This window comes from Ottowia pentelensis (assembly GCF_964341695.1).
The window spans coordinates 2,938,099-3,827,912 of the sequence record NZ_OZ224513.1 but is presented as its reverse complement, the minus strand read 5'-3'; the positions used below and the strand labels follow the sequence as shown (position 1 = coordinate 3,827,912).

The 889,814-nt window shown below is 66.8% G+C and carries 850 protein-coding genes, 11 tRNA genes, 3 rRNA genes, 26 pseudogenes, 3 riboswitches and 1 other annotated feature (1 of these 894 running past the window's edge); of the genes and pseudogenes, 408 read left to right on the top strand and 482 right to left on the bottom strand.

Annotation, left to right across the window (positions count from 1 at the left end; genetic code table 11):
- The 5 genes in view from ACWHMB_RS18590 to ACWHMB_RS18570 are tightly spaced (at most 25 nt apart) and all read left to right on the top strand, a layout consistent with a single transcriptional unit that may run on beyond the window.
- Nucleotides 1–91: the final stretch of a cbb3-type cytochrome c oxidase subunit I gene (locus tag ACWHMB_RS18590; protein ID WP_377483413.1), read on the top strand. It extends 1,565 nt beyond the left edge of the window; only the last 91 of its 1,656 coding nucleotides appear in the window; its start codon lies off the left edge, out of view; its stop codon occupies nt 89–91.
- Complete coding sequence (locus ACWHMB_RS18585; protein WP_293220469.1) at nt 81–731, top strand: cbb3-type cytochrome c oxidase subunit II; 651 nt, start codon at nt 81–83, stop codon at nt 729–731. Before ACWHMB_RS18590 ends, ACWHMB_RS18585 begins: the two co-directional genes overlap by 11 nt.
- Nucleotides 732–744: 13 nt before the next feature.
- On the top strand, nt 745–1,344 hold the full coding sequence (locus ACWHMB_RS18580) for a c-type cytochrome (RefSeq protein WP_293220467.1): 600 nt from the start codon (nt 745–747) through the stop codon (nt 1,342–1,344).
- A 25-nt stretch (nt 1,345–1,369) separates the two neighbouring features.
- Complete coding sequence (locus ACWHMB_RS18575; RefSeq protein WP_377483411.1) at nt 1,370–2,020, top strand: SCO family protein; 651 nt, start codon at nt 1,370–1,372, stop codon at nt 2,018–2,020.
- The gene (locus tag ACWHMB_RS18570) at nt 2,017–2,688 is read left to right on the top strand and encodes a hypothetical protein (RefSeq protein WP_377483409.1); all 672 of its coding nucleotides are present in this window, start codon (nt 2,017–2,019) and stop codon (nt 2,686–2,688) included. The genes ACWHMB_RS18575 and ACWHMB_RS18570 overlap by 4 nt, the downstream gene beginning before the upstream one ends.
- Here the strand turns inward: ACWHMB_RS18570 and ACWHMB_RS18565 are convergent.
- Genes ACWHMB_RS18565 through ACWHMB_RS18525 form a run of 9 tightly spaced genes read right to left on the bottom strand, consistent with a single transcriptional unit; the run spans nt 2,624 to nt 10,407 of the window.
- Nucleotides 2,624–3,448: an HAD-IIB family hydrolase gene (locus ACWHMB_RS18565; protein WP_377483407.1), complete on the bottom strand. Its 825-nt coding sequence runs from the start codon at nt 3,446–3,448 to the stop codon at nt 2,624–2,626. The two genes, ACWHMB_RS18570 and ACWHMB_RS18565, sit on opposite strands and share 65 nt — an antisense overlap.
- Nucleotides 3,445–4,503, bottom strand: a complete 1,059-nt coding sequence (locus tag ACWHMB_RS18560) for an acyltransferase family protein (protein WP_377483404.1) — start codon at nt 4,501–4,503, stop codon at nt 3,445–3,447. Before ACWHMB_RS18560 ends, ACWHMB_RS18565 begins: the two co-directional genes overlap by 4 nt.
- Nucleotides 4,493–5,452 (bottom strand): glycosyltransferase family 2 protein, encoded by a 960-nt coding sequence (locus tag ACWHMB_RS18555; protein ID WP_377483402.1) that lies wholly within the window; start codon nt 5,450–5,452, stop codon nt 4,493–4,495. Before ACWHMB_RS18555 ends, ACWHMB_RS18560 begins: the two co-directional genes overlap by 11 nt.
- Before the next feature lie 12 nt (nt 5,453–5,464).
- Nucleotides 5,465–5,809, bottom strand: a complete 345-nt coding sequence (locus ACWHMB_RS18550; protein ID WP_377483400.1) for an EamA family transporter — start codon at nt 5,807–5,809, stop codon at nt 5,465–5,467.
- Entirely contained in the window at nt 5,802–7,160 is a 1,359-nt protein-coding gene (locus ACWHMB_RS18545; protein WP_377483398.1) for a hypothetical protein, read from the bottom strand. The genes ACWHMB_RS18550 and ACWHMB_RS18545 overlap by 8 nt, the downstream gene beginning before the upstream one ends.
- Complete coding sequence (locus ACWHMB_RS18540) at nt 7,157–8,173, bottom strand: acyltransferase family protein (protein ID WP_377483395.1); 1,017 nt, start codon at nt 8,171–8,173, stop codon at nt 7,157–7,159. Before ACWHMB_RS18540 ends, ACWHMB_RS18545 begins: the two co-directional genes overlap by 4 nt.
- Before the next feature lie 14 nt (nt 8,174–8,187).
- Nucleotides 8,188–9,813: a peptide chain release factor 3 gene (locus ACWHMB_RS18535; protein ID WP_377483392.1), complete on the bottom strand. Its 1,626-nt coding sequence runs from the start codon at nt 9,811–9,813 to the stop codon at nt 8,188–8,190.
- 10 nt (nt 9,814–9,823) lie between these two features.
- Nucleotides 9,824–10,138 carry a type II toxin-antitoxin system RelE/ParE family toxin gene (locus ACWHMB_RS18530; RefSeq protein WP_377483390.1) on the bottom strand — a complete coding sequence of 105 codons (315 nt, stop codon included), beginning with the start codon at nt 10,136–10,138 and terminating at the stop codon, nt 9,824–9,826.
- On the bottom strand, nt 10,135–10,407 hold the full coding sequence (locus tag ACWHMB_RS18525) for a type II toxin-antitoxin system ParD family antitoxin (protein WP_377483388.1): 273 nt from the start codon (nt 10,405–10,407) through the stop codon (nt 10,135–10,137). The genes ACWHMB_RS18530 and ACWHMB_RS18525 overlap by 4 nt, the downstream gene beginning before the upstream one ends.
- 91 nt (nt 10,408–10,498) lie before the next feature.
- A riboswitch (S-adenosyl-L-homocysteine riboswitch) is annotated at nt 10,499–10,576 on the top strand.
- Between the two features lie 66 nt (nt 10,577–10,642).
- On the opposite strand from ACWHMB_RS18525, the gene ahcY reads away from it, so the two are divergent.
- The 4 genes from ahcY to ACWHMB_RS18505 all read left to right on the top strand — a co-directional run bounded on the left by ahcY (nt 10,643) and on the right by ACWHMB_RS18505 (nt 14,791).
- Complete coding sequence (gene ahcY, locus ACWHMB_RS18520; RefSeq protein ID WP_377483385.1) at nt 10,643–12,088, top strand: adenosylhomocysteinase; 1,446 nt, start codon at nt 10,643–10,645, stop codon at nt 12,086–12,088.
- Between the two features lie 61 nt (nt 12,089–12,149).
- Nucleotides 12,150–13,013, top strand: coding sequence for a TlyA family RNA methyltransferase (locus ACWHMB_RS18515; protein WP_377483383.1), 864 nt, complete (start codon nt 12,150–12,152; stop codon nt 13,011–13,013).
- A gap of 151 nt (nt 13,014–13,164) precedes the next feature.
- Nucleotides 13,165–13,998, top strand: a complete 834-nt coding sequence (gene metF, locus ACWHMB_RS18510; RefSeq protein ID WP_377483381.1) for a methylenetetrahydrofolate reductase [NAD(P)H] — start codon at nt 13,165–13,167, stop codon at nt 13,996–13,998.
- Nucleotides 13,999–14,299: 301 nt separating this feature from the next.
- Nucleotides 14,300–14,791, top strand: coding sequence for a septal ring lytic transglycosylase RlpA family protein (locus tag ACWHMB_RS18505; RefSeq protein WP_377483379.1), 492 nt, complete (start codon nt 14,300–14,302; stop codon nt 14,789–14,791).
- Nucleotides 14,792–14,810: 19 nt separating this feature from the next.
- Here ACWHMB_RS18505 and paaE read toward each other — a convergent pair whose 3' ends face one another.
- The 5 genes from paaE to paaA all read right to left on the bottom strand — a co-directional run bounded on the left by paaE (nt 14,811) and on the right by paaA (nt 18,768).
- Entirely contained in the window at nt 14,811–15,914 is a 1,104-nt protein-coding gene (gene paaE / locus ACWHMB_RS18500; protein ID WP_377483377.1) for a 1,2-phenylacetyl-CoA epoxidase subunit PaaE, read from the bottom strand.
- Between the two features lie 5 nt (nt 15,915–15,919).
- Nucleotides 15,920–16,525, bottom strand: coding sequence for a 1,2-phenylacetyl-CoA epoxidase subunit PaaD (gene paaD, locus ACWHMB_RS18495; RefSeq protein WP_377483375.1), 606 nt, complete (start codon nt 16,523–16,525; stop codon nt 15,920–15,922).
- 70 nt (nt 16,526–16,595) lie between these two features.
- The gene (gene paaC / locus ACWHMB_RS18490) at nt 16,596–17,444 is read right to left on the bottom strand and encodes a 1,2-phenylacetyl-CoA epoxidase subunit PaaC (protein ID WP_377483373.1); all 849 of its coding nucleotides are present in this window, start codon (nt 17,442–17,444) and stop codon (nt 16,596–16,598) included.
- Nucleotides 17,444–17,743 (bottom strand): 1,2-phenylacetyl-CoA epoxidase subunit PaaB, encoded by a 300-nt coding sequence (gene paaB / locus ACWHMB_RS18485; protein WP_293221523.1) that lies wholly within the window; start codon nt 17,741–17,743, stop codon nt 17,444–17,446. Before paaB ends, paaC begins: the two co-directional genes overlap by 1 nt.
- Entirely contained in the window at nt 17,740–18,768 is a 1,029-nt protein-coding gene (gene paaA / locus ACWHMB_RS18480) for a 1,2-phenylacetyl-CoA epoxidase subunit PaaA (RefSeq protein ID WP_377483370.1), read from the bottom strand. The genes paaB and paaA overlap by 4 nt, the downstream gene beginning before the upstream one ends.
- Before the next feature lie 222 nt (nt 18,769–18,990).
- Between paaA and ACWHMB_RS18475 the strand changes: the two genes are divergently transcribed.
- From ACWHMB_RS18475 to paaX, 3 genes are read left to right on the top strand one after another with little or no spacing between them, the layout of a single operon-like run.
- Complete coding sequence (locus ACWHMB_RS18475; protein WP_377483368.1) at nt 18,991–20,019, top strand: hypothetical protein; 1,029 nt, start codon at nt 18,991–18,993, stop codon at nt 20,017–20,019.
- Between the two features lie 4 nt (nt 20,020–20,023).
- Nucleotides 20,024–21,076 carry a 2Fe-2S iron-sulfur cluster-binding protein gene (locus ACWHMB_RS18470; protein ID WP_377483366.1) on the top strand — a complete coding sequence of 351 codons (1,053 nt, stop codon included), beginning with the start codon at nt 20,024–20,026 and terminating at the stop codon, nt 21,074–21,076.
- A 58-nt stretch (nt 21,077–21,134) separates the two neighbouring features.
- On the top strand, nt 21,135–22,121 hold the full coding sequence (gene paaX, locus ACWHMB_RS18465) for a phenylacetic acid degradation operon negative regulatory protein PaaX (protein WP_377483364.1): 987 nt from the start codon (nt 21,135–21,137) through the stop codon (nt 22,119–22,121).
- Here the strand turns inward: paaX and ACWHMB_RS18460 are convergent.
- Together ACWHMB_RS18460 and ACWHMB_RS18455 are read right to left on the bottom strand one after the other, a co-directional pair.
- The gene (locus ACWHMB_RS18460) at nt 22,100–23,062 is read right to left on the bottom strand and encodes a 23S rRNA (adenine(2030)-N(6))-methyltransferase RlmJ (protein WP_377483362.1); all 963 of its coding nucleotides are present in this window, start codon (nt 23,060–23,062) and stop codon (nt 22,100–22,102) included. The two genes, paaX and ACWHMB_RS18460, sit on opposite strands and share 22 nt — an antisense overlap.
- Nucleotides 23,063–23,155: 93 nt before the next feature.
- Nucleotides 23,156–24,454, bottom strand: coding sequence for an integrase (locus tag ACWHMB_RS18455; protein ID WP_377542571.1), 1,299 nt, complete (start codon nt 24,452–24,454; stop codon nt 23,156–23,158).
- Between the two features lie 214 nt (nt 24,455–24,668).
- Between ACWHMB_RS18455 and rplM the strand changes: the two genes are divergently transcribed.
- The 4 genes from rplM to erpA all read left to right on the top strand — a co-directional run bounded on the left by rplM (nt 24,669) and on the right by erpA (nt 26,488).
- Nucleotides 24,669–25,097: a 50S ribosomal protein L13 gene (rplM, locus tag ACWHMB_RS18450; RefSeq protein ID WP_377480947.1), complete on the top strand. Its 429-nt coding sequence runs from the start codon at nt 24,669–24,671 to the stop codon at nt 25,095–25,097.
- Between the two features lie 9 nt (nt 25,098–25,106).
- The gene (gene rpsI, locus ACWHMB_RS18445; protein WP_377480944.1) at nt 25,107–25,499 is read left to right on the top strand and encodes a 30S ribosomal protein S9; all 393 of its coding nucleotides are present in this window, start codon (nt 25,107–25,109) and stop codon (nt 25,497–25,499) included.
- A gap of 119 nt (nt 25,500–25,618) precedes the next feature.
- On the top strand, nt 25,619–26,080 hold the full coding sequence (locus ACWHMB_RS18440) for a bactofilin family protein (RefSeq protein ID WP_377480941.1): 462 nt from the start codon (nt 25,619–25,621) through the stop codon (nt 26,078–26,080).
- A 39-nt stretch (nt 26,081–26,119) separates the two neighbouring features.
- The gene (gene erpA / locus ACWHMB_RS18435) at nt 26,120–26,488 is read left to right on the top strand and encodes an iron-sulfur cluster insertion protein ErpA (RefSeq protein WP_293221573.1); all 369 of its coding nucleotides are present in this window, start codon (nt 26,120–26,122) and stop codon (nt 26,486–26,488) included.
- 65 nt (nt 26,489–26,553) lie between these two features.
- Here erpA and ACWHMB_RS18430 read toward each other — a convergent pair whose 3' ends face one another.
- Nucleotides 26,554–27,915 carry a peptidoglycan DD-metalloendopeptidase family protein gene (locus tag ACWHMB_RS18430; protein WP_377480938.1) on the bottom strand — a complete coding sequence of 454 codons (1,362 nt, stop codon included), beginning with the start codon at nt 27,913–27,915 and terminating at the stop codon, nt 26,554–26,556.
- A 138-nt stretch (nt 27,916–28,053) separates the two neighbouring features.
- Between ACWHMB_RS18430 and tyrS the strand changes: the two genes are divergently transcribed.
- From tyrS to dtd, 3 genes are read left to right on the top strand one after another with little or no spacing between them, the layout of a single operon-like run.
- Nucleotides 28,054–29,289, top strand: a complete 1,236-nt coding sequence (tyrS, locus tag ACWHMB_RS18425; protein WP_377480935.1) for a tyrosine--tRNA ligase — start codon at nt 28,054–28,056, stop codon at nt 29,287–29,289.
- A 25-nt stretch (nt 29,290–29,314) separates the two neighbouring features.
- A complete protein-coding gene (locus tag ACWHMB_RS18420) occupies nt 29,315–30,262 on the top strand; it encodes a cation diffusion facilitator family transporter (protein ID WP_377480931.1) in 948 nt (315 codons plus the stop codon).
- Nucleotides 30,250–30,708 (top strand): D-aminoacyl-tRNA deacylase, encoded by a 459-nt coding sequence (gene dtd, locus ACWHMB_RS18415; RefSeq protein WP_377480928.1) that lies wholly within the window; start codon nt 30,250–30,252, stop codon nt 30,706–30,708. Before ACWHMB_RS18420 ends, dtd begins: the two co-directional genes overlap by 13 nt.
- Before the next feature lie 185 nt (nt 30,709–30,893).
- Here the strand turns inward: dtd and ybeY are convergent, their stop codons facing one another.
- Complete coding sequence (gene ybeY, locus ACWHMB_RS18410; RefSeq protein ID WP_377480925.1) at nt 30,894–31,376, bottom strand: rRNA maturation RNase YbeY; 483 nt, start codon at nt 31,374–31,376, stop codon at nt 30,894–30,896.
- Nucleotides 31,377–31,429: 53 nt separating this feature from the next.
- On the opposite strand from ybeY, the gene ttcA reads away from it, so the two are divergent.
- Both ttcA and ACWHMB_RS18400 read left to right on the top strand, forming a co-directional pair.
- Nucleotides 31,430–32,368: a tRNA 2-thiocytidine(32) synthetase TtcA gene (gene ttcA, locus ACWHMB_RS18405; protein ID WP_377480922.1), complete on the top strand. Its 939-nt coding sequence runs from the start codon at nt 31,430–31,432 to the stop codon at nt 32,366–32,368.
- A gap of 15 nt (nt 32,369–32,383) precedes the next feature.
- Nucleotides 32,384–33,028, top strand: coding sequence for a hypothetical protein (locus ACWHMB_RS18400; RefSeq protein WP_377480919.1), 645 nt, complete (start codon nt 32,384–32,386; stop codon nt 33,026–33,028).
- A gap of 88 nt (nt 33,029–33,116) precedes the next feature.
- On the opposite strand, the gene ACWHMB_RS18395 is transcribed toward ACWHMB_RS18400, so the two are convergent.
- Complete coding sequence (locus tag ACWHMB_RS18395; RefSeq protein ID WP_377480916.1) at nt 33,117–33,698, bottom strand: IPTL-CTERM sorting domain-containing protein; 582 nt, start codon at nt 33,696–33,698, stop codon at nt 33,117–33,119.
- Between the two features lie 144 nt (nt 33,699–33,842).
- On the bottom strand, nt 33,843–35,114 hold the full coding sequence (locus tag ACWHMB_RS18390; protein WP_377480913.1) for an MFS transporter: 1,272 nt from the start codon (nt 35,112–35,114) through the stop codon (nt 33,843–33,845).
- Between the two features lie 113 nt (nt 35,115–35,227).
- On the opposite strand from ACWHMB_RS18390, the gene ACWHMB_RS18385 reads away from it, so the two are divergent.
- From ACWHMB_RS18385 to ACWHMB_RS18350, 8 genes are all read left to right on the top strand, one after another.
- Nucleotides 35,228–35,875, top strand: a complete 648-nt coding sequence (locus ACWHMB_RS18385; RefSeq protein ID WP_377480910.1) for a histidine phosphatase family protein — start codon at nt 35,228–35,230, stop codon at nt 35,873–35,875.
- A complete protein-coding gene (locus tag ACWHMB_RS18380) occupies nt 35,859–37,037 on the top strand; it encodes a DSD1 family PLP-dependent enzyme (RefSeq protein ID WP_377480908.1) in 1,179 nt (392 codons plus the stop codon). Before ACWHMB_RS18385 ends, ACWHMB_RS18380 begins: the two co-directional genes overlap by 17 nt.
- A gap of 351 nt (nt 37,038–37,388) precedes the next feature.
- Nucleotides 37,389–38,765 (top strand): acyclic terpene utilization AtuA family protein, encoded by a 1,377-nt coding sequence (locus ACWHMB_RS18375; protein ID WP_377480906.1) that lies wholly within the window; start codon nt 37,389–37,391, stop codon nt 38,763–38,765.
- Between the two features lie 11 nt (nt 38,766–38,776).
- Entirely contained in the window at nt 38,777–39,088 is a 312-nt protein-coding gene (locus ACWHMB_RS18370) for an AtuA-related protein (RefSeq protein WP_377480903.1), read from the top strand.
- A 2-nt stretch (nt 39,089–39,090) separates the two neighbouring features.
- Nucleotides 39,091–40,695: a carboxyl transferase domain-containing protein gene (locus ACWHMB_RS18365; protein WP_377480899.1), complete on the top strand. Its 1,605-nt coding sequence runs from the start codon at nt 39,091–39,093 to the stop codon at nt 40,693–40,695.
- 2 nt (nt 40,696–40,697) lie between these two features.
- Complete coding sequence (locus ACWHMB_RS18360) at nt 40,698–42,671, top strand: acetyl/propionyl/methylcrotonyl-CoA carboxylase subunit alpha (RefSeq protein ID WP_377480896.1); 1,974 nt, start codon at nt 40,698–40,700, stop codon at nt 42,669–42,671.
- Nucleotides 42,672–42,774: 103 nt separating this feature from the next.
- Nucleotides 42,775–43,596 carry an IclR family transcriptional regulator gene (locus ACWHMB_RS18355; RefSeq protein ID WP_447648676.1) on the top strand — a complete coding sequence of 274 codons (822 nt, stop codon included), beginning with the start codon at nt 42,775–42,777 and terminating at the stop codon, nt 43,594–43,596.
- Nucleotides 43,596–44,411 (top strand): IclR family transcriptional regulator, encoded by an 816-nt coding sequence (locus tag ACWHMB_RS18350; RefSeq protein WP_377480890.1) that lies wholly within the window; start codon nt 43,596–43,598, stop codon nt 44,409–44,411. The genes ACWHMB_RS18355 and ACWHMB_RS18350 overlap by 1 nt, the downstream gene beginning before the upstream one ends.
- Here the strand turns inward: ACWHMB_RS18350 and ACWHMB_RS18345 are convergent.
- The 6 genes from ACWHMB_RS18345 to ACWHMB_RS18320 form a co-directional block, all read right to left on the bottom strand.
- On the bottom strand, nt 44,408–45,226 hold the full coding sequence (locus ACWHMB_RS18345) for an enoyl-CoA hydratase-related protein (protein WP_377480887.1): 819 nt from the start codon (nt 45,224–45,226) through the stop codon (nt 44,408–44,410). The genes ACWHMB_RS18350 and ACWHMB_RS18345 overlap by 4 nt on opposite strands.
- Nucleotides 45,223–46,005, bottom strand: a complete 783-nt coding sequence (locus ACWHMB_RS18340; RefSeq protein ID WP_377480953.1) for an enoyl-CoA hydratase/isomerase family protein — start codon at nt 46,003–46,005, stop codon at nt 45,223–45,225. The genes ACWHMB_RS18345 and ACWHMB_RS18340 overlap by 4 nt, the downstream gene beginning before the upstream one ends.
- A 137-nt stretch (nt 46,006–46,142) precedes the next feature.
- The gene (locus ACWHMB_RS18335) at nt 46,143–47,195 is read right to left on the bottom strand and encodes a Bug family tripartite tricarboxylate transporter substrate binding protein (RefSeq protein ID WP_377480885.1); all 1,053 of its coding nucleotides are present in this window, start codon (nt 47,193–47,195) and stop codon (nt 46,143–46,145) included.
- Nucleotides 47,196–47,203: 8 nt separating this feature from the next.
- Complete coding sequence (locus tag ACWHMB_RS18330; RefSeq protein WP_377480882.1) at nt 47,204–48,169, bottom strand: Bug family tripartite tricarboxylate transporter substrate binding protein; 966 nt, start codon at nt 48,167–48,169, stop codon at nt 47,204–47,206.
- Between the two features lie 70 nt (nt 48,170–48,239).
- A complete protein-coding gene (locus ACWHMB_RS18325) occupies nt 48,240–48,692 on the bottom strand; it encodes an FAS1-like dehydratase domain-containing protein (protein WP_377480879.1) in 453 nt (150 codons plus the stop codon).
- 91 nt (nt 48,693–48,783) lie between these two features.
- Complete coding sequence (locus ACWHMB_RS18320) at nt 48,784–50,004, bottom strand: CaiB/BaiF CoA transferase family protein (protein ID WP_377480876.1); 1,221 nt, start codon at nt 50,002–50,004, stop codon at nt 48,784–48,786.
- Nucleotides 50,005–50,228: 224 nt separating this feature from the next.
- Here ACWHMB_RS18320 and ACWHMB_RS18315 point away from each other — a divergent pair.
- A pseudogene (locus tag ACWHMB_RS18315) lies at nt 50,229–50,375 on the top strand (DSD1 family PLP-dependent enzyme); the annotation flags it as partial.
- Nucleotides 50,376–50,407: 32 nt separating this feature from the next.
- Here ACWHMB_RS18315 and ACWHMB_RS18310 read toward each other — a convergent pair.
- Both ACWHMB_RS18310 and ACWHMB_RS18305 read right to left on the bottom strand, forming a co-directional pair.
- The gene (locus ACWHMB_RS18310) at nt 50,408–52,333 is read right to left on the bottom strand and encodes an FMN-binding glutamate synthase family protein (protein WP_377480873.1); all 1,926 of its coding nucleotides are present in this window, start codon (nt 52,331–52,333) and stop codon (nt 50,408–50,410) included.
- 116 nt (nt 52,334–52,449) lie between these two features.
- Entirely contained in the window at nt 52,450–53,085 is a 636-nt protein-coding gene (locus tag ACWHMB_RS18305) for a DUF1269 domain-containing protein (RefSeq protein ID WP_377480870.1), read from the bottom strand.
- A gap of 140 nt (nt 53,086–53,225) precedes the next feature.
- Here ACWHMB_RS18305 and ACWHMB_RS18300 point away from each other — a divergent pair, with 140 nt between their 5' ends.
- Nucleotides 53,226–54,296: an AraC family transcriptional regulator gene (locus ACWHMB_RS18300; protein WP_377480867.1), complete on the top strand. Its 1,071-nt coding sequence runs from the start codon at nt 53,226–53,228 to the stop codon at nt 54,294–54,296.
- Between the two features lie 2 nt (nt 54,297–54,298).
- Here the strand turns inward: ACWHMB_RS18300 and ACWHMB_RS18295 are convergent, their stop codons facing one another.
- From ACWHMB_RS18295 to apaG, 11 genes are all read right to left on the bottom strand, one after another.
- A complete protein-coding gene (locus ACWHMB_RS18295; RefSeq protein ID WP_377480864.1) occupies nt 54,299–54,829 on the bottom strand; it encodes a CinA family protein in 531 nt (176 codons plus the stop codon).
- Nucleotides 54,826–55,461, bottom strand: a complete 636-nt coding sequence (locus ACWHMB_RS18290) for a phosphatidylglycerophosphatase A family protein (protein WP_367119015.1) — start codon at nt 55,459–55,461, stop codon at nt 54,826–54,828. Before ACWHMB_RS18290 ends, ACWHMB_RS18295 begins: the two co-directional genes overlap by 4 nt.
- A 13-nt stretch (nt 55,462–55,474) precedes the next feature.
- A complete protein-coding gene (locus ACWHMB_RS18285) occupies nt 55,475–57,055 on the bottom strand; it encodes a DUF4139 domain-containing protein (RefSeq protein WP_447648675.1) in 1,581 nt (526 codons plus the stop codon).
- A 219-nt stretch (nt 57,056–57,274) separates the two neighbouring features.
- On the bottom strand, nt 57,275–57,901 hold the full coding sequence (locus ACWHMB_RS18280; RefSeq protein WP_447648674.1) for a glutathione S-transferase family protein: 627 nt from the start codon (nt 57,899–57,901) through the stop codon (nt 57,275–57,277).
- A 62-nt stretch (nt 57,902–57,963) separates the two neighbouring features.
- Entirely contained in the window at nt 57,964–58,983 is a 1,020-nt protein-coding gene (gene thiL, locus ACWHMB_RS18275) for a thiamine-phosphate kinase (protein WP_293225410.1), read from the bottom strand.
- A gap of 192 nt (nt 58,984–59,175) precedes the next feature.
- Nucleotides 59,176–60,027, bottom strand: a complete 852-nt coding sequence (locus ACWHMB_RS18270) for a gamma-glutamyl-gamma-aminobutyrate hydrolase family protein (RefSeq protein ID WP_293225412.1) — start codon at nt 60,025–60,027, stop codon at nt 59,176–59,178.
- Between the two features lie 76 nt (nt 60,028–60,103).
- Nucleotides 60,104–61,222, bottom strand: coding sequence for a YbdK family carboxylate-amine ligase (locus ACWHMB_RS18265; RefSeq protein ID WP_377480859.1), 1,119 nt, complete (start codon nt 61,220–61,222; stop codon nt 60,104–60,106).
- A gap of 130 nt (nt 61,223–61,352) precedes the next feature.
- Nucleotides 61,353–62,615 (bottom strand): cation:proton antiporter, encoded by a 1,263-nt coding sequence (locus tag ACWHMB_RS18260; RefSeq protein WP_377480856.1) that lies wholly within the window; start codon nt 62,613–62,615, stop codon nt 61,353–61,355.
- Nucleotides 62,616–62,791: 176 nt separating this feature from the next.
- Nucleotides 62,792–65,410 (bottom strand): hypothetical protein, encoded by a 2,619-nt coding sequence (locus ACWHMB_RS18255; protein ID WP_377542702.1) that lies wholly within the window; start codon nt 65,408–65,410, stop codon nt 62,792–62,794.
- Between the two features lie 90 nt (nt 65,411–65,500).
- Nucleotides 65,501–67,531 carry a site-specific recombinase gene (locus ACWHMB_RS18250; protein ID WP_377480851.1) on the bottom strand — a complete coding sequence of 677 codons (2,031 nt, stop codon included), beginning with the start codon at nt 67,529–67,531 and terminating at the stop codon, nt 65,501–65,503.
- Between the two features lie 12 nt (nt 67,532–67,543).
- A complete protein-coding gene (gene apaG / locus ACWHMB_RS18245) occupies nt 67,544–67,939 on the bottom strand; it encodes a Co2+/Mg2+ efflux protein ApaG (RefSeq protein ID WP_377480848.1) in 396 nt (131 codons plus the stop codon).
- 36 nt (nt 67,940–67,975) lie between these two features.
- On the opposite strand from apaG, the gene rpe reads away from it, so the two are divergent.
- Entirely contained in the window at nt 67,976–68,662 is a 687-nt protein-coding gene (gene rpe / locus ACWHMB_RS18240; protein WP_377480845.1) for a ribulose-phosphate 3-epimerase, read from the top strand.
- Between the two features lie 649 nt (nt 68,663–69,311).
- On the opposite strand, the gene ACWHMB_RS18235 is transcribed toward rpe, so the two are convergent.
- On the bottom strand, nt 69,312–69,773 hold the full coding sequence (locus tag ACWHMB_RS18235; RefSeq protein ID WP_377480842.1) for a DsrE family protein: 462 nt from the start codon (nt 69,771–69,773) through the stop codon (nt 69,312–69,314).
- On the opposite strand from ACWHMB_RS18235, the gene gph reads away from it, so the two are divergent.
- From gph to ACWHMB_RS18210, 5 genes are all read left to right on the top strand, one after another.
- Nucleotides 69,772–70,503: a phosphoglycolate phosphatase gene (gene gph / locus ACWHMB_RS18230; RefSeq protein ID WP_377480839.1), complete on the top strand. Its 732-nt coding sequence runs from the start codon at nt 69,772–69,774 to the stop codon at nt 70,501–70,503. The two genes, ACWHMB_RS18235 and gph, sit on opposite strands and share 2 nt — an antisense overlap.
- 16 nt (nt 70,504–70,519) lie before the next feature.
- Nucleotides 70,520–71,485, top strand: a complete 966-nt coding sequence (locus ACWHMB_RS18225) for a succinylglutamate desuccinylase (protein WP_447648673.1) — start codon at nt 70,520–70,522, stop codon at nt 71,483–71,485.
- 219 nt (nt 71,486–71,704) lie between these two features.
- Nucleotides 71,705–73,204 (top strand): anthranilate synthase component I, encoded by a 1,500-nt coding sequence (gene trpE / locus ACWHMB_RS18220; protein WP_293222878.1) that lies wholly within the window; start codon nt 71,705–71,707, stop codon nt 73,202–73,204.
- Nucleotides 73,201–73,653, top strand: a complete 453-nt coding sequence (locus ACWHMB_RS18215) for a GxxExxY protein (RefSeq protein ID WP_293222880.1) — start codon at nt 73,201–73,203, stop codon at nt 73,651–73,653. Before trpE ends, ACWHMB_RS18215 begins: the two co-directional genes overlap by 4 nt.
- A 262-nt stretch (nt 73,654–73,915) precedes the next feature.
- Entirely contained in the window at nt 73,916–75,196 is a 1,281-nt protein-coding gene (locus ACWHMB_RS18210) for a tyrosine-type recombinase/integrase (RefSeq protein ID WP_060784731.1), read from the top strand.
- 27 nt (nt 75,197–75,223) lie between these two features.
- Here the strand turns inward: ACWHMB_RS18210 and ACWHMB_RS18205 are convergent, their stop codons facing one another.
- A complete protein-coding gene (locus ACWHMB_RS18205; RefSeq protein WP_377480950.1) occupies nt 75,224–75,559 on the bottom strand; it encodes an isochorismatase family protein in 336 nt (111 codons plus the stop codon).
- Nucleotides 75,560–75,963: 404 nt separating this feature from the next.
- Between ACWHMB_RS18205 and ACWHMB_RS18200 the strand changes: the two genes are divergently transcribed.
- Nucleotides 75,964–76,953, top strand: coding sequence for a GlxA family transcriptional regulator (locus ACWHMB_RS18200; protein WP_324549995.1), 990 nt, complete (start codon nt 75,964–75,966; stop codon nt 76,951–76,953).
- Nucleotides 76,954–76,977: 24 nt separating this feature from the next.
- On the opposite strand, the gene ACWHMB_RS18195 is transcribed toward ACWHMB_RS18200, so the two are convergent.
- A complete protein-coding gene (locus ACWHMB_RS18195) occupies nt 76,978–77,613 on the bottom strand; it encodes a substrate-binding domain-containing protein (protein WP_060784734.1) in 636 nt (211 codons plus the stop codon).
- 120 nt (nt 77,614–77,733) lie between these two features.
- Between ACWHMB_RS18195 and ACWHMB_RS18190 the strand changes: the two genes are divergently transcribed.
- Nucleotides 77,734–78,027 carry a helix-turn-helix domain-containing protein gene (locus ACWHMB_RS18190; RefSeq protein ID WP_060784735.1) on the top strand — a complete coding sequence of 98 codons (294 nt, stop codon included), beginning with the start codon at nt 77,734–77,736 and terminating at the stop codon, nt 78,025–78,027.
- Nucleotides 78,028–78,058: 31 nt separating this feature from the next.
- Here the strand turns inward: ACWHMB_RS18190 and ACWHMB_RS18185 are convergent, their stop codons facing one another.
- The 4 genes and pseudogenes from ACWHMB_RS18185 to ACWHMB_RS18170 all read right to left on the bottom strand — a co-directional run bounded on the left by ACWHMB_RS18185 (nt 78,059) and on the right by ACWHMB_RS18170 (nt 83,911).
- Nucleotides 78,059–78,949: a LysR family transcriptional regulator gene (locus ACWHMB_RS18185; RefSeq protein WP_187725756.1), complete on the bottom strand. Its 891-nt coding sequence runs from the start codon at nt 78,947–78,949 to the stop codon at nt 78,059–78,061.
- A gap of 208 nt (nt 78,950–79,157) precedes the next feature.
- Nucleotides 79,158–79,538 (bottom strand): annotated as a pseudogene (locus tag ACWHMB_RS18180) (efflux RND transporter permease subunit); the annotation flags it as partial.
- Nucleotides 79,539–79,681: 143 nt separating this feature from the next.
- Nucleotides 79,682–82,597, bottom strand: coding sequence for a Tn3-like element IS1071 family transposase (locus ACWHMB_RS18175; protein ID WP_003049965.1), 2,916 nt, complete (start codon nt 82,595–82,597; stop codon nt 79,682–79,684).
- Between the two features lie 551 nt (nt 82,598–83,148).
- A protein-coding gene (locus tag ACWHMB_RS18170) for an IS5 family transposase (RefSeq protein ID WP_150359743.1) occupies nt 83,149–83,911 on the bottom strand; the annotation gives its coding sequence in 2 pieces (ribosomal slippage) (nt 83,149–83,587 and nt 83,586–83,911; 765 coding nt in all).
- A gap of 154 nt (nt 83,912–84,065) precedes the next feature.
- On the opposite strand from ACWHMB_RS18170, the gene ACWHMB_RS18165 reads away from it, so the two are divergent.
- From ACWHMB_RS18165 to ACWHMB_RS18135, 7 genes are all read left to right on the top strand, one after another.
- On the top strand, nt 84,066–84,272 hold the full coding sequence (locus ACWHMB_RS18165) for a hypothetical protein (protein WP_012248402.1): 207 nt from the start codon (nt 84,066–84,068) through the stop codon (nt 84,270–84,272).
- Entirely contained in the window at nt 84,269–85,675 is a 1,407-nt protein-coding gene (locus tag ACWHMB_RS18160; protein ID WP_012248401.1) for an Asp-tRNA(Asn)/Glu-tRNA(Gln) amidotransferase GatCAB subunit A, read from the top strand. The genes ACWHMB_RS18165 and ACWHMB_RS18160 overlap by 4 nt, the downstream gene beginning before the upstream one ends.
- A 260-nt stretch (nt 85,676–85,935) precedes the next feature.
- Nucleotides 85,936–86,571: a nitrile hydratase subunit alpha gene (gene nthA / locus ACWHMB_RS18155; protein WP_034398515.1), complete on the top strand. Its 636-nt coding sequence runs from the start codon at nt 85,936–85,938 to the stop codon at nt 86,569–86,571.
- 10 nt (nt 86,572–86,581) lie between these two features.
- Nucleotides 86,582–87,241 carry a nitrile hydratase subunit beta gene (gene nthB, locus ACWHMB_RS18150; RefSeq protein ID WP_034398444.1) on the top strand — a complete coding sequence of 220 codons (660 nt, stop codon included), beginning with the start codon at nt 86,582–86,584 and terminating at the stop codon, nt 87,239–87,241.
- Nucleotides 87,242–87,243: 2 nt separating this feature from the next.
- On the top strand, nt 87,244–87,678 hold the full coding sequence (locus ACWHMB_RS18145; RefSeq protein ID WP_012248398.1) for a nitrile hydratase accessory protein: 435 nt from the start codon (nt 87,244–87,246) through the stop codon (nt 87,676–87,678).
- Nucleotides 87,679–87,718: 40 nt separating this feature from the next.
- Nucleotides 87,719–87,910: a CbtB domain-containing protein gene (locus tag ACWHMB_RS18140; RefSeq protein WP_012248397.1), complete on the top strand. Its 192-nt coding sequence runs from the start codon at nt 87,719–87,721 to the stop codon at nt 87,908–87,910.
- 179 nt (nt 87,911–88,089) lie between these two features.
- A complete protein-coding gene (locus ACWHMB_RS18135; protein ID WP_012248396.1) occupies nt 88,090–88,917 on the top strand; it encodes a CbtA family protein in 828 nt (275 codons plus the stop codon).
- 93 nt (nt 88,918–89,010) lie between these two features.
- On the opposite strand, the gene ACWHMB_RS18130 is transcribed toward ACWHMB_RS18135, so the two are convergent.
- The 3 genes and pseudogenes from ACWHMB_RS18130 to ACWHMB_RS18120 all read right to left on the bottom strand — a co-directional run.
- Entirely contained in the window at nt 89,011–89,877 is an 867-nt protein-coding gene (locus tag ACWHMB_RS18130) for an IS3 family transposase (protein WP_377480961.1), read from the bottom strand.
- A 214-nt stretch (nt 89,878–90,091) separates the two neighbouring features.
- Nucleotides 90,092–93,007: a Tn3-like element IS1071 family transposase gene (locus tag ACWHMB_RS18125; RefSeq protein WP_377553405.1), complete on the bottom strand. Its 2,916-nt coding sequence runs from the start codon at nt 93,005–93,007 to the stop codon at nt 90,092–90,094.
- 144 nt (nt 93,008–93,151) lie between these two features.
- Nucleotides 93,152–93,853 (bottom strand): annotated as a pseudogene (locus ACWHMB_RS18120) (transposase); the annotation flags it as partial.
- Between ACWHMB_RS18120 and ACWHMB_RS18115 the strand changes: the two are divergent.
- The gene (locus tag ACWHMB_RS18115) at nt 93,852–94,151 is read left to right on the top strand and encodes a hypothetical protein (protein ID WP_447648672.1); all 300 of its coding nucleotides are present in this window, start codon (nt 93,852–93,854) and stop codon (nt 94,149–94,151) included. The pseudogene ACWHMB_RS18120 and the gene ACWHMB_RS18115 sit on opposite strands and share 2 nt — an antisense overlap.
- On the opposite strand, the pseudogene ACWHMB_RS18110 reads toward ACWHMB_RS18115, so the two are convergent.
- The 8 genes and pseudogenes from ACWHMB_RS18110 to ACWHMB_RS18075 all read right to left on the bottom strand — a co-directional run.
- Nucleotides 94,146–94,670: pseudogene (locus ACWHMB_RS18110) on the bottom strand (ATP-binding protein); the annotation flags it as partial. The gene ACWHMB_RS18115 and the pseudogene ACWHMB_RS18110 overlap by 6 nt on opposite strands.
- Complete coding sequence (locus ACWHMB_RS18105) at nt 94,631–94,924, bottom strand: LysR family transcriptional regulator (RefSeq protein ID WP_447648671.1); 294 nt, start codon at nt 94,922–94,924, stop codon at nt 94,631–94,633. The gene ACWHMB_RS18105 and the pseudogene ACWHMB_RS18110, both read right to left, overlap by 40 nt.
- 267 nt (nt 94,925–95,191) lie before the next feature.
- On the bottom strand, nt 95,192–96,112 hold the full coding sequence (locus ACWHMB_RS18100; RefSeq protein WP_447648670.1) for a SphA family protein: 921 nt from the start codon (nt 96,110–96,112) through the stop codon (nt 95,192–95,194).
- A gap of 134 nt (nt 96,113–96,246) precedes the next feature.
- Entirely contained in the window at nt 96,247–96,372 is a 126-nt protein-coding gene (locus ACWHMB_RS18095) for a zinc ribbon domain-containing protein (RefSeq protein WP_447648669.1), read from the bottom strand.
- A gap of 37 nt (nt 96,373–96,409) precedes the next feature.
- On the bottom strand, nt 96,410–97,963 hold the full coding sequence (locus tag ACWHMB_RS18090) for an FAD-binding oxidoreductase (protein ID WP_447648668.1): 1,554 nt from the start codon (nt 97,961–97,963) through the stop codon (nt 96,410–96,412).
- Nucleotides 97,964–97,976: 13 nt separating this feature from the next.
- Nucleotides 97,977–98,513 carry a hypothetical protein gene (locus ACWHMB_RS18085; protein WP_447648667.1) on the bottom strand — a complete coding sequence of 179 codons (537 nt, stop codon included), beginning with the start codon at nt 98,511–98,513 and terminating at the stop codon, nt 97,977–97,979.
- A 14-nt stretch (nt 98,514–98,527) separates the two neighbouring features.
- Nucleotides 98,528–98,842, bottom strand: a complete 315-nt coding sequence (locus ACWHMB_RS18080; protein ID WP_447648666.1) for a c-type cytochrome — start codon at nt 98,840–98,842, stop codon at nt 98,528–98,530.
- A 37-nt stretch (nt 98,843–98,879) separates the two neighbouring features.
- Complete coding sequence (locus ACWHMB_RS18075) at nt 98,880–100,331, bottom strand: aldehyde dehydrogenase (RefSeq protein WP_447648665.1); 1,452 nt, start codon at nt 100,329–100,331, stop codon at nt 98,880–98,882.
- A 299-nt stretch (nt 100,332–100,630) separates the two neighbouring features.
- On the opposite strand from ACWHMB_RS18075, the gene ACWHMB_RS18070 reads away from it, so the two are divergent.
- Nucleotides 100,631–101,341 carry a GntR family transcriptional regulator gene (locus ACWHMB_RS18070; RefSeq protein WP_447648664.1) on the top strand — a complete coding sequence of 237 codons (711 nt, stop codon included), beginning with the start codon at nt 100,631–100,633 and terminating at the stop codon, nt 101,339–101,341.
- Here ACWHMB_RS18070 and alkB read toward each other — a convergent pair.
- Nucleotides 101,338–101,997, bottom strand: coding sequence for a DNA oxidative demethylase AlkB (alkB, locus tag ACWHMB_RS18065; RefSeq protein ID WP_447648663.1), 660 nt, complete (start codon nt 101,995–101,997; stop codon nt 101,338–101,340). The two genes, ACWHMB_RS18070 and alkB, sit on opposite strands and share 4 nt — an antisense overlap.
- Before the next feature lie 124 nt (nt 101,998–102,121).
- Here alkB and ACWHMB_RS18060 point away from each other — a divergent pair.
- From ACWHMB_RS18060 to ACWHMB_RS18045, 4 genes and pseudogenes are all read left to right on the top strand, one after another.
- A pseudogene (locus ACWHMB_RS18060) lies at nt 102,122–102,673 on the top strand (phospholipase D-like domain-containing protein); the annotation flags it as partial.
- Nucleotides 102,673–102,942 (top strand): annotated as a pseudogene (locus tag ACWHMB_RS18055) (MFS transporter); the annotation flags it as partial. The pseudogenes ACWHMB_RS18060 and ACWHMB_RS18055, both read left to right, overlap by 1 nt.
- Nucleotides 102,943–102,978: 36 nt before the next feature.
- Entirely contained in the window at nt 102,979–104,838 is a 1,860-nt protein-coding gene (gene lpdA / locus ACWHMB_RS18050) for a dihydrolipoyl dehydrogenase (RefSeq protein WP_447648662.1), read from the top strand.
- A gap of 149 nt (nt 104,839–104,987) precedes the next feature.
- Nucleotides 104,988–105,146 (top strand): annotated as a pseudogene (locus ACWHMB_RS18045) (transposase); the annotation flags it as partial.
- A gap of 144 nt (nt 105,147–105,290) precedes the next feature.
- Here the strand turns inward: ACWHMB_RS18045 and ACWHMB_RS18040 are convergent.
- Nucleotides 105,291–108,206, bottom strand: a complete 2,916-nt coding sequence (locus tag ACWHMB_RS18040; protein WP_003049965.1) for a Tn3-like element IS1071 family transposase — start codon at nt 108,204–108,206, stop codon at nt 105,291–105,293.
- 147 nt (nt 108,207–108,353) lie between these two features.
- Here ACWHMB_RS18040 and ACWHMB_RS18035 point away from each other — a divergent pair.
- Both ACWHMB_RS18035 and ACWHMB_RS18030 read left to right on the top strand, forming a co-directional pair.
- Nucleotides 108,354–109,256 (top strand): annotated as a pseudogene (locus tag ACWHMB_RS18035) (DUF3363 domain-containing protein); the annotation flags it as partial.
- A 347-nt stretch (nt 109,257–109,603) separates the two neighbouring features.
- Nucleotides 109,604–110,542 (top strand): LysR family transcriptional regulator, encoded by a 939-nt coding sequence (locus tag ACWHMB_RS18030; protein ID WP_447648661.1) that lies wholly within the window; start codon nt 109,604–109,606, stop codon nt 110,540–110,542.
- Between the two features lie 150 nt (nt 110,543–110,692).
- On the opposite strand, the gene ACWHMB_RS18025 is transcribed toward ACWHMB_RS18030, so the two are convergent.
- A complete protein-coding gene (locus ACWHMB_RS18025) occupies nt 110,693–111,601 on the bottom strand; it encodes a helix-turn-helix domain-containing protein (protein ID WP_439607038.1) in 909 nt (302 codons plus the stop codon).
- A 150-nt stretch (nt 111,602–111,751) separates the two neighbouring features.
- Here ACWHMB_RS18025 and ACWHMB_RS18020 point away from each other — a divergent pair, with 150 nt between their 5' ends.
- The 7 genes from ACWHMB_RS18020 (at nt 111,752) to ACWHMB_RS17990 (ending at nt 119,438) form a co-directional block, all read left to right on the top strand.
- The gene (locus ACWHMB_RS18020; protein WP_439607039.1) at nt 111,752–112,915 is read left to right on the top strand and encodes a cytochrome P450; all 1,164 of its coding nucleotides are present in this window, start codon (nt 111,752–111,754) and stop codon (nt 112,913–112,915) included.
- Nucleotides 112,916–112,925: 10 nt separating this feature from the next.
- On the top strand, nt 112,926–113,249 hold the full coding sequence (locus ACWHMB_RS18015; RefSeq protein ID WP_447648660.1) for a 2Fe-2S iron-sulfur cluster-binding protein: 324 nt from the start codon (nt 112,926–112,928) through the stop codon (nt 113,247–113,249).
- Nucleotides 113,246–114,430, top strand: a complete 1,185-nt coding sequence (locus ACWHMB_RS18010; RefSeq protein WP_447648659.1) for an NAD(P)/FAD-dependent oxidoreductase — start codon at nt 113,246–113,248, stop codon at nt 114,428–114,430. The genes ACWHMB_RS18015 and ACWHMB_RS18010 overlap by 4 nt, the downstream gene beginning before the upstream one ends.
- Before the next feature lie 151 nt (nt 114,431–114,581).
- Entirely contained in the window at nt 114,582–116,021 is a 1,440-nt protein-coding gene (locus ACWHMB_RS18005; RefSeq protein WP_439607041.1) for an aldehyde dehydrogenase family protein, read from the top strand.
- Between the two features lie 11 nt (nt 116,022–116,032).
- Nucleotides 116,033–116,806 carry an SDR family NAD(P)-dependent oxidoreductase gene (locus ACWHMB_RS18000; RefSeq protein ID WP_087747895.1) on the top strand — a complete coding sequence of 258 codons (774 nt, stop codon included), beginning with the start codon at nt 116,033–116,035 and terminating at the stop codon, nt 116,804–116,806.
- An 80-nt stretch (nt 116,807–116,886) separates the two neighbouring features.
- Entirely contained in the window at nt 116,887–117,813 is a 927-nt protein-coding gene (locus ACWHMB_RS17995; RefSeq protein ID WP_447648658.1) for a Bug family tripartite tricarboxylate transporter substrate binding protein, read from the top strand.
- 441 nt (nt 117,814–118,254) lie between these two features.
- Nucleotides 118,255–119,438 (top strand): IS3 family transposase gene (locus ACWHMB_RS17990; protein WP_122974452.1). Its coding sequence is split into 2 segments (ribosomal slippage): nt 118,255–118,546 and nt 118,546–119,438, totalling 1,185 coding nucleotides; the frame shifts between segments, so codons are not numbered across the junction.
- A gap of 31 nt (nt 119,439–119,469) precedes the next feature.
- Here ACWHMB_RS17990 and ACWHMB_RS17985 read toward each other — a convergent pair.
- Nucleotides 119,470–120,425 (bottom strand): annotated as a pseudogene (locus ACWHMB_RS17985) (IS3 family transposase); the annotation flags it as partial.
- Nucleotides 120,028–120,144, bottom strand: a sequence feature (AL1L pseudoknot). Its footprint overlaps the pseudogene before it by 117 nt.
- Before the next feature lie 75 nt (nt 120,426–120,500).
- Between ACWHMB_RS17985 and ACWHMB_RS17980 the strand changes: the two are divergent.
- Genes ACWHMB_RS17980 through ACWHMB_RS17965 form a run of 4 tightly spaced genes read left to right on the top strand, consistent with a single transcriptional unit; the run spans nt 120,501 to nt 123,789 of the window.
- Entirely contained in the window at nt 120,501–120,764 is a 264-nt protein-coding gene (locus ACWHMB_RS17980) for a c-type cytochrome (RefSeq protein ID WP_034382486.1), read from the top strand.
- 10 nt (nt 120,765–120,774) lie between these two features.
- Nucleotides 120,775–121,296: a hypothetical protein gene (locus ACWHMB_RS17975; protein ID WP_034382485.1), complete on the top strand. Its 522-nt coding sequence runs from the start codon at nt 120,775–120,777 to the stop codon at nt 121,294–121,296.
- Nucleotides 121,297–121,310: 14 nt separating this feature from the next.
- The gene (locus ACWHMB_RS17970; RefSeq protein WP_034382484.1) at nt 121,311–122,867 is read left to right on the top strand and encodes an FAD-binding oxidoreductase; all 1,557 of its coding nucleotides are present in this window, start codon (nt 121,311–121,313) and stop codon (nt 122,865–122,867) included.
- Nucleotides 122,868–122,883: 16 nt separating this feature from the next.
- Nucleotides 122,884–123,789: a SphA family protein gene (locus ACWHMB_RS17965; protein ID WP_447648657.1), complete on the top strand. Its 906-nt coding sequence runs from the start codon at nt 122,884–122,886 to the stop codon at nt 123,787–123,789.
- A 241-nt stretch (nt 123,790–124,030) separates the two neighbouring features.
- Here ACWHMB_RS17965 and ACWHMB_RS17960 read toward each other — a convergent pair whose 3' ends face one another.
- Nucleotides 124,031–125,032 (bottom strand): LysR family transcriptional regulator, encoded by a 1,002-nt coding sequence (locus ACWHMB_RS17960; protein ID WP_447648656.1) that lies wholly within the window; start codon nt 125,030–125,032, stop codon nt 124,031–124,033.
- Nucleotides 125,033–125,116: 84 nt separating this feature from the next.
- On the opposite strand from ACWHMB_RS17960, the gene ACWHMB_RS17955 reads away from it, so the two are divergent.
- The 3 genes and pseudogenes from ACWHMB_RS17955 to ACWHMB_RS17945 all read left to right on the top strand — a co-directional run.
- Complete coding sequence (locus ACWHMB_RS17955; RefSeq protein ID WP_034382482.1) at nt 125,117–126,751, top strand: FAD-dependent monooxygenase; 1,635 nt, start codon at nt 125,117–125,119, stop codon at nt 126,749–126,751.
- Nucleotides 126,752–126,810: 59 nt separating this feature from the next.
- Nucleotides 126,811–127,677 (top strand): LysR substrate-binding domain-containing protein, encoded by an 867-nt coding sequence (locus tag ACWHMB_RS17950; protein ID WP_439607046.1) that lies wholly within the window; start codon nt 126,811–126,813, stop codon nt 127,675–127,677.
- A gap of 293 nt (nt 127,678–127,970) precedes the next feature.
- Nucleotides 127,971–128,588 (top strand): annotated as a pseudogene (locus ACWHMB_RS17945) (type IV secretory system conjugative DNA transfer family protein); the annotation flags it as partial.
- 142 nt (nt 128,589–128,730) lie between these two features.
- On the opposite strand, the gene ACWHMB_RS17940 reads toward ACWHMB_RS17945, so the two are convergent.
- Nucleotides 128,731–131,433, bottom strand: a complete 2,703-nt coding sequence (locus ACWHMB_RS17940; RefSeq protein ID WP_377542700.1) for a Tn3 family transposase — start codon at nt 131,431–131,433, stop codon at nt 128,731–128,733.
- Nucleotides 131,434–131,578: 145 nt separating this feature from the next.
- Between ACWHMB_RS17940 and ACWHMB_RS17935 the strand changes: the two are divergent.
- Nucleotides 131,579–131,707 (top strand): annotated as a pseudogene (locus tag ACWHMB_RS17935) (IS1595 family transposase); the annotation flags it as partial.
- Between the two features lie 307 nt (nt 131,708–132,014).
- On the opposite strand, the gene ACWHMB_RS17930 reads toward ACWHMB_RS17935, so the two are convergent.
- From ACWHMB_RS17930 to ACWHMB_RS17870, 13 genes are all read right to left on the bottom strand, one after another.
- Entirely contained in the window at nt 132,015–132,809 is a 795-nt protein-coding gene (locus ACWHMB_RS17930; protein WP_008328897.1) for a 2-keto-4-pentenoate hydratase, read from the bottom strand.
- A 42-nt stretch (nt 132,810–132,851) separates the two neighbouring features.
- Entirely contained in the window at nt 132,852–134,240 is a 1,389-nt protein-coding gene (locus tag ACWHMB_RS17925; protein ID WP_008328889.1) for an amidase, read from the bottom strand.
- 43 nt (nt 134,241–134,283) lie between these two features.
- Nucleotides 134,284–134,511: a cis-(methyl)benzoate dihydrodiol dehydrogenase gene (locus ACWHMB_RS17920; RefSeq protein WP_008328886.1), complete on the bottom strand. Its 228-nt coding sequence runs from the start codon at nt 134,509–134,511 to the stop codon at nt 134,284–134,286.
- Between the two features lie 63 nt (nt 134,512–134,574).
- On the bottom strand, nt 134,575–134,787 hold the full coding sequence (locus tag ACWHMB_RS17915; protein WP_255347959.1) for a 2-hydroxymuconate tautomerase: 213 nt from the start codon (nt 134,785–134,787) through the stop codon (nt 134,575–134,577).
- A complete protein-coding gene (locus ACWHMB_RS17910; protein ID WP_008328880.1) occupies nt 134,784–135,761 on the bottom strand; it encodes a Bug family tripartite tricarboxylate transporter substrate binding protein in 978 nt (325 codons plus the stop codon). Before ACWHMB_RS17910 ends, ACWHMB_RS17915 begins: the two co-directional genes overlap by 4 nt.
- Before the next feature lie 12 nt (nt 135,762–135,773).
- On the bottom strand, nt 135,774–136,814 hold the full coding sequence (gene dmpG / locus ACWHMB_RS17905; protein ID WP_008328878.1) for a 4-hydroxy-2-oxovalerate aldolase: 1,041 nt from the start codon (nt 136,812–136,814) through the stop codon (nt 135,774–135,776).
- Between the two features lie 13 nt (nt 136,815–136,827).
- Nucleotides 136,828–137,742, bottom strand: coding sequence for an acetaldehyde dehydrogenase (acetylating) (locus tag ACWHMB_RS17900; RefSeq protein WP_008328875.1), 915 nt, complete (start codon nt 137,740–137,742; stop codon nt 136,828–136,830).
- A 32-nt stretch (nt 137,743–137,774) separates the two neighbouring features.
- The gene (locus tag ACWHMB_RS17895; protein ID WP_008328873.1) at nt 137,775–138,578 is read right to left on the bottom strand and encodes an SDR family NAD(P)-dependent oxidoreductase; all 804 of its coding nucleotides are present in this window, start codon (nt 138,576–138,578) and stop codon (nt 137,775–137,777) included.
- Complete coding sequence (locus tag ACWHMB_RS17890) at nt 138,575–139,108, bottom strand: antibiotic biosynthesis monooxygenase (protein ID WP_377484392.1); 534 nt, start codon at nt 139,106–139,108, stop codon at nt 138,575–138,577. The genes ACWHMB_RS17895 and ACWHMB_RS17890 overlap by 4 nt, the downstream gene beginning before the upstream one ends.
- A 25-nt stretch (nt 139,109–139,133) precedes the next feature.
- Complete coding sequence (gene dmpH, locus ACWHMB_RS17885; RefSeq protein WP_377484391.1) at nt 139,134–139,922, bottom strand: 2-oxo-3-hexenedioate decarboxylase; 789 nt, start codon at nt 139,920–139,922, stop codon at nt 139,134–139,136.
- 19 nt (nt 139,923–139,941) lie between these two features.
- Nucleotides 139,942–140,727 carry a 2-oxopent-4-enoate hydratase gene (gene dmpE, locus ACWHMB_RS17880; RefSeq protein ID WP_377484390.1) on the bottom strand — a complete coding sequence of 262 codons (786 nt, stop codon included), beginning with the start codon at nt 140,725–140,727 and terminating at the stop codon, nt 139,942–139,944.
- Nucleotides 140,728–140,750: 23 nt separating this feature from the next.
- Entirely contained in the window at nt 140,751–141,608 is an 858-nt protein-coding gene (locus tag ACWHMB_RS17875) for an alpha/beta fold hydrolase (RefSeq protein ID WP_377484389.1), read from the bottom strand.
- Nucleotides 141,609–141,680: 72 nt separating this feature from the next.
- Nucleotides 141,681–143,141: a 2-hydroxymuconic semialdehyde dehydrogenase gene (locus ACWHMB_RS17870; RefSeq protein ID WP_377484388.1), complete on the bottom strand. Its 1,461-nt coding sequence runs from the start codon at nt 143,139–143,141 to the stop codon at nt 141,681–141,683.
- Nucleotides 143,142–143,276: 135 nt separating this feature from the next.
- Between ACWHMB_RS17870 and ACWHMB_RS17865 the strand changes: the two are divergent.
- Together ACWHMB_RS17865 and ACWHMB_RS17860 are read left to right on the top strand one after the other, a co-directional pair.
- Nucleotides 143,277–143,387, top strand: a pseudogene (locus ACWHMB_RS17865) (LysR family transcriptional regulator); the annotation flags it as partial.
- 36 nt (nt 143,388–143,423) lie between these two features.
- Nucleotides 143,424–144,184 (top strand): annotated as a pseudogene (locus tag ACWHMB_RS17860) (LysR substrate-binding domain-containing protein).
- Nucleotides 144,185–144,227: 43 nt separating this feature from the next.
- Here ACWHMB_RS17860 and ACWHMB_RS17855 read toward each other — a convergent pair.
- From ACWHMB_RS17855 to ACWHMB_RS17810, 10 genes are read right to left on the bottom strand one after another with little or no spacing between them, the layout of a single operon-like run.
- Nucleotides 144,228–144,698 (bottom strand): GlcG/HbpS family heme-binding protein, encoded by a 471-nt coding sequence (locus ACWHMB_RS17855; RefSeq protein ID WP_080747205.1) that lies wholly within the window; start codon nt 144,696–144,698, stop codon nt 144,228–144,230.
- An 11-nt stretch (nt 144,699–144,709) separates the two neighbouring features.
- On the bottom strand, nt 144,710–145,594 hold the full coding sequence (locus tag ACWHMB_RS17850) for a SphA family protein (protein WP_034382467.1): 885 nt from the start codon (nt 145,592–145,594) through the stop codon (nt 144,710–144,712).
- Nucleotides 145,595–145,647: 53 nt separating this feature from the next.
- On the bottom strand, nt 145,648–146,592 hold the full coding sequence (locus ACWHMB_RS17845; RefSeq protein ID WP_377484385.1) for a catechol 2,3-dioxygenase: 945 nt from the start codon (nt 146,590–146,592) through the stop codon (nt 145,648–145,650).
- A gap of 1 nt (nt 146,593) precedes the next feature.
- Entirely contained in the window at nt 146,594–147,001 is a 408-nt protein-coding gene (locus tag ACWHMB_RS17840; RefSeq protein ID WP_377484382.1) for a 2Fe-2S iron-sulfur cluster-binding protein, read from the bottom strand.
- The gene (locus ACWHMB_RS17835; RefSeq protein WP_015060643.1) at nt 146,989–147,906 is read right to left on the bottom strand and encodes a LysR family transcriptional regulator; all 918 of its coding nucleotides are present in this window, start codon (nt 147,904–147,906) and stop codon (nt 146,989–146,991) included. Before ACWHMB_RS17835 ends, ACWHMB_RS17840 begins: the two co-directional genes overlap by 13 nt.
- A 32-nt stretch (nt 147,907–147,938) precedes the next feature.
- Nucleotides 147,939–148,946: a ferredoxin--NADP reductase gene (locus ACWHMB_RS17830; RefSeq protein ID WP_251710807.1), complete on the bottom strand. Its 1,008-nt coding sequence runs from the start codon at nt 148,944–148,946 to the stop codon at nt 147,939–147,941.
- A gap of 16 nt (nt 148,947–148,962) precedes the next feature.
- The gene (locus ACWHMB_RS17825) at nt 148,963–149,607 is read right to left on the bottom strand and encodes an aromatic-ring-hydroxylating dioxygenase subunit beta (RefSeq protein ID WP_014386451.1); all 645 of its coding nucleotides are present in this window, start codon (nt 149,605–149,607) and stop codon (nt 148,963–148,965) included.
- On the bottom strand, nt 149,604–150,950 hold the full coding sequence (locus ACWHMB_RS17820) for an aromatic ring-hydroxylating oxygenase subunit alpha (protein ID WP_051705517.1): 1,347 nt from the start codon (nt 150,948–150,950) through the stop codon (nt 149,604–149,606). The genes ACWHMB_RS17825 and ACWHMB_RS17820 overlap by 4 nt, the downstream gene beginning before the upstream one ends.
- A gap of 44 nt (nt 150,951–150,994) precedes the next feature.
- Nucleotides 150,995–151,759, bottom strand: coding sequence for a type 1 glutamine amidotransferase (locus ACWHMB_RS17815; protein ID WP_050980591.1), 765 nt, complete (start codon nt 151,757–151,759; stop codon nt 150,995–150,997).
- Between the two features lie 19 nt (nt 151,760–151,778).
- Nucleotides 151,779–153,260, bottom strand: coding sequence for a glutamine synthetase family protein (locus ACWHMB_RS17810; protein ID WP_015060806.1), 1,482 nt, complete (start codon nt 153,258–153,260; stop codon nt 151,779–151,781).
- A gap of 330 nt (nt 153,261–153,590) precedes the next feature.
- Between ACWHMB_RS17810 and ACWHMB_RS17805 the strand changes: the two genes are divergently transcribed.
- Nucleotides 153,591–154,916: an IS1182 family transposase gene (locus ACWHMB_RS17805; RefSeq protein ID WP_377484397.1), complete on the top strand. Its 1,326-nt coding sequence runs from the start codon at nt 153,591–153,593 to the stop codon at nt 154,914–154,916.
- Between the two features lie 369 nt (nt 154,917–155,285).
- On the opposite strand, the gene ACWHMB_RS17800 is transcribed toward ACWHMB_RS17805, so the two are convergent.
- Nucleotides 155,286–155,615 (bottom strand): helix-turn-helix domain-containing protein, encoded by a 330-nt coding sequence (locus ACWHMB_RS17800; RefSeq protein ID WP_011805135.1) that lies wholly within the window; start codon nt 155,613–155,615, stop codon nt 155,286–155,288.
- Nucleotides 155,612–155,995: a type II toxin-antitoxin system RelE/ParE family toxin gene (locus ACWHMB_RS17795; RefSeq protein WP_011805136.1), complete on the bottom strand. Its 384-nt coding sequence runs from the start codon at nt 155,993–155,995 to the stop codon at nt 155,612–155,614. The genes ACWHMB_RS17800 and ACWHMB_RS17795 overlap by 4 nt, the downstream gene beginning before the upstream one ends.
- Nucleotides 155,996–156,071: 76 nt before the next feature.
- Here ACWHMB_RS17795 and ACWHMB_RS17790 point away from each other — a divergent pair, with 76 nt between their 5' ends.
- The gene (locus ACWHMB_RS17790; RefSeq protein WP_083766746.1) at nt 156,072–156,383 is read left to right on the top strand and encodes a DUF3703 domain-containing protein; all 312 of its coding nucleotides are present in this window, start codon (nt 156,072–156,074) and stop codon (nt 156,381–156,383) included.
- 400 nt (nt 156,384–156,783) lie between these two features.
- On the opposite strand, the gene ACWHMB_RS17785 is transcribed toward ACWHMB_RS17790, so the two are convergent.
- Nucleotides 156,784–157,980 carry a tyrosine-type recombinase/integrase gene (locus ACWHMB_RS17785; RefSeq protein ID WP_049756472.1) on the bottom strand — a complete coding sequence of 399 codons (1,197 nt, stop codon included), beginning with the start codon at nt 157,978–157,980 and terminating at the stop codon, nt 156,784–156,786.
- Between the two features lie 225 nt (nt 157,981–158,205).
- Here ACWHMB_RS17785 and ACWHMB_RS17780 point away from each other — a divergent pair, with 225 nt between their 5' ends.
- From ACWHMB_RS17780 to ACWHMB_RS17765, 4 genes are all read left to right on the top strand, one after another.
- Nucleotides 158,206–158,529 (top strand): tetratricopeptide repeat protein, encoded by a 324-nt coding sequence (locus ACWHMB_RS17780; protein ID WP_058160808.1) that lies wholly within the window; start codon nt 158,206–158,208, stop codon nt 158,527–158,529.
- Nucleotides 158,530–158,663: 134 nt separating this feature from the next.
- A complete protein-coding gene (locus tag ACWHMB_RS17775) occupies nt 158,664–158,984 on the top strand; it encodes a DoxX family protein (protein ID WP_079986182.1) in 321 nt (106 codons plus the stop codon).
- A 73-nt stretch (nt 158,985–159,057) separates the two neighbouring features.
- The gene (locus ACWHMB_RS17770; protein WP_162267776.1) at nt 159,058–159,969 is read left to right on the top strand and encodes an NAD(P)H-binding protein; all 912 of its coding nucleotides are present in this window, start codon (nt 159,058–159,060) and stop codon (nt 159,967–159,969) included.
- Between the two features lie 52 nt (nt 159,970–160,021).
- Complete coding sequence (locus ACWHMB_RS17765) at nt 160,022–160,264, top strand: MerR family DNA-binding transcriptional regulator (protein WP_073674113.1); 243 nt, start codon at nt 160,022–160,024, stop codon at nt 160,262–160,264.
- Here ACWHMB_RS17765 and mobH (ACWHMB_RS17760) read toward each other — a convergent pair.
- Complete coding sequence (mobH, locus tag ACWHMB_RS17760; protein ID WP_060784756.1) at nt 160,246–162,060, bottom strand: MobH family relaxase; 1,815 nt, start codon at nt 162,058–162,060, stop codon at nt 160,246–160,248. The two genes, ACWHMB_RS17765 and mobH (ACWHMB_RS17760), sit on opposite strands and share 19 nt — an antisense overlap.
- Before the next feature lie 315 nt (nt 162,061–162,375).
- Here mobH (ACWHMB_RS17760) and ACWHMB_RS17755 point away from each other — a divergent pair, with 315 nt between their 5' ends.
- The 3 genes from ACWHMB_RS17755 (at nt 162,376) to ACWHMB_RS17745 (ending at nt 164,097) form a co-directional block, all read left to right on the top strand.
- Complete coding sequence (locus ACWHMB_RS17755) at nt 162,376–163,002, top strand: hypothetical protein (protein WP_003109769.1); 627 nt, start codon at nt 162,376–162,378, stop codon at nt 163,000–163,002.
- Nucleotides 163,003–163,014: 12 nt separating this feature from the next.
- On the top strand, nt 163,015–163,647 hold the full coding sequence (locus tag ACWHMB_RS17750; RefSeq protein ID WP_003090219.1) for an RES family NAD+ phosphorylase: 633 nt from the start codon (nt 163,015–163,017) through the stop codon (nt 163,645–163,647).
- Nucleotides 163,648–163,731: 84 nt separating this feature from the next.
- Entirely contained in the window at nt 163,732–164,097 is a 366-nt protein-coding gene (locus ACWHMB_RS17745) for a DUF3742 family protein (RefSeq protein ID WP_003090216.1), read from the top strand.
- A gap of 11 nt (nt 164,098–164,108) precedes the next feature.
- Here ACWHMB_RS17745 and ACWHMB_RS17740 read toward each other — a convergent pair whose 3' ends face one another.
- The 6 genes and pseudogenes from ACWHMB_RS17740 to ACWHMB_RS17715 form a co-directional block, all read right to left on the bottom strand.
- Nucleotides 164,109–165,629, bottom strand: coding sequence for a conjugal transfer protein TraG N-terminal domain-containing protein (locus ACWHMB_RS17740; protein WP_293596259.1), 1,521 nt, complete (start codon nt 165,627–165,629; stop codon nt 164,109–164,111).
- Nucleotides 165,630–165,641: 12 nt separating this feature from the next.
- Complete coding sequence (locus ACWHMB_RS17735) at nt 165,642–166,013, bottom strand: hypothetical protein (protein ID WP_014596088.1); 372 nt, start codon at nt 166,011–166,013, stop codon at nt 165,642–165,644.
- Nucleotides 166,010–167,416 (bottom strand): integrating conjugative element protein, encoded by a 1,407-nt coding sequence (locus ACWHMB_RS17730; RefSeq protein WP_008266424.1) that lies wholly within the window; start codon nt 167,414–167,416, stop codon nt 166,010–166,012. Before ACWHMB_RS17730 ends, ACWHMB_RS17735 begins: the two co-directional genes overlap by 4 nt.
- 10 nt (nt 167,417–167,426) lie before the next feature.
- Complete coding sequence (locus ACWHMB_RS17725; RefSeq protein ID WP_012205991.1) at nt 167,427–168,374, bottom strand: TIGR03756 family integrating conjugative element protein; 948 nt, start codon at nt 168,372–168,374, stop codon at nt 167,427–167,429.
- Entirely contained in the window at nt 168,371–168,817 is a 447-nt protein-coding gene (locus ACWHMB_RS17720; protein ID WP_008266034.1) for a TIGR03757 family integrating conjugative element protein, read from the bottom strand. Before ACWHMB_RS17720 ends, ACWHMB_RS17725 begins: the two co-directional genes overlap by 4 nt.
- Nucleotides 168,818–168,979: 162 nt before the next feature.
- A pseudogene (locus ACWHMB_RS17715) lies at nt 168,980–169,141 on the bottom strand (JAB domain-containing protein); the annotation flags it as partial.
- A 139-nt stretch (nt 169,142–169,280) separates the two neighbouring features.
- Here ACWHMB_RS17715 and ACWHMB_RS17710 point away from each other — a divergent pair.
- Genes ACWHMB_RS17710 through ACWHMB_RS17700 form a run of 3 tightly spaced genes read left to right on the top strand, consistent with a single transcriptional unit; the run spans nt 169,281 to nt 172,536 of the window.
- On the top strand, nt 169,281–170,540 hold the full coding sequence (locus tag ACWHMB_RS17710; RefSeq protein WP_012248433.1) for a tyrosine-type recombinase/integrase: 1,260 nt from the start codon (nt 169,281–169,283) through the stop codon (nt 170,538–170,540).
- On the top strand, nt 170,537–171,529 hold the full coding sequence (locus tag ACWHMB_RS17705; RefSeq protein ID WP_175202443.1) for a tyrosine-type recombinase/integrase: 993 nt from the start codon (nt 170,537–170,539) through the stop codon (nt 171,527–171,529). Before ACWHMB_RS17710 ends, ACWHMB_RS17705 begins: the two co-directional genes overlap by 4 nt.
- Entirely contained in the window at nt 171,526–172,536 is a 1,011-nt protein-coding gene (locus tag ACWHMB_RS17700; protein ID WP_012248435.1) for a tyrosine-type recombinase/integrase, read from the top strand. Before ACWHMB_RS17705 ends, ACWHMB_RS17700 begins: the two co-directional genes overlap by 4 nt.
- 203 nt (nt 172,537–172,739) lie before the next feature.
- Here the strand turns inward: ACWHMB_RS17700 and ACWHMB_RS17695 are convergent.
- The 11 genes and pseudogenes from ACWHMB_RS17695 to ACWHMB_RS17645 all read right to left on the bottom strand — a co-directional run.
- Nucleotides 172,740–173,078, bottom strand: a pseudogene (locus ACWHMB_RS17695) (JAB domain-containing protein); the annotation flags it as partial.
- Nucleotides 173,079–173,253: 175 nt separating this feature from the next.
- Nucleotides 173,254–174,018 carry a DsbA family protein gene (locus ACWHMB_RS17690; RefSeq protein WP_023098544.1) on the bottom strand — a complete coding sequence of 255 codons (765 nt, stop codon included), beginning with the start codon at nt 174,016–174,018 and terminating at the stop codon, nt 173,254–173,256.
- Between the two features lie 24 nt (nt 174,019–174,042).
- On the bottom strand, nt 174,043–176,934 hold the full coding sequence (locus ACWHMB_RS17685) for a conjugative transfer ATPase (protein WP_058133676.1): 2,892 nt from the start codon (nt 176,932–176,934) through the stop codon (nt 174,043–174,045).
- Nucleotides 176,934–177,389 carry a TIGR03751 family conjugal transfer lipoprotein gene (locus ACWHMB_RS17680; protein ID WP_003090198.1) on the bottom strand — a complete coding sequence of 152 codons (456 nt, stop codon included), beginning with the start codon at nt 177,387–177,389 and terminating at the stop codon, nt 176,934–176,936. The genes ACWHMB_RS17685 and ACWHMB_RS17680 overlap by 1 nt, the downstream gene beginning before the upstream one ends.
- Nucleotides 177,370–178,800, bottom strand: coding sequence for a TIGR03752 family integrating conjugative element protein (locus ACWHMB_RS17675; protein WP_377483502.1), 1,431 nt, complete (start codon nt 178,798–178,800; stop codon nt 177,370–177,372). The genes ACWHMB_RS17680 and ACWHMB_RS17675 overlap by 20 nt, the downstream gene beginning before the upstream one ends.
- Nucleotides 178,790–179,701, bottom strand: a complete 912-nt coding sequence (locus tag ACWHMB_RS17670) for a TIGR03749 family integrating conjugative element protein (protein WP_049271523.1) — start codon at nt 179,699–179,701, stop codon at nt 178,790–178,792. The genes ACWHMB_RS17675 and ACWHMB_RS17670 overlap by 11 nt, the downstream gene beginning before the upstream one ends.
- Nucleotides 179,698–180,390: a PFL_4703 family integrating conjugative element protein gene (locus ACWHMB_RS17665; RefSeq protein ID WP_003090182.1), complete on the bottom strand. Its 693-nt coding sequence runs from the start codon at nt 180,388–180,390 to the stop codon at nt 179,698–179,700. The genes ACWHMB_RS17670 and ACWHMB_RS17665 overlap by 4 nt, the downstream gene beginning before the upstream one ends.
- Complete coding sequence (locus ACWHMB_RS17660; protein ID WP_003050133.1) at nt 180,387–180,785, bottom strand: TIGR03750 family conjugal transfer protein; 399 nt, start codon at nt 180,783–180,785, stop codon at nt 180,387–180,389. Before ACWHMB_RS17660 ends, ACWHMB_RS17665 begins: the two co-directional genes overlap by 4 nt.
- Nucleotides 180,786–180,796: 11 nt before the next feature.
- Nucleotides 180,797–181,156 carry a TIGR03745 family integrating conjugative element membrane protein gene (locus ACWHMB_RS17655; RefSeq protein ID WP_003090173.1) on the bottom strand — a complete coding sequence of 120 codons (360 nt, stop codon included), beginning with the start codon at nt 181,154–181,156 and terminating at the stop codon, nt 180,797–180,799.
- Between the two features lie 16 nt (nt 181,157–181,172).
- Nucleotides 181,173–181,406: a TIGR03758 family integrating conjugative element protein gene (locus ACWHMB_RS17650; protein WP_003090170.1), complete on the bottom strand. Its 234-nt coding sequence runs from the start codon at nt 181,404–181,406 to the stop codon at nt 181,173–181,175.
- Nucleotides 181,403–181,786 carry an integrative conjugative element protein, RAQPRD family gene (locus ACWHMB_RS17645; RefSeq protein WP_003090167.1) on the bottom strand — a complete coding sequence of 128 codons (384 nt, stop codon included), beginning with the start codon at nt 181,784–181,786 and terminating at the stop codon, nt 181,403–181,405. Before ACWHMB_RS17645 ends, ACWHMB_RS17650 begins: the two co-directional genes overlap by 4 nt.
- Nucleotides 181,787–181,989: 203 nt before the next feature.
- Here ACWHMB_RS17645 and ACWHMB_RS17640 point away from each other — a divergent pair, with 203 nt between their 5' ends.
- The 8 genes from ACWHMB_RS17640 to ACWHMB_RS17605 are packed head-to-tail and all read left to right on the top strand — an operon-like array spanning nt 181,990 to nt 189,228.
- Nucleotides 181,990–182,460 carry a helix-turn-helix domain-containing protein gene (locus ACWHMB_RS17640; protein ID WP_003050245.1) on the top strand — a complete coding sequence of 157 codons (471 nt, stop codon included), beginning with the start codon at nt 181,990–181,992 and terminating at the stop codon, nt 182,458–182,460.
- Nucleotides 182,457–183,032 carry a PIN domain-containing protein gene (locus tag ACWHMB_RS17635; RefSeq protein ID WP_003153636.1) on the top strand — a complete coding sequence of 192 codons (576 nt, stop codon included), beginning with the start codon at nt 182,457–182,459 and terminating at the stop codon, nt 183,030–183,032. The genes ACWHMB_RS17640 and ACWHMB_RS17635 overlap by 4 nt, the downstream gene beginning before the upstream one ends.
- A 17-nt stretch (nt 183,033–183,049) precedes the next feature.
- A complete protein-coding gene (gene cap6 / locus ACWHMB_RS17630; RefSeq protein ID WP_016852809.1) occupies nt 183,050–183,964 on the top strand; it encodes a CBASS system CD-NTase-associated protein Cap6 in 915 nt (304 codons plus the stop codon).
- Nucleotides 183,961–184,431, top strand: coding sequence for a type III CBASS phage resistance system CD-NTase-associated protein Cap8 (gene cap8 / locus ACWHMB_RS17625; protein ID WP_003090160.1), 471 nt, complete (start codon nt 183,961–183,963; stop codon nt 184,429–184,431). Before cap6 ends, cap8 begins: the two co-directional genes overlap by 4 nt.
- Nucleotides 184,428–184,928, top strand: coding sequence for a type III CBASS phage resistance system CD-NTase-associated protein Cap7 (gene cap7, locus ACWHMB_RS17620; RefSeq protein WP_003090159.1), 501 nt, complete (start codon nt 184,428–184,430; stop codon nt 184,926–184,928). Before cap8 ends, cap7 begins: the two co-directional genes overlap by 4 nt.
- A complete protein-coding gene (locus ACWHMB_RS17615) occupies nt 184,928–185,830 on the top strand; it encodes a CBASS oligonucleotide cyclase (protein ID WP_003090158.1) in 903 nt (300 codons plus the stop codon). The genes cap7 and ACWHMB_RS17615 overlap by 1 nt, the downstream gene beginning before the upstream one ends.
- A 38-nt stretch (nt 185,831–185,868) precedes the next feature.
- Nucleotides 185,869–186,594 carry a CBASS effector endonuclease NucC gene (nucC, locus tag ACWHMB_RS17610; protein WP_003050273.1) on the top strand — a complete coding sequence of 242 codons (726 nt, stop codon included), beginning with the start codon at nt 185,869–185,871 and terminating at the stop codon, nt 186,592–186,594.
- 9 nt (nt 186,595–186,603) lie between these two features.
- The gene (locus tag ACWHMB_RS17605) at nt 186,604–189,228 is read left to right on the top strand and encodes an AAA family ATPase (protein WP_447648655.1); all 2,625 of its coding nucleotides are present in this window, start codon (nt 186,604–186,606) and stop codon (nt 189,226–189,228) included.
- Between the two features lie 40 nt (nt 189,229–189,268).
- On the opposite strand, the gene ACWHMB_RS17600 is transcribed toward ACWHMB_RS17605, so the two are convergent.
- The 39 genes and pseudogenes from ACWHMB_RS17600 to ACWHMB_RS17410 all read right to left on the bottom strand — a co-directional run bounded on the left by ACWHMB_RS17600 (nt 189,269) and on the right by ACWHMB_RS17410 (nt 223,980).
- Nucleotides 189,269–190,018, bottom strand: coding sequence for a TIGR03747 family integrating conjugative element membrane protein (locus ACWHMB_RS17600; protein WP_023108453.1), 750 nt, complete (start codon nt 190,016–190,018; stop codon nt 189,269–189,271).
- Nucleotides 190,015–192,207 (bottom strand): type IV conjugative transfer system coupling protein TraD, encoded by a 2,193-nt coding sequence (gene traD, locus ACWHMB_RS17595; protein WP_377483516.1) that lies wholly within the window; start codon nt 192,205–192,207, stop codon nt 190,015–190,017. The genes ACWHMB_RS17600 and traD (ACWHMB_RS17595) overlap by 4 nt, the downstream gene beginning before the upstream one ends.
- Before the next feature lie 4 nt (nt 192,208–192,211).
- Nucleotides 192,212–192,760, bottom strand: coding sequence for an integrating conjugative element protein (locus tag ACWHMB_RS17590; protein ID WP_023114007.1), 549 nt, complete (start codon nt 192,758–192,760; stop codon nt 192,212–192,214).
- Nucleotides 192,757–193,347, bottom strand: coding sequence for a transglycosylase SLT domain-containing protein (locus tag ACWHMB_RS17585; protein WP_377483518.1), 591 nt, complete (start codon nt 193,345–193,347; stop codon nt 192,757–192,759). The genes ACWHMB_RS17590 and ACWHMB_RS17585 overlap by 4 nt, the downstream gene beginning before the upstream one ends.
- Entirely contained in the window at nt 193,329–194,069 is a 741-nt protein-coding gene (locus ACWHMB_RS17580; protein WP_003090146.1) for a TIGR03759 family integrating conjugative element protein, read from the bottom strand. Before ACWHMB_RS17580 ends, ACWHMB_RS17585 begins: the two co-directional genes overlap by 19 nt.
- Nucleotides 194,070–194,081: 12 nt before the next feature.
- Nucleotides 194,082–194,726, bottom strand: a complete 645-nt coding sequence (locus ACWHMB_RS17575; protein WP_043496221.1) for a hypothetical protein — start codon at nt 194,724–194,726, stop codon at nt 194,082–194,084.
- A complete protein-coding gene (pilL2, locus tag ACWHMB_RS17570) occupies nt 194,723–195,322 on the bottom strand; it encodes a PFGI-1 class ICE element type IV pilus protein PilL2 (RefSeq protein WP_042113999.1) in 600 nt (199 codons plus the stop codon). The genes ACWHMB_RS17575 and pilL2 (ACWHMB_RS17570) overlap by 4 nt, the downstream gene beginning before the upstream one ends.
- A gap of 136 nt (nt 195,323–195,458) precedes the next feature.
- Nucleotides 195,459–195,692, bottom strand: a pseudogene (locus ACWHMB_RS17565) (DEAD/DEAH box helicase); the annotation flags it as partial.
- A gap of 82 nt (nt 195,693–195,774) precedes the next feature.
- Nucleotides 195,775–197,484, bottom strand: coding sequence for a group II intron reverse transcriptase/maturase (ltrA, locus tag ACWHMB_RS17560; RefSeq protein ID WP_377483522.1), 1,710 nt, complete (start codon nt 197,482–197,484; stop codon nt 195,775–195,777).
- A gap of 600 nt (nt 197,485–198,084) precedes the next feature.
- Nucleotides 198,085–200,148: pseudogene (locus tag ACWHMB_RS17555) on the bottom strand (DEAD/DEAH box helicase); the annotation flags it as partial.
- A 136-nt stretch (nt 200,149–200,284) separates the two neighbouring features.
- Nucleotides 200,285–200,590, bottom strand: coding sequence for a hypothetical protein (locus ACWHMB_RS17550; protein ID WP_377483524.1), 306 nt, complete (start codon nt 200,588–200,590; stop codon nt 200,285–200,287).
- A gap of 90 nt (nt 200,591–200,680) precedes the next feature.
- Nucleotides 200,681–201,001: a hypothetical protein gene (locus tag ACWHMB_RS17545; RefSeq protein ID WP_060784102.1), complete on the bottom strand. Its 321-nt coding sequence runs from the start codon at nt 200,999–201,001 to the stop codon at nt 200,681–200,683.
- 50 nt (nt 201,002–201,051) lie between these two features.
- Nucleotides 201,052–202,185: a DUF6094 domain-containing protein gene (locus ACWHMB_RS17540; RefSeq protein WP_377483562.1), complete on the bottom strand. Its 1,134-nt coding sequence runs from the start codon at nt 202,183–202,185 to the stop codon at nt 201,052–201,054.
- Nucleotides 202,186–202,225: 40 nt separating this feature from the next.
- Nucleotides 202,226–202,873, bottom strand: coding sequence for a hypothetical protein (locus ACWHMB_RS17535; RefSeq protein WP_003098901.1), 648 nt, complete (start codon nt 202,871–202,873; stop codon nt 202,226–202,228).
- A 76-nt stretch (nt 202,874–202,949) separates the two neighbouring features.
- Nucleotides 202,950–203,210 (bottom strand): hypothetical protein, encoded by a 261-nt coding sequence (locus ACWHMB_RS17530; protein ID WP_003098905.1) that lies wholly within the window; start codon nt 203,208–203,210, stop codon nt 202,950–202,952.
- Between the two features lie 16 nt (nt 203,211–203,226).
- Nucleotides 203,227–203,634: a hypothetical protein gene (locus tag ACWHMB_RS17525; protein ID WP_011804742.1), complete on the bottom strand. Its 408-nt coding sequence runs from the start codon at nt 203,632–203,634 to the stop codon at nt 203,227–203,229.
- A gap of 106 nt (nt 203,635–203,740) precedes the next feature.
- On the bottom strand, nt 203,741–204,082 hold the full coding sequence (locus tag ACWHMB_RS17520; protein WP_377483528.1) for a hypothetical protein: 342 nt from the start codon (nt 204,080–204,082) through the stop codon (nt 203,741–203,743).
- 92 nt (nt 204,083–204,174) lie between these two features.
- On the bottom strand, nt 204,175–204,864 hold the full coding sequence (locus tag ACWHMB_RS17515) for a DUF3275 family protein (RefSeq protein ID WP_377483530.1): 690 nt from the start codon (nt 204,862–204,864) through the stop codon (nt 204,175–204,177).
- A 56-nt stretch (nt 204,865–204,920) separates the two neighbouring features.
- Nucleotides 204,921–205,850 (bottom strand): DUF3577 domain-containing protein, encoded by a 930-nt coding sequence (locus ACWHMB_RS17510; RefSeq protein WP_060784109.1) that lies wholly within the window; start codon nt 205,848–205,850, stop codon nt 204,921–204,923.
- A 362-nt stretch (nt 205,851–206,212) separates the two neighbouring features.
- On the bottom strand, nt 206,213–206,566 hold the full coding sequence (locus tag ACWHMB_RS17505; protein ID WP_059371674.1) for a DUF3085 domain-containing protein: 354 nt from the start codon (nt 206,564–206,566) through the stop codon (nt 206,213–206,215).
- 120 nt (nt 206,567–206,686) lie between these two features.
- Nucleotides 206,687–207,499, bottom strand: a complete 813-nt coding sequence (locus ACWHMB_RS17500; protein WP_060784110.1) for a hypothetical protein — start codon at nt 207,497–207,499, stop codon at nt 206,687–206,689.
- A 284-nt stretch (nt 207,500–207,783) separates the two neighbouring features.
- On the bottom strand, nt 207,784–208,062 hold the full coding sequence (locus tag ACWHMB_RS17495; protein WP_060784111.1) for a hypothetical protein: 279 nt from the start codon (nt 208,060–208,062) through the stop codon (nt 207,784–207,786).
- 97 nt (nt 208,063–208,159) lie between these two features.
- On the bottom strand, nt 208,160–208,897 hold the full coding sequence (locus ACWHMB_RS17490) for a DUF5983 family protein (RefSeq protein ID WP_060784112.1): 738 nt from the start codon (nt 208,895–208,897) through the stop codon (nt 208,160–208,162).
- 83 nt (nt 208,898–208,980) lie between these two features.
- Nucleotides 208,981–209,667, bottom strand: coding sequence for a hypothetical protein (locus tag ACWHMB_RS17485; protein ID WP_060784113.1), 687 nt, complete (start codon nt 209,665–209,667; stop codon nt 208,981–208,983).
- Nucleotides 209,668–209,848: 181 nt separating this feature from the next.
- A complete protein-coding gene (locus ACWHMB_RS17480; protein ID WP_377483533.1) occupies nt 209,849–210,241 on the bottom strand; it encodes a hypothetical protein in 393 nt (130 codons plus the stop codon).
- A gap of 21 nt (nt 210,242–210,262) precedes the next feature.
- Nucleotides 210,263–210,484, bottom strand: a complete 222-nt coding sequence (locus ACWHMB_RS17475; protein WP_003120032.1) for a hypothetical protein — start codon at nt 210,482–210,484, stop codon at nt 210,263–210,265.
- Nucleotides 210,485–210,818: 334 nt separating this feature from the next.
- Complete coding sequence (locus ACWHMB_RS17470) at nt 210,819–211,376, bottom strand: hypothetical protein (protein ID WP_058064719.1); 558 nt, start codon at nt 211,374–211,376, stop codon at nt 210,819–210,821.
- Between the two features lie 243 nt (nt 211,377–211,619).
- On the bottom strand, nt 211,620–213,230 hold the full coding sequence (locus ACWHMB_RS17465) for a DNA cytosine methyltransferase (protein WP_377483535.1): 1,611 nt from the start codon (nt 213,228–213,230) through the stop codon (nt 211,620–211,622).
- A gap of 531 nt (nt 213,231–213,761) precedes the next feature.
- A complete protein-coding gene (locus tag ACWHMB_RS17460) occupies nt 213,762–215,786 on the bottom strand; it encodes a DNA topoisomerase III (RefSeq protein WP_447648654.1) in 2,025 nt (674 codons plus the stop codon).
- 276 nt (nt 215,787–216,062) lie between these two features.
- Complete coding sequence (locus ACWHMB_RS17455) at nt 216,063–216,515, bottom strand: single-stranded DNA-binding protein (RefSeq protein WP_003120036.1); 453 nt, start codon at nt 216,513–216,515, stop codon at nt 216,063–216,065.
- A 73-nt stretch (nt 216,516–216,588) separates the two neighbouring features.
- Entirely contained in the window at nt 216,589–217,116 is a 528-nt protein-coding gene (locus tag ACWHMB_RS17450; protein ID WP_377483541.1) for a DUF3158 family protein, read from the bottom strand.
- A complete protein-coding gene (locus tag ACWHMB_RS17445) occupies nt 217,113–217,907 on the bottom strand; it encodes a PFL_4669 family integrating conjugative element protein (protein WP_187725685.1) in 795 nt (264 codons plus the stop codon). The genes ACWHMB_RS17450 and ACWHMB_RS17445 overlap by 4 nt, the downstream gene beginning before the upstream one ends.
- A gap of 325 nt (nt 217,908–218,232) precedes the next feature.
- Nucleotides 218,233–219,480, bottom strand: a complete 1,248-nt coding sequence (locus ACWHMB_RS17440; protein WP_279820353.1) for an STY4528 family pathogenicity island replication protein — start codon at nt 219,478–219,480, stop codon at nt 218,233–218,235.
- A 3-nt stretch (nt 219,481–219,483) separates the two neighbouring features.
- Nucleotides 219,484–220,044: a DUF2857 domain-containing protein gene (locus tag ACWHMB_RS17435; RefSeq protein ID WP_377483544.1), complete on the bottom strand. Its 561-nt coding sequence runs from the start codon at nt 220,042–220,044 to the stop codon at nt 219,484–219,486.
- A gap of 15 nt (nt 220,045–220,059) precedes the next feature.
- Entirely contained in the window at nt 220,060–221,721 is a 1,662-nt protein-coding gene (locus ACWHMB_RS17430; protein ID WP_060784121.1) for a ParB family protein, read from the bottom strand.
- Nucleotides 221,714–221,983, bottom strand: a complete 270-nt coding sequence (locus ACWHMB_RS17425) for a hypothetical protein (RefSeq protein ID WP_060784122.1) — start codon at nt 221,981–221,983, stop codon at nt 221,714–221,716. Before ACWHMB_RS17425 ends, ACWHMB_RS17430 begins: the two co-directional genes overlap by 8 nt.
- Entirely contained in the window at nt 221,967–222,860 is an 894-nt protein-coding gene (locus ACWHMB_RS17420) for a ParA family protein (RefSeq protein ID WP_377483546.1), read from the bottom strand. The genes ACWHMB_RS17425 and ACWHMB_RS17420 overlap by 17 nt, the downstream gene beginning before the upstream one ends.
- Nucleotides 222,861–222,902: 42 nt before the next feature.
- Complete coding sequence (locus tag ACWHMB_RS17415) at nt 222,903–223,115, bottom strand: AlpA family transcriptional regulator (protein ID WP_003090093.1); 213 nt, start codon at nt 223,113–223,115, stop codon at nt 222,903–222,905.
- Between the two features lie 118 nt (nt 223,116–223,233).
- Nucleotides 223,234–223,980: a hypothetical protein gene (locus tag ACWHMB_RS17410; protein ID WP_279820361.1), complete on the bottom strand. Its 747-nt coding sequence runs from the start codon at nt 223,978–223,980 to the stop codon at nt 223,234–223,236.
- Between the two features lie 1,265 nt (nt 223,981–225,245).
- Between ACWHMB_RS17410 and ACWHMB_RS17405 the strand changes: the two genes are divergently transcribed.
- From ACWHMB_RS17405 to ACWHMB_RS17385, 5 genes are all read left to right on the top strand, one after another.
- Nucleotides 225,246–225,827 (top strand): anthranilate synthase component II, encoded by a 582-nt coding sequence (locus tag ACWHMB_RS17405; RefSeq protein WP_377483551.1) that lies wholly within the window; start codon nt 225,246–225,248, stop codon nt 225,825–225,827.
- A 6-nt stretch (nt 225,828–225,833) separates the two neighbouring features.
- Entirely contained in the window at nt 225,834–226,511 is a 678-nt protein-coding gene (locus ACWHMB_RS17400) for a LysE family translocator (protein WP_377483553.1), read from the top strand.
- A gap of 52 nt (nt 226,512–226,563) precedes the next feature.
- The gene (gene trpD / locus ACWHMB_RS17395; RefSeq protein WP_377483556.1) at nt 226,564–227,598 is read left to right on the top strand and encodes an anthranilate phosphoribosyltransferase; all 1,035 of its coding nucleotides are present in this window, start codon (nt 226,564–226,566) and stop codon (nt 227,596–227,598) included.
- A 62-nt stretch (nt 227,599–227,660) separates the two neighbouring features.
- Entirely contained in the window at nt 227,661–228,461 is an 801-nt protein-coding gene (gene trpC, locus ACWHMB_RS17390) for an indole-3-glycerol phosphate synthase TrpC (protein WP_293225551.1), read from the top strand.
- A gap of 168 nt (nt 228,462–228,629) precedes the next feature.
- Nucleotides 228,630–229,373, top strand: a complete 744-nt coding sequence (locus ACWHMB_RS17385; protein WP_293225549.1) for a uracil-DNA glycosylase — start codon at nt 228,630–228,632, stop codon at nt 229,371–229,373.
- On the opposite strand, the gene ACWHMB_RS17380 is transcribed toward ACWHMB_RS17385, so the two are convergent.
- On the bottom strand, nt 229,321–232,494 hold the full coding sequence (locus ACWHMB_RS17380) for an efflux RND transporter permease subunit (protein WP_447648653.1): 3,174 nt from the start codon (nt 232,492–232,494) through the stop codon (nt 229,321–229,323). The two genes, ACWHMB_RS17385 and ACWHMB_RS17380, sit on opposite strands and share 53 nt — an antisense overlap.
- On the bottom strand, nt 232,491–233,657 hold the full coding sequence (locus ACWHMB_RS17375; protein ID WP_377483560.1) for an efflux RND transporter periplasmic adaptor subunit: 1,167 nt from the start codon (nt 233,655–233,657) through the stop codon (nt 232,491–232,493). Before ACWHMB_RS17375 ends, ACWHMB_RS17380 begins: the two co-directional genes overlap by 4 nt.
- A gap of 284 nt (nt 233,658–233,941) precedes the next feature.
- Between ACWHMB_RS17375 and ACWHMB_RS17370 the strand changes: the two genes are divergently transcribed.
- The 19 genes from ACWHMB_RS17370 to ACWHMB_RS17280 all read left to right on the top strand — a co-directional run bounded on the left by ACWHMB_RS17370 (nt 233,942) and on the right by ACWHMB_RS17280 (nt 253,967).
- Nucleotides 233,942–234,027, top strand: a tRNA-Tyr gene (locus tag ACWHMB_RS17370).
- 94 nt (nt 234,028–234,121) lie between these two features.
- Nucleotides 234,122–234,195, top strand: a tRNA-Gly gene (locus tag ACWHMB_RS17365).
- Between the two features lie 36 nt (nt 234,196–234,231).
- Nucleotides 234,232–234,306: transfer RNA gene (locus ACWHMB_RS17360), tRNA-Thr, on the top strand.
- 74 nt (nt 234,307–234,380) lie between these two features.
- Complete coding sequence (tuf, locus tag ACWHMB_RS17355; RefSeq protein WP_377516472.1) at nt 234,381–235,571, top strand: elongation factor Tu; 1,191 nt, start codon at nt 234,381–234,383, stop codon at nt 235,569–235,571.
- A 15-nt stretch (nt 235,572–235,586) separates the two neighbouring features.
- Nucleotides 235,587–235,662: transfer RNA gene (locus tag ACWHMB_RS17350), tRNA-Trp, on the top strand.
- Between the two features lie 113 nt (nt 235,663–235,775).
- On the top strand, nt 235,776–236,159 hold the full coding sequence (secE, locus tag ACWHMB_RS17345; RefSeq protein ID WP_377479418.1) for a preprotein translocase subunit SecE: 384 nt from the start codon (nt 235,776–235,778) through the stop codon (nt 236,157–236,159).
- An 11-nt stretch (nt 236,160–236,170) separates the two neighbouring features.
- Nucleotides 236,171–236,737 carry a transcription termination/antitermination protein NusG gene (gene nusG, locus ACWHMB_RS17340; protein ID WP_377479422.1) on the top strand — a complete coding sequence of 189 codons (567 nt, stop codon included), beginning with the start codon at nt 236,171–236,173 and terminating at the stop codon, nt 236,735–236,737.
- Nucleotides 236,738–236,853: 116 nt separating this feature from the next.
- On the top strand, nt 236,854–237,285 hold the full coding sequence (rplK, locus tag ACWHMB_RS17335) for a 50S ribosomal protein L11 (RefSeq protein WP_377479425.1): 432 nt from the start codon (nt 236,854–236,856) through the stop codon (nt 237,283–237,285).
- Nucleotides 237,286–237,981, top strand: a complete 696-nt coding sequence (gene rplA / locus ACWHMB_RS17330) for a 50S ribosomal protein L1 (protein ID WP_377479428.1) — start codon at nt 237,286–237,288, stop codon at nt 237,979–237,981.
- 266 nt (nt 237,982–238,247) lie between these two features.
- The gene (gene rplJ / locus ACWHMB_RS17325; protein WP_377479431.1) at nt 238,248–238,754 is read left to right on the top strand and encodes a 50S ribosomal protein L10; all 507 of its coding nucleotides are present in this window, start codon (nt 238,248–238,250) and stop codon (nt 238,752–238,754) included.
- Between the two features lie 44 nt (nt 238,755–238,798).
- The gene (gene rplL, locus ACWHMB_RS17320; protein WP_293225219.1) at nt 238,799–239,176 is read left to right on the top strand and encodes a 50S ribosomal protein L7/L12; all 378 of its coding nucleotides are present in this window, start codon (nt 238,799–238,801) and stop codon (nt 239,174–239,176) included.
- 363 nt (nt 239,177–239,539) lie between these two features.
- Nucleotides 239,540–243,652: a DNA-directed RNA polymerase subunit beta gene (gene rpoB, locus ACWHMB_RS17315; RefSeq protein ID WP_377516437.1), complete on the top strand. Its 4,113-nt coding sequence runs from the start codon at nt 239,540–239,542 to the stop codon at nt 243,650–243,652.
- A 111-nt stretch (nt 243,653–243,763) separates the two neighbouring features.
- Nucleotides 243,764–247,993, top strand: coding sequence for a DNA-directed RNA polymerase subunit beta' (gene rpoC, locus ACWHMB_RS17310; protein ID WP_377479437.1), 4,230 nt, complete (start codon nt 243,764–243,766; stop codon nt 247,991–247,993).
- A gap of 81 nt (nt 247,994–248,074) precedes the next feature.
- On the top strand, nt 248,075–248,671 hold the full coding sequence (locus ACWHMB_RS17305) for a LemA family protein (protein WP_377479440.1): 597 nt from the start codon (nt 248,075–248,077) through the stop codon (nt 248,669–248,671).
- Entirely contained in the window at nt 248,668–250,014 is a 1,347-nt protein-coding gene (rsmB, locus tag ACWHMB_RS17300; protein WP_377479443.1) for a 16S rRNA (cytosine(967)-C(5))-methyltransferase RsmB, read from the top strand. The genes ACWHMB_RS17305 and rsmB overlap by 4 nt, the downstream gene beginning before the upstream one ends.
- A gap of 136 nt (nt 250,015–250,150) precedes the next feature.
- The gene (locus tag ACWHMB_RS17295) at nt 250,151–250,777 is read left to right on the top strand and encodes a DUF4390 domain-containing protein (RefSeq protein WP_377479445.1); all 627 of its coding nucleotides are present in this window, start codon (nt 250,151–250,153) and stop codon (nt 250,775–250,777) included.
- On the top strand, nt 250,774–253,104 hold the full coding sequence (locus ACWHMB_RS17290; protein ID WP_377479448.1) for a sensor histidine kinase: 2,331 nt from the start codon (nt 250,774–250,776) through the stop codon (nt 253,102–253,104). Before ACWHMB_RS17295 ends, ACWHMB_RS17290 begins: the two co-directional genes overlap by 4 nt.
- A gap of 27 nt (nt 253,105–253,131) precedes the next feature.
- The gene (locus ACWHMB_RS17285) at nt 253,132–253,857 is read left to right on the top strand and encodes a response regulator (protein WP_377479451.1); all 726 of its coding nucleotides are present in this window, start codon (nt 253,132–253,134) and stop codon (nt 253,855–253,857) included.
- A 34-nt stretch (nt 253,858–253,891) separates the two neighbouring features.
- Nucleotides 253,892–253,967: transfer RNA gene (locus tag ACWHMB_RS17280), tRNA-Phe, on the top strand.
- Between the two features lie 273 nt (nt 253,968–254,240).
- Here ACWHMB_RS17280 and merR read toward each other — a convergent pair.
- Complete coding sequence (gene merR / locus ACWHMB_RS17275) at nt 254,241–254,648, bottom strand: Hg(II)-responsive transcriptional regulator (protein ID WP_045785222.1); 408 nt, start codon at nt 254,646–254,648, stop codon at nt 254,241–254,243.
- A gap of 42 nt (nt 254,649–254,690) precedes the next feature.
- On the opposite strand from merR, the gene merT reads away from it, so the two are divergent.
- Genes merT through ACWHMB_RS17260 form a run of 3 tightly spaced genes read left to right on the top strand, consistent with a single transcriptional unit; the run spans nt 254,691 to nt 255,577 of the window.
- On the top strand, nt 254,691–255,062 hold the full coding sequence (gene merT, locus ACWHMB_RS17270) for a mercuric ion transporter MerT (RefSeq protein ID WP_045785221.1): 372 nt from the start codon (nt 254,691–254,693) through the stop codon (nt 255,060–255,062).
- Between the two features lie 12 nt (nt 255,063–255,074).
- Nucleotides 255,075–255,359 carry a mercury resistance system periplasmic binding protein MerP gene (gene merP / locus ACWHMB_RS17265; protein WP_045785220.1) on the top strand — a complete coding sequence of 95 codons (285 nt, stop codon included), beginning with the start codon at nt 255,075–255,077 and terminating at the stop codon, nt 255,357–255,359.
- Complete coding sequence (locus ACWHMB_RS17260) at nt 255,356–255,577, top strand: GDCCVxC domain-containing (seleno)protein (protein WP_045785219.1); 222 nt, start codon at nt 255,356–255,358, stop codon at nt 255,575–255,577. Before merP ends, ACWHMB_RS17260 begins: the two co-directional genes overlap by 4 nt.
- Here the strand turns inward: ACWHMB_RS17260 and ACWHMB_RS17255 are convergent, their stop codons facing one another.
- Genes ACWHMB_RS17255 through ACWHMB_RS17235 form a run of 5 tightly spaced genes read right to left on the bottom strand, consistent with a single transcriptional unit; the run spans nt 255,578 to nt 258,441 of the window.
- Nucleotides 255,578–256,054, bottom strand: a complete 477-nt coding sequence (locus ACWHMB_RS17255; RefSeq protein ID WP_447648652.1) for a LacI family transcriptional regulator — start codon at nt 256,052–256,054, stop codon at nt 255,578–255,580. It lies immediately after the preceding gene.
- Nucleotides 256,055–256,062: 8 nt separating this feature from the next.
- Nucleotides 256,063–256,425 carry a site-specific recombinase resolvase gene (locus ACWHMB_RS17250; RefSeq protein WP_447648651.1) on the bottom strand — a complete coding sequence of 121 codons (363 nt, stop codon included), beginning with the start codon at nt 256,423–256,425 and terminating at the stop codon, nt 256,063–256,065.
- Complete coding sequence (locus ACWHMB_RS17245) at nt 256,425–257,804, bottom strand: recombinase family protein (RefSeq protein WP_447648650.1); 1,380 nt, start codon at nt 257,802–257,804, stop codon at nt 256,425–256,427. Before ACWHMB_RS17245 ends, ACWHMB_RS17250 begins: the two co-directional genes overlap by 1 nt.
- Nucleotides 257,801–258,250 (bottom strand): DUF2924 domain-containing protein, encoded by a 450-nt coding sequence (locus ACWHMB_RS17240; protein ID WP_150084159.1) that lies wholly within the window; start codon nt 258,248–258,250, stop codon nt 257,801–257,803. The genes ACWHMB_RS17245 and ACWHMB_RS17240 overlap by 4 nt, the downstream gene beginning before the upstream one ends.
- Nucleotides 258,250–258,441 (bottom strand): hypothetical protein, encoded by a 192-nt coding sequence (locus ACWHMB_RS17235; protein ID WP_150084160.1) that lies wholly within the window; start codon nt 258,439–258,441, stop codon nt 258,250–258,252. Before ACWHMB_RS17235 ends, ACWHMB_RS17240 begins: the two co-directional genes overlap by 1 nt.
- Nucleotides 258,442–258,599: 158 nt before the next feature.
- Between ACWHMB_RS17235 and ACWHMB_RS17230 the strand changes: the two genes are divergently transcribed.
- The 18 genes and pseudogenes from ACWHMB_RS17230 to ACWHMB_RS17145 all read left to right on the top strand — a co-directional run bounded on the left by ACWHMB_RS17230 (nt 258,600) and on the right by ACWHMB_RS17145 (nt 274,891).
- A complete protein-coding gene (locus ACWHMB_RS17230) occupies nt 258,600–259,721 on the top strand; it encodes an XRE family transcriptional regulator (protein ID WP_218559687.1) in 1,122 nt (373 codons plus the stop codon).
- Nucleotides 259,722–259,733: 12 nt separating this feature from the next.
- Nucleotides 259,734–260,255 (top strand): hypothetical protein, encoded by a 522-nt coding sequence (locus ACWHMB_RS17225; RefSeq protein WP_447648649.1) that lies wholly within the window; start codon nt 259,734–259,736, stop codon nt 260,253–260,255.
- Nucleotides 260,256–260,321: 66 nt separating this feature from the next.
- Entirely contained in the window at nt 260,322–262,586 is a 2,265-nt protein-coding gene (locus tag ACWHMB_RS17220; RefSeq protein WP_447648648.1) for a hypothetical protein, read from the top strand.
- Nucleotides 262,587–262,692: 106 nt separating this feature from the next.
- Entirely contained in the window at nt 262,693–262,956 is a 264-nt protein-coding gene (locus tag ACWHMB_RS17215; protein ID WP_447648647.1) for a helix-turn-helix transcriptional regulator, read from the top strand.
- A gap of 11 nt (nt 262,957–262,967) precedes the next feature.
- On the top strand, nt 262,968–263,450 hold the full coding sequence (locus ACWHMB_RS17210; RefSeq protein ID WP_447648646.1) for a hypothetical protein: 483 nt from the start codon (nt 262,968–262,970) through the stop codon (nt 263,448–263,450).
- A complete protein-coding gene (locus ACWHMB_RS17205) occupies nt 263,447–264,295 on the top strand; it encodes an ATP-binding protein (RefSeq protein WP_447648645.1) in 849 nt (282 codons plus the stop codon). The genes ACWHMB_RS17210 and ACWHMB_RS17205 overlap by 4 nt, the downstream gene beginning before the upstream one ends.
- A 5-nt stretch (nt 264,296–264,300) precedes the next feature.
- Entirely contained in the window at nt 264,301–264,924 is a 624-nt protein-coding gene (locus tag ACWHMB_RS17200; protein ID WP_126461533.1) for a hypothetical protein, read from the top strand.
- 11 nt (nt 264,925–264,935) lie between these two features.
- On the top strand, nt 264,936–265,790 hold the full coding sequence (locus ACWHMB_RS17195) for a P63C domain-containing protein (RefSeq protein WP_447648644.1): 855 nt from the start codon (nt 264,936–264,938) through the stop codon (nt 265,788–265,790).
- Complete coding sequence (locus ACWHMB_RS17190; RefSeq protein WP_447648643.1) at nt 265,787–266,287, top strand: DUF6511 domain-containing protein; 501 nt, start codon at nt 265,787–265,789, stop codon at nt 266,285–266,287. The genes ACWHMB_RS17195 and ACWHMB_RS17190 overlap by 4 nt, the downstream gene beginning before the upstream one ends.
- Nucleotides 266,284–267,018 carry a hypothetical protein gene (locus ACWHMB_RS17185; protein ID WP_447648642.1) on the top strand — a complete coding sequence of 245 codons (735 nt, stop codon included), beginning with the start codon at nt 266,284–266,286 and terminating at the stop codon, nt 267,016–267,018. Before ACWHMB_RS17190 ends, ACWHMB_RS17185 begins: the two co-directional genes overlap by 4 nt.
- Nucleotides 267,015–267,260: a hypothetical protein gene (locus ACWHMB_RS17180; RefSeq protein ID WP_126464038.1), complete on the top strand. Its 246-nt coding sequence runs from the start codon at nt 267,015–267,017 to the stop codon at nt 267,258–267,260. The genes ACWHMB_RS17185 and ACWHMB_RS17180 overlap by 4 nt, the downstream gene beginning before the upstream one ends.
- Nucleotides 267,257–269,557, top strand: a complete 2,301-nt coding sequence (locus ACWHMB_RS17175) for a phage/plasmid primase, P4 family (protein ID WP_447648641.1) — start codon at nt 267,257–267,259, stop codon at nt 269,555–269,557. The genes ACWHMB_RS17180 and ACWHMB_RS17175 overlap by 4 nt, the downstream gene beginning before the upstream one ends.
- 140 nt (nt 269,558–269,697) lie before the next feature.
- A complete protein-coding gene (locus tag ACWHMB_RS17170; RefSeq protein WP_447648640.1) occupies nt 269,698–270,174 on the top strand; it encodes a crossover junction endodeoxyribonuclease RuvC in 477 nt (158 codons plus the stop codon).
- Between the two features lies 1 nt (nt 270,175).
- Nucleotides 270,176–270,379 (top strand): hypothetical protein, encoded by a 204-nt coding sequence (locus tag ACWHMB_RS17165; RefSeq protein WP_127774828.1) that lies wholly within the window; start codon nt 270,176–270,178, stop codon nt 270,377–270,379.
- On the top strand, nt 270,372–270,788 hold the full coding sequence (locus ACWHMB_RS17160; RefSeq protein ID WP_447648639.1) for a DUF6362 family protein: 417 nt from the start codon (nt 270,372–270,374) through the stop codon (nt 270,786–270,788). Before ACWHMB_RS17165 ends, ACWHMB_RS17160 begins: the two co-directional genes overlap by 8 nt.
- A gap of 507 nt (nt 270,789–271,295) precedes the next feature.
- A pseudogene (locus ACWHMB_RS17155) lies at nt 271,296–272,261 on the top strand (IS481 family transposase); the annotation flags it as partial.
- A gap of 39 nt (nt 272,262–272,300) precedes the next feature.
- Entirely contained in the window at nt 272,301–273,632 is a 1,332-nt protein-coding gene (locus ACWHMB_RS17150; RefSeq protein WP_447648695.1) for a site-specific DNA-methyltransferase, read from the top strand.
- Entirely contained in the window at nt 273,629–274,891 is a 1,263-nt protein-coding gene (locus tag ACWHMB_RS17145) for a site-specific DNA-methyltransferase (protein ID WP_447648638.1), read from the top strand. Before ACWHMB_RS17150 ends, ACWHMB_RS17145 begins: the two co-directional genes overlap by 4 nt.
- Here the strand turns inward: ACWHMB_RS17145 and ACWHMB_RS17140 are convergent.
- The 3 genes from ACWHMB_RS17140 to ACWHMB_RS17130 all read right to left on the bottom strand — a co-directional run bounded on the left by ACWHMB_RS17140 (nt 274,855) and on the right by ACWHMB_RS17130 (nt 276,164).
- Nucleotides 274,855–275,223 carry a hypothetical protein gene (locus ACWHMB_RS17140; RefSeq protein WP_447648637.1) on the bottom strand — a complete coding sequence of 123 codons (369 nt, stop codon included), beginning with the start codon at nt 275,221–275,223 and terminating at the stop codon, nt 274,855–274,857. The two genes, ACWHMB_RS17145 and ACWHMB_RS17140, sit on opposite strands and share 37 nt — an antisense overlap.
- Before the next feature lie 97 nt (nt 275,224–275,320).
- Nucleotides 275,321–275,863 carry a DUF3489 domain-containing protein gene (locus tag ACWHMB_RS17135; protein WP_447648636.1) on the bottom strand — a complete coding sequence of 181 codons (543 nt, stop codon included), beginning with the start codon at nt 275,861–275,863 and terminating at the stop codon, nt 275,321–275,323.
- Nucleotides 275,864–275,957: 94 nt separating this feature from the next.
- Nucleotides 275,958–276,164 (bottom strand): DUF6900 domain-containing protein, encoded by a 207-nt coding sequence (locus tag ACWHMB_RS17130; RefSeq protein WP_447648635.1) that lies wholly within the window; start codon nt 276,162–276,164, stop codon nt 275,958–275,960.
- A gap of 106 nt (nt 276,165–276,270) precedes the next feature.
- Between ACWHMB_RS17130 and ACWHMB_RS17125 the strand changes: the two genes are divergently transcribed.
- The 29 genes from ACWHMB_RS17125 to ACWHMB_RS16985 all read left to right on the top strand — a co-directional run bounded on the left by ACWHMB_RS17125 (nt 276,271) and on the right by ACWHMB_RS16985 (nt 301,919).
- The gene (locus ACWHMB_RS17125) at nt 276,271–276,837 is read left to right on the top strand and encodes a hypothetical protein (protein WP_024973193.1); all 567 of its coding nucleotides are present in this window, start codon (nt 276,271–276,273) and stop codon (nt 276,835–276,837) included.
- Nucleotides 276,837–278,807: a phage terminase large subunit family protein gene (locus tag ACWHMB_RS17120; protein WP_447648634.1), complete on the top strand. Its 1,971-nt coding sequence runs from the start codon at nt 276,837–276,839 to the stop codon at nt 278,805–278,807. Before ACWHMB_RS17125 ends, ACWHMB_RS17120 begins: the two co-directional genes overlap by 1 nt.
- Nucleotides 278,808–278,837: 30 nt before the next feature.
- A complete protein-coding gene (locus tag ACWHMB_RS17115) occupies nt 278,838–279,329 on the top strand; it encodes a hypothetical protein (RefSeq protein WP_447648633.1) in 492 nt (163 codons plus the stop codon).
- Nucleotides 279,329–279,721, top strand: a complete 393-nt coding sequence (locus ACWHMB_RS17110; RefSeq protein WP_447648632.1) for a hypothetical protein — start codon at nt 279,329–279,331, stop codon at nt 279,719–279,721. The genes ACWHMB_RS17115 and ACWHMB_RS17110 overlap by 1 nt, the downstream gene beginning before the upstream one ends.
- On the top strand, nt 279,721–279,942 hold the full coding sequence (locus ACWHMB_RS17105; RefSeq protein ID WP_024541994.1) for a phage head-tail joining protein: 222 nt from the start codon (nt 279,721–279,723) through the stop codon (nt 279,940–279,942). The genes ACWHMB_RS17110 and ACWHMB_RS17105 overlap by 1 nt, the downstream gene beginning before the upstream one ends.
- A gap of 1 nt (nt 279,943) precedes the next feature.
- Nucleotides 279,944–281,458, top strand: a complete 1,515-nt coding sequence (locus ACWHMB_RS17100) for a phage portal protein (RefSeq protein WP_447648631.1) — start codon at nt 279,944–279,946, stop codon at nt 281,456–281,458.
- Nucleotides 281,459–281,491: 33 nt separating this feature from the next.
- On the top strand, nt 281,492–282,724 hold the full coding sequence (locus tag ACWHMB_RS17095) for a S49 family peptidase (protein ID WP_447648630.1): 1,233 nt from the start codon (nt 281,492–281,494) through the stop codon (nt 282,722–282,724).
- A 1-nt stretch (nt 282,725) separates the two neighbouring features.
- Nucleotides 282,726–283,103, top strand: a complete 378-nt coding sequence (locus ACWHMB_RS17090; protein WP_004629291.1) for a head decoration protein — start codon at nt 282,726–282,728, stop codon at nt 283,101–283,103.
- A 2-nt stretch (nt 283,104–283,105) separates the two neighbouring features.
- Complete coding sequence (locus ACWHMB_RS17085; RefSeq protein WP_447648629.1) at nt 283,106–284,110, top strand: major capsid protein; 1,005 nt, start codon at nt 283,106–283,108, stop codon at nt 284,108–284,110.
- On the top strand, nt 284,110–284,412 hold the full coding sequence (locus tag ACWHMB_RS17080) for a hypothetical protein (RefSeq protein ID WP_069376976.1): 303 nt from the start codon (nt 284,110–284,112) through the stop codon (nt 284,410–284,412). The genes ACWHMB_RS17085 and ACWHMB_RS17080 overlap by 1 nt, the downstream gene beginning before the upstream one ends.
- A 4-nt stretch (nt 284,413–284,416) precedes the next feature.
- Nucleotides 284,417–284,863: a hypothetical protein gene (locus ACWHMB_RS17075; RefSeq protein WP_447648628.1), complete on the top strand. Its 447-nt coding sequence runs from the start codon at nt 284,417–284,419 to the stop codon at nt 284,861–284,863.
- A gap of 5 nt (nt 284,864–284,868) precedes the next feature.
- A complete protein-coding gene (locus ACWHMB_RS17070) occupies nt 284,869–285,081 on the top strand; it encodes a DUF7210 family protein (RefSeq protein WP_447648627.1) in 213 nt (70 codons plus the stop codon).
- Entirely contained in the window at nt 285,078–285,830 is a 753-nt protein-coding gene (locus ACWHMB_RS17065) for a phage tail tube protein (RefSeq protein WP_447648626.1), read from the top strand. The genes ACWHMB_RS17070 and ACWHMB_RS17065 overlap by 4 nt, the downstream gene beginning before the upstream one ends.
- Nucleotides 285,831–285,841: 11 nt before the next feature.
- Complete coding sequence (locus tag ACWHMB_RS17060) at nt 285,842–286,240, top strand: hypothetical protein (RefSeq protein ID WP_218559714.1); 399 nt, start codon at nt 285,842–285,844, stop codon at nt 286,238–286,240.
- Nucleotides 286,237–286,446, top strand: a complete 210-nt coding sequence (locus ACWHMB_RS17055; protein WP_447648694.1) for a hypothetical protein — start codon at nt 286,237–286,239, stop codon at nt 286,444–286,446. The genes ACWHMB_RS17060 and ACWHMB_RS17055 overlap by 4 nt, the downstream gene beginning before the upstream one ends.
- Nucleotides 286,421–287,065 (top strand): DUF6441 family protein, encoded by a 645-nt coding sequence (locus ACWHMB_RS17050; RefSeq protein WP_024542005.1) that lies wholly within the window; start codon nt 286,421–286,423, stop codon nt 287,063–287,065. The genes ACWHMB_RS17055 and ACWHMB_RS17050 overlap by 26 nt, the downstream gene beginning before the upstream one ends.
- Before the next feature lies 1 nt (nt 287,066).
- Nucleotides 287,067–291,029 carry a tape measure protein gene (locus tag ACWHMB_RS17045; protein ID WP_447648625.1) on the top strand — a complete coding sequence of 1,321 codons (3,963 nt, stop codon included), beginning with the start codon at nt 287,067–287,069 and terminating at the stop codon, nt 291,027–291,029.
- 9 nt (nt 291,030–291,038) lie between these two features.
- Nucleotides 291,039–291,449, top strand: a complete 411-nt coding sequence (locus tag ACWHMB_RS17040; protein WP_447648624.1) for a hypothetical protein — start codon at nt 291,039–291,041, stop codon at nt 291,447–291,449.
- Nucleotides 291,450–291,469: 20 nt separating this feature from the next.
- Nucleotides 291,470–295,060 carry a hypothetical protein gene (locus ACWHMB_RS17035; RefSeq protein ID WP_447648623.1) on the top strand — a complete coding sequence of 1,197 codons (3,591 nt, stop codon included), beginning with the start codon at nt 291,470–291,472 and terminating at the stop codon, nt 295,058–295,060.
- 18 nt (nt 295,061–295,078) lie between these two features.
- On the top strand, nt 295,079–296,347 hold the full coding sequence (locus ACWHMB_RS17030; RefSeq protein ID WP_447648622.1) for a hypothetical protein: 1,269 nt from the start codon (nt 295,079–295,081) through the stop codon (nt 296,345–296,347).
- A gap of 3 nt (nt 296,348–296,350) precedes the next feature.
- Nucleotides 296,351–297,346, top strand: coding sequence for a hypothetical protein (locus ACWHMB_RS17025; RefSeq protein WP_447648621.1), 996 nt, complete (start codon nt 296,351–296,353; stop codon nt 297,344–297,346).
- The gene (locus tag ACWHMB_RS17020; protein ID WP_447648620.1) at nt 297,343–297,738 is read left to right on the top strand and encodes a hypothetical protein; all 396 of its coding nucleotides are present in this window, start codon (nt 297,343–297,345) and stop codon (nt 297,736–297,738) included. Before ACWHMB_RS17025 ends, ACWHMB_RS17020 begins: the two co-directional genes overlap by 4 nt.
- 16 nt (nt 297,739–297,754) lie before the next feature.
- Entirely contained in the window at nt 297,755–299,710 is a 1,956-nt protein-coding gene (locus ACWHMB_RS17015; RefSeq protein ID WP_447648619.1) for a hypothetical protein, read from the top strand.
- Complete coding sequence (locus ACWHMB_RS17010; RefSeq protein ID WP_447648618.1) at nt 299,703–299,924, top strand: hypothetical protein; 222 nt, start codon at nt 299,703–299,705, stop codon at nt 299,922–299,924. Before ACWHMB_RS17015 ends, ACWHMB_RS17010 begins: the two co-directional genes overlap by 8 nt.
- Nucleotides 299,925–300,002: 78 nt before the next feature.
- Nucleotides 300,003–300,305 (top strand): DUF6127 family protein, encoded by a 303-nt coding sequence (locus ACWHMB_RS17005; RefSeq protein ID WP_447648617.1) that lies wholly within the window; start codon nt 300,003–300,005, stop codon nt 300,303–300,305.
- Entirely contained in the window at nt 300,302–300,529 is a 228-nt protein-coding gene (locus ACWHMB_RS17000) for a DUF7940 domain-containing protein (protein ID WP_447648616.1), read from the top strand. The genes ACWHMB_RS17005 and ACWHMB_RS17000 overlap by 4 nt, the downstream gene beginning before the upstream one ends.
- Nucleotides 300,526–301,026 (top strand): lysozyme, encoded by a 501-nt coding sequence (locus ACWHMB_RS16995; protein ID WP_447648615.1) that lies wholly within the window; start codon nt 300,526–300,528, stop codon nt 301,024–301,026. The genes ACWHMB_RS17000 and ACWHMB_RS16995 overlap by 4 nt, the downstream gene beginning before the upstream one ends.
- The gene (locus ACWHMB_RS16990) at nt 301,023–301,520 is read left to right on the top strand and encodes a hypothetical protein (RefSeq protein ID WP_447648614.1); all 498 of its coding nucleotides are present in this window, start codon (nt 301,023–301,025) and stop codon (nt 301,518–301,520) included. Before ACWHMB_RS16995 ends, ACWHMB_RS16990 begins: the two co-directional genes overlap by 4 nt.
- 108 nt (nt 301,521–301,628) lie before the next feature.
- Nucleotides 301,629–301,919 (top strand): hypothetical protein, encoded by a 291-nt coding sequence (locus ACWHMB_RS16985; protein ID WP_447648613.1) that lies wholly within the window; start codon nt 301,629–301,631, stop codon nt 301,917–301,919.
- A gap of 4 nt (nt 301,920–301,923) precedes the next feature.
- On the opposite strand, the gene ACWHMB_RS16980 is transcribed toward ACWHMB_RS16985, so the two are convergent.
- Genes ACWHMB_RS16980 through ACWHMB_RS16955 form a run of 6 tightly spaced genes read right to left on the bottom strand, consistent with a single transcriptional unit; the run spans nt 301,924 to nt 312,393 of the window.
- Nucleotides 301,924–302,865, bottom strand: coding sequence for a COG2958 family protein (locus tag ACWHMB_RS16980; RefSeq protein WP_447648612.1), 942 nt, complete (start codon nt 302,863–302,865; stop codon nt 301,924–301,926).
- 25 nt (nt 302,866–302,890) lie between these two features.
- On the bottom strand, nt 302,891–305,917 hold the full coding sequence (locus tag ACWHMB_RS16975) for a type I restriction endonuclease subunit R (protein ID WP_447648611.1): 3,027 nt from the start codon (nt 305,915–305,917) through the stop codon (nt 302,891–302,893).
- A 31-nt stretch (nt 305,918–305,948) separates the two neighbouring features.
- Nucleotides 305,949–307,361: a restriction endonuclease subunit S gene (locus tag ACWHMB_RS16970; protein WP_447648610.1), complete on the bottom strand. Its 1,413-nt coding sequence runs from the start codon at nt 307,359–307,361 to the stop codon at nt 305,949–305,951.
- Nucleotides 307,361–309,748: a type I restriction-modification system subunit M gene (locus tag ACWHMB_RS16965; protein WP_447648693.1), complete on the bottom strand. Its 2,388-nt coding sequence runs from the start codon at nt 309,746–309,748 to the stop codon at nt 307,361–307,363. Before ACWHMB_RS16965 ends, ACWHMB_RS16970 begins: the two co-directional genes overlap by 1 nt.
- Before the next feature lie 11 nt (nt 309,749–309,759).
- Nucleotides 309,760–311,478: a DUF262 domain-containing protein gene (locus ACWHMB_RS16960; protein ID WP_447648609.1), complete on the bottom strand. Its 1,719-nt coding sequence runs from the start codon at nt 311,476–311,478 to the stop codon at nt 309,760–309,762.
- A gap of 15 nt (nt 311,479–311,493) precedes the next feature.
- Nucleotides 311,494–312,393, bottom strand: a complete 900-nt coding sequence (locus ACWHMB_RS16955) for a WYL domain-containing protein (RefSeq protein WP_447648608.1) — start codon at nt 312,391–312,393, stop codon at nt 311,494–311,496.
- A gap of 288 nt (nt 312,394–312,681) precedes the next feature.
- On the opposite strand from ACWHMB_RS16955, the gene ACWHMB_RS16950 reads away from it, so the two are divergent.
- From ACWHMB_RS16950 to ACWHMB_RS16880, 15 genes are all read left to right on the top strand, one after another.
- Complete coding sequence (locus ACWHMB_RS16950) at nt 312,682–314,199, top strand: sigma-54 interaction domain-containing protein (protein ID WP_447648607.1); 1,518 nt, start codon at nt 312,682–312,684, stop codon at nt 314,197–314,199.
- 33 nt (nt 314,200–314,232) lie between these two features.
- A complete protein-coding gene (locus tag ACWHMB_RS16945; RefSeq protein ID WP_447648606.1) occupies nt 314,233–315,051 on the top strand; it encodes a vWA domain-containing protein in 819 nt (272 codons plus the stop codon).
- On the top strand, nt 315,048–315,752 hold the full coding sequence (locus ACWHMB_RS16940; RefSeq protein ID WP_447648605.1) for a PP2C family serine/threonine-protein phosphatase: 705 nt from the start codon (nt 315,048–315,050) through the stop codon (nt 315,750–315,752). Before ACWHMB_RS16945 ends, ACWHMB_RS16940 begins: the two co-directional genes overlap by 4 nt.
- Nucleotides 315,749–317,176 carry a protein kinase domain-containing protein gene (locus ACWHMB_RS16935; protein WP_447648604.1) on the top strand — a complete coding sequence of 476 codons (1,428 nt, stop codon included), beginning with the start codon at nt 315,749–315,751 and terminating at the stop codon, nt 317,174–317,176. The genes ACWHMB_RS16940 and ACWHMB_RS16935 overlap by 4 nt, the downstream gene beginning before the upstream one ends.
- A gap of 7 nt (nt 317,177–317,183) precedes the next feature.
- Nucleotides 317,184–320,498 (top strand): DEAD/DEAH box helicase, encoded by a 3,315-nt coding sequence (locus tag ACWHMB_RS16930; protein WP_447648603.1) that lies wholly within the window; start codon nt 317,184–317,186, stop codon nt 320,496–320,498.
- Complete coding sequence (locus tag ACWHMB_RS16925) at nt 320,488–321,369, top strand: hypothetical protein (protein ID WP_447648602.1); 882 nt, start codon at nt 320,488–320,490, stop codon at nt 321,367–321,369. The genes ACWHMB_RS16930 and ACWHMB_RS16925 overlap by 11 nt, the downstream gene beginning before the upstream one ends.
- A gap of 85 nt (nt 321,370–321,454) precedes the next feature.
- Nucleotides 321,455–322,426, top strand: coding sequence for an IS481 family transposase (locus ACWHMB_RS16920; RefSeq protein ID WP_377542684.1), 972 nt, complete (start codon nt 321,455–321,457; stop codon nt 322,424–322,426).
- A 14-nt stretch (nt 322,427–322,440) separates the two neighbouring features.
- Complete coding sequence (locus tag ACWHMB_RS16915) at nt 322,441–323,034, top strand: hypothetical protein (RefSeq protein ID WP_447648601.1); 594 nt, start codon at nt 322,441–322,443, stop codon at nt 323,032–323,034.
- Nucleotides 322,919–325,408 carry an AAA family ATPase gene (locus tag ACWHMB_RS16910; RefSeq protein ID WP_447648600.1) on the top strand — a complete coding sequence of 830 codons (2,490 nt, stop codon included), beginning with the start codon at nt 322,919–322,921 and terminating at the stop codon, nt 325,406–325,408. Before ACWHMB_RS16915 ends, ACWHMB_RS16910 begins: the two co-directional genes overlap by 116 nt.
- Complete coding sequence (locus ACWHMB_RS16905) at nt 325,405–327,225, top strand: hypothetical protein (protein ID WP_447648599.1); 1,821 nt, start codon at nt 325,405–325,407, stop codon at nt 327,223–327,225. The genes ACWHMB_RS16910 and ACWHMB_RS16905 overlap by 4 nt, the downstream gene beginning before the upstream one ends.
- Nucleotides 327,226–327,285: 60 nt before the next feature.
- Nucleotides 327,286–327,786 carry a hypothetical protein gene (locus ACWHMB_RS16900; protein WP_447648598.1) on the top strand — a complete coding sequence of 167 codons (501 nt, stop codon included), beginning with the start codon at nt 327,286–327,288 and terminating at the stop codon, nt 327,784–327,786.
- Nucleotides 327,783–328,364: a hypothetical protein gene (locus tag ACWHMB_RS16895; protein ID WP_447648597.1), complete on the top strand. Its 582-nt coding sequence runs from the start codon at nt 327,783–327,785 to the stop codon at nt 328,362–328,364. Before ACWHMB_RS16900 ends, ACWHMB_RS16895 begins: the two co-directional genes overlap by 4 nt.
- Nucleotides 328,354–328,845 carry a hypothetical protein gene (locus ACWHMB_RS16890; protein WP_447648596.1) on the top strand — a complete coding sequence of 164 codons (492 nt, stop codon included), beginning with the start codon at nt 328,354–328,356 and terminating at the stop codon, nt 328,843–328,845. Before ACWHMB_RS16895 ends, ACWHMB_RS16890 begins: the two co-directional genes overlap by 11 nt.
- Before the next feature lie 213 nt (nt 328,846–329,058).
- Nucleotides 329,059–330,174, top strand: coding sequence for a Fic family protein (locus tag ACWHMB_RS16885; RefSeq protein ID WP_447648595.1), 1,116 nt, complete (start codon nt 329,059–329,061; stop codon nt 330,172–330,174).
- A gap of 184 nt (nt 330,175–330,358) precedes the next feature.
- Nucleotides 330,359–330,534, top strand: a riboswitch (yybP-ykoY riboswitch).
- 4 nt (nt 330,535–330,538) lie between these two features.
- Nucleotides 330,539–331,117, top strand: a complete 579-nt coding sequence (locus ACWHMB_RS16880; protein WP_293226311.1) for a TMEM165/GDT1 family protein — start codon at nt 330,539–330,541, stop codon at nt 331,115–331,117.
- Nucleotides 331,118–331,177: 60 nt separating this feature from the next.
- On the opposite strand, the gene ACWHMB_RS16875 is transcribed toward ACWHMB_RS16880, so the two are convergent.
- Complete coding sequence (locus tag ACWHMB_RS16875; RefSeq protein ID WP_293226313.1) at nt 331,178–332,107, bottom strand: LysR family transcriptional regulator; 930 nt, start codon at nt 332,105–332,107, stop codon at nt 331,178–331,180.
- Nucleotides 332,108–332,230: 123 nt separating this feature from the next.
- Here ACWHMB_RS16875 and ACWHMB_RS16870 point away from each other — a divergent pair, with 123 nt between their 5' ends.
- Complete coding sequence (locus ACWHMB_RS16870) at nt 332,231–333,322, top strand: YeiH family protein (protein ID WP_377479454.1); 1,092 nt, start codon at nt 332,231–332,233, stop codon at nt 333,320–333,322.
- On the opposite strand, the gene ACWHMB_RS16865 is transcribed toward ACWHMB_RS16870, so the two are convergent.
- The 6 genes from ACWHMB_RS16865 to ACWHMB_RS16840 all read right to left on the bottom strand — a co-directional run bounded on the left by ACWHMB_RS16865 (nt 333,323) and on the right by ACWHMB_RS16840 (nt 339,466).
- Complete coding sequence (locus ACWHMB_RS16865) at nt 333,323–334,483, bottom strand: acyl-CoA dehydrogenase family protein (protein ID WP_377479457.1); 1,161 nt, start codon at nt 334,481–334,483, stop codon at nt 333,323–333,325. It abuts the gene before it with no gap.
- A gap of 31 nt (nt 334,484–334,514) precedes the next feature.
- On the bottom strand, nt 334,515–335,054 hold the full coding sequence (ruvC, locus tag ACWHMB_RS16860) for a crossover junction endodeoxyribonuclease RuvC (RefSeq protein WP_377479460.1): 540 nt from the start codon (nt 335,052–335,054) through the stop codon (nt 334,515–334,517).
- Nucleotides 335,051–335,776 carry a monofunctional biosynthetic peptidoglycan transglycosylase gene (gene mtgA, locus ACWHMB_RS16855; RefSeq protein ID WP_377479463.1) on the bottom strand — a complete coding sequence of 242 codons (726 nt, stop codon included), beginning with the start codon at nt 335,774–335,776 and terminating at the stop codon, nt 335,051–335,053. The genes ruvC and mtgA overlap by 4 nt, the downstream gene beginning before the upstream one ends.
- The gene (locus tag ACWHMB_RS16850; RefSeq protein ID WP_377479466.1) at nt 335,776–336,693 is read right to left on the bottom strand and encodes an energy transducer TonB; all 918 of its coding nucleotides are present in this window, start codon (nt 336,691–336,693) and stop codon (nt 335,776–335,778) included. The genes mtgA and ACWHMB_RS16850 overlap by 1 nt, the downstream gene beginning before the upstream one ends.
- Entirely contained in the window at nt 336,690–338,753 is a 2,064-nt protein-coding gene (locus tag ACWHMB_RS16845) for a ribonuclease catalytic domain-containing protein (protein WP_377479469.1), read from the bottom strand. The genes ACWHMB_RS16850 and ACWHMB_RS16845 overlap by 4 nt, the downstream gene beginning before the upstream one ends.
- A gap of 113 nt (nt 338,754–338,866) precedes the next feature.
- Nucleotides 338,867–339,466 carry a YqiA/YcfP family alpha/beta fold hydrolase gene (locus ACWHMB_RS16840; RefSeq protein ID WP_377479472.1) on the bottom strand — a complete coding sequence of 200 codons (600 nt, stop codon included), beginning with the start codon at nt 339,464–339,466 and terminating at the stop codon, nt 338,867–338,869.
- Between the two features lie 42 nt (nt 339,467–339,508).
- Between ACWHMB_RS16840 and rodA the strand changes: the two genes are divergently transcribed.
- A complete protein-coding gene (rodA, locus tag ACWHMB_RS16835; protein ID WP_377479475.1) occupies nt 339,509–340,663 on the top strand; it encodes a rod shape-determining protein RodA in 1,155 nt (384 codons plus the stop codon).
- Nucleotides 340,664–340,903: 240 nt separating this feature from the next.
- Nucleotides 340,904–341,242: a YegP family protein gene (locus ACWHMB_RS16830; protein WP_293225225.1), complete on the top strand. Its 339-nt coding sequence runs from the start codon at nt 340,904–340,906 to the stop codon at nt 341,240–341,242.
- 66 nt (nt 341,243–341,308) lie between these two features.
- Here ACWHMB_RS16830 and ACWHMB_RS16825 read toward each other — a convergent pair whose 3' ends face one another.
- Together ACWHMB_RS16825 and ACWHMB_RS16820 are read right to left on the bottom strand one after the other, a co-directional pair.
- Nucleotides 341,309–341,503, bottom strand: coding sequence for a DUF2905 domain-containing protein (locus tag ACWHMB_RS16825; RefSeq protein WP_293225227.1), 195 nt, complete (start codon nt 341,501–341,503; stop codon nt 341,309–341,311).
- A gap of 651 nt (nt 341,504–342,154) precedes the next feature.
- Nucleotides 342,155–343,339 carry a class I SAM-dependent methyltransferase gene (locus tag ACWHMB_RS16820; protein WP_377479479.1) on the bottom strand — a complete coding sequence of 395 codons (1,185 nt, stop codon included), beginning with the start codon at nt 343,337–343,339 and terminating at the stop codon, nt 342,155–342,157.
- A 32-nt stretch (nt 343,340–343,371) separates the two neighbouring features.
- Here ACWHMB_RS16820 and ACWHMB_RS16815 point away from each other — a divergent pair, with 32 nt between their 5' ends.
- The 8 genes from ACWHMB_RS16815 (at nt 343,372) to ACWHMB_RS16780 (ending at nt 348,980) form a co-directional block, all read left to right on the top strand.
- Nucleotides 343,372–344,196, top strand: coding sequence for an SDR family oxidoreductase (locus ACWHMB_RS16815; protein ID WP_377479482.1), 825 nt, complete (start codon nt 343,372–343,374; stop codon nt 344,194–344,196).
- The gene (locus ACWHMB_RS16810; RefSeq protein ID WP_377479486.1) at nt 344,193–344,606 is read left to right on the top strand and encodes a dihydroneopterin aldolase; all 414 of its coding nucleotides are present in this window, start codon (nt 344,193–344,195) and stop codon (nt 344,604–344,606) included. The genes ACWHMB_RS16815 and ACWHMB_RS16810 overlap by 4 nt, the downstream gene beginning before the upstream one ends.
- A 4-nt stretch (nt 344,607–344,610) precedes the next feature.
- The gene (locus tag ACWHMB_RS16805; RefSeq protein WP_377479489.1) at nt 344,611–344,997 is read left to right on the top strand and encodes a dihydroneopterin aldolase; all 387 of its coding nucleotides are present in this window, start codon (nt 344,611–344,613) and stop codon (nt 344,995–344,997) included.
- Nucleotides 344,998–345,070: 73 nt separating this feature from the next.
- Nucleotides 345,071–346,246 carry a serine hydrolase domain-containing protein gene (locus ACWHMB_RS16800; RefSeq protein WP_377479492.1) on the top strand — a complete coding sequence of 392 codons (1,176 nt, stop codon included), beginning with the start codon at nt 345,071–345,073 and terminating at the stop codon, nt 346,244–346,246.
- Between the two features lie 62 nt (nt 346,247–346,308).
- Nucleotides 346,309–346,779 (top strand): hypothetical protein, encoded by a 471-nt coding sequence (locus tag ACWHMB_RS16795; protein WP_293225239.1) that lies wholly within the window; start codon nt 346,309–346,311, stop codon nt 346,777–346,779.
- A gap of 3 nt (nt 346,780–346,782) precedes the next feature.
- Nucleotides 346,783–347,874, top strand: a complete 1,092-nt coding sequence (locus ACWHMB_RS16790) for a PHA/PHB synthase family protein (protein ID WP_377479496.1) — start codon at nt 346,783–346,785, stop codon at nt 347,872–347,874.
- On the top strand, nt 347,871–348,467 hold the full coding sequence (locus tag ACWHMB_RS16785; RefSeq protein WP_377479498.1) for a GNAT family N-acetyltransferase: 597 nt from the start codon (nt 347,871–347,873) through the stop codon (nt 348,465–348,467). Before ACWHMB_RS16790 ends, ACWHMB_RS16785 begins: the two co-directional genes overlap by 4 nt.
- Before the next feature lie 63 nt (nt 348,468–348,530).
- Nucleotides 348,531–348,980, top strand: coding sequence for a phasin family protein (locus tag ACWHMB_RS16780; protein ID WP_293225244.1), 450 nt, complete (start codon nt 348,531–348,533; stop codon nt 348,978–348,980).
- A 41-nt stretch (nt 348,981–349,021) separates the two neighbouring features.
- Here the strand turns inward: ACWHMB_RS16780 and ACWHMB_RS16775 are convergent, their stop codons facing one another.
- From ACWHMB_RS16775 to ACWHMB_RS16740, 8 genes are read right to left on the bottom strand one after another with little or no spacing between them, the layout of a single operon-like run.
- A complete protein-coding gene (locus tag ACWHMB_RS16775; protein WP_377479501.1) occupies nt 349,022–350,935 on the bottom strand; it encodes a cytochrome b N-terminal domain-containing protein in 1,914 nt (637 codons plus the stop codon).
- The gene (locus ACWHMB_RS16770) at nt 350,932–352,359 is read right to left on the bottom strand and encodes a cbb3-type cytochrome c oxidase subunit I (RefSeq protein WP_377479504.1); all 1,428 of its coding nucleotides are present in this window, start codon (nt 352,357–352,359) and stop codon (nt 350,932–350,934) included. The genes ACWHMB_RS16775 and ACWHMB_RS16770 overlap by 4 nt, the downstream gene beginning before the upstream one ends.
- Nucleotides 352,356–352,892, bottom strand: a complete 537-nt coding sequence (locus ACWHMB_RS16765) for a hypothetical protein (protein ID WP_293221770.1) — start codon at nt 352,890–352,892, stop codon at nt 352,356–352,358. The genes ACWHMB_RS16770 and ACWHMB_RS16765 overlap by 4 nt, the downstream gene beginning before the upstream one ends.
- Nucleotides 352,889–354,460 carry a hydrogenase iron-sulfur subunit gene (locus tag ACWHMB_RS16760; protein WP_377479507.1) on the bottom strand — a complete coding sequence of 524 codons (1,572 nt, stop codon included), beginning with the start codon at nt 354,458–354,460 and terminating at the stop codon, nt 352,889–352,891. The genes ACWHMB_RS16765 and ACWHMB_RS16760 overlap by 4 nt, the downstream gene beginning before the upstream one ends.
- Nucleotides 354,457–355,356, bottom strand: coding sequence for an SCO family protein (locus tag ACWHMB_RS16755; RefSeq protein ID WP_293221774.1), 900 nt, complete (start codon nt 355,354–355,356; stop codon nt 354,457–354,459). Before ACWHMB_RS16755 ends, ACWHMB_RS16760 begins: the two co-directional genes overlap by 4 nt.
- Nucleotides 355,357–355,410: 54 nt before the next feature.
- Nucleotides 355,411–357,111, bottom strand: coding sequence for a cbb3-type cytochrome c oxidase subunit I (locus tag ACWHMB_RS16750; protein WP_293221776.1), 1,701 nt, complete (start codon nt 357,109–357,111; stop codon nt 355,411–355,413).
- A 10-nt stretch (nt 357,112–357,121) separates the two neighbouring features.
- Nucleotides 357,122–357,664, bottom strand: coding sequence for a cytochrome C oxidase subunit II (locus tag ACWHMB_RS16745; protein ID WP_293221778.1), 543 nt, complete (start codon nt 357,662–357,664; stop codon nt 357,122–357,124).
- A 40-nt stretch (nt 357,665–357,704) separates the two neighbouring features.
- Nucleotides 357,705–357,872 carry a hypothetical protein gene (locus ACWHMB_RS16740; RefSeq protein ID WP_293221780.1) on the bottom strand — a complete coding sequence of 56 codons (168 nt, stop codon included), beginning with the start codon at nt 357,870–357,872 and terminating at the stop codon, nt 357,705–357,707.
- A gap of 151 nt (nt 357,873–358,023) precedes the next feature.
- On the opposite strand from ACWHMB_RS16740, the gene ACWHMB_RS16735 reads away from it, so the two are divergent.
- Nucleotides 358,024–358,971 (top strand): COX15/CtaA family protein, encoded by a 948-nt coding sequence (locus ACWHMB_RS16735; protein ID WP_447648594.1) that lies wholly within the window; start codon nt 358,024–358,026, stop codon nt 358,969–358,971.
- Nucleotides 358,972–359,114: 143 nt separating this feature from the next.
- Here the strand turns inward: ACWHMB_RS16735 and ACWHMB_RS16730 are convergent, their stop codons facing one another.
- Both ACWHMB_RS16730 and ACWHMB_RS16725 read right to left on the bottom strand, forming a co-directional pair.
- Nucleotides 359,115–360,350, bottom strand: a complete 1,236-nt coding sequence (locus ACWHMB_RS16730) for a lytic murein transglycosylase (protein WP_377479514.1) — start codon at nt 360,348–360,350, stop codon at nt 359,115–359,117.
- A 71-nt stretch (nt 360,351–360,421) separates the two neighbouring features.
- The gene (locus ACWHMB_RS16725; protein WP_377479516.1) at nt 360,422–363,106 is read right to left on the bottom strand and encodes a bifunctional acetate--CoA ligase family protein/GNAT family N-acetyltransferase; all 2,685 of its coding nucleotides are present in this window, start codon (nt 363,104–363,106) and stop codon (nt 360,422–360,424) included.
- Nucleotides 363,107–363,235: 129 nt separating this feature from the next.
- Between ACWHMB_RS16725 and ACWHMB_RS16720 the strand changes: the two genes are divergently transcribed.
- Entirely contained in the window at nt 363,236–363,820 is a 585-nt protein-coding gene (locus ACWHMB_RS16720; protein WP_377479519.1) for a YceI family protein, read from the top strand.
- Between the two features lie 86 nt (nt 363,821–363,906).
- Here the strand turns inward: ACWHMB_RS16720 and ACWHMB_RS16715 are convergent, their stop codons facing one another.
- Nucleotides 363,907–366,219, bottom strand: a complete 2,313-nt coding sequence (locus ACWHMB_RS16715) for an NADP-dependent malic enzyme (protein WP_447648593.1) — start codon at nt 366,217–366,219, stop codon at nt 363,907–363,909.
- Nucleotides 366,220–366,363: 144 nt separating this feature from the next.
- Nucleotides 366,364–366,750, bottom strand: a complete 387-nt coding sequence (locus ACWHMB_RS16710) for a DUF2917 domain-containing protein (RefSeq protein ID WP_377479524.1) — start codon at nt 366,748–366,750, stop codon at nt 366,364–366,366.
- A 122-nt stretch (nt 366,751–366,872) separates the two neighbouring features.
- Here ACWHMB_RS16710 and ACWHMB_RS16705 point away from each other — a divergent pair, with 122 nt between their 5' ends.
- Complete coding sequence (locus ACWHMB_RS16705) at nt 366,873–367,844, top strand: LysR substrate-binding domain-containing protein (protein WP_293219920.1); 972 nt, start codon at nt 366,873–366,875, stop codon at nt 367,842–367,844.
- Between the two features lie 18 nt (nt 367,845–367,862).
- Here the strand turns inward: ACWHMB_RS16705 and ACWHMB_RS16700 are convergent, their stop codons facing one another.
- Nucleotides 367,863–368,447, bottom strand: coding sequence for a 5-formyltetrahydrofolate cyclo-ligase (locus ACWHMB_RS16700; RefSeq protein WP_293219917.1), 585 nt, complete (start codon nt 368,445–368,447; stop codon nt 367,863–367,865).
- A 9-nt stretch (nt 368,448–368,456) separates the two neighbouring features.
- Between ACWHMB_RS16700 and ACWHMB_RS16695 the strand changes: the two genes are divergently transcribed.
- The 3 genes from ACWHMB_RS16695 (at nt 368,457) to ACWHMB_RS16685 (ending at nt 372,263) form a co-directional block, all read left to right on the top strand.
- The gene (locus ACWHMB_RS16695) at nt 368,457–370,493 is read left to right on the top strand and encodes a lytic transglycosylase domain-containing protein (protein ID WP_377479528.1); all 2,037 of its coding nucleotides are present in this window, start codon (nt 368,457–368,459) and stop codon (nt 370,491–370,493) included.
- Nucleotides 370,494–370,565: 72 nt separating this feature from the next.
- Nucleotides 370,566–371,534, top strand: a complete 969-nt coding sequence (locus ACWHMB_RS16690; RefSeq protein ID WP_377479531.1) for a complex I NDUFA9 subunit family protein — start codon at nt 370,566–370,568, stop codon at nt 371,532–371,534.
- A 45-nt stretch (nt 371,535–371,579) separates the two neighbouring features.
- The gene (locus ACWHMB_RS16685) at nt 371,580–372,263 is read left to right on the top strand and encodes a glutathione S-transferase family protein (protein WP_293223285.1); all 684 of its coding nucleotides are present in this window, start codon (nt 371,580–371,582) and stop codon (nt 372,261–372,263) included.
- A gap of 9 nt (nt 372,264–372,272) precedes the next feature.
- Here ACWHMB_RS16685 and ACWHMB_RS16680 read toward each other — a convergent pair whose 3' ends face one another.
- Nucleotides 372,273–373,406 (bottom strand): MBL fold metallo-hydrolase, encoded by a 1,134-nt coding sequence (locus ACWHMB_RS16680; protein ID WP_377479535.1) that lies wholly within the window; start codon nt 373,404–373,406, stop codon nt 372,273–372,275.
- 183 nt (nt 373,407–373,589) lie between these two features.
- Between ACWHMB_RS16680 and ACWHMB_RS16675 the strand changes: the two genes are divergently transcribed.
- The 3 genes from ACWHMB_RS16675 (at nt 373,590) to ACWHMB_RS16665 (ending at nt 376,680) form a co-directional block, all read left to right on the top strand.
- Entirely contained in the window at nt 373,590–374,231 is a 642-nt protein-coding gene (locus tag ACWHMB_RS16675; RefSeq protein ID WP_293222382.1) for a hypothetical protein, read from the top strand.
- Nucleotides 374,232–374,270: 39 nt separating this feature from the next.
- Entirely contained in the window at nt 374,271–375,548 is a 1,278-nt protein-coding gene (locus ACWHMB_RS16670) for a multifunctional CCA addition/repair protein (protein ID WP_377479538.1), read from the top strand.
- A 94-nt stretch (nt 375,549–375,642) separates the two neighbouring features.
- On the top strand, nt 375,643–376,680 hold the full coding sequence (locus ACWHMB_RS16665) for a hypothetical protein (RefSeq protein ID WP_377479540.1): 1,038 nt from the start codon (nt 375,643–375,645) through the stop codon (nt 376,678–376,680).
- A gap of 47 nt (nt 376,681–376,727) precedes the next feature.
- Here ACWHMB_RS16665 and ACWHMB_RS16660 read toward each other — a convergent pair whose 3' ends face one another.
- A complete protein-coding gene (locus tag ACWHMB_RS16660; protein WP_377479543.1) occupies nt 376,728–377,147 on the bottom strand; it encodes a TfoX/Sxy family protein in 420 nt (139 codons plus the stop codon).
- 47 nt (nt 377,148–377,194) lie between these two features.
- Between ACWHMB_RS16660 and ACWHMB_RS16655 the strand changes: the two genes are divergently transcribed.
- The 6 genes from ACWHMB_RS16655 to glmU all read left to right on the top strand — a co-directional run bounded on the left by ACWHMB_RS16655 (nt 377,195) and on the right by glmU (nt 383,121).
- Nucleotides 377,195–377,800 carry a TetR/AcrR family transcriptional regulator gene (locus tag ACWHMB_RS16655; RefSeq protein ID WP_293222452.1) on the top strand — a complete coding sequence of 202 codons (606 nt, stop codon included), beginning with the start codon at nt 377,195–377,197 and terminating at the stop codon, nt 377,798–377,800.
- Between the two features lie 92 nt (nt 377,801–377,892).
- Complete coding sequence (locus tag ACWHMB_RS16650) at nt 377,893–378,531, top strand: TetR/AcrR family transcriptional regulator (RefSeq protein ID WP_293222454.1); 639 nt, start codon at nt 377,893–377,895, stop codon at nt 378,529–378,531.
- Nucleotides 378,524–379,501, top strand: a complete 978-nt coding sequence (locus ACWHMB_RS16645) for an HlyD family secretion protein (RefSeq protein WP_293222456.1) — start codon at nt 378,524–378,526, stop codon at nt 379,499–379,501. The genes ACWHMB_RS16650 and ACWHMB_RS16645 overlap by 8 nt, the downstream gene beginning before the upstream one ends.
- Nucleotides 379,502–379,543: 42 nt before the next feature.
- Nucleotides 379,544–380,506 (top strand): ABC transporter ATP-binding protein, encoded by a 963-nt coding sequence (locus tag ACWHMB_RS16640; protein WP_293222458.1) that lies wholly within the window; start codon nt 379,544–379,546, stop codon nt 380,504–380,506.
- Nucleotides 380,503–381,636 carry an ABC transporter permease gene (locus tag ACWHMB_RS16635; protein WP_377479546.1) on the top strand — a complete coding sequence of 378 codons (1,134 nt, stop codon included), beginning with the start codon at nt 380,503–380,505 and terminating at the stop codon, nt 381,634–381,636. The genes ACWHMB_RS16640 and ACWHMB_RS16635 overlap by 4 nt, the downstream gene beginning before the upstream one ends.
- 51 nt (nt 381,637–381,687) lie before the next feature.
- Nucleotides 381,688–383,121, top strand: a complete 1,434-nt coding sequence (gene glmU, locus ACWHMB_RS16630) for a bifunctional UDP-N-acetylglucosamine diphosphorylase/glucosamine-1-phosphate N-acetyltransferase GlmU (protein WP_377479549.1) — start codon at nt 381,688–381,690, stop codon at nt 383,119–383,121.
- 24 nt (nt 383,122–383,145) lie between these two features.
- On the opposite strand, the gene ACWHMB_RS16625 is transcribed toward glmU, so the two are convergent.
- On the bottom strand, nt 383,146–383,835 hold the full coding sequence (locus tag ACWHMB_RS16625) for a DUF2726 domain-containing protein (protein WP_377479552.1): 690 nt from the start codon (nt 383,833–383,835) through the stop codon (nt 383,146–383,148).
- Between the two features lie 210 nt (nt 383,836–384,045).
- Nucleotides 384,046–385,929 (bottom strand): ATP-binding cassette domain-containing protein, encoded by a 1,884-nt coding sequence (locus tag ACWHMB_RS16620; protein WP_377479554.1) that lies wholly within the window; start codon nt 385,927–385,929, stop codon nt 384,046–384,048.
- Nucleotides 385,930–386,394: 465 nt separating this feature from the next.
- Between ACWHMB_RS16620 and ACWHMB_RS16615 the strand changes: the two genes are divergently transcribed.
- From ACWHMB_RS16615 to ACWHMB_RS16585, 7 genes are all read left to right on the top strand, one after another.
- Nucleotides 386,395–387,923: ribosomal RNA gene (locus ACWHMB_RS16615) — 16S ribosomal RNA — on the top strand.
- A 101-nt stretch (nt 387,924–388,024) separates the two neighbouring features.
- A tRNA-Ile gene (locus tag ACWHMB_RS16610) sits at nt 388,025–388,101 on the top strand.
- Between the two features lie 19 nt (nt 388,102–388,120).
- A tRNA-Ala gene (locus tag ACWHMB_RS16605) sits at nt 388,121–388,196 on the top strand.
- Nucleotides 388,197–388,517: 321 nt separating this feature from the next.
- Nucleotides 388,518–391,386 (top strand): 23S ribosomal RNA (locus tag ACWHMB_RS16600).
- 143 nt (nt 391,387–391,529) lie between these two features.
- Nucleotides 391,530–391,642, top strand: a 5S ribosomal RNA gene (gene rrf / locus ACWHMB_RS16595).
- Together the 16S, 23S and 5S rRNA genes with 2 tRNA genes alongside form the textbook arrangement of a ribosomal RNA operon.
- 88 nt (nt 391,643–391,730) lie before the next feature.
- Entirely contained in the window at nt 391,731–393,191 is a 1,461-nt protein-coding gene (gene tldD / locus ACWHMB_RS16590; protein WP_293221237.1) for a metalloprotease TldD, read from the top strand.
- 247 nt (nt 393,192–393,438) lie between these two features.
- Nucleotides 393,439–394,578 carry a 3-deoxy-7-phosphoheptulonate synthase gene (locus ACWHMB_RS16585; RefSeq protein WP_377485064.1) on the top strand — a complete coding sequence of 380 codons (1,140 nt, stop codon included), beginning with the start codon at nt 393,439–393,441 and terminating at the stop codon, nt 394,576–394,578.
- 49 nt (nt 394,579–394,627) lie between these two features.
- On the opposite strand, the gene mpl is transcribed toward ACWHMB_RS16585, so the two are convergent.
- The 6 genes from mpl to ACWHMB_RS16555 form a co-directional block, all read right to left on the bottom strand.
- Nucleotides 394,628–396,043, bottom strand: coding sequence for a UDP-N-acetylmuramate:L-alanyl-gamma-D-glutamyl-meso-diaminopimelate ligase (gene mpl, locus ACWHMB_RS16580; protein WP_377485062.1), 1,416 nt, complete (start codon nt 396,041–396,043; stop codon nt 394,628–394,630).
- An 18-nt stretch (nt 396,044–396,061) separates the two neighbouring features.
- The gene (locus ACWHMB_RS16575) at nt 396,062–396,679 is read right to left on the bottom strand and encodes a protein-methionine-sulfoxide reductase heme-binding subunit MsrQ (protein ID WP_293221243.1); all 618 of its coding nucleotides are present in this window, start codon (nt 396,677–396,679) and stop codon (nt 396,062–396,064) included.
- A 17-nt stretch (nt 396,680–396,696) separates the two neighbouring features.
- Entirely contained in the window at nt 396,697–397,686 is a 990-nt protein-coding gene (msrP, locus tag ACWHMB_RS16570; protein WP_293221245.1) for a protein-methionine-sulfoxide reductase catalytic subunit MsrP, read from the bottom strand.
- 51 nt (nt 397,687–397,737) lie between these two features.
- On the bottom strand, nt 397,738–399,075 hold the full coding sequence (ccsB, locus tag ACWHMB_RS16565; RefSeq protein ID WP_293221247.1) for a c-type cytochrome biogenesis protein CcsB: 1,338 nt from the start codon (nt 399,073–399,075) through the stop codon (nt 397,738–397,740).
- Nucleotides 399,072–401,234, bottom strand: a complete 2,163-nt coding sequence (locus tag ACWHMB_RS16560) for a cytochrome c biogenesis protein ResB (protein ID WP_377485060.1) — start codon at nt 401,232–401,234, stop codon at nt 399,072–399,074. The genes ccsB and ACWHMB_RS16560 overlap by 4 nt, the downstream gene beginning before the upstream one ends.
- Nucleotides 401,235–401,431: 197 nt before the next feature.
- Nucleotides 401,432–402,052: a c-type cytochrome gene (locus tag ACWHMB_RS16555; protein ID WP_293221251.1), complete on the bottom strand. Its 621-nt coding sequence runs from the start codon at nt 402,050–402,052 to the stop codon at nt 401,432–401,434.
- A gap of 111 nt (nt 402,053–402,163) precedes the next feature.
- Here ACWHMB_RS16555 and yihA point away from each other — a divergent pair, with 111 nt between their 5' ends.
- Nucleotides 402,164–402,862, top strand: a complete 699-nt coding sequence (gene yihA, locus ACWHMB_RS16550) for a ribosome biogenesis GTP-binding protein YihA/YsxC (protein WP_377485058.1) — start codon at nt 402,164–402,166, stop codon at nt 402,860–402,862.
- Entirely contained in the window at nt 402,859–403,770 is a 912-nt protein-coding gene (locus ACWHMB_RS16545) for an alpha/beta fold hydrolase (RefSeq protein WP_377485056.1), read from the top strand. The genes yihA and ACWHMB_RS16545 overlap by 4 nt, the downstream gene beginning before the upstream one ends.
- A 92-nt stretch (nt 403,771–403,862) precedes the next feature.
- Here ACWHMB_RS16545 and ACWHMB_RS16540 read toward each other — a convergent pair whose 3' ends face one another.
- The 4 genes from ACWHMB_RS16540 to ACWHMB_RS16525 form a co-directional block, all read right to left on the bottom strand.
- Nucleotides 403,863–404,156: a type II toxin-antitoxin system RelE/ParE family toxin gene (locus ACWHMB_RS16540; RefSeq protein ID WP_293221257.1), complete on the bottom strand. Its 294-nt coding sequence runs from the start codon at nt 404,154–404,156 to the stop codon at nt 403,863–403,865.
- Nucleotides 404,157–404,420: a type II toxin-antitoxin system ParD family antitoxin gene (locus tag ACWHMB_RS16535; protein ID WP_293221259.1), complete on the bottom strand. Its 264-nt coding sequence runs from the start codon at nt 404,418–404,420 to the stop codon at nt 404,157–404,159.
- Between the two features lie 315 nt (nt 404,421–404,735).
- Nucleotides 404,736–405,602, bottom strand: coding sequence for a lysophospholipid acyltransferase family protein (locus tag ACWHMB_RS16530; RefSeq protein ID WP_377485054.1), 867 nt, complete (start codon nt 405,600–405,602; stop codon nt 404,736–404,738).
- A complete protein-coding gene (locus tag ACWHMB_RS16525; RefSeq protein WP_377485052.1) occupies nt 405,599–406,432 on the bottom strand; it encodes a lysophospholipid acyltransferase family protein in 834 nt (277 codons plus the stop codon). Before ACWHMB_RS16525 ends, ACWHMB_RS16530 begins: the two co-directional genes overlap by 4 nt.
- Before the next feature lie 142 nt (nt 406,433–406,574).
- Between ACWHMB_RS16525 and metK the strand changes: the two genes are divergently transcribed.
- Nucleotides 406,575–407,774, top strand: a complete 1,200-nt coding sequence (metK, locus tag ACWHMB_RS16520; protein WP_377485075.1) for a methionine adenosyltransferase — start codon at nt 406,575–406,577, stop codon at nt 407,772–407,774.
- Between the two features lie 46 nt (nt 407,775–407,820).
- On the opposite strand, the gene ACWHMB_RS16515 is transcribed toward metK, so the two are convergent.
- The 4 genes from ACWHMB_RS16515 to ACWHMB_RS16500 form a co-directional block, all read right to left on the bottom strand.
- The gene (locus ACWHMB_RS16515; RefSeq protein ID WP_377485050.1) at nt 407,821–408,384 is read right to left on the bottom strand and encodes a C40 family peptidase; all 564 of its coding nucleotides are present in this window, start codon (nt 408,382–408,384) and stop codon (nt 407,821–407,823) included.
- 80 nt (nt 408,385–408,464) lie between these two features.
- Nucleotides 408,465–408,938, bottom strand: a complete 474-nt coding sequence (locus ACWHMB_RS16510) for a DUF2127 domain-containing protein (RefSeq protein WP_377485048.1) — start codon at nt 408,936–408,938, stop codon at nt 408,465–408,467.
- 32 nt (nt 408,939–408,970) lie between these two features.
- Nucleotides 408,971–409,864: a pirin family protein gene (locus ACWHMB_RS16505; protein WP_377485046.1), complete on the bottom strand. Its 894-nt coding sequence runs from the start codon at nt 409,862–409,864 to the stop codon at nt 408,971–408,973.
- Nucleotides 409,865–409,934: 70 nt separating this feature from the next.
- Complete coding sequence (locus tag ACWHMB_RS16500) at nt 409,935–410,555, bottom strand: NADPH-dependent FMN reductase (protein ID WP_377485044.1); 621 nt, start codon at nt 410,553–410,555, stop codon at nt 409,935–409,937.
- A gap of 12 nt (nt 410,556–410,567) precedes the next feature.
- Here ACWHMB_RS16500 and ACWHMB_RS16495 point away from each other — a divergent pair, with 12 nt between their 5' ends.
- Complete coding sequence (locus tag ACWHMB_RS16495) at nt 410,568–410,729, top strand: hypothetical protein (protein ID WP_377485042.1); 162 nt, start codon at nt 410,568–410,570, stop codon at nt 410,727–410,729.
- A gap of 92 nt (nt 410,730–410,821) precedes the next feature.
- On the opposite strand, the gene ACWHMB_RS16490 is transcribed toward ACWHMB_RS16495, so the two are convergent.
- Entirely contained in the window at nt 410,822–411,712 is an 891-nt protein-coding gene (locus ACWHMB_RS16490; RefSeq protein WP_377485040.1) for a pirin family protein, read from the bottom strand.
- 114 nt (nt 411,713–411,826) lie between these two features.
- On the opposite strand from ACWHMB_RS16490, the gene ACWHMB_RS16485 reads away from it, so the two are divergent.
- Nucleotides 411,827–412,780, top strand: coding sequence for a LysR substrate-binding domain-containing protein (locus ACWHMB_RS16485; protein ID WP_377485038.1), 954 nt, complete (start codon nt 411,827–411,829; stop codon nt 412,778–412,780).
- On the opposite strand, the gene ACWHMB_RS16480 is transcribed toward ACWHMB_RS16485, so the two are convergent.
- The 11 genes from ACWHMB_RS16480 to ACWHMB_RS16430 form a co-directional block, all read right to left on the bottom strand.
- Nucleotides 412,777–413,580 (bottom strand): hypothetical protein, encoded by an 804-nt coding sequence (locus ACWHMB_RS16480; RefSeq protein ID WP_377485036.1) that lies wholly within the window; start codon nt 413,578–413,580, stop codon nt 412,777–412,779. The two genes, ACWHMB_RS16485 and ACWHMB_RS16480, sit on opposite strands and share 4 nt — an antisense overlap.
- A 68-nt stretch (nt 413,581–413,648) precedes the next feature.
- Entirely contained in the window at nt 413,649–414,476 is an 828-nt protein-coding gene (locus ACWHMB_RS16475) for an IPTL-CTERM sorting domain-containing protein (protein WP_377485034.1), read from the bottom strand.
- 118 nt (nt 414,477–414,594) lie between these two features.
- On the bottom strand, nt 414,595–415,392 hold the full coding sequence (cobA, locus tag ACWHMB_RS16470) for a uroporphyrinogen-III C-methyltransferase (protein WP_377485033.1): 798 nt from the start codon (nt 415,390–415,392) through the stop codon (nt 414,595–414,597).
- Entirely contained in the window at nt 415,389–416,492 is a 1,104-nt protein-coding gene (locus ACWHMB_RS16465; RefSeq protein ID WP_447648592.1) for an NAD(P)/FAD-dependent oxidoreductase, read from the bottom strand. The genes cobA and ACWHMB_RS16465 overlap by 4 nt, the downstream gene beginning before the upstream one ends.
- Before the next feature lie 34 nt (nt 416,493–416,526).
- Nucleotides 416,527–416,853: a ferredoxin FdxA gene (gene fdxA, locus ACWHMB_RS16460; RefSeq protein WP_293222674.1), complete on the bottom strand. Its 327-nt coding sequence runs from the start codon at nt 416,851–416,853 to the stop codon at nt 416,527–416,529.
- Nucleotides 416,854–417,065: 212 nt separating this feature from the next.
- Entirely contained in the window at nt 417,066–418,379 is a 1,314-nt protein-coding gene (locus ACWHMB_RS16455) for a sulfate adenylyltransferase subunit 1 (protein WP_377485029.1), read from the bottom strand.
- A 136-nt stretch (nt 418,380–418,515) separates the two neighbouring features.
- Nucleotides 418,516–419,448: a sulfate adenylyltransferase subunit CysD gene (cysD, locus tag ACWHMB_RS16450; RefSeq protein ID WP_377485027.1), complete on the bottom strand. Its 933-nt coding sequence runs from the start codon at nt 419,446–419,448 to the stop codon at nt 418,516–418,518.
- Nucleotides 419,449–419,547: 99 nt separating this feature from the next.
- Entirely contained in the window at nt 419,548–420,327 is a 780-nt protein-coding gene (locus ACWHMB_RS16445; protein ID WP_293222668.1) for a phosphoadenylyl-sulfate reductase, read from the bottom strand.
- A complete protein-coding gene (locus tag ACWHMB_RS16440) occupies nt 420,324–420,743 on the bottom strand; it encodes a DUF934 domain-containing protein (RefSeq protein WP_293222666.1) in 420 nt (139 codons plus the stop codon). Before ACWHMB_RS16440 ends, ACWHMB_RS16445 begins: the two co-directional genes overlap by 4 nt.
- A gap of 9 nt (nt 420,744–420,752) precedes the next feature.
- Nucleotides 420,753–422,537, bottom strand: coding sequence for a nitrite/sulfite reductase (locus ACWHMB_RS16435; protein WP_377485025.1), 1,785 nt, complete (start codon nt 422,535–422,537; stop codon nt 420,753–420,755).
- 13 nt (nt 422,538–422,550) lie between these two features.
- Complete coding sequence (locus ACWHMB_RS16430; protein WP_293225212.1) at nt 422,551–423,339, bottom strand: sulfite exporter TauE/SafE family protein; 789 nt, start codon at nt 423,337–423,339, stop codon at nt 422,551–422,553.
- A gap of 123 nt (nt 423,340–423,462) precedes the next feature.
- On the opposite strand from ACWHMB_RS16430, the gene ACWHMB_RS16425 reads away from it, so the two are divergent.
- From ACWHMB_RS16425 to ACWHMB_RS16410, 4 genes are all read left to right on the top strand, one after another.
- A complete protein-coding gene (locus ACWHMB_RS16425) occupies nt 423,463–424,152 on the top strand; it encodes a VOC family protein (RefSeq protein WP_293225198.1) in 690 nt (229 codons plus the stop codon).
- Between the two features lie 62 nt (nt 424,153–424,214).
- A complete protein-coding gene (locus ACWHMB_RS16420; protein ID WP_293225200.1) occupies nt 424,215–425,189 on the top strand; it encodes a threonine dehydratase in 975 nt (324 codons plus the stop codon).
- Between the two features lie 109 nt (nt 425,190–425,298).
- A complete protein-coding gene (locus tag ACWHMB_RS16415) occupies nt 425,299–425,625 on the top strand; it encodes a type II toxin-antitoxin system RelE/ParE family toxin (protein WP_293225202.1) in 327 nt (108 codons plus the stop codon).
- Nucleotides 425,618–425,947: a helix-turn-helix domain-containing protein gene (locus ACWHMB_RS16410; RefSeq protein ID WP_293225204.1), complete on the top strand. Its 330-nt coding sequence runs from the start codon at nt 425,618–425,620 to the stop codon at nt 425,945–425,947. Before ACWHMB_RS16415 ends, ACWHMB_RS16410 begins: the two co-directional genes overlap by 8 nt.
- A gap of 108 nt (nt 425,948–426,055) precedes the next feature.
- Here ACWHMB_RS16410 and ACWHMB_RS16405 read toward each other — a convergent pair whose 3' ends face one another.
- Entirely contained in the window at nt 426,056–427,951 is a 1,896-nt protein-coding gene (locus ACWHMB_RS16405; RefSeq protein WP_377485022.1) for an ATP-binding response regulator, read from the bottom strand.
- 42 nt (nt 427,952–427,993) lie between these two features.
- Between ACWHMB_RS16405 and ACWHMB_RS16400 the strand changes: the two genes are divergently transcribed.
- Both ACWHMB_RS16400 and ACWHMB_RS16395 read left to right on the top strand, forming a co-directional pair.
- On the top strand, nt 427,994–428,674 hold the full coding sequence (locus ACWHMB_RS16400; protein ID WP_293225207.1) for a histidine phosphatase family protein: 681 nt from the start codon (nt 427,994–427,996) through the stop codon (nt 428,672–428,674).
- Nucleotides 428,675–428,729: 55 nt separating this feature from the next.
- Nucleotides 428,730–429,881, top strand: coding sequence for a hypothetical protein (locus ACWHMB_RS16395; protein WP_377485020.1), 1,152 nt, complete (start codon nt 428,730–428,732; stop codon nt 429,879–429,881).
- Between the two features lie 9 nt (nt 429,882–429,890).
- Here ACWHMB_RS16395 and ACWHMB_RS16390 read toward each other — a convergent pair whose 3' ends face one another.
- Nucleotides 429,891–430,862, bottom strand: a complete 972-nt coding sequence (locus ACWHMB_RS16390; protein WP_377485018.1) for a Bug family tripartite tricarboxylate transporter substrate binding protein — start codon at nt 430,860–430,862, stop codon at nt 429,891–429,893.
- A 368-nt stretch (nt 430,863–431,230) separates the two neighbouring features.
- A complete protein-coding gene (locus ACWHMB_RS16385) occupies nt 431,231–432,061 on the bottom strand; it encodes a creatininase family protein (protein ID WP_293222474.1) in 831 nt (276 codons plus the stop codon).
- A 48-nt stretch (nt 432,062–432,109) separates the two neighbouring features.
- On the opposite strand from ACWHMB_RS16385, the gene ACWHMB_RS16380 reads away from it, so the two are divergent.
- Both ACWHMB_RS16380 and ACWHMB_RS16375 read left to right on the top strand, forming a co-directional pair.
- On the top strand, nt 432,110–432,865 hold the full coding sequence (locus ACWHMB_RS16380; RefSeq protein ID WP_377485016.1) for an alanyl-tRNA editing protein: 756 nt from the start codon (nt 432,110–432,112) through the stop codon (nt 432,863–432,865).
- Nucleotides 432,866–432,896: 31 nt separating this feature from the next.
- Nucleotides 432,897–433,400, top strand: a complete 504-nt coding sequence (locus tag ACWHMB_RS16375) for a DUF411 domain-containing protein (protein WP_377485014.1) — start codon at nt 432,897–432,899, stop codon at nt 433,398–433,400.
- A gap of 28 nt (nt 433,401–433,428) precedes the next feature.
- Here the strand turns inward: ACWHMB_RS16375 and ACWHMB_RS16370 are convergent, their stop codons facing one another.
- Nucleotides 433,429–434,682: a class I SAM-dependent methyltransferase gene (locus ACWHMB_RS16370; RefSeq protein WP_377485012.1), complete on the bottom strand. Its 1,254-nt coding sequence runs from the start codon at nt 434,680–434,682 to the stop codon at nt 433,429–433,431.
- A 170-nt stretch (nt 434,683–434,852) separates the two neighbouring features.
- Here ACWHMB_RS16370 and ACWHMB_RS16365 point away from each other — a divergent pair, with 170 nt between their 5' ends.
- Nucleotides 434,853–437,108, top strand: a complete 2,256-nt coding sequence (locus ACWHMB_RS16365) for a protein-disulfide reductase DsbD family protein (protein ID WP_377485010.1) — start codon at nt 434,853–434,855, stop codon at nt 437,106–437,108.
- 11 nt (nt 437,109–437,119) lie between these two features.
- Here the strand turns inward: ACWHMB_RS16365 and ACWHMB_RS16360 are convergent, their stop codons facing one another.
- Together ACWHMB_RS16360 and ffh are read right to left on the bottom strand one after the other, a co-directional pair.
- Nucleotides 437,120–437,938, bottom strand: coding sequence for a crotonase/enoyl-CoA hydratase family protein (locus ACWHMB_RS16360; RefSeq protein WP_377485008.1), 819 nt, complete (start codon nt 437,936–437,938; stop codon nt 437,120–437,122).
- Nucleotides 437,939–438,096: 158 nt separating this feature from the next.
- Nucleotides 438,097–439,503, bottom strand: a complete 1,407-nt coding sequence (gene ffh, locus ACWHMB_RS16355; protein WP_377485006.1) for a signal recognition particle protein — start codon at nt 439,501–439,503, stop codon at nt 438,097–438,099.
- Nucleotides 439,504–439,600: 97 nt separating this feature from the next.
- On the opposite strand from ffh, the gene ACWHMB_RS16350 reads away from it, so the two are divergent.
- The 8 genes from ACWHMB_RS16350 (at nt 439,601) to ACWHMB_RS16315 (ending at nt 449,555) form a co-directional block, all read left to right on the top strand.
- On the top strand, nt 439,601–440,410 hold the full coding sequence (locus ACWHMB_RS16350) for a cytochrome C assembly family protein (protein WP_377485004.1): 810 nt from the start codon (nt 439,601–439,603) through the stop codon (nt 440,408–440,410).
- Nucleotides 440,407–440,637, top strand: a complete 231-nt coding sequence (locus tag ACWHMB_RS16345; protein WP_293224684.1) for a PP0621 family protein — start codon at nt 440,407–440,409, stop codon at nt 440,635–440,637. The genes ACWHMB_RS16350 and ACWHMB_RS16345 overlap by 4 nt, the downstream gene beginning before the upstream one ends.
- Nucleotides 440,630–442,441 (top strand): sensor histidine kinase, encoded by a 1,812-nt coding sequence (locus tag ACWHMB_RS16340; protein WP_377485001.1) that lies wholly within the window; start codon nt 440,630–440,632, stop codon nt 442,439–442,441. The genes ACWHMB_RS16345 and ACWHMB_RS16340 overlap by 8 nt, the downstream gene beginning before the upstream one ends.
- Nucleotides 442,438–443,955: a sigma-54-dependent transcriptional regulator gene (locus ACWHMB_RS16335; protein WP_377484999.1), complete on the top strand. Its 1,518-nt coding sequence runs from the start codon at nt 442,438–442,440 to the stop codon at nt 443,953–443,955. The genes ACWHMB_RS16340 and ACWHMB_RS16335 overlap by 4 nt, the downstream gene beginning before the upstream one ends.
- Nucleotides 443,927–444,526, top strand: a complete 600-nt coding sequence (gene ampD, locus ACWHMB_RS16330) for a 1,6-anhydro-N-acetylmuramyl-L-alanine amidase AmpD (RefSeq protein ID WP_293224690.1) — start codon at nt 443,927–443,929, stop codon at nt 444,524–444,526. The genes ACWHMB_RS16335 and ampD overlap by 29 nt, the downstream gene beginning before the upstream one ends.
- A 205-nt stretch (nt 444,527–444,731) precedes the next feature.
- Entirely contained in the window at nt 444,732–447,635 is a 2,904-nt protein-coding gene (locus ACWHMB_RS16325) for a ribonucleoside-diphosphate reductase subunit alpha (RefSeq protein ID WP_447648591.1), read from the top strand.
- A gap of 132 nt (nt 447,636–447,767) precedes the next feature.
- The gene (locus ACWHMB_RS16320; protein ID WP_377484994.1) at nt 447,768–448,910 is read left to right on the top strand and encodes a ribonucleotide-diphosphate reductase subunit beta; all 1,143 of its coding nucleotides are present in this window, start codon (nt 447,768–447,770) and stop codon (nt 448,908–448,910) included.
- Nucleotides 448,911–449,072: 162 nt separating this feature from the next.
- Nucleotides 449,073–449,555 (top strand): histone H1-like repetitive region-containing protein, encoded by a 483-nt coding sequence (locus tag ACWHMB_RS16315; protein ID WP_293225866.1) that lies wholly within the window; start codon nt 449,073–449,075, stop codon nt 449,553–449,555.
- A gap of 106 nt (nt 449,556–449,661) precedes the next feature.
- Here ACWHMB_RS16315 and ACWHMB_RS16310 read toward each other — a convergent pair whose 3' ends face one another.
- From ACWHMB_RS16310 to ACWHMB_RS16280, 7 genes are all read right to left on the bottom strand, one after another.
- Complete coding sequence (locus tag ACWHMB_RS16310; RefSeq protein WP_377484992.1) at nt 449,662–450,573, bottom strand: carbohydrate kinase family protein; 912 nt, start codon at nt 450,571–450,573, stop codon at nt 449,662–449,664.
- 26 nt (nt 450,574–450,599) lie between these two features.
- On the bottom strand, nt 450,600–451,814 hold the full coding sequence (locus ACWHMB_RS16305) for a zinc-ribbon and DUF3426 domain-containing protein (RefSeq protein WP_377484990.1): 1,215 nt from the start codon (nt 451,812–451,814) through the stop codon (nt 450,600–450,602).
- Between the two features lie 74 nt (nt 451,815–451,888).
- On the bottom strand, nt 451,889–452,776 hold the full coding sequence (prmA, locus tag ACWHMB_RS16300; protein ID WP_377485073.1) for a 50S ribosomal protein L11 methyltransferase: 888 nt from the start codon (nt 452,774–452,776) through the stop codon (nt 451,889–451,891).
- 90 nt (nt 452,777–452,866) lie between these two features.
- Entirely contained in the window at nt 452,867–454,216 is a 1,350-nt protein-coding gene (gene accC / locus ACWHMB_RS16295; RefSeq protein ID WP_293225857.1) for an acetyl-CoA carboxylase biotin carboxylase subunit, read from the bottom strand.
- Nucleotides 454,217–454,343: 127 nt separating this feature from the next.
- Complete coding sequence (gene accB / locus ACWHMB_RS16290) at nt 454,344–454,802, bottom strand: acetyl-CoA carboxylase biotin carboxyl carrier protein (RefSeq protein WP_377484988.1); 459 nt, start codon at nt 454,800–454,802, stop codon at nt 454,344–454,346.
- A 95-nt stretch (nt 454,803–454,897) separates the two neighbouring features.
- A complete protein-coding gene (locus ACWHMB_RS16285; protein WP_377484986.1) occupies nt 454,898–455,443 on the bottom strand; it encodes a TlpA family protein disulfide reductase in 546 nt (181 codons plus the stop codon).
- On the bottom strand, nt 455,440–456,036 hold the full coding sequence (locus tag ACWHMB_RS16280; RefSeq protein ID WP_377484984.1) for a hypothetical protein: 597 nt from the start codon (nt 456,034–456,036) through the stop codon (nt 455,440–455,442). The genes ACWHMB_RS16285 and ACWHMB_RS16280 overlap by 4 nt, the downstream gene beginning before the upstream one ends.
- A gap of 72 nt (nt 456,037–456,108) precedes the next feature.
- Between ACWHMB_RS16280 and ACWHMB_RS16275 the strand changes: the two genes are divergently transcribed.
- Nucleotides 456,109–457,743, top strand: a complete 1,635-nt coding sequence (locus ACWHMB_RS16275; RefSeq protein WP_377484982.1) for a long-chain fatty acid--CoA ligase — start codon at nt 456,109–456,111, stop codon at nt 457,741–457,743.
- Nucleotides 457,744–457,843: 100 nt separating this feature from the next.
- On the opposite strand, the gene lysA is transcribed toward ACWHMB_RS16275, so the two are convergent.
- Genes lysA through ACWHMB_RS16260 form a run of 3 tightly spaced genes read right to left on the bottom strand, consistent with a single transcriptional unit; the run spans nt 457,844 to nt 461,804 of the window.
- A complete protein-coding gene (gene lysA, locus ACWHMB_RS16270) occupies nt 457,844–459,142 on the bottom strand; it encodes a diaminopimelate decarboxylase (protein ID WP_447648590.1) in 1,299 nt (432 codons plus the stop codon).
- Nucleotides 459,139–459,375, bottom strand: a complete 237-nt coding sequence (gene lptM, locus ACWHMB_RS16265) for an LPS translocon maturation chaperone LptM (RefSeq protein WP_377484978.1) — start codon at nt 459,373–459,375, stop codon at nt 459,139–459,141. The genes lysA and lptM overlap by 4 nt, the downstream gene beginning before the upstream one ends.
- 32 nt (nt 459,376–459,407) lie before the next feature.
- Complete coding sequence (locus ACWHMB_RS16260; RefSeq protein ID WP_377484975.1) at nt 459,408–461,804, bottom strand: penicillin-binding protein 1A; 2,397 nt, start codon at nt 461,802–461,804, stop codon at nt 459,408–459,410.
- Between the two features lie 314 nt (nt 461,805–462,118).
- Between ACWHMB_RS16260 and ACWHMB_RS16255 the strand changes: the two genes are divergently transcribed.
- From ACWHMB_RS16255 to ACWHMB_RS16200, 12 genes are all read left to right on the top strand, one after another.
- Nucleotides 462,119–463,189 carry a pilus assembly protein PilM gene (locus ACWHMB_RS16255; RefSeq protein ID WP_377484973.1) on the top strand — a complete coding sequence of 357 codons (1,071 nt, stop codon included), beginning with the start codon at nt 462,119–462,121 and terminating at the stop codon, nt 463,187–463,189.
- Nucleotides 463,186–463,809 carry a PilN domain-containing protein gene (locus ACWHMB_RS16250; RefSeq protein WP_377484971.1) on the top strand — a complete coding sequence of 208 codons (624 nt, stop codon included), beginning with the start codon at nt 463,186–463,188 and terminating at the stop codon, nt 463,807–463,809. The genes ACWHMB_RS16255 and ACWHMB_RS16250 overlap by 4 nt, the downstream gene beginning before the upstream one ends.
- Nucleotides 463,810–463,827: 18 nt before the next feature.
- Nucleotides 463,828–464,514, top strand: coding sequence for a type IV pilus inner membrane component PilO (gene pilO, locus ACWHMB_RS16245; protein ID WP_293226399.1), 687 nt, complete (start codon nt 463,828–463,830; stop codon nt 464,512–464,514).
- On the top strand, nt 464,511–465,056 hold the full coding sequence (locus ACWHMB_RS16240) for a pilus assembly protein PilP (RefSeq protein ID WP_377484969.1): 546 nt from the start codon (nt 464,511–464,513) through the stop codon (nt 465,054–465,056). Before pilO ends, ACWHMB_RS16240 begins: the two co-directional genes overlap by 4 nt.
- Nucleotides 465,053–467,203, top strand: coding sequence for a type IV pilus secretin PilQ (pilQ, locus tag ACWHMB_RS16235; RefSeq protein WP_377484967.1), 2,151 nt, complete (start codon nt 465,053–465,055; stop codon nt 467,201–467,203). The genes ACWHMB_RS16240 and pilQ overlap by 4 nt, the downstream gene beginning before the upstream one ends.
- A gap of 76 nt (nt 467,204–467,279) precedes the next feature.
- Complete coding sequence (locus tag ACWHMB_RS16230; RefSeq protein WP_377484965.1) at nt 467,280–468,821, top strand: Ig domain-containing protein; 1,542 nt, start codon at nt 467,280–467,282, stop codon at nt 468,819–468,821.
- Nucleotides 468,822–468,962: 141 nt separating this feature from the next.
- Complete coding sequence (locus ACWHMB_RS16225; protein ID WP_377484963.1) at nt 468,963–469,490, top strand: shikimate kinase; 528 nt, start codon at nt 468,963–468,965, stop codon at nt 469,488–469,490.
- A 39-nt stretch (nt 469,491–469,529) separates the two neighbouring features.
- The gene (aroB, locus tag ACWHMB_RS16220; protein ID WP_447648589.1) at nt 469,530–470,648 is read left to right on the top strand and encodes a 3-dehydroquinate synthase; all 1,119 of its coding nucleotides are present in this window, start codon (nt 469,530–469,532) and stop codon (nt 470,646–470,648) included.
- A gap of 53 nt (nt 470,649–470,701) precedes the next feature.
- A complete protein-coding gene (locus ACWHMB_RS16215) occupies nt 470,702–471,859 on the top strand; it encodes a deoxyguanosinetriphosphate triphosphohydrolase (RefSeq protein WP_447648588.1) in 1,158 nt (385 codons plus the stop codon).
- A 59-nt stretch (nt 471,860–471,918) separates the two neighbouring features.
- Entirely contained in the window at nt 471,919–473,124 is a 1,206-nt protein-coding gene (locus tag ACWHMB_RS16210) for an MFS transporter (RefSeq protein ID WP_377484957.1), read from the top strand.
- A 36-nt stretch (nt 473,125–473,160) separates the two neighbouring features.
- Complete coding sequence (locus ACWHMB_RS16205) at nt 473,161–473,742, top strand: DUF1415 domain-containing protein (RefSeq protein WP_377484955.1); 582 nt, start codon at nt 473,161–473,163, stop codon at nt 473,740–473,742.
- The gene (locus ACWHMB_RS16200) at nt 473,739–474,659 is read left to right on the top strand and encodes a class I SAM-dependent methyltransferase (protein ID WP_377484953.1); all 921 of its coding nucleotides are present in this window, start codon (nt 473,739–473,741) and stop codon (nt 474,657–474,659) included. Before ACWHMB_RS16205 ends, ACWHMB_RS16200 begins: the two co-directional genes overlap by 4 nt.
- A 13-nt stretch (nt 474,660–474,672) precedes the next feature.
- On the opposite strand, the gene ACWHMB_RS16195 is transcribed toward ACWHMB_RS16200, so the two are convergent.
- The 14 genes and pseudogenes from ACWHMB_RS16195 to hemA all read right to left on the bottom strand — a co-directional run bounded on the left by ACWHMB_RS16195 (nt 474,673) and on the right by hemA (nt 488,731).
- Nucleotides 474,673–475,026, bottom strand: a complete 354-nt coding sequence (locus ACWHMB_RS16195; RefSeq protein WP_293226378.1) for a BON domain-containing protein — start codon at nt 475,024–475,026, stop codon at nt 474,673–474,675.
- A gap of 64 nt (nt 475,027–475,090) precedes the next feature.
- Entirely contained in the window at nt 475,091–475,480 is a 390-nt protein-coding gene (locus ACWHMB_RS16190; RefSeq protein WP_377484951.1) for a BON domain-containing protein, read from the bottom strand.
- 34 nt (nt 475,481–475,514) lie between these two features.
- Complete coding sequence (gene prmC, locus ACWHMB_RS16185; RefSeq protein WP_377484949.1) at nt 475,515–476,417, bottom strand: peptide chain release factor N(5)-glutamine methyltransferase; 903 nt, start codon at nt 476,415–476,417, stop codon at nt 475,515–475,517.
- On the bottom strand, nt 476,414–477,496 hold the full coding sequence (gene prfA, locus ACWHMB_RS16180) for a peptide chain release factor 1 (protein ID WP_377484947.1): 1,083 nt from the start codon (nt 477,494–477,496) through the stop codon (nt 476,414–476,416). The genes prmC and prfA overlap by 4 nt, the downstream gene beginning before the upstream one ends.
- Nucleotides 477,497–477,564: 68 nt before the next feature.
- Nucleotides 477,565–478,140 (bottom strand): GspH/FimT family pseudopilin, encoded by a 576-nt coding sequence (locus tag ACWHMB_RS16175; protein ID WP_377484945.1) that lies wholly within the window; start codon nt 478,138–478,140, stop codon nt 477,565–477,567.
- Complete coding sequence (locus tag ACWHMB_RS16170; protein WP_293224640.1) at nt 478,137–478,601, bottom strand: type IV pilin protein; 465 nt, start codon at nt 478,599–478,601, stop codon at nt 478,137–478,139. Before ACWHMB_RS16170 ends, ACWHMB_RS16175 begins: the two co-directional genes overlap by 4 nt.
- On the bottom strand, nt 478,598–483,034 hold the full coding sequence (locus ACWHMB_RS16165; protein ID WP_377484943.1) for a pilus assembly protein: 4,437 nt from the start codon (nt 483,032–483,034) through the stop codon (nt 478,598–478,600). The genes ACWHMB_RS16170 and ACWHMB_RS16165 overlap by 4 nt, the downstream gene beginning before the upstream one ends.
- Before the next feature lie 22 nt (nt 483,035–483,056).
- Complete coding sequence (locus ACWHMB_RS16160) at nt 483,057–483,728, bottom strand: pilus assembly PilX family protein (protein ID WP_377484941.1); 672 nt, start codon at nt 483,726–483,728, stop codon at nt 483,057–483,059.
- A gap of 21 nt (nt 483,729–483,749) precedes the next feature.
- Complete coding sequence (locus ACWHMB_RS16155; RefSeq protein ID WP_293224634.1) at nt 483,750–484,796, bottom strand: PilW family protein; 1,047 nt, start codon at nt 484,794–484,796, stop codon at nt 483,750–483,752.
- Nucleotides 484,793–485,410 (bottom strand): type IV pilus modification protein PilV, encoded by a 618-nt coding sequence (gene pilV / locus ACWHMB_RS16150; protein ID WP_293224632.1) that lies wholly within the window; start codon nt 485,408–485,410, stop codon nt 484,793–484,795. Before pilV ends, ACWHMB_RS16155 begins: the two co-directional genes overlap by 4 nt.
- Nucleotides 485,411–485,566: 156 nt before the next feature.
- A pseudogene (locus tag ACWHMB_RS16145) lies at nt 485,567–485,956 on the bottom strand (glutamyl-tRNA reductase); the annotation flags it as partial.
- Between the two features lie 29 nt (nt 485,957–485,985).
- Entirely contained in the window at nt 485,986–486,918 is a 933-nt protein-coding gene (locus ACWHMB_RS16140) for a nucleotidyl transferase AbiEii/AbiGii toxin family protein (protein WP_377484939.1), read from the bottom strand.
- Nucleotides 486,919–486,921: 3 nt separating this feature from the next.
- The gene (locus ACWHMB_RS16135; RefSeq protein ID WP_377484937.1) at nt 486,922–487,335 is read right to left on the bottom strand and encodes an S-adenosylhomocysteine hydrolase; all 414 of its coding nucleotides are present in this window, start codon (nt 487,333–487,335) and stop codon (nt 486,922–486,924) included.
- A gap of 130 nt (nt 487,336–487,465) precedes the next feature.
- Nucleotides 487,466–488,731 (bottom strand): glutamyl-tRNA reductase, encoded by a 1,266-nt coding sequence (hemA, locus tag ACWHMB_RS16130; RefSeq protein WP_377484935.1) that lies wholly within the window; start codon nt 488,729–488,731, stop codon nt 487,466–487,468.
- A 71-nt stretch (nt 488,732–488,802) separates the two neighbouring features.
- On the opposite strand from hemA, the gene ACWHMB_RS16125 reads away from it, so the two are divergent.
- Nucleotides 488,803–489,075, top strand: coding sequence for a hypothetical protein (locus ACWHMB_RS16125; RefSeq protein WP_377484933.1), 273 nt, complete (start codon nt 488,803–488,805; stop codon nt 489,073–489,075).
- Nucleotides 489,076–489,087: 12 nt separating this feature from the next.
- On the opposite strand, the gene ugpQ is transcribed toward ACWHMB_RS16125, so the two are convergent.
- The 3 genes from ugpQ to ACWHMB_RS16110 all read right to left on the bottom strand — a co-directional run bounded on the left by ugpQ (nt 489,088) and on the right by ACWHMB_RS16110 (nt 493,120).
- A complete protein-coding gene (gene ugpQ / locus ACWHMB_RS16120; RefSeq protein WP_377484931.1) occupies nt 489,088–489,837 on the bottom strand; it encodes a glycerophosphodiester phosphodiesterase in 750 nt (249 codons plus the stop codon).
- Between the two features lie 284 nt (nt 489,838–490,121).
- The gene (locus tag ACWHMB_RS16115; protein WP_377484929.1) at nt 490,122–492,146 is read right to left on the bottom strand and encodes a 4-oxalomesaconate tautomerase; all 2,025 of its coding nucleotides are present in this window, start codon (nt 492,144–492,146) and stop codon (nt 490,122–490,124) included.
- Nucleotides 492,147–492,148: 2 nt separating this feature from the next.
- Nucleotides 492,149–493,120, bottom strand: a complete 972-nt coding sequence (locus tag ACWHMB_RS16110) for a Bug family tripartite tricarboxylate transporter substrate binding protein (protein WP_377484927.1) — start codon at nt 493,118–493,120, stop codon at nt 492,149–492,151.
- Between the two features lie 160 nt (nt 493,121–493,280).
- Between ACWHMB_RS16110 and ACWHMB_RS16105 the strand changes: the two genes are divergently transcribed.
- The gene (locus ACWHMB_RS16105; RefSeq protein ID WP_377484925.1) at nt 493,281–494,234 is read left to right on the top strand and encodes a LysR family transcriptional regulator; all 954 of its coding nucleotides are present in this window, start codon (nt 493,281–493,283) and stop codon (nt 494,232–494,234) included.
- Here the strand turns inward: ACWHMB_RS16105 and dctA are convergent.
- The 10 genes from dctA to ugpB form a co-directional block, all read right to left on the bottom strand.
- The gene (dctA, locus tag ACWHMB_RS16100; RefSeq protein WP_377484923.1) at nt 494,228–495,559 is read right to left on the bottom strand and encodes a C4-dicarboxylate transporter DctA; all 1,332 of its coding nucleotides are present in this window, start codon (nt 495,557–495,559) and stop codon (nt 494,228–494,230) included. The two genes, ACWHMB_RS16105 and dctA, sit on opposite strands and share 7 nt — an antisense overlap.
- 25 nt (nt 495,560–495,584) lie before the next feature.
- Entirely contained in the window at nt 495,585–496,931 is a 1,347-nt protein-coding gene (locus tag ACWHMB_RS16095) for a class-II fumarase/aspartase family protein (protein WP_377484921.1), read from the bottom strand.
- A gap of 45 nt (nt 496,932–496,976) precedes the next feature.
- Complete coding sequence (locus ACWHMB_RS16090; protein WP_377484919.1) at nt 496,977–497,807, bottom strand: HpcH/HpaI aldolase/citrate lyase family protein; 831 nt, start codon at nt 497,805–497,807, stop codon at nt 496,977–496,979.
- 10 nt (nt 497,808–497,817) lie between these two features.
- Nucleotides 497,818–499,008, bottom strand: coding sequence for a CaiB/BaiF CoA transferase family protein (locus tag ACWHMB_RS16085; RefSeq protein ID WP_377484917.1), 1,191 nt, complete (start codon nt 499,006–499,008; stop codon nt 497,818–497,820).
- A gap of 33 nt (nt 499,009–499,041) precedes the next feature.
- Complete coding sequence (locus ACWHMB_RS16080; protein ID WP_377484915.1) at nt 499,042–499,902, bottom strand: FAS1-like dehydratase domain-containing protein; 861 nt, start codon at nt 499,900–499,902, stop codon at nt 499,042–499,044.
- A gap of 355 nt (nt 499,903–500,257) precedes the next feature.
- Nucleotides 500,258–501,289 (bottom strand): zinc-binding dehydrogenase, encoded by a 1,032-nt coding sequence (locus tag ACWHMB_RS16075; RefSeq protein WP_377484913.1) that lies wholly within the window; start codon nt 501,287–501,289, stop codon nt 500,258–500,260.
- Nucleotides 501,290–501,350: 61 nt separating this feature from the next.
- A complete protein-coding gene (ugpC, locus tag ACWHMB_RS16070; protein ID WP_377484911.1) occupies nt 501,351–502,373 on the bottom strand; it encodes a sn-glycerol-3-phosphate ABC transporter ATP-binding protein UgpC in 1,023 nt (340 codons plus the stop codon).
- Between the two features lie 121 nt (nt 502,374–502,494).
- On the bottom strand, nt 502,495–503,349 hold the full coding sequence (ugpE, locus tag ACWHMB_RS16065) for a sn-glycerol-3-phosphate ABC transporter permease UgpE (protein ID WP_377485072.1): 855 nt from the start codon (nt 503,347–503,349) through the stop codon (nt 502,495–502,497).
- A 19-nt stretch (nt 503,350–503,368) separates the two neighbouring features.
- The gene (ugpA, locus tag ACWHMB_RS16060) at nt 503,369–504,250 is read right to left on the bottom strand and encodes a sn-glycerol-3-phosphate ABC transporter permease UgpA (RefSeq protein ID WP_377484909.1); all 882 of its coding nucleotides are present in this window, start codon (nt 504,248–504,250) and stop codon (nt 503,369–503,371) included.
- Nucleotides 504,251–504,410: 160 nt separating this feature from the next.
- A complete protein-coding gene (ugpB, locus tag ACWHMB_RS16055; protein ID WP_377484907.1) occupies nt 504,411–505,727 on the bottom strand; it encodes a sn-glycerol-3-phosphate ABC transporter substrate-binding protein UgpB in 1,317 nt (438 codons plus the stop codon).
- 277 nt (nt 505,728–506,004) lie between these two features.
- Between ugpB and serA the strand changes: the two genes are divergently transcribed.
- The 3 genes from serA to ACWHMB_RS16040 all read left to right on the top strand — a co-directional run bounded on the left by serA (nt 506,005) and on the right by ACWHMB_RS16040 (nt 512,301).
- Entirely contained in the window at nt 506,005–507,234 is a 1,230-nt protein-coding gene (gene serA / locus ACWHMB_RS16050; RefSeq protein WP_377484905.1) for a phosphoglycerate dehydrogenase, read from the top strand.
- 202 nt (nt 507,235–507,436) lie between these two features.
- Nucleotides 507,437–511,345 (top strand): DUF3683 domain-containing protein, encoded by a 3,909-nt coding sequence (locus ACWHMB_RS16045; RefSeq protein WP_447648587.1) that lies wholly within the window; start codon nt 507,437–507,439, stop codon nt 511,343–511,345.
- 233 nt (nt 511,346–511,578) lie between these two features.
- Nucleotides 511,579–512,301: an alpha/beta hydrolase gene (locus tag ACWHMB_RS16040; RefSeq protein WP_377484901.1), complete on the top strand. Its 723-nt coding sequence runs from the start codon at nt 511,579–511,581 to the stop codon at nt 512,299–512,301.
- Here ACWHMB_RS16040 and ACWHMB_RS16035 read toward each other — a convergent pair.
- On the bottom strand, nt 512,280–513,245 hold the full coding sequence (locus ACWHMB_RS16035; protein ID WP_377484899.1) for a LysR family transcriptional regulator: 966 nt from the start codon (nt 513,243–513,245) through the stop codon (nt 512,280–512,282). The genes ACWHMB_RS16040 and ACWHMB_RS16035 overlap by 22 nt on opposite strands.
- 105 nt (nt 513,246–513,350) lie before the next feature.
- Here ACWHMB_RS16035 and ACWHMB_RS16030 point away from each other — a divergent pair, with 105 nt between their 5' ends.
- From ACWHMB_RS16030 to ACWHMB_RS16015, 4 genes are read left to right on the top strand one after another with little or no spacing between them, the layout of a single operon-like run.
- Entirely contained in the window at nt 513,351–514,502 is a 1,152-nt protein-coding gene (locus ACWHMB_RS16030) for a cupin domain-containing protein (RefSeq protein WP_377484897.1), read from the top strand.
- 14 nt (nt 514,503–514,516) lie between these two features.
- Nucleotides 514,517–515,488 carry a Bug family tripartite tricarboxylate transporter substrate binding protein gene (locus ACWHMB_RS16025; protein WP_377484895.1) on the top strand — a complete coding sequence of 324 codons (972 nt, stop codon included), beginning with the start codon at nt 514,517–514,519 and terminating at the stop codon, nt 515,486–515,488.
- A gap of 5 nt (nt 515,489–515,493) precedes the next feature.
- Nucleotides 515,494–516,861, top strand: coding sequence for a 2-oxoadipate dioxygenase/decarboxylase HglS (hglS, locus tag ACWHMB_RS16020; protein WP_377484893.1), 1,368 nt, complete (start codon nt 515,494–515,496; stop codon nt 516,859–516,861).
- Nucleotides 516,858–518,279 carry an FAD-binding oxidoreductase gene (locus ACWHMB_RS16015; protein WP_377484891.1) on the top strand — a complete coding sequence of 474 codons (1,422 nt, stop codon included), beginning with the start codon at nt 516,858–516,860 and terminating at the stop codon, nt 518,277–518,279. The genes hglS and ACWHMB_RS16015 overlap by 4 nt, the downstream gene beginning before the upstream one ends.
- A 102-nt stretch (nt 518,280–518,381) precedes the next feature.
- On the opposite strand, the gene ACWHMB_RS16010 is transcribed toward ACWHMB_RS16015, so the two are convergent.
- The gene (locus ACWHMB_RS16010; RefSeq protein ID WP_377484889.1) at nt 518,382–519,491 is read right to left on the bottom strand and encodes an AI-2E family transporter; all 1,110 of its coding nucleotides are present in this window, start codon (nt 519,489–519,491) and stop codon (nt 518,382–518,384) included.
- Between the two features lie 156 nt (nt 519,492–519,647).
- On the opposite strand from ACWHMB_RS16010, the gene ACWHMB_RS16005 reads away from it, so the two are divergent.
- Nucleotides 519,648–520,085 (top strand): DUF971 domain-containing protein, encoded by a 438-nt coding sequence (locus ACWHMB_RS16005; RefSeq protein WP_293221225.1) that lies wholly within the window; start codon nt 519,648–519,650, stop codon nt 520,083–520,085.
- A 15-nt stretch (nt 520,086–520,100) separates the two neighbouring features.
- Here the strand turns inward: ACWHMB_RS16005 and ppc are convergent, their stop codons facing one another.
- The gene (gene ppc, locus ACWHMB_RS16000; protein WP_447648586.1) at nt 520,101–523,058 is read right to left on the bottom strand and encodes a phosphoenolpyruvate carboxylase; all 2,958 of its coding nucleotides are present in this window, start codon (nt 523,056–523,058) and stop codon (nt 520,101–520,103) included.
- A gap of 14 nt (nt 523,059–523,072) precedes the next feature.
- The gene (locus ACWHMB_RS15995; RefSeq protein ID WP_377484885.1) at nt 523,073–524,092 is read right to left on the bottom strand and encodes a LysR family transcriptional regulator; all 1,020 of its coding nucleotides are present in this window, start codon (nt 524,090–524,092) and stop codon (nt 523,073–523,075) included.
- Between the two features lie 163 nt (nt 524,093–524,255).
- Here ACWHMB_RS15995 and ACWHMB_RS15990 point away from each other — a divergent pair, with 163 nt between their 5' ends.
- From ACWHMB_RS15990 to ACWHMB_RS15915, 16 genes and pseudogenes are all read left to right on the top strand, one after another.
- Nucleotides 524,256–525,236 carry a Bug family tripartite tricarboxylate transporter substrate binding protein gene (locus tag ACWHMB_RS15990; RefSeq protein ID WP_377542689.1) on the top strand — a complete coding sequence of 327 codons (981 nt, stop codon included), beginning with the start codon at nt 524,256–524,258 and terminating at the stop codon, nt 525,234–525,236.
- Nucleotides 525,237–525,602: 366 nt separating this feature from the next.
- Nucleotides 525,603–526,337 carry a bifunctional demethylmenaquinone methyltransferase/2-methoxy-6-polyprenyl-1,4-benzoquinol methylase UbiE gene (gene ubiE / locus ACWHMB_RS15985; protein ID WP_377484881.1) on the top strand — a complete coding sequence of 245 codons (735 nt, stop codon included), beginning with the start codon at nt 525,603–525,605 and terminating at the stop codon, nt 526,335–526,337.
- 112 nt (nt 526,338–526,449) lie between these two features.
- Nucleotides 526,450–527,432, top strand: a pseudogene (locus ACWHMB_RS15980) (Tim44 domain-containing protein).
- A gap of 80 nt (nt 527,433–527,512) precedes the next feature.
- Nucleotides 527,513–528,046: a hypothetical protein gene (locus tag ACWHMB_RS15975; RefSeq protein ID WP_293221233.1), complete on the top strand. Its 534-nt coding sequence runs from the start codon at nt 527,513–527,515 to the stop codon at nt 528,044–528,046.
- On the top strand, nt 528,046–529,611 hold the full coding sequence (gene ubiB, locus ACWHMB_RS15970) for a ubiquinone biosynthesis regulatory protein kinase UbiB (protein ID WP_377485070.1): 1,566 nt from the start codon (nt 528,046–528,048) through the stop codon (nt 529,609–529,611). Before ACWHMB_RS15975 ends, ubiB begins: the two co-directional genes overlap by 1 nt.
- A 119-nt stretch (nt 529,612–529,730) precedes the next feature.
- Nucleotides 529,731–531,179 carry a sodium:solute symporter family protein gene (locus ACWHMB_RS15965; protein ID WP_377484877.1) on the top strand — a complete coding sequence of 483 codons (1,449 nt, stop codon included), beginning with the start codon at nt 529,731–529,733 and terminating at the stop codon, nt 531,177–531,179.
- Nucleotides 531,180–531,263: 84 nt separating this feature from the next.
- On the top strand, nt 531,264–531,608 hold the full coding sequence (locus tag ACWHMB_RS15960) for an FmdB family zinc ribbon protein (protein ID WP_377484875.1): 345 nt from the start codon (nt 531,264–531,266) through the stop codon (nt 531,606–531,608).
- A gap of 26 nt (nt 531,609–531,634) precedes the next feature.
- Nucleotides 531,635–532,315 (top strand): DUF502 domain-containing protein, encoded by a 681-nt coding sequence (locus ACWHMB_RS15955; RefSeq protein ID WP_377485068.1) that lies wholly within the window; start codon nt 531,635–531,637, stop codon nt 532,313–532,315.
- A gap of 31 nt (nt 532,316–532,346) precedes the next feature.
- Nucleotides 532,347–534,140 (top strand): aspartate--tRNA ligase, encoded by a 1,794-nt coding sequence (gene aspS, locus ACWHMB_RS15950; protein ID WP_377484873.1) that lies wholly within the window; start codon nt 532,347–532,349, stop codon nt 534,138–534,140.
- 73 nt (nt 534,141–534,213) lie between these two features.
- Complete coding sequence (locus tag ACWHMB_RS15945; RefSeq protein ID WP_293224698.1) at nt 534,214–534,543, top strand: DUF883 family protein; 330 nt, start codon at nt 534,214–534,216, stop codon at nt 534,541–534,543.
- Nucleotides 534,544–534,580: 37 nt separating this feature from the next.
- The gene (locus ACWHMB_RS15940; RefSeq protein ID WP_293224700.1) at nt 534,581–534,955 is read left to right on the top strand and encodes a phage holin family protein; all 375 of its coding nucleotides are present in this window, start codon (nt 534,581–534,583) and stop codon (nt 534,953–534,955) included.
- Nucleotides 534,952–535,281: a YqjK family protein gene (locus ACWHMB_RS15935; RefSeq protein ID WP_293224702.1), complete on the top strand. Its 330-nt coding sequence runs from the start codon at nt 534,952–534,954 to the stop codon at nt 535,279–535,281. The genes ACWHMB_RS15940 and ACWHMB_RS15935 overlap by 4 nt, the downstream gene beginning before the upstream one ends.
- A gap of 19 nt (nt 535,282–535,300) precedes the next feature.
- On the top strand, nt 535,301–535,789 hold the full coding sequence (gene nudB, locus ACWHMB_RS15930) for a dihydroneopterin triphosphate diphosphatase (protein WP_447648585.1): 489 nt from the start codon (nt 535,301–535,303) through the stop codon (nt 535,787–535,789).
- Nucleotides 535,786–536,562, top strand: a complete 777-nt coding sequence (locus ACWHMB_RS15925) for an endonuclease/exonuclease/phosphatase family protein (protein WP_377484868.1) — start codon at nt 535,786–535,788, stop codon at nt 536,560–536,562. The genes nudB and ACWHMB_RS15925 overlap by 4 nt, the downstream gene beginning before the upstream one ends.
- A gap of 65 nt (nt 536,563–536,627) precedes the next feature.
- Entirely contained in the window at nt 536,628–537,359 is a 732-nt protein-coding gene (folE, locus tag ACWHMB_RS15920; protein ID WP_377484866.1) for a GTP cyclohydrolase I, read from the top strand.
- Between the two features lie 2 nt (nt 537,360–537,361).
- On the top strand, nt 537,362–537,772 hold the full coding sequence (locus ACWHMB_RS15915) for a BLUF domain-containing protein (RefSeq protein WP_377484864.1): 411 nt from the start codon (nt 537,362–537,364) through the stop codon (nt 537,770–537,772).
- A gap of 72 nt (nt 537,773–537,844) precedes the next feature.
- Here the strand turns inward: ACWHMB_RS15915 and ACWHMB_RS15910 are convergent, their stop codons facing one another.
- Nucleotides 537,845–539,536: a SulP family inorganic anion transporter gene (locus tag ACWHMB_RS15910; RefSeq protein WP_377484863.1), complete on the bottom strand. Its 1,692-nt coding sequence runs from the start codon at nt 539,534–539,536 to the stop codon at nt 537,845–537,847.
- 115 nt (nt 539,537–539,651) lie between these two features.
- Between ACWHMB_RS15910 and ACWHMB_RS15905 the strand changes: the two genes are divergently transcribed.
- Nucleotides 539,652–540,281, top strand: coding sequence for a DUF4124 domain-containing protein (locus ACWHMB_RS15905; protein WP_377484861.1), 630 nt, complete (start codon nt 539,652–539,654; stop codon nt 540,279–540,281).
- 246 nt (nt 540,282–540,527) lie between these two features.
- On the opposite strand, the gene ACWHMB_RS15900 is transcribed toward ACWHMB_RS15905, so the two are convergent.
- The 3 genes from ACWHMB_RS15900 to ACWHMB_RS15890 are packed head-to-tail and all read right to left on the bottom strand — an operon-like array spanning nt 540,528 to nt 543,868.
- Complete coding sequence (locus ACWHMB_RS15900; protein ID WP_377484859.1) at nt 540,528–541,850, bottom strand: sulfatase family protein; 1,323 nt, start codon at nt 541,848–541,850, stop codon at nt 540,528–540,530.
- A gap of 53 nt (nt 541,851–541,903) precedes the next feature.
- A complete protein-coding gene (locus tag ACWHMB_RS15895; RefSeq protein WP_377484857.1) occupies nt 541,904–542,878 on the bottom strand; it encodes a Bug family tripartite tricarboxylate transporter substrate binding protein in 975 nt (324 codons plus the stop codon).
- Nucleotides 542,879–542,905: 27 nt separating this feature from the next.
- Nucleotides 542,906–543,868, bottom strand: coding sequence for a Bug family tripartite tricarboxylate transporter substrate binding protein (locus ACWHMB_RS15890; RefSeq protein ID WP_377484855.1), 963 nt, complete (start codon nt 543,866–543,868; stop codon nt 542,906–542,908).
- Nucleotides 543,869–543,971: 103 nt separating this feature from the next.
- On the opposite strand from ACWHMB_RS15890, the gene ACWHMB_RS15885 reads away from it, so the two are divergent.
- The 4 genes from ACWHMB_RS15885 (at nt 543,972) to ACWHMB_RS15870 (ending at nt 546,839) form a co-directional block, all read left to right on the top strand.
- Nucleotides 543,972–544,463, top strand: a complete 492-nt coding sequence (locus tag ACWHMB_RS15885) for a MarR family winged helix-turn-helix transcriptional regulator (RefSeq protein WP_377484853.1) — start codon at nt 543,972–543,974, stop codon at nt 544,461–544,463.
- A gap of 116 nt (nt 544,464–544,579) precedes the next feature.
- Complete coding sequence (locus tag ACWHMB_RS15880) at nt 544,580–545,386, top strand: amino acid ABC transporter substrate-binding protein (RefSeq protein ID WP_377484851.1); 807 nt, start codon at nt 544,580–544,582, stop codon at nt 545,384–545,386.
- Nucleotides 545,387–545,415: 29 nt separating this feature from the next.
- A complete protein-coding gene (locus ACWHMB_RS15875) occupies nt 545,416–546,096 on the top strand; it encodes an amino acid ABC transporter permease (protein WP_377484849.1) in 681 nt (226 codons plus the stop codon).
- Nucleotides 546,093–546,839: an amino acid ABC transporter ATP-binding protein gene (locus ACWHMB_RS15870; RefSeq protein WP_377484847.1), complete on the top strand. Its 747-nt coding sequence runs from the start codon at nt 546,093–546,095 to the stop codon at nt 546,837–546,839. The genes ACWHMB_RS15875 and ACWHMB_RS15870 overlap by 4 nt, the downstream gene beginning before the upstream one ends.
- 55 nt (nt 546,840–546,894) lie before the next feature.
- Here the strand turns inward: ACWHMB_RS15870 and ACWHMB_RS15865 are convergent.
- The 3 genes from ACWHMB_RS15865 to ACWHMB_RS15855 form a co-directional block, all read right to left on the bottom strand.
- Nucleotides 546,895–546,971 (bottom strand) — tRNA-Pro (locus ACWHMB_RS15865).
- A gap of 22 nt (nt 546,972–546,993) precedes the next feature.
- Nucleotides 546,994–547,923, bottom strand: coding sequence for a polyprenyl synthetase family protein (locus ACWHMB_RS15860; RefSeq protein ID WP_377485066.1), 930 nt, complete (start codon nt 547,921–547,923; stop codon nt 546,994–546,996).
- Nucleotides 547,924–548,133: 210 nt separating this feature from the next.
- A complete protein-coding gene (locus ACWHMB_RS15855) occupies nt 548,134–549,432 on the bottom strand; it encodes an integrase (protein WP_377542571.1) in 1,299 nt (432 codons plus the stop codon).
- A 142-nt stretch (nt 549,433–549,574) separates the two neighbouring features.
- Between ACWHMB_RS15855 and rplU the strand changes: the two genes are divergently transcribed.
- The 4 genes from rplU to proB all read left to right on the top strand — a co-directional run bounded on the left by rplU (nt 549,575) and on the right by proB (nt 552,539).
- Nucleotides 549,575–549,892: a 50S ribosomal protein L21 gene (gene rplU, locus ACWHMB_RS15850; RefSeq protein ID WP_293222631.1), complete on the top strand. Its 318-nt coding sequence runs from the start codon at nt 549,575–549,577 to the stop codon at nt 549,890–549,892.
- A gap of 14 nt (nt 549,893–549,906) precedes the next feature.
- Entirely contained in the window at nt 549,907–550,167 is a 261-nt protein-coding gene (gene rpmA, locus ACWHMB_RS15845; RefSeq protein ID WP_377482374.1) for a 50S ribosomal protein L27, read from the top strand.
- A gap of 82 nt (nt 550,168–550,249) precedes the next feature.
- Nucleotides 550,250–551,314, top strand: coding sequence for an Obg family GTPase CgtA (cgtA, locus tag ACWHMB_RS15840; protein ID WP_293222635.1), 1,065 nt, complete (start codon nt 550,250–550,252; stop codon nt 551,312–551,314).
- Nucleotides 551,315–551,366: 52 nt separating this feature from the next.
- A complete protein-coding gene (gene proB, locus ACWHMB_RS15835) occupies nt 551,367–552,539 on the top strand; it encodes a glutamate 5-kinase (RefSeq protein WP_377482372.1) in 1,173 nt (390 codons plus the stop codon).
- Here the strand turns inward: proB and ACWHMB_RS15830 are convergent.
- A complete protein-coding gene (locus tag ACWHMB_RS15830; protein WP_377482370.1) occupies nt 552,533–553,057 on the bottom strand; it encodes a CNP1-like family protein in 525 nt (174 codons plus the stop codon). The two genes, proB and ACWHMB_RS15830, sit on opposite strands and share 7 nt — an antisense overlap.
- Nucleotides 553,054–553,710 (bottom strand): RNA pyrophosphohydrolase, encoded by a 657-nt coding sequence (locus tag ACWHMB_RS15825; protein WP_377482368.1) that lies wholly within the window; start codon nt 553,708–553,710, stop codon nt 553,054–553,056. Before ACWHMB_RS15825 ends, ACWHMB_RS15830 begins: the two co-directional genes overlap by 4 nt.
- 105 nt (nt 553,711–553,815) lie before the next feature.
- Here ACWHMB_RS15825 and ACWHMB_RS15820 point away from each other — a divergent pair, with 105 nt between their 5' ends.
- Nucleotides 553,816–555,561 carry a proline--tRNA ligase gene (locus tag ACWHMB_RS15820; RefSeq protein WP_377482366.1) on the top strand — a complete coding sequence of 582 codons (1,746 nt, stop codon included), beginning with the start codon at nt 553,816–553,818 and terminating at the stop codon, nt 555,559–555,561.
- Between the two features lie 2 nt (nt 555,562–555,563).
- On the top strand, nt 555,564–556,190 hold the full coding sequence (locus ACWHMB_RS15815) for a lytic transglycosylase domain-containing protein (RefSeq protein ID WP_377482364.1): 627 nt from the start codon (nt 555,564–555,566) through the stop codon (nt 556,188–556,190).
- 39 nt (nt 556,191–556,229) lie between these two features.
- Here ACWHMB_RS15815 and ACWHMB_RS15810 read toward each other — a convergent pair whose 3' ends face one another.
- On the bottom strand, nt 556,230–557,543 hold the full coding sequence (locus tag ACWHMB_RS15810; protein WP_377482362.1) for a hemolysin family protein: 1,314 nt from the start codon (nt 557,541–557,543) through the stop codon (nt 556,230–556,232).
- A 191-nt stretch (nt 557,544–557,734) separates the two neighbouring features.
- Between ACWHMB_RS15810 and ACWHMB_RS15805 the strand changes: the two genes are divergently transcribed.
- Nucleotides 557,735–558,481 carry a YidB family protein gene (locus ACWHMB_RS15805; RefSeq protein ID WP_377482378.1) on the top strand — a complete coding sequence of 249 codons (747 nt, stop codon included), beginning with the start codon at nt 557,735–557,737 and terminating at the stop codon, nt 558,479–558,481.
- Between the two features lie 76 nt (nt 558,482–558,557).
- Here ACWHMB_RS15805 and grxD read toward each other — a convergent pair whose 3' ends face one another.
- The 3 genes from grxD to ACWHMB_RS15790 form a co-directional block, all read right to left on the bottom strand.
- Nucleotides 558,558–558,890: a Grx4 family monothiol glutaredoxin gene (gene grxD, locus ACWHMB_RS15800; RefSeq protein WP_377482360.1), complete on the bottom strand. Its 333-nt coding sequence runs from the start codon at nt 558,888–558,890 to the stop codon at nt 558,558–558,560.
- Between the two features lie 120 nt (nt 558,891–559,010).
- The gene (locus tag ACWHMB_RS15795) at nt 559,011–559,304 is read right to left on the bottom strand and encodes an H-NS histone family protein (RefSeq protein WP_377482376.1); all 294 of its coding nucleotides are present in this window, start codon (nt 559,302–559,304) and stop codon (nt 559,011–559,013) included.
- A gap of 83 nt (nt 559,305–559,387) precedes the next feature.
- Entirely contained in the window at nt 559,388–560,695 is a 1,308-nt protein-coding gene (locus tag ACWHMB_RS15790) for a hemolysin family protein (protein ID WP_377482358.1), read from the bottom strand.
- A gap of 35 nt (nt 560,696–560,730) precedes the next feature.
- Here ACWHMB_RS15790 and ACWHMB_RS15785 point away from each other — a divergent pair, with 35 nt between their 5' ends.
- Together ACWHMB_RS15785 and ACWHMB_RS15780 are read left to right on the top strand one after the other, a co-directional pair.
- Complete coding sequence (locus ACWHMB_RS15785; protein WP_377482356.1) at nt 560,731–561,570, top strand: symmetrical bis(5'-nucleosyl)-tetraphosphatase; 840 nt, start codon at nt 560,731–560,733, stop codon at nt 561,568–561,570.
- Nucleotides 561,567–562,796, top strand: coding sequence for a DUF445 domain-containing protein (locus ACWHMB_RS15780; protein WP_377482354.1), 1,230 nt, complete (start codon nt 561,567–561,569; stop codon nt 562,794–562,796). Before ACWHMB_RS15785 ends, ACWHMB_RS15780 begins: the two co-directional genes overlap by 4 nt.
- Before the next feature lie 87 nt (nt 562,797–562,883).
- Here ACWHMB_RS15780 and ACWHMB_RS15775 read toward each other — a convergent pair whose 3' ends face one another.
- Nucleotides 562,884–564,323, bottom strand: a complete 1,440-nt coding sequence (locus tag ACWHMB_RS15775) for a DEAD/DEAH box helicase (RefSeq protein ID WP_377482353.1) — start codon at nt 564,321–564,323, stop codon at nt 562,884–562,886.
- A gap of 81 nt (nt 564,324–564,404) precedes the next feature.
- On the bottom strand, nt 564,405–565,280 hold the full coding sequence (ypfJ, locus tag ACWHMB_RS15770) for a KPN_02809 family neutral zinc metallopeptidase (protein ID WP_293222710.1): 876 nt from the start codon (nt 565,278–565,280) through the stop codon (nt 564,405–564,407).
- 99 nt (nt 565,281–565,379) lie between these two features.
- Here ypfJ and pcp point away from each other — a divergent pair, with 99 nt between their 5' ends.
- Entirely contained in the window at nt 565,380–566,009 is a 630-nt protein-coding gene (pcp, locus tag ACWHMB_RS15765) for a pyroglutamyl-peptidase I (RefSeq protein ID WP_377516462.1), read from the top strand.
- The gene (locus ACWHMB_RS15760; protein ID WP_377482349.1) at nt 566,009–566,926 is read left to right on the top strand and encodes a delta(1)-pyrroline-2-carboxylate reductase family protein; all 918 of its coding nucleotides are present in this window, start codon (nt 566,009–566,011) and stop codon (nt 566,924–566,926) included. The genes pcp and ACWHMB_RS15760 overlap by 1 nt, the downstream gene beginning before the upstream one ends.
- A gap of 83 nt (nt 566,927–567,009) precedes the next feature.
- On the opposite strand, the gene ACWHMB_RS15755 is transcribed toward ACWHMB_RS15760, so the two are convergent.
- The 8 genes from ACWHMB_RS15755 to ACWHMB_RS15720 all read right to left on the bottom strand — a co-directional run bounded on the left by ACWHMB_RS15755 (nt 567,010) and on the right by ACWHMB_RS15720 (nt 573,416).
- Complete coding sequence (locus ACWHMB_RS15755; protein WP_377482347.1) at nt 567,010–567,546, bottom strand: murein hydrolase activator EnvC family protein; 537 nt, start codon at nt 567,544–567,546, stop codon at nt 567,010–567,012.
- Between the two features lie 30 nt (nt 567,547–567,576).
- Nucleotides 567,577–568,143 (bottom strand): dCTP deaminase, encoded by a 567-nt coding sequence (gene dcd, locus ACWHMB_RS15750; RefSeq protein ID WP_447648584.1) that lies wholly within the window; start codon nt 568,141–568,143, stop codon nt 567,577–567,579.
- Between the two features lie 88 nt (nt 568,144–568,231).
- Nucleotides 568,232–569,314, bottom strand: a complete 1,083-nt coding sequence (locus tag ACWHMB_RS15745) for a BMP family ABC transporter substrate-binding protein (RefSeq protein ID WP_377484839.1) — start codon at nt 569,312–569,314, stop codon at nt 568,232–568,234.
- 100 nt (nt 569,315–569,414) lie between these two features.
- Nucleotides 569,415–569,795: a type II toxin-antitoxin system PemK/MazF family toxin gene (locus ACWHMB_RS15740; RefSeq protein WP_293222720.1), complete on the bottom strand. Its 381-nt coding sequence runs from the start codon at nt 569,793–569,795 to the stop codon at nt 569,415–569,417.
- Entirely contained in the window at nt 569,789–570,046 is a 258-nt protein-coding gene (locus tag ACWHMB_RS15735) for an AbrB/MazE/SpoVT family DNA-binding domain-containing protein (RefSeq protein WP_293222722.1), read from the bottom strand. Before ACWHMB_RS15735 ends, ACWHMB_RS15740 begins: the two co-directional genes overlap by 7 nt.
- 84 nt (nt 570,047–570,130) lie before the next feature.
- Complete coding sequence (locus ACWHMB_RS15730; RefSeq protein WP_377484841.1) at nt 570,131–571,186, bottom strand: adenosine deaminase; 1,056 nt, start codon at nt 571,184–571,186, stop codon at nt 570,131–570,133.
- Nucleotides 571,183–572,181 (bottom strand): aromatic ring-hydroxylating dioxygenase subunit alpha, encoded by a 999-nt coding sequence (locus tag ACWHMB_RS15725; RefSeq protein WP_293222732.1) that lies wholly within the window; start codon nt 572,179–572,181, stop codon nt 571,183–571,185. The genes ACWHMB_RS15730 and ACWHMB_RS15725 overlap by 4 nt, the downstream gene beginning before the upstream one ends.
- 62 nt (nt 572,182–572,243) lie before the next feature.
- Nucleotides 572,244–573,416, bottom strand: coding sequence for a BMP family ABC transporter substrate-binding protein (locus ACWHMB_RS15720; RefSeq protein WP_447648583.1), 1,173 nt, complete (start codon nt 573,414–573,416; stop codon nt 572,244–572,246).
- 189 nt (nt 573,417–573,605) lie between these two features.
- Here ACWHMB_RS15720 and ACWHMB_RS15715 point away from each other — a divergent pair, with 189 nt between their 5' ends.
- Nucleotides 573,606–574,151 carry a helix-turn-helix domain-containing protein gene (locus tag ACWHMB_RS15715; RefSeq protein WP_377516474.1) on the top strand — a complete coding sequence of 182 codons (546 nt, stop codon included), beginning with the start codon at nt 573,606–573,608 and terminating at the stop codon, nt 574,149–574,151.
- Nucleotides 574,079–574,663: an IS630 family transposase gene (locus ACWHMB_RS15710; protein ID WP_377516475.1), complete on the top strand. Its 585-nt coding sequence runs from the start codon at nt 574,079–574,081 to the stop codon at nt 574,661–574,663. The genes ACWHMB_RS15715 and ACWHMB_RS15710 overlap by 73 nt, the downstream gene beginning before the upstream one ends.
- Before the next feature lie 101 nt (nt 574,664–574,764).
- Here the strand turns inward: ACWHMB_RS15710 and ACWHMB_RS15705 are convergent, their stop codons facing one another.
- The 4 genes from ACWHMB_RS15705 to ACWHMB_RS15690 are packed head-to-tail and all read right to left on the bottom strand — an operon-like array spanning nt 574,765 to nt 579,518.
- Nucleotides 574,765–575,928 carry a BMP family ABC transporter substrate-binding protein gene (locus ACWHMB_RS15705; protein WP_377479306.1) on the bottom strand — a complete coding sequence of 388 codons (1,164 nt, stop codon included), beginning with the start codon at nt 575,926–575,928 and terminating at the stop codon, nt 574,765–574,767.
- Nucleotides 575,929–575,981: 53 nt separating this feature from the next.
- Nucleotides 575,982–576,899 (bottom strand): ABC transporter permease, encoded by a 918-nt coding sequence (locus ACWHMB_RS15700; RefSeq protein WP_377479303.1) that lies wholly within the window; start codon nt 576,897–576,899, stop codon nt 575,982–575,984.
- Nucleotides 576,899–577,972, bottom strand: a complete 1,074-nt coding sequence (locus tag ACWHMB_RS15695; protein WP_377479301.1) for an ABC transporter permease — start codon at nt 577,970–577,972, stop codon at nt 576,899–576,901. Before ACWHMB_RS15695 ends, ACWHMB_RS15700 begins: the two co-directional genes overlap by 1 nt.
- Nucleotides 577,959–579,518 (bottom strand): ABC transporter ATP-binding protein, encoded by a 1,560-nt coding sequence (locus tag ACWHMB_RS15690; protein WP_377479298.1) that lies wholly within the window; start codon nt 579,516–579,518, stop codon nt 577,959–577,961. The genes ACWHMB_RS15695 and ACWHMB_RS15690 overlap by 14 nt, the downstream gene beginning before the upstream one ends.
- A 222-nt stretch (nt 579,519–579,740) precedes the next feature.
- Between ACWHMB_RS15690 and ACWHMB_RS15685 the strand changes: the two genes are divergently transcribed.
- Nucleotides 579,741–580,388, top strand: coding sequence for a mechanosensitive ion channel domain-containing protein (locus ACWHMB_RS15685; RefSeq protein WP_377479295.1), 648 nt, complete (start codon nt 579,741–579,743; stop codon nt 580,386–580,388).
- A 55-nt stretch (nt 580,389–580,443) separates the two neighbouring features.
- Here ACWHMB_RS15685 and ACWHMB_RS15680 read toward each other — a convergent pair.
- Together ACWHMB_RS15680 and ACWHMB_RS15675 are read right to left on the bottom strand one after the other, a co-directional pair.
- Nucleotides 580,444–580,520, bottom strand: a tRNA-Met gene (locus tag ACWHMB_RS15680).
- A 41-nt stretch (nt 580,521–580,561) separates the two neighbouring features.
- Nucleotides 580,562–581,341: an enoyl-CoA hydratase gene (locus ACWHMB_RS15675; protein ID WP_293224277.1), complete on the bottom strand. Its 780-nt coding sequence runs from the start codon at nt 581,339–581,341 to the stop codon at nt 580,562–580,564.
- A 131-nt stretch (nt 581,342–581,472) separates the two neighbouring features.
- Between ACWHMB_RS15675 and ACWHMB_RS15670 the strand changes: the two genes are divergently transcribed.
- The 3 genes from ACWHMB_RS15670 to paaK are packed head-to-tail and all read left to right on the top strand — an operon-like array spanning nt 581,473 to nt 584,044.
- A complete protein-coding gene (locus ACWHMB_RS15670) occupies nt 581,473–582,276 on the top strand; it encodes an enoyl-CoA hydratase-related protein (RefSeq protein WP_293224278.1) in 804 nt (267 codons plus the stop codon).
- Nucleotides 582,277–582,278: 2 nt separating this feature from the next.
- On the top strand, nt 582,279–582,740 hold the full coding sequence (paaI, locus tag ACWHMB_RS15665; protein ID WP_377479292.1) for a hydroxyphenylacetyl-CoA thioesterase PaaI: 462 nt from the start codon (nt 582,279–582,281) through the stop codon (nt 582,738–582,740).
- Nucleotides 582,737–584,044: a phenylacetate--CoA ligase PaaK gene (gene paaK, locus ACWHMB_RS15660; protein ID WP_377479288.1), complete on the top strand. Its 1,308-nt coding sequence runs from the start codon at nt 582,737–582,739 to the stop codon at nt 584,042–584,044. Before paaI ends, paaK begins: the two co-directional genes overlap by 4 nt.
- A gap of 27 nt (nt 584,045–584,071) precedes the next feature.
- On the opposite strand, the gene ACWHMB_RS15655 is transcribed toward paaK, so the two are convergent.
- The 5 genes from ACWHMB_RS15655 to ACWHMB_RS15635 form a co-directional block, all read right to left on the bottom strand.
- The gene (locus ACWHMB_RS15655; protein ID WP_377479285.1) at nt 584,072–585,247 is read right to left on the bottom strand and encodes a DUF3108 domain-containing protein; all 1,176 of its coding nucleotides are present in this window, start codon (nt 585,245–585,247) and stop codon (nt 584,072–584,074) included.
- Nucleotides 585,232–587,043: a M61 family metallopeptidase gene (locus ACWHMB_RS15650; protein ID WP_447648582.1), complete on the bottom strand. Its 1,812-nt coding sequence runs from the start codon at nt 587,041–587,043 to the stop codon at nt 585,232–585,234. The genes ACWHMB_RS15655 and ACWHMB_RS15650 overlap by 16 nt, the downstream gene beginning before the upstream one ends.
- Before the next feature lie 192 nt (nt 587,044–587,235).
- Nucleotides 587,236–587,952, bottom strand: coding sequence for a DsbC family protein (locus ACWHMB_RS15645; RefSeq protein ID WP_377479280.1), 717 nt, complete (start codon nt 587,950–587,952; stop codon nt 587,236–587,238).
- Between the two features lie 75 nt (nt 587,953–588,027).
- On the bottom strand, nt 588,028–589,152 hold the full coding sequence (locus ACWHMB_RS15640) for an FAD-dependent monooxygenase (RefSeq protein WP_377479277.1): 1,125 nt from the start codon (nt 589,150–589,152) through the stop codon (nt 588,028–588,030).
- Between the two features lie 41 nt (nt 589,153–589,193).
- On the bottom strand, nt 589,194–590,147 hold the full coding sequence (locus ACWHMB_RS15635; protein ID WP_377479274.1) for an alpha/beta hydrolase: 954 nt from the start codon (nt 590,145–590,147) through the stop codon (nt 589,194–589,196).
- Nucleotides 590,148–590,255: 108 nt separating this feature from the next.
- Here ACWHMB_RS15635 and ACWHMB_RS15630 point away from each other — a divergent pair, with 108 nt between their 5' ends.
- The 7 genes from ACWHMB_RS15630 (at nt 590,256) to ychF (ending at nt 598,406) form a co-directional block, all read left to right on the top strand.
- Nucleotides 590,256–591,125 carry an MOSC domain-containing protein gene (locus tag ACWHMB_RS15630; RefSeq protein WP_377479272.1) on the top strand — a complete coding sequence of 290 codons (870 nt, stop codon included), beginning with the start codon at nt 590,256–590,258 and terminating at the stop codon, nt 591,123–591,125.
- Nucleotides 591,126–591,275: 150 nt separating this feature from the next.
- A complete protein-coding gene (locus ACWHMB_RS15625; protein WP_377479268.1) occupies nt 591,276–591,917 on the top strand; it encodes an N-6 DNA methylase in 642 nt (213 codons plus the stop codon).
- The gene (locus tag ACWHMB_RS15620; protein WP_377479265.1) at nt 591,914–592,975 is read left to right on the top strand and encodes a PDDEXK nuclease domain-containing protein; all 1,062 of its coding nucleotides are present in this window, start codon (nt 591,914–591,916) and stop codon (nt 592,973–592,975) included. Before ACWHMB_RS15625 ends, ACWHMB_RS15620 begins: the two co-directional genes overlap by 4 nt.
- Nucleotides 592,972–594,198, top strand: coding sequence for an Eco57I restriction-modification methylase domain-containing protein (locus ACWHMB_RS15615; protein ID WP_447648581.1), 1,227 nt, complete (start codon nt 592,972–592,974; stop codon nt 594,196–594,198). Before ACWHMB_RS15620 ends, ACWHMB_RS15615 begins: the two co-directional genes overlap by 4 nt.
- Entirely contained in the window at nt 594,198–594,584 is a 387-nt protein-coding gene (locus ACWHMB_RS15610; protein WP_377516460.1) for a hypothetical protein, read from the top strand. Before ACWHMB_RS15615 ends, ACWHMB_RS15610 begins: the two co-directional genes overlap by 1 nt.
- Nucleotides 594,577–597,117: a DEAD/DEAH box helicase family protein gene (locus ACWHMB_RS15605; protein ID WP_377479260.1), complete on the top strand. Its 2,541-nt coding sequence runs from the start codon at nt 594,577–594,579 to the stop codon at nt 597,115–597,117. The genes ACWHMB_RS15610 and ACWHMB_RS15605 overlap by 8 nt, the downstream gene beginning before the upstream one ends.
- Nucleotides 597,118–597,311: 194 nt before the next feature.
- Nucleotides 597,312–598,406: a redox-regulated ATPase YchF gene (ychF, locus tag ACWHMB_RS15600; RefSeq protein WP_377479257.1), complete on the top strand. Its 1,095-nt coding sequence runs from the start codon at nt 597,312–597,314 to the stop codon at nt 598,404–598,406.
- Between the two features lie 7 nt (nt 598,407–598,413).
- Here the strand turns inward: ychF and ACWHMB_RS15595 are convergent, their stop codons facing one another.
- From ACWHMB_RS15595 to ACWHMB_RS15585, 3 genes are all read right to left on the bottom strand, one after another.
- On the bottom strand, nt 598,414–599,178 hold the full coding sequence (locus tag ACWHMB_RS15595) for an enoyl-CoA hydratase/isomerase family protein (RefSeq protein WP_377479254.1): 765 nt from the start codon (nt 599,176–599,178) through the stop codon (nt 598,414–598,416).
- Nucleotides 599,179–599,239: 61 nt separating this feature from the next.
- Nucleotides 599,240–600,616 carry a c-type cytochrome gene (locus ACWHMB_RS15590; RefSeq protein WP_377479251.1) on the bottom strand — a complete coding sequence of 459 codons (1,377 nt, stop codon included), beginning with the start codon at nt 600,614–600,616 and terminating at the stop codon, nt 599,240–599,242.
- Between the two features lie 16 nt (nt 600,617–600,632).
- Nucleotides 600,633–601,757 (bottom strand): GMC oxidoreductase, encoded by a 1,125-nt coding sequence (locus ACWHMB_RS15585; RefSeq protein ID WP_377479248.1) that lies wholly within the window; start codon nt 601,755–601,757, stop codon nt 600,633–600,635.
- Between the two features lie 26 nt (nt 601,758–601,783).
- Here ACWHMB_RS15585 and ACWHMB_RS15580 point away from each other — a divergent pair, with 26 nt between their 5' ends.
- Complete coding sequence (locus ACWHMB_RS15580; protein ID WP_377516474.1) at nt 601,784–602,329, top strand: helix-turn-helix domain-containing protein; 546 nt, start codon at nt 601,784–601,786, stop codon at nt 602,327–602,329.
- Nucleotides 602,257–602,841 (top strand): IS630 family transposase, encoded by a 585-nt coding sequence (locus tag ACWHMB_RS15575; protein ID WP_377516475.1) that lies wholly within the window; start codon nt 602,257–602,259, stop codon nt 602,839–602,841. The genes ACWHMB_RS15580 and ACWHMB_RS15575 overlap by 73 nt, the downstream gene beginning before the upstream one ends.
- Here the strand turns inward: ACWHMB_RS15575 and ACWHMB_RS15570 are convergent.
- The 6 genes from ACWHMB_RS15570 to gpmA form a co-directional block, all read right to left on the bottom strand.
- Nucleotides 602,819–603,406, bottom strand: a complete 588-nt coding sequence (locus tag ACWHMB_RS15570; protein ID WP_377484143.1) for a hypothetical protein — start codon at nt 603,404–603,406, stop codon at nt 602,819–602,821. The genes ACWHMB_RS15575 and ACWHMB_RS15570 overlap by 23 nt on opposite strands.
- 34 nt (nt 603,407–603,440) lie before the next feature.
- A complete protein-coding gene (locus tag ACWHMB_RS15565; RefSeq protein ID WP_377484141.1) occupies nt 603,441–603,986 on the bottom strand; it encodes a sugar dehydrogenase complex small subunit in 546 nt (181 codons plus the stop codon).
- 268 nt (nt 603,987–604,254) lie between these two features.
- Nucleotides 604,255–604,581, bottom strand: a complete 327-nt coding sequence (locus ACWHMB_RS15560) for a glycine zipper domain-containing protein (RefSeq protein ID WP_377484139.1) — start codon at nt 604,579–604,581, stop codon at nt 604,255–604,257.
- 44 nt (nt 604,582–604,625) lie between these two features.
- Entirely contained in the window at nt 604,626–605,399 is a 774-nt protein-coding gene (locus tag ACWHMB_RS15555; RefSeq protein ID WP_377484137.1) for a HesA/MoeB/ThiF family protein, read from the bottom strand.
- A 21-nt stretch (nt 605,400–605,420) separates the two neighbouring features.
- A complete protein-coding gene (locus ACWHMB_RS15550; protein ID WP_377484135.1) occupies nt 605,421–606,854 on the bottom strand; it encodes a S41 family peptidase in 1,434 nt (477 codons plus the stop codon).
- Nucleotides 606,855–606,954: 100 nt separating this feature from the next.
- A complete protein-coding gene (gene gpmA, locus ACWHMB_RS15545; protein ID WP_377484133.1) occupies nt 606,955–607,698 on the bottom strand; it encodes a 2,3-diphosphoglycerate-dependent phosphoglycerate mutase in 744 nt (247 codons plus the stop codon).
- A gap of 155 nt (nt 607,699–607,853) precedes the next feature.
- Between gpmA and ACWHMB_RS15540 the strand changes: the two genes are divergently transcribed.
- The 4 genes from ACWHMB_RS15540 (at nt 607,854) to ACWHMB_RS15525 (ending at nt 610,313) form a co-directional block, all read left to right on the top strand.
- On the top strand, nt 607,854–608,258 hold the full coding sequence (locus ACWHMB_RS15540) for a rhodanese-like domain-containing protein (protein WP_293226287.1): 405 nt from the start codon (nt 607,854–607,856) through the stop codon (nt 608,256–608,258).
- Between the two features lie 174 nt (nt 608,259–608,432).
- Nucleotides 608,433–608,702, top strand: coding sequence for a glutaredoxin 3 (grxC, locus tag ACWHMB_RS15535; RefSeq protein WP_377484130.1), 270 nt, complete (start codon nt 608,433–608,435; stop codon nt 608,700–608,702).
- 86 nt (nt 608,703–608,788) lie between these two features.
- Complete coding sequence (gene secB / locus ACWHMB_RS15530) at nt 608,789–609,238, top strand: protein-export chaperone SecB (RefSeq protein ID WP_377484128.1); 450 nt, start codon at nt 608,789–608,791, stop codon at nt 609,236–609,238.
- Nucleotides 609,239–609,287: 49 nt separating this feature from the next.
- Entirely contained in the window at nt 609,288–610,313 is a 1,026-nt protein-coding gene (locus ACWHMB_RS15525) for an NAD(P)H-dependent glycerol-3-phosphate dehydrogenase (protein WP_377484126.1), read from the top strand.
- A 57-nt stretch (nt 610,314–610,370) separates the two neighbouring features.
- Here the strand turns inward: ACWHMB_RS15525 and ACWHMB_RS15520 are convergent, their stop codons facing one another.
- Both ACWHMB_RS15520 and ACWHMB_RS15515 read right to left on the bottom strand, forming a co-directional pair.
- On the bottom strand, nt 610,371–611,225 hold the full coding sequence (locus ACWHMB_RS15520) for a segregation and condensation protein A (RefSeq protein ID WP_377484124.1): 855 nt from the start codon (nt 611,223–611,225) through the stop codon (nt 610,371–610,373).
- A gap of 28 nt (nt 611,226–611,253) precedes the next feature.
- Nucleotides 611,254–611,505: a DUF3460 family protein gene (locus tag ACWHMB_RS15515; protein ID WP_293226275.1), complete on the bottom strand. Its 252-nt coding sequence runs from the start codon at nt 611,503–611,505 to the stop codon at nt 611,254–611,256.
- 95 nt (nt 611,506–611,600) lie between these two features.
- Here ACWHMB_RS15515 and ACWHMB_RS15510 point away from each other — a divergent pair, with 95 nt between their 5' ends.
- Both ACWHMB_RS15510 and ACWHMB_RS15505 read left to right on the top strand, forming a co-directional pair.
- Nucleotides 611,601–612,122, top strand: a complete 522-nt coding sequence (locus tag ACWHMB_RS15510; protein WP_377484122.1) for an outer membrane protein assembly factor BamE — start codon at nt 611,601–611,603, stop codon at nt 612,120–612,122.
- Between the two features lie 75 nt (nt 612,123–612,197).
- On the top strand, nt 612,198–612,779 hold the full coding sequence (locus ACWHMB_RS15505; RefSeq protein ID WP_377484120.1) for an acyloxyacyl hydrolase: 582 nt from the start codon (nt 612,198–612,200) through the stop codon (nt 612,777–612,779).
- On the opposite strand, the gene ACWHMB_RS15500 is transcribed toward ACWHMB_RS15505, so the two are convergent.
- A complete protein-coding gene (locus ACWHMB_RS15500) occupies nt 612,780–614,597 on the bottom strand; it encodes an ABC transporter ATP-binding protein/permease (RefSeq protein ID WP_377484118.1) in 1,818 nt (605 codons plus the stop codon).
- Between the two features lie 118 nt (nt 614,598–614,715).
- Here ACWHMB_RS15500 and ACWHMB_RS15495 point away from each other — a divergent pair, with 118 nt between their 5' ends.
- Nucleotides 614,716–616,038 (top strand): MgtC/SapB family protein, encoded by a 1,323-nt coding sequence (locus ACWHMB_RS15495; protein ID WP_377484116.1) that lies wholly within the window; start codon nt 614,716–614,718, stop codon nt 616,036–616,038.
- Here the strand turns inward: ACWHMB_RS15495 and ACWHMB_RS15490 are convergent, their stop codons facing one another.
- The 31 genes from ACWHMB_RS15490 to ACWHMB_RS15340 all read right to left on the bottom strand — a co-directional run bounded on the left by ACWHMB_RS15490 (nt 616,039) and on the right by ACWHMB_RS15340 (nt 643,075).
- Complete coding sequence (locus tag ACWHMB_RS15490) at nt 616,039–617,265, bottom strand: DUF1501 domain-containing protein (RefSeq protein WP_377484114.1); 1,227 nt, start codon at nt 617,263–617,265, stop codon at nt 616,039–616,041. It lies immediately after the preceding gene.
- Between the two features lie 52 nt (nt 617,266–617,317).
- Complete coding sequence (locus tag ACWHMB_RS15485; RefSeq protein WP_377484112.1) at nt 617,318–618,877, bottom strand: DUF1800 domain-containing protein; 1,560 nt, start codon at nt 618,875–618,877, stop codon at nt 617,318–617,320.
- A gap of 94 nt (nt 618,878–618,971) precedes the next feature.
- The gene (locus ACWHMB_RS15480; protein WP_377484109.1) at nt 618,972–619,373 is read right to left on the bottom strand and encodes an EF-hand domain-containing protein; all 402 of its coding nucleotides are present in this window, start codon (nt 619,371–619,373) and stop codon (nt 618,972–618,974) included.
- Nucleotides 619,370–620,314, bottom strand: a complete 945-nt coding sequence (locus tag ACWHMB_RS15475; RefSeq protein ID WP_377484107.1) for a 5'-nucleotidase — start codon at nt 620,312–620,314, stop codon at nt 619,370–619,372. Before ACWHMB_RS15475 ends, ACWHMB_RS15480 begins: the two co-directional genes overlap by 4 nt.
- Before the next feature lie 27 nt (nt 620,315–620,341).
- On the bottom strand, nt 620,342–620,767 hold the full coding sequence (locus ACWHMB_RS15470; protein ID WP_377484105.1) for a type II toxin-antitoxin system VapC family toxin: 426 nt from the start codon (nt 620,765–620,767) through the stop codon (nt 620,342–620,344).
- Between the two features lie 2 nt (nt 620,768–620,769).
- On the bottom strand, nt 620,770–621,024 hold the full coding sequence (locus ACWHMB_RS15465; protein WP_377484103.1) for a type II toxin-antitoxin system prevent-host-death family antitoxin: 255 nt from the start codon (nt 621,022–621,024) through the stop codon (nt 620,770–620,772).
- A gap of 55 nt (nt 621,025–621,079) precedes the next feature.
- On the bottom strand, nt 621,080–622,297 hold the full coding sequence (gene gspF, locus ACWHMB_RS15460; RefSeq protein WP_377484101.1) for a type II secretion system inner membrane protein GspF: 1,218 nt from the start codon (nt 622,295–622,297) through the stop codon (nt 621,080–621,082).
- 146 nt (nt 622,298–622,443) lie between these two features.
- Nucleotides 622,444–622,761: a phage head closure protein gene (locus tag ACWHMB_RS15455; protein ID WP_377484099.1), complete on the bottom strand. Its 318-nt coding sequence runs from the start codon at nt 622,759–622,761 to the stop codon at nt 622,444–622,446.
- Nucleotides 622,762–622,763: 2 nt separating this feature from the next.
- Nucleotides 622,764–623,033: a head-tail connector protein gene (locus ACWHMB_RS15450; protein ID WP_377484097.1), complete on the bottom strand. Its 270-nt coding sequence runs from the start codon at nt 623,031–623,033 to the stop codon at nt 622,764–622,766.
- 164 nt (nt 623,034–623,197) lie between these two features.
- Nucleotides 623,198–624,697, bottom strand: a complete 1,500-nt coding sequence (locus ACWHMB_RS15445) for a terminase large subunit (RefSeq protein ID WP_377484095.1) — start codon at nt 624,695–624,697, stop codon at nt 623,198–623,200.
- On the bottom strand, nt 624,694–625,158 hold the full coding sequence (locus ACWHMB_RS15440; protein ID WP_377484093.1) for a TerS protein: 465 nt from the start codon (nt 625,156–625,158) through the stop codon (nt 624,694–624,696). Before ACWHMB_RS15440 ends, ACWHMB_RS15445 begins: the two co-directional genes overlap by 4 nt.
- 69 nt (nt 625,159–625,227) lie before the next feature.
- A complete protein-coding gene (locus ACWHMB_RS15435; RefSeq protein WP_377484091.1) occupies nt 625,228–625,587 on the bottom strand; it encodes an HNH endonuclease in 360 nt (119 codons plus the stop codon).
- Entirely contained in the window at nt 625,584–626,741 is a 1,158-nt protein-coding gene (locus tag ACWHMB_RS15430; protein WP_377614908.1) for a phage portal protein, read from the bottom strand. The genes ACWHMB_RS15435 and ACWHMB_RS15430 overlap by 4 nt, the downstream gene beginning before the upstream one ends.
- Before the next feature lie 20 nt (nt 626,742–626,761).
- Nucleotides 626,762–627,295, bottom strand: a complete 534-nt coding sequence (locus tag ACWHMB_RS15425) for an HK97 family phage prohead protease (RefSeq protein WP_377484087.1) — start codon at nt 627,293–627,295, stop codon at nt 626,762–626,764.
- A gap of 10 nt (nt 627,296–627,305) precedes the next feature.
- Nucleotides 627,306–628,523 (bottom strand): phage major capsid protein, encoded by a 1,218-nt coding sequence (locus ACWHMB_RS15420; protein ID WP_377484085.1) that lies wholly within the window; start codon nt 628,521–628,523, stop codon nt 627,306–627,308.
- A 191-nt stretch (nt 628,524–628,714) separates the two neighbouring features.
- Complete coding sequence (locus ACWHMB_RS15415; protein WP_377484084.1) at nt 628,715–629,284, bottom strand: DUF3102 domain-containing protein; 570 nt, start codon at nt 629,282–629,284, stop codon at nt 628,715–628,717.
- Nucleotides 629,285–629,304: 20 nt separating this feature from the next.
- Complete coding sequence (locus ACWHMB_RS15410; protein ID WP_377484082.1) at nt 629,305–629,499, bottom strand: hypothetical protein; 195 nt, start codon at nt 629,497–629,499, stop codon at nt 629,305–629,307.
- Complete coding sequence (locus ACWHMB_RS15405; protein WP_377484080.1) at nt 629,496–630,125, bottom strand: helix-turn-helix domain-containing protein; 630 nt, start codon at nt 630,123–630,125, stop codon at nt 629,496–629,498. The genes ACWHMB_RS15410 and ACWHMB_RS15405 overlap by 4 nt, the downstream gene beginning before the upstream one ends.
- Nucleotides 630,125–630,376 (bottom strand): helix-turn-helix domain-containing protein, encoded by a 252-nt coding sequence (locus ACWHMB_RS15400; protein ID WP_377484078.1) that lies wholly within the window; start codon nt 630,374–630,376, stop codon nt 630,125–630,127. Before ACWHMB_RS15400 ends, ACWHMB_RS15405 begins: the two co-directional genes overlap by 1 nt.
- Nucleotides 630,376–630,633 (bottom strand): helix-turn-helix transcriptional regulator, encoded by a 258-nt coding sequence (locus tag ACWHMB_RS15395; protein WP_377484076.1) that lies wholly within the window; start codon nt 630,631–630,633, stop codon nt 630,376–630,378. The genes ACWHMB_RS15400 and ACWHMB_RS15395 overlap by 1 nt, the downstream gene beginning before the upstream one ends.
- 447 nt (nt 630,634–631,080) lie before the next feature.
- Complete coding sequence (locus ACWHMB_RS15390; protein WP_377484074.1) at nt 631,081–631,272, bottom strand: hypothetical protein; 192 nt, start codon at nt 631,270–631,272, stop codon at nt 631,081–631,083.
- Nucleotides 631,273–631,357: 85 nt separating this feature from the next.
- Nucleotides 631,358–631,513: a hypothetical protein gene (locus tag ACWHMB_RS15385; protein WP_377484072.1), complete on the bottom strand. Its 156-nt coding sequence runs from the start codon at nt 631,511–631,513 to the stop codon at nt 631,358–631,360.
- 52 nt (nt 631,514–631,565) lie between these two features.
- Complete coding sequence (locus ACWHMB_RS15380) at nt 631,566–632,801, bottom strand: tyrosine-type recombinase/integrase (RefSeq protein WP_377484068.1); 1,236 nt, start codon at nt 632,799–632,801, stop codon at nt 631,566–631,568.
- Nucleotides 632,802–632,976: 175 nt separating this feature from the next.
- Nucleotides 632,977–633,051, bottom strand: a tRNA-Arg gene (locus ACWHMB_RS15375).
- Nucleotides 633,052–633,177: 126 nt separating this feature from the next.
- A complete protein-coding gene (locus tag ACWHMB_RS15370; protein ID WP_377542678.1) occupies nt 633,178–637,143 on the bottom strand; it encodes a translocation/assembly module TamB domain-containing protein in 3,966 nt (1,321 codons plus the stop codon).
- The gene (locus ACWHMB_RS15365) at nt 637,143–639,008 is read right to left on the bottom strand and encodes an autotransporter assembly complex protein TamA (protein ID WP_377484063.1); all 1,866 of its coding nucleotides are present in this window, start codon (nt 639,006–639,008) and stop codon (nt 637,143–637,145) included. Before ACWHMB_RS15365 ends, ACWHMB_RS15370 begins: the two co-directional genes overlap by 1 nt.
- A 338-nt stretch (nt 639,009–639,346) precedes the next feature.
- Nucleotides 639,347–639,847, bottom strand: a complete 501-nt coding sequence (locus tag ACWHMB_RS15360) for an IPTL-CTERM sorting domain-containing protein (protein ID WP_377516397.1) — start codon at nt 639,845–639,847, stop codon at nt 639,347–639,349.
- A gap of 332 nt (nt 639,848–640,179) precedes the next feature.
- Nucleotides 640,180–641,367 carry a vWA domain-containing protein gene (locus tag ACWHMB_RS15355; RefSeq protein WP_377484059.1) on the bottom strand — a complete coding sequence of 396 codons (1,188 nt, stop codon included), beginning with the start codon at nt 641,365–641,367 and terminating at the stop codon, nt 640,180–640,182.
- Between the two features lie 18 nt (nt 641,368–641,385).
- Entirely contained in the window at nt 641,386–641,988 is a 603-nt protein-coding gene (locus ACWHMB_RS15350) for a GNAT family N-acetyltransferase (RefSeq protein WP_377484057.1), read from the bottom strand.
- 28 nt (nt 641,989–642,016) lie between these two features.
- Nucleotides 642,017–642,229 (bottom strand): hypothetical protein, encoded by a 213-nt coding sequence (locus tag ACWHMB_RS15345; protein WP_293223495.1) that lies wholly within the window; start codon nt 642,227–642,229, stop codon nt 642,017–642,019.
- A gap of 3 nt (nt 642,230–642,232) precedes the next feature.
- Nucleotides 642,233–643,075, bottom strand: coding sequence for an AAA family ATPase (locus ACWHMB_RS15340; protein WP_377484055.1), 843 nt, complete (start codon nt 643,073–643,075; stop codon nt 642,233–642,235).
- Between the two features lie 110 nt (nt 643,076–643,185).
- On the opposite strand from ACWHMB_RS15340, the gene ACWHMB_RS15335 reads away from it, so the two are divergent.
- Nucleotides 643,186–643,854, top strand: a complete 669-nt coding sequence (locus ACWHMB_RS15335; protein WP_293223499.1) for a c-type cytochrome — start codon at nt 643,186–643,188, stop codon at nt 643,852–643,854.
- A gap of 184 nt (nt 643,855–644,038) precedes the next feature.
- Here ACWHMB_RS15335 and ACWHMB_RS15330 read toward each other — a convergent pair whose 3' ends face one another.
- A complete protein-coding gene (locus ACWHMB_RS15330) occupies nt 644,039–644,983 on the bottom strand; it encodes a LysR family transcriptional regulator (RefSeq protein ID WP_447648580.1) in 945 nt (314 codons plus the stop codon).
- A gap of 228 nt (nt 644,984–645,211) precedes the next feature.
- On the opposite strand from ACWHMB_RS15330, the gene ACWHMB_RS15325 reads away from it, so the two are divergent.
- Nucleotides 645,212–646,210 (top strand): Bug family tripartite tricarboxylate transporter substrate binding protein, encoded by a 999-nt coding sequence (locus tag ACWHMB_RS15325; RefSeq protein ID WP_377484051.1) that lies wholly within the window; start codon nt 645,212–645,214, stop codon nt 646,208–646,210.
- 20 nt (nt 646,211–646,230) lie between these two features.
- Nucleotides 646,231–647,952 carry a CocE/NonD family hydrolase gene (locus ACWHMB_RS15320; protein ID WP_377484049.1) on the top strand — a complete coding sequence of 574 codons (1,722 nt, stop codon included), beginning with the start codon at nt 646,231–646,233 and terminating at the stop codon, nt 647,950–647,952.
- A gap of 89 nt (nt 647,953–648,041) precedes the next feature.
- Here ACWHMB_RS15320 and ACWHMB_RS15315 read toward each other — a convergent pair whose 3' ends face one another.
- Together ACWHMB_RS15315 and ACWHMB_RS15310 are read right to left on the bottom strand one after the other, a co-directional pair.
- Nucleotides 648,042–648,476 (bottom strand): DUF1841 family protein, encoded by a 435-nt coding sequence (locus ACWHMB_RS15315; RefSeq protein WP_377484047.1) that lies wholly within the window; start codon nt 648,474–648,476, stop codon nt 648,042–648,044.
- 161 nt (nt 648,477–648,637) lie between these two features.
- Nucleotides 648,638–649,456 (bottom strand): IclR family transcriptional regulator, encoded by an 819-nt coding sequence (locus ACWHMB_RS15310; protein ID WP_377484045.1) that lies wholly within the window; start codon nt 649,454–649,456, stop codon nt 648,638–648,640.
- 169 nt (nt 649,457–649,625) lie between these two features.
- Between ACWHMB_RS15310 and ACWHMB_RS15305 the strand changes: the two genes are divergently transcribed.
- Genes ACWHMB_RS15305 through pcaF (ACWHMB_RS15295) form a run of 3 tightly spaced genes read left to right on the top strand, consistent with a single transcriptional unit; the run spans nt 649,626 to nt 652,238 of the window.
- The gene (locus tag ACWHMB_RS15305; RefSeq protein WP_377484043.1) at nt 649,626–650,342 is read left to right on the top strand and encodes a 3-oxoacid CoA-transferase subunit A; all 717 of its coding nucleotides are present in this window, start codon (nt 649,626–649,628) and stop codon (nt 650,340–650,342) included.
- A gap of 27 nt (nt 650,343–650,369) precedes the next feature.
- Nucleotides 650,370–651,014 (top strand): 3-oxoacid CoA-transferase subunit B, encoded by a 645-nt coding sequence (locus ACWHMB_RS15300; RefSeq protein WP_377484040.1) that lies wholly within the window; start codon nt 650,370–650,372, stop codon nt 651,012–651,014.
- A 21-nt stretch (nt 651,015–651,035) separates the two neighbouring features.
- Nucleotides 651,036–652,238: a 3-oxoadipyl-CoA thiolase gene (gene pcaF, locus ACWHMB_RS15295; RefSeq protein ID WP_377484038.1), complete on the top strand. Its 1,203-nt coding sequence runs from the start codon at nt 651,036–651,038 to the stop codon at nt 652,236–652,238.
- Nucleotides 652,239–652,313: 75 nt separating this feature from the next.
- Here the strand turns inward: pcaF (ACWHMB_RS15295) and kefC are convergent, their stop codons facing one another.
- Nucleotides 652,314–654,173, bottom strand: coding sequence for a glutathione-regulated potassium-efflux system protein KefC (gene kefC / locus ACWHMB_RS15290; RefSeq protein ID WP_377484035.1), 1,860 nt, complete (start codon nt 654,171–654,173; stop codon nt 652,314–652,316).
- 96 nt (nt 654,174–654,269) lie between these two features.
- Here kefC and ACWHMB_RS15285 point away from each other — a divergent pair, with 96 nt between their 5' ends.
- Entirely contained in the window at nt 654,270–654,896 is a 627-nt protein-coding gene (locus ACWHMB_RS15285; protein ID WP_377484033.1) for a nucleotide-binding protein, read from the top strand.
- A gap of 35 nt (nt 654,897–654,931) precedes the next feature.
- Entirely contained in the window at nt 654,932–655,384 is a 453-nt protein-coding gene (locus tag ACWHMB_RS15280) for a MaoC family dehydratase (protein WP_377484031.1), read from the top strand.
- 6 nt (nt 655,385–655,390) lie between these two features.
- On the opposite strand, the gene trmL is transcribed toward ACWHMB_RS15280, so the two are convergent.
- Together trmL and ACWHMB_RS15270 are read right to left on the bottom strand one after the other, a co-directional pair.
- Complete coding sequence (trmL, locus tag ACWHMB_RS15275) at nt 655,391–655,867, bottom strand: tRNA (uridine(34)/cytosine(34)/5-carboxymethylaminomethyluridine(34)-2'-O)-methyltransferase TrmL (protein WP_377484029.1); 477 nt, start codon at nt 655,865–655,867, stop codon at nt 655,391–655,393.
- Nucleotides 655,868–655,881: 14 nt separating this feature from the next.
- Nucleotides 655,882–656,595, bottom strand: coding sequence for a ComF family protein (locus ACWHMB_RS15270; protein ID WP_377484027.1), 714 nt, complete (start codon nt 656,593–656,595; stop codon nt 655,882–655,884).
- A gap of 72 nt (nt 656,596–656,667) precedes the next feature.
- Between ACWHMB_RS15270 and ACWHMB_RS15265 the strand changes: the two genes are divergently transcribed.
- From ACWHMB_RS15265 to ACWHMB_RS15235, 7 genes are all read left to right on the top strand, one after another.
- Nucleotides 656,668–657,591 (top strand): class I SAM-dependent methyltransferase, encoded by a 924-nt coding sequence (locus ACWHMB_RS15265; RefSeq protein WP_377484025.1) that lies wholly within the window; start codon nt 656,668–656,670, stop codon nt 657,589–657,591.
- Between the two features lie 298 nt (nt 657,592–657,889).
- Nucleotides 657,890–659,023: a cytochrome c oxidase subunit II gene (gene coxB / locus ACWHMB_RS15260; protein ID WP_293226648.1), complete on the top strand. Its 1,134-nt coding sequence runs from the start codon at nt 657,890–657,892 to the stop codon at nt 659,021–659,023.
- Nucleotides 659,024–659,085: 62 nt separating this feature from the next.
- Nucleotides 659,086–660,717 (top strand): cytochrome c oxidase subunit I, encoded by a 1,632-nt coding sequence (gene ctaD, locus ACWHMB_RS15255; RefSeq protein WP_377484023.1) that lies wholly within the window; start codon nt 659,086–659,088, stop codon nt 660,715–660,717.
- 29 nt (nt 660,718–660,746) lie between these two features.
- Nucleotides 660,747–660,878, top strand: coding sequence for a cytochrome oxidase small assembly protein (locus ACWHMB_RS15250; RefSeq protein ID WP_293224646.1), 132 nt, complete (start codon nt 660,747–660,749; stop codon nt 660,876–660,878).
- 12 nt (nt 660,879–660,890) lie between these two features.
- Nucleotides 660,891–661,514, top strand: a complete 624-nt coding sequence (locus ACWHMB_RS15245) for a cytochrome c oxidase assembly protein (RefSeq protein WP_377484020.1) — start codon at nt 660,891–660,893, stop codon at nt 661,512–661,514.
- Nucleotides 661,511–661,759 (top strand): DUF2970 domain-containing protein, encoded by a 249-nt coding sequence (locus ACWHMB_RS15240; protein ID WP_377484018.1) that lies wholly within the window; start codon nt 661,511–661,513, stop codon nt 661,757–661,759. Before ACWHMB_RS15245 ends, ACWHMB_RS15240 begins: the two co-directional genes overlap by 4 nt.
- 73 nt (nt 661,760–661,832) lie before the next feature.
- Nucleotides 661,833–662,714: a cytochrome c oxidase subunit 3 gene (locus ACWHMB_RS15235; RefSeq protein ID WP_377484015.1), complete on the top strand. Its 882-nt coding sequence runs from the start codon at nt 661,833–661,835 to the stop codon at nt 662,712–662,714.
- Between the two features lie 66 nt (nt 662,715–662,780).
- Here ACWHMB_RS15235 and ACWHMB_RS15230 read toward each other — a convergent pair whose 3' ends face one another.
- Nucleotides 662,781–663,035 (bottom strand): DUF2909 domain-containing protein, encoded by a 255-nt coding sequence (locus tag ACWHMB_RS15230; RefSeq protein WP_377484013.1) that lies wholly within the window; start codon nt 663,033–663,035, stop codon nt 662,781–662,783.
- A gap of 30 nt (nt 663,036–663,065) precedes the next feature.
- Between ACWHMB_RS15230 and ACWHMB_RS15225 the strand changes: the two genes are divergently transcribed.
- The 12 genes from ACWHMB_RS15225 to ACWHMB_RS15170 all read left to right on the top strand — a co-directional run bounded on the left by ACWHMB_RS15225 (nt 663,066) and on the right by ACWHMB_RS15170 (nt 680,682).
- Nucleotides 663,066–663,803 (top strand): SURF1 family protein, encoded by a 738-nt coding sequence (locus ACWHMB_RS15225; protein WP_377484011.1) that lies wholly within the window; start codon nt 663,066–663,068, stop codon nt 663,801–663,803.
- Complete coding sequence (locus ACWHMB_RS15220; protein WP_293221368.1) at nt 663,757–664,503, top strand: hypothetical protein; 747 nt, start codon at nt 663,757–663,759, stop codon at nt 664,501–664,503. Before ACWHMB_RS15225 ends, ACWHMB_RS15220 begins: the two co-directional genes overlap by 47 nt.
- A gap of 6 nt (nt 664,504–664,509) precedes the next feature.
- On the top strand, nt 664,510–665,685 hold the full coding sequence (locus ACWHMB_RS15215; RefSeq protein WP_377484009.1) for a COX15/CtaA family protein: 1,176 nt from the start codon (nt 664,510–664,512) through the stop codon (nt 665,683–665,685).
- The gene (gene cyoE / locus ACWHMB_RS15210) at nt 665,682–666,611 is read left to right on the top strand and encodes a heme o synthase (RefSeq protein WP_293221372.1); all 930 of its coding nucleotides are present in this window, start codon (nt 665,682–665,684) and stop codon (nt 666,609–666,611) included. Before ACWHMB_RS15215 ends, cyoE begins: the two co-directional genes overlap by 4 nt.
- Nucleotides 666,612–666,625: 14 nt before the next feature.
- Nucleotides 666,626–667,237 carry an SCO family protein gene (locus ACWHMB_RS15205; RefSeq protein ID WP_377484007.1) on the top strand — a complete coding sequence of 204 codons (612 nt, stop codon included), beginning with the start codon at nt 666,626–666,628 and terminating at the stop codon, nt 667,235–667,237.
- A gap of 113 nt (nt 667,238–667,350) precedes the next feature.
- The gene (locus tag ACWHMB_RS15200) at nt 667,351–668,097 is read left to right on the top strand and encodes an EamA family transporter (protein WP_377484005.1); all 747 of its coding nucleotides are present in this window, start codon (nt 667,351–667,353) and stop codon (nt 668,095–668,097) included.
- 475 nt (nt 668,098–668,572) lie between these two features.
- Nucleotides 668,573–674,734 (top strand): hypothetical protein, encoded by a 6,162-nt coding sequence (locus ACWHMB_RS15195; RefSeq protein WP_377484003.1) that lies wholly within the window; start codon nt 668,573–668,575, stop codon nt 674,732–674,734.
- Nucleotides 674,735–674,747: 13 nt separating this feature from the next.
- Nucleotides 674,748–675,371 (top strand): hypothetical protein, encoded by a 624-nt coding sequence (locus ACWHMB_RS15190; RefSeq protein WP_293221378.1) that lies wholly within the window; start codon nt 674,748–674,750, stop codon nt 675,369–675,371.
- An 11-nt stretch (nt 675,372–675,382) separates the two neighbouring features.
- A complete protein-coding gene (locus ACWHMB_RS15185; protein WP_293221380.1) occupies nt 675,383–677,302 on the top strand; it encodes a hypothetical protein in 1,920 nt (639 codons plus the stop codon).
- Nucleotides 677,299–677,865, top strand: a complete 567-nt coding sequence (locus ACWHMB_RS15180; RefSeq protein WP_293221382.1) for an SCO family protein — start codon at nt 677,299–677,301, stop codon at nt 677,863–677,865. Before ACWHMB_RS15185 ends, ACWHMB_RS15180 begins: the two co-directional genes overlap by 4 nt.
- Nucleotides 677,862–679,214 carry an ABC transporter substrate-binding protein gene (locus ACWHMB_RS15175; protein WP_293221384.1) on the top strand — a complete coding sequence of 451 codons (1,353 nt, stop codon included), beginning with the start codon at nt 677,862–677,864 and terminating at the stop codon, nt 679,212–679,214. The genes ACWHMB_RS15180 and ACWHMB_RS15175 overlap by 4 nt, the downstream gene beginning before the upstream one ends.
- 1 nt (nt 679,215) lies before the next feature.
- A complete protein-coding gene (locus ACWHMB_RS15170) occupies nt 679,216–680,682 on the top strand; it encodes a hypothetical protein (RefSeq protein ID WP_377484000.1) in 1,467 nt (488 codons plus the stop codon).
- 18 nt (nt 680,683–680,700) lie between these two features.
- Here ACWHMB_RS15170 and ACWHMB_RS15165 read toward each other — a convergent pair whose 3' ends face one another.
- Nucleotides 680,701–681,693 (bottom strand): Bug family tripartite tricarboxylate transporter substrate binding protein, encoded by a 993-nt coding sequence (locus tag ACWHMB_RS15165; protein ID WP_447648579.1) that lies wholly within the window; start codon nt 681,691–681,693, stop codon nt 680,701–680,703.
- A 130-nt stretch (nt 681,694–681,823) separates the two neighbouring features.
- Nucleotides 681,824–682,768: an RNA polymerase sigma factor RpoH gene (gene rpoH, locus ACWHMB_RS15160; RefSeq protein ID WP_377483996.1), complete on the bottom strand. Its 945-nt coding sequence runs from the start codon at nt 682,766–682,768 to the stop codon at nt 681,824–681,826.
- Between the two features lie 275 nt (nt 682,769–683,043).
- Between rpoH and ACWHMB_RS15155 the strand changes: the two genes are divergently transcribed.
- From ACWHMB_RS15155 to ACWHMB_RS15110, 10 genes are all read left to right on the top strand, one after another.
- Nucleotides 683,044–684,588 carry a DNA cytosine methyltransferase gene (locus tag ACWHMB_RS15155; protein WP_377483994.1) on the top strand — a complete coding sequence of 515 codons (1,545 nt, stop codon included), beginning with the start codon at nt 683,044–683,046 and terminating at the stop codon, nt 684,586–684,588.
- Between the two features lie 24 nt (nt 684,589–684,612).
- Nucleotides 684,613–686,733: a hypothetical protein gene (locus ACWHMB_RS15150; RefSeq protein ID WP_377483992.1), complete on the top strand. Its 2,121-nt coding sequence runs from the start codon at nt 684,613–684,615 to the stop codon at nt 686,731–686,733.
- On the top strand, nt 686,730–688,238 hold the full coding sequence (locus ACWHMB_RS15145) for a hypothetical protein (RefSeq protein ID WP_377483990.1): 1,509 nt from the start codon (nt 686,730–686,732) through the stop codon (nt 688,236–688,238). The genes ACWHMB_RS15150 and ACWHMB_RS15145 overlap by 4 nt, the downstream gene beginning before the upstream one ends.
- On the top strand, nt 688,235–693,754 hold the full coding sequence (locus ACWHMB_RS15140) for an ATP-binding protein (protein ID WP_377483988.1): 5,520 nt from the start codon (nt 688,235–688,237) through the stop codon (nt 693,752–693,754). The genes ACWHMB_RS15145 and ACWHMB_RS15140 overlap by 4 nt, the downstream gene beginning before the upstream one ends.
- Nucleotides 693,755–693,764: 10 nt before the next feature.
- Nucleotides 693,765–694,187, top strand: coding sequence for a very short patch repair endonuclease (locus ACWHMB_RS15135; RefSeq protein WP_377483986.1), 423 nt, complete (start codon nt 693,765–693,767; stop codon nt 694,185–694,187).
- Nucleotides 694,188–694,216: 29 nt separating this feature from the next.
- Nucleotides 694,217–695,122: a histidine phosphatase family protein gene (locus tag ACWHMB_RS15130; RefSeq protein ID WP_377483983.1), complete on the top strand. Its 906-nt coding sequence runs from the start codon at nt 694,217–694,219 to the stop codon at nt 695,120–695,122.
- A gap of 147 nt (nt 695,123–695,269) precedes the next feature.
- On the top strand, nt 695,270–695,506 hold the full coding sequence (gene xseB / locus ACWHMB_RS15125) for an exodeoxyribonuclease VII small subunit (RefSeq protein WP_377483980.1): 237 nt from the start codon (nt 695,270–695,272) through the stop codon (nt 695,504–695,506).
- A gap of 1 nt (nt 695,507) precedes the next feature.
- Complete coding sequence (locus tag ACWHMB_RS15120) at nt 695,508–696,404, top strand: polyprenyl synthetase family protein (RefSeq protein ID WP_377484151.1); 897 nt, start codon at nt 695,508–695,510, stop codon at nt 696,402–696,404.
- Nucleotides 696,405–696,585: 181 nt separating this feature from the next.
- Entirely contained in the window at nt 696,586–698,502 is a 1,917-nt protein-coding gene (gene dxs, locus ACWHMB_RS15115) for a 1-deoxy-D-xylulose-5-phosphate synthase (RefSeq protein WP_377483978.1), read from the top strand.
- A gap of 132 nt (nt 698,503–698,634) precedes the next feature.
- Complete coding sequence (locus ACWHMB_RS15110; protein WP_377483976.1) at nt 698,635–699,717, top strand: TRAP transporter substrate-binding protein; 1,083 nt, start codon at nt 698,635–698,637, stop codon at nt 699,715–699,717.
- 100 nt (nt 699,718–699,817) lie between these two features.
- On the opposite strand, the gene ACWHMB_RS15105 is transcribed toward ACWHMB_RS15110, so the two are convergent.
- The 5 genes from ACWHMB_RS15105 to modA form a co-directional block, all read right to left on the bottom strand.
- Nucleotides 699,818–701,656, bottom strand: a complete 1,839-nt coding sequence (locus tag ACWHMB_RS15105) for a TRAP transporter large permease (protein ID WP_377483974.1) — start codon at nt 701,654–701,656, stop codon at nt 699,818–699,820.
- A gap of 21 nt (nt 701,657–701,677) precedes the next feature.
- Complete coding sequence (locus ACWHMB_RS15100; protein ID WP_377483971.1) at nt 701,678–702,289, bottom strand: TRAP transporter small permease subunit; 612 nt, start codon at nt 702,287–702,289, stop codon at nt 701,678–701,680.
- A gap of 217 nt (nt 702,290–702,506) precedes the next feature.
- A complete protein-coding gene (gene modC, locus ACWHMB_RS15095; protein WP_377483969.1) occupies nt 702,507–703,589 on the bottom strand; it encodes a molybdenum ABC transporter ATP-binding protein in 1,083 nt (360 codons plus the stop codon).
- Between the two features lie 86 nt (nt 703,590–703,675).
- The gene (modB, locus tag ACWHMB_RS15090) at nt 703,676–704,350 is read right to left on the bottom strand and encodes a molybdate ABC transporter permease subunit (RefSeq protein WP_377483967.1); all 675 of its coding nucleotides are present in this window, start codon (nt 704,348–704,350) and stop codon (nt 703,676–703,678) included.
- Nucleotides 704,351–704,481: 131 nt separating this feature from the next.
- Entirely contained in the window at nt 704,482–705,252 is a 771-nt protein-coding gene (gene modA, locus ACWHMB_RS15085) for a molybdate ABC transporter substrate-binding protein (protein WP_447648578.1), read from the bottom strand.
- 109 nt (nt 705,253–705,361) lie between these two features.
- Here modA and ACWHMB_RS15080 point away from each other — a divergent pair, with 109 nt between their 5' ends.
- The 6 genes from ACWHMB_RS15080 (at nt 705,362) to ACWHMB_RS15055 (ending at nt 710,793) form a co-directional block, all read left to right on the top strand.
- A complete protein-coding gene (locus tag ACWHMB_RS15080; protein ID WP_377483962.1) occupies nt 705,362–706,117 on the top strand; it encodes a TOBE domain-containing protein in 756 nt (251 codons plus the stop codon).
- A 143-nt stretch (nt 706,118–706,260) separates the two neighbouring features.
- The gene (locus tag ACWHMB_RS15075) at nt 706,261–707,472 is read left to right on the top strand and encodes an amino acid ABC transporter substrate-binding protein (RefSeq protein WP_377483960.1); all 1,212 of its coding nucleotides are present in this window, start codon (nt 706,261–706,263) and stop codon (nt 707,470–707,472) included.
- Between the two features lie 42 nt (nt 707,473–707,514).
- Nucleotides 707,515–708,378: a branched-chain amino acid ABC transporter permease gene (locus tag ACWHMB_RS15070; protein ID WP_377483958.1), complete on the top strand. Its 864-nt coding sequence runs from the start codon at nt 707,515–707,517 to the stop codon at nt 708,376–708,378.
- A complete protein-coding gene (locus ACWHMB_RS15065) occupies nt 708,375–709,328 on the top strand; it encodes a branched-chain amino acid ABC transporter permease (protein ID WP_377483956.1) in 954 nt (317 codons plus the stop codon). Before ACWHMB_RS15070 ends, ACWHMB_RS15065 begins: the two co-directional genes overlap by 4 nt.
- Nucleotides 709,325–710,062, top strand: a complete 738-nt coding sequence (locus ACWHMB_RS15060) for an ABC transporter ATP-binding protein (RefSeq protein WP_377483953.1) — start codon at nt 709,325–709,327, stop codon at nt 710,060–710,062. Before ACWHMB_RS15065 ends, ACWHMB_RS15060 begins: the two co-directional genes overlap by 4 nt.
- Nucleotides 710,059–710,793: an ABC transporter ATP-binding protein gene (locus tag ACWHMB_RS15055; protein WP_377483951.1), complete on the top strand. Its 735-nt coding sequence runs from the start codon at nt 710,059–710,061 to the stop codon at nt 710,791–710,793. Before ACWHMB_RS15060 ends, ACWHMB_RS15055 begins: the two co-directional genes overlap by 4 nt.
- On the opposite strand, the gene ACWHMB_RS15050 is transcribed toward ACWHMB_RS15055, so the two are convergent.
- From ACWHMB_RS15050 to ACWHMB_RS15030, 5 genes are all read right to left on the bottom strand, one after another.
- Nucleotides 710,778–711,623 (bottom strand): phytanoyl-CoA dioxygenase family protein, encoded by an 846-nt coding sequence (locus ACWHMB_RS15050; RefSeq protein WP_377483949.1) that lies wholly within the window; start codon nt 711,621–711,623, stop codon nt 710,778–710,780. The two genes, ACWHMB_RS15055 and ACWHMB_RS15050, sit on opposite strands and share 16 nt — an antisense overlap.
- A 132-nt stretch (nt 711,624–711,755) precedes the next feature.
- Nucleotides 711,756–712,754: a recombination-associated protein RdgC gene (locus tag ACWHMB_RS15045; RefSeq protein ID WP_447648577.1), complete on the bottom strand. Its 999-nt coding sequence runs from the start codon at nt 712,752–712,754 to the stop codon at nt 711,756–711,758.
- 63 nt (nt 712,755–712,817) lie between these two features.
- Nucleotides 712,818–714,113 (bottom strand): TRAP transporter large permease, encoded by a 1,296-nt coding sequence (locus tag ACWHMB_RS15040; protein ID WP_377483944.1) that lies wholly within the window; start codon nt 714,111–714,113, stop codon nt 712,818–712,820.
- Nucleotides 714,106–714,618, bottom strand: coding sequence for a TRAP transporter small permease (locus ACWHMB_RS15035; protein ID WP_377483942.1), 513 nt, complete (start codon nt 714,616–714,618; stop codon nt 714,106–714,108). The genes ACWHMB_RS15040 and ACWHMB_RS15035 overlap by 8 nt, the downstream gene beginning before the upstream one ends.
- A 76-nt stretch (nt 714,619–714,694) precedes the next feature.
- A complete protein-coding gene (locus ACWHMB_RS15030) occupies nt 714,695–715,681 on the bottom strand; it encodes a TRAP transporter substrate-binding protein (RefSeq protein WP_377483940.1) in 987 nt (328 codons plus the stop codon).
- A 230-nt stretch (nt 715,682–715,911) separates the two neighbouring features.
- Here ACWHMB_RS15030 and ACWHMB_RS15025 point away from each other — a divergent pair, with 230 nt between their 5' ends.
- A complete protein-coding gene (locus ACWHMB_RS15025) occupies nt 715,912–719,625 on the top strand; it encodes a hydantoinase B/oxoprolinase family protein (RefSeq protein ID WP_377483938.1) in 3,714 nt (1,237 codons plus the stop codon).
- Between the two features lie 21 nt (nt 719,626–719,646).
- Here ACWHMB_RS15025 and ACWHMB_RS15020 read toward each other — a convergent pair whose 3' ends face one another.
- The 6 genes from ACWHMB_RS15020 to ACWHMB_RS14995 form a co-directional block, all read right to left on the bottom strand.
- Entirely contained in the window at nt 719,647–719,991 is a 345-nt protein-coding gene (locus ACWHMB_RS15020) for a DUF190 domain-containing protein (RefSeq protein WP_377483936.1), read from the bottom strand.
- A 22-nt stretch (nt 719,992–720,013) separates the two neighbouring features.
- A complete protein-coding gene (gene crcB / locus ACWHMB_RS15015; RefSeq protein WP_293225065.1) occupies nt 720,014–720,406 on the bottom strand; it encodes a fluoride efflux transporter CrcB in 393 nt (130 codons plus the stop codon).
- 17 nt (nt 720,407–720,423) lie between these two features.
- Nucleotides 720,424–721,008, bottom strand: coding sequence for an HdeD family acid-resistance protein (locus ACWHMB_RS15010; RefSeq protein WP_293225067.1), 585 nt, complete (start codon nt 721,006–721,008; stop codon nt 720,424–720,426).
- An 89-nt stretch (nt 721,009–721,097) separates the two neighbouring features.
- The gene (mmsB, locus tag ACWHMB_RS15005) at nt 721,098–722,000 is read right to left on the bottom strand and encodes a 3-hydroxyisobutyrate dehydrogenase (RefSeq protein WP_377483933.1); all 903 of its coding nucleotides are present in this window, start codon (nt 721,998–722,000) and stop codon (nt 721,098–721,100) included.
- 75 nt (nt 722,001–722,075) lie between these two features.
- Nucleotides 722,076–723,605: a hypothetical protein gene (locus ACWHMB_RS15000; RefSeq protein ID WP_447648576.1), complete on the bottom strand. Its 1,530-nt coding sequence runs from the start codon at nt 723,603–723,605 to the stop codon at nt 722,076–722,078.
- Nucleotides 723,606–723,768: 163 nt separating this feature from the next.
- A complete protein-coding gene (locus ACWHMB_RS14995) occupies nt 723,769–724,347 on the bottom strand; it encodes a ferric reductase-like transmembrane domain-containing protein (protein WP_293225072.1) in 579 nt (192 codons plus the stop codon).
- A 274-nt stretch (nt 724,348–724,621) separates the two neighbouring features.
- Between ACWHMB_RS14995 and ACWHMB_RS14990 the strand changes: the two genes are divergently transcribed.
- Both ACWHMB_RS14990 and ACWHMB_RS14985 read left to right on the top strand, forming a co-directional pair.
- Nucleotides 724,622–725,890 carry a M20 family metallopeptidase gene (locus tag ACWHMB_RS14990; RefSeq protein ID WP_377483931.1) on the top strand — a complete coding sequence of 423 codons (1,269 nt, stop codon included), beginning with the start codon at nt 724,622–724,624 and terminating at the stop codon, nt 725,888–725,890.
- A 34-nt stretch (nt 725,891–725,924) separates the two neighbouring features.
- Nucleotides 725,925–726,632, top strand: a complete 708-nt coding sequence (locus ACWHMB_RS14985) for a trimeric intracellular cation channel family protein (protein ID WP_377483929.1) — start codon at nt 725,925–725,927, stop codon at nt 726,630–726,632.
- A gap of 49 nt (nt 726,633–726,681) precedes the next feature.
- Here ACWHMB_RS14985 and ACWHMB_RS14980 read toward each other — a convergent pair whose 3' ends face one another.
- From ACWHMB_RS14980 to ACWHMB_RS14970, 3 genes are all read right to left on the bottom strand, one after another.
- Nucleotides 726,682–727,320: a CoA transferase subunit B gene (locus ACWHMB_RS14980; RefSeq protein ID WP_293225078.1), complete on the bottom strand. Its 639-nt coding sequence runs from the start codon at nt 727,318–727,320 to the stop codon at nt 726,682–726,684.
- Between the two features lie 11 nt (nt 727,321–727,331).
- Nucleotides 727,332–728,036, bottom strand: coding sequence for a CoA transferase subunit A (locus ACWHMB_RS14975; RefSeq protein WP_293225080.1), 705 nt, complete (start codon nt 728,034–728,036; stop codon nt 727,332–727,334).
- 155 nt (nt 728,037–728,191) lie between these two features.
- The gene (locus tag ACWHMB_RS14970; RefSeq protein ID WP_293225082.1) at nt 728,192–729,097 is read right to left on the bottom strand and encodes a LysR family transcriptional regulator; all 906 of its coding nucleotides are present in this window, start codon (nt 729,095–729,097) and stop codon (nt 728,192–728,194) included.
- A 149-nt stretch (nt 729,098–729,246) separates the two neighbouring features.
- Between ACWHMB_RS14970 and ACWHMB_RS14965 the strand changes: the two genes are divergently transcribed.
- The 5 genes from ACWHMB_RS14965 to pcaF (ACWHMB_RS14945) all read left to right on the top strand — a co-directional run bounded on the left by ACWHMB_RS14965 (nt 729,247) and on the right by pcaF (ACWHMB_RS14945) (nt 734,205).
- Complete coding sequence (locus tag ACWHMB_RS14965) at nt 729,247–730,638, top strand: GntP family permease (RefSeq protein ID WP_293225084.1); 1,392 nt, start codon at nt 729,247–729,249, stop codon at nt 730,636–730,638.
- Nucleotides 730,639–730,664: 26 nt separating this feature from the next.
- Complete coding sequence (locus tag ACWHMB_RS14960; protein WP_293225086.1) at nt 730,665–731,480, top strand: enoyl-CoA hydratase/isomerase family protein; 816 nt, start codon at nt 730,665–730,667, stop codon at nt 731,478–731,480.
- A 99-nt stretch (nt 731,481–731,579) separates the two neighbouring features.
- Nucleotides 731,580–731,729: a hypothetical protein gene (locus ACWHMB_RS14955; protein WP_293225087.1), complete on the top strand. Its 150-nt coding sequence runs from the start codon at nt 731,580–731,582 to the stop codon at nt 731,727–731,729.
- Nucleotides 731,730–731,748: 19 nt separating this feature from the next.
- Nucleotides 731,749–732,909: an acyl-CoA dehydrogenase family protein gene (locus ACWHMB_RS14950; protein ID WP_293225089.1), complete on the top strand. Its 1,161-nt coding sequence runs from the start codon at nt 731,749–731,751 to the stop codon at nt 732,907–732,909.
- 87 nt (nt 732,910–732,996) lie between these two features.
- A complete protein-coding gene (gene pcaF, locus ACWHMB_RS14945) occupies nt 732,997–734,205 on the top strand; it encodes a 3-oxoadipyl-CoA thiolase (protein WP_377483926.1) in 1,209 nt (402 codons plus the stop codon).
- Nucleotides 734,206–734,280: 75 nt separating this feature from the next.
- Here pcaF (ACWHMB_RS14945) and ACWHMB_RS14940 read toward each other — a convergent pair whose 3' ends face one another.
- The 5 genes from ACWHMB_RS14940 to ACWHMB_RS14920 all read right to left on the bottom strand — a co-directional run bounded on the left by ACWHMB_RS14940 (nt 734,281) and on the right by ACWHMB_RS14920 (nt 740,540).
- Entirely contained in the window at nt 734,281–735,498 is a 1,218-nt protein-coding gene (locus ACWHMB_RS14940; protein ID WP_377483924.1) for an MFS transporter, read from the bottom strand.
- A 61-nt stretch (nt 735,499–735,559) separates the two neighbouring features.
- Entirely contained in the window at nt 735,560–736,873 is a 1,314-nt protein-coding gene (locus ACWHMB_RS14935) for an MFS transporter (RefSeq protein WP_377483921.1), read from the bottom strand.
- 199 nt (nt 736,874–737,072) lie between these two features.
- A complete protein-coding gene (locus ACWHMB_RS14930; RefSeq protein ID WP_377483915.1) occupies nt 737,073–738,290 on the bottom strand; it encodes a MalY/PatB family protein in 1,218 nt (405 codons plus the stop codon).
- Complete coding sequence (locus tag ACWHMB_RS14925) at nt 738,290–739,294, bottom strand: Bug family tripartite tricarboxylate transporter substrate binding protein (protein WP_377483913.1); 1,005 nt, start codon at nt 739,292–739,294, stop codon at nt 738,290–738,292. The genes ACWHMB_RS14930 and ACWHMB_RS14925 overlap by 1 nt, the downstream gene beginning before the upstream one ends.
- A gap of 46 nt (nt 739,295–739,340) precedes the next feature.
- Nucleotides 739,341–740,540, bottom strand: coding sequence for a M20 aminoacylase family protein (locus ACWHMB_RS14920; RefSeq protein ID WP_377483911.1), 1,200 nt, complete (start codon nt 740,538–740,540; stop codon nt 739,341–739,343).
- Nucleotides 740,541–740,670: 130 nt separating this feature from the next.
- Here ACWHMB_RS14920 and ACWHMB_RS14915 point away from each other — a divergent pair, with 130 nt between their 5' ends.
- A complete protein-coding gene (locus ACWHMB_RS14915; protein ID WP_377483909.1) occupies nt 740,671–741,567 on the top strand; it encodes a LysR family transcriptional regulator in 897 nt (298 codons plus the stop codon).
- An 11-nt stretch (nt 741,568–741,578) separates the two neighbouring features.
- Here the strand turns inward: ACWHMB_RS14915 and ACWHMB_RS14910 are convergent, their stop codons facing one another.
- The 4 genes from ACWHMB_RS14910 to ACWHMB_RS14895 all read right to left on the bottom strand — a co-directional run bounded on the left by ACWHMB_RS14910 (nt 741,579) and on the right by ACWHMB_RS14895 (nt 744,763).
- Nucleotides 741,579–742,607 (bottom strand): alcohol dehydrogenase, encoded by a 1,029-nt coding sequence (locus tag ACWHMB_RS14910; protein ID WP_377483907.1) that lies wholly within the window; start codon nt 742,605–742,607, stop codon nt 741,579–741,581.
- A complete protein-coding gene (locus tag ACWHMB_RS14905) occupies nt 742,604–743,746 on the bottom strand; it encodes a flavin monoamine oxidase family protein (RefSeq protein WP_377484149.1) in 1,143 nt (380 codons plus the stop codon). Before ACWHMB_RS14905 ends, ACWHMB_RS14910 begins: the two co-directional genes overlap by 4 nt.
- Nucleotides 743,747–743,748: 2 nt before the next feature.
- Nucleotides 743,749–744,414 carry a cupin domain-containing protein gene (locus ACWHMB_RS14900; RefSeq protein ID WP_377483905.1) on the bottom strand — a complete coding sequence of 222 codons (666 nt, stop codon included), beginning with the start codon at nt 744,412–744,414 and terminating at the stop codon, nt 743,749–743,751.
- Between the two features lie 67 nt (nt 744,415–744,481).
- A complete protein-coding gene (locus ACWHMB_RS14895; protein WP_377483903.1) occupies nt 744,482–744,763 on the bottom strand; it encodes a hypothetical protein in 282 nt (93 codons plus the stop codon).
- A gap of 224 nt (nt 744,764–744,987) precedes the next feature.
- On the opposite strand from ACWHMB_RS14895, the gene gcvA reads away from it, so the two are divergent.
- Nucleotides 744,988–745,899, top strand: a complete 912-nt coding sequence (gene gcvA / locus ACWHMB_RS14890; RefSeq protein WP_377483901.1) for a transcriptional regulator GcvA — start codon at nt 744,988–744,990, stop codon at nt 745,897–745,899.
- 51 nt (nt 745,900–745,950) lie between these two features.
- On the opposite strand, the gene ACWHMB_RS14885 is transcribed toward gcvA, so the two are convergent.
- From ACWHMB_RS14885 to ACWHMB_RS14855, 7 genes are all read right to left on the bottom strand, one after another.
- Entirely contained in the window at nt 745,951–746,481 is a 531-nt protein-coding gene (locus ACWHMB_RS14885; protein ID WP_377483898.1) for a GNAT family N-acetyltransferase, read from the bottom strand.
- A gap of 232 nt (nt 746,482–746,713) precedes the next feature.
- The gene (locus ACWHMB_RS14880) at nt 746,714–747,682 is read right to left on the bottom strand and encodes a LysR family transcriptional regulator (RefSeq protein ID WP_447648575.1); all 969 of its coding nucleotides are present in this window, start codon (nt 747,680–747,682) and stop codon (nt 746,714–746,716) included.
- A 117-nt stretch (nt 747,683–747,799) separates the two neighbouring features.
- Nucleotides 747,800–748,660 carry an isocitrate lyase/PEP mutase family protein gene (locus ACWHMB_RS14875; RefSeq protein WP_292998577.1) on the bottom strand — a complete coding sequence of 287 codons (861 nt, stop codon included), beginning with the start codon at nt 748,658–748,660 and terminating at the stop codon, nt 747,800–747,802.
- Between the two features lie 14 nt (nt 748,661–748,674).
- Nucleotides 748,675–749,868 carry a 2-methylaconitate cis-trans isomerase PrpF gene (gene prpF, locus ACWHMB_RS14870; RefSeq protein WP_292998580.1) on the bottom strand — a complete coding sequence of 398 codons (1,194 nt, stop codon included), beginning with the start codon at nt 749,866–749,868 and terminating at the stop codon, nt 748,675–748,677.
- Between the two features lie 7 nt (nt 749,869–749,875).
- Complete coding sequence (acnD, locus tag ACWHMB_RS14865; protein ID WP_292998583.1) at nt 749,876–752,500, bottom strand: Fe/S-dependent 2-methylisocitrate dehydratase AcnD; 2,625 nt, start codon at nt 752,498–752,500, stop codon at nt 749,876–749,878.
- Nucleotides 752,497–753,651 (bottom strand): bifunctional 2-methylcitrate synthase/citrate synthase, encoded by a 1,155-nt coding sequence (gene prpC / locus ACWHMB_RS14860; RefSeq protein ID WP_373717286.1) that lies wholly within the window; start codon nt 753,649–753,651, stop codon nt 752,497–752,499. The genes acnD and prpC overlap by 4 nt, the downstream gene beginning before the upstream one ends.
- A 20-nt stretch (nt 753,652–753,671) precedes the next feature.
- On the bottom strand, nt 753,672–754,112 hold the full coding sequence (locus ACWHMB_RS14855; protein ID WP_292998587.1) for an acyl-CoA thioesterase: 441 nt from the start codon (nt 754,110–754,112) through the stop codon (nt 753,672–753,674).
- Between the two features lie 134 nt (nt 754,113–754,246).
- Here ACWHMB_RS14855 and ACWHMB_RS14850 point away from each other — a divergent pair, with 134 nt between their 5' ends.
- The gene (locus ACWHMB_RS14850; RefSeq protein ID WP_366943791.1) at nt 754,247–755,647 is read left to right on the top strand and encodes a short-chain fatty acyl-CoA regulator family protein; all 1,401 of its coding nucleotides are present in this window, start codon (nt 754,247–754,249) and stop codon (nt 755,645–755,647) included.
- 3 nt (nt 755,648–755,650) lie between these two features.
- On the opposite strand, the gene ACWHMB_RS14845 is transcribed toward ACWHMB_RS14850, so the two are convergent.
- Complete coding sequence (locus tag ACWHMB_RS14845; RefSeq protein WP_292998592.1) at nt 755,651–756,334, bottom strand: substrate-binding domain-containing protein; 684 nt, start codon at nt 756,332–756,334, stop codon at nt 755,651–755,653.
- Nucleotides 756,335–756,452: 118 nt separating this feature from the next.
- On the opposite strand from ACWHMB_RS14845, the gene ACWHMB_RS14840 reads away from it, so the two are divergent.
- Nucleotides 756,453–756,755 carry a helix-turn-helix domain-containing protein gene (locus ACWHMB_RS14840; protein ID WP_292998594.1) on the top strand — a complete coding sequence of 101 codons (303 nt, stop codon included), beginning with the start codon at nt 756,453–756,455 and terminating at the stop codon, nt 756,753–756,755.
- A gap of 31 nt (nt 756,756–756,786) precedes the next feature.
- On the opposite strand, the pseudogene mobH (ACWHMB_RS14835) reads toward ACWHMB_RS14840, so the two are convergent.
- Nucleotides 756,787–758,642, bottom strand: a pseudogene (gene mobH, locus ACWHMB_RS14835) (MobH family relaxase).
- A gap of 314 nt (nt 758,643–758,956) precedes the next feature.
- On the opposite strand from mobH (ACWHMB_RS14835), the gene ACWHMB_RS14830 reads away from it, so the two are divergent.
- On the top strand, nt 758,957–759,274 hold the full coding sequence (locus ACWHMB_RS14830; RefSeq protein WP_292998598.1) for a type II toxin-antitoxin system PrlF family antitoxin: 318 nt from the start codon (nt 758,957–758,959) through the stop codon (nt 759,272–759,274).
- On the top strand, nt 759,274–759,738 hold the full coding sequence (locus ACWHMB_RS14825; protein WP_292998600.1) for a type II toxin-antitoxin system YhaV family toxin: 465 nt from the start codon (nt 759,274–759,276) through the stop codon (nt 759,736–759,738). The genes ACWHMB_RS14830 and ACWHMB_RS14825 overlap by 1 nt, the downstream gene beginning before the upstream one ends.
- Before the next feature lie 256 nt (nt 759,739–759,994).
- On the opposite strand, the gene ACWHMB_RS14820 is transcribed toward ACWHMB_RS14825, so the two are convergent.
- A complete protein-coding gene (locus ACWHMB_RS14820) occupies nt 759,995–761,362 on the bottom strand; it encodes an IS1380 family transposase (protein WP_217072248.1) in 1,368 nt (455 codons plus the stop codon).
- A 219-nt stretch (nt 761,363–761,581) separates the two neighbouring features.
- On the opposite strand from ACWHMB_RS14820, the gene ACWHMB_RS14815 reads away from it, so the two are divergent.
- Nucleotides 761,582–761,956 (top strand): DUF3742 family protein, encoded by a 375-nt coding sequence (locus tag ACWHMB_RS14815; protein WP_292998605.1) that lies wholly within the window; start codon nt 761,582–761,584, stop codon nt 761,954–761,956.
- A 19-nt stretch (nt 761,957–761,975) separates the two neighbouring features.
- Here ACWHMB_RS14815 and ACWHMB_RS14810 read toward each other — a convergent pair whose 3' ends face one another.
- From ACWHMB_RS14810 to ACWHMB_RS14680, 27 genes and pseudogenes are all read right to left on the bottom strand, one after another.
- On the bottom strand, nt 761,976–763,496 hold the full coding sequence (locus tag ACWHMB_RS14810) for a conjugal transfer protein TraG N-terminal domain-containing protein (protein ID WP_292998607.1): 1,521 nt from the start codon (nt 763,494–763,496) through the stop codon (nt 761,976–761,978).
- 24 nt (nt 763,497–763,520) lie between these two features.
- A complete protein-coding gene (locus ACWHMB_RS14805; protein WP_373717285.1) occupies nt 763,521–763,880 on the bottom strand; it encodes a hypothetical protein in 360 nt (119 codons plus the stop codon).
- Nucleotides 763,880–765,280 (bottom strand): integrating conjugative element protein, encoded by a 1,401-nt coding sequence (locus tag ACWHMB_RS14800; protein ID WP_292999049.1) that lies wholly within the window; start codon nt 765,278–765,280, stop codon nt 763,880–763,882. Before ACWHMB_RS14800 ends, ACWHMB_RS14805 begins: the two co-directional genes overlap by 1 nt.
- Nucleotides 765,281–765,289: 9 nt before the next feature.
- Entirely contained in the window at nt 765,290–766,240 is a 951-nt protein-coding gene (locus ACWHMB_RS14795) for a TIGR03756 family integrating conjugative element protein (RefSeq protein ID WP_292998611.1), read from the bottom strand.
- Entirely contained in the window at nt 766,237–766,683 is a 447-nt protein-coding gene (locus tag ACWHMB_RS14790; RefSeq protein WP_447648574.1) for a TIGR03757 family integrating conjugative element protein, read from the bottom strand. The genes ACWHMB_RS14795 and ACWHMB_RS14790 overlap by 4 nt, the downstream gene beginning before the upstream one ends.
- A gap of 142 nt (nt 766,684–766,825) precedes the next feature.
- On the bottom strand, nt 766,826–767,404 hold the full coding sequence (locus ACWHMB_RS14785; protein WP_292998615.1) for a hypothetical protein: 579 nt from the start codon (nt 767,402–767,404) through the stop codon (nt 766,826–766,828).
- A 193-nt stretch (nt 767,405–767,597) separates the two neighbouring features.
- The gene (locus ACWHMB_RS14780; RefSeq protein ID WP_292998617.1) at nt 767,598–768,353 is read right to left on the bottom strand and encodes a DsbA family protein; all 756 of its coding nucleotides are present in this window, start codon (nt 768,351–768,353) and stop codon (nt 767,598–767,600) included.
- 10 nt (nt 768,354–768,363) lie between these two features.
- The gene (locus ACWHMB_RS14775) at nt 768,364–771,258 is read right to left on the bottom strand and encodes a conjugative transfer ATPase (protein ID WP_292998619.1); all 2,895 of its coding nucleotides are present in this window, start codon (nt 771,256–771,258) and stop codon (nt 768,364–768,366) included.
- On the bottom strand, nt 771,258–771,692 hold the full coding sequence (locus ACWHMB_RS14770; RefSeq protein ID WP_292998621.1) for a TIGR03751 family conjugal transfer lipoprotein: 435 nt from the start codon (nt 771,690–771,692) through the stop codon (nt 771,258–771,260). Before ACWHMB_RS14770 ends, ACWHMB_RS14775 begins: the two co-directional genes overlap by 1 nt.
- Nucleotides 771,673–773,145: a TIGR03752 family integrating conjugative element protein gene (locus tag ACWHMB_RS14765; protein ID WP_292998623.1), complete on the bottom strand. Its 1,473-nt coding sequence runs from the start codon at nt 773,143–773,145 to the stop codon at nt 771,673–771,675. Before ACWHMB_RS14765 ends, ACWHMB_RS14770 begins: the two co-directional genes overlap by 20 nt.
- Nucleotides 773,135–774,055: a TIGR03749 family integrating conjugative element protein gene (locus ACWHMB_RS14760; RefSeq protein ID WP_377483890.1), complete on the bottom strand. Its 921-nt coding sequence runs from the start codon at nt 774,053–774,055 to the stop codon at nt 773,135–773,137. The genes ACWHMB_RS14765 and ACWHMB_RS14760 overlap by 11 nt, the downstream gene beginning before the upstream one ends.
- Nucleotides 774,052–774,744 (bottom strand): PFL_4703 family integrating conjugative element protein, encoded by a 693-nt coding sequence (locus tag ACWHMB_RS14755; protein ID WP_292998625.1) that lies wholly within the window; start codon nt 774,742–774,744, stop codon nt 774,052–774,054. Before ACWHMB_RS14755 ends, ACWHMB_RS14760 begins: the two co-directional genes overlap by 4 nt.
- Complete coding sequence (locus ACWHMB_RS14750; protein WP_292998627.1) at nt 774,741–775,169, bottom strand: TIGR03750 family conjugal transfer protein; 429 nt, start codon at nt 775,167–775,169, stop codon at nt 774,741–774,743. The genes ACWHMB_RS14755 and ACWHMB_RS14750 overlap by 4 nt, the downstream gene beginning before the upstream one ends.
- 12 nt (nt 775,170–775,181) lie before the next feature.
- On the bottom strand, nt 775,182–775,565 hold the full coding sequence (locus tag ACWHMB_RS14745) for a TIGR03745 family integrating conjugative element membrane protein (protein ID WP_292998630.1): 384 nt from the start codon (nt 775,563–775,565) through the stop codon (nt 775,182–775,184).
- Between the two features lie 21 nt (nt 775,566–775,586).
- Nucleotides 775,587–775,826 (bottom strand): TIGR03758 family integrating conjugative element protein, encoded by a 240-nt coding sequence (locus ACWHMB_RS14740; protein ID WP_292998632.1) that lies wholly within the window; start codon nt 775,824–775,826, stop codon nt 775,587–775,589.
- Nucleotides 775,823–776,230: an integrative conjugative element protein, RAQPRD family gene (locus tag ACWHMB_RS14735; protein WP_292998634.1), complete on the bottom strand. Its 408-nt coding sequence runs from the start codon at nt 776,228–776,230 to the stop codon at nt 775,823–775,825. Before ACWHMB_RS14735 ends, ACWHMB_RS14740 begins: the two co-directional genes overlap by 4 nt.
- Nucleotides 776,231–776,343: 113 nt before the next feature.
- Nucleotides 776,344–777,093: a TIGR03747 family integrating conjugative element membrane protein gene (locus ACWHMB_RS14730; protein WP_377483887.1), complete on the bottom strand. Its 750-nt coding sequence runs from the start codon at nt 777,091–777,093 to the stop codon at nt 776,344–776,346.
- Nucleotides 777,090–779,249, bottom strand: coding sequence for a type IV conjugative transfer system coupling protein TraD (gene traD, locus ACWHMB_RS14725; protein ID WP_447648573.1), 2,160 nt, complete (start codon nt 779,247–779,249; stop codon nt 777,090–777,092). The genes ACWHMB_RS14730 and traD (ACWHMB_RS14725) overlap by 4 nt, the downstream gene beginning before the upstream one ends.
- A gap of 20 nt (nt 779,250–779,269) precedes the next feature.
- Nucleotides 779,270–779,824: an integrating conjugative element protein gene (locus tag ACWHMB_RS14720; protein WP_004265578.1), complete on the bottom strand. Its 555-nt coding sequence runs from the start codon at nt 779,822–779,824 to the stop codon at nt 779,270–779,272.
- Nucleotides 779,821–780,405, bottom strand: coding sequence for a transglycosylase SLT domain-containing protein (locus ACWHMB_RS14715; RefSeq protein WP_016451647.1), 585 nt, complete (start codon nt 780,403–780,405; stop codon nt 779,821–779,823). The genes ACWHMB_RS14720 and ACWHMB_RS14715 overlap by 4 nt, the downstream gene beginning before the upstream one ends.
- On the bottom strand, nt 780,390–781,121 hold the full coding sequence (locus tag ACWHMB_RS14710; protein ID WP_004265574.1) for a TIGR03759 family integrating conjugative element protein: 732 nt from the start codon (nt 781,119–781,121) through the stop codon (nt 780,390–780,392). The genes ACWHMB_RS14715 and ACWHMB_RS14710 overlap by 16 nt, the downstream gene beginning before the upstream one ends.
- Nucleotides 781,122–781,130: 9 nt before the next feature.
- Nucleotides 781,131–781,775, bottom strand: coding sequence for a hypothetical protein (locus tag ACWHMB_RS14705; protein WP_004265569.1), 645 nt, complete (start codon nt 781,773–781,775; stop codon nt 781,131–781,133).
- Entirely contained in the window at nt 781,772–782,383 is a 612-nt protein-coding gene (gene pilL2, locus ACWHMB_RS14700; protein WP_016451646.1) for a PFGI-1 class ICE element type IV pilus protein PilL2, read from the bottom strand. The genes ACWHMB_RS14705 and pilL2 (ACWHMB_RS14700) overlap by 4 nt, the downstream gene beginning before the upstream one ends.
- Nucleotides 782,384–782,542: 159 nt before the next feature.
- Nucleotides 782,543–784,825, bottom strand: coding sequence for a helicase-related protein (locus ACWHMB_RS14695; RefSeq protein WP_377483883.1), 2,283 nt, complete (start codon nt 784,823–784,825; stop codon nt 782,543–782,545).
- 101 nt (nt 784,826–784,926) lie between these two features.
- Complete coding sequence (locus ACWHMB_RS14690; protein WP_292998655.1) at nt 784,927–785,232, bottom strand: hypothetical protein; 306 nt, start codon at nt 785,230–785,232, stop codon at nt 784,927–784,929.
- Nucleotides 785,233–785,344: 112 nt separating this feature from the next.
- Nucleotides 785,345–786,460, bottom strand: coding sequence for a DUF6094 domain-containing protein (locus tag ACWHMB_RS14685; RefSeq protein ID WP_292998657.1), 1,116 nt, complete (start codon nt 786,458–786,460; stop codon nt 785,345–785,347).
- Nucleotides 786,461–786,527: 67 nt separating this feature from the next.
- A pseudogene (locus ACWHMB_RS14680) lies at nt 786,528–787,183 on the bottom strand (hypothetical protein).
- A gap of 390 nt (nt 787,184–787,573) precedes the next feature.
- Here ACWHMB_RS14680 and ACWHMB_RS14675 point away from each other — a divergent pair.
- Nucleotides 787,574–788,560, top strand: a complete 987-nt coding sequence (locus tag ACWHMB_RS14675) for an IS1595 family transposase (protein WP_292998659.1) — start codon at nt 787,574–787,576, stop codon at nt 788,558–788,560.
- 218 nt (nt 788,561–788,778) lie between these two features.
- Here ACWHMB_RS14675 and ACWHMB_RS14670 read toward each other — a convergent pair whose 3' ends face one another.
- The 15 genes from ACWHMB_RS14670 to ACWHMB_RS14600 all read right to left on the bottom strand — a co-directional run bounded on the left by ACWHMB_RS14670 (nt 788,779) and on the right by ACWHMB_RS14600 (nt 800,617).
- Entirely contained in the window at nt 788,779–789,606 is an 828-nt protein-coding gene (locus tag ACWHMB_RS14670; RefSeq protein WP_292998661.1) for a DUF932 domain-containing protein, read from the bottom strand.
- A gap of 135 nt (nt 789,607–789,741) precedes the next feature.
- Nucleotides 789,742–790,011: a hypothetical protein gene (locus ACWHMB_RS14665; protein WP_292998663.1), complete on the bottom strand. Its 270-nt coding sequence runs from the start codon at nt 790,009–790,011 to the stop codon at nt 789,742–789,744.
- Nucleotides 790,012–790,018: 7 nt separating this feature from the next.
- Nucleotides 790,019–790,414, bottom strand: coding sequence for a hypothetical protein (locus tag ACWHMB_RS14660; protein WP_292998665.1), 396 nt, complete (start codon nt 790,412–790,414; stop codon nt 790,019–790,021).
- 102 nt (nt 790,415–790,516) lie between these two features.
- Nucleotides 790,517–791,146, bottom strand: a complete 630-nt coding sequence (locus ACWHMB_RS14655; RefSeq protein WP_292998667.1) for a DUF3275 family protein — start codon at nt 791,144–791,146, stop codon at nt 790,517–790,519.
- Between the two features lie 120 nt (nt 791,147–791,266).
- Nucleotides 791,267–791,830, bottom strand: a complete 564-nt coding sequence (locus ACWHMB_RS14650; RefSeq protein ID WP_292998669.1) for an STY4534 family ICE replication protein — start codon at nt 791,828–791,830, stop codon at nt 791,267–791,269.
- Between the two features lie 358 nt (nt 791,831–792,188).
- Nucleotides 792,189–792,554: a DUF3085 domain-containing protein gene (locus ACWHMB_RS14645; RefSeq protein ID WP_292999055.1), complete on the bottom strand. Its 366-nt coding sequence runs from the start codon at nt 792,552–792,554 to the stop codon at nt 792,189–792,191.
- 78 nt (nt 792,555–792,632) lie between these two features.
- The gene (locus tag ACWHMB_RS14640) at nt 792,633–793,430 is read right to left on the bottom strand and encodes a GTPase (RefSeq protein ID WP_292998671.1); all 798 of its coding nucleotides are present in this window, start codon (nt 793,428–793,430) and stop codon (nt 792,633–792,635) included.
- A gap of 293 nt (nt 793,431–793,723) precedes the next feature.
- Nucleotides 793,724–794,440, bottom strand: coding sequence for a DUF5983 family protein (locus ACWHMB_RS14635; RefSeq protein WP_292998673.1), 717 nt, complete (start codon nt 794,438–794,440; stop codon nt 793,724–793,726).
- 130 nt (nt 794,441–794,570) lie between these two features.
- Nucleotides 794,571–794,975, bottom strand: coding sequence for a hypothetical protein (locus tag ACWHMB_RS14630; RefSeq protein WP_292998676.1), 405 nt, complete (start codon nt 794,973–794,975; stop codon nt 794,571–794,573).
- 100 nt (nt 794,976–795,075) lie between these two features.
- Complete coding sequence (locus ACWHMB_RS14625) at nt 795,076–795,468, bottom strand: hypothetical protein (RefSeq protein ID WP_292998678.1); 393 nt, start codon at nt 795,466–795,468, stop codon at nt 795,076–795,078.
- A gap of 24 nt (nt 795,469–795,492) precedes the next feature.
- Entirely contained in the window at nt 795,493–795,744 is a 252-nt protein-coding gene (locus ACWHMB_RS14620) for a hypothetical protein (RefSeq protein ID WP_292998680.1), read from the bottom strand.
- Between the two features lie 806 nt (nt 795,745–796,550).
- Nucleotides 796,551–798,569: a DNA topoisomerase III gene (locus ACWHMB_RS14615; protein WP_292998682.1), complete on the bottom strand. Its 2,019-nt coding sequence runs from the start codon at nt 798,567–798,569 to the stop codon at nt 796,551–796,553.
- 280 nt (nt 798,570–798,849) lie between these two features.
- The gene (locus ACWHMB_RS14610) at nt 798,850–799,299 is read right to left on the bottom strand and encodes a single-stranded DNA-binding protein (RefSeq protein ID WP_292998684.1); all 450 of its coding nucleotides are present in this window, start codon (nt 799,297–799,299) and stop codon (nt 798,850–798,852) included.
- Nucleotides 799,296–799,847 (bottom strand): DUF3158 family protein, encoded by a 552-nt coding sequence (locus ACWHMB_RS14605; protein ID WP_292998686.1) that lies wholly within the window; start codon nt 799,845–799,847, stop codon nt 799,296–799,298. Before ACWHMB_RS14605 ends, ACWHMB_RS14610 begins: the two co-directional genes overlap by 4 nt.
- Nucleotides 799,844–800,617 carry a PFL_4669 family integrating conjugative element protein gene (locus tag ACWHMB_RS14600; RefSeq protein WP_292998688.1) on the bottom strand — a complete coding sequence of 258 codons (774 nt, stop codon included), beginning with the start codon at nt 800,615–800,617 and terminating at the stop codon, nt 799,844–799,846. The genes ACWHMB_RS14605 and ACWHMB_RS14600 overlap by 4 nt, the downstream gene beginning before the upstream one ends.
- A 238-nt stretch (nt 800,618–800,855) precedes the next feature.
- Here ACWHMB_RS14600 and ACWHMB_RS14595 point away from each other — a divergent pair, with 238 nt between their 5' ends.
- On the top strand, nt 800,856–802,070 hold the full coding sequence (locus ACWHMB_RS14595; RefSeq protein WP_292998690.1) for a phospholipase D family protein: 1,215 nt from the start codon (nt 800,856–800,858) through the stop codon (nt 802,068–802,070).
- 59 nt (nt 802,071–802,129) lie between these two features.
- On the opposite strand, the gene ACWHMB_RS14590 is transcribed toward ACWHMB_RS14595, so the two are convergent.
- From ACWHMB_RS14590 to ACWHMB_RS14550, 9 genes are all read right to left on the bottom strand, one after another.
- Complete coding sequence (locus tag ACWHMB_RS14590; protein WP_373716159.1) at nt 802,130–803,356, bottom strand: STY4528 family pathogenicity island replication protein; 1,227 nt, start codon at nt 803,354–803,356, stop codon at nt 802,130–802,132.
- A gap of 3 nt (nt 803,357–803,359) precedes the next feature.
- A complete protein-coding gene (locus ACWHMB_RS14585; protein WP_292998695.1) occupies nt 803,360–803,920 on the bottom strand; it encodes a DUF2857 domain-containing protein in 561 nt (186 codons plus the stop codon).
- A 13-nt stretch (nt 803,921–803,933) separates the two neighbouring features.
- The gene (locus ACWHMB_RS14580; RefSeq protein WP_447648572.1) at nt 803,934–805,613 is read right to left on the bottom strand and encodes a ParB family protein; all 1,680 of its coding nucleotides are present in this window, start codon (nt 805,611–805,613) and stop codon (nt 803,934–803,936) included.
- The gene (locus ACWHMB_RS14575) at nt 805,606–805,863 is read right to left on the bottom strand and encodes a hypothetical protein (protein WP_106503206.1); all 258 of its coding nucleotides are present in this window, start codon (nt 805,861–805,863) and stop codon (nt 805,606–805,608) included. Before ACWHMB_RS14575 ends, ACWHMB_RS14580 begins: the two co-directional genes overlap by 8 nt.
- Entirely contained in the window at nt 805,847–806,713 is an 867-nt protein-coding gene (locus ACWHMB_RS14570; RefSeq protein ID WP_292998701.1) for a ParA family protein, read from the bottom strand. Before ACWHMB_RS14570 ends, ACWHMB_RS14575 begins: the two co-directional genes overlap by 17 nt.
- A gap of 39 nt (nt 806,714–806,752) precedes the next feature.
- Nucleotides 806,753–806,971 (bottom strand): AlpA family transcriptional regulator, encoded by a 219-nt coding sequence (locus tag ACWHMB_RS14565; RefSeq protein ID WP_292998703.1) that lies wholly within the window; start codon nt 806,969–806,971, stop codon nt 806,753–806,755.
- Nucleotides 806,972–807,100: 129 nt separating this feature from the next.
- Nucleotides 807,101–807,859: an ATP-binding protein gene (locus tag ACWHMB_RS14560; RefSeq protein WP_292998705.1), complete on the bottom strand. Its 759-nt coding sequence runs from the start codon at nt 807,857–807,859 to the stop codon at nt 807,101–807,103.
- Between the two features lie 528 nt (nt 807,860–808,387).
- A complete protein-coding gene (locus tag ACWHMB_RS14555; protein WP_292998707.1) occupies nt 808,388–809,302 on the bottom strand; it encodes a LysR family transcriptional regulator in 915 nt (304 codons plus the stop codon).
- A 271-nt stretch (nt 809,303–809,573) separates the two neighbouring features.
- On the bottom strand, nt 809,574–811,061 hold the full coding sequence (locus ACWHMB_RS14550; RefSeq protein ID WP_377483874.1) for a short-chain fatty acyl-CoA regulator family protein: 1,488 nt from the start codon (nt 811,059–811,061) through the stop codon (nt 809,574–809,576).
- 115 nt (nt 811,062–811,176) lie between these two features.
- Here ACWHMB_RS14550 and ACWHMB_RS14545 point away from each other — a divergent pair, with 115 nt between their 5' ends.
- The 6 genes from ACWHMB_RS14545 to ACWHMB_RS14520 are packed head-to-tail and all read left to right on the top strand — an operon-like array spanning nt 811,177 to nt 817,422.
- On the top strand, nt 811,177–812,685 hold the full coding sequence (locus tag ACWHMB_RS14545) for a CoA-acylating methylmalonate-semialdehyde dehydrogenase (RefSeq protein WP_373716160.1): 1,509 nt from the start codon (nt 811,177–811,179) through the stop codon (nt 812,683–812,685).
- Nucleotides 812,686–812,703: 18 nt separating this feature from the next.
- Nucleotides 812,704–813,864, top strand: a complete 1,161-nt coding sequence (locus tag ACWHMB_RS14540; protein ID WP_292998711.1) for an acyl-CoA dehydrogenase family protein — start codon at nt 812,704–812,706, stop codon at nt 813,862–813,864.
- Nucleotides 813,865–813,880: 16 nt separating this feature from the next.
- A complete protein-coding gene (locus ACWHMB_RS14535) occupies nt 813,881–814,669 on the top strand; it encodes an enoyl-CoA hydratase (RefSeq protein ID WP_292998713.1) in 789 nt (262 codons plus the stop codon).
- Entirely contained in the window at nt 814,669–815,802 is a 1,134-nt protein-coding gene (locus ACWHMB_RS14530) for an enoyl-CoA hydratase/isomerase family protein (protein ID WP_292998715.1), read from the top strand. The genes ACWHMB_RS14535 and ACWHMB_RS14530 overlap by 1 nt, the downstream gene beginning before the upstream one ends.
- A gap of 26 nt (nt 815,803–815,828) precedes the next feature.
- Entirely contained in the window at nt 815,829–816,728 is a 900-nt protein-coding gene (gene mmsB, locus ACWHMB_RS14525; protein WP_292998717.1) for a 3-hydroxyisobutyrate dehydrogenase, read from the top strand.
- 37 nt (nt 816,729–816,765) lie between these two features.
- Nucleotides 816,766–817,422, top strand: coding sequence for a hypothetical protein (locus ACWHMB_RS14520; RefSeq protein ID WP_292998719.1), 657 nt, complete (start codon nt 816,766–816,768; stop codon nt 817,420–817,422).
- On the opposite strand, the gene ACWHMB_RS14515 is transcribed toward ACWHMB_RS14520, so the two are convergent.
- On the bottom strand, nt 817,416–818,024 hold the full coding sequence (locus ACWHMB_RS14515) for a hypothetical protein (RefSeq protein WP_292998721.1): 609 nt from the start codon (nt 818,022–818,024) through the stop codon (nt 817,416–817,418). The two genes, ACWHMB_RS14520 and ACWHMB_RS14515, sit on opposite strands and share 7 nt — an antisense overlap.
- 4 nt (nt 818,025–818,028) lie before the next feature.
- Nucleotides 818,029–818,388: pseudogene (gene glyA / locus ACWHMB_RS14510) on the bottom strand (serine hydroxymethyltransferase); the annotation flags it as partial.
- A 120-nt stretch (nt 818,389–818,508) separates the two neighbouring features.
- Between glyA (ACWHMB_RS14510) and ACWHMB_RS14505 the strand changes: the two are divergent.
- Nucleotides 818,509–819,627, top strand: coding sequence for an IS110 family transposase (locus ACWHMB_RS14505; RefSeq protein ID WP_373716161.1), 1,119 nt, complete (start codon nt 818,509–818,511; stop codon nt 819,625–819,627).
- A 250-nt stretch (nt 819,628–819,877) separates the two neighbouring features.
- On the opposite strand, the pseudogene glyA (ACWHMB_RS14500) reads toward ACWHMB_RS14505, so the two are convergent.
- The 5 genes and pseudogenes from glyA (ACWHMB_RS14500) to msuE form a co-directional block, all read right to left on the bottom strand.
- Nucleotides 819,878–820,018 (bottom strand): annotated as a pseudogene (gene glyA, locus ACWHMB_RS14500) (serine hydroxymethyltransferase); the annotation flags it as partial.
- Between the two features lie 16 nt (nt 820,019–820,034).
- Complete coding sequence (gene metE / locus ACWHMB_RS14495) at nt 820,035–822,326, bottom strand: 5-methyltetrahydropteroyltriglutamate--homocysteine S-methyltransferase (RefSeq protein ID WP_292998725.1); 2,292 nt, start codon at nt 822,324–822,326, stop codon at nt 820,035–820,037.
- 268 nt (nt 822,327–822,594) lie between these two features.
- Entirely contained in the window at nt 822,595–823,620 is a 1,026-nt protein-coding gene (locus tag ACWHMB_RS14490) for a methionine synthase (RefSeq protein ID WP_292998727.1), read from the bottom strand.
- 85 nt (nt 823,621–823,705) lie between these two features.
- The gene (locus tag ACWHMB_RS14485) at nt 823,706–824,689 is read right to left on the bottom strand and encodes a DUF1852 domain-containing protein (RefSeq protein WP_292998729.1); all 984 of its coding nucleotides are present in this window, start codon (nt 824,687–824,689) and stop codon (nt 823,706–823,708) included.
- Between the two features lie 45 nt (nt 824,690–824,734).
- Nucleotides 824,735–825,316, bottom strand: coding sequence for an FMN reductase (msuE, locus tag ACWHMB_RS14480; RefSeq protein ID WP_366943792.1), 582 nt, complete (start codon nt 825,314–825,316; stop codon nt 824,735–824,737).
- A 163-nt stretch (nt 825,317–825,479) separates the two neighbouring features.
- On the opposite strand from msuE, the gene ACWHMB_RS14475 reads away from it, so the two are divergent.
- Together ACWHMB_RS14475 and ACWHMB_RS14470 are read left to right on the top strand one after the other, a co-directional pair.
- On the top strand, nt 825,480–826,391 hold the full coding sequence (locus ACWHMB_RS14475; protein WP_373716163.1) for a LysR family transcriptional regulator: 912 nt from the start codon (nt 825,480–825,482) through the stop codon (nt 826,389–826,391).
- Nucleotides 826,388–827,080 (top strand): epoxyqueuosine reductase QueH, encoded by a 693-nt coding sequence (locus ACWHMB_RS14470; RefSeq protein WP_292998733.1) that lies wholly within the window; start codon nt 826,388–826,390, stop codon nt 827,078–827,080. The genes ACWHMB_RS14475 and ACWHMB_RS14470 overlap by 4 nt, the downstream gene beginning before the upstream one ends.
- Before the next feature lie 73 nt (nt 827,081–827,153).
- Here the strand turns inward: ACWHMB_RS14470 and ACWHMB_RS14465 are convergent, their stop codons facing one another.
- From ACWHMB_RS14465 to trxB, 6 genes are all read right to left on the bottom strand, one after another.
- A complete protein-coding gene (locus ACWHMB_RS14465) occupies nt 827,154–829,079 on the bottom strand; it encodes a tyrosine-type recombinase/integrase (RefSeq protein WP_292998734.1) in 1,926 nt (641 codons plus the stop codon).
- 239 nt (nt 829,080–829,318) lie between these two features.
- Nucleotides 829,319–829,392, bottom strand: a tRNA-Gly gene (locus ACWHMB_RS14460).
- Between the two features lie 17 nt (nt 829,393–829,409).
- Entirely contained in the window at nt 829,410–830,717 is a 1,308-nt protein-coding gene (gene hpnE / locus ACWHMB_RS14455) for a hydroxysqualene dehydroxylase HpnE (RefSeq protein WP_377484147.1), read from the bottom strand.
- 102 nt (nt 830,718–830,819) lie between these two features.
- Nucleotides 830,820–831,662: a presqualene diphosphate synthase HpnD gene (gene hpnD / locus ACWHMB_RS14450; RefSeq protein WP_377483868.1), complete on the bottom strand. Its 843-nt coding sequence runs from the start codon at nt 831,660–831,662 to the stop codon at nt 830,820–830,822.
- A 12-nt stretch (nt 831,663–831,674) separates the two neighbouring features.
- Nucleotides 831,675–832,538, bottom strand: a complete 864-nt coding sequence (gene hpnC, locus ACWHMB_RS14445; RefSeq protein WP_377483866.1) for a squalene synthase HpnC — start codon at nt 832,536–832,538, stop codon at nt 831,675–831,677.
- On the bottom strand, nt 832,535–833,488 hold the full coding sequence (gene trxB / locus ACWHMB_RS14440) for a thioredoxin-disulfide reductase (RefSeq protein ID WP_377483863.1): 954 nt from the start codon (nt 833,486–833,488) through the stop codon (nt 832,535–832,537). The genes hpnC and trxB overlap by 4 nt, the downstream gene beginning before the upstream one ends.
- A gap of 192 nt (nt 833,489–833,680) precedes the next feature.
- Between trxB and ACWHMB_RS14435 the strand changes: the two genes are divergently transcribed.
- The 3 genes from ACWHMB_RS14435 to lolA all read left to right on the top strand — a co-directional run bounded on the left by ACWHMB_RS14435 (nt 833,681) and on the right by lolA (nt 837,512).
- Nucleotides 833,681–834,355, top strand: a complete 675-nt coding sequence (locus ACWHMB_RS14435) for a Crp/Fnr family transcriptional regulator (RefSeq protein ID WP_377483861.1) — start codon at nt 833,681–833,683, stop codon at nt 834,353–834,355.
- A 74-nt stretch (nt 834,356–834,429) separates the two neighbouring features.
- Nucleotides 834,430–836,769, top strand: a complete 2,340-nt coding sequence (locus tag ACWHMB_RS14430) for a DNA translocase FtsK (protein ID WP_447648571.1) — start codon at nt 834,430–834,432, stop codon at nt 836,767–836,769.
- Nucleotides 836,770–836,903: 134 nt separating this feature from the next.
- Nucleotides 836,904–837,512: an outer membrane lipoprotein chaperone LolA gene (gene lolA / locus ACWHMB_RS14425; protein ID WP_377484145.1), complete on the top strand. Its 609-nt coding sequence runs from the start codon at nt 836,904–836,906 to the stop codon at nt 837,510–837,512.
- Here the strand turns inward: lolA and gluQRS are convergent.
- Nucleotides 837,502–838,485, bottom strand: coding sequence for a tRNA glutamyl-Q(34) synthetase GluQRS (gene gluQRS / locus ACWHMB_RS14420; RefSeq protein ID WP_377483857.1), 984 nt, complete (start codon nt 838,483–838,485; stop codon nt 837,502–837,504). The two genes, lolA and gluQRS, sit on opposite strands and share 11 nt — an antisense overlap.
- A gap of 147 nt (nt 838,486–838,632) precedes the next feature.
- Here gluQRS and ACWHMB_RS14415 point away from each other — a divergent pair, with 147 nt between their 5' ends.
- The 7 genes from ACWHMB_RS14415 to ACWHMB_RS14385 all read left to right on the top strand — a co-directional run bounded on the left by ACWHMB_RS14415 (nt 838,633) and on the right by ACWHMB_RS14385 (nt 845,764).
- Nucleotides 838,633–839,136: a TRAP transporter small permease gene (locus ACWHMB_RS14415; protein WP_447648570.1), complete on the top strand. Its 504-nt coding sequence runs from the start codon at nt 838,633–838,635 to the stop codon at nt 839,134–839,136.
- Nucleotides 839,137–839,179: 43 nt separating this feature from the next.
- Nucleotides 839,180–840,472: a TRAP transporter large permease gene (locus ACWHMB_RS14410; RefSeq protein WP_377483851.1), complete on the top strand. Its 1,293-nt coding sequence runs from the start codon at nt 839,180–839,182 to the stop codon at nt 840,470–840,472.
- A 12-nt stretch (nt 840,473–840,484) separates the two neighbouring features.
- Nucleotides 840,485–841,708: a CaiB/BaiF CoA transferase family protein gene (locus tag ACWHMB_RS14405; RefSeq protein WP_377483849.1), complete on the top strand. Its 1,224-nt coding sequence runs from the start codon at nt 840,485–840,487 to the stop codon at nt 841,706–841,708.
- 39 nt (nt 841,709–841,747) lie between these two features.
- On the top strand, nt 841,748–842,521 hold the full coding sequence (locus ACWHMB_RS14400) for an enoyl-CoA hydratase/isomerase family protein (protein WP_377483847.1): 774 nt from the start codon (nt 841,748–841,750) through the stop codon (nt 842,519–842,521).
- Between the two features lie 225 nt (nt 842,522–842,746).
- Nucleotides 842,747–843,793, top strand: a complete 1,047-nt coding sequence (locus ACWHMB_RS14395; protein ID WP_377483845.1) for a TRAP transporter substrate-binding protein — start codon at nt 842,747–842,749, stop codon at nt 843,791–843,793.
- Nucleotides 843,794–843,992: 199 nt separating this feature from the next.
- The gene (locus tag ACWHMB_RS14390) at nt 843,993–844,979 is read left to right on the top strand and encodes an IS481 family transposase (protein ID WP_377542668.1); all 987 of its coding nucleotides are present in this window, start codon (nt 843,993–843,995) and stop codon (nt 844,977–844,979) included.
- Nucleotides 844,976–845,764 carry an enoyl-CoA hydratase/isomerase family protein gene (locus ACWHMB_RS14385; protein WP_377484747.1) on the top strand — a complete coding sequence of 263 codons (789 nt, stop codon included), beginning with the start codon at nt 844,976–844,978 and terminating at the stop codon, nt 845,762–845,764. The genes ACWHMB_RS14390 and ACWHMB_RS14385 overlap by 4 nt, the downstream gene beginning before the upstream one ends.
- Before the next feature lie 68 nt (nt 845,765–845,832).
- Here ACWHMB_RS14385 and ACWHMB_RS14380 read toward each other — a convergent pair whose 3' ends face one another.
- The 3 genes from ACWHMB_RS14380 to ACWHMB_RS14370 form a co-directional block, all read right to left on the bottom strand.
- Nucleotides 845,833–846,642 carry an IclR family transcriptional regulator gene (locus tag ACWHMB_RS14380; RefSeq protein ID WP_377484745.1) on the bottom strand — a complete coding sequence of 270 codons (810 nt, stop codon included), beginning with the start codon at nt 846,640–846,642 and terminating at the stop codon, nt 845,833–845,835.
- A 287-nt stretch (nt 846,643–846,929) separates the two neighbouring features.
- The gene (locus tag ACWHMB_RS14375; protein WP_377484743.1) at nt 846,930–848,024 is read right to left on the bottom strand and encodes an NAD(P)/FAD-dependent oxidoreductase; all 1,095 of its coding nucleotides are present in this window, start codon (nt 848,022–848,024) and stop codon (nt 846,930–846,932) included.
- A gap of 9 nt (nt 848,025–848,033) precedes the next feature.
- Complete coding sequence (locus ACWHMB_RS14370; RefSeq protein WP_377484741.1) at nt 848,034–848,984, bottom strand: LysR family transcriptional regulator; 951 nt, start codon at nt 848,982–848,984, stop codon at nt 848,034–848,036.
- Between the two features lie 87 nt (nt 848,985–849,071).
- On the opposite strand from ACWHMB_RS14370, the gene ACWHMB_RS14365 reads away from it, so the two are divergent.
- The 3 genes and pseudogenes from ACWHMB_RS14365 (at nt 849,072) to dnaE (ending at nt 853,917) form a co-directional block, all read left to right on the top strand.
- Nucleotides 849,072–849,773, top strand: coding sequence for a pirin family protein (locus tag ACWHMB_RS14365; protein WP_377484739.1), 702 nt, complete (start codon nt 849,072–849,074; stop codon nt 849,771–849,773).
- 99 nt (nt 849,774–849,872) lie between these two features.
- Nucleotides 849,873–850,295, top strand: coding sequence for a DoxX family protein (locus ACWHMB_RS14360; protein ID WP_377484737.1), 423 nt, complete (start codon nt 849,873–849,875; stop codon nt 850,293–850,295).
- A gap of 92 nt (nt 850,296–850,387) precedes the next feature.
- A pseudogene (gene dnaE, locus ACWHMB_RS14355) lies at nt 850,388–853,917 on the top strand (DNA polymerase III subunit alpha).
- 197 nt (nt 853,918–854,114) lie between these two features.
- Here dnaE and tolA read toward each other — a convergent pair.
- Genes tolA through ribBA form a run of 8 tightly spaced genes read right to left on the bottom strand, consistent with a single transcriptional unit; the run spans nt 854,115 to nt 860,135 of the window.
- Nucleotides 854,115–855,218, bottom strand: coding sequence for a cell envelope integrity protein TolA (gene tolA / locus ACWHMB_RS14350; RefSeq protein WP_377484733.1), 1,104 nt, complete (start codon nt 855,216–855,218; stop codon nt 854,115–854,117).
- Nucleotides 855,215–855,625, bottom strand: coding sequence for an ExbD/TolR family protein (locus tag ACWHMB_RS14345; RefSeq protein WP_377484731.1), 411 nt, complete (start codon nt 855,623–855,625; stop codon nt 855,215–855,217). Before ACWHMB_RS14345 ends, tolA begins: the two co-directional genes overlap by 4 nt.
- A gap of 1 nt (nt 855,626) precedes the next feature.
- Complete coding sequence (gene tolQ / locus ACWHMB_RS14340) at nt 855,627–856,346, bottom strand: protein TolQ (RefSeq protein WP_377484729.1); 720 nt, start codon at nt 856,344–856,346, stop codon at nt 855,627–855,629.
- On the bottom strand, nt 856,343–856,759 hold the full coding sequence (ybgC, locus tag ACWHMB_RS14335; protein WP_377484727.1) for a tol-pal system-associated acyl-CoA thioesterase: 417 nt from the start codon (nt 856,757–856,759) through the stop codon (nt 856,343–856,345). Before ybgC ends, tolQ begins: the two co-directional genes overlap by 4 nt.
- Nucleotides 856,760–856,769: 10 nt before the next feature.
- Nucleotides 856,770–857,987: a pyridoxal phosphate-dependent aminotransferase gene (locus ACWHMB_RS14330; protein ID WP_377484725.1), complete on the bottom strand. Its 1,218-nt coding sequence runs from the start codon at nt 857,985–857,987 to the stop codon at nt 856,770–856,772.
- Entirely contained in the window at nt 857,984–858,526 is a 543-nt protein-coding gene (gene nusB, locus ACWHMB_RS14325; RefSeq protein ID WP_377484723.1) for a transcription antitermination factor NusB, read from the bottom strand. Before nusB ends, ACWHMB_RS14330 begins: the two co-directional genes overlap by 4 nt.
- Nucleotides 858,523–858,987 (bottom strand): 6,7-dimethyl-8-ribityllumazine synthase, encoded by a 465-nt coding sequence (ribH, locus tag ACWHMB_RS14320; RefSeq protein WP_377484721.1) that lies wholly within the window; start codon nt 858,985–858,987, stop codon nt 858,523–858,525. The genes nusB and ribH overlap by 4 nt, the downstream gene beginning before the upstream one ends.
- 2 nt (nt 858,988–858,989) lie before the next feature.
- Nucleotides 858,990–860,135, bottom strand: a complete 1,146-nt coding sequence (gene ribBA, locus ACWHMB_RS14315) for a bifunctional 3,4-dihydroxy-2-butanone-4-phosphate synthase/GTP cyclohydrolase II (protein WP_377484719.1) — start codon at nt 860,133–860,135, stop codon at nt 858,990–858,992.
- Between the two features lie 235 nt (nt 860,136–860,370).
- Between ribBA and ACWHMB_RS14310 the strand changes: the two genes are divergently transcribed.
- A complete protein-coding gene (locus tag ACWHMB_RS14310; protein WP_377484717.1) occupies nt 860,371–861,324 on the top strand; it encodes an AEC family transporter in 954 nt (317 codons plus the stop codon).
- A 50-nt stretch (nt 861,325–861,374) separates the two neighbouring features.
- On the opposite strand, the gene ACWHMB_RS14305 is transcribed toward ACWHMB_RS14310, so the two are convergent.
- From ACWHMB_RS14305 to arfB, 3 genes are read right to left on the bottom strand one after another with little or no spacing between them, the layout of a single operon-like run.
- Nucleotides 861,375–861,857 (bottom strand): VOC family protein, encoded by a 483-nt coding sequence (locus ACWHMB_RS14305; protein WP_377484715.1) that lies wholly within the window; start codon nt 861,855–861,857, stop codon nt 861,375–861,377.
- A 28-nt stretch (nt 861,858–861,885) separates the two neighbouring features.
- Nucleotides 861,886–862,215 (bottom strand): hypothetical protein, encoded by a 330-nt coding sequence (locus ACWHMB_RS14300; RefSeq protein WP_377484713.1) that lies wholly within the window; start codon nt 862,213–862,215, stop codon nt 861,886–861,888.
- Nucleotides 862,216–862,253: 38 nt separating this feature from the next.
- Entirely contained in the window at nt 862,254–862,652 is a 399-nt protein-coding gene (arfB, locus tag ACWHMB_RS14295) for an alternative ribosome rescue aminoacyl-tRNA hydrolase ArfB (RefSeq protein WP_377484711.1), read from the bottom strand.
- Between the two features lie 157 nt (nt 862,653–862,809).
- On the opposite strand from arfB, the gene ACWHMB_RS14290 reads away from it, so the two are divergent.
- Nucleotides 862,810–863,730 carry a DUF3014 domain-containing protein gene (locus tag ACWHMB_RS14290; protein ID WP_377484709.1) on the top strand — a complete coding sequence of 307 codons (921 nt, stop codon included), beginning with the start codon at nt 862,810–862,812 and terminating at the stop codon, nt 863,728–863,730.
- A 12-nt stretch (nt 863,731–863,742) separates the two neighbouring features.
- Here the strand turns inward: ACWHMB_RS14290 and ACWHMB_RS14285 are convergent, their stop codons facing one another.
- From ACWHMB_RS14285 to ACWHMB_RS14270, 4 genes are all read right to left on the bottom strand, one after another.
- A complete protein-coding gene (locus ACWHMB_RS14285; RefSeq protein WP_377484707.1) occupies nt 863,743–864,198 on the bottom strand; it encodes an SRPBCC family protein in 456 nt (151 codons plus the stop codon).
- Nucleotides 864,199–864,283: 85 nt separating this feature from the next.
- Entirely contained in the window at nt 864,284–864,442 is a 159-nt protein-coding gene (locus tag ACWHMB_RS14280; RefSeq protein ID WP_377484705.1) for a hypothetical protein, read from the bottom strand.
- 261 nt (nt 864,443–864,703) lie between these two features.
- Nucleotides 864,704–864,841 (bottom strand): DUF1010 domain-containing protein, encoded by a 138-nt coding sequence (locus ACWHMB_RS14275; RefSeq protein ID WP_377484749.1) that lies wholly within the window; start codon nt 864,839–864,841, stop codon nt 864,704–864,706.
- Nucleotides 864,842–865,083: 242 nt separating this feature from the next.
- A complete protein-coding gene (locus tag ACWHMB_RS14270; protein ID WP_377484703.1) occupies nt 865,084–865,677 on the bottom strand; it encodes a hypothetical protein in 594 nt (197 codons plus the stop codon).
- Nucleotides 865,678–865,933: 256 nt separating this feature from the next.
- Here ACWHMB_RS14270 and ACWHMB_RS14265 point away from each other — a divergent pair.
- From ACWHMB_RS14265 to ACWHMB_RS14230, 8 genes and pseudogenes are all read left to right on the top strand, one after another.
- Nucleotides 865,934–866,956, top strand: a pseudogene (locus ACWHMB_RS14265) (integron integrase).
- Nucleotides 866,957–867,022: 66 nt separating this feature from the next.
- On the top strand, nt 867,023–867,265 hold the full coding sequence (locus tag ACWHMB_RS14260; RefSeq protein ID WP_377484701.1) for a type II toxin-antitoxin system Phd/YefM family antitoxin: 243 nt from the start codon (nt 867,023–867,025) through the stop codon (nt 867,263–867,265).
- A complete protein-coding gene (locus tag ACWHMB_RS14255; RefSeq protein WP_377484699.1) occupies nt 867,262–867,525 on the top strand; it encodes a Txe/YoeB family addiction module toxin in 264 nt (87 codons plus the stop codon). The genes ACWHMB_RS14260 and ACWHMB_RS14255 overlap by 4 nt, the downstream gene beginning before the upstream one ends.
- Nucleotides 867,526–867,600: 75 nt before the next feature.
- A complete protein-coding gene (locus tag ACWHMB_RS14250; protein WP_377484697.1) occupies nt 867,601–868,908 on the top strand; it encodes a replication-associated recombination protein A in 1,308 nt (435 codons plus the stop codon).
- Nucleotides 868,909–869,138: 230 nt separating this feature from the next.
- A complete protein-coding gene (locus ACWHMB_RS14245; protein ID WP_377484695.1) occupies nt 869,139–870,068 on the top strand; it encodes a branched-chain amino acid ABC transporter permease in 930 nt (309 codons plus the stop codon).
- 17 nt (nt 870,069–870,085) lie between these two features.
- Entirely contained in the window at nt 870,086–871,273 is a 1,188-nt protein-coding gene (locus tag ACWHMB_RS14240; protein ID WP_377484693.1) for a branched-chain amino acid ABC transporter permease, read from the top strand.
- A 15-nt stretch (nt 871,274–871,288) separates the two neighbouring features.
- A complete protein-coding gene (locus ACWHMB_RS14235) occupies nt 871,289–872,065 on the top strand; it encodes an ABC transporter ATP-binding protein (RefSeq protein ID WP_293221728.1) in 777 nt (258 codons plus the stop codon).
- Nucleotide 872,066: 1 nt separating this feature from the next.
- Complete coding sequence (locus ACWHMB_RS14230) at nt 872,067–872,783, top strand: ABC transporter ATP-binding protein (RefSeq protein WP_377484691.1); 717 nt, start codon at nt 872,067–872,069, stop codon at nt 872,781–872,783.
- Between the two features lie 49 nt (nt 872,784–872,832).
- On the opposite strand, the gene bktB is transcribed toward ACWHMB_RS14230, so the two are convergent.
- The 7 genes from bktB to ACWHMB_RS14195 form a co-directional block, all read right to left on the bottom strand.
- Nucleotides 872,833–874,017, bottom strand: coding sequence for a beta-ketothiolase BktB (gene bktB / locus ACWHMB_RS14225; RefSeq protein WP_377484689.1), 1,185 nt, complete (start codon nt 874,015–874,017; stop codon nt 872,833–872,835).
- Nucleotides 874,018–874,330: 313 nt separating this feature from the next.
- A complete protein-coding gene (locus ACWHMB_RS14220; RefSeq protein WP_377484687.1) occupies nt 874,331–875,101 on the bottom strand; it encodes an SDR family NAD(P)-dependent oxidoreductase in 771 nt (256 codons plus the stop codon).
- A 29-nt stretch (nt 875,102–875,130) separates the two neighbouring features.
- Nucleotides 875,131–875,742, bottom strand: a complete 612-nt coding sequence (locus tag ACWHMB_RS14215) for a BPSL1445 family SYLF domain-containing lipoprotein (protein ID WP_293221736.1) — start codon at nt 875,740–875,742, stop codon at nt 875,131–875,133.
- Nucleotides 875,743–875,821: 79 nt separating this feature from the next.
- Nucleotides 875,822–876,502: an RluA family pseudouridine synthase gene (locus tag ACWHMB_RS14210; RefSeq protein WP_447648569.1), complete on the bottom strand. Its 681-nt coding sequence runs from the start codon at nt 876,500–876,502 to the stop codon at nt 875,822–875,824.
- Nucleotides 876,503–876,704: 202 nt separating this feature from the next.
- Nucleotides 876,705–877,862 carry a hypothetical protein gene (locus ACWHMB_RS14205; protein ID WP_377484683.1) on the bottom strand — a complete coding sequence of 386 codons (1,158 nt, stop codon included), beginning with the start codon at nt 877,860–877,862 and terminating at the stop codon, nt 876,705–876,707.
- A 118-nt stretch (nt 877,863–877,980) separates the two neighbouring features.
- The gene (locus ACWHMB_RS14200; protein ID WP_377484682.1) at nt 877,981–879,282 is read right to left on the bottom strand and encodes a c-type cytochrome; all 1,302 of its coding nucleotides are present in this window, start codon (nt 879,280–879,282) and stop codon (nt 877,981–877,983) included.
- Nucleotides 879,279–880,028, bottom strand: coding sequence for a c-type cytochrome (locus ACWHMB_RS14195; RefSeq protein ID WP_377484680.1), 750 nt, complete (start codon nt 880,026–880,028; stop codon nt 879,279–879,281). Before ACWHMB_RS14195 ends, ACWHMB_RS14200 begins: the two co-directional genes overlap by 4 nt.
- A gap of 177 nt (nt 880,029–880,205) precedes the next feature.
- On the opposite strand from ACWHMB_RS14195, the gene ACWHMB_RS14190 reads away from it, so the two are divergent.
- The gene (locus ACWHMB_RS14190; RefSeq protein WP_377484678.1) at nt 880,206–881,225 is read left to right on the top strand and encodes a tRNA dihydrouridine synthase; all 1,020 of its coding nucleotides are present in this window, start codon (nt 880,206–880,208) and stop codon (nt 881,223–881,225) included.
- Between the two features lie 40 nt (nt 881,226–881,265).
- Nucleotides 881,266–882,240 carry a DUF808 domain-containing protein gene (locus ACWHMB_RS14185; RefSeq protein ID WP_377484676.1) on the top strand — a complete coding sequence of 325 codons (975 nt, stop codon included), beginning with the start codon at nt 881,266–881,268 and terminating at the stop codon, nt 882,238–882,240.
- A gap of 128 nt (nt 882,241–882,368) precedes the next feature.
- Here ACWHMB_RS14185 and ACWHMB_RS14180 read toward each other — a convergent pair whose 3' ends face one another.
- The gene (locus ACWHMB_RS14180; protein WP_377516475.1) at nt 882,369–882,953 is read right to left on the bottom strand and encodes an IS630 family transposase; all 585 of its coding nucleotides are present in this window, start codon (nt 882,951–882,953) and stop codon (nt 882,369–882,371) included.
- A complete protein-coding gene (locus tag ACWHMB_RS14175) occupies nt 882,881–883,426 on the bottom strand; it encodes a helix-turn-helix domain-containing protein (RefSeq protein WP_377516474.1) in 546 nt (181 codons plus the stop codon). Before ACWHMB_RS14175 ends, ACWHMB_RS14180 begins: the two co-directional genes overlap by 73 nt.
- A 115-nt stretch (nt 883,427–883,541) precedes the next feature.
- Nucleotides 883,542–883,697, top strand: a riboswitch (FMN riboswitch).
- A 90-nt stretch (nt 883,698–883,787) separates the two neighbouring features.
- Between ACWHMB_RS14175 and ACWHMB_RS14170 the strand changes: the two genes are divergently transcribed.
- Nucleotides 883,788–884,279, top strand: coding sequence for a 6,7-dimethyl-8-ribityllumazine synthase (locus ACWHMB_RS14170; protein ID WP_377481036.1), 492 nt, complete (start codon nt 883,788–883,790; stop codon nt 884,277–884,279).
- A gap of 156 nt (nt 884,280–884,435) precedes the next feature.
- On the opposite strand, the gene ACWHMB_RS14165 is transcribed toward ACWHMB_RS14170, so the two are convergent.
- From ACWHMB_RS14165 to ACWHMB_RS14150, 4 genes are read right to left on the bottom strand one after another with little or no spacing between them, the layout of a single operon-like run.
- Nucleotides 884,436–885,590 carry an FAD-dependent monooxygenase gene (locus ACWHMB_RS14165; RefSeq protein ID WP_293221752.1) on the bottom strand — a complete coding sequence of 385 codons (1,155 nt, stop codon included), beginning with the start codon at nt 885,588–885,590 and terminating at the stop codon, nt 884,436–884,438.
- 14 nt (nt 885,591–885,604) lie between these two features.
- Nucleotides 885,605–887,257, bottom strand: a complete 1,653-nt coding sequence (locus ACWHMB_RS14160; protein ID WP_377481033.1) for a (2,3-dihydroxybenzoyl)adenylate synthase — start codon at nt 887,255–887,257, stop codon at nt 885,605–885,607.
- 26 nt (nt 887,258–887,283) lie between these two features.
- A complete protein-coding gene (locus ACWHMB_RS14155) occupies nt 887,284–887,991 on the bottom strand; it encodes a fumarylacetoacetate hydrolase family protein (protein WP_377481030.1) in 708 nt (235 codons plus the stop codon).
- Between the two features lie 49 nt (nt 887,992–888,040).
- Nucleotides 888,041–889,168: a cupin domain-containing protein gene (locus tag ACWHMB_RS14150; protein ID WP_447648568.1), complete on the bottom strand. Its 1,128-nt coding sequence runs from the start codon at nt 889,166–889,168 to the stop codon at nt 888,041–888,043.
- A gap of 140 nt (nt 889,169–889,308) precedes the next feature.
- Here ACWHMB_RS14150 and ACWHMB_RS14145 point away from each other — a divergent pair, with 140 nt between their 5' ends.
- Complete coding sequence (locus tag ACWHMB_RS14145) at nt 889,309–889,773, top strand: MarR family winged helix-turn-helix transcriptional regulator (protein WP_293222916.1); 465 nt, start codon at nt 889,309–889,311, stop codon at nt 889,771–889,773.
- The last annotated feature ends 41 nt before the right edge of the window (nt 889,774–889,814 follow it).

Sequence of the window (889,814 nt, the reverse complement as noted above, 5' to 3'; positions counted from 1 at the left end):
GGCCATGGTGCTGCACATGGGCCCCAATCGGGTCGGTGCGGCGCTGTTCTCGACCCAGGCTCAGGCCATGGAGGCGGTCAATGGAAAATGAAGTCAAGCTGACTGCGGGCGCGATGGTGACCTTTGCCATCGCCGTCACGGCCCTGGTGATCCTGCCGTTCATCCAGGTGCATGACGTGAAGGCGCCCGAAGGGCTGAAGCCCTATACCACGGCCGAGCTGCGCGGGCGTTCGGTCTACATCTCCAACGGCTGCATGTACTGCCACAGCCAGCAGCCGCGCTCCGAAAGCTTTGCCCCCGCCGATGCCAAGCGGGGCTGGGGGCGCGCTTCGGTGCCGGGCGACTACGTCTACGACCGGCCGCACCTGCTGGGCAGCATGCGCACCGGCCCCGACCTGCTCAACATCGGCGTGCGCCAGCCGAGCAAGGACTGGCAACTGGGGCACCTGTATCAGCCGCGTGCCTATGTGCCGGGCTCCATCATGCCGTCCTACCCCTATCTGTTCGACGTCAAGGACAAGGCCGATCCCGATGAGCAGGTGGTGAACCTGCCACCCGACTACGCGCCGCAGGGCAAGGTGGTGGTGCCCAAGCCGGAGGCGCTGGATCTGGTCAAGTACCTGCAATCCCTCAAGCGCAACTATCCGATTCTGCCGCCCGAGCCGCAGGCAGCGGGCGGCGCCAAGACCTCCGCGGCACCGGCGCCTGGCAAATCCCCAGCCGCGTCTTGAAAGGACCGAAGTCATGAGTCAAGACAAACCGCTTGAAGACGCCCAGCGTCGCGAAAGCGAAGACCCCGAGGAGGCCGTCCGCCCCATGCCCGTGGTGGTGCTGCTGATCGCCGTGGTCATGGCGCTCTGGGGCGTGGTCTACATCCTGTACTCCGAGCCCCTGGACAACTCCCGATTTGGCGACCAGCGCACCCTGGCCGAGCTTTCCGGACCGGCGCCGGGCGCGGCTGGCGGCAAGGTCGACGGTGCCGCCATCTTTGCCGCCCAATGCGTGGCCTGCCACCAGGCCACCGGCAAGGGCCTGCCGGGGGTCTTTCCGCCGCTGGACGGCTCGGAATGGGTGCATGGCGAGCCGCGCATCCTGGCCAACATCCTGCTGCACGGCATCACCGGTGAAATCGAGGTGGAGGGCCAGAAGTTCAATGGCCAGATGCCCTCGTTTCATCAACTGAGCGACGCCGAACTGGCCGCCGTGGCCAGTCACATCCGCAGCAGCTGGAGCAACAAGTCCGAGGCCATCGAGGCCAGCGTGTTCGAGGCCGAGCGCAAGGCCGGCGCGTCGCGCACCACGCCGTTCGAGGGCGGCGCGGCGCTCAAGGCGCTGATGAAGTAGCCGAAGGCGGCCGCCGGAGCGCAGCATGTGGCGCACCCTTCTTGCCAGCGCGCTGCTCCTCGTGTGCGGCTGGAGCGCCGCCACCTGGCTGACGGATGGCTTCCAGGTCTGGACCGACGAGGGCGCGCGCCGCCTGGAGGTGGCCCTCGAACCGGTGGCCGCACCGCGCGTCGTGGCCCAGGGCCCCGAGGTGGGCGAGCTGCCATTGCCGCAGCTGCTGGCCCGCCACGGCGGCGTGACCATCGTCGACTTCATCTACACCCGCTGCCTCACCGTGTGCCGCACGCTGGGCGGCAGCTTTCAGCAATTGCAGGACGCACTGCAGGCCGACGCCCGCGCCGGCAAGCCGAGCGGCGTGCGCCTGCTGTCGATCAGCTTCGACGGCGCGCACGACGACCCGGCGGCGCTGAAGATCTACGCCCAGGGCCTGAAGGCCGAGCCCGAGCTGTGGCGCTTCGTGCGCGTGCCCGACGCGGCCCAGCAGCAGGCCCTGCTGCGCCGCCTGGGCGTGGTGGTGGTGCCCGACGGGCGCGGCGACTTCGAGCACAACGCCGCGCTGCTGGTGTTCGACGCACGCGGGCGCATGGTGCGCATATTCGACCTGGCCGAGCAGCAACTGGCGCTGGACTACGCGCGCCACCTGGCGCGCCAGGGCGTGCACAAGGACCTGCTGTGAACGCGCGCGCCCAGGCCCTCATCGGCGCGGCCCTGCTGGCGGTGTTGGCCTTGGCGCCCGTGCGCCACGCCCTGGAGGCCGGCATGTGGCGCCACATGATGCTGCAGTTTCCGCTGTGGATGGCGGCCGGTGCGCTGCTCGTGGCGGCCCTGCCCGCGCGTGCGCGTGCCCTCGTCGCGCGCTGCAACGCCTACGGCATCACCGGGTTGGTGGGGGTGGCGCTGGCGCTGGCGGTGGGGATGGTGCCGCGCGTGCTGGACCTGGCCCTGCTGCGTCCCGAGGTGGAATGGACCAAGCTGGCCGCGCTGCTGCTGGCGGGCGCCGCGCTGCGCCTGTCCTGGCGGCCGGCCGGGCTGGTGCTGCAGTTTTTCTTTTTGGGCAACGTGCTGCCCATGATGGCGGTGGTCGGCTCGCTCTATGTCGATTCGCCGCTGCGCCTGTGCAACGCCTATCTGCTGGACGACCAGGTGCGCCTGGGCCAGTGGCTGATCGGTGTCGCTGCCACCATCGCCGTGGCCTGGCTGGCCTGGGTGGGTTGGCAGCAGGTGCGCCGCGAGGACTTGGCGCGCGCGGCCGCCGTGGCCGCGGACCCGGCGTCGTTGGTCAGCGCCCCCGCAGCAGCACGCGCGCCAGCTCCGCAAAGCCCGCACCCCGCTCGCCACGGGTGACGTAGCGCGGCAGCGTGGCCAGCTGCGGCACGAAGCGCGCGATGTTGGCCACGCCCACGCTGTGCGCAAAGTGCTCGAACATCAGCTGGTCGTTGGTCGAGTCGCCCACGTAGACCCAGCGGTCCGTCTCGGCCGCCAGCTCGCGCCCGAACCGCTCGCGCACGATCCAGCACGCGCCCTGCCACTTGTTGTGCGTGCCGTACCAGCCGTTGATGTGGATGGAGCTGACGGTGGCGTTCATGCCGGCCGCGTGCATCAGCGCCACGCAGCGGTCGATGGCGGCCTGGGGCAGGTGGGTGAATTCGCTGTGGTCGATGGCGATGTCGCATTCGCGCCCGGCCGAGTCCCGCGCGCGCCGCGCGCCCGGCACCGTGGCCTCGATCTGGGCCAGCACCTGCTGCATGCGCGCGAAGTGGGCGGCGCGCGTGGCAGCATCTTGTTGATATATTTTTGATAGCTGCCTGCGCTTATTGGGCGGGCGCTGGAGGCCTATTTGGCCAATATTCTGCGGAACCAGGGCCACCGCCCCGTTCTCCGCCACGATGGCATCCACCGGCCAGTGCGCTGCCATGGGCTCGCTCCAGCCCACCGGCCGACCGGTGATCGGGATGACGTGCAGGCCCGCCGCCTTCAGATCGGTCAGCGCCTGCAAGGCATCCGGCGTGATGGCGCCGTCGGTGGTCAGGGTGTCGTCGATGTCGGTGAATAGGCCGACGAGGTGCGTCTGCTCGGTTGCAGGCCAGTCGATCAGGGGTGTCATGACACGGCCCTCAGCAGGGGTTTCTCGACCCCGCGAAACCACAACAGGCTCGCCAGCACGATGACCACGGGCAGTGCCAGCAGAAATGCCAGCAGCGCCGGAGGCGAGGCGACGCCCCAGGCCACGCGCAACCGGCCGCCGGCGTCGAGCAGCACGGTGTGCAGCAGGTACAGGCTGTAGGAGGCATTGCCCACCGCGACCAACCAGCCCGGCGGGTGCCGGTGCGTCTGCTCCAGCGTGAGCGCCAGCACCAGTGCGGATACCCCCATGACGCCGAAGCTGGCCGCTCGCAGGACTTCGACCCGGTCGAAGTAGGGCGAGGTGGTGCCCAGCGCCAGCCCAGCGGCCATCAGCAGCAGGCACAAGGGCATGGTGATGCGGGTGAAGTGGAACATGCGTGCCCGCCCGGCGTAGGCGTGGGCCAGCAAGGCCCCAGCCAGAAACTCGATCCCCAGCCCCGTGAAGACGTAGCGCAGCGGCTGCCCGCCGTTGAACACCCGCACCGGGTCGGCCAGCAACCACGCGATGCCCCATGCGGCCAGCAGCAGCATCACGACGCCGATCGTCTTGATCTGGTGGCGCTGAGGCAGCAGGGCGATCAGGCCGATCCACAGGTAGAAATAAATTTCCATCGTCAACGACCACGCCGGTGCCAGCCAGTTGTCCCAGATGTTCGGGTACAGCAGCAGGGTGCTGAAAAGCATTTTGCGCAGCGGGGGCAATTCGCTCTGGTAAACGAACACGGTCAGGAGCGCGATCAGCAGCAGCACTGGCCAGTAGCCCAGGTAGATGCGCATCAGACGCTTCTTTGCAAAGGACCAGACGCCGTGTGCGGGGATGGTGCGCCGGGCCGAGCGGTAGACCACGAAGCCGCTGAGCGCAAAGAAAATGTCCACTCCCGCAAAGCCCCAGCGCGTGGCGACGTGGGTCCACGCGAGCAGCGGATGCAGATCCCAATGCGGCAACATGTGGAAGAACAGCACCATCAGCGCCGCGATGCCGCGCAGCGCCTGAATCCAGTTCAGGTTGGCCTGGGGGGGTACCTCAGGGTTCATCGTTAAGTTCGGGGGCGAGCGCGTCCCTTGGCACGGTGCTCACGTCGTGGTGCAGGAATGCGATCAGGAACTGGATGCCGATGATCAGTGGCAGTGCCGCCACCATCACCGTGCCGCTCGAAGCCGGTTGCCCGCTGGCAATGCTGAGCGCCCAATGGGCGCCGCCAAACAGCAGCGCCCAGAGGCACAGCAGGACGCCCAGGATGCTGTAGAGGCTGCCGATGCTGAAATCGCGCACCAGGTATTGATAGACGTAGCGCTTGAAAAAGCGCGAGGTGTGCTTGCGCAGGAACTCCGGCAGCACTTTCGACACTTTCAAGCCCGACTGCTCGTCAGCGTACACGGCGTCCATCGGAACGTCATGCACCACGGCGCGCACGATATTCAGGCGGTAAAGCATGTCGCTTTCAAAGAAGTAGCGCTGCTCCAATTTTTCCAGCGGCAACTCGCGCAGCACCGCAGTATGAATGGCGGTGTAACCGTTGGTCGGATCCATGATCGGCCAGTAGCCGGTGCTGAGCTTGTTGATGAAGGACAGCGCTGCATTGCCGAACAGGCGGATCGGCGGCATGCCGCGCAGCGATTCGGGCCGGTAGAAGCGGTTGCCTTTGGTGTAGTCTGCCTTCCCCAACTTGATGGGGCGAACGAAGTGTGGGATCAGCGCAGGGTCCATCTGTCCATCGCCGTCGATCTTGACCACGACGTCCATGCCATCGGCCAGTGCCGACTGGTAGGCCGTGACGACGGCACCGCCGACGCCGCGGTTTGCTGGGTGGTAGAGCACGCGCACCCGTGCATCGTGGTTGTGCTCTTCGATGAAGCGCCCGCTGCCCTCGGGACACGCGTCGTCGACCGCGTAGATGGCCTGCACCTCGGGGCCGATGGCGGCAATCACGCCCAGCACGTGCTGCGTGACCTTGTAGCAGGGAATGGCGACGGCGATGCGCATGGCGTCAAAGCATCACAGGGATGCCAGGGAAACGCCAAGCAAGATCAGCAGCCCCCCGGCGAAGGTGCGCCAATGCAGGGGTTCGCCCAGCAGCAACCAGGCCAAGGTCGGCACGATGAGAAACGCCAGCCCCATGAAGGGATAGGCCAAGTGCAGCGGCACGTGCTTGAGAACCCATACCCAACCGAGCGTGGTCAGACCGTAGAGCGCAAATGAGCCTATCAGCCATCCATTGGAGACCAGCGCGTACCAAGTTATGGGTTCGGTGAATGCAGCGGCCGCCTTTTTGAACAGGATTTGCCCCAGACTGATGCACAGCACGCATAGAAGGGTCAGAGCGACCGTGTACTTAGACATCGCGGCTTGTGGTGTGGTAGAGCGCAGGCAATAGCGCAAGCGGGGCGGTGAAAAATGCCAGTAAATAACGGTACTCTCCGGCAATTGAAAAGGTGAACACGGCAGCCAATTGAAGCGCATAGGTACCGACTATGGCGATCTGCGACAGTTGGCGCTCGCGCAGCAGGCGTCGACAGCCGATGAGGATCAAGGCGATGCCCACCCACGGCGCCCAAAGCAGGGCACGGTAGCGCATTGAAAATTCAAACCAATCGCGCAAGAAAGGCGTGGTCGGCCATTCGACCACGTTGGTGGTGGAGACGGATTTGGTTTGCGGCAGCACATACTGGGCCACTGTGGGGTCTGGAATGCCGCCGTTGGCTAAGGCTGAATACAGAAATATATTGATGCGACTTGCGGCGAAGGCGGGCAGGTTGTGCCACAGGTTGTACTTGAAGAATTCGCGGACGATGACGCGCTTTGCGTCCTTGGAGAGGGTTAGAAGAGCAGGGCCTTGAGTGAAGAATATCAGTGGGTCCCAATAGTAGTGATCGTAGAACTGCGAAATTTGCTTCAGACTTTTTCCGCTTGAGGTCAGCGCCTCGGTGGTTCTTGGCGTCACTCGAGGTTCGTTGCGCTCCCACAAGCCCATCGGGCGGTGCTCCAAAAATCCTACGGTTTCGTACAGGGTCAGGGGGAAGATGGTGCCGATGGGATTCTTGTAGGGGTATGTGAATTGCCCATAAAGGCCGATCAGGCACCAGGGTAGTACGACGATAGCCCATCGAACGCGCTGGGTTCGGGGAAGTATCCAAGCCAAGGCCAGTAGTGGCAAGAGGTTCAGAATTCCGTTCGGACGCGCAAGCAAGGCAAATGGCACGGTAATGAGCAACAGCAGTGCTGCTGCCTTGTCCACGATGCGCAGGCACCAGCAGCGCCATATCTCGAAAAGCATGCCGCTCAACGCCACTGCATAGATGCCATCGGAATAGAGGCTGCTGCTGTAATAGACCACGCTTGGGGCCAGCGCGACAAAGAATAGGCAGTAGGCGAAACTCTTCCGCATGTGCTGTGCCCAGAGCCAACTGAGGATGCGTGTGCATACGAGCGCAGCAACCAGCATTTGGAAGCCGATCGGAACTTCGACGCGGCCCGTCGTGCCGTAGAGCCAGTTCACGTACATGTACCAGAAAGCAGGCTTGTTGGCCTGAAATTCCCGGTGGGTGTCGACCTCACGCAAGATGGCCAAGCTGTCCTGGCCCAGAATGCCAGGCCAGCACGCGACCAGCCAAGCGGTGTAAATGACCAATAGAAACAAAAACAGAGCGCCGAAACGCAGGAGTTTTTTGTTCACAGTGGGGATGGCGGTCATGGTGTCCGCGGCTTGAATTTCAGCGCAGGCTTTTCCAGCCCATGCCAGCTGGCGTAGGCCAGCCCGACAGTGACGGCCAGCGACAGGACCAGAGTGCCTGCAAAGCCCAGGCCGGGCCAGGTGAAGTGGACGATGGTTTGCTGAACCGGAAAGGCGTACAGGTAGATTCCGTAAGACGGATCGCCCCATCGCCCGGCGCGGTGAAGGATCGGGGTGGACTTGGTACCGAGGTAGATGACCGCGAAAGGCAGGCCCATTAAGAGTGCGGTATGTCGCCAACCTACCGCCCAAGCGATTGCGCAGGCCAGTCCGATGATGAGGGTCCAGACTGCGGGGCGGTGGCTCCAGTGCGCTTGCAACGTGAATAGGGCGGTTCCGGCGAGGAAGAAGGCGCTCAGCTCGCGGCCGTAGTTTACGGTGCCGGTCACGTCGGCGTTGCTATGGGCGAAGAACCAAGCCATGTACAGTGCTATGCACAGTAGCAGTACAAGGCGAAAGCGCAGCAGGCCCAGCAGCCCTGCCACGCCCAGAACGATGTAGCAGCGCACCTCGATGGGAATGGTCCACAGAGAGCCGTTGACGCCGAGCGCGTACGGGTTGTGCTCGAACACGCCGGGCAAGACGAAATGGATCTTGAGCCAAAGCCCCTGCAGGTAGTTGGCGGTGGCGCGGTGTGTCAGGTACTGCTGCAGCGGCAGCTCGGTTACCCAGGCACCGAGCCCATACGCGGCGAGTACGATGGCGGCCGTCAACGCCGGCCAGATGCGCAAGAAGCGTCGCAGTGCAAAGCGCCACAGGCTGGGGTCGCGCTGCCAGCTGGCCGCGACCAGGTAGCCGCTGAGGACAAAAAATACAGTGACGGCCAATCCGCCCACGCTGTGCACTCCGAAGAATGTCGGTTCCACCTGCCCGGTCAGCGCATATTGGTGACTGACCAGCACCATGCTGGCCGCGACGATGCGGATGGCGTCGAAGTTGTTGCCGGGGTGCGTGGCCTGCGCTCTCGAGGTCATCGGATGATCCGCAATCAGGTCGCCTGCAACTCCAGCCCCGCATGCTCGCGCAGCGGGTGGAAGTGGATCTTCGGGAAACGCTCCTGCGCCAGGCGCACGTCATAGGGCGACGTGCACAGGTAGGCCAGGGTGTCGGCGGCGTCGTGGGCCATGCGCAGGGGGTAGGCGTTCTCGAAGGCGCTCAGCTCGGCCGGCGTGTCGGCGGTGATCCAGCGTGCGCCGGTGTAGGGGCAGCCTTCCAGGCGCACGTCACAGTCGTACTCGGTCTTCAGGCGGTGCTGCACCACCTCGAACTGCAGCTGGCCGACGGCGCCCAGCAGCATGTTGCCGCCCGCATCCGGTTTGAACACTTGAATGGCGCCTTCCTCGCCCAGCTGCATCAGGCCCTGCTGCAGCTGCTTGGTGCGCAGCGGGTTCTTCAGCACCACGGTCATGAACATCTCGGGCGCGAAGAAGGGCAGGCCGGTGAACTGCAGGTTGGGGCCATCGGTGATGGAGTCGCCCAGCTGCACGCCGCCGTGAATGGTGAAGCCGATGATGTCGCCGGCGTAGGCCTCATCGACCGCCTCGCGCCGCTGGCTCATGAAGGTCACCACGCTGGTCGGGCGCAACTCCTTGCCGGTGCGCTGCACCTTCATCTTCATGCCCGGCTGGTATTTGCCCGAGGCCACTCGCACGAAGGCGATGCGGTCGCGGTGGTTGGCGTCCATGTTGGCCTGCACCTTGAAGACCACGCCCGAAAAGCCCTCGTCCTCGGGATGCACGGTGACTTCCTCGCGCTGGCGGTTGACCTCGGTCCAGGCCTTGCGCGGGCCGGGCGGGGGCGACATGTCGACCACGGCGTTCAGCACTTCCATCACGCCGAAGTTGTTGACGCCCGAGCCGAAGAACACGGGGGTCAGCTTGGCCGCCAGGAAGGCCTCGTGGTTCCATGGCTCGGATGCGCCGACGGCCAGCTCCATGCTTTCCATGGCGTGGTCGAAGGCTGCGCCGAAGCGCGCGCGCAGCTTGTCGGTGTCGGTGAGCGGGATGACCTCGAAGTCCTGCGGGCGCTTCTCGCTGCCGGCCTGGAACACCGTCATGCTTTGCGTGCGCAGGTCGATGATGCCGCCGAACGTCTTGCCCTGGCCCACCGGCCAGGTCATCGGGCAGCAGGGCATGCCCAGTTCGCGCTCCACCTCATCGAGGATGTCCAGCGGGTCGCGCACCTCGCGGTCCATCTTGTTGACGAAGGTGATGATGGGCGTGTCGCGCTGGCGGCAAACTTCGATCAGGCGGCGCGTCTGCGCCTCCACGCCGTTGGCGGCGTCGATCACCATCAGGGCCGAATCGACGGCGGTGAGCACGCGGTAGGTGTCTTCCGAGAAGTCCTTGTGGCCGGGCGTGTCCAGCAGGTTGATGACGTGGTCGCGGTAGCTCATCTGCATCACCGAGCTGGCCACCGAGATGCCGCGCTGCTTCTCGATCTCCATCCAGTCGCTGGTGGCGTGGCGGCTGGCCTTGCGGCCCTTCACGGCGCCGGCGATCTGGATGGCGCCGGAGAACAGCAGCAGCTTTTCCGTCAGCGTGGTCTTGCCGGCGTCGGGGTGGGAAATGATGGCAAAGGTGCGGCGGCGGCGCGTTTCGGAGGCGTAGGACACGATGAAGGCGTTATGGCGAAGTCAGGTGCCGTGCAAGGTCGCTCGCCTGGTGCAGCACGCGCACGATGTCGATGCGCTGTGGCCCGGCGAGATAGAAGACGGCGTAGGGAAAGTGGTTCAAGGTCCAGAAACGCAGGCCGACCGCGGCGCTGGTGCGCGCGTATCGGGGCGATCCCGTTCCTGGGTGCTTTTTGATGTGTTGCAGTGCGGCGTCTACTTCGTCCCTGAAACGCTCGGCCAGAGCCAAGTCGGACACGTCGAAGTAATACGCAAAGGCTTGCTCCAGATCGTCGGCGGCCTGTTGGCTGAGAACGATGGGGCTCACGGGCGTGCCGCGGCTTTGGCGGCACGGGCGGTGGCGATGCGTGCCGTCCACGCGTCACGCTGTTCGTCCCAGGTGCGCGTGGCCGGGCCCGAATCGATGCCCTCCTGGATCAGCGCCACGAAGCGCTCCTCGGCGGCCCGCTCCTCGTCGCGGCGCACCAGGTCGCGCACGTATTCGCTGGCCGAACTGTAGCCGCGCGCCTTGATGCGCGCGTCGACGAAGGCCTTGAGGTCATCCGTCAGCGAGATGTTCATGGTCACGGTGCTCATGGGCCGATTTTACGTGGGCATGGCAAGGATTGCCAACGAGCGGCGCGCCCATGATGGCGCCGCGCTGAAGCCGCGCCGATATAATTTCAACCCTTCCGAGGAGCGTTGCAGTGCCTCCCGCGCGCGGGGCACGAGGCTCGGATATTTCATGCAACGACGCTCACCCACGCTGGCAGTGCGGTGAGTGCTTTCCCTCCAAGGCGTGGTTTTTTCAGACCTTCGATTGGAGAAGACCATGAGCGCTGTTCTCAAACCTACCCCCGACTCGGCCGTGGCCGATCTGTCCCTGGCCGCCTGGGGCCGCAAGGAAATCGCAATCGCCGAGACCGAGATGCCCGGCCTGATGGCGATCCGCGCCGAATACGCCAAGAAGCAGCCCCTCAAAGGCGCGCGCATCGCGGGCAGCCTGCACATGACGATCCAGACCGCCGTGCTGATCGAGACGCTGCAGGCGCTGGGCGCCGAGGTGCGCTGGGCCTCGTGCAACATCTTCAGCACGCAGGACCACGCCGCTGCCGCCATTGCCGCCGCCGGCACGCCGGTGTTTGCCATCAAGGGCGAGTCGCTCAAGGACTACTGGGACTACACGCACCGCATCTTCGAGTTCGGCGCCAAGGGCAGCAAGCACGAAGGCCCCAACCTGATCCTCGACGACGGCGGTGATGCCACGCTGCTGATGCACCTGGGCGCGCGCGCCGAGAAAGACCTCAAGGCGCTGGGCAAGGCCGGCAGCGAAGAAGAAAAGATCCTGCACGCCGCCATCAAGGCCAGGCTCAAGCTCGATCCCACCTGGTACAGCCGGCGCCTGGCGCACATCATCGGCGTGACCGAGGAGACCACTACCGGCGTGCACCGCCTGGCCGAGATGGCGGCCAAGGGCACGCTGAAGATGCGCGCCATCAACGTCAACGACTCGGTCACCAAGAGCAAGTTCGACAACCTGTACGGCTGCCGCGAATCGCTGGTGGACGGCATCAAGCGCGCCACCGACGTGATGATCGCCGGCAAGGTGGCCTGCGTGGCCGGCTACGGCGACGTCGGCAAGGGCTCGGCCCAGGCGCTGCGCGCGCTGTCGGCCCAGGTGTGGGTGACCGAGATCGACCCCATCAACGCGCTGCAGGCGGCGATGGAGGGCTTCAAGGTGGTGACCATGGAATACGCCGCCGACAAGGCCGATCTCTTCGTCACCACCACCGGCAACCGCGACGTCATCCGCTACGAGCACATGGCGGCCATGAAGGACCAGGCCATCGTCTGCAACATCGGCCACTTCGACAACGAGATCGACGTCGCCTCGCTTGAAAAGCACTGCCAGTGGGAAGAGATCAAGCCGCAGGTCGACCACGTGATTTTCCCCAGGCAAGGCAAGAAGCCGGCCAAGCGCATCATCCTGCTGGCCAAGGGCCGGCTGGTCAACCTGGGCTGCGCCACCGGCCACCCCAGCTACGTGATGAGCAGCAGCTTCGCCAACCAGACGCTGGCGCAGATCGAGCTGTTCACCAAGCCCAAGAGCTATGACGAGGGCAAGGTCTACGTGCTGCCCAAGCACCTGGACGAGAAGGTGGCCCGCCTGCAGTTGTCCAAGCTGGGCGTGGAACTGACGCAGCTGACCAAGGCGCAGGCCGCCTACATCGGCGTGCCGGTGCAGGGGCCGTACAAGTCGGATACGTATCGCTATTGATTGAATAGCTGCTGACGCTTGATTGACGGGCGCCGCAGGCCGATTTCGTTTAAAAACCGCCATGCGCGCCGACCAGTGGCTGCTCGACCGCGGCCTGGCCGCCAGCCGCAGCCAGGCTCAGCGCCTGCTGGCGGCCGGCGCGCGCTGGCGCATGCCGGGCGGCGCCTGGCGCGCCCTGGCCAAGGCCGACGCGCTGCCGCCCGACGCCGAGGTCGAACTGCTGGATGCGGCCGAGGCGCGCTACGTCTCGCGCGGCGGCCTCAAGCTGGAGGGTGCGCTGGCCGCCACCGGCCTGCAGGTGGCGGGCTGGCACTGCCTGGACGTGGGCCAGTCCACCGGCGGCTTCACCGACTGCCTGCTGCAGCACGGCGCCGCGCACGTGACAGGCGTCGACGTCGGCCACGGGCAGTTGCACCCGCGCTTGCGCGGCGATGACCGGGTGCGGGTGTTGGAGGGCGTCAATGTGCGGCAGCTCGATGCAACAAAATTAATAGCTGCCGGCGCTGATTCAACGGGCGCTGCGGGCCAATTCGATGCCACATTCGAGCTGATCGTCGGCGACCTGTCCTTCATCTCGCTCACCCTGGTATTGCCCGCGCTGGCGCCGCTGCTGGCGCCCGCGGGCCATCTGCTGCTGCTGGTCAAGCCGCAGTTCGAGCTGCAGCCGGCCGACATCGGCAAGGGCGGCATCGTGCGCGATGCGGCCTTGTACGCGCGGGTCGAGCAGCGCCTGCGTGCGGCCTGCGCCGACGCGGGCCTGAGGGTGCTGCACTGGCTGCCCAGCCCGATCGCCGGCGGCGACGGCAACCGCGAATTCTTCATCCACGCGGGTGGAGCGGGCGACAGGCCAAAACAGCCTCAACAGCCGAACGCAGAGGGCGCAAAAAAATCGCAAAGGACGCAAAAAATTCAAAAAACAAGATGATTGAAAATGCTTTGAAGTTGTTGCTTGGTGCGCGCAAGAAACTATTGTTTTGAAAGCATTTTCAGAAGGTTTTTTTCTGCGCCCTCTGCGATTTTTTTGCGTCCTCTGCGTTCGGCTGTTCTCACATCTTCGCTTCTCCATCGCACATGCCATGACCCTGCCCATCAGTTTTGAATTCTTCCCGCCCAAGACGCCCGAGGGCGTGGCCAAGCTGCGCGGCGTGCGCCAGCAGCTGTACGCGCTGGCGCCCGAGTTCTGCTCGGTCACCTACGGTGCGGGCGGCTCCACCCAGGCCGGCACCTTCGCCGTGGTGGCCGAGATGCTGGCCGAGGGCGCGCAGGCGGTCAGCCACTTCTCGTGCATCGGCGCCACGCGCGCCTCGGTGCGCGCGCAGCTGGCCGAGTTGCGCGCCATGGGCGTGACGCGCCTGGTGGCGCTGCGCGGCGACCTGCCCAGCGGCTACGGCGCGGGCGGCGAGTTCCAGTACGCGAGCGACTTGATCGCCTTCATCCGCGCCGAGACGGGCGAGCACTTTCGCCTGTACGCCGCCTGTTATCCCGAGATGCACCCGCAGGCGCGCTCGCCCCAGGCCGACCTGCAGGCGCTGGCGGCCAAGGTGCGCGCCGGCGCCGACGGCGCCATCACGCAGATGTTCTTCAACGCCGACGCTTACTTCCGCTTTGTCGACGAGGTGCGCGCGCTGGGCCTGGAGGTGCCCGTGGTGCCGGGCATCATGCCCATCACCAACAGCTCCGGCCTGCTGCGCTTTGCCGACAACTGCGGCGCCGAGGTGCCGCGCTGGATGCGCCTGCGCCTGCAAAGCCTGGGCGACGACGTGGCCGCCATCAAGGACTTCGGCCTGGACGTGATGGCGCGCCAGTGCGAGCGGCTGATCCAGGGCGGCGCGCCCGCACTGCACTTCTACACCCTCAACCAGGCCGCGCCCACGCTGGCCCTGTGCCAGCGCCTGGGGCTCGGGCGCTGATCCGGGGATGTTTGTTATTCAACCATTTGTATCTAACGCCAAGGGGTTGGCCAACCGTTTTGATCTAAAAACCCGGTTTTGATACATAAAACCACTTGCCGGGCGGGCCTCAGCCCCTAGAATCCGCCGCATGTTACGGGACACCTCTCCCGGCGCCCCCTGCGGGGCGGCGCCGGTTTCGGGAAGTGCAAGCCGTCAGCCTTCAGGCATTTTGCGCCGCATGTCGTGGATCGGCGCCCTGCTGTTGGCATGCGGGCCGCTCGCGGCCCAGACGGTGTCGCCAGACGCTTCCACCTCATCGTTGACGCAGTCTTGCAGCTCGGCCAAGGCCGTGCACGACATGCGCTGCCCCAATTACACCGGTTTCAAGTCGCGCCTGGGCGGACGGGCCGAGGCCGCGCCCAAGCTCGACCTGGATCCGGCGGCCCTGGGCCGTGCCCTCGGGCGCACCTTGCAGCGCGGCGTGGCCTCGTGGTACGGCCCGGGCTTTCACGGCCAGCGCACCGCCAGCGGCGAGCCCTACGACATGCATGAGCTCACGGCCGCGCACAAGAGCCTGCCCTTCGGCACGCGCCTGCTGGTGCAGAACCCGCGCACCGGCAAGCAGGTGGTGGTGCGCATCAACGACCGCGGACCCTTCGTGGCCGGCCGGGTGATCGACCTCAGCCGCGCCGCCGCCCGCGCGCTGGGCATGCTGCAGCGCGGCCACGACACCGTGGTGCTGCGCGAAGTGCTGGGCGATGAGGTCGACGCCCTGCTGGTGAGCGCCGAGAATTCGATCAGCCTGCGCTGACGGCCGGCGCGGGCGCCGCTCAGCGCTCGTCGTAGCTCACCGTCAGCCGGTCGGTGGTGGGCCGCGCCTGGCAGCTCAGCACGAAGCCCTGGGCCATCTCGTCGGGCTCCAGGCTGAAGTTCTTGTCCATGCTCACGCTGCCTTCCAGCACCTTGGCGCGGCAGGTGCAGCACACGCCGTCGCGGCACGAGAAGGGCGCGTCCAGCCCCACGCTGAGGGCCACGTCCAGCACCTTCTGGTCGCGCCGCATGGCCAGCTGATGGCTCTTGCCGTCCATCACCAGGGTCAGCTGCACCTCGCCCACCGGCGCCTCGGGGTCGGCGTGCTGGATGGCGGCCTGGCGCGCGGCCGGGCTCATGCCGTCCAGGCGCGGCGAGGTGAAGCGCTCGGTGCGGATGCGCTCGGCTGGCACGCCGGCTTCCAGCAGCGTGGCCTCGACGGCCTCGATCATCGCCTCGGGCCCGCAGACGAAGACCTCGTCCATGCTGGCCGCCGGCAGCAGGGTGGCCAGCAGCTGGCGCACCTTGGCGGCGTCGATGCGGCCTTCCAGCAGCGGCACCTCCTGCGCCTGGCGCGACAGCACGTGGATCAGCGTCAGCCGGTCCTTGTACTTGTCCTTCAGGTCCTGCAGCGCCTCGTTGAACATCACGCTGCCCATGCGCCGGTTGCCGTAGACCAGGGTGAACTTGGCGTGCTCGCTGTCCTCCAGCGTGCTGGCGGCCAGGCTGAGGATGGGCGTGATGCCCGAGCCGGCGGCAAAGCCCACGCGGTGCAGGGCGCGCGGCTTCTTGATGGTGAAGCGCCCGTCGGGCGGCATCACCGCCAGCCGGTCGCCCGCCTTCACGCGCGTGGCGGCCCAGTTGGAGAACAGGCCGCCTTCCATCGGGCGGATGCCGACCTGCAGCTCGCGCGCCGACCGATAGTGGCTGCGCGTGGAGCAGATCGAGTAGTTGCGCCGCACGTCCTCGCCATCGAGCTCGGTGCGCAGGGTGAGGAACTGGCCGGGCTCGAAGGCGAAGGTGCCTTCCAGCTCGGGCGGCACGGCGAAGGTGAGCGCCACGGCGCCCGCCGCTTCGGGCGTGACGCGGGCCACGGTGAGGTCGTGAAAGCGCGGTGCGGCCATGTCGGTCAGATGTTCTTGAAGTGGTCGAAGGGTTCCATGCAGTCCAGGCAGCGGTACAGCGCCTTGCAGGCGGTGGAGCCGAAGTGCGAGATCTCGGTGGTGTTGGCGGAGCCGCATTGCGGGCACATCACCACGGGTTTTGAATCAAATGAGGCTCTGACGCCCGTGTGGCAAGCGCCGGCAGCTCTCATGTTGGGAGCAAGATGGATCACCGCCAGTCCATCCGCGCGTGCGGCGTGCGGCGGCGCGATGCCCCAGGCGCGCAGCTTTTCGCGCGCGGCCTCGCTTATCCAGTCGGTGGTCCACGCGGGCGCCAGCTGGGTCACCACGCGGCCGGCGACGCCCTGGCGCCGCAGGGTGGCGAGGATGTCGGCGTGGATCTGCTCCATTGCCGGGCAGCCGCTGTAGGTGGGGGTGATGACGACCTCGATCACGCCGTCGTCGCCCACGCGCAGCGCGCGCAGGATGCCCATCTCGCGCAGGGTGACGACGGGGATTTCGGGGTCGGTGAGCTCGTCGAGCGCGTTCCACAGGGCGGCGAACTCTGGGGTTTGCTCCCTCTCCCTCTGGGAGAGGGCAGGGGTGAGGGCGGGGGCGTTCAACGCTGGCATGGCCGCGCCCCTCACCCCAACCCTCTCCCCAGAGGGGCGAGGGAGCAAACTCGGGCGCGCAAAAACGAAGTCACCACACCGCCCCCGGATGCGCGCGTGCCAGGCTTTGCATTTCGCCCAGCAGGTAGCTCAGGTGCTCGGAATGCACGCCCTCCTTGCCCTGCGGCACGTAGGCGTCGACGGCGGGCGGGCGCGCGAGCGTGGCCTCCTGCAGCGCCGCGTCGACGGCGCGCTCCCAGGCGGCGCGCAGGGCGGGCACGTCGACGCCGGCCGGCACGGCCTGCGCGTCCACCGCGCTGGCGGTCCAGAACTCGGCGGTGAAGGGCAGCAAATAATCGACCGCGGCCTGCACGCGCCGGTGCGATTCGTCGGTGCCGTCGCCCAGGCGCAGCAGCCAGTCGCGCGCGTGGCGCACGTGGTAGCGCACCTCCTTCAGGCTCTTGGCGGCGATGGCGGCCAGGTCGGGGTCGGGCGACTGCGCCAGCCGCTCCCACACCATTTCCATCAGCGTGGCGTAGAAAAAGTTGCGCACGATGGCGACGCCCCAGTCGCGCGTGCCGCCGGCGGCGGGCACCAGGCCGGGGTTGTGCGGCAGCTCCTGCAGGGTGTAGTTGCGAAAGTCGCCGTCGTCGCGAAAGTAGGCCAGCGTGTCTTCGGTGACGGGGCCGGCCGGCCAGGCGCTGGGGCGCCGGGTGCGCCCCTCGGCGTTCAGGCGCGCGGCGGCCAGCTGATACAGCAGGCGTGCCTGGCCGATCAGGTCGAGCGCCTGGTTGGCCATGGCCAGGTCTTCTTCCAGGATGGGGGCGTGGCCGCACCACTCGGCGTTGCGCTGGCCCAGCACCAGGGCGTTGTCGGCCAGGTGCAGCAGGTAGTCCACCGAGGCCAAAGCCTGGTTCTCGGGTTTGACGCGCGCGTCCATCACATGTGCCCCACTTCGTCGGGGATGTCGTAGAAGGTCGGGTGGCGATAGATCTTGTCGCTGGCCGGGTCGAACATCAGTTCCTTGTCCTCGGGGTCGCTGGCGGCGATCAGGTGCGAGGGCACGACCCAGATGCTCACGCCTTCCTGGCGGCGGGTGTAGACGTCGCGCGCCATCTGCAGGGCGTGCGCGCTGTCGCTGGCATGCAGGCTGCCACAGTGCTTGTGCTCCAGGCCTTGCTTGCTGCGGACAAAGACTTCCCAAAGCGGCCAGTCCTTCAATGCGGGTTGGGTGCTCATGCGGCTTCCTTCAGATTGCGTTGTGCTTGCTTGACGGCGTGCGCGGCGGCGGCCTCGCGCACCCAGGCGCCGTCCTCGTGCGCCTTCACGCGGGTGGCCAGACGCTCGCGGTTCATGGGGCCGTGGCCGTTGACGACCTGCCAGAATTCGTCCCAGTCGATGGCGCCGTAGTCGTGCTGGCCGCGCGCCTCGTTCCATTTCAAGTCGGGGTCGGGCAGGGTCACGCCCAGCACCCGCGCCTGCGGCACGGTGGCGTCGACGAACTTCTGGCGCAAATCGTCGTTGGAAAAGCGCTTGATGCCCCAGCGCATGGCCTGGCCACTGTGCGGGCTGTCGGCGTCGGGCGGGCCGAACATGGCCAGGCACTTCCACCAGTAACGGTTGACGGCGTCCTGCACCATGTCGCGCTGCGCCTGCGTGCCCTGCATCTGCACCAGCAGCGACTCGTAGCCCTGGCGCTGGTGGAAGGACTCTTCCTTGCACACGCGCACCATGGCGCGGGCGTAGGGCCCATAGCTGCAGCGGCACAGGGGGATCTGGTTCATGATCGCCGCGCCGTCGACCAGCCAGCCGATCACGCCCACGTCGGCCCAGCTCAGGGTGGGGTAGTTGAAGATGCTGCTGTACTTGGCGCGGCCGCTGTGCAGGCCGTCCAGCATTTCGGCGCGCGAGGTGCCCAGGGTTTCGGCGGCGCTGTACAGGTACAGGCCGTGGCCGCCCTCGTCCTGCACCTTGGCCAGCAGGATGGCCTTGCGCTTCAGGCTGGGCGCGCGGCTGATCCAGTTGCCCTCGGGCAGCATGCCCACGATTTCGCTGTGCGCGTGCTGGCTGATCTGGCGCACCAGGGTCTTGCGGTAGGCGGCGGGCATCCAGTCGCGCGGCTCGATGCGGCCGTCGGCGTCGATGCGGGCGTCGAAGCGCGCCTGGTGCGCGGCGTCTTCGGCCGGCACCGCCTGCACGGCGGCCTTGGGCGCGCCGGGCTTGGCGTCGCTGTCGTCGGGGACGGAAAAGGACTGGGTGTACATGAACGGTCTCCGTTGGGGGCTGGCGCTCGTCAAGTGTAGATGAATTGACCGACCAGTCGGTCGAGGAATTCTGCTGCCTGCGCGTTCGCCCTTGCAGCGGCAATTACATCACAAAAAATATGTAATCTGTTGATTATTTGTAATATGACGAATACAGTCGAGTTTCAGGCAATCAATGTCATGTAAAGGCCTGAACCCACCCATCACACCCAGGAGACCCGCATGTCCGCCCACAAGGAACGCTTTGCCGACAAGATGGAACTGCCGCCGGCAACGCCGCAGCCCAACATCTACCCGCTGTCCTGGCACAGCAAGACCAAGAAGTTGCAGGAGGTGTGGGAAGCCTCGCTGCGCGAAGCCTGGGAGCCCGAGAAGCTGCCCTGGGACACGCTGGACGTGGACAGCTATTCATGGGAAGAGCGCGAGTCCATCGCCTACTGGTGGACGCTGCTGTCGGTGTTCGACGCCTCGGCGCCGCCGGTGTTCGCCGAGGCGCTGATCAAGACCTACGAGGTGCACGAGGAAGACCCGGTGCGCAAGTGCTTCTTCTCGGTCACGCGCGACGAGCAGAACCACGAGATCATGTGCGGCCAGGCCATCACGCGCATGCTGGGCCACCCCGACCCGCTGAGCTACCAGCCCAAGACCGAGCTGGGCCGGCGCCTGCAGAAGAACGCCCAGTGGCTGTACTTCAACGGCGGGCGCTACTGGACGGGCTACAAGCAGGCCGTGCCCAGGTACGACCTGGCGGTGCTGTTCAGCTCCTTCCTGATGGGCGAGATCGCCGCCGCCACCATCTTCAAGCAGATGTACGAAAGCGCGCGCGAGCCGGTGTTCAAGGAAGCGTTCAAGAACATCGGCCGCGACGAGGGCCGTCACATGGCGATCTGCATGGCCGTGATGGAGCGCGACTACCCGGGCCTGAAGGACGCCGACAAGGCCATCGTCACCAAGCAGATTCGCGCCGGCTACCTGTTTCTGTCGGCCGTGCTGTTCGAGCCGCCGATGGAGTTCTGGGACCTGCCGGCCGACTTCATCGACAACCAGCGCGAGGCCGAGGAAGTGGCGCGCGGCGCGGGTTTCGGCATCCCCAGCTACGAGATGAAGAAGGAAAACTGGCGCAACGCCATCATCAACCTCAAGGGCGTGCTGGACCGCTACGACATTCCGTTCCCGGCGATTCCCGAAGTCGGCATCACGGGCCAGGAAGTGTCGGACGCCGACATGGACGACATCATCCCGGTGTTCTGACGACATGTCGCGCGTCACCATCCAGCCCTCGGGAAAAAGTGTCGAGGTCGCCGCCGGCGACACCGTGCTGATGGCGCTGGAAACGGCCGGCTACGCCCTGCCCAACAACTGCCGCGCCGGCGCCTGCGGCGAGTGCAAGGTCAAGGTGCTGGCGGGCGAATACGACCAGGGCATGGTGCTGGACATGGCGCTGTCACCCGAGGAGCGCTGCGATGGCTTCGGCCTGATGTGCATGGCCAAGCCGACCACCGACGAGCTGGTGATCGAATGGGGCACGGCCGACGCGCGGCCCAAGCTGTTTCCGCCGCGCGAGAACGCCCTGTTCGTCGTCACCGACAAGCGCCCGGTGGCCGCGCGCGCCATCGAGCTGCACCTGCGCCCGGTGGGCCAGCCGATCCGTTACTGGCCGGGCCAGTACGTGACGGTGGGCGATCCGCGCGGCGGCGTGCCGGCGCGGGCCTACTCCATCAGCAACGCGCCGCGCCCCGATGGCGAGCTGGTGCTGCAGGTGGCGCGCGCCGACGGCGGCCTGACCAGCGCCTGGATCCACGACCGGCTGGCGGTGGGCGAGAGCCTCAAGATCAGCGGCGCCTACGGCACCTTCATCGGCGATCCGGCCGTCGACACGCCGGTGCTGTGCCTGGCCGCCGGCACCGGCCTGGCACCCATCCTGGCGCTGACCGAGGCGGCGCTGCGGCGCGGCTTTCGCAAGCCCGTCATGCTGCTGCTGTCGGCGCGCACGCGCGAGGACGCCTATGCCCAGGGCCTGATGGCCTGGTGGCGCACCAAGCACCGCAACTTCGACTATCGTGTCACGCTCACGCGCGAGCAGGCCGAGGGCTTTCTGCACGGCCGCGTCGACGCCGTGCTGCCCGGCCTGCTGCCCAACCTGGCCAGGCACACGGTGTTCGCCGCCGGCAGTCCGGAATTCACGGCCAGCTGCGTGGAGACGGCCAAGGCGCTGGGCGCCGGCGCCGACATGATCTACACCGAAGGATTTTTCGCCATGCAGCAACCCACCGTCGCCGACCGCGAGCACCTGTTGCCCCATCCGTGAGCGCGCCGGGCCGCTCCCAAGCGCGAATCCCGCAGCGCGCAGCGCGGAGGGTCGTCCAGTGAGGCGCGGCGCGTCGGCCGCCGAGTTGGCGCGCGCGCGCATCGACGCGCACCGCCAGCAAAGCCGGGTGCGCGCCGGCGCGCTCATCATTTCGCTGTTCGGCGACGCGGTGGCGCCGCGCGGCGGCCGGCTGTGGGTGGGCAGCCTGATCCGCCTGCTGCAGCCGCTGGGCATCGACGAGCGCCTGGTGCGCACCGCCATCTCGCGCCTGGCCAAGCAGGCCTGGCTGCGCATCGAGTCGCACGGCCGGCGCGCCGACTACCTGCTGACCGAGGCCGGCCAGCGGCGCTTCGAGGAGGCTTCGCGCACCATCTACGCCGCCCAGCCGCGCGCCTGGGACGGGCGCTGGCGCCTGCTGCTGCTGGTGCGCGAGCTGCACGCCAAGGCGCGCGAGCCGCTGCGCCGCGCGCTGGCGTGGCAGGGCTTCGGCCAGCTGGGGGCGGACTGCTTCGTTCACCCCGGCGCCGATCTGGACGAGGCGCTGCAGGCCCTGGTCACGGAGGGCCTGGCCGAAGCGCCGGCGCAACTGCTGCCCCTGCTGGCCAGCGACGCGCGCCACGGCTTGGGCCAGAGCGACGCCGAGCTGGTGCGCCGCGCCTGGAATCTGGACGAGTTGGCCCAGGCCTACAGCCGCTTCGACGCCGACTACGGCCCCATCGCGTGCGCGCTGCAGGCCGACGAAGCGGGCCAGGCCATCACGCCGGAAGACGCCTTCCTGCTGCGCACCTTGCTGATCCACGACTGGCGGCGCCTGCTGCTGCGCGACCCGGAGTTGCCCGACGTCCTGCTGCCGGCCGGCTGGCCCGGCCGCGCGGCGCGCCAGCTCACGCGCGATCTGTATCGGCGCCTGCTGGCGCCGTCCGAGCGGCATCTGGACGCGCTGCTGCAGCGCGCCGACGGGCAGCCGCTGCCGCCGCCCGACGCCGCCAGCCGGCAGCGCTTCGGCGGCGCCCGCAGTGGTGCTCAGCCGGCGTCCACCGTGTAGCCCTGCCCGCGTCCACGGCCGAGTGCCTGCACCACGTCCGGCAGGGCGCCGCGCAGCGCGGGTGCCAGGGTGTGCGGTGGGTTGATGACGAACATGCCGCTGGCGCTCAGGCCGGGCGCGCCGCCCGGCGGCACGCCGATGTGCAGCGTGGCATGCAGCCAGTCGCGCCCGGCCTGCTGCGCCAGCGTTTTCAGGCGGCGCGGCAGGGCGTGCGCCTCGGGCCGCGCGATGATGGGGTACCAGACCGCATAGACGCCGGTCACGAAGCGCTTGAGACCGTCCTGCACGGCGGCAGCCACCTTGGCGTAGTCGCTCTTGATTTCGTAGCTGGGATCGATCAACACCAGCGCGCGGCGCGAGCCGCCGGCGGCCGCCGGGGGCGGCAGCAGCGCCTTCAGCGCGACAAAGCCGTCCTCGCGCGCCATGCTGATCTGGCGGCCGGCGCCCAGCTGCGCCACGTGCGCCTGCAGCGCCTGCCAGTCGGTGGGGTGCAGCTCGAACAGGCGCAGGCGGTCGTGCACGGCGGCGCGTTCGGGCTCGCTCATCAGCGCATGCAGGATCAGCGGCGATCCCGGGTAGACCTTCCAGGCCGCGCCCGGCGCCGCGCTGCGGTTGAAGCCGGCGATCAAGCGCAGGTAGTCCTGCAGGATGTTCGCTTCTGAATCAATAGCTGTTTGCGCTTGATCCACGGCGGCTGCAGCCACATTTGGCTTGAAATCGGTCGCCAGCGCCGCCTGCAGGCGCGCAATGCCCGCCAGCGCCTCGCCCGAGGTCTGCGCCGCCTGGTCATCCAGGCGGTAGATGCCGGCGCCGGCGTGGGTGTCGATCAGCGTCAGCGCCCCGCTTTTTTGCATCAGGTGGCGCACGGTGGCGATCAGCACGAGGTGCTTGAGCACGTCGGCGTGGTTGCCGGCGTGAAAGGCGTGGCGATAGCTGAACATGGGGGCGATGGTAGCCGGGCCGGGCGGGCCTCGTCGGCGCCAGTCTTTTCCAATTCAGGTATGAGCCTGAACGAGCCGGATTGAAGGTTGGGTTCAGGCCAAGCGTCTGGATCGTTTTTCAATTGTCGCAAACAGCGCCATGCGCGCTGCATTGAGCTGTTCAGCGGCCTGCAAGTCAGTCACTTGCACGGCCTGCTGTTGCAGCAGCTGGACAGTGATGCCGCGGCGCAACTGCTTGTCAATGTCCGGCAAGCTCGCGAGCTTCTCCAACGGCGTTTGCACCAGCTCGGGTGGGTAGGTCTTGCGAATTTTGCCCTTGGCATCCATCACCTGCTTGGCAAACAGGCAAGGGCGGTGCAGGTTGACGTAGGTGTTCAGATGCTCTTGGCAGAACGTGTTGATCAGGCCGGCAAAGCGCTGCGGAATATGGCTGTAGCCGAACGTCTTGCGCACCACGGCGGCGTTCTTGCTCTCGGCCAACGCGTTGTCATTGCTCTTGCGCGGGCGCGACTTGGTCTGCTCGGCCTGCAGCTTGCCCAGCAAGGCGGCCACCTGTCGATTGACGAACTCGCCGCCGTTGTCCGAATGAAAGCCGCGGATCGGAAACGGAAACTGAGCCATGAGCTGCTCCAACACCGGCAGCAAGAACGCCTCGCTGATGCGCTCGCAGCAAGCCACCACCTCCCACTGAGTGAGGATATCGACGGCATTGACGTAGTACACCCCCTTGATGCGATCGAGATCGCCCTGATGGACGCTGTCGATGCGAATGAAGCCCACTCGCCCGCCGGGGTCGGGCGCGCGTCGCTGGCCAATGGCATTGAGCACGGGCCGGGTTTTGGTCAAGGACACCCGGGCGGCTTTGTATGGGCCGCTCTTGCGCAGGTTGTACAGGTGCGAGGGCGACAGTTGCGCCAGGCGTTCAAAGCGCGCATCACCGTGCACATGCCAGGCGCGGCGCAGCAGGTGCACCGTCGCCGGCCCCGACAAGCAGCCATGGGCGCGATCAACGCTCACCAGCAGCGCCACATCGGCGGGGCTGTAGCGCCGGGCAAAGGCATGCGCTGGCACGCGGTAGCGCTTGGCCAGAGGCTGGCCTTCCAGCACGCGCGCCAGCAGCCGCGTCAGTTGCGCGCGCGAGTAGCCGCTGGTGCGCGCCAGATAGCGCAGCACGATGCCCTTGTCGGGCCTGGACAGACGCGTATAGCCCAAGCGGCGCACCACGCTGGCAATGTGCGCATAGCGCTCTTGATCATCGGCGAAGGCGCTGAAGCTGACCTCCAGCGTGCCTTCGAGAAACGCCTGCAATTGGGCAATGCTGCCCAGCCGGGATTCGTCCATGTCGATCACCATCTGAAAAATGATCGACCCAGATCGCCCATTCAGGCTCATATCTCGTTGGAATCTCGGCAACTCGTTCAGGCTCATACCTCGTTGGACAAGACTGCGCCTTGGCCAGCGTTGAAAAACCGGTTAAAATGCTCGGCTTTGCAGCGATTTGCGGCCCCGCGGCAAAAGCAAGATCACCACCTAAGAGGCTCCCGTCCTAGAGGAGCACCGACCGTGGAAAAGGGCCGACCAAACCAGCTTCCTTCAAGGAAAACTCATGAAAACGTTCAGCGCGAAACCCGCTGACGTGACGCACGAGTGGTTTGTGATTGACGCGACCGACAAGGTCCTCGGACGGGTAGCCAGCGAAGTTGCCCTCCGTCTGCGCGGCAAGCACAAGGCCATTTACACGCCTCACGTCGATACCGGCGACTTCATCGTGGTCGTCAACGCGGCCAAGCTCCGCGTCACCGGCGCGAAAGAGCTCGACAAGAAATACTACCGCCACACCGGCTACCCGGGCGGCATCCGCGAAACCAATTTCCGCGACATGCAGGCCAAGCACCCCGGCCGCGCGCTGGAAAAGGCCGTCAAGGGCATGCTGCCCAAGGGCCCGCTGGGTTACGCCATGATCAAGAAGCTGAAGGTGTACGGCGGCGCCGAGCACCCGCACAGCGCCCAGCAGCCCAAGGCGCTGGAAGTCTAAGGAGCCGAGATGATTGGTGAATGGAACAATGGCACCGGCCGTCGCAAGTCCAGCGTCGCCCGCGTGTTTCTGAAAAAGGGCAGCGGCAAGATCACGGTCAATGGCAAGTCCATCGAGCAGTTCTTCGGCCGCCAGACCTCGATCATGATCTGCAAGCAGCCGCTGGTGCTGACCGAGCATGTCGAGACCTTCGACATCCAGGTCAACGTCGCCGGCGGCGGCGAATCGGGCCAGGCCGGCGCGGTGCGTCACGGCATCACCCGCGCGCTGATCGACTACGACGCCAACCTCAAGCCCCAGCTGTCGGCTGCCGGCTACGTCACGCGCGACGCGCGCGAGGTCGAGCGCAAGAAGGTCGGCCTGCACTCCGCGCGCCGCCGCAAGCAGTTCAGCAAGCGCTGATCGAGCCCGCGGGGCCTGCGCCCATCCACCGCGCCTGCCCGCATGGGTCGGCGCGGTTTCTTTTTTTGGGCCTGCCGGGTGCTCGTGGTAAAAGTAGCCGATCTCACGAGGAGCGTTTCATGCTGGGTATCAACAAGAAGCAGGCGCCACCCGCCATTCGCAGCGCCATCGGCGCCGGCATGCAGGTCAGCGGGCGCTGCAGCTTTCAGGACGGCCTGCAGATCGAAGGCACGGTGCTGGGCGACGTGACGGGCGACGAAGGCGCGCCCAGCATGCTGCTGGTCCACGAGGGCGGCCGGGTGGAAGGCGCCATCAGCGCCGACCACATCGTCGTTGCCGGCCTGGTTGTCGGGCCGGTGCTGGCGCGCGAGCGGCTGGAACTGCTGGCCAGCGGCCGCATCGAAGGCGATGTGCGCTACAAGACGCTGGAGATGCAGCCCGGCGCCGTGGTGGCCGGCCAGTTGCAGCCCCAGGTTACGCCGCCCCCGGTGCGCGAGCTGCCGGTGCCGGTGGAACCCGTGGCACCCGAGGCCGCGCCCATCGAGCCGACTTTCGAGCTGCGCCCCGACAAAACCGAGTAAGTCTTACACTTGTCCCCTCTGTCCATGCCCGAACCCGCCATGAATGCCGCCACCCCCGAATCCACCCTCGCCATGCCCGACCCGCTGGTGTTCACCGACGCCGCAGCCTCCAAGGTCGCCACGCTGGTGGCCGAAGAGGGCAACCCCGAGCTGAAGCTGCGCGTGTTCGTGCAGGGCGGTGGCTGCTCGGGCTTTCAATACGGCTTCACCTTCGACGAGCAGGTCAACGACGACGACACGGTGATGCGCAAGAACGGCGTGTCCCTGCTGATCGACGCCATGAGCTACCAGTACCTGGTGGGCGCCGAGATCGACTACAAGGACGACCTGAACGGCGCGCAGTTCGTCATCCGCAATCCCAACGCCTCCACCACCTGCGGCTGCGGCTCGTCTTTCACCACCGATTGAACCCGCGGCACCCCGACAACAAAAAAGCGCCCTCAGCGGCGCTTTTTTGTTGCGAAGAGGTTGGCTTACTGGAAGGGGCTGCCCTGAATCTGGCCGGCCGCCGCCAGCTGCTGCTGCATGCTGGCCGACAGCTTGGCGAAGGCCGCGCGGGCCGCGGCGGGCACGGGTGGGGTTTCGCGCTGCTCGGCCATGACTTCCTGCGGGTCGACCGGCTCGTTGTTGACGCGGAACTCGAAGTGCAGGTGCGGCCCGGTGGCCACGCCGGTGGAGCCCACCTCGCCGATCTTCACACCCTGCTGCACCTTCTGGCCCTCACGCACGTCGATGCGCGACAGGTGGCCGTAGACCGTGGTGTCCCGCTGGTCGGTGTGCTGGATGTAGATGACGTTGCCGTAGCCGCGCTGCACGCCGGCGAACTCGACCGTGCCGTCGCCGACCGCCCGCACCGGGGTGCCGGTGGGCGCGCCGAAGTCGACCCCGGTGTGGCCGCGCATGTCGCCGGACAGCGGGTGGCGGCGCATGCCGAAGGCGCTGGTCACGCGGGTGAAGGCCAGCGGCTCGATCAAATAGGCCTTGCGCAGGCTCTGGCCGTCGAAGTCGAAATAGGCGCCGGTGTCGCTGCCTTCGGCCTGGAACCACACCGCGTCCTGCGTCTTGCCGCGGTTGACGAACTCGGCGCTCAGGATGCGACCGGTCTTGAGGGGCTCGCCGTCGGCCTCGAGCGCTTCATAGACGATCGAAAAGCGGTCGCCCCGGCGCAGGCCGCGGCGAAAGTCGATGCTGGACTCGAACACCTCGGTGAGCTGCCGCGCCACGCTGTCGGGAATGCCGGCCGCATCGGTGGCGGCAAACAGGGTGCTGCCGATGGTGCCGCTGGACAGGCGTTGCGTGGCCACCAGCGGCGCCGTTTCGATGCGGGCGCTGAAGTCGCTGCCCTGCTTTTGCACCACCAGGCGCTTGAACTGGCGGTCGTTGTCGCCATCCAGCCAGTGCGTGCGCAGCTGCAGCAGGCCCTGGCGGTCGTCGGCCTCGGCGGTGACCGTGCGGCCGGTGGTGCCGCGGCCGAACACGGCCTTCCAGGCGGTTTCGTTGCGGCGCAGGAAGGCGGCGGCGCTCGGGTCGGCAATGCCCAGGCGCTTGAGCAGGGCCTCGGGCGTGTCGGCGGCGCGCGTGGTCTCGCTGCGATACAGGGTGAAGCTGAAGTTGTCGAGCTGTTTGAACTGGGCCGCCACGGCCTCGGGGCTGACCGACTCGGTCACCAGGCGCAGCGGGTCGGTGGGAGCGGCGTTGGCGCCCAGCGAGGCGACGGCGTAGGCGCCACCGCCGGTGGACAGCAAGAGGGCGGCCAGGGCCGCCACGATGCGCCTGGGATGACGATGGATGAAGTCGGCCATCGCCAAACCAGAGGAGATCAATTCTTGCTTCACGCGCAGCAAATTCCGGGAGGGGGGTGCCAGAATCCGACCGGCATTCTGGCGATGGCGCTCAAGAACTGAGCGGGCCCCTAAAATCAGGCTCAGCGCCCGAGTATATCGACGTACCCGCCGGCCCACAAGCGATTTCTGATGAATATTGATACAAAAGTAACCAACGCACCCATTTCGGATGCCGTGCGCGAGGCCATGGCCATCAGCCTGCGCGGCGTCGACGAGTTGCTGCCGCAGGCCGACTGGCAGGCCAAGCTGCAGCGCGCCGAGCACAGCGGCCAGCCGCTGCGCATCAAGCTGGGGCTGGACCCGACGGCGCCCGACATCCACCTGGGTCACACGGTGGTGCTCAACAAGATGCGCCAGCTGCAGGACCTGGGGCACCAGGTGATCTTCCTGATCGGCGACTTCACCAGCCTGATCGGCGACCCGTCCGGGCGCAACAGCACGCGCCCGCCGCTGACGGCCGAGCAGATTCGCGCCAACGCCGAGACCTACTTCGCCCAGGCCAAGCTGGTGCTGGACGAGTCCAAGACCGAGATTCGCTACAACAGCGAGTGGAGCGACCCGCTGGGCGCGCGCGGCATGATCGAGCTGGCGGCCAAGTACACCGTGGCGCGCATGATGGAGCGCGACGACTTCCACAAGCGCTTCAAGGCCGGGCAGTCGATCAGCGTGCACGAGTTCCTGTATCCGCTGATGCAGGGCTACGACTCGGTGGCGCTCAAGAGCGACCTGGAGCTGGGCGGCACCGATCAGAAGTTCAACCTGCTGGTGGGCCGCCACCTGCAGCAGGAATACGGCCAGGAGCCGCAGTGCATCCTGACCATGCCGCTGCTGGAGGGGCTGGACGGCGTCGAGAAGATGTCCAAGAGCAAGGGCAACTACATCGGCATCTCCGAGCCGGCCAACACCATGTTCGCCAAGGTGCTGTCCATCAGCGACGAGCTGATGTGGCGCTGGTACACCCTGCTGTCGTTTCGCTCGCTGGCCGACATCGAGGCGCTGAAGGCCGAGGTGGCCGGCGGACGCAACCCCAAGGACGCCAAGGTGCTGCTGGCGCGTGAGATCACCACGCGCTTTCACGGCGCGGCTGCGGCCGCCGCGGCCGAGCAGGACTTCGCCAACCGCAGCCGGGGCGGCGTGCCCGACGAGATCCCCGCCGTGCGGCTGGCCGGCGCGCCGCTGGGCATCGGCCTGGTGCTCAAGCAGGCGGGCCTGGCGCCCTCCACCAGCGAGGCCAACCGCCTGATCGACGGCCACGGCGTGCGCGTCGACTCCAGCGTGGTGAGCGACAAGGGCCTGAAACTGGCCGCCGGCACCTACGTGGTGCAGGTGGGCAAGCGCAAGTTCGCGCGCGTGACCTTGGCTTGAGCCGGCGCCGGCCGCGCATCACCGCATGGCAACACGCCCCGACAGCGCCTGGCTGACGCCGCATCGTCTGATGGCGACCTCGATCGCCGTCGCCGTGCTGACGCTGGGCTTCAAGACCCTGGCCTGGTGGCTGACCGGCTCGGTCGGCCTGTTGTCCGACGCGCTGGAGTCGCTGGTCAACGTGGCCGGCGCCACCTTCGGCCTGTGGATGGTGACGGTGGCCGCGCGCCCGGCCGACGAGGATCATCCCTTCGGGCACGACAAGGCCGAGTATTTCTCGTCCGGCTTCGAGGGCATCCTGATCATCGTGGCGGCGCTGGCCATCGTCTGGGCGGCGCTGCCGCGCTTTTGGCACCCGCAGCCGCTGCAGCAGCTGGGACCGGGCCTGGCGCTGTCGGTGCTGAGCGCGGTGCTCAACGGCGCGCTCGGCTGGATCATGCTGCGCGCCTCGCGCCGGCACCGCTCGATGGCGCTGGAGGGCGACGCGCGCCACCTGATCACCGACGTCTGGACCTCGGCCGGCGTGGTGCTGGGCCTGCTGCTGGTGATGGCGACGGGCTGGCACTGGGTGGACCCGGCGGTGGCGATCGTGATGGCGTTGAACATCCTGTTCGAGGGTGGGCAGCTGATCTGGCGCTCCACCCAGGGCCTGATGGACGCCGCCGTCGAGCCCGAGGTGCAGGCCCAGGTCGACGCCGTGGTCGGCCGCTTCGTGCAGGCGCAGGCCGCCACGCCCGGCCTGCGCGTGGATCACGCGATGAGCCGGCGCGCCGGCCAGCGCCTGTTCCTGAGCGTGCACCTGCACCTGCCGGCCGACTGGAGCCTGCGCCGCGCCGCCGCCCTGGGGGGCGAGCTGGAGCGCGCTCTGCTGGCCGCCCTGCCGCAACTGCACGTCAGCATCCAGCTGCTGCCGCTGGACACCGAACCCGCGGGCGTGCCCGCCGCCGGGGAGGAGGACGCATGCACGCCCTGATCCAGCGCGTGGCGCAGGCCCGCGTCACCGTGGCCGGGCGCGAGACCGGTGCCATTCAAGGCGGCCTGCTGGTGCTGCTGTGCGCCGAGCGCGGCGACGATGAGGCGGTGGCCGACCGGCTGCTGGCCAAGCTGCTCAAGCTGCGCATCTTCGGCGACGGCGCGGGCAAGATGAACCGCAGCGTGCAGGACGTGGCCGGCGGCCTGCTCGTCGTCAGCCAGTTCACCCTGGCGGCCGACACCACGGGCGGCAACCGGCCCAGCTTCACGGGCGCCGCGCCGCCGGACGAAGGGCGACGTCTTTACGATTACTTCGTCGCGGCGGCGCGGGCGGCCCACCCGGTGGTGGCGACGGGCGAATTCGGTGCCGACATGCAGGTGGCGCTGATCAATGACGGGCCGGTGACGATTCCGCTGCGCGTCATGCCGGTTGCGCCCAGAGACTGAACAGCCGAACGCAGAGGGCGCAAAGGAATCGCAAAGGGCGCAGAAAAAGCTATTTTGATAGCGCCCCGCGCATGCTGGATGCGCGCATCATCCGGTTTTTCTCCCTCCCCCGCTGGGGGAGGGCAGGGGAGGGGGCCGGCGGCGCTGGGTCGCACAGGCCGGCAGGATGCCGGCGCTCCCAGGTGTCAGCGCTTGCGGGCCGGCCGGGCGTAGGGGTCGGGCAGGCCCAGCGCCTGCAGGATGGCGCTCTCGCGCGCCTCCATCGCCACGGCGTCCTGCTCGCTGGTTTCGTGATCCCAGCCTTGCGCGTGCAGCGCGCCGTGCACCAGCAGGTGGGCGTAGTGCTCGGCCAGCGGCTTGCGCAGCTCGGCCGCCTCGCGCGCCACCACCGGGGCGCACAGCACCAGGTCGGCCGCCACCACGGGCGCGCCGCTGTAGTCGAAAGTCAGCACGTTGGTGGCGTAGTCCTTGTGCCGATAGTCGCGGTTGAGCGCGCGGCCCTCCTCGGCGTCGACCACGCGCACCGTGATCTCGGCAGCCTGCACCTCGCCGCCCAGGGCGTGCCGCAGCCAGCGCGCCACGTGGTGGCGCGGCAGGGCGGCGCGGTGCGCGCCGGCGCCGTCGAAGCGGGCGATCTGCAGGGACAGGCTGAGCGGCGGCAGGGGCATGGCGCGATCATGCCGCAAAGCCGGCGGACGGCGATTGCGGGACAATCCGCGCCATGACTTTTTCGGACATCGAATCGCACGCGCGCGAGCCGGCGCCAAGCGCGGTCGAGGACGGCGCGGCCAGCGGCCCCGCGGCCCGCACGCGCGCCGAGCGCGAAGCCCTCAAGCTGGAGAAGCGCCTGTGCCGCCAGGTCGGCCAGGCCATCGTCGACTTCAACATGATCGAAGAGGGCGACCGCGTGATGGTCTGCCTGTCGGGCGGCAAGGACAGCTACGGCCTGCTCGACGTGCTGCGGAGGCTGCAGGCGCGCGCGCCGATCCGCTTCGAGCTGGTGGCCGTCAACCTGGACCAGAAGCAGCCCGGCTTTCCGGCCGAGGTGCTGCCGAACTACTTGCAGGCCCTGGGCATCGAGCACCACATCGAAACGCAGGACACCTACAGCATCGTCAAGGCCAAGATTCCCGAGGGCAAGACCACCTGCAGCCTGTGCTCGCGCCTGCGCCGCGGCATTTTGTACCGCGTGGCGCGCGAGCTGCGCTGCAACAAGATCGCGCTGGGCCACCACCGCGACGACATGCTGCAAACCTTCTTCCTGAACATGTTCTTCGGCGGCAAGCTCAAGGGCATGCCGCCCAAGCTGGCCAGCGACAACGGCGAGTTCATCGTCATCCGCCCGCTGGCCTACGTCGATGAGCGTGATTTGGTGGCCTGGGCCGAACACCGCGCCTTCCCCATCATCCCCTGCAACTTGTGCGGCAGCCAGGAGAATTTGCAGCGCCAGCAGGTGGGCGAGATGCTGCGCCAGTGGCAGCGCCAGCACCCCGGCCGCATCGAGAGCCTGTTCACCGCGCTGCAAAACGTGGTGCCTTCGCATTTGATGGACGCCCGCCTGCACGACTTCAGGCACCTGCAGGCCGGCGGCGTGTTCGACGCGGACGGCGACAAGGCCTTCGACGAGGAACCCATCGCGCCGCCGCCGGTTCCGGTCTGACGGAAGAGGTCAACCATGGGCATCGCACGCGGGCTTGTCATCGGGTTTCTGGCCGCAGGTCTCGCCGGCTGCGCCAGCGGGCCGCGCACCGTGACGGCCGAGGTGCGTGCCAACGCCGCCCAGGGGCCGGGCGCGGCGCTGCTGCAGGCGGTGCGCTACCGTTTCGACCCGTCGCCCGCGGTGGCCGGCCAGCCCGCGCCGGCACAGGTCGAGGCGCTGGCGCAGGACGCGCTGGCGCGCGTGGGCGCGGTGCGCGACGACGCCCAGGCGCAGGTCGGCGTGCAGGCCAGCGCCAGCGTGTACGCGGGCTGGACCAGCGCCTGGGCCGAGCCCAGCAACACGCGCATCGCCCTGGGCTTCGGCACCGGCTGGCGCGGCGGCGGCGTGGGTTTTGGCTGGGGCGGCCCGCTGGGCTGGGACGACTCGGTGCCGATCTACATCAGCGAGGTCAGCCTGGTGATGCGCGACGTGCGCAGCGGCCAGATCGTGTACGACACCCGGGCCCGCCACGACGGCACCTGGAGCAACACCGGCGCCGTGCTGGCGGCCCTGTTTGCCGCCGCGCTGCAGGGCTACCCCAACCCGCCGCCGGGCCCGCAGCGCGTGGACGTGCCGATGCTGCCGGTGGCGAAGACGCCGCCCGCACCCGCCGTTCGCTGACGGTTTCTGTCAGCGATCCACGGGGCCAAGCGAGATTGGGCTGGCCCCAGGCCGCGAACGGGCTTGGGGCAGGACGCGCGTTCCGCCCTCAGGCGCAGTGGCGCCGGCGACGCACGACCGCCGCGCCGATGAGCAGGCTCAGCATACCCAGGCCCCAGGCTTCCAGGGTCGGGACGGGCGCAATCGCGGCCGGCGTCGGTCGAGGATCGATGTAGAACGGGCCGGTGTCGTAGCTGTCGCCGGCCGCTCCGGTCCCGTCATTCGTGATGTTTGCGTTGATGAACAGGTAGGGGTTGCCCGGGGGGATGTTTTGGTGATCGGCCGTGGGGTAAAGCACATCGGCCTGGATCGAGAGCACTTGCGGTGACGACGCGCCAGCAGCCAGCGGCCCGAAGCTGCAGGCCATGGTCCGTATGGGTGCCGTGCCGGGCGAGCAATTGCCGGGAACCGCGGTGAAGTGCATTTCGGCCGGCAAGGCGACCGCAAACTCACCAGCGGCTCCCATGGCGGGGCCGGCCGTGTTGTCGAGCGTGACCGTGGTCGTCGTGGTGTCGTTCAGGTAGAGCGGTTGCGACACCGCGCTGACGTGGATCGTCACGGCTTGTGCGGCCAAGGCCAAGCTCGTCAGGCCGAGGGCCAGCGCCGAGCGAGCAAAGGATTTCAAAAGCATGGGGGTCTCTCTCCGCTGAGGGGTCCATGCGATGGCCCGCATGGACGGCAGTTGTCTCGCTTGTCAAGCCGAGTTTAGGACGAAGGCAAGCCAAACCCAAGCCGGTCCGGGTTGACTGTTGGTTTCAGGTAACAAGGGTTTGCCTCAGGTTTCAAGCCGTGGCTCGGGCTCGGGGCGCTTGCCGCCCACCGGCTGCGGCAGCTCGCGAAACGCCAGCGCGCCCAGCGCCAGCAGCACGGCGATGCAGCCGAACACCGGGCCGAAGGGGTCGATGCCGTGCGCCTGCGCAATGGAGGCGATGGCGCCGGTCAGCCACTGCACCAGCGCCACGCCCATGAACAGGGCCATGGTGAACAGCGCCATCGCGCGGCCGATCACCGCCGGCTCGTAGGCGTCCTTGACGTCGGGGTATTGCAGCGTGGCATAGCCCGAGGCGGCGCACACCAGCAGCATCGCCACCACGTCCATCGGCGCGCTCACGCCCAGCGCCAGCAGGGCGAACAGCGCCGCCGACACCACCGTGCCCACCAGCATCCATTGGCGGCGCTGGCGCGGCCCCGGGTCGAGCCGGCCGAACAGCGGCAGGCTGACCAGCGCCACCACCGTCAGCACCACCGCCAGGTTGCCGGTGGCCACCAGGCTCCAGCCGTGGCGCTGCATCATCAGCGGGCCCAGCCACAGCCCGCGCAGAGCCACGAACGAGGCGTAGGTCACCAGCGCCAGCGCCATGATGCCCAGGGTGTGCGGCAGCCGAAACAGCGCGCCGAAGGTGCGCACCGCCTCGCGCAGCGATTCGCGCGGCGCGCCGGCGGGCGGCGGCGGCTCGCGCATCCACAGTGCGATGGCGCCCCAGGACAGCGCCGCGCAACCCGCCAGCACCCAGAAGCCCATGCGCCAGGAGCTGACCTCGATCAGCCACGCCAGCGGCGTGCCGGTGGCCAGCATGCCCACGCCGCCCACCGCCAGGATGATGCTGGACACCATGGTGTAGCGCGCCGGCGGAAAGTGCCGCGCGATGTACACCGTGCACACCAGAAAGGCCGGCGCGCAGCCGATGCCGATCAGGATCTGGCCGATCACCAGCCAGCTGAAGTTGCTCGCCAGCGCCGACATCACCGCGCCCGCCACCATCAGCGGCGCGGCCGCCAGGATGGTGCGCCGCACCCCGTGCATGTCGATGCCGATGCCCATGAACAGCTGCAGCGCGCCAAAGGCGAAGTGATAGGCCGCGGCAAACACGCCCAGCTGCTGCGGCGACAGGTGCAGCTCGGCCTGCAGCGGCTCGGCCATGATCGCGGCGATGGTGCGAAACGCCTGGCTCATGGCAAAGCCGGTGGTCAGCAGCAGCAGTGCGGCCCAGCTGCCGCCCGTGGGCGCGGTCTGGGTGGTCTGTGCGGAGGATGAGGCGGCGGTCATGGGGCAGGTGTCATGCGGACGGCCGACAGTGTGCAGCAAGCGGCCGACGGGCGAGCGTAACCGCCCGCCCGCGCCCGGCCCGGTCGCCTGCGGGACGGTGGCATCATCCCGGCATGGAATGGACCCGCCTTTTGCTGGTGCGCCACGGCGAAACCGCCTGGAACGCCGATGGCCGCGTGCAGGGGCACCTGGACATTGCGCTCAACGCCGTCGGCCGCACGCAGGCGCAGCGGCTGGCGGCCAGGCTCAGGGACGAGGGCGAGGCGATCGAGCTCATCTACAGCAGCGACCTGGCGCGCGCGCGGCAGACCGCCCAGGCCGTGGCCGACGCCACCGGCGCGCCGCTGCGGCTCGCGCCCGAACTGCGCGAGCGGCGCTTCGGCGCCTTCGAAGGTCGCCGCTTTGCCGACATCGCCGCCGAGCTGCCGCAGGACGCCGAGCGCTGGCGCCGGCGCGACCCGCAGTGGGTGCCGTCCGGTGGCGGTGAATCTTTGCTTCAATTTAAAGAGCGTGTCATGCAAGCGGTATGCGCGCTGGCAGCCGAAAACATCGGAAAACACGTGGCCATGTTCACGCACGGCGGCGTGCTCGACGTGCTGTACCGCGCCGCCACCGGCCTGGGCCTGCAGGACGCGCGCACTTGGCAGCTCGACAACGCGGCCGTCAACCGCCTGCTGTGGACGCCCGACGGCGGCCTGACCCTGGTCGGCTGGGCCGACCGCTCGCACCTGGACGACACCCGCGATGAACGCTTCGCTTGAGAGCTTGCCCGCCACTTTGCAGGCGTTGATCGGCCAGGGCGTGGACGCCATCGACACGCCCGCGCTGGTGGTCGACCTGGACGCCGCCGGCCGCAACCTGCAGCGCATGGCCGAGTTCGCCGCCCGCCACCGGCTGCGCCTGCGCCCGCACGCCAAGATGCACAAGAGCGCCGCCTTTGCCCACCTGCAGCTGCAGGCCGGCGCCGTCGGCCTGTGCACCCAGACCGTGGCCGAGGCCGAGGCGCTGGCCGCGGCCGGCATCGACGACCTGTTCATCAGCAACCAGGTGGTGGCACCCGCCAAGCTGCAGCGCGTGGCCGCGCTGGCGGCGTTGCTGGCCGCGCGTGGAGGGCGACTGGCCATCGCGGTCGACAGCGAGGGCGGTATCGCACGCCTGGCGCGGGCCATGCAGGACAGCACCACCGCGATCGACGTGTTCGTCGAGGTCGACATCGGCCAGGGCCGCTGCGGCGTGGCGCCCGGCCAGCCGGTGCTCGACCTGGTGCGCACGCTGACGGCGCAGGCGCCCGCCTTGCGCTACGCCGGCCTGCACGCCTACCACGGCGGCGCCCAGCACCTGCGTACGGCGGCGGAGCGCCGCGCGGCCATCGGCCAAAGTGCGGAACTGCTGCGCCGCACGGTCGCGCTGCTGGACGCGGCCGAGCTGGCGCCGCCGCTGATCACCGGCGCCGGCACCGGCACCTTCGCCTGCGAGGCCGCCAGCGGCCTGTGGAGCGAGATCCAGCCCGGCAGCTTCCTGTTCATGGACGCCGACTACGCCCGCAACGAGCGCGACCCGGCCCAGCCCGCGTTCGAGCCCGCGCTGTTCATCAAGTCGCAGGTCATCAGCGTGGCCGCGGACCACGCCGTGTGCGACGCCGGCCACAAGAGCCACGCCATCGACAGCGGCGGGCCCAGCGTGCACGCCTTGCCCGGCCAGCCCTCGCTGGAGGCGCACAACGGCGGGGACGAGGCGAGCATCCTGCGTCCCGTGGCGATGGCCGGCGGCCGCCTGCCGGCGCTGGGCGACACGGTATGGCTGATTCCCGGCCACTGCGACCCCACCGTCAACCTGCACAACCAGCTGATCGCCGTGCGCGGTGGCCTGCAAGACGGCTGCGTCGACGCTGTGGAGCCAGTGCTGGCGCGCGGCGTGTGGTGACGCGCTATCTTTCGTAGCGCCTATAGACTCACGTTTTGATAGCTTCTTGCGCTTGCGCAGTCTAGGTTTTTTCCGAGTTTGATTAGGAAATCGCCGACGCCGTCATGGGTGTCGCCGTTTGACAGAATTTCGTGGGGACGCGCAGGCCGACGCCCGTTTGCGCCACAGGTCGACTGTTGGAGCGCGTGTCGGACCGTACGCTCCGCCGCCCGCGAACTGGGACCAAACATGGAACGACCGAAAGCCTGCGACAACGCGGAAGGCTCTTGCAATGAAACCCCGCGCCGTGTAATAATGGAATTAAAGTAATTTAAATGAAATTAGATGCAAGGCGCAAGCCAAGGAGATCGTATGAAAAGCATGGTTCGTATCGGGGCAGGTTCGGGCTTCTGGGGGGATGCCATGGATCCCGCCCTGGAGTTGTTGAAGGCAGGAAATCTCGATTACCTGTGCTTCGACTTTCTGGCCGAGCTGACGATGGCGCTGCTGCAGAGGCAGAAGCTGAAGAATCCGCAGATGGGCTATGTGCCCGATGCGGTGGCCTACATGAATGCCATGCTGCCACTGGCGCGCGAACGCGGCACGCGGCTGATCTCCAATGGGGGCGGCGTCAATCCTCGCGCGGCGGCCGAGCGCATTGCCGAGGGGGCGCGCAAGGCCGGGCTGCAGGGCACCCGCGTGGCCCTGGTGGAGGGTGACGACCTGCTCGGCAAGCTGGACCAGCTGCTGGCCCAGGGTGTGCCGCTGGTCAACATGGACACGGGGGGCGCCAATTTCGCGGCCATCCGCGACCGCGTCGTCTCGGCGAATGTCTACACCGACAGCACCGGCATCGTGGAAGGGCTGGCGGGTGGCGCGGATGTCGTGATCGCCGGCCGCGTGTCGGACAACGCGGTCTATGTCGGTCCCTTGGCGCATGAATTCGGGTGGCCGCGCGACGCCGCCCATGTGGACCGGTTCGCCGCCGCGGTCACGCTGGGCCACATCGTCGAATGCGCGTCGGCCTGCACGGGCGGCATGTCGTCCCGGTTCGCCGAGATGCCCCACATGGGGCGCGTGGGCTTCCCCATCATCGAGTTCAACGCCGACGGCAGCGCCGAGGTCACCAAGTTGCAGGGCACGGGCGGGCGCGTGGATGCGTTCACGATCAAGGAGCACCTGGTCTACGAAATCGCGGATCCGCGCAGCTATCTGATGCCGGACGCCATCGCCGACTTCACCTCGCTGCGGCTGTCGGAGACCGGTGAGGATCGTGTGCGGATCGACGGCATCAAGGGGCGACCCGCGCCCGACATGCTGAAGCTGGTCGTCGGCTACCAGGACGGATGGATAGGCGAGAGCATGGCCTTCTTCCCCTGGCCCAACGCCTACGATCGCGCGCTGAAGGCCAAGCAGACGATGCTCGAGCGCTTCGAGAGGATGGGCATGGCGGCCGACCAGATCCACTTCGATCTGATCGGGCTGAACACGCTGCATGGGCCCGCGGCCCCGGCTCCGGTCCCCGCCGTCGCCAACGAGCTGCCTGAGGTGGGCCTGCGCTGCGCGGTCCGCACCCGCACCATGGAAGAGGCGGACAAGGTCCGGCGGGCCGGCGCCCAGCTGTGGATCATGGGGCCCGGCGGCACTTCGTTCGGCACGCCGATCAAGCCGCGTCCCGTGATCGCCCTCTGGCCCACGTTGATTCCCCGCTCCTTCGTGGAGCAGAAGACCGAAATTCTGGTGGCCTGAGGAGACTGGACATGAAGACGACGATTCGAGACATTGCGTACGTCCGCTCGGGCGACAAGGGTGACGTGTGCACCGCCGGCCTGATCGCCAAGACGCCGCAGGACTACTCCCGCCTGCTGGCCAGCGTCACCCCGGACGCGGTGAAGGCGCTTTATGGCGACTGGGTCCAGGGCGATGTGACGTGCTATCCCATGGACAACATCCAGGCCGTGGTGGTGGTCATGCAGCGCGCCCTGGGAGGCGGCGCGACCAAGACGCTGCGCCTGGACCAGACCGGAAAATCCCTGGGCTACGCCCTGCTGCGCCTCCCGCTGCGGGACTGAACATGGCGATTTTGCGTTCTTCCCTGCGGGCGACCGACCCGGATTTCGCGCTCAACGCCGCGGCCTATGCCGCGCTGCGTGAGCAGGTTTCTGAGGCGCGCCATACGGCCCTGGCCGGAGGCGGCCGCAAGGCATGCGAGGCCCACCTGTCGCGCAACAAGCTTCTGCCGCGCCATCGCATCAACGCACTGCTCGATCCCGGAACGTCCTTCCTGGAGCTGGGCCAGCTTGCGGGTGACGGGATGTACGACGGCGCAGCGCCGAGCGCCGGCATTATCACCGGCATCGGTATGGTCGAGGGACGACCCTGCGTGGTCATGGCCAACGACGCCACCGTCAAAGGCGGCACCTACTATCCGCTGACGATCAAGAAGCAGATCCGGGCCCAGGCGGCCGCGCGCGAAAACGCGCTGCCCTGCATCTACCTGGTGGACTCCGGCGGCGCTTTCCTGCCCTTGCAGGAGGAAATCTTCCCCGACGAAAACCACTTCGGGAAGATCTTTCGCAACATTGCCGAGATGTCCTCGATGGGCATCAAGCAGGTGGCGGCCGTGATGGGGGCCTGCACGGCCGGCGGCGCCTACATCCCAGCCATGTGCGATGAAACCGTCATCGTGCAGGGCAACGGCACGATCTACCTGGGTGGTCCACAGCTCGTGCAGGCGGCGACCGGCGAGGTGGTCGATGCGCAGACACTGGGCGGCGCGGACGTGCACACGCGCATGTCGGGCGTCGCCGATCATTTCGCGCACGACGACCTCCATGCGCTCACCATCGTGCGCGAAATCATTGCGCGCCCCGGCCCGGCGGCGAGTGCGGCGCCTCCGTTGGCGCCCGTGGCGCCGCTGTATGACCCCTCGGAGCTGTATGGCCTGATCCCCGCGAACCCGAAGCAGCCGATCCCGGCGCGCGAGATCCTGGCCCGGCTCATGGACGGGAGCGAGCTGAGCCTGTACCGGGAGCGCTATGGGACCAGCCTCATCTGCGGAACCGGTGCGATCGGCGGGTATCCCGTCGGCGTGCTGATCAACGACGGGGTGCTGTTCAGCGAGAGCGCCCAGAAGGCCGCGAACTTCATCGAGCTGTGCAGCCAGAGCGGGATCCCGTTGCTCTTCCTGCACAACATCAGTGGCTTCATGGTGGGCGTTTCGTACGAGCAGGGCGGCATCGCCAAGGATGGCGCGAAGATGGTCAACGCCGTGTCCACGTCGCGCGTGCCCAAGTTCAGCGTGGTCGTCGGCGGCAGCTATGGCGCCGGTGCCTACGCGATGTGCGGGCGGGCCTTCGGCCCCCGGCTGATGGCCATGTGGCCGAATGCGCGCACCTCGGTGATGGGGGGCGAGCAGGCCGCCACCGTCCTGGCGCTGGTGCGGGAAGAGCAACTGGCGCGCAAGGGGCAGGCGTTCACGGCGGAGGAGGCGGAGGCGTTCAAGCAGCCGATCCGGGACCGCTATGCGGATATGAGCACGGCGACCCACGCCGCGTCCAGGCTCTGGGTGGATGCCGTGCTCGATCCGGCGGATACCAGGGCCTGGCTGACGCTGGGGCTGTCGCTCGCCGCTGCGAGTCCCAAGCAGGACACGCGGTTCGGCGTCTTCAGGATGTAAGCATGTTCAAGCGAATACTGATTGCGAACCGGGGCGAGATCGCCTGCCGGGTGGCGCGCACCTGTCGTGCGCTCGGCGTCGAATATGTCGCCGTCTTCACCGATGCCGACGCGACGTCGCCCCATCTCCAGGGCGCCACGGCCGCCGTGAACATCGGGACGGGCCCGGCGGCGCAGAGCTACCTGGACGGCGAGCGCATCATCGCCGCCGCGCTGGCCTCGGGTTGCGACGCGGTCCATCCGGGCTACGGCTTCCTCTCCGAGAACAGCGCCTTCGCCGCGGCCGTCGCTGCGGCAGGGCTGACCTTCGTCGGCCCCAGGCCGGAGACCATCTCGGCCCTGGGGGACAAGGCGCGTGCCAAGGCGCTGATGGGCGCGGCCGGTGTTCCGGTCGTGCCCGGCGCGGGCGATGCCAGCGACGATCCCGAGACCGTCGAGCACATGGTGCAGTCGGTCGGGCTGCCTGTTCTTCTCAAGCCCAGTGCCGGCGGGGGAGGCAAGGGCATGCAGGTGCTGACGGAGACCACGGGGCTGCGCGAGGCCGTGGCGTCGGCGATCCGCGTGGCGCGCAGCAGCTTCGGTGATGGCCGGCTGATTGTGGAGCGCTATATCGAACAGCCCCGGCATATCGAGGTGCAGGTCTTTGGGGACAGCCAAGGCCATGTCGTCCATCTTTACGAGCGCGAATGCTCGCTGCAGCGGCGTCATCAGAAGGTGGTCGAAGAGGCTCCCGCGCCGCGCCTGCCTGCCGACGTGCGGCAGCGACTGGTGGACGCCGCGGTGCAGGGCGCCCGCAGCATTCGGTATCTGAATGCGGGCACCTTCGAGTTCATCGTCGGCAAGGACTTCCAGTTCTATTTCCTGGAGGTCAACACCAGACTCCAGGTGGAGCATCCCGTCACCGAATGCGTGACAGGCCTGGATCTCGTCGAGTGGCAACTGAGAGTGGCAGCTGGCGAGCCTCTGCCGCTCCCGCAGGACAGCATCCGGTGCCATGGCCATGCAGTGGAGGGCCGGATCTACGCCGAGGATCCATCGGATGGATTCAGGCCGGCTCCCGGGAGCGTGGATGAAGTGCGCTGGCCAACAGGTGTCCGGGTCGAGGCCGGCGTGGCCCGTGGCGGCGCGGTGCCGCCGTACTACGACCCTATGGTGGCCAAGCTCGTGGCTCACGCCGATACCCGGGAACAGGCATTGGATAGTCTGCGCAACGGGCTCGGCGAGACGGTTTTGCTCGGCCTGACGACCAACATCGGCTATCTGCGCCGTGTTCTCGCCGACACCGCCGTAAGCGCGGCCACAGTCCACACCCGTTACCTCGACGAGCATGGCGAACGGTTTGCACAACGGGGGAGCACGGGCTGCGCCGCCGCATGCGCTGCAGCGGCGGATCTGCCCGTTTCCAGTGCCTTATCTCCATGGAGCGGCGCTGCAGCGCATGGGTTGCTGGATAGGGCCAGCCTGGATCCGGGCGCCCCGTGGGGGCGTGCCCACATGTGGGTTGACGGGCATATGCAATCGGTGGCGATCGAGGCCCCTGTTCAAGGCGGATGGCGGATGGCGATCGGCGACGAAGTTCGCGACGTACATATCGCCGAGGTTGCGAACGGTGTCTGGCAAGGCGTGACCGGGCAAGCTCCCTGGGTTGCGGCCCGGCGCGGTTCTTTATGGGAGCTACAGCTCGACGGTGACCGTTTCACCTTGCTGCCAGCGCATGCGCGCTCCTTCGATGAAGAGGCCGTCGCCGGTGCCGCGGTTGCGCCACTGTCCGGCACGGTGTCTGTCGTACCCGTCAGCGTCGGCGACCGGGTCGAGGCCGGCGACGTGCTCGCGATCATTGAGGCCATGAAAATGGAGCACAGCGTGGTTGCCGGCTTCGGAGGCACGGTCCGATCGATCGCCTTTGCCGTGGGTGACAGCGTGAAGGCGGGGGAGTTGATCGTCGACGTTGAGGTCGAGGAACTGAAGCCTGCCTGATCTATTTCCGTTCTGATGTTGCTGAGTTGGATTGCGTAACTTACTGATTTTTTTAAAAAATTCCTGTTAATCTGCTAAACTTCCTGCAAATTTCAAAGTGAAAATGGCAGGGAAAAATACATCGAATGGCGATAGTGAGTCAGCAGGCGGGGGCGAGGTCCGCGTGCTGGCGCGCGGTTTGGCCATCCTCAAGGCGTTCGAGCCCGCGAACGGCTGGCTCTCGAATACCGAGCTTGCGGAACTGACCGGGCTGCCAAAGCCGACGGTTTCCCGCATTACCGCGAATCTGACGGAGGCGGGATACCTGCGTTACTCGGCGGACAGGGCCGCGTACCGGCTCGGAACCTCAGTCCTCTCCCTGGGGTTTGTCGCCGCCTCGAATCGCAACCTCGTGGTTCTGGCCAGGCCGTTGATGCAGGCCTTCGCGGATCGGCACAACGTATCCGTCGTTCTTGCATCGCCGGACGCGGGCAGCATGGTGTGCAACGAGGTCGTCCACAGCCGCCACATGCTCTTCACCTTGCGCGTGCGCGCCGGCTCCAGGCTGCTCATCGGGCAATCGGCTCTGGGGCGTGCGTTGATCGGCTCGATGGGAGACGCCGAGCGCGCGCGTTTCCTGTCCAAGTTGTCGCATGTCGATCCGCAGACCTGGTCGTCCCTGCAGGAGCAGGTGAGCGCCATCGTGGCTCAGATGAAGCGCAAGCAGTATTGCGTCGCGGCCGGGAGCCTGGAGCAGGGCACCAACGGTGTGGCGGTCGTCATCGATACGCCGGATCAACCGCACTCCTATGCCCTGGGTTGTGCCGCGCCGGCGAACACCTTGAGCGTCAAGAGAATCGAGGACGAAGTCGCGGCAGATCTGCTGGCGCTAAGAGTCCGTCTCGAGAACGAGCTCAGTGTGTCGTCCAACTCCATGGAGCTCTGATGGTTCGTACGAGGAAGCCAGAAGCCCCCACCTCCGATCTGCAAGCAGTCCTGGACCCAGGCGCCGAGGTCGATTCCCTGCGGCGCGGGCTCGAGATCCTGCGGCTGTTCGATGCCAGGCACCGGTCACTGCAGGCTACGGAGATCGCCGCGAAGCTCGGGCTTTCCCGTGTCACCGCGGCCAAGTTGATCGCAACACTGGAGGCCCACAATTTCTTGCGACCCAGCGGCCAGGCCAATGGGTACGGGCCTCATGTCGCATGCCTGACCCTCGGAAGAGCGGTCCGGCGTGGGCTGGGGATTGCCGAAATTGCCCAGCCGAAGATGCGTGCCCTGTCGGAGCAGTTTGATGTGCATGTCAGCCTGACGACGCGTGACCGGCTGCACATGCTCGTGGTCGAGCATTGCGTTCCCCAGGGCAAGGTCCGTCTGGGCCTGAGCACGGGCGCACGCTTGCCGATCACCACCTCGGCATCTGGCCGGGCGTACCTGTGGGCGCAGCCGCCGGCCTTGCGGGCAAAGCTGATGGAGTCGCTGGGGGAGGCGGAGAAGGACAACTCATTCAAGATGATGTCCAGCGTTTACGGAGCACTCCAGGAACTGGAGGAGCGCGGCTGGTGCTTCCTCGCCTCGCCCGTGACGAGCCAGACCAGTTCCATCGCGACGCCGATCCGTGTTGGAGACGAGGCCAACTATGTGTTGGCGGTCATGGCCGTCGGAGACAGCGAGGCAGAGCAGCGCCTGCGCGAGGTGATCGCTCCCGAACTGCTCACGGTCGCCAACCAGATTTCGCAGGAGCTTCGGGCGGAGGACTAGCGAAGTCTTGGGCCGCGTCTTTGCAGTCCTGCCACGGCCGCCTCTACGGCGGCAAGATGCTCCGGCGAAACGTGCGCGATCGCCTGCAAGGCCGCCACCAGATCCAGGTGGCCAGAAAGGTTCATTTGCTCCGAGTCCCTGAGCAGTCTTTTGTTCATCCGCATGGCTTGCGCAGGGTGGCGGGCAATGCGTTGGGCAAGTCCATGGGCTTGGGGCAGCAGCGCCTCGTCGTCCACCACCGACGACACGAGGCCGATGCGCAGCGCGGCTTCGGCGTCAACGGGATCGGCCGTGAAGGTGAGTTCCATCGCCTTGGAGCGCCCGACCAGGCGCGGAAGCATCCACGATCCGCCGTCGCCGGAAACAATCCCCAACTGCGCGAAGCTCACGGTGAAGGTCGCGCTGCGGGCCGCTAGCCGGATATCGCAGAAGCACGCCAGATCACACCCGGCCCCATAGGCGGCGCCGTTGACCGCGGCGATCGTCGGAATGTCGGCCTCGGCGAGCGCAAGGGGAACCTGGTGGACCGTCTGCCGGTACCTCTGCTGAATGTCCGCCACGCTGCCCGCGGAGAATTCCTCGCGGGCGGCCATCTTTCGGATGTCACCCCCTGCGCAAAAGGCCCGGCCTTCGCCGGTGATGACCAAGGCGTGAGCCGTCGGGTCGGCGTTGACCTCTCGGATGCGGGAGGCCAGCTCGAGAAACTGATCTCCGGTCGTGAACCGGTTGAGCGCATCGGGGCGGCTCAGCGTCAAGGTGACGACGCCGCCTTCGCGGCCGACCCGCACGAAGGGGGATGACACCGGATCGTTCATGCGCCGACCCAGCGGGGGGCGCGCTTTTCCGCGAAGGCGCGGGGCCCTTCAATGGCATCCGCGCTCGAATAGACCCTCTCATGAAACCGCTTCGCGGCTTCCAGACCTTCGGCACATCCCAGATCCATGGCGGCACCCACGCTCTTCTTGGCCGCCCAAACCGTCAGAGGCGCGTTGTCTGCGATCGTCCGGGCGAGCCGATCCGCGCGTGCGCGCACCGCGTCGGGATCGGCTTCCACGTAGTTCACGAAGCCAAGCTCATGGAAACGCTCGATGGGATGCAAGTCTCCCGTGAACATCAGTTCCAGCAAGAAGGGTTGCGGGAGCATCCACAGCATGGGAACACCCCACGGAGAGCCGCGGCCCACCTTGGATTCGGAAATCCCGCCGCGCGTGCCCTGCATGCCGACCCGAAGGTCGCTGTTGGCCGCGAGAACCATGCCGCCGGCTGTGAAATGGCCCGTCATCGCGGCGATGATGGGCTTGGACACCTGCCGCATCCGTTGGTGGAATGGGTCGCGCAGCATTTCGAGCATGTCCTTTCCCGTCTCCGCGCGGACACGGGCTGCCTCCTTGAGATCCATGCCAGCGGAGAAGGTCCCGCAGTCCGCGGAGGTGATGATGGCGACACGGATATCGCCCCGGTCCTCCACCTCGTCCCACAGTTCGAGCAGCCTCTCGCAAACCGCGATCGACAGTGCATTGCGCTGCGCGGGGCGATTGATGCATATCGTTGCAACGCCTTCCTCGACGTGGAAGCTCACGGGAGCTTCGGAGATTTCTGTGCTCATGGGGTCATTCCTCATACTCTCGCTCAATGCTGTGGCTCTTGGTAGGCGTGCAAGTTCGTTGGGGCGAAACAAGCGACGCGGGCGAACTCGAGGGGATATGGAAAGCTGCACACATCCACATGAGGTCACTGAACCGGTATGCGGGCCTGCTCGACCAGTTTTTTCCATTTGGCTGTTTCTGCCTCCTGGAATGCAGCCAGTTCCATGGGGGTGCTGCTTTCCGCCTCGATGCCTACGGCAAGCAGCTTGCTGCGGATGGACGGATCCCGCAGGATGTCGTGGATGCTGGACGTCAGCTGTTCGAGGACTGCCTTGGGCGTCTGCGCGGGGGCATACGCGGCGAACCAGCCTACGAATTCGAAGCCAGGCAGGTTGCCGGAGCGCTCGATGGTAGGAAGGCCCGGCGCGAGATCGGTTGGCTGACGGGTGGAGACGGCCAGCGCCTTGACTTTGCCTGCATGCGCCAAGGGCAGGGTCGTGACCGCATCGGCGATCATGAACTGAATGTGGCCTCCGGCCAGGTCCGTGACTGCCTCGGGATTGCTCTTGTACTGGACGTTTGCGATGTCGATGCCGGCGGCCGACTTCAACATCTCGCCCGCGACACGCGCCGAGGTGCTGCCGCTTCCGAAGAAGAGTTTTCCTGGGTTGCGGCGTGCGTAGTCGATGAACTGCGCGACCGTATCCGCGGGAATCGATGGATGAATGACCATCGCCAGCGGCGTGGTTCCCAGCTTGCTCAGCGGCGCGAAGTCCTTCACCGGGTCGTAGGGGAGCTTGTGGAACAGGGCCGGGTTGCCTGCCTGTGTGGTGTTGGCGGTCACCAGGATGGTGTAACCGTCGGGCGCGGATCGGGCCACATGGGTACTGGCGAGGAATCCACTCGCTCCCGCCTTGTTCTCCACGACGGCTGGTTGTCCCAGTCGTTGGGGCAGGCCTTCACCGATGAGCCGCGCAAGCTTGTCTGTCGCACTCCCGGCCGAGAACGGCACGACGATCGAGATAGGCTTGCTCGGGTAGTCAGTGGCGGCGGCCTGTTGCGGTCCAAGGCCGGCCGCCAGGGCGAGGAGCGTCAGCGTGAGGGCGAAGCGGCGCTTGCGCGCTGTCGCGGACGGACTGGTGCGCTTCACTGGCTGGCCAAGAGTTTCCGATGGGCGCGCTTGGTATTCGGCGTGCATGGGCCTTCCTATTCCGGCTCAATGCCTGCGCTCTTCGCGAGCTTTCCGTAGTGAATGCTTTCCGCCGCGATGTACTTGGCGAAGTCGGATGGGGACATCTGCTTCATCAGTTCGTAGCCTGTGCCGTCGATCTGTTGCTGAACGTCCGGCATGGCCAGCACGGCGACCACGTCGCGGTGGATGCGTTCAACGACGTCGGTAGGGGTTCCGGCCGGCGCGAACAAGCCGTTCCAGTTCCCGATCTCAAAGCCGGGCAGTACCTCCCTCATGGCAGGCACACCGGGAAGCTTCGACGAACGGTCAGGCGTGATGGCCAGCACCTTCAGCTTGCCGGAGCGTATGTGCTGCAAGCCGGTAGTGAAGTCGATAAACATCATCTGCGTTTGACCCCCGAGCAGTTCCGTCACAGCCTGCCCGTAGGACTTATAGGGGATGCCGACCAGCTTGGTTTGCGTCATCACGCTGAAAGTGGCTCCGGTGATTCGGGTCGTGCTGTTGGCGTAGGGAAAAGACACAGCGCCAGGCTTCGACTTCGCGTATTGGATGAGTTCCTGGACTGAATTCACCGGTAGCGACGGATTGACGACGAGCGCATGGGGCACGCCACCGACGATAACCACAGGGGCGAAGTCCTTCTCGCCGTCATAGGGCATGGACTTGAAGAAGTACTTGTTGGCCACCTGCGTGGTGTTGGTGCCAAAGAGCAGCGTGTAGCCGTCCGCCGGCGCCTTGGCGACAAACTCGGCGCCAAGCATGCCCGTGGCACCCGGTTTGTTGTCGATGATGACAGCCTGTCCTAGGCGTTTCGAAAGCGGACCCGAGATCACCCGCGCCAATGCATCGGTCGGGCTGCCGGCCGCGAACGGCAGAATGATCCGGATCGGTTTGGATGGATAGGTCTCGGCATGCGCGGCGCCGGTGAGCAGCGTGCCCAGGCTGGCCGTGAGAGCGGCTGTGAATGTACGGCGTTTCATGGATGTATCTCCTTGTTGATGGTGTCTGTGATGTGGGGTTGGGGAGTGACTTGTCACTGCTTCGTGCCGGTCATGGCGTCGGTTTGGACTTGACCATGCGCAGCGGGTTGTAGGTGAGTACGACCTCCCCACGCTGGTTAACCACCTTGTTCGACGTGCGAAGCAGTCCGCGCCCCGGTTTGCTGGTGGCGCGGGCTTCGACGACTTCGCATTCCACGTGGATGGTGTCGCCGGCGGCGGTGGGGCTGTGGACCTTGATATCGGCCTCGAGGAAGGCCATGCCGGTGCGCTGCATGGTGCTCTGCATCAAGAGTGCTTCCGCAGTGCAGAAGACAAGAGAGCCAGGCACCGGACGGGCGCCGATGACGGAGACTTCCTGGATGTACTCGAGGTTGGTGAACATCTCCTCCACCATGCCGACCGCAGCCACGTACGCCGTGATGTCGGCCTCGGTGATGGTGCGGCCCAGGGTTCGAAAACGATCGCCTATTTCCACGTCGTCCCAATGCAGGCCGACGCCCATGATCTCAAGTCCGGAGGCGTCTCTTAACGTAGTTCGTTGCATGATTTGTCTGTCCTGGGTTGGTTGAAATGGATGTGTGCGATTTCCGTCGTCAAAGGATCCCGTCGTCGCGCAGTCCGGCGATTTCTTCGGGGCTGAGGTTCATCGAGCGAAGCACCTCATCGGTGTGCTCGCCGAGCTGCGGCGGCGCAGTCTTGAACTCGAGCGGGGTTTCGGAAAACCGCATGGGATTGCGCACGGACGGGACCGAGCCGTACTTGGCGTGGGGGAGATCCATTCGCATGCCGCGCGCGATCACATGGGGGTCCTGGAACACTCGTTGGATGTCGTTGATCGGCCCACCGGGGACCTGGGCCTCTTCCAGCAGCGACACCCATTCGGCAACGCTGCGGGAGCGCGTGATCGGAAAGAGCCATTCATCGAGCTGGACACGGTTTTGCACGCGTGCACGGATGGATGCGAAGCGTTCATCGGTGCCCATCTCGGGATGGCCGATGGCGCTGCACAGCCGTCGGAACTGGGTGTCGTTGCCAACGGCCAGGATGAGGTGCCCATCCGACGCCGGATAGACGGCATACGGTGCGATGTTGGGGTGCCCGCTGCCCATGCGCTTCGGGGCTTCACCCGTGACGAGATAGTTCTGCGCCTGGTTGACCAGTGAGCCGACCAGGGAGTCCAAGAGAGAGATATCGATGTGCTGCCCGCCGTGCCCCATGGTGCGGTGGTGGAGCGCGGCAAGAATCGCCACGCTGGCATACATGCCCGCCATCAGGTCCGCGACGGCCACGCCCACGCGCTGCGGCCCGCCGCCCGGAAGGTCGTCACGTTCGCCCGTGACGCTCATCAGGCCGCCCATGCCCTGGATCAGATAGTCGTAGCCGGCGCGGTTCTTGTAGGGGCCGGTTTGACCGAATCCGGTGATCGAGCAATAGATCAGTTCCGGATTGATGGCCTTGAGGGACTGGTAGTCCAGTCCGTACTTCTCCAGTGCGCCGACCTTGTAGTTTTCAACAAAGACATCGGCTTGCAGCACCATTTGCCGGATCAAGGCCTGCCCACGGGCATCGGCAAAGTCGATGGTGATCGACTTCTTGCCCCGGTTGCAGCACATGAAGTAGGCCGCGTCCCCAGGCTGCCCGGTGCTTTCATCCTTGAGGAATGGGGGCCCCATGTGCCGGGTGTCGTCGCCTACGCCCGGCTTCTCGATCTTGATGACTTCGGCGCCCAGATCCGCGAGGTTCTGCGTGGCCCACGGGCCGGCAAGAATGCGTGACATGTCCAGTACGCGGATGTCGCTCAGTGGCTTTCGCATGATTCGATGGCCTGGATCGAGCTTGCGTCGATCAGATATTTAAATGAAATTAGAAATATTGAAATGAAATTTAATCCTGCTGGTGCGTTTTGTCAAGGCCGAGTGTTCCCGGACGAGCGATGCCGCAGGAGCCCGGCTTGCGACGCCGGGGGAGGGGTAGGTTCCGCAGGGGGGCATCGAAGGCACGACGGGCCCGGTATGGCGCGCAGGCCTTGTCCGGCAGGCCCGCGCTGGGCGACACCGTATGGCTGATTCCCGGCCACTGCGACCCCACCGTCAACCTGCACAACCAGCTGATCGCCGTGCGCGGTGGCCTGCAAGACGGCTGCGTCGACGCTGTGGAGCCACTGCTGGCGCGCGGCGTGTGGTGAGGCGCGCCCGAGGGCTTGAGCAGCCTGGCCGATCAGGCGTCCAGATGCTCGGGCTCGATCGGCGCCGCCGGTGCCGCCGGCGCGTCGCCCGACGCCGTCCACTCCTTGGGCACGTGCGTCGGTGTGGTGGACGTGGGCACGGCGCGGTGCGCGCTGGACTGCTCGGGCACCAGGTGCGTGACGGCCGTGGGGTGCGGCGCGCGGCGGTGCGTCAGCGCCTCGGCGATCTGCGCGGCCGACGCCGGGCGGCCGGCGACGGTGGGGCGCAGGACCTCGGGCGCGGCGTCCGGCACGGCGGTGTCGGGGATGCGCGGGTTGAAGCTGTGCGCGTCGGCCAGCGGCCAGTACAGGCGGTAGACGTTGTGCTGGTGCTCCAGGTCGTCCAGGATGGCGCGCGGGCGGAGGGTGGGCATGATGGCCGACAGCAGGCGGATGCGCTCGCTGTCGATGCGCCGCACGATGTGATGCGTGCTGAGCTGGTCGGGGTGCATCAGGCCGGCGGCCTGCAGCAACTCCTTCAGTGCGTGCAGGGTGTTGGCGTGGTATTGCGCCACGCGCGGCGCCTTGTCGGCCACCACCAGGGCGCGCTCGCGCTTCAGGTCCTGCGTGGTGATGCCGGTGGGGCAAAAGCCGCTGTGGCACACCTGCGCCTGAATGCAGCCCAGCGCCATCATGAAGCCGCGCCCCGAGTTGCACCAGTCGGCGCCCAGCGCGAACATGCGGGCCAGGTCGAACGAGGTGATGACCTTGCCGGCCGCGCCGATCTTGACGCGCTCGCGCAGGCCGGCGCCGATCAGGGTGTTGTGCACCAGGTGCAGGCCTTCCTGCACCGGTGCGCCCATGTGGTCGGCAAACTCGATCGGCGCGGCGCCGGTGCCGCCCTCGGCACCGTCGACCACGATGTAGTCGGGCGTGATGTCGGTCTCCAGCATGGCCTTGACGATGCCGAACCATTCCCAGATGTGGCCGATGCACAGCTTGAAGCCCACCGGCTTGCCGCCCGACAGCTCGCGCAGTCGGGCGACGAACTGCATCAGCTCGACCGGGGTGGAAAACGCGCTGTGCGCCGAGGGCGAGACGCAGTCCACGCCCACCGGCACGCCGCGCGCGGCGGCAATCTCGGGCGTCACCTTGGCGCCCGGCAGCACGCCGCCGTGGCCGGGCTTGGCGCCCTGGCTGATCTTGATCTCGACCATCTTGACCTGCGGCTCGCGCGCCTGCTCGGCAAAGCGCTCGGGGTTGAAGCTGCCGTCCGCGTTGCGGCAGCCGAAATAGCCCGAGCCGATCTCCCAGACGATGTCGCCGCCGTGCTCGCGGTGATAGCGGCTGATGCCGCCCTCGCCGGTGTCGTGCGCGAAGCCGCCGATCCTGGCGCCTTGGTTGAGCGCCCGGATGGCGTTGGCCGACAGCGCGCCGAAGCTCATGGCCGAGATGTTGAACACGCTGGCGTTGTAGGGCTGGGTGCAGGGCGAGGCGCCAACCGCCGGCGCGTCGGGGCTGCCGCCAATCCAGATGCGAAAGTCGTGCGATTCGATCTTGGTCGTCTGCAGCGAGTGGTTGATCCACTCGTAGCCCTTGGCGCCCACGTCCAGCTTGGTGCCGAAGGGCCGCACGTCGGGCACGCCCTTGGCGCGCTGGTACACCACGGTGCGCTGCGCGCGCGTGAAGGGCTCGCCGGCGTCGTGGTCGCCCTCGACGAAATACTGCCGAATCTCGGGGCGGATGAACTCCAGCAGAAAGCGCATGTGCCCCAGCACCGGGTAGTTGCGCAGCACGGCGTGGCGCGTTTGCGCATAGTCGCGCCAGCCCAGCAGCGTGAGCGCGCCGAACACCCCCAGCGGCGCCCACCAGCCGCGCCCCCAGCGCAGCAGCGCCGCGGCGCTGAGCCCGGTGAACAGGGCGCACAGCGCCCAGGTGGTGTAGCGGATGTGCTGAGCCAGGAACGCGCGCTGGGCCATGGGGCTGCTCCGGAAGATGGCGGCCGCCGCGCGACCGCTGCGGGCCATCTTACCCAAGCGCGGCGAGCGCCCGGCCGGCTCGAATCCGGGTGAGCCCGCCGGTCACCCCCGGCCCGTCAGGACTTGGCGCCGCTCTTCAGGCGCTGGGTGAAGGCCTCCCACTTGTCGCCCATCTCGTCCTTCCAGTTGTCGAACTTGCCCTTCCACTCGTCCTTCTGCTTGTCGCGCAGCACGCGGCGCGCCTCCCTGGCGGCGGCGTTCTGCGCGTCGCGCACCGCCTCGACCTCGGCCAGCACGGCGCCGGCGGGGCGGCGCAGCACCATGCCCTGCAGGCCGCCGGCCAGACCGTCGAGCACCTCGTTGGCGAGTTCGCCCACCGTGGCGACGACGGCGGTGGAGCCCGGCGGCACCGCCTGCAGCATCTGGTCGATCAGGCTCAGGCGCATGTCGGCGCTGTCCCACGACACCGCCGAGCCCAGCAGCGCGCCCGAGGCGCCGCCGAACAGCACGCCCAGCGGCCCGCCCAGCACGCCGACCAGCGAGCCCAGCAGGGTGCCGACGAGAGCCGGCGTGGCGGCGCCGCCATCGCTGGCACCGTCGCGCACGCTGAAGGCGCCGGCGGCGTCGCGCGCGACGACGACCGCATTGCGCAGCTCGACGCGGCCTTGCGCAGCGGCCTGCTTGAGCTCGCTCAGCGCCTGATAGGCCTTGCTGGATTCGGCAAAGGTGAGGACGACGACGTTTTCCTGCATGATGGCTCCTTCGGGTTGAAACCAAAGCATCGTGCCGAGAGGCGCGCCCGGCGTCAGTGGCCGGGGGCGACATTCGGATGGCGTCGCGCGCCACGCCACGCAGGCGGTTTCGCCCCCGGGCCCGCAGCCGTTGGACACGCATGACCGATTTGCAATCAGCCGTAAACCGGCCGCTCGAAGCGTTGCCGGCACCCGCCGCGCCGGCGCCCGAGCCCACGGTGGCCAGCAGCCTGGCGGGCCTGGTGCTCGACCTGGTGGCGCACCAGGACGCGCCCCACGCCAAGGCGCTGTGCGCGGCCGCGGGCCTGGACGCTGCCGCGCTGGCCGACCCCGACGCGCGCCTGCCGCGTTCGGCCCTGCTGCGCTTGCTCGACGCGGCCGCGCGGCGGGCGCCGGCGCCGGCCTTCGGGCTGCGCGCCTTCGACCAGGTGAATCCCGGCGTGTTTCAGCTGGTCGGTTTCGTGATGATGAGCAGCGCCAGCTTGCGCCAGGCGCTGGAGCGCGCCGTGCGCCTGATGCCGCTGCTGGACGAGAGCGCGGTGCTGACGCTGCGCCCCGAGGGCGCGCACGAGCGCCTGAGCTTCGATACCTCCGCCATCGCCATGCCGGCCTTGATGAACGAGGCCGGCCTGGCCTCGCTGCTGGGCCTGTGCTGCTTTTTGTCGGGCGGGCTCGGGCTGCCGGTGCTGCAGGCCGACTTTCCGCATCCCGCGCCGGCCGATCTGAGCGCCTACCGGCGCCTGCTGCCCGGCGCCACGCTGCGCTTCGACCGGCCCGTGATGTCCCTGCTGCTGGCGTCCGCGGGGCTGGACGCGCCGCTGCGGCGCACCTCGCCGGTGCTGGAGCAGGTGCACCTGGCGCTGGCGGAGCAGCGGCTGGAGTCTTTGCGCGGCCATCCGGTGAGCGTGCGGGTGCAGCAGTACATCGAGCGGCACCTGCGCGGACGCCCGCCCACGCTGGACGAGGCCGCCCAGGCGCTGGCGCTGGCGCCGCGCAGCCTGCAGCGCCAGCTGGCGCGCGAGGGGCGCTCCTTCAAGCAGCTGCTGGACGACACGCGCCGGCAGCTGGCGCAGCAGCATCTGCGGCAGTCGCAGCTCACGCTGAAGGAGCTGGCGTTCGCGCTCGGCTTCGGCGAGACGGGCAGCCTGCACCGCGCCTGCCAGCGCTGGTTCGGCATGTCGCCGGCGCGCTATCGGGCGCAGGCGGTTTGATCTCAGTTCGCCGGGATGCGCTGCAGCAGCCCCGCCAGCGCGTGCGCCACGGTCTGCGCGCGCACGGCGGCGCGGTCGCCGTCGAAGTGCCGGCATTCGGTCTCGGTGAAGCCGGGCAGATGCCAGCCGAACCACACCGTGCCCACCGGCTTGTCGGCGCTGCCACCGCCGGGCCCGGCCACGCCGGTGACGGCCACCGCCACGTGCGCGCGGGCGTGCGCGATGGCGCCCCGCGCCATGGCGCGTGCCACCGGCTCGCTGACCGCGCCGTGCTGGCGGATGACGTGGGCCGGCACGCCCAGCAGCTCGGTCTTGGCCGCGTTGCTGTAGCTGACGAAGCCGCGCTCGAACCAGTCGCTGGAGCCGGCCAAGTCGGTGCAGGCGCCGGCGATCAGGCCGCCGGTGCAGCTTTCGGCGGTGGCCAGCAGCCAGCCGCGCTGCAGCAGGGCCTGCGCCAGTTCTTGAACGATTTTGGCCGTTGGCCGGCGTCCATCCTGCGCGAAAAGCTCTTGATTTGATAGTGACTCGGTCATAGCACACGCACCAGCGCGATCACCAGCAGGGCGCAGCCGGCGGCCACCAGGTCGTCCAGCATGATGCCGAAGCCGCCGCGCCAGCCGCGCGCGTCATGAAACAGCCGGTCGGCCCAGCCCACCGGGCCGGGCTTGACGGCGTCGAAAAAGCGAAACAGCGCGAACGCCGCCAGCTGCGCCCAAAAGCCCGCCGGCAGCAGCAGCCACAGGATCAGCCAGAAGGCGACGATTTCGTCGGCCACCACGGCGCTGGGGTCGGCCACGTTCAGGTGGTCGGCGCTGACGGTGCAGGCCCACCAGGCCAGCGGCAGCGACACGGCCAGCAGCCAGCCCAGCTGCGCGGGCGTCAGCCACAGGCCCAGCACCACCCAGGCCAGCCAGGCCCACAGCGTGCCCACCGTGCCCGGCGCCAGCGGCGACAGGCCGGAGCCGAAGCCCAGCCCGATCCAGTGCGCCGGGTGGGCGCGCAAAAAGCGCACGCCGGGGCGCCGCGGCAGCGGCGCCTCGATGCGCGGCGGCGTTGGCGATGCAGCCGGTGGCGGCGCGGCGGCGTCGGGCGCGGCGGGGTGCGGCGGCAGCGGGCGGGCGGTGACGTCGCTGACGTCGTCGCGCGGGCGGTCGGACAGGCTCATGGCAGAGCTTTCGTCATCGCCGGTCCTGCAGCCGCTCGTCCTTGGGCCAGCTGATGCGGTGCGTGGCGCTGAAGGCTTGCGTGGCGCCGGCGGCCAGCGGCAGCTCCCAGGCCACGGTGCCGGGTTCGTCGTGCCAGCGCTCGGTCTGGGGCGCGGGCTCGTACTTCGACTCGACTTTCACGTCCTCGTGCTCGGGCACCGGCGCGGCGTCCAGCAGCTGCAGCTGGATGGGCGTGGCGTGGCGGTTTTGCACGGTGTAGCGGCGCTCGTCGGTGCGCTGGTTGCGCGTGCCGATGAAGCCGCCCGTGCCCTGCTGCCGCTCGGGGCGCTCGCTGCGCACGCTCACCAGCTCGTCGCGGCCGAAGGCCAGGCCGTCGCGCGTGCTGCGCTCGGCGTCGAAGCGCCCGCTGCCGACGAAGGCGCCGTCGCGGTACAGCTGCAGCGCGCCGGCCGGCCACACGCCCGGCGGGGTGGCGAAGCGGGCGATCAGGTAGGCGTGCGCTTCCAGCGCCGGCGTGGCGCGCACCAGCAGCTCGGTGTCCAGCGTTTGCTCGCCCAGAGCCAGCGTGATGCGCTCGCCACTCGAAGGCACCGTCACGCGCTGCGGCACGGCGAATTCGGTGGCGAAGCTGCCCTGGAACACGCTGACGTCGAAGCTCGGCTCGTCGGCATCGGCCGCGCCGGCCTTGGCGGCGGGGGCGGCGCGCAGCATCGGCGCTGCCGCGGGCGCGGCCATCGGGCGGGCTTCCATGGCCTCCGCGCGGGGCGGCTGGATGCCCACGCGCCACGGCCGGGGCAGCGGCCCCTGCGTGGCCGCGCCGGGCTGGCCGGTGGACAGGGTGATGGCCACGCCGTCCCAGTCCTCGCCCGTGCTTTGCGCCACCTGGGCCAGGCGTTCCAGGCGCAGCTTCTTGCTGGCGCTGTCCAGCGTGGCGCGGTACGCGGGCTGCCAGCCGGGGCCGCGCACGGCGTAGCTCAGGCGCAGCTCGCCGCCCTGCGGCGCGGCCAGCGTGACCTGCACCGTGCTGACGCGCGCGTGCGCACTGGTGCTGCGCTCGCGCTCGGCCAGCAGGGGCTTCAGCTCGCGCTCCAGCTGCTCCTGCTGGCGCGCCAGTTCGTGCTGACGGGCCAGCGCGCCCTGGCCGCCCTGGCGCAGCGCCTGCGCGGTGGCGGCGATCTGCGCCGGCGTGGCGGCGCCGGCACGCGGGCCGTCGCCGGGCTGGCCAAAGCTCTTGTAGTAGCCGGTGGCCAGGTCGATGCCGGCGCGTTCGGCCTGCAGGCCGGCGATCTGGTCTTGCAGCGCACCAATGCGCGCGTCCAGCGGGCTGGCGCAGGCGCCGCCGCGAAGCTCGCGCGGCTGCTGGCGCAGCGCCAGCTCGCCCACGCGGATGCCACCGGCGGCGCTGACCTGCAGGCCGGCGGCGTCCAGGCCGGCCGGCAGGCAGTCGAACGTGGCCTGGCGCGCGCCCGGCGCCACGCGCAGCACGCGCTCGACCGTGGCGCTGCCGGGGTAGAGCCTGACGGCGCTGATGTGCGAGGCGCCGTTGGCGCGCGGCGCGGCGCTTTGGGCGTGCGCGGGTGCCAAGGCGGTCAAGCCGAAGCTTGCAATCGCCAACAGGCGGGAGGGAGCGTGCAAAGGCATGGGCGATCCGGTGCAGGGTGGCTGCCAATGCTAGCAGCCCGGGCCCCATCCACGATGCCGCTTGGCATCCAAATGAAAATAGCCGTTCGCGCTTGTCCAGCAAGCGCAAGCAGCTATGAAATTTGAAGAAAACGTCCAGCGTCCCGACGCGGCGCGCCGGCGCACGCCACGTCAGCTGGCGGTCTTCTGCAGCTGGGCGGCCAGTTCGTCGTCGATGGCGCCCGCGCGCAGCGCAGCCGGGCGCTGCGCGTGCAGCTGCGCAAAGCGCACGAACTCGGCGCGCGGCTCGATGGTCTTGAACTGCAGGTAAAAGCCCAGCGAGGCGGCAACGAACAGGTTGGCGGCGCTGAAGGCGTCGCCCGCCAGATGGTCGCGCCCGCGCAGCGCGCCTTCCAGCGTGTCCAGCACGTCGGCCTCGCTGCCGTAGCCGGCCTGCTCGGGCTTGGCCAGCGCGCCGGCGGACTTGGCGGTGAGCAGGGCCTCCAGCGGCGCCATGAAGGCGATCCAGCGGTAGTACGGCCCGCGCGCGGGCGTGCCGGGCGCAGGGGCCAACTGCTTGCCCGGCACCAGGTCAGCCAGGTACATCAGGATGGCGGCGTTCTCGGTCACCACGGTGTCGCCGTGCTTGAGCGCGGGCACCTTGCCCATGGGATTGATGGCGCGGTAGGCGGGGGCCTTCATGGTGGTGCCGTACTGCAGCACCTCGGTGGCGTAGGGCAGGCCGGTTTCTTCCAGCATCCAGCGCGCCACGCGGCCGCGCGACCAGGGGTGGGTGTAGAGGGTGAGGGGGGTGGTCATGGAGCTTCCTTTCGCTGGGTTGGCCGGTGGCCGGGGCGGTCGCTGCGGGCGCGGCGATGGTTTCAGCCGAAGTGATCGAAGGACTGCGCCGTGAGAACGAGCGGCTGGCCCGCGCCATCGGTCGGCCGCAGGCCGGGCGCGGCCTCGATGCGGCCGATGCGGGTGACGGGCGTGGCGGCGGCCTGCGCGGCGGCGCGCACGGCGGCGTGGGCGGCGGCGGGAGCGGTGAAGGCCAGCTCGTAGTCGTCGCCCCCGGCCAGCACGGTGCGGCGCCAGAAATCTTGGCCGAATGGGCCGCTGGCGCCCGCCAGACAAGCGCGGACAGCTATCAAATTGGATGCGGCGTCGAGGTCGACGCAGGCGCCGACGCGCGAGGCGGCCAGGATGTGGCCGAGGTCGCCGGCCAGGCCGTCGCTGAGGTCGATGGCGCTGCTGGCGATGCCGCGCAGCGCCCGGCCCAGCGCCAAGCGCGGCGTGGGGCGCTCCAGCCGCGCGCGGGCGGTGGCCAGCGCGGCGGGCGGCAGGGCGATGTCGCCGCGCAGCGCCTGCAAGGCAAGGCGCGCGTCGCCCAGCGTGCCGCTGACCCACAGCTCGTCGCCCGCCCGGGCGCCGTCCCGGCGCAGCGCCTGGCCGGCGGGCAGCTGGCCGAACACGGTGATGCACAGGTTGAGCGGGCCGGCCGTGGTGTCGCCGCCGACCAGCGGGCAGGCATGCTGCGCCGCCAGCGCCAGCAGGCCGTCGCTCAGGGCGTCCAGCCAGGGCGCGTCCTGCGCGCGCGCGGGCGGCAGCGCCAGCGCCAGGGTGAAGCCCAGCGGCTCGGCGCCCATGGCGGCCAGGTCGCTCAGATTGACGGCCAGCGCCTTGTGGCCCAGCGCGGCCGCGTCGACGTCGGCAAAGAAGTGGCGGCCCTCGACCAGCATGTCGCAGCTGACGGCCAGCTGCTGGCCGGGCGCGGGCTGCAGCAGGGCGCAGTCGTCGCCGATGCCGAGGACTATCGAATCAGTAGCTGCTTGCGCTTGCTGGGTGGGCGCTGCAGCCCATTTTTGCCTGAAAAAGCGCTCGATCAGGTCGAACTCGCTCATGGGCAATCGCTTCTTGGCTAAGCATGGCATGGCGCGCCAGCCGCGCCGAACCGAGCCCCAAGGGCCGAATGGCCGCGAAGCAGGCCACGCCAGCGATCGCCGTGGCCGGGGTTGCCCCGGCCACTGGCGATGCCCCCTTGAGGGGGGAGGCGAAACATCGCGCAGCGAGTGGAGCAACGGGGGAGGGTCATGTCAGAAACCACCGCCGAATTCGAGCGCGCGCTCGCGCACCCGGCTCATGCTGTCGGTCAGGCGGCGCACGCGGCCGGCGCGGCGCAGCGCGGCCTTCAGGAAGGCCATCATCAGCGGGCCGCTGTCCAGCACCTCGCTGGGCGCGCCGCTGCCCTGGAACTGGAACTCGGGGTGCCACTGCACGCCCATGACGAAGGCGTGGCCGGTGTGGCGGATGGCCTCGGGCACGCGGTCGATGGGGCTGCGCGCCTCGATCACCAGGCCCTTGCCCAACTCGCCCACGCACTGGTGGTGAATGCTGTTGACGCGCTGCGGCGCGTAGCCGTAGATGTCCGACAGGCGCGAGCCGGGCACGAAGTGCACCTCGTGCGTGAGGGTTTCGTAGCGGTTCAGGTCGAGGTGCGGGATGGCGCCCGGCCACTGGCTGGGAATGTCCTGCACCAGCGTGCCGCCGCAGTAGACGTTGAGCATCTGCGCGCCGCGGCAGATGCCCAGCACCGGCTTGCCGGCCTCGACGAAGCCGCGCATCAGCTCCAGCTCGTACTCGTCGCGGATCGGGTCGCAGTCGCAGTGCTCGGTCCAGGGCTTGGCGCCGTAAAAGCGGGGGCTGATGTCGGCGCCGCCCTGCAGCACCAGGCCGTCCAGCTGCTCGACCAGGTCGAGGATGGGCAGGCGCCGGCGCGTCTTGACCATGCTGTGGTCGACGAACGGGATCATCAGCGCCACCACGCCGTGCGACATGATCCATTGCGCCATGTTGCTTTCGAGAAACTGCAGCCGCTTGCGCGGCAGGCCGGAGCCGGCGGGGGGCTGGTGCAGCAGACGGGCCGAGATGCCGATGCGCAGGGTCATGATGGGTGCGATTGTTCCACGGACAGAGGCGGCGTGCGACCCCGCCGGCGTGCGGATGTTCCGCAAACCGGCGTTTTCATTCGTTGCGAAAGCGCCCGCTGGCCTGGCGGATCACCTCGGCCAGCAGATCCTCGCGCTGCTGGCATTCGCGCAGCCAGCGGGCGTGGTTGCGGCCGGCCTGCGCCTCGGCGTGCAGCCGCTCCAGCGCGCCGCTGGCCCCGCATTGCGCGGCAAAGGGCGCCAGCTGCTCGAAGCTGGCCAGCAGGTGCTCGCGCAGCGGCAGGTGGGTGCCGCTGGCCGGATCGACATAGACCGCGTCCAGCCCGAAGCGGCAGGCCTGGAAGCGGTTGTAGCTGTAGACCAGGTAGTCGTCCTCGCAGGGCGTGATGGGGCGCTGGGTCTGCAGCCAGGCGGCCAGGCTTTGCACGTAGCCGGCCAGGGCGGCGGCGTGCTGCACGGTGAGCGGGGTGTCGAACACGCGTACCTCGATGGTGCCGAACTCGGGCTTGGGCCGGATGTCCCAGTAGAAGTCCTTCATGCTCTGCACCACGCCGGTGCGCGTCATCTTGTCGAAATATTGCTCGAACTCGCCCCAGGTGAGCACGCAGGGCGCGCGCCCCGACAGCGGAAAGGCGAACACCGAGTTCAGCCGCGCCGAGTCGAAGGCCGTGTCCTGCCCCTGCACGAAGGGGCTGGACGCCGCCAGCGCGATGAAGTGCGGGATGTAGCGCGACAGCCCGTGCAGGGTGTAGAGCGCGGTGTCGGCGTCGGGGCAGCCCACGTGCACGTGCTGGCCGAAGATGGTGAACTGCTTGCTGAGGTAGCCGTACAGCTGCGACAGCTGGTGAAAGCGCGGCTTGTCGTAGATGCGCTGCTGGTGCCACTGCTGGAACGGGTGCGTGCCGCCGCCCACCACGGCGATGTTGAGCTTGTCGGCGCTCTTGACCAGCGCGTCGCGGATCTGGCCCAGCTGCTCGTGTGCCTCGCTCCAGCTGTGGCACACGTCGGTCGAGATCTCGATCATGCCCTCGGTCATCTCGGGCACCACCGCGCCGGGCAGCTTGTGCCTGGCCATCAGGCGCAGCATGTCGCTGGCGTAGTGCGCCAGGTCGTAGTCCACCGTGTTGACCAGCTGCAGCTCCAGCTCGACGCCGAGCGTGAGCGCCTCGGATTGGGCGAAGGGCTGCAAACTCATCGTGTCCCCCCACGCTGCGCCGCTGCGCGTGCTGCGCTGCCCCCCGAGGGGGCGTTCGCGCCTTCGGGCGGCCGTGCGGCGCTCATGGCGCGCCCCCCACGCTGCGCCGCTGCGCGTGCTGCCCTCATGCTCATGATCCCTCCTCCTCGCCGCTTTCTGCAGGCGGCTCGCGCCGACGCTCGGGTGGCGCGGCCTCGCCCGAGCGCACCAGCGCCACGCTGACCATCACGGCGCCCACCAGCTCGGTGATCAGGATCACCGGCAGCGCGATGGCGGCCACCTGCTGGCCCACGCCGTGCGAGGCGCTGACGAACTGCGAGGTCAGCAGCAGCGCCACCGCCGACATCGGCACCATGGCGGCGCCCACCCACAGCGTCTGCCGCGGCGCCATGCCGGTGCCGAAGCCGGTCAGCAGCAGGCTGGCCACCTTGGCGCCGGCGCGCACGGCGATCAGCGCCAGCGCGGCGCCGAAGCTGGCGGCGCCCCAGTCGCCGCGCACCGCCATGGCCGACACCAGCACGAACATCACGATGCTGAGCATGCTGGCGGCCGTGCCCAGCTGGCGCGGCCACACCCAGGGGCGCGGGTGCACCTGCTTGAGCGCCAGGCCGGCCAGCAGCGCCGCCAGCGGGGCCGAGCCGCCCAGTGGCGTGGCGGCGGCCACGGCCGCGGCCACCAGCGCCAGGATGACGATGGCGGTGTCCTGGCTGGTCGGCCGCACCAGGCGCAGCGCCCCCGTCAGCACCGCGGCCAGCACCGCGCCCACCAGCGCCGAGATGCCCAGCACGGTGAGCGAGAAGGTCAGCGAGGCCGCCAGCGTGCCCTCGCCGCGGTCGATGGTGCGCAGCATGGCGGTGCCCAGCGTCAGCGCGTACAGGGTGTTGAGCGTGGCCAGGGCGATGGCGCGGTCGGTCACCGGCCCGCCGGCGCGCAAATCGGCCACCACGCGCATCAGCACCGCCGGCGAGGCCGCCACCGCGATGATGGCCAGCGCCCGCACCACCGGCGCGTCCAGCCCCAGCGCGCGCAGCACGCCGTAGGCGGCGGCAAAGGTCAGCAGCGACTCGGCCACACTTTGCAGCAGCACCATGGGGTTGTGGCGAAACCAGCGCAGCGGCAGGCGCGAGCCGGCCTCGAACAGCACCACGGCGATGCCCAGCTCCAGCAGGAACAGGCCCACGCCGCGCAGCGGCCAGGTGGCGCCGGCCAGCCCGGCCACCCCGGCCAGCGCGCCCACCACCGCATAGCCCAGCACCTTGGGCAGGCCGGCCAGGCGCTGCACCACGTGGCCGGCCAGGGCCGCCACGGCCACCAGCACGGCCCATTCGAAGGTGTTGAACGCGGGGGCGAAGGCCGCGGCGGTGTTCCAGGGGGCGATCCAGGGGTCGGTCAAAGGCCGGTGTCCTCGTCGGGCCGGCGCACGCGCTGCGTGGGCGCCGGTCAAGGGTGGCGGGCTCGGCGCGGGCTGCACTCGGGGTGAGGGCGCGCACGAGATGAAAACGAAAGGGTCGCTTGATCCTAACAGGCGGCGGAAAAGCCGTTCAAGCGATCAGCAACCTCCGACGTGGCTTACTGAAAGTGATTTTTCAGGTCATCGACCTGAAGCGTGTAGTCCAGGGTGTTGGTGCCTTGGCTGTTCAAGTCCTGCTCGCAATTGAAGGTGGACGATTCATCGTCGTAGGGAAAGGTGTAACAGGTCGGGCATGCCATTTTCAACCACGCGATCGTGGGGTAGACGTATTGCATCCAGGTGGGGTTGGATGTGGTGTGGGACTCGGCCGGGCGGGTGATGGGCGCGGTCGACGGGTTGAAGATGATGTTGCTGGCATTCCAGTCGGTGCCGCCGCAGGCCAGGCCGGCGTCGCTGGAGGGCGGTGCGGTGGCGTAGGTGCTGTAGATGGTCCCGGCCGGATTGGTGCACAGCTGCAGCTGGCCCACCGTCACGCCGCTGCCGTTGCGCGTGCCGAACCCGAACACGGCGTTGCCGGCGTTGCCCGCCGTCTGGTTCCAGCCCCAGATCTGGTTGGCGCTGGCCCAGCCCTGGAAGGCCCCACACACCCGTTGGTTGCCGCCCGCCAGCGACAGCCCGCCGGCGTTCCAGCCGCAGACGGTGTCGCCCGCCGTCGATGCGCGGCAAGCGGCTTGCGCACTGCAGGCGGTGGGCTGGGCGGGGTTGGAGGGGCTGACCACGGCGTAGTAGGACGCGGGGGAGTCGGCCGGCGGGGCTGGAAAGTTGGCAGCCGTGGGTACCAGCGTCCAAGTGCTGGCCGGCAGGGTGTAGGCGCTTGCACCGGTGCCGGTCTGTGCCTGAGCCGACCCTGCGGTGCCACAGGCGTAGGGGGTGGTGATGCTGCCGCTCGGGCCGCCGGGCACGGGGCTGCCGGCAACCTTGCCGCTGTTCGCGCTGGGGCCCAGGGCCAGGGCGTTGCTCACGCCATTGATGATCGATACGTCGTAAAAGTCGACGGCGTTGCGTTGGTAGGTGATCTCGGCCACGGTCTGGGCCGGATTGAGAGGCGAGGTGCCAGGCGTGCCGGGCGCGGCGGGGCAGTCTGCGTCGGGGGCGCCGCTGGAGCAGTTGAGCGCGTAGTAGCTGCCCGACCACTGGATCTGCTGGCTTCCCGAGGTCACGCCCGCGTAGCCGGGAACGGTCGCGGTGGTGCTGCCCTGAGGTTTGACCGGGTTGCTGGCGAAGGCGGGCGCGTCCCAGAAGCACTGGTATGGGGTGGTGTCATCGACATTCTGGCCGCCCTGCACGCAGGTGGATCCAATGGGGCAGGCTTGGGTGGGCGCAGTGGCTCCGCACGCCACCTCGCCCAAGCCGGCGGTGGCCGTGGGTGAAACATAAGCTGACGCGGAGCCCGAGTTGGCGGCAAAAACCACGGTGCGGCTGGAGTGGTTGCTGAAGGTGATGGTGCGCGTGGGCGTGTTCGCCGCGGAGGGCGGCATCAGGCTCAGGATGGTCTGTTGACTGAATTTGGGCAGGGCGGCGTCGGCTGGCTGCAGCTCAGTTTCGGGCGTGCGCTCCACCGAGACCTCGATCGGCACCTCGGTGGGGCCGCTGAGCGCGGCGCCCGACGGGTTGGCCCACAGGTTGAAGCCGCAGCCCAAAATCGTGTTCTTGAGGTTGGCGCTGTTGCTGTTGCCGACCACCAGCTCGCAGGTCTTGATGCTGGTGAGGGTGGGCGCGCCGACATTGATGCCGGCCGGGTAGTCGTAGAACTGGACCCACTTCGTGTCGGCGGGGTTGGCTATTTTGAGCGTGACGGTGTAGCTCGCTTGGGTCAGGTTGCTGTCCGACAGGGTGACGAACAGTGGTGCCTTGGAGCCCGAGAAGATCTGGTTGGAAGCATTTTGCGAAGCCACCCGGATGTGCCCAGGTACCTGGCTGGCCACCGGCTTCATCGAGATGACGATGGGGTTGAAGTCGGCAAAGGCCTTGCCAGGTGTTTGCCAGTCGCCGGTGACGGCCATTCTGACGAGGAACCCGTCGGCCGGCACCTCGGTCGCCGTGAATGAACCGGCCACCGTGCAGGTGGGGGCGCTGCTGGTCACGTTGCACACCGTGTTGGTCTGGTACCTGACCTTCTTGCCGCTGGTGTCGGTGAACTCGACCGAGATGGGGTTTTCGGCGTACACCCGCTGACCATCCGTCTCGGGCATGAATTGCACCGTGAACGCAAACGAGACGTTGGCCGCGCTCTTGTAGTAGGTGAACGTCGGCTGGCTGCCATAGTCGGCGATGCCGATCGTGCCCACGCCGTTGCCGGGCTGCACGGTGACGGCGCCCTGGTCCGACGCCAGGCCGTCGGACTCGGCGATGAGCTGGGTCGAGCCCAGCGACTTGCCGCTTACGGTCACCATGCAACTGCTTGGCTGCGCGGTGCCGGCGGGCAGCATGCAGTCGGCGGGTGAGACCTGGGCCACGTCCGGGTCCGATACGCGAAGCCGCACCCTGCGATTGCCCGAGCTCTTGACCGCCAGCAGCGTGAGCGGGACTTGGACGGCGTTGCCGCTGGCCACTTCCACGTGGTCTGGAACGATGTCCAGCTCCGAGGTCCTCGTCGGCGTGACGCGGTCGCCGCCGCCGCAGGCCGCCAATCCCAGGCTGGCAAGTCCGACCATCAGGACGTGCACATGCCCGGTAGTGCCGGGTTCGTTGAAAACAGCTCGAGCGCGTGAGACCATGGGGATCGCTCCGCTGGATTTTTGCTGATCCTGCGTCGGACTATAGCGATCGACTGGTGCCCGATCAATCGGGAGCGGCGCCGATCGGTTCTAACCCGATTCGCGGGTCTCGGGAATCGGGGGCGCGGGGCTGGCGTCGGCCGGCGCGTTGATCGGCAGGATGAAGGACAGCGGCTGGTGCAGCGCGCGCCGGCCCATGGCGGCGTACAGGCGGCGCCGGTCGACGCCGGTGACGTTTTGCGCCGTCAATGCCAATCGAAACGCCAGGTAAAAACTGACCGCGACGTCGAGAAAACCGGTGATCACGATGCCGCCGGCGGCCCACCACAGCGCGGGCTGCTGCCACACGCCGGGGCCCAGGTGCTGCGCCGCCACCGCGATCTGGCCCGACACCAGGGTGACGTGGCGCACCTCGACCGGAATGCCGAAGAAGCCGACGATGGGCGGCACCAGCCCCAGCAGCAGGCCCAGCGAGACGTTGGCCGTCCAGCTGGAGATGTTCTCGCCCCAGTAGCGGCCCCAGCGGCGCGCGCGCTCGGCGCCCAGCCGCCGGGTGATGCGCGGGTGATAGGCGATGACCGAGTCCAGCCGGTGCAGCACGAACCAGTTCTCCACCCAGCCGGCGATGAGGCTGGAGGCGAACAGCAGCGCGCCGGTGACGATGGCGTACGGAATGGTGCGCCCCAGCATGTGGTGCTCGTCGAGGATGTGCTGCGCATGCGCGTCGTCCACCAGCGCGCCCCAGCCCAGCGCCTGGATGCCGGCGGACAGCGCGTAGGCCACCACCAGCACCATCACCACGTTGCCGACGATGGCGACGAACTGCGAGCGCAGCAGGTGCACCACCTCGGTGACGAAGTCCTCGTAGGCCTGCGGCGACTTGAGGTCCTTCAGCTTGGCGGCCATGCTGGGCGCGGTCATGGCCGGCTGCTTGGTGGCCACCGTCCAGTGCAGCAGCATGATGACGACGAAGGAGACGGCGTAGTTCAGCCCCGCCGCCACGCCGCCCCAGAAGGCCGACAGGCCCAGGCCCACGATCACCAGCTTGCTCAGCGTGGTCAGCGCCATCACGGCGCCGCCGCCGGCGGCCGCGCCCATCATGTGCAGGTATTCGCCCTTGTCGTGGGTGATGTAGTGCTCGCCCGTCTCGGCGTTGCGCTCGGTCACTTTGGCGGCCAGCAGCTGCGTGCTGTCGCGCACCAGCTCGCCGACGCTGCTGCTGTCGCGGTTGACGCGCACCAGGTGCGACAGCAGCTGCGCCGTGGCCTGCGCGGGCGAATCGGTTTCCAGGCACAGCAGCAGCGCCTTGACGCGGATGATGCGCTGGCGCAGCTGGCGCAGCTGGAACTCGATGTGCACCGAGATGCCGTGCTCCTTCAGGTGCTCGTACACGGTGGAGGCCGCGGCGCGGCAGGCGTCCAGCTGTTCGCGCAGCGTGCCCAGCGCCACCAGCGCCGGCGCGCTGGTGCGCCCGTGCGTCAGCACCGCCTGGCGCAGCGCCTCGAAGGATATGGGCAGGCTGGCGAAGGGCCGCTCGCGCTGCACCTGCGGCGCCATGCGCGTGCGCACCTCGGCCGACTGGCCGGCCGCGCTGATCTGGCTGAGCGCGTGCGCCAGCGCGTTCAGCAGCGTGCGCAGCGCGTAGTTGTGGGCGCTGTCGGGCGTCTCGGGGCCCAGCAGCACGCGGCGCAGGCGCTGCAGCGTGGGCGCGTCCAGCGCGCGCAGCCAGCGGGCGTCGAACTCGTAGGGAAACAGCAGCGGAAACAGCTCGCGCAGGTCGGTGGTCTCGGGCGTGGGCAGGATCAGCTTGCGTCGCAGCCGGTCGGCCAGCTCGGCCAGGAAGGCGTTGCGCGGCGCGAAGCCCAGGTCGGCCAGCAGCGAGGTGGCGTCCACCTCGGTCAAGAATTCGGTCCACCACTCGCGCCACAGCACCAGCCATTGCGGGTCGGCCTCGGCGGCGTCCAGCAGCTCGCGCACGCGCGCCGCGGCGGCCTCGGGATCGGCGCGCTTGCCGCGCACCCAGTCCAGCATGCCCATCAGCCACAGGTGGCGCTCGGCCAGCGGCGCGTGCGGGTCGAGCGTGCGCAGCAACTCGCTCAGGTCGGGCGCGCGGGTCTTCATCCGGCGCCGCTCTCAGTGCAGCACGCGCGGCCGCTCGCCGGCATCGTGGTTGGCATCGAGCACGAACAGCGGGATCGGCGCCTCGAAGCGCGCGCCGTCCTCGGCCACGCAGAAATAGCTGCCGTGCATGGTGCCGCTGGCCGTGCGCAGGCGGCAGCCGCTGGTGTACTGAAAGGCCTCGCCCGGCTGCAGCAGCGGCTGCTGGCCGACCACGCCCAGGCCCTTGACCTCCTCGGTGTGGCCGCGCCCGTCCTGGATGATCCAGTGGCGCGAGACGAGTTGCGCCGCCACCTCGCCCGTGTTGCGCACCGTGATGGTGTAGGCAAAGCCGTACAGCCCGGCCTCGGGGTCGGATTGGTCGGGCAGGAAGCTGGGCGCGGCTTCGACGCTGAACTGGTACTGGGCCATGATGGCGCCATGGTACCTGCGCGACAATCGCCCGCCATGAGCCCCACCTTCCGCATCGCCCCGTCCATCCTGTCGGCCGACTTCGCCCGCCTGGGCGAGGAGGTCGAGAACGTCATCGCCGCCGGCGCCGACTGGATCCACTTCGACGTGATGGACAACCACTACGTGCCCAACCTCACCTTCGGGCCCATGGTGCTGCAGGCGCTGAAGGCCCATGCGCGCACGCCCGCCGGCGCGCCGGTGCCGCTGGACGTGCACATGATGGTGCAGCCGGTCGACGCGCTGGCCCAGGCCTTCGCGCAGACCGGTGCCAGCCTGATCAGCTTTCACCCCGACGCCACGGCGCACCCGCACCGCAGTGTGCAGGCCATCCGGGCCGCGGGCTGCCAGGCCGGCCTGGTGTTCAACCCGGCCGCGCCGCTCGATGTGCTGGACTGGCTGATCGACGAGATCGACCTCATCCTCATCATGAGCGTCAACCCCGGTTTTGGCGGTCAATCCTTTATCGATAGCGCCTTGCGCAAGGTGGAAGCGGCGCGCAAGCGTATTTCATCTTCAGGACGCGACATTCGCCTGGAGGTGGACGGCGGCATCAAGCCGGCCAACATCCGCCAAGTGGCCGACGCCGGGGCCGACACCTTCGTGGCGGGCAGCGCCATCTTCGGCCAGCCCGATTACGCCGCCGTCATCGGCGAGATGCGGCGCGCGCTGCAAGGCCGATAGCGGGCGCTGCCCGGCCCCTAGCCCCTCTGGGGAGAGGGCTGGGGTGAGGGGCAGCAGGCGTTGGATGCGCTGTCGGCCGGGATGTGCGCCCGGCGGCGCACCTACTTTCTTTTGCTTCGCCAAAAGAAAGTAGGCAAAGAAAAGGCGACCCCAAGTCTGCGACCCCTGCGCTTCGCTTCGGGGCAAACCTGCGTCACGGCGCTTGCGGGGTGCGCGGTGGAACTCGCTGCGTTCACCGCGTTCTCTCCGCTCAGACAACCCCCGCGAGTCAGAGCACGAAGCGCGTGCATCCTGCGGTGCACGCGCCACCCCGCAAGCACCGCGCCGCAGGCGCAGCCACAGGGGTTTTGATGCGGGCCATCGCTGCGCTCGGCCCCGGCTTTGAAATCCCCTCTGGCCGTGCCGGGAGGCGCGAGCATCGCAGGTTGCCCGCAGCGAAGCGCAGGGACACGGCCAGTGGGGTCGCCTTTCTTTTGCCTTCTTTTCTTTGGCGACGCAAAGAAAAGAAGGGGCGCCGCCGGGCGCACATCCCGGCCAGCGGAAGACCGCAGAGTCGATCGAACATCGAACGACAGGGAGCCGATCCGACGCCCAAAAACCCCTCACCCCAGCCCTCTCCCCAAAGGGGCGAGGGAGCAAGACAGCGCCCTCAGGGCTTGAGGTAAGCGAAACCCTCGTGGTTCTGCAGCTGGCCGATGCGCACCACGCCGGAGGGCGTGAAGTCGGCGTCCATGATGAACTGGTCTTTCTTGAGGTTGCGGTTGCGCAGCGTGATCTCGCACACCTCGAAGCGCACGCCGCGCGCCTTCAGGGCGCTGACCAGCGAGGCGTAGTCGATGTTGGGGTTCTTGGCGTCCTTGGCGCCTTCCATCAGAAAGTCGACGCCGTCGGCGTGCGTCACCACGATGATTTGGGTCGTGGGTGCCACGTCCAGGTGGTTGCGGATGTTGCGCAAGCCCTTGGTTGCCTGGTGGGCGGCGTCGTCGATGTGGTACACCACCTTGTCGCTGCCGCTTTTCTTGTCCTGCGCCCAGGCCGTGGCGCCCGCCGTGGCCAGCGCCGCGGCCAGGATGTTGCGGCGCGCGGCCAGCTTGCGAAATTGAATGCCCATGTCTCGACTCTCCGGTGCCTCTGTGCTGCAAAGCTTCAAGTTAACACATCCACCGCGCGCCTGCGTGCTCGACCTGGACGGCACCCTGGTCGACACGCTGGGCGACTTCGAGGTGGCGCTGGCGGCCATGCTGCGCCAGCTGGGGCGCGATGCGCTGCCGCGCGCGGCCATCGCCTGCATGGTGGGCAAGGGCTCGGAGCACCTGGTCGAGGCGGCGCTGCAGGCCACGCAGCCGGCGCAGGCGGGCGATGCCGACCCGGCCCTGTTCGATCGCGCCTGGCAGCTGTACCAGGACGCCTACGGGCCCATCAACGGCCGCCACAGCCGCGTTTATCCGGGCGTGGTCGACGGCCTGCGGGCACTGCGCGCGCGCGGCCTGGCGCTGGCGGTGCTGACCAACAAGCCGCGCGTTCACGCACAGGCACTGCTGGCGGCCAAGCGCCTGGACGGGTATTTCAGCCAGGTGTTCGGCGGCGACAGCTTTGCGCGCAAGAAGCCCGACCCGCTGCCCCTGCTGCAGACCTGCCGCGCGCTGGCCACGCCGCCGGCCGCCACGCTGATGATCGGCGACTCCAGCAACGACGCCGCCGCCGCCCGCGCGGCGGGCTGCCCGGTGGCCCTGCTCAGCTACGGCTACAACCACGGCCAGCCGGTGGGCGAGGTGGACGCCGACGGCTGCTTCGACAGCCTGCCCGAGCTGGCGGCGGCGCTGGCGCGGGTGTCGGCGTGATGGCATCGAGGCCTGCATGACGCGCTCCCCGTCCGACCTGCTGCGCCGCGCCGCGGCCGACCCCGAGCAGCTGCACTGGCAAAGCTGGGCGGCGCTGGCGCCCGGCCCGGCGCTGATCGTGCTGGGCGCGGTGCATGGCAACGAAGTCTGCGGCGCGCACGCCATCGCGCGCGCCATCGCCGACCTGCATGCCGGCCGCTTGCGGCTGGCGCGCGGGCGCCTGACCCTGGTGCCGGTGGCCAACCCGCTGGCGTTTCGGCAAGGCACGCGCGGCGGCGAGCGCAACCTGAACCGCCACTTCGTGCCGCGCGCCAACCCGCAGGACTACGAGGACCGCGTCACGCGCCAGCTGGCGCCGCTGCTGGCCGCGCACGACGCGCTGCTGGACCTGCATTCGTTCCACACCGCCGGCGCGCCCTTCGCCATGGTGGGGCCGCTGGACAATCCCGGCCCGCGCGAGCCCTTCGCCCGCGCCGCCGAAGAGTTGGCGCTGGCGCGCGCCGTCGGGGCGCCGCAGGTGGTGCAGGGCTGGCTGGAGGTGTACGACCGCGCGGCCCGCGCGCGTGGCGAGCAGCCGGGCGACGACGGCATCGGCACCAACGAGTACATGCGCAGCCAGGGCGGCTACGCCGTCACGCTGGAGTGCGGTTTTCACGACGACCCGCAGGCGATCGAGGTGGCCGCGCAGGCCATCCGGGGCGCGCTGGCCCACCTGGGCTTGGCCGCGGTGCCCGCGCCCGCGCCGCACGGCGGCCGCGTGGCGCGCCTGCGCGAGGTGGTGTTGCGCGAGGCGCCGGGCGACACCCTGGCGCGCGACTGGCGCAGCTTCGACCCCGTGGCCGCCGGCGAGCTGCTGGGCACGCGCGCCGACGGCCGCCCCGTGCGGGCCGAGCGCGCGGGCTGCGTGCTGTTTCCGTTTCCCGAGTCGCAGGTGGACCAGGAGTGGTTCTACTTGGCCGAGTTTGATGCGCCGGCGGCCTGAGCCGGGTTTGCTACACTGCGGCTCATGTTCGCTCTCCGCACTGTCAACCCGCTGCTGGGCTTTGCCGCCCAGGGGGCGTGGCCTTGGCGCAAGCCAGTCTGCTGACATTGCCAGATTCGCGCCCGCAAGGGGCGCACGCGTGGCCCCCAGCGACGGGTGCCTGAATGGGAAGAACGAACGGCAGAGCACGCTGCCACGGGCAACGGAGGCCCGACACCCGTGATCACTGAACTCGAATTCAAGAGCCTGGCCGGCCAGGGCTACAACCGCATTCCGTTGATGAGCGAGGCGCTGGCGGACCTCGAAACCCCGCTCTCGCTGTACCTCAAGCTGGCCGGCGGGCCGGGCGGCGGCAAGTACAGCTTTTTGCTCGAATCGGTCATCGGCGGCGAGCGCTTCGGGCGCTACAGCTTCATCGGCCTGCCGGCGCGCACCATCGTGCGGGCCAGCGGCTTCGGCGACGCGGCGCGCACCGAGGTCATCACCGACGGCCAGGTGGTGGAGACCCACGCCGGCAACCCGCTGGACTTCGTCGACGCCTACCACCGGCGCTTCAAGGTGGCGCTGCGCCCGGGGCTGCCGCGCTTTTGCGGCGGGCTGGCGGGCTACTTCGGCTACGACGCGGTGCGCTACATCGAGAAGAAGCTGGAGGCGAGCTGCCCGCCCGACACCCTGGGCACGCCCGACATCCTGCTGATGCACTGCGAGGAAGTGGCCGTCATCGACAACCTGTCGGGCAAGCTGTACCTCATCGTCTACGCCGACCCCGCCCAGTCCGAGGCCTATTCGCGCGCCAAGCGGCGCCTGAAGCACCTGCGCGAGCAACTGCGCTACTCGGTCAGCGCGCCGCAGCTCAAGCCCACGCCGGCCTACCCGGCCGAGCGGCCGTTCGCCAAGGCCGACTACCTGGCCGCGGTCGAGCGCGCCAAGGGCCTGATCGCCGCCGGCGACTTCATGCAGGTGCAGGTGGGCCAGCGCATCAGCAAGCGCTACACCGAGTCGCCCCTGTCGCTGTACCGCGCCGTGCGCTCGCTCAACCCCTCGCCGTACATGATCTATTACGACTTCGGCGACTTCCACGTGGTCAGCGCGTCGCCGGAAATCCTGGTGCGCCAGGAGCACACCAACGAAGGCACCAAGATCACCATCCGTCCCTTGGCCGGCACACGCCCGCGCGGCGCCACGCCCGAGGCCGACAAGGCCACCGAGCAGGAACTGGTGAGCGACCCCAAGGAGCGCGCCGAACACGTGATGCTGATCGACCTGGCGCGCAACGACATCGGCCGCATCGCCCGGACGGGCAGCGTGAAGGTGACCGAGGCCTTTGCCGTCGAGCGTTACAGCCACGTGATGCACATCGTCAGCAACGTCGAGGGCATTCTCAACGAGGGCGTGAGCGCGATGGACGTGCTGAAAGCCACCTTCCCGGCCGGCACCCTGAGCGGCGCGCCCAAGGTGCATGCCATGGAGCTGATCGACCAGCTGGAGCCCGTCAAGCGCGGCATCTACGGCGGCGCCTGCGGCTACTGGAGCTATGCCGGCGACATGGATCTCGCCATCGCCATCCGCACCGCCATCGTCAAGGACCAGATGCTGCACGTGCAGGCGGCCGCCGGCGTGGTGGCCGACAGCGTGCCCGAGATGGAATGGCGCGAAACCGAGCACAAGGCGCGCGCCCTGCTGCGTGCCAGCGAGCTGGTGGAGGAGGGGCTGGAATGATGCGCTCGAATACCGAACAGCCGGACGCAGAGGACGCAAAAGGTTCGCAGAGGACGCAAAAGGAACAGCCAAATATCGAGAACGACTGTTCGCACGAGGTGATTGGTGCGGCGGTGGAGGTGCAGCGCGTGCTGGGGGTGGGGCTGCTCGAAAGCGCTTATGCCAACGCGCTGGCGATTGAGTTTGATCATCTTGGCTTGCATTGCCAGCGCGAGGTGCCGATCGCGGCCAGCTACAAGGGCCACGATGTGGGCGTGGCCTATCGCGCCGACTTCATCGTCGAGGATTCGATCATCGTGGAGTTGAAGGCGCTGGATGCCTTCACCGATGCACACCGCGCGCAGCTGCTGACTTACTTGCGCCTGTCCGGCCTCAAGCTGGGCCTGCTGATCAATTTCCACACCTTCCCGATCGTCAAGGGCATTCAAAGACTGGTGAACAAGCTATGACTTTGTTTTTGTCTTTCTTTTGCGTCCTTTGCGATTTCTTTGCGTCCTCTGCGTCCGGCTGTTCAAGGGGCTTGGCATGAAGCTGCTGATGATCGATAACTACGATTGAGGTCCACTGGCTTCCATCAACCTCCACGGAGAAACTCTAAGTCCTTGTTTTTAAAGGGTTGATCGTCCATCGAGCGATTCTGAAAGCTGGACAAATCCAGTGCTCATGTGTGTAATGGAGTGTGTAACGGGCCAATTTGGAGGCGTTATACACATGGCACTCACAGCACTCAATCTTCTCTCGGCGCGCAAAGTGGAAACGGCGCAGCCCAGGCCCAAGGTGTACCAACTCCGGGACGGAGGCAGCCTCTTTTTGCGCGTTCAGCCTAACGGCTCCAAGCTCTGGTGGTACCGCTACCGGCTGGGCGGCGCTGAACAGGTGTACTCGATCGGGGTATACCCAAAAATCACGCTGGAGGCGGCCCGTGCGGAACGGGACCGGGCAAAGGCGTTGGTCAAGAAGGGACTCGACCCCATCGTAGAGAAGAAGGCGGCGATCGCCCTCCAGGCCGACACATACGAACGCACGTTCGAGACCGTTGCTCGGGAGTGGATCGTCAGCAATGCTCACTGGAGCGAGTACTACACCAACCAAGTCACCAGCTACCTTGAGAAGGATGTTTTCCCCCGGATTGGCAAGTTGCCGATCAGCAGCATCAGGGCTCCACATCTGCGCCCCATCATCAAGGATGTGGCGGCTCGTGGCGCGAAGACTGTGGCGATCCTCATTCGCCAGTGGTGTGGGCAAATCTTCAGTTATGCGGCTGCCCAAGGTCTCTGCGAATTCGATCCTGCCGCCTTGCTCAAGGGACTGGTCAAGCGCCCTCAGGTCCGCCACAACCCTCCTTTGACATGGGCAGAGATCCCGGACTTTCTCAATCGGGTGGACAACGAAGGGGGTTATCAGACGACAGTCCTCGCCCTCAAGCTGATGGCCTTGACCTACGTGCGCACCGTAGAACTGCGCAAGGCCTCCTGGGAAGAGTTCGACCTGGACAACGCCATGTGGTCGATTCCGTCCGAGCGTATGAAGATGCGACGCCCCCATTTGGTTCCCCTGTCACGGCAGGCGGTGGCCGCTCTTAGGGAGCTACATGCTCTAACTGGCGGCGGCAAAGTATTGTTCCCGAGCTACAGGAAGCCGGGACAAGTGATGTCGGCAACGACGCTCAATCAAGCACTCAAGCGCATGGGTTATGGCGGGCGGTTTTCGTCCCATGGCTTCCGTTCGACCGCCACGACGATCCTTGGGTTGCTTGGGTATCCCGAAAAGCGGGTCGATCTCCAACTCGCACACTCGAAGAAGAACAAGGACTCCTCGCGCGCTCCATACGACCACACGAAGTTCGTGGAATCGCGCAAGGTGATCATGCAGGACTGGGCCGACATCCTCGACGCATTGAAGTCGGAGAAAAGCGTTGAAGATGTCACGAGGGCCTTCGGACCCATGTCGAAGCGTCGAACGGCTTTGCTTCGAGTTATCGAGCGCGAGTGACGCCAGCGCGTTAGCCGGGCGAGGCCTCTATCGGATCGACGTACCCGAACGCACCACGACCGCGTAGAGATCGGCGATCGTCGCCAAAGCGCCCTCATGCAGGGCCGCGGCTTCCACATTCACCACGTCCGTGCGGATGGCCCGCGTCGCGCAGGCATCGGCCACCACGGTGGGCTGGTTGCCGCGTAGAAACGCACCCTCGGCGGTGAACGTCACGCACATGTGGGTCATGAATCCCATGACGATGACCTGTTTGTTACCGGCCGCCTCAACGCGCTCGCCCAAATCGGTGCCGACGAATGCATTGGGCGCCGTCTTGACGACCACGGGCTCGTTGGACAGCGGCGCGACGGCGGGATGAATCTGCCGATCTTGGCGGCGAGGTCGTAGGGCGAGCCCTCTCCACCATCGTGAACGACATGGATGCTGTTGGTGCCGGCGGCGCGCGCCCGGGTCAACAGTTCAGATGCCGAAGCCAGCGCCGGCTGCCAGCCGGCCAGTTCCATGACGCCGCGCGTGTAGGTGTTCTGGTAGTCCACGAGGATCAAGGTGGCACCGTCTAACGTGGCCGGTGTGGGGTCCAGTCCGTTGAGCTGGCGCAGCGTGGTCGAGGAGTTCATGGTTGTACTTCCTTGAATGGGAAATGGAGGATCCGGCCATCAGAAATGACCGCCTCGTCATGCTAGAAGCGCAGCGGAATGTCGGCAATGTCATCTAACATGTAGATTCAGACATTGCGGTGCGCGGGCACCCACGGAGCTTGCAGCATGGCAAACATCAAGCGCCTCATCGTCATGGTGCTGTTCGAGCACGTCTATCTGCTGGACGTGACCGGTCCGGCCGAGGTGTTCTCACTTCTTCAGCGCGAGATGGACGAGCCGACGGGCTACGAGGTGGTGTTGGCGGCTGCGACGCTTGCGCCCGTCATGACTTCGGCCGGTGTGCGTGTACTGCCCGATACGACATTCGCCGACCTCGCCCCCCGTAGGATCGACACCCTCGTGGTGCCGGGCGCGGTCGAGGTCGATGCGCAGCGACGCGTGCGCGCCGTCGTAGCGCCTTCGGTGGTGGTATCTGTGAGGGCGCTTGCAGGCCATACCCGACGCCTCGCGTCCGTATGCGTGGGCGCGCATGTCCTGGCTGCGGCAGGGCTGCTCGAAGGCCGTCGTGCCACCACACATTGGTCCACCGCGCAACAACTCGCTGACGAGCACCCGGAGGTCAAGGTGGATGCCGACCCGATCTTCATCCGCGACCGTGATGTCTGGACCGGCGCCGGCCTGACCGCCTGTCTGGACCTGGCGTTGGCTTTGGTCGCCGATGACTTCGGCGAGCGATTGGCGCTGCGCGTGGCGCGCCAACTGGTGATGTTCCTAAAGCGCCCGAGTGGGCAAAGCCAATTCAGTGCCTCGCTGGAACCGGCGTCAAAGACCCGGCGCATGGATGCGCTGCGCCACTACATCATGCGCTGCATCGGTAAGCCCATGAGCATCGCGGAACTGGCCGAGCAGGCACATCTAAGCGATCGGCAACTGACCCGCATCTTCAAGACGGAATTGAACATGACGCCGGCCGCTTACATTGAGTCGGTGCGCGTGGAGATGGCGCGCAATCGGTTGGAAACCACCGACGAACCGCTTGAACGGATTGCCACAACTTGCGGCTTCAATACCACTGACACGCTCAACCGTGCATTCCGCAGGACCCTGGGCACCACGCCGGCCGAGTACCGCAGCCGGTTCAGGACAGTGTGCTGATCGCGCCCGCTTTGCCTGTCACTATCAGATCGTAGCTGCAACCTGCAGCGCTCTGCGCTCGAACCGCTCGGTCGCCGGAGTGGCTTGTACGTAGGGCCGCTGGAGGTACGTCACGACCTCGTAGGGGCCGTCGACGAGCGATCGCATAATGAGTCCCCATCCGTGAGCACGCTCGATGCGCGATTGCGTACAGATTCCCACGCCATAGCCTGCGGCGACCTTGAGCGCCAGCATCTCGAAGGAAGCCACGTACTGCGTGCTTTGCCGGCTCACCGCAGGAAGTGAAGACAACCGCTGATCCAGCAAAGGGCAACTCTCTGCCTGCCAGCGGAAGACAGGGTGATCCAGCAACTCGGCGATCGCGAGCTTGGCGTGATCCATCAAGGAGGACCGCAACGGCATAGCAACTGCCATGTGCTCGATCCACAAGGGTTGTGTATGGAGAGCCGAATCGGTAGCTCCTTGAAGCGACATCGCTGCGTCGTAATGGCCATCCTTCAGTCCCCCAAGAATCTCGTCACCTCTGACCTCAAGAAGCGCTATGGTGACCTCTGGCTCTTCGGCGCGTTGGAGCGCAAGCAGGTCCGAAAGCCTCGATGACGTTACGCCTGGCGCTATCGCAAGCCTGAGAGGGGGAGGTTGGCTGATGACGGTGGGCATGTGAGCCTATAAAAGCGAAAAAACAGATCAGGTTCAGCCAACATGGATTGAATAGAGTGAAGTTTAACGTCTATAACTTTAACGTGGTTAATTTTCGCGGATTGTTCGACGCTTCTGCTGATGCAGAAGCCCACTATTCAGCCAGGTCGTCCCGCTGGCACGTCTACGTATGAGTCCGCTCCAGCAATGGCGTTTGGGCAGGCCGTACGCGCAGCTCGTGTCGCTCAAGCAATCGCTCAAGACGAGTTCGCAGCTCTGGCAGGCATTTCGCGCTCGCACATGGGCAAGATCGAGCGTGGCGAGCATGTACCCACGCTCCCCCTCATACTTAAAATTTCCATGGCGCTCAAGATCAGTGCGGCCGAATTGATCGCGGCAACGGAAAGCAATCTTCGCAATCCAACCGAGACTTGAGGTCGAGCGTTCCGAAGGGCAGCATCTCCCCTCAGTCACCCGAGTGCTCGCGCAGGCGCACGATAAATCGCTCCAGCGCCTCCGGCAAGTCGTCGCTATCGGGCCGAAGCAGATAGGTGGTGATCACCGCCGAATCAACGGCCAGGGGACGGATTACGACATCAGGACGCTGGCTGACTGCGATCCTGGCCGCGGTTGTGAAGCCAACACCATAGCCTGCGCCAACCAAGGTGAGCATCATGTCGAGCGAAGACACCTGCTCAGCGACGTTGGGCTCACGTTCCAGCGGCCGCAAGAGCCGGGCCAGTTCACGGCAGTAGCCTTCGCATACCTGTGGGTTGCACAGCACCAGAGGATGGCAGGCGAGTTCGTGCAGGGGAATCTTCTTGTGCGACAACAGCGGGTGCCTAGGAGGCATCGCGACCACCAACGGATCCTGCCAGATTGTTTCGGCCACGATGCCTTCGCCCACATCGGCAGCGTGCGCAAATCCGATGGTGAAGTCGCCTGATCGGAGTCCTCGCACTTGCTCGGCCAAGGGCACTTCGGACAGGCGAATCTCGATCTCCGGCTCTTCCTCGCGGCAATGGGCCAGGAACGCCGACAGCCGAGGATCAATCGCGCCGTCGGATACGGCGATGCGCAGGCTCCCTTGTGAGCCCGCTGCTACCGCTTTGACGTTCTCCCGTGCTTGTTCCAATACGGTAAACAATCTGCGAACGTCCTGCAGAAAGGCGACGCCCGCGGAGGTCAGCAGAGTTCCACGTCGATTTCGATCGAAGAGCACCACTCCTAACTCATCCTCAAGTTCCTTGATGGCTCGGGACAGCGGGGGTTGCTCGATATGCAGGCGCTCCGCCGCTCGGGTGAAGTGCAACTCTTCTGCTAGGGCTACAAAACAACGAAGGTGTCGCAACTCCATGGATCAGTGCCCCAAGATTGAATGCATGAATTGCTTAACCATTGTTCAGGTCACCCCTGACAGAGTGATGAGCAGATGATTATTTTTTTGTAAGGATCAATGCAATAGGAAGTCCTTGCCAGAGAGAAATGCTCCCAGCTTCTGCGTGGGCGGCTTGATCCCTCGCGTCCAGCAGGGCCTCGTCGTGAGGCCCTGCTGGACGGCCAAGTTAGCGCGGCTTACGCATCAGCAGGTAGGCAGCCGGAATCACGAACAGCGACAGCAACGGTGCGGTCACCATCCCGCCGAGCATCGGAGCTGCTATGCGGCTCATGACTTCAGAGCCCGTGCCGCTGCTCCAAACAATGGGTACCAGGCCCGCCAGGATGACCGCAACGGTCATCGCTTTTGGGCGCACGCGCAGCACCGCCCCTTCCCGGATCGCATCGAGCAGTTCTTCTCGCGTTGGGTTGCGCCCATCGGGGCAACGTTCCGCCAAGGCCTGCTTCAAATAGATGAGCATCACCACGCCGAACTCCGCCGCCACACCTGCCAGCGCAATGAATCCCACGCCGGTGGCGATGGACAGGTTGTAATTCAGCAGGTACAGGGGGTCTCCTCGTTTTCAGTGCAATAAGTGACGGTACGAAAAACTAGCACTGGCGCGGAGGTGGTGTTGGTAGATCGTTGATTTCATTGACTTTCCTGTTCACTTTCAAATCTGCGATTCGTGGCGTCAAACCGTGGTCGGTTTCATCCATTGGTGCCAGTTATCGATGCATTTGGCCGCGAAGGCAGGATTTGGTCAGCATAGCGGTCAACCGGGAAGCGAAACACACCCCGCAAGTTGATGCTCTCCAGCCTGGTGGGCGCAATCTTCCCGATCAGTTCCGGTGGAATGACCTGGCGGCGGTTCGACCAGCGATCCAGGACCGCCTGCATCTGTGAGGTATTCCACGCCATCACGATGTTGGCCATCAGGCTCAACGCATCGGCCACAGCCTGCATTTCATCGACACGTTTGGCCTGCGCCGGGCTGATCCGGCCGGTATAAATGGCGCGCTTGAGGGCGTTAACAGCCTCGCCCCGATTGAGCACCCGGCGCAACTCGTTCCTGAAAGCGTCCTTGACAAAGTAGTCAGCCAAAAACGCCGTACGCAGCAACCGCCCCAATTGCACGCCAGCCTCATAGATTGGATCGCCCTGGGCGGCAGAACCGAACCGCGCAAGAGCTGCCACCGCACTGGCATGTCCGCTCATGACCGAGGCTGCCAGGTGCACCAGACTATCCCAATGCTTTTCGATCAAAGCGACGTCGACATTGGCTTCGCACACCGCAGCGATTTCTGCGGGCACTTTGGTGCCGCGTGGCACAAAGAGGTGGCGCTGTTTGAGTTCCTTCAACCGCGGGCAAAGATCAAAACCAAGCAAACGGGCATGTGACATGGCAAAGTCGGTGTAGCCATGGGTATCCACAGCAAGCTGGCTGGTCTCCAGCTTTTCTTGGCGGATGACACCTTCAATGGCCACGCCCGCCTGGCGCTCATTGAGCACAAAGGGCTGCGCATGGAAGATGCCCCACCGGTCTTTTACATGGGAGTAGATTCCAATGGAAGGTGTGTTGCGCCGAGGATCAAGCCGGGCTTGCCACACCCGTTTGGTGGTCTCCATGCTCATCATGTCAGAAGATGCCAAATCGGACCGCCCCCAGGTGGCGGCAATCGGGTGTCGCTGCATGAATTCCAGCACAGCCTGGCAGGCCTGGCTCAGACGCCGTTCGTCCCGCGCCCAGCGCATGGCCTGGCGAATGCTGGTGGCAGACAATTGCGGAATCATGCGCGCGCATTCGACCGCAGTCAGACTGGTGCCGTGGGCCATGATGCCGGCATAGACCATCAGCAGCTCGTCGGTAGAGCGCGGCTCACGTCCGAGCATGATCCAGCTAAAGCGCACCTGGGCGTCAACGGCCAGAATCACTTCCGGCAATTGAACCTCACCGATGCGGTGATCCAAAGCCGCGCGCAGCTTGGTCACTTCTGGGTCTTCGTCCTCTGCGGGCAATGGCGACAAATGGAGTTCATCATCCACGCGCAGTACGCCACTGCGGGCTGCAGCGGCCACCGCATCGACACCGGCAGTTACTCTGGCCAGCAAAGGCTTCAAGAAAGTGGCAGCCTTGCTGGGTAACGATAGACGGGCATAGTGTTTCTTGGACTCTGCCTGCCAACGCTCGTCCGTGAAGAACAAGCGCGCACGACCCCGAAAGCTCAGGCTGTGCTCAATCCAGACCGAGCCATTGCGCACCGCGCGGCGCAGGGCAAACAGGGTGGCCACCTCCAACGCCTGAAACGCCCGTTCCCGGTCTGGGCTGGAGATCGAAACCTGCCAGATCATTCCCAGACTTGGTGCCACCACTTCAACTGGCAGCTTTCTGGATCCTTTGAGATATAAAGCTTGCAGCTTGGCAAGGTACTCGATGGCAGGATGCTCGCCGGTGGCCTGCCAGGGCAGCTTTGCAATGGCGACGAGCAACGACCGCACGGGGCGAATTCCATCAATCAATCCCTCGCGGACCAGGGAGGCCCTGCTCGGTGGTTTGCGTTTCTGGGTTTCGGTGATCAAGGCTTCAAGACGGGCACGCAACTCAGCATCTGGCACCGCACCTTGCGCGCTCAAGGCAACAAGTTCGCCGAGCAGCGTTTTGTACATTGCGGCCCAATTGACGGTAGCGGGGACATCGGCGGCAGCCTGACGCCACAGATCGGCGATCCGGCGCTGCACCATAAGGATCAACTGGTCTGTGGTGGTGAACAGGCAATACCGAAGAAAGCATGCGACCTCCACGGTGCGCGCTGGCTCTTTGATCTTGGCTCCGGCTGAGGGCGGCCTGGAGACAAGTCGGCGCGCGTAGCGGCGCAAGATGAGATCGGGGATGTCTGCCAGGTGCTTATGAACGTCCAGCGTGTAAAGCAGGTCGATGCGCTCCAGTACCTCGCTGATTTGGCGGGTTGAGTGTTTCGCCGGTGCAGCCCATAGCCAACTCTGCTGGGTTTGTCCATCTGGGCGCAGCTCTGAAACTGAGGCTCGCCAGCGATCAAGTGTTGCTGGATCAACGCTGGCGGCGATGGCGGTGCCTGTTTCAACTTCAAGCTGGGCAAGTGCCGCCGCAATCAGTGTCCGAATTGCCCGCTCGTGCACGATCACCAGCTTGTTCTTGTACAGCCATTGACGCGCCCGCACGAGTAGCTGATCGCGGTCGGCGCAGCGCGCCACTTCGTCGCGCAGTTCACGTACCAGTGAGCGGCGCTGGTGCTCGCTCATCCACTGGAATCCAAGGACCGTGCAGGCTACTTGTTGGTGATCGAATAGCGTGCGCCCGCGTTCATACATGGCTCTCAGCGAGGCGACTTCTGGTGCTGCAATGCCAAGCTCGTTGCCAAGGTGGCGCCACAAGGCTACTGGAATTACCCGAAAGGCACCGAGCAAACGCCCACTCATGCGCAGGAAACCAATATGGAGCGCCAGACCAAGCTTGTGGGAATCACCTCGGCGTGCATTGATTGCGTCGCGCTCGGCACCATCGAAGGTGAAAAATGCCTTCATCTCGAAGTCGCTGATATCGCGGGGGAGCCCACGCATCCCCAAAAACGTTGTGTGCCAACCCTGCATCGTGAACCTCAAAAGTGGGAGGCCACCATACCCGTTTACAAAGCGAACAGGAAAGTCAATGAAATCAACGGTCTACCCAGACCACCCCCGCGCCAGTGCTAGCTTTGCGTACCGTCACTTATTGCACTGAAAACGAGGAGACCCCCTGTTGGCAACCTTGAAATCTGAAAAGAACAATGACTGACAGTGCGGACTATCTGAGTGGCCGGTTTCTGATGGGCCACAAGGCTGCGTGCGACCCGCCGAAGCCTTTCTAATCGTTTTGCTGAAGGGCCGTTCTGCAGCGACTGCCGTCGGTCGCGGCAGGGGGCTGGTTTCACGGTGCCTGGCACGAAGCCGCCATCAGCTCACCCAGCAGCACGGTGATATCAATGACAGGTATCGAAAGGGCTGCAGTCATACAGCGTGGCAGGCCACCGGTTGCTCAGCCAACTCCCGACCGAATGTCCGCTGCACGAAGGGTCGACCTCACGCTCTCGCCCCTGAACAGACATTCATGCATAGCCTGCAAAGCGGTCTTTCAGGCTGGCCTTTAAGGGAACTAGGGCCTGTTAACACATCCTCAGTCCATCAGCGACGAGCACGAAGCTGATGAAGCCCAGGAACATGAGGTCGAGTTTCTCGAACCGCGAGAAGATACGGCGATAGCCTTTGAGTCGACGGAACAACCGCTCCACCTCATTGCGGCGCTTGTACATCTCGCGGTCGTAGTCCCACGGTTCGATCCGCGTCTTCATTGGTGGCACCACCGGAATGAAACCCAGATCCAGTGCCAGCTGCCGTGTCTCGTTGCCTTCGTAGGCACGGTCCATCAACAAATGCACCGGTCTGCTGGTCGGCCCAAGACTGCTGAGCAGGCGCCGGCCTTCGGGTGCGTCGTGCGCCTGCCCAGGCGAGAGGCAAAACGTCACGGCCGTTCGAGCATCCGCGGCAACCATATGAATCTTGGTGTTCCATCCGCCTCGGGACTTTCCGATGGACTGCGGACCTTTTTTTTAGTGCCCCTGTGCCGTCGGGATGGACCTTGATGCTTGTGGAGTCCAGCGAGACGGCTTCGATCCTGATACGCACGACTTGCGCACGCTGCAACTCCTCGAACATGCGATCCAGGACGCCAGCTTTGGTCCAGCGATTCATGCGCGTGTAAATCGTGTGCCAGTTGCCGAAGCGTTTGGGCAGTCCGCGCCACTTGCAACCATGTTCGGCCACATAGAGGATCGCATTGACCACCTGCAGATTGCTCAGGCTGACGTTGCCACGCTGCCTGGGCAGGCAGTGTTCAATGGTAGCGAATTGTTCGGGCGTGATCTCCATGTCGGAGATTTTCTGGCGCAATCGTCGCCGTCGCCATTAGTGTTAACACGCCCTAGTGTGCGGGGTTATCGTACCGGTGAGAACCCGACACGATGGCAAGGCTTTGACCAACATGCTACAAGGCCCATTCAAACCAACTACCCCGGAGCCAGCCATGCCACGATCCCTACTCACCGACGCTGGCGTGCGTTCGGTCAGCGATTCCGTCGCCCTCGGCCTGCCGTCCGAACGCATGGCGTCCCTTGCCGAGGCGTTCAACCTGATGGTGCTGCCGACCCTCCAGCAACTCGATGCGGTCAATACCGGTGAAATCCAGCCGGCACCTGCCTTCGACCCGCGCTGGAAGGAGGTGCAGTCATGAGTTCGCTAACCCGCCTCACCCTCGCGCAAGTTGCGCAGAAACTTAAGGCACGGGAAGTCTCCGCCGTTGAAGTTCTGGACGCCTGTCTGACGCAGGTGCGCTCCACCGAAAAACAGATCAGTGCGTACGTGTGCGTGCTGGAGGATCAGGCCCGTGCAGCAGCCCAGCAAGCTGACGCCGACATCAGCGCCGGGCGCTGGAAAGGCCCGCTGCATGGCGTGCCTGTAGCGGTCAAGGACTTATACGACATCGCTGGCGTACCCACCACGGCATCGTCGCGCCAGCGCACGAATTGGACGCCGCAGCAAGACTGCGCCGTAGTCCGGCGCTTACAAGACGCAGGTGCCGTTATCCTTGGCAAGACCCATACGCACGAATTCGCCTATGGCGCCATCACTCCGAAGTCGCGCAACCCCTGGGACCCGGGAAGAACACCGGGTGGCTCCAGCGGCGGCTCGGCGGCCACGGTCGCAGCCTGCGGCGTCTACTTGGCGACCGGCACCGACACCGCTGGATCCGTTCGCATCCCTTCGTCGATGTGCAACACCGTAGGCCTGAAGCCAACCTACGGGCGCGTGAGCCGTGCCGGTGTGAGTTCACTTTCCTGGAGCCTGGACCATCCAGGCCCGATCACGCGCACCGTGGAAGACACGGCGCTCAGCCTTCAGGTGATGGCTGGCTTCGATCCAGCCGACCGCGGCTCGTTGGATGAGCCGGTGCCCAGCTATGCCGAAGGGCTCGGCCAAGGCGTGAAAGGCCTGCGCGTGGGCGTGCCGAAGAACTACTTCTTCGACCGCGTGGACCCGGAAGTTGAAAGTGCGGTTCGTGCCGCCATCGATCAACTGAAAGAGCTGGGCGCCGAACTGGTGGAAGTCGAAGTGCCCATGGCCGAGCAGATCATCCCGGTGGAGTTCGGGATCATGCTACCCGAAGCCAGCGCCTACCACCGCACGATGCTGCGCGAGTCACCCGAGCTCTACACCGCCGATGTCCGCATACTGCTGGAACTCGGAGATCTAGTCACCGCCACCGACTACCTGCAGGCGCAGCGCGTCCGTACGCTGATGCAGCGCGCGGTGGCCGAGATGTACCAGCGCATCGATGTGCTGATCGCACCCACACTGCCCATCCCGGCTGCTCGCAGCGGGGAGGAGGTCCACACATGGCCGGACGGCACGGTAGAGGCGTTGGTCATGGCCTATACGCGCTTCACCTCGTTCGGCAACGTGACAGGATTACCCACGCTGAACCTGCCCTGTGGTTTCTCCAAGGATGGGTTGCCGATCGGCATGCAGATCAGCGGCCGGCCGCTGGACGAGAAGACCCTGCTGCGTGCTGGGCTGGCCTACGAGAAAGCCACGACCTGGCACCAGCGTCATCCGGAACTGATCGGAGCGGGCTGAGCTGCAAGAAAGCAGGCGCGGCGGCGCACGACCCATTGTGCTACCGCTGCGTCTGCCTGAAGTGGCCGAGACCAAGCAGAAGAAGGAGGTGACATAGCCTCCTACAATCTGCCGTCTTCTCGGAGCCCTCTGGATGCTCGAAGTTCTTTGCATGGGGTTGCGCCGGGAGCGCAATCTGCAAGGTGGCATTGGCCTTCAGTGTCGATGCCGAGTTGAAGTCGCTGTACCCCTTTTTTCAACCACACCAGGAGAACCGCACCATGGGGCAATCACACACGCATGACCACCATCACGACGGGTACCAGGCACCGCCCGAAGACATCGCGCTGCGGGTCAAGGCCTTGGAGTCTCTGCTGATCGAGAAAGGTCTTGTCGACCCAGCGGCCATGGACTTGGTCGTCCAAACGTATGAACACAAGGTAGGCCCCCGAAACGGCGCCAAAGTCGTGGCCAAGGCCTGGGTGGACCCTGCCTACAAGGCCCGTCTGCTGGCAGACGGCACTGCCGGCATTGCCGAGCTGGGCTTCTCCGGGGTACAGGGCGAGGACACGGTCATTCTGGAAAACACCCCCGCCGTCCACAACGTCTTCGTTTGCACCTTGTGCTCTTGCTACCCATGGCCGACGCTGGGCTTGCCCCCTGCCTGGTACAAGGCCGCGCCCTACCGGTCCCGCATGGTGAGCGACCCGCGTGGGGTTCTCGCGGAGTTCGGCCTGGTGATCCCCGCCAACAAGGAAATCCGCGTCTGGGACACCACGGCCGAATTGCGCTACATGGTGCTGCCGGAACGGCCCGCGGGAACTGAAGCCTACAGCGAAGAACAACTGGCCGAACTCGTTACCCGCGATTCGATGATCGGCACCGGCCTGCCCACCCAACCCACTCCATCTCATTAAGGAGTTCGTCATGAATGGCATTCACGATACTGGCGGAGCACATGGTTATGGGCCGGTTTACAGAGAACCGAACGAACCCGTCTTTCGCTACGACTGGGAAAAAACGGTCATGTCCCTGTTCCCGGCGCTGTTCGCCAACGGCAACTTCAACGTCGATGAATTTCGGCATTCGATCGAGCGAATGGGCCCGGCCCACTATCTGGAGGGAACCTACTACGAACACTGGCTTCATGTCTTTGAGAACCTGCTGGTCGAGAAGGGTGTGCTCACGGCCACGGAAGTCGCGACCGGCAAGGCTGCGTCTGGCAAGACGGCGACGCCGGTGCTGACGCCGGCCATCGTGGACGGACTGCTCAGCACCGGGGCTTCTGCCGCCCGGGAGGAGGGTGCGCGGGCGCGGTTCGCTGTGGGGGACAAGGTTCGCGTCCTCAACAAGAACCCGGTGGGCCATACCCGCATGCCGCGCTACACGCGGGGCAAAGTGGGGACAGTGGTCATCGACCATGGTGTGTTCGTGACGCCGGACACCGCGGCACACGGAAAGGGCGAGCACCCCCAGCACGTTTACACCGTGAGTTTCACGTCGGTCGAACTGTGGGGGCAAGACGCTTCCTCGCCGAAGGACACGATTCGCGTCGACTTGTGGGATGACTACCTGGAGCCAGCGTGATCATGAAAGACGAACGGTTTCCATTGCCAGAGGGTTCGCTGAAGGACCTCGATGGCCCTGTGTTTGACGAGCCTTGGCAGTCCCAGGCGTTTGCCTTGGTGGTCAGCATGCACAAGGCCGGTCTCTTTCAGTGGAAAGACTGGGCCGAGACCTTCACCGCCGAAATCGACGCTTCCCCGGCTCTGCCCGGCGAAAGCGTCAACGACACCTACTACCGGCAATGGGTGTCGGCGCTGGAAAAGTTGGTGGCGTCGCTGGGGCTTGTGACGGGTGGAGACGTCAACTCGCGCGCACAGGAGTGGAAACAGGCCCACCTCAACACCCCACATGGGCACCCGATCCTGCTGGCCCATGCGCTTTGCCCGCCAGCGATCGACCCCAAGCACAAGCACGAGCCACAACGCTCACCGATCAAGGTCGTTGCCGCAATGGCTTGAGATCCACTGTCCTGTTTCCCTACCTTGAATGGAGTAAACCATGAGTTCATTTTCTACCACTGCTGTCCCCGCCGCCCAGCGCCTGAGCGCCACGCGCAGCTTACTGTTGCAACTGTCCGCTGGCGCCGCGCTGGGCCTGGTCGTCCTGTACGGCGTGGCTTTTGCCGAAAGCCCGCTGGCGCACAACGCTGCACACGATGTGCGCCACGTGACTGTCAAGCCCTGTCATTGAGGGAATGAATAACCCACCGCGCTGCGCGCGCCCCCCTCCAAGGGGCGAAGCGCGTAGCCCGACGGAGCGGGTTTCACCTTGTTCCTGATTTTGGGCGCTGCTGGCGTTGCAGGTCTTGCTTCCCCGGGTCCGCTTATTGACGGGGCCACACCGTCGCTCATCTTTGTATGGAGAGAGTCATGATTTTTCGACGATTGATCTGGGCGGCGCTGGCTGTGGCCCTGCTGGTCGGCAGTGTGCAGTCGGGCCTGCAGCAGTTGCAGACCGCTCCCATCATCCTGGCGGCCGAGAGGTTTGAAAGCCAGAAGGTGGCCGCGCCCGAGCCGGTGTCAACGCCGACCGCTGCTGCTGCGCGCGTCCATGCGGACGGTGCGGCGCACGACCATGGCGACGCCGCCGAAGCATGGGCGCCCGCCGACGGGGTGGAGCGCTACTCCTGGACCTGGGTGGCCAATGTGCTGCACGCGTTCAGCATGGCGCTGCTAGTGCTGGCCGTGATGGCGGTGTGTCAGTGGCGCGGTAGCGCCTTGCGCGCTGTGCCCTTGGCCGCCTGGGTGGCCGCCGCCGGTTGGCTTACGTTTCACTTCTGGCCTTCGCTGGGCCTGCACGCCGAGATCCCCGGCATGGACGCCGGCCGGCTGGGTTCGCGCCAGGGCTGGTGGGTGCTCGCGGCGGGCGGTGCGGCGCTGGCCTGTGCGTCGGTTGCGCTGATGCGCAGCCCCCTGCGCTGGGCCGCTGCAATGGCTTGTCTGGCGCTGCCCTTCGTGGTGGGCGCGCCGCACATCGTGGCCGACCCGCTGGCCGGTTTCACGGGTGAGGCCCTGGCGGCGCTGCGCGAGCTGGGCAGCCAGTTCATCTGGGCCACCACCTGGTTGTCGCTGTCGTTCTGGGTGAGTATGGGCGTGGTGGCCGGTCTGGCCTTCCAGCGCTGGCTGAGCCCCGCCGTGGCGGCGCTGCTGCAGCGCACGGACACCGCCCGGGCCCCAGCCATGGAGACGCCGCGATAAGCGACGTCAACGCAAGGGTCGTGCGGGGTGCTGATCTGAACCGCCCCGGGTTTGAACTGACCCCCAGAAGTTGGACGGTCGCGATCCCGCCAATCAGGCGGTGTTTCTCAGCCGGTATCCCACCGGGCTGAGCCCTTGCAATCCGAGCTTGATGCGCTCGTTGTTGTAGTAGCGAATGTAATCATGCACGCCTGCTTCGAGCGCATCAAGGCTGCGGGGCGCTGCAAGATGGAAGTACTCGGCCTTCAGGGTGCCGAAGAAGCTTTCAATCGCAGCGTTGTCAAAGCAATTGCCTTTGCGGCTCATGCTTTGCGTGACTCCGCAAGACGCGAGCATCGCTCGGTACGGCTGCATCTTGTAGTGCCAGCCTTGATCCGAATGAATGATCAGTTCGCTGGCTCTCCTGGCGCACGAAAGCGCTGTCCGGAGCGTACCCGAGACCAGTTCGAAGACGGGGCGCTTTGCCATGCGGTGCGCGATGATCTCGCCGTTGTAGAGGTCCATGCAGACCGACAGATAGAGCTTTTGGCCGTTCACATTGAACTCGGTGACATCTGTCACCCACTTCTGGTCTGGCGCGGTCGCGCAGAAATTGCGCTGCAGAACATTGGGCACGTGCGCGTCGCTCATGCCCTGGACGCGTCGGGAGCGCTTCTTCGCCCGGATCAACGCGCGCAGCCCCATCTTTTGCATCAGCCGCTGCACGCATTTGTGGTTGACGGTTTCCGCCGTTGAACTGCACAGAGCTGCCGTGATACGTCGGTATCCGTAGCGGCCCTTGTGCTCGTCATAGATGACGCGGATCCTGACCTCCATGGCGCTCTGCCGATCAGCCCGCTGGGTCGCCTGGCAGTGGTAGTAGAACGTGCTGCGAGCCAGACCTGCTATCCGGAGCAGGTCCGTCAATTTATGGTGATGCCTCAACCCGGCAATCAGACGCGCTTTGTCGGCGCAGCTGATCTCTTCGACCGGATCAAGGCATGCAATTTTTTTAGGTACGCGACCTCCGCGCGAAGTCGCTCATTCTCTTCGGGGTCTCCTCGTTTTCAGTGCAATAAGTGACGGTACGAAAAACTAGCACTGGCGCGGAGGTGGTGTTGGTAGATCGTTGATTTCATTGACTTTCCTGTTCACTTTCAAATCTGCGATTCGTGGCGTCAAACCGTGGTCGGTTTCATCCATTGGTGCCAGTTATCGATGCATTTGGCCGCGAAGGCAGGATTTGGTCAGCATAGCGGTCAACCGGGAGGCGAAACACACCCCGCAAGTTGATGCTCTCCAGCCTGGTGGGCGCAATCTTCCCGATCAGTTCCGGTGGAATGACCTGGCGGCGGTTCGACCAGCGATCCAGGACCGCCTGCATCTGTGAGGTATTCCACGCCATCACGATGTTGGCCATCAGGCTCAACGCATCGGCCACAGCCTGCATTTCATCGACACGTTTGGCCTGCGCCGGGCTGATCCGGCCGGTATAAATGGCGCGCTTGAGGGCGTTAACAGCCTCGCCCCGATTGAGCACCCGGCGCAACTCGTTCCTGAAAGCGTCCTTGACAAAGTAGTCAGCCAAAAACGCCGTACGCAGCAACCGCCCCAATTGCACGCCAGCCTCATAGATTGGATCGCCCTGGGCGGCAGAACCGAACCGCGCAAGAGCTGCCACCGCACTGGCATGTCCGCTCATGACCGAGGCTGCCAGGTGCACCAGACTATCCCAATGCTTTTCGATCAAAGCGACGTCGACATTGGCTTCGCACACCGCAGCGATTTCTGCGGGCACTTTGGTGCCGCGTGGCACAAAGAGGTGGCGCTGTTTGAGTTCCTTCAACCGCGGGCAAAGATCAAAACCAAGCAAACGGGCATGTGACATGGCAAAGTCGGTGTAGCCATGGGTATCCACAGCAAGCTGGCTGGTCTCCAGCTTTTCTTGGCGGATGACACCTTCAATGGCCACGCCCGCCTGGCGCTCATTGAGCACAAAGGGCTGCGCATGGAAGATGCCCCACCGGTCTTTTACATGGGAGTAGATTCCAATGGAAGGTGTGTTGCGCCGAGGATCAAGCCGGGCTTGCCACACCCGTTTGGTGGTCTCCATGCTCATCATGTCAGAAGATGCCAAATCGGACCGCCCCCAGGTGGCGGCAATCGGGTGTCGCTGCATGAATTCCAGCACAGCCTGGCAGGCCTGGCTCAGACGCCGTTCGTCCCGCGCCCAGCGCATGGCCTGGCGAATGCTGGTGGCAGACAATTGCGGAATCATGCGCGCGCATTCGACCGCAGTCAGACTGGTGCCGTGGGCCATGATGCCGGCATAGACCATCAGCAGCTCGTCGGTAGAGCGCGGCTCACGTCCGAGCATGATCCAGCTAAAGCGCACCTGGGCGTCAACGGCCAGAATCACTTCCGGCAATTGAACCTCACCGATGCGGTGATCCAAAGCCGCGCGCAGCTTGGTCACTTCTGGGTCTTCGTCCTCTGCGGGCAATGGCGACAAATGGAGTTCATCATCCACGCGCAGTACGCCACTGCGGGCTGCAGCGGCCACCGCATCGACACCGGCAGTTACTCTGGCCAGCAAAGGCTTCAAGAAAGTGGCAGCCTTGCTGGGTAACGATAGACGGGCATAGTGTTTCTTGGACTCTGCCTGCCAACGCTCGTCCGTGAAGAACAAGCGCGCACGACCCCGAAAGCTCAGGCTGTGCTCAATCCAGACCGAGCCATTGCGCACCGCGCGGCGCAGGGCAAACAGGGTGGCCACCTCCAACGCCTGAAACGCCCGTTCCCGGTCTGGGCTGGAGATCGAAACCTGCCAGATCATTCCCAGACTTGGTGCCACCACTTCAACTGGCAGCTTTCTGGATCCTTTGAGATATAAAGCTTGCAGCTTGGCAAGGTACTCGATGGCAGGATGCTCGCCGGTGGCCTGCCAGGGCAGCTTTGCAATGGCGACGAGCAACGACCGCACGGGGCGAATTCCATCAATCAATCCCTCGCGGACCAGGGAGGCCCTGCTCGGTGGTTTGCGTTTCTGGGTTTCGGTGATCAAGGCTTCAAGACGGGCACGCAACTCAGCATCTGGCACCGCACCTTGCGCGCTCAAGGCAACAAGTTCGCCGAGCAGCGTTTTGTACATTGCGGCCCAATTGACGGTAGCGGGGACATCGGCGGCAGCCTGACGCCACAGATCGGCGATCCGGCGCTGCACCATAAGGATCAACTGGTCTGTGGTGGTGAACAGGCAATACCGAAGAAAGCATGCGACCTCCACGGTGCGCGCTGGCTCTTTGATCTTGGCTCCGGCTGAGGGCGGCCTGGAGACAAGTCGGCGCGCGTAGCGGCGCAAGATGAGATCGGGGATGTCTGCCAGGTGCTTATGAACGTCCAGCGTGTAAAGCAGGTCGATGCGCTCCAGTACCTCGCTGATTTGGCGGGTTGAGTGTTTCGCCGGTGCAGCCCATAGCCAACTCTGCTGGGTTTGTCCATCTGGGCGCAGCTCTGAAACTGAGGCTCGCCAGCGATCAAGTGTTGCTGGATCAACGCTGGCGGCGATGGCGGTGCCTGTTTCAACTTCAAGCTGGGCAAGTGCCGCCGCAATCAGTGTCCGAATTGCCCGCTCGTGCACGATCACCAGCTTGTTCTTGTACAGCCATTGACGCGCCCGCACGAGTAGCTGATCGCGGTCGGCGCAGCGCGCCACTTCGTCGCGCAGTTCACGTACCAGTGAGCGGCGCTGGTGCTCGCTCATCCACTGGAATCCAAGGACCGTGCAGGCTACTTGTTGGTGATCGAATAGCGTGCGCCCGCGTTCATACATGGCTCTCAGCGAGGCGACTTCTGGTGCTGCAATGCCAAGCTCGTTGCCAAGGTGGCGCCACAAGGCTACTGGAATTACCCGAAAGGCACCGAGCAAACGCCCACTCATGCGCAGGAAACCAATATGGAGCGCCAGACCAAGCTTGTGGGAATCACCTCGGCGTGCATTGATTGCGTCGCGCTCGGCACCATCGAAGGTGAAAAATGCCTTCATCTCGAAGTCGCTGATATCGCGGGGGAGCCCACGCATCCCCAAAAACGTTGTGTGCCAACCCTGCATCGTGAACCTCAAAAGTGGGAGGCCACCATACCCGTTTACAAAGCGAACAGGAAAGTCAATGAAATCAACGGTCTACCCAGACCACCCCCGCGCCAGTGCTAGCTTTGCGTACCGTCACTTATTGCACTGAAAACGAGGAGACCCCTTGAGGGCGTCAATCAGCAGTGTCTTCTCCCGGTTGGACAGGAGCTGCAGATCGACGCCCAGGCCTTTTTTTAACAGTTCATTGGCCTTGTTCAAGAGGTCCTGCTCAAGGCGCAGTTGCCTGACTTCGCGGCGCAACGCCTCAACCTCGCGCTCGAGCTCGTCGCGCTCTTGAGCCCGTGGGGACTGATTGGTGTGTTTCATGGATGCGGGTGCCTCACGTCCCAGAAGCTGGTTCTTCCAGTTGTACAACGTCGGCCTGCTCACACCAAGCTTCTGAGCAACCACCTGCGCACTTCCCTCACGAGTGCACAGTTCGAGGACCGCCAGCTTCTTCAGTTGCGGCGGCCGAGGTGCACTGACGGCCCTGCCGACAATGCGCTGCCGGGAGTTGGGGTCCAGTTCATCAATCCAGGCACGCAGCAAATCGCGGCACGGATAGCCCAACGCCTTGACCGTGGAGGCGATGCAGCGCCCGTGCTCGGCGTAGTGTTTGACAGCCTGCTGCTTGTGAATTTGAGAATACTTCGGCTTAGAGCGCACGTAGCCGGACGACAGGTCCAGGCGCCGCTCGTACTCCTCATGCCAGCTCTTCAAAGAGTTCTTCGTCGGGTAGCCCAACTGGCGGATAGTCGCCCCGGTGCGCTTGCCCAGCTTGATGTAGAGCGTGACCGCTCGGATGCGGTCTTCGTATGAATACATGAACTACCTCCTGGTAGTCCAAGTTTTCCGCCGCACCCCCGGTGGCTCAATTTTGAGTCGGCGCCAACAAGACAAGGCGATGCACAGCGCTTACCTGCACTACATCTTCGACCTGTCAACGCACACCGACCGCGCAACCACCGTGAACCCATCGCACGCCGACCGCGCATCCATGGTGAACCCATCGCACGCCGACCGCGCATCCATGGTGAACCCATCGCACACCCCCGATGGCCAGGTCAAATTCCCCCACCCTTGGCCACCCCAAATTCCCCCAGGCAGGACGGTCGGATTATGACGACTCGGGTGTGATGGCGATGCGTGCAGCGGCCTCCTTGAGGCGGTAGCTCTTGCCCTCGAACTCCAGCATCGCGCAGCGGTGCATGAGGCGATCCAGGATGGTGCTGGCCATGGTGGCGTCGCCGAGGTATTTGCCCCAGTCCTGCACCACGCGGTTGGACGTGATGAGAACAGCGCGGCGCAGCTTGTAGCGCTGGTGCACGATGGCCTGTAGGACTTCAGCGGCATGCTCGCTGATGCGTCTGGCCAGGAACAGGTCATCGAGGACGAGCAGGTCCGGCGCGACCCAGTCCTTGAGCAGCTCGGTGCGCTCTGCCGTAGTGGCCAGCGCGTAACGGGCGAACTCGGTGTCGGCTTCCAGGTAACGCACGTCATAGCCCTGCAGCGTGGCCTGGTAGGCCACGGCCTTGGCCACATGGCTCTTGCCGGTGCCCGGCTTGCCGATGATCAGCGCGTTGGCCCCCTCGCCGATGAACTTCAGGGTGTGCAACTCGAAGCAGGCGCTGCGCGGCAACCGGCCTGGCCCGCGCGGTCTTTGGCAGCGTCCACCATGCCCAGAATGCGCCGGGCATCGTCGAGCAGGGTGCACCCGGCGGCGGTCAGCGCCAAGCCTTTGGGCAGACGCTCGAACAGCGGCGCGCCGATCTCGCTTTCTATGGCTTGCACCTGGCGGCTCAAGGGTGGCTGCGAAATATGCAAGCGTACGGCCGCGCGGCTGAAGTTCAACTCTTCAGCCAACACCACAAAATTTTTCAGTTGTCGCAGGTCCATGGCTCAAACACCGGACGCGGTGACGCCCAGGGCCTGGATGGCGGTCCGGTGGTCTAGGTGGCTGATCGATTGGCGGCGCATGGTGTCTCTTGGTTGTGGGGCGATCCCCAGCCGCTGACCCGTGTCCAGCGTTGGGTTGCCGCTATCGTAGAAACGCATTGCGATACCGTCCAATACCATTTTCGAAACCAAGCTATACCCCTTTTGCATAGCGCAAGCCGTGCTGCGCCCCCTGGCACCGTCTCGCATCAGGGGGCGTGGCATGACTCAGAAGGCCTTGACAAACGTGAAGCGCAGGGTCGAGCCCTTGGCCTGGGGGTTGCTGCCGCCCTTGGCGGAATACTCGTCGTAATAAGCGGCCTTGAGCATCACACCGGCCTCTTTCATCAGCGGGTAAACCACCTCCACGCCGATGGCATGGCGCTCGGCGCGGTCGTTGCTGGCGCCGGTGCCCGTGTCGTCGCTGGTCTGCCATTGGTCGTAGCCCACCACGCCCACTTGCACCGGACCGATTGACTTGCCAAAACCCCACTCCATGGTGACCTGGTCGCCGGGCTCAAACCCACGGTCGTCTTTGGAATTCATCTCGTAGCGCAGCAGGGCCGAACCACTCCAGCTTTTGGCAGCGTCAAAGTAGTAAGTGCCGCCGCCGGTCAACATGGTGGACTTGTAGCCATTGCCGGGCTTGGAGATCGAATCACTGTTGGCGTTGTCAAACCACAGGCCCGCTGCCGCAACCGCATCCCAGTTGCCACCATGCCAGCCCAGCACCAGGGGGGCCAGGTAGATATCACCGACGCCGGAACTGGACTCGCCAGCGAAGGCCATCGACTTGCGGATCACCGGCACGATGGCTTCCACGCCGTAGTCGGCACCCAAGACCTTGGTGTTGGTGATGTAGACAAAGCGGTTGGCCAGCGCGCTGACGGTGCCGGTGTTGTTGCCTGGAATGCTGGTTTCGCTGCCGGGCGCGCGCAGCTCGTCAATGCTGTAGTTCACCAGGTAACCCAGGTAATACATGCCGGGTGGCGGCACGCTGGCGGCCTGAATGCCTTCAACGCCGGGCAAGTAATGCCCGCCTGCGGTGGCGCACACGCTGGCCACGGTGGCCAGGGCGGCTAAAACGATTTTTTTCATGGTTGTGTGGTTCAAAAAATGGAGGACAAAAAACATGGGCCGCCACGCCATGCAGGGGGCGCGGCGGGGAGACACCGCTCAGGCAATCAGGTGTACACCTCGGTGAAGGACGGCACCATCTCACCCGTGTGGTAAAAAATGCCGCTGCCCAGGTGTGATTCGTCCCAGGTGGTCACTGACTGTAATCACTGTGCCTCTGGTGGTGTGCGAATGTCTTGATGGTTCGCTCGAGATGAGCAAGTTTTGCTGGAAGGGAAAAATCGATTGACTTCGATGTAGCCTTTTCCAACTCTTGCCGCTTTGTATTTCATCCTCCCCCTAAACGGGGAGGATTTCCGCTCAATCCTGTTAAATCCGGATGCCGGACTTGCCCGGCGCCAGGATGCCGTTCGGGTCCAGCGCGCGCTTGATTTTTTGCTCGATGCTGCGCTTGACCGGGCCGTAGCTCTTGGCCACGCGTTCCTGGAAAGCGGTGTTGACGCGGTACACGGCATAGCCTTTCTTCTCGAACTCGTCGAGCAGTTCGCTGAAGCAGGCGTTGGCGCGCTTGGTTTCCTCGGGGTTGGAGCGGTCATACAGCACGTCGATGACGTGGTGCATCTCGCGCCAGCCGACGATGAACTCGCCGACGTAATCCAGACCGTGTTTGTTCAGGATCTGCTTGGCCAGTGCGTACTGCTTGTCGCACTCGCTGCCGCGCGCCTGGCTGACCGGGGCGAACCACATCGAGCCGCCGCCGCCGCGCCAGTTGTACAGGCCAAATTCCTGCAGGTTGGGCACGCCCGACATCAGTTCGGAGCGGTACTTGAACGGCTGGGTGTTGCCGGCCTGCTCCTGGGTGATCAGGCGGCCCTTGCCCAGCTTTTTGAGCGCGCCCTGCACGATCTGCCAGTTCACCTCGACCTGTTCCGGCGTGCCGTAGAGTGCGGCGTACACGTTCCAGGCGCCCAGGTGCTTGTCCTTCTGGATCTGCTTGAGCACCGCGTCGGGCGTGTGGCCGGGCTCTTTCAGGTAGTCGGAGCGACGGGTGTTGCAGGTGGAGGCTTCCCACAGCACGCCGGCGATCACCACGGAGTTCGGGATGACCTGGGCGATGCGCAGCGGACGGATGAATTCGACGATCTCGGCGATGTCGCTGTCCTCGTCGAACTGGATTTCAAACGGTTTGAACACCGGCGGCTTGGGCATCAACCAGAAACCCATCTTGGTGCAGATGCCGTAGTTGGACTGGGTGAACATGCCGTCGAGCGTCGGGCCGTAACCCCACTTGAAGACCTGCCAGGCATTGTCGCCCTTGACGCCGCCCATGCCGGTGCGCAGCACGTCGCCGTTGGCCATCACGACTTCCATGCCGCACTGCATCATGAAGTGCTCGCCGTAAGGCGTGTAGCCCACGCCGCGGTCCATGGTGTTGCCCAGCGGGCCGGCAATGGCCGAGGGCGCCGAGAACGACAGCATCAGCGGCAGCTTTTTCTCTTCGATGTAGTCGTAGAGCATCTGGTAAGTCACGCCGGGCTCGACCAGTGCGGTGCACAGCTCGGGATCGATGTGGATGATCTTGTTCATCTTCTTCAGATCGAGAATGATCTGACCGCGCTCGACCGGCGCGGCCGAGCCGTAGCCGAAGTTGCGTCCGGTGGAGATCGTCCAGACCGGAATGCGGTACTCGTTGCAGACCTTGACGACTGCCTGCACCTGCTCGACGCTGGTGGCCATGACCACGGCCGAGGGGACGTGCTGGGCCGTCTCCACGGCCATCATGACCTTGGTGTAGGGCGTCAGGTGCTCGGCCGAGGTGAGCACCTGGTCGGCGCCCAGGGCAGCGGTGAATTTCTTGATGGCCGCGTCAAAGCGGTTTTCGCTCACGCCCTTGGGTAGGGCCAGGTATTTGCTTGTGTTCATGGTTTGTTCCGGTTCAGATCACGCAGGACAGGGAGACGCAGGCGATGCCTTGAGCGCTGCGGGGGGCATTGGGCGTGGCGGGGCTGCTGGTGGCCACCAGCGACTGGCCCAGGGCCTGGGCCCATTGCGCGCCAGTGCTGCCATCGGCCACGCGGTGGTGCTGCATCGAGAGCACGCGCCCGCCGGCCGAGCGCACCAGGTCGATCACGATGGCCGCCGAGGCGTCATCGATCAGGCCGACCAGCAGGGTGGCGCTGCCGTCGTTCAGCAGCTTGTTCAGCTGCCCGAAGGTCGCTGCGTCCAGGCCCTGCAGCGGCTGGGCCGCGAGGGTCTGGCCGGCCGGCGCGTTCACGCCTTGCTGCACGCCGGCCAGGAAGGCCGCGTCCAGCGCCGAGCCGCTGACCAGCGAGGTCACGCCGGGCAGGGCGCCGCCAGCCAGACCTGCGGCTTGCGCGCCTTGGGCGGAAGTGGCTTGTGCCCAGGGCATGCCCACCATCACCAGGCCGGCCGCTGCCAGGCCTTTCAAAATCGAGCGTCTATCGGTACTCATGGCTGTCTCCTTTGTTATTGCTTGGGCTTGGTGGCCGCGAGGTATTTGGCCAGGTCCTGCAGCGTGGCGTCGTCGATGTCGGTCACGCGAAAGGCCGGCATGGCGTTGAAGCCGTTGCGCACCATGTACACATAGGTCGGCTCGGGCAGGCCCCGGCCGGTGATGACCGGGCCGATGCCCGCTTCATGGCATTTGGCGCAGACCTGCTGGTAGAACTGCTGGCCTTTGCCGATTTGCGGGGCGGACTGCGCCAGCACGCCGGACGAGTGGCCCGCCAGCATGACCAGCAGCGCGGCCAGACCGGCCGATTTTTTGAGGTTGGTTTTCAAAGCTCTGTCTCCTTGTGGTTATCGGGTTTTCGCCCGTTCAGAACGGATAGTGGCGCGGCGCGGTCTGCACCGTGATCCAGCGCAGTTCGGTGAAGGCGTCGATGCCGGCCTTGCCGCCAAAGTGGCCGTAGCCGGAATTCTTCACGCCGCCAAAGGGCATCTGCGCCTCGTCGTGCACGGTGGGGCCGTTGATGTGGCAAATGCCCGCCTCGATGCGCGAAGCGACCTGCCAGGCGCGCGCGATGTCGCGGCCAAAGACGGCCGAGGCCAGGCCGAACTCGTTGTCGTTGGCCGTGGCAATGGCTTGCTCGACACCCTTGACGCGCACGATGGCCTTGACCGGCGCAAAAGATTCTTCGCGGAAGATGCGCATGTCGGGCGTGACGTGGTCCAGCAGCGTGGCCGGCATCATGGTGTTTTCAGCCTTGCCGCCGCACACCAGCTTGGCGCCCTTGGCCAGAGCGTCCTCGATCAGCGCGTTGCCGCGCTCGACCGTGGCCATGTCGACCACCGAGCCCAGCACGACCGGACCCTGGCGCGGATCGCCCAGCGGCAGGCTTTGCGCCTTGGCCACGAACTTGGCGACGAATTCGTCGGCCACCGATTCATCGACCACGATGCGTTCGGTGGACATGCAGATCTGGCCCGAGTTGGCAAAAGCGCCAAAGGCCGCTGCCGCCACGGCGGCGTCGATGTCGGCGTCGTCCAGCACCACGAAGGGCGCCTTGCCGCCCAGTTCCAGGATCACCGGCTTGAGGTATCTGGCGCAGGTCTGCGCAATGATCTTGCCGACCTTGGTCGAGCCGGTGAAGTTCACGCGGCGCACGGCGGGGTGCGCCACCATGGCTTCGACCACGGCGCCGGCATCGGCCGGGGCGTTGGTGATGAAGTTGACCACGCCGGGCGGCAGGCCCGCTTCCTGCAGCGCTTCAATGATCAGGCCGTGGGTGGCAGGGCACAGCTCCGAGCCCTTGAGCACGACGGTGTTGCCGCAGGCCAGCGGCGTGGCAATGGCGCGCGCCGCCAGAATCACCGGCGCATTCCAGGGCGCAATGCCCAGCACCACGCCGGCGGGCTGGCGCACCGCCATTGCCAGGCTGCCCGGCACGTCGGACGGAATCACTTCGCCGTTGATGTGCGTGGTCAGCGATGCCGCTTCGAGCAGCATGCCAGCGGCCAGATGCACATTGAAACCGGCCCAGATGCCCGACGCGCCGGTCTCGGCCGCCATCGCGGCGGCAAACGCCTCGCCCTTGGCTTCGAGCGCCTGCGAGGCTTTCATCAGCAGCACGCGACGTTCGCCCGGACCCATGGCCGCCCAGGCCGGAAAGGCCTTGGCCGCCGCTTCCACCGCCGCCACCGCATCGGCCGGTGTGGCGGCCGGCGCGCGCGTGGCCACGGTCTGGTCCAGCGGGTTGCGGCGCTCAAACGTGGCGCCGTTGGAGGCGGCGCGGTGTTCGCCGCCAATCAGCATCTGGATATCGCTCATAGGGTCATCCTCGAAAAAAGAAGTAGGTCGTGATGGATTGATTCTAGGAATGGCCTGTCCGTCCGCCTTTTCCCGTAGAGCAAATCTTCAATGACTAATAGCGCAGACCACCTAGGGTTTACCCTTTGCGGGGGTAGGTGTTACCGGGTATTACCGGAATGACCAAAATGGAGTGGGCGGCCGATAATTACCCCCATGCCCGATAACCAGATACTCAGCACCGATGACCTTGCCAGCGCCGAGCGCACGCACGCCTATTATATAAGCAGACAAATTAAAGCTTCTAAGGGTTTCTATCTATGGGTGATTACCTAAGCGCCCCGTCAAAAAACAAAGGCCAGACCCGTCAGGTTTTCGAGCGCCTGCGCGCCGACATCCTCGGTGGCAAGCTGCCGCCCGGTGCCAAGCTCAACATCGCTGCACTGGCGGAGGACATACAGGTCAGCGCCGGTGCTGTGCGCGAAGGCCTGGCCATGCTGGAGGCCGAGGCGCTGGTCGTGTCAGAGCCAGCCCGCGGTTATCGCGTCAGCCCGGTGTCGCTGGCCGAACTGCAGGAGCTGGTGCAGGCGCGTATTGAAATTGAAAAGCTCTGCATCGCCGAAGCCATTCGCAATGGCGGGCTTGAATGGGAAGGTGGCATTGTTGCGGCCTATCACCGCCTGTCGCGCACGGCACAGCGCCCACCCAATGAACCCGGCCTTCTGAATCCCGAATGGGCTGTAGCCCACGCCGAGTTCCACCGCGCCGTGGTCAGCGGCTGCCCCAACCGCTGGTTGCTGCGCACCCATGAAATGCTGTACCAGCAAAGCGAGCGTTACCGCCAGCTCACGGCCCCGCTCAGCGAAGGCAAACGCGATGTCGATGCAGAGCACAAGGCCCTGCTGGAGGCAGCGCTGAACCACGACATTCTCGAGACGCAAAACCTGATGACGGCCCACCTCCGGGCCACCGCCAGCCAGTTGCTGGACTCACCGCACCTGGCGCAGCCCGCCAGCCACGCCGCGCCCTAGGCAGCGTCGCCGGCCTTGCGAAAGGTCAGGTTGATGCGCCGTGCGCCCGTCAGCGCATGGTCGCCTGCAGGCAATTGCGCAATGCCGTGATAGGCCAGCCGCGATGCACCGCCCCACACCACGACATCACCACTGAGCAGACGAAAACGCTGCGGCTTGTCTGCACGGCGTTCTGTACCGAAGAGAAACGTCGCCGGCAAACCAAGCGATACCGACACGATGGGTGCGCTCATGTCTATCTCGTCGCGGTCCTGATGCAACGAGAGCTTGGCACCGGGCTGATAGCTGTTGACCAGGCAGGCGTCAGGTTTGAAACCTGCGTACCCGGCGGCAGCGGCAGCACGCGCCGCCAGCTCACGCCACGCGCCAGGCATTTTCGGCCAGGGCTGGTTTGACAGGGGATCCGTCGCCTGGTAACGGTAGCCGCGCCTGTCAGACACCCAGCCCAGCGGGCCGCAGTTGGTCATGGCCACCGACATGGTGTAGCCACCCGGTGTGACCAGATGGCGCAGCGGGGCCTGTGCAATCACCTCTTCAAACGATGTGAGCAGCGCCGCCTGCAGGTCGCGTGCAAAGCCTTGCAGCAGCACAGCCCCCGGTACCATGGGCTGGGCCATTCGCTCTGGCGGGGTGTCTTCAAACAGATCGGCGGTCATGGGTTTCTTCTCATTGCAGGCTTGATTCCGGGTCCGCGCACAGAGTTCCTCACGCAGGGCATAACCGCCGCAAGATGCGGCCCCGGCCTACCTTCACAGCACTGCGGCCAGCCCACAATGCCTCATGCAAAAAAGCAGCCGCACCCTTCTTGTCGCCCTCGCCTCTTTTATCACCGCGTGTGCAGCGGTGCTGCTGATACTGAACTTCACGGCTGGTGAAAAACATGTCTCGCAGCAACTGCCCCGGCTCTACAACACGGCCGATCCGCAGTTCATGCGTGCCATGGGCAGCCTGCTCGGGCCGGGCATCGTGGGCGGCAACAAGGTGACCGAACTGCTCAACGGCGATCAGATCTTCCCGGCCATGCTGGAGGCCATCCACAGCGCGAAGCAGACCATCACCTTTGAGACCTACATCTATTGGGCGGGCGACATTGGCAGACAGTTTGCCGATGCGCTCTCCAGCCGGGCGCGCGCGGGCGTCAAGGTGCATGTGCTGCTCGACTGGGTAGGCAGCGGCAAGATAGACGACGCCCTGCTCGAGCAGATGACATCAGCGGGCGTGCAGGTGAAAAAGTTTCACAAACCCGAGTGGTACAACCTGGCGCGCATGAACAACCGCACCCACCGCAAGCTGCTGGTGGTGGACGGGCGCACCGGTTTCACCGGAGGCGTAACGACCCCTACGAGTCGAGCCAGTTCAGCGTGGTGATTGCCAACGCGAGCGGCATCTTCGGCCTGTACAGCTACCGCGAGGTGTTCGAGTTCAAGGAGTTCTGGGGCATCGGCTCCGGGCGCGGCTTTGCACTCGGGGCCATGCACGCGGTCTGGGACAAGGCCCGCTCGGCCCGTGAAGTGGCGCTGGCTGGTGTGCATGCCGGCTGCGAATTCGACCGAAACTCCGCCGGACCGGTGGACCTGTACACGATCAAACTGAAAGCATGACCCGGGACGGTCCTGCGCGTCATCTGGAGACACACCATGAGCCTGATTGAAATCAAAGTGCCGGACATCGGCGATTTTTCCGAGGTGGCGGTCATCGAGCTGCTGGTCAAACCCGGCGACACCATCAAGGCCGAGCAGAGCCTGATCACGGTGGAGAGCGACAAGGCGTCGATGGAGATTCCGTCCAGCCATGCCGGCGTGGTCAAGGAGCTGAAGGTCAAGCTCGGCGACAAGGTGGCCGAAGGCTCGGTCGTCCTGCTGCTGGAGGCCTCGGGCGCCGCATCGGCGGCCCCGGCAGCCCCCGCAGCACCTGTTTCGGAACAAAAACAGCCAAACCCCGGCGTCCCTTGGTCATCAGGCGCTATCAATGTTGCAGCGTCTCCAGCGCCGGCTGCAGCCAGCTTCGGTGGCGCAGCGGACCTGGAGTGCGACGTGTTGGTGCTCGGCGGCGGCCCTGGCGGCTACTCGGCGGCGTTCCGCGCGGCGGACCTGGGCCTGAAAGTCGTGATCGTCGAACGCTACGCCACGCTGGGCGGCGTCTGCCTGAACGTGGGCTGCATCCCGTCCAAGGCGCTGCTGCACGTGGCCGCCGTGATGGACGAGGTCAGCCACCTGGGCGACCTTGGCGTGGACTTCGGCGTACCCGTGGTCAACATCGACAAGCTGCGCGGCCACAAGGAAAAGGTCATCAGCAAGCTCACGGGTGGGCTGGCCGCCATGGCCAAGATGCGCAAGGTGACCACCGTGCGCGGTTACGGCGCTTTCGTTGGCGCCAACCACGTCGAGGTGGAAGAAACCACCGGCACCGGGCAGGAGAAAACCGGCACCAAGAAGGTGGTGGCCTTCAAGCGCGCCATCATTGCTGCCGGCAGCCAGGCCGTGCGCCTGCCCTTCATGCCCGAAGACCCGCGCGTGGTGGACAGCACGGGCGCGCTGGCCTTGAAAGAAGTGCCCAAGCGCATGCTGATTCTGGGCGGCGGCATCATCGGCCTGGAAATGGGCACGGTCTACAGCACGCTGGGCGCGCGCCTGGACGTGGTGGAAATGATGGACGGCCTGATGCAGGGCGCCGACCGCGACCTGGTCAAGATCTGGCAGAAGATGAACGCCAAGCGCTTCGACAACATCATGCTCAAGACCAAGACGGTGGGCGCCCGCGCCTTGCCCGAAGGCATCGAGGTGACGTTTGCACCGGCAGAGGAGGGCGGCACCGCCCCTGCGCCTCAGGTGTACGACCTGGTGCTGCAGGCCGTGGGCCGCACGCCCAACGGCAAGAAGATCGCCGCCGACAAGGCCGGCGTGGCCGTGACCGACCGTGGCTTCATCAACGTCGACATCCAGATGCGCACCAACGTGCCGCACATCTTTGCCATCGGCGACATCGTGGGCCAGCCCATGCTGGCGCACAAGGCCGTGCACGAGGCACATGTGGCCGCCGAGGTGATTGCCGGGGAACTGCAGGGCAACAAGGAACTGGCGGCTGCAGCGTTCAACGCCCGCGTGATCCCCAGCGTGGCCTACACCGACCCGGAAGTCGCCTGGGTGGGCCTGACCGAAGACCAGGCCAAGGCGCAAGGCATCAAGGTCAAGAAGGGCATGTTCCCCTGGACCGCCTCGGGCCGCGCCATTGCCAACGGCCGCGACGAAGGCGTCACCAAGCTCTTGTTTGACGATTCACCCGAAGCTCATGGCCACGGCAAGATCCTGGGCGGCGGCATGGTTGGCACGCACGCGGGTGACATGATTGGCGAAGTTGCCCTGGCGATTGAGATGGGTGCGGACGCGGTGGACATCGGCAAGACGATTCATCCGCATCCGACGTTGGGGGAAAGCATCGGTATGGCGGCGGAAGTGGCGCATGGCAGCTGCACGGATGTGCCGCCAGCGCGGAAGTAAACCGACCTGACGCGTCAAACCTTCAAGCCCGAACTGGCAACAGTTCGGGCTTTTTGCTGTCTGGCGGCTCGGCAATATTTGTTGTGGAGGTAATAACTGTATAAATGTATGGGGTATCCACTTAGCTCCAGTGAAGGCAGAATAGCTGGATGAATATCCAGACTTTAGCGCCAACGCCCGGAAAAGACTACCCACAGACCTGGAACGAGTTTCTCGACTGGTTTGGCACTGAAGAGGCCTGTCTGGCGTACCTGGAGCGACTGCGTTGGCCCAACGGGTTTGTCTGTCCGCGCTGCGGCTGCGTGGGGCGGGGTCTCCTCGTTTTCAGTGCAATAAGTGACGGTACGAAAAGCTAGCACTGGCGCGGAGGTGGTGTTGGTAGATCGTTGATTTCATTGACTTTCCTGTTCACTTTCAAATCTGCGATTCGTGGCGTCAAACCGTGGTCGGTTTCATCCATTGGTGCCAGTTATCGATGCATTTGGCCGCGAAGGCAGGATTTGGTCAGCATAGCGGTCAACCGGGAAGCGAAACACACCCCGCAAGTTGATGCTCTCCAGCCTGGTGGGCGCAATCTTCCCGATCAGTTCCGGTGGAATGACCTGGCGGCGGTTCGACCAGCGATCCAGGACCGCCTGCATCTGTGAGGTATTCCACGCCATCACGATGTTGGCCATCAGGCTCAACGCATCGGCCACAGCCTGCATTTCATCGACACGTTTGGCCTGCGCCGGGCTGATCCGGCCGGTATAAATGGCGCGCTTGAGGGCGTTAACAGCCTCGCCCCGATTGAGCACCCGGCGCAACTCGTTCCTGAAAGCGTCCTTGACAAAGTAGTCAGCCAAAAACGCCGTACGCAGCAACCGCCCCAATTGCACGCCAGCCTCATAGATTGGATCGCCCTGGGCGGCAGAACCGAACCGCGCAAGAGCTGCCACCGCACTGGCATGTCCGCTCATGACCGAGGCTGCCAGGTGCACCAGACTATCCCAATGCTTTTCGATCAAAGCGACGTCGACATTGGCTTCGCACACCGCAGCGATTTCTGCGGGCACTTTGGTGCCGCGTGGCACAAAGAGGTGGCGCTGTTTGAGTTCCTTCAACCGCGGGCAAAGATCAAAACCAAGCAAACGGGCATGTGACATGGCAAAGTCGGTGTAGCCATGGGTATCCACAGCAAGCTGGCTGGTCTCCAGCTTTTCTTGGCGGATGACACCTTCAATGGCCACGCCCGCCTGGCGCTCATTGAGCACAAAGGGCTGCGCATGGAAGATGCCCCACCGGTCTTTTACATGGGAGTAGATTCCAATGGAAGGTGTGTTGCGCCGAGGATCAAGCCGGGCTTGCCACACCCGTTTGGTGGTCTCCATGCTCATCATGTCAGAAGATGCCAAATCGGACCGCCCCCAGGTGGCGGCAATCGGGTGTCGCTGCATGAATTCCAGCACAGCCTGGCAGGCCTGGCTCAGACGCCGTTCGTCCCGCGCCCAGCGCATGGCCTGGCGAATGCTGGTGGCAGACAATTGCGGAATCATGCGCGCGCATTCGACCGCAGTCAGACTGGTGCCGTGGGCCATGATGCCGGCATAGACCATCAGCAGCTCGTCGGTAGAGCGCGGCTCACGTCCGAGCATGATCCAGCTAAAGCGCACCTGGGCGTCAACGGCCAGAATCACTTCCGGCAATTGAACCTCACCGATGCGGTGATCCAAAGCCGCGCGCAGCTTGGTCACTTCTGGGTCTTCGTCCTCTGCGGGCAATGGCGACAAATGGAGTTCATCATCCACGCGCAGTACGCCACTGCGGGCTGCAGCGGCCACCGCATCGACACCGGCAGTTACTCTGGCCAGCAAAGGCTTCAAGAAAGTGGCAGCCTTGCTGGGTAACGATAGACGGGCATAGTGTTTCTTGGACTCTGCCTGCCAACGCTCGTCCGTGAAGAACAAGCGCGCACGACCCCGAAAGCTCAGGCTGTGCTCAATCCAGACCGAGCCATTGCGCACCGCGCGGCGCAGGGCAAACAGGGTGGCCACCTCCAACGCCTGAAACGCCCGTTCCCGGTCTGGGCTGGAGATCGAAACCTGCCAGATCATTCCCAGACTTGGTGCCACCACTTCAACTGGCAGCTTTCTGGATCCTTTGAGATATAAAGCTTGCAGCTTGGCAAGGTACTCGATGGCAGGATGCTCGCCGGTGGCCTGCCAGGGCAGCTTTGCAATGGCGACGAGCAACGACCGCACGGGGCGAATTCCATCAATCAATCCCTCGCGGACCAGGGAGGCCCTGCTCGGTGGTTTGCGTTTCTGGGTTTCGGTGATCAAGGCTTCAAGACGGGCACGCAACTCAGCATCTGGCACCGCACCTTGCGCGCTCAAGGCAACAAGTTCGCCGAGCAGCGTTTTGTACATTGCGGCCCAATTGACGGTAGCGGGGACATCGGCGGCAGCCTGACGCCACAGATCGGCGATCCGGCGCTGCACCATAAGGATCAACTGGTCTGTGGTGGTGAACAGGCAATACCGAAGAAAGCATGCGACCTCCACGGTGCGCGCTGGCTCTTTGATCTTGGCTCCGGCTGAGGGCGGCCTGGAGACAAGTCGGCGCGCGTAGCGGCGCAAGATGAGATCGGGGATGTCTGCCAGGTGCTTATGAACGTCCAGCGTGTAAAGCAGGTCGATGCGCTCCAGTACCTCGCTGATTTGGCGGGTTGAGTGTTTCGCCGGTGCAGCCCATAGCCAACTCTGCTGGGTTTGTCCATCTGGGCGCAGCTCTGAAACTGAGGCTCGCCAGCGATCAAGTGTTGCTGGATCAACGCTGGCGGCGATGGCGGTGCCTGTTTCAACTTCAAGCTGGGCAAGTGCCGCCGCAATCAGTGTCCGAATTGCCCGCTCGTGCACGATCACCAGCTTGTTCTTGTACAGCCATTGACGCGCCCGCACGAGTAGCTGATCGCGGTCGGCGCAGCGCGCCACTTCGTCGCGCAGTTCACGTACCAGTGAGCGGCGCTGGTGCTCGCTCATCCACTGGAATCCAAGGACCGTGCAGGCTACTTGTTGGTGATCGAATAGCGTGCGCCCGCGTTCATACATGGCTCTCAGCGAGGCGACTTCTGGTGCTGCAATGCCAAGCTCGTTGCCAAGGTGGCGCCACAAGGCTACTGGAATTACCCGAAAGGCACCGAGCAAACGCCCACTCATGCGCAGGAAACCAATATGGAGCGCCAGACCAAGCTTGTGGGAATCACCTCGGCGTGCATTGATTGCGTCGCGCTCGGCACCATCGAAGGTGAAAAATGCCTTCATCTCGAAGTCGCTGATATCGCGGGGGAGCCCACGCATCCCCAAAAACGTTGTGTGCCAACCCTGCATCGTGAACCTCAAAAGTGGGAGGCCACCATACCCGTTTACAAAGCGAACAGGAAAGTCAATGAAATCAACGGTCTACCCAGACCACCCCCGCGCCAGTGCTAGCTTTGCGTACCGTCACTTATTGCACTGAAAACGAGGAGACCCCCTAAGGGGCTGGCCGACGAACTGCAGGAGCGCGGCTACCTGGTGCTCGACGGCATCGACGGTCGCGCGCACTACGTCGCGCTGCCGGTCGGCACCGAACTCGAACAGTTCCCCGCCGGCGCAGTGGTCGAAGCGCGCGGCACCGCCGAGATGCGCGCCGTGGACAAGACTATTGCTGGGCTCGCGGAGGGTGGTGTCTACCGCACCGACCATCACCTGGCCGTGCTGCGTGCCCAGCCGGCGCGTGGCAATCCGCAGGAGACCGTGGCCGCACACGTGCGCCGGCTTGAAGCACTGCGCCGTGGCGGCCTGGTAGAGCGCGTCGCCGAGGGTGTCTGGCGCGTGCCGGCCGACCTGCCCGAGCGGGCGCGCCAGCTCGACCAGCAGCGCCTGGCCGGCGGCAGCGTGACGCTGCATTCGCACTTGCCGATCGAGCGGCAGGCGCGTGTGATCGGCGCGACTTGGCTGGACCGGAAGTTGATCGGTGGTGCGGCCGACGTCACCGACAAGGGCTTCGGAGGCGTGCTGCGTGAGGCGCTGCGCCAGCGCGCCAACTTCCTCGTCGAGCAGGGCCTGGCTGAGCGGCGCGGCGCGGGCGTGGTGCTCGCGCGCAACCTCCTGGGTACGCTGCGCCAGCGCGATCTCGATTGGGCTGCACAAGAAATTGTGAAGGAGACCGGCTTGCCGTACCGACCGGTGGCCGAGGGCGAGCGCGTGTCCGGCGTCTACCGCCGCCACGCTTTGCTAGCCAGCGGACGCTTTGCTGTACTTGACGACGGCTTGGGCTTCACACTCGTGCCGTGGAAGCCGGTGATCGAGCAGCGCATGGGTCAGAGTCTGTCAGCTACTGTGCATGGCATGAGCGTGAACTGGGAGTTTGACCGGCAACGCGGTTTGCAGATTTGAAGGCGAGACGCTCCCCTGCCTGGCGATGCAACTACATGCCGTGAGCCTCTGGTGGAGTGGAGGGCACAACGTGGCTATCGCTGGGCAGGGGAAAGATGAGGCGGCCTCGCCCCAGCCGCTTGGCCAAGAGCAGCAGGCCCCTGACTGTCGAAATGCAGCAGCTTGTCCAGGTCGCCGTGGCGACCTTCTGAAAGAACCGTCAGAACTAAGGCATCGCAGCTGCGCCAGAGCCCCAGAACCGCAAGGTGAGCTTGGTCCTTGAGGTTCAGGCCGCGGCCAAGGCAAGGCCGATCCCTGCCCATGGCATCTATGTTTGGAACTGAATTACACATCGGCAGCTTCCCGCCATGAATGAAAAAAGCCCAACCATTCATAACGCGCCCTTATCGCTCAGCGCATTGCCTTCGGTGCGGCAGCTGCGGGCCTTCGTGGCGGTCTACCAAAGCGGGCACGTTTCTGCGGCCGCGGAGATGCTTTCGGTCACCCAGCCTGCGGTGACTGTTCTGCTGCGTGAGCTTGAGGAGAGACTGGGGGTCAAGCTCTTTGACAGGACCACCCGTACCTTGCAGAGGACCGACGCCGCAATCGAGGCCTACGCGTTTGCGCGACGCGCCCTGAGCGAGCTTGAGTCGATGGGGCATACGATGCAGGAGTTCGCCAATAGCCGCAGGGGGCGGTTGCGGATCGCAGCCACGTCAACGGTGGTGCAGACGGTGCTTCCGGCGGTGCTCAGGAAATTCACGCAGCAGTATCCCGAGATCAACGTTGTGATTGACGATTGCCCACCGAGCGAATTTGTCGACAGAATCATCAGCGAGCGCGTCGACTGTGGTGTAGGCACCCTGGAGACGACCATCCCTGGGCTGGAGGAACGGGTTTTCCTCAGCGATCCCATCGTGGCGGCGGCGCCACCGGCGCTGTTTGTCACTAGCACACAGATGAGGTGGCCGGAGCTTGGAGCGTTTCCGACGATCACCGTCAAGGCCGGCTACGGCGTGCGCCGGCGAATCGAGCAAGCAGCGATGCAGGGTGGGCTCGAGCTCCGAGTCGCCCACGAGGCCGCGCTCTTCACGACGGCCCTGGCGCTGGCCACCGGGGGCCTCGGCGTGGCTGTCGTCCCTGAGTCGGTTGTTCTGGGCTCGCCGGCACGCGGCCTTGTTGCGCGCCGACTCGTCCAGCCTCAGCTTGAAAAACCGACTGCTTTCATATTCAAGAAAGATCGCTCTTTGCCTCCGAGTGCTGAAGCGTTCATGCGCTTACTCCTCGACCACTACGAAGCGGAATAGGCGACGCCGGCGCGCTCTTTGGGAACCGAACCCACGGCCGCCGCGTTTGTGCTGCCCAATCTGGCGCGCGGCGTGCTCAATGACCTTGACGGCATCGCTAGCTAGATGCGCGAGTGCGGCGGCAGGGTGCGCAGCCAACCGATACGACCTTCAAAGCTTGCTGCCGCTGGCATGGTTCGCACGATACTGGCTTGGCGTTGATCCAATGCGCTTCTTGAAGAATCGGCAGAAATACGCGACATCGTTGAAGCCAACTTCGACAGAGATCTCGGATACAGGAGTCTCCATGTGTGTGAGGCGATGGCATGCCTCTCTGAGGCGACGCTCCTGCACCAGTTGCATCGGGCTCTTTCCTGTTCCCTTGCGGACAATTCTGATCAACCTCTCTACTTGGCAGTTGAGATGCTTGGCGTACTCTGATAGGGAAAAATCCGCAGAGAAGTAGCGATCGACGAGAGTCAGAAACTGCGCAATTTCCGAGTTGCCCCTCACTGAGTATCCATCCCCAAGAGGCTCCATGTTTTGCCGTGCGAGCAGCAGGCAGATGGCCTTCGCCACACGGTCCATCACCAAGTCGCTGCGCTCATGCCTAGTCTGATATTCGCGGTTTAGCAGGCCGAACATCGCATTGATGTCTGCCGTGCCATCGGGCTGCTGCGCCAGCATGAAAACCGATGGCGCTGAGCACAGGCGCTTGAACACTTCGCTGGCCACCTTGCTCTCCGAGCAGTGGAAAAACTCCTGCCGGGCCGTCAATACGTAGCCGTCGGCATTTGTCGCAGCTTTGGAGGAATGCACTGTGAGGGCCGGGACTATCACGGCAGCTGGTCCAGACAAGGTCCGCCGGTGACCGTTGACTTGGACTTCAAGCTGCCCACTCGCAAGCCAAGTGATCTGGTGCAGGTTCTGATGGATGTGGATGCTGATTTCCCCGTTCAGCGCGCGAGTCCGAGCTTCGATGGGCTCGATGTGCATGAGAACGGGGCTGCTCTGCAAGGGTTCGCCGTACAAGCCATAGCGGGGAACACTCTGTACCGCCAAGTCGTTTTGCATGGTCATTCTCTGTCTCCCAAATGCGGCTGAGTCAGGTATTGGTGCCTGTCAATAAAGTGCAATAAATCACCCGAAATAGTACAGCTATAGGGCGCCAGTTGGCCATAAAGTGCAATCTAGGCAGCCGACTATGGCTTGCTCATCTGGAGACATTGCATGTTTGTGTTTGACCCCTACGACCCCATCGTCGACTCGAACCCGTTTCCCCTGTACAAGGAGCTCAGGGACCACTACCCCTGCTACTGGAGCGAAGCTGGGAAGGTCTGGGTGCTGTCCAGGTATGCGGACGTGGTCGCCGCAGCCAGCGATTGGCAGACCTACTCTTCCCTCAAGGGCAACCTCCTGGCCGAGCTGCCCAGTCGCACTGGCGCGACGCTGGGTACCACCGATCCACCGCGCCATGACCGCTTGCGAGCTCTCGTGCAGCATGCGTTCACGAGGCGCAATCTTGCTGGCTTGGACGAACAATTGCGGGAGATTGCACGCACGGCGGTCAGGTCGTTCGAAGGCCGAGAGCGGTTTGACTTCAACCGTGAGTTTTCGACCGAAATGACGATGAAGACGTTGTCGCTGATCATCGGTCTGCCCCCAACCGATGAGAACCATCTTCGCCGACAAGCGATGCTGTGCGTTCAGACCGATCCCGTGGTCAAAGGCAAGACGGAGGAACACGAGCGCGCGTTCAAGTGGATCAACGAGTTTGCTGTCTCCGTCATCGAAGAGCGACGCGCGCGTCCAAAGGATGATCTGATTTCGCAGTTCAGCGTCGCCGAGATCGACGGTGATCGATTGGACGAACGCGAGGTGATCATGACCACCACGATGCTCATCGTGGCTGGCGCCGAGTCGATGGGCGCATTCATGAGTCTGATGGCAATGAACTTGGCCGACCATCCCGAAGCCTTGGCGCGTTGCGTGCAAAACCCTGATCTGTTGCCTGATGCGATCGAGGAGTCGCTGCGCTTCAACACCTCTGCCCAACGATTCAAGAGAACGCTGACGCGGGATGTCGAGTTGCATGGCCAGCGAATGAAAGCAGGCGACGCGGTGTGCCTGACCTACGGGTCTGCCAACAGGGACGAGCGTCAATTTCCCGATCCTGATCGATACGACCTCGACCGGAAGCCTCGTGGGCACCTGGGTTTTGGCAGCGGTGTTCATGCCTGCTTGGGATCGATGATGGCTAGGCAGGTGCTTCGTGTCGCATTTGAAGAGTTTCACAAAGTCTTCCCTCGGTATCGGCGCGCTGAGGCCGATTTGCCTTGGATGCCGTCCACCAACTTCCGAAGCCCCACTCGGCTTGAACTGGTCCTGGAGTGAGGATTTACAGATGACAACCATCACTTATGTAGAAGCCCACGGGCAGGCCGTTACCGTGGATGTGGCGGACGGATGGAGCTTGATGCAGGGCGCGGTGGCCAACGGCGTCGAAGGAATCTTGGGCGAATGCGGCGGTTCGTGTGCATGCGCCACCTGTCACTGCTACCTGGATGAAGCACGGATAGGTGAATTGCCACCACCTGCGGATAACGAGCTCGACATGCTGGAAGATGCGGCTGCGCCTCGGCGGTCGAACAGCCGTCTGGCATGTCAGGTCAAGGTGCATTCCGCTATGGCTGGCTTGATCGTTCACCTACCTGATCGACAGCAATGACGAGCCCTGACAAGGTGGTGATTGTTGGCGCGGGCCAGGCTGGATTACAGACGGCCGAGGCGCTTCGAGCCATGGGTTACGCGGGCTCGATCACCCTGCTGGGGGCCGAGCGCTGCGGACCTTACCACCGTCCACCGCTGTCCAAGGCCTGGCTGGCTGGCGAGATGGCGGCTGAGCAGCTCACGATGCGCTCACCCGATGCGCTGGAGCGAAAAGGCATTGCATTGCGTACCGATGTGCAAGCGATTGGGATAGACATTGGAAGGCGCTTTGTGCGGTTGGCTGACGGAGGTGCATTGATCTATGACGCCCTCGTTCTTGCCACTGGCGCCTCGCCCCGGATGCTCGATATACCGGGCAGAGATGCAACGGGTGTGTTGGCGCTGCGCAGCATGGAAGACGCGCAGGCGATCGCGCAGCGCTTGGCGCTCTGTGCACAAAGCAATCGGCCGATGGTGATTGTGGGTGGGGGCTTCATCGGACTAGAGGTGGCGGCCACAGCGCGCAAGAAGGGAGTTGCTGTCACGGTCTTGGAAGTCGCGCCTCGTCTGCTTGGTCGCGTTCTGGCCCCTATGCTGTCAGAGTGGTACGCGCAGTTGCACCGCTGGCACGGTGTGAACCTGGTTCTGAATGCGCGCATCGCCGCCTTCGAAACTGGCGCCGATGGGCAAGTGTGTGGCGTTCAAATGAACGACGGCACGCTCCTTCCGGCAGGACTGGTGATTGTGGGTGTTGGCGTACAGGCCAACGATGGCCTTGCTCGCGCCGCGGGCTTGGCTTGCGACCGAGGCATCGTTGTCGATGCCTGCGCTAGGACGAGCAATCCCTATATCTTCGCCGCAGGCGATTGCACGGCGCGATCGACCAGCGAGGGGACCCTGCTGCGTCTGGAGTCGGTCCAGAACGCCGTTGAGCAAGGCAAGAGCGCGGCCGCTGCCGTGATGGGGCAAGAGCGCCCATTTGCTGCCGCACCGTGGTTCTGGAGTGACCAGTACGACATCAAGCTGCAAATCGCGGGCCTATCCACCGGGGCGGATCGATGGGAGACCCGGGGGGAGCCGGACAGTGGCAGCTTCAGCGTCTATCACTACTGCGGTGACAGGCTGCTCGCGGTAGACAGCATCAACGATGCCAGGGAGCATCTTCAGGCACGCAAGCGACTTGATGGGGAAGGCACATAAGTACGCGCAACCGTGTCGCCGCTTTGAGCCTGTAAAGGCATAGAGAAATTCACAAGCCGCTGTTCCGCCGCATGGAAAAGCGAATCGCCATTCCGTGGGGCATGCATTGCAAGGCTCCGATCGGAAATCCAGCATAAGAGAGAAACGCAATATGAAAACTGCCCTGAACTACATCGATGGCATATGGTGCCCGGCTTCGGCCGAGCGCACCGGTGCTTGTATCAATCCCGCGACCGGCGAGCCCGCTGCACATTACGTCAATGCGACGTTGCCGGAGATCGAGGCGGCCATTGCGGGCGCGCGACACTGCTTTGAGTCCAGCACCTGGTCCAGCCAGCCCAAGCTTCGCTCGGACGTGCTGCGGCTCTTTGCCGATCGCCTTGAGGCACGCAAAGACGAGATCGTGGATGTGCTCGTTGAGCTGAACGGAAAACTGCGGCGCGAGGCTGAAGGCGAGGTATTGGCCGGCATCTCCGAACTGCGCTACTACGCGGGCTTGGCGCGCAATCTTTTCGGTCGGGTGCTCGAAATTGAGCCACAGATCTATTCGATGATCGAACGTGAGGCGATCGGTGTGGCGGCGATCATCGTTCCCTGGAACGCACCCATCACGCTCCTCGTGAGATCCCTGGCGCCTGCGCTTGCCGCAGGGTGCGCCGTGGTGATCAAGGCCGCGCACCAGACAGCTCTGGTGCACGCCATGGTGGTGGAGTGCTTGGTGCAGGATACGAGACTGCCTCGTGGCCTCGTTCAATCCTTTGTCGAAGACGGCGCAGACGGTGCCAAGCTGCTGTGCGCCCATGTCGAAGTCGACGTAATCAGTTTCACCGGATCGACCCAGGTAGGCAAACTGATCGCCGGTTCGACTGCCAAGAATCTGACCCGGTTGTCGCTGGAACTCGGTGGCAAGGCACCGGCCATTGTGCTCCCGGATACCAGCATTGCCGATGCGGTGCGGGGCATCGTGCCAGGCGCCTGCGTAATGGCGGGGCAGATGTGCACGGCCATCAGCCGGGTGCTGGTCCATGAGTCGATCGCCGAGGGATTCAAGGCGGCACTCGTGGAGGGCCTCAGGCAGATTCGTGTCGGCCCGGGACAACTCGCCGCTTCATCGATGGGTGCATTGATCGACAGGCGCAATCAGCAACGCTTGCTGGACGAGGTGCAGTCTGCGCGCGAGACCTGCGAAGTGTTGCTGGCTGGGACTGTTCCCCAGGACCTGCCACGTGCGGGTGCGTTTCTCACGCCCTCACTGATCGCCACGCAGGATCTGCAGAGCCATTTTGTGCAGGACGAAATCTTTGGACCGGTGATCACGCTGGAGACGTTCAGCGATGACGAGGATGCCCTGACCCGCGCCAACGCGACCCGTTATGGCCTGGCGTCGTCGATCTGGACGAATGACTTCAAGCGAGCCCGGCAAATCGCTCGGCGCCTGAAGTTCGGCAATGTCTGGATCAACGCGCACAACCGACTTTTTGCCGAAGTCGAAACCGGCGGTTACCGCGAGAGTGGTCTTGGGCGTCTGCATGGCGTCGATGGCCTGAGCGATTTTCTGGAAACCAAGCACGTCTACATGCCGTGCGCCTGAGGAAAAGAAGAATGGCAGTTGATATTCAAACGGATAAGAGCCAAGCGGTGGTCATTGTCACCGGTGGAGCAAGAGGCATCGGAAACGCGTTCGCGCGACGACTCGCAGAGGATGGCTACCACGTTGCCATCATGGATCTGCAGGGCGCACAAGAGGCCGCGGAACAGATTCGACGCGAGGGCGGGCTCGCGGATGGCTACAACGCCAATGTCGTTGATGCTGCGGACTGGGACCGTGTTCTTGGACAGGTCGGCATATCAGGCAAGCGGTTGCACGGGTTGGTGAACAACGCTGCCTTGTTTGCCAGTCTGGAAATGCAGCCCTTCGAGAAGGTGGAAAAGCAGGAATGGATGCGTGTCATGGAGGTGAACACTTTCGGTCCGTTTCTCGCGATCCAGAAAGTTGCGCCGATTCTGACCAAGGGTGGTGGGGGCGCGATCGTGAATGTGGCTTCGACATCGCCGCTCAAAGGCGTGACCGGCATGCTGCACTACGTTTGCAGCAAAGGCGCCGTCATTGCGATGACCCGCAGCCTTGCCCGTGAGCTCGGCGACCGGTCCATCACCGTGAATGCGGTGGCACCGGGGTTCACTTTGAGCGAGGGCATTCTTCAAAACAAGGAGCACGTCGAAAAGTTTCGCGATCTGGGCAAGAACGGCCGGGCTCTGAAACGCGACCAGCTGCCAGAGGATTTGCAGGGAGCTGTCAGTTTTCTCATCAATCGAGATGCATCTTTCATCACGGGCCAGACAATCATCGTCGATGGCGGTGCGCATTTCGGCTGAATTTCTTAGTCGTTAACAGGAGACATTTCTATGAAAAATTATTCTTTAAGATTCTCTGCCTCTTTGCCGTGCAGGGCTTCATGCTCGAAGCTGTCCATGCACAGGCATACCCGTCCAGGTCTGTGCGGATCGTGACGTCGTTCTCTGCCGGCTCCGGTCCCGACGCCATGCTGCGCATGGTCTCCGACAAGCTGGCCAAGCTTTGGGGGCAACCCGTCATTATCGACAATAAGCCGGGTGCGAGTGGTTTTATTGCAATCTCAGAGGCGCGCCGTAGTGGTGTTGATGGCTACACGCTCCTGCATATGGATGGTCTGAATTTGACGGCTATTCCACATATGTACAAGAAGCTCCCCTATAACGCGGAGACAGACATTGAACCCATCAGCCCCATCCACGGCAGCTACTTCTTTGTAACTGTCTCAGCTGACTCCCCCTGGAACAGCATGACCGACCTTATAAAGGCGGCCAAGTCCGACCCGGGTGCTATAAGTTACGGTTCTTGGCAGATTGGCAGTGTTGCTCATCTTTTTTCCGCAGCTTTGGAGGCTGGAACCGGAACCAAAATGATGCATGTGCCGTACAAGGAAAACTCGCAGCTCTACACAGGTGTTGCCCGGCAAGAGGTTACTTGGGCATTCGGATCGATTGCGAGCGCAGGCCCCCTTGTGAAGGCAGGTCGACTCAAATTCTTGGCCATCGCCGGGCCTGCCCGTGAAAGCGCATATCCTCAAGTGCCAACTGTGGCGGAGGCGGGTGGCCCAGCTGGTTTCGAGGCCAGAGGGTGGGTCGGCCTCTTTGCCCCCAAGGGGGTTCCCATGCCCATTGCAGAGAAGATTTCGGCGGATCTGACACGTGTTGTGAACGAGCCGGAACTGAAGGCAAAAATGACCGAGCTTGGCTACGATCCAATGCCCAGCAAGCCTGCTGAAACCAGGGCGTTGGTGGCCACCCAGTCCAAGGAGTTCAAGGTAGTCGTGACGCGCAGTGCGATCACGCTCGATTGAATTGCTGCGCGCTGGAGCGCAAGTCGTTGGCTCTTCTTCCTAGGACGTTGCCACTGGCTACAGGAGCCATAAGACGGTGGCCGAGGCCGGCAAGAATCCCCGTGGCGGTGCGGGTGCCTGGGCACCCGTGCCACCCAACAGTCAGTCGGGGGAGTCCGAGGCAAAGATGCTGGTTGCTTGGGTGCTGGATCGAAAGAAGCGCGTCTCAACTGACGCGAAGTGAACCGCCCCGGTTTTCGTGGAGGCCGGTTGGTTTAAGTTAGACCGCCACCATGGAGGTCTGACTGGCGAGTTGCCGGTAGTAGTTTGCCTCAGCCTCTGCAGGCGGTATGTATCCAATAGGTCCGAGCAGCCTGTGATGGTTGAACCAGGACACCCTGACCCTGCCTCGATTTCACGTACAGCAAGAAGTTGATAACTTCAGAGGTACGGAGAATCGAAATGAGAGAAGGCAAGCTGCCCAAGAGGCAGTACACACAGGAGTTCAAGGCTGAGGCCGTCAGGCTCGCGGCGTCGGTCGGCGGTCACGAGGCCGCACGTCGCCTCGGCGTGCCGGTGGCGACGCTGGGCAACTGGTCCAGGCGTGGCATTGCATCGGCCGGCGCCAGCGGCGCGGTGGCCCCGGCCAGTGAGCCCCCCACGCGGCGCCCGGTGAGCGAGTTGGAGGCGGAGAACAGCCGCCTGCGCAGAGAGCTGGCCGACGCGAAGCTGGACGTGGAAGTCCTTCGAAAAGCGACGGCGTACTTCGCCAGGGGGTCGCGATGAAGTACGCCTGGATCGACGAGCATCGCGACCAGTACACCGTCAGCCGGCTTTGTCGCGTGCTGCAGGTGTCCCGCAGCGGCTACTGCCAATGGCGCGTGCGCCCGCCCAGCCCCGGCCTACTTGCAAACCAGGCTCTGGATGCCAAGGTGGCGGCCATCCACGATGCCAGCTGCCGAAGCTATGGTCGCCCTCGGATCGTTCACAAGCTGCGCCAGCAGGGCGACGTCGTCAGCGCCGAGCGAGTGCGAAAGAGCCTGCGTCGCCAGGGCCTGCGCCCGGTGTACAGAAGGCCGTTCGTGGTGACCACCGATTCGGCGCACCGCCTGCCGGTAGCACCGAATCTGCTGGATCGACGCTTTGATGGTTGGCAGGGTGACCAGGCCTGGGTGGCAGACATCACGTACGTGCCCACCGGCGAGGGCTGGCTGTACCTGGCGGCCGTGATGGACCTGGCCGGTCGGCGCATCGTGGGCTGGTCGATGTCCGAGAACATTGACGCCACGCTGGTGTGCACCGCCTTGAAGTCGGCATGGTGGCTGCGCAAACCTGCCAAGGGGCTGCTGGTCCACACCGACCGCGGGTCGCAGTACGCAGGCGGGCGCTACCGGGCGCTGGCCGCCGAGCTGGGCATCACGATGTCCATGAGCAGGAAGGCCAACGCCTGGGACAACGCGCCGATGGAGAGCTTCTTCAAAACGCTGAAGGTCGAGCGCATCCATCAGGTACGCTACGACACGCGGGCGCAGGCCAGGCTGGACATCGTCAATTGGATCGAAGGCTGGTACAACCGCCAGCGCTTGCACTCGGCCAACGGCTTCGTGCCCCCAGTGATCTGGGAGAGCACCCGCTTGACTGCATGACTTGATGTACGTGAAATCGAGGCAGGGTCAGTTCGCTGTAGCGGATGGAAACGTATTGCGACCCCCTGTCGGAATGGTGAATCAAGGCACCATCACGCTCGGGCTGCCTGGCATATAGGGCCTGCTCCAGGGCATCCAGAACGAAGTCTGTGTGCATGGAGGTGCTGACCCGCCAACCCACAATGCGCCTGGCGTACACGTCGATCACGAAGGCCACGTACAACCAGCCTTGCCAGGTTGAGACGTAGGTGAAGTCCGACACCCACAGCTGGTTGGGCCGCTCGGCCTTGAACTGTCGGTTGACCCGATCCAGTGGGCACGGCGCCTTGGCATCGCTGAGGGTGGTGCGCACCACCTTGCCACGGCGCACGCCCTGCAAGCCCAGGCGCTTCATCAAGCGTTCGACCGTGCAGCGAGCAATGACAACTCCCTCGCGGTTCATCTGCTTCCAGATCTTGTCGGCGCCGTAGACCCGCATGTTGGCCTGCCAGACACGCTCAATGTGCGGCACCAAGGTGTCGTCACGCTGGGTGCGCGCGCAGCGCAGCTGGGGGTTGCGTTGGTGAGCGGCGTGACGCCAATAGCCTGACGGGGCGATCTGCAGCACTTTGCAGATCGACTCGACCCCGTGGGCCTGTCGATGCTGGTCGACGAAGTCGTTCAGGACTTCAGACGGCGGTCGAGCTCCGCCTGGGCGAAAAACGCGCTGGCCAGTTTCAGGATCTCGTTGGCCTTGCGCAGCTCCTTGTTCTCGCGTTCGAGTTCTTTCAGGCGCTGCAGATCGGTCGTCGTGACGCCGGCCCGGGTACCGGTGTCGATCTCATCGCGCTTGACCCATTCGTTGAGGGTCTGGGGCACGCAGCCGATCTTGGGAGCGATGGATTCGATGGCGGCCCACAGCGAGGGGTACTCGCTGCGGTGCTCGCGCACCATGCGAACAGCGCGTTCGCGGACTTCGGGTGAAAACTGGTTCGACTTCTTGCTCATGGCTCAATCCTCTCAGAGAAAAGAGCCTCCTCAAAATACGGGGCGGTTCACACCACGTTGCTGGCCGCAGCGTCAATGTTCGCAACGCTGCTTCCGTCGAGCAACGCTCAGACCATCGACCGCGGGCGACAGTTCTATCAGTCGGTCTGTGCCCGTTGCCATGAGGCCGGAGTCGGCCCCGAGTTGCGGGGACGGGGATTGTCGGAGGCTACCGTGAGCACGATAGCCCGCTACGGCGGCAATGCCATGCCTGCATTTCGCCATTCCGACATCGACGATGCAACCCTGCGGCAGTTGGCTGAGTTCATCTCGAAGTCCGCTGCGCCTGCCAAGAAATGAGGAGTCCGTCATGAACACAGATCGACGCTCCCTTTTGAAAGGGATTGCCGTGGCTGGCATGGTCATACCCGGTATGCATTGGGCTTATGCCCTTCCTGTCGACATGGGCCAGCAGGGGCTGTCTTGGCCTATCGAAGTAACTGCGCTGACCTCCGACGCTGGCATTGACGAAGCCTTTCTCAGTGGCGTGCGTATGGCCGCAAAGGCTGGTGGACGTCGCACAACCGAGCTGCCGCTCAAGAACCTGGATACAGCAACCTACTCGAAACTGCATCGCCTGCTGCGGGATGCGCAAACGACACTTCTCGTGGGTTTGCTGAACGACGCCGCAGCGACTTTGACGCTGGATCTGGTGCGCAGCCACGGGGGGCGGGTGCTGTCCGTGCAGGAGCACCGTATCGCAATAGACGCAGATCCGTGGGCCGCATCTTTGGGGCAAGCCCTCGTCTCTCACCCCACAGAGAGCCGAGCGAACCCGGCCTCAATGGCCGACGCCGGCCGTGCGTTCGTCTCCCTGAGTTGTGTCGTTTGAACTGAAAGGCAGCAATGAGCACCAAAAGCAAGTTTCTCGCCCTGCCCAAGGGCGTCAGCGAAGCCCGCTTCGAAGCGGCTATTCGGAAGTTTCAAGCCGCACTCGGAGCTGACCAAGTTCTGACGTCAGCCGAGCATCTCACGCCTTACACCAAGGTCATGATGGCCGTGGATTCTGCGAACCATACGCCCTCCGCAGTGGTGCTGGCCAAGACGGTGGAGCAGGTCCAGGCGGTTGTGAAGATCTGCAACGATTACAAGATCCCCGTGTGGACCATTTCCACGGGGCGCAATTTTGGCTATGGCTCTGCCGCCCCCGGTGAGCGCGGGCAGATCGTGCTGGATCTGAAGAAAATGAACAAGATTCTGCACGTTGATCCCGAGATGTGCACGGCTCTCGTCGAGCCTGGTGTGACTTACCAGCAGCTCTACGACTATTTTGAAGAGCACAAACTGCCCTTCATGTTGTCGATGCCAGCGCCCTCGGCGATTGCCGGTCCCGTGGGCAATACCATGGATCGCGGCGTAGGCTACACGCCTTATGGCGAGCACTTTTTGATGCAGTGTGGCATGGAGGTGGTCCTGGCCAATGGCGACGTCTATCGAACAGGAATGGGCGGCGTTAAGGGCGACAAAGCCTGGCAGGTCTTTAAGTGGGGGTTCGGTCCGACGCTGGACGGCATGTTCACCTCGTCCAACTATGGCATTTGCACCAAGATGGGCTTTTGGCTGATGCCCAGGCCGCCGGTGATCAAGCCGTTCTCGATCAAGTTCGAGAAGGAAACCGATATCACGGAGATTGTCGATCTGCTGCGGCCGCTGCGAATCGCTATGGTCATTCCCAACGCGATGGTCATCGCCGGGTCGCTGTGGGAGGCCGCCGGATCCGGTGCGCGTCGCTCCGACTACATCCAAACACCTGGCGTTACGCCGGACAACGTGATCGAGCAGATCAAAAAAGACAAGGGCCTGGGCGCCTGGAACGTCTATGCGGCGCTATATGGCTCACCCGAACAGGTGGAGGTGAACTGGAACATTCTCACCTCGGTGGTTAAACAGCATGGCAAAGGGACCATCATCACGCAGGAAGAGGCCGGCAATACCCAACCTTTCAAATACCGGGCCGAACTGATGTCTGGCGTACCGAATCTGCAGGAGTTCGGTCTCTACAACTGGCGCGGGGGGGGCGGCTCCATGTGGTTCGCGCCGGTGAGTCAGGCGCGCGGCAGCGAGTGTCTCAAACAGTCCGAGCTGGCCAAGCGAATCCTCCACAAGTGGGGTTTTGACTATGTCGGAGAGTTCATCGTCGGTTGGCGCGATATGCACCACGTCGTGGATCTGTTGTTCGATCGCACAAGCCCCGAGGAAACCCAGCGCGCGCACAGCTGCTTCGCGGAACTGATTGATGAGTTCGAGAAGGAGGGCTATGCGTGCTACCGCGTCAACACTGCTTTCCAGGATCGTGTTGCCAAAAGCTATGGACCCGTGAAGCGCGAGCTGGAGCGCAAGATCAAGCGTGCCATTGATCCGAACGGCATTCTCGCTCCGGGCAAGTCCGGCATCCGCATCTGAGGAGAGGCGGCGCATCATGAAAAAACTCAAGCCACCTTTCCATGTCTTGCCCGTCATGGCCACTCTGGTCGGATTGCTTGCCGGTGCGAGCGCTTACGCGGAAGGGCATTACGTCGCCGGGGTTGAAGGCATTCAGGCCGCATCCGCGCCCCCGCCCGGGGACTACTATCTTGCGTATCTGGTGCACTACGACATCGACAACTTTCGAGTCCCCGGATCGGATGCGAAGTTGCCGGGTAGCAATACCGGGAGTGTTACCGCGCTCGCAAACCGATTCATCAAGATCACGAACGTCAAAGTTTTCGGTGCGGACTATGGCTTTGAAGCCATTGTTCCAGTGATCAGGACGTCGCTTGATATACATGCAGTTGGATTGAGGGACAGCGGCACCGGCATCGGGGATGTCTACCTTGGACCGTTGGTGCTTGCTTGGCACGGCATCCGCTGGGACAGCGTAGCTGCCGCCGGGATCTGGCTGGACACGGCAAGCACAAGTAGCCCCGGAGCACCTGGCAAGGGATACAAGTCTGCCATGCTTACCGGGGGAGGGACTTACTATTTCGATCAAGAGAAATCGGTGACCGGATCCGTACTCTTTCGATACGAGCGTCATGGCCGAAAAGCTTCTGGTGTACGTCCTGGCGATCAATTGTCGATGGAGTGGGGCATTGGAAAAAACTTCGGGCAGTATTCGCTGGGCGTGGTGGGTTACAGCCAATGGCAATTGGGCAACGACTCAGGCGCGCAGGTGAGTCAAGGCAATTCCCAACGCCATGCTGTCGGCTTGGAGGTGAACTACCCGGCTGCGGCGGCAGGAGTCTTTCTGAAGGGTGCGTTCTACAAGGAGTTCAGCGTCCGCGGTGGTTCTGGGGCTGAACCGGCTGGAAGCCTATTTCGAGTTACTGTGGTCAAGCCTTTCTGACCTGTGCAACCATTGCTCAAAATCCTGTTGAGCCGTTCCTTTTCCCACATGGAACCATGCAGGTGTCTGCCTGAGCGATAAGAGCTTGCTCGGCAGCTGTCGGTGAATTCATCGACGGCTTGCTGAGCAAGCGAAGCACTGACATTGCTGGATGTTCCAATGCCGCGGCAGAGGTGTCGCTTGGGCGTTCTCGAAAGGCAGGAGCGACCATCAGAAGCTGGCCGAGCTTCGAATGATCTTTCTACTTGGCTAGTTTCGTTGCCGCTGTCTTCAGGCGAGCAGAAAAATCCAGTGTGGTGGGCTTGGGTTGAATTCCTCGGCGTGAGACGAGATAGAGGTCCAGGTACACCACGGGATCTATCAGCATGCTGATCTGCAGACCGTGCCGCTTGCATTCCTCGATGGCGAATGAGGGGATAACGGCATGACCTAGACCCGCACGCGTCATGGCGATCAGTGTGCCAATGAAGTGAGCCGTTTGGCACTTTCCATGGACATGCCCGATCCGGGCGAGATGGGTTTCCACCAGCGATTGGATCGGGTTATCCGGCGGTAGACCGATCAACGGGAGATCACGCAGACTGGACCAGCCTCGTGATGATCGGCGGCGGCTGTTGGTGGGTGCTGGTGGACTGATGCACATCAGACGAAATCGGCACAGAGGCTGACGCAACAGACCAACTGCCGGTTTGACGAAGAAACCCAGGCCGATATCCGCTTCACCGTCCAGAACACGCTGCCTGACGGTATTGACGTCGACATCCGCGATGGTGGTGCTGACATGAGGGTGCGAATCGGTGAACTCCCTCACGACGTCTGGCAAAAGGCTCATCGTCACCATGGGAGTCGCCGCTACGTCCAGGCGCGACAGAGTAGCCGCTTCAGATCCTTCGATCGTCGATCCCAGACTTCTCAGGTCCTGGACGATCCGTTGGGCCACAGGAAGGAGCTGACGGCCAGCGTCCGTGAGCGTAACGGACCTCGGGCTGCGGTCGAACAAACGAGCGCCCATCTGGTCTTCCAGATCCTTTATCAGCATGCTCATGCCTGATTGGGACATGGGGATTTGCTCGGCTGCCTTGGAGAAGCTCCGGAGTCGAGCGACCTCGAGAAAGGCCAGCAGCTGGCGGCTGCTCACATGCATCAGTTTTTCCGATGGATGCATCAGTATGTTCCGTTTGATTGATTGTTGACCATCAACTCTAATCCAGAACGCCAAGGAGACAAAGAGTGAAGTCTGCATGGAATATGGCCCGCGCAAGCGGGGTGTGTGTGGTGCGAGAGCGGCGCTGAGTCAGCGCTTTATCGCTAAATCGGAGAAGGTGAAATGAACAGCATTCAGAGCGTGGACGAGACCGAGGTTGTGATCGTTGGCGGAGGACCCGTCGGCATGGGCCTGGCCATCGATCTTGGTCAGCGCGGCGTGCGCTGCGTCGTGGTAGAGCGGTATGTGCAGCCCCAGCCCATTCCAAAAGGCCAGAACCTGACCCAGAGGACGATGGAGCATTTCCATGCCTGGGGTGCGGAGCGGCAGTTGCGCGCTGCTCGCACGATCCCGCCTGAGTACGGCATCGGTGGCTTGACTGCCTACGGGACGTTGCTTGGGTCGTACTCTTACGACTGGCTCCAGCGCGATCTCGTCCAGCCCTACTACTACGCAGCCAACGAGCGGCTGCCTCAGTACGCTACCGAGGCGGTGTTGCGCAGCCGTGCAGCGGAACTGCCAGAGGTGCGGACCATGTATGGATGGAGCGCGGAAGCAGTGTCGCAGGACGCTGAAGGCGTGACGGTCGAACTTGCGGAGCGCGACGGAACGGAACGAAAGACTTTGCGGGCGGCGTATGCGGTTGGTTGTGATGGCAGCCGATCGCTTGTCCGAGAGCAGGTCGGGCTCACGCAGACGCGCACGGACCATGATCGGCTCATGGTTCTGTTGGTGTTCCGCTCACCCGAGTTGCATGCATTGCTGGAGCGCTTTCCTGGAAAATCCTACTACAACGTTCTTCAACCGGAGCTCAAGGGCTACTGGAAATTTCTGGGTCGCGTCGATCTCGGGCAGACTTGGTTTTTCCACGCGCCAGTTCCTCTTGGGACGACCGAGAACAACTTCGACTTCCGTGCTTTCCTGCACGAAGCCGTTGGTGCCAAGTTTGAAGTGGAGTTCGAGCACATCGGTTTTTGGGATCTGCGATTCGCCGTTGCCGACAACTATCGCGCGGGCCGGGTTTTCATCGCGGGCGATGCTGCTCACAGCCATCCGCCCTATGGTGGCTACGGTGTCAATTCCGGATTCGAGGATGCCCGCAATCTGGCTTGGAAGCTTGCAGCCGTGGTTCAGAAACGAGATGGCGATGCACTGCTTGATTCCTACGATGCCGAGCGCAGGCCAGTATTCGCGTCGACTGTTCACGATTTTATTGCGAAGTCGATCGAAAGAGATCGTCAGTTCCTGGATGCTTTCGATCCTGAGGCAGATCGCACTGCCTTCGAGTCAGCATGGCAAGCGCGGGCGCGCGGAGCAGTCGGCGAGGTCCATGCGTTCGAGCCGAACTACGAGGGCTCTCCGATCGTTTGGGGTGGGCCGCACGGCATCTGCAGCGCCGTCGGGGAGCATCGGTTCGAAGCGCGGGCGGGGCATCACCTGCCGCCAGCGCCGTTGGCCGACGGCGGCAACGTCTTCGAGAAGTTGGGGACGGACTTCACTTTGCTGTGCGTTGGGCCATCGGGGGCGGATGCGCGTGCATTCAGCGAAGCTGCTGCTGCACTGGCGGTGTCGTTGAAGCTGGTAGTGTTGGCGCCGGGCACGGGTGCTGAGCGGTATGCCGCCCGGTGGATCCTGGTTAGGCCGGATGAGTTCGTTGCGTGGACCAGTCAGGAAGAAATTGTGTCGTCACGAACCGCTATGCAGGTCTTGGCGCGCGCCGTCTCGAAATCCGTGACCGATATGGAGGCCTTGGCATGAAGGCCGCAAGGACATGCAGCTAACGCCGGCCGGTAGCCGGGATGATTGAGCTACGCCACTTGCGCTATTTCATCGCAGTAGCGGAAGAGCTGAACTTTACGCGGGCGGCCGAGCGCATCCACATCGATCAGACGCCGCTCTCGCGTGCCGTGCGCGACCTGGAGGACGAACTGGGCGTGCAACTGTTCGTTCGCAGGCCGCGCGGCCTGATGCTGACGCCGGCTGGCACCCGGCTGCAGGAAGAGGTGCGCAAGCTCTTCATCCGCTTTGAGCGCACTAAGCGCGCTGTGCGCCAGACTCACGCCATGCACCAGGCGCCGCTGCGTATCGGCGTGGCCGATGGCATCGCTCAGCCCAGGCTCTCCGAATGTCTTGCGGGATGGCAGGCGATTGCGCCCGCTGTTCCGCTGGAACTGTCCGAGATGCGCGCGCGCGAACTGGCAGCAGCGCTGTGCCAGGAAGACGTGGATGTCGGCTTCTCTTTCGGCGTTCCTGAGGATGCGCGCATCGCCCAGGATGTGGCGTGGAGCTATCCGCTCATCGCACTGCTGCCGACAGAGCATGAGTTAGCGCGGGAGGAGCCCCTGAGCCTGGCCGAGCTGGCGCGCTTTCCAATGATCGCCTGCCATGCCAGCTACAAGCCAGGCGTTCGCCAGCAGATCGATGGCCTGCTACGGCAATGCGGCTGCGCTCCGCTGGTCGCGGGCGAGGCCAACACCTTCACCGGTTACGTCACGCGGATTGCCGCCGGCTTGGGCGTGGGACTGGCCGACAGCGGACATGCCGAGACCCTGCGGCGCGGCGATATCGCCATCCTACCGCTGGCGGACGAGCTGCTCCTGCACACCTACGTGCTACACAAGCACCAGCGCTTCGGCCTGCCTGAGGTGATAGAACGATTTCTTACCCATGCCAAATCCTTGTAGCGATCGTTACAGCTTTCGCCTGATTTGACGGGGACCCCTGCGCCATCGGCCTTGGACAGCCTGGATATTCGATGGAATGCTTCTGCGACTAAAGGGCGCGAAAGCATGCGCCATCCGCCAGGAGGGAGTTTCTGCGAGCCGCCTGCGTTTTTTTTGACCTATGCGCCAGCCTGCGCCGCACTTCGCCCTAGTGGGTTGGCCGTGTGGCACATCGACTCCAGACTAGTGCGATGCGTGCCATGGGGGTGCGCATGCACATGGCGAGCGCTGGCAGCACGTCGGGGGAAGCATGCATGGATTCTCGGATCAAGGCAGACGGCACAGGGGCGGGCGCTCACACCGGCATCCTGCTCGGGCAGATCGCGGTCGTTGTCGGCGTGGTCGTAGGCGGCGTGTGGGCCGCCACGCAGTGGACAGCGCGCGCATTGGGCTACCAGCCGCAGTTGGGCGCGGCGTGGCTCGACGCTGCGGGCGTGCCGGTCTACGAGCCCTGGAAGCTCTTCGAGTGGTGGTACTGGTACGACGCCTATGCCTCGGACGTCTTCTTGCGAGGCGGTGTCATCGCCGCGGCCAGCGGGTTGCTCGCCACCGGTGTTGCGATCGGCATGGCCGTATGGCGCTCGCGCATGGCCCGGCGCGTCACCACCTATGGCTCGGCCCGTTGGGCAGAGGCCGATGACATCCACAAGATCGGCCTGCATGAACCGGCCGGCGTCTTCCTCGGCCGCACGGACGACAGCTACCTGCGGCATGACGGTCCCGAGCACGTGCTGGCCTTCGCGCCGACGCGCTCGGGCAAGGGCGTGGGGCTGGTGGTGCCCACACTGCTGTCCTGGCCCGGTTCCGCCGTGATCCACGACATCAAGGGCGAGAATTGGGCGCTCACGGCCGGTTGGCGTGCGCGCTTCTCGGGGTCTCCTCGTTTTCAGTGCAATAAGTGACGGTACGAAAAACTAGCACTGGCGCGGAGGTGGTGTTGGTAGATCGTTGATTTCATTGACTTTCCTGTTCACTTTCAAATCTGCGATTCGTGGCGTCAAACCGTGGTCGGTTTCATCCATTGGTGCCAGTTATCGATGCATTTGGCCGCGAAGGCAGGATTTGGTCAGCATAGCGGTCAACCGGGAGGCGAAACACACCCCGCAAGTTGATGCTCTCCAGCCTGGTGGGCGCAATCTTCCCGATCAGTTCCGGTGGAATGACCTGGCGGCGGTTCGACCAGCGATCCAGGACCGCCTGCATCTGTGAGGTATTCCACGCCATCACGATGTTGGCCATCAGGCTCAACGCATCGGCCACAGCCTGCATTTCATCGACACGTTTGGCCTGCGCCGGGCTGATCCGGCCGGTATAAATGGCGCGCTTGAGGGCGTTAACAGCCTCGCCCCGATTGAGCACCCGGCGCAACTCGTTCCTGAAAGCGTCCTTGACAAAGTAGTCAGCCAAAAACGCCGTACGCAGCAACCGCCCCAATTGCACGCCAGCCTCATAGATTGGATCGCCCTGGGCGGCAGAACCGAACCGCGCAAGAGCTGCCACCGCACTGGCATGTCCGCTCATGACCGAGGCTGCCAGGTGCACCAGACTATCCCAATGCTTTTCGATCAAAGCGACGTCGACATTGGCTTCGCACACCGCAGCGATTTCTGCGGGCACTTTGGTGCCGCGTGGCACAAAGAGGTGGCGCTGTTTGAGTTCCTTCAACCGCGGGCAAAGATCAAAACCAAGCAAACGGGCATGTGACATGGCAAAGTCGGTGTAGCCATGGGTATCCACAGCAAGCTGGCTGGTCTCCAGCTTTTCTTGGCGGATGACACCTTCAATGGCCACGCCCGCCTGGCGCTCATTGAGCACAAAGGGCTGCGCATGGAAGATGCCCCACCGGTCTTTTACATGGGAGTAGATTCCAATGGAAGGTGTGTTGCGCCGAGGATCAAGCCGGGCTTGCCACACCCGTTTGGTGGTCTCCATGCTCATCATGTCAGAAGATGCCAAATCGGACCGCCCCCAGGTGGCGGCAATCGGGTGTCGCTGCATGAATTCCAGCACAGCCTGGCAGGCCTGGCTCAGACGCCGTTCGTCCCGCGCCCAGCGCATGGCCTGGCGAATGCTGGTGGCAGACAATTGCGGAATCATGCGCGCGCATTCGACCGCAGTCAGACTGGTGCCGTGGGCCATGATGCCGGCATAGACCATCAGCAGCTCGTCGGTAGAGCGCGGCTCACGTCCGAGCATGATCCAGCTAAAGCGCACCTGGGCGTCAACGGCCAGAATCACTTCCGGCAATTGAACCTCACCGATGCGGTGATCCAAAGCCGCGCGCAGCTTGGTCACTTCTGGGTCTTCGTCCTCTGCGGGCAATGGCGACAAATGGAGTTCATCATCCACGCGCAGTACGCCACTGCGGGCTGCAGCGGCCACCGCATCGACACCGGCAGTTACTCTGGCCAGCAAAGGCTTCAAGAAAGTGGCAGCCTTGCTGGGTAACGATAGACGGGCATAGTGTTTCTTGGACTCTGCCTGCCAACGCTCGTCCGTGAAGAACAAGCGCGCACGACCCCGAAAGCTCAGGCTGTGCTCAATCCAGACCGAGCCATTGCGCACCGCGCGGCGCAGGGCAAACAGGGTGGCCACCTCCAACGCCTGAAACGCCCGTTCCCGGTCTGGGCTGGAGATCGAAACCTGCCAGATCATTCCCAGACTTGGTGCCACCACTTCAACTGGCAGCTTTCTGGATCCTTTGAGATATAAAGCTTGCAGCTTGGCAAGGTACTCGATGGCAGGATGCTCGCCGGTGGCCTGCCAGGGCAGCTTTGCAATGGCGACGAGCAACGACCGCACGGGGCGAATTCCATCAATCAATCCCTCGCGGACCAGGGAGGCCCTGCTCGGTGGTTTGCGTTTCTGGGTTTCGGTGATCAAGGCTTCAAGACGGGCACGCAACTCAGCATCTGGCACCGCACCTTGCGCGCTCAAGGCAACAAGTTCGCCGAGCAGCGTTTTGTACATTGCGGCCCAATTGACGGTAGCGGGGACATCGGCGGCAGCCTGACGCCACAGATCGGCGATCCGGCGCTGCACCATAAGGATCAACTGGTCTGTGGTGGTGAACAGGCAATACCGAAGAAAGCATGCGACCTCCACGGTGCGCGCTGGCTCTTTGATCTTGGCTCCGGCTGAGGGCGGCCTGGAGACAAGTCGGCGCGCGTAGCGGCGCAAGATGAGATCGGGGATGTCTGCCAGGTGCTTATGAACGTCCAGCGTGTAAAGCAGGTCGATGCGCTCCAGTACCTCGCTGATTTGGCGGGTTGAGTGTTTCGCCGGTGCAGCCCATAGCCAACTCTGCTGGGTTTGTCCATCTGGGCGCAGCTCTGAAACTGAGGCTCGCCAGCGATCAAGTGTTGCTGGATCAACGCTGGCGGCGATGGCGGTGCCTGTTTCAACTTCAAGCTGGGCAAGTGCCGCCGCAATCAGTGTCCGAATTGCCCGCTCGTGCACGATCACCAGCTTGTTCTTGTACAGCCATTGACGCGCCCGCACGAGTACTGGAATTACCCGAAAGGCACCGAGCAAACGCCCACTCATGCGCAGGAAACCAATATGGAGCGCCAGACCAAGCTTGTGGGAATCACCTCGGCGTGCATTGATTGCGTCGCGCTCGGCACCATCGAAGGTGAAAAATGCCTTCATCTCGAAGTCGCTGATATCGCGGGGGAGCCCACGCATCCCCAAAAACGTTGTGTGCCAACCCTGCATCGTGAACCTCAAAAGTGGGAGGCCACCATACCCGTTTACAAAGCGAACAGGAAAGTCAATGAAATCAACGGTCTACCCAGACCACCCCCGCGCCAGTGCTAGCTTTGCGTACCGTCACTTATTGCACTGAAAACGAGGAGACCCCACATCCAGCTCACGCGGGATGCTGTTTTAACGCTTGCTGCAGCAAGCGGTGGTGACGCCGCCAGTGACGTATGGGGATGTCGTGAGCAAGAACACCGGGGAGAGGCAATCGGATACCATTGCTGGATGAACTCACAGTGTCAATGGGGCTGATGGAGCTAAGCGGATACCCCTTGCAGGCATACAGTTGCTTGAGGAAGGGCTTGCGCGGTCGGCTCGGCGCCAACCCGTGGCAGCGCTTCATTTGATCGCGGCCGAAGTCCGCACAAGGCTGGTGGCTGTCACTCGACCTCTCTGCAGGCCATCGTAGAGGCGCCTCCACCGGCCGCTCACTGGTCAAGGTGTCACGCGACCGCTCACGCTGCACTGGCGTCTTTGATGGAGCCGTTCGTTGACCGGGTTGATGTGCAGGCGATCCGCACCTATCAAGTGTCGTTTCACAGACGCCGCACAGTCACATCTACCGACCAAGCGTCCCCAAACGAAAACACTCCCGTCAACCTCCCCCCCACCTCCAGCTCACAAGCCTTTGTCAGCCCACCCGTGATCACCAGATCACCCGCCTCCAGCCGCTGACCAAACGCGGCCAGCTCCCGCGCCAGCCGCGCCACCGCGTCAAGGGGGTGGCCGTCGGCATCGGCGCCCACGCCCTGTCCCAGCGTGTGGTGGCTGCCGTCGTGCAGGCGCACCGCCACGGTGCCCGCCGCCATCAGGTCGGTCACCGGCAGGCGTGGCCCGACGACGACCTGGCCGGCGGACGAGTTGTCGGCGGTGTTCTGTTCGAGGTTGAAGCGGTAGCCTGTCCAGGTGGAGTGCACGACTTCGAGGCAGGCGTAGGCGCCCTCCACGGCGGCGACCACGGTGTGGCGGTCGACGGGCGCGTGCCGCGCGTCGAGGGCGGTTTGGAGGCGCAGCCCGATCTCGGGTTCGACCCGCGGCTGCACCAGGCGCTCGTGCACCGCGTCGCCCGAGTTCAGCAGCATCCGGTCGGTCAGCGGCCCGATGTTGGGCCGGGCTATGCCCATCTGGCGGCGCATCACTTCCGACGTGTAACCCAGCTTCCACCCGACCACGCGCTCGCCGGCGGCCAGGCGCAGGCCGAGCAGCGCGCGCTGGATGGCGTAGGCGGTGGCGAGGTCGGGCGTGCCGATGGTGGCTGCGGCGTCCAGTGTCCGACCGGCCTGGCGGGCGGCCCAGATCGCTTCGGCGAGTTGGTTGGGCGTCTGGGTCATGGGGGGGCTCCGCCTGGAAAGGTTGAGGGTGGGGCGCGCCGGCTATGGCAGGTCGGGCGCGCCCAGCAGCGCGTGGCCCTGGCCGATGAGGGCCTCGATGCCGAGCGCGATGCCGATCAGCCGCGCTTCGGCGCGCGGCGGCCCCATCAGCTGCAGGCCCACCGGCATCCGGTTGGCGTCGAGGCCCACGGGCATCGTCAGCGCGCACCAGCCGAACAGGTTGCTGATGGCGGTGTTGCGCATGGCCTTCATGTTGGCCGGCGCGTAGGTCTCCACCGTGCCGATGTCGGCCAGCCGCGGCGGCGAGGCGGGCACGGTGGGCGTGAGCAGGACGTCGACGTCGTCGAACAACCGGGCCGCGCCCGCGCCGCAGCGCTGCAGCACGGCCTTGCGCCGCAGGTACTCGACGGAAGACACCTGCTCGGCCCAGCGCACGCGGTCGCGCACCACCGGGTCCAGCCGCTCCACCTTGTGCGGGAAGTGCTGGTCGAGGTAGGCCGCGAGTTCGGACGCTGCGAGGCCGCCGCGGCGGAAGATGTCGAAGGCTTCCTCGCAGTGCGGCAGCGGGAACCGGACCACCTGCGCGCCGGCCTGGGCGAGGCGCTGAACGGCCGCTTCCACGGCGGCGGCGATGCTCGGGTCGATGTCGTCCCAGAAGTGGTTGGTCGGCACGCCGACGCGCAGTCCTTGCACGCGCACCGGGGCAGGCGCGGGCAGGCCCTGGCTCTCTGTGTCGAGGGCGGCGAACGCGTAGGCCAGGTCTTCCACCGTGCGGGTGAGCACGCCCGCGGTGTCGAGCGAGGACGACAGGGGCACGATGCCTTCGACCGGCCAGCGCCCCACGGTGGTCTTCAGGCCCACCTGTCCGGTCATGGACGCGGGCACGCGCACCGAACCGGCGGTGTCGGTGCCCAGCGCCAGCAGGGCGCTGCCCTGCACCAGCGAGACGCCCGCGCCCGCGCTGGACCCGCCTGGCACGCGGTGCTCGTGGGGTGACCAGGGGTTCCGGGGCGTGCCCCAGTGGGCGTTGACGCCAAGACCCCCGAACGCGAACTCGACCGTGTGCGTCTTGCCGACCACGATGCCCAGTTGCCGCTGCAGCCGCGCGACCAGCGGGCCGGCCGCCTGCCAGGCTTCGGGCAGGGCCTCGTCGCTGCCCGCAAACACCGGCAGGCCGGGCACGCCGTACAGGTCCTTCACCGACACCGGCAAGCCCATCAGCGGGCCCAGGTCCTGGCCCTGGTCCAGCAGGGTGTCGACCGCAGCGGCGGCGCTGCGGGCGCGCGCGCCGTCCCAGGTCTTGTAGGCGTTGAGCCGGGGTTCCATGCGCGCGTGGTGTTGCGCGCAGGTGTCGATCAGGGCCACCGCCGTCAGTTCGCGGCGGCGCAGGCGGGCGGCGTGCTCGGCCAGCGACAGGTGGGCAGCGTTCAAGGGCCTTCTCCTCGGGGTGTGGTGAACAGGGTGTGTCCCATTGTCACCACCCGGCCGCCAAGTCCGCGGCGATCTCTTCTGGTGTGCCCAGGCGGTTCATCGGCGTGTCGCGCAGCAACTGGGTGTAGATGGCTTTCATCCAGCCGGTCTCGGCCTCGCTCAGCGGCTGCGGGTTGCGCGGCACGATGCGCTGGCCGTTGTCGATGGCACCGGGCGAGACGCACCCAGATGGTGCCGCCCACGTTGTGCACCGACGCGTCGACGCGGCCATGGGCCTGCAGGGCCGCCTGCACCACGCGCCCCTGGTAGCGCTGGGCGGCGATTCCGGTCCTGGTCAGCGGCCGAGGTCTTTGGCGCTGACGCCCGCGATGCCCCAGTTCTCCTTGGGCATTTCGTGGATCCAGACGCGGATGGTTTCCTTCTTCGCGTCGATGGCCTCGTGCAGCGCCTGGGTGACCTTCTCGATCACGGCCTTCTTCTGCTCGGGCGTGCGGCCTTCGAGTATGTAGATCTGTGCGAACGGCATGGTGGTGGTCTCCTGGGTCAGTTGGCTTTGATGTCCAGCTTGCGGATCAGGGCACCCCAGCGGTTGTTCTCGGCCTTGATGAAGGCGTCGAACTCCTGGGGCGTGGTGACGCGCAGGTTGCCGGAGATGTTGTCGAACGCGGCCTGGGCCTCGGCGGTCTTGGCGCCTTTGGCCCAGGCGTCGTGCAGCTTCTGCACGACGGCGGCCGGGGTGGCGGCGGGGGCGACCAGGCCGAACCAGGTCTCCACCGCGAAGCCGGGGTAACCGGACTCGGCCACGGTCGGTACGTCCGGCAGGGCCTTGGCGCGCGTGGGCGAGGTGACGGCCAGCGCCTTGAGCTTGCCGCTGCGGATGTGCTGCAAGGTGGTGGCCAGCGAGCTTTCCATGCTCATGATCACCGTGCCCGAGAGCAGGTCCGGCACGATCTGGCTCGACCCCTTGTAGGGGATGTTGGTGAGTTCGATGCCGGCCACCGACTGCAGCAGCTCGGCCGCCAGGTGGTTGCTGGTGCCGATGCCGGACGTGGCGTAGCCGAGCTTGCCCGGGTTGGCCTTGGCGTAGGCCACCAGACCCTTGAGGTCGGCGAACGGTGCGCTCGGGTGCACGACGATCACGCAGGGCGTGGTGCCCACCAGCGAGATCGGGGCGAAGTCCTTTTCCACCTGGAACGGCAGCTTGTCGTAGAGGTAGGGCGCGATGGCCAGGCTGCTGATGGCCGACAGCCCGATGGTGTAGCCGTCCGGTGCGGCCTTGGCCACCGCGTCGGTGCCGATGTTGCCGCCGGCGCCGGCCTTGTTCTCGACCACGAAGGACTGGCCCAGCGCGTCGCCCATGGCCTTGGCGGCGGTGCGGCCCATGATGTCGGTGGGTCCACCCGGTGGGAAGGGCACGATGAGCTTGACGGGACGGGCGGGGTAGGCGTCCTGCGACCAACCAGCGGCGGGTGCCAGGGCCAGGCCGGCCCCCACGGAGGCGATGAAATCTCTGCGTTGCATAGGGTGCGTTCCTCAGGCCGCTTTTTTCTGCTCGCGCGCATCTCGCGCGCGAGCCATGGTCATGGCCGTGTCTTCGATCATGTCTTCCTGGCCACCGACCATCTTCTTGCGGCCCAGTTCGACCAGGATGTCGCGCGCCGACAGGCCGTACTTGACGGCGGCGCGTTTGGCGAACAGCAGGAAGCTGCCGTACACGCCGGCGTAGCCCAGCGTGAGCGCGTCGCGGTCGATGCGGATCGGGAAGTCCATGATGGGCGTGACCAGGTCTTCGGCCACGTCCTGGATCTTCCAGACGTCCACACCGGTCTGCACGTCCATGCGGTCGAGCACGGCGACCAGCACTTCCATCGGCGTGTTGCCTGCGCCCGCGCCCAGGCCGGCGGCGGCAGCGTCGATGCGGGTGGCGCCACATTCAATGGCGGCGACCGAGTTGGCCACGCCCATGGCCAGGTTGTGGTGGCCGTGGAAGCCCAGCTCGGTCTCGGGCTTGAGCGCGTCGCGCACGGCCTGCAGGCGGGCCTTCACGTCGGCGGGCAGCATGTAGCCGGCCGAGTCGGTGATGTAGATGCAGTTGGCGCCATAGCCCTCCATCAGCTTGGCCTGTTTCACCAGGCCTTCGGGGCTGTTCATGTGGGCCATCATCAGGAAGCCCACGGTGTCCATGTCGAGCTTTCGGGCGAAGGTGATGTGCTGCTCGCTCACGTCGGCTTCGGTGCAGTGCGTGGCCACGCGGATGGTGTGCACGCCCAGGCCGTGCGCCATCTTCAGGTGGTCGACGGTGCCGATGCCGGGCAGCAGCAGGGCCGAGACCTTGGCCTGCTTCATCAGCGGGATCACGGTGCCCAGGTACTCCTCGTCGGAGTGGGCCGGGAAGCCGTAGTTGACGCTGGAGCCGCCCAGGCCGTCGCCGTGGGTGACCTCGATCAGCGGCACACCGGCGGCGTCGAGGCCGCAGGCGATGCTCTTCATCTGTTCGAGCGTCATCAGGTGGCGCTTGGGGTGCATCCCGTCGCGCAGGGTCATGTCGTGCAGGGTGATTTTTTGCTGGCTCATGGGGTGCTCCGGATCAGGCGGCGACGGGTTCGAGCACGAGCTCGCCCTTCAGGATTTCTTCGGCAAACATCTCGGCGGTGCGCGCGGCGGCGGCGGTCATGATGTCCAGGTTGCCGGCGTACTTGGGCAGGTAGTCGCCCAGGCCCTCGACCTCCATGAAGACCGAGACGCGGTTGCCGTCGAAGACGGGGCCGTTGACCAGCTTGTAGCCCGGCACGTACTTCTGCACTTCCTTGATCATGTCGTGCACCGACTTCGTGATCGCGGCCTCGTCGGGCGTGCCTTCGACCAGGCAGTGCACCGTGTCGCGCATGATCAGCGGCGGCTCGGCCGGGTTGATCACGATGATGGCCTTGCCCTTCTTGGCGCCGCCCACCTTCTCGACCGCGCCGGCCGTGGTGCGGGTGAACTCGTCGATGTTCTTGCGCGTGCCGGGACCGACCGATTTGCTGGACACGGTGGCGACGATCTCGCCGTAGCTCACCGGCTGCACGCGGCTGACCGCGTAGACCATGGGGATGGTGGCCTGGCCGCCGCAGGTGACCATGTTCACATTCATCTCGCGCTGGCCGACGTGCTGCTTGAGGTTGACCGGCGGCACGCAGTAGGGGCCGATGGCGGCGGGCGTGAGGTCGATCATCATCGCGCCCTGCTCATTGACCTTGCGCGAGTTCTCGGCGTGCACGTAGGCGCTGGTGGCGTCGAACACGATCTGCACACCGTCGGCCTTCATGTGCGGGATCAGGCCGTCCACACCCTCGGCGGTGGTCTTGATGCCCATCTCCTTGGCGCGCTTGAGACCGTCGGAGTTGGGATCGATGCCCACCATCCACACGGGTTCGAGCAAGGGGCTGCGCTGCAGCTTGGCCAGCAGGTCGGTGCCGATGTTGCCGGGCCCGATCAGGGCGCACTTGATTTTTTTGGTCATGGGTTGACTCCTGGGGGAAGAAGAAAAAAGGTTCAGGTGAGCGTGCGCACCACGCCACCGTCCACCCGCAGCGCGGCGCCGGTGGTGGCGCTGGCCTGCGGGCTGCAGACGTAGGCCACCATGGCCGCCACCTCGTCGGGGCGGATGAAGCGGCGCAGCAGCGAGGTGGGGCGCGCGTCGCGGAAGAAGCGGGCCGCGGCTTCGTCGAAGCTCAGGCCCTGCTGCGCGGCGAGCGTGTCGAAGAAAGCGCGTGCGCCTTCGGTCAGCGTGGGGCCGGGCAGCACGCTGTTGACCGTGACGGCGGTGCCGGCGCAGCACTCGGCCAGGCCGCGTGCCACGGACAGCTGGGCCGACTTGCTCATGCCGTAATGCACCATCTCGGCCGGCGGGCAGATGCCCGACTCGCTGGAGATGAAGACGATGCGGCCGCGGTTGCGCGTCAGCATGCCGGGCAGCGCGGCGCGGGCGAGGCGCACGCCGCTCATCACGTTGACCTCGAACAGGTGCTGCCAGTCGGCGTCGGCGATCTGCTCGAAGGGCTTGGGCTCGAAGATGCCGAGGTTGTTGACCAGGATGTCCACATCGGCCAGCCGGGTCGCCACCTGCTCGCAGCCGGCGGCGGTGCCCAGGTCGGCGGCGATGCCCGACACCTCGGCCTGCGGGTGCTGTTGGCGCAGGGTCTGCAGGGCGCGCTGCACCGACGCCTCGCCGCGGCCGTTGAGCACCACATGGGCGCCGTCGGCCAGCAGGGCCTGGGCGATGGCCAGGCCGATGCCAGCGGTCGAGCCCGAGACGAAGGCGGTCTGCCCCGCCAGGGGGCGTGGTGCCGGGCTCATGGGCGCCCTCCTACGGGCGGACGGGCGTGCAGCCAGCCGGCCAGCCAGCGGGTCAGGCGCGGCACCAGCGGCCAGTCGGCCAGCAGCGGCGCCACGGTGAGGAACAGCAGCAGCACGGTCGGGAAGATGCCCAGCCAAGTCACGATCGCCACCTTCCAGCGCGGCGGCGCCTTGGTGGTGCTGCCCGCCGGCGCGAACCAGTAGTCCAGCCCGCTGACCCGGCGCATTTCCTGCGCACCGATGGTGTGCGGGGCGATTTGCGCGAGCCAGTGCGAGCGCTCGGGCGAGTCCTGCCAGGCGGCCAGGTGCGCGTCGTTGTCGAAGGCGAAGACCACGTGGTAGAGCAGGGGCTCGTCACCGCTGCCGGCCTCGCCGGGGCGCACCAGCTGGCCGCCGAGGTGGCCGGGAAAGTGCGTTGCCGCCTCGATCATGCCGGCCATGGCCGCCTCGAAGCCGGCCACGCCTTGGGGTGCGACCCGGCGCGTGACCAGCACGGTCACGGCGCGCGACGGGGTGGCGGGTGCGTTCATGGGCGCAGGCTTCGCAGGGCGGCGCTCAGACGAAGCGCATGCCCACCGTGCCCAGGTCCTGGAAGCGCACGTTCACGCTGTCACCGGCCTGCACCGCGATGGCTTCGGTCACGCCACCGGTCATGATGAAGCTGCCCGCCGGGATCTCATGGCCGCGCGCGCCCAGGTGGTTGGCCAGGGCGGCGATGGCGGCGGCGGGGTGGCCCATCACGGCCGCACCCGCGGCCATGGCCACGATCTGGCCGTTCTTCTCCAGCACCACGCCCAGCGTGCGCAGGTCCAGGTCTTCCACACGACGGGCGCGGCCGCCGATCACGAAGCGCGAGGCCGAGGTGTTGTCGGCGATCACGCTCTTGAGGTCGAACTTGAAGTCGCGGTAGCGGCTGTCGATGATCTCCACGCCGGGGATCACGAAGTCGATCGCGGCCATCACGGCGCCGACATGGCAGCCCGGGCCCTTGAGCGGCGCCTTCGTGACGACGCAGATCTCGGCCTCGACCTTGGGGTGGATGAGTTCGGAGGTCTTGATGTCGCTGCCTTCGGCGCAGGCCATGTAGTCGCTGACGAAGCCGAAGACCGGCGTGTCCACGCCCATCTGCTTCATCTTGGCGTAGGAGGTCAGGCCGCACTTAAGGCCCACGGTCTTGTGGCCACGGCCTTCCTTGCGCGCGCGGATGATGTCCTGGATCGCGTAGGCGTCGTCCCAGTCCATGTCCGGGTGGTCGTCGGTGATCTTGGTGACGTCGTGCGCCTTCAGCTCGGCGTTTTCCAGATGCTCGGCCAGCTGGGCGAGGGTGTTCTTGTCGAGTTTCATGTGGTTGTTTCCTTCCCGCTCAGGCGACGAAACGCACCGACGTGCCGCCCAGGCCGCCGACGCTGCAATACAGGCTGTCGCCCGCGACCACCGGCACCAGCGGCGACTGCGAGCCCGAGAGGATGATGTCGCCGGCCTTGAGGCCGATGCCCAGACGGCCGAGCGTGTTGGCCAGCCAGGCCACCGCGTTGACCGGCGAGCCCTGCACCGATGCGCCGCAGGACGTGCTGATGATTTCGCCGTTCTTTTCCAGCACCATGCCGGCCAGCGCGAGGTCGATGTCGCGCGGGCTCTTGCGCAGGCCGCCGAGCGTGAGCACGCCGCAGGAGGCGTTGTCGGCCACGGTGTCCTGGATCTTGATCTTCCAGTCCTTGATGCGCGAGTCGACGATCTCGAAGCACGGCATCACGCAGTCGGTGGCGCGCAGCACGTCGGCCGCGGTGACGCCGGGGCCTTCGAGGTCGCGCGCCAGGATGAAGGCGACCTCGGCCTCGGCCTTGGGCGCGATCATGGTGCTCACCGGGATCGGCTGGCCTTCGTTGTAGACCATGCCCGAGAGCAGGTGGCCGAAGTCGGGCTGGTTGACCTTGAGCATGTCCATCACGACCTTGCTGGTCACGCCGATCTTCTTGCCGACCACATGTTCACCGGCGTCCAGGCGGCGCTGGATCATGCGCAGCTGGATCTGGTAGGCGTCCTCGATGGTGATGTCCGCTTCGCGGTCGGTCAGCGGAGCGACGGGTTGGCGGTCGAGCAGCGACTGGTAGAGCTCGTCGCCGTAGTGCTGGATCTTGGAGTTGTCCATGGTGTTCTGTGTGGGAAAAGGGGTCAGGCGGACGCGGCGCCCTGCGCGTCGGCTTCGGCGAGGAAGTTCGACACCAGCTGGGCGAAGCGCGCGGCGTGTTCGATCTGCGTCCAGTGGCCGCAGTGGCCGAACACGTGCAGCTGGCTGTTGGGAATCCACTGGCTCAGCGTGAGCGAGGTCTGCAGCGGAATCACCTGGTCCTCGCGGCCGTGGACGATGAGCGTCTCGTGCGGCAGCGCGCGGATCGCCGATTCGGGGCTGGCCATGGCGTCCACCCAGCGCTGGCGGGGCGCGGGGAACATGGCCGAGAACGACTCCTGGAAGCCCGGGCGGGTGCTGGCCTCGTAGCGCATGCGGGCTAGGTCGTCGCTCATCAGGCCCTGGTTGAAGGCAAAGTAACCCATGATGGCACGCATGTTCTGCACCGACGGGGTGTAGCCCCACACCGCATCCAGCCCCTGCGTGATGGGAAAGTGCACGCCCACGCTGCCCATCAGCACCAGGCGGCGCACGCGCTGCGGGTGGTGGATGGCCAGCGCCAGGGCCAGCGCGCCACCGAAAGAGTTGCCGACCAGGTCGGTTTTCTCGATGCCCAGCGCGTCCAGCAGGCCCACGGCCTGGCGCACCCAGCTGTCCATGTCATAGCGCTGGCCTGCCGGGCGGTCGGTGAAGCCGAAGCCGACCATGTCGGGCGCGATCAGGCGGGCCTGCCGGGCCAGTTCGGGCATCACCAGGCGCCAGTTGGCCCATGCCGACACGCCCGGGCCGGAGCCATGGATCATGAGCAGCGGATGGCCGCTGCCCAGGTCGTGGTAGTTGGTGCGGATGCCCGCTGCTTCGATGCTGTGCCCGATCTCGGGGTTGGAGGCGGTGGCGCTCATCAGAAATGTCTCTTTGCTATATTTATAGGAGCTTTTAGCGCTTGCCGGTCAAGCGCCAGAAGCCGATTCAACTTAGAACTTCACCATCACGTTGCGCAGATCGGTGTAGAACTCCAGCGAGTGCACACCGCCTTCGCGACCAATTCCCGACTGCTTGGAGCCACCAAACGGCGTGCGCAGGTCGCGCAGGAACCAGGCGTTGATCCAGCACAGGCCCACTTCGATCTGCTGCGCCAGGCGATTGGCGCGCGCAATGTCCTGCGTGAAGACGGCGGTGGCCAGGCCGTAGCGGTTGGCGTTGACCTTGTCCAGCACTTCTTCTTCGCTGTCAAAGGGACTGATGTGGCAGCAGGGGCCGAAGATTTCTTCGGTCACCACGGTGGCGGTCTCGGGCAGGCCGGTCCAGATGGTGGGCTGGATCCACGAACCGTTCTTCAGGTCGCCGGGCATGTCGGGGATGCCACCGCCGGTGACGATGGTGGCGCCTTCGTCCTTGGCCGCTTTGTACAGACCCAGCACCTTGGCCTGGTGCTTCTTGCTGATCAGCGGGCCGATCTTGGTGTCCTTGTCGAAGGGCAGGCCGGGCTTCATGCTCTCGGCGCGCTCTTTCAGTGCGGCCACGACCTTCTCGAAGATCGGGCGCTCCACGTACACGCGCTCGGTGCCCAGGCAGACCTGGCCGGCGTTCTCGAAGCACGAGCGCGTCAGCGTGTCGATAGTGGTCTGGAAATCGCAGTCGGCAAACACCACAGCGGCGTTCTTGCCGCCCATCTCCAGCGACACCGGGCGCACGCCGTTGGCGGCCGCCTTCATGATGATGCTGCCGGTGCGCGTTTCGCCGGTGAAGGTGATGCCGTTGACATCGGGGTGTTCGGTCAGGAAGGCGCCGGCCGAATTGGCGCCAAAGCCGTGCACCACGTTGTACACGCCCTTGGGCATGCCCACCGCGTTCATCACCTCGCCCAGCAGCGTGGCGGTGGCGGGGGTTTCCTCGCTCGGCTTGACGACCACGGTGTTGCCACAGGCCAGCGCCGGGCCGACCTTCCAAGTCATCAGCAAGAGCGGCAGGTTCCATGGGCAGACCACGGCGATCACGCCGCGCGGCACACGCACGCCGTAGCTCAGGGCGGTCTTGCCGTCGGGCGTGCGCATGTTGAACGACTCGGTGGCCGTGCTCTTGATGGTGTCGATGAAGATCTGGAAGTTGGCGGCGCCGCGCGGAATATCGACGTGCGAAGCCAGGTGGTGCGGCTTGCCGGTGTCGGCAATCTCGGCCTGCAGGAAGTCGTCGAAGCGGCGGTTGATCTCGATCGCCACGGCGTCCAGCAGCTTGCAGCGCTCTGCCACCGACAGGCGGCCCCAGTCGCCCTTGAGCGCCGCTTTGGCGGCGGCGACGGCGGCGTTGACTTCCACCTGGCCGGCTTCGTAGATGTTGCCGATGACGCTGCCGTTGACCGGGTTGATGTCCTGGAACGTCTTGCCGCTGGTGTTGCGAACATATTCGCCGTTGATGAAATTCAGAATTTGTTTCATGGTGATTTCTTATCTCGCAAGCACTGACTGGCTGCAACGATAGGGTGGGAGACTCATACTGTCCAATACCAAATTTTCTAAATCTGATACCTTCAAGGTATTGAAAAAAGGAGATGCGCGGTGGATTTGCGCCAGATGAAATACTTTCTTGCGCTCGCCCAGGAGCTGCACTTCGGCCGGGCCGCAGCGCGGCTGCACATGGCGCAGCCGCCCTTGACACGGCAGATCCGGGGGCTGGAGGACGAACTGGGAACCCCTTTGTTCCTGCGCACCGCCAAGGGCGTGGAGCTGACCGCCGCCGGCCAGGCGCTGCTGGACGAAGTGCCCAACATCCTGTCGCTGACGCAACGGGCGCGCGACCGCACGCAGCAGGCCGGGCATGGGCTGATCGGCCAGCTCGACGTGGGCATCTTCGGCTCGGGTGTGCTGGACGTGATCCCCCGACTGCTGGCCGCCTTCCACCGGGCACGTCCCGAGGTGCGCATAGAGCTGCACAACCTGACCAAGGGCGAGCAGTTGCAGGCGCTGCGCGAGCGCCGCATCACCATCGGCTTCAACCGGCTGGTACCCCCCGAGCCCGGTTTGGGGGTACTGACCGTGCTGCAGGAAACACTGGTGGTTGGACTGCCGGAAACCCATCCCCTGTGCACACGCCAGGAAATCACGCTGCGCGATCTGGACGGCGAGCCGATGATCGTCTACCCAATGCACCTCTGCCAGGGCTGGCACAAGAGGTGGCGAACGCGTTTCACCGCGAGGGCATTCGCCTGAACGTGGTGCAAGCAGTGGAAGATGTGCTGACCTGCGTGGCCCTGGTGGCTGGCGGCTTTGGCGCCTGCATCACCACCCAGTCGGCCACCAGCCTGCGCCTGCCGGGCGTGGTGTACCGGCCGCTGCGCTCGCGCCACCTGCGCGACATCGAGCTCAGCTGCCTGTACCGCACCGACGACATGTCGCCGGTGCTGGCGGCATTTCTGGGTGTGGTGGGTGCGTTTGCCAACGCCCAGAGCACGGAGGATCAGGACGCAGGCGGGCTGGCTTGACGCTGCCATTGCCATGGATGGATCACCGGCCATGGCAACCCTCTCACGCCCCGGAAGGCGCCAGCCCCAGCGCCTGCAATCCGGCGACCGCGATGGCTTCGTCCTGCGCTTCGCTGCCACCCGAGACGCCGATGGCACCGATGCGCATGCCTCCCTCGACGATGGGCAGCCCGCCACCAAAGGCGACAAAGCGCGGGCGCAGCACCAACCCCTCCCGCACCGCGGGCGAATGCTGCTGCAGGACCGCATGCCACTGGGAGGTCGGCAGCCCAAAGCTCGTGGCGGTGTAGGCCTTGTCGATGGCGATATCGGCCGAGTGCAGCGGCGCGCCAGTCATGCGCACGAACGCCGCCAGCACACCGGCGGTGTCAACCACCGCCACGTTGACCTGCACCCCCAGGGCGGTGGCGGCCTGCACCGCGGCCGCCACCGCACGCAGGGCCGCAGCGGCATCGATCACGCGCTGCTCCCGGCTGAGCGGGGCAGCGCCAGATCCAGCGGGGAGGTCTGGCATGGACATGGTGCTCAGAAGGCCTTGACCATCGTCAGCCGCACCAGATTTCCCTTGGGCTGTGGCCCGGTACCAGCTTCGGCGCGGAACTCCTTGTACACCGCGCCCTTGAGGAACACCCCGGCGGACGCGATCGGGTACACCACCTCGGCGCCCAGCGCGTGCCGCGAGGACTTGTTGCCGCTGGCGCCCGGGCCGCTGTCGTTGCTGGTCTGCCACTGGCTGTAGCCCACCACCCCCGCCTGCACCGCGCCAAGCACCTTGGCCAGCCCCCATTCCACCGTGACCTGGTTGCCATGGCGGAAACCCGCGTCGTTCTTGCCATTGCGTTCGAAGCGCATCAGGGCCGAACCCGAAATCGTCTTGGCGGCATCGAAGTAGTAGGTCGCACCACCGGTCAGCATGGTGCTCTTGAAGCCCTTGCCCGCCGATGCCGGATGGTCGGTGTTGCCCGAATCCAGCCACATGCCCGCGGCAGCCACGGCATCCCACTGCGCGCCATGCCAGCCCAGCACCAGGGGGCCGACGTAAACGTCGCCCACGCCCGAGCGGCTGTCAGCGATGCCCGCGGCATTGATGGTGAGCGAGGTGCGCACCAGCGGCACGATGGCCTCGACACCGTAATCGGCACCCAGCACTTTGTGGCCCGTCATCCAGACAAACCGATTGGCCAACGCTGTGACGGTGCCGCTGTTGTGCCCTGGTAGGTCAGCACTGGAGCCTGGTGCGCGAAAACTGTTGATGTTGTAGTTCACCACATAGCCCAGGTAATAAAACCCCGGAGGCGGCACGCTGGCGGCCTGGGTGCCCTCCACACCGGGAACGTAGTGGCCTTCGGCCTGCGCGGCCAGGGGCGCCAGGCTCGCCAGCAGTGCGGCGGCTGCAAATTTTTTCTTCATGGATTTTCTCGTTCAACGAAGCAAAGAGGAAATAACAGAGCCTGGGCGCCGCTTCAGGTGTACACGTCCGTGAAGGACGCCACCAGTTCACCCGTATGAAAGAAGATTCCACTGCCCAGCTTGTCCTCGCTCCAGGTGGTCACGGGGCGGTCGGGCTGCGCCAGGTAACCCAACCCGGCAAAGGTTTCGTTGCGGTTGCCGCTGGGGTCGAAGAAGTAGATGGTCTCGCCGCGCGTGATGCCATGGCGCGTGGGGGCCACGTCGATCTTGACCTTCTTTTTGGCCATGACATCGGCTGCCTTGAGCACGTCATGCCACGAATCCAGAAAGAACGCGATGTGGTGAAGGCCGCTGACGGGGCCGCCCACAAAGGCGATATCGTGCGGCGTGGTGGTGCGCGCGAGCCAGGTCGCGGCCTGGATGTCGCCGCCGGGGCCGACCAGCACCTGCTCGGTCAGGAAGAAATCCAGCACCTCGGTAACGAAGCGCGTGTTGTCGGCCACGGTGTTCACGCCGGCCTCGGGGTTCATCTCGCACATCAGCAGGCAGTGGTCGAGCCAGTGCGCCCCGGCGCCGCACACACCGTCGGGCCAGGGGTCGGGGTTGACCGTGCCCACGTCGGTGCCCACGTACTCCTTGTTCGCGTAGAGGCGGAAGTCATGCCCGCTGGGCAGCTTGAATTGCAGCATGCGGCCCACGGAGGGCAGCGTGCCTTCGGGCAGCACCGTGGTCTCGATGCCCCAGGCTTCGATGCGCACCTGCAGCGCGTCCAGGTCGGCATCTTCCTTGACCTTGTAGGCCACGTGGTTCAGGCCGGCCTGGTCGGACGGCGTGAGAATGAGCGAGAACTTGTCCCACTCGTCCCAGCATTTGAGGTACACGTTGCCGGCCTTGTCCTTCATCACGGTCTTCAGGCCGATGACCTTCTCGTAGTGCCGCACGGCGGCATCGATGTCCATCACTCTCAGGCTCGCGTGGCCTATGCGTAGTACGCCCATGTCATGTCTCCTTGGGTTGGGTCGTGGGTCGAAGTGCGGACGCCACCGTAGCGCCCGCGCGGGAAAAGGGTCGGGCCAGCTTTGCAGCCACTTCGAGCTGCACGGCGGTGGCGGGCGCCACGCGGCAGGCCAGGGTGTAGCCCTGGGCTTCTTCCTCGGCGCTGACGTGCGCGCGGCTGATGGGCCCCACGGAGCGCACGCTGCCTTCGACGATGCGCACCTTGCACACGCCGCAGCCGCCATTGACGCAGCCCACCGGGATGCCCTTGCGGCCCAGGCGGACCATGCCGGTGAGCAGGCTTTCATTGCCGGCGCAGGCATAGCTGAGGCCAACGTTGGCGATAGTGACCGGCAGCGCCGCCAAGCGCGGGCTGGTGGTCAGGACAGGGAGCGAGGTCATTGAGGCCATGTCGCCATTTCTTCCTGCAGCCTGTCGGCCAATTCGCGCTGCCAAGCTGCCAGCAAGTCAAAGCGGCTGACCAGCCACAGCTCCGTTTCGAAGAAGAGCTTTTCGGGGTACGGCACCAGTTCGGGATAGTCAGCGGCAACGAACTTGGGCAGCAGCGCCACGCCGTGGCCCAGCGCGCACAGGTGCGCCATGGGCACGAAGCTGTCCGACTGCACGCGCACCTTGCCCGTCAGGCCGAACTTGGCCCAGTCCAGGTTGGCGTAGGTGAAGTTGTGATCCTGGTGGAAGAACTGCAAGTTCATGGCCAGAAGGTCGTGGTCGTCGACAAACGCGGGATTTGACGCACTCGTGTCGTGGCGCGCCAGGTACGCGCGGCTGGCGTAAGCGCCCACGGCCACCGCACCGATCTTGCGTACGCGCAGGGAATTGCTGTTGCGCACAGGCCGTGCTAGCCGCACGGCGATGTCCACCTGGTCTTGCTCCAGATTGACGAAGTGCGTCTCGGTGGTGATGTTGAGCAGCAGCCGAGGAAATTTCTCCCCCAGCGCGACGAATACTGGCGCAAAGCGCTTGGCGAACACGTCCATCAGGCTGATGCGCACCACGCCCGCGCCTTCCTGGTGATTCTGAGAGAAGCTGCGCGCCGCCTCTTCCATGTGCTGGGCAGCGCTGACCAGCGCGTGCAGGTCGGCCGAGGCTTTCCAGCCGGCCTCGCTGCGCACGAACAGAGTGCGACCGAAGCGCTGCTCCAGCACCCGGATGCGCCGGCGCAGGGTGGAGTCGTCGATGCCTTCCATGTCGGCTGCAACTTCGTAGCTCCCGTGGCGCTCCAGCGCGAGGAAGGCGCGGATCAGGTCCCATGGAGGTGTGGTGGTGCCGTCTCGGGTCATGGTGCATGCTTTCATCGATGGCTTCAGGCTTTCTGGGGCTTGCAGGTTCAGGAAAAGCGCAGCCGCACCTGGGCGCTGGCGGCGCGCGTGCGGCAGGCCAGCAGCCAGCCTTCTGCAGCATCGTCTTCGTCCAGCACCGAGCTGTCGAGCCGCAGCACCTCGCCGTCCACCAGGCGGCACATGCAGGAGGCGCATTCGCCAACCCGGCAAGCGTGCGGGACGGCCAGCCCGGCGTCGAGCATGGCGCCCAGCAGGAATTGCCCGCCGCGCACCGACACGGTATGCGTCTGCCCCTTGAGCTGAACCGTCAGCTCGGCGTCGGGACCCTCGGCGCCCGTTTCCACCGCGCCCTCCAGCGCAGCGCCGAAGTCCTCGCGGTAGACGCGACTGGGCTCGATCCCAGCCGCTGCCAGCGCAGCCAGAACGGAGTGCATGAAGGCCTCGGGGCCGCAAAGGTAGGCGTCAGCAGCCTCAAGGCCCTGGGTCTGCGCCTCCAGCAGCGCCTGCGTGGGCAGGCCCTGTTCGGCGTCATACCAGTGGCGTATCTCCAGCCGCTGCCCGCTACCCGCCTGTAGCGCCTGCAACTCAGCCAGTAGCATGGCCGTGGCTCGGTCGCGGCAGGCGTAGAACAGCCGTACCTGGGGCGCGCCTTGCAGCAACGCTTCGCGCGCCAGCGCGAAGATGGGCGCAATGCCACTGCCGCCGGCATACAACAGCACTGGTTGGCCATGCCGCGCCAGTGTGAAGCGCCCGGCGGGCGGAAGCACCTGCAATCGTTGGCCCGCTCGCGCGTGGTCGCACAGCCAATTGGAGACGCGCCCACCCGCCACGCGGCGCACCAGCAGGCTGATCGCCTGCCCATCCTCGGGCGCACTGGTGATCGAATAGCAGCGCCAATGTTCATCGCCTTGCACGGGGACGGCAAGCGTCAGGTACTGGCCAGACTGGAAGGAAAAACGCTGCCGCTGCCCGCCGTCCACGCCCAGGCTCAGCAGGATGGCGTCGCTGCCTTGCGGTGAAACAGCGGTGACGGTAAGAGAATGTGCCAGTTTCATGCGCTGCCACCTCCCCTCACAAAAAGAACGAGTTGTTGCCCTGCAGGCAGTCGCTGTCGATCAGGTTGACCTGCTTGAGCACGATGACTAGCCCCTGGGCGCTCTGGCGCAGCACGAACCCGTTCCAGCCCGCGAGCACACGGTTGTGGCCCTCGCGTGACTCGGCCAGAGTGAAGCTGTAGCGCGCGCGCCATTCATTGCCACGGTCCGGGCTGGGCCACACTTCCAGTCCGCCCCAGTGCCGCGCCGTGCGCGAAGTCGGGAACTGCGAGAAGGCCAGCCCGGTGCCCAGGCGGCTCACACGGTCGAGCAGACGGCGCCGGTCGTGGAATTCCAAGGTGACGTATTGGCGCGGGTCGGGCGCGGGCGCGCCCGCCGGCACCCAATAGGCGCATTCCTCGCCATACAACGCCAGCCAGCGCTCGTAGGCGGTCTTGTCCATCGAGCCCTGATCGAGCAGGCGAGCTTCCAGTGTCAGTAGTTGTGCCACCTGCTGCGTTTGCGCGGCGTCAGCGCCCTGGGTGCGCACGGCGGCCTGGGCCAGGTCGTCCGAAGCGGCGAGAAGCCAGTCGTAGAACGCCGGCACCACGTAGAGCGAGGGAGGCTGGTGGCGGTAGGCCGGAACGGCGGCAGCTTGGGCCAGATCCTGGGCGGCGTTCATGGCAGCTTCCCCTTGTTCATTTGCAGCGTCGGGCGGGCTTGCATCAGCCGCTTCCACTGAGCGTAGTAGTTGCGCATGTGAATGTCTGTGGTCACCGGGCCGCTGACCACGCCATCGGGACCGGGCACATCCTTGCCGGTCTCCCAGTGGCGACCCATGTCCACCCATTCGTCCTCGGGGCTGTTCATAAGGCCGCGTTGGCACTCTTCGAAGTTGGCGGCGTCGTCCATCTCGCCCATGACGGGGAAATCCTCCTGCGTGCGCAGGCGCATGGTGTTGACCTCTGCGTCCACGTCTCTGCGCCGGGTGGCATGCCAGCTTACCGAGGTTTCGCCCACCGCCAGAGGCTGGATCACCTGCACCTGGTTGCCGATCAGCGCCAGATTGGGAAAGATGTTGAGGTTCATGCCCGCCCCGACAGTGGTGTCGAGCACGCGTTGGGCCTGATCGCGGCTGTGGGTGGCGGCCACGTGGGCCTCGTAGGGCTCACGCCCCGGCTGCGGGCGCTGCTCGCGCCAGGCGGAGTTGCCGTGCATCTCGGGACGCTGGTCGATCACCGTATGCCCGTTGTCGAGCGCGTTGTTGCTCATGCGGGAGCGGTCGGCGTCGGCGAAGTAGGCCATGTCGCCGCCACCGTAGCGTTCCTTGGTCATCACCAGCAGCGACTGGTGCGAGAACGGCACGTGGTAGCCGTCGCCCGCGTTGTCCCAGACCAGTTTCCAGTTGCAGCCGACGCGAAAGCGCTGAGCGCCGGCCAAGACGATGTTCTGAGCGCCCCCATTGTGCTCGATCCAGGCGTCCAGATAGCGTGTGGCATTGCCGAGGTGCTCGGCCAGGGGCGGCGCCTCGGAGTTCAGGGTAGCGAAGATGAAGCCCTTGTACGACGCCACCTGCGCAGGCCGCGCAAGGTGCATGTCGCGCGCCTTGAAGGCCGGGCCATAGGCGTTCTTGCCGGGAATGCCGAACAACTGACCTCGGTTGTCGAAACGCCAGCCGTGGTAGGGGCAGGTGAAGTTGGCGGCGTTTCCTTGGTGCTCGCGGCAGACGGTTGCGCCGCGGTGCGAGCAACGGTTGGAGAACACGCGAATTTGCCCCTCTTCGTCGCGAGTCACGATGACCTCGCGGGTGCCCAGCCAGGCCTGCCGGAAATCGTTGGGCTCGGGGATCTCGCTTTCATGGGCCAAGTACACCCAGCTGGCGGCGTACACATGGTCCATTTCGCGGGCAAAGATGGCGGGGTCGGTATAGACGCGGCGGTGTACACGGTCTGGCTGCACCAGGTCGTCCCATTCATCGGCGGCGGATTCCCCGGCCGGAACGGCGGCAATATGAATTACTTTCATCGTTTTCTCGCAATTCGGTTGAATCTGAAAATCGCGGCTTCAGTTCATGTTGTTTCGGTAAGCGTGGGCACAGCCGCGGGAGCCAGGGCGCCTTCGTCCAGTAAGCGGCGGCCCAGCGCGATGACGGCGTCGGGAGACAGAGGCTGGCTGGCTTCCTGTTCTACGTGCGCCCACTGCTCGTCGTCGAACAGCGCGCGGTGGTAGGCCATGAACTTGTCTTTCAGGAACTGACGGTCCACCTCGGGGTGCCCCTGGATGCCCAAGATGCGGCCCTGCACCAAGAACACCTCGTGGGGGATGGTCTGCGACGACGCCAGCAGGACGCTGCCCGGCGGCAGTGCCGCCACGCATTCGCCGTGGCTTTGCACCAGCACGCTGGGCGCTTGCGCCAGCGCCGCGCCCAGCAGCTCAACGGCGACGGGGTCCCAGCGCAGGGCATCGACCCCCAGCTTGAAGCGCCCTGACGGGTTCCTGGCAACCCGTCCACCTAGGGCCGCCGCGATGGCCTGCGAGCCAAAGCACAGCCCGATCAGGGGTGAGCCTGCCTCGTCGCTAACGCGGCGAATCAGCGCCAGCAGGTTGCTCACCAGGAGCGAATCGGCATCGTCCACTACCGACATTGGGCTGCCGCTGATGACGTAGCCGTCGTAGCCCATCGCCCGCTCCAGGAAGCCGTCGCGCGCGGGTTCCAGCACGTCCCACTGCTCGCCCGCGCGACCGAAAGTGGCGATCATTTTTTCCTGCAAGATCTCGTCTCCGGGTACTTCAGTGCACCAGAGCACGGCATATTTCTTCTTCACGGTGTCCATGAGCGTTACCTGGTTCAGTTCAGAACAGTTCGAAGTACTCGCGATGCTCCCAGTCGGTGACGGGGTCGCCCGCCATGTCCACGTCGGCGCCTTCGGCGGCCACGAAGCGCGCCCATTCGCTGCGCCGCAGGTGCAGCCAGTAGTGGATGAACTCTTCGCCGAAGGCTTCGCGGAAGAAGCTGGAGCCCTCCAGCACGTCCAGCGCCTCGGCCAGGTTGCGCGGCAGGATCGGAACGTCGGCGGCATAGGGCGTTTCCTGCAGAGGGCCGGGATCGAGTTGGCGACGAATGCCATCGATCCCCGAGAAGAGCTGCGAGGCCAGATACAGGTAGGGGTTGGCCGCCGGCTCGCCGACCCGGTTTTCCACACGGCTGGCTGAGTCTTCTGGGGCGGCGATCACGCGCGCCATGGCGGCGCGGTTGTCCTCGGCCCAGGTCACCCGATCCGGGGCCAGAGAGAACGGGCGTCGGCGTCGGTAGCCGTTAACCGTGGGGGTGGTGAAGCTGGAGGCCGCACAGGCATGTTTGAGCAGGCCACCGACATAGGCCCGGCCCAGCGCCGACAGCGGCTCGCCCGTCTGCGGAACGAAGGCATTGACGCCGGAGTCGCGCGCCGCCAGCGACTGGTGCAGATGCCAGCCCGAGGCACAGAAACCCTCAATCTTGGGTTTGCACATGAAACTGGCAAGGTAACCGCGCCGCCGACAGATTTGCTTGACTGCGTTGCGGAACAACACCATGGTGTCGGCCATGTCCAGGCCGGACATGACGTCGAAGGTGGTCTCCATCTGGCTGGGCCCCCATTCATCCTCGATGCTGCGCAACGGCATGCCCAGCGTCAGCAGGTGCTGGCGCACCTCGGCCATGATGGGTTCGACCTCGTCCAAGTGATTTTCGAGCAGATAGGAGTAGCCCTTGGCGACCGGCATCACCTTGGGCGGTGCCGCCGGTGTGCCGGGGCCACCCAGCGTCTCGGGCTCCAGGCAGGGGTCGACGATGCGCGTCAAGTACCACTCCACCTCCAGGCCACCATGGAAGTCATAGCCCAGATCCGCCAACTGCCCCAGCGCTTTCTTCAACAGGGCACGCGGGCTCAGCGGGAAGGGCCGACCGCTACGCATGTACAGATCGGCCAGCATCCAGCCCGTGCGATCAGCCCAGGGCAGCACGCGGAAGGTGGTGGGGTCGGGCACCATCACCACGTTAGGGCTGCCCGCCAACTCCGGGTTGCCAAGCCCGCCATCCGAGGAAAAGGGATTGAACACGATGGCGCTGGCCGTGTCGAAGAAAAAGGGCGCCATGGTGATTTCCGAGCCGCTGCCGAATGCGGAGCGCAAGGCTGCCACCGACAGCATTTTCCCGCGCAGCAGACCATATTGATCCGGCCATGAGAGGCGAATCATCTGAATGCCGTCCTGCTCGATTTTCTTCAGCACTTCAACGGCCGCCGCCTTCTGGGCGTCGGACCACAAGCCGTGCCGATCAATGAATTTCTGGCTCATTTTTGTCTCCGGGTTTTCCGGCATAGATGCCGGTTGTTTAGAATTAACGAATTACCCAACCATCTGCCACCAGATCAGTTCAGCACGCATTAAATTTGCCAATTGATCTTTGTCGCAGATCAAAATTATGTTGATTTCCTGAGAACCTGAAAGGAAAAACATGCGAAACCTATTCGCAAAAATGCGAGTGATGCAATGGTTTTTTCAACCACCCCCCGCCACTTCGAGCCCTACGGCAACGCTAGGAGCCACGCGGCAGGCTAGGAGCGTGGGCGGCAGAAGCAGGGAATCCCCTGATGACCTGCGCACATGAGTGAGCGTTCAAGCTGCATGGCCATAAGTTACCGCCCCTACGAACCGCAACAAGAGATGCTGCTGCCCGCATCGCTGCAGGACTGGCTGCCTGCGGGGCACCTGGCCTACTTCATCAGCGACACGGTCGATGCGCTGGATTTGGAGGCGTTCTATGCGCGCTATGCCGGCGGCGGTGCGCGCAACCAGCCGTTCCATCCGGCGATGATGGTCAAGGTGTTGGTCTACGGTTACGCCACGGGCGTATTCAGCTCGCGCAAGATCGAGCGGCGGCTGCACGAGGACTTGGCGTTTCGGATGCTGGGTGCGGGCAACTTCCCCAAGCACCGCACGGTGCGCGACTTTCGCGCGCTGCATCTGAAGGAGTTGAGTGAGCTGTTCGTGCAGGTGGTCAAGCTTGCCCGCGAGATGGGCTTGGTCAAGCTGGGTACGGTGGCCATCGACGGCACCAAGCTCAAGGCCAACGCCAGCCGCCACAAGGCGATGAGCTACGAGCGCATGCAGCAGGCCGAGGCTGAATTGAAGGCCCAGATCGACGCGCTGCTGGAGCGAGCCAAGACCACCGACGCGGCCGAAGCGAACGAACCCGAGTTGGACATCCCGGCCGAGATCGAGCGGCGCCAGGATCGCCTGAAGGCCATCGCCCAAGCCCGCGAGCGGCTGGAGCAGCGCCAGCGCGACGCCGACCTCGAGCGCGGGCGCAGCGATGACGATGACCGGCGCCCTCGCGATGAAGATGGCAAGCCCACGGGCGGGCGCTACAAGCGCGAGTTCGGCGTGCCCGAGCCCAACGCGCAGGAGAACTTCACCGACCCGGACAGCCGCATCATGAAGCGCGCTGGCGGCGGCTTTGATGCAAGCTACAACGCCCAGACGGCGGTGGACGACACGGCGCACATCATCGTTGCCGCCGAGCTTGGCAACAACGCCGCCGACGTGGGGCAACTCGTGCCGATGCTCCAGGCCGTGAAGGACAACACCGGCCAGGCACCCCGGCAGGCGCTGGCTGATGCAGGCTATCGCAGCGAGCAGAACTTCGAAGCGCTTGCTGATTCATCTACCGAGTTGGTGGTGGCCATGGGGCGAGAAGGCAAGCGCTGCGCCGACATTGATGCCCAGTCCAATCCGCACACGGCGGCCATGGCGGCCAAGCTGCGCACCCCAGAGGGCAAGAACGCATACCGCAGACGCAAGTGGATCGCCGAGCCGCCCAACGGCTGGATCAAGAGCGTGCTCGGGTTCCGTCAGTTCAGCCTGCGAGGGCTGCACCGCGCGCAGGCGGAGTTCAAGCTCGTGTGCTTGGCTCTGAATCTGCGGCGCATGAGCGCTCTGATGGCAGCGTGAGGGGACAAGATGAGCAAATTCGACCTAAACGGGGTGATCATACTTTCGGTGCGGAATGACACGGTAGTGCCGGGAATCGCCTTTGAAATCAATGACTTACGAATACAGTTCGTGCGCAGAAAGCCCAAGTTCGTAAGTCCTTGTCGCATAACGACTTTTCGACCCAGAGCGCACCGATTTGCAAGATAAGTACGACCACCCCATGCTACGCATGCATTGGCGCGCGGGGCCGAATTGACCACCGTGCGCGACAACCTGCGGCACGCATCGATTTCGACGACCTCAATCTACCTGCACGGCGACGAGGTTAAGCGGGCGCGGGAGATGGGGGAGGCTTTCGCAGCCCGGCGATCTTGACGGGTCGCAGCGTCAGGCGAACTGCAGCTCGATCTTACCGGCACGCCGCCGTACTGGACCGACCACGATCTTCACGTCATGCCCCAGCTTGGCCACCAGTTCCAGCAGCTTCGCCTCGCTGACCCCGCGAAACTGGCCGCGCGTGATGCGGGAGATCTTGGACTGATCGATTTCCAGCAGCGCGGCGGCTCCCTGTTGCGTCAGGCGTCGCGCCTTGATGGCGCGGGCAATCTCAGCCGCGAGCTGCGACTTGCGCTGCATTTCCGCAGCGTCGGCATAGCCCAGGTCCGCGTAGACGTTGGTGCTGCCTTCTTCGATGGTGATGTGGCTGTTCTGGCTCATCGCTTTACTCCTTGCTTTGCTTGCCAAGCCTCAAAATCCTGCACCGCAGCCTTCAGCCGTGCCTTGATCAGGTCCAGGTCCTCCTTCGGCGTCTTGATGCCGCTCTTGGACTTCTTCTGAAAACAGTGCAGCACATAGACCCAGCCCGCGAACTTGACCGTGTAGACCGCCCGGAACGTGTCGCTCCGGAAATCCTCGACCACTTCCAAAACCGCGGCGGAACCAAACCCGCTCAGCGCCTTGGCGTCCGGGTGCTTGCCACCGGCTTGCGCCAGGTCGATCGCATGGCCGAACACGTCTTGGACGTCCTCGGGCATTCCGTCCAGATCCCGCTTGGCCGAGCCGACCCATTTGAGCGGTTTGCGCGGCTGGGTGGACATTAGTGGTGATTATGCCAATTTAGGCATAGACCGTCAAACCGAACTGAGCCCGGTGGGACGATGGCGGTGACATCTGATGAAAGGGAGCCGCAACCCTCAAAGCGCACCAATCTGCACGCAAAGGACGGCGCGCCGGAAATTCAGATATTCACAAGTGGTTGTTTTTGAAAGAACTTTTTTCGCGAAGCGCACCAATTTGCACGGAAAGTACGATCACCCCAACTTAGCAGTGCGAACTCGAGATTGGCCAGAGGTGGCAGGGCAGTTGCTCAGGCTGGCGTTGGTGCCACTGGGCCACCTAAGCGGCCGCCTCCCGATAGGCAACCCTGGGCGGGCTACGGTGAGCGCGTTCGAGCCCTGCCTGTGCGCCCCGAGTTGGCTGAGTTGATAACCAAAGCTCGCAATCAGTAAACCCCCGGTCGGCGAATTTCTTAGTCGGTGTCACGCTATCGAGGATAGAACGAATGAGCTGCAGTCGGATCCAGCCCCCATCACTAAAAATGGCTTCAAGCCACCGACTCGATTGCATGCGCCTCTGGCTGTAAATAACCGACAGTGTGGCATCGGAGCCAATCGCGTCGCCGATATCGATCTCAGGTGAGAGAGTGCGTATCGTGGTTGTTCAAGTGATCGTCATACGCCTAAGCCATTCCTGGCATTCGCAACGTCACCAGCGCTTGGCGGATAGAGTTGCGCATCATGTTTTTCCACACCTGCACCAATTTTCGACTAAGTTTTTCTTTGAGGCGCCTCGTACTACGGATGGCGCTGCACCATAGGTTCGTCCGTCAAACTGACCAGCCCAGCTTGTGTGCGTTGCTGGTCTGATCATGGCGCGTGTCATCTTCCGTGTGCAAATAAATACTGGTGGTGGCGATGTTTGCGTGCCCCAGGTTGTCGCGCACGGCCTTGAGGTCCATATTGTCGCTTTGGTGAGTGCCTGCCGTATGGCGCATCCAGTGGGCGGAGGCCTGTTCCACATGGGCCGCTGCTGCCTCGTGGTCAGTGCCTAGGTTTCGCAGGCGCGCTGCCGTTTTACGGAAAATGTCCTTAATCAATTCGTGCACGCCACTGCGTCCCATGGGGCGACATCCACCAATAAGGGGCAACAGCAGTGGGAGCGTATCTCCCTCTCGTGGTAGTAGGGCCAAGTTGCGTGCATTCCTGTAACGCATCAACTCTGACACTAACTCATCGGTCGCCGGAATCGCCCGCGTTTTGTCCCCTTTTCCTCGTATCTCCAGCCACCAGCGTTCATGCCCGTCTGCTCCGCGACGCCAGTAAAAATCTCCCATCGAGTTGTTGCAGACCTCAGAAATCCGCAGGCCACCGATGTAGAGGAGCGAGAAGAGCCACCGATATCGGGCCGCTTGGAGAGCGAGGCGAGGCGTGCCAGTGGGAAGGGACTCAATCGTTGCGCGTACTTGCGCCCAGTGCTCGTGTGGCAGGAACCTGCTGGTCTTGGCCGGTCGCGCCACAGATTTGCGGCGGCGCAGAGCTAAGGGGTTGCCCGCCAGATACCCGGCTTGAACCAGCCAGTTGAAGAGGCTGTTGAGGATCGAGAGTGCCTGGCGCTGGCTTTGCCGGTCCAGTGGCTTGGCGAACGGACGCCAGTGGGGCGAAGACCTCGGCGCCTTCTGCGCGACCTGCATGACCCATCGATCAACCGGTTGGGGATCTTCCAGAAAGGACTCGTAGACCAGGAAATCCTCGTGGGTCAGATCGGACAGGGCCTTTCCATACTGGTGTACGCACCAAAGCAGCAGTCTTTCCGCCTCCTTTCGATAGCTGGCCAGCGTGGCCGGTGAATCCTTGTAGCGCGCCAGCCAAGCCAAAACTGCAGAGCGGTCGTCATTGGCCGCGACCTGGGGCAGGCCCTGGGCCCGATTTCGGCCACGCTCTCCGGAAAGATGAACGGGTAGCACCAAGCCGTCCAAGGGCTCAAGATGCGCCAAAACTGTCGGGGCGACGGTCAAACTGCTCATGGGCCAAATTCTATGGACATTAGTGGGCAAGGTGCTGCAGATCGATGGCGGCGATGACGAACCGCTGGTGTTCCATCAGGGCCGTTTCCTCTCGATGCGGCTCACGCAGATGGCTTGAGTGATGGCCCGTCGAGCACTTGGGTCTGAACAAGCGCAAGGAGAGGCGTTCTTGATGATCGACGTCCAAAGCTGGAAAGGATGTTTGGGAAGGAGCGATCGCTGCAAATGATCGATGTACGCAAGCTGGAAAGCCTGCTCGAACGGGGCCGCGATTCGGCCTTGCTGCGATTCGGGCTGGGCAAACACTACCTGGATGCGAACGAGCAGGCGCGCGCGGCGGCCCAGTTGCACCGATGCGTCGGGCTGGATCCGGGGTACTCGGCAGCATGGAAGCTACTGGGCAAGGCGCAGCACGAGATTGGCGACATCGCGGCCGCGCGCCATGCTTGGGAGAACGGAGTACTCGCGGCCAGACGCAACGGCGACGTGCAGGCGGAAAAGGAGATGAACGTGTTTCTTCGTCGCCTTGCAAGAACGTCAACACCCTGATGCACAGGACGACTAGCAGCGTGGCTCGCGGCCCCTATGACCTGCGGCAGGAATTCGTAGAGGAAGTCTTATGCGTTCAAGCAAGCTGTCACTGAAACCGATATTCCCTTACCTGCTGGCCACTTTTTTTCGTCGTGGGTGCCGTAGCCAACCTGCTGGCGTTAGGCGGGGCAGCGGAAGACTACGCCCGTTGGGGCTACCCGCGAAGGTTCAATTTTGTCCCCGGGTCTCTGGAACTGGCGACAGCGTTGCTGCTGCTGCGCGGGCGCACACGGGTATGGGGCGCGGTGCTGGGGGCACTGATCATGGCGTGCGCCGGTGCGACGGTGCTACTCAACGGCGAGCCCGGCCGCGTGCTGGCGCCCTCGATCGTGCTGGCAATGTGTGTGCTCGCCGGCCTGCTGCACGATGGCGCCCGCACCGTTGGATCCGTTCAGGAGGAAGCTCGACCATGAACGAGCGCAGCCCGCGCATCGCGGCAATCGCATTTCTGCGCAGCCGGCACACTCCGCCAGGGGGAGCCATCCGGTGACCCGGTTGCTTTCTCCGTGCCTGCTGGTTGCCGGTGCCCATGATCCGCTCGGCCGGCGCGTCGTCGAACTGCTGCTGCGCCGCGATGAAGCGGAGGTCATCGCCACCAGCCGCCAACCAGTGCACCTTGTGGATCTGGCTGCCCGTGGGGCGCGTATTCGCGGCGCGGATCCCGACGATGCAGCGTCCCTGGATGCCGCCTTCACCGGCGCACACCGCCTGCTGCTCCTGCCGGGCGCTGCCGACGGCTCGTGGTCGCGGCGTCGCCAACTGCAGGCCATGATCGATGCCGCAGCGCGCGTCGGCGTCCGCACCGTGGTGTACGCGGCCCAGATCGAAGTGTTCGACCCCTCGCTGATGACTGTAGCGCGGGAATGCGAGACGGTGGCACAGGCATGCGAGGCTCGCAACCTAGCCTTGTCAGTCTTGCGGGTGAGTTGGCCTATGGAGCGATTGTTTCCGCGGATCATCCTGGCGCTTCGGTGCGGGAAATGGTTTAGCTCAGCGCCGCAAGGCAGACTGCCTTACGTGGCGGGCGAGGACGTGGCGCGCACCGCTGCGGCGGTACTGCGGGCGGACCCTGTTCCGCCCGGAGAGCTGGCGATCACCGGCCCGCAGGCTCTCACCGCCGAGGCGCTGGTGAACAGCATCAATATCATCTTCGGAGCCAGCATCGACCTGGTGCCCGTCAGTGAGGAAGCCCTGGCGCTGCATCTGCAGGTCTCGGGCTTTCCGAAATCCACGGTGCGAGAGGCGCTGATCATCGAAGAGGTGTCCAAACGCGGGCTGGCGCCGTTCTCCGACGGTGTCATCGAGCAGATGACCGGTCAGCCGCCGCGCAGCATCGAGGCGGTGCTGGTCGAACACCGCCTCGATTTGCTGTTGTCCACCAGCACCCCCCGGCTTTGAGACGAGTCGACTTCTTCGACTCTAGAGGCTGCAGGCGTGCTTGCTGCAGTACATGATCCACGCCGAGACGATGATGAAACAACGATCTGTACGAACAGCCACCCCGACGACGGTGGTCGCCAAGCCTTTTGCCACGGAACGTGTGCCAATTGTTGGCGACGTCGCCAGCCTCGGCGGCGTAACCGTGTCCAACGTTCGTTTCTATGAAGCAGAGAGGTTGATCCATGCTACACGCACGGCAGGCAACCAGTGCCTCTATGGGCCCGTATCTAGCACCTATGCCAGTTTCAAGTAGGGATTGTTCGGTGGCCGCTCATCGAACAGTTGGCCAGGGTCATCGAGTAAGTAGCCATGCAGCTTGCGCGACTTGCGCGGGCCGGTGACCTCGCAGGTCCAGATGTTCAAGCTGCTGGGCTGCTTGCGATGGACCTGCAGCTTCTCGAAGCGCTTCTGGACCCATTGCCAGTCGACAACGGCATCCTGCTTGGCGAGTGCTGGAACTTGAGGATGCTCCTGGACATAGCGCTGAAACACCCCAGGGCTTACCAGGAACACCGTGTCGTCCACGGTATGCACCAGTGCCTTGGCATCGTTGAGAATCAGCTTTCGGCTCTGCAAGCCATGCCTAAGCCAGCCCATGAAGTGCTCGCCCGAAGGCTGCTGTGTCGATGCCGAAGATTTAGACGCTGGCACAGGCAGTACCAGCGAACTCGTTGCGAAGGCCGGGACGGGCTCTGCATCCTGTCGCGTCGCAAGGAGGTGTCCGGAGCCCACCATCGCCAGCATGTCTTCCATGACGTCAGGCAGGGGCTGAACTGCGGGCGGTGAAGCCAAGTTAGCGGGGCTGCTGCCTTCCCAAGGTGGCGTCGTCTGTTCTTCCAAGACAGGCTTCGCGGCAGTCATAGGCGGGGCAGCCTCCGAGCCAGCATCCTTCTCGATTGCCGCAGCGTCGATTGCCACCGTGCCGGTAAACGATGCTGGCCGTTCGCCAGCTTCCCAGATCAGCGCGGGAGCTAGACGCAGCAGGGTAAATGAGTGGGACCAGCCGGTCGCACTGGTCACGGTCGCGCGCCAGACCGCCTTCCCGTCCGACGTCGGCTGCAATATGCCGTGGTCCTGAAGCACGTTGAACACCGCAGTGTTGTTCGTAGGGATGCCATCGATGCCCTCTGACAGCAGGTGCGCACGTAGCTTGTCCGAAACCGTCTTGCTCACCAGCCACAAGGCGTCCTCGGTGAGCCAGCCATCGGAGGCTTCGGGCTGGTTCAGCTTCAACTCTTCCTTGAGCAGGTAGCGCAACCCGTCCAGCAGCTTGCGTTGCAGCGCGTGCTTGGGGGCGGCCATAGCGCGCGCGGGATCGCCTCCCAACTCTTGGGCCACGGAAGCGCGGTCGGCCTGTACGACAAGTTCGCCCAGCACGCCGGCGTGCTCGTACTGGCCGGCCAGGACGTAGAGCAGCGGTCCCCACAGGTCGGGATAGCCACTGAGCCAGTCCAGGGCATCACGGTCGAGGAGTTGGCGGTAGAGCAAACCTGTCGCAGCGCTGTGGAGCCGATATTCTCGATCGTCGCGGTAGCGGAAGCGGTATGGCTGGTGCAGCGGGCCGTGCCAGGGGTGCCACAGCGAGCCGTCGGACAGTTCGACGTGCAGATCGACGGCGATCTTGCCGATGTCGTGCAGCAGCGCGGCATAAGCGACTGCGGCAGTCCAGGCTTCAGACTGCGCCGCCTGGTCTTCGGGACTGGCGCCAATGGGCAGCAGATGGGACTGCCGCAGCTTGAGCGCATAGGCGACGATCTCCAACCCGTGATCCAGCATGCCGCCGGGGTAAGCGTGGTGATGGCTTTCCGATGCGGGGAATTGTTGGACCAACTCGGCGTAGTGCTCCAGCGGCGTGCGGTATAGGGTGGCGAACTGCCGCCGCGACAGCGACGTGCGCTGCCAGATGTGTTCCAGCAGCTTCTGCCGGCGCGGTGTTGCCAGCAGCGATGCGGCCGATTCGGGCCGCAGCAACCCTTTCGGGAGGTCGGTGGCGGGCGCTGGCGACGGGGCAGCGACCGGGGGCCGTTTTCGCTGGAACAGGGAGAGCATGCGGGTGTCCTCTGGGGGGCCGGCCGGGAGGCCTTTTCGCCTTTTCGAGGTAGGGCCTTTCCCCTTGCACCCCATTCCCTTGCCGTTTCGGCCCTTTGGCCTTTAACCGTTTCGGTATAGCCGGGCCTGGGTTGCGTCTCCAGCGTCAATGTGGAACCCGCACGAATGGATTGGACGGAGACCTGGCGCTGGCCCCTGCCTATGCTGCGGGGACGCTACCCCCGGCAGGTAGGCTCTCGCTCAGGCGACTAAGTTGACAAATGCGACAAGGGCGACTAGAGTGAATCCTGTCTCAAACCTGCTTGGGAGATGACCATGCCCACCGCCATTGAATTCATTGCCGATCGTCTGCCGCGCGTCACCGTGGAGGACGTGCGCCGTTTCGCGGATACCGTTGAAATCCGGGATGCGCCGGCTTTCGCGGCCGAGTTGCAGGCGTTCATTCACGAGCGCGTGGAGGCGGTAAAACTGCCAGCCAACCTCGAAGGCGAAACGGTGGAGCAGGCCCTGGCGCGCAAGGCGGCCGCGCTGCGCACCGAAACGCGCTGGACCCCGACTGAAACCGACGTCCAGCGAGGCCGCGCCGTGTTGCTGGAATCCTTCAACCAGCCGCACAACCTGCCGATCCCCGAGTACGCCAAGCTGGCGGACAAGTCGCGCCAGCAGATCTACAAGGACATCCTCGCGCGCCGGCTGCTGGCGCTGAATGTGGGGCCGCGCGGCCAGAAGCTGCCCGACTGGCAGCTCGACCCGGTGAAGCAGCAGTTGACCCAAACCGTGCTTCAAGAGGTCGAGGGCATCGACCACTGGACGATCTACCGCGCACTATCCGAACCGCTCGAAGGCTTGGGCGGACGCTCGCCGGTGGATGCGGTGACGCATGGCACGATCGATGACGTGGCCGAAGCGGTGTTCAACGTGCTGGGCGTCCAGGTGCATTGAGGCAAGACCGCCATGAGCCGCGAACTGCCCTTGTTCTTGATCGATGCGGGTGAACTGCTCCAGCATGTGAGCCGCGTCGTCTATCGGGGCAGCCCGCTGTACTATGGCCGCAGCGGCACCAATCGCTACGACGACCCGGCGCGGACCTACGGCGTGCTCTACCTGGGCCGCGACCTGTCCACGGCGCTGATGGAGTCGGTGTTTCACAAGCACCAGTGGCTGGCGGACGAGAAGCGCTCGATTGCGCTGAAGGAAGTCGAGAGCCGGCTCGTGCGGGCCGTGGGGGTCCTGGACGACGTGCGCTTGGCCGATCTCACGGCCGAGGGTGTCATGGCGGGTTACTTCGGCCTGAACCTGGAACAGTTGGCCAGCCGCGACTACACGCACACGCAGCAGGTGTCCGCCCAGGTGCATGCGATGCTCGGCGATGATGGCCAGCCGCTGTTCGACGGGGTGCTCTATCCGTCGCGCAACAACTATCCCGCCAAGAGCATCGCCCTGTTCGAGCGTGCGGCAGCAAGAGTCGGCGTTGTCGATGACATCGACCTGGTGGACCATGTGGACTGGCCGCGCTTCGTTGCCACGTATCGCGTCGGCGTGGAGCCTGATCCCGGGCCGGTGGAACCGGATGACGAAGCGTCCTGAAGCGGCAAGAGAGCACATTGAAGCCCCAAACAGAATGAAATGGACCAAACTGGAATAGGCATCCCTCTGTAGCAGGAGACGACCATGAACACCACGACCCGCATCAGCACCGCAGAACGCCTCGGCCGCACCTTTGGCCGCGGATGGCGCGCCTACGCGCGCGGCGAACGTCGGGCGTCGAACTGGTTGGTGTCCAAGGGGGTGCCGGCGGCCGTTGCCACCGCGCTCGTGTGGGTGGTCAAGCTGTCTGTGGTGGGATTGCTGCTCTACGTTGCTTTTTGGTTCGCACTCGTGTTGTTGGGCGTCGTGGCGGCGGCGTGGGCTGCTGCTGCCAATACCTCTGACGAGGACGAGTGGCCTTTCACCGATCTCACAGAACTGCGCAAGACACCGGGCTACGATCCCAATCTGTACAACGATACGTCGCACGAGTTGTACACCGACGACTGACGGACTCCGGGCTACTTCAGCTTGCCTCCCGTGAGTGCCCCAGGCCCCTTGCCCCCGGCTTGGCCGGCGCTCTTGCTGCCGTCCGACAACCCCTGAATGGCATGTCCCGCCCGAATTCCAACCCAGGTCAGGCTTGCCAGCCAGAATCCTGGCAGCACCAGGAACATCGTGCCCGCGACGAACATCAAGAGCATGTCGCCGAACGCGTTGTTCAGCCCCACCAGTGGATCGAAGTTGGCGTGTGGCCGGTTCCAGCCGAAGCCCCAGCCATAAAGCGCATCGAGGATGGTGCTGTCGATCCAGCGCGCGAGCTGGAACCAGAAATCGACGAAGAACAGCGCGAACTGCACGACGCTCACGGTAACGACCGTCTTCAAGTCATAGGTGCCCACAACCAGCACCAGCGGGATGCAGATGACCAGCGCCATCTTGAGCAAGCCGAGCACCATGGGCAGCGCTTGGCGCACCACGTCCATGGCGGGAAACGCGGCAATCGCGCCGACAGCCATGCCGACGTCGCCCGTGGCCCGCGTCACGATGTTTGGCAGGGTCTTGTCGATTTGGCCGCCGTAGTCCGTATAGACGTTGCCCTGGTTCAGTTTCTGCTGCCGCGGCGAGGCGATGGTGCGGATTACCGAGTCGTCCACCTCGGCTCGGCTCAGAAAGCCGGCCCAGCCCGCCAGGCGATTCAGCAGGCTTGGGTCTACCTGCCCCAGCAGGCGTGCGCGCAGGCCATTGCTGCCATCGGCCCACCACTGCCTGCAGGACGGATAGCCGCCACCGCTGGCCACCTGCGCAAGCCCGGCATCACGGTTGCTGTCGTAGGGCCAGTCATCGCGTGGTGTGCTGGAGCGATAGCTGTCGTAGTAGCCGCCGGTGTCCGTGAAGAAGCGCGAGCCGATCCAGGTCACGTCGTGCATTTGTGTCTCATCGAGGTCCGGGCGCTGCATGAAGAGCTTGGCGCGTGCCGGTCCGTAGCAGTCCCGCGAGAAATCCGCCACTTCCTGAGCCAATACCGGGTCGTCGATGCGCGTCGCGTCGATCTCCATGCGCATCTGCCGCAAGTCGGTGCCGCAGGGAATCGCCGCCACAGAGGCACCGGTCACTGCTCGCGAGAGTGTGTGCATAAAGGCCCACCAGACGGGCACCTTCGCCGACTGGTTGTTGATAGTGCTGAAGGACTGCGACCAGCCGGTATCGGTGGGCTGCGGCACGCTGACTTGGCATTGGGCCGAGCGCGAGCTGTCGTAGCGGATGGTGTTGAGATCCACGTCGATGAATGGGATGCCGGCGAACATCACCACCACGATGGCGACGAACACCCGGTTCTCAATGCGCGCAGCCGAGAGCACGCCCTTGTTGCCTTCGTCGGCGCCCTCCGCACGGGCCTTCAGCCATTCCTGCACGATGATGGCAATGAAAGGCAGCGCGAATACGCCGCTCGCCACCAGCAGGGCCCAGATGCCGTTATGGACGATCCACGACACCAGCGTCAGGTAGTACTCCAAGTAGTCGGTGGTGAAAAGCGTCATGTCCTCGCCCCTTCAAGCGGCCTGCATCAACAGGCTGGCTTCCAGCGCCACAATGGCGGCGACGCCGGCGATCTCGCTGCGCAGCAGGCGCCGTCGCGCCTGCCTATCAGCCCCGCGTTGGGCCTCACGCGCCAGCAGCCGGCGGCGCATCCAGACCCAGCCGTAGGCTGTCGCGCCGTACAGGCACATCCGCCACACTAGAAAGTAGCCTGCCGTGGCCGCCAGCCACCGCTCCCAGTTGGCAACGCTGCCGACGAGATAAATGCCGACGATGTTGGCGCCCACAGCGGCGGCAACGAGCAACACCGTCCACAGCAGCGCCTTCATCGCGCGCCGGTTGAACAGCCAGCGCGGGCGCAGCCAGCTGGCACGCGACGGGTTCATGGGTTGCCTCCCGGATTGCCCTTCTGGAGCCGGTCGAGGCGGTCGGGAATGGGATCGCCTTCGTAGATGCCACGTGAGCCAGCCGCGCGTGTGCCATGGCGCTGGATGATGGCCATGGGCGAGTTGTTCGCCAGCTCGCGGCGCAGCTCCAGCTCGGTCTTGAGGTTGCGGATTTCCTGGTCGAGCGTGTCGCTCTCGTGGTTCACGGCCTCGACCGCCAACTGGTTCGCCGCGACGTTGGGCTCCTTCTTGCCGGTCAGCAGGGTGCGCTGGAGCAGCAATGCCTTCTCCAGCACCGACGCCAGCGCGACCTCCGAGGCCAGGCGCCGCGCCAGCAGGTCTTGATCCGGCTCGTCGCGCAGCGCCTCGATGACGCCGCGTGTGATGGGCAGCGAGGTACTGCCAGCCGCACGCAGGTTCTCGAAGGTGGTGTTGCGCGTTCCCGAGACCAGTTCCTGCAAGGCTTCCAGCTTTGCCTCGTACTCCTCCTGGATCAGCGGCGTCAGCCCGACGCCGGGCACCGTTTCGGTCTTGGTGCAGGCATCGCAAGTGCGCTGCACCTGTTCGCCGAGAACCCGTGTGGCCCATTCGGTCGCCTGCTGTGGCGAGGTCCAGGTCTGGCAAGACAGACTCGCGCAACTGGCGGCAGCGATGGACGATGTGTCGGTCACGCTGCGGCCGTTGACCAGGTTGTAGCCTGCGCGGGTGACGTCGCCGACCACGCGGATGGCCGACTGGCCTGCGCCGCCCGCATTGCTACCACCCACCCAAGGCACGCCGTCGTTGCCGCGGCGCGTCTCCGCCTGTTCAATTGCCGACACGGCATCCGTGCTCGACACCGCATCGCGCAGTGCCATGCCTTCGGCCATCTGGCTCCAGCCGAGTTGTCCGCCCGCCGTGTCGGCCATCTTCTCGGCCATGGCACGGCAGGTCAGCTTGGAGCGGTCGAAATCCAGGCGCGCCTGCAGCACGCCGTTGGTCAGCAGGTTGTACAGGCCGGGATCGGCGCGCTGGATGATCAGCGCAGGCAGCGATGCCACCGCGCTGGTGGCGCTCTGGATCACGTTGCTCATGATCTGCTGAAAGCCGTTGGTGACGCCGTTGAGCTGGTTGCGCAGCGTGGTCTGGATGCTCATGTCGCCGCAGATCAGGTTGCTGTTCCAGCCCACGCCAACGCCGATCGAGCGCATGCCGGCCGCGCGGCCCATGGACACCGCGCTGCCGCCGCCAATCGAATACATCACTTCGTCGCCGATCACGGAGCCGCCGGTCTGAAATCCGGCCTGCGCCCACGCCAGGCCGCCGCCAAGAACGAGTGCGCCAGCCAGCAGCCCAGCCAATACCGTGGGACGCAGCAGGCGGCACGCCTTGGTGGAGAGGTTTGTCAGTTCAGGACGCTTCATCGCCGTACCCTCATTGGAAATCGACGCTGCCGAGGAATACCTGGCCGCGACGTTCGCAGCACGCATAGGGCCGCCACAGCGCCCAGGCGTAATCGCCCTGCTGCGCCTGGGTCAGGAAGCCGCTGCGCGGGAACACCGTGCAGGACGAGGACAGGACGGGCGTGAGTTCCTGCCACTTGCCCGTCGAGGCATCGCCTTCCATCAGCGCGCCGGCAGGCCAGTAACCGGGCCGCGAGTTGGCGAGCAGCGGCTGATAGACGTGAATCTGCCCACGGCGCGTGACGACATCGCCGGCGCGCTGGGCCACCACGGCGCCGGCCTTGTGGTCGTCGGCCTGGTGCAGGAAGCCGCCGCGTGGATAGACGTTGCCCCACAGGTTCATCGTGGTGCGCGCGCCGACCTCGCGCCTGCCCGGAATTAGTGCCTCCGGGTAGGCCATCTCCGGCACGTTGTAGCGCCAGGCCAGTGTGTCCAGGGTGCTGAGCAGATACGGCATGAACGCCGTGCCCGCGCCCTCGCAGAAGTAGCCCGACGATGAGACGAACTGGTTGAACACCTCGACGCCGGGATGGCCGATGACGTCCGCGTTCTTGAACTTGGCGAGATTGTTTTCGTGGTCTTCGTTGGTGGTGCCGTCCCCGCCGGCCTGCGCGGATGGGTTGGGCGCGCTCATCGCCCGGACTTCGACCCAAGGGTTCTCGCCGGTGTTGCTGTAGCTGGAGACGACCGCATCGGGGATGTAGTGGCGGACCTTGATGGATGTGCGCACCGTGCAGCCCGTCCAGGTGCAGTAGAGCCAGTAGCAGATGCCGACGACGCGGTATTCGAGGCAGTCCGGCGATGCCACTGAGCCAACGATGGTTGCGGTGTTGAGGGCGTAGCTGCCCGTGGCGCTGAGCAGCAGCACTGAGACCACGCCAGCACGCAGGCGGCGCATCCGCTCGAAGGGTCGGGTCATGGCTGCGGCCTCCGGTGTTGCTCGATGCGCGCGACGGCACGGGCCACGTCCGGCTCGCCATAGACCACGTAACGCTGATCCACCACGACCGCCGGGATGCTGGTGACGCCCAGGCTCCATGCGTCGGCGACGCCCTGGTATGCGGAAGCAATGCGGCGCTGGAGGTCGGCACCGCCGTTGTTCAGACGGCGCTTGACGATGGCCGTGGCCTGCTCAGGATCGGCGGGCAGCTGTGCGGAAAGCTCGGCTTCGATGCGCGGGCCTTCATCCAACTCGATCAACCGCTCGCCACCCATGGTCTTGACCGGGTGGCGGCTGTCGGTGACGACCACCACATCGGCGGCGAAGGTGGCTGGGCTGAAAACGGCCAAGGATGCCGGCAGTGCAACGGCCAGGCCAAGGGTTCGCCAGCCGGATGCGAAGCGGAATAAAGATGCTGGCATGTCGCGTGCCCTGGAAGTTGATCAGAGCCATAGTCGAACGCGAACCCGCTGCCGCCCCAACAAACAATGCGCATCGCGGGCACCCCGCATACCTGCTTGTGTCGCCGCGAAGAAAAAGCGGAGGCCGAAGCCTCCGCGCTGATCAACGAAGCAGTGCAACACTTACAGCAGGCCGGACTCCGCAAAGGAGAACGGGGCACCCTGGCCGACGATGATGTGGTCCAGTACCCGCACATCGATGAGCGCCAGCGCGGCCTGCAGTTGCTGGGTCAGCACGCGATCCGCGATCGACGGCTCGGACATGCCCGAGGGGTGCTGATGTGCGTTTTGTGCCCTGTTTTCTTATGTGCCGTGCTTGGAGGCCAGGAGCGCACCTCCTGGGCCTCTGGTCAGAATCGGGGCACATAACAGCAGCCGCAGCGCAACATGACGTCCCCTTCATTTTCTCGGAGAGGTGATTGTCATGTTGGAACGTCATTTCCGGTCGCTCAAGGCGATCGACCGCATCAAGGCCCAGTGGCTGGGGCCGCAGATTGAGCGCTATGCACAGTTTCTGGACGAGTTGCACACGAGCAACTCCACGGTTCGGCAGCATGTTCGCGCTCTCGGGCACTTCAACGACTTCGTGATTGGCCGAGGTGCCACCTGTCTGGACGATCTACCCGACCATGTGGATGCCTTCGTGGAGCACTGGCAGGCCGGGCACGGACGCTGGTGCAAGAGCGCGCAAGATCGGGCCGCCGTCGTTGCACAAAGCCGTGTCCCAGTGGAACGGATGCTCAGCCTGGCCGTGCCTGGCTACACGCGGCCAAGCAACCGGCCGGCCATGCCGTTCTCCACCAGCGTTCCTGGCTTCTTTCCCTTCCTTCTCAAGGAGAAGGGTCTGCGCCAGACCTCGATACACAACTACACCTTCACGTTGCGTCCATTCGATTCATATTTGGCACAAGCAGGTATTTCCCTGGACAAGCTGACTCCAGCCTGCATCACCGAGTTCATCAATGACCGGGCGAAGACGTTGCACAAGTCCGGCATGCTCAATACGGCGGGGGCCTTGCGTGTCTTCCTTCGCTATCTGCACCGTGAAGGCATCATCGCCAACGATCTGGTTCGCAGTGTGCCGCGCGGCCGTGTCTACCGCCAGGCATCCATTCCGCGCGCCATCGGCTGGGCGGACGTCGAGCGATTGCTGGCCAGCATCGACCGCCGCAGCGACCTGGGTAAACGCGACTATGCCATCCTGACGTTGCTGACCAGCTACGGATTGCGTGCCAGGGAGATCGTAGCCTTGTGTCTGGACGATCTGGATTGGGCCCATGGGCAGATCGGCATTCCCATGCGCAAAGGCGGCCATTCGACCCGTTATCCGCTTTCGGCGGCGGTGGGCGAAGCGATCATCGCCTATTTGCATGTCCGAAGAACCGATATAGACGACCGCCGAATCTTTCTCACGGTCCGCTCGCCCTATACCCCGATGAACCACTGGACGGTTTCATCCATGGTGGCTGGCCATCTGCGCAGCATCGGCATTCAGGTAGCACGCGCCGGTTCCCACACCTTGCGTCACTCCTGCGTTCAGCACTTGGTGGAAGCCGACTTGCCATTCAAGGTCATTGGCGACTACGTTGGCCATCGCCATCCTGCATCCACACTGGTCTATGGCAAGGTGGCGGTGCACAAACTGCGAGAGATGGTCATTGGCCACGGGGAGGACGTGCTATGACCGCCCTCTGGAACGGCTTTCACAGCGCCTTGGCTCCTCACATCGAACAGTACCTGCGCGCCAAGCGCGCCATGGGATGCAAGTTCGCCTGCGAGGATCGTCAATTGCGACTGCTCGACCGATTTCTCGATGACCGCGGTGTCGAATGCATCGAGGCGATCGATGGAGAGTGCTTGCAGGCATTTCTGGATTCCCGCCATCGCACCAACCCTCGCAGCTACAACAACCTGCTCGGAGATGTCCGACGGCTGTTCGAGTGGATGGTCGGTCAGCAGGTTCTGGTGGGCTCCCCGTTGACGGCCAGGGCTCAACCTCAGACAGCTCGCCGGCTTCCCTTCCTGTTTTCAGACGACACCATCCGGCGCTTGCTGATCTCGGCCAGAGCGTTGCCAGACAACTCACGCGCTCAACTGCGGGGTGCCAGCTACGAGATGATCCTTGCACTGCTCGCGGGTCTTGGCCTGCGGGTGGGTGAAGTCGCTCGCCTCCAATGGGGTGACGTGGACCTGGTGCGAGAAGTGCTGGAGATCCGCAACACCAAGTTCGGCAAGGATCGGCTGGTGCCCTTTGGCCCCAAGCTGGCGGCCAGGCTGCGTGGCTACCAAGCCCAACGCGAGCAACGAGGCTACGCCTGCGCGGGCGCCCACTACCTGTTTTCCTGGAACGGCAGCACGCCGATCAGCACGAACAGCATCCGCAACACCTTCCGCGATGACTTGCTGCCTCAGCTCGCCCTGGTGACCCCGCCCGGTGTCTTTGGTCCTCACGTTCATTGCCTGCGGCACTCGTTCGCGGTGCGCACCTTGCTGAACTGGTATCGCCAGGGAATAGCACCGACAGACCGACTCCATCACCTGTCCACGTTCCTGGGACACCTCAACCCCAGTAGCACTGCGGTGTATCTCACCATTACCAGCGAGCTTCTCGATGCCGCCAATCAGCGCTTCGAGTCCTTCGTCCCGATGCTCTCCGGTGGAGGCGAATCATGAAACAGCAGGGTCTTCCGTCGGCCATCCATCGCTACTTCTTGGAGTATCTGCCTCGCCACAAGGGCTTGCAGTCCAGCACGATCCGCAGCTATCGGGACAGCCTGCGCCTGTTCCTGATCTTCGTCGCCGATGCCAACCGGATCGGGGTCAGCGAACTGGCGTTCGAGCACTTGGGCTACGCCGCTGTGCAGGACTTCCTGAACAACATGGAGGTTAAACGGGGCAACGCCATCAGCACCCGCAATCAGCGCCTGACCGCCCTGCACATGTTCTACGAGTATCTCGGCCGGACGACCCCCGAGATGTTGCCAGCCAGCGCCAAGGTTGCTGCCATCCCGATGAAGCGCTGTCCACTGCCAGAGATGAAGTTTCTCGCGCGCGATGAGGTCGAGGCGATGTTTGCCCTCATTCCGGCCCACGATCGTCTTTCGCAGCGGGATCGCGCGCTTCTTATGCTGCTGTACAACACCGGCGCGCGCGTCTCGGAGGTTGCACAGCTGAAGGTGGGGCAACTTGATTTGCAGTCGCCTGCCCGCGTCAGATTGCTGGGCAAAGGATCGAAGTGGCGAACTTGCCCCCTCTGGAGCCAGACCGCCAAGGCCTTGCAGAGCATGCTGGATGAACGGCCCGAGCGTTTGCCACCGGATGCTCCGGTGTTCGTCGGAGTGGCTCAAGAGGGGATGACCCGCTTCGGCATCTACAAGCGCATCCGCCACTACGCCAAGCTCTGGGAAGCTTCCGTCACAGCATCGTCACCCACCCACGTGACTCCTCATGTATTTCGGCACACCACGGCGGTCCATCTTCTCGAATCGGGTGTGGAGGTCAACGTCATTCGAGGCTGGTTGGGGCACGTCAACCTGGAGACGACCAATCGTTATGCCGAGATCACCATCCGCATGAAGGCCGAGGCCCTGAAGCTTTGCGAGCCCGTCGCGGTGGCGCCAACGCGCAAATCCGCGTGGCGCGACGATGCTGCCATGCTGGCCTGGCTGTCGTCCTTGTAGCACCAATCACTGGACGGTCTTGTTGGCCGTCCAGCTTCAAGACAATCACCCATCCGCCAAGACCTCTGGTATGCAACGATTCCGCTTGTCTACCGTTTTGTGCCCATCCGCCCGTCGGAAACCGCTCACGTGCGCCGAGATCAATCCTCGATGGCACATAAGAAAACAGGGCACAAAAGGTGCATTTTGTGGCGCGCCACAAAATGCGAAAAGACCACCGCAGCGGCATTCAATTCCAGCACACGCTGTACGACGACACGCGGATAGACCGAAGTCGAGTTGATCGTGCCCCTGAACAACGGCTCGTAGGCCAGCACCTGATGCATGCTGTCAAGGAATACAGCGACGAATATTTCGTTGGGCTCGGCCACCAGCTTCACGTGCAGGTAGTCGCGCACGGCCGTGGGGTCGAGGAGTTTCGGACCCGCTTTGAAAACCCGCTTCTCCAGCAGTGCAATGGCTTGCTGGATGATCCAGTCCTCGTGCTGGGCAGCGATGGCGGAAAGCGACTCCAGGCAGGAGTCATTGACGACGAAAGACATGGCGAACCTCCAAATGGTGAGATCGGAGGGCGCGCGCCCGGGGAGGGCAAGCCCTCCTGGGGAACGAACAAGGTGCATCCATCACCGCGGGAGCGGTGATCGTTCGCGGCCAGGATGCGAGGCGAACGGGTTGCGGTCAGCGCAGCGGACTGCGCCGTAGCCTTGAAGACCGGGGCTACCTGGGCATGTCGCCGACGACGTCGGCAGGCATTTCCGATGTAGGTGTGGCGGCGGGATCGCGGGCCGCGAGCATGTCCATGGCCGACAGCAAGGCATCGCCCTCGATCGGACCCTGCAGCAGGATAGCCTTGCCGGTTTCGCGATCGTGTAGCCGCAGCGACGGCGTGGCGGTCACGCCGCTGTTCGTGGCTTCCGCAGTTTGGGCGCGAATCGCCGCGTCGGGCCGCTCGCTCGCGATGCACTGCTCGATGGGTGGCGTCAGGTCGGGGTAGCGCAGGTCCTCGGGCAAGCCCTGACCGTCGCTGCGCGTGTGGGCATATACCCACTCGACGGCCTGCCAGAAGGCGGCATGACCGCTGGCTTGGCCCGCGCATTCCGCCAGGCGCGCTTCCGCGGACGCGGCCGGCTCATGCGCTGCCAACGGGAGGTGATGCCATTGCAAGGCCACGTCCGCATTGCCGGCCACCCAACGCTTGAGCACTGGGAAATAGGACCGGCAGAACGGGCATTCGAGGTCCGCGTAGAGCGTCAGCGTGAAGCGTCCTTCCGGATTGCCCATCTGCCACGGAGGCCCAGCCACCTGCGTCTCGCTGACTGGCGCTGAAGTCTGAGGCGTGGACTGCCCGGGCCAACGGGACACGAGCCAGATCAGCAGCAGTGCAACCAGCGCTGCGGCCACTGTCCAAGGCCAGCTGGGCCGCCAGTGCCGACGGCGGAACGCCTGCACCTGCATCGGAATGGAAGGACGTTTCTGTTCCATGGCGTTCTCCGGTGTACGGCAGATTCAGGGCAGGTCCAGGGTCGGCGACTCGATGCCACGTGCCCGGTCGATCTTCTCAGCCACCTTGAAGGCGGCATCCAGCTCGCTGACGCCGTGCTGCTGCATGAGTTGGTAGCGTTCTGCCTTCTCCTCGGGCTCGGTTTGCGCGAGCGCGAGGTAGAGACTTGGCGGCACGGCGCGGAACAGCACTTCCATGCTCTTGGAGAGGATGACGCCCTCGGTGAACTTGCCCGCTTCCTTGCGTGCGGAGAGCATCAGCGCCTTCTGCGCCGGCGAGAGTTCGCGGAAGCGCGCGATCTTCTCCACCTCGTCCGGCGGCATCGACAGGCACACCCACCACTCGATCATGTTGAGCATCGGCTCCGCTGCACGTGGCAGGTCGTCGATGTTCTGCGTCGCCAGCCAGAACCAGGCGCCCAACTTGCGCCACATTTTTGTAATTTTCACGACATAGGGCGCGAGCAGCGGGTTCTTGGTGATGATGTGACCTTCGTCGGTCACGTTGACGATCGGCCGTCCCAGGTACTGGTCGCGCTCGGCGATGTTGTTCACCGTGCTGATCAGGCTGATGTAGGCGATGGAGAGCTGCGCGTTGTAGCCCTCGCGGGCATAGGTCGCCAGATCGACCAGCGTGATGTCGGCCTCGGGCCACGGCGTGCCGTCGCGGTCGAACATCTCGCCGTCCGTGCCTTGGCAGAACATGTCCATCGCGTCCGCCATCTCCAGCAGCCGCGCACGGCGCATCTCGGGCAACGTCGGGTCCTGGCCACGGGTGCGCAGTGCATTGCGCACATCGCGCGTGAGCACGGTGCGCTTCTCCGCCACGCAATGTTCGGCGGCGTCGAGGATGCACTGGCGGATCAGCGAGCGGTCGGCCCGCGTCATCCGCGCTTCTTCCTTGTCTTCGCCGCCCGTGATCATCAGCCGTGCCGTGATCTCCAGTTCGCCGAGCACGTCGCGCTGCTCATCCGCCTCCATGGCCGAGGCATCCGGTGGCAGGTCTTCGTCCAGGGCATCGGCATCGAGCGTCTGCACGTCGCTGGGCGTTTCGATCAGCCGGCGTGCGTCGGCGAACGGCGCCAGGCTGATGCCCGATCCGGGGGCCAGCTTGACCCGGTTCACGGTCAGGCCCAGGCGCCGCGCGAAGTCGCTGAACAGGCCGAAGCTGTTGCCGGCTTCCACGATGAAAAGCCGCGGCCGGTAGATGGCCGTCACCTGGTTCAGCAGGTTGTTGAGCGTGGCGGACTTCCCCGAGCCGGTGGGGCCAAATAGAAACAGATGGGCATTCATCTGCCGATCCAACCTGTTCAAGGGGTCGAACGTAATCGGGCCGCCGCCGCGATTGAACATCGTGATGCCGGGATGCCCCGTGCCCTGGGCGCGGCCCCATACTGGCGACAGGTTCGCCGCGTGCTGGGCGAACATCAGTTGCGTGTACCACCGGCGCCGGTCCTTGCCGGGGTTGTAGCAGCACGGCAGCCAGCGCAGGTAGCTGTTGAGCGGCGCCACCTCGTCGTCCTCGCGCACCGGCTGCAGGCCGGCGTTGAGCATCACGTTCGCGAGGTCCAGGCCGCGCCGATCCAGTTCCGCCTCGTCGCGCCCGCGTAGGTAGAACGCCAGAGTGCCCCGGTAGAGCTTGTGCGCGCTGCCGATCAGGGAGCGGGCTTCATGCACGTCCTTGAGCGTCTGCTCCGACGCCAGCGTCTCGCCCACAGCTTTCTTCGCCAGATGGTTGAGGTCCGATTCGAGGACGTCCTGCGGCGTGGCCACCATGGTGAGACACATCAAGGTGTCCTCGGGCATCTGGTCGAACAGCGTGTTGATCGCGTCCCCCTTGCGGGTCTCGCCGGTCAGGTGCCCGGTGCCGGGCGGCATGCGCAGCCGGTCGGTGATCAGCACGCGGTGCGGCATGCCGTCGAAGTACCAGGCCCCTTGCGCCACGTCCGAGCGCGGCTGCCCAAAGAACAGCCGCTGGCTGAAATCCCGCCCGCTCGCCAGCTCGATCTCGCCGGCCTCGCTTTCCTCGGTACTGTCCGGATAGCGCGCCAACGCGTAGAAGCGCTCCCGGTCCTCCACCCCAGGCCCGAGCAGCGTGGGGCGCGGGTTGAACCACCGCAGCAGCCAGTCGTGGACGTCGGCCGCGACCATGCGCCGGGCCTGGATGCCGGCGTTCGCCAGGCCGCCGCACAGGCGGTCGCAGACGATGCCCAGCATCTGCTCGGGTGTCTGGCCGCGGCGGTTTGCCTGTCCCTGTCCGCTCGCGCGGCGGTACACCACCATGCGCACGCGCCGCGTCTGGCCGCGCCAGCGCAGCCGCGTGACCACCGTGTCCTCGAACAGGCCGCCGGGCTTGGCCACAGCGCGCAGGTGGTGGCCGAAGAAGCGCAGGTAGAACTCGGTGAACGCCGAGCCGCGCGCACGTGGCTGCACGTAATCGCGCAAGGTCTGCATGTACTGGTCGAAGCTCGGTTCGTCCTGGGCATAGAGCTGGAGCACCCACGGGTTCTCGTCCAGTTCATCGAAGCTGTCCTGAAGCGCGTTTTCCAGGGCGTCGCGGGCATGCGCGAGCCAGCCGGGTTCCCGGCCTTCGGTGCCCAGCGGCACCAGCTCGTAGAAGGCGGCCACCGATTGGCCGTCCTCCAGGAGCATCGATTTCGACTCGGGCAAGAACTCCACCCAGGGCAGCAGTTCCACGAAGGACGGTGCGACGTCGTACAGCGCCTGCTCGTCGGCCACGGTCGCCGGCTTGCGGCCCTGGACCGCGGCGCCGGGTTCGGGGATGCCGGCTTGCTGCAAGGCCTCGACGTGGCGCTGCCAGCCGTCCGGCTGCTCGTCGGCGGCGGTGTCTTCGGCGCTGACGGCAGCCAGCTTCGGCCATGGAAGTTTCCACCGCATCAGTAGTCCTCCGTCCTCTCGCCAGGCATCGCGTACTGCACGCGCTGGTACAAGGGGAAAACCGTCGTGTAGCCCGGCACGGGAACGGGGTCGGTGCCGGCCAGGTGCGGGTACACGTACATCACGAGATCGGGATTGGGCAGACGCTGGAACTGGCGGTGGACCTCATTGCGCGCGGTGCGCGTGTAGCGCATCTGCTCAACAGGTGCGGCCTGCACGTCGGCGTCGGTCAGGGGCCGACGCAGGCTCTGGCGCGCATCGAGCAGCTGGCGGCCGGCGTTCCGCCCGGCTGCGCCACCGCCACCGCCGTCGCCGGCTTCCTGCTGCCAGATGTCCATCATCGTGCGGTCACCGTGGGTCAGCAGCTTTTCCTTGCTGGTGGCGCAGCCGCCAAGCACCGCGACGGCGAGGGCCAGTGCCAGGCCACGGGCCAGGTTAGTCAAGTTCGAGTGCATGGCTTTCTCCTGCGCGGTGATCGACCTTGCGGCCTTCGGGATCGAAGTCGATGGCGAGCGGCTTTTCGAGGTGGACGGCAACCTTGGCGCCGGGTTGGACATAGACGGCGGCGAAGGCTTGGCCGTAGAGCTTGTTGACCCAGGCCGACATGTCCCGGACACCGCCCGCGAGAATCTGGCCGACCGCTTCCTGGCCGGTGATGCCCACGGTGCCGATGGAGCCGTCCGAGCCGACATAGGACATGCGGCCGCTGTCACTCTCGATGAGCGAGGCCACACCGGCACCGGCCGCGGTGATCAGGGCCTGCGAGCCGAGGTATTGCTGGGCGTTGCTGCGCCGCTCGCCGCTGACGCAAGGAATGCCGTGGGGATCGCTGATCCAGCCCAAGCCCCCACTTTGAGAGTTCTGCTGTTGGTTGTCCTGCTGGTTGCCCTCGCGGTCTTCGGGGATCGTGCGGATCGTGCCGTCGTGGAAGACGAACGTGATGCTGCGCACCTGACCGCGCACGCACGACAGCGTCCAGTCGCCCGAGGCGGTGCCGCTGAACACGGCGCCGGCCACGTCGGGAATGTCGATGCCATTGGCGGTCAGGTTGTCCGGCCCGACCAGAACTTTGAACGGATAGGGATCGTTGACCGTGCCGTCGATCGGCACGCGGCCGATCAGCGCGGTCATGGCGACCGAACCCATGAGCGTGGAGTTGGTCGGCACGGTATAGACCGGCTTGGCACTCTTGACCCCGGCGGCGCGGGCGCCCGCGTTGGCCACGGTTTCCGCGGTGGTTTCGAGCGTGCTCTGCGCCGGGCCGAAGCTCGTGGGGAAGCTCATGCCGCCGCTCGCGCCACGCCCCCCGTTGCGCCCCTCGGCGGGCTTTGCGTCGTCCGGCTCGACCCACCGCACGCCGCCCTCCATGCCTGCCTCGTCGCCGCCCTGCAGCCCCAGGCCCACGGGCAGGTCCGCATGGCCGCCGCCGCGCCCGCCGATGCTGTCCAGACGCCGCTGCAGGTCGGCGAGCAGCCCTTCGGTTTGCTGGCGCGCGCTGGCCGCCTGCTCTTGGTCGCGGCGCAGGTTGGACCGCTCGGATTCGAGCGCCGAGTTGATGCGCTGGTCGATGGAGTTCTCGCGCTGGCGCAGTCGCTGGTTCTCTTCACGCTGCGACTTGTTGTCCGAGAGCGCGGTCTGAAGTTCGGTGCGCAACTGCTTGACCTGCGCAACCAGCGTTGCCACGGTGTCGCGCGGGGTATCGCCCTCGATGCCCAGCGCCTTCATTTCATCGGGCGTGAGCTGGGCGCCGTTGTCCGCCGCGGGTGGCGCCGTGCTGCCTCCACCCGAGAACAGCCGGATACCGACGAACAGCACCAGGATGGCGACAGGGATCATCAGCCACTTGAGTAGGCCGTTACTGCGCATGGCGGGCCTCCTTGGCGTTCTCGTCGCCGTCCGGCTGCGGCAGATGCACGGCAGGGTCGAAGCGGTGAATCGCCGGCAGCAGCGACTGCGCGAGGCCGCGGCCGCGCGTGACCAGGTACAGGACGGTCGTGTCCTCGGGCGTGCCGCGCGGGCCCAGCGCCTCGTGCTGGAAGGTGGCGGTGAGGAAATCGCCTTGCAGCACGCGCGGGTCGAGCGTGATCCAGCCGCCGCTGCCGTTGGTCAGGCGCACGGCAGTGACCCACTGGTCCTCCAGCCGCCACGACGCGAGCGCGACCGCGCGCACGGGCAGCGTTGGCATCAGTGTGTCCAGGTCGAGGTCGCGGGGCAGGTTGACCCGCATGACGCCCGGCAGCGGCTCCACGGTGCGCAACGGCGCGTAGAGGTGCTGCGCGGCGAAGCGCGTCAGGACGACAGGGACCGGGGTTTCGCGCCGCGCGGTCCGCGCACCTGCCTGGCCCTGGGCGCGTGCCGGGGCCTCGGCACTGTCGGCCTGCTCGCCATAGCGTCCCGGTGCGCTGTCACCCTCGACGATGCGCACCGGCTCCAGCTCGGCTTCCCCGTCCTTGGGTGGTTCGGCTGCGATGTCCAGCAGGATCAGCGCGCCCGTGTCGGCGTCCTGCAGTTGCAACCGCGTGGGCTCGATCGGCTCGCTGGCGCGCAGGTACACCGCGCCGCCCGCACTCTGCACGCGCAGGCGTTCGCCCACGCCCGCGGGCACGCCCACGCGCACGTTCCGGTCAATGAACACGATGCGTTCCTGACCGACCTTCAGCGGCACTGCCAGTGGCATGCGTTCCCAGCGCAGGATCTCCACTGCATGGGCGATGGGTGCCGCGGCCACGGCCAGTAGCCCCAGCAGCGCGAATACAGGATGCTTCATGGGGTGTTTCCTCCTTGAGGCGCTTGCGGAGACAGGCCACTCGGCGCCGGGCGCGTCGGCTCCGGTGCACTGATGCGCTGGGGCGCGCCGTCGTAGCAGTCCAGCGCCAGGCCGAACGGGTTGCGGGCGGGATCGACGTCCACCCGCGTGACCTTGATCGGATAGCGCACCAGGGCGCGCTTGACCTGCTCGGCGCCGTAGTACTCGTCCGCCGTGATGTCCAGCGTCACCACCCAGTCGCGATCGGACACGGTGCGCACGCGCGCCGTGGGGTCGTCGCCATAGCCGCGGCCGGGAATCTCGTAGATGCCGCGCACGCGCTGACGCAGCTCGCCCGTGGAGCGGCGGTAGTCATAGTCCGCCCGCAGGAAGGCCTGGCAGGACGGGGTGAGGTACGGCGAGAGCGTGTGGAGGTTGCGCGAGTAGTCTTCTTCGCCATTGGTTGGCCAGCGGTTGAGGGTCTGGAACACGTAGAACGTGAACGCATAGACCGATTCGGGCGGCACTTCCCACCACTTGCGGGTACTGCCGGAGCGCAGGTCGGGCGGGACGTGGATGGTCAGGTCGCGCGGCGCGCTCCACCAGCCGCCGCCCATGACCAGGGCGACGACGACCAGCGCGCCCGCGCCCAGGCGCAAGGTCTTGATGTGCGCCTGCAGATGGGTAATCTCGTTTTTGAAGCGGCTCATCGCATGCTCCTGCGGGTGGACCAGAAGCCCGAGCGCGAGATCAGCACATGGCCACCGACCCAGCCTGCCATCAGCGGATGGCGCGTGGCGATGCGCCATTGCAGTTGCCGATACAGCCAGGTGTCGGGACGCCCACGCTTGAGGCGGCGCAGGATGCCGCCGCCGATGAAGACGCCGAGCGCCACGCCCAGGACGACGAACGTCGGCGCCAGCGCGATCGTGCGGAACACCCAGGACAGCGGCGCGCCGACCAGCAGGCCGGCGGCGCCGGACAGGCCGCAGCAAATCCAGAGTTCGTCAGCGGTGAGGCCGCGCACCACAACGGGATGGCGGTTGAGCCGGTGCGGAAGGAAGGTGACCGTTCCGTCCGCACGGACGTGCTGCTGCTCGGACATACCGGCCTCGCTTACAGGATGCCGGTGGCTTCGGTGAGCAGCCAGATGCCGATCACGAGCAGCACGGCGCCGATGGCGACCGTGAGGCCGAACTGGCCCCACGTCTTGCGGCCGGTGTGGATCTCCGCGTAGGTCCCGTAGGCGTGGTAGCAGACGCCGATGAACATCGACGCCACCACCAGCAGGGCCACGAGCATGATGATGTCGTAGCCGTAGTTGCGGATGGTCTCCATGATGCCGTTGCCGGTGCCGCGCGTGGGGTTCTCCAATTGCGGCAGACCTTGCGCGAACGACAGCGCGGGCAGCGCGGCGGCGCCCAGGGCCACGGCGGCGCGCTGGGCAAAACGGGAAGTGAGGTTGCGGTTGTGCATGGTCGGGCCTTTCAGGTCAGGACAGAAGGAAGAAACTCAGGACGAGGTACATCGCGACGAAGCGAATGCAGACGCCGAGGAACTGGCGCTGGTTGAGGCGGCTCTCGGACCACCCCACGTAGGCCGTTCGGATGGCCCAGACGCCCCACACGAGCAGGACCGCGAGCACGACGCCGACCAGGACGGTCGCCATCGCGGAAGGCGCGATACCGCTGTTGGCTTGAAATGCCGAGACCTGGGCGCCGTTCATTGCTTGCCCCCCGCAGTCGTCGCCGGCAGCGGCTCGGCCGCCCGCTCGGTGCGGTAGTCGCCGGCCAGTTCGGAGGGGTCGCGCGGCTGAGCGCGCGATGGCGTCAGGTGAAACTGGATGCCGGCGCGAACGCGCGCCAGGTCAGCCAGCAGCCGCGGGTAGTCGAAGTGGTAGCGCTCGCCCGGCTGGATGGGGGCATGCGCGGCGCTGTCCGCGACGGTGCGCTCCAGCGCGTCGAGCTGGCGCAGTGCGGCGACCAGCTCCTGGCGCTGTGCCGGGGACTCGGCCAAGGCCATCTGGGACTGACCCAGCAGGAGGGCCGTCACGAGAAAAGTGGGCACGCCGCGATGCGCGGCGCGCAGCCAGATCGAAGCCACCATCGCGCCATTCCTGTGTGATCAGCAATGGGGTGATCGTGGAGATCAGGGCTGTTTTAGGCCGCAAACAATAGGAACTGGCGGACGACCGGATTGGGCATACCGCGAGCGAACCTACAAAAGCCCGGGTTTAGTTTCGATTATTGCGTTTTTCGAGTGTTTCGAATATGATCGGCTCTGCAACCGTTTTCGCTTAGGAGCTACCCATGACCACCGCCACTGCCCAATCCAAGATGACCCTTCCCGCCGCGGGAGAGGTTAAGGCAGCCGTCCAGGGTCAACGTGCCTTGGCGGCTTACCTCGCAACCCAGTTCGAGACGCAGCACATCCAGATCTTTGATGACCACAAACAGGCTCATCAGGTGGAACTGCCTACCTCGGCTTTACGCCTGCTGGTCGACATCCTGGCCGAGTTGGCCGATGGCAATGCAGTAAAGGTGGTGCCCGTCCATGCAGAGCTGACGACCCAAGAGGCGGCGGACTTGCTCAACGTGTCCCGTCCCCATTTCGTCAAGCTGCTAGAAGATGGGGTGTTGGCATTTCATCGCACCGGCAAGCACCGCAGGGTGAGGTTCGCCGATCTGATGCAGTACAAGGAAGCGCGCGAGCGCGCCAGTGAGCAGGCGATGGCCGAACTCGCTCAGCAGTCGCAAGAGTTGGGAATGGGATACGAATGAGGCATTCCCCATTCACCGCCGTCTACGACGCGTGCGTTCTATATCCCGCGCCACTGCGGGATTTCCTGATGTGGCTCGGCCTGTCTGGCCGCTTCCGGGCGCGGTGGAGCCAAGCCATTCATGAGGAGTGGAAACGCAACCTGTTGATCAACCGCCCCGATCTCACCCGGGTTCAGGTCGACAGGACGTCGGATCTCATGGACAGGGCCATTCCGGACGGCTTGGTGGAGGGCTACGAAGCGCTCGTGGCAGGCCTGACATTACCCGATCCGAATGATCGGCACGTCCTGGCTGCGGCGATTCGCTGCGGTGCGAGCGTGATTGTGACGTTCAACGAACGTGATTTCCCGAACGATCTGCTGGCTCCGTACGGCATCGAATCGCAGCACCCCGATGAGTTTGTGGACAACCTGCTGGATCTGGATGCGGCCGCCGTAGTGTCGGCTGCGCAGCGCCAGCGTGCCCAACTCAAGCATCCGCCGATCGATGTGGACCGCTATCTCGAAATCCTGCTGCGCCAAGGCCTTGTGCAAACGACCAAGGTGCTGGCGACCTATCGCACCATTCTCTGACCCGCCGAGAGCCACGGATGACCAAGAATCCTTCATCAGACGCCACTTTGCCGAAAGGCATCCATCGAAGCTGGAAGCTGCCGGATAAGTCGCTGGGTGACTTGTGGGATTCGATCGTGATGGACGAAGCCATCAAAAAACAGTTGCTGTCACAAGCGATCGTCAACTTCACGGTGCGCCCCAAGGTGGAGCGCACGGTACTCCCCCTGCACGGCGTGATCTTGTTGGTCGGCCCGCCGGGGACTGGGAAGACCTCCTTGGCACGGGGCTTGGCGCATCGTGTGGCCGAATCTTTTTCTTCTGCGAAGTTTCGATTGCTGGAAGTGGAGCCTCACACGCTGACGAGCTCTGCAATGGGAAAGACTCAACGCGCCGTGGCAGACCTGTTCTCGCAATCGATCGCAGAATCCGCAGCGGCGGGCCCGACGATCGTCCTTCTGGACGAGGTCGAAACGCTTGCGGCTGATCGAGCGAAGCTCAGCCTGGAAGCCAACCCGGTTGATGTGCACCGGGCCACCGACGCGGTGTTGGTGCAGTTGGACATGTTGGCCGAACGCAACCCGCATCTGCTGTTCGTGGCCACCAGCAACTTCCCACAGGCCGTCGACAGTGCCTTCCTATCTCGTTGCGACATGGTGATGGAGGTGCCACTGCCCGGCAAGGATGCCTGCAAGCAGATCCTAGTGGACTGCCTGAATGGCCTGGCAAAGACATTTCCGGGGATTGGCAAGCTTTCCTCGGCTCACCAGTTCGACGTGTGCGCTGGCGAGTGCGTCGGATTGGATGGTCGGGCCATTCGCAAGGTCGTAGCCAACGCCCTCGCGGCCGACCCGCAAGTGGCTATCGATCCGAACAAGCTTTCCGTAGAGCACCTGCGCAGTGCGATACGACAGGCAAAGCAAATGCGCCTTCAAGGAGGGAAGCAAAAATGACCACCGTTGTCAGCCGGACGTTTCGCAGCTCGCCGCACCGCGATGCGTTGCAGACATGGGATGCCATTGTCGAACTGCTCACTCAGGGCAAGGACGGCACGGCTCGCTCTGAACTCAGGGCCGTGACGGGCGTGGCCGCCAGCTTGATCGCCGACCAGGCACCCAAGAGCGCGCCCATCGTTGCGACATGCGATGGACCACGGACCAGGATCTACTGCCTCTTCGACGAAGACGCGATCGATGGTGATGATGCCAACGAAGAAGTCTTGGGGTTCGAGCCGTTGAAGGGAGACTGGGGAGTCTCGCTGCCGTGTCCGAAGGAGCAGCTCGGCTGGGTGCAAAGCGCGCTCAAAAAGCACAGTTCTCGCATCATTGCACGGGACTTGAGCCAAGGAATTGCCACGCAGGCGCAGGCCGATGCTGGGCAAGCGCTGTCGCTCGACCTCGGAGGTTTCCTCAAGTCATGAGCACCGTCGCCACCTACTCGTACACGCACTCGGTTACCTATGTGACCGACAACATCCTCAAGAGCTTGAAAGACATCATCCTGCTCAGTGGGCTGGACCCTGAGCACTTTGCGGATCGCTGGGAGAGCAATACCCGAGCCATCAAGACGTGGCTCGGGACCGGTGATCTGCGCAAGGTGATTCTGGAGATCTACAACCCGGCAACCGACAAGCTCGTGACCCGATGGGATATCGACATCGTGTATGGGTGGTCCGATGGCGACGGCAGCTTCTGGACAGATACCGAGCAGTTGAAGTACGCGATCAAGAAAGCTGGGCTGCTGCCATCGCAGGCCAAGTACAAGTTAATGCTCGATACAAAGCCAGGGCGACCTGATGTGGAGGGATGGAGCAAAGGAAGTTATCGCTCGACGGATGGAATGGTCAAGCAGAGCCTAGGCTCGACTGTCGAACACAGCGGCCTGGCGGGTCAGGCCGGATATTGGAGGCAACGCTGATGCTGTCGATCGATGAAGCTTTTCGCAAGTTCAAGTCGCGTCTGGAACTCAACGAACGCGAACAGAAGAATGCCTCGCAACGCCAGAACGAAGTGCGGGACTACCTGCAGACCAAGTTCGGCATTGCGCGCAGCTTCCTGACCGGTTCCTATGCTCGATACACGAAGACGAAGCCGCTCAAGGATATCGACATCTTCTTCGTGCTGAAGGACTCGGAGAAGCATTACCACGGCAAGGCCGCATCGGTAGTGCTGGATGATTTCCACTCTGCATTGGTGGAGAAATACGGTTCGGCGGCCGTGCGCAAACAGGCGCGCTCGATCAACGTGGATTTCGGTGTTCACATCGACGCGGAGGACAACACGGACTACCGGGTGGTCAGCGTGGATGCGGTGCCCGCATTCGACACCGGCGACCAGTATGAGATCCCCGATACGGCGTCCGGAAAGTGGATCAAGACGGACCCGGAGATCCATAAGGACAAGGCGACCGCAGCGCACCAAGCCTATGCCAATGAGTGGAAAGGTCTCGTGCGCATGGTGAAGTACTGGAACAACAATCCCAAGCACGGCGATCTGAAGCCGGTGAAGCCCTCGTTCCTGATCGAGGTAATGGCCCTTGAGTGTCTTTACGGCGGCTGGGGAGGATCGTTCGATCGCGAGATCCAGTCGTTCTTTGCCACGCTTGCCGATCGAGTTCATGACGAGTGGCCGGATCCCGCCGGACTTGGCCCGGCGATCAGCAACGATATGGATGCCGCGCGCAAGCAGCGCGCGCAGCAGCTGCTGTTCCAGGCGAGCCAAGACGCAAGCATCGCCATCGACCACGCGCGTCGTGGTCGCAATATCGAAGCGCTTCGCGCCTGGCGCGCACTGTTTGGCCCCAAGTTCCCACTGTCCTGATTCCATCGGCTTCCATACACGTCCCATCGAGGTACAGCATGTCCCAGTGGTCGCTTTCCCAGCTCCTGTCGTCCCTGCATGAGGACATCCAGCAGCGCTTGTCCGTAGTACGCAAGACCTTCGGTCACCCGGGTACGAAGGGGGATGCGAGCGAGAACGTCTGGATCGACATGCTGGATACCTATCTGCCCAAACGGTACCAGGCGGCCAAGGCGCATGTGGTGGACAGCCTGGGGAACTTCAGCCAGCAGATCGATGTGGTGGTGTTTGATCGGCAATATTCGCCTTTTATCTTCACCTACGAGAACGAGACGATCATTCCAGCCGAAAGCGTGTACGCCGTTTTCGAGGCCAAGCAGACGGCTGACGCGGGGCTTGTGGCCTATGCCCAGGAGAAGGTCGCCAGTGTGCGCAGGCTGCACCGCACGAGCCTGCCGATCCCGCACGCTGGCGGGACCTACCCAGCGAAGCCGTTGATTCCGATTCTGGGTGGCTTGCTCACCTTCGAGAGCGAATGGAGTCCTGCATTGGGTCCATCCATGGACAAGGCGCTGAACGCAAACCTCACCGAGGGGCGTCTGGACATCGGATGCGTTGCCGCCCACGGGCACTTTTTCTATGACCAAGCCAGCGGCGCGTACAGCTACACCAACGAAAACAAGCCGGCGACCGCGTTTCTTTTCAAGCTGATCGCGCAGCTTCAGTTCAGTGGAACGGTCCCCATGATCGATGTGGAGGCTTACGGTCAGTGGTTGACCAAGTGAGGGGGCGCTGTGGCAAGCATACGTTCGGAGTACCACCGGTTCCTGGCGCACTTGGCGCAGCGGCACGTGCACGACGACGTGCGCCGGCTGGCGCACCTGGTGCTCGATCACCTGCAGCCACTGGCCGAGGTCGGTGCTGCACGCCGGGGGCGCTCCACGCGCTTGGCGCCGCTGGCCATCGCGCATCTGGCGCAGATGCCTGTCGCCTACGACGGGGACGCGCGCGGCCCCGAAAACGGGCCGGCGCTCGGGCGACTGCACCAGCTCGAAGTCGGGCCGTTTCGAGGATTCATGCGGCAGGAGACGTTCGACCTCAGCCATGACATCACCTTGGTCTACGGTGCCAACGGCACCGGCAAGAGCAGCTTCTGCGAAGCCTTGGAAGTGGCGATGCTCGGTTCGATCAGCGAAGCGCAGGCCAAGCGGGTCGACCAGCGGACGTACTGCAACAACGCTCGCCTGCGCCGCCACGTCGCGCCAGTCCTGTCGTCTACGGCGGCGGGCGAAGCGCAGGCCGTCCAGCCCGACGAAGCTGAGTATCGCTTCTGCTTCATCGAGAAGAACCGCCTCGACGATTTCGCCCGAATCGCCGCGCGGACCCCGAGCGATCAGCGCCAGCTCATCGCCACCCTGTTCGGCGTGGACCAGTTCAGCGAGTTCGTGCGCGGCTTCAACCCCTCGCTCGATCAGGACCTGATGCTTGCCGGCGTGCAGGCGGCGCAGCTGGCGCAGCGTCGCCTGCGGTTGGCGAACTCCGAACAGACCATCGCCGCCTACCCGCAGAAGATCGCAGCGGTCGAGGGCCTGGAACAAGCTTTGGCGCAGCGCATGTCACCTGGCGCGACCTATCAAGCCTGCGTGGACTGGCTGCTGGGTACGCCGCAGCAGCAAGGACGGCTACCGTATGTCCAGGCTCAGCTGGACGCCAACCCGCCTGCCATTCACGAGGTGACCCAGGCCCGCCTGCAAGCGTTGCTGGCAGAGGCCTACCGCGTCCAGGGACTGTGGCAAGCGTCTTCCGCGCAACTCGCGGCCCGCGCGGGCGAGGTGTCGTACGCGAAGCTCTACGAGGCCGTGCAAGCGTTGGCGGACGGGGCCACCGCGTGTCCGGCATGTGGAACCGGACTGGCCGCTGTGGCACAGGACCCGTTCGCCAGGGCGCGAATGGGCCTGGAGCAGCTCGCGCAACTGGCCGTCCTGCAGCAGCAAGAGGCCGGGCATCGGACGCAGTTGAGCGAGGCGGTCCGAGCGCTGTGGGACGAAATGCGCCGCGTGGTGGCGGCGGCTGGGGTCGCTTGTCCTGCCGAATCGCAGGCCGCGGGCCTGCCACTGCTGCCTCCCACGTTGGCGGGCAATTGGCTCGGCGGCTGGGTGAATGGGGACCAGCGCGCCTGGCAAGCCCTCTTACGGATCGCACAGATCATCGAAGGCTTCGACGCGCAGGCGCGCGACGTGCATGCCCAGCGCGGCGCGATGGCCCAGGAGCGCGACCGCCTGCAACAGCATCAGCTGGAGATCGAACGGCTGCGGACCATGCGCACGACTGCGGATCAGGAGCTGGCGGCCGCCCGCCAAACCGTGGCCCAATTCGACGACGCGAACCGCGGCCTGATCCAGGCGGCCACGGACGAAATGCCGGTGGTGGTGCACCATCAGCGGGTCAAGGCCGCCTACGACGGCTTCCTACCCGAGATTCAGGCATACCTGACCGCTCTGCCGGGGGTTCTGCTACAGGGGCTGGGAGACCAAGCCCGCCATCTCTACAACGCATTCAACCGGGCCGATCCGCCCGGCGATCTGCTGCACGCGCTGTGGTTGCCCGTGGCCGAGAACGGCAAGATCGAGGTGGAGTTCGCCGGCGAGCCGGGCGTGCGCTACGACGCGTTGATCGTCTTCAGCGAAGGGCACATCAAATGCTTGGGTCTGGCGATTCTGCTTGCCAAGAACCTCGCGCAGGGCTGCCCCGTGGTCATCTTCGATGACGTCGTCAATGCGATAGACGACGACCATCGCGATGGCATCTGGCGTACCTTCTTCGAGGACGGTTTGCTCCACGGCAAGCAGGTTATCCTCACCTCGCACGCAGAGGAGTTCCTGCACCGCATCCAGCAGGAGTTGGGCGTGCGCCGCGCCGCGGCCATCAAGCGCTACAAGTTTCTCCCGCATCAGGGAGAGCACGAACTGCGGGTCGACAGCGACCCGCCAGCGAAGAACTATGTTCTTCTGGCCCAGCAGGCGTTGGCGGCTGACGAGAAACGCGAGGCACTGCGCCAGGCCCGGCCGGCGCTGGAGAGTCTGACGGACCGCCTGTGGACGTGGCTGGGTTGGCGGGCGGACGGCCGGATCGACATCAAGCTGAGCGGGCCCCGCGCGCCTTGGGAGCTGAACAATAAATGCACCAAGTTGCGGTCGGCCGTCGAGCGTATCGCGGCGCAACATGCGGGTGCGCCGGATGCCGTAGGGGCGTTGGTCAGGCTGCTCAATGTCAGAGGTACGAGTATTGAATGGGGTTACCTCAATAGCGGTGTGCACGACGCTCAGCGCGATCATGAGTTCGATCGGGCGACGGTAAGAACGGTCGTCGAGGCGGTTACGGCGTTGGATGCTGCTCTTGATACCCTGCAGAACCGATGAACGGCACACGGCTTTGCAGAGCAGTGCCGCCCGTGTCACCTCATAAGTACTTCTTGAAGCTGCCTGCGGTCAGGCTGACTGCCATCCCCAGCAACGCCGCGCTGGGCAGCAGGATGACCAGAGGATGCACCGATATGGGCAGAGCGAGATAGGTGACCCAAGGCAGCACGGCCAACGGCATCAGGCTGGCCTTCGCGCGGTGGTAGATGAAGCCGGATTCGCGGCCCGCGCCGAACCGGCGCACATCCCGTCGCACCAGGCCGTCAATCAGGCCGACGAATGCCGCCGTGAGGATCAGCGGCAGCGTGAGCACCAGGACCAGCAGGCGCACCAGGAAGGTGAGCGTCGTGAAGGCCGCAGCGATCAGGTAGCTTTCGGCCCAGACATAGACTTGGCTGATGTAGTAGCGGAAGTTGCGGCTCTGCCCGTGGCTGGCCGAGCGGACGCGCTCGGCGGTCTGGCTCATGCGCTCCAGCAACCCCGAGCGCACGAACACCCACTCGTACCCGGTATCCACCAGCTCGTGCGCCGTGCGCCCCGGCTCCTGCACCACCACGCTGCGCGTGAAGTGGTCGGACAGGTGCCCGAGTTCGTACTGCAGCATCTGCTGGGAGTGGCGCCAGCCCTGGTCCTTCCAGAACAGGTGCATGCCGACGCACTCCACCGCGATCGAGAACAGCAGCGAGCCAATGAGCACCCCGAGCAGCCGGAACGGCAAAGTGATGGTGCCGACGATCAAGCCTTGGCGTTTGTTCTGCTCCCGCTGCGCGGTCGAGGCGGCATCCTTCATGGCACGGCCTCGTTGTCCGCGCCATCGTCGGCGCCGGTGGCCACCGCGCCGGGCTCGGCCGCAGCGGCATCGTCAAGCAGGTCGTCGGGCAAGGCCGGATCCTGCAAGGCCGACGAGCTGGTGAACTCCCACCACTGCGTGGCCTCGCTGTAGCTCTGGCGCATGTACCTGGCCAGTTGCTGCAGGTCCGCCGGCATCACTTCATCCGCGTCCGGCGCCGGCAGCGGCATGCGTACCTTCCAAAGCTGGCCGCCCTGCAGCAGCGCGAAGCACTGGCCCTTGGGCAGGCCGACGACGTGTGACGGCTCGATCATCGGCACGCTGGACATGCTGATGCGGTCCTGGGTGTTCGACGTGAAATCCGTCGCGCCGCGGATGTCTGAGCTGTCCGTCGCGCCCGAGACGATGGTAGTCGTATAGACCTCGACCTTCGGCAACTGCCTCGTCAGCAGTTCCGCGGTGGCCGTCTCGCGCACGCGCAACATGAACAGGTTGTTGAAATTCCCGATCACTTGGCCGGCCTTCGCGCGATTGCCGATGCGGGCCTCGATGTCCGAGAGCGTTTGCGTGTAGGCGGTGACTTGCAGGCCCGCGCCACCGCCCTTGTTGATGAGCGGAATGAACTCGTCACCCATCAATTCATTGAACTCGTCCGCATGCACGTTGATCGGCACGCGCGCACCAGCCGATGCACCCGGCAGTCCATCGTCGATCCCGTGCTTGTAGATGTGGCCTGCGACCGAAACCAGGTCGGAGAACATCGAATTGCCGACCGCCGCGGCGACCTCGGCATCGGACAGCGCATCCAGGCCCACATAGACGACGGCTCGCTTCCTGATCACCTGCATCCAGTCGAAGATCGGCCGTGGGTCGGCCAGGTCGGAGTAGTTCGGCGCCAGGAGCTGGGCGATCTTGCCGCTCGTGAGCTTTTCCAGCAGCGGCAGCAGCGATGCAACGATCTTGTCGAAGTAGGTCTTGTCGTAGCGCACCGCCGAGCGCAGGCCATCGAGCACAGGGTCGTAGTTGCGCGCCTGGGAGAGGTATTGCTCCAGCGCCACCACACGCTTCTCGCGCCCGATCATGTTCCTTGGGATGTTCTTCTCGTTGAGCTTGGCCTCGATCTGGACGATCACCTCCCAGGCCTTGGGCTCCGTCTTGGCAAAGTAGTGCTGGGCGTACTCAATGAACAGCGCGTCGATGTTGATGACGTGGCGCTGGATCAGCATGTAGTCCGGGCGCTGCCCCAGTTCCACCAGGGCGCGGGCGATGATGTTCACGAAGCGCCATGCGAACTCGCGGAACGCCGCGCTGTTGCCTTCGCCGGAGAGCTGCCCCGCCACCCGGGTCGCCACTTCGCTGATGCGGCCGAAGCGGCCCACCGCGTTGTAGCGTGCCGAAATGTCCGGCCAGCCCAAGTGGAAGACGTAGAACTCGCCTTCGCGGCCAGCGCGCTGGGCTTCGACGTACATCCGCTTCAAGAGATCGGCATCCCCCTTGGGATCGATGACGATGACGACCTCATGCTCGCCGGCAGCATTCCTGGGGCGGATGTCCTGCGTGACGAACAACTCGGCCAGGCGCGTTTTGCCCACCCGCGTGGTGCCCAGCACCAGCGAGTGGCCGACGCGCTCGCCCAGCGGCAGGCTGACATCCACCTCGTCGGGTTCGATGCCGTGCAGGCGCGGCAGGCCACCGACAGGCGGCAACGGGCGCACGGGGTTGAAAGGCACGTCCCAGCCCGTGAGCGCGGGCAGCCGGGACAGCGGGAATGGCGCGAACTCCAGCCGCTCCTCCAGGCGCCTGGCCAGCCGGTAGGCCGGCGTCGGCTCGACGTACCGCCGGAACTCCGGCCGGTACGTCTGCATCAGCCTATGGGTGTGCTTCTGCTCCCAGAGGAACCCGCGCCCCACGAACAGCCGCTGCTGGCTGACCGGCACGTCCTTGCTCGTCATCACGTAGCGCGGCAAGCGGCGGATGTTGCGCCGGTAGCGCAGGATGACACGGGCATCGCGGTAGCGGATCGCGCCGTAGGCGCCGAATGCCAAGGCGCTGCCGACGCCCATGGCCGGACTCAGCGCGAGCGACCATGGGGCCACCAGGCACAGAAACGCGGCGCCTGCACACGCCGCGATGGTGTATAGCTCCACCGCTGGGCGTAGCAGAACCTCGACCGGCTGTTTGCCTGACATGGCTTCATTGCTCGATGCCGGAGGCCGTGATCAGCGCCGGGTAGTGCCGCAGGCCCAGGCGATCGGCCAGGTCGTCGCCGGCCACGGGCGCGAGCGGCACGCCCGGCACGAGGGCGCGCATCCGTGCCAGGCCCTGCGCGGTCTCGACGTTGACCACCAGGCCGACCGCGCCGCGTTCGCGCAGAGCCGCGGCGCGGCGCTGCAACCAGGCCCGGGAAGCCTCGTCGTCGCCGATGACCACGAACGGCCGCAGGCCGGGCGCTTCGATCACCCGTCGCGCGACGGTGCCGGGCGTGAGCTTGGCGCTGCGCACCGGCAGCATCGCGGCTTCGTCCGCTGGCGTAGCAGGAACCTGGGGCGTCGGGATGGGCGGCCGCGCCGGTGCGTTGGCGCGCGGCTGGAGGTTGAGGGCCTCGTAGTACGGCAGCGCCGACGTGCCGCCACGGTCCTCGACCACGATCAGCGGCTCGCCGGCGCGCGAGGCCAGCGGCAGGCCTGACAGCAGCACGAGCAGGCTCGTGAGCGCGAGATGCGCCGGATGGGGTTTCGTCATGGGGAAGTCTCCTGGCGCGCGGCGAGGACCGCGGCGGTTGGGCGCGTGCCCTGCACGCGGGCAAGGTGGCGCGACACGCTGCGCCGATAGCGGGCGGCGGGCTCGCCGCCCGCGGGGCGGTGGTAGCGGCCGATCGCCAGCAGCCAGTCCTCGCCGGGGGTGTGCTGCTCCTTCAGGATCTCGGCGGCGATGGCGAGGTTGCGGTACGGGTCCAACAGATCGCACGGGCTCGTGAAGCGGTGCTTGTGGTAGCCGAGGTTGATCTGGCCCAGGCCTGCGTCGATGCGCGTGCGCGGCGTGGCGCGCATCGCCTGCTGCAATCCGGCGCAGGCGTCGGCGCGCGTGGCGAAGCGGCGCGATTGGCCTGCGACGTTGAGGGACCACGGCCACGGGACGATGCGTCCGTTGCGCCGGATGCCGCTCTCCTGCAAGGCCACGGCGTAGAGCACGGTCGAGGGGATGCCTGCGCGCTGGGCAGCGAGTTGGTAAGCCGGTGGCGGAACCTCCTGGGCCAGGGCGGCACCGGCATACAGGCTGGCAGCGAGCACCAGTGCGCGCAGGGGCATGGCTACGGCTGGCGCTGCCATTGGCCGTTCACTTCGCGCACGGCGGCGGGCAGATCGCCAGGCAGGCCCAGCGACAGCCAGCGGCCGCCGTCGTGGTTGAGCGTGATGCTGCCGGCGCGCACGCGCGCCGGGTCGATCTGCGCGCGCTTGGCCCAGTCGCGGATGCGCGCGTCATCCTGGCGGCTGCCCACCATGTACAGGTCGAACTCCGCGCCCGAGGATTGCAGGCGCTGCACGAGCTGCCCGCAGGCCGTGCAGCCGTCCTTGACGAACACCGCCATGCGGCCGCTGCCGCGCAAGGGACTGCTGGATGTGCCGGCGCCCGGCTTGTCGTCGGGCAGGTTCACGCGCTGCATGCCGGGGTTCAGGCGCTGCCAGGCCTCGTCGTAGGCGCGCTGGTAGGCGAGCAGCTTCTCGACGCGGCGCGCTTCCACCTGCACCTGCAGCTCCGCATAGCGCCGCCGCTCTTCGTCGGTGCGTGCCTCGATGCCCAGGGCGGACAGCGGGTCCAGATTGGGCGAATAGATGCCCAGCGGCCCGTCCATCAGCTCGCGGTAGCGTGTCCATTCCTGCGGTTGCAGGCCCCATTCGCTGGCCGTGCGGTCGTCCAGCACGCGGGCGGCCAGCGGGCGCTCCTGGCTTTGCGCATTGCGCGCCGGGGCCGTGGCGGGCTGCTGCTGCGCCCAGGCGGGCCATTGCGCCGACGCCAACAGGACCGCGAAAAGGAGGATCGACGGCTTCATGGGGTGCTCCGGTCAGGGAATCGCCACACGGCGGGTCTGGTTGCCGGCCTGGAACACTGCGGTGTTGCCCTCGATCGCCTGCAGACGCCACGGGCCGACCGCATCCCCGGGCAGCAGCACCTGAAGTTGGGCGGGCGTGAAGTCCCCGGTGCTCGGCGCGACGGACACGCTGCGCTGGCCGGCGCGCAGTTCGGCGCCGACGACGCGGAACGGCAGCGGCGGCGGCTCGGTCTTGGAGGCGGCGGGCGTGCGCGATGCGCGCGGCTGGGCGGGTGCGGTGGCACGTGCGGCGGCCTGGTGCGCCTTGATCTGCTCGACCTCCGTGCGCAGCGCCTGGAGGTCGTCGGCCGCTGCGTAGCCACTCAGAGATTTCTCGACCTGGGCCGCGCGTGCTTCCAGTATCTGGCGGGTGTCCTTGAGGTCAGCGGCCGTTGCGACGGCTGGGCGCTGCTGGATGGCCTCGATCGTCTCGGCCAGGCCAGTCGCCTGCGCTTCGAGGCGTTGCAGGCGGGAATCTAGGCGCTCCTGGTCGGTTTGATCGCGCATCGCCAGGTAGCCCAGTGCCACGATGACGCTGAGGCCGATCAGCCAAAGCCAGAAGAGGCTCTGTACGACAACCGCGGCGGTTGAGCGTTGGGCCGGATGCGGGGCATTCATGGCTGGCCTCCCGAAGCCGCGGGCGCCAGCGGGAACGTCTGCACCGCCTCGGTGGCGGGCGGCTCGGATGTGTGCTCGGCGATCGCGCGGTCGCCGGGCCGCTCGAAGCAGATTTGCCGTGCGCGGTCATCCGCGTGCAGTTCCCAGGCCGGTCCAGCCAGCGTGAGCAGCGCATCGCGCAAGGTCATGGGGCCGAGGTGCAGGTGCGCCGCCGGCAACGGCAGCGCGTACAGTTCGATCACAGCATGCGCGGTCTGGCACAGGCCGTAGCCGCTGCGCTTGAGTACATGCCGCAGCCCGTCGCCGACTGTGGCTCGGGCGTCCTCGGGCATGGCCACGTCGATGACCTGCATCAGCAGATCGCGCTGCGCTGCAGTGGGTGTCATCTCCACGAGGGTGTAGCGGCCGTAGCGCACGACGGGAATGAACTCGGGTGCGCTGGCTTCCGGCGTGGCCGACACGTCCTCGATGGGATCGGGTGCGGCTGGCGTCGTGGTCGTTGCGCAGCCGCCCGCCAGCGCCGACCACAGCAGGCCGAGAAATCCCGCCAGAAGGCGGCGTTCGGGATGGTGAAACCACGGTGGAGAGGGGCACATAGCTCGGCGTCCTGAAACATCGAGCCCTCACCATCGCCGGTCAGCTTGCATGCGGCAGCAAACAATGCGAACCGCACGGCATCCGATTTGCCGGGAGCGAAAAAAAACGGCCCCGAAGGGCCGTAAGTGGAACGTGTCATGCGGCGACGAGCTGTCGGGCCAGTGCGACCTCGACGGAATCGCCGTCCTGGTTCAGGACATCGAGCCCAGATTCGGGCACGTCGCCCGAGGTGGACTGCGAGACCATGATCTTCTTGGCCATCAGCTCCAGGCAGGTCATCTGCGAGGAGCCGGCGTAGCCGAGGTAGATCACGCGCACGGGCTGCTTCTGCCCGATGCGCCAGGAGCGGCGTGCCGCCTGCTGGAGCGAGTCGGGTAAGGACATGGCGTTGCCGCCACATCCTCCCCTAAGAACCGTACGTGAGAGTTTCCCCTCATACGGCTCAAGCCTTTCAAAGCCCCATTGCTGGAGCCGGTTTCACAACTTCAAGACCAAGGGTGTGGATCTGGTTGTGACAGTTCGGATGAACCATGACCAGATTGCCACGCAGATTGGAACCACCATCGACACGACGGACGATGTGATGGACGTGCCAGCCACTTTCCTTTGTAAGTGACTCGCCGCAGACGGGGCACTTCCCGTCCTGTTCCAACCATAAGTGCAGAAGCCGCTTCCGGCCTGTGAGGTTGTCCTTCATCTTGGTGCCGATACGGTCCTCGAAGTAGGTTTCCCACGCAGGGTCGAATGGATTTGCATCCGCGCGGATGACAGTGTGCCGTTTGATCTTGGTGTCGCTTGCCCTGCGAAGCTCAATCCAGCGCCTTTCGTTGCTGTTGCATTCTTCGCGTTCGCATGCGAACGCCCAAGTCCGACTTCCGATCACATGGAAATACCGCTCACGAATCCACGTATAGTTCTTGTTCGGATGCTGGCGCTTGGCCCACTGCCAGAGTGCGCGCCAAATATCGCGGTCCAGACACTGGAACTGACGTGCGGCGACCACATGCCGATGGAAGTTCGCCCAACCTTGGATGACCGGGTTCAGCTTCTTGATCAGCGTGGCCTGCTTGGCCGTCTTGTGCGATTTGACGATCTCCCGAATCTTGTTCACGCAAGCCGAATAGTTGGCCGCTGATGGCTTGATCAGCAGTTTCCCGTCGTACTTGCGCACGTTCTGACCCAGGAAATCGAAGCCTTCGTCGATGTGCGTCACCTTGGTTTTCTCCGCGGACAACGTGAGCCCGCGTTCTGCAAGGAACCGCTCCACCAATGGCTTGACTTCACCGACCAACAACTCCTGCGAGTTGCCGGTGATCACAAAGTCATCTGCATACCGGATCAGGTGTACCTTCGGATGCACCATCTTCCCGCGCCGCATCGTCCGATAGAAGGTCTTCGAGAGAAACTGTTCGAGACCGTCCAAAGCGAAGTTCGCAAGCGTCGGGGAAATGATGCCGCCTTGTGGCGTTCCTGCCTCGGTCGCAGACCAAACCGCCTTTTCCATGAAACCGCACTTCAACCACATTTCCAGCACGCGCTTGTCCATGGGCACATTGCCCAGAAGCCAGTCGTGGCTGATATGGTCAAAGCATCCCTTGATGTCAGCTTCAAGTACCCATTCGGCTGCATCACGCCGTCCCAGTGCATTGAAGCACCGTTCAATGGCGTCGGCGACGGAACGCTCCGGACGGAAGCCGTAGGAGCATCCGTCCGCCGTGGTCTCCGAGACGGGAAGTAAGCCGAGCAGGTAGAGTGCCTGCATGGCCCGATCCTTCATCGTCGGGATACCGAGCGGCCGGAGTTTTCCGTTCGCCTTGGGGATGTGGACGCGCTTCAGCGGTGCGGGACGGTAGCCCCTGCGCTTCAGGTCGCCCATGGCACGCAACTTCTTCTCCGGGGTGTCCCATACCACCTTGTCCACGCCCGGAGTCTTCTTGCCTTGGTTTTCAGTCACCCGCCTCACGGCCATTGCTTTGCCTGAGAACGAGTGGGTCAGCAGCCATTGCAAGGCTTTCACCTTGCCCCAGCGGCCTTCCTGCGTCGCCTTTACGATGCGCGCTTGCAGCCTCCTGACTTCCCGATGGCAACCAGTCCAGTCGATGCTGTGCCAGCCGCCCGAGTTGCCGGAGAGCGCACCCGCGCAAACAGCTTGCGTAGTCATTTGCTTTCTCTCCAATGAAGGTTCGTCAAACAATTTCGTAAAGAAAGACCACTGTGGAAGTCTGCCCGCTTTCGCGTGGAGTAATGTCGCCTTGCGGCTCAACTCCTATCCGTTCCATTACAGTCCGGTATTCGCTTTCTCCACATTTCCTCTACCCGCATCCTCAACAACGTTCCTTGCGGTTCGCCTGCCCCGGAGGGCGAAGATACGGGCTTACCCTGTTCCACTTGAATGACAATGATGGTTTAGACCCTGCCTTTCCACCGGCGGTCGTTATGTCCGCGTAATCCCAGTCGTACAAAGGATTAGCCAACCGCGCACCTTTTGGTTCGAGCCTGTCAGCATCTTTGGCTCGCGCATACATGACGATGTTTATCAGCAGTTCACTTCCGTTGGTCATGCCATCAAGCCTAGCTCCCATCCGCATCGATGCTCGCAGATAGCACCTGTTCCTCACGGAACCGATGCCGCCTTTCGGCGGGCTACATTGTCCCGATCGCTTCACACGCCGCCGTTACCAGCAACGCATGGATCGGTAGGCTACTGGTGGCGGAACACCAGGTTTCCTCACTCCTTTCCAAGAGTTGAAACAATCATTCAAGCGACTTCAGGTCGCACGTACACGTTGTAGCCCGACTGCATGAATACGATCGTCGGGAAGTCCAACAGGTCCAACCCCGTCTTGACCAATTCGGGATTGGTGATGAGCACGTCGATGCCACGATCCAGTTGCTCCGCAATCCAGTCTTCGCGACGGCTGGCATCCACGCTTGCGCGCAGCACCGCCACCCGAAAACCTTCCTGCTCCAGCAGCACCTTCAACCGGCTGGTCGTGTCGCGCGTGCCGGTATAGACCGTATAGGCCAGGACCTTGCGCCCCTGGGCCTTCTCCTCTTTGCAGGTGTCGATCAGCTCACGCTCCTTGGGGCTGATCTCGAACTCGTTGAACTGAGCCGGGACGAACGCCAAGGTGTTGCGCGTGCGCGGATGCACCACGGTTTCCGACCGGAAGCAGCAATCCGGCCAGGCCAGCAGCACGTTGAGCACCACCCCCAGCAAGGTCGTATCGCGTCGCGCCAGAGCCTGTTTCAACTCCGCGGTCAGCCGACCCGCCAGATCGCGGTAGGCCGCGGCTTGCGCCGTGTCCATTGCGACCTCACGGAACTCTTCGTCATACGGCGGAAGCACGTTGCCGCCGATGTCTCTGAGCTTCAGGAAGATCGTGAACGGCAGGATGCAGCGCAACACGCCCTTGGGGCCGAAGCCTGGGGCCTTGACCGTTCTGACACTGACTTTCGTGCCTTTCGCGGTCTTGTGCGCCGTGCCGGTGCTCTCGGAATAAATGTCCTTCAAGACACCGTGATCGCGCATGAACGCCATCGCGGCCGAGGTCATGCTGCCGCTCGTGGTCGGGCGGTAGCCGTCTTCGATCATCCGCCCGGGAAGGGCTCGGAACAGCAGGTAGAACAGATCGTCGCCGTAGCCGCCCATCAGCGTGCCGGTCAGCAGCAAGGTCTTGCGAGCCTTCGCTGCCAGCACGCCCATGGCCTGGCCTTGGGCACTGCCACCGTTCTTGTACTCGTGGGCCTCGTCGGCGATGAGCAGGTCGAACGTGCCTTGCGGCAGGTAGCGTTTGATGAACTCGGACGGCTGGTAGCCGCCCTCGCCAAAGCCAAACTCCATATTGGCCATAGCGCGTTCCATGCGCGTAGCCTGGCGGTCGGAAAACACCAGCTCGCCGTTGCCGTCCATGAGGTTGATGAACTCATGGATGTTGTCGCCCAGCATCGACGCCAGGAACCCGTCACCGAACTTCTGCATCAGCTTCTGCGCAGTGACTTGCCCGATGGTCGGGATGCGCTTCAAGGCTTTCAGCACGGCCGAGGACTGGTCGCTGCCGGACAGGCTGCGCGGGCGGATCAGCGTCCACAGGGGCGCGGCGCAATGGCTGCACTTCCTGCGGTACTCCTCGGCTTCGAGCGCGACCGGGTTGACCGGCTCGCCGTCGAGGTCGGTGATGACCGTGCCGCAGTCAGGGCACGCTGCCACGTCGCCATGGCGGGTGCGCCGCGTGGTGAAGACGGGCTTCCAGTGGAATCCCATCCGCATCCGCACGCGCCCCAGGACAAAGAACTCCTGGCCCGTGGGCTGCACACCCAACTGCTCGCGCAGCTTGATGAGTTTGACCAGCGTATCCGGGCCGTTGAGCACCCAGACCTTGGCGCCTGCCACCGTCTCCTGGTTCTCACGCCGCCACTTGTAAACAAGGTGCGGCGGCGAAAGTACCAGGGTGCGGCAGTAGCCTTCGGCGTTGAGAACGGCGGCCGTGGCGATGCCAACGGTCGTCTTGCCGCAGCCCATTTCGCCATTGACGATCGCGGCGCGTTCGCCACGGTCGATCAGCAGCTCGGCGGCGGCATGGACGACTTCGGCCTGAGCCTGGAACAGCTTGCGCTTGAGGCTGGCGACGACGAGTTGGCGATGCGCCTGCGGTTGGCCGGTATAGACCGGCGGGTTGGCGCGGTTGAGCGAGTCGAGCAGTTCGTCGCCGAACTCACCGACGAAATCCTGAAGGCTCAGGGTCAGAGGGGATGATTCCGCGTCGAGCAGTTCGCCCTGTACGGGCGCGGCGTCAGCGGCAGTGGTTTCGAGATCGAGGGACATGGTGATGCTCCAATGAAAAATGGGGCATGCACCACCCCCAAGCGGGGCAGTGGCATGCCCCGTGGTGGGAAGAGAATCGGCGCGTGGCCGAAGGTGGTTGAAGATGCTGGCCTGGGTGCCCGCGGGTGAACCGTGCTCAGTCTTCGGACGGAAGCACGATGACGGTAGCGCTGCGCTGCGCATCGGTGACGATGCGAATGGCGAGCCCCGGATGGATCACGTAGTGCGATTCCAGCGACGCACCCGATTGAAGCGCGCTGCTGTTCGTCTGCCATTGCTGGATGTTGACGTCGCCCCAGTCGCCACGGGTGTGGCGCCTGAAGTACGGGATCGGGTCCAGGCGACCCGCGCGGACAAGACGATCAATGCCTCGGCTGAAGATGAGCGCCCCGATGGGGAACGCCAGCCGCTGGCAATAGGTTTCGATGCGATGCGATGCCATGGGCTCCTCCTTGATGGGTCATTGAGCCACGACACCCCTGGCGGAGTGAAGTGGCTCCGTCAGGTGGATAAGGATGACGATGTGGTGCCGTCAGATCAGGTCTTGCTCTTCGGGAAGCTGGACCACCGTGGTCTGGTGGTCCTCGCTGGTCTTGACGATCAGCGCCAGGTCCGGCGTGATCCTGAACTGCGAGATCATCAGGTTGTCCTGTTGGATCGCCACGTCGTTGGCTTGGCGGGTGGCCTCATCGATCTCGCCCCAGTCCCCGCGCACATGGCGCTGGACATAGGCCAAGGGGTCGATCAGGCCTCTTCGAGCCAGCCAATGCACCTTCTCACTCAACTTCAACGTACTCGGTGCGAACAACGGTTGCTTGTGCGGCGCTGGCCGCTTGAACGGATTGGGGAACATGGTGTTTCTCCTTCGACGTGGTACGGCAGGACGGCAGCGCGTCCGGTGGATCAGCGAATGGTCAACACCTCGCCCCGTGTCGGGGAGCCAGGCGTCATGTCCCACGCGCGGATGACGGGCACGAACTTGTCGGTGAGGATGCGGGTCTCGGCGATGGAGCCGTCTTCGCGTTCGGTGAATTCCCGCTGGAGCGTCTTGTCCTTGTGGGTGTCACCTTTGACGACGAGCACGCGCCCGGTCTTGGAGCGCACAACCCCCGAGATCGCGCCCGCGGCCAGAGCCAGGGCGAGATGCCAGTGGGACAAAGCCCGCGCCGGCGGACGCAGCGACTGCTGCGCGGCCCCCAGGTGCGTGTCCAGCGACGGCCAGAGACCTTGCAGCCGGCCAACCTCGTCGGCGAACTGTTCGGGCTCCATCGTCACGCGGAAGAAATGCTCCGGCTCGGCCGGACTGGCGGGGACGATGTACGGCAGGAACGGCCATTCGCTCGGCAGTTCCTCGGCTTCGACTTCGCCAAGCCCAACCTGCAGCAGCAGATTGCGCACGGCCTTGACGCCATCGGGTGCCAGCTCCCGCTGACGGACCCGGCGGCCGAAGATCACCACCTGCTTGAACTGCGTTTCCACCGCTCGGTAGATACGCAGATCGGTGTAGTGGCGCGTCAACCAGCCGACCAGCTCCGCGTCGAGCACGTAGCCGGGGACGATGAAGACCAGCACGCCGCCGTATTGCAACAGCGACAGCGAACGCTGATAGAACAGCTTTTCGAGGCGGGCACGGCCCTGGCCCTGATAGCCGATGTTGCCGTTGACGTCCTTGGACAGGTCGCCATACGGTGGATTCAGCCACAGTAGTCCGAAGGACTGCTTGGAGATCATCGTGTCCATCAGGTCCGCGTGCAGGCAGTGATCGACCAGGCCGCGGGCATGGCGCGCCCGCTCGGCGTCGAATTCGACGGCGAACGCCTTGACCTGCTCGCGCCCGAGGGCATGAGAGGCTTCGGCGATTGCCACGCCTTCACCGGCGCAGGGATCGAGGATGCACATCGGCCCGTCGCTGGGCATCAGTGCGTTGAGGGCTCTTTCGAGCGTGGGTTCGTCGGTCGGGTAGTACCCATTTTTGGCGAAATTGCGGGCGAGCCGCGGGAACATGAGAGCCATGGAAGTCTCCTGGTTGGCGGGGATGAATGACGGAAGCACGCCAAGGCGTGCCTCCGAGGGTGGGTCAAGCCGCTACCGCTTCCGGCGTCCAAATCTTGGCCGGATAGGGATAGGCGGTGAGCGCGTCACTGCGGATCAGGGAGCCCAGCGCCAAGCTCAGCGCCGGCACGTCGATGGCGAGCCGATGGCCTTCCAGCGGCCCGAGGGCGAACGGAAGGCGGGCCAGCATCTCGCGGCTTTGCAGCAGTTCCAGCACGGTCTCGCGCCAGTGGTCGAGCAGCGGCAACGGGCAGGTGTCCCGCACCAGCATCCACAGGCGGTCAAGCCGGTGGGCGCTGTCACGTGGCAGCAGTGCCAATGCGCTGGCGTTGGCCTTGTCGGGCTTGACGCAGCGCCGGTCGAACAGCCACACGTTGGACAGCGAACCGAACAGCGTTCGCCGGTAGGCGCGCGTGATGCGCTTTTCCAGGCGATCGACGTTGCCGATGAATACCGGGACGCTGCCGCCCTGGTCGGTGATGACGTGGAACTGGTCCAGTCCCTGCTCGTCGCGCCCGAGGGTCAGGCGTGCAAGGAACTGCTGGACGGCGGTGTCCCGCGCCCAGATGGACAGGAAGATCAGGTTGCCCTGGTCATCGCCGACGCAGGCGTCGGCCATCACGTCCGGGCATTCGTCGATGCGGTACAGCGTGGAAGAAGTGTTTGCGGGCATGGTGGTGTCCTCGGATGAACGGGAACAGCACCGCCCGCTGGGGCAAGTACTGCCCCAGGGGGTGGAAGAAAACCGCTCAGTCCGGCTCGAACTGTTGGGTGTGCGGATTGAAGTGAAGCGCCTCGTCCACCGCGGTGATCGGCGTGAAGCCGTCCAGGTAGATGTTGTTGAGGTACTGGTCGCGGTAGGTCAGCGCCTGCCGTGCCTGCTCCTCGGTGAGGCCGTTGTCGATGAAGTACCCCAGCATTTCCTCGTCGGAGGAAACTTCGTCGTTGGACAAACTGCCTTCAACGAGCTTCAACAGCGAGAGCGGGAGTGCAGCCAGGATCGGGTCCATGTCGGTTCCTCCTGGCTCAGGCCAACAGCGCCGCGGCGGGTGCCGTGACAGCCGTGGGTGTGCGCCGCCGGGCGTGGTAGGCGCGAACGCCTGCACGCCAGTCGGCGGACTGCTCCGGTGCGAGGTCCAGATAGGACAGCGGGCACGAGTAATAGTACGGATGCATGGACTCTTCCAGCGGCTTGTAGCCCCACTGGTTGCCGCTGCGTTCCAGCAGATCGCAGCGGATGTAGCGCAGGGACTGGCCCGGCGCGAGATCACGATGCACACCTTCGACCTTGGCGGTCAGTTCGACCACGGACCACAGCACGTTGCCGCGCAATGCGTGAGCGATAACCTTCGCGCTGACGCGCTCGGTCTGCTGTGGTGCGATCAGTTCCGCGATCAGTTCAGACCGCGATTGGGGAGAGAAATACCAGCCCATGAGAGGCCTCCTCGAAAAGTTGAGCTGGAGGCCTCCCCGTGGGGAAGAACCCCCAGTGGGTGATGGAATGCCGCAGGTGCAGCGAAGGAAAACCTATGCCTTGGCCTTAGTCCCAGTCGTCATCGTCGCGATCACAACCGGCCGGGCAGCAGCCGAACTCGATCCCATGCGAGCAATAGCCATGCTCCGCATTCCAGTCCTGGGTTTCCTGCCGTTCGGCAGGTGTTGCGTAGTCCCATTCCTGGGCCGCGATTTCGAGAGCCTGAGCACGCTGCTCATCCGGCAAACGATTAGCCTGTGCGTCGATCTCCGAACTGAAGAGCGTCACGTAGTGGTCGTAGGACAAGCCGCAACCGCGCTGGGCGTGTGCGGCGGCCGCCTTGCAGAGTTCCCACCACGCGGGTTCATCCAGCGTTGAACGCGGGGTATCGCAAGCGATGGTGAACATGATGGAGACCTCCAGAAAATGGCCAGGGCCTCCCCCGCATGGGGAAGGAACCCCGGCGGGTGGATGAAGAACACCGCGCATGCGGCGTCTGCTCACGCAGCTTGCGGTTCGGCCTGGCGGCTCCACTCCTGCGTCTTGAAGTCCAGCGCGTAGCCCAGCTCGCCCAGGCGGGCGATCTGCGCGCGCAGGGTGCGGCGGTCGATGGTCGAATCCAGTTTCACGGACTCGCCCAGCGGCCACAGCAGGCCGAACAGCGCGGCGTCACCGTCTTCGGTGCTGCCGGGGGCAGCGGCCGCAGCAGGCGGTGGCGCATCCACGCCGAAGGGCGTGGTATCGACCAGCGGGTCCGCGGACGCCTGCACGGGTGCGGGCTTGGCAGGCCTGGATGCCTTGGCGGGCTTGGCCGGCGTTGCCGCAGGCTGCGCCCCTTGCTCTTCATCGAGCGGATCGACGTCCTGGGTGGCGAAGCTGCGGGCTTCGTCGCGGCTCAGTTTGTCGATGCCATTGAGCGTCATCCCGTCGAGGCTGGCGCGGATCTCGAACCGCATGCCGCCCCCGACCGGGTAGGACTTCGGGAAGATGTAGCGGATGATGAATTCCCCGTCGTACTTGCCTTCGGGGTACTGCTCCAGTTCCGGGTCTTTGACCTCGAACGTACCGAGGTGCGTGGCGAGGCGGCCGACCGTGAACGGGCCGTTCTTGCCGCGGATGGTGCGCAGCGTGAGCTGGCCGGGGACGACGATGGGCGCGACCGATTTCTCGGGTGCCGGTGTGACTGCCATGATGGTTCTCCTTGAGGAATAGGAAAAGGCAAGGCCCCGTGAGGGGCCATGCCGGATCAGAACGAAGCAGCCAATGCCGGCTCCTGCTCCTCGACTTGCGCCTCGGGCTCGCGCTCGGCGGGCTCGGCAGGCTGGTCGGCAGCGGGGTTGGCGGCGGTGTCGATGGCGTCGTCGGCTTCGGACGCGGATGCGTCTTCGGCCGGTGGCGTCTCGGCTTGCGTCTGGCTCGTCGGATAGACCTGGGTGCCGTCGATCTTGATGAGACCGATGTGGACCAGCGTCGATTCCAGGCTTGCGGCCGGTTCCCCGGCGTGCTCGCCCTTGGTGCGGATGTACGGATCGATCTTCATGTCGTTCAGACGGAAGGCGATCAGCACCTTGCGGTCTCCCTCGATGGCCTGGACGCATCGGCGAACCAGATGCTCGGCTTCCGGGGTGGCGACGATGGTGTCGAAGTACCGATACTCGGGTTCATCGACAGGCCCGGCCAGTGCCGCGACGCAGCACGACAGGAACGGATCGCCATCCTTGGGGGTGACGTCCTTCGGACGGTTGAGGTAGCCGATGCCGCGGGTGATCAGCTCGTGCTGCTCGATCGAAGCCAGTTCGGCCCGCTCGATCAGCTCGGCCTTGAGCAGTCGCGCCTTGAGGGACGCGGCGGCCTGACCTTTCTGCTCACCCTTGTCGCGGATGTACGCATCGCCCCACAGGTCACCGAGGCGGAAGCGGACCAGCGGGCGCTGCTTGGGATCGTCAACGCCGATGTAGCGCTGAACGAGCTTCTTGGCCTCGGCACCCGAGACCTTGACGTCGAAGTAGCGGTAGCTGGGGTCCCGGGCGGGACCGACCAGCGCGGCGATGGTGCATGCCAGGAAAGGCTGCGAACGGCGGCCGCCCCGGACGGGCACTTCACGGACACGCTGGATGTAGCCGATGCCCGAGGTGTGGAGGTCGAAATACGATTTCTCGTTGGACGTGGTGTTCATGGTGAATCTCCATTGGGATGAAGCGGAGACACACCGGCCCACGCATGCGGGGAAGGTGCGTAACCCCGCGGTGGGTTGATAAGGCGAAAGCATCCGCCACCAGAGACTGATGGCCGCTCGCGAACGGATGCGGTGCGAGCTGGCTCGATCACGCAGTGGGAACTGCGCCGCAACCTCGAAGACCGATGGTTGCCTGGCATGTCGCTGACAACGTCAGCAGGCATGGGGTCAGCATGGCGGAGCTACGCGCGCGCGACAGCCATGAATCGGCATCCGGGCGCTTCCCTTTGTCCGCGCAGCCAGCTCGGCACAAAAGAAAGCCCCCGGGTGGGGGCTGTGAAGGCTGCACGGCGTTAGTTGCACTACGCCGATGGCACCACCTCCAGCGACAGATGCGTGGCGGTGGCGGACAGCATCAGATCATCCTTGCTGTGCAGGATGCGTGTGAAAACGCCGTCATTCGGGTCGAAGAACTCGCCGAAGTCGTCGCCTCCCAGTTCGGTGCGCGCCAGTTCCCACCAGTCATCGAACGGGTCGGTCTCCGGATCGCAGCCGACCGCGTAGGCCAGTAGCTTCACGCGGCCATCGGGGCGGCGCTCCCCGCGCTCGGCGAGGAAGTACACGCCCTGGTCTTTCGCCAGGACGACGCGGCATTGGTTGGCAACGGCCTCGACCAACACGGGACGAAGATCGGAGCCTCTGAATCGCAGTGGCATGATTGCAATCTCCTGTACGGATTGAGAGAAAAGCCCTCCACCTGAATGGATGGAGGGCTTGTGGGGAAGTCGCCGGTAGGCTGTGAAAGGACCAGTAGTACCGCTGGGCTTTCTGGCAACTCAGGCAGGAGCCGCTTGACGCCGGCGAGGAGCCTTGGCGTCGATCACGCTCACGTCGATCAGGCGCCAGCGCCCGTCGTCGATGAGCCGCTCCAGCACGTCGCCGAGCATGTCGAAATACACCTCGTCGTGCCGATCGACCAGTTCACCGTCGCGGTGCAGTTCCACCACGTAGACATCGGCCCCGCGGTCGTACAACACCGTGACCCGGCCCTCGAACTTCGCGGTCGAGACCGTGAAGCTGATCGCCGGAGGCGTCTCGATGATCTTGGATGGCGTGGGATCGACCCAGGTGAAGTCCCGGGCGCCCGCATCGACCAGCATGTGGGTGATGCACCGGAACCCGTCGGGTGCCGGCATTTCCTCCATCTGCTCGATGAGTTGGCCCAGTTCCATGCACTGCGGCTGGGGGACGGGCAGCTTGGCGGGTGCCTTGCCGAGAATGGTGCGCGTGATGGTGTAAGGCGTACCGTCCGCAGCTTTCTCGGTGATGACTTCCGGGGTGTCCGCGCGCAGGCCGTCGAAACGGCGGCGGGCATACGGTTGGACATGCACCTTGGTGCCTTCGCGGGGAACGGTGGTCACCAGGCTGGGGTCGAGCACCGCGAACTCGCTGGGCTTGAGCTTGACGACGATGGCGTCGTCGTTGACCGCGACCACCTTGCCATCGAAGGGCTTCGGATCGATGGCGACGCCGAGCATCGAGGACTGCGGCTGATCATCGAACACGCGGTACTTGAACGACCGCACGTTGCGGGGCACATGGCCTGCGACAAGCGAAGGCATCAGGGTCTTGATGAGAGAGCGATCCATGGGAATCTCCTTGAGGAAGAACAAGGGATTCCTATCCCGCAAGGGAAAGGTCCCTTGTGGGTGGATGGACGCGGCACGTCCGGAGGAAGAAACGACCAGCGCGGCTTCCCGCGCTTGCAGCCTCGAAGGTCTCGGCCGCCTGGGCATGTGTCGGCAACGCCGACGAACATGGGAGCAAGGATGCCTTCCGGAATGGGCGACCTGCCCGCAGGAAAGCGCACCGCGCCGCGCCCGCTTTCCGGCGCCGCGGTCAAGAAAAAGCCCCTCGGAAGGGGCTGGTTGGGTCAGGCTTCGTACACGAAGTAGTGCTCGCGCTGACGCGGGAAGAAGACATGTTTCCATGCATCGCCGCTGGTATCGCCACCGTCGAAGACGACCATGTCGTAGTCGTCAATGTCGGTGTTCATCAGGTCGGCGCTGGCGATATGGCGCATGTGCAGGGCGCCACGCATGCGCTCGAAGACCAGGATCTGGCCGATGGCATCGTCCTGGCTCATGGCGTTGACGCAGGCTCCAAGCTGGTGCTCGAAGTCGGATGCGGGTGTGATGAGGTCGGGGAACATGGGATCGCTCCTGTGAAAGTGCGCCGGCCCGGCTCTCTGGCGGGAGACCGGGCCGGCATGCGGTGAGGACAAGGAAGGCCGGGGATGTGTGTGGCAGCTATTCGCCGGCCAGCGATAGGCCCGGCAACACGGGTGCGTCGGCATCGAGGATGAGGATGCGCACGTCGGCCTGGCCGGCCAGTTCAAGGATCTGTGCCAGGTCGTCCGGCATGCCCTTGCTGCGGTGCTCCTGCCGAAGCTGCTCGGCGGTGATCCCCTCGACGTCCTGCAGGTGCTGGTCCGTCCAGGGCGTGGAGATCAGCTTGACGCCGATCGCCGGGCTGTAGGGAACCCGGAACGCAACGAACAAAAGGGCCTCCGGCGTCGCGAGGTCAGCCAGGTTGGCCAGGTACTGGCCGGTTTCGTGGCTGATGTGCGCACTGCTGATTTCCCAGCAGCGGCTGTAGTAGCCGGTCTCGAAGCTCAACCGCTGCACGACTTCCCGTGCGGCCTCGGCCGAATAAGTGTCGCCGACGTGGACGGGGCGGCCGTCGAAGTCGTCGCCGTGGATCGCGTACACCACGGCACCCACCACGCCTTCGCCGCTGACCCCTTCAGCCGCGTCGCATTCGGCGATCAGTGCGGCGCCGACAGGTTCGGTGCCAGTCCTGACCACCGCGAAGTCGCTGGTGACGATGCAGGGAGAAGAAACCAGCGCCGCGTCGCAGAGGTGCTGCTGGCTCGGGTGGATGTTTCGCCAGACATGCGGGCTTCCGTCCTCGTGGCTGATGGACAGCGTGCGGACGACCTTCAGATTCCAGTAGCCGCGTAGAAAGGGATTGGGATTCTGGGACATGGGATTTCTCCAACAGAATAATGATGGAGCCAATCCCCGCCACCGGGAATTGACCCCGGTGGGTGGAAAGAAAGGAAACAGCGTCAGGTGATGCTGATCGTTGGCGTTTGGGCCAATCGCTCGGCGACGCGCCGGCGCAAATTCATGCGGAATGGCTCGTCGCTGACGCCCGCCAGCAGATTGATGGTCTCCAGCGCGATCAGGGCCGAGGCCTCTTCGATGTCGGCGGCCACAATGGCCTTGCGCAATTGGTCGCCGAGCTGGAGGGCCTGGGAGGAGGAGCTGATGACGCGGACCTCGCGGCTCAGGTAGCAGCCGCTGCCGCCGAACTCGAACAGCCGCGGCTTGCTGCAATACCAGCATCCCTCGAACTGGATGGCGGTCAGGTGGTGGCCGTCATCGAACCGGGTGGCGATCAGAAACAATGCGTCGAGATCGGCGGTGTCCTCGAACGAATGACGCTCGATCAAGTTCCCCAGCTCTTCGTCCTCGTCGGCACCGAAGTGCACGGCGAGCAGTTCGAGCAGCGGCGGGATCGACAAACCTTCGTCGTCCGGCATCGGAATGCCGAGTTGCGTGGCCAGGTCTTCCTGGCCATCGAGCACGTCCGGCCATTGCGGATTGGTGGTCTCGGCGATCTGGGCGATGTAGGCCTGCCCGTTGCCGGGGTGGCTCTCGTCCAGCGCGAAGGCGCCGAACAGCGCCTGGATGACGGGGGTCACACGGTCGAGCACGAGAACGCCGGTGGCTTCGTAGTAGTTGTTGGCCATGAAGGCTCCTTTCGATGAATGAACGGAGCCAGCCCTTGCGGACGATGGCAACCGCAGGGGAACCGCCTAATGCCGGAGGGCACTGGGCGGGGAGAAAACGCGAGGGACATGGCCTCGAACGAGGCACATGTCCCTCATGGGGTCGCGTGAACGCAGTGATGAAGATGTGCCGGGGACCGGCTCACCAACCGTTGTAGTTCAGCAGCAGGTCGGCGATCACCTGGCGACGTGGCAGATCGAGGCCGTCGAAGTCCGACAGCCCGTTGAAGTGGCAGCGCTTGAGCATGGCACCGCCCTCGCGCGCGTTGTAGAAGCTGACCATCGCGGACAGGAACATGCGTTCCCCGCTGCTCAGGACGCCGAGGGCATCATTGAGGCGCAGCATGTCGGGACGCAGATCCCACTTGCTCTTGGCCTGATTCAGACCTTCACGGGTGCCGTCGCCAAACCATTGCGGCCCAGCGATCTCGACACCACGCTTCCAGGCCTCGAAGAAGGCTTGGGGCGCGGCAGCGAAATGCTGCTCTTCCCGCATGATCTGATCGACAACTTGCTGTGGCAGAAGCTGGTTCATGACGTGATTCCTCCAGTTGGATCAGGGAATGGCGAGCTGGGACCAGCCGCCTCTTTCGAGGGCACGTTGAGCTGCGGCATGGCTGCGGAAGTACTCACGAGATTCCCGCGAGACGGGACCTTCGGTATCGCGCGTGCCGATGTAGTGGCCGGCGGCGCTGTGCAGGACTTCGAGCGGCAGGAACTTGCCGCAGTAGGTCAAGGCCAATTGACCGAATCGGCCGAAAGAGGCTTGCTGGGACATGGATGGGCTCCTTGGAAAAGCGGGGCCCTGTCCCTCACGGGATGGCAGCTCCCGCACGCGGTTGAAAAAAAGCATCAGCGTCTTGGGAACGCGCGTCCGCGCAATGGATGCGATGCGGACTGGTGGGTTGCGCGGAGAGAACCCCGCGGCAGCCTGAAACCCTGGCTGCTGGCATGTGCTGACGAATCAGCGAACATGCGGGCAGCTTCGTGGGGGGGCCGCGCCACGTCAGTTGGAAATCCGCATCTGGTCCCGTCCCGATTGATGTGCGCAGGGACAAAGAAAAAGCCCCGCAACGAGTGCGGGGCGGTCATGACGGTGCGGTGAGGCTGGATCAGTGGGGCTTGTCGCCCAGGACATGCTGCTTCCAGATGGCGAATGCCTCGTCCGCTGGCAGCTCGGCCAGGATGACGATGGGCTGGTCCTGTCGGCTGCGCAGCTTTGCGAAATACGCTGCGCGGTCGGCAATGGCCTTGAGCTTGATGCCCTTGAGGAACAGCAGCCGGCCGTCCTTGATGAACAGCACCTTGTTGCCGATGTCGCGGTTGAACGCGGTGCGCAGCTTGCGCTCCGCGTGCATGGCATCGGCCAACTGGTCCACCAGGAAGTCGAGCGTCATGTCGATGAGAAGCGGCTCGTCGTCCTCGCGTTCGACGTCGAGCGATGCCGGCGGCAGGCTCTTGGCGAATTCCTCGGCCTGGGCCAGCAGCGCGGCCTGGCCTTGCAACGCGCGCACGAACGTCGAGCCGCCGTGTCCATCGTTGCGGGCTTCGGCGATGGGCCTGCCGTCGAACATGACGGTGGCGGTAAAGCACAGCGTTTCCTCGCTCGCGAAATCCGCGACCTTGAGGTTCTTGAGGGTGATGCGGTCTTGTCGGGTGATGGTGTCCATGGGAAGTCCTGATATCGACCGGGTTGACGACACGCCCCTGACGGGACGCGGCATACATCCCGTGGGTTGGAGGAAGGTGGCATCGATGCCCGGTGGGCAGCGTTCGCCGGAGAGATGCCGGGGCGAACTGGCGGGTGGCGTGGGCGGAACCCACGGCAGTCTGGACACCCTGGCTGCTGGCTGTTGCCGATGCGTCGGCAATGCAGGAGGGAGGATCGCGCGACCCGCCGGCCGCGTCTTGCATCAATCCGAAGCGATCGATCCCGTCTTGTGCAGGCACTGCGCCAGCCGCTGGCCTAGCCAAGCGACGCACGGCACGGCCATGGAGTTGCCGATCGCCTTGTAGCGCGGCGCGTCGGCGGCGGGCCTGCCGCGGTACGGGACCAGCGTGTAGTCGTCGGGCATGCCTTGCAGCCGCTCGCACTCCACAGGCATCAGCCGACGTACCCGCCACCGCGACCAGTCGCCCGGGCCGGGGTCGTTCCAGTCGTAGCGGAAATGTGCCTCGAAGTCAGGTGCCAGCACATGGGGCTTGTCGGCACCGCCGCTGCTGGCACGCAACGCGGTCGAGACGCCATCGCCCAGTTCGGCGGCCAGGCCTTCGGTGCGACCGCGCAGCGCCACGCCGACCACCATCGGCCGGCCCTGGCCCGGCTTGCCGCCACCCGTGGAGAGCGTCCCGGCAAGCTGGCCGTGGCCGGATTCCAGGCGCAGCTCGCCGCGCGAGTTCTGCGCGAACGCGATGGCCGGCACCACGCCGGCGTTCGCGTGGCTGAGGCGATGTCCGCCGGCACGCAGCGTCGGTGCATGGTTCGTCGTCGCGTCCGCCCCGCAGCCCTGTGCGGTGAAGGCGATGATCGGCACGCCCTTGCCGGTGCCGTCCTCGCTGCAGCCCTTGCCGCCGTTGGCGGTGCTGAGCGTGTGGCTGATGCTGCCCGCGATGGACTGCGCCACTAAGGTCTCGACCTCGAAGTCGTTCTTCGGGCCGGGCGCCGCGGTCAGGCAGGCCGCGACGTCGATGGGTCCTGCGGTGTTGCCCCCACCGAATCCGAACGTCACCGTGGCCTTGCCGTAGGGCTGCTTCAGTCCTGCATATCCAGAATACCCGCCTGCTGCCGCAGCGCCCGATCCAGCAGCGCCGGCAGCGTCTTGCCACGGCGCGAAGCCCGGCGAAGAATCCCAGCGCACGCCGTCGCACTCAAAAAGTACCTCGGCGGGATCGACGCCACCTCCACCACTTGCCACAAGAAACACGCGACGGCGCCGTTGGGCGACGCCGAAATGTTGAGCATCGAGCACGCGCCAGGCGATGCGGCGCCGGGGTCCAGACACACAACCTGCGTGCGCCCATTTTTGCCCTGGCGGTTCGAGCGCACGGCTTTCTCCGGCCAGTGCTCCCAGGAAGTGCCCGAAGGCGTTGCTGCGGTCGCTGAGGACGCCGGGGACGTTTTCCCAGACGAGCGTTGCCGCCGGGCGGCGGTCTTGGTGGCGGGTTTGGTCGATGGCATTTGCAAGCTCCACATAGGCAAGGGTCAAGGCACCACGGGGGTCGTTCAGCCCCTGGCGCGCGCCGGCCACGCTGAACGACTGGCACGGCGTGCCGCCGACCAGGATGTCGGGCGCAGGAACGGTGCCGGCGCGGACCTGGCGGGCGATCGCGGTCATGTCGCCCAGGTTGGGCACGCGGGGGTAACGGTGGGCGAGCACAGCGCTCGGGAACGGCTCGATCTCGGCGAACCACGCGGCTTCGAGGCCGAGCGGTTGCCAGGCGAGGCTCACGGCCTCGATGCCGCTGCAGACGCTGCCGTAGAGCAGCGGCGTATTGCGCGGCGGTGCGCAAAGATTCGGGTGCATGTCGGTCTCCTGTTCGTATGGCGCAGGGCCATCGCCCTGGCCGGGGCGTTGAAAGGCAGGAGAAAGGCGCCGAAGGCCCCAGGGGCCTTCGGCTCGGGAGGAAAGAAGAACCACCCGTGGGCTGATTGGCAGGCCCGGTCGTCGCTAGAACCGTCTGCTCATCCAGCAATCACACCCGGCCCATGTCGTGGCTGGGGCCGGCATCGTCTGGCGCACATCCGCGCACAAAGGGAGCCCGTTTTTGCGCCGGCGGGCACCGGCACCGAATACCGCTGACCGCGAAGGGTCTCCGGGTGGCTCGCACAGGCAAGCCATCGGGGGACCCTTCGCAGAGGGCGGAAGGAATGCAGACGAGGAGAACGCGCGGGGTGCGGTTCGCGGAGAAGCCACCTTCAGGTCCCACGGCCGGGGACGGCCGGACGGGACGCGCACACGGATCAAGAAGGCGTTGCGCGCTGGGCGTCCCGCAGGGCATGCGGGACACGGGCCACGCCGCCGATGGCGGGCACGGCTCACGGGGAACGGGGTCGGTCAGGCGCCCTTGCGGCCGCTCTTGCGTGGACGCGAGGCACCACGCCTGGACGTGCCGGTCTCCACCGGCAGCGTGCCTTTGCAGTCGGGGTAGTGACTGCACGACCAGAACGGGCCGCTCTTGCCGGTGCGCTGGCGCGTGGGTGCGCCGCACTGCGGACAAGCCGGCCCGTGGGGAATCTTGATGGACAGGGACGTGGTGCTGTACTGCGCGATCAACTGCGAAATCCAGGCGGCCTGCTTGCCGATGAACACGTCCAGGGTGAGTTGTCCGCCCTCGATCATGTCCAGCGCCTGTTCCCAGACGGCGGTGGTGCCGGGGTCGGCAATCGCCGCGGGCACGGCGTCGATCAGCGTGAACGCCGCATCCGATGCGCGGATGGAGCGCCCCTTCTTCACGATATAGCCGCGGGCGATCAGCCCGCTGATGATGTTGGCCCGCGTCGCCTCGGTACCGATGCCCGTCGTGTCCTTCAGCTTCTGCTTCAGGCGCGGGTCAGTCACGAAACGCGCAACACCCTTCATCGCCTTGACCAGTTCGCCCTGGGTATAGGGCTTGGGTGGCATCGTCTTGAGTGCCTTGATGTCGGCCCCGGCGATCTGGCATGCCATCCCTTCGCGCAACGCGGGTAGTACCTGGCTGCGTGCAGAGGCGTCGCCGTCCTCATCAGCTCCGCCTTCAAGTTCGGGCTCGGCCAGCACCAGGCGCCAGCCCTTGACGACGACCTGCTTGCCCGTGGCCACCAGCTTCTGCTGGCCGCAGGAGAGATCCGCCACGGTGCGGTCGAACCCGTGGTGCGGGAGGAACTGGGCCAGGTAATGTGCCCGGATCAGCCGGTACACCGCCCGTTCCTTCTCGCTCATGGCGGAGAGATTCGCGGGTTCGAGCGTCGGGATGATGCCGTGGTGCGCCGTCATCTTGCCGTTGTTCCAGGCGCGCGAGCGCTGGGTGCGGTCGAGCTGGCCCATGATCTGGGCCAGCGTGGGATCGGTCTTGAGCAGGCTGTCAAGGACCGTGGGCACTTCGGCGAACATGCTTTCGGGCAGGTAGCCCGAATCCGAGCGCGGGTACGTCGTGGCCTTGTGCGTCTCGTACAGGGCCTGGGCGATCTCCAAGGTTTCCTGCACGTCCAGCCCAAGCTGCTTGGAACAGACTTCCTGCAAGGTGCCCAGGTCGAACAGCAGCGGCGGGCCTTCGCGCACGCGCTCGGTCTCGACCGACACCACCTGGGCACTGCCCGCGGCGCGGATCTGCTGCGCGGCCTGCTGTGCGACGGGCTGCTGCAGGCAGCGGCCGGCGGCGTCGGTGCTGGCATCGGGTGCCACCCACTGCGCGGTGAACGTCTGACCGCCTGCGGACAGGGACACGTCGATGGCCCAGTACGGCACGGACACGAAGGCCGCGATCTCTCGGTCGCGGTCCACCACGAGTTTGAGCGTCGGGGTCTGCACACGCCCGACCGACAGCACGCCGTCGTAGCCGGCCTGCCGCCCGAGCACGGTGAACAGCCGGCTGAGGTTCATGCCCACAAGCCAGTCGGCGCGCGAGCGCGCCAGCGCCGAGTAATACATCGGCAGCGTCTCGGCCGAGGGCCGCAGCTTGGCGAGCGCGGTGCGGATGGACGCATCGTTGAGCGCCAACAGCCACAGCCGTTCGATGGGGCCGCGGTATCCGCACAGGTCGATGATCTCGCGGGCGATCAGTTCGCCCTCGCGGTCGGCATCGGTGGCAATGACGAGATGGGTCGCCTTCGCCAGAAGCGCTTTGACAACCTTGAATTGCATGGCGGTCTTCGGCTTGACCTCGACCCGCCACTGCTGGGGAATGATGGGCAACTGCTCCAGCGACCAGCGCTTAAGCGCCGCGTCATAGACCTCGGGTGCTGCCGCTTCGACGAGATGGCCGATGCACCAGGTAACCGTGACGCCGGAACCGTTGAGGCAGCCTTCACCGCGCTGCGTGGCGCCGAGAATCCGGCCGATGTCTTTGCCCTGGGAGGGCTTCTCGCACAGAAACAGCCGCATGTCCGTCCATCCGCTTCCCGTTGTTCATGGAGTTGCTGGGATCGAGGATGCCGAGCGCCTGTTGGGGCAGCAGCAAACAAGCCGCATGCGGCGGCGACCGCTTTCACGAGATGGGATGGCTGCGGCGGGGATGGCGTGCGGCCGGCGATGTGCGAGTCGGGAGCCGCGATGTTCGGGAGCGCGTGGAAGCCGGTGGACGCTGGTGGCGCTATCCCCTGGGGATAGCTCGCGAGGACATGGGGGGCGGCAACGTACTGCGGCCGCCCCCCCGCCGGATCACTTCCTGCGCTTGGGCTCCTTCGGCGCAGCCGGTTCCTGGGCGGCCTGGGGCTTGGGCTGCGCGTCCTGTGCGGTCTCCTGCGATTTGGGGCTCAGGACGACGGACTCGATGCGGAACGGCAGGATGCCGACGCTGCGTGCGTTGATCTGCCAGGTCTCGCGCGGCTGATCCTCGTTGTCCGTCCAGGGTTCGCGCTCCATGCGGCCGACAACCAGCACGCGCATGCCTTTCTGGTAGAGGTCCTTCCAGTGCGCGGCGTCGCGGTGCCAGATTTCCACCGGCGCCCAGAAGCCGCCGCGATCCTCATAGTCGCCGCCCTTGGTGGGAACGGGGTTGTCGAAATACACGTTCAGCCGCAACAAGCGCCGCGGTTCGTCGTTGCCGTTGGGGAACTCCCGGTACTCGGGGGGCGAGCCGATGTTGCCTTCGCCCGAAAAATGCGTGCTCATGTTGCAATCTCCTTGGTGGTTGAAATACCCGCACCTGGTCGGCGCCGGGCGCGTGCTGGGATGCCCGGCGCAATCACCGATCGCGCATTGCGGCGGGAAAGGACGTGAGCCGGCGCAGGTAGGCGTCTTCCGCCTCGGCGGCCTTGCTGGCGCACTCCTGCGCCTGCTTGCCCAGGGTGTGCAACAGGCTGATCTGCATGTTCAGCGTGATGCGCTGCAGCTCGATCGCGTGCAGGTCGGCCAGCAGGTTGACCGGCGTGCTGGTGCTCGCCATCAGCTCCTGCCACAGGGCCACGCCCATGGCCGAGCGGTCGTGCCTGCGCCAGCGCAGGAACGTCGTTCCCGCGCCAGTGGTCTGCTGGGCCAGTTCCACGGGCAGCAGGTGGAAGGGATGCCCACTGGCCTGTTGCAGCACTTGTCGCTGCGCCAGGCCGATCAACTCGTCGCGCATGGCGAAGCACTGGCCGGCCCAGGCCTCCAAGTCCCCTTTACCTTTAAAAGGCTTTAAAAGGCCTTTTAGAGAGGCCGCGTGTTCCAGGCGCATGAAGGCTCCCTGTTGCAGGCCCCGGAAGTAGCGGGTCGGCTGGTTCAGATCGCTCATGCGGATTCGTCCTCGCCGGCAGTGGCTGCGTTTTCGGATGGGTCGGCAGCAGCGGCCGCATCACCATCGACGCTGGTAGCGGCTGCGGCAGGACTCTCACCGCGCTGTTGCAGACCACGGCGCACGATGGGTGGCGCAAACTTCGAGCGGCGCGTGCCTTCGAGCACGTCCTGCGGCAACTCGCCGAACTTCTCCAGCGCGGCCCGCGCTGCGGCATTCTTCGCCGCGAAATCGTCGCGGGTGCAGCCCGAATAGCGATACTGCTGGGCCAGCGAGAACAGGCTGCGCAGCGCGTGCGCGCCCTCGTTGAGCCAGCGCTCTAAGGTGCTGCGGTCGATCAGCGCGGTGTGGTGGGCGAGGATCAGCTTGCGCGCGATGTCGTCGTAGTCGGCCAGGAGATAGACAGCGGCAAAGCCCAACTGCGCATTGACGAACAGCGGCAGCTTGACGGGCTGCACGTTGAGGTTCTCGCCCAGGGTCAACGCGGCGGGCACGCCGGCCAGGGCCTGGTCCACCTGTTCGCGCAGCGTCTGCAGCGTGGTCTTGGTCTGGTCGAGCTTGTCCTCGATGCGCAGCATCCACCAGTCGCTGTACGGGTCGTCCTGCTCCGAGCCGCGCTTCATTTTGTTCATGACGGCGATGTAGCCGTTCAGGCCGACGATGCCCGGTCGCCCCTCGGCGGCGGCGCGGCCATGCCAGATGCGCGAGGCGTGGTGGGTGTGCAGCGTCAGCGACATTGCGCTGCGCAGGGAGCCGAGGTTGAGTTGCAAAGGTTCGTTGTTGGTTGCCATGGTGTCCGCTCGTTGTGGGAAAAGGAGCGGCCAGCTTCGGCAGGAAGCGGAAGGCAGTCAGTCAACAAACCGAAACCCGCAAGGCCCCGGTTCAAGGCATTGCGGCTACATTCCGCGCGAGCTATCCCCAGGGGATAGCTCCATGGAGCGCCAAGGAAGCCTGTGCGCCGCGACCAGAGCGGACAACGCCGATGCCGCGGCCGATGCCCGATGCCGGGCCTGGGCCTGGCCCTGGACCTGGTCGGCGTCGTGTCCAACCGCTGAACTATCCCCAGGGGATAGCTCCACTGGCGGCCATCAGCATCCACTTCGCCGCCTGACCGGATCACTTGCTGGCGAGCAGATTGCGCAGCCGCTCGATGTGCTGCTTGGCGACTTCCGGCGGCACCGGCTTGCTGGGCGGCTGGGGTGGCGGTGCGGGTGGTGGCCGCTTATTTGGCGGAGTGGATGCTGATGGCGCGTCTTGCTTGGCCCAGGCGTTGAACTCACCGTGGATGGCGCGCTGGATGATGCCGAACAGATACCCCGCAGGATTGCGGATGCCATGGCTGCTACATCGTGTGGCCCATTCGTCCAGCACGGCCTGTCTCAGCGAGGCATCGACCTGCTGCAATGCCACCCTGGCACCTGTCTGCTGTTCCGCCTTCAGTTCCGTGAAGCGCTTGGGCCATTGCAGATCGCCCAGCGCGCGCGCCTGCGCGGTAGTACGTACTTCATTAATACAACTACTACGTACTGTACGGGCCTGCTTCGGATTCCGAAGAGCGCCGTCTGGCGCGGGTTTCAGCCCTGCTTCGGAATCCGAAGACGGGTCATCAGCATTCCGAAGAAGGCTCGAAGCCCCTTCTTCGGAATCGTGGACGGCATCCTCCTGTGGATAACTTCCGGTGGTCAGGATGTCCTGGCTGGCGAGGCGTTCGGCCAGGATCTGCAGCCGCGACGGCAGCGTGCGGCCGGACAGCAGCGGGTCTTCTGCGATCTCCCTGAGCGTGTTCAAGCCGACCATCTGGACGGCCTTGGCCGAATGGCCCAGGGACTGGCTGACCAGCGCGAGGTAGTCGGCGTCGAGTTGCATCGCCTCGAACGGCGTCAAGGGTTCGTCGTGCAGGACGTAGAGGTTGCCGAGGATGCGGCCGGTCTTGGGGTCGCGCCGTCGTCGCACGAGGCTCAGCCATCGTGTCAGACGCAGCAGCGTCAGCGCCCGTGCCACGGTTTCGTGGGAGGCTTGGCCCGCGCAGGGCATGGATGCGAGCCAGGGCCGAAGCTGCTCATACGTCGGGAATGCCGTCACGCCGTCATCGTTGAGCAGCAGGCGGAACACCTGCCAGGCGTTTCGCTCCAGCGGCGTCAGGCGACGGTCGAGGAACAGCCGCCGCGGCACCGTCTCATGCCGATTGCCACTGAACAGGAAAGCATCGCCGGACGTAGGAGGCGTGGGCGTCGGAGCAGGCAGGGGCGCGGGAGCGCCAGAGCTGGGCTTGGGCGCGAGGTCCTTCAGCGCAGCGTCGAACAGGTCGGCGAGTGCGATGGGGCCTTGACGCGGGGCTCGTGGGGCGGTGTCGTCCACGGCCATGGCCTAGCCCAATCCCTGATCGACCCAGTTCCTGATCGCGGCCCAGACCACCGAGAGCGGCAGTGACATGCCCTCGGCCAGGTCCATGGCCGCATCGAGAATCGAGGTCTCGTCCTCCAGATCGACGTTTCTGGTGCTGGTGATGGCTTTCCAGCGCCGCCACAGTTCGGTGTCCTGGGTCTCGTCCAGGACGGGGTGGCGCCCCTTGCGCTTGGGCAGGCCAAGCACTTCCCGGCGCAAGGCGACCTCCTGGTGGGTCAAGCCGTAGAAGCGGCTCACCATTTCCGTGCTGGCACCCAGGCGCAACATGCGATCGACCGTGGCGATTTCCTTCTCCACGTCCTGCGCCTGCTTGAGCAGCCGCCGAAGCACTTCGCGGTTGACGGTCACCGAGCACCAGGAGACGTTGGCGTTGGCCAGCACGCTGATCAGCGCAGGATGCTTGAGGGCGTCCAGGTCTTCCTTGCCAAACCCCATCAGCTTGCAGCGGCGCAGTTGCCCATTGCGCAGGTCGTAGAGGGCCTGCGCGATGACGGCTTGGTTGAGTGGGTGTGGTGCGGACATGCTGGCCTCCCTTGCTCAGGTTCCAGAACCCGCGGCGTCGGCTTCCAGGTCGCGCAGGCGCCGGGCCAGCCGCAGCAGCCGGAACAGCTTGACCAGCGCGGTGTCGCTCAATCGACGGGCTCCGGTGCTGCCACTTTGGCCCTCGCCGTGAAGCAACCCCGGTAAGTCGATGACGATCTGCCCATCGTCCAGGCCGACGTCGGCGGGCTGCTGACCGGCCAGGCAGGCCAGCAGCGCGAGGACGGCAAGGCCACGCGGCGCTGGGGCCTGGGTGTGGGCATGGCATGCGAAGCCGATGCCGTCGGGGCGGTCTTCGATGCACTCGTCCAGCTCTGCCTCGTGCGCGATCTCGCGGGCGAACTGCGCGATGTGGATGCGCAAGCGGTCCGGCGTGTCCAGGCCGGGATCGATGTACCAGACATCGGAGATCGGATAGAGCCCACCGGCCTGCACCGGGATGGACTGCAGGACGCTCGCCGAAAAATCGGGCGGCAGCGCATCACCCAACTGATCGGCGAGCATGCGCTGGATGGACTGAAGCCGTTCGGTCGTCGGCGCCGGCGAGACGATGTGCTCGGCAAGTAGATCGCTAGCCGCCGTGGGGCTGGCCATGCCCGCCTGGTTGGCATCCGCGTCGCTCTCGCGCATCGAGGGGGCAGCCGCTGGCGGGTCTGCAGGCGGTGCAGGCATCGCGGCGGGCGGCGCGGTTACGGCTGGTGGACGCGCGACGGCCCCCGGATCAGGCAAGGCGGGCGGCTTCGAGGGCGGCGTCGGGTCGCTGACCAAGGCGCGTTGGCGGCTCTCGGATTCGGTCATGTCCAGGGCGAGTACGTCGTAGTCGATGCCCAGCAGTTCGGCCATCTGCCCGATCAGCTCGTCCTGCACGCGCTGCGCGGAGAATTCGTCGGCCTGAACATCAAACTGCGAAAGCACTTCCTGGAAGAAGTCGTCGAAGTCCTGAGCCAGAGAGCGGCCCTTGGCGTAGTGCTCCCAGGTGCGCTCGCTGGCCTTGCGCATGACCGACAGCCGTTCGACCTGGTGGCGCCCCAGTCCGGCATAGAGCACGGTCGGGATCGCCGGCAGCAGGTAGCGCACAGCGTCGGCCATCCGGCTGATGTGCGACTGCTGCACGGGGTATCCGTCGGCGGCCAGGCGGCGGGCCAGTTCGGACTGGCTCAGCGGGATGCCGCTTTCCAGCTCGTAGAACTCGCGCGCCTTCTCCACGCCCAGGGCTCGCTCGATGAAGGTGAGACCGCCGCGCAGTTCGTTTTCCGCGAGATGCCCGGTCAGCGCGACGATCTCGCCGCGCTCGGGCCACGGGCGGAACAGGCACGATATGCGGAAAAAGCGTTCGTCCTTGGTCTCCGACCACAGTTCACGCAGGATCGCCAGCCGCGTGTTGCCGCCGTTGCGGATGATGTAGTGGTCCTCGCCTGGACGCCGAGTGATGGCCGGCGCCGCATCCAGGCCACGCTCGCGGATCGATGCCTTGATCTCCTCGTAAGCGGGGTTACGCTTCTTGCGCGGGTCGTGGTCGTAGGGACGCAACTGGTCCAGCGTCACGACCATCGGCGTGTCCGCGATCGGGTCGCTCAGGGCCGTGGCCGAGGGGCCAACGCGCTCGAACCCGGCGGCGAGCAGCTTGCCGGCCATGTCCTGAGAGGTCATGTCAGCCATGGCCGCACCCCTCGCAGTCCCCGCGACCGCCGGCCAGCGCCATGCGGGCCTCTCGCTCGGCGCGGCGGATCTGCGCACGGGCGTTCAATTCGGCCCGGTGGTCGCTCGCGGTCGAGCTGGTGTAGATCGCCGCGCAGCCGGCCTTGGTGAACTTCAGGTGTCCTCCGGGCGTGCGCTTGACGTGCCAGCCTTCGCCCACCGCAAACTCGATCAGCGCGCGCAGCCGCTTGTGGCCGCGGGCCAGTTCATGTGCGTTCGCCATGGGGCCTCCCAGGATCAAGAGGTCGCTGCGGGCGGCCGGATACTTGAGCCAGTCGGTCCTGCCATTGCGGGAACAACTCGCTGGCGAGCGCGCGCATCGTGTCGAGCGCGGCAGGGGCGACTCTGCCGGCCGGCTGGCGGTGCTCGACCCGATGCACCGGCAGGCCGCGCGTCGCGGCGCGGGGATAGGCTTCGATGGCTGGCACGTCGGTGGCGAGCACGCGGATACCGGCATGGTCCTGGAACAGGTCGCGCAGGGCCTGCTGGATCAGCCGTGCATTGGCGGACACCGGATGGACGCGGTTGATGAGCAGATGCAGCGGCGGCGGCTCGATGCCCAGGTGCCGGTACGGCGCAATGTCTTCGAGCAACTGCATGGTGCCGCGCCGCAGCTCGCGGGCCGCGAGGATTTCCGGGGTCACGGGCGACAACGCTACGTCGGAGGCAAGCACTGCCATCTCCAACAGCACCGATCGCGCACCCTGGGTGTCGATCAGCACCAGGTCGTAAAGCGACGCCAGCGCCGGCAGCAGATGGCGCAGTCGCAGGCGCCCGTCCGGCGCGTGCAGCAGCAAGGTGTTCAGCTCGCCCCGGTGGTCATTGGAGAGCACCAGGTGCAGGCCCGCGATCATCGTGCGGGACACGAGCCGACCGAAGTCGCGCTCGTTGAAGGCCAACAGCTCGTTGAAGGCCAACAGCTCGTAGATGCCGCCGGGCGCGCGGTGCGCCAACTCGTAGTAGGAGGACAAGGTGGGCTGGACGTCGAGATCGAGCAGCAGCACGCGCAGCCCCGCGTCGGCGGCGAGCCCGCCCAGGTTGGCGGCCGTCGTGGTCTTGCCGACGCCGCCCTTCGTTGAAATGATGGATAAGACCTGCATGGCGCTCTCCGTGTTGGAATGGGAAGTCCGCGGGAGAACGGGTCAGGTCCGGTGGTTGAGGCGCTCGGCGATCCACTGGTCGATTTCGATCGAATCCCAGCCGACGGCGCGCACGCCCAGGCGCAGCGCCTGGGGAAACTGGCGCTTCTTCATCAGGTTGTAAATGTGGGCGCGTTTGAAGCCGGACTTGGCTTCGACTTCATCGAGGCGCAGGATGCGGCGCTCGTTCGGCGGGAGTACAGGTGTCTGCGACATGGCGGTCACTCCTGAACGCTCGGTGGCGTTTGTTGGCGTGACCTCTATTCAATAGACATGGCTACGGAAAGACATTGCAAATGCAATCTCCGCGATTGCACATACAAGCTGGAAAACCTCATTCACTTGCACTACGGACGTACTTCCTGGCGTTGGCGAACTTGCCGTTCAAGGTTCGCTCCGTGATGCCCATGGTGCCGCCGTAGTGCGCGACCAATGCCGAGACAAGAGCCTCCTGCGTTTTGAAGCTGGAGTAAGGCACGCCCGAAGGGGACTGGCCCAGCATCAGCGTCAGCATCCCGCCGATGATGTTGAGATACGTCGTCTCTGCGCGCTCGCTGATCTCGCATTGCTTGGACGCCAGCAGCACGGTGGACTGCTTGAGCAAGCTGTCGTGCTGCTCCTGCAGTTCCCGCATCTGGCGCCGGGCATGCTCCAGTGCGGCCTGAAGGGCCAACCGCTCAACCAGGATCGCCTGTCCTGTTTCTAAGGAGATGAAAGGATGCGCCATGCGTTCGCCACGGCTGAACAGGAACCGTGGGCGGTGCTCGGGATAGTGGGTGTGCATCCAGCGTTTCAGATCGACATGGCGAACGGTCAAGTCTGGCGCCTGCAGTATCTTCGGGTCATTGAGCGTGAGCCCGTTCTGGCCGTAGGGCAGCTCTCCGTTGAGGATGCCGTCGTAGATGCGCTCTGAGTACAGCCGGCACTCATTCCACCGCGGGCAGTTCAGCGATGGCGGCAGGAAACGCGGTGATGCGATGGTGGCCAGGATCATCGGCAGGTACCGCAGCAACCCGGCCCATCGGATGGCCGCTTCGATGGGACGATAGAACACCTTTGATGTTGGAATGTCCTTGTACATGTCTTCGTCTCCTTTCGGAAGCGCTACATCACCGGCTCCTTTCTTGCCCTGCCAGAGGCTGTAGTGTCGTTATGCCCCGCGACGGACGCCAGGGACGATGCCCTGAACGTAGGCGAGTGAGATGATTGGCATCCGCCGCAGGTGGCTTCGTCTTGCTCGGTGTGCAAGAATCGATTGGTTGCCGGCCCATCGAGCGATAAGGACGCAAGCTCGATATTGGCGCTCACGGTACCAGCGTCATGGGTGGCGCAAAGCCCATCAAGACCGATTCGATATGGTCTGATATCCCAGCAGTTTCCAAAGTAACAAGCAGCGGCATCTATTGCTCAGAGCGTAGGATTAAGAGAGCAAATCCGGTGATGTCATATCTGGCTGGGATGCTGATATAGCGAGATAGCATCACACAATGCGGTTCACCGCAGACTTGGCACTCTGCAGGCGGTTGATGGACTGCCTACAAGGAGAGCGGTCAATGTGGAGTGGCTGGCCCACTTGCTCCCCACCTCTACCTAATTGAGTGCTGAGATGACCGGCAGCGCCGCACGAGCCATTTCAACTAGGTCACGATCCTTGCGTGTTGGCTTGGCGGTCCGACCAAGGCTTCCGATATCGATTGGGGCTGATGGGTTGGTGCGGGAGTTGCTGTGAATTCCCTGGGCGCTGGGTGTCGAGCCGAGGTGATCTCGTCATTGCCTCGGAAGTGGACTTTGCGTAGTTTGTTCGTGATAAAATCCCGTGCGTTCATGTTGGGACTCGTTCGGGTGCGCTCGAACTAGGTTCCAGCTTTTTTAATTCAATGCTTTGGTCTGTCCATGACCCGTACCGCTTCGACCAACATCGCTCTGTGGTGGCGCTTCCAATAGGAAGCGGCATGTCGTCGCGGTCTTGACCGCACCTTGCCGTCGTACCGGCAGGCAAGGTTTCAAGAAGGCTTCCCCGGCACGGCGGCTCCAAACATAAGGAGATTGCCCGATGCCCATAGCTCCCCAGCTTCATCGTCGAACTGATGTTTCGCACGCTGCCTCGTCGCGAGGTGAGAGTGCGCTCGTCTTGTCGCTGCGCTCGGCCCAACAAGGTTGGGGCATGCGCGCCCTCAGCATAGTGCGTTGGCGTGCTTCGCGACTGCCCCCAAGCCTTGTTGCCGCCTGGTGCCAGCACTTGTTTGTGCTCTGTCCCAACGCAATCGACCGCCGATGTGTGTAATGAAGTGTGTAATGGCGGTCGTGTGTAATGAAAAAATCAAATAAAATCAAGGACTTATGATAATGAGACTCCTGATGGTCGACAACTACGACAGCTTCACTTTCAACATCGTGCAGTACTTCGGCGAGTTGGGCACCGAGGTGACCACCCTGCGCAACGACGAGGTGACCCTGGAGCAACTCGACGCCATGTTCCAGCGCGGCGAATTCGAGCGCCTGTGCATCAGCCCCGGCCCCTGCTCGCCGGCCGAGGCGGGCGTGTCGGTCGCCGCGATCCAGCACTTCGCCGGCAAGCTGCCCATCCTGGGCGTGTGCCTGGGCCACCAGGCCATCGGTGCGGCCTTCGGCGGGCCGATCGTCCGCGCGCAGACGCAGATGCACGGCAAGACCAGCCGCATCACCTGCGACCAGCAGGGCGTGTTTGCCGGGTTGCCGCGGCAGTTCACCGTCAACCGCTACCACTCGCTGGTGATCGACCGCGCCGCCGTACCCGATTGCCTGCAGGTGACGGCGACCAGCGAGGACGGCGAGATCCAGGGCGTGCGCCACAAGACGCTGGACGTGGAGGGTGTGCAGTTTCACCCCGAGAGCATCCTGACCGAGCACGGCCACGCGATGCTGAAGAACTTTCTCGACCGAGGCTGAACGAGCATGCCCGACCTGCACACCCTGTTGCTCTTCATCGCCGCCGGCCTGCTGCTCAACCTGACGCCGGGGCCGGACGTGCTGTTCGTCAGCGCCAACGCCATGCGCGCCGGCGCGCGCGCGGGCGTGGTGGCGGCGCTGGGCATCGCGGCCGGCTGCCTGGTGCACGTGGGCGCGGCGGCGCTGGGCGTGTCGGCCCTGCTGGCGGCCAGCAGCACGGCGTTCGGCGTGCTCAAGTGGCTGGGCGCGCTGTACCTGGGCTGGGTGGGCGTGCAGATGCTGCGCTCGGCGGTGCGACGAGGCGCTATTGAAACGAGAGCTGCCCGCGCACAACCCATGGGCTTTGGGAGCCCATTTGATTCAAAACTGCCCTTGACGACGGTGTTGCGCCGCGGCTTTCTCACCAACGTGCTCAACCCCAAGGTGGCGCTGTTTTTTCTCGCCTTCGTGCCGCAGTTCATCACGCCGGGCACGGCGCACACCGGCGGGGTGTTTCTGGCGCTGGGCCTGATCTTCACCGCCAATGGCCTGCTGGTCAGCATCGGCTGGGCGCTGGCCGCCGCCTGGCTGGGCGGCCGCACGCAGGCGCTGGCGCGCGTCACGCGCTGGATGGACGGCGTCGCCGGCGCCGTGTTCATCGCCTTCGGCGTCAAGCTGGCGCTGACCGAGGCGCCCGCCGCTTGAGAGGGCGGCGACTCACCGACTTCTGAATCCTGACCTCATTTCGGAGCACACCATGTCCATCACCCCGCAAGAAGCCCTGCAGCGCACCATCGAGCACCGCGAGATCTTTCACGACGAGATGCTCGATCTGATGCGCATGATCATGAAGGGCGAGATCACGCCGCTGATGGTGGCGGCCATCACCACCGGCCTGCGCGTGAAGAAGGAAACCATCGGCGAGATCACCGCCGCCGCGCAGGTGATGCGCGAGCTGTCGACCAAGGTGCCGGTGCAGGACGCCACGCACCTGGTGGACATCGTGGGCACCGGCGGCGACGGCTCGCACACCTTCAACATCAGCACCTGCGCCATGTTCGTCGCCGCCGCCGCCGGCGCGCGCGTGGCCAAGCATGGCGGGCGCAGCGTGTCCAGCAAGTCGGGCAGCGCCGACGTGATGGAGGCGCTGGGCGTCAACATCCAGCTCACGCCCGAGCAGATCGCGCGCAGCGTGGCCGAGACGGGCGTGGGCTTCATGTTCGCGCCCAACCACCACCCGGCGATGAAGAACGTGGCGCCGGTGCGCCGCGAGATGGGCGTCAAGACCTTCTTCAACATCCTGGGGCCGCTGACCAACCCGGCCGGCGCGCCCAACATCCTGATGGGCGTGTTCCACCCCGACCTGGTGGGCATCCAGGTGCGCGCGCTGCAGCGCCTGGGCGCCGAGCACGCGCTGGTGGTCTACGGCCGCGACGGCATGGACGAGGTCAGCCTGGGCGCCGCCACGATGGTGGGCGAGCTGAAGGACGGGCAAATCCGCGAATACGAGATCCATCCCGAGGACTTCGGCCTGGCGATGCAGAGCAACCGCAGCATCAAGGTCGCCACGCCGCAGGAATCGGTGGCCATGCTGCGCGGCGTGCTGGCCGGCGAGCCGGGCGCGGCGCGCGACATCGTGCTGCTGAACGCCGGCGTGGCCCTGTACGCGGCGGGGGTGACGGCCGACATCGCGGCCGGCATCGCGCGCGCCCGCGCGGCCATCGACAGCGGCGCGGCCCAGGCCAAGCTGGAGCAGGTGGCGGCTTTCAGCAAAGCCCACGCGGCGGCCTGAGCAAAAATTTAATGAAAAGTGCCACTGGCGCTTGCGGGACAAGCGCAAGGAGCTATCAATAAATGAGTGACATCCTGGAAAAAATCGTCGCCGTCAAGCGCGAGGAAGTGGCGGCGGCCATCAAGAAGGTGCCGCTGGCCGCCATGCGCGAGGACGCCGAAAGCCGCGTGCTCACGCGCGACTTCGTCGGCGCCTTGCGCGCCAAGATCGCCAAGGGCCAGGCGGCGGTGATCGCCGAGGTGAAGAAGGCCAGCCCCAGCAAGGGCGTGATCCGCGCCGACTTCATCCCGGCCGACATCGCGCAAAGCTACGCCGAGGGCGACGGCCAGGTGTCGGCGGCCTGCCTGTCGGTGCTGACCGACCGGCAGTTCTTCCAGGGCCGCATCGACTACCTCAAGCAGGCGCGCGCCAGCTGCGAGCTGCCGGTGCTGCGCAAGGACTTCATGATCGACCCCTATCAGGTGTACGAGGCGCGCGCCATCGGCGCCGACTGCATCCTGCTGATTGCGGCTTGTCTGAGCGATGCGCAGATGGCCGAGCTGGAGGCCGTGGCGCACGCGCTGGACATGGCCGTGCTGGTGGAGGTGCACGACGGCGCCGAGCTGCAGCGCGCGCTCAAGCTCAAGACCCCGCTGCTGGGCATCAACAACCGCAACCTGCGCAGCTTCGAGACCTCGCTGGACACCACGCTGGGCCTGCTGGCGGACGTGCCGCCCGAGCGCCTGCTGGTGACCGAAAGCGGCATCGCCACCCGCGCCGACGTGCAGCGCCTGCGCGCGGCCGGCGTGCATGCCTTTCTGGTCGGCGAAACCTTCATGCGCGCGCCCGAGCCCGGCCTGGCCTTGGCCGAGCTGTTTGCATGACATGACCCACCCCCGTTGCTCCACTCGCTGCGCGATGTTGCGCCTCCCCCCTCGAGGGGGCATCGCCAGTGACCGGGGAGACCCCGGCCACGGCGATCGCTGGCCTGGCCTGCTCCGCGGCCCTTGGGCTCTTTTGGATTACGGCGTTGCGAGCGCTGTACAACGGCCATGGGTTCGCTCACCGCTCACCTGAGCGCCTGGCCGCCGGCGCTGGACGCCGTGGCGCCGGGCTGGCAGCCGGTGCTGGGCCGCTTTGGGCGCAGCGCCGAGGGCGAGCGCCTGAACGCCTTCCTGCGCGAACGGCTGGCCGCCGGCGCCGTCATCTACCCGCCCGAGCCGCTCAAGGCCCTGCGCCTGACACCGCCCGATCGGGTGCGCGTGCTGGTGCTGGGGCAAGACCCTTACCACGGCCCCGGCCAGGCGCACGGCCTGGCCTTCGACGTGCGCCCCGACTGCAAGGCGCCGCCCAGCCTGCGCAACATCTTCAAGGAGCTGGCGCGCGAGTACGGCCCCGCGCCCACGCTGCAGTCGGGCCTGCTGGCCGACTGGGCGCGCCAGGGCGTGCTGCTGCTCAACGCCTGCCTGACGGTGGAAGATGGCCAGGCAGGCAGTCACGCGCGGCGCGGCTGGGAGCACTTGACCGAGCTGGTCTTGTCCCAGCTGCAGGCCAGCGCGCGCCCGCTGTGCGTGCTGCTGTGGGGGGCGCACGCGCAGGCACGCTGGGACGCGGTGGCCGCCGCTGCGCCGGCCGCCGGTCCGCGCTGCGTGCTGCGCGCCAACCACCCCTCGCCGCTGTCGGCGCAGCGCCCGCCCGTGCCCTTCATCGGCTGCGGGCACTTCAGCCAGGCCAATGCCTGGCTCACGGCCCAGCAGCTGGCGCCGGTGGACTGGCTGGGGCGGGCGGCGCCCTGAGCGCTTTCGCCGCGACGCGCCGGCGCACATACCACTGGTGCGCGCGGTCCAGGTAGATGTAGACGACGGGCGTGGTGAACAGCGTCATGGCCTGCGAGAAGATCAGCCCGCCCACCATGGCGTAGCCCAGCGGGCGGCGCAATTCCGATCCGGCGCCGCTGCCCAGCATCAGCGGCAGGCCGGCGAACAGCGTGCACATGGTGGTCATCATGATGGGCCGAAAGCGCAGCAGGCAGGCTTGGTAGATGGCCTGGCGCGGCGCCAGGCCCTGCTGGCGCTCGGCGTGGATGGCGAAGTCCACCATCATGATGCCGTTCTTCTTGACGATGCCGATCAGCAGGATGATGCCGATCAGCGCGATCACCGACAGGTCGTAGCCGCCGGCCATCAGGATCAGCAGCGCCCCCACGCCCGCCGAGGGCAGGGTGGACAGGATGGTCAGCGGGTGGATGTAGCTCTCGTACAGCAGGCCCAGCACGATGTAGACCGCGACGATGGCGGCGGCGATCAGGTAGGGCTGCGTGGCCAGCGAGCTCTGGAAGGCCTGCGCCGTGCCCTGGAACGAGCCGCGCAGCGTGATGGGCACGCCCATCTCGGCCTGCGCCTGCTGGATGGCCCGGACCGCGTCGCCCAGCGCCGCGCCCGGCGCCAGGTTGAACGACAGCGTCACGGCCGGAAACTGCCCCTGGTGGTTGATCGACAGAAAACCCGTCTTGTGGGTGTCCACCCGCACCATGCTCGACAGCGGCACGTTCTGGCCGCTCAGGGGCGAGGTGAGGTACAGCCGGTCGAACAGCGCCGCATCCTGCTGCAGCGCCGGCGTGACTTCCAGGATCACGTGATAGCTGTTGGTCTGCGTGAAGTACTGCGCCACCTGGCGCTGGCCGATGGCGTCGTTGATGGTGGCGTCGATCAGCGCCGGCGAAATGCCGAAGGCGGCGGCGCGCGCGCGGTCCATCGTCACCGTGGCCATGGGCGCGTCGTTCTGCTGGTCGGTGGCGACGTCGACCAGCTCGGGCAGCTGGCGCAGGCGCGCCAGCACGCGCGGCGCCCAGCTGTCCAGCTCCTGCAGGTCGGTGTCGGTCAGCGTGTACTGGTACTGAGTGCGCGAATAACGGCCGCCGACGTTGATGTCCTGCCCGGCCTGCATGAGTAGGCGCACGCCCTCGACGTGTGCGGTGGCTTGGCGCAGGCGCCGGATCACCTGGTCGGCGCTGTCCGTGCGGCCCTCGGCCTTGGGTCGCAGCGAGATCGCCACGCGCCCGGTGTTGAAGGTCGAGCCATTGCGCACGCTGTAGGCGGCCACGTCCGCATCGCGCCCGATGATCTCGGCCAGCTGCAGCAGGCGCCGGTTCATGGCGGTGGGCGAGCTGTCCTGCGCCAACTCGGCAAAGCCCACGATGTAACCCGTGTCCTGCTGCGGGAAAAAGCCCTTGGGGATGACGACGAACAGCGCCACGGTGGCCGCCAGGGTGGCCAGGAAGATGCCCAGCGTGACGCCCTCGTGCCGCAGCGCCAGCAGCAGCCCGCGCCGGTAGCCGCGCGCCAGCGCGTCGAAGCCGCGCTCGAAAAAGCGGAACACGCGCCCATGCTCCTCCGGCCGCACCGGCCGGATGAAGCGCGAGCACAGCATGGGCGTGAGCGTGAGCGAAACCAGCAGCGACACGCCGATGGCCAGCGTCACGGTGACGGCGAACTCGCGAAACAGCCGCCCGACGATGCCGCCCATCAGCAGCAGCGGGATGAACACCGCCACCAGCGACACCGAGATCGAGACGATGGTGAAGCCGATCTCGCTCGCGCCCTGCATGGCCGCCTCCATCGGCGGCATGCCGTCCTCGATGTGGCGGTAGATGTTCTCCAGCATCACGATGGCGTCGTCCACCACGAAGCCGACCGAGATGGTCAGCGCCATCAGCGACAGGTTGTCCAGGCTGAAGCCCACCAGGTACATCACCGCCGCCGTGCCCAGCAGGGCCAGCGGCACGGCCACGCCCGGGATCAGCGTCGCCGGCACGTTGCGCAGGAAGATGAAGATCACCATCACCACCAGCGCGATGGTCAGCAGCAGCGTGAATTCCACCTCCTCCACCGAGGCGCTGATGTTCTGCGTGCGGTCCACCAGCACGCTGACGCGCACCGCCGGCGGCAGCGCCGCCTCGAAGCGCGGCAGCGCGGCGCGGATGCGCTCCACCGTGTCGACCACGTTGGCGCCCGGCACCTTGAACACGCCCAGCACGATGGCGCGGCCGTCGATGGGCTGGGTGCCCGCGGCCGGCGCGCCGGGGCCGGCAAAGGCCCAGGCTGCCTGGGTGACGTCCTCCGGCCCGGCCACCGCCTGGCCGACGTCGCGCAGGCGGATCGGCGCGCCGTTTTTGTAGGCCAGCACCACGTCGTTCCAGGGCTCGGCGCTCAGGATCTGGTCGTTGGTGTCCACCGTGAAGCTCTGGTGCACGCCGTTGATCGAGCCCTTGGCCTGGCTCACGGTGGCCGTGGTCACCACGGCGCGCACCGCCTCCAGGCTCAGGCCCAGCGCGGCCAGCCGGGCCGGGTCCAGCTGCAGGCGCACGGCCGGCTTTTGCGGCCCGAAGATGATGACCTGGCCGACGCCCTCGATCTGCGACATCTGCTGCGCCAGGATGGTGTCGGCGTATTCGTTGACGGTGGTCAGCGGCAGCGTGTCGGACTGCACCGCCAGCTGCAGGATGGAAACGTCGGCCGGGTTGAACTTGCGAAAGCGCGGCGGGCTGGGCAGGTTGGCCGGCAGCTGCCCGGCGGCCGAGTTGATGGCGGTCTGCACGTCCAGCGCCGCGCCGTCGATGTCGCGGGTCAGCTCGAACTGCAGCGTGATCTGCGTCTGGCCCTGGGTGTTTTCCGAGCTCATCTGCGCCAGGCCCGGAATCTGCGAGAACTGGCGCTCCAGCGGTTGCGCCACGGTCGATGCCATGGTCTCGGGGCTGCCGCCCGGCAGGTTGGCGCTGACCAGAATGGTCGGAAAGTCCACCTGCGGCAGCGAGGCCACGGGCAGCAGCGGCCACACCGCCGCACCCACCAGAAAGATCGCCAGCGCCAGCAGCGAGGTGCCGATGGGCCGGCGGATGAAGGTGGCCGACAGGCTCACCGGCCGCCCTCGCTGGCCGCGGCCCGCGGTGCCTCGGCCACCTTCAGCCCGGGCCGCAGCTTGTACTGGCCGTCGACCACCACGCGCTGGCCGGCCGCCAGACCTTGGTCGATCACCGCCAGGCCGTCCTGGATCTGCGCCACCTCGACCGGGGCGATCTGCGCACTGCCGTCCGCGCCCACGGTGTAGACGTAGGTGCCCTCCGGGCCGCGCTGCACGGCGGCGGCCGGCACCGTGAGCGCGCCGCGGCGCACGCCCAGCACCAGCCGGGCATCGACATACTGGCCCGGCCACAGGGCGTGCTGCGGGTTGCCGAACTGCGCCTTGAGCCGGATCGTGCCGGTGGTGTTGTCGATCTGGTTGTTCAGCAGGGTGAGGCGCCCGCTGGCCAGCGCCTGAGCGCTGCCCGGCAGGCTGACCTGCACCGCCAGCGGCGCCTGGCTGCCCTGCAGCGCGCGGTTGACGTCCTGGAAGGCGCCTTCGGGCAGGCTGAAGACGACGGCGATCGGGTCGATCTGGTTGATCACCACCAGCCCGCCGGGGTCGGTGGCGTGCACGATGTTGCCCGGGTCCACCAGGCGCGCGCCGGTGCGCCCGCCGATCGGGGCGGTGATGGTGGCGTAGCTCAGTTGCACCTGGGCGGCGTCGATCTGCGCCTGGTCCATCTTCAGCGCCGCCTCCAGCTGGGCCACCAGCGCGCGCTGGGTGTCCAGCTGCTGGCGCGTGGCCGCGTCCTGCGCGATCAGGGTTTCATAGCGCCTCAGGTCGATGCGGGCGTTGCCCAGCAGGGCGGCATCCTTGGCCTTCTGGGCCTGGGCCTGCTCCAGCTGCACCTGCAGCGCCCGGGCGTCGAGCTGCGCCAGCAGCTGCCCGGCCTTCACGTCCTGGCCTTCGACGAAGCCCACGCGTTCGAGCTGGCCGTCGATGCGGCTGCGCACGGTGACCGTGGCCAGCGGCGTGACGGTGCCCACCCCGGTGCGAATGATCGGCACGTCCTGCTGGCGCACCTGCGTGGTGGTCGCCTGCACGGGTGGGGGGGTGGTTTCGGCCGGCTTGGCCGAGCGCGCCGTCCGGCCCGTGCCCAGCCAGGCGGCGCACGCCAGCACCAGCAGCGCCAGGGCCAGCCACAGCGGCCGGCGGCGGGGCGAAAACGGGGCGTTCATGAGTGGGGCGCCGCCGGCGAGGCGCGGTGTGGAGCGTCGCGGGCCGCCCGATTTGGCGCCGCTTTATCGCGCAGGAATAGGCGAGCGGACACCATGGGCATGGACGAACTGAAGATCGAAATGGGCTGCCGGCGCCGTGGTGGCCACAGGGGGAGGGATCCAGCGGCGGCCGGACAGGCGCATGGTACGGGAAAATGCAAGCAAGTGTGGCGGGCGCGGGCGCCCGGGGCGGCCCTGCCTTGTCCGCCGCTTCAAAACAGTGGCATAATTGCGAGTTCTTCGCCGGAGAGGTGGCCGAGTGGTTAATGGCAGCAGACTGTAAATCTGCCGGTTTACACCTACGCTGGTTCGAATCCAGCCCTCTCCACCAGCGAAAGGAATACGCAGCGCGACAAGGCCTGTGGACGCGAGCGCTTGGAAGCGGCATTTGCCGAGGAAACGGCTTTCGCCGAGGCTGTGGCTTCGCGGGAGTAGTTCAATGGTAGAACCTTAGCCTTCCAAGCTAATGACGCGGGTTCGATTCCCGTCTCCCGCTCCAGTCCCGTTGGTTTGCGTGGTGCGTCGAGCGAAATTCGCCCTTGTGGCTCAGTGGTAGAGCACTCCCTTGGTAAGGGAGAGGTCGTGGGTCCGATTCCCACCAAGGGCACCAGACATAGCGGTGATGCAGCCATGCGTCGCCGCTTCCAGTGTGTAGTTTGAGTTGATTTTTTCGGAGTCTTGGACATGGCAAAAGAGAAATTCGAGCGCAGCAAGCCGCACGTGAACGTGGGCACCATTGGTCACGTCGATCACGGCAAGACCACCCTGACGGCGGCCATCGCCACCGTGCTGGCCAAGAAATTTGGCGGCCAGGCCAAGGCCTACGACCAGATCGACAACGCCCCCGAAGAAAAGGCGCGCGGCATCACCATCAACACCTCGCACGTCGAGTACGAGACCGCGGCCCGCCACTACGCCCACGTCGACTGCCCCGGCCACGCCGACTACGTCAAGAACATGATCACCGGCGCCGCTCAGATGGACGGCGCCATCCTGGTGTGCTCGGCCGCCGACGGCCCCATGCCCCAGACCCGCGAGCACATCCTGCTGGCCCGCCAGGTCGGCGTGCCCTACATCATCGTCTTCCTCAACAAGTGCGACATGGTCGACGACGCCGAGCTGCTGGAGCTCGTCGAGATGGAAGTGCGCGAGCTGCTGTCCAAGTACGAATTCCCCGGCGACGACACCCCCATCATCAAGGGCAGCGCCAAGCTGGCCCTCGAAGGCGACACCGGCGAGCTGGGCGAAGTGGCCATCATGAACCTGGCCGACGCCCTGGACACCTACATCCCCACGCCTGAGCGCGCCATCGACGGCGCCTTCCTGATGCCCGTCGAAGACGTGTTCTCCATCTCCGGGCGCGGCACCGTGGTGACCGGCCGCGTCGAGCGCGGCATCATCAAGGTCGGCGAAGAAATCGAAATCGTCGGCATCAAGGCCACCCAAAAGACCACCGTCACCGGCGTCGAGATGTTCCGCAAGCTGCTCGACCAGGGCCAGGCCGGCGACAACGTCGGCATCCTGCTGCGCGGCACCAAGCGCGAAGACGTCGAGCGCGGCCAGGTGCTGTGCAAGCCCGGCTCCATCAAGCCGCACACGCACTTCACCGGCGAGGTCTATGTCCTGTCCAAGGACGAAGGCGGCCGTCACACGCCGTTCTTCAACAACTACCGTCCGCAGTTCTACTTCCGCACCACCGACGTCACGGGCTCCATCGAGCTGCCCAAGGACAAGGAAATGGTGATGCCCGGCGACAACGTGTCGATCACCGTCAAGCTGATCGCCCCCATCGCCATGGAAGAAGGCCTGCGCTTTGCCATCCGCGAAGGTGGCCGCACCGTGGGCGCCGGCGTGGTGGCCAAGATCATCGAGTGATTGTTGCGGGGCTCTAGGGGTATAGCTCAATTGGCAGAGCGTCGGTCTCCAAAACCGAAGGTTGTAGGTTCGATTCCTACTGCCCCTGCCACCTGACATCGGGTGGTTTTGCAAAGCCCGCCACCTCGGCGGGCTTGCGCGTTGAGACGTGAATGAAGTTCGAGGCCCAGAAAGCCTCTTGTGTATTGGAAACCGGCAGCCCACATGGCAAGCACGCAAATCGAAACCGTAAGCACGGGAGCTGACAAGGCCAAGCTGGCCGCCGCCGGCTTGCTGGTCGTGGGCGGCGTGGCGGCGTTCTACCTCTTGTCCAGCCGCGGCGCCTGGGTTCAATGGGGCAGCCTGATCGTCGGCCTGGTCCTGGCGGCGGTCGCCTTCCTGAGCTCCGAGTCCGGGCGGCGCCTGATCGCGTTCGGACGCGACTCCTGGCGCGAGATGCAAAAGGTCGTGTGGCCGACGCGCAAGGAAACCCTGCAGACCACGGCCTTCGTGTTTGCCTTCACGGTGTTTCTGGCGCTGTTCATGTGGCTGACCGACCAGTTCCTGCAATGGTCGCTGTACGACCTGATTTTGGGGTGGAAGCAATGACGAGCGACGTGATGACGGACATGAGCGCGGGCGCGTCCACCAACCCCGATCTGCGCTGGTACGTGGTGCATGCCTATTCGGGCATGGAAAAGGCGGTCGAGCGCAACATCCGCGAGCGCGTCAACCGCGCGGGCATGCAGGCCAAGTTCGGTCGCATCCTGGTGCCGACCGAGGAAGTCGTCGAGATCAAGAACGGCGTCAAGCGCACCACCGAGCGCAAGTTTTTCCCCGGCTACGTCCTGGTCGAGATGATCATGGACGACGACACCTGGCACCTGGTCAAGCACACCAACAAGGTGACCGGCTTCGTGGGCGGCGCCAAGAACCGCCCGGCCCCGATCTCGGAAGACGACGTGATGAAGATCGTCAACCAGATGCAGGAAGGCACCGACAAGCCGCGCCACAAGGTCGAGTTCGAGGTGGGCGAGTACGTGCGCGTCAAGGAAGGCCCGTTCACCGACTTCAACGGCACGGTCGAGGAAGTCAACTACGACAAGAGCAAGCTGCGCGTGTCGGTCACGATCTTTGGTCGCGCCACGCCCGTCGAGCTCGAGTTCGCTCAGGTCGAAAAGGCCTGATCGCTATTGAATTTATAGCTTTTCGCGCTTGCCGACTCGGCGCGAATAGCACTTTTGGTGAGTCGAAACCCCGGGGAGCGCCGATGTGGCGCGCATGAACCCGCAAGGAGCAAAGCATGGCGAAGAAGATCGTCGGCTTCATCAAGCTGCAAGTGCCAGCTGGTAAGGCCAACCCGTCCCCACCGATCGGCCCGGCGTTGGGCCAGCGCGGCCTGAACATCATGGAGTTCTGCAAGGCGTTCAACGCCCAGACCCAGGGTGTCGAGCCTGGCCTGCCGCTGCCGGTGGTGATCACCGCGTTCGCGGACAAGAGCTTCACCTTCATCATCAAGACGCCGCCCGCGGCCACCCTGATCAAGAAGGCCATCAAGCTGGACAAGGGCTCGGCCAAGCCGAACTCGGACAAGGTGGGCAAGATCACGCGCGCCCAGCTCGAAGAGATCGCCAAGACCAAGCAAAAGGACATGACCGCCGCCGATCTGGACGCCGCCGTGCGCACGATCGCCGGTTCCGCCCGTTCCATGGGCGTCACGGTGGAGGGCGTCTAAATGGCCAAGCCGACCAAGAAGCAAAAGGCCCAGGTGGGCAAGGTCGATTCGACCAAGCTGTACGCCCTGACCGAAGCGCTGGCGCTGGTCAAGGAGCACGCCACCGCCAAGTTCGATGAATCCATCGACGTCGCGGTGCAGCTGGGCATCGACGCCAAGAAGTCCGACCAGGTGGTGCGCGGCGCCGTGGTGCTGCCCAACGGCACCGGCAAGACCAAGCGCGTGGCGGTGTTCGCCCAGGGTGCCAAGGCCGAAGAGGCCAAGGCCGCCGGCGCCGACATCGTCGGCATGGACGACCTGGCCGCCCAGGTCAAGGCCGGCGACATGCCCTTCGACGTGGTGATTGCCGCACCCGACGCCATGCGCGTGGTCGGCACGCTGGGCCAGATCCTGGGCCCGCGCGGCCTGATGCCCAACCCCAAGGTCGGCACCGTGACGCCCGACGTGGCCACGGCGGTGAAGAACGCCAAGGCCGGCCAGGTGCAGTTTCGCGTCGACAAGGCCGGCATCGTGCACGGCACCATCGGCCGCCGCTCGTTCGAGGCCGACAAGCTGCAGGGCAACCTGGCGGCGCTGATCGAGGCGCTGAACAAGGCCAAGCCGGCCACCAGCAAGGGTGTGTACCTGCGCAAGGTGGCGGTGTCCAGCACCATGGGCGTGGGCGTGCGGGTCGATACCCAGACCATCAACGCCTGATGACGAGTTTCGGCGCGCGCACCGCCTGGCGGCGCGCGTGCCGGAGTGGTGGGCTGCCGCGACCCTCGGGTTGCGGCAGGCCATCCAAGACCGCTGGCGGGTCGGCTTCGGCCGAACTTAATCGACTCTCGTTTTGAGAGCGGCCAGCGCAGATGGCGAGCCTGCTGAGAAGGATTTTCCTGAACAGTCGGTCGCTTTGGAAGGTGCGTTGCCAGGGCCGGTGCCGATGGCATCGGTTGCAGGCAACGCTTTTTAAGGAGTAGACCTTGAGTCTGAATCGCAGTGAGAAAGAAGCGGTCATCAAAGAAGTGACCGACCTCGCCGCAAAAGCTCAAACGCTGGTGATGGCGGAATACCGCGGCGTCACGGTCGCTGACATGACGAAACTGCGCTCTTCGGCGCGCAGCCAAGGCGTCGCCCTGAGCGTGTTGAAAAACACGCTGGCGCGCCGGGCTGTGGCCGGCAGCAGCTTCGAAGTGATCAGCGAGCAGATGTCCGGCCCGCTGATCTATGGCTTCTCCGAAGACGCCGTGGCTGCCGCGAAGGTGGTGGCCGATTTCGCGAAGACCAACGACAAGCTGGTCATTCGCGCGGGCGTCTACGGCGGCAAAAGCCTGGATGCCGACGGCGTGAAGGAGCTGGCCAGCATTCCGAGCAAGGAAGTGCTGCTGGCCCAGTTGTGTGGCTTGCTCATGTCGCCGATCTCCCGCACCGCCGTGGTGCTGGGCGCACTGGCGGCCAAGAAGGGCGAAGGCGAGGCGGCGGCGGCCTGAGGGCACCGCCAAAACGATCCGTTTAACTGTATTGGGAAATCAAAATGGCATTTGACAAAGACGCATTTCTGACCGCGCTGGATGGCATGACGGTCATGGAACTCAACGACCTGGTGAAAGCCATCGAAGAGAAGTTCGGCGTGAGCGCCGCGGCCATGGCCGCGCCGGCCGCCGGTGGTGCCGGTGGCGCTGCCGCCGCCGCCGAGGAAAAGACCGAGTTCACGGTGCAACTGCTGGAAGCCGGCGCCAACAAGGTGTCCGTCATCAAGGCCGTGCGCGAGATCACCGGCCTGGGCCTGAAGGAAGCCAAGGACCTGGTCGACGGCGCGCCGAAGCCCGTCAAGGAAGGCCTGCCGAAGGCGGATGCCGAGGCGGCCAAGAAGAAGCTGGAAGACGCCGGCGCCAAGGTCGAACTCAAGTAAATCGGTCTGGAGCTACTGCGCGACGCGATCCTGGTCCTGCGATGCTCGCCGTGCTTGTGTACGGCTGCGCTTCTCGAACCAACCTCGCGCCGCTCGCTACGCTCCAGCCCCGATTTACGGGCTGGCTGTTGGAGCCAGCCTTTTGCGCTTTCAGAGCGCACCTGCAAGCGGCGGCATGCGCTGCTTGCAAGTGTCTTCTGAACCCGACTGCAGAAGGCCACTTGGTCCGGGCCGCGTGCAATGCGCGGCTGTCCGCCATCGGCTGGTAGTGGCCAGCCACCAAGCTTTCGTCAGGCTGTTTGGGGCCTGACTTTCCTAGTCGCCTGATATCCAGGACCTTTTGGTTCATCGCCCGGAGATTTCATGGCCTATACCTTCACCGAACGCAAGCGCATCCGCAAGAGCTTTGGCAGCCGCGACAGCGTGCTCGAGGTTCCGTACCTGCTGCAGATGCAGCGCGACGCCTACACCGCCTTCCTGCAAGCCGATTCCGCGCCCAAGAAGCGCACCCACGAGGGTCTGCAGGCCGCGTTCGAGTCCGCCTTCCCCATCGTCTCGCACAACGGCTTTGTCGAGATGAAGTTCATCGAATACAACCTGGCCAAGCCAGCCTTCGACGTGCGCGAGTGCCAGACGCGCGGCCTGACCTTCGCCTCGGCCGTGCGCGCGCGCGTGCAGCTCATCATCTACGACCGCGAGTCCTCCACCTCGCAGTCCAAGGTGGTCAAGGAAGTGAAGGAGCAGGAGGTCTACATGGGCGAGGTGCCCCTGATGACCGACAAGGGCTCGTTCATCGTCAACGGCACCGAGCGCGTGATCGTCAGCCAGCTGCACCGCTCGCCGGGCGTGTTCTTCGAGCACGACAAGGGCAAGACGCACAGCTCGGGCAAGCTGTTGTTTTCGGCGCGCATCATTCCCTACCGCGGCTCGTGGCTGGACTTCGAGTTCGATCCCAAGGACATCCTGTTCTTCCGCGTCGACCGCCGCCGCAAGATGCCGGTCACCATCCTGCTCAAGGCCATCGGCCTGACGCCGGAGCAGATCCTGGCGAACTTCTTCGTCAACGACAACTTCCGCCTGATGGACAGCGGCGCGCAGATGGAGTTCGTGTCCGAGCGCCTGAAGGGCGAGGTGGCGCGTTTCGACATCACCGACAAGTCGGGCAAGGTCATCGTCGCCAAGGACAAGCGCGTCACCGCGCGCCACACGCGCGAGCTGGAGCAGTCGGGCACCACGCACATCAGCGTGCCCGAGGACTTCCTGCTGGGCCGCGTGGTGGCCAAGAACATCGTCGACGGCGACACCGGCGAGATCGTGGCCAAGGCCAACGAGGAGCTGACCGAAGGCCTGCTGAAAAAGCTGCGCGAGGCGGGCGTGCAGGAGCTGCCCTGCATCTTCACCAACGAGCTCGACCAGGGCGCCTACATCTCGCAGACGCTGCGCGCCGACGAGACCGCCGACGAGTTCGCCGCCCGCGTGGCCATCTACCGCATGATGCGCCCTGGCGAGCCGCCGACCGAGGACGCGGTGCAGGCCCTGTTCCAGCGCCTGTTCTACAACCCGGACACCTACGACCTGTCGCGCGTGGGCCGCATGAAGTTCAACGCCAAGGTCGGTCGCGAGGAGTCGACCGGCCCGATGGTGCTGTCCAACGACGACATCCTGGCCGTGGTCAAGATCCTGGTCGAGCTGCGCAACGGCCGCGGCGAGGTCGATGACATCGACCACCTGGGCAACCGCCGCGTGCGCTGCGTGGGCGAGCTGGCCGAAAACCAGTACCGCATGGGCCTGGCGCGCATCGAGAAGGCCGTGAAGGAGCGCCTGGGGCAGGCCGAGCAAGAGCCCTTGATGCCGCACGACCTGATCAACAGCAAGCCGATTTCAGCCGCGCTCAAGGAGTTCTTCGGCGCCTCGCAGCTGTCGCAGTTCATGGACCAGACCAACCCGCTGGCCGAAATCACGCACAAGCGCCGCGTCTCGGCCCTGGGCCCGGGCGGCCTGACGCGCGAGCGCGCCGGCTTCGAGGTGCGCGACGTGCACGTCACGCATTACGGCCGCGTGTGCCCGATCGAAACGCCGGAAGGCCCGAACATCGGCCTGATCAACTCGCTGGCGCTGTACGCGCGCCTGAACGAGTACGGCTTCATCGAGACGCCGTACCGCCGCGTGGTCGATGGCAAGGTGACGATGGACATCGACTACCTGTCGGCCATCGAGGAAGGCAAGTACATCATCGCGCAGGCCAACGCCACGCTGGACAAGGACGGGCGCCTGACGGGCGACCTGGTGTCGGCGCGCGAGAAGGGCGACTCGGTGCTGGTGGGCGCCGAGCGCATCCAGTACATGGACGTGTCGCCGGCGCAGATCGTGTCGGTGGCGGCTTCGCTGGTGCCCTTCCTGGAGCACGACGACGCCAACCGCGCGCTGATGGGCGCCAACATGTCGCGCCAGGCGGTGCCCGTGCTGCGGCCCGAAAAGCCGCTGGTCGGCACCGGCATCGAGCGCGTGGCCGCGGTCGACTCGGGCACCGTGGTGACGGCGCGCCGCGGCGGCGTGGTGGACTACGTCGATGCCACGCGCATCGTGATCCGCGTCAACGACGACGAGGCGGTGGCCGGCGAAGTGGGCGTGGACATCTACAACCTGATCAAGTACCAGCGCAGCAACCAGAACACCAACATCCACCAGCGCCCGATCGTCAAGCGCGGCGACAAGCTGGCCAAGGGCGACGTGGTGGCCGACGGCGCCTCGACCGACCTGGGCGAGATCGCCATCGGCCAGAACATGCTGATCGCCTTCATGCCCTGGAACGGCTACAACTTCGAGGACTCGATCCTGATCAGCGAGCGCGTGGTGGCCGAAGACCGCTACACCAGCATCCACATCGAGGAGCTGGTGGTGATGGCGCGCGACACCAAGCTGGGCGCCGAGGAAATCACGCGCGACATTCCCAATCTGTCGGAGCAGCAGCTGAACCGCCTGGACGAGTCCGGCATCATCTACGTCGGCGCTGAGGTGCTGCCCGGCGACACGCTGGTCGGCAAGGTCACGCCCAAGGGCGAAACCACGCTGACGCCGGAAGAAAAGCTGCTGCGCGCCATCTTCGGCGAGAAGGCCAGCGACGTGAAGGACACCTCGCTGCGCGTGGACCAGGGCTCGCAGGGCACGGTGATCGACGTGCAGGTGTTCACCCGCGAAGGCATCCAGCGCGACAAGCGCGCGCAGCAGATCATCGACGATGAGCTCAAGCGCTACCGGCTGGACTTGAACGACCAGCTGCGCATCGTCGAGGCCGACGCCTTCGACCGCATCGAGAAGCTGCTGATCGGCAAGCTGGCCAACGGCGGCCCCAACCGCATCGCCAAGGGCACCAAGATCGACAAGGCCTACCTGGCCTCGGTCGACAAGTACCACTGGTTCGACATCCGTCCGGCCGACGATGGCGTGGCCGCGCAGGTCGAGAGCATCAAGGCCTCGATCGAGCAGCAGCGCCACAGCTTCGACCTGGCCTTCGAGGAAAAGCGCAAGAAGCTGACGCAAGGCGACGAGCTGCCGGCCGGCGTGCTGAAGATGGTCAAGGTGTATCTCGCCGTCAAGCGCCGCCTGCAGCCGGGCGACAAGATGGCCGGCCGCCACGGCAACAAGGGCGTGGTGTCCAAGATCGTGCCGATCGAGGACATGCCCTACATGGCCGACGGCACGCCCGCCGACATCGTGCTGAACCCGCTGGGCGTGCCTTCGCGCATGAACGTGGGCCAGGTGCTGGAAGTGCACCTGGGCTGGGCCGGCAAGGGCATCGGCGCGCGCATCAACGAGATGCTGGCGGCCGAGAACCGCGTCGCCAAGCTGCGCCAGTATCTGGAGCAGCTCTACAACAGCACGGGCCGCAAGGAGGACTTCAAGTCCATCGGCGACGATCAGCTGCTGGAGATGGCCGAGAACCTGACCGGTGGCGTGCCCTTTGCCACGCCGGTGTTCGACGGCGCCACCGAAGAGGACATCCACGCCATGCTCAAGCTAGCCTACCCCGAGGAGGTGGCCAAGCTCAAGGGCCTCACGGCCACGCGCACGCAGGCCTGGCTGCACGACGGCCGCACCGGCGACGCCTTCGAGCGCCCGACCACCGTGGGCTACATGCACTTCCTGAAGCTGCACCACCTGGTGGACGACAAGATGCACGCGCGCTCGACCGGCCCGTACTCGCTGGTGACGCAGCAGCCGCTGGGCGGCAAGGCCCAGTTCGGCGGCCAGCGCTTCGGCGAGATGGAAGTGTGGGCACTGGAGGCCTATGGCGCCGCCTACACGCTGCAAGAGATGCTCACCGTCAAGTCCGACGACGTGCAGGGCCGCACCAAGGTGTACGAGTCCATCGTCAAGGGCGAGCACTCCATCGACGCCGGCATGCCCGAGTCGTTCAACGTGCTGGTCAAGGAAATTCGCTCGCTCGGCCTCGACATCGAGCTGGAGCGCTCTTAAAAAATGAGCTTCCTGCGCTTGTTCTGCAAGATTTTCATAGTGTTTTCATTCTACAAACCAGTGATGACAAGCGCGGCCAGCTATGAAATTTGACGAAAAGGAAAGAGTCACATGAAATCGCTACTCGACCTGTTCAAGCAATTCACGCCGGATGAGCATTTCGATGCCATCCGCATCGGCTTGGCTTCGCCCGAGAAGATCCGTTCGTGGTCTTTCGGCGAGGTGAAGAAGCCCGAGACCATCAACTACCGCACCTTCAAGCCCGAGCGCGACGGCCTGTTCTGCGCCAAGATCTTCGGCCCCATCAAGGACTACGAGTGCCTGTGCGGCAAGTACAAGCGCCTGAAGCACCGCGGCGTGATCTGCGAGAAGTGCGGCGTCGAAGTCACCCAGACCAAGGTGCGCCGCGAGCGCATGGGCCACATCGACCTGGCCGCGCCCTGCGCCCACATCTGGTTCCTGAAGTCGCTGCCCAGCCGTCTCGGCCTGGTGCTGGACATGACGCTGCGCGACATCGAGCGCGTGCTGTACTTCGAGGCCTACGTGGTCACCGACCCCGGCATGACGCCGCTGAAGAAGTTCGGCATCATGAGCGAGGACGACTACGACGCCAAGCGCAAGGAATACGGCGACGAGTTCGTCGCGCACATGGGCGCCGAGGGCATCAAGGAACTGCTGCAGGGCATCGACCTCGACATCGAGATCGAGAAGCTGCGCGGCGACCTGACCGGCTCCGAGGTCAAGGTCAAGAAAAACGCCAAGCGCCTGAAGGTGCTGGAGGCCTTCCGCAAGTCGGGCATCAAGCCCGAGTGGATGGTGCTGCAGGTGCTGCCGGTGCTGCCGCCCGACCTGCGTCCGCTGGTGCCGCTGGACGGCGGGCGCTTCGCCACGTCGGACCTGAACGACCTGTACCGCCGCGTCATCAACCGCAACTCGCGCCTGCGCCGCCTGCTGGAGCTGAAGGCGCCGGAGATCATCGCGCGCAACGAAAAGCGCATGCTGCAGGAGGCCGTGGACAGCCTGCTGGACAACGGCCGCCGCGGCAAGGCGATGACGGGCGCCAACAAGCGTGCGCTCAAGTCCCTGGCCGACATGATCAAGGGCAAGAGCGGGCGCTTCCGCCAGAACCTGCTGGGCAAGCGCGTCGACTACTCGGGCCGCTCGGTCATCACCGTGGGCCCCACGCTCAAGCTGCACCAGTGCGGCCTGCCCAAGCTGATGGCGCTGGAGCTGTTCAAGCCCTTCATCTTCGCGCGCCTGGAGGCCATGGGCATCGCCACCACCATCAAGGCCGCCAAGAAAGAGGTCGAATCCGGCACGCCGGTGGTGTGGGACATCCTGGAAGAGGTCATCACCGAGCACCCGGTGATGCTCAACCGCGCCCCCACGCTGCACCGCCTGGGCATCCAGGCCTTCGAGCCGATCCTGATCGAAGGCAAGGCGATCCAGCTGCACCCGCTGGTGTGCGCCGCCTTCAACGCCGACTTCGACGGCGACCAGATGGCCGTGCACGTGCCGCTGTCGGTCGAGGCGCAGATGGAAGCCCGCACGCTGATGCTGGCCTCCAACAACGTGCTATTTCCGGCCTCGGGCGAGCCCTCCATCGTGCCCTCGCAGGACGTGGTGCTGGGCCTGTACTACACCACGCGCGAGCGCATCAACGGCAAGGGCGAGGGCCTGATCTTCTCCGACGTCGGCGAGGTGCAACGCGCGCTGGACGGCGGCGTGGTCGAGCTGACGGCCAAGGTCGCCGTGCGCATGACCGAGTGGACGCGCGACAAGGCCAGTGGCGAGCTGGTCGCCTCGACCTCGCTGGTGGACACCACCGTGGGCCGCGCGCTGCTGTCCGAGATCCTGCCCAAGGGCCTGCCCTTCGCGCTGATGAACAAGGCGCTCAAGAAGAAGGAAATCTCGCGCCTGATCAACGCCAGCTTCCGCAAGTGCGGCCTGAAGGACACCGTGGTGTTCGCCGACAAGCTGCTGCAAAACGGCTTCCGCCTGGCCACGCGCGCCGGCATCTCGATCGCCATCGAGGACATGCTGGTGCCGGGGGAAAAGCCCGCCATCATCGAGCGCGCCGAGAAGGAAGTCAAAGAGATCGAGCAGCAGTACGTCTCGGGCCTGGTCACCGCCGGCGAGCGCTACAACAAGGTGGTGGACATCTGGGGCAAGGCCGGCGACGAGGTCTCCAAGGTCATGATGGCCCAGCTGGCCAAGCAAAAGACCACCGACCGCCACGGCAAGGAGGTCGACCAGGAGTCCTTCAACTCCATCTACATGATGGCCGACTCCGGCGCGCGCGGCTCCGCGGCGCAGATCCGCCAGCTGGCCGGCATGCGCGGCCTGATGGCCAAGCCCGACGGCTCGATCATCGAGACGCCCATCACGGCCAACTTCCGCGAAGGCCTGAACGTGCTGCAGTACTTCATCTCCACGCACGGCGCCCGCAAGGGCCTGGCCGACACGGCGCTGAAGACGGCCAACTCGGGCTACCTCACGCGCCGCCTGGTCGACGTGACGCAGGACTTGGTGGTCACCGACGTCGATTGCGGCACCAGCAACGGCTCGCTGATGCGCGCGGTGGTCGAGGGCGGCGAGGTGATCGAGTCGCTGCGCGAGCGCATCCTGGGCCGCACGGCGGCCGAGGACCTGGTCAGCCCCGAAACCCGCGAGGTGGTCATCCAGGCCGGCCAGATGCTGGACGAGGACGCGATCGACGAGCTGGAAGCCGCCGGCATCGACGAGGTGCGCGTGCGCACCGCGCTGACCTGCGACACCCGCTTCGGCCTGTGCGCCAAATGCTACGGACGTGACCTGGGCCGCGGCGGCCTGGTCAACACCGGCGAGGCGGTGGGCGTGATTGCCGCGCAGTCGATCGGCGAGCCCGGCACGCAGCTGACCATGCGCACCTTCCACATCGGTGGTGCGGCCTCGCGCGCGGCCGTGGCCTCCAACGTCGAGGCCAAGTCCAGCGGCGCGATCGGCTTCAACGCCACCATGCGCTACGTGACCAACACGCGCGGCGAGCTGGTGGTCATCTCCCGCTCGGGCGAGATCACGATCCACGACGAGCACGGCCGCGAGCGCGAGCGCCACAAGGTGCCCTATGGCGCCACGCTGACCGTGAAGGCCGACCAGACCATCAAGGCCGGCACCATCCTGGCCAACTGGGACCCGCTGACGCGCCCGGTGATCACCGAGTACGCCGGCCGCGTCAAGTTCGAGAACGTCGAGGAAGGCCTGACGGTGGCCAAGCAGGTGGACGAGGTCACGGGCCTGTCCACCCTGGTGGTGATCGACCCGAAGCGCCGCGGCTCGGCCAAGATCGTCCGTCCGCAGGTCAAGCTGATCGACGCCACCGGCAACGAGGTCAAGATTCCCGGCACCGACCATGCGGTGACCATCGGCTTCCAGGTCGGCGCGCTGATTCAGGTGCAGGACGGCCAGGACGTGGGCCCCGGCGAGGTGCTGGCGCGCATTCCGGTCGAAGGCCAGAAGACGCGCGACATCACCGGCGGTCTGCCGCGCGTGGCCGAGCTGTTCGAGGCCCGCTCGCCCAAGGACAAGGGCGTGCTGGCCGAGCAGACCGGCACCATCTCGTTCGGCAAGGAGACCAAGGGCAAGATCCGCCTGCAGATCACCGACCCGGACGGCAAGATCTGGGAAGAGCTGATCCCCAAGGAGAAGAACCTGCTGGTGCACGAGGGCCAGGTGGTCAACAAGGGCGAGTCCATCGTCGACGGCCCGGCCGACCCGCAGGACATCCTGCGCCTGCTGGGTATGGAAGAGCTGGCGCGCTACATCGTCGACGAGGTGCAGGATGTGTACCGCCTGCAGGGTGTGAAGATCAACGACAAGCACATCGAGGTCATCGTGCGCCAGATGCTGCGCCGCGTCGTGGTCGAGAACCCGGGCGAGTCCAGCTACATCGCCGGTGAGCAGGTCGAGCGCTCGGAGATCCTCAACACCAACGAGGCGCTGCAGCGCGACGGCAAGATCGCCGCCACCTACTCCAACATCCTGCTGGGCATCACCAAGGCATCGCTGTCCACCGACAGCTTCATCTCGGCGGCGTCGTTCCAGGAGACCACGCGCGTGCTCACCGAGGCGGCCATCATGGGCAAGCGCGACGAGCTGCGTGGCCTGAAGGAGAACGTCATCGTCGGCCGCCTGATCCCGGCCGGCACCGGCCTGGCCTACCACCAGGCGCGCAAGGCCAAGGACCAGATGGACGAGGCCGAGCGCCGTGCCATCGCCGAGGCGGAGGCGGCCGAACTGGCCGAAGCCACCGAGGCGGCGGCGGCCTCCGCGTCGCCCGACGAAGGCGCTTCGGCGGCCTGATTGCTTTTGAAAGCATAGCGCCCTGCGCACGCTCCATGGGCGTGCCAGGGCGTCTTTTCATATGAATTCAAAATCCTGCCCATGTCCGACGGATTGGTGATCGCCATCGCCCTGGCCGCCCTGGCGCTGTTCTGGGCGGTGGGCGCCTACAACCGCCTGGTGCGCCTGCGCGCCGCCATCGGCACCGCCTTTGCGCCGCTGGATGCACGCTTCAACGAGCGGCTGGCGTGGATGGGCGAGGCGCTGAAGCCGGGTGACGGGGCGGCCGGCGCCGAGGCCACCGATGGCGCGGATGCCGCGTCCACACCCGAGCCACCCTCGTGGGCGCGCCTGGGCGCGGCCAGCGAGCAGTGGGCGCTGGCGCTGGCGCCGGTGCGCGCGCGGCCGGCCGACGCCGACGCCGTGGGGCGCCTGGTGCTGGCCCATGCGGCGCTGGACGCGGCCTGGGCCAGCATTCCGGTGCAGGACTGGGCATCCCACGTGGCCATCGACGCCACGCCGGTGCTGGCGCAGTGGGAGCGCCTGCGCCAGCAGGAGCAGCCGCTGGTGGCGGCGTTCAACGCCGCGGTGCAGCGCTACAACGCGGCCATCGGGCAGTTTCCGGCCGCCCTGATGGCGCGCCTGTGCGGCTTTCGCGCGGCGCAGGGGCTGCCGCTGCTCGAGGACGGCCCCGCGTGAGTGCGCCCGCGCCCCGTGACGGCACGGCGCGGGAGGCGCCGCCGCTGTGGCGGCAGTTGCAGTTGCTGGCGCGCCTGATCGAGGGCGTGGGCGCGGGCCAGTCGCTGACGCGCTTGCTGGACGAAGTGCCGCCCGGCCTGCGTGCGGGTGCCCAGGCGCTCAGCTTCGAGGTGCTGCGCCACTGGGGCACGGCGCAGGCGCTGCGCGGCCGCCTCGCGCCGCGCCGGCCGACGCCGCTGGCCGATGCGCTGCTGTGCAGTGCGCTCGTCCTGCTGCTGCCGGGCTGCGCGCAGGCCTACCCGGCCTTCACCGTGGTCGATCAGGCCGTGGAAGCGGCCAAGCGCGAGCCGACGCTGCGCCGCCAGGCGGCCTTCATCAACGCCTGCCTGCGCCAGTTCCGGCGCGACGCCGACGGGTTGCTGGCCGCGCTGGCGGACGATCCGGTGGCGCGGTGGAACCACCCGGTGTGGTGGATCGAGCGCCTGCAGGCCGACGACCCCGAACACTGGGCCGCCCTGCTGGCGGTCAACCAGCGGCCGGCGTCGATGGACCTGCGGGTCAACGTGCGGCGCAGCGATGTGACGGCCTATGGCGAGCAACTGGCGCAGCGCGGCATCGCGGCCATGCCCTTGGGTGGCGCGGCCCTGCGGCTTGCATCGCCGCACCCGGTGCACGAGCTGCCCGGCTTTGCCGAAGGCCTGGTGTCGGTGCAGTCGGCCACGGCGCAACGTGCCGCCCACTTGCTGCTGGACGGCCTGGGCGCGCAGCCCCTGCGCGTGCTCGACGCCTGTGCTGCCCCCGGCGGCAAGACCGCCCATCTGCTGGAGCTGGCGCCGCACGCGCAGGTGACGGCGCTGGAGCTGAACGCCGAGCGCAGCCGGCGCATCGACCAGAACCTGCAGCGCCTGGGCCTGCAGGCGCAGGTGCGGGTGGCCGACGCGGGCGATCCTGGGGCCTGGTGGGACGGCGTGCCCTTCGACGCCATCTTGCTGGACGCGCCGTGCAGCGCCTCGGGCATCGTGCGCCGCCACCCGGACGTGCGCTGGCTGCGCCGCGCCAGCGACATCGCCCAGCTGGCTGCCGCGCAGGACCGCCTGCTGCAGGCCTTGTGGCCGCTGCTGGCGCCGGGCGGCCGCCTGCTGTACTGCACCTGCTCGGTGTTTCGCGCGGAGGGTGCCGAGCGCATCGCGGCGTTTGCCGCACGCAACACCGACGCGCGCCAGCGGCCCGCGCCGGGCCATTTGTTGCCATTGCTGCCGGGAACGGGCGCCGAGCTTGGCGACAATGGCAGGCACGATGAAGATGGATTCTTCTATGCCCTGCTGCACAAGCCTGCCGCCTGAGAGCTTGAGAGCCTTTTGCTCATGCCCGCTGTTCGCGCCCAATCGGCCGCGCTCGTGGTTGCAGATGCTCGCCATAGCCCGCGCTATGGCTGCGCTTTGCGCCTAGATCGCAGCCGATTTGGCACGCCCCTCGACCATGTTCAAAAAACTCTCAAGCTCTGAGGCGCGGGCCCGCCGGCGCGCGCTGGCCGCGCTGCTGTGCGCCGGGCTGGGCGGCATGGGCGGCGCGGCTTGGGCGGCAGCACCGGGCGTGCAGTCGCTGCGCGTCGAGCGCAGCGACGACGAGGTGCTGCTGTATGCCGAGCTCAGCTTCGAACTGGCCGCTTCGGTGCAGGACGCCCTGCTCAAGGGCATTCCGGTGCACTTCGTGGCCGAGGCCCGGGTGTTGCGCGAGCGCTGGTACTGGTTCGACCAGGAACTGGCGCAGGCCGCGCGCTACACGCGCGTGGCCTACCAGCCGCTCACGCGCCACTGGCGCCTCAACACCTCCAGCGAGCCCATCAACGACGCCGAGCTGGGTTTGGGCCTGTCGCAGCAGTACGACTCGCTGGCCGAGGTGATGGCTGCCGTGCAGCGCATCGCGGGCTGGAAGATCGCCAGCGCCGAGCAGCTGGCGGGCGGTGGCGCGCAGCTGCTGCAATTTCAGTTTCGGCTGGACGCCAGCCAGTTGCCGCGCACCTTCCAGCTGGGCGGGCTGCGCCAGTCGGACTGGCACCTCGCGCTCGAGCGGCGTCAGCCACTGGAGCTGGAGCGCAGCCCATGACGGCGCCCAGGAGCGAGTTCGACCTGGAGCTGCCCGGGCAGGGCAGGGTCACGCGCTGGACGCTGCGCCTGGCCGCCGTCACCATGCTGGTGGGCGGGCTGGTGCTGGTCTTTCTGCTGGTGCAGGCCACCAACAATCGCCTGCTGTACGAGCGCTACTTCACCCGCCTGCTGTGGGTCAACATCGCGGCGGCGGCGGTGCTGGCGCTGGTCATCCTGTGGGGCGTCTATCGCCTGCTGTCGCGGCTGCGGCGCGGCAAGTTCGGCAGCCGCCTGCTGATCAAGCTGGCGGCCATCTTCGGCCTGGTGGGCGTGCTGCCGGGGCTGCTGATCTACGGCGTGTCCTACCAGTTCGTGTCGCGCTCGATCGAGACCTGGTTCGACGTCAAGGTCGAGGGCGCGCTTGAATCGGGCCTGACCCTGGCGCGCAGTTCGCTGGAGACGCAGGCGCGCGAGTTCGGCAACCAGCTGCGCGGCGCCGCGACGCTGCTGGCCGACACGCCCGACGCCGCGGCGGCGCTGCCGCTGGAGCGGCTGCGCGCGCAGATCGGCGCCACCGACGCCAACCTGTGGAGCAGCTCGGGGCGGTTGATCGCCAGTGCCGGGCTGTCGCGCTTCGATCTGTCGCCCACCAAGCCTTCGGCGCAGCTGCTGCGCAACGTGCGCGCCCAAGGCGTGGCCACGCAGATCGAAGGCCTGGACGAGGCCGCCGTGCCGCGTGCGGCCGGCAGCGCGCCACCCGAGGCGCGCATTCGCGCCCTGGTGGTGGTGGGCGGCCGCTCGCTGGGCCTGACCGACGAGGCGCGCCTGGTCGAGGCGGTGCAGCCGCTGCCCAGCGTGCTGGTTGAAAACGCCCTCGCCGTGCAGGAGGCCAACCGCGAATACCAGGAGCGTGCGCTGGGCCGCCAGGGCTTGCGCCGCATGTACATCGGCACCCTGACGCTGGCGCTGTTCCTGGCCGTGTTCGGCGCCGTGCTGCTGGCGGTGCTGCTGGGGCAGCAGCTGGCCACGCCCCTGCTGATGCTGGCCGACGGTGTGCGCCAGGTGGCCGCGGGCGATTTGCGGCCCAAGGTCATCCTGGCCGGGCGCGACGAGCTGGTGGGCCTGACGCGCTCGTTTGCCGACATGACGCGCCAGCTGGCCGATGCCCGCACGGCGGTGGACACCAGCATGCGCGAGGTGGAGACCGCGCGCGCCAATCTGCAGACCATTTTGGACAACCTGACGGCGGGCGTCATCGTGCTCGACGCGGCCGGCATCGTGCAGTCGGCCAACCCGGGCGCCACGCGCATCCTGCGGGCACCCCTGGCGGCCGGCGTCGGCCACCCGCTGGCCGCGCTGCCCAAGCTGGAGGCCTTCGGCCGTGACGTGCAGGCGCAGTTCGACCAGTTCGAGGCCGCCCGCATCGAGCACGGCCCCGATCACTGGCAGCACGCCTTCGAGCTGCATGGCGCCACCGAGGGGGCCAACGCCGAGGCCGTGTCGCTGGTGGCGCGCGGCGCGGCCCTGCCGGGCGGCCTGCGCCTGCTGGTGTTCGACGACATCTCCGAGATCGTGTCGGCCCAGCGCACCCAGGCCTGGGGCGAGGTGGCGCGGCGCCTGGCGCACGAAATCAAGAACCCGCTCACGCCCATCCAGCTGTCGGCCGAGCGGCTGGAGCGGCGGCTGGCCGACAAGCTGCCCGACACCGATCGCGCGCTGCTGCTCAAGTCGGTGCACACCATCGTCGACCAGGTCGATGCGATGAAGCGCCTGGTCAACGAGTTTCGCGACTACGCCCGCCTGCCCACGGCTCAGCTCAAGCCCCTGGATCTGAACGAGTTGGTGGCCGAGGTGCTGCATCTGTACGGTGCCCACCTGGACGGCCCTGGCCATGGCGCCGTGGTGCCGGTGCGCTTCGAGCGCGACGATGCCTGCCCGCCCATCCTGGGCGATGCGCAGCAGCTGCGCCAGGTCATCCACAACCTGGTGCAAAACGCGCTCGACGCCTCGCCCGCGCCCGACGCGGCGCAGGCCGCGGCGACAGGCGCGGGCGTCGTCATCCGCACCCGGTGGTCGGACAGCGCGCAGCGCGTGCGCCTGTCGGTCATCGACCATGGTCACGGTTTTCCCGATGCCATCCTCAAGCGCGCCTTCGAGCCCTATGTGACCACCAAGGCCAAGGGCACCGGCCTGGGCCTGGCGGTGGTCAAGAAGATCGCCGAGGAACACGGCGCGCGCGTGGATGTGTCCAATCGCATCGTCGATGGGCACGTCGCCGGTGCCCAAGTATCATTGACGTTCGAGCCCGCCCCCGAATCCTCGGAGACAAGCCACGCGGCAGGCTGACTTCACACAAAGGACAAGCGCTTTCTCATGGCCAACATTCTGGTGGTTGACGACGAACTGGGCATTCGGGATCTCCTGTCGGAGATCCTCAATGACGAGGGTCACACCGTCGAACTGGCCGAGAACGCCGCCCAGGCGCGGGCCGCGCGGCAAAACGCCTGCCCCGACCTGGTCCTGCTCGACATCTGGATGCCCGACACCGACGGCGTCACGCTGCTTAAGGAGTGGCGCGGCGCCGGCCTGCTGACCATGCCCGTCATCATGATGAGCGGCCACGCCACCATCGAGACCGCCGTCGAGGCCACGCGCATCGGCGCGCACGCGTTTCTCGAAAAACCCATCACCCTGCAAAAGCTGCTCAAGGCGGTCGAGCAGGCGCTGGCGCGCTCGCAACCGGCGGCCCCAAGCCCGGCCGCCACCGCGCGCGATGGCGCGCGCGCGCCCAGCGCGGTTGCCGCCACGGAGGTGGAACTGACCGTCGAAGCCGCCATGACCGGCGGCGGCCAGCTGCCGCCCGCCGGCCTCGACCTGACGCCGCAGGCGCAGCGCAGCTTCGAGCTCGACCAGCCGCTGCGCGAGGCGCGCGACGCGTTCGAGAAGGCGTACTTCGAATTTCACCTGGCCAAGGAAGGCGGCTCGATGACGCGCGTGGCCGAAAAGACCGGCCTGGAGCGAACCCACCTGTACCGCAAGCTCAAGCAGCTCGGGGTCGACCTCGCCCGCGGCCGCAAGAGCAGCCAGGCGGCCACGTGAGCGCAAAATTCTTCGCTATAATCTCGCGCTTCACGGCCCGGTAGCTCAGTTGGTAGAGCAGAGGACTGAAAATCCTTGTGTCGGTGGTTCGATTCCGCCCCAGGCCACCATTTACTCAAAGCCCAACCCTTATCGGTTGGGCTTTTTTCTGCCCGAAACGCCATTGTTGGCGCGGTTCCGGACACCTGCCTCTTGAGCGCGCCCTTGCCGGGCCGCCGACTTTCGGCCTCGACATCGCCGGTTTTCTCTCTCCGTTCTCTGTTGGCCTCTTGACCGTCCAAGTGCCCAAGTCCACTGTTTTCGCGGGTTTGAGAGCAGGCGGTTGCGGTTTTCGTCTGCTCAGGAGACGGCGACCGAGAACGCAGAGCAACCGGCCTGGATGTTCACGCCGCCTGCAACGCCGCGATCAGCGGACACTGCACCTGCCCGCTCGTCGCGCAGCAGCGCTCGACAAGGCCCTGCAGCGCACCCTCAATCCTTTGCAGATCGGCAAGCCGGGCGCGCACGTCTGCTAGTTTGTGCTCTGCCTGCTCGCGAGCCTCGGTGCAATGCGACCCATCCTCGAGCTTGAGCAAATCCCCGATCTCGTCGAGGCTGAAGCCTAGGCGCTGAGCGGACTTGATGAAGCGCACGCGCCCCCGATCCGTCTCGCCATAGCGGCGGATGCCGCCCAGCGGGCGGTCGGGCTCCTGCATCAAACCCTTGCGCTGGTAGAAGCGGATCGTTTCGACGTTGACCCCGGCGGCCTCGGCCAGCACACCGATGGTCAGGGTTTCGGGTAGTTCGTTCATGGCGCTTGACTCCGTACTTAAGTACGGAAGTAAGCTTACGCCATGAATGCAGATTCCCCAACCGAACCTCGACCCAGCGGTGGGCGTGGTGCGCTGTTGACCGGCGGTCTGGCGGCCATCCTCGCGTCCACCTGCTGTCTCGGCCCATTGGTGCTGATCACGCTGGGTGTCTCCGGCGCGTGGATCAGTAACCTGACTCTGCTCGAACCGTATCAACCCTACTTCATCGGTGCGGCGCTCGTGGCACTGTTTTTCGCGTACAGGCGCATCTGGCGCCCCGTTGCAGCCTGTGAGCCTGGGCAGGTCTGCGCGCTGCCGCAGGTCAACCGCAGCTACAAGGCCTTGTTCTGGATCGTGGTGGCGCTGGTTATCGCTGCACTCGCATTCCCGCTGATCGCGCCCTGGTTCTACTGAAAGGAAACTGCCATGAAAAAACTCGTCGCCCTGGCCGCGTTGGCAGCGATGACCTCGCCCCTCTGGGCTGCCACCCAGAGCGTCACGCTGTCCGTGCCGGGCATGAACTGCGCCACCTGCCCGATCACGGTCAAGAAAGCGCTGACGAAGGTCTCCGGCGTCAGCAAGATCGACGTGAACCTGGATCGACGCGAGGCCAGGGTGACATTCGATGATGCGAAGGCGAATGTCGAGGCCCTCACACGCGCCACCAAGGACGCGGGTTATCCCTCGACCGTGGTGGGAGCCGCCAAGTGACGGTGGTGATCCTGGAATCGACGCTGACCTGTCCCGAGTGCGGCCACGCCAAGGCCGAGACGATGCCCACGGACGCCTGCCAGTGGTTCTACGAGTGCGAGCAGTGTCACTCCGTGCTCAAGCCCAAGCCGGGTGACTGCTGCGTGTATTGCTCCTACGGCACAGTGCCTTGTCCGCCGATACAGGAGCGTGGCAAGGACCGTTGCTGCGGCAGCTGATCACGCTAGGCGCAGTCGTTCACGCTGCTCGTCCCACCGTTGGGGAATGGCACGACGGCTGACGCTTTCCAGTGTCACGCCCGCAGCCGCGCCGATTGCGCAGGCTTCAACGATGCTGGGTGCCAACTGCGCCAATCGGGCGATCCGGCTGGCACGACCCAGATCGAGACCTTCAGCTTCGGCGATCTCAGTGATCGATGCGAAGCGTCCTTCGTCCATCAGCCTTTGCCAGTGGTGCGCGAGGCCGAGCGCCCGCAGCAAAGGGGTGTCCTGCGCCATCTCACGCACCTGCCGCTCACGGAGGGCCTCGTCCAGAAACTCCTGCGGCGCGTCCAGCGGCGTGATGACCTGCTTCTTCAGCCCCCGCTTCACCAGCGTCCAGGGCACAAAGGTTTCCAGTCGCACGCCGCCTGCCGGTGTTGGAAGCTCGTGAGTGATGGGGCGTCCGGTTTGCTTGCCGTAGTGCTTCTTGGACATCATCTCTCCTACCTGAAACGCTCAAATAGCTGGCGCTGCTCTGGCCAGAGTGCCGGAATGTCGTTTCGCATCAGCCACAGCAATGTGAGCTGCCGAGGCTGGCAGCCCACCATCAACTGCTCGATGACGTCCGGGGCAAGCCGGGCCAAGCGCAGCAATCGGCCGACCGTCGTCGGCATCAAGCCCTCGAGCCGGGCGATTTCGACCACGCTCTTGAAGGCTCCTGAGTCGAGCAGGGCGTTCCAGTACGTTGCGCGGGCGACAGCCTCGATGATGTGGACGTCGTGCGCGGATTCCCGCCCATCGACCAGCAACTTTCCCTTCTTCCGTTTGAATTGCAGGGGCACGAAGGTTTCCAGTGTGTCGTCCATCAGGCTTCGACCTCCACCAGTTCCGCGCCGATGCCCCTTGGGGCGAACTCGCCGATCAGGGCGTCCCAGCCCAGTTCCCGCCACTTCACCTTGATGCCTTGCACTTCGCCGACGTGGACGAGGTCGATGCGCTCGATCATCAGGTTGGCGATGCGATGGCGCTCGACCGGGAACAGTTGATCCCAGACGTCGTTGAGCCGTCCCATCGCCATTACCGTGGTGGCCTCGTCGATCTGAGCGCCATTGCGCTGGATATGGCGCACCACCGATGCGATGGATTCCGGGCTGGTCAGCACGGTGCGGATCTGAGCCACCACTGCAGCCTCAATCTCCGGCGCAGGTAAGCGCTCGTAGCTCTTGCCGGGTGCTCCGAACCGGCTTTCCGACTTGGACACGTAGTAGTGGTACTTGCGCCCGTTCTTGCGCGAGTAGGTCGGGTACATCCGTTCGCCCGAGGGGGCGTACAGCAGGCCGCGCAGCAAAGCGTCGGTGCGCGACCGGATCTTGGTTTCCACCGACCGGGTGTGCCCATCCCTGGCCAGCACCGCGTGAACCTTGTCCCAAAGCTCCTGGCCGATGATCGGCGGGTGAGCGCCGGGGTACCAGTTTCCTTTGTGCGACAACTCCCCCAGGTAGATGCGGTTGCGCAGCAGCTTGTGCAGGTACTTCTTGTCGATGCGCGTGCCGCTGCGGGTCTGGCCCTCCTGCGTCGTCCAGGCCTTGGTTGTGATGCCGTCGGCAGTCAGATTGACGGCGATCTGGGTTGGGGAACCAATGGTCAGCATCTCCTCGAAGATGCGACGCACCACTGCCGCCTCGGCCTCGTTGATGACCAGCAGGCGGTTGTCGACGTCGTAACCGAGGGGCGGGACGCCGCCCATCCACATCCCCTTGCGCTTGGCGGCGGCGATCTTGTCGCGGATGCGCTCGCCGGTGACCTCACGCTCAAACTGGGCGAAGGACAGCAGGACGTTGAGCATCAGCCGACCCATCGAGGTGGTGGTGTTGAACTGCTGGGTGACCGACACAAAGGACACCCCGTGGCGTTCGAACACTTCGACCATCTTGGAGAAGTCGGCCAAGCTGCGCGTCAGGCGGTCGATCTTGTAGACCACCACGATGTCGATCTGGCCGCGCTCGATATCCGCCATCAGGCGTTTCAGCCCCGGCCGATCCGTGTTGCCGCCAGAGAAGCCGGGGTCGTCGTAGTCGTCGGCCACCGGAATCCACCCCTCGGATCGCTGGCTGGCGACGTAGGCGTGGCCGGCCTCCTTCTGCGCGTCGATGGAGTTGAACTCCTGGTCAAGCCGTTCATCCGAGGACACCCGGCAGTAGACGGCGCAGCGCTTGCGGGCGCGGGTAGCGGCAATCTCGCTCATCGCGCACCTCCCTTGCTCAGGCCAAAGAACAGCGGCCCAGACCAGTGCGCGCCGGTGATGTGGCGGGCCACCGCCGTCAAGCTCTTGAAATTGCGCCCCTGGTACTCGAACAGCCCCTCGGCGGTGACTGTCACCCGGTGTTCGCGCTCGCCCCATTCGCGCAGCAGGATCGTGCCCGGCGCGAAATCGAACTCGCGCGGCTTGGCCCGCAGCTTGATCTTGGAGTGTTTTGCGCCGATGGCTTCCAGACGCTGGCGGGTTGCGGGCGCGAGGCCACCAAAGGCCTCCTCCTGTAGCTTGTAGGCGATCCGGGACTCGACGTGGGTGCGGTTGGGGTAGTCCGGGCGGCGCGGGAAATACCGATCCCAGACCGTCCAGAGCTCGGACATCGGCAGGCACGCCAGTTCCGCGATCCGCGCGGCGACAGATGCTTGTTTCTCGTTCATCACAACTTCTCCTCTTGATAGGGGGTTGTATGAACGCGCTGGTCGGGCAGGAAGCCAAGGCCAACTGCTCTCTGTTTTGGCTCATCCGCGACGAGGGTGCGGACGATGGCGGCCGCAAGGATGGCGGCGATTTCGCCAGCACGGGCGCTGGCGCTCATCTCCGTGGGAGATGCGAGTTCGAGGTTCTTCATGACGGCTCCGGGGAATAGCAACCGTCAGGGATAGTGAGCCTGATCTTCCGAAGCGGATGGCAATGTAGGGCAATTACATTGCTTTTTTTATTTCGCAAGACTTTCTTGCGCACAGGCTTTCGCAAGCGTAAAATGACGTTTTCCGGAGGTGCCAACCCATGCTCGACAAGACCTCGCACAAGCTGATCGGCTTCCGCGTGAAGGCGGCGCGCGAGGCCAAGGGCTGGACGCAGGATCAGCTCACCGAAGGCCTCGGCCTGAACGACCGCCAGTCGGTTTCCGACATCGAAAACGGAAAGCGCACGCTGCGGGCGGAGGAGATGCTCGCCCTGACCGATCTGCTGGATCGGGACATCGAGTTCTTCATCGACCCCTTCGCCGTCGCGGGCGAGGCGCAATTCAACTGGCGAGCCGATCCCGGCGTGTCGGAGGACAGCCTGGACGGCTTCGAACTGAAGGCTGGCCAATGGATCGGGCTGCTGCGCTGGCTGCGCGAACAGCGCGACAGCCGGGCCAGCGTGCTCAAGCGCGCCCTGCGCCTGTCCACCCAGTCGTCCTACGAGGATGCGCAGGAGCGCGCGGAAAGCCTGGCAGCAGAGCTCGACCTGGGCGTCATTCCTGCCGAGACCCTGATCGACAAGGTCGAGCGCGAACTGGACATTCCGGTGCTGTTCGTGGACACGGTCGAGACTGCAGACGGCAAGTCGATCTCCGGTGCGACCTGCCATCTGGAGGAGATGGGCGTCATCCTCATCAACCGCAACGAAAGCGAGGCTCGGCGCTTCTTCGATCTCGCCCACGAACTTTTCCACGCGCTGACGTGGGATGCGATGAAGCCCGAGCATCGGGAGTCGAACTCCTTCGAGGAGCGCACCAAGGGCAAACGCGTCGAGCAGCTAGCCAACAGCTTCGCGGCTGCGCTGCTGATGCCGCGCGCCTCGCTCGACAAACTCATCGACAAGGAACGCGTCAACGACATCGCGCATCTGTGCGAGGTCGCGGCCTTGCTGCGGGTCGCGCCCGTGGCGCTGGCGTGGCGGCTGTTCAACCTCAAGCTCATCGGTGACGACACTCGGCAAAGCCTCTCTCAAGAGAAGCAGCGGCCCTCTGTGTCCGGGCCACCCAAGCGGTTCTCTGCGTCCTTCGTGAAGATGCTTCACGAGGCGCTGGAGAACGGGCGGCTTTCGGCGCGCAAGGCCGCCAAAGCCATCGGCATTGGCCTTGGCGGACTGACCGAACTGTTCGGCCAGTACGACCTGCCCGCTCCGTTCGAGCTTTGAGGTGAATACCGTATGCCTCAAGTGCGCGTATTCGCTGACACGAACGTCATCCTCGAAGCATTTCGCTCACGGTGCTGGACAGCCATCACAACGCACTACGCCGTCGAAACGGTCGAGAAATGCGTCGAGGAAACGCTGACCGGCGACCCCACCGATCCTCGCCATGTGGCGGTTGCGCCCGCTGAACTGCACGCGGGCCTCACCGCCCGGTATCCCGTCACTCGCAAGGAACTGGCCGCGTTGGTCACCAGCCAGCCTGGCTGCATGACGCTGGACGACGGCGAAAAACACCTGTTCGCGTGGCTGCATGCCAGCAAGCTCCTGCCCAGCAACGTCATCGTCGTGACCACTGCCGACAAGGCGGCCCTGGTGGCATCGAATGGACTGGGCTGGCTCAACAGCATGACCTCGCTGGAAGACCTCGCCCGAAAGGCTGGCGTCGGTCGCGTCAACCTCGACGCCTTGGCCTTGCAGTACCGCGAGGACTGGCTGTCCAGCATCAAGACCAAGATCATGTTGGGAATCATCCCGTGAATGTCGAGCCGCGCTGACGGTGCCGACCCAAGGGAGGCCACTCAGCATCAATCCAAGGAGCATCGAGTGGCCCAGAAGTCTCACAAGAACAACAAGCACATCGCCGAACTGATCGAGTCGGCAACCGTCACCGCGCTCCAGCTTCTGGCGCAGGTCGACAAGTTCGCCATGCTCGGCGGCATCGATGCGTCTCTGCCTGATGATCAGGCGCGCGCGGCGCTGCGCGAGCACATCCTCAAGATCAGGCGCGAGGACATCACCATTGCCGATCAGGAGGCCGTGCGACTTCTCCAGCTCGTCCGATTCCGTACCGAGGAGATGCTGGAGCACGCCTATCGGGAACTGGAGTTCGAGCAGCACGCGGAGATCGCCAGCTTCGACAAGTCGGCGGATGCGATGACCCGGCTGATCTGGTTGCACGTCAAGGCGTCGCGCGTTTTCGACCAGATCGAGACCATCTACCTGACCCACCATTTCCACGGGCACAAGAAGTTCCTGGGGTTCACGGTGCGCGATGGCGACGGGCGTGACTTCCAGTGGACGCCGGAAGTCGAGAAGAAGCTGCACGAAGGCGTGGGCGAAATCCTCGAGCTGGACGACGAGGCCAAGCAGAACTGCGAGCTGATTCACTTCGAGATGGACGAAGGCGATGCGGACGCCAAGCGACGCATGCACTATCTGGTCGTCTATCACCCCGGGAAGATGAAGCTGCTGCGGCAGATGAAGGATCGTCGCCGTGATCTCCTGGTCTTCACACCCGCACTGGAAGCGACGCTGGTGTACGACCCGGCAGCGAACAAGGTGCATGTGCTCTCGGACAAGCGCGGCACGGCGCAACGCCTCGCGGATCGCTTCGTCGCCGTCGGCTTCGACAAACCGCTCTCGAAGCAGCCCGTCGGGGCCATCAGCTACGAGCTGGGTATGTTCAAGAGCTCGGTCAACCTGCGCACCGCAACCGCCAAGGGTGCGGTGATCCTGGACGCATGGATTTCGTCGATCACCGTGACCCTCGGGCATACACGGCACAGCGTCACTTTTGCGATGGCGAACAGCGACAGCGTCTGGAGCGTGTCCGACAGGCATTTCGGCGACCACAACCCCTTGTCCAGCTGCCGTTCCGTGATCGAGGTGAAGCTCTCGTTCTCGATCCGTTTCGACGGCGAGCAGGATTCGCGCGCGCTGGACATCACGGTCGATCACCGGGGCTCGTGCAATCTGCTGAATCTGCCTGATCCACGCCTGCGCCAATGCGGTGAAGACATCCTGACTTCGCTGGGCGTGATGAAGCGAGTCGAACCGGCGAAGGTCGGTGCCGACCTTGCTCTGTTCCGAGCCGAGATGAAGTTGCTCGATCTTGCGGGCCACGAGGCGGATGGACACCTGCTGACAGCGCTTGGTCTGACCGCCACCGATCTGGTGAGCAAGGGTCTGCTCAAGCAGAAGGCTCCGGGCGACTACATCACCGTCCCCGTTGAGGATGCCGACGGCCAGCAGGGGTTCCGCCGACTGAAGGTCATGTTCAACAGCACCAGCACATCGGCAGTTGATGACGTCACCGGCGAACGCTTCGACCTGGCTGAAGGCGACCTTTGCCGATACGACATCAGCAAGGGCTACCTGCGTGAGCGTCTCGACGAGCTGCTCCGTCCCCAACTGGTCGACATGCCGTTGACCGTGGACGAAGAGGAGCCCTATGTGCTCGGCAACTACCGGATGGGCGATCAGCGCATTCCGGTCGCGCTGGTGTCCCGGCTGTGGGAGCCCAAGCACGCAGACAAACTCGACACAAAGCTGCGGCAGTCGAATCTCGGCCTCACCATCGTGTTGTCGACGACGGCGGGCCAGCCGCGCCGCTACCTTGGGCCCGGCATCGTTGTCTCACTGGACGCGCTCGCCAAGGACGTCAACGGGAAGGTGTCGATTGATCTCGCGCCGGTCGATGCTGAGATTCGTCGTCGGCAATCCGAAGCGTCCGTGATCGACACGCCGCGTTTGATCAAGGACGACGCACGCAGCGGCACGCTGCACGGGCCGTGGCCCGATCCGTGGACGCTGACCAAGAAGGAGTGGCTCGATGTGGTCGAGGTGTTCGTCAATGGCTGGACATCCGGGCGGCGCAAGTGGTCAAAGGCTCAGATCGAGTCTGCGTCGGGCGTTTCATTTCGCACGATGGCCGAACTGTTCCGAGGCGCACCGGAATGGCAGACGTATTTCCGTGGCGCAGATGGCAATGCCAAACCCCGAGTTTGGGAACTGAACATCGGCACGCCCGACTATCTGGGCTCCTCGCAAGCCACTGGCGACCAGCCAGCGGAATCCGAAATGGCTTGAGGGACACGCCCTTGTAATTTCCGCGCGATTTCTGCGTGAAGGCTGCGAAATATCGCAAGCCTTGCGGCAAGAAAGTAGGAGCACCCCAACGAAAGGAGTGCTCCTCATGCAAAACGAAGTCCCTTCCATTCAATCCAGCCGGTATCCCAACCGGCCCAAACCGGACGGTGCCACGCGCATCGCCCTTGACGAAAACGAACTGGCCATCCGCTGGGGGCTTTCCGTCAAGACCCTGCGCCGCTGGCGGCAGGAACAGCTCGGCCCGGTCTTCTGCAAGCTCGGTGCCCGCGTCACCTACCTGATCTCCGAAGTCGAAGCCTTCGAGCGTCGCGTGTCGCGGCACTCGACCTTCACTCGCGCGTACCAGTGAGGAGAACGGCCATGAGCGATCTGACCATCTTTCCCGCCGACCTCGCTGCGATGAGCACCGCCCAGCTGGTGGCGCTGCCGATCAACGATTTCGTCGCTGCCGAACGCAATGTCGACGAGGCCATCGCGTTTCTCAAGCCACTGCGCGCCAAGCTGGACGCCGCCAAGCTCCAGCGTTACGGCGAGCAGGCCCGTACCGCACTGCGTGACTCCGGCCGCGACTTCGGCACCGCCCACGTCAACGACGGCGCACTGCACGTCAAGTACGAGCTCCCCAAAAAGGTGACTTGGAGCCAGACCATCCTCAAGGAAATGGCCGAGCGCATCGTCGCCTCGGGCGACAAGGTCGAGGACTACATCGACATCAAGTTGTCGGTGCCCGAGTCCCGCTACACCAACTGGCCCACCGCGCTGCAGGAGCAGTTCGCCGCCGCGCGCACGGTCGAGGAAGGCAAGCCGAGCATCACTCTGACGCTCGATGGGGGTGCCGCATGAAAAAGCTCCCCATCGTGTCCGCCGTCGAGCGGATGGCCGAGCGCAAGGGCGTGAAGCTGCTGATGCTCGGCAAATCCGGCATCGGCAAGACCACCCGGCTCAAGGATCTTGACCCGGCCACCACGCTGTTCCTCGACATCGAGGCCGGTGACTTGGCGGTGGCCGACTGGCCGGGCGACACCATCCGCCCGGCTTCGTGGCCGGAGAGCCGCGACTTCTTCGTGTTCCTCGCGGGCCCGGACAAGTCGCTGCCGCCTGAGAGCGCCTTCTCGCAGGCGCACTACGACCACGTCATCGAGAAGTTTGGAGACCCGGCGCAACTCGACCGCTACCAGACCTTCTTTCTCGATTCGATCACCCAGCTGTCCCGCCAGTGTTTCGCGTGGTGCAAGACGCAGCCGGGTGCCGTCAGCGACCGCTCCGGCAAGCCTGACCTGCGCGCGGCCTATGGCCTGCTCGGCCAGGAAATGATCAGCGCATTGACCCACTTGCAGCACGCACGCGGCAAGAACGTGGTGTTCGTGTCGATCCTCGACGAAAAGCTCGATGACTACAACCGCAATGTGTTTGTGCCTCAGATCGAGGGCAAGCAAACCGTCGGCGCGCTCATCGGCATCGTCGATGAGGTCGTGACGCTGGCCGAGATCAAGGCCGAGGACGGCAGCACCTACCGCGCCTTCGTCACCCACACCGTCAATCCCTACGGCTTTCCGGCCAAAGACCGCAGCGGTCGCCTCGACCTGCTGGAGCCGCCGCATCTCGGCGCGCTGATCGCCAAGTGCGCAGGCGCCTCCGCCGCGCCTGCCAGCGCCGCCACCCCCGCACACATCGAATCTCAGGAGTAATTGCAATGACCGCATGGAATGACTTCAACGATGCCGACGCCCAGCAATCCGGCTTTGATCTGATCCCCAAGGGCACCGTTGTCCCGGTGCGCATGACCCTCAAGCCCGGTGGCTATGACGACCCGTCGCAGGGCTGGGGCGGCGGCTACGCCACCGAGTCTTTCGAGACCGGCTCGATCTACCTCGCCGCCGAATTCGTGGTCACCGCTGGTGAGCACGCCAAACGCAAGATGTGGTCGAACATTGGCCTGCACTCCAAGAAGGGGCCGACCTGGGGCCAAATGGGGCGCAGCTTCATTCGCGCGGCGCTCAACAGTGCCCGCAACGTTCATCCGCAGGACAACAGCCCCCAGGCTGCTGCTGCCCGCCGCATCCAGGGTTTCCACGAACTGGATGGTCTGGAGTTCCTGGCCCGCGTGGACATCGAGAAGGATGGCAAGGGCCAGGATCGCAACGTGGTCAAGGTCGCAATCGAACCCGACCACCCCGACTACGCCAAGTTGATGGGTGTGCCGACCAAGGCTTCCGGCGGCGGCACTTCCGGCGCTCCGGCGCAGGCAGCACCCGCGTACCAAGCACCGGCTCCGCAACGCGCACCCGTGACGGGCAAACCGTCGTGGGCACAGTGAGGGAGGTGGCCATGAACGCATCCATGCTCACTGCCAGCCATTACGGCGTCGTGCATTTCGGCGATCTCGACTGCGAGGCGGTCGTACTCACCACCGGCGAGCGCGGCTACGTCCGCAAGGAACTGGCCAAGCTCCTCGGTTTCCACGAGTCGCACAAGGGTGGCCGTTTCGCCCGATTTCTGGCTGGCATTGCACCTAACTCATTGTCTCTATTGGAGAAATCATCCGGGCCGATTTTGCTGCCATCGGGACGCCAGACCCAGTTCTTCCCTGCAGGCATCATCGCGGACGTGGCCACCTCCGTGGTGGACGCAGCCATTGCAGGCACGCTGCACCGCGCACGCCAGGGCATCGTCGGTAACTGCCTGACGATCATGCGCGCTCTTGCCACCACCGGCGAGGTCGCGCTGATCGACGAGGCCACTGGCTACCAGCACCACCGCGCACCGGATGCGCTGCAGGAGCTGATCTCCAAGTTGCTGCGCCAGTCCTGCGCATCGTGGGAGCGCCGCTTCCACCCGGACTACTACCGCGCCATCTATCGGTTGTTCGGCTGGAAGTACCAGGGCCACGACCAGAACCCTCCGCACGTCGTCGGCCAGATCACGCTGCGCTGGGTCTACGGGCCGGTGCTGCCAGAGGACTTGCTGGGCGAGATCCGCAATCGCAAGGGCATCTCGCAGAAGCACCACCAGTGGCTGTCCGATCAGGGACTCGCGCATCTGGAATCGCAGATTCACGCGGTCACGGCGATTGCGCGCAGCTCGCAGAGCTATCCCGACTTCAAGCGCCGCTGCGAGGCCGCCTTTGCTGGCGCTGCCCTGCAGTTGGGCCTGCTGCTCGATGAACTCGAGGAGGGGGCGTGAAATGCTGGGTCTGCAAACGACAGGCCCGGGGCTACGGCCACACCGACAACCGCCACGGTGTGGGCGATCCCCGGCGCTATCCCATCGACTGGGTGTTCTGTTCCCGTCGCTGCCAGGACGCATTTCACGCGCTGTACGGCAACTGGCAGCGGGCCAAGGAAGGTCGCATCGACAAGACGGAGGTCGCCATGATTGATCCGTCTGATGTCGAACTGGCCGCAATGCGTCATTGCCTCAAGGCCTTCGGCGAGGCAGCCGACGAGATCGGCTTCACCAAGCCGCTGGGCGATTACTCCGAAGCCGAGGCCCTGCGGGTAATCGACGCCATCGTCACCTGCTGGTCGGACGCGATGGTCGCGCACCACGAGGCCACCAAATACCCGCCCGTGCGGGGGATGACCCCTGCGCCCGATCCGCTGGCACCCGATGCCGCCAATCCGTTCGCGGACCTGGAGGACGACCTGCCCTGGGAAGAACCGAAGGGGAAGAAGCCATGATGGACTTCAACTCCACTTCGAGCATTTCGGGTCAGATCACTGCGCTGGTCGATGCCGGGTTGCAGCAGGCCCGCGCCCGCCAGTCTGAGCGCCAGTACCTCGGGGCCTCGCGCCTCGGGGTGTCCTGCGAGCGCGCGCTGCAGTTCGAATACGCCAAGGCTCCCATCGACCACGGGCGGGACACCACGGGCCGGATGCTGCGCATCTTCGAGCGTGGCCATGTCATGGAGGACTGCATGGTCGCGTGGCTGCGGGACGCAGGTTTTGACTTGCGCACCCGAAAGGCCGACGGCGAGCAGTTCGGCTTTTCTGTGGCCGATGGTCGCCTGCAGGGACACGTCGACGGCGTCGTCGTTGGAGGCCCTGAGGGCTTCGCCTATCCCGCGCTCTGGGAGTGCAAGTGCCTGGGCAACAAGTCCTGGAGCGATCTGGAGAAAAAGGGCTTGGCCATCTCCAAGCCCATCTACGCCGCGCAAGTGGCGATTTACCAAGCCTATCTCGAACTGCACGAGCACCCCGCGATCTTCACGGCGCTCAACGCCGACACGATGGAGATCTACACCGAGCTCGTGCCATTTGACGCGGCGCTGGCCCAGCGTATGTCGGATCGGGCGGTGAAGGTCATCACGGCGACCGAGGCAGGCGAACTGCTGCCACGCGCCTTCGTTGATCCGACCCACTTCGAATGCCGGATGTGCGCGTGGCAAGACCGCTGCTGGAGGACGACATGAGCAACGACAAGCAATTCATCGGAGATGTCGAACCAATGATCGACGCCAAGCAGGCCGCTGCCGCACTGCGCCTGCCGTACTACTGGTTCGCCGACCCGCAGATGCGCAGCAAGTACAAGATTCCGCACTACCTGATGGGCGGTCTGGTGCGCTATCGACCATCCGAACTGTCTGCGTGGGCAGCCCGCAGCACCGCCGCGCAAGGGCGCACCGGTGACGCCGATGGTGAGGAGGCCGAATGACCATCGACTTCAACGACATCGCGCCACTGCCCGATCACAACCGCCGCACTCTCAGCGACGCCGAGCGCGAAGAGCTGCGTGCCGACCTGCTCGCACGACTTGAATCCGTTCTGTTCACTTTGTTCCCTGCGGGCAAGAAGCGCCGTGGCAAGTTCCTGATCGGCGACGTGCTGGGCAGTCCCGGCGACAGCCTCGAAGTGGTTCTCGATGGCGACAAGCAAGGGCTGTGGACGGATCGGGCCACTGGCGACGGCGGCGACATTTATGCGCTGATCGGTGCGCACCTCGGCATCGACGTGCTGCACGACTTTCCGCGCGTGCTCGACGCCGCTGCCGATCTGCTCGGACGCTCGCGTTCCGCACCGGTGCGCAAGGCCAGCAAGAAGGACGTGCCGGTCGACGAGCTCGGCCCCGCCACCGCGAAGTGGGACTACCTCGATGCGGCAGGCCATCTCATCGCCGTCGTCTACCGCTACGACCCGCCCGGGCAAAAGAAGCAGTTCCGGCCCTGGGATGCCAAGCGGCGCAAGATGGCACCGCCCGACCCGCGTCCGCTCTACAACCAGCCAGGGATGACCAGTACCGCGCAGGTGGTGCTGGTCGAGGGCGAGAAATGCGCGCAGGCCCTGATCGATGTGGGCATCGTGGCCACCACGGCGATGCACGGCGCGAACGCTCCGGTCGAAAAAACCGACTGGTCGCCGCTGGCGGGCAAGGCGGTGCTGATCTGGCCCGACCGCGACAAGCCGGGCTGGGAGTACGCCACGCAGGCGGCACAGGCGATCTTGTCGGCGGGGGCCAAATCCTGCCACGTCCTCTATCCGCCCGAAGAAGCCGCCGAGGGCTGGGACGTGGCCGACGCCATCGCCGAGGGCTTCGATGTCGCCACCTTCCTCACCCACGGCCCACGCTTGCAGATGCACGACGTGGCCGATGACGTCGATCCGGTAGTCAGCAGCGACGAATCCGTCTGGGGTACGGAGGACGCGCTGGCGCTGTCCTTTACGCGCCGCTACCACCGTGACTGGCGCTACGTGGCTGGCTGGGGAAAGTGGCTGGTGTGGGACGGGCAACGCTGGCGCACCGAGGACACGCTGGCGGCCACGGACTTGATCCGTAGCGTCTGCCGCCAGACGGCTGTGCGCGCCGACAACCCCAAGGTCGCTGCCAAATTGGCCAGCGCAGGAACGGTCGGCGGTGTGGAACGCCTGGCGCGTGCTGACCGCAGGCACGCGGCCACCACCGACGAATGGGATGCAGATCCGTGGCTGCTCAACACGCCAGGCGGCGTGGTCGATCTCAAGACAGGCCGGATGCGCCCGCACGAGCGCGCCGACCGGATGACCAAGATCACCACAGCCACGCCCAGTGGCGACTGCCCGATCTGGAGGCAGTTCATCGACGAGGTCACGGGCGGTGACAAGGAACTGCAGTCCTATCTGCAACGGATGGTCGGCTACGCGCTGACCGGATCGACGCAAGAGCACGCGCTGTTTTTCCTGTACGGCACAGGTGCGAACGGCAAGTCGGTGTTCGTCAACACGCTGGCCACCATCCTGGGTGATTACGCGACCAATGCGCCGATGGACACCTTTATGGAAACGCGCACCGACCGGCACCCGACCGATATGGCGGGACTGCGCGGCGCGCGCTTCGTGGCGGCCATCGAAACCGAACAGGGAAAACGCTGGGCCGAGTCGAAGCTCAAGAACCTCACCGGTGGCGACAAGATCTCGGCGCGCTTCATGCGCCAGGACTTCTTCGAGTTCTTCCCGCAGTTCAAGTTGTTCGTGGCGGGCAACCACAAGCCCGCAATTCGCAATATCGACGAGGCGATGAAACGCAGGCTGCACCTGATCCCTTTCACGATCACCGTGCCGCCCGAGCGCCGCGACAAGAACCTGCAACAGAAGCTCCTGGCCGAACGTGACGGCATCCTCGCGTGGGCCGTGCAGGGCTGTCTCGACTGGCAGCGCCACGGGCGACTCTCTCCACCGCAGCGCGTGGTGGACGCGACGGAGGAGTATTTCGAAGCCGAGGACGCCCTGGGCCGCTGGCTCGATGAGCGCTGCGTGCGCGCGCCCAACGCCAAGTCGCTGACCGCCGAGCTGTTCAACGACTGGAAGCAGTGGGCTGAAGCCTCTGGCGAGTTTGTCGGCGCACAACGCCGCTTTTCCGATCTGCTCATCACGCGCGGGTTGGACAAATGGCGCAACGGGATGGGCGTGCGCGGGTTCCAGGGTATTGGTCTCAAGCACCCGCCGACCCCTGCCTACACCCCCTACGCGGACGACTGACCCCATGAAAACCACGCGGTCTGACGCAGCTGACGCAGTTTGTCGTAACTCCTACGCGTGCGCGTGTGCGCGCGCCTCATGGAGAGTTTCGTCACGAAGTGTCAGCTGCGTCAGATCCGCACCAGATAAGGACTGACACCATGACCACGACCATCCTCGCCCTCGATCTGGGCACCACCACCGGCTGGGCACTGCGCGGCAGTGACGGCCACATCACGAGCGGCTCCGAGAGCTTCCGGCCGCAGCGCTTCGAAGGCGGCGGAATGCGCTTCCTGCGGTTCAAACGCTGGCTCAGCGAGATCAAGCAATCCTGCGACGGCATCGACTGTCTGCACTTCGAAGAGGTGCGTCGCCACGTCTCGACCGATGCTGCCCACGCCTACGGCGGTTTCCTTGCCACGCTCACGGCGTGGTGCGAGCACCACCAGATCCCGTACCAAGGCGTGCCTGTCGGCACGATCAAGAAGCACGCCACGGGCAAGGGCAACGCTGGCAAGGACGATGTGATCGCTTCCGTCACCGCGCGCGGGCACGCGCCTGTCGACGACAACGAGGCCGATGCCCTGGCGCTGCTGCACTGGGCAATCCAGCATCACGACGACGGCCAGGAGGTGTGACGTGAAAGTTCCCACACCGCGGTACCGCTGCCCCCTCGGGCGGCTGCAACCCCAGGCCACCGATCTGGACGCCATCAAGGAACGTGGCTGGCGTGATCAGCACATCCTGGTGGTCAACGCGTCCGACGAACGTCTGGACTTCATCGAGCGAGAGATCGTGCGTCGCATTGGCGAGCGCTTGTACGGAGGGGCGCGTCATGACTGAGTGGACGATTGAGAATGTGGCGGCCCGCTTCGAGGAAGCCGCCAGCACCGGACGACGCCTGCCCCCTGTGCGTGTGCAGGGCTACTTCAACACGTGGCCTGTCATCGTGCGCAAGGAGTGGGAGACGTTCGCAGCCGACGAGCACGTCTATCGACCGTTCCCACCCACACCCGAAGCCATCGACCGGATGCTGGAGACGATGAAGTGGGTGCAGTGGCTGGAGATCGAGCAGCGCCACCTTGTGTGGATGCGCGCCAAGCGCTACGGCTGGCGAGACATCACGATCCGCTTTGCCTGCGACCGAACGACGGCGTGGCGTCGCTGGCAGCGGGCGCTGGAGATCGTGGCCGAAAAGCTCAACAGCGAAGGCATCCGTGCGCCTTCCAAAATCGTAGGCCAAGCCGGGTAATGCTTGCCGCGTTTGTCCTTCGTTTCCGGCGTTTGTCCCTTTTGACGCTGGCCGAGGCTGCAACAAATCACCCCGGTCGGGGGTAGTATTTCAGCTATCTTCTGGACAGCGGTGACGATTCGGCGAGCGGCCCAAGGCAAAAGGGGTCCTTCCTTGCCAGAATCCAATGCGGGGGGCGCGAGCGCGACGCTTTTTTAGCGTCAGGTCGCGGACAAGGTTACCAGTCGGCCAGGTTACCGGCTCCGGTTACCACCCCCAGGCGCAGTTACCACCCCACCAGAATCTTCATTCAACCAACCCGCCCGGCGGCAACGCTCGGCGGGTTTTGCTTTTGGGACTTCCACTTTGAACACGCTCAACGTCGAGTACCGCAAGGTCGAGGCGCTGATTCCCTACGTGTCGCATCCCGGACGATTGCATAGATGAAAACCGCTACCCGCTGTTCATGGCCCGAGCCGTATTGCGGGAGTTGATAGAGTCCTTGCAAGCCACCGGGAGTGCCACGCCATGCTGATAGCCCTGCACAAGAACGCCCGCACGACACCGGCCGTGCGCGCCGAGATCGCGGCCAGCCACGAGACCGCCAGTGTCCTGGCCCAGCGCTTTGGCATCACCGAGCAAACGGTCTACAAGTGGAAGAAGCGCCAGGTCTTTGGGGATCGCTCGCACACGGCCCATCGCCTGCAGACGGTGCTCACGCCGGCGCAAGAGAGCGTGGTGGTGCACCTGCGGCGCACCTTGCTGCTGCCCCTGGATGACCTGCTGGCTGTCACGCGGGAGTTCATTTGCCCCCATGTCTCGCGCTCAGGCCTGGATCGGTGCCTGCGCCGCCATGGCGCGGGCAACCTCAATGCCCTCAAGCCCCAGGAGCCTACCGTGGCCCACAAGGCCTTCAAGAGCTACGAGCCGGGCTATGTGCACATGGATGTGAAGTACCTGCCCCAGATGCAGGATGAGAGCAGTCGGCGCTACCTGTTCGTGGCCATCGACCGGGCCACGCGCTGGGTGTACGTGGCCCTCAAGGCCAACAAGACCGCCGCCAGTGCACAGTCCTTCCTGAAGGCACTGCACAAGGCCTGCCCGATCAAGATCCACAAGCTGCTGACCGACAACGGCAAGGAGTTCACCGATCGCCTGTTTGCCAGCCGCGAGCGCCAGCCCAGCGGCAACCACGAGTTCGATCAGTTGTGCGACGAGTTGGGGATCGAACACCGCCTGACCAAGCCCAGAACGCCCAGGACCAATGGCATGGTGGAGAGGTTCAACGGTCGCATTGCCGACGTGCTCAAGACGCACAGGTTCAACAGCCGCGAGGACATGGAGCAGACCTTGCTGCGTTATGTGGCCCTGTACAACCACCAACTGCCGCAGTCAGCGCTGGGCAGCAAGACGCCTATGCAGACCATGAAGCAGTGGTATCAGGAGAGCCCGCATCTGTTTCACAAGCGACCTTATGATCGTCCGGGATGCGACACCTACGCCCGCAATCCGCGCACGCACCATGATGCCCAGATCGCCAAGATCGCGGCCAGCATCGTCGAGTACGGCTGGACGAATCCGATCCTGGTCGACGGCGACAACGGCATCATCGCCGGGCACGGGCGTTTGGCCGCTGCGCGCAAGCTCGGCCTGGATCAGGTGCCGGTGATCGAACTGGCCCACCTGACCGTCGCGCAAAAGCGGGCACTGGTGATTGCCGACAACCGGCTGGCACTGGATGCAGGCTGGGACGAAGAGATGCTGGCCTTGGAGCTGGCCGAGTTGTCCGACGCGGGATACGACCTCGCTCTGACCGGCTTCGAGGAAGCCGAGATCGAGGCACTGCTCACCGGCGCGGTGGCCGTCGCGGATGATGAATCAGAGTCTGAAGCCGACGAGTCTGACGCGGCTGACGACGTGCCAGACGCGCCCGTCTTGGCGGTGTCCCGCCCCGGCGATGTCTGGGCCATCGGAGCGCACCGCCTGATTTGTGGCGACGCCACCGACCGGAACGTGGTCGCTGCGCTGATGCAGGGTGACCTCTCTCGCCTGTGCTTCACCTCGCCGCCCTACGGCAACCAGCGCGACTACACCTCGGGTGGCATCTCCGATTGGGATGGCCTGATGCGTGGCGTGTTCGCACACCTGCCGATGGCAGGCGACGGTCAGGTTCTGGTCAACCTGGGCCTGATCCACCGCGACAACGAGGTGATCCCGTATTGGGACGGTTGGCTATCTTGGATGCGCCAGCAGGGCTGGCGGCGCTTTGCGTGGTACGTCTGGGATCAGGGGCCGGGGATGCCCGGCGACTGGGCAGGCCGCTTTGCGCCGAGCTTCGAGTTCGTTTTCCACTTCAACCGGGAGAGCCGCAAGCCGAACAAGATCGTCCCCTGCAAGCACGCAGGCCAGGAATCCCACCTGCGCGCCGACGGGTCGTCCACCGCGATGCGCGGCAAGGATGGCGAGGTGGGCGGCTGGACGCACAAGGGGCTGCCCACGCAAGACACCCGCATCCCCGACTCTGTGATCCGCGTGATGCGCCACAAGGGCAAGATCGGTCAGGACATCGATCACCCGGCTGTGTTCCCGGTGGCGCTGCCGGAATTCGTGATCGAGGCTTACACGGACGCGGGCGACATCGTGTTTGAGCCGTTCGGCGGCAGCGGCACGACGATGCTGGCGGCCGAGCGCACCGGTCGGATCTGCCGAAGCGTGGAGATCGCGCCGGAGTACGTGGACGTGGCCATCAAGCGCTTCCAGCAGAACCACCCCGGCGTGCCGGTCACCTTGATCGCCACCGGTCAGTCCTTCGAGCAGGTCGTCGCTGAGCGCGCCACCACCCCGGAGGCCGAGGTGGTGGCATGAACTGGCTGGCCGACAAGATCGAGCAGTGGCCGACCGCCAAGTTGCTGCCCTACGCCCGCAACGCGCGCACTCATTCCGAAGATCAGGTGGCGCAGATCGCCGCCAGCATCGCCGAGTTTGGATTCACCAATCCGATCCTGGCAGGCAGCGACGGCATCATCGTCGCTGGACACGGTCGGCTGGCCGCCGCACAGAAACTCGGTCTGGAGATCGTGCCAGTGGTCGTGCTCGACCATTTGAGCCCGACCCAGCGCCGCGCGCTGGTCATCGCGGACAACCGCATCGCCGAGAACGCGGGATGGGACGACGCGATGTTGCGGATCGAATTGGAAGCCCTGCAACTCGAAGGGTTCGACCTCGATATCACCGGCTTCGACGCCGACGCTCTGGCCGAACTGATCGCGGGCGACGAGCCGGACAACGAGGGTCAGACGGACGAGGATGCGGTGCCCGAGGTCAGCGAGACACCCATCTCGCGTCCGGGCGATGTCTGGATCATGGGCCAGCACCGGCTGCTGTGCGGCGACTCGACCGTGGCCGAGAGCTACGACCGGCTGATGCAAGGCGCGGTGGCGGACATGGTCTTCACCGACCCACCGTACAACGTGAACTACGCCAACTCTGCCCGCGACAAGATGCGCGGCAAGGATCGCGCGATCCTGAACGACAACCTGGGCGACGGGTTCTACGACTTCCTGCTGGCCGCGCTGACTCCGACCGTCGCCCATTGCCGGGGCGGTATCTACGTGGCGATGTCCTCCAGCGAACTGGATGTTCTGCAGGCCGCCTTTCGTGCTGCCGGTGGCAAATGGTCGACCTTCATCATCTGGGCCAAGAACACCTTCACCCTGGGGCGCGCCGACTACCAGCGCCAGTACGAGCCGATCCTCTACGGATGGCCCGAGGGGGCGACACGCCACTGGTGCGGCGACCGTGACCAGGGCGACGTGTGGAACATCAAGAAGCCGCAGAAGAACGACCTGCACCCGACGATGAAGCCGGTGGAACTGGTCGAGCGCGCGATCCGCAATTCGAGCCGTCCGGGCAACGTGGTGCTCGATCCCTTCGGCGGTTCCGGCACGACGCTGATCGCAGCGGAAAAGTCAGGGCGCGTTGCGCGGCTGATCGAACTCGATCCGAAGTACGTGGATGTGATCGTGCGCCGGTGGGAAGAGTTCACCGGGAAGCAGGCCACCCGCGAGGCGGATGGCGCGTTGCTTGATCAGGCGACCAGCGATTCCTCGACGATCTCGCAGTGAATCACAAAGCCCGTCAGGTATGGCAGGCCGCGCGGGATGCCGTATTGCTTGCTGGTTTGGCGGCCAATCGTCCAGCCCATCCAACGCTGGGTGGCGGCGTTGATCGCGTCCGCCAGGGCCTTGCCCTCGTAAAGCCCGTTCTGGACGTCGTCGGCAAAGTGGCGACCGTGGCGGCTGTCAAGGAAGGCCCGCACCGATTCGAGCGGCTGGCTGGTGGCGCCCGAGATGGCGGTCATCGCCAGGGGCCAAGCCGCGCTGGCGTGTTCGTTCATCGTGCCCCAAAAGCCCCAGGCTTCGTTCTGGGTGGCGGGGATCTGCGTGGTGGTGTTCATCTCTGGCTCCTTCGGGTTGATCGTTGCGACACCCAACGTGCCGCGCTGTTCGATTGAGAAGCCAAGCGCCGCTTGGCCTCTTTCTCGATCTTTCTGATCAGGCGATGCGGTAGACCCGCTCTCCGCCTTGCGGCTTGTCCGAGACGATGGTCAAGCCCAGCTTCTTCTTGAAAGCCCCGGCAAAGGTGCCGCGCACCGTGTGCGCCTGCCAACCGGTGGCGGCGCAGATCTGGCCGATGGTTGCGCCCTCGGGGCGTTGCAGCATCCGGATCACTTCGGCCTGCTTGCTGTTCTCCCGGCGACGCGGCGTGGATTCCTTGACCCACTGGGCCTCACACGCGGCCACGTCGGCCTCCAATTCGGGATCGGCGACCAAGGTTGCGGTGGTGGTTTCCAACGCGCCCTGTGGCGCTGTGGTGGGCCCGGGGCGTGCCATGCCCAGGGCGTCGTAGCCCTCGGCGGCGACGAACCAGTCAGTGCCGTCGGTGGTGATCAGGGCACGGTTGAACATCCCGTCGAGCACTTTCTTGCGCGCGCCGCCTTTGATGTTGTCGGGGAACCAGTCGATCTTGCCTGCGCTGGTGTTGATGGCCTTGGCCAGGATGGCGTGTTGGGCCGGGGTCAGGTTGGTGGTGGTCATTTGCTGCTCCTTCGGGGTGGTGGATGACGATGTGATGAACGCGCTGTCCGGGACTGAAGCCAAGCGCTTATCGCGGGGCTTCGCAGCTTTCCGATCAGTCCTTGGCGATTTCCGCTTCCGAGGCCTTCGGGCTCGCTGCGCCGAGTTCGACGCCCGCCTTGAAGGCCGCTTCCAGCGCGTCCTTGAGGCACCACACCGCCGTGTCGTGGAAGTCGAGGCTGTCGGCGTTGCGGGTTTGCAGGGTTTCGATGCCGAGATGCTTCTGGGCGATGAGGGTGAGGATGGTGTCGATCTGGCTCATGGCGTTTTCCTTTCGGGGTTGGTTGGCGTGACGTGATGAACGCGCTGTTCCCGATGGAAGCCAAGCTCAATCTGCGGATATGACGAACAAATGAGTGAAGGTGACGATGGGACTCTCGATTCGCGCCTACGCGCGCCACCGTGGCGTGTCGCACGTGGCCGTGAAAAAGGCCATCGACACCGGAAGAATCACGCCGCTGCCTGACGGCACGATTGATCCGGACACGGCGGACGCCCAGTGGGCACAAAACACATTGCAGCCGCGCAGCGCCGCTGCGCCAGAGAAGGTCAGCACTGCGAAAGCGCGGCGCGTGGCCGCGACGGACGAAGCAGCAACGCAGCGCGATGCCGTCGACGCCAGCACAGCGCCGATGTCGGCCAGTGGCACCTCGCTCTTGCAAGCGCGCACGGTCAACGAGGTGCTCAAAGCCAAGCTCAACAACCTGGAGCTGGCGCACCGCAAGAAGGAACTGGTGGATCGGGCGCAGGCCGTGGCACACGTTTTCAAGCTCGCGCGCATCGAGCGTGATGCGTGGTTGAACTGGCCTGCGCGCGTCTCCGGCCAGATGGCGTCCACGCTCGGCATCGACGCGCACCAGATGCACGTGGCGCTCGAATCTGCCGTGCGCGAGCACCTGATTGAGCTGGGCGAGCTGCGCCCGCGCGTGGATTGATGACGATGGACTACGAAGGCGCGCAGGAGATCGAACGGGCGTGGCGCGACGGGCTTACCCCTGACCCGCTGCTCACGGTATCGGAATGGTCAGATCGCCACCGGATGCTCTCCAGCAAGGCGTCTGCCGAGCCGGGGCGCTGGCGTACCAGCCGCACGCCGTACCTCAAGGCCATCATGGATTGCCTGTCGCCGACCTCGCCGGTCGAGCGTGTGGTGTTCATGAAAGCAGCCCAGCTCGGTGCGACCGAGATGGGGTCGAACTGGATTGGCTATGTCATCCACCACGCGCCGGGGCCGATGATGGCCGTGTGGCCGACGGTGGAGATGGCCAAGCGCAACTCCAGGCAGCGGATCGACCCGCTGATCGAGGAATCACCCGCGCTGGCCGAATTGATCGCTCCGGCACGCTCGCGTGATTCGGGCAACACCATTCTGGCCAAGGAGTTCCGGGGCGGCGTGCTGGTGATGACCGGAGCGAACAGCGCGGTGGGGCTGCGTTCGATGCCGGTGCGCTACCTGTTCCTCGACGAAGTGGATGGCTATCCCCTGGATGTCGAGGGCGAAGGCGATGCGATATCGCTGGCCGAGGCGCGCACACGCACTTTTGCCCGGCGCAAGATCTTCATCGTGTCGACGCCGACGATTTCTGGCGCCTCGGCAATCGAGCGCGAGTACGAGGCCAGCGACCAGCGCCGCTACTTCGTGCCATGCCCGCACTGCAACCACCCGCAATGGTTGCGCTTCGAGCAACTGCGCTGGGACAAAGGGCAACCGGAAACCGCCGCATACATCTGCGAGTCCTGCGACACCGCGATTTCCGAGCACCACAAGACCTGGATGCTGGAGCGCGGCGAATGGCAAGCGATGGCGCAGGGCAAGACGGCAGGCTTTCACTTGTCGTCGCTATACAGCCCGGTGGGTTGGCGCTCCTGGCGTGATATCGCTGCTGCGTGGGAAGCCGCCGTCAACAAGGAGTCGGGATCGGCCGCCGCGATCAAGACCTTCAAGAACACCGAACTGGGCGAGACCTGGGTCGAGGAAGGTGAAGCACCCGACTGGCAACGGCTGGTCGAGCGCCGTGAGGATTACCGCATTGGCAGTGTGCCGCTGGGCGGCCTGCTGCTGGTAGGTGCGGCCGACGTCCAGAAGGATCGCATTGAGGCCTCGATCTGGGCCTTCGGGCGCGGCAAGGAATCGTGGCTGGTCGAGCACCGCGTGCTGATGGGTGACACCGCCCGCGACGCGGTGTGGAAAGCCCTGGCCGCGATGCTCGCCGAGCAGTGGACGCACGCCTCGGGCGCGGCAATGCCGCTGGCGCGCTTCGCGCTGGACACCGGCTTTGCCACGCAGGAGGCCTATGCCTTCGTGCGTGCCTGCCACGATCCGCGCGTGATGGCGGTCAAGGGCGTGCGAAGTGGGGTGATGGGGGGCGCCGCCCTGATCGGCACACCGACAGCCATCGATGTGTCGCAGGGTGGCAAGAAACTGCGCCGAGGCATCAAGGTTTTCACGGTGGCGGTCGGCATCGCCAAGCTGGAGTTCTACAACAACCTGCGCAAGAACGCAGATGTGGGCGAGGACGGGTTGACCCCGGTGTTTCCGGCTGGGTTCGTCCATTTGCCAAAGATCGACGCCGAGTTCATCCAGCAGCTCTGCGCCGAGCAACTGATCACCCGCCGCGACCGCAACGGCTTCCCGGTGCGCGAGTGGCAAAAGATGCGCGAGCGCAATGAAGCGCTCGACTGCTACGTCTATGCCCGTGCGGCCGCGTCCAGTGCGGGACTGGACCGCTTCGAGGAACGCCACTGGCGGGAGTTGGAGCGGCAACTTGGGGTAGCGCCCCCACCGGATGCGCCACCGCTCATCCACGACATCGAATTGAACGAGGCCACCCCCAGCGGTGGCCTCGCTGCTTCTGGAACCCGCAATACCGGTCGACGCGTCATCCGAAGCCGTTGGCTTCGCTGATGGCCGTCGCCTTCAAACCAAGGAGAACACATGACTCTTGCCACCCGTATCGAGAGCCTGGTCATCCGGGTCGCCCAGGAGTTCAACGACGTCCGGGCGGCGGCGGGAAACCTAGCCAGCCTGTCCACCACTGACAAGTCGAGTCTGGTCGCGGCGATCAACGAGCTGAAGGCGGCGGTGCTGTCCGCAACCGCCATCGACGACAACCAGATCGCCACCTCCACCACCTACTCGTCGAACAAGATCGTGTCGCTGCTCGACGCGCTCAAGGCCGACATCCTCGGTGGAGCAGACGCCGCCTACGACACCCTGGTGGAGATCCAGCAGTTGCTGCAGAACGGCACTACGGGCCTGGACGCTCTCCTCGCTGCCGTCAATCTGCGGGTGCGGTACGACGCGGCGCAAACCCTGACCGTTGCCGAGCAACTTCAGGCGCGCACCAACATCGGCGCGGTCGCGGCCAATGATATCGGCAACACCGACACCGACTTCGTCGTGATCTTCGACGGGGCGCTGACCTGATGAGCCTCGCGTCCAGCATCGCCGCCCTGGCTGCGCGCATCGGCTTCGAGGTCAAGGCCAAGATCGACGCCACGCACCCTGGACTTGCTCGGGTGTGGGTGAGTTTTGGCTACGTGGGCGGTCAGATCGTGATCGGCAGCGCGCGCAACGTTGCCAGCGTCGTGCGCACGGCGGCGGGCCGGTACCGCGTGCATTTTGCGCTGGCGATGCCGGATGCGAACTACTGCTGGACGGCGCTCGCGCGGAGCAGCACCAACAGCGGCCAGCAGCGTGTGGCTGTCATTCGCGCCAGCTCCGACCTGAAAACGGCCCAGTACGTCGACATCTCTTGCGCGACGACAGCAACGTCGTTCGACGACTCCTCCGAAATCAATCTCGTGGTGTACCGCTGATGGCCTACACAGAAACCCAGCTTCAGGCCTTGGAATCCGCGCTCGCCAAGGGCGAACGGCGCGTGACCTTTGCCGACAAGACGGTCGAGTACCGCTCTGTCGACGAATTGATGGCCGCCATCCGCGAAGTCAGGCGGGGCCTGCTTCAGCAGGCGGCTGAGACCGGGCTGTTGCCCGGTGCGCCACGACAGATCCGCGTCACCACGCGCAAGGGGTTCTGAGATGGCGTGGTTCTCCCAAACCGTGCGCCGGTTGTTCGGTGCCTCGCCGGTACACGAAGCCGCAGGCCGGGGCCGACGCTCGCTGGCGTGGATGCCCGGCAATCCCGGCGCTGTCGCCGCGATGCTGGCAACCCACACCGACCTGCGCATCAAGAGCCGCGACCTCGTGCGTCGCAATGCGTGGGCGCAGGCCGCGCTCGACGCCTTCGTCGCCAACGCCGTCGGTACCGGCATCAAACCGCAGAGCCTGTCGGGCGACGAACGGTTCAAGGCCGACGTGCAGGCGCTGTGGCGCGACTGGACGGAGGAAGCCGACGCGGCGGGCCAGACCGATTTCTACGGCCTGCAAGCCTTGGCCTGCCGCTCGATGCTCGAAGGCGGCGAATGCCTGATCCGGCTGCGCCCGCGCCGTGTCGAGGACGGCTTGGCCGTGCCCTTGCAGCTTCAACTGCTGGAGTCGGAGCACCTGCCGATCCACCTCAATACCGATCTGCCGTCGGGGAACGCTGTGCGCTCGGGCATCGAGTTCGATGCGCTGGGTCGGCGCGTCGCCTACCACCTGTACCGCTCGCATCCGGAGGACGGTCGGCTCGCGCCGATGTCAGGCCAGGGCGGCATGGAGACCGTGCGCGTGGATGCGCGCGAAGTCATCCACCTGTACCGCGTGCTGCGCCCCGGCCAGATCCGCGGCGAGCCGTGGCTGTCGCGGGCCCTGGTCAAGCTCAACGAGCTGGACCAGTACGACGACGCCGAGCTGGTGCGCAAGAAGACCGCCGCGATGTTCGCCGGCTTCGTGACCCGCCAGAGCCCCGAGGACAACCTGATGGGCGAAGGCGCCGCGAACGACGACGGCATCGCACTCGCCGGTCTGGAGCCCGGCACGCTGCAGATCCTGGAGCCCGGCGAGGACATCAAGTTCTCCGATCCGGCTGACGTTGGCGGTTCGTACTCCGAATTCCTGCGCACCCAGTTCCGCGCGGTTGCCGCCGCCATTGGCATCACCTACGAGCAGTTGACCGGCGATCTGACCGGCGTGAACTACTCCTCCATCCGCGCCGGGATGCTGGAGTTCCGGCGTCGCTGCGAGATGGTGCAGCACGGGGTGCTGGTGCATCAGATGTGCCGTCCGGTGTGGGCAGCCTGGATGAAGCAGGCTGTGCTCGCCGGGGCGCTGGACGCGCCGGGCTTCGCGCGTGGCGGGCCAGCCCGTCGCCGCCAGTACCTCGCGGTGAAGTGGATTCCCCAGGGCTGGCAGTGGGTCGATCCCGAGAAGGAATTCAAGGCGATGTTGCTGGCCATCCGCGCGGGCCTAATGAGCCGCTCGGAAGCCATCTCGGCCAATGGGTACGACGCCGAAGACGTCGACCGCGAGATCGCCGCCGACAACAAGCGCGCCGACGACCTCGGCCTGATTTTCGACTCCGACCCCCGCTACACGTCCAAGGACGGTGGCAGTGCCGAACCCAACCGCAACGCCAGCGTGCCTGACGCCACCGGCAGCCAAACGTCTTCCTGACCGGCCGCCAGACCGCCTTCCACAAGGATTCCCATGACCGTGCTACCCCATTTGGCGGCGCGCCTCTTCGGCGTGCCGCTGGCGATCCATCGCCCGAAACTCGACGTCATTCTCTCCGTGCTCGGTGCGCGCATCGGCCTTGCCGATCTGGCCGCAGCCCCTGGCTACACGCCGCCGACACGTGCGATGTCCGGGTCGCCGCCCGGTGTGGCCGTCATCCCGATCCACGGCACGCTGGTGCGCCGCACCGTGGGGCTGGAGGCCGAGTCGGGGCTGACCAGTTACGCGGGGCTCGCCGCGCAACTGGATGCCGCCATCGGCAATCCGGAGGTGTCGGCCATCCTGCTCGACATCGATTCGCCGGGTGGCGAGTCGGGCGGCGTGTTCGATCTGGCCGACCGCATCCGCGCCGCCAGCCAGATCAAGCCGGTTTGGGCCGTGGCCAATGACATGGCCTTCTCAGCCGCCTACGCGCTGGCGTCCGCTGCCAGCCGGGTGTTCGTCGCGCGCACCGGCGGCGTCGGCTCTATTGGCGTCATCGCCATGCATGTCGATCAGTCGGTGAAGGACGCCCAGGACGGTGTTCGTTACACCGCCGTGTTCGCGGGCGAACGCAAGAACGACCTCAACCCGCACGAACCGATCTCCAACGAAGCACACGCCGTCCTCAGGGCCGAGGTGGATCGCGTCTACGAGCTGTTCGTCGAGACGGTCGCGCGCCATCGCGGCCTCGATGCGGACGCCGTGCGCGCCACGGAAGCGGGTCTGTTCTTCGGCCCGGACGCCGTCGCCACCGGTTTGGCCGATGCCGTCGGCAGCCTCGACGACGCGCTCGCCCAGCTCACGCAATCGCTTTCCCCACTCCCGACTCAGGTGGCTCCGGCCAGCCAAGCGGGCTTTCTTCGCAACCACCAGATGGAGTCTTCCATGAATGAACGATCCGACCCCGCTGCTCTTGATCGGCCTCTTGCTGATCCTGCTGGCAGTCCTCCTCAACCGTCCGCCGCCACCACGTTGAGTGTGGCCGACGCCATCGAGATCGCGCAGACCTGCACGCTCGCCGGTCGCGCCGACCTGATCGCGGGCTTCCTCGAAACCAACACCGCACCTGCCACGGTACGCGGCCGACTGCTTGCGGCGCAGGCCGAAGCCAGTCCCGAAATCACCAGCCGCATCGCCCCCGATGCCGCGCGCCCTGTGGCCAGCAATCCGCTGATCGACGCCGCCAAGCAGATCGCAGCGCAATCCAACAAGAAGGAGATCTGAGATGCCCGCTCTCGCCGAACCTCTGAACCTGGGCGACCTGCTCAAGTACGAAGCCCCCAACCTTTACTCGCGCGACCGCGTCACGGTCGCTTCGGGCCAGAACCTGCCGCTGGGCACGGTGGTCGGCATCGTCACCGCAACGGCCAAGTTCAAACAGCTCGATCCGTCCGCAGAAGACGGCACGCAGGTCGCCGCTGGCGTGCTGCTACAGGCCTGCGACGCCACCTTGATCGACCGTGACGACGGTCTCGTCGTCGCGCGCCACGCCATCGTCGCCCACCACGCGCTCGCGTGGCCCGACGCCATCACCACCGCCGAAAAACTCACCGCCATTGCGCAGCTCAAGGCGCTGGGCGTGCTCGTTCGCCAAGGAGCCTGACCATGAACAACCCATTCAGCAATCCCGCCTTCTCGATGACGGCGCTGACCGCCGCCATCAACATCCTGCCCAACCGCTACGGGCGTCTGGAAGAACTGAACCTGATGCCGTCCAAGCCGGTACGGCAGCGCCAGATCGTCGTCGAGGAAATGAACGGCGTGCTCAACTTGCTGCCTACGCTGCCACCGGGTTCACCCGGCACGGTTGGCGTGCGTGGAAAACGCAAGCTGCGCTCCTTCGTGGTGCCGCACATCCCGCACGACGACGTGGTGCTGCCGGAGGAAGTCCAAGGCATCCGTGCCTTCGGCTCGGAAACCGAAACCGAGACGGTGGCAGGCGTGATCGCGCGCCATCTGGAGACGATGCGCAACAAGCATGCGATCACGCTGGAGCACCTGCGCATGGGTGCGCTCAAGGGCGTGATCCTAGACGCGGACGGCTCGGTTCTCTACGACCTGTTCGATGCCTTCGATATCACCCAGCAGGCGGTGGCCTTCGAGCTGGGCACGGCGGGCACCAATGTGAAAGCCAAGTGCACCACGGTGCTGGCAACCATCGAGGAGAACCTCAAAGGCGAGTTCATGAATGGTGTCCATTGCCTGTGCTCGCCGGAGTTCTTCGCCGCGCTCACCGGCCACGCCAAGGTCGAGAAGGCCTTCGAGAACTGGCAGAACGGGGCAATCCTCATCAACGACGTGCGTCGCGGCTTCACCTACGGCGGTATTACCTTCGAGGAGTACCGGGGTCAGGCCACCGATGCCAGCGGAACCGCACGCCGTTTCATCGCCGCTGGCGAGGCTCATGCCTTCCCGCTGGGCACCATCGACACCTTCGGCACCTACTTCGCACCGGCGGATTTCAACGAAACCGTCAACACGGTCGGCCAGCCGCTGTACGCCAAGCAGGAGCCGTGCAAGTTCGACCGGGGCACCGATCTGCACACGCAGTCCAACCCGCTGCCGATGTGCCATCGTCCGGGCGTGCTGGTGAAGTTGACAGTGGCGTGATGAGTCTCGTCGAGCAGATCTACGAATCGGCCGCCAATGCCGGGCTCTTGAAGGACTGCCTCTGGCGTCCTTCGGACGGCACGACAGCGCAGCGCCACCCGGTTGGCTTCGCCGCTCCGGACGACACCGTGTTCGACGGCCTGGCCTCGACCACCGACTATCAGATGTCGTATCCGGCCTCGGTGTTCCTGGGGCTGGTTCCGCGCGAGGCGGTCGAGATCGATGGCGTGATCTATCAGGTGCGTAGCACCCGGGCCGTGGGCGACGGCTCGGAGATGCGCGCACAGCTCACCCGGGTGTAGTGCCGTGTCCGGCAACTCGATCCGCGAACAGATTCTGCTCGCGGTGATGGCGGCTGTCCGCACGCCGGTGGAATCGCTCGGTGCCACGCTACACCGCTCGCCCACGGTGGCCATCAGCCGGGAGCAATGCCCGGCGCTGGTGGTGTTTCCCGAGTCCGAATCCATCACCGAGCGTGCCAACGACCGCGTGACGCGTGAGCTCACGGTGCGCCTCGTCGCGCTGGCCCGCGCGGTGCCTCCCGCAATTCCCGAGACAGAGGCCGACCGGCTGCTCACCGCCGCCCACGCCGCGCTGCTGGCCGACCGGAATCTGGGTGGCCTTGCCTTGGGCATCCGCGAGCAGGAATGCGAGTGGGACGTCGAGGACGCCGATGCCGTAGCCGCCACGATCCCGGCGCGCTACGCGATCACTTACCGGACGCTCGACACCGACCTTTCAGGCAAAGGATGACACCCATGACTTTCATCGTTCTGACTCACCCGCACACCCACGCGGGCCAAGCCCACAAGGCGGGCGAACGGCTCGATGTGGATGGCAGCACCGCCGACTGGCTCATCGCCAACGGCATCGCCCGCCATGACCACCAGCCCGCTCCTGTACCGCAGTCGCAAGGCGACGGCACGCCCCTCGAACCCAAAACCATCCAACGCAAGGAATCCAAATCATGAGCACCTACGCAAGTTTTCAGGGCCGCGTCTTCCTCGGCAAGCGCGACGAATCCGGCCTGCCCATCGAAGTGCGCTCGCCGGGCAACGTCGCCGAGCTCAAGCTCTCGCTCAAGACCGACGTGCTGGAGCATTACGAGAGCCAGACCGGTCAGCGTTCGCTGGATCACCGGATGGTCAAGCAGAAATCGGCCACTGTGAACCTCACCATCGAGGAGTTCACCAAGGAAAACCTCGCCCTAGCGCTGTACGGCAACCACGTCACCGGCAGCACGGGCTCGGTGACCGCCGAAACCATCGGCGGCGCGGCTCCGGTGGTCGGCGACCGTTACTTCTTCGCCCATCCCAAGGTCTCGGCGCTGGTGGTGACCGACTCGGCAGGCACGCCCGCGACGCTGACGGCGGGGACGCACTACACCGCCGACACCGACTTCGGTGCCCTCCAGTTTCTGGATACCACCGGCTTCACCGCGCCGTTCAGGGCCGCTTACAGCTACGGCGTCGCCACCGAGATCGGCATCTTCGCGCAGGCACTGCCCGAGCGTTACCTGCGGCTCGAAGGCATCAACACCGCGCAGGGCAACGCCAAGGTGCTGGTGGAGCTGTACCGCGTGGCCTTCGACCCGCTGAAGGAAATCTCCTTCATCTCGGACGAGTACAACAAATTCGAGCTGGAAGGCTCGCTCCTGGCCGACACCACCAAGCCCTACGACGCGGTGCTCGGCCAGTTTGGCCGCATCGTGCAACTGTGATGGGGACTGCCATGAGCGATCTGGAAACCCTCATCCCGCAGGCGGTGGAGCTGGTCATCGATGGCGAGCCGCTGGCGATCAAGCCACTCAAGGTCGGCCAGATGCCCGCCTTCCTGCGCGCTATCACCCCGGTGATGCAGCAGATCGGCGGCGATGGCATCGACTGGCTGGCACTGTTCGGCGAGCGCGGCGACGACCTGCTGACCGCAGTGTCCATCGCCGTCGGCAAACCGCGCGCGTGGGTCGACGCGCTCGATGCCGACCAGGCCATCCTGCTGGCGGCCAAGGTGATCGAGGTCAACGCCGATTTTTTTACCCGGACGGTCATGCCTCGGCTCGACGGGCTGATCGCGCGGACGGGCGCGACGGCAGCAATGGCCACGGGTGGTTCGACACCGTCCAGCACCTGATCGCCCACGGCCACCGGTTGCCGGACATCCTCGACTACACCCTGGCGCAGGTGCGCGGCTTCGCCGCCGCCACCGCGCGGGAGGACGTCGCACGCGATGCACGGCTTCTGTCATTGATCGCCATCGGCGCACGCGGTGACGCCCGCCACCTCGACCAGACCCTCGACAGGCTCCAAGACCATGCGCATCTCGGTTCGCATCGATAGCAAGGCCGCGCAGGCGCAGTTGCGCCGCTGGGGCGGCGAGTTCCGCGAGAAGGTGCAGAAGGCGGTCGCGCGCGGCATCGCCAGTGAGGCCACCGAACTAAAAGAGGACGTGCGCAGCCACGTCGCAGGCCAGATGGCGGTGGTCAAGAAATCCTTCGTCAAGGGTTTCACCGCCAAGGTGCTCGACAAGGATCGGAGTCGGCTGCCCGCGCTCTACGTCGGCTCGCGCATCCCGTGGTCGGGCATCCACGAGCGTGGCGGCGTCATTGGTGGCCGGATGCTGATCCCGCTGCACGGGCGCGTGGGCCGCAAACGCTTCAAGGCGCAGATCGCCGAGCTGATGCGCGGTGGCAATGCCTATTTCATCAAGAACGCCAAGGGGAACATCGTGCTGATGGCCGAGAACATCAAGGAACACGACCGGCCACTGTCGGGCTTCAAGCGCCGCTACCGCAAGGCCGAGGGCGTCAAGCGCCTCAAGCGCGGCGCGGACGTGCCCATTGCCGTGCTGGTGCCGCGCGTGCAGCTCAAGAAGCGTCTGAACGTCGAACGCATCGTCGCAGGGCGCATCCCGCGCCTCTCCGCCCGCATCGAGAAGCAGTTGCGGCTGGTGGACTGAAATGGCAAACCGCATTTCCATCCTTGTTGCGCTCGAAGGGGCTGACGAGGGGCTCAAACGCGCCATCAATTCGGCCGAGCGCAGCCTTGGCGAATTTGGCGCAAACGCCAAGACCGCTGGCGACAAGGCCGCCGCTGGGATGGCCGAGGTCAAGGCCGGGATGAACGCCTTCGGCGATCAGGTCGCCAAGGCCAAGACGCAGTTGCTGGCCTTCCTCACCCTCAACTGGGCGGCGGGCAAGGTGCAGGAGATCGTCCAGATCGCCGACGCCTGGAACATGATGTCCGCGCGCCTGAAGCTCGCCACCGCAGGCCAGCGCGAATACACGGTCGCGCAGAAGGAGTTGTTCGCCATCGCGCAGCGCATCGGCGTGCCGATCCAGGAAACCGCCACGCTCTACGGCAAGCTCCAGCAGGCCGTGCGGATGCTGGGTGGCGAGCAGCAGGATGCCCTCTCGCTCACCGAAAGCATCTCGCAAGCACTACGCATCTCGGGCGCATCGGCCACAGAGGCGCAGTCCTCCCTGCTGCAGTTCGGGCAGGCGCTGGCCTCGGGCGTGCTGCGCGGCGAGGAATTCAACTCCGTCGTCGAGAACAGCCCGCGTCTGGCCAAGGCGCTCGCCGATGGTCTGAACGTGCCCATCGGACGGCTGAGGAAGCTCGCCGAAGAAGGGCGGCTCACCGCCGACGTGGTGGTCAACGCGCTGATGAGTCAGAAGGACAAGCTGGCCGCCGAGTACGCGCAGTTGCCGGTGACCGTCAGTCAGGCCTTCACGCGCCTGTCGAACGCCTTCGGCCAGTGGATCAGCAAACTTGACGAATCGACCGGCTTCACCAAGAAGCTCGCCGAGGCGCTGACGTGGCTGTCGGAGAACCTGGACACGGTGATGAAGTGGCTGGGTCGGATCGCCGAGGTCGGCCTCGCGGTGCTGGTCTACCGCCTGATCCCTGCGCTGATCATCGCGTGGCAGACGGCGGGGGCGGCAGCGGTGACAGCCGCCAGCACCACGGCGGCGGCGTGGGCAACGGCCAACCTGTCGTTGTCGAACGCCATCGCCACGGTCGGCAAGCTGCGCGTGGCCTTCGGCGTGCTCGGCGCGGCCATCATCGGCTGGGAGATTGGGACGTGGCTGTCAGAGAAGTTCGAGATCGTCCGCAAGGCGGGCATCTTCATGGTCGAGGTGCTGATGAAGGGCATCGAGCACCTGCGCTTCCAGTGGGAGGTGTTCGCCGCCATCTTCACATCCGACACTATTCAACAAGCCACCAGGCGCCACGAACAGCGGCTCGCGGAGATGAATCGCATCTTCGCTGAGATGTACGCCGACGCCACCGAAGGTGCGAACGCAGCCAAAGGCGCGATGAACACCGCCGCGACCGCAGCCGAGGAAATCGCCAAGCGGCTCGAAGCCGTGCGCCAGGGCACGCAGGAAGCGGTCGGACGCGGCATCGAGGCGGTGCACGCCGCGCTGGAGAAGCTCAAGTCCCGGCTGGGCGAGGTCGAACAGGCGGTGGGCAAGGCACAGGCGCAAGTCAACGATGCCACCGCCAAGATGGCCGAAGCCTACAAGGGGCTGACGTCCATCGTCGAGGCCAGCCTCGCCCAGCAGGTGCAGGCGGTGAAGAACCGCTACGACCAAGAGAAGGCGGAACTGGATCGCACCCAGCAATCCGAAACCGCCAAGATCACCAAGTCCACGCAGCTGCTTACCGAGGCGCTGACGCAGCAGACGACCCTGCGCCGTCAGGCCACGACCGAGACACTCGGCCTGATCGATCAGGAAACGCAGGCGCGCAAGGACGCCGCCGCCCGGCAAGGCCAGACCGAGGACGAGCGCCGGGCCAACGTGCAGCGCGTCGAGAACGACATCCTCGCCACCAAGCGCCAGACCCTGGCGCAGGCGCTCTCCGAGTACCGCCAGCACATCGACGCCCTCAACGCCGAGGCCAACCGGCATCTGGCGGAGGTGCAGCGCATTGAGGAAGCCAAGCGCCAGTTGTCGATGTCCACGGAGGAGCGCATCCGCGACATCCGCCGTCAGGGCATGACGGAGTACGAGGCCACCGAGGATCGCAAGCGCCAGATCGCCGAGATGCAGGAGCAGGCGCGCCGGGCGCTGGCCAACGGCGAGTTGGAGCTTGCTCGCCAGCTCGCGCAGAAGGCGATGGACATGGCCGCGCAGGTGGCCACCAGCCAGGCCAACGAGGCCAAGCGCGCCGAAGAGGCCCGCAAGCAGTCCGAGCAGGCGGTGTCGCAGGTCACGCAGCTCGAAGCGCAGTCGCGCGAGGCCTACCGCAGGCAGGAGTACCAGCAGGCATCCGATTTGATGCGGCAGGCCGATCAGTTGCGCGCGGAACTGGCGCAGAAGGCCAAGGATGCCGACGTGCAGGCTGTGCAAGGCAAACAGGGCGTGCGTGAGGCTATCGACCGCATCCGCCAGTCTGAGGAAATCCTCAACCAGACGCTGGATGCCGAGGCCAAGGCGCACCAGACCGCTGCACGCGAAGCGCTCAGCGCGCGTGACCAGATTCGCCAGACGCTGGAGCAGACGCAAACCCAGATCGACCAGATCACATCCAAGCTTCAAGACGGTCTGAAACTCACGCTCGATGCCGACACCACGCGCTTCGACCAGGCCATCGCTGAGCTGGACAAGGCGCTGGCCGAAAAGGAATACCTGCTCCAGATCCAGGCCGATCTGCAGGAAGCGGAGAAGAAGCTCAAGGAATACGAGCAGTTGCTCAAGGAAGGCAAGACGCTGCCGGTCGATGCCGATGTGTCCAAGGCCAAGGAGGCACTGGATAAGCTCAAGACCTACGCTGACCAGAACGCGCAGTTCGAGCTGAAGGTGGCGACCGAGAAGGCGCAGGCGGCCATCACCAATGTCGAGGGGATGATCAAGGCGCTGGATCGCATCCAGACCGAGTCGCGCCACCAGGTCAGCACCAATGCGGATGCCGCCCGTGCCGAGATCATGAGCCTGAACGGGGCGAACACCTCCAGCACCCACACCATCTACGTCAAAAAGGTGGAAACCAACGCCACCGGCGGTCTGGTCGGTGGCGGCGTGCGCCATTTCGCCGACGGCGGTGCGGTGGCTCCGGCCTTTCCCCGGATGAGCGGTGGCACGGTGCCCGGCTCCGGCCACCACGACACCGTGCCGCGAACCTTGGAGGCCGGTGCGTTCGTGATCCGCAAGGCGGCGGTGCAAAAGTACGGCAGCGGAGCACTCTCGCGGCTGGCCAATAGCGTCGCTCACTTTGCCACCGGCGGCTTTGTGAGGGGTGAAAAACCGAAGAAAAACCGCGAAGTTGTTCGGGCGCAAAAGATGATGGAACTGGGCATGGTGAGCATCAACACGGGCAGTTGGGGCGGCCCGATTGCCAACCAGGCTACGCGCAATCACTGGTCGAAGATGTGGAATCTGGACAAGCCTGTGCTCGAACGCCTGGAGTCGCTCAAGACCTTGACGAGCCGAGAGCAGGGCGCTTTGTCAGCGATTATTGAGCGTTGGAAATGGGCCATGAATCACAGCAAGCAAGACCTGGAGCGCGAGCTGATCGACTACATGGAGCAAAACCAGGGCGAGTTTTACCGGCGCGGTGGCTTGGCGAAATCCGACACTGTGCCAGCAATGCTCACTCCGGGTGAGTACGTGGTCAACCGATCGGCGGTGGCGCGCCTTGGCGTGGGCTTCTTTGAAGCCATCAACAACCTGTCTGCCCCGGCGCAGGCCCTGGCCGGGCGTGCGCTGGCGGGCATTCAGGGCTTTGCCTCGGGCGGACTGGTGCGGCCCGCCGCTTCTGCCTTGTCGAGCCCGCTGCTTCCAAGTGACAGCGGCCCGTCGCGCACCGTGCGCGTGGAACTGTCTGCGGGACAGCAGAAAGTCAACGCCACGGTGGATGCGCGCGATGAAGCGCGCCTCTTGCAACTGCTCGACGCCGCCCGCGCCCGCACTGTCTGAGATTCCCTGATGCAACTGAAGAACCTCGCCACCGGGGTGGCTTTGCCATTGCCCGACGACTTGCTGTGGGCGGACGAACACGCGTGGTCGCCTGCGGTGGCCAGCACTTCCTACCTGATTACCGGAGCGTTGCTGATTCAGTCAGCGACGCGGCAGGCAGGACGCCCGATCACCCTGGTGGGAGCACCCGATATGGCCTGGGTGACGCGTGCCGCCGTGGAGCAACTGCGCGCGTGGGCTGCGCTGGCGGTGAGTGAAGCCACGGGCCGCTTCGAACTGACTTTCGCCGATGGCCGGGTCTTCACGGTCGCTTTCCGCCACCAGGAGGTCGCCATCGAGGCCGAACCCGTGCTGGGCATCCCGGCGCGATCCGGCAACGACTTCTACCGCCTGACCCTTCGATTTTTGGAGATTGCCTGATGCCAATTCAATCTGGCGACGTGAAGCTGCTCAAGTCCGCCGTGATGGCGGACGTGCCCGAGGGCGGCGGTGCGCCCACGGGCCTCGTGATTGCCGATGGCGTATCGAACGCCATCTTCCCCGACATCTCCGAGCTGGATCGCGCCGGAGGCCGTGTCAACCTGCGCAAGAGCTTCGTGCAAGTGGCCACGGATGATACCGACACCTACTTCGGGGCCAACGTCATCGTGGCCGAGCCGCCGCAGGACGAGCGCGTCAGCGTCACGCTGTTTTCCACCCGCAAGACCTTCGACACCCGTGAGCAGGCGCAGACCCGCATCGAGGCCTACCTCAATAAGGGCCCCGAATGGGCGGGCTACCTGTTCGAGAACCACATCGCGGGCCAACGCGTGGTGCAACTGTTCCAGCGCTCGAGCGACGCCGTGCCCAACGTCGGCCAGACCCTCGTCCTGATCGAGAACGAAGGCTTGCCCACGCAGAAGGAGCAGTACATCCGCGCCACCGCCGTGTCGGTGGTCGAACGCAGCTTCACCTACAACACCGACCAGGACTACAAGGCGGCGGTCGTCACCGTCGCCATCAGCGACGCGCTGCGCTTTGATTTCACGGGCTCGCCTGCCAGCCGAACTTTCACGCGTGCAACCAACAGCACCAAGGTACGCGACACGGTGGTGGCCGACGCGGGCACCTACGTCGGCGTGGTGCCACTGACGCAGGCTGCCAATGTGGGCGACTTCACCATCAAGGGCGCGTCCATCTACACGCAGCTCGTGCCCAGCGCTCAGACTGAGACGCCGATCTCCTTCGTGCCCCCCTACGCCGCAGCAGGTTTGCCGGTACCGGGCGCTGCACCCGTGAGCTACACGGCCAGCCATGCCTGGAACACCAGCATCAAATTCAACCTGCCGGGCGGCTGCCTGCCCGGATCGCTGTCCATCGTCACCGACGGCATCACGATCTTCGACGATGCGGGCCTACTCAAGACCGCCAGCGGCACGCTGGGCACCATCGACTACGCCAACGGCATCCTGAGTCTGAACTCCGGCTCGATGTCGGGCAGCAAGGCCATCACCTACACACCTGCTGCACAACTGCAGCGCGCGCCGCAAAGCGCGGAGATCGCGGTCACGCCGGAGTCGCGCAGCCAGTCTTACGTCGGCACCGTGAACCCGGTGCCGCAGCCCGGCACGCTCTCCATCAGCTACATGGCGCAGGGCCGGTGGTACGTGCTGTCGGATGGCGGCAATGGCTCCCTCAAAGGGCTGGATGCCAGCTACGGCGCGGGTACTTTCAACAAGAACACCGGGGCATTCGTCGTGACCTTGGGGGCACTGCCCGACGTAGGCTCATCGCTGATCCTGACGTGGAACGTGCCGACCCAGGAAACGCAGCAGCCGACCATCGTCCTGAAAGCATCGCAGGCCTTGCAGCTTGCCCCACCCGAAGGAAAGAGTGTGCAGCCGGGGACGCTCACCATCACCTGGCCACACGAGAGCGGCACCGGCACGCGCACGGCGTCCGCCACCACCTCCGGCACGCTCAGTGGCGCTGCCACCGGCAACCTGAACGTCGCGCGGAACCTCTTGAGCTTCGCGCCGAACGTCCTGCCGCCCGTCGGCGCACTGCTGACCGTGGACTATGTTGCGGGCCCCAAGCAGGAAGACAGCTTCGCGCACCCCTCGCGCGATGGCCAGGGCAAGGTGCCCGTGACTGCAACCCTTGGCTCCATCGAGCCGGGTTCATTGGAGATCGAGTGGAACACCTTGACGGACACCGCCGTACTCGGGGTCTATACGCTGCAGCAGATTCAGGCGATGGGGCTGGGCCTGTGGAACGGGGTCGATCCCACGCAATACGCCCGCGACGATGGTGCGGGCAATGTGCTGCGCGCAGGTCAAGTCATCGGCAGCGTCAACTACGCCACCGGGGCGGTGCAGTTCCAGCCCGACGTCACTGTAAAGATTCCAAGTCCTGTCTACGGGGCGCAGCGCCTTGGCTGGGCATCGGGCGTGGGCCAGATGTTCCGCCTCAACTACGGCGGCATCAGCTACGTGGACGCGCCGTCGATGTACCCGAACGACGAGTCCGGCCGCGTCTTGCTGCGCTACAACAGCGCGGGCTCGACCAGCAACCACAGCGAGACGTTCGCGTTCAGCCCGTCGTTTCGGCTGGTGCCGGGCGTCAATGCACAGGTCGTGACGGGCTCCGTGGTGCTGCACAACGGCGGGTTTCATGGGCCCTGGGGGGACAACGGTCAGGGCACGTTGCGTGAATTCACACCCAGCGGCTGGGTTCAGCGCGGCACGATCAACTATCTGTCGGGTGAAGTGACTCTCACTTCATGGGTGGCTGGTGCGTCCAACACCTGGGCGCGTGCCAGTTGCGTGACCACGGTGGGCGAGAATATCTCCAGCGAGTACGTGTTTCGCACGGGTGCTGCACCACTGCGCCCGGGATCGCTGTCTATCCAGTTCGCCCGTGCGGTGGGTGGAACACAGACCGTGACGGCAGGCATCGACGGCACGATCACCGCGTCCGGCGTCATCGGCAGCGTTGATTACGACACCGGCCTCGTGCGGGTGCGGTTTGGCACCGTGGTCACGGCGGCGGGCAATGAGAGCGAGCCGTGGTTCGACGCCGAGAACGTGCGCGGCGATGGCACGATCTTCCGGCCGGAGCCGGTGGCGGCATCCAGCCTGCGCTACAGCGCCGTGGCCTACAGCTATCTGCCCCTGGATGCGGCGCTGCTGGGCATCGATCCGGTGCGCCTGCCCAGCGACGGGCGTGTGCCGATCTTCCGTCCGGGAGGCTTCGCCGTCGTCGGCCACACCGGTCGCATCACTGCCTCGGTCAGCAACGGCCAGACCATCGACTGCGCGCGGGTGCGTCTTTCGCGCGTGCGCGTGGTCGGCCACAACGGCGTGGTGATCCACACAGGCTACGTTACCGATCTCGAAGCAGGCACCGTCACGTTCACCGACGTGACCGGCTACAGCCAGCCAGTGACCATCGAGCACCGCATCGAGGACATGGCCGTGGTGCGCGACGTGCAGATCAACGGCGAGATCAGCTTCACGCGCCCGCTGACGCACGCCTATCCGCTGGCCAGTGCCGGCGATCCGGTCTCTGGCAGTTTCGTCTCCAGCGCGCTGGTGGCCGGTGATCTGTTCGCCCGCGTGAACCTCGTGTTCGATCAGAGCACCTGGAATGGCAGCTGGTCGGATGAAATCATCGGCAGCGCCGCGACCGCCACCTTCAACCACACGCAATACCCGATCACGGTCACCAATCGCGGGGCGCTCACCGAGCGCTGGGTGGTTCGGATGACCAACAGCACCTCGTTCGAGGTCATCGGCGAGAACGTAGGTGTGATCGCCACCGGCAATACCAGTGCCGACTGCGCCCCCAACAACCCGGCGACCGGCGTGCCGTACTTCCGTCTGCCCGCGCTTGGCTGGGGCAACGGCTGGGCCACCGGCAACGTGCTGCGCTTCAACACCATCGGCAGCCAGTTCCCGGTCTGGGTGGTGCGCACCGTCCAGCAGGGGCCGGAGTCCGTGCCCGACGACCAGTTCACGTTGCTGATTCGCGGCGACGTCGACACCCCTTGAACCGAAGGAATCAATCCAATGACCGACCTCACTGTCAAATATTTCAACAGTGGCATGACCGGCGCGCCGCAGATCAGCAACAACTGGGGCGATCTGGTGACGATGCTCGATGCCTGCCTCGTCAACGGATTTGCCCTCAAGGCCATCGATACGCTGACCTGTGTCGATGGCGTGGCCACCGCCACTATCAGCGCGGGTCACGCCTATCGGTCAGAGCAGGTGGTCGAGATCGCTGGGGCCGACCAGCCCGCGTACAACGGGCAGTTCCGGGTTATCGCTACCACCGCAACTACGTTCACCTTCGCAGTGACCGGCACGCCCGTGTCGCCCGCGACCAGCGCCACCAGCCTCTCGGCCAAGGTTGCGCCGTTGGGCTGGGAGAAAGCGTTCGCGGGAACTGACAAGGCGGCCTACCGCAGCAAAAATCCGGCTTCGCCGCAGAACCTGCTGCTGATCGACAACAGCCTCAAGACTCCCAACTACACGACGAGCTGGGCCAAATGGGCCAACGTCGGCATCGTCGAAGACCTGACGGACATCGACACCATCGTCGGCGCGCAGGCTCCGTTCGATCCGAACAACCCGACGCAGAACTGGAAGCAGGTACAGGCCAACCAGTGGGGCTGGCACAAGTGGTATCACGCGCGCCAGACCGGCTATGACACTTACGGCGACAGCGGCGGCGGTGGCCGCAATTGGGTCCTGGTGGGCGACGACCGGTTGTTCTTCCTGTTCGTCTCCAACGCCGCCGGGTACGGCTGGTACGGGCGCAACAGCTACTGCTTTGGCGATATCGAAAGCTTTAAGCTGGGTGACAACTACGCCACTGTGCTGTGCGCCGACGATCTGTACTGGAGCAACAACAACCACTACCTCAGCTACCCAGGCCAATACAACGGATACGGGATGGCCTCGTCGCTCGACTTCGCGGGCAAGGTTCTGCTGCGCAGCCACACCCAACTCGGCCACCCAGTGCGCTTTGGCATCACATCGCTGAACACCAACAATGGCCAGCAGATCTGCGGCCGGGGCCCGATGCCGTTCCCCAATGGCCCGGACTACAGCCTGTGGCTGCTGCCCACCTACGTGCTCGAGGAGTCGGGCCATATGCGCGGGTTGATGCCCGGAATGCTGTGGATGCCTCAGGATCGCCCGTACTCGGATCAGACCATCGTCGACAACGTGGTCGGTCAGGCAGGCCGCAAGTTCCTGCTGGTCAGGACGCAGTACAGCTCGGAAACCGAGGGCGCGCAGATCGCCTTCGATATCACCGGGCCGTGGAGGTAAGCCATGGCGTGGTGGGACAGCGTGGCGTCGTTGACGCCGGTCGCGGCGTGGGATGCGCTGCACTTCGCGAACGGGCAACTGCAGGATCAGGTCGGCAGCAATGCCATCACCGTGCAGGGCGGTGTGGCCACGCCATTTCCGCTCTACGGGTTGTACGGCCAGGACAAGCCCTGGCCGTTGGCCACGCCGATGTCCTTGTCCGGCGACTTCGTGCTGGCGGGCTTCGTGATGCACGTCAGCCGAGGGCTGGTGTTCTACAAGACCCTCGGCGACAGCAATAGCTACTTTTTGGATCAGGAGTCCAACGGCGCGATCTACCAGTACGCCAATGGCAGCGGCGGTCAGGTGGGCAGCGGGCCCGCGTGGGGCACGCCCAAGTTCATGGCGCTGGTCGTCAGCCCTGCCAGTGCCCGCGTGTACATCAACGACGACTGGGCGGGCGCGGCTTTCGCGCGCTCGTGGGTGGCAGATAGCGTGGGCGGCATCGGCTACCACGCCGACGGCAACGAATACAACATCGGCGGCAGCGAGCGCTTCTTCGCGGCCGGGTTGTGGTCTGGTGTCGCAAGTCTTGCCGACGTGCGCGCGCTCGAATCCGCCTGCCGTGCCGCGCTCGCGGGACCGCCGGTCGGCGTGCATTCCGCTGCCTTGGCCCGCTGGCACAGCCCGAACACTGAACTGTGGAGCCAGCCAGGCAGCTACCCGCCCCGGGTTCGAGCTGTGGCCAGCGCGCGCCGAGACATTTATTTCGGCGGCAACGGCCAGATCACCGGCACCGTCAAGGAGAAGGGGCAGCCCGACCAACCCCTCGTTCGCCAAGTTCTGCTCTACAGCGAAAACACCCACGCCCTGGTGGCGAGCACGTGGTCTCAGGCTGACGGCACCTACCGATTCGAGCGCATCGACCCTCAACAGCGCTACACGGTGATCAGCACCGACTACCGACAGATGTACCGCGCCGTGATCGCGGACAACCTCACGCCGGAGTTGATGCCATGACCGTCACTATCACGCAGGAGCACAACGAGGCGCGGCTGGCGGGCACGCTGTCCTTCCTCGATGCGGGAACCAACCCGGCGCGGCTGCGCATCTACGGCGGCGCTCGGCCCCCCAATCCAGCAGCGACACCCACCAGTGCGATGTTGGTCGAAATTGCGCTCACCAAGCCTGCAGGCACGATCGCTGGCGGGCTATTGACGCTCACCCAGCAGGAGGACGGCCTCATCACAGCCACCGGCATTGCCACCTGGGCGCGGCTGGTTAACGGGGATGATGTGACCGCACTGGATCTGGATTGCAGTGGCTCCGATGGGGCGGGTGATGTGAAGCTGGCGAGTGCCCAACTCTATCTGGGTGGCGACGCCCGGATGGTCTCAGCCATCCTGGGCTGAAGTGTCGGGGTGAACCATGCCTGTGAGCCCTGGGCACAACGTCGACCTTCTGTACGACCGACCCGCAGCGCTCGATGCCGACCTGATCTTCGGCGCGGGCTACGTGCCGCCGCGCAATGATGTGGTGGTGCAGGCGACGCTGCCGCTGCCAGTCGCCAGCGTCGTCTTCATTCCGCCCGCTCGGCTGGAACTGCTGGCCGCGCTGCCGAGCCTGACAGTCAGCACGCTCATCCTGCGCCCGAGCGTGCCGCTCAACGTCGGCGCGGCCAGCCTGCCCGGCGTGGTGCTGACCGGTGAGGTGCGCTACGTCTCGCGCACGCAACGCCCCACGGTGGGCCAGACGGCGCACGAGTGGCAGCAGGCCGCACAGACCGAAGAGGGCGCGACACAGGGCCAACAGGACGCCGCTGCGACCCCAGCAGGCTGGGGCGCGGTTTGGCAGCGTGCCGAGCGTTCGATGCACGGCATCGCGCACCGGCTGCCGCCGGTCTTGATCGCCGCGCCGTTGCAGCGGCGCACGGGCCAGCAGCAGGCGACCCGGTTGCACGGCGCAACGGGGTTTCTCCACGACGGCGCGACGCCCATCGCACAGATCCGGGTTGGCGTGTTTCAGAACGCCACCCGCCTGCGCGACGCTACCCGCTTTGCGCATCAGGACGGTGACCGTGCCAAGCGCGCCGGGCGGTCAGCTTTGTGGGAGAACGCCCGCCTGCTGACCCAGCGCCAGAGTACGGACTTCCAGATCGCCAGCCGCCGCCCTGTGGGTTGGCGTGGCCGCTACCAGGACGCGATGCGCCCGCCACCGGGCATCAGCGTCTGGATCGTGCCCGAGCCGCCCGAGCCGCCGCGCTGCTACACGCCCAACGGCCATTTGCTGTTCGCCGCGCTGGGTCCGACCAGCGCCCACCTGCTCTTCTTCTGCGAAAACCACACCGAGCCGCCCGATGGCGATCCGGTGATCGTTCCCATCCGGAGGGTGTACCTCGTGATCAACAACGTGACCCTGCACCGGCTGCCCGATGGCCTGCCGGTGCCGGTGTTCAATCTCTCACTGTCGCTCGACGCTGCGTCCTGGACGTGGGGGTTCGATGCGCAACTGCCCGCCAAGGCGGAAAGTCTGGTCGCGCCTGGCTATGCTTCCGGCCCGGTCGAACTGGTGGCCAGCGTCAACGGCACGCAGTTTCGTGTACTGGCCGAAAGCATCAGCCGTGAGCGCAGCTTCGGTGACGCCAGCATCCGCGTCTCGGGTCGCGGCCGCAACGCGGTGCTGGCCGCGCCCTATGCGCCAGTGATGAACTTCCAGCAGCCACAGGCGCGCACGGCCCGTCAGTTGATGGACGATGTGCTCACGCTCAACGGCATCTCGCTGGGCTGGAACATCGATTGGGGCCTCACGGACTGGAACGTGCCTGCCGGGGTGTTCGTCAAGCAGGGAACGTGGATCGAGGCCTTGGTTGCCATCGCCAGCGCGGTCGGCGGCTACCTGATCCCGCACCCATCTGACCAGATCCTCCGCGTGCGTCACCGCTATCCGGCAGCACCCTGGGACTGGGCCACCGTCACGCCCGACTTCGTGCTGCCCGTGGACGCCGTCGCCCGCGAGTCGATGCGCTGGATCGAAAAGCCCGCCTACAACCGCGTGTTCGCATCCGGCCAAGACGTCGGTGTGCTCGGGCAGGTCACGCGGGCTGGCACGGCAGGAGATGTGCTGGCTCCGATGGTGGTCGATGCCCTGATCACCGAGGCGGCTGCGGCGCGCCAGCGTGGCATCGCCGTGCTGGGCGACACCGGGCAGCAGATCGAGGTCAGCCTGCGCCTGCCGGTACTGGCCGAGACGGGAATCATCGAGCCGGGGGCCTTCGTCGAGTACCAGGATGGCAGCGTCACGCGCTTGGGCCTCGTGCGCTCGACGCAAGTCGAGGCCGGAATACCGGAGGTCTGGCAGACGCTGGGGGTGCAGAGCCATGCATAACCTCTACGAACAGTTCCGCCAGCTCATTCCGGACCCGCCGCTGCAGGCGGGCACTGTGGTGGGCGTCGGCTCGGGCGTGGTCACTGTCGCCTTGCCCGGTGGCGGCCTGATCCGCGCACGCGGTAGCTCCGCCATCGGCCAGAAGGTGTTCGTCCGTGACGATGCCATCGAAGGCGTCGCCCCCAGCCTGACGCTGGAGATCATCGAGATCTGAAACCCAACTTCCGCTCACCCCCGAACCCGCCTTGGTGCCTCGTGCATCGGGCGGGTTTCGCATTTCTGGAGACCCGCAATGACCGAAGAAAACCAACCCGCCGCCCTCGTCGAAAACATGCTCCTGCTGCACAAGGAGGACTTCGACGATCTGCTCGAACGCGCCGCCGAGCGTGGAGCCGAGCGCTGTCTCGCGCATCTCGGCATCGAAAACGGTCACGCCGCGAAAGACATCCGTGAGCTGCGCGACCTGCTGGAAGCCTGGCGAGATGCCCGTCGCACGGCGTGGCAGACCACCATCAAGGTCGTGACCACCGGCATCCTGGCCGCGCTGCTGGTGGGGGCCGCCATCAAGTTGAAGCTGATGGGAGGCGCGCCATGACCGTCAAGCCGAAACTCTCTCTGCTCGACGATTGGCGGCGGGTGGCGCGCCGCGCCTGGAGCATTCGCCTGTCCGTCGTCGCCGCCATCTTCACGGCGGCGGAAGTGGTGGTGCCGCTGTTCGGCGACGTGCTGCCGCGTGGCGTGTTCGTTCTACTGGCCTTCAGCGCCAGCATCGGCGCGGCCATCGCCCGCTTGGTGGCGCAGCCGGAGATGCACCAATGATCCGCCCGCCGCAACGACGGACGGCGGCCGCGCTGACCCTGTCCGCCGCCGCACTGGTCGGCATCGTGCTGCACGAGGGCTACACCGACCGCGCGGTGATCCCGGTCAAGGGTGATGTGCCGACCATCGGCTTCGGCACGACATCGGGCGTGAAGATCGGTGACACCACCACGCCGACGAAGGCGCTGACCCGGGCACTCACCGACGTGCAGCAGTTCGAGGGTGCATTGAAGCAATGCGTCACCGTCCCGCTGGCCCAGCACGAGTACGACGCGTTGGTGAGCTTTTCCTACAACGTCGGCAGCCGCGCGTTCTGCCAGTCCACGCTGGTGAGAAAACTCAACGCAGAGGACTACGCCGGGGCCTGCGCCGAACTGCTGCGCTGGCGCTTCTTCCAGGGTAAGGACTGTGCGCTGCCCTCCAACGCGCGGCTGTGCGGCGGGCTTGCCACGCGGCGGCAGGCCGAGTACCGGCAGTGCCTTGGGGAAGTGCCATGAACCTGATTCCGTGGCCTTACCGCTGGCTGGCCATCGCCGCTCTGGCTGTTGCGCTGATTGGCTTCGGCTGGATCAAGGGCGCGGGCCACGTTCAAGCCCGGTGGGATGCCGCCGTCCAGCAACAAACCCTGCAGGCCGCAGCCGTCCGCGAGCGACAAGCGCAGGCCACCGTCAAGGTCGTTACCCAGTACGTCGACCGCATCCGCGTCGTCCGCGAGAAGGGCGACACCATCATCAAGGAGGTTCCCGTCTATGTGCCCGTTCAAGCCGATGCTGCTTGCAGTATCAACCGTGGCTTTGTGCGCCTGCACGACGCTGCCGCCGCCGGTGAGCTGCCCGAGCCCGCCCGAGACGCTGATGCGGCCGCCGCAGGCATTGCGCTCTCTGCCGTCGCCGGAACCCTTGCCGCCAACTACCAGACCTGCCACGAAAACGCCGAGCAACTGAGGGCGTTGCAAGCGTGGGTCAGCGAGATGGCGTCAGCCACCAAGTAATCAGCGCTTGGCGACTTCGCAACACCTGATCGTTTCATCCCGAATGCGCTTGGCTTCCATCTTGAACAGCGCGTTCATGACATCCGTACCCACCACGGAGCATTGACCATGAGTAACCGATTCAAGCACGCCGTCATTGACGACGTGACCTCGCGTAACATCGACGCCAGCCTGCAAGAACATCTGCTCGACCTGTTCGAATCGGCCATGAAGTCGGTGGCCACGACGCTGGTGCGCGAGGCCAAATTCGACACCACCGACTTCGCTACCGCCAAAGGGCGCGGCTGCGAGGGGTTCACGCTGCTGGTGAGCCGCACCCGCGCCGACTCGCGCGACGGCTGGTTCGGCGCGTTTCAGCGCGGCGACGAACGCCTCGACGTCGTCGGCCACCTGGAATAGGCGGTCAATCGTCCAGTTCGGGAACGTCCCAGTCCGCTGGGCGCGCCTCGCCAGTCTGGTAAAACTGCTTCACCAGCTTCACGTATTCCAGAAAATCCCGGTTCTCCGTGGCCAGCCGGTTGGCCATGTCCCAATCGATCTCGTCGCGCTCGCGCGCCGGTATCAGCACTTGACTGTCGGCAGGGTTGTCCACGTCCAGCTTGATGAAGCCGATGCCGTGGGCGGCGAACAGCATTCGAAGTTCCTTCAGCGTATCCGTGCCACCGATTTCCGCCGCGACCAGATAGCCGAAATTGGCCCACGACGAGTTCGATACGGCCTGAAAGAAGCACTCGCGCACGTTCGAACGGTTGATCAGCAGCTTGACCTCGAACGACCACAGCTTGGTGCGCTTGTCGGAATACTGCGTCACGCAGTCGCGCACTTCGCGGTGCCACTCCTTGCCCAAGTCCTCCATGCCCACCACGTCCGGGTACAGCCAGCGGTTGCCGTTCGGCCCGCGCTTGTTCGACGAACGTTTCTCGTCGATGCGCTTGGAGAACACCCCGAACTCCTCCCACAGGTACTGCGACAACATCGGGTACAGCGCGTGCTCATCGATCTTCAAAGTGCTCGCGTCCGTCATTGACGCCGCACCCTCGCTCTCGACCGCCGCCACCTCGGCGCTGTCCGTTCGGTCCGAGTAGTAATGCTTGCGCGGCCGCCCCTCGGTCGTCTTCAGCTCCAGATGCTTCCTTTGCAGGCGCGGCAACTGGGAACTGATCTCGCGCACGATCTGCTGCAACAGATCGGCATCCGTTTCGAGGCGTTGGCTGCTCTGTTTCTTGGCCTGACACTGATCGGGATAGGTGGCAAACACCCACTCGGCGATCTGACGCGCGGTGAATTTCTCATCCGGGTGCGCCTTGAGGTAACCGACGACGGTTTTCGCCAGATTCAATTCCATACCTATTCCTCTCTCGTCGCGGTCATCACGCCGACGCCCCATTCTGTGGCGGAGCCTTCGGCGGAACCGTCCCCTGCTGATAGGTCGCATCGAACACCGTGTCCGTCAGCCAGCGCTTGAAATTGGGGTTGTCGCTGAACTGCTTGAACAGCTCGGTGTGGTCGGACAGCAATTCCAGCACCACGCGGTTGAGCGCCTTGTCGTGCTCCAGCTTCGCGTTTTGCTTGTCGGAGTTCGCCTGCGCGTTCTGGTAGGCCTTGTCCTGCGCCACCCGCGCCGGTATTTCCTCGGCGATGACCTTGCGGATCTTGTCCTCGTCCTTCCACTCGATGTTGCCGAAGAGGTCGTTGAAGGTCTTGATGATCGCGGAAAGCCTGTCGATGTCGGCTTCGCCTTTGCCGCCTCCGCCATCGGGCGGCACCGGCTCCACGGTGGCGTCGGCATCGTCCATCGCCATCTTCAGCGCTGCTTTGGCCTCCACCCGGTAGCTGTCCATGTCGATGGTCTCCAGCACTCCCTTGGAGAGGTCTTCCTCCTTGGGCGCGGGCAGCTTGGGGATGAGGAAGTTCAGGAAGATCGACAGCTTCTCCCACGTCGGGTGACCGTAGCTCAGAATCGCGGCAAGAAAGCCGTAGCTGCGCACGAAGGCCTTGGCTTTGCCCTTGAACTTGACCTGATCGTCCTCGCCAAGCTTGTCCGTGTATTCGACCACGCACGCATCGAGGATCGGGTCGAGTTTGTCCCGGTCTGCGCCGCTCAAGTAGAGCGCCACCAAGTCTTCCACCTGCTGCCAGCTATACACCTGCTGCCCGTCGAGTTCAGCCTTTAGGTCGTGCAGCTTGTTGGCGTCGGTTTCGCCGGTCTGGATGGTGGCGCGGTAGTAGTCCTGGAACGCCGCCTTCACTGCCTCGGCGTTGTCGGCGAAGTCGAGCACGAAGGTGTCGTGCTTCTGTGGATGCGCCCGGTTCAGGCGTGACAGGGTCTGCACCGCCAGCACGCCCGCCAGCGGCTTGTCCACGTACATCGTGTGCAGCAAGGGTTCGTCAAAGCCGGTGACGAACTTGTTGGCGACGATCAGGAATCGATACGGGTCTTGCTTGAGATTGGCCGGAATTTCCTTGCTCGGAAACCCGTTGAGATCGGCCTCGGTCTTCTTTTGCCCGCCAATCTCGAAGTCGCCCGAGTACGCCACGATGGCCTTATACGGGCTCTTGATCTGGGTGAGGTAGTCCGACACCTCGCGCCAGTAGTCGATGGCCCGCGCGATGCCGTTGCACACGATCATCGCCCGCGCCTTGCCACCGATCTTTTGCTTGCCCGCAACCTGCGCGATGAAATGATCGACCATGATCTCGGCCTTGCGGCGGATGGCCTTGTCGTGCGACTCGACGTAGTGGCGGATCTTCTTCAGCGCCTTCACCTTGTCGAATTCCGGGTCGTCCGCCACCGTTTTGGCCACTTGGTAGAAGCTGTCGTAGGTGGTGTAGTTCTCCACTACGTCGAGGATGAACTTCTCCTGGATGGCCTGCTTGGTGGTGTAGGTCAGTTCTTCGGGCGAGCGGAACTGCACCTTGTCGCCGACCAGGGTCTTCTCGCCGAACAACTCCAGCGTCTTGTTCTTGGGCGTGGCAGTGAACGCAAAGTAGCTGGCGTTGGCCAGAAGCTTGCGCGAGGCGATGCGCTTCTCGATTTCGGCATTCACCGCATCCTGCGTGCTGTCCTCTTCGAACTCCTCCTCGGCCACCTTGCCGCCGAGGGCTTCGTGCATCCGCGCGGTGGTCTTGCCGCCTTGGCTGGAATGCGCTTCGTCGATCAACAGCGCGAAGCTCTTGCCGGATAGGTCGCCCAGCTCATCGAGGATGAACGGGAATTTCTGCACCGTGGTGACGATGATCTTCTTGCCCCGGCGCAGGTACTCACGCAGCTCCTGCGCGTTGTCGGAGTGGCCGAAGATCGCCGCCACGTGGTCGTAACCCTTGATGGTGCGGGCAATCTGTGTGTCCAGCGCGCGCCGGTCGGTGATGACGATGATGGAGTCGAACTGCGCCGTCATCGGGTCGTCCTTGCGGCGCAGCTCCACCAACTGGTGCGCCAGCCAGGCAATCGTGTTGCTCTTGCCGCTGCCTGCCGAATGCTGGATCAGATAGCGCTTGCCCACCCCATCGGTATGGGCACGGCGCAGCAGCGCACGCACCGTGCGTAACTGATGGAAGCGCGGGAAGATCTGCTTGCGCTTCTTGCGTTTCTTGCCGCTGGCGTCTGCTTCTTCCTCCTCCACCACCTGCGCGTAACTCTCGATGATGTTGGCCAGCGACTCGCGGGTCAGCACCTGCTTCCACAGGTAATCGGTCTTCAGACCATCCGGGTTGGGCGGGTTGCCCGCGCCGCTGTTCCAGCCCTGGTTGAACGGCAGGAACCAAGAGGCTTTGCCCTTCAGCTCAGTGCAGAACGCGGCCTCCGCGTCATCGACCGCGATGTGCGCCACGCAACGCCCCAACTGGAACAGCAGCTCCTGCGGGCTGCGCGTGGTCTGGTACTGGACTATGGCGTCGGCCAGGGTCTGCTTGGTCAGCGAGTTTTTCAACTCAAAGGTCAGCACCGGCAGGCCGTTGATGAAAATCACCAAGTCCAGTTCGTTGCCGGAATCGTTGCTGTAGCGCACTTGCCGGGTGACGCTGAAGATGTTCTTGCCGAAGGCATCCGCTGCGGCAGCATTGCCCGGCGTGGGCAGCAGCTTGTAGAGATCGACGTGTACCGGCCCGTGGCTCACGCCCTTGCGCAGCACGTCCACGACCCCGCGCTTGGTGATCTCGCCCTGAAGCCGGTGCAGGAACTGGGTGCGCTTGATGCCTTCCGCCGCCAGTTCCAGAGTGTCTATCGCCTTTGGCTGGGTGGCCTGCAAGAAGGCGAGCAACTGCGCCACATCCAGCGCCACGTCGCGGTTGTAGTCGGTGGGTTTGCCCTGCACGTAGCCGTTGTTGGTGGCGGCGAAGTCGGTGGGAGCCAGCTCATGGCTGTACTCGGGCTGCGGCACACCGGTCAGGCCGCGCACCACGCGCGCCTCGAACCAGCGCTCGCTGGTGTCAGTTTTCGCCATCGCCATCCTCCTCTTCGGTCACATCTTCGTGTTCATCGCCCAGCACGGCCAGCGCCGCGTCGTCCTCCACGTCCTCCGGGCCGGGCTGCCAGCCGCGCACGTCTACTTGGCCCGTGACCACATCGGCAATCAGGCGGTCGCGGTATTCGCGTATCAGTTTGATTTCTTCTTCGATTCGGGTGATGGCGTCATCCAGCGGCTTGCATTCCTCGGTGATCCAGCGACAGATGGTTTTTTGCTCTTCAATGGGTGGTAACGCGATGACCGCGTTCTTCACATCGTGCTTGCCGAGTGCAAAGCGTGTGACGCCGGTGGCAAGAACGTGAAACTGTTGCGCAGTGCGCGCTGAGCCGATGGCGCGAAACAGGAACTCGCCCAACACGCGATCCGGTACGGGGCGCAGCAGGCCAAGGTGATAGGCGCAAACCACGCCGGGCAAACCCTCCGGCACCCAGGCGGGTACGCCGATGTCGTCCGGCGTTTCGGAATCCTTGGTCAGAATGACATCACCCGCTTTCAGCGTCAGGCGGGCTATCTCAGCCGCCGTCGCTGTGGCGCGCATCAAGTCCATATCGTCGGTGATGCGGTCGTTTTTGTAGACGTCGGTGTAGTTGCACAGGCGCACAGGCGTTTCATCGTCGTGCGAGTGCTTGTCTACGCCGCTGAAGCGGACGTCCGCGATGTGCTTAATGAAGGCGACTTCCCAGTGCTCCGGTACATCGCCCAGCCATTCGATGCCGGACGGCCTCAACGCTACCGATGAATCAAGGCCGCGCGTGACCGCGTGGTCGATGATGCGCAGCTTCTGTTCGGTGAGCAGCTTGATCAGGTCCCTTTTGGCCTTGATGAAGCGGGCGATGTGTCCGTCCTGCACCCGCAGATAGGCGACGATCTGGTCTTGCTCACGTCGCGGAGGGACAGGAATTGGAATTTGTCCAAACTGGTCGAAATATAGCCGGAGGCGCATATCCATTATGCCCCGCGACCTTATTTTGAACTGCTGGAGATACTTCTTCGTTCTAAATAGGAAATGATAGTAGTCAGTGTTGCATGGCTTGATTGGCCTCAAAATATCATAGGCTGGACTGGTAACGCCTTGATAGTGGGAGACACCAATAGCACCCATCCATGCGAGGAGCTTATTGCAAATTATGTCCCCCTCTTTTACAACCCAATATCCATCTGTTGTAGAGGCTTTATTGCCGCGTTGCTCAAGGCTTTTTCGCGGTCTTACGCCAATATGGGTGTAAACAGATAGCAACTCCATCTGGTTATTTACTGGAGCCTTTTCAATGACCAAGCGGAACATTTGCTTGGTACGCAGGATGGCCCACGAATCAGGTAAATGGTCAAACCATTTCAAATCAGTTCGTCTGTAGTCCGGATAGGGGCCAAACATTATTTGTCTACCCCCACGATCTTGTGCAACAAACCCTCGCTTTGCTGCTCCAGAGCGAGGATGTCGGCACGGATTTCGGCCAGTGTGCGCAGCGGCACGGGCTTGTAGAAATAGCGGGCGAAGGAAATCTCGTAGCCGATCTGGGTCTTGTCGGTGGCAATCCAGGCATCCGGTGCGTGTGGCAGCACCTCGCGGGCGAAGAAAGCGTCGATGCCGCCCGGCTCCTTCAACGGCACCTGCTCGGTGTCGCGCAGTTCGCTGTCGGGTTCGTACTCGACCATGAAGCGATCTTTACCCACGGTCTCCAGGTACGCGCCATCGAAGTCGGGCTCGAAATGCTCGCCCGCCTTGAGCTTAGTGCGCTTGGCGATGACCGGCGGCGCGGTCTCGTCGCGCCAGCTCACCGCCTTGTAAATGGCCTTCTTATCCGGCGCGCCGAGCTTATCGCCCTGTGCCTTCAGCGCCGCATCGAAGCGGGAGCGGAATTCATTGTGGTCGTCGAACACGGCGCTGCCCAGTGCCTGTTGCGCCCGCTTCGCCACCTCCATCAGCCCCTTGTCGCGCTGCCATGTAGATGCGTCGAGCAGCTTCTTGCGGCGCTTGGCGGGCACGGCCTTGCGGGCGACAGGGGCCTCACTGTCGTCGGCGCTGTCGCTGTCTTCGCTATCGTCGTCTTCGTTCTCGTCCTCGCCTTTCAGCCATGCCTCGATGGCCGGTTTGTGCTTGGTGAACTCGCTGTAGAGCGCCTCGCCGTGGGTGGCGTAGATCTCGGCGCGCAGCGCCTCGTCGCCAGTGGCAAAACGCAGGGGCTCAATGCGTTCGTCAGAGAGCTGGCTTTTCAGGCGCAGCGGGCGCTCGACGGTGATCTTCCAGTAGCCGAAGTCCTGGGTGTCGAACCATTTCGACTCGGCGGTTTCCTGCGCTTCGCCGAGGTAAAGGTCGAGGATGCGGGCAATGTCTGCATCACTCAGTTCACAGTTCTTCTTGCCGAGATTGCGGCGCAGCGGCTGGAACCACTGCGATGCGTCGATCAACTGCACTTTGCCACGCCGCGCTTCGGCCTTCTTGTTGGCCAGTACCCAGATGTAGGTGGCGATGCCGGTGTTGTAGAAGATGTTGAGCGGCAGGGCGATGATGGCTTCGAGCCAGTCGTTCTCCAGCACCCAGCGGCGGATGTTGCTCTCGCCCTGGCCTGCGTCGCCGGTGAACAGGGCGGAGCCGTTATGCACCAGCGCGATGCGGCTGCCCAGCGGCGTGTTGTGCTTCATCTTCTGCAGCTTGTTCACCTGGAACAAAAGCTGTCCGTCGCTGGAGCGGGTGATGAGCTTGAACTCGTTGTTGCCCGCGTGGCTGACGATGAAGCGCGGGTCGTTGAATTCCTTCTTGCCGCCCATGCGCTCCAGATCGGTCTTCCAACTCTTTCCGTAGGGCGGGTTGGAGATCATGAAATCGAATTCGCGGCTGCGGAATTGGTCGGCAGACAGGGTGGATTTGTCCGCGCCACCGACGATGTTCTCGGCCTCTGCGCCTTCGCCCTTCAAGAGCAGGTCGGCCTTGCAGATGGCGTAGGTTTCGTCGCTGATCTCCTGCCCGAACAGGTGAATCGACACTTCCTTGCCGTGCTGCTCGGCCAGTTCGTGCAGTGCCTCCTCGGCCACGGTGAGCATGCCGCCGGTGCCGCAGGAGCCGTCGTAGAGTGAATAGGTGCTGGACTCGATCTGGTCGGCCACCGGCAGGAATAACAACTTGGCCATGAGCTGCACCACGTCGCGCGGGGTGAAGTGCTCGCCAGCCTCTTCGTTGTTTTCTTCGTTGAAGCGGCGGATCAGCTCCTCGAACACCGTGCCCATGCCGTGGTTGTCCAGCGCGGGCAGCTTGATGCGGCCGTCGGCATCCTTCACCGGCAGCGGCGCGAGATTGACCTCGGGGTCAAGGAAGTCGTCGATCAAGTAGCCAAGGACGTGCGAATCCACCAGCTTCTGGATCTGGTTGCGGAAGTTGAACTTGGTGAGGATTTCCTGCACGTTGGGCGAAAAGCCGTCCAGATACGCAATGAAGTCATCGCGCAAGCGCTGGCCTGCTGCGCTGGCCTTGAGCTTGGCCAGCGTGAATTCCGAGACGTTGTAGAAGGCTTGGCCTGCCGCCATGCGCAGCGCGCCGTCCTGCTCGGCCACCTTGTGGGTGTCGAGGAACTTCTTGCGCTCCAGCACCGCGTCTTTCGTCGCTTCGAGCACGGCATCGAGCCGCCGCAGCACGGTGAAGGGCAGGATCACGTCGCGGTACTTGCCGCGCACGTAAACGTCGCGCAGGCGGTCGTCAGCAATGTTCCAGATGAAGTCGGAAATCCACTTGATCTGGCTTTGGTCTTGTTGTTGCTTCTTCTGCATCGATACGTTCCTCAGCTCGCCGCCGTGCCTGTGGAGACGGCGAGATTCCAATGGTCTTTGAGGACGCCCACAAGGCGTTTCTGGCGTTCGGCCAGAAGCGTGGGCGTCCACTCGCTTTCTGCTCTGACTTCCTGCGTCAACACGAAGGGAGATGCCTTGCCTTTGCCCCTGAAGTAGGCGTCTTTCTTCTTGGCAAAGTCGTAGTTGCTGGCGGACGAGTTCTTGTTCCTATCCAGCGGAACCAGATTGGCCAGACGGTGCGTCCAGCCGTCGCGCTCGTCTTCATCCGGGAACCACTTGATCCAGTCCGAACCGTCGGGCGGGGTTTGCGGCAGAACGTGCTCCAGAGACACTGCATCTTGAAGCTGCACGCCGGGGGCGCGCACCAAGGATTCAAGGCGCAAGACCAGCGCCATCCGTGCCTTGGGCAGATCGTCGTAAACGTCGCCATCGAGTGCCGCGACGAACTTGCGCTTTTGCGCGTCAGTCAGTGCCAGCGTGGTGAGCGCGGCCAGATCCCCCTTGAAGGTCTCCGGCTCGATTTCCTTGGTCAGCGCAGCGTAGGTTTCGATGCGCTCGTTGATACCCACCTTGGTGACCAGCAGGAAATAGGTCAGGCGTTCCAGTGACTGGAAGAACTCTGCGAGCAGTTTGGGTTGCTGCCGGAAGCGCTTGAAGTAGACCAGTGCCGGGGGCACCCAGTCCTTGAAGTCCACGCGGTTGAGCCAAGACAGGTGTTCGTTGATCGTCTCGGCGTGTTCGGTGGCCTCGAAGTCTGCATCGCGCACGAAGTCCCACACTTCGGCATAGGGTTTGATGACCTTGTCGACGAGGTCGATGGGGGTCTTGTACTCGGTGACGTGCTCCTGGAACTCCTTGACCAGGATGTACTTCTGCTTCTTCTTGGCGTAGATGCTGCGGATATGGCCAAACAGGTCACCGAAGGCGTCTCGGCCCAGCGAGTTTTCGATCCGACTCCACTCTTTGGCGTAGGCGCGGCTCTTGACGTCGCCTGCTGTAGTGCGGATCAGGCCCAGCACCTGCGCCTTGATGATGTCGATAGGCGCGAGGTCGAGTCCCCGGTTGTTGAGTACGGAGAAGATGCGGTATGCGGCTTCGAGGTCGGGCGTGGAGATGACGACCAGCGAGCAGTCGTTGGCGAGGAATTTCCACAGTGCGTTCAGATCGGCAGGTGACAGCGCTTTGGCCTTTTCGAGCAGCAGCGTGGCGTTCTCGCGGTAACGCAGGCGGCTGTCTTTCAGCTTGTCAGTGCTCGAAACCAGACGCTCCAACCCGCCTTGTTCCTGGATGTAGGTACGGAAAAAGTCGGCGTCCTCCTCGCGGGCCTTCAGGCGATACTCATTCAGCTCGCCCCACTCAGGATTTCCTTCCTTGTAGAGGTATTTGGTGAGGAAAGACGCCGAGTTCGGCATCAAGACGCGCAAAACTGCAAGCAGTATGGTGAGCGTGGACAGTCGCTGCTGGCCATCAACCACAAACGACTTTGGATCTCGATCCTCCTTGATCAGAACGATGCTGCCGAGGAAATACTGGCTACTTGCCCCTGAGACACGCGCATCCTGCATCGCCGAGTACAGATCATCGAACAGCTCTGTGGCCTGCTCGGTTGTCCAGGCGTAGGGGCGCTGGTAGTCCGGAATCTCGAACTGGTAGCTGCCTTCGAAGATCTCCCTGATCAGTTTGTCGTGGGCTTCAAGCGTCTTGGCCATTGGTTTTCTTCTTTCCTATCGTTTCTTTGGGCTGCTTGGGGCTTGGTAGCCCGGAGCCAGCTTGGCGTTCTCGACGCCGTACAGCGCCAGCGGATCGCTGAGCCATAGGCGGTACTGTTCTTCCTTGAGCCGATGGTCGGGCGAGCAGTCCACGCTCCAGCGCAGCAGCATGTAGCCCGCGACGGCGGCGCGAACACGCATCCGGATCGAGCCGTCGGTCATCCCGTAGTCCATCTTGATGATCTCGGGGCGGTCAAGGCGCGGGTGCGGCACGAAGTCCAGCTCGACGATGCGCGTCCACTGGATGTCGTTGTCCGGACGCTCGTTCGCCTGCGGCTCCTCATCAAGAAGGGTCGGCGCTTCGATGCGCGTGACGACAAAGTCCCGAAACTCCCCGCTCTTGCGATCAAAGGCCCGGACGTGCCAACGCAGACCGGTGTCCACCAGGGCAAAGGGCACGATGACCCGCTCGGACTCTCCGCTGCTCATCGAGTGGTAGCGGATGGCGACGGGTCGCTTGGCGTGGATCGCCCGGCAGACCGGGGCCAACACATCCATCCTGGGGTTGCTCAGAGCGGTAGGCGACTCGCACGGCAGCAGCGGCTGCGTTGCGCCGGTCACGCCATCGCCGAAGCCCAGAGCCCGCGCCGACAGCACGCGCTGCGATGCGTGGTCGAACAGCGGGGAGAACGCCTGCCCGATGCGGTAGATCTTGTTGCTGCCGTCGAAGGTGATGTTCTGCGGCGCGATTTCTCGGTACAGCGCCAAATCGCGTGTCGCCCCTGCCGGAGCAACGCCAAAACGGTCGATCAGGTCGGGGCGGCCAATCTCACCGAAGAAGTAGAGCCGGAAGTCGATGTAGGCCAGCCGCTCGCGCTGGGCGTGGCTCAAGCTCTCAACGCGCTGGGGATGCATGGTCAGGTGATCCTCACCCACGGAAGATGACGGTAAGACCGAAATTGACTGTTCGATTGCTCATTGCTAGGAAGTTTACATCATCAAATTGATGACATAATACTCTGCGAAGGAAGCTGGGGCAATGAGGTATGGCGAGTGAATGCCGGGGTGCTGTGAAGTTGATCGGTTTGCGCTCCTCGCCGTCCAGGATTTCTCTTGTCATCAGCCAGGGCCTACGACGCTTTCCATATGCATATGACCCACGATAGAATGAAATTTATGTAGTCACATAATTTCTTATGCCTGATGCCCACACTTTTTGCCTGGCTTGGTAACTCAGACCTTCGCGCCTCGGAAGATGCGTCGGGCACAGACTTCGGTCCCATCTTGATGGCGCTGGAGACCGGGGTGTATGACCGTCTAGTGCTCCTGTCGGATCACGGTCAGCAGAAAACGCAGAACTTCGTGGCGTGGCTGAGCGGCAAATTCACGGGGGCTACAGAGGTGCGGTACGCAAAACTGCGCAGCCCCACCGATTTCGAAGACATATACGTCGCAGCCAACGGAGCGGTGTCCGCGACGCTTTCTTCTTCTCCTGAGCTGCCGGTCACTTTTCACGTGAGCCCTGGTACCCCTGCCATGGCTGCTGTCTGGGTGCTGTTGGCGAAAGCCAAGTACGGGGCCAACCTCATCGAATCCTCTCGTGAACACGGCGTGCGTCCTGTCGTTGTTCCATTCGACCTAGCCGCAGAGTTCCTTCCAGTTGCGAGCAAGCAAGCTGACGAAGCTCTCGCACACCTTGTCCAAGGATCGCCCCCGGCAGCACCGGAGTTCGCCAGCATCATTCACCGCTGCAATGCGATGAAGCGTGTAGTCGCGATGGCGCAGCGATTGGCGCAACGGGATCTGCCCGTATTGATCCAAGGGGAGTCCGGGACCGGCAAGGAACTCTTTGCACGTGCGATCCACGCTTCGAGCAAGCGAAAAGGCGCTCCCTTTGTTGCAGTCAACTGTGGGGCCATCCCGCTCGAACTGATCGACTCGGAGCTTTTTGGTCATGAAAAGGGCGCGTTCACCGGTGCCCATGCAACCCGGGCCGGCTACTTTGAGGCAGCTGATGGCGGGACGCTTTTCTTGGACGAAATCGGTGAACTGCCGCTGCAGTCACAGGTTCGACTGCTGCGCGTACTCCAGGAGCATGAAGTGACCCGCCTGGGGGCCAGTAAGTCCCGAAAAATCGATGTGCGCATCGTCGCCGCTACCAACCGGGTTCTGCCGGAAGAAGTTCGGGCGGGGCGATTCAGAGAGGATGTGTTTCATCGAATCGCGGTTGGCATCTTGGCATTGCCTCCCCTGCGCGCTCGCGAAGGGGACCTCAATCTATTGATCGACGCTTTGCTGGCGCAGATAAACCGCGAAGCAACTTCGCAGCCGGGCTTTAAGCATAAGAACTTATCTGTTGGCGCAAGAAATCTTCTTCTTCGCCACGCCTGGCCGGGCAATGTGAGGGAGCTGCACAACGCGCTTTTGAGGGCGTCCATCTGGGCGCCAGGAGAGGAGATAGCCGCCGAGGATATCGATGAGGTTCTCTCGCTCACAACCACCGGCACAGACGACGCCATTCTTGGGGCCGCAATTGGCGAGGGGTTTTCGCTACCTGATCTGATGGCAGATGTGGCCCGGCACTACCTGGATAGGGCCATGGAGCAGAGTCGTGGCAACAAGACTGAGGCAGCGAAGCTGTTGGGTCTTGGCAGTTACCAAACCTTGACGAATTGGTTGTTCAAGTACCAGTCCAAAAAAGCTGGCACGGATGGTGCATAAGCATAAGAACTTTTATGAATTGGAGGCTGGGTCATGGGGTTTGCCAAATACCAAGAAGACATCGTGAGTCGATACGTCGGCGATCTCGCGATGCGTTCCACCAAGGTGCCGGTTTCACCACCCAAGCCCTCAAGCCCGAATGCCAAAAATCAACCTGATCAAAGGACAAAGAAGATGAGCAGTCTCAAAAAATTCGCTGTCGCCACGCCCCGGCCTCTCCCCGTGATCGTCTTGGCAGACACAAGTGGCAGCATGGGGGAGAACGGCAAGATCGAAGCGCTAAATGCTGCGATGAAGGACATGGTCTCGACTTTCGCCAAGGAAAGTCGTTTGCGCGCCGAGATCCAGGTGGGCCTGATCACCTTTGGTGGCAAGGCGCAGATGCACTTGCCATTGGTTGCGGCACATGGCGTCGCAGGGTTCTCGGAATTTAAGGCTGACGGTGTCACGCCGATGGGTGCGGCATTTGATCTCGCGCGTCAGTTGCTGGAGGACAAGGATCGCATCCCCTCCAGAGCCTATCGCCCCGTCTTGATTCTGTTGTCTGATGGACAACCGACCGACGACTGGGAGGCTCCTTTCAAGGCTCTTTGCGACTCCGAGCGGGCACAGAAGGCGACCCGGCTAGCTATGGCGATTGGGCCGGATGCCGATGAAGCAATGCTGAAGGATTTTGCAAACGACGCAGAGGCTCCCATTTTTAAAGCCCACAACGCCCGGGACATCCACCGCTTCTTCCGTGCAGTGACCATGAGTGTGACCACTCGCACGTCAAGCCAAAATCCAGACATCTCAACCGCATTCGTTGTCCCGCCGCCGGATGACGACGCACTGGACCTCGACTTCCAATGAGGTTTATTGCCTGCGGCGCGAGCGTCATTGGCCCCCGACACCGGGATCTGGGCGAGCCTAATCAGGACGCGATGGTTCTGGCGGGTTGCCGAGGTGGCTGGATTGCGGCTGTGGCAGACGGATTGGGATCGAGAGCACGTAGTGATCTGGGGGCACGTAGTGCCTGCCAAGTTACCCGGCAGATTTTGCGTGCCACATCGAGCAGTTTCGATCTACCGGCAACGCTGCCCTTGATTCACCAGCAATGGCTTGGAGCGATCGATCCGACAACTCCTCGAGACGCCGCGACCACGCTGCTGTTCGGCCGCGTGACAGATCAAGGCGAGGTCCATGCAGCCCAATTGGGTGATGGTCTTCTGCTGGTGAAATGCGCTGGCGAGTTCCGTCGCATCACGCCAGAGCGCACAGCCTATGGCAATCAGACTTGGGCACTTGAGTCCACGTACCTGCAGGACAGATGGAGCTGTACGAAAGGCCGATTCACCGAGCCGGGTGATGGTGTTGTCTTGATGACAGATGGCGTGGCCGATGACCTCGAACCTGCACATCTTGCCGACTTCTTTGATGCGCTTTATCAAGACGTGAGCGCTCGGAATCGGCGCAGAGGCAGACGCTGGTTGCAGTCTGAACTGAATGACTGGGCGACACCCTTACACAGCGACGACAAAACACTCGTGGCCATTTTTAGGACTTCTGAATGAGCACAGCAACACCAGAGGCACCAAAGAAAAACAGGACAGTGCTAGACCAACACGGTCAGTCCTATGAACTGACAGGGCGTATCGGCGAAGGCGGTCAGGGGATCGTTTGCACGACCAACTACCCCAATGTACTCGTCAAAGTCTCTCGCGCAACAACAGAAGAAAAGCGAAACAGTTGGACGAGCAAGATTCGCGCACTTATGCGTCAGCCACTTGAGGGCCTTCCCATCGCACATCCGCAAGCCCTCATCACGCAGCCGCAGCCCGGTTACGTCATGGAACTGATGGATGGTCTGGTCCCAATGACTGAACTGATGCAGGTCGCGACGGACGCCTTGATGTCAGATGAAGGCCTCTCGGGCTATGTGAAGACAGGCGGTCTGTTGCGCCGGTTGAAGATGCTCGCGCGACTGGCTCGGGTCCTGGCTGAGTTGCATGGCCGAGGACTCGCTTATGGCGATCTTTCTCCTGCAAATGTCTTCGTATCGCAGTCACTAGAGTACGCCGAAGTCTGGTTAATCGACGCCGACAACGTTGCGAGTCAGTCGCATGACGGTCAGCAAGGTGTATTCACCCCCGATTACGGGGCTCCAGAGATTCTGAGGGGAGAGTCCGGCATCAATACACTGACCGACAGCTGGAGTTTTGCGGTCATGGCGTATCGCATCCTCACGCTGGTTCACCCCCTCAAGGGGGACGTTGTGCTTGAGGGTGAACCCGAGCGTGAAGAGGCAGCCCTCCGCGGCGAACTCCCTTGGGTAGATCACCCGGTTGATCGCAGCAATGTCTTGTCGATAGGTCTGCCTCGCGAAATCACGCTCAATGCGCCACTGCGTGCGCTGTTTGAACGATGCTTCAATGCCGGGCTGAACAATCCGGGTGAGCGACCAAGTCTCAATGAGTGGGCAGATGCCTTCGAGGCTGCCACAGGCCATTGCGATCAATGCGAGTCTTGTGGCAGCACTTTTTTTTACACATCTAAGCACATCTGTCCATTTTGCGATCACACCCAGGGCACGAATTGCACGATCCTCTTGCAGGAGTATCGCTATATGCCACCGGACCTGCTCCGGGAGGGCTTACCGGAAGACGTTCCAGAGTCGTTGATTCGAAAAGAGTGCTGGACTCGCACAGGCAAGGCGATGGTTTTGACTATGAGCCCTGCCGAGTTAAAAACTTTGCCTTTAGGAACGTCTCTGTACGCGGACGCACGTCCGCTATGCACTGTCGAGCTTGCAAAGGATGGCTTGTGGATAGAGCCATCAGCCGGTACGCAAGTTTCCTTGCAAAGAGCATCTGACGACAAAGTCGTCCCGGTTGTGCGTCGGCAGCGGCTCAAGTCAGACAGCCGTTCAGGAGTGTCTTTTTGGCTCCACCTAGGTGCAGTAGAAGAAGAGCACGTCGTTTGGCGTTTCAACTGGTGAGGCAACGATGAAACTCCGCGACTTTCCTCTTCTGTCGGGTGAACTTGCCCAGTTCACATGTGACGACCTGGGAGCCGATTGGCAGATCGGTGAGGCCGTGTCAGTACAGGCACACGGTAATGACTATCTTCTCCGACAGGGCGACGCCGTTTGCGTCGGCAAAGTAGAAGGACGCCAAGATCGAATTGCGCTTCAGGTCCAACGAGGTCTGACGTTGTGGGTGTTAAGGCATCGGCATGGGGAGGTTCTCCACCTTCAATCCTTGGATTTGGTCGAGCAGATCCAGTTGGATATGGCGATTTCTGTTGATGAGGCCATTGCGGAGCAATTGGCCAGCAGGGGTGAGATTTCTGCTCCCGACGTACCCACTGCAGTTGGTTGGTTGAATGAGCAATTCATCTCAGCCGAAAAAGCACCGAATTCAGAAATGGATCGTGTTTTTCTTGGCCGCTTCGACAACCCTTCCGATGAGAGTTTCGTTCTGTTTGGTGCAGGCTGGCGCGGCAACGTCAAACGAGATGCTGGCGTGCTCAAACTGATGAGCGTCACTCGTCTCAAGGGGGCTACAGCACGTGTAGCCATGGCCGTTGGCACGATCTCTTTCCAAGATGCCAGTGTCGCCGTGCGTCTCCAGAGTACAGAACAACGCGCACTTCTGGATGCCGCGCTGCGCGACAACGGCAGCTACCTACGTTTATGGCAAGAGTATGGTGCGCTCGAATGGGAGCAGGCTCGAGATTGCGCGAGGGAACTGGGTTCTCTTCGTTTCAAGAGTGCGGAACTCGTCGAAGGTGAACTGTGGGCCTGGTTTCTAAAAGTTGATGCGGATCACCTGAAGGATTTCCGGAAGCGATGGAAAGCTTTGGGGCTGGCGAACACGACGCAAGTCGAGCTTGGGGATCGGGAGCTTGATCTTGATTCCGAGGTTGAAGACGCGCCGAGCAGAGCTGACCGAGCACGCCGTCGCCCCGTTCGTGGTGTATTGCGATTCGAGCGAGAGGGCGTGGTCTTGGTTCCCAGCCAGGACCGGCGCTCAGAACGCCCCCCAACCAAGGGGTTCATCTACTACTCACTATCAGGTGATGAAGCCGTACAGACCCGTCGTGCGCGCGCAAGGCAATCTATTAATGAAGGGCGGCGACTGCCGCAGCTGAGCTACTTGCTGGAAGGGGTGGCTCCACCAAGCGCCCGGCGACGTCAACTCATTGGCCTATCTAGCTATGCCAAAGCTTGTTTCAAGGGGCTTCCAACCGAGCGCCAAAAGCTAGCCTTGGATGTGGCCATCAATACCCCGGACATTGCACTGATCGTCGGCCCTCCAGGTACTGGGAAAACCCAGGTCATAGCTGCGCTACAGCGTCGCCTAGCAGAAACTCTGGGCGAAAATTCATTGCAGCATCAGGTGCTGATCAGCAGTTACCAGCACGATGCAGTCGATAACGCCCTGAATCGTGCCGAAGTCTTTGGCTTGCCTGCCGTTCGAATTGGCGGCCGAGGGCGCCGTGACGAAGGCGGTGTCGACCCCGTTGGTGTTTGGTGTGAACGCAAACGGAAAGAAATCTCTGCTCGACTCGACGCGATTCGACTGAATGAGCCGCTGACTCGACCATTGGAAGAGCTAGATCGACGTATCACCGCATTGAGACTTGCGAGCATGTCGGCTCAGGAACGCCAAACACAGTTCGAGCAAATTGATGTCCTTTTGCGTCAGCTATTCGATCTAGATGTTCGTCTTCCGGCCCATGTTAAGGACCGATGGGATGAGTTTCTTGTTCAGCAGAAAAGAGTCGAAACCCAGCGTCAGGCGAATGAGCCTGCTGGGCTTGTGCGCTTGGTGAGGGCCCTGCGCACCAGTTCTATCGGGTTCGCCGACGACGGTCCGGACAGAGTTCACCAGCTTGAGCGTACGCTGCGACGTAACAAGGTCAACCTTCAAGATTCGGAATGGAGCTTGCTCCAGCGTCTTTCAACGGTTGCCGATGCAACAGAAGCAGACCTTGCTGAATTGGCTGCGTTTAAGCGGTCCATGCTGGATCGGCTGATCCCCGATTACAGGCCCCCGCAGCTTAAGCAGGCGTTGAGCGGAGAAGTGCTCGGGCTCTTGGCCGAGATCGAGCACGCAATAGATGCGCCTTTACGCCAATCTCGCCGTGGCATCTCTGCGGTAGTGGCCTCCTACCAGGCGGCACTTTCCCAAGCCCCCAATGAGGCAGCTAGAGCGGTCCGCGAGTACGCCAGCATTGTCGGTGCGACATGCCAGCAGTCAGCTGGTAAGGCGATGAGCAGCTTGAAGGAGTTGAGCGACCTGGATGCATCAGAAGGAATTGAATTCGACACGGTTGTCATTGACGAAGCCGCAAGAGCAAATCCTCTCGATCTTTTCGTTCCAATGGCGATGGCGCGGCGTCGCATCATCCTGGTTGGCGATCATCGGCAACTACCTCACCTTGTTCAGCGAGAGTTGGAAGATGAACTCATTTCCAGGCAAAGCCTGACTGAGGCTCAAGCGAAGGCGTATGAGCAGAGTCTTTTTGAGCGGCTGGTGAAGCAGCTTAGGGAGCAAGAGAAAGTCGACAACATCAAGCGCGTCGTGATGCTCGATACGCAGTACAGAATGCATCCGAGACTGGGTGACTTCATCAGCAAGCAGTTTTATGAATCTGAGGGATTGGACGTCTTGCACTCAGGTCGGCCTGCGCAGGATTTCGTTCACACGATTCCTGGCTACCAAGGCAAATGTGCAGCTTGGTTGGATGTGCCTCTGCAGGACGGGAAAGAAAAATTCCTAAAACCCGGTTATGAAAGACGGGCGGAGGCAATTTCTATTGCAAAAGAGGTTAAGCGGATTGCAGATTCTTGTGGGCCGTCGCTGAGCATTGGGGTCATCAGTTTCTACCGCGCCCAGTGTGACCTGATACTTGATGCACTGGCTGACGAGGGCTTGGCCGAGGAAGAGGATGGGGAAGTCCGGATCGCGCGCTCCTACCGGCAGACTGAATCAGGTGATGAGCGACTGCGCGTCGGCACGGTTGACGCGTTTCAAGGCAAAGAGTTTGACGTCGTCTTCCTGTCCGTAGTGCGAGCTAACGACGTGGTGGTTCCCGATCAGAAGGAGGGGGAAGAGCGCGAACGATTGCTCAACGGCAAGTATGGGCACTTGCGGTTGGCAAATCGCATGAACGTTGCGATGAGTCGCCAGAGGAAGCTCTTAGTCGCCGTCGGTGCCAAACATATGGCCGAAGGGCCCGAGGCTGAGGAAGGGGTCCCGGCTCTAGCTGCATTCCTCAAGCTTTGTAGAGAGGAGATGGCGCATGGCCGCTGACCGCTATCTTCGCTTCGATGTCCGTCGCCCCCCGGGTGGGCGTCCGCTTTTGTGGCCTGTCCGCGTTTGGAAGGTCCTTTATCCAACAAATCGTGTCCTCAAGTTAAACCTGTTCCAGCAGGCGATCCTTGGACTTGCAAGGGCCAGATGCCAGGACAGTTCGGAAATGGCTGAGTTGTTGGGGCTGGATCGAGAACTGGTGGCGTTCATCATTGCAACCCAACTGATCCCGAACGGCTGGATGACCACCTTGGGATCAGTCACCTCTCAAGGTGAACGTGTCCTCGAAGAGGCTCAGGATGCCAGCGAAGAAGTCCGCATGGGGTACGCATATCAGGACGCGATCTCGGGGAACTGGCTGCCGCGATTCACTGAAGAACTTCCAGAGATCGAAGCGAAGCGAGTCGATGAACGTGGTTACCCAGTGTTCCTGCGAGACCTCGATTCCGGAAAGGAAGATCGCCCCTTCCGCCTCAATCACTTCCGAGAGGGCACACTGGACACAGCAGCCCTCTTTGATGCGTTTCAGCGCTATCGGACGGATCACGACCACGCCAAACAGCGTGATGACGAGCTTTCGGCACGTGTCCGTATTGAGAGTTTGAGCTTCGTCGAAGATTCGGCGCAGTCGATGTGGTTGTGGACATGGATTTTTCCCGACGAGGCTGGGCCACAACCCTGGTTGGTTGCCGACCCATTCGGGTTGCAGCAGGCTGCGTCTTGGTTGCGCAAACCCCTGCAGGAAGTCTTGCCGCGAAACGATCGACTCGCAAGATACATCGCTGACGCGGTAGGCGAGACAAGATCTAACGATTTGTCGGCAGAGGAATGGCTCCGATCCCTAGATGTCGCATCCCGGACGATTACATAGATGAAAACCGCTACCCGCTGTTCATGGCCCGAGCCGTATTGCGGGAGTTGATAGAGTCCTTGCAAGCCACCGGGAGTGCCACGCCATGCTGATAGCCCTGCACAAGAACGCCCGCACGACACCGGCCGTGCGCGCCGAGATCGCGGCCAGCCACGAGACCGCCGCTGTCCTGGCCCAGCGCTTTGGCATCACCGAGCAAACGGTCTACAAGTGGAAGAAGCGCCAGGTCTTTGGGGATCGCTCGCACACGGCCCATCGCCTGCAGACGGTGCTCACGCCGGCGCAAGAGAGCGTGGTGGTGCACCTGCGGCGCACCTTGCTGCTGCCCCTGGATGACCTGCTGGCTGTCACGCGGGAGTTCATTTGCCCCCATGTCTCGCGCTCAGGCCTGGATCGGTGCCTGCGCCGCCATGGCGCGGGCAACCTCAATGCCCTCAAGCCCCAGGAGCCTACCGTGGCCCACAAGGCCTTCAAGAGCTACGAGCCGGGCTATGTGCACATGGACGTGAAATACCTGCCCCAGATGCAGGACGAGAGCAGTCGGCGCTACCTGTTCGTGGCCATCGACCGGGCCACGCGCTGGGTGTACGTGGCCCTCAAGGCCAACAAGACCGCCGCCAGTGCACAGTCCTTCCTGAAGGCACTGCACAAGGCCTGCCCGATCAAGATCCACAAGCTGCTGACCGACAACGGCAAGGAGTTCACCGATCGCCTGTTTGCCAGCCGCGAGCGCCAGCCCAGCGGCAACCACGAGTTCGATCAGTTGTGCGACGAGTTGGGGATCGAACACCGCCTGACCAAGCCCAGAACGCCCAGGACCAATGGCATGGTGGAGAGGTTCAACGGTCGCATTGCCGACGTGCTCAAGACGCACAGGTTCAACAGCCGCGAGGACATGGAGCAGACCTTGCTGCGTTATGTGGCCCTGTACAACCACCAACTGCCGCAGTCAGCGCTGGGCAGCAAGACGCCTATGCAGGCCATGAAGCAGTGGTATCAGGAGAGCCCGCATCTGTTTCACAAGCGACCTTATGATCGTCCGGGATGCGACACCTAGAGAACCAGATCGACTTGACGCTGCTTGCAGATTACAACTGGTCGCGGAAGGTACCGATTGTTGAGGGATACCTCGCCAGCGTTCTGAGACGAAGATCCGTGCTGGCCAGTCAGGAGCGGTCTTGGCAGGAGGATGTGACGAGCCTTCTCATTGAGACTCACAACTTGGCAGAAAGCGTGCTGCAGTGGCTGTTGAAAGCATTCCCATCGGACATTCGTAGATTGCCGCACTGGAAAGACCAGAGAGATTGGAAAGATGGGGAAGCGCAATATTACCTCCAGTTCTTCAACCTTCCTTGCCTTACCGATGACGTAATTAAGCGCTTGTCTGAGCAGCGCTTGGATCAGGTGCGCACAGCGGTGAAGCGCGGTAGCAGTTCGCTCAAGGCGTTGTTGTTTGCGGCGCTGTTAGGGACAGTGGATCAAGCATCACACCCCTTCCTCAAATTATCCGCCGATGAGCTTCAACTGACTCGTCTGCTTGATATGGCCGATGCTCGCAACAAAAAAGCTGGGCATTCAGGTAGCGAAAGAATCGATAGAGAAGAAGCCATGGAACACGCTGACTTTGTCATCGAATGGGTTCAAATTTTTAAGGGCTGGTATTGAAATGGCAAAACACAATAAGGGGAACAAAGCCCCAGTCGCGCAAAACGCAAATACTGCACAAAGTGCGGTCGCATCGGCATGGCAGAAAGCAACTGCTGGAATTGGCTCCCTTGCATCGTTGGTGCAAGGCGATGCTTCCGCTGTGGCACTCCCTGACTTGGAGAAAGATCAGGTCAGCGAGTTGGATAAGGTAGAGCCCGAGAAAAAACTTGAGCTCGAGAGGTTGCTTGCGGATATCTCTGATGTCGCAAAGAGAGTTCGTGATCTACATGAAGACGCGCAGAAGCGCACAGAGGACCTGGCTCGCAAGGAGGAGGCATTCTCCCGCCGAAGTGATGAGAACAAGAAGCGAACCGAAGAGATCCACAAACTCGACGAAGAGTTGAAGCAAAGACAAGTTGAGATAAAAAAGTCCGAATCAAGTTTGGCTGATAAGGAGCGTGAACTTGAGAAGCGAGAACTGGATGCGCGTTCCGGTTTTGCCGCCCAAAACGTGGCCGCACTCAGTGAACTCAAGAAAGAAATCGTGGAACTTGAGTCTAAGAAGACTGAGATTCAACTTGGCATCCTCCAAGCGGAGCAGAAGGCGCTTGACGACGAGTCCGCGCGCGCATTAGCGCTGATGGAGCGTGAAGCGGAGATTGCAAACAAGGAGAGAGGTCTACAGCAGCAACAACGGCGACTAGATGCGGAGTGGAAAGAGCTAGAACGCGAACGAGCACAGATCCGAGAAGATGCGCTACGGGAAGCGGAGCAGGAAATTGCTGGTTGGAAGACCGCTCATCAAAGAGCCAGGGATAGCCGTCAAAAGGTTTATGACGAGCTAGAGTCAACCAGGCAGGAAATTGAACAATTCCGCGAGTTATCCGAAGTTTTGGCAGGGCGGTCTGCACGCGAGATCCTTGACGAGTTGGCTGCCCATAAGCGTCGAGTGACTCAACTAGAGAACCAACTCGCAAGCAGTGAAGATGATCAGTTGCGAGCAGAGAATGAGGCGCTGCGAAAACTCCGTGATGAGCAAAAGGCTCAACTCGACGAGGTACATTTAGATTTGGCTGATGCAAAAGCTCAGCTTCATCGCCTCCGCCTCGGCGTGAGTGACAAAGAGAACCTGGAAAGAGAAAAGCGCGCCCTGGAAAAGAACAATCAGATCTTGAGTGCAAGGCTCAATGACTTGGGCAAAACGGTAGATGACCTAACCCAGTCACAGCAATCTGAGAAGCCGTTCCCTCAAATGGCATGGATGGACTCGGCGTCCACTGCCGATTGGATCAAGGATCGCAAGGCCAAGGAGTTGAGCCTGCCGGAGCAAGACGTTCCTGATCTGAAAAAATTCTCTGTTGAATTGCAGCACCGGATCGCTCAAGCGGAAGAAGGTGCAACACTGCATTTCCGCCTCGAAGATATTCAGTTGCTTATTGCTGGGTTGGCCATGAGCCAGCTTCACATCTTTCAGGGAATCAGCGGCACAGGCAAAACAAGCTTGGCGAAGGCATTTGCAAAGGCTGTCGGGGGGCATTGCACCGACATCGCCGTCCAGGCTGGCTGGCGAGACCGTGATGATCTACTGGGACACTACAACGCTTTCGAAAAGCGCTTCTATGAGCGCGACTGCCTGCAAGGTCTCTACCGTGCGCAAACTGCCGCTTACAAGGACCGGTGCAACATCATCTTGCTGGACGAGATGAACCTGTCTCGCCCGGAGCAGTATTTTGCTGAATTCCTCTCGGCGCTCGAAAAGAATGACCCAAGAGATCGACTCATAAGTTTGTCGGAAAGCCAGTTGCCGAACGCCCCTGCGCTACTGGTGGAGGGGCGAAGGATTCGGGTTCCCCACAACGTCTGGTTTGTAGGCACTGCTAACCACGATGAAACAACGAACGAGTTCGCCGACAAAACCTACGACCGTGCTCATGTCATGACGCTTCCCCGCCACGAAGCGGGATTCAAGGTAGAGCCAAAGCCAAAGGCCAGCTTTAGCTATGGATCATTGATCGAGCGTTTCGATGCCGCTGTGACACAAAACGCTGATGAGGTTTCAGAGTTGTTGGCGGAGTTGACGACAGGCCCGCTCACGAGCATCTTGCAGGATCGCTTTGACTTGGGTTGGGGTAATCGACTCGAACGTCAGGCCATGCGATTTGTCCCCGTTTACATGGCTGCAGGCGGTCGCAAAGAAGATGCTCTGGACCATTTGCTTGCCAGCAGAGTATTTCGGCGTGGCAAGGTCACTGGCAGATACGATGCGACCATCGATGATCTAAACGCCATCGAACAAGCCCTGACCACAGTTTGGAAGGGGTGGAAATCGGAGCCTCGCCGTTCCATGGCCCTGTTGGCTGAGGATCGCCGCCGCAAGGAACGCGGGGCATGAGATTTCTTGATCGCCTTACGGGTGAAAAACTCAGTCACCTACCCGATGCGTTTCTGCCGGGGCGGTATTGTTTGCTTGAGCCACTTGTTGTCAATGGACACAGCCATTTGCAGGCTGGCGATCTAATCACGGATGATGGGTCGGGTTTCATCCGGATTCAAGACACTGAATCACAAGTGCTTTCCATCGATCAAACTGACGACGATCAAGCGGACTCCGATCTTTCTGCAGAGGCGATTATTTCAATCGCAGGAAAGCTTTCCCACGCAAATGGTTTGAGTGTGTCGCCGATGCTGCCCGCTGAGATGGCCGCGCAGTGTGCCCTTGAGGAACTCGAACGGAATTTGGCCACAGTACTCAGAGATGGTCATTTGCACTCGATATCTGATCGGCCGCGCAGAGACCTTCGGTACGATGATCTGGTTGCACCCGTAGCGCGAGCTCGACGTCTGGCAACGTCGGCGGTAAGTCATCTGGCATCGCACTCGGATTGCTGGCAGCAGCGCACGCTTAGCGGTGTGCAACCTCGCAAGGTTCTGGCGCGTTTCAGCGAGGATGACTACGCCATCTATGAGAACAGACTCTACAAGCGATTGCTGGATCGGCTGGATCGACATCTTGCCAAGAGACTAGCTCGCATCCGTGGTGTTAATGCACGTCTAGCGCGAGCTTTGGAGTTTCAAGACTCTGAGCAGACGCACTTTCGACTTCGCCAAGATATTTGCCGTCTTTGGGGGGAGTCATATCTTGATGACAAGACCGGGATGCAATTGGAGGCCGGAAAGCGTGCTCTATCGGAGATTGAGGCTCAGTTGCGTGCAATTAGAGGATTGAAGCAACGTGGTCTTTATCCACACGTCCCCGCAGCGTCTGTAGTACCCGCCCAGGTTCATCGCACCAACATTCTGAATCATGATCCTCACTACAGGCATTTGCCTCCTCTTTGGGAAAGTTTGAAAGACGAACGAGAGGATCGGCAAATGAGGCCAGAAGAGCGACTGGCGAAGCATCAGCAGTTGCACCTTGCCTACAGAGACTACGTTGGCCTGGTTCTTCGACGAGCCTTGGAAAGATATGGACTGCAAGGTGGAAAGGGTGATCGCTTAGAGTTCGGTTGGGCTGGAATTACGTTTTCAGTGAGACAGGATGGTCAAGATTGGCTAATTCTCAACTCGCACGCTGAGACTCTTCGGTTGATTCCTATCGCTTGGTTTGGAAAAGATGTCGAAGAAGGTGAAAGCCTAAATTCAAGTCATGTCGTTTGCTGGCCAGGCTGCTCAGACAGTATTTCTTCTCGGCAGCGCTTGGCTATATCTCCTTTAGATCTTTACGTTGTCGAAAAGATGGGGAGATTAATTGATGAGTGGATGATTTCAGGGTTGATCGAAGGCTACGGAAAAAAACTTGGCCCCTTGCCAACACTTGTAAAGCAGATGGCTGACGGATGGCCCAATAATTTTGAGAGCATATCTTCGACGCACGTTCGACTTATCGCGCCCCTGGACTCCAGGCAGGCGTCCCAGATCAAATTAAAACTTCAGGAGTCTGCAAGCGAGCAAATCGAAAATCAGGTGTTGACTGCTGTAGATCAATTGACTGCTCTGTCGCGTCTCTGCAGTCATGATGCTCAATTCAGTGCTAGCCCGCACCGGGAGTTTTATTGCCGATGCCGAACCTGCGAGACAACTTGGTCGCTCAAGACCTTGAGTGACAAGAGAGTCTTTGCAATGCGTCCAAGGGGAGCGACGAATTTACCTTTAGCTGATGGGTTTAATTGGTCTGGCCGCGATTGGTTGGACTTTGAAGTCTCTTTGTGAGAACGGTATTCCTTACTCCCGGGCCTTATTTTGAAAAGTATCAGATTCTAGAGAGGCAACATGACTGCACAGATTGCTGAAAAGCTGCGCTACCAGGGCGAGGACGTGGCCATGTGCACGAACCCCCTGAGCCACTACTTCGCGATGGGGGGCACCAACCCGCGCTTCGAGTCGAACTGCACGGCCCTATGGCGCGGCTACGTCGGCAGTTGGGAGATCATTGACGACCGCCTGTACCTGATCGGTCTGAACGGAACGCTCGAAGACGGGACCGATGCGTCGCTGGCAACCATCTTCCCCGGGTTTTCGGACAGGGTGTTCGCCCATTGGTACTCCGGCACGATCCGTCTTCCGCAGGGCAAACAGCTCGAGTACGTCCACATGGGGTACGGCAGCACCTTCGAGCGCGACCTGTTCTTGGATGTGGAGCGAGGGGTCGTCGTTGCCACTCGCGTGCAGCACAACGGGGTCGCCGAATCTGATGGCGCCCCTGAAGGCTATGAAGTTGGCGCCATGACAGTTTTCCCGCGAACTGGCAAAGGCGACGGGGGCGCGGCGTGATCTACCTCTACGGGTACCTGGGCATCGGCATCGCGGTCCTCGCCGTTGTGTACGGTGCCCATCGGCTGACGAAGGAGAAGGAGTCCGAATCCCTTCGTGAACTGCTCGATGCCGTCAACCCGGATCGCAAGAAGCTGTCATTCCGCATCCTCAACAACATCATCGCCCCCGTCCTTGCTGCCATCCTCGTGGTCGCCGTCTGGCCCGTGGCGGTTTATATGAAGGTCAAGGAGATGCTCCAGAAGAAGGAAAGCAACGGGTTCCCGGAGGAACGCGAATTCGCTGTCGAGCGCGAACACCTGCTGGAGCGAATGACGGTGCAGGAGATCGAGATGCGCGAGATCGTGACTGACCCTCTCCAGGCGGCCCCTGAACTGCCCTTCGGTCACCTCCACGCAGCGTGGAAGGATTTCCTCAAAGGTCACGCTGAAGGCGGTGAGCTGTGGTCGTTCTCTGCGCTCTGGCAGACAACCTGGGGGCGGAAGGAGCTGCGGTCAGGCTACGTTCTGGTCGAGAACGGGTCGCCGGGCGCCCATTTCCTGACGGTTTGGAAAGATCTCCCGGACGATGCCTACTGAACCCCATTCATTCCCCAGCGGGTTCTACCTGTTGGTCGAAAAGGCGGTGGACGTCGTGCTGGAGTTTCCTGCTGACGGGGATTCCGGCGGTCCCTTCTGGAATGACGACGGGCAGCTCGATCTCGTGCGCTGCAAAGAATGGGACCAGGAAGAGGTTGGCGTTGTCCCTCTTGGCGGAAATCGTTATCGCCTTGCGGAACGACAGCTGGGACCGTTTTCCGGACTCAGGCTGTACTGGGGCGACGAGTTCAACGCCGACAAGGGTGAAGACGGCACGCTCCGACTGACCTCGGTATGCATGCCTCGCTTATATGCCCATTTCCGCTTACTGACTTCGGGCGGTTTCAGCAATGATCACCAACTGGCTCAGCACCTGCACTCCCTTGGAGGTGGGGGGGAGGCAGTCGCTGGTGGAGTGCTCACGTTGACTGTTCCAGCCGAACGCGCCAGCCATTTGCAGCGTTTGATGGACATGTTGTGAACGGCTCGCCGCAGCAGGCGCAGATCTTGGTGGGCATCGAGTTTCTCCATACGAAAATTCGTATGGAACCCGGTGACCAACCCCGCCCAGGCGACTGGGCCTGCTGACTTAGCGATTCGGTGCACCCAGGCGTGCGGTGAATGGGTGTTTATTCTCCGCATTTAATGCGTGGAATGTATTGCCTCTGCGGCGAATTGGGTGTGTAATCTCCGCATGAATGACGGAGAAAAGCTCTACATCTGGCAGGCAGATGATTGGCCGCAGTGGCGTTACGACCTTTCGGCGTTGACCGGGCCACTGACCGACGTCAGTCGTGCTCAGGGGCTCCTGCTGGGGCGAATGGCCGATGTGGGCATGGCGTTGCGCGATCAGGCCAGTCTGGCCGCGTTGACCGAAGACGTGGTCAAGACCAGCGAGATCGAAGGCGAAGTCCTCAACGTGCAATCGGTGCGATCTTCCATTGCACGCCGCATGGGCGTAGACATCGGCGCAGTGGCGCCTGTGGACCGGCATGTTGAGGGGGTCGTGGAGATGGTGTTGGATGCGACCACCCGTGCCACCGAACCTCTGACGGCCGAGCGCCTGTTTGGCTGGCACGCCGCTTTGTTCCCGACCGGCTACTCCGGCATGACTCGGATTGAGGTGGGCCAGTGGAGAACCGATGCCGAGGGGCCCATGCAAGTGGTGTCAGGGCATGTGGGCCGGCGCAAGGTGCACTTTCAGGCCCCGCCTGCGCAGGCGCTGGCTGCTGAGATCGACCGCTTTCTGGCCTGGGCCAATGCCGAGACTGGGGAGCCTACGCTGATTAAAGCGGGGTTGGCGCATCTCTGGTTTGTGACGCTGCACCCCTTCGATGATGGAAACGGCCGCATCGCCCGCGCCGTGGGTGATCTGTTTTTGGCTCGCGCCGACGGCAGCCCGCAGCGCTTTTACAGCCTGTCGGCCCAGATCCAGCGGGAACGCAAGGACTACTACGAGGTGCTCGAGTGGACCCAGAAAGGCTCGCTCGACGTGACTGGCTGGCTGTCTTGGTTCCTGGGCACCCTGGGTCGCGCGGTAGCCAGTTCTCAGACCACCCTGGACGCGGTGTTGGTCAAGGCGCGTTTCTGGCAACGCTGGGCGGGTCAGCCGCTGAATGAACGCCAGGTGAAATTGCTCAACCGTCTGCTCGACGGTTTCGAAGGCAAGTTGACCAGCAGCAAATGGGCGACGATCGCCAAATGCTCGCCCGACACGGCACTGCGCGACATCACGCAGCTGCTAGACCTTGGGGTACTCCAGAAAACACCGGGTGGGGGCCGCAGTACGGGTTACGAGCTGGCGGGGTAATTTGGCCAAATCGTTGAATCCACGTCCTCAAGGCCAATGCGTTTCTATCTGGTTCGGAAAGAGGACGCGGGTTCGGTTCCGTGTTCCGCCACCAAACAAGCCCGCATGGGCACTAGAAACCTCGCTACATAAAACCTAGCGAGGTTTTTTCTTGCCTGACGGGATTTGGGCGGCTTGCTAGAATCGCTGGGTCATTGGGGAGTAGCCGCTCTCGACCCCCTCGAGAGGCTGACGTCAACACACTTGACCCGCAGGTCATGGTGTCAGCGGTTTTCATGCTTGGCAAGACCTTTGACCACGACGCTTCCGATTCGGCCGGGGATGCGTGGTGGTCAATCGTCGTTCATCCGGCCTGAAAGCGTTTATGGAAGCCCTTCTCGTATCGACCGGTGTCGTCGCCCTTGCCGAAATCGGCGACAAGACCCAACTCCTCGCCTTCATCCTCGCCGCGCGTTTCAAGAAGCCGGTGCCGATCATCTTGGGCATTTTGGCGGCCACGCTGGTCAATCACGGCCTGGCGGGCGCGCTGGGGGCGTGGATCACCGCCTCGGTCAGCCCGGGCGTCCTGCGCTGGGTGCTGGGTCTGTCGTTTCTCGGCATGGCGGTCTGGACGCTGATTCCGGACAAGATCGAAGACGAAGAGTCGCAGGTGGCCCAGCACTTGGGCGTGTTCGGCGCCACGCTTGTCACCTTCTTCTTGGCCGAGATGGGCGACAAGACGCAGATCGCCACCGTCGCCCTGGCGGCGCACTACGCCACGCCGCTGCTGGTGGTTCTGGGCACGACGCTGGGCATGCTGATCGCCGATGTGCCGGCGGTGTTCGTGGGCGACAAGCTGGCCGCCCGCATCCCGATGAAGCTGGTGCACTCGATCGCCGCCGTCATCTTCGTGCTGCTGGGCATCGCCACCCTGCTCGGCGCCGGATCGGGCTTCGGCTTTTGACGCCCTGGGTGAGCCGATGCTTCGATGCGCGAGCCGCTTGCGGCCTGCCGGCCGGCGGCGTCACGCCACGCTTTGCATCAGCGATGCCGTCAAGCGCTCGAGCGCGCCGGTGAGCTGCTTGTGCCGATGCAGCACCAGGTAGCAGGGGCGCAGCATGCGCGGCAGCGTGGTAGCCAGGCGTGTCAGGCGGCCGGACTTGATCCCGTCGGCCACCACCCATTCGGACAGGCAGGCCAGGCCCAGGCCTTCGGCGGCCGCGTGCTTGATGGCCTCGGAGTTGCCCAGCTCGATGCTGCGGCGATAGGCGCGCAGATGCGGCAGCAGCTCATGGTCGGTGGCCACGCGCGTGCCCGAGCCCGCCTCGCGCAGCAGCCAGACCTGCTGGCGCAGCACGCCGACGGGCACCGCCGGCGCGGCGCCGCCCTGGGGCTGCAGCTGGCCCGCCAGGCGGGGTGAGGCGACCACCAGCAGCTCGTCGCGCAGCCAGGGGCGGGCCTGCAGCAGCGGATCGTGGCAGGGGCCCTCGATCAGGCCCACGTCCAGGCTGAAGTCGGCCACCGCGCGACAGATCTCGGCCGTGTTGCCGATCATCACCTGGGCGTGCCACTCGGGCGGCTGCGCGGCGTACCACGGCGCCCAGTGCAGGCTGAGCCAGCGCGGCAGCACGTAGTTGCCGATGGTGGTGCTGGCGCCGATGCGCAGGGCGCCCGGGCTGTCTTGGTCGCCCAGCGCCGCGCGCTGCAGGCTGGCCGCGCCGTCCAGCAGCGACAGGGCGCGCGGCAGCAGCGCGCGCCCGCTGCTGTTGAGCTGCAGGCGCTTGCCCACGCGGTCGAACAGGGGCGCGCCCAGCATGCGCTCCAGCTCCTTCAGCGCCGCGCTGGTGGCCGACTGCGACAGGCCGATGGCGGCGCCGGCCGCGGCCGTGCTGCCGCCCTGCGCCACGGCGGTGAAGACTTGCAGTTGCCGCAAGGTCAGGTGCAACGGGGTCATCGCGTTCCAATCAATCGATCAATCAGCTTGATCATACAAAAACAAGTCGTTGGACGGATTGATTGGCGATCCCTAGAGTCCCGTCATGCGCACATTCGGGTGCGTGACTGCAACGGGGTTTCCATGTCAGCTTTGTCGTCGCGATCGGTCGGAGGGGATGCGGGGGATGCGGCCGGTCGCCTGCTGCCGGGCCTGGTGCTCAGCGCCGGCCTGGGCTGGCTGGCAATTCGCCTGGCCGAGCACGCCTGGGTGCAGGCGGCGGGGCTGAGCGGGCTCAGCCTGGCCATCGTGCTGGGCATGCTGGTGGGCAACCTGGGCTATGCGCGCATCGCCGCGCAGGCGGGTCCGGGCGTGGTGTTTTCCAAGCAGAACCTGCTGCGCCTGGGCATCGTGCTGTACGGCCTGCGCCTGACGGTGCAGGACGTGGCCCAGGTGGGTGTGGCGGGCGTGCTGATCGACGCCGTGGTGGTGGGCGGCACCTTCACGCTGGCGGTGTGGCTGGGCACGCGCTGGCTGGGGCTGGAGCGCTCGACCGCCATGCTGATCGGCGCCGGCAGCTCGATCTGTGGCGCCGCCGCCGTGCTGGCGGCCGAGCCCGTGGTCAAGGGCCGCGCCGAGCAGGTGACGGTGGCCGTCGCCACGGTGGTGGTGTTCGGCACCCTCGCCACCTTCCTGTATCCGGCGCTGTACGCGCTCAACCAGCACGCGGGCTGGCTGGCCGGCGGCGAGCACGCCTTCGGCATCTACATCGGCTCCACCGTGCACGAGGTGGCCCAGGTGGTGGCCGCCGGCAACGCCATCGGCGCGCAGGCGGCGGACACGGCCGTGATCGCCAAGATGGTGCGCGTGATGATGCTGGCGCCCTTCCTGCTCATGCTGTCGGCCTGGCTGGTGCGCCACCCCGATCCGGCCCGGCGAGCCAGCGGGGCGACACAGGGCGCGCCGCGCGTTACCGTGCCCTGGTTTGCCGTCGGCTTTGTCGCGGTGGTGGCGTTCAACTCGCTGCAGTGGCTGCCCCAGTCGGTGACGGCAGCGGCCACCGCGCTGGACAACCACCTGCTGGCCATGGCCATGGCGGCGCTGGGCCTCACCACCCACGTCAGCGCCATCCGCAAGGCGGGCCTGCGGCCGCTGCAGCTGGCCCTTGTGCTGTTCGGCTGGCTGGTGGCGGGCGGGGCGCTGCTCAACCAGGCCGTGCAGGGCTGGTTGGGCTGACTACCGGCCGCGCGCGTCCAGCAGGTCACGCGCGACGATCTCCTTCATGATCTCCGACGTGCCGGCATAAATGCGCTCGATGCGGGCGTCGGCGTAGGCGCGGGCGATCGGGTATTCGGCCATGTAGCCGTAGCCGCCGAACAGCTGCAGGCATTCGTCGGTCACGCGGCCCAGCAGCTCGCTGTGCCACAGCTTGCCGGCGGCGGCGCCGACGGCGTCCAGCTGGCCCGCCAGGTGCTGGGCGATCAGCGCGTCGCAGTAGGCGCGGCCGGCCTGCAGGTCGGTGGCCAGCGCGGCCAGCTTGAAGCGCGTGTTCTGGAAATCGGCCAGGCGCTGGCGGAAGGCCTTGCGTTCCTGCACGTAGTCCACCGTCCATTGCAGGGCTGCCTCGGCGCGCGCCTGGCACTGCACGCTGACCAGCAGGCGCTCCTGCGCCAGCTTCTGCATCAGGTACTTGAAGCCCTGGCCCTCGTCGCCCAGCAGGTGGCTGGCGGGCACGCGCACGTTGTCGAAGAAGAGCTCGGCCGTGTCCTGCGCGTGCTGGCCGATCTTGCGCAGGTTGCGCCCGCGCGTGAAGCCGGGCATGTTGCCTTCGACGACCAGCAGCGAGACGCCGCGCGCGCCCTGCTCGGGGTCGGTCTTGCAGGCGACCACGATGACATCCGCATTGTGGCCGTTGGTGATGAAGGTCTTCTGGCCGTTCAGCACGTAGTGGTCGCCGTCGCGCCGCGCATGCGTGCGGATAGCCGCGACGTCGCTGCCGGTGCCGGGCTCGGTCATGGCGATGGCGGCGATGCGCTCACCGCTGACCATGCCCGGCAGCAGCGCCTGCTGCAGCGCGGGCGTGCCGTGCGCGGCGAGATACGGCGCGACGATCACCGAGTGCAGCGGAAAGCCCGGCCCGGTGGCGCCGGCGCGGCCCAGCTCTTCGCTGACGATGAAGTCGAACAGCAGGTCGCCGCCTGGGCCACCCAGGCTTTCAGGCAACCAGCAGCACAGCAGGCCGTTGGCGCCGGCCTGCTGCCACACGGCGCGCGGCACGCCGTGCGCGTCTTCCCATTCGGCGTGGTGCAGCGCGATCTCGCGCTCGCAAAAGCGGCGCACCTGCGCGCGAAAGGCCTCGTGCTCGGGGCCGAAAAGGGGGCGGGGCGTGGGTTTCATGCGCCCCACTGTAGCAACGCCCAGGCCAGCCTCAGCGGCTGGTGCGGTACATGCTGCTGGTGGTGCGCGCCAGGCCCGCGCCATGCAGGCGGGCCAGGGTGCCGCCCGCATGCGCGTGCGTGATGGCCAGGCCCAGCGCGTCGGCGGCGTCGGGGCCGGGCGCCTGCGGCAGGTTCAGCAGGCGCTGCACCATGGCCTGCACCTGCGCCTTGGCGGCCTTGCCGTGGCCGGCCACGGCTTTCTTCATTTGCAGCGCGGTGTATTCGGCCACCGGCAGGCCGCAGTGCACCAGCGCCGTCACGCAGGCGCCGCGCGCCTGGCCCAGCAGCAGGGTGGCCTGGGGGTTGACGTTGACGAACACGATCTCCACCGCCGCGGCCTGCGGCTGATAGCGCGCGTGCACCTCGCGGATGCCGTCGAACAGCAGCTTCAGGCGCGCGGGCAAATCACCCTGCGCCGCGTCGTGCGTGCGGATGACGCCGCTGGCGACGTAGGCCAGGCGCGGGCCGTCCACGTCCAGCACACCGAAGCCGGTGCTGCGCAGGCCGGGGTCGATGCCCAGCACTCTCATGGCAACTCCGCCGCCCGCATGCGGCCGACGATCACGCGCGCACGCTGGCTGAGGTAGCCCGAGCGCGGGCGCTGCTCGAAGTAGCGCGGGCGCGGCAGCATCACGGCCAGGCGCGCCGCTTCCCACGCCGTCAGCTGCGCGGCGCTCTTGTTGAAGTAGTGCCGCGCGGCGGCTTCGGCGCCGAACACGCCGGTGCCCCATTCGACGTGGTTCAGGTACAGCTCCAGGATGCGGCGCTTGGACAGCAGGCGCTCCAGCGCGACGGTCAGCACCAGCTCCTGCCCCTTGCGCAGCAGGGTGCGCTCGCCCGACAGCAGCAGGTTCTTGGCCAGCTGCTGGGTGATGGTGGAGCCGCCGCGAATCTTGATCGGGCGCGCCGGCAGCTCTTTCGCGGCGCGCTCGGCCGCGGCCTGCTCGGCCTTGGCGTTGCGCTCCCAGGCGCGCTCCATGGCCTCCCAGTCCACGCCCTCGTGGTTGGTGAAGCTGTCGTCCTCGGACGCGATGACGGCGCGCTTGAGCTGATCCGAGATCTGGCCGTAGTCGCGCCAGTGCTGGCTCCAGCGCAGCTCGCCGGCGCGCGCCAGGCGCCAGGCCTCGGAGCGCTCGAAGGTGGTGGACTGCGGATCGAGCACGGCCATCAGCGCGATGCGGCCGATGAAGAACAGCTGCAGCAGCACGGCGCCGGCCACGGCCAGCAGCAGCCAGCGCCCCAGCAGGCGCATCAGTGCTTGCTCCGCGCGGTGGCGCTCAGCTCGTCGGCCTGCAGCGTGGTCTCCAGCGTCTGCTCGTGCGTGAAGCGAAAGCGCGCCGTGACGTCGAACTGGTCGGTGTCCTTGCGCATGGCGGGCGTGAAGGGGCCGAAGGGCGCGGCCTTTTGCGCGATCGCCTCGGCCAGGCGGTCGAGCACGCGGTTGCCCGAGCCGCGCACCACGCGCGCGTCCAGGATGCGGCCGTCGTGATTGATCAGCAGCGCCATCAGCAGCTCGCCGTACAGCTTGCGCCCGGCGATCTGCGGGAAGTTGGCCGTGCCCTCGACCTCGATCTTGCGGCGCATGTCGTCGTAGTACGCGGCGTAGGTGGCGCCCAGCGTGGCGGGGCTGAGGTAGCGCTTGCGCGGGCGCGAGTTTTCTTCCTCGACGCGCTTTTCGATCGCGGCCAGCAGCTTCTGCAACTGCTCGCTGCGCTCCTGCTCGGCGCGTGCCTGCGGGTCGTCGCGCGCGGCCTCGGGCGCCGGCCGGGGCATGGCGGCCAGCTGCTCGCGCACCTGGGCCAGCAGCAGCTCCTGCTGGTGCAGCATGCTGTCGATCTGGCGGCGGTTCTCGTCGATGGCGTCGGTGCCCTCGGCCTCGCGCGGGCTGGGCGGCAGCGGCGTGCTGACGATGCGCGCGTCCTTGGCCTCGCCGCCGCCGGCCAGGCTGTGCTGGGCGATGGCCTGCGCCTTGACCGGCTTCTCGTCCGACCTGGCGTTGACCAGCACGACGTCCAGCGTGTTGTCCTGGAACACGCGTGCAAAGCCCTCGGGGTTGACGAAGCGCACCGTCAGCAGCGCCGCATGCACCAGCACCGACACCGCCAGCGCCCACTGCAGGGTGCTGAGCGAACGCCACGCAGGCACGCCCGGCAGGCGCGCGGCCATCATGCGGCCGGGCCCTCGCTGCCGGGCTCGGGTTCGCTCACGTCGACCGCGATGGCGAGCGGGCCGGCGGTGTCTTCCTCGTCCTCGGCGCCGTCGCTGCTGGCGGGGGTGATCTGCTCGCCCAGCACCTCGCTCACGCTGCCGTGCACGTCCAGCGCGATGGGGTCGACCGCGCCCAGCCTGACGCGCACGCGCGCGCCGCGCACCAGCGTCTGCGAGCCCATGACGCTGAACACCAGCGGCAGGGTGTCGGCGCGCGCCAGCCAGGCGCCGCCCGGCTGCTCGCGCAGCAGGCTGGCGTCCAGCTCGCTCAGGCCGTGCTGCTGCAGGTATTGCAGCGTCCAGAAGCGCTCCATGCTGGCCTGGTGGCCGTTGTAGGCGCTGTAGGCGGCGTCGAACGCGCTGATGATGGCGAACAGCTGCGCGTCCTTGGGCTTGAAGGGCGCGGCCAGCGCGGCGGCCGTGCCGTGGCGCGCGGCGGCGATGATCTGCCACTGGTTGACCAGGTCGACATAGCGGCGCAGCGGCGAGGTGCTCCAGGCATAGCTGGGCACGCCGATGCCCGCGTGCGGCAGCGCCTTGGCGCCCATGCGCACCTTGATGCCCGGCAGCAGGCTGGCCTGGCTGCGGTAGATGGCGGGCACGTTCAAGGACTTGAGCCATTCGCCCCAGGTGCTGTTGGCCAGGATCATCAGCTCGGCCACCATCAAATCCAGCGGCGCGCCGCGCTGGCGGGCGGTGATCTGGACCTGCTCGTCGCCGCTGGGCGCCTGGCCGTCGGGCACGCCGACCAGCTTGAAGCTGTAGTCCGGCCGGCTGAAGGTCTCGGGCTTGCCGCGCACCTGCTCGCGCCGGGCCTTCAGGTGCTGCGCCAGTCGGTATAAAAACGATAGCTGCTCGCGCTGGATGGGCGCCGCTTGTGGGCCAATTTGGCTTGAATCGTCGGCGCCCGCCAGCCATTCGGGCGTGATCAGCTGGTCGAGCTGATCGTGGCGCAGGTTGGCGGCGATGGGCACGCGTTCGATGCGCGTTTCGCTGCCCTGGATGGCCAGCGTGGCCTCATGCAGCGTGACGTACAGCGACACCGCCGGCACCGCCTGCCCGGCGGCCAGGGTGCAGGCCTGCACCACCGCGTCGGGCAGCATGGTGATCTTGTAGCCCGGCATGTAGACGGTGGACAGGCGATCGCGCGCCACGTCGTCCAGCGCGTCGCCCGGCTGCATGGCCAGCGCCGGCGCGGCGATGTGGATGCCCAGCACCACGGTGCCGCTGCCCAGTCCCTGCACCGACAGCGCGTCGTCGATCTCGGTGGTTTGCGAGTCGTCGATCGAATAGGCCTGCACCGCGGCCAGCGGCAGGTCCTGCGGCAGCACCGGCGCGGCCAGGGGCGGAAAGCCGGTGCCCTTGGGAAAGTTCTCGAACAGAAAGCGCTGCCAGTGAAACTGGTAGGCCGAGGTGATGGCGCCGGCGCGCTGCAGCAGCGTGAGCGGCGCCAGCTGCGTGGCGCGCGCGGCCTCGACCACGGCCTTGTACTCGGGCGCGTTCTTGTCGGGCCGAAACAGGATCTTGTAGAGCTGCTCGCCGATGGGCGCCGGGCAGCGGCCGGCGGCCAGCTCCTGCGCCCAGCCGGCGATCTGCGCGGCCAGCTGCTTCTTCTTCTCGATGGCGGCCAGCGCCTGCGCCACGATGTCGGCCGGCGCCTTCTTGAAGCGACCCTTGCCGGCACGGCGGAAGTAGTGCGGCGCCTGCTGCAGCGCCCACAGCGCGCCGGCCTGCTGGGCGATGCTGGGCGCGGCGCCGAAGTAGTCGGCCGCCAGCTCGGCAAAGCCGAACTCGCCCTCGGGGGCGAACTCCCAGGCCAGCGCCGGGTCGATGTCGGCGGCCAGGGTTTCGGCCTGGGCCAGCAGCTCGCCGGGGGCGGGTTGCTCGAAGCGCAGCAGCTGGTTGGCGGCCTTGACCTTGACGCGTTTGCCCGAGTCGAGCTCGACCTGGGCGGAGGCTTCGGCCTCGGAAAGGATGCGGCCGGCCAGGAACTTGCCGGCGTCGTCGAAAAGCATGTGCATGGAGGGGATGGATTGTCCCATCAACCGCGGCGCCCCGGTGCGGCCGCCGGCGCCTGTTTTATGAATGAAATCAGGCTTTTGCCGGCATGCAGCAAGCGCGAGCAGCTATCAAATCAGGATTCTTGATCGACGGCAAGTTGCAGAAATGAAAGCACCTCGTCGATCAGAAGGGGAAAGTCCGACAGCGCGTGGTCGCCGCCGTCCAGCAGGTGCAGCCGCGCGCCGGCGTAGCGCGCGCTCATCTCGCGCCAGTCCAGCAGCTCGTCGCCCTTGGCGATGATGGCCAGCGTGCGGGTCGGGTCGGCCGACGCGTCGGACTGCAGCGCGCGCAGCTCGTCCAGGTAGTCGGCGCGAAAGAAGAAGTGCTCGGCCGGGTCGTGCCAGGCGCTCTGCTCGCCGATGTGGGCGGCCAGGTCGCGCGCGGGATCGACGGCGGGGTTCAGCACCACCGCGCGGCAGCCGCGCCGCCCGGCCAGCCAGCTGGCGTAGTAGCCGCCCAGCGAGGAGCCGACGACGGCCATGCGCGCGGCGGGCCAGTCGGCGGTGCCGGCGTCGATCAGCCTGGCCGCCGCGGCGGGCGAGGGCGGCAGCTGCGGGCACCACCAGTGCACGGCGGGGTGCTCGGCGCGCACGCGTGCGGCCATCAGCTGCGCCTTGGTGGACTGGGGCGAGGAGCGAAAGCCGTGCAGGTAGAGCAGGTGGGTGGTGGTCATCGCCCCATGGTAGGGGATGGGCGCGCGGGATAATTCGCCCCCATGGCTGTTGTATTCGACCGACCCTCGCTGTGGCAGCGCGTGCGGCCCCACCTGCGCGGCTTCGACTGGCTGCTGCTGCTGGCCATGCTGATGCTGGCCGGCCTGGGCCTGCTGGCCATGTATTCGTCGGGCTACGACCACGGCACGCGCTTTGTCGACCACGGACGCAACATGGTGATCGCCGCCGGCATCATGGTGGTGGTGGCGCAGGTGCCGCCGCGGCGGCTGATGCAGCTGGCGGTGCCGGTGTACGTGCTGGGCGTGGCGCTGCTGGTGGCGGTGGCGCTGTTCGGCATCAGCAAGAAGGGCGCGCAGCGCTGGATCAACCTGGGCGTGGTCATCCAGCCCAGCGAGCTGCTCAAGATCGCCACGCCGCTGATGCTGGCCTGGTGGTTTCACCGCCGCGAGGGGCAGACCCGCGCGTTCGACTTCGCCGTCGCCTTTGGGTTGCTGGCGCTGCCGGTGGGGCTGATCATGAAGCAGCCCGACCTGGGCACGGCCATGCTGGTGCTGGCCGCCGGGCTGGCGGTGATCTTCTTTGCCGGCCTGCCCTGGAAGCTGGTGCTGCCGCCGGTGCTGATCGCCGTCGTCGGCGTGGTGCTGATCCTGGCCTTCGAGCCGCAGCTGTGCGCCGACGGCGCGGACTGGGTGGTGCTGCACGAATACCAGCGCCAGCGCGTGTGCACCCTGCTGGACCCCACGCGCGACCCGCTGGGCAAGGGCTTTCACATCCTGCAGGGCATGATCGCCATCGGCTCGGGCGGGCTGTGGGGCAAGGGCTTCATGCAGGGCACGCAGACGCACCTGGAGTTCATCCCCGAGCGCACGACGGACTTCATCTTCGCCGCCTTTTCGGAGGAGTTCGGCCTGGTCGGCAACCTGGCCATCATTGCCGGCTTCGTCTTTCTGGTGCTGCGCAGCCTGATGATCGCCGCCGACGGCCCCACGCTGTTCGCGCGCCTGCTGGCCGCCAGCCTGGCCACCATCTTCTTCACCTACGCCTTCGTCAACATGGGCATGGTCAGCGGCATCCTGCCGGTGGTCGGCGTGCCGCTGCCCTTCATCAGCTACGGCGGCACCGCCATGGTCACGCTGGGCCTGGCGCTGGGCATGCTGATGTCGATCGCCAAGGAAAAGCGGCTGATCCAGAGCTGAGAAGGTGTGAACGAACCCCTCATGCCCGCCTTGACCGCCAAAACCCGCCCGCCCGGCGTTGCAAATGCTCGCCGTAGCCCGGGCTACGGCTGCGCTTTGCGCCTTGATCGGACGCGTTTTGACGATCCTTTCGGGCACTCGCGATTCATTCACACCTTCTGACCCGTGGCGGCGCGGTTTGCGCGCTGAGCGGATGCCGTCACAATGCAGGGGTTTTTCAACCCCACCCCAGGAGAAGACATGGCTGGCAAGTTCGAGCTCAAGAAGTCCAAGAACGGCAAATTCCACTTCAACCTGCTGGCCGCCAACGGCCAGATCATCCTGACCAGCGAGATGTACGAAGCCAAGGCCAGCGCGGTCAACGGCATCGAGTCGGTCAAGAAAAACGGCGGCACGGCGGCGCGCTACGAAAAACTGTCCGCCAAGGACGGCTCGCCCTACTTCACGCTCAAGGCCACCAACGGCCAGGTGATCGGCCAAAGCCAGATGTATTCCAGCGAGTCGGCGCGCGACCACGGCATCGAGTCCTGCGTGACCAACGCTCCCGGCGCCAGCGTGGACGACCAGAGCGCCGCCTGAGCGCGCGGCCCGTTCAGCGCCCCGAGCCGCCCGCGGGCGGCTTTTTCGCGCCCGCCCGGCGCCGCATCAAAGCCAGCGCGCGATCAGGCTGGCCAGCAGGCTGAGCGCCACGGTGCTGGCCAGCGGAATGAACCACTCGCGCCCGAACAGCCGAAAGTGAAAATCGCCCGGCAGGCGCCCCAGGCCGAACTTGCGCAGAAACGGCGCCAGGCCGTTGATCAGCACCAGGGCGAGGAAGACGACGATCAGCCAGCGGATCATGGGCGGGTCCTTGGCGCTGCAGTGGCGCTGCCCGGCTCCCTCGCCCCTTTGGGGAGAGGGGCTTTGGGCGTTGGATCGTTCGCTGTCGTTCGATGTCCGGTTGACGCTGCACGCATCGGCTGGCCGGGATATGCGCCCGGCGGCGCACCTACTTTCTTTTGCGTCGCCAAAAGAAAGTAGGCAAAGAAAAGGCAACCCCAAGTCTGCGACCCCTGCGCTTCGCTACGGGGCAAACCTGCGTCACGGCGCTTGCGGGGTGCGCGGTGGAACTCGCTGCGTTCACTGCGTTCTCTCCGCTCAGACAACCCCCGCGAGTCAGAGCACGAAGCGCGTGCATCCTGCGGTGCACGCGCCACCCCGCAAGCGCCGTGCCGCAGGCGCAGCCACAGGGGTTTTGATGCGGGCCGTCGCTGCGCTCGGCCCCGGCTTTGAACTCCCCTCTGGCCGTGCCCAGACGCGAGCATCGCAGGTTGCCCGCAGCGAAGCGCAGGGACACGGCCAGTGGGGTCGCCTTTCTTTTGCCTTCTTTTCTTTGGCGACGCAAAGAAAAGAAGGTGCGCCGCCGGGCGCACATCCCGGCCAGCCGACATATGCAGAGTCAGCACAACATCGAACAACCGCGAACCCTTCAAGCCCAACACGACACCCCCATCACAAGCGATGCGTCCGGTCACCCGCCGCAAAGCCGCGCGCCGCCCAGCCCTCGCCCGTGGCCAGGCCGATGACCTTGAACAGCTCGCCCATCTCGTGCTCGGCCAGCAGCTTCATGGCCGGCGCGCGGGCGGCAAGCGGCTGCTCGGCCATGCGCTCGGCCAGGCCGCTGTTGAGCAGAAAGCGGCCCTGGCTGGTGTAGCCCAGCACCGCCAGGCCCGCGTCCTGCGCGGCCAGGGCGATGCCGGTGAAGTTGACGTGCGCGGTGATGTCCTTCTCGCCCACGTCGGCGAGCGGGTCGTCGTCCATGCGGTGCGCGCGGTGGCAGGCCAGCGTGCCCATGAAGCGCTGCGGGTGGTAGTACTCGGCCTCGGGAAAGCCGTAGTCGATGAAAAACGCCGCGCCGCGCCCGCCGCGCGCCAGGCGCTCGGCCACGGTGCGCACGAAGGCCTCGGCCTGCGGGTGGATCTCGGTCACGTAGTCGTGCGTGCCCGCCACCTCGACCGGCGGGCGCAGCGCGGTCGGCCGGTCGCTCCAGGCGAATGCTCCTGATTGAATAGCTGTTCGCGCTTGTCCATCGGGCGCCAGAGCCGCATTGGGCTTGAAAATCACGCCGCGCTCGTGCCAGGTGCCATCGACGCGCGCCAGCAGTTGCACCGGCATGGCGTCGAGCACCTCGTTGCCCAGCACCACGCCGCGCAGCGCCTCGGGCAGCCGGTCGGCCCACTGCAGCACCGCGCCGTGCGCGGCCAGGCGCTGCTGCTGGCGCGCGCGCAGGGCGCCCGACACGTCGACGATGGTGTAGCGGCGCGGCGCCTGGCCGCGCCGCGCCAGCTCGTCCAGCAGCTGCCCGGCCAGCGCGCCCGAGCCGGCGCCGAACTCCCACACCTCGTCCGTGCCGGTGTGCCGCAGGGCCTCGGCCACCGCGTCCGCCAGCGTCTGGCCGAACAGGGGCGACAACTCCGGCGCGGTGACGAAGTCGCTGCCGTCGCGCGCCAGCGGGCCGAACTTGCGCGAGCCATGGGCGTAGTAGCCCAGGCCGGGCGCGTACAGCGCCTGCTGCATGAAGCGGTCGAAGGGCAGCCAGCCGCCGGCGGCCTCGATGTCGCGGGCGATGTGCGCGGCCAGCTCGGTCAAGGGGGCGGATGGGGCGATGGCGGAGGACACGCGCCCATTGTCCGCCATGGGCGCGGTGCCGATTTGCCACAATGCGGCTCGTGTCCGACCCCGCCCGCCGCCCATCCACCAACGCCCGCACCGTGCTGGTCACCGGCGCGGCGCGCCGGCTGGGGCGCGAGATCAGCCTGGCCTTCGCACGCGCCGGCTGGGACGTGCTGGCGCACCACCGTCATTCGGCCGACGCGGCGCGCGCGCTGCAGGCCGAGGTCGAAGCCCTGGGCCGGCGCTGCCAGCTGCTGCAGGCCGACCTGCGCGCGCCCGAGGCGGCCGCCGAGCTGCTGCGTCAAGCCCGCGCGACCGGTGGTGGACTGCCGCAGTGCATCGTCAACAATGCTTCTGTTTTTGAAGCAGACGACGCCCTGTCGGCGAGCGCTGCGGGACTGATGGAGCATCTGGCGACCAACACCGTCACGCCCCTGCTGCTGGCCAACGCGCTGGCGGCGGCGCTGGCGCAGGCGGGCCGGCCCACGGCGGGGCGCTGCAGCGTGGTGCATGTGCTGGACCAGAAGGTGCACAACCTCAACCCCGACTATTTCTCCTACACCGTCAGCAAGCTGGCACTGGCCCAGGCCGTGGCGCTGCAGGCGCAGGCGCTGGCGCCCTGGGTGCGCGTGTGCGGCCTGTCGCCCGGGCTGATGTACCTGAGCGGGCCGCAGACGCAGGCCAACTTCGAGCGCGCCAGCCGCGTCAACCTGCTGCGCCGGCCCATCGACCCGGCGGACGTGGCGCGCTGCGCGCTGTTCATCGCGGAGAACGTGAGCCTGAACGGCGCGACGCTGCAGGCCGACAACGGCCAGCACTTGGTGGCGCTGGATCGCGACGTGATGTTTGCCGTGGACGGCGCGCAGGGAGCGGCGTCATGAACTCCATGCTGCTGGCCTTCGCCACGCTGGACGCGCGCCTGGCGCTGGAGTGCCGCCTGCTCAGCCTGCGCCGGCACGAGCGCGCGGTGCGCATCGGCGTGCACGAGTTCGAGCGCCACAAGCCGCAGCGCCTGTGGTTCGACGTCGACCTGTGCGTGCGGCTGCAGCACGCCGGCGCCGCGCGCGACGACATCGCCCACACGCTGGACTACGACTTCGTGCGCGAGGTGATCGCCCAGGCCGTCGGCCGCCAGCACCACGAGCTGCAGGAGACGCTGTGCGACGCCGTGCTGGCCGCCGTGCTGCGCCGCCCCGAGGTGCAGGCCGCGCGCGTGGCCACGCGCAAGCCCGACGTGTACGCCGACAGCGCCTCGGTGGGCGTGGAGCGGGTCGCCGTCAAGCCCTGGTGATGCCATGATGAGCCACGACTTCGCGCCCGAGCTGGGCGACCAGCACCTGCGGCTGAGCGGCCTGCGCTTTGCCGCCAACCTGGGCATCCTGGAGCACGAAAAGCGCGCGCCGCAGCCGATCCAGGTCGACGCCGAGCTGAACCTGGGCGCGCAGCCGCTGCGGCCGCGCGACGACGACATCACCCACGTGCTGGACTACCGCAAGGTGCGCCAGATCATCATCGACGAGTGCACCGCCGAGCACGTCAACCTGCTGGAGAGCCTGATCGGCAAGCTGTGCCAGCGCCTGCTGGGCCTGCACGGCGTGCAGGGCGTGCGCGTGACGATCACCAAGCTGGAGATCTTCGACGACTGCGCGGTCGCCATCCGCATGGAGGCGGGCCGCTGGTGAGGCCTTGCGGCGGGCAGCCCGCGGCGCGCCCGTTACGATGCGCGCTGGCCCAACATCCGCGGAGACATCGTTCATGAGCAGTCCCTTCCAGGCCCTGCATGCGGCCCTGCAGTCGCAGGTCGAGCGCCAGTTCTTGTCCGGCGCCTCCAGCGCGCTGCTGCGCGGGCGCGAGGTGGTCGACCGCTTCGTCTGCGGCCAGGCCGACGTCGAAGCCGGCGTGCCGCTGCGCGAGGACCACATCTTTCGCGTGTTCTCCAACACCAAGCTGCTCACATCGTGTGCCGTGCTGCTGCTGATGGAAGACGGCCGCCTGCGCCTGGACGACCCGGTCGAGCGCTACCTGCCGCAGCTGGCCCGGCGCCAGGTCTTGCGCGCCGGCGCAACCCGCATCGACCAGGTCGAGCCGGCGCGCCGCGCCATCACGCTGCATGACTTGATGACGCACACCTCGGGCCTGTCCTACGGCCTGTTCGACCCGGGCACCGTGCTGTACCAGGCCTACGGCGCCTCGGGCGTGCACAACCCCATGCTCAGCCAGGCGCAGTTCATCGACCTGCTGGCGACGCTGCCGCTGGCGTTCCAGCCGGGCGAGCGCTGGGAATACTCGCTGGCCACCGACGTGCTGGCGCGCGTGGTCGAGGTGGTGTCGGGCCAGAGCCTGGGCGAGTTCTTCCAGGCGCGCATCTGCGGCCCGCTGGGCATGGGCGACACCGCCTTCTGGGTGCCCGAGCCCAAGCGCGCGCGCCTGACCGCCCTGTACGGCGGCACCGATTTCATGAACCCGCTGCAGCCCGGCCTGGTGCGCATGGACGCCGCGCCTTACCCCGGTGCCTACACCAGCCCCGCCTCGCGCCAGTCGGGCGGCGGCGGGCTGGTGTCCACGCTGGACGACACGGTGCGCCTGATCCAGGCGCTGATGCCCGGCGAAGGCAGCCTGCTGCGGCCCGACACCCTGGCGCAGATGGCGCGCAACCAGGTGGCGCCCGGCCAGCATGTGCAGTTTCCCAACATGCCGTCCAACCCCGGGCGCGTGTTCGGCCTGGGCTCTTCGGTGCTGGCGCAGCCCGGCGTGTTCGATCCGCCGCAGTCGTCCGGCGAAGTCAGCTGGGGTGGCCTGGCCGGCACCGTGTGGTGGATCAACCCGCGCCTGAACATCGCCGGCGTGCTGATGACCCAGCGCTACTACGGCTTCGGCAACCCCTATACCTTCGAGTGGCGCCACCACGCCTATCGGGCGCTGGGCCATTGACGACAACGGGCGCGCTGCTACATTGCAGGCATCGCACAACGCAAGAACCGGCTCGACGCTCCATGGCCGCACCGCTGTTTCCCGATCCGCTGCAACTCTGGCGCGAGGCCGTCAATCGGCTCGAAGCCGATGCCAACGCGCTGGGCACCGACAGCCTGAAGTCGCCCGAGCTGCTGCGCTCGCTGCAGCGCGCCAATGCCACCGGCGCCAGCATGCAGCAGGCCTACGCCAAGATGGCCGAAGCCTACCTGCAGCGCGCCAACCTGCCCAGCCGCAAGCAGGTGGCCGAGCTGGCGCAGGCGCTGGAGCGCATCGAGCAAAAGCTGGACCGCCTGCTGCCGCCCGACCCTACCGTGCCGCGACCGGCGCGCACGCGGCGGCCCAGTGCGGCGGCCAGCGCTGCAGCGCCGGCCGAGCCGGTGGCGGCCGCGCCGACCGAGGTCAAGCCCGAGCCCGCACCGGCCCGTCCGTCCCGTGCGCGGGCCGCCAGCGCCAAGGCCAAGGGCGACACCCGCAAGGCGGGTAGAAAGTAGGGCATGGCCAGCTCCGCACGCACCTCCGGCGAGGCCGACCTGGCCCTCACCGAGCGGCTGCGCGTGGAGGTCGAGCGCGCGGTGCAGCGCGGCCTCAAGGGCATGGAGCTGCTGGGCGCCGAGCCGCCCGCCGTCGGCCGCACGCCCAAGAGCGTGCTGCACCGGCGCGGCACGCTCGAGCTGGTGCACTACCACGCGCTGACCGACGAGGTCTACCGCATCCCGCTGCTGATCGTCATGGCGCCCACCAACCGGGGCTACGTCATGGATCTGGCGCCGGGGCAAAGCCTGATCGAATTTTTGCTGCGCCGCGGCTACGACGTGTACATGATGGACTGGCACGCACCCCGGCCGGCCGAACGCGACCTGGGCCTGGCCGACTACGTGCTGGACTTCATCCCCGACTGCATCCGCCGCGTGCAGCAGGACTCGGGCGAGACCGACGTCAACCTGGTGTCCTACTGCGCCGGCGGCATGCTGTCGCTGATCTACCTGGCGCTGCATCCCGACAGCCCGGTGCGCAACATCGCCTGCTTCACCACGCCGATCGACTTTTCGCGCATGGAGCTGTTTCGCGCCATGGCCGACGAGAAGGCGTTCGACGTTGATGCCTTTGTCCAGAAGCACGGCCTGGTCCCGGCCGAGGTGGTGCTGAGCGGCTTCGACGCGCTGCGCCCCGCCGCCCGCGTGGCCGGACAAATCCGGCTGTGGGACAACCTCTGGAACGACCAGTTCGTCAGCGGCTTTCGCATGATGGAGCGCTGGGGCAATGAAACCCTGCCGCTGCCCGGCGCCTATTTCCGCGACACCGTCAAGCAGCTGCTGCGCGGCAACGAGTTGTTCAAGGGCACGCTCAAGGTGCGCGGGCGCCCGGTCGACCTCAAGCAGGTCACCATCCCGCTGCTGCACATCGCCGCGCAGTACGACCACATCGTGCCGCCGGCGTGCTCCGCGCCCCTGCTGGACATGATCGGCTCGACCGACAAGGAAGAAGTGACCTTGCCCGGCGGCCACGTCAGCATTGCGGCCGGCGCCAACGCGGTCAAGCGCATGTGGCCCAGGCTCGACGCCTGGCTGGAGGGACGTTCCGTATGACCGAGACTTCGCGCGCCCATCCGCGCACCGTGAACTGTGGCGGCGGCGCCGTCGAACTGGCCCTGCTGCAGGCCACCGACCGTGCCGACCTGGACCGCTTCATCGCCGGCCTGCCGGCCACCGACCTGCTGTTCGTGCCGCGCGACATTCGCCACCCCAAGGTGGTCGACGCCTGGATGCGGGCGCTGCAGGACGGCCGCATGCGCGGCCTGGCGGCGCGCCGCGATGGCGTATTGGTCGGCTGCACCTCGATCCACATCGACCCGCTGAGCTGGTCGCGCCACGTCGGCGAATTGCGCGTGCTGGTGGCCACGTCCGAGCGCGGTCGGGGGCTGGGCCGCGTGCTGATCCAGGAGTGCTTCATCCAGGCGCTCGAGCTGGGACTGAAAAAACTGGTGGCGCAGATGACCACCAACCAGACCGGCGCCATCGCCGTGTTCGAGGACCTGGGCTTTCATCCCGAGGCGCTGCTGCGCCAGCACGTGGCCGACCGCGACGGCGTCACCCACGACCTGGTGCTGCTGAGCCACGACGTGGCGGCGGTGGCGGCGCGCCACGCGGCCTTCGGCGTCGATGGCGCGGCGCAGGCCTGAAAGCAGGACAGCACCCGAGCACGCAAATCCGAGCGTTTTTTCAACCACCCCAGGAGCTTCGTCATGGCAACTGCATCCAAGAAGTCGTCTTCCACCGCCGCCGGCGCCGGCATGCCCGACCTGGGCGACCTCACGCAAATGCTCAAGCAGATGAAGGTGCCTGCGGTCGACGTCAAGGCCTTCGTCGACTGGCAGCGCAAGGAGTTCGAGGCGCTGGGCGAGGCCAACCGCCAGGCCTACGAGGGCATGCGCGCGCTGGCCGAGCGGCGCAATGAAATCCTGCGCGAGAACATGGCCGAGTGGCAGGCGCAGATGAAGCAGTCGATGGACAAGGACGCCCTGGCCAAGCAGAGCGCCGCCATGCAGCGCAGCATGAACAAGGCGATGAAGGACTTTCGCGAGCTGATGGCGCTGGAGGTGAAGACCCGCGCCGACACCTGGAAGCTGGTGCAGCAGCGCATGCAGGACAACATGGCCCACCTCAAGGACATGATGAAGACCGGCGACAAGTAGTCCGTTCGCTGCCGCGCGGGTCGCCGCCGGCCGACGGCGACCTATGCCAGCGCGGCTGGCTCGGCCGGCTTGGGCGTGTTGAGGACGAAGGCGTCCGAGAAGCAGGCGCCTTCTTCCAGCCCGTGCGACAGGAACTCCGGCACCGCGGTCTGCACCATCATGGTCGAGCCGCAGGCGTAGAGCTCCTGCCCGCGCATGTCCGGAAAATCCTCCAGCACCGCCTGGTGCACCAGGCCGCGCCGGCCCTCCCAGCCGTCGCCGGGCGCACCGTCCGACAGCACCGGAACAAAGCGGAAATTGGCGTGCTCGCGCTGCCAGGTCTCGGCCAGCTCGCGCATGTACAGGTCGGACACCTGGCGCACGCCCCAGTACAGGCGCATGGGCCGCGTGATGCCGCGGGCAAAGGCGTCCTCGATGATGCTCTTGACCGGTGCAAAACCCGTGGCTCCGGCCAGGAAGATGATGGGCCGCTCGCCCTCGCGCAGCGTGAAGCGCCCCAGCGGCCCTTCCAGGCGCAGCGTGTCGCCCACCTTCATGCCGTCGAACACGTGGCCGGTGAAGCGTCCGCCCGGAATGCGGCGCACGTGCAGGTCGATCAGCGGACGCTGCATCGGCGGGTTGGCAAACGAGAAGGCGCGGCGCTCGCCGTCCTCCAGGATCACGTTCAGGTACTGGCCGGCAATGAAGTCCAGCTTGAGGTCGGCCGGCGGCTGCAGCAGCAGGCGGATCACCTCGGGCGCCAGGCGCTCCATGCCCACCACGGTGGCGTCGAACTCGTGCTTGGTCAAAGGCTCCAGTGTCTCGACGTCGATCTCCAGGTCTTCCAGTGGCACGGCGCAGCACATCAGCGCCTGGCCGCGCTCGCGCATGGCGGCGGTGAGCGTGGCCGGCTGGTAGGGGCCGTGGTCGAAGGTGCCGTTGAGCACCGTGCACACGCACAGCCCGCAGCCGCCGGCGCGGCAGTCGTACTGCAGCGGCAGCTCGGCGCGCAGGCCGGCCTCCAGAATGGTTTCGCCCCGGCGCGCCGCCACGTGGCGCGCGTCGGGGTGCACGGTGATGTTCAGCGTGCGCGCGGCGGCGCCCTTGCGGCGCCACACCAGCCAGGGCTGCACGAACAGCAGGCCCGACACGGCCAGCACCAGCGCCCAGGTCCAGGCCGGCCCCCAAATGTGGACCAGCGGATACAGGCCCAGCAGCAGCCAGTCGAGCTTCAGCTCGTTGGGCACGACGGCCATGTGCGCCGGCCCGCCCTGGCTGAGCACGGGCTGCACCAGCGCCAGCACCACCAGCATCACGCCGGCAGCGATGGCAATCGGCCTGGGCGGCTGCATGGTTGCCTTGGGCACGCGCTGCACGTGCACCCACATCAGGAGCAGGGTGACCAGCGGCACGCCGATGTGGATGAACACCAGCAGCGAGAACAGCCGGTCGCTCACCGTGCTGTCATAGATGAAGTTGCGGATCAGCGAGCCGCGGAACATGGGGATCCAGTCCAGCCATTCGAAGCTGGCCGTGGTGACGTACTGCGCCAGCTGGTCCCAGGGCAGCATGTAGCCGTTGGCGCCGGCGACGTACACCAGCCAGATCAGCACCACGCCCGTGACCCACGACACCCAGCGAAAGCCGCGCAGGCGATCGAACGCGAAGTAGCGCAGCATGTGGATCACCATGGTCACCACCATGGCGTCGGACGCATAGCGGTGCACGCTGCGCACGATGCCGCCGATGAACCACTGCCGGTGCGTCAGGCCTTCCACCGACTGGAAGGCCCCCGTCACGCTGGTGTCGAAGAAGGCGAACAGGTAAAGGCCCGTGCCGGCGACGATCCAGAACAGGAAGAAGGTGAGCGAGCCCAGGTGGTAGTAGGGGTTCAGGCGGTCGCCGAAGGCGCGGTTGAACAGCGCCTCCACCCGCATGAAGCCCCAGCGCATCAGCGCCTGCAATGCGCCGATCATGCCGCCACCTCCCGCGCGCCGGCGCGCATGGCGCGCAGCACCACGATCACGAACAGCAGGCCGCCGACCACGGCCAGCAGCCCGCCCAGGCCCATCAGGCCCATGCCGGCCACCTCGCCCGCGCTGCGCAGCACCTGCTCGCTGCCGGCCACCTTGCGCTGCACGCCGTAGCCGCCCGACCACACCAGGCCGGTGATGTGCATCAACTGTCCCAGCCCGTACACCCAGGGCTGCCAGCGCGCCATGCGCCCGCGTGGGCGGCCATAGCCCAGCGTGGGCAGCAGGTGGTAGACGATGCCCATCAGCGCCAGCGTCACGCCCACGATGCAGCCGTGGTAGTGCGCCGGAATCTTGACGTTGCTGCCGCTGATCAGCATGCCGATCACGCCGCCGCAGGCAAACAGCAGCATCGACGTGACCAGCGCGCCCCACAGCGGCTTTTGCTCGTCGCGCAGGCGGCGCAGCGGCGCCAGCGCCAGCACCACGGCCAGCGCGATGGGGAAGATGGCCAGGCCGCCGCCCACGCGCATGGCCCAAGTGTGCAGCTGGCGGTTTTCCACGCTGATGGCGCTGTGGGCCACGTAGGCGTAGGGCGTGACGAACACGCTGACGAGCGCCAGCATGAGCAGCAGCAGCGCGATGCGCGGGCTCAGGAACAATCGCCCGCCGCAGGCCTGTGCCAGCCACAGCCACACCACCAGCATCAGCAGCGTCCAGGCGAACTGCAGCGCGTGGCCGCCGCCCCAGAACAGGATTTCGTAATAGGTGCGCAGATCCAGCTGCGTCGGCACGTCCCACAGCGACCAGGCGAAGGCCAGCAGGGCCACGGCCACGCAGATGACGCTGGCCGTCAGGCCGAAGCGCAGCGCGCGCTCGCCGTCAATCACGCCGCCCAGGCGCGGGGCGGCCAGCAGGCTGCGCAGCACCTGCACGCCCAGGCCCAGGCCGAAGATCGCCAGGCCGGCCAGGAACAGCGGCCCGTGCAGCACCGGAATGTAGTTGGCCATGATGGCCTCGCCCGGGCGGATGAAGGCGCCCGCCGCCATCAGCGCCGTACCGCTGCCGCACAGGCCCAGCGCGGCCCAGCTCCAACCCAGGGCGCGCTCGGTGCCGTTCAGGCTCCACAGCATGCCGGCCATGGCGGCAAACCACACCAGAACCGACAGGTCCACGTGCACCACCAGCGCCACGCGGAAGAAGTCGGCCACCGGAAACCACTGGTTCAGCCCCGGCGTGCGCGCCAGCACCAGCAAGACCGAATAAAGCCCCGAGCCCGCCAGCGCGGCCAGGCCCAGCGCCAGCCAGGCGCGCGCCAGGGCGCGCTGCGCGGTGGTGGGTTGGGGCAGCGCGTAGGCGCTGGGGGTGAGCGCGGCGTGGCCGAACAGCGACGCCGGGCCGAGGGCGGGGTGGGAGAGCGTGTTCATTGGAAAACGATGCCGCCCTTCTCGGCGTTGTAGTCGATCACCAGGACCTGCGATGGCTTGAGCGTGATCGTGGCTTCGCGCTGCGCCGTGAAGCCGGCGGCGCGCACGTCGTCCTTCATGCGCACGGCGATCTTTTGTTCGCCCGCCGGCACCTGCAGGCGCTGGTACACGGCCGAGCTGCCGTCGCGCTTCAGGCCACTGGGCTCGGCGGTGCGCTGCAGCACCCGCTGGCCGTTGATGTCCACCTCGATGCTGACGGGCGAGCGCTCGCGCGGGCAGATTTGCTTGGGCCGCATCTGCGGCGGCAGCTTGGCTTTTTCTTCCTCGGTCAGCGGGCGGCAGTCGCCCACCGGCTTGCCGGTGTGGGTGAAGCTGATCTTGATCAGCGCATCGCCCGGCGGCAGCGGGTGATACACCGGCCAGTGCGAGAACACGCCGATGAAGACGGCGAACAGCGCGTACAGCACGGCCTGGCCCAGCCAGGCACCGACCGTGACGGGGCGCCGCGTCGCCGTGGCGGCAGAGGCATTCATGACAGCACCTCGAGGGTGGAGGGTGAAGGGGGGGCGCCGTGCGTGGTCGCCGCACCGCGCAGGCGATCCAGCGCATCGCGCAGGTCCGCGCCGTCGACCTGCGCCCAGCGCTGGCGCGGCACCGAAGGCCGCAGGTGCGGCTCGCGCTGGCCATGCATGCGCTCGCGCAGCAGCTGCGGGCCGTCGCGGAACGCGCATTCGCCCGGCGTGCAGCCCTGGATCAGCACGCCAGCAGCGCCGTCGCGCAGCGCGTATTCGATGAACGCGGGCGGCAGCTGGCCGGCACACGCCAGCTCGATCCGCACCACGTCGTGCGCCTGCAGGGCCGGCGCGCGCGGCGCCTGGCCGCAGGCGAAGGCGACGATGGGGCGCGTGGCGCCGCTGGCCTGCAGGCCCGTGCGCAACTGCTGGCGCAGGCGGTGCACGGGCAGCTGGGGCAGGTCGATGCCGGTGACCAGCTGCGCCAGGCTGCGAAACGGCGTGGACGAGGGGCAGGCGCCGGCGCAGATGCCGCAGCTGGCGCAGCGCTCGGCATCGACCTGGGCCAGCGCGTGCCCCGGCTTGCCCAACGCAAAATGAGGGTGCGCCACCATGGTGATGGCGGCGTAGGGGCAGTCGTCCACGCAGCGGCGGCAGCCGCTGCAGTGCGCCGGATCGACGACGGCCACCGGCGCCCCCGGCGTGGCCCGTGGCCAGGCGGGCAACAGCAGCAGCACAGACAGCGCTCCGACCACCAGCACCCAGGCCCCGGTGTTCGACACGGCGCCCGCCAGGGGATGCAGAAAGAGCAGCAGCCAGTCCAGCGCCAGCGCCGCCGGCACCTGCGCCACGTCGGCCGCCGGGCCGCTGGTGATAGGCGCCAGGGCGGCCAGGCCCAGGAACATGGCGATCAGGGCCGCCGCCATGGGCCGCGGGGGCACCACGCGCGCGCGCGGCAGGCGCTGGATGTGAAACCACAGCCCGAAGGTCATCAGCAGGGCCACGCCCAGGTGCACGAACACGAACAGGGAGAACAGCCGGTCGCCGACGGCGTCGGCGCTGAGAAAGTTGCGTGCCAGCGGCGCGCCCAGCCAGGGCAGCGCGTCCAGCCATTCGGCCGTGGCCAGGGCCGAATACTGGCCCAGCGCGTCCCAGTTGAGCCAGAAGCCGCCGATGGCGCACGTGAAGGCAAACACGACCAGCGGCACGCCGGTCAGCCAGCTGAAGCCGTGGTGGCCGGCAAAGCGCCCGTGCAGCCATTCGCGCAGCGCATGCAGGCCCATCAGTACCACCAGGGCGTCGGCGGCGTAGCGGTGCACGCTGCGCAGCCAGCCGCCGTAGAACCAGGGCCAGGCGGCCAGGCGCTCGATCGACGCGTGCGCGCCGCTGGCCGAGGTGTCGATGACGGCGTACAGGTAGATGCCGCTGGCCGCCAGGCTCCAGAAGCACAGAAAGCCCAGGCTGCCCAGATGGTGCAGCGGGTTCAGCGCCGGGCCGGTGAGCCGGTCGACGCCGCGCTCCAGCGCCCGCCAGGCCGTGAGCAGCTGCAGGCGCGGCGCGGAGGCGAGCGGGGCCGTGGCGGCCGTCAATGCAACGCCTCCTGCGGCCGCACGGCCAGGGAGCGGGCCTGCCGGCGCGCGCGGCGCGAGCGGCGCCACTCGGCCACGCCGTAGCCGATCATCCACAGGAAGAACACCGCGCCGCCCACCAGCTCCATCACCAGCGCGTACTTGAAGCGGTAGCTGCCGGTCTCGGGGTCGTACACGGTGCACAGGATGCGCACGCGCTCCAGCAGGCCGGACAGGGTCTCGCGCTGGGTGACGGGCGCGCGCCCAAGCAGCTGGCGCAGCGGCTCGCCCAGCTGCTGCGCCGTCAGCTTGTCGCCCCACACCTGGGTGGCGATCTTGCCGTCGGCGTCGAGCACGGTGACGCCCAGCACGTGGTCGAACCCGGCCGGCGTGGCCAGGTAGCTGAAGCCGAAGGCGCGCGTGAGCGGCTCCACGATCTTGGCGTGCGGGCTGAGAAATTCCCAGTTGGGGTACTTGATGCCGTACTGGGTGGCGAACGAGCGCAGCGCCACCGGCGAATCGGCCGGCTGGTTGAAGCCGATGCTGACGACGTTGAACTGGTTGGGGCTGAGCAGTTTGTCGAGGCCCTTGACGGCCTCGTGCAGGTTGCGTGTGGTGGCGGGGCAGATCTCGAAGCAGCCGGTGTAGATGAAGCTCACCAGCAGCGGCTTGCCGCGGTACTGCGACAGGCGCACCGGCTTGCCCTGGCGGTCGAGAAAGGTGAAATCGGATGGGGTGCTGCCGATGACCGCCTGGCCGGCGGCCAGGGCGGCCGCCTCGTCCAGGCGCGGCACGGTGCTGGTCACGGCATCCTGCGCCTGCGCCCATCCGGCGGCGCCCAGCAGGGCTGCCGCCGCCAGCGGCCCCAGCATGCGTTGCGCGCGCCGGGCCGACCGAATCACCGCTTTCAGAACCACGTTCAAACTCCAGACCGCCGCGCCACGGACGCCGCGGCGGTCAATGGCCCGGCTTCAGCTCAGGCCCCACAGGGTGGACAGGTACTTCCAGTTGATGAAGTAGTACAGCACGAAGGCCACCAGGAACACCATGGCCAGCACGAAGGTGCCGGGCGCGGCAAAGCCGGCCGAGCCCGCCGTTTGCGCCACCACGGTGGGGGCGGTGCGCGGGATCGGCGTGAAGGTGGCGCGCTCGGTGCCGCGATCCAGGCGCTTGCCCCAGATCAGCGAGCCGACCGTGACGTAGATATAGATCGCGCCGCCGACAATCGCCGCCACGCCACCGATGCCGACCAGGCCCATCATCAGATAGGCCGCGCCCGGCCATTCGTAGGCCAGCGGGTTGCCGGAAAAGGCCATGTCCCAGTGGCGGCGCGACACGCCCAGGGTGCCGGCGCCCATCATCACCAGGCAGAAGAAGTACATCGAGAAGCCGAAGATGTACGGCTGCCACTTGGCCAGCGTGGGCGCGATCATCTCGCGCTTGAACAGCACCGGGATCAGGTAGTAGGTCAGCGCCATGAAGGTGAGCGTGGTGCCCACGACGACGGTGGCGTGGAAGTGCCCCGGCACGTAGATCGTGTTGTGGATGATCATGTTGAGCTGCTCGGTGCCCATCATCACGCCCGAGATGCCGCCCAGGAAGCCGAAGCCGATGATCGAGATGAACACGCCCGAGAACGTGGGGTTGCCCCAGGGCGCCTTGCGCAGCCACTCGAACAGGCCCTTGGTGAAGCCCTTTTCGCGCTGCGCCACTTCCATCGCGCCGGGCACCGTCAGGCCGTGCAGCATCGAGGCCAGCACCGCGAAGTACATGAAGTAGCTGGTGTTGACGATCTTCCAGGGCGTGGACAGGCCCGGGTCGGCCAGCAGGTGGTGCGCGCTGGCCAGTTGCAAAAACAGGATGTAGAGCAGGAAGGCCGTGCGGCTGACGCGCTCGCTCATGGGCTTGGCGCCGAAGACCACGGCCGCCACCAGGTACCACACCGAGATGTGCGCCGCCACGTTGATCTGCTGGGACGAGTGGCCCAGCGCCCACCAGATGGTGCGGTAGGCCAGCGGGTCGACCTGCTTGAGCAGGCCGATCGACATCAGCCAGGTGGGCACCAGAATGATGGCGCCCGACAGCAGCGTGAACACGGCGATGATGGCCGCCGTGATGGCGCCCATGGTGACCAGCGGCACCGAGCCCTGGTAGGTGCGGTCGCGCTTGGCGACGACCAGGGTGCCGAAGAACACGCCGCAGCCGATCAGCGCGCCGACCGCGAACAGGATGATCGTCAGGTAGAACCAGGACGAGGCCATCATCGGCACGTAGCTGGTCATCATGACGCTGGAGCTGCCCTGGAAGACGACGATGTTGTTGCCGACCGAGCCGATCACCATCAGCGCGAAGGCCAGCCAGGCGATCCTGGGCGTGGCGATGCGGCAGCGCAGCAGGGTGGAGGCGCAAAAATACAGGATGGCGATCTCGAAGAAGATCAGCCAGAAGATCAGCATGTCCAGCCCGTGGGCCGTCAGCACCATGTAGAAGGTGTCGGCCTCGAGCCAGTGCACCGCCGGCCAGCGCGTGAGCACCACGCCGATGGCCAGCAGGCCGCCGAAGGCCAGAAACAGCACGCCGGCAACGGCGTTCCAGATGATCAGCTTCTCGGCCTGCGCCTCGAATTGCAGGCCCGATCGCGGGCAGGTGCGGTAGGTGGTGGCTTGTCCCATGGTGCGTCCCTCAGTCTTTGATGTACATCCGGCCCACCATGGTGTGGTGGCCAATGCCACAGAACTCGTTGCACACGATCGAGATCTGGCCCGATTGGTTGGGGGTGATGGTCAGCACGTGCTCGAAGCCGGGCACCATCTGGATGTTGATGTTCTGCGGCTGCAGCGAGAAGCCGTGGTTGTAGTCCATGGCCGTCAGGTGCAGGCGGTACTTCTCGCCCTTCTTCAGCTCCAGGATGGGCCAGAAGTTCCACAGCCGGCCCAGCATGTACACGTCGGCGCCGGGCGGCGGGGCCACCACCGGGGTCTTTTGCTCGCCCTCGGTGCGCACCGTGTACTTGTCGACCATGGCCTGCGCCGCGGTCATGAACTTCTCGGGCGTGGTGCGGTAGGTCTCGGTCGACAGGTTCTGGTTGCCCCAGACGTGCCAGCCGACCATCATGACGAACATGATCAGGCACCAGGTCAGCGACAGCACGATCCACGTGCCCTCGACCCGGTCGATGGGATGCTTGTACCAAAGCCGTTCCGACGGCGGCAGGATGGCGCTCATGGTGTTGAACCTCTTGTTGGAAGGACGATCGCGCGCCGGCCTACTTGGCCAGGGGCAGCATCATGATTTCGACCACGCCCCACAGGTTGTAGACCAGCATGGGGATCAGCACGCCCAGGAACAGCAGGATGAAAGGGCTGTCCAGCAGCTGCTGCACCCAGGGAATGGGCGCGTTGGGATCGTTCAGGTCGTCGTGGTTGGGGTCCATCCTTGCCTCCTGCAAGCCCGTCCGCAGCCCCGCGCGGCGGACGTTGGTCGATGGATTCTGGAGTTCGGTGGTCGGTATGGATTTGACTTGGAACAAACATATGCAAGCCATGCTTGCCGCACGTCAAGTCCGGGCACTACGATCGCCCCCCATGACGACGGCACGCATCCGGTCTCCTGCAACACCCGGCATCGTGGCCGGCGCCAACCCGTCCCTGCGTTGGCTGCGCCGCCTGGCCTGGCTGTGCGCCGCGCTGGTGCTGGCCATCACCAGCCTGAGCGCCAGCCTGCGGCTGGCCAAGGCCGGCATCGGCTGCGCGCCCTGGCCGGCCTGCTACGGCGCGGCGCAGCAGGCCCTGCTGGCGCCGCCGGCCGCCGGCGACGAGGCGGCGCAGGCGCCGGCCAGCACCACGCTCGATGCGGTGCGCTCGGCGCATCGCGTGCTGGCGGTGGCCACCCTGTTCTTGATCCTGGTCATGGGCGCGGCGTGCCGGCATGCACGGCGCGCGCGTGCCGAGTGGTGGGCGCTGCTGGCCGTCACCCTGTTCCTGGCCGCGCTGGGGCCCTGGTCGGCGCGCTCGGCACTGCCGGCGGTGGCGCTGGGCAATCTGCTGGGCGGCTTTGCCATGCTGGCGCTCAGCGTGCGGCTGGCGGCGCCGCGCCGCTGGGCCGTTACGCCCGTCGTGCGCGCTTGGCTGTGGGCGGCGGCGGTGGCGCTGCTGGCGCAGATCGTGCTGGGCGGGCTGGCCAGCACCACGGGCTCGATCCTGAGTTGCGACGGCCTGGCCGACTGCTGGCGCGCGGCGGCCGGCCAGGGGTGGGCCGCGCTGGACCCCTGGCGCCTGCCCGGCTCGGCGGCGGGCGCGCCGGTGCAGTGGCTGCACCGGGTGGCGACCGGCGCGGTGCTGCTGCTGGCGCTGCCGCTGGCCTGGCGCCTGCGCCGCATCGATGCCTGGGGCGCCGGCGTGCTGGCGGCGGCGCTGCTGGCGCTGGCCGTGCTGGGGCCAGTGATGGTGGGCGCCGGCTTTGCCTTCAGCCTGACGCTGGCGCACAACCAGCTGGCGGCTATCGCGCTGGCGGCGTTGGCGCGCTGGCTATGAAGGCGTGAACGAATTCCGCCCGCCTGCCTTGACCGCCAAAACCCGCCCGCTCGGCGTTGCAAATGCTCGCCGTAGCCCGAGTTACGCCTGCGCTTTGCGCCTTGATCGGACGCGTTTTGGCGATCCTTTCGGGCGCTCTGGATTCATTCACGCCTTCGCAGCGCCGCCAGCAGCTTCTGCCCCGCGCGCCCATCGGCCTTCATGCCCAGGCGCTGCTGCTCGGCCTGGATGGCCTCGCGCGTCTTGGCACCGATCAGGCCGTCGGCGCTGCCGATGTCGTGGCCGCGTGCCAGCAGCAGGGTTTGCAGCTCGCGGTTTTCGGCGCGCGACAGGCCGGGGTCGTCGGTGGGCCAGGGCGTGACGAAGGCGATCGGTGCCGCCGGGTCGGCGATCAGGTCGGCCAGGTGGGCAATGGCCAGGGCGTAGTTTTCGCTCGCGTTGTAGCGATACAGCGCGTCGAAGTTGCGGCCGACCAAGAAGGCGGGCCCGCCGGCGGCCGGAATCATCAGGCCGGCGCTGGGCAAGTCGTCGGGCAGCGGCTGGCCGCTCGCCAGCGTCAGGCCGGCGCGGCGCCAGGCGGCGATGGGCTGCTTGGCCTTGCGACTGGCGCCCGAGGTGTCGAAGCCCTGGGGCAGCCGCACCTCGAAGCCCCAGGGCTGGCCGGGCCGCCAGCCGGCGTTTTGCAGGAATTTGGCGGTGGACGCCAGCGCGTCGGGCACGCTGTCCACGATGTCGCGCCGGCCGTCGCCGTCGAAGTCGACCGCGTTGGCGAAGAAGGTGCTGGGCATGAACTGCGTCTGCCCGAAGGCGCCGGCCCAGGAGCCGGTCAGCTTGTCGGCCGGGATGTGGCCTTCCTGCAGGATGCGCAGCGCGGCGGCGAACTCGCCGCGAAAGTAGCTTTGCCGGCGGCCGAAGCACGACAGCGTGGCCAGCGACTGCACCAGCGGGCGCCCGCCCAGGTTCTGGCCGAAGTTGCTCTCCACGCCCCACACGCCGGTGACGATGGCGGCCGGCACGCCCGTCTGCTGCTCTATTTTCTGCAGCGTGCCCTGCCACTTGGCAAAGGCCGCGCGGCCGTCCTGCACGCGCTCGGCGTCGTCCAGCATGGCCAGGTAGTCCCACACCGGGGTGGTGAACTCGGGCTGGCGATTGAGCAGCACCAGCACCGAGGGGTCGGGCGCCAGGCCCGTGGTGGCCTGCGCGTAGGTCGCGCCGCTGACGGCGCTGAAGGCCGCCGTGCCCTTCAGGCGGGCCAGGCAGGCGCTGAATTCGGCCGGGTCGGCGCTGGGGGTGGCGTCTTGCGCCGCGGCGGGCAGGGCGAAGCCCAGGCCGGCGGCCAGGGCCCAAGCGAGGCGCAGGAGGCGATGATGCAAAATCATTCAAAAATGATAGCTGATCGCGCTTGTCAGATAAGCGCCAGGGCCTGAAAAAGCTTGTAAAACCTGGACCATCAAGTCGCCTGCAGCGCCAGCACCAGGCGGCGCGTGGACGGGTCTTCGGCCATGGGCAGGTCGGCAAAGCCCAGCTGGCGCCCCAGCTCCAGCATGCGCCGGTTCTCGGTCAGCACGATGGCGAACAGGCGCGTGGTGCCGGCGGCGCGCTGGTAGGCGATCAGCTTGTCCATCAGCAGGTGGCCCAGGCCCGCGCCCTTCATCTCGTGGCGCAGGATGATGCCGAACTCGGCCTCGACGTTGTCCGGGTCGGCGATCGAGCGCGCCACGCCCAAGGTGCGCGGCGCGCCGCCCTCGCCGTCGACGGTGGCGATGAAGGCCATCTCGCGCGTGTAGTCGATCTGCACCAGCCGCGCCAGCTCGCTGCGCGCCAGGGCGCGGCGGCTGTAGAACACGCGCAGGCGCACGTCCTCGGGGTCCAGGCTGTCCAGGAAGGCGCGGTGCTGCGCCTCGTCCTCGGGGCGGATCGGGCGCAGCGTCAGCCGCTGGCCGTGCCAGTCCAGCGTCTCGGCCAGCGCGGCCGGGTAGGGCGCGATGGCAAAGCGTGCCGCGCCGGCGCCGGGCGGGCGGCGCACGCGCACACGGGCGTCCAGCGCCACCGCGCCGGCGTGGTCGACCAGCAGCGGGTTGATGTCCAGCTCGGCCAGCTCGGGCAGCTCGGCCAGCAGCTGCGACACCGCCATCAGGGTGTGGACGACGGCGTCCAGGTCGGCCGGCGGCACGTCGCGCCAGCCGGCCAGCAGGCGCGCCACGCGGGTGCGGGCGATCAGCGCGCGCGCCAGCGGGTCGTTCAGCGGCGGCAGCGCCATGGCGCTGTCCTTGAGCACCTCGACCGCCGTGCCGCCCTGGCCGAACAGCACGACCGGGCCGAAGGTGGGGTCGACGCTGGCGCCGACGATCAGCTCCTGCGCCTGCGGCTTGCGCACCATGGACTGCACGCTGAAGCCGTCCAGCCGCTCCCGCGGGTGGCTCTTGCCGATGCGCGCCAGCATGGCCTGCGCGGCCGCGCGCACGTCGGCCGCGTCCTGCAGGTTCAGCACCACGCCGCCGACGTCGGACTTGTGCGTGATGTCGCGCGACAAGATCTTGAGCACCACTGGAAAGCCGATGCGCGTGGCCTCGGCCGCCGCCGCCTCGGCGTCGGCCGCCACGCTGCTCGTGACCGCCACCGGAATGCCGTAGGCCGCGCACACGGCCTTGGCCTCGGGCTCGGTCAGCAGCTCGCGGCCCTCGGCCAGCACCTGCTCGATCAGCGGGCGCACCTGCGCCAGCCGCGGCGCGCCGGGGCCGGGCGCCGGGCCGGCGGGCGCGGCCTCGCTCAGCTCGGCCTGGTTGCAGCGGTAGGCCTGCAGCATGCCGATGGCGGCCACGGCCTGCTCGGGCATCTCGTAGCTGGCGATGCCGGCCTGGGTGAACAGCGCGCGCGCCTCGGCCACGGCGGGCCCGCCCATCCAGCAGGCGACGAGCGGCAGCGCGCGGCCGCGCTCGGGCCGCACGACGGGCACCAGCGCGCGCGCGATGTCGGTGGCCGGCACGATGGCGGTGGGCGAGTGGATGAACAGCAGCGTGCCGGCCGTGTGCGGGTGGCGCGCCAGCGCGTGCAGCGTGTCGACGTAGCGCGCCACCGGCGCGTCGCCGATGATGTCCACCGGGTTGCCGTGCGACCAGTTGGGCGGCAGCACGGCGTCCAGCGCGCCGCGCAGCGCCTCGTCCAGCGCGGCCAGCGGCACGCGGCGGGCGGCGGCGGCGTCGGCCGCCAGCACGCCGGCGCCGCCGCCGTTGGTCAGGATGGTGACGCGCTCGCCGATCGGCCCCTTGAAGCGCGTCAGGATCTCGGCCGCCAGGAACAGCTGCTCCAGGCTGTCCACGCGCAGCATGCCGGCGCGCGCGATGGCGGCGTCGTACACCGCGTCGGCGCCGGCCAGCGCGCCGGTGTGAGAGGCGGCGGCCTTCTGCCCCTGCGCGCTGCGCCCGGCCTTGAGCACGATCACCGGCTTGTTGCGCGCCGCCGCGCGCGCGGCCGACATGAACTTGCGCGCGTGCTCGATCGACTCGACGTACAGCAGGATGGCGCGCGTGTGGCCATCGCTGGCCAGGTAGTCCAGCATGTCGCCGAAGTCGACGTCGGCGTGCTCGCCCAGCGACACGAAGTGCGAAAAGCCGATGTGGCGCGCCTCGGCCCAGTCGAGCATGGCAGTGACCAGCGCGCCCGACTGCGAGACGAACGCCAGGTGGCCCGGCCGCGCCGCCACGTGGGCGAAGCTGGCGTTCAGGTGCGCGTGCGGCGCCAGCAGGCCGATGCAGTTGGGCCCCAGGATGCGCATCAGCGTGGGGCGCGCGGCGTCCAGCACGGCCTGCTTCAGCTCGGGCGTGAGGCCGGCGCTGATCAGCACCACCGCCCGCGTGCCGGCCTGCGCCAGCTGGCGCACCAGATCGAGCACGGTGGCTGGCGGCGTGCAGATCACGGCCAGCTCGGGCGTCGCCGGCAGCTCGGCCACGCGGGCGTAGCAGCGCGTGCCCGACAGCTCGGTGTACTTGGGGTTGACCGGCCACACCGCGCCCTGGAAGCCGCTGGCGCGCATGTTGCGCCACAGCGTCGCGCCGACCGAAAACGGCCGCTCGGACGCGCCGATGACGGCCACCGAGCGCGGGTCGAACAGGGAATCGAGGTTGCGGATGCTCATGGATGAACCTTGTTGTCGTGACCGCCCGCACCGGCAGCGAAACTGCGCCAGGTCAAGGACGGCCGGGCGGGCCGTCGCCATACTGAAGATCGACTGCCGAGCATTGTCTTTGTTCCTGGAGGATGACCCATGCGCCCACGTCTGTCCACCTTCTGCGGCCTGGCCCTGCTGGCTCTGACGCATATGGGCGCGGCCCAAGCCGAGCCGGCCAACTATGCGCTGGATGCCGACCACACCTACGCCACCTTCGCCATCGACCACAACGGCGCCTCGGTCAACCGCGCGCGCTTCGACGAGGTGGCGGGCTCGGTGCGCTTCGACCCGGTGGCCAGGGCCGGCGCCCTCGACCTGTACGTGCAGGTGGCCAGCGTCTACAGCGGCTCGCGCGGCTTCGACGAACACCTGCTGTCGCCCGACCTGTTCGACGCCGCGAAGTTTCCGACGATGCGTTTCGTGTCCGAGCAGCTGGTGTTCGACGGCGAGCGCCTGGTCGAGGTGCCCGGCCAGCTGACGCTGCTGGGGCGCACGCAGCCGGTCACGCTCAAGGCGCGGCAGTTTCGCTGCTACCCCAATGCGCGCGCCAAGACCGAGGCCTGCGGCGGCGACTTCGAGGCGGTGATCGACCGCACCCAGTGGGGCATGAACTACCTGGTGGACAAGGGCATGCCCAAGACCGTGCGCATCACGGCCACCATCGAGGCGTTCCGGCAATAGGCCGGATTGCAAGCCAAATCGGCTGCTTGCGCGCTTACAGCCAGCGCAAGCAGCTATCAAAAACGGACTGAAGGCCGCGCCGCGACTCAGCGGGTGCGCCGCCGCACCTGCGCCTCGTCGACCGCCAGCGCGGTCATGTTGACCAGGCGCCGCACGGTGGAGGAGGGTGTCAGCACGTGCGCCGGCGCGGCGGCGCCCAGCAGCATGGGGCCGATGGTGACGCCGGCGCCGGCCACCGTCTTGAGCACGTTGAACAGGATGTTGGCCGCGTCCAGGTTGGGGCACACCAGCAGGTTGGCCTCGCCGCTCAAGGTGCTGTCGGGCATGGTGCGCGCGCGCAGGGCGGCCGACAGGGCGCTGTCGCCGTGCATCTCGCCGTCGCATTCGACCTCGGGCGCCAGCTGGCGGAACAGGTCGCGCGCGCGGCGCATCTTGAGCGCCGAGGCGTCCTTGGACGAACCGAAGTTGGAGTGCGACAAAAACGCCACCTTGGGCGGCAGGCCGAAGTTGTGCACCTCGGTGGCGGCCATCTTGGCGATGCCGGCCAGCAGCTCGGCGCTGGGGTCTTCGTGCACGTAGGTGTCGCAGATGAACAGCGTGCGCTCGTGCAGCATGATGGCGTTGAGCGCGGCCAGGTCGGGCGCGCCGGGCTCGACGCCGATGATGTCGCGGATGTTGTCCAGGTGCGCGTGGTAGCGCCCGACGGTGCCGCACAGCATGGCGTCGGCGTCGCCCAGGTGCAGCATCAGCGCGGCGATCACGGTGTTGGAGCGGCGCACCGCGGTCTTGGCCGTGTCCACGCTGACGCCATTGCGCGCCATCCGGTGGTGGTAGGTCTCCCAGTACTGGCGAAAGCGCGGGTCGTCCTCGGGGTTGACGTTGTCCACGTCCGCGCCCAGGCGGATGCGCAGGCCGGCCTTCTTGATGCGCTGCTCGATCACGGCCGGGCGGCCGATCAGGATGGGGCGCGCCAGCTTGTCGTCGACCGCCACCTGCGCGGCGTGCAGCACGCGCTCGTCCTCGCCCTCGGCGTAGGCCACGCGCTTGTGCGCCGGGTTGGCGGCGCGCGCGGCGTGCAGCACCGGCTGCATCACCATGCCGGTCTGGTAGATGAAGCGCGTGAGCTGCGTGCGGTAGGCGTCCAGGTCGGCGATGGGGCGCTCGGCCACGCCCGACTTGGCGGCCGCCTCGGCCACGGCCGGGGCGATGCGCAGGATCAGGCGCGGGTCGAAGGGCGTGGGGATGATGTATTCGGGGCCGAAGTGCAGCTCCTTGCCGGCATAGGCGGTGGCCACCTCGGCGCTGGTCTCGGCCTTGGCCAGGGCGGCGATTTCGCGCACGCAGGCCAGCTTCATCTCCTCGGTGATCTTGCTGGCGCCGCAGTCCAGCGCGCCGCGAAAGATGTACGGGAAGCACAGGACGTTGTTGACCTGGTTGGGGTAGTCGCTGCGCCCGGTGGCGACGATGCAGTCGGGCCGCGCGGCCTTGGCGTCCTCGGGGCGGATCTCGGGCTCGGGGTTGGCCAGCGCCAGGATGATCGGCTGGTCGGCCATGGTCTTGACCATCTCTTGCGTCAGCACGCCGGGCGCCGAGCAGCCCAAAAACACGTCGGCGCCCTTCACCACGTCGGCCAGCGTGCGCGCGCCGGTGTCGGGCTGGGCGTAGCGCGCCTTGGAGGCGTCGACGCTGGCGCGGCCCTTGTAGATCAGGCCCTTGGAGTCGCAGGCGTGCACGTTGGCGGGCTTGACGCCCAGCGCCACCATCACGTCCAGGCAGGCGATGGCGGCGGCACCGGCACCGCTGACGGCCACCTTCACGTTCTCGATCTTCTTGCCCACCAGCTCCAGGCCGTTGAGCAGCGCGGCCGACGAGATGATGGCGGTGCCGTGCTGGTCGTCGTGAAACACCGGGATGTTCATGCGCTCGCGCAGCTTCTTCTCGATGTAGAAGCACTCGGGCGCCTTGATGTCCTCCAGGTTGATGCCGCCCAGCGTCGGCTCCAGCGCGGCGATGATGTCGACCAGCTTGTCGGGGTCGTGCTCGTCCAGCTCGATGTCGAACACGTCGATGCCGGCGAACTTCTTGAACAGGCAGCCCTTGCCCTCCATCACCGGCTTGCCTGCCAGCGCGCCGATGTTGCCCAGGCCCAGCACGGCGGTGCCGTTGGTGATGACGCCCACCAGGTTGCCGCGCGCCGTGTAGTCGGCCGCCTTGCTGGGGTCGGCCTGAATGTCCAGGCAGGGGTAGGCCACGCCGGGCGAATAGGCCAGCGACAGGTCGAGCTGGTTGGCCAGCGGCTTGGTGGGCGTGACCGAAATCTTGCCGCGCACCGGGCTGCGGTGGTATTCACGCGCGGCATCGCGCAGCGCAGCCTCGGCGGGGCTCAGGGATTTGCTCATGGTGTCTCCGGCAGACGCTTGTGATTGGACGGCACAAGCCTACTCCAAATCACCCCCGCGCTGCCGTGAGACGGCCAAAAATCTGAATCAAATCGGGTGCTGGCGCCCGCGCATCAAGCGTTGAAAGCTATCAAAATGATAGTTTCATGCGTGGGCATGGGTGCGCGTGGCCTTGGCCTGCAGGCGCTCGCGCAGCCAGCGCAGCGCGCCGGCGCAGCGCCCGGCAGCAGGCTGCCAGTGAAAGGCCACCAGCGCCACCTGCGTGGCCGGGGCCTGCGTCAAATGGATCGGCTCGATCACCACCGTTTCGCCCGCGCGCAGCGCCAGCGGCGCGTCGGCCGCCACGTACAGGTCGTCCGGCGCGTGGCTGGGGCGCGTGCCGCGACGCGTGACCCACAGCGCGCCCTGGGTCACGCGCAGCTGGCCGGCCGAGGGCACGCGCAGGGTGCGCGCCTGCCCGGGCTGCAGCGTCACGCCGACGCCCTGGGACAAGGACAGGCTGGGTGAGGTTTGCAGCGCGAGGGCGGACATGGTGGGCTCCTGTGAAAAACGATCTCGGAATCAATCCGAGGCCTGAATGATCCGCCGATCCCCATTGACAGTCCAATGAAATCCGGCCACGCTATTGATTCCCGATCCGCATCAATGCCGCCGTGCTGCACTCCCAGACCCACCTGCGCTCGCGCCCCGTCCAGGCCGGCCACCTGCGCGCCTTCGAGGCGGTGGCGCGCCACCTCAACTTCCGCCTGGCGGCGGAGGAAATGGCGCTCACCCAGTCCGCCGTCAGCCGCCAGATCCAGGCGCTGGAGGAGGACGTCGGCGTGCCCCTGTTCCTGCGCCACACGCGCGCCGTCGAGCTGACCGAGGCCGGCACGCAACTGCTCACCGCCGTCGGGCAGGCGCTGCCACGCATCGACGCCGCCGTGCGCCACATCCGCCAGAACGCGGGGCGCCGCCACGTGTCGGTCACCACCTTCGCCTCGTTCGCGTCGATGTGGCTGATCCCCAAGCTGGAGGCCTTCCAACGCGAGCACCCCGACATCGACATCCGCATCGAGGCCAGCGACAGCGCGGTCGACCTGGAGGTGACCGACATCGACGTCGCCGTGCGCTACGCCCCGGCCGACCGCATGCTGCCCGGCGCCAGCCGCCTGTTCGGCGAATCCGTCACCCCCATGGCCAGCCCCTGGCTGCTGAAAAGCGGCCCGCGCCTGAAGACCCCCGCCGACCTGCTGGCCCACACCCTGATCGAGGCAGCCGACGCCTACACGCCGCACCTGGCGTGGCTGACCTGGCGCCGCTGGCTGGACGCCAACGGGCTGGAGCTGGCGCAGCCCAAGCGCTGGCTCAGCTTCAACTACGCCTACCAGATGGTGCAGGCGGCGCTGTCGGGCCAGGGCGTGGTGCTGGCGCGCCCGCCGCTGGTGGCCGAGAGCCTGGCGCGCGGCGAGCTGGTCGAGGTGTTCGCGCCCGACGCCTATCCCCAGGCGCGCCTGGTCTCGCCCATGGCCTACTGGGTGCTGGTGTCGCCGCACAGCGGCCAGCGCGCCGAGGTGCGCGCCTTCGCCGACTGGCTGGCCGCGCAGGCCGTGGCGACGCGGGCCGTGACGGGGGAGCGGGCGTAGTGCGGCGTCAAAGGCCGTTCACACCGGCCACACCACCCCGTTGTCGTTCAGGATGGCGTCCAGCGGCACGTCGTGCGGCTCGGGCTCCAGCTCTTCCAGAAAGCCCTGGGTAAAGCCCAGGCCCACGGTGTGCGGGCGCGGCTGCAGCGCGGCCAGGGTGCGGTCGTAAAAGCCGCCGCCGTAGCCCAGCCGGTAGCCGCCCGGCCCGTAGCCCACGCACGGCACGAACAGCAGCGTGGGCACGATCAGCTCGGTGTCCTTGGGCTTGGGGATGCCGTAGGCGTCTTCCTCCATCGGGCAGCCGGGGTACCAGGCGTGAAACGTCAGCGTGCGGTGCAGCTTGTCGACCACCGGCAGGCCGATGCGCCGGCGCTGGGGCTCATCCATCAGCTCGCCGTCTTCCTTCCAGCGGTGCAGCGCGGGCAGGGGGTCGAACTCGCCCTTGATCGGCCAATAGGCGCCGATCACCGTGTCCGGGCGCCCGATCAGCCAGATGCGCATGATGTCCTGCAGCGCGTCGGCGCGCGCCAGCCGGTCGGGCAGGTGCAGGCGCTCTTGCACCAGACGCGCGCGCAGGGATTTTTTGTCGGGTGACGTGGTCATAATGGATTCATGCGTGGGATTTGGATTCTGACACCGCTGCTTCTGGCGCTGGGCTTGGCCTTGGGCGTGCCGGCGCGCGCGCAGCAGCCGGCCGCCGACAGCGCCGCGCCAGCCGCCGCCAGCGCGGCCGACGACAGCGTCATCCTCGACATGCGCGAGGCCTTTCGCCGCGGCGACAAGGAGCGCCTGGCGGCCCTGCTGCCGCTGGCGCGCGGCAAGGTGCTCGAGCCTTGGGCCGCCTACTGGGCGCTCAAGGCGCGGCTGGAGGACGCCACCGAGCCCGAGGTGCAGGACTTTCTGAGCCGCTGGGCCGGCACTTACCAGGAAGACCGCCTGCGCAACGACTGGCTGCTGCTGGCCGGCAAGCGGCGCGACTGGGCCGCCTTTGCGCGCGAGCTGCCGCGCTTTCGCATGGGCGACGACCCCGAGGTGCGCTGCTACGCCACCGCCATGCAGCTGCTGCAGGGCGCGCCCGCCAGCGCCGCCATGACCGACCAAGTGCGCCGCGACTGGCTGGCCGAGCGCCGCGAGGGCGACGGCTGCCTGCTGGCGGCCGATTTGCTGCACCAGGCCGGGCGCATCACGGGCGAAGACGTGTGGCACAAGGCGCGTCTGGCCGTCGAGTCGGGCCGCAGCGGGCTGGCGCGCGCGGCGGTGGCGCTCGAATCGCCCGACGCCGCCGTTGCCGTGGCGCAAATCCACAACGGCGCCGCGCGCTACCTGGCCGGGCGCAACGCCAGCGCCGCCACGCGCCAGGGACAAGAGCTGGTGGTGCTGGCGCTGGTGCGCCTGGCCACGCAGGATGCCGACCAGGCCGCCAGCACGCTGCAGGCCAAGTGGGCCCGGCAGCTGACGCCCGCGCAGCGCAACTGGCTGTGGGCCGCGCTGGGCAAGCAGGCCACGCTCAAGCTGCAGGACGACGCCTGGTCCGACTTTGCCCAGGTCACGCGCGTGCAGGATTTGGGCGACGACCTGCTGAGCTGGCAGGCGCGCGCCGCCCTGCGTGCCGGCCAGTGGCGCGGCGTGCGTGCCGCCATCGAGGCCATGAGCGAGCCGCTGCGGCGCGAGCCGACCTGGGTGTACTGGAACGCCCGCGCCGGCCTGGCGCTGGCGCCCGAGGGCGCCGCCGGCGACGCGGCGCGCGCCGACGCCCGCCAGCAGCTGCAGGGCATCGCCAACGGCCGCGGCTTTTATGAAAAGCTGGCGCTGGAGGCGCTGGGCGAGCCGCTGCAGCGCGCGCCCGAGCCGGCGCCGCTCACCGCCGACGAGCGCGCCGCCGCCGCCGCCAACCCCGGCCTGCAGCGCGCCCTGCGCGCCATTGCCGTCGGCCTGCGCAGCGAGGGCGTGCGCGAGTGGAACTACTGGACCAACCTGCACCAGAGCGGCGGCATGAACGACCGCCAGCTCTACGCCGCCGCCGCGCTGGCCTGCCAGGCCAAGGTGTGGGACCGCTGCATCAACACCAGCGAGCGCATCCAGGGCTTTCAGGACTTCGAGCAGCGCTTTCCCACCCCGCACCGCGCCGAGGTGCTGCGCCAGGCGCAGGCCATCGGGCTCGACCCGGCCTACGTCTACGGCCTGATCCGGCAGGAAAGCCGCTTCGTCATCGACGCGCGCTCGCACGTCGGCGCCTCGGGGCTGATGCAGATCATGCCCGCCACCGCGCGCTGGACGGCGCGCAAGATCGGCCTGGACGGCTTCGTGCCCGACATGCTGGGCGAGCTGGACACCAACATCCTGATCGGCACCAGCTACCTCAAGCTGGCGGTCGACGAGTTTCGCGGCTCGCTGCCGCTGGCCGCTGCCGCCTACAACGCCGGCCCGCGCCGCCCGCGCGCCTGGCGCAACGGCCCGGTGCTGGACGGCGCCATCTGGGCCGAGACGGTGCCCTTTGCCGAAACGCGCGACTACGTCAAGAAGGTGCTGTCCAACACCGTGGACTACGCCCTGCTGCTGGGCGAATCGCGCACTTCGCTGCGCGCGCGGCTGGGCCGCATCGGTCCGGCGCCGGCCGAGGAGACGGCGCTGACGCAGGATTTGCCTTGAGAAAAATTTAATCAAATCGGCCTCTGGCGCCCGCCAAGCGTGCGCCGGCAGCTATCGAAATAGGAGAAATCGATGGCGTTGAAGGTTCTGGTGCTGGGCGGCTCGGGCTTGGTCGGCCGCCATCTGATCGAGCGCCTGCAGCGCCTGCGCGCCGACGTCACGGTGCCCACGCGCCGCTACGCCGCCGCGCGCGAGCTGTGGCCGCTGCCCTGCGTCAACCTGGTGGTGACCGACGTCACGCAGCCCGGCGTGCTGGCGCGCCTGGTGCCGGGCCACGACGCGGTGGTCAACCTGGTGGCGCGCCTGCACGGCAGCGCGGCGCAGTTCGAGCAGCTGCACGTGGGCCTGCCGCGCGAGCTGGCCGCCGCCTGCGCGGCCAGCGGCGTGCGCCGCGTGCTGCACGTCAGCGCGCTGGGGGCCGCGGCCGACGCGCCCTCGCGCTACCAGCGCAGCAAGGCCGCGGGCGAGGGCGTGCTGCAACAGGCGGCGGCCATGCACGGACTCGATGTGACGCTGCTGCGCCCCAGCCTGATCTTCGGCGCCGACGACCGCCTGCTGAAGCTGTTTGCCCGCCTGCAGCGCAACCTGCCGCTGATGCCCATGGGCCGCGCCGACGCCCGCTTTCAGCCGGTGTGGGTGGGCGACGTGGCCAGCGCGCTGGCGCGCTGCCTGCAGGACGCGACCACCATCGGCCAGACCTACGAGCTCTGCGGGCCCGAGGTGATCACCCTGCGCGAGCTGGTGCAGGCGGCCGGCCAGTGGGCCGGCGTGCGCGGCGGGCGCGGCCGGCCCGTGCTGGGCCTGCCGGCGCCGCTGGCGCGGCTGCAGGCGCTGGCCATGGAATGCCTGCCCGGCACCCCGCTGCTGAGCCGCGACAACCTCGACTCGATGAAGGTCGACAACGTCGCCAGCGGCCAGTTGCCCGGCCTGCGCGAGCTGGGCATCACGCCCGCGCCGCTGTCGGCCCTCGGCCCGATGATCCTGGGCGCCGACGGGGCGGTGTCGCGCCTGGACGTGTGGCGGCGCAGCGCGGGACGCTGAGGCCCGAGGCGCGCTAGCATGGGCGCCGTGCAAACGGAGGCGCTCATGCTCAAGCTCTACATCGGCAACAAGAACTACTCGTCCTGGTCCATGCGGCCCTGGGTGCTGCTCCGGCAGGCCGGCATCGACTTCGAGGAAGTGCAGCTGCGCTTCGACTCGTTCTCGGGCGACTCGGACTTCAAGCGGCGGCTGGGCGGCATCGCGCCCGCCGGCAAGGTGCCGGTGCTGACCGACGGCAACTTCGCCGTGTGGGACACGCTGGCCATCGCCGAATACCTGGCCGAGAAGTTTCCCGATCGGCAGCTGTGGCCGCAGGGCGTCAAGGCGCGCGCCCGCGCCCGCAGCATCTGCGCCGAGATGCATTCGGGCTTCGGCGCGCTGCGCGGCGCCTGCGGCATGAACATCGAGGCGCGCCTGCCCGAGGTGGGCGCCATCGTCTGGCGCGACAACGCCGGCGTGCGCGCCGACGTCGGCCGCCTGGTGGCCATGTGGCAGGAGTTGCTGGCCGAGCACGGCGGCCCCATGCTGTTCGGCGACTTCGGCATCGCCGACGCCTACTTCACGCCGGTGATGATGCGCTTTCGCACCTACGCGCTGCCGGCGCCCGCCGCCGTCACGGCCTGGATGGACCGCGTGTGCGCGCTGCCCGGCGTCCGCGCCTGGATCGACGCCGCGCTGGCCGAGCACGACTTCATCGACTTCGAGGAGCCTTATCGGTTGACGCGCTGAGGGCGCGGGTCAATCGCCCGGCCAGTCCAGCCGCGCCACCTGCTCGGGCGTGAGCGGCGGTGCTGGTTCAGCGGCCGGTGGCGGCGCGGCCGCCGGCGCCGCGCCCTGGCGCCACCACGGCCGCACGCGCTCGGCCTGCGCCGGCTGCACCGCCTCGCCCAGGCGCGGCATCACCAGATGCACGCCCGCGTGCGGCGCCAGCTCCAGCAGGCGCTCGGCCGGCTGGTCCCAGTCGTGCAAGGCCAGCGCGAAGGTGCCCCAGTGCACCGGCAGCAGGGGCGGGTGGCCCAGCAGGGCCAGCGCCTGCAGCGCATGGTCGGGGCCCAGGTGCATGTCGCCCCAGGCGGGGTAGTACGCGCCCACCTCCAGCAGCGCCAGGTCGAACGGGCCCAGGCGCGCGCGGATGGCGGCGTATTCGCCCGACAGGCCGGTGTCGCCGCTGAAGAACACCGCGTGGCGCGGCCCGCGCACCACCATCGACGACCACAGCGTGCTGTTGCGCGTCTTCAGCGTGCGGCCGCTGAAGTGCTGCGAGGGCGCGGCGGTGATCGTGAGGCCCGTGTTCGGCACGGTCCAGCTTTCCCACCAGTCCAGCTCGTGGATGCGCTCGGGCGCGATGCCCCAGGCCTGCAGGTGCGCGCCCACGCCCAGTGAGGTGACGAAGGGCACGTTCGAGCGCGCCAGCGCCTTGATGGTGGGGTAGTCCAGGTGGTCGTAATGGTCGTGCGAGACGACGATGGCATCCACCGCCGGCAGCTCGCGCAGCGCCACCGGCACCGGCTGAAAGCGCTTCGGCCCGACGCCGATCAGCGGCGAGGCGCGTGGGCCCCACACCGGATCGGTCAGCACGCGCCAGCCATCCACTTCGAGCAGCACGGTGGAGTGGCCCAGCCAGGTCGCGCGCAGGCCGCTTTGCGGCGCGTGCAGCCAGGCGGCGCGTGGGTCGAGCGCGGGCAGCGGCGCGCGCGGCACGCGCCGCCCGCCGGGCCACAGCAGATCGCGCAGCGAGGGCATGGGCACGCTCGCGTCGCGCAGGCCGGCGGCAATGGGATATTGATTGCGAAAGCCCTCGCCCTGCCACAGCGGCGAGGCGTGCATGCGCTCCAGGCGCGCGCCGTGGGCGAGATGTCCGAAGGATTTCATGCAGCGTAATGGCGTCGGTCCGATGCGTCCATCATGAACCCATTGACGCGCGGTTGCCCGAGCCGCCGCGCCACCCGCATTCACGCGCTGCGGGTGCGGGCTTGGCCGGCGCCGTCAGCGGCCGGCGGGGCGATGCGGCCCAATGCGCATCAGGCCGTCACACATCGTTCACTGGAACTTGCCATGCCCACCGTCGAATCGAGCTTTCCCGACTTCTTTGCCGACGCGCCGCAGCTGACGCTGCGCGACCCGCTGGCCGAGTTCCTGGGCGCCGCGCGTGGTGGCCTGATGACCTATCGCTACGTCGACGCCGTGCGCCTTGCCGGCCACTCGTGCCCCACGGTGGCCGGCGCCTGGCTGATGACGCTGCACGGTCTGCGCGCGCTGTACGGCGACGACACGCCGGTGCGCGGCGAGATCGATGTCTTCATGCGCGACGGCCGCGAGGACGGCGCCAACGGCGTCATCGCCACCGTGGTGCAGCTCGTCACCGGCGCGGCGCCCGAAACCGGCTTTCACGGCATCGGCGGGCGCTTCGGGCGCCATCAGCTGCTGCGCTTCGACCAGCCCGTGCAGGGCACGCTGGGCCTGCGCCGCCAGGACACAGGCCGCGCGGTGCAGGTCGAGCTGGACGCCTCCGTCGTGCCCTGGACCGACGAGATGCGCGCCCTGCTGCCGCGCGCCGCCGCCGGCCGCGCCAGCGCCGACGAGCTGGCGCGCTTCGGCACCCTGTGGCAGGGCCGCGTGCGCCAGATGCTGGTCGAGCACGCCCACGACCCGCAACTGGTTCGCGTCGCGGCCTGGGATGCGGCCGTGCCGGCCTGACCGAAGCCCTGAGCCAAGCCCCGCCGATACACTGGGGCCATGCAAATCTACATGGTCGGCGGTGCGGTGCGCGACCGGCTGCTGGGCCTGCCGGTGCAGGACCGCGACTGGGTGGTGGTGGGCGCCACGCCCGAGCAGATGGTGGCGCGCGGCTTCGTGCCCGTGGGGCGCGACTTTCCGGTCTTTCTGCATCCCGACACGCACGAGGAATACGCGCTGGCGCGCACCGAGCGCAAGAGCGGGCGCGGCTATCGCGGCTTCGTGGTGCACGCCAGCCCCGACGTGACGCTGCAAGAAGATTTGGCGCGGCGCGACTTGACTATCAATTCAATAGCTGCTTGCGCAGATTGGGCGGGCGCTGCGGGCCAATTTGATTTAGAAGACGGCCTGATCGACCCCTACGGCGGCCAGCGCGACCTGCGCGCGCGCGTGCTGCGCCACGTCACCGCCGCCTTTGCCGAAGACCCGGTGCGCATCCTGCGCGTGGCGCGCTTTGCCGCGCGCTTTCACGACTTCGCCATCGCACCCGAGACCCTGGCCCTGATGCACCAGATGGTGGCCGCGGGCGAGGCCGACCACCTGGTGCCCGAGCGCGTGTGGCAGGAGCTGGCGCGCGGCCTGATGGAAGCGCACCCGGCGCGCATGTTCGAGGTGCTGCGCCAATGCGGCGCGCTGGCCGTGGTGCTGCCCGAGCTGGACCGCCTGTGGGGCGTGCCGCAAACCGCCAGCCACCACCCCGAGATCGACACCGGCGTGCACGTGATGCTGGTGCTGCAGATGGCCGTGCGCCTGCAGGCGCCGCTGCCCGTGCGCTGGGCCTGCCTGATGCACGACCTGGGCAAGGGCACGACGCCGGCCGATGTGCTGCCCCGACACCTGGGTCACGAGCAGCGCAGCGTCAAGCTGTTGAAAGCCGTGGGCCAGCGCCTGCGCGTGCCCGGCGAATGCACCGAGCTGGCCGAGGTGGTGGCGCGCGAGCACGGCAACATCCACCGCAGCGCCGGCCTCAACGCCGCCGCGCTGCTGCGCCTGCTCGAGCGCTGCGACGCGCTGCGCAAGCCCGAGCGCTTTGCCGACGTGCTGTTGGCCTGCGAGTGCGACGCGCGCGGGCGCCAGGGACTGCAGGATGTGGCCTACCCGCCGCGCCCGCGTCTGCTGGCCGCACTGGCGACTGCGCAGGCAGTGAATACGGGCGCCGTGGCTCAGGCGGCGCAGCGAGATGGCGCACGGGGTGAGGCGATCGGCAAGGCGATCGCGCGTGCTCGCACGCAGGCACTGCAAGAGCAGACCGCAGATGGATCGTATTCGTTGCAATAAAGCAATAAATTATTGTAAATATCGTGACGTAATTCAATGAGCGTAGTGCAATTGGCGACCCCCAACAAACGCTCAAACAAAACGGAGGTGCCAATTGACTACACGAATTCCTTTCCTTTCCCGATGCGCCAGGCTGGGCCTGGCCGGCCTGCTGGCCTTGTGCGGCACGGCGAGTTTCGCGCAGTGGAATTTCTCTGCCTGCGCCGCCACCGGCGCCACCGGGCCCACCCAGGCGGCGTGCGACACGGCCTATGGCGCCACCAACCTGGCCGGCGCCGTCACGGTGGCGGGCGGCATTCAGTCGTGGACCGTGCCGACCTCCGGCGTCTACCGCATCACCGCCGTGGGCGGCCAGGGCGCGGCGGGCGCACCCGCTCATGCGGGCGGGCGTGGCGCCGAGCTGAGTGGTGACTTCACCCTGAGCGCCGGCACCACGCTGCGCATCGCCGTGGGCCAGCAGGGGCTGGGGCAGGGCAGCAACAGCAACGGCGGCGGCGGCGGCGGCAGTTTTGTGGTGAGCAGCGCCGACAGCCCCATGCTGGTGGCTGGCGGCGGTGGAGGCACCCGAACGGGAGCGACCCGGGACGGGTGCGATGCATCGTTGACGGAGTACGGCATCGTCGGAAGCGGTGACCAGAGCACCAGCACATGTACCCCGCACACCACCGGCCTGCGGCAGGGCGGTGTGATAACGAGTTCGGACGACTATGGCTCGGCGGGCGCTGGCTTTGACACCAACGGACAAAATGACGGAAGTGTGGGAACCGGCGGCAAATCCTGGCTCAATGGGTTGGGCGGTGGTGCCAAGGTGGGTTCTTGCGGCGGCGTCAACGCCCAAGGCGGCTTTGGTGGCGGCGGGGCTGGCAACGGGTGCTGGGGCGGCGGCGGCGGCGGCGGCTATTCCGGTGGCGACGGCGGCTGGATTGCCGGCGGCGGCGGTTCGTACAACGTAGGCGCCAAGGCTGCGGCCGCGGTATCGACGGCGTCGGGCGATGGCCGGGTGGTCATTGCCTTGGTGTCGGCGGCTGCCGTGGCCCCTGTGCCCACCGCTTCAAGCGTCGGGCTGATCGCGCTGGCTCTGCTGTTGGGCGTGGCCGGCATGCGCCGCGTCCGCAGCGGGCGCGAAAGCTGAGCATCGCCGTCGCGGCGGCTTGCTTCGTGCGCCGAGGCGCCGCCGCTTCAGCTTGAGCGGGGCCGCTTCTTGCCTACTGAGCTGGGCTTGGCCGCCTTGGCCGCGCTGCCGGCCCGCGCGCGCAGCGCCGAGTCCAGCGCGCGCTGCGCCCAGGGCGCCATCAGCGCGGGTGATTCTATGGCGGGTGCCGGCGCGCTGTAGTAGCCCATCGAGCGTGGCACGCCCTTCATCGCATAGGTGAAGCGCCGGCAGCCCTGCGCCTCGAAGTCGGCCCGCGCCTGCGCGTCGGCCTTCAGCCACAGGGTGTCGCCCTCGCCCAGGTCGGTGACCAGGGCCACGTTCAGGCCGTCGGCCGTGCGCAGCCCCAGGCCGCCGAACATGCGCAGGGCGTGGCAGGGGCCGATGGCGGCCAGCAACTCGCAGCAATACTGGGCGAATTCGGAGTCGGCGGTGAGCGCGGTGGGCATGGCGCGATGGTAGGCGCGGGGCAAGCCTTGCGCATAATCGACGATCCATGGCCCGCCCGATTTCCGCCTCCCACGAAGTGCGGCGCGACGAGATTCTCGACGTCGCGGCGGCCTGCTTTGCGCGCCAGAGCTACCCGGCCACGCGCATGAACGACATCGCCGCGGCCTGCGGCGCGTCCAAGGCGCGGCTGTACCACTATTACGAGAGCAAGGAGGCGATCTTGTTCGACCTGCTCGACCGCTACACGCAAAAGCTGCTGGTCATCATCGGCCAGGTGCAGGCCACGGCGCACCGCCAAGCGCTGGACGAGCGCGCCACGCTGCACGAGCTGATCCGCGCCTTTCTGCGCGAGTACGAGACCTCGGCCACGCGCCACGCGGCCCTGCTGGGCAGTACGCAGTACCTGGGCGACGCGCAGCGCGAGGTCATCCTGAATCGCGAGCGCGACGTGGTGGCCGCCGTCACGCGCTTTCTGCGCCGCGCCTATCCGGATCGGGTGAGCGCGCGCAACCAGACCGCCATCGCCATGACCCTGTTCGGCATGATCAACTGGACCTTCACCTGGCTGCGCCCGGGCGGGCCGATGAGCTACGCCGAGTTCGCGGACGAGGTGATCGCCATGCTCGAGCACGGGCTGACGCCCACCGCCTGACGGCACCGCCGCGTCGCGCCGAACCGCCCTGGCGGTTTTTTTGCCGCCATTACTGGACGACTGACCAATAAGGCCCCATACTGCGCCCCACCATGGTCCGGCCCTCGCGCAACGTCGATCGGGCGCTGCTTGCCAGCGGCGCCGCGCTGTACCCGCGGCTGGGCTGCGCAGGCCTGTCGGTGCGCGCGGTGGCGGCGCACGCGGGCACCTCGCCCGGCATGTTCCACTACCACTTCGAGAGCAAGGACGACTTTGTCCGCGAGCTGCTGCAGCGCTTCTACGACGATCTGTTCGAGCAGATCGCGCCGCCCGCGCGCGAGGCCGGCGAGCCGCTGGCGCGCCTGCGCCAGGTGCTGCTGGTGCTGGGCCGCATGCTGCGCCAGCACGCGCCGGTGCTGCGCCGCGTGCTGGCCGACGCCGGCGCGGGCCACGCGGTGGCGGTGCAGTTTTTGCGCCGCAACATGCCGCGCCACCTGAAGCTGCTGCTGCAACTGCTGGCCGAGGCCGAGGCCGCCGGCCACATCGCACCGCGGCCGCCGCTGCTGCGCCTGACCTTTCTGCTCGGCGCCGTGCTGGCGCCGGTGCTGCTGGCCCTGCTGCTGAAGGAATCGGGCCTGCTGCCCACGCTGGCGCGCCCGCAAGTGGGGCCGCAGGTGCTGTCGGACGCGGCCATCGCGCAGCGCGCCGACCTGGCGCTGCAGGCGCTGACCACCGGAGACTTTCATGCCTGAACCGCATCGTCACGCCCGGTGGGCACTGGGGTTGGCCCTGGCCCTGGCCGGGTGCAAGGAGGCGCCGGCGCCCGGCTGGTCGGGCTATGTCGAGGGCGACTATGTCTACGTCGCCGCGCCGGTGGCCGGCCGCCTGCAGCAGCTGGACGTGCAGGCCGGCGACCAAGTGAAGGGCGGCGCGCCGCTGTTCGCGCTCGACGGCCAGACCGAGCGCGACGCCGCCCGCACCGCCGAGGCGCAACTGGCCGCTGCCCAGGCGCAGGCCGCCAACCTGCAGACCGGTCGTCGGCCGGACGAGATCGCGCAGATCGAGGCGCAGCTGGCCCAGGCGCGCGCGCAGGCGCAGCTGGCGCAGACGGACGCCGCGCGCAAGACGGCGCTGGTGGCGCAGGCGGCGGTCTCGCGCATGGATGCGGATGCGGCGCGCACCGCAGCCGATCAGGCACGCCAGCGCGTGCGCGAGCTGGAGGCCGCGCTGCGCACGGCGCGCCAGCCCGCGCGCGTGCAGGAGCGCGCCGCCGCCCAGGCGCAGGCGCAGGCCGCATCGAGCGCGCTGGCCGCGCAGCGCTGGCGGCTGGGGCAGACCACGCAGAGCGCGCCGGCCGATGCGCAGGTGGCCGACACCTATTACCGCCTGGGCGAATGGGTCGGCGCCGGCCAGCCGGTGCTGGCGCTGCTGCCGCCGGCGCAGATCAAGGCGCGCTTCTTCGTGCCCGAGACCGAGGTCGCCAGCCTGAAGCCGGGCGATGCGGTGCAGTTGATTTGCGACGGCTGCGGCGCGCCGATCGCCGCGCGCATCAGCCGCATCGCCACGCAGGCCGAGTACACGCCGCCGGTGATTTATTCGAACGCGCAGCGCGCCAAGCTGGTGTTCCTGGTCGAGGCGCGGCCGGGCGCCGCCGACGCCACGCGCCTGAAACCCGGCCTGCCGCTCGACGTGCGGCGCGCGCCGCTCCAGAGTGGTTCATGATCAAATCGGCCGCCAGCGCGCGTGCATCAAGCACAAGCAGCTATGAATGAAATAGCAAACGCGGCCGAGCTGGCGATCGACGTGCGCGGCCTGACCAAGCGTTACGGTGGGCGGGCGGTGGTCGACCAGGTCGACCTGCAGGTGCGCGCCGGGCGCATCTGCGGCTTTCTCGGCCCCAACGGCAGCGGCAAGACCACCACCATCCGCATGCTGTGCGGCCTGCTGACGCCCGACGAGGGCTCGGGCACTTGCCTGGGGCTCGACCTGCGGCGCGAGGCGCTGGCCATCAAGCGCCAGATCGGCTACATGACGCAGCGCTTCGGCTGGTACGAGGACTTGTCGATCCGCCAGAACCTGGACTTCGTGGCGCGCCTGTTCGCCGTGCCCGAGCGGCGCGCCGCCGTCGATGCGGCGCTGGCGCGGCTGGGCCTGGTGGCGCGCCAGCACCAGCTGGCCGGCGCGCTGTCGGGCGGCTGGAAGCAGCGCCTGGCGCTGGCCGCCTGCCTGATCCACGCGCCGCGCCTGCTGCTGCTCGACGAGCCGACGGCCGGCGTCGACCCCGCCGCGCGGCGCGACTTCTGGGACCAGATCCACCAGCTGGCGGCGCAGGGCATCACGGTGCTGGTGTCGACCCACTACATGGACGAGGCCGAGCGCTGCCACGAGCTGGCCTACATCGCCTACGGCCGCCTGCTGGCGCGCGGCACGCAGGGCGAGATCATCGGCGCCGCGGGTCTCGTGGTGTTCGAGGTCGCGGGCGACGAGGTCGGCCCCTTGCTGGTGAGCGAGCTGCAGGCCCTGCCCGGCGTGCAGAGCGTGACCGCCTTCGGCAGCCGCCTGCACGTGGCCGGGCAGGACGCCGCGCTGCTGCGCGACGCCCTGGCGCCGCTGGCCCAGCGCCCCGGCCTGCGCGTGGCGCCGGCCGAGGCGAATCTGGAAGACGTCTTCATCAGCCTCATCGGCCAGGCGCAAGACAACTTCGCCGGCGCGGCGCAGCCGTCATGAGCCGTTTTTCGTTCGCCCGCACCTGGGCCGTGTTCGTCAAGGAGTTCCAGCAAATCCTGCGCGACCGCCTGACCTTTGCCATGGCCGTCGGCATCCCGATCCTGCAGTTGGTGCTGTTCGGCTACGCCATCAACAGCGACCCCAAGCAGTTGCCGACGGCGGTGGTGACGGCCGAGCAGGGCCCGCTGGTGCGCAGCCTGATCACGGCGCTGCAGCACAGCGACTACTTCCGCGTGGTGCAGACGGGCGGCAGCGAGGCGCAGGCCGACGCGGCGATGGCGCGCGGCGAGCTGCAATTCATCGTCGTCGTGCCGCCCGGCTTCGAGCGCGAGCTGCTGCGCGGCCAGCGGCCGACCCTGTTCGTGGCTGCCGACGCCACCGACCCGGCCGCCGCCGGCAACGCCCTCGCCGCGCTCGGCGCCCTGGCGCCGCAGGCGCTGGCGCACGACCTGAAGGGCGCGCTGCGCCCGCTGGCCGCCACGCCGCCGCCGTTCGAGCTGCGCGTGCACCGGCGCTACAACCCCGAGGGGCTGTCGCGCGTCAACATCGTGCCGGGCCTGGTCGGCACCATCCTGACCATGACGATGATCATGTTCACGGGCCTGGCGATGACGCGCGAACGCGAGCGCGGCACGATGGAAAACCTGCTGGCCACGCCGGCGCGCCCGGCCGAGGTGATGCTGGGCAAGATCGCGCCCTACGTCGTCATCGGCTACCTGCAGCTGGCGGTGATCATGGGCGCGGCCTGGGTCTTGTTCGCCGTGCCCATGGTGGGCAGCCGGCCGTTGCTGGGCGCGATGATCGGCGTCTTCATCGTCGCCAACCTGGCGGTCGGTTTCACCTTCAGCACGCTGGCGCGCAACCAACTGCAGGCGGTGCAGATGACGCTGTTTTTCTTTTTGCCCTCGATGCTGCTGTCGGGCTTCATGTTCCCGTTTGCCGGCATGCCGCGCTGGGCGCAGTGGATCGGCGAGGTGCTGCCGCTGACCCACTTTTTGCGCATCGTGCGCGGCATCATGCTCAAGGGCAGCAGCCTGGGCGATCTGCTGCCCGAGCTGTGGGCGCTGCTGGCCTTCACCCTCGCCGTCAGCGCCGTGGCGCTGCTGCGCTACCGGCAGACGCTGGATTGAGCGGGCGCCCGATAATCGGCGCCAACTTCAGCTGTGAACGGATTTCCACCGATGAATGCCATCGACATCGTCATCATGGCCGCGGGCAAGGGCACCCGCATGAAAAGCCGCGTGCCCAAGGTGCTGCAAAAGCTGGCCGGGCGGCCGCTGCTGGGTCATGTGCTGGCCACGGCGCAGGCACTGCACGCGCGCCGCGTGGTCGCCGTCACCGGCCACGGTGCTCCTGAAGTGGAAGCTTATGGCGCAGGCGTGGCGGGCGCTGCAGGCCGATTCGACCTGAAATTTGCGCGCCAGGAGCCGCAGCTGGGCACCGGCCACGCGGTGCAGCAGGCACTGCCGCTGCTGGCCGACGACGGCCTGGTGGTGGTGCTGTCGGGCGACGTGCCGCTGACCGAGGCCGCCACCCTGCAGGCGCTGGTGGATGCGGCGCAGGGCGAGCGGCTGGCGCTGCTGACGGTGCGCCTGCCCGAGCCGACGGGCTATGGCCGCATCGTGCGCGCGGCCGACGGCGGCGTGCAGCGCATCGTCGAGCAAAAGGACGCCAGCGCCGACGAGCGCGCCATCACCGAGGTCTACAGCGGCATCATGGCCGTGCCCGCGCGCCATCTGCGCCGCTGGCTGGGGCGTCTGACCAACGACAACGCCCAGGGCGAGTACTACCTGACCGATGTCGTGGCCATGGCGGTGCAAGATGGCGTGCCGGTGGTCGCCCACCGCATCGACGACGCGCTGCAGGTGGCGGGCGTCAACAGCCCCGTGCAGCTGGCCGAGCTGGAGCGCGCGCACCAGCGGCGCCAGGCCGAGGCGCTGATGCTGCAGGGCGTGCGCCTGGCCGACCCGGCGCGCCTGGACCTGCGCGACGATGCGCGCAGCGGGGCGCCGGCCGCGCTGAGCTGCGGGCCGGACGTGGAGATCGACGTCGGCTGCATCTTCAGCGGCCGGGTCGAGCTGGGCGAGGGCGCGCAGATCGGCGCCTATTGCCACATCACCAACGCGAGCATCGCGGCGGGCGCGGTGATTCACCCCTTCACCCACATCGACGGCGAGCAGGCCGGGGTGCGCGTGGGCGAGGGCGCGCGCGTCGGCCCGTTCGCGCGGCTGCGGCCGGGCGCCGAGCTGGGGCCCGAGGTGCACATCGGCAACTTCGTCGAAGTGAAGAACAGCACGCTGGCGGCGGGCGCCAAGGCCAATCACCTGGCCTATCTGGGTGATGCCGCGGTGGGCGAGCGGGTGAACTACGGCGCCGGCAGCATCACCGCCAACTACGACGGCGCCAACAAGCGCCGCACGGTGATCGAGGCCGACGTGCACATCGGCAGCAACTGCGTGCTGGTGGCGCCGGTCACCATCGGCGCCGGCGGCACGGTGGGCGGCGGCTCGACCATCACCCGCAGCACGCCGCCGGGTGTGCTGAGCGTGGCGCGCGGCAAGCAGGTCAGCATCGCGGGCTGGCAGCGGCCGACGAAGAAGGCGCGCGGCGCTTGAGCGCGCGCCGGGCCGGCGTGGCCGTCAGCGGCGCCGCTCCGAGCCCCAGGGATCGTCGTCGGCCGTCGTGGCCGGCGCCAGGTCCATCAGATCGGTCAGGCTCATCGGCTCGGTGTTCTTGGCCGTCGGCGCGGGGGTGGGGGCGGCAGCGCTCGGCGCCGTCGTGGCTTGCCCAAGCGGCGCCTGCCCGCTGGCCGCGGCGGCTGGCGGCGTCAGGCTGGCCGTGCGCAGGCGCTGGCGGAACTCGTGCGGCGACGGCATGCCGCGCGTCGAGCGCTTGACGCGGATCAGGCGGATGCCGGCCGCTTTCAGCACGCGGTGCTTTTCGGCCGCGTCCTGCTCGGCCTGCTCGTCGCTGTCGTGCACGGCGTCCAGCTCGAACGCATACATGGCGCGGCCGGCGCGGTCGCAGACCACGAAGTCCACCGAGTGCTCGGCCAGGCGGCGCTGCGTTTGCAGCCGGTCGCCGGCGCCGCGCGGGGTCACCAGCTGCGACAGCGGCACGCGAAACAGCACCGGCCGGCCGGCAAAGGCGTCCACCAGGTACTGCAGCAGTTCGGTCTGCGCCGGCGAGATGGCGGCGGCGGCGGCAAAGCGCTCGTGCGAGGCCTGCGCCGGTGCGGCCGCGGGCCGGCGCCGCTGCCACAGCCAAGCCGCGGCGAGCGCGATCAGCAGGACGATGCCGGCGACGATCCAGGTCGTTGACGAATCCATGGGCGTTGCTCCTTCCCCTCGCGCCCGGTCGGCGCGCCCTGCAGTCTACGTGGAACCAAGGGCAACGCTGACCCAGTCCTCGCGCGCGTCGCATCCCTGGGCTCGGGCGGTCTGCGGCGTTGAAAATCCTCGCGATACCGCCCGGTATCGCTGCGGTTTTCGCCTTGCCGCCCATCCCGATCCAGGGCGCGCCACATCGCGCCGACTTGTTCAGCGTTGCCCGAGCTCTTCCCAGCGCTCCAGCGCCTCGGTCAGCGCCTGGTCGATGGCGGTGTCGCGCGCCTGCAGGGCGACGGCCTGCTGCAGGTCGCTCTGGTAGAGCGTGCCGTCGGCCAGGCGCGCGCGGATGTCGGCCTGCTCGGCTTCGAGCGCCTCGATGCGCGCGGGCAGGCCGTCCAGCTCGCGTTGCTCCTTGTAGCTGAGCTTTCGTTTTTGTAGCGCCTGGCGCTCGTTTGGCGCGGGCTGAGGGGCGTTTTGCCTTGCAATTTCGGGCGGCGCCGCCGGGACCGGTGCGCGCAGCGCCTGCCAGCGCGCGCTTTGCGTCAGCCAGTCCTGCACGCCGCCCTCGTACTCGCGCCACTGGCCGGGGCCGTCCCAGGCCAGGGTGCTGGTCACCACGTTGTCCAGAAAGGCGCGGTCGTGGCTGACCACGAACACCGTGCCCTCGTAGTCCTGCAGCAGTTGCTCCAGCAGCTCCAGCGTGTCGATGTCCAGGTCGTTGGTGGGCTCGTCCAGCACCAGCACGTTGGCCGGGCGCGCGAACAGGCGGGCCAGCAGCAAGCGGCCCATCTCGCCGCCCGACAGGCTCTTGACCGGCGAGGCCGCGCGCGCCGGGCTGAACAGGAAGTCGCCCAGGTAGCTCTTGACGTGCTGGCGCCGCGTGCCGATCTCGATCCACTCGCTGCCGGGGCTGATGAAATCCGCCAGCGTGGCCTCGGGGTCGAGCGCCGCGCGCATCTGGTCGAAGTAGGCCACCTGCAGGTTGGCGCCGCGCCGCACGCGCCCGCGGTCGGGCTCCAGCTCGCCCAGGATCAGCTTGAGCAGCGTGGTCTTGCCCGCGCCGTTGGGGCCGATCAGGCCCAGCTTGTCGCCGCGCAGCACGGTGGCGCTGAGGTCATCGACGATGGTCTTGGCGCCGAAGGCCAGCTGCACGTGCTCCAGCTCGGCCACCAGCTTGCCCTGGTAGCCGGCCACGCCCGCGTCCACGTCCAGCCGCACGCGCCCGACCTGCTCGCGCCGCGCCGCGCGTGCCGCGCGCAAGGCCTGCAGGCGATTGATGCGCCCCTGCGCGCGGGTGCGGCGCGCCTCCACGCCCTGGCGAATCCAGGCTTCCTCCTGCGCCAGCAGCTTGTCGGCGCGCGCGTGGATCGTGGCCTCCTGCGCCAGCTGCTCGGCCTTCAGCGCCTGGTACTGGGCGAAGCTGCCCGGATACGACAGCAGGCGCCCGCGGTCCAGCTCGACGATGCGCGTGGCCACGCGATCGAGAAAGGCGCGGTCGTGCGTGACGATCACCGCGGCGCCGCGAAAGTCCAGCAGCAGCTCTTCCAGCCAGAGCATGGCGTCCAGGTCCAGGTGGTTGGTCGGTTCGTCCAGCAAGAGCACGTCCGGCCGCGTCACCAGCGCCTGAGCCAGCGCCACGCGCTTGCGCGTGCCGCCCGAGAGCTCGCTTACCGCGGCCTCGGGCTGCAGCCGCAGGCGCTGCAGGGCCTCGGTCACGCGCTGCTGCCAGTGCCAGCCGTCCTCGGCCTCGATGCGCGCCTGCAGGGCCGCCAGGTCGCCCTGGCCGGCGCCGTAGGCGTCGATCCAGCCGCGCACCGTCGCCAGGCCCTGCGCCACCGCGTCGAACACCGTGGCCGCGCCACTCAGCGCCGGGTCCTGCGCGACGTAGGCCAGGCGCAGGCCCTGGCTCATCCGCAAATCCCCGTCGTCCAGCCGCTCCAGCCCCGCCAGCACCTTCAGCAGCGAGGACTTGCCCGTGCCATTGCGCCCGATCAGGCCCACCCGCTCCTGCGCTTCCAGGCTCAGCTGCGCGTCGTCCAGCAGCGGGACGTGCCCGAAGGCCAGGTGGGCGTGTTGAAGCGTGATCAGGGACATGAGAGGGACGGTGGCGAAGCAGGCTGGAAAAATTCGGCGGCTCTTGCGATCGGCAAGAAAACGATGCTATAGTCTAGGGCTTCGCTGATCGCAGGCCAGCCTGCTGATCTCGAAAGGGAATCGAGGTCCTGAGTTTGACGACACCACACAAGAGTCGTCACAATTCGAGGCCCTGCTAAGTGCGTTGGGCAAACCTGCAAAACGCAATAGGTAGAAACCCTAAAATTTGACAGGTCATTGAGAATCGAGTGATAATTCAAGGCTTCGCTGATCGCAGCGAGGATGACGCAAGACGGGTAGTTTTGCGTGTTGGATCATTAACAAGATACAGCCGATAAGCGTGGGCGTTTGGTGGCGAATTGCCAAGTTCTTTCAGGACTAAAACAAACGCTCATGAAGATAGAAGTGAAGTTCACTTCAATTCCGTTTAAGTGAGTGACTCGAGAGAGTATAAATTTCAAGATCGAACTGTAGAGTTTGATCCTGGCTCAGATTGAACGCTGGCGGAATGCTTTACACATGCAAGTCGAGCGGCAGCGCGGGGCAACCTGGCGGCGAGCGGCGAACGGGTGAGTAACACATCGGAACGTGCCCAGACGTGGGGGATAGCCCGGCGAAAGCCGGATTAATACCGCATGTGATCTGAGGATGAAAGTGGGGGACCGCAAGGCCTCACGCGTTTGGAGCGGCCGATGGCAGATTAGGTAGTTGGTGGGGTAAAGGCTTACCAAGCCTGCGATCTGTAGCTGGTCTGAGAGGATGATCAGCCACACTGGGACTGAGACACGGCCCAGACTCCTACGGGAGGCAGCAGTGGGGAATTTTGGACAATGGGCGCAAGCCTGATCCAGCCATTCCGCGTGCAGGACGAAGGCCTTCGGGTTGTAAACTGCTTTTGTACGGAACGAAAGGGCTCTCTCTAATACAGGGGGCATATGACGGTACCGTAAGAATAAGCACCGGCTAACTACGTGCCAGCAGCCGCGGTAATACGTAGGGTGCAAGCGTTAATCGGAATTACTGGGCGTAAAGCGTGCGCAGGCGGTTTTGTAAGACAGAGGTGAAATCCCCGGGCTCAACCTGGGAACTGCCTTTGTGACTGCAAGGCTGGAGTGCGGCAGAGGGGGATGGAATTCCGCGTGTAGCAGTGAAATGCGTAGATATGCGGAGGAACACCGATGGCGAAGGCAATCCCCTGGGCCTGCACTGACGCTCATGCACGAAAGCGTGGGGAGCAAACAGGATTAGATACCCTGGTAGTCCACGCCCTAAACGATGTCAACTGGTTGTTGGGAATTCATTTTCTCAGTAACGAAGCTAACGCGTGAAGTTGACCGCCTGGGGAGTACGGCCGCAAGGTTAAAACTCAAAGGAATTGACGGGGACCCGCACAAGCGGTGGATGATGTGGTTTAATTCGATGCAACGCGAAAAACCTTACCCACCTTTGACATGTACGGAATCCTGCAGAGACGCAGGAGTGCTCGAAAGAGAGCCGTAACACAGGTGCTGCATGGCTGTCGTCAGCTCGTGTCGTGAGATGTTGGGTTAAGTCCCGCAACGAGCGCAACCCTTGCCATTAGTTGCTACGAAAGGGCACTCTAATGGGACTGCCGGTGACAAACCGGAGGAAGGTGGGGATGACGTCAAGTCCTCATGGCCCTTATAGGTGGGGCTACACACGTCATACAATGGCTGGTACAAAGGGTTGCCAACCCGCGAGGGGGAGCCAATCCCACAAAGCCAGTCGTAGTCCGGATCGCAGTCTGCAACTCGACTGCGTGAAGTCGGAATCGCTAGTAATCGTGGATCAGCATGTCACGGTGAATACGTTCCCGGGTCTTGTACACACCGCCCGTCACACCATGGGAGCGGGTTCTGCCAGAAGTAGTTAGCCTAACCGCAAGGAGGGCGATTACCACGGCAGGGTTCGTGACTGGGGTGAAGTCGTAACAAGGTAGCCGTATCGGAAGGTGCGGCTGGATCACCTCCTTTCTGGAAAAAAAGCAATTCAAGCTCAAACGTCCACACTTATCGGTTGTTGGAAGGTGTCGCCAGCGGTCCGGGCAAGAGACAGGCCCGCGGTTGACCGACTAGGGTCTGTAGCTCAGTTGGTTAGAGCACCGTCTTGATAAGGCGGGGGTCGTTGGTTCGAGACCAACCAGACCCACCATTTCCTCCAGCACAGAACCGGGGGATTAGCTCAGCTGGGAGAGCACCTGCTTTGCAAGCAGGGGGTCGTCGGTTCGATCCCGTCATCCTCCACCAAGATTTCAATATCAAAGCATCGACAGGCGACTGCATCGGTGTTTTGATATTGGCATTGCCAATAATTGGAGTCGCAAGACTTCCGGCTGTTCTTTAACAATTCATAGAGTCGAATCAGCGTTGTCGACGGAAAGGACCAGATCGTCAAGGTCTTGTCCACCGTGCCGTCGGCAACAATTTTTGATTGCGTCACAAACGAATTCAACGCGAGTTGTATTCGAGTAATCCGAGCGAAAGCTCGATTACGGCATAACGCGCCAGGTGAAAGACCTGGCAAGTCCTTGATAGGCTTTGGTTTCGTGAGAAACGTCAAAGTTATAGGGTCAAGTGACTAAGAGCATGTGGTGGATGCCTTGGCGATGATAGGCGACGAAGGACGTGATAGCCTGCGATAAGCTTCGGGGAGCTGGCAAATGAGCTTTGATCCGGAGATTTCCGAATGGGGAAACCCACCGAAAGGTATCTTGCGATGAATACATAGTTGCAAGAGGCGAACCGGGTGAACTGAAACATCTCAGTAGCTCGAGGAAAAGACATCAACCGAGATTCCGAAAGTAGTGGCGAGCGAAATCGGAGAAGCCTTCTAGTGATAGCACGAGCGTTAGCAAAACGAGCTGGAAAGCTCGGCCATAGCAGGTGATAGCCCTGTATGCGAAAGCGCACGTGTGGTACCAGGCTAGAGACAAGTAGGGCGGGACACGTGTAATCCTGTCTGAACATGGGGGGACCATCCTCCAAGGCTAAATACTCATCATCGACCGATAGTGAACTAGTACCGTGAGGGAAAGGCGAAAAGAACCCCGGGAGGGGAGTGAAATAGATCCTGAAACCGCATGCTTACAAAAAGTCGGAGCCCTTCGGGGTGACGGCGTACCTTTTGTATAATGGGTCAGCGACTTACATTCAGTGGCAAGGTTAACCGAATAGGGAAGCCGAAGAGAAATCGAGTCCGAATAGGGCGTTCAGTCGCTGGGTGTAGACCCGAAACCAAGTGATCTATCCATGGCCAGGATGAAGGTGCCGTAACAGGTACTGGAGGTCCGAACCCACTGGTGTTGCAAAACCAGGGGATGAGCTGTGGATAGGGGTGAAAGGCTAAACAAACTTGGAAATAGCTGGTTCTCTCCGAAAACTATTTAGGTAGTGCCTCAAGTATTACCTGCGGGGGTAGAGCACTGTTTTGGCTAGGGGGTCATGGCGACTTACCAAACCAAGGCAAACTCCGAATACCGCAGAGTACAGCTTGGGAGACAGTGCACCGGGTGCTAACGTCCGGACACAAGAGGGAAACAACCCAGACCGCCAGCTAAGGTCCCTAAAATTGGCTAAGTGGGAAACGAAGTGGGAAGGCTAAAACAGTCAGGATGTTGGCTTAGAAGCAGCCATCATTTAAAGAAAGCGTAATAGCTCACTGATCGAGTCGTCCTGCGCGGAAGATGTAACGGGGCTAAGCCAGTTACCGAAGCTGCGGATGCACACGCAAGTGTGCGTGGTAGGAGAGCGTTCTGTAAGCCTGTGAAGGTGGCTTGTAAAGGCTGCTGGAGGTATCAGAAGTGCGAATGCTGACATGAGTAGCGTTAAAGGGGGTGAAAAGCCTCCTCGCCGTAAGCGCAAGGTTTTCTACGCAACGTTCATCGGCGTAGAGTGAGTCGGCCCCTAAGGTGAGGCAGAGATGCGTAGCTGATGGGAAACAGGTCAATATTCCTGTACCGATGTGCAGTGCGATGTGGGGACGGATCCTAATAGGTCATCCAGTTATTGGATTCTGGTTTAGGCAGATGTAGGCGACAAGTAGGCAAATCCGCTTGTCATATACCGAGGCTGCCGATCGAGCGAGCTTGCTCGTGAAGTGACTGAACGGGGTTCCAGGAAAAGCCACTAAGCTTCAGCTGCACACGACCGTACCGCAAACCGACACTGGTGCGCGAGATGAGTATTCTAAGGCGCTTGAGAGAACTCTGGAGAAGGAACTCGGCAAATTGACACCGTAACTTCGGAAGAAGGTGTGCCCAAGTAGTGTGATGAGAACATCTGAGCATGAAAGGGTTGCAATAAATAGGTGGCTGCGACTGTTTATCAAAAACACAGCACTCTGCAAACACGAAAGTGGACGTATAGGGTGTGACGCCTGCCCGGTGCTGGAAGATTAATTGATGGGGTGCAAGCTCTTGATCGAAGTCCCAGTAAACGGCGGCCGTAACTATAACGGTCCTAAGGTAGCGAAATTCCTTGTCGGGTAAGTTCCGACCTGCACGAATGGCGTAACGATGGCCACGCTGTCTCCTCCAGAGACTCAGCGAAGTTGAAATGTTTGTGATGATGCAATCTCCCCGCGGAAAGACGGAAAGACCCCATGAACCTTTACTGTAGCTTTGTATTGGACTTTGAACGGATCTGTGTAGGATAGGTGGGAGGCTTTGAAGTGCGGTCGCTAGATCGCATGGAGCCAACGTTGAAATACCACCCTGGTGCGTTTGAGGTTCTAACCTGGGTCCCTTATCGGGATCGGGGACAGTGCATGGTAGGCAGTTTGACTGGGGCGGTCTCCTCCCAAAGCGTAACGGAGGAGTTCGAAGGTACGCTAGTTACGGTCGGACATCGTGACGATAGTGCAATGGCATAAGCGTGCTTAACTGCGAGACTGACAAGTCGAGCAGATGCGAAAGCAGGACATAGTGATCCGGTGGTTCTGTATGGAAGGGCCATCGCTCAACGGATAAAAGGTACTCTGGGGATAACAGGCTGATACCGCCCAAGAGTTCATATCGACGGCGGTGTTTGGCACCTCGATGTCGGCTCATCTCATCCTGGGGCTGTAGTCGGTCCCAAGGGTATGGCTGTTCGCCATTTAAAGAGGTACGTGAGCTGGGTTCAAAACGTCGTGAGACAGTTTGGTCCCTATCTTCCGTGGGCGCTGCAGATTTGAGAAAGCCTGCTCCTAGTACGAGAGGACCGGAGTGGACGCACCCCTGGTGTACCTGTTGTCACGCCCGTGGCATCGCAGGGTAGCTAAGTGCGGAAGAGATAACCGCTGAAAGCATCTAAGCGGGAAACTCGTTTCAAGATGAGATCTGCCGGGGCCTTGAGCCCCCTCAAGAGTCGTTCTAGACCAGGACGTTGATAGGCTGGGTGTGCAAGGGCAGCAATGCTCTGAGCTAACCAGTACTAATTGCTCGTGCGGCTTGACCCTATAATTTTGATCAGCCCGATCAAAACTGTTATGCCAAGTGACGCAAACAAAATATTCGCGTAATATTCATTCGTGAAATACCGAAGCTGATCCGCTCTGTGAATTGGTCTGGCAGTCAACCGACTGCCAGACAACAAGTTATGCCTGATGACCATAGCAAGGTGGCCCCACTCCTTCCCATCCCGAACAGGACCGTGAAACGCCTTAGCGCCAATGATAGTGCGGACTCCCGTGTGAAAGTAGGACATCGTCAGGCTATTACAGCCAAAACGCCCCATCCAACAAAGGATGGGGCGTTTTTTTTGGCGAACGCCTGCTCCCCGTCGGCGCTCTACAATCAGGCCATGATTTCACGCGAACCCACAATCGAGCGCTTGGCCACCGCCAAGTCGGTGCTGTTGACCCCGTTCGGCCTGACCGAGGCCGATCTGGGGCGGGTGCTGGGAGACATCGCCACCCATGTGGTGGACGATGCCGACCTGTACTTTCAATACACCCGCGCCGAGAGCTGGAGCCTGGAAGAGGGCATCGTCAAGACCGGCAGTTTTTCCATCGACCAGGGTGTCGGTGTGCGCGCCGTCAGCGGTGAGAAGACGGCCTTCGGCTACTCGGATGACATCTCGTTGACCTCGCTGCTGGAGACGGCGACGGCGGTGCGCGCGATCGGTGCGGCAGGGCAAAGTCGCCGCATCAAGCTGGCCAAGACCAAGCTGGCCGGCAGCCGCCGGCTGTACGCCGACCTGGATCCGATCGCCACGCTGGGCAGCGCCGACAAGGTGCAGCTGCTGGAGCAGGTCGAACGTTGGGCGCGTGCCAAGGACCCACGCGTGGTCCAGGTCATGGCGGGCCTGGCCTGCGAATACGACGTGGTGCTGATTGCGCGTCTGGATGGCACCCTGGCCGCCGATGTGCGCCCGCTGATTCGCCTGTCGGTGACCGTCATCGCCGAGCAGGATGGGCGTCGCGAGGTGGGTTCCTTCGGCGGCGGCGGCCGCTTCGGCCTGGACTACTTCGACGAGGCCCTGCTGCGCCGCTACGTCGACGAGGCCGTCGCCGGCGCGTTGACCAATCTGCAGTCGCGCCCCGCGCCGGCCGGCGAGATGACGGTGGTTTTGGGGCCGGGCTGGCCCGGCGTGCTGCTGCACGAGGCGGTGGGGCACGGCCTGGAGGGGGACTTCAACCGCAAGGGCTCCAGCGCCTTCAGCGGCCGCATCGGCCAGCGCGTGGCGGCCAAGGGGGTGACGGTGCTGGACGACGGCACCATTGCCGGGCGCCGTGGCAGCTTGAACGTCGACGACGAGGGCCATGCCACGCAGCGCAACGTGCTGATCGAAGACGGCATTCTCAAGGGCTACATGCAGGATGCGTTGAATGCCCGGCTGATGAAGGGCAAGCCCACCGGCAACGGCCGACGCGAGAGCTACGCGCACATTCCCATGCCACGCATGACCAACACCTACATGCTGGCGGGCGACAAGGATCCGCGCGAGATCGTGGCCAGCATCCGGCGCGGGCTGTACGCCACCAACTTCGGCGGCGGGCAGGTCGACATCACCAGCGGCAAGTTCGTGTTTTCGGCCAGCCAGGCCTACTGGGTCGAGAACGGCCAGATCCAGTACCCGGTCAAGGGCGCGACCATCGTCGGCAGCGGACCGGAGGCCCTAAAGAAGGTGACCCTCATCGGCAACGACCTGCAGCTCGACTCGGGCGTGGGCGTGTGCGGCAAGGAAGGGCAGAGCGTGCCGGTGGGCGTGGGCCAGCCCACGCTGCGGCTCGAAGGCCTGACCGTGGGCGGCACGGCGTGACCTGCGCGCAACACCAGCGCACAGCCGGGCGTCGTCATTCGCCGCGCAGCCGCGCCAGCTGTGCTATATTTTGCCGGTGATGTTCCAAGCCGCTGCGTTTTATTTCTCCTTTTGGTTCTCGGTCCCCGGCGGACGAGAGGAGAAGATGTAAGCGCCTTGCAGCAGACCTCCCAAGAACCGCCGACGCGATGAGCCCGGCGGTTTTTTTGTGCCCCGATTCTTCTTTCAGCCATCAAGGAAAACCGTCATGAACGCCAAAGCCCACGCGGACGCCCCGTCGTCCTGGCAGAACTCGCCGGAACGCACCAGCCAGACCGACGACGAACGCATCAAGGACATTGCCGTGTTGCCGCCTCCAGAGCATCTGATTCGCTTTTTCCCCATTCGCGGCACGCCGGTCGAGACGCTGATCCGCGACACGCGCAAGGCCATCCGCCGCATGATCGCCGGCAAGGACGACCGTCTGCTGGTGGTGATCGGCCCGTGCTCCATTCACGATCCGGTGGCCGCCATGGACTACGCGCGGCGCCTGCAGCCGATGCGCGAGAAGTACCGCGACACGCTGGAGATCGTGATGCGTGTGTACTTCGAGAAGCCGCGCACCACGGTGGGCTGGAAGGGCCTGATCAACGACCCCTACCTCGACCAGAGCTACCGCATCGACGAAGGCCTGCGCATCGCACGCCAGTTGCTGATCGAGATCAACCGCTTGGGCCTGCCGGCGGGCAGCGAGTTTCTGGACACCATCTCGCCGCAATACATCGGCGATCTGATCAGTTGGGGCGCCATCGGCGCGCGCACCACCGAAAGCCAGGTGCACCGCGAGCTGGCCTCGGGCCTGTCGGCGCCGGTGGGCTTCAAGAACGGCACCGACGGCAACATCCGTATCGCCATCGACGCCATCCAGGCGGCGGCGCGCGGCCACCACTTTTTGTCGGTGCACAAGAACGGCCAGGTGGCCATCGTGCACACCGAAGGCAACCGCGACTGCCACGCCATCCTGCGCGGCGGCAAGCTGCCCAACTACGACGCCGCCAGCGTCAAGGCCGCGTGCGATCAGCTGACCGAAGCCAAGCTGCCGCCCGCCCTGATGATCGACATGAGCCACGCCAACAGCAGCAAGAAGCACGAGCGGCAACTCGACGTCGCGCGCGACGTGGCGGCGCAGCTCGGCGCCGGCTCGCGCTGCATCTTCGGCGTGATGGTGGAAAGCCACATCCACGACGGCGCGCAGAAATTCACGCCCGGCAAGGACGACGTGTCCGCGCTCGAATACGGCAAGAGCATCACCGACGCCTGCATCGGCTGGGACGGCTCGCAAGCCATCTTGCAGGTGCTGTCCGATGTCGTACGGGCGCGGCGCGCGCGGGGCGAGACCAACTGCTGAAAATTTACATGAAATCGAGCGCTGGCGCCCGTCCTTAGAGCGCGAGCAGCTATCTATTTGATAGCATCTGCAGCAGCTTGGCGTGCACCCCGCCAAAGCCGCCGTTGCTCATGCACAGCACGTGATCGCCGGGCCGCGCCGCGGCATCGATCTGGGCCACCAGTTCGTCGATGCCGGCCGCCACCTGGGCGCGTTCGCCCAATGGCGCCAGCGCGGCGGCGGCGTCCCAGTCCAGGCCGCCGGTGTGGCAAAAGGCCCGGTCGGCGTGCTCCAGCGCCCAGGGCAGCTGGCTCTTCATGGTGCCCAGCTTCATGGTGTTGCTGCGCGGCTCGAACGCGGCCAGGATGCGGTCGGCGCGCCGGCCCGCGGCGTCCAGCTGCGCGCGCAGGCCGTCGATGGTGGTGCGCATCGCCGTGGGATGGTGGGCGAAGTCGTCGTACACGGTGATCAGGCCACCGGCGCGCGCCACGGTGCCGCGCACTTCCATGCGGCGTCGCACGTTCTCGAAACGGGCCAGGGCGGCGCAGGCCTGCGCGGGCGTCACGCCCACGTGCTCGGCGGCGGCAATGGCGGCCAGCGCGTTGAGCTGATTGTGCGTGCCCGACAGCGCCCACTGCACGCGGCCGACGCCGCGCCCGCCCTGCAGCACCTCGAAGTCGCCGGCATCGCCCTCGGCGCGGAAGTCGCTCACCGCGCTGCCGAAGCCGCGCCGCTCGCTCCAGCAGCCTTGCGCCAGCACGCGAGTGAGGCTTTCTTCCAGGTCGTTGACCACCACGCGTCCGCTGGCCGGCACCGTGCGCAGCAGATGGTGAAACTGGCGCTCGATCTGCCCCAGGTCGTCGAAGATGTCGGCGTGGTCGAACTCCAGGTTGTTCAGCACCGCGGTGCGTGGGCGGTAGTGCACGAATTTGCTGCGCTTGTCGAAGAACGCGGTGTCGTACTCATCGGCCTCGATCACGAACAGCGGGCGCGCCTGCCCTGAGGCCAGGGCGCCCAGGCGCGCCGAAATGCCGAAGTTGAGCGGCACGCCACCAACGAGGAAGCCGGGCGTCAGGCCCGCGCGCTCCAGCACCCAGGCCAGCATCGAGGTGGTGGTGGTCTTGCCGTGCGTGCCGGCCACGGCCAGCACGTGGCGGCCGGCCAGCACGTGTTCGGCCAGCCACTGCGGGCCGCTGGTATAGGGCGCCCCCGCATCGAGGATGGCTTCCATCAACGGATACTTGGGTGTGCCGTTCGCCAACCGTGCGCGCGAGACCACGTTGCCGATGACGAAGACATCGGGTTTGAGCGCCAGTTGATCGACGCCATAACCTTCGATCAGCTCGATGCCCAGCGCGCGCAACTGGTCGCTCATGGGCGGGTAAACGCCCGCATCGCAACCCGTGACCGTATGGCCGGCTTCGCGCGCCAGCGCGGCCAGGCCGCCCATGAAAGTGCCGCAAATGCCCAGAATGTGAATGTGCATGGCGGCCGATTCTAGAGATCAGCGCGCACTCAGATTGGGGCGGGGCGTGAAATAGCGCAGCAGGCGCTCCAGCAGCAGCGCGCCGATGATCAGCGCGTAGACCTGCACCTCGGCGAAGTCGTTCTTGCCGGCCCGCATCCAGAAGAAGTGCAGCAGCGCCAGCCCCGCGATCAGGTAGACCAGCCGGTGCAGCGTCTGCCACTGGCGCCCACCCAGCCAGCGCACGGCGCGGTTGAACGAGGTCAGCGCCAGGGGCAGCAGCAGCAGCCAGCATGCAAAGCCCACCAGGATGAACGGGCGCTTGAGGATGTCGCGGCCGATGTCGGCGGCCACCCAGCCCATGTCCAGCCAGGCGTAGCTCAGCAGGTGGACGCAGGCGTAGAAGAAGGTGAACAGGCCCAGCATGCGCCGATAGCGCGCCAGCTGCGGCGTGCGGGTGCGGATGCGCAGCGGCGTGACGGCGAGCGTGAGGCACAGAAAGCGCAGCGTCCAGTCACCGCAGGAGCGGATCAGCGCTTCGGCCGGATTGGCGCCCAGGTTGTCGGTTGCCGCGCCGTACACCAGCCACGCCAAGGGCAGCAGGCACAGCACGAAGACGAGCGGCTTGGCGGCCGGGTGCAAAAGCAATGCGCGCACGGGCTTCACGCGGGGCGTCAGAAGTATTTCTTCAGGTCCATGCCGGCGTACAGCTGGCCGACCTGCGCCTCGTAGCCGTTGAACAGCAGTGTCTTGCGCCGCTTGGCGAACAGGCCGCCCTCGCCGATGCGCCGCTCGGTGGCCTGGCTCCAGCGCGGATGATCGACGTTGGGGTTGACGTTGGAGTAAAAGCCGTATTCCTGCGGCGCGGCCTTGTCCCAGGCGGTGGCTGGCTCTTTCTCGACAAAGCGGATCTTGACGATGGACTTGGCGGACTTGAAGCCGTACTTCCAGGGCACCACCACGCGCACCGGCGCGCCGTCCTGCCGCGGCAGTTCGTGCCCGTACATGCCGAAGGTCAGCAGCGTGAGCGGGTGCAGCGCCTCGTCCATGCGCAGGCCCTCGGTGTAGGGCCAGTCCAGCACGCTGGAGCGCACGCCCGGCATCTGCTGCGCATCGGCCAGGGTGACGAACTCGACGTACTTGGCGCTGCCCTGGGGCTGCACGTGCTGGATCAGAGCCGACAGCGAATAACCGATCCAGGGAATCACCATCGACCAGCCCTCGACGCAGCGCAGGCGGTAGATGCGCTCTTCCAGCGGGCTGAGCTTGCGCAGATCTTCCAGCGCGATGCGCCCGGGCTTGTTGACCAGGCCTTCGACTTCGACCGACCACGGATCGACCCTGAGCTTGCCGGCGTAGCGCGCCGGGTCGTCCTTGTTGGTGCCGAACTCGTAGAAGTTGTTGTAGCTGCTGACGTCTTCGTAGGGCGTCGGCTGGTCCATCAGGATGGCGCCCGCCACGGCCGAGCGGGTGGCGCTCAGCGGCGACAGAGTGCTGGGCGCCGCTGCAGCGTGCGCCCGCATGCCCCAGGCGCCCAGCAGGCTGCCGGCCGCGCCGGCGCCGAGCAGCTTGAGCAGCGCGCGGCGGTCTTCGTAGACCGCGCGCGGCGTGATGTCGCTGGGCGGTGGTTGATCGAAACCAGGGCGGGTGGGGCGGATCGGCATGACAAACTCCTTCGAGTCACACTCACCTGTTCGGCGCAGGCGCCCCGCCGGTTACAGCGAGCCGTAACTGTGCAGCCCGGACAGGAACATGTTGACGCCAATGAAGGCGAAGGTGGTGACCGCCAGGCCGCCCAGCGCCCACCACGAGGCCACGGTGCCGCGCAGGCCCTTCATCAGGCGCATGTGCAGCCAGGCGGCGTAGTTCAGCCACACGATCAGGGCCCAGGTTTCCTTCGGGTCCCAGCTCCAGTAGCCGCCCCAGGCCTCGGCGGCCCACAACGCGCCCAGCACGGTGGCGATGGTGAAGAAGGCAAAGCCGATGGCGATCGACTTGTACATCACGTCGTCCAGCACCTCCAGGCTGGGCAGGCGTTCGCTGATGCGCTTGCGCCCCAGCAGGATGCCGCCCACGATCAGCGCGGCAATGATGGCGTAGCCCACCCAGTAGCTGCCGCCGGCCTCGCCCACGCCGCGCTGGCGAAAGGCGATGGGCACGAAGCACAGGGCAATGCCCAGCACCCAGATCGGGGCCAGCTTGTGCCAGCGCGTCTCGGCGGCCTGCTGCTTGATCAGGTGGGCGAAGGCGATCATGGCCGCCAGCGCGAACGAACCGTAGCCGATGAAGTTGGCCGGCACGTGCAGCTTCATCCACCAGCTTTTCAGCGCCGGGATCAGCGGTTGAATCTCTTGTGCATCGCGCACCAGCGTGTACCACAGCAGAAAGCCCACGGCCGCGCTCACCACCAGCATCACGAAGGCACCCATGGCGCGGGTCTTGTATTGCGCTTCGTAATACAGATAGAACAGCGCCGTGATCCACGAGAACAGCACGAACACTTCATACAGGTTGCTGACCGGGATGTGGCCGATGTCGGGGCCGATCTGGTAGCCCTCGTACCAGCGCACCATGGTGCCCACCAGCGCCAGCGTGACGGCCACCCAGGCCAGCTTGCTGCCCAGGCCCTCCAGCGCGGCGGCCGGCCCGCGCGCGAACATGCCGATCCAGTAGAAGATGGTGCTCATGAAGAACAGCACGCTCATCCACAGGATGGCCGACTGGCTGGACAGGAAATACTTGAGCCAGAACACCGTGTCGCCGCGGCGCAGGTCGCCGTCGTAGGAGACGATGGCCAGCAGCGACAGCGCGGCCACCACCAGCATCAGGGTGCGCAGCGGGCGCCACAGCCAGGCCAGCCAGATCGCCGTCGGCACCGCGGCCACCAGGATGCCCTTGTCGTACACGTCCATCGCGCCGTGGTAGCGCTGGAAGGCAAACACCGCGCCGGCCACGACCAGCAGGGCAAACAGCCAGTCGCCCCAGGTGCGGCGCGAAAAATAGCCTCCGCTCAAGGCCAGCGGGCCGGAGGCGGTCAGGGTGGTGGTGTTCATGTCTTCAAGTCCCCATCGGTGGCGGCGGGTGCGGCCAGCAAGCGGTGCCGCAGTTGTTCGAATTCGCGATCGGCTTCCAGCGTCTTGCGGTTGGACGACAGCGCCATCATGGCATGGCTGCCCGACGCGCCGTCGGGCGTCAGCCAGACCCACAGGCGTCGCTCGCGGATGTAGAGCATGGCAAAGACGCCCAGGATCAGCAAGGTGGCGCCCAGATAAACCACGTTCTTGCCGGGGGCGCGCGCCACCTGGAACACGCTGGCTTGCACCGGGGTGAACGAATCGAGCTCGAACACCAGCGGCGAGGGATACAGCGGCGCGTCCGACAGCGCCAGCACCGCCTGCGTCATGAACTGGCGCGTGCTGTCGTCGGCCTCGTTCAGGGGCTTGCGGCCGTGGGTCTCACGCGCCAGCGTGTCCAGCTCGAACAGGCTGCCGTTCAGGATGCGCAGCAGCACCTCGGCCGCGCGCTCGCGCTCGGCCGGCGGCACGGCGGTCTCGATGAAGTTGGACACCGCCGGCAGGCCCGCCAGGGGCGCGCCCTTGGCGCTGGCTTCGTGGCCGGCGCCGGCAAACAGGTCGAGCGCGCGCGTGGCCGACACCGTCAGCTGCTCGGCCAGCTCGGGCCGCTTGGGATCGACCACCTTGGCCACGTAGCGCTGCACCGCCTGGGCGCGCTCGGCCGGGTTGTGCAGGGCCGCCAGCAGGTGGATGAAGCCGTCCATCGAATCCTGGTCGTCGGCCGGCACGCGCAGGTAGCGGAAGGAGTCGGCGCCGGTGTCGCGCACGCCCAGCAGGAAGACCGGCACGCCCTCGCCCATGTTGATCGGGCGCATGTAGTTGTTGTATTCGCGCGCCTGGCCCGAGGCGTCGCGCAGCTTGTATGAGATGCTGGGGCCGACGTTCTTCAGGTTGCGCTCGGTGCTGCTCTTGTCGGCGGCGCCCAGGCGCTGGCTCAGCGCGTGGCCCAGGTCGACGCGGCGCACGTCGGTGGCGCTGCCGCTGGTGGCGTCGGTCAGGTTCTCGACGTTGATGACGCGCAGGCCGGTGTACTCCAGCGTCATCTTGTCCTTGCCGTTGGTGATGGGCGAGGAGCCGCCGATGGTGCCGTCGACCGTGAAGCTCTGGGTGCTGCCGTTCATCGGCAGCGCGCGCAGCGTGACGTGCGAGCCGCCGTCGTCGAAGCTGCTCTGGTAGATCTGGATGCCCTTGTAGCTGACCGGGTGGTTGACCTCCACGCGCGCGGGGTGCTTCTCGCCAGTGGCGAAATCGTGGATCACGATGTCGCTGGCAAACAGCTTGGGCATGCCGGTGGAGTAATAGTCGACGGTGAATTTCTTCAGCTCGACCGCGAAGGGCAAATCTTGCAGCAGGATGCCGTCCGACTGGCTGAGGATGGCGGTGCTGGACTGCGAGCCCTCCGACACCACCAGGTTGCCGCGGAAGGTGGGGTTGGCCGAGGACAGCCGGTGCTCGGGTTTGACCTCGGAGATGAAGCCGCCGCCGCTGTACACCGACTTGCCGCCCAGCCAGGTCATGGTGCGCACGAACAGGTCACCGTCCAGCAGCCCCCCCAGGCACACCAGCACGATGGCGCTGTGCGCGGCGATGTAGCCGATCTTGTTGGCCGAGCCCTTCTTGGCCGCCACCATCCAGCCGGCGCCGCCCTCGCGCGGGCGCTCCTGCAGGCGCACCTTCCAGCCGCCGGCGGCCAATTGCTGGCCGATGCGCTGGGCGCTGGCCGCGGGGTCTTCGCCGGCCACATCACCCTCGGCCTTGTGGTGAAAGGCCTTCAGGCTCTGCTCGCGGATGTTTTCCTTGTAGGTGCGCATGTCCGCCAGATACTTGGGCGTGTTGCGCGCGATGCACAGCGAGGTGCTGGTGACGAGAAAGGCCAGGATCAGCAAAAACCACCAGGCGCTGTAGACGGCGTTGAGCTTGAGCTTGAGAAACAGGTCGGCCCAGAACGGCCCGAACTGGTTGATGTAGTTGGTGGCCGGCTCGTGCTGCTTGAGCACGGTGCCGATCACCGAGGCGATGCAGATGACGGTGAGCAGCGCGATGGCAAAGCGCATCGAGGACAGCAACTCGACCGCCTGGCGCAAGGCGGGGGCGCCGCGCCGAAGGGTGTAACCGTGGATGTCTGCCGATGCCGTCATGTGTGCGCAATGCCTGCCGTGAGCCAGCGCCACGGCCGAAGCCTTGGAGCCGCCAGCGGCCGCCAAGGTTCCGGCCGCCGCCTCATTTCATACCCGCGGCTTCCTGGCAGCGAAGCCGCAAAAACAAACCGCGCCAAGCCATGCCGGGCGCGGTTGCCGTCGTGCACACTGGCGCCGGGGCGCCGGTGTTCCGCGCCTCAGCGCAGGCCGGCGATGTAGTCCGACACCGCCTTGATCTCGCGGTCCGTCATGTAGCGCGTGATGTCGTGCATGGTGGCGCTGTTGCCGCGACTGCCATCGCGAAAGCCGGCCAACTGCTTGGCCGTGTAGTCGGCGTACTGCCCCGACAGGCGCGGGTACTGCGAGGGAATGCCCGCCCCGTTGGGGCTGTGGCAGCCGGCGCAGGCCGGAATGTGCCGATCCTGCATGCCGCCGCGGTAGATCTTCTCGCCCAGCATCACCAGGTCTTTTTCCTTGGCGAAGCCGGGCTTTTCCTTTTGCGAGGCCAGCCACCAGGAGATGTTGCGCGCGTCCTGCTCGCTCAGCGTGGCGGCAAAGCCCTGCATGATGGCGTCCTTGCGGGTGCCGTTCTTGAAGTCCAGCAACTGCTTGAGCAGGTACTCGGGGTGCTGCTGCGCCAGATTGGGCTGCAGCGGCACGGTGGAGTTGCCGTCCGCGCCGTGGCAGGCGGCACACACCGTGCCGTAGCTGGCGCTGCCCTTGGCCAAGTCGGGCTTGGCGGGGGCGGCGGGCGCATCGGCGGCCGAGGCGGACGCGGCCAACACGGCGGTCATCAAAAAGGCAGCAAGCGACTTCATGAGCGATCGTCTTCTTTGAATGTGGGAGTCGGAGGACGTTTAGCCCCGCGATTCTACAATGGCCAGCCCCAACGCCCCAATCGCGGCAAGGGGATAACCTTGGCCCGCCGCATGCCACCTCGCCCCGCTCCCGCCCGTTCCAGGCCTGACGCCGACGCCGCCACCCGGCAGGCGCTGGGCTGGCTGCACACCGCGCGCTTTCTGACCACCGCCGCGCAGCTCGACCAGCTGCCGGCGCTGGACACACCCGAGATCGCCTTCGTCGGCCGCTCCAACGCCGGCAAGTCCACCGCCATCAACACGCTCACCCAGCAGACGCAACTGGCCTTTGCCTCGCGCAAGCCCGGGCGCACCCAGCACATCAACCTGTTCGCCCTGGGCCGCCAAGGCCAGACCGACGCCGTGCTGGCCGACCTGCCGGGCTACGGCTACGCCGCCGTGCCGCTGGCCGACAAGCTGCGCTGGCAGCGCGTGATGGCCAACTACCTGGTCTCGCGCGCCAACCTGCGCGCGGTGGTGCTGATGTGCGACCCGCGCCATGGCCTGAAGGAGCTGGACGAGGCCCTGCTGGACGTGATCCGCCCGCGGGTGGAGCAGGGGCTGAAGTTTCTGGTGCTGCTGACCAAGGCCGACAAGCTCACCCGCGCCGAGCAGGCCAAGGCGCTGTCCATCGCGCGGCTGCAGGCCGGTGGCGGCGAGGTGATGCTGTTTTCAGCCCTCAAGCGCCAGGGCGTGGAGCCGGCGGCGCTGTGGTTGCGCGCCCTGGTCGATGCGCCGCCGCCGGTCCCATCCGCCCAAGAGCCCGCATGATCGAAACCTTCGACGCCACACTGCCGCACGGCATCACCCTGAGCTGCCGCGCTGCCGGCGCGCGCGGGCGGCCGCTGATGCTGTTTCTGCACGGCTTTCCCGAAGGCGCCTTCGTGTGGGACGCGCTGATGCAGCACTTCGCCCAGCCCGCGCACGGCGGCTTTCGCTGCGTGGCGCCCAACCTGCGCGGCTTTGAAAAGTCCAGCGCCCCGGCCGAAGTGGCCGCCTACAAGCCGGCGCTGATGGTGCAGGACATCATGGCGCTGGCCGCGCAAGAGGGCGTGGGCGGCCAGGTGCACACCCTGGTCGCGCACGACTGGGGTGGCGCCTTCGCCTGGGCCGCGGCGCACGCGCACGCCGATCGCGTCGAGCGCCTGGTCATCATCAACTCGCCCCACCCCGGCACCTTTGCGCGCGAACTGCGCCACAACCGGGCGCAGCAGCAGGCCAGCGCCTACATGCATTTTTTGGCGCGGCCCGACGCCGAGGCCCTGCTGGCAGCAGACGACTACCGCCGCCTGTGGCCCTTCTTCACCCTCATGGGCGAGGGCGCCGCAGGTCACGGCTGGCTGACCGAGGCCGTGCGCCAGCAATACCGCGACGTGTGGGACCGGGGTCTCACCGGCGGCTGCAACCTGTACCGCGTCACCCCGCTCAAGCCGCCGCTGCCGGGGCAGTCCGCCGACGCCGTCCCGCTGCCGCTGCCCGAGCGCGTGCGCGTCGAGGTGCCGACCCTGGTGCTGTGGGCCATGGAGGACAAGGCCTTGCTGCCCGGGTTGCTGGATGGCCTGGAAGACTACGTGCCCCGGCTCACGCTGCAGCGCCTGCCAGGCGCCACGCACTGGGTGGTGCATGAGCAGCCGGAGGCGGTGGCGGGGCGGGTCGAGGCCTTTGTTGCTCTTGAATAGATAGCTGCTTGCGCTTTGGTGGTACGGCCAAACGGACAAAACGTTCGTTGCATGAACCAGGTGGAACGTTTGATGTGCAACGCCTTGTGTTGCTACTCGTGAAAGCGCTCTTCGATGTCGAGGCTGCCATGCATCACCCGGACGACATCGATACCGTCTTCGAGCGGAAGAAAAAACACGACATAGCGCCCGAAAGGCAAGCTGCGCAAACCGACCGCCAGCTCGGTGCGTTCTCGCCCCATCATCGGCTGCGTGGCCCAAAGCTGGAGGCTTCGATCCAGCTTGTCGATCCAGCGATCGGCCTGCTCGACACTGTCCGCCGCGATGTATTCCCAGATTTCCAGGATGTCCACCTCGGCCTGCGGACGCCGTGTAACACGAGCCATCTACGCTGCGGTTTGCGATGAACGGTGGGCACGCGCCTTCTGCTTGAGCGCGCCCGCGTCCCATGGCTCGCCGGCGCCGCTCTCGAGTCCCTTGCGGATTTGATAGCGCAGCTCTTCCAGCTTCAGTTGGCGAACGCGGTCCTGCTCTTCCATCAGGCGCAGTGCCTCGCGAACGACCTCACTGGCCGAGCCGTACAGGCCCGAGCTGACTTTGGCCCGAACCATGTCTTCGAGTTGAGGGGTCAGATTGACGTTCATGCCCATGAGACGGCTCCGAAAAGATGATGAAACTATATCAAGGAATGTCAAAGATCGACATCGTCATCATGCCCAGCCCATCCGCCATCGCGGTGAAGGTGCCAGGTCTTCAGATTGCGGGGAACTGTCGATTCGTCCCTCGGCCGTGGCGTTTAGCGATCGACTCAGTCCAGCAATGCCATTGCCGTAGTCCTTGAGCAAACAATGAACGCATTCACAACCGCCTGACGGATGTTGTCGTCGAATCTGGCATGGCCCAAAAAGCTACAACATAGATAGCTGCTCGCGCAGATGTGACGGGCGCGAGAGCCATCAAGGGCTTCAATACACCGACGGCTCCCCCTCCGGCCGCGTCTTGAAGCGCTTGTGCACCCAGTAGTACTGCTCGGGCATGGTGTCGATCCAGGCCTGCAGCTCGGCGTTCATGCGCGCGGTGTCGGCGGCCACGTCGTTGCCGGGGTAGTCTTGCCAGGCCGGGTGCACGCGCACTTCGTAGCCATCGGGTGTCAGGCGCGTGACGACGGGCACCACGCGCGCGCCGCCCAGCTTGGCAAAGCGCGGCAGCGAGGGCACGGTGGCGGTGGGGATGCCGAAGAAGGGCACGAAGATCGACTCCTGCGGGCCCAGGTCCATGTCGGGCAGCAAATACAGCATCTGGCCCTCGCGCAGCGCGCGCACGATGGGTTTCAGACCGTCCTGGCGCGACAGCAGCGTGGCCTGGCCAAAGCGCAGGCGGCCGGCGCGCATCCAGGCGTCGACGGCGGCGCTGCTCTGGGTCGAATAAATGGTGCAGGCGGGCCGCTCGATCTGGTCCATGACGGCGCTGCCGCCGGCGTCCATGCCGTAGAAGTGCGGGGCGAACATGACCACGGCGCCGGGGCGCGTGAGGTCTTCGGTGGCGCCGGTGATGCGCAGGCGCCGGCGCACCACGGCGGGCGGGGCGTGCCACAGCCAGGCGCGGTCCAACAAGGCCTGACTGAACAGCACGAAGCTGCGCCGGGCCACGTCCTGCAAGCGCGCCTCGCTCCAATCCGGATAGCACAGGCGCAGGTTGACGTGCGCGATGTGGCGGCGCTTGCGCGCCAGCGCGTACAGCAGGCGGCCCACGCCGGCGCCCAGCGCGCGCAGCACGGGCAGGGGCAGGCGCGCCAGCTGCCGCATGAAGAACATCAGCGCGGCGGTGGTCATGAGGCGACCTTTCGCGGCGTCTTGTAGCGGCCGTAGCCCCACAGGTATTGGCCGGGGTTTTGGGCGATGAGCTGCTCCATGGCGCGGTTGATCTGGGCAACGGCGGTGTCGAGGTCGTTGCTGAGAGCTTCGGGAAAGGGCTGCAGGTGGATGCAGTAGCCGCGCGCGCGCGGCAGGCGCTCGCCCCAGGCCAAGAGCGGCGTGGCGCCGGTCTGCTGCAGCAGGCGCGCGGCCAGGGTCATGGTGTAGGCCGGCTGGCCGAAAAACGGCGCCCACAGGCCCTGGCCCTCGGGCGGCACCTGGTCGGGCAGCAGGCCCACGGCCTGGCCGGCGCGCAGCGCGCGGATCATCTGGCGCACGCCGGTCAGCGTGGTGGGTGCCGTTTCCAGGCCCTCGCGTTGGCGGGCCGTGGCCAGCACCTGGGCCAGCGCGGCCTGGCGCGCCGGGCGGTACAGCACGGTGATGGGCCCGTGCGTGGCGCCGAAGCGCAGGGCCGCGCCCTGGGCCGTGATCTCGAAGCAGCCCATGTGCGGCGTCAGGTAGACGATGCCGTGGCCGGCGGCGTAGGCGGCCTCGATCAGTTCGGGGCCGTCCCACTGCACCGGCACGGGCGCGCCGAACCACAGGCGCGGGGTTTCCAGTGCCATGCGTCCGGCGTGGGCGACCGCGGCGCGCACCTGGGCAAAGCGGTAGCCGGCGCGGGCCGAGTTTTGGGCAAAGCGGCGCCGGTAGGTGGGCGAGGCCAGCCAGGTCAGCCAGCCCAGCAGCGCGCCCAGGGCGTGCAGCAGGCCCAAAGGCCACTTCGACGCAAGGCGATACAAGGCCAGCATGGGAAAGGACTAAAATTGCGGGGTCGCTGAGTTATGGAACTACTTGCAGGGCGACGTTAAACAACTCTGCTAAAGCGTTCGCCAGAGCTCCAACCGGTTTGGCAACGCAGGTGTTCAAACGACTGGAGTTTATTCAATGGATCTGGCCAACAGCTTTCTCTTCACCTCCGAGTCCGTGTCCGAGGGCCATCCGGACAAGGTGGCGGACCAAATCTCCGACGCGATTCTCGACGCCATTTATGAGCAGGACCCGCGCTCGCGCGTGGCCGCCGAGACGCTGACCAACACCGGCTTGGTCGTGCTGGCCGGCGAGATCACCACCAACGCCCACGTCGACTACATCCAGGTGGCGCGCGACACCATCCAGCGCATCGGCTACGACAACACCGACTACGGCATCGATTACAAGGGCTGCGCGGTGCTGGTGGCCTACGACAAGCAGAGCAACGACATCGCCCAGGGCGTGGATCACGCCAGCGACGACCACCTGAACACCGGCGCGGGCGATCAGGGTCTGATGTTCGGCTATGCCTGCGACGAGACCGACACCCTGATGCCGGCGCCCATTTACTACGCGCACCGCCTGGTCGAGCGCCAGGCGCAGCTGCGCAAGAGCGGCGCGCTGCCCTTTTTGCGCCCCGACGCCAAGAGCCAGGTGACGATGCGCTATCAGGATGGCAAGCCGCACAGCATCGACACCGTGGTGCTGTCCACCCAGCACAGCCCCGACCAGAGCGAAAGCGCCACCAAGATGAAGGCCAGCTTCATCGAGGCGGTGGTGGAGCAGATCATCAAGCCCGTGCTGCCCAAGGAGTGGCTCAGGCAGACGCGCTACCTGGTCAATCCCACCGGCCGCTTCGTCGTCGGCGGCCCGCAGGGCGACTGCGGCCTCACCGGGCGCAAGATCATCGTCGACACCTACGGCGGCGCCTGCCCGCACGGCGGCGGCGCCTTCAGCGGCAAGGACCCGACCAAGGTGGACCGCAGCGCCGCCTACGCCGCGCGCTACGTGGCCAAGAACATCGTCGCCGCCGGCCTGGCGCGCCAGTGCCAGATCCAGGTCGCCTACGCCATCGGTGTGGCGCAGCCGATGAACATCACCGTCTACACCGAAGGCACGGGCGTGATCCCCGACGCCGAGATCGCCAAGCTGGTGCGCGCGCATTTCGACCTGCGCCCCAAGGGCATCATCCAGATGCTGGACCTGCTGCGCCCGATCTACCGCAAGACCGCCGCCTACGGCCACTTCGGCCGCGACGAGCCCGAGTTCAGCTGGGAGAAGACCGACAAGGCGGCGGCACTGCGCGAAGCCGCGGGCTTGAAGGAGCCCGCGCTGGCGTAAGGCTCGCAAGCCTCAACAAGAACCGCTGACAGCCCCAGCGGTTTTTTTATGCCGCAAACACCCGCCGCGCGCCCATGTAGCGGGCAGCGAAATAGCGGTTGTCCAGGCTGACCTTGCGCACCGTGCCGCCGGTGGACGGTGCGTGCACGAACTGCTCGCCGCCCACGTACAGGCCCATGTGCGAAAACGGCGCGCCGGTGTTGAAGAACACCAGGTCGCCGCGCTGCATCTGCTCATCGGGCACCGGCACGCTGGCGGCCGCCCACTGCGCGGTGCTGCGCGGCAGGCGGTTTTCGCCGCTCACCTGCCGGATCACGTACTGGATCAGCCCGCTGCAGTCGAAGCCGCCGCGCGGCGTGTTGCCGCCATAGGTGTAGGGCGTGTTGACCAGCAGCATGGCCTGCGCGACGGCGGCTTCGCGCTCGGCCGGGTCCAGGTCGAGCGGGGGTTTGGTGGGTGCCATGGGCGCGGCCGGCGCGCGTCGGCCCGGGCCGCCGACCGCCACGGGCGCGCGCGGCGCCGGCGCGCTGGCGCAACCGGCCAGCAGCGCGGCCAGGCCGAGCGCCAAGGCCGTGCGCCGGTCGAGGAAAGGGTCCTGGTTTGGTGGCATTTTTCGGCTCCAGCGCGCGTCCGACAAGCGCGGCAAGCTATATTCTAGATAGCAAGCCGGATTTGTCCAGTGCGCGGCGCTCAAGCCGCCGCGCGGCGCGCACGCAGCCGCCACACCATCAGCGCCAGGATCGCCAGGTTGAAGCCCAGCACCAGCGCCGCCGCCCAGCCGGGGCGATGCAGCAGGTGCGACAGCTCGAAGGGCAGGTAGATGCCGGTGGCCAGCGCCGCCAGCCACTCGGCCCAGGGGCGGTCGTGCCACAGGCCCCAGCCCTCGGCCAGGCGCAGGGCGGCGTAGGCCAGCGCGACCGAGATCAGCTGCCCGGGGTGCACCTGCTGCAGGTGGTCCGACCAGCCGACGATCAGTGCCGGCAGGTGCGATTGCGGGTCCAGGTGCAGGCGCCCCACCAGCGCCACGGCCAGCTCGTGCAGGCCGCCGTGCTGCAGCGCGCCGAAGCCGAAGGCCAGCGCCAGCGCGGTCAGGCCCTTGAGCCCTTCGAGCGCCGCCACGGCGTGGACGGAGCGGTCGAGCAGGCGCGGGCGGGCAGTGGGCATGCGCAAAGGATCGCGCGGGGCAGTGGCGTTGTTCAGCCGCGCAGGCGCGTGCCTTGCAGCGACGGTGCGTGCAGCGGCGCGGCCGGGCTGCCGGCGCGCACGGGGCCGAAGCGGCCGGCGTTCCAGTCGTCCAGCGCGGCCTGCATCTCGTCCTGCGTGCGGGCGACGAAGTTCCACCAGATCAGCACGTCCTCGCCCATCGGCGCGCCGCCCACCAGCAGCAACTGCGCGGCGGCGTCGCACTGCACGGCCAACTGCTCGCCGCCGGGGGCAAAGTACAGCCACTCGCCCGGCGCCAGCGCCGCGCCGCCCACGCTGGCCGCGCCGCGCAGCACCACGGCGGCGTATTCGAAGTCGGGCTGCAGCGGCAGCCCGGCGCGCGCCGCGCCGGCGGCGTTCAGGTCGATGCCGACCAGCGGGGAATAGACCGTGGCGGGCGAGCGCTGGCCCAGCGCGCTGCCGGCCAGCACCGTGGCGCGGAAGCCGCCGACGTCCACCACCGGCAGGTCGGGGTAGTTTTGAAACGCCGGCTCGCGCCGCCGCTCGTCCTCGGGCAGGGCGATCCACAGCTGCGCCGCGTGCTGGCGCACGCCGTCCAGCGCCGAATCCTCCGAATGCGCGATGCCGCGCCCGGCCGTCATCAGGTTGACCTGGCCGGGGCGGATGAGCTGCTCGTTGCCCAGCGAGTCGCGGTGCACCACCTCGCCCTCGATCATCCAGGTGAAGGTCTGCAGCCCGATGTGCGGGTGCGCGCCCACGTGCATGCCCTTGCCGGGCGCGAACTGCGCCGGCCCCAGGTGGTCGAGAAAGCACCAGGCGCCCACGGTGCGCCGCGCGCGATGCGGCAGCGCGCGCGTGACGGGGGTGTCTTCGCCGATGACGGAGACGCGCGAGCTGTAGCGCTGGGGGGCGGGGGCTGGGTTCATGGGTGGCTCCGGGTGCTCAGCGGACAGGGTAGCGCCAATCGGTGGGTCGTGCCCGCCGGTCGCGCCAGCCTCAGGCGGCTGCGGCTGCGGCGGCGATGGCCTGGTCGGCATCGCGCCGGCGCGCGGCGCGCGTGGCCTGGCCCCACCACGCCAGCTCGTCCAGCATGGCGCCGGCGGCGGGCAGCAGGTTGGCCTCGATTTCGGGCAGGGTCTTGGCGCCCTGGTACAGCGCGTAGAAGTCGCCGCCGGCGATGTGCACCGCCGTGCGCACCGGCACCATCTGCAGCTCGACCGCCACGTTGCGCGCGTGCTCGACCGCGCGCGCGCCGCCCACGCCGCCGTAGCCGGCAAAGCCGATCGGCTTGCGGCCCCATTCGACGTAGGCCTGGTCGAACGCGTTCTTCAGCGCGCCGGTCATCGAGTGGTTGTATTCGCCGACGGTCACCAGGTAGCCGTCGAACTCGCCGATCTTGTCTTGCCAGGCACTGGCGCGCGCATCCTCGCTGGGCATCCACAGGTTGGAGGCCTTTTCGTCGAACAGCGGCAGATCGAACTCCTTCAGATCGACCAGCTCGACGTTCATGTCCGGGCGCTGGCTGGCCACGCCGTGCAGCCACTGGGCCACCTTGGGGGCCAGGCGTGCCTGGCGCGTGCTGCCGATGATGAGGGCGATGTTGAGTTTGTCTTTCAAGGGGTTCTCCTGATGATGAAAGGGGTTGAGTCGAAAGATGAAACAGCCGATGAAGCAGCCGAACGCAGAGGACGCGAAGAACACGCAAAGGACGCGGAAGAATTCAAAATTCAGATCGAAATTCGGTTGAATCCATTGCCTGGCAAGCGCAGACAGCTACTGTTTGAGGAGTGATCTGGCCGATGTCTCTTCTGCGTTCTCTGCGATTCCTTTGCGCCCTCTGCGTTCGGCTGTTTTTCGACAGCGCATCCGCAGTGCGTCGGCGATCAATGGGCGCCGGTGAAGCGGCCGCTGTTGAAGTCGTCGATGGCCTCGTTGATCTGCTGCGCGCTGTTCATCACGAACGGCCCGTAGCCCACCACCGGCTCGTCGATCGGCTCGCCCGCCAGCAGCAGCAGCTTGGCGTCGGCGTTGGCCTCGATGCCGACGGCCGAGCCGGCGTTGGACAGCGTGGCCGTGTCGGTGGCGCGCAGCACGGCCTCACCGTTGATCTGCACCGTGCCGGCCAGCACCACCACCAGCGTGCTCCAGCCCTCGGGCTGCGGCAGCTCAAGCGTGTGGCCGGCGCCCAGGCGCAGGTCCAGCACGTTCATCGGCGTGAAGGTGCGCGCCGGGCCCTTGGCGTCGCCGTAGGCGCCGGCGATCACGCGCACCTGGCCCGCGCCATCGGGCAAGGCCACGGCCGGGATCTGCGCGTCGGTGATGCCCTGGTAGTGCGCCGGCGTCATCTTGTCCCTGGCGGGCAGGTTGACCCACAGCTGCACCATCTCGAACGGGCCGCCGCGCGCGGCAAAGCCGGCCGAGTGGAACTCCTCGTGGATGATGCCGCCGCCGGCGGTCATCCACTGCACGTCGCCGGCGCCGATCACGCCGCCGGCGCCGGTCGAGTCGCGGTGCTCGACCTCGCCGTCGTAGACGATGGTCACGGTCTCGAAGCCGCGGTGCGGGTGGCTGCCCACACCGCGCCGCTGGGTGGTGGGCGAAAAGCTCGTTGGCGCCGCGTAGTCCAGCATCAGGAACGGGCTGCGCTCGGCCACGCCTTCGCCGCTGTAGCCGAACAGGCCATGCACCGGAAAGCCGTCGCCCACCCAGTGGCGCCCAGGGGCGCGGCGGGTGGACAGCACGCTTTTGCGGGTCAGGGTCAGGGTGTCGCTCATGTTCAGTCTCCAATCGGGCGCCAGCCATGTGCCAGCGCGATGATTGAATGTTAATCTCGGGGCAATCAAAGATAAACAGGCCTATATTGCTTTCAGTGTTGCAATATCGAAACGATGAACGCGCCCACCACCCCCAAGCTCGATGACCTGGCCCTGTTTGCCCTGGTGGCCGAGCACGGCGGCTTTGCCGCCGCCGAGCGCGCCAGCGACATTCCCAAGTCGCGCCTGAGCCGCCGCCTGGCCGCGCTGGAGGCGCAACTGGGCACGCGCCTGATCCAGCGCAGCACGCGCCGCTTTGCCGTCACCGAGGTCGGCCAGCAGGTGCTGCGCCACGCGCGCGCCATGCTCGACGAGGCCGCCGCCGCACAGGCGCTGGCCGACGAGTCCAGCGGCGCGCCGCGCGGCGCCGTGCGCCTGGCCTGCCCGCCGGCCCTGCTGCACAGCGTGGTCGGTCCCATGCTGGCGGCCTATCTCAACCAGTGGCCGCAGGTGCAACTGCAGGTGCAGGCCAGCAACCGCAACGTCGACGTGTGGCACGACGGGGTGGATTTGGCCCTGCGCGTGCGCGGGCCCGACGCGGTGCTGGCGCAGGACGAGGTGGTGCGGCCGCTGGCACTGAGCGAGCACCTGCTGCTGGCCGCGCCGCAGATGCTGCTGAACGCACCGCCGCCGGCCGTGCCCGCCGACCTGGCCGCGCTGCCCACCCTGGGTCTGGGCAATTCGCCCGAGGAGCAGCGCTGGCGCCTGCGCGGCCCGCAGGGCCAGTGGGTGGAGCATCATCACCAGCCGCGCTTGGTGGTGGACGACACGGGCACCTTGCTGGACGCGGCGCTGGCGGGCGTCGGCTGCGCCGTATTGCCGCGCCTGATGGCGCACGCCAGCCTGCAAAGCGGCGTCCTGCAGCCGCTGTTGCCCGGCTGGAGCGCGCCGCCCGGCGTGGTGCAGGTGGCCTACGCCAGCCGCCAGGGCATGCGCGCGGCCGTGCGCCAGCTGATCGAGGCCCTGGCCGCCGGCTTTGCGCGGCTGATCGAGGAGGGGCGCTGCCTGTCGGCGCCGCTGTCGCGCTAAAACCCCTGTATGCGCAAAACGTTGTACTCCATGCTGCGCTCGGTGGCCGAAGCGGCCATCCAGACGGTCAGTTCAAAGGGCTTGACCCTGTTCTGGGTCAATGCGCCGAGGGTGGCTTCACCTTCAACGTTCCAGACGCAGATCTGCTTGTCGACCGCGTGGTCCTGCATCAGGGCAAAGGCCAGCGCCGGATGCAGATGGGCGTCGTGGTCGGTGTGAAACAGCTCGGCCACCGACGTCGGGGGTGAATCATGCTCGTGTTCCGCCTCATGCGTGGATGACGCGGCAGCGGCTGCCGCGCGCAACTGGGACTGAATCGGTGCGATGAAAGCGTCGGCTGGCACCCTGCGAACCGTCCACGTGCTGCTGGTGGGGGGCGTCCCGGGCGGCTGCACCGTGGCCATCACCTCTTGCAGATGGCGGCGTACCTCGGTGTCGTTGCAGTGCTCCGTCGCCAGCCGCGCCAGCTTGGCCAGCGTTTGCTGAAGGCTCAGCGCTTGAGCCGAGCGGGTGTAAATCGCACGAACATCGGGGTCGTCGGCCAGTCGGTAGCGGGACGCCTTGGTCAGTACTTCCTGGTGCAGCCCGGCGGCCTGGAGTCGCTGCAGTTCGGCCAACAGCGCGGGCTTGTTGGCTTGCAACTCGGCCTTGAGCTGCGCCGTTTCCTGGGTCAGTAGCTGCTGCCGCGCGGCTTGCTCGCTGCGCAGCACGTAGGCGCGGTACACGCGAGATAGCGCCGGCCAGCCACCGATCACAAGGGCGATGACGGCGGCAGAAAAAAGCAGGGTCGATCGGCGCATGGGACTTCTTCGGCAGTAAAAAAACAAACCCTCCAAGGCGGAGGGTTTGCGTCAAAGCATGGTCCGCGTCAACCGCGACGCCGCCGCAGGCTGACCGCTCCAGCCCCGGCAAGCAGCAGGCCCAAGACCATGAACGACAGTTCGCCCAGTGTCGGCACGGGGGCGACGGCACCGCCGCCGCCGGGCGGTATGGCCCGCGATCCAAAGCCATCAAGGTAGGCATATCCGTAGTGGCCGCCTTGAGCGCAACCGGCCGCCAGGAGATAGACCTCGATGGTGTCGCCCAAGTCGGCGTCCGGCACCACCACGTCGGCCGGTTTCCAGTTCAGGTAAAGGACGCCGGGGTTGCCGGGAACCGGCTGAAATGCCGTACCGGTCTGGCCGGCAAAGGAGAAGTCCTCATACAGATCCGTGCCCTTGGTGATGTTGCGGACCCGCAGGTAAAAGAAAGGCTGCTGCGCTGCAGTATGCCCCGGGTCTTCCAACACGACGGCGTAGGAAAAACGCACATGCAGTTTGTTGTCGCCGGGGTCGCGGTCAGCCGCGGTGATGGCGTCCTGCTGGGAAATGAGGTTGGTGTTGTAGTTCGGCGTGGTGTCGCCCACGCGGGCGGAATGTGCGCCGGCGAAAGGGATCGGCGTGATGGGCGCGGTCGCCAGCTCGGTGTAGCCGCTGCCGACCACGGCCCCGGTGAAAGTGCCGCCGGCCCCCAGATTGATGCTGGCCCCCGTGAAGGGTTGCGCCCCCGTCAAGCCGCCCAGGTTGTTCAGCCCCGTGCCCTGGGTCCAGCCCGTGAAGTCACCGGACTCGAAGCCACCATTGGTAAAAATCGCCATGGCTGGCAACGAGGCTGCCAGCAGCGCGCCGCAAACAGTCGTGCGCAAAAAACGAATCATGACCTGCCTCCTTGGAAATAGCCATGATTGTTGTAGATGAATTGATTTTGTGCAAGTAGACCGTCTGCTCTATGCGGTTTGGTGCAATGACTACATTGGTTTGCAAAACGAGACCGAATCAGGCGATCGCGGCCAGCGGCTTGGGGTGGGCCACCGATATTTCTCCCTCTTGCATCGCCTCGGCCGCCCGCACCACGTCGCCGATCACCAGGATGGCGGGCGAGCCAATGCCCAGGCGCTGGACCTCGCCGGCCAGCGTGCGCAGGGTGGCGACGTGACGCCTGCTGTGTGGCGTGCAGCCGTTTTGCAGCACGGCGGCGGGGGTGGCGCCGGCCAGGCCGCCGGCCAGCAGCGCGGCGGTGATGTCGGCGCAGTGGGTCACGCCCATGTAGATCACCAGCGTAATGCCGCCGCGCGCCGTTTGCGCCAGTTGCGCCCAGTCGGGGCCGGCGTGGCCGGGTTGCGCGTGGCCGGTGACCAGCAGCACGCCCTGCGCCCAGCGCCGGTCGGTGACGGGGATGCCCGCCTCGGCCGGCGCGGCGATGCCGGCGGTGATGCCGGGCACCACCGTGTGCGGCACACCGGCGGCGCGCAGCGCGGCCACTTCCTCGCCGCCGCGGCCGAAGACGCAGGGGTCGCCCCCCTTCAGCCGCACCACGCGCTCGCCGCGCAGCGCCTCGGCCACCAGCATGGCCTCGATGAAGCCCTGCTGCGTGCTGACGGCGCCGCCGCGCTTGCCGCAGTGCACGATGCGCGCGCTCTGGCGCACATAGCGCAGCACGCCGGCGGCCACCAGGTCGTCGACCAGCACCACGGTGGCCTGGCGCAGCGCACGGATGGCGCGCAGCGTCAGCAGTTCGGGGTCGCCCGGGCCGGCGCCGACCAGGGTGACGTGGCCCCTTCGATCGTGCGTCATGCAAACACCGGCGTTTCGACCCCCAGCACCTTGTGCAGCTTGGGGCTGGTGGTGGTGTACTGCAGGTGGATGCGGCCCTTGTCGGGGAACACGATGGCGGCGGCGGCAAACGCGGCCAGCGCGCATTCGTGAAAGCCGCTCAGGATCAGTTTCTTCTTGCCGGGGTAGGTGTTGATATCGCCCACCGCGAAGATGCCCGGCACGCTGGTGGCGAACTTCTCGGTGTCCACCACCAGCTGCTTGCGCTCGATCTGCAGGTTCCATTCGGCAATGGGGCCCAGCCTGGGGCTGAGGCCAAAGAACACCAGCAGCGCGTCCAGCGGCACCACGCGCGTCACGCCGTCGCCGCCGGTCACCTTGGCGGCGACGAGCTGGCCATCGCGTTCGTCGTAGCCCGTCACCTGGCCGACCATGAACTGCATCTGCTGCGCCTCGCACAGCTGATGCATGCGCGCCACGCTGGCGGGCGCGGCGCGAAAGCCGTCGCGGCGGTGCAGCAGGATCACGCTTTCGGCCTGGTGCGGGCCCGCGCCGGCGAAGTTCAGCGCCCAGTCCAGCGCCGAGTCGCCGCCGCCAGCAATGATCAGGTTCTTGCCGGCAAAGTCGGCCGGGTTGCGCACGCGGTGAAACAGCTGCCGGCCCTCGAAGGCGGCCAGCCCGTCCAGCTTGATCGAGCGCGGCTCGAACGCGCCCACGCCGGCGGCGATGAACACGGTGCGCGCGACGAAGCGCGTGCCGGCGCTGGTGGCGACCTCGAAGCGGCCGTCGTCCTGCTCGCGCAGCACGCTCACCGTCTGTCCCAGGTGAAAGCTGGCGCCGAAGGGTTCGATCTGCTTGAGCAGCGCGTCGGTCAGCTGCTGGCCGGTGCACACCGGAATGGCCGGAATGTCGTAGATCGGCTTGTCGGGGTACAGCTCGATCGGCTGGCCGCCGGGCTGGGGCAGCGAGTCGATGACGTGGGCCTTGATCTCCAGCAGGCCCAGCTCGAACACCTGGAACAGCCCCACCGGGCCGGCGCCGATGATCAGGGCGTCGGTCTCGATCGGGCCGGCGTGCGTGTGGGCGGTGGCGATGACGGCGGGGTTGGCTTGCGGTTCCATGGGATTCCTTGGGGTGTTCGTGGGCGGCGCGGGTTCAGCGCGCCAGTTCGGCCAGCTTGCCGGCCTTGTCTTTCCAGTCCTCGGCGTCGGGCAGGGCGTCCTTGCGCCGGCTGATGACGGGCCAGCCCAGCTGCACCAGCTCGGCGTTCAGCGCCAGCATGTGCCGCTGGTCCTTGGGCAGGTCTTCCTCGGCAAAGATGGCGTTGACCGGGCACTCGGGGATGCAGACGGCGCAGTCGATGCACTCGTCGGGGTCGATGGTGAGGAAGTTGGCGCCCTCGTGAAAGCAGTCGACGGGGCACACCTCGACGCAGTCGGTGTATTTGCAGCGGATGCAGGCTTCGGAAACAACGTGGGTCATGGGGAAAAGGTCAAGAGCAATGGCCGCGCGGTCAGGGCGGTGTCGGGGTCATCGACATCGCCTGCTGGCCGTCGGAACGAAAGTGTCGAATGGCCGCGGAGCAGGCCACGCCAGAGCACCCCTGGCCGGGGTTTCCCTGGTCAGTGGGTGCGCCCCCTGGAGGGGGGAGGCGCAACATCGCGCAGCGAGTGGAGCAACGGGGGTGGGTCATTTCAGCGGACGAGCACGGCGGCCGCGGTGCGGTGCGTGGCGGTGTCGACCAGCACCAGCGCGCCCAGCGCGCGCGAAGCGGTGTAGGGCCGCACGGCCAGGGGCTCCTGCAGCGCCAGCGTGACGTGGCCGATGGCGTTGGGCGCCAGCTCGCTGGCCTCTTCCTCGGCCAGGGTGTCGACGTTGAGGCGATGCGCGATGTGGGTGACGCGCGCCTTGACCCAGCGGTGGCCGTGCAGCGCCCAGTACACGCGCTGGGCGGTCAGCGGCTCGTCGTCCAGCCAGGCGACGGTGGCCTCGATCTCGCGCGCGGGCGGGTGCGCGCCCGGCGCCAGCAGCCAGTCGCCGCGCGAGATGTCGAGCTCGCGGTCCAGCACCAGGCCGACGCTGGCGCCGGCGCGCCCGCTGCCGCCCTGGCGCACGTGGTCCAGCACCTGCATCACGGTGGCGCTTTGGCCGCCGGGCAGCACCGTCACGGCCTGGCCCGGCGCCACCGCGCCGGCGGCCACGCGGCCCCAGAACACGCGCCGGCCCTGGGCGATCTCGGTCTGCGCGCTGGGCTTTTCCACCCACTGCACCGGCAGGGCGAAGGGCTCGTCCACCGGTGCCGCGGCGACGGGCAGGTCTTCCAGCAGCGCCAGCAGGCTGGGGCCGCGATAGTCGCACCAGTCGGCGCGCGGTTCGACCACGTTCCAGCCCTGCAGGGCCGAGATCGGCACGATGGCGCGCACGGCCAGCCCGGCCTCCTGCGCGAAGGCCTGCAGGGCGGCGCGGATGCGCGCGAAGGCGCTGGCGGCGTCGGGCACCGCGTCCAGCTTGTTGACGGCGAACACCAGCGAGGGCACGCGCAGCAGCGCGGCCAGCAGGGCGTGGCGGCGCGTTTGCGCCAGCAGAGCGATGTCGGCCGCCGCCACGTCGAGCTTGGTGGCGTCCACCAGAACCACGGCGGCGTCGGCGCCCGAGGCGGCGGTGACCATGTTGCGCGTGTACTGCTCGTGGCCGGGCGCGTCGCCGATGATGAACTTGCGCCGCGCGGTGGCGAAGTAGCGCCAGGCCACGTCGATGGTGATGCCCTGTTCGCGCTCGGCCGCCAGGCCGTCGGTCAGCAGCGCCAGGTCGGGCGCGCCGCCGCGCTGCACCCCCGCCAGCTGGTCCTGCAGCACCGAGCGGCTGTCCACCAGCAGGCGACCGATGAGCGTGCTCTTGCCGTCGTCCACGCTGCCGCAGGTGATGAAGCGCAGCGCGGATTCGGAATCAAATTGGCTTGTGACGCTTGCTGGATCAGCGCGAGAAGCTATCAATGTGGTAGTTGTCATGATGTATGAAGAAAAACAGCCGAACGCAGAGGACGCAAAAATCACGCAGAGGACGCAAAAAAATCAATTCAGTCTTTGGGTTTCTTTTGCGCTCTTTGCGATTCCTTTGCGTCCTCTGCGTTCGGTTTTCCGGCGCTTAGAAATAGCCTTCCTTCTTGCGCTTTTCCATCGAGGCGTCCGAGGTCTTGTCGTCCATGCGCGTGGCGCCGCGCTCGCTCACCTCGGTGGCCAGGGTCTCGATCACGATCTCGGCCGCACTGGCGGCGGCGCTTTCGACCGGGCAGGTGCAGGTGATGTCGCCCACGGTGCGAAAGCGCACGGTGCGCGTCTCGCTGCGCTCGCCGGGCTTGAGCGGGGTGAGCGGCGTGACCGGCACCAGCAGGCCCCGGCGCTCGACCACCTCGCGCCGGTGCGCGTAGTACAGCGCCGGCAGCGCCACGTGCTCGCGCGCGATGTATTGCCACACGTCCAGCTCGGTCCAGTTGCTGATGGGGAAGACGCGAAAGTGCTCGCCCGGATGCAGCCGGGTGTTGAACAGGGTCCACAGCTCGGGGCGCTGGGCCTTGGGCTGCCACTGGCCGAAGCCGTCGCGGTGGCTGAAGATGCGCTCCTTGGCGCGCGCCTTTTCCTCGTCGCGGCGCGCGCCGCCGATCAGCGCGTCGAAGCGCAGCTCCTCGATCGCCTCCAGCAGCGTGACGGCCTGGTGCGGGTTGCGCGGCTCGTCGGGCCGGGCCAGGCGCACCGTGCCGCGCGCCATCGAGTCCTCGACGTGGCGCACGATCAGCTCGGCGCCCAGCTCCTGCGCGCGCCGGTCGCGAAAGGCCGTCACCTCGGGAAAGTTGTGGCCGGTGTCGATCATCAGCAGCGGAAACGGAATGCGCCCGGCGCCGAAGGCTTTTTCGGCACAGCGCAGCATCACCAGCGAATCCTTGCCGCCCGAAAACAGCAGCGCTGGGCGCTCGAAGGCGGCGGCCACCTCGCGCAGGATGAAGATGGTTTCTTCCTCCAGCGCGTCGAGGTGGCGGTTGCTCAGGCGGGTCAGGACGTGCGGGTCGACACGGGCGTTCATTTGTTTCTTTCGGTCAGTTTGGTTTTGGCTCCCTCGCCCCCTTGGGGGAGAGGGTGGGGGTGAGGGGGTGCACTGGCGCTGCGCATGGCGAGCCCACCCTCACCCCAGCCCTCTCCCGCCAGCGGGAGAGGGGGCTTTGACGTGCAAGCCGCATTCCTTCGCGCTCTCTTCTTCCCACCACCAGCGGCCGGCGCGGATGTCCTCGCCCGGGGTGATGGCGCGGGTGCAGGGCGCGCAGCCGATGCTGGGGTAGAACTGGTCGTGCAGCGGGTTGGTGTCCACGCCGTGCTCGGCCACGTAGTGCCACACGTCGCCCTGCGTCCAGTCGGCCAGCGGGTTGAACTTGACGCGCGCCTCGCTGCGGTCCACCGCCGGCACCTGGGCGCGCGCGTCCGACTGCTCGCGGCGCAGGCCGGTGATCCAGCCGGCCTTGCCCTCCAGCGCGCGCGCCAGCGGCTCCAGCTTGCGGATGGCGCAGCACTGCTGGCGCAGGTCGATGCTCTCGTAGATGGCGTCCTGCCCGTGCGCGCGGATGTAGTCGCGCACCGTCTCGGGCCGCGGGCGATAAACGTGCACCGGCGCGCGCGAGTGCGCCTGCAGGCGCTCGAGCAGGGCCAGGGTCTCGGTGTGCAGGCGGCCGGTGTCGAGCACGAAGATGGGAATGGGCAGGGCCAGCGCGTTGATGAGGTGGCTGATCACCATGTCTTCCACGCCCAGGCTGTTGGCCTGGGTCACTTCGCCCAGCTCGGCCGCTTCGCGCAGCAGCAGGCGGGCGTGCGCCAGCTTGCCGGCGTAGTCGGGCGAGGGCTTGGCGTACAGCTCGACGGCGGAGCTGGGGGCCTTCTTGCGCAGGGCGCTGATGCTTGCTCGCGCGTTCATGCCGCCTCCAGCAAGGCTTCGGCCTGCGCCAGGCGGGCGAACAGCGGGCGCGGCTCCAGCACGTCGCCCTGGTAGAAGTCGGCGAAGCGATCGAACTGGCGCTGCGCGGCCGAGGCGTCGACCCCCGGCGCCAGCACGGCGCTGGAAAAGCCGCTGCGCTGCATGTGCACCAGCTGGTCGATCAGCACGTCGCCGGTGGCGCGGATGTCGCCCGCGAACTGGTAGCGCCGGCGCAGCAGCACGGCCTGGGTGTAGGCGCGGCCGTCGGTGAACTTGGGAAAGTGCAGCTCGACGCGCTGCACGCCCTGCAGCGCGCCGCCGGCCACCAGCTCGGCCAGCTCGGCGTCGTTGGCGATGGGCAGCACGGTGGCTTGGGCCTGGTCGGCCGTCGCGTGGTCGTGGGCAATGATTTGCATGGCGGGCTTTCAGATCAAAAGGGCTTCGGGCTTGGGGTGGCGCGCGCCGTTGGCGGCCTGCTTGAAGGGCTCGTGGCCGATGCGGCGCAGCGCGTCGATGAACAGCTCACCCGGCTGGCGCAGCGCGCGGAAGGTGTCGAGCAGCGCCTCGATCACGTCGGGCACCTCGGCGGCAGAGAACGAGGGGCCGACCACCTTGCCGCCGATGGCCGGGCCGGACAGCCGGGTGCCGTCGGCCCCGCCCAGCGTGACCTGATACCACTCCTTGCCGTCCTTGTCGACGCCCAGGATGCCGATGTGACCGCTGTGGTGGTGGCCGCAGCTGTTGATGCAGCCGCTCATGTGGATGTCGATGGGGCCGAGGTCGAACAGCTCGTCCAGGTCCTGGTAGCGTTCGGTCAGCGCGGCGGCGATGTGCAGCGAGCGCGCATTGGCCAGCGAGCAGAAGTCGCCGCCGGGGCAGGAGATCATGTCGGTCAAGAGGCCGATGTTGGGCTGCGCCAGGCCCAGCTGGCGCGCGGCCTCGTACAGCGCCGGCAGGTCGGCGGCGAACACCCAGGGCAGCAGCAGGTTCTGCTCGTGCGTCAGACGCGCCTCGCCGGCCGAAAAGTCCTCGGCCAGTCGCGCCAGCGCCTCCAGCGTGTCGCCATCGGCATCGCCGGGGTTGAAACCCACGCGCTTGAACGACAGGGTGACGGTCTTCATGCCCGCCAGCCGGTGGCCGCGCACGTTCTGCTTGAGCCAGCGCTGATACAGCTGGCCCTGCGGATCGACGCGGCTGGGGCGGCCCGCGGGCACCAGCTCGGGCACCACGAAGTGGCGCGCCACGCGCTCGAACTCGGCGGGCGTGATGGTGTGCGGCGCGCCGTCCTGCTCGACGATGGCGCGGTATTCCTGCTCCACCGCGTCGATGAAGCCTTGGCCCTCGCTCTTGACCAGGATCTTGATGCGCGCCTTCCACTTGTTGTCGCGCCGGCCGTAGCGGTTGTACACGCGCACGATGGCCTCGATGTAGTTCAGCAGCTGCTCCCACGGCAGAAAGTCGCGTACCACGCTGCCCACGATGGGCGTGCGCCCCATGCCGCCGCCCACCAGCACCCGAAAGCCGACCGCGCCGGCCTCGCTCTTGAGCGCCTGCAGGCCGATGTCGTACCAGCCGATGGCGGCGCGGTCTTCGGCGGCGCCGTTGAAGGCGATCTTGAACTTGCGCGGCAGGTAGGAGAACTCGGGGTGCAGCGAGCTCCACTGGCGCGTGATCTCGGCAAACGGGCGGCAATCGACGATGCCATCCTCGGCGATGCCCTCCCAGGCGTCGCAGGTGATGTTGCGGATGTCGTTGCCGCTGGTCTGGATGCCGTGCATGGACACGCTGGCCAGCAGCGCCATCACCTCGGGCGCCTTGACCAGCGGAATCCAGTTGAACTGGCAGTTGGTGCGCGTGGTGAAGTGGCCGTAGCCGTAGCGCAGCGGCGGCGCCTGCAGCGCCAGGCCGGGCTGGGCCGCCTGCAGCGCGTCCTGCGTGGCCTGGGCGTGCGCCAGCAGGGCCGGGTCGGGCCGGTCGTAGTCGCGGGCGATGCGCGCCAGCATGCGCAGCTGGGTGCTGCTGATCTCGCCGTAAGGCACGGCGATGCGCGCCATCGGGGCGTAGCGCTGGATGTACCAGCCGTTTTGCAGGCGCAGCGGCAGCAGCTGCTCCTCGCTCAGCTCGCCGCGCTGCCAGCGCTCGATCTGGTCGCGGAACTGCTCGGCGCGCTGGCGCACGAAGGCTTGGTCGAAGGCGGTGTATTGGTACATCGAAGTGTTGTTCTCAAGCGAGCACGAGCTTGCTGCCCGCGTAGGCCAGCAGCAGCGACAAAAGGGTGCGCACCGCGCGCTGTGGCACACGCTGGGCCAGGCGCGTGCCGACGCAGATGCCGGGCAGCGAGCCGCACAGCAGCAGGCCCAGCAGCGCCCAGTCCACCGAGCCGATGGCCGCATGGCCCAGGCCGGCCACCAGCGTCAGCGGCACGGCGTAGGCGATGTCGGCGGCGACGATGCGCGCCAGCGGCAGCGCCGGGTACAGCAGCAGCAGCACCGCCACGCCGATGGCGCCGGCGCCCACCGAGGTCAGCGTGACCAGGCTGCCGATGACGGCGCCCAGCACGATGGGCAGGGCCGGGTGGCGCGCGCGCGTCGGGTCGACGCCGGCGACGGCGGGCTGGCGCTGGGGCGCGTGGCCCAGGTTGGCCTTGTAGAAGGTGGCCGCGGCCGTCAGCAGCAAGGCCGCGCCCAGGGTCAGCGTGATGGCGCGCTGCACCGCCGGCTCGGCCGGGCCCAGGTGACGCAGCACGGCCAGGGTGAGCAGCGCGGCCGGGATGCTGCCCAGGCTGAGCTGGCCGGCCACGCGCCAGGGCACCAGCTGGCGGCGCGCCAGCTGCAGCGTGCCGCCCAGCTTGGTGCCGGCGGCGAACAGCAGGTCGGTGCCCACGGCCAAGTTGGGCGTGACGCCGAAGCCGAAGATGAGCAGCGGCGTCATCAGCGAGCCGCCGCCCACGCCCGTCAGCGCGACGACGAAGCCGACGAAAAAGCCCGCGAAAACAAATACCAGGTCCTGCATGGTGGCGGCGATTGTTGGGCGCGCCGCGGCCAACGCAAACGACATTTTTGGGATTTGCTCATGCGCAGGGAGAAGATGAGCCCGCGCCGTGCGCGCCCTGGCCCGATCTGCGACGATGCGGGCATGAACCCAGACTTCTCTTCGGCGGCGCTCGATCACCTGATCGTCATGGCCGACACGCTGGCGCAGGGCGTGGCCTGGTGCGAGGCGACGCTGGGCGTCACGCCCGCACCAGGCGGCGAGCATGCGCTGTTCGGCACCCACAACCGGCTGCTGGCCGTGGCCTCGCCCGCCTGGCCGCTGGCCTATCTCGAAATCATCGCCGTCAACCCCGACGCCGCGCCCACGCGCCGGCGCTGGTTCGGCATGGACGAGGCCGCGCTGCAGGAGGCGGTGCGCACGCACGGCCCACGCCTGACGCACTGGGTGGCGCGCGTGCCCGACCTGGCCGCGGCGGCCGCCGCCTGGGCCGCGCAGGGGCTGGACGTGGGCGACATCCTGGCCGCCAGCCGCATGACGCCGCGCGGCCTGCTGCAGTGGCAGATCGCCGTGCGCGCCGACGGCCGGCGCTTGCTGGACGGCTGCGCGCCCACGCTGATCGAATGGGGCGCCGTGCACCCAGCGGTCAGCCTGCCGGCCAGCGGCGTCACGCTGCAGGGACTGCGGCTGGCGCACCCGCGGGCGGCGGCGCTGCAGGGCGCGCTGGCGGCGGCCGGCGTGCCGGGCGTCGTGGTCGAGGCGGGTGCCGCAGCGGCGATTTGCGCGCAGCTGCAGACGCCGCGCGGGCTGGTCGAGATCGATTCGGGTTTTTAAGCCAAATCGACTGCTGGCGCCCGCCAATCAAGCGCGAGCAGCTATTTATCCGAGAGCAAACGATGCCTGAACAACCAAGCCTTCCGAGCCTGTCCGAGATCGAAGCCGCCGCCGCCGTGGTGTACCGCGACTTCGCGCCCACGCCGCAATACCGCTGGGCCCTGCTGTCCGAGCGCCTGGGCACCGACTGCTGGGTCAAGCACGAGAACCACACGCCGGTGGGCGCCTTCAAGATCCGCGGCGGGCTGAGCTTCTTCGATGCGCTGGCACGGCGCGGCGCGCTGCCGCGCGAAGTCATCAGCGCCACGCGCGGCAACCACGGCCAGAGCATCGGCTGGGCGGCGCGCACGCACGGCGTGCACTGCACCATCGTCGTGCCGCGCGGCAACTCGGTCGAGAAAAACGCCGCCATGAGCGCGCTGGGGGTCGAGCTGATCGAGCACGGCGAGGACTTCACCGCAAGCAGCGACCACGCCGCGCGCCTGGCCGAAGAGCGCGGCGCGCTGCGGGTGCCCAGCTTCCACATGGATTTGGTCAGCGGCGTGGCGACCTACTGGTGGGAATTCTTCAAGGCCGTGCCGCGGCTCCAGGTCGCCTACGTGCCGATCGGCCTGGGCTCGGGCGCCTGTGGCGCCATCGCCGCCAAGGCCGCGCTGGGCCACGCGGCGCGCATCGTCGGCGTGGTCAGCCGCCACGCCACCACCTATGCCGATTCGCTGGCGGCCGGCCGCGTGGTCGAGGCGCCCGCCACCGCGCGCCTGGCCGACGGCATGGCGGTGCGCCGAGCCGACCCGGCCGCGCTGGCGCTGCTGGCGCCCGGGCTCGACCACGTGGTGCAGGTGAGCGACGAGGAGGTGGCCGGCGCCATGCGCGCGCTGTACACCGACACCCACAACCTGGCCGAAGGTGCCGGCGCGGCGGCACTGGCCGCCGCCCTGCAGGAACGCGCCACGCTGCGCGGCCAGTGCGTGGGCGTGGCGCTGACGGGGGGCAATGTGGATGCCGGCGTATTTGCTCAGGTTCTTTCGGGTGGCTAGCCGTTTGTGATCGCTGGGCTGGTGCTGAACCCCGTTTCCGCAGAGTTCTTGTGACTTTGATGCCGGCATGGCCCGATCCAAAAAATAGCATATAAGCTATAATCGCGCGGTGCCCTACACCATCGCCTACTACAACCCTTCGGTGCAGGCGGGCATCGAGGCATGGCCATCCGGCATCAGCGCCAGTTATGTGCGAATCGTGGAGCAGATGGTGGTGTCCGGGCCGAACCTCGGCTTGCCGTATACGCGCCCTTTCGGCGACGGCTTGTTCGAGATTCGCGCCAAGGCCGCCGAGGGCATCGGGCGGGCGTTCTTCTGCTCCCTGGTCGGGCAGCGCATCGTGATCCTGCACGGCTTCATCAAGAAGACGCAGCAGACCCCGCACAAGGAACTGAAACTCGCCCGCAGGCGTTTGAAAGAGGTGCTCCATGGCTAGCAAAATTCAAACCGAAGACGGTTACCAACCGGTCGGCTTCGATCCAAAGGCCCACGCCGCGAAGAGGCGCAAGGCCGACCCGGCTTTCCGGGCTGCATACGATGCGCTGGAGGACGAATTCGCCGCCCTGGCGGCACTGCTGGCCGCGCGGAAAGACGCGGGTCTGACTCAGGCCGACGTGGCTGCTCGCATGGGCGTGTCGCAGCCCGTGCTGGCCCGCATCGAATCGAGCCTGGGCAGCCGCAAGCATTCGCCCTCGCTCGAAACCCTGCGGCGCTATGCCGGCGCCTGCGGCAAGAAGCTCGTCATCCAGATGATTTGAAGGATGGGCAAGGCCTGCACGAGCCAACAGTTGATCCCGGGCCTCCACCCTGAATGAGTGCGATTGGCTGCCGGGGTGCCGACAGGCGCCGGCACATTTGTTGAGTTGCTATTGCAAAGATAGCTTGCCGCGCTTTATGAGTAAGGGCTGCAAGTCGATTTGACCCTGTTCTTCGGCCGTGACCGAGGCCGGTGCCGCGGGGTCGGCCAGCTGGCGCAGCAGCTGCAGCAGGGCGTCGGGCTGCACCGGCTTGAACATCACCGCCAGCCCGCTGGCATAGGCGGCGCGCACGCGGGCGGGGTCGGTGTCGCCGGTGACCAGCACCGTGGGCACGGGCTGGCCGGCGCATTCGCGCAGCACGGCGGTGGCGGCGATGCCGTCCTCGGCGCCGGCCAGCCGAAAGTCGACGATGAAGGCGTCGAAGCCGGCCGGCTCGGCCTGCACCAGGGCGCTGGCCGCGGCCAGTGTCTGCGTGATCTCGATGCGCGCGCAGTGCGGCGCCAGCCACAGGCGAATGGCCTCGCCGACAGCGGCCTCGTCGTCCAGCAGCAGCACGCGCAGTGGCCGCTGGGCGGCGGTGCGGGGCGCGGCGACGGCCGCGTGCGCCGGCGCCGCGGCCCGCGGCGGCAGCGGCTTGTCGCGCGGCAGTTCGAGCCAGAACACGCTGCCGCGGCCGAGGCGCGAGCGCACGCCCACCGCGCCGTCCAGCAGCTGGGCCAGGCGCCGCACGATGGCCAGGCCGATGCCCAGGCCGTGCGTCACGTCGCGCTGCGGGTTGCCGACCTGGTAGAACTCGTCGAACAGGTGCGGCAGGTGCTCGGGCGCGATGCCGGCGCCGGTGTCCCACACCGCCAGGCGCAGGCGCCGGCGCCGCACGCGGGCGCTGATCAGCATGCGCCCGCGCCCCTGGCCGGCGTACTTGATGGCGTTGTCGATGAAGTTGGACAGCACGCGCAGCACCAGGTCGGGGTCGGTCACCAGCACCTGCGGCCCGGTGTGAAAGCGCAGCTCGATGCCGGCCTCCTGCGCCGGCGGTTCGAACTGCTGGGCCAGCGCCAGGAAGATCTGGTCCACCGCCACCAGCGTCCAGTTGGCGTGCACGGCGCCGGCGTCGATGCGCGAGATGTCCAGCATGCCGTTGAGCAGGCCGCTGACCGAGTCGGTGGCCTGCACCACGCGGTCGGCCACCGGCTGCAGCGCGTGGCCGGCCAGGTCACGCTGCAGCGCCCGCGAAAACAGCGCCAGCGCGTGCACCGGCTGGCGCAGGTCGTGACTGGCCGAGGCGAAGAAGCGGTTGCGCTCCTGGTTCAGGCGCTGCAGCTCGCGCGCGCGCGCCAGCACCTGCGCGGTCAGCGTCTCGTTGTCGAGCTGCGCGCCGATCATGGCCACGTGCATGCGGTGCTCGATCAGCGCGAAGCGGCCGATGGTGGCGCCGAACAGCAGCGTGCACGCGCACATCACCCAGCCCAGCGTGTCGCCCTCCCAGGCAAAGCGCAGCGCCAGCATCAGCGTGATGGGCGCCAGCCAGCCCAGCACCGCGCTGCGCCGCGGCATGATGGGCGCGATGGAGGCGCCGATCATGCCGAACAGGATGACGATCATCACCGGCGCCAGGGTTTGCGGCTGGCCGGGCGGCAGCAGGATCCAGGGCGCCAGGCCCCAGGCGACGGAGGCGGCCACCAGCAGCGGCACCACGTGGGCGACGGCGCGCGACGGCAGGTGGTTGGGGTAGCGCGCCGGCGGATGGTCGCGTTCGGTGCGCCACAGCATGTAGTAGCGCAGCGCCTGCACGCCATGCATCAGCGCCGCCCAGATGAACACCTGCGGGCGGCCGCTCAGCGCGTAGAACAGCACCCACAGCAGCAGCGCCGCCAGAAAGGCGCCCACGCGCGCGGCGCGCTCGAGCGCGAACAGCTGGTAGTTGAGCCGCTCGCCGATGCGGCGCTCGCGCTCCTGCGCCCGCTCGCGCTCGGCGGCGTCGGGGGGCGGGTCGGCAGCTGTCACGGACAGGACCTCGCCGTGGCGGGCGGCAGGCAGAATTCCGGCATGGGAGCACTTTATCTTGTCCGTCACGGCCAGGCGAGCTTCGGTGCCGACGACTACGACCAGCTGAGCGCGCTCGGCCAGGCGCAGGCGCGCCGGCTGGGCGAGTACTGGCGCGAGTCGCTGGGGCCCGAACTGCGCTTCGACGCCGTGTTGACCGGCACGCTGCGCCGCCAGCTGCAGACCTGGCAGGGCATCGCCGAGGGCGCGGCGCTGGCCGACACGCCGCACACGCGCCTGCCGGGCCTGAACGAATACGACAGCCACGCCGTCATTGCCGCCATCCACCCCGAACCGCTGCCCAGGCCCGACACGCCCGAGCGGTATCGCCAGCACTTCCGCCTGCTGCGCCATGGCTTGTCCGCCTGGATGCGCGGCGAGACCGCGCCGGCCGGCATGCCCAGCTACGCCGACTTCGTGCGGGGCGTGGACGAGGCGCTGGCGCAGGCGCGCGCGTCGGGCGCCGAACGGGTGCTGCTGGTGTCCAGCGGCGGGCCCATCGCGACGGCGGTGTCGCGCGTGCTGCAGGCGCCGCCCGAGGTCAGCATCGAGCTGAACCTGCACTACCGCAACACGGCGGTGAGCGAGCTGAACCTGGGCCGGCGCGGCCCGATGCTGGTGACCTACAACACGCTGCCGCACCTGGTCGGGCCGGCCTGGCGCGACTGGGTCAGCTACGCCTGAAGCGGGGCGCGTTATTCCGGATGCGCGCGTGTTGGCAAATCCGGACACTCGCCGCATGAGCGCTGCAGCCGCCTTGCCAACCGATCACGCCGCCGGGCTGTGGGTGCAGCCCCGGCCGGGGCAGACACTGGCGGGCCTGCAACGCCAGCTGTTCGACTGGCTGGCCTCGCATGGCCTGGAGGAGCGTAGGGTGCTGTGCCACGCGGACGAGTCCGGCCATGGCTTGCGCCTGCGCCTTACGCCCGAGGCGCTGGCCGCCTGGGCGCCCGGCTTCGATACGCTGGAGCTGGCCGCCACGCTGCGGCGCGACGGCGACAGCGACGACGCGGCGCTGGCGCGCGAGATCGTCGTGGCCATGCTGGCGGCGCCGCAGCCCATGGCCTTCGATGGCATGGACGAGCTGCAGGCCCGGGTCGGCGTGCGCGGCCACATCGTGCGCGCGGCGGCCCGCACGGCGCTGGCCTTTCGCACCGACGACGCGGCCGAGCGGCCGGCCGACTTCTGGCATTACGACGAGGAGCACGGCTTTCTGCTGCACGAGGGCCGGCCGCTGATCGACGCGCTGCGCGCCGCCACCCAGCCCGAGGCCACCGGGCGGCGGTACGACTTTTCCTGCTATCGCGCCACCGAGTACGTCATCCTGCTGGGCATCGCGCAGGAGCTGGCGCTGCGCAACCCGGCGCTGCTGGAGGCCGTCACTCGGGCCAGCCGGCGCCGCGCCATTCGCTCGGGCGCGTTTCACGAGGTGTTCCTGACCGAGTTCGGCTCGCTGGCGCAGCCGGTGCCGCCGCGCTACTACGTGCCCGGCGCGCGGGTGTGGTTTCGCAACCCGCACGCCGGCTCGGCCGACGTCGAGGGCTACGAGGGCTCCTGGGTCATCTATCTGGGTGGCGGGCGCTTCAGCAATTTCTGGCAGCGCGAGCGGCCCTATGGGCTGGACGACAAATGCGTCGAGATCCACCACTGGCGCCACGGCGTCGAGGCCGACGCCGACGGCGCGCTGCGCATGAACGAAGGGGTGGTGGAGCGGCGCACGGCCGCCACGCTGGCACACCCGGCCCGGCGCGCCGCCGTGCTGGCGCGCATGCAACGCCTGCGCGATCCGCAGGGGGTGTATGCCGCGGGCGGCTGCATCGACGCCACGCGCGAGTTCCCGCGCCCGCTGTGCCCGGGCACCAGCACCATCGCCCTGCCGGCGCTGGCCTGAGCGCGGCGTTTACTGCGGCTGAAAGCCGCTGTCCTGGATGATGCGCGTCCACACCCGGGTGTAGGCGTGCTCGCGCTCGCCCAGCTGGCGCGGCGTCATGTAGCCCACCGTGAGGCCCATGTCGGTGAGCTGCTGGTGTACCTCGGGCACGGCCAGGGCCTTTTCCAGCGCGCGCGTGAAGCGGTTGACGAAGTCGGCCGGCGTGCCCTTGGGCGCCCAGATGCCGTAGTAGGGCGTGTCTTCCAGGCCCTTGATGCCCAGCTCGGCAAACGTGGGCACCTGCGGCAGCGCGGCCTGGCGCTGGCCGCCCAGCACGCCGATCATGTGCAGCTTGCCGGCGCGCTGGTATTCGATGAAGTCGGGCACCGAGCCGATGCCGGCCGGAATCTGGTTGCCCAGCATGTCGCTCATCATCGGCGCGCTGCCCTTGTAGGGCACCGGGGTCAGCTTCAGGCCGTAGGTCCGGGCCAGCAGCTGCACCAGGAATTCGGGTGTGGACGCCGGCGCCGGAATGCCGATGGGCGCCTGGCCGCCGCGCGCCTTCACCCAGTCGATGAAGGCCGGCAGGCTGCGTGCCGGCGTGCCGCCCGACACCGCCAGGCCGTTGACGAAGGTGGCCAGGCCGCCCACCGGATCGAAGTCGGCATGCGGATCGAAGCCGGGCTTCTTGACCACCTGCGGCAGGATCGAGATGGTGTGGTCGTGCGACAGGAACAGCGTGCTGCCGTCGGCGCGCGCGGTCTTCAACTGCTGCGCCGCGATCTGTCCGCCGGCGCCGGGGCGGTTGTCGACCAGCACGGTGCGGCCCAGCTCGGCCTGCAGTTTTTCGGCCAGCAGGCGGGCGATGGCGTCCGAGCCGCCGCCGGCCGGAAAGCCCACCAGCAGGTGGATCGGCCCCTCGCCCTGCGCCCAGGCCGCGGGCGCGCCGGCCAGCGCCGCGGTGGACACGAGGGCGGAGCAGAACTGGCGGCGGTCGAGCATGGCGGGATGGATGCGGGGTATTGACGAGCCGCAAATTCTAGGGCCTGTTCACGCCATTTCTGCCCGATGCGTTGCGATCAGAAAGGGCCAGGCGCAAGGCGCCAAACGAAGCTGGGGTGGTGCCCCAGCGAGGCTTGGCAACGCCGCGAATGGCCCTTTCTGGTCGCAACCCGAAGGGAACGTGGACAAATCCGCGCCACTCGGCGTTGCGCTCCTAGCCAAGGCCTCGGCCTTCGCGTCGTCGCGCGCCTTGATTGGCGCGGATTTGTCCGCGTTCGCACGGGCAGAAATGGCGTGAACAGGCCCTAGTCAGCCCCACGCGGCGCCCGCCGCTGCGCCGGGCGCGCGCGACAGCTTGCCGACGGCCGTCAAGCCGGCCGCAGCGTGTTGGCGGGCAGGCGATCGACCTCGCGCAGCAGGGTGGCCAGCGCGCGGCCGGCGGCGTCGATCAGGGCCAGGCCGTCTTCCAGGTCGGCCGCGGCGGCATTGCCGGCGGCGCCCTCGGGGTTGAGGTCTTGTGCGGCCCAGGCCAGCTTGGCGCTGCGGCCGTTGCCCAGGGTGGGGTAGTCGCGCGCGCGCAGCTCCGAGGTGGACTCGAAGCTCTTGAAGCGCGACTGGCGCACCAGCCGCGGCTTGAGCGCCAGCATCATCGCGGTCTCGGCCTGGCCGCCGTGCACGCCGAAGCGCTGCTCGGCCGCCGGGATGCGCTCCATCGCGTCGCGGCCGTCGGGCTCCAGCAGGGGCAGGTTGAACCAGCTGGTGCTGTACACCAGCATGCCCAGGCGATGGCGCCAGTCGCGCGCCACCACGTCCATCAGGCCCACGTTGCCGCCGTGGGTGTTGAACAGCAGCAGCTTGCGCACGCCGCTGGCCAGCACGCTTTCGGCAATGTCGGTCCACAGGTGGATCACGGTCTCGGCCTTCAGGCTCAGGGTGCCGGCAAAGCCCGCGTGCTCGGGGCTGTAGCCGATGCGTTGCACCGGCAAGAACAGCACCGGCAGGTCGGCCGGCAGGTGGGGCGTGGTCGCCTGCACCATGCTGTGCGCCAGGTTGGCGTCGACCGACAGCGGCAGGTGAGGCCCGTGCTGCTCGGTGGCGCCCAGCGGCAGCACGGCGATGGCCCGGTTCAGGTCCAGCGTGGCGAAGTCGGTGGTCGCCAGGTCCGACCACTGGCGCGTGCGGGGAGGCTGTGCAGACATGGCCGCCATCTTACGCATGCCCACCGCTCGATTGCTACGATATTCGTCATGACCGAAGAACTCTTTCGCCAGGACGCAACACTTGAACACTGCACCGCCCGGGTGCTGGCCGTGGACGCGGCCGGCGTGGTGCTGGACCGCACCGTGTTCTACCCGCTGGGCGGCGGCCAGGCCGGCGACGCCGGCTGGCTGGAGGCCGCGGACGGCACGCGCATCGCCATCGCCGACACCCGCAAGGAAAAGGACGCCGAGGGCAGGATTACAGGCCGAATCGTGCATGTGCCCGCACCCGATCAGCGCGAGGCGCTATCAAAATTGCTGGTTGGCGACACGGTTGCGGCGCGCATCGACATGCCGCGCCGGCGGCGGCTGATGCGCTTTCACAGCGCCTCGCACCTGCTGTGCCACCTGGTGCCGGTGCCGGTCAACGGCTGCTCGATCACGCCCGAGCATGCGCGCATCGACTTTCACATGAGCGAGCCGCTGGACAAGGAGCAGCTCACGGCCGGTCTGGCGCGCCTGGTGGCCGCCGGCCTGCCGGTGGTGGTGGGCGCGGTGAGCGACGCCGAGCTGGACGCGCACCCCGAACTGGTCAAGAGCATGAGCGTGCAGCCGCCGCGCGGCAGCGGCACGGTGCGCACGATACGGATCGGCGCGCCCGCGGGGCAGGGCGAGCTGATCGACCTGCAGCCCTGCGGCGGCACCCACGTGGCCAACACGGCCGAGATCGGCGCCGTGGTGGTGACCAAGATCGAAAAGAAGAGCGCCATGACGCGGCGCGTGGTGCTGGGCCTGGCCGATTGAACTTTGCGCCCTGCGAGAATCGAACCTCCCCATGAACCAGACCCCCATGACCCTTCTCGCATCCCCATCATCCCGCCGCCACGCCCTGCGCTGGGCCGCTGCCGGCGTGGCCGCCGCGGCCAGCGGCCCGCTGTGGGCGCAGCGCGCGCCCCAGGCCACGGCGGTCGAGGTCTGGAAGGACGCCAGCTGTGGCTGTTGCCACGACTGGATCACCCACATGGAGCAAAACGGCTTTGCCGTGACGGCGCACGACACCGGCAACAACGCCGTGCGCGCCCGGCTGGGGCTGGCAGCCAAATACGGTTCCTGCCACACCGCGCTGGTGGGCGGCTACGTGGTCGAAGGCCACGTGGGCGCGGCCGAGGTGCGGCGCCTGCTGCGCGAGCGCCCCGACGCGCTGGGCCTGGCGGTGCCCGGCATGCCCGTCGGCTCACCCGGCATGGACGGCGCCGTTTACAAAGGGCGGCGCGACCAATACGACACGGTGCTGGTGCTGCGCGACGGCACCAGCCGCGTGTTCCAGAAGCACGGCTGAGGCCGGCCCCTGGATGAGCGCGCGCCGCTCAGGCGCCGCCGTACATGAAGCGACGCGACCAGGGCAGGCTGGTGGCGCTTTGGCCGCCGCGGCGGCACAGCACCTGAAAGAGCGAGATCTCGTCGTGCTCGAAGGCCCACTGGCAGCCCACCAGGTACATGCGCCAGATGCGCCACTTCTTCTCGTCCACCAGGCTTTTCAGGTGCTCGCCCTTGGCCTCGAAGTTGTCGCTCCAGCACTGCAGGGTGCGCGCGTAGTGGCGGCGCAGGCTTTCGGCGTCCACCGGCTCCAGCCCGCCGCGCTGCAGGGTCGACAGCACCAGGCTGACGTGCGGGAGCTCGCCCTGCGGAAACACGTAGCGGTCGATGAAGCGGCCGCCGCCGTGGCTGGTTTCGGCGTTGTCGGCGTCGGTGGAGGTGATGCCGTGGTTCAGCGCCCAGCCGCCGGGCGCCAGGCGGTCGTGGATGATGCGAAAGTACGGCTCCAGGTTCTTCAGCCCCACGTGCTCGCACATGCCCACGCTGGTGATGCGGTCGAAGCTCTCGCTGACGTCGCGGTAGTCCTGCAGCCGGATCTCGACGCGGTCCTGCAGGCCGGCGGCACGCACGCGCTCGGTGGCCAGCTCGTACTGGTTTTGCGACAGCGTGATGCCGACGCAGCGCGCGCCGAATTTTTGTGCCGCGCGCAGCACCAGCGCGCCCCAGCCGCAGCCGATGTCCAGCAGGCTCTGGCCGGGCTCCACGCGCAGCTTGGTCAGGATGTGGTCGATCTTCTTTTGCTGCGCCTGCGCCAAAGTCTCGGTGCCGATCTCGAAGTAGGCGCACGAATACACCATGGCCGGGTCCAGCCATTCGGCGTAGAAGGCGTTGGAGACGTCGTAGTGGTAGTGGATGGCGGCGCGATCCTCATTCTTGCTGTGGTGCTGGGCGTCGACCACCCGGCGCACCATGCGGCCCATCCAGCTGGCCTTGTCGGGGTCGGCGCCGCCGCCGGCGGCCGCCAGCCGATGCGCGACGTCGATGATGTCCTGCACCGTGCCGGCGACGTCCAGGTGGCCCTCGACATAGGCCTCGCCCAGGGCGTCCAGCGAGGGCGACAGCAGCGCCGCCGCGCCCTTGGCGTCGCGCACGTCCAGCGTCACGCGCGGGCTGTCGAACTGGCCCAGCTTCAGGCCGGTGCCGCCTTTCCAGCGCACCAGCACCGGCACGTCCAGCCGCGCGCGCAGGCGCTCGGCCCAATGGTTGAGGGTGGCGTCGAACGGGGACGAGGCTGACAGTTGCATCGCGCGAGGTCTCCTGGTGAGGGGCCGCTCCCGGGCGGCGGTATACAGCAAATGACAGGGCCAAACTTATCACGCCTGCGCCGCCCTTGCAGCGCGCGATGGGCTTGCGGGGCGGTCGGGAACCTCGGCGTTCGCGCGCGTTCTGACCGGATGGCCGAAAATACCCACCGATGAACGCGCTGCGCACCCTGATCTCCCTGGTTTTTGCTGCTTTATTGATAGCTGTTGGCGCTTTCCCCACGGGCGCTGCAGCTCAAATCGGCGCCAAATCCGAAGTCCACACCGAGCAGGTGCAGGCGCGGCTGCTGGCCTGGGCGCCGCAGGGCGTGGCCACCGGCGCGGCGGCCAGCGGCGCGCCCGGCACGGTCTGGGTCGGCCTGCAGATCACGCACCAGCCGGGCTGGCACACCTACTGGAAGAACTCGGGCGACTCGGGCCTGCCCACCGAGCTGCAGTGGACGCTGCCGCCCGGCGTGATGGCCGGCGACATCGCCTGGCCGCTGCCCAAGAAGATCCCGATCGCCAACCTGGCCAACTACGGCTACGAGGGCACGGTGCTGCTGCCGGTGCCGCTGATCGTCACGCCCGAGTACAAGCCCGGCCCGCTGACCGAGGCCATGGACATCGGCCTGAAGGCCAGCTGGCTGGTGTGCCGCCAGGAGTGCATCCCGCAGGAGGGCGAGTTTGCCTTGCGCTTGCCGCTGCGCAGCTCCACCGCGCTGGACGGCGGCGCCTTCGAGGCGGCGCTGAAGAGCCAGCCCGCCGAGCTGACGGGCGCGCAGCAGGTGCAGGTGGCCGGCGAGCGGCTGCAGGTGCGCATCAGCGGCCTGCCCGAGGCAGTGCGCGGCCAGGCGCTGGAGCTGTTTCCCGAAACGCCCAACATCCTGCTGACCGCCGCCACCCGGGGCGACGCGCCCGGCCCGCGCAGCTGGACGCAGCGCTGGGACGGCGCCGTGTGGACGGCCGACGTGCCGCTGTCGCCCGACCGCGCCGACAGCCCGGCCGATTTGCCGCTGGTGCTGGTGACCGACGACGGCCAGGGCTGGCGCGCCGACGCCACCGTCAGCGGCGCCTGGCCCGCACCGGCCCCGGTGGCTGCCATGTCCCCCGCGCTGGAGGCGGCGCTGGCCGCCAATGCGGCGCGCGGGGCGGCGGGCGGCGGCCCGGCCGTGGCACCACCCGCCGCGCCAGCGGCCGTGCCGGCGGGCACCTTCACGTGGGCGCTGCTGGGCGCGCTGCTGGGCGGCATGCTGCTCAACCTCATGCCCTGCGTGTTTCCGGTGCTGGCCATCAAGGTGCTGGGCTTTGCCAGGCATGGCGATGACCGCCGCGCGCACCGCATCAGCGGCCTGGCCTACAGCGCGGGCGTGGTGCTGTCCTTTGTTGCGCTGGGCGCGCTGATGCTGGCGCTGCGCGCCGCCGGCGAGCAGCTGGGCTGGGGCTTTCAGCTGCAGTCGCCGCTGGTGGTGGCGCTGCTGGGCACGCTGTTTGCCGTTCTGGGGCTGAACCTGGCGGGCGTGTTCGAGTTCGGCCAGTTTTTGCCCAGCGGCGTGGCCACGCTGCAGGCACGCCATCCGGTGGTCGATGCCGGCCTGTCGGGCGTGCTGGCGGTGGCCGTGGCCTCGCCCTGCACGGCGCCCTTCATGGGGGCCTCGCTGGGGCTGGCCGTGGGGCTGCCGGCGGCGCAGGCGCTGGCGCTGTTTGCCGCCCTGGGGCTGGGCATGGCGTTGCCCTATCTGGCGGCCAGCTGGCTGCCGGCGGTGGCGCGCGCGCTGCCCAAGCCCGGCGCGTGGATGGACGTGTTCAAGAAGTTCATGGCCTTTCCGATGTTCGGCACCGCCGTCTGGCTGCTGTGGGTGCTGGGACAGCAAAGCGGCATCGACGGTGCCGGCGCGCTGCTGGCGCTGTGGGTGGCGCTGGCGCTGCTGCTGTGGGCGCTGGGCCTGGCGGGGCGCACGCGCTGGCTGATCGCGTCGGTGGCGCTGGCCTTCGGCGCCTTCCTGGCCCAGGCCATCGGCCCCGCCGTGCTGCGCGGCGCCGAGCCGGCGGCGCTGCAGGCCCAGGCCGCGCCGGCGGCCGGCGAGCGCTGGCAGCCCTGGTCGCCCGAGCGCGTGCAGGCGCTGCTGGGCCAGGGCCAGCCGGTGTTCGTCGACTTCACCGCTGCCTGGTGCGTGACCTGCCAGTACAACAAGAAGACCACGCTGGCCAACGGCGAGGTGCTGGCCGCCATGGACGCCGCGCGCGTGCAAACCCTGCGCGCCGACTGGACGCGGCGCGACCCGGTCATCAGCGCCGAGCTGCAGCGGCTGGGCCGCAGCGGCGTGCCGGTGTACGTGCTGCTGGCGCCGGGGCAGGCGCCGAAGGTGTTCTCGGAGGTGCTCAGCGCAGCCGACGTGAAGGACGCGCTGGCGGCCCTGAAGTCCTGAGCGACTGAGCCTCAGCGCCCGGTAAAGCGCGCCGGGCGCTTTTCGACAAAGGCGCGCACGCCCTCGGCGGCGTCCTCGCTGGCGGCCAGCAGCTTTTGCACCGGCACGAAGTCGGCCACGGCGGCGGCCTGGCCCAGCTCGATCGCCTTCAGCACGTTCAGCCGCGTGGCAACCACGGCGGCGGGGGCCTGGGCGGCGATGCGGCGGGCCAGCGTCAGGGTCGTGTCCATCAGCTCGGCCGCGGGCACCACCTTCTGCACGAAGTTGCAGCGCCAGGCCTCGGCGCTGTCGAACACGTCGGCCGTGAGCAGGTGCAGCAGCGCGTTGCCGACGCCGGCGCGCTCGGACATGCGCAGCGTGGCGCCGCCGGTGGCCATGATGCAGCGCTGCACCTCCAGTTGCGAGAAGCGGCAGTCGTCGGCCGCCACCACGATGTCGGCGCCCAGCATCAGCTCGATGCCCACGGTGTAGCAAATGCCCTGGACGGCCACCAGCATGGGCTTCTGGCGGCGGCGGTAGCCGGGCTGGCCGTAGTTGTAGGGCTCGACCAGGCCAGCGGGCACCAGCTCCTCGCCGCGCTGCAGATAGGGCGCCACCACCGGCAGGTCCAGCCCGGCGGTGAAGTGGTCGCCAAAGGCGTGCAGCACGCCCACGCGCAGGGCGGGATCGTCGTCCAGGCGGGTGTAGGCCTCGGCCAGCTGGCGGAACATCACGGGCGTCCAGCCGTTGCGCTTGGCCGGGCGGTTGATGCCGATCAGCAGGATGTGGTCGTCGACGACCTGGGTGTCGATGCAGCCGTCGGCGGGCGGGGTGGAGGCGGTGGGGGTCATGGTGGTGCAGCCTGCGGTGAAACGGGAAGGCCCGCAGCTTACGACCAAGCGGTACGCGGGGCCGTCACCTTGGCGGCATGGCGCGGTGCGCTCATTAATCAATAGCTGCTCGCGCTTGTCCCGAGCGGGCCAGAGCCAAATTTGGCTTGAAGCCGTGCTCAGAAGGGCAGCTTGCCGCCTGGCGGCAGCGGGGGCATGCCGCCGCCCATCAGGCCCTTCATGCCCTTCATGCCGCCCATGCGCTTCATCATCTTCATCAGGCCGCCGCCCTTCATCTGCTTCATCATGCCCTGCATCTGCTCGAACTCTTTCAGCAGGCGGTTGACCTCCTGCACCTGCACGCCGGCGCCGGCGGCGATGCGGCGCTTGCGGCTGGCCTTGAGCAGCTCGGGCTTGCGGCGCTCTTGTGGCGTCATGCTGTTGATGATGCCTTCCTTGCGGCGCACGTCCTTTTCGGCGCGGCTCAGATCCGCCTCGCTGGCCTTGGCCGCCATCTGCGTGGGCAGCTTGTCCATCAGGCTGGACAGCCCGCCCATCTGCTTCATCTGCTGCAACTGGCCCAGAAAGTCCTGCAGGTCGAAACCGCTGCCGCTCTTGACCTTCTCGGCCAGCTTCTTGGCGGCCTCGATGTCGACGCCCGCCGTCACCTGCTCGACCAGCGCCAGCACGTCGCCCATGCCCAGGATGCGGCCGGCGTGGCGCTCGGCGTCGAACACTTCCAGGCCGTCGATCTTCTCGCTGACGCCGGCAAACTTGATCGGCGCGCCGGTGATCTGCCGCACCGACAGCGCCGCGCCGCCGCGCGAATCGCCGTCCATCTTGGTCAGCACGATGCCGGTGAGCGGCAGCGCTTCCTTGAAGGCGCGGGCGGTGTTGGCCGCGTCCTGGCCCTGCATGGCGTCGACCACGAACAGGGTCTCGACCGGGTTCAGCGCCGCGTGCAGGGCCTTGATCTCGGCCATCAGCGCCTCGTCGATGGCCAGCCGGCCGGCGGTGTCCACCAGCAGCACGTCGTAGAAGTGCTTGCGCGCGTGGTCCAGCGCGGCGCGGGCGATGTCCACCGGCTTTTGCTCGGGGCTGGACGGGAACCAGTCGGCGCCGGCCTGCGCGGTCACGGTCTTGAGCTGCTCGATGGCGGCCGGCCGATAGACGTCGCCCGACACCGTCAGCACCTTCTTCTTGCGCTTCTGGATCAGATGGCGCGCCAGCTTGGCCGTGGTGGTGGTCTTGCCGGCGCCCTGCAGGCCGGCCATCAGGATCACCGCCGGCGGTTGCGCCGCCAGGTTCAGATCGCTCACGCCCTCGCCCATGGTGGCGGCGAGCTCCTTGTTGACGATGCCCACCAGCGCCTGGCCAGGCTTGAGGCTGCCCAGCACCTCCTGGCCCAGCGCCTCGTCCTTGACGCGGGCAATGAAGTCGCGCACCACGGGCAGCGCCACGTCGGCCTCCAGCAGGGCCATGCGCACCTCGCGCAGCATGTCCTGCACGTTGGCTTCGGTGATGCGCGCCTGGCCGCTGATCTTCTTGACCAGGCCGGAAAGTTTGTCGGTGAGGGTGGAGGCCATGCGAGGGGGCGCGGCGCGAACGCGCGTGCGGTAGGTGGGACGAAAAAGGCGGCGTAGCGGCGGTCGGCCGCGCCGGGGCAACCGCTAAACTGTGGCCATGATTTTAGCCAGTGCCTCCTCCGTCGCGTGGCTGCTGGGCTTGGCGGCGGCCGTGGCCTATGCGGTGCCGGCGCTGGCGGCGCGCGCCATTGGCGCCGTCAGCGCGCGGCGCGTGCTGACCCTGGCCTGGCTGCTGCACGGCGCGCAACTGGCCTGGGTGCAGCTGACGCACCCGCCGCGCTTCGGTTTTGCGCAGTCGCTGTCGATCACCGTGTGGCTGGCGCTCACCGTCTATGTCATCGAGCGGCGGCTGTATCCGCGCCTGCCCGCGCGCTGGGCCCTGGCCGGCTTCGGCAGCCTGGCGATCGTGCTGGCGCTGCTGTTTCCGGGCGCGCCGCTGCCGGCCACGTCCTCGCCGCTGCTGGGCCTGCACTCCGCGCTGGGCCTGTCGGCCTACGGCCTGTTTGCCGCCGCCGTGGCGCACGGCTGGCTGATGACGCGCGCCGAGCGCCAGATGCGCCAGGCCGCGCCGGGGCAGGACGCGGGCGTGCCCCTGCTGACGCTGGAGCGGCTGATGTTTCGCTTCATCGGCGCTGGCTTCGTGCTGCTGACCCTGACCCTGGTGGCGGGCCTGCTGTTCGGCGAGCAGCTGTACGGCCCGGCGCACGTGGGCTGGCGCTGGACGCACAAGAACGTGTTTACGCTGCTGTCCTGGATCGTGTTTGCCGCGCTGCTGCTGGGCCATTGGCGCCTGGGCTGGCGCGGCCGGCGCGCGGTGCGCATGCTCGACGTCGGCGCGGGCCTGCTGCTGCTGGGCTACGTGGGTTCGCGTTTCGTGATGGAAGTGCTGCTGGGGCGCGCGCCATGAAGGCGCTGGTGGTCCTGCTGGTGGTGCTGTTCGGCGTCTGGCTGTGGCGGCGCGGGCGGCGCCTGGATGCGCCCCCGGCGCCGCCGCCGCCCCGGTCCGACGGTGCGGTTCAGCCCATGGTGGCCTGCGCCCGCTGCGGCGTGCACGTGCCGCAGTCCAGCGCGGTGAGCGGGCGCGCCGGACTCTATTGCTGCGAGGCGCACCGCCGGGAGGCCGAAGGTGGCTGAGTGGGCGCCTTCGCGCACGTCGGCGGCCACGGGTGCGCGGCGCGCCGATTCGGGCTGGCCGCGCTCGGGCTGGTTCGACGCCGGCGCATCCCCCGTGGTGGTGCCGACGCACGCGGTGCCGGCCTGGCCCGGCACGCCGGCGGCCGACCGTGGTGGTTTCGTGCGCCTGTGGAAGGCCTTCATGTCGGCGCGCCTGCTGCTGGCGCTGGCGCTGCTGGCGCTGCAGCTGAGCGCCAACGCGCTGGCGCAGCCGGTGCCGGCCTGGGTGTTCTGGCTGACCGGCGCCTACGCCGTGCTGACGGCGCTGGAGCGCTGGCGCGCCACGCCGCAGGGGCCGGGGCGTTCGTTCGACGGCCAGTGGTTCTACACCGCCGGCGCCGACCTGCTGTTCGTGGCGGTGCTGATGACGCAGGAGATCGCGGCCGGCATTCGCTACACGCCGCTGCTGGCGCTGCCGGTGCTGATGACCGCCATCCTGGGCACGCGCACGCTGGCGCTGGGCACGGCGGCGCTGGCGGCGCTGCTGATGCTGGGCGACGCGGTGATCGGCGCGCGCGCCGGCCTGTGGGCCAGCACCGCCGAGGTGGCCCAGGCCGGCCTGATGGGCTGCGGCCTGCTGGCGCTGGCGTGGCTGACCAACACCCTGGCGCTGCGCCTGGCGCGCGAGCAGCAGCTGACGGCGCGCGGCCGCGCCGAGGTGCGCATGCAGTCGCTGGTCAACAACCTGGTCATCGAGTCGATGGCCGACGGCGTGCTGGTGGTCGACGCCGGCTGCGTCGTGCACGCGGCCAACCCGGCGGCGCACGGCATGCTGGGTTCGGACCTGGAGGTGACGCCGGGCGTGTTTCGCCTGACCGACCATCCCGCCTGGGTGCAGCTGGCCGACCTGGTGCGACTGACCTTCGAGGGCCAGGACGTGGACGGCATCGAGATCATCCTGCACCACGAGGACCAGCCCGCCAGCCAGCTCAAGGTGCGCACCGAGCGCACGCCCTCGCTGGGCGTGGAGCACGAGGCCCGGCTGTGCGTGATGTTCCTGCAGGACTTGCGCGGCATGCAGGCGCAGCTGCGCACCGAGAAGCTGGCGTCCATGGGCCGCATGTCGGCCGCCGTGGCGCACGAATTTCGCAACCCGCTGGCGGCCATCAGCCAGGCCAACGCCCTGCTGGCCGAGGAGCTGGCCGAGCCCGCGCAGCAGCGCCTGACGGACATGATCCGGCAGAACACCGGCCGGCTGGCGCACATCGTGGACGACGTGCTGGACGTGGCGCGCGCGCCTGGCCTGGCCGACGAGACCGAGGGCCTGGTGCTGAACGACGAGACGCAGGCCTTTTGCGCCGAGTGGGCCGCGCAGCATGGCGCCGGCGCCCGCCTGCAGGTGCAGCTGCTGGCGCCCGATCTGGCGGTGCACTTCGCGCGCGAGCACCTGCGCCGCCTGCTGGTCAACCTGCTGGACAACGCCACGCGCTACGCCAGCGCGCAGCCCGGCGCCATCCAGGTGACGACGCAGGCGATTCGCCACGGGCCGGTGCTGCTGCGGGTGTGGAGCGACGGCGCGCCGCTCGATCCCATCGTGCAGCGCCATCTGTTCGAGCCCTTCTCGTCGTCCGAGAGCCGCTCCAGCGGGCTGGGCCTGTTCATTTGCCGCGAGCTGTGCGAGCGCCACGGCGCGGTGCTGTCCCACGAGCGCACGGTGCGCGAGCGCGCGGGGCAGCCGGTGGAAGGCAATGCGTTCAGCATCGAGATGCGACGGGCGCCGGGCCGTTTCGGCCCTTCCAGCTTCGGGGAGTCCAGCTTTTCATGAGTGCGAATCCGCAGCGGGCCGCGCCCGCGCGCATCCTGGTGGTGGACGACGAGCCCGACCTGTGCACGCTGTACGAACTGACCCTGCTGCGCGAGGGGCACCAGGTGCGCACCGCCGGCACGCTGGCGCAGGCGCGCCAGTGCTTGGCCGAGCAAGACTTCGACGCCGTCATCACCGACATGCGCCTGCCCGACGGCGACGGCCTGGGCCTGCTGCGCTATCTGGCGGCTGGCCAGCGGCGCGAGCGCTGCATCATGATCACCGCCTACGGTTCGCCCGAGAACGCGGTCGAGGCGCTCAAGAGCGGTGCCTTCGACTACCTGACCAAGCCGGTCGATCTGCGCCAGTTTCGCGCCGTCGTGCAGTCGGCCCTGCAGGCGCCCGAGCCGGTGACGGCACCGGCGCCGCTGCCGGCGGCGGACACCCGGCCGACGGCGCCGCCGCCGGAGGAAGACGCCGGGCCGGGCCAGGCGGCGCTGGCGCGCCTGGTGGGCGAGTCGGCGGCCATGCGCTCGGTCAAGCGGCGCGTGGCCAAGGTGGCGCGCAGCATGGCGCCGGTGCTGGTGCACGGCGAATCGGGCACCGGCAAGGAGCTGGTGGCGCGCGCGGTGCACGCCTGCAGCCATCGCCACGCCGGGCCCTTCGTGCCGGTCAACTGCGGCGCCATTCCCGACAACCTGCTGGAGGCCGAATTCTTCGGCGCGCGCAAGGGCTCCTACACCGGCGCCGTGCAGGACCGCGAGGGCTTCTTTCAGGCCGCGGCCGGCGGCACGCTGTTTCTGGACGAGATCGGCGATTTGCCGCTGGCCATGCAGGCCAAGCTGCTGCGCGCCATCCAGGAGCGCAGCGTGCGCCCGCTGGGTGCGACGCAGGAAGAACCGGTGGACGTGCGCATCGTCAGCGCCACGCACAAGAACCTGGCGGCGGCGGTGCACGGCGGCAGCTTTCGCCAAGACCTGTTCTATCGCCTGAACGTGATCGAGATCGCCATTCCGCCGCTGCGCGAGCGGCGCGAGGACATCGCCGCGCTGTGCCAGGTGCTGCTGGCGCGCATCGCGCACGAGTCGGGCGTGCCGGCGATCGAGCTGGCGCCCGAGCAGCTGGCCGCCATCATGCGGGCGCCGCTGGCGGGCAATGTGCGCGAGCTGGAGAACCTGCTGTACCGCGCGGTGGCGCTGGGCGGCGCGCGCGACTCCAACCTGGGCGACCTGGCCCCGCTGGATGAGATGCCGCGCGGCGCGGTGCCGTCGCAGCCCGCGCCGCTGCCTGCGGCCGTGCCGTTGACGCCGGCGGCGCCGCATCGCCCGGCGTCGGCGCCGGGGCAGGGCCTGGCGGCGTGGCTGGACGGGCAGGAGCGGCAGCTGCTGATGCAGGCGCTGCATGAGTCGGGCCTCGATCTGGCGGCGGCCGCGCAGCGCCTGGGCCTGGCCGCGCGCCCCTTGCGCTGGCGCCTGCAGCGCCTGGGCATTCCATGGGCCGAAGACGATGGCGCCCCAGCGCCGGCTCCGCGCTGACGCGCCCTGGCGGCAGGGCTGGTACGCGCCGGCGCAGGCGCTGCCGTCGCCTAACCGGGGGCCGCGGCCCGAGGGTGTCGCCGTCTCGCTGATCGTGGTGCATTCGATCAGCCTGCCGCCGGGCGAGTTCGGCGGCGCGCAGGTGCAGGCGCTGTTCACCAACACGCTGGACTGGGATGCGCACCCCTACTTCCAGGGCCTGCGCGGCCTGCAGGTGTCGGCGCATTTCTTCGTCCGACGCGATGGCGCGCTGTGGCAGTTCGTCAGCACCGACGAGCGCGCCTGGCACGCCGGCACATCCAGCCATCGCGGGCGCGCCAACTGCAACGACTACTCGGTGGGCATCGAGCTGGAAGGCCTGGAAGGCGGCGCGTTCGAGCCCGCCCAATACGCCAGCCTAGCGCGCCTGTGCAAGGACCTGCGGCGTCACTGTCCGATCGACGCCATTGCCGGCCACGAGCACGTCGCGCCCGGCCGCAAGCTCGACCCCGGCCCCGGCTTCGACTGGCGCGCGCTGCAGCGCGCGCTGCGCTGGCCGCGCGCCTTTTATCCCGACGGCGTGCTGGGCTGAGCCCGCGCCCGCGCATGCGGAGGCCGTGACTGGTCGCCGTTGTCGCTGCGCGTGGAAAATCCGCCATACACCATAGCTTGTGTGTTGTGCTTTGATAAAACACTAGATATAGTGTGTCCACCCGAAGCAAAAAAACACCACAAGCCCGCGTCCGGCACCTGCTTCGAGCCGTCTGAGACCCCTTCGCACCCTCCGAGAGACACGCATGCAAACTGCCCGCAGCACCGCGCCCTTCACCGTGCCCGTCACGCCCGCTGCCCCGATCGAGCCCGTGGCCGCCACCGCCAACCCGCTGACCCACTACCAGATCATGCGGCGCAACGGCGCCGTCGTGCGCTTCGAGCCGGCCAAGATCGCCGTGGCGATGATGAAGGCCTTTCTGGCCGTGCATGGCACGCAGGGCGCGGCCTCGGCCAGCGTGCGCGAGCTGGTCGACGAGCTGACCCAGACCGTGGTGCGCGCGCTGATGCGCTCGCGGCCGGCCGGTGGCACCTTTCACATCGAGGACGTGCAGGACCAGGTCGAGCTGGCCCTGATGCGCGGCGGCCACCACGAGGTGGCGCGTGCCTATGTGCTGTATCGCGAGCGCCGCGCGCAGGAGCGCGCGCAGCACAAGGCCGCCCCGGCCGCGGCGGCGCAGGTGCTGCATGTACTACAAAATAATGAGCGCATTGCGCTTGATCTGTCTGGGCTGCAAGCCCTTTTGACTCAGGCCTGCGCCGGCCTGAGCGCCGAGATCAGCGCCGCGCCCATCCTGGCCGAGACCCTGCGCAACCTGTACGACGGCGTGCCCATCGAGGAGGTCTACAAGGCCGCCATCCTGGCCGCGCGCACCCTGATCGAGCAGGAGCCGGATTACACGTTCGTCACCGCCCGCCTGCTGCTGCACACCATCGCGCAGGAGGTGCTGGGCGAGGACGTGGGCCTGCCCGAGCTGGCCGGCGCCTATGCCGAATCCTTTCCGCGCTTCATCCAGCGCGGCGTCGAGCACGAACTGCTGGACGAGCGCCTGCTGCAGTTCGACCTGGCGCGCCTGGGCGCGGCGCTCAAGCCCGAGCGCGACCTGCAGTTCGACTACCTGGGCCTGCAGACGCTGTACGACCGCTACTTCCTGCACGTGCGCAAGCAACGCATCGAACTGCCGCAGGCCTTCTTCATGCGCGTGGCCATGGGCCTGGCGCTGCATGAAATCGACCGCGAGGCGCGCGCCATCGAGTTCTACGAGGTGCTGTCGTCCTTCGACTTCATGAGCAGCACGCCCACGCTGTTCAACAGCGGCACGCGGCGCTCGCAGCTGTCCTCCTGCTACCTGACCACGGTGCCCGACGAGCTGGACGGCATCTACGAATCGATCAAGGAAAACGCCCTGCTGTCCAAGTATGCCGGCGGCCTGGGCAACGACTGGACGCGGGTGCGCGCCCTGGGCAGCCACATCAAGGGCACCAACGGCGAGTCGCAGGGCGTGGTGCCATTCCTGAAGGTGGTCAACGACACGGCGGTGGCCGTCAATCAGGGCGGCAAGCGCAAGGGCGCCGTCTGCGCCTACCTGGAGACCTGGCACCTGGACGTCGAGGAATTCCTGGAGCTGCGCAAGAACACCGGCGACGACCGCCGCCGCACGCACGACATGAACACCGCCAACTGGGTGCCCGACCTGTTCATGCGCCGCGTGATGGAAAAGGGCTCGTGGACGCTGTTTTCGCCGTCCGACGTGCCCGACCTGCACGACCAATACGGCACCGCCTTCGAGCAGGCCTACGTCGCCTACGAGGAAAAGGCCGCGCGCGGCGAGATCAAGCCCAGCAAGACCCTGCCTGCGGTCGACCTGTGGCGCAAGATGCTTTCGATGCTGTTCGAGACCGGCCATCCCTGGATCACCTTCAAGGACGCCTGCAACGTCCGCTCGCCGCAGCAGCACGCCGGCGTGGTGCATTCCAGCAACCTGTGCACCGAGATCACGCTCAACACCAGCGACAGCGAAACCGCGGTGTGCAACCTGGGCTCGGTCAACCTGCCGCGCCACATCACCGACGGGCACATCGACCACGCCAAGCTGCAGCGCACCGTGCAGACGGCCATGCGCATGCTCGACAACGTCATCGACATCAATTACTACGCCGTCAAGAAGGCGCGCGACTCCAATCTGCGCCACCGCCCGGTGGGCCTGGGCGTGATGGGATTTCAAGATGCGCTGTACGCACTGCGCATTCCCTACGCCAGCGAGCAGGCGGTGCAGTTCGCCGACCAGTCGATGGAGGCGATCTGCTACCACGCCTACTGGGCCTCGACCGAACTGGCGGCCGAACGCGGGCGCTATGCGTCGTACAAGGGCTCGCTGTGGGAGCGCGGCGTGTTGCCGCTGGATACCCTCGACCTGCTGGAGCGGGCGCGCGGCGGCTACGTGGAGGTGGACCGCTCGGCCACGCTGGACTGGGACGCGCTGCGCGCCAAGATCGGGCGCGACGGCATGCGCAACAGCAACTGCATCGCCATCGCGCCCACCGCCACCATCAGCAACATCGTCGGCGTCGACGCCTCGATCGAGCCGTGCTTCGGCAACCTGTCGGTCAAGAGCAACCTGTCGGGCGAGTTCACCATCATCAACCACCACCTGGTGCGCGACCTCAAGCGCCTGAACCTGTGGGACGAGGTGATGGTGATGGACCTGAAGCACTTCGACGGCTCGCTGGCCGCCATCGACCGCGTACCCGCCGACATCAAGCAGCTGTACGCCACCGCCTTCGAGGTGCAGCCCCAGTGGCTGGTGGAGTGCGCCGCGCGGCGCCAGAAGTGGATCGACCAGGCGCAGAGCCTGAACATCTACATGGCCGGTGCCTCGGGCAAGAAGCTGGACGACACCTACAAGCTCGCGTGGCTGCGCGGCGTCAAGACCACCTACTACCTGCGCACCACCAGCGCCACGCAGGCCGAGAAGTCCACCATCCAGTCGGGCCGACTGAACGCCGTGCCGAGCAGCCACGAGCGCGACGGCGGCCTGCAGGCCAGCCATGCGGCGGCGGCGCCCGAGAGCACGCTCGACGCCGTCGAGGCCGCCACCGACATCAAGTTCTGCGCCATCGACGATCCCGGTTGCGAGGCCTGCCAGTGATCGCGCGTTGCGGCTTCGTCGCGCGATGCGATGCCTGGCCGCAACACATTCTTGTCATCCAGCGGAGTTCAACGTGCACGAATGCTTTGCATTTCGTCATGTTGCTCCCATAATCGGAGCATTGGAAAAATCATGTTGAACTGGAGCGAAGACAGCGCACGCAACACGCCGCAGCCGCGGCTGCAGCCGGTGGCGTCGTGGACGCCCGCGCAGCCGATGGCGCCGACGCCGGTCGCCGCGCGCAGCGAAGGGGGTCAGCGCCGCGTCAACGCGGCCGACAAGCGCATCATCAATGGCCACACCGACGTCAACCAGCTGGTGCCGTTCAAGTACAAGTGGGCTTGGGAAAAGTACCTGGCCACCTGCGCCAACCACTGGATGCCGCAGGAAATCAACATGAACCGCGACATCGCGCTGTGGAAGGACCCGAACGGTCTGTCCGAGGACGAGCGCCGCATCATCAAGCGCAACCTGGGCTTCTTCGTCACCGCCGACTCGCTGGCCGCCAACAACATCGTGCTGGGCACCTATCGCCACATCACGGCGCCCGAGTGCCGCCAGTTCCTGCTGCGCCAGGCCTTCGAAGAAGCCATCCACACCCACGCCTACCAGTACATCGTCGAGTCGCTGGGCCTGGACGAAGCCGAGATCTTCAACGCCTACCACGAGGTGGCCTCGATCCGCGCCAAGGACGAGTTCCTGATCCCCTTCATCGACGCCATCATGGACCCGGCTTTCAGCACCGGCACGCCCGAGGCCGACCAGACGCTGCTGAAAAGCCTGATCGTTTTCGCCTGCCTGATGGAAGGCCTGTTCTTCTACGTCGGCTTCACGCAGATCCTGGCGCTGGGCCGGCAAAACAAGATGACCGGCGCCGCCGAGCAGTACCAGTACATCCTGCGCGACGAATCGATGCACTGCAACTTCGGCATCGACCTGATCAACCAGATCAAGCTGGAGAACCCGCAGCTGTGGACGCCCGCGTTCAAGGCCGAGATCAAGGCCCTGTTCGAGCGCGCGGTCGAGCTCGAATACCGCTACGCCGAGGACACCATGCCGCGCGGCGTGCTGGGCCTGAACGCCTCCATGTTCAAGGGCTACCTGCGCTACATCGCCAATCGCCGTGCCACCCAGATCGGGCTGGAGGCGCTCTACCCGGGCGCCGAGAACCCGTTCCCCTGGATGAGCGAAATGATCGACCTGAAGAAGGAACGCAACTTCTTCGAAACCCGCGTCATCGAGTACCAGACCGGTGGCGCGCTGTCATGGGATTGAACGGGTGACGAGCCGCATGCGCGCTTCCCGTCTGCCGCCTTTCGGCGGCGTTCGTGTTCATGGCCTTGGACCGCGGTCCAGGGTCATGAATCGTTTCGCGTGTCCCAACAGGCGCGAAGCGTTTCCTGCTGTTGATTGTTCAACTTGATCAAGGAGAAAAAAATGGCAACTGCGAAGAAACCCGCCGCGAAGAAGGCTGCGGCCAAGAAGGCACCGGCGAAGAAAGCCCCCGCGAAGAAGGCGGCCGCGAAGAAGGCACCGGCCAAGAAGGTCGTGGCCAAGAAAGCGGCACCGGCCAAAAAGGCCGCGGTGAAGAAGGTCGCGGCCAAGAAGGCGCCGGCCAAGAAGGCGGCAGTGAAGAAGGTCGCTGCCAAGAAGGCGGCGGTGAAGAAGGCCATCGGCAACCTGAAGAAGGCGGTAGACAAGAAGGTCGCTGCCGCCAAGAAGGCGGTTGCCAAGAAGGTCGCGGCCAAGAAGGCGCCGGCCAAGAAGGCGGCAGTGAAGAAGGTCGCCGCCAAGAAGGCGGCGCCGGCCAAGAAGGCGGCTGCCAAGAAAGCCGCGCCGGCCAAGAAGCCTGCCCCTGCGCCCAAGACCACGCTGAGCCCTCAGGCCGCGTGGCCCTTCCCCACGGCCGCCAAGCCCTGATCGGGCCCGGCCGCTGCCGGCGCCTGGGCGTCGGCAGACGCACTCAACCCGCACGCGCGGTCCCGGCGTGCGGGTTTTTCTTTGCCCCTTGGGTTGGGGGAGTGGGCTATGCGGCTTCGCGCAGCAGCGCCGCGCGATCGACCGTGTAGTTCTGCGGGCCGCTGGCCGCCACCTTGAGCGCGCCCAGGCGGTTGCCCAGCACGGCGCAGCGCGCCATCGACCAGCCTTGCTCCAGGCCCCACAGCAGCGCGCCGCGCCAGGCGTCGCCGCAGCCGGTGGGGTCGACCACCTGCGCCGGCTGAACGCCGGGAACGCGCGTGCACACGCCGTCCTCCCACACGTCGCAGCCCTCGGCGCCGCGCGTGACGACCAGCGCGCGCACACGCCGTGACAGCTCGGCCGGCGTCACGCCCATGCGGTCGCACAGCATCTGGCCTTCGTAGTCGTTGACCGTCACCCAGGTGGCCAGCGCCACGAAGTGCGCCAGCTCGGCGCCATCGAACATGGGCAGGCCCTGGCCGGGGTCGAACACGAAGGGGATGCCGGCGGCATGAAACTGCTCGGCGTGCTGCAGCATGGCGTCGCGCCCGTCCGGCGAGATGATGCCCAGGCGGATGTCGGGCCGTGCCGCGATGCGGTTGACGTGCGCCTGCATCATGGCGCCGGGGTGAAAGGCCGTGATCTGGTTGTTGTCGCGGTCGGTCATGATCATGGCCTGCGCGGTGTAGGTGTCATCCACCTCGCGCACGAACTCGGTGCTGATGCCCTGGCCGTGCAGGCGCTGCAGGTAGTCGGCGCCGTCGCGCCCCACCGTGGCCATGGGCAGGGGCGTGCCGCCCAGCTGGCGCATGGCGTAGGCGATGTTGCCGGCGCAGCCGCCGAAGTCGCGGCGCAGATGGGGCACCAGAAACGAGACGTTCAGGATGTGCAGCTGCTCGGGCAGGATCTGCTGCGCGAAGCGTCCTTCGAAGCTCATGATGGTGTCGAACGCGAGAGAACCGCAAATCAGGCTTGCCATGGTGTGGGGAGGGGTTGGGTCGGTGGTCAGGGATAGAAGGCGGTCAGGCGGTAGCCCGCCACCGCGGCGGCGTCCACCGGCGCGCCGACCGTCACGCCCTGGCTGGCGCTGAAGTCGCCGCGTGGCGCCAGCGCGGGGGGCGCGCCAAGCTCGGCCGCGGCCAGCACGCGGCGCACCAGGGGCTGGTTGTCGCGGTCGGTCAGGATCAATTCCAGCGCCGGGCTGGCCACCGGCCAGTCGGCGCTGTTGCGCAGGCTGACGCTGAAGCGAAACTCGGGCCCCGCCACGCGGTTGAAGGCCGAGGCATCGATGACGATGGCGTCGAGCTGCCGATAGGGCCTGATCTGGCAACCCAGCGGGGCGCACAGCGCGCGCAGGGCCGGCGCCGACTGCGGCAGGCGCGCGGCCAGCCAGTCGCGCTGGCCGATCACCCACTGACCCGCCAGGGCCAGCACGCCCAGCAGGGCGACCAGCCACAGCAGGGCGCGCACCGGGCGCGAGGCCCAGAACGCGCGCCGGCGCGCGGCGGCGACGAAGGAGGGCGGCGCTTCCAGCGGCGCGACGTTCGACGCGGGCTCATCGTCGGGGCGTGGGCGTTCGGGCAGGGCGGTCCCGTCGTCCTCCAGCGGATCGAGCAGTGCCGGCTCGGTGAGGCTCGTGTAGGCCAGGTGGAGATCGAGGGGGTCGGGGTCCAGCAGGGGGAGATCGGACGGCTCCGGATCCGGTGCTTCGGCTGGCTCGTCGAGGGCGGGCTCGGCACTCGGCGCCGTTGCCGACGGGGTCTCGGCCGAGTCATCCCGGATGAGATCGGTGGACTGGGTCCACGCCGTCGCCTGCCGATCGTCCGTCTCAGCGGCGAGCGCGGCAGGGATATCAGGCACGACCAGGGCGGGTTCCGCGGGCGGCGTGACCACTGCCGGCGCTGCGACGGGTCGCGGTGCAATGCTCGGCGCTGGTGCAGCGGCATCCGCTGCAACCGGCGGCGCGGCGGATGCTTCGCCCCAGGGCATGGGTGGCGAAGTGACGGCGGACGGCAGCGGCGCCGCGCGGGCCGTCGTTTCTGCGGCGGGCGCGCCCACGGGTGCCGGGGCAGTCGATGCGTCACGCGGCAGCAGGTGCGTCGAGGCATCGAACACCACGCCGCAGTGCCCGCAGCGCACCCAGCCGGCGGCAATGCGAATCTGGTCCGGCACGACCTTGAACAGGGTCGAGCAGGCGGGGCAGCGCGTGACCAGGCTCATGCCAGAGGCGAGGGCGTTTTGGCGGCGGCAAGCATGGCGGCGATTGTAGGCAGGCGCGCGGCCGGCCCGGCGCTTCAGCGTGCGCGCGTGGCCGTCATCAGCACCCAGCCGTCCTGCGCGTCGGCCACCTGCAGGGCCAGCCAAGGGCGATAGGCCTGCTGCAGTTCCTCGGTCTGCCGCTCCAGGATGCCGGCCAGCACCAGCGCGCCGCCGGCCGCGACGTGGGCGCACAGCAGGGGCGCCAGCACCTTCAGCGGCGTGGCCAGGATGTTGGCCAGCACCGTGTCGTACAGGCCATGGGCCGCATCCGGCAGGCCGCTGTGGATGGACACGCCGTTGGCCGCCGCGTTGGCCTGGGTGGCCTGCACGGCCGCCGGGTCGATGTCCACCGCGTCCACCACGCGGGCGCCGTGCAGGGCGGCGCCGATGGCCAGGATGCCCGAGCCGCAGCCGTAGTCCAGCACGCGCTGGCCCGTCGGCGGATGCGCGGCCAGCCAGCGCAGGCACATGCGCGTGGTGGGGTGGGTGCCGGTGCCGAAGGCCAGACCGGGGTCGAGCCGAATCACGCGCGTGGCGGCGGCCGGCACCTCGTGCCAGCTGGGCACGATCCAGAATTCGGGCGTGATGGCCACCGGGTCGAACTGCGACTGCGTCAGGCGCACCCAGTCCTGCTCGGGCACCGGCGCCACCGACTGCACCAGGCTGCCGGCAAAAAAGTCCTGCGCGGCCAGCAGCGCGGCGGCTTCGCGCGCGGCGCCTTCCTGCGTGAACAGCGCCACCACCGTGGTGCGCGACCAGCCGGGCGCCGGTGGCGGCAGGCCGGGTTCGCCGAACAGGGCCTGCTCGGCCTGGGTGTCGGCGTCGGCGTCCTCGGCGCTGACGCTGAGCGCGTCCAGCGCCTGCAGCGCGTCGCTGATCGGCTCGACCGCCGATTCGGGGCAGACCAGGCGCAGTTCAAACATCACGGAAACTACAGTAAATATAGCTGCTCGCGCTTGACGGACGCGGGCTGCAGGTCGATTTGGCTTGAAAAATGGGGCTGGCAGGCGTGGCTACTTGCTGCGCTCGGCCAGCCATTTTTCGAGGTAGTGGATGTTGGTCCCGCCTTCACGAAAGCGCGCGTCCACCAGCAGGTTGCGGTGCAGCGGGATGTTGGTCTGGATGCCCTCGACCACGGTCTCCAGCAGCGCCGTCTGCATGCGGGCGATGGCCTGCTCGCGCGTGTCGCCGTAGGTGATGATCTTGCCGATCATCGAGTCGTAGTTGGGCGGCACGAAGTAGTTGTTGTAGACGTGCGAGTCGACCCGCACGCCCGGGCCGCCCGGCTGGTGCCACAGCGTGATGCGGCCAGGCGAGGGCGTGAACTTGAACGGATCCTCGGCGTTGATGCGGCACTCGATGGCGTGGCCGCGGATCTGGATCTGCCGCTGGGTGAAGGGCAGTTTTTCGCCCGCCGCCACCATGATTTGCGAGCGCACGATGTCCACGCCGGTGATCCATTCCGTCACCGGGTGCTCCACCTGCACGCGCGTGTTCATCTCGATGAAGTAGAACTCGCCGTTCTCGTACAAAAACTCGAAGGTGCCGGCGCCGCGGTAGCCGATCTTCTTGCAGGCAGCCACGCAGCGCTCGCCGATGCGCTCGATCTGGCGGCGCGGAATGCCCGGCGCCGGCGCTTCCTCGATCACCTTCTGGTGGCGCCGCTGCATGGAGCAGTCGCGCTCGCCCAGGTAGACGGCGTTCTTGTGCTTGTCGGCCAGGATCTGGATTTCGACGTGGCGCGGGTTCTGGAGGTATTTCTCCATGTACACCGCCGGGTTGTTGAAGGCCGCGGTGGCCTCGGCCTTGGTGGTCTGCACGGCGCTGATCAGGGCCGCCTCGGTGTGCACCACGCGCATGCCGCGCCCGCCGCCGCCGCCCGAAGCCTTGATGATCACCGGATAGCCGATGGCCTTGGCGATGCGGCGGATGCTGGCGGCATCCTCGGGCAGTTCACCATCCGAGCCCGGCACGCAGGGCACGCCGGCCTTGATCATGGCCTGCTTGGCCGACACCTTGTCGCCCATGATGCGGATCGACTGCGGCGTCGGGCCGATGAACTGAAAGCCGCTTTGCTCCACCCGCTCGGCGAAGTCGGCGTTCTCGCTCAGAAAGCCGTAGCCGGGGTGGATGGCCTCGGCGTCGGTCACCTCGGCCGCCGAGATGATGGCCGGCATGTTGAGGTAGCTTTGCCCCGAGGGCGCCGGGCCGATGCACACCGCCTCTTCCGCCAGCTTGACGTACTTGGCTTCCTTGTCGGCCTCGGAATAGACCATCACGGCCTTGACGCCCAGTTCGCGGCAGGCGCGCTGCACCCTCAGCGCGATTTCGCCGCGATTGGCGATCAGGATCTTCTTAAACATGTGTGCTTTCGCGGCTCATCGCCCGCGCGCTGGCGCGCGCCAGCGCAATTTGCTTCGCCTGGCCTGCGGCCAGACCTCCCCGATTGGCAATCAAAATCTTCTTGAACATCCGCTGCTCCGCGGTTCGTTATTCGATGACGAACAGCGGTTGCCCGTACTCGACCGCCTGGCCGTTTTCGCCCAGCACCTGGGTGATGGTGCCCGACTTCTCGGCCTCGATCTCGTTCAGGATCTTCATGGCTTCGATGATGCAGATCACGTCGCCCTCGCTGACCTTCTGCCCCACCTCGACGAAGGCCGTGCCGCCCGGGCTGGCCGAGCGGTAGAAGGTGCCCACCATGGGCGACTTGACGACGAAGCCGGTCACGGCCGGTTCAGCCGGCGCCGCCGCGGCAGCCGCAGGGGCCGCCACTGCAGCGGGTGCAGCCGCCACCGGAACCGCCGGCACGGGCACGGCGGCCACGACCGGGGTGGACAAGCCGGCCTTGACGATGCGCACCTTGCCTTCGGCCTCGGTGATCTCCAGCTCGGACACGTTCGACTCGGACACCAGGTCGATCAAGGTCTTGAGTTTTCGCAGGTCCATTTTTGAAATGCTTTCGTAGAAATTGAAACCATTTTACCGAATTTAAGGCAAAGTTCGCGCTTTGGATGCATTGCTTTGCCGTGCCAGCGCTGGCGTCAGCGCAGCCAGTCCGCCAGATCCTCGGGCTTCAACTGGCCCAGCTTGCGGTGCCGGATGTCGCCTTTTCGGTCAAAAACCACCGTAAACGGCAGGCCGCCGGCGGCATTTCCCAGCTTTTTCGTCAATTCGACGCCGGCAGGACCGGCCATGGCGATGGGGTAACTGACGGGGGTGCGAGTCAGAAAGCGCTGCACCAGGTCGGCCTGATCGATGGCCAATCCAAGCATTTGCCAACCGTTGTCCTTCACTTGCGTGTAAAAGCGGCTCAATAGCGGCATTTCTTCCACGCAGGGCGGGCACCAGGTGGCCCAGAAGTTGATCAGCAGCGGGCGACCCTTCAAGTCGGCCATGGCCAAGGGGGCGCCGGCGGGTGTGCTGAAATGATGCTGCCAAAGGTCCTGGGTGTCGGGCTCGTGCAGCGCAAAACGCCGCCAGGCCAGCGTGGCGCCGGCGATGCCGGCGGCCGCGCCCACCGCGGCGGCCAGGGCCCAGCGGCGGGTGGGCGTGCCGGCGGCGGGTGAAAGCTCAAAACTTTCACTCATGCACAGGCCTCGTCTTGCAGCCGCGCGGCCAGCGCGGTGGCGTCGCCCTGGCGGGGCCGGCCGTCGGCGCCGTGCTTGAGGGCGCCGCGCAGGGCGTCGTAGTCTTGAATCATCAGATGAATGCCGATGGCTTCGCCCAGTTCGGGGCAGGGTGTCGAAAAACTGAGCACGTCCGCCGCCGGGCCGGGGCCGCCGGGCGCGGGGCGCACGTCGTAGCGCACGCCGCGGTCGATCAGCGCGATCTCGGCCGACTTGGGGTCGTCGCAATACAGCTGCAGGTGAATGTCGCTGCGGCGCGTGGCGGTGCCGTTCCACACGGCGCCCTGGATGTGCGGGCGAAAGGCGGCCAGGCGCTGCATCCAGGTCAGGGCCAGCTGGCGCAAGGCCTGCAGCTCGCCGGGCTGGGTGTCGGCGTGGAACAGGTCGATGTAAGCGCGTACTTCGCTTTCGACCGCATCGTTGTCCGGCAGGGCGGTGCGCGCCGGCGCGCCCAGCAGCTTCTGCGCGCGGCGCTTGGCGCTGCCGTAGTCCAGGCCTTCTTCCACCACCAGCCGTGCGGCGGTGGCGGCCAGCTCTTGCCTCAGGGTTTCCATGGGGCGCATTGTGCCCGCTCGCGTCGGCTGGCGGCGTAAAGTCGCCCGAAGGCATGACGAGAAGGAGACCCGATGCAAAGCACCATGATGAACGCGCCCCTGTCGCTCAACCACCTGCTGGAGCGGGCGGGGCGGCTGTTTGCCGGCAACGAGATCGTCTCGCGCCGGCCCGACAAGTCGCTGGTGCGCCACAGCTATGGCGAGTTTTATCGCCGCACGCGGGCGCTGGCGTCGGCGCTGCAGGGCCTGGGGCTGCGCCAGGGCGATCGCGTGGCCACCCTGTGCTGGAACCACCACGCCCATCTGGAGTGCTACTTCGGCATTCCCGCCGCGGGCGGGGTGATGCACACGCTGAACCTGCGCCTGGCGCCGGAGGAGATCGGCTGGATCGCCGACGATGCGCAGGACCGCTTCCTGGTGATCGACGACGTGCTGCTGCCGCTGTATGAGCAGTTCAAGCACCGCTACACGTTCGAGCAGGTCATCGTGTATCCCTTCTCGGGCGGCCAGGCGCTGCCCAAGGGCATGCTGGACTACGAGGCGCTGCTGGCCGGCGCCGACCCCGACGGCCTGGTCTACGCGCTGCACGACGAGAACGACCCGGTGGCCATGTGCTACACCAGCGGCACCACCGGGCGGCCCAAGGGCGTGGTGTATTCGCACCGCTCGACCGTGCTGCATTCGCTGGTGGGCAGCCTGCCGGACTTCTGCAGCGTGCACGGCAGCGACGTGGTGCTGCCCGTCACGCCCATGTTCCACGCCAACAGCTGGGGCATGCCCTACATGGCAGTGATGATGGGCGCCAAGCTGGTGTTTCCGGGCCCGCACATGCACCCCGACGACCTGCTCGACCTGATGACCGCCGAGCCGCCCACGCTGGCGCTGGGCGTGCCCACCATCTGGATGACGCTGATCCAGACCTACGACGCCTCGCTCAAGACCGGCGCGGCCAACGCCGGCCGCTGGAAGCTGCCCACCGGCCTGCGCTCGCTGGTCGGCGGCGCGGCCGTGCCCGAGGCGCTGATCCGCGCCTTCGACGCCCATGGCATCTGGATCATGCAGGGCTGGGGCATGACCGAGACCAGCCCGGTGGCCACCATCAGCTACCCGCGCGCCGAGTTGCGGGGCGCCTCGGCCGACGAGAAATACCGGCGCGCGGCCATGGCCGGCGTGCCGGTGCCGCTGGTGGAGCTGCGCGCGCGCGGCGACGACGGCAGCGACCAGCCCTGGGACGGCCACAGCGTGGGCGAGATCCAGGTGCGCGGGCCCTTCATCACCGGCAGCTACCACGAGGTCGGCTCGCCGGCCGACAAGTTCACCGAGGACGGCTGGCTGCGCACCGGCGACGTCGCCAGCGTGGACGCGCTGGGCTTCGTCAAGATCAGCGACCGCACCAAGGACCTGATCAAGTCGGGCGGCGAATGGATCAGCTCGGTCGACCTGGAAAACGCGCTGATGGCCCATCCGTCGGTGGCCGAAGCGGCCGTCATCGCCATCCCCGACGAAAAGTGGAGCGAGCGCCCGCTGGCCTGCGTGGTGCTCAAGCCGGGCGAGCAGGCGACGCCCGACCAGCTCGATGCCCTGCTGCTGGACAAGTCCTTCGCCAAATGGCAGCTGCCCGAGCGCTACGAGTTCATCGACGCCGTGCCGCGCACCTCGACCGGCAAGTTCTGGAAGCTCAAGCTGCGCGAACGGTTCCCGCACTGAGCCGCGCACGACCTGAAAAACTATCGAATCGATAGCTGCCCGCGCTTGATGCAAGCGGGCCAGCGGTCGATTTGGCTTGAAACCCGGCCAAAGCCGGGCGTCAAGCGGTCTCGCCGCGCCACAAGTCCTGCACCGCCTCGCGCTGGCGCACCACGCGCGCCTCGCCGCCGTCGACCAGCACCTCGGCCGCGCGCGGGCGGGTGTTGTAGTTGCTGGCCATGCTCATGCAGTAGGCGCCGGCCGACAGCACGGCCAGGTGCTCGCCGGGCTGCACCGCGAGCGGCCGGTCGCGGCCCAGCCAGTCGCCGCTTTCGCACACCGGGCCCACCACGTCGTACGTGGTCGCGCTGGCGCCGGGCGCCGGCTGGCGCAGCGGCACGATGCGGTGAAAGGCCTCGTACAGCGCCGGGCGCGGCAGGTCGTTCATGGCGGCGTCGACGATGCAGAAGTTCTTTTGCTCGCCGGGCTTGAGGTACAGCACCTCGGTCAGGCACAGGCCGGCGTTGCCCACCAGCGAGCGGCCGGGCTCGATCATCAGCGCGCGATCGCCGTAGCCGCGCGCGTCCAGCCGCGCCAGCAGGGCGGCCCACAGCGCGTTGGCGGCGGGCGGCGTGTCGCCCGCGTAGTCGATGCCCAGGCCGCCGCCCAGGTCGATGTGCCGGATGCGAATGCCGGCGGCCTCGATGGCGCCCACCAGGTCGAGCACGCGATCCAGCGCCTCGACGTAAGGCGCGACCTCGGTGATCTGCGAGCCGATGTGGCAGTCGATGCCCACCACCTGCAGGCCCGTCAGGCGCGCGGCGTGTTGATAGGCGGCCAGCGCCTGCTCGTGCGCGATGCCGAACTTGTTGCCCTTCAGGCCGGTGGAGATGTAGGGGTGCGTGCGGGCGTCCACGTTGGGGTTGACGCGGATGCTGATCGGCGCGCGCCGGCCGCAGGCGCGGGCCACCTCGTCGATGACGTCCAGCTCGGCCAGGCTCTCGACGTTGAAGCAGCGGATGCCCGCTTCGAGGGCGCGGCGGATCTCGGCGCGCGTCTTGCCGATGCCCGAAAACACGATCTTGCCAGCCACGCCGCCGGCGGCCAGCACGCGCTCGAGTTCGCCGCCCGAGACGATGTCGAAGCCGCAGCCGGCGTCGGCAAACACCTTCAGCACGGCCAGGGTCGAGTTGGCCTTCATGGCGTAGCAGATCAGCGCCTCGCGCCCCGCCAGGCCGCGCTGGTAGGCGGCCAGCGCGCCCAGCATGGCGGCGCGCGAATAAACGAACAGCGGCGTGCCGTGGCGCTGCGCCAGCTCGGCCAGCGCCACGTCTTCCAGCATCAGCTGGCCCGCGCGGTAGGCGACGAAGGGGGTGCCGGGCAGGGGCGCGTTGGCGCGGGCGGGTGCGGAGGGCGTCATTGGATTTCGGGCAGGTTGGGCAGGGGCGGCGGCACGGCAGCCGGCGCCGCACTGGCGGGCGCTGCCGCCGGCGCGGCCGTGCCGCCGAACACGGTTTGCGGCAGCGTGGCGCGCTGGGCTGCCGCCGGCGTGCTGGGGATGAACAGCGGGCCCTTCTGACCGCAGGCATTCAGCGCGGCCGCCGCCAGGGCGGTCACGATGAGGCGGGCAAGCAGCGGTGCGGGGCGCGACATGGCGCGAATTCTAGTGACGCGCCGGCGCATCCCTAGTTCTTGAACAGATCCAGGATGCGATTGCGCTCGCCGCCCGGCGCGGCGCCCATGGGGCTGCCGACCTCGGCCGGGGCCTCGGGCTCTTGCAGGCCGGCGCCGCCCAGGTTGGTGATGCCGCCGCCGTGCGCGTACTCGTCGTACAGCCAATCGTCGCCCACGCGGGTCACGCCGGCCGGCGGCTTGAGCTGCGCCACCGGCACGCCCTTGAGCGCCGTCTGCATGAAGTTGATCCAGATCGGCAGCGACAGGCCGCCGCCCGTCTCGCGCGCGCCCAGGTTGCGCGGCGTGTCGTAGCCGATCCACACCGAGGCCACCAGCGTCGGCTGGTAGCCGGTGAACCAGGCGTCCATCGAATCGTTGGTGGTGCCCGTCTTGCCATAAATGTCGGGCCGCTTGAGCGTGGCCTGCGCGCGCGCTGCCGTGCCGGTGCGCGCCACCTCGTTCAGCATGGTGTTCATGACGAAGGCGTTGCGCGCGTTGATGGCGCGGTTGTCCTCGGTGGGTGGCGTGGGGTGGCTTTCGACCAGCACCTTGCCGGTGTGGTCGGTCACGCGGGTGATGAGGAAGGGGTTGACGCGCCAGCCGCCGTTGGCGAACACGGCAAAGCCGGTGGCCATCTGCATCGGCGTGACCGAGCCCGCGCCCAGCGCCATGGTCAGGTAGGGCGGGTGCTTGTCGGGGTCGAAGCCGAAGTGGGCGACCCAGTCCTGCGCGTAGCGCGGCGTGATGGCCTGCAGCACGCGGATGGAGATCATGTTGCGCGAGCGCGCCAGGCCGCGCTTGAGCGTCATCGGGCCTTCGAAGCCGCCCTCGTAGTTCTTGGGCTCCCAGGGCTGGCCGCCGGTGACGCTGGCATCGAAAAACAGCGGTGCGTCGTCGACGATGGTGGTGGGCGAGAAGCCCTTTTCGAGCGCCGCCGAATACACGAAGGGCTTGAAGCCCGAGCCCGGCTGGCGCCAGGCCTGCGTGACGTGATTGAACTTGTTCTTGCCGTAGTCGAAGCCGCCCACCAGCGCCTTCACGGCGCCGTCGCGCGGATCGAGCGCCACCAGCGCGCCCTCGACCTCGGGCAGCTGGGCCACGTCCCAGCTGTTGTCGTCCTTGCGCACCACGCGGATCACCGCGCCGGCGCGAATCTGCACCGCCGGCGCCGCGCGCGGCGACAGGCCGGAGCGCGCCGCGCGCAGGCCGTTGCCGGTGATCTGGATGGCGTCGCCGCTGGCCAGCACCGCGTCAATCTGGCGCGCGCTGGCGGCGGTGACCACCGCGGCGGCGAGGTCGCCGATGTCCGGGTAATCGGCCAGCACGTCGCCGATGAAGGTCTCGCGCTCGGCGGCGTCCTTGGGCAGGTCGACGAACTTTTCAGGGCCGCGGTAGGCCTGGCGGCTCTCGTAATTCATGATGCCGCGGCGCAGCGCCTCATACGCGGCCTGCTGGTCGTCGGCCTTGATGCTGGTGTAGACCTTCAGGCCGCGCACGTAGGTCTGGTCGCCGTACTGCTCGAACATCATGCGGCGCACCATCTCGGCCACGTACTCGGCGTGCACGCGGTCGCGGTTGCTGCTGGGGCGGATGTGCAGCTCCTGCGCCTTGGCCTGCGTCGCCTGCTCGGCGGTGATGAAGCCGTTTTCGACCATGCGGTCGATGATGTGCAGCTGGCGTTCCTTGGCGCGCGCGAAGTTGGCGATCGGGTTGGCGGTGGACGGGAACTTGGGAATGCCCGCCAGCATGGCGGCCTCGGCGATGGTCACGTCCTTCAACGGCTTGCCGAAATAGGTTTCGGCGGCGGCAGCAAAACCGTAGGCGCGGTTGCCCAGGAAGATCTGGTTCATGTAGATCTCCAGGATCTGGTCCTTGGAGAGCTGGTGCTCGAGCTTGAGCGTCAGCAGCATTTCGTAGATCTTGCGCGTGTAGGTCTTCTCCGACGTCAGGTACACGTTGCGCGCCACCTGCATGGTGATGGTGGACGCGCCCTGGCTCTTTTCACGCCCCAGGTTGGCCAGCGCGGCGCGCAGCACGCCCACGTAATCGATGCCGTTGTGCTCGTAAAAGCGCGCATCTTCAATCGCCAGGACGGCATCTTTCATGATTTTCGGGATCTGGTCGATCGGCGTCAGTGTGCGCCGCTCCTCGCCGAACTCGCCGATCAGCTGGCCTTCGGCCGTGTACACGCGCAGCGGCAGCTTGGGGTGGTAGTTGGACAGGCCCGACACGTCGGGCAGGTTGGGGTAGGCGACGGCCAGTGCCATCAGTCCCGCCAGGCCGGCGCACAGCACCAGGGCGACCACGCTGCCGCCGGCCCACAGCAGGCCCTTGGCCAGCCAGGCGGGCCAGCGGAGGCCGCGGCTTGCGCGCGGCCCGGAAGAACGGATGGAGCGGTCAGCAGGCATGTGAAATGGGGAGGAATTCGTCGGAAAGGGACGGGTATGGCAGCGCCGCGCGCCCCGGTGCGGCTTGAGCCCCACGGCGTTGGCGCCCGATTGTGGCCGCAAGCTTGTCCGCGCGCATGTCAACCGGTTGCAACGGCCGGCGCTCGTTGGCAAAAGCTGTTACAGCACGCCGGATCGTGGGTTTTTGACAACGTCGAGTACCAAAAGCCACACTGACCCGCTTTTTCCCGCGGCAAGTGTGCTGATAGCATCCAATCAATTTATTAAGTGTGTTCTACTTCTGCAATAGAAAGTAACCGGATATTGCTTTGAACATGGCTTCGCTGTTCGATCGTCAGCCGGCTCCCCTGGTGGGCTTGGACGTGAGCGCATCCAGCATCAAGCTGGTCGAGCTGTCGCGCGACCGCGCCGGCCGCTTCACGCTGGACCGTTGCGCGATCGAGCCGCTGGAGCGTGGCTGGATCAACGAGGGCAACTTCGAGAAGTTCGACGAAGTGGTTGACGCCGCGCGCCGCCTGATCAAGAAAAGCGGCACCAAGGCCAAGAACGTCGCCATGGCGCTGCCGGCCTCGCTGGTCATCAGCAAAAAGATCATTTTACCCGGCGGGCTGGGTGAGCGCGAGCTGGAGGCCCAGGTCGAGCTGGAGGCCAACCAGTACATCCCTTTCTCGCTCGACGAGGTCAGCCTGGACTTTTGCGTCATCGGCCCCAGCCCCAGTTCGGCGGGCGACGTCGAGGTCATGATCGCCGCCTCGCGCAAGGAAAAGGTCGAGGATCGCCAGGGTCTGGCCGAGGCCATCGGACTGACTCCCATGGTGATGGACGTCGAAACCTATGCGTCGCGCCTGGCGGCGGCGCGGGTGCTGGAGCAACTGCCCAGCGGCGGCGCCAACGCCGTGGTGGCCCTATTCGAGATCGGCGGCCTGTCCTCCACCCTGCAGGTGCTGCGCGAGGACGAGCTGCTGTACGAGCGCGACCAGGTGTTCGGCGGCGCCCAGCTCACCCAGTTGCTGATGCGCCAGTACGGCTTCACCGCCGAGGAGGCCGAGGCCAAGAAGCGCGCGGGCGAGCTGCCCGAGGACTATGCCCAAGTCGTGCTGGACCCGTTTGTCCAGAACCTGGCGCAGGAAGTCGAGCGCGCACTCAAGTTCTTTTTTACCAGCACGCCGCACAACCGGGTCGACCTGATCCTGCTGGCGGGCGGCAGCGCCGGCCTGCATGGCCTGACCGAGGCCATCACGGACGCCACCTCGTTCCCGTGCCAGATGATCAATCCGTTCGATGGCATGGAGCTGGGGCGCGGCGTGCGCGAGCAAAAGGTGCTGCGCGAGGCGCCGTCCTACCTGACCGCCTGTGGCCTGGCCATGCGGAGGTTCTTGCCATGATTCTGCTCAACCTGCTGCCCCATCGGGAGATGGCGCGCAAGCGCGCGCGCCAGGTGTTCAACGGCTCCCTGGTCGGCGCGGTGGCCTTGGGTGCCCTGATTGCCGGGGCCGGCTACCTGTGGTTGCAGGGGCGCATCGAGGAGCAGCAGGCGCGCAACGCCTTCCTGACGCGCGAGATCGCCAAGCTGGACCAGGAAATCAAGGAAGTCGCCTCGCTGCAAAGCGAGATCGCGGCCCTGAAGGCGCGTCAGGAGGCGGTCGAAAACCTGCAGGCCGACCGCAACATGCCGGTGCACCTGCTCAACGAGGCCGTCCGGCAACTGCCCGACGGCATGTACCTGAGCAAGATCAAGCAGGAAAACCAGAACGTCCTGCTCGAGGGCGTGGCGCAATCCAACGAGCGGGTGTCCGAGTTGCTGCGCAACCTGTCGCGCGCCAGCCCGTGGATCACCAAGCCCGAGCTGATCGAGATCGTCGCCAAAAACCTGGCGCTGGGCCCGCGCGAGCAGCGCCGGGTCTACAACTTCACCATCCGCGTCCAGTTGCAGCGCGCCAGCGATGCGAAGGCGGCCGCACCCGGCGCCGCCGCCGCGGCGCGGCCGGCCAACGCTCCGGCGTGATCAAGGGGCTCCCGCGTCATGGCTCGCAAGTCTTCATCCAACATCGACCTCCGGCAAGCGTTCGCGGGGCTGAGCGGACAGTTCCGCGGCCTCGACACGCGCGACCCATCGTCCTGGCCGGCGCTGCCGCGCTACGTCCTGCTGGTGCTGGCCGCGGCCGTCATGGTGGCCATCCTCTGGTACGCCTGGCTCAAGGGCGTCGATGAAGAGCTCGAGGGTGAGCAGGCCAAGGAGCTGACCCTGCGCAACGACTACCGCGGCAAGCTGCAAAAGGCGGTCAGCCTGGAAGAGCTGAAGAAGCAGCGCGTGCAGGTGCTGCAGTACGTCAACCTGCTGGAAAAGCAGCTGCCCAACAAGGCCGAGATGGACGCGCTGCTGTCGGACATCAACCAGGCCGGCCTGGGCCGCAGCCTGCAGTTCGAGTTGTTCAGGCCTGGGCAGCTGGTGGTCAAGGACTACTACGCCGAGCTGCCGATCGCCCTCAAGGTGACCGGCCGCTATCACGACATCGGCGCCTTCAGCTCCGACATCGCGCATCTGTCGCGCATCGTCACGCTGAACAACCTGTCGGTGGCGCCCAGCGGCGACAAGGACAAGTCCGGCATGCTGGTGCTGGAGGCCACGGCCAAGACCTTCCGCTACCTCGATCCCGAAGAGATCGCGGCACAGCAAAAGGCCACGGCCAAGCCGGGAGCCAAGAAATGATGGGGCGTGTTGGATGGTGGGCCCTGGCGTGCGGGGTGGCGGCCCTGCTGGGCGGTTGTGCGCCGGCCCAGGAGGACTTGCAGCAGTGGATGACCGAGCAGCGGCGCCAGATGGTGCCCAAGGTCACGCCCCTGGCCGAGCCGAAGAAATACGTTCCGCAGGACTACACCCAGACTGCAGCCGTCGACCCCTTTGGTCACGAGCGCCTGGCGCAGGCGCTGCGGCGCGAGTCCGGCGTCAAGGGCTCGGGCGACTCGCTGATCGCGCCCGAACTGAACCGCCGCAAGGAGCCGCTGGAGGCTTTTCCCCTCGACACGATGTCGATGGTGGGCAGCCTCGATCGCGGCGGCAAGCGGGTGGCGCTGGTGCGGGTCGACAAGCTGCTCTACCAGGTCAAGGTGGGCGACTACCTGGGGCAAAACTACGGCCGCGTGATCCAGGTCAGCGAAAGCGACGTGGGTTTGCGTGAGATCGTGCAGGACGCGGCCGGTGAATGGATCGAGCGCAACGCCGAGTTGCAGTTGCAGGAGAAAAAACGATGAGCAAGTGGATGCCGAACTGCCGGCAGGTGCGCGTTGCCGCGCTGGGATTGATCGCCTTCGGGGCCGCTGCCGTCGCCATGGCGCAGGCGCGCATCGAGTCGATCACGAGCTCGATCCAGGGCGGCGCCGAAGTCGTGCGCATCGAGCTGAACGAAGCCCTGGTGGCGCCCCCCGCCGGTTTCGTCGTGCAATCGCCGGCGCGCATCGCGCTGGATTTCCCGGGTGTCGTCAGCGGCCTGACGCACAGCAACATCGCCATCGACCAGGGCAACCTGCGCGGCGCCAACGTGGCGCAGGGCAGCAATCGCACCCGGGTGGTGCTCAACCTCAAGCAGCCCACCACCTACCAGGCCGAGTTGCAGGGGCGCGCGGTGCTGGTCACGCTGGGGGCCGTGGCCTCCGCCGCCACGCCGGCACCGGCCACCAGCGCCTTTGCCGAAAGCCACGTCGACACCGAGCAGCCGCTGCAGGGCATCGACTTTCGCCGCAGCACCGACAACGCCGGCCGCGTGGTGGTCGACCTGCCCAGCAACCAGGTGGGCGTGGACATCAAGCAGCAGGGGCAAAAGCTGGTGGTCGAGTTTTTGAAGACCAGCCTGCCCGAGGGTCTGCGCCGCAAGCTCGACGTGTCCGACTTCGGCACCCCCGTGCAGACCATCACCACCGTGCAGTCGGGTGACCGCGTGCGCATGGTCATCGAGCCCAAGGGCGCGTGGGAGCACAGCGCCTACCAGAGCGACAAGCAGCTGGTGGTCGAGGTGCGCCAGCAAAAGAGCAACCCCGACAAGCTGACCCAGGGGCCCGGCTATCGCGGCGAGAAGCTGTCGCTGAACTTCCAGGACATCGACGTGCGCTCGCTGCTGCAGGTGATCGCCGACTTCACCAACTTCAACATCGTCACCTCCGACTCGGTGCAGGGCAACCTGACGCTGCGGCTGAAGGACGTGCCCTGGGACCAGGCGCTGGACATCATCCTGCAGGCCAAGAACCTGGGCATGAAGCGCGTCGGCAACGTGCTGCAGATTGCGCCCAAGGACGAAATGGCGGCCAAGGAAAAGGCCGACCTCGAGGCCCAGGCCGCCATCCGCAACCTGGAGCCGCTGCGCACCCAGTCGTTCCAGCTCAACTACACCAAGGCCGAGGACATCAAGCAGCAGCTGACCTCGTCTTCCGGCTCCGGCGGTGGTGGCGGCAGCGGCGCCAACTCGGGCAGCCTGCTCAGCTCACGCGGCAGCGTCATCGCCGAGCCGCGCACCAACCAGCTGTTCATCTCCGACATCCCCTCGCGCCTGGAACAAATCCAGGACATGATCACCAAGCTGGACGTGCCGGTGCGCCAGGTGCTGATCGAGGCGCGCATCGTCGAGGCCACCGACACCTTCGGCAAGTCGCTGGGGGTCAAGCTGGGCGGCGCCGACCTGCGCGGCATTCGCGGTGGCGACGCGGGCTACGGCGTCGGCAGCAACCGCATCGCCTTCGGCGGCAACTACAACGCCATCACCTCCACCACCGGGCAGACCGATGCGGGCGGCCTGACCTCGGCCAGCTCGCAGTTCCTCAGCCTGCCCGCGCTGGGCCTGGCGGGCGCCACGCCGGCCAACTTCGCCATCTCGCTGTTCAGCTCGGCCGCCAACCGCTTCCTGAATCTGGAGCTGTCCGCGCTGGAAGCCGACGGCAAGGGCAAGATCGTCTCCAGCCCGCGCGTCGTCACGGCCGACCAGACCAAGGCGCTGATCGAGCAGGGCACCGAGTTCGCCTACCAGCAAGCCACCAGCAGCGGCGCCACGGCGGTGGCCTTCCGCAAGGCCGTGCTCAAGCTCGAGGTCACGCCGCAGATCACGCCTGAGGGCAACATCATTCTCGACCTGGACGTCAACAAGGACAGCCCGGGCGGTGTGGTCGAAGGCGCCATGTCCATCAACACCAAGCGCGTCAAGACCCAGGTGCTGGTCGAAAACGGCGGTACGGTGGTGATCGGCGGCATCTTCGAGCTGACCGAGACCGACCAGGAAAACAAGGTTCCCTTCCTGGGCGACGTGCCCGTGTTGGGCAACCTGTTCAAGCAGCGCACGCGCAAGGCCGACAAGCAGGAAATGCTGGTCTTCATCACGCCGAAGATGATTTCGGACCGCGGTGCGGTGCGCTGACCGCCCGGTCCGCGGGCTTCGTTCATCGATTTGTTGTCTTAACCGAGTTGACCCTATGCGAAAGTTGATTGGAATCGTGGGCCTGGCCGCCGCCGCGCTATTGGCGGGCTGTGGTGGTGGGGGCGGCAGCCCTGGAGATACGCCCGAGTCGTATTCGATCACTCTGGTGGCGGAGAAGACCAACCTGCCATTGAACACCGGCCACTATCCGGTCGGCATCGGCACGCAATACCCGTTCACCACCACGCTCTACGTCAACGCCAAGAAGGGCGATGCGCCGATTCCGGGCGGCACCGACATCTTCGCCTGCAACACCGCATACGGTCTTTCTTCGGGGCCCTTGTACTACCTGGACGGCAATTCGGAGCACGAAACCGACGCCCCCGACGGCAATGGCGGGACGGTCAAGGTTCCCAACGCCTATCGCAACATCGCGCTGCCTTCCAATGCCGGCGGCGCATCCTTCCATTTCCACTCCAGCGACCAGGCCGGCGTGGCCACCATCACCTGCTCGGTGCACGACCCGCGCGCCAACCGCGAAGTCAGCGCCAGCATCAACATCACGGTGGGCGGCGGCGCGGGCTCAGGCAAGGCCGCCAGCGTGGTGGCCATCGCAACCTATCCGACCTTGGGCGTGCAGGGCAACGTCTACAACCTGCGCACCAGCACGGCCATCAACGCCTACATCTGGGACGACGCCAACCAGCCCGTTCCCGCCAACGGCCATGCCAACCTGCAGGTCAGCATCCGTTCGGTGACTCCCGCGGCCCAGGGCGCGCGCCTGATGGTCGATGGCAAGCAGGGCAGCGTGCTGCAGTTGCAAACCACCGGCGGCGTCGGCCTGTTTTCGCTGGCCAGCGGCCCGCAAGAGGGCCCGATCCTGCTCGAACTGGTGACCGACCGACTGGACAATGACGTCAGCAACGGCATTCAGGATCCCATCACCAGCCTGGTGGTGGTCACGGCGACGGAAGGAGCACCTGCAATCAATCCGGATCCGATCGCATTCGTCGACGTTACGCCGCCCGGCGCCACCAACGACGTCCCATACAGCTACGTTCTCAGTGTCAAGGGCGGCGTGGCGCCCTACACCTGGCAGGCCCTTGGGCGCATGCCGGCCGGCCTGACGCTCAACAGCTCGGGCTTGATCAGCGGCACGCCCAGCATGGACCCGCCAGGCACGGTTTCGGTGGCCATCCGGGTGACCGACAGCACGGGTGCGTCGCTGACCACGAACCTGTCCATTGCCGTCGCGGCCGCTCCCGCGGCGCCGCCGGCGCCGGCCCCGGTGCCGGCTCCGCTGTCCATCAATCTGAGTGGCTGCAGCGACGTGAACGTCGCGTGCAACCTGCCGGGCGCACCCATTGGCGGCTTCTATCAGTACGTCCTGACCGCCTCGGGCGGGAGCGCGGGGGCCGCCGCGTGGGCGTTTGATCCTGCCGCGCCCGGTGACTTGCCTTGGCTGACGCTGAGCGCTTCCGGTATCCTTCAGGGCGCTGTTCCTGCGACCTGTGGCCCGATCGGCAACCCGTTCTTCATCAAGGTTACCAAGGGCAGCGAAACCGTGATGCGCAAGGTGCAGATCACCGGTGTCAGCGGCCCCGGCGGATCCTGCTGAATCAGCGCCCACTCGCGCGCAGCCTTGCTGGCTGCGCCCCAGGCCCCGGAGCGATGCTTTGGGGCATTTTTTTGACCGGTGCGCACCGGCGTTCAGGCTTGGCCTTGGATGGGCTCACATTTTTGCAATAGGATGGCTTGCATGAGGGTTGTTCTCGTCGGCATGCCCGGCAGCGGCAAATCCACCGTGGGCCGCTCGCTGGCGCACCGCTTGCAGCTGCCTTTTGCCGATTCCGACGCGGCGATCGAGCAGCGCCTGGGCTGTGCCATTCGCGACTACTTCGACCGTGAGGGCGAAGCGGCGTTTCGCGACGTCGAGCAGACGGTGATCGACGAGTTGACGCAGGGCCCGCCGGGCGTGCTGGCGACGGGCGGCGGCGCGGTGCTGTGGCCCCTCAACCGCCAGCACCTGCACGAGCGCGGCACCGTGATCTATTTGCGCAGCTCGCCCGAGACGCTGTTTCGCCGCCTGCGGCACGACACCAAGCGCCCGCTGCTGCAGGTGGACGACCCGCTGGCGCGCCTGCGCGCCCTGTACGCCGAGCGCGACCCGCTGTACCGCCAGTGCGCGCACTTCGTGCTGGACACCCACGGCTCGTCGATGTCGATGCTGCTGGGGCGCATCATGATGCAGCTGGAGCTGATGCCACCGGGCGACGCGGCTCCCTGAGGGCGCCGCGGGCGCGGCAGCGTCTAAACTGGGCGCTCCATGCAAACCACGCCAAACCTTTCGGCCCCGCGCCAAGTTTCCATCGCGCTGGGCGAGCGCAGCTACCCCATCCTGATCGGCGCCGGCCTGCTGGGCGACGCGGCGTCCTACGCGGCGGCGCCCAAGGGCAGCGACGCGCTCATCGTCAGCAACCAGACCGTCGCGCCGCTGTACGCCGCGCAACTGGCACAGGCCCTGGCCGGGCGCCATCGCCAGGTGCACCAACTGGCGCTGCCCGACGGCGAGCAGCACAAGGACTGGGCCACGCTCAACCTGATCTTCGACGCCCTGCTGACCCACGGCGCCAACCGCAAGACCGTGCTCTACGCCCTGGGCGGCGGCGTGGTGGGCGACATGACCGGCTTTGCCGCCGCCTGCTACATGCGCGGCGTGCCCTTCGTGCAGGTGCCGACCACGCTGCTGGCGCAGGTCGATTCGTCGGTGGGCGGCAAGACGGCCATCAACCACCCGCTGGGCAAGAACATGATCGGCGCCTTTTATCAGCCGCGCGCGGTGGTGTGCGACCTCGACGTGTTGGGGACCCTGCCGCCGCGCGAGCTGTCGGCCGGCCTGGCCGAGGTGATCAAGTACGGGCCGATCGCCGACATGGCCTTCTTCGACTGGATCGAGGCCCACGTCGACGCCCTGCGCGCGCTGGACGCCGACGCGCTGGCGCACGCCGTGCAGCGCAGCTGCGAGATCAAGGCCGCCGTGGTCGCGCAGGACGAGCGCGAGGCCGGCCTGCGCGCCATCCTCAACTTTGGCCACACCTTCGGCCACGCCATCGAGGCCGGCATGGGCTACGGCGCCTGGCTGCACGGCGAGGGCGTGGCCGCCGGCATGGTGATGGCGGCCGAACTGTCGCGCGAGTTGGGCTTGGTCGACGCCGCCTTCGTGCAGCGCCTCACGCGCCTGATCCAGCGCGCCGGCCTGCCGGTGCGCGGCGCCGTCATCGACGCGCAGGACAACGCCGGCCGCTACCTGCAGCTGATGCGCGTCGACAAGAAGGCCGAGGCGGGCGAGATCCGCTTCGTGCTCATCGACGGCCCTGGCCGCGCCAGCGTGCGCGCCGCGCCCGATGCACTGGTGCGCCGGGTGATCGACCGGTGCTGCCAGTGATACTATTATTTATATAGCTGTTGGCGCTTGTCACATAAGCGCTGGAGGCCGATTTGACTCATAACCCCGCTGGCTTGGCCGTCTACGCCAGCGACCCCGCCCGCTCGCGCGGCCGGCGGCACCCGGTCACGCCCGCGCCCACGCGCAACGCCTTTCAGCGCGACCGCGACCGCATCGTGCACTGCAGCGCGTTTCGGCGCCTGGTCTACAAGACGCAGGTGTTCCTCAACCACGAGGGCGACCTGTTTCGCACTCGCCTGACGCACTCGCTGGAGGTGGCGCAGCTGGCGCGCGACATCGCCCGGGCCTTGGGCCTGCACGAAGATCTGGTGGAGGCCATCGCGCTGGCGCACGACTTGGGCCACACGCCCTTCGGCCATGCGGGGCAAGACGCGCTCAACGCCTGCATGGCCGAGCACGGCGGTTTCGAGCACAACCTGCAAAGCCTGCGCGTGGTCGACACGCTGGAGCACCGCTACCCCGAGCACGACGGCCTGAACCTCAGCTTCGAGACGCGCGAGGGCATCCTCAAGCACTGCTCCAAGGCCAATGCCCAGCGCATCGAGGCGCGCGAGCCGGGCGGCGTGGCGCGCCGATTTCTGGACCATACCGAGCCCAGCCTGGAAGCCCAACTGGCCAACCTGGCCGACGAGATCGCCTACAACGCACACGACATCGACGACGGCGTGCGCTCGGGCCTGCTGACGCAGGACCAGCTGGCGGCGGTGCCACTGTTCGCGCAGCATCGGGCGGCGGCGCTGCACGAGCATCCGCGCCTGGCCGAGTCCGCCATGGGCCGGCGCCTGCTGTACGAGTCGATCCGCCGCATGCTCTCGGCCCAAGTCTACGACGTGATCGCCGCCACGCGCGCGGCCCTGGCCGCCGCCGCGCCGGCCGACGCCAACGCCGCGCGCCGCCTGGGGCCGCTGGTGTGCTTTGGCGAGGCCATGCGCGCGCAGTCGACCGCGCTCAAGCGCTTTTTGTTCGCCAACCTCTACCGCCACCCGCAGGTGGTGGAGACCACCGCGCGTGGCCAGCAGGTGGTGCGCGAGCTGTTCGCCACCTACCTGGCCACGCCCGCGCAGCTGCCGCCCGAGTTTGCCGACGCCCTTGATCGCCCGCGCGCCGTGGCCGACTACATCGCCGGCATGACCGATCGCTTCGCCCTGCGCGAGCACGAGCGCCTGACGGGGCAAAGGCTGTTCGCGTGAGCACCGCCGGGCCGCCCCAAGGTGTTCGCACCGCAGGCCGTTCGGCCGAAGGTGGTCCGATGACCGCTGGCGGCTTCAGCCCCCGGGCGCCCTGGGTCATCGTGCTGGCCGGCGTGGCCGCCGCCCTGCACGTGGGCAAGCTGCCGCCGGCCGTGCCGGCGCTGCAGCAGGCCATGGGCATCGGCCTGGTGCAGGCGGGCTTTCTGCTGTCGCTGGTGCAACTGGGCGCGGTGCTGCTGGGCCTGGTGGCCGGCCTGCTGGCCGACGGCGTGGGCCTGCGCCGCTGCATGCTGGCCGGCCTGGCGCTGCTCACGGCCGCCGGCCTGGCGGGGGCCGCCGCGCGCGACGTGCATGAGCTGCTGCTGCTGCGCGCCGTCGAGGGCGTGGGCTTTCTGCTGACCACCGTGCCCGCACCCAGCCTGCTGCGCCGCGCCGTGGCGCCGGCCCAGCTCACGCGCATGCTGGGCGTGTGGAGCGCCTACATGCCCTTCGGCACCGCGCTGGCGCTGTTGGCCGGGCCGCTGCTGATCGGCGTGCTGGGCTGGCGCGGCTGGTGGGTGCTGACGGCCGCCGGCACCGCCGCCATGCTGTTGTGGCTGCCGCTGGCCGTGCCGCGCGACGTGCGTGCGCCCGCGCCGGCCGGTGGCGCGCCGGCGGCCGAGCCCTGGCATCGCCGTCTGGCCACCACCTTGCGCGCGCCCGGTCCCTGGCTGGCGGCGCTGACCTTCGCCGTCTACGCCGCGCAGTGGCTGGCCGTCATCGGCTTTCTGCCCACGCTGTACCAGCAGTCGGGCTGGGGCGGGGCGCTGGGCGCGGTGCTGACGGCCACCGTGGCGGCCGTCAACATGGTGGGCAACATCTGGGCCGGGCGCCTGCTGCACCGCGGCGTGCACGCGCGCACCGTGCTGTGGTCGGGCTTTGTCGCCATGGCGGTGGGCGCCTGGCTGGCCTTCGGCAGCGCCACCGTCGACGCGCCGGTGCTGCGCTATGGCGGGGCACTGCTGTTTTCCACCGTCGGCGGGCTGATCCCGGGCGCGCTGTTCGCCTTGGCGCCGCGCGTGGCGCCGGGCGAGGGCCACATCGCCACCACCGTCGGCTGGATGCAGCAGTGGTCGGCCATCGGCCAGATGAGCGGCCCGCCGGCCGTCGCCTGGGTGGCCAGCCGCGTCGGCGGCTGGGACTGGACCTGGGCCGTGACCGGTGCGTACGCCGCTGCCGGCCTGGTGCTGGCCTGGGCGCTGCAGCGCCATGGCCTGCGCCGCTGACAGCGGCCCGGGCGGTGGCGGTGGTGTAATTCGGGCATGCCACTCATTGCCCTCGACACCGCCATTGCCGACACCCGCCGCTGGCTGGAGCGCGCCGTCATCGGCCTGAACCTGTGCCCTTTCGCCAAGGCGCCGCACGTCAAGGGGCAGGTTCATTACGCCGTGTGCAGCGGCGGCGGGCGCGCCGAGCTGCTGGCCGCCCTGCGTGCCGAGCTGCTGGCGCTGGCCGCAGCCGACCCCGAGCAGCGCGAAACCACGCTGCTGATCGTGCCCGACCAGCTGGGCGACTTCCTGGACTTCAACGACATGCTGGACGACGCCGAGGCGCTGCTGGACGAGCTGGGCCTGGCGGGCGTGCTGCAGATCGCGCCCTTTCACCCGCGCTTTCAGTTTGCCGGCACCGACCCCGACGACATCACCAACGCCACCAACCGCTCGCCCTGGCCCACGCTGCACCTGCTGCGCGAGGCCAGCGTGGACCGCGCGGTGGAGGCCTTTCCCGAGGCCGAGGCGATCTACGAAACCAACATGGCCACGCTGGAAAAGCTGGGGCCGCGCGGCTGGGCGGCGCTGGGCGTGGGCCCGTCGGCCCGCGCGGATGACGAGCCGACGCGATGAATCCGAGTGCTACTAAAAACAGAGCTGACCGCGCACGATCTGCGGGCGCCAGAAGCCAAAAACATCCTGAAATCGCGGTGCAGGCCGAGCTGCGCCCCGGCCAGTCGGTCGAGCTGCTGAAAGAGCTGCACATCCTCACGCGCGAGGGCCGGCTCAATCAGGACTCGCGGCGCAAGCTCAAACAGGTCGAGCACCTGGTGCAGTTCATCGAAAAGCTGCTGAACGAGCTGCAGCCGCAGGGCGCCGAGCTGACGCTGGCCGACCACGGGGCGGGCAAGTCCTATCTCGGCTTCATCCTGTACGACCTGTGGTTCAAAAGCCATGGCAGCGGCAGCATCTACGGCATCGAGACGCGCGCCGAGCTGGTCGAGCGCTCGCGCGTGCTGGCGCAGCGACTGGGCTTCGAGCGCATGCGCTTTCTGAACATCGCCGCCGCCGACGCGGCAAGCGAGGCCGCGCTGCCCGAGCGCTTCGACGTCGTGACCGCGCTGCACGCCTGCGACACCGCCACCGACGACGCCATCGCCTTCGGCCTGGCCAAGCAGGCGCAGGCCATGGTGCTGGTGCCCTGCTGCCAGGCCGAGCTGGCCGCCTGCCTGCGCCACAACAAGGCTTTTGCCCTGTCGCGCACGCCGCTGGCCGAGCTGTGGCGCCACCCGCTGCACACGCGCGAGCTGGGCAGCCAGCTCACCAACGTGCTGCGCTGCCTGTACCTGGAGTCGCAGGGCTACAGCGTGACGGTGACCGAGCTGGTCGGCTGGGAGCACAGCCTGAAAAACGAGCTGATCATCGCCCGCCACACCGGCCACAAGAAGCGCAACGCCGCCGAGCGCCTGCACGCGCTGCTGGCGCAGTTCGGCCTGCAGGAGCTGGCGGCCACGCGCTATGCGCGCGCGGCGCTGCCGGCAGAGGCCTGATCGGCTCCGACGGTCAATTCATCGTCATGTTGTTGAAGACGGCCCGCACGCCCGGCACGCTCTGCGCCAGGCGCATGGCCAGCTCGCGCCCCAGCAGGCCGTTGGCGGGCGTGCCGCTGATCTCGACCTTGCCGTCGCCCAGGGCCTTCACCTGCAAGCCCTCGGCGCCCACGCGCGGGTCGGAGCGCAGCGCGGCGCGCACGCGGTCGGTGAGGTCCTGGTTCTGCATTTGCTTTTGGGCGTCGCGGGTGTACAAGGAGCCTCCGGGAGCGTTGTAGGCGCCGCCGGCGCAACCGGCGACGACGCTGAGGGTGGCCAGGGCGCTGCCGGCGGCCAGGCCGCGCAGCCATGGGTTGGATCGGGTCATGCAAACCTCCTGAGATGAATGGGCCGAAGCACGGCGCCCATCATCCCAGAAAATATTCCGGCGCTCAGGGCGCGCGCATGCGGTCGACCACCTGGCTGACGCCGGGCACGCGGCGCGCCGTGTCGAGGGCGCGCTGGCGGTCGCCCGTGCTGCGCACCGGCCCGCCCAGCACGATCAGGCCGCCTTCCAGGCCTTCCGCCGTCAGCCCCTGGCCCGCCAGCTGCGGGTCGGCGGCCAGCGCCTGCTGCACGCGCTCGGCCACGCGCAGCGCGCCGGCGGTGGAGCCGGAGGCGCCGTCCACCACCTGGCCCGCATGTCTCAGGTCGGGCAGGGTCACCGGCAGGTTCTGCGGCGTGGCGCCCCAGGGCGTGCCGCCGCTGCAGGCGGCCAGCAGGGCGCAGGCGGCAAGGGCCGCCGATGCGGCGGCGAGGCGGAGTGAGGCAGGGTGTGGCATGGGGCGCATTGTCCAACCAATCGGCGGGCCGCTGTCAAGCCGCGCGCTGGCCGCCCGAGCAGCGCTCGATGCCGGCCAGATCGCGCCGCGACTGCACGGGGCCCAGGCCGGCGTGCTGCAGCAGGGCGCGCACGGCGCCGGCCTGGTCGTGGCCGTGCTCCAGCAGCAGCCAGCCGCCGGGCGCCAGGTGCGCGGGGGCGGCGGCGCAAATCGCGCGCAGGTCGCGCAGGCCGTCGGGGCCGCTGGCCAGGGCCTGGCGCGGCTCGTGCGCCAGCGCGGCCAGATGCGGGTCGCCGTCGGCGATGTAGGGCGGGTTGCCGACGATGAGGTCGAAGCATTGGCCGGCCACCGGCGCCAGCCAATCACCCAGGCGCCAGGTCACGGCCAGGCCCAGCTGCTGGCCGTTGGCCTGCGCCACGGCCAGGGCGTCGGCGCTGGCATCCACCGCCCACACCTCGGCCTGCGGGCGTGCGGCGGCCAGCGCCAGCGCGATGGCGCCGCTGCCGGTGCCCAGGTCCAGCACGCGCGCGGGGCGGTCGGTCGGCAGCAGCTCCAGCGCCCAGTCGACCAGTGTCTCGGTGTCGTCGCGCGGGTCGAGCACGCGCGCGTCCACCTGCAGCGTCAGGCCGTGAAAGGCCTTGGTGCCCGTCAGGTAGGCCACCGGCTCTCCGCGCTGGCGGCGCGCGCACAGGGCGTCGAAGCGCGCGGCCGCACCGGGCGCCAGCGCATCGTCGTCGTGCGCGATCAGCCAGGCGCGCTCGTGCGTGGTGCGGCCCAGCGCGTGCAGCAGCAGCATCTGCGTTTCCGGGCGCGGCAGACCCTGGCGCTGCGCGGCGGCCAGGGCCTGGGCCAGCGTTGCCCCGCCGGCCTTGCTCCCTCGCCCCTCTGGGGAGAGGGCTGGGGTGAGGGGCGAGCGGCGCATCTCGGCGCCACTCACGCCTGCCCCTCCAGCTCCGCCATCTGCTCCGCCTGGTGCGCGGCCTGCAGCGCGTCGACGATATCCTGCAAATCGCCCTCCATCACCAGCGCCAGCTTGTACAGCGTGAGGTTGATGCGGTGGTCGGTCACGCGCCCCTGCGGAAAGTTGTAGGTGCGGATGCGGTCGCTGCGGTCGCCGCTGCCGATCAGGCCCTTGCGCGTGGCGGCCTCCCTGGCGGCGCGCTCGCTGCGCTCCTTGTCCTGCAGGCGCGCCTGCAGCACGCGCAGCGCCTGCGCCTTGTTGGCGTGCTGGCTGCGCCCGTCCTGGCACTCGGCCACCAGGCCGGTGGGCAGGTGCACCACGCGCACGGCCGAATCGGTCTTGTTGATGTGCTGGCCGCCCGCGCCGCTGGCGCGAAAGGTGTCGATGCGCAAGTCCGCCGGGTTGAGCGTGATGGCCTGCGCCTCGTCCGGCTCGGGCATCACCGCCACCGTGGCCGCGCTGGTGTGGATGCGGCCCTGCGTCTCGGTCACCGGCACGCGCTGCACGCGGTGGCCGCCCGACTCGAAGCGCAGCAGTCCGTACACCCCCTCGCCGGCCATGCGCAGCACCACTTCCTTGTAGCCGCCCAGCTCGGCCGGCGACTCGCTCATCACCTCCACCCGCCAGCCGCGCCCCTGCGCGTAGCGCGTGTACATGCGCGCCAGGTCGCCCGCGAACAGCGCCGACTCGTCGCCGCCCGTGCCGGCGCGGATTTCAAGAAACGCGTTGCGCGCGTCGTCCGGGTCCTTGGGCAGCAGCATGCGCTGCAGCTCGGCGTCCAGCTCGGCCAGCTCGGCCTGGGCGGCGGCGATCTCCTCGCGCGCGAGATCGGCCATGTCGGCGTCGGCCAGCATGTCCTGCGCCGCGCCCAAGTCACGCTCGCGCTGCTGATAGCGCGCCCAGCGGCCGGCAACCGCGGCCACCTCCGTGTGCTCGCGCGACAAGGCCATGAATTGGCTCATGTCGGCCATGACGTCGGGCTGGGCCAACAAAAAATCCAATTCGGCAAGACGTTCGGAAACGCCAGCAAGCCTGTGACGCAAAAAGTGATGCATGCAAGCCGCTATTGTCGCTTGTCCGGTCGACCCAATGGGTCGACGAAGCGGGGCCGCGCAACGACGGCCTACTGCGTCGCAGAAGCCGTGCAGTCGGTGGCCTGATCCGGGCGGCAACTGCGTGTGCGGCCCGTGGCAGCCACGATGATGCGTCGGGTTTGGGCGTTGGTTTGGCCACTGGCCACGTCGTTTCGAACCATGCTCAGCGCCAAGGCGCCAAAGCCGCCGGACTTCGTTTTGGCGTAGCCAGAGCCGTCGTACAGGATGTAAGGCGAGCCTCCGGCTGCCGTGCCGTTGCCCGAGATCGTGATGAAACTGGGTGGCGCTGGCTGCTCCAGAACGATCTCATCCTTGCTCGAGTCGTAGTCGGTGCTCAGGTCCTTGTCGACAAAAACGATCCAGCCCGTGTTCCAGTCGGCGCCATCCTTTGGGATCACCATGGCAAAGGCACCACGCTTCAGCGCCTCGCCTCGTGCAGCATTGATTGAAGCCAGCAGGGTGTTGGTGCTCGACGTAAGCGCCGAGTTGCGCTGGAACTCGACAAAACTGGGGACGGCGACCATCGCCAACACGGCAAGCACCGCGATGGCGGTCATCAGCTCGATGAGCGTGAATCCGAGATGGAGACGGTGTGGCTTTTTCATGGCCAGCATACCTTCGGGTCGCTGTCTTTGGCGGTGCCCGTGCAACTTTTGACGCCGTTGCTGGTCAAGCTCAGGTCACCGGCGCGTGCGTCGGTGCTGGTTGGCGCGGCCACCAGCTCAATGCAGATGTTGGCCGTCGACGATGCACAGGCTTGGGCCTTGATTTTGTAGGTCGGCGATGTGCTGCTGCCCACCGTCGTCTTGAACGGCACCGTTCCATCTCCTGACGCGAACTCCTTGTAGGTGTTGTGCTGCGTCATGTAGCGCTCCTGCTGTTGCATCAATTCGGTCAGGGCGGAGCGAGCTTCTCCGCGCCGCCCTTTCAGGACCGAATCCTGATACGACGGATAGGCGATGGCGGCAAGGATGGCAACGATGGCCACGACGATCATCAGTTCGATGAGCGTGAAGCCGTGTTCGCGCCAAGGAACGGGATTGGGTGTGGACTGGGCGGGCGTCATTTTTTGTACAGCTCAAGATAATTGTTGATCTGACGCCAGCTCAGGCGGCCAACCGGGAAGGTTTCACGAGCTGCCTCCGTGGCGTTCAGGCCTTGGGAGCCCTGCTGTCCCAAGACGACGGGCCGCGTGCGCAAACGCCGCCCCGTGCTGTCCGCTTTGGTTTCTGTAGTACCTGCATCGTTGAACATGATCAGCGGTTGACCCAACACGCCCACCGTCGACGCCTTCTTGAAGCCGGTGCCGGCCAGCATGTCGACGTAATAGCTGTTGCCCGTGCCGCCCGCCACGCTGCAAACCCCGGGCGTCGTGGCCGAATCGGGGATCAGACTGCTGAAGGCAACCTTGGTGGTCATCGGCACGTACGCAGAGTCGTAGACCACACGTTCGCCACTGGCCGGCAAGTCGTAGTACCAGCCTGAGCGCTGTGTGGCGTCGCTGTCGCTGGTGGCACGGCCCCAATTGAAAGCGCTGGCGGGCGTGAGCGCTCCGCTGGCGTCGGAGGTCACTTGGCGCAGCCGACCGCGCCCGGCAATGCCGACGGTGCCCGAAGTGCCACCCGACGCACTGCCGCTGCCGTTGTCGTAAACCACGTAGAACGTGTTGGGCTGGGTCGAGGTCGCATCGGAATTTTCGAAGTACTTTCCGGTGCCGAATCCGACAAAGTGCTGATCGGGGTCTGCACCCTGCAGAATGCTGGGCGCTGCCGTGATGGGTTGAATTTTTCCAGCCGCATCCTTGGCGATATACATGGGGTAGGCCACCAAGGAGCCCGCCGAGCCGGTTGAAAAGCGCGACAGCTGGCCCGACGTCCACCCAGTGGCGTCGAACTTGGTGAAGTCCAGCGCCCACAGGCGACCATGAAGATCGCCCGCGTAGACGTATTGCGTCACGCCAGAGCCGTTCATGTAAGCCTCGAGATTGATGATGCCGGTGGGGTTGGTGATGGCCAGCGTGGCATCAAACGGCAATGAAATCTTGTAATAGTTCGGTGAGCTACCCGTACTTGTCCACGCGTCTCCAGTGGGCTTGTCCAGCGCCAGCAGGAAAATCGTGGGCGCTCCTGTGCGGCTGAAGTTGTCGTCGCTCGCGTCTTGTTGCGTGTAGTTGTTGACTCCGGCGGGCACCATGGCGAACCAGCGGTCCGTCGGTGTGCCCGTGCCCCCACTTCCGTCGTCGGTGCGCAGTTTGACAATGCGGGGTTTGCCAAGCACATAACCCATGTCCTTGTCGTTCGCTTGCGTGAACTCCCACATCACCTTGTCTGCAGCAAAAGTGGATGGGTCCGACACATCAAGTGCGAACACGCCGCGTCCTCCGCCGCCAGTGCCGGACACCAGAACCGTTTTCCAGGCTGGGGTCGAAGACGTGCTCGTTTGCGCATCTCCAATCACGGGTGTGGCATCCACATAGGCCTGATGCAGATACCCGGGGTCGGTCAGTGCGCTCAGTTTGGGGCCGAGCCAACTTGGAATATAGGCAAACAGCTCGTTGCCACTGGAGGCATCGAAGGCGTGCAGCATGCCGTCGTTGGCGCCCACATACAGGGCTGCTTGGCGATCCTTGTTGGTGGTGACGAAGGTGGCATAGCCGGAACCCAGGTTTTGCACCGCGCTGGGTGCGCCTACGTACTGAATGCCCGAGTTGACCACATCGCCCAGCGACCGATAGCGGCGGCGAAATGGGGCACCTTCCTTGCTCTTGTTGCCACGCAAGTAGTCAAGGCGATCTTGCCAAAGCCCGTCATCGGCCGCGCTGGGACTGTATCGATTCAGATCAGCTTTCAAGGCCGCGTCGATTCCCGCTGCCGTGAAGGGCGTGGCGGTAGGAGATGGGTTGGCGCCGCGGATGCCAACGATGATGTTGCGTGGTGGAGTCCCCGCCATCAGTCGGTTGGACAATTCCTGCTCTGCCGACCACGCGGCGCCGCTTGCCATGTCGATGCTGACGTTGTCACTGGCGACCTTCACGTTGAAGGCTTGCACGTCACCGGTCCAATTGCCGGTGTCAAACGATGCCTGGTAGAAGTGGGATCCACCCTGCGTCAGATTGCTGCCCGACGCGGCGGCGCCAGCGATGCTGCGCTGGGCCGAGGCTGCCTGGGTGAAAATTTTCTCGAATGCGGCCAGCACCCCGCGCGCGTTGCTTTGCAGGAAATAGGTCTGCGGCTCCAGTGGCCTGGCCGGGTCTTGCCAGACGTTGTTGTTGGCAACGCCGCTCTTGTCGTAGAAGGGGTTGCCCTGGGTGTTGTAAGGGATGCTGGTGTCCTTGTCCGGCTGCGTGTTGAAGCCGCCGTATTTGCCGGCCGTGTAGTACTGGTTGTTCGTGCGCCGCGTGTTGTCGTTGCTTTGTTCGGCGTATTCATTGACGTCGAAGAAGAACGACTTGACGCGCAGGCCGGGGCGTTGCTTGTCCGGCGCAGCGGTCCAGTCGCTGCCCCGGATGTCGTGCGTATGAGCCCAGTACGACAGGCCGTAGACCTGGGCGCCCCGCGTGTTGGGGCTGCTGTTGGCGGTGTTGGGGTTGCTGGTGGTGCGCGAGACACCCTGGCCGTCCAGATATGTCTTTGTCGTTGCCTTTTCGAAGGCCTGCACCACCGAAATCCAACCCTCGATGTCGGGCACGTTGTTGGCCAGGTCGGTGGTGGCCATGCGATTGTGCGACTTGTTCGACGTGTATCGAGAGTCCCAGGTGTTCACGTCGCCGATAAGGGCGATGTTGCTCTTGAGGCAGGCGTAGTCGCTGGTGCTGTTGCGCCCGCCGGCGTAGGGGTCGAGATTGGTCCAGTCCTTGAAGATCGGGTAGCCATCGTAGAACGCCTTCTGCGTGACGTTGGTCAAATCAAGGTTGGCCACGGCGTCCGGGCTGGGGGGCAGGCCTTGCAAATAGCGCAGTGTCTCGTAGTAAAGCTCGCCCGATGGGTCATACCGCTTGTAGCGCCCCGGCGTGGGCCCGGTGCGGCCAAACTGGTTCAGGTAGTTGACGACGCCGCTCACGCCAAAGGTGGTGTCGTTGTCCGGGTTCTGGGCGAATACACCGGTGATCGGGTCCCATTCCATGTTGGGGTTGCCGACCCCGGGGGTGTTTTCGACGCCCGTGCTGTCGTAGGTGCGCGGCCCGACAAACTTCATGGGCGCCCGCAACACACCGCCATAACGGCCATTTGTTTTGGAGCCGTCGTCCCAGCTCAAGGTCTGTTCCAGGGCATAGCCGAACGCCGCCAGGCGCAGTTGATCGCTGTACTTCTGCACGGTGCCCGTGGGCTTGTAGTTGCCGTTCGGATAGCGGGTGCACAGCCGGTAGTCGCGGTCGTCGAGCAGGCTGCCGCCGCTGTCTCGGCCGCAGACTTCAGCGCGCGCGTAAAAGAAGCCGTCGGTGTTCAGGGGGGTTCCGTTGTTGGGCGTCCAAGTGCCGCTGTAGGATTCCAGATAGCATGCTTTGGCGGTTCCAGAAATTGGGTCGCCGAACACCGCATTGGTGCAGCTGAATGGGCCGATCACGGGCGCCCGCTTCCATTTGTTGTTGGCGCCATACCAGACCCGCTGGATTCCAGAGGTCGTGCAGCTTCCGCCTTCATCCGCGCACTTTGTGGCGCCACTGGGCAAGGAGCTGGTCTTGTCGGCAATGGTGCCCATGCCGATGCCGGCATTGAGCACGTAGCTGCTGGGGTTGTTGCAGGAACCGTCCTTGTTGGTGCCGAAGTAAATTTTGTTCAGCGTGTTGGCTACCCAGATATTGCTGGCGTTCTGGGCGTTGGCCGCAGCGACCATGGCTTGGGGCACGGCGCCCGAAAAACTGCCGTCGCTACCCTTGGCGAGTTGCTTGGCCGGGAAGTTGGATGAGTTCCACATGCAGATGGGATCGCCATTGGGCAAGACCGCGCGTTGCAAAATGGTCAGGCCGGTTTCATCGATGACGCGGTCGCCGCCTGAGAGGGCCATGCGCAGCATGTCGATGGCCGAATTGCTGACCCAGTTGAGGAAGTTGCCGCTGAAGCCGTCGCCGCAGCGCCGCGCGGTGGCCGGGCCGTTGATCTGGAAACGCTTGTAGTCGGGCTTGGTTTTGCCGCTGGCAGGGGTTTCGCCGGGATTGTCGATGTAGCGATAGCACATCTCGGCGTTGTAGTAACCGATGTATTCGGTGGCGGGGCTGTAGGAGGCGTCGGTGGTCGCGCTGGGCTGGTCGACATACTGCGCGCCCACGGTGGGGAATTCGACCGACAGCGCCAGCGCCAGCGCCGGCTTGTCGCCCTGGGTGGCGGAATACAGCGGCACCGACGCAATATTGGCCTTGCGAATGTTGGGGGGTGCGTCGGCACCCACGCCGGACAGGGACCACAGGAGCCCGGACAGGACCACGGCAACGGGCGCCAGCAACCAGGAGCGCCACAGGGGACGGTGTCGGATGGTGTGCAACATTTCGATGGTCTTTCGCATCAGGAAGGAGTGGCCGCGCGGGTCAGTTTCTGTAGATGGTCTGCAGGGCAGCCTGGATGTCGCTGCGTGGGCCGAAACCCATGGCAGTCACGCGGTAGAGTCGGTCCGTGCTTGCGCGTGTACCGGCAGCGCCTGCCGATCGATACGTGCTGCCAACGACCGACCCACCGCCGGTACCCGACGTCGTGACGTCTTCGATGATGTAGCGTGGTGCCAGGGCTGCCTGGATGCCGGTGCCCGCAGCCTGCCCGGCATTGGCAAACGAGCGACCCGTGAAGGTGCCGAACGCCACGGTGGGCGCGGTGAGATTGCTGGTGTCCAAGAAGTTCACCAGCAGCCAACTTGGCTTGGCTTGCCCGAAAGTCACCGGGCTACAGAAGCCCCGCCAATTCGCAGACGTTGAACAACCGGAATCGGGCACCACGGGGTTGGCTGCAATCAGAGCGGTGCGACTTGTTGAAGCAGAGTTGGGTCCCGAGAGATCGATCTCCGCGTCCACCAGCGCAGCCTCTGCACCCTGCCAAGCCAGTTGCATGTCTCGATCATTGCGCGCGCCGCGCTCACCCATCATGCTGATCTGCATGCTGGCGACACCCAACATGGAGATGATGACGAGCAGCATCAGCACCACGACCAGTGAGAGGCCGTGTTGATGCGACGGTGCCGTATTGCGGTTATGTCTCTGAAACGGCATGGCGTTGAGGTGTCGAAAAAATCAAGAGGGAAGAACGACGTCGCAGCCGGTGCCGGAACTGGCGGGCTGGTAGCCTTGGTTTTGGCAGTTGCGTAGGTTGACGGTGAAGGTGACAACCTGACGCAGACGTCCATCGGTAGCGGTGAATTTGCTCCCTGGGTCGCCGCTGGTCTGGAAGTTCGTGCCCAGCGGATAGAGAGTTTGCGCTTCAGAAGACTGCGCCGATCCCGCTGGTCCCCGCAGCACGAGGCCGATGCGCAGGCTGCGCACGCGGCGCCAGTTGGTTTGTGTGGCGGCATCGTTGCCGGCTACCGTCAATTGATTGGCGCGCAGGAACTGGTTGGGCACGCTGGTGGTAGCCCCCGTGGGGACGGCATTGGCCGTGACGTTGTCGACCCCGTACAGAACCTGAAAGCTCTCGACCCCCTTGATCAAGGGCGTAGGCGTTGACGGCGTGCCGCTGGCTCCGTCGATCTTGATGCACATCAGGGCGGGTTCGTTGCCGCTGCTGGTGTTCACGTACAGCACGCTGATCGACCGATCCGCCCGGTTGGCGGCAGGCATGTTGGGAGATGCACCATCGCAGGTGATCATGCTGCCGTCGGTCGTCGTGTCGGTGACCTTGACTGGGTCGTAACGCAGGATCAGCGCGTCACTGCCATAGCCCAGTGAGCCGGCGGTACGCACCGTGGCCGTGTTGACGGGATCGGTCGCGCTGGGGATGGCGTTGTCGAAGCCAGAGACAGCGGCCACCAAGGTGCTGGGGTCCAGGCCATTCAGGCCCTTGTAAGTGCCGATGCTTCCGCCGTAAGGGCGGCGCACGAAATCCAGATCTTCGAAACCGGTTTGCACCACCAGCCGCTGGATCAGATCGCTTGCGAAGCGGGCATCGTCGCGCAATTGCGAAGCTGCATCAACCGTACTGGCGCCACGCCGAGTGGCCGTGAGCGATGCCACTGCCGCGAGAACAATGAGCAAACCGATGGCCATGGCCACCAGCAACTCGACCAGCGTGAAGCCGCGAACCGTGCGTCGACGCGTTATGTGACGAAAGATGGTCGTATTCACGACTGGCCTCCGGGTGTTAACGGCAGAACCACCAGCGGGCGAGCGTCGGAGTCGCTGGCTCCCTGAATGCTGTTGTCGGTCTTCTCGCGTGTCCAGCCCAACTTGATGACCGACACCGGCTGCCCAGTACCTGTGGATGCCGTGCAATTCCACTGGGGTAGGCCATTGGCGTCGTATGGTGCGGCGTCGTTGCAGGTCACGACTCTGGCTCCAGGAAGCGCGCTTTCGACGCGCTGGAGCCAATCGGTCATTTGGGCATTGGCCACGTCGGTGGTGCTGGTGCAGGTGCTGCCCACGTTCAGGCAACTTGACGTCGTGGCCGGCGCCAATCCGGTACCTGAAAAATTGCCGAAATAGGGGTTGTTGGAAGTCTTGCCGGCCACCTGGGCATTGGCGCGCATCATTTCGGCCAGTTCGCGCGCCAAGGTCACGCCCACGGACTGCTGGCGAGCATCACGCCCGTATTTGAGCGCCGACGCCTGCAGTCCGGCGACGCCCAACAAGCCAAACGAGAGCACCACGATGGAAACCAGCACTTCCACCATGGAAAAACCGGTCGAATGGTGCCGGTCGTTTGAACTAGAGCGAGCGGGAGGTAGCGCAACGTGAGGCATGCAACCAATGGTAGGTTTGCACGGCGGCGCTGCAAGGGCGCTTGTCAGGCGATGGCTACCGCTTGTCGGGTGACGGCGTCACCCACCGCCAAAATTCACGGGAATGCGCAGAAACTGGGTCCAGCGGAAGCTCAGCGCGCCGTTTTGGGTTGCGGCCTACTTGTGAGTGCCCCTCAAAAACAGCCGCTCGATGGCCTGCGCCGCGTCGTCGCGCGCATCGGGCGCGGCGGCGTGCAGCTCGGCCATGGCGCCATGCAGCATCTTTTGCGTCAACCCGCGCGACAGGGCCTCCAGCACGGCCTCGACGTCTTCGCCCTTGGCCAGGCGCTTGCGGGCGCGGGCCAGCTCCAGCGCGCGCCATTCGTCGGCCTGGGCGTTCAGCTGGCGGATCAGGGGCACCACGCCGCGGGCGGGGTCGCGCTGGTCCAGCCAGTGCATGAAGCTTTGCACGCCGGCGTCGATGATGACTTCGGCCTGCGCGACGGCGGCCTGGCGGCTGGCCTGGCCGGTTTGCACCACCTGGGCCAGGTCGTCGACGGTGTACAAGCTTGGGAAGGCTGCGCCATGGCAGGCGTTCAAGCGACCGGCCATGCCTCGTTCACCAGCGATGCAATGACCTCAACCGCAGCATCAAAATCATGGCGCGCTCCGTACACCATGTCGGACACAAACTGTGCGTAGCGCTCCCGCATAACGGGTTCATGCCGGAGTGCCGCGCAGGCGTGGCGTGTCTCGCGGGCAATGTCATGGATGTAAGTCGGGTACTGGTTGGCAAATTCCTCGGCATCGGTTTGTGCAATGGAGCGTGCAAGCTCGGCGACTGTCGCCCGGTCGATGGCTGTGTGAATGGCATATAGGTCATAGATGTGCCGCACCAGATGGGGGTCGGGCGCGCGGGCCAGGCCGCGCAGTTCCATGGCGGTGCGCCGCGTCAGGGACACCAGTTTTTCGGCGGCGGTTTCGCTGACGCTGACGCACGGCATGGCCGCCACCTCCGGCGCGCGTCCAAATGCTTCGGTCACAAAGGAGGATACGGGCAGCGGCACGGCAGGCAGGCGCAGCCGCGCATGGGTCAGCTCGACCTGAATGGTGGGGCGCAACGTGGACGCCACGGCACCATCCGGGGCGTAGTGCAGGTTGTAGAGCGTGTATTGGTTTTCATCGCGCGAACGCATGTCCTCCGGTCCGATGTGGAAGCCTTCAGCTTGCAACGCCGCCAGCACACGGGCACGCAAGTCGCCGAGCAGGCTGCGCCGCTTGCTGCGGTTGAGCGGCGCGGAGTCAGGATGCACGATCTTGAAATCCACATCCTCGGACATACGGGCCACCAGCCGGTGCGCGCGCGCCAGACAGGTTCCGCCTGCGAAAACCAGTTGAAAGGGTGCGGCATCCATGGCGCTGATCACGCGCAGCGCGCGCAGAACGTGCCAGTCTTTTTCGACGGGCGCAGGGGCCAGGAAGCCAAAATGTTCTTGCGCCGCCCGTATGTCTTCAGGGTCGTGTGACATGCGCTACCGTTCGATCACGAGGGGTTTGCCGTCATAACTCAGCCGCCGGGAAAAGCGCCCCTTGACCTTCAGTTTCGGGTTCATGGGAATTTGGGTGGAGCGGCCCTCGTTGTAGGCGCGCTCCGCTGCGCTGGGCTCCCACGGTACGCCAAGCTTGGTCAAGGCGATGCGTACCGCCCCGGTGAATCCTCCCGGATTCGCCAGCATGGGCTTGCCGGAAAGCCGGGAAGGTGTTGCACGGCCATAGATGCCATAGCCGAGCCGGATCAGCCCCCCGTCCGCGACCTCCTTGCTCAACGCTCGCAGGACTTGGCGCTCGCCACCCAAGTCAGCAAATTCGCGCGTCAGAAACACGTCGTCGCTGCGTTCAGCGATGCGTTGCTCGATCTTGGCTTGCAGCGAATCACGGCGGGGCATGAACTTGTCCTCTCCCCCTCAGGGTACACAAAAACCTGACACTTATCAAGCAAAAACCTGACATTTGAAGCCGTCAACCGGCCATCTTGCTGGGTCATCGCGCCACGCGGCGGCGCTGGGCGTCGGGCGGTCAGGACCGCAGGAACAGGCGGGAAACAGCTTGCGCGGTCAGTGCCTGGCTTTCCGGCGAGCTGGCGTTCAATTCCGCCATGGCGCCATGCAGCATCTTTTGCGTCAGCCCGCGCGACAGGGCTTGCAGCACGGCCTCGACGTCTTCGCCCTTGGCCAGGCGCTTGCGGGCGCGGGCCAACTCCAGCGCGCGCCATTCGTCGGCCTGGGCGTTCAGCTGGCGGATGAGGGGCACCACGCCGCGGGCGGGGTCGCGCTGGTCCAGCCAGTGCATGAAGCTTTGCACGCCGGCGTCGATGATGACTTCGGCCTGGGCGACGGCGGCCTGGCGGCTGGCCTGGCCGGTTTGCACCACCTGGGCCAGGTCGTCGACGGTGTAGAGGTAGACGTCGGGCAACTGCTTGACTTCGGGCTCGATGTCGCGCGGCACGGCCAGGTCGACCATGAACATGGGGCGGTGGCGGCGCTTTTTCAGGGTGCGCTCGACGGCGCCCAGGCCGAGGATGGGCAACTGGCTGGCGGTGCAGCTGACGACGATGTCGAACTCGTGCAGGCGCTCGGGCAGGTCGGCCAGACGCATCACCTGGGCGCCAAAGCGGCTGGCCAGCTTTTCGCCGCGCTCCAGCGTGCGGTTGGCGATGGCGATGGCCTGCGGCTGGCGGGCGGCAAAGTGGGTGGCGGCCAGCTCGATCATTTCGCCGGCGCCGATGAACAGCACGCGCGTGCGGCCGAGGTCTTCAAACAAATTGCCGGCCAGGCGCACGGCGGCGGCGGCCATGCTGATGGAGTGGGCGCCGATTTCGGTCGAGCTGCGCACCTGCTTGGCGACGGCAAAGCTGCGCTGAAACAGCTGGCTGAGCGTGCTGCCCAGGGCGCCGGCGTCGTTGGCGGCGCGCACCGCGTCTTTCAGCTGGCCCAGGATTTGCGGCTCGCCCAGCACCATGCTGTCGAGCCCGCTGGCGACGCGAAAGGCGTGGCGCGCCGTCTGGTCGCCCTGCAGGGTGTAGGTGTGCTGGCGCAGCGCGTCGACCGGCACCTGGCCGGCCTGCGCCAGCCAGCCCAGGGTGTGGTCCACCTGCACCTGCTCGCTGGCGCAATACACCTCGGTGCGGTTGCAGGTGGACAGGATGGCGGCCTCGGGGTGGCGCAGGTGCTGCTCGCGCAGGCCCTTGAGCGCGGGCGCGATGGTGTCGAGCGCAAACGCAAAACGACCGCGCAGATCGAGCGGCGCGGTGTTGTGATTCAGTCCCAATGCCCAGACGGCCATGGCGTCGATTATAAAATTTGACGCGGGTTCAGGTGCGGCAGCCTCGCCACGGCTTGACTCATATCAAAACCATGGATTGGCTCGATTTGTTGTGGCATGTGGCCGGCTTTGTCGCCCCGGCGCTGGTGTTGGCCCCGGCCATGGTGCTGGCCAGCCGGTTTTTGGGGAAAAAAAAGGCTGCATCGCTTGCCTGGCCTGCGCAAGCAGCTATCAATTTCATTGTTTGTGTGGCCGTCTTGGCGGCCGGCGTGGTCTTGAGCGGGCACGACGGGCGCATGCTCACCTACGCCGCGCTGGTGCTGGCCAGCGCCGCCTGCCAGGCCTGGCTGACGCGCCGGCGCTGAGCGTTTGCACGGTCAGCGCGCGGCCGGGCTGAACAGGTCCACCCGGTCGGTCACCACGCCGTCGGTGCCCAGATCGATCAGGCGCTGGGCGGCCCATTCGTCGTTGACGGTGTAGCTCAGGGCGCGCAGGCCGGCGGCCTTGGCCTGGGCGACGGTGGCGGCGTCCCACAGCGCGTGGTTGCAGACGATGGCCACGCAGCCCAGTTGGCGCGCGCGCTCCAGCCAGCCGTCCCACAGCGTGTCCAGCAGCAGGCCGCGTGGCAGATGGGGTGCGGCCTGTTGCGCGCCGGCCAATGATTCGGGCTTGAACGAGGTCAGCAGCGGCGGCACGGCGGCGCCCTGCCACAGGCGCGCGGCGAGGGTGGCGACGGCCTGGCCGGTGGCGCCTTCCAGGTTCGGGGTGGGCTTGATCTCGATGTCCAGGCCGTATAGGTTGCGCAGGCAAAAGCGGGCGATGCGCTCCAGCGTGGGCAGCGGCTCGCCGGCGTAGGCGCGCGAATGCCAGCTGCCGGCGTCCAGCTGGGCCAGCGCGCCCCAGGCCTGGTTGCCGGCGATGCCCTGGCCGTTGGTGGTGCGGTCCAGCGTGTCGTCGTGCAGCAGAAACAGTACGCCGTCGGCCGACAGTTTGGCGTCGCACTCGAACATGCGATAGCCCTGCGCGGCGCCGCGGCGAAAGGCGGCCAGCGTGTTCTCGGGCGCCAGCTTGCCGGCGCCGCGGTGGGCGATCCAGAAGGGGTAGGGCCAGGGGGCGGGGGTGGTCATGGCGCGTGGCTTCAGAAGGTGTGAATGAATCCTGAGTGCCCGAAAGGGCTTTATATTCCGTTTTCTGAGGCTCCCCCTTGCAGTCGCACGGTCATCAAGCCGGCTGCAGCCGCCTTGCCTGACTCATCCACACACGACACATCATGACCATCCGCGAAATCCTCAAAATGGGCGACCCGCGCCTGCTGCGGCTGGTTTCGACCACCGAGCAGACCTTGGCCACGTGCGTAAGACTCAGACATGATGCTGCCCGCGCCCAGCGCATTTCCTATAGAGGCGACGCGTCAATCAAGCGCGAGTTGGGGCGACTCTTTCGGCGCGATCTCGGCCTGAGCCACGACTTGGCGCCAACGGGCCAGATCTCTCTGCATCCTTTGCGCAAGCGCATCGGCGGTTCCCGGTTCGGCCCGCGCACCATGGCTCTCGAAGCGTTCGACGACCTCCGGGTCGCCCAGTACCTCGTTGAGCGCCCGATTGAGGCGATCAATGGCTGAGATGGGCGTACCGGCCGGCGCGAACAGCCCATACCATTGCACGACATCCACCCCCGTGATCCCCAGTTCTGCGAGGGTCGGCACCCCAGGAAGGGCCTCCAGGCGCTTCGGTCCTGCAACCGCCAACGCGCGCAGTTGTCCCGCACGGATGAAAGGGTATGCCGTGAACAGGCTGGGAAACATGACCTGCGACCGACCATCGACAGTGTCCGCAATAGCTGGTCCGGCCCCCTCAAATGTCAAGCTCGCCATCGACGTCTTGCTGCTGAGCTGAAACAGCTCGGCGGCGAAGTGCGGCGGCGTCCCATCACCGGCGGATGCGTAGCTGAAGCAGCGAGGCGACTCTTTCAGCCGAGCGATGAGCGTGTGCAGGTCTGGCGCGCCCTTGTCCGGATGGGAAACCATCAGGGTCGACGACGAACCGACAAGCCCGACCGGAGCGAAGTCCTCAACCGGGTCGTACCTCACCTTCTGCAAGGCCGGGTTCATCGCGTGCGTACCGACATAGCCGAACATCAAGGTGTGGCCGTCCGGCGCGGAGCCCGCCACGTACTCGCTTGCGATGGCGCCGTTCGCCCCGGCCCGGTTGTCGACCACTACTTCCTGACCGAGCAGCGGGCCCAACTTGGCGGCAATGATGCGGGCCATCGTGTCGTTGCCACCACCGGCCCGTGTCGGGACGATGATGGTCAGGGCTCTGCGCGGGAAGTCTGACGACTCGGCGTCTCGTGCTTCTGGACGTGAGAATACGTAGTCGGGCAGATGCAGTTCCCCCTGCATGATCTTTCGCGCCGTACGAACGAGGGCAGCGCGCTCGACTGTTGCGGCGTCTGCGCTGCCCTTCAACTCAACTTCGACATCGATTTGTCCGGCAGGATGCAGCACGACCAGCTTGTGCCGTCCCGGATCGCGGGCCACGCCACTCGCTACCGTTCCGGGCAAGGCAAAGGCGCTTGCGACGCCGATGGCTCCTGTCACGGCATGCGATGCATGGCATTTGCGCGGGGTGAAGTAGCGCGAGGTGATGCTGTCATTCGACTCACCCATGCTCACCAGCACTGGCTTTGGAATGACGCTGTTGGACACGTCGCCGAGACCCATCCTGCGGCCGGCCTCCAGGCGAAGGCTTTCCAGCCGCTCGAGGAGCGCGGTGTTCGCATCGAGCGCAACTGGTTTCTCGCGCCCCGTGACACCGAGATCGCCAGCGCGCACGATCATCAGCGGCATGGCCGCATCGATGCAGGTCACCTGGATGCCGTCGATCGTGTCGATTCGCCGGCCTGTCGGGAAGACCTGCCCGGTGACCGCCCCCCAGGCATCGAGGAAGTTGAGCAGGATCGGCGCCGCCGTGCCGGCCACGCCATCGATGCGCGTGTCCCCTTCATAGGTGACGCGGCCGCCGGGCGTTTGCACCGTCACGTCGATGCGCGACCCGGTGTTGACGTTGTAAACGCGCACGCTGGTGGTGCCGTCCGCCGCAGGAATCAAACCCTGCTCGATCGCGAAAGGCGCGACCCCCGAGAGCATGTTGCCGCAGTTGGGCCGCGTGTCGACCGAGCGATGGCCCACGCCGACCTGTGCGAAGAGATAGTCGATGTCGCACCCCGGCTGCGCCGAGCGCGACACGATGGCGACCTTGCTGTTGAGCGTGCTGCCACCGCCCACGCCATCGAGTTGCAGAGGATCGGAGGCACCGATGGCCCCGATCAGCGCCTGGTCGCGCGCCTCGTCGCCTTCGGGCAACCATTCGCGGAGGAAGAACGGGCCGCGGGAGGTGCCGGCGCGCATCAGCACGCAGGGAATGCTTTGACTCATAGTCAATCCGCCGTGATCTTTGCGGCCTGCACGACTTTCTTCCACTTGACCTGCTCGTCCGCGACGTAGGTGCGCATCTGGTCGGTGGTCATGGTCGAGACTTCAGCGCCGTGGTCTTCCAGGCGCTTGATGACGCTTTTGTCGGCCAGCACTTCGTTCAGCACCTTGTTGAGTTGCTCGACCACGGCCTTGGGCGTCTTCGCCGGCGCGAAGATGCCGTACCACTGCGACACGTCGACGTCGTTGATGCCCTGCTCTTTCAGCGTGGGCACGTCGGGCATCAACGCCGAGCGTTTGCTGCCGGCAATGCCGAGCGCCTTGAGCTTGCCTGCCTTCACGTAGGGCATGGCCGTGAAGAGGCTGGGAAACATCACCTGCGTCTGGCCGCCAAGGGTGTCCGTGATGGCCGGCGCGGAGCCCTTGTACGGCACGTTCAGCATGCTGGTGCCGGTCGACAGCTTGAACATCTCGGCTGCGAAATGCGGCGCAGTGCCGGTGCCGGCCGAGGCGTAGCTGGTCTTGTCGGGGGCAGCCTTGAGCAGCGCCACCATCTCCTTCGCGTTACTCGCCTTGACGCCGGGATTGACCACCATCACCGTGGCCGACGATCCGATCATTCCGACGGGCTCGAAATCCTTCACGGGGTCGTAGCGTAGCTTTTGCAGCGACGGGTTCATGGCATGCGTGGCAACGTAGCCGAGCATCAGCGTGTAGCCGTCGGGCGCAGCGCGCATGACGTATTCGCTGGCAATCGCACCATTGGCGCCGGCCTTGTTGGCGACGATGACCGGCTGCTTGAGGATGGTCGACATGGACTGTGCGACAACACGCGCCATCGCGTCGTTGGCGCCGCCCGCCGCGGTGGGCACCACGAGCGTGATCGACTTTTCAGGAAAGGCGGCTGCCGCACTTCCGCAAGCCAAGGACGCCGCCAGCGCAACGGCGGCAACGAGGCGAATCTTCTGGATCTTCAATTTGTCTACTCCGGTGGATTGTCGAGAACTGGATACCTGGGAGGCTCTTGGTTGGCCTTGGTCGAATGTTCCGCTCCTGGAAGAATTCTGTGAATTGCATGTTTAGAATCGATTGATGCACACTGTGGATCAGTGACACTGCCTCAGGAGCCCATGCACCATGGCCATCAACTTCAATCTCAACGATCTGCAGGCGTTCCGGGCGGTGGCCGAACTCAACAGCTTCCGCAAGGCAGCCGAGGCGCTGCATGTATCGCAGCCGGCCTTCAGCCGACGCATCGAAAAGCTCGAGGAAGCGCTCGGCGTGCGACTGCTCGACCGCACCACCCGGCGTGTGAGCCTGACCTCGGTAGGACGCGACTTCGATCGCAAGGTGCAGCAACTCCTGGACGACCTCGACCACACGCTATTGGGCATCCGTGGTGTAGCGGCCACGCGCATGGGCGAGGTGACGATCGCCTGCGTGCCTTCGACCGTCTACTACTTCCTGTCGCAGGTGATCTCGCGCTACCACGAGCGCTACCCGAAGATCCGGGTGAAGGTCTTCGACGCCAGCGCCAACGAAGTGCTCTCGGCCGTGTCGCGCGGTGAGGCCGACTTCGGGCTCAACTTCGTCGGCGGCAAGGAGCCGGACATAGAATTCAAGCCTTTGTTGGAGGAACGTTTCGTCGCGGCTTGCAGGCGCGACCACCCGCTCGCGAAGAAGCGCCGCGTGAGCTGGACCGACCTGGGGCAGTACGACTACATCTCGGTCAGCAAGGCGTCGGGCAACCGGCTGCTGCTGGATCAGGCGCTTTCAGGCCTGCCTGGCCGTCCGCAGAGCATCTACGAGACCCAGCACGTCACGACGATGCTTGGGCTGGTGGAGGCTAGCCTCGGCGTGGCTGCGGTGCCTTCTATCGCCATGCCGGACGCGGACCATCCACTGCTTGTGAGCGTTCCGCTTTACGACCCGGTGATCACTCGCAAGATCGGGCTGATCCGGCGCAAGGGCCGCTCGCTGTCACCGGCCGCGCAACAACTCTATGGATTCTTCCTGGAGATGAAAGCAAAACGCGGCAAGCCGGCCAAAGCCCGTGTCGCCGCGCCCATTTCCGCTGCTGTGGATCAGTGAGCCGTGCCGGCGGCGCCGATCGCCACGGGCTGCCCATCGCCAACCTCCAGTTCGTGCTCTGTATTGGCGTAGTTCACGCTGAGCTCACGTTGCAGCACGTCCCGATCGCAGGCGTTTTCCCACATCGAAACCACGATGCAGGCCACACAGTTGCTGATGGTGCTGGTCAGCGCACGCGCTTCCGACATGAAACGGTCGATGCCGAGGATCAGTGCCACCCCGGCCACCGGCAGATCGGGCATGACCGTGAGCGTGGCCACCAGCGCGACGAAACCACTGCCTGTCACCCCCGCTGCGCCCTTGGATGTGAGCAACATGATGCCCAGCATCGAGCCGATCTGAAGCCACGACAGATGGATGTCGCAGGCCTGGGCGATGAACATCGACGCCAGCGTGAGGTAGATGGCCGTGCCGTCGAGGTTGAACGAGTAGCCGGTCGGCAGGACCAGCCCGACGATGCCCTTCTTGCAGCCCAGGCGCTCGAGCTTTTGCAGCAGGCGCGGCAGCACGGGCTCGCTCGACGAAGTGCCGAGCACCACCAGCAACTCCTCCTTGACGTAGCGCAAGAGCTGCCAAAGCTTGAAACCGTGCAGGCGCGCCAGCAGGCCGAGGACAACGACGACGAAGAATATGCAGGCCACATAGAGCGTGGCGATCAGCAAGCCAAGCGAACCGATTGATTTGATGCCGTAACGTCCGACCGTAAACGCCATGGCGCCGAACGCGCCGATCGGGGCAAGACGCATGATGATGCCGAAAACCGCGAACAGCATGTGCGAGAAGCCGTCAATGCTGGCAAGCACCAGCTTGGCGGGGGCGCCAATTCGCGTGAGAGCAAAGCCGCACAGAGCCGCCAACAGCAGCACCGGCAGGACCTCGCCTTCGGCGAAGGCCCCGAAGAACGCATTGGGAATGATGTGCATCACGAAATCGGTGAACCCATGAATGTGCACCTGGCTTGCGAACCGGGTCACGACGGAGGCGTCCAGGTTCTTCGGGTCGATATGCATGCCCACGCCGGGCTTCATCAGGAGCACGGCGACCAGGCCAATAATCAGTGACAGGATCGTCAGCGCATAAAAAAGCCCCATCGCCTTGATCAACGTCTTTCCGATCTCCTTCGAGTCGCCGAGGGAAGTGATGCCACTCACGATGGTGCAGAACACCACCGGCGCGATCATCATCTTGACCAGCTTGACGAAGCCGTCGCCGAGCGGCTTGAGCGCGGCGCCGAACTCGGGCCAGTAGTGGCCCACGGTGATGCCGAGGATCAGGCCGATCAGGACCTGAATGTAGAGGAGCTTCAAGAGCTTCTTGATTTTCATGCTGTTGTCTCCGGCCTGAAGGGGGTCAGCCGCGTGCGGCCAGCACGCGGTCGACCATCACACCCGCCTGGCCGAGGTTATTGGCCGGGTCGCACATGGCGTCGAGCTGTGCGCGGGTGACGTGCTTGTTAATCTCCGGATGCGCAACGAGGATCTCGATCAGCGGCCGGTTCTCAGTGATCGACTGGCGGCACAGGTCGTACACAAGGTCGTGCGCGTATTCGCGGCCGATATACGGGCCCAGGCCCATCATCACGGCCTCCGACATGACCAGTCCGTTGGTGATGTCGATGTTGGCGCGCATGCGGGTCGCGTCGACTTCCAGGCCCTTGAGAACGAACTTGCTCTGCTTCAGCGCGCCGGACATCAGGCAGAAGATCTCCGGCAGCGACACCCACTCGATTTCCCACGGGCCGGTGGAGCGCTCATGGTCGGCCACCATCGCGTCCATCAGCGCGGCGGCATGCTGGCGTGCCACCGACACGTTGGCATGGATGTAGAGGCACGAAATCGGGTTGCGCTTTTGCGGCATGGTCGACGACGAGCCGCGGCCCGGCGCGAAGGGCTCGAACACCTCGGCCACCTCGGTCTGCATCATCAGCTTGACATCCATCGCGATCTTGCCGAGCGAGCCTCCGACCAGCCCGAGGAAGGCTCCGACCTCCGCGATGGTGTCGCGCACCGTGTGCCACGAGATCAGTGGCTGGGCCAGTCCCAGTTCCTTCATCAGTCCGGCCTGGGTCTCCATGGCGCCCTTCTCCAGCGAGGACAAGGTGCCCGACGCACCGCCGAACTCACCCATCAGGACACGCGGCTTGAGTTGCTGCAGGCGCTCGCGGTGACGGTCGATACCGGCCAGGATGCTCGCCATCTTGTAGCCGAAGGTGATAGGCGTGGCCTGCTGCAGGTTGGAGCGGCCGATGACGGGCGTATCACGGTACTTCTTTGCCAGGGCGGCGAGCGCATCTCCGATCTCGTCGAGATCCTGCTCAACCAGCGCGAGGCCTTCGCGCATCTGCAGCACGGCGGCCGTGTCGGTGATGTCCTGCGTGGTTGCGCCCCAGTGGCAGAACTCGCCGAGCTTGTCGCGGCAGTTGGCATTGATCTGGTTGACCACCGCGATGATTGGATAGCCGATCTGCTCGGTCTTGGCCTTGAGCTTGACCCAGTCGATCTGCGACAGGTTGCAGTTGCGGACGATCTCGTCGGCCGCTTCCTTCGGGATGATGCCGAGCTCGCCCTGCACCTTGGCGAGCGCGCGTTCGATGTCGAGGTATTTGGCGGTGCGGTTCTCGTCGGACCAGACGTCGCGCATGCGCGCGTCGCTGAACATGTCGCCGAAGATGCGCGAATCGATGATGGTGGAGGCCATGATGTGTTGTCTCTTTCTGCAGTGGAAGTTGGTGAATGAGGTCTGTCAGTTGCGGGCCAGGGCCAGCGTGCGTTGTGCCTGCAGCACCACGGGCCGGTCGACCATGCGTCCATCGAGGCGGGCGGCGCCGGGCGATGCGGCATCGGCAACCAGGACGCGCTGAGCCCAATCCAGCGCCTCCGCACTCGGACGCAGCGCCGCGTGGATCGGCTGTATCTGGCGTGGGTGGATGCACAGCTTGGCGCCGAAGCCAAATCGTCGAGCCTCCGCAAGATCTGACAGCAAGCGTGCCTCGTCGTCGAGTTGCGGCGTGACGCCTGCTATCGGTGCCGGCAGGCCGGCCAGGCGCGATGCGATCGCGATGCGGCTCGCTGCATAGCCAAGGCCGGAGGCGTCCGTCGAGATGTCCATATCGAGGTCGAGCGCGAAGTCGAGCGTGCCGAACACCAGGCGCTGCACGCCGGCGGCCGCGATGCGGTCCACTTCGGAAACACCGCGTGCACTTTCGATGAGCGCGAAGATTCCCGCATCCGGCAACGCAGCCTGGGTCTCGGCGATCTGCGTGGCCGACTCGGCTTTGGGCAAGAGCACGCTGATCCCGGGCGCGTCGCCCAACGCCGCGAGGTCGGCGGCGAACCAGGGCGAGCCGGCGTCATTGATTCGTACCACGATGCGTGACCGGTCTGCGGGCATTGCACCCTGCAGCCATGTGACGACAGCGCTGCGTGCATGGGCCTTGTCGTCAGTGGCCACGGCGTCCTCGAGGTCGAGCACGACCCTGTCGGCACCGCTGGCCAGCGCCTTGTCGAAACGTCCCGTGCGCGTGCCGGGCACAAAGAGGTAGGTGCGAGCAGGAGGCAGCAATTCGGTGGGCATGACAGCGACCTCAGACGGCTTTGGACATGTGCAGTCCGGCGATCTCGGCTGCGCTGTAGCCGAGCTCGGCCAGGATCGCGTCCGTGTGCTCGCCGAGCGCAGGCACCGGATCCATCCGCGGGCCGGTATCCCAGGTGCCGGGCGGCAGCATGGCGGGCACCGGCCCCACGGCCGTTCCGACCTCGGTCCAACGCCCTCGCGCCGCGAGTTGTGGGTGCGCCCAGACCTCCTTCATGGTGTTGACCTGGGCATTGGCGATCTGCGCGAGTTCGAGTCGCTCGACCACCTGCACGCCAGTCAGCGGCTCGAAGGCGTCCACGATGATCTGGCGCAACGCGACCCGCTCCGCCACGCGGTTGAAGTTGGCGGTGAAGCGTGGATCTTTCGCGAGGTCTGGTTGCTCCAGCACCTTGTCGCAGAAGCTGACCCATTCGCGCTCGTTCTGCAGGCCCAGCATCACCGTGGTTCCGTCGCCGGCCGGGAACGGGCCGTACGGGTAGATCGTCGCGTGGCTGGCGCCGGTGCGCGGCGGCGGCGCGGCTCCTTCGAAGGCGTAGTAGAGCGGGTAGCTGGTCCACTCCGCCAGCGACTCCAGCATCGAGATGTCGATGCGTTGCCCCTTGCCTGTCTGGCCGCGCTGCAACAGCGCGGCGAGGATGTTGCTGTAGGCGTACATGCCGGCGGCGATATCCGCGATCGAAGGGCCCGCCTTGCAGGGCTCTTCGGGCGTGCCAGTCACGGAGACAAAGCCGGCCTCGCTTTGGATCAACAGGTCGTAGGCTTTCTTGTCGCGGTACGGCCCGGGATGGTGCGGGTCGTCGCCGTAGCCGGAAATATCGCAAACGATCAAGCCTGGCTTGGCACCGGAGAGCTTGTCGTAGCCCAGCCCGAGGCGCGTTGCAGCGCCCGGTGCCAGGTTCTGCACGACGACGTCGGCCTTCTCCATGACCAACCGTTCGAGCACCTGGGCTGCATCCGGGTGTTTCACATCGAGCGTGAGGCTTTCCTTGGAACGGTTGGTCCAGACGAAGTGCGATGCCAAGCCGCGAACGCGTTCGTCATAACCGCGGGCAAAGTCGCCCGAACCGGGGCGCTCGATCTTGATGACCCGGGCTCCGAGGTCGGCCAACTGGCGAGTGGCGAAGGGCGCGGCAATCGCGTGCTCCAGCGTGACGACGGTGATGCCCTTGAGTGGCTGCATGAGTTTGTCTCTCTTGATGTTGTGGTCGGGGGGTCAGCGCAGCACTGCGGTGGCGTCCATCGTCAGCCAGCCCTCGTGATCCGAGGCCCAGAGACGGATCGTTTTGCCGTCGGCCTGCGGCTGGCCGCTGACATGGAAGGCGTTCAGGTCGAAAGTCGGGCGCACGGCCTTGAAGCGAAAGGTCGCCACGTCGGCTTTGGGCAGTTGGCGGCGCAGGAGGTCCATCAGCAGTGTCGCGATCAGCGGACCGTGCACGATCAGGCCTGGATAGCCTTCGACCTGCGTCACATACTGGCGGTCGTAGTGGATGCGGTGGCCATTGAAGGTCAGCGCCGAGTAACGGAACAGCAGCACGTCGTCAGGCACGATCTGGCGGCGCCAGGCGGCCTCGGCCGGTGCGGCTTGGGGCGGCGGCACGAGATCGTTCGGTCCCTGGGCTTCGCGGTACACGATGTCGTGGAACTCGACCAGCGCCGGCTCGATGGCCTCGTTGCATCGCACCTCGTGGCGCACCTTCACGAACACGAGCTTGCCGGTGCGGCCTTCCTTGGTCGTGACGTCATCGATGGTCGAGGTTCGCGCGACACGGTCGCCTACGCGAATCGGAGTGCGGAACTCGAACTGGCTGCCGGCCCACATGCGCCGAGGTAGCGGAACTGGCGGAAGGAAGCCGCCGCGCTTGGCATGGCCGTCGGCGCCGATTTCGCTCTGCCGGTGCATCGGCAGGAAGTAGAGCCAATGCCAAAGTGGGGGAAGCGTGGTGCCCGCGATTACCGGCGTCGCCGGATGGTCCAGAGTCGCCGTCAGTGCGACCACGGGGGTTGGGTTGACGGTGTCTTCGATTCTCTCGCTGCGTCCGACCCACGATTGCAGCTGATCTTGCTGTGCGTCCAATGTTGTCTCCTTTGCTGACTGCACCAAGCGGTAGCAGTTCTGGGGAGCAAGTGTGCGACGCAGGCTACGTTAGGGGAATTGCAATGTTTGGTATTATTGATGCACGCAGCGCAATAAATGGCGTGCTCCCCAGTGAGCCGAGAAGGCACGCAAGCACCCTTACTTGAGGCGCACTCGGCATAGTGTCATGTGCTCAAGACTGAACGACCGCTTGCTGGCGCGAAAGGATCGTCAAAACGCGTCCGATCAAGGCGCAAAGCGCAGACGTAGCTCTCGAGCTGCGGCGAGCATTTGCAATGCGGAGCGGGCGGGTTTTGGCGGTCAGGGCGGGCATGATGGGTTCGTTCACACCTTCTTAGTCGATGGTGAGCGCGGTCTTGCCGAACTGCCGGCCCGATTCGAGCAGGCTGAGCGCCGCGTGCACATCATGGAGCGCAAACGTGCGCTCGATCACCGGGCGCAGGCCATGGCGCTGGCAGAAGGCGAGCAGCTGGTGCAGCTCGGCCACGGTGCCCATGGTCGAGCCCAGCACCTTCAGCTGGCGGATGAACAGGCGCCGCAGGTCGGCCCCCGGCTGGTCGCCGCTGGTGGCGCCGCAGGTGACGAGGCGCCCGCCGCGCACCAGCGACTTCATGGCGTGCGCCCACACGGCCTCGCCGACGTTCTCGAACACCACGTCGACGCCGCGTCCGCCGGTGGCGGCCAGCGCGGCCTTGGCGATGTCCTCACGGCTGCTGTCGATCACGTGGTCGGCGCCCAAGGCGCGGGCGCGCTCCAGCTTGTCGGCGTGGCGCGAGGTGACGATGGCGCGCGCGCCCAGCGCCTTGGCGATCTGCAGGCCGGCCAGCGACACGCCGCCGCCGATGCCGAAGATCAGCACCGTCTCCCAGGGCTGCAGGCGCGCCTGCGTGACCAGCATGCGCCAGGCCGTGAGGTGGTTGACGCCCAGGGCCGCGCCTTCGGCGAACGACCAGCCGTCGGGCAGCGGCAGCACATTGCGCGCCGGCACGCTGATGGATTGGGCCAAGGTGCCGTCGCGCTGCTCGCCCAGGATTTGATAGCGCGTGCACAGCACGTCGTCGCCGCGCAGGCAGAACTCGCAGCGCCCGCACGACAGGCCGGGGTGCAGCAGCACGCGCTGGCCGGGCGCCAGCAGGGCCTCGCCCGCGTCCACCTCGTCGACCACGCCGGCGCCGTCCACGCCCAGGATGTGCGGCAGCTGGTGCGTGATGCCGGCGCCGCCGCCGCGCATGTACAGGTCGACGCGGTTGAGCGTGGCGGCGTGCAGGCGCACGCGCACCTCGCCCGCCGCGCGCGCGGGCAGGGGGCGTTCGCCGACGGCGACGACCTCGTTGCCGCCGTGTCCGGTCAGGAAAGCTGCTTTCATGGTCGAATGGGGCGTAGCCCGCTCTGATAAAGCGCCGAAAGCTATCAAATATGTAGTTGCTTCACGAATCCAGGCGCAGCCCGGTGGCCGCGTCGAAGCCGTGGATGCGGTCTTCCAGCGGCTGCACGTGCAGCTGCTGGCCGGGCGCGGGCGGTGCCTCGGTCTCGCTCATGCGCACGATGGTCCAGGGGCCTTGCGTGCCGTTCAGGTGGCCGTAGATCAGGCGTTCGGCGCCCAGCATTTCCACCGTCTGCACGTGCAGCTGCCAGCCGCCCGAGTCGACCACGCGCAGGTGCTCGGGACGGATGCCCAGCAGCGCGCCTTCGCGCACGCCTTCGATGCCGCTGAGCAGGTTCATGGGCGGCGCGCCGATGAAGCCGGCCACGAAGGTGCTGGCCGGGCGGTGGTAGACCTCGTCGGGGGTGCCGAACTGCTCCATGCGGCCGGCGTTCATCACGATCATGCGCTCGGCCAGCGTCATGGCCTCGACCTGGTCGTGGGTGACGAACAGGCTGGTGATGCCCAGCTCGCGGTGCAGCTTCTCGATCTCCAGCCGGGTCTGCGCGCGCAGCTTGGCGTCCAGGTTGGACAGCGGCTCGTCGAACAGAAACACCTGCGGCTGGCGCACGATGGCGCGGCCCATGGCCACGCGCTGGCGCTGCCCGCCCGAGAGCTCGCGCGGCTTGCGCTGCAGCAGGCCGCCCAACTCCAGGATGGCGGCGGCCTTGTCGACCCGGGCGCGGATGTCGCCCTCGGGCACCTTCTTGATCTTCAGCCCGTAGGCCATGTTGTCGAACACGCTCATGTGCGGATACAGGGCGTAGTTCTGGAACACCATGGCGATGTCGCGCTCGGACGGCTCGAGGTCGTTGACCACGCGCTCGCCGATGGAGATTTCGCCTTCGGTGATCTCCTCCAGCCCCGCCACCATGCGCAGCAGGGTGGACTTGCCGCAGCCCGAGGGGCCGACGATGACGACGAACTCGCCGTCGTCGACCTGGGCGCTCACGCCGTGGATGACCTGGTTGGCCTTGGGGCCGCTGCCGTAGCGCTTGACGACGTTGTTGAATTGGATCTGGGCCATAAAAGATCAAATACCGGACGCAGGGGACGCAGAAGTTGCGCAAAGAACGCAGAAAAATTCAAGGTTTCTTTTGCGTCCTTTGCGAATCCTTTGCGTCCTCTGCGTCCGGCTGTTCATGGTTTCATTTCTCCGTGTCCACCAGGCCCTTGACGAACCATTTCTGCATCAGGATGACGACGATGGCCGGCGGCAGCATGGCCAGGATGGCGGTGGCCATCACCACGTTCCACTCGACGTAGATCTCGCCGAAGATGGCGCGCTTGATGCCCAGCACGATCGGGTACATGTCCTCGCTGGTGGTGGCGATCAGCGGCCAGAGGTACTGGTTCCAGCCGTAGATGAACTGGATCACGAACAGGGCGGCCATGCTGGTCTTGGACAGCGGCAGCAGGATGTCCTTGAAAAAGCGCATCGGCCCCGCGCCGTCGATGCGCGCGGCCTCGGCCAGCTCGTCGGGCACCGTCAGGAAGAACTGGCGAAACAGGAAGGTGGCGGTGGCCGAGGCGATCAGCGGCACCGTCATGCCGGCGTAGGTGTTGATCAGGCCCAGGTCGGCCACCACCTGGTAGGTCGGGCCGATGCGCACCTCCACCGGCAGCATCAGGGTGATGAAGATCAGCCAGAACACCAGGCCGCGGAAGGGAAAGCGGAAGTAGACGATGGCAAAGGCCGAGATGATGGAAATGGCGATCTTGCCCAGCGAGATCACCATGGCCACCACGAAGCTCACCCACAGCATGGGCCAGCCGGGCGGAATGGTGGAGCCGCTTTGCGTCTGGCCGCCCATCAGCGCCAGGCGGTAACTTTCGGCGAGGTTGCCGCCCGGCACCAGCGACAGCGGGTTGCTGCTGGCGATCTGGCTGGCCGTTTGCGTGGACATGATGATGGCGATGAACACCGGAAACGCCACCACGGCCACGCCGAGGATCAGCACGGCGTGCGAGACGAAGTCCAGGACGGGGCGGCGCTCGATCATCATGATCTGATGGGCAGGGTCAGTATTGGACTTTTTTCTCGACGAAGCGGAACTGGAACACGGTCAGCAGGATGACCACCGCCATCAACACCGTCGACTGCGCGGCCGAGCCGCCCATGTCCAGCGCCTTGAAGCCGTCGTAGTACACGCGGTAGACCAGGATGGCGGTGTCCCTGCCCGGCCCGCCGTGCGTGGCCGCGTCGACGATGGCGAAGGTGTCGAAAAAGGCGTAGATCACGTTCATCACCAGCAGGAAGAAGGTGGTGGGCGAGAGCAGCGGAAACACGATGGTCCAGAAGCGCCGCCAGGGCGTGGCGCCGTCGATGGTGGCCGCTTCGATGACCGAGCTGGGCACCGACTGCAGCCCGGCCAGGAAGAACAGGAAGTTGTAGGAAATCTGCTTCCATACCGCGGCGATCACGATCAGCGTCATCGCATCGCGGCCGTTGAGCAGGTGGTTCCAGTCGTAGCCCAGCGCCTGCAGCAGGTACGAGATGACGCCCCAGGGCGAGGAAAACATCATCAGCCACAGCACGCCGGCCACCACGGGCGCCACGGCGTAGGGCCAGATCAGCAGCGTGCGGTAGATCAGGGCGCCGCGCACCACGCGGTTGGCCATCACCGCCAGCAGCAGCGCAATGCAGATGCCGAACACCGCCACCAGGATGGAGAACACCGCCGTGGTCTGCGCCGAGGCCAGGTAGCTGGGGTCGTGCCACAGCCGGGCGAAATTGGCCCAGCCGACGAACTCCTGCGTGGTGCCGAAGGCGTCTTCCTGCAGCACGCTTTGGTACAGCGTCTGGGCGGCGGGCCAGAAAAAGAAAACCAACACGATCGCCATCTGCGGGGCCACCAGCAGCCAGGGCAGCCAGGCCGACTTGAAGCGAACGCGTTTTTCCATGGGCTGCGATGGTAGCGTGAACCGCGGGCGCGCCCCAGCTTCATGGGCGGCCCGAAGGCTCCGCTCAAATACTATTCAAATGATAGCTTCTTGCGCAGGATGGGCGGGCGCCAAAGCCCTATTTGGCTTGAAAACTGCTTGGCCGCCCGCCCGCGCGGACTCAGCCGCCGTTGACCTTCTGGAAGCGCACCAGTTGCTCGTTGCCGCGCTTGACGGCCGCGTCCAGCGCCTCCTTGACGGTCTTCTTGCCGGACCAGAGGTTCTCGGTCTCCTCGTCGATGATGGTGCGGATCTGCACGAAGTTGCCCAGCCGGATGCCGCGCGACTTGTCGGTGGTCTTCCGGATCATCTGCTCGACGGCCACCTCGGTGCCGGGGTTCTGCTTGTAGAAGCCCGACTTCTCGGTCAGCTCGTAGGCCGCCTTGGTCACCGGCAGGTAGCCGGTGCGCTGGTGGCTGGCGGCGGCCACCTCGGGCTGCGACAGATAGGCCAGGAACTTGCCCACGCCCTTGTAGTGTTCGGCGTTCTTGCCGGCCATCACCCACAGGCTGGCGCCGCCGATGATGGTGTTTTGCGGCGCGCCGGGCACGTCGGGGTAGTAGGGCAGGGTGCTGATGCCGAAGGCGAACTTGCCGTTGCGCTTGACGTTGGCATACAGGCCCGAGGAGCCGGTCAGCATGGCGCACTCGCCCGACACGTAGGTGGCGTCGGCCGCATTGCCGCGGCCCTTGTAGACGAACAGGCCGTTCTTGGCCATGTTGGCCAGGTTCTCGAAGTGGCGCTGGTGCAGCGGGCTGTTGAACACCAGGCGCGCGCCCAGTCCGCCAAAGCCGTTGTTGAGGGTGGCGAACAGCACGTTGTGCCAGGTCGAGAAGCTCTCCAGCTGCGTCCAGCTGATCCAACTGGTGGTGAAGGGGCACTTGTGGCCGGCGGCCTTGAGCTTGGCGGCGGCCAGCGCCACCTCGGGCCAGGTCTTGGGCGGCTTGTCGGGGTCGAGCCCGGCGGCCTTGAAGGCGTCCTTGTTGTAGTGGAACACCGTGGTCGAGCTGTTGAACGGGAAGCTCAGCATCTGCCCGTTGGGCGCCGTGTAGTAGCCGGCCACGGCCGGGATGTAGGCCTTGGGGTCGAAGCTGACGCCGGCCTGCTTCATCACCTCGGCCACCGGCTTGATGGCGCCCTTGCTGTACATCATGGTGGCCGTGCCGACCTCGAACACCTGCAGGATGTCGGGTGCGTTGCCGGCGCGGAAGGCGGCAATGGCGGCCGTCATCGACTCGTCGTAGCTGCCCTTGAAGGTAGGCACCACCTTGTATTCTTTCTGGCTGGCGTTGAAGTCCTTGGCCAGGTCGTTGACCCACTCGCCCAGGGCGCCGCCCATGGAGTGCCACCACTGGATTTCGGTCTGCGCCTGCGCGGGCCCGGCCAGGCCGAGGGACAGGAGGGCGGCGCCAGCCAGCGCCAGGGATTTGAATCGCATGAGAACTCCTCTGAAGAATTGGATCTGAAATCGGGGCGTTGCCGCCCGTGCATGCGCGGATCGCGGGCTCCATGATGCCGCGCGACTGTGACGTTTTCGCACATCGGCGGGCTGGGCGGCAATCGGGATAACCCGTTCGGGCGCCGCCTGCCCGCGCGCCGCCCCGACAAAGCAGGGAGGCCGCCAAGGATATTGCTGCGGTGCACAATGGCCGGTTTTCGTCGCGCGGCCACCGCCGGCGCGAACCCGTTTCCTGCATTCATCCGACTGAAACCCCATGCCCAAGACCTCGCTGGACAAGAGCAAGATCAAATTTTTGTTGCTGGAGGGCATACACCCCCACGCCGAGGAGGTGCTGCGCGGCGCCGGCTACTCCAACATCGAGCTGCTGCCCAAGGCGCTGGAGGGCGACGAGCTCAGGCGCAAGCTGGCCGACGCGCACTTCGTGGGCATTCGCTCGCGCACCCAGCTGACGGCCGAGGTGCTGGCGCACGCGCCCAAGCTGGTGGCCATCGGCGCCTTTTGCATCGGCACCAACCAGATCGATCTGAAGGCAGCCAGCGAGCGCGGCATCGCGGTGTTCAACGCGCCGTATTCCAACACCCGCTCGGTGGCCGAGCTGGTGCTGGCCGAGGCCATCCTGCTGCTGCGCGGCATTCCGGCGCGCAACGCGGCGGCGCACCGCGGCGGCTGGCTCAAGAGCGCCGACAACGCGCACGAGATTCGCGGCAAGACGCTGGGCATCGTCGGCTACGGCTCCATCGGCACGCAGCTGTCGGTGCTGGCCGAGGGGCTGGGCATGCACGTCATCTTCTACGACGTGGTCAACAAGCTGCCGCTGGGCAACGCGCGCCAGGTGCACAGCCTGCAGGAGCTGCTGCGCGAGGCCGACGTGGTCAGCCTGCACGTGCCGCAGCTGCCGTCCACGCAATGGATGATCGGCGCCGCCGAGATCGCCGCGCTCAAGCCCGGCGGCATTCTGATCAACGCCGCGCGCGGCACCGTGGTCGAGATCGAGCCGCTGGCCGCCGCGCTGAAGGCCGGCAAGCTGGCCGGCGCGGCGATCGACGTCTTTCCGACCGAACCCAAGAGCAACAAGGACGAGTTCGTCTCGCCGCTGCGCGGGCTGGACCACGTGATCCTGACGCCGCACATCGGCGGCTCCACGCTGGAGGCGCAGGCCAACATCGGGCTGGAGGTGGCCGAGAAGCTGGCCAAGTACAGCGACAACGGCAGCACCATCACCTCGGTCAACTTCCCCGAGGTGGCGCTGCCCGCGCACCCGGGCAAGCACCGCATCCTGCACGTGCACCAGAACGTGCCGGGCGTGCTCTCGCGCATCAACCACGTGTTCTCGGACAACCACATCAACATCGCCGCGCAGCACCTGCAGACCAACGAGAGCATCGGCTACGTGGTGATCGACCTGGACGCCGCCTCGTCCGACGTGGCGCTGCAGCACCTGGCCGAAATCCCGGGCACCATTCGCTGTCGCGTGTTGTTCTGATCCCGTAGTGCCGCAGTCTCGGGGTAGGCTGGATTGAGGCACGAAACCCAGCAAGCGCGCTGATGCTGGGTCTCGACCCGGCCTACGCAGTCTGGCGGTCATATTGACCGTGAAACGCCGGTATTGAGCGCCGCGTCGCCTAAAATCACCGGCCCCGAGCTTGCGGGCCGACGCCGATCGGCTCCGCCCCAGGTGTGAGCCGATGAATGCCCCGATGACGCCCGCGCAGGCCGCCTTGCCTGCCGCCGAGCCCGCGCGACTGCGCGAGATTCCGTACAACTACACCAGCTTTTCCGACCGCGAGATCGTGCTGCGCCTGCTGGGCGCGCGCGCCTGGGAGTTGCTGCAGGGCCTGCGCGGCGAGCGCCACACCGGCCGCTCGGCGCGCATGCTGTACGAGGTGCTGGGCGACATCTGGGTGGTGCGGCGCAACCCCTATCTGCAGGACGATTTGCTGGACAGCCCCAAGCGCCGGCGCCTGCTGGTGCAGGCGCTGCGCCACCGCCTGGCCGAGATCGACAAGCGCCGTCATCCCGAGGATGACGCGGCGCGCGATGCGCAGGTGGGTGATTTGCTCGCCGCTGCGCACCGGGTGGTCGACGCCTTCGACCGCTCGTTCGACAAGGTGGCCGAGCTGCGCCGGCGCGCCGCGCGGTCCTTAAGCCGCCACACGCACAAGGACAACATCAAGTTCGACGGCCTGTCGCGCGTCAGCCATGTGACCGACGCCACCGACTGGCGGGTGGAGTTTCCGCTCGTCGTCCTCACGCCCGACACCGAGGCCGAGATGGCCGCCCTGGTGGCCGGCTGCATCGAACTGGGCCTGACCATCATCCCGCGCGGCGGTGGCACGGGCTACACCGGCGGCGCGATTGCGCTGGACTGGAAGAGCGCCGTCATCAACACCGAAAAGCTGCTGGGCATGGGCGCGGTCGAGCGCGTGCGCCTGCCCGGGCTCGATCACGAGGTGGCCACGATCTGGACCGAGGCCGGCGTGGTGACCCAGCGCGTGGCCGACGCGGCCGAGGACGCGGGCCTGGTGTTCGCCGTCGATCCGACCAGCGCCGAGGCCAGCTGCATTGGCGGCAACATCGCCATGAACGCCGGCGGCAAGAAGGCCGTGCTGTGGGGCACGGCGCTGGACAATCTGGCCAGCTGGCGCATGGTCACGCCCGAGGGCACCTGGCTGGAGGTCACGCGCCTGAATCACAACCTGGGCAAGATTCATGATGCCGAGCGGGCGAGCTTCGAGCTGAAATACTTCGACGCCAGCGGCAAGCAGTTGCAGCGGACCGAGCAGCTCGACATTCCCGGCGCGCAGTTTCGCAAGACCGGGCTGGGCAAGGATGTGACCGACAAGTTCCTGGCCGGCCTGCCGGGCGTGCAGAAGGAGGGCTGCGACGGCCTGATCACCAGCGCGCGCTGGGTGCTGCACCGTATGCCCGAGCACACGCGCACCGTGTGCCTCGAATTCTTCGGCCACGCCAAGGATGCGGTGCCCAGCATCGTCGAGATCAAGGACTTCATGTTCGCCGAGCAAAAGCGAACCGGAACCCTGCTGGCCGGCCTGGAGCACCTGGACGACCGCTACCTGCGCGCCGTCGGCTACAGCACCAAGTCCAAGCGCGGCGGCCTGCCCAAGATGGTGCTGGTGGGCGACATCGCCGGTGACGACGCCGACGCTGTGGCGCGCGCCACCAGCGAGGTGGTGCGCATCGCCAACTCGCGCGCGGGCGAGGGCTTCATCGCCGTGGCGGCCGACGCGCGCAAGAAGTTCTGGGCCGACCGCAAGAAGACGGCCGCCATCAGCCGCCACACCAACGCCTTCAAGATCAACGAGGACGTGGTGATTCCGCTGCCGCGCATGGCCGAATACACCGACGGCATCGAGCGCATCAACATCGAGCTGTCGCTGCGCAACAAGATCGAGCTGGCCGATGCGCTGGAGGCCTTCTTGCAAGGCGGCAAGCTGCCCCTGGGCCCGGCCAGTGCCGAGCCGCCGCCGCCCGAGCTGCTGCAGGAAAAGGTGGAGCTGGCGCTGGACGTGGTGCGCCAGGCGCGCACGCTGTGGCAGGGCTGGTTGCGCGACGTGGAGCGCCTGTTTCCGCAGTTGCAGGACCACAGCCTGCGCGCCAGCTGGAAGACCCAGATCCGCGCGCCGCTGCAAGGCATCTTCATCGGCAGCGACTTCGAGCCGCTGCTGGCCGCGCTGGGCGAGATCCAGCAGCGCGTGCTCAAGGGCCGCGTGTGGATCGCCCTGCACATGCACGCGGGCGACGGCAACGTGCACACCAACATACCGGTGCACAGCGACAACTACGCCATGCTGCAAACCGCGCACCGGGCGGTGGACCGCGTGATGGCGCTGGCGCGCGGCCTGGATGGCGTGATCAGCGGCGAGCACGGCATCGGCATCACCAAGCTGCAGTACCTCAGCGACGCCGAGCTGGCGCCGTTTGCCGACTACAAGCGCCGCGTCGACCCCGAAGGGCGCTTCAATCGGGGCAAGTTGCTGCGAAATGCGGAGCTGCCAGCGCAAGGTGGACGGGCGCTGGCGGCCGAATCCGTTGAAAAGGTCAGCTTGCGCGCCGACCTGACCAATGCCTACACGCCCAGCTTCGGCCTGATGGGGCACGAGTCGCTGCTGCTGCAGCAAAGCGACCTGGGCGCCATCGCCGACAGCATCAAGGACTGCCTGCGCTGCGGCAAGTGCAAGCCCGACTGCAGCACCCACGTGCCGCGCGCCAACCTGCTGTACAGCCCGCGCAACAAGATCCTGGCCACCTCGCTGTTGATCGAGGCCTTTCTGTACGAGGAGCAGACGCGCCGCGGCGTCAGCCTGCAGCACTGGGCCGAGTTCGAGGACGTGGCCGACCACTGCACCGTGTGCCACCGCTGTCTGGCGCCGTGCCCGGTCAAGATCGACTTCGGCGACGTGACCATGGCCATGCGCAACCTGCTGCGCAAGATGGGCCAGCAGAGCTTTCGCCCCGGCAAGGCCGCGGCCATGGCGTTCCTGAATGCCACCGAGCCGCGCGTCATCAACGCCACGCGGGCGCTGATGACGGGCGTGGCCTTTCCGGCCCAGCGTGCGGTGGTCGATCTGCTGAAGGTGGCCGGCCGCGCGCAGACCGCGCACCCGCCCGCCACCGTGGGGCCGGCGCCCGTGCGCGAGCAGATCATCCACTTCGTCAACAAGAAGATGCCCGGCGGCCTGCCCAAGAAGACGGCGCGCGCGCTGCTGGACATCGAGGACCGCGCCTACGTGCCGGTCATCCGCGACCCGCGGGCGACCACGACCGACAGCGAGGCGGTGTTCTACTTTCCGGGCTGCGGCTCCGAGCGCCTGTTCAGCCAGGTCGGCCTGGCCACGCAGGCCATGCTGTGGCATGCCGGCGTGCAGACCGTGCTGCCGCCGGGCTACGTGTGCTGCGGCTATCCGCAGCGCGGCAGCGGCCAGTTCGATGCCGCCGAGAAAATGATCACCGACAACCGCGTGCTGCTGCACCGGGTGGCCACCACGCTGAACTACCTGGACATCAAGACCGTGGTGGTCAGCTGCGGCACCTGCTACGACCAGCTGGCCGACTACCGCTTCGAGCAGATCTTTCCGGGCTGCCGCATCGTCGACATCCACGAATACCTGCTTGAAAAGGGCATCACCCTGCCGGCGGCCCAGCAGGGCGCCTACCTGTACCACCAGCCCTGCCACGACCCGATGAAGCAGCAGGATTCGCTGAAAACCGTCAAGGCGCTGGTCGGCGCGCAGGTCGTCAAGAGCGAGCGCTGCTGCGGCGAGTCGGGCACGCTGGGCGTCACGCGGCCGGACATCGCTACCCAGGTGCGCTATCGCAAGGAGCAGGAGATCAAGAAGGGCGAGACCCAGCTACGCGCCAGCGGCGCCGTGGCCGACAAGGCCAACGTCAAGATATTGACGAGCTGCCCCAGCTGCCTGCAAGGTCTCAAGCGCTACGAGGACGACCTGACGAATGGCCTGCTGGAGGCCGACTACATCGTCATCGAGATGGCGCGCCACATCCTGGGCGAAAGCTGGCTGCCCGACTACGTGGCGCGCGCCAACGCGGGCGGCATCGAGCGGGTGCTGGTTTGATGACTATGCAATTGATAGCTGCTGACGCTTGATGGGCGGGCGCTGCAGCCTGATTTGACCTTGAATCGCGTGCTTGCCGTCCTGGCGGGCGCTTCGTCAAGGCGCGACGTGCGGGCCATGGCGCCCGAGCGCCATCGACATTTCCTGATCCCGGCATCGCGCGGCCGCCATGGCCTCAGGCCTTCCGGTCTGCTTGAATGCGCGCTGGCTTCTTGTCCGTCCTTGAATCACCCATGCCCACTCATCCTCTTCCCACGCCGCAAGCCTTGAACGTCGTCGCCCACGGGCAACCGGTGCCCACGCTGACCTGGACGCCCGCGGGCGATTGCCGGGGCGTCGTCCTGGCGCTGCACGGCGGCAGCGGCCACAAGGCGTCGCCCGCCATCCTGGCGATCGCGCAGGCCTGTCTGGCCGTCGACCTGGCCGTGCTGGCCATCGACGGCCCCGTGCACGGCGAGCGCTCCGTCGACGGCAATCTCGACCCCACCGTTTCCAAGCAGCGCTTTCGCGATGCCTGGCGCGCGGGGGTGGGCCGCTTCAGCGTGGCGCAGGACATGAAGGCGGCGCTGGACGTCTTTCTGGCCCAGCCGGGGCACCGCGATCTGCCGGTGGGCTACATCGGCGTCTCCATGGGCACGGCCTATGGCATCCCCCTGCTCGCGGACGAGCCGCGCATCCGGGCGGCGGCCATCGGCCTGTGGAGCACCACCTACCCGGCCAGCGAGCACCTGGCCGAGCAGGCGCGCCGCATCCGCTGCCCGGTGTGGTTCACCCAGCAGTGGAGCGACGAGGCCTTCGACCGCCAGGCCACCCAGGACCTGTTCGACGCCGTCGGCTCGCCCGACAAGCGGCTGGTGGCCTACCCGGGCGGACACCGGGAGCTGGAAGGCGAGCGACTGCAGGACGCCGTTCGCTTCGTGGCCGGGCGCCTGCTTCAGGCCGGATCGCCGAGCTGAGCGGCGGCCCCCGCGGGGGGCTGCTCGAAGGCGTGCGCGATTTCCGTCAGGGTGCGGCGCAGCCACTGGTGCGCCGGGTCGCCGTGCATGCGTTCGTGCCACAGGGCGGTCACGTCGGCCTGCGGAATCTCGAACGGCAGCCGCAGCAGCTGCAGCGGAAGGGTCTCGCGCGCATGCAGGGCCAGCGGTTCCGGAACGACGGCCAGCAGGTTGGATTGGCCCACGACACCCGGCAGCAGCGTGATGCTGGAGACCCGCAAGGCGATCCGGCGGCTGTGGCCGAGCTGCTCCAGCACCTCGTCGACCATGACCTCCATCGTCGCCTGCGGCACCGGCGGCGCACCCCAGGCCGCATGGGCTTCCTCGGCGAACTGCCGCAGCGTGAGCCTGGCCTGCACCCGTGGATGCTGGTCCCGGGCGATGCAGATCAGGCGCTGCGGATACAGCAGCACCTGCCGCAGGTCGCGCGGGGGGTTGCGCACGAAGGCCAGCGCCAGGTCGACATCGCCGTCGCGCAGGTATTCCGCCACGCGGCGCACGTCGCCCGGGGTGACGGTGAACTGCATTTGCGGGGCGAGCCGGCCGGCGCGCTCCATCAGCTGCGGCAGCAGCACGCGCGAGATGCCGTCGGACGCCATGATCCGCAAGCGGGCCCGCGACGCCGCGGGATCGAAGCGATCGCCTCCCGGCCCGCGGCCTTCGATCAGGTTCGACACGTCGCGGATGCGCCGCACCAGCTCCACCGCGCGCAGCGTGGGCGCCATGCCGGTGGAGGTCTTCACCAGCAGCGGATCCTTGCAAACCTCGCGCAGCTTGGCCAGCGCCGTGGACATGGCCGGCTGGCCGATCCCCATGCGTTCGGCCGCCCGGGTGACGTGCCGCTCCTCGACCAGCGCTTCGAGGTAGAGCAGGTGCTGGAAACTGAGGTGCTGGGCCGAAGTCATCGAACGATTATCGGCGCTCGCCTATGGCGCTATCGCCCTCGTGCCATGGCCGCGCGATCGCAAACGAAGTCCAATGGCGCCTTCGCTCACAGGAGACACCGACCCATGACCCCGTCCCAACCCGCAGCCGTGACCGCCCGCCCGGGCGCCCTCAGCCAGCAGCAGATGCTTGGCCAGCTGATCACCTTTCCCGCCTATCGCACCCCTCCCGAAGCACCAGCGCGGCGCTTCGAGGCCGAGGTTCGCCGCCTGTGGGGCGGCCGCCTCACGCCCATGATGGCCAGCGCCGACACGTCTGGCCGCTACGCGCTGGCGCCCCTGGCGTGCCCCGCGACGGCCTGCACCGGCGCGCTGGAACTGGCCGCAGGCGCCCATTCCGAGCCGTGGCGCAACCCCGATGCCATCGAATGCCTGGTGTGCGTCGAAGGCAGCGTGGAGGTGCGCTATGGCCCCGAGCTCGACCGCGCTATCACGCTGGGCCGGTTCGACATGCTGTCGCTGCCCGAGGGCGTGCGCCACCAGCTGCGCAACGCCGGTGCCGGCGTGGCGCGCGTGGTGTCGGTGCTGAGCATCGCGCCCGCTGCCCGCTACGACGCCGTGTTCGACCAGGCACTGGCCGCGCAGGTGCCGGCCGAAGCCCAGTCGGCGCTGGGCCTGCGCTTCGATGCCGAGCGCGGAGCGGCCATCGACACCGCCGTGATCGAAGGCCGCGTGACCCGCTTCGAGAAGCTGGTGCCCTACAAGAAAGACCTGAACCGCACCGGCGGCTTGCCCGCCGAGGCCACCGAGTCGCTGTCGGCCGGCAACGTCTACCCGCTGATCGTGCCCGAGGGTCATGTGGGCCGGTCGCGCACCGCGCCGATGTACGGCAACCAGGGCCTGTACATCTCCATCGCCGAGTGCAAGACCGGCGATGACGGCCCGCCGCCGCACGCCCACACCGACACGCAGGAAAGCTTTTTCGTGCTCGACGGCGCCTTCGACATGTGCACCGGCTTCGACAACGAGAGCGGGGTGAAGACCCAGGCGGGTGACCTCATCGCCATGCCCAGCAACGTGATGCGTTCCTTCCGCAACACCACCGACCAGCCGGCGCGTCTGCTGGTCATCATCCAGGGGCCGGATCGCATGAACGACACCGTGTTCTTCTCGCGTCGCGTCGGCGAAGGGCTGGCACGCCGCTTCGGCGAAAACGCCATTGCCGAATACGCCAAGATCAAGATGACCTTCGACGCCGAACAGCGGCTGGGCGTGTGAGGGCAATGACCGTGATGAACAAGCGACTCGTTCTGCGCGCCGGCGCGATCTCCGCCCTGGCCCTGCTCGCCGCACCCGGCTTCGCCCAGGACCCCTTTCCCAGCCGTCCGATCAAGATGATCGTCCCGGCGGCTGCCGGTGGCAGCACCGACATCGGTGCGCGCCTGATCTCCAAGCTCATGGGACAGGCCCTGGGCGAACCGGTGGTGGTGGACAACCGGGGTGGCGCCGGCGGGCGCATCGGCCCGGCCGAAGTGGCCCGCGCGCAGGCCGACGGCTACACGCTGCTGTACGGCAACAACATCGGCCAGGCCCTGCTGCCGGCGGTGGTGAAGTCGCTGGCCTATGACCCGCTGAAAAACTTTGTGCCGGTGGGTGGCGCCTTCTGGTACTCGACGCTGATCGTGTGCAATCCCAAGGTGCCGTTCAACGACGTCAAGGGCATGATCGACTACGCCAAGAAGTCGCCCGGCAAGCTCAACATCGCCACCGCCGGGCCGGGCAGCGGCAACCACTTCAGCAGCGCGCTGATTGGTTCCATGGCCGGAATCGAGGTCACGCACGTGCCGTACAAGGGCAACGCCCCGGCGGTGCAGGACGTGATGGCGGGCCAGGCCGATTGCATCCACATCGGCGAGGCCAAGCCCTACCTGGACTCTGGCAAGCTCAAGGCCATCGCGACCACCGGCCTCAAGCGCGATCCGCGCTTTCCCAACCTGCCCACGGTGGACGAGGCCGGCCTGAAGGGTTTCGACGCCACCTGGTGGCAGGGTGTCTTCGCGCCCGCCGGTACGCCGCCGGACGTGATGGCCAAGCTCACGGCGGCGCTGCGCAAGGCGGTGGACGATCCCAGCGTCAAGACGACCATGTTCGATTCGGGCTTCGTGCCTTCGTTCATGACGCCAGACGAGGTCAATGCCCGCATCAAGAGCGACATGGTCAGTTTCAAGAAGATCGCGACCGACGCCAAGATCGAGATCCAATGATGCCCATGCCTGCAGACGACATCCGCGCGCTGTTCTCGCGCGCGATGTCCGACATGTACCGATCGGAGGTGCCGCAGTACGGCCTGTTGTGCGAACTGGTGGCGCGCGTCAATGCGCAGGCCATGGAGCGCGATCCCGCCCTGGCCGCGCGCCTGCAAGGCGAGAGGCAACTGGAGCGACTGGACGTGGAGCGCCACGGCGCCATCCGCGTCGGCACCGCGCAGGAGTTGGCCACCCTGCGCCGCCTGTTCGCGGTGATGGGCATGCAGCCGGTGGGCTACTACGATCTTTCGCCGGCGGGGATCCCGGTGCATTCCACCGCGTTCCGGCCGGTCGACGAGGCAGCGCTGGCGCGCAACCCGTTTCGAGTCTTTACCTCGCTGCTGCGCCTGGAACTGCTGGCCGACGCGGGGCTGCGCGACGAGGCGGCTCGCATCCTGGCGAAGCGCCGCATCTTCACGCCGCGCTGCCTGGCCTTGATCGAGCAGGCCGAGCAGGCCGGGGGCCTGGACGAGGCGCAGGCGCGGGAGTTCGTCGCGCAGGCGCTGGAAACCTTCCGCTGGCACAGCGAGGCGACCGTGGACCTGCCCACCTACCAGCGGCTGCGCGGCGCGCACGCGCTGGTGGCCGACATCGTCTGCTTCAAGGGCCCGCACATCAACCACCTGACGCCGCGCACGCTGGACATCGACGCGGCGCAACAGGCCATGCGCCAGGCCGGCCTGGCCGCCAAGGAGGTGGTCGAAGGGCCGCCCCGGCGCGACGTGCCGATCCTGCTGCGCCAGACCAGTTTTCTCGCCTTGGAGGAGTCGATCCGCTTCACGGGCGGACCGGGCGCGGGCGGAACTCACACGGCGCGTTTCGGCGAGATCGAGCAGCGCGGCTGCGCGCTCACGCGCAAGGGCCGCGCGCTGTACGACACGCTGCTGGCCGAGGCGCAGGCACGCGCCGCCACGGGCAGCCCGCTGGCCGAGGCCATGGCCGAGGGCTTCAGGCGCTTTCCGGACGACGCCGCCACGCTGCAGCGCGAGGGGCTGGCCTTCTTTCGCTACGCGGTGGACGCCGACCGCCTGCGCCGGGCGCCGCCGCCACCGGGGGCTGATTTGGCTGCGCTGGTGGCCGGCGGCTGGCTGCAGCCGCAGCCGATCACGTATGAAGACTTTCTGCCGGTGAGCGCCGCCGGAATCTTTCGCTCCAACTTGGGAGCCGAGGTGCGCGAGCGCTTCGACCAGCAGGGCAACCAGGTGGCCTTCGAGTCCGCGCTGGGCACGGCCGTCATCGACGAGATCGCGCTGTACGAGACCGCCCAGGCCGCTTCGCTGGCCGCTTGCATGCGCGTGCTGCATCAGGGTGCGGCGGCCTTGAGCGCATGACGCTCGAGTCCCCCGTGCAGGACAGCCTGGCCGCGCGGCTGACGCAGCGGCTGGGGCCGCGTGGCGTGCTGCTGCAGGCCGCGGAGCGTGCACCCTACGAGGCCTCGGCTCGCCACGCCGGCGGGCGTGCCCGCGGCGTTCTGCGGCCAGCCGACGCGCAGGAGCTGGCGTGGACGCTGAAAGAGCTGGTCACCGCGGGTGCGCACGTGGTGACGCAGGGCGCGGCCACCGGGCTGGTGGGCGGGGCCACGCCCACGACCGACGGTAGCCAGTGGGTGCTGTCCACACAGCGCCTGCGCGACGTGCTGAGCATCGATCCGGTGAACCGCAGCGCCACGGTGGCGGCCGGCTTTCGCCTGTCGGAGCTGAACCGCGCGGCGGCCGAGCACGGCCTGTCCTTGCCGATCGACCTGGGCGCCGACCCGACCCTCGGCGGCATGGTTGCCACCAACACCGGCGGCGCGCGGCTGATTCGCTTTGGCGGCGCGCGGGAAAACCTGCTGGGCGTGGAAGCGGTGCTGGCGCACCCGGCGGGTCAAAGGGTCGGCTCCAGCCGCGCCCTGCGCAAGAACAACACCGGGCTGGACTGGGCGCAGCTGCTGTGCGGCACTTTCGGCGCCTTCGGCGTCGTCACCCGAGCCACGGTCCGGCTGCACTCGATCCAGCAGCAAAGCGCCACGGCCCTGGTCGCCGTCGACTCCGTGGAAGCCGCGATCGAGATGGTCTGCGACCTCGAACAGGCGATGGGCGAGTTCGTCAGCGCTTTCGAAGGCCTGTCGCGCGGAGCGCTGCAGGCGGTGGCTCGCCACCAGGGCGGCGTGTTGCCCTTCGCCGACGTGCCGGCCTATGCGGTGCTGATGGAAGTGTCCAGCGCCGTGCCGCCGGGGTGCGGGCTGGATCTGGAAGCCATGCTGATGGCCTGGCTGGAGCAGCACCTGGCGCAGGGCCGCATCGTCGACGCCGTGATCGACAAGCCGGCGCAGCTGTGGCGCATCCGTCACGCGATCAGCGAAGCCGTGCAGTCGCTGGGTCGCATGGTGGCCTTCGATCTGTCAGTGGCCCGTTCGGCCTTCGCGCCCTTTCGGGCGCGGGCGCTGAGCTTGATCGATGAGTTGCTGCCGGCGGCCAGCGTGTGCGACTTCGGCCACCTGGGCGACGGCGGCGTGCACCTGAACATGGTGGTGCCGCAGGATACCCCGGCCGACGCCATCGGACGCCTGCGCGATGCGATCTACGACGCCGTGGTGCGCGAGTTTGGCGGCAGCTTCAGTGCCGAGCATGGGGTGGGACCGTACAACCAGGCGTATTACCACCGCTGCAGCGAACCGGCCATGCAGGCCATGGCCGGCGTGCTGCAGCGGCAACTGGACACGGCGCGGGTGCTGGGCAACGTCTGGCTGGGCGAGGCGGGCATTTGAGGCTGGGTCAGCGCCTCTTGCGCGGCGCGGCCACTGAATTGCGCAGCGCCAAGTCGACCGGCAGGTGGCAGGACTGCAAAGGAGGTCTTGGTCTCCCCCCGCTCAGGCCTCGGGCGGCGGCGCCGGCGTCGGGCTGCTGGCCGGCGTGGCCGCCGGCGCTTCACCCTCGTCCTCGGCCACGTTGAACAGCGCCCAGGCGGCCACGAACAGCGCGGCGATGGCCGGCCCGATGACGAAGCCGTTGACGCCGAAGATCGAGATGCCGCCGATGGTGGACAGCAGCACCAGGTAGTCGGGCAGCTTGGTTTCCTTGCCCACCAGGATGGGGCGCAGCACGTTGTCGACCATGCCCATCACGCCCGCGCCCCACACCGCCAGGCCGATGCCCTGCACGGGCGAGCCGGTGGCCAGCAGGTAAATCGCCACCGGCGCCCAGATCAGCGCCGCGCCGACCGCCGGCAACAGCGACAGCACGGCCATCGCCACGCCCCACAGCACGGCGCCGCCGATGCCCAGCACGGCGAAGGCGATGCCGCCCAGCATGCCCTGCACCAGCGCCACCACCACCGTGCCCTTGACGGTGGCGCGCACCACGGTGGCGAACTTGTGCAGCAGGTAGCGGGTGTGCGCCGGCTTCATCGGGATGGCGGCGCGCAGCGTGCGCGCCAGGTCGCGCCCGTCGCGCAGAAAGAAGAACAGCAGATACAGCATGATGCCCAGGTTGACCACCAGCAGCACCGTGTTCTGGCCGAAGGCCAGGGCGCGCGTGGTCAGCATCTGGCCGCCTTGCACCAGCAGCGCCGTCAGCTTGTCCATCACGTCCTGCAGGCTGATCACGCCGTAGCGCTCCATCAGGCTGTGCACCCAGGCCGGCAGCGCGTCCACCACCTGCTGGATGTAGCCGCGCACGTCAATCCCGCCGCCGCGCACCCGCTGGCTGAGAAGGCCCGCCTCGTCCACCATGGCGCCGATGATCAGGATCAGGGGCACCACCACGATCACCAGGCAGATCACCAGCGTGCCGATGGCCGCCAGCGTGTCGCGGCCGCGCAGGGCCACGCACAGGCGGCGGTGCAGCGGCATGAACATCAGCGCCAGCACCATGGCCCAGAACACCGCGCCGAAAAACGGCGAGATGACCCAGCAAAAGGCCAGGGTGACGCCGGTCAGCAGCAGCAGGAAGACGGCGCGTTGCAGGGCGGGTGAGTTCACGAACGGCAGTCGCAAGCCAATGGGGCGCAAAGATTAGCAGAAGCGCCGGCAGGGCCTTTGGCGGCCGGGGCCGCGCAGCGCCAAGGCGCGCGGCACAATGCCCGCTACGCCCCCGACGAACCGTCCCGACCGATGAGCACTTCTCCCTCCTCCCCCGTGGCCCAAAAGTCCGCCTCGGCGCCGCCGCCCGAGGCCATCACCATCCACGCCAAGTCGCGCGTGCTGGAACTGGTGTGGGCCGACGGCACGGCCTATCGCCTGCCGTTCGAGCTGATGCGCGTGTATTCGCCCTCGGCCGAGGTGCAGGGCCACGGCCCCGGCCAGGCGGTGCTGCAGACCGGCAAGCGCGACATCGACATCACGGCGCTGGCGCCGGTGGGCAACTACGCGGTGCAGCCGCGCTTTTCGGACGGCCACGAAAGCGGCATCTTCACCTGGGAATACCTGCGCCACCTGGGCGCCAACCAGCAGGCGCTGTGGCGCGACTACGAGGCGCGCCTGGCGGCGGCCGGGCGCGACCGCGACACCCCCATGCCCACGCTGGGCAAGGCGCCGGCGCAGCCGATGACGTTTCACGCCAAGCGGCCACATTGAGCCGGCGGCGGCGGGTCAACCCGTGTTGCGCAGCCCCGCCGCGATACCGTTGATGCTGATGTGAATGCCGGTCTGCACCCGGTCGTCGTCCTGCCCGGCGCGCCAGCGGCGGATCAGCTCGACCTGCAGGTGGTGCAGCGGATCGATATAGGGAAAGCGATGGCGGATCGAGCGTGCCAGCGCGGTGTTGGCCGCCAGGCGCTGGCGCTCGCCGGTAATGCGCGTGAGCATCTCGCTGGTGCGCTGCCACTCGGCCTCGATGGCGGCAAACACCTGCTTGCGCAGCCGGGCGTCGGGCACCAGGGCGCTGTAGCGCTTGGCCAGCGCCAGGTCGCTTTTGGCCAGCACCATGTCCATGTTGGACAGCAGGGTGCGAAAAAACGGCCACTGGCGGTGCATGCGGCGCAGCAGGGTCAGCCGGGCGGCGGGCTTGGCGCCGGGCGCGTGGATGAAAGCCTGCACCGCCGTGCCGAAGCCGAACCAGCCCGGCAGCGTGAGCCGGCACTGGCCCCAGCTGAAGCCCCAGGGAATGGCGCGCAAGTCCTCGATCTTCTGGCTGGGCTTGCGCGAGGCCGGGCGTGAGCCCAGGTTGAGCTGGGCGATCTCGCGGATCGGCGTGGCGCTGAAGAAATAGTCGGTGAAGCCCGGCGTCTCGTACACCAGTGCGCGGTACGCCGCCATGCTGGCTTGCGAGAGCTGCTCGGCCGCTGCCAGAAAGGCCGGGCTGGCCGGCTGGGTGGGCTGCAGCAGCGTGGCCTCCAGTGTGGCGGCCACCAGGGTCTCCAGGTTGCGTCGGCCGATCTCGGGGTTGGCGTATTTGCTGGCGATGACCTCGCCTTGCTCGGTCAGGCGAATCTGCCCGCGCACCGTGCCCGGCGGCTGCGCCAGGATGGCCTGATAGCTCGGCCCGCCGCCGCGCCCCACGGTACCGCCGCGGCCGTGGAACATGCGCAGGCGAATCGGCGGAATGAACGGGGCCCCCACGCTCCCCGCTGCGCGTGGTTCGCTGCCCCCCAAGGGGGCTGCCGCACCTTGGGGCGGCCCGGCGGTGCGGCTCGCATTCATCTCGTCGAACAGCGCCACCAACGCGATCTCGGCGCGGTACAGCTCCCAGTTGCTGGTGAAGATGCCGCCGTCCTTGTTGCTGTCGCTGTAGCCCAGCATGATGTCCTGCTCGCCGCCGCTGCGCGCCACCAGCGCGGCCACGCCGGGCAGCTGGTAGAACTCGCGCATGATGGGCGCGGCGTTGCGCAGGTCGGCGATGGTCTCGAACAGCGGCACCACGATCAGGTCGGACGTGGCGCCGGCATCGAGCGTGGCCCGCATCAAGCCCACTTCCTTTTGCAGCAGCAGCACCTCCAGCAGGTCGCTCACGGTCTCGGTGTGGCTGATGATGCAGTGGCGGATGGCGGCGCGGCCGTAGCGGCGCAGCACCTGCGCGGCGGTCTCGAAGATGGCCAGCTCGCCGCGCGTGTGCTCGCTGTAGGTCGCACCGGGCACGCGCAGCGGACGCGCGTCGTTCAGCAGGCGCAGCAGCAGGGCGCGGCGCTGCGCCTCGTCCAGCGCGGCGTAGTCGGGCTCCAGGCGCGCCGCAGCCAGCAGCTCGGCGACCACGCGCTCGTGCTGGTCGGAGCTCTGCCGCAAATCCACCGTGGCCAGATGAAAGCCGAACACCTGCACCGCGCGGATCAGCGGCTGCAGGCGCTCGGCCGCCAGCGCCGCGCCGCGGTGCGAGCGCAGCGAGGTGTCGAGGGTGCGCAGGTCCTGCAAAAAATCGTCGGCGCTGGCGTAAGCGTCTTGCGGCGCCACGGCATGGCGCGCGGCCTCGCCGCCGGCCAGCTCGCGCAAGGTGGCGGCCAGGCGCGCGTACACGCCGGTCAGCGCGCGGCGGTAGGGCTCGTCGTCGCGGTGCGCGCTGGTGTCGGGCGAGCGCTCGGCCAGCGCCCGCATGGCGGGCGTGACCTCGACCAGCTTGCTGGACAGCGACAGCTCGCGCCCCAGGTGGTGCACCTCGGTCAGGTAGTGGCGCAGGGCGACTTCGGCCTGACGGCGCAGCGCCAGCGCCAGCGTGTTGGCGCCCACGTTGGGGTTGCCGTCGCGGTCGCCGCCGATCCACTGGCCCATGCGCAAAAAGGGCGCCACGGCGTGCTGCGGCCCCAGCTCGCGCTCCAAGTCGGCGTAGATCTTGGGGATCTCGCGCAGGAAGGTGCTTTCGTAATACGACAGGGCGTTTTCGATTTCGTCGGCCACCGTCAGCTTGCTGTAGCGCAGCAGGCGCGTTTGCCACAGATGGGCCACGCGAGCGCGCAGCCGCGCCTCGTTGGCGGCCAGCTGCCGCGGGCTCAGCGCATCGCGGCCGGCCTTGAACAGCTGCGCGCGTTCGCGCAGCTCGTCGCGCTCGGTCAGCAGCTGGGCGATGTCGCGCTCGGCGTCCAGGATGCTCTTGCGCTGCACCTCGGTGGGGTGGGCCGTCAGCACGGGCGAGACGTGGCTGGCCGCCAGCGTGCGCCCCACGGCGCCGGGCGCGATGCCGGCCGCGCGCAGGCGCGCCAGCGCCACCTCGATGCTGCCCTCCTGGGCGCTGCCGGCGCGCTCATGCACGGCGCGGCGGCGGATGTGGTGCCGGTCCTCGGCCAGGTTGGCCAGGTGGCTGAAGTAGGTGAAGGCGCGGATCACGCTCACCGTCTGCTCGCTGGACAGCGACTTCAGCAGCTTCTTCAGCGCCGCATCGGCCGCGGCGTCGGCATCGCGCCGGTAGGCCACCGACAGCTGGCGGATTTTTTCGACCAGCGCGTAGGCGGCTTCGCCCTCCTGCTCGCGGATCACGTCGCCCAAGATGCGGCCCACCAAGCGGATGTCCTCGACCAACGGGCGCTCGTTCTCGTGGGCTCGCCGCGTCGGGGTTTCTGCAGTCACGAAATTGTCGGATTGAGGGTAGGCGCCGCTGGATCGGGGCGTGCTCGCACTGAGCATCTTACCGTCCGCAGTCAACCAGCCGTGCCTGCCGATGTCTCCAAGGTCGCCGAAGCACGCCGGAGATGGCTTTTCAGCCACCGCGGCATCGGCGTCGCCGGATAGGGGCGCCGGCGCTCGTGCTCGATTTCCGCGAAGAGCTGTGTCACCCAATCGAGGAACACGCGTACACGCGGAATGCGACGCACGCGTGGCGGATACAGCAGGTTGATCGGAGGCACGTCTTCCGGTTTCCAGTCGCCAAGCACAGGTAGCAGCAGGCCGCGGGAAACCTCGCCCCCAGGCCGCTGGTGCCAGTCCAGCAGGCGGGCCACGCCCACGCCGGCGACCGCCAGATCGCGCACCATGTCGCGGTGCACGTTGTCCACCACCAGCCGGCCGCGTGCCGACACCGACACACGCTCATCGCCACGTTGGAAGCGCCACAGATCCATGACCGATCCGACGTTCGTGCGGATGCACAGGCAGTTGTGGCGCTCCAGTTCGGCGGGGTGCTTGGGAATGCCGTGCGCCGCCCAATAAGCGGGCGAAGCGACAACGATGAAGGTCGTGGCGCCCAGCTGGCGGTGCACCAGCTCTTCCGCGCCCTTCGGCCACCCCATGACGAGCATGATGTCGACACCTTGCACCTGCTCGGGCATCGGCCGCATGAAGTGGCGCACATCGAGCTGAATATCAGGATACAACGCATAAAAGCGGGGTAACGCTGCCGTCAGCACCTCCTGGGCAATGATCGGTTGAATCCCGACCACGACCGTTCCCTCGAGTTGGCTGGCCCCTGCGCTGATCTTTTGCTCGGCATCGGTCAATTGCCGCAGCACCGGTGTGCAGGCTTCAAGATAACTGGTGCCGGCGGCCGTGGGAACAACGCCATTGCGGCGCCGCTCCAGCAGTTGCACCTTCAGTTCCGACTCCAGTGCACTGATCAGTTTGGCCACCGCCGCCACACTCACGCCATGCCGGCGTGCGGCGGCCGACAGACTGGCACCCTGGGCCGCTGCGATGAAATATTCCAGGGCTCGCAATTTGTCCATGACATGCACTCCTCGGACCAACACCACGAAGCAGACCAATGGGACCAACAGGATGGATTCAACCATTGGTTGAAACCGGCTGCAAGATCCGGAGTATTTCGCTTGCAGGGCAAGCTACCGATGATTCCAGTCACGCTCCATTGCCTTGGAGCAGGAGAAAAACATGAATTCGCGGCGCAGATCCTTGGTGATATTGGCCGGCCTGACGGCCCTCGCGCGCGGCGCGCGCTCACAGCCCGCTTCATCCACTTGGCCGAGCCGGCCGCTGCACCTGGTGGCCGGCGGTGTCGGCAGTGTGACGGATGTCCGGGCACGTTGGCTGGGCGAACGCTTGGGTGCGGTGTTCGGCCAACCCATCCTGGTGGAGAACAACCCCGCCGCCGGTGGCAACCTGGCCGCGCAGCACGTGGCCCGCGCGGCCCCCGACGGATACACCCTGCTCCTGACGCACCAGGGCATCGCCACCATCAATCCGCACATGTACGCCAACCCCGGCTTCGACTCACTGAACGATTTTGCCCCGGTGGCACGCTTCGGCATCGGCATGCTGCTGCTGGCGGTGCCGGTGGCCTCGCCCATCCAGTCCCTGCCCGATCTGATTGCCCGCGCCAAGGCCAAGCCCGGCACGCTGAACTTCGGCAGCAACGGCAACGGCCTTCCTCCGCATCTGGCCAACGAACTCTTCAAGCGCATGGCCGGCATCGAGGCCGTCCATGTGCCCTACAAGGGCGGCGGCGAACTGATGACGGGGCTGCTCGGCGAGCAAGTGGATTGGGCCATGGACGGCCTGACCACCATGCTGCCGCAGGTGCGCGGCGGCAAATTGCGCGCCCTGGCCGTCACTGGCAGCCAGCGCGCGCCCCAGTTGCCCGAGGTGCCGACCATCGCAGAAAGCGGCGTGCCGGGCTATGAATTCATCGGCTGGGCCGGCATAGCCGCACCGGCACGCACGCCGGCCGCGATCGTTGAACGCCTCAACCAGGAAATCAACCGCATCGCCACCAGCGAGGAAGGCCGACGCTGGTTTTTCAACCTCGGTTCCGATCCGGGCGCCGTGACTCCAGCGGAGTTCGCGACCTTTATCCGAACTGAGTACGCCAAGTGGGGTCAAGTCGTGCGAGAGGCGGGATTGAAGGCGGGATAACCGGGGTGGACTCACTCCGTGCGACGGAACGGCGAGCGCCCCTCCAGGTGCTCCAGGTGGATTTCAACGCCCTCGCCCTCGCGCGCCAGGAAGCGCTCCACCGCATCCGAGAACGCCGGATGAGCCAACCAAACTGGCGGATCTGTCCGATCAGCGCGTAGGCGGCTTCGCCCTCCTGCTCGCGGATCACGTCGCCCAGGATGCGCCCGAGCAGGCGGATGTCATCGATCAGCGGCCGATCCTTGTCGGCCTTCTTGGCGGTCGGTGTCATGGGCGGTGGGGGCGGGCCGCGCGGCGGCTGCGCTACAGTCGCAAGGGAGCCGCATGGTAGCGCCATGCCCGGCGCTGGACACAAGGCACATTGGCATGACGAGCACGCATTTTGGTTATGAGACGGTCGACGAGCGCGACAAGGCGCGGCGCGTGCGCGGCGTGTTCGACTCGGTGGCCTCGCGCTACGACCTGATGAACGACCTGATGTCGGGCGGCCTGCACCGACTGTGGAAGCGCTACACCCTGATGGTGGCCAACCCGCAGCCCGGCCAGCGCGTGCTGGACATCGCCGGCGGCACGGGCGACCTGGCGCTGGCCTTTGCCAAAAAGGTGGGGGCCACCGGCCAGGTGGTGCACACCGACATCAACGAGGCCATGCTGCGCACGGGGCGCGACCGCCTGCTGGACGCCGGCGTCATCCTGCCCACCGTGGTGTGCGATGCCGAGCACCTGCCCTTCACCGATGGCCATTTCGACCTGGTCAGCGTGGCCTTCGGCCTGCGCAACATGACGCACAAGGACGCCGCCCTGCGCGAGATGGCGCGCGTGCTGCGCCCCGGCGGGCGCCTGCTGGTGCTGGAGTTCTCGCAGGTGGCCGCGCCCCTGCGCAAGGCCTACGACCTGTATTCCTTCAGTGTGCTGCCGCGCCTGGGGCGGCTGGTGGCCGGTGATGCCGAAAGTTACCGCTATCTGGCCGAATCCATCCGCATGCACCCGGGGCAGGCGGAACTAAAGGCCCTGATGAAGGTCAATGGCTTTGGCCACGTGGACTACCACAACCTGACCGCGGGGGTGGTGGCGCTGCATGTCGGCGTCAAGTGTGGCTGACGCGCCGGCCGTCGGGTCCCAAAATGGGCCAAAACCGCGACGGCAGGCGGGTTTTCAGGCATGATTTGTTCTCGATCGATTCCATCCATCTGACCCAGGGAGATCACCTCGGATGAAAAAGCATCACCTTCTTTCGCGCTTGCTGACACTGCTGCTGGCCGTGTTCCTGCTGGGCGCCTTCAGCTTCGACGCCGAGGCCAGACGCATGGGCGGCGGCAAGTCCTTCGGCCGCCAGTCCAGCAACGTCACCCAGCGCCAGGCCACGCCGCCGGCCGCGCCCAGCCAGGCCACCAATTCGGCCAACGCCGCTGGCGCCGGGGCGCCGGGGCGGCGGGCGCGGCCGCACGCAAGCCTTGGGCGGGCATGCTGGGCGGCCTGGCCGCCGGCTTGGGCCTGGCCTGGCTGGCGCACTCGCTGGGTTTGGGCGCCGAGTTCGGCAACATCCTGCTGATCGGCCTGCTGGTGCTGGCCGCCGTGGCGGTCATCGGCATGCTGCGGCGCGCGCGCCAGGGCGGCGTGGGGCCACGCCCCATGGCCTACCAGGGCGCCGGCGCGGCCAACCCGGCCAGCCCGCCGCAGTACAACCCGACCAAGGTCGGCAACGACGCCTCGGCCCGCCCGTGGGACGTGCAGGGCGCCGCCCTGGGTGGCGGCGCGGCCGGTGGCTCCATGATCGGCTCGGCACTGAAGGGTTCGCAAGGCTGGGGCATCCCGACCGACTTCGACGTCGCCGGCTTCACCGAGGCCGCCAAGCGCAACTTCATGGCGCTGCAGCAGGCTTGGGACCGCTCCGACATTCCCACCTTGCGCGCCATGATGACCGACGAGATGCTGGCCGAAATCCAGAGCCAGCTGGCCGAGCGCGAGCGCACGGCCCCCGGCCAGGTCAACACCACCGAGGTGGCCATGCTGGAGGCCCAGCTGCTGGGCATCGAGGAGCAGGACGACCTGTACATGGCCAGCGTCGAATTCAGCGGCATGATCCGCGAGGACGCATCCTCGGGCCTCAATCCATTCCGCGAGGTCTGGAACATGACCAAGCCCAGGAGCGGGCGCGGCGGCTGGCTGGTGGCGGGCGTGCAGGCCCTGCAGTGACGCGGCCCGCGGCCTGAACGCGGCGGCGCCCTTCGGGGCGCCGTTTTTTTGGCCCGTTCGTCATCAATAATCGGGGCATCATGAATGCGCCGTCTCCCTTTTCCGTTCTGACCGAAGGCCTGGCCAAGCTGGGCGCGGGCCTGAAAGCCCCCGACTGGCTGGTCGACGAGCTGCAGCACCGCCTGGTGCTGTTTCTCAACCACGTGCTGATGCAGGAGCCCGAGGCCCAGGCGCGGCTGGCGCGCCAGAGCGGGCGCGTGGTCAAGCTGCAGTGGGGGGCGTTCTCGATGCAGCTGGCGGCCACGCCGGCCGGCCTGTGCGAGCGCGCGCCGGTGGCCGAGGCCGACCTGCTGCTGACGGTGGTCGACCGCTCGCCGCTGGACGTGCTGAAGGACACGCTGCGCGGCGAGCGCCCGGGCGTGCGCATCGAGGGCGACGTCCAGTTTGCCGCCGAGGTGAGCTGGCTGGTCGACAACGTGCGCTGGGACGCCGAGGAAGACCTGGCCCGCCTGATCGGCGACGCGCCGGCCCACACCCTGGCCGAGGGCGGGCGCGCCGTCGCGCAGGCCCTGCGCCAGCTGGCCAGCCGCCTGCCGGGCATGGGCCAGGCGTGATGCGCATCACGCGCGCCGTCACCATCGTCTGGGTGGCCCTGCGCCATGGGCTGGACGAGTTGGTGCTGACGAGCTTTCAGCACCCCGGCCTGCGGCTGCTGGGACGCATTGCGCGCATCGGGCGCGATTTGTCGGCGCCGCGCGGCCAGCGCCTGCGCGAGGCGCTGGAGCAGCTGGGCCCCATCTTCGTCAAGTTCGGCCAGGTGCTGTCCACCCGGCGCGACCTGCTGCCCGTGGACATCGCCGACGAGCTGGCGCTGCTGCAGGACCGCGTGCCGCCGTTTCCGGGCGAGGTGGCCGTCGCCACCATCGAGCGCGCTTTCCGCAAGCCGGTGGGCGAGCTGTTCACCCATTTCGAGCACGAGCCGGTGGCCAGCGCCTCGATCGCGCAGGTGCACTTCGCCACCCTGGTCGACAAGGAAGGGCGCGAGCGCGACGTGGCGGTGAAGGTGCTGCGCCCGGGCATGCTCAAGGTGATCGAACAGGATCTGCAGCTGATCCGCTGGATGGCCGGCTGGATCGAGCGCCTGTCCAGCGACGGCAAGCGCCTGAAGCCGCGCGAGGTGGTGGGCGAGTTCGACAAGTACCTGCACGACGAGCTCGACCTGGTGCGCGAGGCCGCCAGCGCCGCGCAGTTGCGGCGCAACATGGCGGGGCTGAACCTGGTGCTGATCCCCGAGATGATCTGGGACCTGTGCCGCTCCGAGGTGATCGTGATGGAGCGCATGAGCGGCATCCCGATCGGCCAGGTCGAGCGCCTGCGCGAGGCCGGGGTGGACATTCCGCAGCTGGCGCGCGACGGCGTCACCATCTTCTTCACCCAGGTGTTTCGCGACGGCTTTTTTCACGCCGACATGCACCCGGGCAACATCATGGTCAGCGTCGATCCCAACACCTTCGGGCGCTACATCTCGCTGGACTTCGGCATCGTCGGCACGCTCACCGAGTACGACAAGGAATACCTGGCGCAGAACTTCACCGCCTTCTTTCGGCGCGACTACAAGCGCGTGGCCGAGCTGCACGTGGAAAGCGGCTGGGTGCCCGCAGGCACGCGCATCGACGAGCTCGAATCGGCCATCCGCAGCGTGTGCGAGCCCTACTTCGACCGCCCACTCAAGGACATCTCGCTGGGCATGGTGCTGATGCGGCTGTTCCAGACCTCGCGCCGCTTCAACGTCGAGATCCAGCCGCAGCTGGTGCTGCTGCAAAAGACCCTGCTCAACATCGAGGGCCTGGGCCGCGAACTGGACCCCGAGCTGGACCTGTGGAGCACGGCCAAGCCCTTCCTGGAGCGGTGGATGCTCGACCAGGTCGGCCCCAAGCGCCTGTGGCGCGAGCTGCGCCAACAGGCGCCGTACTACGCGCGCATGCTGCCCGACCTGCCGCGCCTGTGGCACGAATACCTGCGCCAGCACACCCGCGAGGCCCCCGACGCCGAGCTGCGCCTGCTGCTGGCCGAGCAGCGGCGCACCAACCGCCTGTTGCAGGCGCTGCTGTACGGCGCCATCGGCTTCGTGCTGGGGCTGATCGTGATGCAAATTCTGGTGCGCGTGCTGCTTTTTTAAGCGAAATCGTGCTGTAGCCCGCACTGGGCAAGCGCAAACAGCTATCAAAAGAGTAGTTGTCAAAAACGGCGACAATCGCGCGTCCGCGCTGCCCCCGTTCCTTGGCCTGGAGACAACTCATGCTGGTGAGCTTCATCGTCCTGTACCTGCTGGCGTCGATCGCCATCGGCCTGCTGGCCGCGCGGCGGGTGCACAACACGGCCGACTACGCGGTGGCCGGGCGCACGCTGCCGCTGCCGGTGATCATCGCCACCACCTTCGCCACCTGGTTCGGCGCCGAGACGGTGCTGGGCGCGCCGGCCAAGTTCGTCGCCGAGGGCCTGCACGGCACGGTGGAAGACCCGTTCGGCGCCGGCCTGTGCCTGGTGCTGGTGGGCCTGTTCTTCGCGCGCAAGCTGTACGCGATGGACATCATCACCATCGGCGACTATTACCGCCGACGCTTCGGCCGCGCGGTCGAGGTGCTGTGCTCGGCCATCATCATCTTCAGCTACCTGGGCTGGGTGGGCGCGCAGGTGACGGCGCTGGGCCTGGTGTTCAACCTGCTCAGCAGCGGCGCCATCTCGCTGTCTTGGGGCATGGTGATCGGCACCGCGATCGTGCTGGTCTACACGCTTTACGGCGGCATGTGGTCGGTGGCGCTGACCGACTTCGTGCAGATGATCGTCATCACTGTCGGCCTGGTGCTGATCGCCTGGTACGCCGGTGAGCTGGCCGGCGGCGCCGGCAAGGTGATCGACTACGCCGCGCGCGAGGGCAAGTTCAACTTCTTTCCCACGGGCGGCGCCAAGGAATGGACCTTCTTTTTCGCCGCCGCCATCACCATGATGCTGGGCTCCATCCCGCAGCAGGACGTGTTCCAGCGCGTGATGTCCTCCAACAACGCCGACACCGCGCGGCGCGGGCCGGTGGCCGGCGGGCTGCTGTACATCGCCTTCGCCTTCGTGCCCATGTTCGTGGTCATCGCCGCGCTGCTGGTGATGCCCGGCACCGCCGGCCTGCTGGCCGACGACCCGCAGAAGGTGCTGCCCACCCTGGTGATGGAGCACATGCCGGTGGCGCTGCAGGTGGCGTTTTTCGGCGCGCTGCTGTCGGCCATCATGTCCACCGCCTCGGCCACCATGCTGGCGCCCTCGACCACCTTCGTCGAGAACATCCTGCGCAACCTCAAGCCCGGCATGAGCGACGCCCAGACGCTCAAGGCCATGCGCATCAGCGTGCTGGTGTTCACCGTCTGCGTGCTGATCTACTCGATCACCATGGAAGGCTCGTCGATCTACGAGCTGGTCTCGGGCGCCTATCAGCTGCCCCTGGTGGGCGCCTTCGTGCCGCTGGCCTTCGGCGTCTACTGGAAGCGCGCCACCACCCAGGGCGCGCTGCTGGCGATGGCGCTGGGCATCGGCGTGTGGCTGCTGTTCGTCGCCAGCCCGATGCTGAACGAGGCCTTTCCGCAGCAGCTGGCCGGCGTGCTGGCGGCGCTGGCGGGCATGGTGTTCGGCTCGCTGGCGCCGCAGTGGCTGCCCGACCACAAGGGCCACGCGCCCCATTACGCGGCCAGCGCGCCGTAGCGCGCCCATGCCCCCCGCGGCGGCAGGTGCGAGGGGCGCCGCCTATAATTGAGGGTTTTTCGTCCGACTGAAAGTCGTGTCGTCATGCCCATTTATGCGTACAAGTGCGCCGCCTGCGGTTTTGCCAAGGACGTGCTGCAAAAACTCTCCGATGCGCCGCTCACGGTGTGCCCGTCCTGCGGTGAGCCGCGCTTTGCCAAGCAGGTGACGGCGGCCAGCTTTCAGCTCAAGGGCTCGGGCTGGTACGTGACCGACTTCCGCAACGAGGGCAGCGCGCCCGCGGCCGACGCCAAGGCGGGCGGCCCCGAGGGCGGCGCGAGCGCGGCCCCGGCACCAGCGGCCGAGGCCCCCGCGGCGGCGGCGGCGTCGCCGGCGCCTGCTCCTGCGGCCGCGCCGGCGCCGGCGGCCGGCGGCTCGTCCACTGCTTGACCCTTGCGCCCATCGCCCCGCCCATGATGTCCCGCCTGCGGCAATACTTCATCACCGGCCTGCTGGTGTGGTTGCCCATGACCGTCACCGTGTGGGTGCTGCTGTGGCTGGTGGGCCTGCTCGACGGCGTGTTCGGCGGCGTGCTGACGGCCTTCGAAACCATGGTGCCGCCGCTGCAGCCGCTGGCCAGCCAGCTGCGCCACGTGCCGGGCCTGGGCGTCATCCTGGTGGCCATCGTCATCCTGGCCACCGGCCTGTTCGTGGCCAACATGTTCGGCCAGTGGGCGGTGCGCCAGTGGGACCGGCTGATGGCGCGCATTCCGGTGGTGCGCAGCATCTACACCAGCGTCAAGCAGGTGTCGGACACGCTGTTTTCCGGCTCGGGCCACGCCTTTTCCAAGGCGCTGCTGATCCAGTACCCGCGCGCGGGCGCCTGGACCATCGCCTTTCTGACCGGCCAGCCCAGCGGCGAGGTGGCGGCGCACCTGGGCGGCGATCACCTGAGCGTGTACGTGCCCACCACGCCCAACCCGACCTCGGGTTTTTTCCTGATCGTGCCGCGCGCCGACGTGGTGGAGCTGGCCATGAGCGTGGACGAAGCGCTCAAGTACGTCATCTCCATGGGCGTGGTCGCGCCGCCGCCGGCGCGCGTGCCGCTGGCGCCCCCGGTGCTCCCCGAGCACGCGGCGGCGCACCCCGAACCCTGATTCACCGATCGTCCGAAAGTCTTTCTGCCCCATGTCCATGCGTAGCCATTACTGCGGTCTCGTGACCGAAGCCCTGCTGGGTCAAACCGTCAGCCTGTGCGGCTGGGTCAATCGCCGGCGCGACCACGGCGGCGTGATCTTCATCGACCTGCGCGACCGCGAAGGCTACGTGCAGGTGGTGTGCGACCCCGACCGCCCCGAGATGTTCCAGGTGGCCGAGGACATCCGCAACGAGTTCTGCGTGCGCGTCGAGGGCCTGGTGCGCGCGCGCCCGGCCGGCACCGTCAACGAGCAGCTCAAGAGCGGCCAGATCGAGGTGCTGTGCCAGCAGCTGACGGTGCTCAACCCCTCGGTCACGCCGCCGTTTCCGCTGGACGACGACAACCTGTCGGAAACCACGCGCCTGACGCACCGCGTGATGGACCTGCGCCGCCCGGCCATGCAGCGCAACATGATGCTGCGCTACAAGACCGCCATCCAGGTGCGCAACTTTCTCGACCAGCAGGGCTTCATCGACATCGAAACCCCGATGCTGGGCAAGAGCACACCCGAGGGCGCGCGCGACTACCTGGTGCCCAGCCGCGTGCACGACGGCCAGTTCTACGCGCTGCCGCAATCGCCCCAGCTGTACAAGCAGATGCTGATGGTGGCCGGCTACGACCGCTACTACCAGATCACCAAGTGCTTTCGCGACGAGGACCTGCGCGCCGACCGCCAGCCCGAGTTCACGCAGATCGACTGCGAGACCTCGTTTCTGGGCGAGGAGGAAATCCGCGCCATCTTCCAGCGCATGATCAGCGAGGTGTTCCAGCAGCAGTTGGGCGTGGACCTGGGTGAGTTCCCCGTCATGGCCTACCAGGAGTCGATGCACCGCTTCGGCTCCGACAAGCCCGACCTGCGCGTCAAGCTCGAATTCACCGAGCTGACCGACGTGATGAAGGACGTGGATTTCAAGGTCTTCAGCACCCCCGCCACCACCCCCGGCGGGCGCGTGGTGGCCCTGCGCGTGCCCGGCGGCGCGCACATCTCGCGCGGCGAGATCGACGGCTACACCGATTTCGTCAAGATCTACGGCGCCAAGGGCCTGGCCTGGATCAAGGTCAACGAGGTGGCCAAGGGCCGCGACGGTCTGCAATCGCCCATCGTCAAGAACATCCACGACGCAGCGATTGCCGAGATCCTCAAGCGCACGGGCGCGCAGGACGGTGACATCCTGTTTTTCGGCGCCGACAAGCTCAAGGTGGTCAACGACGCCATCGGCGCGCTGCGCCTGAAGGTCGGCCACAGCGAATTCGGCAAGAAGAGCGGCCTGTTCGAAGACCGCTGGGCGCCGCTGTGGGTGGTCGACTTTCCGATGTTCGAGCACGACGAGGAAGACGACCGCTGGGTGGCCGTGCACCACCCCTTCACCAGCCCCAAGGACGGGCACGAAGACCTGATGGAGACCGACCCCGGCGCCTGCCTGTCCAAGGCCTACGATATGGTGCTGAACGGCTGGGAGCTGGGCGGCGGCTCGGTGCGCATTCACCGCGCCGAGGTGCAGTCCAAGGTGTTCGCCGCGCTCAAGATCGGCCCCGAGGACGCACGCGCCAAGTTCGGTTACCTGCTCGATGCGCTGCAGTACGGCGCTCCCCCGCACGGCGGCCTGGCCTTCGGCCTGGACCGACTCATCACCCTGATGACCGGCGCCGAGTCGATCCGCGACGTCATCGCCTTCCCCAAGACCCAGCGCGCGCAGGATTTGCTGACGCAGGCACCGAGCCCGGTGGACGAAAAGCAGTTGCGCGAGTTGCACATCAAGCTGCGCAACCCCGCCGCGGCATAGCCACCGCCCCGCCGCGCCGGGGCATGGCCGGGGGGCTCTGCTACGATGAATTCTTTGCCAAGGAGGTCCCCCGATGTCCAACCTGTCCGATATGGCCGATTCCGCCGTGGAAGCCAAGGAAGAGCTTGTCGCCAACCTGCGGCGCGTGATTTCCGATGCCGAGGATTTGCTGGCGGCCACCGCCGGTGACAGCGACAGCCGCATCGCCGAGCTGCGCGCGCGTGCCAAGCAGAACCTGGCGGTGGCGCGCGAGAAGCTGGCCGACGCCGACGCCGCCCTGCGCGCGGGCGCCCGCCGCGCCATGAACGTCACCGACGACTACGTGCACGAAAACCCCTGGTCGTCCATCGGCGCCGCGGCGGCCGTCGGCATGCTGATCGGCGTGCTGCTGGGCCGCCGTTGAGTCGGGCGCGCGGGCTCCAGGCTTCAGCGGGCGCGGCGTGAGCGCGGGCACCGAAGGCACCTTGGCGCGGGTGCGCCAGTTGCTGGCCGACGCGGTCGAGCTGGTCCAGGTGCGGCTGGAGCTGCTCAGCCTGGAGGCGCGCGAGGACATCGGCCAGCTGCTGACCTTGGGCCTGCAGGCCGCGCTGGCGCTGGTGCTGCTCAGCTTCGGCCTGATCTTCCTGGCGCTGTTTCTCACCGTCCTGCTGTGGGACAGCCAGCGCCTGCTGGCGCTGGGCATCTTCACCACCGCCTTCCTGGGCGGCGGCGTGGTGCTGGCCCTGCTGGCCTGGCAGCGCCTGCGCCGCGGACTGCGCCTGTTTCGCTCCAGCATCCAGGAGCTGCAGGCCGATCGGGAGCGGCTGCGTTCATGACCGACGGCGCTTCGCACACCCGCCCGCGCGAGCTGGCCGCCCGGCGCGAGCATCTGCTGCTGCGCTCGGCCCAGCTGCGCGAGCAGATCGGTGCCCGCACGCAGGTGCTGCGCCCGGCCTTTCGCGCCGTCGATCGCGTGCGCGGCGGCGCGCGGGCGGTGCGCAGCAATCGCGGCTGGGTGCTGCTGGGCGCCGCCGCCCTGGCCGGCGCCGCGCTGGTGCGGCCACGCCTGGTGCTGGGACTGGGCGCACGGGCGTGGGCCGGCTGGCAGGCGTATCGGCGCGTGCAGCCGATCGCGCGCACGCTGCTGCGCCAGTTGATGTGAACCTGCAGGGGCCCGCGTCATGCCGCAGCCCAAGACCACGCCCCGGCCCTACAAGATTCCCCAGTCGGTGCTGGTGGTGATCCACACCGCCGCGCTGGACGTGCTGCTGCTGCGCCGCGCCAACATCGAGGCCGAGTTCTGGCAGTCGGTCACCGGCAGCAAGGACCGCGCGGACGAGCCCCTGCTCGAGACGGCGGTGCGCGAGGTGCGCGAGGAGACCGGGCTGGACGCCACCGCGCCCGGCTGCCAGCTGAGCGACTGGAACCTGGAAAACGTCTACGACATCTACCCACGCTGGCGCGCGCGCTACGCGCCGGGCGTGACGCGCAACGTCGAGCACGTGTTCGGCCTGCGCGTGCCCGCCGGCGCGGCAGTGCACCTGAGCCCGCGCGAGCACACCGACTACGTGTGGCTGCCCTGGCGCGCGGCGGCCGACCGCTGCTATTCGTACACCAACGCCGAGGCCTGCCTGCTGCTGCCGCGCTTCGCACCAGGGGCGGCGCCATGATCGAGGCCCCGTCCGGCGACATCCTGGGGCCGCAGCGCCTGCGCGTGGCCACCTACAACATCCACAAGGGCGTGCAGGGGCTGGGTCCCGCGCGCCGACTGGAGATTCACAACCTGGCGCTGGCGGTCGACAGCCTGGACGCCGACATCGTCTGCCTGCAGGAGGTGCGTGCCGAAAACCGCCGCGAGGCGCAGTTCTTCGAGCGCTGGCCGACGCTGCCGCAGGCCGACTTCCTGGCGCCGCTGGGCTACGAGGTGGCCTACCACACCAACGCCGTCACCAAGGACGGCGAGCACGGCAACGCGCTGCTCACGCGCTGGCCCATCATCCACGTGCGGCACGAGGACATGTCGGACCACCGTTTCGAGCAGCGCGGCCTGCTGCACGCCGAGCTGCGCGTGCTGGGCGCGCCGCTGCACGTCATCGTGGTGCACTTCGGCCTGATTCCGGCCAGCCGCCTGCGCCAGGCGCTGCAGCTGCGCCGCTACATCGCGCGCGAGGTGCCGCTGGACGAGGCCCTGCTGGTGGCGGGCGACTTCAACGACTGGGGCACGCGCGTGCAGCGCCTGCTGCGCGTGGACGCGCTCAAGGGCTTCGAGGGCGAGCGCACGCTGACCTACCCCTCGCGCTTTCCGGTCGCGCAGCTGGACCACATCTACGCCCGCGGCATGTTGCCGCTGAGCCTGCAGGCGCCGCGCGGGCGGGTCTGGCGGCGCATGTCCGACCACCTGCCGCTGATCGCGGAGTTTCAGCTTGCGGCGCACGCCAGATAAGCGCGAGCAGCTACTTAAATGATAGTAATGCGGGCGCGTTCCGCTGCTGCTACCATCACCTCTTCATGAGCCGCATTCTCCCCGCCACCCCCTTGCACGCCGCCGCGGCCGACGACGAGGGCACGCCCGTCTCGGTCAAGATTCGCGAGCGCGTGCGCGCCGCCGGCCAGCGCTTCAACGCCAACGACAACATCGCCGAGTTCATCCAGCCGGGCGAGCTCGAGCGCCTGCTGGACGAGGTCGAAGGCAAGATGCAGGCCGTGCTCGACAGCCTGGTGATCGATACCGCGCGCGACCACAACACCGAGCGCACCGCCCGGCGCGTGGCCAAGATGTACCTCAACGAGGTGTTTCACGGCCGCTACACGCCGGCGCCCACGATCACCGAGTTTCCCAACGCCGAGCACCTCAACGAGCTGATGATCGTCGGCCCCATCACCGTGCGCTCGGCCTGCAGCCACCACCTGTGCCCCATCATCGGCAAGCTGTGGATCGGCGTGATGCCCAACGAGCACACCAACGTCATCGGCCTGTCCAAGTACGCGCGCCTGGCCGAGTGGATCATGGGCCGCCCGCAAATCCAGGAAGAAGCCGTGGTGCAGCTGGCCGACCTGATCCAGCACAAGACCAAGCCCGACGGCCTGGCCCTGGTCATGCAGGCCTCGCACTTTTGCATGGCCTGGCGCGGCGTCAAGGACATGGACAGCCGGATGATGAACTCGGTGATGCGCGGCGTGTTCCTGAAGGACGCCAACCTGCGGCGCGAATTTCTGTCATTGATTCCCCGGGAGGCCTGAGCATGCTGGTACGACTGCTTTACGCGAGCCGCGCGGTGGACCAGGCGCCGTCGGCCATCCAGGCCATCCTCGACTCGGCGCGGCGCCACAACACCGACAGCGGGGTGACCGGGCTGCTGGTGTATGGCGGCGGCGTGTTCATGCAGGCCATCGAGGGCGGCCGCCAGGCGGTGAGCGACCTGTACGGCACCATCTCGCGCGACACCCGGCACAAGGACGTGGTGCTGCTGCACTACGAGGAAATCGCCGAGCGGCGCTTCAGCAGCTGGACCATGGGCCTGGTCGACGTCGGGCGCATCAACGCCAGCGTGCTGCTGAAATATTCCGAGCGCGCCGTGCTCGACCCCTACGCCGTGTCGATGGCGCTGCTGGACGAGCTGATCGCCACCGCCAGCATCGCCTGCCACGCCTGATCGGGCGTTCAAGAGTCGAATCGGCCGCTGGCCGGCGCTGAACAAGCGCGAGAAGCTATCAATTCAATAGTATCAGGCGGGTGGCGCGGGCGCGTCCGCCGCCTCGCCGGTGTCGCGCAGCGCGGCCAGCGTCTCGGCATCGGTGCGCCACAGCTGCAGCAGCGGCGAGGGCGCCAGCGCACCGGCGGCGCGCAGCACCTGCTCGGCGGGCAGCTTCAGGCCGCTCACCAGCAGGCGCACGCCACGCGCGTTCAGCTGCGCCTGCACGCGCGCGAACACCTCGGCGCCGGTGACGTCGATGTGGTTGATGGGCTGCGCCAGCAGGCACACCTGGCGCGTGTCGGGGTGCTCGGTCAGGTACTCGACCACGCAGCGTTCGAACTCGCCCGCGCTGGCGAAGTCCAGCGCCGCGTCCATGCGCAGCGCCAGCGTGCGCGGCGCCAGCGGCGGCAAGTGCCACAGGTGGCGGTCGCGCAGGGTGCCGTCGGGGTGCAGGCCGACTTCGATAATGCGCGGGTGCAGGTTGCGGTACAGGTAGTGCGACAGCGCCATCAGCACGCCGGCCAGCACGCCCCAGTACAGCTGCGGCGCGGCGGCGATGGTGATGGCGAAGGTGGCGGCGGCGATCACGCCTTCCACGCGCGAGATGCGCCACACGCGCAAAAATTCGCGCGGCCGCAGCAGCCCCACCACGGCCACCACCACGATGGCCGCCAGCACCGCCTGCGGCACGTGGCGCAGCGCCGGCGTGAAGAACAGCAGCGCCCCCAGCACCACGAGCACCGAGAACACCGTGGCCCAGCCGGTCTGCGCGCCGGCGTACAGGTTGAGCGCCGAGCGCGAGAAGGACGAGCTGGTGGCGAACGCGCCCGACAGGCCCGAGACGATCTTGGCCAGGCCCTGGCCGATCAAATCCTGGTCCTGGTCCCAGCGCTCGCCCTTGCGCTGGTTGTCCACCTTGGCGCTGGACGCCGTCTCCAGAAAGCTGATCAGCGTCACCACCAGCGTGGGCAGCACCAGCTGCCCCAGCGCATGCCAGCCCGGCCAGGTGGGGATGTACAGCGAGGGCAGGCCCTGCGGCAGCGCGCCGATCACCTTGCCGCCCGTGGCCTCGAAGCCGACCAGCCAGCTCACGCCGGCGGCGGCCAGCACGATCACCAGGATGCTGGGAAAGGTCGGCCGCCAGCGCCGCGCCAGCCACAGCAGGACCAGCGCCGCCAGCCCGAAGGCCGCCGCGCTGGGGTTGATGGCGGGCTGCGCGGCCATCTGCGCCCACCCTCCCTTGAAGCCCAGCAGCGCCGGCAATTGCGAGCTGACGATGAGCACCGCCGCCGCCTGGGTGAAGGCCGTCAGCACGGGCGAGTTGACCAGGTTCAGCAGCCAGCCGAAGCGCGCCAGCCCCAGCGCGGCCTGCAGCAGGCCCGACAGCAGCGCCAGCCACACCGCCAGGTCCACCCATTCGGGCGTGCCCGGTTGCGCCAGCGGCGCCAGGCCGGCGTAGATCAGCAGGCTGGTCAGGGCCACCGGCCCCACCGACAGCCGCGCCGAGGCCGAGAACAGCACCGCCGCCAGCGCCGGCAGCAGCGAGGCGTAGATGCCGGTGATCAGCGGCATGCCCGCCAGCTGCGCGTAGGCCACGCCCTGCGGGATCACCATCAGGCCCACCGTCAGGCCGGCCAGGGCCTCGCTGCGCAGCAGCGCGCGCGTCGGCCGCGGCCAGCGCAGAAAGGGCAGGCGACGGGTCAGGCCGGGCGGCAGGGACATGGGGGCGGGGCGGGTGTCGGCGCGGTGGGGCGGGGGGACGTTACATTGCGCAGGTGCGCACCCATGCGCGCGTACCACCGTCCTTGTCGGGAGAACGATGATAACGACCCCAACCTTGTCGTCGCCGCATGCCTGCGGGCTGCAGCGCGCCCTTGTCGCCCTGGCGCTGTGCGCGCCACTGGCGGCCGGCGCCCAGGCCTACCGCTGCGTGGACGCGGCCAGCGGACGCACGCTCTACACCGACCAGCCGTGCAAGGGCGGCGCCACCGTGGTGCCCAAGCCGACCGAGGAGCAGTTGCAGCGCGACGCCGAGCGCGCGCAGGAGGCGCGCGAGCGCAGCCTGCAGCAGCGCGAGCAGACCGTGCAGCGCGAGCAGGACCGGCTGGACGCCGCGCGCAGCGCCGAGGCGCAGCGCCCGCCGCCCGCGGCGGCGCCATCCGAATCCCAGGCCTGCCGCGCCGCGCGCGAGGAAGCCAGCTTTCGCGCCGCCAGCGTGACGGCGACCGAGGAGCAGATTCGCACCGCGCGCGCCAACGCGGCGCTGGCCTGCGGGCAGCCGGCGCCGCCCGAGATCGTGGTGGCGCCGCCGCCGCGCTGGCGCCCGCACGTCTATCCGCGGCCCGATCGCTACCCCGGCTACTCCGGGCCGGCGCCGTGGCCACGCGCCGTGGACTCGCAGCCCAGCTACGCGCCGGGCACCGAGCCCCTGCCCATGACCACGCGCCCGCCCTCGGCAACTCGCTGACTCCGCGAATGGATCATCGACGCTCATCAGTTCATTGGGACGAAAGGCCGCGGAGCAGGCCATGCCAGCAATCGCCGTGGCCGGGGTCTCCCCGGTCACTGGCGAGCCTTGCAGGCCGCGGCGGCGCCAGAGGCACCGCCTCTTCGGGCCGTCCAAGCCTGCGCGGGCAGGCTTGGAGTCGCGGCCCTCAGCCCCCTCGAGGGAGGCGAAACATCGCGCAGCGAGTGGAGCAACGGGGGTGGTCGTTCAACGCTGGGGCATGTCCTTGTAGGAGTAGCCCAGGCTGATCGTGGCGTCGTTGGGGATGGGCGGCATGCCGGCGTTCCAGGCCAGCCAGTCGGCGCGCAGCGCGTCCAGTCGGGCGGGCTCCTTCTTGGCCAGGTTGGCGCGCTCGCGCTCATCCTGCGGGATATTGAACAGGTACTCGTTGCCGTCCACCTTCAGGTACTTCCAGTCGCCCACGCGCAGCGCGCGCTGGTCGCGGTGGTTCATGCGAAAGTGCAGCGGGCGCTCGAAGACCTGCGAGGCATCGCGCAGCACCGGCAGCAGCGAGACACCGTCCAGCGGATAGTCGGGGTGCGCGGCCACGCCGGCGGCGGCCAGCACGGTGGCCGACCAGTCCATGGTCATGCACAGTTGGGGGCTGACGCCGCCGGCCTGGATCTGCGCCGGCCAGTGGGCGATCCAGGGCACGCGGATACCGCCTTCGGTCAAGTCCATCTTGCCGCCCACCAGCGGCCAGTTGTCCGAAAAGCGCTCGCCGCCGTTGTCGCTGGTGAATACGAGCAGGGTGTTGTCCAGCTGGCCGGTGCGGCGCAGCGCCTCGACGATCCAGCCGATGCCCTCGTCCATGTGGTGGATCATGCGGCGATAGACGTGGATGTTGCCGGCCGCCAGGTCGAACAGGTTGTCCCTGATGGTGGGCGCGCGCGCGGCGTCCTCGCGCGTCTCCCAGGGCCAGTGCGGCGCGGTGTAGTGCAGGCTGACGAAAAACGGCGCGTCCTGCCGCGCCATGCGCTCGACGTACTCCACCGTGCGGCGCGACAGCAGGTCGGTCAGGTAGCCGTCCTCGTGGTGTTCCTCGCCGTTCAGCCACAGGTCGTGCTGGCCGCTGGAGTCGCAGTGGGTGAAGTAGTCCACCCCGCCGGCCAGTGGGCCGAAGCTTTCCTCGTAGCCCGACTGGAGCGGCCCGAAGTGCGGCCCGAAGCCCAGGTGCCACTTGCCGATCAGCGCCGTGCGGTAGCCGGCGCCGCGCAGCAGCGAGGGCAGGGTGGGGTGCTCGGGCGGCAGGCCCAGGGTGGTGCTGCCGCGGCTCTTGCTGTTGATCGGCTCCTCGGCCGCGCCGCGCAGGCGGTACTGGTAGCGCGCCGTCATCAGCGCGAAGCGCGTGGGCGAGCACACGGGCGAATTGCTGTAGCCCTGGGTGAAGCGCATGCCCTCGGCCGCCAGGCGGTCGAGCACCGGCGACACCGGGCCCCAGGGCTCGTCGCGCCCGTCGTAGCAGCCGAGGTCGGCATAGCCCAGGTCGTCGGCGACGATGTAGATGATGTTGGGTCGATTATTGGTCATATTGGCCGCCAGCCCAGGTGGATCAAGCGCGAACAGCTATCAAAAACAAAGCATCACTCGACGTGCATGCCGGTGGCGCGGATCACCCGCTCGTAGCGCTGCGACAGCTCGGCGATGCGCTGGCTGGCGGCGGCGCCGGTCAGGCCTTCGTGGAACAGGTCCAGGTCGACCAGGCGCTGCTTCACATCCGGCTGCGCCAGCGCGTCGGCAAAGGCCTTTTGCAGCGTGCGCACCACGGCATCGGGCGTGGCGGCGGGGGCCATGGCCACGTACAGCACTTCCTGCTCCAGGTTCTTGTGGCCGGCCTCGGCCACGGTGGGGATGTCGGGCGCCAGCGCCGAGCGCCGGCGGCTGGTGACGGCCAGTGCGCCGATCTTGCCGGCCTTGACGAAGGGCAGCATGCCGGGCGTGGCCAGCACGCCGCCGTCCACCTCGCCCGAGAGCACGGCGTTGACGGCCGGGCTGTTGCCCTTGTAGGGGATCTGCGTGATCTTCATTCCGGTGTCTTCCTTCATCATCTCCACCGCCAGGTGGCCCGGGCTGCCCGAGCCGGCGGAGGCGAAGTTGATGTTCTTCTTCTGCCCGGCGGCGATCAGGTCGGCCAGCGTCTTGATGCCGGTCTTGGGGTGCACGCCCACCAGCAGGCCCGAGGACGCCATCACCATCACCGGCCTGAAGTCGGCCGGCTTGAAGGCCAGTGACTTGTAGATGTGCGGGTTGACGGTGAAGGCGGTGTCGATGCCGATCAGCAGGGTGTAGCCGTCGGGCTCGCTCTTGGCCACCACGTCGGCGCCGATGTTGCCCGAGGCGCCGGGCTTGTTGTCGACGATGAAGCTTTGCTTGAGCGTCTTTTGCAGCTCGGCGGCAATCGAGCGGGCGATGATGTCCGAGGGCCCGCCGGGCGGAAAGTTGTTGATGATCCGCACCGTCTTGGCGGGGTAGCTGCCCTGGGCCAGCGCGGGGGCGACCAAGGTGGCGGCGCACAGCGCGGCCAGGGCGCCGCGCAGCAGGAGTTTCGTCGTGAGCATGAGCGATGTGCCGTTGTCGTTCGTCGATCAGGGCTGGTAGCCCGACTGCTGAACCACCGGCGCCCACTGCGCGCGGTAGGCCTTCAGCATCGCCGCGGTCTGCGCCGCCGTGGCCGACACCGGCACCATCTTGGCGTCGTGGAACTTGCGCCGGGTGTCCTCGTCCTTCATCACCTCGGCAATCGCCTGCGACAGGCGCGCCACCTCGGCCTGGGGCATGCTGGTGGGGGCGAAAAAGGCGTTCCAGCCGGTGGCCACCAGGTCCAGCCCCGACTCCTTGTAGGTCGGCACGTCGGGCGCGAAGCCCGAGCGCTTGGCGCCCGAGCTGGCCAGGATGTGCAGCTTGCCCGCCTCGTGCTGGGGCAGCAGGGTGTCCAGCGTGTCGAAGGCCACCGGCACCTGGCCGCCGATCAGGTCGGTCAGCAGCGGGCCCGAGCCGCGGTAGCCCACCACCTGACCCTTCACCTGCGCCTTCTCGCTGGTCATCAGGGCAAAGAAGTGCGGCAGGCTGCCGGTGGCCGGCACGCCGAAGTTGGCCTGCGTGGGGTTGGCGCGCAGCCAGGCCAGCAGGTGCGACAGCGACTTGACCGGCACGGCAGTGGCCACGGCGGCGCCGAACTCGTATTCGCTGACCTGCCCCACGGGCTGAAAGTCGGTCTGCGGGTCGTAGCCCGCGTCCTTGAACACCAGCGGCGCCACCACGATGGTGGCCGGGTTGGCCAGCACCAGCTCGCGCCGGCTGGCGGGCGCCAGCTTGCCTTGCTGCATGGCCAGGCGCCCGCCGGCGCCGGTCTTGTTCTCGACCACCACCACCTCGCCCAGCTTGGCGCCCAGCTTGTCGCCGACGATGCGGGCGGTGCGATCGCTGGAGCCGCCGGGCGCGTAGGGCACGACCAGGCGCAGCGGGCCCTTGTCCTGGCTCCAGGCGGGGGCGACGATGGAGGCCGCGGCCAGCGCGGCGGCGGATTTCAGGGCGGAGCGTCGAAGCATGATGGAGGGGTTCCTTCTCGTGTTGCGCAAAATGACCGGAATCAAGCACTGTAGGTTCAGGTCCTTGAATTGACAAAATCAATCCATGTCCGGAATTTCCCCAATGCCTGCACGCCATTTGCTCCAGCCCAAGACCCTGGACGACATGCTGCTGTACGTGATGTGGCAGCTGCAGGCCTGCGCGGGCAGCGTGGTGGTGCGCCTGTGCGAGAGCGAGTTCGGCATCACGCGGCGCGAGTGGCGCATGGTGGCGCAGCTGGCGGTGCACGAGGGCGTGCGGTCGTCCGAGCTGGCGCGGCACGCCGCGCTGGACCGGGCCCGTACCTCGCGCGCGCTGACGGGGCTGGAGGCCAAGGGCCTGGTCGAACGCACGCCGCGCCCCGGCGACCGGCGCGAGGTGCTGGTGCGCCTGACGCCGCAGGGCCGCGCGCTGCACGCCGCCCTGCTGCCGCGCGTGATGCAGATCAACCGCGAACTGCTGTCGGCCCTGGACGAGGGCGAGGTCGATCAGCTGGAGCGCTTTTTCGCGCGCCTGCAGCAGCGCGCCGAGGCGATGCGGGTCGACGCGCGCGGCGCGGCCGAGCGGGCGCCCTAGCCGTGGGCATATGCACATCGAAAAACAATCGTTGGGGCCGTGCCCGGGCATTCCTACAATTTCATCCCTTTCGGGCGGCCGGGCATGACGGGCGCCTTTGTTGGAGAATTTGCACCATGAACGTCTTGAAGAAACTCTTGTTGACCCTCGGCCTGGGCGCCGGTCTGGGCCTGCTGGCGGCGGCGCCGGCGCAGGCCGCGGACGACGACCTGGCGGCGATCCAGAAGGCCGGCGTGATCCGCATCGGCACTGAGGGCACCTACGCGCCCTTCACCTACCACGAGACCTCGGACAACAAGCTGGTCGGCTTCGACGTCGACATCGGCCGTGCCATCGCGGCCAAGCTGGGCGTCAAGCCCGAGTTCGTCGAGGGCAAGTGGGACGGCCTGATCGCCGGGCTCAACGTCAACCGCTACGACGTGGTCATCAACCAGGTCGGCATCTCGGCCGAGCGCCAGGCCAAGTACGACTTTTCCAAGCCCTACATCGCCTCGGCGGCGGCGCTGATCGTGCGCGCCGACAACGACAGCATCCACGGCTTTGCCGACCTCAGGGGCAAGCGCTCGGCCAACAGCATCAGCAGCAACTTCGCCAAGCTGGCCGAGCGCAACGGCGCGCAGGTGGTGGCGGTGCAGGGCTTCAACGATGCCATCGCGCTGCTGCTGGCGGGCCGGGTCGACGCCACGGTCAACGACTACCTGTCCTACCTCGACTTCAAGAAGCAGCAGCCGCAGGCCAAGGTGAAGGTGGTGGCGCGCGACGACAGCGCCGAGTTCGGCCGCTCGGGCGTGCTGATGCGCAAGGGCCAGTCGCAGCTGAAGGCGGCCATCGACCAGGCGATCGACGCCATCGTCGCCGACGGCACCTACAAGAAGATCTCCGAGCACTATTTCGGCGAAGACCTCGCGTCCAAGATTCGCTGATCGCGCCCCCATATAACGATTGAGGGATCGTGCCCGACTGGCTGCTCCTGATGTGGCAATCCCTCGGGCCCTTGCTGGTCGGAGGGATCAAGTTCACGGTGCCGCTGGCGCTGCTGTCGTTTGCGGTCGGTCTGCTGGTGGCCTTTGCGGCCGCTTTGGCGCGGCTGTTCGGCCCGCCGCCCTTGGTGGCGCTGGTGCGCTTTTACATCTGGCTGATCCGCGGCACGCCGCTGCTGGTGCAGCTGTTCGTCATCTTCTACGGCCTGCCCAGCGTGGGCATCGTGCTCGACCCGCTCACGGCGGCGCTGATCGGCTTTTCGCTCAACATCGGCGCCTACAACGCCGAGGTGATTCGCGGCGCCATCGAGGCCATTCCCAGCGGCCAATGGGACGCCGCCTATTCGCTGGGCATGACGCGCGCGCAGGCGCTGCGCCGCACGGTGCTGCCGCAGGCCGCGCGCGTGGCCGTGCCGCCGCTGGCCAATTCCTTCATCGCGCTGGTCAAGGACACCTCGCTGGCCGCGGTCATCACCGTGCCCGAGATTTTCCAGGCCGCGCAGCGCATCGCTTCGGTCACCTACGAGCCGCTGGTGCTGTACGTGGAGGCGGCGCTGATCTACCTGGTGCTGTGCTCGGTGCTGTCCTCGCTGCAGGTGCGGCTGGAGCGCCACTTCAGCCGCCACGCGGTGTTTGCCGAGGGCCGGCGATGATCGCGCTGCAAGGCATCCGCAAGTCCTTTGGTGGCCACGAGGTGCTGCGCTCGGTCAGCGTCGACATCGCGGCGGGCCAGGTCACGGCGCTGATCGGCCCCTCGGGCAGCGGCAAGAGCACCCTGCTGCGCTGCGTCAACCTGCTGGAGGTGCCCGACGCCGGCAACTTGACCCTGGGCGCCGAGACGATACGCTTCAGCCCCGGCGTGCGGCCCGGCCCCGACGCCGTGCGGCGCATCCGCCTGCAGACCGGCATGGTGTTCCAGAACTTCCAGTTGTTCGCGCACCAGAGCGCGGTGCAAAACGTGATGGAGGGCCTGGTCACCGTCAAGCGCTGGGACAAGGCGCGCGCGCGCGAGCGGGCGCTGGCCCTGCTGGACAAGGTGGGCCTGCGCGACAAGGCCGACGCCTGGCCCGCCAGCCTGTCGGGCGGCCAGCAGCAGCGCGTGGCGATTGCCCGCGCGCTGGCGATCGAGCCCGCCGTGCTGTTGTGCGACGAGCCCACCTCCGCCCTGGACCCCGGCCTGGCCGCCGAGGTGGTTGCCGTGCTGAGCGAGCTGGCGCGCGAAGGCATGACCATGCTGATGGCCACGCACGACCTGCGCCTGGCCGCGCAGGTGGCCGGCCACACGGTGTTTTTGCTGGATGGCGCGGTGGTGGAGGCCGGCCCATCCAGGGCCCTCTTCGAATCGGCACAAGATCCGCGCACGCGCGAATTCGTGGCCACCCTGGCGCACGGGTGAGTCTCGCCCAACAAAAAACCCAAGCGATCGACTCGCTTGGGTTTTTATTGGTACCTGGTCGGGGTGAGAGGATTCGAACCTCCGGCCTCTACGTCCCGAACGTAGCGCTCTACCAGGCTAAGCTACACCCCGATGGCCGTGCCTGCGAGCCCCGTCAGGAGCGCCGCTGCAGCAGCTGAGCCGACAATTCTAGCAAACTCTCGGTGTACGGATTGGGCGCGAAGCCCTGCAGGGCCTGGACCGCGCGCCGGGCCTGCTCGGACGCCACGCCGCGGGCCTGCTCCAGCGCGCCGCAGCCCTGCACGATGCGCAGGATGGCGGGCAATTCGTCGGTGCGGCCCGACTCGATGGCGTGGCGCACCAGCGCGGCCTGCTCGGGCGTGCCGCGCTGCATGGCCACGATCAGCGGCAGGGTGACCTTGCCTTCGCGCAGGTCGTCGCCCAGGTTCTTGCCCAGCTCGGCGGCGTCGCCCTCGTAGTCGAGCACGTCATCGATGATCTGGAACGCCGTGCCCAGCGACTGGCCATATTCGGCGCAGGACTCTTCCATGGCGGCAGGGCTGCCCGCCAGCACCGCGGCCAGGCGGCAGCTGGCCTCGAACAGCTTGGCGGTCTTGGAGCGGATGACGCGCAGGTACGCCGCCTCGTCCAGCGCGGTGTCGCGGATGTTCATCAGCTGCAGCACCTCGCCCTCGGCGATGACGTTGGTGGCGTCGGCCAGGATCTGCATCACGCGCATGCTGCCGGTCTCGACCATCATCTGGAAGGCGCGCGAATACAGAAAATCGCCCACCAGCACGCTGGCGGGATTGCCGAACACCTCGTTGGCGGTGGCCTTGCCGCGGCGCAGGGTGGACTCGTCCACCACGTCGTCGTGCAGCAGCGTGGCGGTGTGGATGAACTCGACCACCGCCGCCAGGTTGAAGCGCTGCTCGCTGGCGCAGCCCAGCGCCCCGCAGGTCAGCAGCAGCAGCACCGGGCGCAGGCGCTTGCCGCCCGAGGCGATGATGTAGCGCGCCACCTCGCCCACCAGCGGCACGCCCGAGTCCAGGCGCCGGGCGATGGTGGCGTCGACCTCGCGCATGTCGGCGGCGGCCAGTTCGAGCGCGCGGTGATAGGGGGTGGAAGAGGCGGACAAGACGGACGGCAGGGGGTAAGTCGAGAGGGGCAGGCCGTGGCGGCCTGCGGCGCCGGGGATTATAGGTTTGAGCGCGGGCTCCCCACGGCGCCTCGGGGCTTGGTAGTCTTTTCCAATTCAGGTATGAGCCTGAACGAGCCGGATTGAAGGTTGGGTTCAGGCCAAGCGTCTGGATCGTTTTTCAATTGTCGCAAACAGCGCCATGCGCGCTGCATTGAGCTGTTCAGCGGCCTGCAAGTCAGTCACTTGCACGGCCTGCTGTTGCAGCAGCTGGACAGTGATGCCGCGGCGCAACTGCTTGTCAATGTCCGGCAAGCTCGCGAGCTTCTCCAACGGCGTTTGCACCAGCTCGGGTGGGTAGGTCTTGCGAATTTTGCCCTTGGCATCCATCACCTGCTTGGCAAACAGGCAAGGGCGGTGCAGGTTGACGTAGGTGTTCAGATGCTCTTGGCAGAACGTGTTGATCAGGCCGGCAAAGCGCTGCGGAATATGGCTGTAGCCGAACGTCTTGCGCACCACGGCGGCGTTCTTGCTCTCGGCCAACGCGTTGTCATTGCTCTTGCGCGGGCGCGACTTGGTCTGCTCGGCCTGCAGCTTGCCCAGCAAGGCGGCCACCTGTCGATTGACGAACTCGCCGCCGTTGTCCGAATGAAAGCCGCGGATCGGAAACGGAAACTGAGCCATGAGCTGCTCCAACACCGGCAGCAAGAACGCCTCGCTGATGCGCTCGCAGCAAGCCACCACCTCCCACTGAGTGAGGATATCGACGGCATTGACGTAGTACACCCCCTTGATGCGATCGAGATCGCCCTGATGGACGCTGTCGATGCGAATGAAGCCCACTCGCCCGCCGGGGTCGGGCGCGCGTCGCTGGCCAATGGCATTGAGCACGGGCCGGGTTTTGGTCAAGGACACCCGGGCGGCTTTGTATGGGCCGCTCTTGCGCAGGTTGTACAGGTGCGAGGGCGACAGTTGCGCCAGGCGTTCAAAGCGCGCATCACCGTGCACATGCCAGGCGCGGCGCAGCAGGTGCACCGTCGCCGGCCCCGACAAGCAGCCATGGGCGCGATCAACGCTCACCAGCAGCGCCACATCGGCGGGGCTGTAGCGCCGGGCAAAGGCATGCGCTGGCACGCGGTAGCGCTTGGCCAGAGGCTGGCCTTCCAGCACGCGCGCCAGCAGCCGCGTCAGTTGCGCGCGCGAGTAGCCGCTGGTGCGCGCCAGATAGCGCAGCACGATGCCCTTGTCGGGCCTGGACAGACGCGTATAGCCCAAGCGGCGCACCACGCTGGCAATGTGCGCATAGCGCTCTTGATCATCGGCGAAGGCGCTGAAGCTGACCTCCAGCGTGCCTTCGAGAAACGCCTGCAATTGGGCAATGCTGCCCAGCCGGGATTCGTCCATGTCGATCACCATCTGAAAAATGATCGACCCAGATCGCCCATTCAGGCTCATATCTCGTTGGAATCTCGGCAACTCGTTCAGGCTCATACCTCGTTGGACAAGACTTTGGTTTGCCAGCGGCGGCCAGTGCCTATATAATGCGCAGTTCGCCGGAAATCCGTCTGGCGAGACTCAATCAACAAGGGTTTTCAATATGTACGCGGTCATAAAAACCGGTGGCAAGCAGTATCGCGTTGCCGCTGGCGAGAAGATCAAAGTAGAACAGATTGCTGCGGACGTAGGCCAGGAAATCACCCTCGATCAGGTTTTGGCTGTCGGCAGCGGCGGCGATCTGGTGGTGGGCGCGCCCCTGGTGTCCGGCGCCACGGTGGTGGCCAAGGTGCTGTCGCACGGCAGGCACGACAAGGTGCGCATCTTCAAGATGCGCCGTCGCAAGCACTACCAAAAGCGCCAGGGCCATCGTCAGAACTACACCGAGCTTGAAATCGGCGCCATCAACGGCGGCAAATAAGGAAGGATAGCGACATGGCACAGAAAAAAGGCGGCGGCTCCACCCGCAACGGCCGCGACTCCAAGCCGAAGATGCTGGGCGTGAAGGTGTTCGGCGGCCAGGCGATCAGCGCCGGCGCCATCATCGTGCGCCAGCGCGGCACCAAGTTTCACGCCGGCACCAACGTCGGCGTGGGCAAGGACCACACGCTGTTCGCCCTGGTCGACGGCCAGGTGTCCTTTGCCACCAAGGGCGCGCTGAACAAGCACACGGTGATCGTCACCCCGATGGCCTGAGGCGCTCGCGCTCCGGCCCTGGCCAAAGCCCCGCGCCGCGGGGCTTTGGCGTTTTTGATGCTGACCTAAACTCCACCGAATCATGAAATTCGTCGACGAAGCCTTCATCGACATCGCCGCCGGCGATGGTGGCAACGGCTGCGTGTCGTTTCGCCACGAGAAGTACAAGGAGTTCGGCGGCCCCAACGGGGGCGACGGCGGGCGCGGCGGCCACGTGTTCGCGGTGGCGGACGTCAACCTCAACACGCTGATCGACTTTCGCTACGCGCGCCGCCACGAGGCCGGGCGCGGCCAGCACGGCATGGGCTCGGACATGTTCGGCGCCGCGGGCGATGACATCACGCTCAAGATGCCGGTGGGCACCATCATCAGCGACGCCGAGACGGGCGAGGTGCTGTTCGAGCTGCTGACCGCCGGCGAGAAGATCATGATCGCCAAGGGTGGCGACGGCGGCTTCGGCAACCTGCGCTTCAAGAGCGCCATCAACCGCGCGCCGCGCCAGAAGACGCCCGGCTGGCCGGGCGTGCGCCGCAGCCTCAAGCTGGAGCTGAAGGTGCTGGCCGACGTCGGCCTGCTGGGCATGCCCAACGCGGGCAAGTCCACCTTCATCGCCGCCGTCAGCAACGCGCGGCCCAAGATCGCCGACTACCCCTTCACCACGCTGCACCCCAACCTGGGCGTGGTGCGCGTCGGGCCCGAGCAAAGCTTCGTCGTGGCCGACATTCCGGGCCTGATCGAGGGCGCGTCCGAAGGCGCGGGCCTGGGCCACCAGTTCCTGCGCCACCTGCAGCGCACCCGCCTGCTGCTGCACATCGTGGATATTGCGCCGTTTGACGAAGGCGTCGACCCGGTGGCGCAGGCGCGCGCCATCGTGGCCGAGCTGAAGAAGTACGACCCGGCGCTGCACGCCAAGCCGCGCTGGCTGGTGCTCAACAAGCTGGACATGGTGCCGGCCGAGGAGCGCGCCGCGCGCGTGAAGGACTTCGTGCGGCGCCTGCGCTGGAAGGGCCCGGTGTTCGAGATCTCGGCGCTGACGCGCGAGGGCTGCGAGCCGCTGGTGCAGGCCATCTACCAGCACGTGCACGCCGAGCAGCGCGCGGCGGCCGGCGACGAGCCGGTGGATCCGCGCTTTGCCGATCAGGCGTAAACTATCAAAACAATAGTTGCTTGCGCTTGACTGGCGCCGGCTGCAGGTCAAAATGACTCAAGAATCTGCTGCTGAAGTGCTGCGCCAGGCGCGCCGCATCGTGGTCAAGGTGGGCTCCAGCCTGGTGACCAACGAAGGCCGCGGGCTGGACGCGGCCGCCATCGGCGAATGGTGCCGCCAGCTGGCGCTGCTGGAGCGGGGCGCCGACGGGCAGGCGCCGCGCGAGCTGGTGATGGTCTCCAGCGGCGCCATCGCCGAGGGCATGAAGCGCCTGGGCTGGAGCAAGCGTCCGCACGAGGTGAGCGAGCTGCAGGCCGCCGCCGCCGTCGGGCAGATGGGCCTGGCGCAGATGTACGAGACCCAGCTGAGCGAGCAGGGCCTGCGCAGCGCTCAGGTGCTGCTGACGCACGCCGACCTGGCCGACCGCGAGCGCTACCTGAACGCGCGCTCGACCCTGATGACGCTGCTGCGGCACCAGGTGCTGCCGGTCATCAACGAGAACGACACCGTGGTCACCGACGAGATCAAGGTGGGCGACAACGACACCCTGGGCGCGCTGGTGGCCAACCTGATCGAGGCCGACCTGCTGGTGATCCTGACCGACCAGAAGGGCTTGTACACGGCCGACCCGCGCAGCCATCCCGAGGCCGAGTTCGTGCACCAGGCGCGCGCGGGCGATCCGGCGCTTGAGCGCATGGCCGGCGGCGCGGGGTCGAGCATCGGCAAGGGCGGCATGCTGACCAAGATCGTCGCGGCGCGGCGCGCGGCGGGCTCGGGTGCGTCCACCGTCATCGCCTGGGGGCGCGAGCCCGACGCGCTGCTGCGCCTGGCCGCGGGCGAGAACATCGGCACCCTGCTGGTGGCGCCCACGCACAAGACGCAGGCGCGCAAGCAGTGGATCGCCGACCACCTGCAGCTGCGCGGCTCGATCACGGTGGACGAGGGCGCGGCCGCCAAGCTGCGCCGCGAAGGCAAGAGCCTGTTGCCCATCGGCATGACCCAGGTGGAGGGTGATTTCTCGCGCGGTGACGTGATCGCCATCCGCGACGGCGCGGGGCGCGAACTGGCGCGCGGCCTGGCCAACTACGCCAGCGCCGAGGCGCGCCTGCTGTGCCGGCGGCCGTCCCGGGACATCGCCAAATTGCTGGGCTACAGCGGCGGGCCGGAGATGGTGCACCGCGACAACCTGGTGCTGACCCAGACGCCGGCCGCGGCCGATCAGTAGTACAGCACCTCGTTGCCGGTCTTCAGCGCGCGCACGATCTCGGTCACCGACTGCGGCACGGTCGTGCCGTTGCACATGCCGCCGCGCGCCAGCTGCAGGGGGTGGCGCACCACCACGTTGCTTTGGCCCAGCATGGGCTTCCACTCGCTTTCGGTGCTGGGCGTCCAGGCGCCGCCCTGCACCTGGCGGGCGTAGACGCGGTATTCGGCGGTGGCGCAGCGAATGCCCTCGTAGGTGGCGTTGACGGCCGAGGTGCCGCGCGCCACCACCACGTAGCGAACGATGCCGGTCTCGAGGTTGAGGCTGATGGTGGCCGGGTCGACCCCCAGCTTCACCGTCGAGCCGCGCGGCATCTCGATCTCGATCAGGTGGCTCAGGCTGTAGCTGGGCGGCGGCGGGGGCGCGTCTTCCTTCCAGTCGGCGCGGTCGAACTCGGCGTTTTGCGCGCCGGCGGCCACGGCCAGCGCCAGCAGCGCGGCGCCGGTCAGCCGCCGCGCCAGGGTGCCGGCGCGGGTCATGAGCCGCTCCGCGGGAACAGGGGCGAGCGCAGGCCGCCGCTCAGGCTGGCGCCCGGGGGCAGCTCGATGCCGCCCGGCGCCGTGTCGGGCCCGCTGTGGGTGATCGGCGCCGGCACCGCCGTGCCGTCGCCGCGCTCGCGCATGCGCACGCCGCCGCGCAGGTAGCGGTTGCGCTGCTCGGGGCGCGGCAGAAAGCGCGCCAGCTCGGTCAGCGCCAGCTCGTAGACGCCGCGCTTGAACTCGACCACCACGTCCAGCGGCACCCAGTAGTCGTTCCAGCGCCAGGCGTCGAACTCGGGGTGGTTGGTGGCGCGCAGGTTGAGCTGCCAGTCCTGCGCCACCAGTTGCAGCAGATACCAGATCTGCTTTTGGCCTTTGTAATGGCCGCGCGCGTCGCGGCGGATGAACCGGTCTGGCACCTCATAGCGCAACCAGTCACGGGTTCGGGCCACGATGCGCACATGCTCCGGCAGCAGACCCACTTCCTCGTGCAGTTCCCGGAACATGGCCTGCTCGGGAGATTCGCCCCGATCGATGCCGCCTTGTGGAAACTGCCAGGAGTGGGTGCGGATGCGCTTGCCCCAAAATACCTGATTTCTCTGGTTGAGCAAGACGATGCCGACGTTCGGGCGAAAGCCTTCCCGGTCAAGCATAATCAAACCCCAAATTCAATAAGTTGTGACCATTATGCACGGCGTGATACGCGGGGCAAGTGGGCACAAACCCCCTGTGCCGTGCCGTGTCGGCACCCCGCGTCCATGAAAGCCTCCCAGTTCCTGATTTCCACCCTGCGGCAAGCGCCGGCCGATGCCGAAGTGGTCAGCCACCAGCTGATGATGCGTGCCGGCATGATCAAGCGTCTGGCGGCCGGCATCTACACCTACATGCCCATGGGCCTGCGCGTGATCCGCAAGGTCGAGGCCATCGTGCGCGAGGAGATGAACCGCGCCGGCGCCATCGAATGCACCATGCCCGTGATCCAGCCGGCCGAGCTGTGGTCCGAGAGCGGACGCTTCGAGAAAATGGGGCCCGAGCTGCTGCGCCTGAAGGACCGCCATGAGCGCGACTACGTGGTGCAGCCCACCAGCGAAGAGGCCGTCACCGACATCGCGCGCCAGGAGTTCAAGAGCTACAAGCAGCTGCCCAAGAATCTCTACCAGATCCAGACCAAGTTTCGCGACGAGCGCCGCCCGCGCTTCGGCCTGATGCGCGGGCGCGAGTTCATCATGAAGGACGCCTACAGCTTCGACCGCGACGAGGCCGGCGCCAAGCGCAGTTACCAGGTGATGGCCGCGGCCTACCGCGCCATCTTCGACCGCTTCGGCCTCAGCTACCGCGCGGTGGCGGCCGACTCGGGCGCCATCGGGGGCGACCTGAGCGAGGAGTTCCAGGTCATCGCCGCCACGGGCGAGGACGCCATCGTCTATTCCACCGGCAGCGCCTACGCCGCCAACATGGAAAAGGCCGAGGCCGCCGCGCCCGCCGGCCCGCGGCCCGCCGCCGGCGAGGCCTTGGCCAAGACGCCCACGCCCGGCAAGAGCACCTGCGCCGACGTGGCCGAGCTGCTGGGCCTGCCGCTGGCGCGCACCGTCAAGTCGCTGGTGCTGGCCACCGACGAGCTGGACGCGGCCGGCGCGGTGGCCAGGACCCAGATCTGGCTGCTGCTGCTGCGCGGCGACCACGACCTGAACGAAGTCAAGGCCGGCAAGGTGCCGGGCCTTGACGTGGGCTTTCGCTTTGCCACCGTGCCCGAAATCCTGGAGCACTTCGGCACGCCGCCCGGCTACCTGGGCCCCATCGGCTTGAAGAAGCCGCTCAAGATCATCGTCGACCGCGAGGTCGCCGTGATGGCCGACTGGGTGTGCGGCGCCAACGACAAGGACTTTCACTTTACCGGCGTCAACTGGGGGCGCGACCTGCCCGAGCCCGACGTGGTGGCCGACCTGCGCAACGTGGTGGCGGGCGACGCCTCGCCCGACGGCCAGGGGCAGCTCGCCATCGAGCGCGGCATCGAGATCGGCCACGTGTTCTACCTGGGCACCAAGTACAGCCGCGCGATGAACGCCAGCTTCCTCGACGAAGACGGCAAGCCCAAGCCCTTCGAGATGGGCTGCTACGGCATCGGCGTCACGCGCCTGCCGGCCGCCGCCATCGAGCAGAACCACGACGAGCGCGGCATCATCTGGCCCGACGCCATCGCGCCCTTCACGGTGGTGATCTGCCCGGTCGGCATGGACCGCAGCGAGGCGGTGAAGAGCGCCGCCGAAAGCCTGTACGCCGAGCTGCTGGCCGCGGGCGTGGACGTGATCCTGGACGACCGTGGCGAGCGCCCCGGCGCCATGTTCGCCGACTGGGAGCTGATCGGCGTGCCGCATCGCGTGACCATCGGCGACAAGGGCCTGAAGGACGGCCAGGTCGAATACCAGCACCGGCGCGACACGGCCGCCACGCGCGTGCCGGCGGGCGAGATCGCCGCCTTCGTGAAGGGCCGGCTGGCCGGGTGACGATGCCCGCCGCAGGTCGTCGCGCGCTGCTGCGCACCCTGCTGGCGCTGCCCGGCGGCGCGCTGCTGGGGCCGCGCGTGGCCCGGGCCGGCGGCCAGTTGGAGGAACCCCTGGCCGACGCCGTGCGCACCGCTTTGAGCGCGGCCATCGCCAACGACGCGCCGCCGGTGCCGGTGTTCGACACCACCGAGGCGCGGCTGGCCTACCTGCGCTGGCTCTCGCACGCCAGCGACCGGCTGTACCCGCGCATGAAGGACTTCGACACGCGCATCGGCTTTCTGCAGACCCTGTGGTACGAGACCCGCCGCGCCGGGCTGGACACCTCGCTGGTGCTGGGCCTGGTGCAGGTCGAGAGCGCGTTTCGCAAGTACGCCGTCTCCGGCGTGGGCGCGCGTGGCTACATGCAGGTCATGCCGTTCTGGAGCCGGGTGATCGGCGACGGCGACCCGGGCAAGCTGTTTCACATGCAGACCAACCTGCGCTTCGGCTGCGTCATCCTGCGCCACTACCTCGACCGCGAGCAGGGCAACCTGTATCTGGCGCTGGGGCGCTACAACGGCTCGCGCGGGCAGGCGCCGTACCCGAACGCGGTGTTCGGCGCGCAGAAACATTGGCATTTCGACCGCTAGCCCGCTCTGGTATTGCGCGAGAAGCTATAAAAGCAATAGTTATTGGCTTACTGTGGCCGGCGCCGCCGGCGGCTCGCGCGTGACCAGCACCTGGTCGATGCGGTGGTTGTCCACGTCCAGCACCTCGAAGCGGTGCCCGTCCCAGCTCAGCCGGTCGGTGCGGCGCGGCACGCGGCGCAGCATCACCATCAAGAAGCCGGCCAGGGTGTCGTACTCGCTCATGTGCGGCGGCTCGTTCAGGTCGAGCGCGCGCAGCACGTCGGACATCGGCGTCAGGCCGTCGATCAGCCAGCTGCCGTCCTCGCGCCGCACGATCATCTCCTCGTCCTCCTGCGTCACCAGCTCGCCCATCACCGTGCTCATCACGTCGTTGAGCGTGACCACGCCGACCACCGTGCTGTATTCGTTGACGATCAGCGCGAAGTCCTCGTGCTGCTGGCGAAACTGGTTCAGCACCTCCGACAGGCTCAGGCGGTCGGGCACCACCACCAGCTTGTGCAGCAGGCTGTCGTCGGTCAGGCGGATCGGCTGGCCGTTGAGCACGCGCTGAAACAGCTCCTTGGCGTCGACGTAGCCGATGGCCTGGTCGAGCTCGCCGCGGCACACCGGGTAGGTCGAGTACGGCTCGGCGGCGATGCGCGCGCGCACCACCTCGTCGGGGTCGTCGTGGTGCAGCCAGGCAATGCGGTCGCGTGGCGTCATGGCGCTGCTGACGGTGCGCGTCTCCAGCTCCAGCAGGTTCTCGATCACCTGCTGCTCGGGGCGGTCGATGGCGCCGGCCTGCGTGCCGGCCTCGGCCAGCGCCAGGATGTCGTCGGGCGTGATGCGCTCGTCGCGCTGCAGCGGCAGGCCCAGCGTGCGCAGCAGGGCGTCGGCGCAGCGCGCGTACAGCCACACCAGCGGCCGCAGCGCCAGCCGCACCGCGTTCATGGGGCCGATCAGGGCCATGGCCACGCGCTCGGGCTCGGCCATGCCCAGGCGCCGGGGCAGCAGGTCGGCGAACATCACGAACATCGAGGTCACGATCAGCACCGACACGGCAAAGGCCACGTCGCCCGCCAGGCCCGCCGGCAGCCACAGCGCCAGCAGGCGCTCCAGCGGCGGGCCGAACAGGCCCTCGCCCACGATGCCGCCCAAGATGGCCACGGCGTTGACGCCGATCTGCACCGCGGTGAAATAATCGCCCGGCTGCTCCTGCACCTGCAGCACGCGCAGCGCCCGCAGATCGCCCGCGTCGGCCAGCGGGCGCAACCGCAGCCGGCGCGAGGCCGCCAGCGCGATCTCGGCCAGCGAGAAAAAGGCGCTGACCACGATCAGCAGCACAATCAGCAGCAGGCTCTGCGTGAAACTCATGGGGGGCGTGGACGGAGGTTGCCGCCCCACGCGGGGTGCGGCGGGCGCGCCCCAGTGTAGGGGCAATCGGGCGCGATCCGGCCCGGCCGGGGCCGCGCGGGGGCTGACTATAATTTTTTCGAGGTTGCGGTCGCGCAGGGCGCCATGAAGCGGCCCTTTTTTCCAACAACTGCTGATGAGCGAGGTTCGTGATGTATGAGGTGCTGATCCGCGAAGCGGCCGTGCGTTTTGGCCTGGGTGACAAGGCGCTGCCGGTGCTGCAGATGCTGCTGGCCTACATGACGGCCAAGGACAGCGGGGGACTGGTCGGCTTTCTTGAAAAGTTCAAGGCCGCCGGCCTGGGGCCGCTGATCCAGTCCTGGCTGGGCGGCGGGCCCAGCGCGCAGCCCATCAGCAACAGCCAGCTTGAAACGGTGCTGGGCTCCAGCGGCGGCCTGCTGTCGCTGATCAGCGGCAAGCTCGAATTGGGGCGCGACAACGTGACCTCGGCCCTGGGCTATCTGCTGCCGGCCCTGGTGGGCAAGCTGACGCCGGGCGGCAGCATGCCCGCCAGCCTGCCCGCCGAGGTGCAGAGCCTGGCCGAGGCCGGCCAGCAGCTGCTGGCGGCGCCAGCCCCGTCGGAGCTGACTTCCGGCGGCATCGGCGGCAGCCTGCTCAGCTGGCTGCCCTGGGTGGTGGTGGTGCTGGCCGCGCTGTTCGGCCTGAGCTACTGCGGCAAGGACAAGGGCAGCGCCACGCCGCCGGCGATCGAGGCTCCGGCATCGGCGCCGGCCGCCGCATCCGAGCCGGCCGCGCCGGCGTCCGATGCAGCCCCCGCCGCCGCGCCCGAGTCGTCGGCGCCGGCATCCGAAGCCGCGCCGGCGGCGGCGCCTGCCGCACCCGCGGCCTCCGAGCCCGAGGCGCCCGCATCGGCGATCTCGGGCGACACGCGCGCCTGAGCGGCAGCGCAGTCAAACAAAAAAAAGGACGCCCCGGGGCGTCCGTTTTTGCTTGTGGCGGAGAAATCCGCTGAACTCAGGCGGCGTTGGCGCCCACCAGTTGCTGCAGTTCGCCCGACTCGTACATCTCCATCATGATGTCGGCGCCGCCGATGAACTCGCCCTTGACGTAGAGCTGGGGGATGGTGGGCCAGCGGCTGTAGTCCTTGACGCCCTGGCGGATGGCCTCGTCCTCCAGCACATTCACGGTGGTGATGGTGCCGGTGTCGACGCCGACGGCCTTCAGGATCTGGATGGCGCGGCCCGAAAAGCCGCACATCGGAAAGTTGGCATCGCCCTTCATGAACAGTACGAGCTCATGGCCCTTGACGAGCTGCTCGATGCGTTGCTGGGTGTTTGAATCCGTCATGGTGCTTCCTGTTGCGCGAAGCGCGAATTATCCCATTTCGGGCGCAACCCCGTGGGGCGCAAGGCCGGCCAAAAAACAAGGGCGCCCGATGGGGCGCCCCGGCCATGCGTGCAATGGCAATCAGGCAATGGCGAATGCGCTGCGGTCCTTGCCCTCGATCCAGCGCGGCGGCTTGCCACGGCCGGTCCAGGTCACGCCGGTGGCCGGATCGCGATATTTGGGTGCCACCTTGCCGGTGGATGCGGTTTTGCCGCCACGGCGGCGGCCGGGAAACACGTCCTGCGCCGTCAGGCCATATTCGACCACCAGTTCGCGCGCCTTGTGCACGGCATCGGCAATCTCGCGCTTGCGCGCCTCCTCGACCTGAACAGCCAGTTCTTTTTGCTTTTGCAGCAGTTCCTTGTAACTTGCCATGGCAATGAAATCCCTAATGAGTGAAAGGGCCCCGAATATATCATTGCCGCGCGGCATTCAAAACCCATTAATCCCGGGCGCGCTTAAATTTCGGTATCTGCCACCAGCGCTGGGTGGGCCTTGATTTTGTCAATGCGCCGGCCCTGCAGGCGGCGGATTTCGAATATCCAGCCCGCGCAATCGATGCGCTCGCCGGCCTGCGGCATGCGGCCCAGCACCGACATCAGCAGGCCGCCCAGGGTGTTGTAACGATTTTTGTCTTCGGCCGGCAATTCGTCGATATTCAGCCGGGCTTTCAGCTCGCTGATCGGCATCAGCCCGTCCAGCAGCCAGCCGCCATCGGGCGTGGGCATGGCCCAGGCGTCGACGTCGGCGTCCGGTTTCAATTCGCCGGTAATGGCTTCCAGCAAATCGTGCGGCGTCATCAGGCCCTGCACCACGCCATATTCATCGACCACAAAGGCCAGGCGCCCCGATTTGGCGCGCAATTGCTCCAGGATTTCCAGGCCGCTCAGGGTTTCCGGCACGAATCGGGCCGGCTCGGCATGGGTTTCGATGGATTCGGCGGCATGCGGGCCCAGGGCCAGCAGACGGGCCACCGAAATCACGCCCTTGACCTCGTCCAGGCCATTGCGGCAAACCGGATACCAGGAATGCACGCTGTTTTCTCCATGGCGCGCCACATAATCGAGCGCCTGCGCCACGCTGAGGCTGGCCTCCAGCCAGTCAATATCGGATCGCGCCACCATCAGCGAGGTCAATGGGCGGTCGTCCAGGTGAAACACGTTGCGCACCATCTGGTGCTCGTGCGCCTCGATCAGGCCGGCATCCACGCCTTCTTCCAGGCTGGCCGATATTTCCTCCTCGGTCACGCGCCGGCTTTGCGAGTCGTCGATGCGCAGCAGCTTGAGCATGCCCTGCGTGCACACCGACAGCAGCCACACGAAGGGCTTGGCCAGGCGCGCCAGCCCGGTCATGGGCCGGGCAATCCAGCGCGCCACGGTCTCGGGGAACATCTGGCCGATGCGCTTGGGCACCAGCTCGCCGAACACGATGGTGGTGAAGGTGATGATGGCCACCACCAGCGCCGTGCCGGCAACCGAGGCCACGCCGGCGCTCAGGCCCAGCCGGGCCAGCCAGGCCGCCACGGGCCCGCTGAAGGCGGCTTCGCCCACGATGCCGTTGAGCATGCCGATCGAGGTGATGCCCACCTGCACGGTGGACAGGAACTGCGTCGGCCGCTCCATCAAGCGCAGTGCGGCGGTGGCGCCGGTGTCGCCGCTTTCTTCCATTGCCGCCAGGCGCGCCTTGCGGCTGGAGGCCACCGCCAGCTCGGACATGGCGAACACGCCGTTGAGCAGGGTGAGAAAGACGATCAGGAAGAAGTCCATGCGGGCCGGGGGCGAGCCCGGTGGAAAATCGGGTCATGGCACTCTACCTGATTGGCGACGTGCAGGGCTGCGACGACGCCCTGGGGCGGCTGCTCGACGCGGCGGCGTTCTCGCCCAGCCGCGACCGGCTGATCGTGCTGGGCGACTTGGTCAACCGCGGTCCGGCCTCGCTGGCCGCGCTGCGCCGGTTGATGGCGCTGGGCAACGCTGGCCAAAGCCTGCTGGGCAACCACGACCTGCACCTGCTGGCCCTGGCCTGCGGCGTGCGCCCACCGCACCGGCTGGACACCGTGGGCGACATCCTGGCCGCGCCCGACCGCGCCGCGCTGCTCGACTGGCTGCGCCAGCGCCCGCTGGCGCTGCGCGAGCAGGGCGTGCTGCTGGTGCATGCCGGCGTGCTGCCGCCATGGACGGCCGACCAGACCCTGGCCTTGGCCGGCGAGGTGCAGGCCGTGCTGCGCGGCGCCGACTGGGCGGGCTTCTTGCAGCGCATGTACGGCAACCAGCCCGACCAGTGGCACGACGCGCTGCAGGGCGCCGAGCGCCTGCGCGTGATCGTCAACGCGCTCACCCGCCTGCGCTTTTGCACGCCCGAGGGCCGCATGGAGTTCGCCACCAAGGAGGGCGGGGCGGCAGCGGCGCCCCCCGGCTACCTGCCCTGGTTCGACGCGCCCGGGCGCCGCACGGCGGGCCAGACGATCGCCTTCGGCCACTGGTCGACGCTGGGCGCCGTCGAGCAGCCCGATCTGATCGCGCTGGACACCGGCTGCGTCTGGGGCGGTTGCCTGAGCGCCGCGCGGCTGGATGGCGCCGGCCGCGTGGCCGAGCGCATCCAGGTGCGCTGCCCGCAAGCGCAGGCGCCCGGCCGCACATGAAGATGAAGCGCGTTGCGCTGGCCCTGCTGCTGGCCGCCGCCGCGCTGTACGCGCTGGCCACCTGGATGGCGCCGCGGCACCTGGCCTGGGGCTATGTGGCGGCCTTTGCCGAGGCCGCGATGGTGGGCGCCATTGCCGACTGGTTCGCGGTGGTGGCGCTGTTTCGCCGGCCGCTGGGGCTGCCCATTCCGCACACCGCCATCATCCCGGCCAACAAAGATCGCATCGGCCAGCGGCTGGCGGGCTTCATCGTCACCCATTTCCTGTCGACCGAGCAGGTCACGGCGCGCCTGGCCGACTTCGACGCCGCGGGCCGCCTGGCGGCTTGGCTGGCCGACCGTGGCCACGCCGAGCGCCTGGCCGGGCGCCTGTCGGGCGTCGGCGGCTGGGTGGTGCAGGCGCTGGACGATCCGCGCGTGCACCCCTTCGTCACCGAGCTGGCGCGCAGCGGCCTGCGGCAGATCGACGTGGCGCGGCTGTCGGGGCAGCTGATCGAGGCGCTGATGCGCGAGCGCCGCCACCAGGTGCTGCTGGACGGCGTGCTGGCGCAGCTGGCGCGCTGGCTGGGCGAGGACGCGGTGCAGGACGCCATCAGCGAGGCCATCGCGCGCGAGGTGCGGGTGCTGCGGCGCGTCGGGCTCGACCAGGTGGCCGCGCGCCTGGCCACGCGCAAGGTGGTGCTGATGATTGCCCGCAGCCTGCTGGAGCTGGCCGAGGACCCGCAGCACCGCCTGCGCCTGGCCTTCGACGAGCAGGTCGCGGACTGGGCCGCGCGCCTGCAGGAGGACGATGCGCTGCGCGCCCGCGTGCTGCGCCTGCGCGACGAGCTGCTGCAGCGCCCCGAGCTGGCCGCCAGCGTGCGCGGGCTGTGGTCGGAGCTGCTGGCCTGGCTGCAGGCCGGCTTGAGCGCTCAGGATTCCTGGCTGCGCCAGCGCAGCGCCGCCGGGCTGCAGGCGCTGGGCCAGCGCCTGGCGGCCGACCGGGCGGTGCGCGCCTGGATCAACGGCGAGCTGCGTGCCGCCGCGCCGCGCCTGCTGGAGCGCCACCGCGACGCCATCGCCGCCCTGATCGAGGCGCGCGTGGCGGGCTGGGACGCGGGCGAGTTGAGCGCCGAGCTGGAGCGCCACATCGGCAACGACCTGCAGTACATCCGCATCAACGGCACGCTGGTGGGCGGGCTGGTGGGGCTGCTGATCCACACCGTGACCGCGTGGGCCGGCGGGTAACTATCATTTATATAGCTGCTCGCGCTTGATGCACAAGCGCTGGAGCCCGATTTGGCTTGAAACCGGGCCAGCGTGCCGCCCGCGCCCTCAGGGCGTCGGCGCCGGCGCCTTGAACAGCGCGGCCACGGCGCGCTTGGGCTTGATGTTGGCCGAACGGCCGGTGCGCGGGCGCTGGGGCGTGTCCCAGGCGGGCGGCGCCTGCTCGGCGTCGGTCTCGGCGGTGTAGGGCTGGCTGAAGAAAGGGTCGACCGGGGCGCTGGCGGCGGGGCGCGGCGGCGGGGCGCGGCGCTCGCCGCGCACGCGGCGGGCCTCGTCGCGGCTGTCGCCGGTTTCGTGGTCCTGCCAGCGGCGGCGGCCGTCGTTGGCGCGGCCGTGCGGGCGCTCGCCGTCGAACTCCAGGTGCTCCAGCTCGATCTTGGTCTTGAGCAGCTTTTCCAGCTCGCCCATCAGGCGCTGGTCGCCCCTGGTGACCAGGGTGACGGCCACGCCCGAGGCGCCGGCGCGGCCGGTGCGGCCGATGCGGTGCACGTAGTCCTCGGCGTGGAAGGGCACGTCATAGTTGAAGACCGCCGGCACGTCCTTGATGTCGAGCCCGCGCGCCGCCACGTCGGTGGCCACCAGCAGGTCGACCTCGCCGGCCTTGAAGGCTTCGAGGGATTTGAGGCGCTCGTCCTGGCTCTTGTCGCCGTGCAGCGCGGTGGTCTTCAGGCCGTCGCGCTCCAGCGCGCGGGCGAGGCGCGCCGTGCCCAGCTTGCTGTTGCAGAACACGAAGGCCTGGCGCAGCTGCTTGTCCTTGAGCACCTGGCGGATGGCGCGCCGCTTGTCGTCGTCGTCCAGCAGGTAGAAGTGCTGCTCGACGGTGGACGCGGTGGCGTTGGGGCGGGCGACCTCGATCAGCACCGGGTTTTGCAGATAGCTCTCGGCCAGGCGCTTGATCTCGGGCGAGAAGGTGGCGCTGAACAGCAGCGTGGTACGCTGCTTGGGCAGGTAGTTCAGGATGCGCTGCAGATCGGGCAGAAAGCCGATGTCCAGCATGCGGTCGGCTTCATCGAGCACCACGTATTCGACCTGGTTGAGCACCGCGGTCTTGGCCTCGATGTGGTCCAGCAGACGCCCGGGGGTGGCCACCAGCACCTCGACGCCCTGGCGCAGTTCGGCCGTCTGCGGCTTCATGTCCATGCCGCCGAACACGACGGCGCTGCGCAGCTGGGTGTACTTGGCGTACTGCTTGACCTGGTCGGCCACCTGCACCGCCAGCTCGCGCGTGGGCAGCAGCACCAGCGCGCGCACCGGGTGGCGCGCCGGCGAGAGCGAGGCGGTTTCGTGCTTGAGCAGGCGCTGCAGCAGCGGCAGCGAGAAGGCCGCCGTCTTGCCGGTGCCGGTTTGCGCGGCGCCCATCACGTCCTGGCCCGCCAGCACCACCGGAATGGCCTGCGCCTGGATCGGCGTCATGGTCTCGTAGCCCATGTCGGCCACGGCGCGCTTGAGGGGGTCGGCCAGCGCGAGATCGGAATATTTTGTCGTCATGAACCCGCTATTGTCGCACTTTGGCCACTTTTGAGGTCAAGTACACCGGCCGTGCCGCCGCCGGGGGGGTTCAGCGCGCCGTCACAGGCCTTGCGCGTTGAAGGTGTCGCAGGCCTGCACGCTGCCGGTCTTGAAGCCCTGGGTGAACCAGCGCACGCGCTGGGCGCTGGAGCCGTGCGTGAAGCTGTCGGGCACGGCGTAGCCCTGGCTGCGCTTTTGCAGCGTGTCGTCGCCGATCTGCTGGGCGGCGTTGATGGCCGACTCGATGTCGCCCGCATCCAGCCACTGCTTGGCCTGCTGCGACTTGTTGGCCCAGATGCCGGCGTAGCAGTCGGCCTGCAATTCGAGGCGCACCGACAGCGCGTTTTGCTGCGCCGCGCTGATGCGCCCGCGCATGGCGTCGACCTTGCCGGTGATGCCCTCCAGGTTCTGCACGTGGTGGCCCACCTCGTGCGCCACCACGTAGGCGCGGGCGAACTCGCCCGGCGCGCCCAGCTGGCGCGTCATGGTGTCGAAGAAGTCCATGTCCAGATAGACCTTCTGGTCGCCCGGGCAGTAAAACGGCCCCATGGCCGACTGGCCGGTGCCGCAGGCCGTGGGCGTGGCGCCGCGGTACAGCACCAGCTTGGGCGCGGGGTAGCGCTGGCCGGCCTGCTGGAAGATCTGGCTCCACACGTCCTCGGTCGAGGCCAGCACGGTGGAGACGAAGGCGGCGTTCTTGTCGTTGGCGGGCGGCGCATGGGCCGGCCCCTGCTGCTGCACCGGCTGCCCGCCGCCGCCCGACAGCACGCCGATGGTGGTGAGCGGGTTGATGCCGAACACGCCCCAGCCGATCAGCGCCACCACGATGGTGCCGATGCCGATGCCGCGCCCGCCGATGCCGAAGCCGCCCCCCCCGCCGCCGCCGCTGCGGCGATCTTCGACGTTTTCGGACTCGCGTTGACCTTCCCATCTCATGCTTGGCTCCTGCGGTGGCGCGCCTTGCGCTAAATTGACGCGATGGTAGCGCCATCGTCCCCTCGTCCGTCAACCCAATATGTCGCCGAACGCAAGCCGGTGCTGCTCACCGGTTTCGATGCCTTCGACGGCGATGCGATCAACCCCAGCTGGCTGGCCGCGCGCGCCCTGCACCGGCGGCGCATCGCCGGCCACGCGGTGCTGGCGGCGCAACTGCCCACGCAGTTCGGCGCCTCGCTGGCGCGCCTGTGCGCGCTGCTGGCCCAGCACCGGCCGGCGCTGGTGATCTGCCTGGGGCTGGCGGCCAGCCGCAGCGCGCTGTCGCTGGAGCGCGTGGCGATCAACGTCGACGATGCGCGCATCGCCGACAACGCCGGCGCGCGCCCCATCGACACGCCGGTGGTGGCCGACGCGCCGGTGGCCTACTTCTCGCGCCTGCCGATCAAGTCGATGCACGCGGCCATCCAGGCGGCGGGCATCGCGGTCGAGGTGTCGCAGAGCGCCGGTACCTTTGTCTGCAACCACGTTTTCTATGGCCTGATGCACCAGCTGGCCACCGCGCGCGGCTTTGCGCGCACGCGCGGCGGCTTCATCCACGTGCCGCCGCTGCCCGAGCAGGCGGCGCACGGCATGCCTCTGGCGCAGATGGTCGAAGGCCTGCGCATCGGCATCCGCACCGCGCTGACGGTGACGCGCGATGCCCGCCACGGCGCCGGAGCGGTGGACTGATGGCCGCCACGCTGGACGCCGGCCAGACCGCCGCCCGCCTGCCCTGGCCGGCGCTGGTGGACGAGATCGAGGCGCTGCTGCGCGACGCCAGCGTGCGCATTCCCGAGCGCATCGTCATGCCGACGGCGCCCGGCGCCGTGCTGTTCGTCATGCCCGGCTGCGACGCGCGCGTGGCCATGACCAAGCTGATCAGCTTCACGCCCGCCAACGTGGGCACGGCCACGCCCACCATCCAGGGCGATGTGACGGTGTTCGATGTTGCCAGCGGCACGCGGCGCGTGATCCTGGACGGCCCCACCGTCACGGCGCGGCGCACCGCCGCCGTGTCGGCGCTGGGCGCGCGCTGGCTGGCGCCCAACACCGCCGGGCCGATGCTGATCGTCGGCGCCGGCGTGCAGGGCCGCGCGCACCTGGAGGTGTTTGCGCAGGTGCTGGGCGTGTCGCGCTTCTTCATTGCCTCGCGCAGCGCGGCCAGCGCCCGGGCGCTGGTCGATCACGCGCAGGCGCTGGGCCTGCAGGCCGAGCTGGCGCCCGATGCCGACGCGGCGCTCGCCGGCTGCCCGCTGGCCGTCACCTGCACGCCCGCCAGCGGCGTGGTGCTGCGCGCGCTGCCGCGCCCTGACGCCTTCATCGCCGCCGTCGGCGCCTTCACGCCGCAAATGGTCGAGCTGGCGCCCGCGCTGTGCCGCCACATGGCTGATCGCGGCCGCATCGTGGTGGACACGCGCGAGGCCGAGCACGAGGCGGGCGATTTGCTGCAGGCCGGCATCGACGTTGCCGCCTGCCCCAGCCTGGGCGACGTGGTGCGCGCCGGCCAGCCCGGCGGGCGCGGGCCGGTGCTGTTCAAGAGCTGTGGCTGGGCTGGGTGGGATCTGGCGGCGGCGCGGTTGGCGGCACGGGGACCTGAAAAGGCGTGAAGGGATGTCTTCGGCGTTGGGTGCTGATCAGGTAATGGATGGCGTATTCGCTCCATTGCTCTGATCGTTCTGTGTGTCGGTTTTTATTTGGAAGTGCCTTGCTGTAGATAAGGCTGTGGATCGATGGCTTTCCCGCCCTGTCTCAGTTCAAAATATAGTTTGACTTGACCGGTTCCGCTGCTCCCCATTTTTGCAATCGGTTGTCCGGACTGCACAAAAACATTTTGTTGGACTAAGAGCTCGTTGGTGTGAGCGTAAGCCGTCAAAAAAGTATTTCCATGCTTTACGATGACCATCGTTCCATAACTTTGAAGGCCCGACCCAGCATATACAACGGTCCCCGCAGCAGCGGCGCGTACCAGGGCGCCTGCCTGAGTAGAAAAATCTAAGCCTTTGCTGCCAGATTGCCCATAGCTCTTGACAATCGATCCTTCGACTGGTTGTGATAGCAGAATTGATTCTCGTGTAATATTATTTGAAGCGCAGCCGGAAAGCAAAAATAAACTCAATGAAAATAATGCTAAAAGTCTAAACCAAGTTTGGGTTTTCATATTGAATTTCATGGAATTTTGCGGGCTGGAGATTACTTGTCGAATTCCGATTTCGGGAATTTGAAACAAGAATGGTATTGCAGCACTGCGAAGCACAGGCTACGCCTTGGGCAAAGTCACCCCGACCTGTCCCTGATACTTGCCGCCGCGGTCCTTGTAGCTGACTTCGCAGACCTCGTCGCTCTCGAAGAACAGCACCTGGGCGCAGCCTTCACCGGCGTAGATCTTGGCCGGCAGCGGGGTGGTGTTGCTGAATTCAAGCGTCACATAGCCTTCCCACTCGGGCTCGAAGGGCGTGACGTTGACGATGATGCCGCAACGCGCGTAGGTGCTCTTGCCCAGGCAGATGGTCAGCACGTTGCGCGGGATGCGAAAGTATTCCACCGTGCGCGCCAGGGCAAAGCTGTTGGGCGGGATGATGCAGACCTCGCCGTGAAAGTCGACGAAGCTCTTTTCATCGAAGTTCTTCGGGTCCACCACCGTGCTGTGGATGTTGGTGAAGATCTTGAACTCGGGCGCGCAGCGGATGTCGTAGCCGTAGCTGCTGGTGCCGTAGCTGACGATCTTGCGGCCATCGACCTGGCGCACCTGGCCCGGCTCGAAGGGCTCGATCATGCCGTGCTGCTGCGCCATGCGGCGGATCCACTTGTCGCTCTTGATGCTCATGGGGCGTCACTCAGTTATTGATAGCTGCTTGCGCAATCGGGATGCGCGCCAGAGCCCTATTTTGCCTTGAAATGGCCGGCGCTCCGATTCAGTGCGGCAGGCGCCCCTGCACGCCTTGCACCAGGTAGTTCATGCGCAGGATCTCGGCGTCGCTGGCGTGGTGTCCCTTGGCGATGCGCAGCTGACCGGTGTTGTCGCTCACCGGCCCGGCAAAGGGCTGCAGGCGGCCGGCGGCGATGTCCTTTTGCCGCGCCAGCACCTCGTCGCGCACGGCGGCGGGCACCCGGGGGCCGAAGGCCTCGATGCGCACCATGCCGGCCGCAACGCCGCCCCAGGTGTCACCGCTTTTCCATGTGCCATCGCGCACGGCGCGCACGCGGGCGATGTCGTAGGCGTCCCAGTGGTGGGTGACGGCGGCCAGCTGCGCGTGCGGCGCCACGCTGCGCATGTCGGAGTGGTAGGCGATGGCCAGCTTGCCGCGCTCCTCGGCGGCGGCCATGACGGCGGTGGACGCGCTGTGAAAGGCCAGCACGTCGGCGCCCTGGTCCATCAGCGTCATGGCGGCATCGCGCTCGCGCGGCGGGTTGAACCAGTCGTTCAGCCACACCAGCTTGACGGTGGCCGTCGGCGCGACGCTGCGCAGGCCCAGCGTGAAGGCGTTGATGCCCTGCAGCACCTCGGGGATGGGAAAGCCCGCGACGTAGCCCACCACCCCGGTCTGGGTCATGCGCCCGGCGGCGATGCCCGACAGGTAGCGCCCCTCGTAGTAGCGCGCGTTGGAGGTGGCCACGTTGGGCGCGCGCTGCACGCAGGTCTGGCACTCGAAGCGCACCTGCGGAAACTCGCGCGCCACGCGCAGCACCGGCTCCATGTAGCCGAAGCTGGTGGTGAAGATGATGTCGTTGCCCTGGCGCGCCAGGTCACGCAGCACGCGCTCGGCGTCGGGGCCCTCGGCCACGTTCTCGACGTAAGTGGTCTTGACCGCATCGCCCAGGGCCTTCTGCACCGCCTGGCGCGCCAGTTCGTGCTGATGCGTCCAGCCGGTGGGCGTGACCGGCGTGACGTAGACCCAGGCCGCGCGCGTGGGCGGCTGGGCCGGCGCGGGCGATTGGGCGTGCAGGGGGGCGAAAAAACAGGCGGCCGCCAGCGCGGCCACGAGGTTTTTGTACATGGTTGTCCTCGACATGGCCCCGGCAGTTCGATCAGCGCAAAGCCCGCCGGGGCGGGGGCCTTGCGAGCCGAATTTTATCGAATGCCCGGCGTCACCACGCTCAGGCCAGTTGAACGATCTGGTTGAGCACCAGCAAGACCTCGGCAAACGCGGCGTCGGGCAGGCGGCCGGTGGGGTGCGCCTTGCCGCCGCGCGCACGCCAGTCGAAGGACTTGGGTTGGTGGCACAGCACGTAGCTGGTCGTGCCCGCCTTGCGTCCCCGGGCGGCGCCGGCGGTGACGGCGAAGGGATTGCCGGCGTTGTAGGCGGCGGTGGTCATGGGCAGGCCGATGACCAGCGAGGTGCGGTCGTTGAAGGGGCGCGGCGACAGCACCAGAAAGGGGTGCATGTCGCGCATCTCGCGCCCGGCTTGTGGGTTGCAGTCGATCCAGATCACGTCCTGCCGCTCGGGCACCCAGGCGTTCTTGCGCGGGGCTACCACCGCTCGGAGCCCACGGAGGCGTCGACCGGCATCGCCTCGCCGCCGTGCAAGTCCGGGTCGAAGCGGGCCAGCCGCTGGGCCAGCGTGAGCGGCTCGTCGGCGATCGCCTCGATCACCACGCGCCGGCCTTCGACACGGACGCGCACGCGCTGCTCGGCCTGCAGGTGGGCCGCGCCGGCAATGGCGGCGGACAGGCGCACGCCCAGGTTGTTACCCCAGTGCTTGAGGGTGAGGACGGTTTCGTTGGACATGGCAGGTACGTCGCGGGATTGATGTTTAAACAAGTTTAAACAATCCCGGCCGACAATGCAAACCGCGCGCCGGGCGCCGCGCCCTCAGGCCGATGCGTCGTGCGCGCGCTCGAAGCTCTCGTTCAAGCGGTCCAGCCAGCGCTGTTTGGCGCTGGCGTCGACAAAGCTGGCCTCGAAGCTGTTGGCGGCCAGTTGCCAGGCGGCTTGCGCGTCCAGGCCGGTCGCGGCAAAAAGGGCCTGGAAGTTGGCGTTGACGTAGCCGCCGAAGTAGGCCGGATCGTCGCTGTTGACGGTGGCGCACAGGCCGCCGGCCAGCAGCTGCGGCAGGCTGTGGCGCGCGAGGTCGGGAAACACCTGCAGCTTCTGGTTGGACAGCGGACAGACGGTGAGCGGGACGCGCTCGCGTGCCAGGCGCTGCATCAGCGCGGCGTCGTGCACCGCCTGCACGCCGTGGTCGATGCGCTCGGCCTTGAGCACGTCGAGCGCGGCCCAGATGTAGGCGGGTGGGCCTTCCTCGCCGGCGTGGGCGACGATGTGCAGGTCCAGCTCGCGGCAACGCGCGAACACGCGCGCGAACTTCTCGGGCGGGTGGCCGCGCTCGCTCGAATCGAGCCCGACGCCGATGAACGCATCGCGAAAGGGCAGCGCCTGCTCCAGCGTCTCGAAGGCCTCGCGCTCGCTCAGGTGGCGCAAGAAGCACAGGATCAGCGCGCTGGAGATGCCCCGCTCGCGCCGCGCCTCGTCGCCTGCGCGCGCCAGGCCGCGGATGACGGTGGCCATGGGCACACCGCGCGCGGTGTGGGTTTGCGGGTCGAAGAAGATTTCTGCGTGGACTACGTTTTCGGTAGCTGCTCGCGCAAGATAGGCGCGGGCCAGCTCATAAAAGTCCTGCTCGGTGCGCAGCACGGCGGCGCCCTGGTAGTACAAATCCAGAAAGCTCTGCAGGTCGCCGAAGGCGTAGGCGCGGCGCAGGGCTGCGCTGTCGGCATAAGGCAGTGCGATGCCGTGGCGCGCGGCCAGGGCGAAGGCCATCTCGGGCTCCAGCGAGCCCTCGATGTGCATGTGCAGCTCGGCCTTCGGCATGGCCGCCAGCAGCGCCGGCAGCCGATCGGCCGCGACCGGCGGCACGCGCGCCGTCACACGATCACCCCGTAGCTGATGCCGCTGTCCTTCAGGTAGCGCCGGTAGGCGTTGGACATGCGGTCGACCGCGGCGTGGGCCTCGGCGCCGGGCGCCAGTGGCAGGCGCTTGGGGCGCTGCGATTCGAGAATGGGCTTGTCCTGGCTGAAGATGGTGTCCTGAAAGTCGATCAGCCGCGCGTCGGGCGACTCGAAGTCGTTCATCGCCATGCGCGTCCAGGCCACGCTGCTTTCCTCGCTGACGGGGCAGACGAACATGGCGATCGACTCCTGCATGCCCTCGATGGCGGTGGTGCCGGCCTCGGGCACCTTGGTCAGCACCGCCATGTAGGGCGCGGTGACCTCGTAGGTGTATTCGACCTGCGCGCCGCTTTCGGCGTGGATCGACGAGCGCGGCTGCCAGGCCTGGCAGCCGGTGGCCAGCACGCCGCAGGCGGTGCGCGTGACCTCGTAGGGCTCGATGGTGGTGTGCGCGCGGCTGCCCAGCCAGCCGTCGTGCACGTAGCCGAAGTGCGCCATGTCCAGAAAGTTCTCGATGATGCGCGGCGCGCTGGCGGCCACCATGTAGGGGCCGCTGGTGGTCTTGCGCAGACGGCTTTCGGCCTCGGCGGCGAAGGCGGGCAGGGCGTGGATCGGCAGCGGCTCGCCTTCGGGCGCGGCCAGGCGCACCCAGACCATGCCGTAGGCCTCGCGCGCCTCGTGCACGTGCGCGCCGTGGCGCGGGCCGGGCTGGAAGTCGGGCGTGGCCGGAATGTGGGTGCAGCGCCCGCCGCCCTCGAAGCGCCAGCCGTGATAGGGGCACTCCAGCTCGCCGCCCTGCACGCGCCCCATCGACAGGCGCGCGCCGCGGTGCGGGCACTGGTCTTGCCAGGCCTGGACGGCGCCGCTGCCGTCGCGCCACAGCACCAGGTCCTCGCCCAGCAGGGTGACGGCCAGCGGTTGGCCGCCCACGACGTGGCCGAGCGCCACCGGGTGCCACAGGGTCTGTTCCAGGATCGGGGTCATGTTCATGAATGAAAAACGGCTCTGGCCCGCATGCATCAAGCGCGAGCAGCTATTTATTTGGAAGTCGGTATGGTGCCCTCGACGCCCTTGACGAAGAAGTTGATGGCGCCCATCCAGGCATCGTCGGCGCGCGTGCCGGCGGCCAGCTGCTCCTTGCCGTTCACGTCCAGCACCGGGCCGTTGAAGACGTCGAAGCTGCCGTCCTTCATGCTGGCCTTGATCTTCTCGACCTCGGCGCGCACCTCGGCCGGGATGCGCTCGGACAGCTTGATCAGGTCGTTTTGCCCCTCGGGCACGCCCCAGCGCGTGACCTGGCCGCCCTTCCAGCTGCCGTCCAGCGCCGCCTGCACGGCCTTGCGGTAGTAGTGCGACCAGTTGGCGATGCACGAGCCTAGGTGGGCCTGGCCGCCGAACTCGCTCATGTCCGAGTCCCAGCCGAAGGCCAGCTTGCCGGCCTGGTTGACGGCCTGGATGACGGCGGGCGAATCGGTGTTTTGCAGCAGCACGTCGGCACCGCCCGTCAGCAGCGACTGCGCGGCCTCGGTCTCGCGCGGCGGGTCGTACCAGCTGTTGGTCCACACCACGCGGGTGACGATGTCGGGGCGCACGCGCTGCGCGCCCAGGGTGTAGGCGTTGATGTTGCGCAGCACCTCGGGGATGGGCACCGAGCCGACGTAGCCCAGCGTGCCCGTCTTCGTCATGTGCCCGGCGATGAGGCCGGCCAGGTAGGTGGCCTGGTAGAAGCGCGAGTCGTACACGTTCAGGTTGGGCGCGGTCTTGTAGCCGGTGGCGTGCTCGAAGCGCACCTGCGGAAAGTCCTGCGCCACCTTCACCATCGCCTCCATGAAGCCGAAGCTGGTGCCGAAGATCAGCGTGTTGCCCTGGCTGATCAGGTCGCGCAGCACGCGCTCGGTGTCGGCGCCCTCGGGCACGCTCTCGACCATGCTGGTCTGCAGCTTGCCCTCGAACTCGGCCTGCACCGCCTTGCGGCCCTGGTCGTGCGCATAGCTCCAGCCGGCGTTGCCGACCGGGCCGACGTAGATCCAGGCCGCCTTCAAGGGTCCGGCCGCTTCAGTGGGTGCCGCGGCCGAGGGGGCGGCGGCGGGCTGGTCGGCGGGTGCCGGCGCGGCTTCATCCTTTTTGCCGCAGGCGGCCAGGGTGAGAGGGGCCAGGGCGCCGGCGGCGGCCCATTGCAGCAGGTGGCGTTTGTGCGAGTCGATGGTCATGGGGGGATGAAAAAGATGGCCGGCGGCGCGCAGCGTGCGGCGCCGGGGCCTGAAGTTTACGCAAGCCGTCCCCCGCGTGATGAAAAAGGCCCCCACGCTCCCCACTGCGTGTGGTCGCTGCCCCCTAATTCCATTTCCATATCAATAGATCAATAATATCCATGTCACCGATCCCGCAAGGAGAACGACATGGCAAGAACAGCCCGAGGTGCCGACAGTCTGGAGTCGGCCCGTCAAATGCTGGCCGGCGCACAGACCGCTGAGCAGCTTCGCCAAGCACAGGCGGTGGTGTTGCCGCTGGACTATGGCTTGAGCCTGGAGCAAACCGCGCAGGTCATCGGCCGCTCCCCGGCGTGGACCTGCCGCTTGCGCAATCGCTTCCTGGCCGGCGAGGTTGCAGGTGACGGCCAGCGCCCCGCGCGCGGCGGCAGGCGCCACCAGAACATGACGACTGAGCAGGAGCGCCAGGTGCTGGCGCCCTTTCTTGATCGCGCTCGCACGGGCGGCATCCTGGTGGTCGGTCAAGTCAAGTGTGAAATCGAAGCTGCCCTGGGCCGTCCCATGGCGCTGTCCTCGGTCTACAACCTGCTGCACCGCCACGGCTGGCGCAAGCTGGCCCCCGACAAACGCCATCCGCAAAGCGATCCTTTGGCTCAAGAGGAGTGGAAAAAAAACTCCCCGAGCGCCTTGCCGAAATCTGCTCGCACTGGCCGCAGCAAGGCCCCATCAAGCTGATGTTCCAGGACGAGGCGCGCTTTGGACGCATCAACGACGTGCGCCGCTGCTGGGCGCCCAAGCCGGTGCGGCCGCTGTGCCAAGCCATGTTGACCCACGAGTACACCTACGCGTACGCCGCCGTCGATGTGGCAAGCGGCCAGTTGGACTCGCTCATCTTGCCTCACGTCAACACCGAGTGCATGCAGTTGTTTCTCGACGAGGTGAGCGAGCGTCACCCGCACGAGCGCATCGTCATGGTGCTTGACGGTGCCGGCTGGCATGCCAGTGGTGAGCTGCACCCGCCCGCCAACATGCGCCTACTGAGCCTGCCCCCCTATGCGCCGGAGCTCAACCCGGTGGAGCACGTGTGGGACGAGCTGCGCGAGAAGCGATTCCACAACCGCGTCTTCGACAGCCTGGAGGCGCTCGAAGATCACCTTGAGCTCGCCCTGCGAGACTTCGAGAGCAACTGCGAACGGATCCGATCCATCGTCGCCTGGCCGTGGATTATTGATGCGCTATTGAATTAGAAATGGAATAAGGGGGCCGCTTTTCATCTTGGGGCGGCCCGGCGATGAAAAAGGCGGCGGCGGGTTGCCCCGCCGCCGCCCTGGCCGAAGCCGGTGGGCGCTTACTTGGCGCCCGGCACCTTGCCTTCGACGCCCTTGACGAAGAAGTTGACGCCGCCCAGGAACTTGTCGTCGGCCACCTGGTCGGCCGCCAGCACTTCCTTGCCGTCGTTGTCCAGCAGCGGGCCCTTCCAGATGTGGTAGGTGCCCGCCTTCAGGCCGGCCTTGACCCCGTCGAGCTTGGCCTTGGTCTCGGCCGGCACGTCGTCGGCCACCGACACCAGGTCGATCGCGCCTTCCTTGACGCCCCACCACTGGTTGGGGCCGGTCTTCCAGGTGCCGTCCAGCACCTCGGACACCGACTTCTTGTAGTAGGGCTCCCAGTTGATGATGGCCGAGCCCAGGTGTGCCTTGGGCCCATAGGCGGTCATGTCCGAGTCCCAGCCGAAGGCGCGCTTGCCCATGGATTCGGCGGTCTTGAGCACCGAGGGCGAGTCGGTGTTCTGGAACAGCACGTCGGCGCCGCCGTTGATGAGCGAGGTGGCGGCCTCGGTCTCCTTGGGCGGGTTGTGCCATTCGTTGATCCAGACCACCTTGGTCTTGATGTTGGGGTTGGTCAGCTGCGCGCCCAGCGTGAAGCTGTTGACGTTGCGCACCACCTCGGGGATCGGCACCGTGGCGACCACGCCCAGCACGTTGGACTTGGTCATGGCGCCGGCGATCACGCCCGCCATGTAGGCGCCCTCGTAGGTGCGGCTGTCGTAGGTGCGCAGGTTGGGCAGGCTCTTGTAGCCGGTGGCGTGCTCGAACTTGACGTCGGGGTTGTCGGCGGCCACCTTCAGCATCGGCTCCATGAAGCCGAAGCTGGTGCCGAAGATCAGCTTGTTGCCCTGGGCCACCAGGTCGCGCGCCACGCGCTCGGTGTCGGCGCCCTCGGGCACGTTCTCGACGAAGCTGGTGACGATCTTGTCGCCGAACTCCTTTTGCACCGCCTTGCGCGCGTTGTCGTGCGCAAAGCTCCAGCCGCCGTCGCCCACCGGGCCGACGTAGATCCAGGCGGCCTTCAGCGGCTCGGCGGCGGCCGGGGCAGCAGCGGCGGCCGGCGCCGGGGCGGGCGCGGCGGCGGGGGCCGCGGCCTCTTCCTTCTTGCCGCAGGCGGCCAGGGTCAGGGCCGCGGCCGACAGCGCGGCCAGGCGCAGGGCGCTGCGTTTGTTCCAATCGATCATCGAAATGCCTCCGGTTGCGGGGGTGAAAAAGGGGCCATTTTAGGGATCGCCGTTCAGCCGGGGTAGAACGGCTTGCCCAGCGAGGCGGGCATGTTGACGCGGATCCAGGTGGGGTTGCGCGAGATCAGCGCCAGCACCACGATGGTGGCCAGGTAGGGCATGGCGGTCAGCAGTTGGCTGGTGATCTGCACGCCCTGGCCCTGCAGGTAGAACTGCAGCATGGTCACGCCGCCGAACAGGTAGGCGCCCAGCAGCACGCGCGCCGGCCGCCAGGTGCCGAAGGTGGTCAGCGCCAGCGCGATCCAGCCCTTGCCCGCCACCATGCCCTCGACCCACAGCGGCGTGTAGATGATGGACAGGAAGGCGCCGGCCAGCCCGCACAGCGCGCCGCCGGCGACGACGGCCGCCAGCCGGATGCGCCGCACCGGATAGCCCAGCGCGTGCGCCGACTCGGGCGATTCGCCCACCGAGCGCAGCACCAGTCCGGCGCGCGTGCGGTACAGGAACCAGATCAGCGCCACGGTGAGCGCGATGGCGCCGTACACCAGCGGGTGCTGGCGCAGCAGCGCCGGGCCGATGACGGGCACGTCGCCCAGGCCCAGCCAGTTGAAGCGCGGACGCTCGGGCATCTTGGCCTGCACGTAGCCGATGCCGACAAAGGCCGAAAAGCCGGCGCCGAACAGCGTCAGCGCCAGGCCCGTGGCGTACTGGTTGGCGTTGAGCCAGATCACCAGCCCGCCGAAGGCCGCCGCCAGCAGCGCGCCGGCGGCCATGCCGGCGGCAAAGCCCAGCCAGTCGCTGCCGGTGTGGATGACGGTGGCGAAGCCCGCGATGGCCGCGCACAGCATCATGCCCTCGGCGCCCAGGTTGACGATGCCCGCCTTCTCGTTGATCAGCAGGCCCAGCGCCGCCAGCGCCAGCACGGTGCCGGCGCTCAGCGTGGACGCGAACAGCAGCGGGTAGGCCTCCATCAGCGGGCTCCTTGCGGCCTGGCGGTGCGGCGCAGCCGATAGTTGACCAGCGTGTCGCAGGCCATCAGCGAAAACAGCAGCAGGCCCTGGAACACGTCGGTCAGCGACTTGGGCAGGCCCAGACGCGACTGCGCCAGCTCGCCGCCGATGTAGAACATGCTCATCAGGATGGCCGCCAGCACCATGCCCAGCGGGTGCAGCCGGCCGACGAAGGCGACGATGATGGCGGCAAAGCCGTAGCCCGCCGGCACGAAGGGCGTGAGCTGGCCCACCGGGCCGGCCACCTCCAGCGCGCCGGCCAGGCCGGCCGCGCCGCCCGAGATCAGCAGCGCCGTCCACAGCGCGCGGCGCGACGAAAAGCCGGCGTAGCGCGCCGCCGCCGGCGCCAGTCCGCCCACCTGCAGCGCAAAGCCGCTCCGGGTGCGAAACAGGTACAGCCACAGCAGGGCCGCGCCCGCCAGGCCGATCAGCGCGCCGATGCCCACGCGCGAGCCCGCCATCAGGCGCGGAATGCGCGTGACGGCCTCGAAGGTGCGCGTCTGCGGAAAGTTGTAGCCCGCCGGGTCCTTCCAGGGGCCGAACACGAAGTAGTTGAGCACCTGCACCGCGACGTACACCAGCATCAGGCTGACCAGGATTTCGCCGGCGTTGAAGCGGTCGCGCAGCAGGGCGGTGATGCCCGCCCACAGCATGCCGCCCAGCACGCCCGCCACCAAAATGGCCAGCACGATCCAGCGCCCGGTGTCCTTGTCGGCCAGCAGGGCGATGCCGCCGGCGCAGATGGCACCGATGATGTACTGGCCCTCGGCGCCGATGTTCCAGATGTTGGAGCGAAAGCACACCGCCAGCCCCAGCGCGATGATCAGCAGCGGCGTGGCCTTGACGCCCAGCTCGCCCAGCGCATAGGCCGACTTGATCGGCTCCCAGAAGAACACCCCCAGGCCCTTGACCGGGTCCTTGCCCATCAGCGAGAACAGGGCCACGCCCAGCACCACCGTGATGGCCAGCGCCAGCACGGGCGAGAGCCAGGCCCAGGTGCGCGAGGGGGAGGGGCGCAGCTCAAGCCGCAGCATGGGCCACCTCGTGTGCGTTGCCCGCGTCGGCCTCGGCGCCGGGCCACAGCCCGCTCATCCACTGGCCGATCAGCTCGACCGTGGCCTCGGCGCGCGCCAGGCTGGGCGAGAGCTGGCCCTTGGCGATCACGTGCAGGCGATCGCTCATCTCGAACAGCTCGTCCAGCTCCTCGCTCACCACCAGCACCGCGCAGCCGGCGTCGCGCAGCGCCAGCACCTCGGCGCGGATCTGTGCGGCCGCGCCCACGTCGACGCCCCAGGTGGGTTGCGAGACGATCAGCAGTTTTGGCTTGGCGTCGATCTCGCGCCCCATCAGGTACTTTTGCAGGTTGCCGCCCGACAGCGAGCGCGCCGGCGCGAGCGGCCCATTGGCCTTGACGCGAAAGCGCTCGATGATGCCGGCCGACTGCGCGCGCAGCGCCTTCACGCGCAGCCAGCCCCCGCGGCCCACGCTTTCGCGCCGCGTCAGCAGCAGGTTGTGCGCCAGGCTCATGTCGGGCACGGCGCCGCGGCCCAGCCGCTCCTCGGGCACGAAGTGCAGGCCCAGTGCACGGCGGCGCGCCGGGCGCAGCGCCCCGGCCGGCATGTTCGCTATCGTTATGGAAGCTGCCGGCGCGCGCCGGTCCTCGCCCGACAGCGCAAACAGCAGCTCGCGCTGGCCGTTGCCCGAGACGCCGGCAATGCCCAGCACCTCGCCCGCGCGCACCTGCAGCGACACGCCCTGCAGGTCGATGCCGAAGGGCGACTCGCGCGGCAGGCTCAGCTGCTCGACGGCCAGCACCACCGGGCCCGGCGTGCGCGCGTGGTGCTCCAGCGGCGGCGGCTCGGCGCCGATCATCAGGCGCGACAGCGAGGCATTGGTCTCCTGCCGCGGGTCGCACACGCCGGTCACGCGGCCGGCGCGCATCACCGTGCAGGCGTTGCACAGCGCGCGAATCTCGTGCAGCTTGTGGCTGATGTACAAAATGCTGCAGCCCTCGGCCGCCAGCTGGCGCAGCGTGACGAACAGCTTGTCGACCGCCTGCGGCGTCAGCACCGAGGTCGGCTCGTCCAGGATCAGCAGACGCGGGTGCGCCAGCAGGGCGCGGATGATTTCCACCCGCTGCATCTCGCCCACGCCCAGGGTGTGCACCGGGCGCTCGGGGTCCACGTCCAAGCCGTAGGCCGTGGCCGTCTCGGCGATGCGGCGCGTCACCTCGGGCAGCGACAGCGATTTATGAAGCCCCAGCCACACGTTCTCGGCCACCGAGAGCGTCTCGAACAGGCTGAAGTGCTGGAACACCATGGCGATGCCCAGCTGGCGCGCCTCCTGCGGGCTGCGCACGGCCACCGCCTGGCCGTTGACGCGCACCTCGCCGGCGTCGGGCTTGACGGCGCCGTAGATGATCTTCATCAGCGTGCTCTTGCCGGCACCGTTCTCGCCCAGCACGGCGTGGATTTCGCCCGGCTGCACGGCAAGCGAAATCTGGTCGTTGGCCAGCACGCCGGGGTAGCGCTTGGTGATGCCCACCAGTTCGAGCCGGGGCGATGTCGGGGGTTCGGTCACGGGCAGCGGGCGTTCGGGTGGGCGGGGCGGTCGATGTGGCGCGCCATGTTACATGGCGTAGCCCCCAAGGCGGCACCGGGAAAACGCCCGGGCGGCTGGCCGACAGCTGTGGGATACTACCAAATTAAGAGCTGCTGGCGCAATCAGTACGGGCGCTGGCGGCCGTTTTTGTCCTAAATCTCTGACCCGGTTCGGCCGCCACGTCGCGTCTTTCATTTGCCCATGATCGAGCTCATTCGCCACTACCGCAGCCGCCTGCCCGCCTGGGTGCAGGACTGGCTCGACATCATCGTCCCCGGCGCGCAGATCGCGCTGATCGTGCTGGCGGCCTGGGCCATCAACGGTGTCTTCAAGCATGCCCTGCGCCGCCTGGAGCAGCACTACGGCCTGCCGCCCAAGCTGATGATTCCGCTGCGCGGCGTGGTGCGCTGGATCATCATCGTCGCCGCCGCGCTGTTGGTGCTGGGCCGGCTGGGCGTGTCGGGCGAGGTGCTGTGGACGGCCTTCACCGGCTTTGCCGCCGTCGGCGCCGTGGCCTTCTTTGCCGCCTGGAGCGTGCTGTCCAACCTGTTTTGCGCCCTGCTCATCATGACCGTGCAGCCGTTTCGCCTGGACGACGACATCGAGGTGCTGGACAGCGCCGAAAAGCCCGGCGCCAAGGGCCGGGTGAAAGACATCAACCTGCTCTACACCACGCTCGAAGAAGGCGCGGGCGAGCAGCGGCGCCTGCTGCAAATCCCCAATGCGCTGATTTTTCAACGGGTGGTGCGTCGGTGGCCGGGGGGTGGGGCCGCAGCGGTACCACCGAGCACCCAGCCGGAAGCGGCGTCGGCAGCGGCAGGCGCCGCACTGGAAACACCTGTGCCATGAGGCGCTGGCACCAAGAAAAAAGCCAGCCCATCCGGACTGGCTTTCTCGTACCACGTGGTGGTGGTAGGTGGAATCGAACCACCGACCTTGGGGTTATGAATCCCACGCTCTAACCGACTGAGCTATACCACCCAAAGCGCAAGATTATAAAGGGGAAATCGGCGTGATCCAGGTCAGCGGTGCTTGAACTGCGGCGCGCGCTTGGCCACGAAGGCGTCCATGCCTTCCTTCTGGTCTTCGGTGGCGAACAGGGCGTGGAACAGGCGGCGCTCGAACATCACGCCGTCGGCCAGCGGGCCCTCGAAGGCGCGGTTGACGCATTCCTTGGCGGCCATCACGGCCAGGCGGCCCATGCCGCTGATGGTCAGCGCGGCGGCCAGGGCTTCGTCCATCAGCTTGTCCAGCGGCACCACGCGGCTGACCAGGCCGGCGCGCTCGGCTTCGTCGGCGTTCATCATGCGGCCGGTGAGCGCCAGGTCCATCGCCTTGGACTTGCCCACGGCGCGCGGCAGGCGCTGCGTGCCGCCGGCGCCGGGGATGATGCCCAGCTTGATCTCGGGTTGGCCGAAGCGCGCGTTGTCGGCGGCAATGATGAAGTCGCACATCATGGCCAGCTCGCAGCCGCCGCCCAGGGCAAAGCCGCTGACGGCGGCGATCACGGGCTTGCGGATGGAGCGGATGGTTTCCCAGTCGCGCGTGATGTAGTCGTCGCCGTACACGTCGGCAAAGGTGTAGGTGGCCATGGCGCCGATGTCGGCACCGGCGGCAAAGGCCTTTTCGCTGCCGGTGAGGACGATACAGCCGATGGCTTCGTCGGCTTCGAAGGCCTTCAGCGCCTGGCCCAGCTCCACCATCAGCGCGGGGCTGAGCGCGTTGAGCTGCTTGGGGCGGTTGAGCGTGATGACGCCGACGCGCTCGCCTTCGGTGCGTACCTGGATGAATTCGTAGGCCATGGGCGGTTCCTCGTGCTTCGATGCGGTGAAATCAGCGACTATAGCGAGCGCCCGCGTGCGCCGGCCCCGCCGGGTTAACCGACCCGTCGGTTGGTTAATGGTAGATTCCACGTTTCGGAGACCCAAGCCCCATGAATCAAACCGCTTCCCACGACGTCCTGTACGAGGAACACGGCGCCGTCGCCGTGCTCACGCTCAACCGGCCCGCCTCGCTCAACAGCCTGACGCGCAGCATGCACCGCTCGCTGTGGGCCGCGCTGGACCACGTGGAGGCCAACAAGGCCATCCGCGCCCTGGTGCTGACGGGGGCGGGGCGCGGCTTTTGCGCCGGCGCCGACCTGTCGGAGTTCGACTTTGCCGAGGGCCCCGACCTGGAAAAGCGCGCCGACCCCGGCCCGCTGATCGAGCAGTCCTTCAACCCCACCACGCGCCGGCTGATGAAGGTGCGCGTGCCCACGGTGTGTGCCGTCAACGGCGTGGCCGCGGGCGCCGGCGCCTCGCTGGCGATGGCCTGCGACATCACCATCGCCGCGTCCACCGCGGTTTTCATCCAGGCCTTCAGCAAGATCGGCCTGGTGCCCGACAGCGGCGGCACCTGGTTCTTGCCGCAGCGCGTGGGCCTGGCGCGCGCCATGGCGCTGTGCCTGACGGGCGACAAGCTGAGTGCGCCCGACGCCAAGGCCATGGGCATGATCTGGGACGTGCAGGACGACGCGCTGGGCGCCGCCAAGGCCCTGGCCGAGCGCCTGGCCGCCATGCCGACGCAGGCGCTGGTGGCCACGCGCCAGCTGTTGCGCGGCGCGCACACGCACAGCCTGGACGAGCAGCTGGACATCGAGCGCGACGTGCAGTCGCGCTTGGGCTTCACGCACGACTACATCGAGGGCGTGCAGGCCTTTCTGCAAAAGCGCCCGGCGCGGTTCAAGGGCGAATGAACATGAGCGATGCAGCAACGGCCCTGGCGCGGCGCGTGGGCGAGACCATGTTCGCTCAGGATCGCGCCTCGCGCGAGACCATGGGCATGGAGCTGCTGGCCTGCGAGCCCGGCCGCGCGCGCATGCGCATGACGGTGCACGCCCGGCATCTGAACGGCCACCAGATCTGCCACGGCGGCTTCATCTTCACGCTGGCCGATTCGACCTTTGCCTTTGCCTGCAACAGCCGCAACCACAGCGCGGTGGCGGCCGGCTGCAGCATCGAGTTCTTGCGGCCCGCGCACGAGGGCGACGTGCTGACCTGCGAGGGCGTCGAGCAGGTGCAAAGCGGCCGCCACGGCGTGTACGACATGCGCGTGACCGACCAGCACGGACACGTGGTGGCGCTGTTTCGCGGCAAGAGCGCGCAGATCAGGGGCCGCGTGCTGCCCGATGAACCCGAACAACAGGAGACGCGCGCATGAACGCGAGCACCAAGACTTTTGCGCTGGAGCCGATCGAGAAGGCCAGCATCGACGAGTTGCGCGCCCTGCAGCTGCAGCGCATGAAGTGGTCGCTGGGGCACGCCTACGCGCATTCGCCGGTGTACCGGGCCAAGTTCGACGCCGCCGGCGTGCACCCGGACGATTTGCGCACGCTGGCCGACCTGGCCAAATTCCCGTTCACCACCAAGCACGACCTGCGCGACAACTACCCGTTCGGCATGTTTGCCGTGCCGCGCGAGCAGGTGGTGCGCGTGCACGCCAGCAGCGGCACCACGGGCAAGCCGACGGTGGTGGGCTACACGCGCAAGGACATCGACACCTGGGCCGACGTGGTGGCGCGCTCGATTCGCGCCAGCGGCGCGCGGCCGGGCGACATGGTGCACGTCAGCTACGGCTACGGCCTGTTCACCGGCGGCCTGGGCGCGCACTACGGCGCCGAGCGCCTGGGCCTGACGGTGGTGCCCTTCGGCGGCGGCCAGACCGAGCGGCAGATCCAGCTGATCCAGGACTTCAAGCCCGACATCATCATGGTCACGCCCAGCTACATGCTGGCGATCTGCGAGCAGGTCGAGCACATGGGACTCGACCCGAAGGCGCTCAGCCTGCGCATCGGCATCTTCGGCGCCGAGCCCTGGACCAACGAGATGCGCCACGCCATCGAGCAGCGCGCCGGCATCGACGCGGTGGACATCTACGGCCTGTCGGAGGTGATGGGCCCCGGCGTGGCCAACGAGTGCGTGGAGACCAAGGACGGCCCCACCATCTGGGAAGACCACTTCTACCCCGAGATCATCGACCCCGACACCGGCGCGGTGCTGCCCGACGGCGAGGAGGGCGAGCTGGTTTTCACCAGCCTGACGAAAGAGGCGCTGCCCATCATCCGCTACCGCACGCGCGACCTCACGCGCCTGCTGCCCGGCACCGCGCGCACCATGCGCCGCATGCAGAAGATCACCGGCCGCAGCGACGACATGATGATCATCCGCGGCGTGAACGTGTTCCCGACGCAGATCGAGGAGCTGATCCTCAAGCGCCCCGAGCTCTCGCCCAACTACCAGTGCCTGCTGACGCGCGAGGGCCCCATGGACAAGCTGAAGGTCGCGGTCGAGACCGCGCCGGGGCTCGACCCCATGGGCATCGAGGCGCGCGCCGCCGCCAAGCTGCTGCAGCACGAGATCAAGATCTACGTCGGCAGCAGCGTCGAGATCGAACTGAAGCCCGAAGGCGGCATCGAGCGCAGCGTGGGCAAGGCGCGGCGGGTGGTGGATCTGCGGAAAAAATGACGTCGTGGTGGGTGAAAGGCCCAACCCTCACTGCTGCTCGATGGTCTCCACCATCAGGTCCATGTAGGTGTCCGGCCCCTGCGTCAGGCGGATGCGCACCGGCAGGTATTGCAGCGTGGGGGCGAACCAGATTTCGGCGCTGATGGGGCCGCGCGGCTTGTCGATCGGGCGGGGCTTCAGGTGCAGCGCGGGCACGGCGCCCAGGCGCGGCAGCTGCAGCGTGTCCTCGCCCACCACGTCGTAGGTCCATTCGTCCACGCCGCCCGGGCGCGCCAGCCACAGGCGGATGCTGGTGCCGGGCGTGGGCGCGATCTGGCCGCTGGCGAAGCGGTGCGCCAGCTCGACGAACTGGCTGGCCGTGTCCTGCACGCCCTCGGGGCGCGGCACGCTCTGGCCGTCGTTCAGGCGCACCACGTCGCCGATGCGCACGCCGCGCCGGCGCTGGCGCACCTGCTCCTCGTACACCTCGGGCGACAGGCCGCGCGCGGTGATCTCGCCCTGACTGGTGAAGCGCATCGACAGCAGGATGCCGACATCGAGCTGCACCGCCGCCTGGTAGCGCGTGCCGGTGTGCTGCCACAGCACCTGGGCGTTGCCGTGCAACTCGCCGCGATAGTTGCCGCTCAGGGCGTAGGCCAGGCGCGTGTCGCCGGGCCAGCCGGCCAGAAAGGCCGGCTCGGCGTCGCCGGCCTCGCTGGCGGCTGTTGCCGGTGCCGAGGCTGCCGCCTGCGCTGCGCTGGCGGCATCGGCTGCGGCGACGGCTGGCTCGGTGGCCGGCGCGGCGGGCGCCGGCGTGTCGGCCACATCGTCCGGGGCGGGCGGCAGGGTTTCGGGTTCGGGCGCGGCAGCCGGCGGCGCGCTGGCGGGCTGTGCCGGCGCCTTGGCGACTTTGTTTTTGATAGCTGCCGGCGCTTGGTGGATAAGCGCTGTCGGCCTGTTTGGCACTGAAACCGGCGCAGCGGTCTCGGCCGCTGCGGTCACGGGTGCCGGCGCCTGCACGGTGATGGTGCGCGTGTACATGGGCGCGGTCACCTGGGCCAGCAGGCTGGGCGGCTGCAGCAGGCCGCGCAGCCAGCTCAGCACCAGGGCGTGCGCCAGCAGCACGCCGATCAGGATGAGCCCGAGCGTGCGGCGCTCGCGGCGGCGGCGCTGCGCCGGGTCGGGCGGCGCGGACGAAGGAGGGTGGCTCAGGCGCCGGGCCACGATGGGGCGGCGCTGTCGGTGGGCGGGCGCGGCGCCAGGCGCCAGGTGGTGGTGGGGGCGGGCAGGGTGAGCGGCAGGCGCAGCAGGCGCTGCTCGCGCGCGACGAGGGCGGTGACCTGGCGCTGCGGGCCGGCAAACAGGGGCAACTCGTCGAGCCGGCGCAGGCGCCAGGCGGAGGCTGAGGCGGCCACACCCTTGCGAGCCGGGCGCGCGCCGCGCGGCGCGGGGTCGGGCACCTCCAGGCCCAGCCATTCGTCGCCGGCGGCCAGGCCGGCGGCGGCGGCGGGGCCGCCGTCCAGCACCACCTTGACGGTGATGCCGGCCTGCTCGGCGACGCGCAGGCCCAGCGCCTGCGCCAGCGGCGCCGGGTCTTGCAGCACCTGCACGCCGTGCGCCGTCAGCAGGCGCTCCAGCGGCAGCTCATCGGTGCCGTGCACCCAGGCCGCCAGCTCGGGCGCGTAGCTGCGCCCGCCCAGCTCGGCCAGCACGGCGGCGACGTCGTCCTCGCGCAGTGGGCCGCCCTGGCAGCGCCGCCACAGCGCGCGCATGACCTCGTCCAGCGTCGCCCGGCCTTCGCCGCGCAGGGTGAGGTCCAGGCACAGCGCCACCAGCGCGCCCTTGGTGTAATAGCTGATGGTGCTGTTGGGCGTGTTTTCGTCCGGGCGGTAGTAGCGCAGCCAGGCGTCGAAGCTGGCCTGCGCCACCGACTGCACGCGCCGCCCCGGCGCCTGCAGCACCTGGTTGGCGGTCTTGGTCAGCAGCTTGCAGTAGGTGGCGTCGTCGATCAGGCCGGCGCGGCGCAGCAGCAGGTCGTCGTAGTAGCTGGTGAAGCCCTCGAAGAACCACAGCAGCTCGGTCGGGTTCTCGCGCGTGTAGTCGTAAGGGGCGAACTCGACGGGCTTCAGGCGCTTGACGTTCCAGGTGTGGAAGTACTCGTGGCTGATCAGGCCCAGCAGCGTGACGTAGCCCTCGCCCGCGGCGACGGCGCTGTCGGGCGCGCCGATGCGCGGCAGGTTGGCGCGCTTGCAGATCAGGGCGGTGCTGGCGCGGTGCTCCAGGCCACCGTAGGCGTCTTCGACCGCATTGAGCATGAACACGTAGTGCGCGTGCGGCGGCGCGCCCTCGGGGTGCCAGAAGCGGATGGCCGTCTCGCACACGGTCTGCGCATCGCGCAGCAGGCGCGCGCCGTCGAACGAAGCCGGCGCGCCGGCGACGACGAAGCGGTGCGGCACACCGCAGGCCTCGAAGGCGCCGCTCCAGAACGCGCCCAGCTCGACGGGGTGGTCGACCAGCTCGTCGTAGTCGCGCGCCACGTAGTCGCCGAAGCCGCGCGCATCCACGCGCCGCGGCGTCATGGCGGTGGCCAGCTGCCAGTGCGGCGCCGCCTTGGGCGCAGGCACCGTCAGCTGGTGCGCGCCGCCGTCCTGCCCGTGCACGCGCAGCAGCAGGCTGGTGCCGTTGAAAAAACCCCGCTCGGCGTCCAGCCAGGCGGTGCGCACCGAGGCGTCGAAGGCGTAGACCTCGTAGCGCAGCACCAGCGGCTGGCGTGGGTCGCAATCAATGCGCCAGCTGCACTTGTCGAGCTGGCGCAGCGCGCAGGCGGCGTCGCCCTGCCGCGCCGTCAGGCCGTTCAGGTGACGGGCGAACTCGCGCACCAAGTAGCTGCCCGGAATCCACACCGGCAGCGACACCGTCTGCTCGGCCGCCGGCTTGGCGATGCGCAGCTCGACGGCGTAGCGATGGCCGTGCAGGTCGGCCGCTTCGACGCGGTAGTGGATGGGGGCGGCAACAGCCATGAAAATCGAAGACGCGCGAGCGCTCAGCAATGGATGGCGCCAGCGCCGCACAAAACTCCAAGAGCCCGCTGGCCGCGGAGCAGGCCAGGCCAGTGATCGCCGTGGCCGGGCTTGTACCGGCCACGGGCGATGCCCCCTGGAGGGGGGAGGCGCAACATCGCGCAGCGAGTGGAGCAACGGGGGTCGTTCATGTCAGCGAGAGAGCAGCTGCTCGATCTGCTGCGCGTTGATGGCGCCGGGCACGCGGTGGCCGTCGACGAATACCAGGGTGGGCGTGCCGGTGATGTTGTATTTGCGCGCAAACGCCACGTTGGCGTCCAGCGCGGCGGTGTCGCACTTGGACGCGCCCTTGGGCGCGACGTGGCGCAGCATCCAGTCGTCCCAGGTCTTGGCCTTGTCGGTGCTGCACCAGATCTGCTTGGACTTCTCGACCGAGTCGGGTCCCAGGATGGGGATCAGGAAGGTGTGGACGGTGACGTTGTCGATTTTTTCGAGGTCGGCCTCGAAGCGCTTGCAGTACGGGCAGTTGGGGTCTTCGAACACCGCCAGCTTGCGCTTGCCGTTGCCGCGCACGACGGTGAAGGCGTTCTTGAGCTGCAGGTCCTTGAAGTTGATGGCGGTGAGCTTGTCGATGCGCTCTTCGGTCAGGTTCTTGCGCGCGCGGGTGTCGATCAGCGCGCCCTGGATCAGGTAGTTGCCCTCGGCGTCGCTGTAGAAGATGTCGTTGCCGATGCGCACCTCGAACAGGCCGGGCATGGGTGTCTTGCTGACCTCGTCGATCTGCGTCAGGCCCGGAATGCGGTCCATCAGCGTCTTGCGCAGGGTGGCCTCCTGCGCGCCGGCCAGCAGCGGCAGCAGGGCCAGCGCCAAGACGGCCAGCCAGCGGCGCGGGGTGGGGGTGAGGTTCATGAACGGCTTCTTGTCAAAAGGGTGGATCGAAAGGGATGAAGAACTGGGACACCGCCAAGGCGCGGACGGTTCCCGTCAGACGTTCATGGCCAGGCGGGCGACGCGCGCCTTGAGCGGGCCGCTGTGGTCGAACAGGGTCATGCCCCAGTTGCGCAGCGGGCCGGCCAGCGGCGCGGGGTGGCCGAACAGCAACTGCAGGCCGTCGGTGGCCCAGCGCATGCGCAGCCAGTGGCCCTGGCGCGCGCGCTCGTAGCGGCGCAGCAGGCGCAGGTCGGATACGGGGCGCCAGCGCTCGCGCGCGGCCAGCACGCGCGCCAGCTCGGCGGCATCGCCCAGGCCCACGTTCAGGCCCTGGCCGGCCAGCGGGTGCATGGCGTGGGCGGCATCGCCGGCCAGCGCAAAGCTTTCGCCCACGCGCCCCGGCATGGCGCCGACCCAGCGGCGGGCGTGCGCCAGCACCAGCGGCCAGCTGGCGCGCGCGCCCTGCACCTGCAGCGCGCCCAAGGCGTCGCCGCTCATATCGTGCAGGTGCGCGGCCAGGGTGGCGTCGTCCCAGGCGGCAACCTGCGCGGCGCGCTCGCTGGCCAGCGACCAGACCACCGCCACCTCGCGCCCGCCCGGGCCGCCCAGGGGCAAAAAGGCCAGGACGTCGCCCTCGGACGTGAACCACTGGCGCGCCACCTGCTCGTGCGGGCGCTCGCAGTCCAGCCGGGTGGCCAGGGCGTGCTGCGGGTAGCGCACGCTGTCGTATTCGATGCCCAGCTCGGCGCGGGTGGCGCTGGCGCGGCCCTCGCACACCACCGTCAGCGGCGCGGCCACGGGCGCGTCGATCACGTCGATGGCGCTCTGGTAGCGCACGGCCTCGGCCAGCAACTGCTCCAGCCGCGGCACATCGACGATCCAGTTGAGCGCGGCCACGCCCTGCTGCTGGGCGCTGAAGTGCACGGCGCCCTGCTGGTCGGCCTGCACCTGCATGGCCAGCACGGGGGTGGCGGCCACGCCACCCGGCCAGCAGCGCAGCGACTGCAGCAGGGCCTGCACGGCGGGGCTGATGGCGTAGGCGCGCACGTCGGCCGCGGCCGGCGGGCCGGCGGGCGGCGCCACCAGGGCCACGCGCAGGCGATCGCGCGCGGCCAGCAGCGCCAGCGTGCGCCCGACGATGCCGGCGCCGCGGATGCAAAGGTCATGCTCGAAGGCCATGCGTCGATTGTATGAAGGCGCCGCAGCACCGGTCGGGCGGGCTAGGGCTCCGCGGCCAGCACCTTTTCCAGGAAGCCGCGCAGCGCGGCGCGGTAGCGCGCCGGGTCTTCCGACCACGACTCGACGTGCCGCGCATGGGTGCGCACATAGGTCATGTCGGGGCGCAGGCGCTTCAGCTCGTCGCTGATGACGATGGGCACCAGCGCGTCGGTGTCGCCGTGCGCGTCGAACAAAAAGCGCGGCCGGGTGGCGAACACCGGCAGGGTCAGCGTGTCGTCCAACCGGATGCCCACGCGCCCCGGCGTGATCTGCGTCGCCACCCAGGTCACGGCGCCGCTGAGCGGCAGGCGCTTGGCCTCGACGTAATGCTGCAGCGTGGCGCGCAAGTCCAGCGCCGGCGCGTCCAGCACCGCCGCGACGACGTCCCCGGTGTGCGCCGCGTGGCGCAGGTACTGCCCGACGATGGCGCCGCCCATCGACTGCGCCGCCAGGATGATGTGCTTGGCGCCGTGGCGCCGCGCCGTTTCGACCGCGGCGTCCAGGTCGTGCCATTCGGTCAGGCCGAAGGCGTAGATGCCGTCGGGCGAGCGCGGCGCGCCGGCGTCGTTGCGGTAGGCGTACAGCAGCGTGGTGATGCCCAGCGGCCGCGCCACGCTGGTCACGCGATAGCCGTCCTCGCGCCGGCCGCCGATGCCGTGGGTGTAGACCATCCAGGTGTCGCCCGCGCCGGCTGCGGGCGGAATCACCCAGGCCGGCAGCGGGCCCAGCTCGGACGCGATGGACACGGACTCGAACGGCCAGCCGAAGGCGTGCTGCGGGTCGCCGTCGTAGTCCAGCGTGAGCGGGTCGCGCGTTTGCAGCGTGCGGTTGGTGAACGGCCCGCCCACCGTCACCATCTGCTTGAGGCCGCTGGACAGCTGCCAGCCGATGCCGCCGCAGTAGGCGGCCAGGGCCAGCAGCAGGGGGGCGACGAGCCAGGACAGTTTGCGGATCATGGGCGGTGCAGTGCGTTGAAGCGTGCGGGGCGTGCGTGGTCATGGTAGCGCGCGGGGCCGCGCGCCGTTGCGCGGACAATGGCGGCCTGTCTTGCCCCGTTGATCATCATGCAGCAGCCCGAACCCGATGTCCGCGCCCGCGTGGCGCGCCTGTTTGTCTATCCCGTCAAGTCCTGCGCGGGCGTGGAACTGAGCGAGGCGCTGCTGGCCGAGACCGGGCTGGACCTGGACCGAGCCTGGATGGTGGTCGATGGCGAGGGCCAGTTCTTGACGCAGCGCGAGTGGCCCCGCATGGCGCTGGTGCGCCCGCAGATCCGCCTGAGCGAAGTGGTGCTGCGCGCGCCCGGCATGCTGGCCTTGCATCTGGGCATCGACGAGGTCGAGCGCCCCCTGCACGTGCGCGTGTGGAGCGACGAGGTCGACGCCTGGGACATGGGCGACATCGCCGGCCAGTGGTTCAGCGATTTTCTGGGCCGGCCCGGCCTGCGCCTGGCGCGCTTCGACCCCGAGGTGCGGCGCCTGTCCAACCTGAAGTGGACGGGCGGCATCGAGGCCGTCAACCAGTTCGTCGACGGCTACCCCTTCCTGGTCACCAGCGAGGCCTCGCTGGCCGAGCTCAACCGCCGCCTGCAGGCCGCCGGCCACGCGCCGGTGGGCATCGAGCGGCTGCGGCCCAACCTGGTGCTGGCCGGCGTGGAGGCGCACGACGAAGACCGCCTGGCCCAGCTGCGCATCGCCACCGCCGACGGCCCGGTGGTGCTCAAACCCGTCAAGCCCTGCGCGCGCTGCCCCATCCCCAATATCGACCCGCAAACGGCCGAGAGCAGCCCCGAGGTGCTGGCCACGCTGAGCCAGTACCGCGCCGACGCCCGCGTCGACGGGCAACTCACCTTCGGCATGAACGCCATCATCCTGGACGGTGTGGAGCGCACGCTGCGCGTGGGCGATGCGGTGGAGGGCGATTGGCTGTTTGATTGAAACTATCAAATAGATAGCTGATTGCGCTTGATGGATGGGCGCTGGCGGTCGATTTGACTTGTAAAGCCAAGCCGCTTCATGCCAAGGCCCGTCGGTAGAATCGTCCAAAGGCATGCAACCCGGTTTCGTGCCATCTCGCAGCAAGCACCCATGAGCCTTGTCAAATCCAAACAGCGCGTCGCCGACCACGGAGAGGTGTTCACACCGGCATGGATGGTTGAGGCCATGCTCGACCTGGTGAAGGGCGAAACCGAGCGCATCGACAGTCGGTTCCTGGAGCCGGCCTGCGGCAGCGGCAACTTTTTGGTTCAAATTCTGCGGCGCAAGCTCGCCGCCGTCGAACTCAAGTACGGCAAATCCGATTTCGAGAAGCGCCACTTCGCGCTGCACGGTTTGATGTGCATCTACGGGGTCGAACTGCTCCCCGACAACATCGCCGAGTGCCGGGACAACCTGCTCGAAATCTTCGCGCAATACCTGGGCCTGGACGAGGACGACGACCTCCATCGGGCGGCCAACTTCGTGCTGGCTCGGAACCTGGTTCACGGCGACGCCTTGACCATGCAGGACAGCGACAAGCAGCCGATCACCTTTGCCGAGTGGGGCTACCTAGGCAAGGGAAAGTTTCAGCGGCGCGACTTTCGTTTCGACGTGCTCACGCATTCATCGGCCTTCAGCGCCGAAGACTCGCTGTTCGCCCACCTCGGCAAACATGAGATCTTCACCCCGGCCCGAACCTGGCCGCCGGTGACCGTTGCGGAACTGGCGCGGATGCAAGAGGAAAGCCCATGAGCGGCAAGCCGCCCAAACTCAGCGCGCCGCCCGAAGGCTACGCCGACTGGCTGGCCGAGCTGAAAACCCGCATCCACACCGCCCAACAACGCGCGGCGCTGGCGGTCAACCGCGAACTGGTGCTGCTGTATTGGCAAATCGGCCGCGACATTCTCACGCGGCAAGCCGAGCAGGGCTGGGGCGCCAAGGTGATCGAGCGGCTGTCGCAGGACTTGCGGGCCGCCTTCCCACAGATGCAGGGCTTCTCGCCGCGCAACCTCAAGTACATGCGCGCCTTTGCCGAGGCATGGCCCGACGAGCCATTTGTGCAAGGGGTGCTTGCACAATTGCCCTGGTATCACCAACTGGCGCTGCTGGACAAGCTGCCCGGCCCCGAAACCCGCCGTTGGTATGCCGCCAAGGCCATCGAACACAATTGGTCGCGCAACGTGCTGGTCATGCAGATCGAAACCCGCCTGCTGGAGCGCAGCGGCCAGGCCGTCACCAACTTCCCCGCCACGCTGCCCAAGCCGCAATCCGACCTGGCCCGCGAATCGCTGAAAGACCCCTATCGCTTCGACTTTCTCGGCCTGACCGACGAGGCGCAAGAGCGCGCCATCGAAGGCGCGCTGACCCGCCACGTCACCGAATTCCTGCTGGAGCTCGGCGCCGGCTTTGCCTTTGTCGGCCGCCAAGTCCTGCTGGACGTGGGCGGCGACGAATTCTTCATCGACCTGCTGTTCTACCAACTCAAGCTGCGCTGCTACGTGGTGGTGGAGTTGAAGGCCGGCAAGTTCAAGCCCGAGCACCTGGGGCAACTGGGCTTTTACCTCACCGCCGTCGATCGCCAGCTCAAGAGCGAGCACGACAACCCCACCATCGGCCTGCTGCTGTGCAAGAGCAAGAACAAGATCGTGGCCGAATACGCCTTGGGCGACAAATCGCAGCCCATGGGCGTGGCCGAATTCAAGCTGCTCGAATCCCTGCCCGCCGAGCTGCAAACCAGCCTGCCCAGCATCGAGCAGATCGAGCGCGAACTGGCGGGCAGCGGCGCGGACGAAGAAGGAGACGAGGAATGAACGCCCAGGCCGGCTTCGCCCTGCGCGGGCGCAACCCCGATGTGCTGACCTGCATTGCGAACTTGTCGAACGACGAGGTCTTCACCCCGCCCGAATTTGCCAGCCGCATGCTCGACACGCTGGCCCAGGCCTGGGCCGCCGGCCACGAGGGCGCGGACATTTGGGCCGACCCGACGGTGCGCTTTCTCGACCCCTGCACCAAGTCCGGCGTGTTCCTGCGCGAAATCACCACGCGACTGACCCAGGGGCTGGCGGGCCGCATGCCTGATCTGCAGGCGCGCGTCGATCACATCCTGACCCGGCAGGTGTTCGGCATCGGCATCACGCACCTGACCAGCTTGCTGGCGCGGCGCAGCGTGTATTGCTCCAAGCACGCGAACGGGCCGCACTCCATCGCCCAGTCGTTCGGCAGCGGCGCGGGCCATATCTGGTTCGAGCGCACGGAGCACCGCTGGGTGGACGGCAAATGCGCCAACTGCGGCGCCAGCCAGAAGACACTCGATCGCGGCGAGGCGCTGGAAAGCCACGCCTACGCCTTTATCCACACCGACGACATCAAGGCTCGCATGGGCGAGCTGTTTGGAGGCGACATGCAGTTCGACGTGATCATTGGCAACCCGCCGTACCAGTTGGACGACGGTGGTTACGGCACCAGTGCGGCGCCCATCTACCAGTTGTTCGTGGAAAAGGCGCTCGATCTCGATCCGCGCTATGCGGTGTTCGTGACGCCCTCGCGCTGGATGGCCGGTGGCAAGGGGCTCGACAAGTACCGCGAGCGCATGCTTGGCGACAAGCGCATGCGGCGCATCGTGGATTACCCAAAGCTCTACGAAGGCTTCCCCGGCGTGAAGATTCGCGGCGGCATCTCGTACTTTTTGTGGGATCGGGAGCACGACGGCCCATGCGAATTCCAGACCATCTGGGACGGCCAGCCGACTGGGCCGGCCGTCGCGCGCGCGCTCGACGCCTACGACATCCTCGTGCGGCGCAACGAGGCGGTGCCGATACTGGAGAAGGTAATTGCGGGGGGGGGGGGGGTACCACACTTGAAAAGCGGGTGTCAAGTCGTAAGCCGTTTGGCCTTGCGACCAACTTCAAGGGCAAAGCATCGAACGCGAGATTGCACCAACCGATCCAGCTTTTCGAGAATCAGCGCATTGGTTGGATCGGGCGCGACGACATTGCGGTCAATGCAGAATGGATCGATGAATGGAAAGTATTGATGACTCGTGTGCAAGGCACGAGCGCTGCGGTTGAAACGAAATTTCTCGGCAAACCGATCATTGCGGGGCCTGGAACCGCATGTACTGAAACCTATTTGGTAGCCGGGCACTTCCATTCCGAAGCCGAGGCTAAGCACTACGCGAGCTACCTGCGCACTCGGTTTGTTCGGTTCCTCGTGTCGCTGCGCAAGTCAACCCAAGATGCCGCGCGTGGCGTCTATGCCTTTGTCCCCGATCTGCCCCTGGATCAGGAGTGGACCGACGCCAAGCTCTACAAGCGTTATGGGTTGACGAAGGAGGAAGTCGCCTTTATCGAGTCGCAGGTTGCCGAGCACGACGACGAGTTGTTCGACAGTTCGGTCTCGGACGATGGCGACGATGAATAAACCCAGCATCGACGAAATCCTCGCGCCCAAGCCGCAGGCGCGCCCCCGCATCTACGCCTACACGATCGCCGACGCCGCGCACGCGGGCCTGCTCAAGGTTGGCCAGACGACGCGCAACGTGAAGCAGCGGGTGGCCGAACAGCTCAAGACCGCAGCGATCCGCAACTACGCGATCGAACTGGACGAGCCCGCCGAGCGCGACGACGGCAGCATCTTCAGCGATTTCGACGTGCGTGCTCTGCTCACGCGCAAGGGCTTCGAGAACACCACGCTCGAATGGATGCGCTGCGCGCTGGCCGATGTGCGCACCGCGCTGGCCGAACTGCGCACGGGAGCCAGCTTCACCGGCACGCACCACGAAAGCTTTGCGCTGCGCGCCGAGCAGGCGCAAGCGGTGGCCAAGACGCACGCTTACTTTCACTCGGTCTGGCAGGAAGACAGGCATGCGACGCCGCGCTTTCTGTGGAACGCCAAGATGCGCTTCGGCAAGACCTTCACCGCCTACCAGCTGGCCAAGCAGCTCAAGGCCAAGCGGGTGCTGGTGCTGACCTTCAAACCGGCGGTGGAGGATGCCTGGCGCACCGACCTGGAGACGCACACCGACTTTGACGGCTGGCAGTACCTGTCGCGGTCCTCGGGCAGCGACCCGACCCAGATCGCCGCGGGCAAGCCGGTGGTGTATTTCGGCTCGTTCCAGGACCTGCTGGGGCGCGACGCGGCGGGCAACATCAAGCCGCGCAACGAGTGGCTGCACGTGGTGAACTGGGACCTCGTCGTCTTTGACGAATACCACTTCGGCGCCTGGCGCGACACCGCCAAGGAACTGTTCGAGGGCGAGGAGCGCGGCATTGCCGCCCGGGAGGCCAGGATCGAATACGCCACCGGGCTCGATGAGATGAACGAAGACCTCACCGTGCTCTCGGCCCGCGAAACCGACTTTTTGCCGATCACCACGCGGGCGTACCTGTACCTCTCGGGCACGCCGTTCAAGGCGCTGGCGACGGGCGAGTTCATCGAAGAGCAGATCTTCAACTGGACCTACACCGACGAGCAGCGCGCCAAGGCCGCGTTTGCCGCGCAGCACCCCGGGCAACGCAACCCCTACGGCGCGCTGCCGCAGATGCGCCTGCTGACCTACCAGATGCCGGACGAACTGCTGGCAATTGCCAGCGGCGGCGAGTTCGACGAGTTCGATTTGAACGAATTTTTCTCGGCCAAGGGAGAGGGCAGGGACGCACGGTTCACGCACCAGCGCGATGTGCAGAAGTGGCTGGACATCATCCGCGGCTCGTATGCGCCGCAGGCGGCGGAAAGCCTCAAGACCGGCACGCGCCCGCCGTTCCCGTATTCGGACGTGCGGCTGCTGCCCTACCTGCAGCATGCGTTCTGGTTCTTGCCCAACGTGGCGGCCTGCCACGCGATGGCGAACCTGCTGGCCGAGCGGCACAACACCTTTTGGCGCGACTACACGGTGGTGGTGGCGGCCGGTGCGTCGGCGGGCATTGGGCTTGAAGCCTTGCCACCTGTTCGCAAAGCGATCGGCAGCGGGTTTGATACCAAGACGATCACGCTGTCGTGCGGCAAGCTGACGACCGGCGTGACGGTGCCGCCGTGGTCGTCGATCCTGATGCTGCGCAACCTGCAATCGCCCGAGACCTACTTTCAGGCGGCGTTTCGGGTGCAGTCGCCGTGGTCCATCAAGAACCCCGAGGGTGACGACCCGAGCCGCGAGGAAATCTTGAAGCCGGTGTGCTTCGTGTTCGACTTTGCGCCGACGCGGGCGCTGCGGCAGTTGTCGGACTACGGCATCGGCCTCTCGCCCGGCGAGGCGAACCCCGAGAATGCGGTGAAGGAGCTGGTGGCCTTTCTGCCGGTGCTGGCCTACGACGGCGCCCACATGACGCAGATCGACGCGGGCGGCATTCTGGACATCGCGATGGCAGGCACCTCGGCTACGCTGCTGGCGCGCAAGTGGGAGTCGGCCCTGCTGGTGAACGTGGACAACGGCACCCTGCAGCGCATCATGGACAGCCCGGAGGCGATGGCGGCGGTGGAGCGCATCGAGGGCTGGCGGGCGCTCGGCAACGACGTGATTGAAACCATCATCAACCAGAGCGAGAAGGTCAAGGCGCTGAAGAAACAGGCCAAGGACAAGGAGTTGACGGCCAAACAGAAGAAGGAACTGAGCGACGCGGAGCGCGAATACAAGTCCAAGCGCAAGCTGGTGCAGGAGAAGCTGATCAAGTTCGCCACGCGCATTCCGGCCTTCATGTACCTGACGGACTTTCGCGAGAACACGTTGCAGGACGTGATCACCAAGCTGGAGCCCGAATTGTTCTTGGCCGTCACGGGCCTGACGGTGCAGGACTTTCACCTGCTGGTGCGGCTGAAGGTGTTCAACACCGAGAAGATGAACGAGGCGGTGTTTGCGTTCCGTCGCTACGAGGATGCGTCGCTGAGTTACACCGGCATCGAGAGCCACGCGGGCTTGACCCACTATGGGCTGTACGACACGGTGGTGGCGGTTGAGTGAGGCGCCAGGCCGTGGGAGCCCGGTGATGCGGGCCATCGCCTGCACCATCGGCCGGGGTTGATTCAATTTTGATAGCTGCTTGCGCTTGATTGACGGGCGATGCGGGCCGATTTGACTTGAAAACCGCAGATTGGTTGGCGCCCGCCGCGCCGGTACAATCGACGCTTCCCCTGAATCCTGTCGAGACCTGCGCCATGAGCCTGCAATGCGGCATCGTGGGCCTGCCCAACGTGGGCAAGTCCACCCTCTTCAACGCCCTCACCAAGGCCGGCATTGCCGCCGAAAACTATCCCTTCTGCACCATCGAGCCCAACACCGGCGTGGTCGAGGTGCCCGACCCGCGGCTGGCGCAACTGGCCGAGATCGTCAAGCCCGAACGCATCGTGCCGGCCATTGTCGAGTTCGTCGACATCGCGGGCCTGGTGGCCGGCGCCAGCAAGGGCGAGGGCCTGGGCAACCAGTTTCTGGCGCACATTCGCGAGACCGACGCCATCGTCAACGTGGTGCGCTGCTTCGAGGATGCCAACGTCATCCATGTGGCCGGCAAGGTCGACCCGATCGCCGACATCGAGGTGATCCAGACCGAGCTGTGCCTGGCCGACCTGGGCACGGTCGAAAAGGCCCAGCAGCGCTACGGCAAGGCTGCCAAGAGCGGCAACGACAAGGAAGCCGCGGCCATGCTGAAAGTGCTGGGCCCCGTGCAGGCGGCCCTGAACGAGGCCAAGCCGGTGCGCACCCTGGCGCTATCGAAGGAAGAGCAGGCGCTGATCAAGCCGCTGTGCCTGATCACCGCCAAGCCGGCCATGTTCGTTGGCAACGTGGCCGAGGACGGCTTCGAGAACAACCCTTTCCTGGCGCGCCTGCAAGAGTACGCCGCCAGCCAGAACGCGCCGGTGGTGGCCATCTGCGCCAAGATGGAGGCCGACATGGCCGAAATGAGCGACGAGGACAAGGCGTTGTTCCTGGAGGAAATGGGCCAGAGCGAGCCGGGCCTGAACCGCCTGATCCGCGCGGCCTTCAAGCTGCTGGGCCTGCAGACCTACTTCACCGCCGGCGTGAAGGAAGTGCGCGCCTGGACCATCCACATCGGCGACACCGCGCCCCAAGCGGCCGGCGTGATCCACGGCGATTTCGAGCGCGGCTTCATCCGCGCCCAGACCATCGCCTTCGATGATTTCATCCAGTTCAAGGGCGAGCAGGGCGCCAAGGACGCGGGCAAGATGCGCGCCGAGGGCAAGGAATATGTCGTCAAGGATGGCGACGTGATGAACTTCCTGTTCAACGTCTGACCGACGCTCACCAGCGCGGCTTGCGCTTCTCGACGAAGGCGGCGATGCCCTCGCGGGCCGAGTCGCTCATGGCCACGCTGCAAAAGCTGTCGGCCGCGGCCGCCACGGCCTGGCGGTAGCCGTTGTCGTTGGCCAGCATGAAGGCCTGGCGGCCAAGGCGCACCACCTCGGGCGACTTGCCGCACAGGGTTTGCGCCAGCGCGCGTGCGCCGGCCAGGGCCTGGCCGGGCTCGGTGATGCGTGACACCAGGCCCAGGGACTGCGCCTCGTGTGCGTCGAAGGCGCGCCCGGTGAACAGCAGCTCGAAGGCGCGGTGCTTGCCGACGATGCGCGGCAGATGCGTGAAGTGGATGGAGGGCAGCACGCCGGCGTCGATCTCGGGGTAGCCGAAGGTCGCGTCCGACGCGGCGACGATCAGGTCGCAGGAGATGGCGATCGTCATGCCGCCGCCGCGCGCCGTGCCGCCCACGGCCGCGATGGTGGGCTTGCCCATCTGGAACTGCAGCTCGGTCATGCGCACGTACAGGCGATCGAGCAGGGCGCGCACGGTCGGGTGGGTGCCCTGATGCACGGCCGCCAGATCGAGCCCGACGCAAAAGCGGCCCGGCACCCGGCTGCCGACGATGACGGCGCGCACCTCGGGGTCGCGCGCCGCGCGTTCCAGCGCGGCCAGAAGGTCGTCCAGCAGGGCCTCGGTGAGGGCATTGACCGGCGGGTTGTCGAGCCCGATTTCGGCCACCCGTTCCCTGACTTCATAGCGGATCAAAGACATGTCGCTTCCTTCGTTGGCCTGGCGGTCGCGTTCGGCGCATGCTCCCCGCAGCGCCGCGAATTCAAGCCTTGCGCCGGCGCAGCAGCCAGGCCAGCAAGGCCAGCACCACGATGACGCCCAGCGCCAGGCCCACGCGGGCCAGGGTCACCAGGGTGGCGTCGGCGTTGGGCGGGGCGCGCAGCCGCGCCACCTGAGGCTCGCTCACCTTGGCCTGCGGGTCGCCATAGCTGGCGAGCAGGTAGTTGCCCAGGGTGGTGATCTGCGCGTCGCTCAGCTCATGCGCAAAACCCGGCATGACCGAGTCCACGCCGTAACGCGGCACGCCGTGCAGCATGACCTGCACCAGGTTGTTGGAATCGGCGTGGCCCAGCGATGCGTTGTGGAACAGCGAGGGCAGGCTGCCGTCGTCGCTGCCCTGGGCCTGGGCCTGGTGGCAGGCGGCGCAGTAGGCGTCGTACAGCTGCGGGCCGGTCATGGCGTCGTGCTCCTTGGGCAGGGCCACGCCGCGGATGGTGGCGAGCGCGTCGGTCTGGCTGCCATAGCTGTCGGCCGGCTGCCTGGCCCCGGCATTGGCCACGGCGGGCACGGACTTGATGTAGACCGCGATGGCCTGCAGGTCGGCGGGCGTCAGGTGCCTCAGGCTGTGGTCGATGGCCTCGACCATGGGGCCGGCGGCCGAGCCCTTGCCGGGCACGGGCTGGCCGCTCATGTAGCGAACCAGGTCGGGCGCGCTCCAGTTGCCGATGCCGCTGTTGGCGTCGGGCGTGATGTTGGGCGCATACCAGCCGCCCAGCTCGCTGCCGCCCAGCGAACGCTTGAGGTCTTCGGCCATGAACAGGTTGCGCGGCGTGTGGCAGGTCGAGCAGTGGGCCAGGCCCTGGGCCAGGTAGGCGCCGCGGTTCCACTCGGCGCTTTGCGCGGCGTCGGCCTGGTAGGGCGCGGCGTCGAGAAACAGGGCGTTCCACACGCCCAGAAAGGGGCGGGCGAGGTTGAAGGGGAAGGGCAGCGCGGTGGCGGGCGCGGCCGCGTCCACGGGCGCCACGCCCTGCATGAAGAAGGCGTACAGGGCCGCGACGTCCTCGTCCGATGTCTTGGCGTACGAGGTATAGGGCATGGCGGGGAACAGGTTGGCGCCGTCCGCGCGCTTGCCGTGGCGCACCGCGTCGCTGAACTGCTGCAGCGTGTAGTTGCCGATGCCGTGGGTCTTGGACGGCGTGATGTTGGTCGAGTAGATCGCGCCCACCGGGCTGGCCAGCGCCAGGCCGCCCGCCATGGCCTGGCCGCCGGGGGCGGTGTGGCAGGCCACGCAGTCGCCGGCGGTGGCCAGGTAGCGGCCACGCTCGACCAGGGTGCCGTCCGCCGCGTTGTCGGCCGCGCGGGCGGGCATGGCGGCGAGCAGGGCGACGGCCAAGAGGGAGGTCGTGAGTGCGTGTTTCATCGTGCCGTCCTCCCGCTCAGGCCTTGTCCAGCGTGTGGCTGCGCGGCAGCATGGCCGGCCCGCCGTTGCCGGCGATGATGTGGGCGCCGGTGCGCAGCGCCACGGCAATGGCGTTGAGCGTGGAGTTGCAGGTCGCCGAGGTCGGCAGCACGCCGGTGGAGGCCAGGAACAGGTTCTCGTGGTCCCAGGCGCGGCCGTATTGATCGCACACCGACAGCTTGCGGTCGGCGCCCATGCTCAGGGTGCCGCAGATGTGCTGGTTGTTGGCGAAGTCCGTGTCCTTGCTGTAGCGCAGGTTGCTGCCGCCCATCAACTCGGCGATCCTGGCGAAGTCCTGCTGGCCGCGCTTGTGGCCCCTGAAGGTGTAGTCGTCGATGTGGTAGTGGGCACGCGGCTTGGGGATGCCCATGCTGTCCTTCTCGTCGGCCAGGTCGATGCGGTTGTCGGGGTGGGGCAGCACCTCCAGCACCGTCTTGACGTTCATTTCGCGGGCCGCCGCGTGGCGCAGCTTGTCGGCAAATTCCTGGCCGTAGACGCCGGCCTTGAGCAGCGCGTTGGTGGCGCCGTCCACGCGCGAGATGTTGGTGAAGTCCAGGCGGTAGGGCGCGTGCTCGGCGCGGAAGGCGCCATCGCGCATGTGGTTGATGGAGCTGGGGCTTTGCGGGCCACGGCCCAGCCACACGTCCTCGTCGGCATCGAAGCTCAGCGAGGTGCTGGGGTGGTCCATCAGGTGGCGCCCGACCTGGTCGTATTCGTTGGCCAGGCCGCGCTTGAACTTGTCGCTCTTGGACAGCAGCAGCAGGCGCGGCGATTCGATGCCGTTGGCCGCCACGATGAAGGTCTTGCCGGTGACGCGGTGCACGTTCTTGTCCACGTCGTAGTAGTTGGCGGCGACGATGCGGCCCTGCGCGTCGTGTTCCAGCTGGAACACGTTGGCGTGGATCTGCAGCTTGACCCCGGCCTTGAGCGCCTGCTGCACGGCAATGCCGCCGTGGTATTGGGCGTCGATGGGGCAGATCGGCTGGCAGTTGTTGGCGCCGCCGCAGGGCGGCCGGCCGTCGAAGGAGCGGCTGTTGCGGGCCACGGTATTGGCCAGCACCTTGTAATTCCATTTCCATATCAATAGATCAATAATATCCATGTCACCGATCCCGCAAGGAGAACGACATGGCAAGAACAGCCCGAGGTGCCGACAGTCTGGAGTCGGCCCGTCAAATGCTGGCCGGCGCACAGACCGCTGAGCAGCTTCGCCAAGCACAGGCGGTGGTGTTGCCGCTGGACTATGGCTTGAGCCTGGAGCAAACCGCGCAGGTCATCGGCCGCTCCCCGGCGTGGACCTGCCGCTTGCGCAATCGCTTCCTGGCCGGCGAGGTTGCAGGTGACGGCCAGCGCCCCGCGCGCGGCGGCAGGCGCCACCAGAACATGACGACTGAGCAGGAGCGCCAGGTGCTGGCGCCCTTTCTTGATCGCGCTCGCACGGGCGGCATCCTGGTGGTCGGTCAAGTCAAGTGTGAAATCGAAGCTGCCCTGGGCCGTCCCATGGCGCTGTCCTCGGTCTACAACCTGCTGCACCGCCACGGCTGGCGCAAGCTGGCCCCCGACAAACGCCATCCGCAAAGCGATCCTTTGGCTCAAGAGGAGTGGAAAAAAAACTCCCCGAGCGCCTTGCCGAAATCTGCTCGCACTGGCCGCAGCAAGGCCCCATCAAGCTGATGTTCCAGGACGAGGCGCGCTTTGGACGCATCAACGACGTGCGCCGCTGCTGGGCGCCCAAGCCGGTGCGGCCGCTGTGCCAAGCCATGTTGACCCACGAGTACACCTACGCGTACGCCGCCGTCGATGTGGCAAGCGGCCAGTTGGACTCGCTCATCTTGCCTCACGTCAACACCGAGTGCATGCAGTTGTTTCTCGACGAGGTGAGCGAGCGTCACCCGCACGAGCGCATCGTCATGGTGCTTGACGGTGCCGGCTGGCATGCCAGTGGTGAGCTGCACCCGCCCGCCAACATGCGCCTACTGAGCCTGCCCCCCTATGCGCCGGAGCTCAACCCGGTGGAGCACGTGTGGGACGAGCTGCGCGAGAAGCGATTCCACAACCGCGTCTTCGACAGCCTGGAGGCGCTCGAAGATCACCTTGAGCTCGCCCTGCGAGACTTCGAGAGCAACTGCGAACGGATCCGATCCATCGTCGCCTGGCCGTGGATTATTGATGCGCTATTGAATTAGAAATGGAATAAGTGCCGGCCAGGCGCTCGCGCACGCGCGCCATGGCGTAGGGCTCGGCCACCGTCCCCATGGGAAAGGGCTTGCTGCGCGGCGAGCCGGTCTCGGTCGAGCCGCCCACGCCCATGATCTCCTCGGCCTCCTGGTAGTAGGGCTCCAGGTCGTCGTAGTCGAAGGGCCAGTCCACGCCCACGCCGTACAGCGACCGGATCCTGAAGTCGTTGGGCAGGTTGCGCCAGGCGTGCGCCGCCCAGTGCCAGCTGGTGCCGCCCACTTGGCGCACGTATTCGGCCGGGTAGGGATAGGGGCCGGCCTGCACCAGATAGCCGTTGTCGTCGGGCCGGTAGATGGGGTGCGGCGCGGTGGGAATCGACGGATACGGCGTCATCCAGTCGCCCCGGCGCGAGGCGTTGCGAAAGCGCGCCACGAAAACGCCGCGGTCCGAGGCGCCGCCGGCCTCCAGCATCAAGACCGAGGCGCCGGAGCGGGCCAGCTTGGCGCCCAGCATGGCGCCGACGATGCCGGAGCCGACGATGACGTAGTCGGCGGAGAGTTTGGAGTCGGCCATGTGATGTGCCCTTGATTCTTGTTGTGAGCCGCAGTCAGCGCAGCACGTTGACGAGCTTGATGTCGAACTGGGTCGGATTGCTGGTCCAGCTGCCATGCAGGCCGTAGAGGTAGGAGGGCGGGCGCAGCTTGCCGGCCACCAGCTGGGCATTGAGCGCGAATTCGTAGGCCACCACGCGCGTGTCGTGGCCGCTGCCGGCAATGCCCAGCCACCAGGCCTGCATGATCTGCCCGGGCACATGGGCCAGCTCGGGCTTGTCGGCCTTGATGCGGGTGTTCAGATCCGCCAGGGCCACCTGATTGGCTTGCACCCACTGCCACAGGGCATCGACCTGGGCGCCGAACTTGTCGTCCAGCGCCTGCCAGGCGGCCTGCAGGCGGGCGGCCTGGCCGGGGTTCAGATCCTCACGCTCGGTCAAATAACGCGACAGGGCCATGAAGCCCGGGCTGGCCGCAGGCGTGGGTGCTGGCGTCGCGGCCAGCGCCCAGGGCGCCAGCTGCGCGGCACCGACCGCCACCAGGCCACCCAGCAGCTGACGACGTTGCAGGCCGAAGGCCGGGAAGGTGGGGGTGTGCGGCATGGTGTGGTGGTTCCTGATCGTGCGCGGCGCGCGCCAGGGGCCGAGTGTGCGCCGATTCAGGGCGCGATGAAGGGGTGGCGCCGTCGGCGCTGACGCGGCATGTCCCAGCCGGGGGGCGCCATGGCCTGGCACGGACCGTCGGCGCGAACTTCAAGGCAAATCAGCCTCCAGCGCACACAGGGACTGCGCTGAATGCTATCAAAATGAGATTTTCGGTGCAGCCGCGGTGGCGGTGGGTGCGCCGGCATCGGGCGCGCGCAGGCTTGCCTCAGCGCCGGCGCCGGCCCAGCAGCAGGGCCAGCGCCGCGCCCGCGGCGGCGGCGATGGCCATGGACTGCAGGGGCTTTTCGGCCACGTAGGCGCTGGTCTGGTCGGCGGCGCTCGACAGCTTCTGCCGCGCCTGCCGGTTGGCCGAACGGGCGGCGGCCTTGCCGCGCGTGCCCAGCTCGTCCATCTGCGCCGACAGCGATTCCAGTCTGGGCAGCACGTCCTCGCGCAGGCGATGCAGGCGGGCCTGCGCCTTGTCCAGCGCCTCGCCCACGCGGGTGCGCGGGGCGTCGGGGTTGGTGAATTCTTCGGGGGATTCGGGGTTCATGGGACCACTCCAGTCAGAAGCGCGCTCGGGCTGGGCGCGCCGGTTCATGGGCCATTGTGCGCCGGCCGCGCGTCGGCGCCGCACACCGGGCAGTCGGCCTGGCGCGACACGCGCAGGGTGGTGAACTCGCCCTGGCGGGTGTCGATCATCAGCAGGCGCCCGACCAGCGGCTCGCCGATGCCGCACAGCAGCTTGATCGCCTCGGTGGCCTGGATGCTGCCGACCAGCCCCACCAGCGGCGCCAGCACACCCAGGGTGGCGCAGGCCACGTCCTCCACCTGCTGGTTGGGCGGAAACACGCAGGCGTAGCAGGGCGAGTCGGCGCGGCGCGCATCGAACACCGACACCTGGCCGTCGAAGCGGATCGCCGCGCCCGACACCAGCGGCTTGCGGTGGCGCACGCAGGCGGCGTTGAGCGCGTGGCGCGTGGCGTAGTTGTCGCCGCAGTCCAGCACCACGTCGGCGGACTGCACCCGTTCATCGAGCAGCGCGGCATCGGCGCGGCGCGCCACGGTGTGCAGCTGCACGCCGGGGTTGCGCGCGGCAATGGCCTGGCGCGCCGAGTCGACCTTGGGCCGGCCGATGCTGGCCTCGGTGTGAATGATCTGGCGCTGCAGGTTGGTCAGGTCGACCGTGTCGTCGTCGATGAGGGTCAGCCGCCCGACGCCGGCGCTGGCCAGATACAGCGCCACCGGCGAGCCCAGCCCGCCCGCACCCAGGATCAGCGCATGCGCGGCCAGGAGCTTTTGCTGGCCTTCGATGCCGATGTCATCGAGCAGCACATGGCGCGAATAGCGCAGCAGTTGCGAGTCGTCCATGGGCGGCGGCGGCCCCGCGGCTTATTCCGTCTTCGACTCTTCCTTGCGCTCGACCAGCGTGGTGCTGACCTTGACCGGCTGGCCCTTGAGCTTGGCCAGCGCCTGCTCCAGCGGGAAGTCCTTGTCGCTGCCGTACTCGGGCGGGCGGCGCTCGGCGGCGGGCTTGCGGGCATCGGCCTCGAGCTTCTTGAGGGCGTCCTCGCGCTCCTTGGCCAGGGCCGGGTCCGTGACCTCGGGGCCGCTGCCCGACAGGTGGTGCTCCAGGTCGGCCTCGCGCATGCGCAGCACGGCAAAGGGGCTGCCCTCGGCGGTGTCGTCGACCATGATGTCGGGCACGATGCCCTTGGCCTGGATGGTGCGGCCGCTGGGCGTGTAGTAGCGCGCGGTGGTCAGCTTGAGCGCGGTGTCGGGGCCCAGCGGGCGCACGGTCTGCACCGAGCCCTTGCCGAAGGTCTGGCTGCCCATGATGACGGCGCGCTTGTTGTCCTGCAGCGCGCCGGCCACGATCTCGCTGGCCGAGGCCGAGCCGCCGTTGACCAGCACCACCAGCGGCACCTTCTTGAGCGCCGCGGGCAGACTGGCCAGCGGGTCGGCGCCGCGCCGGCGCATGTAGTCCTCGGGCAGGGCCTTGTAGATGGCCTTGCTTTCCTCGATCTGGCCGTTGGTGGTGACCACGGTGGCGCCCTCGGGCAGGAAGGCGGCCGACACGGCGACGGCGGCGTCCAGCAGGCCGCCCGGGTCGTTGCGCAGGTCGAGCACCAGGCCCTTCAGGTTGGGGTCCTTCTTGTAGATCTCGTCCAGCTTGGCGACGAAGTCCTCCACCGTGCGGTCCTGGAACTGCGACACCCGGATCCAGGCATAGCCCGGCTCCATCACCTTGCCCTTGACCGACTGGGTACGGATCTCTTCGCGCGTGATGGTGACCGGGAAGGTGCGGTCCTCGTCGCGGCGCCAGACGGTGAAGCGCACCTGCGTGCCCGGCTCGCCGCGAATGCGCTTGACGGCGTCGTTCAGCGACATGCCCTTGACGGCGGTGTCGTCCACCTTGGTGATCAGGTCGCCCGACTTCAGGCCGGCCTTGTCGGCGGGCGAGCCCTCGATGGGCGACACCACCTTGACCAGGCCGTCTTCCTGCGTGATCTCGATGCCCACGCCGACGAAGCGGCCGGTGGTGCCTTCGCGGAATTCCTTGAACGACTTCTTGTCGAAATACTGCGAGTGCGGGTCCAGCCCCGACACCATGCCCGAGATGGCATCGGTGATGAGCTTTTTCTCGTCCACCGGCTCGACGTAGTCGGTCTTGATCAGGCTGAACACGGCGGCGAGCTGCTGCAGCTGCTCCAGCGGCAGCGGCGCCAGCGTGCCGCGCGCCACCGTTTGCAGCGAAACGGTGGTCAACGCGCCGGCCAGCGCACCGACGGCGATCCAGCCGGCGATCTTGGATTTCTGACTCATGATGACGGGGCTTTCTTGGCGCAAGCGCTCAATATACAGGGTTCGGGTGGCGGCTTGATTTGGTGTGGCCCGCCGGGGAGTAAGTTCCGCCGCGCGGCGCTCAGCCGCGGCCTTGCCGCGCCACCGCCGCCGCCGCCTGCTCGGCCGCCTGCGCGTCGCCCAGGTAATAGTGGCGCAAGGGGCGCAGCGCGTCGTCCAGCTCGTACACCAGCGGGATGCCGTTGGGGATGTTCAGCCCCACGATGTCGGCGTCGGAGATGCCGTCCAGGTACTTGACCAGCGCGCGGATCGAGTTGCCGTGCGCCACCACCACCAGGCGGCGGCCGGCGCGAATCTCGGGCGCCAGCACCGCGTTCCAGTACGGCAGCACGCGCGCCACGGTGTCCTTCAGGCACTCGGTCAGCGGCACGTCGCTGGGCTGCAGGTGGGCGTAGCGCGGGTCGCTGCGCTCGCAGCGCGGATCGTCCGGCGTCAGCGCGGGCGGCGGCGTGTCGTAGCTGCGCCGCCAGGTCAGCACCTGCGCCTCGCCGTATTTCTTGGCCGTCTCGGCCTTGTTCAGGCCCTGCAGCGCGCCGTAGTGGCGCTCGTTCAGGCGCCAGTGCTTTTGCGAGGGCAGCCACAGGCGGTCCATCTCGTCCAGCGTCAGGTGCAGGGTGCGGATGGCGCGCTTGAGCACGCTAGTGCAGGCCAGGTCGAACGCATAGCCCTCGGCCTTCAGCAGGCGGCCGGCCTGGCGCGCCTGCTCCACGCCGGTGGGCGTCAGGTCGACGTCGGTCCAGCCGGTGAAGCGGTTTTCCAGGTTCCAGGTGGATTCGCCGTGGCGGATCAGGACAATCTTGTGCATGGGGCGGAAGGGGGCAGAAGGCGGCGCAAGGAAAAGGCCATCGCCGGGTCGGCGGACGATGGCCATGCGCCATTTTAAAATGCCGGATTGTCCCCGCGCCGCCGGCCGGTGCACCGCCGCCCCAAAAGGCGCTCCCTGTTCAAAGGATTTTCAACGTGGATTTCGTGATTGCCAACTGGGCCCTGATCCTGCTGGCCCTGGTTTCGGGCGGCATGCTCGCCTGGCCGCTGCTGCAGGGCGGCGGCGGCGCCGGCCTGTCGCCGGCGGCGGCGGTGCAGCGCATCAACCGCGAGAAGGCGGTGGTGATCGACGTCTGCCAGCCCGAGGAATTCGCCGCCGGCCACGTGGGCGGCGCGCGCAGCATCCCGATGAGCGAGCTGGAAGCCAAGCTGCCCGGCGCGGTCAAGAACAAGGCCACGCCGCTGGTGATGGTGTGCGCCTCGGGCGTGCGGGCGCGCCGCGCGGTGGCCATCGCGCGCAAGCTGGGCTACGAAAAGGCCGAGGTGTTGGCCGGCGGCATGAAGAGCTGGCGCGACGCCAACCTGCCGATCGAAAAATGAACCACCCCCGTTGCTCCACTCGCTGCGCGATGTTGCGCTTCCCCCCTCCAGGGGGCATCGCCGGTGACCGGGGAGACCCCGGCCACGGCGATTGCTGGCTTGGCCTGCTCCGCGGCCGTTCGGCCCTCGGGGTTTTTGCCCTGTTGGTGGTGCGCGGCGCCATGGAAAACTGAAATGAGCACCGCCCTGCCCCACATCACCCTCTACACCACCGGCACCTGCCCCTATTGCATTCGCGCCAAGCAGCTGCTGGCCGCGCGCGGCGTGACCGAGTACGAAGAAATCCGCGTCGACCTGCAGCCCGAGCAGCGCCTGGCCATGATGGAGCGCAGCGGCCGGCGCACGGTGCCGCAGATTTTCATCGGTGCCACCCACGTGGGCGGCTGCGACGAGTTGATGGCGCTGGACGCCGCCGGCGGCCTGCAGCCGCTGCTGGGCGCCTGAGATAATCCGGCGACACGCGGCGGGCCGCATCCCGGGCTGCCGCCGCCTTTCCCCCTTTTCTTTTTCCCCTTTAACCGAGACTTTCCATGGCCGATCAGGATCCCGTGTTCAACATCCAGCGCGTCTATCTGAAAGAGGCGTCGCTGGAGCAGCCCAATTCGCCCGCCATCCTGCTCGACGCCGAACAGCCCGCGCTGGAGATCAACCTGGGCGTGAACGCCGAGAACGTGGCCGAGGGCATCTTCGAGGTCGCCGTCACCGCCACCGTGACCTCCAAGATCGGCGAGAAGACGGTGTTTCTGGCCGAGTGCAAGCAGGCCGGCATCTTCGAGATCCGCAACGTGCCCGAGGACCAGATGGCCGGCGTCATCGGCGTGGCCTGCCCGCAGATCGTCTACCCCTACCTGCGCAGCAACGTGGCCGACTTGATCCAGCGCGGCGGCTTTCCGCCCGTGCACCTGGCCGAGATCAACTTCCAGGCCATGTACGAGCAGCAGCAGGCCGCGCAGGCGGCGGCGCCCGTCACCACGCAGTAATTTCAAGTCAAATCGGCCTCTGTCGCCCACCGACCAAGCGCGAGCAGCTATGAAAATCATAGTCATCGGCGCCGGCGCTTGGGGCACCGCCCTGGCCGTCAACGCGGCGCGCAACCCCGCCACCCACCAGGTGGTGCTGTGGGCGCGCGACGGCGCGCAGGCCGAGGCGCTGGAGCGCACGCGCGAGAACGCGCGCTACCTGCCCGGCATCCCGTTGCCGCGCGAGCTGGCCCTGCGCGGCGGCGACGTCGCCACGCTGCTGGACGCCGCGGCGCAGGCCGACCTGATCATCGTCGCCACCCCGGTGGCCGGCCTGCGCCCCACCCTGGCGCTGCTGCAGGGCGTGCGCGTGCCGCTGGCCTGGCTGTGCAAGGGCTTCGAGCCGGCGCAGGACCCCACCGCGCCGCGCCCCTTCGGCCTGCTGCCGCACGAGATCGCGCGCCAGGTGGCGCCCGAGCTGCCGGCCGGCGTGCTGTCGGGCCCCAGCTTCGCCCAGGAGGTGGCGCGCGGCCAGCCGACGGCGCTGGTGGCCGCCAGCCGCTCGCCCGCGGTGCGGCGCGCCATGGTCGAGGCCTTTCACGGCCCCACGCTGCGCGTGTACGCCAGCGACGACTGGGTGGGCGTGGAAGTGGGCGGCGCGGTGAAGAACGTGCTGGCCATTGCCACCGGCCTGGCCGACGGCCTGAACCTGGGGCTGAATGCGCGCGCCGCGCTGATCACGCGCGGCCTGGCCGAGATCGCCCGCCTGGGTGTGGCGCTGGGCGCGCAGGCCGAGACCTTCATGGGCCTGTCGGGCCTGGGCGACCTGGTGCTGACGGCCACGGGCGACCTGAGCCGCAACCGCCGCGTCGGCCTGCTGCTGGCCGCCGGCAAGACCACGCAGCAGGCCGTGCAGTCGCTGGGCCACGTGGCCGAGGGTGTGTACAGCGCCCACACCGTGCTGCAGCGCGCGCACCACCTGGGCGTGGACATGCCCATCACCGAGTGCGTGGTGGCGCTGCTGGACGGCCAGCTCAAGCCGGTGGAAGCGGTGGCGGCGCTGATGGGACGCGACCCCAAGGGCGAGCTTTTATAGCCAAACTGGCCGCTAGCCGGCGTGCATCAAGCGCCAGCAGCTATTAAATGATGAGCATCAGGCGGCCGGCGTGAAGGCCAGCCGCACATAGATGGGCGCGTAGGCCTCGGCCTGCGTGACCTCGACCAGGGTTTCCTTGGCCAGCTCCAGCAGCGCGATCAGCGTGACCACCAGCACCGGCACGCCGCGCGCGGGGTCGAACAAATCCTCGAACGGGGCGAAGCGCCGGCCCTGCAGCTTTTTCAGCACGATCGACATGTGCTCGCGCACGCTCAGCTCCTCGCGCGAGATCTTGTGGTGCTGCACCAGCCGGGCGCGCTTCAGGATGTCGGCCCAGGCGCCCTGCAGGTCGGCCAGCGCGACGTCGGGAAAGCGCGGCGTGAGCGCCTGCTCGACGTACACCTGCGCCTTCAGAAAGTCGCGGCCGAACTGCGGCACCTCGGCCAAGCGCGCGGCGGCCAGCTTGATGCGCTCGTACTCCAGCAGGCGGCGCACCAGCTCGGCGCGCGGGTCCTCGGGCTCCTGGCCCTCGGCCGTCTTGCGCGGCGGCAGCAGCATGCGCGACTTGATCTCGATCAGCATGGCCGCCATCAGCAGGTATTCGGCCGCCAGCTCCAGGTTGCGGCTGCGGATTTCGTCGACGTAGCTGAGGTACTGGCGCGTGACCGCCGCCATCGGGATGTCGAGGATGTTGAAGTTCTGCTTGCGGATCAGGTACAGCAGCAGATCCAGCGGGCCCTCGAAGGCCTCCAGAAAGACTTCCAGCGCGTCGGGCGGGATGTACAAATCCTGCGGCAGCGCGAACAGCGGCTCGCCGTACAGACGCGCCACCGCCACGTGGTCCACCGTGTCGGGCAGCAGCGTGGCGCTGCCGGCGTCGGCCAGCAGCTCGGCGGTGTCGGGAGTACTCATGCCCGGACGGGCTCAGGCTCTCAGGCGCTCATTCCGCGTCGAGCGCGTCGGGATGCGCACCGGGCTTGGGCGCATAAGCGTAGTAGACGTAGGCGGTCTGCGGCACGCGCCCGGCGCGCAGGTCGGCCTGCTGCTGCAGGTCGATGCGCTTGTCCCACAGCAGCGCGCGGCCCTGGCGCTGGCTTTGCTCCAGCTCGGGGCGCTGCTGCTTGAGCGACTGGATGAAGTTGGTGGCCTCGGAGGTGTAGTGCGGGCGGGCGAACAGCTTGGCGAGCGACATGGATTTTTACGGTTGAATCGGGGGGCGGCGTGCGCGCGGCAGGGGCGCCGTGCGTTACAAACGCGTTTTGTCGATTTTACCGGGGCCCGATCACGATGAAAAACCTCACCCGCCGCACCCACCGCTGGGGCCTGGCCGCGCTGCTGGGCGCCACCCTGGCCTTAAGCGCCTGCGACCCGCAGGCCATCAAGGAGCTGGAGGAGGGCGTGTCGACCGAGGCCGACGTGGTGCAGCGCTTCGGCCAGCCCGAGCGCGTGTGGCCCGAGGCCGGCGGCGCCAAGACCTACGAGTACAACCGCCAGCCCGCCGGCCTGCGCAACTACATGATCACCATCGGCGCCGACGGCAAGATGAGCGCGCTGCGCCAGGTGCTGACGCCCGAGAACTTCGCCCGCGTGCAGCCCGGCCAGGGCGTGGAGGACGTGCGCCGCATGCTGGGCAAGCCCGCGCAGCAACTGCCTTTGCCGCTCAAGAACCAGACCGTCTGGACCTGGAAGTTCCTGGAGCCGCCCAGCGAGACCAAGGCCTTCAACGTGTACTTCGGCCCCGACATGCGCGTACAGCGCAGCGAGATCGGCCCCGACCCGGATGGGCCGGACATGCGCGGCGGCGGTTGAGCAAACCCCCGGACTGGCATACGGCAATCGGCCGCCCGCCAGCGGCAAAGGCGCCACAGTCGGATACTGCGGCGCATGCTTTTTCACCGATTCAACATCTCGCACCCGCGCAGCCCGCGCTGGGCCGTCGGCGCTGCGCTGGCGCTGGCGGCCGCGCTGGGCTTGACGGCGCCGGCGGCGCAGGCGGCCCAGGGCCTGGATCTGGCCCTGACGGCCGGCAACGGCAAGTACCACGTGCACAAGTACGGCCTGGTGCTGGGCTGGACGCGCCCCGACCCGCTGTGGCAGGGCACGCAGTGGCGCCTGATGCTGCGCCACGAGGGCGAGCTGGCTCAGTGGCGCGTGCCTGACGCACCCAATGTGCTGGAGCTGGGCTATTCGCCCGTGCTGCGCTTCGAGCGGCCGCTGGCCGGCTCCGGCACGGTGTTTTTTCTGGAAGGTTCGATCGGCGTGCGCCTGCTGTCGCGCACCCGCGTGGCCGGGCACGAGCTGAGCACGGCCTTTCAGTTCTCCGACCAGCTGGGCCTGGGCTGGCAGTGGGGCGAGCAGGGGCGCCACACGCTGGGGCTGCGCCTGCAGCACCTGTCCAACGCCAGCATCAAGGTGCCCAACCCGGGCATGAACTTCTGGCAGTTGGTGTATCGCTACCGTTTTTAATCAACTGACCGGACTGCTCTCGATGCGATAGCGCGCCGGCGCCGCGTCGCCCTGCGCCACCAGCTGCCAGCGCCGCCGGTGAAACTGCGCCACGCTGGCGCGGTGGGCGATCGACAGCAGGGCGCCGCCGGCCTGCTCGGTCAGCGCGCGCAGGCGCTCGTAGAGCGTGCGCTCGGCCTCGGGGTCGAGCGCGCTGGTGGCCTCGTCGGCCAGCACCCAGGCGGGTTTTTTCAGCAGCACGCGGGCGATGGCCAGGCGCTGCTGCTCGCCGCCGCTGAGCTTTTGCGTCCAGTTGTCGCGCTCGTCCAGGCGCTCGGCCAGGCGCGGCAGCAGGGCGTCCTGCAGCGCCTGCCTCAGCTGTTCGTCGCTGTAGTTGGCGGCCGGCTCGGGGTAGGCCAGCGCATCGCGCAGGCTGCCGTCCGGAAAGTACGGCCGCTGCGGAATGAACATGCTGTGCGCCGGCAGCGCCACGCGCCCCTCGGCCCAGGGCCAGATGCCCGCCAGCGCGCGAAACAGCGTGCTCTTGCCGCTGCCCGAGGGACCTTGCAGCACGGTGTGCTCGCCCGGGCGCATGGCCAGCGTGGCGCCCTGCACCAGCGTGGCGCCGGTGGGCAGGGACACCGTCAGCGCGTCGGCTGCCAGGGTGTTGGCGCCGGCGCCGGGCATGGTTTCGAGCGCGCTGGGCGCGCCCTGGGGGCGCGACAGCGCGGCCTCGAAGCTGGTCAGACGCTCGGTGGTGGCGCGCCAGGCGGCCAGGCCGTCGTAGTTGTCGACGAACCAGGACAGCGCGCCCTGCACGCGGTCGAAGGCGCTGGCGATCTGCATCAGCTCGCCCAGCTGGATGGCGCCCGAAAAAAAGCGCGGCGCCGCGACGATGAAGGGAAACACCACCGCCGCCTGCCCGAACAGGTTGGTGAAGCCCACCAGCTGCTTTTGCTTGTTGATGAGGCGCAGGTAGTTGGCCAGCACGGCCGAGAAGCGCGTGTCCAGGTTGCGGTTTTCCACCGCCTCGCCCTGGTCCAGCGCGATCGACTCGCTGTATTCGCGCACGCGCACCAGGTGGTGGCGGTAGTTGGCCTCGCGCCGCTGCTGCTCGAAGTTCAGGCCAATCAGCGGGCGGCCGATGTAGTGCGTCAGCACGCTGCCCACGGTGCAGTAGGCCACCGCCATCCACACCATGTAGCCGGGGATGTCGAAGGCGTGCCCGCCCAGCTCGAAGGCGAAGTTGCCCGACAGCCCCCACAGGATGCCGACGAAGCTGACCAGGGTGACCACCGCGTTCAGAAAGCCCATCGACAGGCCCACGGTCTGGGCGGTGAACAGGTTCACGTCCTCCTGCAGGCGCTGGTCGGGGTTGTCGGGCACGCGCTGGCCGGGCTCGGGCAGGTGGGTCACGTCGGCCGGCTCGGCGGGCGCGGCGCTGGCGTAGCGGCCCAGCTCAATGCGGTAGAAGGCGTGGTCGGTCAGCCAGCGGCGCATCAGGTCGCGCGTCATCCAGGCGCGCCAGCGCAGCTGCAGCAGCTGGGTGAGGTAGAAGCGATAGACCGCGATGACGATGAAGATCACTGCCAGGTAGGTGAAGCGCCCCAGCTGGGTCCAGAACACGGCGGCGTTCTTGTTTTGCAGCGCGTCGTAGAAGGTTCGGTTCCACTCGTTGAGCAGCACCAGCATGTACACGGCGGCCAGGTTCAGCGCGATGATGGCCGCCAGCAGGCCGCGCGCGCGCCACTTTTCCTCGGAGCCGAAGTACGGCGCCGACAGGTGCAGCACCTGGCGCAGGAAGCGCCGGACGCGGGCCAGCTTGTCGAACCAGATCATGGGGAAACTTTCACGAGTGGGTGGCAGCGCGCATGGTAGCGACCCGCCAAGGTGCGCCGGGCGCGGCCTATACTGAACTGAAACCCCGCCATCCGAAATACCGCCCCGCACGCCGCCGATGCCCGACCCGATCCTGACCCTGCCGCAGGCCGACTGGCCCTATGCGCAAAGCCTGATGCGGCTGGCGCTGGGGCTGGCGCTGGGCCTGCTGATCGGGCTGGAGCGCGAGCGCCGCGGCAAGGAGGCGGGGGTGCGCACCTTCGGCTTCATCGGCATGCTGGGCGCCATCGGCGGCGCGCTGGGCATGGCCTACGGGCTGGCGGCGCTGGCGCTCACCGGCCTGCTGGCGGTGCTGCTGAACCTGTCCTCGCTGCGCGCCAATCAGGGCACCGAGCTGACCACCTCGGCGGCGATGCTGGTGACCTGCATGTCCGGCATCCTGTGCGGGCAGGGCCACACGCTGCCGCCGGCGGCGGTGATGGTGATCGCCACCGCGCTGCTGGCCTGGAAGGAGCGGCTGGCCGACTTCTCGATGGGCCTGTCCGAAAGCGAAGTCCGCTCGGCGCTGCTGCTGGCCATCCTGGCGATCGTGATCTACCCGGCGCTGCCCACCGGCACGGTGGGGCCGGGCAACCTGATCGAGCCGCGCTACGCCTGGGTGACGGTGATCCTGATCGCTGGCATCGGCTTTTTCAACTACGTGCTGTGGAAGATGTACGGCACGCGCGGCACCGAGCTGTCGGGTTTCTTCGGCGGCCTGATCAACAGCAACTTCACCGTCATCGAGCTGTCCGAGCGCGTGCGCGAGGTGGGTGCCGCCTTCGTGCCGACGGCCTACCGCGGCATCCTGCTGGCCACCACCGCCATGGTGGCGCGCAACGCCACGCTGCTGCTGATTCTGGCGCCGCAGGCGCTGGTGGGGGCGCTGTCGGCCTTCGGGCTGATGGCGCTGGTCAGCGTGTCGCTGGTGCTTAGCAGCATGCGCCAGCGCCGCGGCGCGCCGGCCGAGGCCGCGCCCGAGATCAACCTGGAGCTGCCGTTCTCGCTGTCGCAGGCGCTCAAGTACGGCGCCATCTTCCTGGTGCTGCACGTGGTGGGGGCGCTGACGCAGCGGCACTTCGGCGACGCGGGCTTCTACGTCGTCAGCGTGGTGGGCGGCCTGCTGTCCAGCGCCAGCGCGGTGGCCGCCGCCGCCACCCTGGCCGAGCAGGGCAACATCGAGCCCTTCACGGCCGGCGTGGGCGCGGTGCTGGCCTCGTTCACCAGCCTGGTGTTCAGCCTCAGCTTCGTGCTGCGCACGCGCAGCCGGCCGTTGATCCGCACGCTGGCGGCGTCGATGGTGGCCGTCGGCGCGGCCGGCCTGGTGGGCCTGCTGGCCAGCCACTGGGCCGAACCCTGGGTCGAGCAGGTGATCGATCTGGTGCGCCGGGGCGGGGCCTAGTCAAGCCGGCTGCAGCAGGCCGTCCAGCCGCGCATCCCAGCGCGTGTCGGGCAGCACGTCGGCCAGTTGCTTGTCGCTGAGGCCGAAGCCGGGCCGCAGCAGCTGCGCCAGCACGGCGCGAAAGTCGTGGTGCACCGGCACATCGCGTTGCTCGTGCAGGTTGGCCTGTGCCAGGCCGCTCCACTCGCCCCACCAGCGGCCGCCGGCCACGCCCGGGCCGATCAGCCACATGGCGTTGCCGTGGCCGTGGTCGGTGCCGCGGGTGCCGTTCTCGGCTGCGGTGCGGCCGAATTCGCTGGCCATCACGATCACGTCGCCCGGCTGGTCGAAGTCGCGCGCCAGCTGCGCCAGTGCCGCGCCCAGGTTGCGCAGGTTGCCGGCCAGCTGGCCGCTGACGGCGCCCTGGTTGGCATGGGTGTCCCAGCCGCCGGCCGACAGAAAGCCGATGCGCAGGCGGCGCTCTTGCCGCATCAGGGTGCCCAGGTTGCGCGCGTCCTGCACCAGCAGGGCGGGCGCAGCGGCGCCGTTGTCGGCGGCCTGCATTTCGCGCGTGAGGTCCTGCGCGGTGCGCAGGAGGCTGTCGGCGCCCTGGCGAAAGGCCTTGGAGAGGCTGTCCTGGCCGTCGTACAGCGCCAGCAGCGCCTCGCGCGCCTGGGTGTTTTGCAGGGCGCCGGGGCGCTGCGCGGCCTTGCCGTGGGCCACCAGCTTGACTTCGGCGCGGCCTTCGAGGATGCGCGGGTTGGACTCGCCCACGCCCAGCGCGTGCACCGCGCCGGCATTGCCGCCCAGGCCGGCCAGGCGGTTGAGCCAGCCGGGCGCATCGCCGCTGCGGCCCAGGCGCGCGGTTTCCCAGTAGTACTGGGCGTCGAAGTGCGAGCGCGTCGGGTCGGGCGAGCCGGCGGCGGGGATCACGGCCAGGCGGCCTTGCTGCCACAGCGGCAGCAGCTCGGCCAGCGCGGGGTGCAGGGCAAAGCGCGCGTCCAGCTTGATGGCGGCCTGCTCGCTGCCGTCGGGCGCGGGCAGGGCGATGCTGGAGCGCAGGCGGGTGTAGTCGGGGTCGGACCAGGGCACGAACAGCGACAGGCCGTCGACCGCGCCGCGCAGAAAGACGACGACCAGGCGGCCGTCGCCGCGCGCGCCGGGCGCGGCCTGGGCAAAGGCGCGCGGTCCGAGCGCCAGCGTGGCGGCGGCGCCCAGCAGGTGGCGGCGGGAGAGCGGGGTATTCATGATTAACTCCTGAATCAATAGCTGCTTGCGCTTGCCAGACGGGCGCGAGAGGCTATTTCGACATGAATTCGCGGCTGGCCAGCAGCAGGCCGGCGCGCAAGGCGGGCGGCTGGGCGTCGATCTGGCGCAGCGTGGCCGGCTGCATGAAGGCGTCCAGAAAGTCGACCGCCGGCCGGCGCCGCGCCAGCGCCAGCGCGTAGTCGGCGCGGTGGGTCAGCGCCTCGGGCGCCAGCCAGGTGGCGCGGTCGGTCTTGTAGCCGTCGGGCGTGGGCCAGCGCAGCACGCCCTGGCCGGCGTTTTGCAGCAGGCCCAGGGTCTGGTTGATCTCGCGCTCGTCCTGCGGGCCGCCGGTGGCGGCCAGGGCCGAGCTGGCGTAGTCGTAGGGCGTCTTGAACAGGTTGTGGGCCGGGTCCCAGAAGGCGCTGGAGCCGACCAGGGTGCGCAGCAGGGCGCGGGTGTCGCCGCCGCTGGACTGAAAGCTGCTTGCCAGCTCGCCCACCAGCGCGGGCGGCGGTGCGTCGGCCACGAACCACTGCGCCAGCCGCAACGCGATGCGGCGCGCGGTGGCGGGGTGCGCGGCCAGCATGCGGATGGCGGCCACGCCCTCGGCCTCGCCGGTGCGCGGGTCGGGGTTGCCGCCAAAACGCTGGCCCAGCACCGTCTTGACGCCGGTGTCGTGGCCGCGCGGCGCAAAGCGAAAGCCATCGGGCTGGCGCGGGCCCACCGTCCAGCCGGTGAGCACGCGCGCCAGCTCGCGCACGTCGCTCTGGCTGTAGCCGCCGTTGACGCCCAGGGTGTGCAACTCCATCAGCTCGCGCGCATAGTTCTCGTTCAGGCCGCGGCGCTGCGGGCCCTGCAGGGTGCCCTCGGCCACGCTCTGCACCTGGTCCAGGTAGTACAGCATGGCGGGGTGGCGGGCGCTGGCCAGCAGCAGGTGCTCGAAGCGGCCCAGCGCATGGCCGCGGATGGCCTGCGCCTGATAGTGGCCGGCAAAGGGGCGCACCGTGCCCTTGTCGATCGAGACGTTGAGGTGGTTGAACCAGAACTCGCTCATGCGCGCCAGCAGCGGGTGTTCCAGGTCGGGCCGGCTGGCGGCCAGCAGCTTCCAGGCGGCGGACTGGCGCGCCACGGCGGCGATGTAGCGCAGGGGCTCGGTGACGCGCAGGGCCGAGGGCGCAGGTGGCGCGGCGGATGCGGGCGCGGTCATCGCCGGCGGCGGCGCGGTGGGCCCCGCGACGGCGTTGCCTTTGGCTTCGCGCTGTTCGCGCCGCGCCTTGCGCTCGGCGGCGGTGCGCTCGAAGATTTCGGGCAGCGGGGCGTCGAAGTCGCCCGGCAGGCCGCCCAGCTGGATGGGCGCCTGGCTGGCGGCGAAGGCGGCGTCGATGGCGGCCAGCGCCCAGGCCTGCGCGCCGCCGGCCTGCTGCACCTGCGCGATCAGCGCCGGCGTGGGGCCGTAGCCCAGGCGCGAGAGCGCGCGCCAGATGGCGGCGGTGTCGGTGGTGTTTGCGGGTGGGTTGCTGGCGCGGGCCCAGGGCGCCGTCACGGCGGCGGCGCCCCAGGCGGCCAGACGCAGCGCGTGGCGGCGTGACAGCAGACGGGAAGACGATGGCATGGTGTTGACCCCGCGGGGCGTGCCGCAAAACGGCCGCCCAGTGTGATCCTGCCAACGGGCGCGGTCGCTGCCGCGCCGACCGGCTTTACAAACTTTACGGGCGCGACATGGCGCCGGCCGCCGCAGCCGCCTCGCGCTCGCGGCGGGCCTGGCGCTCGGCCTTCGCGCGCGCGGCCTCGGCGCGGATTTCGTCCTGCGTCAGATAGCCGTCGTGGTTGGTGTCGGTGCGCTCGAACAGCTCGGCCAGCGAGGGCTTGATGCGGATGGCCACGTCGGCCTCGGCGCGCGAGATGCGGCCGTCGCCGTTGGCGTCCAGCAGATTGAACAGCCTGAGCGCCTGCGCCTCGCCCTTGCCGGGCGTCTGGGCGGCGGTGGCCGGTGGCGCGGATGCGGGCGCGGCCGGCGCGGCGGGGGCGGACTGGGCCAGCGCGGCGCCGGCGGCGAGCGCACCGATCAGCAGCGCCGCGGCGGCGCGAAGGCGAAAGAGCAAGGTCATGCCCGATTGGAACGCCGGCGCGGCCTTGGGGTTGCCTGGGACGCCGGCGCATTTGTAACGCCCGCCGCCACGTGCCCGGCGGGCACGAAGCCGGCCGCCTGCTGGATGTGGCCGCTCTGGTCGTCGAAGAAGAAGTCGGGCTCGAACTCGCGCAGGAATTCGCCCTTGGGCAGGCCGCCCAGGAACATCGCCTCGTCGACGCGGATGTTCCAGCGCATCAGCGTCTGGATGGCGCGGCGGTGCGCCGGCGCGCCGCGCGCGGTGACCAGCGCGGTGCGAATGCGCAGCCCCGGCGGGCCGGCGTGCTGCAGGCGGTGCAGGGCCTCCAGGAAGGGCTTGAAGGGGCCGGCCGGCAGCGGCTCGTCGGCCTTGCGCTTTTCATGCTGCTGGAAGGCGGCCAGGCCCTTCTTTTGGAACACCTGCTCGGCCTCGTCGGAGAACAGCACGGCGTCGCCGTCGAAGGCGATGCGCAATTCGTCGGGGTAGCCGTTGCCGGCCGGGCGCGCGCCCACCATCACGTGCGCGGCCGGAAAGCCCGCCGCCAGCGCCTCGTGCACGTCCTGCGCGTTGGCCGACAGGAAGATGTCGGCGTGCAGCGGACGCAGGTAGCCGAAGGGCGCGCGGCCCTGGGTGAACACACCGCGCTCCAGCCGCAGCGCCTGCGCCGCGCCCGAGTTGAAGATGCGCATGCCCGACACCGGGTCGTTGCGCGAGAGGATGACGACCTCCACGCGCGCCACGCCGTCCTCGTTGAAGCGCAGCAGCTTGCGGACCATGGAATGCGCGATGCCGGGGCGCGCCGGCACGTCCAGGCGCTCCAACTGCAGCTGCATGTAGGCCTGCGCGTCGCCGGCATCGAAGACCTGGTTTTCTTCCTCCAGGTCGAACAGGGCGCGCGAGGAGATCGCGACCACGAGCTTGTCGTCGAGGGTGGCGGGCATGTCGAAAATGATAGCTGGTGGCGCCCGTCAGACAGGTGCTTGCCAGGGGTTTAGCACTTGCGCGCCGCAGGCGGCGAAGTCGCGCGTGTTGCGGCTGACCACCGTCAGGCCGTGGACCAGGGCGGTGGCGGCGATGTAGGCGTCCCGGATGGGCATGGGGTCGGGTACTTGCAAGCCGGCGCTGCGCCGGGCCACCTCGATGTCGAGCGGCAGCATGCGGCCGGCAAACGTCGGCATCACGTGCTGTTCCAGCCAGCGCCGCAAGAGCCTGCCTTGCACGGCGTCGCGCCGTTCCATGCGCAGGGTGCCAATTTCCAGTTCTTCCAGCGTGATGACCGAAACGTGCAGCGTGCTGGCGACGGTGCCCTCCATCCAGCGCATGACCTGCGCGTCGGCCTTGCCGGCGCCGGCCTTGCGCAACTCCGAGATGACGTTGGTGTCGAGCAGGAACATCGTCAGTCGAACTCGGCCGCGCGTGGCAAGTCGCGCCGCTGGGGCAGCACCGAATCGAGGTCGATGTCTTCCACACCGGGCATGGCCAGCGCTTCGATGATCGACTGGGGCTTGCGGGTCAGGCGCTCGTACTCGTCATTGGTGATCAGCACATAGGCGCGCTTGCCCCGGTCGGTGATGAACACCGGCCCGTCGTTGGCGGCGCGCTTGGCGCGGGCCGTGTCCTGGTTGAATTCGCGCGAGGTGAGGGTTTGCATGGCAGCCTCCGCAATCGATGAATGTAGCAATGTTACTACATGACGCCGGTCGGCGCTACTTCACCCACTGGTTGAGCTGGATGATCGGCAGCATCACGGCCAGCACGATCAGCATCACCACCACGCCCATGACCACGATCAAGAGCGGCTCCAGGATGGTGGCCAGCTGCATGGCGCGGCGCTGCACCTCGGTGGACAGCTGCACGGCGGCGCGCTGCAGCATCAGCGGCAGCTGGCCGGTCTGCTCGCCCAGGCGGGCGAACATGGCCAAGAGGCCCGGAAAGCGCTTTTTCTGCGCCAGCGCCGCCGCCAGCGGCGCGCCCTCGCGCACCATCACCAGCGCGTCCTCGGCGTCGGCGCGCATCGCCGTGTTGTTCAGCGTTTCGCTGGCGGCCTGCAGCGCGCGCAGGATGGGCACGCCGGCCCCCGCCAGCATGGCCAGCGTGGCGCCGAAGCGCGCCGCGTTGTAGCCGCGCGCCAGCCGCCCGACCAGCGGCAGGCGCAGCCAGGCGGCGTCGAATTTTTGACGAAAAGTGCCGATCGTCAGCGCCCAGCGTGCGCCGGCAGCTATCAAAACGATGGTGCCCAAAAGCCACCAGCCCCAGTTGCGCACGAAGGCGCTGATGGCCAGCATGGCCACCGTCAGCGTCGGCAGCGCGTGCTGGGTGCCGGCAAACACGGTGGCCACCTGCGGCACCACGTAGCTGACCAGGAACACCACGATCACGATCGCCACCAGCGTGACGATGGCCGGGTACAGCGCGGCGCCGATCAGCTTGGACTTGAGCGCCTGGCGCTCTTCCAGGTCGTCGGCCAGGCGCTCCAGCACGGCGCCCAGGTGGCCGCCCTGCTCGCCGGCGGCGATCACCGCCGTGTAGACCGGCGAGAACTCGCGCGGCTGCTGCGCCATGGCACGCGCCAGCGGGGCGCCGGCGTTGACCTCGGCGCGCAGGCCGGCGATCAGGTTGCGCTGCTTGTCGTCCTCGGCCTCGTCGGCCAGCGCCGACAGCGCGCGCTCCAGCGGCAGGCCCGAACCCACCAGCCCCGCCAGCTGGCGCGTGAAGATGGCCAGCCGCGTGCCGCCGAAGGCGCGCCCGCCGACGATCGGCCGGGTCAGCAGGCTGTCGGCGCGGCCGGTCACCGGCTCCACCGCCAGCGGCACCAGCGCCTGCCCGCGCAGCTGCGCGCGCGCCAGGCGCGCCGTGTCGGCCTCGATCACGCCCTTGCGGGTCTGGCCGTCGGCTTGCAGGGCTTCGAAGGAATAGGCGGGCACGTGCGTGGGGCGGGGCAGCGTGGCCCGGCAGGAATCGAAAGATTCTATTTCGGGCGCGTCAATGCTAGGTTTCAGTGATATGGCTTTGCAGGGTTCCCCATGCTGTTCCCCCTGCTTCGTTTCTCAGCATAGCAGGTAAGCCGGCTTCACCCCCCAGCCGTACACATCAGCACCAGCTCCCGGCCCGTGCTTTTCACGTCGATAACGCTGGTGACGCCGTACAGCTTCGCCCCATGCTTCACCCGCATGGCGGACTTCACGCCCGGTCGGTAGCGCAGGCGCACGCGGATGGTCGTCTCGGTCTGGTTTTGCATGGCGGCCAGGTATTCCCGGCCCTGCAGGGGCTCCACGGCGGCCCAGGCCGATAGGTAGGTCTGCCACTCGTTGATGGGCTGGCCGTAATCGTCAAAGCCCTGCACAAGCTCTTGCAGCTCGATCCGCTGGTCTAGGGTGCCGGCTTGCATTTCTATGCCTCCATGGCCCGATACGGGGCCAGCAGGCGGGAATACAGGTGGTTGTCCGACAGGGGACGATCCACCACGCTTTCCCTTTGTTCGTACAGGGCGGCGGTCAACATGAGCACCGCAATATCGACGGGGGCGGCGGTGGGCAGCGTCTCGACGTTGAGATACAGCAGGACGGTCTGCTGGGCGGCGTCGATCAGGCCCTCGATAAGGGTGTCCTCGTCGGTGTGGTCAACGCGAAGATGTGCTTTGGCTTGGCTCAGGGTTGGCATGGTTGCTCCTTGAATGGGTGCCGGTCGCGCGCGAAGAAAGGGTTCAGCGTGTTCCATTGGTCACGCAGTCCGCGCCACCGGCTGTCGGGGTTTTGTCTCAATCGCGGCACTCACCGACCAATCCGCGTCCGGGCTGTGCCTTGCGGCCCCCTCCCGGCCAGGGGTTAAACAAACATGAAGCTGTCGGCTTCATAGGCTTGTGTCTCCTCGCTGCGGCTCGCTGCGCCAATCGCCATGGCCAGGGCTTGCATGCCATCAATGCGGCCCGTGGTGCGGCTTTTGTCCAGCTTGCGCGCGCCGGTCGGGTCTTTGGTAACGCAGGCATTGGCCGCGCACATGGACAGCACCGGGTGCATACCGTGGGCAACACGGCCATTCAACAATTCAGCTTCGAGCGCGTCCAGGGCAGGGGCCATGTCCTTGAAGCCTTGCCCCCATTCAATGAGCGGCAGGTCGGCCCCCAAATCGCCCAGCTCCTTGCGCAATAGATCAATGCGCCAGCGGTCGTAGGCAATGGCTCTCACGTCCAGGTCGGCCATGATTTCAAGCATGCCGGTCGCAACGTGCTCATAGTCCACAGTGGCGCCGGGCGTGGTCTTCAGAAACCCTTGCTTCACCCACAGGTCATAGGGCACGCGGTCACGCTTTGCGCGGTCGTGAATGCCTTGCTCGGGCGTCCAGAAATACGGTCGGACGTGCCACACGTCACCCGCTTTGCCCACCAGCACCAGGGCCGTTAAGTCCGTCCTTGCGCTCAAGTCCAGGCCGGCGAAGACAGGCCCGTCCAGGGGCTCTACAGGCCCGCTACAAGCCTTCCACACGTCGGGGCTCACGAATGGGCTGTCTGTCGATACCCGCTGATTCAGCAGCAGGTTGCGCGCGGTGTTCTCCATGCTGGGCATGCGCTGCGCTTGCGTGAGCTGCTCGCTCAGGTCGGACTCGCTGCGAAACAGGCCAAGCGCCGGGTTTGCTGCCCGCCATGCCGCCTCATCCGTCAGCTCGCAACCCTCGGGCGCGGCGTACACGCGGCAGACAATCTTCGGGTCGTTGCTGATAGTGGCATCGTCGATCCATAGACTCAGCAAATCGGCGTCGCTTGCCGCTTGCGTGCTGATCGCAATCAGCAGCGGGTTTTCGTGGGCTCCCTGGCTGGTGGTGATGGCGTCCACAAAATCCGACTGCGGCCCGCGCACCTGCCCCACTTCGTCCAGGATCGCAAGCACAGGGCTCAGGCCGTGGGCGGTTTTGCCCTCGGCTGCCAGGGCTCGAAACTCGACATTCATCGGCAGGCCAATCAGGCGCTTACCCGATGGGACGATGCGCACCAGCTTCGATAGCTTCGGGCTGGCCTGCACCATCTTGCTGGCCAGGTTGAACACGAGGGCGGCTTGATCCCTCGACATTGCGCCCGACACAATCTGCGCGTTTTGCTTCGCCTCGGGGCCAATCAGGTGCGCCAGCAGCAGGCCGGCAATCAGGGCGCTTTTGCCATTCTTGCGGGCTATCGAAAGGATAGCGCGGCGGGTGCCGGCTGGGTTGTCGTAAACGTCCCGGATGAAGTCTTTCTGAAACTCAGCCAGCACCAGCGGCTTGCCCACGTCGGCACCTTCGGGCGTGACACAAAAGCCCTCGATAAAGGTGATGATGCGGGCGGCGCGGGTCATAGCGCGTACAGGCGCGGGATCAGGTCGGTCAACTCTTCGTCGGCTTGCCGGGCTTCACGCTCTGCCGTGGCAGCTTTGCCGGCGTCGCGTGCTTCGCCCACCGTGGCCAGGGCGTGCACCTGAATCGCTCGGGCAATGTTGCCGGCCCGCTTCACCAGCATCTCAATTGCCTTTGCGGTCGGGTTGATCTTGTCACCAGTGATGTAGCCCTCAACGTCCAGTTGCGCTTGCAACACTTCAATGTCTGCCATGGCGCGGGCAAGATGCGCCGCTGAAACGAGGTCGGCAGGCGTCCAGGTGCTACGCGCCTTGGACTCGATAATGCGCGCCCAGAATGGCAAATCGCCATCGCGCAGGGTGACATACGGCGGCGGCTCGATAGGCGCTTGTGCGGCGTTTTGAGCGGTCTGGATGGCCGATGCGATGCTGTCTGAGCGGGGACGGCGGGCAGTTGATTTCATGATGGCGAGTTAGCAGTGAAAAAAGGGAAACCGGGCGGTCTACAGCCTGCGACTGCTGGCGATTTCTTGCTATGCTTTCAGTAGCTTTGCTATCACAGTTGTAGCAGTCACTTCCTTGTTCCACGGATGGTTGGGATCAAGCGGCAGGCCGTCCAGGTCGCAACCCAGATAAACGTCTTTGCCGTGGTCGCTGGCCGTCTTCATCGAATGGCACTCATGGCACAGCGGCTGCAAGTTGTCCATGCTGTTGTCCGATGGATCACCACTCACGTGGTCAACGTCCGTCGCTGCGACAACCTGGCCACGCGCCAGGCAGTAGCGGCACAGCGGCTCACGATCCAGCACGGATGCCCGCAGGCGCTGCCATGCGCCCCCATTCAAGGGCAGGGTGCGCCGGGGATCGGCATTGCGTCCGGTGGCCTTGCTCATTGCTTGCTCGGGTAGTCGCCAGGGGCGGCGGGTGCCTTGCCCGTGGGCTCTTCGTCGATGCCGGGGATCGTGGGCAGGTTTTCCAGGCGCCGGGCTTCGGACTTGCGCATCCAGCCGACATTGATGCCGCTGGCGTAGAACGCTGCCCTTGTCGTTGCATCGCCCCTCAGTAGCCCCTCGACTTGGTGCTCGGCAAAGTACACACGGCGGCCCGCTTCGGTCAACAGCTTGCTTTGAATGGCTTGCTCCCATGCAACGAGGTGCCGACGTAGGGACAAGGTGACAAACTGCCGCGCCATCTCCACGCTGTTGCTGTAGTTGCCATGGCGAAGATCACCGATAACGGTCGGGGGCACGCGAAACAGGCGGGCCACTTCCTCGACGCTGAATTGCCGCGCGGCGATCCATTCGGCGTCTTCGAGCGTCATGCTCACCTGCTGAAACTCCACGCCTGATTCGAGGATGGCGGTCTTGCCAGCATTCGCACCGCCGGCATGTTGCGATGCCCAGCTATCGCGGATGGCAATGCGCTGCTCGGGCTTCAACAGGCCGGGGAACTTCAGCACACCGGATAGGCGGGTGCCGTTGTTGAACGTGCCCAGCCCATGCTCTTGCTCCGACTGCGCCAGGTCAATCACTCCACGGGCGGCTTGGATGGGTGACACGCCCAGCACACCGTCGGGCCCCAGGCGATGGCGAAGATGCAGGACTTCGTGAGACAGCAGGCGGATCAGCTTGCCGTCGCCATCGGTGTATTCGTAGGCCAGCTTGTCGCCGTTGCGAATCACGCTCACGCGGTCGGGGTTGATGGGCCACAGGGCAGATACTTGCCCGGCGCTGTCGAACTCGATTCGAGCATAGGCATTGCCCCTCAGCAGGACGTTGGCCTGCAGCAGCTCGCGGAACTCCAATGCCGTCTGGTGCTCGTTGGCTTGATCGTGAAGGACTCGATACAGCGGGTGTTCACTGGCGCGGGTGCGGTCTTCGCCGTCGCGCCGGAACAAGATCAAGGGCAGGCTGCCCACGGTCTCGCTGATGGCTTGCACGCAGGCATACACGGCCGATATGCCCTCGGGCTCGGTGGTGCCAGTCCGAAGGGCTTGAAAGGCCGCCCAGGTGTCGTTGGGGTTGTATGCCCGACGTTCGTAGCCCATGCGGCCGGCCAGGCGTTGAATCAGTCCCATAGACAAGTCTCAAGCCACAGGCGGCGGGTGTCGTTGTTGATGATGTTCTTGCGGGTGCGCAGGGCCACCGACGTATCGGCATACGCGGGATCAGCGGTCAGGGTGACTTCACTCAGCTCCACGTCCAGCAGCTCACGCACCAGGGACGGCCCTCGTTGTTCCCAGCGGTCGCCACCGTCACGAACCCGAAACCCGAAGGAGCAGCCGGCCACGTCGCCACGCTCCACGAGGATGGCCAGGTCGCGCCCGTGGGTGGTGTTCGGCAGGTCAAGCTCGAAGGCCAGGCCGTGCGGGTCTTCGCGCAGCTTCAATGTCTTGCTGCGCGTTGTCCCGAGTAGTGCGTCGCCCTGGTGGTGGTACAGGGCGCGAATGTTGGAAGCGCTTTCCAGGGACTTGCGAAAGGCCCCATTGCGGATGACCTCGACGAACCCGCCCAGGTCGGTTTCGCTGTTGAAGATCGCGGCGTAGCCCGTCAGCTTCTTGCCGTCGCTGCGCAGCTCGCCAGTTGAGCGGACTTCCAACATTCGCTGTCCCTTAGATGCCGATGTCCTCGACGGTCACGAACGCCTTGGGGTGGCGGACGGCGGCGTCCATGGTGTGCAGGATGCGCAGTTGCACCGCGCCGGCTTCGTAGTAGCCAGCGGCGTAGGGGTTGGCCAGGATTTCAGTAGCGCCCCATTCACCAATCACCAGCTGCGTGAAGTCGCCCAGGATCATGCGGCCCTTGTCGGGCGTGCCGGTCTTGGCGTCCAGTTGATTGGTGACGTGGGCGGGGATGCCTGCAACACGCCCGCCGGTCAGCAGGTACTCGGCTCCGACCGTGCTGTCCTTCAAGGTGCTGGCCAGCTTGGTTGCCACCCGGGGATGGATCAGCGCCGCGTTCGGGGTGACGTTCACCAGGGCCAGCTTTTCCAGCAGGCCCAGCAGGTTGGCCCAGCTCAGGGTCGCCAGGTTGCCGGTCTGCACGTTCGCGGCGGCCAGGATGCCCACCGGCTGTTTTGCAGCAGCGGTGCCGTGGATCAGGGCCTTGTCCACGGCGGCGGATACCACTTGGACAAAATCGTCCCGAACGAGTTGTTCGATTGCCGGGTTCGATGATTGCTGGATCAACTGGCGAGACAGACTCGACAGGGCTCCGACGTGCTTCGGGGACAGGCCGATGGTGTCGAACGTCGGATTGCTCTCGGTCAGGCTGTCGCCTTCGTTCAGCCAGTAGGCCGTCGATGCGCCGGTCTGCTTGGGGATCACCACGTCACCCCGGAGACCGGAAAGAACCCGAGCACCCAGCGAACGAACAATCAGGCTGTTGCGCAGCAGGCCGATGAACTCGGATGCCTTGTAATCGTCGGGGACGATCTTGTCTGCCGTGGTGGTGGTTTGGGTGGTGCGCTTCTCGAAAATCGAAGCTGGCACCAGCAGGCCGCCTTTCTTGGGCTCGATACCCTGGCGCTTGGCTTCTTGCTGAAACTCAGCCAGTGCGCCCGTGACGGCGCGTTGCTCGACTTGCGCGCGGATGGCGTCCAGGACGTTGACGCCCGATTCCATGGCGGCGCGGGGCTTGTCCACCGGGCGGCGTTCCATGTCTTCGAGGAACTGCGCGCGGGCTTCGTCGGCTTCGAGCGCCTTGATCTCGCCCTTCAGCTTGTCGAAAGCGGCTTGCTGTTCGGGGCTCAGTTGCGCGTTGCCGTCAACGAGGGCGCGGGCTTCGGTCACTTTCAGGGCGCGGGCTTCGCGCAGGTCGTTCAGCTTCATGGTCGGTCAATTCCGGAAAAGTCCTAGGTGCTGGATATATACCCAGTATTGTTGCAATAGTCAATTTCTATTTGCCAGTGTTGCGGAAACGTGCCACCGCGCGCAGGTTGCATGGTGATGCTCAGTAGGGCCAATTGATTGTGACGATTAGGCAAAAATTGAGCGGCCCAGCGGTTTGCCGTGCCAGCACGTTATGACGGTTCGGCCTCGGTCAGCTTGTCCAACTCGGCCAGCACGGCGGCCAGCCGGTTGCGCAGGGACTGCACCTTGCCGGGCTTGATCGGCGCGGCGTTGGATATGGCTCTTGTGGCCTCGCGCAGCGCCGTGGCGCCGGTGTCGAAAATCTTGGCGGTGCGCTCCCGCTCGTCTCGGCTGAAAATGCGCTCCACGCCATGCTGGCGCGGCGGCTCGGTCGGGTCGGTGGTGATTGCCTTGATGGCTTCGCGCACCGGCAAATCGGCAACGCGTTGCCGTTCTGCATCCGGCAGGGTCGGGACGCGCTTCGCCAGCAGCATGTAGGCGCGGGCGGTACGGGGTGCCACCGTGCAGTTGGCGGCCAGCCATTGATCCCATTCGCCGTGCCTCACCAGCGCCTTGGCCTCGTTCAGCAGGATGCCGGCGTCTATGACGTACTCGACCGCCTTCTTGGCGCGGTCTTCTGCGGCCTTCACGCGCATGTTGATGCGCTCGGCCAGCTCGCCCAGGTCGGTGGTGGTGACTTCGCCGGTCGTGTTCTCGATGATGGTGATTTCTTTGCTCATGATCTTTTCTCGGAGTAGGTTCACTGTTCGGCCTCGTACTGTTCTTTGCTGATTCGCCACAGTTCGCGCACCAGGTGGACGCGCTCTTCGAGGAACTCTTGCGCCAGCGTTGCCGGGAACACCTGCGGCGTGTCTCGCTCTTGCTGGTCAAGCAGCAGATTCAGCCCACGGTTGACCAGCAGCAGGCGCGCGATGGTTTTTTGCGACTCGTTCATGCCAGCGCCCTCGTTTTCGGTGCCACCTGCTCCAACACGCCCCCCAGCCGCCTTGTTCTTTTGTCCGCAGTAGATGGCTTCTCTAGATGGTGTCCGGTAGGCGGAACAGGCGGGGGTGCTTTTTGGCCCTCCATTGGCCCGGTAGGCGGAACAGTAGCGGCCCTCTCTGTTCCGGTAGGCGGGCCTATAGGGGTGCTCTCTGTTCCGGTAGGCGGACTAAGGCTTGCGTTTTTGCGGTAAGCGCTGCGCTCGAAACTTTCCAGCGCGCCCGTGTCGTAGCCGGTCAGTCGGTCGAGGCTATAGAACGTCAACGCGTACCAGCTCGCCTTGTTCGGGCGATGGCCCTTGACGGTCTCATGGATGAAGCCGGCTTCGATCAGTTCTTGCTTGGCTCGATGAATGCCGTCCGCCGACTTCCAGCCACGCTTGGCAAGGTAGGCGCGGCTCGCCAGCAAACGCCCGTTGTTGTCCCTGACGTACTGCCGGCAAAGCTCGATCAGCAGGCACCGGGCGGCGTGGTTCAGGCGTTGGTAGGCGTCGCTGTCCAGAACGGCCCAGGGCAGCGCCACAAAGCCGCCAGCGTCCCGACTGCCGTCGGCTCCTTTGCGCCGCTTGTCGCGCCCCATTACTGCGGCCCTCCGGGCTCGTTCACCAGCGTGTAGAGCGCCACACGGGCATGGTGGTAGCCGTCGCGGTCAACGATCACCACGGGGTCGGTGGTGATGCTGTAGCCGAATTTGTCGCGCAGTTCCTTGACGCGGGCGGGGGCCTGATAAATGCCCAGGCGGCGCAGGTCGTAGGACGTTTGGGGACGCAGGCGCAGGGCCTCGATAACCCGCTTGCGCTGCGCTTCGGTGGCAGTGGATTTGCTGTCCATTACTGCGCCCCTTTGGCCCGAAGCCAATTCTGGACTTTGGCCGAAACCCAGCGGGTGCAACGCTTGCCATCTTTGACGGGGGCGGGAAAATCGCCGCTGGCCACCTTGCGGCGGATGGACGATTCAGACAGGCCGGTGACGGAAACGACCGTCTGAATCTTCAGCAGCGCCTCGGGGATTTTGAGGCTGTCCAGGGTCTGGACTGCGATGCGGCGGGGACGGCTCTTGGGAGCGCCGGGGGCGGTATTGGGTTGCATTTAGCACCTCGTGAAAGAACACGGGTGCTATGGTGGTGTCACGACTTCGCCGTGAGAATGCCTTATGCAGCGGATCGGCTAGCCAATGCAGTGCAGCGGCTAGCTAGGATCAGGCGTATTTCTCAATGCCTTTCGTGCGCTGGAAAAGCTCATTCCCAATGCAGCGCATTCCTGCTCAGCGCAAATATCACGGCTCGAATACTTCCCGGTAGCCCATATTTCCTTGATTTGGTTGGCCTTGTCTCTTGCTTGCCCAGGTGCATTGTGGCGCGCATTTGCTGCCCTTCGCGCACGACGGGAAGATTTTTGTTTTATGGCGGTAATTATTCCCCGGACTTTTTTTGTTGCGGACGATCTGAACTCGACATGCTTTCTAAGCTTCGTCATCAACCATTTTGCTCTGTGTAACTCATCCAATAGCAACATAGCGATGTTCTCAAGATGTTGTCAATCTAGGGAGGAAATATATTTCCGATGAATTTCCCAGTTTTCGCCGGCTATTTCTTTTGCCTTGTCTTCTTCTAAGCCATCCTGCTCGGCAATTTCATACCAGCGAACTGATTTCTCCAGCAGTATTTTGTAATCGTTTCTGAATTTCTCGATTTTTTCCCAATCGATATTGATGTCAGTCTGTTCCATGCGTCCCTCACGCCCCTGAAAAGGTGCCAGCCCAGCCCGTCAGGGAAACGGGTTTTCGGAGATCAGCCTAGGGCTGGCGAAACTGTTAATCGACGTAGATTGTTGCGTTGCGCTCGCCGTACTTGGCTTGAAGCACCTGCAAAGCCAGCACTGCGCGGCCACGGTCAGAAAACCATGGTGATTGATGCTCGCGCCCATTGACCAGGTAGAGAACGAGATAACGAGTTGCTGAATTGGTCATGATGTCCCTTTTGTTTCGCCCAGCTCAGGCCGGCGCTGGGCCTGCCGGTTTCTCACGCGCGCAGCGGGATCACGTCGCCACCAGCGCGCAGCTTGTCCAGATAATCGGCCCACTTCGCCATCATGTCCCGGCGCTGCGCCATGTATTGCGCCCGGTCGTAGGCCATGCCCAGCGGCCCGCTTTTGCCATGCGCCAATTGGGCCTCGATCACGTCCGGGGCAAAGTTCAGGTTCTCGACGATCAGTGTTCTCGCCATGGCCCGGAACCCGTGGGCGGTCATGGTCTCGTTGTCGTAGCCCATGCGGCGCAGCGCCGTGTTCACCGTGTTCTCGCTCATGCACCGGCCTTCACCCAGCAACGAGGGGAACACGTAGCGATGGTGGCCCGTCAACGGCTTGAGGCGGCTCAGGCACTCGACGGCCTGCGGGGACAGTGGGACAAGGTGCGGGCGCCCGCTGATCTTGGCTTGCTTGCGGCGCTTCATCTTGACGGCGGGGATCGTCCATAGCGCCTGCTCCAAATCCACTTCGGCCCATTCCATCTGCCGAATCTCGCCAGGACGCTGGAATGTGTAGGCCGACAGCAGCAGCGCCTCGCGCGTGACCGGACTGCCTTTGTAGATGTCGATGTCGCGCAGCAGGTGCCCGGCTTCGGGCGGGGTCAGCACGGCGGCCATGTGGCGCACCAGCACGGCCTTCAGGGCGCCCTTGAGCGGGGCGGTAGGGTCGTTGGTGGCCCGCCCGGTGGCGATGGCGTAGCGGAACGTCTGGCCCGCATACTGGCGCATACAGTGGGCGGTTTCGTGCTTGCCTTGCTTTTCCGCGCGGCGGATGGTGTCCAGCATCAGCGTCGGGGGAATGTCCGCTACAGGCAGGGCGCCAAGGTAGGGGAACAGGTTCAGCTCCTGCATCCTCAGCCATTTCTCAGCGTAGGCGGCGCTCCATTCGCGCTCCTTGTGCTGGCGGTACTCTCTGGCGACGGCCTCATAGGTGTTGCCGCTGTTGACCCTGGCCGTGGCCTTGTCCATGCGGCGCTGCTGAACAGGATCGGTGCCCGACGATTGCAGCTTGCGGGCATCGTCGCGGGCAAGGCGGGCGGCTTTCAGCGTGACCTCGGGATAGCTGCCCAAGGCGAGCCGCTTTTCCTTGCCGTCGATCCTGAACTTCCAAAACCAGCGTTTCGAGCCGGTGGTGGCCACTTCCAGATACAGGCCCCCGCTGTCGGTGAAGCGGGCGCGGGGCTTGTCTGGTGGGCAGACAGCGTTTTGGCAAGCAATGTTTGTCAGCATGATGGGGAACAAAAAAGGGGAACGAAACCGAAACTGGCCTCGTTCCCCCGTTTGTACCCCCAAGCGGTGCGCGATTCAAGGGCGCTACATGGTGGCTTGTGGCGGCTTAAATGATCTAACTATTTGATTCGCAAGCCACATTTGACTGAATATGGCGGCTCATGAAATTTATAAATGGCGCCCCCGGCAGGAATCGAACCTGCATCTGGCGCTTAGGAGGCGCCCGTTCTATCCATTGAACTACGGCGGCGGGGTGGGGGCATTGTATCGGCGCGTGGGCGCGGGGCCGTGGCGCCGTCGATCCTGAAATCGTAGCTGCCCGCGCTTGATGGGCGGGCGCTGGAGGCCTGTTTGACTACAAATCGGTGCAGCCGGCTCAATCGAAGGACAGCCGGTAGATCAGGTCCAGCGCCGCGTTTTCGCCGGCTTGCGCGCGCAGGCTCCAGCGGCGCGACAGCTCGTAGAAGATCAGCAGCGCGCCACTGGTGCCGGCCAGGCTGTGCTGGTAGGCGGCGTACAGGCGCTCGGACAGGCGCTTGCCCAGCGTGACGCTGGCGCCGCCCACGCTGCCGTCGGGGCTCGCGCTGTCGCTGCCGCGCGCAAAGCTCAGCTCGTCCAGGCCGAAGCGCGCCGCCAGGCCGCGCCCCTCGCGCCCGCCCAGCAGCGCCACGGCGGCCGACTGCAGCATGGCCGATTCGGCGCCGGTGGCGGGCGCGGCGCGGCCCAGCAGCAGCCAGGCCAGCGCCTGGTTGTCGGGCAGCGGCGGCTCGCTGTACAGGCGCACGCGCGGCAGCAGCGCGCTGCCGGCCACCTGCACGCCCACGCGCTGGTCGGCGGTGAAGATGGGGCGCAGGGCGACGATGTCCAGGCGCGGGTTGTCGACCGCGCCGCTGAAGCTGATGGCGCCGCGCGCGATGTCCAGGTTCTGGCTGTAGGCATGAAAGCGCCCGCCCACGGTGCGGATGGTGCCGGCCAGCTGCGGCGGCGTGCCGATGGGGCCTTGCGCGCTCAGCTGCAAGCTGCCGGCCAGGCGCGTCTCCAGGCCCTGGCCGCGCACGCGCAGGTCCTCGCCCATGTCGAGCTGCACCCTGGCGTCGACCGTCAGCGGCGATGCGGGCGGTGGGGCTGCGGCGGGGGCGCTGGCGGCGGTCTTGGCGCCGTGCACCACCACGTCGCTGCCCAGGCTGGGCGCGCTGTCGTCGGGCAGCTCGATGCGCCCGCGGTCCACGCGCAGGTCGCCGCCCACGGTGATCTGGCGACCCGCCAGCGCGGCCTGCACCTGACCCGAGACGGTGAGGTCGCGGTCGGCGCGCACGCTGGCGTGCAGGCGCGTCAAGGTCACGTCCAGCCGGGCCTGCGCGCGCCCGTCTTGCCAGCCGGCCGCGCCGCTGGCGCGCAGCGTGCCGCCGGCGTCGGCCGGCGCGCCCTTGCCGCCGTCGGGGCCGTGCAGCAACAGCTCGTCGACGATGAGCTGCGTGCCGTCCAGCCGCGCGCGCAGGCGCCCGCGGCCGAGCGCGAAGCCGTCGACCACCGAGCGCAGGGCCAGGTCGTCGGCGCTGAGCGTGCCCGTCACCTGCGGCTGCCCGCGCGTGCCGGCCACGCGCACGTCGGCCGCCAGCGCGCCGCGCAGGCGCCAGCCCGGCGGCGCCAGCGCCGACCAGGCGGCGATGCGCGGCAAGCGCGCCTGCAACTGGCCGCCCAGCGGCGCGCTGGCGGGCCAGCTCCAGCGCGTGCCGCCCTGGCCGTCGGGCGCGGCCGACAGCTGGGTGCGCAGCTCGCCCTGCGCCTGGCCGGCCTCGGCGCTGTCCCAGTCCAGGCGCGCGGTGACAGCCGGGCCGTCGCTGGCCAGTTGCAGGCGCGCCTGACGCAGGCCGGCGGGCACGCGGGCGGCGAGGCCCGTGTCGGTGTCGCGCGCCACCAGGGTCAGGTCGCCGCTGGCGCGCGCCAGCTCGGCGCGCAGGCGCAGGCGGTCGTCCCAGTTCAAGTCCCACTGGCCATCGAACAACAGCGCGCCTTCGATGCCGTAGTCGGCCAGCTTGACGCCGGCCAGGCGCTCGGCCCATTGCAGCGGCAGGCCAGTGAGGCGCCCGGTGCTGGCCAGTGCGCCGCCCTGCCAGCGCAGCGGGCCCCAGTCCAGCCGCGCCTGCTGCACCGGCGCGGGCGAGGTGAGCGTGAGCGCGCCGGCCGACAGCTGCAGCGGCCCGCGCGCCGCCGCCACGCCTTGCAGCGTGAAAGGCTGCGCGCTGGCCAGCTGCCAAGCGCCGGCGCCCAGCGCCGGGTCGCTCACTTTGGCCTGCAGCTGCTGCAGCTGCAGGCGCCACGTGGATGCGGCCAGCGTGGCCTTGGGCGTGCTGCGGGCCAGGTCGGCCGCGGCCTGCAGCTCGATCTGGCGCGGGCCCTGCTGCAGCGCGCCGCGCAGGGTGGCGTGGGCCTGGGCCAGTCGGCCGTCGAGCGTGAGTTCGGCGCCCTGCAGCTGCCAGGGTGCGGCGTCTTGCGCGCGCTGCGCCTGCAGGCTGGGGGCGCTCAGGCGGGCGTGCAGTTCGGGGTCTTGCCAGCCGCCGTGCCAGCGCGCCTGCAGCGTGGCGGCGCCGCGCGCCTGCAGGCCGGCCAGCAGCGGTGCGGCGCCGGGCAGGGTTTGCGCCCAGGCCAGGGTGCGCGCCGCATCGCTGACGTCGAGCTGGGCCTTGCCCTCGCCGCGCGTGGCGCCCAGATTGCCCTGCACGTGGGCCTGCAGGCCGGGGGCGGTGAGCGTGAGGTCGGCGCTGCCGCTGGGCGCGCGCCGGTCGAGCAGGTGCAGGCGCGCGTTGCCGGCCAGTTGCGCGCTGCCGGCACGCATATCCAGCTGCTGCAGCGTGAGCCAGCCCTCGGCCCAGCGGCCGCGCGCGTGGGCGCTGCGCAGGTCGAGCGCGCGCAGGCCCTTGGCGGGCGCGGCGGGGGCCGGCCGGGCCTGCAGCGCCAGCGTGAAGTCCAGCGCCGCGCCCTGGCCCTGCAGCTGCGTGGTGCCGCCGATGGGCGCAGCCGCCAGCTGGCTGTGCAGGCGGGCGGGGTCGATGTCGGCGGCGCGCGCGTCGAGCTGCCAGCGCGCGTCGGCGGCGCTGGCCCAGCGGCCGCTGGCCTGCAGCGTGCCGCCGGCCAGGCGGGCCTGCAGGCGCTCGATGGTGGCGATGCCGTCCTGCCACTGGCCGTCGGCCTGCAGGGCCTCGACCGGCAAGCGCTGGTGGTCCCAGGGGCCGGCGTCGGCGTTGCGCAGATCGGCGGTGATGCGCCAGCCGGGCGCGCCGGCCAGCGGTGCCAGCTCGGCCTGGCCGCTCAGCCGCGTGTGCGGCGCACTGGGCCAGAAGGCGCGCGCGTCGATGGCCTGCAGCCGGACTTGGGCCTCGGGCAGGGGCTGGGCGGCCCAGGGGGTGATGCGGGCGCTCAGCTGCGCCTGGGCGCCGTCGGCGTCGGCGGGCAGGGCCAGCGGGGTGTCGGCGGCGGGCAGGGCGGGCAGCGTCGGTGTGGCCGCGTCGGCGGCGGCCAGCGCCACGGCCTGGGCTTGCAGCTCGGCCAGCGGGCCGTGCAGGCGCGCCCGCAGGCGCAGCGCCGTGGGCGCGCCGCCGCCCGGCACCTCGGTGCGCAGCGCGCCGGCCAGGGCCACATCGAGCGGCATGGGGGCCTGGGCGCCCAGCGTGGCGCGCGCCTGGTAGCGCCCGTCCTGAAAGCGCGCGTGGCTCAGATCGAGCGTGTGCCGCGCGCCATCGAAGGCATAGGCGCCCGCCACCTCGTGCAGGCTCAGCGCCGGCGGGCCGGCCCAGGCCAGTTCATCGACCCGCAGGGCGTCGATGCGCACGTGCAGCGGCAGGCCGAGCGCGGCCGGTGGCGCGCCGGTGGACGGGCTGGGCGGGCGCTGGTCGTCGATGCGCACGCGCGCGGCCGCCAACTGCTGGATGTGCAGCGTGCGCCGCAGCAGCGCGGCCGGCGCCCAGCGCAGCGTGGCGTCGTCGATGTGCACCTGCAGGCCGTCCTGCCGCCATGCCAGTTGCCCCGCGTGGCCGCCGTGCAGCAGCGAGCCGCTGACCTGCTGGCTGCTCAGTGGCCAGCGCGCGCCCACCCACTGCAGCGTGCTGGCCAGCGAGCCTTCGCTGCCGGCCCAGTGCCACAGCCAGCCCAGGCCGCCGGCCAGCAGGGCCAGCCCCAGCACGGTACCCAGCGCCGCCGCGCGCGCGGCGCGGCGCCACGGGTGATGGCGGGTGGGTGCGGCGGTATCTGAGCCGGATTGGCCGCTGGCGCCTGTCGAATCAGCGCCGGCAGCTATCGAATCAGGAGTATCTACCGAGGTGGCAGGAGGCGGTGCGGCGGCCATCAGAAGTTGAACCCCACGCGCATGTGCAGGCGCACTTCATGCGACTGCAGGCCATAGGCCACATCCAGCTCCATCGGGCCGACGGGCGTGATCAGGCGCAGGCCGGTGCCCACGCCCCAGTGGGCGCGCAGGTCGCTGGCGTGGTTGGCCACGCTGCCGACGTCGACGAACAGCACGTGCTCCAGCAGGCCGGGCCAGCGCTGCTGGGCAATGGGGCGCTGCCATTCGACGCTGCCCAGCGCCATGAGGCGGCCGGGGCCGACCCAGTTGCCGCCCAGCGGGATGCCGATGCTGCGATAGGCATAGCCGCGCACGGTGGCGTCGCCGCCGGTGCGAAACAGCTGCGTGGCGGGCAGGCGCGCCTGGCGCGCGCCGATGACGGCGCCGCCCTCGGCGCGCAGCGCCAGCCGGCTGTCGCCCGCGCCCAGCGGCACCATGCCCAGCCAGCGCCCCGTCAGGCGCGTGAAGGGCTTGCGCACGCCCATGGTGGTGACGCCCGCGCCGATCTCGCCGCTGAGGCCGTAGCCGCGCGTGGGCAGGGTGGGCGAGTCGAAGTAGCGCCCGGTCCACGCGGCGTTGAGGCTGAGCGCGGCGCCGTCGCCGACCAGCGCGTCGGGCGCGACCACGCTGGCCGCGCCGGTGACGTTGGCCTGCTCGTACTGCACATAGACGTTGCGGTCGAAGCGCGGCCCGCTTTGCAGGCGGCCGGCGCGCAGGGTTTGCGAGGTGGTGACGAGCGCGCCGTCGTCCTGTCGCATGTGGCGCGCGAACAGCGCGGTGCGCCAGTGGTCGGCGTCGGGCAGCGAGTGCAGCTCCAGCTGCACCAGCGGCGCCTTGCGGTCGAGCTGCAGCGTGGTGTCGCTGCGCCAGCTGCTGCCCAAGGCCGTGTTGTCGCGGTGCTCCAGCGACAGGCGCGGGCCGCTGTCGGTGCTGTAGCCCACGCCCAGCTGCAGCTTGTGGCGCTTGGCCTCGGTCACGGTGTAGGTCACGGGCGCGGCGGCGGCGTCGCCCTCGGGGTCGATGGTGATCGAGGCGCCGTCGTAGTAGCCGCTCTCGGTCAGGCGCTGCTGGGCGTCGACCAGCGCCTTCTGGTCGTACGGCTGGCCCGCCTGCAGCCAGGACAGGCGCTCGGCCAGCTCGGGCGGGTAGCGGCTGGCGCCCAGCACGCTGGCCGTGCCCAGGCGAAACAGCGGGCCCGAGTCGAGCTGCACGTGCAGCCGCGCCTGCGCCGCCGGGGCGTCGATGTCGGCCTGGCTGGCGGCGATGCGCCCGCGCGGGTAGCGCTGGGCCAGCAGCTGGCGCAGGGCGTCGGTCTTGGCGTCGGACCAGCGCTGCTGCGTGAAGCGCCGGCCGGCCGGCAGGCTCCAGCCCTCCGTGATCGCGGCGCGCTGCGCCTGCGCGTCGGCGTCCGCATCGTGGGCGATGTCGCCGGCGAAGTCCAGCTCCACCTGCCGCACCGTGGTGGCCGGGCCCGGCTCGATGGCGATCACCACCGTGGGCCGCGCGCCGGCGGCGCCCTCGCGGCGCACCTGCACGCGGGGCGCGAAGTAGCCCTCGGTGCCCAGCAGCTCGCGCGTGTCGCGCTCGGCCAGGGCCATCAGGCGCTCGAGCTCGAACGCGTCCAGGTCGCTCACCGCGCGGTAGCGCCGCAGGCTGTTGAAGCGCTCGACCAGCTGGCGCAGATCGGCGTCGGCGCAGTCGACACGGATGTCGAAGGCGGGCGCATCGACCGCGGCCGACTCGGTGCCAGAAGGGCCGGCCGACGTGGCCGCCGCGTCCGTGGCCGCGGCGTCGCCACCCGGCAGCAGGGCGCAGCCGGGCAACAGCAGGGCCAGCGCCAGCCACAGGGCGGCGCGCAGGAACATCGACCGGAGGGGTTGCACAGGCACCGGGCGAGTTTAGGGGGGCTTCGGGTTTCGCCTTGGCAACCGGGCCCCCGCGTGATCGGCTTGTGCAGGACGCTCGTATCACCTGGGCGATGCAGGTCGAATCGAATCGAACCGTGCCTCACGGCCGCGCCTCGGGTCGGGAGGGGCAGGGGACAGGACACGGCAACCCCGAGCGCGGTCCTTGTGCGCGGCCCCGGGTTTTACGCCTCCGTCAACCTGCCTGACATGCCTCTGTCCAGACCTGCCAAGGACTAGGCTTGCGTCCCTGGCGAATCGGGCCTGTCGGCTTGTTGTAGAGGTGCGACAGCCCAGCCTCAGGCTTTGCGCAGTCTGCGCATGCCGAGCCCAGCGGCAGCTAGGCACAGCGTGAGCAAGCTCCATTGCCCCAGGGTTGGCACCGATACGGGCGCCACGGGGGCCAAGCGCCAGACATAGTTCGTCTGACCTGAGTTGCACCAGTCCGCGACGTACGCGGACCGGGCGGTGCCCGCGCCCCCGGGGACGGCGTATCCAGGCGGCGCATCATCAATACGAGCGGTTTCGGGAAACACGGCGCATCCAGTGCCCCATGTGCTGTAGTACGCCGTATGGGTGATGGTGCCTGGATTAGTCGTGCTGGGATTGATCGAGATGGCGTAATCAGAGGCCGAGCCGCCAAACAGCAGTGCTGCAGCTTCCTGCCCGGAATAGACGGGCGGGTTGGTGCCCCAGGCTGGACCGTCTTGCACGTGAAAACTGCCGACATAGGTTTGCGCGGACGCGACGCCTGCCACCAGCATCAGGGCAAAAGGCATAAGTACGCGAACTGTTTTCATTGACATGTCCCCCATTTGGTATTGTTTAAAGAGATTGAATTATGGCAAGTGACGTGTCAAAAGCAACGATTTAGCCCGTCGTCAACGGCTGTGCGTTGTAATGCCGCCATTTGAGCGGATGACCGGTGTTTGGCAGCTCTAGGGTTTTCCCTTTGAATGATGCTGCGTGCCGAGCGCATTGGCGCCGCAACCTCGGCGAATGCGCGTTCAGGAGTTTGGACGACAGACGGCTTGTCGATGGTTGAAGCACTGCGCCGAGACGCCGTAGGCCGTCGGACGCGGCAGTGGCAACAGTTCCGTGGGCGTGGCGTTTGAGTAGCGCCAGTGGGCGGCTATTTGCTCAGCATCCGCATCGCATCCTCCAGCCCCTTGAGCGTGAGCGGGAACATGCGCTGGCCCATCAGCTGCTGCACGATGGCGATGCTCTGGCGGTATTGCCACACGCCGGGCGGCTCGGGGTTGATCCAGACGAACTTGGGGAAGGCGTGCGTCAGGCGTTGCAGCCATTCGGCGCCGGGCTCTTCGTTGTTGTATTCGACGCTGCCGCCGGGCTGCAGGATCTCGTAGGGGCTCATCGTCGCGTCGCCGACGAAGATCAGCTTGTAGTCCTTGTTGTACTTGCGGATGATGTCCCAGGTCGGGAATTTCTCGGCAAAGCGGCGGCGGTTGTTCTTCCACACGAAGTCGTAGACGCAGTTGTGGAAGTAGTAGAACTCCAGGTGCTTGAGCTCGGCCTTGGTGGCCGAGAACAGCTCTTCCACGCGCTGGATGTGCTCGTCCATGGTGCCGCCCACGTCCATCAGCAGCAGCACCTTCACCGCGTTGTGGCGCTCGGGCACCATCTTGATGTCGAGCCAGCCGGCGTTGGCGGCGGTGCTCTTGATGGTGTCGGGCAGGTCCAGTTCCAGGTCGCTGCCGGTGCGCGCGAACCGGCGCAGGCGCCGCAAAGCGACCTTGATGTTGCGCGTGCCCAGTTCCTGGCTGTCGTCGTAGTCGCGGTAGGCGCGCTTTTCCCACACCTTGACGGCGCTCTTGTTGCCGCCCTTGCCGCCGATGCGCACGCCCTGCGGGTTGTAGCCGCCGTGGCCGAAGGGGCTGGTGCCGCCGGTGCCGATCCACTTGCTGCCGCCTTCGTGGCGGCCCTTTTGCTCTTCCAGGCGCTTTTTCAGCGTCTCCATCAGCTCGTCCCAGCCCATCTTCTCGATGGCGGCTTTCTGCTCGGGCGTGAGTTCTTTCTCGAGCACCTGGCGCAGCCAGTCGGCCGGGATTTCCTTGGTGAAGTCGGTCAGCATCTCGACGCCCTTGAAGTAGGCGGCGAAGGCGCGGTCGAACTTGTCGAAGTGCTTCTCGTCCTTGACCAGCGCGGTGCGCGACAGGTAGTAGAAGTCGTCGATGGTGCAGGCGTCGGGCTGGCGCGGGCCGACCACGTCGGCCTGCAGGGCTTCGAGCAGGGTGAGAAATTCCTTGACCGACACGGGCAGCTTGGCCGCGCGCAGCGTGTAGAAAAAGTCGATCAGCATGATTTCGGCCTCCAGCGCTTATGGGGTCTGCGCACGGCGCTTCAATAAATAGAGCAGCTGCGCCCGCGCCTCGGGCCACTCGGCGGCCGTCATGCTGTACATCACGGTGTCGCGCACGGTGCCGTCGCGGCGCAGCGCGTGGTGGCGGATCACGCCGTCCTTCTTGGCGCCCAGGCGCTCGATGGCGCGCTGGCTGGCGAAGTTGTAGTTGTCGGTGCGCCAGCCCACGACCTGGCAGCCCAGGGTGTCGAAGGCGTGGCCCATCATCAGCAGCTTGCACGTGGTGTTGACGTGGCTGCGCTGCACGCTGTGCGCGTACCACGTGTAGCCGATCTCGACGCGCTGCACGGCCGGCAGGATGTCGTGAAAGCTGGTGGAGCCCAGCACGCGCGCGCTGGCTTCGTCGACGACGGCAAAGGCAAAGCGGCTGCCCTGCTCGCGCATCTGCAGGGCGGTGTCGATGTAGGCGCGCGTCTGCTCGGGTTCGGGCACGCTGGTGACGCGGATGTTCCACAACTGGCCGTCGGCGGCGGCGGCGCGCAGGCCGGCCTCGTGCGCCGGCGCCAGCGGCTCCAGGCGGATGCCGCGCTCGCTCAGGGTGACGGGTTGGACGAAGCTCATCGGCGGGCTCCTGGCTGGCGGGCGGGTCTCAACCCGCGTCGCGCGCCTGGCGCCAGCGGCGCGCGGCGCCCAGGCCGATGCCGCCGCCGAGGCCGATGGCCGCGATGCCGAGCACGCTGGCGTTGCTGTGCAAATCGCGCAGCACGTCGATGCCGGCCGCGCGCGCCAGCCAGTAGCCGGCCAGCGCGCCGCCGACGAAGCCGACGACGTCCGACAGGATCTTGACCAGCAGGGCGGGCATGGCTCAGCGGTTGCGCTGGTTCATGAACACCAGCTTCTCGAACAGCGTGGTGTCCTGCTCGTTTTTCAGCAGCGCGCCGACCAGCGGCGGCACCGCCACCTTGTCGTCCTTGCTGTGCAGGGCCTCGGCGGGGATGTCCTCGGCCACCAGCAGCTTGAGCCAGTCGAGCAGCTCGCTGGTGGAGGGCTTTTTCTTCAGCCCTGGCAGGCCGCGCACGTCGAAGAACACCTTCATGGCGGCGGCCAGCAGGTCCTTCTTGAGGTCGGGGAAGTGCACGTCGACGATCTGCTTCATCGTCTCCGGCTCGGGGAACTTGATGTAGTGAAAGAAGCAGCGGCGCAGAAAGGCGTCGGGCAGCTCTTTTTCGTTGTTGGAGGTGATGAACACCACCGGGCGATGCCTGGCCTTGATGGTCTCGCGCGTCTCGTAGCAGTGGAACTCCATGCGGTCGAGCTCGCGCAGCAGGTCGTTGGGAAACTCGATGTCGGCCTTGTCGATCTCGTCGACCAGGAGCGCCACCGGCTCGTCGGCCGTGAAGGCCTGCCACAGCACGCCCTTGACAATGTAGTTGTGGATGTCCTTGACGCGGTCGTCGCCCAACTGGCTGTCGCGCAGGCGGCTCACGGCGTCGTACTCGTACAGGCCCTGCTGCGCCTTGGTGGTGGACTTGATGTGCCACTGCAGCAGCGGCAGCTTCAGCGCGCTGGCCACTTCCTCGGCCAGCATGGTCTTGCCGGTGCCCGGTTCGCCCTTGACCAGCAGCGGGCGCTTGAGGGTGATGGAGGCGTTCACGGCAAGCATCAGGTCTTGCGTGGCGACGTAGGAATCGGTGCCCTGGAATTTCATGCTGAATGGTGGCCTGTGGCGGTCATGGGGAGATGGCGTTCAGCGGGCGGATAAGCTTGATTACAATCGGCCGCTGATCTGGATCAAACAACATGGATTGTGCGCGCAAAATGAAACCGAACCTGTCCCCGATGTTCGCTGCCCTCATCGCCGCCGCCGGCCTGGCGACGACCGCCCAGGCCCAGGTCACGGGCAACGTCGAGGCGGGTGCGGGCAAGGTGGCGATGTGCATCGGCTGCCACGGCATCACGGACTACAAGACCAACTTCCCCGAGGTCTACCACGTCCCCAAGATCGCCGGCCAGAACCCCAAGTACCTGGAAGCCGCGCTCACCGAGTACAAGAAGGCCAACCGCAAGCACCCCAGCATGCGCGGCATCGCCGGCTCGCTGACCGAGCAGGACATGGCCGACGTGGCCGCCTATTACACGGCGCTGGGCGAGGTCAAGGACGCGCCCGAGGTGCCGGCCACGCCGCGCGCGGCCCGTGCCGACGTGGCGGCCCTGCTGCAAAAGGGCGCCTGCGTGTCCTGCCACGGCGAGAACTTCAACAAGCCGATCGATCCGGCCTACCCCAAGATCGCCGGCCAGTACCCCGACTACCTGTACGCCGCGCTCACGGCCTACAAGGACGACACCCACGCCACCTGGGGCCGCGGCAACCCCATCATGGCCGGCATGGCCAAGCAGTTCACCAACGCCGAGCTGAAGGCCATCGCCTACTACATCGGCTCGCTGCCGGGCGACATCCGCACGGTGCCGCAGGGGCGTTTTCGCTGAGGGCGACGCGCTCAACCAACAAGAAACCCGCCGCTGGCGGGTTTTTTGTTGAGGCGTTCGAATTACAAGTTAAACGGGCCTGTGGCCCCGTCGATCAAGCGCGGAAAGCTATCAATAAAATAGCTGACTCAATCTCGCGTGGCACGCCGGCGCACGCAGTCCAGATCAGGCGAGGGCGAGAGCTTCAGGGATTGCGACCGGCTTCGGTGGCTGCTGAGTTGGCGCCGGCATCCGAAAAAATCTCGACCATGGCCTTGCGCAGCCAGCGGTTGGCCGGGTCGTTGTGGGTTCGCTCGTGCCAGAGCATGCCGATGTCCATGACCTCAACGTCGAATGGCAGCGGGAGAAACACGATACCCGTCAGACCGCCCTGGAACACGTCGATCTGGGCCGGCACGGTCATGATGTGACGGGTCCGGCGCACGATCAGTGGCCCGGCCGAGATGTTGGGCAGGCGGACGGCAATCCTGCGCTGCAGTCGGGCCTTGCCCAAGGCCTTTTCCACCACGCCCGGACCGCGCCCCGGCGGTTCGACGACCACATGCGTGGCAGCCAGGTACTGTTCGAGCGAGATGCTTTGCCGGATGTCGGGGTGGTCGGCGCGCAGCATGCAGACCTGCGGTGTCGTGAACAGGACCTGGTGGTGAAAGCCGCCGTACAGCGTGGGCATGTAGCCGACCGCGAGGTCCGCCACGCCATCGGCGAAGGCCTTGGGGTAGCCGTCCATCGGCAGATGCAGCACGTCGATGCCGATGGACGGCGCGTGTTCGCCAAGGTACGCCAGCAGCGCCGGTAGGTAGGCGGTCTGGCCGACGTCGGTCAACAGCAGATTGAAGCGGCGCTCGCTCGTGCGCGGGTCGAACGGCGTGGCATGGCCCAGGCTTTGACGGACCGACTTCAGCGCCTGCTCCAGTGGCTCGATCATGGCCTGGGCCACGACGGTGGGCGCCATCGCGCCGCTGGAGCGCACGAACAAGGGGTCGTTGCAGAGGCTGCGCAAGCGCGCCAGCGCGTGGCTGACGCTGGATTGGGTCAGGTGCAATTCCCGACTGGCCTCGGTGACGTTGCGATGCTTGGCAATCGCCAGGAAGACGCGGATCAGGTTGAGGTCGAAGTTGTCGAGGTTCATCGGACGAGGGCGCGTCGATGCCGGTGCGAGCGCCATCAGTATGAAATCAGTTCATTTTACGGATGATGATTATCAATTGGACACATGAATCCGTGATCTCTACGATGGACTTCCATCCTTGCGTTCGATGCCCATCTTGGGCGTACAGGCGCATCGTGGTTCCTTCTTGCGGTCGCCTCCCGTGCCGGGCGGCCGTTCCATCCGTCATCCATCCGCAGGAGACAAACCGTGTTCATTCGGCAACGCCTTGCATCTTTCACCCGCCGTGTCGGCCAAGCGGCCGTCGCCGTCGCCGCTGTGGCGGCGCTTCCCGTCGCGCTCGCGCAGCCGGCCGACTGGCCCAAGGGGCCCATCACTTTCGTGGCGCCGTTCTCGCCCGGCGGCGGCGGCGACACCCTGACCCGCCTGTTCGCCAACGAGTTCAGCAAGGTGCTGGGCACCACCTTCATTGTCGAGAACCGGGCTGGCGCGGGCGGCAACATCGGCACCGCCTGGGCGGCCAAGGCGCCGGCCGATGGCAACACCATCGTGTTCGGCACCATGGGCACGATGGGCACCAACCACGCCCTCTACAAGAAGCCGGGCTATTCGATCAACGACTTCGAACCGGTGGCGCTGATGGGCACCACCGCGCTGGCGCTGGCGGTCGCCAAGGACTCGCCGTTTCACAGCGTGGGTGACATCATCGCGCGCGCCAAGCAAAAGCCCGGCGAAGTGACCTGCGCCTCGGGCGGCAACGGCACCGTCTCCCACCTGGCCTGCGCCCTGCTGCAGCAGATGACCGGTGCCCAGTTCAGCCATGTGCCGTACAAGAGTTCGTCGGCGGCCTACATCGACATGATGGCCGGTCGGGTGTCGTTCATGATCGACGTCATGCCGCCGCTGGCGCCGCAGCTCAATGGCGGCAAGTTGCGTGCGATCGCGGTGTCGACCAGGCAGCCCCTGGCGGCGCTGCCGGGCACGCCGACCATCGCGGCGACGGTGCCGGGCTACGAGATTTTTTCGTGGGACGGGGTGTTCGCGCCCAAGGGCACGCCTGCCGCGCGTCTGGACAAACTGCACGACGCCGTGAACAAGGCGCTCGCGCAACCCGAGTTCGTGCAGACCATGAAGGAGCGTGGCTACACGCTGACCCCGATGTCGCGCCAGGAATTCGCCGACTTCGTGAAGAAGGAATACGTGCGCATGGGCGACGTGGTCCGCAAGATCGGCATCACGCTCGATTGAAGAACAAGCGAAGGATGGACATGAGCAGACAGCAAACATGGAGCGCCGGCGGCGAGCGCATCGAGATTCTCAAGGACCTCCGGGTGCCGATGCGCGACGGCGTCGAACTGGCGGTGGACGCGTATCAGGGCGAGGAGAACCGGCCGCGCCCGGCGCTGATCGCCATGAGCGCCTACGGCAAGGAACTGCAGGCGCTGGCGCTCACCATGCCGCCGCAGCGCCGGCCCAGCCCGATGTGGGACGGCTGCATCGAGGCCGGCGACATCGCGCGCGTGGTGCGCGAGGGCTATGTGCACGTGATCGGCGATGTGCGCGGCACCGGCGATTCGGGCGGTGTGATGATCGGCAACTACAACTTCGGCGGCGTGTCGCAGGGGCAGGACCTGTACGACCTGATCGAATGGGTGGCGGCGCAGCCCTGGTGCGACGGCAACGTCGGCATGATCGGCATTTCCTACTTCGGCTCCATGCAGGTGCTGGCGGCGGCCGAGCGGCCGCCGCATCTGAAGGCGATCTTTGTCAGCGGCGGCCATTTCGACTTCTACGAGACCACCTACCACGGCGGCGTCATGTGGTTCATGCCGCGTGCCGCCCGCGAGGGCCGGGGCGGTGATTCCGGCATCGCGCACACCAACGTCCGTTCGCGCATGCAGGAGGTGCATGCGCCCGAGGAACTGAAGAAGCTCGTCGATGCGCGACTCAGGGATCCGGATGTGGCGGCCTGGCCGAACCTGGTGCACGTGCTCAAGTACCCGAAGAACCGCGAGTTCTGGTTCGACATCGTGATGAACGAACTGGACGGCCCCTGGTACAAGGAGCGCAACCCGATCACGCTGGCGGCGAACATCGACATCCCCGTCTACCTCCAGATCGACCAGGGCCGGGGCTGGACGGTCGATGGCCACATCGACCTGTTCAACGTGCTCAAGGGCCCCAAGAAGCTCGACATCGGCGCCTACCCGCCCATGCAGTCGCGTCCCTGGATCGAGGAACACGACAAGATGTTCCGCTGGTACGACCACTGGCTCAAGGGCATCGACAACGGCATCATGGACGAGCCGGCGGTGCAGGTCTTCGTCGAAGGCACGCGCGAGGTGGCGACGGGCGGGCAGTGGCCGCCCAGGGACATCGAGTACCGGCCGCTGTACCTGCGGCCACGGCGCAAGCTGTCGCAGGAGCCGGAACTCATGGGGCCGGAGCACGCCGCGCCGGACGGCTTCTACCAGGCGCCGCTCACCGTCACCGACCAGGTCGAGACGATCAGCTGGACGACCGCGCCGTTCGAGGAGCCGACCGAGATGATCGGTACCGGCGCCGCGCACCTGTTCGCCGAGATCGACCAGCCCGACACCAATTTCATCCTCCGGCTCTGGGACGAGGCACCGGCCGGCAAGCGCCAGCTGATCACCACGGGCTTGCTCAAGGCCTCGCACCGCGAGCTGGACGAGCAGCGCAGCACCGAGGGCAACCCGCATCACCCGCACACCCGCGCCGTGCCGGTCGAACCCGGCCAGATCGAGGAATACGTGCTGCGCCTGTATCCGTTCGCGGCGACTTTTCTGCCGGGGCACAAGCTGGTGGTCGAGCTGATGTGCAACGAGCCGATGGCCGATGAGCACAACGCCCTGCTGCCGCCCGACGCCTACCACCTGCCGGTGGGCCGGCCAGTGACGCACAAGATCTACCGCGATGCGATCCACCCATCGCGCCTGGTGCTGCCGTTCACCAAGCCGCGCGCCTGAAGTGCCCTGAAGTTTGATGTGTTTTTGGCCTCTGGCGCCCGTCTGACAAACGCGAACAGCTATCAAAAGCAGAGTTCAGGCCGAGCGCTTCAGTCGCGCGTGGCGCGGCGCTGCACGTCGGCCACGTAGGCCTCGCCATCGGGCGGGCGGCCGCTGGCCTGGGCGTCGGCCAGCATCTGGCCCAGGGATTCCATCACCTCGTGGTGGGCAGCGTGCAGGTCGCCGCGGCGGTGCGCCAGCAGCTCGACCGCCTGGCGGATGCCGCGCGGCTGGTCGATGCTGCACTGCTCGCTGATCGACAAGTGCATCGACAGGTGCAAAAACGGGTTGCCACCGACCGCGCCGTCACCATAGTCGCGCGCCACGGCGGCCTCGGCGTCGGCGAAGTCGGCGTGCCACTCCGGGTGCTCGGCGATCCAGCCGGCGGCCAGCTGCTCGATGGCTTCCATCGGCTGGCCCGCCTGCTGTTTGGCCCACGCGGTACAGAAAAATCGGCGGACTTGCTCTTGTGACGGGGCGAACATGGGAGCAAGGGTATCACTCGGCCGGCCATTGCCCGGTCGTCCCGAGAGTCGCCCATGAGCACGGTGCGGCAGGCAAGGCCGCATCGGGTTTGACGCACTCAGGTGAACCATCCGCGGCACCGCGGACGAGTCTTCCTGTGCCTGTCGAGCGGCCACCCAGTTCAGCGCCCCGCCAGCAGCGCAGAAATTTGGCGCGCGGCCAGCAGCAGGGGCGGCAGGAACTCGGCCTGCATCACGCGCGCGCTGGTGCGGTTGGCCTGGCCGGAAACGTTCAAGGCCGCGATCACACGCCCCTGGCGATCGGTGATGGGCACGGCGACGGAGATCAGCCCTTCCTCCAGTTCTTGGTCGACCAGTGCCCAGCCCTGGCTGCGCGCCTTCTGCACGCGCGCCATCAGCGCATCGACGTCGGTGAGGGTGTGGCGCGTGTGGGTGGGGCGCGGATGGGCGTCGAGCAGCGCGCGCGCTTCGTCCTCGGGCAGGCCGGCCAGCAGCACCCGGCCCATCGAGGTGCAGTACGCCGGCAGGCGCGAGCCGGTGCCCAGGCCGATGCTCATGATCTTGTGCGTGGACACGCGCAGCACGTAGACGATGTCGGCGCCGTCCAGCACCGCGGCCGAGCAGGACTCCTGCACCTGTTCGGCCAACTGCTCCATGGCCGATTCGGCCAGGTTCCACATCGGCATCGACGACAGATAGGCGAAGCCCAGGTCCAGGATGCGCGGCGTCAGGCGGAACAGCTTGCCGTCGCTCTGCACGTAGCCCAGCGTCTGCAGCGTGAGCAGGATGCGCCGCGCGCCGGCGCGCGTGAGGCCCGTGCGGGCGGCGACCTCGGACAGCGTCTGCTGCGGCGCGGCCGCGCTGAAGGAGCGGATCACCTCCAGCCCGCGCGCGAAGGACTGCACATAGCTGTCGCCGGGGCGCGGGGCGGGCGCGTGATCGGTGGTCAGGGCAGCGGTCGGGGGCGGGGTGTCGCGCATGGGGCTTGGCCTTTTGGTGCCGGGCGCCTATAATTCAATTCATTATACGAACAAATGTTCACTAATCGAACATTGGGCGGGTCGAAAGATTCGCCGCTGGGCGGCTCGCTGGCCGAGTCGGTCCCGATGTTCATGGCGGCGCGGCCGCCGCCCACAGGAGAGCTTTTCCATGATCGACAAGATCGCCGCCTCGGTGGCCGACGCGCTGTCCGGCGTGCAAGACGGCGCCACGGTGCTCATCGGCGGCTTCGGCACCGCCGGCATTCCGGGTGAACTGATCGACGGCCTGATCGCGCAGGGCGCCAGGGATCTCACGGTCGTCAACAACAACGCCGGCAACGGCGACACCGGCCTGGCCGCGCTGCTGGCGGCCGGGCGTGTGCGCAAGATCATCTGCAGCTTTCCGCGCCAGGCCGACAGCCACGTGTTCGACGCCCTGTACCGCAGCGGCAAGATCGAGCTGGAACTGGTGCCGCAGGGCAACCTGGCCGAGCGCCTGCGCGCCGCCGGTGCCGGCGTCGGCGCCTTCTTCACGCCCACCGGCTTCGGCACCGAGCTGGCGAAGAACGCCGACGGCAGCACCAAGGAAACGCGCCGCATCGACGGCCGCGACCACGTGCTCGAATACCCGATCCACGGCGACGTGGCCCTGGTCAAGGCCGAACGCGGCGACCGCTGGGGCAATCTGAGCTACCGCATGGCGGCGCGCAATTTCGGCCCGGTGATGGCCACCGCCGCCAAATTCACCGTGGCCACGGTGCACGAGATCGTCGAGCTGGGTCAGCTCGACCCCGAAGCCATCGTCACCCCGGGTATCTTCGTCACCAAGGTGGTCAGGATCGCGCGCGTGGCGACCCAGGCTGGCGGTTTCAAGAATGCAGCCTGATCGGCCCCCGGCTCAAGGAAAATCAGCGTGGGCAGCTATCAAAAACGCAGTAAAAACGAACTCGCCCGGCGCGTGGCGCAGGACATCCCGGACGGCTCGTACGTCAACCTCGGCATCGGCCAGCCGACCCTGGTGGCTAACCACATCCCCGGAGGGCGCGAGGTCATCCTGCACTCAGAGAACGGCATCCTGGGCATGGGCCCTGCGCCGGCCGCGGGCAGCGAGGACTACGACCTCATCAACGCCGGCAAGCAGCCCGTGACGCTGCTGCCGGGCGGCGCCTTCTTTCACCACGCCGACAGCTTCGCCATGATGCGCGGCGGCCATCTGGACGTGTGCGTGCTGGGCGCCTTTCAGGTGTCCACCACGGGCGATTTGGCCAACTGGAGCACCGGCGAGCCCGGCGCCATCCCGGCCGTCGGCGGTGCCATGGACTTGGCCGTGGGCGCCAAGCAGACCTGGGTCATGATGGACCTGCTGACCAAGCAGGGCGCGAGCAAGATCGTCGCCCAGTGCAGCTACCCGCTGACGGCCATCGGCTGCGTCAAGCGCATCTACACCGACCTGGCGACCTTCGAATGCACGCCGCAAGGTTTGCGCCTGATCGATCGGGTCGACGGCCTGCCGTTCGACGAATTGCAGCGCCTGGTCGGCCAGCCCGTCGCCCCATAATTTCTTCTTCAGGAGCCCATCATGACCCCAGCCCTCATCTGCGACGCCATCCGCACCCCCTTCGGCCGCTACGGTGGCGCCCTGGCCAGCGTGCGCACCGACGACCTGGGCGCCATTCCCATCAAGGCCCTGATGGCGCGCAACCCCAAGGTCGATTGGGCTGCCGTGACGGATGTTCTGTACGGCAACGCCAACCAGGCCGGCGAAGACAACCGCAACGTCGCGCGCATGTCCGCCCTGCTGGCCGGCCTGCCGATCGAGGTGCCCGGCGCCACCATCAACCGCCTGTGCGGCTCGGGTCTCGACGCCGTCGGCAGCGCCGCGCGCGCCATCAAGGCCGGCGAAGCCCGCTTGATGATCGCCGGCGGCGTCGAGAGCATGAGCCGCGCCCCCTTCGTCATGCCCAAGGCCGAGTCCGCCTTCAGCCGCAGCAATGCCGTGTATGACACCACCATCGGCTGGCGCTTCGTCAACAAGCTGATGAAAGCCCAGTACGGCGTCGACTCCATGCCCGAGACCGCCGAGAACGTCGCCACGGACTTCAAGATCGAACGCGAGGCCCAGGACCGCATGGCCCTGGCCAGCCAGCACAAGGCCGCCGCCGCCATGGCCGCCGGCCACCTGGCCCAGGAAATCTGCCCCGTCACCATCCCGCAGAAGAAGGGCGACGCCATCGTCGTCGACACCGACGAACACCCGCGCAAGACCACGCTGGAAGCGCTGGCCAAGCTCAAAGGCGTGGTGCGCCCCGACGGCAGCGTGACTGCCGGCAACGCATCCGGCGTCAACGACGGCGCCTGCGCCCTGCTGCTGGCCAATGAAGAAGCGGCCAAACAATACGGCCTGACCCCCAGGGCCCGCGTGCTCGGCATGGCCACGGCCGGCGTGGCCCCGCGCATCATGGGCTTCGGCCCCGCACCCGCCGTGCGCAAGGTGCTTGAGCTCACCGGCCTCAAGCTCGAACAGATGGACGTGATCGAGCTCAACGAAGCCTTTGCCGCCCAGGGCCTGGCGGTGCTGCGCGATCTGGGCATCAAAGACGATGACCCACGCGTGAATCAGTGGGGCGGCGCCATTGCCCTGGGTCACCCGCTGGGTGCGTCGGGTGCGCGCCTGGCCACCACCGCCGTCAGCCAGCTGCACACGCTGGGGGGCAGGTACGCGCTGTGCACCATGTGCATTGGCGTGGGGCAGGGCATTGCGGTGGTGCTGGAGCGGGTTTGAGCCGCGCTCGGCCACAACAGCAAGTTTGATAGCTGGCTGCGCTTGGCGGGAGCGGGCTGGGGCCGGATTCGAGGCTCAATCGCGCTGGGGCGCATCGCCGGGTGCGACCGGCGGCAGCGCGTTCGCCGCGGCTGCGTTGGCCGCCTGCTCGCGCTCCTGGGCCAGCTGTTCCTCGAACTGCAGGCGCCCGCGCACCACCACCGAGATCAGCTTGGCGCGGTCCTTGTAGTAGGGGTGCATCTGCTCGAACAGCGCCAGGTTGTGGCGGCGAAAGCGGTCGGCGCTGAAGCGCGCCGCATCGGTGCTGGCGCCCAGCAGTTCGAGCACGCTGCGGCCGCTGAGCAGGCTGGACTCGAACAGCTCGCGCTGCACGCGCATCACGCCGCGGTCGCGCAACTGGTTCCAGTGCGTGACGTCGCGCGCGCGGGCCACCAGCTCCAGCTGGGGAAAGTGCTGGCGCGCCAGATCGACGATGGCCAGCGACTGCTCGACGTCGTCCACCGCCACCACCAGAATCCGCGCCTCGGCGGCGCCGGCGATGCGCAGCAGGTCCAGCCGCGTGGCGTCGCCGTAGAACACGCGTGAGCCGAACACGCGCGCCGCCTCGATCATCTCGGCGTCGTGGTCCAGCACCGTGACGGCCACGCCCTCGGCGCTCAGCAGGCGGCTCACGATCTGGCCGTAGCGGCCGAAGCCGGCAATGATGACCGGCGCGCTTTGCGGCTCCGACAGCTCGGGCGGCGCGGGCGGACGCCCGCAGTCGGCGTAGCGCGGCAGCAGCCAGCGGTCCACCGCCACTAGAGCCAGCGGCGTCAGCAGCATCGACAGCGCCACGGCGCCGATCAGCAGCGAGGCCACGTCGGCCGGCAGGGCATTGACGTCGGCGGCGGCGCGAAACACCACGAAGGCGAACTCGCCGCCCTGCGCCAGCAGCAGCGTGAACACCGGGCGCTCCTGCAGCGGCAGCCGCAGCAGCCGCGCCAGCGCGGCAATCACCAGCAGCTTCAGGGCCAGAAAGCCCAGCAGCACGCCCAGCATCAGTCCCGGCGAGGCCAGCAGCACGCCGAAGTCGATGCTCATGCCGACGGCGACGAAGAACAGGCCCATCAGCAGGCCCTTGAAGGGCTCGATGTCGGTCTCCAGCTCGCGCCGGTATTCGCTCTCGGCCAGCAGCACGCCGGCCAGGAAGGCGCCCAGCGCCATCGACAGCCCCACCCACTGCATCAGGCCGGCGATGCCCACCACCAGCAGCAGGGCGGCGGCGGTGAACAGCTCGGTCGAGCCGCTGCGCGCGATCCAGCGCAGCGCCGGGCGCAGCAGCAGGCGCCCGCCGAACACGATGGCGGCGATGGCGGCCACGGTCTTCAGCGCCTCCAGCCAGCGCGGGCCGGCGACGGCGGCTTCGTGCTGACCGCTGGCCGCCAGCAGGGGCAGCAGCGCCAGGATGGGGATGGCGGCCACGTCCTGGAACAGCAGGATGGAAAAGCCCGCCTGGCCGGACGAGGTGTGCATCAGGTTGCGCTCGTCCAGCACCTGCAGCGCAATCGCCGTGCTGGACAGCGCCAGTCCCAGCCCGGCCACCAGGGCGGTGCGCCAAGCCACGCCCAGCGCCAGCGCGGCGCCGGTGATCGCCAGCGCGCAAATCAGCACCTGCGCGCTGCCCCAGCCGAAGATGGGGCGGCGCAGGCTCCACAGCCGGCGCGGCTGCAGCTCCAGCCCGACCAGGAACATCATCAGCACCACGCCGAACTCGGCAAAGTGCAGGATGTCCTGCACGTTGGCGATCAGCCCCAGGCCCCAGGGTCCGATCGCAAGGCCCGCCACCAGGTAGCCGATGATGGCGCCCAGCCCGATGGTGCGCGACAGCGTCACCGCCAGCACCGACGCGGCCAGGTAGACAAAGCTGTTGACGAGCCAGGGCGGGGCGTGTTCCATGCCGGCGCATCTTACGAGCCGACGCCGCCGGCGGCCGCGCGCCGGCAAGCGGCTAACATCGCGTCACAACCCTGTTCGATCGAGGAGGTTCGGGTCATGCCGGTGGTCGTCATCGCCAATCCCAAGGGCGGCGTGGGCAAGTCCACGCTGGCCACCAGCGTCGCGGGCTACTGGGCCAGCCGCGGCCACGCCGTGATGCTGGGCGACGTGGACCGCCAGCAGTCCGCGCGCCTGTGGCTGGGCCTGCGCCCCGCGGCCGCGCGTCCCATCGGCAGCTGGGACGTGCAGCGCGACTTCATCGTGCGCCCGCCCAAGGGCACCACCCACGTGGTGCTGGACACGCCCGCCGGCCTGCGCGGCCTGCAGCTCAAGGACGCCCTGCGTCTGGCCGACCGCGTGCTGGTGCCGCTGCAGCCCAGCATCTTCGACATCTACGCCACGCGCGAATTCATCGACGAGCTGCAGGCCCTGCGCGGCCGCGGCGGGCCGGCGCTGGGCCTGGTCGGCATGCGGGTGGACGAGCGCACGCTGGCGGCCGAGCAGCTGCGCCAGTTCACCCACGACCTGGGCCTGCCGGTGCTGGCGCAGCTGCGGCCGACGCAGAACTACGTGCACCTGGCGGCGCGCGGCCTGACGCTGTTCGACGTCGCGCCCGGCCGCGTGCAGCGCGATCTGGAGCAGTGGCGGGACCTGTGCCGCTGGCTCGATCAGTCGCATCCATGACTTGCTTCAAGGTCCGTCTCCGCTAAATTGCCCGTATGAAAACCTTCGACACCCTGGCCCAGTTGGTCGCCTGCGTCGGCCAGGAAGTGGCCGTGAGCGACTGGCACACCGTGACCCAGCAGCACATCAACCAGTTCGCCGACGCCACGGGCGACCATCAGTGGATCCACGTCGATGCCGAGCGCGCGGCGGCCGGGCCGTTCGGCGCGCCCATCGCGCACGGCTTTCTGACGCTGTCGCTGGTGGCCGGCTTTGCGCAGCGCACCCTCAAGGTGGGCGACGTGCGCATGGGCGTCAACTACGGGCTGAACAAGGTGCGCTTCACCTCGCCCGTGCCGGTGGGCAGCCGCCTGCGCTCGCGCATGCAGCTGCTGGAAGCCACGCCCATCGAGGGCGGCCAGCAACTGGTCTGGAAGAACACCCTCGAGCGCGAGGGCAGCGACAAGCCGGTGTGCGTGGCCGAGTCCGTGGCGCGCTACTACACCTGATCCCTCTCAAGCCTCGGCGGCGCCCGCGAAGCCGTTTTGCCGCCAGGCCTCGAACACGCTGACGGCCACGGCGTTGGACAGATTCAGGCTGCGCTGATCGGGCCGCATGGGCAGGCGCAGCTGCCGCGCCGGCGCCAGGCGCGCGCGCAGCGCCGGCGACAAGCCCCGCGTTTCGGCGCCGAACACCAGCCAGTCGCCGGGGGCGAAGGCCACCTGGTACACGCTGCACGCGCCCTGCGTGGTGAAGGCGAACAGCCGCGCCGCATCGGGCCGCTCGGCGGCGACAAAGGCGTCCCAGTCGGCATGTCGGCGCACGGCGGTGTACTCGTGGTAGTCCAGCCCGGCGCGGCGCAGCAGCTTGTCGTCCATCGAAAAGCCCAGCGGCTCGATCAGGTGCAGGTCGCAGCCGGTGTTGGCCGCCAGGCGAATGACGTTGCCGGTGTTGGGCGGAATCTCGGGTTCGACCAGGACGATGTGGAACATGGCCGGCGATTGTCTCAGTCCGGCACCTCGGTGCGCGCTTCGGTGCGGGCCAGCGCCAGCGCGGTGACGTGCGCCGGCGCGGCGGCCTCGCGCAAGGTGCGCGCCGCTTCGTTCAGGGTGGCGCCGGTGGTCATCACGTCGTCGATCAGCACCACGCGCCGCCCCTGCAGCGCGCCCACGCGGCCCGGCGCCAACGCAAAGGCGCCGCGCACGTTGCGCAGGCGCTCGGCGCGGCTCAGGCCGCGCTGCGGCGGGGTGTCGCGCACGCGCAGCAGCCAGGCGCTTGGGCAGCGCCCCGGCGCCAAAGCGCGCGCCAGCAGCAACGCCGGGTTGTAGCCGCGCTCGGCCAGGCGCTGGCGCGCCAGCGGCATGGGCAGCACCCAGTCGGCCTGCGCCAGCGCCTCGGCCACGCCCGGCGCCTGCCGCAGCAGGGCGGCCAGCGGCCCGGCCAGGCCCACGTCCTGCTGGAACTTCAGCCGCGCGATCAGTCCCGACCACGGCCACTGGTAGGCGGCGGCGACCAGGCAGCGCTCCAGCGGCGGGGGCGCCGCCAGGCAGGCGCCGCAGCGCGGCACGCCGGGCGCCACCGGCAGCGCGCAGGTTTCGCAACGCGCCTGCGCCGGGGCAAAGCGCGCGGCGCATGCCGGGCAGATGGTCTGCGCGGGCCAGCGCTGGCAGACGGCGCAGCGGCTGGGCCAGGCGCCGGGGAAGAGCAGGCGGGCAAGCATCGAAGGCGGCGGATGCGGCGATGGGCGACGGGGCAGGTCGAGGGGCGGGTCAATATACTGCGGCGGCAAGCCATGCCTTCCGAACGTCCTCCCACCATCGACCCCGTTGCCGCCCGGCGCTGGGCCGCGCTGCCCCACCCCGATTCACCCTGGCTGCACCAGGAAGTCGCCCGCCGCATGGCCGAGCGTCTGCCCTGGATTCGGCTGCCCGTCACCCAATGGGTGCACTGGGAGCCCGTGGGCGGCGGCCAGCAGGCGCGCGCGCTGGTGATGGCGCATTACCCGGATTCAGGGTGTTTTGAGGTGGCAGCCCAGGTGCAGAAAGCGCCAAATGCTTCTGAATCAATAGCAAAACACTGGTGGCAGCGGCTGTTGCCCGGGCGCCGCGGCGCACCTGACGTGCAGGTCGTGAGCACTCCGCCGGAAGGCGCCGCGCAGTTGCTGTGGGCCAACATGCTGGCCCACCACCACGCCGACCCCCAGGCGCTGATGGCCGACTGGCGGCGCGCGCTGGCGCCCGACGGCTTTCTGATGTTCTCGTGCTTCGGGCCCGACACCCTGCGCGAGCTGCGCGCGCTGTATGCCGAGCTGGGCTGGCCGCCGCCGCTGCAGGATTTCACCGACATGCACGACTGGGGTGACCAGCTGGCCATGGCCGGCTTTGCCGATCCGGTGATGGACATGGAGCACATCACGCTGTCCTTCGACACCCCGGCGCGCCTGCTGGCCGAGCTGCGCGAGCTGGGGCGCAACCTGCATCCGGGGCGCTTTGGTGGCCTGCGCACGACCGCGTGGCGCCGGCGTCTGGAGGCGGTGCTGGACCAAGGCCTGCGCCCGAGCGCCGGCGCGCCGCTCGAACTGACGTTCGAGATCATCTATGGCCACGCGCTGCGGCCCTCGGCGCAGCGCGCCGCGCCGCGCGAAGGGCTGACGGTGCACCGCACGCGCGCCTCGCTGCGCGCGGGCGAGAGTTCCAAGCCCGCGCCCAAGCCTTGAGATTTGTCACGGAACGTCGAGTTTGGGGTTGCGAGTCGGTTAAACTTGTGTCCAAGCACGCATGGAGGGCGCGGCGCCGCGGGTTTGCACCGGGGCTTGCCAGCGCTGCAATGACCGAGGATGCGTGATGCGACGCGCGGGCAGGGCTTGGCGCGGTGCCAGAGCCTCCTGCGGTCCGGGCGTCTCGTGGCGGTCGGCCAACGGGCGCATGAAGGTTTGTGTTTGTGGAAGACGTGACACGATGAAGAGCATGATGAAAACCGTGGCAGGCGCGGCCGGCCACAGCGCCGTCGCATTGATGGCTTGGGCCACCACCGCCGCGCACGCGGCCGAGGTGCACGATCTGCCCGGTGGCCCGGGCGTGAATCAGCTCAACCTGACGACCGGCGTCACCCAGATCTCGCAGGCCCAGCACGAGCTGCACTGGATGCTGCTGATCATCTGCACGCTGATCTTCATCGGCGTGTTCGGCGTGATGTCGTACTCCATCTGGCACCACCGCAAGTCGCGCGGCGCCAAGGCGGCGCACTTCCACGAATCGCTGGTGGTCGAGATCGCCTGGACCGTGGTGCCCTTCCTGATCGTGATCGGCATGGCGGCCCCCGCCACCAAGGTCATCATCGCCCAGAAGGACACCAGCAATCCCGACCTCACCATCAAGGCCACCGGCTACCAGTGGAAGTGGGGCTACGATTACCTGACGGGCGAGGGCGAGGGCATCTCCTTCCTGTCCACGCTCGACTCCTCGCAGCGCGCGCTGTCGGACGCCGGCACGCCGGCCGGCGACGACTACCTGCTGAAGGTCGACAACCCGCTGGTGGTGCCGGTCAACAAGAAGGTGCGCGTCATCGTCACCGCCAACGACGTCATCCACGCCTGGTTCGTGCCGGCCTTCGGCGTCAAGCAAGATGCCATCCCCGGCTTCGTGCGCGACACCTGGTTCCGTGCCGAGAAGGCGGGCGACTACTACGGCCAGTGCGCCGAGCTGTGCGGCAAGGAACACGCCTACATGCCCATCCACGTGAAGGTGCTGCCGCAAGAAGAGTACGCCGCCTGGGTCGAGGCGCAGAACAAGAAGATGGCCGCGGCCGCCGACGATCCCAGCAAGGTCTGGACGCTGGCCGACCTGGAGGCGCGCGGCGCCAAGGTCTACGCCGCCAACTGCGCGGCCTGCCACCAGGCCAACGGCAAGGGCGCCGGCGCCATCAAGCCGCTGGACGGCAGCGCCATCGTCAAGGGGCCGGCGGCCGAGCAGATGCATGTGGTGCTGGAAGGCCGCGCCAACGGCGCCATGCCGTCGTGGAAGCAACTGTCGGACACCGATCTGGCGGCGGTCGTCACCTACACCAAGAATCACTGGAGCAACGCGACGGGGCAGATCGTGCAGCCGTCCGAGTTCGTGGCCGCCCGCGCGGGCACGTTCCCGGGCTGAGCCGCTCGCCCGCCACCTGACGCCCCTTCCATCGATCAAGTCTGATATCCGGAGAAATCTCCATGAGCGCCGTACTTCCCAACCCCCACGCCGGTCACCTCGATCACGCGCATGACGATCATGGCCACGCGCCGACGGGTTGGCGCCGCTGGGTGTTCGCCACCAACCACAAGGACATCGGCACGATGTACCTGCTGTTCTCGTTCACCATGCTGATGGTGGGCGGGTTGCTGGCCATGCTGATCCGCGCCGAGCTGTTCGAGCCCGGCCTGCAGATCGTCAACCCGGAGATGTTCAACTCGTTCACCACCATGCACGGGCTGATCATGGTGTTCGGCGCCATCATGCCGGCCTTCGTGGGCTTCGCCAACTGGATGATCCCGCTGCAGATCGGCGCCTCGGACATGGCCTTCGCGCGCATGAACAACCTCAGCTTCTGGCTGCTGGTGCCGGCCGGCATCACGCTGGCGTCCACCTTCTTCATGCCCGGCGGCGCACCCGCCGGCGGCTGGACGCTGTACGCCCCGCTGTCGGCGCAGATGCCGATGTCGCTGGACGCAGCCATCTTTTCGCTGCACATCATGGGCGCCTCGTCCATCATGGGCGCCATCAACATCATCGTCACCGTGCTGAACATGCGCGCCCCGGGCATGACGCTGATGAAGATGCCCATGTTCTGCTGGAGCTGGCTGATCACCGCCTACCTGCTGATCGCCGTGATGCCGGTGTTCGCCGGCGCCATCACGATGACGCTGACCGACCGCCACTTCGGCACCAGCTTCTTCAACGCCGCCGGCGGCGGCGACCCGGTGATGTACCAGCACATCTTCTGGTTCTTCGGTCACCCCGAGGTCTACATCATGATCTTGCCGGCCTTCGGCATGATCAGCCAGATCGTGCCCACGTTTGCGCGCAAGCGTCTGTTCGGCTACACCTCGATGGTCTACGCGCTGGCTTCCATCGCCACGCTGTCGATGATCGTCTGGGCGCACCACATGTTCACCGTCGGCATGCCGGTCACCGGCCAGCTGTTCTTCATGTACGGCACCATGCTGATCGCCATCCCGACCGGCGTGAAGGTGTTCAACTGGACGGCCACCATGTGGCGCGGCTCCATGACCTTCGAGACCCCCATGCTGTGGGCGGTCGGCTTCATCTTCGTGTTCACCATCGGCGGCTTCACCGGCGTGATCCCGGCCGTGGTGCCGATCGACACCCAGATCCAGGACACCTACTACATCATTGCCCACTTCCACTACGTGCTGGTGGCGGGCTCGTTGTTCGCCATCTTCGGCGCCTACTACTACTGGTCGCCCAAGTGGACGGGCGTGATGTACAACGAGACGCGCGGCAAAATCCACTTCTGGTGGTCGATGATCTCGTTCAACGTCGCCTTCTTCCCCATGCACTTCCTGGGCTTGGCCGGCATGCCGCGTCGCTACGCCGACTACCCCATGCAGTTCGCCGACTTCAACATGATCGCCTCCATCGGCGCCTTCTTCTTCGGCGCCGCGCAGCTGTACTTCTTCTTCGCCGTCGCGCTGCCCATGCTGCGCGGCAAGGGCGAGCCCGCGCCCCAGAAGCCCTGGGAAGGTGCCGAAGGCCTGGAGTGGGAAGTGCCCTCGCCGGCGCCCTTCCACACCTTCGAGACGCCGCCCAAGCTGGACGCGTCGGCCACCCGGATCATCGCCTGATTCGACCCGGGGCGAACGAGGGTTTCGTGATGGCCAACAACACGCCGGAGCAGCGCGAACTGCGCAGGCGCAACGTGCGGCTGGGCCTGATCCTGGCCAGCGTGGTGGCGCTGCTGCTGATCGGCTTCGTGGTGCGGCGCTACATGCTGCTGGGCCACTGAGGGCATGGCGCGATGAGCTTGCGGCTTGAAAACCTCAAGATGGTGGGCAAGCTGGCGGTGGTGGCCGTCGGCATGTTCGCCTTCGGCTACGCGCTGATTCCCTTGTACCGCACGATTTGCGAGGTCACGGGCATCAACATCCTGACGTTGTCGGGCGGCGAGTTGCCGGGCGACGCGGCGGCCACGGGCGACGCCGCGCGGCGCGTGGCGGCCAACACCCAGGTTGACCGCAGCCGCACCATCACCGTCGAGTTTGACGCCAACGCGCGCGGCGCCTTCAAGTTCAAGCCCGCGCTGCGCACCCTGAAGGTGCATCCGGGCGAGCTGTCGACGGTGATGTACGAGTTTCAGAACGTGCAGGACCACCGCGTCACGGCGCAGGCCATTCCCAGCTACGCCCCGCGGCAGGCGGCGCCGCACTTCAACAAGGTGGAGTGCTTCTGCTTCAACCAGTACACGCTGGAGCCGGGCGAGAAGCGCGAATGGCCGGTGGTGTTCGTGATCGACTCGCACCTGCCCAAGGACGTGAGCACCATCACCTTGTCCTATACCTTCTTCGAGGTCGGCGGCAAGACGCCTGCCGCACCCGACACCAACAGCGCCGCGCTGGCGCGGCCGGACGGGAAGGGCGCATGAATCGCCCCGACACCGATCCTTCGCGGCAGGCGCCAAAGCCGGAGGCCGACGTCGGCGCGCCCTCGCTGGGCCACTCGCTGAAGATCGTGGCCTGGGGCCTGCTGGGCGTGCGCAAGTCCAGCGCGCACCGCGCCGACGTGGCGCGGGTCAGCCCCACGACCATCGTCGTGGCGGCGCTGGTGGCCCTGCTGGTGTTCGTGGGCCTGCTGATCGCGGTGGTGCGATGGGTGGCGGCTGGTGCCTGAGGGGCGCCGATCGGGCCGCTGAAAGACAAAACAGAACGAACGACAGAATCGAGAGCACAGGAGTGACGTTGACATGAGCAGCACCGCAGGCGGCACCGCGCCGTATTACTTCGTACCGCACCCGTCGCGGCACCCCATCATGGCGGCCATCGGCCTGTTCGCCATGATCATCGGCGGCACGCTGTGGATCAACCGCATCGACGCCGGCCACTGGATTTTTCTGGTTGGCATCCTGTGGTGGCTGTACACGCTGTTTCATTGGTTCCGCGACTCCGCGCACGAGAGCGAAGGCGGCCTGTACGGCCGGCGGGTCGACACCTCGTTCCGCTGGAGCATGAGCTGGTTCATCTTCTCCGAAGTGATGTTCTTCGGCGCCTTCTTCACCGCCCTGTGGTGGGCGCACAAGCACTCGATGCCCGAGCTCGGCAACCTGAACAACGCGCTGCTGTGGCCCGACTTCAAGTCCGTGTGGCCCAGCGCCGCGCCCGGCACCACCGGGTCGCCGGCGGGCACCGTCGAGCCCTTTCAGACCATGGGCCCGTTCTGGCTGCCCACCATCAACACGGCGCTGCTGCTGTCCTCGGGCGTCACGCTGACCATTGCCCACCATGCGCTGCAGGCCGGCAAGCGCGCGCGCTGCATCGCCTTCATGTGGATCACGGTGCTGCTGGGCCTGACCTTCCTGATCGTGCAGGGCTACGAATACCACCACGCCTACACCGAGCTGAACATGACGCTGGCCTCGGGCATGTACGGCTCGACCTTCTTCATGCTCACGGGCTTTCACGGCTTTCACGTGCTGGTGGGCATGCTGATGCTGTTCTTCATCACGCTGCGCCTGATGAAGGGGCACTTCACGCCGGAGCACCACTTCGGCTTCGAAGGTGCCGCCTGGTACTGGCACTTCGTGGACGTGGTGTGGCTGTTCCTCTACATCCTGGTGTACTGGATCTGAACCTGAGACGCGGTTTTGAGTCCAACACAAAAGAGCGCCCGCCGGCGCTCTTTTGCTTGGAGCCGGTCACGGATTGATCGGCAACCCCGAGGGGTGGAGATAGCCCAGCTCCCAGGCCAGCAGGATGCACACGAACACGAACACCGACAAGCCCACGCGCAGCGCCAGCGACCAGAACATGCCGCGCGCGCGGCGGCGGTCGTCCTGCAGGCGCTCTTCGTCCGAACTGCGCTCGCCAGGCCTGCGCATCATGAAAAACAGGGCGGAACCGAGGCTGGCGATGATGGCCACGAACGCGATGCCAAGCAGCAATGACTTCATGCCGGCGATTATCCGGCGGCGGTGCCTCGCATGACGGCGCGCCGGATTTTTCTGCTGGCGGTCGCCCTGCTGGGCATGGCGGTCACGGCCGGCCTGGGGCGCTGGCAACTCGCCCGCGCGGCCGAGAAAGAGGCGGTACTGGCCGCCGAGCAGGCGGCCGAGACCCTGCCGCCCGTCGACGCCCAGGCCCTGCTGGCTGCGCGGAGCGCGGCGGACGTGGCGGCACTCGCCCAGCGCAAGGTGACGCTGACGGGCCAATGGCTGGGCGAGCGCACGGTTTACCTGGACAACCGGCCCATGGACCAGCGCAGCGGCTTCTACGTGGCCACGCCCCTGCGTCTGGACGGCGGTGGCGCCGACGTGCTGGTGTTGCGTGGCTGGGTGCCGCGCAATTTCGACAATCGGCTGGCGCTGCCCCAGGTTCAAACCCCGGCGGGCACGGTGCAGGTGAGCGGACGTGTCTTGACCCATGTGCCGTCCCTGTTTGCCCTTGGTCAAGAGTCGCCGGGCCCGATCCGGCAAAATATCGACTTGCCGGCCTACGCCCGCGAAACCGGCCTGCCCCTGCTGGCCGCGGTGGTGCAGCAAACCGGCGGCCCCGGCGAAGGCCTCGAGCGCGACTGGCCGCTGCTGGTGAGCGGCGCCGGCACCAATTACAGCTATGCATTTCAGTGGTTCAGCCTGTGCGCCTTGATCGGCGGGCTTTTTATCTGGTTCCAAGTTGTCCGACCTCTACGTTTCATCCGGCGCGGCTCCCGCGGCTCCTAACCCCAAGCACGCGGCCGAGCAGCCGCTGGGCCTGACGGTGCACACCCTGCCCACGCCCGGCGCCGCCCTGGCCAGCGATGCCCGCCGCACGCGCGCGGGACGTTGGCAGATGCTGCTGCTGGCGCTGGTGTGCGCCGCGCCCGTGGTCGCCTCGTATTTCAGCTACTACGTGATCCGGCCCCAGGGCCGCACCAACTACGGCCAGCTGATCGACCCGCAGCGCCCCATGCCCGCACTGGCGGCGACCGACCCGGAGGGCAAGACCGTCGATCTGGAGCGGCTCAAGGGCCAGTGGCTGCTGATCAGCGTGGCCGGCGGCGCCTGCGATGCCGAGTGCGAAAGCAACCTGTACTTCGAGCGCCAGCTGCACGAGAGCATGGGCAAGAACCGCGACCGCATGGACTGGGTGTGGCTGGTGGATGACGACCAGCCCGTGCGCGAGGCGCTCAAGCCCGCGCTGCGCGAGGCCGTGGTGCTGCGCGTGCCGCGCGCCGCGCTGGCCCAGTGGCTGCAGCCCGAAAGTGGCCAACGCCTGGAAGAGCACCTGTACGTGGTCGATCCGCTCGGCCACTGGATGATGCGCTTCCCGGCACGCCTGGACAAGGAAGGCGCCAGCAAGGCGCGGCACGATCTGGAGCGGCTGATGCGCGCCTCGGCCGGCTGGGACACCGCCGGGCGCGAGGCGCCGGCCGCCAAGTAGACGGTCATGGATGCGGTCGCCCTGTACAACCTGAGCCCGGCCCTGCGGCTGATGGGCATGGGCCTGGCCGTCGCGCTGGGGCCGCTGGCCTGGCTGTGGCTGCGCCACCGGGGCGCGGCGCCGGCCACGCAGTTGCGCGCGCTGACCTTGCTGACGCTGTTTTTGACCTTCGACCTGGTGCTGTTCGGCGCCTTCACGCGCCTGACCGACTCGGGCCTGGGCTGCCCCGACTGGCCCGGTTGCTACGGCCACATGAGCCCGGTGGGCGCGCGCGATCACATCGAGGCGGCGCAGTCGGCCATGCCGACCGGCCCCGTCACCCACGGCAAGGCCTGGGTGGAGATGGTCCACCGCTACCTGGCCACCGGCGTGGGCGTGCTGATCATCGTGCTGTGCCTGGCCACCTGGCTGCAATGGCGGCGCGCGCGGCGCGCGGCGGGCGCCGCACCGGCGGCGGTCAGCCCCGGCTGGCCGCTGCTCACCCTGCTGTGGGTCATTGCCCAGGGCGCGTTCGGCGCGCTGACGGTGACCATGAAGCTCTTTCCCGCCATCGTCACCCTGCACCTGCTGGGCGGCGTGGGCCTGCTGGCGCTGTTGACGATGCAGGCCGAGCGCTATCGCCAGGCCGGTGACGCCGGCGCGGCCGAGACGCTGGGCCGCGGCCTGCGCGCGCTGCTGTGGCTGACCGCCGTGGCCGTGGGTGTGCAGCTGGCGCTGGGCGGCTGGGTCAGCACCAACTACGCGGTGCTGGCCTGCAGCGGCTTTCCGACCTGCCAGGGCAGCTGGTGGCCGCCGATGGACTTCGCCCAGGGCTTCGAGCTGTGGCGCCCGCTGGGCGAACAGGGCGATGGCGGGCTGCTGAGCTTTGCCGCGCTGACGGCCATTCACTACACCCATCGTCTGTTCGCCTACCTGGTGTTCGCGCTGCTGCTGGCGCTGGTGTGGGGCCTGCACCGCGCGGGCGCGCTGCCGCGGCAGCGGCGGGCGCTGCTGGGGCTGGCGCTGCTGCAATTCGTCACCGGCCTGTCCAACGTGGTGCTGGGCTGGCCGCTGCTGGCGGCGGTGGTGCACACCGGCGGCGCCGCGGCCCTGATGACGGTGCTGGTCTGGGCGCTGTGCGCCAGCCGCGCCGCGGAGCGCCAGCCGACAGGCGCAGGCCGACCCGCAGGAGTGCATGCATGAGCCATAGCCATCACGGACCCATCCCCGCCGCGGCGGCGCAGGTCGCCGGCACGCCCGCCTTGCCGGTGTGGCGCCAGTATTACGAGCTGACCAAGCCGCGCGTGGTGCAGCTGATCGTGTTCTGCGCCCTGATCGGCGCCGTGCTGGCCGTGCCCGGCGTGCCCAGCTGGGCGCAGGCGGGCAAGATCGTCGTGGCCTCGCTGGGCATCTGGCTGGTGGCGGCGGCGGCGGCGGCCTTCAACTGCCTGATCGAGAAAAGCATCGACACGCACATGAAGCGCACCGCCTGGCGCCCCACGGCGCGCGGGCAGCTGTCGGACATGCAGGCGCTGTGGTTCTCGGCCGGGCTGTGCATCCTGGGCTCGGCCATCCTGCTGGTGTGGATCAACCCGCTGACCATGTGGCTGACGTTCGCCACCTTCGTCGGCTACGCCATCGTCTACACCGTCATCCTCAAGCCGCTGACACCGCAGAACATCGTCATCGGCGGCGCCTCGGGCGCCATGCCCCCGGTGCTGGGCTGGGCCGCCATGACCGACCACGTCGGCCCCGAGGCGTTGATGCTGTTTCTCATCATCTTCATCTGGACGCCGCCGCACTTCTGGGCGCTGGCGCTGTACCGGGTGGAGGACTACCGCAAGAGCGGCCTGCCCATGCTGCCGGTGACGCACGGCAACGAGTTCACCCGCCTGCAGGTGCTGCTGTACACGCTGATCCTGCTGGCGGCCTGCCTGCTGCCCTTCATCTACCGCATGAGCGGCTGGCTGTACCTGGTGGCGGCGCTGGTGCTCAACGGCGGCTTCATCTGGCAGGCCTTCAAGCTGTGGCGCCACTATTCGGACGCGCAGGCGCGCAAGACCTTCCGCTTTTCCCTGATCCACCTGTCGCTGCTGTTCGCCGCGCTGCTGGTGGACCACTACGTCTGATGTCACGGGGCCGCATGCAACGCCGATTCGCTCTTAAAAACATAGCTGCTGGCGCTTTATTGGCGGGCGCTGTACTGGGTTTTTCTGCCTGTTCACCCGACAAGGCGTCGTTTCACGCCACCGACATCACGGGCGCCGACTACGCCAAGGACTTTCAGCTGGTCGACTTCGACGGCAAGCCGCGCAGCCTGGCCGACTTCAAGGGCAAGGTGGTGGTGGTGTTCTTCGGCTACACCCACTGCCCCGACGTGTGCCCCACCACCATGAGCGAGCTGGCGCAGGTCAAGCAGGCGCTGGGCGCCGACGGCGACAAGCTGCAGGTGCTGTTCGTCAGCGTCGACCCCGAGCGCGACACACCGACCGTGCTCAAGGCCTACATGCAGCCCTTCGACCCCAGCTTTCTGGCGCTGTACGCCGCCACGCCAGAGAAGCTGGCCGCGCTGGCCAAGGACTTCAAGGTGTTCTACCAGAAGGTGCCGCGCAAGGATTCGGCCGACTACAGCGTCGATCACACGGCGGCCAGCTACGTCTACGACCCGCAGGGACGGCTGCGCCTGTTCGTGCGCTACGGCACCTCGCTGCAGGACTGGACGGACGACATCAAGCAGCTGCTGGGCGGCGCCTGAGGGCGCCGGCGCGCGAGCGGGGGTGGCGGTGCGGCTGGCGATCCTCACCGCCGTTTCGATGCTGGCGTTTGCCGCCAATTCGGTGCTGGCGCGGCTGGCGCTGGGGCGCGACCGTGCTGGTGGCGATCGTGCTGTGGCGCGTGCGGTGCGCCGACGCACTGCACCGGCCGCCCGTACGCGGCGGGTGGATCGGCGGCAACTGGGCGGGCGCGCTGTCGCTGCTGGTGTACGCCGTCGCCTTCGCCATCGCCTACGTGCAGGTGGCCACCGGGCCGGGCGCGCTGATCCTGTTCGCCAGCGTCCAGTTCGCCATGCTGGCGTGGGCCGTGCTGCGCGGTGACCGGCCAGCCCCGCTGGAATGGCTGGGCATCGGCGTGGCGTTCGGCGCGCTGGTCTATCTGGTCTCGCCAAGCCTGGTGACGCCTCCGCTGGGGGCGGCCCTGCTGATGGCGCTGGCCGGGGCGGCCTGGGGCGCGTACAGCCTGATCGGGCGCGGATCGCGGGCGCCGCTGGTGGACTCGGCGGGCAACTTTCTGCGTTGCACCCCGGCCGGCGTGGTCTTGATCGGCCTCGGGGTCTGGCGACTGCCGCCGGACGCGCAGGGTTTGGCGTGCGCGCTGGCCTCGGGGGCGCTGGCGTCGGCGCTGGGCTACATCATCTGGTACAGCGCACTGCCAAGTCTGTCGCGCACCCGCGCGGCCTTCGTGCAGCTCACCGTGCCGGCCATCGCGGCGCTGGGCGGAGTCGTGTTCGTGGGCGAGGCGTTGACCCTGCGCTTGATGCTGGCGACGGCCGGCATCACCGGCGGCGTGGCACTGGCGCTGGCGGCCTCGCAGCGGCGCCGGCCGGCGGCCGGCTGACGGTTCACCCATCGCGCGCCTACTGCACGCGGCCAGTTGCGCAACCCGGTTTACGCAACTGGCCGCCGCGCAGGCGGCCGCAGCCCGTCTCTGGCTGGTCGGCATAGGGCGTTCGTCAAGTTGACCGGACTGCGCGGCGATGCGACACTGGTTGCTCGATTGGCAGCGCAGGGAGCCGAGTCGGGCAGCGAACCCGACACACGCCCGCTGCGGTGGGTCGCGCCACGCGACCGACACCGCGGGTCAGAGACGACGGAGGCCAGCCATGCCGCAGCCAGCATTCACCGTCCTGCCTTGCGACGCGCGATCGGAGGCATCGCGTGAGTCGCGCCATCCAATCGGGTCGGCTCGGTCGGCCCGCGGTGCGCCTCGGATTCTGGCCACCACGCTCGGTATCGGCTCGGCCCTGCTGCTGGGCTCCTGCATCAATCCGCCGCCATCGCAATCGCAGGCCGCCGAGGGCACTTGCCAGCGGGTGATTCACGCCGACGTGGTCGCTATCGAGCAGGCCTACGTGCTCAACCGCCACGCCGCCTTCGTCCCCGCCGGCATGCTGTATGCGCTGCGCCACGACGTGGTGCCGCTGGATGCAGCGCGGCCGCTCGGCCCCGGCAATGCCATGCTGCGGCCCGACAAGCGCCCCCGCCCGCTGGTGCTGCGCGTCAACGAGGGCGACTGCCTGCAGGTGGCGTTCGAGAACCTGCTCGATCCGCAGTGGCAGGAGGAGGGTGGCCTGCCGCCGGGCATGGGTGGCCGCTTGCCCGCGCACATCGAGGCCGGCATGGGCGAACCCACATCGCGCGAGCTGGTGCGCGCCAGCAGGGTCAGCGTGGACAAGCCGCGCACGCGCGCCGCGTCGCTGCACATCACGGGGCTGGAGCTGGCGCCGCTCGCGGCCCTGCAATGCCCGCTGAACGCCGCCTGCGGCGGCGACGGCAGCAACGTCGGGCTGCCGCAGCAGCAGGGCGTGGTGTTCAATCCCTTCACCCGCCAGTCGGTGCGTGATGATTTTCTGGGCTCGCTGGCCAAGCCGGGGCAGAAGGTCGTCACCCGCTGGCGCGCCGTGAAGGAGGGCACCTACTTCGCCTATTCCACCGCCGCGCCCGTGGGCGGCGAGGGCGACGGCGGCCAGATCGGGCTGGGCCTGTTCGCCGCCGTCAACGTCGAGCCCGCCGGCTCGCGCTGGTACCGCTCCCAGGTCACGGGGGACGATCTGCAGCAGGTCACGCGCGCCGTGCCGGCCGGGCGCCATGCGTACCGCGACATCGACTACGAGGCGCGGCGCGACATCGGCGGCGGCGCCACGCGCCCGGTGCTGAACATGCTGGATGGCAACCACATCATGCACAGCGACCTGAACGCCATCATCGTCGTGCCCGAAGGCACGGGGCATGGCACGGACGCCCCGGCCTGCAAGGACCCGGGTCAGCACATGTTCGGCGACAGCTGCGGCACGTCGTTCCGCGAATTCACCGTCGTTTTGCACGACGAAATCCACGCGCAGCAGGCCTTTGCCGAGTTGGAGGACCCGAACAACCCGCTGCACTACCTGAAGGACGGCATGGGCATCAACTACGGTGCCTCCAGCATGGGCTCGGCCGTGATGTCCACGCCGCTGCAGCGCAAGGTGGGCGTGGCCAAGGATTGCCCCGAGTGCCGCGCCGAGGAGTTCTTCCTCAGCTCCTGGGCCAATGGCGATCCGGCGCTGGTGCTGCAGTGGGACGCGGCCGGCAAGCAGCCGGTCGGCGCGCGCTACAAGGACGACCCCTCCAACGTGCACCACAGCTACCTGGGCGATGCCGTGCGCTTTCGCAACCTGCACGCCGGGCCGAAGGAAACGCATGTCTTCCACCTGCACGCGCACCAGTGGGTGCTGGACCCGAGCGATCCGGACTCGACCTACCTGGACTCGCAGACCATCTCGCCCGGTGCCACCTTCAGCTACGGCATCGAGTTCGGCGGCTCGGGCAACCGCAACTTCACGCCGGGCGACTCGATCTTCCACTGCCACCTGTACCCGCACTTCGCGCAGGGCATGTGGGAGCTGTGGCGCGTGCACGACGTGTTCGAGGACGGCAACGACAAGGGCCTGTTCAAGCCCGAGCAGCCCGCCGGCCCGGCCAACGATCCGCGTTGGCGTCGCCTGCCCGATGCCGAGGTCGCGAGCGGCACCGAGGCGCCGGCCATCGTGCCGATTCCCGGCGCTGCGCTGGCGCCGCTGCCGACGGCCGCGTTTGCCGGCTACCCGTTCTACATTCCGGGCCAGGCCGGCCACCGGCCGCCGCAGCCGCCGCTGGACATGGACGTCGCCGCCGCGGGCTACGACGCAGCCTCGGGCGTCGAGCCGAACGCGGCCGACGTGGTGAACGGCGGCCTGCCGCGCCATGTTGTCGTGGGCGGCACGCTCAAGGCGGCGCGCGACGATCCGGCCGCGCGCGCGCACGCCCTGGCCACCGGCGGCGAGGCCGCGCGCCTGATCGCCCAGCGCGTGGCCCAGCAGGATCCGATCGCGCTCAACGCCTTCGCCGCCGTCTGGGATCAGATCGAGATCAAGCCGCTGCCGCACTCCGGCACGGCAAGCGAGAAGGCGGCCATGCGCTTTCATGCCGGGGTCCTGACCGCCGGCGGCCTGGTGCCGAACAGCGGCGCGCCGCCGCATCCGAACTGGTCGCCGCAGGGTGGCGGTTACCAGACGGACTACGCCGCCACGGTGGGCAGCCAACAGCCGCGCGGCGATGCGCACACCGTGTTTCACGTCAACGGTCGCCCGCCCGCTGCCGGCGCGCCCTACGCCAACCCGTGTCCCGTCAACGCGCCGCGCCGACACTACCGCGCCGCCTACATCCAGACCGAGCTGACCTACAACAAGCACGGCTGGTTCGATCCGCAGGGCCGCATCGCCGTGCTGGAGAACGACGTCAAGGACATCATCGATCCGTCCACGCGCACGCGCCTGCCCGAGCCGCTGTTCTTCCGCGCCAACTCGGGCGACTGCATCGACTTCAAGGCGACCAACTTCGTTCCCTCGGCACTCAACGCGGACGACTTCCAGGTCTTCACGCCGACCGACACCATCGGCCAGCACATCCACCTGGTGAAGTTCGACGTCACCTCCAGCGACGGTTCGGGCAACGGCTGGAACTACGAAGACGGCACCTTCTCGCCCGACGAGGTGCGCGAGCGCATTTTTGCCAACAACCGGCGCGTGGCCGCCACGGGCCAGGGGCAACGCCTGGCACCCAAGACGCACCCGCTGTTCCTGCCGGGTGGCGACATCTTCACGGCCGGTTCGGGTGGCGCCGGCGCGCCGGGCTACAAACACCTGCTGGATCAGGGCAGTTGTCCGGCCCGCAAGGCCGGCGAGTCCGACGTGCAATACGAGCACCGCCTGCATGAAAAGCATCCCTTCTGCGGCGCCCAGCGCACCACGCAGCTGTGGTGGGCCGACCCGATCATCAACCAGAAGGGCAGGGACAACACCTTGCGCACCGTGTTCAGCCACGACCACTTCGGCCCCAGCTCGCACCAGCAGCACGGCCTGTACGCAGGCCTGGTGATCGAGCCGGCCAACTCGGTGTGGACGCGCGTCGATGCCAAGGTGCAGGCCAGTGACATGGAGCAGGCCGGTGTTGCCATGGTCGGAGCGGGCAACCTGGGCTGCGACGCGGCTCCCAACTCGGCACTGTGTGCCAAGCTGATTGGCGGTGCCAACCTGGCCAGCCCGGTGCCCGAGAGCCGCCTGCGCGCCAGCGACCGCGTGCTGGGCGTGGTCGAGCCGCGTGACCCGCTGGTACTGCGCACCGATGGCGGCCCGACCAGCGCCATGGCCAACATCATCGCTCCCCAGTGCATCGGCGACAGCGATTCCAATCCGCTGCAGCCAGGCTCGGGCGCGCGTGGCGCCGGCCTCGCCAGCTGCGACGAGCCGCATCAAAACAACCAGACGCGCCGCGAATTCGCGCTGGCGATTGCCGACTTCGGCATTGCCTACAACACGGCGCTGGAGCCCATCAACCCCGAGCCGCGCGGCGAGGACAGCCAGATGCGCGACCGCACCGAGATCCGCTTCGGCCGGCGCCACGTCGCCTTGCTGCCGGCACGCCCGCTGGGCATCTCCAGCGAGGATCCGGGCAGCCAGTACGTCAACTACCGCCACGAGCCGCTGGCCTTGCGCATCGCCGACATCACGGTGGTGAACCCGGCCAATGCCGCCAGCGATCCGTTGGCGGCGCTGGGTGGCTTCAGCTACCGCCAGAGCCGGCGCCGCGCTTTCAGTTCGCAGCCCTGCAGCCCGGGCGATGGCGACCAGGATTGCCTGGGCGATATGGCCAACGCCTTCAGCACCGAGGTGCATGCCGCGCGCGCCGAGCAACTGGCCAAGGAGACGCTGCCGGCGCACGCCAGCACCACCACCCGAGAGCTGCTTCAACAGATCGGCAAGGTCGGCGAACTCGACGCCGTACTCGCCAAGGTCGAGCGCTGGCGCCGCGATTTCAACTGTCAGCTCTATCGCAAGGACTTGATGACGGGCGCGGGTTGCAGGCCCGACATCGTCAACCTGGAGCCCTGGCGCGAGTTCGGCGACCCGGCCACGCCCATCCTGCCGGCCTTCGAGGGCGACCCGGTGCAGATCCGGCTGATTCAGGGCGCGCAGGAGGCGCAACACGTGTTCACCATGAATGGCGTGAAGTGGCATCGCCTGCCCAGCTCCAAGGGCTCGGGCTACACCAACGCGCAGCCGATCGGCATCTCGGAGCATTTCGAGTTCGACCTGCTGGTCAACCCCGCGGGCCTGCCGGTGGCGGACTACCTGTACTTCGGCTCCTCGGTCGACCAGTTGTGGGACGGCCTGTGGGGCGTGTTGCGCAGCTATCGGCCACCGTCGGTCACGGCGCGCGTGCCCTCCGTGGTCTACACCAGCGATGGCGCTTCGGCGAGCCAGCCCGCAACCGCGCGCGGCCGTGCCGTGGCGGTGCAATCGGCCGGGTTGACAGAGTTGGCAGGCACGCAACCATCGGCCATCCCGGGGGGTGACCTGCGCGAGCAGATGTGCAAGCTGCCCGGCGGCACCGATGCACCCCGGCGCTTCTTCGAGGTGACGGTGGCGCAGGTCTGCCAACTGGCGGGTGATTGCGGCAGCCCGCAGTCGGCTGGCATCACCTACAACCAGCGCCAGCGCATCCGCGATCCGCAGGCCATCGTCTATGCGCTGCACCGCAGTCAGCGCTGCGAAGCCGATGAAAATTCGTCCGCGGCGTGCAGCGGACTGGAAAGTGAGGCCAGCAAGCGCAGTGCCGCACAGGCCATTGCCGAACTGCGCCCACGCTATGCCGCGGGCCAGCCGATCGAACCGATGGTGATGCGCGCGGCGGCGGGCGAATGCCTGCAGGTATTCGTGCGCAACCTGTTGCCGCCCACGCTGGCCGATGGCCCGGGCGCCGTGCCCGGCCAGTTGCTGTCCGAACGCTCGGCCACGCATGACGCGCTGCCGATGATCACCGATGGCTTCAACCTCAACCAGTTCCGCATGTCCAGCTCGGTGGGCTTCTCGGTGCCGCGACTGTCGCAGAACCCCTTGCAGGGCGATGGCAGCAACGCCGGCATCAACGGTGCGCTGGCGCTGGCAGCAGGTCTTTCGCGCGGCGCGGACGAGCGCGCGCGGCAGCAGGCCACGTCGGGCATGCAGGGCAGCCTGATCGCGCCTTGCCTGCCGAACGCCAGCGGGCCAGCCTTGCTGCGCTGCCAGCGCTCCTTCCTGCTCAGCACGCTGGAGCCGGGGCCCGAGCGTCAGCCGATCGAGTTCGGCGCGTTGCCGGTGCGCAGCTTCGGCGATGCCGTCAAGCACCCCATGCACGGCCTGATCGGCGCCGTGGTGATTGGGCCGCAAGGCTCCGATGTCTGCGCCGACAACCGCTTTGGCGCGACGGCCCTCGGCGCCGAGATCTGCGTGCCGGCCACCGCCGACCAACCCGCGCGCCGGTATGTCGATCATGTGCTGATGTTCCAGGATGCCGTGCATGCCCTGCATGGCGACATGCCGGTGCGCAACCTGTCGGGCGCCGAGGAGCCCGACGACTACGGCATGAAGGCCTGGAACTACCGCACCGAGCCGCTGTGGGCGCGCCGCGGCGGTGACGCGAGCATCGGCTTCACCGAGCGCAACGAAAGCGACTACGGCCAGGTGTTCAGCTCGGCCACCACGAAGGACGCCGACGGCAGCGTGCGCTGCGCCGCCGGCATCGCGCCCATCCTGGCCTTCGCCAACCCCTGCGACCCCGAGACGCCCATCCTGACGGCGCGCCCCGGCGAGCGCGTGCGCCTGCACTTCGTCCATGCCGGCGGCCACACGCGGCAGCAGGGTGTCGCGCTGAGCGGCCACCCGTTCAATCCTTATCCGTGGTCGGCGGATTCGCGCCGCTTCGACGCGCATGCCGGCTCAACCCTGCGCGAAGGCGTGTTCAACGGCTTTGGTCCGATGATGGGTGTGAGCGTGGAAGTGGCCGCCGGCGGCGCCTTCCGCGTGCCGCACGACTACCTGGTGAGCAGCCAGGCCAGCTTCCTGCGCGACGGTGGCATCTGGGGCCTGCTGCGCGTCCAGCCGTCGCGCGGCGCGTCGGCGAGCACCGATCAACAATGAGGGAGCCTCCATCATGTCCATCGTGCAACTGCCCTCGCCGGCGCACTTCACCGCCGGCATCGAAAAGCGCTGGGACGAGGTCGATCCGATCACGCAGACCTTCGTGGCGCCCAACGCCTTCGTGTCCGGCGTGCCCTGGCGCTACGGGCTCGACGACACGGTCCAGATCACCGTCAACGAGACCGGCCCGCGCGTGCGGCGGCGCGACTGCTCGGACACCGATTTCGACTGCAACTTCTGGCTGGGCGATGCCGTCCTCGTGGCCGCCGACCCCAGCCCTGACACGGACCCGCTGCAAGCGCCGATCCGGCTGAAATTTTCCACTGGCGTGCGCGCGGTCGGTGGCTGGGTGGGGGTGTGTCCGCGCGATCCCTTCGACGCACCGTTCTTCGACCAGCCGCTGTTCGCCGTCATGTGGGTCGCGCTCGCATCCGATCCGCAGGACTGGCAGTTGGTGATCAACGCCGATGGCCGGACCGGCCACGTCTGCGCGCCCGCCAAGCCGCTCGTGGCACCCTTCGTCGGCGCGCGCGCCACTGGCGGCGACCGCATCGTGGAGGTGCGCTTCGACGCCGCGCTGATTGGCAACCGGCGCTACGACAAGCTCGCGCTGTCCGAGCTCACCGTCGAGCGCTGAAGGACTGCGCCATGCGCCGCCTTGCCTCGTCCCTGCGCTGGCTGGTGCGCTTGGCCGTTGTGCCGACGCTGTGCGGGATGCTTCTGGACGGTGCGCTGGCGCGCTCCGATGACGCCAGTGGCATCATTCGCGACGCCGGCATGCAACTGCGCTGGAACTATGAAAAAAATAGCAATGGTGCAAATGATGGCCTGGGCCAGCTGACATTCGACATCAGCGACGAGGCTTCGGGCAATCCCTTGCGCTACGCGCCTGGCCAGTTGGCGGTGTGGCTGCAGCGCCAGCGCCCCACGCTGGCCGAAGGCGAGCTGGCGTGCAGGGACCGCGTGAAGTCGCTGGTGTCCACCGGCGTCGGCCGCCGCGCCGATGTCGACCTCAACACCTATCGCATCCTGAGCCTCAACGCCGACCGCACGCTGGCTTTCATCAACCCCTTCGTGGGCCTGAACAACGCCAAGCTCGAATCCATCGTGCCGCTGCCCGACACACCGCGCGCCTGGGTGCATGCGCCCTCGCGTGGAGAGCTGTGGGTGCTGACGGGCGACGCGCCGGCGCGCCTGGTGGCGGTGGACACGCACCGCCGCCAGATCGTGCGCGCCCTCGACCTGCCGGGCGATGGCGCAGGCGCCACGCTGGCGCTGGACGAACGCGGCGCACGCGTGTGGGTTGCGCAGCCGGCTGTGGGCCGCGTGGCGGTGCTCGACCTGGCCGGGCGCGATGCCGCCTGGCGCAGCGCAGCGGCGGCCCGGGTGCGCCGCATGGAAGCGGTGGAAACGCCCGACGGCCCGGTCATCCTGAGTACGCACGCCGATGGCCGCCTGCAGCGCTGGGGCGCCAACGCCGCCGGCGTACCGCAGGTGCTGCACGGCTGGAGCCTGCCGCAACCGGCGCAGCAGCTGGCGTTCAGCACGCTGGCGCGGCGGCTGGTGGCGCACGACGGTCAGGCGCTGCTGTCGATCGACCCCGCGGGCAGCGCGGTGCGGCGCCTGGCCCTGGGCCACCCCGTGGCCGACATCGCCATCGTGGACGAGGGCCGCTACGCCATCGCCGTGGGCGGCGACCGCATGAGCATGGTGGACCTGGCGACCGGCACGGTGCACGCACGCTCGGCCACCGTGCCCGGTGCCAGCCGGCTGGCGTTGACGCAGCGCTTCGTCTACGCCGTGGGCAACGACGAGGCCAATGCCGACCTGTGGGCGCTGGCCGATCTGCGCGCCGGCCGCGTGCAGCCGGTGCGCATCCTGCTGGGCAGCGCCGGCGTGCCGCAGGGCGACGACCACAGGCTGCGCCGCGCCATCGCCGCGGCCGACGGCGCCGGCCTGCTGGTGGCGAATGCGGCCGACCGGCTCATCTACCAGTACGCCGAGGGCATGATGGCCCCGGTCGGCAGCTACTCCAACTACAAGCGCACGCCGCTGGCCATTGCCTTGCTGGATCTTGCGCCGCGCGAGGTGTCACCCGGCCGCTACCAGGTGCCGGTCCGCTACGACACGGGCGGCATGCATCACCTGATCGTCAGCGGCGCCGGGCCGCGCTTCGTCGGCTGCGACCGCGTGGCGCTGCCCATGACGAGCGGGCAGGCCGAGCGCGAATCGGTGCCCGAGCTGAAGGTCCGGCTGGTGGAAGACAAGCCGCTGACCGGCGCGCGCCGGCGCATCGTGGTGGCGCTGAGCGAGCAGACGCCGCAGGGCAGCGGCCAGCCGCTGGCGCAGGTGAGCGATCTGACGCTGCTGATGTTCGACAAGCGCAGCGGCTGGCAGCACCGCGTGCACCTGGGCGAAATCGGCGCGGCGGGCGATGCCACAGGGCGCTACGCGGTCGAGGTCAGTGTGCCGCCGGGCGTGGCCTACGACCTGTTCGTGGGCAGCGTCTCGCGCGACCTGCCCTTTGTGCGCGGACGCGTGCAGGGCGCGCCGGAGACGCGGCCATGAGGCGGCGCCACGCCATCGCTGCACTGGGCCTGGCCTGCGCCGACGGCTGGGCGCCCATGGCCACGGCGCAGGACGCCAGCGGCCGCGTGGCGGTGCCCGACGCGCGCCTGCTCGATCAGGGCGGCGGCGCGCACCGCCTGCGCACGCTGTGCGACCAGTCGGTGGTGATCGGCTTTTTCTACACCGGCTGCTCCACCGTCTGCCCGCCGCAGACGGCGATGTTGCGTGCGCTGCGCGAGCGACTCGATGCCGCGCCCTCCAGCCTGCCCAAGGCACGTCTGCTGTCGATCACGGTCGACCCGCTGGGCGATTCGCCCGAGGCCATGCGCGCCTATGCCCAGCGCTTCGAGCTGCGCCTGGGCCTGGACGCCGGCTGGCTGATGCTGACCGGCGACGCGGCCGAGCTGCGGCGTGTGTGGACGGCGTTTGGCGTGCCGGTGGGCGACCCTGAGGCACATTCCTCGCTGCTGTGGCTGGGTTCGGCGCGCGGCCGCTGGACGCGCGCGTCGTCCCTCACGCCCACCGACAAGCTGGTCGACCTGTTGCGCGGGGTGGCCACATGAACCGCTTGATGCTCACGCTGCTGGCCTTGCTGTCGGTGCCCGGGCTGGCTGCCGCTGACGATGCAGCTCTTGCCCTGCGCGGCCGCGCGCTCTACCAGGGCCATGTGGCCTTCGCGCGCGGCAGCGAGGTCACGGCCCTGCGCCTGCCGGTGGACATGGCCGCCTGCGCACGCTGCCATGGCGCCACGGGCGCTGGCGGGCGCGAAGGCGGTCAGCCCGTGCCGGCGCTGCACGCCGCGGCGCTGCGCCAGACACGCGATGGCCGGCCGGGCTTTGGCGATGACGCCGCCGTGCTGCGCGCCGTTGTTCAAGGCCAGGGGCGCGGTGGTGCGGCCCTGGCGCCGGCCATGCCGCGCTATATGCTGCAGCCGGGCGAGGCCGAGGCGCTGCTGGCCTATTTGCGCCGCGTCGGCACCGATCAAGACCTGCCGCCCGGGGTGCGCGACGGCGTGATCCGCCTGGGCAGTGTGGTGCCGCTGGGTGGCCCGGCCGCGGGCACCGGTGCCGCCATCGTCGCCGGCCTGCGCGCCGGCTTTGCCGAGGCCAACGCGCGCGGCGGCGTGCACGGCCGCCGCATCGAATTGCAGGTGCAGGACGCCCGTGCCGGCGTGCGCCAGGCACTGGCCGCCTGGCAGGCCGAGCCGGTGTTTGCGCTGGTGGGCGGCCTGTGGAACGAGGCCCAGGAGGGCGCCGATGCGCTGCTGGCGCAGGCCCACCTGTCGCATGTGGCCACGCTGGTGGTGCGCGAGCAGCCACCGCGCGTCGCCGACTGGTCGGCCGACCTGCTGGCGCCCGTGGCGCTGCAGCGCGCCGCGCTGGCGCAGGCGCTGGCCTCGTGCCGCTCTGGCACGCGCCTGGCGGTGACGCATGGCGACGGCGCCCCGGTATTCGCTGCACCCGCCGCAGACGCGCCGCGCTGGCTCGCGCCGCAGGCCGACTTGCAAGCGGCATCGCGCCATGGACCACCCGGTTGCATCGGCTATACCCTGGCCAGCGCGCCGGCGGTGCAGGCGGCGCTGCCCGCAGGCTGGACGCAGACCCTGGTGCTGCCCATGCCTGCTGCCGTGCTGGAGCCCGCCGCCGATGGGGGCGGCGCGGCCACGCCCTGGTACCGACTTGGGCTGGCCGCGGCGCGCCTGACGACCGAGCTGCTCAGCCGCGCCGGCCGTGTGCTGCACGAGCGTGCCTTGCTCGACGCACTGGATCGCATGCCCGAGCTGGAGCTGTCGCCCGGCCTGCTCGTGCACTACGGCCGCCAACGGCGCCACGGCTGGTCGCCGCTGCTGGTGCCGTTGGGTGTATCCATCGATGCCGCAGGCGCGGTGTCGGCTTCTCGCCAAGGAGGATGACATGACCACCCCCAAGCCCGCCATCCAGATCGCCTGCTGTGCCGCGCTGGTCCTTGCGGCCGCCAGTGCGGTGGCGCAAACGCCCAACCCGTCGTTCACCCTCATCGGCCACATCGAGCGCTTCACACTCACCACGCCGGGCGACCCGTTGAGCGCCGCGACGATGACGGTGCGCGGCATCCCGGTGACGCTGCCGCGCAGCCTGCTGCTCACCATGCCGGGCCAGTACCTGACGGCGCAGGACCTGTTCCGCGGCCCACAGGGCGGTGCGGTGCAGGGCGCCAGCGGCCTGGCGCTGGCCGACACGCCGGCGCCGCACGTGGCCTTCGAGGCCGAACTGCAGGGCAACATCGTCGGCGACCAATACATTGCCGGCGTGGCGCGCATCAACCAGGGCGCGCTGCACATCGGCAATGGCGTGATCCAGGCGATCGACGGTGCACGCGGCGAGCTGCGCGTGGGCGCGCCGGGCGCCGCTGCGGGCGCGCGCGTGCGCCTGAACGACCCCGACGGCATCTACGGCCAGGCCAATGGCGCCGGCGCCAAGGCGGCGCTGCCGCTGGACCAGCGCTTCCAGCTCGACCCGGACAATTCGCCCGTGCACGCGCGCACCGGCTTTCCGGTCTGCATCCCACGCGGGGCGGGCGACGCCCAATGCCCCGCCGGCAATCGCCCGGCCGCGCCGGCGGACAAGCGTTTCACCTGCGGCGCGGCGGCGGCCGAGCCCTTGGCGCCGGCCCTGGCGGGTTGCGATGCTCGGCTGCCCGCGCCCTTGCGCGTGGGCGACCACATCGCCTACGTCGGCATGTTGCAGGCGGACGGTGCGGGCGGCTTCGTCGTCGCCGCGCACGGGCTGGAGGCCGAGCTGGGCATCTACACCTCGCCCGGCGCCGAGCCGGTCTACGTGTACATCGAGGAGGCGCTGATGGGTACGGTCGGCGAGATCTTCCCCACGCTGCAACAGGAAGAAACCTCGCGCGTGCGCATCGTCGGCTTCAGCACCGACCCCTCGCGCCCGGTCGAGGTGCGGCTGATCGATTCGGGCCGCAACGACACGGGCACCTCGCTCACCGGCCCGGCCGGGCTGCAGCCCTCCAACGGGGCGCAGCTCGGGCGCTTTCGCAACACCTGGCCGGCCAAGGACAACGCCCGCGCCGTGCGCCGCGACATCCTGGCGCGCGTGATCGGCAGCCCGAACGCCAAGTTGGCCAACGGACTGACCTCGGGCCTGTATGTGGCGCCGATCGGCGAATACATCGGCCCCGAGGCCACGCGCTTCGGCGACTTGGGCCGGCAGCCGCCCATGCCGTTCGAGAATTTCTGCTTCCTGGCCAAGGGCGGGGGCACGTTCGACAGCGCGGCCGGCACGCAGAACATGATTCGGCTGGAGCCATTTCCCGAGTCGGGGCATGCCGACGCGCAGCCCGTGGGCGCCGGCCCCGCGCGCGCCTGCGACGCCCCCAGTTGAATCCGCAGGCCCGCCGGTTCACTGCACGCGGATGTTCTGCGCGCGAATGATGGCGCCCAGCGTTTGCGTGTCGGCCTTGATGCGGCTGGCCAGCCCCTCGGGCGCCGAGCCCACGGCCTGCCAGCCCTGCTGAAACAGCTGCGCGCGCATCTCGGGCGTGCGCACGATGGCGCCCAGCACTTCGGCCAGCTTGGCGACGTGGGCCGGCGGCATGCTGGCGGGGGCCACCACGGCGTTCCAGATCTCGAGGTTGAAGTTCTTCACCCCGGCGTCGGCCAGGCTGGGTAGTTCGGGCACCAGCGGGCTGCGTCCGGCGCTGGTCACGCCGATGCCGCGCAGCTTGCCGGCGGCGATCTGGGTCTGCGCCAGCGCCGGCGGCAGCATGGACAACTGCAGCTCGCCGCGCACCAGGCCGCTGAACACCTGTGAATAGCCAGGATAGGGCACGTGCACCGGGGCGATGCCGGTGCGCGCCTTCAGCAGCTCCATGCCCAGGTGGCCCACCGTGCCGACGCCGGGCGAGCCGTAGCTCCATGTGTTGCCGGCGGCGCGCGCCGCGTCCAGGAAGGCGCGCGCGTCGGCGCCCGGGGCGTTCACGGGCGCCACCAGCACCAGCGGCGCCACGCCGATCAGGCTGATGGGGGCGAAGTCGGTCGCCGGGTCGTAGCGCAGCGCGGGATTGAGCAGCTTGGCAATGGTCAGGTTGCCGTTGATCATCAGGCCAATGGTGTCGCCACCGCGCGCCTTGGCCACCGCGTTGGCGCCGATGTTGCCGCCGGCGCCCACCTTGTTCTCGACGATCACCGGCTGGCCCAGCGCCTTGGCCAGCGGCTCGGCCAGGGCGCGCGCCGTCAGGTCGGGCGAGGAGCCGGCCGGAAAGCCGACGATCAGGTGCAGCGGCCGGTCGGGCCAGGCGGTAGCCTGGGCGTGTGCGGCGGGCAGCATGGCCTGGCCGGCCAGCAGGGCGACGCCGGCCAGGGCGGTGCGGCGGCGGAGGTAGGAAGAGGTCATGGGGTCGATCAGGCAGAAACTATGAAATTTATAGCTGTTCGCGCTTGTTGCATGCCGGCCATAGGCCTATTTGATGCAAAAAACCCTGCCGCCATGATAGCGACAGGGCCGTGTGCGGGGGCGCGCCGGTTCAGGCGTACTCGGCCAGCGCGGTCTTCATTTTCTTCATCGCCGCCACCTCGATCTGGCGGATGCGCTCGGCGCTGACGCCGTACTCGGCCGCCAGCTCGTGCAGCGTCATGCCGCCCGAGCCGTCGTCGTTGACGTTCAGCCAGCGCTCGGTGACGATGCGGCGGCTGCGTTCGTCCAGGCTCTTGAGCGCACCGGCGATGCCGTCGGTGGCCAGGCGGTCGCGCTCGGCCGATTCGAGCATCGCCGTCGGCTCGTGCCGGTCGTCCGACAGCCAGGCGATGGGGCCGAAGGCGTGCTCGCCGTCGCCGTCGGCGGGCGTCGGGTCCAGCAGCACGTCGCCGCCGGACAGGCGCGTTTCCATCTCGCGCACTTCCTCGGGCTTGACGCTCAGCGCGTGCGCCACCACGTCGACCTGCGCGGCCGTGAGCGCGTCGCGGTGCGTGATGTCGTCGGTCGCATCCTCGACCTTGAAGCCCTGCTTCATCGAGCGCAGGTTGAAGAACAGCTTGCGCTGCGCCTTGGTGGTGGCCACCTTGACCAGGCGCCAGTTTTTCAGGATGTATTCGTGGATCTCGGCCTTGATCCAGTGCAGCGCGTAGCTGACCAGGCGCACACCCTGATTGGGGTCGAAGCGCTTGACGGCCTTCATCAGGCCCACGTTGCCCTCCTGGATCAGGTCGCCGTGCGGCAGGCCGTAGCCCAGGTACTGGCGCGACACCGACACCACCAGCCGCAGGTGCGACAACACCAGCCGGCCGGCGGCTTCCAGGTTGTCGTCCTCGCGCAGCTGGCGCGCGTAGCGCTGCTCCTCCTCAGGCGTGAGCAGGGGCAGGCGGTTGACGGCGGTAATGTAGGCGTCCAGATTGCCCAGAGGGGGCACCAACGCCCACGGGTTGGCCAGGGCGACAGCGGTTGCCGGTGCGCTCTTGTCCACAGATGTCATCCTTGAATATCCTTTCACCACGATCGGGTATTTTAGCACTCACTTGGACTGAGTGCCAAGGTGCGAGTTCCCCCCATCGTGTCCCGGCTGGCGGCAGCGGGCTCGGCGCGGCTGTCGATCGTCACTGAGTTCTGAACTTTTTTCATTGAGTTCTGAACTCAAGTTTTTTTGAATCAACGACTTAGCATGGCTTTCCGTACGGGGAGCCGCTCACCGCGCGATTTTTCCGAACTTAGCCCAAATCTTGGGGTTGATGTTATTTAATCCGGATTAAATTGAGCCGCGAGTATCTTCGCCATGTCGGAGGAAGATGGCCCCAGACTGGACTGCGCCACTCAGTGGAGGTGCGCGGACGGCAGCAGCTTCCGCAACCGCTCCTTCGTCTCGCAACCGATCACCGCCAGACAGACAAGGTAAGCTTCATCATTTTTGGCGGTCCAGCGGACTGCAAAGCTACTGAGAGCGCGATCGTGCTTCGATTTGTCGACCTATTTTCAGGCTGTGGCGGACTGTCGCTCGGCTTGGCCTCTGCCGGCCACCAAGGTCTCTTCTCTATCGAGAAGGATGCAATGGCGTTCGCGACGTTCAAGGCGAATCTGATTGACGAGCCGCGCAACGGCTTGCGGCGCTTCCAGTGGCCAGAGTGGCTTCCCAAGCAAGCTTGCGGGATTGACGAGCTTCTGGCCGCACACCGGACCGAGCTCGAGTCGCTCGCGGCGGAGGAGATTGACCTGATCGCAGGTGGCCCACCCTGCCAAGGCTTCAGCTTTGCGGGGCGGCGGCAGGCAGACGACCCTCGCAACCAGCTTTTCACCAAGTATCTGGAGGTCGTCACGATCGTCCGGCCGACGGCCGTCCTGCTTGAAAATGTGCCAGGAATGGCCGTCGCACATGGCAGCTCACCGGTATTCAACGGAAAGCTCGCGAGTGGCATCACGGGATCCTTCCTTGAACGGCTCGTCACCGAGCTTTCAACGCTTGGCTATGACGTCGAGGCCAGGATCGTCAACGCCACTGACTACGGCGTGCCCCAGAAGCGATCCCGACTCATCGTCGTCGGGCTCCTCAAGGAACGATTCCGGCAAGCAACCACCAGACCACTTGCTGCCCAGGTCTTCGAGCGCCTCCGCTCACATCGCGAGGCATTCCTGTCGAGCCTCGGACTGTCAGCCCCAGTGACCGCAATCGAGGCAATCGGGGACCTTTCGATCTTCGGCCGCAATGGGGCGATCTGGGACCTCAAGGAATGCAAGGATCCCGTGTCCCCGCGAGGATTCCTCGAGGTTGCCTACGACGGCCGTCGCTCGCGAAGCAGCTACCAGACTTTGATGCGGCGTGGCATGGGCCAAGAGCCCATGGATAGCATGCGCCTGGCACGGCACTCCGACGAAGTCCGGTCTCGATTTTCCGAGATCATCCGGACTTGCCGGCAAGGCGTCCGCATGAATGATCAGGACCGCGCTACGTTCAAGCTGAAGAAGCATCGTATCTACCCGATGTCCGCGGATGAGCCGGCACCAACGATCACGACGCTTCCAGACGACATCCTCCACTTCGGTGACCCCAGGATCCTTACGGTCCGCGAGTACGCCCGCCTGCAGTCGTTCCCGGACTGGTTCGCGTTCAAGGGAAAGTACACGACAGGTGGCGACCGGCGGACGAAGGAATGTCCCCGCTATACGCAAGTCGGCAACGCCGTGCCGCCGCTCCTCGGGCTCGCTTTGGGCAAGGCGCTCGAATTCGTGATCAAGAAGCACAAACTGGATCCAGAGGTGGATTTGGACCAGGAATCAGGAGTCGTCGAGGCGCAGGCGGCTTGATCAAGGCAAGGGAGAGGACGGGAGATGACCGAAGACGCAAGCAAAGCGAATGAGCCGGCATTCCCGGCAGGCCTCCGGGATTGGTCTGGCAATCAGGCCGGCGGGGTGAGACGACTCTTTGAGGCAGGGAGTGGCCGTCCCACCCGTGATGTCCTTCAAACTCATTTGTTGAGGCGCTTGCATGCCTGGACACAAGCAATTGCCAGCCGCCCAGACAAGACGCCAGGGATCGTCCTCCTGGTTGGCGGCCCTGGGAACGGAAAGACGGAAGCGATTGAGTCGACCATCGAATGGCTTGACCACGAGCTAGGATCCGGCGGCACACTGGTGGCGACGCTGCGCGAGCAGCTGCAACCCGGCGGCGCAAAGGCACTTCAGCGCGTGGCGCGAGCCAGCGTGCTGGCGCCAACGTCCACGCGCAAGCACAACATCAGCATCGTTCAAGATGCCTCGCTCGAGCCCAATTCGCACAGCTCAAGAGCGGCGTTGCTGGTGCAGGAACTTGCAGACGCATTGCACGGCGCGCCGGAAGGAGATATCTACCTTTCCTGCGTGAACAGAGGCGTGCTCGATGACGCAATGGTGCACGCCACCGATCAAGGGCCGGCGGATATCCAGGCGCTCCTCGCCGCCACGATCAGGGCAGTCGCGCAAGGCGCGGGCGCCGAGGCATGCTGGCCTCTACAGGCGTATCCCAGCGTCGCTGTCTGGCCGATGGACATCGAATCTCTGCTGGTGAAGACGCGCGACGGCGACCCCGCGCCAGCATTGACGATACTTGCCAAGGCACTCGATGCAGACTCGTGGCCAACGTATGGCCAATGTGAAGCGAAGAACCTTTGTCCGTTCTGCCGGAGCAGGCAAGTCCTGTCCACGGGAGACACAGCATCAAACTTTTTGACCGTGCTTCGGTGGCACGAGCTGGCCACAGCCAAGCGCTGGACATTTCGAGACTTCTTCACGCTCGTCTCGTTCTTGCTCTCGGGGCAAGCAGCCGAGGGCGCTGGAGCATCCAACCTCAGCCCTTGCCAGTGGGCAGCAAAGCTTGTTGACCTAGACCAGTCCCGGCAAGGGTCGAAGCCCGACTCCAAGCGTTCGACGGCCATCTACACCCTGGTTGCGCACCAGTACCAACACCAGCTGTTTGGCAGTTGGAACAAGCGATCTGCGCGGCGCCTCCACGAAGATATCAAGGAGGTTGGCCTGGTACACGACCATGTGGCAATGGGCCTCTACTACTTCCTCCGTGCTGGCGGAACGTCCAAACCTCCGTCAATGATCGAGGGCCTGCTCGAGGGCTTGTGCGATTCACTGGACCCAGCATTGGCCGACCCAGCAGACCAGGTTCAGATCAACGCTTCGGAACGAGTGAGGCTCCGAGACCTTGATGCCTACTTGAGCCAGTCCGTTCGCGCCGGCAGGGACGCACTTGTGAAGCATCGATGCATGTCGCCAGCCGAAGTGGAACTGCTTGGACGGCTCGCCGATCTCGATCGGGAACTGTCAACTCCCGCGCTGCGTCGGCGGCGGCCGGACGCTGCAACTCGTATACAACACGCGCTGAGAGATTTCGCCAGTCGCTTGGTGCGCCGCACCCTGGGCACGAGATCCGCGGTGACTCGCGACGCCATGCTCTTGAAACGATTCCGGGGGATTGCGGAGGACCGCGGAGCATCGCAAGGGGACGCGTTGCTGCGGGCAGCGCGAGATGTCCAACGGCTCTTGAACAACGGCGAGAAGTTTGAGGTGCCGCTCACTACGACTTTTGGCCAGCCTGCCGCTCCAGTAGCCCTCCGCGCGTCCCTGGTGACAAGCAAGCAATCGATCAGACCGCTGGACGATGACACGGAAGATCGACCTTGGTCATCAACACGCTACCTGAAGGTGGGAAAGGGCCAACGCGAACATGCGATTGCCCTCACGTTCGAGCTCTATCGCGCGATTGAGCTGATTTCGGCCGGCCTGTCGCGCGCATCCCTGCCTCGGGAAGTAAACGCGCTCATCGACGCAACCAAGGCGACGCTCTCAGGCCCGATCGTTCGCGACGAGGACAGCCTTGCGGACTCGATCATGGATCTTGGCGTGGCCGGACTCCAGATCGAGATGATGGGCAGTCGCTTCTTGACGATCGAGGGACGCGAATGACTACGTGGGACAGATTCCTGGAGTTTCCCTGGCAAACCGATCACCCCTGCCTCGACGAGTCCGACTTGGCTATTCATCCCGCGCCTGAGTACGCAAGCTCGGAGGTGCTGGTAGCCGCGCTCTATCGTCGCATAGGCATGTCGGACCTGAAGGAACGGGATGTTCCGATCTTGGGGCGCGAGCTGATGAGGCGCCTCGAGGCGCATAAGCGGCCGGAGGACGCAAGCCTCGGCGCTGAGGCGTGGTCTCGAGTTCTCCAGGGCGCGGTGCAAAGCCCAAAGTTGCCTAACCAGTCCCAGAAACGATTTCTCCAGTTGACTCCACTTGTTCCAGAGGCTGCTCGTGTTTCGGGAAGTGCGCGCCTGAGCGGCCAACCCTGGTCGCCAGGCAACCTCATCGAGCGAATGGTGATGATGGGGTCACCATCCCGTGCAGACGCGGATGCGCTTTGGCAGGAGTTGTTCGACGCGCTGAGCGTGAATAGCTCGGACGATGTGTGGGCCCGATGGCTGGAAGGCGAGCTAGTCGCGTGGAGGCCCGACGACGCCCAATGGGCCTTGGTGCCAATAAAGGATTCATCGTGGCCATCGTCGTTCCACAACGAGAAGCCACCTGAAAGCTACCCCGCCCGACAGTTTTGTCGCGACCTCGTGGCAGTACTGAGGGTCAAGGACCAAATGACCAGACGGCAATGGATCACGTTGCTTGAATCCGTGCTTCGGATTGGTGCCGCAGCACATGTCTTGTGGCTCTGCGAGGTCAACTGTCTTGGATGGACATACGTCCGGTCCGCCATGCGCGGCGGCGAAGCACCACCGACCATCTATCCAAAGCGGATCTCGTACTTCCGATACGGGACTGCTGCCCTGGACCGGGCAAAGGAAACCGTCGCCCGCTATCTTGATGCCCGGATGAACATCAATGCGGTCTTGTGGGGGTTGGAAAAAATTGGGTCGCCATTCGAAATACCCCTCTCAACGCAAGATGGCTGGGAAGCACTACGGGCAGCAGTCAATCAGCACAAGGCTGCGCTGATCGGATTGGATCTCGCGGAGAAGGTGAACGATCTTGGCGAGAGCGAGGCAAAGGTTTTGAATTGTTCAAAGGGCATTGGCATGAACATGCTCGAGTTCATCCGGCATGCCGCAGGCCAGAGACAGACTGCCCAGGAGGTGATGCGGGGCTACGATCAGGGTTATTGCATCAGAAAGCGATCCAATGACCCTCGTTCCCGATGGATCGTCGCCATGGGGCCGGTCGCAGTGATTGCCATGGCTCATTGCTGCTTGTTCGAGACAGGCGGCGCGCGATCGGTTCATCGCCTGTGTGAACACTTGGCTCGCTACGGGATCGTCATCGGAAGTGACGAGGTTGCCTCTAGCGACCTCGGGCACCAGCTCCGGCTGCTAAGCCTGGTGTTGGACAGTCCAGATGCAGAGAGCGGGATGCTGGTGCTGCCGCCATTTGACACGAGGGCCGCCGCCAGGCCTGGAGACCGCGCATGATCACGTTGGCTGAATACTTGGCGAATCAGGTACGAGCATTGGCGCACGAGCGTCTCGGCGCATCAGCTTCCTCCCAGGAGACCCGCGTGGTGTTTCGTGGGCCGCCGCTTGAAATCCTTGACCCAGTATTCGAGCTCTTGGTGCCCTCGGGATCGGGCGGTGACGATCTCGGCTTGCCAGTGCTTCTCCAGGTTCCAAAGTCGAAGCTGGTTGACCAGAATCCACCAGTAGGAGCCTCAGGCAGGTGCGACCACGGCCACTTGCTGACGGTCAGAAACACCCCGGCTGCCCCGAGCTTCTTGGCGCTCGTCCCGCCCGGCCAGCAGATGGATCTCTCCGTCTCGACGACAACCGAGGCCATCGGCGTCAGCGCATTGGCCAGCCGAGGCATGGCGACCTTCGAGGAGTGGTGGGGAGACTCCTTCGTGCAGAGAATAGTCACGGACGGCATAGGTAACCTCGGGGTTTCTTCGGATGCAGGTGGCGTGCGCATGCTCGTCGAGGCAGCAGCGAGAGCTGCCGACGAGCTGGATCAGGATCGCAGTTCCAGGGCCGGAGCATGGCGGGTTTTCGCCCGCTTGTTTGCCGCGAGCCGGCCATGGGGCAAGGAATCGGCAATAGTCCGGGTGTGCGCTGCATGCGGGGTTCCGCCTGTAGAAGGTCATGAAATACAAGCCGACCTCCAGCGGAAAGCCTTGGCTTGTCTTGCCTCGGCACTGGAGGATGGCTTCAAGGCAGGACTCGACCGCGCCACGGAGAACGCCGGCGACCAGGCAACACGTGACGCGCTCCTGCAATTTGACGAGTTCATCAGGCAGGCTTGCGACATCGCCTCCGCGTTTGGGCGTGCGCCCGCAGCCTACTACTCGACCTCGCTAGGCCCAACACTGGCCCCGCCACCAGACTGGTGGCACTTGTTGACAGCGGAGCGGTGGATTGAGCTGCTCGAGGAGTCTCGCCCCGAGAAGCCAAGCCTTGAAATCGAGGTACTCAACGCCTTGACGCCCATTCGCGTCGGCGGTGTCTTCATCGTCTCCAGCCAGGCCGATGTGAGGGTGAGCCATCCTGCGGCTACGGAGTCGATCGACATCGTCCTTGAACGCAAGGTAGGCAACAGCGCAAGGGGAAAGGACTCTCGCGGGCTAACCCTGGGAACGAGTGGTGTCGATTGCACCTTCGATATTCCGAAGCACAAGGCTCCGGCGCGGGTTGTGGCGCTCGTTGAAGGGACGCAGGCAGCCAGTGCCAAGGTACTGGCCATTGAATCGTGGGATCCGGGCATCCACATCCAGGCCCGTACAGCAAGCAAGATATCGCTCGCCAAGCGCCCGACCAAGCCAGCAGTTGGAAGGCCGGCTATCGAGACCACGATTGAACTTGACGGGCCTGGCCGTCACCTGCTCGACGTGTTCACTGCATCTTGGCTTCAGCTATCACCGAAGGCCACGCTCTTCAGCAAGGATGCAGCAGGCCTGGATGGTGAACTGCAGCTTGACGTGCGTCAGGTCGCGCGTGGCCGATTCACCGTGGAGGTAGAGGCGTCCTCAGAATGCAGCCTCAAGCTCGAGCTAGAGAGGATCGTAGCCGGTCGCGCGGTACACGAAAGCTGCCTTGTCAACCTTCCATCAGTGGACGTCCGCATCACGGGCTGCGCAAGCGAGTTTGAGCGCCTTGTCGGCGAAAATCGGCTCAAAAAGCGCGCACTTGTGCAAGTGGACAGGGTGGCGCGCTGCGCAGTCCTGGAGAGCTGGATTCTTGAAGAACCAACCTGCAGCGACTCATGGCGGCCAATAGTCCTCGGCCCCGACTATGCGCTGGTGTGGTCTCGCTTGGAGTGGTCATCAGAGCGCGGCCCGTTGGTGTCCAAGGGCCGTTTCGTCAGTGACCCTCGTCCTGCCCGCGACGAGTTGAACCCGCCTCAAGCCTACATTGACGCCCGCCGCGCGATCCTTGCGCGCGTTCGTGGTGTCGACAACGCAGGCCTCACTGCGCAAGCAGCTCTCGGACAGTGGCACCGGGATGACCCGACGTTCAGGGAGGAGGTCGCAGCCTTCCTGGATGCATATCTCGCCTGGTGGATTAATGATCGTGACGCCGCTTGTTGGTCCGACATCGTGGGCATCGCGTCCTACGAAGCCAGCGCCAAGACGCTTTCCTCGACACTCGACGCCATCCTGCTGTCGCCCCTTCATCCGTTGCGGCTAGCTTGGCACTGCGGCGCGCAAGAAGTCCTCCTGAGCGCCCTCGACAGCGCGATGCCCTGTCCTGCAGCTGCACTGCTGGACCCCGACTTCGTGCCTGATTTCCTGTCCTTGGCCGTCAGGGGGCCCGACGGCATTGAGCAGCACGCCTTCGTCGCAGTTGAATGCAGTTCTGACTATTGGTCCGTGATGTGGAACTCGCGTGCGCTCTCCGCGATCAACGCGCGCGCTCGGCAGGAACCCTTCGGCAACGAGTTCGGCCTCACCGTCGGGGGACTGGCCAAGGGCTTTAGCCCAGCACAAGTAGGCAAGGCCCTGGACGATGTTGCCTCGCTGCTGCCGGCCAAGCCACTCCTGAGCATTAGCCTCTCGTCGAGCGGCGCTGCCGTGGACTCCTGCAACGCGGGGATCTCGGAGTGGAGCAGGCGGAATTTCGGTGAGGACAGCGAGACAGGTGACTCGGCGTTCAATCGACTTGGCCTCCGCCTGATCGAAGTTCATGACAACCGGCCGGAGGATGCTCGCCCAGACGAGCCATCCTTGGCCAATCTGGTGGAAGACACGAAGGCTTCCGTCCGGTGGTACCTGCAGTCGAAGAGGACAAGCGGCGTCGACCTGGCCATCATCACGCAACTCGATGCCTCGCAGCCGACGCTCACTCCATCTGTGGAGCGTTCAGCGCTGTCAGCTGGAGCGCTTATCAGGCATCGTGTCCGGAGGCAACTGCCACAAGCAGGCCAGGCCTATCTCGTCGAGTCGCGCCAGTCGGCGCCGCCGGAATCCAGCGTCGAAGGGTTGCTTCAGAAGGTCGGGAACGCAGTGGCAAGCATCGAGGCCGCAACTGCCGAGACCCTCGGGTTCCGGTTCGTTCCAGACGTAGGGGCCATCAAGAGTGCACTGGATGATGACGGCGCTGATTTCGTCGCCGTCTCGTCTTCAGCGGTTGATCCGAGTTGCTTTGTTGGCGAGTGGCTGACCGGCGCATACCTGTGGGACTACTCTCTTCCGTCGTACTCGCAGCGATCGGGCGACGTGGCGGGAAGCTATTTGATCTCCAGCATCAAGGACGCCGACAGGGAAGTGCTTGCGAAGGTCGTTTCGCAGCTGATGAGCGACGACACCTGGGAGCCCGCCAGGCTCGAAGGCTTGCTTCACGAGGTCGCCAGGCGCGGGATTCCCACGGTCAGGGAACTTTCCGGGGATGACACCAAAGCGTCGGGCGCATTGGGCATGTTCATTGCGGCACGCATACTCCAGGACAACTTCAGGCTGGGTGGCGGGCCCGGTGGACTCATCCCGGTCACGGAGGGAGGGAGCGCGGATGAAGCCAGCATCGCTCTGCTCGTCCCAGTCGACCCCTTCAGGACGCACCTGGACGACCTGTCGCGAGATGTGCGCAAGGGCAAGGACTTGAGCGGGAGGCGCCCCGACCTGCTTCTCGCCACATTCACGTTCAACGCCACGGGCACTGCCATTCGCCTCATCCCCATCGAGGTGAAATTCCGCTCCAGCGGCCAGATGTCGCGAGAGGACTGCAAGGCAGCGCTTGAACAGGCAAGCACGTTTGCCGCGATCTTCGACGCTATCGCCGAAAGAGCGCGAAGCTCGTTGATGTGGGAGCTGGCACTTAACCAGCTCGTGCTGTCGATGATGGCTTTTTCGATGCGAATCTACAGCCAGAACAAGTCAATCGCCCAGGACGGCAAGGAATGGGCGCGCTTGCACGAACGTCTGGCACGCGCTCTTCTGGGTGGAAGCGCCAGCCTTGAGGTTGACCCTCGAGGAAGGCTGATCGTCATTGATGGTTCGCCGAACACTGGGCCAGCGGATCGCGACGGCGACGGCTTCGAGGAATCCATCGTCGTTAGCCTTCAAGACGCTGCACGGATACTGTCCGGCGATGGAGAGCCGCTCTACGCCGCTATGCGGGCTAGGCTAGGGGCATGGGAGACCAAGCCGGCGCCCAAGGCGGCAACGACCGCAACCACGCCCTCGCCGATCAGCGGGCCAACTGATGAAGGCGAATCGAACGCGGACTCCACGCCACCAAGCGGGGTGAGCCAACCCCGTGGTGAGGACCTTGGCCTGGGGCAGACAACATCCACGCTCGATCGCGACGACCCTGCCAACACGGACGCTACGGCTCTATCGCAATCTGGGGCGGCTCATGCAGCGGCCGCCGGGGGAGGCATCATCCTCGAGCTTGGCACCACTGCTTCTCGTTTTGAGCAGGTCACGGTCGCCCTCAACTTGTCCGATACCCGCCTGAACCAGCTCAACATGGGGGTTGTCGGTGACCTCGGCACCGGCAAGACACAGCTGCTGAAGTCCCTGATCTTGCAGATCACTCGGGCAACGGCCGCAAACCGAAGCATCAAGCCCAGGGTCCTGATCTTCGACTACAAGAAGGACTATAGCTCGCCCGAATTCATCCAAGCGGTAGGTGCAAAAGTCGTCAAGCCTTATCGCATGCCGTTGAACCTGTTCGACACCTCAGGGATGGAGGATGCAGCCGTTCCTTGGCTGGAAAGATTCAAGTTCTTCTCTGATGTCCTGGAGAAGATCTACCCTGGGATCGGCCCCGTGCAGCGAGACAAGCTCAAGCAGGCAGTTCGTCGCGCCTACGAGGTGGCAGGTGCAATGAGCCGCATGCCGACCCTCGCTGATGTGGAAGCTGAATACCGCAGTCTGCTTGGCGGCAAGTCAGATGCACCCTTGTCGATCATTGGCGACCTCGTGGACTCCGAGGTGTTCACTCGCGAACCCGCGACTGGAGCATCCTTCAAGGATTTCTTCGACGGCGTAGTCGTGATCTCGCTTGCGGCCATGGGCCAGGACGATCGAAGCAAGAACATGGTTGTCGCGATCATGTTGAACATGTTCTACGAGCACATGCTCTCGCTGACCAAGCGGCCATTCATCGGAAGCGACCCGCAACTCCGTGCCATCGACTCGTACCTGTTGGTGGACGAGGCCGATAACATCATGCAGTACGAGTTTGATGTCCTTCGCAAGCTGCTTTTGCAAGGTCGGGAATTCGGCGTTGGCGTCATCCTGGCATCCCAGTACCTGAGGCACTTCAAGGTGAACGCCACGGACTACAGGGATCCCCTGCTGACGTGGTTCGTGCACAAGGTTCCCAACGTCACTGCGAGCGAGCTCAGTGGCCTTGGCCTCACGTCCGACCTTGGGGAGTTTGCCGAGCGCATCAAGTCGCTGCCGAATCATCACTGCATGTTCAAGTCACACGGTCCGGGCGCGGAGATCATCCGGGGCCTCCCATTTTTTGAGATCGTCACGCGCACGGACGGCTAGAAGACCGGCAATGGCAGACATCATGTCTCCGGAGCAGCGATCGGAACGCATGTCCCGCATCAAGGGACAGGACACGTGCCCGGAATTGCTGCTCCGGAGCGCCTTGCACCGGAAGGGGCTTCGATATCGCTTGCACGTAACCGGGCTTCCAGGCCGACCTGACCTGGTTTTCCCTCGACACGGGGCGGTGGTGTTCATTCACGGATGCTTCTGGCACCAGCACAAGAACTGCAAGGTGGCGAAGGTCCCCCAGTCGAACACGGCGTTCTGGCAAGAGAAGTTTGCTCGGAATCTGCGGCGAGATCATTCCAACATGCGCGACCTGCGAGCCCTCGGCTGGCGGGTTGCCGTGGCATGGGAGTGCCAGATCACGAACAAGGCTGCACTCGATCGGACCGTAGAGAGGATCGAAAGATTCGTGCGAGGTGCGTAGGTGACTCCATAGCTTGCTCACGGGTTTCCATGACCCACAAAAAATCATCCCGACAACCTCCTGTGCCGCAGGGCTACACCACCTGGCTGGATTACGCGGTGCTCGCCTTTTCGGGGCGAGCTGCGTGGAACGAATTCATATTAGATGACGACTGGAGCGACACGCCGACGGATGTGTTCTATGACCTCGTGCAGGAGGAGTATTGCCGACTGAAGGAGCGACAACCCTTGCGCACACTGATGCTAGTACGCCATGGCCAGAGTCTGGCCAACGCCGGCGGTGTGACCATGGAGCACCATGCCATTCCTTTGACGGAGCTTGGCCGTCGGCAGACGGAGCTGCTGGCCGAGTGCTTGCCGGCGAAGCCCGCCATGATCTGCAGTTCGCCGTTTCTGCGCGCACGTCAAAGCGCTGAGCCTTACTGCGTGCGCACGGGACTGGCGGATCAGGTTATCGATCAATTGCACGAATTCGACACCATCGACCCGGAGTTGTTCCAAGGAATGACCGGGGGCGAGCGACGGCCGATCATGGACGCGTACTGGGCCGAGGGTGATCCTGACAAGCGCATGGGCCCCAGGGCCGAAACCTTTCGTGAATTCGCGCAACGGGTCGAGTGCTTCCGAACGGGTGCCATGCTGTCGCTGCCCGACGGCGCCGTGCTTTTTGGCCATGGCATGTGGATCGGCATGCTGACTTGGCAACTGATGGGGTTCTCGGCTGGGGACAGCTTGGGGATGAAGGCCTTCAGGCGATTCCAGCAAGGCTTGCCGATGCCCAACGCGGCGGTGTATCGGTTCACCGAGGCGGCGCCGGGACGATGGACGTTCGCTGCAGAGGAAGCGATCATGCGTGCGGTGAGCACGGTGGCAGTCGGTAGTGTGAAATATTCAGAACTGAGTGACACAAATCGCGAGGAATTCAGAGCTGAGTGAAACACGCGTTCAAAGGCAAATGATTCGACTTCGCGCAAGTGCCTCTATCCCGCTGTGCGTTTGAGTTCAGAACTTAGTGGCGATCGACAGCGGCCGCGGTGGCCGCGGTGGATGGGCGGCGGCCTAAAATACGCCCTTCGTCCCGCCATGACCAAGAAACCCCCACCGCCTTCCGCCGCCCCCGCCAGCTACGGCGACGCCGTGCAGCAGCTCGAACAGCTCCTCGCCCAGCTGGAATCCGGTCAGCTGCCGCTGGAAGAGCTGCTGGGCCAGTATCAGCGCGGCGCCGAACTGCTGCGCTACTGCCGCGAGCGCCTGCAGGTGCTCGAGGAGCAGGTCAAGGTGCTGGACGAGCAGGGCGGCGTGCATGGACTCGACGTCTGACATGGCGGTGCTGGACTTTTCAGCCTGGGCGCAGGCCCGGCGGCAAGGCGTCGAAGCCGCGCTGGCCGGCTGGGTGCCACCCGACGCACCGGCCGGCTTGGGCGCGGCCATGCGCTACGCCGTGCTGGACGGCGGCAAGCGTCTGCGTGCGCTGCTGGTGCTGGCCGCCAGCGAGGCCGTGCACGGCAACCCCGACGCGGCCCTGGGCGCCGCCTGCGCGGTCGAGCTGATCCACGCCTATTCGCTGGTGCACGACGACCTGCCCTGCATGGACGACGACGTGCTGCGCCGCGGCAAGCCCACGGTGCACGTCAAGTTCGGCGAGGCCCAGGCCCTGCTGGCGGGCGACGCGCTGCAGGCGCTGGCCTTCGAGTGCCTGCTGCCCGAGGGACCGGCCGTGCCCGCGGCCATGCAGGCCGCTCTGGCGCGCCTGCTGGCGCGCGCCGCGGGCGCGCAGGGCATGGCGGGCGGGCAGGCGATCGACCTGGCCAGCGTCGGCAAACCCTTGACCGAGTCCCAGCTGCGCCACATGCACCAGCTCAAGACCGGGGCATTGCTGCAGGCCAGCGTGCTCATGGGCGCCGCCTGCGCGCCGCAGGCCTTGGGCGGCCGTGCCCAGGCCGCGCTGCGCGACTATGGCGCCGCGCTGGGCCTGGCCTTTCAGGTGGTCGACGACATCCTGGACGTGACCGCCGATTCCGCCGCCCTGGGCAAGACCGCCGGCAAGGACGCCCAGGCCGACAAACCCACCTATGTGTCGCTGCTGGGCCTGGCGCCGGCGCGCGCGCTGGCCGAGCGCCTGCGCGTGCAGGCACACGACGCCCTGGGCGCCAGCGGCCTGCCCGACGTGGCGGCCCTGCGCGCCCTGGCCGACCAGGTGGTGCAACGCACGCATTGAAATGAACCCCGCCCCGTTGCTCCACTCGCTGCGCGATGTTTCGCCTCCCCCCTCAAGGGGGCATCGCCACTGGCCGGGGATACCCCGGCCACGGCGATCGCTGGCCTGGCCTGCTCCGCGGCCGTTTGATTCTTTTGGTTTCATGCTCTCCAGGTGATGCGCAGCACCATGGACAACTGACATGACCCACTCGACCCCTCTTCTTGACACCATCGCCGACCCGGCCGCGCTGCGGCGCCTGCCGCGCGCCCAGCTGCAGCGGCTGGCCGACGAACTGCGCGAATGCGTGCTGACCAACGTCGCGCGCACCGGCGGGCACCTCAGCTCCAACCTGGGCACGGTGGAGCTCACCATCGCCCTGCACACCGTGTTCAACACGCCCGAGGACCGGCTGGTGTGGGACGTGGGCCATCAGACCTATCCGCACAAGATCTTGACCGGCCGGCGCGAGCGCATGCCCACGCTGCGCCAGCTGGGCGGCATGTCGGGCTTTCCGCGCCGCGACGAGAGCGAATACGACACCTTCGGCACCGCGCATTCGTCCACCAGCATCTCGGCGGCGCTGGGCATGGCGCTGGCCGCGCGGCAAAAGGGCGAGGACCGCAAGGTGGTGGCCATCATCGGTGACGGCGCCATGACCGCCGGCATGGCCTTCGAGGCGCTCAACAACGCCGGCGTCGAGCGTGACGCGCGCCTGCTGGTCATCCTCAACGACAACGACATGTCGATCAGCCCGCCGGTGGGCGCGCTCAACCGCTACCTGGCGCAGTTGATGAGCGGTGGCTTCTACGCCGCCGCCAAGAGCGTCGGCAAGACCGTGCTGGGCCCGGTGCCGCCGCTGTTCGAGCTGGCCAAGCGGCTGGAGCAGCAGGCCAAGGGCATGGTGGTGCCGGCCACGCTGTTCGAGAAGTTCGGCTTCAACTACATCGGCCCGATCGACGGGCACGACCTGGACGCGCTGATCCCCACGCTGGAAAACATCCGCGGCCTGATGCAGGACAAGGCCGGCCCGCAGTTTCTGCACGTGGTCACCCGAAAGGGCCAGGGCTACAAGCTGGCCGAGGCCGACCCCGTGGCCTACCACGGCCCCGGCAAGTTCGACCCGGCCGTCGGCCTGGTGCCGCCGGCCAAGCCCGCCAAGCAGACCTTCACCCAGGTGTTCGGCCAGTGGCTGTGCGACATGGCGGCGCAGGACAAGCGCCTGGTCGGCATTACCCCCGCCATGCGCGAGGGCTCGGGCCTGGTGGAGTTTCAAAAGCGCTTCCCGGAGCGCTACTACGACGTCGGCATCGCCGAGCAGCACGCCGTGACCTTTGCCGCCGGCCTGGCCTGCGAGGGGCTCAAGCCCGTGGTGGCCATTTATTCCACCTTCCTGCAGCGCGGCTACGACCAGCTCATTCACGACGTGGCGATCCAGAAGCTGCCGGTGGTGTTCGCGCTCGATCGCGCGGGCATCGTCGGTGCCGACGGCGCCACGCACGCCGGCAATTACGACATCGCCTACCTGCGCTGCATCCCCAGCGTCAGCCTGGCCTGCCCGGCCGACGAGCGCGAATGCCGCCAGCTGCTCAGCACCGCCTTCGAGCAAGACCACCCGGTGGCCGTGCGCTACCCGCGCGGCGCCGGCGTGGGCGTGGCGCCGCTGGCCGAGCTGAGCGGCCTGCCCTTCGGCAAGGGCGAAGTGCGCCGCAGCGGCCAGCGCATCGCCATCCTGGCCTTCGGCACCCTGCTGTACCCGGCGCTGGAAGCGGCCGAGCGGCTGAACGCCACCGTCGTCAACATGCGCTGGGCCAAGCCGCTCGACCTCGATCTGCTTCGGCAGGTGGCCGCCAGCCACGAGGCCCTGGTGACGCTGGAAGAGGGCGCCATCATGGGCGGGGCCGGCAGCGCCGTGGCCGAGGCGCTGGCGGACGCCGGCCTGGTCCTGCCGCTGCTGCAGCTGGGCCTGCCCGACCGCTTCATCGAGCATGGCGACCCGGCGCGCCTGCTGGCGCTCGAGGGGCTGGACGCCGCCGGCATCGAGCGCTCGATCCGCCGGCGCTTCGGCGCCCTGGTGGGCGCGGCGGCCGAATTGCGCGCCGTCTCGGGCCAGAACTGACATTCTGGCCAGGGCTCCGGCGCCGTCGGGGCACGTGCGGCTGGGTATAGTCCCGGATGCGCGGGGCGCACATTTGAATACACTCGAAGCCCCAACGCGGATTTTCGCATCCCTCAACCTGGAGAGAAATTTATGGATCGTCGTTCCCTGATCAAGCACACGGGCATCGCCGGTGTCCTGGCCGCCGGCATCGCGCCGGCGGTGCACGCGCAGGCCGCCGTGCGCTGGCGCCTGGCCACCAGCTTCCCCAAGGCGCTGGAGACGCTGCACGGCTGCGCCGTCAAGTTCTCCGACACCGTCAAGGCGCTGTCCAGCGGCAAGTTCGAGGTGTCGGTGCACGCGGCGGGCGAGCTGATCCCGGCCTTCGGCATCGTCGACGCGCTGGCCGACGACTCGATCGAGATGGGCGAGACCTCGGCCTACTACTACACCGGCAAGGACCCGTCCTTCGCCTTCGGCTGCGCCGTCCCCTTCGGCTTCACGGCGCAGGAAAACCAGGCCTGGAAGCTGCACGGCAACGGCCACAAGCTGATGGACGAGCTGTACGGCAAGTACAACTTCTTCGGCATCAGCGCCCTGAACACCGGCACGCAGATGGGCGGCTGGTACCGCAAGGAAATGAACACGCCGGCGGATTTCAAGGGCCTGAAGATGCGCCTGGGCGGCGGCGTGTTCGGCGAGTCCATGGCCAAGCTGGGCGTGGTGGCGCAGAACATGCCGGGCGGCGATGTGTACCAGGCGCTGGAAAAGGGCACGCTGGACGCGGCCGAGTTCGTCGGCCCCTACGACGACGAGAAGATGGGCTGGAACAAGGTTGCCAAGTACTACTACTACGGCGGCTGGTGGGAGGGCGGCGCCGACCTGGAGTTCTTCATCAACAAGAAGGCCTTTGCCAAGCTCTCGGCCGAGAACCAGGCCATCGTGCGCGCCGCGGCCGACGTGGCCTACAACGACGGCACGTCCAAGTACCTGTACCTGAACCCGACCTCGCTCAAGCGCCTGGTGGCCAGTGGCACCCAGCTCAAGCGCTTCCCCAAGGTGGTGGTCGAGGCCGGCTTCAAGGCGGCGCAGGAGGTCTACGCCGAGCACAGCGCCAAGGACCCCTTCTTCAAGAAGGTGTTCGAGGACATGCGCGCCTTCCAGCGCGACCAGATCCTCTGGAACCGCGTCTCCGAGCTGGTCTTCACGCAGGACATGGCCTCGCTGAAGATCTGATCTTCGCGCCCTGCGCGCGCCGGGTGCCCGGCGTGGCGCCCGAACGAAAAACCGCAGCCCTCGAGCTGCGGTTTTTTTGTTGCACCAGTACCGGGCCGCGCTACTTCTTGCCCAGCGAGTCCTGGATCGCCTTCATCGGGTCGATTTCCTCGCCCACGGGCCCCTGGCCGGTATCGGACGGCACCGCGGCGGGGGCGGCGGCACCCGGCGCGCTGGCGGGGGCGCCGGCGCCCGCGCCGCCGGGCGGGTGCAGGCCCTCGGGCAGGCTGTTGAAGTCCGAGCCTTCGTTCTGGTTCAGCTGCTCCATCATCTGCTCGCCCACCGCCTTCATGTCGATCTTGACCTTCTTGTCCAGGTTGCCCGTCACCAGGCCAGGGAAGGCGATCAGGACGGCCACCATGGTCAGCTGCAGCAGCAGGAAGGGGATGGCGCCCTTGTAGATCTGCATGGTGGTCACCGGTGCCATGGTCTTGCCGGTGACGTGGTCCACGTAGGGCTTCTCGGGCGCGACCGAGCGCAGGTAGAACAGCGCGAAGCCGAACGGCGGGTGCAGGAACGAGGTCTGCATGTTGACCGCCAGCAGCACGCCGAACCAGATCAGGTCGATGCCCATCTTGTCGGCGATGGGCGCCAGCACCGGCACCACGATGAAGGACAGCTCGAAGAAGTCCAGGAAGAACGCCAGGAAGAAGATCAGCACGTTCACGAAGATCAGGAAGCCCACCTCGCCGCCCGGCAGCTTGGTCAGCAGGTGCTCCACCCACACCGGCCCGTCGGCGGCCTGGAACACCATGCTGAAGACGGTGGCGCCGACCAGGATGAACATCACGAAGGACGCGAGCTTGGTGGTGGTGTCCAGCGCCTGGCGCAGCAGCGACCAGGTCAGGCGCTTGCGCATCGTGGCCATGATGAGCGCGCCCATGGCGCCCATGGCGCCGCCCTCGGTGGGCGTGGCCACGCCCAGGAAGATGGTGCCCAGCACCAGGAAGATCAGCAGCAGCGGCGGGATCAGCACGAAGGTCACGCGCTCGGCCAGCTTGGACAGCAGGCCCAGGTGCGTCACGCGGTTGATGACCGCGATCAGCCAGGCGACGAAGGTGCCGCCGCACATGGCCACCACGATGCGCTCGTCGGTCGGCACGAAGCTGACCACCTCGCCCTGCCACCAGGTGTGGACGGCCTCCATGTTCTTGCCCAGCACCACGCCCACGATGACGGACAGCAGGGCGAGCAGGGCGAGCGAGCGATAGCCGGAGTGTCCGTTGGGTTCGCGGAACGCGCGCGCCTCGGGCGGCAGCGCCGGCACCATCTTGGGCTTGAAGACGGCCAGCGCCACGATGAACAGGATGTACAGGCCCATCAGCATGAAGCCGGGGATGAAGGCGCCCTTGTACATGTCGCCCACGCTCTTGCCCATCTGGTCGGACAGCACGATCAGCACCAGCGAGGGCGGGATGACTTGCGCCAGCGTGCCGGAGGCGGCGATCACGCCGCTGGCCAGGCTGCGGCTGTAGCCGTAGCGCAGCATGATGGGCATGGAGATCAGGCCCATCGAGATCACCGAGGCGGCGACGACGCCGGTGGTGGCCGCCAGCATGGCGCCCACCAGCACCACCGCCAGCGCCACGCCGCCGCGCAGCGGGCCGAACACCTGGCCCACCGTTTCCAGCAGGTCTTCGGCCATGCCGCTGCGCTCCAGGATCAGGCCCATCAGCGTGAAGAAAGGCACGGCCAGCAGCGTCTCGTTGGCCATGATGCCGATCAGGCGCAGCGGCAGCACCGACAGGATGGCGGTCGGGAAGATGTCGAGCCAGACCCCGAGCAGGCCGAAGAACATGCCGGCCGCGCCCAGCGAAAAGGCGACCGGAAAACCCAGGATCAGAAAGCAGATCAGCCCGATGAACATGATCGGGGCGAAGTTGGCGGTGATGAAGCTCATGACGTGCGGTCTCCGGCGCGGTCAGCGGGCCTGCGCGGGGGCAGCGGTCTTGGACGATTCGGCGGCGCGCAGCGCCTCGATCAGGGCTTGCTCGCCACTGGGTTCATCGGCCTTGATCGTGGGGTCGGGCCCCTTGCCGGCCACGAAGGCCAGGCACTTGATCAGCTCCGACCAGCCCTGCAGCAGCAGCAGGGTAAAGCCCACCGGCAGCGCCAGCCACACCGGCCAGCGGATCAGCCCGCCCGGGTTGCTCGACATCTCGCCCGACTGGTACATCTGGATGGTCAGCGGCACGGTGAAGTACAGCACGATGATGCACAGCGGGGTGAGGAAGAAGATCAGGCCGATGATCTCGATGGCCAGCTGCACCTTCTTGGGCAGATGGCTGTTGAGCACGTCGATGCGCACGTGCTCGCGCTTGAGCAGCGTGTAGCCGGCGGCCACCAGGAACGACCACGCGAACAGGTACCACTGGACTTCGAGAAAGCCGTTGGAGCTGTAGTTGAACAGCTTGCGCACGACGGCGTTGAGGGCACTGATGACGGTGGCGCCAAAAATCAGCCAGATGGCGTATTTGCCGACGAAGGCATTGAGCCGGTCGATGGCTCGGGACAGTTTCAGCAGGGCTTGCATCGGGATCTCCGTGGACGGGGGCGCGCGTGCGGTTGGCACGCGCTCGGCACGTCGGCGGGCCGGTCAGGCGCCACCGTGTGCAGGCAAAGGGTCGGCGGTTGCCGATTGTAAATAGCTGCCTGCGGGATTCCGACGCGGGTATACCCGGTGTGGCTGGGCGGGGCGGCCGGGCGCTCTACTGGACGGACGGCCGCGTTCGATCGGCGCCTGGACCCGCTCAATCCAGCACCGCCACCCCCTTGATCTGCGCGAACACCCGCTGGCCGGGGCGCAGGCCCAGCTGCGCGACCGACTTGCGCGTGACGCGGGCGAGCAGGCGCGTGCCGGCGAGATCCAGCGCCACCAGCAGCTGGGCCGGGCCGTCGTCGGCCAGGTCCTGTACGGTGGCGGGCAGCACGTTCAGGATGCTGCTGTCGTGCGCGGGGCTGAGGGCCAGGCTGACGTCGCGCGCCAGCACCCGCACGCGCAGCGGCTGGCCGAGGGCGCGCGGCGCCGAGCCGGGCGGCGGCACGCACAGCAGGGTGCCGCCGGCAAAGTCCAGCTGCAGCAGGTGATGCGTGCCGTCGACGGCGCCGACGTGGCCGTCGATGAGGGCGCCGGCGGCGTCGCCGTGGGTGCGGGCGATGTCCAGCTGGCCCAGCAGGGCGTGGGCCGGGCCCTGGGCGCGCACGCGCCCGCCGTCCAGCAGCAGCAGGTGGTCGGCCAGGCGCGCCACCTCGTCCAGCGCGTGGGTGACGTACAGCACCGGGATGCGCAGCTCGCGCGCCAGCCGCTCGAACCAGGGCAGCAGTTCGGCCTTGCGCGCGGCGTCCAGCGAGGCCAGCGGCTCGTCCATCAGCAGCAGGCGCGGGCTGGTGGCCAGCGCGCGGGCAATGGCCACGCGCTGGCGCTCGCCGCCCGACAGGCCGGCGGGCCGGCGCGCCAGCAGGTGGCCGATGCCCAGCAGCTCGATGGCCTGCTCCAGCGACACGCGCCGCTCGGCTGCCGGTACGCGGCGCCGGCCGAAGTCCAGGTTTTGATGCACCGTCAGGTGCGGGAACAGGCTGGCCTCTTGAAACACCATGCCCAGGGGACGGGCGTGCGTGGGTCGCCAGACGCCGGCCGCGTCGTCCTGCCACACCTGGCCGCCGACCGCGACGTGGCCGGCGGCCGGTCGCGTCAGCCCGGCGACGCAGCGCAGCAGCGTGGTCTTGCCGCAGCCCGAGGGGCCGAAGATGGCGCTGACGCCCTGGCCGGGCAGGCGCACGTCCACCTCCAGGCTGAAGCCGGTGGCGTGGCGCAGGGCCAGGCGCAGCGCCACGTCGGCATCGATTTTTGAATCAAATCGGCCTGCAGCGCCCGCCAAATCTGCGCAGCCAGCTCCTGAAACGAGAGTATCTGGCGGGTTCATGCGGCTTGATGGCGCGTCTGCGTCAGGTGCAGCACCAGCAGCACCGCGAAGCTGAACACCAGCATGCCGCCGGCCAGCCAGTGCGCCTGCGCGTAGTCCAGCGCCTCGACCTGGTCGTAGATCAGCACCGACACCGTGCGCGTCTGCCCCGGGATGTTGCCGCCAATCATCAGCACCACGCCGAACTCGCCCAGCGTGTGCGCAAAGCCCATCACCGCGCCGGTGACGTAGCCGGGCCGCGCCAGCGGCAGCGCCACGCTCCAGAAGGCGTCCAGCGGGCTGGCGCGCAGCGTGGCGGCGGCCTCCAGCGGGCGCTCGCCCAGGCTCTCGAAGGCGTTGACCAGCGGCTGCACCACGAAGGGCAGCGAGTAGATCAGCGAGCCCAGCAGCAGGCCCCAGAAGGTGAAGGCCAGCGTGCCCCAGCCCAGCGCCTGCGTCAGCTGGCCCAGCGGCCCCTGGGCGCCCAGCGCCACCAGCAGGTAAAAGCCCAGCACCGAGGGCGGCAGCACCAGCGGCAGCGACACCAGCGCGCGCACCGGGGGGCGCCAGCGCGAGCGCCCGCGCGCCAGCCACCAGGCCAGCGGCGTGCCCAGCACCAGCAGCACCAGCGTGGTGAGCAGCGCCAGCTCGATCGTCAGGCGGATGGCGGCCAGGCTGTTGGCGTCGAGCATGGGCCGATGGGTGTCAGGTGGCGGGTGGCGTGGCGCTCACGTGGGGGGCGGGGCGTGAGTGATTGAAAAATGATAGCTGGTCGCGCTTGTCGTGCAAGCGCTGCAGCCCGATTTTGCCTTGATCCGGCCGCCTATTTCACCGCGTAGCCGTAGCTGCGGATCAGGTCCTTGGCGCCGGCCGAATGCAGCAGCGCCATCCAGGCCTTGGCGGCCGGGTTGTGGGCGGCGCGCTTGAGCATCACCGCGTCCTGCACGATCGGCTCGTGGTCTTGCGCCGGCACCACCCAGGCCGAGCCGCCCTTGAGCTTGCCACCTTCGAGCACCTGCGACAGGGCGACAAAGCCCAGCTCGGCGTTGCCGGTGGCGATGAAGGTGTAGGTCTGGCCGATGCTCTCGCCCGTCACCAGCTTGGGCTGCAGCGCGGCCATCAGGCCCAGCTTTTCCATCGTCTGCACGGCGGCGGCGCCGTAGGGCGCCAGCTTGGGGTTGGCAATCGCCAGCTTGTTGAATTGGCCGTTTTTGAGCACGGCGCCCTGCTGGTCGACGAAACCGGGCTTGGCCGACCACAGCACCAGCTGGCCCTGGGCGTAGGTGAAGCGCGTGCCGGGCACCGTGTCGCCTTCCTTTTCCAGCCTCAGCGGGCGCTCGTCGTTGGCGGCCAGGAACACGTCGAAGGGCGCACCGTTCTTGATCTGCGTGTAGAAGGCGCCGGTGGCGCCGAAGGACAGCCTGGCCTCGTGCCCGGTGGTCTTGTGCAGGATCTCGGCCAGCGCCTTGGCCGGCGCGGTGAAGTTGGCGGCCACGGCCACCTGCACCACGTTGGCGCGGGCGGTCGATGCGCACGCGGCGACGGCGAACAGGGGCACCAGGGACTTGAGCAGGGAGCGAACCAGGCAGCGCATTGAAATCATCTCCTTGAAGGGTGTGGGCAGCGCTATTCTAATTCGGGATAACGGTTGACGGACTCAACCCGCGCGTGGGCACGGCGCGTGGCCGCATCACAATGCGCGCATGGCCCCACCCCGACTGTCCGCGCAAGCCCTGGGCGATGCCCAGGCCGACAAGCGCCTGGAGATCCTGCAGGCGGTGGGGCGCCATGGCTCGATCTCGCAGGCCGCGCGCGTCGCGGGCGTGAGTTACAAGGCGGCCTGGCAGGCGCTGCACACCCTGACCAACCTGGCCGGTGAAGCCCTGGTCGACAGCAGCGTCGGCGGCGTGGGTGGCGGCGGCGCGCGCATCACGGCGGCGGGCGAGCGCCTGCTGCGCGCCGCGCAGCTGCTGGAGGGCGCGCGCCGCGACGCGCTGGCGCGCATCGACCAGCCGGCCGGCACGGCCGCCCTGGCGCCGCGCACCAGCATGCGCAACCACCTGCGCGCGCAGGTGATCGAGCTGGCGGGGCGCGCGCGCGATCCGATGCAACGGGTGCGGCTGCAGCTGGCGGGCAGTGGCGAGTTGGCCTCGCTCATCACGCGCGAGAGCGCCGAGCTGCTGGCGCTGGCACCGGGCCTGGCGCTGCTGGTGCTGACCAAGGCGACGGCGGTGCGCATCGCGCCGCCGGGCGATGCCGCCGCGCTGGCCGGCGAGAGCGCCTTGCCGGGGCGCGTGGCGCAGTGCGCGCGTGGCGCCGAACTGGATGAAATCACGCTGGCGCTCGACGGCGGCCAGCGCCTGGTGGGCTTTGCGCGCCACCCGCATCGCCTGCGCAGCGGCAGTCGCGCCCAGGCCTGGATCGACGAGCGCACCGTGGTGCTGGCGCGTGCCGATTGAGCGCACGCATGGACGCGGGGCCGCTCATCGATAAAACCATGAGCTTAGTAGCACTATGGACAGGAGAGTAGGCTGACCGCGCCTGAGTGATGCGCCATCAGGGCTGACGGCGAGCTCGACAAACAACGACAAAGGGGACGACCATGCAGCTCAAGCGCTCGTTTTTGCTTTCCTCCTTTTTTGCGGCCGTGCTGGCCGCCGCGCCGGCCGCGTCGGCCTGGGCGCAGGAAATCGTGCTCGGCGCCTCGGTGCAACTCACCGGGCCGGTGGCCAACACCGGGCGCTACTACCGCGACGCCTACGAGATGGCCATCGACAAGATCAATGCCGAAGGCGGCGTCAAGGTCGACGGCAAGTCGTACAAGCTGGCGCTCAAGCTGTACGACAACCAGTCGGACGTGAACCTGTCGGTGCGCCAGTACACGCAACTGGTGACGCAGGACAAGGTGAACCTGCTCTTGGGCGGCTTTGCCAGCAACTTCCAGCTGGCCGACTCGGTGGTGTCCGAGAAATACAAGATCCCGATGGTGCAGGGCGGCGGTGCGTCCAACGAGATTTTTTCGCGCAACTTCAAGTACATCTTCGGCACGCTGGCGCCAGCCAGCGACTACTTCGGCAGCACCATCCAGATGATGAAGGCGCTGAAGGACCCGCCGAAGGCGGTGGCGCTGCTGTATGCCGACGATTCGTTCGACGTCTCGGTGGCCAAGGGCACGCGGCCCTTGCTGCAGCAGGCCGGCTTCAATTTGGCGATGGACGAGCGTTACAGCAGCAACACCAGCGACTTCAGCACGCTGCTGTCGCAGATCAAGTCCAAGAACGTGGACGCCGTGCTGGTGGCGGGGCACGAGACCGAGATCCTCAACTTCGTGCGCAACGCCAAGAGCCTGGCGATCGCGCCCAAGATGTATTCGTTCACCGTCGGCGTGCCCAGCGCGGACTTTCGCAAGGCGCTGGGCAAGGATGCCGACTATTCGTTCGGCATGACGGCCTGGCTGCCCGTGGCTTCGCTGAAGGACCGCTGGTTCGGCGATGCCGAGCAGTTCGCCAAGGCCTACAAGGCCAAGTACGGCTATGACCCGGACTACCACGCCGCCTCGGGCGCGGCCGACGTCGAGGCGTTGGTGATGGCCATTGAAAAAGCCAACAGCCTGGACCCGCAAAAGGTGCGCGACGCGCTGGCCGGCAGCGATTTCGAGAGTCTGTACGGCCCGATCAAGTTTGCCGCCAACGGGCAGATCAATCTGCCGCAGCTGGTCATCCAGGTGCAAGGCGGCCAGGTGGCCGAGGTCTACAACGCCAAGGGCTTCGTCACACCGCCCAAGTACCCCATGCCGGCCTGGAACGCGCGCTGACCCGGCCCCACCGCTGAACGACGCCCGTAGGGAGCGGACGCCATGGATCTGCTGGCGCAAGTCCTTGCCAACGGCATCTTGCTGGGCGGGCTCTATGCCGTGATGGCCCTGGGCCTGGCGCTGGTGTGGGGCGTGCTCAACATCGTCAACCTGGCGCACGGCTCCTTCATCATGCTGGGGGCGTACTGCTCCTGGCACCTGTTTCATTACCTGCACATCGACCCCTTCCTGGGGCTGCCGATCACGGCGGTGCTGATGTTCGTGCTGGGCTATGGCGTGCAGCGCGGCCTGCTCAACCTGATCGTGCGCGCGCCGATGTTCAACACCCTGCTGCTCACCTTCGGGCTGGACGTGGTGCTGACCTACCTGGCGCAGCTGGCGTTCTCGGCCGACTTTCGCGCCATCAACCCGGCCTACGCCGGCAACCAGGTGCACTGGGGGCCGATGGTGCTGCCGGTGGTGCGGCTGGGCGCCTTTGCCGTGGCGCTGGCGCTGACCTTCGGCATGTGGCTGTTTCTGCTGCACACGCGCCTGGGGCGGGCCATTCGCGCGACGGCGCAGAACCTGGTGGCGGCGCGCCTGCACGGGGTCGAGCCGCGCCACCTGTACGCGCTGACCTTCGCCATCGGCATCGCGCTGGCGGGCACCGCCGGCGGGCTGTACGGCACGGTGTCGCAGATCAACCCCTACATCGGCGCCTCGCTCACGCTCAAGTCCTTTGCCATCGCCATCATCGGCGGGCTGGACAACCCGTTGGGCGTGTTGGTGGGCGGCCTGTTCCTGGGCGTGGTCGAGGCGCTGACCACCTTGTACGTCGGCCCCACCTTCGTCGACGTGGCCAGCTTCGGCATCCTGGCGCTGGTGCTGATCGTGCGGCCCACCGGCCTGCTGGGGAGAACCGCATGAAGGCCTGGCAATGGATCGGCCTGGCCGTCGCGTTGTCGGTGCTGGCCAGCCTGCCCTGGTGGGGCTCGGACGTGATGGTGCAGTTCGGCATCAACGCGCTGCTGCTGGCGGTGCTGGCGCAGGGCTGGAACATCATCGGCGGCTACACCGGCTACGCTTCGTTCGGCAACTCGGTGTTCTACGGCCTGGGCAGCTACGGCGTGGCCATCGCCATGGTGCAGTGGCACCTGCCGTTCGCCTTCGGCCTGGCCTTTGGGGTGCTGCTGGCGGTGGTCTTCGCCCTGCTGCTGGGCGTGCCGGTGCTGCGCCTGCGCGGCCACTATTTCGCCATCGCCACGCTGGCGCTGGCCGGGGTGATGGCGGCCATCGTCTCCAACGTGCCGCTGGCCGGGCAGAACATCGGCCTGGTGTTGCCGCCGCTCAACGACGACCGGCTGTTCTACGGCCTGGCGCTGGGGCTGATGCTGATCTCTACCGGCGTGGTGTGGTGGCTCACGCGCAGCCGCTTCGGCTTCGGCCTGATCGCCATCCGCGAGAACGAGGACGGCGCGGCGGTGATGGGCGTCAACACCACGCTCTACAAGGTGATGGCGTTCACGCTCTCGGGGGTGCTGAGCGCGCTGGCCGGCGGCATCCACGCCTACTGGATCACCTTTCTCGACCCCGAGAGCGCGTTCGACATCGGGCTGAACGTCAAGATGATCATCATGGCCGTGTTCGGCGGCGCGGGCACGGTGCTGGGGCCGGTCATCGGGGCTTTCACCCTGTCGGCCATCTCCGAGTGGCTGTCGAGCGAGGTCACCAGCATCGCCACGCTGTTCTTCGGTGTCGTCATCATCGCCGCCGTGGTGCTGATGCCGCACGGCCTGATGGACCTGGCGCGGCGCGCGCGCCTGGGCACGCTGACCTGGCGCTACCTGGGCGAGAACGTGCGGGCGAACAAGCTATGAGCGCGTTGTTGGAGGTTCGCCACGTCACCCGGCGCTTTGCCGGCCTGGTGGCCGTGCACGACGTCAGCTTTGCGCTGGCGCCGGGCGAGATCCTGGGCCTCATCGGCCCCAACGGCGCCGGCAAGACGACCTTGATCAGCCTGATCAGCGGCACCCTGGAGCCGAGCGAAGGCGAGGTGCTGTTCGACGGCCAGGCCATCACGCGGCTGCCGGCGTTTCGGCGCGCGCGCTTAGGGATAGGCCGCACCTTCCAGATCATGCGGCCGTTTCCCGGCCTGTCGGTGCTGGACAACGTGGCCATCGGCGCCCTGTTCGGCCACCGGGGCGGCCAGGCCCAGCTGGCGCGGGCGCGCGCGCAGGCACGCGAGTGCCTTGACTTTGTCGGCCTGGGCGGCTTTGCCGACCAGCGTGCCGACGAACTGGGCGGGCCGGGCCGCAAGCGCCTGGAGCTGGCCAAGGCGCTGGCCATGAAGCCGCGCCTGCTGTTGTGCGACGAAGTGATGGCGGGGCTGAACCACGTCGAGATCGAGGAGGTCATCGCGGTGATCCGCAAGGTGCGCGAGCAGGGCATCGCCGTGCTGGTGATCGAGCACGTCATCAAGGCCATCCGCAGCCTGTCGGACCGGCTCTTGGTGCTGCACCATGGCGAGCTGATCGCCGATGGCACGCCCGAAAAGGTGCTGGCCGATGCCACGGTGGTGCAGGCCTACCTGGGCGCGAGGCGCACGCGATGAGTACCGCGCCCGCGTCATCGGCCGAAGCCCTGCTGCGGGTGGAGCAGGTGTCGGCCGGCTACGGGCTGATGCCGGTGCTGCACGGCCTGTCGATCGAGGTGCGCGCGGCCGAGATCGTGGCCCTGGTGGGCAGCAACGGCGCCGGCAAGACCACGCTGCTGCGCGTGCTCTCGCGCCTGCTGCCCTGCACCGGCACGCTGCGCTTCAACCGCCAGGACCTGGCGGCCATGACGCCGGACCAGGCCTTCGGCCACGGCCTGGTGCAGGTGCCCGAGGGGCGCCAGCTGTTCGACCGCATGACGGTGCAGGACAACCTGCTGATGGGCGCGTTTCGGCGGCACGACAAGGCGGCGGTGGCGCGCGACCTGCAGCGCATGTACCAGCTGTTTCCGCGCCTGGGCGAGCGTCGGCGCCAGCTGGCGGGCAGCATGTCGGGCGGCGAGCAGCAGATGTGCGCCATGGCGCGCGCGCTGATGGCCGCGCCGGTGCTGATGATGATCGACGAGATGAGCCTGGGGCTGGCGCCGGTGATCGTCGACCAGCTGACCGAGGTGCTGGCCGAGATCCGCAAGAACGGCGTGACGGTGCTGCTGGTGGAGCAGGACGTGCAGGTGGCGCTGGGCGCGGCCGACCGCGCCTACGTGATCGAGAACGGCCGCGTCACGCTGGCCGGCCCGGCGCGCCAGCTGATCGACGACCCGGCGGTGCAGCAGGCCTATCTGGGCGTTTGATACAGCAGCGGAAACAGCGCCTCGTCGTGCATGGGCGCGCCGGCGGGCAGGCGCTCGGCCAGGCCCGGAAACGGCGGCGAGGTGACCCAGGGGCGCGGCGCGTGGGTGATGTCGTCGCCCAGCATGCGCACCGAGAACACGCGCCGGCGCCGGTCGCCGTCCACGCCGCCGCTGGCGTGCAGGGCGAGCATGTGAAAGGCGACGACGTCGCCCGGCTCGACCGCCCAGCCAATGATGGGAAAGCGCTCGCGCGCGGCCTCGATGTCAGGCAAGTCCTGCAGGCTGCCTTCGGGGAACCACTTGGCCTGGCTGTCCATGAAGCTGCGCGGCATCAGCCAGGGCCCGCGGTGCGAGCCGGCGACAAACTCCAGCGTGGAGTGGCGCCGCACCGGATCGACGGCAATCCAGAAGCTGACGTTCTGCCGGCCCTCGATGTTGTAGTAGGGCTGGTCCTGGTGCCAGGGCGTGGGCTGGCGCGTGCCGGGCTCCTTGGTCAGCATGTGGTCGTGGTACAGGCGCACGCTGCGGCTTTGCATCAGGCATGCGGCGGCGGCGGCCAGGGGCGAGTCGAAGATGAAGCGGCGGTAGGCCGGGTTCTCGGGCCAGCAGCAGAAGTCCTCGATGAAAAATCCCGGGTCGTCGGGGCGGCTGGCCACCTTGGCGCGCGGGCTGGGCGCGGCGATGTTGGCGTCGATGCCGCGGCGCAGCAGGGCCACCTCATCCGGGTTCAGCAGGCCACGCAGGCACACCGCGCCATCGCGCGCGAAGGCGTCGATGGCCTGGGCGTCGGCCACCTGGGCGGCGCGCCGGTCGAGGTCCGAAGGCGTCATGGTGCGGTCACTCCGGTGGATGGCGGGTTTTTTGGTCGAATTGGCCTGTGGCGCGCATCCATCAAGCGCGGACAGCTATAAATACGATAGTCATCGAGACATCCGAGGAAAGGCCGGCACGGGGCGCGTGGTTCAGAACGGCGGATCGTCGGCGCTGGTGACGGCCTCATCGTGCGCGGCGTCGACGGTCTTGGGCGCGTCGGTGAAGCCCGAGGGCTGGCCGGGTTCGGCCTCGCCGCCCAGGGCGGCCAGCAGGTCGGTGATGAGCGGAGCCAGCTCGCCGGTGGCCAGCGCCACGTTGGCGTCGAAGCGCTCGTCGGCGGCCACGTCCTTGGCCTGCTCGTCGAACACGCCTTCCAGAAAGCTGATTTTCTTGAGCTGCAGCGCCTGCGTCAGCACGAAGCCCACGCGTGCGCGCCAGCTGAGGGCCAGGCGGGTGGGCAGCTTGCCTTCGACGATGTGCTGGCGCACCTCGTCGGTGGCCAGCTCGTGCCGGGTGAACTTGACGACGGCGGGCTCCTCGCCGCTGCCCTTGAGCTCGCATTCGCGCTCGACCGCCAGCGCCCCGGGCAGCTCATCGGGGCTTTGCGCGGCCAGCCAGGCCGTCATGGCCGCTTGCGGCGACTGCTGGGTCTGCGCCAGCGCGATGGAAAAATCGCGGCCTGCCAGCCGCACCAGGCTGGCGATGACCTCGTCGGCCTTGCCTTGGCTGCCGGCGTCCAGCAGCAGGCGGCGCTCGCGTGGGTCGATCCACACGGTGACCTGCGTGCGGCGCGCAAAGGCCTGCGGCAGCAGCGCCAGCAGGGCGTCGTCGCGCAGGTCGCGCAACTCCTTCTTGCCCGGCTTGCGGCCGCTGGTCTGCTCGATGTGCTCCACCGCCTCCTGCACCTTGCGGCGCACGGCCTCGCCGGGCACGGCCTTGGTCTCGATGGCCAGGCGCGCGATCCACTGGCCGTCCACGGACTCGACCAGCGCGCCGTGCTGCTCGCCACGCGGCGGCACCCAGCCAATGGATTTTTGCTGCGTGGCGCCGCACTCGGCAAAGGGCTCGCGCGCCAGCGCTTCTTCCAGCTGCGCCGCCGAGGCGGGCCAGGCGCCCGCCAGGCGGTAAAGCATCAAATTCTTGAACACGATGAAGACTTCCCAAAAAGCGCGGCCCGCGCGGTGGCGGGCCGGGTTGTCATCATAGTGGGCTCACATGTGCCCTGGCATCCAGGTGGCGATCTGCGGGAAGAACCACAGCAGCAGCACCATGGCGCACATCAGGAAGAAAAACGGCAGCGTGACGCGGGCGATGTAGGCGATGTCGCGCTTGGTCATGCCCTGCAGCACGAACAGGTTGAAGCCCACCGGCGGCGTGATCTGCGCCATCTCGACCACGATGACGATGAAGATGCCGAACCAGACCAGGTCCAGCCCGGCCGCCTGCACGGTGGGCAGAATCACGCCCATGGTCAGCACCACCATCGAGATGCCGTCCAGAAAGCAGCCCAGGATGATGTAGAAGATGGCCAGCGCGATGATCAGCATGAAGGGCGACAGGCCCAGCGAGCCGATGTATTCGGCCAGGTGGCGCGGCAGGCCGATGTAGCCCATGGCCAGCGTCAGGAAGGCGGCGCCGGCCAGGATCAGCGCGATCATGCAGTACAGGCGCGTGGCGCCCAGCAGCGCGGTCTTGAAGGTGCCCCACGACAGGCTGCCCTGCACCAGCGACAGCAGCAGCGAGCCCACCACGCCGACGGCGGCGGCCTCGGTGGCGGTGGCAAAGCCGGTGTAGATCGAGCCCAGCACGGCCGCGATCAGCAGCACCACCGGAATCAGGTGGCGCGACTCGTGCAGCTTCTCGCCCAGGCTCATGCGGTGATCGGGCTCCGGGATCTGGCCCGGGTGCGTCAGCGCCCACACCATCAGATAGCCCGAAAACAGCGCCGCCAGCAGGATGCCCGGCAGCACGCCGGCAATGAACAGCTTGGCGATCGAGACGTCGGCCGACACGCCGTAGACGATCATGATGATGGACGGCGGAATGAGCAGGCCCAGCGTGCCCGTGCCGGCCAGCGAGCCGATGGTGATGTCGCGCGGATAGCCCCGGTGGCCCAGCTCGGGCAGGGTCATCTTGCCGATGGTGGCGCAGGTGGCGGCCGACGAGCCCGACACCGCCGCGAAGATGGCGCAGCCGATGACATTGGTGTGCAGCAGTCGCCCCGGCAGCCAGTTCACCCACGGCGCCAGGCCGCGGAACATGCTCTCGCTCAGCTTGGTGCGAAACAGGATTTCGCCCATCCAGATGAACAGCGGCAGGGCCGTCAGCGTCCAGCTCGACGCCGAGCCCCAAATGGTGACCGCCATGGCGTCGCCCGCCGGCCGCGCCGAAAACAGCTGCATGCCGATCCAGGCCACGCCGGTCAGCGTCAGGCCGATCCACACGCCGCTGCCCAAGAGGGCGAACAGCGAGACGATCAGCAGCGAGGTGATGGCGAAGTCACTCATTGTGCAGCGCCTCCTCGCTCTCGTCGGCGTGGCTGCGCTCGCCGCGCAGCTCCAGCACCCATTCGTCGACGAAGGCGATGAACAGCACCGCCGTGCCGATGGCCATACTGAGCTGCGGAATCCACAGCGGCGTGGCGTCGTTGGCGGTGGACATGTCGTTGTAGACGCGCGAGAGCCAGACCAGCCGGATCGAGAACCAGGCGAACAGGCCGGACAGGAACACCGCCGCCGTCAGCGCCCACATCTCCAGCCCGCGCCGTGCGCCACCCGTCAGGCGCCCGATGATCAGCGACACGCGGATGTGCTCGTTTTTCTTCAGCGTGTGCGCCAGCGCCAGAAAGCCCGCCGCCGCCATGCAATAGCCCGCGTAGGCGTCGGTGCCCGGCAGGTTGAAATTGAGCAAACGGCCCAGCACCGAGGCCAGCACCATCACCAGCACGCCGATCATGGCCAGCGCAGCCAGCCAGGCGGCGGCGTCGTACAGCAAGTCGAGACTTCGGCGCATGGCGCGCTCCAGGGCAGGGTTGAAAAAGGCCCCCTCGAGGCGAACCCGGAGGGAGCCCAGGCGTGTCGGCGGCGGCTTACTTGCCCGCGCGATAGGCGTCGACCACGGACTTGCCCTCGGGGCCAGCCTTGTCCAGCCATTCCTTGAGCATGGTGTCGCCCACCTTGTGCATGTCGGACTGCAGCTGGGCCGAGGGCGCGTACACCGTCATGCCGTTCTTGCGCAGCAGGTCGAGGTACTCGTTGGTCTTTTTCTCGCTGGTGGCCCAGCCGCGCTTCTCGGCCTCGGCGGCGGCCTTCAGCAGGCCGGCCTGGGTGGCCTTGTCCAGCGCGTCGAAGGCCTTCTTGTTGGCGATGACCGCGTTCTTGGGCAGCCAGGCCTGGGTGTCGGCAAAGAACTTCAGGTGCTCGTAGGTCTTGGTGTCGTAGCCGGTGGAGCCGCTGCTCATGTAGCTCTCGACCACGCCGGTGGCCATGGCCTGCGACAGCTCGGCCTGCTGCACGGTGACGGGCTGGGCGCCCACCAGCTCGGCGATGCGCGCGGTGGCGGGGCTGTAGGCGCGCCACTTGATGCCCTTGAGGTCGGCGGCGCTGTCGATCTTCTTCTTGCTGAAGATGCCCTGCGGCGGCCAGGCCACCGCGTACAGCAGCATCATGCCCTGCTCGCCCAGCTTTTTCTCCAGCACCGGCTTGCTGGCCTGGTACAGCTTGAAGGCCTCGGCGTAGCTGGTGGCCAGGAACGGGATGCCGTCCAGGCCCCACATCGGCCATTCGTTCTGGAAGTTGACCAGCAGAATCTCGCCCGCCTGCGCCTGCCCGCCCTGCACCGCGCGCTTGATCTCGGGCGCCTTGAACAGGGCGGCGTTGTCGTGCACCTGGATCTTGAGCTTGCCGCCGGTGTCCTGGTCGACGTCCTTGGCGAACTGCGCCAGGTTCTCGGTGTGGAAGTTGCTGGCCGGATAGGCGCTGGGCAGGTCCCACTTGGTCTGGGCGCTGGCGGGCAGGGCCAGGGCGCCCAGGCAAAGCGCGGCCACGGTGGCGGCGGTGCGGCGGGTCAGGCTCATGGGGTCTCCTCGGTCGGGGGTTGAAAAGTGCCGCGAGCATAGTGCCCGGCGGCGCCGACGAAAACCGTGAAAACACCAGTCGGGACGCGCCGGCGACAGGGCGCGGCGCGGCCAATAATGGCGTGGCGGGTGACGACGGCGCGGCAGGTGCCGGTGCCGCTTGTCTGAAATACTATCAATTAAATAGCTTGTCGCGCTTGTCCCATGGGCGCAAAAACTGGTTTTTGTTCATGAACCCGACCTACTCGTCCGTCGACGATGGCGCCGCGCCGCCCGCGCCCCGCTGGCAATTCTGGATCGACCGCGGCGGCACCTTCACCGACATCGTGGCGCGGCGGCCCGACGGCGCCATCGTCACGCACAAGCTGCTGTCCGACAACCCGGAGCAGTACGCCGACGCGGCGGTGAGCGGCATGCGCCATCTGCTGGGCCTGCAGCCCGGCGAGCCGATCACGCCGGCGCAGGTGGAGTGCGTGAAGATGGGCACCACCGTGGCCACCAACGCCCTGCTGGAGCGCAAGGGCGAGCCCACGCTGCTGGTCACCACGCGCGGCTTTCGCGACGCGCTGCGCATCGCCTATCAGGCGCGGCCGCGCATCTTCGCCCGCCACATCGTGCTGCCCGAGCTGCTGTACAGCGCGGTGGTGCAAGCCGATGAGCGCGTGGGCGCCGATGGCGCGGTGGTGGCGGCGCTGGATGAGCCGCTCTTGAAACAGGAGCTGATCGCGCAATACGCAAGCGGGCTGCGCAGCGTTGCGATCGTATTCATGCACGGCTGGCGCCACACCGCGCACGAGCAGGCTGCCGCGCGCATCGCGCGCGAGGTGGGATTCAGCCAGATCTCCACCTCCCACCAGACCAGCCCGCTGATGAAGTTCGTCAGCCGGGGCGACACCACCGTGGTCGACGCCTATCTGTCGCCCATCCTGCGCCGCTACGTCGACCAGGTGGCGGCCCAGATGCCGGGCGTGCCGCTGTTTTTCATGCAGTCCTCGGGCGGGCTGGCCGATGCGCATGCCTTCCAGGGCAAGGATGCGATTTTGTCGGGGCCGGCCGGCGGCATCGTCGGCATGGCGCGCACGGCGCAGATCGCGGGGCAAGACCGGGTGATCGGCTTCGACATGGGCGGCACCAGCACCGACGTGAGTCACTTTGCCGGCACCTTCGAGCGCGAGTTCGAGACCCAGGTGGCCGGCGTGCGCATGCGCGCGCCCATGATGAGCATCCACACCGTGGCGGCGGGCGGCGGCTCCATCCTGCGCTTCGACGGCACGCGCTTTCGCGTCGGGCCCGACAGCGCCGGCGCCAACCCCGGGCCGGCCAGCTACCGGCGCGGGGGGCCGTTGGCCGTGACCGATGCCAACGTGATGGTGGGCAAGCTGCAGCCGGCGCATTTTCCGCGCGTGTTCGGCCCCGGCGCCGACCAGCCGCTGGACGTCGAGGTGGTGCGCGCCCGCTTCCAGGACATCGCCGCCGGCGCCGGCCGCACGCCCGAGGACGTGGCGCACGGCTTCATCCACATCGCCGTGCAGCAGATGGCCAGCGCCATCAAGAAGATCAGCGTGGCGCGTGGCTACGACGTCACGCGCTACACGCTGCAGTGCTTCGGCGGCGCCGGCGGCCAGCACGCCTGCGGCGTGGCCGACGCGCTGGGCATGTCGCGCGTGCTGGTGCACCCGCTGGCGGGCGTGCTGTCGGCCTACGGCATGGGCCTGGCCGACCAGAACCTGATGCGCGAGCGGGCGCTGGAGCTGCCGCTGGCGGCGCCCCACGTGGCCGAGTTGCGAGCCGCACTCGACGCGCTGGCCGAGCAGGCCCGCGCCGAGCTGCAGGGCCGCCAGTCCGGCAGCGGCGACGCCGTGCAGGTGCATCGCCGCCTGCACGTGCGCTACGCTGGCACCGATTCGGCCCTGGTCGTGCCCTTCGAGGCCGGCGATGAGGTGGGGGACGACGCCGCGCTGCAGGCCATCGTGCAGGCCTTCGAGGCGGCCTATCGCCAGCGCTTTGCCTTCTTGATGGAAGGCAAGGCCCTCATCGTCGAGGCGGTGTCGGTCGAGGCCGTGGTGGCCGGCGCGGCGCCGGCCGAGCCCGAGCACCCGCTGCACCCGCCGCGCGCCGTGCCGCGGCAGGGCACGGTGCCCATGTACACCAGCGGCGCCGACGGCCTGGCTGCCTGGCATCCGGCGGCGCTGATCGTGCGCGAGGAGCTGCGGCCGGGCGATGCCATCGACGGCCCGGCCATCATTGCCGAGCGCAACGCCACCACCGTGGTCGAGCCCGGCTGGCGCGCCCGGCTCACCGCCTTCGATCATCTGCTGCTGGAGCGCACGGCCCCGCGTGCGCAGCGCTTTGCCGCCGGCACCCAGGTCGACCCGGTGCTGCTGGAGGTGTTCAACAACCTGTTCATGAACATCGCCGAGCAGATGGGGCTGCAGCTGCAGAACACGGCCTACTCGGTCAACATCAAGGAGCGGCTGGACTTCTCGTGCGCGCTGTTCGACGCCGCCGGCCACCTGATCGCCAACGCGCCGCACATGCCGGTGCACCTGGGCAGCATGGGCGAGAGCATACGCACCGTCATCGACCGCAACCGCGGCGCCATGCACCCGGGCGACGTGTACGTGCTGAACGACCCCTACCACGGCGGCACGCATTTGCCCGACATCACGGTCATCACCCCCGTTTATCTGGACGGCCAGGCCGAACCGGCGTTCTACGTCGGCTCGCGTGGCCACCATGCCGACATCGGCGGCCTCACGCCCGGCTCGATGCCGCCGTTTTCCACCCGCATCGAGGAGGAGGGCGTGCAGCTCGACAACGTCAAGCTGGTCGACCGCGGGCGGCTGTGCGAGCAGGAGGTGTTGGCGTTGCTGGCCGGTGGTGAATACCCCAGCCGCAACCCGCAGCAGAACCTGGCGGACTTGAAGGCGCAGATCGCCGCCAACGAGAAGGGCGCGCAGGAGCTGCGCAAGATGGTGGCGCAGTTCGACCTGCCCGTCGTGCAGGCCTACATGCAGCACGTGCAGGACAACGCCGAAGAATGCGTGCGCCGCGCCATCACCAAGCTGGCCGCGCGGGTGAAAGACGGGCGCTTCACCTTGCCGTTGGACAACGGCGCGCAGGTGCAGGTGGCGGTGGCCATCGACGGCGAGCGGCGCACGGCGCGCATCGACTTCACGGGCACCTCACCGCAGCAGGCCAACAACTTCAACGCGCCCACGGCGGTGTGCATGGCGGCGGTGCTGTACGTGTTCCGCATCCTGGTCGATGACGACATCCCGCTCAACGCCGGCTGCCTGAAACCGATCGAGGTCATCATTCCCGCCGGCAGCATGCTGCGCCCCGAGCCGCCGGCCAGCGTGGTGGCCGGCAACGTCGAGACCTCGACCTGCATCACCAACGCGCTGATCGGCGCGCTGGGGCTGATGGGCTCCAGCCAGTGCACGCTCAACAACTTCACCTTCGGCAACGCCGAGCACCAGTACTACGAGACCGTCTCGGGCGGCTCGGGCGCGGGCGGCGAGTTCGACGACCAGGGCCAGCTGATCGGCGGTTTCGACGGCACCAGCGTGGTGCAGACGCACATGAGCAACTCGCGCCTGACCGACCCCGAGGTGCTGGAGTGGCGCTTTCCGGTGCGGCTGGAAAGCTATGAAATCCGCAACGGCTCGGGCGGTGCCGGCCGCTGGCACGGCGGCGACGGCGGCGTGCGGCGCCTGCGTTTTTTGCAGCCCATGACGGCCAGCATCCTCAGCAACGGCCGCGTGCACGGCGCCTTCGGCATGGCCGGCGGCGGGGCCGGGGCGGTGGGCATCAACCGCGTGCTGCGCGTCGATGGGCAGGTCGAGGAACTCAAGCACATCGGCAGCGCCGAGATGCAGCCGGGCGACATCTTCGAGATCCACACCCCCGGTGGCGGCGGGTTCGGGAAGGATGAGTCCTGACGCACCGCGCGGGGTCGGCGTTCAGCCCGGGGGCGCCGGGTCGCCCAGCACCTTGCCGGTCACGCCGATCTCGACCGGCAGGCGCAAATAGAACAGCTTGAGTCCGGCGTCGGCCACCAGGGCCAGCAAGCGCTCGGCGTCCTGCGGCTTGACGGCAAAGCCCACCTGCACCGGCACCTCGCCCGCCAGCTCGAAGAAGTGTTCTTCATGCAAGTGGCCATGGCGCCCGAAGCCCGCGATGGCGCGAAACGCCGAGCCGCCCTGGATGCCCAGCGCACGCGCCTGTTCCAGCAGCCACTCGTAGGTCAGCTTGCCGTGGTGGCGCGCCGATTCCTGCATGTAGAACTTGAGGTAGACGCCTTGCATGGTCCCGCTCCAGAAAGGTCTGTCACGCCCGGGCGAACAGCGCGTTGACGATCAGCATGCCGAGGGCCGTCATGAGCAGGGACCCGACCAGGTGCAGGCCAGCCGCGCCCAGGCCCCAGCCGTACTGCCTTTGCGCCAGCAGGGTGACGACTTCGAGCGAGAAGGTGGAGAAGGTGGTCAGGCCGCCCAGGAAGCCGGTGATGATCAGCAGGCGCACTTCCGGCGGCACGCTGGCGCTGTGGCTGAAGAAGGCGCTGGCCAGGCCGATCAGCATGCCGCCGATGAGGTTGACCGCGACGGTGCCCAGCGGGAGGGTCGGAAAAATCGGGTTGAGCAGCGCGCCCAGCCCCCAGCGCAGCAGGCAGCCCAGGCCGCCACCGACAAATACGGCGAGCACCGGAAGCAGGCGCGACATGTCAGCGTTCAACGAACTCAGCGCGTGGCGCTGCGCACCAGGCTGCGCACCCGAAAGGCGAACAGCACGCGCAAAATGCCGATCACCAGCGACCAGGCCCCCGCCATCAGGGACACGCTCAGCCCGCCGATGCCCGGCGCCCACACCAGCAGCAGGCCGAACAGGACCGAGACCACGCCCGTCACATACAACACCCATTCGCCGCTGACGGCCTTGCGGATGTTGACGCCGAACATGAAGACCGTCACGCCGAACAGGATGGCCTGGAAGGCGATCACGTAGACGAACAGCAGCACCGTGTTGACCGGCCCGAGCAGCGCGTACAGCCCGACCAGAATGCTGAGCAAGCCGCCGAAGAACACCCACCAGCGGCCGTCGGCGCCCTTGGCCGCCAACGCGCGCACGACGCTGAACACGCCGTCCACCAGCAGGAACGCGGCGAAGATCACCGCCAGCGCCAGCAGCGCTTCGGCCGGCCGCGCCAGCGCCAGCACGCCGAACAGGATGTAGAGCACCCCACCCAGCAAAAACATCCACCAGTTGGCCTTGGCAAATTCCAGCGCGTCGCGAAACAGGGGCGATGGGTTGGCGTCCTGGCTCATGGTTTCCTCCTTCTGGGTCGACAAAGTGAAAGGCCGATGATCTTGGCACTGCTTGCCGGCGCCGGCCCGCGCCCATGCCAGCTCACGCGTCAGGCGTCGTTTTCGCTGGCAAGATAGTTGATGATGCCGCTGAAGTCCTGGTCGGAATACTTGGACGCGGTCATTTTCTCGTACAGCTCGCGCGCCTGGGTGCCCAGCCGGCAATGGTAGTGGGCGGTCTCCATGGCCTTGGCCGCCAGACCCAGGTCCTTGGCCAGGGTGTGCGGTACCGCGCCGGGTTCGAAATTGTGGCTGGACGGCGCGGACGCGACGGTGCCGGGGACCGGGCTGTTGGTGGTGACCGACCAGCTCTGGCCGGTGGAAATGGAGATGACCTCGAACAGCTTCTTCGGGTCCATGCCCAGTTTCGCGCCCAGATTGAATGCCTCGGCGGCGCCGATCTGGTTGATGGACAGGAGCATGTTGTTGCAGATCTTCGCGATCAGGCCCGCGCCGTGGCCGCCGCAGTAGACGCTGTGCTTGCCCATGGCCGAGGTCAGTGGCTTGACGAACTCGAAATCCGCTTCGTCGCCGCCGACCATGAAGGTGAGCGTGCCGTCATCCGCGCCCACCATGCCGCCCGAGATCGGCGCGTCCATGCCGCGGTGGCCGGCCTTGCGGGCCAGTTCGGCCGCCTCGCGCGTTTCGTCCACGCCGATCGTGGAGCAGTCCATGAACAGGGTGCCCTTCCTGGCCGCGGCCAGCAGGCCGTCGTTGCCGTGCTCGCCGCGATAGGCGGCCAGCACGTGCTTGCCGGCGGGCAGCACGGTGATGACGACGTCGACGTCGGCCACCGCCTGCGGGCCCGATGCCGCCGTGGTCATGCCGGCCTTGGCCGCCGCCTGCATGGCCGCGCTCGAGAGGTCGTTGGCGGTGACCTGGTGGCCGGCCTTGAGCAGGTTCTTGGCCATGCCCATGCCCATGTGCCCCAAACCGATGACTGCGACTTTCATGACAGCTCCTGACTGGGATGAAGACTTGCCGATCGTTCGGCAACGGATATTTCAGGCGCCGCGTGCCGGTGCGCGCTAGCGGCAGCCTGCGTTGCCGGCCTGGGCCAGCGCGAAAAAGCTGATGCTCTGCGGCGCCAACTCGAGCTTGCCGGCGCCGATGGCCTGGCCTTGCAATGCGGGGAGCGCGTCGGCAGTGCCGAGTGCCAGCGTCTGTCCATTGAGCTGCACGCTGGTGGCATCGAGCGAGAGCGCCGACAGGGTGTAGCGCTCGGCGGCCGTGGGCAGATCGATCGTGGTCGCTTGCGTGCGGCTGTTGTTGATCGCGAGAATCGCCACGCCACCGGGCACGCCGCGCAGGCATTGCGCATGGACGTGGCGGCCTTCGACGATGGGCACACCGCTGTCGAGCACCGTGGTGCCCATCAGGCGGCGCCACAGCAGCGCGCCCCAGTAGTTGGGCTTGGGCGCGAAGGTATCTTCATTGAGCAGACCGTAATCGCTGGCGACCAGGGTGTTGTGAAACACCACGTCCACGTCCTGTCGTGCCAGCCGGCCCAGTTGGTCGAGGTAGCGGAAGGTGTCGAGGAAGGTGCCGCCCCACGGGTTGCCGCCGCAGGCCGCGTCGGCCGTCTCGGTGTTCCAGAACGGCTTGCCCGGCATGTATTTGTCGCGCACCGCGCGGTAGAAGGCCAGTGTCTGGTCGGTGCGGCCCAGCCAGTCTTCGGACAGCGCCTGCTCGGCGCTGGTCTGGTGCCCCATGGCGGCGCAGCGCTGGGACGCGGCGCCGTAGTGGTGATAGGAGAACGCATCTGCGTCGCCGGTGTAAGCGGCGAGGGCATCCGCGCTCAGCACCTTCATGTCGCCATAGCCGCCATGCGCCACGCCCCAGTCGGCGGTCGATTCACCCACCGAGCCCGGCGCGAGGATCTTGACGCCGGGATAGGTCTTGCGCATGAAGGTGTCGAAGATGCGAAAGTCGCGCCCGTAATCCGCCGCGTCGTAGCCCTTGGGCGCACCGCCCATCGACGCCAGCGTCGGTTCGTTGAAGTATTCGACGGCGGCGATCTTGCCGCCATGCGCCTGGGTGAAGGCGAGCCAGTCGCTCGCCTGCTTCGGCGTCCAGACGCCGTCCGGCCCGCGCGTGCCTTCGCCGATCGGCATCGAGGTGACGATGGGTGCGTCGACCGCATTGGAGAACGCGATCGCGCCCAGCCACTCCTGGCGCGTGAGCACGCCGCCATAGCCTTTCGGTGGTTCCTTTGGCGGCGTGTCGGAGTCGGAAAAATACGTGGTGTTGGCCCAGGTGCCGCTGATGCGCACATAGGCCGGGCCGAGTGCCTTGGCCAGCAGGCGCAGCCGCGGGTTGGCCAGGTCGATGGGCGGACGGTACTGGTAGAGGTTGGCGCTCATGCCGGCGGGTGTGTCGCCGCCTCCGGGCCCTTCCTGGCCGGCCTTTGTCGCCGGCCGCCTGGCGATGTCCTTGTAGGGCTTCCAGAAGCGGCCGCCCGTGACCTCGAGCATCTCGACGTTGTAGGACTGGTAGCGCGCGTCCACCGTGCCGATGCGCGGCATCGAGGACGGTGTCAACGAAATGGGCTGTGCCATGACCGATGTTGCCATGCCCATTGCCGCGCAAGTGATCAAACCGAGGGATGTACTGCTCATCATGATCCTTCTTTCTGACGGCTGCCCGCGGTGCAAGCGTTGGGCGCCATCCGGAACGGCCCATGGGGCCGCGCCGAAGGCATGGTACATCCGGGCGAAAAATCTAGCGCATCGAGAACAGTTCCTGATGAAAGCGCTGCTCTACCGGAAAGCCGTGCGCGGTCAAGTCATTCTTGAGCGCCTTCACGCCGGCGAAGCGGTTCAGGGACTGGCTGCGGGCCTTCACCTGCCGGCGGGCGCCCACCTTGCGCACCAGCACCACCCGCGCGGCCCAACTGCCCCGGGCCAGCAGCACCGCCATCAGCCAGGCCTGGATCGGGTGGTCGAGGACCGGACGCGAGCCGCGCGCCGGCGGCGTGAGCCAGCCCCAGCCCACCGCCCACTTGGGGCCCTTGGCCCACAGCCAGTGGACGATGGCGACCACCAGCGCCGCGATGCCCAGCCACTTGTGTAGGCGGTACATCTTGTCGAGCCCGCCCAGCCGCGCCTGGGGCCACAGGGGCCGCAGCGCCAGCGCCATCGCCAGGCTCATGCAGCCCATGGCGAGCACGCCCGAGACTTGCACCATGTGATCGCGCAGGCCGAAGAAGGTGCTGGACTGAAAGACCGTGGGCTCGGCCAGCAGCCACAAGATGACCAGCACCAGCAGTGCGCCCCAGAATGTGCGCTTGAGATTTCGCATGAATCGCCTTTCGGGTTGGTTTGCGTGGCGTGGATCATCGGCTTGGTCGGGAAGACGGATGGCGCCTGACGTTTGAAATGCGGGGCCGAAGATGGTGGAATGATGCCCGATCGTGCCTCCGTGCCGCGCAGGACGTGGGGCGGTCGACCGCTTCGCACGGCGTCGGCGGGCAAGGCGTATGATTTTTTTCGGCGACGGCGGGCCAGACTCGGGTGCATCGGGTCGATGCCCGCGGGCGTCGCGCCAGCGGGATGTCAACGTGGAGCAGACCAACATGAAGACCAAACCATCGAGCGGTGCCGATTCCTTATCGGCCCAGCTGAAGGGGCTGCTCCCGGAACTGGAAGCCCTGTACCAGGACGTGCACGCGCACCCCGAGCTGTCGATGCAGGAAACGCGCACCGCCAAGCTGGCGGCCGAGCGCCTGCAGGCGGCCGGCTACACGGTGACGACCGGTATCGGCAACACGGGCGTGGTGGGCGTGCTCAAGAACGGCGACGGGCCGACCGTGATGTTGCGCGCCGACATGGACGCGCTGCCCGTGAAGGAGGCGACCGGCGTGCCCTACGCCAGCCAGGTCACGGCCACCGACTCGGAAGGCAAGACGGTGCCCGTGATGCACGCCTGCGGTCACGACATGCACGTCACCTGGCTGGCCGGCGCGACCCAGCTGCTGGCGCAGACGCGAAGCGATTGGCACGGTACGGTGATGGCCGTGTTCCAGCCGGCCGAGGAGACCGCCGCCGGCGCGCAGGCGATGATCGACGACGGTTTGTTCAAGCGTTTTCCCAAGCCCGACGTGGTGCTCGGCCAGCACGTCATGGTGGGGCCGGCCGGCATGCTGGGCGGGCGCTCCGGCCCCATCACCTCGGCGGCGGACAGCTTCCAGATCCGACTGTTCGGGCGCGGCGCGCACGGCTCCATGCCGCAGGCCAGCATCGATCCGGTGGTGATGGCGGCCTCGGTGGTGCTGCGGCTGCAGACCATTGTCTCGCGCGAACTGGCGGCGTCCGAGGCGGCGGTCGTCACCATCGGCGCGCTGCAGGCCGGCACCAAGGAAAACGTCATTCCCGACGAGGCCATCATCAAGCTCAACGTGCGCACCTTCGACGAGGGCGTGCGCAAGCGCGTGCTGGGGGCGATCGAGCGCATCGTCAACGCCGAAGCCGCCGCTTCGGGCGCGCCACGGGCGCCCGAAATCACCTCGCTGGACCGCTACCCCCTGGCCACCAACGACCCGACGACGACGCAGCGCGTGGTCGAGGCCTTTCGTCGGCACTTTCCCACCGATCGCATCCGCACCACCGGGCCGGCCTCGGCCAGCGAGGATTTCGGCTCCTTCGGCGCCGAGTGGGGCGTGCCCTCGGTGTTCTGGTTCGTCGGCGGCACCGATCCGGGCGAGTACGCCAAGGCGCTGGCGGCCAACCGGCTCAACGACATCCCGACCAACCACAACCCGCGCTTTCTGCCCGTGCTCCACCCGACGCTGGAAGTGGGCGTCAAGGCGCTGGTCGTGGCGTCCCGCGCGTGGCTTGCCGCGTGAGTTCGCACCGGCGCCGTCGCGAGCGGGGTTCGCCATGACGCCCGCCCTCCCGAACGTCTTCGACGAGTCGGTGCAGGCGCTGCTGACGCACGTGCTGGACCTGGGCGGCACCTTCGTGTTCGCGATCAGCGGCGGCGTGACGGCGGTGCGCCGGCGCATGGACATCTTCGGCGTGCTGGTGCTGGCGTTCGCCGCCGGCAACGCGGGCGGCATCACGCGCGACCTGCTGATCGGTGCGGTGCCGCCGGCGGCGGTGTCCAACTGGATTTATCTGGCGATTTCGGTGCTGGCCGGGCTGATCGTGTTCTATCAGTTTCCGCTCATCGACCGGCTGAACTACCCGGTTCTGTGGTTCGACGCCATCGGACTGGCCTTCTTCGCGGTGTCCGGCACCGGCAAGGCACTGCACTACGGGCTCAACCCGGCCATGGCCGCGCTGCTGGGCATGCTGACGGGCATCGGCGGCGGCATGCTGCGCGACGTGCTGGCCAATGAAATTCCGGCGGTGCTGCGCTCGGATCTGTACGCGCTGGCGGCACTCGCCTGCGCTGCCAGCGTGGCGGCCGGGGATGTTCTGCACCTGCATCCGCTCGGTCCCGCGACCTTCGGCGTCGCGCTCTGCCTGGTGCTGCGCTTTCTGGCGATCCGCAAGGGATGGCGCTTGCCTAGGGCGCGCCGCATGCCGGGGGCGGGCAGAAAGTCCCCGCATGCGGGGGACGGGGACGACGACAAGGAAAATTGATTCGACGGCGCCGAGACCATTTGCTTCGGCGTCCGTCCTGACTTGCCGATCAGTCGCAGTCGAAGCTCAGAATCGGTTCGGTCTTGGCCTGCAGGTCGTCGCGCGAGACGCCGGGCGCCAATTCCTTGACGACGAGGCCGCGCTCCGTCACGTCGAACACCGCCAGGTCGGTGATGAGCTGGTTGACCACGCGCTGGCCGGTCAGGGGCAGGGTGCAGGACTTCAGCACCTTCAGGCCGCCGTCGCGCGCCACGTGTTCCATCAGCACGATCACGCGGCGTGCGCCGCCCACCAGGTCCATGGCGCCACCCATGCCCTTGACCATCTTGCCGGGAATCATCCAGTTGGCCAGGTCGCCGTGCTCGCTGACCTGCATGCCGCCCAGGATGGTCAGGTCCATGTGGCCACCGCGGATCATGGCGAACGAGGTCGAGGACGAGCAGATCGATGCGCCGGGCGCCATGGTGATGGTCTGCTTGGCGGCGTCGATCAGGTCGGGGTCGATCTCGTCCTCGAACGGCGGCGGGCCGATGCCGATTAGACCGTTTTCGGATTGCAGCCAGACTTCCATGCCATCGGGGACGTAGTGCACCACCTTGGTCGGCAGGCCGATCCCCAGGTTCACGTAGTCGCCGTCGTGCAGTTCCTTGGCCGCGCGGGCCGCCATTTGTTCGTGTGTCCAGGCCATGATGTCGTCCTTCAGGCGTTGCGGGTGCGGAAGCTCTTGCGCTCGATGCGCTTCTCGGGGTTCGGTACCACGACGATGCGATCGACGAAGATGCCGGGCAGGTGCACCTCGTCCGGGTCCAGCTGGCCCAGCTCCACCAGTTCTTCCACCTCGACGATGGTGATGCCGCCGGCCATGGCCACTTCGGGGTTGAAGTTGCGCGCGGTGCGGGCGAACATCAGGTTGCCGGCCGGGTCGGCCTTCTTGGCCTTCACCAGCGACACATCGGCCTTGAGGGCGCGCTCCATCACGTAGGTCTGGCCGTCGAATTCGCGCGTTTCCTTGTTCTCGGCGACCACGGTGCCGACGCCGGTGCGCGTGAAGAACGCGGGAATGCCCGCGCCGCCGGCGCGCAGGCGCTCGGCCAGCGTGCCTTGGGGGTTGAACTCGAGCTCCAGCTCGCCGGCCAGGAACTGCCGTTCGAACTCCTTGTTTTCGCCCACGTAGGACGACACCATGCGCTTGATCTGGCGCGTTTGCAGCAGCAGGCCCAAGCCGAAGTCATCGACCCCGGCGTTGTTGCTGATGCAGGTGAGGCCCTTGACGCCGCTGTCGCGCAAGGCGGCGATCAGCGTGGAGGGAATGCCGCACAGGCCGAAGCCCCCGACGGCGATGGTCTGGCCGTTCTTGACCACGTCGCGCAGCGCCGTGGCCGCGTCTCCATATGTTTTTCTCATGTGCGAACCCACCTTTCATCACGAGTCGAGCGATTGCATGATCATCATTCGACCAACGCATGCTATCGAATCGGCACATACCGGACAACCGCCACCGATGCACGATCGGCGTGCAGCCATGCACAACGCCGGCCAGGCGGCGCTGCGCCGGGCCGTCAGCCGGGGCGGCGAAACAGCTCCGGCTGCTGCTCGACCAGCTGGCGGATGTGGTCCCACACCAGGCGATGGCGCCGGATCTTCAGCAGGTCTTCCGGCGCGGCGATCCACAGGCTGCGCGTCATCAGGGGCCGGCCCGGAAAAACGCACACCAGGTCATCGCCCTGGCGCGCCACGTAGGGCGTCAGCAGCACCAGCCCCAGGCTGGCCGCCGCGGCCGTGCGCTGCGCCAGCACGCTGGTGGCGGTGAAGCTGCGCCGTGGGTGGGCGGTCAGCTCCTGCAGGATGCGGTAGCGCTCGCTGACCGAGCCGTCGTGGATGTAATCGACGAACTCGTGCTGCACCACGTCGCCCAGCTCGCGAATCGGCGGGTGCGCATCGCGGTAGCCGGGTGAGCAGTACAGAAAATAGTCCACCTGCGCCAGCCGCGCCACCTTGTAGCGCCCGGCCTCCGGCGGCTCCAGGGTGACCAGGATTTCGACCTCGCGCGTCACCAGGCTGGGAAACTGCGGCTGAGCCATCAGCTCGATCTTCAGCCCCGGGTGCTGCTGGCGCAGCGCCGCCAGGCTGGGGGCCAGCACGTGGATGCCGAAGGCCTCGGGCGTGCCTACGCGCACGGTGCCTTCGATGGACTCGGCCTGGCCGGTACTTTGCTCCACCGCCTCCAGCAGGGCCGCTTCCATCCGCTCGGCGTGCGGAATCAGCCGGCGGCCGGCGTCGGTCAGCATGTAGCCGCTGCGGCGCCGGTCGAACAGCACGGCGCCCAGCTTGCTTTCCAGCCGGTCGATGCGGCGCGACACCGTGGAATGCTCGATCTCCAGCCGCTCGCCGGCCAGCGAGATCGTGCCCACGCGGGCCACCGTCAAAAAGACCCGCAGGTCGTTCCATTCTGGGAGCTGACGCATCGCGTCATTGTGCATCGAGGCACAAACGGGGTGCCGTCGTTGGCTTTCATGTTGCACGGGCGAACAACATAATTTCTGGCTGATTCAAGAGACAGGCTTCGGTCCCCGCGCCACGGACCCGGAGACCATGGACCAACCCCGGAGATGAGATGTCGTTTGCGATCGTGCTGGCCGCGCTGATTTTTTTGATGCTGGCCGCCTACCGGGGTTACAGCGTCATCCTGATCGCGCCGATCGCCGCCCTGGCTGCCGTCATGGTGGGCGACCCGTCGGCGGTCGCGCCGGTGTTTTCCGGCGTCTTCATGAAGAAGATGGTGGCCTTCCTGGAGCTGTACTTTCCGGTCTTCATGCTGGGGGCGATCTTCGGCAAGGCGATCGAGCTGTCCGGCTTTGCCGAATCCATCGTCGCCACCGCCATCCGCTTCTTCGGCCGGGGCCGGGCCAACCTCATCATCGTCTCGGTGTGCGCGCTGCTCACCTATGGCGGCGTGTCGGTGTTCGTGGTCGTGTTCGCGGTGTACCCGTTTGCCGCCGAGCTATATCGGCAGGGCAACATCCCCAAGCGCCTGATGCCCGGGGCGATCGCGCTGGGCGCCTTTTCGTTCACCATGGATTCGCTGCCCGGCACGCCGCAGATCCAGAACATCATCCCCACCACCTTCTTCAACACCACGTCTTGGGCAGCGCCGGTGCTGGGGGTGCTGGGCTCGCTGTTTCTGGTGAGCATCGGCCTGACTTACCTGGAGTGGCGCCGGCGCGTGGCGGCCAAGAACGGCGAAGGCTATGGCAGCGGCCACCTGAACGAGCCGCAGCCCACCGAAGGCCGGCACTTGCCTTCGCCCTGGCTGGCCGTGGCCCCGCTGCTGGTGGTGGGCATCGCCAACTTCTGGCTGACACGCGAGATACCCCAGTGGTACGGCGAGATGCACAGCGTCAACCTGCCCGGCCTGGCCAAGCCGGTGGAAACAAAAATTGCCGGCCTGACGGCCGTCTGGGCGGTTGAAGGCGCGCTGCTGCTGGGCATCCTCGTCGTGCTGGTGACGGCCTTCGCCGCGGTGAAGCGGCGCTTTGCCGAGGGCAGCCGGGCCGCGGTGGGCGGGGCGATGCTGGCGTCGATGAACACCGCGTCGGAATACGGCTTCGGCGGCGTCGTCGCGGCGCTGCCGGGCTTTCTGCTCATCCGCGACGCGCTGCACAGCGTGCCCGATCCGCTGCTGAACGCGGCCGTGTCGGTGAGCACGCTGGCGGGCATCACCGGCTCGGCCTCGGGCGGCATGAGCATCGCGCTGGCGGCCATGTCGGACAACCTGATCGCCGCCGCCCAGGCGGCCCACATCCCGCTGGAGGTGCTGCACCGCGTGGTGGCCATGGCCAGCGGCGGCATGGACACCTTGCCGCACAACGGCGCCGTGATTACGCTGTTGGCCGTGACCGGCCTGACGCACCGGCAGGCGTACAAGGACATCTTCGCCATCACCATCATCAAGACCCTGGCGGCGCTGTTCGTGATCGCCATCTTCTATCTCACCGGCCTCGTTTAACCCCCCCAACCATCCAGGAGATGAACATGACCCAAATCACCCGCTATCAAGGCTATTCGGCGATCGAATTCGACCGCCCGTCGGCCGGCGTGCTGCGCCTGACGCTGAACAAGCCCGAGCGCCTGAACGCGCTCGACTCGCGCGGTCACGCCGAGCTGGCCGAGGTCTGGCGCGAGATCGACACCGATCCCGAGGTCAGCGTGGTGATGCTGCGCGGCGCCGGCAAGGCGTTTTCGGCCGGCGGCGACTTCACCATGCTCAAGGAGATGACCGACGACTTCAACGTGCGCGCCCGCGTGTGGCGCGAGTCGCGCGATCTGGTCTACAACATCATCAATTGCTCCAAGCCCATCGTCTCGGCCATCCACGGTCCGGCCGTCGGCGCCGGCCTGGTGGCGGCGCTGCTGGCCGACATCTCCATCGCGGCCAAGAGCGCACGCATCGTCGACGGCCACACCAAGCTGGGCGTGGCGCCCGGCGACCACGCGGCCATCATCTGGCCGCTGCTGTGCGGCATGGCCAAGGCCAAGTACCACCTGATGCTGTGCGAGTCGCTCAACGGCGAGCAGGCCGAGGCGCTGGGCCTGGTGTCGCTGTCCGTCGAAGACGATGCGCTCGAAGCCAAGTCGCTCGAAGTGGCGCAGAAGCTCGCCAACGGCGCGCCCGCGGCGCTGCGCTGGACCAAGTACGCCCTGAACAACTGGCTGCGCCAGGCGGGCCCGATCTTCGACACCTCGCTGGCGCTGGAGTTCATGGGCTTCGGCGGCCCCGAGGCCAAGGAAGGCCTGGCCGCCCTGCTGGAAAAGCGCGCGCCCAAGTTCTCGCAGAACACGCCCATCTGAACGACGTTCTGCCGAGAATTTGAATCAAATTGGCCTGTAGCGCCCGCCAATCATGCGCTGGAAGCTATCGATTTGTGGGCGGGCGCAGGAGACACCCGCATGACGATCCAGGCAATGTCCGTCATCGGCACCGGCAACCTGGGCGCCCCCATGGTGCGCAACGCCCGGCGTGGCCGCTTCGGGCGGATCGTTTGCGACCGCAATCCCGCCGTCGGCGAGCCTGGCGTTTGCGCGAGGCCGTTCATCTGAAATCAGACAGGAGATCTACATGGCGCTCGATCAAGAAACCTTCCAACTGCTCAAGGACAGCGTGCAGCGCTTCGTGCGCGAGCGGCTGATGCCGGCCGAGAACTATCTGGAGGAGCACGACGAGGTGCCCGCCGACATCGTGGCCGACATGAAGGAGCTGGGCCTGTTCGGCATCTCGATTCCCGAGGAATACGGCGGCATCGGGCTGTCGATGGCGCAGGAATGCGAGGTGGCCTACGAACTCGGCCAGACCGCGTTGGCCTTCCGCTCGGTGGCCGGCACCAACATCGGCATCGGCTCGCAGGGCATCCTGATGGATGGCACGCCCGAGCAAAAGGCCGAGTACCTGCCGCGCATCGCCAGTGGCGAACTGATCATCTCGTTCGCCCTGACCGAACCGGATGCGGGGTCGGACGCCGCGTCGCTGAAGACCAAGGCAGTCGCGGACGGCAATGACTACCTGATCAGCGGCACCAAGCGCTTCATCACCAATGCGCCGCGCGCCGGCGCCTTCACGCTGATGGCGCGCACCGGTGGCGCGGGTGCCGGCGGCATCTCGGCCTTCATCGTGCCGGCCGGCCTGCCGGGCCTGACGCTTGGCAAGCCGGACAAGAAGATGGGCCAGAAGGGCACGCGCACCAGCGACGTCAACCTGGACAACGTGCGCGTTCCGGCGGCCAACATCATTGGCGGCAAGCCGGGCAAGGGCTTCAAGACGGCGATGAAGGTGCTCGATCGCGGCCGCCTGCACGTCTCGGCCCTGGCCTGCGGCATGGCGCAGCGCATCCTGCACGAGAGCGTGGCCTACGCGCAGCAGCGCAAGCAATTCGGCCAGCGCATCGGTGACTTCCAGCTGGTGCAGGCCATGCTGGCCGACAGCCAGGCCGAGCTGCTGGCCGGCTGGGCGCTGGTGCAGCAGACGGCGCAGCGCTACGACGCCAAGCCTTTCGGCGTCACCGTCCCCGAAGTGAGCATGCAGGCTTCCTGCACCAAGATGTTCACCACCGAGATGGTGGGCCGCGTGGCCGACCGCGGCGTGCAAATCCACGGCGGCTCGGGCTACATCAACGAGTTCCCGGTCGAGCGCTTCTACCGCGACGTGCGCCTGCTGCGACTGTACGAGGGCACCACGCAGATCCAGCAGCTCGTCATCGGCAAGCAGCTGATGAAGTCCGAGTGAGGCAGGCCTCATCCATTTGCCGCCGATCGGCCCTCACCACCCGCAGCCAGCCGAATCCGCCACTTTCAACCTGATCCGAGAACCATCATGAGCATTTCCCCAGCCCTCATCTGCGACGCCATCCGCACCCCCTTCGGCCGCTACGGTGGCGCCCTGGCCAGCGTGCGCACCGACGACCTGGGCGCCATCCCCATCCAGGCCCTGATGGCGCGCAACCCCAAGGTCGACTGGGCTGCCGTGACGGATGTCCTGTACGGCAACGCCAACCAGGCCGGCGAAGACAACCGCAACGTCGCGCGCATGTCGGCCCTGCTGGCCGGCCTGCCCACCGAGGTGCCCGGCGCCACCATCAACCGCCTGTGCGGCTCGGGTCTCGACGCCGTCGGCAGCGCCGCGCGTGCCATCAAGGCCGGCGAAGCCCGCTTGATGATCGCCGGCGGCGTCGAAAGCATGAGCCGCGCCCCCTTCGTCATGCCCAAGGCCGAGAGCGCCTTCAGCCGCAGCAATGCCGTCTACGACACCACCATCGGCTGGCGCTTCGTCAACAAGCTGATGAAAGCCCAGTACGGCGTCGACTCCATGCCCGAGACCGCCGAAAACGTTGCCACGGACTTCCATGTAGAACGCGAAGCCCAGGACCGTATGGCCCTGGCCAGCCAGCACAAGGCCGCCGCGGCCATCGCCGCCGGCCACCTGGCCCAGGAAATCTGCCCCGTCACCATCCCGCAGAAGAAGGGCGACGCCATCGTCGTCGACACCGACGAGCACCCGCGCAAGACCACGCTCGAAGCGCTGGCCAAGCTCAAAGGCGTGGTGCGCCCCGACGGCAGTGTCACCGCCGGCAACGCATCCGGCGTCAACGACGGCGCCTGCGCCCTGCTGCTGGCCAATGAAGAAGCCGCCAAACAATACGGCCTGACCCCCAGGGCCCGCGTGCTCGGCATGGCGACTGCCGGCGTGGCCCCGCGCATCATGGGCTTTGGCCCCGCACCCGCCGTGCGCAAGGTGCTGCAGCTCACAGGCCTCAAGCTCGAACAGATGGACGTGATCGAACTCAACGAAGCCTTTGCCGCCCAAGGCCTGGCGGTGCTGCGCGATCTGGGCATCCAGGATGACGACCCCCGCGTCAACCAATGGGGTGGCGCCATTGCCCTGGGTCACCCGCTGGGCGCCTCGGGTGCCCGCCTGGCCACCACCGCCGTCAGCCAGCTGCACACGCTGGGGGGCAAGTACGCGCTGTGCACCATGTGCATCGGCGTGGGGCAGGGCATCGCGGTGGTGCTGGAGCGGGTTTGAGCCGCGCTCGGCCAGAACCGCAGTATTGATAGCTGCTGGCGCTTGATGGCAAAGGGCTGCAGCCCGATTTGACCATCAGGCGGCAAGTTCCGTATTCACCGGCCGGGTCAGAGCCAGCGCGGCCAGCGCGAGCGCCAGCGGCACGAAGGACACCCACAGCACCACGTTCCAGTCGTAGGCGGCCAGCAGGCCACCGGAGGCGAAGGAGCCCACGGCCATGGTGCCGAAGACGATGAAGTCGTTGAACGACTGCACGCGCGTCTTCTCTTCCGGACGGTGGCATTCCAGCACCAGAGCGGAGGCGCCGATGAAGCCGAAGTTCCAGCCCAGGCCGAGCAGGACCAGGGTCAGCCAGAAGTGGGGGATGTCGACGCCCAGCAGGCCCACGGCGGCCGACAGGCCGGTCAGCAGCAGGCCCGCAACGACGACGCGCCCCGCGCCGAAGCGCGTGATCAGCCGACCGGTGAAAAAGCTGGGCGCGTACATGGCGATGACGTGCCACTGCAGACCCAGGTTGGCGCTTTCCTGCGAATGCCCGCTCATCTGCATCGCCAGGGGCGCGGCGGTCATCAGGAAGTTCATCAGCATGTAGGAAACCGCGCCGCAGATCACGGCCGTGATGAACAGCGGTTGGCGCGCGATCAGGCCCAGCGGCCGGCCGCCGGCGACCTCGGCCGCGCTGGGCATCGGCAGCCGCACCCCCAGCAGCACCCAGGCAGACAGCGCCGCCACCGCCGCCTGCGCGACGAAGGTGGCCGCGAACAGGTGCGCCGGCCAGAGGTCCATGGTGTAGGTGACCAGCTGCGGCCCGACCACGCCGGCCGCCACGCCGCCCCCCATGACGAAGGACAGGGCGCGGGCGCGCTTGGACGGATTGACGCCATCGGCCGCAGCGAAGCGAAACGACAGCACCACCGCCGCGTAGGCGCCACCGAAGAAGGTGGCCAGGCAGAACAGCCAGAACGAGCCGAGCACCACCGCCACGGCCGCCAGCAACCCCACCAGCACGCCACACCCCGTGCCGGCCAGAAAGGCCGCGCGGCGACCGTGGTGCCGCGCGATGGCGCCGGCCGGCAGGATGGAGGCCGCCATGCCCACCACGAAGATCGAGATCGGCAGCGTGGCCAGCGCCTTGTTGGACGCCAGGTGGTGACCCACGATGGCGCCCGTGGCATAGACCACCACCGAGTTCGCGCCGGCCAGTGCCTGCGCCACGGTAAGGCGGGTGATGTTGCCGCGTTGCACGTGGTCGGGCAGTACGGTGGCTTCCCGGGGGGCTTGTGCTGTTGTCATTGACTGAAAATCGAAGCGGGTGTCGAGTGCCCGCGAATTCATGTTCGCGGGCAGTTCTGCACTACAGCTTCTGTGCTGATAAAACCGTGGCCAATATGCCGCCCATCAGGATGATGCCGATGATGAGATACAGGGCCGAGCTGAAGTGGCCGGTCACGCTGATGGAAAAACCGATCAAGACGGGCGACATCGCGCCAAAGGCGACGGCAATGCCGTTCAGGGTTCCTGCCGCCGACGACATGGCGGACTTGGGCACCAGCTTTTGCAGCAAGGTGAAAACCGCCGGAATCTGCGCCGACGACACGCCGATGCCAAAGGCGATGACGATGGCGGCGACATAGTTGTTTTGAATGACCACGCCCAGATACACCCCGGCGGCACACAGCAGGGCGGAGATGGCCAACACGGGTGCATTGCGTCCGGTGCGGTCGATGACGATGCCCGAGACGATCTTGAACAGAAATCCGAGGATGAAGGGCAGCGACGAGATCCATCCCATGGCTTCCCACGAAAACCCACGCTCCTTGTTCAGGTAGGTCGGCAGCCAGGTCATGATGCCCCAGGACAAGATCGAGTTCGATGCCAGGATCAGCAGCAGCATCCAGAAGCGATAGTTCGAGGCGTAGGTTTTTACCAATTCAAGATAGGGCTGCTTCGCAGAAGTGGCATCGCCGCTGTCCATTTTTTCCTGGGCCAGGTTTTCTTCGATGTACTTCAGCTCGCCCGCGTTCACCCGTTTGTGCGCGCGCGGCGTATCGGCCGAAAAGAAAAACAGCAGCACCAAGGGGATGAGGCTGACCGCGAAGGAAAAGTGAAAGGTCGAATGCCAGGAGCCGGCGGCAACCAGATAGGTGAAGATCGGCATGGCCGCCGCGGGCGCCAGCGACTGGCCAATCAGCCAGGCGGTATTGGCCCGGCCGCGTTCCCCGGGAGGAAACCAGTTCTTGACGAACGTGTTCTGCATGGGGTAGTACAAGCCCTCCCCGATGCCCAACAAAACACGCGTGGCCAGAAGCATGCCGAAGGTGGCCGCCATGCCCCCCATCAACAGTGACGCGCACATGATCACATAGGCGGTGACCATGGCCTTGCGCGGACCGAGGTAGTCGCCGAGCGGACTCAGGACGACATTGGAGATGGCATAGGCCACCAGAAAGAGGCTCATCATGAGCCCCACTTTCACGGGCTGCCCCGTGATGCCCATGTCGGCCAGAAACTCCGGATTGGCCGCGATGACCGCGATGTTGACGCGATCCAGGTAGGCCACGGAAATCCCGATGAACAGGATGGCCACCAGGAAAAACCGTTGTCGTGTCGGCCTGTTCTGATCGGGGGCGCGGACGACCGCGTCGGGCGCATGAGAAATTGAGCTCATCGTTGTCTCCTGGCGATCGCGTTGGATCGCGCGGGCCACGGTTTCCGTGAGGGGTGGTACGCCAGCCAGGACACGGCCCCAGGGCTGGCGGCGGCGCTGCTTCTTGTCGATGCCGCTGGGTGCGGCCGGGCAGCTTGATGGCTTGGATTTGGTGGGCGGCCGGGTGTCTGGCCGCGCCGAGGCGCTTGCGCCGTGCAGATCAGAGCGCCGCGATCGCCTGGGTGATGCGGCCGATCGCCTCGTCGACGGTGGCGCGCGGGCAGCCGAGGTTGACACGCATGTAGCCGTGCCCCTCGATGCCGAACTTCTGGCCCTTGTCGAGCCAGACGCGCGCCTTGGTCAGCATGAATTTGTTGAGTGCGTCCGCATCCATGCCAAGCCCACGGCAGTCCATCCACGCCAGGTAGAGCGAGTCCATCGGCAAGACCTTGACCTTGGACGTTGCGCCATTGATCGCATCGCGAAAGTGCGCGTGGTTGGCGCGCACGTACGCCAGCATGTCGTCCACCCAGGACTCGCCGTGCGCATAGGCCGCTTCCGCGGCGACCATGCCCAGCGTGTTGACCAGCGGGAACATGTTGCGGTCGTATTGCCGCTGCAGTTCCTCGCGCAGGCGCCGGTTGGGGATGAAGACGTTCGCGCTTTGCAGGCCGGGCAGGTTGAAGGTCTTGCTGGGCGCCGTGCAGGTGATGCTGTTCTGTGCGAAGGCATCGCCCAGCGATGCAAAGGGAAAGTGCTTCTTGGCCGGGTTGATGACCAGGTCCTGGTGAATCTCGTCGGAGATCACCAGCACGCCGTGGCGCAGGCAGATCTCGCCCATGGTGCGCAATTCGCCTTCCGACCAGACGTTGCCGGTGGGGTTGTGCGGGTGGCTGAGGATGAAGAGCTTGGTGTTGGGCTGGATCGCCTGCTCGAAGGTCTTTTCGTTGAAGCGATAGCCCGACTCCGTGCGCTCCAGCGGGGCGTAGGCCAGGTGGCGGCCGTTCATCAGCACGTCGCCATGGAAGTGGCCATACACGGGTGGCTGGATCAGGATCGAGTCGCCCGGCGCCGAGAAGGCCTGAATGGCTGTCTTCAGCGTGGTGATGATGCCCGAGGTCTGGACGATCCAGTCCTTCGCGACCTGCCAGCCGAAGCGCTTGGCCTGCCAGCCGATGACCGCATCAACGTAGCTGTCCGTCGCGCCCTGGGGATAGCCGAAGACGCCGTGCTCCACGACCGCGTGCAGGGCGTCGAGGACGGGCCGGGGCGCGCGGAAGTCGGTGTCCGCCACCCACATCGGCAAGGGGTCGGCTGCCCATTCATCGGCGGACAGAAGCTTCTGGCCGATGTTCCACTTCATCGAGTTCGAGTGTTTGCGGTCGACGATCTCGTCGAAGAGCGAGCGCTGCTGCGGGTTGGGGGTGTGGGTGGTCATCATTCGGCCTTGAGGTTGACGGATTGGGCGATCGCCCGGTATTGCGCGATGCTTTCGGCATAGATCTGCTCGGCCTGCGCCAGCGTTTGCGGCTGAGCCAGAACGTCCTGCACGCTGGCCGCCGTGTGGGCCAGCGCCGGATCCTTCATGGCGGTGGTCGTCGCCTGGTGCAGCGCCTGGACCACCGGCTCGGGCGTTCCCTTCTTGACCAGGAGCCCGACCCACAGGCTGTAGCGAAAGTCCTTGAGGGACGGGGTGTCGCTCACCGACGGCACGTCCTTGTAGGTGTCCAGCCGCTCGGGCGAGATGATGGCCAGCAGCTTGAGCTTGCCGGTCGCCACCATGCCGGGCGAACTCGCTCCCATGGCGCCCAGGTAGAGATCGATCTGGCCGCCCACCAGGTCCGTGATCATGGGCGCACCGCCGCGGTAGGGCACATGGATCATCGGCACGCCGGTGACCTTGGACAGCTGCTCGCCCAGCAGGTGGTAGATGCTGCCGTTGCCGACGCTGCCGTAGGTGAGCGGCTTGCCTTCCTTGGCGCGCCGCGCGGCGTAGGCAATCAGCTCGTCCATGTTGGACACCGGCAGCGCAGCGGGCACCAGCGCCGCCAGGGTGAAGTTCGCCACCTTCTGGACAAGCCGGAAGTCCTCGCTCTTGAACTTGATCGCGGCCATGGCCATGGGCGCAAGAATCAATTCGTTGGGCGAGCCGACGTAGACCTTGTAGCCGTCGGCCGGATCGCCGAGCAGCTTCTGCGCGGCAATGCTGCCGCTCGCGCCGCCCTGGTTCTCCACGATCACCGTTTGCCCCAGCACCTTGCCCATCTGGCCGACAAGTCCGCGGGCAATCACGTCCGAGCCGCCGCCCGCAGGATAGGGCACGACCAGGCTGACGAGCCTGGACGGAAAGTTCTGCGCCCATGACAGCGGTGCCAACAGGGAAGTGGCGGCCGCGCCGGCCAGCGACTTCAGGACCAGGCGCTTGTTCACCATGCGTGTCATCTTCGTGTCTCCTTGGGTTGTAGGTTGCTTGGAATGAAAGGGGGTGCTATCGCTGCGCCTGGGTCTCGAACCAGCGGCGCGCCAGCCGGTTCCAGAAGCGCGCGCCCAGGGCCAGGTTGTCGTCGTTGAAGTCGTAGCCGGGGTTGTGCAGGCCCACGCCGGGCTTGCCGCCCGCGCCGTTGCCGATCCAGCCGTAGGCGCCGGGCACTTCCTGCAGCATGAAGCCGAAGTCCTCGGCCGTCATCGCGGGCAGCACGTCGGTGTGGGCCTTGTCATCGCCCACCAGCTCGCGCATCACCTCGCCCATGAACTGGGCTTCCTTGCGGTGGTTCGAGGTGTTTGGGTAGCCGCCCGGCTTGAGGCTGACCTCGGCCGTGGCGAAGTGCGCCTCGGCGATGTGGCTGGAGATGCGGCGCAGACCGTCCATCAGGAACTGCTGCGAGGCTTCGGTCAGGTTGCGGCAGGTGCCCTGGATGCGCGCCTCGTCGGGAATGATGTTGGCCGAAGTGCCCGACTGAATGCTGCCCACCGTGAGCACGGCGGCGTCCAGCGGGTCGGTGCCGCGCGACACCAGCGTCTGCAGCTGGCCGACGATGGCGCAGGCAACCGGAATCGGGTCGATGGTGGTGTGCGGTAGCGCGGCGTGGCCGCCGCGGCCGCGCACGACGATCTCGAACATGCGCGCCGCGGCCATGATCGGACCCACGCGCACGCCCATCTGCCCCTGGGGCAGCGCGGGCCAGTTGTGCAGCGCAAAGACGGCCTGGCAAGGGAATTTTTCGAACAGGCCCTCGTCCATCATGGCGCGGGCGCCGGCGCCGCCTTCCTCGGCCGGCTGGAAGATCAGGTGGACGGTGCCGTCGAAGTCGCGGTTGGCCGCGAGCAGTTCGGCCGCGCCCAGCACCATGGTGGTGTGTCCGTCATGCCCGCAGGCGTGCATGCGGCCCTCGTTGCGGCTGGCATGCGCGAACGGGTTGATTTCCTGCAGCGGCAGCGCATCCATGTCGGCGCGGATGCCGACGGCCGGGCCGGGGTTGCCCGCACTGCGATCCTTGCCGTGAATGCTGGCCACGATGCCCGTGGCGCCCAGGCCGCGCACCATCGGAATGCCCAGCGCCGCGAGATAGGCGGCCACCTTGTCGGCCGTGCGGCTTTCCTCGTACTTCAGCTCGGGGTGCATGTGCAGGTCGCGGCGGAACGCGGTGAGCTGGTTGATGCGCAGTGCGGCGCCTTCAGCGAGGTTCATGGTTTTGTCTCCGGTGGCTTCTCGAGTGGCCCGGTGATCGATGCCGAGCCATGACATCGAATGGTAGGAATCGAAAGGCATGCCGTAAAATACTATTTCAACATCTTCGTCATGCCATAAAGGTATATTCATGGATCTGCGCCAGTTGCGCTATTTCGCCGCCGTGGCCAGGCATGGCAGCATCAGCGTCGCGGCGCAGGCGGTGCACATCGCGCAGCCTGCGCTGACGCGGCAGATGCAGGCGCTGGAAGACGAGCTGGGCACGCTGCTGTTCGAGCGCAGCACGCGCGGCGTGACGCTGACCGATGCCGGTCGCCAGTTGCTGGCGGACGCCGACAGGCTGCTGGAGGACGCGGCCGCTGCGGCGCTGCGGGCACAGCGGGCCGGCCGCGGCGACATCGGTCACCTGTCGATCGCGCTGCCGGTGATGCAGAGCCTGGCGCCGGCGATCGCGCAGGTGCTCAAGCGCTACCGCCAGGAGGTGCCGGGTGTCGGCATCACGCTGCACCATCTGCTGTCCGAGGTTCAGCTCCGCGAGATTGCCGATGGGCGGCTGGACGCCGGCTTCACGCTGTTCAGGCCGCAGGGCGACCCTTCGTTCGACGGCGTCCCGGTCTTCTCGGAGCGGATGCTGCTGGCCTACCCGGCGGAATGGAAATGGCCGCGGGGCAGGCGGCCCAAGGTCTTGAAGGACCTGCAGGAGCTGGACTTCGTCTGGCTGCCACGCACGGCGGCCCCCGAGTGGCACGACCGCCTGATTCATTGTTTCTTCGACGCCGGCTTCGTTCCGCGTACCACCGTGCAGGGCGTCGACGCGACCTCGATGCTGACGCTGGTGGCCGCCGGCATGGGCTGCACCGTGGTGCCGGAAGGGGCGCGCCGCAGCGCTCCGGACACGGTGGCCTTCATGACCCTGTCCGATCTGAGCCTGCGTCAGGACTGGGAACTGGTGTGGTGCCGCGACCGGTGTTCATCCGTGCTGCAGCGCTTCATCGGCGTGGTGTCGCTGGCCAAGCTGAGGCCATGAGTCGGAACGCCTCAATCCGGCGATCCCATCGTCAGCACCATGCGGAACTTCACCTCGCCCGAGCGCATGCGCCGATAGGCCTCGTTGGCGCGCGCGAGCGGCAGGGTTTCGATCCAGGGCCGCGCGCCGCTGAGCACGCTGAAGTTCAGCGTCTTCTCGTTTTCATAGGGCGATCCGGTGATCGAACCGAGCACGCTGCGCTCGCCGCTGACCAGCAAGCCCATGGGTAACGGCAGCGGCTCCTTGCCGCCGCCCAGCAGCACCAGCCGCCCTTGCGGCGCCAGGCCGGGCAGGGCCGCTGCGATCGCCGTGGCATCGCCGAGCATGGTGACGATGGCCATGGCGCCGCCCAGGCGCTTCAGCGCCTCGGCCGCATCCTCCTGGCGCGTGTCGATGTAGACGTGGGCGCCGAGCGCCAGGGCGTCGCCGGCAATGTCCGGCCCGCGTCCGATGGCGGCCACCCGAAAGCCCATGCGGCGCGCGTACTGCAGCGCCATGTGACCCAGCCCGCCGATGCCCAGGATGGCCACCAGATCGCCTGCTTCGGCGCCGCACTTTTTCAGCGCGTTGAAGGTCGCCAGGCCGGCGCACAGGATCGGTGCGGCTTCTTCGGCCTGCAGTTCGTCGGGGATCGAGACCAGGCCGGTGTGGCGCGCGATCATGGCTTCGGCATAGCCGCCGTCGCAGCTGGCGCCCACGAAAGGCTGGTTGCGGCAGAGCTGGAATTGGCCCTGGCGGCACGCGTCGCACTCGTTGCAGTGCCCGCCCAGGCGGCCCACGCCGACCCGCTGGCCGACACGCCAGCGCGCCGGCACGCCCGCACCCAGCGCGGCGATGCGGCCGACCACCTCGTGGCCGGGCACGCGCGGCGGCTGCAGCGCTGGGTCGGCCCCTTCGATGTCGGCGGCGTCCGCTCCGCACATGCCGCAGGCCTCGACCGCGATCAGCACTTCGCCCGCGCCGGGCTCGGGCGTGGGGCGCTGCACCAGCTCCAGGGTGCCGGGCGTACCGACCTGCATGGCGCGGTAGGTGGGTTTCATGAGCGGGACTCCAAAGGCAAGGGTGGCGCGCGCCTGAGCACGTCTTGCAGGCCCCGTTGCGCCGCCTCGACGGCACCGGCGAGGTAGCCCGGAAACTGGGGCGACCATTCGCTGGCGATGCCGGTCAGACAGCCCTGCCACGGCCCGGACGAGGGGGAGCCAGCCGGTGCATGGCCATGCTGGCCGCCGTCGTACCAGTCGTCCGTCGTGGCGGTGCAGGGGTCTTGCGCCCAATCCTTGAAGGTGTCCGCCAGCGGCGTGGCGGCCCGGGGCCCGAACAGGCGCGCGAACTGGGCGCGGCACTGCTGGCGCAACGCGGCATCGGATGCGCGCTGGCGCGTTTGCGCCGGCACGCCGAAAAAGCCGAACAGCGCCGCACGGCCGCCGGGCATGGAGGCATCGTGGATCTCGCCCAGCGGGCCGAGCAGGCTGCGCGCCTCGCCCGACAGGCCCTGCTCGCGCCAGAACGGCCGCTCATAAACGGCGACGTACTTGGCGTGCGGCGCCATCCAGGTGGCGGTGGCGTGCCACTCGGCCGCCAGCGCCTGCGGCAGGGGCGGCGAGAAGCTCAGGCTGCTGGTGACCAGGCGCGGCGGAAGCGCCAGCAACACCTGCTCGGCCTGCCAGGTCGTGGCCTGGTCGGTGGCGCCCTCGCTGTCCAACTCGATGCCCGAATTCAGCCGACGCAGGCGGCGCACGGCCTGGCCGGTGAGGATGCGCTCGGTGGGCAATTCGCGGCGCAAGGCGTCGATCAGCGCTCCCATGCCGCCCAGCAGGCGCATGGATGGCGGCACGTTGGCGTAACCCTGCATGCGCGTTGGCGCTTGCCCCGCGCTGCGTTCGATCACCATGTCCCCGGCCTCGTGCTGCGCAAAACGCAGCAGGCCCAACTGCTCGATCAGCTGACCCAGCTCCGGCTGGTAGTCCGGCCAGAACCAGGTGGGCCCCAGGTCGAAGCGATTCAGGTGCGAGGTCGGCGAACCCACGGCGTCGGGGGCGTCGAAAGAGGCGATGCGCCCGCCAGGCACGTCGCGTGCCTCCAGCACCAGCCAGTCGTGCACACCGCGCCGCTGCAACAGCCAGGCGGCGACCAGGCCGCTCAGTCCGGCGCCGACGATGGCGATGCGTGCGCTCGGCATGCTCAAGCGCCCACCACGTGGCGCAGATGACGGGTCTTCAGGTAGAGCGTGACGCCCTGTGGGCCGGCCATCAATCGCGGCGCGTCGCCGACGGGCAGGCGCAGCCAGCTCCCGCTTTCATGGCAGCCATCGTCCTCGATCAGGCTGCCCGCCAGCACCAGCACCTCGGCGCCGCCCACGGGGCCGGACAGCAGCGCGCTGCCCGCTGGCAGGCGCTGCAGGCTTACCTGCTCGGCATCGGCCGCGAACAGCGGGCAGACCTCGCGCTCGCCCTGCCGCTGCCAGCAGGTTGGGTCCTGGGTGTCGATGCGCACGGTGCGGCGCTCGCTCGGTGGCATTTGCCCCAGCTTGACGAAGATGATCGTGCCCTCGCGGCTGAAGGGCGCGTGGCTGGTGCCGGGCGGGTTGCGCATGTACCAGCCCGTCGGGTAGTGCCGATCGCCCTCCGAAAACGTGCCGGACAGCACCAGGATTTCCTCGCCGCCCGGATGCGGATGACGCGGAAAGCGGGAGTCGGGCGCATAGCGCACGATGCTGGTGGCCCGCGCGATCTCGCCGCCCACGCGATCGAGCATCACCCGCTCGACCCCCGCCTGGGGCGAGGCCACCCAATCGCGCTGCTCGGCGGGCACTTCGGCGCGCAGCGAGAAATCGGCGTTGATCAGCATGAGGGGTTCGTCCTGCCGCCAGGGGCAGGACGGATTCTGCGCGTAAGGGCGTTCAGAGGTGTTCTGCTCAGGCGACCTGGTAGATGCGCACCTCGGGCGCGGCGTCCAGCAGCGGCGAGAGGCCGCCCACCACGTCGGCGGTGAACAGCTTGCTTTGCAGATAGGCCTCGGCATGCGCCTGGGTGTCGAAGCCGTGCATCACCTGCACGTCCTCGGCGCGCACCAGCAGCTCTTTCGACTGGGCGCCCGCGATGCTGTCCAGGAACGGCCCCTTGTACTTTTGATAGACGCCAGCAGCGGCCGCGCGCTTGGCTTCGGCGACTTGGAGGGTGATTTGCAGATAGACCATGTCGATGCTCCGGTGAGAGGGTGGGGAGTGGGCAGGCCGTCGGAGCAAACCCGACGGTGGTCGATGGGGGCGAGAAAAACTTGTCTGCCATCCATTCAGAAAGAATCATCGATCCGTTCGTCGCACCTGCAGCGCAGGCCTGTCTATCGCTGGATTCTTCTCGCAATGCCGGTGGCAGACAAATCATTTAAAGTGTCCATGACTGAAAGAAAAACTATTTCACTATGAATGCGCCCGTGCAACTCAACGCCTTGCGCGCCTTCGAGGCCAGCGCCCGGCATCAAAGCTTTTCTGCGGCAGCGGCAGAGCTGCACGTGACCCCGGCGGCGGTCGGCCAGCTGGTGCGCTCGCTGGAGGACTGGTTGGGCACGCCGCTGTTTCATCGCGCCAGCAGCGGGCGCGCCCGGCTGGTGGCGACGCCGACCGCCGAACGGGCGTTGCCGGACATCCGCGCCGGGCTCGATCGCCTGGCGCTGGGCTGGCAGCGCCTGCAGGAGGGTTCGGCCAACGGCGTGCTGACGGTGACCGTGAGCCCCGCCTTTGCCGCCAAATGGCTGCTGCCGCGCATCGACCGCTTCCAGTCCGCCTGGCCCGACACCGACGTGCTGCTGGACACCAACCACAAGCCGGTGGACTTCGTCGCGCAGCACGTCGACATCGGCGTGCGCTACGGCGCCGGGCATTGGCCGGGCCTGACGGCCGACAAGCTGATGGACGAGGAAATCTATCCCGTGTGCGCGCCCGCACTGGCGGGCCAACGCGGGCGCCTGCGCCAGCCGACGGACCTGGTGCGCGAAACCCTGATCCACGATCTGTCGATGGACGGCCATGCGGGCTTTCCGACCTGGGACGTGTGGTTGGACAAGGCGGGCGTCACCGGCACGGCGACCGCGCGCGGCCTGCGCATCAACAACTCCGCCGCGGTGCTGCAGGCGGCGGCCGAAGGGCACGGCATCGCCCTGGCGCGCAGCGTGATGGCGCGCGACGACCTGGCGGCGGGGCGCCTGGTGCGCTTGTTTCCCCACATCGCCGTGGCGTCGGCGCTGGCCTATTACGCCGTCTATCGGCCCGAATGCGCCGGCCTGCCGCGGCTGGCGGCCTTTAGAGACTGGCTGATGCAGGAAGCGCGGGGCTGATCGGGGGTCGATTTCGCGCGGCTCCGATCGCGCAGCAAGACGCGCGGGCGATCAGCCGTCCACGGGCTGCGGCGGCCCATCCAGCAGCAGTTGGTAGAACGACAAGTCCAGCCAGCGCCCGAACTTGAAGCCCACCTGCGGCAGGGTGCCCACGTGCCGAAAGCCCAGGCGCTCGTGCAGCGCGATGCTGCCGGCGTTGGAGGCGTCGATGCCGCCGATCATGGCGTGCACCTCGCGCTGGCGCGCCGCCGCGATCAGGGCCTGCATGATCTCGCGGCCCAGCCCGCGGCCGCGATGATCCTTGTGCACGTACACCGAATGCTCGACCGTGTACTTGTACGCCGGCCAGGCGCGAAACGTCCCGTAGCTGCCGAAGGCCAGCAGCGCGCCGCCTTCGTCCTCGAGCCCGATGACCGGAAAGTCGCCCTTGTCCTTGGCCGCGAACCACGGGCCCATGCTCTCGGGGGCGCGCGGCCGGTAGTCGTACAGCGCAGTCGAATTCAGGATCGCCTCGTTGAAGATGTCCAGGATGGCCGGTGCATGCCGCTCCAGTGAGCAGGCAACGAAGTGGTGAGGTGTCATGGCGTTCTCCGCGATGCGTCCGCCGCGTGGTGCGATGTCGGGCTTGCCGGCCCGGAATCCTGGGAGTGCACGTCTGGAGCGGGTGAAGGGAACAGTTCCAATCATCCAACCCGTTGATTGATAACGGATTTATCCCGTTCGCTCCTCGGGATATGGCCGCTTAGTGTACCGCAGCCGCTCGCTCGAACGCGAGGTACTTTCGCTGCCGTCCGGTGACGGCCAGCGGCAGCCATCAAGGTTCGCTCAAGTACGTGCTGGGCTCACCATTCGGTGCCTTGCTCATGCTCTTCACTCGCTTGATGAACCGCGCCAGCGGCTCGGAGGGCTCGCCACCGCGACGCACCAGGTAAGTCGAGAGGATCGGTGGCGTGCCCGCCAGCGGCCGTGTCGCAATGTCCGGCCGATTCAGCGCCTGCACCTGCGAAGCGATAGCGAAACCGATGCCGTAGCCGGCGCCCACGAGGGTCAGCATCACCCCCAGGCTGGTCACGTGGTCCACAACTTTCAGCGGCAGCCCGGCATCATCGAGCACCGCCTTGATCTGGTCGTGGCATCCCGAGGCCGCGTCCGGGTGGCACAGCACCAGCGGGAATTTCAGCGCGTCGGCGAGCTTGACCTGCGTGTGTGCCAACAGCGGGTGCCGCGCCGGCACGATCACCGATAGCGGATCGGTCCACACCAGCTCGGCCACCAAGCCATGGTTGACCGCCGCCGACAGCGCAAAGCCCACGTCCAGCAGGTCGGTGTGTAACCCTTTGAGCTGCTGTGAGAATGGCAGCTCGAAGACGCGAATCTCCAGTTCCGGTTCTTCCTCGCGGCTGCGCGCGAGCAAGGTGGCGATGCGCGGCTGGGCCAAGCTGTCGCAGATGGCGATGCGCACGTAGTTCTGGTAGCCCTGCGCGGCGCCCTTGGTGGCCTTGATCGCCTGATCGACGGTCGCCAGAACGCGGCGGCACTCCACGAGCAGCACCTGGCCGGCCCAGGTCAGACGCGTCTGGCGGCTGCTACGGTCGAACAGCGCTACGCCCAGCAGCTTTTCGAGGTCACGCATCGCACGCGACAGAGGCGACTGGTCGATGCCCAGCCGCTCGGCAGCGCGCGCCAGGTGCAACTCCTCGGCCACCGCCGCGAAGTAGCGCAGTAGTCTCAGTTCCATGGCGGCCTCCTTGTTCGTTGTTCTGGCTCCGCCGTTCCAACCCATTTGATTTCAAACCCATGCGAGCGGCTGGTGTTGCGATCACCTCCTGCTTAGATCGTGTTGTTTGCCGCGCGGCCAGCGACGCCGCGAGGCAACGAGTTGTCCACCTTGATGGCTCTCTCAGGTGTAGCGACGTTCAAGCTCGTCCCATTGCGGTTTGCCAACCAGGCGCTGACGCTCGGCGAAGGATGCAACCAAGCCGCTCGACTCAAGAACCTGCTTGTCGTCACGCAGCGCAGTCAGCGCCTTTTGCATGCCCATCACGGCACCCTGGAGAGCCGCGTTGGCGTACAGCACGATGCCGTAGCCCAAACGTCCTAGTTCCTCGGCCCTGAAGATGGGCGTCTTGCCGCCGATGACCATGTTCATGAGCTGAGGCGTGGACAGCCGCTGGGGCAACGCTCGCACTTCGTCCTCCTTCGTGACGGCTTCGACGAACAGAATGTCCGCACCCGCCTCGGCGAACTTCTGTGCGCGCTCGATGGCAGCCTCGAAGCCCAGCGTGGCGGCAGCATCGGTGCGGGCCATGACCATGAAGTCGGCATCACGACGCGCATCTACGGCAGCTTGGATCTTGCTGACGGCCTCCTCGGTGGAGATAACCTCCTTACCCGAGAAATGGCCGCAGCGCTTAGGGGCAACCTGGTCTTCGAGTTGGATGCAGTCGGCACCGGCACGCTCTAGCGTGCGCACGGAGTGATACACGTTCAGCGCATTGCCGAAGCCGGTATCGGCATCAACGATGAGCGGCAGGCTCACGGCATCGCGGATGCGAGCCGTGTGGTTGGCGATCTCGGCTAAGCCCATGAAGCCCTGGTCAGGCATGCCAAACCACATGTTGGTGACGCCGGCGCCGGTGACATACAGAGCCTCGAAACCGAGGTCTTCTATGACCTTAGCGGACAAGGCGTTGAAAGCGCCCGGCACGAGCACGCCACGGCGCGCGCCGACGAGGGACTTGAGTTGCTTGCGGGTAGACATCTGGAATTCCGTGTTTAGAAACTGTCGCTGGGTACACGCACCCAGCCTTCCATCAGGATGCGAGCGCTGCGGCTCATAACGGCCTTGGTGACGGTCCACTGGCCATCGACCTGCCGGGCCTCGGCACCAACCCGCAGCGTGCCGGATGGATGGCCGAAGCGCACGGCATGACGCTCGCCGCCGCCGGCTGCGAGATTGACCAGTGTGCCGGGGATGGCGGCCGCCGTGCCGATGGCCACGGCTGCCGTGCCCATCATGGCGTGGTGCAGTTTGCCCATGGACATCGCGCGCACGAGCAAGTCCACATCACCGGCCTCAATGGCTTTGCCACTGGAGGCCGTGTAGCTGGCCGGCGGTGCCACGAAAGCGACCTTGGGTGTGTGCTGGCGCTGGGCTGCCTCGGCCACATCGCGGATGAGGCCCATCTTCACAGCGCCCCGGGCCCGGATGGTCTCGAAACGGGACAACGCCAGGGCGTCGCCGTTGATCGCATCCTGCGACTCGGTGCCGGTGTAGCCGATGTCCTGCGCGTTCAGGAAGATGGTGGGAATGCCGGCATTGATGAGCGTGGCCTTGAACGTACCGATGCCCGGCACTTCCAGGTCATCGACAAGTCGGCCCGTGGGGAACATCGCACCGCCACTGTCGTCATCGCCTTCGTCAGCGGGGTCGAGAAATTCGAGTTGCACCTCGGCGGCCGGGAAGGTGACGCCGTCTAACTCGAAGTCGCCAGTCTCCTGCACTTGGCCGTTTGTGATGGGCACATGGGCCACTATGGTCTTGCCGATGTTGGCCTGCCAGATGCGCACCGTGCAGATGCCGTTTTCGGGCACGCGGTCGGCCGGCATCAGGCCGCTCGCGATGGTGAACGGACCGACCGCGGCGGACAGGTTGCCGCAGTTGCCAGACCAGTCCACGAAGGCGCCGTCGATGGAAACCTGGCCGAACAGGTAGTCCACGTCATGGCCGGGTTTTGTCGGCGGCGCCACGATGACGGTCTTGGACGTGGACGACGTGGCGCCGCCCATGCCGTCGATCTGCTTGCCGTAGGGGTCCGGGCTGCCGATCACGCGCAGCAGCAGTTGGTCTCGCGCAGGACCTGGCTGCTGGCAGGGCTCGGGCAAGTCCTGCAGGCGGAAGAACACACCCTTGCTGGTGCCGCCGCGCATATAGGTGGCGGGAATGCGAATCTGTGCGGGATGCGTCATGTCGTCCTCAGGGGGTCTTCCGTGCGGCCAGGAAGTCTTGCGCGAAGCGCTGCAGCACGCCGCCGGCTTCGTAGACCGAGACTTCCTCGGCGGTGTCCAGCCGGCACTTCACCGGCACGGAGGCGGTCTCGCCGTTCTTGTGGCGAATGCGCAGCGTCAGGACGGCCCGCGGCGTGCGCTCGCCGATGACGTCGAAGGTCTCGCTGCCGTCGAGACCCAGCGTCAGCCGATTGGTACCGGACTGGAACTCCAGCGGCAGCACGCCCATGCCGATCAGGTTGGTGCGGTGGATGCGCTCGAAGCCCTCGGCCACCACGACCTCGACGCCGGCCAGGCGCACTCCTTTGGCCGCCCAGTCGCGCGACGAACCCTGGCCATAGTCGGCGCCGGCGATGACGATGAGCGGCTGGCGGCGGGTCAGGTAGCTCTCGATAGCCTCCCACATGCGCATGACGCGACCTTCGGGTTCCACGCGCGCCAGCGAGCCCGCGCGCACGCTGCCATCGTCGTTGCGTACCATCTCGTTCTTCAGCGTCGGGTTGGCGAAAGTGGCGCGCATCGCGGTGAGGTGGTCGCCGCGGTGGGTAGCGTAAGAGTTGAAGTCCTTCTCGGGCAGACCCATCTTTGCCAAGTATTCGCCGGCCGCCGAGTCGAGCAGGATGGCGTTGGACGGTGACAAATGGTCGGTCGTGATGTTGTCGGGCAGGATGGCTAGTGGCCGCATGCCGGTGAGCGTGCGCGGGTTGGCGGCCAGCGCGCCGACGCCTTCAGTGTCCCAGTACGGGGGGCGGCGGATGTAGGTGGACTGCGGGCGCCAGTTGTATTGCGGCGCGGCGCGCTCGGCCTCCACGGGGCGGATGGCAAACATTGGGTCGTAGACCGCGCGGTATTGCTCCGGCTTCACGGCGGTACGCACCACTGCGTCGATCTCCTCGTCAGCGGGCCAGAGATCCTTCAGGCGTACTTCTCGTCCGTCCACGGTGCCCAGTACATCGTTTTCGATGTCGAAACGCACCGTGCCAGCCAACGCGTATGCGACGACCAACGGCGGAGACGCGAGGAAAGCCTGCTTCGCGTAGGGATGGATGCGGCCGTCGAAGTTGCGGTTGCCGGACAGCACGGCAGTGGCGTACAGATCGCGGTCGATGATCTCCTGCTGGATCTTCGGGTCCAGCGCGCCGCTCATGCCATTGCAGGTTGTGCAGGCGAAGGCGACGATGCCGAAGCCGAGCTTTTCCAGTTCGTGCAGCAGCCCGGCCTCCTTCAGGTACAGCTCCACGGCCTTTGAGCCCGGCGCCAGCGAGGTCTTGACCCATGGCTTACGCACGAGGCCCAGGCGGTTGGCTTTCATCGCCAGCAAGCCGGCGGCGATGACGTTGCGCGGGTTGCTGGTGTTCGTGCAGCTCGTGATCGCCGCGATGATGACAGCGCCATCGGGCATCTGGCCCCGCGCCTCCTGGGCGTGAGCCTTGTCCAAATCCACCGCGATGCCTCGCTCGCGGAGCGCCGAGGTCGGCAGCCGGCGGTGTGGATTGGACGGACCGGCCATGTTGCGTACCACACTGCCGAGGTCAAAGCGCAACGTGCGCTCATACTGGGCCGCTTTCAGTTCGCTGGCCCAGAAACCTGCCGTGCGAGCGTAGTGCTCTACGAGGCGCACCTGCGCGTCGTCTCGGCCGGTGAGCTTCAGGTAGTCGATGGTCTGCGAGTCGATATAGAACAGAGCGGCGGTCGCGCCGTACTCAGGGCACATGTTGGCGATGGTCGCGCGGTCTCCGATGGACAGGCTCTCGGCGCCTTCACCGAAGAACTCCAGGTAGGCACCCACGACCTTCTGCTGGCGCAGGAACTCAGTCAGCGCCAGCACGATGTCGGTCGCCGTGATGCCTGGTTGGCGGCAGCCGGTCAGCTCGACGCCAGCGATGTCCGGCAACCGCATCCACGATGCGCGGCCCAGCATGACGTTCTCCGCCTCCAGCCCGCCCACGCCCACGGCGATGACGCCCAAGGCGTCGACGTGCGGTGTGTGGCTGTCGGTACCAACGCAGGTATCCGGGAAGGCCACGCCCTCGCGGACATAAACCACCGGCGACATCTTCTCCAGGTTGATCTGGTGCATGATGCCGTTGCCCGCCGGGATGACGTCCACGTTGTCGAAGGCCGACTTGGTCCACTCGATGAAGTGGAAACGGTCCTCATTGCGGCGGTCCTCGATTTCACGGTTCTTGCGGAAGGCATCGGGGTCGAAGCCGCCGCACTCCACGGCCAGCGAATGGTCCACAATGAGCTGCACAGGCACGACGGGGTTCACCGCGGCCGGGTCGCCGCCTTGGGCCGCGATCGCGTCACGCAAACCGGCCAGGTCCACTAACGCAGTCTGACCTAGGATGTCGTGACAGACCACGCGAACCGGGAACCATGGGAAGTCCAGGTCACGTCGGCGCTCTATGAGTTGCAGCAGGTAGCTGTTCAGATGTTCGGGGTCCGCGCATCGGACCAGGTTCTCGGCATGGACACGCGCTGTGTAGGGCAGCATCGCCCACGCGCCCGGGCGGATCGCGTCAACAGCTTCGCGGGCGTCGAACCAGTCCAGCGCCGTGCCGGGCAGGGGCTTGCGGAACTGGGAACTCATGCGCGTTCGTCAATGGGCACGAAGCGCTGGTCTTCAGGGCCGGTGTAATTCGCGCTGGGGCGAATGATCTTGTTGTCCACGCGCTGCTCGATGACGTGCGCGGCCCAACCGCTGGTGCGGGAGATGACGAACAGAGGCGTGAACATCGCCGTGGGCACGCCCATCATGTGATAGCTGACGGCGCTGAACCAGTCGAGGTTGGGGAACATTTTCTTGACGTCCCACATGACTGACTCCAGCCGTTCTGCGATGTCAAACATCTTGGTGGAGCCCGCCTCGTCCGATAGGCTCCTGGCCACGCCCTTGATGACGACGTTGCGCGGGTCGCTGACGGTGTAGACCGGGTGGCCGAAGCCGATGACCACCTCCTTGGCCTCCACGCGGCGGCGGATGTCCGCCTCAGCCTCGTTCGGGTTGTCATAGCGCTTCTGAATCTCGAAGGCCACCTCGTTGGCGCCACCATGCTTGGGGCCGCGCAGCGCGCCGATGGCGCCGGCAATGGACGAGTACATGTCGCTGCCCGTGCCGGCGATGACGCGCGCGGTGAAGGTGCTAGCGTTGAACTCATGCTCGGCATAGAGGTTGAGCGACGTGTGCATGGCGCGCACCCAGCTCTCAGGCGGCGTCGTGCCGTGCAGCAGACGCAGGAAGTGGCCGCCGATGGAGTCGTCGTCCGTCTCCACCTCGATGCGGCGGCCCTGCGTGCTCCAGTGATACCAGTACAGCAGCATGGAGCCCAGGCTGGCCATGAGCCGGTCGGCGATGTCGCGGGCGCCGGGCAGGCTGTGGTCGTCCTTCTCGGGCAGGATGCAGCCCAGCGCCGACACGCCGGTGCGCATCACGTCCATCGGGTGGGCGCCAGCGGGCAAGCGTTCCAGCGACTCTTTCACACTGGCAGGCAAGCCGCGCATGGCCCTGAGCTTGGCCTTGTAGGCGCGCAACTCGGCGCGCGTGGGCAGCTTGCCGTGCACCAGCAGGTGGGCGATCTCCTCGAACTCGCAGACCTCGGCGATGTCCAGGATGTCGTAGCCGCGGTAATGCAGGTCGTTGCCGCTGCGGCCGACGGTGCACAGCGCGGTATTGCCGGCCGTCACGCCGGACAGCGCCACAGATTTCTTCGGCTTGAAGCCGGTGGTCGGGGTTTCGCTCATGGGCATGTTCTCCAGGAAATTCAGTGGGCTTGATCGTTCAGAGCTGCGGGCATCAGGCCGTCATCGCGGGGCTCCAGCGGCACCGGACGGCCATTGGCGTTGACAGACACCATCTCGAAGCTGGCGCGCAGCACTTCTTGCGGCTTGGTGCCGGGCGCCGCATCCAGCGCGGCGCGCACGTCCACCGTCATTGAGCTGCGGCCCAGCCGCGTGACGCGCGCATGCAGGTGCAACAGCGAGCCGATGGCGATCGGGGCCAGGAACTCGATGCCACGCGATGCGGCCATCACGACTGACTGACGACTGAAGCGTGCAGCGGCTAGATACGCGGTCTTGCCGAGCATCGACAAGGCCTCAGGACCGAAGAGCGTGCCGTAGTGGTTGGATTGCTGAGGCAGCACCAGCTCAGTGCGGTTCAACTCGTTCAGCGGTGTGGAAGCCAAAGTCTTGATCCAGTCCATGGTGGGGAGGGAAAGTCGTATTATTCGCAATCTTCGCATCCACTTCTTTGGTACTCAATGACTAAAATTGCCAATGAATGCGAAGGTTTTTGATGCAGTTTGCGATATTTGCGAATATTCAGAGCCCCATTCTTATGCGCAAGACCTTTCTGGGCGTGAAGCTCAAGACGCTGCGAGAGCAGCGTGGCCTGACCCAGGTAGCCCTGGCACAAGTGCTCAAGCTCTCGCCGAGCTACGTGAATCAGCTTGAAAACAACGAGCGCCCCCTGAGCGTTGCCGTGCTGCTGCGCCTGCAGTCGTCGCTGGGCATCGACCTACAGTTCTTCTCCGAGGACGATGAGGCCCGGCTGTTCGCACAACTTCATGAGATCGTGACCGAGGTCGCCGTGCCGGGCGGCGTGCCGGATGCCGAACTGCGCACGCTCGCGCAGCAGATGCCAGCAATGGCCCAGTTGCTGCTGCGTCTTCAAAGTCGCGCCCGTGGGGCCGAGCAACGTCTTGCGAGCTTGGGGCTAGGCGACCGCGACAGCGGCTTGGCGGCCAGCCAAGGGCCGCACGAGGAGGTGCGCGACTTCTTCTACGCCCACCACAACCACATGGACGAATTGGATCGCGCTGCCGAGGCGCTGTCCTCCCAACTCGGCGTTGCCGACAGCACGCAGGACCTGGCACCCAAGTTGGAAGCCCACTTGCTCGCCGCACACCGCATCCAGGTGCAAAGCCTGCCGGAGGAGCGACTGCGACGCTTCGAGCCCGCCCAGCGCCTGCTACTGCTGTCCGACACGCTTTCCGCCGGTCAGCGCGCGTTCCAACTCGCGACCCAACTCGCTTACCTGGAGGCCGGCGCGGAGATTGACCGGCTTGTTGCCTCCAACGCCTTTAGCACCGAGGCGGTGGCATTGGCCCGCATTGGCTTAGCCAGCTACTTCGCTGGGGCGCTAGTGCTGCCCTACGGCCGGTTCCTCGCCGCCACCCAGGAATTGCGGTACGACATCGCGCTGCTGGCCCGCCGCTTCGGCGTGAGCTTCGAGACGGTGTGCCACCGCCTGTCCACGCTGCAGCGCCGCGAGGCCCGTGGCGTGCCGTTCTTCTTCGTTCGCGTGGACCGCGCCGGCAACATCTCCAAGCGCCAGTCGGCCACGGACTTTCACTTCTCTCGCAGCGGCGGCACCTGCCCGCTGTGGAACGTCTATGAGGCCTTCGCCCGACCAGGCCGCGTACTCACGCAGATCGCTGGCATGCCGGATGGGCGAAGCTACTTATGGATTGCCCATTGCGAATCTCGACCCACGGGCGGCTATGGCTCACCGAGTAGAGAGTTTGCGATTGGCCTGGGTTGCGACCTTCGGCATGCCAGCCAACTCGTCTATGCCAAGGGACTGGATTTGGGCGAACCTGGCAGCGCAACACCCATTGGCCCCGGCTGCAAGCTCTGTGATCGTGAAGGCTGTGCTCAACGCGCATTTCCCGCCTTGGGCAAGCAGTTGCGCATCGACGAGAACGAGCGGGTAGCTGAGCCGTATGCTGCTCGGTAGTGCTCATTCCGACCTGCCGGCCTTGTTCATCCTTGGTTGCTCTGCGCTTTGGTTCTTTGCGCCTGACATCAAGCGGGCGCGACGTGCGAATCTCTGCTGGTGGCCCGCCAATGACGCACAGGGGTGAAGCAGGTAAGCCATCACGATCGTTGGTGCGTTCGCAAGCGGCCGCATTGCAATGCCTCTGCACTGGTAGCCCGCCAGCCGAGCAACGGGCGCGATGGCGATGCCGTATCCAGCGGCGACGAGTGTCATCGCCATGTCGAAGGTGCTGACTCGCGATCCCTGGTCCTGTGGCGTGTCGACGAGCATGCAGTGCACCACGGCATCCCAGGGTTCACGGGCAGTTGACTGGGCGCAGATCACTGGCTGCTTCGGCAACTCATTGCGAGGCACTTCGCGGTAGGCCAAGAGGTGGGAGCGTTTGGCAACGGCGACCGCGAGCCTGTCGGTCCACAGCGGCTCGCACACCCAGCCTGGCCAGTCCAACTCAATCATGGACACTGCGAAGTCGATGCGACTGCCTGGTGACGGCGCTCGGGCCGGCTCCGCAGCGGAACATGCAACCAGAGCGGCGGTTGTTTCGGGCTCCTGGGAGCGCTGAAGCGCCAGCACGTCGGCGAGTTGTGAGGGCACCCAGTCGCCCACTACGGCCACCCGGATGGTGGCGGCGTCGCTTGATGTCACGGAGCTGCATCCTCCCAGGGTAGAAAGCTGGTGGCGACGAAAGCATGAACCGTGCAGCCGTCCATCTGAGTTAAGTTTAACGTGGTTTATATCGGAGCCATGCCCGACGCTTTTGCTAATGCAGAAGCGTCCGATTCAGAGAGGCCGACCGAGCGGCACGACCACCTACGAAGCAGAACCTGCCATCGCGTTTGGGGCCGCCGTTCGCCATGAGAGAACCAGCCAGGGCATCGCCCAGGAAACGCTGGCTCACATGGCCGGCATCGAACGCTCGCACATGGGAAAGATCGAGCGCGGCGAGCATGTCCCCACACTCCCCCTGATCCTCAAGATCGCCCGCGCGCTGAAGTGCAGTTCTGCCCACTTGATGGCCTTGACCGAGGCCAAGCTGGCCGAACCGGCTTCCAAGTCCGAGGATTGAAGTCGGCCCGACGCGCGGCCGTGCCCTATCCCTACTGCTCGCTATCGGTATCGCGCTTACCTGGGGAATTTTTGCGCTTCGGGGCTTCGCTGGCGAGGCTTAGATATGGGTTGTCAGGCGGTATTTCCCCGAACAGTGCGCCGGGGTTGGCCAGCAGGTAGCCGTGTAGCCGCCGAGTCTTGCGCGGCCCCGTGACCTCGCAAGCCCAGATGTTGAGTCCGCTAGCCTGCTTGCGGTGCTGCCCCAGCTTCTCGAAGCGCTTCTGCACCCACTGCCATGCCTCCAGCTTCTCCTGCCGGGCGACGGTCGCAACGTGCGGATGTTCCTGCGCGTAGCGCTGGAAGACGCCGGGGCTGACCAAGTAGGCCGTGCCGACGACGGTATGCACCAGGGCCTTGGCATCGTTGATGATGAGCTTGTGGGTCTGCACGCCCTGAGTCAGCCAGGCCATGAAGTCCTCGCTGGGAGGCTCGGCCCGGCGCTGGGGCTGCGCGACGGGCGCGACCGAAGCTGTGGGGGCTACCGCAGCAACGACAGCTTCGTCCTCGGTGTCGGCCGCCAACTCGGGCACGCTCGGTAGCACCGAGGCGGCGGGTATCGCGTCCAGCAGATCGAGCAGCGCACCGACGCCGTTGTCCGCGGGCGCAAGCGGCGCCGTGCTTGCCAGCGCCGGTCCTTGCGCAACGTAGGGCGTACCGGGCGCGGGACTCTGCTGCGCCGGTTCGCCCTGTTCTTGTTCGACCCGCACCTGTCCTGCGAAGGGCTCGGGACGCTCGGTCGCCTCCCAAATCAGCGCGGGCGAGAGCTTCAGGAACGTGAAGCTGTGCGACCACCGGCATCACTCGCGACCGTGGCCTTCCAGATCGCCTTGCCGTCCGGCGTGGGCAAAGCGATGCCGTGGTCCTGCAACACGTTGAACACCGCCGTGTTGCTGACCGGGATGCCGTCGATGCCTTGCTGCAGCAGATGAGCGCGCAGCTTGTCCGAGACGGTCTTGCTCACCAGCCACAATGCATCCTGGGTCAGCCAGCCGTCCGAAGCCTGGGGCTGGTTCAGCTTGAATTCCTCGCGCAGCAGGAAGCGCAGGCCATCGAGCAGCTTGCGCTGCAGGGCGTGCTTGGGTGCCGCCAGTGCCTTGCTGGGATCGCCGCCGAGTTCCTGGGCTACCGAGGCCTGGTCGGCCTGCACGACCAACTCGCCGAGCGTGCCAGCGTGCTCGTACTGGCCGGCCAGCACGTACAGGAGCGCGGCCCACAGGTCGGGGTAGTCGGCGAGCCAGTCGAAGATGCCTGGATCGAGCAGCCGGGCGTAGAGCAGTCCGGTGGCGGCGCTGTGCAGCCGGTACTCGCGCTCCTTGCGATAGCGGAAGCGGTACGGCCGCCGCAGCGGGCCGTGCCAGGGATGCCAGACCGTGCCGTCCGCATACTCCACGTGCAGATCGACGGCGACCTTGCCAACGTCGTGCAACAGCGCCGCATAGGCGGTGCCGGCCGTCCAGGCTTCGGCCTGGGCCGCTTGTGCCTCCGGCGTGGTGCCGGCGGGCAGCAGGTGCGACTGCCGCAGCTTCAGGGCGTAGGCGACGATCTCTAGGCCATGGTCCAGCATGCCACCCGGATAGGCATGGTGATGCGATTCGGACGCCGGGAACTGCTGGACCAGTTCGGCGTAGCGCTCCAGCGGGCCGAGATACAGCGTGGCGAACTGGCGGCGCGATAGCGAGGTGCGCTGCCAGATGTGTTCCAGCAGCCGCTGCCGGCGTGGTGTCGCCAGCAGCGATGCGGCCGGCTCCGGCCGCATCAGCCCTTTGCCGGGATTGGCGGGAGGTGTGGGTGTCGGCGCGGCGCCAGAGGTAGACGGCGGCCGTTTGCGTTGGAACAGCGAGAGCATGGCGAACCCCGGACGGCGGGCGGGTCGGGAGAGCCTTTTGGCCTTTTCGGGTAGGGCCATTCCCCTTGGCCCCATTCCCTTGCCCCTTCCCCAGCCCTTTGGCCTTTTGGAAGCCTTTGGATATAGGGCAACCGAGGCGAGCCAGCCACAACCAATGCGGGCCTGGCCCAAGGCGGATTGATGCGGGAAGGCTGGCTGTGCCGTCCCTACGATGGAGCTGGATTCATACACCCGGAAACAGCACTATGCGCCCTCACATTGACAGCGTAAGGAAACTTCCTTACCATCCAGGCATTGCCATCAGGAGTGCCGCCATGCCCGAAATCCACGAAGTCGCGACGCTGACCTCCAAGGGTCAGATCACGCTGCCCAAGTCCATCCGGCAGGTGCTGGGCGTGGACACCGGCGGCAAGGTGGCGTTCGACCTTCGCGGCGGCGAAGTGGTCGTGACCCGTGCCGATGCCGAGCATGAAGACCCTGCCATCGCCGCGTTCCTGACCCTGCTGGCTCACGACATCGAGGCTGGCCGGAACATCCGCGGCCTGCCCGAGGATTTGGCTCGCACGATGCTGGAGCATGCAGGCCACAAGGTTGTCTTGGGCGATGACTTCGATGAGGACGTGGAAATCTGATGCAGCAGCATGGCTGGACGCTGCTGTTTCACGATAACCTGATCGAGCAGTTGATGAAGCTGCGCGCAGCCGTGCTGCGTGCGCAAGAGAACGACTCGGAAGGCTTTGCGTCCAACGCCAACGTCAAGTTCTTCCGGGCCTTGGTGCAATTGATGCAAGACGTGGTGCCGAGCGATCCGGCACGCGACGAGTATCGTCAGGGCAACACCATGGGACCGGACTATCGCCACTGGCGGCGAGCCAAGCTCGGACGACGGTATCGGCTGTTCTTCCGCTACGACTCGAAGGCGAAGGTCATCGTGTACGCCTGGGTCAACGACGAGCAGACCTTGCGGTCGGCGGGCAGCAAGTCCGACCCCTACGCCGTGTTCGAGAAGATGCTGGGACGCGGCAACCCGCCGGACGATTGGGCGGCGCTGGTGGCAGCGAGCAAAGCCGATTGGCTGGGCCAGCACAAAGGCTGACACGCCGCTTGCCTTGGCCCTGAATCCGTGACCCCGATACCCGCCTGAGCGAGTTCGTCGTACGCCGGCCATGAACAGCGTTGTTTTCCACGCCGACGGTGCTCAATTCGGTCGCCTCGTGGCGTTTAGTTGCGTGCGCGGCGCGTCGGATGCGGGTCTGGCCGCTGTTCCCGCTGCATCGACCACGCCGCAACGTGCGCGGTGCGCGTATTTCGGGATCCGTGAGTGGGCTCGCCTGGCACCAGGCCTCTTCGCTTCAGCCGCAGGCTGCAGCAAACAGCTCGCCGTTGAGCCGCTCGAATGCCTGGGCCGCCCGGTCGTTGGCGCCCAGTCCCAGGATCAGTCTGCGCCCGCTCTCGATGATCCGGCCTGCGCGGTAGATCAACTCCTGTATCACCGTCTTGATGCGCCTGCGTTTGGCCGCGTGGCGCACCGGTGCATCCGGCCCCAGCAGGCCGCGCTGGCCCATCAGGCGCAGGATGTCCATCGCCAGCGCCGCGAGCTGGCACACAAGGTAGTTGGTGTCGAACTTGCCCGAAGGCAGCCGCTCCAGGTCCAGGTCGGTCTTGAACTCGGCGTGGAACTGCTCGTGTGTGCCGTGGTCGGCGTACAGCGCGATGATCTTCTCGGCGTTGAACGGCTCTGCACTCAGGCTGGTGCTCCAGCCTTCGAGGTCGATCTCGGGAACGATCAACTGTTGGCCGTGTCGGTCAATGGTGCGCTCGACCAGCCTGAGCACGCGACGCAGTGGTCGGCTGATGTCTTCGATCTGCAGGGCCTCTTCCCACACCGTCACGCGCTTGCCTTCGCGCGGCTGGTGCCACTGGGTGTTGGCGTCGACGTCCAGCCGCGCCAGCAGCGCGGCGCGGTCCACGCTGCGTGGGTTCCACTTGATCAGCCAGTCCACCTGCGGCTGCCCGGCCTGGTTGCAGGCCTCGATGCTGCGCATCAGCGCGACCGAGTCGAAGCCGGCGTCCAGCCGCGCCAGGATCGGCGCCTTCGGTCCGCCCGCGCTCAGGCGCTGGGCCATCGGGATCACTCGTTCGAGGTTGAAGTCGGTCTCACGCGCCGAGTGCTGCACGCCAGGGCGCAGCGCCAATTCCAGGCAGAAGCCGTGTGCGCCCAGATAGGCCGCCAGCGGGCAGTAGCCGTCCACCCCGGCGTAGGTGCGCCCCACGCCTTCCTTGCGCGTGCCGCCGTTGTCCATCGCGAAGGTGTCCACGTCCAGCGGCAACCAGCCGCAGGGCAGCACGCCGTAGTCGGGCCGCTGGCTGCCCAGCAGCCGCTCAATCATCCCGGGCACATGCTCGAACAAGGCCTGGGCTTGCCCGTCCAGGCGCTGGCGCAGCGTTGGGCTCGACGGCAGCAGCCCTATGCCCAGCGATTCCTTGAAAAACTTGTCACCCCGGTAGTTCTCCACCGCGTCGAAGTCGCTCTTGCCCTGCGCCAGCAGCCCCAGGTAGCTGCGCAACACGTCGCTGTTGCTCACGCCGGCGCGCACCGGCAGCGCCCGCTCCAGCGCCGTCCACTGCGGCCCCAGCGCCTTCAGGTAGTGGCCCACCAAGGCCAGCCCGCCAACGGGCGTCAGGTCGTAATCCAGTTGCTTGACTTCGATTCGGCGCATCGCCCAATTGTCGGGCGACCCCGGCAATCCCAACCTCAATCCCGGACTCAACTCCTGCGCAGCTCACCCGCAGGGTGTGCTGTTCTACGAGGTGGGGCCACGGATTCAGGTTGGCGTTTGGCATGATTAGATATTGCACATAATTTCCACCATGATTTGAAAACCCATGCAGGATTCAATCAAACGAGCAGCGCACAGGACGACCATGAGGTAGCCACCGTGAAGACCGCCGCACAGACCACCTTCGCAGAACGCCTCGGCCACACGCTGGGTCGGGCCTGGCGAGGCTGTGCGCGTCTAGATCGGCGGGCCAATGGTTGGCTGCTCTCTCGCGGATGGGCGCCTGGCGCTGCCAAGACCGTGTTGCTGGTCGTCAAGCTCGCTGTCCTTGCTGTGTTGCTCTACAGCGCGTTCTGGCTGGCCCTGCTAATCCTTGGTCTGGCGGCCGTAGCGTGGATGGCGCGACCAGACCACGACGAAGATGATTCTGACTTTCTCGGTCGTAAAGCGGAGGAAGTCGATCACCGTCAGGGCCTGTTCTATCACCCGGCGTCTTACGACGATGATCCAGACCCTCGATTCAAAGACGACTGATGCAGATCCGTGGCCCGAGCTACTTCTTGGCGGCGCTGATCAGCATGTTTGAACCCCTGCTGCCTGCTTGACCGGCTTCCCTGGTCCCGTTGGCCAAGCCCTGAAGCGCGCCGCCCACGCGAACGCCCACCCAACCGAGTGCAGTGACCCACAAGCTGGGAAGCACAAGAAACATCGTCGCCATCACGAAGTTCAGCAGCATGTCTCCGAAGGCGTTGTTCAGCCCGATCAGCGGATCGAAGTTGCTGTGTGGCCGGTTTGCGCCGAACCCCCAGCCGTAGAGCGCATCGAGGATGGTGGAGTCGAGCCAGCGCGCGAGCTGGAACCAGAAGTCCACGAAGAACAGCGCGAATTGCACACAGCTCACCGCGACCAGCGCCTTCAGCTCGTAGGTGCCGAAGACCAGCACCAGCGGGATGCAGACGACCAGCGCCATCTTGAGCAGTGACAGCACCATCGGCAGCGCCTGGCGCACTACGTCCATCGCCGGGAAGAAGCCGAGCGAGCCCATCGTCATCCCGAGGTCGCCGGCGCCGCGCGTCACGATGTTGGGCAGCGTCTTCTCGATCTGCCCGCCGTAGTCGGTGTAGACCGAACCCTGGTTCATCTTCTGCTGCCGCGGCGACACCACGGCCCGGATCACCGAGTCGTTCATCTCCGCCTGTGACAGGAAGCCCGCCCAGCGGCCGATGCGCGTCAACAGGTCCGGATCGACCTGGGCCAGCAGGCGCGCGCGCAGGCCGCTGTTGCCGTCTGACCACCACTGCCGGCATGTGGGGTAGCCCCCGCCGCTGTCCACCTGGGCCAGCCCCGCATCGCGTGTCGCGTCGTAGGGCCAGGCCGTGCGGGGCGTGTTGGAGTGGTACGTGTCGTAGAAGCCCGTGTTGCCCAAGAAGTAGCTCGACCCGATCCAGGTGACGTCGTTCATCTGCTCGTCGGAAAGCGTGGGCCGGCTCATGAACAGCTTGGCCCGCGACGGCCCGTAGCAGTCGTGCACGAAGTCGCCGACCTCCTGGGCCAGCACCGGGTCATCGATGCGCGTGGCGTCCACGTCCATGCGCATCTGCCGCAGGTCCGTGCCGCAGGGGATCGCCGCTACCGCGCCGCCCGTCACCGCCTTCGAGATCGAGTGCATAAAGAACCACCACACCGGCACCAATGCGCTCTGGTTGTTCAGCGTGGTGTAAGCGTTCGACCAGCCCGTGTCGTTGGGCTGCGGGACGCTGACCTGGCACTGCGCCGAGCGCGTTGTGTCGAACTTGATCGTGCTGAGATCGACCGGGATGAAGGGGATGCCGGCGAACAGGATGACGACGATCGCCACCCACACGCGGTTCTCAATGCGCATCGAGGACAGCACGCCCTTGTTGCCCTCGTCGGCGCCTTCGGCGCGTGCGCGCAGCCACTCCTGCACGACGATCACTACGAAGGGCAGCGCAAACACGCCGCTGGCCACGAGAATGTTCCAGATGCCGTTGTTGACGATCCACCCGACGAGCGTCAGGTAATACTCCAGGTAGTCGGTCGTGTAGAGGGTCATGGCGTGCTCCTCGCCTTCGGCGGTTCAGCCGCTGCGCAGCAGTTGGCTGCCTTCGAGCAGCACGAGGGTGACGACGGCCGCGATCTCGACGCGCAGCAGGCGCTGGTGCACCTCGGGCGAAGGCTCGCGCTCGCGCAGGCGCCGACGCATCCACCACCAGCCGTAGGCCGTGGCCGCGTAGACCAGCAGCCGCCACATCAGGAAGTGGGCCGAGTGCTCGCGCAGCCACCGCTCCCAGCCATCGATGCTGCCGACGACGCGCAGGCCGACGACGTTCACGCCCGCGGCAATGCCGGCAACCGCCAGCACCCACAGCAGCGCGACGGCCACGCGCCGGTTGAACAACCAGGCGGGCCGCAGCCAGGTCCATGCGCGCGTGACCATCAGTTGTTCCTCGGCTTCTGCACTTCCTTGAGCCGGTCGCGCGTGGTATCGCCCTCGAAGATCCCGCGTGAACCGGCGGCGCGCGTTCCGTGCCGCTGCACGATCGCCATCGCCGAATTGCCGGCCAGCGTGCGCCGCAGCTCCAGCTCGGTCTTGAGGTTGTTGATCTCCTGGTCCAGCGCGTTGTTCTCCTGATCGACCGCCTTCACTGCCAGCTCGTTGGCGGCGACGTTCGGCTCCTTCTTGCCGGTCAGCAGCGTGCGCTGCAACAGCAAGGCCTTCTCCAGCACGCTCGACAGCGCGGCCTCGGACGCCAGGCGCTTGCCGAGCAGGTCTTGATCGGGCTCGTCGCGCAGCGCCTCGATCACGCCGCGGGTGATCGGCAGCGAGTTGCTGCCGGCGGCTTCGAGGTTCGCCACCGTCATCGGCGTCGAGCCCGTCACGAGGCCCTGCAGGGCCTGCAGCTTGGTCTCGTACTCTTCCTGGATCACCGGCGTCAGGCCGACGCCGGGTGTGGTCTGCGTCTTGGTGCAGGTCTCGCAAGTGCGTTGCTCGCGCTCGCCGAGCACACGGGTTGCGAAGTCCGCGGCGGCCTGCGGCGAGGACCAGGTTTGGCACGTCAGCCGGTTGCCGCAGGATGCGCGCGGGATGGACGAGGTGTCCGTGACGCCGCGGCTGTTCAGCAGGTTGTAGCCCGCGCGGGTCACGTCGCCAACCACCTTGATCGAGCCCTGTCCCGAACCGCCCGCGTTGCTGCCGCCGACCCAGGGCACGCCGTTGTTGCCCTTGTTGGATTCGGCTTGCTCCACGGCGGAGACCGCATCGGTGCTGCTCACCGCATCGCGCAGCGCGAAACCTTCGGCGAGCTGGTCCCAGCCCGCCTGGCCGCCCGCCATGTCCGCCATCCGGTTGGCCATCGCCTTGCACGTCAGCTTGCTGCGGTCGAAGTCGAGCCGGGCCTGCAGCACGCCGTTGGTCAGCAGGTTGTAGAGGCCCGGATCGGCACGCTGGATGATCAGCGCCGGCAACGAGGCGACGGCGCTGGTCGCGCTCTGGATCACGTTGCTCATGATCTGCTGGAAGCCGTTGGTGATGCCGTTCAACTGGTTCTGCAGCGTCGTCGTGATGCTCATGTCGCCGCAGATGAGGTTGCTGTTCCAGCCGATGCCCACACCGATGCTCTGCATGTTCCCAGCGCCGCCCATGGACACGGCGCGGCCGCCGCCGATGCTGTAGAGCACGTCGTCGCCGATCACGCTGCCGCTCACGCCGACGCCGGTGGGGTTGATGCGGGTCTGCGCCCACGCGACGCCGGCCGCGGCGGTGACGGCGCAGGCGAGCGCGATGCTGAGCGTGTAGGGCTTGGCACGTTGTACGAGACGGGAGAGAGACGTTTTCATGGGCACACCTCAGTTGAAATCGACGCTGCCGAGGAAGACCTGGCCGCGGCGCTGGCAGCAGGCATAGGGCCGCCACAGCGCCCAGGCGTAATCGCCCTGTTGCGCCTGCGTGAGGCTTCCGCTGTGCGGGAAGACGACGCAACTGTTCGAGAGCGTGGGCGTCAGCGGTTGCCACTTGCCCGTCGAGGCATCGGTCTCCATCAGCGCGCCGGCCGGCCAGTAGCCGTCGCGGGCGCTGGCGAGCAGCGGCTGATACACGTGGATCTGGTTGCGGCGCGTTACGACGTCGCCGGCGCGTTGCGCGACGACGGCTCCGCTCTTGTGGTCATCGGTCTGGTGCAGGAAACCCCCGCGCGCATACACATTGCCCCACAGATTCAGGCCGGTGCGCGTGCCGATCTCGCGCCGGCCGGGAATGAGCGCTTCAGGGTAGAAGGCTTCGGGGATGTTGTAGCGCCAGGCGATGGTGTCCAGCGTGCTGAGTAGGTACGGCATGAAGGCCGTGCCTGCGCCCTCGCACGAGTAGCCGAACGAACTCGCGAATTGGCTGAACACGTAGCCGCCGGGGTGGCCGATGACGTCGGCGTTCTTGAACTTGGCGAGGTTGTTCTCGTTGTCGTGGTTCGTCGTGCCGTCGTCGCCAGCCTGCGCAGTCGGGTTCGGCGTGCTCATCGCGCGCACCTCGACCCAGGGGTTCTCGCCGGTGTTGCTGTAGCTCGATACCACCGCGTCCGGCACGTAGTGCCGCACCTTCACCGACGTGCGCACGGTGCAGCCCGTCCAGGTGCAGAACAGCCAGTAGCAGATGCCGACGACGCGGTACTCGATGCAGTCCGGCGACAGGGCCGACGACACGATGGTGGCCGTGTTCAGCGCGAAGCTCGATGCCGCACCGCCCAGCAGCACCGAGGCGATGGCGAGGCGAGCGCGGCGCGACGATGCCGACAGCAGGCGCTTCATGGCTGTGTCCTCCGATGGGCTTCGACGCGGGCCACGGCACGCGCCACGTCGGGCTCGCCGTAGACCACGTAGCGGCGATCGACCACTACGGCGGGCACCTTGGCGATGCCCAGCCCCCAGGCATCGGCCACACCCTGGTAGGCGCTGCCGATGCGTCGTTGCAAAGCCTGGCCGCCATCACGCAGTCGCTGCTGCACGATTGCGGTTGCGCGGTTGGGGTCGTTGGGCAGACTGGCCGCCAGCTCGGCCTCGATGCGCTCGGGCAGGTCCAGCTCGACCACGCGGGCGCCGGCAGCGGGCTGCACGGGATGGTGGCTGTCGGTCACGACGAGCACGTTGGCGGCCGATGCGGTCTGGCAGAGCAGGCACAGCAGAAGTCCTCCCGCGCACGCGATGCGCGTGACCCCCAGCCGCGGAATGGAATAGAACAAGGGAGCCGTCATGGCGGGTGTCCTGGAAATGAGAGCAAGGCCCCTAGTCGAACGCCGAAGGCATGTCTGCTGCGACAAGGAATGCGCACCGCGCACACCCCGCTTTCGCAAGCGGCACAAGGAGGAAAAACGGGAGCCGAAGCTCCCGTGGGAATCAGGCGCCCGCAGCCGAGGCCTGAATGGCGCGGCGGGCATGGACTTGCCAGAACGGATCGACCAACCGGCCGGCCAGTACGCGGGCGCGCAGGCGCAGGCGCTCGGCCGTGCTGTGGTTGTCCCAGCCAGCTTCGTAGGACGCCTCGCCGCGCAGGTCATCGACCTGCTTCGCGACGTCGGCGGCTTCCGCATCTGAGGCGGTGGGTTCGCACCAGCGGATGCGGCCGCCGCACTGCACCTCGCCAGTGACAACCAGCCGATCGAGCGAATCGCGGATCAGGACCAGTTCCGGCCGAAAGTCCAGCGCCTCGATCTCCGACCTCAGATCGAACTCGTCTTTTGACAGCTCGTCCGCTGCGAGGGCCAGGGCATCCTCGATCAGGCCGTGTTGGCCCAGCTCAAGGATGTGAGGTGTCCACCAGGTCCCGAAAACGCGATCGTCCTCGGGGTACTCGATATAGCCTTGGCAGGTGATCGTGAACTGGCGCCAGAACACATCCTCGCGGACGAAGGTTCCGGCGCGGTAAGGCGTGGCCACGAAGGTCACACCATCAACAACATGAGTCTTGGGTTGCATGGCAGTCTCCATAGAAGGTGCGGAACGCCATGCCGCCCCTGCGGGCGTGGGCGACCCGCGTGGGATGAACAACAAGCGATGGAAGAGCGGGCATCCGCCACCGCAGCGCGGCGGCTGTTCGCGTCGAAGGATGCGAGGCGAACGGGGTCGATCAGCGCGGCCAAGGCCGCGGCGTAGCCTTGAAGATCGGGGGCTACCTGGGCATGTCGCCGAGGGACTCGGCAGGCATTTCCTTCGATGCAGTGTCGGTGGTGCCGCCGGCCGCCAGCAGGTCGATGGCCGACAGCAGCGCATCGCCTTCCACCGGGCCATGCAGCAGCAGCGTCTTGCCGGACTGGCGATCCTGCAACCGCAGCGTGGGCGTGACCTTGACGCCCTCCTGCGCGGCGCTCGCCGACTGCGCGCGGATCAGCGTGTCAGGGCGATCACTGTCGAGGCACTGCTGGGCGGCCGGCGTGATGCCTGGATAGCCCAGGCCCTCGGGCAGGCCCTGGCCGTCGCCGCGGGTGTGCGCATAGACCCATTCGACCGCCCGCCAGAACGCGGCCGAGCCGCCGGCCTCACCAACGCACTCGACCAGGCGCGCATTGGCAGTCGCCGCAGGCTCGTGCGGCGCCAGCGGCAGGTGGTGCCACTGCCAGTTCACCTCGGGGTGCGCGTCGATCCACTGCTTCAGCGCCGGGAAGTACGCGCGGCAGAACGGACATTCGAGGTCGGCGTACTCCACTACCGTGAAGCGCGCATCGTCGCGACCATAGCGCCAAGGCGGGCCGCTCGCGGCGGCGAGTGCCAGCTTGGGCGCCTGGCTGAACTCGGCCGACGCTGAAGCGTCTTCGGCGATCGGCGTTTGTGGCTGTAAGCCCAGCCAGGCCGCCGCGATCAGCGCAACGATGAGCAGCACAGAGACCAATGCGACTGAGCGGGATGGAATGAAGCGAGCGACCTGCATGGTGTTTTCCTTACGCCAGCGCATCAAGCGCCAGCGATTCGATGCCGCGAGCGCGGTCGATCTTCTCGGCGATCTTGAAGGCCGCATCCAGCTCGCCGATGCCGTACTGCTGCATCAACTGAAAGCGTTCCGCCTTCTCTTCCGGCTCGGTCTGAGCCAGCGCCAGGTACAGGCTGGGCGGAACCGCACGGAACAGCACTTCCATGCTCTTGGAGAGGATGACGCCCTCGGTGAACTTGCCCGCCTCCTTGCGGGCCGACAGCATCAGGGCCTTCTGCGCCGGGTTCAGCTCGCGGAAGCGCGCGATCTTCTCCACCTCGTCCGGTGGCATCGAGAGGCAGATCCACCACTCGATCATGTTGAGCATGGGCTCGGCCGCTTTGGGCAGGTCGTCGATGTTCTGCGTTGCCAGCCAGTACCAAGCGCCGAGCTTGCGCCACATCTTCGTGATCTTCACGACGTAGGGCGCGAGCAGCGGGTTCTTGGTGATGATGTGGCCTTCGTCCGTCACGTTGATGATCGGCCGACCCAGGAACTGGTCGCGCTCGGCGATGTTGTTCACCGTGTTGATGAGACTGATGTACGCGATCGAGAGCTGCGCGTTGTAGCCCTCGCGCGCGAACGTGGCGAGGTCCACGATGGTGATGTCGGCCTCGGGCCAGGGCGTGCCGGGCCGATCGAACATCTCGCCGTCGACGCCCTGGCAAAACATATCCATCGCGTCCGCCATCTCCAGCAGGCGCGCGCGGCGCATCTCGGGCAGCGATGAGTCCCGGGCGCGCTCGCGCAGCGCGTCGCGCACGTCGCGCGTGAGTACGGTGCGCAGCTCGGTCACGCAGCGCTGGGCCGCATCGAGGATGCACTGCCGGATCAGGCTGCGATCGGCGCGCGTCATGCGCGCTTCTTCCTTGTCTTCGCCGCCGGTGATCATCAACCGCGCGGTGATCTCCAGCTCGCCGAGCACGTCGCGCTGCTCTTCCGCTTCCTCGCTGCGATTCGCTGCCTGCGCCGCGGGCTCCTCGTCCTCGTCCAGCGCATCGGCGTCCAGCGTCTGCACCTGGCTGGGCGTATCGACCAGCCGGTGCGCATCCGCGAACGGCGCGAGGCTGACCCCGGCGCCGGGCGCGAGCTTCACGCGATGCACCTTGAGGCCCAACCGCATGGCGAAGTCGCCGAACAGGCCGAAGCTGTTGCCGGCCTCCACGATGAACAGGCGCGGCCGGTAGATGGCAGTCACCTGGTTCAGGATGTTGTTGAGCGTGGCGCTCTTGCCCGAGCCAGTGGGGCCGAACAGAAACAGGTGGGCGTTCATCTGCCGGTCGAGCCGGTTCAGCGGGTCGAAGGTGATCGGCCCGCCGCCGCGGTTGAAGAACGTAATGCCCGGATGTCCCGTGCCCTGACTGCGGCCCCATACCGGCGCGAGGTTTGCGGCATGCTGCGCGAACATCAGTTGCGTATACCACTGGCGCTTGTCCAGCGCCGGATCGAACACGCACGGGAGCCAGCGCAGGTAGCTGTTCAGCGGCGCCACTTCGTCTTCCTCGCGCACCGGCTGTAGGCCGGCGTTGAGCATGACGTTCACCAGTTGCAGGCCGCGGCTGTCGAGCTGCGCCAGGTCGTGCCCGCGCAGGTAGAAGGCCAGCGCACCGCGGTAGAGCTTGTGCGCACTGCCGATCAGCCCACGCGCTTCCTGCACGTCGCGGCGAGTCTGCTCCGAGGCCAATGTCTCGCCGACCGACTTCTTGCTCAGGTGGTTCAGGTGCGCTTCGAGCACGTCCTGCGGCGTTGCCACGATCGTCAGGCACATCACCGTGTCCTCGGGCATCTGGTCGAACAGCGCATTGACCGCATCGCCGCCCTTGCGCGTCTCGCCAGTGACGTGGCCTGTGGCGGGTGGCATGCGCAGGCGATCCATCACGATGACCCGGTGCGGCATGCCGTCGAACACCCAGGTGCCGTTCGCCACATCCGAGCGGGGCTGGCCGAAGAACAGGCGTTGAGCGAAGTCTCCGCTGGCCAGCTCGATCTCGCCGTCTTCGGCTGCCTCGGGGTAGCGCGTGAGCGCATAGAAGCGCTCGCGGTCGTCGGCGCTGGGGCCGAGCAGCGTCGGGTGTGGGTTGAACCAGCGCAGCAGCCAGTCGTGGATGTCGGCCGCCTCCATGCGGCGGGATTTCACGCCAGCGTTGGCGAGGCCGCCCACGAGCCGATCGCAGATCGTCGTCAACGCCTGCTCGGGGGACTGGCCGCGCCGCGATGCTGTCACCGCATTCGCGCGCCGGTAGACCACCATGCGCACGCGCCGGACCTGGCCGCGCCACGGCAGGCGCGTCACGGTCGTGTCCTCGAACAGGCCCCCGGGCTTGGCGATGGCGCGAAGGTGGTGCGCGAAGAACCTCACGTAAAACTCTGTGAAGGTGCTGCCCTGCGCTCGCGGCCGCACGTAGTCGGACAGGCCGCGCAGGTAGTTGTCCCAGGTCGATTCATCCTGGGCGTAGAGCTGCACGACCCAGGGGTTCTCGTCGAGTTCATCGAAGGAGTCCTGCAGCGCGTTTTCCAATGCATCGCGCGCCTGCCACAGCCAGGCCATCTCGCGGCCTTCGGTGCCCACCGGCGCCAGCTCGAAGAAGCCCGCGACCGACTGACTGTCTTCCAGAAGCATGCTCTTGGAGCCGGGCAGGTACTCCACCCAGGGGAGCAGATCGGCGAAGGACGGCGACACGCCGTAGAGGGCCTGCAGGTCCGCCTCGGCGGCCGGACGGCGCGGCCGGTCATCGGTTGCGGTTCCCGGCTCGGGAATGCCGTGCGTCGCCAGCGACGTCAGATGCTGCGACCAGGCGTCCTCGCCATGCGGCTCAGGGCCAACCGATGCGAGGCCCTCGCGCGGCCAAGGCAAGGTCCAGGCCATCAGTAGTCCTCCAGGCGTTCGCCGGGCATGGCGTACTGCACCCTCTGATACAGGGGAAAGACGGTGGTGTAGCCGGGCACCGGCACCGGATCGGTGCCGGCCAGGTGTGGGAACACGTACATGACCAGATCGGGGTTGGGGAGCCGGTGGAACTGGCGGTAGATCTCGTTGGCCGCGGTGCGCGTGTAGGCAGCAGCGGTGGCAGGCGCCGCCTGCACGTCGGCCTCGGTCAGCGGCCGGCGCAGGCCCTGACGCGCATCGAGCAGTTGCCGCGCCGCTTGCCCGCCACCGGCGCTGCCGCCCGTCTCCTGGTTCCACACATCGAGCATGGTGTGATCGCCGTGCGGCAGCAGCTTGTCTTTGCTGGTGGCGCAGCCGCCCAGCAACACGACCGCGCACAGGATCGCGGCCGATTCAATCCAAATCCGACGCATGCTTGCCTCCGATGCGGTGATTGACCCGGCGCCCCTTGGCGTCGTAGTCGATGTTGAGCGGCTGCTCCAGGTGCACGGCGACTTTGGCGCCGGGGCGCACGTACACCGCGGCGAAGGCCTGCCCGTAGAGCTTGTTGACCCAATCGGCCATGTCGCGCACGCCGCCGGCGAGGATGCGGCCCATGGCCTCGTTGCCGCTGATGCCCACCGTGCCGAGCGAGCCGTTGCTGTTGGCGACGACGGCCACGCTGCCGTTGTCCGACTTGATCAGGGACGCCGCGCCGGCGCCCGCCGCGGTGATGAGGGCCTGCGAGCCCAGGTACTGCTGCGCGTTGCTGCGCCGCTCGCCGCTGACGCAGGGGATGCCATAGGGATCGCTGATCCAGCCCAGGCCGCCGTGCGTGGTGCTGTTTGCGTTGCCGCCCGAGCCCCCGCCGCCGTTCTGGTTGCGGTTGCCGTCCTCCGGCATCGTGCGCACCGTGCCGTCGTTAAAAACGAACGTCACCGAGCGAATCTGGCCGCGCACGCAGGAGAGCGTCCAGTCGCCCGAGGCCGTGCCGCTGACCACCGCGCCGGCCACGTCGGGAATGTCGATGCCGTTGGCGGTCAGGTTGTCCGGGCCGATCAGCACCTTGAAGGGGTACGGGTCGTTGACCGTGCCGTCGATGGGCACGCGCCCGATCAACGCGGTCATCGCGATGGAGCCCATCAGCGTCGAGTTCGACGGCACCGTGTAGACCGGCTTGGCCGACGCGCCCACCGCGCGGCTGCCCGCATCCGCCACCGTGCTGGCCACGTTGTCGGCCGTGTCGGAAAGCGTCTTCTGCGCCGGCCCGAAGCTGGTCGGGAAGTTCAGCCCGCCGCCGCTGCCGCTCTTCGCCGAAGGCTTCGCATCGTCAGGCTCAACCCAGCGCGTGCCGCTGGTGCTGCGCGCGGCGCCGCCCTGGGTGCCGCCGAAACCCTTGCCATCGCCTTCCTCCAGGCCGAGGCCCACCGGCAGGTCGGCCTGGCCGCCCTTGCCGGAGAGACCGTCCAGGCGCCGCTGCAGGTCTTGCAGCAGGCCCTGGGTCTGCTGGCGGTCGCTGGAGAGTTGCTCGCGGTCCTGCTGCAGGCGGCCGCGCTCGCCGTCGAGCGCAGACTGGATGCGTTGGTCGATCGCGCTTTCCCGCGCGCGCATGCGTTCGTTCTCGCTCTTCTGGTTCTTGTTGTCGTTGAGCGCCGTCTGCAGCTCGTTGCGCAACTGCTTGACCTGGGCCACCAGCGTCGCGACGGTATCGCGCGGCGTGTCGCCCTCGATGCCTAACGCCTTCATCTCCTCGGGCGTGAGCGGGTTGGCGCTGCCGGCCGGCGCCGGCCTGGCGCCGCGATCCCCGGAGAGCATCTTGATGCCGACGAACAGCAGCACCAGCGCCATCGGGATCAGCAGCCACTTCAGGAGGGGGTTACTTTTCATGGCGGGCACCTCCTTCGGCCTGGCCGGCCGCCGCGGCCGGCGGCAGGTTCACCGTCGCGTCGATCGGTGAGAGCTTGGGCAGCAGCGACTCGGCCAGGCCGTGGCCACGGGTCACGAGGTAGACCACCGTGGTGTCGGCGGCGCGGCCGGCCGGCGCCAGATTCGGGTGCTGGAAGGTCGCGGCGAGAAAGTCGCCCTGCAGCGCGCGGGGATCGAGGTCGAGCCAGCGCCCGGAGGCGTTGGTGAGCTTCACCGCCGTCACCCACTGGTCTTCGAGCCGCCAAGCGGCCAGCGCCTGCGCACGCACCGGCAGTGTGGGCAGCAAGGTGGAAAGCTCCAGCCCACGGCGCAGATTGACGCGGCCGAGGCCGGGAACGGGCTCCACGGTGCGCAGCGGCGCGTAGAGGTTCTGCGCCGCATAGCGCGTGAGCACAACCGCCACCGGCGTGGCGCGCTTCGCTGCGGGTACGGTGCGCTCCGCATCGTCGTCCGCCGGCTTGGCCGGCTCGCCGTAGCGCGTCGCCGGCACGTCGCCTTCGACGATGCGCACGGGTTCGAGTGCAGGCTGGCCCGCCTTCGCCGGCTCGGCCGCAATGTCGAGCAGGATCAGCGCGCCCGACTCCACGTCCTGCAGTTGCAGCCGTGTGGGCGGGATCGGCGCGCTCGCGCGCAGGTAGATCGCGCCACCAGCGCTCTGCACGCGCAACTGCTCGCCAACCGTGGGCGGCACACCGATGCGCACGTTGCGCTCGATGAACACCACGCGCTCCTGGCCGACCACCAGCGGCACCGCCAGCGGCAGGCGCTCCCAGCGTAGGATTTCGACGGCATGGACCGCAGGCACGAAAGCCAGGCACAGCAGCAGGCCGGCCAGGGCCGCCGCAGATGAACGCTTCACGAGGGACTTCATGGGGTGTCTCCCTGCAGGTTGGAGCCGGCGCTCGTGGCCCGGCCGGGTGGCGCCGCAGGCGGAGGGGTTTCGATGCGCTCCGGCGCGCGTGCATGGCAGTCCAGCGCCAGGCCGAAGGGGTTGCGCTCGGGGTCCACGTCCATACGCACGACCTTGAGCGCGTAGCGCACGAGCGCGCGCTTGACCTGCTCGGCGCCCAGGTACTCGTCGGCGCTCACGTCCAGCGTGACGATCCAGTTGTTGGCCGACACGGTGCGCACGCGCGCGGCCGGGTCGTCGCCGTAGCCGCGGCCGGGAATCTCGTAGATGCCGCGCACGCGCTGCCGCAGCTCGCCGTTGCTGCGCCGAAACTCGAAGTCCTGTTGCAGAAAGGCGCGGCAGCTCGGCGTGAAGTACGCAGACAGCGCATGCAGGTTGCGCGGATAGTCCTGCTCGCCGTTGGTCGGCCAGCGCTGGGCTTGCTGCCAAATGTAGAAGGTGAAGGCGTAGACGCTCTCGGGCGGAACGTCCCACCACTTGCGCGTGCTGCCCGAGCGCAGGTCGGGCGGCACGTGGATGGTCAGGCTCTTGGGCGCGCTCCACCAGCCGAAGCCAAGCAGCAGCGCCACGATGAACAGCGCGGCGCCGGCCAGGCGCAAGGTCTTCACGTGCGCCTGCAGGTGCGCGACCTCGTTCTTGAATCGGCTCATGGTCTACCTCGACGCAGGGACGGATCGGGCCGCAGGCGCCGCGTGGACCACCAGCCCGACCGGGTGATGAGCTGGCCCCCACCCGCATGCGCAGCCAGCGCGGGGTAGCGCAGCGCGAGGCGCCACTGGAGCTGGCGGTACAGCCAGGTGTCGGGCCGGCCACGCTTCCACCGCCGCAGCAGGCCGCCGCCCACGAAGACACCGATGCCGATGCCGGCGACGATCAGCGTGGGCACCATCGCGATGCTGCGCGTCAGCCAGGCCAGCGGCACGCCGGCCACGAGACCGGCCGCGCCGGACAGGCCGGCGCAGACCCACAGCTCGTCGGCCGTGAGCCCGCGCACGACCACCGGGTGGCGGTTGAGGCGGTGCGGCAGGAAGGTCACGAGCCCGTCGCGTGACGGACTCTCCAGGGCGCCGGCCATCGTTGCCGGGCCTTACAGGACGCCGGTGGCCTTGGTCAGCAGCCAGATGCCGACGACCAGCAGGATCGCGCCCACCGCCACCGTCAGGCCGAACTGGCCCCAGGTCGCGCGGCCGGTGTGGATCTCGGCGTAGCGGGTGTAGGCGTGGTAGCAGACACCGACGAACATCGAGGCGACGACGAGCAGCGCGATCAGCAGCACGATGTCGTAGCCGTAGTTTTGCAGCGTCTGCATGATGCCGCTGCCGGTGCCGCGCGACGGGTCTTCCAGCGTGGGAAGGTCGGCGAACGACGGCAGCGGCGTGGCGGCGATGCCCAGCGGAATCAGCAGCGCGGCGATGCGCGAAGGCCGCAAAGGCAGCGAAGTGAGACGGGGAGAAGTAGCGGGAGCGTTCATGGCGAAGTACCTTTCATGGGGTCAGGACAGGAGGAAAAAGCCCAGCACCAGGTACATCGCGATGAAGCGCACGATGACGCCGAGGAACTGGCGTTGGGTCAGGTGGTGCTCGGCCCAGCCGACATAGGCGGTGCGCATCGCCCACACGCCCCACAGCAGCAGGACGGCGAAGACGAAACCGAGCACGACGGTGGAGACGGCCCCGGGCGCGAAGCCGCTGTTGGCCGTGAAGGCGGCGACCTGATCGGCGGAAGGCGTCATGGCGACGGCGCCTCCTTGGCCGGCGTCGCAGGCGCCGCGTTGCTGCGCGTGTAGCCGCCGGCCAGCGGCACGGGATCACGCGGCTGGGCGCGTTGCGGAACGAGGTAGTCGCGCACGCCGGTGCGCACACGCTCCAGGTCGGCGCGCAGCCGCACGTAGTCGAAGTGGTAGCGGGCGCGCTCCTGCGGCGCGGTGGCTGCGGCACGCTCGGCGAGACGGTCCAGCAGGTCGAGCTGGTGCGTCACCGCGGCGAGCATCTCGCGCTCCGCGGCGTTGTCGGAGGCATCGGCCGCGATGGCGGGCTGCAATCCGGCAGCGGCAAGCAGCAGCGCGGCAAGACGCACGGCCCAGGGTGCCGCGACGGCGAAACGCCGAACCTGCGCGGGATTGCGAGTGGTTTCCATCGAGCCGTTCTCCGAGGGATGCGGATGGCTCGATGCTCAAACGGCCGGTCTTCCAGCGCCGCAATCAATCGGAACCGGCCCGCCACCGCTTTCCGCGGCGGCGGCCGATGCGGCTACAGGTACTTCTTGAACGTCGCCGACGCGATGCACACCGCTACGCCCAGCAGCGCCGCGCTGGGCAGCAGAATCAGCAGCGGATGCACGCTGACCGGCAACGCCAGGTAAGTGACCCAGGGCAGCACCGCCAGCGGCATCAGGCTGGCTCTCGCCCGGTGGTAGACGAAGCCCGATTCGCGCCCGGCGCCGAAGCCGCGCACGTCGCGGCGCACAAGGCCATCCACCAGGCCGGTGAAGGCCGCCATCAGGAACAGCGGCAGGGTCAGGACCAGCACCAGCAGCCGCACGAGGAACACCAGCACCGTGTAGGCCGAGGCGATCAGGTAGCTCTCCACGTGCACGTAGAGCTGACTGATGTAGTGGCGGAAGTCCTGTACCTGGCTGTGCGCACCGGCGCGTGATTGCGCCGCCGCGTCGCGTATCCAGTCCAGCAGGCCCGTCTTCACGAACAGCCCTTGGTAGGCCCACTCGACGAGCTGGCGTGCACTGCGCCCCGGTTCCTGCACCAGCACGCTTTGCGTGAAATGCTCCGAGACCTGCGACAGCTCGTAGTTCAGCATGCCCTGCGCATGGCGCCAGCCCTGCTCGGGCCAGAAGAAGTGCATGCCGATGCACTCGATCGCGATGCACAGCACCAGCGAACCGGCCAACACCCCGAACAGCCGGAACGGCAGCGTGATGAGGCCTGCGATCAGGCCCTGCTGGCGAACCTGCTGGCGCTGGACGGCGACGGCGGGGTCGCTCATCCCGTGGCCCCTTCATCCGCGCTGGCCATCTGCTTGAAGTCGGCGAGCAAGTCGTCGGGCAGTGCTTGGTCCTGCAGTCCGGGAAGCCCATTGTTGTCCCACCAATCGCCGGCCTCGACGTAGTGCTGGCGCATGTAGCCGGCCAGCTCCTGCAAATCCTTGGGCATGGCCTCGTCGGGGTCGGGCGCCGGCAAGGGCATGCGCACCTTCCAGAGGTGCCCGCCCTCGATCAGTGCAAAGCACTGGCCCTTGGGCAGCCCGACCACGTGCGCCGGTTCAATCAGCGGCACGCTGTTGCTGCTGATGCGGTCCTGCGTGTTGGAGGTGAAGGCGGTGTTGCCGGTCGGGTCCGAGCTGTCGGTGGCGCCGCTCATCACCGTCGTCGTGTAGACCTCGACCTTGGGCAGTTGCCGCGTCAGCAGTTCGGCCGTGGCGGTCTCGCGCACGCGCAGCATGAACAGGTTGTTGAAGTTGCCCACCACCTGGCCCGCCTTCGCGCGGTTGCCGATGCGTGCCTCGATGTCCGAGAGGGTCTGCGTGTAGGCCGTGACCTGGACGCCCGCGCCGCCGCCCTTGTTGACCATGGGTATGAACTCGTCGCCCATGAGTTCGTTGAACTCGTCGGCATGGACGTTGATGGGCACCTTGATGCCCGTCGCGGCACCCGGCAGGCCGTCGTCGATGCCGAACTTGTAGATGTGACCCGCGACGGATACGAGGTCGGAGAACATCGAATTGCCGACCGCCGCCGCGACTTCCGCGTCCGACAGTGCATCGAGGCCGACATAGACCACGGCCCGCTTCCTGATGATCTGCATCCAGTCGAAGATCGGGCGTGGGTCGGCGAGGTCCGAATAGTTCGGCGCCAGCAACTGCGCGATCTTGCCGGTGGTCAGCTTCTCCAGCAGCGGTAGGAGCGATGCGACGATCTTGTCGAAGTACGTCCTGTCGTAGCGCACCGCGCTGCGCAGGCCGTCGAGCACAGGGTCGTAGATGCGCACCTGCGACAGGTACTGCTCCAGCGCGACGACGCGCTTCTCGCGGCCGATCATGTTGCGCGGGATGTTCTTGTCGTTCAGCTTGGCTTCGAGCTGGACGATGACCTCCCAGGCCTTGGGCTCGTTCCGGGCGAAGTAGTGCTGGGCGTACTCGATGAACAGCGCATCGATGTTGATGACATGGCGCTGGATCAGCAGGTAGTCGGGCCGCTGCCCCAGCTCGACCAACGCCCGCGCGATGATGTTGACGAAGCGCCAGGCGAACTCGCGGAACGCCGCGCTGTTGCCTTCACCGGAAAGCTGGCCGGCGATGCGCGTGGCAACTTCCGAGATGCGTCCGAAGCGGCCCACCGCGTTGTAGCGGGCGCTGATGTCCGGCCAGCCCAGGTGGAAAACGTAGAACTCGCCTTCGCGTCCGGCGCGCTTGGCCTCCACGTACATGCGCTTCAACAGATCCGCATCGCCCTTGGGATCGAAGACGATCACGACCTCGTGCTGTCCATTGACCTTGCGCCGGATGTCCTGCGTGATGAACAGCTCGGCCAGGCGGGTCTTGCCGACGCGCGTGGTGCCTGACACCAAGCTGTGGCCGACGCGCTCGGCCAACGGCAGGGTGACGTCGACCTCGTGCGGCTCGATGCCGTGCAGCCGCGGCAGGCCGCCCACCGGCGGCAGCGGCCGCGCCGGGTTCAGCGGGCTGTCCCAGGCCAGGGCCTTCGCCATCTTGGACAACGGGTACGGCGCGAACTCCAGGCGCTCTTCCATGCGCCGTGCCATCCGATAGATTGCCGTCGGCTCCACGTAGCGACGGAACTCCGACCGATACGTCTGCATCAGTCGGTGCGTGTGACGCTGGTCCCAGTGGAAGCCCCGGCCGACGAACAGCCGCTGCTGGCTGACCGGCACGTCGCGGCTGGTCATCACGTAGCGCGGCAGGCGCCGGATGTTGCGCCGGTAGCGCAGGATGGCCCAGGCGTCGCGAAAGCGCAGCGCGCCGAAGGTGAGGAAAGCGAGCGCGCTGCCCAGGCCCAGCAAGGGACTCAGCGCGAGCGACCACGGGGCCACCAGGCACAGAAACGCGGCGCCCGCACAGACCGCGACGGTGTATAGCTCCACCGCTGGCCGCAGCAAGACTTCGACGGCTTGGGACTGGGGCATGGCGGGTGCTTCACGTCACGTCAGGGCTCGATGCCGGTGGCGGTGATCAGCACCGGGTAGTGCTTGAGCCCCAAGCGCTGCGCCAGCTCGTCGCCCGAGGCCGGCGACAGCATCAAGCCCGGTGCGAGGCGACGCAGCGCGGCCAGGGCTTCGGGCGTCGCCACGTTGACCACCAAGCCCACGGCGCGTAGCGCCTGCAAGTCCTTGCCCCGTCGTTGGAGCCAGGCTCGTGAGCGGTCGTCGTCGCCGATCAGGAACAGCGGCGTCAGGCCCGGCGCGCGGATCACGCGGCGCGGCTCGTCGCCGGGTGTCAGCCGCATCGAGCGCACCGGCAGCATGGCCGCCTCGGCTTCGGCCGGGCCGCCAATGCGCGGCTTGGTTTGCGGCGTGGCTGGCTGACCGGGCTGCGCATCCTGCGGATTCAAGGCCCGGTAGTACGGCAGCGCCGAGGTGCCGCCTTTGTCCTCGACCACGATCAGCGGCGGGGAACTGTTCTTGGTAACGGGGCCGCGGTCCTGCGCGTCTGCGGTGGTGGCCAGCAGCGCCGCAGTCGCGGCGACGAGGATGCGGTTCATGGCATGGGACTCCGGGCAGAGGGAAGTGAGGCTCCCGGCCCGAGCACGCGGGTCAGGTGCTGGTGGACGCTGCGGCGGTAACGGGCGGCGGGCGCCCCGCCCGCGGGGCGGTGGTAGCGGCCGATGGCGACCAGCCAGTCCTCGCCCGGCGTGTGCTGCTCCTGCAGGATTTCCGCGGCGATGGCGAGGTTGCGGTATGGGTCGAGCAGCTCGCAGGGATGCGCGTAGCGGTGCGCGTGGTAGCCGAGGTTGACCTGGCCGAGGCCGGCGTCGATGCGGTTGACCGGCGTGCGGGCGAGCGCCCGGCGGATGCCGGCGCAGGCCTCGGCCCGCGTGGCATAGCGTTCGGCGCGGCCGGCGACGTTGAGCGTCCACGGCCACGGGATCAGCCGGCCGCGCAGCCGGGCGCCGCTCTCCTGCAGCGCCACCGCATACAGCACCGGCGACGGCACGCCCGCCTGCTGGGCGGCGAGCTGGTAGGCGGGTGGTGGCACCTCCTGGCCGAAGACGATGGCGGCATGGGCGCTGAGGCCGAGGACCAAGGCCGCGCAGCCTGCACGGCGGGTTACTGCCGCTGCCATTGGCCGTTGACCTCGCGCACCACGGCGGGCAGATCGCCGGGCAGGCCGAGCGACAGCCAGCGCCCGGCGTCATGGTTGAGCGTGATGGTGCGGGAGCGCACGCGGCCGGCGTCGATGCCGGCCTGCGTCGCCCACTGGCGGATGCGGGCGTCCTCCTGGCGGCTGCCGACCATGTAGAGGTCGAAGGCGGTGCCGGCCACCTGCAGCTGGCGCACGCGCTGCTCGCACGACGGGCACTCGGCCTTCACGAAAACCGCCAGCCGGCCCGAGCCCCGGTTGCCGGCGCCCGGCGCCTTCGCACCCGGCATGTTCACGCGCTGCTGTCCCGGATAGAGCCGCTTCCACGCCGCGTCGTAGGCCCGCTGGTAGGCCAGCGTCTTGCCCACGCGCTTCGATTCCGCCTGCACCTGCAGCTCCGCATAGCGGTTGCGTTCCTCGTCGCTGCGCGCCTCGATGCCCAGCGCCGTGAGCGGATCGAGGTTCGGGGAATAGATGCCCAGCGGCCCCTGCATCAGTTGGCGGTAGCGCGCCCACTCATCGGAGCGCAGGCCCCAATCGCGCGCCAGCCGTTCGTCCAGCGCGGCGTCGCTGCTGTTCTGAATCTGGGCGGGCACCGTGCGCGAGGACGCGACCGGCGCCGACTGTGCCGAGGCCGTGCCTGCCGTTCCTGCGACAGCGGCGAGGATGGCGGCGAAGCAGATCGCGGCGTGCTTCATGGCCGGCTCCTACGGCAGCGCGAGGCGCTGGGTCTGTCCATCCACGCGGAACACGGCGGCGCGCGCCTCGATCGCCAGCAGATGCCACGCGCCCACGGCATCGCCTTCGCGCAGCAGCCACACGTCCAGCACCGACGACGCCTTGGGTGCCGCCACCGACAGGAAGCGCTCGCCGCCGCGCAGCTCCACGCCCACGACGTTGAACGGCGGTTCGGGCACCTTGGGCTTGGCCGGCTCGGCGGTGCGCCGGGGTGCCGCGGCAGGCGCGGCGGTTCGCTTCATGCGAGCTTCGAGGTCGCCCATGCGCGCCTGCAGCGCCTGCAAGTCGCCGGCATGGGCGTCTGCGCCCTGGGTGTGCTCCACCTGTGCCAGGCGTTCGTCCAGCAACTTGCGGGCGGCCTCGAAGTCGGGTTGGGTGACGGGCTTGGGCTGGTTCTTCGAGGCCGCCGCCTGCTGTTCGAGTTCGGCGACGCGCGTGTTGAGCGCCTGCACGTGGGCATCCTGGGCGCTGGCCTGGCTTTGCTCGCTCAGGCGCGACAGGCCCACGCTGTTGACCACGGCCAGGATGCTCACGAGCAGCAGCCATGCGGCCGCTGTGATCTTCAACCAGCGCGCGCGGCCGGCGTTCTCGTCGGGAAGCTGCGGGATGGTCATGGCTGGGCCTCCTGGGGCACGTGGGAATCGGCGGGTTCGGCGGCCGGCGCGCTCGGTGCCGGAGCCGCGGGAATCGGGCTTGCGCTCGGCGCACGCGCAGTCGTCACGCGCGTGAAGCACACCGCGCGCGAAGCGTCATCGACGGACAACTCCCAGGCCGGGCCGGCGAGTGCCAGCAAGGCATCGCGCAGCGGCAGCGGCCCGAGCCGCAGGTGCGCCGCCGGCAGCGGCAACGCGTACAGCGCGGTCGCCTCCGTCGCGTCGCAGAGCCGGTAGCCGGTGCGCAGCAGCACGTGCCGAAGGGCATCGCCGACGCTCGCGTCCAAGATCGGCGGAATCGAAATCTCGATCACCTGTCGCAGCAGGTCGCGCTGTGCCGGTTCCGGCACCATCTCGACCAGCGTGTAGCGCCCGTAGCGGGCCACCGGGATCAGGCCCGGCTCGGGCTCCGGGGCGATGGTTCTGACCAACACCGCAGGCTCGGGGAGCGAGTCATGGACAGTGGGAGGGCTCGTCGTGCCCGTGGCGGCGCAGCCGGTGATGAGCACGCAGCCGGCCAGCAAGGCAGGCACAGCCAAGCGGTGAGCGACGCAGGTGAGTGGTTGCATGGGGCAATTCCCTGGAACACGGAGCCCTCACCATCGCCGCCGCGAAGCGTTCGGGCAGCAAACAAAGGGAACTGGCAGGCGCCCGACTTCATCGCGCGCCATCGATGCACGGAAAAAAGAAGCCGGCGCCCCGAAGGGCAGCCGGCGTGGGTGGGTGGATCAGGCCGCGACGAGTTGCCGGGCCAGTGCCACCTCGACGGAATCACCGTCCTGGTTCAGCACGTCCAATCCCGACTCGGGCACGTCTCCCGACGTGCTCTGCGAGACCATGATCTTTCGCGCCATCAGCCCCAGGCAGGTCATCTGCGAGGAAGCCGCGTAGCCGAGGTAGATCACGCGAACCGGCAGCTTCTGGCCGATGCGCCATGAGCGCCGGGCCGCCTGCTGCAGGCTGTAGACGTTGTAGCCCGACTGCATGAACACGATCGTCGGAAACTCCAACAGGTCCAGGCCGGTTTTCACCAGCTCGGGGTTCGTGATCAGCACGTCGATGCCGCGGTCCAACTGCTCGGCGATCCAGTCCTCGCGGCGGGAGGCATCCACGCTTGCGCGCAGCACCGCCACCTTGAAGCCTTCCTGCTCCAGCAGCACCTTCAAGCGCGACGTGGTGTCGCGCGTGCCGGTGTAGACCGAATAGACCAGCGTCTTGCGACCCGCAGCCTTCTCCTGCTTGCAGATCTCGATCAGCTCGCGCTCCTTGGGCATCACCTCCAGCTCGTTGAACTGAGCCGGAACGAAGGCCAAGGTCTGGCGTGTGCGCGGGTGCACCACCGTCTCCGACCGGAAGCAGCAATCCGGCCAGGCCAGCAGCACGTTGAGGACCACACCGAGCAGCGTCGTGTCGCGCTTGGCCAGCGCCTGTTTCAGCGCCGAGGTCAGACGAAACGACAGATCGCGATAAGCCGCGGCTTGCGCCGTGTCCATCGCCACCTCGCGGAACTCCTCGTCGTAGGACGGCAGCACGTTGCCGCCGATGTCCTTCAACTTGAGGAATACCGTGAACGGCAGGACGCAACGCAGCACGCCCTTCGGGCCGAAGCCCGGCGCCTTGACCGTGCGCACCGAGACCTTGCTGCCCTTGGCCGTCTTGTGCGCCGTGCCCGTGCTCTCGGAATAGATGTCCTTGAGGATGCCGTGATCCCTCATGAACGCCATCGCGGCCGAGGTCATGCTGCCGCTCTTGGTCGGGCGGTAGCCGTCTTCGATCATTCGCCCAGGCAGGGCTCGGAACAGCAGGTGGAACAGGTCGTCGCCGTAGCCGCCCATCAGCGTGCCAGTGAGCAGCAAGGCCTTGCGCGCCTTCGCTGCGAGCACGCCCATGGCCTGGCCTTGGGCGCTACCGCCGTTCTTGTACTCATGCGCCTCGTCGGCGATGAGCAGGTCGAACGTGCCTTGCGGCAAGTACCTTTTGATGAATTCGCTGGGCTGATACCCGCCCTCGCCGAAGCCGAACTCCATGTTCGCCATCGCCCGCTCCATGCGGTGCGCCTGACGATCCGAGAACACCAGCTCACCGTTGGCATCCATGAGGTTGATGAACTCGTGGATGTTGTCGCCCAGCATTGAGGCCAGGAAGCCGTCGCCGAACTTCTTCATCAGCTTATGCGCCGTGACCTCTCCGATGGTCGGGATGCGCTGCAAGGCTTTGAAGACGGCCGTGGACTGGTCGCTGGCGGACAGGCTCCGCGGTCGCATCAGCGTCCACAGCGGTGCGGCGCAATGGCTGCACCGGCGGCGGTAGTCCTCGGCTTCGAGTTCGACCGGGTTGATCGGCTCGCCGTCGAGATTGGTGATGACCTGGCCGCAGTCCGGGCATGCGCCCACTTCGCCGTGCCGCGTGCGCCGCACGTTGAAGACGGGCTTCCAGTGGAAACCCATGCGCATCCGCACGCGACCGAGAACGTAGAACTCCTGGCCGCGTACCGGCACGCCCAATTGCTCGCGCAGTTTGATGAGCTTGACCAGCGTGTCCGGGCCATTGAGCACCCAGACCTTGGCGCCGGCCACCGTCTCCTGGATTTCCCGGCGCCATTTGTAGACCAGGTGAGGCGGCGAGAGGATCAGCGTGCGGCGATAGCCTTCGGCGTGCAGCACGGCCGCCGTGGCGATGCCGACCGTGGTCTTGCCGCAGCCCATCTCGCCATTGACGATCGCGGCGCGTTCGCCGCGGTCGGCCAGCAGCTCGGTAACGGCATGCACCACCTCGGCCTGCGCGCCGAACAGCTTGCGCTTGAGACTGGCCAGCACGAGCTGGCGATGCGGCCGGGCCTGGCCGGTGTAGACGGGAGGGTTGGCGCGGTTGAGCGAGTCCAGCAGCTCGTCGCCGAATTCGGCAACGAAATCCTGAAGGCTCATCGCCAGGGGAGAAGCAGTCGCTTCGAGCAGGTCGCCCTGGACGGGAGTGCCATCGGCGGCGGGAACAATGTTGGTATCGAGGGACATGGTGATGCTCCATAGGAATGAGGCATGCACCTCCCCTGCGGGGCGATGGCATGCCCCGGGTTGGGAAGAGAAGAGCGGCGCGCGGCCGCGGTGGATGAAGATCAGTATTCGCTGGGCAACAGCAGCGTGGTCACGCTGCGATCCCACTCGGTGATGATCCAGAGCTTCAGGTCAGGCGCGACCTGGTAGGACGAGAAAAGCCGATCCTCGCCGGAGCGCAACGCGGCGTCGTTCTGACGCCGGTCGCTGTCGTCGAGGTCGCCCCAATCGCCGCTGAGATGGCGGGACAGATACGGTGCCGGGTTGAGCCGGCCTTGCTGGACCAGCGCATCGATGCCGCGGGTCATGACCAGGTGTCCGGGGGCAAAGCGTGCTTGCGACGCCAGGTTGAGAACTGCGAGTGCCATGGTGTTTCTCCTTCGGATGAAAGAGGGGCCACGGCACCCGGCGGGGTGACATGGCCCCGTTGGGTGGATGAGTTGGTGGATGAAGCGACGGCGAATCGTCAGGGAACAGCGATCAGCGGATGGTCAGCACCTCGCCACACGTCGACGAGCCCGGCGTCATGTCCCAGGCGCGGATGACCGGCACGAACTTGTCGGTCAGGATGCGCGTCTCGGCCACGGTGCCGTCGTCGCGCTCGGTGTACTCCGTCTGCAAGGTCTTCTCCTTGTGGGTGTCGCCCTTGACGACGAGCACGCGGCCCGTCTTGGACTTCACCACGCCGGAAATCGCACCCGCGGCGAGCGCTAAGGCGAGATGCCAATGCGATAACCCTCGCGCCGGGGGCCGCAGCGACTGCTGCGCGGCGCCAAGGTGCGTGTCGAGCGTCGGCCAGAGTCCTTGCAGCCGGCCGACTTCATCGGCGAACTGCTCGGGCTCCATCGTCACGCGGTAGAAGTGCTCCGGCTCGGCCGTGGCAGGCACCGTGTACGGCAGGAACGGCCATTCGACCGGCAGCTCTTCCGCTTCGGCGTCGCCGAGACCTATCTGCAGCAGCAGTGCGCGCGTGGCCTTGACCGAATCCGACACCTGGTCGCGCTGGCGAACCTTGCGACCGAAGATCACGACCTGCCTGAACTGCGTGTCCACCGCGCGGTAGATGCGCAGCTCGGCGAAGTGCCGGGTCAGCCATCCGACCAGTTCGGCGTCGAGCACGTAGTGCGGCACGATGTAGATCAGCACGCCGCCGTACTGCAGCAGCGGCAGCGCCTTCTGGTAGAACAGCTTTTCCAGCCGCGCGCGGCCCTGGCCCTGGTAGCCGACGTTGCCGTTGGTGTCCTTGGACAGGTCGCCATACGGCGGGTTGAGCCACAGCAGGCCAAAGCTCTGCCGGCTGATCAGCGTGTCCATCAGGTCGCCGTGGATGCAGCGATCGACCAGTTGCCGGGCGTGGCGTGCGCGCTCCGCCTCGTACTCGACGGCGAAGGCCTGGACCCGTTCGCGCCCGAGGGCGTGCGCGGCTTCGGCGATCGCCACGCCTTCGCCGGCGCAGGGATCGAGGATGCACAGCGGACCGGCCGAGGGAGCAGCGGGCGCCAGCGCGGCGAGTGCTCTTTCGAGCGTGGGTTCATCCGTGGGGAAGTACCCGTTCTTGACGAAGTTGCGGGCGAGCCGCGGGAACATGAGGGCCATGGGAATCTCCTGGCATTGAAGATGAAAGGATGCGGACATGCGCGCGTGCATGTCCGGTGAAGGAACCTCAAGCCACCGCTTCGAGCGGTCGTGCCGAGGGGATGCGGCTGGCCGGCGTGCCGGCGACGAGCGCGCCGCTGCGGATCAGGCCGCCCAGCACCTGGGTCAGCGCCGGCACGTCGATGGCGAGCCGATGGCCTTCCAGAGGCCCGAGGGCGAACGGCAGGCGCGTCAGCATCGACTTCGCCTGCAGCAGTTCCAGCACGCTGTCGCGCCAGGGATCGAGAAGCGGCAGCGGGCAGGTGTCCCGCACCAGCGTCCACAGCCGGTCGAGCCGGTACTTGGAATCGCGAGGCAAGAGCGCCAGTGCGCTGGCGTTGGCCTTGTCGGGTTTGACGCAGCGCCGATCGAACAGCCAGATGTTGGTCAGCGAGCCGAACAGCGTGCGCCGGTAGGCGCGTGCGCTGCGCTTCTCCAGGTTCTCGACGTTGCCGACGAAGACCGGGATGCTCGCGCCTTGCTCGGTGATGATGTGGAACTGATCCAGTCCCTGCTCGTCCCGGCCCAGGGTGAGACGGGCCAGGAATTCCTGGACGGCGGTGTCGCGCGCCCAGAGGGAGATGAAGACCAGGTTGCCGTTCTCGTCACCGACGACGCCATCGGCCATCAGGTCGGGGCATTCGTCGATGCGATAGAGCGTCTTGGGGAAGAATGTGCAGGCATGGTGATGTCCTCGAAGTGAGCGGAGACAGCACCACCCGCGAGGGCAGTCACTGCCCCAGGGGGATGGAAGAAGACGCGGTGAACGTCGTTGTGAAGAATCAGACCGTGCGTCGCAACGCACCGTAGCCTTGAAGGTCTGGGCTACCTGGGCATGTTGTCGGCTACGCCGACGGACACGAGTCATAGCCTGCGCCAAGCTGCGTACACCGCGTGAGCGAAAAACCGACCCGGCGCCCAACCCTGTTTGCGCTGGCGCATCGCCCGCGGCGCCGGAAGGACGGCCGCAAAAGAAAAGGCTCAGTTCGCGTTGAATGGTGACAGGCTCGCCCAGTGAGCCTGTTGAGTTCGAGACTGCGTCGGTGGTGACAGAAGAGTCACCGGGAGACGCAAATGAAGGCGGACGAATTGAAGCGGCTGCGCGATGCGCTGGGGCGGCTGACAGCCAACCAGCGCAAGCTGGTGCTCCATGAGCTTGCACACGCCCAGGCCATCGACGAAGTTGCCGACTGCATCGAGAAGCGGTTGGCCGCGCGACCGATGTGCCCGGCTTGCAACGGCGAGCACGTGGTGCGCAATGGCTTTGCCAATGGGTTGCAGCGATACAAGTGCCGCGACTGCCGTATCACCTTCAATGCGCTGACCGGCACACCGCTGGCGCGGTTGCGCTACCGCGACAAGTGGCTCGACCAAGCCAAGGTGCTCGACGAAGGACTGAGCGTTCGCAAAGCGGCCACCCGACTCGGCGTGCACAGCACGACCGCCTTTCGTTGGCGCCATCGCTGGCTGGCCTGCCCTCGCGAGGCCAAGGCAGTGCACATGGCCGGTGTTGTCGAGGCTGACGAGACGTACCAACTGCTCTCGTACAAGGGCCAGCCAGCACGGCTGGCCCGACAAACGCAACGGGCACCTCGCCGGCGCGGCGGCAAAGCTGCCAAGCGCGGGGTGTCGTCCGAACAAGTGCCCATACTGGTGATGCGCAACCGCTCCGGCGAAACCAGCGACTTCGTGCTGCCCAACACCGGCAAGGCTGCGCTCAAGGCGGTGCTGCCACAGGCACTGGCCGACGACTCTGTGCTGTGCTCGGACGGCAGCAATCACCTTCACCAGGCCGCCGTGGAACTGGCGATTGAGCACCAAGCCATCAACATGTCTGCCGGCGAGCGCATCCGCGGGCCGTGGCATGTCCAGAACGTCAACGCGTATCACAGTCGCCTGAAGACCTGGCTGCGGCGCTTCAACGGCATTTCCACGCACTACCTGCCGAACTACCTCGGCTGGTTCCGGGCGCTCGACCGCAACGCGCGACTCAGGGTCGATGCGGTTTCCCTGCTCGCACTGGCCATCGGCCCCGGGCCATCCGCACTCAACGCGAACTGAGCCAAAGAAAACCGCCCCGGGGACACCGAGGCGGCAAAGATGACTGCTTGGCTCAGGGAGGAAAAGCCAAGGAGGTATGCAGTCGAATCTCGATTTTCGAGGCAGCGGCGAATTGGCGCATTAGGGTTACACCGAACCAAATGGAACGCGGTGCGCTGGCAGCACAGCACCAGCCAAAAAAAAGCGGACCATGCCGTGAGGCACGATCCGCTTGTGGGTCAGGCTTTGAGCTGGCGTAGGCCGTCCGCCAGCAGCCACAGCGCCCGGTTGAGCCGGACGTTCTGGTCGATGCCCTGGACGGCTCGCGTGCGCTGCCGGCGCCCGTTGGCAGCACGGCCGCTCAGGCCGCCCTTGACCAGGTTCTCCTGGACTCTGTTGAAGACAGTCCACAGGTCGGCGCGGTTGTCGTCGTAACGACGGGGCCGCAGGATCTGGGTCTCCGTGATGGGCAAGGCCTTGCCCGAATCGTCGTACTTCAAGGTCAGCGCCGACTTGGCGAAGACCTCGGCCTCGCCGTTGTCCAGCGTGATGCCCTGCATGGCGTCGCGCGAGTCCTGCACGCGCTCGAAGCCGTGCAGCACCTCGTAGGCGCCTTCGATCACGTGATCGGTGACGTTGCCCTTGTGGGGCACCCGCACGTCGGCGAAGGTGTCGCCGCACACCAGGCCGTTGTGGCAGACGAATCTGAACAGGCCCGCGAGCATCTGGTAGCTGCTGCTGCCGTCGTGCGAGTTGAGCAGGATGATCTCGTTCGCCTCGGCGCCGTTGATCTGGCTGGCGTGGCGAAGGCGCAGCATGTGCTTGGTGTAGTCGCGGCGGTCCTCGTGCCGCACGCGGGTCTGGCACACCATGAACGGCTGGAAGCCTTCCTTGCGCAGTTCAGTCAGCACAGCCGCCGTGGGGATGTAGCTGTACCGTTCGGAGCGGCTTTCGTGCGGGGTGTCCGCGAAGATGGACGGGGCCACGGTGCGAATCTGATCATCCGACAGCGGATAGTCGGCGCGCAGCACCGGGGAGCGAGAAGCGAAGCGGGAAGCGAGTTGCATGATGATCTCCTTGCGGAATGAAGCAATCGGCATCCAGCGGCCGAGGCCGGATGCGCGGATTGCGTGGGACGAAGAAAAGCCCTGCTGAACAGGGCCTGATGGAAGGGATGAAGAAGCGCGTCGCTGGGAAGCGGCCTATGGGTTCTGAACCGGCTCCCAGCCTCGGCTATGCGGGTTGAAGCAAAGCGCTTCCTGGCCTTTAAGGATCGGCGTGAAGCCTTCGAGGAAGATGTAGCGCAAGTACAGGGCGCGGTAGGTCAGTGCCTGCCACGCCTGTTCTTCGCTCAGGCCGTTGGCGATGAAGTGCTCGCGCAGCTCGTCGTCGTCGGAAACCTCGTTGTTGGCCAACTGTTCTTCGACGAAGCGAAGCAGCTCGGGCCGCATGGACGACAGGATGGTGTCCATGTGCGCCTCACTCAGTGGCTGCATCGCCGGCCACACTGCTCGCCGGATGCTGCTGATGGAAGGCATGCACCCTTGCGCGCCAAGTGGCGCAGCGCTGCGGCGCCATGTCGAGATAGCGCAGCGGGCACGAGTAGTAGTACGGGTGCTCGGCCTCGACCAGGGACTTGTAGCCCCATTCGCGGCCCTCGCTTTCCAGCAGATGGCAGCCAATCAAGGTGGCCGACTCTCCGGGTGCGAGACCCAGGACACCGGCCTGCTTGGCGGTGACGCGCACCACCGTCCACAGCACGTTGCCGACCAGCGTGTGATCGATGACCTCATTGCGCGACCGCTCGGTTTCCTCAGTTGCGGTCAGCTCGCGGATCAATTGATCGCGCGTCAATCGAACGAATGTCCAGCCCATGGAATGACTCCTGTGAGAAAGGGCCGGAGTCCTCCCGCCGGGGAAGGAACCCCGGCGGGTTGGTGGAAAGCCGCAGGCACGCGGCGTGAAGTGGCGATGGGATCAGACCCTGGCGAGGTGCCAGTCCTGGGACAGCGGAGCGAACTCGTAGCCCAGGTCGCCGAGACGGTCGCGCTGTTGACGCAGCACGCGCCGATCCACGGTGGCATCGAGCTTGACGACATCGCCCAGCGGCCAGAGCACACCGAACAGTGCCGCGTCGCCGTCTTCGTCCGCCTGGACCGGAGCCTCGGCAGACGCAGCAGCCGGTTCGCTGCCGAACGGCGTGGTATCGACCAGCGGGTCGCGCGAGCTGCGCGCCTTCTTCCGGCCGGCCGCCTTGGGGGCGGTCGTCGGCGTCGGCGTGGCGGTCTGCGCTTCCTCGTCGATCGGATCGACTTCCTGCGGACTCAGCCGGCGGGCGTCGTCACGGCTCAGGGCGTCGATGTTGGACAAGGTCATCCCGCCCAGGAGGGCGCGGATCTCGATGACCATGCGACCGTTGGCGGTGTACGTGGACGGGCGAATCTCCGCGATGGCGAAATCGCCCTCGTACTTGCCTTCGGCGTACTGGTCGAGTTCGGCGTTCTTCACGACGAACTCGCCGATGGAGGTCGCAAGGCGCCCGACGTTGAAGTCGCCGTTGCGGCCGTGGATGGTCTTGATGGCCAATTGGCCGGGAATGGTGATCATGAAGAACTCCTGCGGACGAAGCTGCGATCACGCACACGGCTGTCATGGTGACGGTCGCATGCGCACGCGAGTGGGAGAAGACAAGGCCCTGGGCTCAATTCAGAGTCAGGGCCTTGCGGATCAGAACGACTCGGCAACTTCCAATGCGGGCGCATCGGCAGTGGCTTCATCGGCAGCTTCAGCGGCGGGCCTGGCGGGCTCGGACGCAGCGGCTTGCGGCTCGGCGGACGTCGCGGGGACATCCGTGGCGCGCACGTCGCGTTCGTCGCGGTCGTCGGCGTCGGTCGGCTTGGGCTCGGCCTTGTAGACGAGCTTGCCGTCGACCTTGATCCAACTGACGAACAGCAGGCGGGCCTTGAGGCTCACCCCCTGCTCGCCGGCACGCTTGCCCTTGGAGTAGGTAAAGGTGTCGGTCCACAGGTCGCCCAGGCGGAAGCCGATCATCACCTTCTTCTCGGCATCAACCGCTTGGATGCAGCGGCGCACCAGGTGCTGCGCTTCGGAGCCCGAGACGCGCGTGTCGAAACGCACGTAGGCCACATCATCGCTGGGGCCGTTGAGCGCCGCGATGTCGCAGGCCAGGAACGCATCGCCTTTCTTGGGCTTCACTTCGCGGATGCGATTGAGATACCCGAGTCCGGTGATGTGCAGGTCGAAGAAGGACCTTTCGGTGGAAGTGGTCATGGTGAATCTCCTGAGAACAAAGAGGCGGAGACACACCCGACCCAAGGCGGGGAAGGTGTGGAACCCCCGCGTGGGTTGAAGGAACAGCTTGGGTGGCATCACCATCGGGAGAACCGATGGCCGTTCGCGCTGGGATGCCGGAGCGAACTGGGTGATCAACGCGGTCGGAACCGCATCGCAGTCTTGAAGATCGAGACTGCCTGGGCATGCTGCTGACGGGTGTCAGCGGAACATGGTGATAAGCGTGGCGCCTGGCACGCGCCCGCGCGAGCGGCAATCGGTATCCGAGACGCCCCGCATTGACGGCGTCCTCGGGAAAAAGTGAAGCCCCTTCATGAGGGGCTGGGAAGCAGGACGGTCAGTGGCCGGCCGGCGCAGCGGGCATGGGCTGCATCGACAGGTGCGTGGCCGTGGCCGACACTTCGAGGTCGTCCTCGCTGTGCAGGATGCGGCTGAACACCCGTTCCCGCAGGTCGAAGAACTCGCCGAAGTCGTCGCCGCCGAATTCGGCGCGCGCCAGTTCCCACCAGTCGTCGAACACATCGACATCAGGGTTGCAGCCCACGGCATAGGCGATGGTCTTGCGCCGCCCATCGGGCCGGCTCTCGCCGCGCTCGGCCATGAAATACACGCCCTGGTCCTTGACCAGGACGACGCGGCACTGGTTGGCCGCCGCCTCGGCAAGCACGGGCCGAAGCTCGGTGCCTTTGAATCGAACAGTCATGGAAGTGGTCTCCAATCGAGGTATGGGAGGAAAGGCTTCCCGCCGCGGGGACGGGAAGCCGCTTAGGAACGCAGGGGCTCAGTGCTGGACCAGCTTGCGGCCGGACAGGCGCTGCACGCGGATGAGGCGCCAGCTCCCGTCGTCGATCAGCCGCTCCAGGGCCTGGCCCAGCTCGTCGAACGACACTTCATCGACCCGCTCGACCAGATTGCTGTTGCGGTGCAGCTCCACCGCGTAGAGGTCGAGGCCGCGCTCGTAGAGCACGGTGACGCGCCCCTGGAACTTCGCTGAGGCGACGGTGAAGCCGATGGCCGGCGGCGTGGCGATGATGTTGCGGGGGCTCGGATCGACCACCGTGAAGTCCCGCGCGCCGGCATCCACCAGCAGGTGCGTGATGCGGCGAAAGCCATCGGGCGCGGGCAACTGCTCCAGTTGGTGGATCAGCTCCTGCAGCTCGGGGCACTGCGGCTCGGGGATCGGCAACTTGGCCGGCGCGGAACCCAGGATGAGCCGCTTCACCGTGTACGGCTGGCCGTCGGCGGTGAACTCGGTGCTCTCCTCGGGCGTGTCCGCGCGCATGCCGTCGAAGCGGCGCCGCGCATACGGTTCGACCTGCACCTTGGCGCCTTCGTCGGGCACATCGGTGACGAGCGCCTTGTCGAGCACCGCGAACTCGGCCCGGCCCGTCTTGACGACGATGGCCTCGTCGGTGGTGGCGATAACCTTGCCCTCGAAAGGCTTGGGATCAACGTGGAAGCCCAGCGTCGAAACCTTGGGCTGGCCGTCGAAGATGTTGAACTTGAAGCTGCGGACGTTGGAAGGCACGTGGCCGCGAACCAGCGTCGGCATCTGTGCGCGGATGGCTTGGGTATCCATTAGGAGGCTCCTTGTGGCAATCCAAGGAACTTCCGCCCGCAAGGGAGGCATGTCCCTTGGGGGTGAGGTGGATGGACGCGCATGCGCCCGTGGAAGGAAAAGCAACCAGCGCGGCGAACCGTGCCGCAGCCTCGAAGGTCTCGACTGCCTGGGCATGCTTGCCGGCAACGCCAGCGAACATGCGAGCAGCGTGCGTCGGGTGTGGGCCAGCGTCGTGGGGGAATCGGCACTGCGCCGCCACCGGCTTCGTCCAGAAATGAAACGAGCCCCGCGTGGGGGCTCGGAAGGTGGTGTCAGTCGTCGTAGATCGGCAGGCCGTCCAGCACCTGCGCATCGGCATCGAAGACCAGCATGCGCACGTCGGCGAGCGCGGCCAGGTGCAGCACCTGCACCAGGGATTCCGGCATGCCCTTCTTGCGGTGCTCCTGCATCAGCCGCTTGGCCGTGGTGCCTTCGACCGCGCGCAGGTTCTCGTCGGTCCAGGGCGTGGCGATCAGCTTCAACCCGATGGCCGGGCTGTACGGGATGCGGAAGGCGACGAACAGGAACAGCGTCGGCGTGGCGATGTCCGCCAGCTCGGAGAGGAAGCGATGCGCGTCGGCGTCGAGGTGCGCGCTGCTGATCTCCCAGCACCGGCTGTAGTAGCCCGTTTCATAGCGCAGGCGCCGCACGACTTCCCGCGCCGCTTCTTCGGAGTAGGTGTCGCCCACGTGCAGCGGCTTGCCGTCTTCCTCGGCCATCACGGCATAGACAACGTTGCGGGCGAGCCCGTGGCTGCGGCATTGCGCTTGCAGTTCATCGGGGACCGCTTGGTCCTCGGTGATCAGCACGAAGTCGTCCGAGAAGATGCAGGCCCGCCGTTCGACCTGGCTGTCCGGCAGATTCGACTGCGAGGGATGCAGGGGCAGGTAGGTCAGCGGGCAGTCGTCGTCGTAGGAGATGGCAAGCAGCCGCTGGACGGACAGGCCGTCGTAGCCGCGGACAAAGGGATTGTTGTTCGAGTAGGACATGGGATTTCTCCAGCAGAGGATGGCCGAGGCAATCCCCTGCTGGGGATTGAACCCCAGCGGGTGGATGAAGTGGCAGCCGGTCAGCCGGCAGCGGTAGAGGACGGGTCGCCCAGCACCTTCAACAGGTCGATCAGGCCGCCATTCGCAAGCTGGTACAGGCTGTTGTAGTCGTCGCCTGCTCCAGGCGATCAAGCCGCGCATCCAAGTCAAGGATGCTTTGGTGTACGTTGCGGGCGATGCTCAGCGCGGAAGGTTTTTCGGCCGGCTTGCGTGCATCGAGCACCGAAAGGACTTCAGCGGGCGATGGGTAACGGCAGTTAGGGCCGTACTCGACCGGAAAAACCTCGCGCCCGGTCAATCCGGTGTTCGGAGTTCCGCTGCTGACATGCAGCACATACTCGTCTTGCACATCGTTGCCGGCGTAGTCGAATACCACCATGCGCGGCTTGCGCACGTCGGCCGGCCAACCTTCCAGGATGACCGCATCGATGTCGTCGTCGGTCACGAGCAGACCGATGGAAAAGTCAGGGGACATGATTCACTCCTATGAAGAAAGGAGGGACATGGCCCCGCATAGGGACGCATGTCCCTCGTGGGGTGGGAGAAAAGGAAGAACGTTGGCGGGCCGAAGCAGCTCACCAGCCGTTGTAGTTCAGCGTCAGGTCGGCGATGACCTTGCGCCGTTCCAGGTCGAGGCCGCCCAGGTCGGACAGACCCTCGAAGCCGCAACGCTTGAGCATCGCACCGCCCTCACGGGCGTTGTAGAAGCTCACCATCGCGGACAGGAACATCCGCTGGCCGCTGCTCAGGACGCCGAGGGCGTCGTTGAGCATCATCAGCTTTGGCCGCAGATCCCACTTGGTGGTGGCACGCCGCAGGCCTTCGCGGGTTCCGTCGCCGAACCATTCGGCTCCGGCGATGTGGACGCCGCGCTTCCATGCCTCGAAGAAGGCTTGGGGTGCGGCAGCGAAGTGCTGGTGTTCCAGCTCAATCTGATCAAGTACCTCTTGAGGCAGGGCACGGTTCATGACTTGGCTCCTGGTGGTTGGACATCACGGGTTGAGTCGCTGCTGCCAGCGGCCCGTTTGCAGGGCGTGCTCGGCGGCGTGGTGCGAGCGGAAGTAGCTGACCGACTCGCGCGAGACCGGGCCGTCCACATCGGCGGTGCCGATGTAGTGGCCGGCCGCGCTGCACAGCACCTGCAGGGGCAGGCGCTTGCCGACGTAGGCCAGAGCCTGGTAGCCGATGGATTCGGCGCGGGCCTGTTCAGCACTCAAAGGTGCCGATGCGAACGCAAGGGACATGGGTTTCTCCTGGTAGTTGAAGACCGGGAGCACCACGCCCTTTCGGGAGCGGGACACTTCCCGAAGGGTTGAACATGAAAAGCACCCGCGTCGTGATGACACGCGTCCGCGGTGGTCGGTGCGAAGCGGACTGGATCGGTCAACGTGGCGAACCGCGTTGCAGCCTTGAAGACCTGGGCTGCCAGGGCATGCTGCTGACGACCGTCAGCGACACATGCAGGAAGGATGGAAGCCCCGAAGCGCACCGTCGCCGATCAAACGGAACTGCGCGTCGTCCGATTTGGCCCGAGCACTGCCGGCAGGAGCGGTGCACGATCCGTCCGCCCACGACAAAGGCGCCGAAGCCCCGAGGGACTTCGGCTGGAGAGGAATCAATCCACCTGTGGGCTGCAAGCAGGCCAGGCCGTCGTCAAAGCCATTCGCTGCGTCAGCAATCTCACCCGGCCCGTTTCGTGGCTGGGGCCGGCATCCTCTGGCGTGTATCCACACACAAAGGGAACCCGTTGTTCCGCCGGCGGGCACCGGCACCGAATACCGTCGACCGCGAGCGGTCTCCTGACACCTCGCAGCATTGCAAGCCAAGGCGTCAGGAGACCGCTCACGGATGGCGGAAGCACCTCGATCAACGGAACCGCGACGAGCGCGATTCGATGGAGCAATGACCTTCTCGCCCTGCAAGCCGTGATCGGTCCGTGCAGGACGCGCACACCGTTGCAGAAGGGAACGCGCGCTGGGGAGTCCCGCGGGGCGCGGGAGGTTTGCCCCGCCGTCGGCAGCAGCCGGCGTGGCAGAGGGAGACGTGGGCGTCAGCTCGCCTTGGGACGCCGATGCCGCGGGCTGGACGCGCCGCGCTTGCCTGCCGCGGCGTCTTCGATCGGCTGCGTGCCCTTGCAGTCCGGATAGCGGCTGCAAGACCAAAACGCGCCGCTCTTGCCGCTGCGCTGGCGCATCGGGGCGCCGCATTGCGGGCAGCTCGGTGCAGGCGGCAGCTTGAGATCGAGTGTGGCGCTGCGGTACTGCTGCACGAGCTGGGCGACCCAGCTCGATTGCTTGGCGATGAAGGTGTCCAGCGTCATCTGACCGGCCTCGATCATGTCCAGCGCCTGCTCCCACACCGCCGTCGTGCCCGGATCGGCGATGGCCGCCGGCACCGCGTCGATCAGCGTGAATGCCGCATCCGACGCGCGGATGGCACGGCCCTTCTTCAAGAGATAACCGCGGGCCAGCAACCCGCTGATGATGTTGGCACGTGTGGCCTCGGTGCCGATGCCCGTGGTGTCCTTGAGCTTCTGCTTCAGGCGCGGGTCGGTCACTAGCTTGGCGACGCCTTTCATGGCTTTGACCAGTTCGCCTTGCGTGTAGGGCTTGGGCGGCAGCGTCTTCAACGCCTTCAGTTCGACCTGGCCGACCTGGCAGGAGGCCCCGGCGCGCAACGCCGGCAGCACCTGGCCGCGCTGCGCGTCCTCGCCGTCCGTGTCGTCGGGCTCCGGCGCCGCCAGCACCTGGCGCCATCCGGCCACCGCGATCTGCTTGCCGACCGCGACCAGCGACTGCCCGCCGCACGTAAGCTGCGCCACCGTCCGGTCGAACTCGTGATGCGGCAGGAACTGCGCGAGGTAGTGCGCGCGGACCAATCGGTAGACGGCCAGCTCCTTGTCGCTCATCGCCGAGAGGTTGGCCGGTTCCAGCGTCGGAATGATGCCGTGGTGCGCCGTGATCTTGCCGTCGTTCCAGGCCCGCGAACGCTGTTGGCGATCCAGGCGGTCGATCAGCGGTCGCAGGCTGGGATCGGTCTTGACCAGGCTGTCGAGGACGGCCGGCACATCTGCCAGCATGCTCTCGGGCAGGTAGCCTGAATCCGAGCGCGGATACGTGGTCGCCTTGTGCGTCTCGTACAGCGCCTGGGCAATGTCCAGCGTTTCCTGCACGTCGAGGCCCAACTGCTTGGAGCACACCTCCTGCAAGGTGCCGAGGTCGAACGGCAGCGGCGGGCCTTCGCGCACGCGCTCGGTCTCCACCGACAGCACCTGGGCGGCGCCGGCCGCGCGCAGTTGTGCGGTTGCCTGCTGCGCCACCGGCTGCTGCAGGCAGCGGCCGGCGTCGTCGGCGCTGCCCTGCGGCGGCATCCAGCTTGCGACGAAGGACTGGCCCGCATGCGAAAGCGCGACCTCGATGGCCCAGAACGGCACCGAGACGAAGCGTGCGATCTCGCGATCACGGTCCACGACCAGCTTGAGCGTGGGCGTCTGCACACGCCCGACCGACAGCACGCCGTTGTAGCCGGCCTGGCGCCCGAGCAACGTGAACAGGCGGCTTAGGTTCATCCCGATCAGCCAGTCGGCACGCGATCGGGCGAGCGCGGAGAAGTACAGCGGCAGCGTCTCGACGGACGGCTTGAGCGCCGCCAGGGCCTTGCGGATCGACGCATCGTTGAGCGCGGACAGCCACAACCGCTGGATTGGGCCGCGGTAGCCGCACAGCTCGATGATTTCGCGGGCGATCATCTCGCCTTCGCGGTCGGCGTCAGTCGCGATCACCAGCTCGCCCGCCTTGGCGACGAGCTGCTGCACGACCTTGAACTGCGCCGCGGTCGCCGCCTTGGGTTCGACACGCCAGCGCTCGGGAAGAATGGGCAGTTGCTCGATGGCCCAGCGCTTGTACTGCTCGCCATAGCCTTCGGGCGCAACCGCTTCGACCAGATGACCGATGCACCAGGTCACGACGACACCCGCACCGCTGTAGCAGCCGTTGCCGCGTTGGCCCGCGCCCAGTACACGGGCGATGTCCTTGCCCTGGGACGGCTTCTCGCACAGGAACACGCGCATGAAGCCTCCTTGGAAGTGTGCGGTTCATCGGATGGCCCCCAGCTTGGCCGGGCCAGCGGATGACGGCAGCAAGGAAGCCGATCGGCATAGACACCGCTTTGTGAACGGCGGGCGATGCGTTGCCGCAGCAGGTACGACCTGACCGCAAAGGCTGGCGCAGCGGGAGCGTCGTTTCGGGAGGGCGGCTGGAACTCGGTGGAACACCCTGGCGCTATCCCCTGGGGATAGCTGGTGCATGGCGGGCGTCTGACGGTTGCTACAGCCGCCCCCTGCGGGGGAATCAGCCCTTGGCCTTGGTTTCCTTCGGCGCCTTCGTCCCCTTGGTTTCCTTCGGCGGCGGTACTGCCGCCTCGGGTTCCAGCGTCCTGGCGCTGAGGGTCACAGCCTGGAGGCGGTACGGCAGAATGCCAATGCGCCGGGCCTCGATCTTGAAGGTGGTGCGCTCGTTGTCGTCGGCGTCTTCCCACTCGTCCTTCACGGTGCGGCCTTCCACCAGCACCCGCATGCCCTTCTGGTACAGCGTCTGCCAGTGGTCGGCGTCGCGGTGCCACAGCTCCACGGGTGCCCAGAACCCGCCGCGGTCCTCGTACTCGCCGTCCTTCTTCGGGATCGGGTTGTCGAAGTAGACGTTCAGGCGCAGTAGCCGGCGCGGCTCGTCGTTGCCGTTGGGGAATTCGCGATAGTCCGGCGCGGAACCGATGTTGCCCTCGCCGACGAAGTGCGTGCTCATGGTGACTCCTTGGGGGTGGTGGATGGAACGGACGCGGCATGCCCGTGGACACGCCGCAGGTAAGCCGCTTCGGCCTGCGCGGCCTTGCTGGCGCACTCCTGGGCCTGGCGGCCCAGCGTGTGAAGGAGGCTGATCTGCATGTTCAGCGCGATGCGCTGCAACTCCATCGCGTACAGGTCATCGATCAGCGAGGCCGGCGTTGCCGGGCGGTCGAGCAGCGACTCCCACAGCGCCACGCCCATCGAGGAACGATCGTGGTTGCGCCAGCGCAGGAAGGTCGTGCCTGCGCCAGTGGTCTGCTGGGCCAGTTGCACATCGAGCAGCGAGAAGGGATAGGCCCGCGCCTGTTGCAGCACACGCCGCTGCGCCAAGCCGATCACGTCATCGCGCAGCGCCGTGCACTGGCTGGCCCAGGCCTCCAGACTCCCCTTACCCTTAAAAGGCTGTAAAAGGCCTTTTAGGTAGCCCGCGTGTTCCAGGCGCTGGAAGTCCGCCTGTTCCAGCGGCAGGAAGCGCGCCGGTTGGCCGGTCGAAGGCGATGCCGTCATGCCTTGGCGCCTTCGCCGTCCAGATCGTCGTCCGCCACGTCGGCTGCGCCAGCGACGGGCGCGGCCTCAGCGGTTGCACCAGGCTTGCCCGCCCGCCGCGCGATCGGTGGCGCAAAGCGCGAGCGGCGCGTGCCTTCGAGCACGTCCTGCGGCAGCTCGCCGAACTTCTCCAGCGCTGCCCGCGCCACCGCGTTCTTCGAGGCGAAGTCGTCGCGAGTCGCGCCGGCGTAGCGGTACTGCTGTGCCAGGGAGAACAGGCTGCGCAGCGCGTGCGCGCCGTCGTTGAGCCAGCGTTCCAACGTGCCGCGGTCGATTAGCGCAGTGTGGTGGGCGAGGATCAGCTTGCGTGCCAGGTCGTCGTAGTCGGCCAGCAGGTACACCGCCATGAAGCCGAGCTGCGCATTGACGAACAGCGGCAGCTTCACGGGCTGCACGTTCATGTTTTCGCCCAGCGACAGTGCGGGTGGCACGTCGGCCAGCGCCTGGTCCACCTGCTCGCGCAGCGCCTGCAAGCTCGCCTTGGTCTGCGTCAGCTTGTCCTCGATGCGCAGCATCCACCAGTCCGAGTAAGGATCGTCCTGTTCGGCCCCGCGCTTCATCTTGTTCATCACGCTGATGTAGCCGTTGAGGCCGATGATCCCGGGCCGGCCCTCAGCGGGCGCTCGGCCATGCCAGATGCGTGAAGCGTGGTGGGTGTGCAGCGTCAGTGACATCGCGCTGCGCAGCGATCCGAGATTCAATTGCAGGGGCTGCTGGGATTCGTTGGACATGGTGACGACTCGCGGTAAGGGAACGAGTCGCCAGCATCGGCATCGCCCGGAAGGGCGTCAGTCAACAAACCGCAACCGCGCCGCTCCTGGTTTTCCAGTCGCTGGAAGGTGATCTGTGTCTGCTATCCCCTGGGGATAGATGCCTGGCAGGAGAGGACCGAGCCTGCAGGCAGACCTGGACAATGGCCATTGGTTGCCCCTGGTTTGGGGCTGCCGCACGCAAGAAGGGGGTCAAACGATGAAGGATGAGACCGCCGTTCAACTGCTGGTGAACGAGGAACGCGGGCACGGCGACAAGCTCGTGAAACTGCTGAAGCAGGCGGAGCGCCTGGAATGCTTGGTGGCCTTTGCGAAGGCATCGGCCCTGAACGGGCTGCTGAAGTCACTGCGCAAGGCGCTTGAGCGCGGACTGGAAGCCCGATTTGCAATCGGCCTCGACTTCTATCTGACCGAGCCCGTCGTGCTCCGAAAGCTGCTGGAGCTGACCAAAGAACACGCGCTCAAGCTGTACCTCAGTGATTCCAGCGAGACATTCCATCCGAAGATCTACGCCTTTCAGCACAGCAAGGGATGCTCGGTGATCGTCGGATCGGCCAATTTCACACAAGGAGGCCTCTACGCCAACTATGAGGCATCAGCCTTGGTCGAGGGCACGAGCGACACGCTGATGGCCTCGGTCACTCAGCATTTCGACGCTCTGATCGATGACGAAATCATCGTCCCGGCGACCAGGGACCGCATTGACGCCTATGAACGGGAGTACGTCATCCACGACATCTTCCGAAAGGTGGCCAAGAAGCGTGCGCAGAAGGCAAGCAGCGCGATTGGCCCGAACTTCACGACGTTGGCCGGCATTCTGGAGTTGATGAAAAGCGACGATTCAGAACATGGCTTCACGGAACAGAAAGCCCTACGAAAGGGCAACCTTCGCCAGGCAAGGCGGATGTTGGAGGAATGGGCCGTCGCGCGTGGGAATACGAGTCAAGGGTTCCTGGCCCGATTTGAAACGTTGATCGGCCTGCTGCATTCGGGTGGCTTGCATCGCGGCAAGAACCGAATCGCGGAGCATCCAGGTCAGTTCGTCGCAGCGGTAAGAGACATCGTGGGCCAAGGCACTCTCCCACCTGGAGACGCCTTCGCAGTTCTTCATGCGCACTTCGAGCACATCCCGCGAGCAGGCATCAACCTACTGACCGAGGTGCTGCACGCACTTGACAACAAGCGGTTCGCGGTGATGAACCAAAACGCGGTGTCGGGGCTGGCATTGGCCGGGATCAGGGCATATCCCCTACATCCAAACAAGCAAAACGTCGGTCCCGACGACTACGCAAGGTATTGCCAGCATGCCGAGGAGGTGCGACAGGCGCTGGGCCTGGCCGACTTCACGGAATTGGATGCACTGTTCAACTACGCCTATTGGGGTGAATCCTCGGGAGAGGTGGAAGCAGATTGACGGGACGGACTTGCGGAAGAGGGGCTGTCCCAACTATCCCCTGGGGATAGCCCAGACGGTCAAGGGCGGCGGAGGTTGGATCGAATCTGTGCCAGGTAGGCGCGCGCCACCTCGGGATCGGCGGGACGGGACTCGGCAGCAGGTGTGGCGTGTGCCGGCGCAGGTGTTCGAGCGACTTGTGGCGCTGCGCCGTTGTCACCTGCCCAGGCCTTGAACTCCCCGCGGATCGCCTTCTGGATGATGCCGAACAGATAGCCGGCCGGGTTGCGCACCGCGCTGTTGCGGCAACGCGCATCCCATTCGTCCAGCACCGCCTGCCGAAGGGGCTCGTCCACCTGCTGCAAAGCCACGAGCGCGCCGCTCTGCTGCTCGTCCTTCAATCGCAGCAGACGCTCGGGCAGGCGCAAGTGCTGCAGCGCTTTCGCGCGCGGTACTGTACGTACTTGATTTATACGATCCATACGTACAGTACGGTCCTCCTTCGGATTCCGAAGTGAGCCGTCTGGCGCGGGCTTCGGCCCTGCTTCGGAATCCGAAGACGGGCCATCGAGATTCCGAAGTAGGCCGCCCTGGCCTTCTTCGGAATCGTGATCCACAGGCTCTTGTGGACAACTCGCATCGGCCCATTCGTTGCGTGCCATGCGCTGTGCCAGCACCTGCAAGCGCGTGGGCAGCGTGCGGCCATTGAGCATCGGGTCTTCGGCGATCTCGCGCAGGGTGTTCGCGCCGACGATCTGCACCGCCTTCGCGGCATGGGTCAGCGCTTGGCTGACCAGGCCGAGGTAGTCGGGGTCGAGCTGCATCGCCTCGAAGGGCGTCAGCGGTTCGTCGTGCAGCACGTAGAGATTTCCCAGGATGCGCCCGGTCTTCGGGTCGCGGCGTCGTCGCACCAGGCTCAGCCAGCGCGTCAGCCGCAGCAGCGTCAGGGCGCGAGCCACGGTCTCGTGCGAGGCCTGCGCCGCACAAGGCATCGACGCGAGATAGGGCCGGAGCTGGTCGTAGGTCGGGAACGCCGTCACACCGTCGCTCTGGAGCTGCAGGCGGAACACCTGCCAGGCATTGCGCTCCAGTGGCGTCAGGCGCCGGTCGAGGAACAGCGCGCGCGGCACGCTCTCATGCCGGTTGCCGCTGTAGAGAAAGCCGTCGCTGACCGGCGCGGCCGGCGACGTAGGGGCGTTGCCGCGTGCAGCCGGCGGTGCGGGTGGCACCAGTTCCCGCAGCGCATCGTCGAACAGCGCCGACAGCGCCACAGGGCCATCGCGCCGGGGTGCGCCGCCGGTCGCCATGGCCTATACCAGCCCCTGGTCGATCCAGTTGCGTATCGCCGACCAGATCACCGACATCGGCAGGCTCAGGGTCTCGGCCAGGTCCATGGTCAGCGCCAGCATCGCCATCTCGTCGTCCAGCGCGATGCCGCGCTCCGTGACGCCAGCCTTCCACTGCTTCCATAGCGCCGTGTCCTGCGCCTCGTCCAGCACCGGATGGCGCCCCTTGCGCTTGGGCAGGCCGAGGATGTCGCGGCGCAGGGCCACCTCCTGATGCGTCAGGCCGTAGAAGCGGCTGACCATCTCCGTGCTGGCTCCCAGGCGCAGCATGCGGTCGACCGTCGCGATCTCGCGCTCCACATCATGCACCTGGCTCAGCAATCGCTTGAGCACTTCGCGATTGACCGACACCGAGCACCACGAGACAGTGGCGTTGACCAGCATGCTCACGAGTTCGGGATGCTTCAGCGCATCGAGTTCTTCCTCGCCGAAGCCCATCGCTTTGCAGCGTCGTAGTTGCCCGTTGCGCAGGTCGTGCAGCGCCTGCGCGATTACGGCCTGGTTGAGCGGGTGCGGTGCCGACATGGCCGATCTCCGCTCAGGCGCCGTGGCCGGAAGCGCTGGCGCCCGCGCCGGCTTCCAGATCCAGAAGCCGACGCGCCAGGCGCAGCAGCCGGAACAGTTTGACCAGCCCGGCATCGCTCAGGCGAGGGTAGGCGCCGCCGCCATACAGCAAGGGCGCCAGATCATCGGCGAGCCGGGCGCGATCGAGTCCGGCTGCGGCACGTGCGGCGCACAGCGCCTGCAGCAGCGTCAGCACCGCCCGCGCAAACGGCGGCATCGCGCGCGCAGCTGGCGGCGTCACGCAGGCGAAGCCGATGCCGGCGTCGCTAGGCTCGACCTGTTCGGCCACGCTGGCTTCCTCGGCGATCTCGCGCGCGAACTGCGCGATGTGCACGCGCAGCCGATCCGGTACGTCCAGGCCCGGCTCGATGTACCAGACGTCCGAGATGGGGTAGAGCCCGCCCGCCTGGACGGGAATCGCGCGCAACGCGTCAGCCTCGAAGTCGGGCAGCTTGTCGCCCATCTGGTCGGCGACCATGCGCTGGATGGATTGCAGGCGTTCGGTGGTCGGCGCCGGCGACACGATGTGGCCCTGCAGGCGCTCGTCGTGCTGCTCGTTCTGCTGCGTGCCTTCGGCGCCAACGGCCAGTGCTGCCTTGCCAGTACCTGCCGGCACGGACGCACGAGGCTCCGACGACTGCACTGAAGGACCAGCCGGCGACGAAGCCGATGAAGGTTGCCGCAGCTCGGGGGCAGGTGCGGTTGGCGCCGCAGGTCGTGCTGCCGCTGGCGGCGCCGGATCGCTGGTCAGCGCACGTTGCCGGCTCTCCGTGTCGTCGATCTCCAGGGCCAGCGTGTCGTAGTCCGCTTCCAGCAGCTCGGCCATCTGGCCTACCAGCTCGTCCTGCACGCGCTGGGGTGAGAAGTCGTCCGGCTGCGTGTCGAACTGCGCGAGCACGTCCTGGAACAGCGCGGCGAAGTCCATCGACAGGCTGCGGCCCAGCGCACGCCGCTCCCAGGTGCGCTCGCAGGCCTTGCGCAGCACCGCGAGCCGCTCGACCTGGTGCCGCCCCAGCCCGCCGTACAACAGGTTCGGGATCGCCGGCAGCAGGTAGTGCACCGCGTCCTGCATGCGGCTGATGTGCGACTGCGGCAGCGGGAAGCCATCGGCCGTGAGCCGCCGCGCCAGCTCGCTCTGCGACAGTGGCTGGCCGCTGTCCCGCCCCATCTCCTGCTCGTAGAACTCGCGTGCCTTCTCCACGCCCAAGGCCCGCTCGATGAAACTCAAGCCCCCGCGCAGCTCGTTCTCGGCCAGGTGGCCGGTGAGCATCACCACCTCGCCGCGCTGCGGCCAAGGGCGGAACAGGCAGGAGATGCGGAAGAAGCGTTCGTCCTTCGTCTCGCTCCACAGCTCGCGCAGGATAGCCAGGCGCGTGTTGCCGCCGTTGCGGATGATGTAGTGCGGCTCGCCGGGCCGGCGCGTGATGGCAGGCGGCGCGTCCAGCCCGCGCTCGCGGATCGACGCCTTGATGTCCTCGTAGGCTGGGTTGCGCGTCACGCGCGGGTCATGGTCATAGGAGCGTAACTGGTCCAGCGTTACGACCATCGGCGTGTTGGCGATGGGGTCGGTCAGGGCCGCGGCAGAAGGGCCGCTGCGCTCGAAGCCCGAGGCCAGCAGCTTGGCGGCCATGTCGTCCGGCGTCATGTCAGCCATGGCCGTTCTCCTGCGGCGATGCCTCGGCAGCCTGCGCCTGGCGGTCGGCGCGGCGAAGCTGCGCACGGGCATTGCGCTCGGCGCGGTGGTCGCTCGCCATCGAGCTGGTGTAGATCGGCGCGCAGCCCGGCTTCGTGAACAACAGGTGCCCGCCACGGGTGCGCACCACCTTCCATCCTTCGCTCAGGGCAAACTCGATCAGCACTCGCAGCCGCTTGTGGCCGCGGGCCAGTTCATGCTCGCTGGCCACGGCCGACGCCTCCTGTGCTGCCTCGGCCGGTGACGAGCGCGAAGCGCTCATGCCACGCCGGAAACAGCTCGCCGGCCAGCGCGCGCATGGTGTCCAGCGCCGCGGGGGCGGAGCGGCCCGCCGGCTGGCGGTACTCCACCCGATGCACCGGCAGGCCCTGCGTGGCAGCGCGCGGATAGGCCTCGATAGCCGGCACGTCGGTGTCGAGCACACGCACGCCGGACTGTCCCTGGAACACCTGCCGCAGCGCCTGCTGGATCAGCCGCGCGTTGGATGACACCGAATGCACGCGGTTGATGAGCAGATGCAGCGGCGGTGGCTCAATGCCGAGGTGCCGGTACGGCGCGATGTCCTCGATGAGCTGCAAGGTGCCGCGGCGCAGCTCGCGTGCCGCGAGGATTTCCGGCGTCACCGGCGACAGTGCCAGATCCGAGGCCAGTACCGCCATTTCGAGCAACACGCTGCGCGCGCCCTGGGTGTCGATCAGCAGCAGGTCGTAGCGCGGCGCGAGCGTGGGCACCAGGTGACGCAGTCGCAGTCTGCCGTCCGGCGCATGCAGCAGCAGCGTGTTCAATTCGCCGCGGTCGTCGTTCGACAGCACCAGGTCCAGCCCGGCGATGGCGGTGTGCGACACCAGTTGCTCGGCGCGCTGCTCGTTGTAGGCCAGCATCTCGTAGATGCCGGCCGGCGCACGTTCGGTCAGCGTGAAGTAGCTCGACAGCGTGGGCTGCACGTCCAGGTCCAGCAGCAGCACGCGCAGCCCGGAGTCGGCCGCGAAGCCGCCCAGGTTGGCCGCCGTCGTGGTCTTGCCCACGCCGCCCTTGGTCGAAATGATCGAAACCACCTGCATGGGCTTCTCCCGGTTGATTGGCATGTGCCGGAAGAAGCGTCAGGCGCGCTCGTTGAGGCGTTCGGCGATCCACTGCTCGATCTCCACCGAGTCCCAGCCCACGGCGCGCACGCCCAGGCGCAGCGCCTTGGGGAACTTGCCTTCCTTCATGAGGCTGTAGATGTGGGCGCGCTTGAAGCCGGTCTTGGCCTCGACTTCGGCGCGGCGCAGGATGCGGTGCTCGGCCGGCGCCGCCGTTGCTGTGGTCTGCGAAGACATGAGAGACACTCCTTGACGCTCACTGGCGCTGTTCGGAAAGTGCCTCGCATTGAATAGACGGCCGCCGTCGGAATCACTGCAATTGCAGAAGGCGCGACTGCAATTGCAGAGCGGGCCCGAGGACGCAGGTCAGCGCGACGCTTCGAGGTGGCGGCGCGCCTGCGCGAGCTTGCTCCACAAGGTGCGTTCGCTCAGGCCCGGCCGGCCCTCGTGGTGTGCAAGCAGTGCGCTCACCACGGCATCCAGGCTGTGGAACGACGAATAGGCCGCGCCCGAGGGCGACTTGCCCAGCAGCAGCGTCAGCAGCCCGCCGATGATGTTGAGATAGGTCGTTTCGCTGCGCAGTCCCGGCCCGCGCGAGGTGCCGTTGGCATCGCCGCGCGCCGCCTGCTCCTTCGCCAGGGCTTCATGCGCGGCGCGCAGCGCCTCGTGCACCTGCAAGAGTTCGGCGAGTTGCACCTTCGCCGCTTCGCGGTCGGCCAGCAGGATGTTGAGCGTGTCCACGCTCACCAACGGATGCACCGCGCGTTCAATCTCGTCAAACAAAAACCCCGGCCGCTCGCCGGGGTAGTAGTGGGTCATCCACGCTTTGAGGTCCACATGGCGCACGGTCAGTTGCGGATCATCCAGCGCCGGCCGTTGACCGTCCATTACGATACCGTCCCTGCCGCCGGCCAGCTCGCCATGCGTCAGCGCGTCGAAGATGCGGTCGGCATATAGGCGCAGCAGTGGCCAGCGCGGAAACTCGCCGGGCTCCGGCATCGCGCGCTGCCTCAGCGTTTGCAGAATGCGTTGCTCGAATCGCAGCAGCCCGCACCAGCGGATCGCCGCTTCCATCGGGCGGTAGTAGGTCTTAGCACCAAAGGCAAGGCTACTCGATTTCGTCATCGCGCTCTTCCCATCGTCGGATCGACAACTGGCAAGCGCGCACGGCCCACGTGGGCGCGGCGATTGCCCTGAACCCGATCGAGCGCGGGCCGGCCGGCACATGGTGAGCGTTGGGTTCGGCGCTGAAGCCGAGCGTCGCACAAGGGGCAAACACTTCTTGCGATGCCCGATACGCCCCACCATAATGCGCCTGCGAAAAATCTTGTTACCGGCGCAACGATTTGAAATGTCGCGCGTCCATCGACGGTGCCGCGCTCAACCGGAAAACCAGGGCAAATCTTTCGTAGGAAATGGGGGAAGGTAAAGCGTCAATGCGTCTGCCGGATGAGCTGGTTTGCATCCATGCAAAGCTCATGCGTTCTGCGTCAGCGCGCTGACCTCGCCAGTTCACAGGCATCAGCCTCTGGTGCCATGCGGATCGCCCTAGTCCTTAGCCGTCTACCGCAGTGACGCATGAGTGTCGGATAACGATGCAGGTCGGGTCTCGCGTCAGACCGAAATTGCATCATCCGATCTAAAGCCCCTATGTCATACCGGACGTTGATCGCCAGCATCTTGTGTGCCAGCAACCCGTTCCGCGCGGTCGATGAATTGACGCAAGGGTTCCGGTATGACGCCATGCGGCCGCAGCAGATGCGTCGTCAACGAGGCGTCCCGTTCTGCAAGCGGTCGTGCCACCACATCGGCTTGCGTGCAGCCTTCGAGATGCGCCGCGCTGGAAAAGCCCACGCCATAGCCCGCGGCCACCAGGGCCAGCATCAGCGAATGGGTGCTGACGCACTCGGTGATCGTCGGCCGCACGCCTGCGGAGCGGAACAGATGTTCCCGCTGCTCGTGGCAACCGTCGCACACCTGCGGGTCGCACAGCACCAGCGAATACTTCACCACTTCCTGCAGCGGAACTTCCTTGTATGCCAGCAGTGGGTGCCGCGCCGGCAAGGCCACCAGGAACGGGTCGCGCCACAGCGGCACCGCCACGATCTCGCCTTCCACGTGTCCGACCGACGCAAGGCCGGCGTCGAAGAAGCTCGCAGCGAGCCCGTCCAGGAGTTGCGCCAACGGCACTTCGGACAGCCGGATGCAGACCTCCGGCGCCTCCTGGCGGCACAGCGCAAGCAGCGCCGCCAGACGCGTGCGCCCGATGTCGCCCGCCAGCCCGATGCGCAGCGTGCCGTGATAGCCCGCCGCGACGGCCCGCGCGCGGGCCTGCGCCTGCTCGCAGGCCAGCATCACACGCCGGGCATCTTCCAGGAATACCTGCCCGGCTGTGGTCAGACGCACGCCGCGTCCGTTGCGGTGGAGCAAGGTCACGCCAAGGTCGGCTTCCAGGCGACCGATCCGGCGCGATAGTGGCGACTGCTCGATGTGCAGGCGCTTCGCGGCCCGGCCGAAGTGCAGTTCACCGGCCACCGCGATGAACGCCTCGATATGACGCATGTTCATATTTGTTTTCTCCCATCTATCAGGCCATACACGTCCAACACGCGCAGCGCGCTGGGAGGGTGGCGCCGGTTGCCAGGCGTGCGCCCCAGTGCCAGTGCGACGGACGCGCGCGCTGGCCAGCAGCACTGAACCCGAATGCTGGCGGCCGAATCAACCTGCGGGCACTGAGGAGACAAGAGGCTAGTGCTACACCACACCAATCCCGACAGGCCGCATACGATTTCTGACAGTCGCACGCCATGCTGCTTCGGCCAAATGCTCTGTCATGTCGTTAGCCAGGACTGAACCTGTACGACACCAGCGACTCCCTGTCGCTGTCTGCTACCAGCAGCTTGCCCGCCGGAGGGAACGCTCGCTGTACGCAGTGCTCCCGCGGACACACGCGACAACCGGGCCCAATGAGTACAGCCTGTGCTGAGCGGCCGAAGTCCAGTCCGTCCGCATAGACAAGCTCACGCGCATGCGCGAGATCGCAGCCCAGGCCAATGGCAAAGAGCTTGCGCTGAGCCCGAAAGCCACCGCTGCCGTGCCGCTCGATGGTGCGGGCGATGCCGAAGAAGCGGCTGCCATCGGGCATCTCGGCGATCTGGGTCAGGATGCGGCCGGGCTGGGCGAAGGCCTCATGTACGTTCCACAGCGGGCAGGCGCCACCGTGGCGGGCGAAATGGAAGCTCGTGGCACTCTGGCGCTTGGAGATATTGCCCGCCTGGTCGACTCGCACGAAGTAGAACGGTACGCCGCGAGCCCCATTGCGCTGCAGCGTGGACAGTCGGTGGCAGATGGTCTCGAAGCTGACGTGGAAGCGCTGCTGCAGCAACTCCACGTCATAGCGGCAGCCGCGCGCGGCGTCGAGGAAGGCCCCGTAGGGCAGCAGCACCGCACCAGCGAAGTAGTGGGCCAGGCCCTGGCGGGCCAGCGCGCGCGTTGCATCATCGGAGAAGCCAGCTTCGCGAACTTCGGCGGCGAAGGCGTCGGCCGCAGCCAGCAGCGCGTACTGCGTGGCCATCTGGAAGGCTTGTTGTGCATCAGTCAGATGCGACGGCAGGCTTAGGCGTCGGCGGCGGGCATCGTAGTGACGCAGCAGGCCAGCGTCGCCTGGGTCAGTTAGCGGCTCGACGGTCACGCCGCAGCGTTGCAGCAGGGCCTCGCGTAGCGACGCGGCACGCTCGGCTGGCTGTAGCACCAGATCCTGCGCGAGCGCTTCGGCCAAGCGATCCAACCCGTCAATGTAGTTGTTGCGCCGGTTGAAGAAGTCGCGCACTTCTTCGTGCGGCAGCGGCGCCGTCCACGCGGGAGGCTGGCCGGTACCGAGATCCTGTCCCTGCTCGCCGTAGAAGCGGTCGATGAGTTGGGCGTGCTCATCCTGCAGGCGCTGATGGCGCTGGTACAGCGCCACATAAGCCTCGGCCAGTTCGGGCGCCTGCTCAACGAGGCGGGCAAGCTGAGCGGCATGAGGAGGGTCGTGGCCGAGCGTGCGGTCGTTCAGCGCGGCATCCAGCTCGGTGAGCAGCCGCTTGTCCTGCTCCTCAGAGAACTGCGCGACGTCGCCGCCGAAGACCTCGGCCAGCTTGAGCAGCACGCCGGCCGTGACGGGTCGTTGGTTGGTCTCGATCTGGGAGATGTAGCTCAGCGACAGCTCCAGCCGGGCCGCGAGTTGGCTCTGGTTCCAGCCCAGTTGTTCGCGCAGCCGGCGCAGGCGCGGGCCGACGAAGAGCTTTCGGCCGGGTGCATCCGACTTTGCAAAGTTCGCAGCTTTCACGGATTGATTGCGAAGTGATTTGCAGTTTTTCCTTTTCACATCAACCACTTGTTGATCGATGTGAAGCGTGTGGATAGATTCTGTGTGAAATCAATTGACCTGTCTAGGAGACTTCATGAGCCGCGATAACCTGCCCCATGTTCCGTTGCTAATCAACGGCGAATTCGTGCAATCCAAGAGCACCGAATGGCGCGAGGTGGTCAACCCGGCCACCCAGGAACGCCTGGCGCGCGTGCCCATGGCCACGGCCGATGAGGTCGCAGCGGCCATCGCGTCGGCCCAGGCCGCTTTCAAGACCTGGCGTAAGACGCCCATCGGCCAGCGCGCGCGCATCTTCCTGAAGCTGCAGCAACTCATCCGCGACAACATCAAATCCCTCGCCGCAACGCTGACCGCCGAGCAGGGCAAGACGCTGGCTGATGCCGAGGGCGACGTGTTCCGCGGCCTCGAAGTGGTGGAGCACGCCGCCAACATCGGCAGCTTGCAGATGGGCGAGCGCGCCCACAACGTGGCCGGCGGGGTAGACACCTACACGCTGCTGCAGCCCCTGGGTGTGTGCGCCGGCATCACACCATTCAACTTTCCAGCCATGATCCCGCTGTGGATGTTTCCGATGGCCATCGCCACCGGCAACACCTTCGTGCTCAAGCCCTCGGAGCAGGACCCGCTGGTGACGATGCGCCTTGTGGAACTGGCGCTGGAAGCCGGCGTCCCGCCCGGCGTACTGAACGTGGTGCACGGTGGCGAGCACGTCGTCAACGCGCTGTGCGACCACCCGGACGTGAAAGCGATCTCCTTCGTCGGCTCCACCCGTGTGGGCACGCACGTCTACGAGCGCGCCAGCCTGGCCGGCAAGCGTGTGCAGTGCATGATGGGCGCGAAAAACCACGCCATCGTGCTGCCGGACGCACACAAGGAGCAGACGCTCAACGCGCTTGCCGGTGCTGCTTTCGGCGCTGCCGGCCAGCGCTGCATGGCGGTTTCGGTGGCCGTGCTGGTGGGCGAAGCCCGCAAGTGGGTGCCTGACCTGGTGGCGCGCGCCAAGAAGCTCAGCGTGGGTGCCGGCGACTCGGCATCAACGGACGTCGGCCCGCTGATCTCCTGTGCAGCGCGCGAGCGCGTCGAGGCGTTGATCGCCCGAGGTGTCGAGGACGGCGCCCAGCTGGAGTTAGACGGCCGCATACCGTCGCTGCCCGGCGCACTGAAGGAAGGCAACTTCGTCGGCCCGACCATCTTCAGCGGCGTGAGGCCGGGCATGTCGGTCTACGAGCAGGAAATCTTCGGCCCGGTGCTGTGCATCGTAGAGGCCGAGACGATGGATGAGGCCATCGCGATCACCAACGCCAACCCGAACGGCAACGGCACGGCCATCTTCACGCAGTCGGGCGCGGCGGCTCGCAAGTTCGAGGAGGAGATCGAGGTGGGCCAGGTGGGCATCAACGTGCCTATCCCAGTGCCTGTGCCGCTCTTCTCGTTTACCGGCTCACGCGGCTCCAAGCTGGGCGACCTGGGCCCCTACGGCAAACAAGTGGTCCTTTTCTACACGCAGACCAAGACGGTCACCGCGCGCTGGTTCGAGGACGACGTCAGCACGGGCGTCAACACGACCATTGCGTTGAAGTAAGCCCGAGCCGGCACCGCGATGGAATTCGAGCTGAACGAAGAACAACGCGCCTTTGGGGAGGCTGCGCGCACGTTTGCCCGCAGCGAGCTGGCGCCGTTCGCGGCCCAGTGGGACCGCGAGCAGGCATTCCCGCGTCAGGCCATCGCGGCAGCGGGCGAGCTGGGCTTCTGCGGGCTGTACGCGCCCGAGCGCATCGGTGGCCTCGCGCTGCCGCGGCTGGATGCCACCGTCGTCTTCGAGGAACTGGCCGCGGTCGATCCATCGACGACAGCCTTCATCACCATCCACAACATGGCCACGTGGATGCTGGGTAGCTGGGGCAGCGATGCCGTTTGCGAGCGCTGGGGACACGATCTGGCCAGCGGCCGCAAACTCGCCTCCTACTGCCTGACCGAACCCGGTGCCGGCTCCGATGCTGGCGCGCTGAAGACGAAGGCGGAATGGGACGGCGAGCACTGGGTCATCAACGGGGGCAAGGCCTTCATCTCTGGCGCCGGTGTCACCGACGTGCTGGTGCTGATGGCGCGCACCGGCGGCGCCGGACCGGCCGGCATCTCGGCCTTCGCAGTGCCAGCCGATGCGCTAGGCGTCAGCTACGGCAAGAAGGAGCACAAGATGGGTTGGAACAGCCAGCCCACACGCGCCATCGCGTTCGACAACGTTCGCGTCGGCCCCGAATGCCTGCTGGGCGAGGAAGGCCAGGGCTTCCGCATTGCGATGAAGGGGCTGGACGGCGGACGCATCAACATTGCGACCTGCTCCGTTGGCGGCGCGCAGGGCGCGCTTGACGCCGCGCGGCGTTACCTGCACGAGCGCCAGCAGTTCGGCCAGCCGCTGGCCAGTCTGCAGGCGTTGCAGTTCCGCTTGGCGGACATGGCTACCGAGCTGGTTGCCGCGCGCCAGATGGTGCGCCTGGCGGCATTCAAGTTGGATGCGTGCCACGTTGAGGCCTGCACCTACTGCGCGATGGCCAAGCGCTTCGCCACCGACATTGGTTTCGCCGTCTGCAACGAAGCCCTGCAACTGCACGGTGGCTATGGCTACCTGAATGAGTTTCCGCTGGAACGGCTGGCACGCGACACCCGCGTGCACCAGATTCTCGAAGGCACCAACGAAATCATGCGCGTCATCGTCTCCCGCCGTGTGCTGCAGGAAGACGCGGGCGACGCGATCCGCTAACCCACTCCCACCAACCATGACCACCCAAGACTACCCCGGCCTGCTGCTCGAAAAGCGCGGCCATACGGCTCTCATCACGCTGCACAACCCGCCTGCCCATACCTGGACGGCCGAGAGCCTGACCGGGCTCGCGCGTCTCGTGCGCGACCTCGACGCCGACCGCGACATCTATGCGTTGGTTGTCACTGGCGACGGCGAAAAGTTCTTCAGCGCCGGTGCTGACCTGAAGCTCTTCGCCGATGGCGACAAGGGACGCGCCGCGACGATGGCCCAGCGCTTCGGAGAAGCCTTCGAGACGCTGGCCGCCTTCCGGGGCGTCAGCATCGCCGCCATCAACGGCTATGCGATGGGTGGTGGGCTGGAATGCGCGTTGGCCTGCGACTTGCGCGTCGTCGAATCGCATGCGCAGCTCGCGCTGCCCGAAGCCAGCGTGGGTCTACTGCCTTGCGCGGGCGGCACGCAGTGGTTGTCCTGGACCATCGGCGAGAGCTGGGCCAAGCGCATGGTGCTGCTCGGTGAACGCGTAGACGCCGCCACGGCGCTGCGAATTGGCCTGGCCGATGAACTGGCCGAGAAGGGTCAGGGCCTGGCTACCGCACTCGCGCTGGCCGACAAGGTTGCCAAGCAGAGCCCCAGCGCCGTGCGCGCCTGCAAGCGCCTAATCCAGGGAGCACGCTACGCTGGCCCGCATGGCCAGTTGCCATCTGAGCGTGAGGCGTTCGTCGCTCTCTTCGATACCGAGGATCAGCGTGAAGGCGTGGGCGCCTTCCTCTCCAAGCGCGCACCACAGTGGAAGAACGGCTAATGAGCGACGCGCCTGTCTTGTTTTCCGAGATCGCGACCGCTGGCAGCCACTGCTTCGGTCGCGCGACACTGAATGCGCCGGCTAGCCTCAATGCACTGTCGCTGCCGATGGTGGATCTCCTGGATGCACAGTTGCGCGCCTGGGCGGTCGACCCTCAAATTGCCGGCGTCTGGCTCGACGCGGCGGGTGACAAGGCCTTCTGCGCCGGTGGCGACGTGGTGGGCCTCTATGGCGCCATCAAGGCCACGCCGCGAGGCGAGGTGCCGGCCGAGCCCGCGGCCTTCTTCGAGCGCGAGTACCGGCTGGACTATCTCATCCACACCTATCCCAAGCCCATTGTGTGCTGGGGCCACGGCATCGTGATGGGCGGTGGTATTGGGCTGATGGCTGGCGCCTCTCACCGAGTTGCGACGTTGAAGACGCGGCTGGCGATGCCTGAGATCACCATCGGCCTCTACCCGGATGTGGGCGGCAGTTGGTTCCTCGCGCGCCTGCCCGGTGGCCTGGGCGAGTTCTTGGCGCTGACCGGTGTTTCGCTGAACGCCGCCGACGCGCTGGAGGTCCAATTGGCCGACTTCGTGCTGCGGCACGAAGACCAGGGTGCCGTGCTGAAAGCCATCGCAGCCGCCCTTTGGCAAGGCGATGCCGAAACCGATCGTGCCGCGCTGAGCCGGCTCTTGCAGGCCAAAGCGCTTCGGCCGACCGAACTTCCGGCGTCGCCGGTCCGCGAGCACCGTGATCGTATTCGCGAGCTGGTTGGTCAGCACCAGCGCTTGCAGGATCTGGCGCCACGCCTTACCGCCTTGACGGCGGATGCCGATCCTTGGTTGGCCCAGGCCGGCACCGCCTTCACCAAAGGCTCCCCAAGCTCGGCCGAGCTGGCGCTGGCGTTGCAGCGACGGCTGCGCCACGGCTCCCTGGCCGAGGTTTTTCGTCTCGAATGGCAAGCCTCGGTGGGTTGCTGCATGCACGCGGACTTCGCCGAGGGCGTGCGCGCATTGCTGGTCGACAAGGACAAGCAGCCACGCTGGCAGCCAGCCACCCTTGACGCATTGGATGAAGTGGGCTGGCGTGCACACGTCGCTGCCCATCTGCAGCCGCGCGGCACTAACCCGCTCGCGGACTTGTTCTGAACGACACCACATACGGAGACAAGACCATGACGACACCTCACATCGCCTTTTTGGGCCTGGGCAACATGGGCGGCCCGATGGCCGTGAACCTCGCCAAGGCCGGCTACGCGATCCATGCCTTCGACCTCAGCTCTGAGGCCTGCGCGAAGGCCGCAGGGCAGCCGGGCGTCACCATCGCCGCATCGGCCGCCGCGGCCGTGGACGCAGCCGAGATCGTCATCTCTATGCTGCCGGCCAGCAGACATGTGGAGTCGCTGTACTTGGGCGACGATGGCCTGCTCACCATACTGTCCCACGGCACGCTGGTTATTGACTGCAGCACCATTGCACCAGCGTCGGCGTTCAAGGTGTCGCAGGCCGCTGCCGCGCGCGGCGTGGCGATGCTGGACGCCCCAGTCTCCGGTGGTACGGCCGGAGCCGCCGCTGGCACGCTGACCTTCATCGTCGGCGGAGAAGCCCAGGTTCTGGAGCGCGCGCGGCCAGTTCTCCTGGCCATGGGCAAGAACATCTTCCATATGGGCAGCAACAGCGCCGGCCAAGTCGCCAAGCTGTGCAACAACATGGCGCTGGGCGTCATCATGGCCGTCACTGGCGAGGCGCTCGCGCTGGGTGTCGCGCATGGACTGGACGCCAAAGTGCTGTCGCAGATGATGGCCGTCAGCACCGGCCGCAGTTGGGCCACCGAGGTCTGCAACCCCTGGCCCGGCGTGCTGGAGAACGCGCCAGCGTCGCGCGGCTACACGGGCGGCTTCGGCAACGACCTGATGCTGAAAGACCTGGGCTTGGCGGTCGAGGCGGCGATGGGCGTCGGTGCGACGATCCCGCTGGGCGAGCTGGCACGCAACCTCTACGCACTGAACAAACAGGCTGGCCGCGGCAGCCTGGACTTCTCCAGCGTGGTCAAACTTGTCAGCGAGAAGGTCTAATCTGCTTCGCCACGGCAGGGGCCGTCACAATGAATAGATGACTTCCAGCACCTCGCTTTCACGCGCCTGGATGCGTCTGCCCTCCGGTGCACACCTCGATCTGATCAATCCGAGTCCTGACACATGGACCGACATGGACTTGGCGGTGCGCCTGTCGCGCACGGCGCGCTGGGGCGGCGAATCCGCCTGGCCGCTGCCCCTGTCAGTCGCGCAGCATTCGCTGCTGGTGTTGGAACTGCGGCGCATGGCCGCATCAGGCCCGCTGAGCCCCGAGGAAGAACTGTTGGAAGTGCTGCACGACGCGGAAGAGGGGTTTCTGGGGTTCGACTGCATATCGCCGCTCAAGGCAGTTCTGGGTGAGCCCTTCCGCGCGGTTGCCAACCGCCTTATGCAGGTCGTTGCACAGCGCTACGAACTGCCGCCCTGGACACCCGAACGCTACCGGCTGCACAAGCAGGCCGATCTGGCGGCGGCGGCCAGCGAAGCGGTGCATTGCGTGGGCTGGACTCACGGGGAGGTTCGCGACATCCTGCGAATCGAAGCGCCCATCATCGACGCTGATCCGCTGGCCGCCCGGTATGGCGGTGTGCCATGGGCGCCGTGGCGTCTCGACGTGGCGGCGCAACGGTTCCATGATGTGCTGCAAGACGCGTGTGCCCGTCGCAGCACCCCGCAAGCCTCCGATCCTCAGTGACGCGACGATGCTGGCTGCAACAGCCGCACACCATCAAGCAGCCGGCAGGCTTGGCATCGACAAGCGTCAGGCAGGCGCGGCAGCGCGGGCTCCAGCATCTCGCACACCACCGCCAGCAATCGGAGGTGCATAGTCCACGCACCGTTGCGCCCATGGGGCAGGCGCATGCGCTTGGCAAGCGCCATGACCCGGTGCGATGCGTCGAGGCGGTGTAGGGCGCTGGCGCCGGGGTCGGTGGCTGCGAGCCACCTGCACAGCAGGAGAGTGGATTCTGCTTGCCGCATCTCCACTGCCATCGTGATCGCGTGCGCCAACTCATCCGGCCGAAGCGCTTCTGGCCGCTGCGCGAGCCGCTCCATCCACGGACGCGCTGCCCGCTTGCTGCCCAGTTGCGCGCAGACGATCAGGATACCTAGTTGCAACTGGGCTGCGTTCGCATACCTCTTGCGCAGAGCATCCCGGTAGATCCGCTCGATCTGGTTCGGCTGGCCTGATCCGAGCGCATGTGCCACCTCGGCGCGAAAGGCCGCGCTCCAGTCCACCGCGGCTACGCGCCCCGCATACTTGGCTGCATCATGTTGGCTGGCGCGACCGGCAAGCATCGACTCATTTATAGACAGGGAAGCGCCTCGTCAGCGCAGCAACTTGTTCCCGCACGCGCTGGATTCTGTCAGCATTATGCGGTGCATCCAGTACGTCGGCCACGAGGTTGCCTACCAAGCGTGCCTCATCCTCGCAGAAACCGCGTGTCGTCATGGCGGGCGTGCCCAAGCGGATGCCCGAGGTCACGAACGGCTTCTCTGGGTCGCTCGGGATCGCATTCTTGTTGCCCGTGATGCGCGCCTCGCCGAATGCCTTCTCTGCCTCCATGCCGGCAATCTTCTTGGCACGCAAGTCCAGCATGACGTGGCTTTCCGTGCGGCCGGAGATGATGCGCAAACCGCGCGCGATCAGCGTCTTGGCTAGACATCATGGTCGCTCGCCGGCTGCGGCGAAGGCTCGTCTCCAGTATCGTGGGTTGCGCACCGAGGTGTGCCGAGCCACATGCGGCAGGGCGGGCCAGCCGCAGCGTTAAGGAGACGAGCCATGGACGAGCGTATCAAGTTCTTCGTCGGTCTGGACGCCCACAAGGACACGATTGCGGTGGCGGCTTGCGAAGCCGGACGTGAACCGGCTCGCTTTGCCGGCACGCTGGGGCCGGATGTGCGGGCACTGCTGAAGGTACTGGGCAAGGCAGGAGATCCTGCTGCGGTGAGTGTGGTGTACGAAGCCGGCCCGACGGGCTACGGGCTGTACCGCGAGCTGAGCCGGCGCGGCTACCACTGCGAGATCATCGCGCCCACCCTGATCCCACGGCGAGCCGGCGAGCGCATCAAGACCGACCGGCGCGACTGCCTGCGGCTGGCGGAGTTGTCGCGCTCAGGCGAACTCAAGCCGATCTGGGTGCCCGACGAAGCGCATGAGGCCATGCGCAACCTGTGGCGTGCCCGCGAGGATGCAGTGGGCATGCGGCTGAAGGCGCGTCAGCAGCTCAAGGCCTTCTTGCTACGTCATGGCCGGCGCTATCCGGGCAAGACCTCGTGGACCAAGAGCCACGAGCGCTGGATCAGCGATCAACGCTTCGACCACCAAGGTGACCGCATTGCCCTGGGGGAGTATCAGTTGGCGCAGCAGTCGGCTGAACAACGCGTGCAGCGGTTGACCACTGCGCTGACCGAGGCGGCTGCAGGCTGGCGGCTGGAGCCGGTCGTGGCGGCGCTGCGTGCCCTGCGTGGCATCGACACGGTCAGCGCCATCGGCCTGGTGGCCGAGATCGGGGATTTCCGCCGCTTCGGCACGGCACGCCAGTTCATGGGATACCTCGGGCTCGTGCCATCAGAGCACTCCAGCGGCAACAGCATTCGTCGCGGCTCGATCACCAAGACCGGCAACGCTCACGCCAGGCGGCTGCTGACCGAGGCGGCTTGGAACTACCGGTTCCCAGCGCGCCTGAGCCAAGCGCTGCGCGAACGCAGCAATGCCCTGCCCGAGGCGGTGTGTCGACACGCCTGGAAGGCTCAACTGCGTCTATGCGGACGGTTCGCACGTCTGTCTTCGCGGGGCGTGCAGACCAACAAGGTCTGTGTCGCGGTGGCACGCGAGCTGGCCGGCTTCGTTTGGGCCATCGCCCAACAGGCATCGTTGCCCACAACCCCGCCGCATTGAGCGGCGTCCCTGTAGCAAGCGGCCTGCGGTGATGCGGCACGCATCACGACGGGAAGAACCCTCGCCGGCACTATCCACAGAAAGGCCTTCGGGCAACCTGCGCTGCTAGACGGAGGTAGCTTCCATGACGGATCGATGCTGGGCGGTAACCAACCCGCGGATATCAGACTGATCCATCGTCGCTGCAACCGACTCGTGCCGCATCACCCCAAGCCGCTTGTCCAAAGGATCAAACAGCCAGCATTGACGAAAGCGACCATATCAGTACCTTGGCGTTCTTGATAACCTGTTCCTGGTAGATATTGAACTCGGGCGCTAATGCCTCCTTGAAGGCTACGGCCTTGCCAGCGATGACGTGCATCGGCGGTCCGCCCTGGATACCGGGGAAGATGGGCTCCGCGTGAGGTTTAGACGGACTGACGCAGCGTCTTCGCAGCCGCGACCATGTTGGTCAACGCCGGAATCACCTCGGCCCACTGGCGAGTCTTCAGGCCGCAGTCCGGGTTGACCCACAGCCGCTCAGCGGGAATGCGCTCCGCAGCTTTCTTCATGAGCTGGACGATATGCTCCTGCGTTGGAATATTGGGCGAGTGGATGTCATAGACGCCTGGACCGATCTCGTTGGGGTACTTGAAGCTGTCGAAAGCATCCAGCAACTCCATGTCCGAGCGCGAGGTCTCAATCGTGATGACGTCGGCGTCCATGTCGGCGATGGACGCGATGATGTCGTTGAACTCCGAGTAGCACATGTGGGTGTGGATCTGGGTCTCGTCACCCACGCCGTTGGCAGTGATGCGGAAGGATTCGACGGCCCAGTCCAGGTACTCCTGCCATTGCGACTTGCGCAGCGGCAGGCCCTCGCGCAGCGCGGCCTCGTCGATCTGGATCACGCGAACACCGGCCTGCTCAAGGTCCAGTACCTCCTGGCGGATGGCCAGCGCGAGTTGCTTGCACGACGCCGAGCGAGGCTGGTCGTCGCGCACGAAGGACCAGTTCAGTATCGTCACCGGGCCGGTCAGCATGCCCTTCATGGGCTTCTTGGTGAGCGACTGGGCATAGGTGATCCACTCCACCGTCATCGCCTTCGGGCGGCTGATGTCGCCGAACAGGATCGGCGGCTTGACGCAGCGCGAGCCGTAGGACTGCACCCAACCGAACTGGCTGAAGGCGTAGCCGTCGAGTTGCTCCCCGAAGTATTCGACCATGTCGTTACGCTCGGCCTCGCCGTGCACCAGCACGTCCAGTTCCAGCTTTTCCTGCTCGCGCACGCTGCGCTCGATCTCGGCCCGCATCGCGGCCTGGTAGCCCAGGTAGTCCAGGCAGCCGGCCTTAAATTCGCTGCGCGCGTGGCGGATTTCGGCGGTCTGCGGGAAGGAGCCGATAGTGGTTGTCGGGTACGCCGGCAGCTTGAGGAATCCCGCCTGCTTGGCCGCACGATTGGCGTAGGCGCTTTTGCGCTGGCCCATGTCGACGTTGACGCGGGCTACCGCGGCCTCCACCGCCGGGTTGTTCACGCGCGGCGAGGCGCGGCGGGCAGCCAGCGCAGCCTGGTTGGCTGCCAGCGCGTCCTGGACCGCAGCTCGGCCTTCGCGCAGGGCCTTGCCGAGCACGCGCAGTTCTTCGAGCTTCTGCAGCGCGAAGGCCAGCCAGGACTTGACCTCGGCGTCCAGCTTCTGCTCGCTCGCGAGGTCCACTGGCACATGCAGCAGCGAGCACGACGGCGCGATCCACAAGCGCTCACCCAGCCGCTCGACCAGCGGCTCGATCCAGTCGAGCACGGCCGCCAAGTCGGTCTTCCAGATATTGCGACCATTGATGACGCCCAGCGACAGCACCTTGTGAGCCGGCAGAAGGTTGATCAGGGTCTGCACGCCCTCACGGTCGTTGATGGCATCAATGTGCAGTCCAGCTACCGGCAGGCCGGCCGCGAGGTAGGCGTTTTCCTGTAGCTGACCGAAATAGGTCGCCAGGAGCAGCTTGACCTTGGCGTCCTTGAGCTGGTGGTAAGCCGTGTTGAGGGCGTGCTGCCAGTCGGCATCGAGTTCCGTCACAAGGATGGGTTCGTCGACCTGCACCCATTCGACGCCCTGCGCCGCCAGCGTGTCCAGCAGCTCGGCGTACACGGGGAGCAGGCGCTCCAGCAGGGCCAGCTTGTTCGAGTCGTCCTTAGCCTTGCCGATCGCCAGATAGGTCACTGGTCCAATGATCACCGGCTTTGCCTTCAACCCCTGCGCCCTGGTTTCGGCTAACTGCTCCAGCAGGCGCGAAGCGTCGAGCATGAACGCTGTGGCGGCGGTGAACTCGGGGACGATGTAGTGGTAGTTGGTGTCAAACCACTTGGTCATCTCGCCAGCGGCCACGCTGCCGCAGCATGCCGCATGGTCGTCGATACCCTTAGCCGAGCGGCCGCGCGCCACGCGGAAGTAGTTGTCCAGCGGATCGCCGTGGAAGCCCTGCACCCGCTCGGGCAGGTTGCCCAGTGTGAAGCTCATATCCAGCACCTGGTCGTAAAAGGCGAAATCGCCCACAGGCACCAGGTCCAGGCCGGTCTGGTTCTCCCAGTTGCGCTGGCGTAGCTGCGCACCCAGGGCCTTGAGTTCGTCGAGCGAGGACTCGCCATTCCAGTAAGACTCCAGCGCGAACTTCAGTTCGCGCTTGGCGCCGATGCGGGGGAAACCGAGGTTATGGATCGTCGTCATGGTCTGCTCTCAAAACAGGAAACGTGGAATGACGCAAATCCTAGGGAAGCCAGACAATGAAGTAAAATGGTCTTATCTCACATATCCATGAATTCTGCTCAATTGTTCTGGAGCACATCCATCGGGCCATCGGGCCATCGGGCCATCGGGCCATCGGGCACGAGGTCGAGAAACAAGGTGTTGAGTTCCAGGCAATCCTGAGCCAGGGGCCTTGCCCGGTCACTCCGGATGGAATCAAAAGTTTGGGCGTGACGAGACCGGGCCTGCGTCACATCCCAGTGAACCGCTCCTTTGCCAGCCTCGTGCCTTCTGCCAGCGCTTTCAGCTTGCGCCACGCCACGTCCCGCCCCATAGGCGCCAGGCCGCAATTCGTGCATGGGAACAGCCGCTCCTTCGGCACGAACTCCAGCGCCCGGCCGATGGTGTCAGCAACTTCCTCGGGTGTCTCGACCACGTCGCTGGCCACATCGATCACGCCTACCAGCACGTCCTTGCCTGCCAGCAGCTTCATCAGGTCGGGCGGCACATGGGAGTGGATGCATTCCAGGCTCACCTGGTCGATGCGGCTGCGGGCAAGCGCGGGGAACACCGCCTCATATTGGCGCCATTCGTCGCCCAGGGTGCTCTTCCAGTCGGTATTGGCCTTGATGCCGTAGCCATAGCAGATGTGCACCGCCGTCGTACAGGTCAAGCCCTCCGCCGCGCGCTCGACCGCCTGCACGCCCCAGTCGGCGGCATCTTGCATGTAGACATTGAAGGCGGGCTCGTCGAACTGGATGATGTCCACTCCGTCGGCCTGCAGCGCGAGCGCCTCCTGGTTGAGCAGTTCTGCAAACGCGAAGGCCATCTTGACCTTGTCGCCGTAGAAGCGGTCCGCCACGGTGTCGACGATGGTCATCGGGCCGGGCAAGGTGAACTTCAGCTTCTTCTTCGTGTGCGCGCGCGCCAGTTGCGCTTCGAAGGCATGCACGCGACCCTTCAGGCGCAGGGCCGACACCACCTGCGGGACCATCGCGTCGTAGCGGTTGTCGCGGATGCCCATCTTCACCTTGTGCTCGAAGTCGATGCCCTCGATCTGCTCCAGGAAGCCGTGCACGAAGTGCTGTCGCGACTGCTCGCCGTCGCACACGATGTCCAGGCCTGCGTCTTCCTGGGCCTTGATCCACAGCAGGGTCGCATCGGCCTTGGCTTGCACAAGCGCATCGCCTTCGGCCCGCCACTGGGGCCAGAGCTTGTTGGTTTCGGCCAGCCAGGCGGGTTTTGGCAGGCTGCCGACGATGGAGGTTTCAAACATCTGAGGATTTCTTTCTAACAAGGATGAGGGTGGCGGGCGTACTTTGGGGACCGTTTTGCCCGATTTGCGAAGCAATGCGGTGGTGTCAGAGCGCGCAACTGGCAGCCCATTGTTCAAGAACGTTCTTGTACGGCTTGATGAAGTGCTCTTCCGCGAACTTCCCCTGCTTGACTGCCAGCTGGCTGCGTTCTTCCCGGTCGTAGACGATCTGCGTCAGCGAGTAGTCCTGGTTCTTCAGGCTCGGCTGGTAGAAGATGCCCGCCGCGGAGTTGGCGTTGTAGATCTCGGGGCGGTAGATCTTCTGAAAGGTCTCCATCGTGCTGATGGTGCCGATCAGCTCCAGATTCGTGTAGTCGTTCAGCAGGTCGCCGTGGAAGTAGAACGCCAACGGCGCGACGCCATTGGGCGGCATGAAGAAGCGGACCTGCATCCCCATCTTCGCGAAGTACTGGTCGGTGGAGGACAGTTCGTTCTGCTGGTACTCGGCGCCCAGGATGGGGTGCTGGTTGCCGGTCCGTCGGTAGGTCTTGCTGGTCGAGGCACTGATGCAGATGACGGGCGGCTTGTGGAAGCGCTCCTTGTAGGTGCGCGAGTTGGCGAATTGCTTGAACAGCTTGCCATGCAGGTCGCCAAAATCGTCCGGGGTACTGAATTCCGCGCGATCGGCGTTGTACCCCGGAAGCAGGACGCTGAAGTCGTAGTCGCGCACGTAGGAGGAGAAATTGTTTCCCACGATGCCGTCGATGCGTCGGTTCGTCTTCTTGTCGATGATGTAGGTCTTCAGGATCTCGATCAATGGAAATGCACCATGGCTGCTCTCGGCGTCCATGTTCATCTCGACGGACACGATCTCAAGCTCGACCGAGTAGCGGTCTCCCGTCGGATTGTCCCAATGCGCCAGGTCGTTAAAGCGATGGTCGATCATCCTCAGCGTGTTGCGCAGGTTCTGTTGCCGACTCGTCCCCCGGGCCAGGTTGGCAAAGTTGGTGGTGATGCGTGTGCTGTCCGAAGGGTGGTAGTTCTCATCGAAACAAATGCTTTTGAGGCTGAAAGTAAATTCTTCGTTCATGACGATCTGCTGCGCGGATGGTGGAGATGAAGGTCGATGCGTGCCTCAGGCCGCAAGCACTTCCTCGATCGGAGATGGCTTGGCATGGCGCGCCAGTTCGACCAGCGGCAATGCCCGTTGGACCGCCAGTCCGGCCCGGGCGATCAAGGCCTCGTCCCGCAGGCGGTAGTCGAAGAAATCCTTGTCGGTCGCGTAGACGCCCAGCGGCAATGTGCGTGCTTGGAAAAAGCTGAACAGCGGCCGCAGCTGGTGGTCGATCACCAGGGCATGACGCTCGCTGCCGCCTGTGGCCGCCAACAGGACGGGCTTGTCCACCAAGGCGTCCTGGTCGATGAAGTCGAAGAAGTGCTTGAACAAGCCCGTGTAGGAGCCGCGGAAGACCGGTGTCGCCACCACCAGAACATCGGCGCGCTCGACCGCCGCCAGTTCCCGCTCCACTGTATCGGGCAGTTGGGAGCGCCAGACGGCACCGGCGAGCTGCGGTGCGAGCTGACCCAGTTCGACCAGGCGCTGTTCGCACGGGACTTCTTCGGCGATCAGGTCCAGCAGGTGCTCTGCCAAGGCTGCCGACCTGGAGGGGCGTTGCAGCCCGCCGGACACCGCGACCAAGCGGAGTGGACGTGTCATCTTTGCTTTCATGAGGATGGGTTCGCGCCGCGCCGGGAAATTCGCCCGGCCTTGCCATGGCCGCTCCCAGAGTGCAAACGAACAATGGGAACGGATGGTATTGATGTGAGTCAATGAAGTAAAATGGTCTTATTTCAACAATCCATGAGCACGAGTCATTTGAATGCTTGAGCGCATCCACCTCAGCATCGTCCAGCAGGTCGAAAAGCAAGGGTCGTTGACGGCTGCCGCGGGCGTGTTGAACCTCACCCAGTCGGCCCTGAGTCACAGCATGAAGAAGCTGGAGCAACAATTGGGCACCGACATCTGGCTGCGCGAAGGCCGAAGCCTGCGCCTGACACAAGCCGGGCAGTACCTGCTGGCGGTGGCGAACCGTGTGCTGCCGCAACTGGACCTGGCCGAAGAGCGCCTAGGCCAGTTCGCGCAGGGCGAGCGCGGTGCGCTGCGCATCGGCATGGAATGCCACCCTTGCTACCAGTGGTTGCTCAAGGTGGTGTCGCCCTACTTGGCCGCATGGCCCGACGTGGATGTGGACGTCAAGCAGAAGTTCCAGTTCGGCGGGATCGGCGCGCTGTTCGGCTACGAGATCGACCTGCTGGTCACGCCTGATCCGCTCTACAAGCCGGGCCTGAAGTTCGAGCCGGTGTTCGACTACGAACAGGTATTGGTCGTGGCCAAGGGCCATGCCCTGGCTTCGGCGGCTTACGTGAAGCCCCAGCAGCTGACCCAAGAGGTGCTCATCAGCTATCCCGTGGACATCGAGCGCCTGGACATCTACAACCAGTTCCTGCTGCCGGCCGGTGTCACGCCCAAGCGCCACAAGGCCATCGAAACCACCGACATCATGCTGCAGATGGTGGCCAGCGGCCGCGGGGTGGCCGCCCTGCCGCGCTGGCTGGTCGAGGAGTACGCGGCCAAGATGGACGTGGTGCCCGTGCGGCTGGGTGCGCGCGGCATTGCCAAGCAGATCTTCCTGGGCGCGCGCGAGGCGGACACGGCCATCGACTACGTGCGGGCCTTCATCGAACTGGCCCGCCAGCCAGCCACCGCCACCGCGCGAGGAGCCAAAAGATGAACACCACCATCGAACGCAAACCGCTTGCGCTGCCCGGCGGCCATGACAAGGTGCTGCTGCATTCCTGCTGCGCGCCGTGCTCGGGCGAGGTCATGGAGGCCATGCTGGCCTCTGGCATCGACTACACCATCTTCTTCTACAACCCCAACATCCATCCGCTCAAGGAATACGAGCTGCGCAAGAACGAGAACATCCGCTTCGCCGAGCAGTTCGGCGTGCCCTTCATCGATGCCGACTACGATCGGGACAACTGGTTCGAGCGGGCCCGGGGGATGGAGCACGAGCCCGAGCGCGGCGTGCGCTGCACCATGTGCTTCGACATGCGCTTCGAGCGCACGGCGCTGTATGCGCATGAGCATGGCTTTCCGGTGATCACCAGTTCTCTGAGTATATCGCGTTGGAAGAACATGCAGCAGATCAACGACTGCGGCGTGCGTGCGGCGGCCAAGTACCCAGGTGTGATGTACTGGGAATACAACTGGCGCAAGGGTGGCGGCTCGGCGCGCATGATCGAGATCAGCAAGCGCGAGAACTTCTACCAGCAGGAATACTGCGGCTGTGTTTACTCGCTGCGGGACACCAACCGTCATCGCATCGCCTCGGGCCGACCACGCATCGAACTCGGCGTGCAGTTCTACGGCGAAGGAGCGACCACGGGCGAAAAGCCCAAAGACCCTGAAGCAGGTTGACGCTGGGCTGGATCACTCGCTATGTCTCCTATGAAGCGCCGCACCGTATCGAGGTACGGCCCAGTCTTGTGCCTCATGGCGCTACCAGGTCATCCGACACATCTGCCGTAATGGCGTCACGCACCAGCCGCTGCACGCGCTGCCGCACTTCCACCGGGATGTTGGAAGCCTCTGCGGGGTCGTCCACCGCGACGCTCCGCGCCGCGACCAGCCGCGCGGCCAGATGCAGGTTCTTCGGGCTGACGGCCTCGATGGCTGAGCGTCCGCCCAGCGCGTCATAGGACTGCAGGAGCGAGTGGTAGATGGACCAAGTGTCGAGACCCCGCGGCACCTGCTTGAGCACGGACTGCACGAGCCTGCGCTTGAGCGGATCGAGCTGCCAGTCCGGCACCCGCTGCCCCCGATGGCCCATGTGGATGGACAGCAGGTTGCCGGCCTGGATCTCATAGGTGATCCAGCGGCGCGACTTGCCCGCGAGCTTGGCGTAGTTCGCCACCGAAAGGTTGTGCGGCGCCTCGAAGGTCTCCAGCACCTGCAGGCGTTCGCGCTGCGCGTCCGACAGCCGCGGCCGGGCGTATTCGGGCATGCGCACGGCCGACAACCGCTGCACCGATGCCGGCGCTGTGGGCATATTGGGCGTCGGCGCGGTCACGATCAACTGCGGCGCGGTGAGGTCGACAACCGGCGGCTGCACGGCCGCCTGGCCGGCGATGGTCGGCAGACCTTGCAGCGTGATGGTCAGGTGGCGGCTGGCGATCTCGACCTGGTTCTGCTCGAACAGGTCCAGGCGATCCGCCCAATCCTGCATCATCACGCGGCGCTGCTCGACGTACTCGGCGTGGTTGTAGGTCGCGCTGATCTTGTCCGGGTCGGCGTGCGAGAGCTGGGCATCCACCCACTTCTTCGGGTAGCCGAGTTCGTTGAGCGCGGTCGAAATCGTCGCGCGGATGCCGTGCCCCGTGAGCTGGTCCTCGTAGCCCATGCGCTTGAGCGCGCCGTTGAACGTGTTCTCGCTGACGGTGTGCTTCAAGCACCAGTCGCCCGGGATGAGGTAGGCCTGGGCCGGCTTGCACTGGTCCAGCAGGTGGCGAACGATTTCCTGGGCCTGCACCGACAGTGGCACGATGTAGGGCGGGATGTCCACCAGGCGCTTGCGCTTCTTCTTCGTGAGTAGCGCGCGCTGCTTGAGCCTGGCCACCGGGATGATCCACAGGCCTTGCTCAAGGTCGAACTGGTCGGGCGTGGCGAAACGCAGCTCGCCGGTGCGCACGCCGGTGAGCATCAGCAGCCGAATGCCCAACTGCGTGTTCAGGCGCCCGCGGTACTTGCGCAGCGTCTGCAACATGATCGGCAGCTCTGGCATGCGTAGGAACGGGTTGTGTTCGACCGGCGGCAGCGGCAGCGCGACGACCTCCAAGTCCTTGGAGGGGTTGTCGTGCATGTTCGGGATCGCCACCGTGGCATAGGTGAACAGTTGGGTGAACCACGTCCTGAGCTTCTCGGCCACCGACAGCGAGCCGCGCTTTTCCACCTTGCCGATGATGTCCAGCAGGTGCGCGCGCGTGATGTCGTAGATCGTCAGGTGGTGCAGCACCGGGAACACGTCTTTCTTGAAGACGCGGGCGATCTGCTCCAGGCTGGTCTGCCGTCCTTCCTCCAACGACAGCTTGCGATGTGCCAGCCACTGGTCATAGACCGCTTTGAACGTGTGTTCGCCCGCCAACACGATGGCGTGGCGCTTGCGCTTGCGTTCGGTGTGCGGGTTGACGCCCTTGGCGAGCAGCGTGCGGGCTCCATCACGAAGCTCGCGCGCCTCCTTCAGGGAGAGGGCCGGGTAGCTGCCGAAGGACATGCGATCGCGCTTGCCGCCCCACGTGAAGCGGAAGTGCCAAGCCTTGGCGCCGTTGGCGGAAACGAAGAGGGAGAGGCCGTCGGCATCGGCCAGCGTGTACGGTTTGCCGGTCGTCTTGGCCTGACGAACCATGAGGTCTGAGAGCATGAGCCCAACTCCTGAGAATCGAGTTGGCTGCATGGTCCTGTTCGTCCCCGCGCTCCTCCAGCAAGAATGCGAAAGTGGGAAGCTCCGCGTTCCGATGTACCACTTGATGTACCGCTTTGTACCGGCAGTCAGTGGTTTTCGCTGGCAGTCACTGGATTCAACGATGGCGAAAAAGCTGAACCGTGACAATCACTTGCGACACTCCATGGTCTTTTCTGGAAGTCCGTGGAAAGTCGAAGTGGAGCGGGTGAAGGGAATCGAACCCTCGTATGAAGCTTGGGAAGCTGCCGTTCTGCCATTGAACTACACCCGCTCAGGCAAGCGCCGATTCTAGCGGAGCGCTTCGGCCGCCTGGCGTCCGCTGCGCACGGCGCCCTCCAGCGTAGCGGGGTAGGGGCCGTCGACGTAATCACCGCAGGCGAGCAGGCCCGGCGCGATGCGGGCCGGCGGGCGCTGCAGCGCGGCGCTGCAGGCGAAGGTGGCGCGCTTTTCGGTCACGGTCAGCAGGGGCTGCACGGCCAGGCCCAGTTCGCGCTGCGCCTGGGCGACGACGGCGGCCTGCAGCGCCGCGCGCTCGCCGGCGCTGTCGCTGACGACGAAGGCCAGCAGCCCGGTCGGCTCGCGCGTGCCGGTGATGGCGTCGCGGTCGAACACGAACTGGGCCGGTGCATCGGTGCCGCTGCGCAGGGCCAGCATGGGCCGCGGCAGCAGGCTGGCGGTGGTGGCTGTGAGCGCCTGGGCATAGACCGTGGTGATGGCGCGATGCTTCAGTCGGGCTGTGCTGGCGCACCAGTCCTGCATCGCAGGTGCTATGCTATTGAAAGCTGCCGGTGCTGATTGGGCAAGGGCTTGAGCCGCATTCGATGCTGAAGTGGCCCAGATCACGCGCTCGAAGGCCTGTCCGCCCACGCTCCAGTGCGGCCCTTGCGCATGCAGCGCGTCGACGCGCTCGCCGCAGCGCAGCACGGCGCCGCGCTGCTGCAGCCAATGCAAGGCGGCATGCGGCAGCAGCGCGCCCAAATCGACGCGCGCCAGCAGCAGGTTGGAATGGCCGCGCCCGCCCAGCAGCGCGTCGTGCAGCACGCGCAGAAAGACCCGGCCGCTGGCCTGCTGGACGGGGGTGTTGAGCGCGGCCACGCACAGCGGCTCGATGAACTCGGTCATCAGGCGTGGGGGCAGGGTGCGGCACAGCGCCGCCACGGTCATGTCCGGCGGGCAAGCAAAACCGGCCCGGCGCCAGCCGAGGGATGCACGCAGCAGGGCCAAACGCTCGCTCCACCGCCAGCCGCGGGCGCGCAGGATGCCGGCCAGCGCGTCCCATGGTGGCGGCCCGTCGGGCAGCTGCAGGCCGCTGCCGTCGGCAAAGCGCAGGGCCAGCGGCAGGCGCAGCAGGGCGCTTGCGGGGTCGACGCCGACCGTGCGCATCAGGCGCAGGCTTTCGGTGTAGGCGCCGATCAGGATGTGCTGGCCGTTGTCGACCATCACCTCGCGCCCGTCGGGCAGGCGCAGCGGCACGCCGCGCGCGCGCCCGCCCGGCTGGCGCGCGGCCTCGAACACGGTGACCGCGTGGCCGGCCTGCACGGCCTGCACGGCGGCCGCCAGGCCCGCCCAGCCCGCGCCAACGACGGCGATGCGCAACGGCGCGGCGGCTTGGGCGTTCATGAGTCGAAAAGGGTTGCAGCCCGCATGCAGAAAGCGCGAGCAGCTATCGAATCAGGAATCATCGCGGTCGAAGCGAAATCAGAAGCGCCCGAGTGCCTGCATCTTCCAGGCCAGCCAGAACTTGCGCAGCGGCGTGAGCTGGATGCGCTGGTGCAGCACCCGAAAGTCGCTGGCCTCGATCTCGCGCAGCAGGGTGCGGTAGATGCTGGCCATCATCAGGCCGGGCTTCTGGCTGCGGCGGTCGGCGGCGGGCAGCAGGGCCAGCGCCTCGTCGTACAGGCCGTGGGCGCGCTGGGCCTGAAAGCGCATCAGCGCCGCGAAGCGCCCGGAATATTCGCCCTGCAGGATTTCGTCGGCGCGCACCTCGAAGCGCTGCAGCTCGCTGGTGGGCAGGTACAGGCGCTCGCGCCGCGCGTCCTCGCCCACGTCGCGGATGATGTTGGTGAGCTGAAACGCCAGGCCCAGCCGGTGCGCGTAGGCGGTGGTGGCCGGGTCGGTCTGGCCGAAGATGCGCGCCGACACCTCGCCCACCACGCCGGCCACCCGGTGGCAGTAGCGCTGCAGCTCGTCGAAGTCGAAGTAGCGCGTGGGCTGCAGGTCCATCTGGCAGCCCTCGATGACGTCCAGCAGCGGGCGCGGCTCGATGCCGAACGCGGCGGCGTGCGGCATCAGCGCCTGCATCACCGGGTGCGTGGGCCGGCCCTCGAAGGCGCTGCGCACCTCGCCCTGCCACCAGGCCAGCTTGGCGGCGGCCACGCCGGGGTCGCTCACGCTGTCGGCCACGTCGTCGACCTCGCGGCAAAAGGCATAGAAGGCGGTGATGGCCGCGCGCCGCGCCGGCGGCAAAAACAGAAAGGCGTAGTAAAAGCTGCTGCCCGAGGCGGCGGCCTTTTGCTGGACGTAGTCTTGCGGCGTGCTCACGGGGGGCGATTGTCACATTCGCAGCATGCGCCAGGCGATGGCGGGTGCGTCCCCCGCGCGCAGGCGCGGGCGCTGGCGCAGCACCTGCGCGCCCAGCGCCTCGACCCGCTCCAGCACGCGCAGGCCGCCCTGCGCCACGGCGCGCAGCTCCCAGCCGGCGCGGCCGGGCACGCGATGCACCAGTTGCAAGCCTTTTTGCATGCTGGCGCCCGCCTGGCGAGCGCAGGCAGCTATCAATTCAGTGGTTTTCTGGTCGGGTTGCAGCGCCGCGAACTGGGTCGCCGGATCGCTGATGAAGAGGCCCTGCGCGGCGCATTCGGCCAGCGGCAGGTAGTAGCGCCCGCGCGGAATGTCCACGGACAGGTCCTGCCAGAAATTGATGAGTTGCAGCGCGGTGCAGATGGCGTCGCTTTCGGCCAGCGCCTGCGCATCGCTCACACCGTACAGGTGCAGCAGCAGCCGGCCCACCGGGTTGGCCGAGCGGCGGCAGTAGTCCAGCAGCTCGGGCCAGTCGGCGTAGGCGGCGCCGCGCTCGGTCTTGGCCACGTCCTGCTCGAAGGCCGAGAGCAGATCGTGCAGCGGCTGCACCGGCAGGGCGAAGGCGCGGATTTGCGCCGCCAGCGGCTGGAACACCGCTGCTGCCCAGCGCGGCGAGGGCTGCGCGCCGCGGGCGATGGCGTGCAGGTCCTCGCGGTACGCGGTCAGGTCGGCCAAGCGCCGGGCCGCGGGGGCGTCGCCCTCGTCGGCCAGGTCGTCGGCCGTGCGGGCGAAGTGGTAGATGGCCGCGATCGGCGCGCGCAGACGCGGCGGGCACAGCCACGAGGCGACCGGGAAGTTCTCGTAGTGGTCGACGGGCCGTGTGCCGGCGGCGCTCAAGAGGCGTTTTGCTCCAGAAAGCGCTGGGCGTCGAGCGCGGCCATGCAGCCGGTGCCGGCGCTGGTGATGGCCTGGCGGTAGACGTGGTCCTGCACGTCGCCGGCGGCAAACACGCCCGGCACGCTGGTTTGCGTGGCCATGCCCTGCAGGCCGCCCTGGGTGCGGATGTAGCCGTGCTCCATGGCCAGCTGGCCGCTGAAGATCTCGGAGTTGGGCGCGTGGCCGATGGCGATGAAGCAGCCCTTGAGCGCGATGTCCTCGGTGGCGCCGCTGTCCACATGGCGGATGCGGATGCCGGTGACGCCGCTGTCGTCGCCCAGCACCTCGTCCAGCACGTAGAAGGTCTTGAGCACGATCTTGCCGGCGGCCACCTTTTCCATCAGCTTGTCGACCAAGATGGGCTCGGCGCGGAACTTGTCGCGCCGGTGCACCAGGGTCACCTGGCGCGCGATGTTGGACAAATACAACGCCTCTTCGACCGCCGTGTTGCCGCCGCCGATGACGCACACGTCCTGCTGGCGATAGAAAAAGCCGTCGCAGGTGGCGCAGGCCGACACGCCGCGGCCCTTGAAGGATTCTTCCGAGTCCAGGCCCAGGTATTTGGCCGAGGCGCCGGTGGCGATGATCAGGCTGTCGCAGGTGTAGCTGCCGCTGTCGCCCGTGAGGGTGAAGGGGCGTTTGGACAGGTCGGCCGTGTGGATGTGGTCGAACACGATTTCGGTGGCAAAGCGCTCGGCGTGCGCCTGAAAGCGCTGCATCAGCTCGGGCCCCTGCACGCCCTCGACGTCGGCCGGCCAGTTGTCGACGTCGGTGGTGGTCATCAGCTGGCCGCCCGGGGCGATGCCCGAGATCAGCAGGGGCTGCAGGTTGGCGCGCGCGGCATAGACGGCGGCCGAATAGCCGGCGGGGCCGGAGCCGAGGATCAGGACTTTGGCGTGGCGGGTGGTCATGGATGAAGGCTGCAGTGGGTGCGTGAAGGGCGCTGGAAGGGGGTGAAAACCGGGCTGCGACCGGCCATGGCGCTCGGGCTCGCCCGGCCGGCAGGGCCCGCAAATGCTTGGAGCGCCTGCGAAGCCCGGGGATAATGCTCCCATTTTAAGAATAACCAACGAACGAAGTATTCGTCTGCCGGAGAAGTCTGAATGACCATGCTGTCCAGCCTGGATCTGATCCGCCGCGTGCCCCTGTTTTCGATGCTGACCGAGGCGCAGGCCGTCTCGGTGGCCGATGCGGTGGTCAAGCGGCGCTTCAAGCGCGGGGAGGCGATTGTCGAGCAGGGCCGCAAGTGCGACGCCCTGTTCATCCTGCTGAACGGCCGCGCCCGCGTGATGACGGCCGACGGGCGCGGGCGCGAGGTCATCCTGGCCACGCTGCGCCCGGGCGACCACATCGGCGAGATGAGCCTGATCGACGACCAGCCGCATTCGGCCACGGTGCGTGCCGAAGTGCAGACCGACGTGCTGGTGCTGGGCCGCACCGAGTTCGCGCGCTGCCTGCCCGAGAACTCGTCCATGGCCTACGCCATCATGCGCGCCCTGGTGCAGCGCCTGCGCCACGCCGACCGCAAGATCGAGTCGCTGGCGCTGCTGGACGTGTACGGCCGCGTGGCGCGCGCGCTGCTGGAGTTTTCGGTCGAAGACGGGCAGGGCGAGCGCGTGATCCGCGAAAAGGTCTCGCGCCAGGACCTGGCCAAGATGGTGGGCGCCTCGCGCGAGATGGTCAGCCGGGTGATGAAGGACCTGGAAGAGCGCGGCTTCATCCAGGCCCGGGACGACGGCTCGACCCGCATCCTGGAGCACCTGCACACCATCGGCTGAGGCGCGCGTGACGGGGCTTGCAGGCCGGGCGCGGCGGCATTCGCGTTAAGCTTGCGGCAGCCCTTATCCATCTCATGGCCTATCCCCTCAATACCTTCAACGCCGACGACCGCGCCCCGCCGCGGCGCACCTCGGTGCAGCGCTTTGCACAAGAAATCGCGCTGGTGGTCGGCCTGGCGCTGATCCTGTTCCTGACGCTGGCGCTGGCCAGCTATTCGCCCCTGGACGCCGCCTGGTCCACCTCGGGCGCGGGCGGCCCGGTGCACAACTGGGCCGGCATGCTGGGCGCCTGGCTGGCCGATCTGCTGTACGTGCTGCTGGGCTTTTCGGCCTGGTGGTGCGTGGCCGCCGCGGTGCGCGCCTGGGCCGCCGTGCTGCTGCGCTGGACGCAGGGGCAGGCCGGCGAAGGCGCCGGCAAGCCGCTGTCGCCCTGGGGCCTGCTGGCTTCGGTGCGCTGGACGTCCTGGCTGGGGCTGGCGCTGGTGCTGGCGGCCAGCTCGGGGCTGGAGTGGAGCCGCCTGTACCGCTACGACGACGTGCTGCCCGGCGCCGCCGGCGGCGTGCTGGGTTACCTGGGCGGGCCGCTGGCGCTCAAGTGGCTGGGCTTTACCGGCTCCACCCTGCTGGGCATCGCGGCGCTGATGGTGGGTGTGGCGCTGCTGTTTCGCTTCTCGTGGGGGCGCGTGGCCGAGCACATCGGCGCGGCGCTGTACGCGCTGATCGAGCGCCGCCGCTCGCGCAAGGCCATGGCCGAGGATGTGGCCCTGGGCCGCCAGGCCACGCGCGAGCGCGACGAGGTGCTGACGCAGGAGCGCGAGGTCGCGCACGAGCAGCCGCCCGCGCCGGTGCTGATCGAGCCCACGGTGGTGGATGTGCCCAAGAGCGAGCGCGTGGTCAAGGAGCGGCAAAAGCCCCTGTTCACCGAGCTGCCCGACAGCAAGCTGCCGCAGGTCGATCTGCTGGACGGCGCCGCCGCGCGCCAGGAAACGGTGGCGCCCGAGACGCTGGAGATGACCAGCCGCCTGATCGAGAAAAAGCTCAAGGACTTCGGCGTCGAGGTGCGCGTGGTGGCGGCCGCGCCCGGCCCGGTCATCACGCGCTACGAGATCGAGCCGGCCACGGGCGTCAAGGGCTCGCAGGTGGTCAACCTGGCCAAGGATCTGGCGCGCAGCCTGAGCCTGGTGTCGATCCGCGTGATCGAGACCATCCCCGGCAAGAACTACATGGCGCTCGAATTGCCCAACGCGCGGCGCCAGTCGATCCGCCTGTCCGAGATCCTGGGCTCGCAGGTCTACAACGACGCCAAGAGCCTGCTGACGGTGGGCTTGGGCAAGGACATCATCGGCAAGCCGGTGGTGGCTGACCTGGCCAAGATGCCGCACGTGCTGGTGGCCGGCACCACCGGCTCGGGCAAGTCGGTGGGCATCAACGCCATGATCCTGAGCCTGCTGTACAAGGCCGAGCCCAAGGACGTGCGCCTGCTGATGATCGACCCCAAGATGCTGGAGATGTCGGTCTACGAAGGCATTCCGCATCTGCTGGCGCCGGTGGTCACCGACATGAAGCAGGCCGCCAACGGCCTGAACTGGTGCGTCGCCGAGATGGAGCGCCGCTACAAGATCATGAGCAAGACCGGCGTGCGCAACGTGGCCGGCTTCAACCAGAAGATCGACGAGGCCAAGGCACGCGGCGAATTCATCTACAACCCCTTCAGCCTGACGCCCGAAGACCCCGAACCGCTGGAGCGCCTGCCGCACATCGTCGTCGTCATCGACGAGCTGGCCGACCTGATGATGGTGGTGGGCAAGAAGATCGAGGAGCTCATCGCCCGCCTGGCGCAAAAGGCGCGCGCCGCCGGCATCCACCTGATCCTGGCCACCCAGCGCCCCAGCGTGGACGTGATCACCGGCCTGATCAAGGCCAACATTCCCACGCGCATCTCGTTTCAGGTCAGCAGCAAGATCGACAGCCGCACCATCCTCGACCAGATGGGCGCCGAGGCCCTGCTGGGCATGGGCGACATGCTGTACCTGCCCAGCGGCACCGGCCTGCCCATTCGCGTGCACGGCGCCTTCGTCAGCGACGACGAGGTGCACCGCGTGGTCGACTACCTCAAGAGCCAGGGCGAGCCCAACTACATCGAGGGCGTGCTGGAGGGCGGCACCGTCGACGGCGACGAGGGCGGCCTGGGCGGCGGCGAGGACAGCGGCGGCGAGAAGGACCCGATGTACGACCAGGCCGTCGAGGTGGTGCTGAAAAACCGCAAGGCCAGCATCTCGCTGGTGCAGCGCCACCTGAAGATCGGCTACAACCGCGCCGCGCGCCTGGTCGAGGACATGGAAAAGGCCGGCCTCGTCAGCCCCATGACGGCCGACGGCAAGCGCGACATCCTGGTGCCGGCGCGCGCCGAGTGATGGCTCCGTTTCCGTCCGGCAAGCCGATGTTTCCACCGGTTGCCGGGCTGAACCTTCCTGCGGTTTGAACGATCCCAGCGGCCATGCCAATGAACATTCCCCAACGGGTGCGGCGCCCCGCCGCCGTGCTGGCCATGCTGGCGCTGACGGCATCCGTCGCCTGGGCCGATGGCCTGGACAGCCTGCAAAACTTCATTCAGCACACGCGCAGCGGCCGCGCCGACTTCACGCAGACGGTGACCGCGCCCACGCAGGGCGGCAAGCCGGGGCGCGTCAAGACGTCCAGCGGCACGTTCGAGTTTCAGCGCCCGGGCAAATTCCGCTTCGATTATCAAAAGCCCTTCGTGCAGACCATCGTCGCCGACGGCCAGACGCTGTGGCTGTACGACGCCGACCTGAACCAGGTGACCGAGCGCGCGCAGGCCCAGGTGCTGGGCCAGACGCCGGCCGCGCTGATCGCCGAGGCGACCGACCTGAATGCGCTGCAGGCCGACTTCACGCTCAGTGCCGAGCCCGCGCGCGATGGCCTGCAGTGGGTCAAGGCCGTGCCCAAGGCCAGGGACGGGCAACTGCAGCAGGTGCAGGTCGGCTTCGACGGCGCGCAACTGGCGGCGCTGGAAATCCTGGACAGCTTCGGCCAGCGCTCGGTGCTCAAGTTCGGCCCCATGCAGCTCAACCCGCCGCTGCCGGCCAGCACCTTCCAGTTCAAGCCGCCGGCCGGCGCCGACGTGCTCAGGCAGTAAGGCGCGCCTGCCAGGCCACGACCCAGTGCGCCAGCAGGGCCTCCACGCTGCTTTCGTCGGGGTTTGAATCCAGCTCCAGATGCCGCGCCGCCGCGCGCAGGGCGCGTGCCGGCTCGCTCAAGTCCAGCGCCCGCGCGCCGTTTTGCTTGCTGAGCTTTTCGCCGTCGGCCCCCAGCACCAGCGGCGTGTGCAGATAGCGCGGCGTGGGCAGGCCCAGCGCGGCTTGCAGGGCGATCTGGCGCGGCGTGTTGTCTGCCAGGTCTTCGCCTCGCACCACGTCGGTGATGCCTTGCGCGGCGTCGTCCACCACCACCGCCAGTTGGTAGGCCCACAGGCCGTCGGCGCGCTTCAGGACGAAGTCGCCCACCTCGCGCGACAACTGTTGCCGCTGCGCGCCCAGGCGGCGGTCGTGCCAGTGGATGGCGCCGCTTGCTTCATCATTGATAGCTGCTCGCGCTTGATGGGCGGGCGCTACAAGCCATTTTTTTTCAAAACGCTCGGTGTGCAGTCGCCACGCGCGCGCGGCGCGCCCGTGCAGGCCGCCGCGCTCGGGGCGGCAGGTGCCGGGGTAGGGCAGCTCGCGCCCGCGCTGGCGCGTGATGCCGGCGGCGGCCTGCGCTTGCGCGATGTCCTGGCGCGAGCAGGCGCAGGGGTAGGCCAGGCCGCTGTCGATCAGTTGCTCCAGCGCCGTTTGGTACGCCGCCGCGCGGCTGGACTGCCACAGCGGCGGCGCGTCGGGCATGAGGCCGCAGCGCGCCAGTTGCTGCACGATCAGGCGGTCGGCGCCGGGCACGCAACGCGGTGTGTCCACGTCCTCGATGCGCAGCAGCCAGCGCCCGCCGTGGGCGCGCGCATCTAGCCAGCTGGCCAACGCGGCCACCAGCGAACCGGCGTGCAGCGGGCCGGTGGGCGAGGGGGCGAAGCGGCCGATGTAGTGGCCCCGCCCGATTGGTGGCGTCGACGGACAGGACAAGGAAATTTCAATTAATGAAACAGACCGGTGGCTCGTGCGAGCCTTTGGTCAAATAATGAATCGCGAGCCGCCCATCGGTCGCGGATCGTGAAACTATTGCCAACTGGAATGAGGCAGCTGCTTGTGAGACACGTCATGTTGAATCGCTTGGACAGATGGATCGGAAGGGTTGAGCAGGTATTGATGTTCCTTGCCGCTGCCTGCATGTTTGTGATGATGGTTCTGACCACCTTTGACATGCTGTCCAGGAAATTTTTTCACGTATCGATTCCCAGCCTGTTCGAATTCACCGAAGATTATCTGATGGTCGGACTGGTCTTCCTGTCGTTGAGTTATGTATACAAGATCGGCGGACATATCAGAATCGATTTGCTTGAAAAATATATCCCGGAGCTTGGACTCAGGGTGTGGACGATCATTCATAAGATCATGGCGATCGTGTTGTTCTTGTTGATTGCGGTCGAGGGCTGGGATGCCGCTGTCGAGGCACATGAATTCAATACATTGTCCAGCAGCTTGCTGGCCTATCCGATGGCCCCCGCGCTGATGATGGTTCCGATTGGGAGTGGCATGCTTGCATTGCGCATTGCCTTGTCTCTGTTTGTCGCCCAACCGGAGCAGCCGGATGCTGCCGATCTATTCTTCGAATGATCGTTAGTAATGACCATATGAAATTGGCAGGAGACAAATAACCATGATTGGTGTATTGGTGCTGGTACTCATGATTGTGTTCCTGTTTTCGGGAATGCCTGTCGCTTTTGCATTGGGGGTCGCCGGCGCGATCGGAATTTATGTCTATGATGGGATGGATGCCGTTCTCGGTGTCCTCGGCACGGTACCATTTCGCTCGGCCGCCAGCTATACGCTGTCCACGGTGCCGATGTTCATATTGATGGCGCAATTCATATCGGTATCAGGCACTGTTGATGATGTCTTCACTGCAGCGCAACGGTGGCTGGAGCGATTGCCAGGCGGGCTTGCGGTGACGACGATTTTTGCATCGGCCGGGATGGCCGCTATGTCGGGCTCGAGCACGGCTTCCGCTGCGACTCTATCGACGATGGCAGTTCCTCAGATGGTCAAGCGAGGATATTCGGAAAGCTTAGCGACCGGTGTCGTGACTGTTGCCGGTACGCTTGCCATCATGATTCCTCCGAGTATCGCATTCGTATTGTATGGGATCATCACGGAGACTTCAATCGGCAAGCTGCTGATTGCTGGCATCATCCCGGGAATATTGACGGCGACAATGTATACCGCTGCCGTGATCGTCTGGAGCAAGGTGCGACCGCACAGTATGCCCCGCTCAAGCAGCGTTTACAGTTGGAAGGAACGATTCAGCTCCCTAAATCGACTTTGGCCGTTCATGATCTTGGCGACGCTGGTCGTGGGTTCAATGTATGCGGGATTCGCGACCCCAACGGAGGCAGCGGCGGTCGGCGCGTTTGGTGCGTTCGTCATTCCACTCGTCATGCGGCGACTGACACTCCGAACATTCAAGAGTGCCGCTCTCAAGACGATCGAGTCAACCGCGATGATCTTCGCAATCATCATCGGTGCAATGATTTTTGGCTATTTCCTGACAGTGACTCAATCCACGCAGAGTCTAATCCAGTATATCGGGGATCTTTCATACAACCGATGGGTCATCATGATGCTCATCATTCTGCTTTATTTGGTGCTGGGGTGCATTATGGATCAGGTGGCCATCATTCTGGTGACCCTGCCCTTGACCTTTCCACTGGTGACGAGTCTTGGTTTTGATCCGATCTGGTTTGGTGTGATCTGCACCAAGACCGCAGAAATCGGCATGGCCACACCGCCGGTGGGGATCAATGCCTATGTCGTGAGCGCGACATCAAAGGTTCCGCTCGATCAGGTGTTCCGCGGGGCTGGGCCGCTCATCGTCGTAGATCTGATATCCCTGGCGATCCTGCTGGCCTTTCCCGCCCTGTCCACTTGGCTTCCATCCACCATGATCGCATGAAGGACGCGTTCCATGTCAAATTCTAAGAGTCCGCAGTCAGCTCCCGATGAAAGCGCGACGTTCAACGCACCACTGCAAGGACTGAGGGTGGTCGATCTCAGCCATGTACAGGCGGGCCCGATCTGCGCCATGATGTTGGCCGATATGGGCGCCGAGGTCGTCAAGATCGAATCCTTGGAAGGGGATATGTATCGTGAACCGATCGCGGGCTCGTTCTACCAGAACTTCAATCGGAACAAGAGGTCGATCGTGCTGGACCTGAAGACGGAAGAAGGAAAGGACGTCGCTCTGGGCTTGGTCAAGGGTGCCGACGTATTCATAGAGAACTTCATTCCCGGCGCGGTTGAGCGTCTTGGCCTGGGCTACGAAGTCCTCCGTGCGCTCAATCCTGCACTCGTTTATGGGTCGATTTCGGGTTTCGGCCAGGACGGGCCATGGGTCAACCGAGCTGCGTTTGATCCGGCCATTCAGGCTCTGTCCGGCCTCATGGATGCCACGGGCGAACCTGGGCGACCGCCGGTGCGCACGCGCGCGGCAATGATTGACTACTGCGCCGGTACCACCATGGCATTTGCCATTGTTGCTGCACTGTTCCGGCGCGCGCGCACTGGCGTCGGAGACTACCTCGACGTGGCATTGATGGACGTCGGCATGTATGCCATGAGTCCCTACATGACGTTCTACAAGCTGAGGGGCGTGACTTTGCCCCGCACGGGTTCAGCGCACCCGGCAACGGCTCCGAACCAGGGGTTTCGGGTGCGAGATGGCTATCTCTACATCGCTGCCACGAGTGACCGCATGTGGCGTGATCTGTGCAAGGTTCTGGGGGTTCCGGAGCTTGCACAGGATCCGCGGTTTGCCACGCGCAGTGGCCGGATGAAGAACGCCCGTACTCTCATTGATGCCGTGAGTCCGGTCATAGAAAAGCGCGATGGATCGGAGCTCGAGGCCCAATTGCTGGCGGTCGGGATTCCGTGCGGCAAAGTGCGGACCGTGGCGGAGGTATTTGACGATCCTTACGTCGTATCGCGGGGGATGCTGGAGCCGACACGCGGCTGGATTGGCGAGGACGTGCAGTCCATGAAGACTCCAATCCGACTGTCGGGGATGTCGTCACCGCTGCGCCGGCCGGCGCCCGCACTGGGGGAACATTCGGTTGAGGTCCTGCGGGAGTTGGGGTACTCGGCTTCCCAGATCGACCGGTTGCTGGCGACCCAGGTCGTCGCTCAGTCGTGAGTGCAACGACCGTGAAGGATTGATGTCGAGGATGAAGCCATGTATGTGACCCTGAACTACACGATCGAGGATTCGATCGCTGTCGTCGAGTTGAACCGCCCACACCGGCTCAATGCGATTGACCCGGACATGCGCCGCGAACTGCCGGACGCACTTCGACAGGCCAACGAGGCTGCCGAAGTTCGCGCGATCATGATCACCGGGGCGGGTAAGGGTTTCTGCGCGGGGGCCGATCTGGGTGGAAAGCCTCCGGAGAATGCGTCCGCGGGAGACGCGCTGCAGCTCGTGGGCGGGTTCATTGAAGTTTTCAGTGCGATCGACAAGCCGATGGTGGCGGCGGTAAACGGTGCGGCTGCCGGCGTCGGTCTGTCGATCGCCCTAGCGTGTGACATCCGAGTAGCCTCCACAGCATCAAAATACAGTGCGATCTGGGTGCGTCGCGGACTGGTCGCCGACGGCGGGGCCAGTCTGCTGCTGCCGACGGTGATCGGAATGGAGCGCGCGTTGGAACTGACACTCACGGGCAAGATGATCTCGGCAGCAGACGCGAAAGAGTATGGTTTGGTGTCGCGCGTGGTCGAACCGGAAGAACTGGTTCCGGCGGCGATGGATTTGTGCCGCGAGATCGCGACGCAGCCACCGATTGCGGTCGCCTTGGTGAAGCGCATCATGCTGGAGCGGCTGCGGCGGGATTTTCGTGAAAGTCTGCTGCTGGAGACGTACGCGCAACATGTCTGCCGTGGGACCGAGGATCACAAAGAAGCGGTCTGTGCTTTCGTGGAGAAGCGCGATGCGGAGTTCGTGGGTCGCTGATGCGCGGGAGACGAGTCGGCCCGCGCATCAATGACTGACAGGTCTTGATTCGAGTTTCAATAATCGAAATTTGATGCTGGTGATGGTGCTGACGCTGATCAATAATCAATCGATCACTGCAGTCGAGAAGAAGAGATTATTGCCAATTTTCGTCTGGGCTGGGTCGATGAATCGAAAGAGAACCCGGTATATTTTATTTTCATCCGATTTCTGACAGGAGACATCATGAGCAGATCATTGACAACAACTAGGATGCTTGCTTCCACAGTGATTGTGACATCAGCGTTAATGACCGGTGTGAGCGTGCAAGCGGCGGATACAATCAAGCTGAAGTACGCAAACTCCTACCCCACCGGCCACCCCTCAGATCTGAGAGCCAAGGAGTTCATCGCGGAAGTGGAGAAATTATCGGGCCACAAGATCGAGATTTCCTATTTTCCAGCGGAGCAACTCGGAAAGGCAAAGGATATGCTTTCTGTGTGTGGCAAGGGAATCGCCGATATTTGTGACATTCATGTCACATATTTTGCCGGCCAATTGCCTTACAACAATACCATCGTTCTCCCGTTGTGGACCACTGCAGTGGAGGGTTCGGCAATCTATCAGTGGATGCTGGAGTCCGTTCCCGATGTTCGTGGGGAATTCGACAAGTTCAACGTCATTCCGCTTTACGGCAGTACGACGCCGAGCTACAACGTCGCTACCGTAGAAAAGCCGGTGCGTAGTCTTGAGGATCTCAAGGGTCTGAAATTGAAGACCGCCGGTGGACTGTATGACACCATCGCCAAGCATTATGGCATCACGCCAGTGTCAATTCCGGCTGCGGAAACTTATGAAGCACTGCAGCGCGGTCTGGTGTCGGGTGTCATATTCAATTACCCGAGCATCCGGTCATATCGCCTCAATGACATCGTCAAATACATAACTGATGGCATGCGTGCTGGCGGCTATCCAGGAGCCGTCATTATGAACAAGAGGGCATGGCAGAAATTACCGAAGGAATCGCAGCAGGTGATCGCCGAGGCAGCGAGGAAGATGTCGGCAGTGGTTGGCCAGAGCTGGGACAGCCAGCAGGATGTGGTGCGCGAAGAGTTTCGAAAGCAAGGGATCGAGATCTATGAACTGACGCCCGAGCAGAAAGTCACTTGGGTGAAAGAGCTGAGCGGCTTGCCTGAGCAGTACATCAAGGAGATCGAGTCTCGGGGCTTTGGAAAAATCCGGGGTGTCGTCGATGCCTACAAGAAGAAGGCAGCCGAGGTGACTGGTCAATAATTCCCCTTCGGCGATGCTCAAGCCTCTGACCGATGACGCGATTGCCGGATTCGATGTGGCTTTGGATATCCGCCGATTGCGTCTGTACCTGTTGCATCCCGGACGATTGCATAGATGAAAACCGCTACCCGCTGTTCATGGCCCGAGCCGTATTGCGGGAGTTGATAGAGTCCTTGCAAGCCACCGGGAGTGCCACGCCATGCTGATAGCCCTGCACAAGAACGCCCGCACGACACCGGCCGTGCGCGCCGAGATCGCGGCCAGCCACGAGACCGCCGCTGTCCTGGCCCAGCGCTTTGGCATCACCGAGCAAACGGTCTACAAGTGGAAGAAGCGCCAGGTCTTTGGGGATCGCTCGCACACGGCCCATCGCCTGCAGACGGTGCTCACGCCGGCGCAAGAGAGCGTGGTGGTGCACCTGCGGCGCACCTTGCTGCTGCCCCTGGATGACCTGCTGGCTGTCACGCGGGAGTTCATTTGCCCCCATGTCTCGCGCTCAGGCCTGGATCGGTGCCTGCGCCGCCATGGCGCGGGCAACCTCAATGCCCTCAAGCCCCAGGAGCCTACCGTGGCCCACAAGGCCTTCAAGAGCTACGAGCCGGGCTATGTGCACATGGATGTGAAGTACCTGCCCCAGATGCAGGATGAGAGCAGTCGGCGCTACCTGTTCGTGGCCATCGACCGGGCCACGCGCTGGGTGTACGTGGCCCTCAAGGCCAACAAGACCGCCGCCAGTGCACAGTCCTTCCTGAAGGCACTGCACAAGGCCTGCCCGATCAAGATCCACAAGCTGCTGACCGACAACGGCAAGGAGTTCACCGATCGCCTGTTTGCCAGCCGCGAGCGCCAGCCCAGCGGCAACCACGAGTTCGATCAGTTGTGCGACGAGTTGGGGATCGAACACCGCCTGACCAAGCCCAGAACGCCCAGGACCAATGGCATGGTGGAGAGGTTCAACGGTCGCATTGCCGACGTGCTCAAGACGCACAGGTTCAACAGCCGCGAGGACATGGAGCAGACCTTGCTGCGTTATGTGGCCCTGTACAACCACCAACTGCCGCAGTCAGCGCTGGGCAGCAAGACGCCTATGCAGACCATGAAGCAGTGGTATCAGGAGAGCCCGCATCTGTTTCACAAGCGACCTTATGATCGTCCGGGATGCGACATGTACCGGAGGTCGGTGTGACTGATTTATCTGAGGAACCTTATGTCAACGTGAGCAGGGACGAACACGTCGCGATCGTTGAGATTCAGCGTCCACCTTACAATTTCTTCAGCGTGCCGATGGTCGCTGGGATTGCCGATGCGTTCGAGACTTTGGAGGCTGATCCCGATTGTCGTGCGATTGTGCTGTGCGCGCGGGGCAAAGCTTTTTGCGCTGGTGCTGATCTGTCCAATCGCGACCGTCGCACCGGCCAGAGTGGGCCGCGTGCAGTGAATCCAATCTACGACGAAGCGCTCCGGTTGTTTTCCTGTACCAAACCAAGCATCGGTGCCATTCATGGCCCGGCGATCGGGGGGGGGTTGGGGCTTGCACTGGCAACGGATTTTCGTGTCACGTGCACCGAGGCGCGCTTTTCAGCCAATTTCAACCGGCTTGGATTTCATCCCGGTTTTGGCCTGTCCGCCACATTGCCCAACTTGATTGGTACTCAGCAGGCCGCCATGATGTTCTATACAGGGCGTCGCATTGATGGTCAGGAGGCCGTCAGGATCGGATTGGCAGACATGCTCGTGCCGCAAGCCGATGTGCGTGCCGAAGCTGTTGCGCTGGCGCGAGGGATTGCTATTTCCTCGCCGCTCGCGGTTCAATCTACCCGCACAACGCTGCGGATGGGATTGGTGGACCAGGTGCGTCTTGCCGTGGCCCGAGAGAGCCTGGAACAGAATCGGCATTTCAATACCGAAGACTTCAAGGAAGGCGTCAAGGCAATGGCAGAGCGCAGGCTGCCGCAGTTCGTCGGCAGGTGACCTGCGGCGCAGTCTTGATGGCCAATTGACGCCCAAGTGTTGCTGCGTGCGGCGGGGCTTCCGGTCCTTTACGTCGGATCGTTGAGTCCGGACTCATGGTCCAACAGAGTTTCCTGCCAAGAGCGGGCGATGTCGTCTGCCAGCCGGGTCAGTAGCTGGCCGTACTCGCGCGTCTGGTGGTCTGCGTCGCGTTCCGCCTGGGGACTGAAGCTGATGTTGATGCTGTAGATAGAATCATCCAAGCCCGAAACTGCCCTTGAAATGGCGATGAGGCCAGAGTGCCAGTTCGCCACACAATAGCCATGGGTACGAAGTTGCGCCCTGGATTTGGCAATTCGGTCCAATATGAATTCGACATGGCCAGCCTGTCGTGCTGCGATCGTTTTAATGAGATCGGTCCTCGTGGCTTCGTCGACGGCGTTAAGGTAGCTGAGCCCCAGGGAGAGTGTCTCGACGGGTCGGCGCGAGCCCGGCGTGACTTGTCGGAAAAACCCTCCTTTTTCTCCCCGGATGGAGGCAAGATAGACGATGTCGCTCAGATCTGCCGACGCCAACCCGACGTTCACATTGGCAGTTTCCGCCAAAGACTCCATGATAGGAGTCGCGATCTTGACAATCTCAGAACTTTCGTTGTAGATCAGTGCGAGGTTAAGATATATGGGCGAGAGGCGATAGGCCTTGCGCTTAAAGTCGAACAGGAGAAATCCGGCCTCGACGAGAGAGTGGGTCAGGCGGCTGATCGTTGGTTTGGGGAGCCCGGAGCGTTCAGCAAGATCGGTGTTGCTCAGTGTCGAGCCGCCTTGCCGAAAGGCCCGCAGGATGGAGAGTCCACGGTTGAGAGTTCGACTGCCGGGAGTTTTTCTCGAGAATGTAGCCATCTGACGATGCGGCCTGATCAGGTGTTTTTCCGTCCCGTGGGCTCCGCATGACGGCTAGGTGAGGCTGGAGGCCCGCATTCCTCGGCGAGCGTGTCTGAATTGTCGGTGCAGAGTATGCATGATGGAGCAGCCGGTGCCGTAGCAGTGGGTGGTGATGGAGACATGGCGTAGGAATTAAAGGCGGGCACGCGTGCCTCACGTATTTTGCCCCCCAAGCGTGCGAGCCGGGTGAAGTTATATCCGCTCCTGCAGCAGCTACGCGGGGGCGGGGAGCTGGTGCCGAAGTGTCAAGAGTTCAACGGACGTCTCTTGACGGATCCGGCGTATGGACCACCGGTGATCACGGCCAGCGCCAACTCCAGCCCCGAGACAAAGGCGTCTTCGACGCGCTGGCCCAGGCACCAGTCGCCGCACAGGCCCAGGCCCAGCGCCGCGTCCCACACGAAGGGCTGGCCCAGCGGCGCCAGCGTGCGCGCGTGCGGCCACAGGCGCGCCTGGGCGTGGCCGGGGGTGGCGCGAATGCCGGTGATTTCGGCAAAGGCCTTGAGCAGCTTGGCGCCGGCGCGCTCGGCGTCGTCCTGCACGTGCTCGCGCGACCAGTCGCTGCTGGCCTGCACCGTCCAGCGCTCGATGCCGCCGCGCTGCGGCTTGGAGCTTTCGCGCGCCAGCCAGGCGATGCGATGGTGCGTGCTGCGTGCGGCGTTCCACTGCGGGCCCAGGGTGTACAGGCCGGGCTGCGCCGCTTGCGGAAAGGCCAGCATCAGCGTCCAGCACGGCGCCATCTCGACGCGCGCCAGCAGGGTCGCCAGCGCGCCCGCCTGCTCCGATTGAAAGAGCAGGTTGCGCGCCCGCGGCGCGGGCAGGGCGCTGATCACCACGTCGGCCGGCAGCGGCGCCGCGCCCTCGTCGACGTGCAGGTGCCAGCCCGCGCCCGCGCGCTGCAGGCGCTGCACGCGGGTGTTCAGGCGCAGGCGGCCGGCCTGCGCCAGCGGCTCGGCCCAGTGCCGGGGCAGGGCAGCCATGGCGGGGGCGGCCACCCAGTGCGCCTCGGTGGGCGCCGGCGCGGCCTCGATCTGGCGGCCGTGCTCGTCCAGCACGCGCACGGCGCTGGCGCTCCAGCGGCGCGCCAGTTGCGGGGCGGTGGTCTCCAGCGCCTGCGCCAGCCGCGCGTCGCGCACGGTGAAGTACTGCGCGCCGCAGTCGAAGCCGCCAAAGGGCGAATCGCAGGTGGCCATGCGCCCGCCCGGCGTGCCCGATCCTTCCAGCAGCGTCACGTCGTGCCCCGCCTGCGCCAGCGTGCGGGCGCAGGCCAGGCCGGCGATGCCGGCGCCGATGACGGCGATGCGTTGGGGGTGGGCGGGCGGGGGGCGGTGGCGGCTCATGCGCTCACTCTACACGTTCGCCGGCGCCTGCAGCAGCGCGCGTCGGGTGATGGGGCGCTCCAGCCGCTCCAGCCACCACGACAGCGCCTGGCCCGGCTGCGTGCGCGCCGGCCAGGCGTAGTGCAGCGTGGCCGTGCGCGTGCTGCGCTCCAGCCGCCGCTCGACCAGCTGGCCGCCGGCCAGCCAGGGGCGCGCCAGCGGCTCGGGCAAAAAGCCCACGCCCAGCCCGCGCAGGTGCGCCGCCAGCTTGGCCTGCAGGCTGGCGACGGTGAGCGTCGCCTGCCCCGCCAGCAGGCCGAAGGACAGCGTGGCGCTGCCCGGCGCCGAGTCGGCCACCACCACGGCCCGGTGCTGCAGCAGCACGCTGTCCGACAGCGGCTCGGGCACGCTTGCCAGCGGATGCGTGGGCGCGATGGCGTAGACGAAGCGCACGTGGCCCAGCGGCCGGGCGCGCAGGTTGGCGGCGTTGGCGGGCTCCAGCATCACGCCCAGCGCCAGGTCGGCCTGGCCGGATGTCAGCGCCGCCAGCGTGCCGCTCAGGACCTCGTCGCGCAGGCGCAGGCGGGTGGGCGGGTCGAGCGCGAAGAAGTCCTGGCACAACTCCATCAGCGCGGCGGGCGCGATCACGCCGTCGACGGCGATGGTGAGCGAAGGCTCCCAGCCGGTGGCCACGCGCTGGACGCGCCGCACCACGGCGTCCACGTCCTGCTTCAGGCGCGCGCCCTGGGCCAGCAACTCGACGCCAGCGGGCGTGGCGCGCGCCTGGCGGCTGCTGCGGTCGAACAGCAGCACGTCCAGCGCGTCCTCGATCTGGCGCACGCGGTAGGTCAGCGCGCTGGGCACCAGGCCCAGCTCGCGCGCGGCGCCGGCAAAGCTGCCGGCGCGGCCGATGGCGTCCAGCAGGCGAAAGGCCTCGGGCGTGAGCAGGTCGGCGGGGTCGGGCAATCGCGCTCCGTTCATTCAATATTTTTGAATGATGCCATCAAACGCCCACGCTCGAAAGGGTCTTGTCCGCCCTTAAATTCGAGTCATTGAAAGGAGTTGACCATGATCAACATTCGCACCTCCAACGAACGCGGCCTGGCCGACCACGGCTGGCTGAAGTCGCGCCACAGCTTTTCGTTTGCCGACTATCACGACCCCGCCCACATGGGCTGGGGCAATCTGCGCGTCATCAACGAAGACCGCATCGCGCCCGGCACCGGCTTTGGCACGCACGGCCACCGCGACATGGAAATCATCAGCTACGTGCTGGAAGGCGAGCTGGCGCACCAGGACAGCATGGGCAACGTGGTCGGCATTCCGCCCGGCGACGTGCAGCGCATGAGCGCCGGCCGCGGCGTGATGCACAGCGAGTTCAATCATGCGGAGGGCCAGACCACGCACTTCCTGCAGATCTGGATCGAGCCCAAGGTGCGCGGCATCGCGCCCAGCTACGAGCAAAAAAGCGTGCCGGCGGCGGACAAGCGCGGGCGCCTGCGTCTGATCGCGGCCGACCAGCCCGACGCCGGCGCCGTGACGATCCACGCCGACGCCCGCGTGTACGCCGGCCTCATCGACGGCGCTGAATCGGCGCAGCTGGCCATCGACCCAGCGCGCAAGGCCTACGTGCACGTGGTGCGCGGCGCCGTGCACGTCAACGGCCGACCGCTGTCCGCCGGTGACGCGGCGCTGCTGGCCGACGAGCCCTTCATCGCGCTCGACCACGGCCGGGATGCCGAGGTGCTGGTGTTCGACCTGGCGGCCTGAATTTATAGAAAACAAGGCTGAAGCCGGCGCCAATCAAGCGCAAGCAGCTATCGAATTGATACTTGACTCCCCTTCACCCCAACCCAAGGAAAGCACCCCATGAACGCTCTGCAAAACCCCCTCGCCCTGCTGATCGCCGTCCTGTTCATCCCCGCCGGCATCGGCAAGATCACCGGCTTTGCCGGCACCGTGGGCTACATCGCGTCCAAGGGCGTGCCGCTGCCCGAGGTGGCGGCGGTGATCGCCATCGGGGTCGAGGTCGGCGCGGCGGCGGCCCTGCTGATCGGCTTCAAGGCGCGCTGGGCGGCGCTGGCGCTGGCGCTGTTCACGCTCGCCGCCGCCGTGATCTTCCACAACTACTGGGCGCTGCCCGAGGCCCAGCAGATGGTGCAGCAGCTGATGTTCACCAAGAACCTGGGCATCGTCGGCGGCCTGCTGGCCTTCGCGGCCTTCGGCGCCGGGGCGATCGGCCTGGACGCGCGGCGCGGCGCGGTGCCGGCGCGCGCGGCGACGGCCGCGTAAGGCCCGGCGCCTGGGGTTGCCGGCGCCGCCCGCGCCGTGCAACCCGCATGCCGATCGCCGGTGCCGGGGGCGACTTGCCCGACAATCGGCTGATGTTCGTTCACCTTCGCCTGCACACCGAGTTTTCCGTCGTCGACGGCACCACCCGCATCGACGACATCGTCCAGGCCGCCGCGGCCGACGGCCAGCCGGCGCTGGCCATCACCGACCTGAACAACCTGTTCGGCGCGGTCAAGTTCTACAAGGCCGCGCGCGGCGCGGGCGTCAAGCCCATCCTGGGTGCCGAAGTGCTGCTGGACGGCCTGGCCGCCGACGCGCCGGCGCGCGTGCTGCTGCTGGTGCAAAACCACGCCGGCTACCTGAACCTGTCGCAGCTGCTGACCCAGGCCTGGACCGAAGGCGTCAGCAAGGGCGTGGCCAGCGTGCAGTGGGACTGGCTGCGCGCGCACGCCGAGGGTCTGCTGCTGCTGTCGGGCGCGCAGGCCGGGCCGCTGGGCCCCAGCCTGGCGCAGGGCGACGCGGCCGCTGCCGGCGCCGTCGCGCTGCAGTTGGCCGAGGCCTTTCCGCACCGCTTCTACATCGAGCTGCAGCGCGCCGGCCGCGCCGACGACGAGGCGCAGGTGGCAGCGGCCGTGCAACTGGCCGCGCGCCTGAAGCTGCCGGTGGTGGCCACGCACCCGGTGCAGTTTCCGGCCGCCGACGACTACGAGGCGCACGAGGCGCGCGTGTGCATCGCCGAAGGTGAAATTTTGGGCAACCCGCGGCGCGTGCGGCGCTTCACGCCCGAGCAGTATTTCAAGAGCAGTGCGCAGATGGCCGAGCTGTTTGCCGACGTGCCCTCGGCGCTGGCCAACACGCTGGCCATCGCGCAGCGCTGCAGCCTGACGCTGGTGCTGGGCAAGCCGCAGCTGCCCAACTTTCCGGTGCCCGCGGGGCACACCATCGAAACCTACTTTCGCCACGCCTCGCAGGAGGGGCTGGAAGAGCGCCTGCGCCAGCTCTACCCCGACGCCGCCCGGCGCGCGGCCGAGCACCCGCGCTACCAGGAGCGGCTGGACTTCGAGCTGGAAACCATCCTCAAGATGGGTTTTCCGGGCTACTTCCTGATCGTCGGCGACTTCATCAACTGGGCCAAGCAAAACGGCTGCCCGGTGGGGCCGGGGCGCGGCTCGGGCGCGGGCTCGCTGGTGGCCTATGCGCTGAAGATCACCGACCTCGACCCGCTGCAGTACAAGCTGCTGTTCGAGCGCTTCCTGAACCCCGAGCGCGTGTCGATGCCCGACTTCGACATCGACTTCTGCCAGGCCAACCGCGACCGCGTGATCGACTACGTCAAGGACAAGTACGGCCGCGACGCGGTGAGCCAGATCGCCACCTTCGGCACCATGGCCGCGCGCGCCGCCATCCGCGACGTCGGCCGCGTGCTGGACATGAGCTACACCTTTTGCGACGGCATCAGCAAACTCATCCCCAACAAGCCGGGCAAGCCCGTCACGCTGCAGTACCCGCCGCCGGGCATCGCCGGCGACGAGAAGGAAAAGTACGCCATCGCCGCCGAGCCCATGCTGGCCGCGCGCATCAAGGGCGAGGAAGAGGTGCGCACCCTGGTCGAGCTGGCGCAAAAGCTGGAGGGCGTGACGCGCAACATCGGCATGCACGCCGGCGGCGTGCTGATCGCTCCGGGCAAGCTGACCGACTTCGGCCCGCTGTACCAGCAGCCCGGCAGCGAGTCGGCCGTCAGCCAGTACGACAAGGACGACGTCGAGGCCGTGGGCCTGGTCAAGTTCGACTTTCTGGGCCTGGCCACGCTCACCATTCTGGAGCTGGCGCGCAGCTTCATCGCCCAGCGCCACCCCGGCCAGCAGGACTTTGCCTACGAGGCCATCGCGCTGGATGACCGGGCGACCTACGAGCTGTTTCAGCAGGGCCGCACCGAAGCCGTGTTCCAGTTTGAAAGCCGCGGCATGCAGGGCATGCTGCGCGACGCCAAGCCGACGCGACTGGAAGACCTGATCGCCCTCAACGCGCTGTACCGCCCCGGCCCGATGGACCTGATCCCCAGCTTTGTCGCGCGCAAGCACGGGCGCGAGCCGGTCGAATATCCGCACCCGCTGGTGGCCGACATGCTCTCCGAGACCTACGGCATCATGGTCTACCAGGAGCAGGTGATGCAGACCGCGCAGATCCTGGGCGGCTACAGCCTGGGCGGCGCCGACCTGCTGCGCCGCGCCATGGGCAAGAAAAAGGCCGAGGAGATGGCCAAGCACCGCGCCATCTTCCGCGCCGGCGCGGCCAAGAACGGCATCGGCGAGGCCAAGGCCGACGAGATCTTCGACTTGATGGAGAAGTTCGCCGGCTACGGTTTCAACAAGTCGCACGCCGCCGCCTATTCGCTGCTGGCCTATCACACCGGCTGGCTCAAGGTGCACTACACCGCCGAGTTCTACTGCGCCAACATGACGGTGGAAATGGACAACACCGACAAGCTGAAGGTGTTGCACGAGGACGCGCTGCGCGAGGGCATGCAGTTTGAGCCGCCCGACGTCAACCGCGGCGGCTACCGCTTCGAGCCCGTGGGCGACAAGCTGATCCGCTACGGCCTGGGCGCCATCAAGGGCACCGGCCAGCAGGCGATCGAGGCCATCGTGGCCGCGCGCGAAGGCCGCGGCGAAGGCAGCGCGGGCGGCGAGAGCGGGCCCTTCGCCAGCCTGTTCGATTTTTGCCGCCGCGTCGACCGCACGCGCGTCAACAAGCGCACGGTGGAGGCGCTGGTGCGCGCCGGCGCCTTCGACGGCCTGCAGCTGAACCGCGCGCAGCTGGCCGCCGCCATCGACCTGGCCTTCGAGTTCGGCGCCAGCTGCGAGGCCAACCAGAACCAGGGCGGGCTCTTTGACATGCTGGACGACAGCCAGGGCTCCAGCACGCAGGAGCCCGAGCTGCCCCCGTCACGCCCTGGGGCGTGAAGGAGCGCCTGTCGTTCGAGAAGACCGCCATCGGCTTCTACCTGTCGGGCCATTTGTTCGACGAGTGCGAGCGCGAGGTGCGCCAGTTCGCGCGTCGGCCGCTGGCCGAGCTGGTCGACAGCCGCGAGCCGCAGCTGCTGGCCGGCATCGTCGGCGATTTGCGCATCATCAACGGCCAGCGCGGGCGCCTGGCCCTGTTCAAGCTGGACGACAAGAGCGGCGCGCTGGACGCGCGCGCCGACGAGGCGCTGATCAACGCCCACCGCCACCTGCTGAAGGACGACGAGCTGATCATCGTGCAGGCCAAGGTCATGCCCGACCGCTTCTCGGGCGGCCTGCAGCTGAACATCACGCAGATCTGGGACCTGCCCGCCGCGCGCTGCCGCTTCGGCAAGTTCCTGCGCGTGGCCGTCAATGGCCAGCCGCCCGACGTGGCGCGCCTGCTGGCCGACTTTCCGCCCCGGCGCGAAAGCACCGAGGCCGGCGACGTGTGGCAGGGCCTGCCCGTGCGCCTGCTGCTGGAGCGCCGCCGCGAAGGCGTGGGCGTGATGGCCCAGCTGCAACTGGGCGAGCAGGCCCGGTTCTACCCCAGCGACGCCGCCCTGGCCGGCTGGATGGCGCAGGCCGACGAAGGGCGGGCGCAGGTGGTGTACGAGTGAGGGTCGCTTCGGCGCCTCTCGTCATTGCGAGCGAACGCGAAGCAATCCAGTTGGACGCCACCACGACACGCCGCCGCTGGATCGCCACGTCGCTGCGCTCCTCGCGATGACGGCGGGGGTGTCACCCTTGTTTCAAGGATCGAATCGACCTGCAGCACGCATGCAGCAAGCGCTGGAAGCTATCAGAAACGAAGCAATCAGCCGTGCAGCTTGAACACGATTTCCATCGGGTTCCAGTAGCGGCCGTTGTCCGAGGGCAGTTTCTCGGTGCGGTCCAGTGCGCGCAGCACGGCGTCGTCCCAGGACTTGACGCCGCTGGACTTCTTGATGCGGCGGTTGATGATCAGGCCGGTGGGGCCGGTCTGCACCTCGACGATGGCCACGGGGTTGCCGGGCACGTCGTCCGAGAACACGATGTTGGGGCGCACGGCGGCGCGCACCTTGGCAGCGTAGCCGGCCGAGGGGCCGGCGTCCTGCGCCGCGGTGCCGCCGGGCGTGCGGCCGGCGCCGGTGCTGGCGCTGTCGCCCGCGCCGGCCAGGCGGGCCAGGCGGTCCAGCTCGGCCTTGCGGCGCGCGTCGGCGGCCTTGGCGTCGCGCGCGGCCTCGGCTTTTTTCTCGGCGGCATCGCGCGCGGCCTGAGCCTTTTCCTGCGCCTTTTTCTCGGCGGCGGCTTGGGCGGCGGCCTGTTTGCGCTGCGCGTCCTCGGCGGCCTTTTTCTCGGCCGCCTGCTGGGCGGCCTTGGCCGCGGCCTGCTGCTCGGCTTCGTGGCGCTTTTGCTCGGCGAGCTTCTGGGCCTCGGCCGCCTTTTTCTCCTGCTCGGCCTTTTTCTGCGCCGCTTCCTTGCGCTCCTGCTCCAGCTTGGCCAGGCGCTCTTTCTCGGCGGCCTGGCGCTGCTGCTCGGCCCGCGCCTGCGCGCGCCGCGCTTCTTCGTCTTTCTTCTTTTGCTCCAGCGCGATCTCGGCGTCGCGCGCGGCCTGGTCGACGACCGGCGGCGGGGGCGGCTTGGGCGCGGCCACGGGCTCGGGCGGCGGGGGAGGCGGTGGCGGCGGCACCGGGGTGGGCACCGGCTCGGGCCGGGGCGGCGGCGTGACGGCCGGGCGCGGCGCGGGCGCGGCCTGCTGCACGGCGGCGGCCCACAGCTCGGCGTCGACCGCCTCGTCGTTGGTGGTCTTCCAGCGCAGGCCCCAGGTCAGCGCCAGGATCAGCAGTATGTGCGCCAGGATGGCCAGCCCCAGCGCGCGCCCCAGCCCGCGCGGCGGCGGCGGGTCGAACTCGGAGCGCTGGGCCAGGGTTTCGGTCATTTCACGGACAGGCCCACGCGCTGCACGCCGGCTTCGCGCAGCTTGCGCATCATGGTGACGACCTGCTGGTAGCGCAGGTCGCGGTCGGCGGCCAGCATCACGGGCAGCTCGGGGTTGCTGGCCAGGGCTTCCTTGATGCGGACGATGGCCTCGGTCTCGGTCAGGTCGCGCGCGCTCACCTCGCCGCCCAGCGACAGCTGGCCGTCTTCGTTCATCATCAGGTCGATGCGCTTGTCGGGCGCCTTTTGCGACTTGCCGGCGCTGGGCACGTTGATGGCCCCCGGCGTGATGACGGTGGCGGTGACCATGAAGATGATCAGCAGCACCAGCATCACGTCGATGAAGGGCACCATGTTGATCTCGTTGATGGTGCGGCGGCCGCGGCCGCGGGAGGCGGTGGCGGGCATGTCAGTAACCGGTGGCCGATTCGCCAGAGCCAGCCGCAGGCGCCGGATGCACGCCCAGGTTGCGCTGCAGGATGTTGGAGAACTCCTCGATGAAGGTCTCCATCTTGATGGCCAGGCGGTCGATCTCGCGCGCGAAGCGGTTGTAGGCGATGACGGCCGGGATGGCGGCGAACAGGCCCAGGGCGGTGGCCACCAGCGCCTCGGCGATGCCGGGCGCCACGGTGGCCAGCGTCACCTGCTGCAGCCCGGCCAGGCCGGTGAAGGCGTGCATGATGCCCCAGATGGTGCCGAACAGGCCCACGTAGGGGCTGACCGAGCCGACCGAGGCGAGGAAGGACAGGTGGACCTCGGCGGCGTCCATCTCGCGCTGAAAGCTGGCGCGCATGGCGCGGCGCGCGCCGTCCAGCAGGGTGCCGGGGTCGTGGATGCGGCGCTCGCGCAGCTTTTGATATTCGCGCATGCCGCTGGCGAAGATGCGCTCCATCGGGCCGGCGCTCTTGGCGTTTTGCGCGGCGGCGGCAAACAGCTCGTTCAGGCTGGTGCCCGACCAGAAGCTGCGCTCGAAGCCGTCGTTGAGCACGCGGATGTCCTTGAGCGCGCGCAGCTTGCGAAAGATCGCCGCCCAGCTGGTGACCGAAACGGCCAGCAGCAGCAGCATCACCAGCTGCACGACGAAGCTGGCGTTGATGACCAGCTGGACGATGGAAAGATCCTGGTTCATGAAGTCAATCGTTCGATCAGCGATGAAGGAATGCGGGCGGGCGCCAGGCGGGTGGCATCGACCCAGCCGATGCGGATGCGCGCCTGGCTGAGCAGCGCGCCGCGCTGGCCCGGTCCGGTCTGCAGATACGCCTGCTGCGTCAGCACCAGGCTGGCGCGGCCCGCTTCTTCGAGCCGGGCGGTGATGACAAGTTCATCGTCCAGCCGCGCCGCGCGCAGGTATTTGACGTCGCACTCGCTGACCACGAACATGCCGCCGGTCTGCTCGCGCAACTGCTGCTGCTGCACGCCGCGCGCGCGCAGCCATTCGGTGCGGGCGCGCTCGAAGAACTTGAGGTAGTTGGCGTAGAACACGATGCCGCCGGCATCGGTGTCCTCCCAGTAGATGCGGATCGGGAACTCGAACTCCGCCATCGGCGCCGCCTCAGGCCAGGACCGCCCGGAGCCGCTCGATGGCGGTGTGCAGCTGGGCCATCGAGTTGGCGGTGGAAAAGCGGATGTAGCGCGCCGTGTCGGCATGGCCGAAGTCGCGCCCCGGCGTGACGGCCAGGTGCGCGCGCTTCATCAGCTCGAAGGCGAATTCCCAGCTGCCCGGTGTTTGCATCTCGCTATTGTATTCGGAGCGGCCGGCAAACAGCTTGTCACAGGCGGCGCTGCAGTCGGCCCAGGCATAGAAGGCGCCGTCGGGCGTCACCGGCACCGTCAGGCCCAGGGCGTTCAGCTGCGGCACGAACCAGTCGCGCCGGGCCTTGAACTCGGCGCGGCGGCGCTCGTACTCGGCCAGGCTGGCGGGCTCGAAGCAGGCCAGCGCCGCGTGCTGCGACACGCTGCTGGCGCAGATGAACAGGTGCTGGGCGATCTGCTCGATCACCGGGACCAGGGCATCGGGCACCACCAGCCAGCCCAGGCGCCAGCCGGTCATGTTGAAGTACTTGCTGAAGCTGTTGATGCTGATGATGTCGTCATCGAGCGCCAGCGCGCTGTGACTGTAGGCGCCGTCGAAGGACAGGCCCAGGTAGATTTCGTCGATCAGGGTGATGCCGCCGCGCTCGGTCACCACGGCCTGGATGCGCGCCAGCTCGTCGGGGTGGATCGAGGTGCCCGTGGGGTTGGAGGGCGAGGCCAGCATCACGCCGCGCGTGTGCGCGCCCCAGGCCTCCTGCACCTTGGCTGCACTCAGCTGAAAGCGCTCGGCGGCGGTGGACGGGATCATCACCGCCCTGCCTTCGGCCATGCTGACGAACTGCCGGTTGCACGGGTAGCTGGGGTCGGGCATCAGGATTTCGTCGCCGGCGTCGATCAGCGCCAGGCAGGCCAGGTGCAGCGCGGCCGAGGCGCCGGCGGTGACGATGATGCGGCGCGCCGGCACCTGCACGCCGAAGCGCTGCGCGTACCAGGCGCTGATGCGCTCGCGCAGCTCGGGCAGGCCCATCGATTGGGTGTATTGGGTGCGGCCTTCGCGGATGGCGCGCTCGGCCGCCTCTTGCACGAGGGGCGGCGCGGTGAAGTCGGGCTCGCCCACGTTCATGTAGACCATGGGGTGCTCGCTGCCGGCGGCTTCGCGCGCGATGGCGCCGGCCGTCTTGGCCATCTCCATCACGTAGAAGGGCTGGATGCGCTGGGCGCGGGCGGAAACTCTCATGCTGCGTTGTCGTCGATGGGATCGCTGGGTGGCCGGGCGGCGCGTGGCCGGGCGCGGTCGGCGCCCACCTCGGCCGGGCGCAGCGTGGGCGCCAGGCCGTTGAGCACGCCGTTGACGTACTTGTGGCCGTCGGTGCCGCCGAAGTCCTTGGCCAGCTCGATGCATTCGTTCAGCACCACGCGCCAGGGTACGTCGGGGCACTTCAGCAGTTCGTAGGCGCCGATCCACATGCAGGCGCGCTCGACGGGCGAGATCTGCCCCAGCTCGCGGTCGAGCAGCGGCACGATCAGCGCATCCAGGTCGGCCGACAGCTCGATGCAGCCGTGCAAGAGGGCGTCGAAGTGCGCCGCATCGGCCTTGGCAAAGCCCTGCAGCTCGCGCGTGAAGACGTCGATGGCGGCGGCGTCGCCTCCGCCCAGCAGGTACTGGTACAGCCCCTGCAGCGCGAATTCGCGCGCGCGCGAGCGCGGCGACTTGGCCGAGGACTTGCGCGTGCCGGTCTTGGCCGCGGGCGGGCGTTTGGACGGCTCGGCGCTCATTTCAGGCGGTGCTTGAGCAGGGCCATCTCGACCGCCACACGGGCCGCGTCGCGCCCCTTCTCGATCTGGCGCACGGTGGCCTGGGGCAGGTTCTCGGTGGTCAGGATGGCGTTGGCGATCGGGATGTCCAGGTCCAGCCCCACGCGGGTGATGCCGGCGCTGGACTCGTTGGCGACCAGCTCGAAGTGATAGGTCTCGCCGCGGATGACGCAGCCCAGCGCGATCAGCGCGTCGTACTCGCCGCGGTGCGCCAGCCAGCGCAGCGCCAGCGGCACCTCCAGCGCGCCGGGCACGGTGTGGTGGGCGATGTTCTCGCTCTGCACGCCCAGCGCGGCCAGCTCGCCCAGGCAGGCGTCGCGCAGGCCGTTGGTGACGCCCGCGTTGAAGCGCGCCTGCACGATGGCGACGCGCAGGCCGCTGCCGTCCAGCGTGGCGCCCGGGCCCTTGTCGGCTTCCAGCATGTTCAGTCCTTGGTGATGTAGCCGGCCACTTCGAGGCCGAAGCCGCCCGCCAGGCTGGGCAGGCGCCGCGGCGTGCCCAGCAGGCGCATGCGCTGCACGCCCAGCGCGCGCAGGATTTGCGCGCCGATGCCGTAGCTGCGCAGGTCCATGCGCCCGCGCGAGGGCGCGTGGGTGGCGCGCGCCGTGCCCTGGAACTGCGCCAGCAGCTGGTCGGCGCTTTCGCCGCAGTTCAGCAGCACGGCCACGCCGCTGCCTTCCTGGCGGATGCGCGCCAGCGCCTCGTGCAGGCCCCAGCTGTGCATGCCGGGCTGCACGTCGAGCGCGTCCAGCACCGACAGCGGCTCGTGCACGCGCACGGCCACCGCGTCCTCGGGCGCCCACTGGCCCAGCACCAGCGCCAGGTGCAGCGCGCCGCTGGGCTGGTCGCGAAAGGCATGGGCGGTGAAGCGGCCCTCGGCCGTGGCCAGCTCGCGCGTGCCCACCGGCTCGACCAGCGTCTCGGTGCGGCTGCGGTATTCGATCAGGTCGGCGATGGTGCCGATCTTCAGGCCGTGCTGCGCGGCGAACAGCTGCAGGTCGGGCAGGCGCGCCATGGTGCCGTCGTCCTTCATGATCTCGCAGATCACGGCGGCGGGCGTGCAGCCGGCCATGGCGGCCAGGTCGCAGCCGGCCTCGGTGTGGCCGGCGCGCATCAGCACGCCGCCCTCGACCGCCTGCAGCGGAAACACGTGGCCGGGCTGCACCAGGTCGGCGGCTTGCGCGTTGGCCGCCACCGCCGTCTGCACGGTGCGCGCGCGGTCGGCGGCGGAGATGCCGGTGGTCACGCCTTCGGCGGCCTCGATCGACACCGTGAAGGCGGTGCCCATGCGCGTGCCGTTGTGCGCCACCATGGGCGGCAGGTGCAGGCGCTCGCAGCGCTCGCGCGTGAGCGTCAGGCAGATCAGGCCGCGGCCGAAGCGCGCCATGAAGTTGACTGCCTCGGGCGTGACGTGGTCGGCCGCCAGGATCAGGTCGCCCTCGTTTTCGCGGTCTTCCTCGTCGATCAGGATGACCATGCGGCCGGCGGCCAGCTCGGCCACGATGTCCTGCACGGGCGAGATGCTGGCGACGCCCGCTGGGGCGGCGGAAGGAGGTGTGGAAACGGTCATGTTCAGGTCAGGCAGCCGGCGCGCCCGGCGGTGTGGCAGGGCGCGCCAGGGCGCCGATGGACAATAGGCACATTATCCGCCCATTGGCGCGGGCCACTGGCGGGCCGGGCACCCTGTAGCGGCCGGGGATTGGGCTGGAAAACTATCAATATCGTAGCTGTTTGCGCTTTATCATGGCGGGCTGCAGGCCGATTTGAGGCTTGAACCCGTCCGATCGGCCGGTCTGCACACACCCATGTCCCTCGACCAACCCGTCTTCTCGGCCCTGCTGCCCGTGGTGGTGCTGATCGGCATCGGCTTCGCGGCCGGGCGCCTGCAGCTGATTCGCGGCGCGGCGGTGCGCGATCTGTCCAACCTGGTGTTTCTGGTGCTGGTGCAGGCGCTGCTGTTTCGCACCATGGCGACGGCGCGGCTCGACCGGCTGGACCTGCATTCGGTGGCGCTGTACTACGTGGTGTCGGGGCTGCTCTTCTTTGCCCTGCTGCTGGCGCGCGGCCTGAGCAGCCGCTCGGCCGTGCTGGCGCTGGCGGCCATCTTCAGCAACACGCTGATGATCGGCGTGCCGCTGGTGCAGCTGGCCTATGGCGACGCGGCGCTGGTGTCGCTGTTCACCCTGATCTCGATGCACGCGCTGATCCTGCTGACCCTGGCCACCGTGGTGCTGGAGCTGCTGGTGGCGCGCGAGCAGGCCGCCGCCGGCGCCGGGCCGCGCCGCCACATCGCCGCCACCGTGGCGCGGGCGATGAAAAACGCCGTGCTGCACCCGGTGCCGCTGCCCATCATCGTCGGCTTTCTGTATTCGCTGACCGGCTGGGGGCTGCACCCGGTGGTCGAGCAGCCGCTGCGCCTGCTGGGCAACGCCTTCGGCCCGGTGGCGCTGGTGCTGGTGGGCGTGACGCTGGCGCAGACGGCCATCGGCACGCAGCTGAAGGGCGCGCTGCAGATCGCCGCGCTCAAGACCGTGCTGCACCCGCTGCTGATGGCCGCCGCCGGCTGGGCGCTGGGCCTGTCCGGCCTGCCGTTGAAGGTGATGGTGGTGGCCGCCGCCCTGCCCATCGGCGCCAACGTGTTCCTGTTCTCGCAGCGCTACCACAAGGAGGAAGACCTCGTCACCGCCGCCGTGGCCGTCTCCACCGTCATGGCCATGGGCAGCATCTCGGTGGTGATGGGGCTGCTGGGCACTCTTTAATGGGGTCAGATCACAATTAAAAATCATGATCTGACCCCATTTAGGTTGATTCATGGGGGCGCGGACGGCCCCTTCAGCTCGATCTGGTTGCCGTCCGGGTCTTCGATGTAGAGCGACGGGCCCTGGCCCTCGGCACCGAAGTTGCTGACCACCGCGCCTTGCACCGGCACGCCATGCCGGCCCAGGTGCGCGCGCAGCGCCGCCTCGTCGAAGGGGTCGATGCGCAGGCAGAAGTGGTCGAGGTTGCGCCGGTCGCCAGCCGGCGCGCCGCCGCCCTTGCGCCCCAGCGGGCCGTCCACGCTCACCAGGTCGATCATCGATGCGCCGGCGCGCAGGTGCGCCAGCCCCAGCTCGTCGCGCCGTCGGACCACGGCGCAGCCCAGCACGGCGCCGTAAAAGTCGATGCTGCGGGCCAAATCGCGCACGCGCAGCACCAGGTGGTCGATGCGCTGCACCGCGAAGGGCAGGGCTGTCGGGGCTTGCAGGGGGTTTGCGGTCGTGGGGGGGGTGCCCCCGTCAGCGGGTTCAGGCATGTCGGTTCACTCCATCGCCTTGGATGGCTCATCGTCGCACATGCGTCCACACCATGCCCAGCACGGCCAGCACCGAGCCCAGCGCCAGCCCGGCCGCGAACAGCAGGCCCAGGCCGACCGGATTGGGGTTGGGGTCGGGCCACAGGCCCAGTGCCGCCGCCGCGCTGACGAACAGCAGCGGCAGCGCCGCCCCCACGGCCACCCACAGGCCGCCCCGCACGCCCCGGGACCGCCAGTACACCGCCCGCTGATCGCCGCTCAAGCACACCCAGGCCACGATCGCCAATGGCGAGAGCGTGAGCGCCAGCACCAGCGTGACGGGCAGGCGCCAGGGGGACGGTGGGCGCTGGGCGGTCATGCGGTGGAAGGGATGAACTGAGCTCAATAGGGCAAAGCCTAGAACGCCGGCTTGCCGCGGGCCGCCTTGGTGTCGGACCGCCGTGCCTTGCTGTCCAGCCGCCGCAACTGCGATGCCCGCGTCGGCCGGGTGGCGCGTCGCGTGGGCCGCACGCGCGTGGCCTCGTCGATCAGTGCCTGCAGCCGCGCCAGCGCCTCGGCGCGGTTCTGCGTGCGGCTGCGCGAGGTCTGCGCCTTGATGACGATGATGCCTTCCTTGGTCACCCGCTGATCCTGCAGGCCCAGCAGCTGGTTCTTGGCCGTTTGCGGCAGCGACGAGCGGGCAATGTCGAAGCGCAGATGAACCGCGCTGGACACCTTGTTGACGTTCTGCCCGCCCGGGCCCTGCGCGCGCACGTCGCTGAACTCCACTTCATGGGGATGCAGGGTGTAGGTCATGGCAAAAAAATGATCCGACCCCAATTATTGCCCCGGCATGTAAACCGCGTAAGCTGCTGTAGTCCAGGCTGCGGGGATGTCGGGGCCGAACTAACATCGGCGCCATGCGCTATCAGTTTGAAAGCTGGCGCGGCGACCCCGTGTGGAAAGGAGTGTGATGCCCGAGAAAGACCCCGTCGATTTTCGTCCCCCGCAGCCTTCGTCCAGGGCCTGGGTGGGCTGGGTGGTGATGGCGGCGCTGGTCGCGGGCGCGGCCTGGTGGTTCGGCTGGCGGCCCGCGCACGCGCCCGAGGCGTCGCCCCCGGCCGCCGATGCCGCCGCGCCCGCCACCGCCCCCGCGCCGGCCGCCGAGGCCCCCGCATCCGCGCCGCTGGCCGAGGCCTCCGCGCCCGCCAACCCGGTCGACGCGCTGGCGCCCGCCGGCGCCACCTTGCCCGCGCTGGCCGACTCCGACGCCGCCGTCGCCCAGGCGTTGCGCGAGCTGCTGGGCGCCCAGCGCGTGGCGCAGTTCTTGCTGCCCGACGGCTTTGTGCGCCGCGCCGTCGCCACCGTCGACAACCTGGCGCGCTCCAGCGCACCCGCCCGCCTGTGGCCGGTGCAGCCGGCGCCCGAGCGCTTTCTGGTCACCGGCCCGGCCGACGCGCCCGCCGCCACCATCGCCCCCGCCAACGCCGCGCGCTACCACGCCTTCGTCGCCTTTGCCGAGGGCGTGCCGCTGGGCGCCGCCGTCCAGCTCTATGCCCGGCTGTACCCGCTGTTCCAGTCTGCGTACGAAGAGCTGGGCTACCCCGGCCGCTACTTCAACGACCGCCTGGTGGCCGTGCTGGACGTGCTGCTGGCCACCCCCGAGCCCGCCGGCCCCGTGGCCGTGCAACTCACCCAGGTCAAGGGCGAGGTGCCCTCCACCCGGCCCTGGGTGCGCTACGAATACGCCAACCCGCAGCTGGAGTCGCTGTCCAGCGGCCAGAAGATGCTGCTGCGCATGGGCCCCGACAACGCCCGCCGCCTGAAGGCCGTGATGACCGAGCTGCGCCGCCGCGTGGCCACCGGCGCCGTGGCCAAGGCCAAGGGCGATTGAGCGCCGCGCGCATCACGCGCGCTCGGGCGCGCCTTCTTCGACCCGCGCTTTCAGCGCCCGGTTCATGTCGTCAAAGCCACGCCGGGTGTCGCGATCCAGGCTGCCGCGCGATGGCCCGACCAACAGCCCGCTGAACCGCTCGCTTTGCTGAAAGCGCACCTTGCCCTCACCCAGCGGCTCGATGAGAAGGCGATGCTCGCCATCGAACACGCCAGGAAGGAGAAAGCGACCCAGCCACCGAAGCTCGCGCCCCGCATCGGCCGTGAGGACGACCGGCGAGAAGCGCATGGCCTTCCCACCGCTGGGCTGGACGGTGACTTCGAGCCGAGCCCCTTGCCGGGGCACACCGGCAATCGACTTGATGAAGGGATTCCAGTGCGGATAAGAGGCGAAATCCAGCAGAACGGCCCATACCCGCTGCGCCGATGCGTCAATTTCGATTTCGGTATGCAGGTGGTGCTTCGCCATCGGTCCCCCTGGTTGTCGGCGCCCGGCGCCCGGCGCCTTGCACTCGGCCGCGCGGCGCCCCCATCCGATCCCACTTGTCTCTAGCTCAGGCTTCGCTCTTGCTGTCCGGCACCGCCTGAGGCGCGGGCTCCTCCGCCACAGGTTCCTGACGCCCCGCCGCCTTGCGCTCGGCCTTCTCGGCCTTCTTTTTCTTCTTCTCTTGCTCGCGCTGGCGCTTTTCAAACTGGTAGTTGGGCTTTGGCACGGGGGCGATTCCTTTCGGGCTGGGTGGTGTCGAGCATAGCCGATGCAGCAGCGTCGCCCCAGGCTGGCCCGAGCGCCTTTTCGTGCGCTCAAGCATCCAAGGGCCAAGGCGGGCCACCACGGCCCGCGACCGACCCGAGCGCGGAGTCGGTCCCGGCGATACGCGGCGGCCCGATGCTTCCAATTCAATAGCTGTTCGCGCTTGTTGGGAAAGGGCTGGAGGCGAAAAACAGCCAAATCCGAAGGCCAAAAGGGAGCGCCCTTACTTGAAGACGGGCGCGGCCCACGAAAAAGCGCTGCGCCACGGAAGCGGCGCAGCGCTGCAAGAGTGATAGCTGGCGGCGCTTGCTGTGCAAGGGCTGGTGGCCAAAATGGCTTGAAACTGGCGCGGTGTATGCATGCGAAGCCCGGCGCAACGCCAAAACCTCCAAGGAGAAACCTTGGAGAAAGGCGAAACGCTGGAATAAATGCTGGCCGGCATAAAGCGGGAATATGAGAGGGCTAACGAATAAGTTCAGCCGCCGCCGTAGGCGGTCGGCTGCGACGTATAGTTAGACAAATAAGGGATTGCAAGAATTGACCCCTCTTGCCCTGATTTGTTCAATCATGATGGTATGGCTTTTCCATGGCAGCAACTAAAAATTAAGGTAGTTTCTCAACAATCTGGCTCACCGCCTCGTTCAAAACTTCGCCCATTGGGGGTTTGCTCGCGTACCCCTCTTTCTTGGTATCCGAAGACGCCTCCCAAAGAATTGTCCCGTTTTTATCAAAGATAGTATATTTCAGAGATATCTCAATATAAGGATACTGATACCATCCCGCATCTTGCTCTCTAATTCTACTGATTGAGCCTACTGCAATGGAGTCCACGCCAAGCACGCCAGCAACGGAACGTAGCGTAGAAGAGTTCGGCACTCCACTCTGAGTATAACCAACAATGAAATTGTTCCAGGCATCAGCGAGATTTGCATCATTTATTCTTTGAATTGCATCAGGGCCTGAAGAAATTGCGATACCCGACATTTTATTACGCAAACCGGTGACAAAACGCTGATTTGATGTGAGCGCTTGCCCGACATTAACTCTCTGATTGGTCAGTGGCATCACTGCGATACTCTTCACGCTGGATTTATTCAACACAGGATTTACGTAAGAGTCTACGCTACTTGTTGCTGCGCACGCCGTTAAAATAATAGCAGAAAAAACAAAAAATAATTTAGAGATAACAGAGTTCATTTTTCCTCCAGAAACAATATGTCGGCAAGGTAATTTTCAGGTTTATTTATTGATAATTGCGATTGTTCAATAAATGGTTACCCGGCAATAAAAACTAGACGGCTAAGAGATCGATAAAATGTTTCCATATTTTCTTCTAACTAAGATTAGACGACTTGGATGATATGGGGGATTGATCAACCAATGTCGTGAAATTTGTCACATTCCCTCTGATCTCGTTCATTCGTTCCATTTAGCCAAACCTAAAATCCGGCGGATGGATTCCGTCGACACCGACCCGCTCGACCCGGCCGCGGCGCCGCGCCCGCCCAAGCTGCTGGAGCAGTTGCGCACGCACCTGCGCACGCGCCACTACAGCATCCGCACCGAGCAGGCCTACATCGACTGGGCGCGACGTTTCATTTTGTATCACAACAAGCGGCACCCGAGGGAGATGGGGGCCGACGAAGTGGGGGCTTTCCTGAGCCATCTGGCGGTCGACCGGCAGGTGTTGGCGTCGACGCAGAACCAGGCCAAGGCGGCGTTGCTGTATTTGTACAAGCAGGTGCTGGGGGTCGACCTGCCCTGGCTGGACGAGGTGGTGCAGGCCAAACGCCCGCGCCGCCTGCCGGTGGTGCTGACGCCGGGCGAGGTGCGCGAGTTGATGCTGCATGTGGAGGGCGTGGCGGGGCTGATCGCGCAGCTGCTGTATGGCACGGGCATGCGGCTGATGGAGGGCGTGCGGCTGCGGGTGAAGGACGTGGAATTCAGCCGGCGCGAAATCGTGGTGCGCGAGGGCAAGGGCAACAAAGACCGCGTGACGGTGCTGCCCGAGAACCTGATCGCGCCGCTGCAGGCGCAGCTGCACCGGGCGCGGGCGCTGCACGAGAAGGACCTGGCGGCTGGCCTGGGGCGCGTGCACCTGCCGCACGCGCTGGCCGTGAAGTACCCCGACGCGGACAGGAGCTGGGCGTGGCAATGGGTGTTTCCGTCACCCGTGCGCTCGGTCGACCCGCGCCCGGACGCGCGTACGGGCCAGGCGCTGGAGCGGCGCCACCACGTGTTTCCCTAATCGGTGCAGCGCGCGGTGCGCGAGGCGGCGCGGGTGGCCGGCATCGACAAGCCGGTCACGCCGCACGTGCTGCGCCATTCGTTCGCCACCCATCTGCTGCAGGCCGGCTACGACATCCGCACGGTGCAAGAGCTGCTGGGCCACGCGGACGTGAGCACGACGATGATCTACACGCACGTGCTGAACAAGGGCGGGCGCGGCATCTTGAGCCCGCTGGATGCGTTGTGAGCCGGGGCTGGCTCCTTGATTTTCCGTACGAAATATCGTACGATACTGAGGTTTTTGGAGATCATCATGTCGACTTTGACTGCCAGCGAAGCGCGTGCCAACTTCTATCGCCTGATGGACCAGGCGGCGCAGTCGCACGAGCCCATCTTCATCTCGGGCAAGCGCAGCAACTCGGTGCTGGTGGCGCAAGAAGACTGGGCCGCGATTCAGGAGACCTTGTACCTGCTGGTGGTTCCGGGCATGCGCGAATCGATCAAGGCGGGCATGGCCGAGCCGGTCGATTCCTGCAAGACGGAGCTTGACTGGTGACATGGCAAGTGGTGTTCGCCAAACAGGCTCAAAAGGATGCGCGGCATCTGAGCTCGGCCGGGTTGAAGACCAAGGCGCAAGAATTGCTCAACCTGCTCGCCGAGAACCCGTTTCAAACCCCCCCACCGTTTGAAAAGCTGGTCGGCGACCTTGCCGGCGCCTACTCTCGACGCATCAACATCCAGCATCGGCTGGTGTACCAGGTACTGGAGGCGGAGCGCACCGTCAAGGTGCTTCGGATGTGGACGCACTACGAGTAGCCGCCATCAAACCCAGCCGCTCCCGCGCAACGACGATGCTCAACGCGATCCAGGCGAGACAGGACGGAGGCCGTCGTGAACGGTGTTGATCGTCGAGCCACCCACACCCCCCTGGCCGAGCGCCTGCGCCCGCGCACGCTGGCCGAGGTGGTGGGCCAGCAGCACCTGCTGGGGCCGGGCATGCCGCTGCGCATCGCGTTCGAGTCGGGGCGGCCGCACAGCTGCATCCTGTGGGGGCCGCCGGGCACGGGCAAGACGACCATCGCACGGCTGATGGCCGATGCCTTCGACGCGCAGTTCATCGCCATCAGCGCGGTGTTGGGCGGGGTCAAGGACATCCGCGACGCGGTGGCGCTGGCCGAAAGCGCGCAGGGTGGCCTGCAGCGCCAGGCCACCATCGTGTTCGTCGACGAGGTGCACCGCTTCAACAAGGCGCAGCAGGACGCCTTCTTGCCGCACGTCGAATCGGGCCTGTTCACCTTCATCGGCGCGACCACCGAGAACCCCTCGTTCGAGGTCAACTCGGCCCTGCTGTCGCGCGCCACGGTGTACGTGCTGCAGTCGCTCACCGAAGGCGATTTGAAGCAAATCGTGGCCAAGGCGCAGGATAGCCAAGCGCTGCCAGCTATCGAATCAGAAGCGCTGGAGCGCCTGATCGCCTACGCCGACGGCGACGCCCGGCGCCTGCTGAACACGCTGGAGACGGTGGCCGTCACCGCCGCGGCCGAGCAGCGCGACACGGTGGACGAGGCCTGGCTGCTGAAGGTGCTGGGCCAGCAGCTGCGCCGCTACGACAAGGGCGGCGAGCAGTTCTACGACACCATCAGCGCGCTGCACAAGTCGGTGCGCGGCAGCGACCCCGACGCCGCGCTGTACTGGCTGGTGCGCATGCTCGACGGCGGGGCCGAGCCGCGCTACCTGGCGCGGCGCCTGGTGCGCATGGCCAGCGAGGACATCGGCCTGGCCGACCCGCGCGCGCTGCGCCTGGCGCTGGACGCGGCCGAGGTGTACGAGCGCCTGGGCAGCCCCGAGGGCGAGCTGGCGCTGGCCGAATGCGTGGTGTATTTGGCCGTGGCGCCCAAGAGCAACGCGGTCTACAAGGCCTTCAACGCGGCGCGCGCCTTCGTCAGGCAGGACGTGACGCGCCCCGTGCCGCTGCACCTGCGCAACGCGCCGACGCGGCTGATGAAAGAGCTGGACTACGGCAAGGGCTACCGCTACGCGCACGACGAGGAGGGCGGCTTTGCGGCCGGCGAGCGCTACCTGCCCGAGGGCATGGCCGAGCCGGGTTTTTATCAGCCCGTGCCGCGCGGGCTGGAGATCAAGATCGGCGAAAAATTGGCCGAGCTGCGCCGCCGCAACCGCGATGCTGGCAAGGCCTGAGGCGCCGCACGCCGCGCAAAAAACTTGTTTTAGTAGAGGGAAAACCCCGCCCTGAATTGGCCGGACGGGCGGCATGGCGCCGATAAAATCGCGCCACTTTTTTTGACCCGTGCAGCGGTTTGAACGGGATTCATGTCCGATTGCCCGAGGCGCCCACAAGGCAGCCGAGGGCCATTGAATGAACCACGGCGGCCTGGCGACAACGGGCTGTTCGACAGGAGACAAGCGTTATGGACATTCTGTTTCAGCAGATCATCAACGGCCTCGTGCTGGGAAGCATGTACGCCCTGATCGCGCTGGGCTACACGATGGTGTACGGCATCATCCAGCTCATCAACTTCGCCCACGGCGAAATCCTGATGGTGGGGGCGCTCACGGCCTGGAGCTCCATCGGTGGCCTGCAGGCCGTGGTGCCCGGCATGCCCACCTGGGTCATGCTGCTGCTGGCCACGCTGGCCGGCTGCCTGGCTTCCACCGTCGTCAACGTGCTGGTCGAGAAGCTGGCCTACCGGCCGCTGCGCAACGCGCCGCGCCTGGCGCCGCTGATCACCGCGCTGGGCATGTCCATCCTGCTGCAGGCGCTGGCCATGATGATCTGGAAGCCCAACGTCAAGTCCTTCCCCTCCATGCTGCCGACCGACCCCTACCTCATCGGCGACGCGGTCATCACGCCCACGCAGATCATGATTTTGGTGGTCACCGTGCTGTCGCTGGCGGTGCTGACCTGGGTCGTCAACTACACCAGCCTCGGCCGGGCGATGCGCGCCACGGCCGAGAACCCGCGCGTGGCGGCGCTGATGGGCGTCAAGCCCGACTTCATCATCTCGGCCACCTTCGCCATCGGCGCCATCCTGGCCGCCATCGCCGGCGTGATGTACGCCTCCAACTACGGCACGGCGCAGCACTACATGGGCTTTCTGCCCGGCCTCAAGGCCTTCACCGCCGCCGTGTTCGGCGGCATCGGCAACCTGGCCGGCGCGGTGGTGGGCGGCGTGCTGCTGGGCCTGATCGAGTCCATCGGCTCGGGCTACCTGGGCACGCTCACCGGCGGGCTGCTGGGCAGCAACTACGCCGACATCTTTGCCTTCATCGTGCTGATCATCGTGCTGACGCTGCGGCCCTCCGGCCTGCTGGGCGAGCGCGTGGCCGATCGCGCCTGAGGACGGGGAGAGACGACATGACGAAACAAAACAAGTTCATCGTCTTTCTGCTGTGCGGCATCGCGCTGCTGCTGGTGCCGCTGCTGCTGCAGGGGCTGGGCAACGCGTGGGTGCGCATCGTCAACATCGCGCTGCTCTACACCATGCTGTCGCTGGGGCTGAACATCGTGGTGGGCTACGCCGGCCTGCTCGATCTGGGCTACGTGGCCTTCTTTGCCGTCGGCTCGTACCTGTACGCGCTGCTGGCCTCGCCGCACCTGGTGGAGGAGTTTCCGGCCATCGCCGCCATGCTGCCGCACGGCATGCACACCTCGATCTGGCTGGTGCTGCCGCTGGCCCTGGTGGTGGCGGCCGGCTTCGGGGTGCTGCTGGGGATTCCGGTGCTCAAGCTGCGCGGCGACTACCTGGCCATCGTCACGCTGGGCTTCGGCGAGATCATCCGCATCTTCCTGAACAACCTGGACTACCCCTACAACATCACCAACGGGCCCAAGGGTGTCAACCAGATCGACCCGATCCACTTCTTCGGGGTCGACCTGAGCGAGCCGGTGCACTGGTTCGGCTTCGAGGTGGCCTCGGTCTCGCTGTACTACTACGTGTTCCTGGCCGCGGTCATCGTCACCGTCATCATCTGCCAGCGGCTGGAAGACTCGCGCATCGGCCGCGCCTGGATGGCCATCCGCGAGGACGAGACCGCCGCCAAGGCGATGGGCCTGAACGTGCGCAACCTCAAGCTGCTGGCCTTCGGCATGGGGGCCTCGTTCGGCGGCGTGTCGGGCTCGCTGTTCGCCGCCTTCCAGGGTTTCGTGTCGCCCGAGTCCTACAGCCTGATGGAGTCGGTGATGATCGTCGCCATGGTGGTGCTGGGCGGCCTGGGCCACCTGCCGGGCGTGGTGCTGGGCGCCATGCTGCTGGCATCGCTGCCCGAGGTGCTGCGCTACGTGGCGGGGCCGCTGCAGCAGATGACCGACGGCCGGCTGGACGCGGCCATCCTGCGCCAGCTGTTCATCGCGCTGGCCATGATCATCATCATGCTGCTGCGCCCGCGCGGCCTGTGGCCCTCGCCCGAGCACGGCAAGGCCGACCCGGAGCCGGCCGACAAGATCACGCCCCTGAGCGCGCAGGAGAACCCGCCCGGCATCGACTTTCCGGCCGACGCCGTGCCCGGCAACACCAAGCTGCGCCAGGACGCGGTCAACCCCTGAACGAAAGACGCAGCCATGAGCAACAGCGACATCGTTTTGAACGTGCAGGGCGTGTCCAAGCGCTTCGGCGGCCTGAAGGCCCTGTCGGACGTGGGCATCACCATCCGCCGCGGCCAGGTGTATGGCCTGATCGGCCCCAACGGCGCCGGCAAGACCACCTTCTTCAACGTGCTGACCGGCCTGTACACGCCCGACACCGGCAGCTTCGAGCTGGCCGGCCAGCCCTACAAGCCGACCGCGGTGCACCTGGTGGCCAAGGCCGGCATCGCGCGCACCTTCCAGAACATCCGGCTGTTCGCCGAGATGACCGCGCTGGAAAACGTGATGGTCGGGCGCCACGTGCGCACGCACTCGGGCCTGGTGGGCGCGGTGTTTCGCACCGCCGGCTTCAAGGCCGAGGAGGCCGCCATCCGCAAGCGCGCGCACGAGCTGCTGGACTACGTCGGCATCGGCAAGTACGCGCACTTTCGCTCGCGCACGCTGTCGTATGGCGACCAGCGCCGGCTGGAGATCGCCCGCGCGCTGGCCACCGACCCGCAGCTGATCGCGCTGGACGAGCCCGCGGCCGGCATGAACGCCACCGAGAAAGTGAACCTGCGCGAGCTGATCGACCGCATCCGCAAGGACAACCGCACCATCCTGCTGATCGAGCACGACGTGAAGCTGGTGATGGGCCTGTGCGACCGCGTCACGGTGCTGGACTACGGCAGCCCGATCGCCGAGGGCACGCCCGCCGAGGTGCAGAAGAACGAAAAAGTGATCGAGGCTTATCTCGGTACCGGAGGACACTGAGATGGCACAGACGCTTTTGAAGGTTGCGGGCCTGAAGGTGGCCTACGGCGGCATCCAGGCCGTCAAGGGCACCGACTTCGAGGTGCGCGAGGGCGAGCTGGTGTCGCTGATCGGCTCCAACGGCGCCGGCAAGACGACGACCATGAAGGCCATCACCGGATCGCTGCCGCTGGCCGGCGGCGACATCGAGTTTCTGGGCAAGTCGATCAAGGGCCAGGGCCCGTGGGACCTGGTGCGCCAGGGCCTGGTGATGGTGCCCGAGGGGCGCGGCGTGTTCACCCGCATGAGCATCACCGAGAACCTGCTGATGGGCGCCTACATCCGGCGCGACAAGGCCGGCGTGACCTCGGACGTCGAGCGCGTGTTCACCATCTTCCCGCGCCTGCGCGAGCGCAAGGACCAGCTGGCCGGCACCATGTCGGGCGCCGAGCAGCAGATGCTGGCCATGGGCCGCGCGCTGATGAGCCGACCCAAGCTGCTGCTGCTGGACGAGCCCTCGATGGGCCTGTCGCCCATCATGGTCGACAAGGTGTTCGAGGTGGTGCGCGACGTGTATGCGCAGGGCGTGACCATCCTGCTGGTGGAGCAGAACGCCAGCCGCGCGCTGGCGCTGGCCGACCGCGGCTACGTGATGGAGTCGGGCCTGATCTCGATGCAGGGCAGTGGCAAGAACCTGCTGGCCGACCCGAAGGTGCGCGCCGCCTACCTGGGCGAGTGAGCGCGCGGGCGCAAAAAGTCCCCCACGCTCCCCCGCTGCGCGGGTGTTCTTACATGCGCTCGAACACCGCCGCGATGCCCTGGCCGCCGCCGATGCACATGGTCACCAGCGCGTACTTGCCCTGGATGCGTTGCAGCTCGTAGAGCGCCTTGACCGTGATCAGCGCGCCGGTGGCGCCGATGGGGTGGCCCAGCGAGATGCCCGAGCCGTTGGGGTTGACCTTGGCCGGGTCGGCCCCCAGCCCCTGGGTGACGGCGCAGGCCTGGGCGGCAAAGGCCTCGTTGGCCTCGATCACGTCCATCTGGTCCAGCTTGAGCCCGGTGCGCGCCAGCACCGCCTTGGTGGCCGGTATCGGGCCGATGCCCATGATCCTGGGGTCCACGCCCGCGTGCGCGTAGCCCACCAGGCGCGCCAGCGGCTTGGCCCCGCGCGCCTTGGCGGCGCCCGCTTCCATCAGCACCACGGCGGCGGCGGCGTCGTTGATGCCGCTGGCGTTGGCGGCGGTGACGGTGCCGTTTTCCTTCAGGAACACCGGCTTCATCTTCTGGAAGTCCTCCAGCTTGGCGCCGGTGCGGAAGTGCTCGTCCTTGTCGAAGGCCACCTCGCCCTTGCGGCTCTTGAGCATGATGGGCAGGATCTGGCCGGCAAAGCGGCCCTCGGCCCAGGCACGCTCGGCGCGGTGGTGGCTTTCCAGCGCCAGCGCGTCCTGCTGCTCGCGCGTGATGCCGAATTCCTTGGCCACGTTTTCGGCCGTCACGCCCATGTGGATGGTCTGGAACGGGTCGTGCAGGGCGCCGACCATCATGTCGATCATCTTGGTGTCGCCCATGCGCGCGCCAAAGCGCGTGGCCAGGCTGGCGTAGGGCGCGCGGCTCATGTTCTCGGCGCCGCCGCCGATGGCCACGTCGCAGTCGCCCAGCAGGATGGCCTGGCTGGCGCTGACGATGGCCTGCAGCCCCGAGCCGCACAGCCGGTTGACGTTCATGGCCGGGGTCTCCTTGGGGCAGCCGCCGTTGATGGCGGCCACGCGGCTCAGGTACATGTCGCGCGGCTCGGTGTTGACCACGTGGCCGAACACCACGTGCCCCACGTCCTTGCCCTCGATGCCCGAGCGCGCGATGACCTCCTTGACCACGGCCGCGCCCAGGTCGACGGTGGCGATGTCCTTCAGGCTGCCGCCAAAGGTTCCGACGGCGGTGCGCACTCCGCTGGTGACGACGACTTCACGACTCATGATGCAAGGCTCCTGGGTTGGGTGATGGAAAACTGCCGGGTTGCAAGGCTTGCAGTATGCCGTGAACCGGGCACCATGTTGCGCTGCAGCATTTTGTGGTTGGATTGCTGCGCTCCGAAATCTTGCCCGCGCAACTCGATGCCCCGCGTCATCGCGAGGAGCGAAGCGACGCGGCGATCCAGCAGCGACGCCTATTGGGAGCGCGGGGCTGGATTGCTTCGCTTCGCTCGCAATGACAGCGAAGAGTTTCCCATGACGGAAACGTCGAGGGGCCTCCGCCTCGGCCCCAAGGGGGCAAGCAGGCATATCTCGTTCAGCCTGGATCGCGCACGTCGGCCACCGGGTTGTGGCCGAAGTCCGGTCGCTGCAGATAGGCCAGCACGCGCCGGGCGGCGGCTTCGGGGGTGGCCAGCTGGCCACCGGTCTTGAGTTGCTCGAAACGGGTGCGGTCGGGAAAGGCCTGGGCGTCGGCGCCGCGCAGCTGCACCTGCATGTCGGTGTCGATCACGCCCGGCGCCAGCGCGCACACGCGGGCGCCGTTGGGCTGGTCGGCCTCGTCCAGTGCGACGCACTGGGTGAACCGGTCCAGGCCGGCCTTGGCGGCGCAGTAGGCGGCTTGCGAGGCCATGGGGCGCCGCCCCAGGCCCGAGGAGATGTTGAGTACGCGGCGCTGGCCGCGCCAGGCGCGCGTGGCGTCCAAAAAGGCGGCGGTGAGCAGCATGGGCGCTTCCAGCCCCACGCGCAGGGCGCTGACGGTGCCGTCGTCGGGCGCGTCGCGCAGCGGCACGATGGCCGGGATGACGCCGGCGTTGTTGATCAGCGTGACCTGCTCGATGGCGTTGCCGTCCTGCCCGGCCAGCCAGGCGCGCAGGCGCGTGCTGGTGGCGGCGGCGTCGGCCAAATCGACCGGCCATTGCGTGAGGGTGGCGCCCGCCGCCTGCGCCTGCGTCGCCAGTGCGGCGCTGGGGTGGCGCGCCAAGGTGAGCAGGGCGTGGCCGCTGGCCAGCAGTTGCTGCGCCATGGCCAAGCCCATGCCGCGCGAGGCGCCGGTGAGGATGCTGAGGCGGGAGGGGGTGGTGTTCATCCCGCCAATCTAGCGCATGGGCGCTGCGCTCAGAGCGTGATCGGGCTGATCTTGGCGCCCGTGAGCGACACGCCGACCTCGATGCCGACGTTGTTCATCACGAAGCTGACCACCGGCTGCTGCGCGGTTTCGGAGTCGACCGAGCCGTTGGCGCCGACCTTGCCGATGGCCACCGTGGCGTCGGCGCCGGCGGTCCAGCCCTTGCTGGCCTGGAACTTGTGCAGCGCATCGCGCGTGCTGAAGATGTAGACCACCGACTTGGACTGCCCGCCCACCTGCCAGCCGACCGAGGCGCCGGTGGTGCTGTAGTAGCCGGCGGTACGGCCGCCCACGCGCAGCGCGCCGCGACCGTGCTCGGCGCCGATGATCAGGGCGCCGCCGATGACTTCCGGGAACACCAGCACACCGGCCGCCTTCTGCACCATCTCGCGCGAGCCCGGCGCCACCGTGTACAGGCGCTGCAGCGTGGTGTTGACCGCCGCGTCGAGCTTGGCGGCCGTGCTGAAACTGCTGTTGGACGACGGCGGCGGCGCGTTGTCGAGCGTGGTGGTGCAGCCGGCCAGGCCGGCGGCGCCCAAGGCCAGCGCCAGCACAAGGCCGGTCGAACGCGGGAAAGCGGGGGCGGAAAGGCTGGTTCTCATAAACACTCCTCGTTGTTGAACACGACACCGCCACTTTATGCGATTCGGCCGGCGCATGCTGGCCATGTTTGGCCGCGCGTCAGAACGGCGCCGACCGCTGCAGCGCCAGTGCGTGGCCGTCCAGCGGGTGGGCGAATTGCAGCGCGCCGGCGTGCAGCATCAGTCGCGCGGCGCCGTCGGGCGGGCCGTACAGCGTGTCGCCGACGATGGGGTGGCCGATGGCCTGCAGGTGCACGCGCAGCTGGTGCGAGCGGCCGGTAATGGGCTCCAGCGCCAGCCGCGTGGTGTCGCCGGCGGCGTCGCGGCGCAGCACCCGCCAGCGCGTGCAACTGGGCTTGCCGTGCTCGGCATCGACGATGCTGAGCGGACGCCGCGGCCAGTCCAGCCGCAGCGGCAGCTCGATCAGGCCCCAGCCGTTGGCGGCCTCGGCGTCGGGCACTTGGCCGTGCACGATGGCTTCGTAGCGCTTGTGCACGCGCCGTTCGGCAAAGGCCTGGCTCAGGGCGCGCTGCATGGCCGCGCCGCGCGCCAGCAGCATCAGCCCGCTGGTGGCCTGGTCGAGCCGGTGCACGACGAGCGCATCGGGCCAGCGCCGCTGCGCGCGGGCGCTCAGGCAGTCGGCCTTGTCGGCGCCGCGGCCGGGCACCGCCAGCAGGCCGGCGGGCTTGTCCAGCACCAGCAGGGCGGCGTCTTCGTGCACCAGCCATTCATCGTCGAATAGGCCGATGGCGCTTGCTGGGTAAGCGCCGGCAGCTATCATTAATGAATCGATCCCGAGGCGAGTCGAGCGGGCACCCGTTCGGTGTCTCGCGTCGGAGGTGCTGCCGGAAACCCCAAGAGTCGAATGGCCGCGGAGCAGGCCGTGCCCGCGATCGCCGTGGCCGGGGTCTCCCCGGTCACTGGCGACGCCCCCTTCGAGGGGAGAGGCGCAACAACGCGTAGCGTGTGGAGCCTGGGGGTGGTCACAAGACGCGGCAGAGCTCGAACACCAGCGCCGGCCCCAGGGCCTGGTTGAGCGCGGCGGCCGAGACGTGACCGGTGAATTCGGCGCCGACGGTGGAGGCCTGGAAGTCGGCGATGCCGGCCTGGTCCTGAATCTCGATGAAGGCGGCGGGGGTGCCGGAGTTTTCCAGCAGCTGCGCGCGCAGCACGGCGACGTCGCGCGGCGCCACGCTGGCGTCGTACACCACGGCGTCGGGCAGGCGCTGCAGGGCCTGCTGGCGGGCGTGGTGGGTGTCCTCGGCGCTGTCCATGATCAGGCCGTAGCCGGCCAGTGCCTGCAGGCACTGGGCGCGGCGCTGCGCGTTGTCGGACACGATCAGCACGCGGCAGCCCGCGATGCCGGCCGACACGCTGGAGGGCTCGACCTGCTCCTCGGCCGCGCGGCCGATCTGCTCGGGCGTGGCCGCGCGCAGGCTGACGCTGATGCGCACGTGCTGCTCCTTCAGGTCCAGCTCGGTCTGCGCGTCCAGCATGCGCGCCAGCTGGTGCCACAGCACCCAGCGCACGCCACGCCAGACGTTCGGCGGCGCGGTGGCGGGCGCACGGTGCGACACCACCTGCAGGCGCGGGCGCCCGGTGCTTTGCGAGGATTCGACGCTGACGGCGATGTCGGCGCCCAGCTGGCCCACCCACAGCAGCAACTCGTCGATCAGCTGGTACAGCAGGCTGGAGTCGGCATACACCAGCGCCGCCGAAAAGCCCTTGCGCACGGTGATGCGCCGGCGGCGCAGCCAGTCGCTGCGGGCGGTGAGCGCGGCGTGCGCGACGTCGGCCAGGTTCAGCACCTCGCGCCGCTGCGGCGGCGGGTCTTCGCACAGGCGCAGCACGTGCTGCGCGGCCATGCCGGCCTGGCGCGCGCGCTCCACCGCGTCCTGGATCGGCATCAGGCTGCGCACCAGGCCGGGCTCCAGGCGGTTCAGGCGCGTGAGCTGCTCGGTGGCGGTGTTCAGCGAGGTGGCGACTTCCTCGCCCAGCTGGCGCACCATGTCCTGCCAGGACGGCCCCTGGGCGTCGGCGTCGGACGCGTGGGCGGCGGCTGGCGCTTCCGGCGTGAGCCGGCCCGCCGCCGGCGGGGCGGCGGCGCGGTTCTGCGCGTCGGAAAACCAGCTCAAACCCATCGGAGACTCCCTCGTGTGGCCTTGTCGGTTCGCCGGGGTTGTCGCGGCGAGCGTGCCTTGTATGAACGGGAAGTATAGGTGGCCCGCGCAGACCGCCATCCGGCCGGCCGACGGAAGGCTAGCGCTTGGCGACGGGCGCGTTGCGCTGGCGCAGGCTGTGCACCTCGAGCGCGCTGAGCTCGCTGGCCGAGTTGCCCCAGGCCGTGCGCACGTAGCTCAGCACGGCGGCGATCTCGGCGTTGCTGAGCGTGAGCACGAAGGGCGGCATGCCGAAGGGCCGCGGGTAGCCCGCGGTGGCGGCGTTGAAGCCGCCGTACAGCACGTGCTGCAGCAGGTTGTCGGCGGGCGCCATGGTGACGGCCCGGTTGCCGGCCAGCGGCGGATAGGCCAGGCCGCCCACGCCCTGGCCCTGCGCGCCGTGGCACTGGGCGCACTGCTTGTCATACACCTTGGCGCCGGCCAGCGCCACCGGGCTGGGCGCGCGCGGCTGGGATGGGGCGGCCGGCGCCGGCGCGGCGGTCTGCGGCAGCGCTTTCAGATAGGTCGCCATGGCGGCGGCGTCGGCATCGCTCAGGTACTGGGTGCCGTGCAGCACCACCTCGGCCATGGGGCCGCTGGCACGGCCGTGCCCGGTCACGCCGGTTTGCAGCAGGCGGGCGATGTCGGCGGTCGTCCAGTCGGCCAGGCTGGCTTGGCGCGCGTCGTGCAATGACGGCGCGTACCAGCCCTGTCCGCCCAGCCGGTTGCCGCCCAGCTGGCGCCAGTCGGCGCCGCCCAGCGCGTCGCGCGTGGCGTGGCAGACCGAGCAGTGCGCCACGCCGCGCACCAGGTAGGCGCCCTGGTTCCAGCGCGCGTCCTGCGCCGGCTCGGGCGCCAGGCTGCCGGGCCGGAAGTACAGCGCGCGCCACACCGCCAGCGCGGCCTGCGTGCCATAGGGCCAGCGCAGCGCGTTGGCCGGCACCGGCGTGGGGCTGGCGGGCAGCTGGCGAAACCAGGCGAACAGCGCGTCGGAGTCGGCGCGCGTCAGCAGCGTGGTGTGGGTGTACGGAAACACCGGCACCAGCAGCCGGCCGTCGGCCGCGCGGCCGTGGTGCAGGGCGCGCCAGAAGGCGGCCGCCGACCAGCGGCCGATGCCGTGCTCGGGGTCGGGCGTGAGGTTGCTGGTGTAGGCGGTGCCGAAGTCGGTGGCGATCGCCAGCCCGCCGGCGCCGGGCGCGCCGCCGCGCGCGGTGTGGCAGGCCAGGCAATTGCCGATGCGCGCCAGGTAGGCGCCGCGCTGCAGCTGGGCTGGCGCGTCGGCCACCGGGACGGGCGGCTGGTTCAGGTCCACGCCGTCGTTGAAGTTGATCTGCCACAGCGCCGCCAGCGCCAGCAGCGCCAGGGCCACGAGGGCCGCCAGGATGCGGGTCAGGCGCCTCATCGCGCGGCCTCGGCGGCGAGGGGCGCGCTGCCGCAGCGCAGGTCGGACGCGGGTGGGCGCTCTTGCGCGGGCGCGGGCGCCGGGTGGGTCTGCGCCGGCACCGGCTGGCTGGCCAGCCAGCTGACGACGGCGTGGGCGTCGACGTCGCTCAGGCGGCGCACCACCTCGGCCATGCAGTCGGGTGCGTGGGCGCGGCGCTGGCCGGTCTTCCAGCCGCCCAGCTGCGCCGTCAGGTAGTCGGCCGGCAGGCCCAGCAGGGCCGGAAAGCGCGGCTGCACGCCCATCAGCGCCTCGCCATGGCAGGCGGCGCAGGCCGGCAGGCGCTGCGCGGCGTCGCCCTGCAGGGCCAGCGTGCGCCCGCGCTGCAGCAGGGCGGGCGCGGGCGCCTGGGCCGGCGCGGCGGGGGGCGGGTAGGGCACGTCCAGCGCGGCGAAGTGCTGGGCGATCTCCATCAGGTAGGCATCGCTCAGCACATCCACCATGTCGATCATCAGCCCGTAGGGGCGCCGGCCGTCGCGAAAGTTGAGCAGCTGGTTGTACAGGTAGCCGGCGGGCTTGCCGGCCAGGCGCGGGTAATAGCCGTCGGGGCCGGCGCGGCCCTGGTCGCCGTGGCAGGCGGTGCAGGCCAGGGTGCGCTGCGCCATGTCGTCGTGGAAGGGGGGCGCGGTCTGCGCGCTGGCGCTGGCCAACAGGCCCCCGCTCAAAAGGCAGACGATGGCGCACAGGCCTTGGATGAAACAGCGCATCGGGACGAACAGGCTACAGGTCGGCACGCCGTGAAGCACGGCAGAAACGGCGCACCGGGTGGGGCGCGCGGGGCGGCCATTTGTATCACACGACGCGTGCAAAGCGGCGCGCTGCGGAGGGCGCGCGACAATCCCGGTCTTGCCCGCCCACGCCCGCCCCTTGCCGCCCCACGCCCGATGCTGATTCTTGCCCCCATGGAAGGCCTGCTCGACCACGGCCTGCGCACCGCGCTCACCCGGGTGGACGGGGTGGACCGCTGCGTGTCGGAGTTCATCCGCATCACCGACCAGTTGCTGCCGCTGCGCAGCTTCACGCGCATCGTGCCCGAGCTGCTGCGCGGCAGCCGCACGCCCTCGGGGGTGCCGGTGCGCCCGCAGCTGCTAGGCAGCGACCCGGCCTGCCTGGCCGACAACGCCGCGCGCCTGGCCGAGCTGCAGCCGGCCGGCATCGACCTCAACTTCGGCTGCCCGGCCAAGACGGTGAACCGCCACCGCGGCGGCGTGGTGCTGATGGACGAGCCCGAGCTGATGCAGGCCATCGTCGCCGCCGTGCGCCGCGCGGTGCCGGCGCACATCGCGGTGTCGGCCAAGATGCGCCTGGGCATCGACGACGAGCGCCGCGCGCTGGAATGTGCCCAAGCGCTGGAGGCCGGCGGCGCCAGCGAGCTGGCCGTGCACGCGCGCACCAAGGCGCAGGGTTATCGGCCGCCGGCGTACTGGGAGTCGATTGCCACCGTGCGCCAAGGCGTGCGCCTGCCGGTGATCGCCAACGGCGACATCTGGACGGTGGAGGATGCGCTGCGCTGCCGCGCCGTCACGGGCTGCAGCGCGCTGATGCTGGGCCGCGGCCTGGTGCGCCGGCCGGCGCTGGCGCGCGCCATTCGCTGGCACGACGCCGGCCGGCCGATGGCCGACGCGGATGTGGACCCGTGCGTCGCCGCGCTGCCCTGGCCGCAGGTGCTGCCGCTGCTGGCCGAGTTCTGGCAGGACGTGTGCGGCCGCGTCGAGCGCCGCCACCGCGCCGGGCGCCTGAAGCAGTGGCTGAACCATTTGCGCCACGCCTATCCCGAGGCCCAGCAGGCCTTCGACGCGCTGCGCGCCAGCAACGAGCCCGAGGCCATCGCGGCCTGGTTGCTACAACATCAAGAGCTGGCCGCGCTTGCTGCACGGGCGCCAGAGGTCGAAATGACCGCATAAACCGCCAACCCGCCGCTCATTCGCGAAAAAGGACCTCTCCATGGCAAGCAGCCTGCTGGCCCTGCTCGACGACATCGCCACCGTGCTGGACGACGTCGCCGTCATGGCCAAGATCTCGGCCAAGAAAGCCGCCGCCATGACCGACGACGTGGCGGCCCTGACCAAGCTGTCGGCCAACAAGACCGCCGGCGTGCTGGGCGACGACCTGGCGCTGAACGCCCAGCAGGTCACCGGCGTGACGGCCAACCGCGAGATCCCGGTGGTGTGGGCGGTGGCCAAGGGCTCGCTGCGCAACAAGGCCATCCTGGTGCCGGCCGCGCTGCTGATCAGCGCCTTCGCCCCTTGGGCGGTGACGCCGCTGCTGATGCTGGGCGGCGCCTATCTGTGCTTCGAGGGCTTCGAGAAAGTGGCGCACAAGCTGCTGCACCCCAAGGCCGAGGACGAGGCGCACGCGGCCGAGCTGGAGGCCGCGCTGGCCGACCCCGCCGTCGACTTGGCCGCGCTGGAAAAGGCCAAGATCGCGGGCGCCGTGCGCACCGACTTCATCCTCTCTGCCGAGATCATCGCCATCACCCTGGGCACCGTCGCGCAGGCCGGCTTCTGGACGCAGGTGGCGGTGCTGGTGGGCATCGCCATCGTCATGACGGCGGGCGTCTACGGCCTGGTGGGCGGCATCGTCAAGCTGGACGATGCGGGCCTGTGGCTGAGCCGGCGCGCCAGCGCCGCCGCGCAGGGCCTGGGTCGCGCCATCCTGGCGCTGGCGCCGTGGCTGATGAAGTTTTTGTCCGTCGCCGGCACGGCGGCGATGTTCCTGGTCGGCGGCGGCATCATCGTGCACGGCGTGCCGGCGCTGCATCACCTGCTGGACGACTGGACCGCCGGCCTGGCAGGGGTGGCCGGCTCGCTGGTCAGCCTGGGCGTCAATGCCGTGACGGGCGTCGTCGTGGGCGCGCTCGCGGTCGGGCTGGTGAGCCTGCTGGGCAAGCTGCGGCCCAAGGCGGCCGCAGCGTCATGATTTTGAATGTTTTCGGCCTGCAGCCGGCATGTGGCAAGCGCAAGCAGCTATCAATAACATAGTTTCCGAGAGGGCATGCCTGTCGCCTGCGCGGCATGGCCGGGCGACGGGCGCGCCTAATTCCATTTCTAATTCAATAGCGCATCAATAATCCACGGCCAGGCGACGATGGATCGGATCCGTTCGCAGTTGCTCTCGAAGTCTCGCAGGGCGAGCTCAAGGTGATCTTCGAGCGCCTCCAGGCTGTCGAAGACGCGGTTGTGGAATCGCTTCTCGCGCAGCTCGTCCCACACGTGCTCCACCGGGTTGAGCTCCGGCGCATAGGGGGGCAGGCTCAGTAGGCGCATGTTGGCGGGCGGGTGCAGCTCACCACTGGCATGCCAGCCGGCACCGTCAAGCACCATGACGATGCGCTCGTGCGGGTGACGCTCGCTCACCTCGTCGAGAAACAACTGCATGCACTCGGTGTTGACGTGAGGCAAGATGAGCGAGTCCAACTGGCCGCTTGCCACATCGACGGCGGCGTACGCGTAGGTGTACTCGTGGGTCAACATGGCTTGGCACAGCGGCCGCACCGGCTTGGGCGCCCAGCAGCGGCGCACGTCGTTGATGCGTCCAAAGCGCGCCTCGTCCTGGAACATCAGCTTGATGGGGCCTTGCTGCGGCCAGTGCGAGCAGATTTCGGCAAGGCGCTCGGGGAGTTTTTTTTCCACTCCTCTTGAGCCAAAGGATCGCTTTGCGGATGGCGTTTGTCGGGGGCCAGCTTGCGCCAGCCGTGGCGGTGCAGCAGGTTGTAGACCGAGGACAGCGCCATGGGACGGCCCAGGGCAGCTTCGATTTCACACTTGACTTGACCGACCACCAGGATGCCGCCCGTGCGAGCGCGATCAAGAAAGGGCGCCAGCACCTGGCGCTCCTGCTCAGTCGTCATGTTCTGGTGGCGCCTGCCGCCGCGCGCGGGGCGCTGGCCGTCACCTGCAACCTCGCCGGCCAGGAAGCGATTGCGCAAGCGGCAGGTCCACGCCGGGGAGCGGCCGATGACCTGCGCGGTTTGCTCCAGGCTCAAGCCATAGTCCAGCGGCAACACCACCGCCTGTGCTTGGCGAAGCTGCTCAGCGGTCTGTGCGCCGGCCAGCATTTGACGGGCCGACTCCAGACTGTCGGCACCTCGGGCTGTTCTTGCCATGTCGTTCTCCTTGCGGGATCGGTGACATGGATATTATTGATCTATTGATATGGAAATGGAATAAGATCGCGGCGCGCGACACGCGATGAAGCCTCGGGCTTTGCACCGTGCCGCGCAGCGTTCTCAGGGCGGGGTGAAAGTCCCCACCGGCGGTATCGGGCCTTGGCCCGGAGCCCGCGAGCGCCTGTGCCTTCACACCGAAGGCGCAGGGTCAGCAGACCCGGTGCGATGCCGGGGCCGACGGTCACAGTCCGGATGAAAGAGAGCGCGACGGCGTGCGGCCGGCGCGGGGGCGACCTGCGCGCGGCCGTGCGTGCGCCGTGCGCCCTGATTCTGGCCACCCACTCGACTGGAGCTCACCATGAATCAGCCCACTGTCTCCCAAACCTCCGCGCCGCCGCGCATCGCCTTCGTGCAGGCCGGCTGGCACGCCGACATCGTGCGCCAGGGCCACGCCGGCTTCGTGGCCGAATGCGCGCGCCTGTGGCCGGGCGCGCCGCCTCAAGTGGCGGTGCACCAGCTGCCCGGCGCGTTCGAGATCCCGCTGCTGGCCCAGCGCCTGGCGCGCAGCGGCACGGTGGACGCCATCGTCGCCTGCGCGCTGGTGGTCGATGGCGGCATCTACCGGCACGAATTCGTCGCCAGCGCCGTGATCGACGCCCTGATGCGCGTGCAGCTGGACGAGGGCGTGCCGGTGTTCTCGGCCGTGCTCACGCCCAAGGACTTTCACGAGCACGAGACGCACCGCGCCTTCTTCAGCCAGCACTTCGTGGCCAAGGGCGCCGAAGCCGCGCGCGCCTGCGCGCAGACGCTGGCGGCGCACGCGGCTCTGGCGCGTCACGCGCCCGAGTGATGCGAGTGATGAGTGATGCGCGGCAAGCCCACGCGGCATACCGCCCTGTGACGTGTGCTCAAGTGCGATGTACTTTTTTGGGTCGGCCGGTGGCCACAAGGCGCCACCACGGAAATCCTGAGGGAGCGCGGCCTGGCCGTGGAAGCGGCCGGGGCATCAAGCCCCGGGAGCGTCGAGGACTTCCGGGTGCTGACTTTCGTAGGCGGCGGCAAGGCGCGGATCGATCTCGCGCACCTTGGCGTGACTGATCCGGCCGGTGCGGGTCATGTAGTCGTAGGCGAATTCGATCGCGTTCTGGGTTGGCACGAGTTTGTCCATCTCCTCGTACCAGCGCATGCTGCGATTGGCGGCGTCCCAGATTTTCTTCATTACGGGCATGCGCAGCTCGCGAAAGCGCGCGAGCGCGGCAGGCACGTCGTCGTCGGTTTCCCTGAACGCGTTGCACAGCGCCACGGCGTCGAGCATCGCCATGCGCGTACCCGAGCCGATGGAAAAGTGCGCCGGCCGCAGCGCGTCACCCATCAGCACCACGTTGTCGAAGTGCCAGCGCCCGTTCCAGATCACCGGGAAATTGCGCCAGTACGAGTTGTTTGACAGGATGGGGTGGCCGCCCAGCTCGCGCGCGAAGACTTTTTCGCAATGGCGCATGGCCTCGTCGTTGCTCATGCGATCGAATCCGGTGCGCTTCCAGGTCTCGTCGGTCACCTCGATCAGGAAGGTGCTCATCGCCGGCGTGTAGCGATAGTGGTGCGCGCAAAAAACGCCAGTGCCGGTTTCGTGGAAGCTCAGGCTCAGGGTGTCGAACGGCATGGTGGAGCCGCACCACATGAACTTGTTGGGCCGGATGTCGGTGGTGGTGGCGAACTTGTCGCGGTTTTCCTCGCGCACCCAGGACGACGCGCCGTTGGCCGCGAGGATCAGGTCGGCGCCCTTGAGCTGCGCGAGCGACGTGATCTCGGTGTCGAAGCGGATCGTGACGCCCAGGCGCTCGACGTGCTGGTACAGCAGCGAGAGCATTTGCAGCCGTCCGATCGCGGCGTAGCCGTTGCCGGCGATCGGCACGCTGGTGCCGTTGTGGTTGATCGTGAGGTCGCTCCAGCTCTCCATGTGCGGGCGCAGGTACTCGAACAGCTCGTTGTCGTCGGTGCGCAGAAAGTCCAGCGCCTGGTCGGAAAACACCACGCCGAAGCCCCAGGTGGCGCTGCGCGGTCCGCGCTCGTGGATGGTGATCTCGTGGCGCGGGTTCAGGCGCTTCATGAGCGAGGCGAAATGCAGGCCGGCGGGGCCGGCGCCGATGATGTCGATTTTCATGGGAAATGCTCCTGCTATTGGCCGGTGGCTTCGCGCGCCAGGTGGTCGGTGATGATCTGGCGCAGCTCGCGCTTGAGCACCTTGCCCACCGGGCTGGTGGGCAAGGCGTCGACGACTTCCAGGCGCTCGGGGATGTTGAACGCGGCCACCTTGATGCGCTTCATGTGTGCCACCATGTCGGCGAAGCTGAACGGCTGGCCAGCCTTGAGCACGACGAAGGCGCAGGCTTTTTCACCGAATTCCTTGTCCGGCATGGCCACCAAGCTGGCGGTTTGCACCGCCGGGTGCAGCAGCAGGATGTTCTCGACGTCTTCGCAGTCGATTTTTTCGCCGCCGCGGTTGATCACGTCCTTCTTGCGTCCTTCGACGTAGAGCGTGCGCCCGTGCTTGCGCACCACATCGCCCATCTTGTAGAAACCGTCGGGTGTGAAGGCGCTGGCGTTGACCTCGGGGGCATCGTAGTAGCCGCAAATGGTGTAAGGCCCGCGCGTGACCAGCTCGCCGGCGACGCCATCGGGCAGTTCGTTGCCCTCTTCGTCGATGATCTTGATTTCGTCGAATTCACTCACCGGCTCGCCCGAGCTGTTGAGCAGGATGTCCTCGCTGGCGTTCAGCGGCGTCATGTTGATCAGGCCCTCGGCGGTGCCGTAGACCTCCTGCGGCGTGACGTGCAGCTCCTGCATCATGCGACGGCGAAACTCGGGCGGCATGCGCGTGCCGCCGTTTTGCACCACCTTGAGCGAGGACAGGTCGTACTGGCCGATGCTGGCGTCGTCCAGCCAGCGCGCCACCAGCGGCCGCGCCGCGGCGATGACGGTGACGCCATGCTGCTGCACCGTCTGGAAGATATCGGCGGTTTCGGTCGACGGGCACAGCGCCACGGTGCCGCCGTAGCAGAAGGTGGCCAGGATGCCGGGCGAGCACAGGTTGTAGTTGTGCGCCAGCGGCAGGATGGGCATGAACACCGTGTCGGCATTGAAGCCCGTGGCGGCGCCGCACAAGCGTGCATTGAGAACGTAGTCCTGGTGCGTGCGTGGAATCAGCTTGGGTAGCGACGTGGTGCCGCCGCTCAGCAGGATGGTGCCGACGGCCTCGGCATCGACGCGCACGGCGGCCAGGCGCAGCTGCCGATCCGTCATGGCCTGGCCTTCGCGCACCAGCTCCTCGTGGCTGATCTGTCCGGCGCCGGCCTGGCCGACGATGACGACGTGCTTCAAGTGGGCAAACTCCTGCCGCAGCGCCTGGCCCAGCGCGCGGTAGTCAAAGCCCCGGATCGCGTCCGGCGCGATGTAGGCCACAGCCTGCGAGGCACGCGTGAAGTGGCGGATTTCTGTGTCGCGGTGCGCGCGCAGCGCCATGACCGGAATCGCGCCGATGCGCACCAGCGCCAGGTAGTAGAGGATGAATTCCACGCCGTTGGGCAGGTGCAGGACCACCCGGTCGAGCGGCTGCAGGCCGCGTGCCAGCAGGGCGGCGGCGAGGCTGGCCGACTGCTCGTCCAGCGCGCGGTAGTTCAGGCGCAACTCGCCCGAGACGAGGGCGGTTTTGTCCGGCGTGCGCGCGATGCTTTGGGCCATCATGTCCCACAGGGTCTGACCGCTCCAGAGGCCCGATTCGCGGTAGTGCCTGGCGGCCTCTTTGGGCCAGAAAACGCATCCTTGCTGCATGTGTGTCTCCTTGCGTTTCCGGTAGTTCAGGCGGCCGGGCCGATGGTGAGCGTGATTTCGCCCACGCCTTCGATATGGCCGGCGAGGTGGTTGCCCGTAACCACCGGGCCCACGCCCTCAGGCGTGCCGGTGTAGATCAGGTCGCCGGGCTGCAGGTGATAAAACAGCGAGAGGTCGGCGACGATTTCGCGGATGTTCCAGATCAGCTTGTCGATGCTCGACTGCTGCCTGACCTGGCCATCGACCGAGAGCGTGATCGCGCCGCAGGCTATGACCCGGCCGGGCATCGGGACGATCTCGGAAATTACCGAGGAATGCTCGACGTCCTTGCCCAGATCCCAGGGACGGCCTTTGTCGCGCGCCACCAGTTGCAGGTCGCGCCGCGTCATGTCCAGGCCGCAGGCGTAGCCGTAAACGTGTTCGTGCGCCTGTTTGGCCGGAATGCGAAAACCGGCCTTGCCAATGGCCAGTACCAGTTCCATTTCGTAGTGGTAGTTGTTCGTCTCGCTCGGATAGGGCGTGGTGCTGCCCGAGGGCGTGAGCGTGGTGGGAGACTTGGTGAAGTAAAACGGCCGCTCGACGCTCTTGTCCACCGGCTTGCCCATTTCGGCGGCGTGCGCGTGGTAGTTGCGGCCGACGAAGAACAGGCGGTTGACGGGCAGGCGCTGGGCGCTGCCCTGCACGGCGGCGCTGGCGACGGCGGGTGGAGCCCATAGGTAGGAAGCGGCATTCATGGATGGGGTCGTCCTTGGGGAGGGTGATCGAAACGGGGGGAAGGAGCTGTCAGGCGCTGACGTCCTGGCCGCGCCAGGCGTGCAGGGCTTCGAAGATCGGCGTGTCGCTGAAGCGGAACAGGTCCATCGCGGTCGTGCCGGCACCGCTGGTCGCGCTGAAGGTTTGCCAGGAGGGCACGACGAACAGGTCGCCATGCTCGACCTTCCAGTGCTGCTCGCCGACGATTACGCTGCCGCTGCCGTTGAAAACCTGGTAAACCGAAGAGCCGACCTCGCGCCGCGGCGTGCTGCTGGTGCCGGGGCGCAGGCGGTGCATCTCGCAGCGGATCGAGGGCAGCACGTCGCGGCTGTTGGTCGGGTTGGTGTAGCGCACTGCCGCGTGGCCAGGGCTGAGCGTGGCGGCGTAGCCTTCGGCCTCCAGCGCCAGTTGCTCGTTCAGCGCGCGGTCGGTATCGACCCAGCGGTAGGCCAGCAACGGCGAGGTCGGCAAGTCCTGCAACTGCGCCACCGGGCGCAGACCGGGATGGGCCCAAAGCCGCTCCGAGCGAGACAGGGCAGGCGTGGAGCACTCTTCTTTCGAGAGTGCATCGCGGCCGAACTCGAAGAACGCCAACTCGCTGTAGTAGGCGAACGGGATGTCCAGTCCGTCAATCCAGGACATTGGCTCGGTGGCGGCGTTGTGGTGCGAGTGCCAGTTCCAGCCGCCCTGGGGCAGGAAGTCGCCGCGCGACATGCGCACTGCGTCGCCGTTGACCACCGTCCAGACGCCTTCGCCTTCGAGCACGAAGCGAAACGCATGCTGGGTGTGGCGATGCTCGGGTGCGTTCTCACCCGGCATCAGGTACTGGATCGCAGCCCACAACGTCGGTGTAGCGTAGGGCCGTCCGCCGAGCGATGGGTTGGCCAGCGCGATCGCGCGGCGCTCGCCGCCACGGCCCACCGGCACCAGGCGGCCGGCCTCGCGCGCCAGCGGCAGCAGCTTGTTCCAGCGCCAGATATGGGCACTGGCCTTGCTTTGCGGGTGCATCGGCATCAGGTCACCGATCTGCGTCCACAGCGGGTTCAGGTTTTCCCGCTCGAAATCGCGGTACAGCGCGCCCAGCGCCGGGCTCGGTTCGGGCTGTCGGGGGGGCGCAGGGTCGTGGGGCTGGGCGGGCAGGGTGGCGCCGTTGGTCATGAGAGAGACTCCTTCAGCGGGGCTGAAGTCAAAACGCAAACTGATGATCAGTATGCTTATTATTTGTCCTGTGTCAAGATGCCGATGACTTGTGCAGGCGCTTCCGCAGCACGACGCGCCGCCACTGGAGAACCCGATCGATGCGCCCCAGCCCCGATGAACTCGAAGAGTACCCCGGCTATTTCATACGCCGACTGCAGCAGATCGCGGTGGCCGCGTTCATGTCCGAAACGCAGGCGTGGGGTATCACGCCGGTGCAGTTCGGAGCCTTGTCGGCCGTCGCCGCCCATCCCGACATCGACCAGCGCACCCTTGCCGGGATGATCCGCTTTGACACGTCGACCATTGGCAGCGTTCTCGATCGCCTGGAAAAGCGCGGCCTGCTGGCACGCGGCAGCAGCGCGACGGACCGGCGGGTGCGCCTGTTGCGCCTGACGGATGATGGCCACGCATTGCTGGCCGATGTACAACCGGCGGTTCGGCGCGCGCAGGAGCGCATGTTGGCCCCATTGCCCGAGGCCGAGCGTGCGCCGTTCATGCGCATGCTGGCGGTGCTGACCGACCGGGGCGGCGGTGATGAGGACAGCAGATCCGAGCCCACATGATGTGCGCAGCCCGAATCGAGTTGCGCGGGCTGCCCTGATGC

Bases quoted from the DNA above. Each gene is read 5' to 3' on its own strand.
- ACWHMB_RS18585 (WP_293220469.1), top strand. From the start codon at position 81: ATGGAAAATGAAGTCAAGCTGACTGCGGGCGCGATGGTGACCTTTGCC.
- ACWHMB_RS18580 (WP_293220467.1), top strand. From the start codon at position 745: ATGAGTCAAGACAAACCGCTTGAAGACGCCCAGCGTCGCGAAAGCGAA.
- ACWHMB_RS18575 (WP_377483411.1), top strand. From the start codon at position 1,370: ATGTGGCGCACCCTTCTTGCCAGCGCGCTGCTCCTCGTGTGCGGCTGG.
- ACWHMB_RS18565 (WP_377483407.1), bottom strand. From the start codon at position 3,448: ATGACACCCCTGATCGACTGGCCTGCAACCGAGCAGACGCACCTCGTC.
- ACWHMB_RS18560 (WP_377483404.1), bottom strand. From the start codon at position 4,503: ATGAACCCTGAGGTACCCCCCCAGGCCAACCTGAACTGGATTCAGGCG.
- ACWHMB_RS18555 (WP_377483402.1), bottom strand. From the start codon at position 5,452: ATGCGCATCGCCGTCGCCATTCCCTGCTACAAGGTCACGCAGCACGTG.
- ACWHMB_RS18550 (WP_377483400.1), bottom strand. From the start codon at position 5,809: ATGTCTAAGTACACGGTCGCTCTGACCCTTCTATGCGTGCTGTGCATC.
- ACWHMB_RS18545 (WP_377483398.1), bottom strand. From the start codon at position 7,160: ATGACCGCCATCCCCACTGTGAACAAAAAACTCCTGCGTTTCGGCGCT.
- ACWHMB_RS18540 (WP_377483395.1), bottom strand. From the start codon at position 8,173: ATGACCTCGAGAGCGCAGGCCACGCACCCCGGCAACAACTTCGACGCC.
- ACWHMB_RS18525 (WP_377483388.1), bottom strand. From the start codon at position 10,407: ATGAGCACCGTGACCATGAACATCTCGCTGACGGATGACCTCAAGGCC.
- ahcY (WP_377483385.1), top strand. From the start codon at position 10,643: ATGAGCGCTGTTCTCAAACCTACCCCCGACTCGGCCGTGGCCGATCTG.
- ACWHMB_RS18515 (WP_377483383.1), top strand. From the start codon at position 12,150: ATGCGCGCCGACCAGTGGCTGCTCGACCGCGGCCTGGCCGCCAGCCGC.
- metF (WP_377483381.1), top strand. From the start codon at position 13,165: ATGACCCTGCCCATCAGTTTTGAATTCTTCCCGCCCAAGACGCCCGAG.
- paaE (WP_377483377.1), bottom strand. From the start codon at position 15,914: ATGGCCGCACCGCGCTTTCACGACCTCACCGTGGCCCGCGTCACGCCC.
- paaD (WP_377483375.1), bottom strand. From the start codon at position 16,525: ATGCCAGCGTTGAACGCCCCCGCCCTCACCCCTGCCCTCTCCCAGAGG.
- paaC (WP_377483373.1), bottom strand. From the start codon at position 17,444: ATGGACGCGCGCGTCAAACCCGAGAACCAGGCTTTGGCCTCGGTGGAC.
- paaB (WP_293221523.1), bottom strand. From the start codon at position 17,743: ATGAGCACCCAACCCGCATTGAAGGACTGGCCGCTTTGGGAAGTCTTT.
- paaA (WP_377483370.1), bottom strand. From the start codon at position 18,768: ATGTACACCCAGTCCTTTTCCGTCCCCGACGACAGCGACGCCAAGCCC.
- ACWHMB_RS18475 (WP_377483368.1), top strand. From the start codon at position 18,991: ATGTCCGCCCACAAGGAACGCTTTGCCGACAAGATGGAACTGCCGCCG.
- ACWHMB_RS18470 (WP_377483366.1), top strand. From the start codon at position 20,024: ATGTCGCGCGTCACCATCCAGCCCTCGGGAAAAAGTGTCGAGGTCGCC.
- ACWHMB_RS18460 (WP_377483362.1), bottom strand. From the start codon at position 23,062: ATGTTCAGCTATCGCCACGCCTTTCACGCCGGCAACCACGCCGACGTG.
- ACWHMB_RS18455 (WP_377542571.1), bottom strand. From the start codon at position 24,454: ATGAGCCTGAATGGGCGATCTGGGTCGATCATTTTTCAGATGGTGATC.
- rplM (WP_377480947.1), top strand. From the start codon at position 24,669: ATGAAAACGTTCAGCGCGAAACCCGCTGACGTGACGCACGAGTGGTTT.
- rpsI (WP_377480944.1), top strand. From the start codon at position 25,107: ATGATTGGTGAATGGAACAATGGCACCGGCCGTCGCAAGTCCAGCGTC.
- ACWHMB_RS18440 (WP_377480941.1), top strand. From the start codon at position 25,619: ATGCTGGGTATCAACAAGAAGCAGGCGCCACCCGCCATTCGCAGCGCC.
- erpA (WP_293221573.1), top strand. From the start codon at position 26,120: ATGAATGCCGCCACCCCCGAATCCACCCTCGCCATGCCCGACCCGCTG.
- tyrS (WP_377480935.1), top strand. From the start codon at position 28,054: ATGAATATTGATACAAAAGTAACCAACGCACCCATTTCGGATGCCGTG.
- ACWHMB_RS18420 (WP_377480931.1), top strand. From the start codon at position 29,315: ATGGCAACACGCCCCGACAGCGCCTGGCTGACGCCGCATCGTCTGATG.
- dtd (WP_377480928.1), top strand. From the start codon at position 30,250: ATGCACGCCCTGATCCAGCGCGTGGCGCAGGCCCGCGTCACCGTGGCC.
- ybeY (WP_377480925.1), bottom strand. From the start codon at position 31,376: ATGCCCCTGCCGCCGCTCAGCCTGTCCCTGCAGATCGCCCGCTTCGAC.
- ttcA (WP_377480922.1), top strand. From the start codon at position 31,430: ATGACTTTTTCGGACATCGAATCGCACGCGCGCGAGCCGGCGCCAAGC.
- ACWHMB_RS18400 (WP_377480919.1), top strand. From the start codon at position 32,384: ATGGGCATCGCACGCGGGCTTGTCATCGGGTTTCTGGCCGCAGGTCTC.
- ACWHMB_RS18395 (WP_377480916.1), bottom strand. From the start codon at position 33,698: ATGCTTTTGAAATCCTTTGCTCGCTCGGCGCTGGCCCTCGGCCTGACG.
- ACWHMB_RS18390 (WP_377480913.1), bottom strand. From the start codon at position 35,114: ATGACCGCCGCCTCATCCTCCGCACAGACCACCCAGACCGCGCCCACG.
- ACWHMB_RS18385 (WP_377480910.1), top strand. From the start codon at position 35,228: ATGGAATGGACCCGCCTTTTGCTGGTGCGCCACGGCGAAACCGCCTGG.
- ACWHMB_RS18380 (WP_377480908.1), top strand. From the start codon at position 35,859: ATGAACGCTTCGCTTGAGAGCTTGCCCGCCACTTTGCAGGCGTTGATC.
- ACWHMB_RS18375 (WP_377480906.1), top strand. From the start codon at position 37,389: ATGAAAAGCATGGTTCGTATCGGGGCAGGTTCGGGCTTCTGGGGGGAT.
- ACWHMB_RS18370 (WP_377480903.1), top strand. From the start codon at position 38,777: ATGAAGACGACGATTCGAGACATTGCGTACGTCCGCTCGGGCGACAAG.
- ACWHMB_RS18365 (WP_377480899.1), top strand. From the start codon at position 39,091: ATGGCGATTTTGCGTTCTTCCCTGCGGGCGACCGACCCGGATTTCGCG.
- ACWHMB_RS18360 (WP_377480896.1), top strand. From the start codon at position 40,698: ATGTTCAAGCGAATACTGATTGCGAACCGGGGCGAGATCGCCTGCCGG.
- ACWHMB_RS18355 (WP_447648676.1), top strand. From the start codon at position 42,775: ATGGCAGGGAAAAATACATCGAATGGCGATAGTGAGTCAGCAGGCGGG.
- ACWHMB_RS18350 (WP_377480890.1), top strand. From the start codon at position 43,596: ATGGTTCGTACGAGGAAGCCAGAAGCCCCCACCTCCGATCTGCAAGCA.
- ACWHMB_RS18345 (WP_377480887.1), bottom strand. From the start codon at position 45,226: ATGAACGATCCGGTGTCATCCCCCTTCGTGCGGGTCGGCCGCGAAGGC.
- ACWHMB_RS18335 (WP_377480885.1), bottom strand. From the start codon at position 47,195: ATGCACGCCGAATACCAAGCGCGCCCATCGGAAACTCTTGGCCAGCCA.
- ACWHMB_RS18330 (WP_377480882.1), bottom strand. From the start codon at position 48,169: ATGAAACGCCGTACATTCACAGCCGCTCTCACGGCCAGCCTGGGCACG.
- ACWHMB_RS18325 (WP_377480879.1), bottom strand. From the start codon at position 48,692: ATGGGCGTCGGCCTGCATTGGGACGACGTGGAAATAGGCGATCGTTTT.
- ACWHMB_RS18320 (WP_377480876.1), bottom strand. From the start codon at position 50,004: ATGCGAAAGCCACTGAGCGACATCCGCGTACTGGACATGTCACGCATT.
- ACWHMB_RS18310 (WP_377480873.1), bottom strand. From the start codon at position 52,333: ATGGCCCAGCGCGCGTTCCTGGCTCAGCACATCCGCTACACCACCTGG.
- ACWHMB_RS18305 (WP_377480870.1), bottom strand. From the start codon at position 53,085: ATGCAGGAAAACGTCGTCGTCCTCACCTTTGCCGAATCCAGCAAGGCC.
- ACWHMB_RS18300 (WP_377480867.1), top strand. From the start codon at position 53,226: ATGACCGATTTGCAATCAGCCGTAAACCGGCCGCTCGAAGCGTTGCCG.
- ACWHMB_RS18295 (WP_377480864.1), bottom strand. From the start codon at position 54,829: ATGACCGAGTCACTATCAAATCAAGAGCTTTTCGCGCAGGATGGACGC.
- ACWHMB_RS18290 (WP_367119015.1), bottom strand. From the start codon at position 55,461: ATGAGCCTGTCCGACCGCCCGCGCGACGACGTCAGCGACGTCACCGCC.
- ACWHMB_RS18280 (WP_447648674.1), bottom strand. From the start codon at position 57,901: ATGACCACCCCCCTCACCCTCTACACCCACCCCTGGTCGCGCGGCCGC.
- thiL (WP_293225410.1), bottom strand. From the start codon at position 58,983: ATGAGCGAGTTCGACCTGATCGAGCGCTTTTTCAGGCAAAAATGGGCT.
- ACWHMB_RS18270 (WP_293225412.1), bottom strand. From the start codon at position 60,027: ATGACCCTGCGCATCGGCATCTCGGCCCGTCTGCTGCACCAGCCCCCC.
- ACWHMB_RS18265 (WP_377480859.1), bottom strand. From the start codon at position 61,222: ATGAGTTTGCAGCCCTTCGCCCAATCCGAGGCGCTCACGCTCGGCGTC.
- ACWHMB_RS18255 (WP_377542702.1), bottom strand. From the start codon at position 65,410: ATGGTCTCACGCGCTCGAGCTGTTTTCAACGAACCCGGCACTACCGGG.
- ACWHMB_RS18250 (WP_377480851.1), bottom strand. From the start codon at position 67,531: ATGAAGACCCGCGCGCCCGACCTGAGCGAGTTGCTGCGCACGCTCGAC.
- apaG (WP_377480848.1), bottom strand. From the start codon at position 67,939: ATGGCCCAGTACCAGTTCAGCGTCGAAGCCGCGCCCAGCTTCCTGCCC.
- rpe (WP_377480845.1), top strand. From the start codon at position 67,976: ATGAGCCCCACCTTCCGCATCGCCCCGTCCATCCTGTCGGCCGACTTC.
- gph (WP_377480839.1), top strand. From the start codon at position 69,772: ATGTCTCGACTCTCCGGTGCCTCTGTGCTGCAAAGCTTCAAGTTAACA.
- ACWHMB_RS18235 (WP_377480842.1), bottom strand. From the start codon at position 69,773: ATGGGCATTCAATTTCGCAAGCTGGCCGCGCGCCGCAACATCCTGGCC.
- ACWHMB_RS18225 (WP_447648673.1), top strand. From the start codon at position 70,520: ATGACGCGCTCCCCGTCCGACCTGCTGCGCCGCGCCGCGGCCGACCCC.
- ACWHMB_RS18215 (WP_293222880.1), top strand. From the start codon at position 73,201: ATGATGCGCTCGAATACCGAACAGCCGGACGCAGAGGACGCAAAAGGT.
- ACWHMB_RS18210 (WP_060784731.1), top strand. From the start codon at position 73,916: ATGGCACTCACAGCACTCAATCTTCTCTCGGCGCGCAAAGTGGAAACG.
- ACWHMB_RS18200 (WP_324549995.1), top strand. From the start codon at position 75,964: ATGGCAAACATCAAGCGCCTCATCGTCATGGTGCTGTTCGAGCACGTC.
- ACWHMB_RS18195 (WP_060784734.1), bottom strand. From the start codon at position 77,613: ATGCCCACCGTCATCAGCCAACCTCCCCCTCTCAGGCTTGCGATAGCG.
- ACWHMB_RS18190 (WP_060784735.1), top strand. From the start codon at position 77,734: ATGCAGAAGCCCACTATTCAGCCAGGTCGTCCCGCTGGCACGTCTACG.
- ACWHMB_RS18185 (WP_187725756.1), bottom strand. From the start codon at position 78,949: ATGGAGTTGCGACACCTTCGTTGTTTTGTAGCCCTAGCAGAAGAGTTG.
- ACWHMB_RS18175 (WP_003049965.1), bottom strand. From the start codon at position 82,597: ATGCAGGGTTGGCACACAACGTTTTTGGGGATGCGTGGGCTCCCCCGC.
- ACWHMB_RS18165 (WP_012248402.1), top strand. From the start codon at position 84,066: ATGCCACGATCCCTACTCACCGACGCTGGCGTGCGTTCGGTCAGCGAT.
- ACWHMB_RS18160 (WP_012248401.1), top strand. From the start codon at position 84,269: ATGAGTTCGCTAACCCGCCTCACCCTCGCGCAAGTTGCGCAGAAACTT.
- nthA (WP_034398515.1), top strand. From the start codon at position 85,936: ATGGGGCAATCACACACGCATGACCACCATCACGACGGGTACCAGGCA.
- nthB (WP_034398444.1), top strand. From the start codon at position 86,582: ATGAATGGCATTCACGATACTGGCGGAGCACATGGTTATGGGCCGGTT.
- ACWHMB_RS18145 (WP_012248398.1), top strand. From the start codon at position 87,244: ATGAAAGACGAACGGTTTCCATTGCCAGAGGGTTCGCTGAAGGACCTC.
- ACWHMB_RS18140 (WP_012248397.1), top strand. From the start codon at position 87,719: ATGAGTTCATTTTCTACCACTGCTGTCCCCGCCGCCCAGCGCCTGAGC.
- ACWHMB_RS18135 (WP_012248396.1), top strand. From the start codon at position 88,090: ATGATTTTTCGACGATTGATCTGGGCGGCGCTGGCTGTGGCCCTGCTG.
- ACWHMB_RS18125 (WP_377553405.1), bottom strand. From the start codon at position 93,007: ATGCAGGGTTGGCACACAACGTTTTTGGGGATGCGTGGGCTCCCCCGC.
- ACWHMB_RS18115 (WP_447648672.1), top strand. From the start codon at position 93,852: ATGAACTACCTCCTGGTAGTCCAAGTTTTCCGCCGCACCCCCGGTGGC.
- ACWHMB_RS18105 (WP_447648671.1), bottom strand. From the start codon at position 94,924: ATGGACCTGCGACAACTGAAAAATTTTGTGGTGTTGGCTGAAGAGTTG.
- ACWHMB_RS18100 (WP_447648670.1), bottom strand. From the start codon at position 96,112: ATGGCGTGGCGGCCCATGTTTTTTGTCCTCCATTTTTTGAACCACACA.
- ACWHMB_RS18095 (WP_447648669.1), bottom strand. From the start codon at position 96,372: ATGAAATACAAAGCGGCAAGAGTTGGAAAAGGCTACATCGAAGTCAAT.
- ACWHMB_RS18090 (WP_447648668.1), bottom strand. From the start codon at position 97,963: ATGAACACAAGCAAATACCTGGCCCTACCCAAGGGCGTGAGCGAAAAC.
- ACWHMB_RS18085 (WP_447648667.1), bottom strand. From the start codon at position 98,513: ATGAGTACCGATAGACGCTCGATTTTGAAAGGCCTGGCAGCGGCCGGC.
- ACWHMB_RS18075 (WP_447648665.1), bottom strand. From the start codon at position 100,331: ATGAGCGATATCCAGATGCTGATTGGCGGCGAACACCGCGCCGCCTCC.
- ACWHMB_RS18070 (WP_447648664.1), top strand. From the start codon at position 100,631: ATGGGTGATTACCTAAGCGCCCCGTCAAAAAACAAAGGCCAGACCCGT.
- alkB (WP_447648663.1), bottom strand. From the start codon at position 101,997: ATGACCGCCGATCTGTTTGAAGACACCCCGCCAGAGCGAATGGCCCAG.
- lpdA (WP_447648662.1), top strand. From the start codon at position 102,979: ATGAGCCTGATTGAAATCAAAGTGCCGGACATCGGCGATTTTTCCGAG.
- ACWHMB_RS18040 (WP_003049965.1), bottom strand. From the start codon at position 108,206: ATGCAGGGTTGGCACACAACGTTTTTGGGGATGCGTGGGCTCCCCCGC.
- ACWHMB_RS18030 (WP_447648661.1), top strand. From the start codon at position 109,604: ATGAATGAAAAAAGCCCAACCATTCATAACGCGCCCTTATCGCTCAGC.
- ACWHMB_RS18025 (WP_439607038.1), bottom strand. From the start codon at position 111,601: ATGACCATGCAAAACGACTTGGCGGTACAGAGTGTTCCCCGCTATGGC.
- ACWHMB_RS18020 (WP_439607039.1), top strand. From the start codon at position 111,752: ATGTTTGTGTTTGACCCCTACGACCCCATCGTCGACTCGAACCCGTTT.
- ACWHMB_RS18015 (WP_447648660.1), top strand. From the start codon at position 112,926: ATGACAACCATCACTTATGTAGAAGCCCACGGGCAGGCCGTTACCGTG.
- ACWHMB_RS18010 (WP_447648659.1), top strand. From the start codon at position 113,246: ATGACGAGCCCTGACAAGGTGGTGATTGTTGGCGCGGGCCAGGCTGGA.
- ACWHMB_RS18005 (WP_439607041.1), top strand. From the start codon at position 114,582: ATGAAAACTGCCCTGAACTACATCGATGGCATATGGTGCCCGGCTTCG.
- ACWHMB_RS18000 (WP_087747895.1), top strand. From the start codon at position 116,033: ATGGCAGTTGATATTCAAACGGATAAGAGCCAAGCGGTGGTCATTGTC.
- ACWHMB_RS17995 (WP_447648658.1), top strand. From the start codon at position 116,887: ATGCTCGAAGCTGTCCATGCACAGGCATACCCGTCCAGGTCTGTGCGG.
- ACWHMB_RS17980 (WP_034382486.1), top strand. From the start codon at position 120,501: ATGTTCGCAACGCTGCTTCCGTCGAGCAACGCTCAGACCATCGACCGC.
- ACWHMB_RS17975 (WP_034382485.1), top strand. From the start codon at position 120,775: ATGAACACAGATCGACGCTCCCTTTTGAAAGGGATTGCCGTGGCTGGC.
- ACWHMB_RS17970 (WP_034382484.1), top strand. From the start codon at position 121,311: ATGAGCACCAAAAGCAAGTTTCTCGCCCTGCCCAAGGGCGTCAGCGAA.
- ACWHMB_RS17965 (WP_447648657.1), top strand. From the start codon at position 122,884: ATGAAAAAACTCAAGCCACCTTTCCATGTCTTGCCCGTCATGGCCACT.
- ACWHMB_RS17960 (WP_447648656.1), bottom strand. From the start codon at position 125,032: ATGCAGACTTCACTCTTTGTCTCCTTGGCGTTCTGGATTAGAGTTGAT.
- ACWHMB_RS17955 (WP_034382482.1), top strand. From the start codon at position 125,117: ATGAACAGCATTCAGAGCGTGGACGAGACCGAGGTTGTGATCGTTGGC.
- ACWHMB_RS17940 (WP_377542700.1), bottom strand. From the start codon at position 131,433: ATGCAGGGTTGGCACACAACGTTTTTGGGGATGCGTGGGCTCCCCCGC.
- ACWHMB_RS17930 (WP_008328897.1), bottom strand. From the start codon at position 132,809: ATGACCCAGACGCCCAACCAACTCGCCGAAGCGATCTGGGCCGCCCGC.
- ACWHMB_RS17920 (WP_008328886.1), bottom strand. From the start codon at position 134,511: ATGGCCGCGTCGACGCGTCGGTGCACAACGTGGGCGGCACCATCTGGG.
- ACWHMB_RS17910 (WP_008328880.1), bottom strand. From the start codon at position 135,761: ATGCAACGCAGAGATTTCATCGCCTCCGTGGGGGCCGGCCTGGCCCTG.
- dmpG (WP_008328878.1), bottom strand. From the start codon at position 136,814: ATGAGCCAGCAAAAAATCACCCTGCACGACATGACCCTGCGCGACGGG.
- ACWHMB_RS17900 (WP_008328875.1), bottom strand. From the start codon at position 137,742: ATGACCAAAAAAATCAAGTGCGCCCTGATCGGGCCCGGCAACATCGGC.
- ACWHMB_RS17895 (WP_008328873.1), bottom strand. From the start codon at position 138,578: ATGAGCCCGGCACCACGCCCCCTGGCGGGGCAGACCGCCTTCGTCTCG.
- ACWHMB_RS17890 (WP_377484392.1), bottom strand. From the start codon at position 139,108: ATGAACGCACCCGCCACCCCGTCGCGCGCCGTGACCGTGCTGGTCACG.
- dmpH (WP_377484391.1), bottom strand. From the start codon at position 139,922: ATGAAACTCGACAAGAACACCCTCGCCCAGCTGGCCGAGCATCTGGAA.
- dmpE (WP_377484390.1), bottom strand. From the start codon at position 140,727: ATGGACAACTCCAAGATCCAGCACTACGGCGACGAGCTCTACCAGTCG.
- ACWHMB_RS17875 (WP_377484389.1), bottom strand. From the start codon at position 141,608: ATGAGCGCCACCGCCTCCAACCCCGAGATCGGGCACAGCATCGAAGCA.
- ACWHMB_RS17870 (WP_377484388.1), bottom strand. From the start codon at position 143,141: ATGAAACAAATTCTGAATTTCATCAACGGCGAATATGTTCGCAACACC.
- ACWHMB_RS17855 (WP_080747205.1), bottom strand. From the start codon at position 144,698: ATGCCAGACCTCCCCGCTGGATCTGGCGCTGCCCCGCTCAGCCGGGAG.
- ACWHMB_RS17850 (WP_034382467.1), bottom strand. From the start codon at position 145,594: ATGAAGAAAAAATTTGCAGCCGCCGCACTGCTGGCGAGCCTGGCGCCC.
- ACWHMB_RS17845 (WP_377484385.1), bottom strand. From the start codon at position 146,592: ATGGGCGTACTACGCATAGGCCACGCGAGCCTGAGAGTGATGGACATC.
- ACWHMB_RS17840 (WP_377484382.1), bottom strand. From the start codon at position 147,001: ATGGCCTCAATGACCTCGCTCCCTGTCCTGACCACCAGCCCGCGCTTG.
- ACWHMB_RS17835 (WP_015060643.1), bottom strand. From the start codon at position 147,906: ATGAAAGCATGCACCATGACCCGAGACGGCACCACCACACCTCCATGG.
- ACWHMB_RS17830 (WP_251710807.1), bottom strand. From the start codon at position 148,946: ATGAAACTGGCACATTCTCTTACCGTCACCGCTGTTTCACCGCAAGGC.
- ACWHMB_RS17825 (WP_014386451.1), bottom strand. From the start codon at position 149,607: ATGAACGCCGCCCAGGATCTGGCCCAAGCTGCCGCCGTTCCGGCCTAC.
- ACWHMB_RS17820 (WP_051705517.1), bottom strand. From the start codon at position 150,950: ATGAAAGTAATTCATATTGCCGCCGTTCCGGCCGGGGAATCCGCCGCC.
- ACWHMB_RS17815 (WP_050980591.1), bottom strand. From the start codon at position 151,759: ATGGACACCGTGAAGAAGAAATATGCCGTGCTCTGGTGCACTGAAGTA.
- ACWHMB_RS17810 (WP_015060806.1), bottom strand. From the start codon at position 153,260: ATGAGCCAGAAATTCATTGATCGGCACGGCTTGTGGTCCGACGCCCAG.
- ACWHMB_RS17805 (WP_377484397.1), top strand. From the start codon at position 153,591: ATGGCCATAAGTTACCGCCCCTACGAACCGCAACAAGAGATGCTGCTG.
- ACWHMB_RS17800 (WP_011805135.1), bottom strand. From the start codon at position 155,615: ATGAGCCAGAACAGCCACATCACCATCGAAGAAGGCAGCACCAACGTC.
- ACWHMB_RS17795 (WP_011805136.1), bottom strand. From the start codon at position 155,995: ATGTCCACCCAGCCGCGCAAACCGCTCAAATGGGTCGGCTCGGCCAAG.
- ACWHMB_RS17790 (WP_083766746.1), top strand. From the start codon at position 156,072: ATGAAAGGGAGCCGCAACCCTCAAAGCGCACCAATCTGCACGCAAAGG.
- ACWHMB_RS17785 (WP_049756472.1), bottom strand. From the start codon at position 157,980: ATGAGCAGTTTGACCGTCGCCCCGACAGTTTTGGCGCATCTTGAGCCC.
- ACWHMB_RS17780 (WP_058160808.1), top strand. From the start codon at position 158,206: ATGATCGATGTACGCAAGCTGGAAAGCCTGCTCGAACGGGGCCGCGAT.
- ACWHMB_RS17765 (WP_073674113.1), top strand. From the start codon at position 160,022: ATGATCCACGCCGAGACGATGATGAAACAACGATCTGTACGAACAGCC.
- mobH (WP_060784756.1), bottom strand. From the start codon at position 162,060: ATGCTCTCCCTGTTCCAGCGAAAACGGCCCCCGGTCGCTGCCCCGTCG.
- ACWHMB_RS17755 (WP_003109769.1), top strand. From the start codon at position 162,376: ATGCCCACCGCCATTGAATTCATTGCCGATCGTCTGCCGCGCGTCACC.
- ACWHMB_RS17750 (WP_003090219.1), top strand. From the start codon at position 163,015: ATGAGCCGCGAACTGCCCTTGTTCTTGATCGATGCGGGTGAACTGCTC.
- ACWHMB_RS17745 (WP_003090216.1), top strand. From the start codon at position 163,732: ATGAACACCACGACCCGCATCAGCACCGCAGAACGCCTCGGCCGCACC.
- ACWHMB_RS17740 (WP_293596259.1), bottom strand. From the start codon at position 165,629: ATGACGCTTTTCACCACCGACTACTTGGAGTACTACCTGACGCTGGTG.
- ACWHMB_RS17735 (WP_014596088.1), bottom strand. From the start codon at position 166,013: ATGAACCCGTCGCGTGCCAGCTGGCTGCGCCCGCGCTGGCTGTTCAAC.
- ACWHMB_RS17730 (WP_008266424.1), bottom strand. From the start codon at position 167,416: ATGAAGCGTCCTGAACTGACAAACCTCTCCACCAAGGCGTGCCGCCTG.
- ACWHMB_RS17725 (WP_012205991.1), bottom strand. From the start codon at position 168,374: ATGACCCGACCCTTCGAGCGGATGCGCCGCCTGCGTGCTGGCGTGGTC.
- ACWHMB_RS17720 (WP_008266034.1), bottom strand. From the start codon at position 168,817: ATGCCAGCATCTTTATTCCGCTTCGCATCCGGCTGGCGAACCCTTGGC.
- ACWHMB_RS17710 (WP_012248433.1), top strand. From the start codon at position 169,281: ATGTTGGAACGTCATTTCCGGTCGCTCAAGGCGATCGACCGCATCAAG.
- ACWHMB_RS17705 (WP_175202443.1), top strand. From the start codon at position 170,537: ATGACCGCCCTCTGGAACGGCTTTCACAGCGCCTTGGCTCCTCACATC.
- ACWHMB_RS17700 (WP_012248435.1), top strand. From the start codon at position 171,526: ATGAAACAGCAGGGTCTTCCGTCGGCCATCCATCGCTACTTCTTGGAG.
- ACWHMB_RS17690 (WP_023098544.1), bottom strand. From the start codon at position 174,018: ATGGAACAGAAACGTCCTTCCATTCCGATGCAGGTGCAGGCGTTCCGC.
- ACWHMB_RS17685 (WP_058133676.1), bottom strand. From the start codon at position 176,934: ATGCGGTGGAAACTTCCATGGCCGAAGCTGGCTGCCGTCAGCGCCGAA.
- ACWHMB_RS17680 (WP_003090198.1), bottom strand. From the start codon at position 177,389: ATGCACTCGAACTTGACTAACCTGGCCCGTGGCCTGGCACTGGCCCTC.
- ACWHMB_RS17675 (WP_377483502.1), bottom strand. From the start codon at position 178,800: ATGCGCAGTAACGGCCTACTCAAGTGGCTGATGATCCCTGTCGCCATC.
- ACWHMB_RS17670 (WP_049271523.1), bottom strand. From the start codon at position 179,701: ATGAAGCATCCTGTATTCGCGCTGCTGGGGCTACTGGCCGTGGCCGCG.
- ACWHMB_RS17665 (WP_003090182.1), bottom strand. From the start codon at position 180,390: ATGAGCCGCTTCAAAAACGAGATTACCCATCTGCAGGCGCACATCAAG.
- ACWHMB_RS17660 (WP_003050133.1), bottom strand. From the start codon at position 180,785: ATGTCCGAGCAGCAGCACGTCCGTGCGGACGGAACGGTCACCTTCCTT.
- ACWHMB_RS17655 (WP_003090173.1), bottom strand. From the start codon at position 181,156: ATGCACAACCGCAACCTCACTTCCCGTTTTGCCCAGCGCGCCGCCGTG.
- ACWHMB_RS17650 (WP_003090170.1), bottom strand. From the start codon at position 181,406: ATGAACGGCGCCCAGGTCTCGGCATTTCAAGCCAACAGCGGTATCGCG.
- ACWHMB_RS17645 (WP_003090167.1), bottom strand. From the start codon at position 181,786: ATGGTGGCTTCGATCTGGCTGCGCGCCGCGCATCGCGGCGTGCCCACT.
- ACWHMB_RS17640 (WP_003050245.1), top strand. From the start codon at position 181,990: ATGACCACCGCCACTGCCCAATCCAAGATGACCCTTCCCGCCGCGGGA.
- ACWHMB_RS17635 (WP_003153636.1), top strand. From the start codon at position 182,457: ATGAGGCATTCCCCATTCACCGCCGTCTACGACGCGTGCGTTCTATAT.
- cap6 (WP_016852809.1), top strand. From the start codon at position 183,050: ATGACCAAGAATCCTTCATCAGACGCCACTTTGCCGAAAGGCATCCAT.
- cap8 (WP_003090160.1), top strand. From the start codon at position 183,961: ATGACCACCGTTGTCAGCCGGACGTTTCGCAGCTCGCCGCACCGCGAT.
- cap7 (WP_003090159.1), top strand. From the start codon at position 184,428: ATGAGCACCGTCGCCACCTACTCGTACACGCACTCGGTTACCTATGTG.
- ACWHMB_RS17615 (WP_003090158.1), top strand. From the start codon at position 184,928: ATGCTGTCGATCGATGAAGCTTTTCGCAAGTTCAAGTCGCGTCTGGAA.
- nucC (WP_003050273.1), top strand. From the start codon at position 185,869: ATGTCCCAGTGGTCGCTTTCCCAGCTCCTGTCGTCCCTGCATGAGGAC.
- ACWHMB_RS17600 (WP_023108453.1), bottom strand. From the start codon at position 190,018: ATGAAGGATGCCGCCTCGACCGCGCAGCGGGAGCAGAACAAACGCCAA.
- traD (WP_377483516.1), bottom strand. From the start codon at position 192,207: ATGTCAGGCAAACAGCCGGTCGAGGTTCTGCTACGCCCAGCGGTGGAG.
- ACWHMB_RS17590 (WP_023114007.1), bottom strand. From the start codon at position 192,760: ATGACGAAACCCCATCCGGCGCATCTCGCGCTCACGAGCCTGCTCGTG.
- ACWHMB_RS17585 (WP_377483518.1), bottom strand. From the start codon at position 193,347: ATGGCAGCGCCAGCCGTAGCCATGCCCCTGCGCGCACTGGTGCTCGCT.
- ACWHMB_RS17580 (WP_003090146.1), bottom strand. From the start codon at position 194,069: ATGAAGCCGTCGATCCTCCTTTTCGCGGTCCTGTTGGCGTCGGCGCAA.
- ACWHMB_RS17575 (WP_043496221.1), bottom strand. From the start codon at position 194,726: ATGAATGCCCCGCATCCGGCCCAACGCTCAACCGCCGCGGTTGTCGTA.
- pilL2 (WP_042113999.1), bottom strand. From the start codon at position 195,322: ATGTGCCCCTCTCCACCGTGGTTTCACCATCCCGAACGCCGCCTTCTG.
- ltrA (WP_377483522.1), bottom strand. From the start codon at position 197,484: ATGACTACGCAAGCTGTTTGCGCGGGTGCGCTCTCCGGCAACTCGGGC.
- ACWHMB_RS17550 (WP_377483524.1), bottom strand. From the start codon at position 200,590: ATGGCATCGCATCGCATCGAAACCTATTGCCAGCGGCTGGCGTTCCCC.
- ACWHMB_RS17545 (WP_060784102.1), bottom strand. From the start codon at position 201,001: ATGTTCCCCAATCCGTTCAAGCGGCCAGCGCCGCACAAGCAACCGTTG.
- ACWHMB_RS17535 (WP_003098901.1), bottom strand. From the start codon at position 202,873: ATGCCCGCAAACACTTCTTCCACGCTGTACCGCATCGACGAATGCCCG.
- ACWHMB_RS17530 (WP_003098905.1), bottom strand. From the start codon at position 203,210: ATGGACCCGATCCTGGCTGCACTCCCGCTCTCGCTGTTGAAGCTCGTT.
- ACWHMB_RS17525 (WP_011804742.1), bottom strand. From the start codon at position 203,634: ATGGGCTGGTATTTCTCTCCCCAATCGCGGTCTGAACTGATCGCGGAA.
- ACWHMB_RS17520 (WP_377483528.1), bottom strand. From the start codon at position 204,082: ATGTTCACCATCGCTTGCGATACCCCGCGTTCAACGCTGGATGAACCC.
- ACWHMB_RS17515 (WP_377483530.1), bottom strand. From the start codon at position 204,864: ATGGCAGTCACACCGGCACCCGAGAAATCGGTCGCGCCCATCGTCGTC.
- ACWHMB_RS17510 (WP_060784109.1), bottom strand. From the start codon at position 205,850: ATGAACACCACGTCCAACGAGAAATCGTATTTCGACCTCCACACCTCG.
- ACWHMB_RS17505 (WP_059371674.1), bottom strand. From the start codon at position 206,566: ATGCCACTGCGATTCAGAGGCTCCGATCTTCGTCCCGTGTTGGTCGAG.
- ACWHMB_RS17500 (WP_060784110.1), bottom strand. From the start codon at position 207,499: ATGGATCGCTCTCTCATCAAGACCCTGATGCCTTCGCTTGTCGCAGGC.
- ACWHMB_RS17495 (WP_060784111.1), bottom strand. From the start codon at position 208,062: ATGTTCCCCGACCTCATCACACCCGCATCCGACTTCGAGCACCAGCTT.
- ACWHMB_RS17490 (WP_060784112.1), bottom strand. From the start codon at position 208,897: ATGTCCCAGAATCCCAATCCCTTTCTACGCGGCTACTGGAATCTGAAG.
- ACWHMB_RS17485 (WP_060784113.1), bottom strand. From the start codon at position 209,667: ATGGCCAACAACTACTACGAAGCCACCGGCGTTCTCGTGCTCGACCGT.
- ACWHMB_RS17480 (WP_377483533.1), bottom strand. From the start codon at position 210,241: ATGAACCAGCTTCTGCCACAGCAAGTTGTCGATCAGATCATGCGGGAA.
- ACWHMB_RS17475 (WP_003120032.1), bottom strand. From the start codon at position 210,484: ATGTCCCAGCAAGCCTCTTTCGGCCGATTCGGTCAATTGGCCTTGACC.
- ACWHMB_RS17470 (WP_058064719.1), bottom strand. From the start codon at position 211,376: ATGGACACCATCACCCGACAAGACCGCATCACCCTCAAGAACCTCAAG.
- ACWHMB_RS17465 (WP_377483535.1), bottom strand. From the start codon at position 213,230: ATGCACCCGAATCTTTGCGCACCGCCGCGCAATACGCCGCTGCTCTAC.
- ACWHMB_RS17460 (WP_447648654.1), bottom strand. From the start codon at position 215,786: ATGCGGCTGTTTCTGTGCGAGAAGCCCTCCCAGGGCAAAGACATCGGC.
- ACWHMB_RS17455 (WP_003120036.1), bottom strand. From the start codon at position 216,515: ATGAGCACGCATTTTTCGGGCGAAGGCAACATCGGCTCGCCCCCCGAG.
- ACWHMB_RS17450 (WP_377483541.1), bottom strand. From the start codon at position 217,116: ATGAGCGATCTGAACCAGCCGACCCGCTACTTCCGGGGCCTGCAACAG.
- ACWHMB_RS17445 (WP_187725685.1), bottom strand. From the start codon at position 217,907: ATGGCAACCAACAACGAACCTTTGCAACTCAACCTCGGCTCCCTGCGC.
- ACWHMB_RS17440 (WP_279820353.1), bottom strand. From the start codon at position 219,480: ATGGCCGTGGACGACACCGCCCCACGAGCCCCGCGTCAAGGCCCCATC.
- ACWHMB_RS17435 (WP_377483544.1), bottom strand. From the start codon at position 220,044: ATGTCCGCACCACACCCACTCAACCAAGCCGTCATCGCGCAGGCCCTC.
- ACWHMB_RS17430 (WP_060784121.1), bottom strand. From the start codon at position 221,721: ATGGCTGACATGACCTCTCAGGACATGGCCGGCAAGCTGCTCGCCGCC.
- ACWHMB_RS17425 (WP_060784122.1), bottom strand. From the start codon at position 221,983: ATGGCGAACGCACATGAACTGGCCCGCGGCCACAAGCGGCTGCGCGCG.
- ACWHMB_RS17420 (WP_377483546.1), bottom strand. From the start codon at position 222,860: ATGCAGGTCTTATCCATCATTTCAACGAAGGGCGGCGTCGGCAAGACC.
- ACWHMB_RS17415 (WP_003090093.1), bottom strand. From the start codon at position 223,115: ATGTCGCAGACACCTGTACTCCCGCCGAACGAGCGCCGCATCCTGCGC.
- ACWHMB_RS17410 (WP_279820361.1), bottom strand. From the start codon at position 223,980: ATGTACAAGGACATTCCAACATCAAAGGTGTTCTATCGTCCCATCGAA.
- ACWHMB_RS17405 (WP_377483551.1), top strand. From the start codon at position 225,246: ATGAGACTCCTGATGGTCGACAACTACGACAGCTTCACTTTCAACATC.
- ACWHMB_RS17400 (WP_377483553.1), top strand. From the start codon at position 225,834: ATGCCCGACCTGCACACCCTGTTGCTCTTCATCGCCGCCGGCCTGCTG.
- trpD (WP_377483556.1), top strand. From the start codon at position 226,564: ATGTCCATCACCCCGCAAGAAGCCCTGCAGCGCACCATCGAGCACCGC.
- trpC (WP_293225551.1), top strand. From the start codon at position 227,661: ATGAGTGACATCCTGGAAAAAATCGTCGCCGTCAAGCGCGAGGAAGTG.
- ACWHMB_RS17385 (WP_293225549.1), top strand. From the start codon at position 228,630: ATGGGTTCGCTCACCGCTCACCTGAGCGCCTGGCCGCCGGCGCTGGAC.
- ACWHMB_RS17375 (WP_377483560.1), bottom strand. From the start codon at position 233,657: ATGAACGCCCCGTTTTCGCCCCGCCGCCGGCCGCTGTGGCTGGCCCTG.
- tuf (WP_377516472.1), top strand. From the start codon at position 234,381: ATGGCAAAAGAGAAATTCGAGCGCAGCAAGCCGCACGTGAACGTGGGC.
- secE (WP_377479418.1), top strand. From the start codon at position 235,776: ATGGCAAGCACGCAAATCGAAACCGTAAGCACGGGAGCTGACAAGGCC.
- nusG (WP_377479422.1), top strand. From the start codon at position 236,171: ATGACGGACATGAGCGCGGGCGCGTCCACCAACCCCGATCTGCGCTGG.
- rplK (WP_377479425.1), top strand. From the start codon at position 236,854: ATGGCGAAGAAGATCGTCGGCTTCATCAAGCTGCAAGTGCCAGCTGGT.
- rplA (WP_377479428.1), top strand. From the start codon at position 237,286: ATGGCCAAGCCGACCAAGAAGCAAAAGGCCCAGGTGGGCAAGGTCGAT.
- rplL (WP_293225219.1), top strand. From the start codon at position 238,799: ATGGCATTTGACAAAGACGCATTTCTGACCGCGCTGGATGGCATGACG.
- rpoB (WP_377516437.1), top strand. From the start codon at position 239,540: ATGGCCTATACCTTCACCGAACGCAAGCGCATCCGCAAGAGCTTTGGC.
- rpoC (WP_377479437.1), top strand. From the start codon at position 243,764: ATGAAATCGCTACTCGACCTGTTCAAGCAATTCACGCCGGATGAGCAT.
- ACWHMB_RS17305 (WP_377479440.1), top strand. From the start codon at position 248,075: ATGTCCGACGGATTGGTGATCGCCATCGCCCTGGCCGCCCTGGCGCTG.
- ACWHMB_RS17295 (WP_377479445.1), top strand. From the start codon at position 250,151: ATGTTCAAAAAACTCTCAAGCTCTGAGGCGCGGGCCCGCCGGCGCGCG.
- ACWHMB_RS17290 (WP_377479448.1), top strand. From the start codon at position 250,774: ATGACGGCGCCCAGGAGCGAGTTCGACCTGGAGCTGCCCGGGCAGGGC.
- ACWHMB_RS17285 (WP_377479451.1), top strand. From the start codon at position 253,132: ATGGCCAACATTCTGGTGGTTGACGACGAACTGGGCATTCGGGATCTC.
- merR (WP_045785222.1), bottom strand. From the start codon at position 254,648: ATGAACGAACTACCCGAAACCCTGACCATCGGTGTGCTGGCCGAGGCC.
- merT (WP_045785221.1), top strand. From the start codon at position 254,691: ATGAATGCAGATTCCCCAACCGAACCTCGACCCAGCGGTGGGCGTGGT.
- merP (WP_045785220.1), top strand. From the start codon at position 255,075: ATGAAAAAACTCGTCGCCCTGGCCGCGTTGGCAGCGATGACCTCGCCC.
- ACWHMB_RS17255 (WP_447648652.1), bottom strand. From the start codon at position 256,054: ATGTCCAAGAAGCACTACGGCAAGCAAACCGGACGCCCCATCACTCAC.
- ACWHMB_RS17250 (WP_447648651.1), bottom strand. From the start codon at position 256,425: ATGGACGACACACTGGAAACCTTCGTGCCCCTGCAATTCAAACGGAAG.
- ACWHMB_RS17245 (WP_447648650.1), bottom strand. From the start codon at position 257,804: ATGAGCGAGATTGCCGCTACCCGCGCCCGCAAGCGCTGCGCCGTCTAC.
- ACWHMB_RS17240 (WP_150084159.1), bottom strand. From the start codon at position 258,250: ATGAACGAGAAACAAGCATCTGTCGCCGCGCGGATCGCGGAACTGGCG.
- ACWHMB_RS17235 (WP_150084160.1), bottom strand. From the start codon at position 258,441: ATGAAGAACCTCGAACTCGCATCTCCCACGGAGATGAGCGCCAGCGCC.
- ACWHMB_RS17230 (WP_218559687.1), top strand. From the start codon at position 258,600: ATGCTCGACAAGACCTCGCACAAGCTGATCGGCTTCCGCGTGAAGGCG.
- ACWHMB_RS17225 (WP_447648649.1), top strand. From the start codon at position 259,734: ATGCCTCAAGTGCGCGTATTCGCTGACACGAACGTCATCCTCGAAGCA.
- ACWHMB_RS17215 (WP_447648647.1), top strand. From the start codon at position 262,693: ATGCAAAACGAAGTCCCTTCCATTCAATCCAGCCGGTATCCCAACCGG.
- ACWHMB_RS17210 (WP_447648646.1), top strand. From the start codon at position 262,968: ATGAGCGATCTGACCATCTTTCCCGCCGACCTCGCTGCGATGAGCACC.
- ACWHMB_RS17205 (WP_447648645.1), top strand. From the start codon at position 263,447: ATGAAAAAGCTCCCCATCGTGTCCGCCGTCGAGCGGATGGCCGAGCGC.
- ACWHMB_RS17200 (WP_126461533.1), top strand. From the start codon at position 264,301: ATGACCGCATGGAATGACTTCAACGATGCCGACGCCCAGCAATCCGGC.
- ACWHMB_RS17195 (WP_447648644.1), top strand. From the start codon at position 264,936: ATGAACGCATCCATGCTCACTGCCAGCCATTACGGCGTCGTGCATTTC.
- ACWHMB_RS17185 (WP_447648642.1), top strand. From the start codon at position 266,284: ATGATGGACTTCAACTCCACTTCGAGCATTTCGGGTCAGATCACTGCG.
- ACWHMB_RS17180 (WP_126464038.1), top strand. From the start codon at position 267,015: ATGAGCAACGACAAGCAATTCATCGGAGATGTCGAACCAATGATCGAC.
- ACWHMB_RS17175 (WP_447648641.1), top strand. From the start codon at position 267,257: ATGACCATCGACTTCAACGACATCGCGCCACTGCCCGATCACAACCGC.
- ACWHMB_RS17170 (WP_447648640.1), top strand. From the start codon at position 269,698: ATGACCACGACCATCCTCGCCCTCGATCTGGGCACCACCACCGGCTGG.
- ACWHMB_RS17160 (WP_447648639.1), top strand. From the start codon at position 270,372: ATGACTGAGTGGACGATTGAGAATGTGGCGGCCCGCTTCGAGGAAGCC.
- ACWHMB_RS17145 (WP_447648638.1), top strand. From the start codon at position 273,629: ATGAACTGGCTGGCCGACAAGATCGAGCAGTGGCCGACCGCCAAGTTG.
- ACWHMB_RS17140 (WP_447648637.1), bottom strand. From the start codon at position 275,223: ATGAACACCACCACGCAGATCCCCGCCACCCAGAACGAAGCCTGGGGC.
- ACWHMB_RS17135 (WP_447648636.1), bottom strand. From the start codon at position 275,863: ATGACCACCACCAACCTGACCCCGGCCCAACACGCCATCCTGGCCAAG.
- ACWHMB_RS17130 (WP_447648635.1), bottom strand. From the start codon at position 276,164: ATGAGCCAGATCGACACCATCCTCACCCTCATCGCCCAGAAGCATCTC.
- ACWHMB_RS17125 (WP_024973193.1), top strand. From the start codon at position 276,271: ATGGGACTCTCGATTCGCGCCTACGCGCGCCACCGTGGCGTGTCGCAC.
- ACWHMB_RS17120 (WP_447648634.1), top strand. From the start codon at position 276,837: ATGACGATGGACTACGAAGGCGCGCAGGAGATCGAACGGGCGTGGCGC.
- ACWHMB_RS17115 (WP_447648633.1), top strand. From the start codon at position 278,838: ATGACTCTTGCCACCCGTATCGAGAGCCTGGTCATCCGGGTCGCCCAG.
- ACWHMB_RS17110 (WP_447648632.1), top strand. From the start codon at position 279,329: ATGAGCCTCGCGTCCAGCATCGCCGCCCTGGCTGCGCGCATCGGCTTC.
- ACWHMB_RS17105 (WP_024541994.1), top strand. From the start codon at position 279,721: ATGGCCTACACAGAAACCCAGCTTCAGGCCTTGGAATCCGCGCTCGCC.
- ACWHMB_RS17100 (WP_447648631.1), top strand. From the start codon at position 279,944: ATGGCGTGGTTCTCCCAAACCGTGCGCCGGTTGTTCGGTGCCTCGCCG.
- ACWHMB_RS17095 (WP_447648630.1), top strand. From the start codon at position 281,492: ATGACCGTGCTACCCCATTTGGCGGCGCGCCTCTTCGGCGTGCCGCTG.
- ACWHMB_RS17090 (WP_004629291.1), top strand. From the start codon at position 282,726: ATGCCCGCTCTCGCCGAACCTCTGAACCTGGGCGACCTGCTCAAGTAC.
- ACWHMB_RS17085 (WP_447648629.1), top strand. From the start codon at position 283,106: ATGAACAACCCATTCAGCAATCCCGCCTTCTCGATGACGGCGCTGACC.
- ACWHMB_RS17080 (WP_069376976.1), top strand. From the start codon at position 284,110: ATGAGTCTCGTCGAGCAGATCTACGAATCGGCCGCCAATGCCGGGCTC.
- ACWHMB_RS17070 (WP_447648627.1), top strand. From the start codon at position 284,869: ATGACTTTCATCGTTCTGACTCACCCGCACACCCACGCGGGCCAAGCC.
- ACWHMB_RS17065 (WP_447648626.1), top strand. From the start codon at position 285,078: ATGAGCACCTACGCAAGTTTTCAGGGCCGCGTCTTCCTCGGCAAGCGC.
- ACWHMB_RS17060 (WP_218559714.1), top strand. From the start codon at position 285,842: ATGAGCGATCTGGAAACCCTCATCCCGCAGGCGGTGGAGCTGGTCATC.
- ACWHMB_RS17050 (WP_024542005.1), top strand. From the start codon at position 286,421: ATGCGCATCTCGGTTCGCATCGATAGCAAGGCCGCGCAGGCGCAGTTG.
- ACWHMB_RS17045 (WP_447648625.1), top strand. From the start codon at position 287,067: ATGGCAAACCGCATTTCCATCCTTGTTGCGCTCGAAGGGGCTGACGAG.
- ACWHMB_RS17040 (WP_447648624.1), top strand. From the start codon at position 291,039: ATGCAACTGAAGAACCTCGCCACCGGGGTGGCTTTGCCATTGCCCGAC.
- ACWHMB_RS17030 (WP_447648622.1), top strand. From the start codon at position 295,079: ATGACCGACCTCACTGTCAAATATTTCAACAGTGGCATGACCGGCGCG.
- ACWHMB_RS17025 (WP_447648621.1), top strand. From the start codon at position 296,351: ATGGCGTGGTGGGACAGCGTGGCGTCGTTGACGCCGGTCGCGGCGTGG.
- ACWHMB_RS17020 (WP_447648620.1), top strand. From the start codon at position 297,343: ATGACCGTCACTATCACGCAGGAGCACAACGAGGCGCGGCTGGCGGGC.
- ACWHMB_RS17015 (WP_447648619.1), top strand. From the start codon at position 297,755: ATGCCTGTGAGCCCTGGGCACAACGTCGACCTTCTGTACGACCGACCC.
- ACWHMB_RS17010 (WP_447648618.1), top strand. From the start codon at position 299,703: ATGCATAACCTCTACGAACAGTTCCGCCAGCTCATTCCGGACCCGCCG.
- ACWHMB_RS17005 (WP_447648617.1), top strand. From the start codon at position 300,003: ATGACCGAAGAAAACCAACCCGCCGCCCTCGTCGAAAACATGCTCCTG.
- ACWHMB_RS17000 (WP_447648616.1), top strand. From the start codon at position 300,302: ATGACCGTCAAGCCGAAACTCTCTCTGCTCGACGATTGGCGGCGGGTG.
- ACWHMB_RS16995 (WP_447648615.1), top strand. From the start codon at position 300,526: ATGATCCGCCCGCCGCAACGACGGACGGCGGCCGCGCTGACCCTGTCC.
- ACWHMB_RS16990 (WP_447648614.1), top strand. From the start codon at position 301,023: ATGAACCTGATTCCGTGGCCTTACCGCTGGCTGGCCATCGCCGCTCTG.
- ACWHMB_RS16985 (WP_447648613.1), top strand. From the start codon at position 301,629: ATGAGTAACCGATTCAAGCACGCCGTCATTGACGACGTGACCTCGCGT.
- ACWHMB_RS16980 (WP_447648612.1), bottom strand. From the start codon at position 302,865: ATGGAATTGAATCTGGCGAAAACCGTCGTCGGTTACCTCAAGGCGCAC.
- ACWHMB_RS16970 (WP_447648610.1), bottom strand. From the start codon at position 307,361: ATGTTTGGCCCCTATCCGGACTACAGACGAACTGATTTGAAATGGTTT.
- ACWHMB_RS16965 (WP_447648693.1), bottom strand. From the start codon at position 309,748: ATGCAGAAGAAGCAACAACAAGACCAAAGCCAGATCAAGTGGATTTCC.
- ACWHMB_RS16960 (WP_447648609.1), bottom strand. From the start codon at position 311,478: ATGGCCAAGACGCTTGAAGCCCACGACAAACTGATCAGGGAGATCTTC.
- ACWHMB_RS16955 (WP_447648608.1), bottom strand. From the start codon at position 312,393: ATGCATCCCCAGCGCGTTGAGAGCTTGAGCCACGCCCAGCGCGAGCGG.
- ACWHMB_RS16950 (WP_447648607.1), top strand. From the start codon at position 312,682: ATGCCCACACTTTTTGCCTGGCTTGGTAACTCAGACCTTCGCGCCTCG.
- ACWHMB_RS16945 (WP_447648606.1), top strand. From the start codon at position 314,233: ATGGGGTTTGCCAAATACCAAGAAGACATCGTGAGTCGATACGTCGGC.
- ACWHMB_RS16940 (WP_447648605.1), top strand. From the start codon at position 315,048: ATGAGGTTTATTGCCTGCGGCGCGAGCGTCATTGGCCCCCGACACCGG.
- ACWHMB_RS16935 (WP_447648604.1), top strand. From the start codon at position 315,749: ATGAGCACAGCAACACCAGAGGCACCAAAGAAAAACAGGACAGTGCTA.
- ACWHMB_RS16930 (WP_447648603.1), top strand. From the start codon at position 317,184: ATGAAACTCCGCGACTTTCCTCTTCTGTCGGGTGAACTTGCCCAGTTC.
- ACWHMB_RS16925 (WP_447648602.1), top strand. From the start codon at position 320,488: ATGGCCGCTGACCGCTATCTTCGCTTCGATGTCCGTCGCCCCCCGGGT.
- ACWHMB_RS16920 (WP_377542684.1), top strand. From the start codon at position 321,455: ATGCTGATAGCCCTGCACAAGAACGCCCGCACGACACCGGCCGTGCGC.
- ACWHMB_RS16910 (WP_447648600.1), top strand. From the start codon at position 322,919: ATGCTCGCAACAAAAAAGCTGGGCATTCAGGTAGCGAAAGAATCGATA.
- ACWHMB_RS16905 (WP_447648599.1), top strand. From the start codon at position 325,405: ATGAGATTTCTTGATCGCCTTACGGGTGAAAAACTCAGTCACCTACCC.
- ACWHMB_RS16900 (WP_447648598.1), top strand. From the start codon at position 327,286: ATGACTGCACAGATTGCTGAAAAGCTGCGCTACCAGGGCGAGGACGTG.
- ACWHMB_RS16890 (WP_447648596.1), top strand. From the start codon at position 328,354: ATGCCTACTGAACCCCATTCATTCCCCAGCGGGTTCTACCTGTTGGTC.
- ACWHMB_RS16885 (WP_447648595.1), top strand. From the start codon at position 329,059: ATGAATGACGGAGAAAAGCTCTACATCTGGCAGGCAGATGATTGGCCG.
- ACWHMB_RS16880 (WP_293226311.1), top strand. From the start codon at position 330,539: ATGGAAGCCCTTCTCGTATCGACCGGTGTCGTCGCCCTTGCCGAAATC.
- ACWHMB_RS16875 (WP_293226313.1), bottom strand. From the start codon at position 332,107: ATGACCCCGTTGCACCTGACCTTGCGGCAACTGCAAGTCTTCACCGCC.
- ACWHMB_RS16870 (WP_377479454.1), top strand. From the start codon at position 332,231: ATGTCAGCTTTGTCGTCGCGATCGGTCGGAGGGGATGCGGGGGATGCG.
- ACWHMB_RS16865 (WP_377479457.1), bottom strand. From the start codon at position 334,483: ATGAAACCCACGCCCCGCCCCCTTTTCGGCCCCGAGCACGAGGCCTTT.
- ruvC (WP_377479460.1), bottom strand. From the start codon at position 335,054: ATGAGAGTGCTGGGCATCGACCCCGGCCTGCGCAGCACCGGCTTCGGT.
- mtgA (WP_377479463.1), bottom strand. From the start codon at position 335,776: ATGCGCCTGCTGGGGCGCTGGCTGCTGCTGGCCGTGGCCGGCGCCGTG.
- ACWHMB_RS16850 (WP_377479466.1), bottom strand. From the start codon at position 336,693: ATGATGGCCGCGCGCCTGCCGGGCGTGCCTGCGTGGCGTTCGCTCAGC.
- ACWHMB_RS16845 (WP_377479469.1), bottom strand. From the start codon at position 338,753: ATGCACATGCTTTTCGACGACGCCGGCAAGTTCCTGGCCGGCCGCATC.
- ACWHMB_RS16840 (WP_377479472.1), bottom strand. From the start codon at position 339,466: ATGACCACCACCCACCTGCTCTACCTGCACGGCTTTCGCTCCTCGCCC.
- rodA (WP_377479475.1), top strand. From the start codon at position 339,509: ATGGCTGTTGTATTCGACCGACCCTCGCTGTGGCAGCGCGTGCGGCCC.
- ACWHMB_RS16830 (WP_293225225.1), top strand. From the start codon at position 340,904: ATGGCTGGCAAGTTCGAGCTCAAGAAGTCCAAGAACGGCAAATTCCAC.
- ACWHMB_RS16825 (WP_293225227.1), bottom strand. From the start codon at position 341,503: ATGATCCGCTGGCTGATCGTCGTCTTCCTCGCCCTGGTGCTGATCAAC.
- ACWHMB_RS16820 (WP_377479479.1), bottom strand. From the start codon at position 343,339: ATGGCGGACAATGGGCGCGTGTCCTCCGCCATCGCCCCATCCGCCCCC.
- ACWHMB_RS16810 (WP_377479486.1), top strand. From the start codon at position 344,193: ATGAACTCCATGCTGCTGGCCTTCGCCACGCTGGACGCGCGCCTGGCG.
- ACWHMB_RS16805 (WP_377479489.1), top strand. From the start codon at position 344,611: ATGATGAGCCACGACTTCGCGCCCGAGCTGGGCGACCAGCACCTGCGG.
- ACWHMB_RS16800 (WP_377479492.1), top strand. From the start codon at position 345,071: ATGAGCAGTCCCTTCCAGGCCCTGCATGCGGCCCTGCAGTCGCAGGTC.
- ACWHMB_RS16795 (WP_293225239.1), top strand. From the start codon at position 346,309: ATGGCCGCACCGCTGTTTCCCGATCCGCTGCAACTCTGGCGCGAGGCC.
- ACWHMB_RS16790 (WP_377479496.1), top strand. From the start codon at position 346,783: ATGGCCAGCTCCGCACGCACCTCCGGCGAGGCCGACCTGGCCCTCACC.
- ACWHMB_RS16785 (WP_377479498.1), top strand. From the start codon at position 347,871: ATGACCGAGACTTCGCGCGCCCATCCGCGCACCGTGAACTGTGGCGGC.
- ACWHMB_RS16780 (WP_293225244.1), top strand. From the start codon at position 348,531: ATGGCAACTGCATCCAAGAAGTCGTCTTCCACCGCCGCCGGCGCCGGC.
- ACWHMB_RS16775 (WP_377479501.1), bottom strand. From the start codon at position 350,935: ATGATCGGCGCATTGCAGGCGCTGATGCGCTGGGGCTTCATGCGGGTG.
- ACWHMB_RS16770 (WP_377479504.1), bottom strand. From the start codon at position 352,359: ATGAACACGCTCTCCCACCCCGCCCTCGGCCCGGCGTCGCTGTTCGGC.
- ACWHMB_RS16765 (WP_293221770.1), bottom strand. From the start codon at position 352,892: ATGAATGCCTCTGCCGCCACGGCGACGCGGCGCCCCGTCACGGTCGGT.
- ACWHMB_RS16750 (WP_293221776.1), bottom strand. From the start codon at position 357,111: ATGGGACAAGCCACCACCTACCGCACCTGCCCGCGATCGGGCCTGCAA.
- ACWHMB_RS16745 (WP_293221778.1), bottom strand. From the start codon at position 357,664: ATGAGCGCCATCCTGCCGCCGTCGGAACGGCTTTGGTACAAGCATCCC.
- ACWHMB_RS16740 (WP_293221780.1), bottom strand. From the start codon at position 357,872: ATGGACCCCAACCACGACGACCTGAACGATCCCAACGCGCCCATTCCC.
- ACWHMB_RS16735 (WP_447648594.1), top strand. From the start codon at position 358,024: ATGACGACGGCACGCATCCGGTCTCCTGCAACACCCGGCATCGTGGCC.
- ACWHMB_RS16730 (WP_377479514.1), bottom strand. From the start codon at position 360,350: ATGATTTTGCATCATCGCCTCCTGCGCCTCGCTTGGGCCCTGGCCGCC.
- ACWHMB_RS16725 (WP_377479516.1), bottom strand. From the start codon at position 363,106: ATGAGCATCCGCAACCTCGATTCCCTGTTCGACCCGCGCTCGGTGGCC.
- ACWHMB_RS16720 (WP_377479519.1), top strand. From the start codon at position 363,236: ATGCGCCCACGTCTGTCCACCTTCTGCGGCCTGGCCCTGCTGGCTCTG.
- ACWHMB_RS16715 (WP_447648593.1), bottom strand. From the start codon at position 366,219: ATGAGCAAATCCCTGAGCCCCGCCGAGGCTGCGCTGCGCGATGCCGCG.
- ACWHMB_RS16710 (WP_377479524.1), bottom strand. From the start codon at position 366,750: ATGTCCGCCCTCGCGCTGCAAACCTCACCCAGCCTGTCCTTGTCCCAG.
- ACWHMB_RS16700 (WP_293219917.1), bottom strand. From the start codon at position 368,447: ATGACCACGTCACCCGACAAAAAATCCCTGCGCGCGCGTCTGGTGCAA.
- ACWHMB_RS16695 (WP_377479528.1), top strand. From the start codon at position 368,457: ATGCGTGGGATTTGGATTCTGACACCGCTGCTTCTGGCGCTGGGCTTG.
- ACWHMB_RS16690 (WP_377479531.1), top strand. From the start codon at position 370,566: ATGGCGTTGAAGGTTCTGGTGCTGGGCGGCTCGGGCTTGGTCGGCCGC.
- ACWHMB_RS16685 (WP_293223285.1), top strand. From the start codon at position 371,580: ATGCTCAAGCTCTACATCGGCAACAAGAACTACTCGTCCTGGTCCATG.
- ACWHMB_RS16680 (WP_377479535.1), bottom strand. From the start codon at position 373,406: ATGAAATCCTTCGGACATCTCGCCCACGGCGCGCGCCTGGAGCGCATG.
- ACWHMB_RS16675 (WP_293222382.1), top strand. From the start codon at position 373,590: ATGCCCACCGTCGAATCGAGCTTTCCCGACTTCTTTGCCGACGCGCCG.
- ACWHMB_RS16670 (WP_377479538.1), top strand. From the start codon at position 374,271: ATGCAAATCTACATGGTCGGCGGTGCGGTGCGCGACCGGCTGCTGGGC.
- ACWHMB_RS16660 (WP_377479543.1), bottom strand. From the start codon at position 377,147: ATGCCCACCGCGCTCACCGCCGACTCCGAATTCGCCCAGTATTGCTGC.
- ACWHMB_RS16655 (WP_293222452.1), top strand. From the start codon at position 377,195: ATGGCCCGCCCGATTTCCGCCTCCCACGAAGTGCGGCGCGACGAGATT.
- ACWHMB_RS16650 (WP_293222454.1), top strand. From the start codon at position 377,893: ATGGTCCGGCCCTCGCGCAACGTCGATCGGGCGCTGCTTGCCAGCGGC.
- ACWHMB_RS16645 (WP_293222456.1), top strand. From the start codon at position 378,524: ATGCCTGAACCGCATCGTCACGCCCGGTGGGCACTGGGGTTGGCCCTG.
- ACWHMB_RS16640 (WP_293222458.1), top strand. From the start codon at position 379,544: ATGAATGAAATAGCAAACGCGGCCGAGCTGGCGATCGACGTGCGCGGC.
- ACWHMB_RS16635 (WP_377479546.1), top strand. From the start codon at position 380,503: ATGAGCCGTTTTTCGTTCGCCCGCACCTGGGCCGTGTTCGTCAAGGAG.
- glmU (WP_377479549.1), top strand. From the start codon at position 381,688: ATGAATGCCATCGACATCGTCATCATGGCCGCGGGCAAGGGCACCCGC.
- ACWHMB_RS16625 (WP_377479552.1), bottom strand. From the start codon at position 383,835: ATGGATTCGTCAACGACCTGGATCGTCGCCGGCATCGTCCTGCTGATC.
- ACWHMB_RS16620 (WP_377479554.1), bottom strand. From the start codon at position 385,929: ATGTCCCTGATCACGCTTCAACACGCCCACCTGGCCTTCGGGCACGTC.
- tldD (WP_293221237.1), top strand. From the start codon at position 391,731: ATGATTTCACGCGAACCCACAATCGAGCGCTTGGCCACCGCCAAGTCG.
- ACWHMB_RS16585 (WP_377485064.1), top strand. From the start codon at position 393,439: ATGAACGCCAAAGCCCACGCGGACGCCCCGTCGTCCTGGCAGAACTCG.
- mpl (WP_377485062.1), bottom strand. From the start codon at position 396,043: ATGCACATTCACATTCTGGGCATTTGCGGCACTTTCATGGGCGGCCTG.
- msrP (WP_293221245.1), bottom strand. From the start codon at position 397,686: ATGCCGATCCGCCCCACCCGCCCTGGTTTCGATCAACCACCGCCCAGC.
- ccsB (WP_293221247.1), bottom strand. From the start codon at position 399,075: ATGAACACCACCACCCTGACCGCCTCCGGCCCGCTGGCCTTGAGCGGA.
- ACWHMB_RS16560 (WP_377485060.1), bottom strand. From the start codon at position 401,234: ATGACGGCATCGGCAGACATCCACGGTTACACCCTTCGGCGCGGCGCC.
- ACWHMB_RS16555 (WP_293221251.1), bottom strand. From the start codon at position 402,052: ATGAAGTCGCTTGCTGCCTTTTTGATGACCGCCGTGTTGGCCGCGTCC.
- yihA (WP_377485058.1), top strand. From the start codon at position 402,164: ATGCCACCTCGCCCCGCTCCCGCCCGTTCCAGGCCTGACGCCGACGCC.
- ACWHMB_RS16545 (WP_377485056.1), top strand. From the start codon at position 402,859: ATGATCGAAACCTTCGACGCCACACTGCCGCACGGCATCACCCTGAGC.
- ACWHMB_RS16540 (WP_293221257.1), bottom strand. From the start codon at position 404,156: ATGGCTCGTGTTACACGGCGTCCGCAGGCCGAGGTGGACATCCTGGAA.
- ACWHMB_RS16535 (WP_293221259.1), bottom strand. From the start codon at position 404,420: ATGGGCATGAACGTCAATCTGACCCCTCAACTCGAAGACATGGTTCGG.
- ACWHMB_RS16530 (WP_377485054.1), bottom strand. From the start codon at position 405,602: ATGACCACCGCCGCGCTGATGTTCTTCATGCGGCAGCTGGCGCGCCTG.
- ACWHMB_RS16525 (WP_377485052.1), bottom strand. From the start codon at position 406,432: ATGCTGGCCTTGTATCGCCTTGCGTCGAAGTGGCCTTTGGGCCTGCTG.
- ACWHMB_RS16515 (WP_377485050.1), bottom strand. From the start codon at position 408,384: ATGCCACCAAACCAGGACCCTTTCCTCGACCGGCGCACGGCCTTGGCG.
- ACWHMB_RS16510 (WP_377485048.1), bottom strand. From the start codon at position 408,938: ATGCCCACTGCCCGCCCGCGCCTGCTCGACCGCTCCGTCCACGCCGTG.
- ACWHMB_RS16505 (WP_377485046.1), bottom strand. From the start codon at position 409,864: ATGAACCCAGCCCCCGCCCCCCAGCGCTACAGCTCGCGCGTCTCCGTC.
- ACWHMB_RS16495 (WP_377485042.1), top strand. From the start codon at position 410,568: ATGATGAAAGGGGTTGAGTCGAAAGATGAAACAGCCGATGAAGCAGCC.
- ACWHMB_RS16490 (WP_377485040.1), bottom strand. From the start codon at position 411,712: ATGAGCGACACCCTGACCCTGACCCGCAAAAGCGTGCTGTCCACCCGC.
- ACWHMB_RS16485 (WP_377485038.1), top strand. From the start codon at position 411,827: ATGAACGCGCCCACCACCCCCAAGCTCGATGACCTGGCCCTGTTTGCC.
- ACWHMB_RS16480 (WP_377485036.1), bottom strand. From the start codon at position 413,580: ATGCGCCGATCGACCCTGCTTTTTTCTGCCGCCGTCATCGCCCTTGTG.
- ACWHMB_RS16475 (WP_377485034.1), bottom strand. From the start codon at position 414,476: ATGATTCGTTTTTTGCGCACGACTGTTTGCGGCGCGCTGCTGGCAGCC.
- cobA (WP_377485033.1), bottom strand. From the start codon at position 415,392: ATGACGCACGATCGAAGGGGCCACGTCACCCTGGTCGGCGCCGGCCCG.
- ACWHMB_RS16465 (WP_447648592.1), bottom strand. From the start codon at position 416,492: ATGGAACCGCAAGCCAACCCCGCCGTCATCGCCACCGCCCACACGCAC.
- fdxA (WP_293222674.1), bottom strand. From the start codon at position 416,853: ATGACCCACGTTGTTTCCGAAGCCTGCATCCGCTGCAAATACACCGAC.
- ACWHMB_RS16455 (WP_377485029.1), bottom strand. From the start codon at position 418,379: ATGACAACTACCACATTGATAGCTTCTCGCGCTGATCCAGCAAGCGTC.
- cysD (WP_377485027.1), bottom strand. From the start codon at position 419,448: ATGAACGCCCGTGTCGACCCGCACGTCCTGACCCGCCTGAGCAACCGC.
- ACWHMB_RS16445 (WP_293222668.1), bottom strand. From the start codon at position 420,327: ATGAACGCGCGAGCAAGCATCAGCGCCCTGCGCAAGAAGGCCCCCAGC.
- ACWHMB_RS16440 (WP_293222666.1), bottom strand. From the start codon at position 420,743: ATGCAAATCATTGCCCACGACCACGCGACGGCCGACCAGGCCCAAGCC.
- ACWHMB_RS16435 (WP_377485025.1), bottom strand. From the start codon at position 422,537: ATGTACCAATACACCGCCTTCGACCAAGCCTTCGTGCGCCAGCGCGCC.
- ACWHMB_RS16430 (WP_293225212.1), bottom strand. From the start codon at position 423,339: ATGCAGGACCTGGTATTTGTTTTCGCGGGCTTTTTCGTCGGCTTCGTC.
- ACWHMB_RS16425 (WP_293225198.1), top strand. From the start codon at position 423,463: ATGAACCCAGACTTCTCTTCGGCGGCGCTCGATCACCTGATCGTCATG.
- ACWHMB_RS16420 (WP_293225200.1), top strand. From the start codon at position 424,215: ATGCCTGAACAACCAAGCCTTCCGAGCCTGTCCGAGATCGAAGCCGCC.
- ACWHMB_RS16410 (WP_293225204.1), top strand. From the start codon at position 425,618: ATGGCTAGCAAAATTCAAACCGAAGACGGTTACCAACCGGTCGGCTTC.
- ACWHMB_RS16400 (WP_293225207.1), top strand. From the start codon at position 427,994: ATGGGAGCACTTTATCTTGTCCGTCACGGCCAGGCGAGCTTCGGTGCC.
- ACWHMB_RS16395 (WP_377485020.1), top strand. From the start codon at position 428,730: ATGAGCGCTGCAGCCGCCTTGCCAACCGATCACGCCGCCGGGCTGTGG.
- ACWHMB_RS16390 (WP_377485018.1), bottom strand. From the start codon at position 430,862: ATGCTCGACCGCCGCCAGTTCTGCTCCGCCCTCGTGTCCACCGCGGCG.
- ACWHMB_RS16385 (WP_293222474.1), bottom strand. From the start codon at position 432,061: ATGTCTGCACAGCCTCCCCGCACGCGCCAGTGGTCGGACCTGGCGACC.
- ACWHMB_RS16380 (WP_377485016.1), top strand. From the start codon at position 432,110: ATGACCGAAGAACTCTTTCGCCAGGACGCAACACTTGAACACTGCACC.
- ACWHMB_RS16375 (WP_377485014.1), top strand. From the start codon at position 432,897: ATGAACCAGACCCCCATGACCCTTCTCGCATCCCCATCATCCCGCCGC.
- ACWHMB_RS16370 (WP_377485012.1), bottom strand. From the start codon at position 434,682: ATGCAACTGTCAGCCTCGTCCCCGTTCGACGCCACCCTCAACCATTGG.
- ACWHMB_RS16365 (WP_377485010.1), top strand. From the start codon at position 434,853: ATGAACGCGCTGCGCACCCTGATCTCCCTGGTTTTTGCTGCTTTATTG.
- ACWHMB_RS16360 (WP_377485008.1), bottom strand. From the start codon at position 437,938: ATGACCCCCACCGCCTCCACCCCGCCCGCCGACGGCTGCATCGACACC.
- ffh (WP_377485006.1), bottom strand. From the start codon at position 439,503: ATGGCCTCCACCCTCACCGACAAACTTTCCGGCCTGGTCAAGAAGATC.
- ACWHMB_RS16350 (WP_377485004.1), top strand. From the start codon at position 439,601: ATGATTTTAGCCAGTGCCTCCTCCGTCGCGTGGCTGCTGGGCTTGGCG.
- ACWHMB_RS16345 (WP_293224684.1), top strand. From the start codon at position 440,407: ATGAAGGCGCTGGTGGTCCTGCTGGTGGTGCTGTTCGGCGTCTGGCTG.
- ACWHMB_RS16335 (WP_377484999.1), top strand. From the start codon at position 442,438: ATGAGTGCGAATCCGCAGCGGGCCGCGCCCGCGCGCATCCTGGTGGTG.
- ampD (WP_293224690.1), top strand. From the start codon at position 443,927: ATGGCGCCCCAGCGCCGGCTCCGCGCTGACGCGCCCTGGCGGCAGGGC.
- ACWHMB_RS16325 (WP_447648591.1), top strand. From the start codon at position 444,732: ATGCAAACTGCCCGCAGCACCGCGCCCTTCACCGTGCCCGTCACGCCC.
- ACWHMB_RS16320 (WP_377484994.1), top strand. From the start codon at position 447,768: ATGTTGAACTGGAGCGAAGACAGCGCACGCAACACGCCGCAGCCGCGG.
- ACWHMB_RS16315 (WP_293225866.1), top strand. From the start codon at position 449,073: ATGGCAACTGCGAAGAAACCCGCCGCGAAGAAGGCTGCGGCCAAGAAG.
- ACWHMB_RS16310 (WP_377484992.1), bottom strand. From the start codon at position 450,573: ATGGCAAGCCTGATTTGCGGTTCTCTCGCGTTCGACACCATCATGAGC.
- ACWHMB_RS16305 (WP_377484990.1), bottom strand. From the start codon at position 451,814: ATGAGCCTGGTCACGCGCTGCCCCGCCTGCTCGACCCTGTTCAAGGTC.
- prmA (WP_377485073.1), bottom strand. From the start codon at position 452,776: ATGTTTGAACTGCGCCTGGTCTGCCCCGAATCGGCGGTCGAGCCGATC.
- accC (WP_293225857.1), bottom strand. From the start codon at position 454,216: ATGTTTAAGAAGATCCTGATCGCCAATCGCGGCGAAATCGCGCTGAGG.
- accB (WP_377484988.1), bottom strand. From the start codon at position 454,802: ATGGACCTGCGAAAACTCAAGACCTTGATCGACCTGGTGTCCGAGTCG.
- ACWHMB_RS16285 (WP_377484986.1), bottom strand. From the start codon at position 455,443: ATGAGTGAAAGTTTTGAGCTTTCACCCGCCGCCGGCACGCCCACCCGC.
- ACWHMB_RS16280 (WP_377484984.1), bottom strand. From the start codon at position 456,036: ATGGAAACCCTGAGGCAAGAGCTGGCCGCCACCGCCGCACGGCTGGTG.
- ACWHMB_RS16275 (WP_377484982.1), top strand. From the start codon at position 456,109: ATGCAAAGCACCATGATGAACGCGCCCCTGTCGCTCAACCACCTGCTG.
- lysA (WP_447648590.1), bottom strand. From the start codon at position 459,142: ATGACGCCCTCCGCACCCGCCCGCGCCAACGCGCCCCTGCCCGGCACC.
- lptM (WP_377484978.1), bottom strand. From the start codon at position 459,375: ATGTCGCGCCCCGCACCGCTGCTTGCCCGCCTCATCGTGACCGCCCTG.
- ACWHMB_RS16260 (WP_377484975.1), bottom strand. From the start codon at position 461,804: ATGCCTGCTGACCGCTCCATCCGTTCTTCCGGGCCGCGCGCAAGCCGC.
- ACWHMB_RS16255 (WP_377484973.1), top strand. From the start codon at position 462,119: ATGGCTTCGCTGTTCGATCGTCAGCCGGCTCCCCTGGTGGGCTTGGAC.
- ACWHMB_RS16250 (WP_377484971.1), top strand. From the start codon at position 463,186: ATGATTCTGCTCAACCTGCTGCCCCATCGGGAGATGGCGCGCAAGCGC.
- pilO (WP_293226399.1), top strand. From the start codon at position 463,828: ATGGCTCGCAAGTCTTCATCCAACATCGACCTCCGGCAAGCGTTCGCG.
- ACWHMB_RS16240 (WP_377484969.1), top strand. From the start codon at position 464,511: ATGATGGGGCGTGTTGGATGGTGGGCCCTGGCGTGCGGGGTGGCGGCC.
- pilQ (WP_377484967.1), top strand. From the start codon at position 465,053: ATGAGCAAGTGGATGCCGAACTGCCGGCAGGTGCGCGTTGCCGCGCTG.
- ACWHMB_RS16225 (WP_377484963.1), top strand. From the start codon at position 468,963: ATGAGGGTTGTTCTCGTCGGCATGCCCGGCAGCGGCAAATCCACCGTG.
- aroB (WP_447648589.1), top strand. From the start codon at position 469,530: ATGCAAACCACGCCAAACCTTTCGGCCCCGCGCCAAGTTTCCATCGCG.
- ACWHMB_RS16210 (WP_377484957.1), top strand. From the start codon at position 471,919: ATGACCGCTGGCGGCTTCAGCCCCCGGGCGCCCTGGGTCATCGTGCTG.
- ACWHMB_RS16205 (WP_377484955.1), top strand. From the start codon at position 473,161: ATGCCACTCATTGCCCTCGACACCGCCATTGCCGACACCCGCCGCTGG.
- ACWHMB_RS16200 (WP_377484953.1), top strand. From the start codon at position 473,739: ATGAATCCGAGTGCTACTAAAAACAGAGCTGACCGCGCACGATCTGCG.
- ACWHMB_RS16195 (WP_293226378.1), bottom strand. From the start codon at position 475,026: ATGACCCGATCCAACCCATGGCTGCGCGGCCTGGCCGCCGGCAGCGCC.
- ACWHMB_RS16190 (WP_377484951.1), bottom strand. From the start codon at position 475,480: ATGCCACACCCTGCCTCACTCCGCCTCGCCGCCGCATCGGCGGCCCTT.
- prfA (WP_377484947.1), bottom strand. From the start codon at position 477,496: ATGCATCACTTTTTGCGTCACAGGCTTGCTGGCGTTTCCGAACGTCTT.
- ACWHMB_RS16175 (WP_377484945.1), bottom strand. From the start codon at position 478,140: ATGAAAAAGCCACACCGTCTCCATCTCGGATTCACGCTCATCGAGCTG.
- ACWHMB_RS16170 (WP_293224640.1), bottom strand. From the start codon at position 478,601: ATGACGCCCGCCCAGTCCACACCCAATCCCGTTCCTTGGCGCGAACAC.
- ACWHMB_RS16165 (WP_377484943.1), bottom strand. From the start codon at position 483,034: ATGCGAAAGACCATCGAAATGTTGCACACCATCCGACACCGTCCCCTG.
- ACWHMB_RS16160 (WP_377484941.1), bottom strand. From the start codon at position 483,728: ATGCCGTTTCAGAGACATAACCGCAATACGGCACCGTCGCATCAACAC.
- pilV (WP_293224632.1), bottom strand. From the start codon at position 485,410: ATGCCTCACGTTGCGCTACCTCCCGCTCGCTCTAGTTCAAACGACCGG.
- ACWHMB_RS16140 (WP_377484939.1), bottom strand. From the start codon at position 486,918: ATGTCACACGACCCTGAAGACATACGGGCGGCGCAAGAACATTTTGGC.
- ACWHMB_RS16135 (WP_377484937.1), bottom strand. From the start codon at position 487,335: ATGCCCCGCCGTGATTCGCTGCAAGCCAAGATCGAGCAACGCATCGCT.
- hemA (WP_377484935.1), bottom strand. From the start codon at position 488,731: ATGGCCGTCTGGGCATTGGGACTGAATCACAACACCGCGCCGCTCGAT.
- ACWHMB_RS16125 (WP_377484933.1), top strand. From the start codon at position 488,803: ATGGATTGGCTCGATTTGTTGTGGCATGTGGCCGGCTTTGTCGCCCCG.
- ugpQ (WP_377484931.1), bottom strand. From the start codon at position 489,837: ATGACCACCCCCGCCCCCTGGCCCTACCCCTTCTGGATCGCCCACCGC.
- ACWHMB_RS16115 (WP_377484929.1), bottom strand. From the start codon at position 492,146: ATGAGTCAAAGCATTCCCTGCGTGCTGATGCGCGCCGGCACCTCCCGC.
- ACWHMB_RS16105 (WP_377484925.1), top strand. From the start codon at position 493,281: ATGGCCATCAACTTCAATCTCAACGATCTGCAGGCGTTCCGGGCGGTG.
- dctA (WP_377484923.1), bottom strand. From the start codon at position 495,559: ATGAAAATCAAGAAGCTCTTGAAGCTCCTCTACATTCAGGTCCTGATC.
- ACWHMB_RS16095 (WP_377484921.1), bottom strand. From the start codon at position 496,931: ATGGCCTCCACCATCATCGATTCGCGCATCTTCGGCGACATGTTCAGC.
- ACWHMB_RS16090 (WP_377484919.1), bottom strand. From the start codon at position 497,807: ATGCCCACCGAATTGCTGCCTCCTGCTCGCACCTACCTCTTTGTGCCC.
- ACWHMB_RS16085 (WP_377484917.1), bottom strand. From the start codon at position 499,008: ATGCAGCCACTCAAGGGCATCACCGTCGTCACGCTGGAGCACGCGATT.
- ACWHMB_RS16075 (WP_377484913.1), bottom strand. From the start codon at position 501,289: ATGAAAGCAGCTTTCCTGACCGGACACGGCGGCAACGAGGTCGTCGCC.
- ugpC (WP_377484911.1), bottom strand. From the start codon at position 502,373: ATGGCCCAGATCCAATTCAACAACGTCGTCAAGCGCTACGGCAGCGGC.
- ugpE (WP_377485072.1), bottom strand. From the start codon at position 503,349: ATGATCGAGCGCCGCCCCGTCCTGGACTTCGTCTCGCACGCCGTGCTG.
- ugpA (WP_377484909.1), bottom strand. From the start codon at position 504,250: ATGGAAAAACGCGTTCGCTTCAAGTCGGCCTGGCTGCCCTGGCTGCTG.
- ugpB (WP_377484907.1), bottom strand. From the start codon at position 505,727: ATGCGATTCAAATCCCTGGCGCTGGCTGGCGCCGCCCTCCTGTCCCTC.
- serA (WP_377484905.1), top strand. From the start codon at position 506,005: ATGCCCAAGACCTCGCTGGACAAGAGCAAGATCAAATTTTTGTTGCTG.
- ACWHMB_RS16045 (WP_447648587.1), top strand. From the start codon at position 507,437: ATGAATGCCCCGATGACGCCCGCGCAGGCCGCCTTGCCTGCCGCCGAG.
- ACWHMB_RS16040 (WP_377484901.1), top strand. From the start codon at position 511,579: ATGCCCACTCATCCTCTTCCCACGCCGCAAGCCTTGAACGTCGTCGCC.
- ACWHMB_RS16035 (WP_377484899.1), bottom strand. From the start codon at position 513,245: ATGACTTCGGCCCAGCACCTCAGTTTCCAGCACCTGCTCTACCTCGAA.
- ACWHMB_RS16030 (WP_377484897.1), top strand. From the start codon at position 513,351: ATGACCCCGTCCCAACCCGCAGCCGTGACCGCCCGCCCGGGCGCCCTC.
- ACWHMB_RS16025 (WP_377484895.1), top strand. From the start codon at position 514,517: ATGAACAAGCGACTCGTTCTGCGCGCCGGCGCGATCTCCGCCCTGGCC.
- hglS (WP_377484893.1), top strand. From the start codon at position 515,494: ATGCCTGCAGACGACATCCGCGCGCTGTTCTCGCGCGCGATGTCCGAC.
- ACWHMB_RS16015 (WP_377484891.1), top strand. From the start codon at position 516,858: ATGACGCTCGAGTCCCCCGTGCAGGACAGCCTGGCCGCGCGGCTGACG.
- ppc (WP_447648586.1), bottom strand. From the start codon at position 523,058: ATGCTCAGTGCGAGCACGCCCCGATCCAGCGGCGCCTACCCTCAATCC.
- ACWHMB_RS15995 (WP_377484885.1), bottom strand. From the start codon at position 524,092: ATGGACAAATTGCGAGCCCTGGAATATTTCATCGCAGCGGCCCAGGGT.
- ACWHMB_RS15990 (WP_377542689.1), top strand. From the start codon at position 524,256: ATGAATTCGCGGCGCAGATCCTTGGTGATATTGGCCGGCCTGACGGCC.
- ubiE (WP_377484881.1), top strand. From the start codon at position 525,603: ATGACGAGCACGCATTTTGGTTATGAGACGGTCGACGAGCGCGACAAG.
- ACWHMB_RS15975 (WP_293221233.1), top strand. From the start codon at position 527,513: ATGAATGCGCCGTCTCCCTTTTCCGTTCTGACCGAAGGCCTGGCCAAG.
- ubiB (WP_377485070.1), top strand. From the start codon at position 528,046: ATGCGCATCACGCGCGCCGTCACCATCGTCTGGGTGGCCCTGCGCCAT.
- ACWHMB_RS15965 (WP_377484877.1), top strand. From the start codon at position 529,731: ATGCTGGTGAGCTTCATCGTCCTGTACCTGCTGGCGTCGATCGCCATC.
- ACWHMB_RS15960 (WP_377484875.1), top strand. From the start codon at position 531,264: ATGCCCATTTATGCGTACAAGTGCGCCGCCTGCGGTTTTGCCAAGGAC.
- ACWHMB_RS15955 (WP_377485068.1), top strand. From the start codon at position 531,635: ATGTCCCGCCTGCGGCAATACTTCATCACCGGCCTGCTGGTGTGGTTG.
- aspS (WP_377484873.1), top strand. From the start codon at position 532,347: ATGTCCATGCGTAGCCATTACTGCGGTCTCGTGACCGAAGCCCTGCTG.
- ACWHMB_RS15945 (WP_293224698.1), top strand. From the start codon at position 534,214: ATGTCCAACCTGTCCGATATGGCCGATTCCGCCGTGGAAGCCAAGGAA.
- ACWHMB_RS15935 (WP_293224702.1), top strand. From the start codon at position 534,952: ATGACCGACGGCGCTTCGCACACCCGCCCGCGCGAGCTGGCCGCCCGG.
- nudB (WP_447648585.1), top strand. From the start codon at position 535,301: ATGCCGCAGCCCAAGACCACGCCCCGGCCCTACAAGATTCCCCAGTCG.
- ACWHMB_RS15925 (WP_377484868.1), top strand. From the start codon at position 535,786: ATGATCGAGGCCCCGTCCGGCGACATCCTGGGGCCGCAGCGCCTGCGC.
- folE (WP_377484866.1), top strand. From the start codon at position 536,628: ATGAGCCGCATTCTCCCCGCCACCCCCTTGCACGCCGCCGCGGCCGAC.
- ACWHMB_RS15915 (WP_377484864.1), top strand. From the start codon at position 537,362: ATGCTGGTACGACTGCTTTACGCGAGCCGCGCGGTGGACCAGGCGCCG.
- ACWHMB_RS15910 (WP_377484863.1), bottom strand. From the start codon at position 539,536: ATGTCCCTGCCGCCCGGCCTGACCCGTCGCCTGCCCTTTCTGCGCTGG.
- ACWHMB_RS15900 (WP_377484859.1), bottom strand. From the start codon at position 541,850: ATGACCAATAATCGACCCAACATCATCTACATCGTCGCCGACGACCTG.
- ACWHMB_RS15895 (WP_377484857.1), bottom strand. From the start codon at position 542,878: ATGCTCACGACGAAACTCCTGCTGCGCGGCGCCCTGGCCGCGCTGTGC.
- ACWHMB_RS15890 (WP_377484855.1), bottom strand. From the start codon at position 543,868: ATGCTTCGACGCTCCGCCCTGAAATCCGCCGCCGCGCTGGCCGCGGCC.
- ACWHMB_RS15885 (WP_377484853.1), top strand. From the start codon at position 543,972: ATGCCTGCACGCCATTTGCTCCAGCCCAAGACCCTGGACGACATGCTG.
- ACWHMB_RS15880 (WP_377484851.1), top strand. From the start codon at position 544,580: ATGAACGTCTTGAAGAAACTCTTGTTGACCCTCGGCCTGGGCGCCGGT.
- ACWHMB_RS15870 (WP_377484847.1), top strand. From the start codon at position 546,093: ATGATCGCGCTGCAAGGCATCCGCAAGTCCTTTGGTGGCCACGAGGTG.
- ACWHMB_RS15860 (WP_377485066.1), bottom strand. From the start codon at position 547,923: ATGCGCGAGGTCGACGCCACCATCGCCCGGCGCCTGGACTCGGGCGTG.
- ACWHMB_RS15855 (WP_377542571.1), bottom strand. From the start codon at position 549,432: ATGAGCCTGAATGGGCGATCTGGGTCGATCATTTTTCAGATGGTGATC.
- rplU (WP_293222631.1), top strand. From the start codon at position 549,575: ATGTACGCGGTCATAAAAACCGGTGGCAAGCAGTATCGCGTTGCCGCT.
- rpmA (WP_377482374.1), top strand. From the start codon at position 549,907: ATGGCACAGAAAAAAGGCGGCGGCTCCACCCGCAACGGCCGCGACTCC.
- cgtA (WP_293222635.1), top strand. From the start codon at position 550,250: ATGAAATTCGTCGACGAAGCCTTCATCGACATCGCCGCCGGCGATGGT.
- proB (WP_377482372.1), top strand. From the start codon at position 551,367: ATGACTCAAGAATCTGCTGCTGAAGTGCTGCGCCAGGCGCGCCGCATC.
- ACWHMB_RS15830 (WP_377482370.1), bottom strand. From the start codon at position 553,057: ATGACCCGCGCCGGCACCCTGGCGCGGCGGCTGACCGGCGCCGCGCTG.
- ACWHMB_RS15825 (WP_377482368.1), bottom strand. From the start codon at position 553,710: ATGCTTGACCGGGAAGGCTTTCGCCCGAACGTCGGCATCGTCTTGCTC.
- ACWHMB_RS15820 (WP_377482366.1), top strand. From the start codon at position 553,816: ATGAAAGCCTCCCAGTTCCTGATTTCCACCCTGCGGCAAGCGCCGGCC.
- ACWHMB_RS15815 (WP_377482364.1), top strand. From the start codon at position 555,564: ATGCCCGCCGCAGGTCGTCGCGCGCTGCTGCGCACCCTGCTGGCGCTG.
- ACWHMB_RS15810 (WP_377482362.1), bottom strand. From the start codon at position 557,543: ATGAGTTTCACGCAGAGCCTGCTGCTGATTGTGCTGCTGATCGTGGTC.
- ACWHMB_RS15805 (WP_377482378.1), top strand. From the start codon at position 557,735: ATGTATGAGGTGCTGATCCGCGAAGCGGCCGTGCGTTTTGGCCTGGGT.
- grxD (WP_377482360.1), bottom strand. From the start codon at position 558,890: ATGACGGATTCAAACACCCAGCAACGCATCGAGCAGCTCGTCAAGGGC.
- ACWHMB_RS15795 (WP_377482376.1), bottom strand. From the start codon at position 559,304: ATGGCAAGTTACAAGGAACTGCTGCAAAAGCAAAAAGAACTGGCTGTT.
- ACWHMB_RS15790 (WP_377482358.1), bottom strand. From the start codon at position 560,695: ATGGACTTCTTCCTGATCGTCTTTCTCACCCTGCTCAACGGCGTGTTC.
- ACWHMB_RS15785 (WP_377482356.1), top strand. From the start codon at position 560,731: ATGGCACTCTACCTGATTGGCGACGTGCAGGGCTGCGACGACGCCCTG.
- ACWHMB_RS15780 (WP_377482354.1), top strand. From the start codon at position 561,567: ATGAAGATGAAGCGCGTTGCGCTGGCCCTGCTGCTGGCCGCCGCCGCG.
- ACWHMB_RS15775 (WP_377482353.1), bottom strand. From the start codon at position 564,323: ATGACGACAAAATATTCCGATCTCGCGCTGGCCGACCCCCTCAAGCGC.
- ypfJ (WP_293222710.1), bottom strand. From the start codon at position 565,280: ATGAGATGGGAAGGTCAACGCGAGTCCGAAAACGTCGAAGATCGCCGC.
- ACWHMB_RS15760 (WP_377482349.1), top strand. From the start codon at position 566,009: ATGGCCGCCACGCTGGACGCCGGCCAGACCGCCGCCCGCCTGCCCTGG.
- dcd (WP_447648584.1), bottom strand. From the start codon at position 568,143: ATGAGCATCAAGAGCGACAAGTGGATCCGCCGCATGGCGCAGCAGCAC.
- ACWHMB_RS15745 (WP_377484839.1), bottom strand. From the start codon at position 569,314: ATGTACAAAAACCTCGTGGCCGCGCTGGCGGCCGCCTGTTTTTTCGCC.
- ACWHMB_RS15735 (WP_293222722.1), bottom strand. From the start codon at position 570,046: ATGTCCAACGAAACCGTCCTCACCCTCAAGCACTGGGGTAACAACCTG.
- ACWHMB_RS15720 (WP_447648583.1), bottom strand. From the start codon at position 573,416: ATGACCATCGACTCGCACAAACGCCACCTGCTGCAATGGGCCGCCGCC.
- ACWHMB_RS15715 (WP_377516474.1), top strand. From the start codon at position 573,606: ATGGCAAGAACAGCCCGAGGTGCCGACAGTCTGGAGTCGGCCCGTCAA.
- ACWHMB_RS15705 (WP_377479306.1), bottom strand. From the start codon at position 575,928: ATGATCGATTGGAACAAACGCAGCGCCCTGCGCCTGGCCGCGCTGTCG.
- ACWHMB_RS15700 (WP_377479303.1), bottom strand. From the start codon at position 576,899: ATGGAGGCCTACCCGCTGCTGTTCGCGTCCACGCTGAGCGCCGGCACC.
- ACWHMB_RS15695 (WP_377479301.1), bottom strand. From the start codon at position 577,972: ATGCTGCGGCTTGAGCTGCGCCCCTCCCCCTCGCGCACCTGGGCCTGG.
- ACWHMB_RS15685 (WP_377479295.1), top strand. From the start codon at position 579,741: ATGATCGAGCTCATTCGCCACTACCGCAGCCGCCTGCCCGCCTGGGTG.
- ACWHMB_RS15675 (WP_293224277.1), bottom strand. From the start codon at position 581,341: ATGGCCTACGAATTCATCCAGGTACGCACCGAAGGCGAGCGCGTCGGC.
- ACWHMB_RS15670 (WP_293224278.1), top strand. From the start codon at position 581,473: ATGAATCAAACCGCTTCCCACGACGTCCTGTACGAGGAACACGGCGCC.
- paaI (WP_377479292.1), top strand. From the start codon at position 582,279: ATGAGCGATGCAGCAACGGCCCTGGCGCGGCGCGTGGGCGAGACCATG.
- paaK (WP_377479288.1), top strand. From the start codon at position 582,737: ATGAACGCGAGCACCAAGACTTTTGCGCTGGAGCCGATCGAGAAGGCC.
- ACWHMB_RS15650 (WP_447648582.1), bottom strand. From the start codon at position 587,043: ATGGCTGTTGCCGCCCCCATCCACTACCGCGTCGAAGCGGCCGACCTG.
- ACWHMB_RS15645 (WP_377479280.1), bottom strand. From the start codon at position 587,952: ATGAACCTCACCCCCACCCCGCGCCGCTGGCTGGCCGTCTTGGCGCTG.
- ACWHMB_RS15640 (WP_377479277.1), bottom strand. From the start codon at position 589,152: ATGGCCTTCGAGCATGACCTTTGCATCCGCGGCGCCGGCATCGTCGGG.
- ACWHMB_RS15635 (WP_377479274.1), bottom strand. From the start codon at position 590,147: ATGATCCGCAAACTGTCCTGGCTCGTCGCCCCCCTGCTGCTGGCCCTG.
- ACWHMB_RS15630 (WP_377479272.1), top strand. From the start codon at position 590,256: ATGCAGCAGCCCGAACCCGATGTCCGCGCCCGCGTGGCGCGCCTGTTT.
- ACWHMB_RS15625 (WP_377479268.1), top strand. From the start codon at position 591,276: ATGAGCCTTGTCAAATCCAAACAGCGCGTCGCCGACCACGGAGAGGTG.
- ACWHMB_RS15620 (WP_377479265.1), top strand. From the start codon at position 591,914: ATGAGCGGCAAGCCGCCCAAACTCAGCGCGCCGCCCGAAGGCTACGCC.
- ACWHMB_RS15615 (WP_447648581.1), top strand. From the start codon at position 592,972: ATGAACGCCCAGGCCGGCTTCGCCCTGCGCGGGCGCAACCCCGATGTG.
- ACWHMB_RS15610 (WP_377516460.1), top strand. From the start codon at position 594,198: ATGACTCGTGTGCAAGGCACGAGCGCTGCGGTTGAAACGAAATTTCTC.
- ACWHMB_RS15605 (WP_377479260.1), top strand. From the start codon at position 594,577: ATGAATAAACCCAGCATCGACGAAATCCTCGCGCCCAAGCCGCAGGCG.
- ychF (WP_377479257.1), top strand. From the start codon at position 597,312: ATGAGCCTGCAATGCGGCATCGTGGGCCTGCCCAACGTGGGCAAGTCC.
- ACWHMB_RS15595 (WP_377479254.1), bottom strand. From the start codon at position 599,178: ATGTCTTTGATCCGCTATGAAGTCAGGGAACGGGTGGCCGAAATCGGG.
- ACWHMB_RS15590 (WP_377479251.1), bottom strand. From the start codon at position 600,616: ATGAAACACGCACTCACGACCTCCCTCTTGGCCGTCGCCCTGCTCGCC.
- ACWHMB_RS15585 (WP_377479248.1), bottom strand. From the start codon at position 601,757: ATGGATATTATTGATCTATTGATATGGAAATGGAATTACAAGGTGCTG.
- ACWHMB_RS15580 (WP_377516474.1), top strand. From the start codon at position 601,784: ATGGCAAGAACAGCCCGAGGTGCCGACAGTCTGGAGTCGGCCCGTCAA.
- ACWHMB_RS15570 (WP_377484143.1), bottom strand. From the start codon at position 603,406: ATGGCCGACTCCAAACTCTCCGCCGACTACGTCATCGTCGGCTCCGGC.
- ACWHMB_RS15565 (WP_377484141.1), bottom strand. From the start codon at position 603,986: ATGCCGCACACCCCCACCTTCCCGGCCTTCGGCCTGCAACGTCGTCAG.
- ACWHMB_RS15560 (WP_377484139.1), bottom strand. From the start codon at position 604,581: ATGAACCCCGAATCCCCCGAAGAATTCACCAACCCCGACGCCCCGCGC.
- ACWHMB_RS15555 (WP_377484137.1), bottom strand. From the start codon at position 605,399: ATGGACGACTCGCAACTGCTGCGCTATTCGCGCCATGTGCTGCTCGAT.
- ACWHMB_RS15550 (WP_377484135.1), bottom strand. From the start codon at position 606,854: ATGAGTCAGAAATCCAAGATCGCCGGCTGGATCGCCGTCGGTGCGCTG.
- gpmA (WP_377484133.1), bottom strand. From the start codon at position 607,698: ATGCACAAGATTGTCCTGATCCGCCACGGCGAATCCACCTGGAACCTG.
- grxC (WP_377484130.1), top strand. From the start codon at position 608,433: ATGAGCACCGCCCTGCCCCACATCACCCTCTACACCACCGGCACCTGC.
- secB (WP_377484128.1), top strand. From the start codon at position 608,789: ATGGCCGATCAGGATCCCGTGTTCAACATCCAGCGCGTCTATCTGAAA.
- ACWHMB_RS15525 (WP_377484126.1), top strand. From the start codon at position 609,288: ATGAAAATCATAGTCATCGGCGCCGGCGCTTGGGGCACCGCCCTGGCC.
- ACWHMB_RS15520 (WP_377484124.1), bottom strand. From the start codon at position 611,225: ATGAGTACTCCCGACACCGCCGAGCTGCTGGCCGACGCCGGCAGCGCC.
- ACWHMB_RS15515 (WP_293226275.1), bottom strand. From the start codon at position 611,505: ATGTCGCTCGCCAAGCTGTTCGCCCGCCCGCACTACACCTCCGAGGCC.
- ACWHMB_RS15510 (WP_377484122.1), top strand. From the start codon at position 611,601: ATGAAAAACCTCACCCGCCGCACCCACCGCTGGGGCCTGGCCGCGCTG.
- ACWHMB_RS15505 (WP_377484120.1), top strand. From the start codon at position 612,198: ATGCTTTTTCACCGATTCAACATCTCGCACCCGCGCAGCCCGCGCTGG.
- ACWHMB_RS15500 (WP_377484118.1), bottom strand. From the start codon at position 614,597: ATGATCTGGTTCGACAAGCTGGCCCGCGTCCGGCGCTTCCTGCGCCAG.
- ACWHMB_RS15495 (WP_377484116.1), top strand. From the start codon at position 614,716: ATGCCCGACCCGATCCTGACCCTGCCGCAGGCCGACTGGCCCTATGCG.
- ACWHMB_RS15490 (WP_377484114.1), bottom strand. From the start codon at position 617,265: ATGAATACCCCGCTCTCCCGCCGCCACCTGCTGGGCGCCGCCGCCACG.
- ACWHMB_RS15485 (WP_377484112.1), bottom strand. From the start codon at position 618,877: ATGCCATCGTCTTCCCGTCTGCTGTCACGCCGCCACGCGCTGCGTCTG.
- ACWHMB_RS15480 (WP_377484109.1), bottom strand. From the start codon at position 619,373: ATGACCTTGCTCTTTCGCCTTCGCGCCGCCGCGGCGCTGCTGATCGGT.
- ACWHMB_RS15475 (WP_377484107.1), bottom strand. From the start codon at position 620,314: ATGCCCGCCACCCTCGACGACAAGCTCGTGGTCGCGATCTCCTCGCGC.
- ACWHMB_RS15470 (WP_377484105.1), bottom strand. From the start codon at position 620,767: ATGTTCCTGCTCGACACCAACGTCATCTCGGAGTTGCGCAAGGCCGGC.
- ACWHMB_RS15465 (WP_377484103.1), bottom strand. From the start codon at position 621,024: ATGCAAACCCTCACCTCGCGCGAATTCAACCAGGACACGGCCCGCGCC.
- ACWHMB_RS15455 (WP_377484099.1), bottom strand. From the start codon at position 622,761: ATGCAAGCCGGCACCCTAGACCAGCGGATCGAGCTGCAAGAGCTTGTG.
- ACWHMB_RS15450 (WP_377484097.1), bottom strand. From the start codon at position 623,033: ATGCCAACCCTGAGCCAAGCCAAAGCACATCTTCGCGTTGACCACACC.
- ACWHMB_RS15445 (WP_377484095.1), bottom strand. From the start codon at position 624,697: ATGACCCGCGCCGCCCGCATCATCACCTTTATCGAGGGCTTTTGTGTC.
- ACWHMB_RS15440 (WP_377484093.1), bottom strand. From the start codon at position 625,158: ATGAAATCAACTGCCCGCCGTCCCCGCTCAGACAGCATCGCATCGGCC.
- ACWHMB_RS15435 (WP_377484091.1), bottom strand. From the start codon at position 625,587: ATGAGCAAGGCCACCGGACGCAATGCCGATCCCCGGCGCACCCTGCCC.
- ACWHMB_RS15430 (WP_377614908.1), bottom strand. From the start codon at position 626,741: ATGGGCTACGAACGTCGGGCATACAACCCCAACGACACCTGGGCGGCC.
- ACWHMB_RS15425 (WP_377484087.1), bottom strand. From the start codon at position 627,295: ATGTTGGAAGTCCGCTCAACTGGCGAGCTGCGCAGCGACGGCAAGAAG.
- ACWHMB_RS15420 (WP_377484085.1), bottom strand. From the start codon at position 628,523: ATGAAGCTGAACGACCTGCGCGAAGCCCGCGCCCTGAAAGTGACCGAA.
- ACWHMB_RS15415 (WP_377484084.1), bottom strand. From the start codon at position 629,284: ATGAGCAAAGAAATCACCATCATCGAGAACACGACCGGCGAAGTCACC.
- ACWHMB_RS15410 (WP_377484082.1), bottom strand. From the start codon at position 629,499: ATGAACGAGTCGCAAAAAACCATCGCGCGCCTGCTGCTGGTCAACCGT.
- ACWHMB_RS15405 (WP_377484080.1), bottom strand. From the start codon at position 630,125: ATGGGGCGCGACAAGCGGCGCAAAGGAGCCGACGGCAGTCGGGACGCT.
- ACWHMB_RS15400 (WP_377484078.1), bottom strand. From the start codon at position 630,376: ATGGACAGCAAATCCACTGCCACCGAAGCGCAGCGCAAGCGGGTTATC.
- ACWHMB_RS15395 (WP_377484076.1), bottom strand. From the start codon at position 630,633: ATGCAACCCAATACCGCCCCCGGCGCTCCCAAGAGCCGTCCCCGCCGC.
- ACWHMB_RS15390 (WP_377484074.1), bottom strand. From the start codon at position 631,272: ATGGAACAGACTGACATCAATATCGATTGGGAAAAAATCGAGAAATTC.
- ACWHMB_RS15385 (WP_377484072.1), bottom strand. From the start codon at position 631,513: ATGACCAATTCAGCAACTCGTTATCTCGTTCTCTACCTGGTCAATGGG.
- ACWHMB_RS15380 (WP_377484068.1), bottom strand. From the start codon at position 632,801: ATGCTGACAAACATTGCTTGCCAAAACGCTGTCTGCCCACCAGACAAG.
- ACWHMB_RS15370 (WP_377542678.1), bottom strand. From the start codon at position 637,143: ATGGCCGCCGCACCGCCTCCTGCCACCTCGGTAGATACTCCTGATTCG.
- ACWHMB_RS15365 (WP_377484063.1), bottom strand. From the start codon at position 639,008: ATGTTCCTGCGCGCCGCCCTGTGGCTGGCGCTGGCCCTGCTGTTGCCC.
- ACWHMB_RS15360 (WP_377516397.1), bottom strand. From the start codon at position 639,847: ATGAAAACAGTTCGCGTACTTATGCCTTTTGCCCTGATGCTGGTGGCA.
- ACWHMB_RS15355 (WP_377484059.1), bottom strand. From the start codon at position 641,367: ATGCTGATCGACTTTTTCTACACGCTGCGCGCGGCCAAGCTGCCCGTG.
- ACWHMB_RS15350 (WP_377484057.1), bottom strand. From the start codon at position 641,988: ATGAGCTTCGTCCAACCCGTCACCCTGAGCGAGCGCGGCATCCGCCTG.
- ACWHMB_RS15345 (WP_293223495.1), bottom strand. From the start codon at position 642,229: ATGCCCGCCCTGCTGGTCAAGATCCTGTCGGACGTCGTCGGCTTCGTC.
- ACWHMB_RS15340 (WP_377484055.1), bottom strand. From the start codon at position 643,075: ATGAAATTCCAGGGCACCGATTCCTACGTCGCCACGCAAGACCTGATG.
- ACWHMB_RS15335 (WP_293223499.1), top strand. From the start codon at position 643,186: ATGAAACCGAACCTGTCCCCGATGTTCGCTGCCCTCATCGCCGCCGCC.
- ACWHMB_RS15330 (WP_447648580.1), bottom strand. From the start codon at position 644,983: ATGAACCTCGACAACTTCGACCTCAACCTGATCCGCGTCTTCCTGGCG.
- ACWHMB_RS15320 (WP_377484049.1), top strand. From the start codon at position 646,231: ATGAGCAGACAGCAAACATGGAGCGCCGGCGGCGAGCGCATCGAGATT.
- ACWHMB_RS15315 (WP_377484047.1), bottom strand. From the start codon at position 648,476: ATGTTCGCCCCGTCACAAGAGCAAGTCCGCCGATTTTTCTGTACCGCG.
- ACWHMB_RS15310 (WP_377484045.1), bottom strand. From the start codon at position 649,456: ATGCGCGACACCCCGCCCCCGACCGCTGCCCTGACCACCGATCACGCG.
- ACWHMB_RS15305 (WP_377484043.1), top strand. From the start codon at position 649,626: ATGATCGACAAGATCGCCGCCTCGGTGGCCGACGCGCTGTCCGGCGTG.
- pcaF (WP_377484038.1), top strand. From the start codon at position 651,036: ATGACCCCAGCCCTCATCTGCGACGCCATCCGCACCCCCTTCGGCCGC.
- kefC (WP_377484035.1), bottom strand. From the start codon at position 654,173: ATGGAACACGCCCCGCCCTGGCTCGTCAACAGCTTTGTCTACCTGGCC.
- ACWHMB_RS15285 (WP_377484033.1), top strand. From the start codon at position 654,270: ATGCCGGTGGTCGTCATCGCCAATCCCAAGGGCGGCGTGGGCAAGTCC.
- ACWHMB_RS15280 (WP_377484031.1), top strand. From the start codon at position 654,932: ATGAAAACCTTCGACACCCTGGCCCAGTTGGTCGCCTGCGTCGGCCAG.
- trmL (WP_377484029.1), bottom strand. From the start codon at position 655,867: ATGTTCCACATCGTCCTGGTCGAACCCGAGATTCCGCCCAACACCGGC.
- ACWHMB_RS15270 (WP_377484027.1), bottom strand. From the start codon at position 656,595: ATGCTTGCCCGCCTGCTCTTCCCCGGCGCCTGGCCCAGCCGCTGCGCC.
- ACWHMB_RS15265 (WP_377484025.1), top strand. From the start codon at position 656,668: ATGCCTTCCGAACGTCCTCCCACCATCGACCCCGTTGCCGCCCGGCGC.
- coxB (WP_293226648.1), top strand. From the start codon at position 657,890: ATGGCTTGGGCCACCACCGCCGCGCACGCGGCCGAGGTGCACGATCTG.
- ctaD (WP_377484023.1), top strand. From the start codon at position 659,086: ATGAGCGCCGTACTTCCCAACCCCCACGCCGGTCACCTCGATCACGCG.
- ACWHMB_RS15250 (WP_293224646.1), top strand. From the start codon at position 660,747: ATGGCCAACAACACGCCGGAGCAGCGCGAACTGCGCAGGCGCAACGTG.
- ACWHMB_RS15245 (WP_377484020.1), top strand. From the start codon at position 660,891: ATGAGCTTGCGGCTTGAAAACCTCAAGATGGTGGGCAAGCTGGCGGTG.
- ACWHMB_RS15240 (WP_377484018.1), top strand. From the start codon at position 661,511: ATGAATCGCCCCGACACCGATCCTTCGCGGCAGGCGCCAAAGCCGGAG.
- ACWHMB_RS15235 (WP_377484015.1), top strand. From the start codon at position 661,833: ATGAGCAGCACCGCAGGCGGCACCGCGCCGTATTACTTCGTACCGCAC.
- ACWHMB_RS15230 (WP_377484013.1), bottom strand. From the start codon at position 663,035: ATGAAGTCATTGCTGCTTGGCATCGCGTTCGTGGCCATCATCGCCAGC.
- ACWHMB_RS15225 (WP_377484011.1), top strand. From the start codon at position 663,066: ATGACGGCGCGCCGGATTTTTCTGCTGGCGGTCGCCCTGCTGGGCATG.
- ACWHMB_RS15215 (WP_377484009.1), top strand. From the start codon at position 664,510: ATGGATGCGGTCGCCCTGTACAACCTGAGCCCGGCCCTGCGGCTGATG.
- cyoE (WP_293221372.1), top strand. From the start codon at position 665,682: ATGAGCCATAGCCATCACGGACCCATCCCCGCCGCGGCGGCGCAGGTC.
- ACWHMB_RS15205 (WP_377484007.1), top strand. From the start codon at position 666,626: ATGCAACGCCGATTCGCTCTTAAAAACATAGCTGCTGGCGCTTTATTG.
- ACWHMB_RS15190 (WP_293221378.1), top strand. From the start codon at position 674,748: ATGTCCATCGTGCAACTGCCCTCGCCGGCGCACTTCACCGCCGGCATC.
- ACWHMB_RS15185 (WP_293221380.1), top strand. From the start codon at position 675,383: ATGCGCCGCCTTGCCTCGTCCCTGCGCTGGCTGGTGCGCTTGGCCGTT.
- ACWHMB_RS15180 (WP_293221382.1), top strand. From the start codon at position 677,299: ATGAGGCGGCGCCACGCCATCGCTGCACTGGGCCTGGCCTGCGCCGAC.
- ACWHMB_RS15175 (WP_293221384.1), top strand. From the start codon at position 677,862: ATGAACCGCTTGATGCTCACGCTGCTGGCCTTGCTGTCGGTGCCCGGG.
- ACWHMB_RS15170 (WP_377484000.1), top strand. From the start codon at position 679,216: ATGACCACCCCCAAGCCCGCCATCCAGATCGCCTGCTGTGCCGCGCTG.
- ACWHMB_RS15165 (WP_447648579.1), bottom strand. From the start codon at position 681,693: ATGACCTCTTCCTACCTCCGCCGCCGCACCGCCCTGGCCGGCGTCGCC.
- rpoH (WP_377483996.1), bottom strand. From the start codon at position 682,768: ATGACATCTGTGGACAAGAGCGCACCGGCAACCGCTGTCGCCCTGGCC.
- ACWHMB_RS15150 (WP_377483992.1), top strand. From the start codon at position 684,613: ATGACCGAAGACGCAAGCAAAGCGAATGAGCCGGCATTCCCGGCAGGC.
- ACWHMB_RS15145 (WP_377483990.1), top strand. From the start codon at position 686,730: ATGACTACGTGGGACAGATTCCTGGAGTTTCCCTGGCAAACCGATCAC.
- ACWHMB_RS15140 (WP_377483988.1), top strand. From the start codon at position 688,235: ATGATCACGTTGGCTGAATACTTGGCGAATCAGGTACGAGCATTGGCG.
- ACWHMB_RS15135 (WP_377483986.1), top strand. From the start codon at position 693,765: ATGGCAGACATCATGTCTCCGGAGCAGCGATCGGAACGCATGTCCCGC.
- ACWHMB_RS15130 (WP_377483983.1), top strand. From the start codon at position 694,217: ATGACCCACAAAAAATCATCCCGACAACCTCCTGTGCCGCAGGGCTAC.
- xseB (WP_377483980.1), top strand. From the start codon at position 695,270: ATGACCAAGAAACCCCCACCGCCTTCCGCCGCCCCCGCCAGCTACGGC.
- ACWHMB_RS15120 (WP_377484151.1), top strand. From the start codon at position 695,508: ATGGCGGTGCTGGACTTTTCAGCCTGGGCGCAGGCCCGGCGGCAAGGC.
- dxs (WP_377483978.1), top strand. From the start codon at position 696,586: ATGACCCACTCGACCCCTCTTCTTGACACCATCGCCGACCCGGCCGCG.
- ACWHMB_RS15110 (WP_377483976.1), top strand. From the start codon at position 698,635: ATGGATCGTCGTTCCCTGATCAAGCACACGGGCATCGCCGGTGTCCTG.
- ACWHMB_RS15105 (WP_377483974.1), bottom strand. From the start codon at position 701,656: ATGAGCTTCATCACCGCCAACTTCGCCCCGATCATGTTCATCGGGCTG.
- ACWHMB_RS15100 (WP_377483971.1), bottom strand. From the start codon at position 702,289: ATGCAAGCCCTGCTGAAACTGTCCCGAGCCATCGACCGGCTCAATGCC.
- modB (WP_377483967.1), bottom strand. From the start codon at position 704,350: ATGCTCGACGCCAACAGCCTGGCCGCCATCCGCCTGACGATCGAGCTG.
- modA (WP_447648578.1), bottom strand. From the start codon at position 705,252: ATGCGCTGCCTGGTTCGCTCCCTGCTCAAGTCCCTGGTGCCCCTGTTC.
- ACWHMB_RS15080 (WP_377483962.1), top strand. From the start codon at position 705,362: ATGGCCCCACCCCGACTGTCCGCGCAAGCCCTGGGCGATGCCCAGGCC.
- ACWHMB_RS15075 (WP_377483960.1), top strand. From the start codon at position 706,261: ATGCAGCTCAAGCGCTCGTTTTTGCTTTCCTCCTTTTTTGCGGCCGTG.
- ACWHMB_RS15070 (WP_377483958.1), top strand. From the start codon at position 707,515: ATGGATCTGCTGGCGCAAGTCCTTGCCAACGGCATCTTGCTGGGCGGG.
- ACWHMB_RS15065 (WP_377483956.1), top strand. From the start codon at position 708,375: ATGAAGGCCTGGCAATGGATCGGCCTGGCCGTCGCGTTGTCGGTGCTG.
- ACWHMB_RS15060 (WP_377483953.1), top strand. From the start codon at position 709,325: ATGAGCGCGTTGTTGGAGGTTCGCCACGTCACCCGGCGCTTTGCCGGC.
- ACWHMB_RS15055 (WP_377483951.1), top strand. From the start codon at position 710,059: ATGAGTACCGCGCCCGCGTCATCGGCCGAAGCCCTGCTGCGGGTGGAG.
- ACWHMB_RS15050 (WP_377483949.1), bottom strand. From the start codon at position 711,623: ATGACGCCTTCGGACCTCGACCGGCGCGCCGCCCAGGTGGCCGACGCC.
- ACWHMB_RS15040 (WP_377483944.1), bottom strand. From the start codon at position 714,113: ATGAGTGACTTCGCCATCACCTCGCTGCTGATCGTCTCGCTGTTCGCC.
- ACWHMB_RS15035 (WP_377483942.1), bottom strand. From the start codon at position 714,618: ATGCGCCGAAGTCTCGACTTGCTGTACGACGCCGCCGCCTGGCTGGCT.
- ACWHMB_RS15030 (WP_377483940.1), bottom strand. From the start codon at position 715,681: ATGAGCCTGACCCGCCGCACCGCCGCCACCGTGGCCGCGCTTTGCCTG.
- ACWHMB_RS15025 (WP_377483938.1), top strand. From the start codon at position 715,912: ATGAACCCGACCTACTCGTCCGTCGACGATGGCGCCGCGCCGCCCGCG.
- ACWHMB_RS15020 (WP_377483936.1), bottom strand. From the start codon at position 719,991: ATGCAAGGCGTCTACCTCAAGTTCTACATGCAGGAATCGGCGCGCCAC.
- crcB (WP_293225065.1), bottom strand. From the start codon at position 720,406: ATGTCGCGCCTGCTTCCGGTGCTCGCCGTATTTGTCGGTGGCGGCCTG.
- ACWHMB_RS15010 (WP_293225067.1), bottom strand. From the start codon at position 721,008: ATGAGCCAGGACGCCAACCCATCGCCCCTGTTTCGCGACGCGCTGGAA.
- mmsB (WP_377483933.1), bottom strand. From the start codon at position 722,000: ATGAAAGTCGCAGTCATCGGTTTGGGGCACATGGGCATGGGCATGGCC.
- ACWHMB_RS15000 (WP_447648576.1), bottom strand. From the start codon at position 723,605: ATGGCACAGCCCATTTCGTTGACACCGTCCTCGATGCCGCGCATCGGC.
- ACWHMB_RS14995 (WP_293225072.1), bottom strand. From the start codon at position 724,347: ATGCGAAATCTCAAGCGCACATTCTGGGGCGCACTGCTGGTGCTGGTC.
- ACWHMB_RS14990 (WP_377483931.1), top strand. From the start codon at position 724,622: ATGAAGACCAAACCATCGAGCGGTGCCGATTCCTTATCGGCCCAGCTG.
- ACWHMB_RS14985 (WP_377483929.1), top strand. From the start codon at position 725,925: ATGACGCCCGCCCTCCCGAACGTCTTCGACGAGTCGGTGCAGGCGCTG.
- ACWHMB_RS14980 (WP_293225078.1), bottom strand. From the start codon at position 727,320: ATGGCCTGGACACACGAACAAATGGCGGCCCGCGCGGCCAAGGAACTG.
- ACWHMB_RS14975 (WP_293225080.1), bottom strand. From the start codon at position 728,036: ATGAGAAAAACATATGGAGACGCGGCCACGGCGCTGCGCGACGTGGTC.
- ACWHMB_RS14970 (WP_293225082.1), bottom strand. From the start codon at position 729,097: ATGCGTCAGCTCCCAGAATGGAACGACCTGCGGGTCTTTTTGACGGTG.
- ACWHMB_RS14965 (WP_293225084.1), top strand. From the start codon at position 729,247: ATGTCGTTTGCGATCGTGCTGGCCGCGCTGATTTTTTTGATGCTGGCC.
- ACWHMB_RS14960 (WP_293225086.1), top strand. From the start codon at position 730,665: ATGACCCAAATCACCCGCTATCAAGGCTATTCGGCGATCGAATTCGAC.
- ACWHMB_RS14955 (WP_293225087.1), top strand. From the start codon at position 731,580: ATGACGATCCAGGCAATGTCCGTCATCGGCACCGGCAACCTGGGCGCC.
- ACWHMB_RS14950 (WP_293225089.1), top strand. From the start codon at position 731,749: ATGGCGCTCGATCAAGAAACCTTCCAACTGCTCAAGGACAGCGTGCAG.
- pcaF (WP_377483926.1), top strand. From the start codon at position 732,997: ATGAGCATTTCCCCAGCCCTCATCTGCGACGCCATCCGCACCCCCTTC.
- ACWHMB_RS14940 (WP_377483924.1), bottom strand. From the start codon at position 735,498: ATGACAACAGCACAAGCCCCCCGGGAAGCCACCGTACTGCCCGACCAC.
- ACWHMB_RS14935 (WP_377483921.1), bottom strand. From the start codon at position 736,873: ATGAGCTCAATTTCTCATGCGCCCGACGCGGTCGTCCGCGCCCCCGAT.
- ACWHMB_RS14930 (WP_377483915.1), bottom strand. From the start codon at position 738,290: ATGACCACCCACACCCCCAACCCGCAGCAGCGCTCGCTCTTCGACGAG.
- ACWHMB_RS14925 (WP_377483913.1), bottom strand. From the start codon at position 739,294: ATGACACGCATGGTGAACAAGCGCCTGGTCCTGAAGTCGCTGGCCGGC.
- ACWHMB_RS14920 (WP_377483911.1), bottom strand. From the start codon at position 740,540: ATGAACCTCGCTGAAGGCGCCGCACTGCGCATCAACCAGCTCACCGCG.
- ACWHMB_RS14915 (WP_377483909.1), top strand. From the start codon at position 740,671: ATGGATCTGCGCCAGTTGCGCTATTTCGCCGCCGTGGCCAGGCATGGC.
- ACWHMB_RS14910 (WP_377483907.1), bottom strand. From the start codon at position 742,607: ATGAAACCCACCTACCGCGCCATGCAGGTCGGTACGCCCGGCACCCTG.
- ACWHMB_RS14905 (WP_377484149.1), bottom strand. From the start codon at position 743,746: ATGCCGAGCGCACGCATCGCCATCGTCGGCGCCGGACTGAGCGGCCTG.
- ACWHMB_RS14900 (WP_377483905.1), bottom strand. From the start codon at position 744,414: ATGCTGATCAACGCCGATTTCTCGCTGCGCGCCGAAGTGCCCGCCGAG.
- ACWHMB_RS14895 (WP_377483903.1), bottom strand. From the start codon at position 744,763: ATGGTCTATCTGCAAATCACCCTCCAAGTCGCCGAAGCCAAGCGCGCG.
- gcvA (WP_377483901.1), top strand. From the start codon at position 744,988: ATGAATGCGCCCGTGCAACTCAACGCCTTGCGCGCCTTCGAGGCCAGC.
- ACWHMB_RS14885 (WP_377483898.1), bottom strand. From the start codon at position 746,481: ATGACACCTCACCACTTCGTTGCCTGCTCACTGGAGCGGCATGCACCG.
- ACWHMB_RS14880 (WP_447648575.1), bottom strand. From the start codon at position 747,682: ATGGGTTGGAACGGCGGAGCCAGAACAACGAACAAGGAGGCCGCCATG.
- ACWHMB_RS14875 (WP_292998577.1), bottom strand. From the start codon at position 748,660: ATGTCTACCCGCAAGCAACTCAAGTCCCTCGTCGGCGCGCGCCGTGGC.
- prpF (WP_292998580.1), bottom strand. From the start codon at position 749,868: ATGACGCATCCCGCACAGATTCGCATTCCCGCCACCTATATGCGCGGC.
- acnD (WP_292998583.1), bottom strand. From the start codon at position 752,500: ATGAGTTCCCAGTTCCGCAAGCCCCTGCCCGGCACGGCGCTGGACTGG.
- prpC (WP_373717286.1), bottom strand. From the start codon at position 753,651: ATGAGCGAAACCCCGACCACCGGCTTCAAGCCGAAGAAATCTGTGGCG.
- ACWHMB_RS14855 (WP_292998587.1), bottom strand. From the start codon at position 754,112: ATGGACTGGATCAAGACTTTGGCTTCCACACCGCTGAACGAGTTGAAC.
- ACWHMB_RS14850 (WP_366943791.1), top strand. From the start codon at position 754,247: ATGCGCAAGACCTTTCTGGGCGTGAAGCTCAAGACGCTGCGAGAGCAG.
- ACWHMB_RS14840 (WP_292998594.1), top strand. From the start codon at position 756,453: ATGCAGAAGCGTCCGATTCAGAGAGGCCGACCGAGCGGCACGACCACC.
- ACWHMB_RS14830 (WP_292998598.1), top strand. From the start codon at position 758,957: ATGCCCGAAATCCACGAAGTCGCGACGCTGACCTCCAAGGGTCAGATC.
- ACWHMB_RS14825 (WP_292998600.1), top strand. From the start codon at position 759,274: ATGCAGCAGCATGGCTGGACGCTGCTGTTTCACGATAACCTGATCGAG.
- ACWHMB_RS14820 (WP_217072248.1), bottom strand. From the start codon at position 761,362: ATGCGCCGAATCGAAGTCAAGCAACTGGATTACGACCTGACGCCCGTT.
- ACWHMB_RS14810 (WP_292998607.1), bottom strand. From the start codon at position 763,496: ATGACCCTCTACACGACCGACTACCTGGAGTATTACCTGACGCTCGTC.
- ACWHMB_RS14805 (WP_373717285.1), bottom strand. From the start codon at position 763,880: ATGGTCACGCGCGCATGGACCTGGCTGCGGCCCGCCTGGTTGTTCAAC.
- ACWHMB_RS14800 (WP_292999049.1), bottom strand. From the start codon at position 765,280: ATGAAAACGTCTCTCTCCCGTCTCGTACAACGTGCCAAGCCCTACACG.
- ACWHMB_RS14795 (WP_292998611.1), bottom strand. From the start codon at position 766,240: ATGAAGCGCCTGCTGTCGGCATCGTCGCGCCGCGCTCGCCTCGCCATC.
- ACWHMB_RS14790 (WP_447648574.1), bottom strand. From the start codon at position 766,683: ATGACGGCTCCCTTGTTCTATTCCATTCCGCGGCTGGGGGTCACGCGC.
- ACWHMB_RS14785 (WP_292998615.1), bottom strand. From the start codon at position 767,404: ATGCAACCCAAGACTCATGTTGTTGATGGTGTGACCTTCGTGGCCACG.
- ACWHMB_RS14780 (WP_292998617.1), bottom strand. From the start codon at position 768,353: ATGCAGGTCGCTCGCTTCATTCCATCCCGCTCAGTCGCATTGGTCTCT.
- ACWHMB_RS14775 (WP_292998619.1), bottom strand. From the start codon at position 771,258: ATGGCCTGGACCTTGCCTTGGCCGCGCGAGGGCCTCGCATCGGTTGGC.
- ACWHMB_RS14770 (WP_292998621.1), bottom strand. From the start codon at position 771,692: ATGCGTCGGATTTGGATTGAATCGGCCGCGATCCTGTGCGCGGTCGTG.
- ACWHMB_RS14765 (WP_292998623.1), bottom strand. From the start codon at position 773,145: ATGAAAAGTAACCCCCTCCTGAAGTGGCTGCTGATCCCGATGGCGCTG.
- ACWHMB_RS14760 (WP_377483890.1), bottom strand. From the start codon at position 774,055: ATGAAGTCCCTCGTGAAGCGTTCATCTGCGGCGGCCCTGGCCGGCCTG.
- ACWHMB_RS14755 (WP_292998625.1), bottom strand. From the start codon at position 774,744: ATGAGCCGATTCAAGAACGAGGTCGCGCACCTGCAGGCGCACGTGAAG.
- ACWHMB_RS14750 (WP_292998627.1), bottom strand. From the start codon at position 775,169: ATGGCCGGCGCCCTGGAGAGTCCGTCACGCGACGGGCTCGTGACCTTC.
- ACWHMB_RS14745 (WP_292998630.1), bottom strand. From the start codon at position 775,565: ATGAACGCTCCCGCTACTTCTCCCCGTCTCACTTCGCTGCCTTTGCGG.
- ACWHMB_RS14740 (WP_292998632.1), bottom strand. From the start codon at position 775,826: ATGACGCCTTCCGCCGATCAGGTCGCCGCCTTCACGGCCAACAGCGGC.
- ACWHMB_RS14735 (WP_292998634.1), bottom strand. From the start codon at position 776,230: ATGGAAACCACTCGCAATCCCGCGCAGGTTCGGCGTTTCGCCGTCGCG.
- ACWHMB_RS14730 (WP_377483887.1), bottom strand. From the start codon at position 777,093: ATGAGCGACCCCGCCGTCGCCGTCCAGCGCCAGCAGGTTCGCCAGCAG.
- traD (WP_447648573.1), bottom strand. From the start codon at position 779,249: ATGCCCCAGTCCCAAGCCGTCGAAGTCTTGCTGCGGCCAGCGGTGGAG.
- ACWHMB_RS14720 (WP_004265578.1), bottom strand. From the start codon at position 779,824: ATGAACCGCATCCTCGTCGCCGCGACTGCGGCGCTGCTGGCCACCACC.
- ACWHMB_RS14715 (WP_016451647.1), bottom strand. From the start codon at position 780,405: ATGGCAGCGGCAGTAACCCGCCGTGCAGGCTGCGCGGCCTTGGTCCTC.
- ACWHMB_RS14710 (WP_004265574.1), bottom strand. From the start codon at position 781,121: ATGAAGCACGCCGCGATCTGCTTCGCCGCCATCCTCGCCGCTGTCGCA.
- ACWHMB_RS14705 (WP_004265569.1), bottom strand. From the start codon at position 781,775: ATGACCATCCCGCAGCTTCCCGACGAGAACGCCGGCCGCGCGCGCTGG.
- pilL2 (WP_016451646.1), bottom strand. From the start codon at position 782,383: ATGCAACCACTCACCTGCGTCGCTCACCGCTTGGCTGTGCCTGCCTTG.
- ACWHMB_RS14695 (WP_377483883.1), bottom strand. From the start codon at position 784,825: ATGTCCCTCGATACCAACATTGTTCCCGCCGCCGATGGCACTCCCGTC.
- ACWHMB_RS14690 (WP_292998655.1), bottom strand. From the start codon at position 785,232: ATGGCACTCGCAGTTCTCAACCTGGCGTCGCAAGCACGCTTTGCCCCC.
- ACWHMB_RS14685 (WP_292998657.1), bottom strand. From the start codon at position 786,460: ATGGCCCTCATGTTCCCGCGGCTCGCCCGCAACTTCGTCAAGAACGGG.
- ACWHMB_RS14675 (WP_292998659.1), top strand. From the start codon at position 787,574: ATGAAGGCGGACGAATTGAAGCGGCTGCGCGATGCGCTGGGGCGGCTG.
- ACWHMB_RS14670 (WP_292998661.1), bottom strand. From the start codon at position 789,606: ATGCAACTCGCTTCCCGCTTCGCTTCTCGCTCCCCGGTGCTGCGCGCC.
- ACWHMB_RS14665 (WP_292998663.1), bottom strand. From the start codon at position 790,011: ATGGACACCATCCTGTCGTCCATGCGGCCCGAGCTGCTTCGCTTCGTC.
- ACWHMB_RS14660 (WP_292998665.1), bottom strand. From the start codon at position 790,414: ATGGGCTGGACATTCGTTCGATTGACGCGCGATCAATTGATCCGCGAG.
- ACWHMB_RS14655 (WP_292998667.1), bottom strand. From the start codon at position 791,146: ATGATCACCATTCCCGGCCAATTGGCCATCAAGACCATCCACGGCCGC.
- ACWHMB_RS14650 (WP_292998669.1), bottom strand. From the start codon at position 791,830: ATGACCACTTCCACCGAAAGGTCCTTCTTCGACCTGCACATCACCGGA.
- ACWHMB_RS14645 (WP_292999055.1), bottom strand. From the start codon at position 792,554: ATGACTGTTCGATTCAAAGGCACCGAGCTTCGGCCCGTGCTTGCCGAG.
- ACWHMB_RS14640 (WP_292998671.1), bottom strand. From the start codon at position 793,430: ATGGATACCCAAGCCATCCGCGCACAGATGCCGACGCTGGTTCGCGGC.
- ACWHMB_RS14635 (WP_292998673.1), bottom strand. From the start codon at position 794,440: ATGTCCTACTCGAACAACAATCCCTTTGTCCGCGGCTACGACGGCCTG.
- ACWHMB_RS14630 (WP_292998676.1), bottom strand. From the start codon at position 794,975: ATGTCCCCTGACTTTTCCATCGGTCTGCTCGTGACCGACGACGACATC.
- ACWHMB_RS14625 (WP_292998678.1), bottom strand. From the start codon at position 795,468: ATGAACCGTGCCCTGCCTCAAGAGGTACTTGATCAGATTGAGCTGGAA.
- ACWHMB_RS14620 (WP_292998680.1), bottom strand. From the start codon at position 795,744: ATGTCCCTTGCGTTCGCATCGGCACCTTTGAGTGCTGAACAGGCCCGC.
- ACWHMB_RS14615 (WP_292998682.1), bottom strand. From the start codon at position 798,569: ATGCGCGTGTTCCTGTGCGAGAAGCCGTCCCAGGGCAAGGACATCGCC.
- ACWHMB_RS14610 (WP_292998684.1), bottom strand. From the start codon at position 799,299: ATGAGCACGCACTTCGTCGGCGAGGGCAACATCGGTTCCGCGCCGGAC.
- ACWHMB_RS14605 (WP_292998686.1), bottom strand. From the start codon at position 799,847: ATGACGGCATCGCCTTCGACCGGCCAACCGGCGCGCTTCCTGCCGCTG.
- ACWHMB_RS14600 (WP_292998688.1), bottom strand. From the start codon at position 800,617: ATGTCCAACGAATCCCAGCAGCCCCTGCAATTGAATCTCGGATCGCTG.
- ACWHMB_RS14595 (WP_292998690.1), top strand. From the start codon at position 800,856: ATGAAGGATGAGACCGCCGTTCAACTGCTGGTGAACGAGGAACGCGGG.
- ACWHMB_RS14590 (WP_373716159.1), bottom strand. From the start codon at position 803,356: ATGGCGACCGGCGGCGCACCCCGGCGCGATGGCCCTGTGGCGCTGTCG.
- ACWHMB_RS14585 (WP_292998695.1), bottom strand. From the start codon at position 803,920: ATGTCGGCACCGCACCCGCTCAACCAGGCCGTAATCGCGCAGGCGCTG.
- ACWHMB_RS14580 (WP_447648572.1), bottom strand. From the start codon at position 805,613: ATGGCTGACATGACGCCGGACGACATGGCCGCCAAGCTGCTGGCCTCG.
- ACWHMB_RS14570 (WP_292998701.1), bottom strand. From the start codon at position 806,713: ATGCAGGTGGTTTCGATCATTTCGACCAAGGGCGGCGTGGGCAAGACC.
- ACWHMB_RS14565 (WP_292998703.1), bottom strand. From the start codon at position 806,971: ATGTCTTCGCAGACCACAGCAACGGCGGCGCCGGCCGAGCACCGCATC.
- ACWHMB_RS14560 (WP_292998705.1), bottom strand. From the start codon at position 807,859: ATGACGAAATCGAGTAGCCTTGCCTTTGGTGCTAAGACCTACTACCGC.
- ACWHMB_RS14555 (WP_292998707.1), bottom strand. From the start codon at position 809,302: ATGAACATGCGTCATATCGAGGCGTTCATCGCGGTGGCCGGTGAACTG.
- ACWHMB_RS14545 (WP_373716160.1), top strand. From the start codon at position 811,177: ATGAGCCGCGATAACCTGCCCCATGTTCCGTTGCTAATCAACGGCGAA.
- ACWHMB_RS14540 (WP_292998711.1), top strand. From the start codon at position 812,704: ATGGAATTCGAGCTGAACGAAGAACAACGCGCCTTTGGGGAGGCTGCG.
- ACWHMB_RS14535 (WP_292998713.1), top strand. From the start codon at position 813,881: ATGACCACCCAAGACTACCCCGGCCTGCTGCTCGAAAAGCGCGGCCAT.
- ACWHMB_RS14530 (WP_292998715.1), top strand. From the start codon at position 814,669: ATGAGCGACGCGCCTGTCTTGTTTTCCGAGATCGCGACCGCTGGCAGC.
- mmsB (WP_292998717.1), top strand. From the start codon at position 815,829: ATGACGACACCTCACATCGCCTTTTTGGGCCTGGGCAACATGGGCGGC.
- ACWHMB_RS14520 (WP_292998719.1), top strand. From the start codon at position 816,766: ATGACTTCCAGCACCTCGCTTTCACGCGCCTGGATGCGTCTGCCCTCC.
- ACWHMB_RS14515 (WP_292998721.1), bottom strand. From the start codon at position 818,024: ATGCTTGCCGGTCGCGCCAGCCAACATGATGCAGCCAAGTATGCGGGG.
- ACWHMB_RS14505 (WP_373716161.1), top strand. From the start codon at position 818,509: ATGGACGAGCGTATCAAGTTCTTCGTCGGTCTGGACGCCCACAAGGAC.
- metE (WP_292998725.1), bottom strand. From the start codon at position 822,326: ATGACGACGATCCATAACCTCGGTTTCCCCCGCATCGGCGCCAAGCGC.
- ACWHMB_RS14490 (WP_292998727.1), bottom strand. From the start codon at position 823,620: ATGTTTGAAACCTCCATCGTCGGCAGCCTGCCAAAACCCGCCTGGCTG.
- ACWHMB_RS14485 (WP_292998729.1), bottom strand. From the start codon at position 824,689: ATGAACGAAGAATTTACTTTCAGCCTCAAAAGCATTTGTTTCGATGAG.
- msuE (WP_366943792.1), bottom strand. From the start codon at position 825,316: ATGACACGTCCACTCCGCTTGGTCGCGGTGTCCGGCGGGCTGCAACGC.
- ACWHMB_RS14475 (WP_373716163.1), top strand. From the start codon at position 825,480: ATGCTTGAGCGCATCCACCTCAGCATCGTCCAGCAGGTCGAAAAGCAA.
- ACWHMB_RS14470 (WP_292998733.1), top strand. From the start codon at position 826,388: ATGAACACCACCATCGAACGCAAACCGCTTGCGCTGCCCGGCGGCCAT.
- ACWHMB_RS14465 (WP_292998734.1), bottom strand. From the start codon at position 829,079: ATGCTCTCAGACCTCATGGTTCGTCAGGCCAAGACGACCGGCAAACCG.
- trxB (WP_377483863.1), bottom strand. From the start codon at position 833,488: ATGACCACCCGCCACGCCAAAGTCCTGATCCTCGGCTCCGGCCCCGCC.
- ACWHMB_RS14435 (WP_377483861.1), top strand. From the start codon at position 833,681: ATGACCATGCTGTCCAGCCTGGATCTGATCCGCCGCGTGCCCCTGTTT.
- ACWHMB_RS14430 (WP_447648571.1), top strand. From the start codon at position 834,430: ATGGCCTATCCCCTCAATACCTTCAACGCCGACGACCGCGCCCCGCCG.
- lolA (WP_377484145.1), top strand. From the start codon at position 836,904: ATGCTGGCGCTGACGGCATCCGTCGCCTGGGCCGATGGCCTGGACAGC.
- ACWHMB_RS14410 (WP_377483851.1), top strand. From the start codon at position 839,180: ATGATTGGTGTATTGGTGCTGGTACTCATGATTGTGTTCCTGTTTTCG.
- ACWHMB_RS14405 (WP_377483849.1), top strand. From the start codon at position 840,485: ATGTCAAATTCTAAGAGTCCGCAGTCAGCTCCCGATGAAAGCGCGACG.
- ACWHMB_RS14400 (WP_377483847.1), top strand. From the start codon at position 841,748: ATGTATGTGACCCTGAACTACACGATCGAGGATTCGATCGCTGTCGTC.
- ACWHMB_RS14395 (WP_377483845.1), top strand. From the start codon at position 842,747: ATGAGCAGATCATTGACAACAACTAGGATGCTTGCTTCCACAGTGATT.
- ACWHMB_RS14390 (WP_377542668.1), top strand. From the start codon at position 843,993: ATGCTGATAGCCCTGCACAAGAACGCCCGCACGACACCGGCCGTGCGC.
- ACWHMB_RS14380 (WP_377484745.1), bottom strand. From the start codon at position 846,642: ATGGCTACATTCTCGAGAAAAACTCCCGGCAGTCGAACTCTCAACCGT.
- ACWHMB_RS14375 (WP_377484743.1), bottom strand. From the start codon at position 848,024: ATGAGCCGCCACCGCCCCCCGCCCGCCCACCCCCAACGCATCGCCGTC.
- ACWHMB_RS14370 (WP_377484741.1), bottom strand. From the start codon at position 848,984: ATGAACGGAGCGCGATTGCCCGACCCCGCCGACCTGCTCACGCCCGAG.
- ACWHMB_RS14365 (WP_377484739.1), top strand. From the start codon at position 849,072: ATGATCAACATTCGCACCTCCAACGAACGCGGCCTGGCCGACCACGGC.
- ACWHMB_RS14360 (WP_377484737.1), top strand. From the start codon at position 849,873: ATGAACGCTCTGCAAAACCCCCTCGCCCTGCTGATCGCCGTCCTGTTC.
- tolA (WP_377484733.1), bottom strand. From the start codon at position 855,218: ATGACCGAAACCCTGGCCCAGCGCTCCGAGTTCGACCCGCCGCCGCCG.
- ACWHMB_RS14345 (WP_377484731.1), bottom strand. From the start codon at position 855,625: ATGCCCGCCACCGCCTCCCGCGGCCGCGGCCGCCGCACCATCAACGAG.
- tolQ (WP_377484729.1), bottom strand. From the start codon at position 856,346: ATGAACCAGGATCTTTCCATCGTCCAGCTGGTCATCAACGCCAGCTTC.
- ybgC (WP_377484727.1), bottom strand. From the start codon at position 856,759: ATGGCGGAGTTCGAGTTCCCGATCCGCATCTACTGGGAGGACACCGAT.
- ACWHMB_RS14330 (WP_377484725.1), bottom strand. From the start codon at position 857,987: ATGAGAGTTTCCGCCCGCGCCCAGCGCATCCAGCCCTTCTACGTGATG.
- nusB (WP_377484723.1), bottom strand. From the start codon at position 858,526: ATGAGCGCCGAGCCGTCCAAACGCCCGCCCGCGGCCAAGACCGGCACG.
- ribH (WP_377484721.1), bottom strand. From the start codon at position 858,987: ATGCTGGAAGCCGACAAGGGCCCGGGCGCCACGCTGGACGGCAGCGGC.
- ribBA (WP_377484719.1), bottom strand. From the start codon at position 860,135: ATGACCGTTTCCACACCTCCTTCCGCCGCCCCAGCGGGCGTCGCCAGC.
- ACWHMB_RS14310 (WP_377484717.1), top strand. From the start codon at position 860,371: ATGTCCCTCGACCAACCCGTCTTCTCGGCCCTGCTGCCCGTGGTGGTG.
- ACWHMB_RS14305 (WP_377484715.1), bottom strand. From the start codon at position 861,857: ATGCCTGAACCCGCTGACGGGGGCACCCCCCCCACGACCGCAAACCCC.
- ACWHMB_RS14300 (WP_377484713.1), bottom strand. From the start codon at position 862,215: ATGACCGCCCAGCGCCCACCGTCCCCCTGGCGCCTGCCCGTCACGCTG.
- arfB (WP_377484711.1), bottom strand. From the start codon at position 862,652: ATGACCTACACCCTGCATCCCCATGAAGTGGAGTTCAGCGACGTGCGC.
- ACWHMB_RS14290 (WP_377484709.1), top strand. From the start codon at position 862,810: ATGCCCGAGAAAGACCCCGTCGATTTTCGTCCCCCGCAGCCTTCGTCC.
- ACWHMB_RS14285 (WP_377484707.1), bottom strand. From the start codon at position 864,198: ATGGCGAAGCACCACCTGCATACCGAAATCGAAATTGACGCATCGGCG.
- ACWHMB_RS14275 (WP_377484749.1), bottom strand. From the start codon at position 864,841: ATGCATACACCGCGCCAGTTTCAAGCCATTTTGGCCACCAGCCCTTGC.
- ACWHMB_RS14270 (WP_377484703.1), bottom strand. From the start codon at position 865,677: ATGAACTCTGTTATCTCTAAATTATTTTTTGTTTTTTCTGCTATTATT.
- ACWHMB_RS14260 (WP_377484701.1), top strand. From the start codon at position 867,023: ATGTCGACTTTGACTGCCAGCGAAGCGCGTGCCAACTTCTATCGCCTG.
- ACWHMB_RS14245 (WP_377484695.1), top strand. From the start codon at position 869,139: ATGGACATTCTGTTTCAGCAGATCATCAACGGCCTCGTGCTGGGAAGC.
- ACWHMB_RS14240 (WP_377484693.1), top strand. From the start codon at position 870,086: ATGACGAAACAAAACAAGTTCATCGTCTTTCTGCTGTGCGGCATCGCG.
- ACWHMB_RS14235 (WP_293221728.1), top strand. From the start codon at position 871,289: ATGAGCAACAGCGACATCGTTTTGAACGTGCAGGGCGTGTCCAAGCGC.
- ACWHMB_RS14230 (WP_377484691.1), top strand. From the start codon at position 872,067: ATGGCACAGACGCTTTTGAAGGTTGCGGGCCTGAAGGTGGCCTACGGC.
- bktB (WP_377484689.1), bottom strand. From the start codon at position 874,017: ATGAGTCGTGAAGTCGTCGTCACCAGCGGAGTGCGCACCGCCGTCGGA.
- ACWHMB_RS14220 (WP_377484687.1), bottom strand. From the start codon at position 875,101: ATGAACACCACCCCCTCCCGCCTCAGCATCCTCACCGGCGCCTCGCGC.
- ACWHMB_RS14215 (WP_293221736.1), bottom strand. From the start codon at position 875,742: ATGAGAACCAGCCTTTCCGCCCCCGCTTTCCCGCGTTCGACCGGCCTT.
- ACWHMB_RS14210 (WP_447648569.1), bottom strand. From the start codon at position 876,502: ATGATAGCTGCCGGCGCTTACCCAGCAAGCGCCATCGGCCTATTCGAC.
- ACWHMB_RS14205 (WP_377484683.1), bottom strand. From the start codon at position 877,862: ATGGGTTTGAGCTGGTTTTCCGACGCGCAGAACCGCGCCGCCGCCCCG.
- ACWHMB_RS14200 (WP_377484682.1), bottom strand. From the start codon at position 879,282: ATGAGGCGCCTGACCCGCATCCTGGCGGCCCTCGTGGCCCTGGCGCTG.
- ACWHMB_RS14195 (WP_377484680.1), bottom strand. From the start codon at position 880,028: ATGCGCTGTTTCATCCAAGGCCTGTGCGCCATCGTCTGCCTTTTGAGC.
- ACWHMB_RS14190 (WP_377484678.1), top strand. From the start codon at position 880,206: ATGCTGATTCTTGCCCCCATGGAAGGCCTGCTCGACCACGGCCTGCGC.
- ACWHMB_RS14185 (WP_377484676.1), top strand. From the start codon at position 881,266: ATGGCAAGCAGCCTGCTGGCCCTGCTCGACGACATCGCCACCGTGCTG.
- ACWHMB_RS14175 (WP_377516474.1), bottom strand. From the start codon at position 883,426: ATGGCAAGAACAGCCCGAGGTGCCGACAGTCTGGAGTCGGCCCGTCAA.
- ACWHMB_RS14170 (WP_377481036.1), top strand. From the start codon at position 883,788: ATGAATCAGCCCACTGTCTCCCAAACCTCCGCGCCGCCGCGCATCGCC.
- ACWHMB_RS14165 (WP_293221752.1), bottom strand. From the start codon at position 885,590: ATGAAAATCGACATCATCGGCGCCGGCCCCGCCGGCCTGCATTTCGCC.
- ACWHMB_RS14160 (WP_377481033.1), bottom strand. From the start codon at position 887,257: ATGCAGCAAGGATGCGTTTTCTGGCCCAAAGAGGCCGCCAGGCACTAC.
- ACWHMB_RS14155 (WP_377481030.1), bottom strand. From the start codon at position 887,991: ATGAATGCCGCTTCCTACCTATGGGCTCCACCCGCCGTCGCCAGCGCC.
- ACWHMB_RS14150 (WP_447648568.1), bottom strand. From the start codon at position 889,168: ATGACCAACGGCGCCACCCTGCCCGCCCAGCCCCACGACCCTGCGCCC.
- ACWHMB_RS14145 (WP_293222916.1), top strand. From the start codon at position 889,309: ATGCGCCCCAGCCCCGATGAACTCGAAGAGTACCCCGGCTATTTCATA.